Genomic DNA, 807329 nt, shown 5'->3' on the forward strand with positions numbered 1-807329 from the left:
AACGTTTTTTGTGCATTTGCCATTTAATTTAAAACTTTCTATTGACGGACAAGCGAATCCTTTGTATTATAGTTCTTGTGCTTCTTAGCGCATTTTACATTATGGCGGTGTAGCTCAGCTGGCTAGAGCGTACGGTTCATACCCGTGAGGTCGGGGGTTCGATCCCCTCCGCCGCTATCCTTTTAAAAAGAACAATAAGCAAGGCCCGTTGGTCAAGCGGTTAAGACACCGCCCTTTCACGGCGGTAACACGGGTTCGAATCCCGTACGGGTCATCTTCAAAACAGCTTTCTATAAGAAAGCTGTTTTTTTGTGCTTTCGTAAAATTCTGATGAAAGACATCGACTTTCAAGAAAGTATGCCTTTTTGGCAAATAAAGCGTCGAACGTTTTATGGAAACGACAACTTCTTTTGACAAAATTTCTTTTTCACCTTCGCTATAATGACAAGCAACGAATATCAGGTGGGGGATGAAAAGATGGAAAAACTAGAAAGAAGAACTGATTTAACGGGAGCCGGGTTTGAAAGAATCAGTGCAGGGTTAAAAAAGATGAAAAACCTGTTTCTTCATCATACGCATTCTCTTTTTTTCTATAAAGGGTTTATTTATGTTGTTCTGGGCTTTTTATTGGGACGAGCCTTTATCTTATCTGAAATTATGCCGTTTGCATTGCCTTTCTTTGGGTCCATGCTGCTCATTAAAAGGGATAAAGCGATGCTTGCTTGTCTTGCTTTACTCGCTGGAGCGATGACGATATCACCTCAAAATGCATTATTCGTATTTGCGTCATTGATCGTGTTCCTCCTCATGTCAAAGGTCGTTTCATTTATCATCAAAGACCCAGTGAAAACATTACCGGTTGTGATTGTGCTCTCAATGCTGATGACCAGGGGAGCTTTTGTATACCTCGAGCAGGGTGCGGTTCAAAGCTATGACTATGTGATGGCAGGGGTTGAAGCTGGACTTGCCTTCATTTTGACACTGATTTTTCTTCAAAGTTTGCCGATTTTTACAGTCAGGAAAATCAAACACTCCTTAAAGGTTGAAGAAATTATTTGCTTTATGATATTAATCGCTTCAGTTTTAACAGGTCTGGCTGGGATCACATTTCAAGGAATGCAGGCAGAGCATATTTTGTCACGATATGTAGTGCTGAGCTTTGCCTTTATTGGAGGAGCGAGTATTGGTTGTACAGTGGGTGTTGTAACTGGATTAATTCTTGGTCTCGCCAACATCGGCAACCTTTATCAGATGAGTCTGCTTGCCTTTTCGGGCTTATTAGGCGGATTACTAAAAGAGGGGAAAAAAGCAGGAGCCGCCATAGGCTTGATTGTGGGTTCTTTACTAATCTCCCTCTACGGTGAAGGGTCAGCAGGGCTAATGACAACGCTATATGAATCACTCATCGCAGTTGCACTGTTTTTGCTCACGCCACAGTCAGTAACGTCCAAGGTGGCAAAATATATTCCTGGTACGGTAGAGCATGTACAGGAACAGCAGCAATATGCCAGAAAAGTACGAGACGTGACAGCAAAAAAGGTAGATCAATTCTCTAATGTATTTCATGCGCTGTCTGAGAGTTTTGCGACATTTTACGAATCCATTCCTGAGGAGAAGAAGCAGGAAGAGGATGTAGATCTTTTTTTAAGTACGATCACAGAACGTTCCTGTCAAACGTGCTATAAGAAAAATAAATGCTGGGTGCAGAACTTTGATACAACCTATGAACTCATGAAACAAGTTATGCATGAATCTGATGAAAAAACGTACGAGCATAACCGGAAGTTGAAAAAGAAATTCAGTCAGCACTGCTCAAAATCAAAGCATGTAGAAGAATTGATTGAAGAGGAGATAGCTTACTATAAAGCAAATCAGACCTTAAAGAAAAAGGTCCAAGACAGCAGGCGCCTTGTGGCCGAACAACTTATGGGTGTCTCACAAGTCATGGAGGATTTTTCCCGGGAAATAAAACGAGAAAGAGAGCAGCATTTTATTCAGGAAGAGCAGATGATAGAAGCACTTCAGAACTTTGGAATTGAAATTCAGCAAGTTGAAATTTATAGCTTAGAACAGGGAAATGTTGATATAGAGATGAGAATTCCCTATTGCCAAGGTCATGGGGAATGCGAAAAAATCATCGCTCCAATGCTCTCGGATATTTTAGAAGAACAAGTTTTAGTCAAAGCAGAGCAGTGTGCGGAGCATCCAACAGGTTATTGTCATGTTGTATTCGGTTCTGCAAAATCGTATCGAGTGTCTACAGGTGTAGCACATGCAGCGAAAGGTGGAGGATTAGTATCTGGAGACAGCTACAGCATGATGGAGCTGGGTGCAGGTAAATATGCCGCAGCTATTAGTGATGGGATGGGAAATGGAGCAAGAGCCCATTTTGAAAGCAATGAAACGATCAAGCTGTTAGAAAAAATCTTGGCGTCTGGTATTGATGAAAAAGTAGCGATTAAAACGATTAATAGCATTTTATCTCTACGGACAACGGATGAAGTCTACTCTACATTAGACTTATCCATTATTGATTTACAGGATGCGAGCTGTAAATTCCTCAAGATTGGCTCCACCCCAAGTTTTATTAAACGTGGTGATCAAGTGATGAAGGTACAGGCCAGCAACTTGCCTATTGGCATTATTGATGAATTTGAAGTAGAAGTGGTGAGTGAACAGATGAAGGCAGGAGATCTCCTTATCATGATGAGCGACGGGATCTTTGAAGGACCAAAGCATATCGAAAATCATGATTTGTGGGTCAAACGAAAAATGAAGAGCTTTAAAACAGAAGATCCGCAAGAGATTGCTGATTTATTAATGGAGGAGGTCATTCGCACAAGAGCAGGTCAAATCGATGACGATATGACGGTTGTCGTCATTAGGCTCGACCACAATACACCAAAATGGGCATCCATTCCGACAGGTACATTCTATCTTCAGAAACAAGAGATTTCTTGAAATATCGTATAATATGAATTTCTTCTGGCGATGATGGGGATATAAGCATTCAGTTACAATCCCAGGAGGAATGAAGATGCGAAAAGGTCACGTAAACCAAATCTTACTGATTACAGATGGCTGCTCAAATCATGGGGAAGACCCACTTGCGATTGCCGCATTGGCAAAGGAGCAAGGGATCACAGTCAATGTCATTGGCATTATGGAAGAGAACAGACACGATCATGAAGCGATGAAAGAAGTAGAGGGGATTGCTCTAGCAGGCGGAGGCATTCATCAGGTTGTCTACGTTCAGCAATTGTCTCAAACCGTACAAATGGTTACAAAAAAGGCGATGACGCAAACGTTACAAGGTGTTGTGAATAAAGAATTGCAGCAAATTCTTGGCAAAGATACTGAAATTGAAGAACTTCCCCCTGATAAGCGTGGAGAAGTGATGGAGGTTGTGGACGAGCTTGGTGAGACGGTTCATCTTCAAGTGCTTGTGCTTGTGGATACGAGTGCAAGTATGAAACCGAAGCTGCCAACGGTCAAAGAAGCACTCATCGATCTCTCTATTAGTCTAAATTCGAGAATTGGTGAAAATCAGTTTGGGATGTGTGTATTTCCCGGGAAAAACTCAGATGCAGAAATTGTGTTGAACTGGACGCCACGGTTCGATTCGTTATCATCGATTTTCCCGAAGCTGACAACAGGAGGAATTACACCGACAGGACCAGCAATTCGAGAAGCACTCCAGCATTTCAAATCAGTTCGTTCACGAAAAGGGCTGCTTGAAGCGAAGGAAGAACATGATGAATTCGGCTTCTAACATCCCATTAGGTACAATGATAAAAGGAAAATGGCATCACCAACATTACCGCATTGTAAAAGAGCTGGGAAAAGGGGCGAACGGCGTGGTCTATCTGGCCGAATCGCCAAAGGGGCAAGTGGCCCTTAAATTGAGTGATGACAGTATGCTCATTGCATCTGAAGTCAATGTATTAAAATCCTTTTCAAAGGCTCCTGTGAAAACCATGGGGCCTTCTTTTTATGATATGGATGATGCTCTTTATCCTGGTATGTCAGAGAAACGGTCGTTTTATGTCATGGAGTATGTCAGAGGACCATTGCTACTTGAATTTGTCAAACAAAAAGGCGATGAATGGATCGTCGTTCTCATGATTCAACTTTTGTCTAACCTTGCTCACTTACATAAGGAAGGCTGGATCTTCGGGGACTTGAAGCCTGATAATCTCATCGTTTCAGGCCCCCCAGCTACGATTCGATGTATTGATGTTGGAGGAACAACGAAGGCAGGAAGGGCGATTAAGGAATACACCGAGTTTTTTGACCGCGGCTACTGGGGCTTCGGTACAAGAAAAGCAGAACCTTCTTATGATCTATTTGCCTTAAGTATGGTCATGGTGAACTGTGCCTATAAAAAAGAATTTAAAAAAGGGGCAGAACCAGAAAAGCAGCTTTATCGAGCGATTGAAGGACATCCTTTATTAAAGCGATATGAGAGGGTGTTAAAAGCGGCTCTCCAAGGCAAATATCAATCAGCGGCAGACATGAAAAGCGCGATGCTGAAAGAAGGACAATTGCTTGCTTCAAGAAAATCACGACAAAAGAAGCTATCACAGCAAAATAGGCAAAAGCCAGCTGTTCCCCAACATCAACAGGTCGCACCTTCACGATCAAGAGTTGCTGCTGCGAAAAGAACATCAGTACGCAAAAAATCAGGCGGGCTTTTTGAAACCATTCTCATCTTATGCAGTGTGCTCGCTCTTTACTGTGCCTATGTGGTTTTATTCCTATTATAGAGCTGTAAAAAAGCAGGCTTCTTCTTTGCTTGGAGCTAATGAAAGTGATAGGATATGTATATCTTTAAATTACCTGCTCTTTGTGAGGAGGAAGTTGTGAATAGAATTGAATCTTTTTTGAAAAAACATGATGTTTTCCTTGAAAATACGACAGTCATTGTCGGGGTTTCTGGCGGACCAGATTCTATGCTCTTGCTGCATGAACTAAACAAACGTCGAAAAGGTTCCTTTCAGCTGATTGCAGCCCATGTAGATCACATGTTCAGAGGAGAAGAATCCTTTGCTGATTTGGCATTTGTTGAAGCGTACTGTAAAGAGCATGAGATCCTTTTTGAATCGGCTCGTATACAGGTCACCCAATATGCAAAAGAAAACCGCTTAAACAAACAGGCAGCTGCAAGAGAGTGCAGATATGCTTTCTTTCGTCAATTGATGGAACAGTACAACGCTCAATTTATAGCGCTTGCACATCATGGAGACGATCAAGTAGAAACAATGGTGATGAGGCTGACAAGGGGGACTGTTGGAATAGGACTTGCAGGTATGCAAGCAAAGCGCCCTTTTCAAGAAGGGTGGCTGATTCGTCCGCTGATTGGATATTCTAAGGATGATGTACTCACTGCTTGCGAAAAAGAACAAGTTCCTTATGTCATTGATCAAAGCAATCACACCGATGACTACTTGAGAAACCGGATCAGAAGACACGTTCTTCCCGTGTTAAAAGAAGAGGCACCTCATGTGCATGAAAGCTTTCAGTTTGTAAGTGACATGCTGACTGAGGATGAGCAGTACTTGCAGGCATTAACAAAGGATCAAATGCATCAAGTCATTACGAATCAAACGCCTAAGCAAATTGAGATCAAAACGAAGCCTTTGCTTGACCTGCCTTTGCCTTTACAAAGAAGAGGCATTCAACTAATATTAAACTATCTTTATGAAAACACTCAATCAGCGTTTTCAAACCAGCATATTCTAGGGACTTTGGACTGGTTATCTCATACTGATCAACCGTCTGGATCATTAGATTTGCCAAAAGGTTTACAAGCTGTCAAATCTTATGATCACTGTATGTTTACCTTTGAACGATCGCTTGTCATAGATCAGTCATATACTCATCATTTAAAAGGTGAGCTTGGCGAGGAACTTTTTCTCCCGAATGGACAGTCTATCTTGGTATCAAATCATGTTCCGAAGGATGCACGGAACGGAAACCATTTTTTCTTGCTTCAAAAAGATCGTGTTCGTCTTCCTTTGATCATTCGCTCACGAAAAAACGGTGATCGAATCAAACTTAAAGGGATGAATGGATCAAAAAAGGTGAAAGATATATTTATTGATAAAAAAGTGCCTCTTGCAGAAAGAGACAGCTGGCCGATCGTCACTGACTCGGATCATCAAATCATCTGGATCCCAGGTCTGAAAAAATCCGTTTTTGAAGAAATTGATATGACAAACAGCGATCTCATTGTATTACAATATAGACAGCACGAAAATTTGTAGGGGGCAAGCAAAAGCATGAAACAAGATATTGAAAAGATTTTGATCTCAGAAGAAGAGATCCAGCTAAAAGTGAAGGAACTGGGTGCAACATTAACCAGCGATTATGATGGTAAATTTCCCCTGGCTATTGGTGTTTTGAAAGGGGCTCTTCCATTCATGGCAGACCTGATCAAACACATTGATACATATTTAGAGCTTGATTTTATGGATGTATCTAGCTACGGAAAGTCTACCGTATCTTCTGGAGAAGTGAAGATCATCAAAGATCTAGATACTTCTGTTGAAGGAAGAGATATTCTAATTATGGAAGATATCATCGACAGTGGGTTAACTTTGAGTTATCTGGTAGAGCTTTTCCGATACCGTAAAGCAAACTCCATTAAAATTGTGACATTGCTTGATAAACCAAGCGGCCGCAAAGCAGACATCAAAGCAGATTATGTTGGGTTTGAAGTACCAGATGCATTTGTTGTTGGCTATGGATTGGATTTTGCCGAACGTTACCGAAACCTCCCGTATATTGGAGTGTTAAAACCATCTGTTTACGAAGGCTAATGAGCACACGTTTACATGAGGTTATTGGTTGTATTGGAATGATTTTCTATGATACTATTGAACATAGTTGTGCTTACTGTGGGAGGAGGTAAGGAATGAATCGGGTTTTTCGTAATACGATTTTTTATATACTTATTTTATTACTTGTGATAGGGGTTGTCAGTTGGTTAGGATCCCCTAATCAAAAGCCTGAGAACATGTCTTACAGCAAATTTTCGCAAAATCTAAGTGCGGGAAAAGTGGAGAGTATCTCCATCCAGCCTGTAAGAGGGGTTTATGAAATTCGTGGTCAATTAGATGGCGCGAAGAAAGATGAATACTTCATTACCCACGTTCCAGACGGTCAAGGAGTTGACCAAATTTACAGTGCACTGAAGAATACAGATGTAAAAGTAGAACCAGCACCTGAAACAAATGGATGGCTGCAAGTTCTGACAACCATCATTCCATTCATCATCATCTTTATCCTGTTCTTCTTCTTATTGAACCAAGCTCAAGGCGGTGGAAGCCGTGTCATGAACTTTGGTAAGAGTAAGGCGAAGCTTTACACAGAAGAGAAGAAACGTGTGAAATTTAAAGATGTTGCCGGTGCGGATGAAGAAAAACAAGAGCTCGTAGAAGTGGTTGAATTCTTAAAAGATCCACGTAAATTTGCGGAGCTTGGCGCAAGAATCCCTAAAGGGGTTTTACTAGTAGGACCTCCAGGTACAGGTAAAACATTGCTTGCGAGAGCATCTGCAGGAGAAGCAGGCGTTCCTTTCTTCAGCATCAGTGGTTCTGACTTCGTCGAGATGTTCGTCGGTGTCGGTGCATCACGTGTACGTGATTTGTTTGAAAATGCGAAAAAGAATGCACCTTGCTTAATCTTTATTGATGAGATTGATGCAGTGGGTCGTCAGCGTGGAGCAGGTCTTGGCGGTGGTCATGATGAGCGTGAACAAACGCTTAACCAGCTTCTTGTTGAAATGGATGGTTTTAGTGCCAACGAAGGGATTATCATCATTGCTGCAACGAACCGTGCAGATATCCTAGATCCTGCATTGCTGCGTCCGGGACGTTTTGACCGTCAAATTACGGTTGACCGCCCAGATGTCATTGGCCGTGAAGAAGTATTGAAGGTTCATGCGAAAAACAAACCGCTTGATGATACAGTCAACTTGAAAGCCATTGCAAGCAGAACACCAGGTTTCTCTGGGGCAGATCTTGAGAACTTACTAAACGAAGCAGCGCTTGTTGCTGCCCGTCAAAACAAAAAGAAAATTGATATGCGTGATATCGACGAAGCAACTGACCGTGTCATTGCTGGACCGGCTAAGAAAAGCCGTGTCATTTCGAAGAAAGAACGCAATATCGTGGCGTACCATGAAGCAGGTCATACCGTCATTGGGCTTATCCTTGACGAAGCAGACATGGTGCATAAAGTAACGATCGTTCCTCGTGGTCAGGCAGGCGGATATGCGGTCATGCTTCCAAGAGAAGACCGTTATTTCCAAACGAAGCCAGAGCTTCTTGATAAAATCGTCGGCTTGCTTGGCGGTCGTGTTGCAGAGGAAATTACGTTTGGTGAAGTAAGTACAGGCGCTCACAACGACTTCCAGCGTGCAACAGGCATTGCAAGAAGAATGGTCACAGAGTTCGGTATGTCTGATAAACTTGGTCCACTTCAATTCGGTCAATCACAAGGAGGTCAAGTATTCCTTGGCCGTGATTTCAACAATGAGCCGAATTATAGTGAAGCGATCGCTTACGAAATTGACCAAGAAGTTCAGCGCTTCATCAAAGAAAGCTACGAACGTGCGAAACAAATTCTCACTGAGAATAAAGATAAGCTAGAAATCATCGCACAAGCTCTTCTAGAAGTGGAAACATTAGATGCTGAACAAATTAAATCTCTTTACGAAACTGGAAAGCTTCCAGAGCGTGTATACGCAGATGACGAAGAGAAAAACGATGATGTGAAAGTGAACATCAAGAAAAAAGAAGAAGATGAGGAGATCTAATCTCTTTCTATAAAAAGCTGTCGGGCTCACCGGCAGCTTTTTTTATTTCGATTCATGAATGGATCGGTTTCGAATTGTTTACAAATGGAACTCAATTCGTGTATGGTATGATAGAAAGTCGAAAAATGCTCTTTTTGAGACACTATTCAAAGTGGTGATGAAGTTGTTACTCGTGATAGATGTAGGAAACACAAATACCGTTTTAGGTGTTTATCATAATGGCGATTTGAACTACCATTGGCGGATTGAAACAAGCCGTCATAAAACAGAAGATGAATTTGGTATGGCAATCCGATCCTTATTTGACTATGTAGGGCTAATGTTTGACCAGATAGAAGGGATTATCATTTCTTCTGTTGTCCCGCCAATGATGTTTGCTCTGGAAAGAATGTGCGAAAAGTATTTTCACATTACTCCTCAAATCGTTGGGCCTGGCATGAAGACTGGATTAAACATTATGTGTGACAATCCAAAGGAAGTCGGCGCTGATCGAATTGTGAACGCAGTGGCGGCCATTCACCTGTATGGGGCACCTCTCATTGTGGTAGACTTTGGAACAGCCACAACCTACTGCTATATCAATGAACAAAAACAATACATGGGTGGCGCAATTGCACCGGGTATTACCATCTCAACAGAGGCTTTATATACAAGAGCGGCTAAGTTGCCAAGGATTGAAATTGTTCGTCCGGATCATATCGTAGGGAAAAACACGATTAGTGCGATGCAATCAGGTATCCTGTATGGATATGTTGGTCAAGTCGAGGGAATAGTGAAACGGATGAAGCAGCAAGCCAAACAAACACCGAAAGTCATTGCAACAGGCGGTTTGTCTACATTGATTGGAAATGAATCAGACTGTATTGATATTGTCGATCCGTTCCTCACATTAAAAGGACTCCAATTAATTTATGAGCGCAATCGTGTCGGTGTATTATAGGAGGGTTTAATCAAAATGGATTATTTAGTTAAAGCGTTAGCATATGACGGGAAAGTCCGTGCGTATGCTGCGAACACAACAGATACAATCAACGAAGCGCAGAGAAGACACCATACGTGGCCAACTGCTTCAGCTGCAATCGGCAGAACCATGACAGCAACTGTCATGATGGGAGCCATGCTGAAAGGCGAGAATAAATTAACTGTCAAAATTGAAGGCGGTGGGCCGATCGGAGCCATCATTGCGGATGGAAATGCAAAAGGTCAGGTGCGCGGATATGTCTCAAACCCACAAGTTCACTTTGATTTAAATGAACATGGGAAGCTGGACGTTAGACGTGCTGTTGGAACATCTGGAACGTTAAGTGTTGTCAAAGATATCGGACTGAAAGACCACTTTACAGGGCAAACGGAAATTGTCTCAGGTGAAATTGGAGATGACTTTACTTATTACCTCGTCTCTTCTGAACAAGTGCCATCCTCTGTAGGTGTAGGTGTTCTTGTCAATCCAGATAACTCGATCCTTGCAGCAGGCGGTTTCATCATTCAATTGCTGCCTGGAACAGAAGATGCAGTCATCGAAAGACTCGAAAAGAGATTATCAACCATTGAACCGATCTCTAAACTGATTGAAAAAGGGATGACTCCTGAAGAAATTTTAGAAGAAGTGCTCGGTGAAAAACCTCAAATTTTAGAAACTGTACCTGTCGAATTTTCTTGTAACTGCTCAAAAGAACGGTTTGCGAATGGCATCATCAGCCTAGGGAAAGCCGAAATTGAGGATATGATTGAACAAGACGGACAAGCAGAAGCTCAATGCCATTTTTGTAACGAAACGTATGTATTTACAAAAGAAGAGCTAGAAGAGCTATGTGAAGAAATAACCCGCTAAGCTCTAAGCAGCGGGTTTTCTTTTTAGAATGGAAAGGAGACGAAAGATGAGACTGAAAGCAAGAGTAGTATGGACATTTATCCTCGTTTTGCTCATGATTAATGCCGTTGTCATTGCATATGTATTAACAAAGTCACAAATGTCGCAGGCTTCTTCAAATGGGAAGAGCGGTGAAGAAATTGCTTCTATTGGGAAAGAGAAAGTCACACGTCAAGAATGGTTAAAGAAAATGGAAGACCGCTACGGAAAGGCAACACTTGAACAAATGATCAATCAGAAGGTAGTCAATCAGCTTGCGAAAGAAAACAAGCTGGAGGTATCTTCAAAAGAGATCAATCGTGAGCTGCTGATGCTGAAAGCGGTATCTAATAATTTCTACGAAGACGGTCATACAAGTGAAAAGGAATGGAAAGAGCAGATTCGTTATCAAATTTTATTAGAACAGCTTCTAACGAGAGATGCGGTCGTTTCTGAAAAAGAAGCCAAATCCTTTTATGAAAAAAACAAAGACTTGTATCAATATGATGACTCATACCGAATTCGCCACATTGTTGTGAAAACAAAAGACGAGGCACAAAGTGTATTAAAAGATTTAAAGGGCGGATCTAGTTTCGAAGCTGTAGCAGCGGAACGATCCATCGACCGATATACCTCTCCTTACGGCGGAGATCTTGGATTTGTCACAGAAGAACAAGAAAGCATCCCAGCCCTATACATACAAGAAGCCCAAAAGCTTCAGCCAGATGAATGGACGAAAGAGCCGATCGAGATCAAAAACGGTTATGCCATCATACAATTAAAAGAAAAATTAAATGGTCGCTCCTTCTCTTATGAAGAAGTCAAAGATCAGATCAAAAGGCAGATCGCCATGGAAGATCTGGGTGAAAAGGCGAATGTCAAAACCCTGTGGAAAGAAGCAAAAGTCACATGGTTTTACGATGGAGAGCAGGACTAAAAGCATTGACAAAATTTTTCGAAATTGATAATTTAATATTAATACAATAAAATTACTCGGAGATAGAGGTGTTAGTGATGGCTCGTATTGCAAATTCAGTTTTTGAACTAATAGGAAATACACCAGTCGTTAAATTAAACCGTTTAGTAGATGAAGACAGTGCGGATGTCTACTTGAAACTTGAATATATGAACCCAGGCAGCAGTGTAAAAGATCGTATTGCGTTAGCGATGATCGAAGATGCTGAAGCAAAAGGTACATTAAAAGCTGGTGACACACTCATTGAGCCAACAAGCGGAAACACAGGAATCGGTCTTGCGATGGTCGCGGCTGCAAAAGGAATCAATGCGATTTTAGTTATGCCGGATACAATGAGTCAGGAGCGCCGCAACCTTTTACGGGCTTACGGTGCAGAACTTGTATTAACACCGGGTGCAGAAGGAATGAAAGGTGCCATCAAAAAAGCAGAAGAATTAGCAGAAGAGCACGGATACTTCATGCCTCAGCAGTTCAGCAATGAAGCCAATGCTGAGATTCACCGCCGCACAACAGGGAAAGAGATTCTTGAACAATTCGACGGCGACCTTGATGCATTTATTGCAGGAGTTGGTACTGGCGGTACGATTACAGGTGCTGGTGAAGTCCTGAAAGAAGCCATCCCATCTATTCAGCTCTATGCGGTAGAACCAACAGATTCTCCTGTACTATCAGGCGGGAAACCAGGTCCGCATAAAATTCAAGGCATCGGAGCAGGGTTTGTTCCATCTATCTTGAACACAGAAGTATATGACGGCATTATCCAAGTGAAAAACGAAGATGCATTTGAACTTGCAAGAAAGGCAGCGAAAGAAGAAGGAATCCTTGGTGGTATATCTTCAGGAGCAGCCATTTATGCAGCGCTTCAAACAGCGAAGAAGCTTGGTAAAGGGAAAAAGGTTCTAGCGATTATTCCAAGTAACGGTGAACGTTACCTTAGTACGCCGCTTTATCAATTTGATTAAACAATACACCCCAGCATTTGCTGGGGTTTTTTCATGAATTCTGAAGATGGAAAGCAAATACTATTTTCTAATTAAAATGGATTGCATTACAATAAGATTAATGAAAATAAAAAAGGATGATTACATGACACAACGTAGGCCGATGGGCATCAAAATTCCTTTTACGAAAGATGCATTCTTGAAACGCTACGAACAATTAACGGCTCATGAATCACATCACGTCCTTCTTGAAAGTGCACGTGGCGGAGATTACAGTATTGCCGGCATTCATCCGATCGCTAAAGCGAAAGGGAAGGACGGGATGACCACCATCCATTATCAGAATGAGGTGTTGTTCAAAGAGGGAGATCCTTTCAGGGCATTTGCTGATTGGTTTCAAACCCTTCAAACCGAAACGAACGACGAATATCCTGACTTTCAAGGTGGAGCGATTGGATTTTTAAGCTATGATTATGCGAGATATATCGAGCATTTTAAAATGCTGTCCATCGATGATTTGAAGACGCCTGATTTGTATTTCCTCGTATTCAATGATGTCGCTGTCTTTGATCATAAAGAAGACGTCCTCTGGCTGATGACTCATACAGAAGGAGACGAACCTGTCAGTGAAGTTCATCAAAGACTCGAAGAATTAAAGCAAAGCTGGACAAGCACATCAGAAGAATCAGCACATTCACCTGTCAACGTGTCTTCTTCGGAATGTGTACCTGCTGCACCTTTTACTGAAGAAGCTTTCGGGGAAGCTGTAGAAACGATTAAACAATATATCGCGAACGGTGATGTGTTCCAAGTGAACCTATCCATTAGACAAGATGAACAGCTTCATACCCACCCATATCATTTATACAAAACATTACGTCACGTGAATCCATCTCCATATATGTCATATCTGCACACGCCAGATTTCCAAATTGTCTGTGGATCTCCAGAACTGCTTATTAAGAAAAAAGGCATTCAGCTCGAAACAAGACCGATCGCTGGCACAAGATCAAGAGGCAAGGATGATGCGGAAGATCAAGCTCTAGCAAAAGAACTCATTGAAGATGAAAAAGAACGCGCAGAACATGTGATGCTCGTTGATCTTGAGCGGAATGATCTTGGACGAGTGTCTACTTATGGCTCAGTCAAGGTGAACGAATTTATGGCCATTGAGAAATATTCACACGTGATGCACATTGTATCAAATGTCCAAGGGGAGCTGCGTGATGATTGTGATGCAGTAGATGTCATGAGAGCTGTATTCCCAGGCGGAACGATTACAGGTGCGCCAAAAGTGAGAACAATGGAAATCATAGAAGAACTTGAGCCAACAAGACGTGGGCTTTATACTGGATCTATAGGCTGGTTTGGATTCAATCAAGATATGCATTTTAATATCGTCATTCGTACGGCTTATTGTACAGGGGGCAGAGCCTTCATGCAGTCAGGTGCAGGCATTGTCATCGATTCTGTACCAAAGCACGAATACAAAGAATCGATTAAAAAAGCCTATGCAGTGAAAAAAGCATTACAGTTGAGCAAAGAAGAGACTATTTTGAGTTAGAGGTGAGCAGAGTATGATATTAATGATTGATAATTACGATTCATTTACGTACAACCTGGTCCAGTATTTAGGTGAGCTTGGGGAAGAACTGATTGTAAAACGAAACGATCAAGTCACTATTCAAGAAATCGAAGAGCTCAAGCCAGACTTTCTGATGATTTCTCCAGGACCTTGCAGTCCGGATGAAGCAGGAATTAGTATGGAAGCGATCAAACATTTTGCTGGGAAGATTCCGATCTTCGGTGTCTGTTTAGGTCATCAATCCATTGCACAAGTATTTGGTGGAGATGTCATTCGTGCGGAGCGGTTAATGCATGGGAAAACATCAGAGATTGAACATGACGGCAAAGGTGTCTTCACGGGACTACAAAATCCGCTCGTCGCAACGAGATATCATTCATTAATTGTTAAATACGAGACGCTGCCGGAGTGCTTTGTCAGAACAGCGAGCACAAAGGAAGGCGAACTCATGGCCATTCGCCATAAAGAACTTCCGATTGAAAGTGTTCAATTCCATCCAGAATCGATTATGACGTCCTTTGGTAAAGAAATGCTCAGAAATTTCATTGAAACCTATCGTAAAAAGGGGAATGAAGTAAACGCATGATCATTTACCTGAACGGTCAGTATATAGAGGAGAAAGACGCGACTCTTTCTCCTTTTGATCATGGTTTTCTATATGGCATCGGTGTATTCGAAACATTTACCTCTCTAGCAGGACAAGTCTTCTTGTTAGACTGGCATCTTGAAAGGCTCAATCAATCATTGCGTGACCTTTGCATCGAATCCACAATAGAGAAACCATTTGTACTCGACATCATTCATACATTATTCAATCAAAACCAAATAACGGGCGGTCATGCGAGGATCCGCTTCAATGTTTCTGCGGGCAGAGGCAATGGATTTTCTGCAGACCCTTATGAGGAGCCTGTTGTTTTTGTGATGATCTCCCCATTCCGGCCCGAATCAATAGTAGATGAAAAACAGGGAATCATTCTTGATACAAGAAGAAACACACCGGAAGGTCCAAGACGGCTCAAGTCGCATCATTACATGAACAACCTGCTGGCGAAAAGAGAAGTAGGGAACGATCCGTCGATAGAAGGGATCTTTTTAACAAAAGAAGACGATGTGGCAGAAGGAATTACGTCAAATCTATTTTGGCGAAAAAAAGATGTGATCTATACACCTTCACTTGATACCGGCATTTTAAACGGGGTTACCCGTCGATATTGTATCGAAAAGCTGCAAGCTTCGGGGATCTCACTAATAGAAGGAAGATATCCACTCTCACACTTGCTCTCAGCTGATGAGGCGTGGATGACCAATTCGGTTCAGGGAATTGTGCCTTTTAAAAATATCGGAGACACCGTCCTGCAAAACCACAACCGAACGATTTCGACCAAGCTTAGAACAGAATATACAAAAGAACGTCTAGAACATAAAGAGTAGGTGGACACAATGACACAACAATTGATAAAACAGCCTAAAATCATACAAGCCAAGCACCATACCCTTAGTTATGAAGAAAAGACATTGGTCATGGGCATTTTAAATGTCACACCGGACTCTTTTTCAGATGGAGGAAAATTCAATCAAATGGATAAAGCGCTGGCTCATGCAGCGCAGCTCATAGAAGATGGGGCGCATATTATTGATATTGGCGGTGAATCGACTCGGCCGGGGGCGGCACTTGTCTCAGAGCAAGAGGAGCTTTCAAGGGTCATTCCTGTCATTGAGAAGATCACAAAAGAATTGGACATACCTATTTCTATTGATACGTATAAAGCCCCTGTCGCAGATGAGGCAGTGAAAGCAGGAGCCTCAATCATTAATGATGTATGGGGGGCGAAAGCTGATCCTCAAATGGCGCATGTGGCAGCGAAGCACAACGTGCCAATCATCTTAATGCACAATCGACCAGAGCGGAATTACACCCATCTGATTTCAGATATGATTGTAGATCTGAAAGAAAGTGTTCAAATTGTGAAACAAGCGGGTGTCCGTGATGACATGATTATATTAGACCCTGGTGTAGGATTTGCGAAAAATAAAACTGACAACCTCATGGTCATGAATGAACTTGAACATTTTTGCCACCTTGGGTATCCGCTGCTTCTAGCAACATCCCGCAAACGATTCATCGGTGCAGTTTTAGACCTGCCGCCTGAAGAACGTACTGAAGGAACGGGTGCGACGGTCTGTCTTGGGATTCAAAAGGGCAGCGCGATGGTCCGAGTGCATGATGTAAAAGAAATCGCAAGAATGGCAAAAATGATGGATGCCATGCTGAATAAAGGAGGCGCTTATCATCGATAAAGTATATGTAAACGGAATGGAATTTTACGGCTATCACGGTGTATTTGCAGAAGAGAATAAACTAGGCCAGCGCTTTCGTGTGGACCTAACAGCTTCACTTGATTTAAGTAAGGCAGGACAAACGGATGACCTAAATGAGACCATCAACTATGCTGAGCTCTACAACATCTGCAAAAATATTGTAGAAGGGGATCCGGTGAACCTCGTTGAAACGCTGACAGAAAGAATTGCAAACCAAGTGTTAAAGGACTTTCCGACAGTTCAAGAATGTACAGTAAAAGTAATCAAACCAGATCCGCCAATTCCAGGACACTATCAGTCCGTTGCTATTGAAATGACGAGATCACGCACATGAACAATACAGCATATATCGCTTTAGGCTCAAACATAGGAAAAAAGGAAACCTACTTAAAAGAAGCTGTCAAAAAACTTCACGAACACCCAGGTGTTCAAGTTGAATCCATTTCATCTATATATGAGACAACACCTGTAGGCTACGAGAATCAGGATGACTTCTTGAACATGGCTGTGAAGATTTCCACCTCGCTTCGTCCTGAAGAACTTCTATCACTGACTCAGAACATTGAGCAGGAGTTAGGCAGAACAAGAGAAGTGAGGTGGGGTCCGAGGACAGCTGACCTTGACATTTTACTTTATAATCGTGAAAATATTGAAACAGAACAACTTGTAGTGCCGCATCCTAGAATGTACGAACGTTTATTCGTTCTTGTTCCGATGAGTGAGATTTGCCCAGAAATCGGCGAAGCCCAGATAAACGCCGTAACAGACCAAGAAGGTGTAAGCATATGGAAAAAGACATGTGGGGTAGAAGAATTCGTGCATACCGAAAGCTAAAAGGGTATACTCAGGAAGGGTTCGCCAAAAGACTGGGCATCTCTGTCTCTGTCTTAGGGGAAATTGAGCGAGGCAATCGATTACCAACAAACCAAATGGTTGGTCAAATAGCAGATGCTTTAAATATAACGGTGGAAGAACTTTCACCAATACTTGAAGAAGAAAGGAGGGGACATGATGTTTAAAATCGGAGATATCGAAATTAAAAACAAAGTAGTGCTCGCACCAATGGCTGGTGTGTGTAACTCTGCTTTCAGACTCACTGTGAAAGAGTTTGGAGCGGGCTTAGTCTGCGCTGAAATGGTCAGTGACAAAGCGATCTTGATTAATAATGCCAGAACGATGGGCATGCTGTACATTGATGAACGTGAAAAACCGTTGAGCCTTCAGATATTTGGGGGAGAAAAGGACACGCTCGTAGAAGCGGCCAAGTTTGTAGACCAGAATACAACGGCGGACATTATTGATATTAATATGGGATGTCCTGTACCAAAGATCACGAAATGTGACGCAGGAGCGAAATGGCTGCTGGATCCTAATAAGATTTACGAAATGGTATCTGCAGTCGTAGAAGCTGTAGATAAACCTGTTACTGTGAAAATGAGAATGGGCTGGGACGAAGACCATATTTTCGCTATCGAAAATGCCCGTGCTGTTGAAAGGGCAGGCGGACAAGCCGTTGCCCTTCACGGACGGACCCGTGTACAGATGTACGAAGGAACGGCGAATTGGGATATCATGAAAGAAGTGAAACAATCTGTATCAATTCCTGTCATCGGGAATGGAGATGTCAAAACCCCTCAAGATGCAAAACGTATGCTTGATGAAACAGGTGTGGATGCTGTGATGATCGGAAGAGCCGCACTAGGAAACCCGTGGATGATTTACCGGACGGTTCATTATTTAGAAACGGGTGAACTAAAAGAAGAGCCTAATGTGCGTGAGAAAATGTCTGTGTGCAAACTTCACTTAGACAGACTCATAGACCTGAAAGGCGAGCATGTGGCTGTCAGAGAAATGAGAAAACATGCAGCATGGTACTTAAAAGGTGTCCGAGGCAATGCAGATGTAAGAAACCAAATCAATCAAAGTGAAACGAGAGCGGAGCTTGTAAAAGTTCTAGATGACTTTACGATCGAAGCCGAGGCAAAAGAGCTTCAAAGAATAAAAGTAGGATAAGACTATCTTTCTTTTTGTAGCTCACTGCTAGTGCACGTACTGGCAGTTTTTCTGCTTTTCTCTGCAAAATACATTATTGGAGTGATATAAATGAGTAATGAAGGGCTTAATAACGAAGAATTAAATGATCAATTCCAAGTAAGACGTGACAAAATGAATAAAATGAGAGAAGAGGGTATCGATCCATTCGGTGAACGATATGACCGTTCTCATCAATCTGCACAAATTATTGCTGAATATGACGAGTTTTCAAAAGAAGACTTAGAAGAAAAAGCAGCTCAAGTAACAATTGCTGGCCGTATGATGACAAAACGCGGAAAAGGGAAAGCTGGCTTTGCACACATTCAAGACTTAGAAGGACAAATTCAAATCTATGTACGTAAAGATAGTGTAGGAGAAGAAGCTTACGAATTATTCAAAAGCTCAGACCTAGGCGATATTATCGGTGTGACGGGAACCGTATTTAAAACGAATGTAGGAGAACTTTCAATTAAAGCGACTAGCTTTGAGGTTCTTACAAAAGCACTTCGCCCGCTCCCTGATAAATATCACGGACTAAAAGATGTAGAACAACGCTATCGTCAGCGTTACCTTGACTTGATTGTCAATCCAGAAAGTAAGCAGACGTTCATCATGCGAAGCAAAATCATTCAATCAATGAGAAGATACTTAGATTCAAAAGGATACCTAGAAGTTGAAACACCAACAATGCATAGCATCCCTGGTGGTGCATCAGCTCGTCCTTTCATTACTCATCACAATGCACTTGATATGCCGCTTTATATGCGTATTGCGATCGAGCTGCATTTAAAACGTCTAATTGTCGGTGGTCTAGAGAAAGTATACGAGATTGGTCGCGTATTCCGTAATGAAGGAGTCTCAACTCGTCATAACCCGGAATTTACTATGATTGAGCTTTATGAAGCATATGCAGACTATAAAGACATCATGAACCTAACGGAAAACTTGATTGCTCATATTGCCCAAGAGGTGCTGGGAACAACAACAATTCAATATGGAGAAGATCAAATTGATCTAAAACCTGAATGGAAGAGACTCCATATGGTTGAAGCAGTCAAAGAAGCGACAGGTGTAGACTTCTGGCAAGAGATGTCTGTAGAAGAAGCAAAACAGCATGCTGCTGATCACGGTGTTGAAATCACAAAAAACATGACAGTAGGTCATATTATCAATGAGTTCTTCGAGCAAAAAGTAGAAGAAACACTGGTTCAGCCTACTTTTATTTACGGGCACCCAGTCGAGATTTCTCCATTAGCTAAGAAAAATCCTGAAGACCCGCGCTTCACGGACCGCTTTGAGCTATTCATCGTGCGTCGCGAGCATGCAAATGCATTCACCGAGCTGAATGATCCAATCGACCAAAGAGAACGTTTTGAAGCTCAATTAAAAGAACGTGAAGAAGGAAATGACGAAGCGCATCTCATGGATGACGATTTTGTTGAAGCATTAGAATATGGCATGCCGCCAACAGGCGGACTAGGAATCGGTATCGACCGATTAATCATGCTACTAACAAATTCTCCATCAATCAGAGATGTACTGCTTTTCCCGCAAATGAGAAACCGTTAATACATCAACAAAAGCGCCATTTGATCTGTGGCGCTTTTTATTTTTCATAAAATGAAACTTTTTTTAAAAAAACTATTGCAAGAAAAGAATCCAGATGGTATATTATTATTCGTTGCCGCAAAACAGCAACGAGGTTGAAAAAAGAAAATGAAAAAAGTTCTTGACTTCAACCGAAGAAAAATGTTAAGATATTAAAGTCGCTTACGAGCGATAACGAAGATGATCTTTGAAAACTAAACAAGACAAAACGTACCTGTTAATTCGAGTTTTTATAAAAAAATCCTATGATACTTCATAGGTAGTCAGTCAAACTGGCGAAAAACAAAACTTCGGTTTTGTACTTTTTCGGAGAGTTTGATCCTGGCTCAGGACGAACGCTGGCGGCGTGCCTAATACATGCAAGTCGAGCGGACAGAAGGGAGCTTGCTCCCGGATGTTAGCGGCGGACGGGTGAGTAACACGTGGGTAACCTGCCTGTAAGACTGGGATAACTCCGGGAAACCGGAGCTAATACCGGATAGTTCCTTGAACCGCATGGTTCAAGGATGAAAGACGGTTTCGGCTGTCACTTACAGATGGACCCGCGGCGCATTAGCTAGTTGGTGAGGTAACGGCTCACCAAGGCGACGATGCGTAGCCGACCTGAGAGGGTGATCGGCCACACTGGGACTGAGACACGGCCCAGACTCCTACGGGAGGCAGCAGTAGGGAATCTTCCGCAATGGACGAAAGTCTGACGGAGCAACGCCGCGTGAGTGATGAAGGTTTTCGGATCGTAAAGCTCTGTTGTTAGGGAAGAACAAGTGCAAGAGTAACTGCTTGCACCTTGACGGTACCTAACCAGAAAGCCACGGCTAACTACGTGCCAGCAGCCGCGGTAATACGTAGGTGGCAAGCGTTGTCCGGAATTATTGGGCGTAAAGGGCTCGCAGGCGGTTTCTTAAGTCTGATGTGAAAGCCCCCGGCTCAACCGGGGAGGGTCATTGGAAACTGGGAAACTTGAGTGCAGAAGAGGAGAGTGGAATTCCACGTGTAGCGGTGAAATGCGTAGAGATGTGGAGGAACACCAGTGGCGAAGGCGACTCTCTGGTCTGTAACTGACGCTGAGGAGCGAAAGCGTGGGGAGCGAACAGGATTAGATACCCTGGTAGTCCACGCCGTAAACGATGAGTGCTAAGTGTTAGGGGGTTTCCGCCCCTTAGTGCTGCAGCTAACGCATTAAGCACTCCGCCTGGGGAGTACGGTCGCAAGACTGAAACTCAAAGGAATTGACGGGGGCCCGCACAAGCGGTGGAGCATGTGGTTTAATTCGAAGCAACGCGAAGAACCTTACCAGGTCTTGACATCCTCTGACAACCCTAGAGATAGGGCTTTCCCTTCGGGGACAGAGTGACAGGTGGTGCATGGTTGTCGTCAGCTCGTGTCGTGAGATGTTGGGTTAAGTCCCGCAACGAGCGCAACCCTTGATCTTAGTTGCCAGCATTTAGTTGGGCACTCTAAGGTGACTGCCGGTGACAAACCGGAGGAAGGTGGGGATGACGTCAAATCATCATGCCCCTTATGACCTGGGCTACACACGTGCTACAATGGACAGAACAAAGGGCTGCGAGACCGCAAGGTTTAGCCAATCCCACAAATCTGTTCTCAGTTCGGATCGCAGTCTGCAACTCGACTGCGTGAAGCTGGAATCGCTAGTAATCGCGGATCAGCATGCCGCGGTGAATACGTTCCCGGGCCTTGTACACACCGCCCGTCACACCACGAGAGTTTGCAACACCCGAAGTCGGTGAGGTAACCTTTATGGAGCCAGCCGCCGAAGGTGGGGCAGATGATTGGGGTGAAGTCGTAACAAGGTAGCCGTATCGGAAGGTGCGGCTGGATCACCTCCTTTCTAAGGATATATGGAGCAGCGTACGTTTTTCGTCTTGTTTAGTTTTGAAGGATCATTCCTTCAAACATGTCTCTAGCGAGACAGGATTGTTCTTTGAAAACTAGATAACAATAAGTAATACATTCACATTGAATGCAATGCAAAGTTCATCACACATAGTGATTCTTTCTAAAGTAAGAAATGGTTAAGTTAGAAAGGGCGCACGGTGGATGCCTTGGCACTAGGAGCCGATGAAGGACGGGACGAACACCGATATGCTTCGGGGAGCTGTAAGCAAGCTTTGATCCGGAGATTTCCGAATGGGGAAACCCACTGCTCGTAATGGAGTAGTATCCATACTTGAATACATAGAGTATGAGAAGGCATACCCGGGGAACTGAAACATCTAAGTACCCGGAGGAAGAGAAAGCAAATGCGATTCCCTGAGTAGCGGCGAGCGAAACGGGAACAGCCCAAACCAAGAGGCTTGCCTCTTGGGGTTGTAGGACACTCTATACGGAGTTACAAAGGAACGATATAAGCGAAGAGGTCTGGAAAGGCCCGCCAAAGAAGGTAACAGCCCTGTAACTGAAATGTTGTTCTCTCCAGAGTGGATCCTGAGTACGGCGGAACACGTGAAATTCCGTCGGAATCCGGGAGGACCATCTCCCAAGGCTAAATACTCCCTAGTGACCGATAGTGAACCAGTACCGTGAGGGAAAGGTGAAAAGCACCCCGGAAGGGGAGTGAAATAGATCCTGAAACCGTGTGCCTACAAGTAGTCAGAGCCCGTTAACGGGTGATGGCGTGCCTTTTGTAGAATGAACCGGCGAGTTACGATCCCGTGCAAGGTTAAGCAGAAGATGCGGAGCCGCAGCGAAAGCGAGTCTGAATAGGGCGCATGAGTACGTGGTCGTAGACCCGAAACCAGGTGATCTACCCATGTCCAGGGTGAAGTTCAGGTAACACTGAATGGAGGCCCGAACCCACGCACGTTGAAAAGTGCGGGGATGAGGTGTGGGTAGGGGTGAAATGCCAATCGAACCTGGAGATAGCTGGTTCTCTCCGAAATAGCTTTAGGGCTAGCCTCAAGGTAAGAGTCTCGGAGGTAGAGCACTGATTGGACTAGGGGCCCCTACCGGGTTACCGAATTCAGTCAAACTCCGAATGCCGATGACTTATCCTTGGGAGTCAGACTGCGAGTGATAAGATCCGTAGTCGAAAGGGAAACAGCCCAGACCGCCAGCTAAGGTCCCAAAGTATACGTTAAGTGGAAAAGGATGTGGAGTTGCTTAGACAACCAGGATGTTGGCTTAGAAGCAGCCACCATTTAAAGAGTGCGTAATAGCTCACTGGTCGAGTGACTCTGCGCCGAAAATGTACCGGGGCTAAACGTATCACCGAAGCTGCGGACTGTTCTTACGAACAGTGGTAGGAGAGCGTTCTAAGTGCAGTGAAGTCAGACCGGAAGGACTGGTGGAGCGCTTAGAAGTGAGAATGCCGGTATGAGTAGCGAAAGACGGGTGAGAATCCCGTCCACCGAATGCCTAAGGTTTCCTGAGGAAGGCTCGTCCGCTCAGGGTTAGTCGGGACCTAAGCCGAGGCCGAAAGGCGTAGGCGATGGACAACAGGTTGATATTCCTGTACCACCTCCTCACCATTTGAGCAATGGGGGGACGCAGGAGGATAGGGTAAGCGCGGTATTGGATATCCGCGTCCAAGCAGTTAGGCTGGGAAATAGGAAAATCCGTTTCCCGTGAAGGCTGAGCTGTGATGGCGAGCGAAATTTAGTAGCGAAGTTCCTGATTCCACACTGCCAAGAAAAGCCTCTAGCGAGGTGAGAGGTGCCCGTACCGCAAACCGACACAGGTAGGCGAGGAGAGAATCCTAAGGTGATCGAGAGAACTCTCGTTAAGGAACTCGGCAAAATGACCCCGTAACTTCGGGAGAAGGGGTGCTTCTTAGGGTGTTAAAGCCCCGAGAAGCCGCAGTGAATAGGCCCAGGCGACTGTTTAGCAAAAACACAGGTCTCTGCGAAGCCGTAAGGCGAAGTATAGGGGCTGACGCCTGCCCGGTGCTGGAAGGTTAAGAGGAGCGCTTAGCGTAAGCGAAGGTGCGAATTGAAGCCCCAGTAAACGGCGGCCGTAACTATAACGGTCCTAAGGTAGCGAAATTCCTTGTCGGGTAAGTTCCGACCCGCACGAAAGGCGCAACGATCTGGGCACTGTCTCAACGAGAGACTCGGTGAAATTATAGTACCTGTGAAGATGCAGGTTACCCGCGACAGGACGGAAAGACCCCGTGGAGCTTTACTGCAGCCTGATATTGAATGTTGGTACAGCTTGTACAGGATAGGTAGGAGCCTTGGAAACCGGAGCGCTAGCTTCGGTGGAGGCATCGGTGGGATACTACCCTGGCTGTATTGACCTTCTAACCCGCTGCCCTTATCGGGCAGGGAGACAGTGTCAGGTGGGCAGTTTGACTGGGGCGGTCGCCTCCTAAAATGTAACGGAGGCGCCCAAAGGTTCCCTCAGAATGGTTGGAAATCATTCGCAGAGTGTAAAGGCACAAGGGAGCTTGACTGCGAGACCTACAAGTCGAGCAGGGACGAAAGTCGGGCTTAGTGATCCGGTGGTTCCGCATGGAAGGGCCATCGCTCAACGGATAAAAGCTACCCCGGGGATAACAGGCTTATCTCCCCCAAGAGTCCACATCGACGGGGAGGTTTGGCACCTCGATGTCGGCTCATCGCATCCTGGGGCTGTAGTCGGTCCCAAGGGTTGGGCTGTTCGCCCATTAAAGCGGTACGCGAGCTGGGTTCAGAACGTCGTGAGACAGTTCGGTCCCTATCCGTCGCGGGCGCAGGAAATTTGAGAGGAGCTGTCCTTAGTACGAGAGGACCGGGATGGACGCACCGCTGGTGTACCAGTTGTTCTGCCAAGGGCATCGCTGGGTAGCTATGTGCGGACGGGATAAGTGCTGAAAGCATCTAAGCATGAAGCCCCCCTCAAGATGAGATTTCCCATTCCGCAAGGAAGTAAGATCCCTGAAAGATGATCAGGTTGATAGGTCTGAGGTGGAAGCGTGGTGACACGTGGAGCTGACAGATACTAATAGATCGAGGACTTAACCTATATTCTAATGTGAAAAATGAACATTGTTATCTAGTTTTGAGAGAACATTCTCTCCATCAGGTTTGGTGGCGATAGCGAAGAGGTCACACCCGTTCCCATACCGAACACGGAAGTTAAGCTCTTCAGCGCCGATGGTAGTTGGGGGTTTCCCCCTGTGAGAGTAGGACGCCGCCAAGCTTTTCAAAGGATCAGTTCCAGTCGGAACTGGTCTTTTTTGTGTTTCAATAAATGATATATCTATTTATAATGAAAATAGTGGTCTTTCACTACATTCTCAATAACTCATTCATTTCATCCCCTTCACTGGAATTCTAGACATTCTATAATATTCTTATCATCCAATCTCGTCGCTCGCTCATCTTGCTAAGAGTCAACATATCTAAAAAGGATCTTCTCCTCTGGCAACCATATGTAGCGAACTGCGCTTGCTGCTAGATCATTGAAACCTACATAAGAGAGCAAAGGGCATCTTGGATTGCTAATGAGAGAGAAGATGAAGATTTGAGTTAAGCACTACAATGTTTGATGAAGCAAAGGAACATTGAGACGAATTTTTGAAAAATGACCATGATCAATTTAATATAAAGCAATTATACAAAAATGGTTTCTCGGAAAAATAAAATAATAAAAAAATTCGTTTCTAAATGCACGTTATCTGAGGATATAAGGAATAAAACAAACATTTTTCAGCTTTAAAAGAGCTGTTTTTACATTGAAAAAGCGCTATTAATGCCTTTTTTAACAAAAAAACATAAAAAAATGAAAAAAAGACTTTTAAAATGAAGAAACAAGTGGTAAACTTCTTTAGGTGCCTTAACGAAAAGGTTTGAAAAAACAGATTTAAAATAAATTCAAAAATTATTTTAAAAAAGTCTTTACAAACAATATCTTATCGTTATATAATACTATTTGTCAGATCGAGAGACATTCGAAACGACACAATATGGAGGATTAGCTCAGCTGGGAGAGCATCTGCCTTACAAGCAGAGGGTCGGCGGTTCGAGCCCGTCATCCTCCACCATATTTATTCTTACATAATGTTAGGATAGATAAAGCCGGTGTAGCTCAACTGGTAGAGCAACTGACTTGTAATCAGTAGGTTGGGGGTTCAAGTCCTCTTGCCGGCACCACTTTCATATGGTAAGATAGACAAGTCGCTTTAAAAGCGAGCCATTAGCTCAGTTGGTAGAGCATCTGACTTTTAATCAGAGGGTCGAAGGTTCGAGTCCTTCATGGCTCACCATTTTCATGCGGGTGTGGCGGAATTGGCAGACGCGCTAGACTTAGGATCTAGTGTCTTTATGACGTGGGGGTTCAAGTCCCTTCACCCGCATTGCCAAACAACATAAAGAAATCCTGTAATGCGGAAGTAGTTCAGTGGTAGAACACCACCTTGCCAAGGTGGGGGTCGCGGGTTCGAATCCCGTCTTCCGCTTATACCATCCACGCCGGGGTGGTGGAATTGGCAGACACACAGGACTTAAAATCCTGCGGTAGGTGACTACCGTGCCGGTTCAAGTCCGGCCCTCGGCATTATAAAATAAGCGCCCGTAGCTCAATTGGATAGAGCGTTTGACTACGGATCAAAAGGTTAGGGGTTCGACTCCTCTCGGGCGCGCCATTAAGATCGGGAAGTAGCTCAGCTTGGTAGAGCACTTGGTTTGGGACCAAGGGGTCGCAGGTTCGAATCCTGTCTTCCCGACCATCTTTTATGGGGCCTTAGCTCAGCTGGGAGAGCGCCTGCCTTGCACGCAGGAGGTCAGCGGTTCGATCCCGCTAGGCTCCACCAATATGATCTTTGAAAACTAAACAAGACAAAACGTACCTGTTAATTCGAGTTTTTATAAAAAAATCCTATGATACTTCATAGGTAGTCAGTCAAACTGGCGAAAAACAAAACTTCGGTTTTGTACTTTTTCGGAGAGTTTGATCCTGGCTCAGGACGAACGCTGGCGGCGTGCCTAATACATGCAAGTCGAGCGGACAGAAGGGAGCTTGCTCCCGGATGTTAGCGGCGGACGGGTGAGTAACACGTGGGTAACCTGCCTGTAAGACTGGGATAACTCCGGGAAACCGGAGCTAATACCGGATAGTTCCTTGAACCGCATGGTTCAAGGATGAAAGACGGTTTCGGCTGTCACTTACAGATGGACCCGCGGCGCATTAGCTAGTTGGTGAGGTAACGGCTCACCAAGGCGACGATGCGTAGCCGACCTGAGAGGGTGATCGGCCACACTGGGACTGAGACACGGCCCAGACTCCTACGGGAGGCAGCAGTAGGGAATCTTCCGCAATGGACGAAAGTCTGACGGAGCAACGCCGCGTGAGTGATGAAGGTTTTCGGATCGTAAAGCTCTGTTGTTAGGGAAGAACAAGTGCAAGAGTAACTGCTTGCACCTTGACGGTACCTAACCAGAAAGCCACGGCTAACTACGTGCCAGCAGCCGCGGTAATACGTAGGTGGCAAGCGTTGTCCGGAATTATTGGGCGTAAAGGGCTCGCAGGCGGTTTCTTAAGTCTGATGTGAAAGCCCCCGGCTCAACCGGGGAGGGTCATTGGAAACTGGGAAACTTGAGTGCAGAAGAGGAGAGTGGAATTCCACGTGTAGCGGTGAAATGCGTAGAGATGTGGAGGAACACCAGTGGCGAAGGCGACTCTCTGGTCTGTAACTGACGCTGAGGAGCGAAAGCGTGGGGAGCGAACAGGATTAGATACCCTGGTAGTCCACGCCGTAAACGATGAGTGCTAAGTGTTAGGGGGTTTCCGCCCCTTAGTGCTGCAGCTAACGCATTAAGCACTCCGCCTGGGGAGTACGGTCGCAAGACTGAAACTCAAAGGAATTGACGGGGGCCCGCACAAGCGGTGGAGCATGTGGTTTAATTCGAAGCAACGCGAAGAACCTTACCAGGTCTTGACATCCTCTGACAACCCTAGAGATAGGGCTTTCCCTTCGGGGACAGAGTGACAGGTGGTGCATGGTTGTCGTCAGCTCGTGTCGTGAGATGTTGGGTTAAGTCCCGCAACGAGCGCAACCCTTGATCTTAGTTGCCAGCATTTAGTTGGGCACTCTAAGGTGACTGCCGGTGACAAACCGGAGGAAGGTGGGGATGACGTCAAATCATCATGCCCCTTATGACCTGGGCTACACACGTGCTACAATGGACAGAACAAAGGGCTGCGAGACCGCAAGGTTTAGCCAATCCCACAAATCTGTTCTCAGTTCGGATCGCAGTCTGCAACTCGACTGCGTGAAGCTGGAATCGCTAGTAATCGCGGATCAGCATGCCGCGGTGAATACGTTCCCGGGCCTTGTACACACCGCCCGTCACACCACGAGAGTTTGCAACACCCGAAGTCGGTGAGGTAACCTTTATGGAGCCAGCCGCCGAAGGTGGGGCAGATGATTGGGGTGAAGTCGTAACAAGGTAGCCGTATCGGAAGGTGCGGCTGGATCACCTCCTTTCTAAGGATATATGGAGCAGCGTACGTTTTTCGTCTTGTTTAGTTTTGAAGGATCATTCCTTCAAACATGTCTCTAGCGAGACAGGATTGTTCTTTGAAAACTAGATAACAATAAGTAATACATTCACATTGAATGCAATGCAAAGTTCATCACACATAGTGATTCTTTCTAAAGTAAGAAATGGTTAAGTTAGAAAGGGCGCACGGTGGATGCCTTGGCACTAGGAGCCGATGAAGGACGGGACGAACACCGATATGCTTCGGGGAGCTGTAAGCAAGCTTTGATCCGGAGATTTCCGAATGGGGAAACCCACTGCTCGTAATGGAGTAGTATCCATACTTGAATACATAGAGTATGAGAAGGCATACCCGGGGAACTGAAACATCTAAGTACCCGGAGGAAGAGAAAGCAAATGCGATTCCCTGAGTAGCGGCGAGCGAAACGGGAACAGCCCAAACCAAGAGGCTTGCCTCTTGGGGTTGTAGGACACTCTATACGGAGTTACAAAGGAACGATATAAGCGAAGAGGTCTGGAAAGGCCCGCCAAAGAAGGTAACAGCCCTGTAACTGAAATGTTGTTCTCTCCAGAGTGGATCCTGAGTACGGCGGAACACGTGAAATTCCGTCGGAATCCGGGAGGACCATCTCCCAAGGCTAAATACTCCCTAGTGACCGATAGTGAACCAGTACCGTGAGGGAAAGGTGAAAAGCACCCCGGAAGGGGAGTGAAATAGATCCTGAAACCGTGTGCCTACAAGTAGTCAGAGCCCGTTAACGGGTGATGGCGTGCCTTTTGTAGAATGAACCGGCGAGTTACGATCCCGTGCAAGGTTAAGCAGAAGATGCGGAGCCGCAGCGAAAGCGAGTCTGAATAGGGCGCATGAGTACGTGGTCGTAGACCCGAAACCAGGTGATCTACCCATGTCCAGGGTGAAGTTCAGGTAACACTGAATGGAGGCCCGAACCCACGCACGTTGAAAAGTGCGGGGATGAGGTGTGGGTAGGGGTGAAATGCCAATCGAACCTGGAGATAGCTGGTTCTCTCCGAAATAGCTTTAGGGCTAGCCTCAAGGTAAGAGTCTCGGAGGTAGAGCACTGATTGGACTAGGGGCCCCTACCGGGTTACCGAATTCAGTCAAACTCCGAATGCCGATGACTTATCCTTGGGAGTCAGACTGCGAGTGATAAGATCCGTAGTCGAAAGGGAAACAGCCCAGACCGCCAGCTAAGGTCCCAAAGTATACGTTAAGTGGAAAAGGATGTGGAGTTGCTTAGACAACCAGGATGTTGGCTTAGAAGCAGCCACCATTTAAAGAGTGCGTAATAGCTCACTGGTCGAGTGACTCTGCGCCGAAAATGTACCGGGGCTAAACGTATCACCGAAGCTGCGGACTGTTCTTACGAACAGTGGTAGGAGAGCGTTCTAAGTGCAGTGAAGTCAGACCGGAAGGACTGGTGGAGCGCTTAGAAGTGAGAATGCCGGTATGAGTAGCGAAAGACGGGTGAGAATCCCGTCCACCGAATGCCTAAGGTTTCCTGAGGAAGGCTCGTCCGCTCAGGGTTAGTCGGGACCTAAGCCGAGGCCGAAAGGCGTAGGCGATGGACAACAGGTTGATATTCCTGTACCACCTCCTCACCATTTGAGCAATGGGGGGACGCAGGAGGATAGGGTAAGCGCGGTATTGGATATCCGCGTCCAAGCAGTTAGGCTGGGAAATAGGAAAATCCGTTTCCCGTGAAGGCTGAGCTGTGATGGCGAGCGAAATTTAGTAGCGAAGTTCCTGATTCCACACTGCCAAGAAAAGCCTCTAGCGAGGTGAGAGGTGCCCGTACCGCAAACCGACACAGGTAGGCGAGGAGAGAATCCTAAGGTGATCGAGAGAACTCTCGTTAAGGAACTCGGCAAAATGACCCCGTAACTTCGGGAGAAGGGGTGCTTCTTAGGGTGTTAAAGCCCCGAGAAGCCGCAGTGAATAGGCCCAGGCGACTGTTTAGCAAAAACACAGGTCTCTGCGAAGCCGTAAGGCGAAGTATAGGGGCTGACGCCTGCCCGGTGCTGGAAGGTTAAGAGGAGCGCTTAGCGTAAGCGAAGGTGCGAATTGAAGCCCCAGTAAACGGCGGCCGTAACTATAACGGTCCTAAGGTAGCGAAATTCCTTGTCGGGTAAGTTCCGACCCGCACGAAAGGCGCAACGATCTGGGCACTGTCTCAACGAGAGACTCGGTGAAATTATAGTACCTGTGAAGATGCAGGTTACCCGCGACAGGACGGAAAGACCCCGTGGAGCTTTACTGCAGCCTGATATTGAATGTTGGTACAGCTTGTACAGGATAGGTAGGAGCCTTGGAAACCGGAGCGCTAGCTTCGGTGGAGGCATCGGTGGGATACTACCCTGGCTGTATTGACCTTCTAACCCGCTGCCCTTATCGGGCAGGGAGACAGTGTCAGGTGGGCAGTTTGACTGGGGCGGTCGCCTCCTAAAATGTAACGGAGGCGCCCAAAGGTTCCCTCAGAATGGTTGGAAATCATTCGCAGAGTGTAAAGGCACAAGGGAGCTTGACTGCGAGACCTACAAGTCGAGCAGGGACGAAAGTCGGGCTTAGTGATCCGGTGGTTCCGCATGGAAGGGCCATCGCTCAACGGATAAAAGCTACCCCGGGGATAACAGGCTTATCTCCCCCAAGAGTCCACATCGACGGGGAGGTTTGGCACCTCGATGTCGGCTCATCGCATCCTGGGGCTGTAGTCGGTCCCAAGGGTTGGGCTGTTCGCCCATTAAAGCGGTACGCGAGCTGGGTTCAGAACGTCGTGAGACAGTTCGGTCCCTATCCGTCGCGGGCGCAGGAAATTTGAGAGGAGCTGTCCTTAGTACGAGAGGACCGGGATGGACGCACCGCTGGTGTACCAGTTGTTCTGCCAAGGGCATCGCTGGGTAGCTATGTGCGGACGGGATAAGTGCTGAAAGCATCTAAGCATGAAGCCCCCCTCAAGATGAGATTTCCCATTCCGCAAGGAAGTAAGATCCCTGAAAGATGATCAGGTTGATAGGTCTGAGGTGGAAGCGTGGTGACACGTGGAGCTGACAGATACTAATAGATCGAGGACTTAACCTATATTCTAATGTGAAAAATGAACATTGTTATCTAGTTTTGAGAGAACATTCTCTCCATCAGGTTTGGTGGCGATAGCGAAGAGGTCACACCCGTTCCCATACCGAACACGGAAGTTAAGCTCTTCAGCGCCGATGGTAGTTGGGGGTTTCCCCCTGTGAGAGTAGGACGCCGCCAAGCTTTTCAAAGGATCAGTTCCAGTCGGAACTGGTCTTTTTTGTGTTTTTGGGACGTTTGGCACCAGATAAATGTGGAAATAATATTGTTAGTTGAGCGATTATCTTGAAAAATCGATCGAAAAAATTTATAGTAAGATTAAAGTCAAATATAGTCAAAGTCAATGGAGGAGGAGGCGGAGTGGCACAAAATATTTCTGATATCATCGAACAGTATTTGAAGGAAGTCTTGGATCAGAATGGTCGAGAAATATTAGAAATTAAACGCAATGAAATTGCAGATAAGTTTCAATGCGTACCTTCACAAATTAACTATGTTATCAATACACGCTTTACGAGCGAAAGAGGTTATATCGTCGAAAGTAAGCGTGGCGGCGGTGGCTATATCCGTATCATTAAAGTCAAAATGAATGATGAAGTCGATTTATTGAACAACATTATTTCCCAAATATATCATCGTTTATCACAGGCTGCATCTGATCATATCATCATGCGTCTTGTTGAGAACAACATTTTATCTGAAAGAGAAGCAAAGATGATGATTAGTGTCATGGACCGTTCTGTTTTACACATTGATTTACCTGAACGAGATGAACTGCGGGCTCGGATGATGAAAGCGATGTTAAATGCTTTGAAATTAAAGTAAAGCGGGTGAAAAGATTGATTTGTCAAGAATGCAATGAGAGACCAGCCACTTTTCACTTTACGAAAGTAATAAATGGAGAAAAACAAGAAATGCACATATGTGAACAATGTGCAAAAGAAAACAGTGATTCATATGCTATGAGTGGAAACCAAGGTTTCTCGATTCACAACTTATTATCAGGCTTATTGAATATTGATCCTAGCTTTACCACAAGTGCGAATAAAGGATCATCTATTTTTCAAGAGGCAAGAGAAGTGGATCAATGTCCTAAGTGTGGCTTAACTTTTCAGCAATTCAGGAAAACAGGCCGTTTTGGCTGTGCAGAATGTTATCGAACCTTTGATCAGTATTTAAATCCTGTTTTAAGGAAAGTCCATAGTGGAAATACAGTCCATAATGGAAAAGTCCCTAAACGGATTGCCGGCAGTCTGCATGTTCGCCGGAAACTTGAGTTAATGCAGCAAGAACTAAAGCAGCTGATTGAACAGGAAGAGTTTGAAAAAGCAGCGGAAGTTCGAGATCAAATTCGTGCATTAGAGCATGAGCAATCTCAGCAGAGGGAGGGAGATTAACGACATGTCGCTCCAGCATTTTATTCAAGACGCATTAAGTCAATGGATGAAACAGAAAGGACCAGAAAGTGACATTGTTCTAAGCAGTCGTATTCGGCTGGCACGCAACCTAGAGCATGTTCGTTTCCCAACTCAGTTTTCTCAAGAGGAGGCTGAAGCTGTTCTTCAGCAATTCGAGCAAAAGTTTGTGAGCCAGGAAGTGAAGGACATTGGAAACTTTGTTCTGATTCGAATGAATGAAACGCAGCCTTTGGCTAAAAGGGTACTTGTTGAAAAGCATTTGATTAGCCCCAATTTAGCAGAATCAAGATTTGGCGGCTGTTTGCTTTCAGAAAATGAAGAAATCAGTGTCATGCTGAATGAGGAAGACCATATTCGTATTCAATGCTTGTTCCCAGGATTTCAGCTGGCCAATGCACTAAAAGCAGCTAACCAAATAGATGACTGGATTGAAGAGCAAGTGGATTATGCGTTTTCTGAAAAGCGAGGATACTTAACGAGCTGTCCGACCAATGTAGGTACAGGTATTAGGGCTTCAGTCATGATGCACTTACCAGCATTAGCCCTGACAAGACAAATGAATCGCATTATTCCTGCAATTAATCAATTAGGTCTTGTGGTCAGAGGAATTTATGGTGAGGGTAGCGAAGCAATAGGAAACATCTTTCAAATTTCAAATCAAATGACACTGGGTCAATCAGAAGAAGATATTGTAGATGACTTGAATAGTGTGACGGCGCAGCTCATTGAACAAGAGCGATCTGCACGTAAGGCATTATATCAGACGTCTAAAATTGAACTTGAAGACAGAGTGTACCGTTCCTTGGGGATTTTGGCTAATTGCCGCATGATTGAATCTAAGGAAACGGCTAAGTGTTTGTCAGATGTGCGACTTGGAATTGATTTAGGTATCATTAAGGGGCTTTCAAGTAATATACTGAATGAACTCATGATTTTGACACAGCCTGGCTTCCTTCAGCAATATTCAGGAGGAGCCTTGGAACCAAATGAAAGAGATATAAAACGAGCAGCAATTATCAGAGAAAGGCTGCGCTTAGAAATGCATAGGAATGGACAGGAGGATGAAACGATATGATGTTTGGAAGATTCACTGAAAGAGCTCAAAAGGTATTAGCACTTGCACAAGAAGAAGCCATTCGCCTAGGCCATAAGAACATCGGAACAGAGCATATTTTACTTGGTCTTGTACGTGAAGGTGAGGGTATCGCCGCAAAAGCATTAGAAGCACTGGGCCTTGTTTCAGATAAAATCCAAAAAGAAGTCGAGAGCTTGATTGGAAGAGGGCAAGAGGTGTCTCAAGCTATTCCTCATTACACACCTAGAGCGAAGAAGGTTACGGAGCTTTCTATGGATGAAGCGAGAAAGCTGGGTCATTCCTATGTAGGAACAGAACATATTCTTTTAGGTCTTATTCGTGAGGGAGAGGGTGTAGCTGCCCGTGTCTTAAATAACCTCGGAGTAAGCTTAAATAAAGCACGCCAGCAAGTATTGCAGCTTCTAGGCAGCAATGAAACGGGTGCATCTGCGGCAGGATCTAATAGCAATGCCAATACACCAACTTTAGATAGCCTGGCAAGAGACTTAACGGCTATTGCGAAAGAGGACAGCTTGGACCCTGTGATTGGCCGTAGCAAAGAAATCCAGCGTGTCATTGAGGTATTAAGTAGAAGAACAAAGAATAACCCTGTGCTGATTGGAGAGCCTGGTGTTGGTAAAACAGCGATCGCAGAAGGCCTCGCACAGCAAATTATTCACAACGAAGTGCCTGAAATTCTGCGTGATAAACGAGTCATGACACTTGATATGGGAACCGTTGTAGCGGGAACGAAATATCGTGGTGAATTCGAGGATCGTTTGAAAAAAGTCATGGACGAAATCCGTCAGGCTGGAAATATCATTCTCTTCATTGATGAGCTTCATACACTGATTGGTGCAGGAGGAGCAGAGGGTGCGATTGATGCCTCTAATATTCTAAAACCATCTTTAGCACGTGGTGAGCTTCAATGTATCGGGGCAACAACGTTAGATGAATACCGTAAATATATTGAAAAAGATGCTGCGCTTGAACGCCGATTCCAGCCAATTCAAGTGGATCAGCCGTCTGTTGATGAAAGTATTCAAATTTTAAGAGGGCTTAGAGACCGTTATGAAGCACATCACCGTGTATCTATTACAGATGAAGCCATTGAGGCGGCGGTAAAGCTTTCTGATCGTTATATCTCCGATCGTTTCCTTCCAGATAAGGCGATCGACTTAATTGATGAGGCAGGTTCAAAAGTTCGCTTACGTTCATTCACAACACCGCCTAATCTAAAGGAACTTGAGCAAAAGCTGGATGAAGTACGCAAGGAAAAGGATGCAGCTGTTCAAAGTCAAGAATTTGAAAAAGCCGCTTCTCTTCGTGATACGGAGCAACGTTTGCGCGAAAAGGTAGAAGTGACGAAGAAATCTTGGAAAGAAAAGCAGGGACAAGAGAATTCAGAGGTATCTGTTGATGATATCGCAATGGTTGTTTCTAGCTGGACGGGTGTACCTGTTTCGAAAATTGCTCAAACAGAAACAGATAAGCTCCTGAACATGGAACAATTGCTCCACTCTCGCGTCATTGGACAGGATGAAGCAGTTGTTGCTGTTGCAAAAGCTGTAAGACGTGCCCGTGCTGGACTAAAAGATCCGAAACGTCCGATTGGCTCCTTTATTTTCTTAGGGCCAACAGGTGTTGGTAAGACTGAGCTTGCAAGAGCACTCGCTGAGTCTATCTTCGGTGATGAAGAAGCGATGATTCGTATTGATATGTCCGAGTACATGGAAAAACACTCGACTTCAAGACTTGTTGGATCACCTCCAGGCTATGTGGGTTATGATGAGGGCGGTCAGCTGACTGAAAAAGTGAGAAGAAAGCCGTATTCTGTCGTGCTTCTAGATGAGATTGAAAAGGCGCACCCTGATGTGTTTAACATCTTACTTCAAGTGTTAGAAGATGGTCGTCTCACTGATTCTAAAGGTCGTACCGTTGACTTTAGAAATACGATCTTGATTATGACTTCAAACGTTGGAGCTAGTGAGCTGAAGCGCAATAAATATGTTGGCTTTAACGTGCAGGATGAAAGTCAAAATTACAAAGATATGAAAGGCAAAGTAATGGGTGAGTTGAAACGTGCGTTTAGACCGGAGTTCATCAACCGTATTGATGAAATCATTGTCTTCCACTCACTCGAAAAGAAACATCTAAAAGAGATTGTGTCTCTCATGTCTGATCAATTGACAAAACGACTAAAAGAGCAGGACCTTTCAATTGAATTGACGGAAGCAGCAAAAGCCAAGATTGCCGACGAAGGCGTAGATCTTGAGTATGGTGCTCGTCCGCTAAGAAGAGCGATTCAAAAGCACGTCGAGGATCGACTTTCTGAGGAATTGCTGAAAGGCAATATTGAGAAGGGCCAACATATCGTATTAGATGTAGAAGATGGAGAAATTGTCGTAAAAGCAACGGCTGCTACGAACTAATATAGTAAGAAAAAAGTGTGAGGCATACCAGTAAGTTGGATGCCTCCCTTTACTTATTTTCTGACCAGTATAAGGAGTTGTATTCTTCAATCTATGGCTAAGTCAAAATCAAAATTTATATGCCAATCGTGCGGTTATGAGTCAGCCAAATGGATGGGGAAATGTCCCGGCTGCGGCACTTGGAACAGTATGACAGAAGAGGTCGTTCGTAAAGAGCCGGCAAATCGTCGAAGTGCGTTTAATCATTCTGTTCAAACCATTCAAAAACCTTCACCTATATCTGCAATTGAAACATCCGAAGAACCCCGAATTAAAACGAATTTAGAAGAATTTAACCGAGTATTAGGAAGTGGAATTGTCAAAGGTTCACTCGTTCTTATTGGCGGTGATCCTGGGATTGGGAAGTCCACACTATTATTACAAGTTTCAGCACAGCTATCAGATCAAAATCAGAATGTGTTATACATATCTGGTGAGGAATCAATCAAACAAACGAAGCTTAGGGCGGACCGTCTAGGTATTGAAAGTGCCTCTTTACATGTTTTGGCTGAAACCGATATGGAGTATATAACGTCTGCTATACAAGAGATGAAACCCGCTTTTGTGGTGGTGGATTCAATTCAAACTGTTTATCAAAGCGATATCACGTCAGCTCCTGGATCTGTTTCTCAGGTGAGGGAATGCACTGCACAGCTGATGAAAATTGCCAAGACGAATGGTATTCCTATTTTTATTGTTGGTCATGTGACGAAGGAAGGCTCGATTGCTGGGCCGCGCCTTTTAGAGCATATGGTGGATACAGTTCTTTATTTTGAAGGGGAGCGCCATCATACGTTTCGTATTTTACGGGCAGTGAAAAACCGTTTTGGTTCAACGAATGAATTAGGGATTTTTGAAATGAGAGAGGAAGGGCTCACAGAGGTATTAAACCCATCAGAAATCTTCTTAGAAGAGCGGTCAGCAGGTGTATCTGGATCGTGTGTTGTTGCCTCAATGGAAGGAACAAGACCTGTTCTAGTGGAGATACAAGCACTTATTTCACCGACAAGCTTTGGGAATCCACGGAGAATGGCTACTGGCCTTGATCATAACCGAGTGTCATTGCTTATGGCCGTTTTAGAAAAACGGGTAGGGCTGCTGCTGCAAAACCAAGATGCCTATTTAAAGGTCGCAGGTGGTGTGAAACTTGACGAACCAGCGATTGATTTGGCTATTGCCGTCAGTATTGCATCAAGCTTTAAAGATGCAGCGCCGCATCAAGCAGATTGCTTTATAGGAGAAGTGGGTCTGACGGGAGAAGTCAGAAGAGTATCAAGAATTGAACAACGTGTGCAGGAAGCTGCTAAACTAGGATTTAAACGAATGTTTATTCCTCAGGCGAATATAGATGGATGGAAAAAACCGAGAGGGATTGAATTAGTAGGTGTAGAAAATGTAGCAGAGGCACTTCGTATTTCACTAGGGGGATCATAGAAATGGAAAAAGAGAAAAAAGGAGCGAGAGAAGTCGATCTCTTAGATATTGTCCAGTTTGTGGCACCGGGGACACCCCTGCGGGCAGGGATTGAAAACGTCCTAAGAGCCAATACTGGAGGGCTCATTGTTGTTGGTTATAACGATAAAGTGAAAAGTGTGGTAGATGGAGGATTTCATATTAATTCTGCTTTCTCCCCAGCACATTTATATGAATTGGCGAAGATGGATGGAGCGATTATTTTAAGTGACTCTGGTCAAAAAATCTTGTATGCGAATACACAGCTCATGCCAGATGCAACCATTCATTCATCAGAAACAGGCATGAGACACCGAACAGCTGAACGTGTAGCAAAGCAGACAGGCTGCTTAATCATTGCCATTTCTGAGCGTCGGAATGTCATTACCTTATACCAAGGGAATCGACGATATACGCTGAAAGATATTGGTTTTATTTTGACGAAGGCCAACCAAGCGATACAAACACTGGAGAAATATAAAACCATTTTAGATCATGCCATTTCTGCGTTAAGCGCCTTAGAATTTGAAGAACTTGTGACCTTTGGTGATGTATTATCCGTGCTGCATCGTTATGAAATGGTACTTAGAATCAAAAATGAAATCAATATGTATATCAAAGAGCTTGGGACAGAAGGACACTTGATCCGTCTGCAAGTCAATGAGCTGATTACAGATATGGAGCAGGAAGCGGCTTTATTTATTAAAGATTACGTGAAAGAAAAGATCAAAGATCCATATGTGCTGCTGAAACAGCTCCAAGATATGTCGAGCTTTGAACTTTTAGATGACTCAATTTTGTACAAGTTACTCGGCTATCCAGCATCTACAAATATTGACGAATATGTGTACACAAGAGGATACAGATTACTTCATAAAATTCCTAGATTGCCTATGCCGATCGTTGAAAACGTGGTCGAAGCATTTGGTGTGCTAGATCGAATTATGGAAGCAGATGTACAAGATTTGGATGAAGTAGAAGGAATTGGAGAAGTAAGAGCGAAAAAGATAAAAAAAGGATTAAAAAGACTGCAAGAAAAACATTATATCGACCGTCAGCTATAAAAAGAGAAATTTTTCTTAAATACGGTTAAAAATGGATGAATATGGGTATATTAATGATGGTTTTGTTTTCTGTTCATGATGATAGGAAACTTAAGCATATATCAATGTCAGATGAAGGTGGATTGACAGATGAAAAATAAAGGAGGTGAAGGTATGTTAAAAAGAATCGTTCAGGCGTTTTTTATCATTTTCGGTGCAGTTGTAGGGATTTTTATCATTCCAGAGTTATTTCTGCTGTTAAATGTGAAGGACATACCTTTCATAACAAATGCTTACTCTTCAGCACTAATAGGAGCCGCTGTGTTCTTTATCATTGGTAAATGGTGCACAGGCTATGTGGTTAATTGGGTGAAATGGATCGAGGATTCTCTATTGAAGGCGCCTCTTCCTGATCTTATATCTGGAAGTTTCGGTTTAGTATTTGGACTTATTCTAGCATATCTTATTGTAAACGTGATCCCGCTAAACAATATCCCATATCATATTTTTGGTACCATTATTCCGATTTTCCTGGCTTTCTTTTTAGGATACCTTGGATTTCAGGTAGGGTTTAAGAAGAAGGATGAAATGATGGGGCTGTTCTCCCGATCTGCAAAGGTCACAAAGAAAAAAGGAGCAGCTGATGATGAACCTGAAATAGAAGATAAAAAGCTGAAAATTTTAGACACAAGTGTTATCATTGATGGAAGAATCGCAGACATTTGTCAAACTGGATTCCTAGAAGGTGTGATGGTCATTCCTCAATTTGTACTCGAGGAATTACAGCATATTGCAGACTCTTCTGATGTATTAAAGAGAAATAGAGGCCGAAGAGGTCTTGATATTTTAAATCGTATCCAAAAAGAACTGGATATTAAAGTTGAAATTTACGAAGGTGACTTTGAAGATATTCAAGAGGTTGACAGCAAGCTTGTGAAACTCGCTAAGTTAACTTCAGGTGTTGTTGTGACAAATGATTTTAATTTAAATAAAGTATGCGAACTTCAAAAAGTAGCAGTGTTAAACATTAATGATCTAGCCAATGCAGTCAAACCGGTTGTACTGCCTGGGGAAGAAATGAAGGTACAGGTCATCAAAGACGGGAAAGAGCATAACCAAGGTGTTGCTTACTTAGATGACGGTACGATGATTGTGGTCGAAGAAGGACGCAATTATATTGGAAAAGACATTGATGTGCTCGTCACGAGTGTGCTGCAAACTGCTGCTGGAAGAATGATTTTTGCGAAGCCAAAACTTCTGGAGAAGGCGCTCTAAAGGGAGAACGAACATGTATTATGAAGTAGTTATTCCGGCTGCGGGGCAGGGGAAGCGAATGAAGGCCGGCCGCAATAAACTTTTTATTGAATTGAAAAGAATGCCGGTCATCATCCACACACTGAAGGTGTTTGACGCTCATTCACAATGCAGACGCATGATCTTAGCGATCAATGAAGAAGAGCGTCGTGACTTTGAAAGGCTACTGAAGGTACACGCTTTTCAAACGCCTGTTTCACTTGTCACTGGCGGTGAAGAACGGCAGCAAAGTGTATACGAAGGATTGAAGGCTGTGCAAGATGCGGACATCGTGCTTGTTCATGATGGCGCAAGGCCTTTTATTAAGCATACACAGATTGACTTGCTCGTTAAAGCAGCGATTGAAAAAGGCTCCGCAGTCGTAGCGGTACCAGTGAAAGACACAATCAAACGCGTTCAAGAAGGCAAAGTGGAACAAACCATTGAACGTCAGAGCTTGTGGGCAGTCCAGACCCCACAAGCTTTTCGTCATTCTATTTTAAAAGAAGCGCATGAACATGCGGAGCGGACAGGCTTTCTTGGAACAGATGACGCCAGTCTTGTGGAACAATTACACGGTGAGAGTGTGTATATTGTCCAAGGAGACTATACCAATATTAAACTGACAACACCGGATGATTTATTGGTTGCCAAGGCAATTATGGATGCGGAAAGAGGGTACTAGAACATGTTTAGAATAGGACAAGGTTTTGATGTGCATCAATTAACAGAGGGAAGACCTCTTATTATTGGCGGTGTGACGATCCCTTATGAAAAGGGTCTACTTGGGCATTCAGATGCGGATGTACTGCTTCATACTGTGGCGGATGCTTGCCTAGGTGCGATTGCAGAAGGAGATATCGGCAGACATTTCCCAGACACGGATCCGGAGTTTAAAGATGCAGACTCTTTTAAATTACTTCAGCACGTGTGGGCGCTTGTAAAAGAAAAAGGCTATACACTGGTAAATATCGATTGCACCATCATGGCGCAAAAACCAAAGATGGCACCATACATTCAGCCAATGTGTGAGAAAATCGCAGAAGCTCTTGAGGCAGATGTCACACAGGTGAATGTCAAAGCAACAACGACAGAGAAACTTGGATTTACAGGAAGAGGCGAAGGAATTGCCTCTCAGGCGACAGTGCTTCTTCAGAAAAAGTAAAATCCGTTTTGATGAGAATGGGTTTTGATGATAAAATACGTTTATAAAAAATTGGTGTCAGACAACATGATGCAGATGAAAGGAAGTTAAACTCATGGGAAATGAAGTGCGTGTTCGTTATGCACCGAGTCCAACTGGTCATTTACATATTGGGAATGCTAGAACGGCTCTTTTCAACTATTTGTTCGCACGCAGCCAAGGCGGCAAATTTATTATTCGAATCGAGGATACGGATCAAAAGCGTAATGTAGAAGGCGGAGAAGAAAGTCAGCTTCGTCATTTGCAGTGGCTCGGAATTGATTGGGATGAGAGCATTGATAAAGATGGCGGCTACGGTCCTTACAGACAATCAGAGCGTAATGATATTTACAAAAAATATTATGACGAGCTGCTAGAGAAAGACTTGGCGTATAAGTGCTATTGTACGGCTGAAGAACTAGAAGAAGAGCGTGAAGCACAAATTGCCCGCAGTGAAATGCCTCGATACTCTGGTAAATGCAGTCATTTATCAAAAGAAGAAGAGGACAAGCTGATTGCTGAAGGAAGAGAGCCAAGCATCCGCTTCCGAGTGCCTAAAGGAGAAATCATCAAATTTGACGATATGGTCAAAGGCGAGATTTCATTTGAAACAGACGGCATCGGTGACTTTGTTATTGTGAAGAAAGATGGTACGCCAACGTATAACTTCGCTGTAGCGGTGGATGATCATTTGATGAAAATGACTCACATTCTTCGTGGTGAGGATCACATCTCGAATACACCTAAACAAATTATGGTCTTCAATGCATTTGGCTGGGATGTTCCGCTGTTCGGACATATGACGCTGATTGTAAACGAGAACCGCAAGAAATTAAGCAAGCGTGATGAATCAATTATCCAGTTCATCGAACAGTATAAGAACTTGGGCTATTTACCAGAAGCTTTGTTTAACTTCATTGCACTACTTGGATGGTCTCCAGTTGGCGAAGAGGAACTATTTACAAAAGAGCAGTTCATCGATATTTTCGATGTCAATCGACTTTCTAAGTCACCAGCTCTCTTCGATATGCATAAACTAAAATGGGTGAATAACCAATACGTAAAAGCACTTGATCTTGATCAAGTTGTGGCACTTACACTTCCACATCTTCAAAAGGCAGGCAAGGTAAGCGAGCAGCTGACAGAAGAAGAAAACACGTGGGTGCGCAAACTCATTTCTCTATACCACGAGCAATTGAGCTACGGAGCAGAAATTGTTGAGTTAACAGAGTTGTTCTTTAAGGAACAAATTGAGTATAATCAAGAGGCAAAGGAAGTTCTTGCAGAAGAGCAAGTACCAGAAGTGATGGCTTCGTTTGCAGGTCAGCTTGAACGTCTTGAGTCTTTCACACCTGATGAAATCAAAGCTGCCATTAAAGCGGTACAAAAAGAAACAGGGCATAAAGGTAAGAAACTATTCATGCCAATTCGTGTGGCTGTCACTGGACAAACGCATGGCCCAGAGCTTCCGCAAAGTATTGAACTACTAGGTAAAGAGACGGTATTAAACCGCATTAAACAAATATAAGGAAAATCGTTGCGAGGGAGAAGTACAATGTTATCGTCCATCACAGAAAGAGTCTTCACCGGCTGAAAGAGACTTATGGGCAGACGTTGGAAATGCACCCTCAAGACCCTTGAGGAACACGTATGTTAGTATGCAAGGGCGGTACCCTCCGTTATGGGATGAAGTTGAGAAGGCTGCGAAATGAGGGCTTTCTAAACAGAGTGGAACCGCGTTTTCAAAACGTCTCTGTCATATGGCAGAGGCGTTTTTTATTTGTCCAAAAAAGAGAGCAAGTCCTAAGAGAGATTGATGGGGAAGAACGGGGGGAGCATGTGTTTTTCAAAATGCTGAAAGAAGATATTGATACTGTGTTTGATCAAGATCCTGCTGCTAGAAGCTATCTTGAAGTAGTGCTAACCTATTCAGGGCTTCATGCGATTTGGGCTCATCGTGTTGCGCATGCATTTTACAAGCGTAAGCTGTATTTTCTTGCGCGGATCATTTCTCAGGTCAGCCGGTTTTTCACAGGGGTTGAGATTCACCCAGCAGCAACCATCGGCCGGCGGTTCTTTATTGATCACGGCATGGGCGTCGTGATTGGGGAAACATGTGAAATTGGCGATAACGTCACTGTTTTCCAAGGCGTGACATTAGGGGGAACAGGGAAAGAAAAGGGAAAGCGGCATCCAACTATTTTGGACGATGCGCTGATTGCGACTGGTGCTAAGGTGCTCGGTTCTATTACCGTAGGAAAAGGGTCCAAGATTGGTGCGGGGTCTGTTGTGTTAAAAGACGTACCAGACCATTCTACTGTTGTAGGTATACCTGGGCGAGTGGTCGTTCAAAATGGAAAGAAAATCAATCGTGATCTCAATCATCAAGATTTGCCAGATCCAGTTTCTGATCGTTTCAAAGAATTGGAGCGAGAAATGGAAAAGCTAAAACGTGAGCTGGCTTCATTGAGCAGAAAGGAAGAACAATCATGACAATCAATATTTATAATACATTGACACGTAAGAAGGAAGAGTTTGTCCCGCTTGAACCAGGAAAGGTCAAAATGTATGTATGCGGACCAACCGTGTATAACTACATTCACATCGGGAATGCAAGACCGGCCATTGTATATGACACGGTACGTAAGTATTTAGAATATAGCGGCTATGATGTGAATTTCGTATCCAACTTTACTGATGTGGATGATAAACTCATCAAAGCAGCAAATGAATTAGGCGAGGATGTCCCAACGATTGCTGATCGATTTATCCAAGCATACTTTGAGGACGTCAGTGCATTAGGCTGCAAAAAAGCAGACCTTCACCCGCGAGTGACAGAAAATATGGATGATATCATTGCGTTTATCGCCACATTGATTGAAAAAGGCTACGCCTATGAAGCAGATGGTGACGTGTATTACAGCACACGCTCATTTGAAGGCTACGGAAAACTGTCTCACCAATCGATTGATGAATTAAAGACAGGTGCCCGTATTCGTGTAGGTGAAAAGAAAAGGGATGCACTCGACTTTGCATTATGGAAGGCCGCAAAGGATCAGGAGATTTCTTGGGATAGCCCGTGGGGCGAAGGGCGTCCAGGCTGGCACATTGAGTGTTCTGCGATGGTCAAAAAGTATTTAGGCGATACGATTGACATTCATGCTGGCGGACAGGATTTAACGTTCCCTCATCACGAGAATGAGATTGCTCAATCTGAGGCTTTGACAGGAAAACCTTTTGCGAAGTATTGGATGCATAACGGGTATATTAATATTGAGAATGAAAAAATGTCAAAATCACTTGGGAACTTTGTGCTCGTACATGACATTATTAAAGAACAAGATCCAGATGTGCTTCGTTTCTTTATGCTGTCGGTTCACTATCGTCATCCAATCAATTACTCCATTGACTTATTGGAAAGTACAAAGAGTGCATTTAACAGACTCAAAACATCTTATTCAAATCTACATCATCGCCTTGAGAGCAGTACCAATTTAACAGAGGATAACACTGAATGGCTGACAAAGATTGAAGAGCAGCGAGCGACATTTATTTCTGAAATGAATGATGACTTCAATACGGCAAATGCCATCTCTGTTTTATTTGAACTAGCGAAACAAGCGAATTACTATATGGAAAATGATCATACTTCCGAGGAAGTGATCAAGGCATTTATTGGCTTGTTCCAAGAAATCACATCCGTCCTCGGCTTCTCACTAGCAGAAAAGCACACGCTTGACGAAGAGGTAGAAGCATTAATTGAGAAGCGGAATGAAGCTAGAAGGAATCGTGACTTCGCATTGTCTGATCAAATTCGTGATCAGCTAAAGAGCATGAATATTGTATTGGAGGACACTCCTCAAGGTACGCGCTGGAAAAGAGGAGAATAGGTCATGTTGAATTTTGAAAAGCTGAAAGACGGAAAACAGTTGAACGGACTTGCGCTTGCTTATATGGGTGATGCCATTTTTGAAGTATACGTGAGGCATCACCTCCTCCAAACGGGGGCGACCAAACCAAATGAGCTTCATAAACGTGCAAGTAAGATCGTTTCAGCTAAATCTCAGGCCGCTATTTTATTTGAGCTTCAGCAGAAGGGCTTTTTCACAGAAGCGGAAGAAGCGGTGCTGAAAAGAGGAAGAAATGCAAAATCAGGCACAGTGCCTAAAAACACAGACGTTCAAACGTATCGTTATAGTACAGCGTTTGAAGCGCTCATGGGTTATTTATTTATCGAGAAGCAGGACGAACGCTTAGAAGAGTTGATTAGTCAGGCGATTGAAATCGGAACGTCAGGGAGGAAGACAAATGAGTCAGCAACATGATTATGTGATTGGGAAAAATGCAGTGATTGAAACACTGAAGTCAGATCGGGAGTTATACAAGCTCTGGATGGCAGAAAACACTGTAAAAGGACAAGCCCAGCAGGTCATTGAACTCGCGAAAAAGCAAAATATCACCATTCAGTATGTTCCGAGGAAAAAGCTTGATCAGATGGTAACAGGTCAGCACCAGGGAATCGTTGCACAAGTAGCAGCATATGAATATGCAGAATTGGACGATCTGTATCAAATTGCTGAAAAGCGGAATGAACAACCATTTTTCATCATCTTAGATGAAATTGAAGATCCGCACAATTTAGGGTCGATCATGCGTACGGCCGATGCTGTTGGTGCACATGGAATTGTCATTCCAAAACGACGAGCGGTAGGCTTGACGACAACTGTTGCGAAAGCATCTACTGGAGCCATTGAACATATCCCGGTCGCAAAAGTAACCAATCTTTCCAGAGCTCTTGATGAAATGAAAGAAAGAGGAATCTGGGTCGCAGGAACAGATGCATCTGCGAAGCAGGACTACAGACAATTTGACGGCACGATGCCTCTCGCTCTTGTCATCGGCAGTGAAGGAAAAGGAATTGGCCGATTGATTAAGGAAAAATGTGATTTCTTGATTAAATTGCCAATGGCCGGAAAGGTCACTTCATTAAATGCATCAGTTGCCGCTAGTCTATTGATGTATGAAGTGTATCGAAAACGTTATCCGTTAGGAGAATAGAGATGGACATCCTCTTAGTCGATGGATACAACATGATAGGTGCATGGCCTCGTTTGCAGCACTTAAAAGAAAACAGCTTTGAAGAAGCCAGAGACGTGCTGATTCAAAATTTAGCAGAATATCAAGCATATACAGGGTATCGAGTCATTGTCGTATTCGATGCCCATATGGTCAAAGGAATCGAAAAGAAGCGGACAAACCACCGAGTAGAGGTCATCTTTACAAGAGAAAATGAAACGGCTGATGAGCGGATTGAAAAACTGGCACAAGACTTGAATAACATTCGGACGCAAATTCATGTGGCGACCTCTGATTATACAGAACAATGGGCGATTTTTGGACAGGGTGCACTTCGTAAGTCAGCACGAGAGCTCTTAAGAGAGATAGAAGTGATTGAACGAAAGATTGAAACACGTGTCAAAAAGATTACTTCTGATAAACCAGCATCCAAAATTGAATTGTCAGAAGATGTATTGAAAACGTTTGAAAAATGGCGGCGGGGAAACTTGGAATAGCTTGACGATATTTCAACCATTATTGTATAATATTTCTATCTAGGTGCGGTCGGGGGGATCGAAGTGAATCTAAACAACAGCAAGGGTAAGTCCATCAGAGAGCAATTTTGCCAGTTGGAAGATGAACAAGTCATTGAAAGGGTTCATGTCGGAGATAGTGATGCGCTAGATTATTTAATAACGAAATACCGCAATTTTGTACGTGCGAAAGCAAGATCTTATTTCTTGATTGGAGCGGATCGAGAGGACATTGTCCAAGAGGGGATGATCGGACTTTATAAGTCTATCCGCGATTTCAGAGAGGACAAGCTTACTTCATTTAAGGCTTTTGCAGAATTATGTATTACCCGCCAAATTATCACCGCAATTAAAACAGCTACTCGCCAAAAACATATCCCGTTAAATTCCTATGTATCATTAGACAAGCCGATATACGATGAAGAATCGGACAGAACATTATTGGACGTCATTTCCGGTGCTAAAGCGCTTAACCCAGAAGATTTAATCATTAGCAAAGAAGAATTTGATGATATTGAAATGAAAATGGGTGAATTACTAAGCGAGCTGGAAAGAAAGGTACTTGTGCTTTATCTTGATGGCAGGTCCTATCAGGAGATTTCTGAAGATTTAAACCGTCATGTGAAATCAATTGATAACGCACTCCAAAGAGTAAAGAGAAAATTAGAGAAATATTTAGAGCTGCGCGAGATCAGTCTCTAATCAAACCTATATTGACAGCTTTTTCGCCACTGTGATAAGGTACTAAGGAAATGATGTCGAGAAAATAGGTGTAAATATGAGGAAAAAGATTACTCTAGCCTGTAAAGACTGCGGAAGCCGCAATTATACGACAATGAAAAGTGTTGCTTCAGCAGCTGAAAGATTAGAAGTTAAGAAATATTGCAAGACTTGTAATTCACATAAAACACATTTAGAAACGAAGTAGGATTTGCGTTCTTTAATCTGTGGAGGTCTTTTACATGCGTATTATCAGTTTCTTAAAAAGTGTCGGGAAAGAAATGAAAAAGGTCAGCTGGCCAAAGAAAAACGAAATGGTCCGCTACACGATCACTGTTATTTTAACAGTCGTATTTTTTGCCATCTTTTTCTCTTTTCTTGATATAGGAATCTCACAATTAATCGAATTAATTCATTAATACTTGAATAATGGTCTGCTGAACGTGCTATAATAGATCATAATATGACTTGCCAAAAAACCCGTTTTACGGGTTTTTTCAATTGCTTGAAAATATTTACCGGTACTCGAGATTCGTCAAATAGACATTACGAAATGTGGGGAGGGAAGGACTAAATAGTCCTGAACGAAAATGGAAAAGAATTGGTATGTTGTGCATACGTACTCTGGCTATGAGAACAAAGTGAAAGCGAACTTGGAAAAGCGTGTTGAATCAATGGGCATGCAGGATAAAATTTTCCGCGTTGTTGTACCAGAAGAAGAAGAAACGGACATTAAAAACGGTAAGAAAAAAGTAGTGAAAAAGAAAGTATTCCCTGGATATGTGCTAGTAGAAATCGTCATGACTGACGATTCTTGGTATGTCGTTCGTAATACACCAGGTGTGACAGGATTCGTTGGATCAGCTGGATCAGGCTCTAAGCCGACAGCGTTATTACCTGGCGAAGCGGAAACCATTCTGAAGAGAATGGGACTTGAAGAGCGCAAGACAGAAATCGACTTTGAACTAAAAGAAACAGTCAAGGTCATCGATGGACCATTTGCTAACTTCACAGGCTCTATCGAAGAGATTGATTATGATAAAAGCAAAGTCAAAGTATTCGTTAATATGTTTGGTAGAGAAACTCCTGTGGAACTTGAGTTCACACAGATCGATAAATTGTAATTTAAAAGAGCTTGAAATGAGTGTATAGAAGTGGTAATATAGCAAAGGTACGTCTTGAGTTCGCTCAAGATCGCTAGCTAGTTATTTCGTCATTCATATAAAGAATGAAGTTGTTGAGTGGGAGGGGGATTCCCCTATTACCACATCACGGACTTTAAGGAGGTGTGTCTCGTGGCTAAAAAAGTAGTAAAAGTTGTTAAATTGCAAATTCCTGCTGGAAAAGCTAACCCAGCTCCACCAGTTGGACCTGCACTAGGTCAAGCCGGTGTTAATATCATGGGATTCTGTAAGGAGTTTAACGCTCGTACAGCTGACCAAGCTGGTCTTATCATTCCTGTTGAAATTTCGGTTTTTGAAGACCGTTCATTTACATTTATTACTAAAACTCCACCTGCTGCAGTATTACTTAAAAAAGCAGCTGGTATTGAGTCTGGTTCTGGTGAACCTAACCGTAATAAAGTGGCAACTGTTAAGCGTGATAAAGTACGCGAAATCGCGGAAACAAAAATGCCTGACTTAAACGCTGCTAGCGTTGAATCGGCTATGCGCATGGTTGAAGGTACTGCACGCAGTATGGGTATTGTCATCGAAGATTAATTTTTTGTCTTGTTGGGTTGCGAGTTTGGTTTTGACAAGTTCGCAACCCTTATTCGTGGGAGGTTATTCCGCTAAAACCACATAAGGAGGATTTTTATAATGGCTAAAAAAGGTAAAAAGTATGTAGAAGCTGCTAAGCTAATCGAACGTACTAAAGCGTATGATGTAGCTGAAGCTGTTTCTCTTACAAAAAAAGCAAATACAGCGAAATTTGATGCGACTGTAGAAGTTGCTTTTCGTTTGGGCGTAGACCCTCGTAAAAACGATCAACAAATCCGCGGTGCAGTTGTACTTCCTAACGGAACTGGTAAAACTCAACGCGTTCTTGTGTTCGCTAAAGGCGAAAAAGCAAAAGAAGCAGAAGCTGCTGGAGCAGACTACGTTGGAGATTCTGATTACATCACTAAAATCCAACAAGGCTGGTTCGAATTCGATGTAATCGTTGCGACACCTGACATGATGGGTGAAGTTGGTAAGATCGGTCGTGTACTTGGACCAAAAGGTCTTATGCCAAACCCTAAAACAGGAACTGTAACTTTCGAAGTTGAAAAAGCAATCAATGAAATCAAAGCTGGTAAAGTAGAATACCGCGTTGATAAAGCTGGTAACATCCACGCGCCAATCGGAAAGGTTTCTTTCGAGGACGAAAAGCTTGTTGAGAACTTTGCAACAATCTATGACACAATCCTTAAAGCAAAACCTGCAGCGGCTAAAGGTGTATACGTGAAAAACGTTTCTGTTACATCTACTATGGGCCCTGGCGTGAAAGTGGACCCATCTTCTTTCTCTGCAAAATAATTCTTGACTTGTCACAACCGTTTTGATAATATCAAAATGTTGTAAAATAGAATAATCATTTATACCGTAGACAGCAGGGGCCTTATGGCTTAATTAACCCGCCGAGGTGTATATGTCACAGTCTTACGTTAACGTATGCTTGTATATACAGCCTCCATGTCTTAATGGAGGCTTTTTATATGGAGAACCGTTCGTTAGGAACGTGATGACCTGATCGGTATAAGTGTTACACAAAGAATGTACAGGAGGTGTAACCATGAGCAATGCAATCGATACTAAAAAAGTTGTCGTTGATGAAATTACTTCTAAATTTAAAGACAGTATGTCTACTGTAATCGTAGATTACCGCGGTCTTTCAGTTTCTGAAGTGACTGAACTTCGTAAACAGCTTCGTGATGCTGGCGTAGAATTCAAAGTTTACAAAAATACTTTGACTCGCCGTGCAGTTGAACAAGTTGAACTAACGGGTTTAAACGATTTCTTAACAGGTCCAAACGCTATCGCATTCAGTAACGAAGATGTTATCGCACCTGCGAAAATCATCAACGAATTTGCGAAAAGCCACGAAGCTTTAGAAATCAAAGCTGGTGTTATCGAAGGAAACGTAGCGACTGTAGAAGAAGTGAAGGCTCTTGCGGAACTTCCGTCTCGCGAAGGCTTACTTTCTATGTTGCTTAGCGTTCTTCAAGCTCCAGTTCGTAACCTTGCTCTTGCTACTAAAGCAGTTGCAGATCAAAAAGAAGAACAAGGCGCTTAATGCGTACTTGACGTAAAAAAACTTAAAATGGAGGAATTACAAATGGCTTTAAATATCGAAGAAATCATTGCTTCAGTTAAAGAAGCAACTGTACTTGAGTTAAACGACTTAGTAAAAGCAATCGAAGAAGAATTTGGCGTAACTGCTGCTGCTCCTGTAGCTGTAGCTGCTGGTGGCGGTGCTGCTGCTGAAGAAAAAACTGATTTTGATCTAGTACTTGCTGGTGCTGGAGACCAAAAAATCAAAGTTATCAAAGTGGTTCGTGAAATCACTGGTCTTGGCTTGAAAGAAGCTAAAGAACTTGTTGACAACACTCCAAAACCACTTAAAGAAGGTATTGCTAAAGAAGAAGCTGAAGAACTTAAAGCTAAGCTTGAAGAAGTTGGCGCTTCTGTAGAAGTTAAGTAATCTTCGCCTAATCTTTTGGGAAAGCTCGCTTTTACTGGCGGGCTTTTTCTTTTCTTATCTCCTGAAACGATTGAATCCAGAGGAGGTCCATTCACCATGAGTGACCACTATTATACGGAAAAGCCATCAGTGAAAAGCAATAAACAGACATGGGACTTCACCTTGAGAAACCGTAGCTTTACTTTTACAAGTGACAGTGGAGTGTTTTCTAAGAAAGAAGTCGACTATGGTTCGAGGCTTTTAATTGAAGCTTTTGAAGAACCTGACTTGGATGGCGACGTCTTAGATGTCGGTTGCGGTTATGGACCGATCGGCTTATCGTTAGCAAACGAAATGACAGGCCGCACCATTCATATGATTGATGTGAACGAAAGAGCAGTCGAACTTTCAAAGGAAAACGCTAAGCATAATCGCATTGATAATGTCCGCATCTATCAAAGTGATTTGTTCTCGAATGTTCATTCATCAGCTGCTTTTGCCTCTATACTGACCAATCCCCCAATACGGGCAGGGAAGAAAGTAGTACATGCGATCTTTGAAAAAAGTGCTGATCATTTATTGCCGGAAGGTGAGTTGTGGGTGGTTATTCAGAAAAAACAAGGTGGACCATCTGCGATTGAGAAATTAGAGCAGCTTTTTGGAGAAGTGACGGTCGTTATGAAAAAAAAGGGCTACTATATTATCAAAGCTAAAAAAGTTTGACGCAGTTTCCTAGCTGTGTTAACATTATAAAATGCCAATGTGTATATTTTGCTTGATAGGCTTAAAAAACAACTATTTTGTATAAATTATGCATACTTGGGAAAACTAATAAAATCGGTATTTGTTTTTGGATGTGGTTTTCTTATTTTAGAAACCCTTTTTTCTTTTGTCTTGTAAAAGTATTTCTTTACTGACATTTGAAAGACAGAAATACTTTTTACACATATAATACGCATGATTTGAGGGGTGAATCAGTTGACAGGTCAACTAGTTCAGTATGGACGACACCGCCAGCGCAGAAGCTACGCACGCATAAGCGAAGTGTTAGAATTACCAAATCTCATTGAAATTCAAACCTCTTCTTATCAGTGGTTTCTTGATGAGGGTCTTAGAGAGATGTTTCAAGATATATCCCCAATTGAGGATTTTACTGGTAACCTTTCTCTTGAATTCATTGATTACAGCCTAGGGGATCCTAAGTATCCTGTAGCAGAATCAAAAGAACGTGATGTAACTTACTCTGCTCCACTAAGAGTAAAAGTTCGTTTAATTAACAAAGAAACTGGAGAAGTAAAAGACCAAGATGTGTTTATGGGTGATTTCCCAATCATGACAGACACAGGTACTTTTATCATTAATGGTGCGGAACGTGTAATCGTTTCTCAGTTAGTACGTTCTCCAAGTGTATATTTCAGTGGTAAAGTAGACAAAAACGGTAAAAAAGGTTTTACTGCGACTGTCATTCCAAACCGTGGCGCATGGTTAGAATACGAAACTGATGCGAAGGATGTAGTCTATGTACGCATCGATCGCACACGTAAGTTGCCGGTTACGGTTCTTTTGCGTGCTCTCGGCTTCAGCTCTGATCAAGAGATTCTTGACCTCATTGGCGAGAATGAATACTTACGCAACACGTTGGAAAAAGACAATACAGAGAATGCCGATAAAGCACTTCTCGAAATCTACGAGCGTCTTCGTCCCGGAGAGCCGCCAACTGTTGAAAATGCGAAAAGCTTGCTAGACTCTCGCTTCTTTGATCCGAAGAGATATGACTTAGCAAATGTTGGACGCTACAAGATTAATAAGAAGCTTCATATTAAAAATAGACTATTCAATCAAAAATTGGCTGAAACGCTAGTTGATCCTGAAACAGGTGAAATACTAGCAGAAAAAGGTCAAATTTTAGATAGAAGAGTGCTTGATAAAGTTCTTCCATACTTAGAAAACGGCATCGGATTTAGAAAGCTTTATCCAAACGGTGGCGTAGTAGAGGATGAAGTAGAACTTCAATCTATCAAGATTTATGCACCAACTGATCAAGAAGGCGAGCAAGTGATCAACGTGATTGGTAATGCATATGTAGAGGAAGCTGTGAAGAACATCACGCCTTCTGACATCATTGCTTCAATCAGTTACTTCTTTAACCTGCTTCATGGAGTAGGTGACACAGATGATATCGATCACCTTGGTAACCGTCGTCTGCGTTCTGTAGGTGAACTTCTGCAAAACCAATTCCGTATTGGTTTAAGCAGAATGGAGCGTGTTGTTCGTGAAAGAATGTCGATTCAAGACACGAATACGATCACACCTCAGCAGCTGATCAACATCCGTCCTGTGATCGCTTCTATTAAAGAGTTCTTTGGTAGCTCTCAGCTTTCTCAGTTCATGGATCAAACAAACCCTCTTGCTGAATTGACACACAAACGTCGTCTATCAGCGCTTGGACCGGGTGGTTTGACACGTGAGCGTGCAGGAATGGAAGTTCGTGATGTTCACTATTCTCACTATGGTCGTATGTGTCCGATTGAAACACCAGAGGGTCCAAACATTGGTTTGATCAACTCTCTATCTTCATTTGCAAAAGTGAATCGCTTCGGCTTTATTGAAACACCTTACCGCCGGGTTGACCCTGAAACAGGTAAAGTGACGCCGAGAATCGATTACTTAACGGCTGATGAAGAGGATAACTACGTTGTAGCACAAGCGAACGCTATATTAGGTGAAGATGGTTCGTTTATCGATGATAATATCATTGCTCGTTTTAGAGGGGAAAACACAGTTGTTCCTCGAAACCGCGTTGACTACATGGATGTTTCGCCAAAGCAGGTTGTTTCTGCGGCGACAGCATGTATCCCATTCTTAGAAAACGATGACTCTAACCGTGCTCTAATGGGAGCAAACATGCAACGTCAGGCTGTGCCTTTGATGCAGCCGGAATCACCGATTGTTGGTACAGGTATGGAGTATGTATCAGGTAAAGACTCTGGTGCTGCTGTGATCTGCCGTTACCCAGGTGTTGTAGAACGTGTTGAAGCGAAGAATATTTGGGTTCGCCGTTATGAAGACGTTGACGGGCAACAAGTCAAAGGAAACCTAGACAAATACAGCTTGCTGAAATTTGTCCGCTCTAACCAAGGGACTTGCTACAACCAGCGCCCAATTGTAAGTGTTGGAGATGAAGTCGTCAAAGGAGAAATTCTTGCAGACGGTCCTTCTATGGAAAAAGGTGAATTGGCTCTAGGACGTAACGTCATGGTCGGCTTCATGACTTGGGACGGTTACAACTATGAGGATGCGATCATTATGAGTGAGCGCCTTGTAAAAGATGACGTCTACACTTCTATTCATATTGAAGAATATGAATCAGAAGCTCGTGATACAAAGCTTGGACCAGAAGAAATTACGCGTGATATTCCAAACGTTGGGGAGGATGCTTTACGCAACCTTGACGAGCGCGGAATCATCCGTATTGGTGCAGAAGTAAAAGACGGAGACCTTCTTGTCGGGAAAGTAACGCCTAAAGGTGTAACAGAACTAACAGCTGAAGAACGTCTATTACATGCAATTTTCGGTGAAAAGGCTCGTGAAGTACGTGATACGTCTCTACGTGTACCACACGGCGGCGGCGGAATCATCCACGATGTCAAAGTCTTTAACCGTGAAGATGGAGATGAATTACCACCAGGTGTTAACCAGTTAGTCCGCGTATACATCGTTCAGAAGCGTAAAATTTCTGAAGGTGACAAAATGGCCGGACGACATGGTAACAAAGGGGTTATCTCTAAAATCCTTCCAGAAGAAGATATGCCGTATCTTCCAGACGGAACACCGATTGATATCATGTTAAACCCTCTAGGGGTACCATCTCGTATGAATATCGGTCAGGTACTTGAGCTTCATATGGGTATGGCTGCACGTTACCTAGGCATCCACATTGCGTCACCAGTATTTGATGGTGCTCGTGAGGAAGATGTTTGGGAAACGCTTGAAGAAGCAGGTATGTCCCGTGATGCGAAAACAGTCCTTTATGATGGTCGAACTGGTGAACCATTCGACAACCGTGTATCTGTTGGAATCATGTATATGATCAAACTGGCTCACATGGTTGACGATAAACTTCACGCACGTTCAACTGGACCATACTCACTTGTTACGCAGCAGCCACTGGGCGGTAAAGCACAGTTTGGTGGACAGCGTTTCGGAGAGATGGAAGTATGGGCACTTGAAGCTTACGGTGCAGCATATACACTTCAAGAAATCTTAACTGTAAAATCGGATGACGTTGTGGGTCGTGTGAAAACATACGAAGCGATCGTCAAAGGGGATAACGTACCTGAACCAGGTGTCCCTGAATCATTCAAAGTATTAATTAAAGAACTTCAAAGTTTAGGTATGGATGTGAAAATTCTATCTGGCGATGAAGAAGAGATAGAAATGAGAGATTTAGAAGACGATGAGGAAACGAAGAAAGCAGACGGATTAGCGTTATCTAATGACGAAGATGCTGCAGACCTCGCACCTGTCGATCTTGAACGTGACACAGTCACAAAAGAATAGCAGAAACGATTAGAGCAAGTGACTAGGGTATAACCCGAAGATTAAAAGGGAGGTAGGCCCCTTGCTAGATGTGAACAATTTTGAGTATATGAACATCGGTCTCGCATCACCTGATAAAATCCGTTCTTGGTCTTTTGGTGAAGTGAAAAAGCCTGAAACGATTAACTATCGTACACTGAAACCGGAAAAAGATGGTCTCTTTTGTGAACGTATCTTCGGACCGCAAAAAGACTGGGAATGTCATTGTGGAAAGTATAAACGCGTTCGTTATAAGGGTGTTGTATGTGACCGTTGTGGTGTAGAAGTAACACGGGCAAAAGTCCGTCGTGAGAGAATGGGGCATATCGAACTGGCTGCCCCAGTTTCCCACATTTGGTATTTCAAAGGTATCCCAAGCCGTATGGGTCTTGTTCTAGATATGTCACCACGTGCGTTAGAAGAAGTGATTTACTTCGCTTCTTACGTCGTGACTGATCCGGGCAACACACCGCTTGAGAAGAAACAACTTCTTTCTGAGAAAGAATTCCGTGCTTATTTAGATAAATACGGTAACACCTTCCAAGCAGCTATGGGTGCAGAAGCAATTAACAAACTTCTTCAAGATATCGATCTTGTGAAAGAAGTAGATACACTCAAAGAAGAGCTAAAAACAGCTCAAGGACAGCGTCGTACACGTGCGATCAAACGCCTTGAAGTGTTGGAAGCTTTCCGTAACTCAGGAAACAAACCGTCTTGGATGATCCTTGATGTGCTTCCGGTTATTCCACCAGAATTACGTCCAATGGTTCAGCTTGATGGCGGACGTTTTGCTACTTCTGACTTGAACGATCTTTATCGTCGTGTCATCAACCGTAACAATCGTCTGAAACGTTTATTAGATCTTGGCGCGCCAAGCATCATCGTACAGAACGAGAAGCGTATGCTTCAAGAAGCTGTCGATGCCTTGATTGATAATGGACGTAGAGGCCGACCAGTAACAGGACCAGGAAATAGACCATTGAAATCTCTTTCTCACATGCTGAAAGGGAAACAAGGACGTTTCCGTCAAAACTTGCTTGGTAAACGTGTTGACTATTCTGGACGTTCCGTTATCGTCGTTGGACCACATTTGAAAATGTATCAGTGTGGACTTCCGAAAGAAATGGCTCTTGAACTATTCAAACCATTCGTGATGAAGGAGCTTGTTGAAAAAGGATTAGCTCACAACATTAAGAGCGCGAAACGTAAGATTGAGCGTGTGCAGCCGGAAGTTTGGGATGTTTTAGAATCAGTAATTCGTGAGCATCCAGTTTTACTAAACCGTGCACCAACTCTTCACAGACTTGGTATTCAAGCGTTTGAACCTACACTTGTGGAAGGACGCGCAATTCGTCTGCATCCACTTGTATGTACTGCCTACAACGCTGACTTTGATGGTGACCAAATGGCGGTTCACGTACCATTATCTGCTGAAGCTCAAGCTGAAGCTCGTATCTTAATGCTTGCTGCTCAAAACATTTTGAACCCGAAAGATGGAAAACCTGTTGTTACGCCATCTCAGGATATGGTGCTTGGTAACTATTACCTTACACTTGAGCGTAAAGGTGCTATCGGAGAAGGTATGGTCTTCAAAGATACGGATGAAGCCCTTCTTGCTTATCAAAATGGGTATGTACATCTTCATACACGTGTAGCTGTTGCAGCTAGCTCGTTGAAGAACGTTACATTCACTGATGAACAGCGTTCTAAATTGTTGATTACAACAGTTGGAAAATTGATCTTTAACGAAATCTTACCGGAATCATTCCCATACATGAATGAACCGACTAAGAGCAATATTGAAGAAAAAACGCCTGATCGTTTCTTCCTTGAAAAAGGTGAGGATGTCAAAGCTGCGATCGAGAAACAAGAAATCAATGCGCCGTTCAAAAAAGGTATTTTAGGTAAAATCATTGCTGAAATCTTTAAGAGATTCCATATCACTGAAACATCTAAAATGCTTGACCGCATGAAAAATCTTGGTTTCAGATATTCTACTAAAGCCGGTATTACGGTTGGTGTATCTGATATCGTGGTACTAGACGATAAACAAAAAATCCTTGAAGAAGCACAAGCAAAAGTAGATAACGTCATGAAGCAATTCAGACGTGGTTTGATTACAGAAGAAGAGCGTTATGAGAGAGTCATTTCAATCTGGAGTTCTTCTAAAGATGTCATCCAAGGTAAACTGATGAAGTCCCTTGATGAAGTCAACCCAATCTACATGATGAGTGACTCTGGAGCGCGTGGTAACGCATCTAACTTCACTCAGCTGGCTGGTATGCGTGGTCTGATGGCCAACCCGGCTGGACGTATCATTGAACTTCCGATTAAATCTAGTTTCCGTGAAGGTTTAACAGTATTGGAATACTTTATTTCCACTCACGGAGCGCGTAAAGGTCTTGCCGATACAGCTCTTAAAACAGCTGACTCAGGTTACCTCACGCGTCGTCTCGTTGACGTTGCACAGGATGTTATCATCCGTGAAACAGATTGCGGTACAGACCGTGGAATCTTGGCGAAGTCCATTAAAGAAGGAAATGAAATTATTGAGAAACTTGAAGAACGTCTTATCGGACGTTTTGCAAGAAAACCAATTATTCATCCTGAAACGGGCGAAGTCATTGTTGGCGAAAACGAACTAATTGATGAAGATAAAGCACTTGAAGTGGTTGAAGCAGGAATCGAGGAAGTATGGATCCGTTCTGCATTTACATGTAACACGCCTCATGGTGTATGTAAACGATGCTACGGCCGTAACCTTGCAACTGGTACTGACGTTGAAGTCGGTGAAGCAGTTGGAATCATCGCTGCACAATCGATCGGTGAGCCAGGAACACAGCTTACAATGCGTACGTTCCACACCGGTGGGGTAGCAGGAGACGATATCACTCAAGGTTTACCTCGTATCCAAGAGTTATTTGAAGCGCGTAATCCGAAAGGGCAGGCAACCATTTCTGAAATTGATGGTGTCGTTGCTGAAATTAACGATGTTCGTGACAAGCAGCAGGAAATTGTGGTTCAAGGCGAAGTTGAAACTCGCTCTTACACAGCTCCTTACAATGCACGTCTGAAAGTTGTTGAAGGTGACAAAGTCACTCGTGGTCAAGTACTGACAGAAGGTTCAATCGATCCGAAAGAACTTCTTAAAGTGACTGATATGACAGCTGTTCAAGAATATCTGCTTCATGAAGTACAAAAAGTATACCGTATGCAAGGGGTAGAAATCGGAGATAAGCACGTAGAAGTAATGGTTCGCCAAATGCTTCGTAAAGTGCGTGTCGCTGATGCAGGGGATACAGATGTATTACCAGGCACACTTCTTGATGTACACCAATTCACAGAAGCGAACAAAAAAGTACTATTCGAAGGCAAACGTCCTGCAACGGGCCGTCCAGTTCTTCTTGGTATTACAAAAGCATCGCTTGAAACAGACTCGTTCTTGTCTGCAGCATCCTTCCAAGAAACGACTCGTGTCCTAACAGATGCGGCGATCAAAGGAAAACGTGATGAACTGCTTGGCTTGAAAGAGAATGTCATCATCGGTAAACTTGTTCCTGCTGGAACTGGAATGCCAAACTACCGTAAAGTTAAGCCGGTTTCACAAGTGCAGCCGTCTGACGATATGGTTCCTGTAGAGTAATCTTTCTCTTAAGATTTCTATAAAAATCATCAGAAAATGGTGAAGGATGTCAAGATAATCTGTCAAACGATATTGACATCCTTCTGCCATGATGATAATATAACCAAGGTGCTCAAAATAAAACCTGTTACTTTGGAGGATATTCGATGTCTTATGATAAAGTATCACAGGCTCAATCCATTATTATTGGTACGAAGCAAACAGTAAAAGCTCTGAAACGAGATTCAGTGAAGGAAATCGTCGTAGCGAAAGATGCTGATCCTGCTTTAACCGCTAGTGTAATGAAACTAGCGCAAGAGAAGGGTGTAGACATTTTAGTGGTAGATTCCATGAAAAAGCTCGGCAAGGCCTGCGGAATTGAAGTTGGGGCAGCAGCTGTTGCCATTATGTTATAGCGTACTTGTTTTGTTTTTGCATGCTTAAAATGCAAAAGCATTGTTTTTTGCCTTTTGATGAACCACCTGGGTATGTGGGTTATAAAAAAAGTAATGAAGGGAGGAATAACAACATGCCTACAATTAATCAGCTAATACGCAAAGGACGCGTGAGTAAAGTTGAAAACTCAAAGTCTCCTGCACTTAACAAAGGATACAACAGTTTCAAAAAAGAGCACACTAACGTAACATCTCCACAGAAGCGCGGGGTTTGTACTCGTGTCGGTACAATGACACCGAAAAAACCAAACTCAGCACTACGTAAATATGCTCGTGTACGTTTGTCTAACCTGATTGAGGTAACAGCTTACATTCCTGGTATCGGACATAACCTACAAGAGCACAGTGTAGTACTTATCCGTGGCGGACGTGTAAAAGACTTACCGGGTGTACGTTACCACATCGTTCGTGGTGCGCTTGATACTGCCGGAGTTGACGGTCGTATGCAAGGACGTTCTAAATACGGAACAAAACGCCCTAAACAAAGCAAATAATATAAACAAACATAAGGGTTTTTAGAAGTTGAGTTCAGATCAGTGGAGTCAGGCAGCTGACAATGAAATTGAGATGAAAGACAGATAGAAATCCTTTTAAAAGAGAAGGGAGGCTATTCAGATGCCACGTAAAGGTCCTGTAGCAAAAAGAGACGTTTTGCCAGATCCAATTTACAATTCTAAACTTGTATCTCGTTTGATCAACAAAATGATGATCGACGGTAAAAGAGGAAAGTCACAAACTATTCTCTACAAGTCATTTGATATCATCAAAGAACGTACTGGTAATGAAGCGATGGAGGTTTTCGAACAAGCCTTGAAAAACATCATGCCAGTTCTTGAAGTTAAAGCACGTCGTGTAGGTGGAGCTAACTACCAAGTTCCTGTAGAAGTTCGCCCAGACCGTCGTACGACTTTAGGTCTTCGCTGGTTAGTAAACTATGCTCGTCTTCGTGGAGAAAAAACGATGGAAGAGCGTCTTGCTAACGAAATCCTTGACGCAGCTAACAACACTGGTGCTGCTGTTAAGAAACGTGAAGATACACACAAAATGGCAGAAGCGAACAAAGCATTCGCTCACTACCGCTGGTAGGATTTATACCAAACTAAAAAAACTATTCCCTAATAAGGAAGGAGAAATTACCCAATGGCAAGAGAGTTCTCCTTAGACAAAACTCGTAATATTGGTATCATGGCTCACATCGATGCTGGTAAAACGACAACGACTGAGCGTATCTTGTACTACACTGGTCGTATCCATAAAATTGGTGAAACTCACGAAGGAGCTTCACAAATGGACTGGATGGAGCAGGAGCAAGAACGTGGTATTACAATCACTTCTGCTGCTACTACAGCACAATGGAAAGGTTACCGTGTAAACATCATTGATACACCAGGACACGTAGACTTCACTGTTGAAGTTGAACGTTCTTTGCGTGTACTTGATGGTGCGGTTGCTGTTCTTGATGCACAATCAGGTGTAGAGCCTCAAACTGAAACAGTTTGGCGCCAAGCAACAACTTACGGAGTACCTCGTATCGTATTCGTTAACAAAATGGATAAAACCGGTGCGGACTTCCTTTACTCTGTAAGCACATTAAGAGATCGTCTTCAAGCGAACGCTCATGCAATTCAATTGCCGATCGGCGCTGAAGATCAATTCGAAGGAATCATCGACCTTGTAGAAAACGTAGCATACTTCTACGAAGATGACCTTGGAACTCGCTCTGATGCACAAGAAATCCCTGCTGAGTATAAAGACAAAGCTGAAGAGCTTCGCAGCAGCTTAATTGAAGCTGTCGCTGAGCTTGATGAAGAGCTTATGGAAAAATACCTTGAGGGTGAAGAAATCACAATTCCTGAATTGAAAGCTGCAATCCGTAAAGGAACTTTGAATGTTGAATTCTACCCAGTTCTTGTTGGATCTGCTTTCAAAAACAAAGGTGTTCAGCTTGTACTTGACGCTGTGCTTGACTACCTTCCTGCACCAACTGATGTTGCTGCAATCAAAGGTACATTGCCAGATACAAATGAAGAGGTTGTACGTGAGTCTACTGATGACGCACCATTCGCAGCTCTTGCATTTAAAGTTATGACTGACCCTTATGTTGGGAAACTAACTTTCTTCCGCGTATACTCTGGAACACTTGATTCTGGTTCTTACGTGAAGAACTCTTCTAAGAACAAGCGTGAACGTGTTGGACGTATCCTTCAAATGCACGCAAACAGCCGTGAGGAAATCTCTACTGTATATGCAGGGGATATCGCAGCAGCTGTTGGTCTTAAAGATACATCTACTGGTGATACTCTTTGTGACGAGAAAAATCTTGTTATCCTTGAGTCTATGGAATTCCCAGAGCCAGTTATCGATGTAGCAATCGAGCCTAAATCTAAGGCTGACCAAGATAAAATGGGTATCGCTTTAGCTAAACTAGCTGAAGAGGATCCAACATTCCGTACACAAACAAACACTGAAACTGGTCAAACGATCATCTCTGGTATGGGTGAGCTTCACCTTGATATCATTGTTGACCGTATGAAGCGTGAGTTCAAGGTTGAAGCTAACGTAGGAGCTCCTCAAGTTGCGTACCGTGAAACATTCCGTTCTAGTGCAAAAGTTGAAGGTAAATTCGTACGTCAGTCTGGTGGACGCGGTCAGTTCGGACACGTTTGGATCGAATTCGAACCAAACGAAGAAGGCGCAGGCTTCGAATTCACAAATGCAATCGTCGGTGGGGTTGTTCCACGTGAATACATTCCAGCAATTCAAGCAGGTCTTGAAGATTCACTAGAAAATGGTGTATTAGCTGGATTCCCATTAATCGACATCAAAGCAAAATTATTCGATGGATCTTACCACGATGTTGACTCTAACGAAATGGCGTTTAAAATTGCTGCATCTATGGCATTGAAAAATGCTGTCAGCAAATGTAACCCAGTTCTACTTGAGCCAATGATGAAAGTAGAAGTCGTTATCCCAGAAGAATACATGGGAGACATCATGGGTGATATCACATCTCGTCGTGGACGTGTAGAAGGTATGGAAGCTCGCGGTAACGCTCAAGTTGTTCGCGCTATGGTTCCACTTTCTGAAATGTTCGGATATGCAACTGCACTCCGTTCTAACACACAAGGACGCGGTACTTTCACTATGCACATGGATCACTACGAAGAAGTGCCTAAGAGCATCAGTGAAGAAATCATCAAAAAAAATAAAGGTGAATAATTGATTTTGCCTTTAAACTAAAGTATAACTACTATTGAAGATCAGAAAGTGGGAGGTAACTCTTCACTTTCTATCACTCATACCAAATACAATGAACCTTTAAGGAGGATTTTTAGAATGGCTAAAGAAAAATTCGACCGTTCCAAATCGCATGCTAACATTGGTACAATTGGACACGTTGACCATGGTAAAACAACTCTAACTGCTGCTATCTCAACAGTTCTTCATAAGAAATCTGGTAAAGGTACAGCTATGGCTTATGACCAAATCGATGGTGCTCCAGAAGAGCGCGAGCGTGGAATCACAATCTCAACTGCACACGTTGAGTATGAAACTGAAACTCGTCACTATGCACACGTAGACTGCCCAGGACACGCTGACTATGTTAAAAACATGATCACTGGTGCTGCTCAAATGGACGGCGCGATCTTAGTAGTATCTGCTGCTGATGGTCCAATGCCACAAACACGTGAGCACATCCTACTTTCTCGTAACGTAGGTGTTCCTTACATCGTAGTATTCCTTAACAAATGTGACATGGTTGACGATGAAGAGTTACTTGAACTTGTTGAAATGGAAGTTCGTGACCTTCTTTCTGACTATGACTTCCCTGGTGACGATGTACCAGTTATCAAAGGTTCTGCTCTTAAAGCTCTTGAAGGTGATGCTGATTACGAAGCAAAAATCTTCGAACTTATGGATGCGGTTGATGAGTACATCCCAACTCCAGAGCGTGACACTGAGAAGCCATTCATGATGCCAGTTGAGGACGTATTCTCAATCACTGGTCGTGGAACAGTTGCTACTGGTCGTGTTGAGCGTGGACAAGTTAAAGTCGGTGATGAAGTTGAAATCATCGGTCTTCAAGAAGAAAACGGTAAAACAACTGTTACAGGTGTTGAAATGTTCCGTAAACTTCTTGACTATGCTGAAGCTGGTGACAACATCGGTGCACTACTTCGTGGTGTATCTCGTGAAGATATCCAACGTGGTCAAGTACTTGCTAAACCAGGTACAATCACTCCACATAGCCGTTTCAAAGCTGAAGTTTATGTACTTTCTAAAGAAGAGGGTGGACGTCATACTCCATTCTTCACTAACTACCGTCCGCAGTTCTACTTCCGTACAACTGACGTAACTGGTATCGTACATCTTCCAGAAGGTACTGAAATGGTAATGCCTGGCGATAACACTGAGATGGAAGTTGAACTTATCTCTACTATCGCTATCGAAGAAGGAACTCGTTTCTCTATCCGTGAGGGTGGACGTACTGTAGGTTCTGGTGTCGTTTCTACTATCATTAAGTAATAACTGTTAAAAGAGACTCCTTGCAAAAGGGTCTCTTTTTTTGCTTTTCCAGTGCATAACGGCTACTATAAGCTATAGAATCTAAATGGAACCGAGAGGATCACTGGAATGGCGAAGACAATGTTGAAAAAATGGCTGATTGGCGGGCTTGATCAATGGATTATGATAAAAAAAGATCAAGCGGAAAAAACAAAACCTGTTTTATTATTTTTACACGGTGGCCCAGGCTCAGCTCAAATGAGTTATATAGATTCCTTTCATAAGGAACTTGATCAAGACTTCACTGTTGTCCATTGGGACCAGCGCGGTGCAGGACTGTCTTATCAAAAAAACATTCCTGAGTCTTCTATGACCATTGGGCAATTCGTAGAGGATACGATTGAGCTTACAGAAAAACTACTTTCCTATACTGATCAAGCGAAAATATACATTGCAGGTTATTCATGGGGATCATTAATCGCCATACAAGCTGTACATAAACGCCCAGATTTGTATCATGCCTATTATGGAATTAGTCAGGTGGTTGATGTATTAAAAGAGGATATTGTATCGTACGAACTTCTTCTAAAAAAATATCAAGGCAAGCACTTCTTCACTAGATGTCTAAGATTGCTGACACCACCCCCTTGGAAACGCACCTCTGCTCATGCTTTATTCTCACTATATAAAGAGTTCGCAAAAGTAGGGCTCACGCATAGGTGGAAGCCCATTTTTCAAATGCTGTATGCATTTCTCGTTAGTAAGCATTATCAGCTAAAAGATAAGTGGAAATTCCTTATGGGACAGAAGTATAGCCAGGAATTGCTGTGGGACGAGCTGATGAACGAAAGCATTCAATACCGAGTTTCTTCTATATTAATACCCTGCTACTTTATCATCGGGGAACATGACATGATTACACCAGCTGCTGTATCAAAACCATATGTTGATCAACTTACAGCACCAATAAAAGAGTGGTTTACTTTTAAAGAATCTGCGCATTCTCCGCATATTGAAGAGCCAGAAGAATTTATTCGTATCGTCAGGAAGACAGCTACACATCATCTTCAGGGAAAGCTTGATTTATAGGCTGAACCCCTGTATAATATGAAAAGTGTGCAAATCATAAATTTATCCGATTTATTATTGCAACACGCAGGCCAATTTGGTACAATAGTGCATGTTGGTCTTTGACTGCGATGAAGTGAGAGGTTGCTGACACACCCGGCCGCTTTGCCATGGCAAGGTGATCAGGTTTTTCTCACGGAGAACTGTCTAACGTAAGTAGGCGAAAAGGAGGGAAAATAATGGCAAAACAAAAAATTCGTATTCGTTTAAAAGCATATGATCATAGAATTCTTGATCAATCTGCTGAGAAGATTGTTGAAACGGCTAAGCGTTCTGGTGCTAGTGTATCTGGTCCAATTCCGCTTCCAACTGAAAAATCAGTTTACACAATCCTTCGTGCGGTGCATAAGTACAAAGATTCTCGTGAGCAATTCGAGATGCGTACTCACAAACGTCTAATCGACATCGTGAATCCAACTCCGCAAACAGTTGATGCACTTATGCGTTTAGATTTACCATCCGGTGTAGATATCGAAATCAAACTTTAATTCAAATAGAAAACACATATTATAGGAGGTGTGACGAATGACCAAAGGAATCTTAGGTAGAAAAATTGGTATGACGCAAGTATTCGCAGAAAACGGTGATCTTATCCCTGTAACTGTTGTTGAGGCTGCTGCTAACGTTGTTCTTCAGAAGAAGACTACTGACACGGATGGCTATGAAGCAATCCAAATCGGTTTTGACGACAAACGTGAGAAGCTTTCTAACAAACCAGAGAAAGGCCACGTTGCTAAAGCGGAAACTGCTCCTAAGCGCTTCGTAAAAGAATTACGCGGTGTGGAGTTAGATGCGTATGAAGTTGGTCAGGAAGTCAAAGTTGATATTTTCGCAAATGGAGATATCGTAGATGTAACAGGAACATCAAAAGGTAAAGGATTCCAAGGGGCTATCAAACGCCACGGACAATCACGCGGACCAATGACTCACGGTTCACGTTACCACCGTCGTCCTGGTTCAATGGGACCTGTTGATCCAAACCGAGTATTCAAAGGTAAACTTCTTCCAGGACGTATGGGCGGAGAGCAAATCACTGTCCAAAATCTTGAGATCGTTAAAGTTGATGCAGAACGCAATCTTCTTTTGATCAAAGGTAACGTACCAGGAGCTAAAAAATCTCTAGTAACTGTAAAGAGTGCAGTTAAAACTAAATAACTCTCTTAGGAAAGGAGGAAACAAGTCATGCCAAAAGTAGCATTATTTAACCAAAACGGTTCTACTAACGGTGAAATCGAATTAAACGCTTCTGTGTTTGGAATTGAGCCAAACGAAAGCGTAGTATTCGATGCTATTCTTATGCAAAGAGCTTCCTTACGTCAAGGAACTCACAAAGTAAAAACTCGTTCTGAAGTACGTGGCGGAGGTCGTAAACCTTGGAGACAGAAGGGTACAGGTCGTGCTCGTCAAGGTTCTATCCGTTCACCACAATGGCGCGGAGGCGGTATCGTATTCGGTCCAACACCACGCAGCTATTCTTATAAATTACCTAAAAAAGTTCGCCGCTTGGCTATCAAGTCAGTATTGTCTTCTAAAGTAATCGACAACAACATCATCGTTCTTGAAGATCTTACTCTTGATGCAGTGAAAACGAAAGAATTCGCAGGCATCCTTAAAGGGTTATCTGTTGAGAAGAAAGCGTTGATCGTCACTGCGGATGCAAACGAAACAGTTGCTTTATCTGCTCGTAACATCCCTGGAGTAACAGTTGTTGAAGCTAACGGTATCAACGTTCTTGACGTTGTCAACCACGACAAACTTCTGATCACTAAAGCAGCGGTTGAAAAAGTAGAGGAGGGACTTGCATAATGAAAGATCCTCGTGATGTTCTAAAGCGCCCTATCATTACTGAACGTTCTGCTGATCTAATGACAGAGAAGAAGTATACGTTCGAAGTTGATGTCAGAGCTAACAAGACAGAAGTGAAAGACGCTGTTGAAGAAATCTTTGGAGTGAAAGTTGAGAAAGTCAACGTTCAAAACTACAAAGGTAAATCAAAACGCGTTGGACGCTACACTGGTATGACTAGCCGTCGCAGAAAAGCGATCGTGAAATTAACTGCTGACAGCAAAGAAATCGAAATTTTTGAAGCGTAAATCTTAAAAAGAAGGAGGGAAATTCAAAATGGCGATTAAAAAGTATAAACCAACCAGTAATGGTCGTCGTGGCATGACTACTTCAGATTTTGCTGAAATCACGACTGACAAACCAGAAAAATCGTTGCTTGCACCGCTTCACAGAAAAGGCGGACGTAACAACCAAGGTAGATTGACTGTTCGTCATCAAGGTGGCGGTCACAAACGTCAATACCGTATCATCGACTTTAAGCGTGATAAAGACGGTATACCTGGACGCGTTGCTACAATCGAGTATGATCCAAACCGTTCAGCGAACATCGCTCTTGTAAACTATGCAGATGGTGAGAAACGTTACATTCTTGCTCCGAAAGGAATCCAAGTTGGTACTGAAGTTACTTCTGGACCAGAAGCTGACATCAAACCAGGTAATGCTCTTCCACTTATCAACATCCCAGTTGGTACAGTTGTGCATAACATTGAATTAAAACCAGGTAAAGGTGGACAATTAGTTCGTTCTGCTGGTACTTCTGCTCAAGTTCTAGGTAAAGAAGGTAAATACGTTCTTGTACGTTTGAACTCTGGTGAAGTACGCATGATCCTTTCTGCTTGCCGTGCGACTATCGGTCAAGTTGGAAACGAACAACACGAACTAATCAACATCGGTAAAGCTGGACGTTCTCGCTGGAAAGGCGTACGCCCAACAGTTCGTGGTTCTGTAATGAACCCTAACGATCACCCACACGGCGGTGGTGAAGGACGCGCTCCAATCGGACGTAAATCACCAATGTCTCCATGGGGTAAACCGACTCTTGGATTCAAGACTCGTAAGAAAACCAACAAGTCTGATAAATTCATTGTACGTCGTCGTAAAAACAAGTAACGGGGTTGTCTACGGTTCATTTAGGACCGTAGTTCAATCACGAAGGGAGGTTCCACAATGGCTCGCAGCTTAAAAAAAGGACCATTTGTTGATGATCATTTGATGGCTAAAGTCGAGAAATTGAATGAAACTGACAAAAAGCAAGTCGTAAAAACTTGGTCTCGTCGTTCTACAATTTTCCCACAATTCATCGGTCACACAATCGCTGTCTATGACGGACGCAAACATGTACCTGTTTTCATTTCTGAAGATATGGTAGGTCACAAATTGGGCGAATTCGCACCAAGCCGTACTTACAAAGGTCATGCTAGTGACGATAAAAAAACAAGACGCTAATGAGAGGAGGCTTTTAAATGCAAGCTAAAGCTGTCGCAAGAACAGTCCGTATTGCTCCTCGTAAAGCACGTCTAGTAATGGACCTGATCCGAGGTAAGCAAGTAGGAGAAGCAGTTTCTATCTTAAACCTTACACCTAAGGCTGCTTCACCAATTATTGAAAAAGTATTAAAATCTGCTATCGCAAATGCTGAGCACAACTACGAGTTGGACGCTAACAGCCTAGTGATTACTCAAGCATTCGTTGACGAAGGTCCAACACTTAAGAGATTCCGTCCACGTGCTATGGGTCGTGCGAGCGCAATTAACAAACGTACTAGCCACATTACAATCGTTGTATCAGAAAAGAAGGAGGGATAATCCGTGGGTCAAAAGGTAAATCCAGTAGGTCTTCGTATTGGCGTCATTCGTGATTGGGAATCTAAATGGTTCGCAGGAAAAGATTACGCTGACTTCTTACATGAAGACTTGAAAATCCGTGAATTCATCAGCAAGCGTTTGTCTGACGCGTCTGTTTCTAAAGTAGAAATCGAACGTGCTGCAAACCGCGTAAATATCACAATCCACACGGCTAAACCAGGTATGGTAATTGGTAAAGGCGGATCTGAAGTTGAAGCACTTCGTAAAGCTCTTAACAGCCTAACTGGCAAACGTGTACACATCAACATTCTTGAAATCAAGAGAGCAGATCTTGATGCTCAGCTAGTTGCTGAAAACATCGCTCGTCAACTTGAAAATCGTATTTCATTCCGTCGTGCACAAAAACAAACAATCCAACGCACAATGCGTGCTGGAGCACAAGGAATCAAAACAATGGTTTCTGGTCGTCTTGGCGGTGCAGATATTGCTCGTTCTGAATATTACAGTGAAGGTACTGTTCCATTGCACACACTTCGTGCTGACATCGACTATGCTACTGCTGAAGCTGATACTACTTATGGTAAGCTTGGCGTAAAAGTATGGATCTATCGTGGAGAAGTCCTTCCAACTAAGAAGAATACTGCGGAAGGAGGAAAATAATATGTTATTGCCAAAACGCGTGAAGTATCGCAGAGAACATCGTGGAAAAATGCGTGGTCGTGCAAAAGGCGGTACTGAAGTACATTTCGGTGAGTTCGGTATCCAAGCTCTTGAAGCTTCTTGGATCACTAACCGTCAAATCGAAGCTGCTCGTATTGCTATGACTCGTTACATGAAACGTGGCGGTAAAGTTTGGATCAAAATTTTCCCTTCTAAGCCATACACAGCTAAACCTCTAGAGGTCCGCATGGGTTCCGGTAAAGGTGCTCCAGAAGGCTGGGTAGCTGTAGTAAAACCGGGCAAAGTTTTATTTGAAATTTCTGGTGTGTCTGAAGAAGTTGCTCGTGAAGCTCTTCGTCTTGCATCTCACAAATTGCCAATTAAAACGAAGTTCGTAAAACGTGAAGAAATTGGTGGTGAATCAAATGAAAGCTAATGAAATTCGTGACCTTACCACTGCTGAAATTGAACAAAAAGTAAAGTCTCTTAAAGAAGAACTTTTCAATCTTCGTTTCCAATTAGCGACTGGGCAGCTTGAAAACACTGCTCGCATTCGTGAAGTGCGTAAATCAATCGCACGCATGAAAACTGTGATTCGTCAAAGAGAAATCGCTGCTAATAAATAATAATTAGAGGGGAGGCCCCGCAAACATGAGCGAACGTAACCAACGTAAAGTGTATCAAGGTCGTGTTGTTTCTGACAAAATGGATAAAACCATCACTGTTGTAGTTGAAACATACAAAAAGCATTCACTTTATGGCAAACGTGTAAGATACTCTAAAAAGTTCAAAGCACATGATGAAAACAACCAAGCAAAAATCGGAGACATCGTAAAGGTCATGGAAACTCGTCCATTATCTGCGACTAAACGCTTTCGTCTAGTTGAAGTTGTCGAAGAAGCTGTTATTATCTAATAAAGTTCGGATTTCTTTTTCCGAAGGGAGGTAACATTAATGATTCAACAGGAGACTCGTTTAAAAGTAGCTGACAACTCTGGCGCACGCGAAGTACTAACGATTAAAGTTCTTGGTGGCTCTGGACGTAAAACGGCTAACATCGGTGATGTCATTGTTTGTACGGTTAAACAAGCAACACCAGGAGGCGTTGTCAAAAAAGGTGAAGTTGTGAAAGCAGTTATCGTTCGTACTAAGAGCGGAGCTCGCAGAAACGATGGATCTTACATCAGTTTTGATGAAAATGCATGTGTCATCATCCGTGACGACAAGAGCCCACGTGGAACTCGTATCTTCGGACCAGTAGCACGTGAACTTCGTGAAAATAACTATATGAAAATTGTTTCTTTAGCACCAGAAGTACTTTAATGAATACAATCCGCGACTCAAGGAGGTGCGATTAAATGCATGTTAAAAAGGGCGATAAAGTAGTGGTTATCTCTGGTAAAGATAAAGGTAAACAAGGTGTCATCCTTGCTGCTTTCCCTAAAAAGGACCGTGTTTTAGTAGAAGGTATTAACCTTGTGAAAAAACACTCTAAACCAACCCAAGCTAACCCTCAAGGCGGAATTTCTGAACAAGAAGCGCCGATCCACGTATCAAACGTAATGCCGCTTGATCCTAAAACGGGTGAAGTGACACGTATTGGATATAAAGTTGAGGACGGAAAGAAAGTCCGTGTAGCGAAAAAATCTGGGCAAGTTCTAGATAAATAGTAAATAAGGAAGGGAGGTCTTTCTCATGAACCGCCTTAAAGAAAAGTATGTAAAAGAAATTACACCTGCATTAGTTTCTAAGTTTGAATACAAATCAGTAATGCAAGTGCCAAAAATCGAAAAAATCGTGATCAACATGGGTGTTGGTGACGCCGTTCAAAACGCTAAAGCAATCGATACTGCTGTTGAAGAATTAACGTTTATCGCTGGTCAAAAACCTGTCGTTACTCGTGCGAAGAAGTCTATTGCTGGATTCCGTCTACGTGAAGGAATGCCAATCGGTGCGAAAGTAACACTTCGCGGAGAGCGCATGTACGATTTCCTTGATAAACTTATTTCTGTATCTTTACCACGTGTACGTGACTTCCGCGGGATTTCTAAGAAATCTTTCGACGGTCGTGGAAACTACACGCTTGGTATTAAAGAACAGTTAATCTTCCCAGAAATTGATTACGATAAAGTAACAAAAGTCCGCGGTATGGATATCGTTATCGTTACGACTGCCAACACGGACGAAGAAGCACGTGAGTTATTAACTCAAGTAGGTATGCCGTTCCAGAAATAATCAATGAAAGGGAGGCGAAATCGTGGCTAAAAAGTCTATGATTGCGAAACAACAACGCAAACAAAAGTTTAAAGTTCAAGAGTATACGCGCTGCGAACGTTGTGGACGTCCACATTCAGTAATTCGCAAGTTTAAACTTTGCCGTATTTGTTTCCGCGAACTTGCATATAAAGGACAAATTCCTGGCGTTAAAAAAGCCAGCTGGTAATCCCCATAAATGGGAAGGAGGTTATTAAATAATGGTTATGACAGATCCGATTGCAGATTTGCTGACTCGTATTCGCAATGCGAACATGGTACGTCATGAGAAGCTAGAAGTACCGGCTTCAAAAATCAAAAGAGAAATTGCTGAAATCTTAAAGCGTGAAGGTTTTATCCGTGACGTTGAGTACGTCGAAGACAGCAAACAAGGAATTATCCGTTTGTTCCTTAAATACGGCCAAAACAACGAACGTGTTATCACTGGTCTTAAAAGAATCAGTAAACCTGGTTTACGCGTATATGCGAAATCAAATGAAGTACCACGTGTACTTAACGGACTTGGAATCGCAATTATTTCTACATCACAAGGTGTTTTATCGGACAAAGAAGCCCGTGCTAAACAAGCTGGTGGAGAAGTACTTGCTTACGTATGGTAAAAAAAGTTTAAGATGAATGGAGGTGCTTGGTATGTCTCGTATAGGTAAAAAGCTAATCGAGATCCCTTCAGGAGTAACTGTGACAAACAACGATAACACAGTGACAGTAAAGGGACCAAAAGGTGAACTAACTCGTGCATTTCACCCTGATATGGAAATTAAAATTGAGGACAACGTCTTAACTGTAAGCCGTCCGTCTGAAAATAAAGAACACCGTGCATTACATGGTACAACACGTAGCTTAATTGCAAACATGGTTGAAGGTGTATCTAAAGGTTTCGAAAGAGGTTTAGAACTAATCGGTGTCGGTTACCGTGCAGCTAAATCTGGAAACAAACTTGTTCTTAACGTTGGATACTCTCACCCAGTTGAAATCGTTCCTGAGGCTGGAGTTGAAGTAGAAGTTCCATCTCAAACGAAAGTAATCGTTAAAGGTATCGATAAAGAGCGTGTAGGAGCTCTAGCTTCTAACATCCGCGCTGTCCGTGCTCCAGAGCCTTACAAAGGTAAAGGAATTCGTTACGAAGGTGAATTCGTTCGCCGTAAAGAAGGAAAAACTGGTAAGTAAGATCGCTTAATGTGAAGAAAGGAGTGACTCGGATGATTACGAAAACTAGCAAAAACGCTACTCGTCTTAAAAGACACGCTCGTGTTCGTGCGAAACTTTCAGGTACTGCTGAAAGACCTCGCCTTAACGTTTTCCGTTCTAACAAGAACATCTACGCTCAAGTAATTGATGATGTTAACGGTGTAACACTTGTAAGTGCTTCTACTCTTGATAAAGAGTTAAAGATCGAGAATAGTTCTGACGCTGCAGCTGCTACTAAAGTTGGCGAACTTGTTGCAAAACGTGCTGTTGAAAAAGGCATCTCTAACGTGGTATTTGACCGCGGAGGATACTTATATCATGGACGTGTAAAAGCTCTAGCTGAAGCTGCTCGTGAGGCTGGACTTAAATTTTAATAAAAGAAGGAGGGACACATCCGAATGAGTCGTATTGACCCAAGCAAATTAGAGTTAGAAGAACGCTTAGTTACGGTTAACCGGGTAGCGAAAGTTGTTAAAGGTGGACGTCGTTTCCGTTTTGCAGCTTTAGTTGTTGTCGGTGACAAAAACGGTCATGTAGGATTCGGTACTGGTAAAGCACAAGAAGTACCAGAAGCGATCCGCAAAGCTGTTGAAGACGCGAAAAAGAATTTAATTGAAGTACCAATGGTTGGAACTACAATTCCACATGAAATCATCGGTCGATTCGGTGCAGGAAACGTTCTATTGAAGCCTGCTTCAGAAGGTACAGGAGTTATCGCTGGAGGCCCAGTGCGTGCGGTACTTGAGCTTGCTGGTCTAGCTGATATCCTTTCTAAATCTCTAGGTTCTAATACACCGATCAACATGATCCGCGCAACACTTCAAGGTTTAAGTGAACTTAAACGTGCTGAAGATGTAGCGAAGCTTCGTGGAAAATCTGTAGAAGACCTGTTAGGATAAGGAGGGAACAATAATGGCAAATAAATTAGAAATTACCCTCAAACGCAGTGTAATCGGTCGCCCAGAAGATCAGCGTGTCACTGTTCGTACTCTTGGTCTAAAGAAAACAAACCAAACAGTCGTACATGAAGACAATGCAGCGATCCGCGGCATGATTAACAAGGTGTCTCATTTAGTTTCTGTTAAAGAACAATAAAACATTTTTAATCGATAAGGAGGTGCCCAAATGAAACTTCATGAATTGAAGCCTTCAGAAGGTTCACGTAAAGTACGCAACCGTGTTGGTCGTGGTATTGGATCAGGTAACGGTAAAACTTCTGGTAAAGGTCATAAAGGTCAAAACGCTCGTTCTGGCGGCGGTGTACGCCCTGGATTCGAAGGTGGTCAAATGCCTTTATTCCAACGCCTTCCAAAACGTGGTTTTACAAACATCAACCGTAAAGATTACGCGGTAATCAACTTAGACAGATTAAACAGTTTTGACGAAGGAACGGAAGTCACTCCTGAACTTCTTCTAGAGACTGGTGCAATAAGCAAGTTAAAAGCAGGAGTAAAAATTCTTGGCAACGGTAAATTAGAAAAAAAATTAACTGTAAAAGCCAATAAATTCTCTGCTTCTGCTAAAGAAGCGATTGAAGCTGCTGGCGGTACAGCCGAGGTGATCTAACTTGTTTAAGACAATCTCCAATTTTATGCGCGTGAAAGATATACGGAATAAGATTATATTTACACTTTTAATGTTAGTCGTCTTTCGTATAGGTGCTTTCATCCCTGTGCCTAATGTGAACGCCGAAGTTCTCCAGGCACAGGATCAAATGAGTGTTTTCGGAATCCTCAACACGTTTGGGGGCGGGGCACTTTTCCAATTCTCCATTCTTGCAATGGGGATTATGCCGTATATCACTGCTTCGATCATCATCCAGCTCTTGCAGATGGATGTTGTACCGAAGTTTACTGAGTGGTCAAAGCAAGGAGAGGTTGGCCGCCGAAAATTAGCACAATTCACAAGGTATTTTACAATTGTTCTAGGATTTATCCAGGCGTTAGGAATGTCATATGGATTTAACAATATGGCAGGAGGCATGCTGATTGAAAACCCAGGTGTTTCAACGTATCTCTTAATTGCGGTCGTACTCACTGCGGGAACAGCATTTTTAATGTGGCTGGGAGAGCAGATTACTGCTCACGGTGTTGGTAACGGTATTTCGATTATTATCTTTGCCGGTATCATCGCAGGTATCCCTCAAACATTAAAGCAAGTGTACGCTCAGCAATTTGTAGGTGGAGATGGACAGCTGTTCATGCAAATCCTGAAAATTGCCCTTATTGTGATTGCTATTCTTGTCATTGTTATCGGTGTTATTTACATTCAAATGGCAGTGAGAAAGATTGCGATTCAATATTCAAAAGGAACTGGCCGTGCACAAATGTCTGCTAGTCAAGCAACGCACCTTCCATTGAAAGTGAATCCAGCAGGGGTGATTCCAGTCATCTTTGCCGTTTCGTTCATTATTACTCCGCAGACGATCGCATCGTTCTTCGGAACAAATAATGTGACAACCTGGATAACTAACAACTTTGACTATACTAAGCCAATCGGTATGACGATTTATGTAGCACTGATTGTTGCTTTCACATATTTTTATGCCTTTGTCCAAGTAAACCCTGAACAAATGGCTGAAAATCTGCAAAAGCAGGGTGGCTATATCCCGGGAGTTCGTCCAGGGAAAATGACTCAAGATAGAATTACGAGCATTTTGTACCGACTCACGTTTGTGGGCGCCATTTTCTTAGCCGTGATTTCAATACTTCCTATCTTTTTCATTCAATTCGCTGGATTACCTTCCGCTGCACAAATTGGCGGCACAAGTCTTCTCATTGTTGTAGGTGTTGCACTTGAAACAATGAAACAGCTTGAAAGCCAATTAGTGAAACGAAACTACCGTGGATTTATGAAATAAAACAGAGGGCTGGGCTCCTGCCCAACCTCTCTAAGTAAGGAAGGGGAAATCCGAAATGAACTTAGTCTTAATGGGGCTTCCGGGTGCTGGTAAAGGCACTCAGGCAGAACGAATTGTTGATGATTATGGGATCCCTCATATCTCAACAGGAGATATGTTCCGTGCTGCTATGAAAGAGGAGACACAACTTGGACTCGAAGCAAAATCCTTTATCGATAAAGGAGAGCTTGTTCCTGATGAGGTCACAATCGGTATTGTTAGAGAAAGACTTGGCAAGAATGATTGTGAACAAGGTTTTCTTCTGGACGGATTTCCGCGAACTGTCGCTCAGGCTGAAGCTTTAGAAGACATTCTAAAGGACCTTGGCAGAACGATTGATTATGTCATTAATATTAAAGTCGATAAAGATGCTTTGATGGAGCGTCTGACTGGCCGAAGAATTTGCAAAGATTGCGGAGCAACATATCATTTAGTATTCAATCCACCTGCGAAAGAAAATGTTTGTGACAAGTGTGGAGGCGAGCTTTATCAACGTGCAGATGATAATGCAGAAACCGTTTCGACAAGACTTGAAGTGAACTTAAAGCAGACTGAACCTTTACTGAACTTCTATTCAGAAAAAGGATATCTTGCAAACATTGATGGTGCGAAGCACATTAACGATGTTTACGCTGATATCAAGGACCTGCTTGGGGGATTAAATAAATGATTATCTGTAAAACTCCTCGCGAGCTTGAGATTATGAGAGAAGCTGGACGCATTGTCGCACTGACTCATGAAGAGCTAAAGAAACATATAAAACCAGGTATTTCGACAAAAGAATTGGATCAAATTGCCGAACGTTTTATTACAAAGCAGGGTGCAATCCCATCTTTTAAAGGGTATAATGGTTTTCGCGGGAGCATTTGCGTTTCGGTGAATGAAGAACTCGTTCACGGTATTCCTGGTAAACGGGTTTTACGTGATGGAGACATCATTAGTATCGATATCGGCGCAAAGTTAAATGGCTATCATGGTGACTCTGCTTGGACATATCCAGTTGGGGTAATCAGTGATGAGGACCGCAAACTACTGGAAGTCACAGAGGAATCTCTATATAAGGGCTTACAGGAAGCAAAGCCAGGTGAACGTCTGTCAAACATTTCCCATGCCATACAAACGTATGTTGAAGGTGAGAATTTCTCAGTTGTTAGAGAATATGTTGGACATGGGGTCGGACAGGATCTTCATGAGGACCCTCAAATTCCTCATTATGGTCCACCGAACAAAGGCCCACGGCTCAAACCTGGAATGGTGTTGGCCATCGAACCGATGGTGAACGCAGGCAGCCGATATGTGAAAACACTGGCTGATAACTGGACGGTTGTAACGGTTGATGGGAAAAAGTGTGCTCACTTTGAGCATACGATTGCGATTACAGATACAGGTTTTGATATACTGACTAAGATTTAGGTCTTCACTGAAGCCTTTCAGGCCCAAATCGGGCAGGTTGTCTGTATAGTCCAAGGAAAGAACAAGATCAGTATACAGTTGTCATCGGCGTGTTCGATGGCTGCCATGTACTAATCGCAGACGGAGAAAAGCGTAAATTCATTCTCCTAAGAAAAAATATCAATCATTTAACCTTTTATGATTGCGTATCTCCGGAAGTTCAGAACAGTATATTCAAAACAGGTCGGGTGATAGATGGACAATTGAGAACATCTCATTTGGACATTTATCAGAGAGCAAGTTACTGATTTGAAGAAGGGAGAACACTTGAATGGCGAAAGACGATGTAATTGAAGTGGAAGGTACTGTAGCAGAAACTTTGCCAAATGCAATGTTCAAAGTTGAACTAGAGAATGGTCATACAGTTTTGGCTCATGTATCAGGAAAAATCCGTATGCACTTCATTCGCATTTTACCTGGAGACAAAGTTACGGTAGAATTATCTCCATATGACTTAACTCGTGGTAGAATTACGTACCGTTACAAATAAAGCAACTCCGGAAGAAGGAGGTTGGAAACACATGAAAGTGAGACCATCTGTTAAACCTATCTGTGAAAAATGTAAAGTGATTCGCAGAAAAGGAAAAGTAATGGTGATCTGTGAAAACCCAAAACATAAACAAAAACAAGGCTAATAACAAGGAGGTGCCCAAATCATGGCTCGTATTGCTGGTGTAGATATTCCACGTGATAAGCGTGTTGTCATTTCTTTAACATATGTTTTTGGAATTGGTCGTACGACGGCTCAACAAGTCCTTAAAGAAGCAGGTGTTTCTGAAGACACTCGCGTTCGCGATCTAACTGAAGACGAACTAGGTAAAATCCGTGATATCATTGACAAACTTAAAGTAGAAGGTGACCTTCGTCGTGAAGTTTCACTTAACATTAAGCGTCTAATTGAAATCGGAAGCTACCGCGGAATCCGTCATCGTAGAGGACTTCCTGTTCGTGGACAAAACACAAAAAACAACGCGCGCACTCGTAAAGGTCCGCGTCGTACTGTAGCTAACAAGAAAAAATAAGTAAAGGAGGTAGTTAAAGAATGGCTGCTGCTCGTAAACAAAATACGCGTAAACGTCGCGTGAAAAAGAATATTGAAGCTGGAATCGCTCATATCCGTTCCACTTTCAACAACACGATTGTAACGATTACTGATGTTCATGGAAACGCAATTTCTTGGTCAAGTGCTGGTGCATTAGGATTCAGAGGTTCTCGTAAATCTACTCCTTTCGCTGCACAAATGGCTGCTGAAACTGCTGCTAAAGGTTCTATCGAACATGGTCTTAAAACACTTGAAGTAACTGTTAAAGGTCCTGGTTCTGGTCGTGAAGCTGCAATTCGTGCGCTTCAAGCTGCAGGTCTTGAAGTTACTGCAATCAGAGACGTAACTCCAGTTCCTCATAACGGATGCCGTCCACCAAAACGTCGCCGCGTGTAATTTGTTTGTATAGATTTTGTGTCCCTGTCAATAATGGGTTATGATACAGTTATTTATGAGACGAATACACGACTCGTTGCCTGAGCACATACGGGACTAAACAATGAGGAATTTCGGATGGAATCTCATATGATTCTATTCGAGGTTTCGACGTTTTGAAGGAGGGTTTTATTAGATGATCGAAATTGAAAAACCAAAAATCGAAACGGTTGAAATCAGCGACGATGCCAAGTATGGCAAGTTTGTCGTAGAGCCACTTGAGCGTGGATATGGTACCACTTTAGGGAACTCCCTTCGTCGTATCCTTTTATCCTCACTTCCTGGTGCAGCTGTAACATCGATCCAGATAGATGGTGTCTTACACGAATTCTCAACGATCGAAGGCGTGGTTGAAGATGTTACAACGATTATCTTAAACATTAAAAAGCTTGCACTCAAAATCTACTCTGAAGAAGAGAAGACGCTTGAAATTGATGTACAAGATGAAGGAACTGTAACAGCTGCTGATATTACACACGACAGCGATATTGAAATCTTAAATCCAGATCTTCACATCGCAACTCTTGGCAAAAATGCGAGCTTCCGTGTTCGTTTGACTGCACAAAGAGGTCGCGGGTATAATCCTGCTGATGCAAACAAAAGAGACGATCAGCCTATCGGCGTGATTCCGATCGACTCAATCTATACACCTGTATCTCGTGTAACTTATCAAGTGGAGAACACCCGTGTTGGGCAAATCACAAACTATGATAAATTAACACTAGATGTATGGACTGATGGAAGCACAGGACCGAAAGAAGCGATCGCTCTAGGTTCTAAGATTTTAACTGAACACCTAAATATTTTCGTTGGGTTAACTGACGAAGCTCAGCATGCAGAAATCATGGTTGAAAAAGAAGAAGACCAAAAAGAAAAAGTGCTTGAAATGACAATTGAAGAGCTTGATCTTTCTGTTCGTTCTTACAACTGTTTGAAGCGTGCGGGTATTAACACTGTTCAAGAGCTTGCTAACAAGACAGAAGAGGATATGATGAAAGTTCGTAACCTTGGACGTAAATCTCTTGAAGAAGTGAAAGCGAAACTAGAAGAACTTGGACTGGGTCTTCGTAAAGACGATTGACTAGTTTCATTGTGAACTAGGATTTTCGTGTGTTTTTTATTCATACAGCATCTCTAATTAAGGAGGGGACATCACATGGCATACAGAAAGCTAGGACGCACTAGTGCACAACGTAAAGCAATGCTTCGTGACCTAACGACTGATTTGATCATCAACGAACGCATCGAAACAACTGAAACACGTGCGAAAGAACTTCGCTCTGTAGTTGAAAAAATGATCACTCTTGGCAAACGCGGAGATCTTCATGCTCGCCGTCAAGCTGCAGCTTACATTCGTAACGAAGTAGCTAACGCTGAAACAAACCAAGATGCACTTCAAAAATTATTCGCTGACGTTGCAACTCGCTACGAAGATCGCCAAGGTGGATACACTCGTATCATGAAGCTTGGACCTCGTCGCGGCGATGGCGCACCAATGGCTGTCATTGAATTAGTTTAATCACATATCGTGTATCTAAGAAAGGGCGGGACAGTTCATAACTGGATCTATGCCCTTTTTTAGATACTACGGCTTTTTAGCAACAGGCAAAGTAGAGGTTGAGCTGAGAGGAGGTCCGGTAGAGATGGAGAAGACATTAATTGACGTAAAAGACATTGTATTTCGTTATCACAAAGATGCGGACAAGCCCGCTTTAGACCAAGTGTCATTGCATGTGAATCAAAATGAATGGCTTGCCATTGTTGGCCACAACGGTTCAGGTAAATCCACACTTGCCCGTGTACTGAATGGGCTCATTTTACCGGATGCAGGAACGGTCAAGGTTGGTGAGATTGAGCTGAAAGAAGAAAGTGTTTGGGATATTCGCAAAAAGGTCGGCATGGTCTTTCAAAACCCAGACAACCAATTCGTTGGCTCAACGGTTCGTGATGATGTGGCTTTTGGTTTAGAAAATAACGGGGTTGAGCGGGAATTGATGATAGAGCGTGTAGATTGGGCTGTCAAACAGGTCAATATGCAGGAGTTTCTTGATCAAGAGCCGCACCATCTATCAGGCGGGCAAAAGCAGAGAGTAGCAATCGCAGGTGTACTTGCCGCAAGCCCTGACATCATGATCTTGGATGAAGCAACATCAATGCTTGATCCGATTGGCCGTGAAGAAGTGTTAGAAACCGTCAGACTATTGAAGGAACAAGGAACGGTCACGGTCATTTCCATCACACATGATTTAGACGAGGCTGCGAAGGCAGACCGCGTTATTGTGATGAATGGCGGAAAGAAATTTGCCGAGGGAACACCAGAGGAAGTATTTGAACTAGATGAACAGCTGGTTCAGATTGGACTTGATCTGCCATTTTCCTACCGGTTGAGTAAGCAATTGAAGCAGCAAGGTGTGCCGCTTGCAAATGCCCATTTGACACAAGAAGGATTGGTGAAAGAGCTATGGACATTACGATCAAAGAATTAGAGCATCGTTATCAGATGAAAACGCCGTTTGAGCGTCTCGCTTTGTATGATGTCAATGCTTCCATCAAAGAAGGCAGCTATGTTGCTGTCATTGGTCATACGGGTTCTGGCAAGTCGACATTGCTGCAACATTTAAATGGACTGCTCAAACCAACAAAAGGGAGCATTGCGCTTGGAGATACGGTATTACAAGCCAATAAGAAGCAGAAGGAACTGAAATCTCTTCGCAAAAAGGTAGGTATCGTGTTTCAGTTTCCTGAACATCAGCTCTTTGAGGAGACGATTCTGAAGGATATCTGTTTTGGTCCGATGAATTTCGGCGTTCCAAAAGAAAAGGCAGAAGCTAAGGCTAAAGAGATGCTGAAGCTTGTAGGCCTTCCTGAATCTTTGTTATCTCGATCACCCTTTGAATTAAGCGGTGGTCAAATGAGACGTGTGGCGATTGCAGGTGTACTAGCGATGGAGCCAGAAGTGCTTGTGCTTGATGAGCCGACTGCGGGATTAGATCCACGCGGACGTAAAGAAATCATGGACATGTTCTATGAGCTTCATCAAAAAGCCAACCTGACGACGATCCTTGTGACACACAGTATGGAAGATGCCGCTCATTATGCGGATCAAATGATTGTGATGCACAAAGGAACAGTGAAGGCGACAGGTACGCCGAGGGAGCTATTTGCCAATCGTACAGACATGTCTTCTTTCGGACTGGACCTCCCGGAAACGATCAAATTCCAGCAGGCTGTCGAAGAAAAGCTGGGGATGACGTTTCCAAGACCGCTTCTGACCATGGATGAAATGGTAGAAGCCTTAACAGCTTTATATCAGGAGGACACGACATCATGATGGATAGTATGATTATCGGCAAATATGTGCCGGGTACATCTTTTGTCCATCGTCTTGATCCAAGGACAAAGCTGTTATCAATTTTCTTTTTTGTCTTTATTGTCTTTTTTGCGAATAACTACATCACTTACGGGCTTTTAGGTGTCTTCACTATTCTTGTGGTGATGGTGTCTCAGGTGCCGCTGTACTTTATTCTCAAAGGAATGAAACCCATCCTTTGGATTGTTCTGTTTACCTTTATTCTGCATATCTTCATGACAAAGGATGGCGCTTTGCTCTTTCACTTTGGTTTTCTGAATATTTATGAAGAAGGTCTAAAACAGGGGATTTTCATTTCACTCCGTTTTGTCTATCTCATCATGATGACAACACTTCTGACGTTGACCACAACACCTATTGAAGTGACAGACGGTATGGAGAAGCTGCTGCATCCTTTCCGTAAAATCAAGCTGCCTGTTCATGAGCTTGCTCTTATGATGTCTATCTCTCTTCGATTTATTCCGACTTTACTCGAAGAAACAGACAAAATCATGAAAGCACAAATGGCAAGAGGTGTTGATTTTACAAGCGGACCCGTGAAAGATCGTTTAAAAGCGATTGTCCCATTGCTTGTCCCACTTTTCGTCAGTGCGTTTAAGCGTGCGGAGGAATTGGCGACCGCTATGGAAGCGAGAGGCTACCGCGGGGGAGAAGGGCGCACGAAATACCGTCAGCTTGTCTGGGGAATGAAAGACACGTTCACGCTGCTTCTATTCATCCTGTTAACAGCACTCCTTGTGCTGCTTAGAAATTAGGTGATGCCTAGATGAAAGTAAAATGTACCGTATCATACGATGGGACACATTTTAAAGGTTATCAAGTGCAGCCAGGACAGCGTACTGTACAAACGGAGATTGAATCTGTTCTTGCTAGAATGCATAAACAAGATGAACTAATTCCGATTGTGGCTTCCGGCCGGACAGACAGTGGCGTTCACGCAAAGGGGCAGGTCATCCATTTTGACACCCCGCTCGCCATTCCGATGGAGAGATGGCCGTTTGCCCTCAACAGCTTGCTGCCAGATGACATTCGTGTTCTAAAGGCTGAGGAAGTGGATGAGTCATTTCATGCTAGATTTGGTGTCGCTTCAAAGGAGTACCGTTATAGGGTCTCAACGGAAACGCACCAAAATGTGTTTACGAGACAGTATGCCTGTCACTATCCTTATCCGCTGGATGTCGACAAAATGAGAGAAGCCGCTGGGCACCTGATTGGCACACATGATTTCACAAGCTTTTGTGCGGCCAATACAGAGGTTCAGGACAAGGTGAGGGAGATTTACACCCTCGAGTGGAAAAACGTCTCAGACGGGCTTGAAATGCGTGTGAGAGGGAATGGCTTTTTATACAACATGGTACGAATTATAGCCGGCACGTTACTTGAAATTGGTTCTGGTAAATTTCACCCTGAGGAGATAAAAGCCATGCTTGCCGCCCGAAATCGCGAAGCGGCAGGCAAGACTGCGCCCAGTCACGGACTGTATTTATGGGAAGTTTTCTATGACAACTAAACCAGGTGTAACATGTTCTTGACACAGGAAGCAGAAAGTTATAAGATATCATATGGTATGTATTTCAACCCCACAAATAAGCCCCGGAAGACTTATCTGTGTTTTGAAATAGAACGTAGCATTTGATTCAGGAAAATTCATTGATTTATTTAGGAGGGAAACTCATGCGTACAACACCAATGGCGAACGCAAGCACAATTGAGCGCAAATGGCTAGTGGTTGATGCGGCAGGTAAGACTCTAGGTCGTCTTTCTACTGAAGTAGCATCACTTTTGCGCGGTAAGCACAAACCAACTTATACACCACACGTTGATACAGGTGATCACGTGATCATCATCAATGCTGAGAAAATCGAATTAACTGGTAAGAAATTGACGGACAAAATTTACTACCGTCATACGATGCACCCAGGTGGTTTGAAACAAAGAACTGCTCTTGAGATGCGTACAAACTACCCTGAAAAAATGTTGGAGCTTGCTATCAAAGGTATGCTTCCAAAGGGTCCACTAGGTCGTCAAATGTTCAAAAAATTAAATGTGTACCGTGGTTCTGAGCATCCACATCAAGCACAACAACCTGAAGTTTACGAACTTCGCGGTTAATTATAAGGGAGGTTAACAATTTGGCACAGGTTCAATATTACGGTACAGGTCGTCGTAAAAGTTCTGTAGCGCGCGTTCGCTTAGTTCCAGGTGAAGGCCGTATCGTCGTTAATAATCGTGAAATTACTGAATACATTCCATTCGCTGCTTTAATCGAAGACGTGAAACAGCCTTTGAACATCACAGAAACAGCTAACAGCTACGATGTTCTTGTAAATGTTCACGGTGGTGGATTCTCTGGTCAAGCTGGAGCAATTCGTCACGGTATCTCTCGTGCTCTTCTAGAAGTAGATCCTGAGTACCGTACACCACTTAAACGTGCTGGACTTCTTACTCGTGACTCTCGTATGAAAGAGCGTAAGAAATACGGTCTTAAAGGCGCACGTCGCGCACCTCAGTTCTCAAAACGTTAATCAATTTTATATTGTATGGACGTTTTACAAAGGTTTGTACAGACAAACCATATATGAAAAGCATCAGCATCTTGCTGGTGCTTTTTTTATTTGTGTTTTTTTCTGTTTGGAAACATATAAAATAGGATCATAGTCAGGTTTTTGTTTAAAAAACGATGTTAAAGGGGGATGGCATTTATGAATCTAACAACAGAAAGATGTCTCATTCGACCGTTTAATGAGGATGATTGGCAGGATGTCTATGCATATACATCTGATCTAGTGGTGATGAAGTATATGCCAGAAGGTGTTTTTTCTAAAGAAGAGGCGCGGGATTTTGTCAAAAATAATCGTCTTGAGACGGGCAAAAATTTTGCTGTTCTATTAAAAGAAGATCATACATGCATTGGGCATATCGTGTTTCATCCTTACTTTGGTGAGCACACATATGAAATTGGCTGGGTCTTCAATTCTGCATATCAAAACAAAGGCTTTGCTTCTGAAGCGGCGTATGCTGTCCTACATCATGGTTTTCACACAATGAATTTACATCGAATCATTGCCACTTGTCAGCCTGAAAATGTGCCGTCATGGAGAGTGATGGAGAAAATGGGGATGAGGAGAGAGGGCTATTTTAAAAAATGTATACCACAAGGAAATGAGTGGTGGGATGAGTTTTATTATGCCATCTTACGAGAGGAATGGAAAACTTGATAAGTTTTCATGATATGAAGTAATTCATCATTCCGAATATCCCTTGGCTTTCTCTATTGATATAATCAGGTCAAATAAGCAGAAGAGGGGCGCGGGCATGAGGATCTTTGATGCACATTTTCATATCATTGATTTTGATTTTCCTATTCAAGAAAACCAAGGATATACACCGCCGAGTTATGTGGAGAATGATTATAGGAGAGAGACCGCTGATTTGGGGATTGTAGGTGGAGCGATAGTATCAGGGTCATTTCAGGGCTTTGATCAAGGCTATTTGTTGAAAGCACTAGATGAAATGGGACCGGCTTTTTGCGGTGTGACACAATTACCTTTTACAGCAACTGACGATGAGATTGTTCATTTGGATCAACATGGGGTCAAGGCTTTACGTTTTAATGTGAAGCGGGGCGGTTCGGAGGATATTTCAAAGCTCGACTATTTTGCGAGAAGGGTGTATGAGCTGGCTGGGTGGCATAGTGAGATTTACATAGACGCTAAGCATCTCCCTGACATCTCATCAACGCTTGAACAGCTGCCGGCCGTTTCGATTGATCATTTAGGCTTATCGGAAGAAGGTTTGCCGCATTTGCTCAAGCTGGTTGATAAAGGGGTTCGTGTGAAAGCGACTGGCTTTGGGCGTGTTGATTTAAAGGTCGAACATGCATTGACGTCTATTTATCAAACGAATCCTGATGCACTGATGTTTGGTACAGATCTTCCCTCTACAAGGGCGAAACGGCCATTTGAATACGGTGATATTGAATTGATTCAACAGATGTTTGATGAGGAAGCAGCGGATAAAATTTTATATAAGAACGCTATCAATTGGTATTTTGGCAAATGAATAAAGGCTTCCATTCCGTGATAGGAGGTGTGTTCATTGAATCTGAATCAATTGACATTTAGAGAAGCCGTCCAAGGAGACCTCGACAACATCGTTTTGATGCTTTCAGATGACAAATTAGGCCAAAAGAGAGAACGCTACTCTCGTCCATTATTAGAAAGCTACCTCAATGCCTTTCATTCGATCGAAGCGGATCCCAATATTGAATTAATCGTCGCTTGTGATCGGGAAGAGGTAGTCGGTGTTCTCCAATTAACAATGACTCCATTTCTAACGTATCAAGGAGGATGGAGAGCTTCAATAGAAGGAGTTCGTACAGCCTCGACTCATAGAGGAAGAGGAATTGGCACATTGTTGATCAAACGGGCTATTCAACGCGCAAGTGACCGCGGGTGTCATATGATTCAGCTGACAACAGACAAACAGAGGCCAGAAGCACGCCGTTTTTACGAAAAGTTGGGATTTGAAGCTACGCATGATGGGATGAAACTGCATCTTCTTCGTAAATAAACACACCAAGAAGCAAAGGTATTCACAACCCTTTGCTTTTTTGTGCCTTTGTTTCAAATTTTTGTTATATTGGAGACGAGAATCTATAGTGGTTTGGAAAGGAGAAACATTTGAAGAAAACAAAAGAGGATCTTTTGACATTTGTCAGGAAAAACAAAAAGAACGTATCAGTAACAATTATTGAAAATGAAGATGTGGTATTAGAATGGAATGGTAATCAAAAAACACCACTTGCAAGTACGATGAAATTAATGGTTTTGTTTCATTTTGTTAAAGCTGTATCCAGCGGTGACATCAAGCTAAATGAAAAAGTGGCATTGTCTGATATAGAGCGGTTTTATATTGATAGAACCGATGGCGGTGCTCACACATACTGGCTAGAGGTCAACGATTTTTCTGAGCATGCAACTTTATTAGATGTTGCCAAAGGGATGATGCAATTCAGTTCGAATGCTTGTACTGATTATTTGATTGACTTGCTCGACTTAGAAAAGATCAATGATCAGATGAAACAAGCAGGTCTTACAGAACATGATGAACTCATGCCGCTGACACCCAAGGTGTTGTGGCCAGCCTATGTATCTGATCATGAGCAGGATGCATTAAAGCAAATAAGCGATGTAACTGATGAACAATACAAATCTCTGATGATTGAGATTTTTCATATCATGAAAAATGACCCGGAGCATAAAAAGGCGTTAGAAGAAAAATTGATGAAAAAGAACTTGTTAAGCTTGCGTATTCAATCTTTACTGACGCAAAAGATGACAAGGTCTACAACGAATCAATATGCACATTTTATGAAACGTCTACAGGATGAGCTGTTAACAACAGAAGAAAAGCGTCTTTTTAGCCAAATTGTGCTGGGAGAAATATTGAAGACGGAAACAGATCAATATATTTGGTATAAAGGTGGATCGACGTTGTTTGTTGTCACTGCTGCTTTATATCGAAAAACGGATACATCAACTATATCGATTTCTCTATTCATCAATGACCTGAAAGCGGAGAATTCTCACTGGATGGGGGAAGTGTTCGATGAATTTATACTTACCGTAGTAGCAGATCAAAACTTTCGACAACGATTGATTCAAGCTTTTACTACATAATTATCAAAAAACAGAGGGTGACGCCCTCTGTTTTTATTATTTCTTGATGGGAAACGCATTGTATACATCTAGACGTTTATCTTTTGACTTCACAACTCCATCAACCAGTTCCTTTTGCCAAAGCGCTGTATCGTCTTTGTACACTTTAAAAGAGTGAGGCAGCTTTTTTTGTAGCTGTTTTCTTTTAAACGTGACGGATGGCTCGTCTTTAGCGTTCATCTTGAGTGTCACTTGCTCCACGTTATCGATAAGAATAAAAAGTGCCAATGCATTATATAAGTAGTTTTTTTCAATGGTATCCTTCTTATCAAACCAAAATGCATCAAATTGTTCTTCTGTATCATTGGTATTTTCTTTCACGCCGTATGTCACTTTTAGCGCTTTTTCATCTACGATTTCATACTCGCGAATCACGTTACCTGGAAGATCTGATAAAATAGCGCCGACTGCTCCATTGTCTCCAATATAAGAATTTTTGTGTTTGGAAAGCTGTTTTAATGATATGTCTTCTATTTCTTTTATGTCGCTCTTTTGCTCGGTTGCTTGACTGTTGCAACCAGACAAGACGACTGTTAGTAGCAATAGGATATACATCCATTTCTTCATGAATTTTGCCCCTTTTCTATTCTTTCTATATATATGTTCATTTTATCACAATTTTCCAATCCGTTAGCTCATTGATTTCCATTTACTGAACTGCATGTTTTGTTCAAACCAACGAACAATACAAAGAAAAAAAGGAGTTCAGTCCATGGCAGAAGTTCTTTCATTTTATCAATTGAAAACAAAACGAGATGTCACGCTTGAAAAGAAGCTGTTGCGTACATTGTCTCTTCAACAGGTGACGGTCGCTTCCGAGAAATTCACGAAGAAGCTGTTCCCATTTGCAGATGATCCAGCTGGGATTATGAGTGATGGCTGTATTGATTTCGCCATTGAGGCTTTTTTAGCAGGTGGGAGATATGGTGAGTCGAGTAAGTATGGTGAATCATTCGATGATATAAAAAAGCGGTCAGTTCATGAAGAAGATGAACTGGTTGAGGAGCTAGCAGGGTGTTTGCAATCGTGGGGGAATATGTTCCGAATGGAGCGTAAGATGTCGTGTCTGTATCCATTTGCGAAGGAATTTTTAAGTAAGTGGTGGCAGGAAGGCTTTCGGGAATCAGAAAAAAGGCATAAGCTTCGCCTGCACTAAGCATATTTCCAGCCCTTGTCCCATATCTATAAAATAATGGTGTATGGGAGGGACAGGGATGAAAAGAAAGCTGAAATGGACAGGGTTTTTAATCGGGTTTATTGTCCTCTTATTCTTATTCAGATTTCAGTTTCTAAATGATGATTCGTGGAAATCGTGGAACTTGCCTTTGAGCGGCAAGATCATCTATTTAGATCCGGGTCACGGCGGTCCAGATGGCGGTGCTGTTGGCGGCGAGCTGCTCGAAAAAGAGATTGCACTGGATGTGTCCATGAAGATAAGAGACTATTTGCAGGAGCAGGGAGCGCTTGTTCTCATGACCCGGGAGGATGACTCTGATTTATCATCAAAGAATACAAAGGGTTATGCCCGAAAGAAAGCGGAGGATTTGAGAAACCGTGTGAAAGTCATCAATGAGTCTGAAGCGGATCTCTATTTAAGCATACATTTAAATGCGATCCCATCGAACAAATGGAGCGGGGCCCAGACGTTTTTTTACGGAAAGTATGAAGAGAATGAAAAAGCAGCGAAGTTCATTCAAGATGAATTGCGCAACAACCTTGAAAACACAGATCGCAAGGCGAAGCGAATCAATGGGATTTATTTAATGCAAAATGTCACGAAGCCAGGAGCGCTTGTCGAAATAGGATTTTTATCGAATCCAAAAGAGGCTGGTCAGCTGGCGACTCCTAAATATCAGGATCAAATTGCTGCTTCAATTTATAAAGGCATTCTCAGATATTTAACAGAGCAAAAAGAGCCGCCTGAATAAGGGGCTTTTTCCTGTTTATCGCAGGCAAAGAGGACAGACATTGTAAGGATATGTATGATATACTTGGATTGTAAACGAATTCAATAAAGGGTGAGGTTCTGCTATGATCGGACAAGATGATGTGAGAAAACTAGTTGGGAAGATGGACGAACCTTTCCTTCATATACCGCTTGGTGAGCTGGATGCCATCAAGGAAATCAGCCTAAAGCCTGAAAAAGAACATGTGAGCTTAAAAGTGGCGATTGCCAAGACAGGCACTGCTGAGCAGATGAAGCTGCAGCAAGACATCGTACAAGCTTTAAAAGCAGCGGGCGCGAACACTGTAGGACTTCGTTTTGAAGAACTGCCTCAAGAAACGCTTGAAAAGTTTATGCCGTCACAGGATGAGGAAGAAAATTTGCTCAACTCTAAAAATCCGCCTGTGTTCTTAGCGATTGCGAGTGGAAAAGGCGGCGTTGGGAAATCAACTGTTTCCGTTAACCTGGCTGTGGCACTGGCTCGTCTAGGGAAAAAAGTGGGACTGATCGATGCTGATATTTACGGCTTTAGTGTACCGGATATGATGGGAATCACCGTCAGACCGACAGTTAAAGGGGAAAAAATTATTCCTGTGGAACGCTTTGGCGTCAAAGTGATTTCAATGGGCTTTTTTGTTGAAGAAAACGCACCGGTCATTTGGAGAGGACCGATGCTTGGTAAAATGCTAAATAACTTCTTCCACGAAGTAGAGTGGGGAGAATTAGATTACTTACTATTAGACCTTCCGCCTGGAACAGGTGATGTGGCACTTGATATTCATACGATGCTTCCGAGCTGTAAAGAAATCATTGTGACGACACCGCATCCAACAGCGGCTTTCGTTGCTGCTAGAGCAGGCGCAATGGCACTGCAAACAGATCACGAGGTGCTAGGGGTCGTTGAGAATATGAGTTACTATGAAAGCAAAAAAACAGGTGAGAAGGAATATGTCTTTGGAAAGGGCGGCGGGGACAAGCTGGCGGAGGAGCTGCGAGTATCAGTCCTTGGTCAAATCCCTTTAAGACAGCCTGATTGGAATGAGGACGATTTTGCACCTTCCGTCTATGATGAGAGTCATCCGACAGGGGAAGTGTATCAACACATTGCCAATAAAGTCATTGAACAATTAACAGTGAAAGCATAATGAAAGCCCGAGTGGACCTTGTGCCACTCGGGTGATGTTTAACTGCCGCTTCCTTGTGAACCGGAATCATTGCTGCTTTCAGAGACTGCTTTTTTTAGCTCATCTTCGAATTTCTTCTTATAGAGAGGGCTGCTCAATGTTTCTGTGATGACTTTCTCTAAGTGCTTTCTGAACTCTTTGCTTTTGACCAGTTCACCGTATTTCTTTTCCATTTCAGGATCCTTGAGAATATCCATCATCATTTGTTGATAGTCAGGGTCCTTCATCAATTGTTTTAACATCTTTTCATGCTGTTGCTGCATGGATTTTGCGAAAGTCTCGGCAAATTTAGAATCCTCAAAGACCTTCTTCCAGAACTCTTTGCCTTTATCAGAAGTCAGTGTTTTCTCTATTGTTTTTTTCACAGTTTGTTCATCCATTACCAAAGCTTCATTCATTGCCTCGTCATTTAATAACTGTTGAATGGCCTTTTTACCGTCATCTGTTTTCAAAATATCGACGACCATTTTTTTCGTTTCGTCATAGTCCATATTAGATGAGGATTGGGTTTTGGGAGCACAAGCTGTTAGAGATAAAAGAAGAAAACAGCTCATTATACGCAAGATGCCTTTTGACATACTGTGGCTCCTTTCGTTACATGTCTTACTTTTAATATGAATGTTTCACGTGAATTTATACATAACAAAAATAGGGGTTGGGTCAATTCAATGAAAAGTCGGGATTTAGTTCGTTTTTTCTTCTCTGTGCTGGCTGTTGGAGCGGTCATTACAAGCGTGGTAGGTTTTGCGCTGGAGTGGGGGAAATATCAGAAGCTGTTTGTATCGTTTGAGATTTTAGAGATTGCGTCTGTGTTATTTTGGTTTATTGGTGTGGGGATGATCTTTAGTGTAATCAGTCAGATGGGGTTTGTTGTCTTTTTGACAGTGCACCGGTTTGCGCTGGAGATTTTCAGGTCGCATTCTTTATGGAATACCATTCAGTTATTCCTTGTGATTTTCGTGCTGTTTGATTTAGCTTATTTGCGGTTTTTGTTTTTCGGGGAGAATGAATCATTTCTTCCATACTTGTGGCTGCCTGTTTTTATCGGTGTGTTTGCATTGATCGTGTCTTATTTTAAACAGCAGCAGTCCTCTAAGAAAACATTTATTTCTGCAATGTTTCTCATGGTCGTCATTACGTCGTTAGAATGGTTTCCGGCGCTTAGAGTCAATGAAGAGGACTGGCTGTATTTAATGCTATTCCCGCTATTAGGTTGTAATGCGTTTCAGTTATTAGCTATGCCGCGGTTTTCAAAAGCAAAAGCTACTTAACCTCAGTTGACTTTGTTTTTGTATTAGAGATAAGTTCGCCAACCGTGACGTTTCTTAAATTCTTATCTTTTAAGTGTTTTAAAATAGCTGGTAAGGCTTGAGCGGTTTGGGTGGCTGAATCTGAGGCGTGAAGGAGAATGATGTCTCCGCTTTTCATTCGATCATTTACATTGTGAACAATCTGGTCGACGCCCGGGTTCAGCCAATCTTGAGAATTGATGCTGTAATGTACAACGGTATAGCCATACTGTGTTGCAATTTTCAATACCGTTTCATTAAATTGCCCAGTTGGCGGTCTTAATAATTGAATGTCTTCCAGTCCAAGCTTTTGGAATGTATTTTGTGCACGGACAAGATCTCGCTTAATTTCGTTTTCTTCCAGCTGGCTATAATTTTTATATGCATAGCCAAGGCTGCCAATTTGATGGCCATCCTCTTTAATCCTTTTCACAATATCCGGGTGACGCTCAGCCCAAGAAGCAGACAGAAAGAAAGTGGCGTTCTTTATATCGTACTCTCGGAGGACATTTAAAATAGGAACAGCCTTCTCGTCTCCCCAGCCAATATTAAACGTAAGGGATGCATGTTTTGATGAGGTCTCTCCTTTATAAATCGCTCGGGGTCCTTGTTCTGTTTTAAATACCGACAGCGGCGGTGCCTTTTGTACATAAAAAAAGGTTGCAGCTGCAAGGGCTGCTACAAGAATAATGACTACTTGCTTCAGCCGTTTAATAGGCAACACATATAATCGACTCAATTCAAACACTCCTGCCTTGTCCAAGATTGTTACTTGATTGTATGCAGGACAAGGGTTTGACATGCACGATAAAACTATTTTAAAAAAAGTTCTGAAAAGGCGTTGACCAACAGAATGTTTTCGTGATATATTATTAATCGTCGCTGACACACAGTGACAAACACAAACGCTTCGGGAAATAAACTTGAAAAAAGTTGTTGACATAAGATGAAGCGAAATGTTATATTATTAAAGCCGCTAAGAACGGCGAAGATGATCTTTGAAAACTAAACAAGACAAAACGTACCTGTTAATTCGAGTTTTTATAAAAAAATCCTATGATACATCATAGGTAGTCAGTCAAACTGGCGAAAAACAAAACTTCGGTTTTGTACTTTTTCGGAGAGTTTGATCCTGGCTCAGGACGAACGCTGGCGGCGTGCCTAATACATGCAAGTCGAGCGGACAGAAGGGAGCTTGCTCCCGGATGTTAGCGGCGGACGGGTGAGTAACACGTGGGTAACCTGCCTGTAAGACTGGGATAACTCCGGGAAACCGGAGCTAATACCGGATAGTTCCTTGAACCGCATGGTTCAAGGATGAAAGACGGTTTCGGCTGTCACTTACAGATGGACCCGCGGCGCATTAGCTAGTTGGTGAGGTAACGGCTCACCAAGGCGACGATGCGTAGCCGACCTGAGAGGGTGATCGGCCACACTGGGACTGAGACACGGCCCAGACTCCTACGGGAGGCAGCAGTAGGGAATCTTCCGCAATGGACGAAAGTCTGACGGAGCAACGCCGCGTGAGTGATGAAGGTTTTCGGATCGTAAAGCTCTGTTGTTAGGGAAGAACAAGTGCAAGAGTAACTGCTTGCACCTTGACGGTACCTAACCAGAAAGCCACGGCTAACTACGTGCCAGCAGCCGCGGTAATACGTAGGTGGCAAGCGTTGTCCGGAATTATTGGGCGTAAAGGGCTCGCAGGCGGTTTCTTAAGTCTGATGTGAAAGCCCCCGGCTCAACCGGGGAGGGTCATTGGAAACTGGGAAACTTGAGTGCAGAAGAGGAGAGTGGAATTCCACGTGTAGCGGTGAAATGCGTAGAGATGTGGAGGAACACCAGTGGCGAAGGCGACTCTCTGGTCTGTAACTGACGCTGAGGAGCGAAAGCGTGGGGAGCGAACAGGATTAGATACCCTGGTAGTCCACGCCGTAAACGATGAGTGCTAAGTGTTAGGGGGTTTCCGCCCCTTAGTGCTGCAGCTAACGCATTAAGCACTCCGCCTGGGGAGTACGGTCGCAAGACTGAAACTCAAAGGAATTGACGGGGGCCCGCACAAGCGGTGGAGCATGTGGTTTAATTCGAAGCAACGCGAAGAACCTTACCAGGTCTTGACATCCTCTGACAACCCTAGAGATAGGGCTTTCCCTTCGGGGACAGAGTGACAGGTGGTGCATGGTTGTCGTCAGCTCGTGTCGTGAGATGTTGGGTTAAGTCCCGCAACGAGCGCAACCCTTGATCTTAGTTGCCAGCATTTAGTTGGGCACTCTAAGGTGACTGCCGGTGACAAACCGGAGGAAGGTGGGGATGACGTCAAATCATCATGCCCCTTATGACCTGGGCTACACACGTGCTACAATGGACAGAACAAAGGGCTGCGAGACCGCAAGGTTTAGCCAATCCCACAAATCTGTTCTCAGTTCGGATCGCAGTCTGCAACTCGACTGCGTGAAGCTGGAATCGCTAGTAATCGCGGATCAGCATGCCGCGGTGAATACGTTCCCGGGCCTTGTACACACCGCCCGTCACACCACGAGAGTTTGCAACACCCGAAGTCGGTGAGGTAACCTTTATGGAGCCAGCCGCCGAAGGTGGGGCAGATGATTGGGGTGAAGTCGTAACAAGGTAGCCGTATCGGAAGGTGCGGCTGGATCACCTCCTTTCTAAGGATATATGGAGCAGCGTACGTTTTTCGTCTTGTTTAGTTTTGAAGGATCATTCCTTCAAACATGTCTCTAGCGAGACAGGATTGTTCTTTGAAAACTAGATAACAATAAGTAATACATTCACATTGAATGCAATGCAAAGTTCATCACACATAGTGATTCTTTCTAAAGTAAGAAATGGTTAAGTTAGAAAGGGCGCACGGTGGATGCCTTGGCACTAGGAGCCGATGAAGGACGGGACGAACACCGATATGCTTCGGGGAGCTGTAAGCAAGCTTTGATCCGGAGATTTCCGAATGGGGAAACCCACTGCTCGTAATGGAGTAGTATCCATACTTGAATACATAGAGTATGAGAAGGCATACCCGGGGAACTGAAACATCTAAGTACCCGGAGGAAGAGAAAGCAAATGCGATTCCCTGAGTAGCGGCGAGCGAAACGGGAACAGCCCAAACCAAGAGGCTTGCCTCTTGGGGTTGTAGGACACTCTATACGGAGTTACAAAGGAACGATATAAGCGAAGAGGTCTGGAAAGGCCCGCCAAAGAAGGTAACAGCCCTGTAACTGAAATGTTGTTCTCTCCAGAGTGGATCCTGAGTACGGCGGAACACGTGAAATTCCGTCGGAATCCGGGAGGACCATCTCCCAAGGCTAAATACTCCCTAGTGACCGATAGTGAACCAGTACCGTGAGGGAAAGGTGAAAAGCACCCCGGAAGGGGAGTGAAATAGATCCTGAAACCGTGTGCCTACAAGTAGTCAGAGCCCGTTAACGGGTGATGGCGTGCCTTTTGTAGAATGAACCGGCGAGTTACGATCCCGTGCAAGGTTAAGCAGAAGATGCGGAGCCGCAGCGAAAGCGAGTCTGAATAGGGCGCATGAGTACGTGGTCGTAGACCCGAAACCAGGTGATCTACCCATGTCCAGGGTGAAGTTCAGGTAACACTGAATGGAGGCCCGAACCCACGCACGTTGAAAAGTGCGGGGATGAGGTGTGGGTAGGGGTGAAATGCCAATCGAACCTGGAGATAGCTGGTTCTCTCCGAAATAGCTTTAGGGCTAGCCTCAAGGTAAGAGTCTCGGAGGTAGAGCACTGATTGGACTAGGGGCCCCTACCGGGTTACCGAATTCAGTCAAACTCCGAATGCCGATGACTTATCCTTGGGAGTCAGACTGCGAGTGATAAGATCCGTAGTCGAAAGGGAAACAGCCCAGACCGCCAGCTAAGGTCCCAAAGTATACGTTAAGTGGAAAAGGATGTGGAGTTGCTTAGACAACCAGGATGTTGGCTTAGAAGCAGCCACCATTTAAAGAGTGCGTAATAGCTCACTGGTCGAGTGACTCTGCGCCGAAAATGTACCGGGGCTAAACGTATCACCGAAGCTGCGGACTGTTCTTACGAACAGTGGTAGGAGAGCGTTCTAAGTGCAGTGAAGTCAGACCGGAAGGACTGGTGGAGCGCTTAGAAGTGAGAATGCCGGTATGAGTAGCGAAAGACGGGTGAGAATCCCGTCCACCGAATGCCTAAGGTTTCCTGAGGAAGGCTCGTCCGCTCAGGGTTAGTCGGGACCTAAGCCGAGGCCGAAAGGCGTAGGCGATGGACAACAGGTTGATATTCCTGTACCACCTCCTCACCATTTGAGCAATGGGGGGACGCAGGAGGATAGGGTAAGCGCGGTATTGGATATCCGCGTCCAAGCAGTTAGGCTGGGAAATAGGCAAATCCGTTTCCCGTGAAGGCTGAGCTGTGATGGCGAGCGAAATTTAGTAGCGAAGTTCCTGATTCCACACTGCCAAGAAAAGCCTCTAGCGAGGTGAGAGGTGCCCGTACCGCAAACCGACACAGGTAGGCGAGGAGAGAATCCTAAGGTGATCGAGAGAACTCTCGTTAAGGAACTCGGCAAAATGACCCCGTAACTTCGGGAGAAGGGGTGCTTCTTAGGGTGTTAAAGCCCCGAGAAGCCGCAGTGAATAGGCCCAGGCGACTGTTTAGCAAAAACACAGGTCTCTGCGAAGCCGTAAGGCGAAGTATAGGGGCTGACGCCTGCCCGGTGCTGGAAGGTTAAGAGGAGCGCTTAGCGTAAGCGAAGGTGCGAATTGAAGCCCCAGTAAACGGCGGCCGTAACTATAACGGTCCTAAGGTAGCGAAATTCCTTGTCGGGTAAGTTCCGACCCGCACGAAAGGCGCAACGATCTGGGCACTGTCTCAACGAGAGACTCGGTGAAATTATAGTACCTGTGAAGATGCAGGTTACCCGCGACAGGACGGAAAGACCCCGTGGAGCTTTACTGCAGCCTGATATTGAATGTTGGTACAGCTTGTACAGGATAGGTAGGAGCCTTGGAAACCGGAGCGCTAGCTTCGGTGGAGGCATCGGTGGGATACTACCCTGGCTGTATTGACCTTCTAACCCGCTGCCCTTATCGGGCAGGGAGACAGTGTCAGGTGGGCAGTTTGACTGGGGCGGTCGCCTCCTAAAATGTAACGGAGGCGCCCAAAGGTTCCCTCAGAATGGTTGGAAATCATTCGCAGAGTGTAAAGGCACAAGGGAGCTTGACTGCGAGACCTACAAGTCGAGCAGGGACGAAAGTCGGGCTTAGTGATCCGGTGGTTCCGCATGGAAGGGCCATCGCTCAACGGATAAAAGCTACCCCGGGGATAACAGGCTTATCTCCCCCAAGAGTCCACATCGACGGGGAGGTTTGGCACCTCGATGTCGGCTCATCGCATCCTGGGGCTGTAGTCGGTCCCAAGGGTTGGGCTGTTCGCCCATTAAAGCGGTACGCGAGCTGGGTTCAGAACGTCGTGAGACAGTTCGGTCCCTATCCGTCGCGGGCGCAGGAAATTTGAGAGGAGCTGTCCTTAGTACGAGAGGACCGGGATGGACGCACCGCTGGTGTACCAGTTGTTCTGCCAAGGGCATCGCTGGGTAGCTATGTGCGGACGGGATAAGTGCTGAAAGCATCTAAGCATGAAGCCCCCCTCAAGATGAGATTTCCCATTCCGCAAGGAAGTAAGATCCCTGAAAGATGATCAGGTTGATAGGTCTGAGGTGGAAGCGTGGTGACACGTGGAGCTGACAGATACTAATAGATCGAGGACTTAACCTATATTCTAATGTGAAAAATGAACATTGTTATCTAGTTTTGAGAGAACATTCTCTCCATCAGGTTTGGTGGCGATAGCGAAGAGGTCACACCCGTTCCCATACCGAACACGGAAGTTAAGCTCTTCAGCGCCGATGGTAGTTGGGGGTTTCCCCCTGTGAGAGTAGGACGCCGCCAAGCTTTTTGTTTATATCCTTCCAATGGAAGAAGTTACTTTATCCATTCCGCAGTAGCTCAGTGGTAGAGCTATCGGCTGTTAACCGATCGGTCGTAGGTTCGAGTCCTACCTGCGGAGCCATGCTTCCATAGCTCAGTAGGTAGAGCACTTCCATGGTAAGGAAGAGGTCAGCGGTTCGAGCCCGCTTGGAAGCTTTCCTCTATATGATAATGGTAAATGTTAAGGTTTCTCGTTGATGAGAAGGCTTTTTTTGTTTGTTTTAAAATATATATTTAACGTTTATTGATCTTGGTTCGGCTTATTAAACTAGAAAATGAATCGAGCGATTTTGATGGAAGCTTTGCCTTAGCTTTCTACATACTCCTTCTATTTGTTCTTGATTCTTCGGCGTATTTCTTTTATCCTTACTAAAGTGATGACTTCCTCTCTTACAAAAGACTCTGTACGTTCCTCTTTTTCCCCGAAATTGAATGGTTATTGTTTTTTCCTTTCTGTATCTCCGGGTTTTATTCGCCTTCTTTTTCCTTGTACGGTATGTATATAAAAAGGAGTAGATGGTTTGAAAGATTTATTTGTAAAGCAAGAATGGTTTGGATATGTACGTCAGGATGTGCTGGCGGGTATTTTAGTGGCTCTGGCTTTAATTCCTGAAGCGATTGCGTTTTCGATTATTGCGGGCGTTGATCCTAAGGTCGGTTTGTATGCTTCGTTTTGTATTGCGATTGTGATTTCGTTTGTTGGTGGACGGCCAGGTATGATCTCTGCCGCTACTGGTGCTATGGCGCTGGTTATGGTCAATTTGATTGCAGATCATGGATTGCAGTATTTGTTTGCGGCTACGATTTTAACAGGCCTGATTCAAATTGTGTTTGGAATGTGTCGTGTTTCTCGTCTGATGAAATTTATTCCGAGGTCTGTGATGGTTGGTTTTGTCAATGCGTTGGCAATTATGATCTTCATGGCACAGCTGCCGCATTTCGTTGGGGAATCCATGGCTATGTATATCATGACAGGTGGCGCTTTGTTCATCATTTATGTATTACCGATGGTCATCAAAGTTGTTCCCTCTCCACTCATTGCGATTATTGTGATGACGATGATTGCTGTATTTGGGCATATTGATGTCAGAACGGTTGGAGACATGGGAGAGCTGCCTAGCTCTTTGCCAGTTTTTCTTATCCCAAATGTACCGTTTAACTGGGAAACACTTGCTATCATTTTTCCTTATTCCTTAGCACTTGCGATGGTTGGTTTACTTGAATCTTTATTAACAGCACAGATTGTAGATGATATGACGGAAACGTCTAGTCGTAAAAATAAGGAAGCGAGAGGCCAAGGAATTGCCAATGTGGTGGCAGGATTTTTTGGCGGTATGGCTGGCTGTGCGATGATTGGTCAATCTGTGATTAATACAAAGGCAGGGGGACGAGGCAGGCTTTCTACCTTTGTTGCTGGTGCATTTTTAATGGTATTGATTTTTGTTTTGGGTGATGTAGTCGTTCAAATTCCAATGGCTGCTCTTGTGGCTGTCATGATCATGGTTTCTATTGGTACCTTTGATTGGGGTTCATTCCAGCAGCTAAAAAAGAACCCAAAAACAGATTCTATTGTCATGATTGTCACGGTCGTGACGGTGGTGTTCACTCATGATTTATCCAAGGGTGTATTTGCAGGTGTTCTTCTTAGTGCGGTATTCTTTGTAGCAAAAATATCGAAGCTTCATATTACGTCTACAGAAAGCCAAGCAGGGACTTGGATTTATCGAATAAAAGGCCAAATTTTCTTTGCTTCTGTGACTGATTTCATCCAAGCGTTCGATCAGAAAAAAGATCTCCAAGCTGTTGTCATTGATTTGTCTGAAGCGCGTATATGGGACGAATCAGGTGTGGCCGCGATTGAACGTGTGAAGGAAAAATATCGTATAGCTGGTGTAGAGGTGGACGTAGTTGGAATGGATACGTCTAGTCAAAAGCTTATGAAACAAGTGATTGGATCTTAAAAGACTTTTCTTTTTGTTACAATAAAACAAGGAAGAAAGTGAAGGATGGAGGTGGCCGGCATGCTTGTCCGTTTGAATCAGGTGCTCGGCCGGATGATGCCGCTCATTACGCCTGTCAGCGTGCTACTTGGTGTATTATTGGCGGCGTATTTAAAAGATTTGACCTTTTTGGTGCCATGGGTGTTTGCTGTGATGACATTTGCAGGAAGTCTGTCTGCTACCTTTTCAGCTTTAAAGCATACGGTGATGCATCCATTGCCTTTGATTTTAACGTTTTTGATTTTGCATGTGCTGATGCCTCTTTATGCTTGGACATCGGGACATTTGATCTTTGCGGGTGACTCCATGACGATCACCGGTTTGACACTTGCCATGGTGATCCCAACAGGCGTTTCTAGTTTAATATGGGCAGCGATGTATAAAGGGAATGTGGGATTAACGTTATCCATTATTTTAATTGATACACTGCTGTCGCCATTTATTGTACCTGCCAGTCTGTCACTTCTCGTCGGTTCACAGGTCCATATGGACATGGCGGCCATCATGAAGGGGCTGTTTGGTATGGTGGTGCTTCCATCTATATTAGGGATGCTCGTACATCAATATGCAAAGCCAGCGGTAACGAAAAAGATCAGTCAGACCTTGTCTCCTTTTTCAAAAATAGGCTTGTTTGTTGTGGTCTCGATCAATAGTTCTGTTGTTGCTCCCTATTTACGTGAACTGGATGGTGCGTTTTTTAGTAAAGCAGCCATTGTGTTTTTCATTGCAATGAGTGGATATGCTTTTGCGTGGTTCATTGGGAAGGCGATGAAATGTACTCAAGGAGAAATTGTGGCGATTGTGTATACGGGCGGTATGCGGAACATTAGCGCGGGTGCGGTGCTTGCCATTAGCTTTTTCCCGCCTGCTGTTGCTGTCCCTGTCGTGATTGGCATGCTGTTTCAGCAAGTACTTGCAGCCTTGTTTGGCTTTTTACTTAATCGTTTTGAGCTGAAAGAACCTGCTGTGATTAAGTCTTTATCATGAAAAAGCCTCCATCCTTTAAGGTGGAGGCTTTTTTTACGATTAATAGATGAGATATTTTTTCCGTTTCTTTTCGAATGTTTTCAGGTCATGGTGGTATTGTTTCATGATGTGTTTGATGGAAGTGCCTTTATTGATTTCTTCTTTGATCCAGCTATTCCCGATGAGTTTATCAAAGCTGCCTGTTTGTAGGAATTGAAAGTCATTAGGATACAAGTCGTGTATTGCTTTGATAATGGATAGACCTGTTTTGACTGCTTCGAATGATTTTCGGTCTGTGACATAAAGCTGTACCCCGTGAGACAAAGTCCCGGCATGTTTTGAAAAGGTAGGGGTAAATGAGACAGGTCTAAATTGAACGCCTTTTAGTTTTAACCCATTTAAATGATCTGCTAGCTCATTGCTATTGATATATGGAGCGCCAATGAGTTCGAACGGTTTTGTCGTTCCTCTGCCTTCAGAAACGTTTGTGCCTTCGATTAATCCTGTTGCTGGGTAGACAAAGGTACTATCAACGGTCGGCATGTTAGGTGAAGGGAGGACGAACGGCAGCTTCGTGTCATCGAACGTCATGGATCGTTTCCAATGTTTCATTTTGATCACTTTTACATCAGCGTTGATATGAAACTCTTTGTTAAACATGTATGCAAGTTCTCCAGTTGTCATCCCATGTCTTAATGGGATGGGATAGAGACCTACAAATGAGGCGTGTTCTGGTTCTAATACAGGTCCTTCTACTTTTAGCCCGCCTATTGGGTTTGGACGATCTAAGACAACAAATGGAATATTGTTTTCCTTAGCTGCTTCCATTGCATACGCCATCGTGTAAATATAGGTGTAATAACGAGTACCAACGTCTTGAATATCAAATAGCAGGACATCTACATTTTTGAGCATTTCAGGAGTTGGCTTTCTTGTTTTTCCATAAAGAGAGTAAACAGGCAGGCCCGTTTTTTCGTCGGTATACGATTCGACGCCTTCTCCTGCTTGTGCATCACCACGGACGCCATGTTCAGGCCCATACAAGGCAGTCAGTTTGATATCGGGGTGTTCAAATAGCAGATCGACACTGCTTTTCATGTTTGCATCAATGCCTGTAGGATTCGTAATAAGCCCTACTTTTTTCCCTTTAAGCCAAGAGAGGTTACTTGAGAGTAATGTTTCGATACCTGTTTTGACTGTTGCTTTTTTTCCTTTTGTATCTGTTCGTTCTGAATCTGCGGGGGAGGCGGCGGTCAATGTGCTGATCATGAGAATGCTAGCGAGTATCAAGCTTGCTGTCTTTTTCAAGAGAATCCCTCCTATTTGATCTGTTTTCCTTTTAAATTGAGTCCATAGCCAAATGGGTAAAGGGTTTGATTAGGATGAGTGACTGATGGGATAGCGACGGGCAATTTCCCTTTAGGTGAGGCAGCTCCAAAAATCACTTCTAGTCCCGCAGGAATATTTGGTTGATTGAATTGTCCGTTTGAGTACCCTTTAAAACCGTAAACAGCCAGTAAGGCGTCGGCTTCCTCGAAATTTGCAGCATCATATGGGTTTCGGAGACTCATGATGACCAATTTTTTGTTTTGTGCTGCTGCTTCTTTCATGACAGCACGAGGAAAGGCCGTTGCCCATTTTTTCGGATCCTGTACACCGTCATCAATGACGCCATCATTCACAGCTGGGTCATTTTGGACAACGTAAGAGCCGGTAATGACATAGTCAGCATCTTGAATGAGTTTGGCTGTTTCTTTTGAGAAACTCTTATCTGCAAATGCGTACGATTGGACACGCACAGGTTTGATCTTTTTTTGTTTGTTTAGTGATTCAATTGTGACGGACATTGCTTTTGTTTGATCTTCGTACGGTGCCATGAGCAAGATTTTGTCATTCTTTTTAGGCTTAAAAGGCAAGGTTTTGTCGTTGTTTTTAAGTAGAGTGATTCCTTCACGTGCCATTTTTTGTTCTGCTTTTCGGTGCGACTTTTGACCAACGAGCTGAGTGGCTTTTTTGATTTTCTTCTCAAGGCTTACTGATTTGTTGGCGGAAATGATGCCACGTTTAATCTTTAATTGAAGGATTTTTTCGACAGATTGATTGATCTGAGATATCGGAATTTCTTTTGTGAGAACTGCTCTTTTTAAAGCATTGAACACATTCTCTAGGTTTTTTTCTGTCTTTAAGGACGTGACAGGTGCTGGCATGAGGGCAATGTCGACGCCTGCTTTAATAGCCATTACCACAGCTTCTTCCTGTCCAAAGTTATCTGCAATCGCTTTCATATTGAGGGCGTCTGTTACAACCACTCCTTGAAAGCCCATGTCTTCTTTTAATAAGTTTGTGATGACTTTTTTTGATAAGGTTGCTGGAACCATAATGTCCTCGCCATCTTTTTTACTTTTATACGTTGTGTCATCAATGGCTGGGAATTGAACATGAGCGGTCATGACCATATCTGCCCCTGCGTTGATTGCTTGTTGAAATGGATACAGCTCCACCTTTTTAAGACGATCTAGATCATGTTCTACAAGCGGAAGACCGTAGTGACTATCAACAGCTGTATCACCATGTCCCGGGAAATGCTTGAGTGTCGAAATAGTCTTCTCCTTTTGAAGTCCTTTCATGGTTTGAAGACCAAGTCGCGTGACTAGTGCAGGGTCAGAGCTAAAGGAACGGACACCAATGACGGGGTTATTCGGGTTATTATTTACATCAAGAACAGGAGAGAAATTTGTATTGATACCTAGAGCGTTTAATTCTTTGCCGATGATTTTTCCTGTGTCATATGCATTTTTTTTACTTCTAGAGGCACCAATCGACATATTTCCTGGGAAATGTGTTCCCTTTTGTAGTCTTGTGACGATTCCGCCTTCTTGATCAATGGAAATGAGTAAAGGGATGTTGGGTGATGCTTGTTGAAATTCATGTGTGAGTTTGACGGTTTGTTTCGTATCAACGACATTTTCTGCAAATAAGATGACACCGCCTAAATGATATTTCTCTACAAGGTGAGAGACTTCTTTATTCATTTTTGTGAAGCCTGTAGGAGCGGATTCACCTTCTGCTTGCCAATTGCGAAAGTCTGGCATGAGCATTTGGCCAATTTTTTCATCCAAGGACATGTCCTGAACCATTTGTTTGGCAGTTGGGAGAGGGGCGGAGCTCACCTTTTCCGTTGGAATGGAAGAGGTGAGCAGGGCCAAAACGAGTGCAGCGGGGAACAGAGCTTTTAACATCGAATTCCTCCTTTTACTTAAAAGATTCGTAGATTGCGGTCATGATGCTTCCATAAGTACCAGTTGGGAAAAGGTCACCTTCAAATTGATTTGGGTTGACTTCAGGTGAAACGACGGGTGAATGTTTTTTATTTGTTAGCAAGACGACGCCTAGATTGTGTTTTGGATCAATCAGTGTCATCGTTCCGGTCCAGCCTGTGTGTCCATACGCTTCTTTACTTGCGTACTTCCCAAACATCCATTCCATGTCAGTATTGCCGTTTTTCCGCCAGCCTAGCCCGTAAGTTGGGTTCGTGTCTGATGATTCCGTAAAGAGATCGATAGAAGCTTGGTCAAAGATGGTTGTTTTCCCATAGCCTCCTTTATTGAGCATCAGCTGAAGCAGTACGGCCATATCTGATGTATTAGAGAAAAGTCCGGCATGTCCGGAGACACCTGCCATTGAGTAATAGGCTTTCTCATCGTGGACTTCACCTAGCAAGGTATACCTGCGAATGTTTTCAAAATCAATGACACCATCTCTTGTATTGCCTAGACGCTCGGTTGCTGCAAAATGCTTTGGCTTGAATCCCTTTTTCAGCGGATTGAACATGGTATGTTTGAGACCAAGCGGTCGATAAATCGTCGACTCTACATATTGGTCAAGTGGCATACCGGTTTTTTTCTCGATGATCATGCCTAACAGCATGTAATCAATATCACTATAAATATGCTGAGTGCCTGGCTTGTATTGCAGGGGCACCTTTGGCAGCCATTTCATGGTTGTTTGTCTATCTTGGGAGAAAAAAGAGCCCGCTTGCTCTTTGCTATAAAATAAAACACTGGAAGGAAGTCCGGCAGAATGGGTGAGAAGATCCTTGACTCGAAGCTGATCTTTGCCGGTTACCTTTGCATCTGGTTCATCTTGAAAGTCAGGCAGGATGGTTTGTATTTTTTCATTTACATCTAGTTTTTGTTCATATACTAGCTTTTGCAGGGCATAGTTGGTGGCATACATTTTTGTATTGGATGCCAAATCGAACAGTGTGTTCTTTTTCATTTTCTTATAGAATTTGAGTTCGGTTGTCTCTTTATATTTTTGTCTGTAGCCATAGGCTTTTTGATGGACGATCTGACCATCCTTGATAATGATGAGTGCTGCCCCTGGAAATCCTGCTTTGATATCGTTTTGAATCATGTGATCAACCTTCCTAAGCTGCCTAGAAGAAAAACCTACTTGTTCCGGTCGTTTTGCTTTTTTTAAGACGGGATATTCTTCAGGTGCTGTTTTAGACAAAGACGATACAGGATGGGAGCTAGTTGCAAATGTTTGTACTGGTAACCCAAGGAGCATGAACAGACTTGTGATGATGAGAAAATATTTCTTCAAGAGCTAGACCTCCTATTGTTTATTTTCCTCGAATTCAACAGCCATATCATCATGAAATCCAAATAAGTATGTGAAGATAAATCCAGCGACATATGCAATAAAGAGTCCTATTAAGTAAAGTAGCATTTGATGTGTGTGAACGATAAAGGTTAATGGGAGACCTGATACCCCGATTGCTTTAGTGGCGATTTGGAAATAGGCTTGAAATGCTCCGCCGATTCCAGCGCCGAGACAAGCAGTGAGGAAGGGTCTTCCGAGCGGGAGTGTGACACCGAAAATGAGCGGTTCTCCAATTCCAAGCATTCCTGAAGGAAGTCCGCCTGCAATGGCTCTTTTCAGCTTTTTCTTTTTTGTTTTCATATAAATGGCAAAGGCAGCACCGACCTGTCCTGCGCCTCCCATAGCGAGGATTGGCAGAAGCGGGTCATCTCCAATTGAATTAATCAGTTCCATATGAATAGGTGTTAGGCCTTGGTGAAGTCCAGTTACAACAAGAGGAAGGAAGGTCGCACCAAGAACAAATCCGGCAAAAATACCGCCAATGTTTAATAGATAAGTAAGTCCAGAGGTGATGGCATCAGATATAAATCCGCCGACTGGCATGAAGATAACGTACGTGAAAATGCCTGTAATGAGTAGTGTGATGGTTGGTGTGACGATGATATCGAGTGATTGCGGGACGAAGCGTCTGATCCGGGTTTCAACAAGTGCCATAAAAATAGCTGCAAGAAGAACACCGATAAGTCCGCCTCTGCCTGGTAGAATATTAGTGCCAAATAACATAATATCAGCGGCAGCTGGGTTAATGATGAGAATACCTGCTAATGCGCCTAATGCAGGAGAGCCACCAAATTCTTTTGCGGCGTTTGTTCCTACTAATATACCGAGATAAGCAAACAAGCCTGAGCCTATAACGGTTAGGATAATCGCAGCTTGAGATTTTTCATCGAGCCAGCCTGCTTGCACGACCGCTTTTGTAATACCCGTTATAAGACCCGATGCAACGAGTGCTGGAATAATGGGAATGAAAATGCTGGCGATCCGCCGTAAGAACAGCTTGAATGGTGTGCGGTTCTTTTGTGAAATGGCTTGTTTGTTTTTCTGTGCTTCGTTGTTTAAGTCATATGAACCTGAGGCATTGAGCAGCTGTTCAAACGCACTTGATACTTGGTTGACAACACCTGTGCCTAAAATGATTTGCAGTGTTTCCGCTTCGACGACGCCAATGACACCATCGAGTTCTTTGATCGCGGTGGTTTGCACTTTTTCACGATCAATGGGTGTAATTCGGAGACGTGTCATACAATGTGTGTGGGAAGAGATGTTTTCAGAACCACCACAGAGTGAAAGGATTTCTTTCGCCAACTGCTGATATTTTTTTTGATGACTCATGTTGAATCCCCCTTTGTTTTTCGTTTCATGGAGCGGATGGCATGCCTTGTTTTGTCAATATATTGTGCTGTCTGTTCATATTGACGGGAGGCTAAACTGAGGAACAAGACATCGATTAAATAGAGCTGTGCCATTCTAGAGGAAGTGGCAGCACTGCGAAAAGGTGCTTCATTGGAACCGGACGTTGATAGATGGACATCACACAATGCAGAAACGCTTGTATGCCCTGGATGCGTTAAAGCAATGGTTTTTACTTCATTTTCTTTGGCGAGCTGAAGGGCTTGGATGATGTCTAATGTTTCTCCTGAGAAGGATATACCGAACACAATGTCATTCTTTCCAGCATTTGCGATGACCGTAGATGCGATGTGCATGTCAGTGAAGGCAGTGGCTGCATAATTGATTCTGAGAAATTTCTGCTGGGCATCAGCTGCGACGATGCCAGATGCACCCACACCGATAAAATGGATTTGGTTTGCATTCAGCAGCAGTTGCACAGCTTTTTCTAAAGCTTCTACATTTAAAATAGAGGCTGTATCTTTGATCGATTGAATGGTGTTTCCTGCTGTCTTTTGAATAATGGATTGAAGTGGTTCATCTTGTTCGATATCCCGGTAGCCTTGTTTATCAGTGTGCATTAAGTCTCCAGCGATCCGCATTTTCAAATCGTGATAGCCATCCAGCCCGAGAGACTTACAGAGACGGATGACGGCAGAGCTGCTTGCACCGGCAGCCTGACTGATTTCATGCACTGTGCTTTTAATGACTTTGTCAGGATGGGCAAGGATATAGTCTGCAATGATTTTTTCAGATTGGGGAAGCTTTGATTTCATTGTGTGTAGTAGGGTGAGTCCGCCTGCTGACATGAGTTTCCTCCTTTAAGATTGATGACGTAAGATGGCTTTGTCGATGTGACCATCTGCTTTGTTGAGCAGGTCTTTGGCTGTCTTTTTATCTGTTTTGGTTTGGAGCATGACGATGGCTGTTTTAACTTCTAAATCGGCTGCTTCAAGGGCTTTTACGGCTTGTTCGTAGGAAGCATTGGTCACATGCTGAATGATGGTGATGGCGCGTTCTTTCAGTTTATGATTGCTTACTTTTACATCTACCATCAGGTTTTCATATACTTTGCCTTGTCTGATCATGACAGAGGTGGAAAGCATATTTAAAATCATTTTATGAGCGGATGCGGCTTTCATTCGTGTTGACCCAGTGATGGCTTCTGGTCCTACGACGACTTCAATGGCGCAGTCTGCCAGTTCGCTAATCTCTGCTTGTTCATTGCAGCTGAGGGCTACTGTTTTTGCTCCAATGGTTCTAGCATAGTTTAAAGCGCCAATGATATAGGGGGTTCTGCCGCTCGCCGCGATGCCGACAACCGTATCTTTTGATGTCAGGTGGATGTGTTCTAAATCTTTTTGACCAGCTTCTTCACTGTCTTCCACATCTTCTGCTGCATGTGAAAAGGCAGAGTCGCCACCGGCCATGATGCCTACGATGACATCAGGTGAAATGCTATAGGTAGGTGGACATTCGACCGCATCCATTACCCCAATTCTGCCGCTTGTTCCAGCGCCTAGATAAATGAGTCTGCCTCCATTCGAGATGGATTCAAAGGCAAAGTCACTTGCTGTCTTTACGTCTGGAAGGACACGGTTGACGGCTTGAGCGACCTTCATATCTTCCTCATTTATCATTTGGAGCATTTCTAGCGGGCTTGCTTGTGAAATTCCCATGGTGTTAGGGTTTCTTGATTCTGTTGTCAAAGAACGCAGTTGAGATGGCTGCATGTGACATACCTCCTTATTTCTTCATTTTCAGTATATTGAGTATGATATGAAATTTCAATATTATATTTAAATACTGAAATTATATTTCAGTCGAAATGTTGTGCTGATGAGGGTTGAATAGTTAGAAAATAAAAAAAATAAAAATCCCCTTTACAAAAGGGGGACAACCTGTATATAATAACTTTTGTCAGCTTCACGGAAACAGTAAACTTGACAAACTGGCCCGTTGGTCAAGCGGTTAAGACACCGCCCTTTCACGGCGGTAACACGGGTTCGAATCCCGTACGGGTCACCATCATGTGGAGGATTAGCTCAGCTGGGAGAGCATCTGCCTTACAAGCAGAGGGTCGGCGGTTCGAGCCCGTCATCCTCCACCATATGCCGGTGTAGCTCAACTGGTAGAGCAACTGACTTGTAATCAGTAGGTTGGGGGTTCAAGTCCTCTTGCCGGCACTGTTTTTCTTTTATCAATTCCATATGTGGAGGGGTAGCGAAGTGGCTAAACGCGGCGGACTGTAAATCCGCTCCCTCCGGGTTCGGCGGTTCGAATCCGCCCCCCTCCACCATTTTTGGGCTATAGCCAAGCGGTAAGGCAACGGACTTTGACTCCGTCATGCGTTGGTTCGAATCCAGCTAGCCCAGTTAAGACACCTTTTTCAAAAAGGTGTCTTTTTTTATTTTGACGATTGGAATGTATAACTATTCAAAATATTGTTGAGTTGAGTCAAAAGGTACCGAGAAAGTAAAATATAAGCATGAACGGAAAGGGGATGTACATATGGGAGATCAAAAGAAGGTCACGATTGTCGGGGTGCCAATGGATCTCGGTCAAATGAGAAGGGGCGTCGATATGGGGCCGAGTGCCATTCGCTGTGCTGGTGTAAAAGAAAAATTGGAATCGCTTTCATTTGATGTCGAGGATTTAGGGGATATTCCTGTTGAGCAAAGGGATGATGAGAAAGGTCTCTATACAAGTGAAAAACTGAAAAACTTAACGGAGAATGCTGGCGCAAACCAGCTTCTTGCTGAAAAGGTTAGCAGTATTGTGCAGTCCGGTTCGTTTCCGCTGATTTTAGGCGGGGATCATAGCATTGCAATTGGTACACTAGCCGGTGTAGCTAAGCATTATGAAAATTTGGGTGTCATTTGGTATGATGCACACGGTGATTTAAATACAGAGGAAACTTCTCCTTCTGGAAATATTCATGGGATGCCACTTGCTGTCAGTCTCGGCCTTGGGCATGCTGATCTAACGAATATTGGCGGTTATGCGCCTAAAGTAAAGCCGGAGAATGTGATCTTGATTGGTGCTCGTTCTTTAGATGAAGGAGAGCGGGCATTAATTAGAGAAAAAGGCATTAAAGTGTATACGATGCATGAAATAGATCGTTTAGGAATGACGAGAGTAATGGAGGAAGCCATTGCGTATTTAAAAGAAAGAACAGATGGTGTTCATTTGTCGCTTGATTTAGATGGCCTAGATCCAGCGGAGTGCCCTGGCGTGGGAACGCCGGTTGCAGGCGGCATCAGTTATAGGGAGAGTCATCTTGCAATGGAGCTTTTAGAGGAAGCAGGTATTTTGACATCTGCTGAGTTTGTTGAGGTGAATCCGGTATTAGATGAGAAAAATAAAACAGCAGAAGCGGCAGTTGCATTAATTGGTTCTTTAATGGGTGAAAAGCTATTATAGAGCGGGACTTGTTCCCGTTCTTTTTTTAATTTTGGGGAAATTTAAGGATATGTTAAGGTTTTTACCGGCTGATATGCGTAACATGCTGTCAAAAATTTGTTACACTATTTTTTAGAGGAGAATGAAACCTTTTGGAACGAGGTTCGTATACATAAAGACCGGTGAAGGCAGAGGTTGAATATACTATGGAAACAATGATTAAAAAGAGAATTAAGCAAGTGAAAAAAGGCGACCAGAACGCATTTGCAGACATCGTAGACCTGTATAAAGACAAAATTTATCAGCTGTGCTACCGTATGCTTGGGAATGCACATGAAGCAGAAGATATTGCGCAGGAGGCGTTTATTCGTGCCTATGTGAATATTGAGAGCTTTGATGTGAATCGTAAGTTTTCCACGTGGCTGTACCGCATTGCAACCAACCTGACCATCGACCGTATTCGTAAAAAAAAGCCGGATTATTATTTAGATGCAGAGGTGGCAGGGACAGAAGGACTGAATATGTATTCTCAAATTGCGGCTGACGGCATTTTGCCAGAGGACGAGGTGGTGTCGCTTGAATTATCGAGCACCATTCAGCAAAAAATTTTAAGATTACCCGATAAATATCGCTCGGTCATCGTATTAAAGTATATTGATGAACTCTCGTTAAAAGAAATTAGTGAGATTCTGAATATACCAGTTGGTACGGTGAAAACGAGAATACACAGGGGTAGAGAGGCTCTCCGAAAACAGTTGAGAGACCTTTGAGTGAGGTGATTTTGATGAGCTGTCAGGAAAGAATCGTCCTGCTTATGCATCAGTATTTAGACGGGGACATTGAGCCCGAAGATGAAAAAGAATTAAAGAGCCATCTGCAATCGTGTGAGGAATGCCGTACTCATTTTCAACAAATTGAGAAATCCATCGCGCTCGTGCAGAGTACATCTCATATAGAAGCACCATCTGATTTCACTGCAAAGGTGATGGCAGGTCTTCCAAAGGAGAAAAAGCGTGTGTCGATTCAAAGATGGATCAAAGCTCATCCGCTAATGGTCGCCGCTGCCCTCTTTGTCATATTGATGGGAGGCAGTCTGTTTACTAGCTGGAATACGGATCATAATTTCAGTGTGTCAAAGCAGCCGAATCTCGTGGTTGAAAATGATACAGTGACGGTACCTAAAGGGGAAACCGTCAAAGGTGACGTCACTGTGAAAAATGGCAAGCTGATTGTAGAAGGCAAGGTTGATGGAAACGTAACAGTCGTCAATGGAGAACAGCTGACTGCTTCTGCCGGACAAGTCACTGGTCAAATCAATGAAATTAATGAAGTGTTTGATTGGGTTTGGTACAAAATGAAGTCTACAGCACAAGACGTGATGCGGGTCATTGGACCAGAGGAGCAAAAGTAAATCAAACAGCTTGAGAGCAGTCTCTAAGGGACTGCTCTTTTTCTATTGATGGACAGACTTGAATGCCAGCCAGATATGGCAACTATTTTCCTTGCTGAAACAAAATGTGGTATAATAGCCACGCTATGTACTTACACATAGGCTCTTTTTTTATAAAAAATGAATCGAACGAAGAATAACTGAAAATTCTGGAGGACGAGGAAATGGCTTTAGGGGATATTCCTTTTTTGCAGTACCTCGGTAATGCTGTTGATATTCTCGTTGTTTGGTATGTGATATATAAATTAATGATGGTCATCCGCGGAACAAAAGCGGTTCAGCTTTTAAAGGGAATTGTTGTCATTGTTCTCGTCAGGATGGGAAGTGCGTATCTCGGTCTTAACACACTTCAATGGCTGATGGATCAAGCGATTACGTGGGGGTTCCTTGCGATCATTATTATTTTTCAGCCAGAGCTAAGGAGAGCGCTTGAGCAGCTTGGGCGCGGCCGTTTCTTCTCTAGAAGCGGAACACCTGTAGAGGAACAGCAGCAGAAAACGATCGAGGCAATTACAAAAGCAATTAACTATATGGCAAAACGAAGAATAGGCGCGCTGTTAACGATTGAGCGCGATACTGGGATGAATGATTACATAGAGACCGGAATTCCTTTAAATGCAAAGGTCAGTTCTGAGCTGCTGATTAATATCTTCATTCCGAATACACCGCTTCATGACGGCGCTGTGATTATGAAGCGTGATGAGATTGCAGCTGCAGCGTGTTATTTACCGCTGTCTGAAAGTCCTTTTATCTCTAAGGAGCTCGGTACACGTCACCGCGCGGCAGTTGGTATTAGTGAAGTAACGGACAGTTTAACCGTCATCGTCTCCGAGGAGACAGGCGGCATTAGTGTCGCAAGAAATGGTGATCTCCATCGAGAATTGACAGAAGAAGCGCTTGAAGAAATGCTGATTGCTGAGTTTAGTAAGAACAGCAAAGATGCTTCCTCGACCAAATGGTATTGGAGGGGCAAGAAAAATGGATAAGATTTTGAATAATCGCTGGGCCGTTAAGTTTCTTGCATTGGTCTTCGCTTTATTGCTGTATGGTGCAGTCAATTCAGCGCAAGCGCCCACGCCGAAAAAAATCGGTGAATCCTTTTTCCCAACATCGACAACAGACGAAGCAACCTTAACGGACATTCCTGTTAAAGCGTATTATGATGACGAAAAGTATGTAGTCACTGGTGTGCCGCAGACAGTCAATGTCACGATTAAAGGATCAACTAGTGCTGTGAAAACAGCAAGACAAACGAAAAATTTTGAAATTTACGCAGATATGCAAAACCTTTCGACAGGTACACATAAAGTCGAATTGAAGGCAAGAGATGTATCGAAAGGAATCACGTTAACGATTAATCCGTCTGTGACGACTGTGACGATACAAGAAAAAACGACAGCTGAATTCCCTGTTGAAACTGAATTTTATAATCAAAATAAAATCAAAGACGGCTATTCACCAGAGCAGCCTATTGTGAATCCGAAAAAGGTCACGGTCACTGGCTCAAAAGACGTGATCGACAAAATTTCTGTCATTAAAGCATTTGTGAACTTAGAGGATGTCGATCAGCAAATTGAGAAAGAAGCGAAGCTCACTGTGTATGATAGCAGTGGGAATGAGCTGCCAGTCGAAGTGAGTCCGTCTGTAGTAGATATTACGGTCCCGATTACGAGTCCAAGCAAGAAGGTCCCGTTTAAGATTGAGCGGACGGGCAGCTTACCAGATGGAATCAGTATCTCAAGCATCGAGACAAGCCCAAGTGAGGTGACAGTCTACGGTTCTCAAAAGGTGCTGGATGCACTTGATTTTATTGACGGCGTTAAGCTGGACCTAAGCAAGATTAAAGATGATACAGAGATTGATGCCGACATTCCACTGCCAGATGGCGTGAAAAAGGTATCGCCTGAAACTGTTAAAATCAAAGTGAAGGTTGCAACAGCTGAAGAAAAAAAGATCGATAATGTACCAATTTCTGTCGTGGGTCTGAGCAAGGATCTTAGCTCTGCTTTTGTGAGTCCGTCTTCTGGGCGTCTCACACTAACAGCAAAAGGTTCAAAGAGTGCAATTGATAAACTAAAGGCTTCAGATATTGAAGCCTATATCAATGTGGGGGACTTAAACGAAGGAACACATGAAGTCAAAGTACAAGTGAATGGCCCTCAAAATGTGACTTGGACATTATCTAGATCGAAGGTCAAAGTGAAACTGACTTCTACTGATACAGAAGATCAGCCGGCTTCTACGAATGATCGGAAAGATCAATCATCCGATGATGATCAGGAAGAGAAGAGTCAAAAGGAATCTACACAAGATAAAGCAAAAAAAGAATCAAGTCAAAGACAGCGGGTCAAAGAAGATAACAAAGAGGACGCAGCGTCCTCTTGAATGGTAAAAAAGGAGCGATTGAAACATGGGCAAGTACTTTGGAACTGATGGTGTAAGGGGTGTGGCTAATAGCGAATTAACGCCAGAGCTCGCATTTAAAATTGGGAGATTTGGCGGCTATGTGCTCACGAAGGATAAAGAACGTCCAAAGGTACTCGTTGGACGAGACACGCGTGTATCTGGTCATATGTTAGAAGGAGCACTCGTAGCAGGCTTACTTTCAATTGGGGCTGAAGTCATGCGTTTAGGTGTGATCTCAACACCTGGTGTGTCTTATTTAACGAAGGCAATGGATGCAGAAGCAGGTGTCATGATTTCAGCTTCGCATAACCCAGTTCAAGACAACGGAATTAAATTTTTCGGCGGTGATGGTTTTAAACTGTCAGATGAACAGGAAAATGAAATTGAGCAGCTAATGGATCAGCCAGTTGATCAACTGCCACGTCCGGTTGGCGCCGATCTTGGAACCGTGAATGACTACTTTGAAGGCGGTCAGAAATACTTGCAATTCTTGAAACAGACAGCGGACGAGGATTTCACAGGCATTCACGTAGCGCTTGATTGTGCACACGGCGCAACATCTTCTCTTGCGACACATTTATTTGCGGATTTAGATGCAGATGTGTCAACAATGGGAACATCACCAAACGGATTGAATATCAACGATGGCGTAGGTTCTACTCATCCAGAGGCACTTTCTGCTTTTGTGAAAGAAAAAGGAGCGGATATTGGTCTTGCGTTTGATGGCGACGGCGACCGCTTAATTGCAGTCGATGAAAAAGGTGATATTGTAGACGGCGATCAAATTATGTACATATGTGCACGTTATCTAAAGGGTGAAGGCCGATTGAAGGACGACACGGTCGTGTCAACGGTCATGAGTAACCTTGGTTTCTATAAAGCGCTTGAGAAGCAAGGCATTAAGAGCATTCAAACCGCTGTTGGTGACCGCTATGTGGTCGAGGCGATGAAAAAGGATGGCTATAATGTCGGAGGCGAGCAGTCAGGCCACTTGATTTTCCTTGATTACAATACGACAGGTGATGGTATGCTTTCTGCGATCATGCTGGTGAATACACTAAAAGCAACAGGGAAAACATTATCAGAGCTTGCAGCTGAAATGGAGAAATTTCCGCAGCTTCTAGTGAATGTGAAGGTATCTGATAAATATAAAGTGGAAGAAAATGAAAAAGTAAAAGCTGTGATCCAAGAGGTTGAAAAAGAGATGAACGGTGACGGACGCATCCTTGTTCGTCCATCAGGAACAGAACCGCTTGTACGTGTCATGGCAGAGGCGAAAACAAAAGAGCTGTGTGATGAATACGTGGCTCGTATTACGGCTGTTGTCAAAGAAGAAATGGGTATTGAGTAATTGATTAAAGCAAATCGCTAAGCAGCGGTTTGCTTTTTTTTTCGAATAAACGTCATAAGAGGCTGGTCTAGTACGAATGATATAAGCGAGGGCAATTTGCTGCTTGCTTTCATACATAAGAGAGCACATCAAAGGTAGAACGTGACAAGCCTCATCGCATATAGTGTAGGGAGGTCTCACTTTCTCACATGAAAGGGATCACCCGCTAAATTGTGATTGACGGAGGTCAGACCTTATAGTACAATCATCCTTGTGTTACTGGATTTTTATTCTAGCAGGAAAGGCAGGGTAGATGTTCAGCCACTCTTATAATTATAGCGCCCGAACTAAGCGATCGAACGACAGATGCTTAGTTGACGAGGATGGAGGTTATCGAATTTTTCGGCGGATGCCTCCCGGCTGATCAAATATAGAGATCACAGCCGTAAGTGTTTCTTTAAAGCAAAGAGGTGACTCTTTGTACAAAGGGAATACACATGATCTCCCAAATTAAACATGTAGAGAGGGACGAAGAAATGTCCCTTCTATTTTAGTAGGCTTTCTTTGTCCCTTTCACATGATCGGGAGGAAGAATATTTATGTGTGGAATCGTAGGTTATATTGGTCAGAATGATGCGAAGGAAATCTTATTAAAAGGTTTAGAGAAGCTTGAGTACCGTGGGTATGACTCAGCAGGTATCGCTGTGGCAAACGAAGATGGCGTGCATGTGTTCAAAGAAAAAGGACGTATCGCTGAGCTTCGTGAAGTCGTTGATGCAAACGTGGCATCTTCAGCAGGAATTGGACATACACGCTGGGCAACACACGGTGTACCAAGCCATCTAAATGCGCATCCGCATCAAAGTGCTTCTGGCCGTTTTACGCTTGTTCATAACGGTGTCATCGAGAACTATGTACAATTGACACGCGAATATTTACAAGACGTCACACTAAAAAGCGACACAGATACAGAGGTTGTTGTTCAAGTCATCGAACAATTTGTGAACAGAGGTCTTGATACAGAGGAAGCTTTCCGTCAAACGCTTCTTCAACTAAAAGGCTCTTACGCAATTGCCCTTTTCGATAACGAAAACAAAGAAACAATCTATGTGGCGAAAAACAAAAGCCCATTATTGGTTGGTTTCGGCGAAGATTTCAACGTTGTGGCTTCTGACGCAATGGCGATGCTTCAAGTAACAAACGAATATGCGGAATTAATGGATAAAGAAATGGTCATTGTTACTAAAGACGAGGTTATTATTAAAAACCTTGACGGTGATATTATGACACGTCCTTCTTATATCGCTGAGCTGGATGCAAGCGACATTGAGAAAGGCACATATCCTCACTACATGTTAAAAGAAACGGATGAACAGCCGCTTGTTATGCGCAAAATCATCCAAGAATATCAAGACGAAAACGGCAAGTTGTCAGTCGCTGGCGATATCGCAAGCGCAGTAGCAGAAGCAGACCGCATCTATATTGTGGCTTGCGGAACGAGCTACCATGCTGGACTTGTTGGTAAACAATACATTGAAGACTGGGCGAAAGTACCTGTAGAAGTCCATGTAGCAAGTGAATTCTCTTACAACATGCCGCTTCTATCGAAAAAACCGTTGTTCATCTTCCTTTCTCAATCTGGGGAGACTGCGGACAGCCGTGCTGTACTTGTTCAAGTCAAAGAACTTGGTCATAAAGCATTAACGATCACAAACGTACCAGGATCTACGCTTTCTCGTGAAGCAGACTTCACATTGCTTCTTCATGCAGGACCAGAAATCGCAGTGGCTTCAACAAAAGCCTACACAGCACAAATCGCTGTTCTTGCGATCCTTGCATCTGTTGCAGCTGAATTAAATGGTCAATCTCTTGACTTTGATCTTGTGAAAGAGCTTGGGATTGTAGCAAACGCAATGGAAGCCCTTGTCGATCAAAAGGATGAAATGGAACAAATCGCTCGTGATTTCTTCACAGTGACACGTAACGCATTCTTTATCGGAAGAGGACTTGACTACTATGTGTGCCTTGAAGGTTCACTAAAATTAAAAGAGATCTCTTACATCCAAGCAGAAGGATTTGCTGGCGGAGAACTCAAACACGGCACGATTGCTTTAATTGAAGAAGGCACACCGGTCATTGCCCTTGCCACGCAAGAGCATGTGAACCTCAGCATTCGCGGTAACGTCAAAGAAGTCGTTGCACGCGGCGCAAACCCATGTGTCATCTCACTAAAAGGCCTAGAAGACGAAGGCGATCGTTTCGTCCTTCCAGCTGTACACCCAGCACTTGCACCACTTGCATCTGTTGTTCCATTACAGCTAATCGCTTACTATGCAGCCCTTCACCGCGGGTGTGATGTGGATAAACCACGTAACCTTGCGAAGAGTGTGACGGTGGAGTAGGGATTAATTAAATCGGATTTTTGATATGATTTGAAATAGAGTTGTTATGAAACATCCCTTTAGACTATATTTGTCTAAAGGGGTGCTTTTTTATATGTTCAGGAAAATCTAAAATCTAAAATTGAAAATTGGATTAAAGAAGGTCGTGGTTTTGGATTTGGTTCAGAGATAGACGATGGTTAAACATTCAAGATGTTTCCTCATGCGGAAGATTTACTCGTTTAAAAAGGTTTAAAAAGAGAAAGCATGAATTTTATTAGGTTTAGAATCGAAACTACTTTTATTTAAGTGAACATTACGATTTTATTGTTGATATTTGATAGCATTTTCCTTTACGACCTTTGGAAGAAAAGATTAACATTGAAGAAGAGTAAGGTTTTAAACATCCTAAAGATCTAAAAATGTATGAGCCGCTTCACGAGCCAGTTGTGATGACAACGGGTTTTTTATTAATGGAGATAAAGGTGAAGGCTTATTGGAGTTGGCTAGAACGACATAAGGTAATCGGATATGTTAAGAAGATTATCTACAAGAATTAAATTTGTTGGATTTACGAGGGCAATTAAGGCTTAATATCTCATAATACAATAACAAAAAACATAGGTCAGGGTAAAAAGATTTTATTATACCTCATCAAACACCATTTCTAAACTTACATAATGTCAATAATAAGAAAGACTTTGAACTAGTAGAAGGGGGGGATTCTATGATAACAGACGTTGCTGGATCGATAAATGGATACTACAAGCAAATATACCTTGCTGTTAAAGAATTACTCAAGTTGAAAAATGATAATTCAAGTGTAGGCATAGAGTGTGGTGCAGATATTCGAGTCTTTAATACTAATAATAGAAATGAATCAATTGAGGTGAAATTCTATAAAAAAAGTATAGGTTTATATTCACGAGAGATTTCAAAAACAATTTATAATTTCTATATGCAACCAGCTGATGATCATAGGCTGTATTTTAATACAAATACGAAAGTACCTAGCGTACATATTTTTAAAGAATGCGAGAATACGTTTTCTTTAAATCAAGAAGAAGGTATTTCATACATCCTTCATTTATTGATAAAAAATGAGTCTAATAAAAACCGAGAAAATAATATTAGAGAATATTTCACAAGAGTTGGAATTATATGTGATAAATGTGAAAAAGACACTTGTGATATATGTATTTCTAAATTTGTTGAGCGATTTAAAAATACATATCCTGAGCACTTTGTTGAAATAATTGAAATTAATCCAGTAGTACAGCTAAATCAGTTTGTGAATAAATTACGTTTTATATTTGAAGATAAGCCAAAGGATCAATCAATAACTAGATTAAAAAGAGAATTAAAAAGTTTATTAAGAGAAAACTATAAAGCTTTAGTTTCAGGTTTTGATGAACTTATTTTGGAAGCAATAATTCACAAAATAGCAATTAGTTTTTTTGATTCTACCGTAGTTAATTCACTCATTAAAAATCCTAAGATTGATTATAAAACACATAAAAAGGTTGCTAAATCAGATGTTATAGGTTTTATTTCTACTTATCAAACATTTTTAAAGGAATACAAAGAAGACATGCTTGAATTAAAAATATTTGACATAGTAGAAAAATCTAATTTAGATGAACAAAAAATATTAATTAAATTTAATCAAGAGTATCAAGAGTATTTGTTTTCTAAGGAGAAATTAGATGTTTATAATACAGCAACGATTAAACAATATTTCCGAGATATTGAGATGAAGTTTAAAACTGAACATGAAAGAGATGCCTTTGTAAATAGGTTTGAATTCTATAATAGAGGGTTTGGATTATTAGGTTATTTAATGAACTTAAAAATTAAACAAATAGTTGTTAGAGAAGATAGAGTGTTTCTGAAAGGCACAGATGGGGAATTCTTATGTATACAAAATCATGGTTATTATGATTATGAAAAGGTTTCTAAATTTATAGGTGCTAATAAACAATCTGAAAATAAGTTTTATAGATATTTGGAATTAGAAAAATGTTCCTTTTTGGAATCTGTATCTGATTGTTGTACGACTCCGTTTATAAAAATAGATAAACTAGAAATGAAGACTTCTTTAGAAGAATACCAAATTATAAATTCTATACCATTTGAAGTAATGGAGGAAATAAAAAATTTAGTTAATTCCAATAAAAACTTGTTGATTATAAGTCCAGCTAATACGAATAGAAAACCTTTTTTAAATGCAATGATTTCGTCTATACCTAAGAAGTATTCTTTTTTTACAATAGCGGAAGATTTATTGTCATTACCTGCGGTTTGTAAAGATAAGCCTAATGCTATTATAGATAGCTTAAAAGACGACTACACTGATAATATAAGAAAAATGGCGATTGCTGCTAGTGCATATGATAAATGTATTTCTTTGATTGATAATTATGAATTGGATATAAAAAAAGTTTTTAATAACTTTAAGAGTTTATTGAAAGAAAATGAGTGTGTAATTGGAACAATACATCGAAATACTAGTGGATGTAAAAATATGATGGTTTTTGAAGAAGTAGGTAAGAATTTACCTGGATTCAGTCATGTAGATTTTTATATATTTGATAGCTTTATTATACTTGAAAATTATTTTGTGGATGAGCATAAGCGAGATGTATTACATATTGTTACAAAGCATTAATTTAATAAATTTTCCAAAAAATACATATACTCTAAAACAAAACATAAATATATGCATTTTGATCTACTTTATTCAATATATGGGTTTTCCCTATTCAAAAACAACCTTGGTAGACTGGCTTTGATCAAATTTCATTCTAAAGCTATATTTGATACCCCTTTAGATATAATTGTCTATAGGGAGATATTTATGAAAAAATAGAAATTTATAAGTGCGGTTAACTTTGATTAAGGGTACAATACTGAAGCTTGCTTTCTTGAAATAATATACATCTTTATCAAGGGGGAGATGTTATTTTTAATCGATACTTAAAAAAAGAAAAATGGGGAATTGTTTTTTTCTTGATTGGTTATATTGTATTGTTTATTAGCTCTTATTTGTTGATTGGCGGTCCTGCAACGATTGAAGGACCAATTTGTATTTTACTTGGATTTTGTATCGTTCATTTTTTTAGATATAGAGCTTTCAAAAAAGATGAAGAGAATAAAAAGGGAAATAATAAAGGTTTATATCATCGCTTTTAAGTTGTATTAATAGCCTGGTTATCATGTGTAAGTACATTGCAAAACAAACCTTGCGCAAGCAATACAAGCTAATAGCTAATATATAAAAAAGGAAGAGAGAAGAACTCATGACCAAACCTAAAATCTACACAATGAGTTTCGCAAAAGTCTATCCTCTCTACATCGCAAAGGCAGAGAGAAAGGGACGAACGAAGGCTGAGGTTGATACGATTATTTGTTGGTTGACGGGGTACAGTCCAGCAGAGTTACAGCAACAGTTGGACAAGCAGATAGACGTTGAAGCCTTTTTTGCTGAGGCTCCTGAGCTTCATCCTTCCCGCAGTTTAATCAAAGGAGTCATCTGTGGTGTACGGGTAGAGGACATTGAGGAAGAAACCATGAAAATATTCGGTATCTAGATAAGCTGATTGATGAGTTAGCCAAGGGAAAGAAAATGGAAAAGATTTTGCGAGCTTCGTCATGATCATCACAAGCAAGCCCAGTGAATAACCTTCACTGGGCTTTTTTATATTTATAGACCATTCGACCAATAAAAATAAAATCCATTTGAACGAATTCTCTCTTCATGTCGTCAAAAGAAGTGATACCAAAACAAATTGACGTTTGAAAAGGGAGTGGCGTGATGGACATGAAGATGATTTTACCTCTTATTTTGCTACAAGCGATTTTAATGGTGATTGGTTTGTTTGATTTGTTGAAAAGAGATCCGTCGAGAATCAGGGGAGAGGTGAAGTGGGTTTGGGCTTTGGTGATTGTGTTTGTGGCGAGTGCCGGTCCTATTGCGTATTTCATTTTTGGTCGTAAACAATCTTAGTAGGGGGGATTCGCTTGAATATGTTGGAGTGTCAAGGCCTGACGAAATCGTATGGACGGCATGAAGTGTTAAAAGATGTCTCGTTTTCTGTTGGGGAGGTTGGATGTGTTGGCTTTTTAGGAGCCAATGGAGCGGGAAAGACGACGACGATCCGAATTTTGACGGGGCTTGCTCGTCCTACGTCTGGCGTTGTGAAGGTGGCGGGTTTTGATGTTACAAAGGATATGGATCAAATCAGTCAGGTGATTGGGTACTGTCCGCAGCATCCTGCATTTTATCAGGATATGACGGGGCAGGAGTGGATGCATTGGGTTGGCGGGTTATTTTATTTAGAGAAAAACACCATTCGTTCCAAAACAGAGGAGCTGTTGAAGCTTTGCCGTGTGTATGAGGCGAAGGATCGTGCCATTGGCAGCTACAGCGGAGGGATGAAGCAGAGACTTGCCATTGCGCAGGCACTCATCAACAGCCCGAAGGTCCTCATTCTAGATGAACCTGTGTCGGCACTTGATCCCATGGGGAGAAAAGACGTCCTGACTTTGATTGAGCGTCTAAAGCATGAGATGCTGATCTTTATGTCGACGCATATTTTAGATGACATTGAACGTGTGGCCGATCATATTATCATGATCAACAGCGGCAAAATTGAGATGTCCTCTTCGATGAAACAGCTCAAAGAAGACTATATCCAGCCCGTGATTGAATTTCAGTTAGAACAACAGAATACGAAACTAATGGCTTTGTTAAAGGAGCGGGATTGGGTGGAGGAATGCATGGAGACAGGAGGCACTTATCAGGTGCGAGTCAAAGATCAACATACGGCATTGAAGGAGCTGCCGGGTCTCATCACTGAAACTGGCGGTGTTCTTCTCCAATATCGACTATCTAAGCTAACGCTTGAAGATATTTTCATGAAGGTTGTAACGGCATGATGATGTTGAAAAAGGAATTTAGGGAGTTATTCACTAGTTATAAAATCTTATTTGTGCCAATCATTTTCACGATTTTAATGATCACACAGCCTATTACGCTCAAAATGCTGCCAGATCTTTTGTCGAAATCAGCGAATTTACCTGAAGGGTCTACATTTTATATACCAGAGCCTAGTGCTGGAGAGGCTTTAGCCAGTGCATTGAGTAAATTTGATTCACTCGGCGTGTTTATCCTTATTATGATCGTGATGGGGACGATTGCTGGAGAGCGTGCCTCTGGGGTGACGGCGATGATTATGGTGAAACCGATCAGTCGAATGAGTTATTATGCCTCAAAAATATGTGCCTATGCCTGTTTAACTTTGTTTAGTTTGGTAGTGGCGGTTCTAGCTTCCGTTTATTATGTGGACATCCAATTTGGGCATGTGGATTGGGGCGATGTGTTAAAAGGAACGTTTTTGTATTATCCAAACCTACTGCTCATTGTAGTATCGACCATTTGTGCATCGGCATTCTTTAAGCGCTCAGTGACTGCGGGCGGCGTTTCCCTTTTGATCAATCTCATCCTGTTTACCGTTCCTTCGTTTTATGAGAATACATTAGGGAAGTTTGCACCTAAAGGCGTCACAAGTGCGGCTGAGGAGATGATTCATAGAGGGACTTATTCGGATCAGGCACTTACAAGCTTTCTAGGTGTATCGGTATTGATTGGTTTCTTTTTTCTCATCGGATGGTTTCTTTTTAGAAAACAAGAATTATAGCACGGTGTACCCTTTGGATATGAAAATCTAAAGGGTTTTTTATGTATTTAGTAAGTAAAAAATAAGACATAAATACATATTATCATGATTTAAATGTTGAAATAATATATACTTAGTATATAATTACTCCGTAAAGGAATGGGAGGAGTTTGCAGATGATTCAGATCAAGCATGTGAAGAAGGAATTCTTTCAAGGCCAGGAGCGGACTGAGGTGTTGAGGGGCGTTGATTTGACGGTAGAAGAAGGGGAGTTTGTAGCGGTGATGGGACCAAGTGGCTCTGGAAAAAGTACATTACTTCAGCTGTTAGGCGGGCTTGATCTGCCTACTGATGGAGAGATTTTGATAGATGAGCATCAGTTGAGTGAGATGAATGAGAAAGAGAGAACGATTTTTCGCAGAAAACAGATTGGGTTTGTGTTTCAAAATTATCAGCTGCTGCCTACATTAACTGTCGAAGAAAATGTGGCGTTTCCGCTGCATGCAGATGGACGTTTAACAAAGGAGAATCAACAGACGGTTGTAAAGCTGTTAGAGGCTGTTGGCTTGAATGGACTTGGGCGGAAACGGGCTAGTTTGCTGAGCGGCGGGCAGCAGCAGCGTGTAGCGATTGCAAGAGCTCTAGTCAATCAGCCGTCAGTGTTGTTAGCAGATGAGCCGACGGGGAACTTGGACCGGCATAGAGCGGAGGATATTTTGGCGTTAATGTGCAAGTTCAATCGAGAAAGCAAGCAGACGATTATCATGGTGACGCATGATATTTTCGCAGCAGGATTTGCGGATCGAATCATCCTTTTTAAAGACGGTGTTATTGATCAAGTGATCTCTAGAAAGGATGATGATTATGCTCAGTATGTGGCGAATTTCATGGCGTAACATGATTCAGCATAAAAAGCGGTTCGCCATTTCTGTCTTAGGCATCATGGTGGGGATTGCTTTTGTCACGTCGATGCTCATTGCCGATCGAACGACAAATGATGTGTTTCATTATTATGAGCAAATGTATGTCGCTGATGCAGATTATTGGGTGTTGAGTGATGATCATACGTATGATGAGGAACAGATCTCATCCATTTTAAAGCATCCTGATGTGACAGGATCATTATTAGCGCTGGATAAACAGACGTTTTTTGATGTAGAAGGTGATCACTCTCTTAACCAACGGGCGGTGCGCATTACCGGAGTACAAGATCAAACGAGCTCTTTACTGAAGCTGCCTGTGATTGAAGGGCGTTTGGATAATCAGGGGTTGGTCATACCAGATGTTGTGGCGAAGCTGCTGAATAAAAAAGTGGGAGATACCATTCGTTTTTCTGATTTGGGCGAAGCGAAGGTATCTGCCATTGTGGAATATACACAGCTGCTTTCAAGTCCGAGTGACTGGAAGAGTGCAGAATCATCGAGCTTTCGTGTGATGGCGCCGCTTGATATATTGAGAGACTGGACGGGAATGGATGATCAGCTTTCTTATATGAGATTTCAGACAAATGAAGGCGGGGAACAGCTCTTTCAATCTTTACAGAAAGAGTTCAAGGATGCCGATGTTTTTGTCCAGCCTGTGGTGGCGGATGACCGGCAAAGTAATGACATTGGCGGGTTGTACACGTTCTTTTACCTCATCGCAGGGCTGTCGATGTTTATGAGCGGTTTTATCGTGTTTAATATGATTTATACGAGTGTGATGGAACGGAAAAAGGAATTTGCGATTATGAAGAGCTTTGGTTATACGCAGGGCTCTGTTTCTAAGCTGATGTTGATTGAGGTTTTGATCTTGGCATGTATTGGAACAGCCATTGGGGTGCCGATTGGTGTTTGGCTTGGAGATGTGTTCATGCAAACACTGCTTGGTGTGTTCGCTTTTGATATGGTGTATTCGTTAGATTGGCAAGTGCCTGTTGTAATTTCAGTGATCATTGGTATTGTGTTCCCTGTGCTGTTTTCGTTATTTCCGATCTATCATGCAGGGAAAACGTCTGTGCTACTGACTTTAAAATCCACTACCCAAACTTCTACACTGAAAAAACAATCGGTCATTAGAGCGGTGATAGGGATAGGCTTGCTTTCATTTGTATGGGTGGATCATCCGGCTGCTTATCTTGGCATTTTAGCCAGCATGGTTCTGTTATTCCCATTTTTTCTGCTCTTTTTGAACCGGTTGTTGGCGCCTCTTTTGAAGTTTGTCTTTGGTTACCCGGGCCATCTATCCTCGCAGCATGTCACGCAGCAACTGAATCGAAATGCCAATACGGCGGCGATTCTAGCTGTTGGGATTGCTGTGATCTTGCTTTTAAGTGCGGTCATTGAATCGGCTCCAGATGGCTATGAAAAAGAGATCCGTCAAACGTACGGCGGTGATCTCAGGGTTACCTCTGAAGCGCCATGGACGAAAGCGGATCAAGAAAAGCTGTCATCCTATGAGTCTGTTGAGCGGGTGGAACCGATGATGGAAGCGGCTCCTTTGACATGGGAAACGGCCCATGGAGAGAAAAGACAATTTTCTATCATCGGTGTGGATGAGAAAGGACCTTCTTTTATAGAAGGTGACAATAAAGGCGATTTGTATCAACGATTATCAGAAACGCCTTCTATCGTGTTAGGAGAGCGTGCGTTTGATGAATGGGGTGGGCGTATTGGAGAGAGTGTGTATCTCAATGCACCTTCTGGCCGGCAGCAGTTACAAGTCATTGATGTGGTCAAGACTTCTCATCATTCGGGTTATGTGGCATTTGTCGATCAGACATTTTTACAAAAGGATTTAGGGTGGACGCAGCCCCTTGATATCCTGCTTACGTTAAAAGACAAAGGTGCCGGTGAGTCTTTACGAGATCAGCTATGGGAAGACTTTGGGCAGCGGCTTTCAAAGGTGAAAACAGTAGAGGATGAGATTGAATCAACGACATCGGCTTTAACTGGTATGAACGAGTTAATTTCTATGATGCTCATTTTCATTATTGGGCTCGCGAGCATTGGAACAGCCAATACACTGCTGATGAATACGCTTGAACGTACATCTGAGATTGGCACCATACGGGCGCTTGGGCTGACAAAGCAGCAGGTGAGAAAAATGATCGTCGGAGAAGGTGTGCTCATTGGGTTATCAGGTGTGATTGGCGGCATTTTATTTGGTGTGATTCTTCTATATGTCTCAAGCCAATCTGATTGGCTGGGTGGATTTGTTTCATTCCAATTGCCGCCTGTGCATCTACTGCTGGCAGTGATCGCAGGAATTGCACTTAGTTTAGCGGCTTCGTGGATTTCTAGTGCGACAGCGAGTAAAATAGAGATGATATCATCTCTCAAAGAAGGTTAAATCATATGTCAGTGAAATACGGAATTTTAACATCGCTCTGTCAGCAGCAACATCATGGATATGAATTAAAGCTAGAGCTGGAGTCATTGCTCGGAATAAAAGGAAAAATCAACCCGGGTCAAATCTACACGACGCTTGATCGGTTAATTCGTGATCAATTGGTGACAGCAGTGGGAATAGATGACCAAGATCGAAAGTTGTACGACGTGACGGAAGAAGGCAGACAAGAGCTGGAATCATGGCTGTTGGCACCTGTTCCATATCATGCTGCAAAGGATGATTTTCACTTTAAATGGGGCTGTGCACGGAAAATCAGATTTCATCAAGAAAAAGAAATGCTTCAGCAGCAGAAAGCCGTCATCATGAAAGATGTGATGGAACTCACGAAGCTAAAAACGGAATGTCTTGTGCAAGGTGATGAGAGTCGGTACTTATTGATTTCTGGCACGCTGCTTCATTTAGAGGCTGATTTGAATTGGATTCATCAAATTGAGCATCGGAGCGGGTCATCATTTTAGAGAGGTCTTTCTTTTGAAGAAAGGTCTTTTTTTTGGCTTCGTTCGGAGCATATGCAGATAGGATGGGAAGAAAGTTTGGTATGATAGGTGGAAATTGATTGTATTTTCAGAAAAGGGGTTTGATCAATGAAAACATCACGTAATCCTGAGACCATTCATGCGCCAGTTGCACCGTACATCCATCAAATAGAGACAACAGGGCCGCAGCGGTGGTTAACCTTATCAGGGCAAGTGGGGATGGAAGTCGATGGGACCATCCCAGCGAGCCCGATGGAACAGCTCGAGCTAGCGTTAGAGAATGTAAAACGCAATGTAGAAGCGGCAGATATGAAAGTGGAAGATATAACGAAGCTTGTGTTCTATTTAGTAGGGGAGTTTGATGCCGAGAGTAGAAAACGAATCATGGGTCAGTTTTTAGGGGATCACCTGCCTTGTATGACGATGATTTATGTGGTGGCTTTGGCTTCACCTGCTTTAAAGGTCGAGGTGGATGCATGGGCTTGTCGGGATATGGACTTGATTTAATGATTATCTTGATGAGATAGATAATGAAAAATTTTTGCATAAGGGAAGTATGGGCTAAAAGATTGGGTTTTCATATCCAATCTTTTTTATATTTAGTTCTCTCTAATTTATTGATATAAAAACCTTTTAAGTATATTTTTAGAATATTTTACACAATTCCCCTTACTTCGACATTTTTCATATGGTAATATCAGGGTGCATGGAGATTGGGTCTATTGACACTATGCAAATTTTAAGAGGAGGTTTTACTTATGACAAGAAACCAAAAAGAGTGGGAATCTGTGAGTAAAAAAAGCCTTAAGCGTCCAGGTGGTACTTCAATTGTTAAGGCGGCTGGATGTATGGGGTGCTGGGCCTCAAAAAGTATTGCAATGACACGAGTTTGTGCACTGCCACATCCTGCAATGAGAGCTATTTAATGAATAACATAGGGAGTTAAGCATATATTGCTAGCTCCTTATTCTATAAAAGGGGTGTCTATTTATGTCAAGTAATCAACTAGCAGAATATGATTTACCTGAACTAGCGATTCATTTGCAGCCTCATGGCGCAGTCATGATAGATAGAAAATCAATGTATTATTTTAGATTGAGTGGAAGAGGGGCTCAGCTTGCATTTTTATTATCTAAGAATAAAGACGTGAGCAAAACTGCTCGTATCTGGGAAATCGTTAAAAAGGAAGAGCTAACAGCTGATCAGTTGCGTGAAGAATTGAGTGCCCATCCTTTTACAGAAGCTTGGACACAAGGGTTATTGAATCAACCTATTCAATTTACAGGATCTTTACAGTCCTATTTGCCAATTAGCTGTACTCTCCAATTAACAAACGCTTGTAACTTAGGTTGTTCCTTTTGTTATGCTAGTTCCGGTAAGCCCTATCCTGAAGAATTAACATGTTCCCAGTGGATTAATGTGATGCAAAAACTAGCTGCGCAAGGTGTGGCTGATGTCACTTTAACAGGGGGCGAAGCCAAACTCATAAAAGGTTTCAAAGAAATTGTGATGGTTGCGAGTTCATTATTTACGAACGTAAACGTTTTTAGCAATGGCTTAAACTGGAGACAAGAAGAAGTGGAATTACTCAGTCATCTAGGAAATGTATCTGTACAAATTAGTATTGACGGTACGAGCGACACTCACAATTCCTTAAGGGGAAGGAAAGGTGCTTTTCAGGAAAGTATGGAAACCATCCAGCGGTTAACAGAAGTGAATGTTCCTGTAATTGTTGCAATGACCATCAATGAAATGAACGCTGATCAAGTAGCAGAGGTTGTTGATCATTGTGCAAAAGCAAATGCCTCCATTTTCCGTGCTGGTAAGACATTATCCGTAGGACGTGCTACAAAGAATTTTAAAGCGCTAGAAACTTCGTTTGAGCAGCGTGTTCAAAGCCAGTTACAGCAGGCACGTTCTAAGTGGGGACACCATTTGAATATAATTGATTGGGAGCATGAAGAGAGTTCTTTTACAACTGATTTTTGTACACCGGGTTATTTGGCTTGGTATATAAGGGCAGACGGTTATGTGACACCTTGTCAATTAGAGGATATTCCTTTAGGTCACATTCTAACGGATTCTTTTTCTGATATTGGTTCACCAACACGTCTATTGAAATTGAAATGTGAAGCGAAAAACTGTAAATGTATAGGGAAAGTTGAACTATCTGAGCCAGATCTCCCCTTTGAAAATGAAATGAGAGCAGGCATCGCTCATGAATAGTATGACTTTTATTTTGTGGTCAGGTCTTGGAGTGATAGGGCTCTTCCTGTTTGCGAAGTATAGAGTTTCAACAATAGAATCAAACCTTTTAGATAAAATTGAGGCAAGAAAAGTTGGTATCGATTTTATTAGAGAGTTTGTGGGCATAGACGTGGAAGCTTGGGAGGTATATTCAGTCTATTGGTATGATCATGAAACAGTGAATAAGTTACATCATTTAGGTTTACTTAAAAAAAATCGACATATACTTCATGAAATGGGATTGGTTGAGTCTTGGCGTGTTCGTTTTGTTCACCAAAACCAATCATTCGTGATAGGAGTAAACGCTAAACGGGAAGTGACCTTTTTTTATGCAGATGTAAGGCAAACTTCATTATCTAAAAAAGACGGTCAGATTTCACTAGAAGGTTTAAAAGATCAATTGACTTGTTCTTCAAAGGGGTTATGGGCTAAGACAAAACCAACTGGTTCTGGTTCAAAAGAAGAGGATTTTCGTGAAATTAAAACATATTGGTATCTTGCTGAAAAGGAAGATATCCGACTTAAGGTAACAGTTGAAATGCAATCTGGTGTGATCACTTATATAGGCACAGATACAGAGATTTTAACGGATCAGATGAATAAAGTAATAAGAGATGAACAAGTTGAGTCTACTTTTGGTCTCTCAGGTATGTTAGGATCAGCTGCTGCGATGATCATGGCTATATTAGTTTTAGTTTTAATGAATGTTCAAATTCACCTCACATTAAGTCTTATGCTGGGTTTCATGATTGTACTAGTGCAATCTCTGACAATTAAGGAGGATATACAGTTAACGATAGTAAATGCTTACGATGCTAGGATGAGTGTTCAAACTGTTAAATTACTTGGTATACTCTCTACTTTGTTTGCAGGATTATTGACAGGATTTGTAGTATTTATATGTTCATTGGCAGGAGGCGCTCTTGCGAATGAATTAGAAATGAAATTTTTAGATGAAATCGTTGGACAAACTTTTATTGGTCTTAGCGCTGGGTTAATTAGTCTAGGCATCACATCACTGGTCTTTTACCTGTTAGAGAGAATGAATAAATTACGTATTTCTCCGGAACTATCAAATAGAAGTATGTTTTTATCTGGATTTACTTTAAGACAAGGGCTTAATATGAGTCTGCAAAGTTCTATAGGGGAAGAAGTAATATACCGACTCTTAATGATTTCTCTTATATTTTGGTTTAGTGGGAATGCGATATTGTCCATTTTAATATCATCTTTTTTATGGGCAATTATGCATCAGGTCACTGGGTATGATCCAAGATGGATTCGCTGGGCGCATCTTTTTGTTTTTGGATGTTTTCTTGGTTTTCTTTTTATGCATTATGGATTTATTTGTGTACTGGCGGCACATTTTATTCACAATTTTGTGCTCGTTTGTATGCCCTTATGGCAATTTAAACTTCAAAGATATCTACATACCAAAAAGCCTCAGCATACATCACTCTAATAAAAGGGAGAGATTTGATGCCATTCATGGAGGTTCAGAATGTAAGCAAACGATATAGCAATGGTGATGGGATAGAGGATCTTTCATTTTCCGTTGAAGCAGGGGAGGTTGTGGCGCTGCTTGGGCCTAATGGTGCGGGGAAGACGACAACCATTCGATGTTTAACAGGTCTCTATCAACCTGATCAAGGGGAAATACTCATAGAGGGATTTCCTCCTGGTCATTCCCATGTCCAAAAACAAGTAGCTCTTATTCCAGATCAGCCATATTTGTACCCAGATTTAACGGTTGCTGAACATGTTCAATTCCGTGCAAGAGGCTATCATAAAGGTTTAAAACAGATCAAAGAAAAGGTATTTGAGGCGTTGAAAGAAGTACATATCGAAATGAAGATGAACGAATTGTGCGGAAGGCTTTCAAGAGGTCAAAAACAGCGTGTCGTCTTAGCAGGGGCCATTGTGCAAGATGCCTCCCTTTTTATTTTAGATGAGCCGACTGTTGGGTTAGACATTCCTTCAAAACAATGGCTGTCAGATTGGCTGATACAGAAGAGCCTTCAAGGTGGTTCGGTTCTTGTGTCCACTCATAGTCTAGAGTTTGTTCTTGATACGGCTAGTAGGGTGATATTGATTCGAGACGGTGCCATCATGAAAAGTATCGCTGTTCCTAAGCGGCAGGAAGAACAAATGAAGTGGCGGGCAGAAGTCATTCAACTTCTAGGGGAGTGGTCTAGTGAATAACACGCTTTCCCTTTTATGGATGAAATCCCAAAGGCGCTTGATCAGTAAAAATCAAGAAAAGAAAATGCCCTTTTTGATCTTGCTGCTTATGATTGCTGCCATTGGTTTTCAGCTGAGCGCAGTCTCAAGTATGGGCGATTGGAATGCGAGTACAGCTGGATGGTTCATTGTCGTTTTATTTGTTCTTTATACTGGCTTTGGTTTGTTTTCGAATCGATTGCCTAGTCAGATGAACGATATCATGTGGTTGTATGGAAGTGGTGCTTCCTTATGGACGGTTGTGATGAGTGTATGGGTATATCACATTTTTTGGCGATGTGCTCTTCTCATTGTTTCTGCTGTGATGGCTGATATCCTCCTTCTTTGTTTAACGAAGCAGTACTTTTTTCTACTTGGTAAATCACTCCTGTTAACAGCGCTGTTATGTATGATCGAAACATGGATGATTGCGGTATCTTGTGCAAGAACCATTCAAGTATATAAGCGAGTGCTCTTCATTGGTTTTATACTGATGTTTGGTTGTCTTTCATTGCTTATTATGAATCAATTGATATTGAAACAGTCGTCAATGATGGAGATATCTGCTTCTTTTATGTATCAAGTCGGACGCATGATAGTGGAGTTTTCATTCATTTCTGTATTGATATTACTTGGAATGATGATTTTATCTTTCATGATGATGTACAGGTCGAGTCATCGTATAGAGATGATGGAGTCGTTAGTCAAAGAGGCGGCATTTTGGGAGGAATTTGAGGGGAAACAGGTTCATGCAAATCCAATAAGTCCAAAGAAAAGCAAGACGTGGTGGGGGCTTTCAACATTAACGGGCATCTGGGCTTTCCTTTGGCTAGAAATATTGATGATCAAAAAGTATGCTACCTTCCATCTGTTATCTACCATGCTGTTGATCGGTACTTATTATGTCGTCAGTTCTTATTTTTCAGATTGGTTGACTCTATTCTTTCTGGTCATTGGTGCATCTGTCCTGCTCAGTTCATATTACGCGGGGATTGTAAGACACGGGCAAACGGGATTGCTGTATCTTTTTCCGGGTGCTTTATATCAAAAAATTCTTCTATTGGAAGTGTGTCAAACCTTTTGGTTGTATGGTGTCTACTTGATTTCTCTTATCTTGTTAGAGATTCATGATGTATTGTATTGGGCCATTTATGGGGTAGGGGTTTATATTTGGTTTTTGACCATACGGCTCTTTGCCTTTACGCAGCCTTTGAGACGAGAAGCGAGTCTTTCTTTGGGCATCTATTATCGATCATTGCTCATCGGATCTGTCATAAGTGCTGCGGTCATCATTGGGATTCATCTGTTCACTGAGGGCTGGTTTACAACGATGACATGTGTATTTGCTGGATGTGTATGTTATGTGATTTGTTATCGATGCCGTGGGACTCATTAAAAAGAGGAGTTGATTGTCATGAAACCAGAAGATAAGCTATCCCAATCGGTTCAACGTTTAGTCAATACGAATGAAGTAACAATCGTTCAAGCCATGGGGGAATTAAGGAAATCAGGAAAAGAGGCAGTGCCAGTGCTTGTTGAAGCCTTAAAAGAAGAGGGTTCTTTGCGGAATATTGCAGCAGCGGTTCTTGGTGAATTTGGAGCAGATGCAGGGGATGCAGCAGAAGCTCTTGCTAAACTGTTAGAAAGTGAAGAAGAGGAGACAAGAATGGCGGCGGCGATCTCACTCATGAGAATTGGTCAGCCTAGTTTGCCATTTCTTCTGTCTTTGGCAAAGCGTTATGAGGGTCCTACTTGTTTTTGGGCATCGTGGTGCATCTCTTGGATTGACCCATCAAAAATCGAAAAAAATATGTACGAGTGCCTAAAACAGGAACAAGAGAATCCATCAGGAAATGTGGCCCCTTTTGCCGCAGAAGAGGCACTAGGAAAAATCATCGCTTTTCAATTAAAAGAAAAGGGGGATGAGTAGTGGAAACGCAAATACTTAAATGGCCTGAGCACCTTCCTTGGATTCATTCTTCACATCAGCGGTGTTTACCTGAAGAGCATACTCAGCTTCTTTATTTTTGGTCAGTTAACTGTCCGCATTGTGAAGAATTAACCGACCACATTCTACATATTGTGGATCAGTTGAGTATCCATTTAACCTGTGTCCATGTTCCATATACGGAAGAAGAAAAATCGATAGAGGTTGTTTCGAAATATGCGGAGGAAAAGAATCTCATTGCTCCCATTGTGTTGGATCAAGATTATGAGATTGTCACAAAATATAAAATTCAAGGATTGCCAAGTTTTTGCCTCATAGATAAAGAGGGACAATTAATTGATCGGAAAATGGGAGATACCGGCTGGGAAAAGATATTAAAAAAACTAGAAAAACGATCATAATTAGAGTTATGGAGGAGAGCGTTTTGTTTCAATCAAACCAAGAATTAAAAAAAACGGTGGTCTTTTATGCAGGTGTGGGAGCTGTTTTGCTGATTCTCATGATGTTGACATGGCTGCCGGTTTCTGCAGACTGGGAGTTGCCGTTGATTTTGTTTGGATTGGGGATTTTGTTTTATGTGAAGCGTGTGCTTTTTAAAGAAGAAAAAGATCATAAGGCATAAGTTTTCTACCGAGGTGATCTAGAAATGTACAGTTGATGAAAGGTAAGTAATAAAAGGTTGGATGTTGAATCCAACCTTTTATTACTTCCTGTATTGAGTTTAAAAACAAGGGAATGCTTTTATATTCTCAGAGCAGTGTTTGAATCAAATTTTAAAAATCCAATGTCCTCCATGTATTTGAAATAGCGTTTGATTAAATGATCATCCATAGGGGGATAGGTCATTCCATGTGCTTGGAGAACCGTTTGAGTATTTGTTGAGTCAAAGTGCGCCATGTTTTCGTATAGTTCCCAGACTGTTTTGTCTTGTTCTACCTTTTCAGTGAGCATTGGAAGAAATGGCGTAAGGGCGTTGTCTGCGTTTTGATCGCTTGCTTGAATGAGAGCTTCTACCCAAGCGTTATATGCTTTCTTTTCTAATGGATAGCCTATTTCTTCTATTATTTTTTGGAAAAACTCACTTAATTCCATGCTTTCTTCTTGAGGTGGAACGAGGTGATAGGCTTTGCCGAAGTTGGCTGGATCCTTGCATATGGTTGTAATGGCTTTTGAAACAAAGTCGACGGGTACGAATTCTTTTCGTTGATTCGGTAGCTCACCGTAAGCCTTTAATTGGATGCATCCTTTGATTAGTCTCGCCATGTAATCCTCTGTATTATGAACGCCTGTTTGACTGTCGCCCATGATGAAGCCGGGGCGAAGGACTGTGATCGGCACGCCACGTTTTTTTGCTTCCCACATGATTTTTTCTGCCACCCATTTACTTTGAGAGTACCCAATGTCCTTTTCTACAATAGGAAGATAAGCATCGATGGATGTATCTTCAAAAAGAACGGTCGTGCCATCTAGATACCCGGCAGGTCCGAATATGGCAATGGTCGATAAGAAATGAACAGGCTTTACCTGTTCTGTGCAGGCGAGTTTGATGATATTTTCTGTGCCGGTGACATTTGTATCCTTGTGCATGTGATAGGGCTGAACGTAATTGACTTTTGCTCCATTATGATAGATGGCATCAATGGTTTGGGCGAGTTGTTGAAATTCCTCTGTTGAGAGCCCTAGTTGAGGCTTGTCCAAGTAACCTACAATCGGTTTTAATTGTTTCAGATAATGTTCGTCCCATAGGTGATATTTCTCCATATTTACTTGTATTCTCTGTCTTGCGTGCTGTTTGTCTCTTGCTCTGATCACACAATAGATTTGGATGGAGGGATTCATTCGAACAAGCTCTTTAATGAGATAAGCGCCTAGAAAGCCGGTTGCTCCTGTTAATAACACGGCATTCTGCTTAAAGGATTTAGAATCGAATAGGTGCTTTGGCTGAATCTTTTCATCTAAAAATCCCTCTGATGTGAGCTGTTGTTTCGGCTCAGGTGTTTGATTTTGTAGCATACGATGAACTTGTTGAATCGTAGGATGTTCATAAAGGGTGCTGGCAGGTAGTTCAACGTGTAATGTTTCCTGCATACGCATTAAGGTTTTGGCGGCAAGGATGGAGTTTCCTCCTAAGTCGAAGAAGTGATCGTTTGTGCCAATGGGCTCTACCTTTAATAGGTCTGTCCATATTTCACAGAGTGCTTCTTCGGTTTGATTGGTTGGTGCGACATATTCAGTTTGCAGTTTGGGTCTGTCGAAATGATGTCTTGGTAGTGCTTTTCGATCGACTTTTCCATTTGTGGTCGTAGGGAAGTTTGTCAATAGAACATAATGTGCAGGGCGCATGAAATCAGGGAATGTTTTCTTTGCATAAGTTTGAATGGTATATAGATCCCATGTCTTTTTGTTGGACGGAATGATGTATGCAATGATGCGTTTATCCCCAGGTGTAACCTCTGTGGCTGTCACCAAACAAGATTTAACGCTTGGGTGCTGGATCAGCACATGTTCAATCTCGCTAAGCTCAATACGAAAGCCTCTAATTTTGACTTGGTCATCCTTTCTACCAATATATTCAATAAGACCATCAGGTTGTTGTCGAACTAGATCCCCTGTTTTGTAATAGGTTCTTCCATCCCGTTTAATGAAACGTTCCTTTGTCAGGTTTTCCCTTCGCCAGTAGCCTAATGCTAGTCCATCTCCTGAAGTGATGAGTTCCCCTATTTGTCCTTGAGAGACAGATTCACCTTGTTCATTTGTGATGTCAATGACGGTTCCTGCTACAGGTCTGCCAATCGGTATACTGACTAGCTCATCCCATGTGTTTGGCAGTTGAAAAGTTGTTGTGAAAATTGTATTTTCTGTCGGGCCATAGCCATTAATGATGGTCGTATTTGGGAGCTCTTTTAATGCTTGTTGAACGATTTGAGGGAGACATGACATCTCCACCAGATACGATGTATTTAAGCGATTTGACATCGTTTAGGTGTGACTCCATCATCAAGTTGAACAATCCAGTAGTTAAAAAAAGAATGGATACATCATAATTTTTAATGGTTTGACTGACGAGTTCAGGAGTCAGTTTTCCAGAAGGAGGAATAGCGAGTGTCGCTCCATTTAATAATGCGGACCATATTTCAAATGTAGAGGAATCAAAAGAGATAGTAGATAGTAAAGCCAACGTATCAGAAGAATCAATGGACAGAAAGGAAGGGTTATGCGTTAGGTGCATAATACATCTCTGTGTAATGACAACACCTTTTGGTTTTCCTGTTGTGCCAGAGGTATACATGATGTATGCAGCATTAGAAGATTTGACATCAAAGGACGGGTTTGACGTTGATTGTGTAAGGATGAGATGTTTTTCTTTATCTAAGTAGATAGTAGGAATAGGCAAGGGGGTCAGGCTTGGAGTGACATGTGATGTTGTGAGTAAAAAGGATAGTTCGGCATCTTCAATCATAAATTGAATACGTTCACTGGGGTAATTTATATCTATAGGCACATAAACGGCGCCTATTTTGGTGATAGCCAGAATAGAGACAATCAATTGTGGTGATCTTTCTAAGGCTAGACCGATATGAGAAGCTTTCGTTACGCCCATTTTGATAAGATAATTGGCATACTGGTTACTTTGTTTCTCAAGTTCAGCATATGTGATGTTACGATGGTGGCACGCTAAAGCTGTATGATGCGGTGTGCGAGTGGCGTGGTGTCTAACGATATCAGATAAATTTTGATCATTCATGATGATATTCCCCCTCTAGAATTTGATAGATTAGGAATGTTATTCCTAAATCCACCCAAAGTGTATATGAAGAAATATTCAATGTCAATGAAGGGTATATTCACAATAAAATGTAAAATTTATATAATAATTGAAATAATATGAAGATATATTGTGCTATTTAGAGATAAAATGTCAGGGACCCCCGGATTTTTCCTTGAATGAGCGTTTTGTTGATCAAGATGAGGTGAAAATAGGGGGAAATTGAATCATAAGATAGGTTGGATTCACTGATGGGATGACAGATCACTTTTTTAGGGAAATATATATACGTATTTCAAAAGAATTTGGTAAAATATATAGGTATATCTTAAATTTGTTATATGTTTAAGGAGCTGTCGTGTTGAAGGAATCTAGGGTTGAGTTTATTGATAGTTTACGTGGTTTTAGTTTATTAGGTATTTTGATTGTGAATATGCTTAATTTTCAATATGATTATGATTTTGAGAAGATGTTTGATCCGAGCATATGGGGACAGGAGTTTGGGGTATATGTGACGGAGATCTTGTTCCAGGGGTCATTTTATCCGATTTTCTCCTTTTTGTTTGGGTATTCTTTTATCAAACTGATTGAATCTACAAAGGCCAAGGGGCTGAATACGAATGCCATCGTCGTTCGCCGCGGCTTTGGTCTTATTGTGCTTGGGATGTTGCATTACATATTCATTTGGAATGGTGATATTCTCTTATATTATGGAGCATGTACGTTTTTCTTGATGATGTTTTTAAGCAGCCGGATCAAAACAATGCTGATTTGGTCAGGTGTGTTAGGTGCTTTGTCATTAGTGGTTTTACCATATCTGATGACCTTTGTGTATGGAAATGATGATTTATTAACTGATGTGTATGCGAAGGGTGCATACGGTGATATTTTATTGAGCCGGGTGACGATTGAAGACGATATGATGATTGTGACCATTATTATGGCGATCGTGACCATTACGATGATGCCGATCTTGGGTTTTCTATTCGGTACGATCATGGTGGGGCCATTTGCACTGCTTGGCATGGCGATCGGGAAAAAAGGTCATCTGACAGAAGAAGATCGAGGGATGGCGTATCGTAAAGGCTGGGTTTGGATGATTATCATCGGGCTCGCTTTAAAATGTGCAACGTTCAGTGATGCTCCTTGGAGTGAAATGGTGTTGACGTTAGGAGCCTATGTCCTGACGATCGGTTATATTCAAGCTTTTATTGTCTTTTACTATTCAAAGGCTGCACAAGGGTTGAAACGTCTGCTTGCAGGACTGGGCCGATTGTCTTTATCAAACTATTTGGCTCAATCTATTATTTGTACAACGATTTTCTATTCTTACGGACTTGGTTTATTTGGACAAATGGGCTCAATGTTTGGATTGCTGCTTGCTGTCGGACTTTACACAGCACAGCTCTTCATCAGCTATCTCTATTTGAAAAAATGGAGAAGAGGGCCTGTGGAATGGCTTATGGGAAAATGGGTATATTGGAGATAAATTGATTTGTTGAGGAACCGCATGGCTGAAGAGCTGTGCGGTTTTTTAGTTGGATCGCATTCAAAAAAGTTCATAAAAGGAGTTGAATATTTTTTCAGTGTGTATATAATGTATATATAGTGTATATACAATATTTCATTGCGAATACCAGTACAGAAAAAAGAGGTTTTTATATGCAAATTACGATTTCTAACCATTCTAAGGAGCCTATCTATGAGCAGATTACGACGCAAATCAAATCGTTGATCTTAACGGGGGAGCTTGCAGAAGGTGCAGCCCTGCCGTCTATCCGAAAGCTGGCGAAGGATTTACAAATCAGCGTCATCACAACAAAACGTGCATATGAAGAGTTAGAGAAGGCAGGATTTATTTATTCGATTGTCGGTAAGGGGTCATTTGTTGCCGAGCAAAACCTAGAGGTCATGAGAGAGAAAAAATTGAAGGTGATTGAGGAACAGCTTGGAGCGGTTGTTACAAACGGCAAGGAATTAGGCTTATCTTTCGATGAATTGCAGCAGTTATTAAAGTTCTTATATGAGGAGTGAGATAGGTGGAACATGTGATTGAATTCAAAGACGTGTCAAAACGTTTCAAGGACTTTGCCGTTCAGGATCTGAACTTACAAGTGAAGAAAGGCTTTGTCACAGGGTTTATTGGGGAAAATGGTGCCGGTAAGTCAACCACCATCAAAATGATCATGAATCTATTAAGGCCGGATGCGGGTGAGGTCAAGATTTTTGGATTAGATTATCACACGCATGAAAAAGAAATAAAGGAACGAATCGGGTTTGTTTACGATGCCAATGTGTTTTTTCCGGGGCTGAATTTAAAGGACATCAAACGTATTGTCGCACCTGCCTATAAACGCTGGGATGATAGGCTATTTTATCAATATATTGAACAGTTTGGCTTGCCGCTTCATAAAGCGATTAAAACATTTTCAAAAGGGATGCAGATGAAGGCATCGCTTGCGATTGCGCTGTCGCATCATGCCGAGCTGATTATTATGGATGAACCAACTGCTGGGCTAGATCCGGTCTTTAGAAGAGAGCTGCTCGGCACGTTACAAGAATTGATGATTGATGGAAACCGAACGATTTTTTTCTCAACGCATATGACGACTGATTTAGATCGCATCGCGGATTATATTGCGTTTATACAAAATGGAAGATTGGTCTTTCAACAGTCGATTCATGAGGTGGCGGAGAATTATGCGCTGGTGAAGGGGAGCCTGGATTTGCTGGATCGAGACACAGAAAAGGCGTTTATCCATATTCAGCGTACGGCAGCCGGATTTGAAGCATTAACAGATCGGATTGATGAGGTGAAACTTATTTTTGGGGATGCTGTTGTGATTGAACCGGCGTCGCTTGAGGATATCATGTTTTATTTGAAAGGCGGGGTTGCGCATGTTTCATTTAATTAAGCGTGATGTGATTTTGCAAAAGAAGCAGTTACTTATTTTTATTCCGTTTATCTTATTTTTCATTTTCATGGATGTCCATCCAGTATTAACGTTTCTAGTCGCTAGTGTCTTCATTCCATTTAACACATATGCTTATGATGAGAAGGCAGAAACGAATATTCTATTAAATTCCTTGCCCTATACACGTAAAGAAATTATCGCATCACGTTATCTTGGCGCCATTTTCTATATGAGTATTGCGATCGTGCTGACAAGTGCTGCATTATTTGTGTTTGGGAAGCTGTTTTCGCTGTCAGATATTGCGATTGGCAGCGGGTTGTTTTTATTGTTCGCAGCATGTACGTTTCCATTGTTTTATATCTTAAAGCCTGGCTATATCACAACGGCAGTGATCATTGGCTTTATCGTATTATCTGCTATGGGACCGCCTGTTGTTTTCTATTTAGCAGAGCAATTCAGTGGGATCACTGATTTTATCATGAATTTATCGATCCCTATTGTATATACGGGGTCAACTGTACTGATTATGCTCATCTACTTGCTGTCTTGGGGACTTTCTACTGCGATTTACCAGAGGAAAGTGTTTTAAATCAGATGATCACATCATTTATAGAGAATCATTCATTTTGAGGTAGGCCTTTCAAAATGGATGATTCTTTTTTGCATCCGGTGAAATTGACATCCAGCAGAAAACAGGTTATTGTTATTTAACATAATGTTAATTATTTTTAACATTATGTTAAATAAAACATCCTTTAAGAAAGGAATTTGAAATGGAGATTAAAAATAGAATGAAAGTATTACGGGCAGAAAAAGACTGGACACAAAAGAATTTGGCAGAGAAGTTAGGTGTGACTCGTCAAACTGTGGCAGCGATTGAAAATGGTAAATATTCTTTGTCTTTAAAACTAGCATTTCAAATTGCGAGAACATTTGAAGTTGATTTATATGACGTTTTTCAAGAGGTCGACAAGGAGGAACAACAGCGATGATGACAACGATCATACTTTATTCTCTGATTATCCTTTCTATCTTAAGTACGGTCTTTCAATTTAAGAAAAGCCGTGAATATAAACAGGATGAACGGGGCCAATTTATTTTAGCGAAAGCCGGAAGTTTTTCAATTGTAGGTGTGGCATTAGCCTATATATTGGTTGCTGTCATTCAAGCTTTTGTTCATGAATTATCATCTCCAACAGAATGGTTTTATATAGCGATTACGTTTATGTATGTATCAAGTGTTTGCGCAAATACAATTGGCATTATCTATTGTGAAAGAAAATACTAATCTTTCATCTGCGGATGCAAGCTAGGGTACTTCATCATGAAGGGAAGAAAAAATATTGAAAAAATTACTGAAAATAATGCTGATTGCTCTATGTACCATTCTGACTGTCTTGGTTGTATTTGTAGCAAGTGTTTATGTTGTTAATCTAATTAGTAAGGAAAGAGAACAGGGGAAAATAGAAGCTTATGGGCAAAAGGTCTTGGTGGATGGGAAGCAGATGAATGTGCTCATTCAAGGCGATGGGAAAGAAACGATTGTCCTTCTCCCAGGCTATGGAACTGCTTCACCCGTGCTTGATTTTAAACCGTTAGTCAAGGAGTTATCGCCATATTATAGAGTCGTTGTGATTGAACCGTTTGGTTATGGTTTAAGTGACGACACAGATAAAGTAAGGACAAGTCAAAACATTGTGGATGAGATTCATGAATGTTTGCAGAAACTTAACATTAAAAAATATACGCTGATGGGTCATTCGATTTCTGGCATTTATGGATTAGAATATGTGAATCAATACGAAAAAGAAGTCCAAGCCTTTGTCGGCATTGATACGAGTGTTCCTAAACAGGAAACGGATGAATTGCCGGTTTCTAGCTTGCAGCTGCTCAATCAATCTGGCTTTTACAGATTGTTATTGAAAGTGAATCCAGATCAACTGGTGATGCCTAACGTGGATCAACAAACGAAAGATCAAATCAAAATGCTGACCTTCCGAAATTTCTTGAATGAAAGCCAAGCGAGTGAGGCGGAAAATTTCACAAATAACTTTAAAAATGCAGAGCGTTTACATTTTCCTAAGCGTCTCCCTGTTGTTTTCTACCTAGCGGATCAAACGGAGGAAGAAACACCAAGCTGGAAACCAATGCATGAAGAGCTGCTGAAAAATGTAGACCACGGAAAAGTCGTTACTTTCAAAGGCGGCCATTATTTGCATCATACGAAATCAAAAGAAATCGCAGATGATGTGAGGGAGTTTCTATCGAACAACGAGCGCTCACGTTAGCGTTCTTCCCCCTCTGCTTCTGTTTGAGTTGAACAGATGAAACATCGCAATTTTGATCAAAACGAGTGAACTGATTTGTTTTATGATCAAGAAGAGGTGAGGGAGATGATGTATAGTCGGGTGACGCAAGAGGTGATTTCTTATTTGGAGTCGCATTTGATGGATGAGCTGTCGCTGAGACAGGTGCCTGAGAAAGTAGGATATTCACATTTTCATTTGCTGCGTGTGTTTAAACGAGAAACCGGGCTGTCGATGGGGGAATATGTGCGGAAACGAAGATTAGCTACGGCTGCACAGCTTCTTTTGTATACGGATCAGGGGATTTTAGACATCGCTTTTTCGTTACAATTCCAATCGCAGGAAGCCTTTACGCGTGCTTTTAAGCATTTGTATTCCTTACCTCCCGGAATGTACAGGTCCATGATGAGAGACATGCAAATGAAAAAGGAGGAAGATTCGATGACATTACATGAAGCAGTACCTGGCTGGGGTTTGAGTGGTTCACATCCGCATATGTATGAGATGGGTGTTGATACAGCAGAATTTCATACGGGAAAGCAATCAGGTGTTTTATCATCTAAAGAAGGCGTACAAGATGGACAGTTTGCGACGATGATGCAAGGGTTTCAAGCAAAAGAGTATACAGGCAAGCGGTTGAAGCTCTCTGCTTTCTTGAAAACAGAGAATGTATCTTCAGCAGGAATTTGGATGCGGGTAGATGACGGAAAGGGTGATACGGTGCAGTTTGATAATATGCAGAATCGACCTGTGACAGATTCTACGGAATGGAATCAATATGCGATCGTATTAGATGTTCCTACGCGCAGTGAATCCATTCATTTTGGAGTGCTGCTCAGCGGTCATGGAACAGTCTGGGCTGACGGTTTTCGATTTGAGGAAGTGAATGAGAAAACACCTACGACAAATATGGCGGAGTCTTCGGCTCTGCCAGATGTGCCGATGAATTTGCATTTTGAGCTTGAGGAGACCGTGTGAGCGGTCTTTTTTTGTTGTATACAAATCTGCATGAACCGTTTATAATGAAAAATATAAATAAACATACCGACGGTCGGTATGTAAAAGGGGGCGTTTGAACTGGCGCGAAATAAGTATCCAGAAAAGACGATGCAGCAAATTTTGGACGTGTCGACAAAGTTGTTTCAGGAAAAGGGATTTGAAAAGACAAGTTTGCAAGATATTATCCATGAATTGAATATGTCTAAAGGGGCTATTTATCATCATTTTAAATCGAAGGATGAAATATTACGCGGCGTGATGGATCGGCAGTTTCGTTATGCAACCGAGAAGCTTGAGGAGTTAATTGAGCATACGGAGGCAGCTCATGCGAAAGAGAAGCTGCAGCTTATCCTGGAGCAGCTTGTGGCAGACCCTCAGTCTCATTCGATTGATGGGATCTTGGTTGATCAGATGAAAAATCCGCAATTTGTGATTGAAGGCATGAAGACAGGTGTCAATCAGGATGCTTTGAGAATCAAACAGTTAATCATTGAAGGGATTGAGGATGGTTCGATGGAAACTGCGTTTCCTGGTGAAGTGGCAGAAGTATTTTTGCTTCTTGTGAATATATGGTTGAATCCCACATTGTTTGTACGCAATCATGAAGAAACTGTCCAGCGTTTGTGTTTTTTAAAGCAGATGATGAAGGGTCTTGGCGTGGATATTGTGAGTGATCTATTTATTCAAAAGGTGACAGCGCACTATGCTGAAATTAGCGGGTATGATCTGCCCGAAAGATAAAGAATGCCAACTAATAGGAGGATGACGTATGATTCATTTTATGAAGGTTGAGCTAAGAAAAGGCCACATGAAGCAGTATATTCAAGCTAGTTTTATCGCGAGTATTGTGCTGCTAGTATTCATCTATTTTATTGCGTTTGCTGCAAAAATTGAACGCGAACCGGGTTTTCAGCAATATACGAATATTTATTTGTTAACGAGTACAGTATGGATGATCTTTTTTTCTATCATCACAGCTATGCTGTATTGGCGTGTAGGCAAGACTGTTGATCAGGAACGCACATCCAATTCAGTGAGATTCCTTTCTCATATGATATGGATGGTGTGCCTTTCAACGTTTGCGATGATGTGCAGCATCATTCCTTCATTTGTTGTGTTTAGTGTGTCTGAAATGTTCTTCCCTATTGTTCATGATACGCTGACGGCAGGTGCTCTGTTTCAATTGATGAAAACATTCTTTATGTTGATTGTTTGTGTTCAAGCGATTGGTTTGATGGCGATGAGAATCGGGTTGAGGAAGAAATCTGTTTTGATGACCGTCCTGACTGCAATTGTTTTATGTGCTGTTTTAGGAAATATATCGCTGGCTATTTATGGAAATGATCAATTGAACCTCGTCCTGTCAGGAGTGATGATCTCGGCAATTCTCATTGTGATCTTGGAATTATGGAGCCGCATCGGCCGGCTGCAAACGAGGTAATTCATGATGGGAAAAGGTTGGAGGCATGTGAAGCATACGGTTCAAATTGAAGAAGCAATAACGGAACTTTCGTTAAACTGGCTGGTGGGAGATGTTCGCCTTTATCACCATGAACATCCTTATGTATTGATGAAGCAGACCACCAATCACGTTTTTCCCCATCGGTATTTACTGCATCATCAAGTGCAGGAAGGCAGGCTAGTCATTCAAGATAAAAGAAAACGAGCGATCAGCTTAGGGCTTCATCTTCATCAAACGAATTTGGAGATTTATCTCCCTCAGGCACAGTTACAGTCCTTGTCTATTCATTGTAAAGGAGCAAATCTATTCTTGGATGGACTGAAGGTGAAGGAGGCTGAATGCCAATTGATTTCTGGAAAGTCCATGTTTACGGGAGAAATCAAGCATCTGCGCTTGCACACAGTGGGTGGACTTATCTCTAGTCAACAGCTCAACACGCAAACATTGAGGCTGCGTAGCACTTCGTCAAAAGTGGAGATGGTAGGTGCTTTTTCAGATATTGATCTGAATTTAATAGGCAGAAGGGTACAGATACATTCAAAGGCCATGCTACATTCGCTCAAATCGACGTCAACTGGATCATCTGTCAAAGTGGCGATTCCGGAAAATGATGGATTTATTTGTTATGTGAAGAAAAGATCAGGTACTTTTCACATTGACTTTCCATGTATTGATGATCAGGAGAAAATGATTTATAAAAATGGAGGGAAAAGCTTTGAGGTGGATATAAGGGGCGGTTCTTTTCTATTAAGTGATGGTCATTGAAGCGATGTTGATCCTCTAATTCGATATATCAATATAAAATAATTTGAATATCTTCTTATGTCAGAATATTTTGCTAATATTGTTTTCCTCAAAAAAACAATTGTTTTTTAAGGGTAGATTTATTATGATAATATACATCGAAAGATTGAAGATTTTGAATCAGAATGAAAATTCTGATTTTTTATTTTTTATGTTGTTTGTTGATGAGGGGGAATAGAAGTGGCTCAAAAGGAATTAAAGAGAGGGTTAAGTGCTCGTCATATTCAAATGATCGCGCTTGGCGGCACAATTGGTGTTGGCTTATTTATGGGGTCAGCTAAAGCCATTCAATGGACAGGTCCATCGGTTCTTCTAGCGTACGCAGTGTGTGGTATTTTTATCTTTTTTATTATGCGTGCGATGGGAGAAATGTTGTATCTTGAACCGAGTACGGGATCGTTTGCTACATTTGGGCATCAATATATTCATCCGCTTGCGGGGTATATGACAGCTTGGAGTAACTGGTTCCAGTGGGTCATTGTTGGAATGTCTGAGATTATCGCCGTAGGCGCTTATATGAAATATTGGTTCCCGGAGTTACCGGCGTGGATTCCCGGATTAATCGCCATGATCATTTTAGGTGCGGCCAACTTGATTTCGGTTAAGTCATTCGGTGAGTTTGAATTCTGGTTTGCGATGATCAAGATTGTGACGATTATTTTAATGATCATTGCAGGTTTAGGCATTATTTTCTTTGGGTTTGGCAATGGTGGAACAGCGATTGGTTTGTCTAACCTTTGGGCGCATGGCGGATTCTTTACAGGTGGATTTACCGGTTTCTTGTTTGCATTGTCTCTAGTGATTGCTGCCTATCAAGGGGTAGAGCTTATTGGGATTACTGCAGGTGAGGCGCAAAATCCGCAAAAGACGCTGACAAATGCCATCAAAAGCATCATCTGGCGTATTTTGATTTTCTATATCGGTGCGATCTTTGTCATCGTGACGGTGTATCCGTGGGATCAGCTGAATACGCTCGGTAGTCCTTTTGTGGCGACGTTTGCGAAAATTGGAATTACGGCGGCAGCAGGTATTATTAACTTTGTTGTCATTACAGCAGCGATGTCCGGCTGTAATAGTGGAATCTTCAGTGCGGGACGTATGCTTTATACATTAGGTGTGAATGGACAGGCACCTGCTTTCTTCACAAAAATTTCGAAGAATGGTGTACCGTATTTTGGGACATTTGCTGTGCTGATTGGTTTAGCAGTTGGGGTGGTCTTGAATTATGTTTCTCCGCCAAACATTTTCGTTTATGTGTATAGTGCAAGTGTCCTTCCTGGAATGGTGCCTTGGTTTGTCATTTTGATTAGTCATATTGGCTTCAGAAAAGCGAAGGGGGCAGCGCTTGATCAGCATCCGTTTAAGCTGCCGCTTGCGCCATTTTCTAACTATTTGACAATCGGATTCTTGCTGATGGTGCTTGTGTTTATGCTGATTAATCAGGATACACGAATTTCTCTTATTGTAGCAATTGGGTTCTTGATTTTAGTGGCGCTTAGCTTTTTTGTATTTGGAATTGGTAAACGAAAACCGATTGAAACAGCTTCTTCTGATCAAACGGTGAAATAATCAAAAGCCTTGCGGAGTGGACCCGCAAGGCTTTTGTCGTTTACAGAGAAGCTTTGACACGCTGAAAGACATCTGGAAAGTTGGTGAAAAGACCGGTGACGCCGTACTGCAAAAGCCGTGTCATATCTGCCTCGCTATTGACTGTATATGGGTGAAGGAGGAGTCCATGGCTTCTGACCTGCTGTACATTTTCAAGTGTCAATGCTCTAAAATTCGGTCCGATCCCCACTGCATACGTTTTGATGAAGTCGAGCTGATCATCTGTAATAGACGTCATTTGCGCTCTATCTAATAGCTGTACTTTTGGAAGCCGAGGGGCGAGTTTCTGCAATTTTAATAGACTTTCTTGGCTGAAAGATTGGATGATGACCTGCCCTTTTCTCGTATGTTTTCCAAGAAGATGATGTTTCTTTAAGACGGCCAATAGCTTTTCTTCCATTTGTGGATAGATGTCTGGTTTTTTGGTTTCAATATAATAATTTTCTCGTTTACCGAAGTAGCGTAATACCTCATCTAATGTGAGGACTTGCTGTCCAATATAGTGGGTATTTTGTTTGTCGGGGTTGGCTTCGTTAAACCATGCACCGGCATCGAGCTGTTTGATTTCGGCAAGTGTGAGGTCTTTGACCCAGCCTGTTCCGTTTGTCGTCCGGTCAACCGTTTCATCGTGCATGACGATGAGGTGTCCATCCTTTGTCATTTGAAGGTCGAGTTCGAGGTAATCTGCATTCATCTTTGTGGCGAGCTTGTAGGAAGCCAGGGTATGCTCTGGGGCATACCCTGATGCTCCGCGGTGTGCAACGGTTAAAATGCGATCTGGAGATAAAAGATGTTCATGTGCCGATATGGTGGTCGGCACCCAACCAAAAGACAGTAAAGCAAAAGAGAGTAACACGAAAGCAAGTAATCTACTTTTCTTCATATTTTATCCTCCTTTTACGGTAACTGCCTCCATCATAAGAAATAGATGTAAAGGGCATGTTGGGCGGAGATGAATCTTTTATGTGATTTTCATTAAGCTTGCTCTACGCGTTTTCCTGTATTCCATGTCATGGCGAGGAACACAATCGCAAGGATACAAGAACCAACTAGTAAAATGAAACCTCCTGTCCAGTCATAGTGATCGACGACGACGCCCATCATGGCATTAGCAAAAGCAGAGCCACCAATATACCCAAAGAATCCTGTCAGCCCGGCAGCAGTGCCAGCGGCTTTTTTCGGAGCGAGATCAATGGCTTGCAGTCCAATGAGCATGACGGGTCCGTAAATTAAAAACCCGATGCTGATGAGGGCAATGTTATCAACCATTGGATTGCCAGCAGGGTTTAACCAGTACACAAGAACCGCAATTAACACGCCAATCATAAAGAGGACGCCAGCAGGTGCGCGGCGGCTTCTAAAGAAGCGGTCACTAATCCACCCGCACAATAATGTACCAGGGATGCCTGCATATTCATAAAGGAAATAAGACCAGCGTGAATGCTCTGGTGAGAATCCTTTTGCTTCTGTTAAATAGGTAGGTGCCCAGTCTACGACCCCGTAACGGACAAAGTACACAAAGACGTTGGCAATGGCGATATACCAAAGGAATTTATTGTTGAGTACATATTTAAACAAAATCTCTTTTACTGTTAATTCTTTTTCTTGATCTTCATATTGTTGTGCCGGATAGTCATTTCGGTATTCTTCAATTGGCGGAAGACCAGCGGATTGCGGGGTGTCCCGTACGAGAAGAATGATGACGAAGGAGACGATAATGGCAATGATGGCAGGGAAGAAAAAGATACTTTTCCACGTCGCAAACAAAACAATTCCTAATGTAATAAGCGGTGCAAGAATCCCCCCGCCGATATTGTGAGCGACGTTCCAAATGGACATTTTCGTTCCACGTTCACTCACCGAAAACCAATGTGCCATCGTTCGTCCGCATGGCGGCCACCCCATTCCTTGAAACCAGCCGTTTAAGAACATGAATAAAAACATGATCCATACACTGGATGTCACCCATGGAAATGAGACAAATAGAATATTGATAAGAGCTGATAGAAAGAGTCCAGCGGCTAAAAAGTATCTTGGGTTACACCGGTCTGAGATCATTCCCATAATGAATTTACTAAAGCCATAGGCGATTGAAACGGCCGCTAATACAAAGCCTAATTCACTTTTTGTGAACCCCTCTTCCTGTAAATAAGGGATGGCAAATGCGAAATTTTTGCGCAGCAAATAGTAGCCCGCATATCCGATAAAGATTCCCAAAAAGACTTGCAGCCGCAGCCGTTTATAGGTTTCGTCTGTTTTGGCATCATCGAGCCTGTCGATATGCGGAGCGGGTTTAAACCATTTGAACATAAACATCCTCCTCTTGTAGATATGACTGAAACAAAAGTACGAGGTCTGTCTTTGATCTTGTACTTTTTCAGAGACAAAAGAATTGATAACGCTTTCTTTTGTACTCCCATCATATCGGATGGAGAAGATGTTTATGATGAGGCTTTTGTCATTATTTTGGAAAAACAGTTCATGAAGTGATGAAAAAAATCCGCACAATGGCGGATTTTTAATAGTGGTTAAATTGATACATCAATTTTTGCAGATTTCTTTAGTTGATCAATTTCTTTTTGTACTTCTTTTTGCTTTTCTTGAGATTCTAACTGCTTCTTGATTTGTGATTTGACGTCTTTGAAATCAGGTGCTTTTTGTTTTTGTTTTTTCATTTGTTCGGCGTATTGGTCATAGTAAGCTTTGACGTCTTTTTCAGACACAGAGGCTGATTTAATTTCTTTGTCGACATATTGGCTGTATTTGATGCTGTCGGCAATATCACTTTTCAGCTGATCCATTGTCAGTCCGCTCTTTTTGAGTGCTTCTTCAAATTGAGCATTGTCTTTAAATTGTTCCTTTTCTTCTTTTAGCTGTTTATCGACTTGTTTGTCAGAGGCTTTATAGCCCTTCTTCTCAGCATCTTGCAGGATGAGCTCTTGACCTACTAGCGCATCAATGGTTTGCTTCTTGACAGCTTTTGCGCCTTCTTTAGATGTTGGGTCTTGTCCTGACTGCTGAAGTTGACCTTGAATGGTCGATAGGGCGCTATTGTATTCACTGCCTGTGATTTTATCTTTGTTGACGGTCGCAACGACCTTTTGATCATCAATTTTTTGTGCGTCTAATTTCTTTTGCATCTCTTCCATTTGCTTTTGCTGCTCTTTTTGGTCAGCCTGTGTTGTTTCCTTGCTGTTGGCTGAATCGTTTTGCTTATCCTGTTTCGCATCGTTTGATGAGCAGGCTGCAAGCCCCACTGATAACAGACAAGCAATGAGTGTATATGATACTTTTTTCAATTATTTTCTCTCCCTTCGGTATGAGAACATCTAGTGCGCATTCTAACCGTTTTAGAGGAAAAATAAAACCGTACAGACGAATTGTTAGCGGATTGACATTTTTTTTATCTGTTTGTCCTCATTTTGTCTTCTCATAGTCATCATATGACAGCTCAAATTTGAAATAATTGTTCCATCGCTTCGTCGAGATTGGTGATCGGCTGGCGGCAACTGTAGTTCTCACAAATATAGACTGTCGTGCTGTCGTTGATCGTTTTGTAATCTTTTGCAAAAGGTGCGAGCCTTGCTAATTCTTGCCCTGTTTCGGCAGTTAAAATGAGATCAAATGGCATGAATCGTTTTTGCAATGCTTGTAGAAGCTGTTCTTTTTGCGGGTCGCCCTTTTTCCCAAGAATAATGATTTCTCGTTTTGCGGCATATTGGCTCAATAGTCCTTGTAAAAAGGCGGTATGTCCGCTTGGATAGGAAGAGACATCTACGTAAAAGGCGCTGAACATCTTCTCTAGTGTTTCGATCCAGTCTTGACGTCCGATCATTCTGCTTAGTTTCAGAAGCTGTTGGAGTGCAGTGCTGTTACCAGACGGCATGGCCCCGTCGTATACTTCTTTTTCACGAACGATAAGCGCTTCTGCATCTGAGCCTGAGAAGAAAAAGCCCCCGATTTGCTCATCCCAAAACAGTTCAAATATATTTTCAGCAATGGCTCTGGCTTTTGTCAGCCAATCTAGGTCAAAGGTCGCTTCGTATAAAGACATATAAGCTGTTAGCATGTGAGCATAATCCTCGATAAAGCCTAGATGCTTTACGTCCCCTTCCCTATAGCGGACCATGAGCCGTTCCTGCTGGACGAGGTGTGTTTCTAGAAAAGACATTGCCTGTTTTGCTATGCGGATAGCCTCTTCTTCATGAAAGACACTCCCTGCTTTGGCAAGTGCGGAGATCATCAGCGCATTCCACGATGTGAGTACCTTGTCATCGATCAGCGGTGCAGGTCGCTGCTGTCTTACAGTGAGTAAGATGTGTCGAGCGGATTGCAGTTTAGAATAAAGGGTTTGGTCGTCGATTGAATATGCTGCCTTGATGTCATCAAATGAGGTGGAAATGCTATGAGGGATGTTCTGTCCTTCAAAATTTCCTTCCTCTGTGATGTGGTAGACCGCACAAAATAAAGTGCCGAGGTCATCACCTAAATGAGTCATGATCTCCTCTTTTGTCCAAACGTAATATTGCCCTTCCTTTCCTTCCGAATCGGCATCGATTGCTGAATAAAAAGAGCCATCACGATTCATCATGTCTCGTTTGATAAATTGAATGAGGTCTTGAACAAGCTTTTCGTACTCAGAGTGTTGAGTGATTTGATAGGCTTCGGTGTAGGCATCTATCAGCAAGGCGTTATCATACAGCATCTTTTCGAAATGCGGCACAAGCCATTTTTCATCGGTTGAATATCGAGTAAATCCAGAACCAATATGATCATAAATACCACCGTTTGCCATGCCATTTAATGTTTTTGTGACGGCATATAACGCATTTTCTTGCCCTGTCCATTCAAAATAACGCATGAGAAACGTGAGCATATGAGGTGCAGGAAATTTAGGCGCAGAACCGAAGCCGCCATACAGCGTATCAAAGCTGCTCATGAGCTGATAATAGGCTTTGTGAATCGACTCCTGAGTGAGCGTATTTTCTGTCTGCCCTGCTGCCTTGATCCGTAAATTATTTGTTGCCTTTTCTGCCAATGATTCAATATGATCACGATCGTTGTGATACGCATCCAGCAATTGCGTCAGTGCTTCAATGAAGCCGGGACGGCCGTAAGCACTTCTTTTTGGAAAGTATGTCCCCGCATAAAAAGGCTTTTGATCAGGCGTGACAAACACGTTGAGCGGCCAGCCTCCTTGCCCCGACATCATCTGACAAACGGACATATACATCGAGTCAATGTCTGGACGCTCCTCACGATCGACCTTGATTGAAATGAAATGCTCGTTTAGGATGTCAGCGACTTGGTGATCTTCAAAGCTTTCGTGTGCCATGACGTGGCACCAGTGGCAAGTGGCGTAACCGATGCTGACAAGCACCGGTTTATTTTCACGTTTCGCTTTGTCGAATGCTTCTTGCCCCCACGGGTACCAGTGAACTGGGTTGTGGGCGTGTTGAAGGAGGTAGGGTGATTTTTCCGTGATGAGTGGGTTGGGTGTTTGGTTGTTTGGCATGGGTCACCTGCTTTTTTCTTTTTTATAAGATCCCTCATTTGGAAGGAATTTATCATCTTTACTTCTTCACCAACACATATTGTAAGTTTTCTAATTCAAACATATCAATCAGTTCATCGATCCCTTTAAAATCGATATGTTTTCCAAACCGTTTTTTGCTTAGGTCAATTTCTACATCCAATTGATCGTCCTTTTCTTTCATTTCGAGTTCATTTAGACAAGAATAGATTTCGATGGTTTCTCCTTTTGACAGCTCTTTTTCAATGAATTTAAAAAGTGCACGAAGAGAATGAATGATGTCTAATTCATAAACAAAAGGGTGCGTGAATTTGTCTCTTACCTCTTCATAGACGGGATCTAGATAATCAATATGAATGCCTTCGAAATCCTCTTCTGTTTCAAATACTTCTATCAAAAGATCTTCCTTTTGATAGGTTTTGTGCTTTTTTTGTTTTTTATCAAACATGCTGATATTGAGTTCAGAGAATGGTTTATAGGTAGGGTTTTGACCAATGGTACCAAGCGGCAGTTCTTTGTTTGATCCAATATAATGCTGTAAAGTCATGGGTTGCCCTCTTTCCTTGAAATATTCCTTATAGCGTTGATTATTTCCTTTTTACCAATTTAGAGGTGAATATGCAATGGCTTGACATATCGGTATTTCTAGATATACAATGTCTGCCATGGAACCTATTGATGTGTTTAAGGCATTATCGAATGAAACAAGGTTGAATATTTTAAAGTGGCTTAAGGAACCTGAGAAGCATTTTCCTAAGCAAGGCGCTCATTTACCGAAGGAGGTTAGTTATAAGGGGGGCGTTTGTGTTGGGGATATTCAAGAAAAGGCGCAAATTTCTCAATCAACGGTCTCTAGCTACTTACATTTGATGCAAAAGGCTGGTCTGCTCGAATCGGTACGGCATGGGCAATGGACATACTATAGACGAAATGAAGAATTTATCCAACAGATCGGACAATATATGAAAACAGAGATCTAAAGGATGTGTGATTTCTGTTTTTTTCTATTCTATATATCTGTTTATCTAGATATATAAATATATGAATTGAAGGAGATTTGATGATGCGTTTGATTTTTTATGTACTTGCGCTATTAGCGGGTGCGGCACTTAGTTTTGAAGGAGCCATCTATGCGGAACTTGGGAAGTCGATCGGACAGTTAGAAACGAGTTTTTATAACTTTTTTGTCGGTTCAATTATCATGGGGCTATTGTGGCTCTTTTTTGGCAAAGGTGACCTTTCCTATACGTTGAAGGCACCGAAATGGTCGCTACTTGGCGGAGCGATGGGGGTTGTGTATTTAACGTCTATTGTGGTGAGTGTTCCATTTGTTGGTGTGGGGGTAACGATGGTGGCTGTCATTATTGGTCAGCTGCTGATGAGTATGGTGATTGAGCATTTTGGCTGGCTTGGGAGTCAGAGAACGAGAGTAAACAAAGAGAAGGTATTTGCGGTCATTTCGATGATCATTGCCCTTATTCTTATTCATTAGGAGGAAAGTCGATATGACATTATTGTTAATTTTATTTACTTTCATCGGAGGCATTACGTTAAGTGCGCAATCTTCCATAAACGGTACGTTTAGCAGGAGAGCAGGTACGATTGAAACGACCTTTTTGACCTTTTTAACGGGTACGATGTTTTTGACCATTCTGATTTTATTCTTTGGGAGCGGACATCTGTTGAATCTCTTGCATGCACCAAAGTGGCAGTTGAGTGCGGCTTTTCTTGGAACGGCTTATTTAATCCTGACAGTGGTCGCTGTTCCGAAAATCGGTGTCATTGCTGCGAATATTGCGGGGATTGCTGGGCAGCTTGTCATTGGAATGGTCATCGATCATTTTGGCTGGTTCCATAGCCTAATGATTTCACTTGATCTCAAACGCATATTGGCATTGTTCTTTATGCTGATCGCTCTTTATTTTATTTACAAAGGAAATAAGCGCTCTAGAGAGGAAGCGAGTGCTTAAAGAGAACGGGCTGCTGTGACATTTGCTCTCAGCAGCTCTTTTATACTGATTCATCATGTTTGACTAAATACCTATCAGGGTATACTATCTGATCATAGGGAAAAGAGAAAGGAGTGTTAAACGTGGAGTATAATCAGCAGATGAAGAATCGTCTTCGCCGGATTGAAGGGCAGATTAAAGGGGTTCTTGCGATGATGGAGCAGGGAAAGGATTGCCGTGAAGTGGTGACGCAGCTGTCTGCATCACGCAATGCCATTGATCGGGCAATGGGTGTGATTGTGAGTACAAACCTTGAACAGTGTGTCCGTGAAAGTCTTGAGCAGGGCAAGGATACAGAGGGGCTTGTCAAAGAAGCGGTTGAGCTCTTGGTGAAAAGCCGGTAAGAAATTCCTCAGCCTTTGAAGGTTGACGAATTTTTTTACTTGTTATAATATACCCTTACCGGTATGTGTATATATTTTTTTGCTTTTTGTATACCCACACGGGTAATTGAGATAAGGAGGATCATAATGGAGGAACAGAAAAAACGAACAACAATTGTTTTATTTAGTGGAGATTATGATAAAGCGATGGCCGCTTATATTATTGCAAATGGCGCAGCAGCTTATGATCACGAGGTGACTATTTTTCATACTTTTTGGGGGCTGAATGCCTTGCGTAAGGAAGAGATGGTGCCACTGAAGAAGGGATTTTTAGAAAAAATGTTTGGTAAAATGATGCCGCGTGGCGCTGATCGAATGGGGCTGTCAAAGATGAATTTTGCAGGAATGGGACCGAAGATGATTAAGCATGTGATCAACAAACACAATGCCATGACCCTGCCGCAGCTCATTGATATGGCGAAGGAACAAGACATCAACCTCGTGGCATGTACGATGACGATGGATCTTTTAGGGCTACAGGAGAACGAGTTACTAGCAGACATTCAATATGCAGGTGTGGCAGCGTATTTAGCAGAGGCAGAAATCGGGAATGTGAACTTATTTATCTAGGGAGGTGTTCATACATGATTCAAACGCTTTTGCTCATCATTGTGATCGCTTTGCTTGTGAGCCGTTTTCTTCCTGTACGGGGTGTGAAACAAATGGAAGCAGCTCATCTGAAACCTAAATTGCATAGTCGGCATCAACAGCTGATAGACGTGCGATCACCTTTAGAGTTTCAAACAAATCATATAAAAGGATTTCAAAATATCCCCTTACCACAGTTAAGGAATCGAGCGCATGAGCTTGAGAAAGACAAAGAAATTTATGTGATCTGCCAAAGCGGGATGAGAAGTATGCAGGCGGCTAAATTATTAAAAAAACAGGGATTTACCCACATTACGAATATCAAGGGTGGCATGAATGCTTGGCGATTATAGGTATAAATAGGCTTTAAAATATACCCCCACCCCTATAAAAAGGAGGAAAAACAATGCAGCAACCAACAGCAATTCTAGATGCAAAAGGATTGGCATGCCCAATGCCCATTGTCAAAACGAAAAAACAAATGAATGAGCTCTTGCCAGGAGATGTGCTTGAAGTGCAAGCAACCGATAAAGGGTCTACAGCGGATTTAGCAGCTTGGTCAAAAAGCGCCGGTCATGAATTTTTAGGAACGAAAGTAGAAGGACCGGTGCTTCATCATTTGATCCGTAAAGGCGGAGCGAAACAGGAGGAGGAGCAGTCAATGATTTCGGAAATGTCGTTGAACATGTTTCAACAGAAGGTAAAAGAAGATCAGTCATTGTTTATTTTAGATGTACGAGAGCCGGATGAATATGAAGCGGGTCATATTCCAGGAGCTGTTCACATCCCTCTTGGCGAGGTGGAACAACGTGCTGAAGAATTGAACCGAGAGACGCTCATTTACCTCATCTGTCATTCAGGCAGAAGAAGTGAATTAGCCGCACAAAAGTTAAAAGAAAAAGGATTTCATCAATTGATCAATGTAGTGCCAGGCATGAACAGCTGGACAGGAGAGATTGAAAAATAGGAGCTGAATGAAACGATGACTGTAAAAGCAATGACAGCAGAACAGTTAACAAAAAAGATCATCAACAAAGAGCCGATCTTTTTGTTGGATGTACGAAACGAATCAGATATGCAGGACTGGAAAATTGAAGGGAAAGCCGTTGAATATTTAAATGTGCCTTACTTTGAGCTTCTTGATGGCGTAGAGGATATGGTGGAGAACATACCGGATGACCTAGATGTACTGGTCGTTTGTGCGAAAGAAGGCTCCTCTATTATGGTGGCAGAGATGCTGTCAGAGGCAGGCAGAACGGTCCGTTATTTGCAAGGCGGTATGAAGGCATGGAGTGAGCATTTAGAGCCAGTGAAAATCGGTGAATTAACTGGCGGTGGAGAGTTGTACCAATTTGTGCGAATGGGCAAGGGATGCTTGTCGTATATGATCATGTCGAATGGGGAAGCTGCGATTATTGATGCGGCTAGAATGACGGAGGTCTATACGCAATTTGCTAAAAAACATCATGTCACAGTGACGCATGTGTTTGATACGCACCTTCATGCGGACCATATATCTGGCGGGAAAAAGCTGGCTGAACAGACTGGGGCCACCTATTGGCTGCCGCCAAAAGACGCCGAAGAGGTGACATTTGCGTACAATCACCTTGAAGAAGGGCAGCGTGTAACGATTGGAGCGGCGGAGATTGATATTCACGCCCTTTATTCACCAGGCCATACGATTGGTTCAACCTCTTTTATCGTAGACGACCGTTATCTCCTTTCAGGTGATATTTTGTTCATTGATTCGATCGGAAGACCTGATCTAGCCGGTATGGCGGAGGACTGGGTAGGTGATTTGAGGGAAACCCTTTATACACGATATACGGCGCTTTCGGCAGAATTGATTGTGCTGCCTGCACATTTTATGATCGTGGATGAGCTTAATGAAAACGGGAGCGTTTGGAAGGAGCTAGGCGCTTTGTTTGAAGAAAATCACGGGCTGAACATTGAAGATGAAGACGTATTTAGACAAATGGTCACGCAGGATCTCCCTGCACAGCCAAACGCTTATCAAGACATTCGGTCTACCAATATGGGGAAGCTGCATCCAGACGAGGAAGCACAGCGAGACATGGAAATTGGTCCAAACCGTTGTGCGATTCGATAATGTTCAATAAAATAAAGAAGCGAGGGATGATCAGATGACATCAGATCACATTTTAGACGTAACCGGGCTTGCATGCCCAATGCCGATTATTCGGACGAAGAAAAAAATGAATGACTTGGCAGAAGGCCAAGTATTAGAAATACATGCAACAGATAAAGGAGCTAAAGCTGATTTGGCTGCATGGGCTAAGTCAAGCGGACATGAATTGATCACGCAGACAGATGAAGGGCATGTGCTGAAGTTCTGGGTGAGAAAAGGGTCCTAAAGGGGAGAGGGGTATCTATGAGGGAGCCCCTTTTCCTTTTGCAAAGGAGGAGACCAGCGTGGATTTTGCATTTTTCATTACTTTATTTATCATCGGATTTATTGGTTCCTTCTTATCAGGAATGGTTGGAATAGGAGGATCGGTGATCAACTATCCCATGCTGCTTTATATCCCGCCTCTAGTCGGAGTGATGGCATTATCGGCTCACGAGGTTACAGGGATTGGTGCCATTCAAGTACTGTTTTCGACACTCGGCGGTGTGCTGGCGTATCGAAAAAGCGGATTTTTACATCGTCCATTGATTTTATATATGGGGAGCAGTATATTGGCAGGGAGTTTATTAGGCAGCTATTTATCACATTTCCTTCCAGAGAAAGGCATCAATGTAGTCTATGGTCTTCTTGCCATTGTCGCTGTCATTTTAATGCTTGTTCCGAAAAAAGGTCAGCGGGCAGAAGCAGATGGAGAGGTGACCTTTCATAAAGGACTGGCGGCTGGTATTGCCTTTGTGATCGGAAGTGTATCGGGTGTATTAGGTGCAGGCGGTGCCTTTATTTTAGTGCCGGTGATGCTATCGATTCTCAAAATCCCTGTGCGGATGACGATTGCCTCGTCTCTGGCGATTACGTTTCTCTCTGCGATCGGCGCATCGGCTGGGAAAGTGCTGACTGGTCAAGTCATGTTCATGCCTGCGCTTGTCTTAATGGCGGCCAGTTTGATTGCTGCGCCGATTGGGGCGAAGATTGGTCAGAAGATCAATGCCGTTTATTTGCAATGGGCACTTGCCGTGATGATTACAGCTACAGCAATTAAAATCTGGCTGAATTTATTATAAGAAAAAGACCAACAACTAAGAGCAAGGGCTCTTTTCCATGTGTTGGTCTTTTTTATTTCATATCATCGTGCTCGATATACGTTTCAAGTGCAGGGTGGTACTCTTTTTGATAATGAAGATTGGGGCATGTTTTCACGACTTTGCCTTGCAGGGCATTAGATTTCGAGACGTCTAATGCTGTTTTACATTTTGGACAACGTTCGTTAAATATTGAGAGCCAGCGCTTCATAGATCACCACTCCAGTTAAAGTCTTAAAAACCGATTATATTAATATGAATTATAGGGGATTGTGTGAATGAGGTCAATGGATATTTGGATCTTTTTAACAAAAAAAGAAGCATCGTATAAGATGCTTCAGCGAATAGACAAATCCTCGCATTCTTTGTCAACAATTTGAAGTATGATTAGTAGGCTTTTGCCCAGAACACCATATCAGAAGCAGGTTTCCCGCAGCAGACACATGTGTCAGAAACGGATTGTTGTTCAAACGGGATACAGCGTGATGTCGCCCCTGTTCTCTCTTTGATGTCGTTTTCGCAGTCTTCATCACCGCACCACATGGCTTTGATCAACCTGTTTTCTTCGGCAAGAAGCTGCACGATGTCTTCGATTGTGTGGGCGTTTGATGTTTTTTCATGTAATCGTTCTTTTGCTTTTTCGTACATCGTTTGCTGAATGTCTTCAAGCGTGGACGTGATGGTTTGTTCAAGTGCATCTAACGTGACGGCTTGCTTTTCACCTGTGTCTCGTCTTGCAAGCATCACCTGGCCTTTTTCCATATCCTTTGGTCCTACTTCTACGCGTAATGGGATGCCCTGCATTTCGCATTCGTTGAATTTCCAGCCTGGCTGTTTATCACTTGCATCGATGTCAGCGCGTGCGATGCGTGCGAGTCGATCCTTTAATTCATAGGCATGATCGAGGACACCTTCTTTATGGGAAGCAATTGGCACAACACGTACTTGGGTTGGCGCAATGTTTGGCGGCAGGACAAGTCCTCTGTCATCGCCATGCACCATGATCATAGCGCCAATGATTCTTGTGGTGAAGCCCCATGATGTTTGCTGGACATGCTCTAGTTTTCCTTCGCGATTTAAAAATTCAATGCCAAACGCCTTGGCAAATCCGTTGCCGAAGAAGTGAGAAGTGGCGGTTTGCAGGGCTTTTCCGTCATGCATTAGACTTTCGACTGTATAGGTGAAGCGGGCGCCAGCGAATTTTTCTTTCTCTGTTTTCCTGCCTTTAATGACAGGGATCGCTAGAAGCTCTTCACAAATAGACGCATAGATATGGAGCATTCTTTCTGTTTCTTCAATCGCCTCTTGCTCAGTCTCGTGACAAGTGTGCCCTTCCTGCCAGAGGAATTCAAGGGTTCTAAGGAATGGACGTGTTGTCTTTTCCCAGCGGACGACATTGGCCCATTGGTTATATAGCTTAGGTAAATCACGATAGGAGTGAATGATGTTTTTATAATGCTCAGCGAACAGCACCTCAGACGTTGGTCTGACGCAGAGTCTTTCTTGTAATTCCGAATCACCGCCATGTGTCACCCACGCCACTTCAGGAGCAAAGCCTTCGATATGATCCTTTTCTTGCTGGAGCAGACTTTCTGGGATAAAGAGCGGCATATAGACATTCTCATGACCCGTTTCTTTGATTTGACGATCAAGTTCGTCGCGAATATTCTCCCAAATTTTAAAACCGTATGGCTGAATGATCATACTGCCTCTAACGCTTGAATAATCGACGAGACGCGCCTTTGTGACAACATCTGTATACCACTGGGCAAAGTCGTCTTCCATGCTTGTAATTTTCTCAACAAATTGTTTCTTTGACATCGTCTTTTTCCTCCTTTTAAAAAAACAAAAAAGCTGTGCTTTAAGTTAGGGACCATTCCTGGTGGTACCACCCTAATTTAAAGCACAGCTTTACACTCGATCATGATAACGGTATGAACCGCTGTATGAAACAGAACTAAATCGGCAGGTTCACTTGAAGATGTCAGTAGGAACTTCTCAGCACCGTTCCCTCTCTGGTAAAGATCAATTCAAGCTACTATTCCAGATCTACGTTGATCCTTGTTCGTTGATTTTTCATCAGTTTACCTGTAAATGGGGGAGAAAGCAAGTTGGTCCGCAAGTTCATTTCATGCCATTCTGAGGTCGTTTATGTCGCTGAGCCATTGGCAGACATTTTCTGTTTTTACAGCTTGCACGTTATGTAAGGCTATGCTAATATATTTGAAGAAAAAAATAGACTTGTATAACCTCAATAATATGGTTTGAGGGTTTCTACCAGGATCCGATAAATCCTGATTACAAAAGCGCGCTTTCCTTTTTTGTAATCAGGGTTTTTTTGTTTGTCTGCACCCTGTATCAAAAGTGAAAGCCATGATATAGAGAAGGGATGTTAGACATGAACTGGAGAGTTTATTTATTAGCTGTTTCTACTTTTGCGGTTGGATTAGTTGAGCTTGTGGTCGGGGGCATTTTGCCAAGTTTAGCAGAGGATCTCAATGTGTCTCTTGCGACAGCTGGGCAGCTTATTACGGTATTTGCGATTGTGTATGCTATTTCAGCACCGGTGCTGCTGACCGTCACAGCCAAAATCGAACGAAAGCGTCTTTATTTAATCGCATTATTGGTCTTTACATTAGGCAATGTATTCACATATTTTAGTTCCACCTTTGCCCTTGTCATGATCTCTAGGGTCTTGATTGCCATGAGTACGGCGCTTGTTGTGGTGTTATCACTAACGATTACGGCCAAGCTGGTGGAACCGGCGCATCGAGCGAAAGCATTAGGTCTGATTTTTATTGGGATTAGCTCATCACTTGTTCTCGGTGTACCGATCGGTATTTTTATTACAGAGAGCTTTGGCTGGAGAGTGATGTTTTTAGGAATCAGTATTCTGTCAGCCATATCTATGGTACTCATTTATTTTCTATTGGAGAAAATGCCTGTTGAAAAAGTCACACCGCTTAAAGAACAAATTCGTTCTTTAGGGCATCCGAAAATTTTCAGTGCACATTTGATTAGTTTGTTCATGCTTGCTGGTCATTATATGCTGTATTCTTATTTCACGCCATTTCTGATGGAAGTTCTGCATATGACTCCGTTTTGGATTAGTATTTGTTATTTGGTCTTCGGGCTTGCGTCGATTGGCGGGAATGGATTTGGCGGCTGGCTGAGTGACAAATTAGGATCAGGAAAAGCCATTTTGCTTGTGACCATGGCGTTTGCCATTGTGATGTTTATCCTTCCTTATACAGCGGGAGTGTTTATGCTCTTTATGGTGATGGTTGTCTTATGGGGTGCTCTTAGCTGGGCACTGACACCTGCTTTGCAGAGCTATTTGATTCAAACAGACCCTGTGACGTCTGATATTCAGCAAAGTTTAAATACATCCGCTTTGCAAATTGGAATTTCCATTGGATCAGCAGTGGGCGGCGTCATGTTTACAATGACTGGTTCATCTGTTGATTTGGCTAAATTCGGCGCTGTTTTTGTGCTGATTGCCTTTAGCTGTGCAGTGATTTCATTAAAGAGACCGCCGCTTTATATGGATCGTCAGCATCACGCTGAATAGAAGAGAATAAGATCGTTTCCGTGTTAGTTAGCTGCCTCATCATAGGCAGCTTTTTATTTTTTTAAAACCACACCTTCGCTTTTACCAGTAATGACTTCTTCTCCATGCTGATTGATATAACGGGAAAAAAGGTGGACACGATGGTATTTTTCAAGGGGTTCTACTTTGGTGACGGCCATCTGACAGGTAATGGTGTCACCTGTATAAACAGGGCGTATGAAGGTACATGTCATCTCTTGACCGATAAAATGAAACTGACCGCCAAGCTTCGTGGCTAGACTTGCTGTGAGAAAGCCGTGTACCATGAGCCTGCCTTGATCATCTAGCTCGGTATGATGTTTGCCAAGATCACCTGTCATCTCGCCAAATTGGATCACATCTTCATGCGTATAGGTTTTGCTTGTTTGAAATTGATCGCCTGGTCGAACCATCTGTTCTTCAGCTCCTTTTTTTAAATGTACCAAAGGAGTGAATGAATGTACATTCATTTTTGTGATGAGATGTTAGAGGCAAAGAAGAGACAGGATGCCTTTCTTTGCCCTTGATACGTCAGGAAAAATGTCATCTTCTATTCAAAAATAACCATCTCTCCAATTGGATGAAATCCGGCACGCTGATAGATATGTTTGCCGTCATTTGAGGCTTGTAACATTACACACTTTTGTTTGTTATCTGTCTGGGTCAGAAGGTAATGAAACATGTCACTGCCAAGTCCTCTTCCGCGGTGTTCTGCCTTTGTGATGACATCATAAATACCATAGCTGTCTGCTGTTTCAATCAATAAGCCCGTTGTGACCGGTTTGTTGTGTTCATATCCAACGAACATGCGGGTACTCGGGTTTAATCGTTCAATCGAGAAGCGCTGGAAATAGGTGTTTAAAGCGATTGCTTCAGGTGATCCTTCGAAAAGTTCGATAAATAAATGTTGATAATCGAGAAAAGTTTGATCGTCAGTCACTTCCTTGATCGTAAGCGATTGAGAGGTCCTTTGATCGATGTCGTTTGTATGTTCAAGCATCATGATGGTATTGCGTTCCACTTCTTGAAGCCCATGTTTCTGCATGATATTCGACCAATCGGGGTGGAGCAGGCTTTGAGTGATCCATGTGCTGAATGTTAGCTGCTGTTGCTGCATTTGTTCGATGGCAGCTGCCACTTTTTGTTGATCTTGTATGTGCGCTGAAATCGGTAATAATAAATTGAACGTGTCAGTTGATATATGCGTGTTTGATAGAACGAAATCTTCTGTTGATAGGAACGATCCGTTTACAACAGAAGAAAACAAATTTATTTTTTCTTCTAACTGGCGAATGGCCATTTGCTGCTCTGTTTTCATTCTCTCACCTTCTTTTTTTGATTGAGGGTTACCTATCATAAATGATAGCAAAGAAAAGGAAATTGTGCCGTCTCTTGTAATCTAGTAAAAAAGTTCTTTTATTTATCAGGTCTGATGACCCATTCTTTTCCTCATCCCCACATTTCTTTTGACTCCTTTATTGATTATTAGTACCATTTTATTAACCAGTTAAGAGTGGAGGTTCAGATGGAAACAAAAGAGCAGATTGTCTTAAAAGCGATTCAAGATTTGATTATGCATAGGGAAAAGAAACGGAACGATCCAACAGATCCACTGATTACCACGACTGATACACTCAAGCAAGATTGGACACTTACACAGCTTCATATTTTATCTATGATTCAAGCAAACCCTAACGAATCCAATAATACATTTCTTTCACAACAACTAAAACTATCAAAACCCGCCATTACAAAGGCTGTGAAAAAGCTCATCGAAAAAGGCATGGTCGACTATTGCCACCGGCAAGGTGACAAGAAATCCGTCTATTATTCACTGACAGAGGAAGGTACACAGCTGGCGGCACTGCATGATGAGCTTCATGAACAGGCAGTCTCCTCCTATTTAGAATTCCTCCATGAATTTAATGAAGGCGAGCTACAGGTTATCGAGCGCTTCTTAAAGACTTGGAAGGAAAAGATATAAAAAACGGACCGAAAGCTTTCTATAAACTAGATGCTTTCGGTTTTTTTATGGTAAAATTAACATATATTGACGTTGTTCGTGATGATGATTGAGGGAGGGTGCCGTGTTGGTGAAAGAGATGATGGAAAATTTTAAAAAGTATGTTTTTATCATGCCGTTCGTCGGATTGTTTGTCAGCTTGCTATTATTTGTTTATTTTTTTGGGATGACAGGAGTTGAAGGGTCCATGTGGGCGGCTGTTTTGTATTGTGCTCTGCCCTTTCTGATGTACACGATACTCTGTTTGCCTTTATGGATTTATTTTAAAGTCAGCAAAAAACGTTCAATACAAAGAAATGAGGAACATACATGATCGTTGTCAGTGCTTGTCTTGCGGGATTAAAGGTCCGTTATAATGGCAGCCATCGATTAGATCAACGTATCGAGGAGCTTGTGCAGGAAGGAAAGGCGGTAACAGTTTGCCCTGAGCTGCTTGGCGGTTTCTCTACACCAAGGCCACCCGCAGAAATTATTGGTGGAGATGGTCATGATGTCTTACGGGGGCAGGCTTCTGTAGTTGATGTTCATGGAACAGATGTGACAGAGATGTATGTAAAAGGTGCACAAGACACGCTTAAGCAGGTTCAGACTCTTGGCGCAACATCCGTCGTGTTAAAAGAGTACAGTCCTTCTTGCGGAAGCCGGATGATCTATCGGGGAGAGTTTAACGGGAAGACAAAGGCTGGGGACGGTGTGACGTCTGCCTTGCTGAAACAGCATGGGATTCAAGTATTCTCTGAGGAGGATGATTGGACCTCGCTGTTTGTATAGGGATAAGTAGAAATCTATTTAATATAAAAACAAATATATTCACATAAAAATTTTGTATTGTTAGTATGGGACAAAATAAAATTAGATCATAGTAGCCCTTGCATGGTCTATTTTCATGCATGATCTTTCGCACATTCGGGTATAGTGCATGGTAAGCAAAAATGAAGCGGAGGTTTGTTTGATGAGTGGATTAACAGATACAGTCACATTAGCTAACGGAGTGAAAATGCCGAAGCTTGGCTTTGGTGTATGGCAAGTAAAAGATGGGGATGAGGCTGTAAATGCAGTCAAAGACGCACTTGAAGCTGGCTATCGCAGTATAGATACAGCAGCGGCCTATCAAAATGAAGAAGGTGTTGGCAAAGCCATTCAGCAATCAGGCATCTCTCGCGATGATCTGTTCATTACGACAAAAGTCTGGAATAGTGATCAAGGATATGAGTCAACGCTTGAAGCCTTTGAAACGAGTATGAACAAACTAGGTCTGGATGTATTGGATCTTTATTTAATCCATTGGCCGGTTGAAGGCAAATATAAAGAAACGTGGAAGGCGCTAGAAAAGCTTTATAAGGATGGCCGTGTGAAAGCCATTGGCGTGTGTAACTTCCATCAGCACCATTTAGAAGATTTATTAGAAGAGGCAGAAGTGGTGCCAATGGTCAATCAAATTGAACTGCATCCGAAGCTGACGCAAGAGCCTTTACGTGACTACTGCAAGGCAAAAGGCATTCATGTAGAAGCATGGTCGCCATTAGGCAGCGGGAAACTTCTTAACCATCCGGTGCTTCAAGATATTGCGAAAAAGCATGAGAAGTCAGTGGCGCAAGTCATTCTTCGCTGGGACTTGCAGCATGGCATTATCACCATTCCGAAATCTGTGACGAAGAGCCGAATCATCGAAAACACAAACGTATTTGATTTCGAGTTGTCCACCCATGAAATGAGTGTCATTGATCAGCTCAATGAAGATGAGCGCACGGGTCCAGACCCAGATAACTTCGATTTTTAATATAAGAAAAGCACAGGCGGGATGCCTGTGCTTTTTTATTTGCCCCTATGTTCAGACCGTCTTTTGAGGCTGATAGGTCTCAATGATTTGAATGGCGTCGACAATTTGCTCTTTGGTATAGTCTCCAATCAAACAAAAGGTTTCATCTTTACATGCAGCATGGTTTGCCACTGTATGTGCTGCTTCCTCTAGCTGAGCTGTGATGCCAAGATCACGCATCGTTCTAGGTAATCCGAGTGTTTGATAGAGCTCAAGTAATTCTTCTACTTCCGTCATACGGTTTTCTGCGGCAAGCTGGACGAGAATGCCATAGGCCACTTTTTGTCCATGTAACACATGATGTGTTTCATCAATAAATGTTAATCCATTATGAACAGCATGGGCTCCTGCCATTCTTCCATAACGTCCTCCATAGCCGCCGACTGTTCCGGCTAACGTAATGATCGTATCTGTTACATCTGCAAAGGCTTGAGAAAGCTGACCTGTTTTTAAGCTGCTAACGGCTTCTTCACTATGAGTCAGAAGAATGTCACGAACGTACACTGCCTGCTTTAATGCAGCATGTACCATGAGTGGCAAGGTGCCTTTTGTGTTACGAATAATGGCTTCCGCTTCATACCATTTTGCCAGCGTATCCCCAATTCCGCTTTGGAGATAGGAAAGAGGAGATGAAAGCAAAAAAGTATGATCAATTAACGTGAGATAGCTGGACCGCTTATGATAGTCGACCCTCATGAAATTTCCCTTGTCATCATAAATGACACTGAGCGGTGTAGAAGCCGCACATGTCCCAGGAATCGTCGGCACCATGATCACTTCAATTTGGAGAGCGTCGGCAACAGACTTCGCTGTATCTAAAATCGTTCCGCCACCGATCCCGATGATCACGTCTGAACTCTTGAGTTCTTCCGCAATTCGTGTAATCGCATTTGGTGAACTGTAACCTTTATGCTGAACAATAGGCCACTCGGATGGAAGCTTTGTGTACTGTGAAAAGGCTTGATATGAGTCATATCCTGTCACTATAGCAGGTGAATGAAAAGGAGATGCAAGTGACTCGAGTTCGTGATAAATTCCCTTTTGAGAAATAAACTGGTTAGGACCGCTTCTGACGATCTCTTCTGGCTGGATCATTGACTTATGCTCCTTTACGAAATCATATAGTTCTTAAATCATCTCATTTTACAGAAAGTTCTGTCAAATAATCGAACAATATGAGACCATAGACCCTTCCGTTTTATGGAATTGAACTGCTGACATTGCCTTAAGGTATGTATTTCCTGTATGATATAAAATGGTATGTTTTGATTAAATTTAAGAGGTGTTTATATATATGGAAAAACAATATCGTGTATTACTTTACTATCAATATGTCCCCATTGAGGATCCAGAAACGTTTACAGCAGAGCATCTAGCATTCTGTAAGGAACTTGGTTTGTTAGGTCGTATTCTTGTTTCATCTGAAGGCATAAACGGAACCGTTTCTGGTACCATTGAGCAAACGGACAAGTACATGCAAGCATTGAAAGAAGATCCACGCTTTGCGTCCATGCCAATTAAAATTGACGAAGCAGATGGTCATGCGTTTAAGAAAATGCACGTCCGTCATCGAAATGAATTGGTGAATTTAAGTCTTGAAGATGATGTGAATCCGCTAGAATTAACGGGGAAACATCTCAGCCCAGTTGAATTTTACGAGCAAATGCAATCACCTGATACGGTCGTGATTGATGCACGTAATGATTATGAGTTTGATGTCGGTCACTTCAGAGGTGCTGTGCGCCCTGACATTGAGACATTCCGTGAATTGCCTGAGTGGATTCGTGACAATAAAGAGATTCTTGAAGGGAAAAAAATTCTGACGTATTGCACAGGCGGCGTACGCTGTGAGAAATTCTCAGGATGGTTAAAGCGTGAAGGCTTTGAAGATGTATCCCAGCTTGACGGTGGAATTGTCACGTACGGAAAAGACCCAGAAGTTCAAGGAAAGCTATGGGACGGTCAATGTTATGTGTTTGATAACCGCCTAACGGTTCCAGTCAATCAAACAGAGCACGTTGTGGTAGGAAAAGATTTCTTCACTGGCGAACCTTGCGAGCGTTATGTGAACTGTGCGAACCCTGCATGTAACCGCAAAATGATTGCAACAGAAGAAAGCGAGCATAAATATATGCGCAGCTGCAGCCATGAATGCCGCACAAGCGAACGTAACCTTTATGTGAAACAACATAATTTGTCTGAGGAAGAAGTTCAAGAAAGACTAGCTGTCATTGAAAAAGAACAAGCAATCTCACAAGGATAAGAGGGTTTCCCTTTTATCCTTTTTTCTTTGAATGATACGTGTTCAGAGGGAATAGGAAGTCATTTCCTCTTTCTTTTTTGTTTTGTTTTTTTCAAAATAAGGGTAAAGGTAGTTAATCAGTCTAATAGATTGAACAGTTGAAAAAGCGCTTTCTTTTGAAATAAGCATGTTCGACTATTTCAGAAAATGGAGAATTGAGAGATAATATAACAGGCAAAAAAATGAACAAAGATAAAAGTTCAGATCAGAAAGTATTTGCCAATGGAATGAAAGGTGAGCTGCTATAAAAGAAAGGCGCTTGCTCGACACATGCTCTGTATTTTAATCGAAAGGTGTTATGAACATGAATCATTTGCATCGTAGGATGGGAACTTTCGCTTTAATGATGGTAGGTCTTGGCTCAATCATTGGTTCAGGATGGCTCTTTGGTGCGTGGCGGGCTGCTCAAATCGCCGGCCCTGCTGCTATTTTGTCATGGTTGATCGGGATGGTTGTTATTTTATTTATCGCATTGTCTTATAGTGAACTCGGGTCGATGTTTCCAGAGGCAGGCGGAATGGTCAAATATACGCAATATTCACACGGCTCTTTTATTGGATTTATCGCCGCTTGGGCAAACTGGATCGCGATTGTCTCAGTGATTCCTGTTGAGGCAGTTGCCTCCGTTCAATACATGAGCTCATGGCCTTGGGAGTGGGCAAAGTGGACAAGCCATTTGGTCACAAAAGGGGTTTTGACGACTGAGGGGCTCATGGTGGCAAGTGTGCTGCTGGTGATTTATTTTCTGCTCAATTATTGGACAGTTGGGTTGTTTTCAAAGGCGAATACATTCATTACGGTTTTTAAAATCGTCATTCCAGGATTAACAATTGGTGCGCTCTTATTCGTAGGTTTTCATAGTGAGAATTTTACTTCTGGAACAAGTATTGCGCCGAACGGCTGGGCGAGTGTGCTCACAGCTGTGGCAACATCGGGGATTGTGTTTGCTTTTAATGGCTTCCAAAGCCCGATTAATATGGCAGGAGAAGCGAAAAATCCAGGGCGTTCGATTCCAATCGCCATTGTTGGATCGATTTTGATTGCAACGGTCATTTATGTGCTGCTGCAAATCGCTTTTATTGGCGCTGTCGATCCATCAATGATTGTGAATGGCTGGGGGCATTTGAATTTCAACTCGCCATTTGCTGACCTTGCCATTGCGCTAGGGATTAACTGGCTTGTCCTTATTTTATATGCAGATGCGTTCGTTTCTCCTTCTGGCACAGGGATTACGTATACTGCGACGACGTCTCGTATGATTTATGGGATGGAAAAAAACAAGTACATGCCGAGTGTACTTGGCCGTCTGCACCCAATTTACGGTGTGCCTCGTCCAGCGATGTTTTTTAATTTGGGTGTATCGTTTATCTTTCTGTTTTTGTTTAGAGGATGGGGGGTTCTCGCTGAAATTATCTCTGTAGCGACCCTGATTTCCTATTTAACAGGACCTGTGACAGTGATGACGCTGAGAAAGACGGGAACAGATTTATATCGTCCATTGCGGATTAAAGGGCTCAGCATCATTGCCCCGCTTGGTTTTGTCTTTGCATCATTGACACTGTACTGGGCGAGATGGCCGCTGACGGGTCAGGTGCTGTTCATTATTCTCATCGGTCTGCCAATCTATTTTTACTATCAAGCAAAAGCGAAGTGGAAGGGCTTTGGCCGTCACTTTAAAGCAGGTGCTTGGATGGTTGTGTATCTTCTTGTGATGATGACGATTTCCTGTCTCGGCAGTGATAAATTTGGCGGTTATAACGTCATTCATTATGGCTGGGATATGGCGCTCATTGCAGTTGTGGCGTTGTTATTTTATATGTGGGCACTCAAAAGTGGATTTGAAACAGAGTTTTTAGAAGATGCGAAAAAAATCAACGATGAACTGCGTGCTTCTCAGAAAGAAGCCGCCTCATCTAAGGAATAACGGAAGGGCTGCCTGAATACTGAGGGCAGCCTTTTTATTTGGATGGATGATCCATGACATGCTGCTTTAGCCAAGTGGTAACGCCGTGTAGAACGGTGGCTGTCACTAGACAGATAAGCGCATATCTCCATAGCTGATCTAAGCCTTGTCCACTAAGCCAAAAAACAATACCTAGAATAAAGAGAGTCAGAATGAACATGAATAAAAAAGATGCTGACCAGAAAAAAGCCTTCATCGAAGGTCACCTCCTCGGGGTATTGTATGCAGGCCGGGAGAGGATCAGACCAGCAAGAAAGAAGTGAAAATATCGTGAAATCTATTTCAAAAGTCAGATAAAAACGCCAAGTGATTTGACAGTTGTGTTAAGATGAGAGCATATTTTGAGTGTAGATGGCTGGTTATAGACGGAGGTGTTTGGAGATGCAGATTCAAAAGGTTCTAAACAATAATGTCATTAGTGTGATAGATGAACAAGGAAAAGAAATCGTCGTCATGGGCAGAGGCATCGCTTTTCAAAGACGTCCCGGAGACCCGGTGGACGAGGCGTTAATTGATAAAGTGTTCCGCCTAGAGGATCATTCCGTACATGAACGGATGAAAATGCTGCTTCAAGAGGTTCCGTATGATGTCGTCAAGGTGACCGAGGAAATGATCCAATACGCACATACAAAGCTGAACCGAAGATTAAACGAAAGTCTGCATGTATCGCTGGCAGACCATATTCATTACGCCATCGAACGATTAAAGAAAAACCACTTGATTGAGAATTCACTGATTTGGGAGATTAAACGTTTATACAAAGATGAGTTTCTCGTGGCGAAGGAATGCCTTGAGATGATTGAAGATCGTCTTCATATTGAACTGCCTGAAGATGAAGCGGGCTTTATTGCCATGCATATTATTAATGCAGAGCTCAATGAAGACATGAATACAACAGTCAATATCACGAAAGAAGTGAATGCCATACTGACCATTGTGAAATATCATCTGAACATGGAATTTGATGAAGACTCGCTCAACTTTTATCGTTTTCTCACACATTTACGCTTTTTCGTACAGCGTCTCATCAACGAAACGTTACTCGTCAGTGAAGATCAAGATTTATATCAGCTGATTAAAGTAAAATATCCGAAGGCGTACGATTGCGCAAAGAAAATCGCGGAATATGTGTATCAAACGTATCATCGCGACCTGACATCAGAGGAGATGCTCTATCTATCGATTCATTTGAATCGACTCATCAAACGAGAAAAATAAAGATAGAATTTTAAAAGAAAGCGTTGACATCATAAAAAGTGAGTGGTACTATTTGCTCATAAACATAAAAGAATACGGTTTCACAATGATCGTCTTAGAGGATTGTGACTGTTCGGCAGGCAAAACCTAAACGTTCACTGAAAAAGCGCAATAGCAAGTTGCGACTATTTTTGGTGCCCGTTTAGGTTTTTATTTTGCCTAAAAACGTATTTTTTTGAAAAAAAGGGGGTTTTTGTATGAGTCATCGTCAATTAGCAGAAGACATTATCAAACATATCGGTACAGAGAAAAACGTTCATTCATTGGTCCATTGTGCGACAAGACTTCGCTTCACATTAAATGACAGGTCAAAAGCAGATAAAGCAGCCATTGAAAAATTAAATGGTGTGGTGACTGTCATGGAAAGCGGCGGCCAGTTTCAGGTGGTCATTGGCAACACCGTACCAGAGGTATATCGAGAGATTGGGGAGTTTACGAATCTATTAGAGGATTCCACTTCTTCATCTGCTAGATCAAGTGAAGAAAGTACAAGTCTTTTTGGAAAATTCGTCGACATTGTTTCTGGAATTTTCACACCGCTTCTAGGTGTCATGGCGGGTGCCGGTATTTTAAAAGGACTTCTAGGCATCTGTATCAATGCAAAATGGTTATCTCCTGAAGATACGTCGTATCAAATTTTATTTGCCGCATCAGACAGCTTGTTCTACTTCCTGCCGCTGCTGCTCGCATTCACTTCTGCTAGGAAGTTTAAAGCGAATCCATTTGTCGCTGTGACGATTGCAGGTGCACTGATCTACCCGACTATTCAAGAGCTCACAAAAGGCGGCGGAGATGTGTCGTTCTTCGGCATTCCGGTTGTCTTAATGTCTTATACATCAACGGTTATCCCGATTATTTTGGCAGTGTTTGTGATGGGATATATCGAACGTTTCTTTAACAAAGTCATTCATGAAAGTGTGAAAAACTTTATTACACCACTGATTTTACTGGTCACGGTCGTTCCACTGACACTGATCGTATTTGGACCATTTGGTGTGTATGCAGGGAATGGAATTGCAGCCGTCCTGCTGAAAGTATTCTCCTTTAGCCCTACACTTGCCGGTGCTTTAATTGCGATGGCATGGCAGGTTCTTGTCATCTTCGGTATCCATTGGGGGCTTGTGCCAGTCATTTTAAATAATATTGCGGTTCATGGAAAAGATCATATTAAGCCGGCCACTGCGCCAGCTGTATTTTCACAAGCCGGTGCTTCAATCGGTGTTATGCTGAAAACAAAGAACAAAAAACTGAAATCATTAGCTGGATCGACAGCGGTTTCTGCTGTATTTGGAATTACAGAACCTGCTGTATACGGCGTCACACTTCGTTTGAAAAAACCATTTATTGCAGCGGTTATCTCTGCCGGTGTGGGTGGTGCCATTATCGGTTATTCACAAAGTATTGCGATCGCGTCAGGTCTTCCGAGTTTACTGACACTTCCGATCTTCTATGGTCAAGGATTTACAGGGTTCTTAATCGGAATTTCCGTTTCATTTGTCCTTTCAATCGTCTTAACCTATTTGATTGGATTCAAAGATCCTGTGGATGAAGAAGATGCACCTGCAGCTAGTTCTGCACCAGCATCTGAAAATGAACATGGTGTCAAAGCAGCTCATGTGAAAAGTCCTTTATCTGGCGAAGTCATCAAGCTAGAAGAGGTGCAGGATAAGGCCTTCTCATCTGGCGCTTTAGGTAAGGGCGCAGCCATTATTCCATCAGAAGGCAAGCTGTTTGCACCAGTTAGCGGAGTCGTGACAACGGTGTTCCCAACAGGACATGCATACGGTCTCACCTCTGAAAGTGGAGCAGAAGTACTCATTCATATTGGACTGGATACTGTACAACTTGGAGGCCGTCATTTTACGCCGAAGGTTGAGCAAGGCCAAACCATTACAGAAGGTGAACTGCTTGCGGAGTTTGATATTGAGGCCATTCAAGCAGCAGGTCTTTCTGTCACAACACCTGTGATTATTACCAATTCCGGTGAATTTAGCGATATCATTGAGACAGAAGAAAAACAAGTGACACCAGGACAATCATTTTTACACTTAGTTTAAGAAAGGGAGGACATAATCATGAGATATTCAACACTAGCACCATTTCCAAAAGACTTTTTCTGGGGCGGATCGACTTCCGCCTATCAAGTAGAAGGTGCGTGGAACGAGGATGGCAAGGGACCTTCAGTCATTGATATGAGAGAAAGCTATCCTGAAGGAACAACTGATTTTAAGGTAGCCAGCGATCACTATCATCGATATAAAGAGGATGTGAAGATGTTTGCAGAAATGGGCTTGAAGGCTTATCGTTTCTCCATTGCATGGACACGCATCATTCCAGATGGAGATGGGGAGATCAATCAAAAGGGAATTGAATTCTACCATTCTCTCATTGATGAATTGCGCCACTATGACATTGAACCAATTGTGACGATGTATCACTTTGATTTACCTCATGCGCTTCAAGTGAAAGGCGGCTGGTCAAATCGTTCGACAGTCGATGCGTTTGAACGTTATGCGGAGGTTTTGTTCCAGGAGTATGGCGAGAAGGTAAAATATTGGCTGACGATTAATGAACAAAACATGATGATCTTACATGGATCAGCTCTAGGTACACTGGATCCAAATTTAGAAAATCCGAAAAAAGAACTATATCAGCAGAACCACCATATGCTTGTGGCACAGGCGAAAGCCATGACGCTTTGTCATCGTTTGCTGCCTGAGGCGAAAATCGGACCAGCGCCAAACATCGCCCTTATTTACCCGGCATCTCCAAAACCTGAGGATGTCATTGCTGCGGCTAATTACAATGCGATCCGCAACTGGCTGTATCTTGATATGGCGGTATTCGGCCGTTATAACAACCTTGCATGGGCATACATGAAGGAAAAAGACATTCTTCCTGTGATTGAAGAGGGAGATATGGATATTTTGAAAAGTGCAAAACCAGACTTCATTGCCTTTAACTACTACACATCTCAAACGGTTGAAGCGAGTAAAGGAGATGGCAATGATGAATTTGCCCGCGGTGGAGATCAGCATTTAAAATCTGGTGAAGATGGCGTCTACAAAGGCGGGAACAACCCGTTCTTAATTAAAAATGCATTTGGCTGGGAGATTGACCCTACCGGTTTCCGATCAACGATGCGTGAGATTTACGACCGCTATCAGCTACCTCTTATTATTACGGAAAACGGGCTGGGCGCTTTTGACAAGTTAGAAGAGGATGGATCGATTCAGGATGATTACCGAATTGATTATTTAGAAAAACATATTGAACAAATCAAATGGGCGATCACTGACGGTGTTGAGGTATTCGGGTACTGCCCATGGTCAGCCATCGACTTAATCAGTACACACCAAGGTTGCTCAAAACGCTACGGTTTTATCTACGTCAACCGTGATGAATTTGACCTAAAAGACCTCAAAAGAATTCGGAAAAAGAGCTCTTATTGGTATGAAACATTGATCGAGCAAAATGGAGAGAACATCGGGAAGTAACAATATCACACTAAAAAACCCCTAATTTTTAGGGGTTTTTTTCTCTTCATGACTTGTAACTATATCAACTGGATGTATCAAGTTTTCATCATCATTATCCTCATCAGTGTAAGGCATAATAAGTGAATCCAATTCTTCTTTATCATCAACTAAAGCAACGTAAGTTGTATAATCCTCTAAATCTGATGGAAACAATTCAGCTTGACCAACATTACTTTTCAATGCTTGGTCAATAGCACTCTTTAATTCTATTAAACCCTCACGATTACCAATAATATAAGAATCCATATGCCAACTTTTTTGAGCATATATATGACAAATCTTTTCTCTATCTTTCATTATCTCATTACACCCTTCCTGAAGAATTTAATTGATTATGTGCCAACACGCCAACCAGATAAAACATCAAAACGTCTCTTTGGCTACTTTATCCTCATCTTCTTCAATCCTGATCAGATATCCTTCAATACGCTATTTCCAAAACTGCCACCAAAATTTCTTCCTTCCTTTTCCTCTTGCTCCGTTGCCGCAATTAATTTTTTAGTTTCTTTATCTCTTTCAAGAAGACTGCTTTGTATGTATTCTTGCTGTTTTTTTAACTTGCTGGATTTTACAAATCACACCTTACTCTCTACTATCATTATACCCCGAATTTAATCTCATTTATAGACTGTTTTCCGCCCGCATCAGCCCGTATATTGTTATACGCAAGTCAAAAACGATAAGGGATGTGGCTGTATGAATGACAAGAAAGATGTTTTAGATCCTGGGCCGTTTTTTCATGGGACGAAAGCAGAATTGAAGATTGGGGACCTGCTTGAACCGTTGCATTTATCCAATTATCAGGATAAACAATCGAACCACATCTATTTTACTGGAGCATTAAACGCAGCCAAATGGGGAGCTGAATTAGCTCGATCTGATTCCAAAGAGAGAATTTATGTTGTGGAACCGACAGGCGAGTTTGAAGATGATCCGAATTTGACGGATCAAAGGTATCCGGGGAACCCGACCCGTTCTTACCGGTCGACATCTCCCTTGAAAATAGTCGCAGAATTAGGTGCGTGGGAAAGACATTCCGATGAAGAAATCAATCATATGCTGACGTCGTTAAAAAAGTTAAGGGAAGAAGGAAAAAATGTCATATACGATTGATTCGTATGTAAGGAATAGATGAATAAAAGGCCGCCCGATCTCAATTGGGCGGCCTTTAGTGCTATTGAAACAGGACATGCATCAGCTCATCAAATGTCTTTGCATGTGTCAAGGATTGAAGGCGGTCAGGACTGTCTAACAAATCGACAGCTTGTTCAAAAAATTGATTCATGCAGGCAGCGTCATCTTTCTGAATGGCTAATAAGAAAATCAGAGATACTTGATCTCCCTGCCAATCAATCGGCTGTTTCAATCGTGCAATTGCCACGCAGGAGGTGCCTTCATTTGTGATGAGCGGGTGAGGCATTGCAATTCCCTTGCCAAGATAGGTCGATGACATTTGCTCCCGCTCCAGCACGGAGGAACGAAAAGAAGATGAAACAAGCTGATGCGCCTCCAGCCGGCTGCAAAGCGTATCTAATACCTCTTCTTTGCTTGAAAGGTTCACATCCAACAAGGTCAATCGTTCTTGGAAAAAAGCCATCAGCTCCTGCGAAGGGAAACCGTGTCCGTTTAACAGGTGAATGACCTCACTCACACGCTGGACATCATGGTGTTCAAAAAAAGCATTCACTTGAATGATTGGTTTCCCCTTTGGTGCGAGAGGTACGGTTGTAATAATCACATCACATGGCAAAGTCGTGCTAAAAGCGTAATCCTGATAAGAATAAAGCTCAACAATCTCAAGCTCATGCTGAAAGGCCGCCTTCAATTTAATTTCAAGCAGCCGTGCCGTTCCTAGTCCAGACCCGCATACAATAATGGCCCTCTTTTTTTGCGAGGTGTCAAGATGACTTCTTTCAAATGAAGCAGCAATATGTAAGGCAACATATGCCGCCTCATCTTCATTTGGCGTCCGCACCAGCTGTAAGACATTGAGTCCGCTGACAGCCAAATCAAACGGATAAGGATAAGAAGTTTTGATCTCATGCAAAAGCGGATTTTGTAAAGACACGCCGTATTGAATTCGATTTAATAATGGCTTCATATGCAGCATCAAATCTTGACGTAGGATATCGTCATCTACAAAACGATGACCGCTTGTTTTTTCAATGTGCTGGAGAAATTGTGTCACCGCCTGACGCACTTCTTCTGTCGTTTGGTGCTCATCGATTTCTTTCCACGTTTGATTCGCTAAGAGATGCATCACCAAGTAATCTGTTTCATCCTCTGATAAGGTGACGTGAAACGTGTCACTTATTTGATGAGTGATCTTTTGAGCGATTCTTGTTAACACTGGCGGTCTTTGTGTGTGAGTGGTACTGGCGGGTATCCGCTGTTTTTTTTGCGTTTGCTGAATGGCAATCGCTAAGTGAATCACTAAATTCTTTAGGGCAATATCTTTAATGAGCAGTGATTCTTGATATAGATTTGTCAGCACAATGGATCGAATGGTTTCAAGTGAAATGTCAGGAAAATGAAGCTGTTCCCGCTCAGTTATATGAGATAGGGCGGGTTCTTCTTCAAGCAGTAAGTCTGCGTAGCACGTCCTTTTTTGCAATTCGTCTCCCTCTACTTTTAAGCCAAATCCAGGCTTTGAGACAAGGGTCATACCGTAACGGGCTAACAGCTCCCGTCCTTTTTTTAAATCACTGCTGACCGTCATACGGCTGATGAACAATTCTTCTGCTAATTGATCAATTTTTAAGTAGTCTGATTGAAGCAATAGTTTTCTCATCATAAATCGTATGCGCTCTTCTGGCATGACGGGTACGAGAGAGCGGGCAGGAAGCTTTTGCTGATGAAGCCAAAGCAGGAAAGCGTCTTGGTCACTTGTTAAGAGCGTATATCCTTTCCCGCGGATGGTCTTGATCATGGCTCCAGCTTGTGTTAACAGCTCGTTTGCTTCTTTGATTAAATTGCGGATGGAGCGGTCAGATAAGCGAAAAGAGGCAGTGAGCTCCTCCAGCTTCACGAACCCTTTCGTTTCAAATAGCCGCTGAATGAGCTGGTAGGTTCGAGTATCTGCCGTCATCATCATTGCGCCGCTCCTTGTTCCTTTAAGGCATCAGCTCCAAGGGCGAGGGCTCCCATTAAACCAGATAATCCGTCAAAGGAAGGCTTTGTGACGATTTCATTTAATGGCTTTGGTAATTGTAAATAATCATGAAGCCGCTTGTCTGTTTCTTCAAGGATGAGCGGCAGCAAAGCCGGTTGTTTCATGACACCTCCACCCAAAATAATGTGTTCTGGTGAAAGGGTGAGTAATAAATTTGCGGTCATTTGCCCGAGATAATAAGCTTGAAGTGACCAGGCAGGGTGCTCCTCTGGCAGCATTTGTGCCAATGTATGATATCGGCCTTCTATGGCAGGTCCAGATGCTAGTCCCTCTAAACAATCATGGTGGATAGGGCAGCAGCCCCCATAGGTGTCATGAGGGTGGCGCTGAACGGTGATATGTCCCATTTCTGGATGAAGCAGTCCGTGAATGAGGCGGTTTTCAATATAGGCACCGCCGCCGATTCCCGTCCCAACCGTGATGTAGACCAAGGAATTTGGTCTGTCTGTGTCAGTTGAAAAACGAGCTTCACCGAGCGCCGCACAGTTCACATCCGTATCAAGCTTCATAGGGAGACCGAGTGCTTGTTTTAAGGTTGAGAGTAATGGAAATTGGCGCCAAGCTGTTTTAGGTGTTTCGAGAATCGTTCCATAGCTGGGGCTGTGCTCTTTTACATCGACAGGCCCGAATGCGCCTATGCCAATCGCATCGACTGGATGCTCTGTAAAGTATTCGATCACTTGCCGGCATGTTTCTTCTGGATTCCCTGTTGCAAAGGAAGTCATATGTTCAATCGTTCCGTCTGTTGTTCCGTAGCCGCAGACAAATTTTGTACCGCCTGCTTCGATGCCTCCAATTCGCATGATCAATGCCCTCCATTAAAGAGAGGCGGAATCCAAATGGATCCCGCCCCTACATGTTCATTTTTTCTTTACAATGTAGGTTTGTACCTGACAAGGTGTGAGCGGTTCAATGTGTAATGATCCATGTTGTGCTTTCAGTATATGTCCTTCAGGTGTTTCGCCTAAATTCGCTGTTTCTCCATGTTGTAGAGATGAACTATTGATTGAAGCGGCTGTTTGACGTGTTAAATATGGATTGAAGAGACGAATGACAATGCCTGTTCCATGCTCTTCTTTTTTCAAAGCGCTTAGAACGGCCCCGTCTGTTTCAATGTCAAGCAGGCTATAAGTAGATTGTAAGTCTTCTTTTTCATCTCGGAAAGAGAAAATTAAACGACCGTTTAAAAAGTCTGCCCGCTCGTAGCACTGAACCGGGGTGGTGTAACGTTTAGCAAGCTGAGCCAAGTGTCCTTCATTCACCGCTTCTTGGCTATAGTGCATGCCAAAGGAGAATGATAGCGATCCTTGAAGCTGGGCGTCCGGTGTTTCTACGATTTTTTCTCCAGAAGCCCGGCCGGGACGATAAAGAAGGTTTTCTTTCCCCATTTTTCCGAAACAGCGGAAGAGTGTGTAAGCAATGGTTGTGTAGCCCGCGCCTGTGATTTGGTATTCTCTGACGCAGTCCGTCAAAAGAGAGACACCATATGCTTCATCGCGAAGTGCAACAAATGATTGCATGGGTTCAATGGTAATCGGTTTTTCTTCCCAATGTTCATTGTTCCACCATTCTAGCTCTTGTGTCAGCTCCGTTGGACGTTCGATGGTGCCAAACTGTTGATCGCTGAGTGATACGTTTGATGCAATACCTGTATCAAAGAGTACCCGTAGACGGTGGTCTAGCGCATGGTTATCAACATTCACATGAAAACGGATGACCGCTTCATCTTTATTTAAAGCCACCTTCGCTGTGATCGGGAGCGAAGTCGTCACCTTTTGCTCCGAACGTTCCTCTAAATCATATGGGACAGTCAATTGAAGCTTGATGATGAGCTCTTCCTGTAAACTGCTTTTAGATACGGTGATGTCAGCTGATGAGATATCTTTAGATGATACATAAAGATCCTCACGCGGTGGTGAATAGTTATAAGAATCCCCATCATCTCCGTTGTCTTCAAAGATCATTTGCTCAGAGAAAGTTCGTCCGGTCTGTTTATCCGTAATTTCTAATGACCCATTGTCATTTGCTGCAATGCGATAATACGTATTTTCAATGACACGACCTTCTGTTTTTTCCAAAATGGATTCACTAGATTCATCGAAAACCATGCTGACTTGTGTATAACCAACGGATGGCAAGTCGACTGCTTCAATGAGTAAAACAGCTTTCCAGACTTGCTTTGGCATGTACACCTCTTTGCTTGGGTTAAGTGAAATCTGCTGTGCTAAGACATAATCTGTCACATCGGTTTTGCTTTTGACTGTGTAGTGAAGAGTTCGTCCATCAGCGTCTTTTAGCGTAAATGGACGTTCTGTGATAAAGGTTTCGATTTCAATGACTTCAGAGCGCTTTGAAGGCAGTGTATTAAATAAAGTGAACGTGATTTCTTGCTCAGTTTGCAGCCGGATGGCGATGAGACGCATGTGTAAGTCCACCAGGTTCTCGGCAATTTCTTTTGCCTGCTTGTAGCGGAAGAAAACGTCTTGATTTGTCGTGTCACTGTTACAGCCGCCAATGCTGTCATGCGCTGCATTTTCAAACATGAGGTACCAAATGTCACGTACGGTGTCATGCGGATAATCGTGTCCGAGTGAATAGCTGATTGTAAGAATTGGCTCCATCACATTGACGAGATAGTTTTCAATTTGGTTGTTTAAGATTTTCAAATCTGCTCTTGTTGAAAAAATGGACTTATGAATTCGCATATGCTTGGCATGAATGAGTTCTCCTTCTAATGTCTCAAAAGAAGTCCGCTCTTTTTTCACTGCTGCAATGTAATCTTCTAAACTGCTGATTTGATAGTGGTGCTCGTCTATTTCATTGGCTTTTTCTAATAAGTCAGGCAGGTTTTTACGAATAGGCGCCTGGTCAAAGCCATTTGGAAAATAGACATTCTTTGTCGTGGCTTTTGCTTGCAGCGCCCCGATTTTTTCAGAAAGAAAGGCTTGCAGGTCTTCATCCTTCTCAGGAATATTTCCACCATAGTAGTAGCCAAATGGCAGATTCACTGCAAACACTTCACTGCCATCAGCCCCGCGCCAATTAAATTCTGTGTGATTCGTCATATGATCAGAAACGCCGCGCCAAAAGGCTGTGTCGATAATACCAAAGCCTTGATAAATTTGAGGCATTTGTGCAGATTGACCGAAGGAATCAGGGACATAACCGACCTTCATGACATGTCCGAACTGCTGACAGCGCTCAATCCCATATTGCAGGTTCCGTACAATCGATTCCCCAGAAATAACGAGCTGATCCGTTTGTGTATACCACGGACCGATGATGAGACGTTTCGCTGTGACGAGCTGTTTAATTCGATCCTCATCCTCTGGGCGCCATTTCAAGTAATCATCTAGCAAGGATGCTTGTGCATCGAGCATGAAGTAATGGAACCGTTCATCTGTTTCGAGGGTGTCCAATATGTCCATTACGCTTTTCATTAAGTAGATACGGGAGCGGGAGGTGGTAAAATACCATTCCCGGTCCCAGTGAGTATGTGGAATCACATGTACATTGACAGTCATTGTGTAACGACACCTTTCTTTGTTCAAATTATCCTTCTAGCACAAGGTCAAAATCATCTTCTTCTTTCTGCTTCTGATCATGTTCTGGCTTTTGGGGTTCTTTTTTCTCAGAGAAGTTCACAAGTAGGTTGGCACCAATTCCAATAACAAGTGCGCCAGTTAGTGCGCCGATTAAATACGCCCACCAGTTTCCTACTGAGAAGAATCCGTATAGTCCGCCAATTGGCGGCATGATGTCATGGACACCTAATAAGGCAGCGACCCCGCTTCCAGCAGCACAAGCGACGACATTCAGCGGAATCAATTTCAAAGGATTGACGAGTGTAAAGGGAATGGCTCCTTCTGTAATCCCGATAATCCCCATTACAAGACCGCCTCGTCCGGCTTCTCTAAACGTAGGAGAGAAGTTGCGTTTTCGAATCAATGTCGCAAGCCCGTATCCAAGCGGAGGAATGACAATCGCAATATTGACGAGAATGGCAGGAAGATAGACACCTGATAGGAAGAGCGCGTTACCAGCCATCCAAGCTGATTTATTCACTGGGCCGCCAAGATCAAAGCCAATCATTGCACCTAGAATGAGAGCAAGTGCGAGTGTACTTGTTCCATCTGCGACCATGCCTTTGATCCATTCAATTAATGCGGTGTTCAAAGCCCCTAATGGACCGCCTAGCAGAACGGACATGAGAAGTCCGGTTAAGCCAACAGTAATGAGCGGTAAGATGAGCAAAGGGACGAGTCCAGCTGCGGAGCCTTGAATTTGAATTTTTCTTTTCACAAAGAGAGCGACATATCCGGCAAAGAAACCTGCAATGACGGCGCCGATAAAACCAGCATTTGTTGAGCTGGCAAGAGCTCCGCCGATAAAGCCGGCTGCAAGACCAGATTTATCCGCAATCGAATAGGCAATAAAGCCAGCGAGCAGTACGTTCATTAAGCCAATGCCTGTCCAGCCAACCTGTTCCATCAAATAGGCACCATGTAAAATGCCGCCTGCATCTTTATAGGCGTTTAAATCTGATACACCAAAACCTAACCCGACTAGTTTGGCTAAACCAACGATAAGTGAAGCTCCGATGATCACCGGAAGAATATAAGAAATACCGGTCATGAGGTGGCCTTCAATGACTTTTAATTTTGCTTTCATTCTGCTTTGCTCCTTTCTATATGGCATTGCTCCTGTTTATTGGGATTCAGATTTTTTCTTTTCAACCAGCGCAACGGCTTTTGTGATGATTTGCTCGGCATTTTTTAAGGCGCGTCCGATTTCGACACGTACAGTAGGAATACCTGAGAAGCGTTCAGCGTCGTTAATGTGCTGATTGGAGGCGATGATGCAAAGGTCTGCCTGCTTGGCTTCCTCTGCTGTAATGCCATTCACCTGTCCCATAATTCCTTGTTGCTCGATTTTAATTTCGTGTCCAAGCTGTTTACCCGCATTCTCTAATGCCTTTGCTGCCATTGGTGTATGAGCTAACCCTGCTGGGCATGAAGTGACACCGACAATTTTCATTGTGTAATCCCCTCTTTCAATTGTTGTTCAATGACTTCGTAATAATAGTCTGCTGTTTGACCGGGTTGAATCTTTTCGATGAAAGCAGGCTCCATTAAACTTGTGGCAATGCCAGACAGTAATTTGAGGTGTGTGACATTGGCCTCTTCTAGTGGAACGAGCAGTGTAAATAAATAGCTTGTTGGCAAATCGTCGAAGCTTCCCCATTCAATGGGTTGTTCAAGTTCTAAAAAGAGAAGTGAAGCCGTTTGAACAGCAGAGCTTTTTGTATGAGGAATCGCAAAACCTTGCTGAAGTCCTGTTGAGACTTCGTCTTCGCGTTTCAACAAATCTGTTAATAACCCTGTCTGATCGTTTGTAATGTGAAGGTCTTCAGCTTTCTCGGAAATGTATTGTAAAATCTCATTCTTTGATCGACCGTTTACTTGTGTAAAAACATGATCTTTTTGGAACAAGCTGATCCCTTCTCTCTTGTTTGTTAAGCGCTTACAATTTGATTGTAATGTACTTTTCGACATGGTTAAATAGCATCATTTTCCGTTTGAAATGGCAAAAAGTTTATGAAGCGATCAGACTAGCCATCTGAATATCTCAAATCCTAGCTTAAAACGAGTTTAATTATGTCAAAAACAGATTCTACTAAAAGGGATTCTGTGATATTCTTCCAAGGTATTGTAAAAGATAAGGGGGTCTTTTCATGTTTAAAAAGCAGGTCAAATCCTGTGTGGTTGTACTCATGGCCATCATTCTATGTATGGCTGCATTACCTGGGTACGAGGCATCAGCAGTTAGTAAGGGCACAAGTGTCAATGAAGCCATTGGGTTAAAAAATGGTGAAGTCATCTCAGGTACATTACAGAATGAAAAAGAAGAGTCATGGTACCAAATCACGCCATCTGCACAAGATGTGGCAAAACATACACATATGCAAATTGCTGTCAAAAGCAAACAAGTGTTATCTGTATCGGTCTACCCAAGTAAGGATAGAGCGATAAAGGATGACACTTATTCGAGATATCGTGTGGACACAGCAAGTGGAGAGACAGAAATCAACTTCCCGCATGCATGGTCAGGTCCTTACTATGTCAAAGTGCTGTATTTAGGTTCAGAGGAAGACAGCCGTGATGAGGAAGAGGATGCAGCATATACAATCGGGTATAAAGGCGCGAATCTTCCGCCATCTGAACCGATTTTCCCTGAAGAAGAAGAGCCAGGGATCATCATTATTGAGAAAAAGCATGGACGTCAAATTCTTCAATCTATTCGTACGATCGAAGACAAACGATTCAATGAAACAGCCGATGGTCAGAAGCTTACACGTCTGCTACAAAAAACAAAACCGTTTCTCAAATCTAAACTCATCAACAATCAAAAAAAGCAGCAAACGGTGTACAATCATTTGCTTACATTAAAATCATTGCTGAATGACGTAGAGAAAAATGGTGCATTCAGCGGTCATATCGTCACAGAGAAAGAGCAACAGGCGATCCGTTCCCTTTTTGATATGCTCAAAGAGGCAAGTCCAGCCTATCTAAAAAAGGAATTAGAAACAGTGGGACAAAAAGTAGGAATCGATCAGCTTGAAGGAAAATCGATCGGTTATGTATTAGAGAAACAAAAGCTTGTTCCAGAAGAAAAGGTCAACACAAACAAAATCATCTTTAAATTAAAGGATGGACAAACGCTTCAATCCGCAAAAAAGAAGATGAAAGGCTACGGAATTCAAGAAAACCGTGTGACATCTCAGTCAGTAAATCCTTTATTTAAAGGAATGTATGTTTACGATGTACCGGCAGGGAAAGAATCAGCTGGCAAAACGCTTAAAGCAGGCAAAGCTGTGATCAAAAGCACGGCGAGAAAGCTTTCTAGTATGCCGAATGTTGAATTTGCAGAGCCTGTACAAACGTATCGTGCGCTTAGCAATGACGCGCAGTATGGTTACCAGTGGCCGCTGAAAAACAGTGCCCAAAACAGTGGGAAAAAAGGCGCTGATGTGAAGTTTGAACAAATGAATACATTGATTGGCACAAGCAAAATGAAGCAAACGTTAATTGCTGTTGTGGATACAGGTGTCGACAGCCGTTTGTCCGATTTAAGCGGAACGGTTCGCACAGACTTAGGTGCCAATCTGATCGGCCGAAATAAAGATGCAATTGATGACAATGGCCACGGCACCCATGTGGCAGGTATCATTGCAGCAAAAGCCGATAATCATTACTCCATGGCAGGGTTGAATCAACATACAGGAATCATCCCAGTCAAAGTGCTGGATGCGTATGGATATGGAGATACAGAGCATATTGCTCTTGGCATTAAACATGCAGTGGACAAAGGTGCAAAGGTCATCAACATGAGCCTTGGTGGCTACTACAGCAAGGTCATTGAATATGCGATGAACTATGCTGCACAAAAAAATGTATTAGTGGTAGTGGCGAGCGGAAACGATGGCATTCCAGAAATGGGTTATCCTGCGACTTCCAAGTACGCCATGGCAGTTGGTGCAAGCAATCGCATGGATATTGCCGCTGAATTCTCAAGCTATGGGAAAGGATTAAGCATGTCTGCACCAGGGTCTGATATTCCAAGCTTAATGCCTGATGGGAATGTTTCATACCTAAGCGGGACATCAATGGCTACACCGTATGTTGCAGCAGCAGCAGGATTACTGTTTTCTAAAAATCCAACCCTGAAACCAAATCAAGTGAGAAATATTTTACAAAATACAGCGGATGATATTTCATTTAAAGCTGTTGATGGAACAGATGACATTTTCTATGATGAAAATGACGAGCCTGTTGTTGATCCGAAAATTCCGGGTATCGATTGGATGACAGGACATGGCAGACTCAATGCTTTTGCCGCATTAAGTGCTGTTGAATTAAACGCATCAGTTAACAAAGTAGAAGATCAGCATCAAAAGGTGACAGGAAAGGCGAAAGCCGGCGCTGCCATTTCTGTGTATAGAGGCAAAACCCTGCTTGGAAAAGGCACGGCAAGCAAAAAGGGAACCTTTAGTGTGAAGATCAAGCATCAAAACAAAAATAAAGTGCTTCACATCAAGATATCAAAAGGAAAGGCTGCGACTTCGCTCAAAACGGTCGTGAAAAAGGGCAAAGCACCAGCTAAGCCAAAGGTGAATCGAGTAACAGTGAAAAGTAAAACGGTCAAAGGAACTGCGGGTGCAGGCTTGACAATCAAGGTGAAGAACAAATCAAAGAAAGTCATTCAAACGGTCAAAACCAATAGCAAAGGCGCATTTACGGCTAAAATCAAGCCGCAAAAAGCCAAAACCGTCTTGTATGTGACGGCTTCAGATGTGAGAAAAAGAGAAAGTAAAGCAGTGAAAGTTGTTGTGAAAAAATAGTTTTGCAGCTTCCCTTTTGAATAAAAAGGGAAGTTTTTGTTTTTTACTGGAAAAATGACAATAACTGTCGATAGTAATATAGTAGGAAAAAAAAGGAGGATTTATCGATGAAAAAAATCATGTTTGCTTTCTTTCTATCATTGCTTCTCGTTTTCCCAAGCTTTGCACATGCAGAGGAAACAGGAGCAGTACCAGCATCCGTACAAGTAACAGGCGTCACAGCAGCAGACGGTGGTATGGTTAATTACGGTTCTGGCAGTAAATATCGTGTAGGTTCATATTATCCAGCTACTTTTAAAGGAACATTAAAGGACACAAGTGGTCAACTCATGGCGAATCAGCCAATTCAGCTTTATTTTGAAGCAGCAATCAAATCATATGCTCAAACAGCGACAGGTACAACAGACGAGAATGGACAATTTTCACTAACGATTCAAGTTCCTGCAGGTGCAGGCTACCGTACATACAATAATGCAGGCTGGTCTACACATTACTACGATATCGTTCCAGTGACTTTTACTTCAAACGACATCACGCTATCTTCAAATGTGACAAGTGTGTACCATTTGGCATATACATCACGTTACTAATTTGCTAGAAGAGGCGACTTGGCGAAATTCCTGTCGTTTTCATAGAAAAAAAGGATGTCAGCTAGTGACATCCTTTTCTTTTTGTTAGCAAACCTGCTGGGCGGCAACCGAAAGAGTCGATAAACAAACACTCATGAGCCGTTTCTCCCAGATTCGATCGAGCATTGAGCTTTACATCTTGAGCTTTGATGGATAAGAACTTTGAATACTTGAGCTTTCAGCTTTGAACGTTCAGCTTTGAGCTTTTATCATGGATCATCCTAAGATGATCATCAGATGAGGAGGGAATGACCTTTCCCTCGGAGGTGTTTAGTCCTATCGATTTTCGGCTCACTAACAAAATCGACTAGTCGATCTGTATTTTTGTCAAGGTATTGCTTTCTGATAAGGAGAAATCCACTTCCATTTGGAAATCTTCAATCTCTTTCGAAAGCTGTTCAATCTTCACTCGAAGACGAAGAGGGTCAATGATCGCCGCCTCATTTTCAGCTAGGAATGACTTGACGATCTCTTGGTTGGCAGCGGCTTGTGTTTTTCCGTCTTTCCCAAATAGTGTTTCTAAATGTTGATCCAGTCTCTTTTTCACATCTTCATTGATTTGTTCTGACCTGTCAACCAGCTCTGTGTAGACCTTTTTTAATTTTCGTAAAAAACGAATATCGTAATCTATGGATGTCTTGCGTTCAATAGCTTCTGCTACGGTCATGCTAACACCCGCCACCTCAATCGTTGTCGTAGCATTCGACACAACGATGGCTGATTTAATGGCATTTCGGCGTTTGATTAATGCTTGAATCGATTGGTCATCTGCTTTTGCCTTTTTTTCTACTTCTTCTTGATTTTGAAATCCGTTCTGTATATGTTTCCCGATGATCAAACCACCGAGTACGGCTTCATCAATCGTTCGGCTGATTCTTTTATCTAACATTTTCAGTTCACTTAATGCTCTTGTAATGGTCATTTCCATATTAAAAACAGCTCCCTTGATTCGTCCTGAAAATCATAGATTCCTATCATATACCAAAATGTCTTTGTTTTGCTAGTGATATCCTTTTTTGGGGCAAACAAAAAACCCTGGTGCTATACACCAGGGTTTTCTCGTTTTTTCTGAATCCATGTTGTCACGTAATAGGCAGCATAGCAGAGTGCGATAAAAGGGATACCGCAGATAAGAGCAATACGCTGATTTGGATCAAAAGCAATGCCGATCACAGATGCAAGGCATAGGAGGAAGGCAGCAATCGGAACCACCGGATAGAGCGGGGTTCGGAAAGATAAATCATGAAGCTGTCCGCCATCCTGTAAGAATTTTTTGCGAAACATGAACTGTGAAGCTGCAATTCCCATCCATACAACAACAACGGCGAGTCCAGAGATTGAAACAAGAACCAGATACACCGTTTCAGGTGCGATGACACTCGATAGCAAAGAGAGAATGCCTCCAATCATACTCAAAATGAGTGCATTCAAAGGAATTCCCTTTGGCGTCAATTTTGCCAGCTTTTTAGGTAATGTTCGTTCTTCAGAAAGGGACCATAGCATGCGAGATGAGGCGTATAGCCCTGAGTTTGCAGCAGATAAAATCGCTGTCAGAATGACAAAATTCATGAAATCTGCCGCATAAGGAATACCGATGCGGTCAAATACCACAACGAAAGGACTTTTGATCACCCCGGCTTCTTCTACTGGAATTAAGCCGGCTAAGACCACGATCGTTCCGACGAAAAACAGGACAAGGCGCAGCACAGTCGTGCGAATCGCCCGGGGAATGGTCTCATCTGGATTGACACTTTCCCCCGCAGCAATCCCAATCAGCTCAGTACCCGAAAAAGCAAAATTAACAGCCAACATGGTCATTAAAATCGGTAAAAAGCCGTTTGGGAAGAGACCCCCATCTCCAGTGAAGTTAGAGAAGAACGGAGCAGCCTCACCGCCTTTTAGTGGAATCAATCCAAACATTGCGGCTCCGCCAAGGATAATAAAGAGAATAATAGCCATGACTTTAATGCTAGAAAACCAAAATTCCGATTCTGCAAAAAACTTGACTGTAAAAGCATTGAGTAAAAAGATGAGAAGCGCAAAGACACCGCTCCACATCCAAACCGATGTGTCCGGGAACCAGCGCTGCATTAAAAGACCTGCCGCTGTAAATTCTGAACCAAGTGCCACGGTCCATGTCAGCCAATAAAGCCAAGCCACTGTATAGCCTGTGCCGGGCCCAATGTATTTTGTTGCATATGTGTGAAAAGCGCCTGTAACCGGCATTGCGACAGACAGTTCACCTAAACAGAGCATCACGAGGTACACAATTAATGCCCCGACCAGATAAGCCAAAATCGTTCCCGCAGGTCCGGCCTGATTGATCGTATATCCTGAACTTAAAAAGAGTCCTGTGCCAATCACGCCGCCTAAAGAAAGCATGAACAGGTGACGGCTTGTCATTTTTCGTTGATATTGTTGTGACTGATCTTTTGCTTGTTCCATGTCTTCCCGCCCTTTTGCTTAGAAGTATGTGTGTTGAGTCATGATGCTACGATGTTGCCTGTTTTAAGATATCTGTAATATCCTCTGGTGTCGTCCGGCAGCAGCCGCCGATGATTTGTGCGCCGTCTTTATACCATTGCTGCGCACATTCACCAAATGTATGGTGAGACGTATCTCCGCTCCAAACCTTTTCTTCAGGATCATATAATTCCCCTGAGTTCGGATACACGACAATCGGTTTGCTCGTCCCTTTTTTCATCTCCTGAATAAGAGAAGACATATATTGCGGCGGTGTACAGTTTACGCCAACAGCAGCGATCTGCTCATATGGCTCGAGCGCTTGTACACAGTCTCTCAGCAGATCCCCTTCACTAATGTGCTTGCCATCCTTTGCGCTAAACGTGATCCACGCATACACACCGCTGAATTCGTCCTCCAGCAGTTTAGCGATGGCGATTGCTTCAATGAGACAAGGGATGGTTTCACAAGCGAGAATATCTGCACCAGCCTCTACTAAAGCTTGAATTCTTGGTCTGTGAAAATCAATGAGCGCCTGCTCTGTGAGTCCGTAATTTCCCTTATATTCTGAACCGTCAGACAAATAAGCGCCGAAGGGCCCCACAGATCCAGCGACAAATGGTTTTGTCCGTTCTTTACGATGTGTCTCATCCTGCCAAAACTGCTCGCATGCTTCTTTTGCTAAAGTGACAGATCGTTTCATTAATTCGATGGCTTCTTCTTTTGTGTAGCCTTTTTCAGCAAAGCCATCAATCGTCGTTTGGTAGCTGGCTGTTGTTGCACAGTCAGCACCTGCTTGGAAGTAGTCCAAGTGTACTTGCTGAATCAATTCTGGCTGTTCAATGAGGATTTTGGCTGACCATAAACTGTCGTTTAAATCACAGCCCTTTCGTTCAAGCTCCGTTGCAAGTGCACCATCTAAAATCAAAGGTGCGTGAGCCTGTAATCGGCTTTGAATAGGATTCATATAAATCAAACAGCCTCCTTTGTCGATCGGAAATAATGGATATGATATGAGGCAGTAGTTTAAATGACTAAAGTGTTTTTGTCAAGGAGAGGAATAAGCATCATATGACGGAAAAACCCTGAAAACATGCGGGTTTGAGTGCATAAACATACAGTTGAAATAATAGAAAACCAAGTCATTGACAGCCTCTAAAAAGAGATATATATTATGGAAAGGTTCATTTCAGAAAGCTTCATCAAAAGGCGCCGTCTTTTGATTTTTATTTTGTCCAACGACTGTCTTCTTTCGTGCAGAAAGAGGGTTTTTTATATGCTTAAAAAAGGAGGAAAGAAGAAATTGAAAAAATGTGTAAAAGATATTGCAATGATTCTAGTCGGTTCTTTTTTATTTGCTGCAGCTGTGAACATGTTTGTCATTCCACTTGAGTTTGGTGAAGGCGGCGTAACGGGGCTGTCCATCATTTTCTACTATATGTTTGAGATTGCGCCGTGGCTGACAAACCTTGTGTTGAATGCGATTTTATTACTTGTGGGGTATAAATACTTGGACAAGAAGACCACGATCTACACAGTGGTAGCTGTCGCAAGTAACTCTCTATTTTTACATTTGACCACTACATGGGTGGTGAATGTCCATGAATTGATCATTGGTTCTATTTTCGCTGGGATCATCATTGGGATTGGCATTGGTCTTGTTTTAAGAGCGGGCGGTACAACAGCGGGATCTGCTATCCTCGGGCGAATTGCGAATAAGTATCTAGACTGGAACGTGAGCTACGCCATCTTGTTCTTTGATCTGATCGTTGTTTTTGCTTCTTACTTTATTATTGGTGCGGAAAAATTAATGTTTACGATTGTGATGCTGTATGTGGCGACTAAGGTGATGGACTTCGTCATAGAAGGGCTTAACACGAAAAAAGCAGTGACGATCATTTCTTCATGCAAAGATGATATTGCAGAAGAAATCAATCACACCTTGGATCGAGGCGTGACAATATTAAACGGTCGCGGTCATTATTCAAAGGAATCGAAGGAAATTCTCTATGCGGTCATTCAAAAACAGGAGCTGATGCGTTTAAAGAAAATCATTAAGAAAATTGATCGAGACGCATTCGTTGTTGTCCATGACGTGCGTGATGTGTTTGGAGAAGGATTTGTGAATATATAAAAAGTAAAAAAAGACACCTCCACTATAAAGTGGGGGTGTCTTTTCATATGTTGAGTGATCTTATGTTTAAGTGACTATTTTTTTAGGGTATCATCTTTCTTCTCGTTACTTTTCAGAACGAAAAAGCGTATACACTCAGCAATGGCCGCTCCCACCACAAACAGGATGATGGGTGTAATGGTAAAAGGTTGTTTGAAGATGAACAAATACACGATATAACACAAAGTTAGTGTAATGACTAAAGTGAGATAATTACTCCACATTTTTTTCAAGGTCATCAGCTCCTCGTTTTTTAAGTTCTGACATTATTTGGTATTATTGGTTGGGTTGAAAAGAACTAGCCACTTTCAGCCGTTCTCATCACTTTAATTCGAGTTGAGTGTTCGTAAAACTTAGTATGATGATCATAAGGATAAGCCATTGTGAATGAACTTCTTAATTCCATGAAATTCAGCTTATCCCTTTAAAATAAAGAGATTAAATGGGTTGTTTCCTAATTTATTGATATTCGTTCTTGTTTATGTTCGTTGTTTACAATAGACACACGCTAGATTTATCTTGATCAGGTGAAGCCTTGAAGAAAGAGAAACTTCCTGTATGAAAATTTATAGGGACGTTGAGTGTGAAAAGTTGCAAAAGATACCTCTTGTCACATCATACTATGTATTGTATAGTATAAATGGTTAGGAGTTGTAATCATGAATGCACAATTAAAAAAAGGTTTACTTGAATTCTGTGTACTGGCAGTTTTAAAGAAAGGCGATTCCTATGGTTATCAAATGATTAAAGATATGTCCCATTGTATTGAGATTTCAGAATCGACATTATATCCAATATTAAAGCGGTTAGAACAAAACAATTATGTGGAGACCTATTCACAGGAACATAGCAGTCGATTAAGAAAATACTACCGGATGACAAAGAACGGACGGGAGCATATCGCGCAGTTCTTAGCGGAATGGGATCAAGTGATGGCGATTTACGACTTTATTTCTGGAGGACAGAGCAATGAATAAAAAAGAATTTTTAGCCAGCTTGGAGAAGCATCTGCATCGTCTAGGCGAAAAAGAAAGTGATCGGTTCATCGAGTATTACGATGAAATGATCGAGGACTATCAGGAAGATGGCTACAGTGAACAGGAGGCAGTTCATCAAGTCGGTCAGCCTGCCATCATCGCTGAAGGGATTATGAAGGAACAAGGAATCAAAACCGTTCAGGTGCCGACGTTTGGAGAAAAAGCCACAAGGCTCTCCATCCTCATTTTGGGCTTTCCGTTATGGGGCAGTATTCTAGCAACAGTCTTCCTGCTGTTTCTTTCTGTGTATATGGTGATTTGGTGCATTCCACTCGTGACAGGTACAATGACGCTAGTTGGTCTGCTCGGCGGTTTTTGGAGCATCATTGGTTCTCCGTTTATCTTTCAAGACGGTTTGCATGTGGTGGTGACGCAGATCGGAGTTGGTATTCTTCTATTAGGTGTCGGATTATTAAGCGGCATAGCCACGGCGTATTTGACAAAGCTATTTGTGCAAGGGACTGTTCAAACCACTAAGGCATTCATGGGAATGTTTAAAAAGAAGGTCGTGAGAGTATGAACGTGAATGATTTAAAAAAGCAATGCATCAAATGGGGGATCATCTTCACCGTTGTTGGAGGCATGATCATGGCAATTGGTTTTGGACTTTCAGGCTTTGACCTAGATGCATATCAAAACAATGACCAGAACAATGTGTTCCGCACGATCAATTGGAGCAAGCCATAAATGAAAGACCCGCTTATGCGGGTCTCAGCGTGTAGACAAACCCTCGCATTCGGTGTCAGTCCTGCGCTTCGGTGCTCACGAATGTCAAATTCGCTCCGCGCCGGTACTCGTCTTTCCTAGAATTCAAAGGTTTTCTATCACGCTGAAAAGAAGACAAAGGGCTAAAATCAAGTTCATTTTAGCCCTTTGTCAACAATCTGCGACCCGCTTATGCGGGTCTTTTTTTCGCTCTGGCAACAAAGAAAAAATAACAACAGAGTGCGCCAAGGTCACAGAGCATAATAATCAGCCCCATTGGAAAGGCAGTCTGGCTACCAGCTAAGCCGACAAGTGGTGTCATGCAAGCGCCTAGCAGCATTTGCGCCACACCGATGAGGGCAGCGGCACTTCCAGCATGTGCGCCGTGATGCTGCATCGCAAGAGACGGTGCAGAGGTGCCGACAATCCCAACGCTTGAGACCACAAAAAAGAGCGGAATGAGAATGCCATACAATCCTGCATCAATAGAGATCATCACACACAAGGTGACGCCCCCTAAAGCAGCTGTCAGCAGCCCAATGCGAAGAACTTTCTCCTCACCAATTTTCGCAGCAACGCGGGCAAATACTTGTCCGGCTGTGATGATGCCAAGACTATTCACCGCAAAGGCAGCGCTGAAGCCCTGCGGAGAAAGGTTGAAAATCTCCTGCAATACAAACGGTGATCCAGAGATATACGCAAACATGGCGGCGAAGACAAGTCCTTGTGAGAGAGCATATCCGACAAAGAGTCGATCGCTCGCTAGAATTTTCATCGCACCTAGGATCTGTTTGAAGCCTCCAGTCTGTCTGCGTTCCGCAGGTAAGCTTTCTTTCAATGAAAACATCGATCTTAGGAGCATGAGCGCCCCGAGGATTCCTAGCAGAACAAACACACCCTGCCACGTCGTGAACCGTAACATTTGTCCGCCTACGATCGGTGCCGCTGCTGGAGCCACTCCGTTGACTAACATGAGCAAAGCAAAGAATTTCGTCATTTCTGAGCCTTCATAATGATCTCGCACGATGGCTCGTGCGATGACAATGCCTGCTGAACCAGCAAGTCCTTGAATCAGTCTTAAAAGAATGAATGTCCAAATTGATGTGACAACTGTACATAAAAGAGAGGCCGCAATAAAAATGATCAATCCAACCATCAGCGGCTTTCTTCTGCCAACTGTATCACTGATTGGACCTGCAATCAGCTGTCCAAGCGCAAGTCCAATCAAACAAGCCATGAGACTTAACTGAGACAGCGCCGTGCTTGCTTCAAAGTCACGGGCGATATTAGGTAAAGCAGGTAAATACATATCCATTGCCAGCGGTGCAAGGGCTGTTAAAGAGCCAAGAAGCGCGGCAAGGAGGAATCGATTTTTTTTCGATTCTTGGGGATAAGATAAAGAATTCATATGATGCCACTCCTCGTATACGTCCTCAAATCAGCATAATGAATCAAGCTTTCCATTTCAATCAAAATTTTCAAAGAAGTTTTCGTGCAAAATCATTGATCTTTCGAAGGAGACTCTTTACATTGAATGAGTAGAGAAAAGAATCAGATCATCGGCATGCAGTGATTGCATGATACGTATATCCATTCATAGACAAACAGGAGGTGCTGGCATGGAGCAACAAGAGTTGATCATTCGTCAAGCGGTGAGTGAAGATCATGAGGCGATCACACATGTGCTGATCAAATCATACGCACAGTATGAGCCTCAATTTACAGAGGAAGGCTGGCAAAATTATTCTGCAGCGCTGCGAGCGGCTGTAGATAACCCAAACATGGAGTTGATGCTCGTGGCCGAGCTTGAGGGCAAGGTCGTGGGGACCCTTCAAATGTTTCGATCATCAGAACAGGCATATGACAAGCCGGAGATGGGCATTACTTCAGCGATTGTCCGGTTTTTAGGGGTAGATCCTGATGTGAGAGGAAAAGGCATTGCAGAGTCATTGTTGCGTAAAAGTATAGAACTAACGCAATCGTGGGGCGAGAACGTCCTGTACCTTCATACGTCGGATAAAATGCAGGCCGCCATTCGTTTATATGAAAGAATGGGCTTTGAACGGGCACTTGATAAAGAATTTGTGAATCAAAATGGGACGCATGTGAAGAGCTATCAGTATGTGATTAAAAAAGAACAGCCGGCTGGCTCATAACATACATCGAATAAGAAGAGGAAGAGTATGTCCTGCATGGACGGGACTCTTCCTTTTTCTCATGACACCCATACGTTCAGTGCCATATATGAAAAGCACCAAGAGATTAACCCGAACATGACAAAGAATTTCAACACATGTTCATAAGGGGTTAGCTTTCGATCTCTTTTCGTTTTCACAAGCCGCCAGTAAAGGGCATAGCCACAAAAAACCAAGATGATTTGTCCGAGTTCTGCTACGGTTTCGATGATTGTGATTCCGTTCATTTGTTTTCACCTCACCATTTGTCTTCCATAGGCAGCAGCAGTGAACCTTTATTTCTTCAAAAGAAAGCAGTGTATACTAGAATAAGAAGTAGATGCAGAAGGGGTTGTGACCGATTGTTTCCGCTATATGCAAATTCTTGGGATGACGTCATTGAGAGAAAAATCAAATACGATGATCAGGTTGTGGAACATACGTGTCAGCTGTTAGACGCACAGGAGCAGCAAGTCGTGTTGTTTCATAAAATTCAAGAACCATTTACAATGGTTGCTGGTGATGGCACTGTCACGATTCCAAAAGGGAGTTATACGACCGCCTATTATTGGACGGACCGACCTTACAATGTCTATTTTTGGCGGGATGATCAAGGCAATGAACTTGGCTCTTATTTAAATATCGTCAGACATACGCGATTTGAAGAACGGGCGGTTGTTTTTAAAGATTTATTGATTGATCTTCTCGTTCTTCCGAATGGTGATTTCTTTGTTTTGGATGAAGATGAACTGCCGGAGAGTTTAGCTTCCTTTGAACACGGCTCTGTTCAACGAGCACTACATGATGTCATCCATTCGTTAGCGCACATTCTCGATCAAGTGAGGCTGGATGCGAAAGGGAAATATCCTCACACCTTGTTTCAGAAGATGTTGAAATAGAAAAAACGATTCCTTTCAGCAAGGAATCGTTTTTTATCAAACCTTGATCCGGTTTAGTCGTTTTTGTAAATCAGTTTTTGTTTTAGATGCTTTTAGTTGTTTGACCGCACTTTGAGCGGTTGCTTTTGTTTTCTTTGTTCGTTTGGCTTCGGCTTTTTTGACTTTTTGTTTGGCATCCGTCACTTTCTTTTGATAGGCGACTTGTTTTTTGACTTTGTCGAGCCGGTTTTGCAGGCTTGTTTTTTCTTTGCCTTTGGATAGCTTTTTAATGGCCGTTTGAGCACTTTTAATCGAGCCTTGGGTTTTACTTTTTTCAGCTGATTTGACCTTCGCTCGTGCGTCACGAATATCAATGGCTGTTTGGACTTTTTTGACTCGGTCAGTGAGTGCGGTTTTTTGCTTGCTGGCAGTGAGTCTGCCAATTTTCGTTTTGGCTTGATCAACATCTGTCTGTTTTTTAGATGTTTCGGCTGTCTTGACTGCGCTTGTCGCAGCTTTTAAAAAGGTTGACTGCGGCACATATTGCACGCGGCCATAGCCGAATTGTGGATCTTTTCCTTTTGCGCCAAGATCCACTGTATAGCTTCGCAATAAAGTGCGGAGCTGAACATTTGTTTTCTTAGGATGTAGCTGTTTTAACAGCGCCAGCATCCCTGTGACATGCGGTGCCGCTTGTGATGTACCCGTTGCATACCAATATTCATTTTTCAAATAGGTACTGATGACGTTCTCGCCGGGAGCGGAAAATTCAATTCCTTTCCCCGTATTAGAGATGGAGGCGAGTTTGTCTTTGTCAGTCGTTGCGGAAACAGCAATGACGCTATTGTATGCGGCAGGATAACTAATACCATTCTTCTTTCCATCATTTCCACTTGCAGCAACGACCAGCAGTCCTTTTTTGTATGCCTCATCAACTGCTGAACGTAAAATCGGAATGTTATCTTCAAAAGCTAGACTTAGGTTGATGATGTCCATCTTATTGCTAATCGCCCAATCAATGCCTCGGAGCAGACTGTATAAGTCGCCCTCTCCTTTTTTATCTAATACTTTTACAGCATACAGCTTCACACCAGAAGCGACACCGACCGTACCGTAATCATTATTGAGCGCCCCAATTGTACCGGCGACATGTGTTCCATGTCCTTCATCGTCTTTGTAAGAAGACGTGTAATCGACGAATGATTTACCGCCGGCCACCTTTAAATCTTCATGTGGGAAAATGCCAGTATCGAGAACGGCTACTTTCACATTTTTCCCTGTCACACCTTCTTTGATTGCTTGCTTTACATTGAGCTTCTGCAAGTTATAAGATTTTTGTACCAAAGCATCCTGACCAGTAGCAGCAGCCGTTTTTTTCACGGTAGCAGCAGCGAGTTTGACCCTAACGTTTTTTGAAACATAAGCGATGTTCGGGTCTTTTTTAAGTGAGGTGACAGCTTGCTCATCTGCTGTCACTGCTACAGCTGGAAGATGTATGTATTGAGCGTTCACTTTTTCACTTTCTTGAATAGCTGTTTGTTTTCCTTTTTGATTTTTATAGACGATGATGACATCTGTTTCTTTTGGTGGTGCAGCTGCCTGCGAATGGAAGGGCAAAGCAGTTGTCAAAGCAAGAAGAAACGCGATGACCACGACGATTTTCTTTTTCAAGGCAATGGCTCCTTGCATATGAGGTGACCTCCGTCTTTTTTTCTTTATTATATCGGAGAAATAAGATGGATGGTTAGAAGAATCATAGTCTAGAAAGAAAGTTTTTTTTCACATGTATCCCGAAATTGAATTTCATAGAATTCTAGTAGACAATAGAGAGATCATAATATGAGAAAGAAGGACATGCCGATGAATGTAAAAGAGTATATGACGTATGATGCGACGGGACTGGCATCACTTGTGCAGAAAAAGCAGGTCACGCCCGAAGAGCTTGTACAAGCTGCATTTACTAGATTGGAAGAAGTGAATCCAGTACTAAATGCGGTGATTCAGACAAGGCGAGATCAAGTGTTCAAAGACATGAAGTCACTAGATGCGGATCAGCCGTTTGCTGGTGTTCCGTTTGTGTTGAAAAATATATCGCAGGGGCTGGAGCATGAACCTTTGACGGCGGGTGCTTTGCTGTTAAAGGATGTAAAGGCGCAAACAGATTCCCACTTTGTCCGTCGATTGAAGCAGGCTGGGCTCCTCATGATCGGTCATACGAACACACCTGAATTCGGATTGAGAAATGTGACAGAACCCTTTTTATATGGTCCGACGAGAAACCCTTGGAATGCTGACTATTCTCCGGGCGGTTCAAGCGGCGGGACGGCAGCAGCTGTGGCAAGCGGCATCGTACCAGCGGGTGGAGCGAGTGATGGCGGAGGGTCTATTCGGATTCCGGCATCCTTTACTGGTTTATTTGGACTCAAGCCAACAAGGGGGAGAACACCGGTCGGCCCGGGTGCAGGAAGGCAGTGGCAAGGAGCTTCCATTGACTTTACGCTCACAAAAACAGTTCGAGACAGTGCAGCCCTGCTTGATTTGCTTCAAGTCATTCAGCCAGAGGCTGCGTTCCAAACGCCATTATATGACGGCAGCTATCAGGAGGATTTGGTGAAACGAACCTCTTCTATGCGAATTGCTTACAGTGTAGACTCTCCAGTAGGCACGAAGGTCAGTGAGGAAGCAAGGCAGGCAGTCTTGAACACAGTGAAATGGCTGAGTGAACAAGGGCATCAAATAGAGGAAGCGAAGCCGAACATTGATGGTGTCCATCTGATGCAGCAGTATTATGTCATGAACAGCGGTGAAATGTCTGCCTTATTTACCTCTCTGGCTCGTTCATTCGGGCGTCCGGTGAAGCCTGAGGAGACAGATATTGTGGCATGGGTACTGGCGGAAGCAGGAAAAAATGTGACAGCTGCTGCTTATACAGAAAGTCTTGATGCATGGGATATGGCCGCTGCAAAAATGGCCGCATTTCATCAAACCTACGATCTATATGTGACCCCAGCTACTGCCTATTCGGCTCCAAAGGTTGGCGAGCTGATGCATAACGATCAAGAAATCTCTGCATTGTTACGTGTGTCATCCCTTTCAATGCAAGCACAGCAGGATCTGATTTATGAAATGTTCCTCAAGAGTTTGACCTACACACCATTTACACAGCTGGCTAACCTAACCGGCCAGCCATCTATGAGTGTGCCAGTTCATCTCACAGAAGCAGGCATGCCTTTGGGCGTACAGGTGACAGCACCGAAAGGAAAAGAGGACTGGCTGCTCAGACTGGCGTCAGAAATAGAATCATCCTCATTATGGAAAGGAACGCATCCATTACTGAATCAATAATACAATGGCATCGACGTTGGTCTATGGAGGAAAGGAGTGTCACACGTGAGTACAAAGGACAAAATCATTCAAACGGCCGCACTTCTTTTACGTAAACAGGGGTATCATGCGACAGGGTTGAATCAAATCATTAGAGAGAGCGGCACGCCGAAAGGATCTCTTTATTATTACTTTCCAAATGGAAAAGAAGAGCTGGCCATAGCAGCCGTTGAATATATTAGTCAAAGGGTCATCGATCAAATTGAAGCAAGCTTTGCCTATTCTAATGACCCATATGTCGCCGTCGATCATTTTATGACAAATATCATTCGGGGTTTTATGGAGCAAGAAAGTGAAAGAGGGATACCGATTGTCTTACTGGCGGCTGAGTCAAAACCTGAACATACAAAACTTCATGCTGCATGCAAACAAGAAATGATCCGCTGGCAAGAGCTTGTCAAAGAAAAGCTGATGAATAGCGGATATGATGAAACAAAAGCGGATGAGCGGGCATCTCTCCTTCATTCAATGGTCATCGGCGGATTATCAATGACCACTGCATTAAAGCAAACGACTCCTTTAGAGCACGTAAAATGTTACCTTAGACACTTATTTATGCGAGAAGAGTAAAATCTCTCGCATATTGCCTATCTATTATATCAATTGGTCTATATAATAAAGATAGTCAATTAGTCATGAGGAGTGATGGGATGTCGGAGCAACCACAATCGATCAAGCAATCCGAAGGTACCTCTTTTTATACCGTGTCTGGTTCGGGGGAGCTGTATGGCCTGGAGAATCAGCTTGTACATGTGCTGGCAGAAGCAAATCAAACAAATCAACTGTTTGAGCTTGTCTTAATCACAGGTGGGAAAGGTGCTTACTTTCCGCTGCATTGTCATGAGACGCTATTTGAAACCATCTTTGTGCTGGAAGGGAAGCTGGAAGTGATACTGGACGGTAAAAAGTATATGGTGACGGCCTGTGATTATATTCATATTCCGCCCAAAACAATTCATGGCTATAGAATGCATAGTCACAAAACACGGTTTATTTCTTATACACTGGGCGGGCAAATGACAGATGTCTATCAGCAAATCGGAAAGAGGCTGTTGCAGAATGAATGGCCGATGACTGATCACCCATTTGATGCAGACAGCTTTCATCAGGCTGAAAAAGAAAGCGATATCATATTGATGCACGGCATTAGGGAGCTATCCAATACAACCAAGCCAGCTGTTTTGTTTCATAGTCAGCTCCCGCGCGCAGTGCAGCCATATGTGCTGGAGGCTGGTGAAGGAAAGCAATACATGGTCGAAGGTCAGCTTCATGAGCTGATTGCGACAACGGAAACAACAGGAGACGGATTTAGTTATTTTGTGATTGAAGGGACAAAGGGAAAAGGGTTACGTTCGCATTATCATGAAATGCATACAGAAGCACTTTATTGTGTTGAAGGCAGAATAAATCTTCAGTTAAACGGAGAAAATATTTGCTTGATGCCGGGGGATTTTGCCTATATTCCTCCGAATACCGTTCACTCGTATGAATTCGTGTCTCATTCAAATAAAATGTTGGTTTTGCTGCTGCCTGGCTATATTGAGCAAGTGTTTGAACAATTTGAAGAAGCACAAAGTCCAGGAATGTGCCCTTATTTTATACAGGAAGGGAACATGATGGAGGGTGGGGAGACCTCTACTCAGTATGATTTGGTGTTTGTCGAAGATAAATAGCTGTGTAACGCGTTACACAGCTTTGAATAAACAGCCTGTCGAATCAATCGGCGGGTTATTTTATTTCCCTTATGGAACAGCATCCCTATTTACATGCATGAACCCTCGCATTCGGTGTCAGTCCTGCGTGCTGGTGCTCATTAATGTCACATTCACTCCGCGCCAGTACGTGTCCTTCCTAGACTGCAAAGGTTTTCTATCACGCTAAAAGAAAACAAAGGGCTAAAATAAAGTTCATTTTAGCCCTTTGTCAAAAATCTGAGGCTTAGGATAATTCCTAAGCCTTTAATGTGCGCTCGTCCATCATTTTTTCGATTAATTCAAAAAATGTTTTTTTATCTTCTTCTGATAGGTGATTGAACAGTTGATTGACAAGCAGCTGACGATTGTCGATCATTTGTCTGGCGATTTGTTCACCTGATTCAGAGAGTGTAATCCATACCGTACGGCGGTCATTGTTATTTCTAGAGCGGATAATCAGCCCTTCATCTTCTAAGTGATTGAGAGCGGTTGTTGTTGCGGAGGGAGATAATGAAACTTCCTGCAGAATATTTTTCACAGTACATGATTGATGGCGGTAGATGATGCGTAAAATAAACCCTTTTACATTCGTGACGTTTTTGGGGATATTCTCTTCATCTATTCGTTTCGTCGCCTTTAAATACTTTGTCAGTGCATGGTCTAACAAACTTGCCTCTAGCTCGAAATGTTGCATTCTCCATACCTCTTTTCCTATTGCATTCGCATTTTCCGATCAATTACTAGGTCTATCTTATCATAATAAGCATCATCATTTAAACCAAAATGGAAGACGGCTATAAAATTACCTATATTATCAATTAATAAAAGGAACAATTCCAAAATGAAATGATTTTACTTTCACCTTTTTTTATTTTAGAATGTGAATGAGATAAAATCTGCCAATCCAATTCTCTGGAAATTGGCTATTGGACATCAAACGTTTGGAGATGAAGATATTGAATACTTTACAGGCATTACTAAACGACAGAATGGAACGCTCTTCACAAATTGAAGCGGTAACTGGCGGAGGTGTGTCTTATACATTTGAAGAATATGCAAAACGCATTGATCAGCTGGCGCATTACTTACATCGTAAAGGAATTCGAAAAGGTGACCGGGTTTGTTTTATTTGTCAAAACCATCATCACTTTTCTACGATTATGCTGGCAGCCATTAAAGCAGGTGCAGTCGCCGTACCGCTTAGCTGGCAGCTTACCTCTTTTGAGCTAGAAGGTATCTTGAAAAAAGCAGAGCCAAAAGCTTTATTTTTTGACCGTGAATTCCGTGACATCATTGCGGCAGTGAATGTGTCTTTAGAAGATTGTCTCATGGTGGAATCTGGTGTCAATGCGAAAACAACACAGCTGTTTGAAGACATATTGGCGTCTAATGATGGAAGTGATCTTGCTGAAGAGGTATCAGAAGAGGATTTGGCCATGATTTTATTCACTTCAGGTACAACAGGCAATCCAAAAGGTTGTATGGTCGGACATGGGCGAATCTATCAATTTTTAACAAGACAAGGGAACCGAGGATTTGATCTGAAAGGAAAACGATACTTGGCAAGTCATCCGCTGTATCATATGAGTTCAATTAATCACCTGATTGCAGCTGCAATTGAAGGGTATACGTTAGTCTTCTTACATGATGCAACGCCGAAACGCATTTTAGAAACAATTGAGAAAGAAAGAATTACGTTTATGATGGCTTTCCCATCAGCTTACACGTACATGCTAGAAGAAATGAAGCGCGGTTCTTACGATCTCTCATCTTTTGAAATTGCAATTTCTGGCGGTACGAAGGTACCGGTACGCTTAATTAAAGATTACAAAGAAGTAGGCATTCAGATGATGCATGGCTATGGAAGTACAGAAGCGTGGGTTGTGAGTGCGTGGCATCCAGCGATGGGCGAGGATAAAATGGGCTCTGCTGGTAAAGTGGATCCGGATGTAGAAGTCAAAATCGTGCATCCTGAGACAGAGGAGGCGCTGCCAGCTGGAGAAATTGGCGAGGTCGTCATGAGAAGCCCATTTTATTTCTTAGGCTACTATCATCAACCTGAAGCGACAGAGAAAGTGCTCAAAGATGGCTGGTTCCATATGGGGGATGCAGGCTATCTGGATGAAGACGGTTTTCTTTACATCACAGGGAGATACAAAGATGTAATTCTATACGGTGGGGATAATATTTATCCTGACCAAGTGGAAGAGGTCATTGATCAAATTCCAGGTGTAATTGAATCTGCTGTCATTGGGGTACCAGATGACTTATATGGTGAAGTACCAAGTGCGTATATCGTAAAAGACGAATCTGTCGATTTCTGCGAAGAAGATGTGTTGAATTACTGCAAGGAACGTTTAGCAGATTACAAAGTGCCATCCATTCATTTCACGCAGGATCTGCCAAAAAATAAACTTGGTAAAATCATGAAGAAAGATTTACGTGAATTGGTTGTGAATGCGTAGGACCTATTCTGCTATAATGAAATTTGAATGATTTTTTGTTTTTCTAACGTTTTGGAGGGAAAGGGTTTGCGACATATACTTCGTAAGAAACACATTCACGATTTGTTAGAACAGAGCAGACAGCAAAAGGTAAAGAAAACACTGGGCGGGCTCGATCTCACGCTCCTTGGCATAGGGGCTGTGATTGGGACGGGGGTCATGGTGTTAACCGGAATTACAGCAGCTAAGGATGCAGGACCGGCTGTTATTTTCTCCTTTGCGATCGCAGCGATTGTGTGCAGTTTAGCAGCACTCTGTTATGCAGAAATGGCTTCCGCGCTGCCTGTGTTCGGCAGTGCGTACATTTATTCATATACCACAATGGGTGAACTCGTAGGTCATCTCATGGGATGGACGTTATTATCTGTTTATATGCTGACTGCTTCAGCTGTAGCGAGTGGCTGGTCGAGTTATTTTAACAGCCTGCTGGAGGGGTTTGGAATCTCAATTCCACATCAATTTTTAGCTGGTCCAGAACAAGGCGGATATATGAATTTGCCAGCAATTATCATTGCTTTACTCATTGCGTGGATCCTATCTAGAGGAACGAAAGAAAGTAAAAAATTCAATAATATCATGGTGTTTGTGAAACTTGGCATTATTGTTCTTTTCATTGTAGTAGGTGGTTTTTATGTAGAGCCAGCCAATTGGCAGCCGTTCATGCCGTTTGGTACGGAAGGGATTATTGCTGGAGCCGCTGCTGTGTTTTTTGCCTTTTTAGGATTCGATGCCATTTCGGCTTCTGCAGAAGAGGTGAAAAATCCACAGCGGAACCTGCCAATTGGCATTATTGGTTCATTGCTCATTTGTACGATCATTTATATTGTCGTTTGTTTGGTCATGACAGGCATGGTGCACTATACGAAGTTGAATGTGACAGAGGCAATGTCTTATGTACTGCAAAGTGTCCATCAACATAGCGTGGCTGGTATTATTTCTGTCGGTGCTGTCATTGGATTGATGGCTGTGATTTTCGCCAATAATTATGCGGCAACTCGAATTGCTTTTGCGATGGGGCGGGACGGACTCTTGCCTAAAGTGTTTTCTAAAACAAACAAAAGTGATACACCTGTTGCAAGTATATGGGTGATTGGCGGGATGACAGCTGTTATTTCAGGGTTTATTGATTTGAAGGATCTGTCCAACCTAGCCAATATCGGTGCATTATTAACGTTTGCGATGGTGAGCTTATCCGTACTCATTTTGAGAAAGACACATAAACAGCTGGAAAGGGGATTCCGGGTTCCGTTTGTACCGGTTTTGCCAATTATCTCGATGGGGTGTTGTGTGTTTCTGATGCTCAATTTACCAGGCCGGACATGGCTGTACTTCGGGGTTTGGCTGATTATCGGTGTCGTCATGTACGCAGCGTATTCTAACAAACACAGTGAATTAGCGAAATCTGCTTGAGAAAAAGGTGCAAATCCGTTGACGATTTGTGCCTTTTTTCATACGATTTGGGATAAGCTATATAAGAGATAATGAACGGAACAAGAGGAGGATGAGGGAAATGATCAGCGTTAGTCCTTATATTGTCGTAGAAGATGTCAAAGAATCTCTTCAATATTATCAAGGAATTTTTGGCGGAGATATTCGTATCTTAAATGAACATCAAGACCGTGTATTGCATGCTGAGCTGCACCTTGGAGAATCACTGCTCCACTTTTCAGATACATTTGGTCGCACACCAAAACCGGAGAATCTTCGATTGATCATGCAGTTTGACAATGAGGAAGAGTTAAAGGCTGTATACGAGGCGCTTGAAGCTGATGGAGCTGTCCTTGTAGAATTACAGGATACGTTCTTTGGCGCACTTCATGGACAAGTACAAGATCGGAAGAATGGTTTGATATGGGTGCTGAATTATATGAAATAAAGACGTTTTGCGTGAAGACAAACCCTCGCATTCGTTGTCAGTAATCTGAGACCTTCACCCTTGTGAAGGTTTTTTTGTGAGTGTTTTTATTTTCTGAAAAATGGAAAATATGCTATGTTGGAAGAATGATAAGACATGGGGAAAGGGTGGAAAAGGAATGGATCAAGTTGAGTTTCAATATATTCAAACAAACGGCATAAAGCTCCATACAGCAATGGCTGGTCCTGAAGATGGCCCACTGCTGGTCCTGCTGCATGGATTTCCTGAGTTTTGGTATGGTTGGAAAAATCAAATCCTCCCCCTAGCTGAGGCGGGGTATCGTGTCGTTGTTCCTGATCAAAGGGGATACCATCTGAGTGACAAACCAGAAGGAGTCGAATCATACGTCTTAGACAAATTAAGAGATGATATCGTGGGATTAATTAAGGCGCTGAGCCCAAATCAAAAGGCTATTGTCGGCGGACATGATTGGGGTGGAGCTGTTGCTTGGCATCTTGCTTCAACCCGTTCTCAATATGTAGAAAAATTAATCATCGTCAACATGCCGCATCCTCGTGTGATGATGAAGGTCCTTCCGTTTTATCCGCCGCAGTGGAAGAAGAGCTCTTATATCGCGTTCTTTCAGCTTCCAAATGTACCAGAGGCAGCCCTTCAAGAAAATCACTTTCAAAGACTGGATGAAGCCATTGGACTGTCTGCTAGACCTCATCTGTTCACGAAGGAAGATGTCTCAAGCTATAAGCTGGCATGGACGCAGCCGGGAGCCATTACGTCCATGTTGAATTGGTATCGAGGTATTAAAAAAGGCGGCTTTGAAAAACCGATTTCCAAACGAATTCTCGTTCCTGTCCGCATGATCTGGGGAATGGAGGACAAGTTTCTAAGCAGAAAGCTCGCAAAAGAAACGATCAAAATTTGCCCAAATGGACAGCTGATTTTTGTCGATGATGCCACTCATTGGATCAATCATGAAAAACCAGATGTCGTGAATAAGCTCATACTCGAATTTTTAACATAAAGAAATAAGCTCTGATCATATGACCAGAGCTTATTTGTTTTATCCGATTTGATTCTTTTTCAAGGAAACAGGTTCGTCGTCCCAGCATTCAATCTGTTCATTGTTCGGAACGGCGTTTTTATAGAAAACAGGATCTTTGCCTTCTTTTTTCTGTCGCATGTAATCCTTTAGTGCTGCAAAGGCGACTTTAGACAGCATGGTAATGGCAATGAGGTTGACGATGACCATGAGACCCATGAATAAGTCGGCCAGACCCCAAACGAGAGGAACAGTGGCAATGGCTCCGAATAGAACCATGCCAATGACAGCCACACGATAGATGTTGAGCCAAATTTTATTCGCTCCCAAGAATTCAATGTTCGTTTCACCATAGTAATAGTTACCGATTAACGTACTAAAAGCGAATAAGAAAATCATGATGGCTAGGAATCCAGAAGCCCAAGGCCCAATGTGCTGGCTTAATGAAGCCTGAGTTAGCTCAATTCCTTCCAGATTGGTTGTTTTATACGCATCAGAGAACAGAACAAGAAAGGCTGTGCTTGTACAAATAATTAACGTATCTGTTAACACACCAAATGCTTGGATTAACCCTTGTTTGACAGGGTGGCTCGTGACAGCAGTTGCTGCTGCATTAGGCGCACTACCCATACCGGCTTCGTTTGAGAAGAGACCGCGTTTAATCCCTTGTAACAATGCTCCACCTAATGTACCGCCGGCAAACTGTTCAAATCCGAAAGCGTGTTTCACAATCGTACTGATGACGCCTGGTAGTTCAGTGATATTTGTGATAATGACAAAGAAAGCAATCCCGATGTAAGCAACGGCAAGAAAAACGACAATATATTCAGATGCTTTTGCAATCGCTTTGATCCCTTTGAAAATAATGAACGCAAAAATAACAGCCATAACGATTCCGACAGTTAAACGATCTAGGCCAAAAGAGTTTTTAAAAGCGACGGTGATTGTATTTGATTGCACTGCGTTAAAGACAATCCCAAAAGAGATCGTGATCAGGATGGCAAATAAAATCCCCATCCAGCGCTTATTTAACCCTTTTTCCATGTAATAAGCAGGTCCACCGCGGAATCCTGTTTTATCTTTTACTTTATACACCTGAGCTAGTGTACTTTCAACAAAGCTTGAAGCAGAACCGATAATCGCTACGATCCACATCCAGAAGATTGCGCCAGGTCCACCGATCGCAATAGCGATGGCAATCCCTGTGATATTCCCTGTTCCTACACGTGCTGCCATACTGATGGCAAATGCTTGGAACGGTGAGATTCCCTCTTTTTCTTTTCTTCCTTCTTTTAGAACACGCAGCATTTCTTTCAGCATTCTGACTTGCAAGAAGCGTGATCTATATGTGAAGTAGACCCCTACTCCAAGTAACAGAGCAATGATAAGATAAGTCCAAATAAAATCATTTGTAGTTGTTAAATAAGATAGCAAAGCTTTTTCGTTCATAACATCACCTCTTCGATTTCATCACTGTTCTTTTTAAAAAATACTGAGATCCCACTCTTTGGCGAGTTTCTTCAGCATCATGACACCGGTAATACTATTTCCACAATCGTCAATGGCAGGACCATAAATGCCGATACCGCAGCCTGTCTGAAATGGGAATTCTCTTCTTGCGCTTGGCGGAACGCAAGCCATGATTCCTCCAGACACACCACTTTTGGCTGGAACGCCTACGAAAGCAGCAAAATTACCAGACGCATTGTACATGCCGCATGTCAGCATCAATGCCTTTGTTAGTCTTGCGATATCTTTTGGGATGACTTGGACTTGTTTAAAGGGATGGTAGCCATCACTTGAAATAATCAGTCCAATCAAGGCGATGTCCTCTGTTGTGACCTCAATGGAACATTGCTTTAAATACACTTCTAACGTGTCCTCGACATCTGATTCTAAGTAATTGGTTTCTTTTAAATAATAAGCAAGTGCCCGGTTGCGGTGTGCAGTTGCCCATTCTGATTGATAAACCTCTTCATTAACAGAAGGACGCTTACCTATTAAGTTTTCGATTAAATCGAAAATATATGCTAGCTTTTCTGTAGAAGTCTTTCCAGGAAGGATGGAGGATACGGTAATAGCTCCAGCATTAATCATTGGATTAAAGGGCTTCCCTGGTTTATGCATCTCAAGGCGGTAGATGGAATTAAATGCATCACCAGTTGGCTCTACATCTACCCGATCCAAGACGTACGGAACGCCTCTTCCTAAACAGGCAGCTATAAAGCTGATGACTTTTGAGATACTTTGCAGGGTAAAGGGAACGTCCCAATCACCATAACGTACAGATGATCCATCTGGGCCTATCACGCTGATACCAAGTTGAGAGGAATTTACTTTTCCGAGTGCTGGAATGTAGCCAGCGTTCTGCCCGTTTTTGTAATACGGACGTATTTCTTCTGCCCATTGATCAACAGAAGACTGGCATGCGTGTTGTGTATTATTAGAAATTGCTGTTTTCATACGATTCCTCCAATCAAAAATCAAAAAGTACCCTATTGAATTGGCGGATGACAAAAAATGCGATCAAATAGGCACGAAAACATGTTACACATCTTCAAAGAACTTGTCATGCGCTGCTTGTACCACTCCTTTACACCTAAATATATGTTCAAATGAAGGCTTTGGCGGCGAAACAACAAAAAGGGTTTTTAGTGAAAATTCAGAAAACGCTTACATATAGTTTCACTAAAATTGTTCATTCAATTTATCTTGGAAACTACACAATCTGACGAAAATCTACAGAAAAACTTACAAATAAAAATCAGTCTACATGCAATTGTCTAAACAATTCCCATTATTGTAGACAATCTCCAAATCGTAGGATAGCTGAAAGGTCACCATGCCTCCTCGGAGAATAGTCATAAAAAATGATTTTGAAGAGAGAAGAAGCCGTGAAAATAATTTTTTTGCTCATTGTGAAGCAAAGAGTCTCCTTGTATACTGTGGCTATGTAAACAGGGGAAGGGATGTCAGTCATTTGAGTTTAAACCAGCTTGTCAAAAAAGACGCATTTATTTTGATTTTTATGATCGTCATTGTGCCGCTTGCGGGAGAGCTGAAGTTTTATCCTGTGAATGAAACATTTCGTATTAGTTTTGGGGCACCTGCGTTTTTCTTTTGCTTATTACTTTTAAGAAAATCAAGACCATTGCTGCCAGGGTTTTTAACAGGCGCAGCCATTGTCCTATTTCGGGTAGGTTTAGATCTTATTCAGCAAAAAGCTGATCTGGCTCTGTCATTTTATCAGCAGTTTCCAAGCTTCTTTTTTTACTTTACTTATGCTTTTCTTTTCTTTGTTGTCCGTACAGGACGTTTTAAGCAGCGTTCCATTTTTATTGGGCTGATCGGACTGATGATTGAACTGCTTGCTGATTTTGTTGAGCTGTTTGTACAATTTTTAGTGTTTGATACAACCATGACTTTCTCAAAGCTGAGTGATATGATCCTCATTGCATTTGCTCACAGCTTCGTGGTCATCAGCTTTTTTAATATGATGAGGCTGTATGAGGCACAATCAAGAGAGAAACAAATCATGAAGCAAAATGAGCATATGATGATGGTCATTTCAAATTTATATGAGGAAACAGTTCATTTAAAGAAAACGTTAAATCATACAGAGCACATAACGCAAGAATCCTATCGGCTCTATCGTCTGCTGAATGAACATGAGGCGGGAAGGAAAGTGAGTCAGGAGCTGCTCAAGCTTGCAGGGGAAATACATGAAGTCAAAAAGGACAATCAGCGTATTTACGCTGGGCTTTCAAAGCTGATTTCAAAGGAAAATATGCAAGATTATATGAGGGCAGAGGATCTTGTTCAAATCGTGATTCGCATTCAAGAGAAATATGCGCTATCTCTCGGGAAGAACATTTCCTTTACATCTGATATAAAAGGCATTCACTTGCATGAGTATCATGTGTTCATTTTTTTATCGCTGATTAATAATTTAATGGCAAATGCAGTTGAAGCAATCAAGCATGATGGAGCCATCTCACTCGTATTAAAAGGCAGTCATGATAAAATAGAGATTCGAGTTGAGGATGATGGACCGGGTATTCCTGAGAAATTGAGAGAGATTGTATTTGATCCTGGATATACCTCAAAATTTGATGCATATGGAACACCGTCAACTGGGATTGGCTTATCCTATGTGAGAGAGCTGGTTCAAGAGCTGGACGGTCAAATCCAGATTGAGCAAAAAGAAACGAAAGGAACAGCTTTTCAGCTTGTCCTTCCGATAAAAAATTTAATACAGAGAGGGTGAGTGTATGCGATTTTTCATTGCAGATGATGATCGTGCAATACGCTCGATTTTAGGTCAAATCATCGAGGATGAGGATTTGGGAGAGGTCGTGGATGAGGCTGATGACGGCGTTGGGTTAGAGGCGCATTCATTGAACCTGAAAAAAGTAGACATCCTTCTGATTGATCTTTTAATGCCAGCTAGAGACGGCATTCAAACCATACGTCATATTCACCCTGAATTCAAAGGCAAGGTCATCATGATATCTCAAGTAGAAGCAAAAGAGATGATGGCAGAAGCCTATGAACTTGGAATTGAATATTATATTCATAAACCTGTCAATCGAATTGAAATTGTCAGTGTCATTCGAAAGGTCATGGAGCGGATCAAGCTGGAAAAATCAATTTACGATATTCAAGCTTCTCTTCGACATGTGCTGCCATTAGAGCCAGTGATTTCTCATGAGACAGGTACTGGATCAAAGCGAAGAACGATGAAAGAGGCAGGAGAATTCCTCCTATCTGAATTAGGAATTGTCGGAGAGAGTGGCTCTAAGGATTTACTAGAGATCTTGATCTACTTACATGAAACACAGACAGCCAATTCTCATGAGGTGAATTTTCCGCCATTAAAGCAGCTATTTATCAAAACGGCGGAACGAAAGCTTGGTCGTGGTGCGTCGGATGTGGAAGTGATGCGGGAAGTGAAAGCAGCAGAGCAGCGAATTAGACGAGCCATCCATCATTCCTTAAATCATTTCGCATCACTAGGGCTTACAGATTTTTCAAACCCTAAATTTGAGCACTATGCGTCGAAGTTTTTTGATTTCACTGATGTCAGCCAAAGAATGAAAGAAATGCAGAAGACTTCTTCATCCGCAGGGTCAACAGGCAGAGTCAATACGAAAAAGTTCGTGCAAATCTTTTATTTTGAAGCAAAGCAGCTATTCGAAGGGATGAGCTGAGGGAAATCTATTGGAATGATTGGAGAAAATAAACAGAGACAGAGTGCTTTTGACTATGAGCCGCCTTGCTCTTTTAGACGTCTTTGTTATTTATCTGATCATTCTGATTTTTCTTTTTTCTTGAAAATAAAACTCTCCTGTGCAATCGTTTGTTAAAATAGTGAGGTTAGACTAGAATGTCGGAGGTTTTATTTTGGGAAAAATTAAACGAAATGCGCTCTGCCCATGCGGAAGCGGAAAAAAATATAAACATTGCTGTGGTCAAAAGTCAGGCGGAGAACAAACGTCTGAGCTTGTGTTTAAGGAAGCTGTACAAGTTCAAAAGGATTTAATGAATTATGCGTTCTCTAAGCATCAGAGAGCGATCAATCAATTCATTAATGAGTTTTCTTTCCTAGCAGATATGGATAAAGAAACGCAACAAATCTCAGTCTTTCATTTGAGTGTATGGGGCATCTTCTTCCGCCCATTAACAGATAAGAAAGAGACCATCTTCCAAGAATTCCTGACAAAAAAAGCAGAAGATATTACCCGTCCTAAAACAAGACAAGTGGTTGAATCTTGGACAGACATGGAGCCATCTTTGCTTTTATTAAATGAAAAAACGGACGAGTCTCTTTACTTTGAGAATATGGTGACAGCTGAGAAGGTTGAAGTTGATGTGAAGCCGGATCAAACCGTGCTGCCAGAGAAAGGTAGCCTTGTTCTTGGTTTCCCTGTTCAGTTTGAAGAAAAAGCAGAGTTTTTCATTCAATATACGATGTTCGCGAAAGAGTTTACTGATACGCTTCTTCTTCAAGTTCGCCACCTCGTTGAAGCACATGAGGCAAACGGAGGAGCACGTAGTACATTTATGAGAGAAGCCTTCCCTGAAGTGCTGAAGTGTATGTTTGCGAAGCAAGAAGTTGAAGAAACAGAAGCGCCTGCTCAAACAGAAGGAAATACAGTAGGACTATCAGCAGATCGTATGGAATGGGCTAGTGACGTTCAGCTGGAAACAGCCAAGCTAATTGAAGACGGGATGAAAGAGCACGGTGACCAAAGCCTGACAGATGGCGCTTTAACGGTTTGGAAAGCTTACTGTGATCAGAAAGCACCTGTGATCCGTAAAGCGGCGTCATTTGCTGCAGGAATCGAATATTATATTCATTCACTTGCAAGCGATGCCCCGCTTTCTCAAGCACAAGTTGCTAAAAAGTATGGAATTAGTGCGTCCACTGTATCGAGCCGATTTAAAGACATTGAAAAAGCGGTCAAAGAAGAGCAAGAGACGACTGTATCATAGCATGAAAAAAGACGCGGCACCTTTCAAGGAGCCAGCGTCTTTTTTTCATCATCTTGTTTTAATAAAACCACTCATGTATTGCTCTGTATTATAATCATTGAGGTCAATTTTCCACTGACCATCTCCGTTACGTTTCATTTTCACTTCATACTCAGCAGGGCTTGAGACTGGAGGAAGCTTTTCAAACTCAGATGCGTACATATTCAAGCTTTTCTTATACAATTCTTCTTTCGAACGGATTTTGCCGTTGTAAAACTCATCTCTTTGTTTGTCTAGTTTGTCTTTTAAGTTAGAAGCATCAATACCGGTTACTTGAGCGACAACCTTCGCTTCGTCATCTGAGATGGTTTTCACACTTGTTTCCACTTTCGCTTTATCCTTCATTGTATTTTGCATGCGTTTGTACATGGATAAAATATCGCGGTCACTGACTTCGTTTCCGTATATGCCTGCACTTCTCTTGAAGTCTTTCACAAACATTTCGTGATATTTATTAACGACATCTGATTGATTGTCACCTGTTAATTCTGAGAATTGATCATTCTTTTTGTCAAAAACAATGATATCTGTATAAGCAGATAGTGCTTTTGCTGGGTTATCTAGCTTTTTCGCTGTATCCAGTATCTTTTCGCCATCTAGTTCAATTTCGATCGAATCGCTGTTTTTCTTGATGCTATCTTGGTACACGAACTGATATTTTTTGCCTTTATCTACTAGGAAATAAAGAGCTCCTGATAGTGATTTCCCTTTGTTCAATGACCCAAGATCAAGGCGGTCTTTACTGCCGTAGAATTTTAAATCAGAGACTTTGGCATCGTCCTGATAAAGGGTGAAATCAGAGTTATATAATGAAAGGGCTTTGTCACCTTTGTTCGTGATCGTCAGGTTGACTTTTAACACCAATTCATTGTCCCGCAGGGTAGTTGTTGAGTCTTCTGGTAACGTATATTCGTAGCTATTCACTTTTACCTCTGCTGTTTTTGTTGATTTTTGGTCAGCCTTTGTTGATTTTGCTGAGCTCTGGCAGGCTGCAGAGATGATCATCACGAATGAAATCATGAGGAGTGCACTTATTTTTTTAAGATTCACAGTTGATGCTCCTTTGCTTTTCTTTCGTCATTTTCTTCCCGCTATCTGACTAAGAAAAAAGAAACAGATAGAATGGTATATTCGGGTGTTAAAGGGGAAAATCTCCTAATGACGATTTGCACTATTCATTCTATCGAATTTCATTCGTGATGAGGAATAGGTTTTAGTCCCTATCTTTAATAGATTTTTACACAAATACCTATAAAAAACGGAATTTAATAAGTAGATTATACTAGTTAATAAGAATTAATTTATCTATTCATCATGGGTTTTAAATGTTTTTTGTATAAAATTCTTGAAATGGAGGTAGTTTTCATTTCAAAAGATGTGTTAGGATTCACATCGCAAAACTTTTCGTTTAAGTGTATCTTCATCATACGAATCTTTTTCTTTCAAAGCGTCCACCTCCAGATTGATTTTCAGAGAGCAGAATACTTGAATGTTGAAAATGATTCATGGGAAAATAAGGATGATTAAGCAGATAAGGGAGATGAGCTTTTGAAAAAAGTAACGCTTGGACGAACTGATTTACAGGTGAATCCGATAGGGCTTGGAACAAATGCAGTAGGCGGGCATAATTTATTCCCGAATCTGAGTGAAGATGCAGGGCGGGAGCTAGTAGAAACTGCTCTTGATCATGGTGTCAATTTCTTAGATTCTGCTTTTATTTATGGGCTGGGCCGTTCAGAAGAATTGATTGGCGAGATCATTGCCAAAAGAGGCGGCAGAAAAGAACTGGTTCTTGCGACAAAAGGGGCTCATAAAGAAGTAAACGGACAAATCGAACTGGATAATAGCCGTGATTTCTTAAGACAGCAGGTCGAAGACAGCCTGAAGAGGCTGCAAACCGATTATATTGATTTGTACTATATGCATTTCCCAGACGGTCGCACGCCGCTGGATGAAGTAGCCGGTACTTTAAAGGAATTGAAGGATGAGGGGAAAATCCGGGCAATTGGGGCATCAAACCTTGATTTTGAACAGCTTCAAACCTTTAATCGAGATGGATACCTAGACGTGCTTCAATCAGAGTATTCTCTGCTGAAACGTCAGGCCGAGCAAGACCTTCTCCCATACTGCGTGGAGCATGGGATTTCCTTTATCCCTTATTTTCCATTGGCGTCAGGCCTGTTGACCGGGAAGTTTACAAAGGATGCGACATTTGATGATATTCGAGCAAAGGACACGCTTTTCCAAGGCGATGCTTTCCTTCAAAACCTCGAAAAAGTAGACAAACTGAAGGCCATTGCGCAATCAAAACATGCCGAAACAGCACATGTAGCGCTGGCGTGGCTATTGGCGCAAGATGGCATTGATGCCATTATTCCTGGTGCAAAACGAGCCGAGCAAGTCTTACAAAATTTGAAAACAAACGATGTTCAATTAACAAAAGAAGAAATCAACGAAATCGATCAGATCTTTTCTTAATATAAAAAATAAGGTGCCAAGTAGCACCTTATTTTTTATGCCATTGTGAGAGGAATCTTGATCACGAGCCTCAGGTTTGGAGAACGATACGTAAAATCAAGCGTGCCGTCTGCCTTTTCAACAAGCTGATGAATGATATAAGTACCCATACCTTGATGATCACCGCCTTTTGTCGAGCGGCCAAACGTTTTGAACAGATGATCTAATACGTGTTTTTCCATTCCCTTCGTACTGTTTTCACAATGAATCAAAAAGAGCCCGCTCCGTATGGAAGTCATGACCGAGATGCTTCCTTCGTTCCCAGCTTGCTTCGCTTCAATGGCGGCATCTAATGCGTTATCAAGCAGGTTGCCAGTAAAACTCACCTGATCCGCCTTAGAAAAAGGCAGAGAAGAAAAGGGTGCTTGAAGATCTAGTGAAAGGGCGATGTCCTCTTTTTCAGCCCGCTGGAAAAAGGAATGAAGGGTTGAGGCCAAATAAGCATTTTCCCCTTTGATCCAAGGGAAATGTTTCACATATTGCTGAATCAAATCTTTGATCTCATGCTCGTCATTCGATGCGGAAAAGGCATTTAAATGTCTAGCTGTTTCATGGTGTTTACTTCGCAGCTCAAGCAGCAAGTCATTGGTTCTCGACTCAGCATGAATCAGCTCTTGAAGCCGTCCATTTAATCGTTGCTCCGTTTGCATCATCTTGAAGGAAAGGAGATCGGCTGTCAAAATGATGATGACAGTTAAAAGATGGCTTAGTCCATTTCCGTGCGTGAGAAAAAGTGAAATTCCTGAACAGGTGATGAGCACAAAAGCGCCTAATATCACGTAACCACTCATACCTAGCCAAAACCTTTTGTAAATGAAAAAGGTGTAAAGGCACATGATGCAAAAGGTCAGAAGCCACACCATGCTTGATGACAAAGGCAGAAAAACTTTAGCTGTAGCTTGAACTGCAAGACCCAGCCAGATGAGCGTATATATGCGAAATCCAAGATAGAAAGCGTTCACGTTCGTTCTCCTTAAAAGTAGTATTTCTTAAAGTATTCTAATTGCTGCTTCGTCATCATGGCTTTTTTATCAGTCCCTTCAAAAGACACGATAAATGAATTTTTGGCATACGCCGAAAAGTTCTTAATGTAATGAATATTGATGATAAACGACCGGTGGGAGCGGATAAAGTCTTTCTCAGCTAAATCACCTTTTAACTCGTTGAGAGTTTGGTATGTTTGAATATCTCCTGTTGTTGTGACAATGGTCGTCGACCTGCCAGTACGTTCAACAAAGATGACATCCTTTTTTTGCAGTACATGGATATCTGATTGCTGCTTGATGAGAAGCCGTCCGTGAATGCTTTTCTCCTGCTTGGTGGACATGTAGCGCTCTAAAGATTTGGCAATTCGATCAGCTTGATAGGGCTTCATAATATAATCATGGACATTCAAATCAAAGGCATGAACAGCATACCCACTGTTTCCCGTCACAAATACAACATCTACATTCAGTGCATGAGAGTGAATAAGGTCTGCTAATTCATAGCCTGACATGCCAGGCATCTCAATGTCTGCAAACAATAGATCAATGTCGCCCTGTTTGACCTTCTCATATGCATCCTCCGCTGACTGTGTCACAAAAACGATGTCAACGGTATCCATTCTGCCGACAATGGCATGCAGCTTTTCTAAATCCACTCGGTAATCATCGACAAGACCTACTTTTATCATAAAAATCACCTATGACTCTTCTTATTATTTGTCTATTTTACCATTTGTTTTTTAAAATGGATCATTTCAAGACATAAAAAGGACGTTTCACGACATTTTTATGTCAGACAGGCGGTATTTTTTCTATCATAGACGTAGATAGTCGAAAGGGGCGAACCAAATGATTACTCTCAGCGATTGCAGTTGCTGGTTTACAGATAAGAAAAAAGTCGTAAAGGCGATGAAACATATGACGTTCTCCGTGAAGGAAGGAGAAGTTGTCGGCATCTTAGGAGAAAATGGTGCGGGGAAAACCACATTATTACGCGCCGTTGCGACATTATTGGAGCCTACTCATGGAACAGTCAATGTTGCAGGCTTTGATACAGTCAAAGAAGCAACTGAAGTGAAGAAGCGAATTGGGGTCTTATTTGGCGGCGAGACGGGACTTTATGACCGTTTGACGGCTCGTGAAAACCTTGAATACTTTGGGAAATTATATGGCTTAGATCAGCATGAAATCAAAGCAAGAATTGAGGATTTAGCAAAGCGCTTCGGGATGAGGCAGTACATGGATCGCAAGGTAAAAGGATTTTCAAGAGGGATGAAACAAAAGGTGGCGATTGCCAGAACATTGATTCATGACCCTGACATTATTTTGTTTGACGAACCGACAACAGGTTTAGATATCACATCGAGTAATATTTTCAGAGAGTTTATTCATCAGTTGAAACAGCAAAATAAAACGATTCTATTTTCAAGCCACATCATGGAAGAAGTCAGCCTGCTTTGTGACAGTGTCATGATGATTCATCAAGGGGAGCTCGTGTACAAAGGAACGCTTCCAGAATTATATGCACAGGAACAAAGTGAAGACTTGAATTACATCTTTATGTCGAAGCTCGCAAGGGGGAATGCATAATGTGGAAAACCGTCTTTTTAAAAGAAATGACAGATTCGCTCAGAGATAGAAAAACGCTGCTCTTAACAGTGTTGATCCCTCTTTTGACGATGCTCGGACTCGTGTTTTTCTACGAAAGCATGATCGCTGATCCAGGCGATAAAACGTATACAGTCGCAATCAATGAAAAGCTTCCGTCCGATATGAATGACATGATCAAAGAAGTGAAAAACCTGAAACTTGAAACATTTGATGACCCGCAGCAAGCCGTTAAAGACGGTGAGGCAAATGCTTATCTAGAAATGCCGAAAGATGCAGGCGATATGCTTCAGCATCAAACATCGTTTGCCATTAAAGTCCATGGGTATCCAACAGATGATGATTCAGTGATTGCGGTTCAAATGCTGCAATCATTGCTTGAACAATATCAAAATCAAGTCGTAGAAAAGCGTTTAGCACAGGATCAGATCAAATCGTCAGTGATTCATCCGTTTGAGGTGCAATCAGTTGATGTGCAAGAAGGAGAGGACGGGGATGGAGAAAACGGGGTGACCACCATGCTGCTGTCGATTCTCCTTCCAATGATTTTAGTGACGTCCGTGATCTCAGGTGCTTTGCCAGCTGCGCTTGATATCGTAGCAGGTGAAAAGGATAGAAAGTCAATTGAAGCTTTATTCCTGACACCGGCCAGCAGACTTCAGCTTTTAATTGGAAAATGGCTAGCTGTTTCTATGTTTGGTATATTAAGTGGCATTGTGGCGATTGGCATGCTGCTGCTCTCTACATTGCTCTTTACAGAAAAACTGAAACAAGCGCTGAACTTCGGAGATCAAGTGTGGAGCATCATCGGCGTTATGTTAGCGGCATTAATTATTTTCTCATTCATGGTATCAATGATTGAACTGCTGCTCAGTGTCGTTTCAAGCTCAGTGAAAGAAGCACAATCGTACATGTCCATGATCATTACACTAGGTGTGATTCCGATGTTTTTCACCATGAGAGCAGGCGCTACGCAGCTAGATACGTATTACTTTGCGATCCCATTCCTTAATATTCATGCACTATGTAAGCAATTGATGTTTGGCATCGTTGACCCAATGTCAATTGCCCTGACGCTCGGCTCCTCGGCGCTGACAGTGATGATCTTGTTTGTCATCGTGAGAAGTTTGTTTATGAAAGAGAAATGGATGCTGGCGAAATAGAAAGATCATTTCATTGATAAAGATGAAGAACTTGTAGATTTTTTCTACAAGTTTTTTGTTTTGTATGTTTAAATGAGTGATAAAAATTGGGTCACAATGTGAAGGAGGTTATAGAATAAAAATGCTCAGTCGTGTAAAATTTTACTTGATTTTACTTAAAAGGGGTTTTGTATATGAGTTATCAAGTAGAAGACGATGATGTTTTGGGATTATGTAATATATATGCTCAGCAAACACATCATTTTGAAGCTTTCATTTTAGGGAATAAAAAAGGACTGATAGAATTGAGAAATGCAATTGATAGAGCTTTAGAAACAGGTAGTTCTGTTGCACATGTATTCCCATCTGATTATGAAGGCTATGAAACTTATATTGCTTTAGTAAACGATGAGAAAAGGTTCGAGAAATTAATCACTCCTTATGTAGAGGAATACATGCAAGAAGACGATGCCATTGATCCAATTGACATCATAAAAGAATATGATGCTGAAAAAGGGAATTCCTCTTCATAATATGCTTCCTTTTGTCAGTATAAGTCTTCCCGATAAGGAGATGCGAGAATTGCCAACAGTCTTCAGTTATGGAATCGCCTGCTTCATCGCTTTTCTATTAATCACTTTCGTTCTTACCCATAAAAAACTAGAAAAGAAACTTGATCTGACGATTTTGATCATAGTAGCCATCATATTATTGATGGTGAACGTCTTGTGGATATGGGTCACGCTTTTCTTCTTTACTTGTATATATGTTGGAACCAAATATAGACATCAATCGAAAAAAGACTAAAAAAACCCCCGGGAACCGGGGGTTTTCTTTAGTTCTTGATGAACTTTTCAACCAATGAGCTTGTTTTGTAGTCGTTCAAATCAAGTTTCCATTGGTCGATATCGTTTTTCTTCATGTTCACTTCTACTGTTTCTTCAGAAGATGATGGTCCTAATTTTTTAAATTCATCTGGATAGATAGAAAGTAGATATTTCTGTGCATCATCATAAGATGCTGTACGGTTTTTGCTGTAGAATTCAGTTGCTTTTTCTTTTAAACGATCGACAAGCGGGCTTGCATCAATTGGTGTAAGTGTCACAGTCACGACAGCTTTATCACCGCTGATTGATTTTGTTTTCGTTGATACTTTTGATTTTTCAGCTAATGTTTCTTTTACAGCTTTTAGAAGCTTATCAAGGTTTTCGTCTTTTGCTGAGCTAGATGAAATACCAGAAGAAGAAATGTAGCCTTGTTTGAATGATTTATCAAATTCGTTTACGACAGTTGATTTGTTATCACCTGTTAGTTTTTCGAAATCGTCATTTTTCTTACCAAAAATCATGACATCAATATAAGAAGAAAGGGCTTTTGCAGACGCTTGAAGTGTATCTGCCTTTTTCATCAAGTCTTTTCCTTTAATATCGAATTCTAGTGTTTTGTCATCTTTTTTCGATCCAGTACCAGGCTCTGTGTAGACAAGTTGATAGTCTTTTTCTTTATCAACTACATAGAAAAGACCACCTTTTGATACTTTACCTGCATTTAGAGAGCTTGAAGATAATACTTCGTTGTAGTCATCAGGAGAGATGGTAGACACCTGAGCGTCATCTTGGTAAAGCGTAAAGTTGCTTTTATCCACATTCAATGGTTCTTTGCTGATGTTTTTTACAGATACATTCACTTTTAGGACATACTGATCATCCTGAACAGATGTATCGTATTGAGGTGGTAAAGTGTACTCAGCACTTTCTACTTTTACTTCAGCTGCATCAAGAGATTTTTTTGTATCGCTTTCTTTCGCAGCAGTTTTGTCTTTTCCACCACTACAAGCAGCAGCGACAACAGTTACACACAAAATCAGAAGAAACAGGGATAATTTCTTTTTAAACATGAGATGTTTTCCTCCTCGGGTTTTATGGTGAATTTCATTGGAAAGCTTTAGTTCATATCGTTCTTTTTGCACAAAAAGAAAAATACTGTATGTTTTTTACTGTAGAATGAAGCGAAAGTACTGTCAATACCTCAGTGCGTTCGAAAGGTTCATCCACTTCAAGTAGTAAAAATGACACTATGTTGAGAGGAGAAATGTGTATTTTATTGTTTGAAATCTCCTGTAAAAACTCAACATTTTATATTTTAAGGTTTTGAGTCGGATTATTGAATAGGTTCAAATGACTGTTTTTGAAGAAGATGTAGCAAATAGAAGGATTTTTATGACTTGTAAATGAGTCGTTAGTAATGAATATTTTTTCCTGTGATGTGTATGATCACTAGGTTTGTGTGTTGTTGACAGAGAGACACTTGTCCAGCGAAATGTTGAGGTATTTAGACAGGCTCTCGACACGGAATGTGTCTTTTCCCTTCAAAATGGCAGTCATCTACACAGAAACCCTACATAAAATAAAAGAGAAATGAATGGGAGGTGGATGTATGGCAGTGGTAAGAGCGACAAGCTCTGATATTGATTTAATGGCCAGACTGCTGAGAGCCGAAGCGGAAGGTGAAGGGAAACAAGGGATGCTGCTTGTAGGAAATGTAGGCATCAATCGTTTGCGTGCCAACTGTTCTGACTTTAAAGGGCTGCGTACGATTCCACAAATGATTTATCAGGAGCATGCGTTTGAGGCAGTCACACATGGCTATTTTTATCAGCGAGCACGAGAAAGTGAAAAGACACTTGCACGGAGGAACATTAATGGTGAACGATTTTGGCCTGCGAAATTCAGTCTTTGGTATTTCAAACCGCCTGGAAATTGCCCATCCACTTGGTACAATCAGCCGTTTGTGGCAAGGTATAAGTCACATTGCTTTTACCAGCCCACAGCTGAAACTTGCGAGAATGTTTATAACACCTTTTAGCTTGATGAACAGCACAATCCTTTGTATTCAAGAGGATTGTGTTTTTCTTTTTTTCAAAATGGGTAACCATTGTGTATCAACAAGATGAAGCACGTGATTGGAGGAAATGAAGATGTATCAAGACTTAAAAGGGAAAACAGCCATTGTGACAGGTTCTTCTAAAGGCATAGGACAAGCCATCGCCTTGAGATTTGGACAAGAACAAATGAACGTGGTTGTGAATTATAAAGGCGATGAAGAGGGTGCTGAAGAAACAGTACAAGCCATTCAGCAGCATGGAGGTAGGGCGGTGAAAGTACACGCAGATGTCTCCAAAGAGGAAGGAATTCAGGCGTTAATGGATGCCGCGCTGGAGAATTTTAACGCACTAGATGTGTTCGTCAATAATTCGGGATTTAATGGTGAAGAAGCAATGCCGCATGAAATGACGTTGGAACAATGGCAAAAGGTCATTGATGTGAATATCACAGGCTCATTTTTAGGAGCAAAGGCAGCGATTGCCTATATGATGGAACATGATGTGAAAGGATCAATCTTGAATATATCCAGTGTCCATCAAGAGATCCCGCGTCCGTTCAATGTTCATTACTCTACTTCTAAAGGAGGAATGAATATGATGACGAAGACGCTGGCTCTTGATTATGCCGAAGCGGGTATTCGGGTCAATGCGATTGCACCAGGTACAATGGCAACGGAATCAAATGACGATCTTCAAGATGAACAGAAAAAACAAAAGCAGCTTGAGAAAATTCCGATGAGAACGTTTGGCGATCCGAAGGAGATTGGGTCCGCCGCTGCATTTCTCGTATCAAAAGAAGCTGCCTATATTACAGGTACTACATTATTTGTTGATGGAGGAATGACGCTTTATCCTTCTCAATTAAATGATGAATAATAGAAAAACATCCGCCCCATTAGCCGGCGGATGTTTTTTCTTTGTAGCGGTGTGCTGACTTTGCTGGTTTGCCGAGCAGCATAGGATACTTGCTCAAGAAGGAGATACATGGCACCATGAGCAGCAATGTACCGATCGTATAAAAGAGCGTCCAAGAAAGCTGCGCTGTATCAGAGATATTGATGCCTAGCCCATAATAAACAAATGCCTTCATGATATCGATACCGGCAAATTGCAGGACGAGAATCACAATGGAATGACGTCCGAGATACGTCAATATCGTGGACGTTTTCAATTTGAAGCTTAAATAAATGACAGCAGATGAACCGAGCAGTGCACAAGCATAAAAAATGAATAGATCCCCATAGTCATTCACCCGCATATCAATTCGTGAATTAAAGCTTTGCATATATGCAGTCAGTACAAGCAGACCTGTACATAACAGAAGGGTAGGATCTGTTTTTAATTCCACAAACCATTGTTTTGCTAAAAATCCAATTGAATAAAACACAACAGCCGTTAACGCAACGTTGGCGTTCCAAGGGAGACTCTGGTTTAACAATAGCGTGGAAGCATATCCGGCTCCGCCGCAAAGGACGGTCAGTAAAATCAATACAGCTGGTTTTCCTTTTGTCAGACGATGCATCAAGAAAAACAACATTTCCACTAAAAAGAGCGTCGTTAAAAACCAGATGGCTGGGTTATGTGTCAGTCTTGCTTCATCGGCATTTGAAATGAAAATTCCCGTAAATGGAACGAAGGGATCAATATCTGTTTGCCCTTTAAAGGCGAAAAATCGGGTCACCGTGAACCAGAAAACGTACGTAATAATGGAGAAATAGAGATAAGGTAAGAGCAAGCTTTTCGCTTTTTTCTGTATAAATGACATAGCAGGTTGTGAGGATGATCGAAACATCATACCTGATAGTAAAAAGAAGAGTGGCATATGAAAAGAATATATAAATTGCTTGAATGAATCAGGAATGGGTACATGTGCCATAACGACGAGCAGAATGCCGATTCCTTTAGCCGCATCCACCCAGTCGAGTCGCTTATTCATGGCCAGTCATCTCCTTCCTTCTCAGCATTGTAAACCGTTACTTCATATGTACCTCTACTATATAAAAGGTACACCTACAATGCATTTACAGTTCGCTAACGATTAGAAGACACATTTGCGATCAGATGACAGAAGGAAGCTTTTTGACATCTCGATGTTACATTTCCCATTTTTTATGACAATGTAAAAAAGAAGCCAACGAAAGATTGGCTTCAAAATAGTTCTGCGATTCGTTCAAAGGAACGCTGTTTTTCCATTGGATCAAATGAATTGTTTAATATCATCATCTCGTCCGTTTGATAGCGGTCCATTAAGATTTGCAGCTGTTCTTTCACTGTTTGCTTTGAGCCAACAATCATTCGCTGGCGGTTTTGTAACACTTTTTTCTTTTCTTGCTCAGTGTAATGATAGTTCTCTGCTTCTTCTATAGAAGGAACGCGACTGTCCAGCCCTTTTTCAACCCGAAGTAGCCATAAGTCTGTACTGGTGGCAATGCGGCTTGCTTCCTCGTCTGTGTCTGCGCAGATTACAAAGACAGCAAACATAGACTGAGGCTGACGTGAGAAAACGGATGGAGAAAAGTGTGACCGATACGCTTCAAAAGCTTGCCTGCCTCGTGCAGGATGAATAAAATGTCCGAAAATATAGTTGATTCCAAGTGATGCCGCCTGGATGGCACTGTTTTCCCCGAGTCCAAGCAGCCAGACTGGCGGATAAGAATCAACGAGCGGAGCCGCTTTCACTCCTGCATGCCGATGACCAGAAGGCAGGCTGTCAGATAAGTAAAAAAGAAGGTCCTCCAGCTGGCGGTCAAATTGAGACAGTTCTTTCTTCACGCCGTCTGTCAAAGCGAGTCTCGTCCGTTCAATTCCGCCTGGGGATTTACCAACACCGATCTCAATCCGCCCAGGGTAAAGGGCTTCAAGCTGGCGGGTGACTTCTGCTACTTTAAAAGGGCTGTACTGCGGGAGTAAAATACCCCCGGAGCCTGTGCGCAAAGTCGATGTGTGTGAAGCAATATGTGCCATTAATATTTCAGGCGCTGTACTCGCGAGTCCTCTCGTGCTGTGGTGTTCAGCAAACCAATACCGCTCATACCCTAGTGTTTCCGCAAGCTTGGCCAGTTCTGTCGTATGAACCAATGTTTCTTGTGCGGACTGACCTTTAGGGATGGCGACTTGATCTAATATATGAAGTGATGGCATCATCAACACCCTTTCATCAATACGTTGAATTCTATCCATAAGTATAAAGAAAGTCATGAACGGAAGGAAATGAAAGGGTTTATCACAGCTATGTACATGAATTTTCTATATCAACATATGAAGTGGATGCGTGCCCTGTTTTTAAGCGAGAGGCTGTGTAACGGGGATATTCGACAATGTTTCACATGAAACACTTCTTTTACGACATGAATCATTTTTGTCATGGATCTTTCTTTAAAAAAATATCATCATATTGAAACCTCTTTTATACATAGATCGTATATACTAGTAAATAGAAAAAAGAGTAAGAGGCTCCAATGTCATTTCATGAATTTTGTCGAATTTTCATGTATGATGATTTTAATAGGGTCCATCGCTTAATAAATAGATTTTTATTATGCTGGAGGAGTGATTGATTTGGCGATTACATTAGAAAAAGGTCAACGTATTGATTTAACAAAAGGAAAAGCAGGACTAACCAATATTCTAGTTGGACTTGGCTGGGACCCTGTATCACAAGGCGGCGGTTTTTTAGGTAAGCTGTTTGGCGGAGGCGGCGGTGCTGATATTGATTGTGACGCTTCAGTGCTGATGCTGAAAAATGATAAGTTTGTTGAAAATAAAGATTTGATTTACTTTGGCAACTTGAAAAGCAAATGCGGCAGTGTTGAGCATACAGGTGACAACCTGACAGGTGAAGGAGACGGAGATGATGAACAAGTCCTCGTCAACTTAAGCAAGGTGCCAGGCAATGTGAATAAATTGGTGTTCGTTGTGAACATTTATGATGCACTTAGAAGAAACCAACACTTTGGTATGATTCAAAATGCTTACATCCGAATTGTTGACCGTTCAAACAATCAAGAATTAGTGAAATATAATTTAAAAGATGAATATGCAGGTAAAACATCATTAATCGTTGGAGAGCTTTATCGCCACGAGAATGAGTGGAAGTTTGCAGCTGTAGGAAATGGTACAAACGATGCGAAGCTTGCCGATATTACGAGAAACTACATTTAATTAGAAGGGAGAGGTTCCTAGTGGGAATTTCTTTAGCAAAAGGTCAAAAAATTGATTTAACAAAAACGAATCCAGGTTTAACAAAAGTAGTCGTAGGTCTTGGCTGGGATGTAAACAAGTATGATGGCGGACATGACTTTGATCTAGACGCAAGCGTATTCCTTTTAGATGCAGCAGGGAAAGCAAACTCTCCATCTGACTTTGTCTTCTACAATCAAACAACTGGCGGTGGCGGAAGTATCGTACATACAGGCGATAACCGTACAGGTGAAGGAGACGGAGATGACGAGCAGGTCAATGTTGATCTTTCAACTGTACCAGCAAGTATTGAGAAAATCTCCTTCGTCATTACAATCCATGATGCAGAAGCACGCAGCCAAAACTTTGGACAGGTGTCTAACGCTTACGTCCGTATTTTAAATGCGGCATCAAATGAAGAGCTCATTCGCTATGATTTGGCAGAAGACTTTTCAATTGAAACAGCGATTATTGTAGGTGAATTATACCGTCATGGCGGAGAGTGGAAATTCTCAGCTGTTGGATCAGGCTATCAAGGCGGACTTGCCCGCATTGCAACAGACTTCGGCTTAGATATCGGGTAACGCCCGTTTTCATATTTTCAGAAGATAGGAGAGATACGAATATGGCGATTCAGCTTTCAAAAGGACAACGTGTCGATTTAACGAAAACCAATCCAGGGCTGACAAAAGTGATGATCGGACTTGGCTGGGATACGAATAAATATTCAGGCGGAGCCGAATTTGATTTGGACGCTTCGGCTTTCTTAGTAGATGCAAACAATCGTTGTCAACAAGATACAGACTTTGTGTTCTATAATAATCTGCAGCATCCAAGCGGCAGTGTCACTCATACCGGTGATAACCGTACGGGTGAAGGAGATGGAGATGACGAGCAAATTCTCGTTGATTTCTCGAAAATTCCTGCTAACATTGATCGTATCGGAATTACAGTTACGATTCATGATGCAGAGGCACGCAGCCAGAATTTTGGACAAGTCTCTAATGCATTTGTTCGTGTTGTAAATGAAGAGGGCGGGGAAGAATTGATTCGTTTTGATTTAGGGGAGGACTTCTCAATTGAAACAGCTGTCGTCGTATGCGAACTATACAGACACGGCAGCGATTGGAAGTTTAACGCAATCGGAAGCGGATTCTCTGGCGGACTTGCAGCTCTTTGTCAAAATTATGGGTTAGAAGTGTAAAGAGAAGAAACAACTTCATTCAAGAGGCGCTGCCAATGACTCATATGAGGGTATTTTCCAAAGTGAGAAAGAAACAGCGATCAAGAATAACAGCAGGCGAAAGCCTGCTGATGCTTCTACACTTATAGGAGGAAAACCAGTTGGACATTTTGAAACATATGTTGGACACGTATGCCTCGTTTTTTGATTGGCATATGTGGGCAGAGGTATTAACAGACCCTGTCTCTTGGGGGCTTATTGGGACCCTTGTCGTGCTTGAAGGTTTGTTGTCAGCGGATAACGCACTTGTATTAGCTGTTATGGTGAAACATTTACCTGAAAAGCAGCGTAAAAAGGCATTAACCTACGGATTAATTGGCGCTTATTTCTTCCGTTTTCTATTCATTGGCGTAGGGATGCTGCTTATTAAGTTTTGGTGGATTAAGGTTCTAGGCGCTGCATACTTAGCTTGGCTGGTCATTAAGCACTTCTGGTTAGGTGACGGAGATGACGAAGCGAAGGAATTGAAAAAAGAAGGCTGGATGATTCGTGTATTTGGCGTCTTCTGGGCAACTGTTATTTCTGTAGAAATTATGGACCTTGCCTTCTCGGTAGACAGTATTCTTGCTGCATTCGCTGTATCTGAGGAAGTATGGATTCTTCTTTTAGGTGGAATGCTTGGAATTCTCATGATGCGTACAGTGGCACAATTATTCCTTGTGCTCATCGACCGTATACCAGAGCTTGAGAATACGGCATTTATTCTCATTGGAATTATTGCCATCAAAATGGGCTTAAGTGCTGCTCATATTGAAATCCCGCATCTCGCATTCTTTGCGATTATTATCCTAGCGTTTATCGGAACGTTTATTGTTCATAAAATCAATAAGAAGAAGCATCAAGGTGTAACAAACGAAGCTGCGGCTTCAAAAGAAGAATAGGACGATCAAAAAGGAATGGAGTTGACTAGCGGCTCCATCCTTTTTTGAATCATCAAGTCATTACAACAGGAGGTGGCACTGCATGCGATATTTTCGTTTTTTATCAGAGACGAGGCAGCACGATATTTTTTTTAAGCGGCCGGCGGCAGTTCATTCATTGACGCCAAGGCATGTACTTGCGCATGCATTAGGTGCTACTTTGTATATGCCTGCGACAAGACAGGATGTAGCAGACATGCTGCTTTCGCAGAAATATGAAGCGCTTTGCTCTGTTGTGTTTTGCTTGGAGGACGCCATTGGTGATCAGGAAGTGGACATGGCTGAACAGAATATAGTGGCACAATTGACCTGCCTTTCTGAGACAATTCATCAATCTCCAGAAATGGCTGAGCATTTGCCGCTTTTATTTATTCGGGTTCGTTCGCCCAAACAGCTGCTCAAAATGGCAGATTTGCTCGGTTCCTCTCTTCATTTACTGACTGGTTTTGTGTTTCCAAAGTGCTCCGTTCACAATGCAAAGGAATATGTAGACAGTTTGAAACGAGCTTCAGCACAAACTCAGAAAACACTATACGGAATGCCCATTTTAGAAACACCAGATTTATTAGAAAAAGAAACGAGATATCAGGTGTTGTCTGAGTTAAAGCAGATCATGCTGAATGATGAGGAATATATTTTGAATATTCGCATTGGGGCAACGGATCTGTGTGGATTGTACGGCATTCGCCGTGATCGCGAGACCACCATTTATGAGATCAGAGTCATTGCTGAGTTGATCACAGATATCATCAATTATTTTGGTCGTTCATTTGTGATATCAGGAGCTGTATGGGAGCATTTTGGACCGGCACGAAAAGAACAAAATCCATTCATCCGTGCAATTTCTAAGAGTGGTGAGTCTTTATCATCTGAGCTCGATCATATGCAAGGTCTGCTCAAAGAGACAAGGCTGGATGTGGTAAACGGTATTCATGGCAAGACAGTCATCCATCCAACGCATCTCAAGCCAGTTCAAAGCATGTACGTTGTCACAAAGGAAGAGTACATGGATGCATTAAGTATTTTAGAGCATGCAGATGGTACAGTCGGCGTGATGAAGAGTACCTTTTCTAATAAAATGAACGAAACGAAGCCGCACTATCGCTGGGCGGAAAACATTTTAATGAAGTCAGACATTTACGGGGTGTTTCATGAAAATAGAAGCTATATCGACATACTCACAGAAGCAGAAGCCGCATACGCTGAACATCTTGGAACATATGGAGGTGGAGCTTAACCTCAAAGAGGGTACGCTTCAGCTTGAAAAAGAACATCTTTTTGACATGGCGGCACGGGTGAACAAAAAGAGAGCCTTTTTATTTGTTAGTAAGGTGCTCGGGAAACATATGCCTGTTCACCCGTTGAAACCACTCCTCGTCTCAGGTCTTTTGGCAATGGCTTATGCAAAAGAACAAACAGGCAAGACGCCCCCGCACCAAGACAGTGTAGTAGATGCTCTAAAAACGGATGATCATGCTAAGTTAATCGAAGCCTATGCAGCGCTCAAACAAGAGAAGCTGCCGGCAAGTAACGAGCCAATAGTAATCGGCTTTGCTGAAACGGCAACAGCGCTTGGTCATGGTGTGTATGACGTCATAGAAGGAGCATCTTATATCCATACAACACGTGAACAGCTGTTGGATCTTGATCCTTCACTCGTATTTGAAGAAGAACATTCTCATGCCACGGATCAGCTTTGCTATGCAGACGACGCCTTACTTCGTACGGATCGTCCAATTGTGCTAGTAGATGATGAGGTCACGACAGGCCGGACAAATATGAATATTATTCGGGATCTGCACGCAAAGCACCCTAGATCCTCTTATACGATTCTATCCATTTTAGATTGGAGAACAGAGGAGCACGAGGAAGCGATGCTCCAGCTTCAAGAGGAGCTGGGGGTAAATATCACATCATTATCTTTATTAAAAGGGCAGATGATGTTTCGGGGGACAACACTGGATGAGCCTACTTATTCATATGAGATTGCTGCGCAAGAGAAGAGACCTGAACTCTCTTTTCATTCTCTTCAATCCTTCTTTAAGCAAGTGCCATATTCACTTTCCCATGCAGTCAATCCGGCGGGGCATTCGCCGTATATACATGAAACAGGTCGTTTCGGTTTAAGCGCAGTGGATACGGTCGCCATTGATCAAGCAGCTGCTAAGGCTGGGCTGAAGCTCCAGCAAGAGCGAAAAGGGAAACAGACCCTTTGCTTAGGGACAGGAGAATTGATGTATGTGCCGATGAGGCTTGCAGCTCATATGGGCGAAGGTGTCCTTTTTCATTCGACGACAAGAAGTCCGATTCATCCGGTTGAAAAGGAAGGGTACGCTGTTCAAAACGGATTCGCATTTTTGAGTCCAGAGGATGCCCGCATTCAGCACTACGTGTACAATATCCCTAAAAATCAGTACGATGATGTCTTTTTGTTTTTTGAGAAAAAGGTGTCTCAAGAAGCTTTGATGCCGCTGATCCACTTATTTGCTGAGCGGCATGTGAAGCATGTGCATATTGTGACTTTATCAGATGAGGTGAAGGTGAATGGCTAACGTGTATACAAAGATGGGAAGCTATCCAGAGCAGGACGTAACCTTCTTACTCAAGGATTTATCATCGATTGAGATGGAGAAAAGTACAGAAGAGCGGGAGCGCTCTATTCAAAGCGGTGCACATTACTCAGAAATGCTGCCAATTGAATACAAGCCGACGGCATCTTATATGGACTTATTCTATCAATCTCTTGAAGAAAGTAAGCAAAAGGTAGCGGAAGCCGTAGCGGTTGTCGCAGAACAAATTGTGAAAAAGCGAGGCTTTCAAACCGTTCTTTGCAGTTTGGCACGGGCTGGGACACCAATCGGGGTGCTCATTAAACGGTATATCAGAAAGACGTATGGTCTCGATTTGCCGCATTATAGCATCTCTATTATTCGTGACCGCGGAATAGATGAGAATGCGCTGCATTATATACTCAAAGAACATCCAGGTTTTGAGATTGCCTTTATTGACGGTTGGACCGGAAAGGGTGCTATTTCCAAAGAGCTTCAACAAGCGGTGCTTGATTTTGAACAGAAATATGGAATTCGTCTTTCGAGTGAGCTGGCTGTGCTTGCTGATCCTGGTTATTGTACGAGTGTTTACGGAACGAGAGAGGATTTCCTCATTCCAAGTGCCTGCTTGAATTCAACGGTATCTGGCCTAGTTAGTCGAACGGTGCTAAACAACCGCTGGATCCATGCCGATGATTTCCATGGGGCCAAGTATTATGAAGAGCTCATTGATGAGGATGTCTCTAATCTGTACGTTAATACAATTGAAGAAGCATTTTCTGAACTTAATGCAAATGTACAAGAGAAAGCAGAGACCCTGCTCGCACAAGGAACGCCTCCTGACTGGCGGGGGATGACCTCCATTGAAGCAATTGGTCAGGAGTTCCAAATTGACAATACGCATTTGATTAAGCCGGGCGTCGGTGAGACGACCCGTGTGCTGCTCAGAAGAGTTCCTTGGAAAATACTCATTCAGCCAGGATCTCGGGAAAAGCTCAAGCACATTTTACTACTCGCAGAGGACAGAGGCGTGCCCGTGATTGAATATGCCAACATGTCCTACACATGCTGTGGGCTCATCCGCCCGTTGGAGCAATCGTCATGAAGAACATGGCATTTGCCAGTGACTTAGACCGGACACTGATATACTCACATCGAATGCTGGAGCAGTATGCATACAAGGGAGCATACGAATTAATTGAGGTGCTGGACGACCGGCCGCTTTCCTATGTGTCGATTGAAACGAAAGCATCCTTACAGGCAATTCATCAAGCAGGTTGGTTTATCCCAGTGACGACAAGAACGACAGCACAATTTGAACGAATCACTCTCTTTCAGCAAGAGATCAAACCAGAGTATGCCGTCACAACAAACGGCGGCTGTATCCTTCATCACGGCAAGCCGCTTGAGGAGTGGCAGGCGATTGTAGATGAGAGACTGCAAGAGTGTATGCCGGTGAGAGATATGCTGCGGGCGATCTCTGAACTTCCGGTTGCCGCTTGGGTTAAACGTACTCGAACAGCTGAGGGAAGATTTCTTTATTTAATTATGAAAGACGAGTTTCTTTCTCATATTCCGCTTGCTGAATTAAGGCTGTGGGGTGAGGAGAGAGGCTGGCAGGTTTCCCTTCAGGGCCGGAAGCTATATTTTATTCCAAAGCCGCTCAATAAGTGGGCTGCTGTTGCTTTTCTAAAAGAAAGGCTACACCTTGAATATGTATATGGTGCGGGCGACTCCTTGTTAGATGTTGATCTCATACGTCAAGCGGATAAAGGCTTCGCTCCGAGTCATGGGGAAGTCTTAGATTTTGATCTATCGCTTGAACCGACGACAGCCTCTGGCATGGCGGCGGCAGACGAAATCGCCGCTTCTGTCGCAAAGAAGATGAACACAGCAAAAAAGCCTTCGATTCGATAGCAGAAGTAGAAGGCTGAATGATATGATAGTAGTAGCTTTCGAGAAAATATAGGAGAAAGGAAGGAGCGGCGTGAGCTATAAAGAAATCAATGTAACCCAGACACGGGCGAAACAGGAAGCCTGGAAAAACCTGCTGAAAAAGCCGCTCCCTGAACGAGACGGCTACGTCAAGGACGAGCACACCTTATCCTTGCCGCGTCTCGCTGCCCGCGTCCTTGGAACTCCGCATGATGCAACCGATTATTTTATTTATTTACATGAATTATACGAAACTGACGGCATGCATATTTTAAGTGAAACCCTCAACCGGCATATTGAGCCGGAGCACTTTCAAGCGCTCCAGCGGATTCATATGATCAATCAGGAAGAAAAGGGATTGTCCGTGAATCGATTTGTGGCTTTCTTAGATGGTGAACAGCTCATTGTCCGTCATCCAAACCCAGTGATGAACCGGCATATCCGCCTTTCGTTAATCCAGGTGTTTGAGCATTTCAAGCAGCTGCATGAAGGGGGATTCCAGCATCCTGATTTCCGCCGCGTGCTGCTAGATGTAGTGAAGTTTTCAAATAATCATCTAGGACCATGGCTGAAGGAAGGCAATATGGAAGAAAAAATGCCATCTGTCATTTGGTATGGAGAGGCGAATAAAAGTCAGCTTTATTTTCTTTACTATGTCATGCTGATTGGCTGTGATGTGGTGCTGTTTCATCCAGAAGGCAAGGATCAATTTCGTGAATTAGATCCAGAAGAAAAGCTGACTTTTATTGATCAGTATCCAGGGACGTCAAAGCTTGAACCGTTCCCTACTGAAAAGCCTGAGAGGAAATCAACGGTGGCGTACCGTTCGACAAGAGAGCTTGAAGAGGTACTTCACACAGAAGATTCCATGCTGTATAAGCCATGGCAATTCAGAGATCATACCCCTCATTCTATTACGCTAAAGACAACGTATGATGAGCTGTTTTTAATTGCGAAGGAACGGTCGTTTATCCGCCCGAATTTCAAAGCAGACCGTGACACCATACAGATTCCGAATCTTTTTGCGAAGATGATGGGGGTGACGAGAGACAAGCGAGAATATTGGGACCGTATCCATACGCTAATGGAGGGGAAAGAAACGAAAACGATCCGTCATTTCCCTTTCACACAAGAAGTGTCTTCGAATTATCAATTTCATTATCAGCATGCACTTTCTAAAGCAGGAGAGGTTGACCCTGATTTGTTAATGAAAAGCAATGTGTGGCAGTTCTCGCATTTATATGAGGGCACGCAGCGTGCGATCGCAGAGGCCATTTCTCGCATTTGTCAGCATCCGAAGCTGTTAAAAGAAGGCCATGAGACTGAATTAGATGTGCGTATTTATTTATTCAAGCAGCTTCTGCATATGAACCAAGATGTAATTGAACTCATTCAAACCTTTGATTATGCCCAGACTGTACCGAAAGTGATTTTATACCATACGGAATATAATGGTGAGCTGACTCGTTCTGATGCGGCTGCCCTGATTTTCCTAAATGAAATGGGTGTGGATCTCTTCGTGTATCATCCCGCCGGCTATCAGTGTATAGAGCGGTATATAGACGATCAATTATTTGATACACATTGGCTTGATGAAATGGTCATGAACCAAGAGTTTAAAGAGCCGTCTATTGTGAGAAAGTTATTTCAATCCATTAAAAACCGATAAGGAGATCAAAGCTTATGACAAATACAAACGGAAATGACATCATTTCAATTGATAAAGAGGAAATCACGATTGAAAAGGCAGACGATATTCGCGTTCAGCTGCGCAATGAACCAGAAGTCCAAAACATTGCGAGACAGATTGATGCCAAAAATCAGCTTGAACTGCTTGAATACGGGAAACAGCCGGCTGTCGAAATCTCTAAGTTTTCTGACCGTATCCTCTCTATGATGCGTTCAACAAGTGTCACAGACTCAGGAACGATGCTTACACAGCTTGGAAAGATTATGGATCGTTTTGATAAAAATGATTTTGACGAGCCGAAGGGCGGTTTGTTGTCAAAAATCTTTAAACGCGGCGGCAGCATGATCGAAAAGATATTCAGCAAATATCAAACGCTCGGTGCAGAAATTGAAAAAATCAATGTGGAAATCAGTAAATACAAAGATGAAATGACCAAATCGACGGTTACGCTTGAAGAAATGTATGAGCATAACATTCAATACTATATGGAGCTTGAAAAGTATGTCGTCGCAGGGCAAATGAAGATCGAAGAATTAAAACAATTGGTTCCTTCTTATGAAGAAAAAGCGGCGGGGGGAAACCAGCTGGCACAAATGGAGCTGGATACGCTTCGTAATGGGATTCAAGCGCTTGAAGAGCGTGTATATGATCTTGATATGGCACGGATGGTGGCACTTCAAACGGCACCGCAAATCCGTTTGCTGCAGCGTGGTAATACGAAATTAATCGGGAAAATTAACTCTGCCTTCATCATTACGATTCCGATTTTCAAAAATGGAATCATTCAAGCGGTAACAGCGAAGAGACAAAAGCTTGTGGCTGATTCCATGAGTGAACTGGACAGAAGAACGAATGAAATGCTGAAACGAAATGCTGAAAATATCTCAAGTCAAAGTGTTGAGATTGCTAAATTATCAGGTCGTCCAAGCATCGACATTGAAACGATCGAATCATCCTTCAATACGATTGTACAAGGGATGAAAGAGACGAAGCAGATTGAAGAAGAAAACAAACGATTACGTGAGGACGGAACAAAACGTATGCTTGAGCTTCAAGATAATATTAAGAAAGCTGCCCTAGAGTCCTAAAAAAACAGGCTGTCTGTAACTAAAGTTGCAGGCAGTTTTTTCATGAATTTGATTAAAATTTGAGGAAAAAGGTTTTTATGTGACCTTTTTCGGGTAAATCCTGTTCAGGGGCATGGTTCACCCATGAAAGAAAAAGTCCGCTATCACAAGGATTCGACTTATTTTTTAGCACAATAAGGAATTTCCAGTAAAATATTGTCTGGTGAGAGAAAATACCCCGTAAAATATGTAGTTTATGAAGCATTCTATAGGATTTACGAGTAATACGGCGTATAAACTGTAATCACCAGACCTCTATATGGAATTCATACATATTGTACGGAAATAAGCGAATTCTAAAGATTGTTCGCATCATAACGCTTATGTTACGGTTATAAAGATGCTAATTTGGAGGGAAAAAATGAATTCTGAAGAGAGAAAGATCAAAATCAAGATAAATAATGTATCTAAAATTTTCGGTAAAAATGCTAAAAAAGCATCTCAAATGCTTGAAAAAGGGAAGACAAAAAGAGAAATCCTAAAAGAGACCGGCGCAACAGTTGGTGTCAATCGAGCAAATTTTGATGTTTATGACGGCGAGATATTTGTCATCATGGGGCTATCAGGGAGCGGAAAGTCCACACTTGTGCGGCTGCTAAATAGGTTAATCGAACCAACCTCCGGAGAAATTTATATTGATGGGGATATGATAACAAATATGTCAAAGGATCAATTGCGTGAAGTCAGACGGAAAAAGATCAGCATGGTCTTCCAAAACTTCGCATTGTTCCCGCATCGTACCATTCTGGAGAATACAGAATACGGACTTGAATTGCAAGGTGTAGAGAAAGAACAGCGCCGCTCTAAAGCGCTTGAATCTTTAAAGCTTGTTGGACTTGAAGGTTTTGAAGAGCAGTATCCAAATCAATTAAGTGGCGGTATGCAGCAGCGTGTTGGATTGGCACGTGCACTAGCTAATGACCCTGATATTTTGTTAATGGATGAAGCATTCAGCGCACTAGATCCATTAATTCGTAAAGACATGCAGGATGAATTGCTTGAGCTTCATACGTCTGTCGGAAAAACAATTATTTTCATCACGCATGATTTAGATGAAGCGCTTCGTATTGGCGACCGCATTGTCCTCATGAAAGACGGGAATATCGTTCAAATCGGAACACCAGAAGAAATTTTGATGAACCCATCGAACGAGTATGTTGAACGTTTCGTTGAAGATGTAGACCTTTCTAAAGTATTAACCGCTGGTCATATTATGAAACGTGCAGAAACAGTTCAGCTTGATAAAGGGGCACGTGTTGCGCTCACGCTCATGAAGAACCTTGGTATTTCGTCTATCTATGCAGTAGATAAGAAAAAGCATTTATTAGGTGTTATTTCTGCACAAGCAGCGAAAAAAGCGGCAGAAACGGGTGCGTCGCTAGAAACTGTTCTTGATAAAGAATTTACGACAGTATTGGAATCAACGTATTTAACAGAGATCTTTGACGCGGTGTCTGATGCGAACATTCCAATTGCCGTTGTAGATGAGAAAAACAGAATGAAGGGTATTGTGGTCAGAGGTGCATTGATTGGTGCATTATCAGGTAATGATGAATATATCAACATGTCTTCTAACGAGCTAGAGGAAATTAAAGCACAAGAGCCTTCTGCACAGGAGGTAGAATAAGATGTTTAGTATGAGTGATTTACCTAGAATTCCGTTCGCGGATTATATCGATCAATTTGTTGACTGGTTAACATTAACCTTTGGTGGTTTCTTTGATGGCATCACAAATGGATTAGCTGGAACAGTAAATGGTATTGTAGCTGCACTTGGCGTCATTCCATCCATTATTTTAACGCTTATCTTTGCCGGCATTGCTTGGTGGATCAGTACAAGAGGAGTTGCTCTTTTCACACTTATTGGATTCTTACTGATCGACTATTTAGGCTACTGGCAGCCAATGCTGCAAACACTTGCGCTCGTTCTGACAGCTGTGGTCATTTCTATCGTGATCGGGGTTCCGATCGGTATTTGGGCATCACAGAAGGAAACGGTGCGTAAAATTGTCACACCTATTTTAGACTTAATGCAGACAATGCCTGCATTCGTATACCTTTTACCAGCGATCTTCTTCTTTAATATTGGAGTTGTTCCTGGGGTTGTGGCATCGGTTATTTTCTCTATGCCGCCAACGATTCGTATGACCATTCTCGGTATTAAACAAGTACCAGCGGATTTGATTGAAGCAACAGAGGCTTTTGGTTCTACGACATTCCAGCGTTTGTTCAAAGTTCAGCTTCCACTTGCTACAAAAACCATCTTAGCTGGGATTAACCAAAGTATCATGCTTGCTCTATCCATGGTCGTCATTGCGGCAATGGTTGGTGCACCAGGACTTGGTTCGGAAGTATATAGTGCAGTAACGCAGCTGAAAACAGGGATTGGTTTTGAAGCTGGTATTGCCATTGTTATCGTAGCGATCACACTGGATCGTATTACACAAAACATTAAAACGAAAAAAACCAGGGGGAATGCTTAATGTGGAAAAAGTCTCTCTACATTGGGATGACCGCCCTGCTCGTCTTTTTACTAGCCGCTTGTGGTGCACAATCAGATTCAAATGCAAGTGCAGCACAGCAGGTCAATAAAACGATTATCGGGATTGATCCGGGTTCAGGTATTATGGCCTTAACCGATCAAGCGAAAAAGGATTACGGTTTAGAGGATTGGACGGTTGTATCTGCCTCAAGTGCAGCGATGACAGCGACATTGAAGAAATCGTATGACCGTAAAAAACCGATTATCATCACTGGCTGGAATCCTCACTGGATGTTTTCCCGCTACGATTTGAAATATTTAGATGATCCGAAAAAATCATATGGTGACGAAGAAGAAATTCACACCATTTCTCGTAAAGGATTTGCGAAGGATCAGCCGGAAGCAGCCAAAATGCTCAGTCAGTTTAAATGGTCTCAAGATGACATGGGTGAAGTGATGCTTGATATTCAGGATGGCGTCAAACCAAAGGATGCTGCTGTTAAATATGTGAAAAAGCATAAAGATCAAGTAGCGAAATGGACAAAAGGCGTGAAAAAGTCAAACGGTGACAAAATCAATCTTGCCTACGTTGCGTGGGATAGTGAGATTGCAAGTACCAATGTGGCCGCAGAGGTATTGCGTGAACTTGGCTTTAAAGTGACCTTGACTCAGGTTGAAGCGGGCCCAATGTGGACAGCAATTGCAACCGGAAGTGCTGATGCATCATTATCTGCATGGCTTCCAAATACGCATAAAACGTATGCAGCGAAGTTTAAAGGAAAATATGATGATCTCGGTACAAGTATGAAGGGTCTTCGCATGGGTCTCGTTGTTCCGACTTATATGAAAAACGTCAACTCGATCGAAGATTTGAAAAAATAGCCAATTGTATAACAGTTCCCTTATAATAGAAGGGAGCATATGGAAAAAGCAGTCTGCTCAAAAAGCGACTGCTTTTTCTTATATATAAGGATGGTGGATGAGTTGTCGATGGTGGAAAAACCAATGATGATTTTCCTGCACGGTGGAGGCGTAAGCAGCTGGATGTGGCAGGAGCATATGGAAATATTCAAGGAAACGTATGAATGCTATACCCCTGATTTTATTGGTCACGGGACAAGAGCAAATGAAACGTCGTTTTCCATGCGAGAAAGTGCTTTTGAAATCATTTCATGGATAAAGGAGCATGCACATGGCCGTACAGTCATTCTAATTGGCTTCTCTCTAGGTGCACAGGTAGCCGTTGATGTGTTATCGAGAGAGCCAGACATCGCAGACATCGCCATCATCAATAGCGCCCTTGTGTTGCCATTACCATGGCTCTATTTGATGGTAAGGCCCATTTTACCTCTTACATATCCGTTATTAAAGAAAGATTGGTTCATCCAGCTGCAAGCAGAAAAGATGGGACTTCCAAACGATGTACTGGATCATTATGCAGCGGATTCCAAACAATTGCAGAAGAAGACGCTGCTTACGATGTTTCAAGAAAATCTTCATTACAAGCTCCCTGACACGTTTCAACAAGCGAAGGCACGGATTCTTGTGACAGTGGGAGAAAAGGAAAAGGGCATTATGACTAGGTCAGCAGAAAAAATCACGAATGCACACCCGAATGCAGCGGGGGTCATCGTTCCTGACATTGGACATACGTTTACTTTTGAAAAGAAAGAACTTTTTGTCGACATGATCAAAAGCTTTATAGAAGAGCGTGCGTTACCAGCGGAATTAAAGGAAATAAGGAAGCTAGGCCATTTAGAAAGTGAAGATGAGCATAAAAGGGGTAAGCATGTATAAGACATTGTATGATATAGGTATAAAACGCTTACAGATGAGTTGGTGTATGGATGGAAGCTCGTAAGTGAGCCATGAAGGAGGAAGCATGAGTAAAAACTATATCATATTTGGTGCGAGTCAAGGATTAGGGGATGCCTTTGTAAAAGGTCTTCCTTCAAGTGGAGATACAGTATGGATTGTGTCACGAAGTGAACCAAGCAGTTTGAATATAGATGACGGAGTGCGTAGAATCTGGCTGAAGATCGATTTATCAAGCCAAACCCATATCCCTTTTATGCTCGAAGCATTGAAGGATCAGACAATTGATGTACTCATTTATAACGTCGGTTTATGGGAGAAACGCGGCTTTGAAGATGATTATTCTTTCGATCATGATCAACCGGAGGATATCGCTCATTTAATCAATGTGAACGTTACCTCAACGATTACCTACATCCAAGCTCTGCTTCCGCACGTAAGGACATCTGAGAATGGAAAGATCATCGTCATTGGTTCTACTGCGGGACTTGACCATACGAATTTGCCTCAGGTTTCTTTTGTTGCTTCTAAATTTGGGCTTCGTGGTATTGTGAACGCACTAAGAGAGCACGTAAGGAAAGATAAAATATCCGTTACCTGTATCAATCCAGGAGAGTTGGCGGCAGAAGTTCCGTACGAAGATGGCGCTGAAAAAGCCATTGCTCTTTATGATGAAACGAGAATACCTGTACAAGATATTGTCGAGCTGGCAAGATGTGTCATCCATCTATCAAGGGTGTCCTGTGTGAAAGAAATCAATGTACCGGCAATGACAGATGTGAATGCGTAAAATAAAGGAGACCACCCGCTTCAGAAAAGACGGGTGGTTTTTTTATTTTACGATGAATGCTGTTGAAGTGTTTCGTATACAGCTTCCGTCAAAATCTCAATACCGGTAAAAATGGCAGAGCGGTCAAATGTCATATAAGGGTGGTGTAGCCCTGGTTTTAAATCACAGCCTAAACCGAGCATCGTCGATTTAATATGAGGAAGCTTTGCTGCATAAAAATGAAAGTCCTCTCCGCCTGTCGTCACGATCGGTGGATCGAGCTGTTCTTTGCCTAGCACTTGCTCTATGGCATGTGACATGATCTCCACAGCTTCTTCATTTAATGTCGCAGCTGGAAGACGATGATCAGTTGAAAGTGTGATAGAGGCGCCAAAAGCATCCGCTACAGAATGGCATGCTCTTTCAATTTCCTTTTCTAATTCATCCATCACTTCATTTGTCTGTGCCCGAACGTCGAGTGTAAAAGAGGCCTTGCCAGGTATGATGTTGGAGCTGCCGCCGCCTGCATTTAAATTGGTCATTTTCACAGAATGGGCGACTCGTGGATCGACATGGATATGTGCCAGTCTCTGCACAAGCGTAGATGCAACTTCAATGACGTTGACCCCAAGATGCGGGCGTGCACCGTGAGCTTCCTCCCCTAGAATGGTCCCGACGTAATGATTACTTGATCCGTGCAAAATGGCAGGAGCGCAGCGTCCGTTTAAGGTTTCTTGAATTGGGCGCACATGTACCCCGTATAAATAATCGACGCCAGCTAACACACCTTTTTCGATCATCTTTAAAGCGCCGCCGCCTCTTTCTTCGGCAGGCTGAAAAATGAATCGGATCGTGCCACTTGGAAGTTCTTTTTCTTTTAATGCCATGAATGTCCCAAGTGCCATCGTCATATGAGCATCGTGTCCGCATGAATGGTTGGCTTGAAATACGCCATCTACTTCCTGCCACAATGCGTCAATATCGGCTCTCACAGCGACTACTGGTGCGCCTTCCCCAATTTCACCGATCACCCCTGTACAGTCTTCAAATGTTCTCGTTTTACAGCCTGCTTTCTTTAATAGATCTTCAATATAAGCCGTCGTATTTGTCTCTTCCCAGCTGATTTCTGGATGGGCGTGCAGATGTTCAAAGATGTCTGTCACGGTTTGTTTCATCTCGTTTGTCAAAGTTGTCATGAGAAGCCTCCTTGCTGACAGATAATCTGCCAAAACATTCTTTTAGTGAAATAATATTGATCTTAAATATCATCAGTGTTTATAATATAACACATCATTTGATTATTCAGAAAATTAAGTGAAATTCCGATCGGGACAAAGGGGTTTTGACAGATGAAAACAGCGACAGTATCAGCACCTGAGAAACAAAAAAGAAAACTTCAGATGCCGGATGCGTATGTACTCTTATTTATGATTGCTTTAATTTGTACGATCGCAACGTATTTTGTACCAGCCGGTGAATTTGATCGGAAAACGTCAGGAGAGATCACAACAGCTGTTCCTGGCAGTTATCACCGTATTGATCAATCACCAGTTAGTCCGGTTGGTTTTTTTACAGCGATTCAAGAAGGGATGGTGGGTTCATCCTCTATTATTTTTCTGATTCTTTTTACTGGCGGAACCATTGCAATTTTGGAAAAGACAGGTGCCATTAACGGGATGATTCACAATGTCATCAGCCGGTTCCAAACGAAACAGCTATTGTTTATTTGTATTGTTGGCGGATTGTTTTCTGTACTTGGGACGACCGGAATTGTGGTGAACTCGGTCATTGGCTTTATTCCTATTGGAATCATTGTGGCACGTTCTTTAAAGTGGGATGCAGTGGCGGGAGCGGCGGTTATTTACATCGGCTGTTATGCAGGTTTTAACGCAACCATTTTGTCTCCATCTCCATTAGGCTTATCACAAACGATTGCAGAACTGCCGATTTTTTCTGGTATTGGTCTGCGTGTCATCATTTATCTTTGTTTTCTTCTATCTAGTATTGTGTACATCTATTTATATACAAAACGCCTGAAAAATAAAGAAAAGGGGAGCCTGCTTGGTGACGAGTGGTTTCCTGCTAAAGGGCTTGGAGGAGCTGATGCGGAATCTGTGGACAAGCCTGAATTCACCGGCAGACATAAGCTGATTTTAGCGGTGTGTGGTTTGTCGCTTGGGGGTTTTTTGTATGGTGCGCTTCAGCTTGGCTGGACAGATAAGGAAATGGCTGGTGTGTTTATTTTCATGGCCATTGCTGCTGGCCTGCTTGGCGGATTAGCTGCCAATGATATTGCAAAAACGTTTATTGTCGGCTGTCAAAGCCTTGTATACGGCGCACTCATTGTCGGCATGGCACGCTGCATTTCAGTCATTTTGGAAAACGGCAAGCTGCTTGATACTGTGGTGAATGGGCTTGCGAGTATGCTGACAGGGTTTAGTCCAATCGCTGGTGCGATCGGCATGTATATCGCCAGTGCGCTCCTTCACTTTTTGATTTCATCAGGATCAGGGGAAGCGGTTGTCTTTATACCGATTCTTGCGCCGCTTGCTGATTTAATGGGTATCACGAGACAAGTAGCGGTAGAAGCAGTGATGCTCGGTGAAGGGGTGGTCAACTGCGTGAATCCGACTTCAGGTGTGTTGATGGCTGTCTTGGCTGCAAGTGGGATTCCTTACGTGAAATGGCTGCGTTTTATGGTGCCGCTTGCGCTCATTTGGTTCGTCATCGGCCTTGTCTTTATTTGTATCGGTGTCATGATCAATTGGGGACCTTATTAAATAAGAAAGAAGCTGCCAAAGAGTGTTTGGCAGCTTTTTTCTTATGAGAAAATGTATGGGGACAGCGGTTTAAAACCACAATAAGAGTGTTCACAAAATGGCTACATTATTTTTTTGAGCAATCCCCTTGCAAAAGTTTGTGAAGTATTGCACAATAAGAATGTGAAATACTTCACATATGAAAAACAACCTAGTTTTACTCAGGAGGATGAGATAAATGACAAACGAAAAAGTAAACAAAGTAGCACTTATTGGAGCAGGTTTTGTCGGCAGCAGTTATGCCTTTACATTAATAAATCAAGCGATCACAGATGAATTGGTTGTCATCGATTTGAATCAAGACAAAGCAATGGGTGACGTTATGGATTTAAACCACGGGAAAGCATTCGCCCCGCATCCTGTGAATACTTGGTATGGAGATTATGAGGATTGTCAGGATGCTGACATTGTATGTATCTGCGCTGGTGCAAACCAAAAGCCAGGTGAAACGAGACTTGACCTTGTTGAGAAAAATTTAAATATATTTAAAGGCATTGTAGACAATGTGATGAAAAGTGGATTCGATGGTATTTTCTTAGTTGCTACGAACCCAGTTGATATTTTGACATATGCGACTTGGAAATTCAGCGGACTGCCAAAAGAACGAGTGATTGGCAGTGGAACAACGCTTGATACGGCAAGATTCAGATACATGCTTAGTGAGTACTTTGAAGCAGCGGCGCACAATGTGCATGCGTACATCATTGGAGAGCATGGGGATACAGAGCTTGCTGTTTGGAGCCATGCGAATATCGGAAGTGTACCGATCACAGAATTAATGAAGAGAAATGACCAATACAAACAAGAAGATTTAGACGACATCATGGAAAATGTCCGTCATGCCGCTTACCAAATCATTGAGAAAAAAGGCGCGACTTATTACGGCGTAGCGATGAGTTTAGCCCGTATTACTAGAGCCATTTTGCACAATGAAAACAGCATTTTGACTGTCAGCACTTATTTAGATGGAGAATACGGAGCAGAAGATGTCTACATTGGTGTACCTGCCCTCGTGAATCGAAATGGTGCAACTGAAGTGATGGAGCTCGCACTGAATGACACAGAAAAAGAAAAATTCGCGCGCAGTGTAAATGTGTTAAAAGAGATTTTAGCTCCTCATTTTTAATCAATCAAAGGCAATCTATCTGAGCAGAAAAGGATGAATCACTATGTGGCAGCAAATATATGATCCGTTTGGTAATGAGTTCGTTAGTGCATTGGTGGCCATGCTTCCAATCTTGTTTTTCCTACTTGCATTGACTGTATTTAAGTTAAAAGGGGTATTAGCCGCTTGTTTTACCTTGATTGTCAGTTTTGTAACAGCTGTTTTCTTCTTTCATATGCCAATTGAAAAAGCATTATCTGCTGTGGTGCTCGGTGTATCTAATGGGCTGTGGCCAATTGGATATATCGTCATCATGGCCGTATGGCTCTATAAAATTGCTGTGAAGTCTGGAAAGTTCGATGTCATTCGTTCTAGTATTGCAGGAATTTCTCAAGATCAACGGTTACAGCTCTTATTAATTGGTTTTAGTTTTAACGCATTTTTAGAGGGAGCCGCTGGATTCGGTGTACCGATTGCGATTAGTGCCGCTCTTTTAACAGAGCTTGGGTTTAAACCACTAAAAGCCGCAATGCTCTGTTTGATTGCGAATGCTGCGTCTGGCGCTTTTGGTGCAGTAGGTATCCCGGTTATTACAGGGGCGCAAATGGGAAATATGACGCCGCTTGAGCTGTCTCAAACCCTTGTGTACACCATTCCGTTTATTTCTTTCTGTATCCCGTTTCTGCTGATTCTCATTGTAGACGGCTTTAAAGGGATCAAAGAAACGCTTCCAGCCTTGCTTGTTGTGAGTGGAAGCTACGCGATTCTGCAGGCTGTTACAATGGTCACGATGGGTCCTGAGCTTGCCAATATTATTTCAGCTTTAGCGAGTATGGGAATTCTGGCACTATTTCTTCGAAAATGGCAGCCAAAACACATTTACCGTGAAGAAGGCGCGCCGGCCATTGAACAAAAACAAACGTTTAGCGGAGTTGAGGTGCTGAAGGCTTGGTCTCCGTTTTATATCTTAACGGCTGTCATTACAGTATGGAGTCTGCCTGCATTTAAAGCATTGTTTGCTGAGGGAGGCCCGCTTAATTGGACAACCATTTTAGTGAAAATGCCGTTTCTGCATCAGCAAATTGTGAAATTACCGCCAATTGCTCAAACAGAAACACCGATTGATGCGATCTTTAAAATTGATGTTATTAGTGCAACAGGTACCGCCATTCTAATTGCGGTGATGCTGACAGGATTGTTCAGCAGACATATTACATTAAAAGAAGGGTCTGCCTGCTTGAATGCAGCGGTCAAAGAGCTTTGGGTTCCTGTTCTTACGATTTGTTTTGTCATGGGCTTTGCCAATTTGGCGAACTTTGCAGGCCTAAGTTCTGCTATCGGACTAGCGCTTGCTAAAACAGGCGATTTATTCCCGCTTGTCAGCCCAGTGCTTGGCTGGATCGGCGTGTTTATTACGGGATCTGTTGTGAGTAACAATGCCTTATTCGGTAACCTTCAAGCAGTCACCGCTTCTCAAATCGGCTCTCAGGCAGGTTTGTTAATCGGGGCAAATACGACCGGCGGTGTGATGGCGAAATTAATTTCTCCACAATCTATTGCCATTGCAACAGCAGCTGTTGGAGAAACAGGTAAAGAATCTGAGCTCTTCCAAAAAACAGTGAAGTACAGCTTCATTTTGCTCGGCATCGTATGTATATGGACATTCATTCTTGCTCAATTTGTATAGGTTGATCGATTGATTGAAAAAAAACAAAGGGCTACAGCCCCATCCTTTGTCACCTATCTGGAAGACTGAGAGATTTCTCAGTCTTTTTTTATGTGGATTCTCGTGTGACAAGCCGAGTAGGCAGCTGAATATGTTCACGTTGTAATGGTTTTTGATCTTGCAGCAGCTGAATCATTTGTTTGACAGACTGCTGGCCAAGCTCGACGATGGGGATGTCGATGGTCGTGATCGTTGGAGCTGTCACCTCGCAAATGTCTTGGTTGTCATAACCGATCACCGCTAAATCCTTAGGAATGTGATATCCATATGAAATGGCTTGTTTAATGAGGCCTGCTGCCACTTGATCATTGCCGGTGAAAATCGCATCCGGCGCATCCGGCATCCGGTGGATTAAGTCCATCAAACGAAAGCCGTCCTCAATGGTAAAAGCCTCGCCGAACAGCCAATCTTCTTTAAGCGACAAACCGTGATCAGAAAGCGCATCAAGATAGCCTTGCTTTCTTTGTTTTTGCGCTTCACTGCTTTCTGTATCAAAGCAAAATCCAATGGACGTACGCCCTGATTGAATCAAGTAGTCAACCGCTTTATAGGCAGCTTCTCGCTCATCATATCCGATAATCGGAATGTCTGCTGTTTGATGATACTCATTTGCCATGACGATCGGGCCGTTTGCTAAAAATGGCTCGATTGTTTCCCACTTATTTTCTAACGCCCCCAATATGACACCATCTACTTCTTTTCTTTTTAATAATTGAAGCCCTTCAAGTTCTACTGATTCTTGATAAAACGTCTGGAGCACGATGGCTTTATACCCTTGATCCAGTGCTTCCTTTGAAATGCCTTTAATCAATTGTGCAAAAAAAGGATGGTCCACAGCTGGAACAGACACAGCAATGGTTTTTGTCTGATGTGACCGAAGGGTGCGGGCTGCTGAGCTTGGTGTATACTCCATTTCCTTCATCACCTGTAAAATGTGCTGGCGCTTTTCTTCTGATACATATGGATGGTTGTTCAGCACCCGAGAAACAGTGGTCGTTGAAACCCCGCAGCGTTTGGCAATTTCATAAATTGTACACATATTAACAAATCCTTTACACAAAGTTATTGTTCTGAAATCGATAACATCATTTACAATGTGAAACAAGTTAAATATTAACAAATGGAATTGATTAATTGGAGGGAATGGAATGCAAATATTGACGAAGATATCAGGTAAAAGCAAGGATTATCTACCGTTGCTGGATATGATCAATCAAGGTGTTCAAGTAAAGGCTGATTCAGTTGAAAAGAATCTAGCGAATGATAAGCTTGCTGCGTTCCTTGAGCAAGATATTGCGCGTACGGGTTTGGAAAAAATTCTCTTCCATTATAAACAAAATAAGGAAAAAAAGATACCGTTCCTGCCGGTCGATAAACTGATTTCGGAGGATGAGATCGATGATATTATGCAGGTGCTGAAAGAAGTATTAAGTTCAGGCCGTTTTACATCAGGCCCTTATATTCCAAAGTTTGAAAAGACGCTCGCAGCGTACTTAGGGAAAAAATATGTCATTGCCACATCAAGTGGAACAGATGCCTTGATGATCAGTTTAATATCAGCAGGCGTCCATCCTGGAGATGAGGTCATCCTACCTGCCAACAGCTTTGCTGCAACAGAAAATGCAGTGCTTGCGATTGGTGCGGTTCCAGTCTATGCCGATATTGATCCAGACACCTACTGCCTAGCGCCGAATGAAATAGAAAAGCATATCACAGATAAGACAGTATGTATTCTCCCGGTTCATTTGTATGGAAAGCAAGCGGATATGAAGGCCATTTCGACGATTGCGAAACGGCATGGTCTCTCCATCATTGAGGATGGCTGTCAGGCAATTGGCAGCAGCGGGCTTGGTGCATTTGGGGATGGACTTGTTCTCAGCTTTAACCCGTACAAAAACCTTGGAGTTTGCGGGAAGGCTGGAGCCATCGCGACAAATGATGAAGTCTTAGCCGAAAAATGCATGGAAATCAGCTATCACGGTTTTGAAGCAGGGAAGAAAAATGTCAAGCGCAGTGACTATGGCTTTAATTCCAAGATTGATAACTTACAGGCCGCAATTGGACTAGAACGAATGAAATATTTAGGTTTGCAAAACTTTAAACGCTTTTACTTGGCAAAGAGATACATAGATCAGCTGCAAACGCTGGAGGAAGAAGGCTACATAAAGCTTCCGAAGCTGACAGAGGATCACGTATGGCATCTATTCCCGATCAGAGTGGTGAAGGGAAGCCGAGATGAGCTGGCAGAGAAATTACTGGAAATGGGCATAGAAACAGATGTCTATTACCCGATTTTATCGCATCAGCATCAAACGAATCTTGTTTCTCAAAAGTATAGACAAACGGAACTACCACATACGGAAAAAGCCGTACAGCAATTACTCCACTTGCCGCTTTACCCAGGAATGCCGCTACAAGATCAGGAGAAAGTCATCGAGGGGGTCCATCATGTTATCAAATCTTCCATTCAATAAAAAGCTTGTGCATCAACCGCAACATCCGCAGTGGATCGTCTTCTGTGATTTCGATGAGACCTATTATTCTCACGGAATGACCGAGGAGCAGAGAGAGGATGTAAAACGGCTGGAAGCTTTTGTGGCAGAAAAGAGCGAAGCCGGACAGCTCATGCTAGGCTGGGTGACGGGAAGCAGCCTCGATTCTGTTACGAGCAAAATGGAGAAAGGCGGTTTCTATCAATTCCCGCATTTTATTGCGTCGAATTTAGGAACTGAAATTGTGTATACATCAGATGGGAAATTTGGACAGCCGGATGCAGAATGGATGAAACGGCTTGATGCACTGGGCTTTTCAGACGAAAAAATCGAAGATATTCTGCAAAGCGTACGTGAAAAGGGGATCACTCTTAGGCCGCAAACGCAACTGGGCAGCTCTGGGTATAAAAAGAATTTCTATTATCAGGAGGAGGATGAACGGACAGACCTTCATCATCTATCATTCATCCAAACACTTGCGAAGGAGCGGGGAGTGGCGGTGAACATCAACAAATGCAACCCGCTTGCGGGAGACCCTGCGGATTGCTATGACGTTGATTTTTTACCAGTGGGAACAGGGAAGGATGAAATCGTTCGGTTTATGCTGAATCAATATAACCTGTCAAAAGATAAGGGCTTTGCTTTTGGTGATAGTGGGAATGACCTGCGGATGCTTCAATCCGTCACGCACGGCTTTCTTGTCCAAAATGCAACAGCCGAAGCCAAACGGCACCATCATCAAATTTGTCATCATGGGTATGCAAAAGGAATCTATGAAACATTGAAAACAGTGATGTATAAACATGAGGAGGCACATTCATGAAGAAAATTGGAATTGTTGGAGCAGGGAATATTGCAAAAGCACATGCTAGAGCATTATCAACGATCAAAGGTGCAGAATTATCTGGGGTCTATGACTTGCACGAATCCGTTGCACAAGGATTTATTAAACAGTACGGCGGACGGGTGTATTCCAGTATCGAAACACTAGCGGATGCATCAGATGGATTGATCATTGCTTCCCCTAACTTCTGTCACAAGGACCATGCCCTTCAGGCGCTTAGAGCGGGACAGCCGATTTTATGCGAAAAACCGATGGCTGTATCGTTAAAAGAAGCGAAGGAAATGGTGGAGACAGCCAAACAGTTCCAGGTTCAAGCCAGTATGGGCTTTAACTATCGCTATTTATCCTTTGTGAATATTTTGAAGAACTTGATTGCCAATTGTGAATTAGGACGCGTTTTGACAGTACGGACACATTTTAAGAAAAATAGTGCCCTTAGAAGAAAGACATTTTCGTGGAGAGACAGCGGCGAAAGTCTGCGTACAAGTGGTGCATTAGGAGATTTAGGGATTCATTTGATTGATATGCTGTGGTACTTATTTGGCAGTGAAATGAAAAAAGAATCCCTTAATACGAAGATGCTGACACATGTAAAGGAAAAGGAAGAGAAAAAGGTACAGGTCGATGACCATACCGAAATTTTTGGGCAAATGGAGAATCAAGTGTTCTTTCATTTGGTGACGTCCAAAAGTACGCAGCCCGAGGAATGTGGATTTAGTGTAGAAGTGGTGGGGCATGACAAGGTTTTCAAATACCATACAAACATGAAAAACGAATATGAGATCAGTGATGGCTTGTGTGTAGAGCGTCATCAAATGCCGCAAACATTGCTGACAGATCCGCCGAATGAATTTTATGGATGGTCTGATACATTCCGTGATCAGCTGATGCATTGGGTGAATACAGATCCTTATCCATCTCATATGAAGGTGGCCGATTTTGCAGATGGTTATCGCGCGCAGGCTGCGCTGAATACGTGCTTCGAGAGGGAAGAGGCTGCCGTCTCTGCCCGCGCATATTAATGAAGAGGTGGAGCGGAGGATATCATGACTCCGCTCCTTTTTAGAGGAAGTGAAAAGATGAAAAAGGTGTTTTATTTTGGCTGTATCTTTTATTTTTTTATTGGGACCATTCATGTGTTTTTTGGCAGTTTAACGCCTTATTTGCTGTCTAGTTATGATAAGGGTCCTGGGGAATTATCTTCTTTAATCTTCTTTCAGTTTATTGGTTTTTTGACAGGCGTTCTTTTGTCGCCCATTCTTGTGAGGAAAAAAGGCTACGGCGCTGTCCTGACAATGGGGTTGCTGCTGATGATCGGAGCGCTTCTTCTTGGCCTTTTGGTGCCGGGCTGGACGATTCTTGTGGTGGCAGGTTTTTTCCTTGGGAGCGGTGCAGGCAGTCTTGAGACGACGGCCGGGGCGTATGTGATTTCAATGGCAAACAGTGCAAAGCGAATCAGCATCATGGAGGTCTTTTTTGGATTAGGTGCGCTATTATTTCCTCTATTGATTCTGCTGACTGTAACAGAGGAAACGTGGCATTATGTGTTTTTATTTCAAGTCGGTGCACTGACTTTTTTCCTTATGCTGTGGCTTACTTTTATGAATAAACTCCCTCGTGGGCAGATGGCGGCTCCTGTTCAAGACATGAAGAAACCGTCCTTGCTGTTTGATCGAGGGAATCGAATGATTGTGGTGCTGATGATCTGTTTTGCGTTTTTCTACGCAGGAATTGAAACGAACTTTGCGAACTTTTTACCGTCGATCATGCTGGAAAAAGGGGGAGACAACTGGGGTCTTTTTGCGGTCTCTACTTTTTGGACAGCGATCGTCATTGGCAGAACTGTCATTGCGAGAAAAGCCGATCAGCTGCATCCGCTGCGTTTTTTAAAACTAAGTGCAGCACTTATGATTGTGCTGCTCGCCGTATTTGCTCTAGCCACCCACATCGCTGCGCAGCTGATTCTTATCTTTTTCATCGGTCTGTGCGCAGCTGGCATGTTCCCCATTGCCTTGACGGCTTCTGCATTAATGATTGAAAATGCCATCGACGAGGCAACGAGTTATTTTATTGCCGCCGCTAGTTTAGGTGGAGCCTGTTTGTCCTTTTTGATTGGGTTTAGCCTTGAGTGGGCAGGTGCGGCAAGCGCCGTCTTTGTTTTCGCCTTTTTAGCTGTTCTCCTTTTTGCGGCTGCCATTCAAATGAATCGATCTCGGAAAAAAGAAACCATACCCACACAGCCGCCGGCGATGAAAGCCGATCGATAAGCAGCTGATCTGGTGGCTCCTCCTTTTGTATAGCTTATCTTCAGAAAAGGTGACGAAGGACTTGTACTAAAACAACGAAAGCGTGAATAACATGTACAAGTCAGCATCAAAAGGAGGACGTCTATGTGGCGGTGTTTTTTGGTTATATCTTTTTAGGGTTGTCACTTTCAGCGCCTGTTGGGCCAGTCAATGCAGCCCAAATCGACAGAGGGATTAAAAGTGGATTTTGGCACGCTTGGATTTTTGGTGTGGGGGCTATGGCTGCGGATATTGTCTATATGATCCTCATCTATTTTGGTGTCGCCCAGCTTTTGACTGCACCTCTTGTGAAAACCTTTTTGTGGCTGTTCGGCTTTTTCGTTCTGACCTATACCGGTATTGAAAGCCTTCGTAAAATCAATTTGCATGAAAGCCCAAAGAAGGACGGAGGAAACACGTCGATCGGGCATTCGTTCATGACGGGATTTTTCATTTCCCTTTCCAATCCGCTTAGTATATTATTTTGGCTTGGGATCTATGGCAGTATTTTAGCCAATACGATTGAAAAGTACGGGGCATCCCAAATGCTGATGTACAGCATCGCTATTTTCATCGGCATGCTCTTATGGGATTTCTGTATGGCGCTGCTCGCCAGTACGTTTAGACGATATTTAAATGAACGGATTTTGCACGGCTTATCCGTTCTGGCAGGTCTCTCTTTACTCGGCTTCGGTGCTTACTTTGGATATCAAGGGATCATGGCGCTCATTGGATAGAATGGTTGATAAGAAAAAGGGCTAAAATCTAAATCATTTTAGCCCTTTTTCATATTTGACAATAATAGGACACTCTTCAATAATGATGGAAGATACATAAAATTGAAGGAGTTTTTGCCATGCGTATGTTCCTGCCAGCATTCAACTATGTGTGTATGCTGATTTTGTCTGTGATCACAGCGACATTCGTTTATACCATGTTGTTTGCCCCACCTGAATCCAGATTCAGTTATGTGGAGGTCACCAGTCTTTTTATTTTGATCGCTTATGTCCTATTTGCTGCACCTATCCAAATGGTTTTACACCGTCATCCTGAGAAGTTTCGGCGCCGTGATTTATTGGTTTATTTTATCGGGGCGTGGGTGGTTTGTTCGGCGCTTGCTTTATGGATTGATTATGGTGTTGTGGTCTTTATTAGCTACAAAGTTTATCTATTTAGCTTTTGCGCGGCCTTTATTTATTGGCTGCTTGATTCCGTTTTTTAAAAGAAAAATCAATCATAAAGGCTTTTCCCGTTTTTTCTCCTGAAAATGAACGTGTATGACCTTCGAGAATCCGCTTGATACAAAAGCAAGAGCCGTCATCAGAAGGACCCAGTATAGATTGCTAAGGTCAAATCCAGTATAAACGAAGATGAAAATCATCGAGATCACGGACGTTAATATGAGGACAGGCCATATCCGTTTAAATAGCAGATAACCAACAAATCCCCAAAGGAAAGCCATCACTGGTAGTGTAAATAAGATCAGATACATCGGATGGAGAAAAAGAAGACGCATGTCATTCACCCATTTCTTTTATGATGACCGACTCTATTAGATAGAGGCGGCTAAATGATGATATGCAGAAGCATACTCATACATGATTAGATAAATGGAAGTGAATTCCTGCTTCATCCGGCAAATCAACCACCCTGTGAATGTCCAGTGAAAGTCGTTGAAGGACAGTCACCACAGCTTTTTCCTCCTCATAGGCTATGGAGAAGACGCTAAAACGAGGTGGAAAAAAATGGCCCAGCTGTATGCAAAAAGTTGCCTTGATCAAAATCTACGATCACTAGATGAATGGAAGCAGGATGCTTTCACACAGTTTGGAGAAATGGTCGGGGATGAGGCAGATACATTTCCGTGTGTACCAGGCAGACAAGGATTTTTTCTCGATCATTTGCGTTATGGATTTGTCGGTGATCCGCGGGGAGAAGAGGCCGTGAATGAATTAGCAGAGCTTTTAAGGGAATACCAAAGCTGCTCTAGGGAAACCGGTCAATATGCTTCGTTCATTTGCTTTTTTGAAACACCGCAGGATATGAAGGAGTATTCGCTCGAAGAGTATGAGGAGCAGTTTTGGTCGATGGTTCAGCAATTACATCAAAAAGATGAAATGAAATGGCCAGAGGAAATTCCATCAGATCCTGAAAATCATGAATGGGAATTTTGTTTTCATGGGGAGCCTTATTTTATTTTATGCGCGACACCAGCGCATAAGCTAAGAAAAAGCCGTCATTTTCCTTATGTGATGTGGGCCTTTCAACCAAGGTGGGTGTTTGAAAAGATGAACGGTTCCACCACATTTGGTCAAAAAATGAGTAAACTCGTTCGGAAGAGGCTGAAGGCGTATGATCAAGTTGATGTACATCCAGCATTAAAATGGTATGGGGATCAGAAAAATTTAGAATGGAAACAATACTTTCTTTCAGATGATGAGGCGGAGAAACCAGCCTCCGCCAAATGTCCATTTACTGCTTTAAAAAACATGATGAAATTATGATGCGGCCTGATCCTGTTTCCACTTTTTTCTCATAAAGAGTACCATGATGCCAATGACAGCAATGATTCCAAGGCTAATAAAAAAGCCAGGTCGTCCGCTTGCCTCTGTCAGAGTACCTGAAACAGCTGCACCAATTAAGATCAGGGCAAGAACCATTTCGCACGTTTGGCGAGTGGATGGCTTTGACAGCTTTTTGCTCGAAAGCAGAATAAACACCCATGTGTACAAAAGGGTTAAGCCGGCTGCTGTTGTGAGATGCTCGTAAATGTGTTTGGACAAAAAGAGTGCCAGCAAAATGGAGACAATCAACCCTGCAGCAGTTAAAAGAATTGAAGACCATCTGACATGAGATGGTTCTTTTTGTTTAAAACAAGCAGGTGCATCCTGATGCTCCGACATCGTGCCGAGCAGTGTTGTGACCGCATAGAGGGAGGCAACCAATGTGGAAAACCCCGCAATAATGAAAATGCCATTAAAAATATGAAGGAAAATCGATAAATGAAATGGCTCCAGTGATGTAATAAATGGACTGCTATTCTCGTTAAAGGCTGTCACTGGCACAAGCAAAAGCGCAAGTCCGATGGAGACGATATAAATGACAGCAAGAATGATCAGCATCACACGTCCAGATTTTGCGGCGTCCTTCGGGTCTTTTAAATGAACCGCCATCAGCCCCATGACTTCAATCCCCCCGAAAGCATAAAACGCATAAATTAGCCCATTCCATAGACCGAGCGGACCGAGCGGCATCCATTCGTGGTCTTTATTTGGCAGGTGTAGGGTGGGCCTATGCTCTGTGAGAATGCCGCATAAAACAAGAACGGCAAGAATCATAAACAGCAGAATCGCCCCGGTCTTCAGCACGGCAAGGACATTTTCCGTCTTTTGAAAAGAAGAAAGCCCAATGATAATCACAAGCAGGGCAAGAGCGGAATAAATCGCTGAAAACACCCATAGTGGAATGGATGGAAACCAGTGACGAGTAAAAAGAGAAATCGCCGTCAGCTGACTCCCTGTGATGAGCATTTCTGAAAACCAATACACCCAGCCATTACTAAAACCCGCCCAGCGCCCATAGGCTTTTCGGGCATAGGAACAAAATGATCCCTTATCTGGGTTTTCGGCTGTCATCGCAGCCAGGTGTTTAAAGACGAGATATGTGCCGACTGCCGCAAGCAAAAATGAAATGCAGACGGAATAACCGGACTTTGTAATGGCGATGCTGGAACCAAGGAAGAAACCAGTGCCGATTGTACAGCCGACTCCGATAAGAGAAAGCTGCCACCAAGATAAAGATTGTTCTTCTTTCAATGCATGTGCAACACCTTTCTGATTCAATAGCATTAGCTTGTGACCGCCTCTTTTTTTTATACATGATCAAGAGGACGTTTTGGGCATACTGTCAACATGGAAAGGAGTGCATGTGATGAACGGAGAATACGTGATTTTACCAAAGGATGGGCTTGGTTTTCGGTTAGGAAAAGGACAATGTATGCGAGTGGTTGATGTCGAAGGGCAGCAAGTAGCAGATGTGATGGCCTATCATGAAAAGGATTTTTATGAAAAATTTGATCAAGGCGCTACAATGGATAGCCTGTTCTCTTCCAAGGTGAAAAAGGGAGATCAGCTTTATTCTAATTTATATAAACCAATGTTTACGGTCATTGAAGATACAGTTGAATGTCATGATTTATATATGCCTGCGTGCCGGCAAGAAATGTATCAACTCTTATATGGGCGTACGCACCTAGAGGTCATGCATACATGCTACGATAATCTCAGGACGGCCTTTGAGCCATTCGGGATTCCAAAAGAGGATATGTATTATCCTTTTAATGTCTTTATGAATACAGTCATTGATGATAAAGGAAAGTTGTCTGTCGAGCTGCCAAAATCGCTCTCCGGTGATTACATCCGCCTGCGTGCAGAAATGGACCTCATTGTCGCGGTGTCTGCATGTCCCGCCGACATTGGAAAATGCAATGGTTCAAGCTGTACATCCATCCGGGTGGAGATTGATTGAAAAGGAAAGACCAGTCAAAGCGGCTTGGTCTATTTCGTTTGTGAATGTTTGATCATTTATGAAAAAGGGGAACGTCTAAAAAATATCTTTTTTCAAAACATGATATAATAAAGTGGCTAAAATCGTAGGAAAATCAATTGAAATGGAAGTAAAACCTGTTCTCTTCATGTAGAGGATGCTTAGGAGGAAAAGTGTATGAGTTTGCAGAAAAAAATCAGCCAAGAGTTGCATGTGCAGCCCTCAATTGACCCAAAGCAGGAGATCGAAAAACGGGTTGGATTTCTAAAGGCTTACTTGAAAAAGACCGGTGCAAAAGGATTCGTTCTCGGTATTAGCGGCGGACAGGATTCAACGCTTGCCGGCCGTCTCGCTCAGCTCGCTGTAAGTGAGCTTCGTCAAGAAGGAAAAGAGGATGCTGTCTTTATTGCGGTCCGTCTTCCTCATGGCACGCAGCAGGATGAAGATGATGCGCAGCTGGCTCTATCATTTATTCAGCCGGACAAGTCTTGGAAATATGATATCGCGCCTGCCGTGACGGCATTCAGTGAACAATACCAAAAGGAAACAGGCGGTGCGCTGTCTGATTTTAATAAGGGGAACGTCAAAGCACGCATGAGAATGATCGCACAGTATGCCGTCGGTGGACAGGAAGGCTTACTTGTCATTGGAACGGATCATGCAGCCGAAGCTGTGACGGGCTTTTTCACGAAGTATGGGGATGGCGGTGCAGATGTCCTTCCGCTCACAGGTTTAACGAAACGCCAAGGACGGTTGCTGCTTGAGACCCTTCAGGCGCCGGAGCGATTATACTTAAAGAAACCGACAGCCGATCTGCTGGATGACAAGCCTCAACAAACGGATGAAACAGAACTTGGTATTACGTACAATGAAATTGATGATTACTTAGAAGGAAAACCAGTTTCAGATCAAGCAGCAGAAGCGATTGAAAAACGTTATGTTCAATCAGAACATAAACGTCAAGTACCAGCTTCTATGTTTGACGACTGGTGGAAATAAAATAAGTGACCTCTCCAGAAGATGGAGGGGTCTTTTTATGTCAAATTTCAGCTGGATTTGACAGAATGAATCGGAAATGGTTCATTAATTAGTAGAACGATCTACATAAGTCTGTTTGACTAAATAAAGGATATATTGAAGAATAAGTGGTGAAATAATTAGTTCGATTCACTTAATTTCTTATCAAAAGACAGTATTTTCAGAAAAAATGATTGACGATAAAAACGAATGCGCTTACAATGAAAACACATTCCAAAAAGTGAAATTGAATTCCACTAGACGGAATATAAGGAGTCGTTCATCTCCAAATAAGAGGCTAAAGGAATGATTCACACGATGAAAAATCGAAGTGCACTGGAAATATACAAAGAAGGAGGCGCTTGGTGGGAGACTGAGATTAGTCATATTCAAAAAAATTCAATTGAACTTCGGGGCTATCCAATTGAAGAGCTTATTGGTCAATTATCGTATCCACAAATGCTTTATTTACTGCTTGTTGGTGAATTGCTAGATGATTCGAAGGCAGCTCTTTTTGAAAGTGTTCTGGTCGCAGGTGCGGATCATGGGCCAAGGGCACCGTCTATTGCAGCGGCAAGAATGGGGGTTACATGCGGCATTTCGTTTAATTCCTCTGTTGCAACAGGGGTGAATCTATTAGGTGATATTCATGGCGGAGCCGGAGAAAAGGCGATGCGTATGTTATACGAAGCCAAAGCGGTTTATGATGCACAAAAAGATATGAAGTCTGCTGCAAAGCAAGTATGTCAGACGTGGTTAGCTCGCAAGGAAAAAATTCCAGGAATCGGTCATCAGCTGCATGATGATGATCCGAGAGTGAGACGGCTGTATGAGCTGAGTCAAACATATGTGCAGCAAGGTGATATCAGCGGAACGTACTTACGGTTAGCTGAGGCGATTAGACATGAACTAGAACAATTAAAAGGGAAAAAAATCACGATGAACATAGATGGTGTATCTGCTGCGATCCAATGTGAATTAAACATTCCAGCTGAAGCGGCAAAAGGCATCTTTTCCTTATCCAGAGGAATGGGCATCGTGGCGCATGCATATGAAGAGCTGACAAAAGGTGCCCTAGTGAAAGGTCCTTGTCCGAATGAAGAAAGACTGGTTCGTTATGCGGGGGTCGGGACGCGTCACTTGAAGGAGGGTGAGAAAATTTGAGTGAATTGAAAGCGTTATCATATATAAACGGCGAATGGCTGGATGCAAACCATGGCAAAGAAGATATCATCAATCCATACTCTGGGGAAAGCATCGGTACATCCTATCTTGCATCCTCAGAAGATATTGAACAAGCGCTTTCTATTGCGCAACAAGCTAAAAAACAAATAGCGGCAATATCAGCATTAGAACGCTCAACGCTTCTAACAAAGGCAGCCGCCTTATTGGAAGAACAAAAAGAGCATTTTGCAAAACTCATTTCTTTAGAATTAGGCAAACCGCTTAAAAATACAAGAGATGAAGTCTCACGATCAATTGAAACGCTGGCGCAGTCAGCCGAAGAAGCCAATCGACTAATCGGTGAGACCATTCCTGGCAATGTATCTTCCCGTGGACAGAGAGCAATGGCGATGACATTTAAAGTGCCGGTTGGGGTTGTGCTGGCGATTACGCCTTTTAATGCACCTCTCAACTTAATTTGTCACAAAATCGGTCCAGCTTTTGCGGCAGGGAATGCCATTATTTTAAAACCAGCACCGCAAACATCAGCTGTTGCCACAGCGTTTGTTAAGCTCCTGCTTGAAGCAGGGTTTCCTGAAAAGAGCCTGCAGCTTGTGATTGGAGGAGTAGACGCCGGCAGACAGTTAGTCACTGATGAAAGAACCAATCTTGTTTCTTTTACTGGCGGTGCGGTGGGCGGAGAACATATTTCAAACTCTGCTGGATTAAAAAAGGTACTGCTGGAACTCGGAGGAAATGGAGCGACGATTGTTCATCATGATGCAGATATCGAGCAAGCCGCATCTCTTTGCGCCAAAACGGGCTTTAGCAACTCTGGTCAAAGCTGTATTTCTGTTCAAAGAATTTATGTTCACAAGCAAATTTTGTCGACATTTACTGAGACACTTAAACAAAAAGTAGAACAGCTCGTCGTTGGAGATCCGCTGTCTAGTGAAAGTGATATCGGCTGTATGGTTGATGTACAGGCAGCAAAACGTGTGGAGGCATGGATACATGAGGCAGAGAAAATGGGTGCCGAGCTTCTATCTGGAGGACAACGAAATGGCGCAAGCATCACACCGGCTATTTTGCTAAACCCTCCAAAACAAGCCAAGGTTGTCTGTGAAGAAGTGTTCGGTCCAGTTGTCAGCATTCTCCCATACGAGGAGCTGGATGAGGCAATCAAAGAAGCAAACGATAGTCGATACGGTCTGCAGGCAGGCGTCTTTACGAATCAACTGGATATTGCGTTACACGCAGCAAAAGAGCTTGAAACTGGCGGCGTTGTCATCAATGGGACATCGAATTTTAGACTGGATCATTGGCCATATGGCGGAATTAAACGAAGCGGTATTGGAAGGGAAGGCCCGCGTTTCGCCATCGAGGAGATGACCGAAACCAAAATGGTTGTGCTGCCAAATGGGCTATAAAGGGGGGAGATGGATGTGAATATCTTTCAGCAAAAGGTAAAGAGTGCGCAGACAGGCGGTCAGCCGATGATTTGTACGCCGCTCATTGGACAAACAAAGGAAGAATTGTTTCTTGAAGTTGAGGTGTTAGCTGAGAAGAAGCCTGATGTGATAGAGTGGCGAGCGGATTTTTTCAATCACCTCAATGACAAGGAACAAGTCATCGACACCCTGAAAGGGATGATCGAAAAGGCAGGTAGCATCCCCTTTTTATTCACCATTCGTTCTGAAAAAGAGGGCGGCGAACGCATCTCACTCTCAGAGGATGAAAAGGTTTCCCTGCTTGTCGAGCTTTGTGCCACTCAGCTTGTGGCTGCCGTTGATTTTGAATTAATGCATGATGTCTCGCATATCCAGCAAGTCAGTCAGGCGGCTAAGAGAAACGGGGTCATCTTGATTGTGTCGTACCACGATTTCCATCGTACCCCGGAGGCAGATCGGCTTGTGGAGCTATTCACCAATGCAGAATCGGTTGGCGCCGATATCGCAAAGATTGCCGTCATGCCGCATTCCTATGAGGATGCACTGACACTGCTCTCTGCGACAGGCAAGGCGAAAAAGGATCTGTCCATCCCCGTTATTTCGATGGCGATGGGGGAATATGGTGCCTTCACAAGAATGGTAGGTGGACTCTTTGGGTCTGTCATGACCTTTGCTGTAGGGAAAGAAAGCTCGGCACCTGGACAAGTTGCGATACAGGATTTGAATGCCGTTCTATCGATTGTGTTTTCAAAGAATCAGTGAGTAGCAGATTCATAGCTGCACCGTGAGAGGAGAGAAACATGAAGAAGAATATATCTACACAGGTCATTCAGTATTTAGAAAATCGAGGAGTTGAGCATATCTTCGGTCTGTGCGGTCATACGAATATTGCTTTTTTATCAGCCCTAGAAAAAAGCCGTATTCAATTTGTGAATGTTAGACATGAACAGATAGCGGCGCATGCAGCAGACGGTTATGCACGAGCGAAAAAACAGACGGCTGTTGTGCTCAGTCACTTAGGTCCTGGACTCACCAATGCGGCAACAGGCGTAGCGAATGCCGCACTCGATTCCATTCCAATGGTTGTCATTGCAGGAGATGTTCCAAGTCATTACTACGGAAAGCACCCACACCAAGAAATCAATCTTCATTCCGATGCTTCTCAATACGAAATTTATCGCCCATTTGTGAAAAGAGCATGGCGAGTCGACATTCCAGAATTATTTCCAGAAATTTTATCAAAAGCGTTTCAGTTAGCTGAAAGCGGCCGCCCTGGGCCAGTCCTGATTTCAGTTCCGATGGATGTGTTCTCAAAAGACTTAGATGTGTCGTTATTTGAACAAATCGCTCATCATACACACACCGTTGAAAAACCATCTATTGATGATCAAACAGCGAATCGGATATTAGATCGATTGCTGCAGGCAGACAAACCGCTCTTATATGTAGGGGGAGGCATTTTACTAGCCGATGCAGCAGAAGAGTTAAAGGCATTTTCTGACCATTTGAGCATCCCTGTTGCCCATTCTCTGATGGGGAAAGGGGCGATGCCGGATGATCATCCAATGACCCTTGGCATGACAGGATTTTGGGGAACGAAATTTATCAATGATCAGTGTAAAGAAGCGGATTATATATTGGCATTAGGCACCCGTTTTGCTGAAGCAGATGCGAGTTCGTGGGAATCGGAGTATACGTTCAATTTCCAATCAACCAAGCTCATTCATATTGACATTGATCCGAATGAAATTGGCCGGAACTATCCTGTTGAAATTGGAGCGGTAGCAGATCTCAAGCAGGCGTTGACTGTACTCAATCGTGTGGCGAAAGAAAGGCTGCCAGAAGGTCTGGATCGCCCTCAATTGAAAAAAGACATTGCGGCATATCGTGAGGAATTTCAGAAGAGTAATTTGACGAATATTCAAGACGAGTCTTTCCCAATGAAACCACAGCGTATTTTGCAGGAAGTGCGAGAAGTATTGCCGCCGGATGCTTTCATTACAACCGATGTTGGCTGGAATAAAAATGGGGTCGGACAGCAATTTCCTGTATACACGCCAGGCACTATTTTAACCCCAGGTGGTTTTGCGACGATGGGATTTGGCGCTCCCGCTGCACTTGGAGCAAAGATTGCCCAGCCTGACCGTGTCGTTGTATCACTTGTTGGGGACGGCGGATTCGGTCAAAATCCATCTGTTCTCGCAACAGCCATGGAAGAAAACATTCCTGTCGTGTGGATTGTGATGAACAATAGTGCGTTTGGGACGATCGCCGGCTTGCAAATGGCACACTATGAAACGACATACGGCACTGTTTTTAGAAAAGATGGAGAAAGCTATTCGCCTGATTTTGCAGCCATTGCGAGAGGTTATGGGATGAAGGGAATCAAAATTACGGCGGCTTCTGAATTCAAAGAAGCTTTGGCTGAAGCGATCGCCTCTCAGGAACCATGTGTCATTGATGTAGCGATGAAAAATGATCCAGTGCCTACTGATGGACATTGGAACATTAATGATATTTATTCACCAAATACAAAACGCTCACATGTCAGTGTGAACTAAACATTACTAGGGAGGAATAAACAATGAAAATTAAAGTATTAAATCCATTTCAAGACGGTCATCCATTATGGTTAGGTTTAGATCATCCAGAAGAGAAAATGATTCGGAAGGTGTTTCAAACGATAACACCAGATACCGTAGGGTCAGAGCATATGATGGCAGGTCTCACTATTTTTGAGCCGGGCGAAGCAAGCTCGGTACACAATCACCCGGGTTCAGAAGAATTTGATTATGTGATTAAAGGGTCTGGCGAAGTCATTTGCGATGGAGAAAGACAAACATTTAAACAAAATGACTTTATGTTTATTCCAGATGGTGTCTCACATCAGCATGTGAACACAGGGGACGAACCTTTATGGCTGATTTGGCTCTATACACCGCAAGGGCAGCTTCCGAAGGACTAAAAAAACCTTGCACGAGAGAAAGAAGAAAAGGGGCTAAAATAGAAAGCATTTTAGCCCTTTATCAATTGAATGAAAGGGAGTCAAGCAATGAATAAGAATACACCGCTTGAAGGAATCAAAATATTAGATGTTTCTACGATGATTGCTGCACCATACGGCGCGGTGCTTCTAGGGGATTTCGGTGCAGAGGTCATTAAAGTCGAGATTCCTGGAAAAGGGGATACACTGCGGCATGTTGGTCCTTTTGCAGATGGTGAACCTTTGAGATGGTCAGGGCTCTCAAGGAATAAGAAATCTCTTACACTCGATTTGCACAAAGAAGAAGCAAAAGACATTTTTAAAAAGCTTGCAGCGCAGGTTGATGTGATCATTGAAAATTTTCGTCCGGGAACACTTGAAAAATGGGACGTTGGGTACGATGTATTAAAAGAAATCAACCCTCGTTTAATTATGATTCGTGTTTCGGGTTATGGGCAAACCGGTCCGTTTAAGGACAAGGCGGGATTTGGTACACCTGCGACGGCGTTTAGCGGCTTTACATATATTCAAGGGTTTCCAGATCGGCATCCAGTCAGCCCTTCCTTTTCCCTTACGGATTATATCGCAGGAATCTATGTGGCGTTTGCCACTGTGACAGCGATGTATTACCGTGACACACATCCAGAAGGAACTGGGCAAATGGTGGATTTGGCTCTCTATGAATCTGTGTTCCGCATGTTAGAATTTTTGGTTGCTGAATATGACAAGCTAGGGAAGGTGCGTGAGCGTTCACCAGGGTTAAGCGGTCATTCAAGCCCTGCTGGCACCTACGAGACAAAGGATGGGCATTATTTGGTTCTTGTGACGAGTACAGATTCGACCTTTAATCGATTGGCAGAGGCGATGAATCGCTTAGATTTACTTGAGAACGAGAAATTCTCTGTGAATGCAGCCAGGCTGAAGCATAACGATGAAATGGATGCGATCGTCTCGCAGTGGATTGCGTCCAAAACAAGAGATGACGTCCTAGACATTCTAGATACACATGGTGTGCCTGTGAGTCCGATTCTAAGCATTCGGGATATCTTTGAGCATCCGCAATTTAAAGCACGAGAAAATATTGTCGAGGTGCATCATCCGCGTCTTGGAAAAGTGAAGGTGCCTGGGATCATTCCGAAGTTTGAAAAAACCCCCGGCCGTATTCGCCATATTGCGCCTGATTTAGGTGAACATAATTATGAAATTTTAACGAAAATGCTTGGCTTCACAGAAGAAGAGTGTAAACAGTTAGAAGAAAAAGGGGTCATTTAAGACACTCAACCGATCCGCACGCTGCGGAAACAAAGGAGGATGGTTATGAAAGTGCATTCAGAACTGAAGGGGAACGACTTGCGGCCTGCTTATGCGAAACCAACAAAAGCTCGTTTCGGCATCTTGATTCTGTTGTTTTTTATTACCGCTATTAACTATATTGATCGAGCCAGTGTATCCATTGTTGCACCTGCGATTCAGTCTTCATTGCAATTAAACCCTGCCTTATTAGGCCTCATCTTTTCAGCATTTAGCTGGACCTATACAGCCATGCAGATCCCTGGCGGCTTTATTCTTGATAAGTTTGGATCAAAGGTAACGTATGGAATATCACTCATTACTTGGTCTATTTTCACCGGTTTACAGGCGTTTGCGAACAGCTTTGCCTTCTTATTTGGCTGCCGTTTGTTTATCGGAATTACAGAATCTCCCGCATTTCCTGCGAATAATCGCATTGTGACCACATGGTTTCCAAGGCGGGAACGCGCATTTGCAACAGGGGTTTATACCGCTGGAGAGTATGTGGGGCTTGCATTTGCGACACCTCTTCTTTTTTGGATTATGACAACTTTCGATTGGAGAACCGTCTTTATCACTGCAGGTGCGCTCGGTATTATATTTGCTTTCTTTTGGTACAAGTATTATCACGAACCGAAAGAGCATCCAAAGATCAATGAAGATGAGCTAGAATTGATCCGTCAAGGCGAAGGACTGACAGTGGCATCACAGGAGAAACTGAAATGGGCAGACTTTGCCGCACTTTTAAAATATCGTAAATTGATTGGACTCTATATTGGTCAATTTTCTGTTGCGTCTACCCTCTTTTTCTTTTTAACATGGTTTCCGACCTATTTAGCAGAGGCGAAAAATATGGCCTTTCTCAAAGTGGGTTTTGCGGCATCCCTGCCATACATCGCTGCATTCTTTGGGGTGCTGTTTGGAGGATATGTGTCTGACTGGCTGCTTAAAAAGGGTGTATCGGTCAATGTAGCGAGAAAGCTGCCGGTTGTGGTCGGTCTGCTTCTGACAAGTACCATTGTTTTAGCGAATTTTACAACGAATATCCCGCTTGTGCTGACTATTTTATCCATCGCCTCCTTTGCGCAAGGACTGTCTAATATCTCCTGGACCATGCTGTCTGAGGTGGCACCAAGAGAAATGGTCGGTCTGGCTGGCGGCGTATTCAACTTTTTTGCTAACTTATCCGGCATCATCACCCCGCTGATTATCGGATTCATTGTATCGGCGACAGGCTCTTACAACGGCGGTATTTTATTCGTCAGCTTAGTGGCATTAGGCGGAGCGTTGTCGTATATCTTTATTGTAGGTAAGATTGAGCGGATTCAATTAAAATAATAGAGAGCAAGAAAAAGAGAACTCATTGGGTTCTCTTTCAGCGTGTAGACAAACCCTCGCATTCGGTGTCAGTTCTGTGTGCCGGTGCTCACGAATGTCAAATTCGCTCCGCGCCGGTACTCGTCCTTCCTTGACTGCAAAGGTTTTCTATCACACTGAAAAAAGACAAAGGGCTAAAATCAAGTTCATTTTAGCCCTTTGTCAACAATCTTGAAAGAGAACTCATTGGGTTCTCTTTTTCTATGAATAAAAGATGACGGTGATGATCGTTGCACATGCGATACCCATGCTGATATAAAAACCAGCAAACCAGATATTCCATCGAGTGATTCGGTAAGGGTTGACCTTCATCAAATCGGCTAATAGGGAGACAGATACATTATATGGGCTAAACATGACCGTTGAGGTTCCAGCGATAATGAGCATGATTGCGATGGGAAGGGCAGGTAGTTCATGAATGACAGGTGCCATCAAGCTCACTAATAGAGCAAGCGAAACGAGCGGGTGAAAACCGCAAAGAGCGGTGATGAGAAAATACAGCCCGATGACCCCATAAACCCAAATGGCATGATCTGATATACTGACGATAAATGCTTGAATCGGCTGCAGGCTGTTTGTGACAAGCAGCATATCGACAAAGAAGCCCGCGCTTAAAAATAGACACATATAATTGGAGAGCTGACGGGTTCGTTCTTTCCAATGGGGAATAGAGACGGCTACATATTGTTTTCGTTTTTTGATGATAGACGAGAATAATAGAGCGAAAGGAATAATCGTCAGCACAACAGCGAACAGATAACCTTTCCCAACCCAGGCGTCAACAAGCGAAACGACTGTCATAAAACTGAGCAGCATGAAAGCAAGCTGAAGGGTTTTTCTCTTGATGCGATGAGGGTTGGAGTGAGCTTCCGCCGGCTGGATGATATGCGGCAATCGTTTGCTTTGACGAGAAAACAGCAACCAATCCGTCAACAGCACAAGCACCATTAAACAAAACGTAACGGGTGCAATCTGATAATATTTCAATTTGGTTGCATCAATGGTGACACTCACCAGTACTTCGACAGGACTCCAGCTAAGACATAGCGCATATGACCTTAAAAGATTGCGCGTATAAAGGTGCTGTTTGACTTGTTCCTGAAGGGCGTTCAGCGATGGTTTCAAGGATGTATATAATAAGGGAATCGTTGCGATATTTAAAAACATGCCAAGAACATGAGTGACAAATGAACTCTTGCGATAAAGCTGATTTGTGCTCGTTGTATGTAAGGTAAGCAGTTTATTTAATTGAGTATCGAAATGCCCAACGTGTATGAGAGAATGAATAAATGGCAGCATGAAAAATAAAGAAAGCAAGCCTAGCATGGAATGAAAATGAAGAAAAAGCGTATGCAAAGGCTGTTCTGACCAGAAAAATAACACCAATCCAATCAAGAGAAACATAGCACCCGTTTTCAAATAAAGCCCATTGGCCTTCTTAAAGGAAATGGTAAGCGAAGCAGCCGCCAGCAGACCAACCAAATAGGAGAGAATCGGAGCAGGGAATAGTTGATGAACGATGTATAAGCTAATAAGAAGTGTGAAAATGAGCAGGTAGATCATGATATCTCCTCCATCAAAACATCTATCGGTTTTATTCCGTACAATGGAATTTGTTTTCTTTTAATGGAACATTTAAAATGGATTATAGCAAAATTGGTTAATCATGTCGATAAGAAATCAAAGGGGAAAAGGAGAAAGTGAACATGGCTGATAAAAAGTCAAAAGAAGAATCAGGATTGCGTACCGTTCAGCGCGCTTTGGATATTCTTTCTTGCTTTAGCGAAGAACGTCAAGAGTTGACGCTAACGGACATTTCAAAAGAGATGAACTTAGCAATGTCTACCACAACGAGACTGCTCAAGGCACTTGAAATGAATCATTTTGTGGAAAAGAACCAAGAGACAATGAAGTACCGGCTCGGTCAAAGACTTTATCTTCTCGGTTATATTGCTGGGAAGTCCATCAAATTGAGGGAACTGGCAAAACCGCTCATGTACACACTTCGTGATGAAACAAAGGAAACCGTTAACCTGTATGTGCTGGATCACAAAAGCAGGGTATGTATTGAACAAGCCGAAGGGCTGCAATCGATTCGGCATCTTGTGAAAATCGGTGAGAAGCTGCCGTTATACGCTGGTGCTGGTGGAAAGGTGCTGCTTGCTTTCCAAAGCGAAGAGTTTCAACAGCAAGTTTTTGCATCTGAGGCTGATCACATGACGATGGAGGAATGGCGAAAAGAATGTCGTCATATTCTTGAAACGTATACGGCTTGCAGTATTGATGAACGGGAAGTCGGATCGGCGGCAGTGGCGGCACCGATCTTTAACATTCATGGGGAGGTGCAGGCATGTTTATCCATATCTGGACCGACCCAACGATTTACTGAAGATGTCATCCCTCAATTGCAGCAAAAAGTGAAAGAGCATGCCGAGAAGCTCTCCGAACAGCTCGGTTACGTCGTCAAACACAATTTTTAAGAATGCCTATCTTTTCTCAGTCCATTTATCATATAATAGAAACATTATGTAGCATTCCTTGTCGTAAGGAGGACGTGTCACGAACATGAAAAACAATAGAGAGATTCCTGTGAGACAGCGAAATATTGTCCTCATTGGCTTTATGGGCGTTGGGAAAACAACCATTGGGCAGCTGGTTGCCAAAAAGTTATATAGAGATTTTATTGATGTTGATCAGGAGATTGAGAAAAAGTACAACATGACGATTCCAGAAATGTTTCAGCAAAAAGGAGAAGCGTTCTTCAGACAGGCTGAAAAGGACTATATTGTCGATTTATGTGAACATACTCAGCTAAAGATCGTGTCTCTTGGAGGCGGTGCGTTTAAACAGGAAGAAATCAAACGATCTTGCTTAAAGCATTGTACGGTTCTTTTCCTTGACCTATCTTGGGAGAATTGGAAGCAGCGGCTGGATATTTTAATTGAAAACCGTCCTGTTCTTCATAACCGCACGCTTGACGAGATGAAAGAGCTGTTTGAAGAGCGCCGGGAAATTTATTCCCTTCATAACTCAAGAGTGGAAACAGATCATCTAGAAGCTGAAGAAGTCGCCAATTATATTGTCGACACACTCAAGCTCGGCTGGGATTTATATTCGAAATAAAAAAGTCTACCCTAAGGGGGTAGACTTTTTCTATTAGATCTAGAGTAGTCAAAGAAATGACAGTCTAAGTTGGATGATGGATGAAAAAAAGAAGAAAAGATGTTTTTTCCTTCGTCATTATATCAAAATGCATGCATCCTTTATGTGGTGTGTCTAGCCGTTTGAAAAAAGTGGTGATCAGACTACAACTAGGTCAAGATGATGAGGTTTTTTAATTGATGTGGGAAAAGAAATATATCTCTCATTTTCTTTTTTTAAAAAAATTAAATAGTATCTAAATTCTAATAATAGTTTTTTGAATTATTATAATTTTTAAAAATATTGTTGACACCTTCGGTTATACCATTCTATGATTATTAACGTAAACGCTTACCGTAAACGTTTACTATAACGGATGGGGAGGAATTTGTTGATGAAAAATAAAGAAAAATGGAGCGGTGTATTCCCGGCAGTCTTAATTCCTTTTAAAGATGACTATTCAATTGATGAACCTGCTTTTCGTAAGCTTGTTCGCTGGGTGGCGGAGCACGAAGGGATTAATGGGATCGTTGTCAATGGACATACTGGCGAGATTATGACTTTGTTGCCACATGAACGAGCTGAAGCTGTGCGCATTGCAGCCGACGAATTAATGGGAGAAATTCCTGTCATTTCTGGGGTTTCAGCTGAAGGGACAATTGAAGCGATCCAGCATGCAAAAGCAGTGGAGGAAGCTGGAGGAGAAGGTATTCTTCTTATGCCGCCACATTCATGGCTGAGATTCGGTATGCAGCCTGAGTCACCTGTCCAATTCTTTAAAGATGTTGCAGAAGCAATTGACATTTCAATCATCGTTCATCAATATCCAACATGGACAAAAACCTCTTATACAACCAGTCAATTATTAGAAATGTCGGAGATTCCAAACGTTGTCTCATTTAAAATCGGTCAAAGAGACATGGCGCAATATGAAGTCGATGTGCGCGCACTGAAAAAGCATGCACCAGATGTATCGTTGCTCACATGTCACGATGAATATTTATTGCCAACATTAGTTCAAGGGATTGATGGGGCGCTTGTAGGTTTTGGCTGCTTTGTACCAGATTTGATTGCTGAGCTTGTGAAATGTGTGGAAGAACAAGACCTTGTAGCGGCTAATAAAGTTTACGATAGAATCTTTGAATTAAAGCATGCTGTGTATAAAATGGATGAACCTTCCTCTACCTCTCATCTGCGAATGAAGGAAGCGATGTTCCAGCGAGGTTTGATCAGCAGTTCGCTTGCGAGGAAACCAGTATTACCTTTAACTCATAAGGAAAAAGAAGAGATTCGTCAGGGCCTTCAAAGTGTTGGTTTACTTAAGGAAAACGTTAGTAAATAACAGACCATTGATTTCATGATGAAGGTGAGTCAGGTTATAATAGATTATAAAACAACAGACTCCCGGAGGTATGAAATGTGTCAGTAAGTATTAAAGATGTAGCATTGAAAGCTGGAGTGTCTATCGCATCTGTTTCCCGAGTATTAAGTGGTAAACCAGGAGTAGGTGCTCAAACGGCTGAAAGAATCAAACAAGTGATTGATGAATTAGGCTATCGTCCTAATTTAGGAGCTAGAGGGCTCGTTAAAAGAAAGACTGGCAATATTGCTGTCGTGGTTCCTCGTGGTTCGTATATTTTGAATAATCCATTTTTTTCGACGATTTTAGATGGGATAGCGAAGGAATTAGATGAGACTGAATTCAATATGTTGATGTCATTTACATCTGTACAGCAGCAGCGATTACTTGAAACGCAAGCTGTAGATGGTGCTATTTTATTTTCTCCAAGAAATGAAGAATTGAGCATGGATTGGTTAAAAAGTTTGGCTATTCCCATTATCGTTGTCGGAAGTTACTTAGAGGATTCTCCATTTCCATGTGTCAGGCCTGATGATGAAGAAGGTGTGTGCCAATCTGTAACGGCCTTATTTGATAAAGGTCATCGAACCATTGGACTGGTCAATGGTCCAATGAGTTCGATGCATAGTGTGAGGTATTATAAGGGGTATGAGCGTACTCTGAAAAGTTTAGGATTAACAATGAACAAAGAGCTTGTGTTTGAGTTAGATGAATTTGATGGGGGAAAAGTAGTAGAAGTGGTTTCTCAATTTCTCCAAGGAAACCAGCACATGACTGGAGTTGTTTGCTCTTCAGATTTTTTGGCGATAGGGGTCATGAAAGCGGCAGATATCGCAAATGTGTCAATACCTCATGATTTATCTGTCGTTGGTGCTGATGATGTGCCCATTGCAAGTTTTCTAACCCCTTCTTTATCTTCTGTTCATGTTGATTTAGTTGGAATGGGAAGAAAAGCGGTTTCTTTACTAATGCAGTTAGTAGAAGGAGAACAGTTAGAGAAGATGGAACATATCTTTCCGATGTACTATGTAGATCGTGGCACCACGGGAACGCCAAAAAAGAAATGATAGATGCTGAAAACTCGTATGATCGCTTTAGAATGTCTCTTCATTTAAAATGTAAGCGATTTCTTTTGTGCTCATCAGCATGTACTTTTGCATCATTTCCTCTATTAAGGAGGAGATACCATGACGTTAGAACTCAGCGGAAATTCAAATTCTCATGATGAGCAAGTTGTTGATAGAGCTTCACAACTATTGACTAGGATGGAAAGTGTACCTTTTTCGAGATGGCATTTAAAACCTCGTATCATTATGGGATCTGCTACCTTTTTTGATGCTTTTGATGCGCTATCTTTAGCGTTTGTTCTCCCAGTTCTCATCGGCATGTGGAATTTATCACCTGCTCAAATTGGTCTTCTTATTGGGTCTGGTTATATCGGACAAGCGATTGGTGCTATTTTCTTTGGATGGTTAGCAGAAAGACGTGGCCGTGTATTTAGTGCAAAGTGGACTGTATTTCTCATGTCTATTATGAGTATCGCATGTGTATTTTCAGGTAACTTTATGGCCCTTTTTATTTTTCGTTTTATACAGGGGATTGGAGTAGGAGGAGAAGTGCCAGTAGCGGCCTCATATATCAATGAGTTGTCTCGGGCCCAAGGGAGAGGGAGATTTTTTATGCTTTATGAGATGATTTTTCCATTAGGATTAATGATCTCAGCTCAAATTGGTGCATTTGTTGTACCTAGCTTTGGGTGGAAATGGATGTTCTTGATTGGTGGAATTGGCGGTTTGATCGTCTTTGTCTTCTTTTTCATGTTGCGCGAATCTCCAAGATGGCTTATTTCAAAAGGCAGGTTAGATGAAGCCGAAAGAATCATTGAAGAGATTGAAGCTAGTACGGACAAACGAATGCCTGTTGCAAATCAGGTATCCAGCAGCACTGAAAAAGGCGACTGGAAAGAGCTCTTTTCTACTTTTTATCGTAAAAGAACATTGATCGTATGGGGACTATGGTTTTCTGCCTACTTTGTATCGAATGGACTAAATAACTGGTTACCGAGTCTTTATAATACTGTTTACAATTTGCCAGTTGGAGATTCATTAAGGGCAGCCTCTCTCACAAATATTTTACAGACCATAGGGGTATTCGCTTGTGCATTTTTAATCGATAAAGTAGGACGGAAGCGCTGGGCAACCATTGCATTTATCGTAACAGGTGCTTTATTAACGGCTTTATGGATCAGCGGAGCGAATTCTCCAGAAAGCGTTATTTATTTAGGGTCCGCTGCCTACGGAATGATGGGGACAATTACAGTTCTTCTCTATTTATATACACCTGAAATCTATCCAACCCGTATGAGGGTAATTGGTACGGCATTTGCTACAGCGTGGCTTAGGCTGGCCTCAGCGATCGCTCCTATTATGATAGGTTTTATTTTAGAGGTGAGCGGTGTTTCAACTATTTTTATTCTTTTTGCAAGTGTGACTGTAGTGGGAGCAATTCTTGCTTTTAAAATGATCGAAACGCGAGAGAAAGTATTAGAAGATATTGCACCGTAAGTGATGCATGCAGTGAAGAACTTATTCTAAAGAGGGTAGGTTCTTTTTTTATTCAGAGGATCTACGTACACTTTTGAAAAAGCCTAACCTACCTCAATTCAATTATCTTATAATAGAAACATCATGCAGCACTCCTTCTCACGAACATGAAAAGCAATATCTATGAGATATTGGAAATGTATATTCAAAATATAAAAGTCTACCGGCTAGGGTAGACTTTTTCGATCAGTTTAATGTTTGATCCCTTGAAGCAGTGCGGCTTTTAGGTAAAAGGATGTTGGCTGACGATGTTCATCGAATTGCAGTTGAAACAGCTGTTTCGTTTCATCGTCTGCAGCATGAAGGTGGGCAACGATCTCCTTTTGAACATTCTCTGGCGTACGTCCACGTATAATCCAGTCCTGATAATCAATATGCAGATCCCAGTAACGGATATCTTCTTTCGTCAAATGGTTGTCAGCGAAAAGCTCTTTCCATTCTGATAACGAGCTTTCTCGCACATGGGAGGGATCTCTCAGTCTATTTAAATGATTAATAAAGTTATCCTGTGCTTGGTTTTCAGGTGCATAATGATCCACAAGTAGAAATTTGCCGCCTTTCTTTAAGACTCGGCTGATTTCAGACATGGCTGCCGGGAGATGTGGGAAGTGATGAGCAGCAAATCGGCATGTGACGAGATCAAATGATGCATCAGAAAAGGGCAATGCGTCTGCGGATGCCTGCTCAAACGTAATGTGGTTCAGCTGGCGCTCTTTTGCAAGTGCTGTAGCAACCTCGATCATTTTGTGTGTGACATCAATCCCGATTCCTTTAGAGATGACGTCTGAAAAGGAAAAAACGGTATGACCTGCCGCGCAGCCGATATCAAGTAGATGCTCATCGCCCTTTGGCTTCGCCGCCGTTTTCATCCATTCAAGCTCTTTTCCAGCTGCAAAGATGGGTGAATCTCGGTAGTTCTCTGCATTTTGTGAGAATTGTTTCTCGGCTTTCGAATATGGATTCATTTCTTTACCCCCTTTTGTTGTTTCTTTATCGTAGGGTTCTTCCCGTGATTTGTCTAAGACATAAAAGATATGATATGAATAGTTAAAACCTATGAGGTGAGAGAAGTGGATATACGAATGATGGAATATGTCATGGAAGTGTACCGGCAGCAAAGCTTTACAAAAGCAGCGGAAAAACTTCACATTGCACAGCCCTCATTAAGTCAGCAAATTAAAAAACTTGAGGAAGAATTAGATACTCCCCTGTTTATTCGGAAGTATGGACAAGTCACTCCTACACCTCAGGGAAACCGATTGATCAAAAGAGCAGAAACCATTTTGAAGGAACGAGATGATTTATTGCGTGAGATGGGGGAAGCTGCTTATGAGGTAGGGAAAGAACTGATGATCGGTGCGCCAGCTGTTACAGGGGGATATGTCCTGCCGAGTTTATTAAAAACCTATTGTCAAACGTATCCGCATGTTCACGTTCATTTGATAGAAGAATCGCCTCGTGAGCTAGAAAGACGTTTACTCACTGGGAAACTGGATCTGGCGATTCTTTCTTTGCCTGTCGAGCATGAATCATTGAAAACAAAACAAATGCTGACCGAGCCGCTTCTTCTCGCCATTCCGCAAACGGCTCAACCGTGGTTGACAGATGAACTGAATGAAATCATCAATCAAGCGGATCAAGAAGGGTCTGTCCCGTTTCGTCTTCTGGAAGATGCCCCATTTATTATGCTGAAAGAGGGATATGGCTTTCGGCAAGTGGTCACGGAACTGTGCCGTCATCATGGTTTTCGGCCGAGGATTGCATTTGAAACGAGTCATATTCAAACAGCTCAGGCATTGGTTGAAAATGAGCTAGGGGTGACAGTGGTGCCGAAAATGGTGGCACAAGAGGAAAGGAAAGCAGTCACTTATTTACACATTGATTCATGCCCAACCCGCACACTTGTGTTTGCATATGTGGAAGAAAGATATTTAACGAAAGCCGCTCAAGCCTTCATGGACCTTCAACAGAATCAAGGAAAAGCTTAAACAAACGTTTAATCAAACGTAAAAAGCAGGGGAGCCCCCTGCTTTTTAATATAAGTCTAGACGCTGATCTGTCATGACGGGGATTTGTTGTCTCACTTCATCTACGAGCTGAAGATCAATGTCTGCATAATAAATGTCTTCTTCATCATTTGTCTCAAGCAGAATGCGTCCGAGCGGGTCAATTACCATGGAGTGACCAGGGAATTCAGTGTCTCTGCTTGTGCCCGTCCGGTTCACCGCAATCACAAATGACTGATTCTCAATGGCTCTTGCGATGAGCAGACTGCGCCAATGGTCCACTCTTGCTGACGGCCATTGAGCGGTATTGATAAGCACCTTCGCCCCTTTGTTCACGAGCGTCCTAGAAAGCTGAGGGAAGCGGAGGTCATAGCAGATCATGGTGCCAATCTTGACATCTTCATCATAGTTAAATAAACCAAGCTGATGACCGGCGGTTAAATAGTTGTGTTCATCCATTAAGCGGAATAAATGAATTTTATCATAATCTAACAAAAGCTCACCTTGACGGTCAAACACATACATCGTGTTGGTGATATCTTCATTTGTTGTCCGCTTATTCAAGACACTCCCTGCGATGAGATATACTTGGTGTTTACGAGCAAAGGAAGAGAAGAGTTGTTTTGTCCGCTCACCATCTGCATCGGCAAGCTCATCCGCTTGTTCCAGCGCATAGCCGGTATTCCACATTTCAGGTAGAATAATCAAATCAGGCTGTTGACGGATGGCTTCTTCTAAAAATGCTTCTGCTTTCTGAAAGTTTACATCAGGTTCTCCTATTTGTACGTCCATTTGAATCAGGGCGATGTTCATGTCGGTCGTCCTCCTTTATTCGTTTCATGCAATGAATGGTTCGGTGATATTGCCTGAAGCATCTAGTCTTCAAGCCAGTTTCTTTATCATAAAGCTTTCAGTCATCTTTGCCAATAGAAATGTCAGAAGGTTTTGTTAAATGACTTTCTAAGTCGAGAAATCAATGATATGATACATATAACTAACAAAACAAAGGGGAATAGTAGGGTATGCAATTGTTCGATTTACCACTAGAAGATCTAAAAGAATATAAACCCAAAAAAACAGCACGTCCTGATTTTGCTCACTTTTGGAAATCATCTCTGGAAGAACTGAATCAAGTGAAGGCCAAACCAACGTTAGACCCTTTTGATTATCCAGTGAAAGGGGTCAACGTATACCGCCTGACGTATCAGAGCTTTGGGCAATCGCGTATTGAAGGCTGGTATGCCGTACCTGATCAAACAGGTCCGCATCCTGCTCTTGTTCGATTTCATGGCTATAACGGAAGCTATGACGGTGGTATTCATGATATTGTCAATTGGGCGCTGCATGGCTATGCGACGTTTGGAATGCTTGTCCGTGGTCAAGGTGGCAGTGAAGACACATCAGTGACGCCAGGCGGACATGCATTAGGGTGGATGACAAAAGGCATTTTATCGAAGGATACGTACTATTATCGAGGTGTTTATCTAGATGCTGTTCGTGCACTCGAAGTCATTCAGTCTTTCCCCGAAGTAGATGAACACCGTATCGGCGTGATCGGTGGAAGTCAGGGGGGTGCATTAGCGATTGCGGCCGCAGCCCTTTCAGACATTCCAAAAGTCGTTGTGGCAGACTATCCTTACTTATCAAATTTTGAGCGTGCAGTTGATGTTGCCTTGGAGCAGCCTTATTTAGAAATCAATTCATACTTTCGCAGAAACAGTGATCCTGAAGCTGAAGAAAAGGTATTTGAGACATTAAGTTACTTTGATTTAATCAATTTAGCCGGCTGGGTGAAACAGCCAACATTGATGGCGATCGGTCTGATTGATCAAGTGACACCGCCATCCACCGTGTTTGCGGCATACAATCATTTAGAAACAGATAAAGAGCTGAAAGTGTACCGATATTTTGGGCACGAGTTTATTCCTGCTTTTCAAACAGAGAAGCTGTCCTTTTTACAAAAGCATTTGCTTCTATCAACATAAGAGCATGACAAAGAGCTAAAATGACATTCATTTAGCTCTTTGTCTTTTTTCAGCTATTGGAGCGATCAGCTTAATAACTGGTGTTCTGTCTTGTTTTTTCATCAGGCACTAATGCTGTAACGATCAGGGCAAGGGCTGTGATGATGTGAAGGATGAATCCGAGAATCGGAATCCAGGCAAGGCAGGATGTCACAATGCCGATAATACTTCCAATCATTGGTCCTTGGTCTCGCTTCGATAAGACGAGTGTGATAATATGCAGAATAAGCATGACCATGAGCGGTGAATAGCCATTGCTGATAACGAATAGACCTCCGATCACAGGGATAGCAAGGCAAGCTTCAAAAATCCCAGTGATCCATTTCATAATGCGAGATATAGACATCAGATCCAACTCCTTTTTCATATATGTCATATTCGTATTTTCCCAAAAGGTGAAGAAGTCATGCAGAATTCTATAGAAAGAGTTGATGGACACTTGAGAGAAAGAATTAAGGAAGAGCTGAAAATCATCGAAGAAACGTATGACGTCAAGATTTGCCTCGCCGTTGAATCGGGCAGCAGGGCATGGGGATTTCCTTCAACTGACAGTGATTATGATGTTCGCTTTTTATACGTTCCCCGGAAAGAATGGTACTGGGCGATGGAAGAGCATCGTGATGTCATTGAACGGCCAATTGATGACATGCTTGATATCAGCGGCTGGGAGCTGCGAAAGGCGTTGCGTTTATTCAATAAATCGAATCCATCCATTATGGAATGGCTGTCTTCTGACATCATTTATGCTGAATCCTTCTCTCTAGCCAAGCGGCTGAGAGAATTAAAGGATCGAGCGTTTTACCCTGCAGCATTGATGTATCATTACCTCAATATGGCGAAGCGGAATGAGAGCCGGCATTTACGAGGAGAGCAGGTGCGAATCAAGAAGTATTTCTATGTGCTTCGTCCGCTGCTTGCCTGTCAGTGGATTGAACGTTACCGAACAGTTCCACCAATGGACTTTCATGAATTACTCAAGGAGCTAGTGGAGGAAGGCCCGCTGTTAGCAGAAATTCACGAACTGCTCAAACGTAAAATGGACGGAGAAGAAATGGATGTAGAGAACCGTCTCGCTCATGTCCATCCATTTATTGATCAAGAACTGGCGCGTTTTGATGAATTGGTGAAAAGCTACAATCAGCCGAAAGACAATCTGATGCAAGAATTAAATGAGCTTTTGCAGTCTACCCTTGATGAGGTGTGGGCGTAGGAGGGGAGAGTCAGCCGGATAGCGGCAGACTCTTTTTTTATCTCTTATTGTGATAAAACCACAAAAAAAGTCAGAATTTTTGTCATCTTCAAATATTGTAGCGGACAGCTCATGAGCCTTACAATAAAGACATAGCTTACAAAGAGTGGGAGGTGCCCTTTATGGAGTCGGTCACAAGAAATTTCTTCTTGTTTTTGTCAAAGAGCAGTCTCTTGAACCATATTGCTCGTAATTGGGGAAGTGCTGTTGCATCAAAGAAAATCATCGGTGGGAAGGATTTTGAGAGCGCTATCCCTGTCATCAAACGATTAAACGATCAAGGTATGGCCGTAACGGTTGATCACCTTGGTGAGTTTGTCACAAAGGCAGAGATTGCAAATGAGCGGACGAATGAGTGTATTCAAACCATTCAGCGAATTGCAGAGGCGGGACTCAATTCCCACGTGTCACTTAAAATGACATCGCTTGGCTTAGATATTGACGATGACCTTGTGTATCGCAATATGAAAAGTATTTTAGATACGGCAGAGAAACACCGTATTATGGTGACAATTGATATGGAGGATGAACAGCGCTGTCAAAAAACGCTGGACATTTTTAAAGAAATGAAATCTCAATATGAGTATGTCAGTACGGTTTTGCAGGCGTATTTGTACAGAACAGAACAAGATCTTGATGACCTAAATGAGTTGCAGCCATTTTTAAGACTTGTAAAGGGTGCCTATAAGGAATCCGCCGAAGTGGCGTATCCAAACAAAAAAGACGTCGATCAGAATTACAAGAAGCTGATCGAAAAGCAATTACTCTCAGGGAACTATACAGCCATTGCGACACATGACGATCAAATGATCGAATTTACGAAACATATTGTGAAAAAACACAATATACAGACAGATCAGTTCGAATTTCAAATGCTGTATGGCATGAGATCAGAAACGCAGCAAGCACTCGTGAAGGAAGGCTATCAAATGAGGGTCTACACCCCGTATGGACGAGAGTGGTATGGCTACTACATGAGACGTCTTGCAGAACGACCGGCAAACATTGCATTTGCTTTAAAAGGGATGACGAGAAAATAATTTGAAACGGGAGCGTGACAAAGATGACAACACTTTACAAGCATGAACCATTCACGGATTTTAGCCAGGAAGAAAATCGCCAAGCGTTTGAACAAGCATTAGCCAAAGTAACAGAATCGCTTGGGCAAACCTATCCGCTTGTGATTAATGGAGAAAGAATCGAAACAACAGACAAGATTGTCTCGATCAATCCGGCGAAGAAGGAAGAAGTCGTGGGTACCGTATCAAAAGCTGGGAAAGAAGAGGCAGAGCAAGCGATTCAAGCTGCGGCAAAAGCGTTTGAAACATGGCGCTACACGTCTCCAGAAGAAAGAGCCGGCGTCTTATTCCGCGCTGCGGCAAGCATTCGCCGTAAAAAGCATGAGTATTCAGCCCTTCTCGTAAAAGAAGCAGGGAAGCCTTGGAATGAAGCGGATGCAGATACAGCAGAAGCCATTGACTTCCTAGAGTATTATGCCCGTCAAATGCTAGAGCTTGCGAAAGGCAAACCGGTGAACAGCCGCGAAGGGGAACGCAATCAATATGTGTACACACCAACTGGCGTGACGCTTGTCATTCCACCATGGAACTTCTTGTTTGCGATCATGGCAGGAACAACCGTTGCACCAATCGTCACAGGGAATACAGTCGTATTAAAGCCAGCAAGTGCGACGCCTGTCATTGCTGCCCGCTTTGTAGAAGAACTGGAGCAAGCAGGTCTGCCGAAAGGTGTTGTCAACTTTGTGCCAGGTAGCGGAGCAGAAGTAGGAGATTACTTAGTAGATCATCCGAAAACAAGCCTTATTACATTCACTGGATCAAGAGAAGTGGGCACACGTATTTTTGAACGTGCGGCAAAAGTACAGCCAGGACAACAGCATTTAAAGCGTGTCATTGCTGAAATGGGCGGTAAAGATACCGTGGTTGTAGATGAGGATGCAGATGTCGAATTAGCCGCTAACGCCATTTTCACATCAGCCTTCGGATTCTCAGGTCAAAAATGTTCAGCTGGGTCTCGTGCGGTCGTCCACGAGAAGCTGTATGACCAAGTCGTTGAGCGAGTGAAGGAAATCACAGAAACGAAAACAACAGCGAATCCGTTATCAGCTGATGTGTACATGGGACCTGTCATTGATCAAGCTTCCTTTGACAAAATCACGGAATATATCGAAATTGGCAAGCAAGAAGGCCGTCTAGTCACTGGCGGAACAAGTGATGATTCAGAAGGGTACTTCATTCATCCAACCGTGTTTGCAGATCTAGAGCCAACATCTCGTTTAATGCAAGAAGAAATCTTTGGACCTGTCCTAGCTTTCTCAAAAGTCTCAAGCTTTGATGAGGCGCTTGAAGTAGCCAACAACACAGAATACGGGTTAACCGGTGCGGTCATTACAAATAATCGTGATCACATCAACCGTGCGAAGCAGGAGTTCCATGTCGGGAACCTTTACTTTAACCGTAACTGTACGGGAGCAATTGTGGGATACCATCCATTTGGCGGCTTTAAAATGTCAGGAACTGATTCAAAAGCAGGCGGACCAGATTATCTTGCTCTGCACATGCAGGCCAAAACGATCAGCGAAATGTTTTAATATGGAAAAGCATGAACTCGTGAAGGCGAGTTCATGCTTTTTTTACCTGTCTACGACTTGTTTCTATACAAATCTGACTGGAAAGAAGTATGATAAATGTATCACTTATTCAGGGAGCAATCGGGATGGAAGAGATATTAGAAAAGCTTCATACATTTTTTGATGTCGATAAATTAATTGCATTTATTAGTGGTTATTTAAAAAAACCAGTCATTTTAGAAAGTACTGAATGTCAGCTGCTTGCTTATAATTCTTACAGCATCCAGCAGTTCGACCCAGTCAATCAGCAAACCATTTTCTCAAAGGAATGTCCGGGAGCTGTGGTGGATTGGTTAAAAAAAACAGGGGTCATTGAGCAACTATACACAGATTCAAATCCTTTTTATGTGAATGGTCATGAGGAGCTCGGGTTTAATCGCCGGGTGGCTGTGAGCGCCAAGCACAAACAAGAGGTTGTCGGCTTTATTTGGGTGCAGGACATTGAAGATTCTCTCTCTCAAGAGGAGCTGCAATTTTTACACGAGGCATCGTTTCAGGTTGGAAAAGTCATTTATAAAAATAAGAAACAGCTGGAGAAAAAGGAAGGCAAGATTGAAGAGTTCTTCAAAAAGGTCATGGATGATCATTTTTATACAGAAGAAGAGCTGAAATGGGAAGCTGAGAATTTAAGCATTCCACTGCCAGCTGTCTTTACTGTGATGGTTGTTCATGCCGCCGATAATAAAAGTGAGACGGCAGAAGATGTGAAGGATATGATTAGAACCTATTTACAGCTAGAAGACAAGGTCAATCACGTCTACTCTGTGCAAGCAGACATCGTCGTGATATTAGGCAGTTTGTCAGATCGACACTCACCAAAAGCGACCGCTGCGGATGTCGTCGCCCATCTTCAATCGAAAACGCATACACACCCATCTCCTTTATATATTGGGATGGGAAGAGAATATCGAGATGTCATGAAAATGAGCACAAGTCGATTTGAAGCGATAGAAGTCGTGAAAGCAGTGAAGATTGTCGGGGGGCAGGAATTGATTCCATACGATTACGAGCATTTGGGGGTCTTCCGGTTCTTAGACTCGATTTACAGTCACCAAAAAAAGAAAAACGACTTTAATCCAGATCTGTTGCGCCTAAAGGAAAAAGACCGTGACAGCCAAACATCATTTTTAAAAACCTTAGAGGTCTACTTATTGAATAATTGCAAGTTAAAACCAGCTGCAGAGCAGTTGTTTATTCATCAAAATACACTAAACTATCGAATGAAACAAATTTTTGAAATGACGTCTATAGATTTAAGTCATTTTAGCCAGCGATGTGAGTTATTTATTGAATTGATGCTGATGAAAAAAGATCAATAGGCGTGGACTCCGCAGGTGCAAAGGATGACCTGCGGATTTTTATGCGAGATCATAAAATGGCATACAATTGCCTTATTTCGTTGTATGATAGATAAAGATTTTATGAGGAAAGTGAAAGGAGGGCCACCTTTGGGATCAGTCACCTTGGCCATTTTGATTTTCATCATGACCCTCGTCCTTGTCATTTGGCAGCCAGGACGTTTAACCATTGGATGGTCAGCGTGCGGGGGAGCGATTCTTGCTCTTGCTTTTGGGGTCGTTCATTTGGGCGATGTATGGGAAGTTACCCAAATTGTCTGGAACGCCACCTTTGCATTTATTGGAATTATCATCATTTCATTGATTTTAGATGAGATTGGTTTTTTTGAATGGGCGGCACTTCATATGGCAAAAGCCGCAAGAGGGAACGGGGTCCGCATGTTTATTTATTTAACATTGCTCGGCGCTGTGGTAGCAGCTTTTTTTGCCAACGATGGAGCGGCACTTATCTTAACCCCGATCGTTTTATCTGTGGTCAGAGCGTTGAAGCTGGATGAGCGTATGATCCTGCCATTTGTCATGGCAAGCGGCTTTATTGCAGATACGACTTCTTTGCCATTTGTCATTAGCAACTTGGTCAATATCGTATCAGCCGATTATTTTCATATTGGCTTTCTTGAATATACAGCAAACATGTTCGTCCCAAACCTTGTATCGCTTGGCGCTAGTATGCTTGTGTTGTATGTGTTTTACCGGAAACTCATCCCGAAAACGTACGATGTTTCGCAGGCGAAGGAACCAGCTTCGGCCATTCGTGATCTGCGCATGTTCCGGTTATCTTGGTATGTGTTAGGGTGCTTGCTTGTTGGATATTTTGCTGGGGAATTGGCAGGCATTCCGGTGTCAATCATTGTAGGAGGCATTGCCATTGCTTTCTTATGGCTGGCGAAACGGAGTCCACAAGTAGCGACAAAACGAGTCGTCAAAGAAGCACCTTGGTCGATTGTGTTTTTCTCTATCGGCATGTATGTCGTGGTGTATGGGTTGAAAAATGTCGGCCTGACAGAAATTTTAGCGGCGTGGATTGAACAGGGGGCGTCACACGGTTTACTTGCGGGAACGATGTTTATGGGGGTCCTGGCAGCCGTGTTATCCTCTGTCATGAACAACCTCCCAACCGTTTTAATTGATGCGATTGCAATCGGTCACACAGATACAGAAGGTGTGATGAGAGATGCACTGATTTATGCCAACGTCATCGGCTCAAACCTTGGCCCGAAAATGACCCCAATCGGTTCATTGGCGACATTGCTGTGGCTTCATGTCTTGAAGAAAAAAGGTGTGCATATTTCTTGGGGGGCATACATGAAAGCTGGAATCATTCTAACCATACCGACTCTGATCATCACGTTATTGGGGTTGTATGTGTGGTTATGGCTGATACATTAAAAAGCAGATCCCATGGATCTCAGCGCATAGACAAACCCTCGCATTCTTTGTCAGTCCTGCGTGCTGGTGCTCACGAATGTTAAATTCGCTCCGCGCCAGTACTCGTCCTTCCTAGACTGCAAAGGTTTTCTATCACGCTGAAAAGAAAACAAAGGGCTAAAATAAAGTTCATTTTAGCCCTTTGTTAACAATCTGAGCAGATCACATGGATCTGTTTTTTGTTGTTATAGATATTTCGCGTAGCGTTTTTCCAAAAAGTCTTGGAGCAATGAGACCACACTGCATATGCCCCAGTAAATCAAGGCAACCAATATATACATGGTCATATAATCGAATTCTCTTCCGCCCACAATTTTTGCTTGCTGGAAGAGTTCTGGCACAGTAATCATTGCCGCTAGTGAGGAAGCTTTGATTAAATCAAGCATGACGTTGGTCAGGGGCGGCAGTGCAATGCGAACGGATTGAGGCAAAATGACTCCGCGCATCGTTTGCCAATAGCTGAGACCAAGTGATTTGGCGGCTTCCACTTGACCACTTGGAACAGAGGAGAGAGCCGCCCGGTTAATTTCGGCAATGTATGCAGCACTATTGAAGCTGAATCCAATAATAGCAGCAGTGACAGCTGTAAATTCAATGCCGATGTAAGGGAATCCGAAATAAAGGATAAACAAAATGACCAGAATGGGAACCCCTCGCATGAATGAAATATATAGCCGTGCAGGCAGCCGAAGGAACCACGTATTTGCCATTCGAGCAAGGGCAATAAAAAAGCCTAGAATCGTACCAAAAAACATGCTCACAAAAGAAATGAGCAGCGTCAGCCAGATGCCTTTCATCACAAATGGAAATGACGCTTTTGCCAGTGCAGGATTAAAGATATATTCTAAATGAATATCTCCCACGGCTGCGGCTCCTTATTTAGAAATGTCGACATCTTCGACATCAACATCAATTTTCTTTGAGACGTCAGCATGATTAAAGAATTTCTCCGAAATCTTTTTCATGGTTCCGTCTTTTTTCATCTCTTTTAATACACGATTTAATTCTTTTTGAAGCTCTGTATTGTCTTTTTTCATCACAAACCCTTGTTCATTCGGCATGTATTTTAAGTCTGGATGGATCGTAATATTTAGCTTAGGGAATGCAGCAAGCGCCAGTGTTTGCAAGTAGTAGTCATTTAAAATGACATCTGTACGGCCGTTTGCAACATCCTTTAAATATTGCTCGTTTGTGGCATTATCATAGATGACTTCTTTTGCACCATACTTACGGGCAACATCCATATAAATGGTCGTTGCAGCACCTGCTGCTTTCTTTCCTTTTAAATCCTTTAGCGTTTTAATACCTGACAGATCATCTTTTCTGACGATAGCGGTTCCATATGAGTATTTATAAGGTGTTGAAAAGGCGAACTTATCTTTTCTGTCATCTGTGATGTCGATATCGTTTGCAGCGGCATCCACCTGACCTGAATTAATGGCACTGAGCATACCGTCATAACCCATTTCTTTAAATTCTACTTTTACGTCAAGGCGCTTAAATGCTTCTTTGACGACTTCCACTTCATAGCCAGTCAATTGATCCTTGCCGTTAGATGTATCATGGTAAGACGTAGGATACAAGGTGCCTGAAGTAGCGACCACGATTTTCCCTTTCTTTTGAATCTGATCCCACTTTGATTCTCCAGACTGAGATGAGCCTGATTGATTGCAAGCAGACATGACAAGCATGAGAGCAGACACAACAAGCAGCACCCATATAGGTTTTCTATGATAAAAACGACTCATTTAAGAATCCTCCTCTATTTTTTATACAAAACAAAACATAGCACGCTTTTTCAGTTAGGACAACGTTTTCAGATGAAAAGCGAAAAAGTAAGAATATTATGTGCAATTTGATGGTGTGAATAATGTATAAAAAAGGAAAGAGTGCGCAAATTAAAATCGAATAAAGGAGGGAACGACAGAGATGAAAAAAACAAGTGGTTTGATCATACTAACGATGGTGCTATTATTTGGTTTTCAGGTGAATACGGCTCATGGAGAAACACCCCAAATGGAAAAGCGCCCCGTCACGCATCAAGTAAAATTAACGACAGAGCAACAAAAACAAATTGAAGTACTTGAACAGCAAATTTTGTCTAAACGAAAAGAAGTGCTCGAAAAATACGTTCAGTATGGTGTGTTAACGAAGGAACAAGGCACGCACATCACAAAACGAATGGATGAACATTACAATCACTTAAAAAATAACGGGTTTGTTCCATTACTAAAAAAACCACAGCACCATCGACCATAAGTTTAAGAAAACCGGCAGCAAGGTGCCGGTTTTTATTGTTTATGTGTTAAAAGGTCAGCGTCTCACCATCTTGAGGGACAAAAATGGCCTGATCTGCATGATTCTCTTGAATGTAAGATTTTAATGCGGCTCTTGTTAATAAACAATGATTCACGGCTTCAAGGTGACAGGCGATGATTTGAGCTTGTGGTTGAGTATGGTGAATGTCTACAATCTCTTCCTTTGTCATCGTAATGGGATCTCCCTCTAAAAATTGGGCAGCCCCACTATTGACCACAATAATATCTGGCTGGCATGTATTCACAACCTCTTTCGGCTCATCACACCAAATGGTATCTCCTGCAATATAAAGAGTAGGCTCATCAGGATGAGAGAAAACAAAACCGCTCACTTGTCCCATCCGTTTAGCGGTTTCTCCTGTCCCGTGCTGCCCGCCAGTTCGTTTGATATGAACACCGCAAATTTCCATTTCATCTTCAATGCATGTAACATGCTGAAATCCAGCTTCTTTTACTTCCGTGCGATCTTTCTCTGATTGAGTATAGATCGGCAAAGTTTGAGCTAATCTCTTTTTTGCCTCGTCGTCAAAGTGATCTACATGTAAATGAGTGAGCAGGACAGCATCCGGCTGTAATATCTTGTCCAAATCAATGTTTGCAGGCAGCTCAACAATTGGATTGTTTACATGTTGATTGGCAGTATGCGGGAACGGTGGATAGGTTCCTTTTGCTGCTAAAAAGGGATCGATTAAAAATGTTGACGAACCATATTGAAGGTATAAAGTAGCATTACGAATGAGTGTTATTTTCATTAGAAAGGCCTCCTTTTTTTCTCATTAAGTTTACAGTATATTAAAAGAGCCTCATGTGACAGAGGATCATGAAAGTCTTTCAGCGGAACGACTTGATTTTTGAAAGAGGTGAGCCAATGCTAGACAAAACAGATATGGATATATTAAAAGAACTCTCAAAGAATAGTCGATTGACGATGAAAGCACTTGGTGAAAAAGTCCATTTAACCGGTCAAGCTGCTAAAAATAGAGTTTTAAAGCTTGAAGAAGAGGGGATTATTGAAGCCTATACCATTTCAATTAACTGGCGGACACAGCAGAACATCCAAACATTTTTGCAGCTCTTTACCCGAAGTCATGATCATGAACCGCTTTTATCGTTTCTCCATCAAAAGGAAGAAATCAAAAACCTGTTTAAAATTAGTGGAGAGGGCTGTTATATGGCTGAAGGACATTTCTCCAGTCATGATGAGCTTGATCAATTTTTAACGGAGCTAACAAAGCATGCAAATTATAAATTGTCTATCGCTGTGAAACGTCTCACTCATCAAGAATAGATGAGGCGCAGGAGGAAATAAACGATGAAAAAATTAATCGAACATCAGGTTGAGCCGATCACAAAGGAAAGAATCAAAGCGGATTTGGTTCAACTCGGTGTGAGGCAGGGCATGACCTTATGTGTCCACTCATCCTTGTCATCTATTGGCTGGGTGAATGGAGGAGCTATAGCCGTTATACAAGCTATGATGGATATTTTAACAGATGAAGGAACACTGATTATGCCGGCACAAACATTAGAGCTGTCTGATCCTGCTGATTGGATCAATCCGCCTGTTCCTTATTCTTGGTGGAAACCGATCAAAGACACGATGCCTGCATTTGATCCGGCTTACACAGCTCCAACAGCAATGGGAAAGGTAGCGGAGACCTTTTGGAAATACCCAGGCGTAGAAAGAAGCAATCATCCTCATTTCTCATTCACTGCCTGGGGGAAAAGGAAAGATGAAGTGTTGAACCACCATGCGCTTCCTTATGGTTTAGGAGAAAATTCACCTCTTGGACGTATGTACGATCTTGATGCAAAAGTGCTGCTAATTGGCACGTCATTCGAGAGTGTGACAGCTTTTCACTTAGCTGAATATCGAATCTCACAGCAAGACCTCATGACACGAGGGGCCCCCATTTTAGAGAATGGTTGGAGGGTGTGGAAAGAGTATCAAGATATCATCACAAGAGAAGAACTATTTGAACAGATTGGTCGTGACTTTTTACAATCAGGATGTAGTTATAACCACAGTCAAATCGGGCTAGCCAATTCGTATTTATTGCCGATGAGAGAATCAGTCGATTTTGCAGAAAAATGGCTTGAGCAGTACGACCAGGCGTGATCTAAGCAGTCTGAAAATCAAAATAATAGAGATCTTGATCAGGGTGCTCAGATATATAGCAGGTGAGCTGATAGTCTCCTTTTGGAATGGAGAAAGACAGTACCTGTGCCATGACGCTTGTCAGATAAACATGATCTCTTGATTGAGCAAATGGCACTGTGATGACTCTATCAACGGATGATGGAGGCTCATGGCTGTTTAATGTCACGATAATAGAAGCCTTTCCGTTATTGATGCCTTCAAAAGAAATACCTCGATCCCCAGTTGCGAATCCTTGAAGAATATCGTCATCTGTCCAATCAATCACAGGTGGCGTCGTGCTTCCAGTGTATACGGTGATTTGGTGATAGGAGATAGATAGGGGATACGTTTGATTTAAATCATTCATATAGATTAACTCCTTCATTCATAAAATTTGTCCAGCTGGCGATCATGTTGAAAAGTGAATGTTTGAAAGTATGATAATTGAAGAGAATGTTAGGCAGCAAGACGATTGTCGCCGTCTTGCGCTACTGTTTGAGGGATCTAGATGTGAAATTGCGAAACCATTTCTTTTAGGTCTCCTGCTAAATAGGCGAGAGCCTCTGATGAAGCTGTTACTTCTTCCATTGCTGCAAATTGTTCTTCTGTTAAACCTGCTACTTGTTGTGAATGTTCACTCGTCAGTTTAACGCCTTCTGTGATAGAGGCAAAGGTCTGCTTCGCATCATTTGTATAAGCTGCGATTTTTTGGGATGCATCTGATAAATGTTTAATGCCATCTGCCATTTCCTTCATTGACTGCTGAATGTCAATAAATGATTCCTCTGTATGAGATATAAGAACAGCCCCTTGAGCCGCTTCCTCTCGTACTCGTTTAATGGCACTCGTCGAATGATTCATCTCTTTTTGTATTTCGGAAATGAGATGTGAAATCATGTTGGATGATGTTTGCGATTCTTCTGCGAGCTTCCTCACTTCGTCTGCCACAACGGCAAAACCTTTTCCATGTTCACCTGCGCGTGCTGCCTCAATGGCCGCATTAAGAGCAAGTAGATTTGTTTGGTTAGCGATATCTGTAATCACTTTGGAAATTTGATCAATCTCGGCTGAACGTGTTTCTAGCGCTTGAATTGCTGTACCGTTCTCTTCAATAGATTTTGCAATAGATGTCATTTGTGAATTGACTTCACCGATATTTTGTACACCTTTTTGGGCCATTTCTTGTGCGGACTGGCTTCTTGTTGCCATTTGTCCCGCATTTTCAGTGATGTTTACCAGCTCGTTAGATACTTGTCTCATCGTGTGCTCACTAGCTGTCATTTGGGCTGATTGCTGTTCAGACGATTGAGCGACTTCTTGAATGGTATGGGTAATTTTTTCTGATGCTGCACTCGTTTCTTCTGCGCTAGCTGACAGCTCCTCAGAAGAGGTGGCTACTAATTCAGATGTTTTGATTACATTTAAAATGGTGTGATTTAATTTCTCACGCATCTTATTAAAGTGACCTGCCAGCTCAGAAAGTTCATCGCCTGTGTGATCTGTCACGTTGATGGTTAAATTTCCTTCGCCTGCACTCTTAATAGCAGATGCCATATGTTTGAGACGTGTCTGAATCCGCTTTGTGAAAATAGAAATAATGATAACAGAAACAATTAAACTTAACAGTAGAACCGTGACAAATTGAATAAAGAAAGACTGAAGCATTTGTGAAATCATGCTTTGATTTGCACCGGTATAGAAAATACCAATCGTTTCCCCTGTATCATTTTTGATGGGCATATAAGCCGTTTGGTAGTCTTTCCCGGCAACATTGGCTGTTCCGTAATAATTCTCGCCTTTATCCAAAACAGCGGCCTTTACTTCAGGTGAGACTTCGGTTCCTACAGCTCGTTTCCCGTTTAACATGACATTTGTGGCAACACGGGTATTTCCTTGGAAAATCGTGATTGTATCACCAGTATATTCGGCTAATTGATCAACCAATGTGTCATGGTTATTGATTTGAGTATTTCCTTTGTAAAGCTTGCCATCTTTTATCTGCCACGAGCCAGCAACCTTTTCAGTTAGGTAAGCGTATCCTAGCTTTAGATCGCCTTTTGCTTTTTCGGTGGCCATTTGCTTAATGTTCTCTGTCATTTCGCGGTTCACTACATAACCAACAACTGCTGAAAATACGATGAGGACACTTAAAAAGATCAGCATTATTTTGGCGCCAAGCCTCAGTTTTCCTTTTTTCTTCATGCTTTTTACTCCTTTAGGTATAAGGTAGGGGTATCCCTCCTTAAGGATTATCGGCATGAAAAAAATGTTTGATATACGTGAATGCACTTACACAGAAATTTTTGTTGTGAAAAAAGGAAAGATAGTGCTACTCGATAATAAATTGGATTCTTGTGCCATCAGGATCATCTGATAATTGATGACTTACCCAAGAGCCTGCCCCCCTATTATCCGAAGGACGTACATATTTGACAGAAGCCCCTGCTCCACCTTCTTTACACATCGCCATTGGCCATTCATCACGATCATAACCACGCTTTGTTGGAATGCCATGAAGTGATTTGTCTCTTTGCTCATCACTATTTTTTCGATCAATGGTGCAAATGGAAGAATGACCTTCGTCAATAGCTTCTTCTATGTGCTTCGCGGTTTCTGGATATCGATCTGATGGAAAGTGAATGGTTTTGTCATAAGAAGAGTTTGTCGTCTCTTGTTTATGTTGCCCTAGTTGGACATAGCCTGTCGCTATACCAATGACAATCAATAAAAGCAAGAGAATGGTTTTAAGAAGTTTCATAGATGCTAGCTCTCTTTCTCTTTAGCGTATTTTGTAAACAGAAGTATAGCAGAATTACTTACCAATTTCTCCTCGTTTTGAAAAAACGTCTTTTAAAGTTCGAAAAACGGTTTTTACCTGTTTATGCTCTTTTCCTCGTTGTACAAACTCATAAAAATTTAATTTTGCTGCTCAAAAAACATATATGCTGATGCAAAATGGCTTTATGATTGGTTTTTGGGCTAATTTCAAGATTTTAACACACAGAAATTTCAAAAAAATAAAATTGACTAGACCGATATGCTTTAATAATATGGAGTCAAATATCAAAAAATGTCGTAATTTATCAAAATATGATTCTAATTACATTGCAGGAGGGAAGTACAAATGGCGGATGTCTCTTATCGGCTCGGAATAGACATAGGTGGAACATTTACTGATTTATCGCTGATGAATGAAGCGACAGGGGAGCTGACTGAACTCAAGACACCTACAGTGACAAATGACCCAGCTCAAGGAATTATCAATGGGCTGAAACTTCTAAAAGAAAGAGGTGTCGATTTATCCAAAATACAATATCTCGTACACGGGATGACAATCGGTCTTAATACATTATTGCAGAGAAAGGGAGCAGATTTAGCCCTTTTTGTAACAGAAGGTTTTCAAGACATTTTGTCATTACAGCGTTTACGTCTACCCATCCCTTATGACTTCAATTCTCAATTGCCAGAACCATTGATACCACGAAAACATGTATATCCAATCTGTGAAAGGCTCATACATGATGGTTCGATCAAAAAACCTCTCCAACTGCAGCAATTAGATGATGCTGTCCAGCAGGTCATGTCTAAAAAACTAGCAGGCATTGTCATTTCTTTTTTACATAGTTATCAGAATCCAGTTCATGAATTACAAGCTAAAGCCTATATTCATCACCATTACCCACAGTTAGAAGTCCTGACGTCTTCTGAGTTATGGCCCCAAATGAGGGAATATGAGCGGACAGTGATGTCTGTTGTCAATTTGTACATTCAACCAAAGGTGAAACAATATTTACAAACGTTGAAAAGCCGCTTGAAAGAAGAAGGTGTACCAATTTCTCCATACATTACCCAATCAAATGGTGGTTTAATGGATGCAGAAAGTGCAGCCACTTCACCCGTTAAAACACTTTTTTCTGGCCCGGCAGCTGGTGTAATTGGTGCGGCGAGAATTGCAACTTCTGCAAATGAACCCAATTTAATTACGTTTGATGTTGGTGGCACAAGTGCAGATATCTCGATCATTCAAAATGGGCAGCCTACAATGGCTCAATCGAATCAGCTTTCAGGATTTCCGATCATTCTTCCATCTGTTGCAATGTATTCGATAGGGGCTGGCGGAGGTTCTGTCGCATGGCTTGATCAAGGCGGGCTTCTTAAAGCAGGACCGGAATCAGTTGGCTCGCAGCCTGGACCTGCTTCGTATGGAAAGGGAAAAAAGGCTGCTTTAACCGATGCATTTCTCATATGCGGTTACCTCAATCAAGATCGGTTTGCCGGAGGACATTTACAATTGCAGCGGTCTGCAGCGGAAATAGCCTTTCAGCCAATTGCTGATCAGCTTCATAAAACGGTCGAACAGGCGGCTGACCAGTTGATTCAAGTGGCTGTTGCCAATATGTACACAGAACTAAGCAATGTCATGGAGCAGCAAGGGTTTGATCCTAGAGATTTTAGTTTGTTGGCATTTGGCGGGGCAGGGCCTGTTGTTGCGAATTTCCTTGCGAGAGAAATTCATGCAAAAAATGTGGTCGTCCCTCCAAGTCCAGGAACATTATGTGCGCTAGGTGCACTTACAGCCGATTTTATCCATGATGCTGTGTTGTCTAAGAAAATCTGCTTACAAGACTATACGATTGACGAATTAAAACAAGATTATGAAATGCTTTCTCGCAAAGCAACGGATTGGTTCAGCCAGCAAAACATTCAACATATCAAACAAACGTCCATTTTGTTATTAGCAGATGCCCGCTATCAAGGACAGGCATTTGAGATTGAATTGCCATTAACGGTGGATTGGCTAAAGCAGGAACAAGACGTCTATCACCTGATTGAAGCTTTCCACAACCTGCATGAGCGTCAATATGGCCATAGAGATGATCAGGCGAACATTGAATTTACTCATTTGCGAGTTCGGGTTATAGGTGAAACGCCTCCACTGCCTTTCTCTCCTGTTGATGAAAGCAGCGGACAGCCTTTAATACCACAATCATACAGACGAATCTTTATAGAAGAAAAAGAGTACGAAGCATCTGTTTACAATCGGAGTACTTTGTCATTAGGTGCTGTTGTGAAAGGACCTGCCATCATTGAGCAAGATGATACGACAACATTGATTTTGCCAAACTGGGCAGGCAGCATAGACCATTCAGGAAACTTGGTGATTTCAAGGGAGGCGGCTTTACATGGGAACTGATCCAGCAAAGCTTGAGATGATGAGGAGTTATTTTAATGCGATTGCATCAGGCATGGGACATGTCATTGAGCGGACATCCTTTACAACATTCGTAAAAGAATCGGCGGATTTTGCCACAGCATTAGCCACGCCTTCTGGGGATTTCTTTGTTTACCCAAAAACAGTCGGTGTCACGATCTTTTTAGGGCTGAGTCTCAAAAAAGCGATTGAAGAAAGCGGACCGATGCAGCCTGGTGACATTATCATCACAAATGATCCTTATACGACAGACGGTTTAGCGACTCATTTGCCAGATGTCCATATCATCAAACCCATTTTTATAGAAGATGAAATTGTCAGCTATGCCTGGTCTTTTGTTCATGTAAGTGATGTGGGAGGTCTTGTCCCTTCAAGCATTTCTCCAACTGCAACAGATGTTCATCAAGAAGGATTAAGAATTCCACCAGTGAAAATCTATGAAGGTGGAAAAGAGAATCAGGTTGTTCGTACCTTTTTAAGAGCTAATAGCCGGGCGAGTCATTTAAATGATGGCGATATTAATGCGATGATTGCCGCTGTTAATACAGCAGAAATCAGACTAAAAGAAATGATCGAGAAATTTGGAAAAAACGAAGTGAAGCAAGGAATGATTGATCTGCTGAAGCAAGCAGAGGATCGCGCAGGCAAAGTAATTGAAGCCATCCCTGATGGAACGAGTGAATTCGCTGATTACTTGGATGATGATATGATTTCGGACGTGCCGATCCGATTAAAGATCAAGCTGACGGTCAAAGGGAAACAGCTGACACTGGACTTCTCTGAGTGTGACCCGCAAGTTAAGACAGCTTTTAATCTTGTCACCAATGGTCAAAAGCACTCCTTCTTGTATCAAGGGTTGATCAATTACATCATTAGTAAAGATCCTTTTATTCCGATTAATGGTGGGATTACGTATCCGATAGACGTGATTTCACCTAAAGGAACGCTTGTCCATCCAGAATATCCGGCTTCTGTCGGTATTCGGCATTCCATTACAATGAGACTGTATAATGTCGTGCTAGGTGCTATTGGTAAGCTGTTGCCTGAAGCAGTGCCGGCGGCAGGTGCAGGTCAATCTGCTATCGTCGTTCTCTCTGTTCCTGATGATCAAACAGGAGGCAGAAAAATGTCTGTGGTCGAACCGTTAGGCGGAGGCGGCGGTGCTCAAAAAGGGACTGATGGAGTAGATGGAATTGATCATTCGTCAGGATTTTTAAAAAATACACCCATTGAGAGCTTGGAACAGCATATTGATATTCATGTACACCGATATGAACTGCTGCCAAACACAGGTGGAGCAGGGGAACATAGAGGGGGACATGCAATTGGTTTAGAATTTGAAATGATCAAGCCAGAATCGATGGTGACGGCACGAGGAATGGAACGAATGAAGTTTCAACCTTGGGGGTTAATGGGCGGACGTGCAGGAGCAATTGGTGAGGTGAAATTGACCAAACCAAATGGGGAGACACAAAACCAGCCGAAAATTGATGTCATGCGTCTTGAAAAAGGCGATATTGTTCAATTGGTTTCACCAAGTGGAGGAGGATGGGGGAATCCATTTGCTAGAACGAAAGAAAAAGTCCTTCATGAAGTGGAAGCAGGGCTATTAAGTGAAGGAAGAGCACTTCAGCAATATGGCGTCAAAGTCTATCGAGATCATAATGAATGGAAAATTGATGACGAACAGACGAGCAGGCTTCGTGAAAAGGTGAATGATGCTGATGCTGTCGCTTGGGATTTTGGAAAACAAAGAGCAGCTTATGAGAAAGTGTGGACGGACGAAGCCAGCAGTGAGCTTGCTGTGCAGCTTCGTTCATACCCAGCAAATGAGCGTACGCACTATAAACATGCGGTTCATTCTCATTTTAGTCATAGACAAGAACCGTTAACAAAGATGGATATTATTCAAGCACTTCATCAGTTGAATCAACAAAAAGGGGGAAACGAATTATGAAAAGAAGATTAATGACCATATTTGCAGGTGTCCTATCCATCATGTTACTGCTGTCTGCATGCGGTGGAAATGGGCAGGACCAAAGTAAACAGCAGCAGACTGTGATCGTTGGTGTCTACGGAGGGGATTGGGAAAAGAATATTAAGCCAATCCTCGAAAAGTTTGAAAAGGATACAGGCATTAAAGTACAAACGGTCTCTGGGGCAGATTCTGAATGGTTTACAAAATTAAAAGCATCTAATGGTAAAAATCCACCGTATGATTTGCTTATTTTACAGCCTGATACGATTCAAAGAGGTATTGCGGCAAACGTTCTTGCGCCTATTGATGAAGATCAAGCACCGAATGTGAAAAAGCTTTATCGTTCTGTTCAAAAGAAACTCACTGTTGATGGAAAACAATATGCAGCAGGCTTTAGTATGGGACAGCTTGGAATTGCTTATAGAAAAGATCTTGTCAAACAGGAGCCAAACAGCTGGACAGATTTATGGAGCGATCAGCTGAAAGGGAAAGTGGCGATTTCTTCCCCAACTTATTCAGCGGGCTTACAATTTTTCTCTGCACTTGTCCATGCTCAAGGAGGGACAGAATCAAATCCTAAGGATATTGATAAAGCATTTAAAAGCCTAGCACAATTAAAAGGGCGTGTAGCTGCTTTTCCTGATAACCCAGGGTCTATTCAAACGCTGTTAGAACGTGGTGACGTGACGGCAGTTCCATATTGGGATGGCCGAGCATTTGCACTTGAAGAAGAAGGGATGGATATTGGATTCTCATATCCGAAAGAAGGCGCTGTGGCAGCAGTTGCGAGCTGGGCGTTAACAAAGGGAAGTCAGCATGAGGAAGCGGCTTATAAGCTATTAAACTACCTTAGCGGGAAAGAAGCTCAAGAAGCCTTCTCAGAAAAATCTTACTATGGCATGTCGAATTCTGATGTGAAATACGGAGACAAAATTAAGGGGAAAGTGAAGGTTGGCGAAAATTATTATAGCAAGCTGACTTGGGTAGATTACGAAACAGCGACTTCGGAGCTCGGTCAATGGACAAATCGATGGAATGAAGTATTAGGCGGAGGAAAATAGGTGATCGCATGAGTGGAATCAATTTAGAACATATCAGCCAGCATTTTGGCGAGCAGATTGCTCTTGATAATGTCAGTCTTACGGTAAAAGAGGGAGAGTTTTTCTCCCTTCTTGGCCCTAGTGGCTGCGGAAAATCAACTTTACTCAATATCATTGGTGGTTTTTTAGAACCGACAAAAGGAGTCGTCTATATTGGTGATCAGGATGTGACGACTTTACCTCCTTATCAAAGAAAAACGGGGATGGTCTTTCAAAGCTATGCACTTTTCCCACATCTCACCGTATTTGATAATGTTGCATATGGGTTAAAGGTTCAAAAGAAAAAGAAAGCGGAAATCAAGCAAAAGGTGATGGAGAGTTTGTCTCTTGTTCAATTAGAGTCATTTGCCAAACGTATGCCGCACCAATTAAGTGGAGGTCAGCAGCAACGGGTCGCCATTGCACGGGCACTTGCCATCCAGCCTGCTGTTCTTCTTCTGGATGAACCACTCAGTAACTTAGATGCAAAACTAAGAAAAAATATGCAGACGGAGCTGCGAAATATTCAACGGAATGTCGGGATTACGACTATTCTTGTGACGCATGATCAGGAGGAAGCCTTAAGTCTTTCCGACCGAATTGGGATATTAGGTGAGGGGAAAATTCAGCAGATTGGGACACCTTTAGAAGTATATCGTCAGCCAAATAATCGTTTTGTTGCTGAATTTATCGGACAGGTCAATCTATTTGAAGCGGAATATGATGAAGTTACTTCCACATACACTGTTCCACATTTCATTCAATCAAACGGGAAGCAAGTTCAGCTAAAAGTTGCCGCATTTAAAGAGAAGAGCGAGAAGCATTTACTCATGCTGCGTCCTGAGAGAATCAAGTTATCTTCTGTCGGGGAGGAAGTTCAGCCAAATCATGTCACAGGCGTGTTGGCAGATGTCAGTTATATTGGGCACTCTTTACGTTTGGTCGTTGGGCTTAATCAAGGTGAAATCATTGTCCATGCATCAGACGCAGCATTTCCCGAGCTGCCTCAAGTTGGAGAAACTGTGCATATTCATTGGCAGCCTGAAGATATTGTGTTCTTAGATTCGAAGGTGCATGCGTGATGCGAATCAAAAAAAAGAATCAGCGCTTTCATTGGTTTATGCTGCTGCCAGCTTGTTTGTTTCTAGTTGTATTCCTTCTTGCTCCGCTTGTGATGATGTTTGTCCTCAGTTTTCGTGATGTGGATTCGATGATGAATACGTTACAATCCTATAGTTTGTCTCAATATTTACATGTATTTACGACAGATGCATATGTGAAAGCAATTGGAAGTACTGTGTGGGTGGCCTTACAGACAACGGTGATTTGTTTATTGATGGCATATCCAGCAGCTTATGTGCTAGTGAAAGCACCTCACCCAAGATTGCGGGCTTTTTTCTATATCTTACTTGTATCGCCGCTTTTGACGAGTGTCGTCATTCGGACATTTGCATGGATCGTTCTTCTTTCGCAAAATGGCTTGATCAATGGCATGCTGATCGATTTACATCTGATTGAGAAACCGTTATCGATGCTGTGGAATATGAATGCGGTCATTATTGCTTATGTTCAAGTGATGCTGCCTTTTGCAGTGCTGCCTATTGCAACGAGCTTAACTGATATGGACCGTCACTTAAGACCGGCTTCTATGAGTCTTGGTGCTGGTCGTATTCGGACATTTTTTCATGTGACCTTGCCGCTTACGATTCCAGGCATGATCACCGGAGCAATTATTGTCTTCTCACTTGCAGCAGGAAGCTATATTACTCCTCTGCTAGTCGGTGGACGGATGCAACCGCTCTTGCCACTGTCCATTTATCAGCAGGTCATGCAGGTGTATAATTTGCCTCTTGCCGCTGCGATGTCCTTTACTTTATTGATTTGTGTGCTAGCGGTCGTCAGTCTATTAAGCTATCTATTGAAGCGTTGGGAGGCGAGGATGCATGCGTAAAAAATCAATAAGTGACCGTTTGCTTTCGGTTCTGATATGGACCGCAGGCTCACTCGTTTATCTCTTTTTAACCGTACCTGTTCTTGTCATTGTTCTTTCTGCTTTTAGCCCGAATGCCTTTCCTGAATTCCCGCCGACTTCGTTTTCCGTTCGCTGGTTTCATGAGGTCGTGTCGAATCCAGAATGGATGGAATCTTTGCGTATCAGCGTGATTCTGTTATTGATTGTGACGCCGCTTACTGTTCTTTTAGGAACGATGGCTTCTTATGCTTTAGCAAGGCTTTCCTTTAAGGGAAAGGAAGCTGTTCAAGCCTTTATTTTGTCACCTCTTATGATTCCTCAGGTGGTATTAGGGATTGCGATGCTGTATTTGTTTACGGCTATGGGCTTTACAGGGTCTTTGTGGGCATTAGTCATTGGGCATGTCATCATTGGTTTTCCTTATGTGGTACGAACCGTGGGTGTCAGTGTTTCAAATCTTGATCCACGTCTTGAGCTAGCTTCCATGAATCTTGGTGCAGGGCCCATACGTACTTTCTTTCGTGTGACACTGCCCTTGATCAAGCCTGGCATTATCGCAGGTGGAGTGTTTTCTGCTGTGACATCATTTGGTGAAATCTCGATTAGTTTGTTCGTTTCTTCACCTCAAACCATTACGATTCCCGTGAGGACGTTTAATTACATTGAGCAAACTTTTGATCCGAGTGTCAATGCGATATCTGTCATATTTATTATCATTTCTATCATTGCGTTGCTCATTATTGAGAAAACGATTGGTCTGTCTAAGGTGATGTAAATATAATGAAGAAACAAGGAGCTGTCATTTGAAATGACAGCTCTTTTTGTATTGTTTTTTATGGTAAAAATATTCAAAGTTTTAGGGAATATAGTTCTTAAGGTTTAAGAAAATGCGAGGCGTGATAGGAGACCTCTCTCCTACATTTTCGGTCATATTTGAAAAATTTAAGGAAAAACATGAAATTTTTGCGGTAATTGGTCATTTATTTTCGGTGGAACGCAACTATTATTAGTTATTTTCGGTAAATATCGTAAATTATGATGTGATCCCTTCGGCATAACGCATGAATCTTTACACCCATTTTTCGGTGAAAAAAACAATAATTTCATATAAAGTGGACGTAAATAGAAAATATCTAAAAGAAAAGAAGAAAAAGGCAAATCTATGGAAACATAGAGACGCAAAGCCATGTCCTAAGGTAAAAGTTTCCTTTTTTGCTATGGTCGGCAGGTTACCGAATCAAAATGGGAGTCCCTCCGTTTTATTCGGGGTGGGCTCCTTTTCTGTTATTCCGTCTATTTCAATGAAATAGACTTGGTTCTTTTGATATAGAGGGTGCAGGGTATCACAGTTGGTGGAGAAAACATAGAAGAGCGGAGGATGAGAATGAGTACAGTTTATTACCCCTTAACACATGCGCAAAAGCGAGTATTCTACACGGAAAAATTTTATCCAGGCACAAGTATTTCTAATTTGGGTGGGTTTGCCAAGTTAAGATCGGTATCAGGTCTAAATCCTTCTTTGATCGTGGATGTGCTTCAAGCGTACATTCGTGAAACTGATTCTCTTCGTTTAAGGCTAGTGTATCAACATGAGCAGGAGGAGCCCGTTCAATATATCAAGCCATATGAAAAACAGCCGATTCGTTTGGTGAAAGGCTGGAGTGAAAAGGAAGTCAAGGCGTGGGCGAACGAGGAGATTCGTGAGCCGATGGAACTGATTGACCGTTCTTTAATCGAATTTACGGTCTTTCAAATCAGTGATCAAGAGTGCTGGCTGTTCTGTAAAGCGCATCATATTGTGGCTGATGGTATTTCAATTATCTTGATGGGAAACCGAATCATTGATCTATACCATGACATGCTGCAGGGGACAGACATCTCCCCAATTGAAGACATTTCCTTCGTTGATCACATCATGAGTGAGCAAACGTATGAATCTTCTAAACGTTTTCAGAAAGACCAAGCTTTTTGGAACGAGCAATTTGCCAATATTCCAGATTTCGCTTCTTTAACACCGCATAAAGGTTACGAGATGAGCTTACATGCGGAGAGATTTTCAGGGGATATTCCTGATTCTTTAAAGGAGAAGCTTCGAGTCTTTTGTGAAGAAGAGAAAGTCAGTATGCTTTCTATGTTTATGTCCGCTGTCTATATTTACTTGCACCGATTTAGCGGCATGGAGGATGTGGTCCTTGGAACTTTTATGGGCAATCGGACAAATGCAAAGGAAAAAAAGATGATTGGGATGTTTGTGTCGACCATTCCGATGCGCGCATCTGTGCAAGGATCCCTCACGTTTCTGGATTTCGTGAAGCAGGTCATGGCGGATCAGATGAAGATCTTGCGTCATCAAAAATATCCTTACAATGTGCTCATGAATGATTTAAGGGAAAGAGATGGATTTACAGGACGCCTGTTTGATATTTCTTTAGAGTATCAGGTCATGCAGTGGCAGAAAAAAGAGAATCTTTCGTTCATTACGGAGCCGATTTTTAGTGGAAGCGGGATGAATGATATATCGATTCATGTGAAAGACCGCTGGGATACAGATACATTGACCATTGATTTGGATTACCGTACAGACCTATTTAGTGAAGCCGATATGAGTAAGCTGTTTGATCGATTGATTATTTTGCTGGAGGCGGCAGTCTCTCAGCCAGATCAGCTGATTGGGGCTCTCTCTTTACTGCCAGCAGATGAACAAAAGCAGCTGCTTCAATTATCTAAGGGAGAAGCATTTGATTTACCAGGAGCGAAACCAGTTCACCACTTATTTGATGAGGCAGCTAAAACGTATTCAGAACGGGCAGCTGTGGTTGCGGAAAATGGAACGTTCACTTATGGAGAGCTGTATCAAAAAGCGGACAAACTGGCACGATTTTTACAGATGAAAGGTGTCTCGGTTGATGTACCAGTTGCCGTTTTAATGGAACGGACGGCAGATGCGATGGCTGCCATTTTTGGGATATTAAAAGCTGGCGGTGCATATGTACCGATCGATCCGGCATTACCTGAGGAACGCATTCAATTTATTGTAGAAGATTCTGGTGCTTCTATCGTTTTAACAGAAGAATCGTTTGTTCAGCAATATTCATCCATTGCGGAAAAAATGATTGTCCAGCAGCATATGGAATTAGAAGATCGTCCGCTGCCTGAGCTGATCGATCAGACGACATCACAGGATTTGGCTTATCTCATTTATACATCGGGTACGACTGGAAAGCCGAAGGGAGTGATGATCGAGCATCTTCAGCTGCATCATTTGGTTCATGCCCTGCATCACGAAGTGTATGAGGGGGCAAATCAGCTTCAAGTGGCGCTTCTTGCACCGTTCCATTTCGATGCATCTGTTAAACAAATCTTTGCTGCTCTTTTATTTGGACATACGCTTCATATTGTGCCAAGAGAAACGACACGAAACGGTGTACAGCTAGCGGCTTATTACAAAGAACATCAAATTAAGGCAACAGATGGAACGCCAGCACATGTGCAGCTTTTACTTGCAGCTGATTTGGATGGGCTTGCACTGACTCATATGCTGATTGGGGGAGAAGCACTCCCTGCGAAAGCAGCGCAGGCGCTGATTGAAGCTGTGCGTGTCAGCCAGCCGGATTTTACCTTGTGGAATGTGTATGGTCCGACAGAAACGTGTGTGGATGCGGCGGTTCACCGTCTAGATCTCAGTGAGCTGCAGAAGTCACCAGAACAGCGCTTTGTGTCAATTGGAAAGCCACTGGGCCATCACCGGATTTATATTTTAAATGAACATGAACAACTACAGGTGCAGGGAGCTGTGGGAGAACTATGCATTGCGGGAATAGGAGTTGGACGGGGCTATGTGAATCAGCCTGAATTGACGGAGAAGGCATTCAGACCAGATCCATTTTTTCCTGAAGACCGGATGTATCGCACAGGTGATGTAGTGAGATGGCTTCCAGACGGCACAATTGATTACCTTGGAAGAATAGATGACCAAGTAAAAATAAGAGGTTACCGCATCGAAACAGGTGAAATTGAGGCGGTCATGGAGCAGGTAGACGGAGTCGATCAGGCTGTTGTCCTTGTCGTGGATGAACCGGACGGTGGAAAGGCTTTAAGTGCTTACTATCAAGCACGACAAGAATTTCTTTCCGTGGACACCCTGCAAGCCGCTATCAAACATCAGCTGCCAGCTTATATGATGCCGCTTTATTTCAAGCAGCTTGAGGCATTTCCACTGACAGTGAGTGGGAAAGTCGACCGGCGTGCGCTTGCTGCATTAAAGGGAGACAAGGCTGTCAGTGCTGTTTATGTAGCGCCTAGAAACGATGTAGAAACGAAGCTTGTTCGGTTGTGGGAAGACGTTCTTCATCAAGAGAACATAGGTGTGTACGACTCATTCTTTGACATAGGCGGGCATTCACTCAAAGCGATGAAAGTTCTTACACTCGTTCAGCGGGCTTTTCAAGTGGAGGTCCCTTTATCTGTTTTATTTGAACAGCAAACGATTTCAGCACTTGCTGTTTATATTGAACAAGCGGAAAAGTCTTCACAAGTGGTCATACCGAAAGCACCGACTGCCGCCGATTATCCACTGTCACCAGCGCAGCAGCGTGTTTATATGGTGACTCAGCTGGAGCAGAGCATCGCCTATCATATGCCTGCCGTTGTGAAATTAAGAGGAACGCTGCAACGAGAGAAGTTGGAGGGAGCTTTTGAAAAACTGATCGCACGTCATGATATGCTGCGAACTTCTTTTCATACAGTCAAAGGAGTCCCTCGTCAGCGGGTAGCTTCATCCGTCCCATTTCAAATAGAACAGGTGACAGGCAGCACGATGGAAGAGAACATGCGTCAATTTGTCCGACCTTTTCATCTTGAGCAGGCTCCGCTTTTGCGTGTTGGGCTACAGTCTTTACATGATCAGGAGCATCTTCTCTATTTCGATATGCATCATCTGATTTCAGATGGTCTTTCAATTGATTTGATGCTGCGTGAGCTGTCTGACGCATATGAGGGATTAGTGAAAGCGCCATTGAAGCTTCAATATCAAGATTATGCTGTTTGGCAAGAACAACAGGCAGAGCAATTCGGTCAAATAGATGAAGCATTCTGGCTGAAAGAATTTTCAGGAGATATCCCTGCTTTGCAGCTGCTAACTGATTATCAGCGTCCGGCTGTCCAGTCTTTCGCTGGAGACCGCGTTCTCAGAAACATAGATGAGACGTTAACAGGCCGTTTGCAGGAGCTTGCAGCGAATCATCATACGACGCTGTATACCGTGTTGCTTTCTGCTTACTATACATTGCTTGCGAAATACACAGGTCAAAAGGAGTTTGTTGTGGGGACACCGACAGCAGGCCGGGTGCATGCAGATTTGAATGACATGATCGGCATGTTTGTCCAAACACTTGCTTTACGTTCAGAGGTAGATCCGAACGGTTCAATGACGCAGTTGATTGAACAAGTAAAGGAAAAGACGATGAGGGCGTTTGAGCATCAGCAATATCCATTCGAGCGGCTGCTTGAAAAGCTAAATGTGCAAAGAGATTTTAGCCGCCATCCATTATTTGATACGGTCTTTACTCTAACGCCAGATCATTCAACAGCCCAGCATATTGGAGAGATGAAAGTCGAAGTTGAGGAAACCAATTTCCATATTGCAAAGTTTGATCTCACACTTCAAGCGATGGAGTCAAGTCATGGTCTTTCCTTCGTCCTCGATTATAGTACGGCGTTATTTAAACGAAGTACAGCCGAGCAGCTGCTCAAGCATTATGTTTATCTTCTGGAGCAGATGGTCGAAGTGCCGGAGCAAGCGATTCAATCATACCGCTTACTGTCTGAACAAGAGGCAGAGGCTCAATTGAAGATGTGGAACCCGTTACCTACGCCTTATCCTGTGGAAGAAACCATTGTGACGCAATTTGAATCGCAAGTAGAGCAGCACGGTCATCAGCCTGCTTTGCAATATAAAGACGTGGTTCTTTCTTATCAAGAGCTGAATCACAGAGCGAACCAGCTGGCTCATTATTTACGTGAACATGGTTTTGGAAAAGGGATGACAGCGGCTTTATTCTTTGAACGTTCCAATGAGATGGTGTTGTCGGTTTTAGCTGTGCTAAAGGCTGGCGGTGTATATGTGCCAATCGATCCTGACTTCCCTGATGAGCGCATCAAGCACTTTTTGACAGACAGTGGTGCACAGTTTGTCCTGACCCATCAGGTGCTGCGTCATCGTTCTGTGCTTACTGCGTTTGAAGGGAAAATCATAGAAACAGAAGATCAAGCCGTTGATCAGCAGTCAGAGAGCAATCCAGTTGTATGTGTTTCGCCTTTGGACTTGGCGAATTTAACCTATACATCTGGTACGACAGGCAAACCTAAAGGGAACATGGTGACGCATCGGAACATTTTGAGAACAGTGAAGCAGTCGAATTATCTTACCATTCATCATGAAGACACGGTGATGAGCATTTCAAACTATGTATTTGATGCATTTATGTTTGATGTGTTTGGCGCTTTATTGAACGGAGCGAAACTCATTGTTTTGCCAAAGGATAACATCTTAAATATGAATGAGCTTTCTGGCGCGATTGAGAAGGAAAAAGTCAGTATTTTAATGATCACGACCGCTCTATTTCACTTACTGATTGATATGAAAAAAGGCAGCCTGAAAAACGTCAGAAAAGTGCTGTTTGGCGGGGAACGTGCTTCTGTGCCGCATGTTGTGGCAGCCCTTGAAACGGTTGGAGAAGACAAACTTATTCATATGTATGGACCTTCTGAAAGCACGATTTTTACAACGTATTATCCGGTCAATCACATTGAAGAACAAGCACTGTCGATTCCGATCGGAAAGCCGGTGAGTCAAACGGCTGTTTATATTGTCGATGAGTTTGGACATGTGCAGCCGCCGGGAGTAGCTGGAGAGCTTTGTGTCGCAGGTGACGGACTGGTCAAGGGGTATTATCGCCAGCCAGAATTAACGAGCGAAAAGTTTGTTGAAAATCCTTTCCGATCTGGTGAAGTCATGTACAAAACGGGCGATCTCGCACGATGGCTGTCAAATGGAGATATTGAATTTATTGGGCGAATAGATCATCAAGTCAAGATTCGAGGTCAGCGTATAGAGCTTGGCGAAATTGAACACCAGCTATTGCAGCATCCGCAAGTGAAGGAAGCCGTTGTCATTGCGTTATCAAATGAAACATTGTGTGCATATTTCACAGCAGAAGGTGCTGTTCCACTGTCGGATTTACGTGAGCAAGCAGGACGAGAACTCCCTGTTTATATGATGCCAGCTTTCTTCATGCAATTAGACGAGCTGCCACTAACGGGGAATGGCAAGGTAGACAGACGGGCATTACCGGTACCTGATGTAAGTGAGCAGGCGGCAAATGAATACGTCCCTCCTCAATCAGATACAGAGCGTATATTGGCACATATTTGGGAGGAAGTTCTTGAAGTGCCGAAAATCGGCAGACATGATCATTTCTTTGAATGCGGAGGTCATTCACTGCGCGGCATGAAAATGCTGAACAGGCTCTATGAAGAGATGCATGTGGAATGTACGTTGAAAACATTATTTGAATCACCCACTTTAGAGGCGTTTGCCCTTGCGGTGGATCAAACAGATCGAACTGAAATCAGGCGAGTGGAGAAAGCGGAAGAAGCGGCTTTTTATCCAGTGACATCTGCTCAGAAAAGATTGTTTGTTCTGCAAAAAATGACAGATGCCGAGCAGAGCTATCATATGCCAGCTGCTTTAAAGCTTGAAGGTGTATTTGATAAAAAACGATTTAAAAAAGCCATTGACCAGCTTGTTCATCGTCATGAAGCATTCCGTACGAGCTTTGACTTCGTTCAGGGTGAACCTGTTCAGCGAATTGAAACGAATGTTTCTGTGAACATTGAAAACATCGAAGGGGAAGGCCGAGACATTCAGCAATTAATGAATGATTTTATCCGTCCATTTGATGTAGAAAAAGCGCCGCTGCTCAGAGTGGGGCTTGTGTCTGAATCGGAGAGTGTTCATTATCTGTTGATTGATATGCACCACATCATTTCAGATGGTGCGTCTGTCGGTATTTTAATTGATGAGCTATCGACCTTGTATCGAGGAGACGAACTTGATGAATTGCCTATTCAATATAAGGATTATGCGGTCTGGTCAAACAGTGAAGAATCTCTTGTGAAAAAAGAGGCTGAAGCGGCGTTTTGGCTGGAACAATTACAAGGAGAACTGCCTGTTTTGGCGCTGCCTGAGGATCTTCCGAGACCAAAGGTTCAGACGTTTGAAGGGGGCCGCGTCGAATTCTCTATAGACGGTGCGCTTAAAGCGCAATTGGATGAGCTGGTTAGATCACTCAACGGTACAACGTATACAGTGCTACTTGCTTGCTACAGTACGCTTTTAAGCAAGCTTTCGAGACAAGAAGACATCATGATCGGTTCTCCAGTGGTGGGCAGAACCCATCCTGATATTCAATCAGTCATCGGCATGTTTGTGAATACGCTGGCACTCAGAACAAAACCAGAAGGACACCAGACATTTTCTCAATTTGCGTCAACAGTTCATGAGCTTGTGTTAGCGGCAAATGAACATCAACTTTACCCATTTGAAGAACTGGTGGACCAAGTACAAACGGTTCGCGACACAAGCCGTCATCCAATCTTTGATGTGGTGTTCTCGATGGAAAATGCAGATATCCGTGACTTGTCGATGGATGGACTTCACATTGTTCCGCAATCATTCAATGAGAACATAGCCAAATTTGACTTGACCTTAACTGGAAACGAATCTGACGATCAAATCGAGCTTGTGTTTGATTTTAATTCTTCTATCTTTGAGCAGTCGTCGATTGAGAAGTGGAAGGAGTATTTCCTTTACCTGATAGAACAAATGGTGTCAGCACCAGATCAATTATTAGATCAGATGCAATTATTATCACCAGCGCAGCAGGGAAATCTGCTTAATGAATGGTCAGGACCTGTCCTAGATGTTCCGACAGGTCAAACGGTTCATGCATTGATTAAGGCGAAGTCGCAGGAAGTATCTCATCAAAAAGCCGCTGCCTTCTGCGGCACAAGCTGGACGTATGAAGAGCTCAACAACCGGGCGAATACAGTCGCCGCAAGACTCATTTCCAGCGGCACAAAACCGGGAGACCGCATCGGCATTCTCACGCGTCCATCGCTCGAGATGACAGCCGCTGTTCTCGGTGTGCTCAAGGCAGGTGCGGCATTCGTGCCGATTGATGCCGATTATCCAGCGCAGCGCATGGCCTACATGCTGGAAGACTGCGGGGCAGAGGTCCTTCTGATTCAGAAAGGGCTCACTGCACCACCTTCTTTCACAGGTCATACCCTCTCAATAGAAGAGGCAGTAGAAGGAGAAGCGCACGAGATTCAGGTTCCTATCAAGCCAACGGATCTCGCCTATATGATTTACACATCTGGAACGACTGGACAGCCGAAGGGTGTCATGGTCGAGCACCAGTCCCTTGTCAATCTCGCCTACTGGCACAATGATGCCTTCCAGGTGACGAAACAAGACCGAACCGCCAAATATGCCGGCTTTGGCTTTGATGCCTCCATTTGGGAGATGTTCCCGACGTGGATCGCCGGCGCAGAGCTCCATATCATCGACGAAGCGATTCGCCTCGATATGATCAAGCTCAATTCGTATTTTAATCACGAAGGCATCACCATTGCATTCCTGCCAACACAGCTATGTGAGCAGTTTATGTCGATGGACAATCATTCTCTCCGTTACTTACTGACAGGCGGGGACAAGCTGAAACAGGTGAAGCCCGTTCCATACAAACTCGTGAATAACTACGGCCCAACAGAAAATACGGTCGTGGCGACAAGCGGGATCATTGATCCAGATCAAGGCACGCTTCCTATCGGAACAGCGATTGCCAATACTCGTTTTTACATTATGGGTTCGTTATATGACCTCTCGCCGCAAGGCGTACCGGGTGAGCTCGTAATTGCGGGGAAAGGACTGGCAAGAGGCTACTGGAATCTCCCAGAGGAAACGGACAAACGGTTTGTCCCAGATCCGTTTTATCCAGGAGAGCGCATGTACCGTACAGGTGATTTGGTGAAATGGACAGAGGATGGCGAGCTGATCTACCTCGGCAGAAAAGACCATCAAGTGAGCATCCGCGGATTCCGTATTGAGCTGTCAGAAATTGAAGCGCAGCTCCTTGCGCTGGATTCAGTCCAAGAAGCCGTCGTGACAACGGTCAAAGACGCAAGTGATCAAGACGCTCTTGTCGCTTACGTCATCACAGATGAAGAAACGGATACGCTGAAAGAAAGCTTAAAGCGCACCTTGCCAGAATATATGGTGCCATCATGGATCATCGAGCTAGACCAACTGCCGATGACGGCAAATGGAAAAGTGGATCTCAAAGCACTGCCAGCACCTGATATGGAAGCGAATCAAACAGCATACGAAGCGCCAAGAGATGAAGTGGAAGCACTGCTTTGCGGCATTTGGGAAGATGTGCTTGGCGTCAGCCAAGTCGGTATTCACGACCATTTCTTCTTCCTTGGCGGAGATTCGATTAAAGGCATCCAAATGGCAAGCAGACTCACGCAAGAAGGCTGGAAGCTCGATATGAAGCTGCTTTTCCAATACCCAACGATTGCGGAGCTTCGCCCATATATCGAAGAAGCGGACCTTCTCACAGCTGATCAATCACCTGTGGAAGGAGAGGTCATTTTAACACCAATTCAGCGCTGGTTCTTTGAACGGAACTTCAGCAGCCAACATCATTGGAATCAGTCCGTTATGCTCCATGCGGCAAATGGTTTGGATGAAGCGCTTGTCAAACAAGTGCTCGAGCAGTTAATGACCCATCATGATGCTTTGCGATTGGTTTATCCGATAGAAGAAGGACGCATCATTCAGCGTCATCGTGGAGTAGACGAAAACGATGTAGCGGTGGACGTGGTAGAAGTACAAGGAGAACGACCACAGCAAATCCAGCAGGTAGAAAAGCTGGCAAATGAAGTGCAGGCGAGTATTTCTTTAACAGAGGGACCATTAGTCAAACCTGCGATTTTCCGTACGGATCATGGAGATCACTTATTGCTCGTTGTACATCATCTTGTCATTGATGGTGTGTCATGGCGTATTCTCCTTGAAGACTTCATAGCTCTTTATGAGCAGGCGAAGCGTGGGGAGGAGCTGACACTTCCTGAAAAAACACATTCATTCCAAGCATATGCCCAGAAGTTGACGGAATATGCAGTGTCAGATGAGCTGCTGGCAGAAAGAGACTATTGGAAAAAGGTACTTGGGCATTTAACTGCACCTCTGCAAAAGGATCATGTTACAGAGGATCAAAGAATGCTGTATACAAAAACCATTCGCTTTACGCTGTCTGAGGAAGAAACACGCAGCCTACTGACAGAAGTACATGAGGCGTACCACACGGAAATCAATGACATTTTGCTGGCCGCATTGGGATTGACCCTGAAAGAGTGGACAGGAGAAGACAGACACTTTATTCATCTTGAAGGACATGGAAGGGAAGACATCCTTCCGGCGGTCAATGTGTCGCGGACCATCGGCTGGTTTACGAGCATGTATCCTGTGCTGCTTGATTTGTCGCATGCGGAGGATCTTTCCTATCAAATCAAGCTTTTGAAAGAAGAGCTCAGACACATTCCGAACAAGGGAATCGGCTATGGCATTTTAAAATACTTAACGCCTGACAAAATGAAGGACGGTATCGCATTTGATGTCATGCCAGATATCAGCTTTAACTATCTTGGTCAGTTTGATGAACAGATTGGCGGGGGTGAACTAAGTCGATCCACTTGGCAGGCAGGTCAATCATTAAGTCCAGAATCAGAGAAACCTCATGCATTAGATATTGTTGGTTTCGTAGAACAGGGCATGTTCCATATGACGATTTCATATCACCAGCTTGAATTCGAAGAGCAAACGATGGAGCAGTTCAAGGACCTTTTAGAAAAGAACGTGAAGGCACTCATCTCACATTGTGTATCACAAGATGAAGCGCAAATTACGCCTAGTGATGTAGGTGACGATGACCTGACCATGGATGAACTTGAAAAGCTAATGGATATATTTTAAGCAAACGAAGAGGTGGACTATGAGCAAACAGAAGATTCAAAAGGTATATCCTTTAACACCAATGCAAGAAGGCATGTTATATCATGCCATGCTAGACCCTAATTCTTCCTCTTATTTCACACAGCTGGAGCTTGGAATAAGAGGGGAATTTGATCTCGATCTTTTTGAAAAAAGTCTCAATGAGCTCATCGGCACATATGACATTCTCCGTACAGCCTTTGTCTATCAGCAATTACAGAAGCCTCGTCAGGTTGTACTGGCAGAGCGCAATCTAGATGTGTATAGAGAGAATCTATCTCACCTGAATCATCAGGAACAGCAAAAGGTACTAGATCAATATAAAAAGCAAGTGAGAAAGCAAGGCTTCCATTTAACGAATGATGTGTTATTGAAGGTCGCTGTTTTTCAACTGAATGAAACAAACTGGCATCTCATTTGGAGCAACCATCACATCATCATGGATGGTTGGTCCATGGGAGTTTTGATGAAAAAATTGTTTCATTACTACGAATCTTATCGGAACGGCAAAACGCCGGATCGCTCACAAGGAAAACCTTATGCAGATTATATCCAGTGGCTTGGCAAGCAAAATCAACAAGCAGCGGAAGGCTATTGGAAGGATCGCTTAGACGGTGCTGTTCAGCATCAAGGGCTTTTGCAACAGAAAGAAGCGAACGGGCAATATGACCATCAGGAATGGACATTCACATGGGATGCTGAAATGGTCAGCAGCATTCAAGAGATCGCAAGGAATTGCCAAGTGACAGCACCAAATCTATTCCAGGCTGTTTGGTCGGTTCTTTTAGGCACTTACCATGCGGCAAATGATATCACTTTCGGAACAGTCGTATCTGGCAGGCCGCCAAGTGTGGCTGGTATTGAACAGATGGCAGGGCTTTTTATCAATACAATACCGGTCAGGGTAGAAATGAATCAGGAAGACACCTTCAAACAGCTGTTTCAAAAAGTTCAGCAGCATGCGCTGGAAGCGGAAAACTATGATTTTATGCCGCTTTATGACATTCAGCAACAGACAGCTGCAGGAGGACAACTCTTCGATCACTTGGTCGGGTTTGAGAACTATCCTTTAGATCAAGAGCTATCTGGTGACACCATGTCGGAACGTCTAGGGTTTTCCATTGATGTAAAAGACGGATTTGAACAAACCAATTTCGATCTAAATGTCCTCGTATATCCAGGTGAAACATGGACATTGAAAATCAAATACAATGCGGTGGCTTTTGAAGAAGAGGTCATTGGAAAAATATCGAAACACCTCACTAATCTCATGAAGCAGATCATCGAAAATCCGGAAGTTCGCCTTCATGACGTGACGTGTATCACCGAAGAAGAAAAACAGCAGATTGAAGCATGGAACAAGACAGAACGAGATTATCCAAAGCATCTGTCTATTCCTGAGCTTCTTAAAGAACGCATTCAAACGCAACCAGACCATCTGGCGTTAGTCGAAGGAGAGCGGGCATTCACCTATGAAGAGCTCGGCCAAGAAATCCATCGTGTTGCGGGACATTTGATTGATAGCGGAGTGAAACAAGAAGATGCCGTCGCAGTGTATATGAATCGATCTGCTGAAGCAGTGATCGCCATTTTAGCGGTTCTTCAAGCAGGGGCTGCTTATGTACCAATTGATCCAGCCCAGCCAGAGGAGAGAATCCGCTTTATGCTTGAAGACAGCGGTGCATCCGTGTTGCTCTATGCGGACAGCCAGCCGCCAGTTCATGAAAGCATCCAAGCCGTTCATGTGTCAGACATATCGAATCAGTCAATCGTACCATTGGAAGTCGAGACCTCTCCTTCGCAATTGGCATATATCATGTACACGTCGGGGTCAACCGGCCAGCCAAAAGGTGTTCAAATTGAGCATCAGCATATTGTCAGATTGGCATGTTCTCAGGAGACACTGGGCTTGAACAAGTCGGATCGTATGGCACATACAGGAGCAGTCAGCTTTGATGCCATTACCTTTGAAATCTTTACAACACTGCTGAACGGTGCAACGCTTTATCCTGTTGACCGTGACACATTATTAGACATCAACCGGTTTGAACGATTTATCCAAACGAATCAAATCTCGGCGCTCTTTTTAACGACAGGTTTGTTTAATCAACTCGCTCAGCAGCGGCCGCATATGTTTAAAGGATTGTCCAAATTGATCACAGGCGGTGATGTGATCAATGTGAAAAGTGCAGAGCTTGTGAAGAAAAACCATCCATCACTTGTTTTACTGAATGCGTATGGCCCAACAGAAAACACCACCATCTCAACCATTTATGAGGTGAGAGGGGATGAAACGGGCACGATTCCAATTGGTCAGCCGATCAATCATTCGTCCGCTTACATTTTAGATGACAATCAAAGACTTCAGCCAATTGGCGCGCCAGGAGAGCTGTATGTTGGCGGAGACGGTGTCTCAAGAGGATATCTGCATCGTCCAGAATTAACAGAGCAAGTATTTATCGCTGATCCTTTCAAGGCAGAAGGGCGTTTGTATCGAACAGGAGATTTGGCTAGGTACAGTTCAAATGGTCAAATCGAATTTCTCGGACGGACAGATGATCAAGTGAAAATCCGCGGCTTCCGTATTGAGCTCGGTGAAATTGAAACGGTTCTTCAACAAGAGACAGGGATCGATGATGCGGTTGTGCTCATCCATGAGTCTCCTTCAGAAGAAAAAGAAATGACCGCTTACTATACGGGAACGATCACAGAAGAAGAAGAAGTGCGGGCTCTATTTCATCAAGCACTGCCAGCATATATGGTACCTCATCACGTCATGAAGCTAGATGCTTTTCCGCTTACAGCAAACGGAAAGGTCGATCGAAAAGCTTTACCAACGCCTGACGAAGCTGATCGTGAAGAAATCAGGCTCATTCCACCTGAAACCGAGACGGAAAAGGCGCTTGCTCAAATTTGGGAGGAACTGCTTGGGAAAGCGGTGGGAATAGATGAGCATTTCTTCATGACTGGCGGACATTCACTCAAAGCAATGATGATGTCAGCCAAAATTCAAGAAGTGTTCCAAAAGGAAGTTCCGATTCAAGTGATATTCGAAAAGCCAACGGTTCGATCGCTTGCGGCATACATTGACCAGGACGGTCAAGAAGAACAAGGACATCCGATCTTACCCGCAGCGAAGGCGGAGGACTACCCAGTGTCACCAGCTCAGCGGCGCTTATACATTTTACAAACACTTGAACCTAAGAGTACGAACTATCATATTCCGATCGTCTTAACGCTTGAAGGTACGCTTGATCATCAGCGGCTCACCTCAGCATTTGATGAATTGATTCAAACGCATGAAATCTTAAGAACGAGTTTTCATATGAAAGGCGAGAACGTCGTCCAAAGGGTACATGAACGAGCGGCATTTGATCTCCCTGTTCATGATGTAAAGGAAGAAGAGGCCGAGGCATTTCTTGCTGAACGTCAGGCGCCGTTTGATTTGACAGCCGCTCCCCTCCTGCGGGCACAGTTGCTCAAAGTGAGTCATGATCGTCATCTATTAGTCTTGGAAGCACATCACCTGATTACAGATGGCAGTTCCATGAAGACGTTCATTCAGGATTTGGCGAAAGCCTATGATGGAGAGGCACTTGCAGAAAGAGCCATTCATTATAAAGATTACGCTGTCTGGCAGTTAAGTGAAGAAGAAACAGAGAAACAGCGTGCGCATGAAGCGTATTGGCTGAAACAATTCGAAGGAGATGTACCGGTTTTAGATTTGCCGACAGACTACCCGCGTCCAGTGGAACGTGATTTTTCTGGAGAACGGGTGATGTTTGGCTGTGATCAAGCGACGACTCAGCGTATTCATGAGCTGCTCAAGAATACAGATACGACGCTGTACATGTTCTTGTTATCTGCATTTCAAGTGCTGCTCGCTTCCTACAGCGGACAGGAAGATATCATTGTCGGATCTCCTGTTGCGGGGCGAACACATCCAGATATTCAGGACATGCCGGGGATGTTCATCAATACCATTGCGATGCGCGGAAAACCGGAACAAACAAAGTCATTTTTACAGCTGCTTGAAGAAATAAAAGAAACGAGTGTAGATGCTTTTGCACATCAAAGCTATCCGCTCGAAGAGTTAATCGCGCGTCTGCCGCTTGATCGTGATACAACCCGAAGCCCGCTCTTTAGTGTTTCGTTTAATATGCAGAACATGGATGTTCCTGCACTAAAGCTCGGCGATCTGAACATTTCGCCTTATGCGATGCAGCACCGATCCGTCAAATTTGATCTGTCTCTAGAAGCATTTGAACGTGAGGGAGAAATAAAACTAAGCCTAGACTATGCAACGGCATTATTTAAAGAGGAAACCATCCGCCGGTTCGGAACACATCTGCTTGCGATTATTCGTGAGGCGGTCCAGCATCCGAATGAACGAATTGGCTTGTTCAATCTCTTGGATCAGCATGAGCAAATGGAGCGGCTGGAGAAAAGGGATGGAGAACAAACAGGTCAACATGAGCCGTATCATGTGCAATTTTCACGTCAAGCCATGGAAACACCTGATGCCATTGCGGTGATGGATGGTGAAAGGAAGCTCACCTACTGCGAACTGGATCGCATGTCCAATGCTCTTTGCAGTGAGCTGAAGATGCAAGGCGTAGAGAAAGAAAGCACAGTCGCGCTTATTCTTGATCGCTCTGTCTATGTCATTGTCTCGATGCTAGGTGTAATGAAAGCAGGCGGTGCATTTGTACCAATTGATCCAGCTTTTCCTGCGGAACGTATTCGTTACACATTAAAAGATTCAGGGGCAAAAGTCATCGTGGCAAATGAGTCTCTTGGTGATTCCTATCAGCATCTCAAGTCGATTCAGGTCGTACATGTGGAGAAAGCCGTCCAACGAAACGATTCTCTAGACCTGCCGGACGTATCGGTTGATCAACTGGCTTATGTGATTTACACATCTGGAACAACAGGGAAGCCAAAGGGTGTACAGCTCACGCATCGTAATCTATCACACTACGTCAATTGGTTGACACATGAAGTGACTTTACAAGAATGCGATCGAACGGCACTCCTGTCTTCTTATGCATACGACCTTGGTTACACAAGCATTTTCCCGGTTCTAAAAGCAGGCGGGACACTCTATATTCCTCGTGAAGACGTGTATACAGACCCTGTACGTCTCATGCGTTTTATTGATGAACAAGAGCTGACTTATATCAAAATGACACCATCCTTATTTCATATGATGGCAGATTCAAAGGGTTATACATTTGACGCTTTACGGCTTGTGGTATTGGGAGGAGAACCGATTGTCTCTGAAGATGTTGAGACATTTATGAAGCAGCATCCATGCGTCGCAGTGATGAACCATTACGGTCCGACAGAAACAACGATTGGTACAGTGAGCAAGCTAATGACACCGCATGAACTGGACGCTTTAAAGGAGCGTTCTATCATCGGAAAGCCTATTGCTCATACAAGAGCGCTTGTATGCAATCGCGAGCAGCGCCTTGTCCCTTATGGCGCACCGGGTGAGCTCTACATTTCAGGTGATGGTGTTTCAAAAGGTTATTTGAATCAGCCTGAATTAACAGCAGAGCGTTTTCTTGAAAATCCTTATTTCCCTCAAGAGCGGATGTATCGGACTGGAGATTTGGTCAGACAGCATGCAAATGGGGAGATTGAATTCCTTGGAAGAGTAGACGATCAAGTGAAAATTCGCGGTTATCGAATTGAGAAACAAGAAATTGAGCATGCCGCACGTGCCCTTTCAACCATTCAAAAAGTGTATGTCAAAGTGATCAACACATCTCGTTTACCGGAGCTGGCGTTATATTATACAGCACCTGATCACATTGGAACGCTGACATTTAGAGAAAAGCTTTCAGAGACACTGCCGGATTACATGATTCCTACTTATTTTGTCAAAGTGGATCATATTCCGCTGACGCAAAACGGAAAAGTGGATGCGAAATCTCTGCCGCTTCCTCATGAGGCACATATGAACCGCACGGCACACGCAGCACCAGAAACGGCGCTTGAGAAGACGCTTTGTGATATTTGGTCAGATGTTCTTGAGATTGAAAAAGTCGGCATTGATGACCATTTCTTTGAATTAGGCGGGCATTCTCTGAAAGGCATGGTGCTCATTTCGAAAATGCAAGCCAAACTGAATCAGCATGTTCCACTCAAGGTTCTTTTTGAAAAGCCAACGATACGGGCGATAGCTGCCTATTTGGAAGAAGCTGATGCTTCGCTCGTTACATCCATTCAGCCAGCGGAAAAGCAAGATTTCTATCCAGTCTCTTCCGCACAAAAGCGAATGTACGTATTACAGCAGCTGCATCCAGAATCCGTCACCTACCATATGCCAGCCGTTTTCATGATGGAAGGAAACCTTGATCTGAAGCAGCTAGAAGGAGCGATTCACGCTTTAATTGATAGACATGAGTCATTGCGGACAGCCTTTGTTGAAATTGACGGGAGTCCCGTCCAAAAAATTTATCGCCGTGTGCCGTTTACGTTACAGATGGTTGAAGTAGAAAGCGATCAGGTACAATCCGTCGTAGACAACTTCATGACACCATTCTCATTACATCAAGCACCTCTAATGAGGGCGAAAGTGGCAAAGCTGTCTGATGATAAATATGTGTTCATGATGGATATGCACCATATCATCGCAGACGGGGTGACACGCAGTCTGCTCATTCAAGAATTAGCGGAGTTGTATGAGCATAAGACGTTACCGCCAGTTCAGTTGCACTACAAGGATTATGCGGTATGGCAGCAAGAGGAAGAGCAGCAAGTAGCACTTGAAAAACAGCGGCAGTATTGGCTGGAGCAATATGCACAGCCACCAGAAGACTTGGCACTTCCGCTTGATTTCCCGCGGCCTAGCGTGCAGTCATTTGCAGGAGACCGGGTTGATAGATGCCTGTCTGCTGAAAAGGCGCAGCATGTCAAAGCGCTCATGGCTGAAAAAAATGTGAGCTTGAACATGGTGATGCAAACGGCCTTTGCCATTCTCCTTCATAAATTGACTGGGCAGCATGACATCGTCATAGGTGCTGTAACGGCTGGCCGTACACATGCGTCAATCGAACGGATTCCGGGCATGTTTGTGAATACACTGGCCCTTCGACATGACGTTCAGTTAGAAGAAACTGCAGAGCATCTGCTAGAAAAAATAAAAGATCACAATCTATCAGCTTATGAGCATCAAGGATTCCCGTTTGAGGATTTGGTCGCGCAGTTAGACCTTTCGAAAGACACGAGCCGCAACCCGTTGTTTAGTGTCATGATGACAACGGATGACCGTGATCTGACGTTACCGAATTTGAATGGACTTACGCTTTCACACAAACAGCAAGAAGCCGTTCAGGCAAAGTTTGATTTAACGCTCGGCATCTTTGAGGAACAAGATCAAGTGGGCTTGCGCTTTGAATATGCAGCGGCACTATTTAAAAAGAGTACCATTCAGCGATGGAGTCAATATTTTGAGCGAATCATAGACGAAATGATCGCGAAATTGAATCAGCCGATCTCAACCATCTCAATCTTAACAAAAGAAGAAGAGCGAGAACTGCTTAATGAATGGTCAGGACCTATCCTAAATGTCCCGACAGATCAAACGGTTCATGCATTGATTAAGGCGAAGTCGCAGGAAGTATCTCATCAAAAAGCCGCATCCTTCTGCGGCACAAGCTGGACGTATGAAGAGCTGAACAATCGGGCGAATACAGTCGCCGCAAGACTCATTTCCAGCGGCACAAAACCGGGAGACCGCATCGGCATTCTCACGCGTCCATCGCTCGAGATGACAGCCGCTGTTCTCGGTGTGCTCAAGGCAGGTGCGGCATTCGTGCCAATTGATGCCGATTATCCAGCGCAGCGCATTGCCTACATGCTGGAAGACTGCGGGGCAGAGGTCCTTCTGATTCAGAAAGAGCTCACTGCACCACCTTCTTTCACAGGTCATACCCTCTTCATAGAAGAGGCGGTAGAAGGAGAAGCGCACGAGATTCAGGTTCCTATCAAGCCAACGGATCTCGCCTATATGATTTACACATCTGGAACGACTGGACAGCCGAAGGGTGTCATGGTCGAGCACCAGTCCCTTGTCAATCTCGCCTACTGGCACAATGATGCCTTCCAGGTGACGAAACAAGACCGAACCGCCAAATATGCCGGCTTTGGCTTTGATGCCTCCATTTGGGAGATGTTCCCGACGTGGATCGCCGGCGCAGAGCTCCATATCATCGACGAAGCGATTCGCCTCGATATGATCAAGCTCAATTCGTATTTTAATCACGAAGGCATCACCATTGCGTTCCTGCCAACACAGCTATGTGAGCAGTTTATGTCGATGGACAATCATTCTCTCCGTTACTTACTGACAGGCGGGGACAAGCTGAAACAGGTGAAGCCCGTTCCATACAAACTCGTCAATAACTACGGCCCAACAGAAAATACGGTCGTGGCGACAAGTGGGATCATTGATCCAGATCAAGGCACGCTTCCTATCGGAACAGCGATTGCCAATACTCGTTTTTACATTATGGGTTCGTTATATGACCTCTCGCCGCAAGGCGTACCGGGTGAACTTGTGATTGCGGGGAAAGGACTGGCAAGAGGCTACTGGAATCTCCCAGAGGAAACGGACAAACGGTTTGTCCCAGATCCGTTTTATCCAGGAGAGCGCATGTACCGTACAGGTGATTTGGTGAAATGGACAGAGGATGGCGAGCTGATCTACCTCGGTAGAAAAGACCATCAAGTGAACATCCGCGGATTCCGTATTGAGCTATCAGAAATTGAAGCACAGCTCCTTGCGCTAAATGAAGTGAAAGAAGCCGTCGTGACAACGGTCAAAGACGCAAGTGATCAAGACGCTCTTGTGGCTTACGCCATCACAGATGAAGAAACGGGCACTTTGAAAGAAAGCTTAAAGTGCACCTTGCCTGAATATATGGTGCCATCATGGATCATCAAGCTAGACCAACTGCCGATGACGGCAAATGGAAAAGTGGATCTCAAAGCACTGCCAGCACCTGATATGGAAGCGAATCAAACAGCATACGAAGCGCCAAGAGATGAAGTGGAAGCACTGCTTTGCGGCATTTGGGAAGATGTGCTTGGCGTCAGCCAAGTCGGTATTCACGACCATTTCTTCTTCCTTGGCGGAGATTCGATTAAAGGCATCCAAATGGCAAGCAGACTCACGCAAGAAGGCTGGAAGCTCGATATGAAACTGCTTTTCCAATACCCAACGATTGCGGAGCTCCGCCCATATATCGAAGAAGCGGATCTTCTCACAGCTGATCAATCACCTGTCGAAGGAGAGGTCATTTTAACACCAATTCAGCGCTGGTTCTTTGAACGGAACTTTGATCACCAGCACCACTGGAATCTCTCAATGATGCTTCATGCACCAAAAGGGTTTGACTTGGCTGTCACAGAACAAGTTCTGCAAAGGCTGCTCTCACATCATGATGCACTGCGCATGGTGTTCAGACAGGAGCATGATGACATTCTGCAATACAATCAGCGGGAGCTGACAGAACCATTTTCAATTATTTCTTGTGATGTTTCAAAAGCGCAAGATGTGAAACAGGCGATTTCCACATACGCCAATGAGTATCAGCGTCAACTGAATCTTGAAAAAGGTCCGTTGATGAAAGTGATTTGTTTCCATACAGAAAACGGTGATCACTTACTCATGATCACACATCATTTAGTGATTGACGGCGTTTCATGCCGGATTTTACTAGAAGACTTTATGTCTCTTTATCATCAGACAGAAAAAGGAGAAGCGATGGTTCTGCCGCCAAAAACGCACTCTTTCAAAGAATGGGCAGAAGCGGTTGAACGATACGCGCAGTCACAGCTGCTAAAAAACCAAAAGGAGTATTGGGCAGCGATTGAAAATAGACCGTTTACGACTTTACCTGTTGACCATGAAGTAAAAGAAAGAAAAGTCGCGGATACGAAAGCTGTCAAAATGCAGCTGACAGAAGCAGAAACCGAGCATCTGTTAACGAATATCCATCTTCCGTACACAACAGAAATGAATGATATTCTTCTATGTGCGCTCGGACTGGCCGTTCAGGAATGGACAGGTCAATCTCATGTACATGTACAGCTTGAAGGTCATGGAAGAGAGGACATTTTATCAGGATTAGATATATCCCGCACAGTTGGCTGGTTTACGAGCATGTATCCAGTCGTTCTTGAAGCGAAACCGAATCAGACCATTGCAGACGCTATCAAAGGTACGAAAGAGATGCTACGGCGTGTACCGAATAAAGGGATTGGTTACGGTATTTTAAGATACATGACACCATCCGAACCGTCAGTCAAACACGTGCAGCCTGAAATCAGCTTGAACTATCTTGGGCAGATTGATCAGGAAGTGACGACAGAACTCTTTGGGCCCTCAACCTATGATATGGGCCGTCAAGCGAGCCCTGAATCCGAAGCTGTTTATAAGCTGAACCTCAGCGGTCTTGTTCAGCACAATCAATTCATTCTGTCGTGCTCATATTGTGCAAGTGAATATGAAGAACAAACGATACAGCAGTTCATCGCATTGTTGAAGGAGAAAATCAGATCCATCATCACCCATTGCTTAGCGCATCAAGAGCGAGAATTTACGCCAAGTGACTTCTCGGCTGCAGACCTTGAAATGGATGAAATGGACGATATCTTTGACATGCTCGAGGAGAAATTGACCTAACACCACTAGATCAGTCATGAAAAAGGAAAGGAGGAATGAAATAGATGAGTCAATTTAAAAGGGATCAAGTTCAAGATATGTACTATCTGTCACCGATGCAAGAAGGAATGCTGTTTCATACCCTCCATCATCAAGAAAAAGGCTTTTATGTAGAACAAATGGATATGAACGTGAAGGGCACACTTCGGCATGATTTGCTTGAGAAAAGCATGAATATCATCGTGGAACGGTACGATATTTTTCGTACCGTGTTCCTCCACGAAAAAGTGAAGCGTCCTGTCCAAGTTGTATTAAAGAATCGACCTTTCCAGCTTGATGTTGTGGACATACAGGATCTTTCTGAAAGTGAACAGCTTGAACGTATTGATCGTTTTAAACAAAAGGATCAGCTGAGAGGATTTGATCTCTCAAAAGATTTGCTCATGCGGGCCTCCGTTTTTCAAACGGGTCCTTCAAGCTATCGCTGGATATGGAGCTATCACCATATCCTTCTAGATGGCTGGTGTTTTGGTCTAGTTGTGCAGGAATTGTTTGCGATTTATCATGCACTTTTGCATGACATCCCTTACAGGCTGGAGCCAGTCAAGCCATATAAAGAATATATTCATTGGCTGGAAAAACAAGATAAACAAGCCTCACTTGAATATTGGACGCAATCTTTGGCTGGCTTTGAGGGGCAATCGACTTTTAAAGAACAGCGAAAGCAAACAAATGAGCATGAATTAGGCGAAATCGAATGGGCCATGAGTAAAGAAGAAACAGCTGCTTTATCAGAGTTAGCCTTGCAGCAGAATGCCACGTTAAGCAGTGCGCTTCAATCGGCTTGGTCCATTTTACTAAGCAGGTATCAGCGGTCAAATGATGTTTTGTTTGGAACAGTTGTGTCAGGACGTCCGTCGGATTTGGCTGGTGTGGACCGGATGGTGGGGTTGTTCATCAATGTCATTCCAAGACGAATTCAGCTGACAGACCAAATGACGTTCCGTTCTCTATTATCAGAGACGCAGCAGCAGTCTTTAGCTGCTGAACCGCACCAATATATCCCGATTTATGATATTCAGGCTAAGGCAGGTCAGCAGCAGCTCATTGATCATATTGTGGTGTTTGAGAATGTCCCTGCTGCAAAGAAAGACGAGCAGGAGTCACTGCTTGGCTTTACAGTAGAAGACATGAATGTCTATGAAAAATCGAACTATGATCTCAATTTACTGGCGTCGCCCGGGGAACAATTGCAGCTGAAGCTGGCCTTTAATCAGCGTGCATTTGACCCTGCATTTGTCCGTAAATTAAAGGATCAGCTGACCCTTTTGATCAAAGGGGCCATCAAACATCCAGATCAGTCAGTTCATACACTGACACTTGTGACAAAGCAGGAAAAACAGCGAATGTTAGAGGAATGGAATGCACCTGAGCTTGAGCATGATCAGCTATATTTGACAAAGTGGTTTGAGCATAATGTCCGAAAACAGCCGAATGCAGTGGCATTATCAGCAGGTGATCACACGATGACATATGCGGAGCTGAACGAACAAGCCAATCGACTGGCAAGGCATTTGCAAAAAAATGGGGTCAATCATCAAACGGTGACCGCCATTTTAGCAGAGCGGACACCTGAACTCATTGTCAGCTTACTCGCTGTCTTAAAAGCAGGTGCCACCTATGTGCCGATTGATCCAGATTATCCAGAAAGCCGTATCCAATATATGCTGAAAGATAGCGGAGCGACGCATCTTCTGACTCATTCATCCTTTATCAGTCAGACGAGGTCACTCGCATTTGATGGCACGTATCTTTTTGCAGATGATCAAGAAATTTTACTGATGAGCTCAGAGAATCTGCCACTTGAAGCTCGTTTAGATGATACGGCATACATCATGTATACATCTGGAACAACCGGACAGCCAAAAGGCATCATGACGACCCATTCCAATATTGCCCGGGTGGTCAAAAATACGAATTATTTAACCATTTTAGAAACAGATACATTGTTGTCGTTATCAAATAGCGTATTTGATGGCTTTACATTTGATGTATATGGTGCGCTTTTAAACGGAGCAAAGCTTGTCCTGCCGCAAAAAGAAACCATTTTAGATATGGGGAAGCTCACTGAGCTGATAAAAGGAGAGCATATTTCTGTCATGTTTGTTCCAACGGCTTTATTCCATCTTCTCGTTGATGAAGGAACAGACTGGATGCGCGGTGTGCGTAAGGTGCTGTTTGGGGGAGAGAGGGCATCAGTTCAGCATGTGAGAAAAGCCTTTGATGTGATGGGAAAAGGCAGATTGTTGAATGTATACGGACCAACCGAATCAACGGTTTTTGCCACGTATTATCCAATAGATGAAGCAATCCCTTTAGAGGCACATTCTATTCCAATTGGGAAGCCGCTCAACCAGACGGGCGCTTATATATTGAGTGAGCACAGGCAGCTTCAGCCGATTGGAATGGTTGGAGAGCTTTGTCTGAGCGGCAAAGGACTGGCAAAAGGATATTTGAATCGTCCTGATCTGACAAAACAAGTGTTTATTCCTCATCCTTTCGCTTCGGGTGAGCGCCTGTATCGCACGGGGGATTTAGCCTATTTTCGAGAAGACGGTCTGATTGAGTATGCAGGCAGAGTCGATGATCAGGTGAAAATTCGCGGGCACCGAATTGAATTGACAGAAATTGAAGCCAACCTTCTCATGCATCAAGGTGTAAAACAAGCTGTACTCCTAGCGGATCATGATGAAACAAATCATACAAGACTGCTTGCCTACATCACGTGTGATGATGCATGGAAAGGGAAACTCGATGACATCAAATCAGGGCTGAAAGAGCGTCTTCCAGCTTATATGCTGCCTCATGAGCTGATTGAACTGGAGAACCTCCCACTTACGCCAAACGGGAAGGTTGATAAACGCCAGCTACCAAAACCAGAGGCGCCGCAAGGAAACCGCCGTGTGAAACTGCCCGCAAATGAAGTGGAACAAAAGCTGCTTTTGATGTGGCGGGAAGTACTTGAACGAGAGGATATTAGCACAGATGACCATTTCTTTGAGCTTGGCGGACATTCTTTAAAAGCGATGTCTCTATTGTCCAAAGTATCAAAAGAGTTTGAGGTTCAGGTGCCGATCCATTTGTTGTTTGAGACCCCGACGATTGAAGCGCTTAGTCGTTATATTCAGCATCAGGACGGGGAAACCGCTGGCTATCTTGTATTCAATGAATCTCAAACATCAACAGTCTTTGCTCTTCCGCCATTACCAGGCTACGGCTTTATCTATCAGGAAGCAGCAAAAACGCTTGATGATGTTCGGCTAGTCGCCTTTGATTTTATTGAAACGAATAACCGAATGGCGCAGTACGTTCAGCATATTCAGCACCTTCAGCCAAAAGGGCCGCTGACGTTGATGGGGTACTCAGGCGGATGTTACCTCGCCTTTGAGCTTGTTCAAGCGCTTGAACAAGGAGGGCGGACAGTCGAGAAGGTCATCATGATCGATTCCTATAAGAAAATTGGAGAAAGTGATTTAGAAGGACGATCCATTGATGATGATATTGAAGCGATTGTTCATCAAACGAAACAAAGCGAACTTGCTCAAGGGGAGATCGTTCAAGAAGCGCTTGCCCAAAAGACGCGCGCCTACTATGAAACGTTTGTTAAGGGGGTGAATCAAGGCAAAATACAGGCAGATATTACGTTCATCCAATCTGAAGAACAAATAGCGATCCCGGACTGGATGGAAGAGTGGACACAGGCAACGGCCGGATCTTTTACCCAATACCAAGGCTATGGCCGGCATGCTGATATGTTCAAACAGAAAGAATGTGCAGCTCAAAATGCACAGCTGATCAAACATATTGTCAATCAAACAAATAGAGAACGAGTCTTGTAAACTTTAGATTAGGCAGGATGCAGCCTTGCAGTCCTGCCTAACAAAAAAGGAAAGGAACTCATATGAAACCATCAACCATTAACCAAACGAGTATACATGAATCAATGGATGCGATTTTACAAGATGTAAAAACAACCATTTTACAAACCAACGAAATCGAACGCTTCGCTGTTTTTTCACGTGAAAAAACCATTCGACCGCGGCCGTATCACCTCTCTCATTTATTTCTCGACAAGCACATTGAGCATGAGGCCGCAGCGGAAACGATACAGACGAAAACGGCTGTACCTGCTTTGGCCGACATGCCGCCCGCTCTTTCCTATGGAGGGGATCTCGACGTCACACAAGGCGCACAGACCTTACAGGACGTCTTAACAGAGGCTGCAAAAACGACAAATGGGCTTACGTATATCGTGAATAGCAAGAACGAACTCACACAATCTTATGCGCAGTTACAAGGAGACGCCGAGAGGGTTCTGACTGGGTTAAGGGCACTGGGGCTTAAGGCAGGCGATCCTGTTTTCTTTCAATTCTCATCGAATCATGCCATGGTCACTGCCTTTTGGGCATGTGTATTAGGCGGATTTGTTCCAACGCTTGTGTCGGCTGCCCCAACCTATCGGGAGATGAATGCTGCAGTGAAGAAGCTTCATCACGCTTGGAAGCTGCTCGAGCATCCGCTCATCCTAACAGATGACTCACTGATCGAGGAGGTGCAAGGGTTAGCCTTCCTGTGGCATACAGACCAATTACGTGTCGCAGCAGTTGAGCCGATGCTGACATTAGAAAGAGATACAGCCGCTCACCCTGCCGCGCCGGATGATTCCGTCTTCTTTATCTTAACGTCTGGAAGTACAGGGATGCCAAAGTGTGTAGAGCATTCCCATAGAAGTGTGCTGGCGAACGTCAAAGGAACAGTGGCAGCGAATCAATTTACACAAGAGGATGTCTCGTTAGACTGGATGCCTTTAGATCATATTGGCGGCATCGTGATGTTCCACCTTGTCAATGTGTACACAGGCTGCGAGCAGATTCGGGCAAGAACAGATGACTTTATCGCTCAGCCGTTGCGGTGGCTTGACTGGATGGACCGCTACCGTGCAACGAAGACGTGGGCACCTAACTTTGCATTTGCGATGATCAATGATTATGAGAAAGAGATTTCATCAGGGTCTTGGGATCTGTCGGCGGTGACCTGCATGATCAATGGGGCAGAGGCGGTCGTTCCAAAAACCATCCACCGATTTCTACATTTGCTTGCTCCGCACGGCTTAAAGGGAGATGTGATCAGACCGGCTTTCGGCATGTCTGAAATCTCATCAGCGGTTGTGTTTTCCTTTGCGATTGAGCGTGGAGATGAAAACAGCGGGGTTCTGACCTTTGAGGAAACGTCGCTGACAGAGCAGCTAAGACCAGCAGAAGCACGTGAGACAGGAACCGTCAGCTTTACAGAGCTGGGCAAACCGATTCCAGGTATCACGATACGCATCGTCAATCATCAGCATGAGCTTCTTCCAGAAGATCATATTGGCCGTGTGCAAATAAAAGGTCCAACCACCATGAAGGGTTATTACCGGAATGACGAAGCGAATCAAGAAGTATTTCAAGCGGATGGCTGGTTTCACACGGGTGATTTAGGTTTCCTGCACGAAGGAAGGCTGACACTAACCGGTAGAGAAAAAGACATGATTATCATCAACGGGAAAAACTATCACAACTATGAAATTGAAGCCATAGCAGAAGAAGTACCGGGAGTAGAAACGAGCTTTGTGGCTGCTTGTTCTGTCCGAATGGAGGCTTCTGCATCCGATGAACTGATTCTCTTTTTTACACCGAAGCTGTATGAGCCAGCTTATATTATGAGGGCAAGTCAACACATTAAATCCCATATTGCAACAAAAATGGGCTTGTCTGCATCTCGCATCATTCCTGTCCAGAAGCATGCATTTCCCAAAACAAGCTCTGGAAAAATAGAAAGGGCACAGCTCAAGACAAGATGGCAAGAAGGCGAATTTGATGAAATGATCATGGAAATGGACATGAGACTTGAAAATGAACATACCTTGCCTGATTGGAGTTATCAAAAGAAGTGGATACCTGCTCCACTTGATGTAGCTGACAAGCAGATCATAGGGGACGTTGTGATCTTTGCAGATCCATTAGGACTGGCAGATCAATTGAAATCTTTTGCAAACAGTGAACAAACATACATTACGGTTGAACCGGGTCAAGCGTTCAAACAACTCACACACACTCACTTCATCATCCACCCGAATCGGCCGTCTGACTACGAACAACTCTTTGAGACGCTCCGTTCGTATGGCGTTTCGGTGAAACACATCATTCACCTTTGGAACTATACAAACCAAGAAGACAAGCTTTATGTGGACAAGGCAAAACAAGCGCAGAAAACGGGCAGCATGAGTGCATTATTTTTAACAAAAGCCATTTCCGTCTATGAGGAGCAGGTGGCCATCACTTTTGTCTCAGCCCATGCGATGAATGTGCCGGAGGATCAAATCCACGATGTAGAAAAAGCAACGACAGTAGGACTGATGACAGCAATTCAGCATGAATGGCCGTTTATCAAGGTGCAATGTCTTGATTTTTCTCTAGCAGAATCGGTATCTAGTCATTCCCATGCAATGGCGATGATGGCAGAACTCACACATGACCAAGACCGTCATGTTGCTGCTTATCGTCAAGGTGTTCGTTATATTCCCTTTTTAGCACCTCTTCATTTGGAAAAGGAACAGAAAAGGAAAGAGCCACCATTTGAATCATCTGGGCTTTATGTCATAACAGGCGGGCTAGGCGGAATTGGACGTTTAGTCAGTGAACACCTACTGACATCTTATCAAGCACATCTCGTGTTGCTTGGAAGGAAAGAGAGAGAGGCACTTTCTAGTGACCAGCAAGAGACATTGTCTTTGCTAGAAAAGCAGGCAAAATTGCATGGCGGCAAGGTTCTTTATGAGAAAGCAGACATCACGGCTGAAAAAGAGGTGGAAGCGATCATCTCTAGACATGAGGTCGCTGGAAATCGAAGGCTGGATGGGATCATTCATTTCGCAGGTATCATTCAAGAAGAACTGCTTGCTGATATGACTTCTGTGTCTCTGAATGACATGTACGAAGCGAAGGTATATGGAACGATTGCGCTTCATGAAGCTGCCTCCAAACGCAGGAATGTTTTATTTCTTTCCAGCTCGTCAGCCCGAACGCTAAAGGGCGGTATGACTGTCGGCGCCTATTGCGCTGCCAATGAGTTCGTTGAACAATTTGCTCATTATCAGAAGCTGACATCTACAGTGAAGCCATATTGCTTTAGTTTCAGCATGTGGGACGAGATTGGCATGAGTGAAGGCTCCATGATAAAAGGCATTTTAAAAGAAAGAGGTTATCTCCCAATTTCAAAGCAGGCAGGCTTCCAAACGATGCTCGCATGTCTGATGACAGATGCTCCGCTCATTTATACGGGATTGGATCGATCGAAGAAAGAGATTCACGAGATGGTCCATGCGGATGCGGAGATGCAAACAGAGCAGACCTTTTACGTCTTTTTCAAAACTGATCAAACAAAGGCGGTGGAAGAGCGGCTCTATCAATCGATTCATACATGTTTACAGTCCCGTCTATCTGGTGAATATGCCGTGCATTTGTTTCCTGAGGAATATTGGAAAGAAACAGAAGATGGAACGCCAGACGAGGCATATTTTCATGAATTAATAGAGGAAAGCGGAATGGATTCAGACAACAGAGCACCTCACACAGAAACGGAGAAACTGCTCGCACACATTTGGTCAGAGTTGCTCGATGTCTCGGATGTCAGCTGCGGCGATCATTTCTTTCTACTAGGAGGTCATTCGCTGAAGGCGACGCAAATGCTGTCTGCGGTTAGACAAAAAACAGGGTTTGACGTGCCGCTTGCTGTGTTGTTTGAACATACGAGACTCGGAGAATTAGCAGACTGGATCGATTCAAATGCCAAAGCAGATGAAGTGATTCCGATGAGAAAAATGGAGAAGGGTCGGGAAATTCCGATGTCTTATGCCCAGCAAAGACAGTGGTTCCTTTATCAATTAGAGCCGGATCTGCCATTTTACAATAATACGATTTCTTTTAGGATGAACGGGCCTTTAGATATCAAGGTGCTTCAGGAAAGTCTGCATCATATGGTGGAAAGACATGAATCGCTCAGAACGTCCTTTACAATGAGCGGGGATGAACCGGTACAGGTCATTCATGAACAGATGGCCCTTCCAGAGCTTGAGGTGATGGACCTTTCAGGCATAGCGTCACAGGAAGAGAAAGAACAAAAAGCGGCTGAATGGGCGAAAGAAGAGGCATCCACACCTTTTCAATTAGAACACGAAGCGCTCTTTCGAGTGAAGCTGATTCGACTTTCACCCGCAGAGCATATCTTGCTTATGTCCATTCACCACATCGTGTCAGATGGCTGGTCGATCGGCATTGTTGCAAGAGAATTATCCGAGTGGTATACAGCGGCGATCGAAGGGCGGGAGCCTCACTTGCCGGCACTGCCAATTCAATATGCGGATTACGCACTGTGGCAGAAGGAGTATTTGACAGGAGAACCACTAGGTAAGCAGCTTGCCTATTGGAAGGAGCAATTTGCGGCACCTGTTGAAGATTTGGTATTGCCGTATGATCATCCGCGGCCGGCCGTTCAATCCTACAAAGGGAAGACGAAAACATATCAGCTGTCGAAGTCACTGTCTAAAAAGATTGCGGCGCTATCCAAGAAAACAGACAGCACACTGTATATGACCTTGCTGTCGGCTTTCTCTACTCTATTACATCGATTGTCTTCACAGGATGAGTTTGTCATTGGCTCGGTCATTGCTGGGAGAAATCGAACGGAAATGGAGCATTTAATCGGCTTTTTCGTGAATACATTGGCGCTTCGGATCGACCATAGCGGGAATCCAGCCTTTACGGAATTATTAGAGCGAGTGAAGGAGACAACCGTCGGTGCTTATGCACATCAGGATGTGCCGTTTGAGATGGTGGTCGATGAATTGAATATTGTGCGTGATGCCAGTAAGCAGCCGCTGTTTCAGGTCATGTTTGTTCTGCAAAACCTACCGCTTGAAGCTTCTCCAATGGGAGAGGCGACGTCGGTTTTAGCCATTGAAGATAATGATACAGCGAAATTTGATCTCTCTCTGTTTGTGTTTGAAGGAGCTGAAGGTCTTCAGTTAAAACTTGAGTATCATGCGGATTTGTTTTCTGATGACACGATGGAGCGATTCCTCGCATACTACGAGCACCTGCTTGAAGGAATTTGTGAAAATCCAGCGCAGCCGATCAGACAAGTGAATTTCCTGCCAGAGAAAGAAAAGCATCAATTGCTCTATGAATGGAGCGGAAAGACTGATCAACCAAAAGGTCCGCTACTCATGACGGAACGATTTGAAGCGCAAGTGAAAAAGACACCTCATGCAGTGGCGCTTGAGTTTCAAGGAGATGAGTGGACGTACCAGGAGTTACACGAGAAAGTCAATCGTCTAGCAGGCTATTTGCAGCAGCGAGGCGTGACGCCGCATGAACCAGTTGGACTGCTCATCGACAGATCGCCTGAAATGATTCTTGGGGTGCTGGCCATTGTGAAAGCAGGCGGGGCTTATGTGCCAATTGATCCTGAATATCCAGATGCCCGCATTGATTATATGCTGAGAGATACAGGTATTCAGCTTTTACTGACAAAAAATGAATGGCTGAAAAAAGTATCCATCAATCAAACGGAACTCATTTGTCTTGATCAAGGGTATGAAGAATTTTTACCAGAAGCAGAAGTCATGCCCGCTGCACTAAGACCTGATGGACTTGCTTATATCAACTACACATCGGGGTCAACTGGACAGCCAAAAGGAGTACTGATCCCGCATCAAGCGGTCGTCCGGCTTGTGTGTGAAACAGACTATGTCACCCTTAATGAACAAACGCGCATTTTACAAATCGCCAGCTTCTCTTTTGATGCTTTTACGTATGAAATATGGGGTGCCCTTTTAAACGGGGGAAGGCTCATACTGACGGATCGAAATACCATTTTATCAATGGATACATTAGCGGAAGCACTAAAAACTTATCAGATTACAACAGGGTTCCTGACTGTGCCGCTGTTCAACCGTTTAACAGAAGAACATCCAGAAGCTTTATCTGGACTTCATGCATTATTGGTCGGCGGAGATGCCTTATCAGCCGCTCATATCCGAAAAGCACTACCGTATTTGCCTGAAGGGCTTTTAAATGGTTATGGACCAACAGAGAATACAACATTCTCCTGTGTGCATCACATTCGAGCACTGGAAGAAGATCAGGCGACGGTCCCGATTGGACAGCCTATTGCTTATTCACAAGCTTATGTATTAGATGACCAAATGCAGCCAGTTCCGCAAGGCGTCATCGGCGAAATTTACGTTGGCGGCACAGGGCTGGCACTTGGTTACCTTGGAGATGAAGAAAAAACAGCATCATCATTTATCCCGCATCCTTTCCAAGAAGGAGCGCGTTTATATAAAACAGGCGATATGGGCCGCTGGCTGTCAAATGGCATCATTGACTGCCTTGGAAGAATCGATCATCAAGTGAAAATTCGCGGACACCGCGTGGAATGTGGAGAAATTGAAGCCGCTATGCTGACATTTGATGACATCACAGAATTTGCCGTTATCCCGCATCAGCATGAGAGTGGTCATAAGCGATTGATCGGTTATTTTGTCCAAAAAGGCGGCATGACCACGCAAGACATTCGCCATAACTTAAAAGACATCCTGCCAGATTATATGGTGCCAAGCCTATTAATAGAGCTGGATGAATTACCGCTTACGCCAAATGGAAAGGTAGACCAAAAGCGTCTTCCGCCGCCAGAGTGGAGACAAGAAGAAGTAGAAACAGCCATTGATAAAGCAGCTACTGAGGAAGAACGTGTGTTAGAAAAAGTGTGGTCTCAGCTGCTAGGCGCTCCTTCTATTGGCGTCCATGATAACTACTTTGAGCTTGGCGGAGATTCCATTATTGTCATACAAATGGTGGCACGCTTAGCACAGGAAGGCTACGTCATCCAGCCGAGAGATGTATTTGAAAAACAGACCATCTCACAACTCGCACAAGCGATGAGAAAGGCAGAGGTCTCTACGGTCTATGATCAATCACCTGTGACAGGAGAGGTTCGTCTTCTCCCGATTCAATCTTGGTTCTTTGAGCAATCGATGACCAATCAAGATTATTGGAATCTATCGGCGCATATTGAAATGAAGCGATCTGTTCCACATGAACAGTTAACACAGGTTCTTTCAAAACTGGTCGATCATCACGATATGCTGAGAGCTATATATACAAAAGAGGCAGATGGCACATGGATTCAAACCATTCGTGAGCCTGGTGTCACACCTTGTGTCACATTCTTTGATGTGACGGATGTGTCTCAAGAGGAAGCACGGAAACAAATCCGCTTGGAGACAAGTGCCTGTCAAGGAACATTGTCATTAGAGCGAGGAGAAGTGATCAAAGCGATTCTTTTCCATACAGGTGAAGACACGTCTGAGCTCTTTATTGCTGCACACCATCTCGTCATAGATGGCATATCATGGCGCATGATACAAGAAGATGTACTAAATGGATTGAAACAGCTTGCTACGGGGCAGGACATCATATTTGCGAAAAAAACCGCCTCCTATAAGCAGTGGGCAGATGCATTATATGAATATGCACAAACCGATCAATTACAAGCGCAGGCCTCTTTTTGGCAAAAAATCAAGGATCAAGAGGAAGAAGGTTCTCCTTTCCAACTGCCTGCGCTTTCTAATATAGAAGAACATGCAGAGATCCTGTCGGTTCAGCTCACAAAGGAACAAACAGATAGGTTACTTAGACAGGCCTCACAAGCATACCGAACAGAGATTAACGATTTACTGTTATCAGGCCTCACGCAAGCCATTGGAAAGCCAATGCTCATCACGTTAGAAGGGCATGGACGCGAGGATTTATTTGAACAGATGGATTTGTCACGGACAGTCGGCTGGTTTACAAGCTCTTATCCTATTTTTATTCCTTTTATTCAAACCGATGTTGCAAGACAAATCAAAGACGTCAAAGAAACCTTACGAGCTGTGCCGCAAAAGGGAATCGGCTACGGTTTGCTTCAATATATGACAGAATCTCGTTTACTCAAAACGGTAACGCCGCAGATGAGCTTTAATTACCTTGGTCAGTTAGATCAGGCAGATGGCGAAGCCAAGCTTTATATAGCAGACGAACGAAATGGACATGTTCACGATCCGAAAGCAGAAAGACAGCATTTGATCGATGTGTATGGATATGTGACAGATGGTCAGTTGCAGATGAACTTTATGATCAATCGAGAACTGCTGCAAGATCAAGAGGTGCGGTTGTTACCTGAACGTTTTAAAGAAAAAATGGAGATCATCTTGACGCATTGTGTTGAAACGAGCGGCGGCTTTACACCATCTGATTTTCCAATGGTTCAGCTCACGCAAAAGCAAATAGATGAACTTCCAGACAATGTAGTCGATGTGTATCCGCTGTCTCCAATGCAGCAAGGAATGCTGTTTCATGCACTTCTAGATCAAGCCTCACAAGCTTATTTTGGTCAGGTGCATATGACACTCGAAGGCTTAACAAACGGCGATGCCTATGAACAAGCTTGGAATCTTCTTGTAGAACGTCATTCCATTTTGAGAACAAAATTCGCTTGGGAAGGGCTGAAGGAGCCTGTTCAGTTCATTCAATCAGAAGGAAGCATCCACCTCACTCAGCACGATGTGCGCCACCTGAGTGACGAGGAGCAAGAAGAGACAATCGAACACTTTTTAGTATCTGATCGTTCAAAGGATTTCAATTTAGACCATATAGATGAACCGCTTATTCGGATTGCTTTATTCCGTTGTGATGAGGAAAGATGCACGTTTGTCTTTAGTTTTCATCACATTTTAATCGATGGATGGAGTTTGTTCAGCTTTATTCAGGAATCCTTTGCGCTTTATCGCTCTCTTGTGGACGAACGAGAGATCAGTCTTTCTACAGTCCGTCCATATAAAGATTTTATCGAATGGCTGCAAAAGCAGGATCAAGAGAAGGCGCAAGAATTCTGGCAGCGTTATATGTCAGGCGTAGAGGAAGCGACACCGCTTCCAGGAGACGGCGAAGAACATGCTTCAGACCAAGAAGCAAGCATGGCGCAGTCCAGCGTCAAATTGACGCCAGAGATGCAACTGAAGCTGGAGAAGATGACAGGCAAGCAGAAGGTCACGTTGAGCACACTGATTCAATCAGCGTGGGGACTGCTCTTGCACCTTCATTCAGGCGCAGAGGATGTCATATTTGGGGTGACCGTATCTGGCCGGCCAGCCGACTTACCAGAAGTGGAAAGCATGACAGGGCTCTTTATTAACACATTGCCGCTTCGTCTGCCGATCCATTCGGACTGGACGATTGCGCGATTGCTCGCCTATACACAGGAAACCGTTTTTCAGATGAGAGAATACGAGTATACTGTACTGCCAGATATTCAGCAGATGACGGAAATTCCAAATGGAGAGGCATTGTTTCACAGCATTGTCGTGTTTGAAAACTATCCGATTGAATCCATTGAGCCGTATGGCGTACGCATTTTAGACATCGCCAGTCATGAAGAAACAAATTATGACTTAACCCTTGTCGCAGTGCCGGGAGATACGCTGGAGCTTCGGATCACATACAACTTACATCAATATACAGAAAAGCAAATACAAACGCTGATGCAACAGCTGATTCACACACTTGAAGCCATGACAGAACAAGTGGATACGCCGCTATCTTCCTTCACAATTGTGACAAATGAGGAAAAAGAGCGGATGATCAGTGATTGGGCGAAAAACGCACATGTCAGCGTGCTATACCCAGACCAAGAAGAAGTCTATGCAGGCGTACATGATTCTACCTATGAAACGGAAATATATGTCCTGAATGAAGAACATCAGCTCATGCCGGTTGGATTTCCTGGAGATATTTTTATCGGCGCAAAAGAGATCAAAGCACTTTTTGGAGAGCTAGCCGATTGGATGGAGGCGCATAAAATTCCGCATCCATTCAAACATCAAACAGGCGAATACCTTTATCCGACAGGGGATGTCGGCGTTTGGACAGAAGAAAGCAAGATTCAGATTTTGGATTGGATGTAGGAGGAGAAGAAGAATGCTAGTTAGTAGACGAAAAGGAAATGCAGCAAATCATATTGTCAGGATCAATGGAAAACGAATCGATCTCAAAGCATTAGAGAAAGTCTTCATGCTTCACTTTCCACTAAAGGAATGTGCGCTCATCCCGAAGAAAAATCAAGAAGGAGGCCTATCGCTTGTGCTTTTTGCACAAGCGAAGGACCCTTCGCTGACAAGAGAGGATTTGATGAAAGGTCCGCTTCATCCTGATGAAGTGCCAGCCGCACTCGTCCTAGTCCCTTCCTTGCCGCGAAAAGAAAATGGAGCGATCGATACCGAGGCGCTGCTTGTCATTGATGTACTAGATGAAGAGGAACGAAGAAAGATAGAAGATTGCACGAAAGCCATAGATGGAGTAGAGGAAGCAGCCGTTTTGATAGAGAGTCAGACAGAAAAACAAACACCCTATCATTTAGATGACCTCTTCCCAGATAGACAGCGTACAAATGGAAACGAATCGTTTTCAAAAGATGAAGTCAGCCAAACCATACAATCCTCCGCACAAGAAAAACCACCAGCTCTTGTTTATGGAGGTGATGTGATCAGAAAACCTGGTACACCAGTCACATTGACAGAGGTACTGATCCGAGCCGCCTTTATGTCACCAAATCGCGGAGTCACGTATCTCAAAGAAGGCGGTCATGAGGTGATCCAGACTTACCCGGAATTGCTCACAGGAGCGGAACGTGTCCTATCTGGATTAAGGGCAGCCGGACTTTCAAACGGCGATCAAGTGCTGCTTCAATTGAAAGATCATCAAGATTTTATCACAGTATTCTGGGGCTGTATTCTCGGTGGAATCATTCCAACCCCAGTCTCTGTACCGCCTGTGTATGATGAAATGAATCAAGGCGTGAACAAGCTCAAGGGCGTGTTTCAGCTGCAAAATGAGCCATTCATTATTACAAACGAAGCGAGTGCTGAGGACATTGCAGGACTGCGTAAAACATTTGAATCAAAAGCGATTCCGATTTTAACAATCGAAACATTACTTGCCTGTGATCCAGATGAACAGCATTATGAGCCAGAGCCGGATGAGCCTGTGCTTCAGCTGCTGTCCTCAGGAAGTACGGGTGTGCCAAAGTGTATCCGGCACAACCATCAAAGCATTTTATCTAGAATCATTTCCTTTGAGCAGGCAAATGGTTTCACGCATGAGGATGTATCAATGAACTGGATGCCGCTTGATCATGTAGGGGGCATTGTCATGTTTCATGTACATGATGTGTACCTCGGCTGCCAGCAAATTAGTCCATCCATTGATCAATTTATCGAACGGCCGATGGTGTGGCTGGATTGGGTAGAAAGATACGGTGTCACAAGGACGTGGGCGCCAAACTTTGCCTTTGCGATGATGAATGAATATGAAGACGACATTCGCAAAGGGAGCTGGGATCTCTCCACCTTGACCTATATCATGAACGCCGCCGAAGCAGTTGTTCCTAAAGTGACGCAGCGTTTCATGCACATCATGGGTGAGCACGGATTAAGCCGCCATGCGATGGTGCCGGCTTATGGCATGTCAGAAACATCATCAGCCATTGTCCAGTCAAAAGAATTCATGCGTCATGATGATCAGGGTGGACAACTGACCATTGATCAGACCTCATTAACAAGTGAGATTCAATATGTGACGCACGATCATCCGCACAAGATGACCTTTACAGAAGTCGGTGCACCCATCCCTTCTGTATGGATTCGGATTGTAGACGAGCATCACCATGTGCTGCCAGAAGATCAAGTCGGCCGCTTGCAGGTGAAGAGTCCAACGATTATGATGGGCTACTATCAAAATGAGGAAGCCAATGAAGAAGTATTTGCGGAAAACGGCTGGTTTCATACAGGAGATTTAGGATTTATTCATGAAGGGCGCCTAGTCCTCACAGGGCGAGAAAAGGATATCATCGTCATCAACGGAGCGAACTATTTGAATTACGAAATTGAAGCCGTTGTGGAAGAGGTTGAGGGGGTTGAAGTTACCTTTGCCGCTGCGTACGGCATTTACAATCCCGAATCAAGTAATGACACACTCGCCGTCTTTTTTGTTACGCAGAAGGATTCGATAGAGGATCAAATCACAATGATTCAGCAGATTAGAGAGAGCATCATTCGCAAAATGGGAATCGAACCTGATCATATCATTCCGGTGAAAAAAGACCAATTTCCGAAAACAGAAAGCGGAAAAATCCAACGTGCCCAACTAGGTGCGGCACTGAAAGCTGGGGTGTTTCATGACATTGAACGTGCACTTGATCTTGCTTCGGAAAATGAACAAACCCTCCCAGATTGGTTCTTTAAACGTATTTGGGTAAAAGAGAATATCGGTCCATCTCAGCCGGTATCCAATGATCATGTACTCGTATTTGAGGATGAAAAAGGGCTTTATCAATCGCTTTATGCCCAATTTGAACAAATGAACCTGCCTTATGTTTCTGTGAAAAAGGGTCATGAATTTTTACGCCTGTCAAAAGGGATGTATCAGATGAACCCTCGAATCAAGGGGGATTACGTCAGGCTTGTGGCGGCGCTTGAAGCCGATGAATTAAAAATTGACCGTATGCTCCACTTGTGGAATGTGTCAGACAAGGAGATGATTGCGAGCCCTGCGCAGTTCAAAGAACTGAATGCAAGCACTAGCCAATCCATTTTGTATTTGTATCAAGCATTGAGACAAGAAAATAAAGAGCCGATGCGTCTCGTTGTTGTCACAAAAGGTGGTCAATTTGTAAAACCGCAAGATGAGCTTCATGTGGAGAAAACGTCTCTTGCCGGATTATTAAAAACCATCCCGCAAGAATGGGAAGGGGCAGAAGTGTCTCACCTTGATATTGAAGCGGAGAATGTGGAACAGGATGCCAAGCATATTGCGGACGAACTAGGTGCGATTCATTTAAAAGCAGAAGTGTCTTACCGGCATGGCCAGCGCCTCGTACCAAAGCTGGAAAAAGTGAATATGATGATGGCACCTCAGGCAGAAGGGTTTTTAGAATATGAAGGCTTGTACTTGCTGACTGGCGGGCTTGGCGGTATTGGATTTGAACTGTCTAAGCAAATGGTCCAATTTGGCTTGAAGCTCGTGTTAATTGGACGGACATCCCTTGAAGAAGACAGAGAAAAAGAGGCGTCATTCTCACAACTTAAAGATCTGGGAGACGTCCTTTATGTACAAGCCGATGTGACGAATTTATGTGACGTCGAGCAGGCGATTTATGAAGCAGAAAAGCATTTCGGACAGTCGATCCGAGGAGCGCTTCATTTAGCCGGTGCTGGCAATGTATCTGAGCACTTTCAGCATGTGGATACGTACACACTGGCTCATACAACAGAAGAAGATTTCGTCAAAGAACTTTCAGGGAAGGCAGACGGTGCTTGGGTGCTGCAGGAAGCTTTCAAGCATGATCCGTCAGTGCCACTCGTCTTTTTTGGATCAGTGAATGGCTTTTTTGGTGGTACCACATTTGGCGCATATTCTGCGGCGAACAGCTTTTTAGATGGACTCGCACATGCCCTTACCTATCATGAGGGAAGAAGAGCGATTTCGTTGAATTTCAGTATGTGGGATAATCTTGGTTTGTCTAAGGGACATACTGGGGCTGCGCTAACCGTTCGCAAGGGCTTTCAATTGATTGGAAAAAAACAAGGACTCCATTCATTATGTCTAGGTGTTCGGCTGAATGAAGCGCATCTATTTATCGGCCTAGATGGGGCCAATCAAGAAATTGCTGAACATCTTCAACCAGCACCAATACCACATTTTGAAAAGAAACTGTACTATACGGTGCAATCAGGCAAAGAAGTGGATGCTGACAAGATCACAGGCATCATAGAGGGGAAATGGGACATCAGGCAAGTGGAAGATATACCGAAAAAACAAGATGGCTCTATTGATCACGAAGCCCTCAAACAGTTCCATCACAAACACGCACAGCCGTTTGAAAAGCAATTGCCAGAAACGAAGACAGAGCAGGTGCTTGCGGCCATATGGGAGGATATTTTAGAAGTCGATCGTGTGTACAAAGAGGATCAATTCTTTGACCTTGGTGGACATTCATTAAAGGCCACTCAAACGATTTCACGTATTAATCATGAGTTTTCACTAAAGGCGCCGCTAAAAATATTGTTTGAAAGCAAGAATCTGGCACACTTGGCACAAATGGTCGATGACATCAATGGAGCACCAGCCATTCAGGAAGCCAGCATTCCAAAGCTGGAAAAACGAACAAGCTATGAGCTGTCACACGCTCAAAAGCGAATTTGGTTCTTATCTACATTAGAAAAGAGCCATCATTACAATATATTAGGTGCTTGGAAGCTGATGGGCCAATTACACATCCAAACGTTAACAAAGGCGATCGGTCTCTTAACAAAACGTCATGAAGCACTGCGCGCAACATTTCAAACCATTGGCGGCAAGCCGGTTCAAGTCATCCGTGAAGATCTTCCGCCATCAGTAACCGTTGCGAATTTCTCATTATTTAATGAAAAAACAAGAGCGAGAAGATTGGAACAGCTGATTCAGCAAGAGGCGAACCGCATCTATGACTTAGAACGGGGACCGCTTGCACAGTGGACAATTGTTGATATGGGGAAAGAGGAGTATTACTTGCTTTGTGCGCAGCATCATATCATTTCCGATGCATGGTCGCTCAGCCTGCTTATTCAAGAATTAGAAGTCGTGTATGGTGCGCTATTATCAGAGAAAATGCCTGAGCTACCTGCACTTGAGATTGAATGGACCGACTATGTTCATTGGGAGAATGAGCAATTAAAGAACCACCAGAAGGCTCAGAGCTATTGGCTAGAAACGTTACAAGGAGAGTTGCCGGTATTAGAGCTCCCGTTTGACCGTCCTCGTCCGCCGGTTCAAACATTTAATGGGGCTACAGAGCAAATCGTGATAGATGAATCGCTTGTTCGTCGTTTACATGCCTTGTCGAGGCAGCAGGGGACAACACTATTTATGACGATGTTGTCAGCCTATTATGTCCTGCTTCACAAGTTGTCTGGACAAACAGATGTCATTGTTGGATCGCCGATCGCTGGGCGTGATGTCGAACAATCAGAGAAGCTGGTCGGCATGTTTGTCAATACATTGGCGCTGAGACAGGACGTTTCAAAAGCCGATACCTTTGCCGATTTACTGGCAAAGGTGAAAGAAATGACGTTAAAAGCCTTTGAGCATCAGCATTATCCATTCGACAAGCTTGTGGATGACCTTTCAATTGATAGAGACCTAAGTCGTTCACCAATTTTCCAAGTCGCCATGGGGTATGTCACTGATTCGCTGGATATCAACCTAAAAGGACTGACATCGGAACAAGTGATGGTCCATCATACCGTCTCTAAATTTGATCTCACCTTGCATGTATTTGAGCAGGAGGACAAGCTGTCTATCCATGTGGAATATAATACGGATTTATTTGAGCAAGAAACGATCCACCGTATGATGAATTATTATCTCAATCTGTTAGATGGCATGACGGCTCAGCCTGAACGGACATTTGCTGACTTTTGCGTCATGGACAAAACAGAACAGAATGCCATGATCATAGGGAAAAATCAAACTGACACGCCTTATCCAAAGCGTACGCTGCAAGAATTATTTGAAGAACAAGTGCAGCGTGACCCGCACCGGATTGCTGTATCTTATATGGAAGAGCATATGACGTATCAAGATTTAGACGAGAAAGCGACAAAACTGGCTGCCTATTTACAGTCAAAGGGCGTTGGACCAGGTTCACTTGTCCCGATGCTGTTTGATCGTTCGTTTGACATGATGGTCTCAGTTCTAGGGATCGTCAAGTCGGGTGCTGCTTATGTACCGATGTCACCTGAGTATCCAGATGCCCGCATCGGTCTGATCGTTCGCGATACACAAAGCGATATCATCTTAACCCAGTCGCATCTGATCAATCGTTTAGACGATCTGAGCGGCACAAAGATTGAAATGGACAAGCCGTTACCAGAAACAGACGCAGTGTATCAAAGGGAAAAATCGATTGTAGGAGAAGACCAGCTTGCCTATGTTAACTACACTTCAGGCTCAACAGGCACACCAAAAGGCGTGATGCTTCCTCATGCAGGTGTGGTCCGCTTAGTGAAAGAAACAAACTATATTGAGCTTGGTTCAGAAGATAAAATGCTTCAGCTGTCTAACTATGCATTTGATGCCTTTACCTTTGAATTATGGGGAATGCTGCTCAATGGCGGTCAGCTGGTTCTGATCCCGAAATATGCTGCTCTGAATATGGACGAATTAACTCGTTTAATCAAAACGCATCAAGTCACAGCCAACTGTTTGCCAACTGCATTATTCAACCGGCTGATTGAGCATGATCCAAAAAGTGTGGCTGGATACCGTACATTACTCGTTGGCGGAGAAGCCATGTCTAGTGAGCATGCACGAAAGGCATTGCCACATATGAAGGGTGTGCTGATCAATGCTTACGGTCCAACAGAAAACACAACATTAGCGACCACTTATCAAGTCACACATGTACCGGAGGATGCAAGATCAGTACCAATCGGTGTGCCAGTCGCCAACTCAACGGTTGTCATACTTGATGATCATCTCAATCCAGTACCTACAGGTGTCAAAGGAGAAATCTATATCGGCGGAACAGGGCTGGCAAAAGGATATCTGCATGACCCAGAGCGCACGCAGGAGCGGTTTATTGACAATCCATTCCCGGCATTAAAAGGGGACAAACTGTATCGTTCCGGTGACCTAGGGAAATGGCGATCTGATGGCAGTATTGAATACCTTGGCCGAAAAGACAACTTGGTCAAAATTAGAGGCTACCGAATTGAATGTGGAGAAATTGAGACAGCCCTGCTCAAACATCCACAAGTAAAAGAATGTACCGTCATTGCTAAAACGTACGGCAGCTCAAAACGGCTGGCAGCCTACCTTGTCACAGATGGAGGAGAGCCTGTTCCCGGATGGAAAGCATTTTTACAGGAAAGCCTGCCAGGCTATATGATTCCAAGTTACTTTATCGTACTTGACGCAATTCCCGTCACAACGAATGGGAAGGTCGATCAAAAAGCATTGCCGGAGCCGACAGACGCAGTCTCATCCTCACATGAAGACGATCAACCGGTAACAGAAACACAGCAGCTGATTGTGACAGCTTTCAGTGAAGTGCTTGGTGTCAAACGAGTAGGAATTCATGATTCATTCTTTGATTTAGGTGGAGATTCCATTATGAGTATTCAAGCCGTTGCCAAATTAAAAGAAAAAAGTGTCCGTGTTGATCCGAAATGGATTTTCATGCACCCAGCGCCAGCGCAGTTAGCGGCATATTTGGACACAATGCCAGAAACAGGCGAGCCTGTCGAAAGAGCCCCGAAAGACTATGTGATCGAGTTGAAAAAAGGGGATCCGGCTGAACCGAGAATTTTCTTTGCACCGCCTGCTGGTGGAACGGTGATGGGGTATATCGATGTGGCCAAGCTCATGACACATGAAGGAGCTGTTTACGCCTTGCAGTCTCCAGGCTTGTATGAGGATGAAGAACCACAATTCCTTCATTATACAGAGCTTGTCACCATTTTTATTGAAGCCATTGAGACATTCTATCGACCAGGCATTGATTATTTGGCCGGGCATTCCATGGGCGGACATCTTGCTTACGGAATGAATCAGAGACTCTGTCATGCAGGAAAAGCGCCAAAAGGATTGATCATTTTAGATACGGTTCCGGTATTAAGAGATGAGGCAGATCAAGCGCTTCATGCCGATATGAACGAAGAAGAAGTGAAAATGCTGGCCCTCGTTCTGGGTATGGGGAACCTCGTCGGCATCAAACCAGAAGCATTACAAGGGCTCAGCTTCCAAGAAGTGAAGCAGAAAATTCTCAAAGAAGCAGAAAAGGATGAAGTCGTTCATCAATTTATGAATGATCACTATTTAGATAAATACTTGCAAATGCAGACACATAATACCATCATGTCACAAGCCATTGAATTAGAAAAAGACCCATTCTCTGTGCCGTTTTATATTATACAAAGCAGCGATCACGCCACAGATTTCCAGAAGAAATTTGCCGATTGGGAAGCTTACACGAGAGAAACGTGCTCGTATTTTCAGATAAAAGGCGACCATGTGACCATGATGAAAAGACCGCAGGCAGATCAACTTGCGCAGATTCTTGAAACGATCGTAAAGGGGTAAGGACGTATGAACCAATTATTTAAAACCTTTGAAAAAAAATCAGATCTGATTCAGCTTATTTGTTTTCCTTTTGCAGGCGGATATTCCGCCTCTTACCGTCCGCTCTTTGAAAAGCTGAAGGACACGGCCGAAGTGACAGCAGCAGAGCCTCCGGGTCATGGAACGAACCTCATGCCGCTTGAGTCAAGCATTGACCGGTTGGCTGAATTGTATAAAGAAGGACTGACAGGCAAATTAAACCGTCCATTTATTTTGTTCGGACATTCCATGGGCGGACTTGTGGTGTACAGGCTGACTCAGCTGCTAGAAAAGGAAGGCATCGATCCGGCAGCAGTTGTCATTTCTGCCATTCAGCCGCCACAAACAAAAAGACAAATATTGACCCATTTATCGAATGAAGCATTTGTTCAGCATATCGCTGAAATGGGCGGGATTCCAAAAGAATTGTTAGAGAATAAGCCAATGATGGATTACTTTACACCATCCTTACGTGCCGACTATCAAGCATTAGAATCCTTCCAGCATACAGACAAAACAATCATTGAATCACCCGTTTATTTATTGAACGGAAAGCAAGATAAAAAATGTATGGAAGACGCAGTCGGCTGGCTAACATGGGCAAACGCCATCGAACGCACTGATTTCGAAGGAGGCCACATGTATATCAACACACACCTCGAGCAGTTCGCAGAACATATGAGGCATGTCATTGAGCAGACAACAAAAAGGCAATTCATCAGCCAATAAAAGAAAACAACGGCCCCGTCAAACGAGGGCCGTTGTTTTCTATAGCTGAATATCATTTTAAACGCAGAGAAACTGCTATTTAGGATAACGTTTCAAAGAATCTTTTTTCAAGCTGCACTTCATCAAATATTTCTTCGGAAGGTTTTTTTTCTGAATGAACGATTTGTCCTTCATTTATAAAAAGGATCTCGTCACATAAGTTAGCGGCAAATTGCAGGATGTGCGTAGAAAGAATGATCGTTTTATTTTGAGCCTTAAATTCTCTTAGATGTCTTTTCATAAGTGTCATATTTGCTGGGTCTAGACCGGTAAATGGTTCATCTAATAAGATAATAGCTGGATTGTGTAAGGTGGTTAATATAAAAGAAATTCTCTGCCTCATCCCTCGGGATAGAGAAGAAGAGCGAATATGGGCTTGTTTTTCAAGCCCATATTTTTCTAATAAATGTTGAATCTGTTTTTTATTTAACGGTTGTTCAACTAACATGGATTGATATTTAATCAATTCGAAGCATGTTAAGTTTTCAAAAAGTGTTGGATCATCTTCCATGTAACCGACAGTTGAAAAACCATTTGCTATATTTTTTTGTATGATCAATTCACCTTTATCTGGTGTGATCAACCCCGCGATTATTTCAAGAATGGTTGTTTTTCCAGCGCCATTTTTGCCTAATAATCCAACAATTGAGCCTTTATGAAAATGTAATTCATGAATTGATATTTTGAAGTTGGACTCTGTATATTCCTTGATTAGATCATGAATTGAAAGCATACAATCCCTCACTCGAATAATGTTTTAACTGATTGACAGTTTTTGTTAATCGTTTTATCCCAAAATAAAAACATGATGACGATGATGATCACTGTACAAACAATCATGATCGTATTTGCCGCAATAAAAGAGGCTAGGTTATATGAGGACATAACGGATAAGCCTAAAATGAAACTGAAGCAAAGGTTTAATGTTAATTTGCTTAGTGTGCTAGGAACTTGATACACATATTCCCATTTAAAATAAGGAAATAGAACAGTAGAACCAACTGTGCATACGCCTATTAAAACGCTACTAACTAACAAAGTAAATATTACATAAAAGGGGTGATCTACATTTATTGTAAAAGTAGAAAAGATAGTATATACAATACAAAAAAACATATGTAATAAAACGGATAATATCAACTTAGAGTTTATTTTGTTCTTTATAAAGTGAGGTAACCTATGTTTTAAAGGAATAATGGGACCATCAACATCAAAAGAGACATAAGATTGAAGGGCGTTAGAAATAAAAATCATAGGGAATATCACACTAAAGATAAACAAAAAATCATTTTCTATATTCAGTGTTTCGATTTGGTTTGTATGAACACCATACAGAATGAGAGTAAATAGACCACCAGATATTGTTAATATAAATAGTAAAACCGACCATTGTATTGGAGGGTTTCTCAAAAGAAGGGTGATTTCAAAAAATAAAATATGATCGAAAGATCTTGATGTTGTGTTTTGATGATGTCTATCCTTCTCCTCTGAATGGAAGATAGGCGTATATCTAAGGTTCTTTTTCCAATTGATTAACAAAATAAGACTAGTAAGAAAGATCAAAGCAGCAAGCGTAAGCACCAATTGGTTAGAAAAAGGAATAGAAAATAATTCGAATTTAAAAACAAAAAACATCCAAGCAGCAATGACCCCAGTGGTGATGTATTGAATCATGGGTGTGATTGATAAGACTCTAGGTCTAGTAAGAAGTAATAATAAGTTCAATCTAAGTAAATATCCGAATAATAACGAGCTAATGCCTAAGGCTCCAAGAATAAAAGAATGATACAAAACATGTGTGTTTAAAGTCATGCAGAAAGAACCTAAAAAAAAGCATATAAAACCAATCATGACACTGAAAAATTTACTCATATCTTTCCCGAAAATATATTGGTCCATATTCAATTTCAGGATGGCCATCTGTTTTTTATCTGAAGAAAATAAGATTCGCATTAGACTTTTATCAAGGTGAATCGTTGTTAAAAAAATGAAAAATGAGATGTAGATGATTGATACGTTTTTGATAAAAAACGCAAGCAGTCCACCTAGGAAGAGTGGTGCTAGTATGTAGTTCATCGCAAATAACACATATAAATAAGGTCTGTTACGTTGATAGCCTCTTAACTCGTTGAGGATCAATATCTTTGTAAATACTATAAATATATGCACTCATAACACGTCCATTTTAGTTTGTATAATAAGGAAAGGTTCTCTCTCCTTATTATACAAAAAAATACAAGACAATAAATGGTTTTGTTGTTAGTTTTGTCTAGTTCTTCTGTGATGAATTCCCCTTCCTCACCACATTTCCGCCAATCACTCCGCCAATGACGAGCACAGCCCCGATGAGGTGAACTATATCAATCGTTTCATGTAAAATAAGCACGCCAGCGGCAATGGTAATGAAAGCAGAAAGATTGTTAAAGATACTCACCTTTGCTGCTTCAAGGTGGGAAAGAGCATAGTTTGATAAATACGCTGTGAGCAGTGATGAGAGAATGCCTAAAAAGAGCATAGACCATACAAAGGATGGCTGCGTAAACGGACTGAAAAACTGCGGTAGTGTAGCATTTACCGAGTGCCGAATGAGAGCAGCAGCATTAAAGAAGACAAATCCAAAGAATGTCATCACGAAAGTCAGTTCAATGACATGGAATCGCCGTGTCATCACCCTGGCAAATACGCTATAGGCACTGGATGATAAGGCTGAAAGTAAGATTAGCACATAACCAATGAGATGAGAATGTTTCACATCAATTCCCTTCACCACAAAGAGGAGCATCACCCCGGACACAGAAAGAATGGTAAACAGCACTTGGATCGAGGTAGGACGTTCCTTTAAACACCATGCTGCAAGCACCATTGTCAAAATGGGGATGGTCGCCTGAATAATGCCGGCCTCTGATGAAGAGGTAAACATCAGCCCCCACACTTGAAATGCAAAAAACAACACAGGATAAAGCAAGGAAAATGGCACAATGTAAATAAGATCACGCCATTGAATGGAAAAACGGTACTTTTTTCGTAAAAATGGAAATAACAAAAGAGCAGCTGCGAAAGAAACAGTAAATCGGTGTGCCAATACATCAATTGGATTCGCTGATGCTAAGGCTACTTTGACAAACAAGAATGAAAAACCAATAATACAGGCGTATGCGATTGAGGCAGCATACGCTTTTTGTTTTGACATATCCATCAGAATTCTCCTTACACGAGCATGCATGCTTCAGTTGAATTTGACCGGTTCTGTCTTTTTATCGTAAACGGGTCAAGTAAAGTGTACAATAAGAGTTATTGATATCTGTACCGGTACAAGGAGGGTAGTGCTGTGAGGAAATATGATCAGCTTGTGTTGAATATAAAAAACAAAATCGAGAGCGGTGAATACAATGCTGGAATGAAAATTCCATCCATTCGTCACTTAGCGGCTCATTATGCTGTGAGCAAAAGCACTGTCATAAAAGCACTAGACACGTTAGAGCGTGAACACTTGCTGTACTCTGTAGAAAGAAGTGGCTATTTTGTCGTGAAAACCAATCAGTCAGCCGTTAAGAAGGGCAGCACATGGATTGATTTTGCTTCCTCTGCGCCTGATCCCATTGTGTTTCCATATGTCGATTTTCAGCACTGCATCAATCAAGCGATTGATCTGTATCAAAATGATTTATTTATCTATGGCACCACCAATGGATTACCATCTTTACTGCCAATCATTTCAAAGCGTTTAACGGATTATCAAGTGTTTGCCTCTCCAGAACAGATCGTTATGACCTCTGGTATTCAGCTGGCTTTATCGATTTTAAGCACCATCCCGTTTCCGAATGGAAAACAGACCATATTGGTCGAACAGCCAGGCTATCACCTATTCCTCCAATACTTAGAGAAAAACCAGCTGCCTGTCCGGGGGATTCAGCGTACGGAAAAAGGACTCGATCTTCAGGAATTGGAGCGTATCTTCCGAGAGGAGGATATTCGCTTTTTCTATACGATGCCAAGGTTTCAAAACCCGCTTGGAACGAGTCTGTCGAAACAAGAAAAAATAGCGATTGCAGCCCTTGCCGAAGCATATGATGTCTACATCGTTGAAGATGATTATTTGGCTGATTTAGAATTCGATACAAAAAGAGACCCGATCTATTCATATGATCAGGCGGGGAAGGTCATTTATTTAAAAAGCTTCTCAAAAATCATTTTTCCAGGGCTTAGAACAGGTGCTGTCGTCTTACCAAACGAGCTGATTGGCCCCTTCAGTGAACATAAACGGCTGATTGATATCGACAGCTCGATGCTGTCGCAGGCTGCTTTAGAAATATATTTGAAAAGCGGGATGTTTGAGCGTCATAGAGAAAGGATGCAGGCGACCTATAGAGCTCGATCCAAACAACTTGTGGCCTGTTTGAAAAATGATCAAGGCGCTTATGAGCTGGGAGAAGAGGAGCCAGCTACCCATACCCACGTTCGTGTCGACCGGTCCATTCCGATGAATCAGCTTATTCAGCAGCTAAAAAAGGCTTCTGTGATGGTTCAGCCGATTGACCGCCATTTCATTTCTACTTATCAAAAGGAGCCTATACTTCAGCTGAACATTTGGCATGTAAAAGAAGAGGAAATCGCACGAGGCGTCGATTTGCTAAAGTCATCACTTCAACAAATCACACGTTATTAAGGCGAGACAGCATGTTCTCACAAGTGAGTATCTCGACGTGCTCAGCCGCAGCGGGTTTTCTTGTACAAACTGCCATTTGGTAGGCAGGATCAAGTGAATATGTTTGGACAACGCAAGGGGCTTCGTGATCAGGTAATCTCAAAGTAGCCTGTCCATCCTCTGACAAGCGAGCGGTAAAGGATGAAAGACCATAGGATATTCCCTTCCCTGTCAGCTTGATAAAAGCCTCCTTCATGGACCATAAATGAAAGAAATAGGCTTCCTGCCGTTCTGCCGGCTGTGAGAGTAAATCTTGATATTCGTCAGCTGAAAAAAATCGCTCGGCAATGGCTAAATCAATCGGTTTAATCTCTTCAATATCAATACCAACAGGCGCATCATCTACTGCGCCCACGACCCAATCACCAGAGTGAGAAAGATTAAAATGAAAAGAAGGAATTTGCCGGACAACAGGCTTTCCATTCCCTTCTGTTTCAAAAATGATCTGTTCCATAGGCAGTGCGTACATCTCATGAATGATGTGACGAATCAGTACCTCACCTAACAGCGTTCTTCTTGCATCGATCAAAAAACGAAAGCGCTCAGCGGCGGCGCGTTTTTCAAGTGACACAAAAGGCTTCAGCTGTTCTATTTGCTTTCGTGCATTTTTATCATCTAAAGGTTGTAATTGAATAGCGAAAATCTTCATAACGGACCTCAATTTTTTACATTTATTGTACCATTGGATGAACACCTTGCGAAGCATCCTTTTCAATAGAAGGGTAAAGTTGGTCTGCACAAGAAAAGCCATTCTTTTCATAGAATGGCTTGTTCTTATCGGGTAAGGGTTTGAACAGGTTTCTCCGCTGTTTTTGTAATGAGCAGCTGCAGAAGCCGAGTTGATTGCGGCAAGGAAAAGCGAAGGACGAGTCCTGTAAAGATGGCGGTCAGAATCGTTCCAATGCCAATTGGTCCGCCGAGCATCCATGCAAATAGAAGCACGGTTAACTCAATACCATTTCGAACCCACTGTACGTTCAGCCCCGTTTTTGCTGAGATGAGCAGCATTAATGAATCCCTTGGCCCAGCGCCAAGATTAGCTGAGACATAAATGCCAACGCCATACCCAGACACAATCACGCCCGTAATAAACACATATAAAGCAGGTAAATACCCATGTGGTGCAGGTAATACTGCATTAAAGAAATCAATAAACACGCCGATCAGCACCATATTGAGCAGGGCGCCGATCTTTGGAAAAGATTTCGTGAAAACAGATGTCAGTGTCACAATGAGTGCACCAATAATGATGGACCATTGTCCAATAGTTAAACCAAAATGCTGAAACAGTCCATAATGAAAAGCGTCCCAAGGACCAATGCCAAGGATCTTTCCTTTCACTGTCAGCGATAGTCCAAAAGCAAGTACAATCAATCCAACAAAATAAAAAAACCAACGTAAAAGATGTTCCCGCTTCAAAAGCTTTCCCTTCTTTCTTAAACACTCGATTTCAATCGTAACATACTCGCACGCCCCTTTAAATGGCTTTGCTCAATTGTAATCGCTTACTCGATAAAAAGAATTTTTTCCATAAAAAGAGCAGAAAACATCAAATGTTGGAGCAAGACTTTTGAATTGTTTTTTTTAACAAAGCGAACCAATAATTAACAATTTTTATGAAAATAAGAAAAAAATTCAATATAAAATGACAAAAAAACAACCCTTATCCAATTAAAGAATATTCAAGATAAAATAGAATAGATTGTATGTAAATTGCGTCGTTAGGCCTGTTTTTATTGATAGATAAAATATTTGATACACGATAAAAAAACTTGTTTTATTGGAAAAAACATAGATGGATCAGATGTCGAAAGCTGTATATGACCAAAGGGCTATTTTTGTCGAAAATAGTCTTTTGGTCATGTTGAGGGTTCTGAAATGTTACTGATATTCTTTACCAAAGTGTGGGAGGTGAACTGGTACATACCATTATGATTTAGAGCAGGGAAAAGGGGATGTTAAAAAAAATGAACATAATAAAAAGAACGAGTCAATTATTTCTTATATTGGTGCTGATTGCTGGGAATTTATTAACAGTTTCGCCACCTGTTACGAAAGCCGCTGGGACGGTGGTTGTCAATAACACAGATTCCTACATGATTGGAAATGGGAAGTTAGTTCTTTATCAGCTTGATGGGCAAAATCCAACAAACGTAAAGGCTAGTGTACAGGTGAAGGGAATTAATTCGACTGTAGTGAACGGTGTTGCTGTGAATGACCAAGAAAACACTGTGTATGCAACTACGACAGCAAGTGGAGAGCCAGTTCTTTATAAAATAAATGCGACCACTGGACAAGCAGAGCGTGTAGGTGTTTTAGGCGGAAGAGCGCCTAATGCCGTTGTTTATAACGGTAAATATATTCATTCGTATGAGGTTGGTGGAGAACCCTACCTTGCAACGTACGACTTAGCAACTGGTCAAAAAACGGCCAAGAAAATTGTTGGTTATGACGTTGGCCCTGGCATTGGCGGAGACATTGGCGGAGACCTTGTAGTCGATAAGGATGGCTATCTTTGGTTCGCATCTAATACCAGTGGGTCCATTGCGCAAATGAATCCTGAAACAGCTGAAGTCATTCGAGTGATTCCAATCACAAATGCAGATGGTAAACCTATTGAGGGAGGAGTACGAGGAATTAGCTTTTTGCCAAATGGACAAATGCTATTACAATCAGGAAAAGATGACTCTATTGGTCATTCCACTCTTTTTACACTTGATGCGAAAACATTAAGTACAACATATATGGGCACTGCAGGTGATTCATTATCTTACGACTTAGCTTCAAGGGTGAAGCCTGAATTCGATCCATATCCACCTAACCTTGAATCAGAAAAATCGGTTGCTTTACAGAAAAAAGCAGAAGGCAACACAGATGAAAAGAATCCAGAAGTAGGCGACACTTTGCTTTATACAATTAGAGCAAAAAATACGGTGCAATACGGCGTTCTTAAGAATCTGACCATATCAGATAATCTTCCGAGTAGTTTAACCTATGTTTCTGGATCTCTTAAGGTAGACGGTACAAGCGTAACTGATGCCAAAGATCAAGACAAAGGTGATTATACAAACGGCACTGTGACAGGTCAAATAGGTGATGTGAAAGACACTGATTGGCACACCGTGACATTTGAAGCGAAAGTAGCAAAAGGTCAAGCTGGCAAGGATATTCAAAATACAGCGAATGTCGAAGGGGATAATACACCACCAGACAAACCAACAACAAATATAGAAATTTATCCTCGTGATCCAAAGCTTGAATCGGAAAAATCAGCGGTCTTACAGAAAAAAGCAGATGGTAATACAGATGAGAAGCATCCAGAAGTAGGCGACACATTGCTGTATACCATTCAAGCCCGTAACGCTGTTGAAGATAGCGTGATTGAAGATCTTGTGATTTCTGATAAGTTACCTCAAGGGTTATCATATGTACCAAACTCACTTCAGGTAGATGGAAATCCAGTCACAGATACAAAAGATGACGACAACGGTGATATGACAGATGGAACTGTCACTGGAACGTTCGGTGAAGTGAAAGATGTGAAATGGCATACCGTGACGTTTGAAGTCACAGTTGAAAAAGGTCAGGCAGGCAAAGACATTCAAAATACAGCCAATGTCACAACCGGCAATACACCGCCAGACAAGCCGACAACGAATATAGAAATCTATCCTCGTGACCCGAAGCTGACTTCTGAAAAATCAGCCGTCTTGCAGAAAAAAGCAGATGGCAATACAGATGAGAAGCATCCAGAGGTCGGTGATACCCTTCTTTATACGATTAAAACAAAGAATACGATAGAAGACAGTCTCGTTGAAAATTTAGTGATCTCAGACGAACTGCCGGAAGGATTAGCGTATGTGCCGAATTCCCTTGAGGTAGACGGACAAGCGGTCACAGATGAGAAAGATCAAGACAATGGTGATGTCACAAACAGAACCGTCTCAGGACAATTCGGTGACATTAAAGATACAGACTGGCATACAGTGACCTTTGAGGTCACGGTTGAAAAAGGACAATCTGGTAAAGATATTCAAAATACAGCCAGTGTCACAGGTGACAACACACCTCCAGATGATCCGACAACAAAAACAGAAATCTATCCTCGTGACCCGAAGCTGACTTCTGAAAAATCAGCCGTCTTGCAGAAAAAAGCAGAAGGTAACAAAGATGAGAAGCATCCAGAAGTGGGAGATACCCTGCTTTATACAATTAAAACAAAGAACACGATAGAAGACAGCCTTGTGGAAAATCTAGTGATCTCAGATCAATTACCAAAAGGGCTGAAGTATGTCGCTGGGTCTCTTGAAATTGATGGAGAATCCGTTACAGATGTGAAAGACGACGATAGCGGTGACTACACAGATGGAAAGGTCACAGGTTATTTTGGTAATGTGAAGGACACAGACTGGCATACCGTGACGTTTGAAGTGACAGTTGAAAAGGGACAGGCTGGTCAAGACATTCAAAACACTGCCGAAGTAACTGGTGAAAACACGCCGCCAGATGATCCAACAACAAAAACAGAAATTTATCCTCGTGATCCAAAACTAGCATCAGAAAAGACAGCGAGCATTCAGAAAAAAGCAGAAGGGAACACAGATGAAAAAACACCACAGGTAGGCGATACCCTTCTTTATACGATCAAAACAAAGAATCTTGAAGAGGACAGCATCGTCGAAAATCTCGTGATTTCAGATAAACTGCCAGAAGGTCTTGAATACGTCGAAGGGTCATTAAAAGTAGATGACCAAGCCGTCACAGACGCAAAAGATGCCGATAACGGAGATTACACAAAAGGCACAGTCACCGGACAATTTGGTGATATCAAAGACACAGACTGGCATACGGTTACTTTTGAAGCGAAGGTTGCTAAAGGCCAATCAGGTAAAAGCATTCAAAACACAGCGAAAGTAACAGGCGAAAACACGCCACCAGATGAGCCGACAACGGATACAAAAATTGATCCAAGAGATCCAAAGCTTGAATCAGAAAAAACATCTGAGATCTCTCAAAAAGCAGAAGGCAATACAAATGAAAAACAAGTTCAGGTAGGCGACACCCTTCTTTACACCATCAAAACAAAAAATAGTGTAGAAGACAGTATCATCAAAGATTTAGTCATCGCAGATAAACTGCCAGAAGGTCTTGAATACGTCGAAGGGTCACTAAAAGTAGATGACCAAGCCGTCACAGATGCAAAAGATGATGACAACGGAGACTACACAAAAGGCACAGTGACCGGTCAATTTGGTGATATTAAAGACACAGACTGGCATACGGTTACTTTTGAAGCGAAGGTTGCTAAAGGCCAATCAGGTAAAAGCATTCAAAACACAGCGAAAGTAACAGGCGAAAACACGCCACCAGATGAGCCGACAACGGATACAAACATTGATCCAAGAGATCCAAAGCTTGAATCAGAAAAAACATCTGAGATCTCTCAAAAAGCAGAAGGCAATACAAATGAAAAACAAGTTCAGGTAGGCGACACCCTTCTTTACACCATCAAAACAAAAAATAGTGTAGAAGACAGTATCATCAAAGATTTAGTCATCGCAGATAAACTGCCAGAAGGTCTTGAATACGTCGAAGGGTCATTAAAAGTAGATGGACAAGCTGTCACAGACGCAAAAGATGATGACAACGGAGACTACACAAAAGGCACAGTGACCGGTCAATTTGGTGATATTAAAGACACAGACTGGCATACGGTTACTTTTGAAGCGAAGGTCACGAAAGGATCTGAAGGTAAAACCATTCAAAATATCGCAGTTGTGAAGGGTGATAATGTTGACGAACCAGACAAACCTGAAAACTCAACAGCGGTAGTACCGCCGCCGCATGTGCCAGGGGTGCCAACAAATCCAGAGCAGCCTTCTCATTCAGAACCGGATACACCTGGTCATCATCTTCCGAACACTGCAACAGAGATGTACAACTTTTTACTAGCAGGATTTGCACTTGTACTAATAGGTGCATCCCTTATTGTATGGAAAAGAAGAAAAAGAAACGGATAATCGTCCATGTTTCAAAAAATCATCTCAGCTCTATTGATTACAGCAGGTATTTGTCTTGTGATTGTAGGATATATGAAAATCGTTGATGGACAAAGACAAGTAGATCAGTCATTCCAGTCTGCACAAGCGGTCATCCAGCAAAAGGGGAAAGCGGATTCCCCTTTTGTGCCGAAGGCTGGTGAAACCATTGGGCTATTGCACATTCCAAAGTTAAAAGCTGAGTTACCAATTGTAGAAGGAACAGCGGCGGAGGATTTGGCAAAGGGAGTTGGTCATTATCACGAGAGCTATTTTCCTAATGAACAGGGACAAATCGTTTTATCTGGGCATCGTGATACTGTGTTTAGACGAACAGGAGAACTTGTGAAAGGGGATCAACTCGTTATTGAGCTTTCATACGGTCGATTTACCTATGAAATTGAGAAAACAAAGATTGTGAAAAAAGATGATCAAAGTATTATTACACTACAACAGGAAAAGGAAGAACTTATCCTCACCACATGTTATCCTTTTTCTTTCATTGGTCCTGCACCAAACAGATATATCATATATGGGAAGCGTGTTTAGCCATTGGATCAGCCTGCAGCTCCTTCTTTCATTAACCGATTAGAGCGCTTAATCCCTAGATAAACAGGGAATCGTCTATATCATATCTAGAGATGCAGGGGGGGTCACTTTGTTAAGTAAAGACTATGTAAAGTATATAGATAACGTCGGAAGAATTGTCCTGCCAACAGATATAAGAAAAAGGTTGAAAATTCATCCCCGAGATATGGTGGAGATCTATCAAGAAGAAGGTCACATTGTGATGAAGCCGTATTGGCAGGACAAGCCCTGTATCGTCACAGGAGAAGTGACAAACTCCAACAAAGTGCTATCGGGTGGAGTGGTCATCAGTCCAGAGGGAGCGAGACTGCTCCTTCAAGACTTATTGGCGCTTCGCCTGAAAAAAGAGATATAAAAAAAGGCTGTTCTCATCAAGTGAGAACAGCCTTTTTGATCATACTGGATTCAAAATCCGGTTTAAAAATTGCTTTGTTCGTTCTTCCTTTGGTCGTTTGAAGATTTCTTCAGGAGGACCTTGTTCGACGATCACGCCGCCATCAATAAAAATCACTTCGTCCGCCACTTCTTGGGCAAACTTGATTTCATGTGTAACGACTGCCATCGTCCAGCCTTCTTTCGCTAAATCTTTCATGACCTTTAAGACTTCCCCGACAAGCTCAGGATCAAGCGCAGAGGTTGGTTCATCAAAAAGCATAAGCTCTGGCTGAATGGCAAGTGCACGGGCAATGCCGACACGCTGCTTTTGACCGCCTGACAGCTGGAAGGGATACAAATCTTTTTTATCCTCAAGTCCTACCTTTTGCAGGAGCTGAATCGCTTCTTTTCGCACCTCTTCTTTTGGCCGGCGCTGAACTTGGACTGGACCTTCCATCACATTCTCAAGAACAGTACGATGCGGGAACAGATGATAATCTTGAAACACCATGCCTGACTTCCGGCGAAGCTTGAGCAAATCAGCTTGTTTATTTTTTTTAGAAAAATCAATCGAGAAATCATCGAAGGTAAAGGAGCCGGCATTTGGAATTTCAAGTGCATTTAAACAGCGAAGCATCGTTGTTTTCCCTGAACCTGATGGACCAAGAATCGCCACAACCTGCCCTTTGTTGATCGTAAAATCAATCGACTTTAAAATCTCATTTTCACCAAAGGATTTGTTTAAGCCTTTGACTGTTAGCATGTCGTTCCCTCCTTACCTTGCGACATATCGATCAAGTCGTTTTTCAATTTGGTGTTGAACGAGCGATAGAATGAAGCAGAATACCCAATAGATCAGGGCTGCTTCCATATAAATAAATAAAATTTGATCCAAGTTCGCCGCAGCAATTTCCTGTGATTTACGGAACATCTCTGCCACGAGGATTTGGGAGGCAAGCGATGTATCCTTCACCAAACTAATGAAAGAATTAGACAGCGGCGGAATCGATACACGCACTGCCTGCGGTAAAATCACGCGGACGAGCGTTTTGCGATGGGTCATCCCAATTGAATACCCCGCTTCCCATTGTCCTTTTGGAACAGATAGGACGGATGCACGGATAATTTCCGAAGCATACGCACCTACGTTTAAAGAAAAAGCGATGATAGCACTTGGATATGGATCAAGTGTGATATTAAATGTCGGAAAGAAATAGAAAATAATAAACAATTGCACAAAAAGCGGCGTTCCGCGAACGGCCGACACATAGATGGAGAAAATCCATCTGAGGGCTTTGATTTTAGACATTCTAGCAAGAGCTGTCACAAGCGCGATAAAAAGACCAATAATGAAGGCAATGATGGCAAGGGGGATTGTATAATAAATCCCCTGCATCACCATTGGCCAAAAAGATTGCTGAAGAAGATCCCAAGGAATGACGACTCCTAGGGTATTACTTTGTAACATCTTCACCAAACCATTTCTTAGAAATCTTAGCAAGTGTACCGTCTTTTTTCATTTCTTTTAATGCGCCATTCACTTTGTCAACGACTTCGCCGCTGCCTTTTCTGAAGGCAAAATACGTTTCTTGTGGATCTCCTGTTTCAAATGCAACTTTTAGGTTTTTGTTACCGCTTGTTTTCAAGTAATTCAAGACAGCCAATTTATCATTGAACGTCAAATCAGCACGCCCTTGCTGAATCAATTGAATGGATTGTGCAAGACCTTCAACCCCTTCAATCTTAGCGCCAGCATCTGTAGCTAATTTGTTATAGTTACTTGTTAATGATTGTGCTGCTTTTTTGCCTTTCACATCAGAAAGTTTCTTGATGTCATTGTTATCTGATTTTGTCACAACAATGGCTTGAGACGTTGTGTATTTATCAGAGAAATCATATTGATTTTCACGTCCAGTTTTACCAACTTGGTTCGCTACCACATCAAAACGTTTTGAATTCAGACCAGCAAACATGCTGTCCCATTGTGTTTCTTTGAATTCTGGTTTTAAGTCAAGACGTTTTGCAACTTCTGTGATGACCTCGACATCATAGCCAGTTAGTTTATCTGTCTTTTTGTCATGGAAGGTGAAAGGAGCATATGTACCTTCTGTACCGATGGTTAATACGCCTTTATCCTGAATGGATTTCCAAAGGTCACCTGATTCCTTAGACCCAGATTGTTTATTTGCGCTGTCGTTTGCAGCTGATCCGCATGCCGTGATCAATGCAACACAAGCGCCTAAAATAATGGCAAAGAACATTTTTTTCATTTTATTCCCCACTTTTCTTGTTGGTATTTACAACATATGATCTTACAGAGAAGCAACCTAAAAGTAAAGCATTTGAAACTAGCTTGAGCGAATCTCACCAACTTTATGCCTGCTGTTACAGCCTTCTAGTATGAAATAGGCCAACTAATGCCGCTATCCATATACCCGAATTAAAAGTGAGATCAAACTAAAATCGAGCAAATAGCGAAATGATCGTCAAGATATTTGAAAAATGTAATTATTTTTTGAACCAATTCAAAGGCAAATATGCTATGATAAAAATGTAAAAATAAAGTATTATATTGCATTTTTTTACATTCGATTCAAATTTGATGTAGGCAGCAATACTCGTATACCTTCAGAAATATGGTCTGAGAGTCTCTACCTAATTCCCGTAAAGAATTAGACTACGAGAAGATTGCTACTTAATCTTACTTATAGGAAAAATGACAGGAACTATATCATTTTATACTGTTAGATGCCTCTAACTAAAAACCTCTGTGAATCGTTTCAATCATACATTCTTTAAGACCAAGATCAGGTAGAACTTCTCGCGCTATTCAGTGATGGTGCAGGTTCTCTTTATCTTGGTTTTTTATATGCTCCCGCCTGCTGTGAAGAGAAGGTCGTAATATTTCCACTAATCTCAAAAATGAATCGAGAATGTTGTATGTGAAAACAGAAGGGATGATGTTGAAAATGAAAACAGAACAGAGTGTGGAACAGTTGAGTTTGTATAGTAATGAATATTTTGAACGTCGATATGACATTTATCAGCAATTAAGAAATGAAGCTCCTGTGTGTTGGAATGAAGAGATGAAGTCTTGGTTCATTACAAGACATGCTGACATGACCACAAACCTTCCGGGCGATCGGTTTATATCGAGTCAAGTAATTCCTTTAAAGATGAATAATTTAGAAAAAGGTGAAGATCAGCACTTTAAAGATATCATTGACATCATTAAAACATGGATGGTTTATCATGATCGTCCTGACCATACAGAGCTAAGGGGTTATATGAATCGGGCGTTTTTAGTAAATGAAATTGAATTGATCACTCCTGAAATTAAAAAAATAGTTGCGACAATTATTGACCGTGTTCTTGAGGGCCACACAGAATCATTTGATTTCGTAGAAGAAATCGCACATCCTATCCCAGCGATGGTACTGTGTAAAATGCTTGGTATTCCAGGTGCAGAAGTAGATAAATTTATCAAATGGTCCGATGATATTGCTCTTTTTATGCAAAACTTTGTCGTATCTCATGTACCTAGTAAAGAAATAAGCGAACAAGTCAGGGGAAGCGTAAAAGAGATTTATGCATATTTATCAAATGCTATAGCAGAGAGAAGAAAAGAGAAGAAGAATGATTTGTTAAGCCGGCTTATTTCAGAAACACCAGGTGTTAATGGCGAGTTAACAGATGATCAATTAATCGCCCAGACGATGCATCTCATTTTTGGCGGACATAAAATTCCACAGTTTGTGCTCAGTAACTCGCTGCATTTGTTATTTAAAAATCCAGAGATTCTCAATATGTTGAAAAAGGATATGTCATTATTACCTAAAGTCCTAGACGAAACAATGAGGTTAGAAGGACCTATCCAATATATTGTCAGACATGCATCTACAGATATTGAGTTGCATGGAAAGCAAATTAAAAAGAACGATTCTGTTTACTTTTTCTTGGCATCTGCTGGAAGAGATGAGAGAGTTTTCGCACATCCAGACCAAATGGATATCACGAGAAAGGGATTTCGTCATATGGCCTTTGGTGGAGGGTATCACACATGTATCGCAGCAGCATTTGCTCGAGCAGAAATCATGGAGATATTAAAAGAAGTCATTTCACGATGTCCTGATATACAGCCTTTATACGATCTTGAAAATCCAGAATGGACTTCTAATCCTACATTTACAGGTATTTTACACATGGAAGTAAAGGTGAATGGGAATTAAGGGTGGGGAAAGTCTTCTCGTTTTTCACTCTTAAGAAGGGAATGATAGACATTTGCAAACATTACATCATCAACAAAAACCAGTCATTATCTTAATACATGAGATTTATGGCATAAATGATCATATGGAGACGACAATCAAATATTTTGAAAGAGCTGGTTTTGAAGTCTATTGCCCGCAGCTACTAGGTCAAATCAAACCATTTGATCGTGATAGTGAAGACGATGCTTATCGTTATTTTATGAAAGAAGTAGGTTTTGACCGATCAGTCGACACAGTCCTTCAATTAGCAAGAGAATTAAAAGCAAAAGATAAGAGTATCCGTCTTTTTGCATTAGGTTTCAGTGTGGGAGCAACAGTCGCTTGGCTATGTAGTCGATATGACGGTTTATTTACTGGAATCATCGGGTTGTATGGTTCCAGAATAAGAGATTACATGACGATTTCGCCTAAATGTGAAACGTTGTTGTTTTTTCCGACCATTGAAAATGCTTTTAAACCCTTGGAGATTGTCGAGGTTTTGGAGAAAAAGAAAGGGGTTCGTGTGAAGATGGTAGAGGGAAGACATGGATTTGCTAACCCCTATTCAGAGGCTTTTAAAGCGCCCTCTAAAGACCGCTGTTTTCAAGAAATGAGTGAATTTATAAAAGGGCAATTGAATAAAGTCAGATCGGCAGAAAGAATATGAATGCTAACAAATGGATGTCTATGCAGTTTTTTGGCTTCTTTTTCACATTTGGTATATTTGTTCCTTATTGGTCGATATGGCTTGTTGCAGATAAGAACTTCTCACCTGATCAAGCTGGGATCATTATTGCGACTGGGTTACTAACCCGAGCGATGACTACCTTTTTTCTATTTCCTTTGGCAAGTCAGTATATGGGCTTGGCTCGTTTAAATCAATGGGTGGTTTTTTTATCGGTGCTTCTTTTTGTTCTTCTTATACCGGCAAATAGCTTTTCAGCGGTCATTGTGACCACGTTCTTCATTAGTCTTCTCTATCCAATGCCTTTAGCTATGCATGAAGCGATGGCCTCTAGACTGATGAAAAAAGGAGAGATTGCTTATGGACGCAGTAGATCCTTTGGCTCTTTTGGATATATTGTAGCATTGCTGCTTATGGGGATTATGATCTCCTTATTTGGGGAAAAAGTCATTATTTATGTGATGCTTGGGGGACTGCTGCTATTTGCCTTATTGGCTTCTTTACGAGCTCCTAGTACCTTGCGAGAAAAAAATGACCCAGCGGGAATGAGCATAAAAAAACTATTTCAGTCAAAGTCATTTGTGTTTGTTCTGCTTCTTTGTGTCATCTTACAGTCGGCTCATGCTGCATATTACAGTTACGCTGTGCTTTTTTTAGGTAATTTAGGGGTACGGCCAGAATATATAGGGTTTCTTTTGTTAATAGCGGTCATCGCAGAAATTGTCTTCTTTTTCATTTCGGATTCGTTGTTTAAAAAGGGTTCAGTGACGACTTTATTGATGTTTAGTGTAACGGCATCCATTATAAGATGGGTGTCACTCTTCCTTTTTGAAGATGTGTTTATTTTCATCCTGTCCCAACTACTCCATGCCTTTACGTTTGGTCTTACTCAAGTTGCCTTTATGAAATATCTAGATAGACATATAAAAAATCAATTTTTCCCATATGCTCACGGGTTATACGCAGCTTTAGGATTAAGTCTTGGTAACGGTCTGTTAACAATTGTGAGTGGGTACTTATTTTCTATATCTCAATCCTATGCATTCTTAGGAATGGCCATTATTTGTATGCCGTGTTTTCTTTTGATTTATTTGTTGAAAGTGACTTTGAAAAATCACAATGATCATAAAAAAAGTAATGAGGAGCGACAAATGCATGCGAATTAGAAAAGAGAAGGAGTACCAAGAAGTAGATGGCCAATTCGATCAAGTGATGAAAACGGATGTGGTTCATTTTTCAAATGATCAGTCGATACAAGTGAAAATCCATCATACAGCGTCTTCACGTAGACAGGGAGTTGTTCTTTTATCAGAAAATGGTTTTATCGTAGGAGGGGGTGACAAAGTCTCTACTTTAATATTTTGGGAGAATAAGGGAAGTGATGAACATATGGTAACTTGTGTTGGAGGTACTATGAATTTATTCAATATCTGGGAAGAGGAAAGAATGCCTGGTTATCATGATAGAGGTTCGGGGATGAGAGTTGAACAAAATCAATATGGCTTTGTTTATCATTGTTATGACAGGTACACGAAAGAAAAAGATCCTTCCATGATATTCTCTATTTCCTTCTTGTCAGAAAAATAACTGAAAACCAGTGTGAAAGTCTTCAGCTAGACGCACACTGGTTTTTTTGATGGTTCACGAATTTCAAGGTGAGTCTCTTCTTTAAGTTGTGCGAACATTACTAAAATAAAGACTTTGTAACAGTGACGATAGAAGGAAGCATATTTATTATAAAAGATGTATAATTAGTAGGTTGTTTTGAAAATGGAATAATCACATGGAGACATGTTTTGATAACAGAACATCTTAGAAGAAGGAGGGCATCATTGTGGATGTTGGACAAAATCAGCCCGAACAATTGAAAAGGGCGATGACCTCCCGCCATTTATTTATGATTTCTCTTGGCGGTGTCATTGGGACAGGTTTTTTCCTTGGAACAGGCTATACGATTGGACAAGCAGGGCCAGTCGGAGCTGTTCTTTCCTATATTGTGGGCGGATTGATCATGTATTTAACCATGCTGTGTTTGGGAGAGCTGTCAGTCGCGCTTCCTGTGTCGGGGTCTTTTCATACGTATGCGACGAAATTTGTGAGTCCTGCAGCAGGATTTGCTGTTGGCTGGATTTATTGGCTTGGCTGGGCAGCCACCGTGGCGCTGGAATTTTTATCAGCAGGGCAGCTGATGAGACGCTGGCTTCCACAAGTGGATGTGTGGATTTGGTGTCTCATATTTGGGCTGTGTTTGTTCTTATTAAATGCCAGGTCAGCGAAAGCGTTCGGGGAGTCGGAGTTTTTCTTTTCAACCATTAAGATTGTCGCCATCTTACTATTTATTGGCGTAGGCGGAGCGGCGATGTTTGGTTTTATTCAAACGACGAGCGGGGAACCGGCTCCTTACTTTAGTCATTTTGTGAGTGATGGGCTGTTTCCGAATGGCTTGCTCGCAGTAGTCGTCACGATGATCACGGTGAATTTTTCGTTTCAAGGAACGGAGCTGATCGGGATTGCGGCAGGAGAAAGTGAAAATCCAGAGAAAACCGTGCCTCGCTCGATTCATCAGACGGTTTGGCGCACACTTGTCTTTTTCGTTTTATCTATTTTTGTCTTAGCGGGTATGGTGCCTTGGAAAGAAGCGAGTGTGCTGCAAAGCCCATTTGTCACTGTGTTTGAGAGAACGGGCATTCCTTATGCGGCAGATATCATGAACTTTGTCATTATCATTGCTTTATTATCTGTGGCGAACTCTGGCCTATATGCCTCTACGAGAATGCTGTACTCTTTGTCGAAGGAAGGAATGGCAGGCAAGGCGTTTAGACGAGTCAATCAGCGGGGCATCCCGATGAATGCCTTACTGCTCACTTTCCTGTTTACAGGTATTTCATTATTATCAGGCTTCTTTGCAGAGAAAACCGTTTTTGCTTGGATCGTGTCTATTGCAGGCATGAGCGCCCAAACCGGCTGGATTACGATTACATTATCACAACTGCTTTTCCGCAGAAGATATTTGAAAGCAGGCGGGAAGCTGGAAAACCTAAAATTTAAAACCCCTCTTTATCCGGTACTGCCGATCATTGCGATCACGCTGAACTCGATTGTGCTAATCAGTCTTGCCTTTGATGCGGAGCAGCGGATTGGGCTGTATGTCGGCGTACCGCTCATGATCATTGGATATGTTGTCTATCACCGCTATGTGAAAAAACATCAGGTGAAAAGTGAACCGCTCCAGTTGCAAATCCACGGAGATGATGAGATTCGGTTTTAATTCAAAAAAAGAAGCCTTCCCATTTGGGAGGCTTCTTTTTCAATTTAATGCACGCCTTTCATCGCTTTCTTAATCACCGGTGTAAGCAGAAGCATAACGCCACATAAAACGATGGCGAGCATGCCGATGATCCCGAAATAGACGGTTTCTGGCACTTTATCAAACAGCTTGACCACTTGCGCATTAATCGCCTGTGCCATTGCATTGGAAAGGAACCAAAGGCTCATCGTTTGCGCTGAGAAGGCAGCAGGTGCCAGTTTTGTTGTCGCTGACAGCCCAACTGGTGATAAGCAAAGCTCTCCGATGACGACAAGGAAGAAGCTTAAAACGAGCCATAGTGGGCTTACAAGTGTATGTGGTCCAGACATGTAAGCAGGAATGATCATGATGATAAAGGATAATCCTGCGAACAGAAGGCCAAGTGAGAATTTAATCGGGGTAGACGGCTGTTTCTTACCGAGTCTGACCCATAACCAAGCAAATACTGGTGATAGGAGCACAATAAAGATTGGGTTCAATGATTGGAACCAAGAAGAGGCTAATGTCATGCCAAGGAAATTCAAGTTTGTTCGCTGATCTGCATATGTGGCTAAAATATTTGAGCCTTGTTCTTGAATGGCCCAGAACATCACCGCAGCTAGGAACAATGGAATATAAGCGAGGACCCTCGACTGCTCCACTGCACTCGTTTTTTTACTAAAATACATCACAATAAAATAAACAATTGGAATCAGCACACCAAGGACACTGACAAACCAAGTGAATAGATTAATCGTGAGCGCTCCTGTTTGAATGCCGATGACAGCAAAAACAGCAAGTACAATCACGATCAATGTACCGAAAATTTTGAAGTTCTTGCGTTCAGCAGCTGATAGTGGATTTGTGACATAAGTGCCGGCAAGTCCAAGATTCGGCTTTTTCGTGATGACAAACGTAATCAGTCCAACAAGCATACCAACGGCAGCGAGTGAGAAACCAAGGTGGAAATTCACTTTTTGACCGAGTGTTCCGACAATTAATGGGGCGATAAAACCACCCATGTTGATCCCCATATAGAAAATACTGAATCCAGAATCCCTGCGAGGGTCTGTTTTTGTATACAGGTCACCGACTATGTTTGACACGTTCGGCTTTAGGAGACCTGTCCCAATAATAATCAGCCCCATACTAATAAAGAGCGCTGTTGCTCCGCTAGGCAGTGCCAAAATGACATGACCAAGCATAATGAATACCCCGCCATAAAAGACCGTACTGGACGAACCAAATACCCGGTCGGCAAGCCATCCGCCAATAATGCCTGACATATAGACAAGGGCACCGTAGACAGACATGATCGAATTAGCGGTTGTTTGGTCGAAGCCGAGACCGCCTTTTGTCACCTCTGTGTACATATAATAAATAAGCAGTGCACGCATGCCATAATAAGAAAAACGCTCCCAAAATTCAGTGAAAAACAGTGTGTAAAGTCCTTTAGGATGTCCAAAAAACCCTTTTTGAGGAACACTTTTAACAATTTTATCGTGGTCAATTGTAGACATGGCATAGATCCTTTCTTAAAAAAAGAGATATGAGAAAAATGATATTCTTGTATAGTTCTTGTGTCAATATAAAACTATTCTAAAACAGGAAAATGTTAGTTCAATAGGCGTAAAGACTCAAAAAGATGAAAAATTCGCTCAAGTGAAAATCATCGGAAAGTTATTCCAGAAGAATTTATATAAAATTTGAAATATCGTACAAGCAAACCTTTCCCACATGCATAGGATGACAAGAGGACATGTGTAAAAAGGAGGGGTTTTCATTGGGGGATGTAAATGAATCTGATCTGAAGAAACCCGTTGTCAATGTATTAGACTTTGGCGTGATTGCTGACGGGAAAACGGACTGTACCGCCAAACTCAACGAATGCCTAGAATGGACAAAAGCACAGGGCTACTCCCACGTCTGGCTGCCGAGTGGAACGTATGTCATAGATGCGGTGTATAGGGGAGATCGATTTTTCCCTTTTCGTAATGCCGGTATACGAGTGCCAAGTCATATTTGTATTGAGATGGCATCAGATGCCGTCATCAAAGTGAAACCAAATGATTCGTGGGGATATGCAGCCTTTTATATAGGAGAGGTAGAGCATGTGACCATTCGGGGTGGACGGATTGAAGGCGACCGTGATGAGCATGTGTACAAGTCACTCCCGCCAGAAAGAAAAACACATGAATGGGGCTTCGGGGTGTGTATTGAAGGTGCTTCCCATGTGAATATCGATCGTGTTCAAATAATCAATTGTACGGGAGACGGTATCATTGTCAGTCCTCACGGTTTATTGACCCATATCGAATCGTACTCGCCTGCTTCGTCTATTCATATTTCTGGCTGCACCATCACTGACTCAAGGCGAAACAATATGTCTATTACAGGCTGTGATGGTGTCATTGTGGAAGACTGTTTGCTTGAAAGGGCAGGGGTAAACGGGGTCGAGCCAAAAATGGGCATTGATATTGAAGGATACGGGGAGAATACGACCAACCTGGAAGAGCCGCTAAATATTCAGATTCGAAACAACATTGTCAGAGGCGGCGCAGCAAGCTCTATCTATAATTACAACGGCTATGGTGTGATCATTGAAGGCAATCAAACGGACAGCAGTATCTCCTATGGCTTCGCCACTGAAACGATCATTGCGAATAATTTGATTCGTGCAGTGGGAGGGGGCGTGACAAAAGCAGGGATTACGAGTTTAGGAGTGCCGCTTGATCAATCGGAAAACAATGTGATCATTATTGGCAATATGATTGAAGGATTTGAAAAGGGGATTGATGTGAGGGGAGACAGCGTGCACATCACAGGTAATAAAATCAGTCTTTTTGAAGATGCGGCTGTGTCTGTCTATATGGCCAATCGTATTTTAATAGAAGGAAATCATATTGAGTCAGGGACAAACACACGGCTTAGAAGTGCATCGCTGCGTATTTATCAATCAGACAGCATTGTCTTTTCAAACAATACCGTCTACTCTGTCATCGATGCGGCGATGGTCAGAGGAACGAATATTCTCATTCAGCATAATCAATTCAAGGAATTCAGCCGAGGGATATGGGTGCAGGAGGGAGAAGCGGGGATCAACGGCAATCACTTTATTCAAGAAGGACATTCACAGCTCGCATCATCGTATACGATCAGCGTGACAGGAAATGCAAAGGCTTTCATTTGGCAGAATCGTTTTAAGCATTATCAAAACTACGCCGTTTACAGCAATTCGACCGCTCCTTTAGAGATTAAAGACAATTCCTTTGAAGAAACGTCCTTATATGTGGTGATGTATATTAAAAATGGCTCACCCCAAATTGGTGATAACCGCTTTTATTTAAATCGTTCAATCGGACAGCCGACAGCCGTTTTTCTTGATGAGGTTGTCTCAGCACGTGTGCTGCGGAATAACATCATTAATCTCTCTCCTCAAAAAGCGATTGCCGTCCGCACCATATCTTCCACTCATTCGGTGATTGCCCATAACGTACTGGAGCGCAGTCAACTGATGACACACTCTACGGACCGGCTCATCGGAAATATTGAAATTGATCCGTCGTAAACCCCTGTAAAACCCTTTTTTTGGAGGTTCAGAAGGCGGTTGACAATCATGTAAAAAGGGCATATAGTAATAATTATTTTTCATTTTTCACAACATTTGCCCTTTTTTTATGGATAAAACCGATTAATTCAATCAGAAAAATGTATCTTGTAAAAAGAACTGCTTGATACAGGAAGATATAGAAAGGATGAAGAACAAGTGTCACAGCCGAAACGGAAGCTCAAGCTAGGCGTATTCATCGCAGGAACTGGACATCATGTCGCCTCTTGGAGACATCCGAAAGCAGTACCAGACGCAGCCATGAATCTTGATTACTTTAAACAATTAGCGAAAAAGGCAGAGGAAGGGAAGCTGGATTTGCTCTTTTTAGCCGACAGCTTATCAATTAATCATACATCTCATCCAAATGTATTAACGAGATTTGAACCGCTCACCCTGCTTTCTTCGATTGCAGAGTCTACCTCAACAATTGGTTTAGCAGCAACAGCATCAACTACATACAGTGAGCCATTCCATATAGCGAGACAGTTTGCCTCACTCGATCATTTATCAGGCGGACGAGCGGCATGGAATGTGGTCACATCTTCTATTGAAGAAACAGCGAAAAATTTTAGCGGAGAAGAGCATTTAGCGCACCACAAACGATACGAGCGAGCTGAAGAATTCGTCGATGTCGTCAAAGGTCTGTGGGATTCTTGGGAAGAGGACGCACTTGTCAGAAACCAAGAAACAGGAGAATTCTTTGAGTCTAGTAAGCTTCATGAGCTGCAGCACAAAGGTGAATTCTTCTCAGTACGGGGTCCGCTTAACGTATCACGCACCCCTCAAGGACAGCCGGTGATCATTCAAGCAGGGTCTTCTGAAGATGGTCAAAAGCTTGCGGCTAAAACGGCTGAGCTTATTTTTACGGCACAAAACGATCTCGACAAAGCGAAGGAATTTTACCAAAGCTTGAAGGGGAAAGTAGAGGCTGCTGGACGAGCTAGAGAGGATGTCAGCATCATGCCGGGCATCTTCCCAATCATTGCCGATACAGTAGAAGAGGCAAAAGCGAAGTATGAAGAATTACAAGAGCTGATTGTTCCAGAGATCGGCCTTAGCATTTTACAAAACTACTTAGGGGGTATTGATCTTTCGCAGTATCCACTAGACGGACCGCTTCCAGAGATTGATCCAAGCGCATCAAATGCCGTGAAAAGCCGCTTTGACCTTGTGATGAATATGGCGAGAAAGGACAACCTGACCATTCGCCAGCTCTACCAATCTGTTGCAGGTTCCCGTGGGCACCATATCTTCATTGGAACACCAGAGCAGCTAGCAGATGTGATGGAGACATGGCTCGTTGAGGAAGCAGCCGACGGTTTTAACGTGATGCCGCCATTATTGCCAGAAGGACTTGATGCCTTCGTAGATCGCGTCGTTCCGATCCTTCAGGAAAGAGGCCTGTTCAAAACAGAATACACAGGACAAACTTTACGAGAAAATCTCGGATTAAAACAGCCAAAAAATCGCTACACGACATAAAGGTGAGGTGACTAACGTTGGGATATACGTTTCGTCTGGCAACTGAGGAAGATATAGAAGCGCTGCTTGAACTGACAACAAGAGCCTATGAGCCGATTCGTGAGCTCGGCATCCAGTTCCAAGCAGCACATGCAGATGTCGCCCTCGTTCAGAAAAATGTACAAAAGAACCTTTGCTATGTATTGGAAGAAAACGGAGAGCTTCTCTCCACCTTATCACTCCGTATGCCTTGGGGAGAACAGCCAGGACCATTCGGCGTTCCGCATATATGGTGGTTTGCTTCAGAACCAGCGGCAAAAAAAGGCACAGGCTCAGCCTTGCTTGAGTGGGTTGAAACGGAAGTGCTAAGGGACACACTAAAGGTACCGTATGTCTCTCTCGGGACAGCTGATAAGCATCCGTGGCTCATGGACATGTATGAGCGTAAAGGCTATGTCAGAGCAGGTGAAAAGGATTTAGGCAAAGGTCATATCACCATTTACTTTAAAAAACAATTAAGATCAGATATTACACAACCATAAGAGGAAAGAAGGGTGTACGAACATGAAAAACAAAAAGTGGCTAGTTGTTTTATTTGCGGCAATGCTTGCGGTGTTAGCAGCATGCGGCGGGGGCAATCAGAGTGAAGGCAAAGACGAAAAAGTGCTTAAAGTGGGCGCTACAGGCCAAAGCTATCCATTTGCTTATAAAGAAAACGGCAAACTAGTAGGATTTGATGTCGAAGTCACAGAAGCCATTGCGAAAAAACTAGGCTACAAACTAGACTGGCAGCTGAGTGAATTCAGCGGACTGATGGGACAGCTGACATCTGGTAAGCTGGATACCGTATCAAACCAAGTTGCGATTACAGATGAGCGTAAACAAACGTTCAACTTTACAGATACGTATGCATACGCAGGAACACAAATCATTGTCAAGAAGGACAACAAGGACATTAAAGGACTTGACGACTTAAAAGGAAAAACGGTGGCGGCTGTTCTTGGCTCAAACCATGCCAAAAACCTAGAGAGCAAAGACCCAGACAAGAAAATCAACATCAAAACATATGAAACACAAGACGGTGTCTTAAATGAAGTTGCAAATGGCCGTGTAGATGCTTACGTCAACGGACGCAGTGTCTTGTTAGCTCAAATTGAAAAAACAGGACTTCCACTCAAAATCGTCGGCAACCCAATCGTATATGAAGAAGTCGGCTACCCATTTGCCAAAGATGAAAAGCACGACAAGCTAAGAGAAGAATTCAATAAAGCGATCAAAGAATTAAGAGAAGACGGAACACTGAAGAAATTGTCTGAGAAATATTTCAAAGACGATGTCACAGTGCCGATTAAAAAATAACAACAGCGGCGGTGAAAAGCAGACATGAATCACATTGATTGGCAGTATATGGTGACGGTTTTTCCAACCTTGATTCAATACTTGCCGATAACGATCTTCATGGCGATTGTCTCCATGGTATTTGCCATTATCATTGGTGTGGTATTCGCGCTTATAACGAAAAACCGGATACCTGTCTTATACCAATTTGCCAAGCTGTATATTTCTTTTTTCAGAGCGGTTCCAACTTTGGTTCAGCTCTTTCTCATTTATTTTGGTCTTCCGCAGCTATTCCCTGCGATGACCTCAATGGATGCTCTAACAGCGGTCATTATCGGTTTAAGTATTAAAAACTCAGCGTACTTAGCAGAAATTTTTAGAGCGGCTCTTAATTCAGTGGATGAAGGGCAGCTTGAGGCCTGTTTATCTGTCGGCATGACAAGATGGCAGTCTTACGTCAGAATTATTTTCCCGCAGGCCGTCAGAAATGCCATTCCAGCGACGGGGAATACCTTTATTGGTCTTTTAAAAGAAACATCGCTTGCCTTTACCATTGGGGTGGCAGAAATGTTTGCGCAAGGGAAAATGATTGCATCGGCCAACTATAAGTACTTTGAAACGTATTTAGCGGTTGGCATTGTGTATTGGGTGCTCACCATCATTTATAGTTTCCTGCAAGACCTATTTGAACGAAAAATCAGCAAACCTTACCGGAATTAAGGAGGTGTGGACATGATCAAGCTCACCAATTTGAAAAAATCATTCGGCGACCTTGTCGTCTTAGACGGAATCAATCTCGACGTGCAAAAAGGGCAGGTTGTGGCCATTATCGGACCTTCTGGCTCCGGTAAATCAACATTGCTGCGCTGTCTAAATCTATTAGAAATTCCAGACGAAGGCACGATTGAAATTGGCGATGCGAAGCTGAATGCGTCTAAATATACACGTAAAGAAGCCCATCACCTGCGTCAGCAAACGGCCATGGTGTTTCAAAACTATAATTTATTCAAAAACAAAACAGCCTTGCAAAACATTACAGAGTCACTGCTTGTGACGAAAAAAATGACCAAACAGCAGGCAAATGAAATCGGCATGGAGCTATTGAAACAAGTAGGGCTAGAACAAAAAGCGGACAGCTATCCGGTTACACTATCCGGCGGTCAGCAGCAGCGGATCGGCATTGCCCGTGCGTTAGCGGTCGATCCACATGCGATTTTGCTGGATGAACCAACGTCAGCACTAGATCCAGAGCTTGTCTCAGGTGTGCTTCAAGTGATTAAATCCATTGCCATTCAAGAAACAACGATGATCATCGTGACACATGAAATGGCGTTTGCAAGAGAAGTAGCAGATCATGTGATTTTTATGGCAGATGGTCATATCATTGAGCAGGGAACGCCAACCGAACTATTTGACGAAACGAAGAATGAACGAACAAAACGATTTATCCAAAAAGAAGCAGCGGCTGAAGAAGCATAAGCTGCTTTTTACTCTTTAGAGGGGTGAGTATCAGTGAAATCATTAGGAAATGAAGCTTTAAACAAACGTTTAATTAACATACGCCGAGCGCTTCATGAGCATCCAGAGCTGGCATTTGAAGAGTATGAAACGACAAAAAAACTACGAGGCTGGTTACAAGAGGAAGGGATCACAGTGCTCGATTTCCCAGATCTTCAAACAGGAGTCGTTTGTGAAATCAAAGGAGAACAAGAGGGACCAACGATTGCTCTGAGAGCCGATATTGACGCACTTCCAATTGAAGAGGCATCTGGTGAACCATTTTCTTCAAAGATACAAGGGAAAATGCATGCATGCGGCCATGATTTCCATACCGCTTCGATTTTTGGTGCGGCCGTCCTATTAAACGAACGGAAACATGAGCTCAAGGGAACAGTGCGCATTTTGTTCCAGCCGGCTGAGGAAGTGGCGCAAGGAGCGAAACACGTCATAGAGGCGGGCGTCTTAAATGGAGTGGATGCGATATTTGGTATGCACAATAAACCTAACCTGCCAGTTGGCACCATCGGGATAAGAGAAAAAGCATTAATGGCGAGCGTCGATCGGTTTGAAATTGACATTAAAGGAACGGGTGGTCATGCTGGAATTCCAAATCACACAATTGATCCGATTGCCATCAGCGGTCAGATCACAAGCGCCCTACAGCAAATTGTCAGCCGCCGCATCAGTTCTTTGCATCATGCGGTTGTCAGCATCACACGTATTCAAGGTGGCACATCATGGAATGTGATACCTGATCGCGTCGAGATGGAAGGGACCGTTCGGACGTTTGAACCTGAAGTGAGAGCGATGATTCCAGATCTCATGAAACAAATCGTGAGCGGTATCGCAGAAGGGTTTGGCGCAAAGGCAGAAGTGAAATGGCATCCGTATTTGCCTTCTGTGATGAATGACGAGCGTTTGACAAAGGTTGTGGAAGAAACGGCAGGAGCGCTTGATCTCGCAGTAGTAGAGGCAGAGCAGTCACCAGGCGGAGAAGACTTTGCTCTTTACCAAGAGCGCATTCCAGGCTTTTTCGTATGGATGGGGACGAGCGGTACCGAGGAGTGGCATCATCCTGCCTTTACGTTAAATGAAGAGGCAATCCCAGTCGCTGCTGCTTTCTTCTCCGAGCTTGCGGTTCGGGCGTTGGAGTTAAGAACATGGAACTAACGAAACAGCTCGCAGAGGCAGTGCTTTCTGCTGATCCGTTGCAAGATCAACAGGCCGTTCAAATGGCTCGAAACGGTCTGTTAGACGCTGCGGCAGCAGCGCTTGCTGCAAAAGAGGATGAAGGGATTCAGAAGCTCATGGCGCTGGTGGAACAAGAAGGCGGCGCGGCTCAAATTCCCGTCATTGGACAAGGGAAGAAGGTCAGCCGCCAAGCAGCAGCCATGCTAAATGGCTACCTGATTCACGCCCTTGATTATGATGATGTGCATTCTGATGTGAGAGGACACCCAAGTGCGGTGATCATTCCGGCCTTGCTTTCCCAGCTGACCAACGGGGAGGCGTACGGTGATCGATTTCTAGCAGCCTACATTACTGGCGTCGAAGTGATGGCAAGGCTAGGTGAATCCATCGGCAAATCGCATTATGAGCGGGGCTGGCATAATACCGGAACTCTCGGAGCCATTGCAGCGGTCTGTGCGATTGGTTATTTGAAACAAGTTTCACAGAAAGAGCTGGCGAAAGCGATCGGCTTTGCAGGTGCGCAATCAGCTGGAATGCGAAAGCAGTTTGGGGCTGATATGAAACCATTACAAGCTGGCCTCGCCGCTAAAACAGCCGTATGGTCCATGGATTTAGCTTGCTCAGGTTTTGGCGGGAGTGAATCGCTTCTGGATGGAGAGCTGGGCTTCTTTTCTCTCTATGGGGATCAGAAGCTAGCGGAAAGACGTATGCTAGAAGACTACGGCACTGCGTGGCGTATCGTGTCACCAGGTCTATGGTTTAAAGTGTATCCGTTCTGTTCAGCGGCGCATCATGCAGCCGATGCGATCGAGTCATTAGTACAAGAACACTCTTCCTTACAGGGGAAGATCGAACAGGTCGACGTCATGTTTCCGCCTGGCGGAGATGCCGCACTCACGGAGCGGACACCTTTGACGGGAGAAGAGGGACGATTTAGTGTCGAGTATGTCATCGCACTAGCGGTGTTTGGACAACCTTTATCACTGGATGCTTTTACGAAAAAAGCCATTTCACCAGAGCTGCGGACATGGATGAAGCGGGTAAATAGAGTATATGATCAAACGATAAAACCCCATCCAGACGCAGTGCCAAAAGGGCGATTTACGATTGTAAAGCTCAACTTATCTGACGGGTCCACCATCAGCAAACGGGTCGATATCCCTCGGGGAGCACCAGGCTGTGCGTTATCGACAGAAGACATCATACAAAAGTTAAGCAGCGTCACCAGCACATCTCAGGCAAAGCAGCTTTTACAGGCGGTTGAAGAGGGGAATGACGCTGCTTACTTGCAACTGCTGGCATGACAAGGAAAAGGGCTCATCAATAAGATGAGCTTTTTTTCATAACAAAAATCAATGAGGTTCACCTCGACACCCAGCTCCATCAAAAAGTATGAATAAAAGATGACCAAAGCATGATAAGTTCATGAAATCGTATCAATCCAATTGAGATTTGAGAAGGAACATGTAAAATAAAGCTACATAAAGAAAAACAAAGGCAACAGCGGAGGCTGATGATGAAAATATTAATGATTGAAGATAACCAGAGTGTTTGTACAATGACGGATATGTTTTTTCAACGAGAAGGATTTCAAGCGGAATTCGTCCATGATGGATTAGAAGGATTGAATCGATTTAAGCAAGAGGAGGATTGGGATCTGCTCATCTTAGATGTCATGCTTCCTTCAATGGATGGTCTGACCATTTGTCAAAAAGTCCGCCAGATTAGTGATGTTCCGATTATTATGCTGACAGCAAAGGAAACGGAATCTGATCAGGTGCTGGGCTTCGATCTTGGGGCAGATGATTATGTGACAAAACCCTTTAGTCCGCTCACCTTAATGGCAAGAATCAAAGCAGTGAAACGACGTTTTGCTCAAACAACATCTACTCAAGAAGGAGCGAAAGAGGATAAACGGCTGGAGACCGAACATTTTCAGTTAGATAAAAAAACGAGAGAAGTGTTTCTAGAGGGGAAACGGATCGAAAATTTAACGCCAAAGGAATACGATTTGCTGTGCTTTTTTATACAGCATCCTCGGCAAGTATTTTCACGAGAACAATTGCTTGAGCAAATTTGGGGATACCAATTTTATGGTGATGAACGAACGGTTGATGTTCATATTAAGCGGTTGCGCCAAAAAATCGGAGACGGACCTAAGCCCTTTCTGTATACGGTATGGGGCGTAGGGTATAAGTTCGATGAAGATTAAATATTTTTACCAGTTGCTGATTAGTCACCTTGGGTTATTGCTCATTGCCATCATTATTATCAGCACCCTCATGTCTCATTTTGTAAAAGATATTGCCTATCAAAACAGAGTAGATGAAATGAGTTCTTATGGGAATGAAATTTTGCAGAATTTTAAACAGCTGCCAAAAACCGAGATGGTTTTCCGCCTGCGTCCATTTGAAGATATTCTCTCGACAAGACAAATTCGCTTTTTCGTGTTTGATGAGAAAGGGGATGTTTTGTCTCAGCAGCAAGGGATGCCACCGCATGAAGCTTTGTTGACAAAAGATTTATGGGCCAAGCTCTCAAAAGGAGAGCAAATCATTGTCAAGCGGAGTGATTCACGCCGTCTTGATCAAGAAGCATCGCTTGTGGCACTTCCTGTGATGGAGGACGGAGAGCTAAAAGGCGGTGTCGTTCTCATTGCCCCTATCCAAGGAGCGGAAGAGCTGATTGCTCAGATGAATCGTTATCTGTATATCATCGTGTTTGTGGCACTGACAATTACCTTTATTCTCAGTCTGTTTTTGTCTAAATTTCATGTGAACCGAATCAAAAAACTGAGAGAGGCAACAGAGAAGATCGCTCAAGGCGATTACAACATCAATCTTGAAAACAAACACCTTGATGAAATTGGTACACTCAGTGAGGATTTTAATATGATGGCCAAACGCCTCCAACGATCAAGAGAGGAAATTGACCGGCTCGAAAAGCGTAGGCGACAATTCATTGCGGATGTGTCTCACGAATTGAAAACACCGTTGACGACCATTCGAGGATTGGTCGAATGGCTGAATACTGCGGATGTGCCGGCAGAAGAGAAAGAGAAATGCTATGCGCTCATCACTGATGAGACAAAACGAATGCTGCGTCTCGTCAATGAAAATATGGATTATGAGAAAATCAGGTCGAATCAAATCACCCTTCAAAAATTTCACTATCCACTCATTGATACGTTTGAAGTGATTAAGGAGCAGCTGAGCCGAATGGCTGAAGAGAAAAACAATCAGCTCATTGTAGAGGTTCACCCTGAACAAAAGGTGTACGCAGATTATGACCGGCTCATTCAAATCCTCGTCAACATCACAAAGAACGCCATTCAATTTACAGAAGGCGGTCGTATTTCTTTGAGAGGGAAAGAAGAGAATGGGGAAACGATCATTGAAGTAGAAGACACGGGAATCGGCATTGCACCTGAAGAAGTCAAACACATTTGGGAACGTTTTTATAAAGCGGATATTTCGAGAACGAATACACCATATGGAGAATACGGACTTGGCTTGTCTATTGTCAAGCAGCTTGTGGACTTGCATGAAGGACATATCGATTTAAAAAGCGAAAAACATAAGGGAACAACATTTATCATTCGTTTACCGCTACCACAAGAAAAGGGCTAAACTCCGTTTAGCCTCAGCGTGTAGACAAACCCTCGCATTCGGTGTCAGTCCTGCGTGCCGGTGCTCACGAATGCGAAATTCGCTCCGCGCCGGTACTCGTCTTTCCTAAACTGCAAAGGTTTTCTATCACGCTGAAAAGCAGAAAAAGGGCTAAACTCGGTTTAGCCCTTTTTGGTGTATCATCACTTATTCTGTTTTGGAGAACGTTAAGCCAATATGAGCAAGTGCTTGCGGTAAATCCTTACGAATGGTGATGTCTTTAAATGAAATATTCGATTGAATCGCACTCAGCGCAAGGTCTTGCTTAATCCCTGTTAAAACAGCTGAAATGCCTAAAAGTCTTAACGTTTGCGCATAGCTGACCAAGTATTGAATGCTTTGTTCATTGAGTCGTTTTGTCCCTGAAACATCAATGACCAAATGAGAGAGCGACAGCCTGTAGCTTTCCTGTAAAATGGTTTCTAAAATATGCTGCGCACGTGTCTCTTCGATATCACCAAGAAGAGGGAGCACAGCGACACCGTCAACAACAGGTACGATCGGTACAGATAATTGCTGAATCTGCCGATTGGCCTGGTCGAGTTCTAAGACGTAACTCAACAAAGATGCCATCGTTTCAAACATATGAACATGCTCTTCTGTAAATTGCTGCGGCCTTAGATCAAGTCCACAAATGGTTCCATAGTTCGTACCATCAGTAAAATCGATGGGAACCCCAATAAATGATCCGCCTTGCAGCTGTTTCGTGACGTCTAAGTTTTTTGAACGCTCGTCCAAGCGGATATCAGGGATCAACAGCGTATCGCGATGATCGACCGCCAGCTTGCAAAATGTCTTCTCGTAAGGATTTTCTTCCCCTTCTTCAAGAAGCTGCTCGTCGTGATTTAGCACCTTCACAATCTGATTGGTGTTTTGATCATTTTTAGCAATAAACAGTGTATTCACATGAATGAATTGACTCATCATGTTTAAAATACTTGTAGAAGCATCATGAAAATTGCGAAACTGTTTTAATAGTTGTTGACGAGGCATGGATTAGGACTCCTTGTAGCTCCGATCAATGTCCGGAACAATAGTTGATTTGTCTCTATCATACAAAATCAAACGAGAAATAGATATACTTTAATGCGCAAATCAGCTCGAATCATGCGAGATCAAAAAGACTGCCGATCCGGAGATCTGACAGTCTGCTGATTAAATGGAGACGGGCACCGTGGACATAGAGAAAAATTCCTCATATAAGGCTTGAACGGCTTCTTTTTCTTGAGCTGCTTTGACGCCAAACATCATGCTCACCTCTGAAGAGCCTTGATTGATCATTTCAATATTCACTTTGGCTTTTGACAGCGCTTTTGCCGCTCTTGCTGTTGTACCAACATTATGACGCATCGCTTCTCCTACGACCATAATAAGCGAGAGGTTCCGCTCTAAAACCACTTCATCTGCATCAAGTACAAGCTTTAATCGGTCTAAAAGCTCTTGTTCAATCTGCTGCTCCTCCAGCTGATCCTGCCTTAAAATAATGGTCATATCATCAATGCCAGAAGGGACGTGTTCATACGTAAGTCCATATTCCTCTAACGTTTGCAGTACCTTACGTCCAAAGCCCACTTCTCGGTTCATCAAATACTTACTGATATAAATACTGCAAAATCCATTGTCTGATGCGATTCCCACAACAGGGCCATTCGTATGATCCCGTTGATTCACAATTTTCGTGCCTTTGGCCGCTGGATTATTGGTGTTCTTAATCTGAACAGGAATACCTGCCCGAAAGGCTGGAATAAGTGCTTCATCATGAAATACAGAAAAACCCGCATAGGACAATTCACGCATTTCACGATACGTCAGCTCTGTGATTTCCTTTGGCTCATGAACGATTGTTGGATTGACGGCATAGACTGCATCCACATCCGTAAAGTTTTCATACACATCTGCCTTCAGTCCATTTGCCAAAATGGAACCGGTAATGTCTGATCCACTGCGGGAAAAAGTGACGATATCACCCGCTAGACTAAAACCGAAAAACCCAGGGAACACAATGATGCCAGAGCGTTCTCTTAATTTGTATAAATGATCATACGATTCTGGAAGGACTTGCGCTTGACCAGGCTCGTCGCTGACAAATAGACCGGCTTCTTTTGGATTCACATAGTGCGCTTCGACACCTTGATGCTGAAAGTAGGCTGCAATCAGCTTTGCGTTATTATCTTCACCGCTTGCTTTAATCGCATCAAGATAACGCTCAGGATGAGAAGAATCAGCCTGTAATAACGTGTTTACATCTTGCCGGATGATGTCAATAATGTCATCACCTAACCCCAGCTCATCCGCAATCGAGGCATATCGCTCGATGACAGCTTCTTGTAAATCGTGTGCTTCACCTAAACGTAAATATTGTTCACCGCAGCTAATTAATAGATCGGTGACCTTCGTATCCGTTGAATGCCGTTTTCCTGGTGCGGAAACAACGACTGCTTTTCGAGCTGGATCTGCTGTGACAATGTCAAATACCTTTTGCAGCTGCTTGCCAGAAGCAAGAGAACTGCCACCAAATTTAACGACCTTCAATGCATACATCTCCTATAGTAAAAATTTTCTCACAAATTGAATAGTTTCTATTATCAACTCTTTTCTTCAAATTATCAAGGTTTTTCTTCTCTATATGAACAAATGTATTTTTGAGGAGGACGTTATGTGTGAATATATGAAAAAAGAGCCGGCGATATGCCGAGCTCTTTGTCTTTATGAAGAAGAGGACGAAGAAGATAGCTCCTGCTTCATCACTTTGTTTTTACGTTTTTCTTTTAAGAAGAATGAGAGGACAAGTCCAATCACCGCAATAGCACCAGACACGATAAATGACGTATTCATGCCATGAACGGCTGACTTCATTGGATCGGATAATGCTGCATTGGCAGCAGAGCTGCTCATAATGGAGACAAGCACAGCCGTCCCGATAGAGCCGCCCATTTGTCTCATCGTATTATTCATTGCTGTCCCGTGCGGAATCAAATGTGGTGGTAACGAGTTAATACCGGCTGTTGTCAGCGGCATCATGATCATCCCAACCCCGATTAAGCGAAGCGTGTAGGCCACTGTAATGAGGGTAATCGATGAATCAAGACTGAGCATCATAAATGGCAGGGAAGTGACAGCTAATATCGTAAACCCGCCTAGAGCCAGCCCTTTACCGCCTACTTTGTCAAAAATTCGTCCGATAATCGGTGATAGGAATCCCATAAAGAGAGCCCCTGGCAATAAGATCAGCCCTGTATCAAGGGCAGATAACCCTCTGACATTCTGCGTATAGAGCGGCAGAATCGTCTCTGTTCCAATCAGTAAAGCAAAGACGAGCATACCGAGGAAGGTCGTTAAGCTAAAGATCGCAAACTTAAAGACGCCAAACTCAAGCATCGGTCTTTTCAAATTCGACTGACGCAGGATAAAGAAGAACAAGCTCACAGCGCCGACAATGAGTGAAATAAGAACGGTCGCACTCGTCCAGCCATACGTTCCAACACTTGAAAATCCGTACAGCAGTCCGCCAAATCCGAAGGAAGACAGGATAACCGATAAGACATCGATACGAGTGTCTCTTTGCTGTGTGACATTTTTCATTAAGAAGAAAGCAAGAATGAGATCAATGATACCGATTGGTAGAACAATATAGAATAAGAACTTCCAGCTAAAGGAATCGACAATCCAGCCGCCAAGTGTTGGTCCAAGCGCCGGTGCGAATGAAATCACTAGTCCGACCATACCCATGGCTTGCCCGCGTTTTTCTTTTGGGAAAATGGTTAAAAAGATCGTTTGCATGAGCGGCATCAAAATCCCTGCGCCAGCTGCCTGCACGATACGTGCTGCAAGTAGCACCGGGAAATTCGTGGCGAACGAAGCAAGAATGGTACCTGCTGTAAAAATGCTAAGAGCCGTTAAGACTAAGGAACGGCTTGAAAATTTCTCAATTAAAAAGGCCGTAATTGGGATGAGAATCCCGTTTGTCAGCATAAAGGCTGTGGTCAGCCATTGACCTTTACTGACATCAATATTGAACTCTTCCATGATATGTGGGATCGCTGGAATGAGAAGCGTTTGGTTTAAGATTGCAACGAACGCCCCAACGAGGAAAATCCCAACAATCACAGACCGGTTATACGATGTTGTTGATTGGTTCATATTATCCCTTCTTTATCTATAAAATAATGCTTTTCAGCTGTGACACGTTTTGTGATAAAACGCTGTGTTTGCCTAAATAATCAAGCAATGAGCTGATTAAAAAGGTTCTCGGTTGGTCCTTTGACAGTTCTTGACTCAGCAGTTCAAACGCAGAGAGGAGATCGTCCTTTTCTTCTCCATTTGAGAGTGTGTGAAGCTCTTGTTTCATCTTTGTTAAGTACGAGATGACAAGCTTTTCTTCATCATATTCTTCCTGTGTGGAAAGCAAATAAGAGTCCATCAGCTGATCTGTTAGCACAGGCTCAATGGAGCAAGGCTTTATTGATACACGGTCCATCACACCGATGATCATTTCGGCGGCATTTTCTAATTGGATGTTCTTGTGCTCAATCGCCAACATCAAGATGAATTCTCTCATTAATCCGTTGAGGACAATTACAAGATCCCACACATAAGGCGCAACAGATTCACCATATGTGCTTAAAATCATGTCTCTGTGCCGCTGCATGATAATGGAGCGTGTCTCACGTAAATGCTTAATGACGATGGGCGAATGCTGTGAAAAGGCTTCAAAGGACAGCATATTCAAAAATTTATGATTCTCTTTAAACTCTTCAAGCTCAAGCTTAATCTTTTTTGTGAATTTTTCCTTTTTGGACAGCGTCGTTTCGGAATGAATGATCTGAGAAATCTCTCTCATTTTGCGCTGATTGTATTTAATCAGTTCCAATAGAAGAGCTTCCTTTGAGTCAAACAGTTTATAAATAGACGCTTTTGATATTTTACAGGCATCAGCAATTGACTGCATGGAGACACTCATATAGCCTTTTTGAGAAAATAATTTCTTCGACACCCGCAAAATCTCTTCTTGCTTTTCGTTCATCTTCATAAGTCCTTTCCGAATCGGCAAAACCATATGGTCACAATGGAAACCGAGTGGTCACTTTTGCTATGATAACAAAACCAATGGCACATGACAAGAAAATGAACTTAAAAAAATACATGTCTCAATGACATGTATCCGATTGTTGACACAGGGCTAAAATGAACTTGATTTTAGCCCTGTGTCTTTTTTGTCATAGGCGAGTAACGAGATTGTATGTTAGAACAAAATACGATACATTTATCGTATGAATAATCCAAACCATCCAACCCAAGAAAACATGAGACTCATTTCTGTGCTGCAAGCATTGGCTGACCCTGTTCGGCTGGAGATTGTCCGCTGCTTAGCGGAAGCGGGTGAGAGAACATGCGGTACGTATCATATGAACATTGCCAAGTCCACGCTGTCGCATCACTTTAAAGTACTAAGAGAGGCAGGCATCGTGAAAGTGAGAATTGACGGGAAGCACCGTTACTACTCTCTCAGAAAGGATGACATTGATACCGCTTTTCCAGGCCTCTTGTCATCCGTATTAGCTGTAGACAAGGAGCGGTGGTAAGAGAATCTTGCATCAACAAATGACAAATCCCCAAGGCATTGTAACCTTGGGGATTTGTGATGCGTCTCGTGTAAAACGGAATTAGGCCATTGAATGAGCCATAGACAGATGGACAATGTCATAAATGTGAATCTGCTGCTCTATATTCTCTGGTAATGAGTCCAGAAAAGAATATTTGACGCATTTCCATTTATCGGGGTTATATACGATGACTTCACCCTTATTGTCGTTAAAATGGGAAAAGAGATGGGAGATATCTAGGTTTTCCAGGCAATCAGTAGGATGAATCGTCACATACTCTTCAAGAACGAATGTGCTACGATGAAAATCATCTGTTAAATGAACGGAATACGTGATGCCAATATTAATTTGTTTCCAGCCAAAAGAACGTAAAATATGATCAAATGACCCCTTAAACACAAAATCCGTCATCCCCTCAGATTGTTTCCAAATATACAATGGGCAATAGCTGTTGTGTAAACTCCTATGTTTGTCTTTTTCAGTGATCAAATAAGCTTTAAATAATAAATCCTGATATCCATCTGTTTTCCATCCATTGTTTCGTACTCTTTTTCTAATGATATTCATATCATAATCCGCAGGCAGATCCACATGATATTGCATGGCATGCATTGAAACACTCCCTTTCAATAGCCATCATAATGGACTTCAAACCAGTTGAATAATACATATTTGTGTTATTGTTATCACAAAAAGTGATAGGTGATCATGATGAATATAAATGATTTGATTATTTTTATAGAGGTGTATCAAAAAGAATCGATTAATCAAGCGGCTAAAGCTTTAGGGTATGCGCAATCCAATATTTCTCAAAGAATCAAAGCGCTTGAAACTTTATATGATTCAACATTTTTTATCCGGCATCATCATGGAATCAGTTCAACAGGACAGGGAGATTTATTTTATCAATACGCTCAAAAAATCGTAAAAGAAACGAAGTCCATTCAACAAAAATTGACTTCAAAGAAAAAGAACGTTTTATGCTCTGAACTTCTATTTAACGTTTTATACGAGCAACGAGTTTTAGAGGATATTCAAGCCACTGATTTTATCATTGCTTCATCAAGTACGATCAACAAAAAGTTAACAGAGGATGTGTATGATCAAATTATTTCTTTTAATCAAATGGAAAAACCGGAATATCAATTAAAAGAGGTAAAGAGCTTGGCATTGAACGTGTATGGAAAATCTAAAGAAATATACGATGATGATATCTCATTGGTCGTGAATCGTGATCAGCTTTGCCCATTAAGACATGAGGCCACGCGTATGCTGGGTGATCGAACCCTATTTGAGTTAGATTCGTTTGAAGGAATGATCAAAATTGTTGAACAGGGAGATGGTATTGCGTTACTGCCAACAAACTTAAAAAGCCTTCAAACACTCGTGAAATTGCTAGAAAAAAATATTCACATCAACTATTACGTTTATGAAAGAATGTGATCGTAACACTCCTCTATGGGTATAGTTCCGTCAAAGGAGTGCCACGATTCATCTACATGAGCTGTTTCATTTCCCATAAATCGAGTCATACAGGCGTTTCACCGCTGGCTTAATATCCTCTGGTCGCATATGAGAGAAACCGAGGACAAGCGGGACAAAGCCTTCTTTGTGACCAGGCACATGCTCATCAAGGGTAAAACGGTCCATCCCGTACATTTTCAGCTTTCGGTCTTTGGCACGCTGTAAAATCTCATGCTGCGTACGATCTGAGCGGAATTCTGCGATAAAATGTAGCCCTGCATTTTCCCCGATAATCCGTACGTTGTCACAAAAGACAGTGTCGAGCTCTCCAATGAGCTGTTTTCGTTTTTCCTCGTATAGCCCATTCATTCTTTTAATATGCCGCTGATAGGCGCCATCTTTTATAAAATAAAGAAGGGTGTATTGTGTAAAAAGGTTGGCCGTTTGGATGAAAAAGTGCTGTTCTTCCTTATAGCGTCTTAATAAATGCTGCGGTAGCACCATGTAACTGATCCTTAAGCCGGGCAGCAATGATTTCGAAAAGGTCCCCATATAAATGACTTTGTCATAGCGGTCAAGGCTCTGCAGCGCCGGTATGCTGTCTGTGCCGTACTTAAATTCACTGTCATAATCGTCCTCAATGATATAGCGATCTGGCTGATCAGCTGCCCAGTTTAACAGCTGTATCCGCCGGGAAATCGGCATGATCACCCCTGTTGGGAACTGATGAGAAGGCGTAATGATCAACACATTTGGCTCTTTCTTCTGAATATCGCTCATCCGCACCCCTTTTCGATCAATGCCAATCGTTTCAATCCGGTGATGATTGTTTTTCAGCATTTGATACAGTCTGCGGTAGCCGGGGTTTTCTAATCCGTATATTTGATCAGCTGGAAGAATGCTTGATAGCGAATGAATGAGCGACTGTGTACCCGCACTTAAAATGAGCTGCTCAGGGTAGCATTTGACCCCTCGTGCAAGTCCAATTAGCCGGGCAATCGTTTCCCGCAGCTCATAGACGCCTTGTGGGTGCGGCAGCTCACCAAAGGCTTCTTGGTGGAGATGAATCGCTTTTTGTTCACTTTTCAGCCAACTTTTAAAAGGAAAATTGGCTGTATCAACAGAAATATGTGAAAAGGAATACCAGTCATTTCGCTCAATCGAATTCTCTTTTAAATCCGCTGGAAGGGAAGAGGGTTTCAGTTGACCTGATTCATGAAATGTTTCAAGTGATTCCACAAAAAAACCTTTCCGTTCAACTGAATATAAATATCCTTCGGCAAGCAGTTGTTGATAGGCGCCATTCACTGAATTGACGCTGACATTTAAGGTATCGGCTAACTCTCGTTTAGACGGTAATTGATCGTGCGGCTGCAGGTTGCGGTTTAAAATTTCCTCTTTAATTTTTGTATAAATTTGATGATAAATAAATCCGTTTTCCCCTGATTGATCTAGTTGAATTGTCAGCATCTCGCCATGTCATCCTCTCTGGTACCATGAAAAAAATGATATTGGTACTTTCTATCATACCAAAAAATATTCAGAATAATAAAAAAGACATAAAGGGGATGGATGACAATGAGTCAAACGACAACAAACCGTTTTTCAACAGAGGAATGGCAGGGGAAAAGAGATCAATACGTCGCAAGAGGCGTAAGTAATGGCAACCGTCATCTTGCAGCGAAAGGGAAGGGAGCCGAGCTTTTCGATATCGACGGCAATCGTTTTATCGATTTTGCAGGGGCCATCGGTACATTAAATGTAGGACACTCCCATCCAAAGGTTGTGGAAGCAGTCAAAGCGCAGGCAGACAGCCTGATTCACCCAGGATTTAATGTCATGATGTACGAATCCTATATCGAATTAGCAGAAAAGCTATGCCACCTCACACCAGGCGACCACGACAAAAAAGCCATTTTCTTAAATTCAGGTGCAGAAGCAGTTGAAAATGCAGTGAAAATTGCCCGTAAATATACGAAAAGACAAGCGGTTGTCTCATTTACAAGAGGGTTCCACGGAAGAACGAATATGACGATGAGCATGACAAGCAAGGTCAAGCCTTATAAATTTGGATTCGGCCCATTTGCATCAGAGGTCTATCAAGCGCCGTATCCTTATTACTATCAAAAACCTGAAGGATTAAGCGATGCAGCCTACGACGAATACATCATTGATCAGTTCAATCAATTCTTTGTCGCAACCGTTGCACCAGAAACGGTCGCTTGTGTGGTCATGGAGCCAGTCCAAGGGGAGGGCGGATTCATTGTACCATCGAAGCGTTTTGTACAACACGTCGCTTCATTCTGCCAGCAGCATGGGATCGTATTCGTGGCAGATGAGATCCAAACAGGATTCGCAAGAACAGGGAAATACTTTGCGATTGAACACTTCGATGTGGTGCCAGACTTAATCACTGTGTCAAAATCACTTGCAGCTGGCCTGCCGCTGAGCGGTGTCGTTGGCAGAAAAGAATTACTGGATGCAGCGGACCCAGGGGAGCTAGGGGGAACGTATGCTGGCAGTCCATTAGGCTGTGTTGCAGCTTTGGCTGTACTAGATATTATAGAAACAGAACAACTGAATGAACGATCTGAACACATTGGACAAGTCATTGAGGACAAAGCGAATGAGTGGAGAAGTAAGTACTCATTCATCGGGGAAGTCCGGCGATTAGGGGCAATGGCGGCCATTGAAATTGTGGAAGATCAAAAAACGCGTACACCAGATAAGAAGACAGCCGCAGCGATTGCAGCCTATGCAAACAAGCACGGACTACTCTTATTAACGGCAGGGATCAATGGGAATATTATTCGCTTTTTAACACCACTTGTCATCACAGATGAGCTGCTGCAAGAAGGACTAGGGATCATCGAAGACGCCTTCACAGCACGCTAAACAACAAAGGGGGATGGTTGTATGCAAAAACAACAAATGGCTAAAACCATGTCGCAGTCAGACGTACTGTTTTTATCCATTGGTGCAATGCTTGGCTGGGGCTGGGTTGTACTTTCGGGAGATTGGATTTTAACAGCTGGATTTTTAGGAAGTGTGATTGCCTTTGTCATAGGGGGCATTCTCGTCATCTTTATTGGACTAACGTATGCAGAGCTTTCCTCTGCGATTCCAGAAACAGGCGGAGGACTCGTCTTTGTCCAGCGGGCATTTGGGATCAAATCAGCGTTTGTCTCCGCATGGGGCGTATTGTTCGGTTATGTGTCCGTGATTACGTTTGAAGCTGTCGCACTTCCGACAGTCATTGACTATGTCATTCCAACACAGCATGTTGGTTTCCTATGGAATATAGGAGGATGGGATGTTTACTTTACATGGGTATTGATTGGATCTGGCGGTGCGTTGTTTTTAACAGCTCTGAACTACATTGGCGCAAAGCCTGCTGCTATTTTTCAATCGGTGTTCACAGTGGCCATTATCCTGACAGGTTTTCTTCTATTAGGCGGAGCTACATTTAATGGAGATTTTGCAAACCTTGAGCCGATGTTTCAAGGCGGGGTTGGCGGTCTGATGGCTGTGTTAGTGATGATTCCCTTTTTATTCGTTGGGTTTGATGTCATCCCGCAGGTAGCGGCGGAGATTAACGCACCGAAGAAGATCATCGGGAGAATTTTGATTATCTCCATTGTGAGTGCGGTTGTATTTTATCTGCTCATTGTCTTTGGAGTAGCGGCAGGGTTGTCAAAAGGTCAGCTTGAGGCTTCATCACTAGCAACAGCAGATGCCATGGTACAGCTTCTTGGTCATCAGGCGTTTGGAACTGTGCTTGTCATTGGTGGTGTAGCAGGCATTGTGACGAGCTGGAATGCTTTTATCATTGGTGCAAGCCGTATCCTCTATGCAATGGCGGAAAGAGGCATGATTTCCAAATGGTTTGCGTATATTCATCCGAAGTATAAAACACCGACAAATGCCATTTTGTTCTTAGGTGCATTGGCCTTTTTTGCACCATTACTTGGCCGCCCTGCCCTCGTGTGGATTGTCAATGCAGGCGGTGTGGGCATCATCGTTGGGTATTTGATTGTGTCCATTGCCTTTATGAAACTTCGCAAGACAGAACCTGAGCTTGAGCGTCCATACCGCATTAAATATTGGCGGACGACCGGCGTTTTAGCCATTGGCCTTAGTTTCCTTTTTCTTTCATTTTATTTTCCTGGGATGCCGGCTTCCTTATCATGGCCAGCTGAATGGATATTGCTTTTAGGTTGGGCACTCATTGGGTATATACTATATGTAATGAATCCAAGAACGAAGGAGAAGGTAGAGCATGACAAACGAACTCAAAGTGTATAATCCTGCAACCGGAGAAGAAATTGCCTCAGTTGCTCAGCATACAAAAGAACAGATTGAAGATGCGATCACTCGCTCACACAAAGCATTCAAAACATGGGCAAAAACGTCAGCCCATGAACGTGCAAATATCATTCGCAAGTGGTTTGATCTCATGATTGAGCATAAAGAAAGGCTTGCAAAAATCATCACAGAAGAAAACGGGAAGCCGTATCAAGAAGCATTAGGGGAAATCGTCTATGCCGCTGGATATATTGAATGGTACGCGGAGGAAGCAAAGCGGATTTACGGCAGAACGATCCCGTCTCATACGACAAACAAACGCCTATTTGTCACAAAGCAGCCAGTCGGTCCTGTTGCGGCCATTACACCGTGGAATTTCCCTGCGGCGATGATTACAAGGAAGGCGGCACCAGCGCTTGCGGCGGGCTGTACGTTTATCGTGAAACCTGCTGAAGACACGCCGCTTACGGCCATTGAGCTTGTGAAATTAGGCCATGAAGCCGGAATTCCAGAGGATGCCTTGCAATGGGTGATTGGAGATGGAAAAGAAGTGGGGGAAATCTTCACAGATAGTCCATTGATCCGCAAGATCACGTTTACTGGCTCAACACCAGTTGGAAAACATCTCATCAAAAACAGTGCGAGCACAGTGAAACACGTTTCTATGGAACTTGGCGGTCATGCCCCGCTGATCGTAGATAAGGACGCCAACCTTGAATTGGCTGTGAAACAAGCAGTGGCATCTAAATTCCGTAATGCAGGCCAGACCTGTGTTTGTGCCAACCGATTAATCGTCCATGAAGAAATTCATGAAGCATTTGCGCAAAGCTTTAGCAAAGAAGTGGAAAAGCTGAAAGTAGGAAATGGGTTTGAGGAAGGAACGTCCATCGGACCAATTATTAATAAGCGAGGCTTTAATAAAATTGTCGACCAAATTCAAGATGCTGTGGATAAAGGGGCGAAAGTTCTTGTCGGCGGCGATACACATTTTGACGATGAGAAGTCGTATTATTTTGTTCAGCCGACGGTGCTAACTCATGTCGACCCTTCCATGAACATTATGCATGAAGAGACGTTTGGTCCAGTTGCACCAATTACGACATTTAGCACTTTAGATGAAGCCATTGAATTAGCAAATGATACACCTTTTGGACTTGCGGCTTATTTCTTTACAGAGAATTACCGCAATGGTCTCTATATATCTGAGAATCTAGATTACGGGATTATTGGCTGGAATGACGGGGGACCATCCGCCGTGCAGGCACCTTTCGGCGGTATGAAAGAGAGCGGTATTGGCCGTGAAGGCGGCATCGAAGGCATCGAGCCTTATTTAGAAACAAAATATGTGTCAATTGGTTTAGACGAATAACATGTGAAAAAGACTGTCCGAGAAGCCTCGGCAGTCTTTTTTATGTTAAACAGCCGGTGGGAAAAGTTGATCCACCGTTTCTTTTGTTTCTTTGAGAATCTCGTGGATGTCGTCTGCAGATGCTTGTTCCATGCTGCTGAACAAGAGCCGTTCGACTGGCTCAACGCCGATCAGATCGAAGGCGGCTGTATCTGTCGTCATGTGATGGCTGGGGGTGATGATCATATTTGAATCAAGAAAGGTCCTCGGTGCATCATGCGTATTAATAATGACCCCTTTTTTGTCTCGAAGCAGATTTTTCACAACTCCGTTTTCATTGATCTCATACGCAAACCCCTCTGAAAAAACGCGCTCCACATAACCCTTTAGCATCGCCGGCAAGCCTGTCCACCATATTGGAAAGATAAACGTGAGGACATCAGCTTGTTGAATCAGCTTCTGCTCTCTTTGAACCGGTGCCGGCACATGTCCGTTTCTCATGGCAACCTTTTCTGCTGTTGTCAGCTCTGGCGGAAAGCCAATGCTATACACATCACGAACCGTCACATGATGACCATTGTTCAAAAGAGTGCTTACAACAAGATCTAATAGGGTTTGATTTAAGCTTTGCTGGGGATGAGCAAATATGATTAGATGGTTCATCTCATAGCCTCCTAGGTGGTCATGTGTCTCATTATGGCACGCACAAGTATCCTATTCAATCCTATATTGGAAATGATAGGTTGGGAAAATAAAAAGCGACCGCTTGAAAAAACGATCGCTCATGTAAGGTTTATTTCTTTCTAAAAGTAAGTCCAAGTGCAATCAATGCCACAACTAAGCCTGCAATGGACAGACCAAGAACAAGTGGTGAAGAAGAAGCAGAGGCTGTTTCAGATGCCTTTTCTTCTTTTGGTTTTTCTTGACCATGTGAATCCGTTACGGTATTAGACGCAACAATGTTTGTGATCGAATGAGGCTTATCAGCGTCCTTGTCGCCAGTCCATTCAACTACTGTTCCATCCTTGTAATATTGATAGGCATCCCATGCCGCTTCGCTGGCTTTTTCAGGGTTTTTTGCGACAAACACGAATTGCTGGAACTGGCCAGCAAGGACACCATCGCCAGTTGCTTCCCAAGTGACTCTTGTGACTTTTCCGTTTTTCTCTTCAGTTGTTGTTTTCCAGCCAGGCACTGGCTCGTATTGCTGGAATTCTACGCCTTTAGGCATCGTGATGACAACCTTTGTTGTCGGACTGTCGCTTTCAGAAGGTACTTTTAACGTATAGGTTTCCCAAGCATTCGTTGCAGATGTATCAGGTTTGACTGTCACGTGTGCACTCACAGGAATCGCCAGTAAAAATGAAGCGAGAAGCATTGGTAATAAAGCTTTAACGTATTTTTTCATATGATATGAACTCCTTTTAGTTTCTTCTAATGAATGTCGTATCGATGTTGTCAAAAGAACCAGTTAATGCATGAATCTCAATTTTCCAAGTGCCTTTTTCATTTAGTAAGAGGTTTTCAGCCGAGAAGTGTCCATTCTTTAATCGCTGCAGCTGAAATTCGTTTGGCGTTTCATCACCGAACAAGGAGACTTTGTGGATCTTAGCTGTCACAGATTGAATGTCTGTGATCGTTTGTCCATCCTTCTTCGTAAATGCCACCTCGAACGTGTTTTTACCTGGAGCATTCGGGGTAATGCTCAAAGACACAAGGTCACGATGCTCCACCTGATTGGCTCCAAAGAATGGCTCTGGTGCAGGCGGCGGAGGGCTTGGGATATTGGTGAATACGGCTGTTAATAGTAAAATAGCGATCCCAATGATCCACTCTGCTCGTAAAGATACGTTTCGTTTCTGCTTCTTTTCCCATCTCAGCATCAAATAATGGACGAGCCCAAGGAGACCCATGATGATAAATAAACCAAGTTTGATTAAGAAGGTGCGTCCATAAGCTGATTGGAAAAGGGCATCAAATGATTGCAGAATAAAAATCGCATTCACAAACCCAGAAAACACAATCAGTCCAACTGAGAGCAGTGCCCACGGATGAAAAGCTGTCAGGGTGCTGCGTATGAGCGGCTGATCTTCATTCGGCAGTTTCTTCATCAAAAGAAGGACAATGGCTGTTAAGCCGCCGACCCAAATAGATGCAGAAATGAGATGAATGAAATCAAGTGACGTTGTCAGTATTTTATTATCTGTAGCGGCTGGATGACCGATTTGTGCTTTCAGCCAAAGAAGCACGATGAAAATGAGCAGTGGAAACAGCCATACCCGGAAGGAAGTGAAGTTTCCTTTTTTCATCGCCACAATTGTCCAGATCGTCAGTAGAACAAATGACGCCATTAGCATCATCCACAGACTCCCACCCGAAGTCGACGCAATGGTTTCTTGTAAAAGCGATGGTTGAAATGCCCCTAAAAAGGACACGTCTGCCGCTGATTTTGTTTGAATCGGCAGCTGGAACAAGAGTGCTCCGCCCATCATGATCAGTGAAACAGTCAAAAGTCGCTTCATTCGCCGGGCTAAAACGTCGGTTATGGGCGCTTTAAACCATAGAAGCCCAAATAAAATGGTTCCAAGAAATAAGCTAAATGACGTATACAGAAAGGCTTTGTCAATGGTTGAAGCCATATCAATGGATTCACTTGATTGTCCTTGATCTAATTGATCAAATCCTCCATCCGCTTTTCCGATACTAAATGGAATCATGCCAGACACAGAGTGCCCATCGGCTGATACCGCATTCCACTGAATGGTGTAAATGCCTTTTGGTAAATTCTTTTTTAAAGCTGCTTCCATGATCTTTTGCTCTTTGATGACCGTATCTCCTTGATCCACACGATCCCCTTTTGCATTAAACACCTTAATGGCATGAAATCCGCTTTCGATTCCTTCACTAAAGGTGATCGAGACTGCAGAAGGCTGCTGATCCAGCTCTTCATTTGCTACTGGATTTGAGCTCACCACATATGCATGAGCAAATGCTTCTTTTGGCATGAAAAAGGAGAACATGAAGATGAGCAGCAGAAGCCACTTACTATATTTCAACAATGTGAATAACCGCCTTTCTACCTATGAAAATGTCTCATGTATCAGAAAGAAAGCGGCAGTAAACTGTGAGTCACAGAAAAACCGCTCTTTCTATTGTACCGCCCACTCTAAAAGGTAAACGAAACAAATAGCAAGATGGTTCACTTTTTCTGTGTCATGTCTGCGCAGACGTTTCTTGAATGTTTGATCAATATAAGCCTATTCGATTTAAGTAGAGGAAACAAGAAGTGACCATTTAAAAGTTGTGAAATTCCAATGAATTTTGCGCCAAAACAACAGTAGATTCAACTTTTACCCCGCTATCATCTATGGTATGCCGAGAGGTGTCACATTATTTTTCAATTTTGTCACACACTAAGTGACAAAGTGACATTTAGTTTCAATTGAAGGGAAAGTGAAAGCGTTTTACGATAGGTATAAGGGCTTCACTGACTCTTGTTCTTATATCTTTTGACCTATAAAGCCCGAAATAAAGGGAGAGAAGAAAGGGGTTTTCACAGATGCAGGAAAAAAGCGGATTCCGCGTGAAAGTACAGCGCTTTGGAAGCTATTTAAGCGGCATGATTATGCCGAATATTGGTGCATTTATTGCATGGGGACTTATTACAGCTTTGTTCATTCCAAGTGGTTATCTTCCGAATGAGCAATTAGCTACACTCGTTGGACCGATGATTAACTACTTACTGCCGCTCTTAATTGGTTACACAGGCGGTAAACTCGTCTATGACCATCGAGGCGGAGTGCTCGGTGCTACGGCTACGATTGGGGTCATTGTTGGCTCAGACATTCCAATGTTTTTAGGTGCCATGATCATGGGGCCGCTGGGCGGTTATCTTATTAAGAAAATCGACCAGCTGTTCAAAGACCGAATCAAATCTGGCTTTGAAATGCTTGTGAATAACTTTACGGCAGGTATCCTCGGTGCCATTCTTGTTGCCATTGCATTCTATGCTATCGGCCCAGTGGTACTAGGTCTGAATAAAGCCCTTGCGGCAGGTGTAGATATCATTGTCAATGCTCATTTACTACCGCTGGCAAGTATCTTCATTGAACCTGCAAAAGTATTATTCTTAAACAACGCGATTAACCAAGGTATTTTAGGTCCGTTAGGGGTCGAGCAAGCAGCGAAGACAGGGCAATCTGTTCTGTTCTTGCTTGAAACAAACCCAGGGCCAGGCTTAGGTGTTCTTCTTGCGTATATGTTCTTTGGAAGAGGAAATGCGAAACAGTCTGCACCAGGTGCCATTGTCATTCAGTTCTTAGGAGGAATCCATGAAATTTACTTCCCGTACATCTTAATGAAACCAAAACTCATTTTGGCTGTCATTGCAGGGGGAGCAAGTGGTGTCCTGACGTTCACATTATTAAATGCAGGATTAAAAGCTGTGCCGTCACCAGGAAGTATTATTGCGCTTATGCTGATGTCTCCAAAAGGCGGTCACCTTGCCGTTTTAGCAGGGGTTGTCGTAGCAGCTATCGTATCGTTCCTTGTTGCATCTGTCATTTTGAAAGCGTCTAAAGAAGTTGACGAAGATTTAACAGCAGCAACAGAAAAGATGCAGGACATGAAAGGCAAGAAAAGTGCAGCAGCCGCTGCTCTTACGGCACAAAAAGAAGACTCTCAAGCAAACGAGCAAGCAGCATCTCCAAGTGATGTCAATCCAGATGACGTGAACAAAATCATCTTTGCCTGCGATGCAGGGATGGGTTCAAGTGCAATGGGTGCGTCCATTCTGAAAAACAAAGTGAAAAAGGCAGAGCTTGATATCGATGTGACAAACACATCGATCAGCAACATCCCAGACGATGCGGATGTGGTCTTTACTCATAAAGATTTAACAGACAGAGCAAAGGCAAAGCTGCCAGGCGCTGTGCATATCTCAGTGGATAATTTCTTAAACAGCCCGAAATATGATGAGCTGATTGAGAAATTGAAAAAATAACATGACGAAACGGGTTGAGTCCAATTTTTCCTAATTGAACTCCCCGTTTTGGTTGTTTTCCTGATTTTTATTCTAAAAAAGGTGTGTGATCATGTATGAAACAAGTACTTTCTAAAGACAATATTTTTCTAAACGAACAAGCAGGTTCTAAAGAAGAAGCCATCAAAAAAGCAGGCGAAGTCCTCGTAGCAAACGGCTATGTCACAAGTGATTATGTCGACAAAATGTTTGAAAGAGAAAACATCTCTTCTACATTTATGGGGAACGGTATTGCGATCCCTCATGGAACAGAGGATGCGAAAGCGGCTGTCCTTCATTCAGGGATTTCCATTATCCAAATTCCAAATGGTGTGGAATATGGTGAAGGAAATGTGGCGAAAGTCGTCTTTGGGATCGCTGGGAAAAACAACGAGCATCTTGATATTCTTTCTCAAATTGCGATTGTCTGTTCAGAAGAAGAAAATGTAGAACGGATCATTCATGCAAAGGATCAGGATGAACTGATCGCCATCTTTAACGAGGTGAACTAACATGAAGGCACTTCATTTTGGAGCAGGGAATATTGGCAGAGGGTTTATCGGATCTTTGTTAAAGACATCAGGCTTTGAGCTTGTCTTTACCGATGTGAATGAAGAGGTCATCAATGAGCTGAATGAAAGAGGAGAATACACGGTTGAACTCGCAGCACCAGGGCAGAAGCAAGAAGTAGTCGGGCCAGTATCAGCGATCAATTCTTCGCAAAACCCAGCGGCATTAACAGAGGCCGTTGCCACAGCCAATTTGATTACAACAGCTGTTGGACCAGCCGTATTGAAGATCATTGCCTCATCGATTGCTGAAGGATTAAAACAAAAAAAGCCGGACCATATCATCAACATCGTGGCATGTGAAAATATGATTGGGGGAAGTGCTCATTTAAAAGAAGCGGTGTTCTCTCATTTAACAGCAGATGAGCAAGCAGCGATATCACAAACCGTTGGCTTTCCGAACGCTGCGGTTGACCGCATTGTTCCGATTCAGCACCATGAGGACATTCTCAAAGTGTCGGTTGAACCATTTTTCGAGTGGGTCATTGATGAGACGGGCTTTATTGGAGATGTTCCTCAAATTGACGGAGCGAATTTTGTCCAAGATTTGACGCCGTATATTGAACGGAAGCTCTTCACCGTCAATACAGGACATGCACTAGCGGCTTATGTCGGGTATCAGCAAGGCGTAAAAACCATTAAAGAAGCTGTTGATACACCAGACATTCGTCAGGTAGTCGAAGGTGCCCTTCATGAAACGGGCAGTTATTTAATTGACGCATATGGCTTCCGAGAAGAAGAACATGATGCGTATATTCAAAAAATCATCAAGCGATTTGAAAATGCTTTTATTTCCGATGAAGTGACTCGTGTCGCACGCTCTCCGATTAGAAAGCTGGGAGCAGATGACCGTTTAATCGGTCCAGCGAAAAAGATCAAGCAGCCAGTGTACTTAATCAAAGGGATCGCTGCTGCTTTGGCTTACGACTTTGCAGAAGACGAAGAAGCGGTTCGCTTGCAGGCATTAAGGAAAGAAAAAGGCATTGAAGGTGTGCTTCAAGAGGTATGTGGACTCAAACCTGAAGACGATCTCTATCAAGACATCCTCAAAGAAACCGAGCGATAATCAAAAAATCCCTTTCTAACGTGAAAGGGATTTTTCTATGACTTTTTTAATACTTTCCCCTGCATGACGATATATGTAGTAAGGGGGAATTAGAACATGAAAAAGAAAGCGTTTGCTTCGAGAAGTGTCTTTTTTCAATTGATGTCAGCCATTATCGTTATTACAATTTTAACAGGCGGACTTGTAGGAACAACGGGGTATTTTTTAGCGAAAAATGTCTTAATTGATGCAGGGAAAGCAGATTTAAAACACATCGTAAATGGAGCGATGGCCACTCTTGAACAATTGAACGACCGTGTGGAGAACAAAGAACTGACGCTTGAACAGGCGCAGGAACAAGCCCGTATTTACTTGAGCGGGCCTAAAAATGACAACGGCAAAGGGTACCAATTTCAAAAATCAGATTTTATCTATAAAAATAAAGGCTACCTTGTCGCATATGGAGCCGATTATTCATCACAGGTTCATCCGGTTAACGACATTGGCGTCATCCCAGATGATACGACAAACCGTCAAAAAATGGTCGCTGGAGCCACAGCAAAAGGCGAGGATGCACACTATATCACCTATATGGATAAAGACGATGCCACGGGGGAAGAAAAGCAAAAACTCGCTTATATGAACCAGTTTACACCGTGGAATTGGAGTATAGGAATCGCCGTATTTCAGGATGAATTTTATAAAGAACTAGAGCAGATGAAGCTCTATATTATTCTCATTACAGCAGGTGTCGCTCTTTTAAGTATGGGTGTCTTTTATTTGGCAGCCCGAGGTAAAGTGAGACTGCTTAAGCAAGTCACGGCTGCTTCAAAAGAAATTGCGGCGGGCAATCTTGAACGCACCAGCTTAAAAGAAACCTCGGATGAAATTGGGCAGTTGGCAAAAGGCTTTAATCATATGTCAGGAGAGCTTAGAGCACTTGTGAGCGGTTTGCAGGAAACGAGCAGCCAGCTCGTCGAATCTGCGACAGATCTATCCGCCATCTCTGAAGAAACATCCGCCAGCAGTGAAGAAATTGGCCGAGCAATTGGAGATATCTCAACTGGGACCCTTCATCAGGCATCAGACCTTGAGGTAGCCAATCAACAAATGACTCAGTTCAATCAATCCATTGAAAACGTCAAAGAACAAAGCGACCAGATCAAACGAATTTCAGACCAGTCGAACCAATCTTCCCAGCAGGGTCAGCAAATTGTCCAGCAATTAAAACAATCAAATGAGCAATCCATTCAGGCATCTCAAGGCATTCGATCAGGGATTGAGCAATTAAGTACAAAAGTACAAGATATTTCACAAATCACAGATACCATTGAAAGCATTTCAAATGAAACGAACTTACTGGCCCTGAATGCGAGCATTGAAGCAGCTCGTGCAGGAGAGCATGGCAAAGGATTCTCGGTTGTGGCGAGTGAAGTGCGGAATTTAGCTGAACAGACAAAGCAATCAGCTGTTCAAATCCAGCAGATGATTCAAGGCATTAAAGAAGAAACGACGTCTACAGCTGGCATGATGTCCAAAACAATGGATCGTTTTGCCGAGCTTGATGAAGCGGTTCACGCAACAGAACAAGAATTCAATTCCATCTCTACATCGATTTCACAAACCATCGTTGAAACGAATACGATGGCAAAAGAGCTGAACACATTACTGGAACAAAACGACCTCATCACAAAAGCGATGCATGGTGCAGCGCATATTTCTCAAGAAAATGCCGCTGCGATTGAAGAAATCACTGCATCTACTGACGAACAAGTCACCGCCATCTCCAATGTGGCGAAGGCAGCAGAAAGGCTCAATGAGCTAAGCATGCGATTGAATCAAGATATTGCACGTTATCGTTTATAAGGTATGGTCAAACGGACGTCGAAAAGTCGATGTCCGTTTTTTATTTAGACGACTTTCGTCCGTATTGCCCGTCGCTTTTGATTTGTTTGGTACGTTCGATAGGCTTTCCAAGCATTGGCACATAAAAGCCCTGTGAGTAAGTAAGATAAGCTGTTAAATAAATAGAAGTCCACACATGAAACGACAGCACACAGGATACCAAAGATGATTTGATCACGATTCTTTGCGGGTGAAGTAGGTGGATCAGTCAACATAAAGAACGCAAGGAACAAGACGGCATTCAAGTAGGGCGTCATAAAAGCAGATGAAGCATCCGTTAAGCCAATGAACCCCAATATGAGGTGAATAAGGCCGTATGCGGCTAGAAAGGCGAAAACTTGCGGGAACTTTTGTACGCGGCTTGTCACCAAATAACCGCCGACCATCACAAGGATTATGGTCCACCAAGGTAGAAGAGACATACCGCCCCACCAGCTTTGATTGGAAGAAAATAAAATGACTGAGAGCCATAAACCAAATGCGGCTGGATTCAAAATTGGTTTCTTTTGATAAGTGATGACATGCTTAGATAAAATGGCCGCTGTGGCTGTGAAAACAGATACAGCAAAAGAAGTGGCTGGACTTAGAACAATGCCAATAATCAGCCCTGTGAGCAGAGCTCCATCAGGGAATGTGTGTTTATTGTTTTTCAAAATCACTCTTGAAATAAAAACGTCAAGAATCAGTGCTGTCCCAATGCTAGTGGCAACTGTAGTGAGACCACTAAGAAATCCAGTGTGCAGACTCCCGGCGGCTAGAAGAATCAAAAGAATGGCGATGGCATACCGTTTCGGCGTCCGAATGTAAGTTTTTAGTGAAGGCGATGATTTCAACAGTGTTTGGTCTGTGGTTGATGCTGGCTGTAATTCCATGATTGAACCTCCTTCATCTCCGGTGTTAGGGTCATATCAGCATCTTGATCCACCATTACGGCAGGTATTTCATGTTCGGCTAAAAATGAATAACCCTCTTCTCGACCTAATAAAAAAGCAGCTGTCGATAGACTATCGGCGAGCATACCGAGTGGTGCAATGACGGTACAGCTTAACAAACTTTGTTCAGACTGTTTCGTTTGAGGGTGAATCAAATGGTGCGTATGAGGATCATAACGGCTGATCCGTTCATAGCTGCCAGATGTACAAATCGCACAATTAGTCGTTTGAATGACCGAGATGTTGGTCTGTTTGTGAATGGGATGCCGAATCCCAATTGTCCACTCTTCTTGTTGTTCGTTAAATCCAGATACCAACACATCTCCGCCAGCATTCATCATAAAGCCTTCCCATGCTTCAAGTTCTTTTGCTGCAAGATCGCATGCGAATCCCTTTGCAATAGAACCAAAATCCAAAATAAGCGGTTTGTTCAAATAAATCGTCCGATTCATCTCGTTTAACTGGACGTCACGGTAATGAACAGCTGTATGTGGTACGTCATGTGATGAAAAAGTTTTTCCTGTCGTATATAAACGATCGAATCCTTTTTGTTCCATGATTTTTCCGATGGTTGGATCATACTTGCCATTTGTTAACTCGGCTAACTCTAACGCATAGGCTGTTAAATCGAAAAGCATTTCACTGACAACTACCTCTTGCTTTGAACGATTGGCTAACTTCATGACTTCAGAATCAGAGCGGAAACGGCTAAAACGATGCTCGATATCGTAAAAAATGGAAAAGGCACGGTTGATGTCTTCTAAAACAGCCCGTCGATCTTCTTCATAGGCAACCACTTGAATATTGATAACAGTTCCCATAGCCAGCATGGATTTTTGAAAAGTAATGAGTTTTTGTTGTCCTAACCATTTCATCATAGTGTCTCCTCTCTATGCCTTTGCCTGCTCTAAAGCCTGAGCAACGGCTGTTTCAAAATCCTGAGTACTTAATGTTGCGCCGCTCACCGTATCTACATCAGCACTTTGTCTAATGACCACTTCATTGGGTAATGATGAAATGGAGCTTTGTCCGTATCTAGTGTTATCACTCGTAATCTCGACAGAAGTGATATTTCCTTGTTTGATGGTAACAGATACACTGATAGAGCCAATCTCATTTGATCCAGTACCAGAGAAAGTACCATCCTTGAGTTCAGTTTCTGAAGTGGTATCTTCTGTTTGAGTGGCGGTAGTATCTGATGTGAGAGATGTATCGTTTGAAGAAGCGTCTGCTTGTGTATTTGATTGTGCTGTCTGAACGGCTTGCGCGTGATGGGTAGTTGCATAACCAGTGATGTATAAGCTGCTGATGGCTGCGGTGCAAAGACTAATCATTTTCTTATTTATTTTTGCCATGATGTATCCTACCTCCTATTACGATCTACTATATAGAAGAAATTTGAACAAACCATGAACAAGAAAAGAACGATTTTAGATAATAGGCAATAAGAATCAAGATATTACACGTTATCATTTATTTTTGACTGTGGTTCATTTATCAGGTAGGATGAAATAAATCTAAACCTTGCTCACGCAATCAAAAGGAGTGTTTCGGCCATGAAAAAGAAAATATTGATGTTCTTACCTTGTGGCTACGGATACTCCACTGCTGTTTTCTTTTAGAATAGACAAAAATTGGTGAAGTCTGTCTACAGGAGGAAAAACACGCAGAAAAATCATAGTGAGTGAGGGATTTACATGGAAAAAATCACGAGAAAAAACCCGGAAAGTATGCCGAAACCCGTTGGCAACTACAGTCATATCACAAGGGTGCCAAAGGGTGCGGGGTTATTTGTGACATCAGGTCAAGTAGGGACAGGAGCGGATGGACAGATCCCATCAAGCTTAAACGACCAAGTCACCAATACGTTTGAAAATATAAAGAGAATCCTTGCATCAGAAGGATTGAATGAAGAACACGTCATCAAAGTCAATATTTGGGCAACAGAAGAAATTGATTGGGATCATCTATATCCACAGTGGGATGCAATCTTCAAAACGGCATATCCATCAATGACCGTTGCCTATGTGACTGCATTAGGGTGGCCAGAGCTGAAAATCGAAATAGAGCTATGGTGTGCAGATATTTAATCAAAAAAAGAACAGTGCAAACTGTTCTTTTTTTGATGAGTATTTATGAAACAACTTGGAATCGCTTTGTAATGAATGCACCGAGAAATGCACAGGCTGTGTAGATGATGACCCAAATGAGAAAGGTTTTATTTCCACCAATAGAGGTGAACATTAGAATCACACTCGCTACCAGCACAATCAATGTAGGAAACCAAATGTTCTTTAAAAACAATGTGCCGAAAATGCCAATCAGCACAGAGATCATAGGTAAACCAAATATAACGAATAAGACAAAAACAGCCATGTTGATCACTCCTTTGAACCAAATCAACTATTTACATAAAAACATATAATAGTGCAGCACCCATATGCGGAAGGGCAAAGATGATGAAAAGAAACGCCGTATCAAGACGAAACATCCGGTGTTCTTTTGTTTCAGAGTGATAGGCCGCTCGTGCCTCGTCCCCGTTGGTCCATGCACCCATAAGAAATCCAGACACGACGAATGCAATAATAGAGATTCCACCACTGACAAACCCAATCCATTCATGGTGCTGTAATATGAGCGCCGCACTGCAAATCACCAGCATGGAGCAAACACCAACAAAAAAAGCATGTTTCTTTCTCATTACGCTTCACTCCTTCGGACAGCTATTAGGAGACCGCATCACATATTTCAATGAAATGTCCATCAGGATCAGACACATAACTGACCGTTTGTCCCCACGGCTTCTTAGCAGGTTCCTTGATGACAGGTACCCCTTTTTCCTTCAAAGACGCAATGGTTTCATTCACATCATCCACAACAAAGCCAATCTCAAACGTTTGTGATGAGCTGACTGCCTCTGGAACAGGCAGCCCAAGTGCCTCTTTCACATCTTGGCGTGAATTAATCGATAGGGTGACTTCTCCTGTATCAAACTCAACATAGGATTCAACCCTCAATTTAATCGGGAAACCGAGGATATGATGGTAGAACTGAATACTTGCTTCAACATCGTTTACATATAGAATGGTATATTTCATTTTCATGTGGAAAGCTCCTCTCTTCATATACGTGTCAAAACCGGAAAGGTTTCCCACTCATTTTACCACATAGGTCATAAGATTCATTGAATTCCAAAAAAACCAATATTTTCACCTCAATCGTCTTGAAAAACAAAATGTGGTGACATATGATAAAAATGTAAAATGAGAAAAAATAGGGGGAACTTACATGTTAAAAAAAATCATGGTCACTGTCTTGTCTTTCGGTCTTTTACTTAGCTTTACACAAGTTGACACACACACAGCGGATGCAAAGACAGTCAAGTACAAAAACTGCAAAGCACTCAACAAAGTATATAAAGGCGGCGTGGCAAAAAGCAAAAATACGAAAAACAAAGGTGGAAAAACGAAGTACAAGCCTTATGCATCAAAAGCACTTTACTTAAAAAATAAACACCTTGACCGTGATAAAGACGGCATTGCGTGTGAACGTTAAAAAGACCTGTCACAAGGTCTTTTTTCTATGGGATCAAACTCGTCCCTTTGTGCCATCTTCATCTTTATATTAAAATAAAGATAGATTCAAAAAATGATACAAAGTGGGGTACTCAATTTGTCAACACAAGCTGATAAGAAAGACATCCGATTGATTGCCATTGATATGGATGGCACGCTGTTAAACAGTGAGCACGTCATTCCTGAGGAAAATAAACAAGCCATTAAAGAAGCAGAAGCCAAAGGGGTCCATGTGGTGATTAGCACAGGACGTACGCTGATGACATGCCGAGAGCTGGTCGAGCCGCTGAAACTCTCTTCCTATCTTGTCACAGCGAACGGAAGTGAAATTTGGGATTCAAACTTCCAGTTGATCGAACGAGAACTACTGCATCCCGATCACGTTCAGATGATGTGGGATCTAAAAAACAGATACGAAACCGATTACTGGGCATCTACTGTGGATAAAGTGTGGAGAGGAGAATTCCCAGAACGCATTCATGACCACGAATGGCTGAAATTTGGTTTTGATATTCATGACGATGCTGTTCGTGAGGAAGTCCTCCATACATTGAAAACAAATGGACAGCTAGAAATCACGAATTCCAGTCCAACCAATATCGAAGTCAATGCAGCAGGCATTAACAAAGCGGCAGCTCTTGCAAAAGTTGCAGAACGCATTGGCTGTACAATGGACAACGTCATGTCACTTGGCGACAGCCTGAATGATATGGCGATGATTCAAGAAGCCGGATTAGGCATCGCAATGGGCAATGCACAAGAAGTTGTGAAAGAAGCGGCTGATTGGATTACGGCTCCTAATACAGAGCATGGGGTAGCAAAAGCCATCCAGCATTGGGTGCTGTCTAAATAAATGAGTAGAAAAAGTGAGAGGATATGACCTCTCACTTTTTTTGTTTTCTACTAGTTCTATTGTTATATTTTCTGACAATTTCATGTGCAGTCTATCCAAAGTTGGTATAATCAATATAAATTCGAATATTCGGACTTTCTATTCCGCAATTCGGAACGACAAGGAGGGGTTCTATGTATCAAGTGGATATTAACTGTGATTTGGGAGAAAGTTTTGGTCAATACACGATCGGTTCAGATGAACAAATTCTTGAATATGTTACCTCAGCCAATATTGCATGCGGTTTTCATGCGGGAGATCCAACTGTGATGAGAAAGACGGTTAAAATGGCACTGGATAAAGGGGTCCAAATTGGTGCACATCCAGGTCTGCAAGATTTAGTCGGTTTTGGCAGACGTCCAATCGCGATCTCAGCAGAGGAGGCCTATGATCTTGTGATCTATCAAATTGGTGCACTATCAGCCTTTCTGAAAGCAGAAGGCGGTACGATGCAGCACGTCAAACCACACGGCGCCCTTTACAACATGGCGGCTAAAAATACTGAATTATCTGAATCAATTGCGAAGGCTGTGTATGATATTGATCCTAACCTTGTGTTATTTGCGCTGTCAGGCAGTGAACTTGCGTCAGCAGGGGAAAGAATCGGTCTTCAAGTGGCACATGAAGTTTTTTCTGATCGGACGTATCAACCAGACGGGACATTGACATCCCGCCGTGAACCTCATGCACTCATTGAAGAGGATGAAAGGGCAGTTCAGCAGGTCATCCGTATGGTAAGAGAGGGGAAAGTGCGGACAGTGCAAGGGGAAGATGTTCAGCTCAAAGCAGATACGGTGTGCATCCACGGAGATGGCAGTCACGCGCTTCAATTTGCAAAAACCATTACAGCGAAGCTAAAAGAAGCCACTATTCAACTCAAGGCCTTTCGATAAATCGTCATCAAAGGGGGAAACAGCATGAAAAGAGAGAAAGCCAAACAGATGAAAGCTCCAAAAGGGAACCGTTCTATGCTGATGGGCGCAGCCTTTTTAATGGCAACGTCCGCCATTGGACCGGGATTTTTAACACAAACAACGGTGTTCACACAGCAGCTCGCAGCTAGCTTTGGGTTTGTCATCTTGATTTCTATTTTGCTAGACATTTTTGCGCAAACAAATGTATGGCGTATCATTGCCGTCTCGGAAAAAAGAGGACAGGACATTGCCAATATGGTTCTGCCGGGTCTCGGATATGTGTTAGCCTGTTTGATTGTCATTGGGGGTCTTGCCTTTAATATTGGAAATATCGCTGGTGCGGGTCTCGGTTTTCAGGTCATATTCGGCGTCGATCCCCGCATAGGGGCTGGGGTCAGTGCAGTCATTGCCATTCTCATTTTTGTCATCAAAGAGGCAGGAAAAGCGATGGACCGATTCACACAAATCGCTGGTTTTGTCATGATTGGTCTGATGCTGTATGTGGCTATTTCCACAGCACCGCCAGTTGGAGAAGCGGTCATGAGAACTTTCGTGCCAGAGAAAATTGACATGTTATCAATTGTCACACTTGTCGGCGGGACAGTTGGTGGCTATATCGTTTTTGCTGGTGGTCATCGTCTGCTGGATGCTGGCATTAAGGGGAAGGATGCATTGCCGCAAGTGACGAAAAGTTCCATTTTCGGTATTTTGATCACATCCGTGATGCGTGTGGCTTTATTTTTAGCCGTTCTAGGAGTTGTCTCAAAAGGCTTACAGATTGATCCATCGAACCCGCCTGCGTCTGTTTTTCAATTAGCATCTGGAAATGTTGGATATAAAATGTTCGGGATTATTATGTGGGCTGCCGCCATTACCTCAGTCATTGGAGCAGCATACACCTCCGTTTCCTTCTTTAAAACCTTCTCACCAAAAATCGAGAAAAATCAACGAGGCATTATCGTTGGATTCATTGCGCTCTCGACCATTTGTTTTATCACGATTGGAAGACCTGTGAACATATTGATTTTGGTTGGGGCCATCAATGCATTGATCTTGCCGCTTGCACTCGGAACATTGCTGATTGCTGCCTATAAAAAAGAAATTGTCGGTGATTATCGCCATCCATTCTTTTTGACAGCAACAGGTGCGTTTGTTGTTGTCATCATGGCAATCATGGGCGGATATACCATCATGAATGAAATTCCAAAACTATGGAGCTGATCACATGAAAGCATATCAAACCTATAAGCCGTCACAAATAAGGGAATTGATTCGTAAGCAGAAGATCACAGGACCAACGGCTGGCTTTGCTGAGGGATTTGCGCAAGCCAACTTAATGATCGTCAAAAAAGAGCTGGCCTTCGATTTTCTTTTATTTTGTCAGCGGAATCCGGCTTCGTGCCCTTTGCTTGATGTGCTCGACCCAGGTGATCCAGTGCCAAGGCGTTCAGCACCTGATGCGGATATTCGAACGGATTTCCCTAAATATCGTGTTTACAAAAAAGGGGTTCTTCAAGAAGAGGTAACAGATATTTCTTCCTATTGGGAGGATGATATGGTGGGCTTTCTCATCGGATGCAGCTTTACGTTTGAGCATGCACTGATGCTGAATGACATTCCTGTCCGCCATATTGAAGACGGTCATAATGTACCAATGTATCAAACGAACATTCCATGTGAAAGGGCAGGTGTATTCCATGGTCCGATGGTTGTCAGTATGAGGCCGATCCCAGCGCATCAAGTCACAAGAAGTGTTCAGGTGACGTCTAGATTCCCATCGGTACATGGCGGTCCTATCCATATAGGTGATCCAGCTGTGATTGGCATTGAACATGTAGATCAACCAGACTTTGGAGAACCATCTGTGATCAAAGAAGGTGAAGTCCCGGTGTTTTGGGCATGTGGTGTGACGCCGCAAGCCATTGTCATGCACACTAAGCCAGACATTGCGATCACCCATGCACCCGGTCATATGTTTATCACAGATGTAAGAGATCAAAAGCTCGGTGTCCTGTAGAAAGAGAGGTGTCATAAGAGTGGCATTTTCAACGATAAAAGATACGATCACGTTCCACCCGCTAGGAGACGCAGCCATTGTCATCCAAGCCGGGACTGACATAAGTGAAGACATTCATGAGCGTGTGAAGCAGCTGTTTTCATGTATTGAACAGCATCCATTTGACGGATATGTGGAAGCTGTTCAAGCCTTTACAAACGTGACCGTCTTTTATGAGCCCTATAAGGTGTATCAATCTGCTCAGCTTAAGCAACGTGCAATCTCTCCGTATGAATGGGTCAAAGACTATATTGAAAACCTCCTTGAAGACAACTGGCAGGAGGGGAATCAGGCAAAGCGCCGGATCGTCGACATTCCTGTATGTTATGGAGGAGAGCTCGGTCCTGACTTAGAAGAAGTCGCCCGTATCAATGGTTTGACGCCTGAAGAAGTTGTACGTATTCACACATCCGGGACGTATCTTGTCTATATGATTGGGTTTGCTCCTGGGTTCCCGTTTTTAGGCGGACTTTCTGAAAAAATTGCAGCTCCGCGTAGAGAAACACCAAGAATGTCGATTCCGAAAGGGTCTGTGGGTATTGCGGGGAAGCAGACAGGGGTTTATCCGATATCTACACCCGGAGGCTGGCAGCTCATTGGACAAACCCCTTTATCCTTATTTCGGCCGAATGCTGAGAGACCTAGTCTACTAAAGGCAGGGGACGAGGTTCGATTTGTTCAACTGTCTGAAAAGGAATTTTTCAGCATGAAGGAGGAAGATCGTTGAGTATGCATGTCATCAAGCCAGGAATGTTCACCACCATTCAAGATAAAGGGAGAATAGGCTATCAGAAGTACGGTGTTTTAACGAGCGGCGGCATGGACCCGCTCTCGCTCCGAATCGCCAACATCCTCACTGGGAATCAAGAAAACGAAGCGGTGCTGGAAATCACATTAATGGGGCCCGGTCCAGTGTTGACATGTCAGAAGGATCAGCTGATCGCCGTGACCGGTGCTGATGTGGAGGTTGAGATTGACGGGGAACAAGTGCCTCTATGGAAACCGCTCTTCATTCGAGCAGGAAGCACGATCACCTTTGGCCCTTGTAAGAGGGGATGCCGCTCCTACCTCGCTGTAGCCGGTGGATTTGATGTTGAGCCGGTGATGAAAAGTAAAAGTACGTACGTCAGAGCGAAGATAGGCGGGGTAGAAGGGCGTCCGCTAGAAAAAGGAGACGTCCTGCCGATTGGAGAACCGTCACCACTGGCGGTGAGCCTCGTTCACATGTTAAAAAGCAAAGGGGAACGTGCGCCAGACTGGACAGTCAATCATGCTCATTTTTTGCCTCTCGGGAAATCACCAGTCATTCGGGTGCTGGCAGGGAGACATCTGTCTCATTTTCAGGAAGAATCGCAGCAAGCTTTTTTCGAACGGTCTTATCAGGTCACTCCCCAATCTGATCGTATGGGATGCAGATTGAAAGGAGAACCGATACGTTTAAAGCAAAAGCTTGAATTGATTTCAGAAGCGGTTGCTTTTGGCTCTATTCAAATTCCTCCTGACGGCCAGCCGATTATTCTGCTCGCAGATCGCCAGACGACAGGTGGATATCCCCGTATTGGTGAGGTGGCAACAGTCGATTTGCCGCTCATTGCGCAGGCGATGCCTGGAGCGAATCTCACGTTTCAACAAATTGACCGCCAAGAAGCAGAGCAAGCCTTATTCACACAAGAAGCAGAAATGAAGGACCTGACGGCAAGATTAAAACTCGAAGCATTTTCGTTTTAGAAAAGGTGAGAAACATGCAGAACACAAATAAAACCGTTGTGAAATCAATGGAGATATTACGGCTTTTTATCACACACGAACAATTAACGTTAAATGACATGATTGAGCTCTCGAGCATGCCCAAAACATCTGTACACCGAATGGCCAACTCGTTAGCCGATATGGGATTATTAGAAAAGCATCCTTCAGGTGTTTACCGATTAGGATTGATGTTCCTTGAATACGGTCAGCTTGTCGCCGATCGCCTCGATATCCGTAGAATTGCAAGGCCCTTTATGGAAAACTTGCGTGATGAGGTAGGTGAGGCTGTTCAGCTCATTATTCGTGAAGGAGATGAAGCCATTTATGTGGAGAAAATGGAAGGAACGCAGCCTGTCCGGCTCTATACCGCCGTCGGAAGAAGATCCCCATTATATGCGGGAGCTTGTGCGAGAAGTATTCTTTCCTTTTTGCCAGAGGAAGAGAGACTTGCCTATATTGATTCGGTAGAGCTCGGGAAAATTGGGATCGGAACCATTACCGATAAAGATGTCCTGCGAAACATGATCGAAGAATCAAACAGGCGCGGATATACGTTAAGCTATTCAGAGCTTGAAAACTATACTGCCGCTATTGGAGCGCCCATTTTCAATCATCACGGAGAAGTGGCAGCAGGCATTAGTATTGCAGGGTTTGAGGCCGGCTATCAAAAGGAACGGCTTCCTTATTTAATTGAGCAGGTCAAAAAAGCGGCCAGCGGCATTTCAAAAGAATTAGGTTTTGCATCTGAACAAATAAAAAGCCAATGACCGTTAAGATCATTGGCTTTTTGCGTGTTCATGATTAGAAAGTTTTACCTAAAGCTTTTGCACGTTCGATCGCATCTGCTTTAATTTGTTCTGCTTTTGCAGGCTCAGCATTGTGACCTTCAACAATAAGACCTTCGAAAGAAGGAATACCGAAGAAGTTTGCAATTGTTCCAAGGTAACGGTGACCTGCTTCTAGTTCAGCAGCAGGACCTTCAGTGTAATATCCGCCACGTGCTTGGATGTGTAGCGCTTTTTTGTCTGTTAGTAATCCAACAGGACCTTGCTCAGTGTATTTGAATGTTTTACCAGCTACAGCAACAGAGTCGATGTATGCTTTAAGAACTGGTGGGAATGAGAAGTTCCAAAGTGGTGAAACAAATACGTATTTGTCAGCAGAAACGAATTGATCGCTTAATTCGTTTAGGCGAGCAACTTTCGCTTGCTCTTCAGCTGAAAGTGTATCGAAGCCAGCACCAGATTGAAGCTTGCCCCATCCAGCGAATACATCTGCATCAATGTGAGGAATGTTTTCTTTGTACAAATCGATATGTACAACCTCGTCACTTGGATTTGCTTCCTTATAAGATTCGATAAATGCTTTAGCAGTAGCCATACTGTAAGAAACTGTTTCATCATGCGGATGTGCAGTGATGTATAAAACTTTTGCCATGTTCATTCAATCCTTCCTGTTTCAATGATTTTTTTAGCGTATCCCAAAGATACACTGAATATGTGGCATCTTTAATCATATTGGAATGCTATGAAAAAGATGTAACAAGCACAGTTACATAAAAACTGATATTTTCATTGTAATCACTATATAGTTTGAAGTCAAGGTATAAAGTCTTGAAATCAAGATAAAAAGTTTGTAAATTTTTCTGAAACGCTTCAAAGCTGCGATTTAAGCAAAAAAACCCTACTCCCATTGAACAAAAAATGGATCGATATCGCAAGTAAAGTGTTTGTAAATGCGCCCATCCTGCGTTTTTGAAAAAAAGGTGGATGCCTTTAAGCCATCTGCTACAAGCATTTGTTCTTCTTTTTCGTATATATAAGAGAAGGCAGGAGAGAGTGAGGGATAAGAGTGGGACGATCCTATGTTGCGATTGGAGATTCCTTAACGGTTGGGGTGGGGGCACGTTTATTTGGCGGCGGTTTTACGGAGCGATATGCGGCGAAGCTTGAAAAGAAGCTGCATATACCGGTGAAACTGTCCGTATTTGCGAAATCAGGGTTAACAACGGAAGAGATCTTGCAGCTTTTTCAGCGGTCTGATGTAAGACGGGCGATTGCTCATGCTGACATCATCACCATCACAGGCTGCGGGAATGATCTTGTTCAAGCTGTTCTGCAGTATGAAAAAGGGGAAGATGAAAAGACACTGCTGCAAGCGTCTATGCATTGTCAGGCGAATTTTAGCAAAATGGTTCAAGAAATCGCTCTGATAAAAAGAGGGCAGCATCATCCATACTGCGTATATTTATTGAATTTATATAATCCTTTTCCTGAGATTCCGATCGCCGAGAGATGGCTGAAGCAATACAACCATCACCTTCGCCAGCTTGCTGCGAATCCACATGTAGAAGTGGTGGATATTTACGGTGTATTTGAAGGACATCAAAGCGCATACTTATCGATTGATCAATTTCATCCAAACCACAAAGGATATGAAGCAATGGCAGAAGCGCTGTTTCAACAATCCGCTAAGCAACTGTGATCCCTCGGGATTGCAGTTTTTTCATTCTTTTAAATGAAGGGCTGTTTCGATATGATAAAAGAAACAAGACAAAAGAGGTGGATGCATGCAGGAGATGAGTGCGTATTTTCATGAATTGAAAGGAACAGCTTATGAGGTAGGAAAGCAGCAGGCTATTTGGCTGAAGGAGCGCCCTTTGCTTAAGAAACAATACATTCAATCAGAACCGTTATCAAAAGAGGCTGTGAAGGAAACAAAGCAGCTAATTCGACCGTTTCTTCCTCAGTTAGAAGAAGAGCTCTCGGGATTTTGTGATGAAATGCAAATAGATGAAAGCGATTTGACCTTTTTCTATTCTTCACATCTTCAGCCAGGCTGTTCCCATTGTGTGATGCAGGGGAATGAGGCTGCCAATCAACAGACGGTGATGCTGCGCAACTATGATTTTTCTCCGCTGTTTGATGATATGCGTCTTGTATCTACACATGTGAAGGGCACAGCAGTCCATACAGGCTCATCATTAATCTTATTTGGTCGATCGGATGGGATGAATGAACATGGTCTATCGGTGACATTTTCTGCATGCGGTCCGCCTATTGGCAACGAACCAGGCTTAAAGCCGCCGGCTGTTGCTGGCTTGCAAGTATATCATGTTATTCGTGCTGTGCTAGAGTCCTGTAAAACGGTGGAGGATGCCGTCCGTTTGGTACAGGAAATGCCCGTCGCGTCTAATGTTCATCTAATGCTTGCTGACCGGAAGGGAGAGGCGGCTGTGATTGAAATGATTGATGGGCAAAAAAAGGTGAGAAGGCCGGAGCGTGGATTTATTGCGGCTACGAACCATCCGCTTGCTGATCACACGGCAAAAGGGTTGACGAAACATCATTCTGTTGTCAGGTACGACATGTTAATTCAAGCTTTAGAAGAACAGCCGTCAAGCGAGTCTCTTACGGAACTATTTCAGGCAGAATACCCTGCTGGTCTGACTGTGCACAATTATGAAGAGCTGTTTGGGACGATGCGAACCGTCATGTTTCGGCCGGAGGAAAGGACGATGGAGTATTGCTTTGGCTCTCCCGTCTATAATCCTACCTATTCATTAAAGGTCGGGGGCACACTGCCATTTCATGAACAAACGATTCAATTTCATCAAAAGGATTATGGACCTTCCTTTTGGAAAAACGTGTGAGTCTTTCATTTTGTCACAGCCTGTGTGCCAAATTTAGATCAACTTCAGGTTGCATCAATTAGTGAAAGCGTTTTATATTAAAGTGTGACAATAGACCTATTTAAGCAGAAGGAGGCATTTCATGTACATAACGGCACGAGAACAGAAAGTGATCAAATATATGATTCAGCAAAATCGTTATGTCACCATTCGTGAGATCGCCGATTCTGTTCAGGTAAGTACAAGAACCATTCATAGAGAACTTAAATCCATTAAACCTATTTTAAAGAATTACAACCTATCACTTGATAAACAGCCGGGGAAGGGCTTGAAGGCGGTCGGTGAACAGGAAGACAAACAGCGGCTTCTGTCTCATATTTCAAATGAAGATCAAATTGAATATAGTTCTGATGAACGGAAGCTCTTAATCCTGTGTGCCCTGCTCGAAGCAAAGGAACCGGTGAAATTATATACACTTGCAGCCGACTTGCAGGTTACAAATGCGACCATCAGCTACGACTTAGATGAACTGACGGACTGGATCGCTCCTTACGGTTTACTGCTCATCCGCAAGCGCGGGTACGGCATTGAATTAAAAGGGCCGGAGGAAGCCAAACGAAAAATTGTCGGCAACCTGATCGTTGACCGTCTCGACATTCAATTATTTCTCGAAACGATTGAGATGAATATTAAACATCGAACGAAAGCGACTGAAAAGGTGTTTGGGGTAGTCAGTCGAGGACAGCTGCTCAAGGTAGAAAGGCTGCTCTTTCATTTGAAAAACAGACTCTCTCTCTCGTTGTCAGATAGTGCCTATATTGCACTTGTCGTTCACTTAACCTATGCCATTGAACGCATTCAAATTGGTGAAACCATTCGGATGGAAGAGGAAGAATTGCTTGAATTAAAGCGGACGAAGGAATTTGAATCTTCACTCAGAATCGCACGAGCATTAGAACGCATGTTTAATGTAGAGATTCCTGAAGCTGAGGTTGGATACATGACCATCCATTTGCGCAGTGCAAATCGAAGCTTTACGGCAGAATACCGCATTGATGAGATTGAGTTAGATATCGCGCTGAGAACGAAGAAACTCATTGACTTTATTTCTCATAAAACAGGCTATCATTTAAATGAAAACGATTCATTGTATGAGGGACTCGTGTCTCATCTTGAACCAGCTATGAACCGATTAAAAGAAAAGATGCGGATTTACAATCCGCTCACACAACAAATAAAAAAAGACTACTTCTTGCTGTTCATGGCGATTGAAGAAGGTGTGGAGCGCTTCTTTCCTGAGATCGAATTTCCAGAGGATGAAATTGCCTTTATCGTGCTTCATTTTGGTTCGGTGCTTGAAATTAAAAAAGAAGAAACAAAGATTCATGCATTGGTCGTTTGCTCAAGCGGTATCGGGTCGTCAAAAATGCTCGCATCACGATTAAAAAAAGAACTGCCTGAGATCGCCAAATTCGATCTATCTTCCTTAATGGAGTTAAAGGAAATCGACGCGGCGAGCTATGACATGATCGTATCAACCGTTCCGATCCCATATGAGCATATTGATTACATTATGGTCAGCCCGCTCTTAAACGAGGATGACGCAGTGCGGGTCAAGTCTCATATTAAACGAAAAATTCCTTATCTGATTGAGAAAAAAAGAGCGCAGGAATCTGCAAAAGAATCGGTGGAGGAAACGGTTGATATGATAGGAATGGCAGAGCAAATCACGAATTATATGTCAGTGATTCGCAGCATCTTGTCCCATTTTACAATAGAAAAAAAGAAGACAATGGAGCAGCATGAGACAACAATGAGAGAGCTGATGCGTCAGGTTGAAAGTCAAGGCTATTTAGAACGTGCAGACGAAGTGACAGCCGGTTTACTTGAGCGTGAGCAGCAAGGTGGTTTAGGCATTCCGGGAACTGAGTTTGCTCTTTTTCACTTAAAGCATGATCTCATTAAGAAACCGGTCTTTCATATCTATGATCTTGATGAGGCATACGAGATCAAAAGCATGGATGGCGGGCAGCAACTCATGTCCAGAATGCTCCTCATGCTGGCGCCGCTAGAGCTCGGCAAAGAAGGGTCTGAAATGTTTAGCCTGATCAGTTCATCCATCATTGAAAGCGAAGAAAGCATGGCGCTTTATGGACAAGGAACAAAGGAAGAGATTGAACAGAAATTACATCAACTTTTTTATCAATTTGTCAAAGAGGCAAAATGGTAAGAAAAAAGCCGAGAGCTTATTCGCTTCTCGGCTTTTTTGCTGTGACACAGACAGCAAGGGTGGGACGAATCTCTTCATATTCAACAGAAAACTGATCAAAACCAGCAAATTCTAAGTCATTGAGGATGCTTTCGCCCATTTCTTTTGTCCGATTGGCGTCCGCTCCTTTTTCTCTTGGCTGCATCACAATGACGAGTGTTCCGCCAGGTTTCAAGGTGTGATAAAGGTTGAGTGCGCCAGCCTTTGGGTCATCCCAAATCGTATAATTGTTAACAGAAAGTACTTTGTCATACTGATCTGCCGGCAGGCGTGTTTTTTCAATTTTTCCGACATACAGCCGGACCTGCTTCTCTTTGGATCGTTTCTTTATACGCGAATGCGCCTGTTCCTTCATAGTTGAAGAAGCATCTAGTCCATCAATGTGAAGATCGTCATAATGCTTGAGCATATGTTTGATGCTATAGCCGGGGCCATAGCCTATTTCCAATATGTTTTCACCATCTGATAAATCTAAATGCTGGATCGCCCATTGATTCAGTGCCTTATTTTCATTTGCCATAATAAAACCTGCGATGCTTCCGAGCCAGCCTTTTGGTCTGCTAAAGGTTTTAGAAATGGTTGACAGCATGTGAGAACGCTCCTTTTTTATGTTTATGTAACCGATTTTTCCCATCCTGAAACCTGTCAGTTTTCAAAACGCATTGATGAAGCATAGGGATGTTTGAGTGAAAAAATGAAGTGGTAATGAAAGGATACATCAACAAATCAAGGAGGAGCTTACACATGGATTTACGTGAATACTTAACAAATGGCATTCCGCGCCAAACGCAGGATCAGCAGCCAGGCAGTGAAAGAGAAATGAATCCTGCGCCGATCTATGAGGATGAATCGTATAAAGGGTCTGGTAAGCTAAAAGGAAAAGTAGCGCTGATTACAGGGGGAGACAGCGGAATTGGACGTGCCGTTTCTGTCGCGTATGCCAAAGAAGGAGCTCATGTCGCGATCGTATACTTAAATGAACATGAGGATGCAGAGGATACGCAAAAACGTGTAGAACAGGAAGGCGTCAAATGTTTAACGATTGCAGGGGATGTCGGGGACGAAGCCTTTTGTGAGAAAGCGGTAGAAAAGACAGTTGAAGCCTTTGGGAAGCTGGACATCTTAGTCAATAATGCGGCCGAACAGCATCCGAAAGAACGTATTCAAGATATTTCTAGTGAACAGCTTCACCAAACCTTTAGAACCAATTTCTATTCTTATTTTTATTTTACGAAGAAGTCACTCGATTACTTAAAACCGGGAAGTTCCATTATTAATACAACATCTATTAACCCGTATCGAGGCAACAAAGTGCTCATTGATTATACGGCGACAAAAGGGGCCATCAACGGCTTTACTCGTTCTATGGCACAGTCGCTTGTGAAAGATGGTATTCGGGTAAACGGTGTAGCGCCCGGCCCAATTTGGACGCCGCTCATTCCATCTACATTTGATGAAGACAGTGTCGAAAGCTTCGGGGCCGAGACGCCAATGGGAAGACCAGGACAGCCTGTGGAGCATGTAGGCTGCTATGTACTGCTTGCTTCGGACGAATCGTCTTATATGACGGGACAGACACTTCACGTCAACGGCGGTTCCTTTATGAATACATGATCAATAAACACGCCGCCCAGCTTTGATTGGGCGGTGTATTTAGTATTTCTTCCGATTCTTCTGTACAGATGAGACAGACCATATGATAATGCCCACAACAACCGCTGCAATAACAAGTGAACTCAAATGGAACATCGTTTCATGATGCATATTCAATTTCCCCTTTCAATGTATCCGTTTTTTATAGCATCAGCTAGAAGATGTCTTTTTATGAAAAACACATTTCTTTGTTTAATGAATGGGTTGTCGTGGAAACCTAAGAGTACGGATGACATTTTGAAGGAGTGAAGATACATGTCACAAGAAGAGTTAAAACAAAAGGTAATGAATTTATTAGACGAACAAAAAGTCGGAACATTGGCGACTGTTGAACAAGATAAGCCGCATACCCGCTATATGACTTTTTTTCATGAAGGGCTGACATTATATACACCAACAAGCAAAGAAACACATAAAGCTGATGAGATTGAAAAAAATCCGAATGTTCATATTCTCATTGGTTATTCAGGTGAAGGATTTGGGGACACATATGCAGAAATTGCAGGTAAAGCCACATTAACTGATGATCCAGAACTGATCGACCGCCTTTGGTCTGATGAGATGGAGAAATGGTTTAAAGGAAAAGATGATCCAAACCTAGTGATCCTTAAGATTGACCCAACCTCCATTCGTTATATGAACGAAGGAAACCGGACACCAGCAGAATTATCACTTTAACACTTGCGTAAGTTGGGGGAACGTGTTATAGTTTTATATTAAGTGTTGAAATAGCAAATAAATAAAGAAAGTAAACTTTCTTTTTTCTATGACATAATGAGAAGCAATAGAGCTTCTACTTGATAAGAACGAGACGCTGTCAAAGCGAACAAACTTATTCTTTTCCTTCTGCAACCGCCCCCCTATAAAAGCGGAAGAATGGAAAAAAGACGTTTTGATTTACAATTCACACTGGCACGGCTTCGGAGCCGTAAGGACGAATGAGAGGTAGGGCTTTCGTTGTCTTGTTATCCAGAACTTCCATGGCGTTTACTTTCAAACGTAGGTTCACTCGGAACACATATGACACACTGATATGATCGAATCTTAATTCATACACTCCGTGACGGAGATTAAACATTGATTATTTATTTGCATGAAAAGAGTAAGAAACGGGCTGCCATCTATTTGGCAGCCTTTTTACGTTTTAAACAATAAAATAGGAAAAAGGAAGAAAAAAAGCGGACACCGTCCGCATGACATCCCCTTTAACAGGATTCTCCGCTCACAATAGAACTGCTCATCGACAGAAAGAAGAAATGCTTCATCATCACTCACTTCGCCCTTTCTTCTGATACCTCCAAATCCGGCCAATAAAAAAGAACATCACCGTAAACAAAATAGAGAAGATCAACATGTCCAGCAGTGTCACGCCTCTATCTGGATGCACAACCCCAAACCAAACCCATTGAAGAACAAAAGAGATAGCAAAATAAAAGATGGATTCTTTCATGAAATTCTCCTTTTTACTTGTTTTTTTGACTGTTTAGCCACACCATCCAGATGAGAAAGGAACAAATGGCGCATGCGAGCAAAGTGACAGGCGGCAAGGTGTACCAGCCAGTCAGCCCCTTTACAAAGCACATATAAAAAAAGAAAATGGTAATAGATACGAGCACCCCTTGCTTGAACCAACGGGGAACACGCAGCCAAGCCGCTAGAATGATCGATGATAGCTTATCCATTGAGATAACATCCTTTTTTTTGAATCTGATTGGATTTTATCGTAAACAATCAAATATGTAAAATATGGATTTAGAAAGTTGGAATGGTATTCTTCTAGCATGAAACATTCTCGCTGCACTGACGTATAAGAAAAAGGAACTCCATGAAAGGAAGCGATCAAGTGAAAAGAATACCAGTGATTTTCCTCAGGTATATAGTCTTCTTTATTCCAGCGATCATTCTTAGTGTCTTGGTGTGGAACCATTACCAAGATGATTTGTCCGCAGGGAAAGTAACAGAGTATGACATCAAACGAATGTTTACATTCGATGAAGGAAAACGAGTGGTGAGTGCTGTATCAAAAAACCAGCAGCTCCATTTTGCAATGTATGATCCTCAATCAGGAAAAAGAATCAGTGAATGGACCACAGCAAGCGATTCGTTTAATGAAATGCTGCCATCCATTCAAGGGAACCATCTCTTAATTGCTTTAAAAAATAAAGACGAGCAGCTGTTGATCGAGAAACTGTCTCCTAGCGGAGCAAAGAAAGAACTCGTCAAGCAAAACTTACAGATTCCCTCATTTTTAAAAACGAATACATATCAATGGAATGGACGTCTTGTGTTTACAGGAGAAATGGAAGGCGCTGCTGCGGTCCTCGGTGAGCTAAAGAATGGTCAGTTTCATGTCCACAATCTCAACGAGCTGAAGCTGCCAGCAAGACCTGTTTCCATCGATGTCGTCATGAATTCTTTTAGAGGGCAGACCCCATTCCCTATGTTTGAATTGACTTTGAAAAATGACCAAAAGGCGTATGTCAGCGGAATCTCAAATGAGAAACATCAGCTTGGGGTCTATGTCTCCAAAAGTGCAGAACCGTTCAGCCTCATCGAAGATAAAGTCGTGAAGCAGCTGCAAAAAACGATCGGATCATCACAAAACGTGGCTGTCGCTGTCGAATCCAACTATCCAAAAAGACCAAGGAAAGTGAATGCAGAGGGAAGGCTTGGGAAAGTCGTCCCAACACCAAAACCGATGTACCAAACCTTTATCTACCAGCTGAATGAAGAAGAAGTTCTTCTTTTAGGCTCGACAGCAAAGGACGAAGCACAAGGCAAGCTGACTGGTTATATTTATAATCATCGCACGAATAAGGCGACGTCTGCCAGCAAGCTGTCTCAGTCGTTGTCATATGAATCTTTACAAAAAGAAGATCTCTCTTTTCATAAAAATGTGAAGAGCAATTGGCTCTATTATTCACTTGGCAACCAATTAACGGGGACATTTGAGGCGAAAAGCAAACAGCTAAAGGAATTTCCTTTGCAAAAGGTCATCTCAATCGAAAATGCCAGTCCAGCCCACCAAACGTCTGTTGACACCTTTATGCAATATGTCATGAAGGGCGGACCACTCATTCTCAACTGGGCGATATGGCTCTTTATCCCACTGCTGTTATTTGTGCTAGCGATCTTCCTGCCACCGATTTTGAGACTGGTGAGAAAGAACAAGATAAAAGACAGTGTCACATTAGAAGCCAATATTGTATCAGTCAAAGAAACGGGTACCTACATCAACGAACAGCCGCTGGTCAACATGCAGCTTCAATTTCAATATGATGGGAGAAATATCGAGAAGGCGGTTAAAACGGTTGTATCCTATACTCAGATACCGCAGCCGGGTCAGCGTATCGCCATTCTCTACAATCCGAAAAAGAAAAAAGCGATGCTCTTAAAAGAGGGTGACTTCTCGCAGCCAAGCGAGCCAAAGTTCATCAAAGGCGCTATTTTAAGAAACATAGAATCATATGGAACCGTAGGACGAGGCACCGTCTTATCACTTACATTTGAAGCAAATCAGGAAAGGTATACCATTCCGATGGTTCAAGCGGCTGGTTTTGAATTTAAAATAGGAGAAAAAGCCGATCTCGTCGACATCAGTGGTCAGCTGAAAATGGCAGCTTATGGCCATGAAGTGCGGAATCGATCAGGAGAAGATGTGACGTTAACAGGTACCATCCAGCGGGTGAAGCCATACCCAGTTACGATTCATGGACAGAAACCGATCATGCTAGATGTGACGGTTTCAAGCGGAGATCAGTCCATCACAAAAACGGTCAGCCAATTCATCCCTGATCATATGCAGGTTGCGCCAGGGACACAAATCACGATGCAGACAAAAAAAGAAGAGTTGAATAGAGAAATGGGACTCATGCAAGAGAAACAAGGAAGTGCAAAAGTGACCGAAGTGTCGTTTGTCGGGGTCATCGGCAATCTTCCGTTAGCGATCATTCAAGTCGAAAGAAATGGTGTGCAGTATGAGATCAAGCAGCCAATTGATCCAATTACTAGCGTATTGCCTGATGATGAATTATGGATAGCGTTTAACGACATGACACGTCAAGCAGCCATTGTGAAATATGCATCGATATAAAAAAGCGTTCCATTATCAGAACGCTTCAACATAAAGACAAAGGGCTAAAACGACATTCGTTTTAGCCCTTTTGATTAAGCTTTTGTATCATACTGGCGAAGCACCTTGTCATAGGCGAAGTTGCCGAAAGGAATGAATGCCGCAAAGAATCCGGCGATGGACCATTTCAAATGCCAGCGAACTTTAAATGTCACATATGCCAAAATGAGCATATAGATCACAAACAATGCGCCATGAAGAGAGCCCACAATGGTGACCGCCATCGGAATATCCGCAAAATATTTTAGAGGCATGGCAATTAAAAGAAGGGTTAAAAGAGACATACCCTCAATAAAACCCGCCTGTCTCAGACGGCTGATACTTGTATGCATATACAAATCCTCCTGTATAAAAGCTAGTTTCTCATCTTCTAATATAAACGAAAGATCGCCTGAACATGCGATAATCTACGAAAAATTCAAAATATGTTCAACGAATGCTTAAAAAATGGGAAATGACACGCATTACTTTTCGGTTGTTTCAGAGAGTACTTGCTTTAAATGCGCCACATCATGTATGAGGTGGTCTGTCATCGCCTGAACGGCTTCAGCAGCCCGGCGTTCTTTTATTTGAGTGAAAATGGCCGTATGCTCTTTTTGAATCGTCTCGGCCCGAGGCCCGCCGCTAAAATGAAAGATGCGGCAATAATGAATGAGCGCATTCACGTGATTTAATTGTTTAGATAAACGGTGATTGTGACTGGCTTGTATGATTGTTTGATGAAACGCTTCGTGTAACTGAACGATATCCTGAGATGGCAGCTGCTGTTTGATCGCTTCGTCTGCCTTCGTGAGCACCTGTTCAATGTCATCTATTTCTCTATCTGTGGCTTCTTTGCAGGCAAGCTTAACGGCAAGCGTTTCTAAAGCCATTCGGACTTGATAGAGTTCCTCGACATCCCGCTCTGTTAACGTATAGACGGAATAGCCTGATCGATGATCCGCGATTAAAAGCTCGTCTTTTTCTAACAGCCTCATCGCCTCTCTGACCGGTGATCGGCTTACGCCAAATTGTTTGGCAAGCTGTGTTTCATTGATGCGCTCTCCTGGCTGAAACTGGCCATCAAAAATCATTTGCTTCAGCTGTTCATAAAATTGCATGTGATACGGTGCTGGTCTTTCCATCTCGAATGAATTCATCCCATCATTCCCTCTTTTGTACATCATCTTTTGTCTCATGTTATCCAAGTTCTTCCCTCTAGGCAAGCCTGCATCGAAAAGTCAATATCGTACAATCCAAGAGAAAAAGGGTGTGCTACACTAATGATCAGCTCAGTGAAAAGAGGGGATCGACATAAGAATACTAGAGGAACGAACAGTCCATTTTGACCAGGACTTGCAAATAGAGGCGTATCGCTTTCATGCCATCATCAAAAAGTTCCCAAAACATTTTCATCCATACTATGTGATTGGATTTATTGAAGGCGGTCAAAGACGTATGTTCTGCCAAAATCAAGAATACATCATTGAAAAAGGAGATATCCTTCTTTTCAATCCGTACGATAACCACGCATGTGAACAATTTGATCACATGCCGCTAGATTATCGCAGCTTAAATATTGAACCAGAGGTGCTGGAGAAGGTCTTTCAGCACAAGCCGCATTTTAAAGCCCCTGTGGTTTCACAAAGTGAACTAGCAAAGCAATTATATGATCTTCATCAAATGATCACAGAAGAAGCTCCTGCTTTGAATAAACAGGAAGCCTTTTACTTTTTGATGAAGCAGTTGATCGAAACCTATTCTGATACACCAGAGGAAAAAGCATCAGCAGCCAATGCCAATGAACAAAAAGTCCAAGACGTACAGCAATATATTGAAACACATCTCACGGAAAATATATCGTTAGATGACTTAGGTGAGCTTGTGTCCATGAACAAATATTCATTGCTGCGTGCTTTTACAAAGTTCAGAGGAATTACGCCGTATCGTTATTTACAGACAATCAGGGTGAACTATGCGAAGGAACTTCTCGCCCAAGGAATGAAGCCAATAGATGTAGCTGCTGCCGCTGGATTTTCTGATCAAAGTCATTTGACTCATTTCTTTTCGGAATTTATTGGGCTTACGCCAGGGCAGTATCAGCAAATTTTTGCAAAGCAGGTAACAGCAAAATGAAAAATAAACAGCTTCTTGGTCATCTAGCAGCCATGCTCACCATTTTTTTATGGGGATCTACCTTTATATCAACCAAAATATTATTAACGGCTTTTTCTCCAACAGAGATTTTATTTTTTCGTTTTTTCCTTGGGTACCTTGCCCTGATGATCATTTATCCAGTCACCATGAAGGTGCAGCATAGAAAGCATGAAGGGATGTTTGCGCTCGCAGGGTTATGCGGTGTGGTCTTATACTATTTTTTAGAAAATGTTGCACTTACCTATACGTTCGCTTCGAATGCAGGTGTTATCAGCTCCGTTGTCCCATTTTTCTCTTTTCTATTGTCTTATTTTTTATTAAAAGATGAGCCGCTACATAGCCGGTTTTTTATCGGCTTTTTCATTGCGATGACGGGAATTGTGCTGATTAGCTTGAACGGGATGACGACATTCCAATTGAATCCACTCGGCGATGCTTTAGCATTTATGGCTACCATTGTCTGGGCATTTTATTCCATTTTATCGAAAATGATCAATCAATATGGCTACCATATTATTCAGGTGACAAGACGTGTCTTCTTTTACGGGCTGTTATGGATGATTCCACTGATCTGGCATTTTAAGATTCGTTTAGACTGGGAGCGGTTGACGAATCCATCGTTTGCCTTCCACTTGCTGTTTTTAGGCGTCTTTGCATCTGCTATTTGTTTTCTGACATGGAGCTTTTCCGTGAAGACGATCGGTGTGGTGAAATCGAGTATCTACATTTATGGCGTTCCAATCATCACGATGGTCATTTCAATGATCGTTCTCCATGAGAGATTGACCTTCATGTCACTGCTCGGAACAGCTCTGACTTTGGGAGGATTGCTTCTTTCAGATAAAAAAGGAGCAGGTAGAAAAAAACAGTCAGTCCCATTACAGTTGCAGAACAAAAAGGCGCTTTGATCAAAAAGCGTCTTTTTGTTTATTGAAAGAACATGAACTCTTTAGTAAACTCAATTTAATCGGTCGACGGTCGACCATTCATAAGGGGGAGAATACAATGAAACACTTTTCGATTGCGACCATACCTGGTGATGGGGTAGGAAAAGAAGTTGTACCAGAAGCAGTACGTGTTTTGAAAGCGATATCAGAGGTGCATGGCGGTCTGACTTTTTCTTTTCAGGATTTTCCGTGGAGCTGCGAATACTATTTAGAGCATGGCGAGATGATGCCAAAGGATGGATTGGAACAACTGAAAGCCTTTGACAGTATTTTCTTAGGGGCTGTCGGTGATGCCAACTTAGTGCCTGATCATATCTCGCTTTGGGGACTGCTCATAAAAATTAGACGGGAATTTGAACAGGTGATTAACGTAAGACCGGCAAAACAGCTAAAGGGCATCCGTTCTCCGCTTGCTCAGCCAAAAGATTTCGATCTACTAGTTGTAAGAGAAAATGGAGAAGGCGAATATAGTGAAATTGGGGGCCGGATTTATCAAGGGGAGGATCAGCTTGCGATTCAAAATGCCGTCTTCTCTAGAAAAGGGACAGAACGTGCGATGCGTTTTGCTTTTCAATTAGCAGAAAAGAGACGAAAGCATGTAACAAGTGCAACAAAGTCAAACGGCATCGTGCATACCATGCCATTTTGGGATGAAGTGTTTCAAGACGTCAAAAAGGACTACCCTAATGTGGCGGCAGATTCTCAGCACATTGATGCGCTCTCAGCCTTCTTTGTCACAAGACCAGAGAAATTCGATGTCATCGTAGCCAGCAATTTATTTGGTGACATTTTGACGGATCTTGGTGCCGCCATAATGGGTAGTATTGGCGTCGCACCAGCAGCCAATATCAATGTAAATGGCAAATATCCATCCATGTTTGAGCCAGTACATGGATCAGCACCAGATATCGCTGGAAAAGGGATCGCAAACCCTATCGGACAAATCTGGACCGCTAAACTCATGCTTGATCATTTCGGAGAGGAAGAATTAGGCACACACCTTCTCGATACGATTGAATCTGTCACAGCAGACGGCTTTTTAACGGCAGATATCGGCGGAGCTTATCAAACACAAGAGGTCACAAACGAAATCATTAAACGATTGAAGAAATAATCCGTCATTAGAACCGCATCTCCACGTCTGCTATAATAAAAGGATGGATAGAAGAAAGAGATGTGAAATCTAGTGTCAAAAACAGTTGTATTAGCAGAGAAACCTTCGGTAGGACGTGACCTTGCACGTGTGCTGAAGTGTCATAAAAAAGGAAATGGTTTCTTAGAAGGAGATCAATACATTGTCACGTGGGCGCTTGGCCACTTGGTGACACTGGCTGATCCAGAAGGCTACGGGAAAGAATTTCAATCCTGGCGTCTAGAGGATTTACCAATTATTCCAGAACCACTCAAGCTTGTCGTGATGAAAAAGACAGGGAAACAGTTCCAAGCGGTCAAAGCGCAGCTGGCGAGAAAAGATGTAAAAGACATTGTCATCGCAACAGATGCAGGACGCGAAGGGGAGCTTGTGGCAAGGTGGATTCTTGAAAAAGCCCATGTGAAAAAGCCTCTAAAACGTCTATGGATTTCGTCTGTTACAGACAAAGCCATTCAAGAAGGGTTCAAACGATTAAAAGACGGCAGAGAGTATGATAACCTGTATCGCTCGGCGGTTGCGCGTGCAGAGGCCGACTGGATTGTAGGGATCAACGCAACAAGAGCGCTGACAACGAAGTTCAATGCGCAGTTATCCTGTGGACGTGTGCAAACGCCAACGATTGCTATGATCGCCAAGCGAGATGAAGACATTCAGCAATTCCAGCCGAAGCCGTTCTTTGGGCTGACTGCACAAGTAGACGGACTGACGCTGACTTGGCAGGATGCAAAGACAAAACAAAACCGTACATTCCAAGAGGATGTAGTGAAGGAGCGCTTGGCAGCCTGTAAAGGAAAACCTGCAGTGATTGATGCACTGAAAAAAACAGCGAAAAAATCCTTTGCTCCAGGATTGTATGACCTGACAGAATTGCAGCGTGATGCCCATAAACGCTACGGTTTTTCAGCAAAAGAAACACTGTCTACACTTCAGCGTCTGTATGAACAGCATAAGCTTGTGACGTACCCGCGTACAGATTCACGTTTTATTTCGGCAGATATCGTTCCCACATTAAAAGATCGACTCAAAGGAATGAACGTTAGACCTTACGCGCAGCATGTGAATCGCATTCTACAATCAGGCATTAAAGCACATAAAGGCTTCGTCAACGATGCCAAAGTGTCAGATCACCATGCGATCATTCCAACCGAGGAAGAGCTGTATCCGGGTGCATTAAGTGATAAAGAGCGTAAATTATATGACCTCATTGCCAAACGATTCCTCGCTGTACTGATGACCCCTTTTGAATATGAGGAAACAACAGTGATCGCCAAGATCGGCAGTGAGACATTCACAGCGAAAGGAAAAATTGTGCAATCAGCCGGCTGGAAAGCCGTGTACGATGATTCCTATGAAGACGAGGAATCACCTGAAGCAGATCAGCACTTGCCGGCATTAACAGAGGGGCAGTCACTTGACGTACGCCAATTAAAAGAGACAAAAGGCGAAACGAAACCTCCTGCTCGTTTTAACGAAGCGACCCTTTTATCTGCCATGGAGAACCCGTCTGCATTTATGCAGAACAAGGAAAAGGACTTAGTGAAAACCCTTGGCGAAACGGGTGGATTGGGGACAGTGGCAACTCGAGCTGATATCATTGAGAAACTGTTTAACAGCTTCTTAATTGAGAAAAAAGGCAAAGACATCTTCATCACATCGAAAGGGAAGCAGCTGCTTTCTTTAGTACCTGAAGATTTAAAGTCACCTGCGTTAACAGCGGAATGGGAACAAAAGCTTTCTAAAATTGCGAAAGGCCAATTGAAAGCTTCTCAATTCATGAGTGAAATGAAGTCATATGCAAAACAAGCCGTATCTGAAATCAAACAAACGAACCAAACCTTTAAGCATGACAACATGACAGGCACACATTGTCCTGACTGCGGAAAACTCATGTTAAAAGTGAACGGGAAAAACGGCACCATGCTTGTTTGTCAGGATAGAGAATGCGGACATCGAAAAAATGTGGCAAAGAAAACAAATGCACGCTGCCCGAACTGTCATAAAAAGCTTGAGCTGCGCGGGGAAGGCGATGGCAAAATATTTGCCTGTGTTTGTGGTCATAGAGAGAAACTGTCTGTTTTCGAAAAACGCAAATCACAATCCAATCAAAAACGAGCCAGTAAGCACGATGTGTCCAAATATATGAAGAAACAAAAGAAAGTGGAAGAACCAATCAATAACGCACTTGCAGAACAATTGAAGAAACTAAAATTAGATCAATAGTTGTGTAAAAACCCATGTGAATTCGCATGGGTTTTTTGTTTGTTCGAGTATTTTGACATGTTGTTTTTCTGTAAATGGGAATATGTAAGCGAAAAGACTCGTAATTTGGTATAAAATATTTATTTTCATTTAAACAGAAACGCTCTATAATAAATCGTTAGATGCTTAGAGAGAACAAGGATTGAAAGGGGACACGAATGGATACACCCATACATCGTACAGCTATCGCTATACTCATTGTCATTCTACTAGGTGGATGTACCTGGAAACAGCAGCAACATTCAGCTCAACCAGAACCTGCAAAGCCAGTATTGTCAGGAGAGTACTTTATGACTCACCACTTAATGACAGACCAAGGCATGATTCGAACCTCGCTTGCGGAACAGCCTACTTACTTATCAGAATCGCTCGGACTTTGGATGGATTATCTTGTTAGAAAAAAAGATCAAACATCTTTTGATCAACAGGTAGACGTCCTGCGCACTCAATTCTTACTGGAACATGATCTTCTTAGCTGGCAAATCGAATCTCATCAAAAAAGCAAAGTCAATGCTTTAGTCGATGACTTACGTGTAGTAACAGCGCTTCAAAAAGCAGATCAATTGTGGCAGAAGTCAGTGTATCAAACCACAGCCAAAAAAATCGCAAAAGCGTTAAAAGACAAAAACATGTTCAAGGGTATGTTGACCGACTATTATGATGCATCGACAAAGCAAACTTCACACACAATCACACTTTCATATCTTGACCCAAAAGCAATCAAAGAACTAGTATCCCTCCACCTATTCACAGAACAAATGATGAACAACCAATTGGCCATTCTACAAAATGCACCGAGACAAAAAGGATTTTTTCCAAAATCCTATGACATAGTGAAGAAAGTCTACTCATTTGATCAGGAAATCAACTTGATCGACCAGCTTTATACGGCTCTTTATGCTGAACGTGCACAGGTTGATACATCAGTCATCATGAAATGGCTGAAAACCAACTTCCAAAAGGAAGGAAAACTGTACGGACGATATAAGCTGAGCACATTGCAGCCAGCAGTGACGTATGAATCGCCTTCAGTCTATGCACTGGTGATCTTATATGCACTCAAACAAGGAGAAGATGATTTTGCAAAAGACGTCTATCACCGAATGAAAGAGCTGCAAATCCAAGATCCTCTCAAGCCTTATTACGGAGGCTATATGAACGAAAAAGATACACACTCATTTGATAATTTATTGCCTCTAATTGCAGAAAGGGAGCTTCTAAATGAAAAGGTTATTCAGTAACACCTATCGCACGTATTTTACGCTGCTCCTCACGTTTGCGGGACTCATTTTATTTATGGGCTACTTGAATGGACGTGATGCGGAGAGTGTCATGATCATCACACTCACATTTGTCGTGATAGGATGCGGCATTTTATTTGGTATTTTGCCAGCATTGGTTTTTACTTTGTTGATTTTGTTCTTTATAGGAAGCGGGATGTTCTTTACAGAGCTTGGTCACACAAATTCACTCTTTTCTAATCAAACGTTGCAAGATGTCGTGATATGGGGCGTGGCGCTTCTCTTTTTTGCTATTTCTGCTGGAAACGTGCATGAGCGAATAAAAACGATGCGTTACACCATTGAACAACAAAAGAGGGCCATCAAACAATTTGTAGCGATTGACTCAACCACAGGCTTTGACAATGCAGAGCGGATGAGGCTCGAATTGTCTGAGGAAATGAAACGAGCAGAACGATACAAACAGCCATTCGTCTTTATCCTTCTTCATATGCACTACTCATCGGAATTCAAAACATTATATGGAGAAAAAGAAATGCAGCATCTTTTCCAGCAACTCAGTATGAAGATTCGCGAAAGTGTGAGAGAAACCGATAAGAAATTTCGATTATCCGAAGAACGAATCGGGCTGCTGCTCACTCACACACCTGCAGAAAACGTCTCGATCGTTCTTGAAAAGCTAAAGGATAAACTGCAAACGCATGTCCTGCTAAATGGTCGTGAAGTGACCTTAACTTTTCATGTCTGTCATTTAACAAGCAGCTCTGATTATCGGACACCAGAGCAATTTTTAGAAGAACTAGAAAACGAGATGATGATGAATGAACTTTAATGTTTTGACGAAATGTTGTTTGTTATTCGTTCTTTTCTCTATGCTTTCGATCAAAGACAGTACATCAGCCGGTGCACTTGAGAAAGAGTCCAGGACCCTCATCGTCTATTCCACACAATCAGGTGAGGCAACTCCAACTGTTCATATGCTTGATGTACTTGTGGGGCATTTTTCCACACGAACGACCATTTTATCTGATGAACAAATAACTGAAAAGAACCTCAATGACTTTCAGCAAGTTATCTATATAGGTGAAGAAAAGAGAACGTTGAAAGCACAAACCGTACGTCTCATAAACGAATCAAAACGTTTAATCGCAATAGGATACAATGCGGAACAGCTTCGCCCATTCTCCAAGCTTACTTTTCACAAACAAGATCACATCAGTCAAATCAAAGATACTGATGATCAAGAATACCGTCAGCTAGAGAGAGGAATCACAGCTCAGGCGGTTCAAGGGACAGATCTGCAACGTAAATTCTTAATGAAGAAAAATCAAGCTGAGCAGCCATTTGTGATTCAAACAAAAGAAGGTGCGGCATATATCGGAATGCTAAATATGCTTCAGCACGACAAGCTTCTTGCAGAGGTGCTTGAAAGTCTTCTCCTGCCGGCTTCTAGTCAGACGAAGACAAAGTACTTACAGCTTGGGAAGATTAACCCCGTCACGGATGAGAAGAAGTTACTTGAACTTGGGCGATACGTAACAGCTCGCCATATCCCTTTTCTGCTGGCGGTGACCCCTATATGGATTGATCCAGCAACAGGGGATGAAGTGACGCTGAGTGACCGGCCTAAACTTGTCCACGTGTTAAAACAATTGCAAAGCAATGGAGCTAGTGTCGTTCTTCATGGGTTTAGCCGTACGTATCGAACGGAGGAGTCGGGTAAAGGCTTTGAATTTTGGGATGTAAAGTACGATCAGCCCGTTACGTCAAATGAACCAGAGAAAGCTGATCAGCAGCTGAACAAAAGCTTTTTTCCGAATGAAAAAGATTTTAATGCGTATATCAAATCCAATCAACATCAAGAAGCCATCTATACAGAAGAAAAGCTGACAAAAGGCATTGAACTGCTCGCGCAGCAGGGATTATACCCGCTTGCATTTGAAGTACCAAATGACGCCATATCCCTGCAAGGCTATGAAGTGATTTCCCACCATGTGTCCAGTCTATTTGGACAGGTGCAGCTCTCAGACCGTACATGGAAAACAAGAAGTGCATCACCGTTTTTGTCGACACCCGCCATGCTTCATGGCATGACTTTATATCCTGAACAGTCTATAGATACAGCGTCTGACCAAGAAGGTGCAAACATACTGGCTGAGCAGACAATTCAATCCATGCAGCATATCCAATCCGCCGCCATTGGGCTGTCCTATGATGTGGAAGCGGGGATAGATGGGCTGCAAGAGTTAATCACACAAATGGATGCGATCCCTTCTAGTGAATGGCTAGATTTAAAGAAAACAAAACAGACTGTTCAAACTCAGAATGTCCAGATCAAAACAACAGGAAATGGACATATTCAAATAGAGCAATCCAATATAGCTGAACCAAAAACAAACAAACGAAGCGGGATGGAAAATATGCTTCGAATGCTCACAATGGTGGTGCTGCTCTTTATTGTGGCATTTGCTTTTTACACATTGTATTTAAGGCTGACGATGAAAAAACGGATCTTTAAGGAGAGAAAATCAGGTGGCTGATATCTTATTTTACCTATCATTAATACTGATTTGGATCATGCTCCTATATCATATGTTTCTGATGCAGGGAGGCTTTCAGCACTATTTAACTTACGAAAAAGTGCTGCCTAAATGGACGAAACAAGGGAAAGATCTGCCGACCGTCAGCATTCTCATTCCAGCACATAATGAAGAAGTGGTCATTCGGCAGACGCTAAAAGCCATGGTCCAGTTATCCTATCCCAAACACCTTCTTGAAATCATTGTGATTAATGACAATTCCTCTGATTGTACAGGGGAGATTGTGCAATCATTTAGTGAGCAATACGATCATGTTCATATGATTGAAACAAAGCCGCCATTTGCAGGGAAGGGGAAATCTACTGCACTGAATGAAGGCTTAAAGGCTTCGACAGGAGACGTTATTTGTGTATACGATGCAGATAATATGCCTGAAAAGAAAGCCGTCTACCATTTGGTTCTTGGATTATTGAATGATCCTAAAGCAGGTGCTGTTGTCGGGAAATTCAGGGTCATTAATGCAGCCAAAAACCTCCTGACAAAATTCATTAACATAGAAACGATCTGCTTCCAGTGGATGGCGCAAGGCGGGAGATGGAAATGGTTTGGCATTGCGACAATACCAGGCACCAACTTTGCGATCCGCCGGCACATTTTAGAAGAGCTTGGCGGCTGGGATGTCCATGCACTAGCTGAAGACACTGAATTAACGATTCGTGTGTATAACCTTGGCTATGTGATTCGGTTCTTTCCTGCTGCGATTACATGGGAACAAGAGCCTGAAACATGGAAAGTCTGGTGGCGGCAGAGAACACGCTGGGCTAGAGGCAACCAATATGTTGTGCTTAAATTTTTAAGGCAGTTTATGAAATTAAAACGAAAACGAATGATTTTCGATTTATTTTATTTTTTCTTTACGTATTTCTTATTTTTCTTTGGTGTACTGCTCTCCAATGGCATTTTTATCGTAAACTTATTCGTTGATCTTCACTTATCTGTGGGAGCTGTGGCACTCATTCTATGGGGCTTAGCCTTCTTCCTCTTTTTAACAGAAGTGATGATTACGTTAAGCATAGAGAAAACAGAGCTGACCAAACAAAACATTCTCATTGTGATTCTCATGTACTTTACCTATTCCCAAGTATGGATTGCGCTTGTTGTGTACTCCTTATGTGTAGAGGCGAAAAGCCGATTATTGAAACAAGAAGTGAAATGGTACAAAACCGAGCGTTACAATCAACAACAAAAGAAAAGCGGGTGACATATTGAAATCGTTAAAATGGTTGATTTATATATTAGGATTATCCTTAGCGATCCAGCCTTTTTTCATGGCAGGTCAAGCAATGGCGCAATCCAACCGAGTTCAAGTCAAAGATGATTGGGTTCATTCTTCAAAAGAAAGCAAAACAAAAACGCAGCATCTATCAGAAGACGTAGTGACCTTATATGGACAAGAAGACCGCACTGAATTTACCTATCAAGTGGATCAGGAAAAAACAGAGTCAAGCACATTGACGTTAAATATAGAGGCTTCACCATTATTGATTTCACCTTCTTCATTCACTGTTATGATTGATGGAGAGATCGAAAAGACCATCCCTGTATCAGGGAAAAACCAGAAGAAGTCGATTCAAATCAAGTTGAACAAAGCACAATTGAAAAAAGGTACTCATCGCATTCAGGTCACATTTTATGGTGTTTTAAAAGAAGGCGTGTGTATCAACCAAGAGACACCTGCCAATTGGCTAAAAGTGTATCCTGAAAGTGAACTTGTATTCAAAGGAATTCAAAAGAAAGACCTCGCATTAGACAACTTTCCATCACCTTTTATTCAAACGGGTGATCAGAAAGAACAGACAGACATTGTCATTCCTAATTCACCGGATGGAGCTGAATTAGAAGCAGCCATCAAAGTATACCGTACGTTGAAAAACAAAGATCGCCAAAAAGAGATCAAACTTATCCAAGAAAAGGACATCAAGCAAGTGACGCACCCAACGATTGCTGTGGGAGCTAAAGGAAGCTGGGATGGACGATTGAAAACGATTGAACAAGCTGCAGGAATTAAAACAAAAAGCAGTCATCTTACGTTAGCGATGAGAACTTTGACAGCAAAGAAAACAGAACAGCCTATTTTATTTGTGACAGCGGAAAAACCTGTGACAATTGCTGAAAAAATCAATGTTCTGACTCAGTCAGAATTAACGGGTCAACTGACTGGAACGGACTTACTGATTCAAAAGACTGCAGCTCAAACGTCTAAACCATCTCACAAGATTCCTTTGAAAGATTTTGGCGGAGATGATGTCACGGTTGGGACCAACAAGACGGCATCCGACCACTACTATTATCCGAAAGCGCTACTGGCTAACCAAAAATCAGGTGCAAAGCTCAATCTTTCATTCAAAAAATCTGATACAGCAGCAAGCAAAACAGAACGGTTAACTGTTATGATCAATGACGAACCGCACGACGTACCTTTAACAAAACTAGGCAACAAAGATGCGAATGGATTCTATCATGTCTCGATTCCAGTAGATTCAAAGGTACTTCAAAAAAATGAATATATTGATTTGCAATTTGTCACAAGTGGTTTTAAAAACATGGAATCCTGCAGACATACGGATGAAGAAGGCTGGATATTCATTGACAAAAATAGCACTTTACAAATACCAGAAGGAACAACGAGTGAAAAGCCAGATTTAGCCGCATGGCCGCTCCCGTTCACGTCGAAAAATACATTGATCATCATACCAGATCAAATCAAACGTGAAACAATCAATCAAATGGCCATGTTGACGGAATCTTTTAGTCAGCCAGAAGTAGCTCAATATCATTTAATGAAAGCTTCTCAAGTCACAAATGAACAATTGAAAAATCACCCTCTCATTTTCATCGGAGGCATTCAAACATTCTCTCTTCTGAAAGAAAACGCAGCCGATCTCGTTGTTCCGGTGAAAAAGGATCAGTATGATGTATCTTCTTTCGGCATGATCAACGAAACAACGGCTCGAATTGTATGGACACAGCCATCTGTTTGGAATAAAGAACAGACAATGACAGTCTTTTCAGGAATGACTGCAGCTGAAGCTAACGTGTCAAATGAAGTGATGCAATTTCTTCAAACAAATACAGAAAAAGCAACAGTTGCAATAGAGAGTAAAAACAAAGGCGTGTTTTCTAATCATCAATCCGTCAGCAGCACATCGAGCAGTCTGAAAACAAGTGAAAAACAAAGCAGCAGCGAGTCTTGGATTTACTTTGCGTGTATCGCTGCACTCATCCTTTTTGTGCTTGTGATGATTGTCTATTTCGTACGAAAAAACCGTAAAAAGACTGAGTTCTAAACGATCAAAAGACCTTGAAAAAATCTCTTTACTTTGGTGTCAAACGGGAGTATGATCTCTTTTATAAAAGACCAATCGCTGAATCATTTCGATGAGCGGGGGAACCAATTGTGGTGGTATAAAACACCACGTGGGGTGAATCCTTTTAAGGTAGGGCAAAATCTCATGCGCCCGAATCCGTCAGCTAACCTCGTAAGCGTTAAAGAGAGCAAAGACCAACCTGTGATCTAAACAATAGGCACAGGGGCATTCTATTGCCTCTGTGTCTTTTTGGCGATCCAAAATTTTGTAACTCAAATCGTTTGACACTAAAGGAGCGGGCAACACATGTACAGTTTGATGAAGCGTATTTTAATTGGTAAACCATTAAAATCACAGGCAGCAGGAGAACAAAAACTATCAAAAATCAAAGCTTTGGCATTATTGTCATCAGACGCATTGTCGTCAGTCGCATACGGTACAGAACAAATCTTGATTGTTCTATCAGTTGTCAGTGCGGCAGCGTTTTGGTACTCACTCCCGATTGCAGGTTGTGTATTAATTCTTTTAATGGCGTTAATTCTATCTTACCGCCAGATTATTTATGCTTATCCAGAAGGCGGCGGGGCGTATGTCGTCTCCAGCAGAAACTTAGGTGAAAAACCAGGGCTGGTTGCTGGTGGATCATTACTCGTCGATTACATTTTAACCGTAGCAGTGAGCATTTCTGCTGGGACCGATGCGATCACATCGGCTTTTCCAGCTCTATATCCATATCATGTCATGATTTCAATCGTATTAGTTCTAGTGATTATGGTGTTAAACCTTCGTGGACTGACAGAGTCGGCATCTATTTTGGCTTATCCTGTGTACCTATTTGTCTTTTCATTGCTCATTTTAATTGGAGTGGGCGGGTTTAAACTATTAACAGGGCAAGTGCCGCCAGCACCTGAACATACAGCATTTGGCACACATGTATCAGGCATCACGTTATTTCTTTTATTAAAGGCATTTTCGTCTGGCTGTTCTGCTTTAACTGGTGTTGAAGCGATTTCTAATACAATTCCATCCTTTAAAAAACCAGCTGCACAAAATGCAGCGAGAACTTTATTGATGATGGGGGGATTACTGGCCGTTCTATTTGTAGGAGTGACATTGCTTGCGTTTGGTTTTGGCATCTCGCCAAAGCCAGAAGAAACGGTTGTGTCACAAATTGCATCAGACACATTTGGACGGACATTTTTCTACTATGTCATTCAGGCTGTCACAGCTTTAATTTTAATATTAGCGGCAAACACAGGCTTTTCAGCTTTTCCATTATTGGCTGTCAACTTAGCAAAAGATAAATATATGCCGCGCATGTTTACAGTGAGAGGAGATCGGCTTGGTTATTCCAATGGTATTATCTTTTTAGGTGTAGCTTCTATGCTGCTCATTTGGCTATTTGATGGGAAAACGGAACACCTCATTCCACTTTATGCTGTCGGTGTGTTTATTCCATTTACCTTGTCTCAGACAGGTATGTGTGTAAAGTGGATTCGTGAAAAACCACAGGGATGGAAAGTGAAAATGCCTATCAATATCGTGGGAGCACTTATTTCATTTACGGTTTTCATGATTCTCATTTTGACCAAGTTTCACCTTGTATGGCCAGTATTTGTTTTCATGCCAATTGTTCTATTTATTTTTCATTCTATTAAGAAACATTATCTGTCTGTTGGAGAACAATTGCGTTTATTGAATGAAACCGAGCCTGTCGAAATCAAAGGAAATGTGGTCATCGTCCCAATAGCAGGTGTCACACGTGTCGTCGAACAATCTGTGCAATATGCAAAATCCTTATCAGACCAGGTCATAGCGGTTCATGTATCGTTTGATAAAGAGAAAGACAAGAAAATTGAAGCTGATTGGGAAAAGCTGAATAGTGATGTGCGTCTTGTGATTTTACATTCGTCTTATCGAAGTCTCATTCACCCGCTTGATAAATTTCTTGAAACGATTGAAGCGAAAGCAAATGCACATCAATATAGAGTGATGGTGCTCGTCCCTCAATTTATTCCGAAAAAAAGATGGCACACCATTTTGCATAATCAATCTGCTTTCTTATTAAGATTCCGTTTATTATGGAAACGGGATATTGTTGTCGCCACTCTTCCATATCACTTTAAAAAGTAGCAAGAGCAAGTTGAAACGTTTGATCAAAAGGGTGCGGTGGTATGGAGTAAGAAAAAAGGAGTTTTCTCACATGCCGCAAAGAACCGCAGGAAAAGAAGTAACAGCGCTACTGGAAGAGTGGGGCGTGAAACATATTTATGGAATGCCCGGCGACAGTATTAACGAATTAATCGAAGAACTAAGGCATGAATCAAGCAAAATTCAATTTATACAAACAAGACATGAAGAAGTGGCAGCACTTTCAGCAGCAGCTGATGCGAAACTAACAGGCAAACTTGGTGTTTGTTTATCAATTGCTGGGCCAGGTGCTGTCCACTTATTAAATGGACTATACGATGCAAAAGCGGATGGTGCACCTGTATTAGCGATTGCAGGGCAGGTTGCCTCAACTGAAGTAGGCAGAGATGCATTTCAAGAAATCAAATTAGAGCGGATGTTTGACGATGTTGCTGTCTTTAATCAGCAAGTACAAACAGCAGAAGCTCTGCCTGACTTATTGAATCAAGCCATCAAAGCTGCTTATACCCATAAAGGGGTGGCGGTTCTCACTGTCTCAGATGATTTATTTTCTCAGAAAATTAAGCGGAGTCCCGTTTATACATCTCCTCTTTACGTAGAGGGAGACGTGCGGCCCAAGAAAGATCAACTGCTAAAGGCTGCTCAACTCATTAACAATGCGAAGAAGCCAGTCATCTTAGCAGGAAAAGGATTAAGAAATGCAAAAGAAGAGCTTCTTTCGTTTGCAGAAAAGGCAGCTGCACCGATCGTCATTACACTTCCTGCAAAAGGTGTTGTTCCAGACAGGCATCCATACTTTTTAGGGAACCTAGGTCAGATCGGGACGAAGCCTGCATATGAAGCGATGGAAGAGTGCGATTTATTAATCATGCTTGGAACCTCCTTCCCATATAGGGATTACTTACCGGAAGACACACCTGCCATTCAATTGGATATCAAACCGGATCAGATAGGTAAAAGATATCCAGTAGAAGTGGGGATTGTAAGTGACAGTAAAAATGGTCTTCATGAACTAACCTCTTATATTGAATATAAAGAGCAGCGCGGTTTCCTTGAAGCTTGTACAGAGCATATGATGAAGTGGCGAGAAGAAATGGATAAGGAAAAATCTATTGCCACATCACCGCTTAAACCGCAGCAAGTCATCGCTAGATTAGAAGAAGCGGTAGATGATGATGCCATTCTTTCAGTTGATGTCGGTAATGTGACGGTATGGATGGCACGTCATTTCGAAATGAAACAGCAGGATTTCATTATTTCCAGCTGGCTTGCCACAATGGGCTGTGGTTTACCTGGCGCAATATCAGCTAAATTAAACGAACCAAACCGCCAAGCCATTGCTGTCTGTGGTGATGGAGGCTTCACAATGGTGATGCAAGATTTTGTGACGGCGGTAAAATATAAACTGCCAATTGTCGTTGTGATCTTAAACAACAACAACCTTGGTATGATTGAATATGAACAACAGGTAAAAGGCAACATCAACTATGGTATAGAGCTGGAAGATATTGATTTTGCAAAATTTGCAGAGGCATGCGGCGGTAAAGGAATCTCGGTGTCATCACATGAAGAACTAGCACCAGCCTTTGATCAAGCACTTCAAGCTGATAAACCTGTGATCATTGATGTTGCGGTGACCAATGAACCACCGTTACCTGGTAAAATCACATACACACAAGCAGCAGGCTTTAGTAAATATTTATTGAAAAAATTCTTTGAAAAAGGTGAGCTGGATATCCCTCCACTCAAGAAAAGCCTCAAACGCTTTTTCTAAACAGCAGGTAGTCGGTCCTCCAATTAGGGGGACTGACTTTTTTGTTGAACAAGGAAAAACATTTCAATTGTCACTTGTTTTCTTTTGTATAAAAATATACAGACTGGATTTTTGTAACTTAAAGCCTATTTTTCCAATTCGATGAGAAAGGTAAAATAGACTTTATGATCAATAATGGAGGGAGTGGATTTTTCTGGGTAAGATACTTGATGCAAAAGCACTAACCAGTGCCATGGATACAAGGGCGAAACACTATCAGGCACTCCGTGAAGAAATGGTTGATTTAAAAAAAGCGCTACAGGGCGTGGCGAATCTAGGTGATGACTTTACTGGAAAAGGTGCCGATAATATTAAAAGCTTCTACAAAGAACTCGCCGGAAATGTGGACATGTTCATCAGCTTTATTGATAAGCAAAAAGCCTTTCATGAAGGTGTTTCTGGAACGCTTGATGATACAAACTTTGGCGGCGATACCTTTGTAGAAGAACACTTTTTAGACAACGCTGTACATATGGGCATCAAAAACGCCAAAAGCATTGTAAAGGATCAAAAAAAAGCACTCAAAACGATTTTTCAAGATATTGATGACCTCATTTCTCTGGAGGTATTTGATAGTAAAACCTTTGACGAAAAGATTGCAGATGCGGAAGATGAACGCAAGAAAACGGTTAAAGATTTAATAGAACTTGATCAAAATCTAAAAGATGAATATGCTTTGTCAGAGACGGAGCAGCAGGCTACAATGGCATTGTACGCAGAAATGATGAATGCGACAAATGACGGAAAATCCATTTCGCCTATGAATTTTGACAAGAAAGCGTATCAAAATAGCGAAATCTACAAGGCAAAAAGCGATATTGAGAAGCAAACTTCTGAATATTTAAAAATCAAAAAAGATCAAGAAGAAGCCCGCGAGATCGCAAAGGAACAAGAAGCACTAGCCAACCGTCCTTGGTATGAAAAAGCTCTTAATTACGGCGGGAATATCGTTAATGAGCTGACAGGCGTGAACGATGCAAAACGTGCCGCAACAGGTGTCGATCCGATCACAGGAGAAGAACTCACCGCAGGCCAACGAGTCGCCGCAGGCGGCATGGCAGCAGCAGGCTACATCCCGATTGTCGGCTGGGCAGGACGCATTTTCAAAGGCGGTAAAGCCGTTTATAAAACGACTCAAGCCACGTCAGCCGCAGTCAGAGCCGTCGACATTTACAAGACATCACAGAAGTCTTTCGATGCGTTGAAAACATCACAAAAAGGCTTATACGGTCTTACTGCGACCAACGGCTTCAGCGAAGCGATTACGGGTCGAGACATGTTTGGAAATAAAGTCTCGAAAGAACAGCAGGAAGCGAGTATGAATGCGGCTCTGGGGATGCTTTTACCGTTTGGTGCAAAAGGGTTTCATGGTAAGATGGGAATCAAGAAAGGTGAGAAAAATCCTTTATCTCCAGGTAATGGATTAGCTACACATGAATCCAGAGGTGGGCACTTAATAGAGAGGCATGTTGGGAAAACAGATGAAGAACTATTAGAAAGGCTGAAAAGTAATCCTAAAATCACGGGTTCTTCTACTTTTAACGATAGAATGACAGCAGAAAGAGTTGCTGATTCAGTTCTGGGTGATCCTAAGAGTGTTGATAAAATACAAAAGTGGTTATCCGACCCCAACAGTAGACCTACATTACCATTAAAATATAAGGGTGATGGAGAGGTAATTGGAAGAAGTGTTTCGAGAAATTCAGAAGTAGTTGAGAATGTTACAAATGCAAAAATTATACTGAAAAAAGATGAGAATGGTGGTTTTATTTTAACAGGATACCCTGTTAAATAGAAAGAAGGATGATAAAATGAATGAGAGTTACAGTTATTTAGAGGAGTTAGAAGATTTTTTAGGTGGGACATTTCATCAGGATATCGATTCACCAGAAGAAGCGTTAGAGGAGTTTATTCATGAAGCTACTAAAGAATGTCTGCTATCTACTATAAAGGATTGTCAGGATTTTTTGAATGGTACTTTAACAATTGAAGAAAAAGAAAGTTTTATCGAAAATAATGCAGAAATCTATTTTCCGGCGATCTCATTAAACCCTATACAGTGGTTTAATAAAATAATAGAGGAAATGAAAGAAGCAGTGAAAGTGAAGTAACAAAATGATCCTTGATCGGCCAATGCCTTTCAAGGATCATTTTGTGTATATTGGCCTTCATACCGAGAAAAAGCCGACAAAAAGGGGGATAAAATGGGGACCTTTTTTCCTGTGTGAATCATTGTATGATTAAGACAAGCAAAACGAATATTTTGTCCAGAAGGAAGAACCTGCGGACGCTGATCATTGAGCACTCTAAGAGCCTTGGTTGGTGTCCGCTTTTTTTATTGGGAGACGCGCCTTTCCCGTATCAATGGCGTATCTGGATACGGAACAAAGGTGTTGAGGATTGTGGCCATACGAGAGGGACATTCTGAGCCCGGATAGCAGCTATCTGCGGTGGCCATATCGAGGACAGTTTTTCATTATATTTGATGATTGACTGTACTTGGCATCCTCTCGGAGTGTAGTCATCATTGCAAAATCTATTTAAGTGAATAGCGTAAGTTGGTGTTAAATATAAATAAGTGGAAAGGGTTATTCTCAGCATGCTTTGGAAAGAATGGCACCTGATAGTCCTGAAGTAAAAGCTACTTTAACAAGTAGAGCAATTAAAAAAGCTGAAGAATTAGGGTTTAAACCACAAACAAAAGAATTTAGTGATTTTATCAAAAAATATGTTGATTCAAGAAATATTCCACCTTCAGTTATTGAAGACGCTATAATGAATACGAAAAAGATACCCGGTAATAGATGGAACGTTTGTTCATGAAACACTGGATGTTAAAGTTATTATAAATGAAGCAGGCGATGTTATCACAGTTATACCGAAATAATTAATAAAAGGATGAATACGAATGTTTATTAAGTATGATGAATATGATCTATTAGAACTTTTTCAAAGTGAGCCGGTGAGTATAACAGGCAATATAGATGATGGAGAATTAATTTATACTTACAAAGATGACCAAAATTTCAAGGTGATTTTAACTTTAGATGTATATAAGCAAACGAGTAGTCTAAGTATTACATTTAATGATTCTATAGTATTTACAGGTGATTTTAATAATGTAACAAGTATAAAAAAAGATGAAAAAGCTATGGTAATGAACGTGGACGAAGAAGAGAGGTTAAAAGTTAAATTTTATAAACAAGTTGGAGTGGAGTTACTTTAAAATAGCCTTATTGTATTAGAAAGAAATATAAAACAATTATGATATTCTCTCAGATAAATCAGTAGGTGAAGTAGTTGTTACTTCTAAATATAATGTTATTGTTATCATACTTTGACTGGCTATATGCCTTTCAAGGTTTTTGTGTTTATTGGCCTTCATACCGAGAAAAAACCGATAAAATGGGGATTTTTTTTCCTGAGTGGATCATCGTATGATAGAGACAAGCAAAACGAACGCATTGAGCACTATTGAGAAGCAAACGTCTGAATATCTAAAAATCAAAAAAGATCAAGAAGAAGCCCGCAAGATCGCAAAGGAACAAGAAGCACTCGCCAACCGTCCGTGGTATGAAAAAGCTCTTGATTACGGAGGAAATATCGTCAATGAACTGACAGGCGTGAACGATGCAAAACGTGCCGCAACAGGTGTCGATCCGATCACAGGTGAAGAGCTCACCGCAGGCCAGCGAGTCGCCGCAGGTGGCATGGCAGCAGCAGGATATATCCCAATCGTCGGATGGGTGGGCCGGATTTTCAAAGGCGGAAAAGCCGTCTATAAAACGACTCAAGCCACGTCCGCCGCAGTCAGAGCAGTCGACATTTACAAGACATCACAGAAGTCTTTCGATGCGTTGAAAACATCACAAAAAGGCTTATATGGTCTCACCGCCACCAACGGCTTCAGCGAAGCGATTACGGGTCGAGATATGTTTGGAAATAAGGTCTCGAAAGAACAGCAAGAAGCCAGTATGAATGCGGCTCTGGGGATGCTTTTACCGTTTGGTGCAAAAGGGTTTCATGGTAAGATGGGGATTAAAAAAACAAGTGGTTTAAGTAAAATACCTGAAAATAGCATTAAACATTCTAATAAAGGAGATTTCACAACAAACCCTAAAACAGGGGATATTTCAAAAATGAAGGGTGGAGGACACGGACAACACAATATAAAATTCTTACAAGAAAATAATATAGAATATAATATAAATAAAGTATATGAGAACGGTGTTAGGATAGGGAATGTGCCTGGTCATAAGGTGAAAGCAAAACGAACAGGTTCTAACCAATCTTGGTTCCCAGAAAACTGGACAGAATCTGATATTGCGGCAGCGGGTGCCAAAATTGTTGAGTCACCTGATTTTTCTAAAGTGGAAAATGGAGTGGCTATCTTTGGTGAATATAAAGGAGTAAGAGTTGGAGTTATTAAAGCCAATGGAGAAGTAGGAACTATTTTTCCGGATGCTACAAAACAACCTTAATGTGGAGGATCAAGATGGACATTGAAAATACATTAAATAGAGTATTAGATAAAAGAAAAAAATTAGATTTAAATGATGATTACGGTATACAGAAGAGTTGGGATGAAATAATAGAAATTCTCGGAGAAAACGAAGAGAGAACGTTGGAATATTTAGATCGTTGCAGTAAAGAAGATTTATATTGGATAAGTGAAGTGTTTGAAGACATATCAGAAGTTTTACAAAGTAAGGAATTAATTAAATGTTTGCGTAGGTTGGATAAAAAATATCCTGAATTAGAGATGAAACAAGATATTGATCTAGCAGAAAGCTATATTGAAGATTAAATTTTATGATCTATTTAAAATAATATGTTAATCTAATCCAATCACCACAAAAAAGGAGAATCAGCCATGCTATGGATTTTCACACAAAACCAGCAAAGTCTGGTCCACGTCAATGAAGTCACAGTACAGGGTAAAAAAATTGAAGGGATCATGGGAAATGATTCTTGGACAAAAACTCTCGGCAAGTATGACTCAAGCGATCGAGCAGCAGAGATTCTGCAAGACATTGTGAAGACGGTTGAAGAAAATCAAGGTGCATCTATTACATACCGAATGCCTCATCAATAAAAAAGAAACCACCTTTTCCTAATGGAAAGGTGGTTTCTTTTTTATGATGGTGTTTTTGTAAAGGCCAAGAATAAAGGAATGCCTGTGCCGACAAGTGTTGTGGCGAATAGGAACATACCGCAAATGAATAGAAAATGACTGGCTGAAAAGACGAGTGCCAGAATGAGAAATACGATGCTGAGTCCTGCCATGCTATAGGATGGGACAAAGCGGCGTTTGTATGTGGCTTTCTTTGTTAGGAATGAGAAGAAAATGCCAAATAATAAAGGGACAATCCATAAGTAAAATAAAATAATAAGAGACATACATCATACCTCGATTTTTTCCTTCTATTTTATCAGATGCCAATCACAACGGATACTACAAAGCTTCACTTTGTAAAATAGTTCATGCAATCGACACAATTAAGTGGGCTGATTGATCGAATTCGTTTTTTGTTTCACATACTCAGGCTGTAAAAGTGCGTACACACAGTGATCGGCAAAGTGGTCGCCCAGCCATTCACATTGTCTTAAAATGCCTTCAAGTGAAAAAGATAAACGCTCTGCGATGCGTCTACTTTTTTGATTATCGACAGCGGCCCTGATTTCAATGCGGTGTAGACCGCACTCTTCAAATAAATAGTGAATGACTGCTTTGCATGCTTTTGTCATGATGCCTTTTCCTTGATAGCCTTCCCCGAGCCAATAGCCAATGGAAACCGTCCGATTAATCCAATGAATTTGGTGGGTGCCAATGATACCAACGAGTTCTCCATGTGACCAGATTCCAGCCTGAAAACCATTGTTTTGCAAAGCTTGCTGCATGGCACCTTGAATAAACGCCATGCTATCTTCTTCTGTCTGCGTCGAATCGACCCATAGCATCCATTCACGTAAGTGCTCTCTTGAGCGTTGGATGAGCAGGTACAGACTTCTCGCGTCTCTTGGTTCAAGCAGCCGCATGGATAGATCTTGATCCTGATAAAAAAACATGTGATCACATCCTCTCAAGGGAAATTCTACCACAACCCGATGTAAAAGACAGCATGATTACTGTCTTTTACATAAACGTATCCACAATTAAAAACAGATTAAGTGCGACAACAAGAGCTGCTATCACCCAAGATATTCCTGTCACCCAGCGAGCATTCGTCAAATCGCCCATAATTCGTTTTTTACTTGTAAACAAAATGAGCGGAATTAAAGCAAACGCAATGCCAAATGATAAGACCACTTGACTCATCACAAGCGCAGAAGTCGGATTGACCCCAGATGCAATGATCGCAATAGGTGGAATGATGGTAATCAGCCGGCGGACATATAGCGGAATTCGGTACTGAATAAAACCCTGCATAATAATATCGCCTGACAGTGTACCGACAGAAGAGCTGGAAAGTCCGGCTACAAGCAAACCTACACCAAATAAGATGGCTGATACAGGACCTGCGAGAGTTCCAAAATGCTGAAATGCTACATCTAAATCCTCAACAAAAAGACCATTTTTAAAAAATAAAGCAGCTGCTACAATCAACATGCTGGCATTGATGGCGCCAGCAACTACCATCGCAATGAGGATGTCTAAAAACTCAAAACGAAAAATCAGCTTTTTCTCTTTTTCCGTTCTGCCGACGACTCTTCTTTGCGTTAAGGCTGAATGGAGATAGATCGCATGCGGCATCACCGTAGCGCCTAAAATACCAGCGGCAAGCAGTACGCTGTCTGTCCCTTCAAACCTTGGAATGAACAGTCCACCGGCGACACTTGCAAGATCAGGTTTAGCCACAAAGGTTTGTACAGCGAAAGCAATCACGATAACAAACAGCATGCCGGTAATTCCTGCTTCTAACGCTCGATAACCTCGTCTTTGGAGCTCTAAAATGGCAAAAGAACCGATCGCTGCAATAATCGATGCTTCAAGCAGCGGGATACGAAAGAGTAAGTATAAACCAAGGGCAGCCCCGATAAATTCGGCTAAATCTGTGGCGATAATGACGAGTTCGCCCTGAATCCATAAACCAATCGAGACTGGTTTTGGAAACTCTTCTCGTGCAATTTCAGGTAAATTTTTCCCTGTTGCGATTCCAAGCTTTGCAGACAAAGACTGGATGAGTAAGGCCATGAGATTGGATATGAGAATGACCCATAACAGAAGGTAGCCATATTTCGAGCCAGCCGCAATGTTGGTCGCAAAGTTTCCTGGATCAATATAGGCAATGGCTGCGATAAAAGCAGGCCCGAGAAAAGGAAGGAGCCTTCTAAATCCTTTCACCTTTCCTTCAAGTGCACGCTCCGCTGCCACTGACATGTGGGCTTGTGCCTCGATGTATTTGTTTGTCATATGTCATCACCTAGATTCTACAAAGTTTTGCTTTGGCACAAAAAGTTTCCTCGATGCAATTTTTAATCATCATATGCCCATCTACATGAAAAGTCAACTATCTGAACTAATAGGTTTGTTTATCATATGTAAGTGAAAAAAATAGATACCTTGTCAATCAACACATAAAAAACACCGCCTCTGATCTTAGGCGGTGCATCCTCTACTTCCTCTTCTTTTGTATCGTTTTTTAAGAAACCCTTGATCCAACGCTGCGGAAGATCAGGCTTAAAATAATGACAAAAATGGCTGCTCCTAAGATCGCTGGAATGATCGCAAATCCTGCCAGACTAGGACCCCACGTTCCAAGTAATCCATGACCAATCCAAGCTCCTGCAAGCCCGGCAATCATTGAACCGATCCAGCCTCCTGGCACACTGCCTCCAGCGAGTGCACTCCCAATGAGACCAATGACAATCGCCACAACTAATGAAATCAGAAATCCTAACATGTTGATCACTCCTCTTTTGTTTGTTTATTGTTTACTAAGCAATAACCGTTTTAAAAGAGATTAAAACCTTTCGGAACCGCTTCAATGTTCGATACGTATGATGGACAAGGATTGTGTATAATAACAGACATATACTTGAACGGCATCTAAGGAGGCAAATGGCATGGAGGAAAGAGAGTGGCTAAAAGCGCAATTAAAAGAGATTGAAAAATGGGAGAAAGACCAGCAAAAGGTATGGTTTTGGGAGAAACTCAGCCGGCTTCCATTTCAAATGCTGGACAAGCTGACCCCTGCCTTTATTCAAAAGAAAATCGGTGTGTTATTAGATGAGATGGGGCACTACATTCAATCAGGCGGTGTCTATTTGACGTCAGAGAAAGGCATTATTCATCAATTTCAAAAGAAATGTGCCGATGAATCGATTCAGCGTATTGAAGATATTGAGGCGGCTCCGATCGAGGTCATGGATGCCATTAGTGATCAGATGGGGAAAAACCGAACAAACCTCGCCACTGTGCAAGGTGCGACAACAGGTGTCGGAGGTATGTTTACATTAGCGGCAGATATTCCGGCTGTCCTCGGTCTCTCTTTAAAAACATTACAGGATATCGCCGTCACCTATGGCTATGATCCAAAAAATAAAGAAGAACGAGTCTTTATCATTAAATGTTTACAGCTGAATTCTGCTGACGTTGTTGGGAAAAAATCAATATTAAAAGAGCTGAAGAGCTATCATGCATCAGAAGGGAAGCACGAAAACATGATCTCTCAAATTCAAGGATGGCGTGAGGTCGTATATAACTACCGTGATTCGTTTGGCTGGAAGAAGCTGTTTCAACTTGTCCCAATTGCGGGGATTTTGTTTGGTGCAGCGTCCAACCGCTCACAGTTAAAAGGAATTGCCGAAACAGGCATCATGCAATATCGAAAGCGCAGAATATTATCAAGATTAGAGGAGCTCGCTCAGCAAGAACAGCGTGACTCCGGCGCATAAAAAAATCCCTTTCTAAAGGGATTTTTTATTTGGTCTCAGCATCTTCTTCAAACGCTTGAATCGGAGAATATTCATAGCGTGCCCGGAGCTCGCGGATTTGTTTGATCAAGGTGGAACCTATGATCCTTTCTGCTTCATCATATAAAGGATCGAGCGCCTTCATCCATTTTTGCCGCTCTGCTGGTGTTAATTCGTGTATCGCAATTGGAGATTCGCGTTTAATATCCTCCAGCTGATCCTTGTTCATCTGTTCGGCATGTTTTTCGTTCCATGCCGTTGTTTCTTCCATCGCTTCGAGTAAAATTCGTTTCGTCTCAGGTGTCTGACGATCAAAAAAGGATTGATCCGTTAAGACGACATACCCTAAATACCCGTGATTACTGATCGTCATATAGTCTTGTATATGATAGAATTTTTTTGAATAAATATTTGAAATTGTATTTTCTTCACCGTCTACTTTTTTTGTTTCTAGCAGCTGAAACGTTGAATTAAACGATTCCTGATAGGGTTTTGCGCCAAGAAGCTTGAATTGCTTTTCAATCATGTCACTTTGCATAATACGGAGAGATTGGTTTTTTAAATCGCCTGGCTGCTTGATAGGGCCTTTATTCGAAGTGATTTGCTTAAAGCCATTTGTCCAGTAGGCCATTCCCTTTAGTCCGTCTTTTTGCAGTGTGCCGAACAGTCTCTGTCCAATCGCACCATGTAACCCTTCTTGGACAGCATCGTAGTTAGAAAAGGCAAAGGGCAGATCAAGTGCCAGCCATTCAGGGGACAGCATGCCGAGCTTTGACGTAGACGGAGCAATAAATTGAACTTGATTCTCTTTTAGTGCATTAATTTCTTCGATATCAGAATAAAGACTCCCGTTTGAAAAGATTTGAATACTGATCCTGCCGTCGGATTTTTCGTGAACAAGCTCAGCAAATTTCTTTGCAGCCAGCCCTTTTGGGGTATTATCTGCGACAACATGGCTGAATTTGAACACAAGCTGATCCTTCAGCCCTGTCTGTTCATCGTCGAAGGTCGTCGCTGATTTAGGCATCATATGATAAAAACCAAAGTATAAAGCGGTTACAAAACCGATGATGAGCAATAGCGTATAGGCGAGTAAATTCTTCATGCGTCAGATCCCCCTTATGTCAAGGATACTTGACAGAGGAAGAATTCGTAAAGATACAGGTGAAAAAATGATGAGAAATCGACTGAAATTACAACAATTATCTATTAGATGGAAGCTCACCATCCTCACATATTTCGTTGTCATTTTTGCCCTTTTAATCGGAGGAATTGTTCTGGTCGGGGGAATTCAGCAAACAGAGGAACGAGAACTTCGAAAAAGGCTCATGAACACGGCAAGAACAGTGGCTGAGATGAATGAGGTAAAGCAGGCATTGGATGATCAGACAAAGGAGCGTGCGCGGTTGCAGCATGCCATTGAAGAGATTCGGATTATCCAAGATGCTGACTACATTGTTGTCATGGATATGGATCACGTGCGATTGACACATCCAGTAAAAACAAGGATTGGCCAGCGCTCTGAGGGGACAGATGAAGAACCTGCTTTTGCAGAGCATATCTATTTCTCAGAAGCACAGGGAGAGCTGGGCACTGCCATTAGAGCCTTTTATCCAGTAAAGGATGAAAAATTTAACCAAACAGGGGTTGTACTAGTCGGAAGAACATTGCCGAGTATGGCAGATATATTAGGAGAAATGAAGCAGGATATCCTCATGATCCTTCTGCTCACGCTCAGCTTCGGGCTTGTCGGTTCATTTTTGCTCGCCCGTCATATTAAACAGCAAATGTTTAAGCTGGAGCCGCATGAGATTGTCAGAATGCTAGAGGAGCGCACCGCTACTTTTCATTCCATTAATGAAGGGGTCATTGCCATTGATAACCAGCACATGATCACCATTTTTAATGAAAAAGCAAAGCAAATTTTCAACGTGACAGGTGATGTAGTGGGCCGAAATATTTGGGATGTGCTGTCAGATACAAGGCTTCCAGAAATCATTGACCGCGCAGAACCCGTCTACAATGAAGAAATTCATATGAGCGGAAAGCGGATCATGAGCAGCCGAATTCCAATTGTGATGAAAAAGAAAATCATCGGAGCGGTTGCGATTTTTCAGGACCGGACAGAGGCGGCCAAATTGGCGGAGGAATTAACCGGGGTGAAGAACTTCGTTGATGGCCTGCGGGTGCAAAATCATGAACATATGAATAAGCTTCATACAATTGCGGGATTAATTCAGCTGGGGAAAGCCGATCAAGCGCTCGATTTAGCGTTTCAAACGACTGAAGAGCAGGAGCATGTGACGGACTTTCTCCACCGTGTGATACAGCATGATGCAGTTGCAGGTTTATTGATGAGCAAGATAAGAAGGGGCAAGGAGCTAGGCATAAAGGTTGAAGTAGATGAAAATAGCAGTCTGCGCGATTTCCCAGAGCGGCTGGATCAGCATGATATGACGAAGCTGCTTGGCAACCTGATCGAGAACGCCTTTGCTGCGTATGATACTGTAGAAAGAGACACAAAACTCATTTCTATTAGTATTGATCAAACAGAGGATGTCCTCGCGATCTTAATTGAAGATTATGGATCTGGAATAGAAGAGGACATGATTCCTCATATTTTCGACAAAGGCTTTACTCACGGTAAAGAAGGCGGAACAGGCTACGGGCTGTATATTGTAAAAACGATTATCGACAAAGGAATGGGAAATGTAGAAGTCACATCAAGCATCGGCATTGGTACCACCTTCTCAATCGAATTCCCAATGACAATAGAGGAGAGAGACAGATGACTCAGATTAAGGTGCTATTAATTGAAGATGATCCGATGGTGCAAGAAGTCAATAAAGAGTTCATTAAGAGTGTCCCTGGCTTTCAAGTTGCGGCTGTAGCAGGAAATGGCGAGCAGGGCATCCAGCTGATCAAAGACATTCGCCCAGATCTTGTGGTGCTCGATGTGTATATGCCTAAAAAAGATGGCGTCAAAACACTGCAAGACATCAGAAAGCAAAAGATGCAGGTGGATGTGATTGTGATTTCGGCAGCAAAGGATAAAGAGACGATCGGCACCATGCTTCAAAATGGTGCCCGAGATTATATCATTAAGCCATTTAAGTTTGAACGGATGAAAGAATCTCTTGAAAGCTATAAAGCGTTCAAATCAAAAATTCGTACCGCAGCAGAATTTTCTCAAGAGATGCTCGATGATATCATACGAAAGCCTGCTGTTAAACTTGAAGAGACGTGGCTTCCTAAGGGGCTGAATGTGCATACGATGAATGAAATTAAAGCCTATATGCGTCTGCAAGAAGGAGCGCAGTCTGCAGAGGAAGTCGCCAATGCACTTGGGATTGCACGTGTAACGGCACGCCGTTATTTAGACTTCCTCGTGAAAGAAGGCGAGCTGAAATTAGATATGCAATATGGCGGGGTCGGACGCCCTGTGAACAAATATATCGTACATTCTGACTAAGAGACCAAAAAGACCAAAATGTACGATATGTCCATAAGCTTCACAGCCTTTGATGAAATCGCTATCATTTATCTACAGATAACAGTTAAGCGTTTACATCAAAGGGTGAGGGAGTTGATTTTTTATGAAGAGGCTATTGAAGAACCTGACATTTCAGGTCGTTGCAGCTGTCATTATCGGGATCATTGTTGGGATGGTTTGGCCAAACGTCGGGAAAGAAATGAAGCCGCTTGGTGACACATTTATTAATGCAGTGAAAATGGTCATTGCACCCATTATTTTCTTAACCATTGTTCTTGGAATTGCCAAGATGGGGGATATGAAAAAGGTTGGAAAAGTTGGGGGAAAAGCTTTTATCTATTTTGAAGTTGTGACGACGCTTGCGCTTGTCATCGGACTGTTTGTGGTCAATATCATGAAGCCAGGAGCGGGTCTTGACTATAGTAAGCTTGAAAAAGGGGATGTCTCGCAATATACCCAAAATGGGGGACAGGGTATCGACTGGATGGAGTTTGTCACACACATTGTGCCATCTAACATGGTAGATGCCTTTGCAAAGGGAGATATTTTACAGGTCTTATTCTTCTCTATTTTATTCGGTGTTGCGCTCGCTGCACTTGGCGAGAAGGGGAAAGGCATCATCGAATGGCTTGATAAGCTGTCGCTTGTCTTCTTTAAAATCATTGGTTACATCATGCGTGCCGCGCCATTAGGGGCATTTGGAGCAATGGCTTATACAATCGGACACTTCGGTTTAGCTTCAATTAAACCACTGGCTAGTCTGATGCTTTCCGTTTATATGACGATGTTCCTGTTTATTTTCGTCGTGCTGAACATCATTTGTAAAATGTATGGCTTCAGCCTGTTCGGTTACCTCCGTTTTATCAAAGATGAAATTTTAATTGTTCTTGGCACAAGTTCTTCAGAATCTGTCTTGCCAAGAATGATGGATAAAATGGAACGCTACGGGTGCTCTAAGTCGGTTGTTGGACTTGTCATCCCGACAGGCTATTCCTTTAACTTAGATGGAACCTCAATCTACTTGTCCATGGCCGTGGTCTTCTTAGCGCAAGTGTTTGGGGTGGACCTATCCATCGGACAGCAAATCACGATCATCCTTGTTCTGATGCTCACATCAAAGGGAGCAGCTGGAGTCACAGGAAGCGGATTTATCGTGCTGGCTTCTACACTTGCTGCACTTCAGGTTATCCCGCTAGAAGGTCTTGCACTGCTATTAGGGGTCGACCGTTTCATGAGTGAAGGAAGAGCGATTACGAACCTGATTGGAAATGGAATTGCTACAATTGTTGTAGCGAAAAGTGAAGGGGAATTTGACGAAGCGAAGAGTAAAACAGCGCTACAGGAAATGCGAAATATCAAGCAGGCTGTTTAGTATAAAAACATCCAAAAACCGAAACCTTATGTTCTACATGGGGTTCGGTTTTTTCTTGTGTAAAAAAGAAAAAACATAAAAGCTTGATAAATTTAGGACGAATCGTAAGACCTCATTGACCTTTTGTTATATAATTTACAGAAAGATCCGATATAATGAATATGAGATCCAACGAAAAATAGACTTTAGTCCTGGCAGGTGTGTAACGTATGGCGGCATTTTTTAAATTGTTCGAAAAACCTGGTGTCAAGAGGTTTTCAGTATTTGTAGTATTAGCCACAGCATTATATCTATTAAGAGGAATGATGAATTTAATCCTTTTGACCTTCATTTTCACCTTTTTAATGAATCGGTTAGAAGAGGTCATAAGAGGCTTTTTAAATCGCTTCCTGAAAATAGGACAGAAATCAGTCATCACCATTTTGTACATCCTTCTAGCTGGTGGATTGACGTTTGGCGGCTTTGTGTTTGTGCCCATCATCGCGAAACAGGTGGAACAGTTATTTCATTTAGGGAAAAAGATTGCAGATCATCCACAAGATTTACCCTTCTTTGACGTCGTCACCAATGTGTTCGGAGATTTCAAAATATCTTCTTTCTTCGAGAAAGGGTTTAATTTCCTCTATACATACTTAACAGATTTCAGCACGTTCAGTATCCAGGTCATTATGTCCTTAATATTAAGCATGTTCTTCCTGTTCGAAAAGGAACGCCTCATTCAATTCATGAATAAGTTCAAAACGAGTAAAATCTCCGTGTTCTATCATGAAATTGCCTTCTTTGGACGTAAGTTTTCCAGAACATTTGGTAAGGTACTTGAAGCACAGTTCATCATTGCAACAGTTAACTGTGTGTTAACGACAATTGCGCTTGGCATTATGGGCTTCCCGCAATTATTTGGATTAGCGGTCATGGTCTTCTTGTTAGGTTTAATTCCGGTAGCGGGTGTGGTCATCTCCCTCGTTCCACTCAGCATCATTGCGTATACACTTGGAGGCGGAATGTACGTCCTATATATTGTGCTGGTGATCGTGATCATCCATGCCATTGAAGCCTACTTCTTAAATCCGAAGCTCATGTCAGCTAAAACAGAGCTCCCTATTTTCTTCACGTTTATTGTCCTGATCTTCTCTGAACACTATATTGGCATTTGGGGACTGATTATCGGCATCCCAATCTTTGTGTTTATCTTAGATATCTTGGAGGTCACGAATAAGGAAGAAAGTAATTAAAAAGTTCATATGAACCTGTTTACAATTTTCTAAAAATAAGGTATAAATAGTATGAAAATATCATATTACCACACGCTTAATCCTTCTAAAGGAATGGGGGACCCAAGTTTTTGGGGTGAATTTTTCTTATTTTAAGAAAAAAGGACATCTCTTCGTCCTAACCCGTCAGCTAACCTCATCAGCGTGAAGAGAGTAGACAGTGGTACACGTATGGACACGCAGGCCCACGAGAAGACTCTCTCGTGGGCCTTTTTGACGAGGAAGGGGAGATTTTATTGAAGCTTGCGACGAAAATTATTATTGCTTTAATTGTAGGTGCAATCACAGGACTACTACTCAACATTTTTGCTCCAAATGTATTCAAAGTGTTAGACCCTTATCTATTTACACCTCTAGGTCAAATCTTCTTAAACCTGATTAAAATGTTAGTTGTGCCGATTGTCTTCTTTTCGATCACACTTGGTGTAGCAGGCCTTGGCGATCCGAAAAAACTTGGCAGAATCGGCGCAAAAAGCATCTCTTATTTTCTACTGACAACAACATTCGCTATTATCATTGCAATGGCTTTAGCCTTATTGATTAAACCAGGTTCCTTTGGTTCATTCGATACAAAAGGGGCAGAATACAAACCTCAAGAAGCACCATCTACAGCAGAAACATTACTAAACATCATTCCATCAAATCCAGTTCAATCTTTAGTCGAAGGCAATATGCTACAAATCATTGTATTCTGTGTTTTCTTAGGACTAGGAATTGCAGTGCTAGGTAAAAAAACAGAAGGATTACTCAAAATATTAGAACAAGGCAATGAACTCATGATGTACCTTGTGGGCGTGGTCATGAAATTTGCTCCGTATGGAACATTTGGCTTAATTGTAACGGCTATTGGAAGCCAAGGTCTTGCTGCCATTAAAGCCATGGGGCTGTACTTTACAGTCGTTCTAGTAGCGCTGCTGGTTCATTTCTTTCTCACCTATGGTTCCACATTGGCGATATTTGCAAAACGGAATCCTTTTACATTCTTTAAAGACTTTTCACCTGCAATGGTCGTGGCATTTAGTACATCAAGCAGTAATGCTGTTCTTCCCGTATCAATGGAAACCGCTCAAAAGAAATTGAAAGTACCTGAGCCGATCTCTAGTTTCGTGCAGCCGTTAGGCGCGACGATCAATATGGATGGGACAGCGATTATGCAAGGGGTTGCAACTATTTTTATTGCACAAGTGTTTGGTGTGGAGCTAACGCTCATGCAAATGCTCACCGTTGTATTAACCGCTGTATTAGCCAGTATCGGGACTGCTGGCGTACCGGGAGTTGGCTTAATTATGCTGGCCATGGTACTGAATTCTGTCGGTCTTCCTGTTGAAGGCATTGCGCTGATCCTTGGGATAGACCGTTTATTAGACATGGCAAGAACGGTTGTCAATATTACAGGTGACGCAGCGTGTGCAGTGATTGTCGCAGAAACTGAGAAAAAACATGAGAAAGATGCATCATCACCTCATGTATCAATGTAATGTTTAAAAGGGCTGACTGGATCAGCCCTCAGCGTGTAGACAAACCCTCGCATTCTTTGTCAGTCCTGCGCGCTGGTACTCACGAATGTCAAATTCGCTCCGTGCCAGTGCTCGTCCTTCCTAGACTTCAAGGGCTTTCTATCACGCTGAATAGAAGACAAAGGGCTAAAATAAAGTTCATTTTAGCCCTTTGTCAACAATCTGAAAGGGCTGACTGGATCAGCCCTTTTTTTCGTGGAACGGCTTGTCTAGCGTGATATACTTTTTACAGGATGAGCGGCCGTAACTGCCGCCATAGGTTTTACATCAGAAGGAGGAACCACTTTGCAGTCTGCTGTTTTACACATAGAGAACGTCGATAAACAAATTGGTCGGCATCAAATTTTGCAACATATTTCGTTGGACATTAGGCAAGGGGAAATTGTCGGTTTACTTGGACCAAATGGGTCTGGAAAAACGACCTTGATTCGATTGATCGTTGGCTTGATGAAAAAAAACAACGGCCGGATCATCATGAATGGATATTCTCAAGATGATGATCATCAAAAGGCGATGTCATCTGTTGGGGCGATCATAGAAAATCCGGAATTTTATTCATATTTAACAGGTTTTGAAAACCTTGAGCTGTATGCATCTATGCATGATGGAGTTTCAGAAGAACGCATTTTTGAAGTGGTAAAAAGAGTTCGTCTGGAGCACGCCATTCATCAGAAGGTCAAAACGTATTCACTAGGGATGAAACAAAGGCTCGGGATTGCACAAGCCATTTTGCATAAGCCCAATCTGCTCATTTTAGATGAACCAACAAATGGGCTTGATCCCGCAGGAATGAAGGAGTTTCGAGAGCACTTGCAACTGCTTGTACAAGAAGAAGGTGTCTCTGTGTTATTTGCTACACATCTTTTGCATGAAGTAGAAGAGCTTTGTGACCGCATGATCATCATCCAAAAAGGACAGATCAAAGCCAATACAAACCTTCGTGACATGGAAGGAAAAGAGCAGGTGCTGATGAATATTCAGCCAGTAGAAAAGGCAGTTTCATGGCTAGATACGCAAGGATATACATATGAACAAAGGGATCAGCATGTGCTGGTTCAACTGAAAAAAGACCGTGTGCCGGAGCTGAATAAACAGCTTGTCTTAGCAGAATTTGATGTACTTGAAATGACGCCTCAAAAACAATCAATTGAAGAGGCCTTTATGAAATGGACGGAAGGCGGGACGGCAGATGCTTCAACTCATCAAGAATGAACATAAAAAAATCACGAGACAAAAGATCACATTCATTGCACTTGGACTGATTGTTGTCTTTCAATTGACGATGGCTCTAGCATTGAAACGAGTCATTTCTGGGCTTGGCGGGCAAGATACAGTTGCGAACTATTTTGCTTATTCCACGAATGTTGTGTTTATTTTACAAGTGTTCGCTGTCGTGATTGGCGCCACATTGATCTCAACAGAGTTTCAAAAAAGAACCATCAAGTTCTTGTTGATCCGGCCGAAGACAAGGCTTCATATTTTTTTGTCAAAATACATCACTCTTGTGCTGATGGTCCTTTACCTGTTTGTTTTTTATTATGTGTTCGCTTTTCTTTTTGGCCTTATTTTCTTTGGTACTGATTTTGATGAAAGCACTGGGCGGTTATTTCTGCACACATTTGCTGTGATTGGATCACAGTGGGTGGAAGTGGTCATGATGGCAAGCTTTGCTTTTCTGTGCTCAAGTTTGTTTAGAAACAGTCTGATTGCACTTGTGACTTCATTTTTCGTCTTATACGCGGCGAAATCACTAGTGTCGATCATGTCTCTGTTAGAAAATCAGTGGGGGAAGATTCTACTTTTCGCTAATACGGACTTCACACAATACAGTTTTCAAGGTCCGCCGCTCTTTCAGGGCATGAGCCCTCTGTTTTCGCTATTCATTGTAGGGGCGCATTTTGTTTTCTTTGTTGGTGCTGCTTGGCTCCTTTTTTGGAAGCGTGATGTAAATGTGTAAAAATTGTGTCAAATAACGAGAAAAATTCGTGACATCTTTGTGAAAACGAATCTGTATTTCACGATATCCGGCTGATTTTGTCTTATAATAAGACAGAGTCATGGAGGTGGCACTATCGTGAAAAATTTTATTACGGCTTTACCCATTTTGTTGCTGTTGTCGTTTTCGTTTGTGTCTTTTGCCTTCCAGTTTGATCATCTTGTTTATTTCAGACTAGCGCTAGGGATCTTTTCATTAGCGGGTCTTTTCTTTCTGTATACACTTAAAAGAAACATGAAATGGTTCATGGTCTATTTATATGCGAGCTGGATCGTGCTTGCTGCCGTTACGACATTTGAAGAACCCGTGTTTTCACAATTCTTCTTCGGTGGTTTAACGATGACAATGGGTTATCTAACATATATGCTCATCTATTTAGGAATGAAGCAAGACCGTGTAGCGAAATCACATTAAAACAAAAGCCGATAAAATCGAAGAATAGATTTTATCGGCTTTTTCTTTTCTTCGGGCAAATAAAAAAGCAGCCATCTGTTTGACTGCTCTTCTTGTGTTTATGATTCACGTCCAGCAGCGGCAAGCTGCTTCTGGTGCTTTTTGTCGATGGTTTCGTATATACTTTCCATCATTTTAGGGTCTTGCATGATTGCTTCCTTGTTTTCTTCGATCAATTGCTGATACGTTTTGATTTTCTTCTTAGACATGTAACTCAACGCTCCTTTGGTAGAATGGACTCTATAAGATTTCACACAGATGAAATTGATAATCATTTTCAATTAGCAACTCCATTATACAAAGCAGAATGTCATAAGTAAAGATTCAATTCAGAAAATTCACGTAACCGACATATTCCCATCCATATCGACGATGAATTCTTTCCCAGGAAATAATCCGCTGTCAAACCTTGTCATAAAATCAGATCAAACATTCCTGCCTATGTTGAAACGTTTTAGCCGCACATCTCGTCTTATGAAGAGATTTGATTTAAAAGGATATAAAAAAGACACCAGCATGAGTTGGCTGATGTCTCCATTCAAATGAGTTATGAAACGTGTTCTTGAAGAAACTCTGTTACTTCTTCAGGTGATTTAGCGTTGGCGCTGTGTAAATGACCTGTTTTTTCGCCATTTTTGAAAATTAACAGGCTAGGAATTCCCATGACCTGATACGTTTCCGCTAACTCAGGAAAGTCGTCTTTGTTTATTTCAAACCATTCATTCTGAGCATAAGCCTCTAAGATGTCTGGAATGAACATGTCCATTCTAGTGCAATCAGGGCACCATGTCGCAAAGAATTTAACGATGACCTCTTTGTCTGATTGAATGATTTCGTTGAATTGTTCAGTGCTTGTAATTTTTTTCAATTTGTCACAACTCCTTTTCAATGTCATTTTAATATAAAATAAAGGCGAATGACATACAAATGCTCGGGGGGCGCTTACAACCTTTACAAATCATTTCAATTCCGTAACAACAAAAATTAATTAGAGCATTTTTGCTTGAAAGTGATAAGATAGTAAAGATGAATTTTAGTGGGGGGAGTATCCATTGAAAATAAGTTTAGGATTGGTTTACGGCGGAAAGTCAGCCGAACATAATGTATCACTGCAAACAGCCCTTGCAGTTACAAAAGCACTTAACACTGAGAAGTTCGATATACATCCAATTTATATTACAGAAGAGGGCGAATGGCTAAGAGGAGAAAAACTCACTGAACCAGTATCAAACGTCAAAATGCTTCAATTTGAACAAAATGCAAAGACGTTTTTACCAACTTCTTTAAATGAAAGCATGTTTCCACAGCCTGCATCTGCTGATGAAAAGATTGATGTTGTCTTTCCATTGCTACATGGGCCAAATGGTGAAGATGGGACCATGCAAGGGTTACTTGAACTATTGAATATCCCGTATGTCGGTAACGGCGTTCTCGCGTCTGCTGCGGGTATGGATAAAGTCATGATGAAAGATGTGTTTGCTCAAGCTGGGCTTGCGCAGGCAAAGCATCTTTCCTTTAATAAAAAGGATTATGAGAAAGCCATATCAGACAGTCTAGAACAGGTAGAAGCAGTACTCGGGTATCCTTGTTTTGTGAAACCTGCCAACATGGGATCAAGTGTCGGAATTAGTAAATGCCGCAGCAAAGAAGAGCTTCAAACAGCATTTGATTTGGCTTTCCAATATGATCGTCGTGTTGTTGTGGAAGAAGGCGTTGTAGGACGAGAAATTGAAATTGGTGTATTAGGAAATGACGAGCCGAAATGCTCAGTCGTTGGTGAAATTGCACCTAAAACAGATTTTTATGACTACAAAGCAAAATATGAAGATGGCGATACAGATTTGATCATTCCTGCGAGTGTGTCAGAGGAAGAGTACAAGACGATTCACGATATGGCGATTAAGGCATTTAAAGCCATTGATGGATCTGGCCTCGTACGTGCAGATTTCTTCCTAACAGAAGAAGGCGAAGTGCTGATCAATGAAGTGAATACAATGCCAGGGTTCACACCTTTTAGCATGTTCCCGCTGCTTTGGAAACATACTGGTGTAGAGTATCCTGAGCTGATTGAGAAGCTGGTGTCACTTGCAATTGAACGCCATCAAGAAAAACAAACCATTAAAACCACTTTTTAATGTAAGAAGCAAGCAGACACTATCCTACAGGTAGTGTCTCTTTTCCTTCAAACGTGAAATGAGAAAGAGAGGCGAAAAAACATGATCAAACGTACAGTGAAACAAGTCGCCCAAATGGCTGGTGGCACATTATCGAATGAAGCTTTTGGCGAAGAACAGATACACGGAGTGACAACAGATACACGAAAAGTATCAAAAGGCGCACTATTTATCCCACTTATCGGGGAACATTTTAACGGTCACACTTTTGCTTCAAAAGCAGTGGAGCTTGGAGCGGCAGCTGTTCTTTGGAATGAAACAGAAGCGAACCCACCGTTCGGTGTACCTGTCATTCTTGTAGAGGATACTCTGACAGCACTCCAACAGCTTGCAAAATCATACTTAAAAGAGGAAAACCCTCAAGTTGTCGGTATTACTGGAAGTAATGGCAAAACAACGACGAAAGACATGATCCATTCTGTCCTACAAACGACATACAGAGTCCATAAAACAGATGGCAACTTTAATAATCATATTGGACTTCCGCTGACCATCCTTGCAATGCCAGAAGGAACAGAGATTGCTGTATTAGAGATGGGCATGAGTGCAAAAGGAGAAATCGAATTTTTATCTAATCTCGCTGAACCTGATGCAGCTGTCATCACCAATATTGGAGAATCTCATATGCAGGATCTAGGATCAAGAGAAGCCATTGCAGATGCAAAATGTGAGATCACAAAAGGGTTAAAAGAAGATGGGACTTTTTATTATTTAGGAGACGAGCCTTTACTCCGCCAAAGAGCAAATGCCCTGGCACGTAGCGTAAAAACATTTGGGGAATCAGAGGACTGTGATATCAAGGTGATTCACATCCACCAACTCGCTGAAGGCACTGAATTTCAAGTGGAGGGATACGCTCAAGGGTTTCTCATTCCTGTATTAGGGAAACACAATGTAAAGAATGCTCTTGCAGCTATTGCAATCGGCCAGCATTTCAATCTGAATGAAAGACAAATTGCCCAAGGGCTGATGCAAACGAAATTGACAGGCATGCGTTTAGAACTGTTTAAAACAGATAAGGGCATCACGGTTATCAACGATGCGTATAATGCGAGTCCTACGTCGATGAAAGCAGCGATTGATCTTGTAGGAGATATGGATGGCTTTGCTAACCGCATACTCGTTCTCGGAGATATGCTGGAGATGGGCAGTGAAGAAGAGACCTATCATTTTGAAGTAGGGGAATACATTAAGCCTGAGTTTATTGATCATGTTTTAACGTTTGGCCGTCTTGGCGCATTCATTGCTGAAGGAGCGAAGAAAGCATTTGGAGACGACCGCGTGTCTTCTTATATGGACAAAGAAGAACTGAAGAAAAAACTAGCGGATGTGGCAGGACCTGACGATGTCGTTCTTGTCAAAGCTTCCCGTGGCATGAGATTGGAAGACGTGATTACTGCACTATAAATCAGATCGGCAAAGAAGGTGACAGGGTGATTGGCTGTCTATGTATACACGGTTTTACTGGTGCCCCGTATGAAGTAGAGCCACTTGCAGAATATTTAAAGCAGACGACAGATTGGACGGTACAATCTGTCACGCTTCCGGGGCATGGGGAGGAACTTCAGCTCAAAGGCATTCTCTATCAGGAGTGGATTGCCACCGCTGAATTAGAACTCTTATCCCTTTACCGAACATGTGACACCATTTATTTGGTCGGCTTTTCTATGGGCGGGATGATTGCCTCATATTTAGCAGCGAAGTATCCAGTGGCCCGTCTTGTTCTGTTAAGTGCTGCTGCTAAATATGTAAACCCAAAACAAATGATTCAAGACACAAGGCAGATGGTGAAGGAATCCTTGTCTGGTTTGATTGATACAAACCCATTGTATGATCGATATCGTCATAAGCTGACGAGTACACCGCTATCAGCTGCTGTAGAATTTATGAAATTGGTGAAGCAAACGAAAGGCTCTCTTGAAAAGCTGCATTTACCTGTCTTAATCGTTCAAGGTGAAAGTGATGGGATCGTACCCGCTTCTAGTGCGGAATTCATTTATCATAAAATCCCGTCCCGTCAGAAAGAAATGTTCTATTTACCTGATTGTAAACATCACGTTTGTCATGAGCCTTGTGCACAGCAATTGTTTGAGAAAGTCGAACAATTTCTAAAAAAAACAATTTAATCTATAGAAAAGCTAAAATGTGGCTAAACTAATATAAATTGAATCCCACTTGTTAAAAATTGCATCATTTTTGTCGAATGAGTGACAGGCCTATGTTACAATAGGTAAGAAAAGGTGGTCGATTCGGTTGTTTCAATATGACGGAAAAACCTTTGTCCCGCAGTCTAATTCGAGCAATGGGGAAGTATCGGAAGGAACCATTTTTCAATATCGTCAGGACGGGAATATTTTAACGGGCACATATCAAGGCGGCAGTATTCAATCTGGCGTACTTGTAGGAACTGTGTATAAAGACGGAGCGCTTCATTTTAGATATCACCATGTAAGCAAGGATGGCAGCATGAGAAGCGGTTCATGTCATTCCACTCCTAAGCAGCTGGATAACGGGAAAATCCAACTGTTCGAAAAGTGGAAATGGATGGACGGAGATCAAAGTGAAGGTGAATCTGTCATTGTCGAGCAGTAGATATATCCATTTCTGTCTTGTTGAAAAACAAATAGTGTAATGGTAAGATATAAGGTAGGGTAATTCGGGCTTTGTATATAATGGACCTGTCCTTTCATACAAAGGGCAGTTTTTAATGATCATTCACGAGATTACTGAAACAGCAATTAGAAGGAGTTTGAATAATTTGACTATAACGTTTCAAGATTTTCAATTAAGCGAAAGTCTCATGAAAGCTATTAACCGCATGGGATTTGAAGAAGCAACACCGATTCAAGCGGAAACAATTCCTCTCGGTCTTCAGAATAAAGATGTCATTGGACAAGCACAAACAGGAACAGGAAAAACTGCAGCGTTTGGTATTCCTCTTGTAGAAAAAATCGACCCAGCGTCTCCAAATATCCAAGCGATTATCATTGCGCCAACAAGAGAATTAGCGATTCAAGTATCTGAAGAGCTATACAAAATTGGCCAAGACAAGCGTGCGCGTGTACTTCCGATTTACGGTGGACAAGATATCGGTCGCCAAATCCGTTCGCTCAAGAAAAATCCTCATATCATCGTAGGGACTCCAGGACGTTTACTCGATCACATTAACCGTCGTACAATGCGTCTTCAAAATGTTGAAACAGTCGTGCTTGATGAAGCAGACGAAATGCTAAACATGGGTTTCATCGAAGACATTGAATCGATCCTTTCAAATGTACCAAGTGAACACCAAACACTTTTATTCTCTGCGACAATGCCTGCACCAATTAAGCGCATTGCAGAACGTTTCATGACAAACCCAGAACACGTAAAAGTAAAAGCGAAAGAAATGACTGTCTCTAACATCCAACAGTTCTACTTGGATATCCATGAGCGTAAGAAGTTTGATACTTTGACTCGTCTTCTTGACATTCAATCACCTGAGCTTTCAATTGTCTTCGGTCGTACAAAGCGCCGCGTTGACGAATTGACTGAAGCACTTAACCTTAGAGGTTATACAGCTGAAGGAATTCATGGTGACTTGACTCAAGCGAAACGTATGGTTGCGCTTCGTAAATTCAAAGAAGGTTCAATCGATGTGCTTGTAGCAACAGACGTTGCAGCACGTGGACTTGATATCTCAGGTGTTACACACGTGTATAACTTTGACGTACCACAAGATCCAGAAAGCTACGTACACCGTATCGGACGTACTGGACGTGCTGGACGTACAGGTATGGCGATGACATTCATCACACCACGTGAAAAAGATATGCTTCGTGCGATCGAACAAACAACTAAACGTAAAATGGATCGTATGAAAGAACCAACACTAGATGAGGCAATCGAAGGACAACAGCAAGTAACCATTGATCGTCTGCGCACAATCATCAGTGAAAACAACTTGAACTTCTACATGACAGCAGCAGCTGAATTGTTAGAAGATCATGACTCTGTCACAGTGGTTGCGGCTGCTATCAAAATGATGACAAAAGAGCCGGATGCAACGCCTGTTCGTTTGACAGATGAAGCACCAATGATTTCAAAACGCAATCGTAACAACCGCAGCTCTTCTAAACGTAGAGACGGCGGCGGTGGCGGAGGCTACCGTGGAAAAGGCAAGAGCACTCGTTCATCTTATGGTGATAAAAAGCGTTCTTCAAATGACCGCAATCGTTCTTCTAACGATCGTCGTCAAAAGAAATCTTATAACAGCTAACATACAAGAGCGAATCCTTTGCAGGGTTCGCTTTTTTTAACAGGCTTAATGAAACTTTTTAGGCTTTCTTTCGTAATATATTGATAGAAAAGTAAGAGAATGGGGGAAGAATGTGAGAAAACAGCCGCAACGTCAAATTAGCTTAAATGGATTAAAAGTATGGCGTCTTCAAAATGGAATTATCTCATTGATTTTCTTATTCATCATCATTGGGGTATTTGTTGCTAGTTATTATTTTCAATGGCCATATTGGATTGGAGCCATCCTCATCGGTTTGTGGATTTTACAGGTCATCTTCGGAATCTGGCTCATACCGAAAATCCGCCATCACATCTGGCGCTACGAAGTATTTGAGAACGAAATCGAAATACAGCACGGACTGATTCGTGTCACACGTGTCATTGTACCAATGGTACGTGTTCAGCATGTGGATACATCTCAAGGACCGCTTTTAAGGCGCTACCGGTTGGCATCTGTTCAAATTTCTACTGCTGCGACAGTACATGATATTCCGGCACTGGAATTAGAAGAGGCAGATGAGCTTCGTGATTACATATCTCGATTAGCAAGGGTGACGGAAGATGATGTCTGAACCAAAACGTGTACATCCAATCTCGATGTTCATTGATTTTATATCAGATGCCGTATCCATGATCAAAAACTTCATCATCCCTTTTTTCGTGCTTATTTTTGTGAACTCGAATTCAAGTATTCGTTTTTATGCGTTCATCATTCTTGGTGTACTTCTATTATTGAAAGCGATATTAACCGTTTTAGCATGGAGACGATTCACCTACCGAATGGAAGACGATGAATTTCGAGTGGAATCAGGTGTCATCACCAAAAAGAAAAAGTATATCTCGTTAGAACGAATTCAAACGGTGAATACAAGTGAAGGCATCTTCCAGCGGATCTTTGGTTTAGTGCGGGTTCAAATCGAAACAGCTGGCGGAACAGACGGCCCGGAAGTGAGTCTGACGGCCATTACAAAAGCAGAAGCGGAACAATTAAAGCAATCGATTTTCAACCGGAAGAAAAGCTTGCAACAAGAAGAAATGAATGATGAAAATTTAGATCTCCCTGATCCTCTGACAGCGCAACAGCCTGTAGAAAAAGAAATCAGTGTTTCCTACCGAATGGGTATACCAGAGCTGCTTTTGGCTGCGACCACTTCAAGCGGAATCGGAGTCATTATTTCTGGGTGTCTTGCCATCTACACACAAATAGATGAAATTCTGCCTTTGGACGGCTTCGTCAAGCAATTCTCTTTTTTAAGTCATGCGAGTGTTGAGATTTATGCGATTCTCATATTTATTGCCGTATTGCTTGCGTGGATTCTTAGTGTTGGGGTAACAGCCCTTCAATATGCGAATTTTAACGCAAAACGAAAAGGGAAAGACATCATCATCACAAGAGGACTCATCGAAAGGCATCAAATGACCATTCCGCTTGCGAGAATTCAAGCAGTGAAAATCAAAGAAAATATTCTGCGTGAACCATTTGGTTTTGCGACGGTCATGCTTGTCAGCGCAGGAGGTTCAATTACAGAAAAAGAGACCTCTTCTGTCTTATTTCCACTCATACGGAAGAAAAAAATCAATGAATTGTTAACTCAATTTACAGATCAATATCAGCTGGCACCAGAAAGTGAATTGAAAAAAGTGCCGAAGCGTTCACTGAAACGTTATCTGATATCTTACGGATTTGTTCCATTACTTGTAGGTATAATCCTTTCTGTACGTTTTCCACCATGGGGATATTTGGCGCTGATTCCATTACCATTTGCCTTGTTCTTTGGGTATTTAGCCTATAAACAATCAGGATATGTGATCAAAGATCAGCTGATTCAGTTAACGACAAGAGGTATCGGCAAGACCACCGGAATTGTTTTAAGAAAACGAATGCAAAACTATACGATGACCCAATCCTATTTTCAAAAGAAAGGGCGGGTGGCAAGTATTCACACCTTTGTGAAGTCCTCTGCCTTGCTTGATTCTTTTGGTGTGCATCACCTTGAAGAGGAAGATGCTGCACGTGTATGCGATTGGTATTCCTATGAAACGAATCAATCATCTTAAACCAAAAAATGTCGATCAGCTCCCGTTAAACGGAGTGATCGACATTTTTTATGAGCTTAATAGCGTCGTTTTTTTGAATGGAAGAATAGAGTGATCGGTGCTAGGATCATGCCGCCTATCAATCCAAATAAGTGGGCCATGATGTTGATGTTCGAGTTGACGAACGTCATAATAACAGAGACGCCGAGAATCGTTAAGATCACCTGAGAATTACCACGGTCCATCATATGCGGTTTAAATAGGACAAGATAAAGATAGACGCCAAATAAACCAAATATCGCACCAGAAGCCCCGACATGTACGTACTCTAAAGGCTCCACCCAATAGGTTCCGAGATTGCCAATGAATCCTGCACCCAGATAAATCACAAGAAATCGAATCTTCCCAAGCAAATATTCAAGTGCTGGAGCGAATAGGAAGAGCGACATGGAATTGAACAGAATATGTGTCAGACTTCCGTGAAGAAAAATAGGCGTTAAAAGCCGCCACCATTCTCCTGCTGCAACACCATAATTAAAACCAACGAGATGGTCCTGCCCAAGCTGGATCATTGGAATAGGGATCGCAAATAAAAGCCATAGGCCGATTTGCAAAGCAAGGATCGCTGTTACGATTGGATACGATCTAATAAATTGTTGAAAGCTCTCCGTTCGAATAAACATAACAAACCCCTTTTGACTAGATAATGGTAAGTTTATAGTAACACGTTTATGAAGCGAACATCCAAATTAGTACGAGTATTATAGGAGGTACCTCATGATTAAAGGAATCGGTATGGATATTGTAGAGATCGGCCGGCTGTCACGAGTTCTTAGCAGGCAGCCTCGTTTACCAGAACGAATTTTGACTTTACGTGAACAGGAAGTCTTTTACACACTAAGTGAAAAGAGACAGCTGGAGTTTCTGGCAGGGCGTTTTGCGGCGAAGGAAGCATTCGCAAAAGCATACGGTACGGGAATTGGTCAGTATGTAAGCTTTCACGACATCGAGATACAAAAAGATGCAAACGGAAAACCTCTCATCAAAAGTGAGAAAACAAAAGAAGACTACGTTCATGTGTCCATTACCCATACAAAGGAATATGCTGCAGCACAAGTTTTAATTGAAAGGTTGTCAAGCTAGTCTGCATATTGTTTGTCCCCCCTTCATATATTGGGTAGTGCGATAAGGAAGGGCGAGTTGCTAACAGGCTTTGATGGTTCGCGGTACGCAGTTAACTCTTGAGGCGTACTGTTAAAGTCAAACAAGCGGTTTCTTCCTTTTAACACAATTAACGAAGGGGTTGAAAAGGGTGAGAAAAAGCTTTGTTTTGCTTGTAACGGGGATCCTTTTTGTACTGATTCTCTCCGCATGCGGTCAAAAATCTCAACAAGATATCGTTGGAGATTTAAACAAAAAGGCAGAGGAAATGACATCATACAAAGCCAAAGCAAAAATGACCATTGAGACAGGAAATGATCCGCAGGAATACCACGTGGAAATTTGGTACAAGAAGCCGGAGCTTTACCGTGTCTATTTAGAAAATCCGAAGAAGGATCAGAGTCAAGTCATTTTAAGAAATGGCAATGGTGTATTTGTGCTGACACCTTCATTAAACAAAAGCTTCCGCTTCCATAGTGATTGGCCGAACAACAGCAGTCAGGTGTATTTATTTGAATCACTTGTGAAAGACATTAAAAATGACAGTGCAGCTCAGTTCAAAGCAAAAGAGTCGAAGTACGTTTTTGAGACAAAAACCAACTATCAGCACAACCAAATGCTGCCGACCCAAGAGATTACCTTTCATAAAAAAACAATGGCGCCTGCCAGTGTGAAAGTACTGGACAGCGACAAAAAGCCAATGGTGAAAGTAGAATTCTCTCACTTTGAATTCAACAAATCCTTTGACAAAGACGCCTTTGATGAGAAGAAAAATATGACACTTTCTCAAATGGATGTTGCCACAAGTGCAGATCCATCTGACAGCTTTGCTGTGAAAACGCCTGTGGATATGCCAGAGGGCGTGAAGAAAATGGAAGAGAAAGAAATGACAACAGATGCTGGGAAACGGTATGTGATGACGTATGGCGGAAAGAAATCCTTCACGCTCATTCAGGAAAAAGCGCGGGTAGCAGAAGCGTCTACGCCTGTGACGATGAATGGCGAGCCAGTCGATCTTGGCATGACAGTGGGTGTTCTGACAGACAAATCTCTTTCTTGGACATCTGATGGGGTTGACTACTTAATTTCTTCAAGTGATTTATCGAAAGAAGAACTCTTAATGGTCGCCAAAAGTGTAGAAGGACAGTCAGCGAAATAGGCGAAATTCTTAACATAACAACAAATCAGCCCTGTGCAGGGGCTGATTTTCTTTGAGTTGTTTCACATTATTCTGGATTTTTAGTATCATAATGAAGTATTGAATCATTCAATAGGGAAGTGTGATGAATGGACACAAATGCCTTTTATAGAGACACATGGGCAGAAATTGATTTAACAGCAATCAAGCATAATGTTTCACATATGAAAGACCATATTGGTCAAAACGTTCAACTAATGGCTGTTGTGAAAGCCAATGCATATGGACATGGAGATATAGAAGTGGCAAGAGCTGCCCTCGAAGCAGGAGCAGACCTGTTAGCCGTCGCTTTTTTAGATGAAGCCATTTCTTTAAGAAATAAAGGCATCAAAGCCCCGATTCTTGTGCTCGGCGCAGTACCGTCAGAGTATGTCAAAGTCGCCGTTAGATACAACGTCATCATGACTGCTTACTCTATCCAGTGGCTGAGAGAAGTCGTCAAAGTGATGAACGGGCAGATGGGACAACCTATTCGTTTCCACTTGAAAATCGACAGCGGCATGAATCGGTTAGGTGTGAAAACAATCGAGCAGGTGAGCGAAGTAAAAGAGCTTGTCCACGATCATTCTTTTTTACAGCTGGAAGGAGTATTTACTCACTTTGCCACAGCGGATGAAAAAGATGAAAACTACTTCGGTATGCAGGTTGATACGTTTAAAACATTGCTTCAACCGCTTCATACGGACAAACTGCTCATTCATTGCGCCAACAGTGCAGCAGGTCTAAGGTTTAAAGACACTTTATTTAATATGGTTCGTTTTGGCATCAGTATGTACGGGCTGTCGCCGTCGGAAGAAATCAAAGATGAATTGCCGTTTAAACTGGAAGAAGCATTATCTCTTCATACAAAACTTGCACATGTAAAGCCCATTCAAAAGGGTGAGAGCGTGAGCTATGGTGCAACTTATACAGCGAATCAAGATACATGGATTGGTACGATTCCAATCGGGTATGCAGACGGCTGGATTAGGAAGCTTGCCGGAACAGAAGTGCTCGTTGGCGGAAAACGCCGAAAGATTGCTGGAAGGGTGTGTATGGATCAATTCATGGTTGATTTGAAAAAGGACATTCCGGCAGGGGAGCCAGTCGTGCTCATCGGGACACAAGGCGAAGACAAGATATCTGTCGATGAAATAGCCAAGCGGCTTGAAACCATTAACTACGAAGTCACATGTTCTGTTGGCTATCGCGTCCCAAGAGTCTATATAGAGGACGGCGAAAGGGTTCATGTACGAAATCCGCTGCTTCAAGGCGGTCCAAGCTTTTTATAAACAGCATCCACGGGAACGATGTTCAAACTGACATCGTTCTCTTTTATTCTACAAAGGCATCATAAACATTCTCCCTTTTTTAGAGATTTTGGAAATACCGTATGATTTTCGGAAAAAAGCGTATAATGGGAAAGAGGAACTCCATTATCATCTTGATTTACGGGTGGCGAGCCGCTTCATGTTCTAATAAGAAATCATGAAAAAACAGCTTTGCTTGTGCATTGAATAATGGTATGATTAGTCTTGGAATGGATCGAAACGGTATCCGTAAGTTTTGTGGAGGTGTATGTTTTTTGTCTGAATCCAGCGCAACAAACGAAATGAAGATTCGACTGCCGGAGGCTTTGATGTCTGAAATCGAACGAGTAGCAGAGCAGGATAAGGTAACAAGAAATGAATTGATCTACCGAGCGACAAAAACGTATATTCGTGAACGTAATATTCGACAAAATCGTGAATCGATGAGACGCGGCTACATGGAGATGGCGAAAATTAATCTGAATATCTCTTCAGAGGCACAATACGCAGAATTTGAGGCTGAGAATACAGTTGAGCGATTAGTCAGCGGGGGTTAAACATTTGATTGTTAAACGCGGTGATGTTTACTTTGCTGATTTATCTCCTGTTGTTGGCTCCGAGCAGGGCGGGGTTCGCCCGGTATTGGTGATTCAAAATGACATTGGAAATCGCTTCAGCCCGACTGCTATCGTTGCAGCCATAACAGCCCAAATACAAAAAGCGAAATTACCGACTCACGTCGAAATTAATGCAAAGCGATACGGCTTTGAACGAGATTCTGTCATTCTTTTGGAACAGATTCGTACGATCGATAAACAAAGATTGACAGATAAAATCACACATCTTGATGATGAGATGATGGAGAAGGTTGATGAAGCCTTACAAGTTAGTTTGGCTCTTATTGATTTTTAATATGGTGAGATTTGGTTGCTCTCTTGTGAGCAACTTTTTTTTGTGTTCAATTTTTATTAACGTTATAATGAAGAAAGACTAAAAGAAGTGCTTTTTATGTACGCAGGGGGTAAAACATGTCGAATCATATCGTGTTAGCATTCGCAAGAGAGCATCAAAAGGAATTAGAAAAAGAGTGGACGGACATTTTTAAACGACTCGGTGAAGAAGAAACGGACATGATGCTGAACGACAAAATGTATGAAACCATCTGTTCGGAATATGTTCAGCTCATTATTGCCTCTCTTTCTGAGGGATATGCCGAAGATTTTGAAGAAAAAATGCAAACTTTTGCTTTAAAAATTGTTCAAATGGGTATATCACTTAAGTTACTGGCAAATGGTCTAACAGAAATCCGTACTCATTTATATCAAAAAATGAACAACGACAAAGATACAGCAGAAGAGAGCAATGACCTCATCTGGCAAATTGATCGATTCATCACACCGATTCATAATGAAATTTTGAATCAATATTCCATCTCATGGGAAAAAACCGTGAACCTTCAAAAAATCGCGCTGCAGGAACTGTCTGCCCCGCTGATCCCAGTATTTGAGCATATCACCGTCATGCCGCTTGTTGGAACAATTGATACAGAACGTGCGAAAAAAATTATGGAGAATTTACTGAATGGTGTCGTAAAGCATCGTTCACAGGTTGTCTTGATCGATATCACGGGTGTTCCTGTTGTTGATACGATGGTTGCGCACCACATCATTCAAGCGTCCGAGGCTGTGAGATTAGTAGGTGCGAAATGTTTGCTGGTCGGTATTCGCCCCGAAATTGCTCAAACGATCGTTAACCTCGGAATTGATTTATCTCAGGTTACAACAAAGAATACCCTTCAAAAAGGAATTCAAACTGCTTTGGAAATGACAAATCGAAAAATTGTTTCATTGGAGGGATAACCTAGTGAGAAATCACCCGAAGATTCCAATCTTAAAACTATATAACTGTCTTCTGATTTCGATTCAGTGGGAGCTTGATGATCAAACAGCTCTTCACTTTCAAGAAGACTTGCTGAATAAAATTCATGAAACAGGAGCAAACGGTGTTGTCATCGATCTAACGTCCGTCGATATGATTGATTCATTTATCGCCAAGGTATTAGGTGATGTCATTACCATGTCTAAGCTCATGGGGGCAAAAGTTGTATTAACAGGAATACAGCCGGCAGTTGCTGTGACGCTCATTGAACTTGGCATTTCGCTGGAAGAAATTCAGACAGCACTAGATCTTGAACAAGGGCTTGAGACACTGAAGCGGGAATTGGGGGAATAGATATGAAAGACCAATCCTGTGTAAAAATATTGACGGAATGGGACATAGTCGCAGCAAGACAATTGGGGCGCAATGTTGCAAAAGAACTTGGTTTTGGAACAGTTGACCAAGCAAGAATTACGACGGCCATTTCAGAATTAGCTCGTAACATCTATTTATACGCTGGTAAAGGTCAGATTTGTATAGAAGAAGTAATGGAGCGCGGAAAGCGTGGACTTAAAGTCATCGCAGCCGATGAGGGGCCTGGTATTACGGATATACGCAAAGTGATGGAAGATGGATTCTCAACATCAGGCGGACTCGGAGCAGGTCTTCCGGGAGTCAGAAGGCTGATGGATGATTTCACATTAGATTCTGCACCAGAACAAGGAACTGAGATACAAGCTGTCAAGTGGCTTCGCTAGGAGGGAAACCATGGATTTTAAGGAGGTAATGGAGCAGCGGTATCATCAGCTGCTCAGTCGTTATATCAGTGATTTAACTGAAACATCGCTTTATCAAGCTCAAAAATTTAGCCGAAAAACCATTGAGCATCAAATACCTCCTGAAGAAATAGTGAGTGTTCACCGAAAAGTGATTCAGGAGCTTTACCCTGATTTGCCGGAAGATGTCTTTCATTCACTAGACTTCTTAATTGAAGTGATGATTGGATATGGCCTTGCCTACCAGGAGCATTTAACACTAAGAGGCATCCAGCAAGAAATTAAGTCGGAAATTGAAATTGCTGCAAATGTTCAGCAAACCCTTCTGGAAACGAAAATTCCAGAAGGAGACACATTTGATATCGGAGCCATCAGTGTGCCGGCAAAACAGATGAGTGGGGATTATTACCATTTCGTAACAGATCACGATACAATCAATATCGCGATTGCAGACGTCATTGGGAAAGGAATTCCAGCTGCGCTCTGTATGTCGATGATTAAGTATGCGATGGATTCCTTGCCAGAGTCAGGCAGCGGCCCAACAAAAGTGCTCAAAACCCTTAATCGTGTGGTCGAGCAAAACGTAGACCCAAGCATGTTTATCACCATGTTTTATGGCAGCTATAATAAAGAAACACATGAATTTAAGTACGCATCGGCTGGACATGAGCCGGGCTTTTTCTATTGCAAAAAAGAGAATCAATTTTACGATTTAGATGCAAAGGGTCTTGTCCTTGGAATCGCACCAGACTTTGATTACAGGGAATATGAGCAGCATTTGGACGTAGGAGATATGGTGATCTTATTTTCAGATGGGGTCACCGAATCCAAGTCAGAGGACGGCTTCTTAGAGCGCGAAGATATCAAAGCGCTCATAGCAGAGCATCTTTCCTATTCAGCGCAGGAAATGGTCGACGCTATCTATGCAAGCTTACTCAAATTACAAGATTTTCAGCTTCACGATGACTTTACTTTACTTGTCCTTAAAAGAAAGGTTTAGAAAGTGAATATGCGGGTATATAAAACTTTAGGAAACAAGAATTTCGAGGTGAATGCATAATGAATATGTCTGTAAAAGAGCATCAAATAGATCATAAGACGAAAATTAGTGTCAGCGGAGAAATCGATGTGTACTCTGCTCCTGAGCTGAGAGAAACCCTTATGCCCAAAGCAGAGCAAGGAGAGCATCTTGACATTTGTCTGAAGGATGTTACTTACATGGATAGTACAGGTTTAGGTGTGTTTGTTGGGCTGTTCAAAGCGGCTCAAAAAGCAGGAGGATCATTAAAGCTTGAGAACTTGTCGGATCGGCTTGTCAGATTGTTTGAAATCACTGGACTAAAGGACATCATTGACATTTCTGCAAAGTCAGAGGGTGGGGTACAATGAACGAATCAGTAGATCTAATCGAGATGAAAATACCGGCGAAACCAGAATACGTAGGCATCATTCGTCTGACTCTTTCAGGCGTTGCAAGCCGGATGGGCTATGCCTACGAAGAGATTGAGGACTTGAAAATTGCCGTCAGTGAGGCGTGTACCAATGCAGTTCAGCATGCCTATAAAGGTGCAGATGGCGAAGATGGAGAGGTAGCGGTTCGCTTTCTTGTCTATGAAGATCGTCTAGAAATTATTGTCGCTGATAAAGGCGGTAGCTTTGACTTTAAGCAAAAGCAGGAAGACCTAGGGCCGTACACATCTGCTCATACGGTGGATCAATTGGCAGAAGGAGGTCTTGGTTTATACTTAATGCAAACATTGATGGATGAAGTCGAGGTGCAAGCAAACTCCGGAGTTACCGTGGCAATGACAAAGTTTTTAAACAGGGAGCGAGTTGACCATGACACAACCATCCAAAACTATGAAACTAACTAAAGATGAAGTGGATCGCCTCATTCAAAGCTATCAATCCAACCAAGACGAGCAGGCGCAGCTGACACTAGTTGAGTGTTATACAAACCTTGTGGATATGCTCGCGAAGAAATACTCCAAAGGAAAAAGCTTTCATGAGGATTTAAGACAAGTTGGAATGATTGGTCTACTCGGCGCAATTAAGCGTTATGATCCACTTGTCGGTAAATCATTTGAGGCATTTGCCATTCCAACCATTATCGGGGAAATCAAACGCTTTTTACGTGATAAAACATGGAGTGTCCATGTACCAAGACGAATTAAAGAGCTTGGACCAAGAATCAAGATGGCAGTTGATCACCTGACAACGGAAACACAAAAGTCACCTAAAGTACAAGAAATTGCAGAATATCTAGATGTAACAGAAGAAGAAGTTCTTGAAACAATGGAGATGGGCAAAAGCTATCAAGCGCTGTCTGTTGACCAAGGCGTAGAGGCTGATTCTGAAGGAAGCACTGTGACGATTTTAGACGTTGTCGGCTCACAAGAAGAAGGGTACGAACGTGTAAACCAAAAAATGATGCTTGAAAGTGTGCTTCACGTTCTGACAGATAGAGAAAAAGAAATTATCAATCTCACGTATTTGCAAAATAAAAGCCAGAAAGAAACAGGCGATTTACTCGGCATATCTCAAATGCATGTATCAAGGCTGCAGCGGAAGGCAGTTAAAAAGCTACGAGATGCATTGTCAGAAGATGCGTCTATGGAGCTAGGGTAATGAAGCAGATCGAACAGCATGAGCATGTAAACGCCATTATCTATCAATCGAACAAAGAAGGAAAATCATGCTGCGGGGACAGTTTTTTTATTAAAGCAGATGATGAAGAACTAATTTGTGCTGTAGCAGACGGATTAGGCAGCGGCCAGTTCGCCAATGAATCATCTTCTTTAGTCAGCGAAATTGTCGAAGAATATGGACATGAGGATGTAACAACCCTCATCGATAGATGCAATCAGGCCATGAAAAATAAACGCGGGGCCACTGTAGCCATATTAAAGGTGAATTTTTCCCAGCAGCAGTTTACCTATTGTTCGGTTGGCAATATCCGATTTATCTTGAATGCACCTTCTGGCGACTATATTTATCCACTTCCGACATCAGGATATCTATCAGGTAAACCTAGAAAATATAAAACATACACCTATTCCTACGAAAAAGGATCGACATTCATTATGTATTCCGACGGACTGAATGTGCCAAACATGCGAATGTGTTTAAAGCATAGCCATTCAGTTGCAGACATCGACAAACAACTTGAAACATACACACAAGACAAGAAGGACGATCTCACCTATGTACTTGGTCAGCTTACATGAAATAGCTGACCTTTTTTCTGTTTTGCCGGTTTTTTTGATACACTAAAAGAGAAGACACAGTGAGAGGATGCAAAGTATGAAGACATCTGACTTTTTATTGAAACAAATTGCGACAGAATTAAAGCTTTCAACAAAACAAATTGGAAGTGTGATCCAGCTATTAGAGGATGGCAACACCGTCCCGTTTATTGCACGATACCGGAAAGAGCAGACAGGCTCACTAGACGAGGTGCAAATCCAAACCATTTCTGAACGCTATACATATATCCAAAATGTGATGAATCGAAAAGAAGAAGTGATTCGCTTAATCGCTGAACAAGACAAATTAACTGATGAATTAAAACAGAAGATCGAGCAGGCGCATAAGTTGCAAGAGGTCGAAGATTTATACCGTCCATTTAAACAAAAGCGTAAAACAAAGGCAAATGTAGCCAAAGCAAAAGGACTTGAGCCGCTGGCAGAGTATTTACTGAAGCTGCCAAACGATGAGATCGAAAAGAAAGCATCGGCTTTTATCAATGAAGAAAAAGAAGTCACAACAGCAGAAGAAGCACTGGAGGGCGCCCAGCACATCATTGCTGAACAGCTTGCGGATGATCCTGATATGAGGAAATGGATTCGCAGTGAGACGTACCAAAAGGGAAGTCTTGTCACATCAGGAAAAGACGTTGAAAACGATGAGAAAAACGTCTATGAAATGTATTACGACTATCAAGAGCCGATTAAAAAAATTGTGCCTCATCGTGTACTCGCGGTCAACCGAGGCGAGAAAGAAGGGATTTTGAAAGCAGCCATCGAACCACCTGCTGAAAATATTCGTTTCTACCTCGATAAACAAGTCTTAAAAGGCAAGCAAACGACGGCGAGACCTTACATTGAAGCGGCCATTGATGATGCATATAAACGCCTGATTCAGCCATCAATTGAACGAGAAATACGAAAAGAGCTGACAGAAAAAGCAGAGGAACAAGCCATTCATATTTTCGCTGAAAACTTAAGAAAGCTCCTGCTTCAACCGCCGATGAAAGGGAAACGTGTACTTGGGGTGGACCCTGCGTTTCGTACAGGCTGTAAATTAGCCGTCGTGGATGATACAGGAAAAGTCCATCATATTGGCGTCATTTATCCGCATCCGCCTGTACAGAAAAAAGCGGAAGCCAAACAAAAAGTGAAAGAAATCATTCAATCATCGAACATTGAAGTCATTGCGATCGGAAACGGAACAGCCTCAAGAGAGACCGAACAATTTATCGCAGACTTGATCCAAGAGCTGGACCAGCCAGTTTCATATTTGATCGTGAATGAAGCAGGGGCAAGTGTATACTCTGCATCTGCGCTGGCAAGAGAAGAGTTTCCAGACTTGCAAGTGGAAGAAAGAAGTGCCATTTCCATCGCCAGAAGGTTGCAGGACCCATTAGCAGAGCTTGTCAAAATAGATCCAAAATCTGTCGGTGTGGGACAATACCAGCACGATGTGAGTCAAAAGCAATTAAACAGCTCGTTAACCTTTGTGGTAGAGACGGTTGTTAACCAAGTCGGTGTGAACGTTAATACAGCTTCACAGGCACTGCTGCAATATGTGTCAGGTCTTTCAAAAGCCGTCGCAGGGAACATCGTCAAGCGCCGCGAAGAGATTGGGAGATTCACAAGCAGAAAAGAGCTGAAGGATATCCCAAGGCTTGGTGCAAAGACCTATGAGCAGTGTATCGGCTTCCTGCGCATCACAGATGGACAAGATCCACTTGACCGCACGGGTATTCACCCTGAAAGCTATAAAGAAACAAAACAGTTCTTACGCATGATCAACATGACGCCAGACGATCTTGGAACAGAACAGTTAAAAGAGAAAATGGCTGAGGTGAAGCTGGACGAAGCCGCACAGCAGCTTGACATTGGTCCAATTACACTCCAGGATATCATCGATCAGCTGACAAGACCTGAGCGTGATCCGCGCGATGAAGTACCGAAACCTCTTTTGAAAACGGATGTGTTGAAATTAGAGGATTTAAAGCAAGGAATGGAGCTGCAAGGAACGGTAAGAAACGTCGTAGACTTCGGCGCATTCGTTGATATTGGTGTCAAGCAGGACGGGCTTGTCCATATTTCAAAGCTAAGCAACCGCTTTGTGAAACATCCGCTTGACGTGGTATCAGTTGGTGACATTGTGACCGTATGGGTAGACTCCGTTGACCAGGCAAAGGGCCGGGTAGCTCTATCGATGCTAAAACCAGAGTAAACAAAAAACGAGGCGCACCTTAGGATGGGGTGTGCCTTGATGTGACTGAATGCTTTTTTCTATAGAAGTACCAGCATTGATTGAGCAATTTGATTTGATAATGATTTTTCTCATAAAATGCTTTCTGCATCTGATTTTTCAGCCAGTTGGGCATCGCCCATTCCTCCTTTGATCAAAACAGTGGGTGTACCTTCAATGTATGCAGAGGGGAAATTGTCCCGTTCGAGGTTTTTATAGAAAGGAACGATCTTGATTGAACGAAAGAGAGTTACAGCAGTTAACAGAAGACATTTCAGAGCAGTTCTTTGGTAAGGCATTTCGCCATCAGGCAGTTTTTAATGACCGTCTTAAAACGACAGGCGGGCGATATTTACTTGGAACACACAATATTGAGCTAAATCGCCGATATCTTGAGGAGCATGGCAGAGACGAATTGATTGGTATCATTAAGCATGAACTATGTCATTATCACTTGCACCTTGAAGGAAAGGGCTATCAGCATCGGGACAGGGATTTTCGTGAACTCTTGCAACAAGTAGGAGCCCCGCGCTTTTGTACCCCGCTGAAGACCGTTCAAAAGAAAAAAAGAGCGGTGACGCTTCATTATTATGTGTGCACAGGATGCGGAAGACATTATACGAGGAAGCGCCGATTTGACACCACGCGATATGTCTGCGGGATTTGTCATGGGAAGTTAAAAAAGGAAGGGGAAAAGGCTTGACTGTTATATTAGTATATGTTAAATTATAAAAGCCGTCGCAAATGGAGCAGGAATGAAACGTTTAAAAATTCTTGACACATTTTTCTGGCATAGATATAATGAAACATGTCTTATTATTCCGCAGTAGCTCAGTGGTAGAGCTATCGGCTGTTAACCGATCGGTCGTAGGTTCGAGTCCTACCTGCGGAGCCATAATGGAGAAGTACTCAAGTGGCTGAAGAGGCGCCCCTGCTAAGGGTGTAGGTCGCGCGAGCGGCGCGAGGGTTCAAATCCCTCCTTCTCCGCCATTATGATATGGCCCGTTGGTCAAGCGGTTAAGACACCGCCCTTTCACGGCGGTAACACGGGTTCGAATCCCGTACGGGTCATGTTTTATTTTTTATGTTGATTCGTTGGGCTATAGCCAAGCGGTAAGGCAACGGACTTTGACTCCGTCATGCGTTGGTTCGAATCCAGCTAGCCCAGCCATTTTTTTATATATGTTTTTCTGCATAGCAGATGAGCCATTAGCTCAGTTGGTAGAGCATCTGACTTTTAATCAGAGGGTCGAAGGTTCGAGTCCTTCATGGCTCACCATTGTCACGCGGGTGTGGCGGAATTGGCAGACGCGCTAGACTTAGGATCTAGTGTCTTTATGACGTGGGGGTTCAAGTCCCTTCACCCGCATTGTTTTTTAAACAGTGCACTTATGAATATATGAGCACATCATACACGCGGTCGTGGCGGAATGGCAGACGCGCTAGGTTGAGGGCCTAGTGGGTGAATAACCCGTGGAGGTTCAAGTCCTCTCGGCCGCATCTAAGAAACCAAAGGTTGTAGACCTTTGGTTTTTTGTATTATCTAAATGTAGCTGGCAGGATAGTTCAAGCTTCACCAAAAGCAAAAAATAGAGTATCAAATGAATGAGGGCGTATTAGGTGCGTTTTTACATTAATGCTAAGTTCTCCATCTCACAATCAATAATGGATGCTTTACATGATGATGAGAAAGGAAACTTTGGTGTCGTTTTTACATTTGACGAACCGGGTGAAAGGGAAGATGCTTGAAATAGATGAATCTTGAACCAAGTGAAGAAGATCAAAAGATGCTTGGATCAATGTTTCAAAGCCAATGCCTGATTAAAGATATTTACGGGCGTACCTCTAAAATCTTAATTGAATGCCTGTTTGAAGAGTGGATGGGGACTTTCGAGACCAATAAAAGTGAAGTGGCCTATGTTGAAGAGATGTATTTTTAAAATTTCGTTCATAATTGAGCGGCTTTTTTATTTGTATAAAATCAACTTTTGGGAGGATTGGTACAATACATAATTTCTAGGTTGAAGGTCTAGTGAGTGGATGAATAACCTAGAGATGTTAAATTCTTCTCAACCGTATTTAAAGAAACCAAAGGTTTATGAACCCTTGGTTTCTTCTTATCGATGGCTTCTTTGCATTTTTGTATCAGAAGCTTAATATAAAGAGCATTGTTTAATTTTACTTTTCATAATATGTGTCATACAATCCTTGATAGTGGTTTCTTAAATTTTGTATTAGATTTTGGTCATAAGAGATAAAGTCGATCACATCTTCGCTAATATAGACAAGATAGTTCTCATTATAAATAACAATATAAGATGAACGCATTCCTTTCACAACACTTTTAATATATTGATACACTTCCTCAAAACGAATGTTTTTAATAGTTGTAAATATGACATTAGCATCTATTTCATCGTGATAAGTAATGGTTTCAGACCAATTTTTGATCTTTATATACTTGCCTATATTTGTTTTTTCTCGATACCTGCGATCATTTTTAATATAACCCGAAATAAAGGTAACATTAATTTCTTGTGGATGATCCAGTGTCTCGGATAATATATCTTTTAGTAAACTAAGTTTCCCATTGTCAAAAAGTTCAACTCCAAATCGAACTCTTAATTGGGGTGAAACTTGAAAAAAAGGAATTTCCATATTTTTTGTAAAATTTATGTGGAATTTTTTGATTTTATCCATGATATTTAATCTCCTATTCTTCTTAATTCAGCATCATAAGTCCCTGATCTAGTCTTTTTACTTGCTAAATTCTTTACTGTTGAAGCGCCTTAAATGTGCTTTTTCAATAGCAGCTTTTAAACGCGAATCATCTTTAGCAAAACCAAAGCTTAAATTAATTATATCTACACCCTGTTTAATACTCCATTCTATGCCTTCTATAGTATCAGAAGGCTCGCCTTTTCCGTGTTCATCCAAAACTTGAATATCATATAAATTGGTATTCTCGGTAATTCCTATTTTTGTATTTTTAATTTGAGTATTAGTAAGTATGCTTGCAATCATTGTTCCATGTGGAAAAAATGGCTTAGTTTCTGAAGTGCGATCAATTGCATTGTATGTATTTTTAATATGTTTTTTTATTTGGGGTATGTTTTGTTCAATTCCACTATCCAGTACTGTAATTTTTACTGGTTGGGTTTTTGTTATTTCTATTTTCTTATTAGGTAAAGTCATACAAATTGCCCAATTATTATCACGATGTTCTTTTGATAATTTAAATTTCGTGGTCTCATGTTTTTCACAACCTACAATGTATAAAAGACATAAACAGATCAATATATATTTTTTTATCACCAACTATCACTCCAAATTAAAAATACATGATTTTCTATTGTATATATAAATAATGTGATTTTTAATAAAATATGGGTAAAAAAACATTATATAACAAATAATATAATGTTTAAATTCAACTTTGTTAAATATTTATTATTGATATTTATGTTATCGTTCTTTAATATACTTAAATATTTTTAAAACTAATAGGAAGTCTGATTTTTATATAATTGAAATAAACGTTTTGTGTAATGAATTTCGAGTTAACATATTAAAAAATTGCAATAATTTCCGATTCATGTTACAATAAGAATAATTATTTTTGTTCGGCGTAAAGGATAGCATGAAGAAAGACTTTTCGTCTTGAGGATACTTTGGGCAAGGATAGTATAATACATTGTGTGGTAACGCACTAGGAGGCAACAAACATGGAACAAGGTACAGTAAAATGGTTTAACGCAGAAAAAGGTTTTGGATTTATCGAACGTGAAGAAGGCGACGATGTATTCGTACATTTCTCAGCTATCCAAGGTGACGGATTTAAATCTTTAGACGAAGGTCAAAAAGTAACTTTTGACGTAGAGCAAGGTTCTCGTGGAGCTCAAGCTGCTAACGTTCAAAAAACTGCTTAATCTTCATTTTTAAAACAGGTTCTCTGTAGAGAGCCTGTTTTTTTGTGTTTTCATTTATTTCTGCAATAAAAAACCCTACTCAACGTACAAGTAGGGAGATGTTACAAGGTAATCGTAAAAAAATTCATGCTTCAAAGGTTTATCAACAGTATAGCATATTGGATTTACAATATGCGGAATTTGCCTAAATAAATTCTTTTTTCTTTACTGGTCGAAGATAGAGGGATTTGTTCGTAGAGAAAATGTATTCAAAAAATGGGGAAGCAGGTAGACAATATTAGCAGAAACTCTTGATTTGTTTTTCAGTGATTCCTTTGATGACTTCTAGCTCACTAAGCAAATAACCATGAGCATCGTCAAGCATTTTCTTTTCGCTGGCATTCAGTTTTTTTTCTTTCTTCATCCGCATGAGATCACGTACCACTTCAGCGCCTTCTAGTATGTGGCCCGTTTTTATTTTGTCTGTGTTGATTTTATATCTCTCTTTCCATGGCAATAACTTATCTGATGTTCCATTTTGGAAAGTGTGTATGATGTTCTTTAAGGCAAGTATATCTGTAACAGGTCTTATCTTTGACCTTGACATCTTCCTTGTAGGAATCATCACTTTCATATGGCTAACGGCCATCTTAATGACATAATACGATTGTTTTTCATCAGAGAATTCTTTTTCTTCTATGGCTTCAATTATACCTGCTCCGTGCATTGGATAAACAATATTATCACCAATTTGAAACATATCATCCGCCTCCATATCATGTATCTACTTTAAGGGTACCACATTTAGAGGTAAAATAATCAAATTTTTAATAATAACATGTTTATTTATTTTCTGTCAATAAATTTGGTTCTAAAAAAGTGAGATTTTTTCATGAAAATTTCGGGTGGTTTTTGATCATATCCTCAAGAATCCTTGCTACAAGAAAAACAGAATATCCATCATTAAAAAAAGACCAGACATTGAGCTGGTCTTTCCAAATAGAATCCGATCATAATGTTGAAATATCAATCACAAATCGATAACGCACTTCACTATTTAGCACACGTTCATATGCTTCATCGACTTGGTTTGCGTTGATCACTTCAATTTGTGGTGCGATATTGTGAGCAGCTGCGAAATCGAGCATTTCTTGTGTTTCTTGGATGCCACCAACGAGTGAGCCGGCGATGCTGCGACGCCCCGTAATTAATGAAAACACATGGAAGTTGTCTGGCTTTGGTGGTGCACCGACGTTCACTAATGTTCCGTCAACACGAAGTAAGGACAAATAGGCATCCACGTTGATATTGGCAGAGACGGTATTGAGAATGAGATCATATTGACCGGCTAGTGTCTTAAACGTATCAGGGTCACTTGTAGCAAAATAGTCTTTTGCACCAAATGACAGGGCCTCTTCTTTTTTATTCAAAGAGCGGCTTAATACAGTCACTTCAGCGCCAAGTGCGCGTGCAAATTGAATGGCGACATGACCTAGACCGCCCATTCCGACAATCGCCACTTTTTTGCCAGGCCCAGCCTTCCAGTGTTTTAACGGAGAATACGTTGTGATGCCGGCACAGAGAAGAGGGCTGGCGACATCGAGGGAGAGCTGGTCAGGAATATTGACAACAAATCGTTCTGTCACAACAATTTTCTGACTGTAGCCGCCGTAAGTTGGTTCTCCATCATAATCGAGGTTATTATAAGTTTGAACGACTCCTTTCTTGCAATATTGCTCATCTCCATTTTGGCAATATTCACATGTACCGCAAGAATCGACAAAACAACCGACGCCTACACGATCACCAATGTTGAATTTCGTGACAGCATCCCCTACAGCTGAAACAACTCCAGTAATCTCATGACCCGGAACCATTGGGAAAATACCGCCGCCCCATTCATCAAAGGCACTGTGGATATCTGAATGACAGATCCCGCTAAACTGAATATCAATTAAAATATCATGTGGACGAAGTGCTCTTCGTTCAATGGTTGTCCGTTCAAAGTTTGCTTTTGCATGGGAAACACTTAAAACGTTTGACTGGTGCGTCTGACACATTCTTGATCATCCTTTCAAAAGTAAGATTCGGTCCTTCCTCTATACTGTACGTCTTAAAGTGAACTTTAAGTCAACATAGAACCTTCAGATCGCTTGAATTCAGGCTTTAGTATCAGCCTTGAATCAAGATTTGAGCCAAAAGTATCTTGTCTTCTCGATTAAAATGGAGATGATGGGAAAAGGGAGATCGTCAAGTAAGAGAAAGAAGAGAAGGGTGAAAACAATGAAAATAGCACAAGCCGCCAAGCAGCTCGATTTATCTACTGCTACGCTCAGGTATTATGAGAATATAGGTTTAATTAGACCGATCAGGCGTGATGAAAATGGTGTTCGTGATTATACAGAAGAAGATATTCAGTGGATAGAATTTATTAAATGTATGAGAAATGCGGGTCTGTCAATTGATGCTCTTAGAGAATATACGGCTTTATTTATCGAGGGAGAGGATCGTACATTGTCCTCAAGGAAGCGTATTTTGGTCAATGAGAGAGAAAGACTCGTAGACAAACAAAAGGAAATCGAAGAAACGATTAAACGGTTAGATTACAAGATTGAAAGTTATGAAGATATTATCCACAGTTATGAACAAAAACTAGTTCATCAATTAAAAACGAGCTCTATTTAAATGAAGAAAAACCTGTGACTTGTCACAGGTTTTGTGATGTGGTTATCTTTTTGTGTAACGTACCCAATTGTAATGAGCGTAAAGTGGAGTAACACCGTTGTAGGAGCCGAGCCATTCATCGACACCTGCACCATTCCATAAGTTCATCATAATCTTTCCTGGTGTTTGAGGGATTTGAGTAGTAGCCGTATGTTTTAATTGACCGTCCACATACCATTTAATCGAGTTAGGCTGCCAGTCGAACGCATATGTGTGATAAGAGTTTGCTGCATCAAAACCAAGGTTGACGATTTTTTCATGATTTCCGACACCATTGGTATAATAGTTGAATTGTACCTTCGTGGTATCTTTTCCGAGAAACTCAATGTCAATCTCATCCCAAGGTGTACCATCCGTCGGTCCAGTATAAGTAAAGAACGAAGATACGATCCCAACATTTTTGGCTGGTTTCATGCTGACTTCATAAAGTCCATAGCCATATGTTTGAACGGAGCGGTTTTCCCCACAGTCAAACTTATTATACGAAGGACTAGTGAGCGATAATCGCATTTCCCCTAACGACGTCATGGAGACATTGTTTGCGCGCCACGTACAGTTAAACATATTTCCATTCGAGTACCCATCAGCTTTTTGCCATAACCCGGTATTGTAATTGTTAAAGGGTTCATAGAATGATCCACCCGTTTGTGCCGAGGCACCAGCTGTAAATGTGGACAAGCTCAAGCATAACCCAGCGACAAGCAGCATCAGCATCCGTTTTACACGATAAGACATATAAGCATTCTCCTCTCCTTTTTGAAAGCGCTTTCTTTATTGATCATACATGATTCTTGTAAAATGGAAAATCGGTCTAATTTCTGATATTAAGCAGTTGAGTTTGATAGAATCTTCTCTTATTTCATGGGAATTGAGGTATCAATAGAAAAGGATCAAAAACGCCAGTAGTAATGATCGGGTTTTTCATCCTTTACATATGTTTTCACTTTTTCATCCCAAAATATTGATCTCATGCTGTTTGCTATCTTTCTGTAACTGCGATATCTAATAAACAGTCCACAAGCTCTTTTTTTCTAGAATAGAAAGGGAAATGATCGGCATCAAGGGTATAGATGCGCTCAAAAGGTTTAGTGGCATACATTTGTCTTTGCAAGTCAATCGGAATGGAGCGATCATTTGTTGTTTCAATATAGACACTGGGCACTCTTCCAAATCTTTCATTGGTTAATGAAACTTGATCTTCAAAAGGCTGAACAGGCTGTGGACGTATCTTCTTTTTAAACAATTGCAGATCTTCCTCCGAACTTTCGTTGAGCATATCCTCCGCAATGAATTCTTCCATTAATGTGATGGTCTGATTCTTTTCGTCAAACGTTGCTTTAGGACCGCCTGATGCGATATCACTAATAGCTTGTCCGTTTTCAGGAACAAATGCACAGACATATACTAGTTTTTTGATCTTGTCTGGAATGTTCTCAGCTACTTGTGAGATCACCATCCCGCTCATACTGTGTCCAACTAAAATGACGGGTTCGTCTATTTTTTCAATCGTTGTGACGACTTTGTTTACATAGCTCTCTAATGATACGTCCTGTGGAGGCGTGGCGTCTTCGCCACTGCCAGGTAAATCAATTGCTATCACTGTATGACCTTTCTGTTGAAGAGAAGGTTTTATTTGGTCCCAGCACCAGCTTCCTTGGAATGCACCATGAACGAATAGGAATGTATTCAATCCAATCACCTCTATCACTTTTTGTAACCATTATAGTTACAACAGGTGGATCAGTCAAATGATAGTAAAAATCGCCAGAAAAGAATGATTGACAAAGCGGACAGTTGTCCGTAAGATAATACCGGGACAATTGTCCTAAATGAAACCTAAAGAGCCTTGAATCAAAACATACAAATAGATGTGATGTGGATGAAGCTAGAGAAGGTGAGGTAGCATGGAAAAGGATATTGGAAAGGAAATTGAAGAGGTCGCTTTCTCTTTATTTCAAGAGTTTGGTGTAGAGAATGTCAGCATGCATAAAATCGCAAAAACAGCTGGTGTTGGTCAAGGGACCCTTTACCGCCGCTATGCAAATAAAAGTGATTTGTGTCTCTCTATTCTTGGTGAGAGATTTGAACAGCTGATCCCTGCTTTGCATCTTTACTTAAAAAAAATAAGTGATCAGCCGGTTCAAGATCGTTTGCAATATGTTCTCGAGGAGATCCATCTCATCGTTGGTCATCACTTAGACTGGATTCGGATGCTGACGATCTCTGGAAATTTAGAGCAGACAAGTAAGGTGTATGATTCTCATTACAGTCAATCACTCAAACAAATCATTCGTGATTTGCTCGAGGAAGCGAAAGAAAAAGGGGAAGCGAACATACAAGACATTGAGTTGACGACATTATGTATGTCCTCTCCAATGACGCCTGAACTCATGTTTTATATTCATGAATCCGGCTACTCAATCGAAAAAATTGCACAATTCGCTGCAGAAAGACAGGTTTTGTCTGTCTTTTCCTAGACATTGAAGTGGCTCATTTCTGTCCAGCCTAACTACTTATGGTTCATCAAAATTGAAAAAGAAAAGGAGCCAACTTAATATGAACAAACAGCAAACAGCAGCTTCCGACATTCGAACGCTGCCCATTATTATTTCATTTATCACAGCTGGATTTATTGGACTGTTCAGTGAAACGGCACTCAACATGGCGCTGAGAAGTTTAACATTAGACTTTGGTATTGAAGCAACGACTGCTCAGTGGCTGACCACCGGCTATTTATTAACACTAGGTATTCTCGTTCCAATTTCTGGCCTCATTCTTCAATGGTTTACAACAAGACAGCTTTTCATAACCTCACTGGTCTTTTCGATCATCGGTACATTTATTGCCGCAGTTGCACCAGTCTTCAGTATTTTAATGGTGGCACGTGTGGTGCAGGCAGTAGGAACAGCCTTGCTCCTTCCATTGATGTTTAATACGATTTTGGTCATCATTCCGCCTCATAAAAGAGGTAGATCAATGGGGATTATTGGTCTTGTCATTATGTTTGCCCCAGCAGTTGGTCCAACGGTCTCTGGTCTCATTCTTAAATCGTTAACATGGCATTGGATTTTTTGGATTTCGCTTCCGTTATTAGTTGCTGCACTCGTATTTGGGTATATTTTTATGCAAAATATTACGGAACCCACAAGACCGAAAATCGACATTTTATCGATTGTGCTATCAACCATCGGTTTCGGTGGAATTGTGTATGGCTTTAGCAGTGCCGGTGAAGGCGGCGGCTGGAGCAGTATGCATGTGATTGTGGCGATTGTTGTAGGTGTCATTGGCATTCTTGTGTTCTCCCTAAGACAGTTAAATATGAAAGAACCGATGTTGAATTTAAGCCCATTTAAATATCCAATGTTTGTGATCGGGTTACTTCTGATCTTAGTGTGTATGATGGTGATGCTGTCTGCTATGATGATTCTGCCATTATATCTGCAAACGTCCTTGGCACTGTCTACATTTACAGCTGGTTTAATGCTATTACCAGGTGGAATTATCAATGGACTGCTATCGCCAATCATGGGTGGGCTTTTTGATAAATTTGGGCCGAAATGGCTTGTCATCCCAGGTCTTGTCATCGTTGCAGCGACCATGTTTGGCTTCACGAACTTAAGTATGAATACGTCAATCGGTTATATCGTGACGCTTCATATTACGTTAATGGTTGGGATTGCGATGATCATGATGCCTGCCCAAACAAACGGTTTGAATCAGCTGCCGCCAGAGCTATATCCGCACGGTACAGCGATTATGAATACATTGCAGCAAGTGTCAGGAGCGATTGGGACTGCGGTTGGTATCTCGATCCTTTCATCAGGAGCTCGCAGTTTTATGCAAAATGTGGCTGATCCCGCAAATCCAGTCAATCAGCTGCTCGCCTTTACAAATGGCGTCCAGCATGCCTTTATCTTTGCTGTCATTATGACAGTGATTGGCTTGGTGATTGCTTTCTTTATTAAACGAGTGAAAGTAGAACAACAAGTATCATAATATATGAAAAGCACTGAGGACTTAGCGCCGCAGTGCTTTTTTTATTCATAGGGGTGAATGCTTGTTTCAAATGCGATGAAAATGGGGAGATAGATAAAAAGCAACGACTCTCTGACGACATTGAAGGAAAAGGCGAAATTCGTAACGAATGGATAGAGATAAAAGAATAAGATAGGAGCTGAGATTATGAACTTAGACGAACAAATCAAAATGGCTGAGTCATTACGCCAACCACCTGAAGATTCATTAGCTAGTCAATCGGAATTAAAGCCAGTCCACCCTCCTGAAGTGAACAAAATGGAATATGATATCCCGACAGGTGCTGGTGAAACAAAGGTGTGGGTATTTAAACCTGTGAAAACATTGAAACAACCCCTACCTGTTTTCGTGAATTTGCATGGGGGCGGTTTTATCCTTGGAAGTGCTGAAATGGATAATCATTGGTGTCCGGTCATAGCAGATCGTGCGGAGTGTATCGTCGTCAATGTGGAGTATCAGCTGGCACCGGAACACCCTTTCCCAGCCGCTCTTCATGAATGCTACGATGTGATGAAATGGTTATATGAACATCCTGATGAACTACAAATAGACCCAAATCGATTAGCCATTGGCGGACATAGTGCAGGTGGGAATTTGGCAACAGCGGTTTGTCTGCTTGATATCCAAAAAGGGAACAAACTTCCGATTGTCTATCAAGTGCTTGATTATCCGCCGCTTGATTTAGCTACTGATCCAGCACAAAAGCCAGCGTTTGAAGAAGCAATTCCAGTTGAAATGGCGAGACGGTTTAATGCCTTCTACCTGCAAGGTCAAGATCCGCACAATCCGCTCGTTTCTCCAGTCTTTGCAGAGAGAGAAGTGTTAGCACAAATGCCCCCAGCTCTTGTTATCACAGCTGAGAAGGATTCACTAGCTGAAGAAGCTGAGCATTATGCGGACAGGTTAAAAGAAGCAGGGGTAGATGTCACATACAAACAATTTAAAGGAGTTCCTCATGCGTTCACTCATGCCGGAGATTTAAAGATAGCTGAAGAGGCTTGGCATCTGATGAGCGATCAGCTTAAGAAGGCGTTTGAATAAGAAATATTCGGATATCAGTAAAAAGCACAGACCTTTATTTCTGTGCTTTTTTTGTGTTCTTGCTGACGTCTTGAAAAGAAGTATAGATACAACAATCGCAGCTGTCGATATAATAGAAAGATAGAAGACATCTAAAAAGGAGCTAATAGAATGAAAAAAGAGACACTACAGGCATTTTGTCTTTCTTTACAAGGAGCAACCCACGACTATCAACCTGAGTGGCAGGCAGATCGTTATCATATAGGTGGAAAGATGTTCGCCATGATGGGGGGAGATGTCGATCGTAAGCCAGTCATCACTTTAAAATGTGATCCGCAACGTGCTGAAGAATTAAGAGAAATGCATGAAGGAATTATTCCCGGCTATTACATGAATAAGACGCATTGGAATTCTATTTATCTTGATGCAGATATTCCATCTTCATTTGTCGAAGAGCTAATTGAACATTCCTATCAACTGGTTTTTCACAAATTAACAAAAAAAGCTCAGCAGGCTATCCTCCAACATGATTCAAAAGAAACCGATTAAAAGCTGAACGTTTAGTTGTTCATGACTCTTTGAATCTCTTCAAAATTGACTAAGGTCACATGCTCTCGCTATACTTTAAACAGCTGGAAGATACGAATAGGGGGATATACAATGGGCTATACAGTCATTACAGGAGCAAGTTCAGGCATTGGATATGAAACGGCTTTGGCCTTTGCAGCAAGAGGAAAAAATCTGATCTTAGCTGCACGCCGGCTTGATAAACTCCAAGAACTGAAAGAAAAGATTCTAGAAAAATATCCCGATATTCAAGTGAAAGTCCAGTCTGTTGATTTAACAGACAGAGAGCAAGTGTATTCTTTCTATGAGTCATTAGCTGGTGATGAGCTGGATACGTTCATTAATAATGCCGGGTTTGGCCATTTTGGTTCAATAGGAGAGCAGGATGTGAAAAAAATTGGGGACATGCTTCATCTCAATATTGAAGCGTTAACAATTTTATCCACTCTATTTGTCCGTGATTATGAGCAAAAAGAGGGGACGCAGCTAATCAATATCTCTTCAAGAGCGGGTTATACCGTCGTCGGAAATGCTGTCACTTATTCAGCCACGAAATTTTATGTGAGCGCCTTTACTGAAGGGCTGGCCCTAGAATTGAAAGAAAAAGGAGCCAAATTACAGGCAAAAGTATTAGCGCCTGCTGCGACAGAATCGGAATTTGCAAAGCGTTCATTAGATGTCGATCAATTCGAATATGAAGGCACTATCAAGAAATATCACACATCAAAAGAAATGGCAGCGTGCTTGCTTGAGCTTTACGCCAGTTCAAAAACAGTTGGTATCGTTGATGGGAAGACATTTGATTTTGAATTGAAGGACCCCATTTTTTCACACGCTGGCACAAGCATGAAATAAAAAGTTCCAATCACTGAGGATAGATTCTCTTAGCGACTCTTATTCATCATTCAAAACCCATGATCACATCAGTAGGTCACCGCGCCGAAAAATGTCTTGGATAATGTGGGTCACTGTCAACACATACTAGAATCGATAAAAACACCTACACATTAGGTGTTTTTTTATGCATTCTTTGAGTAATCAAAGAATCGCAGGTCCAGTAGATGAAACTGCTGACAATCATGATCGGAAGGGATGTTGAGCTCTCAATTCCATCCATAACAAAAAGCATGACAATCATTGCTATCAGTAAGTAAGCCGCTAAATAAAGAGGATGAAAAGCCTTGGGCTGTAAAGAAAACAACAACTGTAAAGGTACCGCAAAGATGAAATAATAAACAAAAAAGATGGGAGTGTAAAGCATCATAAACGCAGGCTCGCCCTGAATCGGTGGATATAAACATACGAACAAGCTGAGTAAAATGGAACTGAAGAATAGTGTGAGTAGGATTTTGTAAAATGGTTGAACGGAACGCACTGTATGTACTCCTTTTTTGTAAGATTTCCTATATTTTATCATAAATGGGTCGAGAACAATTTCTGAAGTCAATTTAGGTATTAAGATATAAATAAATTTTGATAATAGTGTCCTTTTTCCTTTATTTGGTTCTGTGACTTTCACCTCATGCTGATGAATGAAGGAATGGTATAAAGTAAACCCTATAGACAGATAATTATTCATCACATTTAAGAAAAGAGATGATCTTATGAACGTAACAAAATGGTTTGGTGTTGTCCTTCTAACTGTTTCACTATTGGTGACCGCAGCTTGTGCGAACGATAGCACTCAAGAGAATAATCAAAGTAATCAAGAAAGCACTACAAGTGAAACAAAAGAAAAAAACACGGCTGTTGAGACAGGGAACAAGTCTTTATCCAATATTAAGGTGCTGGCAACAGGCGGAACGATTGCCGGTAGTTCAGACAGTAATACGGATACGACTGGATATAAATCTGGTGCACTTGGAATCGATAAAGTCATTGCTTCCGTACCACAGCTGAAGGATATTGCAAATGTCACGGGTGAGCAAGTAGCGAACGTCGGCAGTGAAAATGTGGATAACGCTCTTCTTTTAAAATTAGCGAAACGAGTCAATCAGCTTTTAAATGATGATCAAGTGGATGGCATTGTGGTGACACATGGTACAGATACATTAGAAGAAACGGCCTATTTTTTACATTTGGTTGTAAAAAGTGATAAGCCTGTGGTGGTCGTGGGTTCCATGAGGCCGGCATCTGCCATTAGTGCGGATGGCCCGCTTAACTTGTATCATGCAGTGAAAATTGCTTCGACAAAAGAAGCCAAAGGCAAAGGTGTAATGGTGACATTAAATGACCGAATTGCCTCTGCTCGTTTTATTACGAAGACAAATACCACCACAACCGATTCGTTCAAGTCTCTTGAGCAAGGGTACATTGGAGAAGTGGCGGGTGAAGTTGTCTCTTTTTATAACGAACCGACAAGAAAACATACAGCTGACAGTGAATTCGATATTTCAAAGCTAAAAGAACTGCCGCAAGTGGATATCTTATACGGCTATCAAAATGATCAAAAGTATGTGTATGATGCTGCCGTTAAAGCAGGAGCGAAGGGCATTGTCGTTGCCGCCGCAGGAAATGGAACGATGTCAACAGAAGCGATCAATGGGGCAACAGATGCAGTGAAGAAAGACGTGGTGATCGTGAGGTCAAGCCGTGCAGGAAATGGCATTGTCACACATGAAAAAATGGATGATGAACATCATTTTGTCTCATCGGATTCATTAAATCCACAAAAAGCACGCATTCTACTCATGCTGGCTCTGACGAAAACAAAAGATCCAGATAAAATTCAATCCTATTACGAGCAGTACTAAAAAGAAAAAGACCCGACGTATCATTGGGTCTTTTTTATATGTGTACCTGATGTTCAGCCCGTTTTTTTAAAGAGAGTAAAATGTCTCTCCAAACATCATCTATATCAGTCAGAAAATGTCCTGCTTGCTCGATATAATTCGTTTTTGCGTTTGGAATGTTGGGAGCCATTCTTTCTATCTCTGCAAAAGGGGCCATCTGATCCTCTTTTCCATGCCAGACATCCACAGGGATTTGTATATCTTTCATATCGAATGCCCATGACCGTGAGAGTAAATCTGGTTCATGAATACATTCATCAACCGATTGACGAGTGGCTTCGTATAAATGCCGCATCATCAGCTCCAGTTGCTCATCGGTTTGAAGAAATTGCCGATCCGATGGATGTAAATGTTTGTTCCCTTTTTTCGTTAGTTTCTTGAATTTCTCTGGTTTCTTTTCAATTAGTTTTTTCTGAGCGCGATAACTTGCCTTTAAGAGCCAAGGCATTCTTTTACTGAGGAAAAAGGCAATCTTGTTCTCTTTTAGCATACTTTTAGGCGGTTTACCATCCTGAAATGGGGTGGTACTTGAGACGAGAGCAGCTGAAAGAATGCGATCTGGCAATTGATAGGCACAACCAGCAGCGAATGCCCCGCCTCCAGAGACACCAATCACTGAAAAATGGGAGATGTCAAGATGATCGGCCACTTCCTGTACGTCTTTTGCCCAGTCTAAAATGGTACGGTCAGGTTGCGGATCAGATAAACCAAAACCAGGTCTGTCTAAAGAAATGAGACGAATGCCAAGCTCTTTTGAGATTGGATCATCATCTAAAAACATCACTCTCGATCCAGGTGTCCCATGAAAAAAGAATACTGGGAATCCTTCAAGATCACCGTATTGAGACAAACCAATATGACGTCCATCTTGCAAATGAATCCTGTCCATATGATCATCCCTTTCATCGTTTATCTAGCTTACATATTCATGCATGAAACGCCGGGTTAAGGCGTTTCTTTCGCAATTTGATAGATCTTTTCGTAAAGCGATAATAATGTTTTTAGATCTTCTTTTGAAAGCTTGGCATAGTATTTTTGAATAAGATGCAGCTGAATTTTTTCAATATCTTTATGATAGTCATGGCCCTTTTGAGCAAAATCAACAATGATTTCTCTACGGTTATGTGGATTAATCTCTCTTTTCACATATCCAAGTTGTTCAAGCTTTGATATGAGCTGGCTAGCGGCACTAGATGAAATGGAGAAATAATCAGCTAGTTCATTGATTGTTCTCGTCTTCGACCGTAGCAATTCAAGTGTCAGTTCTTGTTTGCTAGTTAAATCTGCATACTCATTTTTTAAGAATCGTTGATACTCTTCTACATAGATAGAACCTAGTGCATTTGAGTACTCAATGATTTTTTTGCTGTAATGAATGATATCCTCATCCAATGACATCACCTCTTTTCTCCTATATTATATGATCTTAATATTTAAGTGAAGTTAAATGTTAAGGAAAATTAAATAAAAGAGAGATAGACTTGAGGAGAAAATGACTTCTACCTCCACTTTCTCATCAACAATGGACAAAGAATACTTCCTGTCATCCCTAAGCATTCATAAAACATAGTTGGTTTGATTTTAAACAGGTAATAGACCAAGGTGGCAATGAACAGGTCATAAAAGAAAAACAAGTATACGTCCTTTTTGGTGATGGCAAAAATGATCGTTTTGTTTGTTTTCACTTAGATTCACTCCTTTGGAAGTCGAGGACTTTTTCATTGTATTATGGGCGATCTCCATTTATAATAAAAAAATAAACCAACTGGTCGGTTTTATTTGTCCGTGTGAAGAAAAGCAAGGTAGAAGGGATTGTTCATAGATGACAAGTACACAAAGCGGGGCTGGAAAAAGTGAAAAGACGAAGCAGAAAATTGTCACCGCTTCACGTGATTTATTTGCGAAAAAAGGATATTCCGAAACATCCGTGCGAGATATTTTAGAGGCGGCTGAGATTAGTAAAGGCAACCTTTATCATCATTTTAAAGGAAAAGAGTTTTTGTTCCTTCATATTATGGAAGAGGATCATCGATTCATGATGGAGACGTGGCATGAACAGAAACAAATGCTGCGCCGGGCCATTGATAAGCTCGCAGGATTTGCAGAGCTGCTTAGTCAAATGGGGATTAACTATCCTCTAATGAGAGCGAGTGAAGAATTTTGCGCCAGTGCATTTACATCAGATGAAGTCATGGAGCGGCTGAACAAGATTGATGTAGACTTTGATGATGTGATGAGAGACATCCTGCTTGAAGGAAACGAAGATGGTAGCTGGTCGATTCAGCATGTTGAATCAAAAGTGAAAATATTACTTTCCGTATTCTATGGATTAGACGTGTTATATAAAAATGACACGATGCAGCAGAAAAAGGAATTACAAAAAGAGGCGATCTCATTGTTTATTCACGGAATCAACCATCATGAGTAACAAGTGAGTCAGTAAAGGGGAAACAAACATCATGCAAAAACCGATTCGTGAGCAAAAAGCCGTACTTGTTATTTTATTAAGTAATATATTTATTGCGTTTTTAGGCATCGGTCTGATCATACCTGTCATGCCGCTCTTTATGAATGTCATGCATTTAACGGGCAGTACGATGGGATATCTTGTGGCGGCGTTTGCCGTTGCACAGCTCATCGCATCACCTGTTGCAGGGAGATGGGTAGACCGCTATGGAAGAAAGATTATGATCGTGTCAGGCCTTTTTCTATTTGCGTTATCAGAACTCGTTTTTGGCTTAGGAACACACGTATATGTTCTGTACTTTGCAAGGGTTCTTGGCGGTATTAGTGCAGCATTTATCATGCCGGCTGTCACCGCTTATGTCGCCGATATCACGACTGTTCAAGAAAGATCAAAGGCAATGGGGTATGTATCCGCTGCTATTAGTACCGGATTTATTATCGGCCCGGGAATTGGCGGATTTATTGCAGAATATGGCGTTCGCCTGCCGTTTTTCTTTGCAGCAGGGATTGCATTTATTGCTGTGATTTCGTCTATGTTTATGCTGAAGGAACCATTAACAAAAGAAGAGCGAGAGAAACAAATGGATCAAGTGAAAGAATCGACCTTCTTTAAAGACTTGAAAAAATCGATTCATCCAAGCTATCTCATCGCCTTCATCATTGTCTTTGTGCTGGCGTTTGGACTATCTGCATATGAAACGGTCTTTAGCTTGTTTACAAATCACAAGTTTGGATTTGGTCCGAAGGATATTGCGATTATCATTACCGTCAGTTCAATTGTAGCCGTCATCATCCAAGTACTCGTGTTTGGTAAAATGGTGAATGCGCTTGGGGAGAAACGAGTTATTCAACTATGCTTGATTGTTGGAGCAGTTCTCGCTTTTGTTTCCACGGTCGTGTCAGGCTTTATGGTTGTGCTGATCGTGACGTGTGTGATTTTCCTTGCGTTCGATTTATTGCGCCCTGCACTCACGACCTTCTTATCAAAAATCGCTGGCAATCAGCAAGGATTTGTCGCAGGGATGAACTCTACCTACACAAGCCTTGGTACGATTTTTGGCCCGGCACTTGGCGGCATATTATTCGATCAAAATATTCATTTCCCATTCCTGTTTGCAGGTGTTGTCTTATTTCTTGGGTTAGGCTTAACCCTTATTTGGAAGGGGAAGGCGAGAGAAGAGGCATCAGCAGAATAATAGACAAGAGACCTTTCAAATAAGGTCTCTTTTTTTAAGGCTGCGGCTTCAGGTGATTCAGTGCCTGCGCCAGTTTTTGATTTTGTTGCTTTTTGTAAAATAGAAAGGCGATGATATGGCCTACTAATGTGAGAAAGGCTATACCGATAAAATAAGGCATGATCCATTCGAGCAGTGTAGTCGAATATAAAGCGACGGCTCCTATTTGAAACCCTAAATTGACGACAGTGGAGATCAGAATGTTGATGGGTGCTGGGAAGGTAAAGTAGTTCCATAGTAAAGGATACATGACCCCAAAGACGATGCCTGCCAAAGTCCCGATGGCAATGATGTGCCACACGTAATGAAAAGAGATAGAGGATGACCATTGAGTGATGGACAGGATGAGTGTCAGCCATACAATAGAGACAAAAGCTGTTTGCATAAATTGATGTTTTAGTTCCTTGATCATTTGAATCGCTCCTTTATATATTTGGCGTAATGACGACTGACGGTGTAACTGTTTTTCGAGATGGTTTCGACCTCTAAGCGAGCGTACGTACCAGCGACAAAGCTGTCGACTTGCGCTAAATTGAGAATGACTGCATTGTTGATACGATAGAAATGTTCACGCTCTAACGACTTCAGATCCTTCAGCCGTTTACCGAGAAAATACGTCTTACCTTGAGTCGTGATCACCTTTGACAGATGTCCAAGCGCAGAGATCGCTTCAATTTGTTCTAATGGTAAAAGAGACTGCCGATCATTTTTTGGATCTTTGACCGTTAGAGATGTACTAGTCTCCAGCATTGATGCCATCTTTTGTAAACGTTCTTGATTATGTGGATGGCTGATGACGTCTACTTCCGTCACATCCTTTTCTTGATTCCAGAAAAAACGAAATTTCATTCATAAACCTCCTCTCACAATGAGCATAGCAATAGATGAAAGCGAATGCGATTGAATGTTGCTTTGATGCAGAAGAATTCTTTTTGTTGCAAAGATTCACCGCGTGTCTGCGGCTTTCCTTTATAATGAAAAGATACTCGTTCGTGAATGGAGGAATGATGTTGTATCTTGTAGATCAACAAAGGACAGGAGCGGTAAAAGAGGAAATTCGGCGGATTGATCCTGCCTATCCAGTGTTCGTAGATGCGATACTCGATGGGGTGATAAAAGGAGATTTATATGTGGATCACCGAGATCACCCGTGTGTCTATTTTGCAGGGACAACAACCGGCATTTATTATGTCGCAGGCAAGACAGAAGCAGCACTCTCATTATGTTCAACGTTCATTGTGGATGTTTATAAAAAGCAGAAAAGAGAGAACGGACGTTTCACTTTGTTTTCAGCAAATCCAGCATCAGATGAGATGATGAAAAAATGCTTCGGTTCTCAACTGAATGAAATGCAAAGACATGCGTATTCTTATGACTTGACCTCTCCTGATCTGATTGTGCCTGATCAAGATGAAATGATCAAACGCACGAATGAACAAGTCATTGCCGCTAGCAAAGTATTCCCATCCAGCTATTATGAAGCATATTGGGGAGGAGTAGATCACTTTTTATCTAATGGCGTCGGAGTTGCCATCTTAAACGGTGAAGACGTGGTCAGTGAATGTATCTCTATTTTTTCAAGTGAAAAACGTGTGGAAATCGATATTTGGACAGATGAAGTCTGCCGTGGAAAAGGGTTGGCTTTGTTAGCAGCTCAGCAAATGATCAGCATCTGTGTTGAAAAAGGGAAGACACCGCATTGGGATTGCGATGTCCATCATGCAGCCTCGGCCAAATTGGCAGAGAAGCTAGGTTTTCAGTGGACAAAGACGTATCGCTTATTTTATGCCTCACGCTGAAAAGGTTTTGAGATACCAAGCATCCATGGCAGAATGCTCTGAGCCTTCAATCGGTGCAGGAAGAAGAGAAAAGTCATACCGTTGATAAAGGCCAGTAGCAGCTGTTAATTCACTGCGGGTTTCTAAATAACAAGCATCGTAGTATGTAGCAGCATATTGCAGGGCCGTATCCATCAGTTTCTTGCCCGCACCTTTGCCTTGTGCTTTTGGGCTTAAATAAAGCTTTTGCAGCTCACAAATGCCATCTGTGAAAGGGGCAATGCCAACGCCACCAACAATTTCACCATGTTCTTCGGCAATCCAATAGGCTGCATGAGTCAATGATTGATAGTATTCGAAAAGCTGATCAAGGTGTGGGTCTGTGTAGGCTGTACCTTCAATCGCAAGATTCGCTGATTCTAATGACTGGCGGATAATGGCCGCGATAAAAGGATTGTCCTGCTTTTGAATCGGTCTAATATTCATTGTAAAAACCTCCGTTGTCATAGGATAAAAAAGAAAAGGAGTGGATGCGATATGTTCTGGCTGCAAACCGCTATTTTTACTGTCATTGTACTCTGTCTCTCGTGGTGGGCAGGAAAAAGACGCAGGCATCGCCATGCTGGGCTGATTGTTCCGATATGTATCACTTTGTTTGGATTGCTCTTATTGATCGGCAGTTTCTTCATTGGCAGATGGGAAGGGATGGCGCTCAGCATATCAAGCGTCTCTATCGTTCTCTCTTCTATCATTTGTTTGATCATCGTTACAGGGCTTCATTTGTTAAAAAAAGATGACCCTTCGTAGGCTGGGACATCTTTATGATTTGATTCTATCGTATTCCTCACGAAGGATGCCCATCATGATGACATCCGAATAAGCACCGTTGAAATAGAGCGCTTGACGTCTTTTTCCTTCATATTGAAATCCGGCTTTCTCATAGCTTCGAAAGGCTCGTGGGTTATGGGAAAAAACTTCAAGCTCAAGCCGATTAAGTTCTAACGTCTCAAAGGCAAATGTTTGAACCATCCGAACAGCCTCAGTGCCATACCCTTTGTGAAAATGCTCTGGACCATGCAGCGCAATGCGGAAACTTGCCGTATGGTTCATCGGATCAATATCCACAATCGCCGCATCCCCGATCATTTCTTTCGTGTCTAGCAGACAAATAGCAAAGTCTCGTCTACTGTCATCCTGCAGAAAACGGGTATAGGCTGAACGAATTTCTTCTAGTGTGAACGTTTTTCGTGTGCCAGTCATATAAAGTGTTTCTGCATGCTGGCATCCTCTATGAATACCAGGATAATCTTGCTCTTCAATCGGTCTCAAAAATAATCGAGTCATGATGGATCAGCCTCCTCTATATATCGGGAGATTTCAATTAAGTTCATATCAGGATCACGGATATAAATGGATTCAATCGGACCTAATGCACCAGACCGTCTGACCGGACCTTCTTCAATTGGAACAACCTGCTTTCGAAGATGAAGCAATAAACTGTCTATATCTAAATCGGTGATAAAACATAAGTCAGCAGATCCAGGCTGGGGATGAGCAGCTTTTGGTTCAAATTCATGACCCGCTTCATGAAGGTTGATCTTTTGTAAGCCAAAACGAAGGGCTTTACGGCCTTCTCCAAAAGTTTCTTCCTTCATTCCTAATACGTTTGTATAAAAGCGAATGGTTTCCTCCATATGTTGAACAGTCAACACGATATGATCAAGTCGTCGTATCATCAGTCTCTCCTCCAAGTATGATCATTGTTTGAACTGCTTCTATTATATCATCCCTTGAAGAAGATACCTTATTTGATCACGGTTTTATAACTCCAGCTTGCTAGGGACATGTCTTCTCCGTGCAGTACTCTCTCATCAAACTCCGTCCACCCATTTTTTCGATAGAAATGACGATTGGCCTCGTTGTGTGTAATCAGTGTGAACAGTCCACCGCCTTGCCGGGCGATAAAAGGGAAAAGACATTGCTTTAACATACGGCTTCCAAGTTTTTTTCCTTGTTGGTCTTTTGCAACGACAAGAGCTTCTAAATACCAGTAAGGTTTCTTTAAGGAAGAACACGCTTTTTTTGCCTCCTTTAACATACGGAACACATGCTGAATCGCCGATAAGCCACCAGTAAAGAGCAGCTTTAACCCACCTGACAACACATAATCCATGAGTCCTGGTTCAGGAAGGCGTGGATGTTTTAACAGGGCGGCAGACACAATTTTCTCATTCTCAACCCCGACCAAACAGATTTGATGCTGAAAATATACCTTTGTGTTGACCAAATGCAGCTGACGGGCGAAAGCAGAACGCTTGGTCACCTTTTCGCATAATAAATCAAAAAATGAATAGTTCTGAAACGAATCATCTAACAACGCTGCCACTTGAGGCAGTTCATCCTCTCTGGCAAGTCTGAAATGAAGCATATGATGGTCCTCCTTTTTTGAACAGATATAGATTATTGGACATGTGTCTATTATAATAAGAGGAAAACAAACCGAACATCGGCAATGAATGATCTCGTGTTCATAAATAGACAGGTAAAGCCATATTGTTCAAAAACGGAGGGTGTTTCATGAAGGACAGACGAACAATCAAAACCAAAAAGGCGATACGAGAAAGCTTTCTTGAGCTTTTAATGGAAAAAGATGTTCAACAAATTACAGTATCAGAGCTATCTAGAAGAGCGGATTTAGGAAGAGGGACCTTTTATTTGCACTATCAAGATGTGTTTGATTTGCATGAACAGCTTGAGAAGGAACTATTCGATCAGCTTGGCGGACTATACGATGAATCGTTTCCTAGTCAGGACCCGCTTGATATGCTGTCCTTTTTAAACAAAACAACTGAGTATTTAAAAGAAAAACAATTCATGATGACGTTATTTGTCAAACCGAATAGCCCAACGACGAATCAATTTAAAGCGTTTTTTAAAGAAAAAATCATGAAAGAGTGGCAGCTTGATCAGCGTCAGATTACGGAGCGTGAACAGATTGAGGCCTCTTTTGTCGTATCTGGTGCTGTTGGTGTACTGGAAGAATGGATTCATGAAGGCATGACAATCGAAGCGGCAAAGCTTGCGCACATATTGTACGAGCTTCTCATGAAGGTAGAACAAGAATCGCAAGAAACGAATTGATCATATATCCTTTTTCTATTCTTTCTGTTAAAATGGGAATATATGTTCTTATTCAAGGTGGGGAGTGGTGAGATTGAAAAGGAAATTACTATTTTATGGGGCAATGAGCATTGATGGATATTTAGCAAGGGATGATCACCGTCTAGATTGGCTCATAGGAACAGAGGGCGAAGAGGATACGAGATATGAGGAATTTTATGCATCAGTCGATACGCTGATCATGGGACGGAACACATATGAGCAGGTTCTCAAACTTTCACCTGATGAGTTTCCTTATGAAGACAAGACATGTTATATCGTTTCTCGCACTTTACAAGACAGTCATACAGGGACCCATATCATTCGTGAAGATGTTCTCTCGTTTATCCACAACTTAAAAAATGAAAAGGGGCAGCATATCTGGATAGTAGGAGGCGGGGAACTGCTTCAAGCATTATTAAAAGAAAGATTAGTCGATGAGCTGTATCTCCAAATCGCACCTGTCATGATTGGAAAAGGAATCCCTCTTTTCCCTCCAACTGAACAGGAATCTAGATTTTCATTACAACAAGTGCATCAATACAAGCAAATTGCTGAAATGCATTTTGTGTTAAAAGAAGACCACTGAATCACAGGGGTCTTTTTTTGATCAAACAAACACATTGACAAGAAAATATCCTAGTGTTAGGATAAATTTATCCTAGTTTTAGGATTTATTGAAAAAGGAGTAGTTGCCATGGTGCAGCAAGAACAGGAATTAGACTTAAGGCTTTTCCGAGTATGGATGAAAGCCTACCATGCCCTTTTTGCAAATATCCAAAAAGACATTGAACGTTATGATATCGGATTTGAAAACTTTCAAATTCTTGAATTACTGTATAGTAAGGGACCACATCCCGTTCAAAAAATTAGTGAGATTTTATCCATTCCAAGTGGGAGCATCACCTATGTGGTCAACAAATTAGAAAAACAAGAATTAGTCAAAAGACAATGTGCACCTTCTGATAAACGTGTATTCCATGTATTACTGACAGATAAAGGGAAGCAGCTATTTGACGATATTTTTCCAAAACATACAGATGTCATTTCACAAAATCTGTCCTTTATCGAAACAGAGGAAAAAGAGCAGCTCATTGAATGGTTGAAAAAAATCGGTTTAGGTGCAAAACAACTTCACGAAAAGGGGAAACAAGATGACACACAGCTTTGATACATTGGTACGTGAAAGACGATCAGCATCAAATTTTTTGCCAAATATCTCGATTTCGAGAGAAGAGCTTAATAGTATCTTTGAAGAAGTGAAGTTGGCACCTTCAGCCTTTAATTTACAGCATACGCAATATGTCGTCGTTCAATCAGAAGCGCTTAAAGAGCAAGTAAGAGATGCTGCATTTGGACAATATAAGGTGCATTCCGCTTCAGCAGCGATCATTGTGCTCGGCGATCCGAAAGCTTATGAGCAAGCAGGAAACATTTATGAAGGCCTAAAAATGCTCGGCATCTTAAATGCGCAACAATATGAGGAAATGGTCAGAGAGACGATGAGTTTTTATGAGCAGAGAGGATCAGACTTTCAGAAAGAAGAGGCGATTCGCAATGCTTCATTATCTGCCATGCTATTGATGCTTGCCGCCAAAAACAAGGGATGGGATACTTGCCCGATGATTGGCTTTGACCCCGAAGCAATGAAAAAGGTGTTAAACATCGAATCAGATTTGGTTCCTGTATTAATGATTACACTCGGAAAAGAAAAAGTAGAGAGCAGACAAGCGAGAGGCTATCGCAAGCCGGTCTCTGAATTTGTGACATATTTATAAGATAGGGGGTTCCATTCATGGAACTAGGAATTAGTACATTTGTAGAAACAACACCTGATTTTCAAACAGGAAAAACAGTCAGCCACGCACAGCGTATTCGTGAAGTAGTAGAAGAAATTATATTAGCAGATCAAGTGGGTCTCGACGTTTTTGGTGTAGGGGAGCATCATCGTGAAGATTTCGCCGCATCAAATCCAGCAGTCGTATTAGCAGCTGCGGCAACGCAAACAAAGAATATTCGTCTGACAAGTGCCGTAACTGTTCTTTCATCGGCAGATCCTGTTCGTGTGTTTCAAGATTTTGCGACATTAGATGGCCTTTCTAATGGGCGTGCAGAGATCATGGCTGGCCGCGGATCATTTATTGAATCGTTCCCGCTTTTTGGCTATGACTTAGATGATTATGAAGAATTATTTGAAGAAAAACTAGATTTACTGTTGAAATTACAGCAGTCAGAGCGTGTGACGTGGAGCGGTAAGCACCGTCCAGCCATTCAGGATGTCGGCGTATACCCAAGACCTGTTCAAGATCCGCTTCCCATCTGGATTGGCAGTGGAGGAAACAGAGAATCTGTCGTACGTGCTGGATTATTAGGATTACCACTTGTCCTTGCCATTATTGGCGGCAGCCCTAGACAGTTCGCACCGCTAGTGCAGCTCTACAAGCAAGCTGCGATTCACGCTGGACATGACCCTGAGAAATTAACGGTGGCATCCCACTCACATGGATTTGTTGCGGAGGAAACAGAATTGGCAGCAGATCAATTCTTCCCTTCTACACAGCATGTCATGAATACATTAGCAAGAGAACGAGGCTGGGGACCTTATACCCGTTCTACATTCGATGCAGCAAGAACATTAGAAGGTGCATTGTATGTAGGAGATCCAGATGCCGTGGCAGAGAAAGTGATTCATCTGCGAAAAAATGTAGGCATTACGCGCTTCATGCTGCACGTACCGGTCGGTTCGATGCCGCATGATCAAGTGCTGAAAGCTATTGAGTTATTTGGAAAAGAAGTGGCTCCTAAAGTAAGAGAAGAGGTTGCCCGCTGGGAAGCCGAACAAGCATAACAAAAAAGTCGATCAAGGGAATAGGCTTGATCGACTTTTTCTTATGCTTAAGGATCAATAACACATGGTTTCACTGTAGGGCATGAAGCAGCAGAAGCAAATGGTGTGGCCGTCAAGGTGAAGAGGAAAACAAGTTGAAAACAGATAAGCCATTTTTTCATGAAATCACCTCCGTTATCAATTGTTTCACTAGAAACGAGATGAGGATAAAAGCATAGAAGTATGTAACACCCTCTATCCAGCATAAGACAATCATATCATAATTTTCAAAAAAATGAAAAAATAACTTACGAAAGTTCTAAATTATGGTATGGTTAATATGTTCAACAAAAAAAGGGAGGGATTTTTGTATGAAAAAGGTCATAACTTCTGTTTTGGTTGGAGCAATTGTTTTAACGGGTGCGGGTGTCACCGCTGTCCCGGTAGAAGCGAAGGGGAAAGTAAACAGTGAAGTTACGGTACAAGCAAGTCGAACCGTCTCGGAAACGAGAACATATACGACGTCAAACATCCCATCAAGTATTACATATGCAAAGGATGGATGGGTCGGTATTCTCTATCAATCGTCAATTGAAGAGTTAGGTTTAGGAAAATATAGAGTTACCTTTACTGGAACGGTTGTACGCGATCCAGGATTTAATTAAATAAAATGTAAAGCTGACAGGTGGACAAGCCTGTCAGCTTTTTTTAATGGGGATAATAAAGAATCATTTGCAGCCGGACCATCTGTTCTCCTGATTGTTTATACTCATGGGCACGGTCAGCTTTAAACCGAATCGAGTCGCCAGCTTGTAATGTGTATTGCTCATCACCGATCGATAAATCAAGTGCTCCCTCAAACACGGTAATCAATTCCTCTGTACCGCCGATATGTTCTTCCGCACTTAACGACCCATGAGGATCAATTTCTACCTGATAGACTTCAAATTTTCTCAGGTCATCAAATGGGAACGTCGTATATACCCGATACCTTCCCTCGTCCTCTGTTAAAACTTGTCCTTCTTCTTTTCGCACAAACTTAATCTCAGGCTGCGGTGCGTAAATAAGTTCACTAAAAGACACCTTCAACCCATTGGCGATTTTCCACAGAGTGGTGATGGTCGGTGTGGATTCTCCTCTTTCGATTTGTCCGATCATCGTTTTACTCACATTTGTTACCTCAGCCATCTTTTCTAGGCTTAATTTCTTTTGCTCTCTTAGCAGTTTTACATTTCTAGCAATAATCGATTGTACATCCTCCATCAAAAAAACTCCTTTCTGCATTTACTTTATAACGACTGAATAGTACAATAAAACGTAATATATACGCAATAAAGACTTTTAAGTCTAAATAACGTATGAAAAAGGAGGTAACAGTTTGATTGTTTCCATGTTGATTTATGCTTTTGTTACCAGCTTTACCCCTGGACCGAATAATATCATGGCGATGGTCTTTACGAATAAATATGGGGTCAAGCAAACATTTCGATTTTGTTTAGGGGTTGGGATCGGATTTTTGGTCATTTTATGTTTGAGCGGTTTCTTCAATATGATTCTTTATCAAGTCATGCCGAAAATAGGCTGGGTCATGGCTTTCATTGGAGCCAGTTACATGATCTATTTGGCTGTTAAAATCATGAAAAGTAAAGGCGGAGATGACGAAACCCTAGACCGATATAATCATTTTATCCCAGGTATGCTACTGCAATTTATTAATCCGAAAGCCATCTTGTATGGATTAACCGTCATTTCCACTTTTGTTCTGCCGTATGGACAGTCCAATATGCAATACATGTTATTGACACTGATTCTTGCCATCATCGGTTTTTTAGGCACATTTAGCTGGAGTCTATTTGGCTCGTTATTCAAGCGTTTTTTGACTCTTTATCAGCGGCCGTTCCAGTTCGTCATGGGACTTCTACTTATCTATAGTGCGATTTCGATGATCTGGGGTTATGTCATGTAAGCGGTCAGGAGACTGGTCGCTGCCTGCCCATCACAACCGTATCATAATACATGCCGTCCGCCAGTCGTTTATCTTTTTTTAACAAGCCTTCAATCTCAAAGCCATAGTGTTTATATAAACGAATGGCTTTTTGATTGGTTTCCATTACTTGAAGTGACATCTTTTGAATGCCTTGCTGATCTGCCCAGTCAATCGATGTAGCTAAAAGTTCTTTCCCGATGTGATAGCCCCAAGCGGCCTTCTGTACGGCGACGCCAAACGTTACTTTGTGAGCAGAGCGCTTAAGAGAATGCCCTTCGCATCTTGAAAAACCGACAATGTCTCCTTCACTATCTGCAACTAAAAAGAGATGACGGCATTCCTTGGAATCCTCTTGAATCAACGCCTCGAACCCTTTCTCATCAATAAAAGCTTCACCCGGTTCACGATCTAAATATTCGGTTTCACCATCGATTTTCAGTCTGAGAGCTGATAACTGTTTGGCATCTGCTAATGCAGCAGAGCGAATACGATAAGTCACACCACGTACAGTGAACGTACTTTCAGAAATGATCATTGAACAGACCACCAACCTTTCATTCGACTATGTCTATCATACCTGAAACGCACACACAGCACACTCAGATGTTTTGTCATGTGCAAAAAGGCTAAATAAACAGTATGAAACGTGGAGGTGGAACAAATGAGTGAACAAAATGGACATATGGATAAAGCGAAAGGAAAAACAAATCAAGTCAAAGGTCAAGTGAAAGAAAAACTTGGCGAAGCGACAGATCATGAAAACCTGAAAGCAGAAGGAAAGAAAGATCAAGTAAAAGGAAAGCTTCAAGATAAAAAAGGTGACGTGAAAAATAAGCTGAATCAGTAGTTTGCACATACTTACAGGTACTTGCCCCATGTATCCATCATCCCATTCCTTTCATCAATAAAATGAATAGGTGTGTGAAAAGAATTGATTATAAATTCTCGCTTCCGTCATGTAGACTTTAAATAGAAGACATGAACAAGGGAGATGGATGACTTGGAGCAAGTATGGGGGAAAGTTGACGAGTATATCAAAGACAAATTGATGGCTAAAGATGACGTATTGGAGCAAACTCTTATCAAGAATAAGCAAGCCGGATTACCAGAAATAGATGTGTCGCCGGCCCAAGGAAAACTGCTTTATTTGTTAGCAAAAACCAAGGGTGCAAAGCGCATTTTAGAAATCGGTACACTTGGCGGTTATAGTACCATTTGGCTTGCCCGTGCACTTGAAGCGGATGGAGAACTCATGACATTAGAGGCTGTCAGTCATCATGCAGAAACAGCACAGCAAAACATAGACAGAGCAGGCCTAGCAGAACGTGTCACCATTTTACAAGGAAAAGCGTTAGATACTTTATCTCAGTTAAAAGAGCAGGATACGCTCCCGTTCGATTTGATTTTCATTGATGCAGACAAACCAAACAACCCGCAATATCTGAAGTGGGCGTTACACTTCTCAAAAAAGGGAACAGTCATTATTGCAGACAATGTGGTCAGAAATGGAGCAGTTCTTCATGCCTCTGATCAAGATGAGCGAGTGAAGGGAACTCGTGAATTCTTCGATTTACTCAAACAAGAGTCGAGAATTGAGGCAACCGCTATTCAAACTGTTGGCGAAAAAGGCTATGACGGCTTTGTATACGGTATCGTAAAATGAAAAAAGCTTAACCGCATCCGGTTAAGCTTTTTCTATTAGAAAAACCATCTAGCTGTGCCCATCAGCATGACGCCTACTAGAACGGTGAGGGACAAGCTTTTTGTCCAAACAGCGATTAACACAGTTGGAACCAAGACAGCAAGGTACATCCAGTGAATGGTGACGCCTGCTGTAGTATGTATGAATAGATGCTCTGCAATCAAAGCGGTAAATATACAAATGGGGATAAATGATAACCATTTGAGCACCACTTCTGGCATCTGTATACTCCTTACAAATAAAAATGGAACGACTCTTGGGATGATGGTCACAATCATACAGCCAAGAATGAGCCATAACATAAAACTGCTAATCATTTATCTGTCACCACCCCAATAGTGGCAACAAGCACAGTTGCCAACAAAACAGCCACGTGTGAAGGAACAAAATGAAGCAGCACAAACATCGCAACAAACATATATAAAACAAGTGATAAGCGATGGGTGAGCTTATTTTTTGGCACCGTCTGTAAAGAAAGAATGAGCAGCGCAGCAAACATCGCGGATAGGGCAAAATCAAGACCAAGCGCCTCTGGATTTGAAATCCAGTGTCCGAATATTCCGCCAAGTGTACACGCAGCAATCCAGCATAAATAAGCTGTAATGTTCAGTCCATGCATCCATCTGTTATTCAATTTTCCTTGCTGTGCTAATTTATTCATCGCTACGCCAAAGGATTCATCAGTAAGCAGAAGACCAAATCCGATGTTCTGCTTTACAGAGTAGCGTGTAAAATGGGGGGCAAGCGTAAGGCTGAGTAACAAATGCCGTAAATTGACAATGAACGTGGTGAAAATAATAGCGGAAAGAGGGCTTCCTGTCACAAGTAATGCACAGATGATAAACTGTGAAGCGCCAGCATAAATAAAGATAGATAACAGCGCGATTTCCCATATACTTAACTGCGAACTAATGCCAACAATTCCAAAGGCAAACCCAATGCTCATATAACCAAGCAAGGTTGGCACACAATCTTTTATTCCCTCAAGAAACGGTTCGTTTCCGGCAGTGGGAATGTGTTTCCTAGCTTCAACATCCAAATACCTCTACTCCTTTTCTATGTAAACATCAATTGTTTTACTTACTATAAGAAAACGAATTCATCATGTCAATCCTATTGAACTTCTATTATATGAAGAAACATGGCGATAAAAAGGATTGAAGTGAACCAGATTTTGTTATAAAGTAATCAGAAAATAAACACAATTGGGGTGACTGATATGCAATGGAAGCCTTTATTTGAACATGATGTACCAAATCACCTCCGTCCATAACGGAGAGTGATCTCCGTTTGTGGATATCGCAGTGAATATATCCAGTAACGGAGGGGAAAAAATGAATGGAAAATATATAGGAGCCCTCTACTTAGCGTTAGCTGCTAGTATTTGGGGCGGTATGTATGTAGTGGTCAAAGTAACAGTTGCGGTTGTCCCGCCACTTGAGCTCGTCTGGATGAGATATGCAGTAGCTGGAGTCGTTCTTGTGTTCACGATTTGGCGTTTGGGCTACTCTTTTCGGTTAGACAAAAAGGATATCCCGCTGATTGTGTCGATTGGATTGATTGGCAACTTTCTTTCGATCGTGACCCAAGAAATTGGCACAATGTATACGTCTGCACAAATGGGTGCCGTCATCACATCGGCCACACCTGCTTTTATGGTGCTTTTCGCTTTCTTTCTATTAAAAGAATCTTTCACAATGAGAAAGTGTGTCTCCATTCTGCTTGCTACAGTAGGTGTGCTGACGATGATTGGGCCTGTCGCTGTTCAAACGGATGAGTTTGTTGGTGGTCTTTCACTGGTTATTGCTGCATTAACATGGGCACTCATGTCTGTTCTTTTGAAACGAGTTCCAGGAAAGTATCCTCAAGTAGTGACGACAACATATGCGATCATTGTGGCCTTTATCGTATTAACACCACCTGTCTTGTTTCGTTTGCCTCATCTGGATGTGCATCAAATGGCAAGACCGGAAATATGGGGCGGCATTCTGTATCTAGGTATCATCTCAACGGCCCTTGCTTTCTTTTTGTGGAATAGAGGGCTTCAACTGATGGACGCTTCAAGCGGTGGTCTGTTTTTCTTCTTTCAACCAATCGTTGGTACGGTCCTTGGATGGCTGCTTCTAGGTGAAGAGATGGGCTTACGTTCGTTTGTTGGAATTTTGTGTATTTTCGCAGGTGTATATACTGTCCTGCGTCAGAGAGAGTAAGACGAGATTCCCCTTGAAGAAGGGGAATTTTCTTTACAATGAATAGATGAGAGATTCATAGAAGGTGGAGGTGAGCAGGATGATCCAGTATCCATTTTTGCAAAAAGGACAAACGATTGGGGTGACAGCACCGTCCTCAGGTGTACAACCCTCTTTGCATGAGATGTTTCAACTGTCTTGCGATCGGATGAAAAAAAGAGGCTATGAAGTCATATGTGGAGAGACAGTATGGCAGCAGGAAAAAGCGAAATCAGCCCCTGCAATCAAGCGAGCAAATGAGTTACAGTGGATGATGACTTGTCATGAGATTGACCACATCATCCCGCCATGGGGCGGACAGCTGCTTATTGAAGTGTTAGAGCATCTTGATTTCTCAGTGATGCAAAAAAAGTGGATTCTTGGTTACTCAGATACAAGTCTCCTTCTATTAGCTTTGACATTAAACACAGGCATTGCGACAGCGCATGGACCGAACCTTGTGGATCTTCAGGGGGAAGAGCTTGATCAGGTGACGGCTATGTGGGAACAAATACTTTCCACTCCAGAGAAAAAGGACGTTACTCAATTTTCTTCTGATATGTATCAAAAGGAATGGCAGTATGACCATCCAAGTATACATGTCTTTCATTTAACCGAACCAACCGCATGGCGTACTGTTGATCACTTAGAGACGACGATGAAGGGAAGACTGATGGGTGGCTGTATTGATGTGATCCGGCACTTAGCTGGCACGCCTTTTGGAGATGTCAAAGCTTTTCAAGAAACATACCTGAAAGGTGAACCCATTCTATGGTATTTTGAAAACTGTGAATTAAATGCTGCGAGCATGAAGAGGTCTCTTGTTCAATTAAAACTAGCAGGCTGGTTTGATCATTGCTCTGGCATCATGTTTGGCAGGAGTGCAGTGGACACTCCTGTGGAAGGATATGAATATACGGATCTATATGAAGAATTGCATAAGGAATTACAAATACCGATTGTTTACGATATTGATTGTGGACACGTACCGCCTCAAATGACCCTCATTAACGGAGCATATGCGGAGGTGCAGTTGCAACAAGAAGGTAAAGCCGTGCTGAAGCAGACATTTTTGCCATGAAAAAAGGAAAGGGCGACCCCTTTCCTTCATAAATAACATTACATTCCTTTTGTTTCTTCACCTGCTTTTGGAACTTCCCATGCAGACTCTCGGAATACTTTTTCCCATTTAGAGACGACAATACAGGCAACCGCATGTCCAGGAACATTCACGCCTGTTCGAGCCATATCCATAATCCGGTCGACTCCGGCGATAATAGCGACACCTTCTGCTGGCAGACCTACTGCATGAGCTGTTGCCAAAAGAACGACAAGTGATCCAGACGGGACAGCTGCAATGCCTTTACTTGTTAAAACAAGGACAAGCATCATGAGGAGCTGCTGTGATAAACTCATATCGACACCAAACGCTTGTGCAAGAAACACACAGGAAACCGATAAATATAAACTTGAACCATCGCAATTAAGAGAAAGACCTGACGGGATGACGAAGGAAACGATTCTTTTTGGACAGCCGTATTTCTCCATCCGTGACATGAGCTGTGGAAGAACAGTTTCTGTACTTGTAGTAGAAAAGGCAACCAAAAACAAATCCCAAATCATTTTCAACACTTCGAAGTAGTTAAAACGGAAGATCAGTGCGACAAGAGGGAACAAAACAAATAGAATAATAAACAATCCTAAGAAGACAGTGCCAACAAGTTTCATCATAGGGATTAGTAAAACAATGCCGTATTGTCCGACAGAAGCTGCCATTAATGCTAAAACTCCAATAGGAGCTGTCACCATGACCATTTGTGTGAGCTTAAACATAATTTGTGCTACTGATTCAAAGAAGGTAAGGACAGGAGCGGAAGCCTTCCCAATGCCGCTTGCGGCTACACCGAATAAAATAGCGAAGAAAATCACTGCTAGTAAATCATTCTGAGCCATGACATCGATGATATTGGTTGGAATGATGTCTAAAACCATCTGTTTAAAATCGACGACCTTTTGAGTATAACCATCGAGTTCCCCAATATCTTTCTTAGCTAATTGAGAGAAATCGAGTCCGACGCCTGGCTTTAACACGTTGGCCAATAAAAGCCCGATTCCAAGAACGATGGTCGTAATGACCTCAAACCAAATGATTGTCTTTAATCCGAGACTGCCCATTTTCTTCATTCCACCGCTGCCAGCTGCGCCGATGACAATCGTAGAGAAAACAATAGGGACTACAATCATTTTAATCAATCGGATAAAGCCATCCCCAATGGGCCGCAGTGCCATTCCGAAATCAGGGAAGAAGTGGCCGATAAGAGCTCCTATCACCAAAGCGATCATGATTTGAAAAGCGACAAACTTTTTCATCATCTCCTACCTCCTTTAAATGCATGGAAAATATTAAGAATTTTCCAATAAATAAAAATTCTAGGTGACCATGTTTTGTCCTCCTTTGGATTTAGAAAGATTTTATTTAAGAATCATTAGAATTATGAAGAAAGAAATGAAAATAGGGCGATTGAAACTCTATTTATCTAACAAAAGAGCACTTCTTAAAAAACATTAAACTTTTTTAGAAAAATGTATTGACCCTTTTGTATGATCCATGGTATATTTTTATTCGTCGCTGATGACGCATCTGAAACACTGATGCTCAGACAGATACGACAAACTAACTTCAAAAAGATGTTGACTTAATAAAAACGATATGTTAAGATAATTAAGTCGCCTGATTAAGCGCCCGTAGCTCAATTGGATAGAGCGTTTGACTACGGATCAAAAGGTTAGGGGTTCGACTCCTCTCGGGCGCGCCAATAACATTTAACCACGCGGGTGTAGTTTAGTGGTAAAACCTCAGCCTTCCAAGCTGATGTCGTGAGTTCGATTCTCATCACCCGCTCCATTTAAAAAAATGATCTTTGAAAACTAAACAAGACAAAACGTACCTGTTAATTCGAGTTTTTATAAAAAAATCCTATGATACTTCATAGGTAGTCAGTCAAACGCTGACGAAAAACAAAACTTCGGTTTTGTACTTTTTCGGAGAGTTTGATCCTGGCTCAGGACGAACGCTGGCGGCGTGCCTAATACATGCAAGTCGAGCGGACAGAAGGGAGCTTGCTCCCGGATGTTAGCGGCGGACGGGTGAGTAACACGTGGGTAACCTGCCTGTAAGACTGGGATAACTCCGGGAAACCGGAGCTAATACCGGATAGTTCCTTGAACCGCATGGTTCAAGGATGAAAGACGGTTTCGGCTGTCACTTACAGATGGACCCGCGGCGCATTAGCTAGTTGGTGAGGTAACGGCTCACCAAGGCGACGATGCGTAGCCGACCTGAGAGGGTGATCGGCCACACTGGGACTGAGACACGGCCCAGACTCCTACGGGAGGCAGCAGTAGGGAATCTTCCGCAATGGACGAAAGTCTGACGGAGCAACGCCGCGTGAGTGATGAAGGTTTTCGGATCGTAAAGCTCTGTTGTTAGGGAAGAACAAGTGCAAGAGTAACTGCTTGCACCTTGACGGTACCTAACCAGAAAGCCACGGCTAACTACGTGCCAGCAGCCGCGGTAATACGTAGGTGGCAAGCGTTGTCCGGAATTATTGGGCGTAAAGGGCTCGCAGGCGGTTTCTTAAGTCTGATGTGAAAGCCCCCGGCTCAACCGGGGAGGGTCATTGGAAACTGGGAAACTTGAGTGCAGAAGAGGAGAGTGGAATTCCACGTGTAGCGGTGAAATGCGTAGAGATGTGGAGGAACACCAGTGGCGAAGGCGACTCTCTGGTCTGTAACTGACGCTGAGGAGCGAAAGCGTGGGGAGCGAACAGGATTAGATACCCTGGTAGTCCACGCCGTAAACGATGAGTGCTAAGTGTTAGGGGGTTTCCGCCCCTTAGTGCTGCAGCTAACGCATTAAGCACTCCGCCTGGGGAGTACGGTCGCAAGACTGAAACTCAAAGGAATTGACGGGGGCCCGCACAAGCGGTGGAGCATGTGGTTTAATTCGAAGCAACGCGAAGAACCTTACCAGGTCTTGACATCCTCTGACAACCCTAGAGATAGGGCTTTCCCTTCGGGGACAGAGTGACAGGTGGTGCATGGTTGTCGTCAGCTCGTGTCGTGAGATGTTGGGTTAAGTCCCGCAACGAGCGCAACCCTTGATCTTAGTTGCCAGCATTTAGTTGGGCACTCTAAGGTGACTGCCGGTGACAAACCGGAGGAAGGTGGGGATGACGTCAAATCATCATGCCCCTTATGACCTGGGCTACACACGTGCTACAATGGACAGAACAAAGGGCTGCGAGACCGCAAGGTTTAGCCAATCCCACAAATCTGTTCTCAGTTCGGATCGCAGTCTGCAACTCGACTGCGTGAAGCTGGAATCGCTAGTAATCGCGGATCAGCATGCCGCGGTGAATACGTTCCCGGGCCTTGTACACACCGCCCGTCACACCACGAGAGTTTGCAACACCCGAAGTCGGTGAGGTAACCTTTATGGAGCCAGCCGCCGAAGGTGGGGCAGATGATTGGGGTGAAGTCGTAACAAGGTAGCCGTATCGGAAGGTGCGGCTGGATCACCTCCTTTCTAAGGATATATGGAGCAGCGTACGTTTTTCGTCTTGTTTAGTTTTGAAGGATCATTCCTTCAAACATGTCTCTAGCGAGACAGGATTGTTCTTTGAAAACTAGATAACAATAAGTAATACATTCACATTGAATGCAATGCAAAGTTCATCACACATAGTGATTCTTTCTAAAGTAAGAAATGGTTAAGTTAGAAAGGGCGCACGGTGGATGCCTTGGCACTAGGAGCCGATGAAGGACGGGACGAACACCGATATGCTTCGGGGAGCTGTAAGCAAGCTTTGATCCGGAGATTTCCGAATGGGGAAACCCACTGCTCGTAATGGAGTAGTATCCATACTTGAATACATAGAGTATGAGAAGGCATACCCGGGGAACTGAAACATCTAAGTACCCGGAGGAAGAGAAAGCAAATGCGATTCCCTGAGTAGCGGCGAGCGAAACGGGAACAGCCCAAACCAAGAGGCTTGCCTCTTGGGGTTGTAGGACACTCTATACGGAGTTACAAAGGAACGATATAAGCGAAGAGGTCTGGAAAGGCCCGCCAAAGAAGGTAACAGCCCTGTAACTGAAATGTTGTTCTCTCCAGAGTGGATCCTGAGTACGGCGGAACACGTGAAATTCCGTCGGAATCCGGGAGGACCATCTCCCAAGGCTAAATACTCCCTAGTGACCGATAGTGAACCAGTACCGTGAGGGAAAGGTGAAAAGCACCCCGGAAGGGGAGTGAAATAGATCCTGAAACCGTGTGCCTACAAGTAGTCAGAGCCCGTTAACGGGTGATGGCGTGCCTTTTGTAGAATGAACCGGCGAGTTACGATCCCGTGCAAGGTTAAGCAGAAGATGCGGAGCCGCAGCGAAAGCGAGTCTGAATAGGGCGCATGAGTACGTGGTCGTAGACCCGAAACCAGGTGATCTACCCATGTCCAGGGTGAAGTTCAGGTAACACTGAATGGAGGCCCGAACCCACGCACGTTGAAAAGTGCGGGGATGAGGTGTGGGTAGGGGTGAAATGCCAATCGAACCTGGAGATAGCTGGTTCTCTCCGAAATAGCTTTAGGGCTAGCCTCAAGGTAAGAGTCTCGGAGGTAGAGCACTGATTGGACTAGGGGCCCCTACCGGGTTACCGAATTCAGTCAAACTCCGAATGCCGATGACTTATCCTTGGGAGTCAGACTGCGAGTGATAAGATCCGTAGTCGAAAGGGAAACAGCCCAGACCGCCAGCTAAGGTCCCAAAGTATACGTTAAGTGGAAAAGGATGTGGAGTTGCTTAGACAACCAGGATGTTGGCTTAGAAGCAGCCACCATTTAAAGAGTGCGTAATAGCTCACTGGTCGAGTGACTCTGCGCCGAAAATGTACCGGGGCTAAACGTATCACCGAAGCTGCGGACTGTTCTTACGAACAGTGGTAGGAGAGCGTTCTAAGTGCAGTGAAGTCAGACCGGAAGGACTGGTGGAGCGCTTAGAAGTGAGAATGCCGGTATGAGTAGCGAAAGACGGGTGAGAATCCCGTCCACCGAATGCCTAAGGTTTCCTGAGGAAGGCTCGTCCGCTCAGGGTTAGTCGGGACCTAAGCCGAGGCCGAAAGGCGTAGGCGATGGACAACAGGTTGATATTCCTGTACCACCTCCTCACCATTTGAGCAATGGGGGGACGCAGGAGGATAGGGTAAGCGCGGTATTGGATATCCGCGTCCAAGCAGTTAGGCTGGGAAATAGGAAAATCCGTTTCCCGTGAAGGCTGAGCTGTGATGGCGAGCGAAATTTAGTAGCGAAGTTCCTGATTCCACACTGCCAAGAAAAGCCTCTAGCGAGGTGAGAGGTGCCCGTACCGCAAACCGACACAGGTAGGCGAGGAGAGAATCCTAAGGTGATCGAGAGAACTCTCGTTAAGGAACTCGGCAAAATGACCCCGTAACTTCGGGAGAAGGGGTGCTTCTTAGGGTGTTAAAGCCCCGAGAAGCCGCAGTGAATAGGCCCAGGCGACTGTTTAGCAAAAACACAGGTCTCTGCGAAGCCGTAAGGCGAAGTATAGGGGCTGACGCCTGCCCGGTGCTGGAAGGTTAAGAGGAGCGCTTAGCGTAAGCGAAGGTGCGAATTGAAGCCCCAGTAAACGGCGGCCGTAACTATAACGGTCCTAAGGTAGCGAAATTCCTTGTCGGGTAAGTTCCGACCCGCACGAAAGGCGCAACGATCTGGGCACTGTCTCAACGAGAGACTCGGTGAAATTATAGTACCTGTGAAGATGCAGGTTACCCGCGACAGGACGGAAAGACCCCGTGGAGCTTTACTGCAGCCTGATATTGAATGTTGGTACAGCTTGTACAGGATAGGTAGGAGCCTTGGAAACCGGAGCGCTAGCTTCGGTGGAGGCATCGGTGGGATACTACCCTGGCTGTATTGACCTTCTAACCCGCTGCCCTTATCGGGCAGGGAGACAGTGTCAGGTGGGCAGTTTGACTGGGGCGGTCGCCTCCTAAAATGTAACGGAGGCGCCCAAAGGTTCCCTCAGAATGGTTGGAAATCATTCGCAGAGTGTAAAGGCACAAGGGAGCTTGACTGCGAGACCTACAAGTCGAGCAGGGACGAAAGTCGGGCTTAGTGATCCGGTGGTTCCGCATGGAAGGGCCATCGCTCAACGGATAAAAGCTACCCCGGGGATAACAGGCTTATCTCCCCCAAGAGTCCACATCGACGGGGAGGTTTGGCACCTCGATGTCGGCTCATCGCATCCTGGGGCTGTAGTCGGTCCCAAGGGTTGGGCTGTTCGCCCATTAAAGCGGTACGCGAGCTGGGTTCAGAACGTCGTGAGACAGTTCGGTCCCTATCCGTCGCGGGCGCAGGAAATTTGAGAGGAGCTGTCCTTAGTACGAGAGGACCGGGATGGACGCACCGCTGGTGTACCAGTTGTTCTGCCAAGGGCATCGCTGGGTAGCTATGTGCGGACGGGATAAGTGCTGAAAGCATCTAAGCATGAAGCCCCCCTCAAGATGAGATTTCCCATTCCGCAAGGAAGTAAGATCCCTGAAAGATGATCAGGTTGATAGGTCTGAGGTGGAAGCGTGGTGACACGTGGAGCTGACAGATACTAATAGATCGAGGACTTAACCTATATTCTAATGTGAAAAATGAACATTGTTATCTAGTTTTGAGAGAACATTCTCTCCATCAGGTTTGGTGGCGATAGCGAAGAGGTCACACCCGTTCCCATACCGAACACGGAAGTTAAGCTCTTCAGCGCCGATGGTAGTTGGGGGTTTCCCCCTGTGAGAGTAGGACGCCGCCAAGCTTGTTATTTTATATCGTCGCGGGGTGGAGCAGTTCGGTAGCTCGTCGGGCTCATAACCCGAAGGTCGCAGGTTCAAATCCTGCCCCCGCAACCAAATTATTTTACCTATTAAATAGGGAGTACTCATTGAGTACAGCCAAAATGGTCCGGTAGTTCAGTTGGTTAGAATGCCTGCCTGTCACGCAGGAGGTCGCGGGTTCGAGTCCCGTCCGGACCGCCATTTTTATAACTTGTAAACGAAAACGTATAGTTTCGTTTTTTTTTATGTCTTTTTCTTTCAATAAGTATCCTAGATGCAATGAAACTCCTTGTGTTTGGCTACACTAAATGTGATAAGAAAAGATCATGACTTCAACAAACAACGCCTGGTTTTTTTATACCAGGCTTTCTTTATATCATTTTTAGTTGGAACCGAGGCTCATATTCGCTACACTAATACTAACTGTGTCTGACATCATGTTTGCTCAATCAGTTGATTGTATGAAGGGGCTGTCTTTTATGGATGAATTTGATCTTATTCGCCGAATTACACCAAAAGAAACGCATCAGCGTTCTTTGGTCATGGGCATCGGTGATGATGCTAGTGTTTATCAACCTCATTCACATTGTGAAGAGGTCGTTTGTGTTGATACAATGGTAGAGCATGTCCATTTTCGATTTGATTTTTCCACACCCTTTGAGGTTGGATTTAAAGCGCTGGCAGTGAATATCAGTGATATCGCAGCCATGGGAGGAATCCCTAAGTATTATCTTGTATCAATCGCGATCCCGCCTCATGGGGATGAAGCAATTGTCGCATCATTTTACGAGGGAATGAAAGCATTGGCTGACACATATCATATGGATTTAATCGGTGGAGATACAGTAGCCACCCGCAGTGACTTTGTCATCACAGTAACGGTCATTGGTGAGATTCCAAAGGGAACAGCCTGTTACCGTCATAGTGCTCAGACAGGAGACGTTGTCTTTGTCACAGGTGAACTAGGTTCATCAGCTGCTGGGCTATCCCTTTTAATGAATGAAGTAAATGCTGCACATTCGATTGACACTGCTTTTTTTCTAGAGCGACACAAAATGCCGCAGCCGCATATTGCTGCTGGCCTTATTTGTTCAAGCTTCCCCCGGGTGACCTTGAATGATGTGAGTGACGGATTAGCGAGTGAGTTAAACGAAATAGCGGAAGCCAGTCGTGTGACGATTGAAATTGAAGCTGCTCAGCTTCCAAAACATCCACATCTACCGTTGTTACATAAAGAGTGGCTTGAATGGGTCTTGTTCGGTGGAGAGGATTTTGTCTTAACTGGTACGATCCCTGAAACGGATTGGAAGCGATTTGAGACGCAATGTAAAAAAGAACACATTCAGGTCACGCGTATTGGACAAGTCAAAGATGACCGAGCGTCCAGCGTTATTTTAAAAGACCATGATCAACAAACAATTTTAATGAAAAAAGGATATAATCATTTTAAGAAATGAGGTGACTCCACCATGAAGTTAACGTGGACAACAAAAGGTGCGGATGAGACGAAACGAATTGCTGCTGCCTTGGCTACACTTGTGATGCCTGGCGATGTCTTAACATTAGAAGGAGACTTAGGCGCAGGTAAAACGACTTTTTCAAAAGGTTTTGCAGAAGGCTTAGGTATTACCCGTATCGTCAACAGCCCTACTTTTACAATTATTAAAGAATATACGGATGGCAGACTGCCACTTTATCATATGGATGTGTATCGTATGGAAGATGCGGAAGAAGATATTGGACTGGGCGAATATTTTGAGGGGGAAGGTGTGTGTTTGGTTGAATGGGCACATCTCATTGAACCTCAATTGCCTTCATCGTATTTAAAAATTGAAATGCTGAGAACAGAACGTGAAGAAGAACGTCATCTCACGTTTTATGCAAAAGGGGAGCGTTATGAGGCCCTTTGTAAGGAGATGAAAGACATTGACCATACTGGCAATTGATACGTCAAACCATACACTCGGAATAGCTCTTGTCCGTGATGACACTGTGGTTGGGGAAAGTATTACGTACTTAAAGAAGAATCATTCAGTACGTGCAATGCCGACAGTTGAAGCACTGATGAAAGAATGCGGCGTAGCACCGAGCGAATTAAGCAAAATTGTTGTAGCCAAAGGACCCGGTTCTTACACTGGCGTTAGAATCGGTGTGACCATTGCAAAAACACTTGCTTGGACGCTGTCTATCCCGATAGCTGCTGTTTCAAGTTTAGAAACGCTGGCGGCAAATGCTCGATATTTTGATGGAATGATTTCTCCTATATTTGATGCAAGAAGAGGACAAGTTTATACAGGGTTATATACATTTGAAGGTGGAAAGATAAAAGAAGTGAAACCTGATCAAAATATCCTGCTCACTGATTGGCTTCAAGAGCTGAAAAAGGAAGGGAACCCTGTTTTATTTCTTGGACATGATGTGCATCTTCATCAAGAGAATATACTCTCCACACTTGGAGAAACCGCCGTTTTAGCAGACGAGGCATTTCACAACCCAAGACCTTCAGTGCTCGCATTTTTGGGGGCAGACCGCCCTGCTGAAGATGTCCATCAGCTTGTTCCTAATTATATTCGTTTGGCAGAAGCGGAAGTGAAATGGCTTGAAGGACAAAAATAATCTCAACACAGTAGAGATGCGAAGAATGACAGTAGAGGACATCCCAGAGGTATATACGATTGAAGTGCATTCGTTTACAGCGCCTTGGAAGAAAGAGTCGTTTGTCTATGAAATTCTCCATAACCAATACAGCCATTATTTCCTCATTGAAGAAGATGGTCAGCCTGTTGGATATTGCGGCGTTTGGATTGTCATGGATGATGCACAAATTACGAATATTGCGATTCTCCCTGAGCACCGGGGAAAAGGATACGGGGAAGCGCTGCTTCGATATGTCATGGAATTTTGCAAAGAAAAAAAGACAGATCATCTTTCACTAGAAGTGCGGGTATCAAATACGCCAGCACAATCCCTTTATGAAAAGCTAGGTTTTAAACCAGCTTCTATTCGAAAGAATTATTATACGGATAACGGGGAAGATGCATTAGTCATGTGGGTGAAGATAAATGAGTGAAAAAAAAGATCGATTCATATTAGGTATAGAAACAAGCTGTGACGAAACAGCTGCGTCCATTGTGAAAAATGGGAAAGAGATCGTAGCGAATGTTGTCGCCTCACAAATAGAAAGCCATAAACGATTTGGCGGCGTGGTACCAGAAATCGCTTCAAGGCATCATGTGGAACAAATGACGATCGTATTAGAAGAAGTCATGACGCAGGCCAATATGACCTTTCAGGATTTAGACGCCATTGCTGTGACAGAAGGACCGGGCTTAGTTGGTGCACTTTTGATAGGTGTTAATGCAGCCAAAGCACTGAGTTTCGCACATCAAATTCCGCTTGTAGGTGTTCATCATATTGCTGGACACATTTATGCGAACCAGCTCGTTGGTGAACTGGTGTTTCCTTGTTTAGCTCTAGTCGTCTCTGGTGGGCATACTGAGCTTGTTTTGATGAAAGAGCATGGGTCTTTTGAGGTTATTGGTGAAACGTTGGATGATGCGGCTGGAGAAGCGTATGACAAAGTAGCTCGGACAATGGGTCTGCCATATCCAGGGGGACCTCACATTGATCGATTGGCACATGAAGGGGAGCCAACGATTAGGCTTCCTCGAGCATGGCTTGAAGAAGGATCCTATCATTTTAGCTTTAGCGGTTTAAAATCAGCGGTCATCAACACATTACACAATGCGTCTCAAAAGGGTGAAACCATTGCGCCAGAGGATTTGGCTGCAAGTTTCCAAGAAAGCGTGATTGAGGTGCTGGTTGGAAAGACATTAAAAGCGGCTGAATCGTATGGTGTGAAACAAGTCGTTCTAGCTGGCGGGGTTGCTGCCAATAAAGGTCTTAGAGAAGCCCTTACTTCAGCATTTGCGAAGCTACCTGAAGTGAATGTCATGATTCCGCCATTGTCTCTTTGTACAGACAATGCAGCCATGATTGCTGCTGCGGGAACCATTGCATTTGAAAAGGGAATAAGAGGCGACATGGCAATGAACGGTCAACCTGGACTGCCGCTTGTCTCCTATAAATAAGAACTCCTGTGGATATACAGGAGTTTCAGCGTGTAGACAAACCCTCGCATTCGGTGTCAGTCCTGCGTGCTGGTGCTCACGACTATCAAATTCGCTCCGCGCCAGTACTCGTCCTTCCTAGACTGCAAAGGTTTTCTATCACGCTGAAAAGAAGACAAAGGACTAAAATAAAGTTCATTTTATCCCTTTGTCAACAATTTGGAACTCCTGTGGATATACAGGAGTTTTTTCTCTTGAAATGAAAGCGATTTATTCACATGTAAACGTTATATATCCACAATTGTTAGAAAATTCGTTTTAAAATGAAGAGAATGTGTATAAATGTGATCTTTTATGTGGATATGTGATTAAAATACTGTGGATAAAGTGGATAACTTTAAAATATTTAAGAATAATCAAGATGTTATTGTGGGTATCATTGTGGATAAAGATTCTCACCTTAAAAAAAAGAGCACCCGTTAGGGCACTCTTTATGCATCTGATAGATCTTCCCATTCCGCAAAAAGTGATTCCATCTCTTGATTGAGCGCATCATTTTCTGTTTGAATGGCTTGTACTTTCTCGTGATCTTGGAAAATAGCAGGATCACATAGAAGCTCTTCGTTTTCACCGAGCTTGTCTTCGATGACAGCGATACGCTCTTCAATTTCTTCAATTCGGCGCTGCTTTTGTCTTTCTTTCTTTTTTAGTTCTTTTTCTTCTGCATAGGAAAGTTTTGCTGTTTCGACTGGTTTTTCTGCTTGTTTTTTATGCGACTCCTGAGTTTGGAGTGCTTCAAGCTCTAATTGTTCGTTTTTCTTTTCAAGATAGTAGTCGTAGTCACCGAGGTATTCTTTTGTTTCATTTGGTGACAACTCGAGAACTTTTGTTGCCAGGCGATTGATAAAGTAACGGTCATGTGAAACAAACAAGATGGTGCCTGGATAATCAATCAGTGCATTCTCTAAAATTTCCTTACTGTCTAAATCAAGATGGTTCGTCGGCTCATCAAGAATCAGGAAATTGGCTTTTTGGAGCATCAGCTTTGCCAGCGCAAGTCGTGCTTTTTCTCCACCGCTTAATGCATGTACAGGCTTTAAGACGTCATCACCTGAAAAAAGGAAGTTTCCTAAACAAGTCCGAATGTCTTTTTCAGTCATATGGGGATAATCATCCCAAAGTTCATTTAACACTTTCTTGGAGGATGTCAGCTTGGCTTGTTCCTGATCATAGTAGCCAATCGTCACATGAGAACCAAAGCTGATATCGCCTTTTACTGGTTTTAACGTATCCGTTAAGGTTTTTAAAAGAGTTGATTTCCCGATACCGTTAGGACCGATGAGTGCCACGCTATCCTCCCGTTTAATATGAAAAGAGAGGGAGGAGAGGAGCGGCGTTTTTTCATCGTAACTAATATCGAGATCATGCACCTTCAGCACGTCATTTCCGCTTTGTCTCATAATATCGAAATGGAAGTTTGCGGATTTTTCATCTCCTAACGGCTTATCTAAACGATCCATCCGTTCCAGCTGTTTCCGCCTGCTTTGAGCACGCTTTGTGGTGGAGGCTCTTGCTAAGTTCCGATCCACGAAATCTTGAAGCTTCGAAATTTCTTCTTGCTGTTTTTCATACAGCTTCATATCACGCTCTAGCTGCTCAGCTTTTTGATCAAGATACTTACTATAGTTCCCTGCGAACTTTTTCATCGCTGTTCTTGACACTTCATATACATGGTTCACGACTTTGTCTAAGAAGTATCGATCATGGGAAACGATGAGGATGGCTCCTGTATAATTTTGCAAATACTGCTCAAGCCATGATAAGGTATCAATATCTAGATGGTTGGTTGGCTCATCCAAAATCAAGAGTTCTGGTTTCATCAATAATAGCTTTCCAAGCGCTAGACGGGTTTTCTGACCGCCGCTTAAGGATTGGACGGTTGTATGATCTTCAAAATGACTAAAGCCGAGTCCGTGTAAAATGGAGCGGACATCCGCTTCATATTGGTAGCCGCCTTGATCTTTAAATGCTTGCTGCAGCCTGTCATAGGTTTTCATTAGAGAATCTAATTCTGTTCCTGTGGAAGAAGCCATTTTCTCTTCTATGGTTCTCATCTCTTGTTCCATTTCTTTTAAATGATCGAAAACGGATAGGAGTTCGTCTTTTAGCGTACGTGTAGACGTCACATCTGTATGCTGTGCGAGATATCCAATGGATAGGTCTTTCGGTTTGATGATCTCACCTTGTTCGTAAGACATTTGACCGGCAATGATTTTTAAAAGCGTGGATTTTCCTGCACCGTTACGACCGACAATGGCAATACGATCCCTCGCTTTGACTTCCAATTTTATATTCGTTAAAACGGTATCAGCGCCAAACGATTTGGACAGCTGATTCACTTGTAGAATCATCATGTAACTTCACCTCTGCTATAATATGTTAAGTGTAGCTTATCAGCAGTAAACCGGCAAATCTTACATACGGCTGCGATGGTCAAATGAAAGACAGATAGGAAAAAATAGTGTATGATTTGAGTGAGGGAGCGTTGAAAGATGAGTCAATTTAGCCACTTTAACGAACAAGGAAGAGCAAAGATGGTCGACATTAGTGACAAATCGTCTACAGTGAGAACTGCCGTTGCTGTTTCAAGCGTTCGTATGATAAAAGAAGTATTTCATCAAATACAAAAGCATGACATTGGAAAAGGGGATGTACTATCTGTCGCACAGGTAGCTGGCATCATGGCAGCAAAGCAAACATCTACTATCATTCCAATGTGCCATCCGCTTGCATTAAAAGGTGTCGATATCTCCTTTGATTGGGAGGAAGACGGAAATGCGTACATTCTGAACATACAAGTACAGGTGAAAACAAAAGGAAGTACGGGTGTGGAGATGGAAGCGCTCACTTCTGCCTCAGTATGTGCACTGACCGTTTATGACATGTGCAAAGCAATAGACAAAGGGATGATCATCGGCCCGACCTATCTAGTAGAAAAAACAGGCGGGAAAAACGGTGATTTTCACAGAGCATCTGATATTTAAGTTGGAGGATCTTATATGAATATAGACCAGTCAAAAATTCCACAAGCGACAGCCAAACGTTTGCCGCTTTACTACCGTTTTTTAAAAAATCTGCATGCATCAGGAAAACAAAGGGTGTCATCGGCAGAGCTTAGTGATGCAGTCAAAGTGGATTCTGCCACCATTCGCCGAGATTTTTCTTACTTTGGTGCACTTGGGAAGAAAGGGTATGGCTATAACGTCGATTACCTCTTGACCTTCTTTAGAAAGACCCTTGACCAAGATGAAATGACGAATGTCATGCTCATCGGTGTCGGGAATTTAGGGACTGCTTTTTTACACTATAATTTCATTAAAAATAATAATACAAAAATTTCAATGGCTTTTGACGTCAATGAGAGTAAAATAGGAAGTGAGATAGGCGGCGTGCCTGTCTATGATTTGGATAAGCTTGAAGAGCATGTGCAAGAGGTAGGAGATATTCCTGTTGCGATTTTGACAGTGCCTGCCGTAGCAGCTCAATCCATTACAGATCGTTTGATTGCCCTTGGCATCAAAGGAATCCTTAACTTTACGCCGGCTCGATTGAATGTGCCGGAACACATTCGAATTCATCATATAGATTTGGCGGTTGAACTTCAGTCTCTTGTGTATTTCTTAAAGCATTACTCTGTTACACAGGAGGACTGACGAAAAGGGGTAAAGGGGGTGGAGCAAATGGGTCCGATCGGTCCTGGAAGTTTGGTTCTGATTGCGGTTGTTGCGCTCATTATTTTTGGGCCGAAAAAGCTTCCTGAATTAGGAAGAGCAGCAGGAGATACATTACGTGAATTCAAAAATGCCACAAAAGGTTTAGCTGATGATCAGGAAGAAAAAAAGAAAAAAGAAGATCAGTAGAATAGGATGAGCTTCATGAATGTCAAAGATATGCCGCTTATGGAGCATATTGTGGAACTGCGAAAACGTTTAGTGATCATTGCGATGTTTTTTGTCACTTTTATGGTGGCAGGTTTTTTTCTCGCTAAGCCGGTCATTGTGTATTTACAAAATACCGATGAAGCGGCCACACTGACATTGAACGCATTTAAGCTCACAGATCCACTGTACGTGTTTATGCAGTTCGCTTTTGTCATTGCTCTTGTTTTGACGTGTCCCGTGATCTTATATCAGCTTTGGGCGTTTGTGAGTCCTGGCTTATATGAAAAAGAAAGAAAGGTGACACTTGCTTATATTCCGATTGCACTGCTTTTATTTCTGAGCGGTGTGGCTTTCTCTTATTTTATTTTGTTTCCATTTGTCGTCGATTTTATGATACGGATGTCAAATGATTTACATGTGGAGCAAGTGATTGGGATTCATGAGTATTTTACATTTCTGATGCAGTTAACACTTCCATTTGGCTTTTTGTTTCAGATGCCTGTCGTGTTGATGTTTCTCACTAGACTGGGTATCATTACACCGATGTTTTTATCAAAAATACGGAAGTATGCCTATTTTGTCCTCCTTGTCATTGCCGCACTGATTACACCGCCAGAGCTCGTTTCTCACCTCATGGTTACCTTGCCAATGCTCGTTTTGTATGAAGTGAGTATTGTCATTTCAAGAGTGACCTATCGCAAAATGCAGCAAACAGAGACAGAGGAGAAAGAAAATGATGTTGTCTCATAAAAAAGCATCGTGATCCAAATAGGGGTCACGATGCTTTTTCTATTGTGAAAGAAATTGATTGATTGCTTGAAAGAGATGCTCATAATAGGCAGATTCATGCGGGACAAAATCATGTACATGGACCTCTCTCTTTTCCTCACGTCGCTTGCCGTCTGCATCCACTTCAAAGCCCTCGATGTTCATTTTTTCGCATTCTCTATTTAAAAGCTGCTGTGCATCCATCAGCCTTGCTCTATAAAGTCCAGCAACTTCTTCTTTCTGTAGATGGACATCCATGTGCTCTTTTTGATCCATATAAAGATACACATGGCAAAACTCACGATCGGTAAACGATGGCATATGGATTTCATCTTTAATGACACCAGCAAAGGTAAGGTTCTCAAACGAGATGGAGAGACCAAGCTCTTCTTCGACTTCTCTGATGCCATCAGAAGGCTGTTCATCTGCGAGAAGGTGGCCTGCTGCTGTGATATCAAATAGAGAAGGGAAATCCTTTTTGGAGGGACTCCTCAGCTGAAAATAGAGAAACACTGTGTCATCTTCCTTTTTTAAAAGCCAGAAATGAAAGGTCTCATGCCAAAGGCCCTCAGCATGGATATCAGATCGAGCGGCTGTACCAATCGTTTCATGCTGATTGTTCATGATGTTCAGTTTTTCGTGTTCCATGAAAACATGACCTCCATAAAAAAACCATTTTCCAAACGACGGAAAATGGTTTCTGCTTTATTTTTGCTGTTGTTTTTTCATTTTGACAGAAAAAGCAAACATTTTTAACGCGATATTAATATTATAGGCCGCAAACACCATCAGCAAAATGCTGTAAAATGACCACATGTCACCTGGATTTTGAATGGCCATATAGGTGAACGCCACACCTACGGCAAAATAAATAATGCCCCATACGACAGGGTTTCTCATGAGAAAAAGCCTCCAATAATCATTTGCATTGTTTGAGATTGTTCTTCAATTATTTTTCTTACTGGCTCAATCTGCACAAGAATGACGAGCGAGTTCATCAGCATGTGTGCGCCGATTGGCACAATGATTCGTTTTGTTTTCGCATATAAAAAGGCAAAGGTAAAGCCCATTGCGGTATAGAGCAAGATATGTGGGAAATCATTGTGTACAGCAGCAAAAACCACTGAACTGACAAGTGCGCCAATGAAAAAATTCGTTTTTTCATAAACGACACCAAAAATGATTTTTCGAAAAATGATTTCTTCTAATATCGGTCCAATCAGAGCGATGACGATGACAAGCCATGGAACTGCATCCATAATGGCTAAAATGTTTTGAGTATTTTCGGATTCTCTGCTAATGCCAAATGCATATTGTTCAATCGCCCCCGCAATGGATTGTGCAAAGAGGGAAAGAAAGAAACCGCCAATGATCCAAGCGATTGCCGCGCCGACTGATGCCGGTGCTTCATTTCGGAGTGAAGCTTTTGGTACAGTCCGAAGGATGAGCAGAATAATGATTAGTCCAATACAGAAGCTGATGATTGTCCATGTTCCTGACAATTCAGAGAGCTCTGCTTGTGTCATCGGTGTCTGAATGTAACCTAACCACTTCATGATGAACACATACGGAAACGCAGAAAATTGCACCAATATATACGTTAAGATGATGTACCAATATTGTTTTTTCAAGTAACGAAAACCCCTTTACTAAAAGAACTAGATTTATTGTAACACAAGTCTTCTTTTTCGTTGAAAAGGAAAGAATCGGTGATAAAAAAAGATCATGAAAGCGTAAAAATTTTTAAAGGTTTTTACTTGAAATTACAGAAGACATTCTTTATTATAATAAATGTGTTAGCACTCGCTAGTGATGAGTGCTAAAAAAGACTACATATAAAAATTGAGGAGGTTGTTTCTTATGTTAAAGCCATTAGGCGATCGCGTAATCATTGAACTCGTTGAATCTGAGGAAAAAACCGCTAGCGGTATTGTCTTACCGGATTCTGCAAAAGAAAAACCGCAAGAAGGTAAAATTGTTGCAGCAGGTTCAGGTCGTGTACTTGAAAGTGGTGAGCGCGTTGCGTTAGAAGTAAACACAGGCGACCGCATTATCTTCTCAAAATATGCAGGCACTGAAGTGAAATATGAAGGAAAAGAATATTTAATCCTTCGTGAAAGCGACATTTTAGCTGTTATTGGTTAATCACATAAACAAAGATTGAGATATATTTCTAAAAAGACTGAGGAGGTTTCGTTATTATGGCAAAAGATATTAAGTTCAGTGAAGAAGCACGTCGTGCGATGTTACGTGGTGTAGATGCACTTGCAGATGCTGTAAAAGTAACTTTAGGACCTAAAGGACGTAACGTGGTTCTTGAGAAAAAATTCGGTTCTCCACTTATCACAAATGATGGTGTAACGATTGCAAAAGAAATCGAATTAGAAGATGCATTTGAAAACATGGGTGCAAAACTTGTGGCTGAAGTTGCAAGCAAAACAAACGATGTAGCTGGTGACGGTACTACGACTGCAACGGTTCTAGCTCAAGCGATGATCCGTGAAGGTCTTAAAAACGTAACAGCTGGTGCAAACCCTGTTGGCGTTCGTAAAGGAATCGAAGAAGCAGTGAAAGTAGCACTTGAAGGCTTACACGAGATTTCTAAACCAATCGAAGGTAAAGAATCAATTGCTCAAGTTGCGTCTATTTCTGCAGCAGATGAAGAAGTCGGCAGCCTAATTGCTGAAGCGATGGAGCGTGTAGGAAACGACGGCGTCATCACAATTGAAGAATCTAAAGGTTTCACAACTGAGCTTGAAGTGGTTGAAGGAATGCAGTTTGACCGTGGATATGCTTCACCATACATGGTCACTGATTCTGATAAGATGGAAGCGGTTCTTGAAAATCCTTACATCTTAATCACTGATAAAAAGATCACAAACATTCAAGAAATCCTTCCTGTACTTGAGCAAGTCGTACAACAAGGAAAACCATTATTGATCATTGCTGAAGATGTAGAAGGCGAAGCACTTGCAACACTTGTTGTGAACAAACTTCGTGGAACATTCAACGCAGTGGCAGTAAAAGCACCTGGATTCGGTGACCGTCGTAAAGCAATGCTTGAAGACATCTCTGTTCTAACTGGCGGAGAATTAATCACAGAAGACCTAGGACTTGACCTGAAATCAACTGAAATTGGTCAGCTTGGCCGTGCGTCTAAAGTGGTTGTCACAAAAGAGAACACAACGATCGTAGAAGGCTCAGGAGATTCTGCTCAAATCGCAGCACGTGTGAACCAAATCCGTGCGCAAGTAGAAGAAACCACTTCTGAATTCGATAAAGAAAAATTACAAGAACGTCTTGCAAAACTAGCTGGCGGCGTTGCTGTCATCAAAGTTGGTGCTGCAACTGAAACAGAACTAAAAGAACGCAAACTACGCATCGAGGATGCACTGAACTCAACTCGTGCAGCAGTTGAAGAAGGTATCGTATCCGGTGGTGGTACAGCACTTGTGAATGTATACAACAAAGTCGCTTCCATCGAAGCTGATGGTGACGTTCAAACAGGTGTCAACATCGTTCTACGTTCTCTTGAAGAGCCAATTCGTCAAATCGCTCACAACGCAGGTCTTGAAGGATCAGTCATCGTTGAGCGCTTGAAAAACGAAGAAATTGGCGTAGGCTTCAACGCAGCAACAAACGAATGGGTAAACATGATCGAAAAAGGAATCGTTGACCCAACAAAAGTCACTCGCTCTGCACTTCAAAACGCAGCTTCTGTAGCAGCTATGCTTCTTACAACTGAAGCAGTCGTAGCTGACAAACCAGAAGAAGGCGGCTCAGGCGGCGGAATGCCGGATATGGGCGGTATGGGCGGAATGGGTGGAATGATGTAACACCCCTCGAAAACCCCTTGAAATATAGGGGTTTTTGTTTTGTCTATTTTATTGGTTACGAGCGTTAAATGAATTGAAACTTTCACCGCTTTACATCCGTTAACTAAAGAGACAGTGATTTTTTTGGTTTTATCTAACATAAAGAGATGAGATGATTTTAAAAAGAAAAGCGGTGATCATATGGGCTTTACGACTTGGGTGGCGATTATTGTTGCACTGGCTGTCGTGTTTGGATTATTTGGATCGAAGAGGCGTGATAAATAAGAGGTTGAACCCACTTCCAGAGAGGAAGTGGGCTTTTTATTGCATATACAATATTCATGAGCTATACTAATTTTTAAAATTTATGTAAATACAATAAAAAAGAGGCGTGATAAATGAGAGAAATTTTGCGGGAGATTGGTGTGATTGCTCGTGCGCTTGATTCAATTAGTAATATTGAATTTAAAGAGTATGATTTAACGAAGGGGCAGTATTTGTATCTTGTGCGTATTTGTGAGGAGCCTGGCATCATTCAGGAAAAACTAGCGGAGATGATCAAGGTAGATCGAACAACGGCGGCCCGGGCTATTCAAAAATTAGAGCTGCATGGTTTTATTGAGAAAAAAGATGACACAGTGAATAGGAAAATCAAGAAGCTGTTTCCAACTGAGAAAGGAAAAGCCGTCTATCCAATGATCAAACGAGAACATGATCATTCAAATCGGGTAGCGCTGGATGGATTTTCTGAAGAGGAAGCGGAACAGATTTATGAGTATCTTCTAAGGGTGCGAAAGAATATCGAAAAAGATTGGGAAGATGTGAAAAAAGGCAAAAAGAGAAGCTACTAATTAAATAAGGGGGGAAGGGAACATGCATGTACCATCATTTTTTCAAGTGAAAGATATGGAGAAAATCAAATCATTTATTCAATCACATTCATTTGCTACAGTTGTGACGACAACGAATGAAAAGCCCATTGCGACACATATTCCAGTGAGTTTTCATCAAATTGGCGATTCGTATGTGATCTCAGGGCATATGGCGATTGGAAATCCTCAGTGGAAAACGTTTGAAGAGAACGAGAAGGTGCTCGTCATTTTTCAAGGGCCGCATGCCTACATATCCTCTTCATGGTATGAGAAAGAAGCCGTACCGACGTGGAATTATCAAGCTGTACATGTATATGGAAAGGCTGCACTGCTCGAAAAATCAGAACTGGTCAAGGAATTAACAGCGATGCTGGAGACATATGAAAGTCATAGAGATCAGCCAGTGTTATGGGATACGTTGTCTGAGGAACTGTTAGAGAAACAAATGAAAGGGATTGTGGGCTTCAAAATCATCATTGATGAAGTTCAAGCTGCTTTTAAGTTAAGCCAAAATCGCCATGAAAGAGATTATGCTCGCATTATTGAACAGTTGGAAGCAGAGGGTGAAGTGGAAATGGCGGCTGCGATGAAAGATTTGAGACAGAATTAAAAAGCGTTCTTACGGTGTTTTGACTCCCGTTTTTGAGACAGGGGTCAAAACATCTTTATGAAACAGCCAGTTGCCGAAACTCTGTTGGTGACTGGTTGTTTAATTTTAATTGAATTTGAATATTGTTATAATAATCCATATACTCCCTGACTGTTTTTTCTACAATGTCTGTTGTAGTGTTTGTCAGGTGTTGGAGATAAAATCCTTCTGATTTTAAACTGGTGTGGAAGGATTCGATGGAGGCATTCCCTCACGGGACATGCTCATTGTAATGCCTTTTTCTTTTATCACCTTTTGATAAGCATATGACGTGTAGACTGAACCTTGAACACTATGAAGTACGCAGCCTTTAGGCAGTGTCTGTAACTGCTTTAATGTTTCTAGAACAAGAGAAACATCTTGTTTATCACCAATCGTATAAGCCACAATCTCACTAGTATATAAATCTTTTATGCTGGATAGATAAAGTGTTTTTTGCCCAAATGGTAGATACGTTATATCTGTCACCAGTTTTTCAAATGGCTTTGTGGCAGAAACATCTTGTTTTAGGTAATTTTCTGCAGTTGACCGGCCTGTTTACGCTTTTTCACTTTCACACGACACTGTAAACCGTAGGTTTGCATAATACGTTGTACCGTCTTATGATTCATTTTTATTTCTTTCTGCAAGAGAGCTGTGTTTTTACGATAACCGTACGTATATTGATATGATTCACAAAGTGATGAAATCAACTCGATTAGTTTCTGCTGTTTTGGCTGATGGCTTTGTTTTTTCCATCGGTAAAATGAGGGTCTTGCAAACTCAAACATCTGACAAAATGCGCTGACTCATTTGATTTTTTACGGCCTTATAAATCGAAACTAACGCTTCTTTTTTCACTTCCTTTCCCATTCTATATACTTTTTTAATATGTCAATTTGTTGTTTTAGAAAACGATTTTCTGTTTTTAACTTCTCGTTCTCATCTTGATATTCAGGTCATTTCCCGTATGAATACTGCTTCCCAACTGGTTGATGAAACCGTTGGTTGTGTCCCATTCTTAATTCCTAGCCTGTCCATGATTTCTTTTGTCGGGATCCCCGCTAATCTCATTTGAACGGCCTCTTCTTTTATGCTAATCGGATAACTAACTCTTTTTCCCATACAAAAACACCTCCAAATTGTTTTCAGGTATGCTATACCCAATTTTCAACTTAAAGGTGTTTTTATTTGTCTCACTTTATGGGGTCAGTCCCCTGATGTGGTGTCTTTTTTCCAAAATCTATAAACTAACATTTTAATAATTTATCAAACATTATGCGCCTTTCTTGGTTTGATTTGTTGCCGAAATCAGCATTATTATACCAATTAATAACATTTTGTTTGTTTTGTTCTTCGTATAAATTCATGCCGTTTTTATAAGTGAAATATCCAGTTAGATAGGTGATATAATCAATCCTTGTGGGTTCTGTTAAGTCGTTATCGTTAATGAAATCTAAAGCCTTATCTAAACCTTTTAATGTCATTTCAAAACAAGCTCTTAACTGACTTGGTTCCATGTCACTTATAAATGACTCCTTTTTATCAGATGCCATAGGACTGTAATTTAAAGAGTGTCCGTCCTTACCGCTAACTATTTCAAAAGCTGAATTTAATGTAGCTAAAGGAATAGATACTTCTGTATTTTTTTGTACAAATAAATGGTCAAGTCCTACTAGCTCCAGTTTATCTCGAAAAATATTTGAGTATTCTTTATAGAAATCCAATCCTTTTATTTGTAATCGAGTAAGTTTCATTTGAATTTCAGGTACTCTACTTCCTGCCAAGTTTAGTACATCGAACCATTCAATTTGTTCTACGCCGGACAAATCTTGTGCATAATTAATGGTGTAAAAATAATTGAGAAATTTAGTTCGTATTTGGCCTAGTAAAGAAGATACATCAAATTCTGATAACAGTGGATTAGCTCTAATATATTCTGTATAGGTTCCTGGCACCTTATTGTATAAAACACCAACTGGAATTTGATTCTTCTTGATATCATTTCCTTTTAAATCGAGAAATTTTCCTCTAGTTACATCTAATACAATTTCTCTAATAGATTCATGGTTTGTATAAGCTTGGTAGTTAGTTGAAATTCTTTGCTGACCATCTATTACACTAAGCTTACCTTCCTGTAGTTCTTCTACTTCATTCCTATCTAACAATGTTACATGTGGCATATCTAAACTTTTTGATCCAGTTCTATTCATAGAAATAGGCGACACTGGCGCAAATCCATTTAATTGGAAATTATATAAATCCACCTTTTTCTTAGTAGTCCAAGCCAAATCACGCTGGAAAATTGGCATTATAATTTGCTCTGATTCAACTTCTTGGCATAATTGACTGATTGATTTCTGAATGGTTTCCTTGGTTGGGTCGTTAAATGCATTTCTTTGTAGTGCTTTATTGATTTTAATAGCCATAATTAAAAAACCTCCATCTAATAATTTAAAAGCTGCTAATTAAATAAAGTATAAAATAATATTATAATAAAGTCTATTATTTAATGCAGCTTTTAAAAAAATGTTGTTTTATAGTCTTTTTTATCAAATAATTAATCGCTGCTAAAAAAAGCAGCGATTAATTATTTCATTTGATTAAAGGAGATTCACTCTTATTCTTATAAAGCTCATAATCGTATATAAAGAAATGTGCAGTAATGCCGTACCTTGTACTAATTTAGATAATGCTATGATCACTTTTTCTACTTAAATTAACAAAGTCAAGTCATCAGGTTTCCCGTAGTAAATTTAGGGTTTAGATAATATCGAAGATATAGAGTTTCATTTGTGAGATGTTAATGATTTGGAAAAGTTAATCACATAAAACTAAATAAGGATACAACTCTTCAAGCTATTAAATAGGGCGCGATTGTTGATGTATGATTAGTGACCTGTTAATTTGGAGAGTGGAATATATAAATTGTGTGCGGATTTCTGTTCACAAGCTTTCAAAAATTTAATTTCATCATAGAATACCATGTACTTGCTTTTCTAGGACCGTGGTTTTGCTTTCTATTTTCTATTTTGAATTGCTGTTTAAACTAACTTAAAACACCGTCTGCATAGATCAAGTGTTTGGCGTAGTTCGTCATTTCTTTTTTCGAAGAGTTCATAAACTTGCTTGATCTCATGTTCGATTCGATAGGCTGCTACATAACCATCTGCAAATAATTCGAGAGCTTTGTCTCTATCATGGTTCACCATGCTTTTAATTTGGTCTACGATAAACATATCAAATTTTTTGTACTTGTAATTAATTTTGCTTTCGAATCATTCCGTTGTTTCATTTTAGTTATTCTGCTACGGACAACTTCTTCGGTACGGGTTAGAAACTCAGTCTTATAATATAGGCTGTTGTTATGTGCCGTATATTTTTGAGTTGCATCTAGCCCTGTAATAATTCAATTAATATTTGTGTGTTCCTGTCCGTGTTGTGTGTGTCTAATCGCATCCTATTTATTTAATGTGAATTCGTTCATTTGCGATTTCCGCGACTGTATGGGAGATACATTGCAGATTTCGTATAATGCTTCGCCAATGTTTCTATAATCACTGGTGATCTGGTAGTCTTCTAGATACTCATAGTTGACGTTTCTCACTCCGCATATTTGGAAGAAACGTTAGACATCTTCCTCTATCTCATTGTGTTAATCGCCTTTCGTTAGCAGTCATTGATGGACCAAATATTGTTGAGAGATTATTCGGCATTGATGCTGAATTGAAAAATGGATGTGGTATACTCACAGTACTCATTTTTAATGCCATTTAGAAATATTAGAAGCTTTTCATTAGTTCATAGAACTTTTGAGAAGCTTTTTTGTCTTTTGTGGTAATGAATATATATTTTATGGAATCTAAAATGGGAAGTAAGAATGCTAACTGTTTGAGAAATGTGCAATTTGATCAAGTAATTTAGATAATATAAAATATGAATAATGATATAATATTTCGTTCGACAAATTTTGCATTTGCCTCAACATTATGCTTTATCTCCGATAATAATAGTGAGTATTCAAAAACACTAGAACATAGATTTACATATCGCCAAAAAAATAGAGAACGTAGTTAATTATCTAGTGTTTAATAGTAAGAAACATCCCGCCAAAGGAGATGAGAAATTGATCTTAGAATTATGCCGTTCAAAATACTATGGTCATAGACATAGTGAAATATTAGCTATTGTTCGAAAACAAATCATTGGAAGTATTGAACATATAGAAAGTGAAATGTTGAGTCTTTTTTACGATTTCTTGAATAAAGAACCTTATTACTATTGGAATAGAGACGTATTTAATAAAACGGTAGAAGGTCTAGAAACTCTCTATGATGAGCATTATAGTGAGTTACAGATAACAGAAAATATACTTGAGCATTTTTTGTTTGGTCTTAATGCTTATAGACAAACAGCAGAAGTGATAAGTGATTTGAGAAATGTAAACGATAATCCAGAAATAAAAACTAGGCTTTACCGAATCCCTACTTATATTTCAATAGTTGAAGGGTGTCTTTCTAATTTATATAAGGTATTAACATTGCTGTTAGATCAAACGACCGATAAAGACTATAAATCACAAAGTAAGCTTAATCCATTATGTACAATACTTAAAAACAACGATTTTGAATTATTGGTTGTTGATGTTAATATAGATATCCGAAATGCGATCAATCATGGAGGAGTAATTTATAAAATTGTTGATGGAAGTCCTACATTAGAATTTCAATATTCTAAAAACCGAGAACAACAAATATTACATATGAAGCTATATGAGTTTGATGAGTTGATAGATCAGGTTTTTGATGTTGCAAGTGCTATAATCTTAGGATTGGTAACATACTTAAATAATCATAAAAATTTATTTCAGGTTAACTTAAAGGAAAAATTATTTATTCCGTTCTCCCTTTTAGCACTTGAACTAAGTATCCCTGAAGCTAGATGTCGTAGTATTAGTGGCTTACCAAATGACAAACAGCTTAACATTGATATGTATATTAAGAATACTGATGCCGCAAGTATAAATGAGATGTCCATCATACTTTCGTTGTTGGCTTACGAAAGATACAATGATTATGAGCAATTCATGATTTCTTTTAGCAACGAAAGGTTGCCATCAAGTTGGATAAGGTTTACTAATAATGAAGTAGAACGAATCTTATTCGACGTTAATAATATTGAAAGAGTTTTTGAGGAAGTTATTGATAGAGGGGATTACGTTGTATGGCCTCCATCGACTGAAAAAATAGACCTAAATGAAATAAAATATTTTCGCTTTCCAAATTATAAAGATGCAAGATATTCAATTAATCAAATAGAAGATGCTAGTATAACGGATAGGAAAAGACTTAAAGGGCATTTATATTTAGGAGATATAGACACTAGGGAAGAAATTATTGAAATTATCAAAAATAGTATAAATTGGGTTAAAAATTTAAAAAACGTACCATCACCAACTTTCCATGTGAAAAATGGGGAAATGGAAGCTGATTCAGTCTATTTAAATGTCTATAGAAAAGATACAAGGAAGAATAAAGCCACAGTATTAAGTAATGATAACTTTGTATGTAAAGTTGATTACAATATTGACGGGAAAACTACTTTGAAAAATGGAGGTATTGGATCTGCAATTTGGAATCAGCTTAGCAAGGAGCAACTAGATAATATATTAATTGCTTGGAATGGATCTCAATATAGGGAAAGAATGAAAGTTAAAATTAGAAGAAATGATCTTTGTCCTTGTGGTAGCAAAAGAAAGTATAAGAATTGTTGTATAAAATAACTTTATTGTCTTAATTACACATATGGTAAATCTATAGTTAGGGAAATTAAAGATAAATAATATTTTCCGTTTAAATGTATCCAAGTCTGTATTATGAATTAAACACTATCGTTTGAAAGAGTTCAAATGGCAAAGGAATACACCATCCTTTGGATAAATGTTTAACTAAATATATTAACATAATTCTTTATGTGTGTTAGTTTGTTATATTTATAATACATTAATTGAATTTATTATTCTGCAAGTCTATTTGTTCAAAAAAAGCGGTGATCATATGGGCTTTACTACTTGGGTGGCAATTATTGTTGCACTAGTCGTCGTGTTTGGATTGTTTGTATCGAAGAAGATTGATAAATAATGAAAGAATTAATCCCCACTTTCAAATAGGAGTGGGATTTTTTTGCTCATTTGAGAGTGTTTGTAGAGAATATAAATTAAGCCAAAATCGTCACAAAAAGAATGATGCTCAAATCTTTAACAGCTGGAAGCATATTAATAATTTCTTTCTTTAAAATTACATAAAAAAATCCACTATTTCCATAAAAAATCAGGTGAATTCCTTATAATAAAAGTATCTGAGAACGGGGAGTGAGTCGAGATGGACCAAAACGTGCTGCAAATGGATCAAGACAGATCAGAGAATGAATTCGCGGTTCTTAACATATCTTCTAAAGAGATTGGTGCTCTATCAAAGGGAGCAGCGGAGCAGATTTTACAAACGGGAGATACGGACCGTATTCATCAGCTGATGTACGTTCCGATTGAAAAGAAAGAAGATTTGAATTGGCTGATCCAATGTGTTGGGGAGGCCCTAAAGAATGAAGTTGGTGATGACGTTGCACTAGAAGTAGCTGATTTGCTCTATTTCTTTGTCATTCCGTATTATGGGAAGTATATGTTGAAAGATCGTCATTTGTATGAGTATATCGATCATTTGCTGGTACGATTAGCATCTAGAACTCACTCGGATATTGACACACTGATTGATATCATAAGAGAAGATTTAAATGAAAATATACAATGAAAAAAGCTTGTAGAGCGACCCTCTACAAGCTTTTTTATATCAACTTTATTCAGCTGGAACTGTTTTGACAGGCTCTTTTCTAAACACACCCATGCATCCTGCGATGAGGATTAATACAGCTGGAAGGATAAAGAACATAGAAATAGAAATAATACCACCAACAGCAGATACTAATAATAAAATCCCGCCAAGCTTTGCTTTTTTCTTCACGATAACAGATGCCACAATCGCAAGAATAGAGAAAAGCATTGCTGCCCAGCCTAATCCTGTGATTTGACTCGTACCTGATTCACTAAATGCGGCATCGAGTCCTCCAAAGGCAATGGCAAACATTGCACCAAAAAACCCAAAAATACCTCCAATTAAGCCTAAAACAAATTCCGTTGTTCTTTTCATAATACTTTCCTCCGATATGTAAATAAGAATTATTGGTACTTAAGAACCAACACAATCTTACTCATCGGCATTCTTTTCACAATGTTAATAGTTTTGTTAAAAAAAACAAGAAAATCCATAAAGGATTTTCTTGTCCAATTACTGGGCTCTCTCCCAGGTAATCTTTGTTTCGTTTGTTGTTTTCTTTCCTTTTGCCAGTACTTTTCCGTTTTCCTGTTTCACGGTAATGTTTAGGTCATAAAAGGAGTAGAGGGAGCCGAGGCTGTCATTTTCCGGTTTATGCAGGTTGTTTTCCTTTTCAGTGGATGCACCAATAGCTAGTGTTTTGGCAAAGTTCAAACCAATGACTTCAGCGTAATCACTATTGGTCTCAGATGAAGCCGTCACGTTTAAGGAAATGACTTTTTTCTTTTGATCAACGGTGATCGCTGTGTCTTTTACGAGCTTAGACTGCTCCATGACCTCTTTCGTTTCATTTTGAATGCGTTCATTAATCGTTGGAAGTGCCGTAGATTCTGTTTTTTCTTCTTTTGCCGTATTTGAGCAAGCTGCTAGGATAGAGAAGATTGCAACAAGACTCATGAAAACAAGTAGACTTTTTCTCACGTTCTTTCTCCTTTGTTCTTCAAAGTATGTATGCTTATGTTACCACGAATTGATGTTTTGATTAAAAGAGAAGTGTTGATAAGCTGTGAACAATCAAAAGCACCCAAAGTTGGGTGCTCCAGCGTGTAGACAAACCCTCGCATTCGGTGTCAGGCCTGCGCGCCGGTGCTCGCCCTTCCTAGACTGCAAAGGTTTTCTTGCACGCTGAAAAGAAGACAAAGAGCTAAAATAAAATCATTTTAGCTCTTTGTCAGCAATTTTGAAGCACCCAAAGTTGGGTGCTCGTGTTTTATTGTGCTGAAAGGGTTGTACTAAGTGGGATAGACGAAATGACCGTGAATTTTGGAGCCGGAGCACCAGATTCTAGATTTTTGCGTAAAAGAGATGATTTGACGGTGCCGTCCCATTTTTTATAGATACTTCCAGATGTATTTGCACGAAGCTGTACATTAGAGAAACTTGCTTGCGAGTAGCTGTTTGTTCCATTATCTTGTACGCCGTGTACCATTTTGACGACATCGAGGTCTTTCAGACGACTAGGGTTGAAAACAGGCTGTTTATAACGCAGTTTCCCGTTGACGTATAGTGACACTGTGCCATCACCATTGTTGATGAGCTTTAAGTTGACACGTGCACCATCTTTAATACTTGAATCGTATTCGCTGTTCCAATATTGACTGCCGCCTTGGGAGCCGGTGCCCAGAAAGACCTTATAGCCAGAAGATGTTTTTGAAATTCCGCTTTCAACAACGGCAGAGCCCAGTCCGAGATACCAGTCGGCATAGCCATTTTTAATGGTGGCTGTTTTTGGCAGCACAATATCAGCCGAGATACCTGACCATTTGGCTTCATCCGTTTGTGTCACGATGGCGCCGTGACGAGGACCAGCCGCAGAGGCGGGAATACTTGAAAGCATCAAAACGAAGGTCAAACTTACACTCAAAACGATGAACCACTTTTTCATGAAAATTCCTCCTTATCTTTGATTCATTTCTATTATATAAAACGAAAGGGGACGTCTACTTACGATGTTCTGGCTGTTTTTGGTGAAATTTATGAACAAAATCGGTCATTAAGTGGTCAACTTGTATTCGAATTGTAATGTGACTGTAAAATAACTGGGTGCATCTTCATGTATAATAGGGTCAGAAACCAAATACGGAGGATTTTTTAATGAATAAAAAGCTTATCGCGACAATCGTAACAGTAGCTAGTTTATTTTTAGCGTTTAGTTTCTCACATGGAGCAAGTGCAAAAAAAGTAAGCGGCAATATTACTTGGTATAATGGTGTCGGTAAAAAAGGCGCAGATGGAAAAAAACTCGGTCATTGGGATGCAGCAACAAAAATGGGATTTGACGTACCGAAAAAAGGTACAAAACTAAGAGTGACAACAAAAGCGAAACCACATAAAGTGATTACAGTATATAAATATGATGTAGGTAGAATGCCAAACGCAGTATTAGACGTAAGTCCGAAAGCATTCAAAGCACTTGGGTATAAAACAAGTAAAGGTGTCGTCAAAGGGCATTACACTTATTAATACATAGGCATGCAAAGAAGCGGGAAAAGTTCATTTTCTGGCTTCTTTTCTTGTGGAGAGGGTCTGAAAGTCAATGAAAAAATCAACATGGTGGATCATCACAGTGATTGGAGTCGCAGTGATTGCGGCTGTCATCTTCTTCATGATGAAGCCTGGGCAAGAGGCAAAACATGCAGGAAATGTGAAAACAAATCAAGATGCAAAAGACGAATTGCTTGTTTCTTTTACGGATCAAAAGTTAAACAATACTTATTACTTGCATGACAAGGCGCTTCATACAGAAAAACTGACAGCATATCCTTCAATTGCTTATGATCAGGCGAAACAGCTTTTATACTACACGTATACAGATGAAGACACACAAAAAGTAAGTATACGGGAATTGAATGTGAAAACGGATAAAGAAAAAACGCTCTTTACGAGTGACAATTCAATCGACAGTATGAGACTTTCTGGTGACGGAAAACAGTTATATCTAAGGTATAACAAGGATTCAGGTGAGCAATTTTATGTAGCGTCTTTTGATTTGAAAACACAGAAAGTGAAAGTGTTATATCCAGAAAAAAGTGATGATGATACGGTGAGTTCTTTTGCTTATGATCCAGCATCAAATCTGTTGGCCATTCAGCATTATTCGTTAAAAGAGGATTATAAAAAGACGGATGAGGCAAATGAAAAAGGAATGGATCCTGAACCAACGACCATGAAGATTACCCTTCAAACAGGTGAGAAGGGTAAGCGAATTGCACGTATTTCTCAAACCATCAATGATATTTCTTTTTCACCAGATCATAAAAAACTCATTTATACAGAAGTGAAGGTTCGAAATGAAAAAGAAGTATCATCTATTAAGGTGATGGATGTAGATACAGGAAAAACGAAGACACTCGTTAAAAACAGCCAAGATGTGCGTATTTTAAGTGCTGCCCAGCCGCAATTTTCTGCGGATGGTACATCTGTTTATTTCTTAGGTGTTGCAAAGAACGCAAAGGAATTAAAGGATGACACAGGACGAAAGGCGAAGGTCAGAACCATTTTTGAATATGATATTAAGAAGAAAACAGTAGAAACCGCTTGGGAGAAAGAAGGCGGGATTGTTAACAATTTCACTGTCAATCGGTAAAAGATGCGCGTTCAGTTATTTTATATCACTGGACGTTTTTTTATTTTGTCATGGGATGTGTCGGTGAAAAATGCGGATTTGTGAAATGAACATCACTTTTTAAGCAAGGAAATGAGTGGTATTTTGATATTTTGCTACTGTGACAGAATCAGCGTAAGAGAGTAAAGTAAGTGGAAATAAAAAAACGAGAGGACAGAAGACTTCTCGTTTTCTCTTATTTATTTATTGTTTTCATCTAGTAAGTTTTGAAAAATAAACAAGGCATTAATGGAATGAGGGAATCCTGCAACCTTTGTACAGTGCTTAATGATCTCCATAATCTCTATAACAGAGAGCCCGATATGTAATGCTTGTACAAAATGAGCTTTTAACTCTTCATCACAATCACCTTTTGCAATGAGAGCCGATAATGTGCTGATGGCCTTCTGTTTTTCATCTAATATGAAGTGATTGAATTCTTTTTGTTCACCGAGTTCAATTGTTAGTTGTTCAATGTTTGATCGAATGCTCTCGTTTTCATGAATTGAAAGCTTCTCCCTGTTACCTGCCACTGTTTCTTGCTTGACCTGGCAAGTCTCTTTTTCTTCATTCAAATTGAACTCCTCCGTTTTTTATGACGATTTTCTATTTGTTCGTGCATGGTTTCTTAAGTGCCTTTTGATAGAGGTAATGGGTATATAGTAGTATTATCGGTTTACTTCGTCAACTTTTTAAGTGTGGAATGTTCAAATAAATGCCATTCATGCGATACATTGTTCGTTTTTTCTCATGGAGATTGAAAAGAAAATAGAGGGCTAATAAATAGAAGCTGTTAGCCCTTTTTCACATTACGCAATTAACAGAGAGGAGGTTTCATGTTTACTAAATGATATCCATCGGCCGCATCATGTCATAATCCTCGTGTTCTAAAATGTGACAATGCCACACATATCGTCCGCTATATGGGACAAACCGAGCGATGATGCGAATGACTTCACCGGCATGCGCCTGAATCGTATCCTTGTAACCTTGTTCATGCAAAGGAGGCGCTTCATTTGGTCCCGTGTACACGATTTCACCTGTCGATTGATAGATGTCTGTATCGAATGGTCTTCTATCAATCACTCGAAATTGAACAAGATGTAAATGAATAGGGTGTGTACCTCTTGTTGGATTAACGATGTTCCATACCTCTACACTGCCAAGTCGAGGATTTTCCGTGACAGGATCATTCCAAAACTGGTTATCTAGTAATAAAATCGGGCGCCCATATTTATCTTGTGTGCCAGTAAGGGTTAGCGTCCGCTCGTTATCAGCTCGGCTCGGCCGGAGCGGTGGCAGTGGTTTGAATATCGGACGTAACGTTTTAGCTGCTCTTCCTTTGAGCGGACGAGTGACTTTAAATTGCATAATGTTTGCATCTGTTTCTGGATTGACTTCTTGACCGCAGCCTGCCGTATTTTTTAAAACAATCGTTTTGTTTTTGTAAGCTGAGAAGTCGATGATGACATCAAAACGTTCAGCAGGTGCAATGCTAAAAGATTGGTGATGAACAGGTCTTGGCAAAAAGCCGCCATCAGATCCAATTTGTAAGATTGTGGCGTCGTTATCTAGATGAAGCTCGTAAGTTCTTGTATTGGACGCGTTTAAGATACGAAAACGATATTTTCGCGGCTCTACTTCTAAATATGGCCATACTTTTCCATTGACTAAAATCGTTTCCCCGCAAAAAAATGGCACGATGGAGGGATCTGGAAGGTCACTATCTTCTGGTGTGTTATTTGGTCTACTTGGGTAAAACAGTGCGCCATCCTCCTGAAACGTCCGGTCCATGATCATTAAAGGGATATCATATTCATCTTTCGGTAATTCGAGCGATTTTTCAAACGCATCTGAGATCAAATAAAAGCCAGCTAATCCGGCGTATACATTTAATCGTGTCAATGCCATGGCATGATCGTGATACCACAATGTGCATGCTTGCTGGTGATTAGGGTATTCGTAAACCTCTCGTTCAAAGAAGGGACCGGTTGCTTCAAAGTCTCGCGAAAACCAAGCCTCTGGATAACCGTCACTGCTTGCAGGTGTCACGCCCCCATGCAGGTGAACGACTGTTTTGACTTCGGGTTCATCATGATGTCCAGCGTGAATGGTATGATCGACAGGCAGGAAGTGTTTCAGCGGCAATTTGTTCATCCATTTCACTTTGACCTTTTCATTTCGATTCGCTTTAATGGTTGGACCAGGTAAACTGCCATTATAGGTCCATAGCTTGGTTGGGGGCAGATCTCTATGAACTTTTAGGAACACCTCCTCCATAGCGATTTCATAATACGTTTGTCTTGGGTTTTTTTTGACGGGCTCTGCGACTTCTGGAATTGGCAGCTCGTCAACAAACTTTTCTAGGTTCATGTTGACTAATCCTCACTTAAAATCAATTTGATACATTATAAGTGCGGACATCCAAATAGGTGAATAAAATAAAAAAAACCGCTTTTCAGCGGGAAAAATTAAGGGTGTTTATTTTCAAGCGCTGCACTTGCAGGCACTTTTTTGTTTGGTTTAAAGATGAAGTAGGCGGCTAGTACACTGATGGTAATGATGCTTGTCAGTATGAGCTGAGGTCTCATTGATTCGATAAACAGCATAGAGGTCAAGATGGCGCAGATGACCAAAATGGTAAAGTACGTAAGGTATGGGAACAGCCACATTTTGATTTTAAGTTGTTCTGGATTTTCTTTTTCAATTTTACGACGCATTCTTAATTGTGAAACGGCAATGACCAAGTAGACAAGAAGTGCAATGGCACCAGAGGCATTGACTAGAAATAGAAAGATGGTTTCAGGGTAAAAGTAGTTCATCATGACGGCAATATAGGAAAAGAAGGTACCAGCGACTGTAGCTGCTACAGGGACACCGCGTTTGCTGATTTTCATAAAACGTTTTGGTGCTTCGCCTCTTTCTGCTAATGAATAAAGCATTCTGGACGTTGTGTATAGGCCGGAGTTTAAACAAGAAAGAACGGCTGTTAAAACAATGACGTTCATGACTTGAGCGGCTGATGGGACACCGATGTATTCTAATACTGCAACGAACGGGCTTGTTAAAATATTCGCTGAATTCCATGGGAGTAACGTGACAACGACAGCGATCGACCCGACGTAGAAAACAATAATACGCCATACAACTGAACGAGTAGCTGTTGTCACAGATTTGACAGGGTCTGCTGATTCACCTGCGGCAATTGCCACAATCTCGGTTCCCATGAATGAAAAGATGACAACGACAATCCCGAGGAGCACAGAGCCGAACCCGTTTGGAAGGAAACCGCCATTCCCCGTTAAATTGGCAAGACCTGCAGTATGATGACCGCCAAAACCAAAAATAAATGCAAAACCAATGAGTAGGAATAGAATAATGCTGACGACTTTAATCAATGAAAACCAATATTCAAATTCGCCGAAAGATTTAACAGAAAAGATATTTGTCAAAGTTAAGAGGATTGTGAGGATAAGACTTGTGAGCCAAACAGGTGCATCTCCATACCAATATTGAATAATGGCAGCACCGGCAATGGCTTCAATGGCGATGACGATGACCCAGAAGAACCAGTAAAGCCAGCCGATTGTAAACCCAGCCCACGGGCCGATGGCGTCGCTCGCATATTGTGAGAAAGAGCCGCTTGTCGGATAGGCACATGCCATTTCTCCAAGCATTCTCATAATAAAGATGACCAGAAGTCCGGCAAATGAATAGGAAAGAATCGATCCAGGCCCTGCAGAATGAATGACAGCACCACTACCAACAAATAGCCCTGCCCCAATGACCCCGGCAATGGAGATCATTGAAATATGTCTTGTCTTAAGGTTTTTTTGAAGACCGTTTGTCATGTTGGACATTTCTTTACCTCCAAACATTTCTCTTTTATTCGAGAGTTTGTTTTTAGAATATTTTAAATTTTATCATACTGAATTGTCATTCAGCATTGGACAGGTTATCAAACTGACATTTCAAACCTCTTAACATGATGTTAAAAAGTATAAAGGATTTGAGAGATTATGTTCCCTCATTTTCCTCTGCCCATTCTTAAAAATAGCATAAGAAGGAAGAAAGAAAAGTTGTGTTTTAAAATAAAACTATTCTGACAATTGTATGGTAGAGTGATTTTGTTCTTTTTCATTTTTCGGGGTGGTTTTGAAAAACGTTGATGGGAGTAGGTCTTGAGGTCAATTGACCTTATAAAAATAAGTTTGCTTAGGTCAACACATTTCCATGTATCCTATTTTGCTGATTCAAGCGAATCATGTTGCTGTAGACCCACACGGGCTTGGCTTTGTAAGATAAATATAGAAAAGTAATGTGTGAGGAGGCGCTGTTCGGTATGGAGCGCTACAACGAATTAAGACAAGGTGAAACAGGTGCTTGGGTCAGCATTATAGCCTATGTGATTTTATCTGCTGTCAAACTGATCATTGGGTATGTGTTTCATTCAGAAGCCCTTTCCGCAGATGGCTTGAATAATACGACAGATATCATTGCTTCGCTTGCCGTATTAATTGGGCTGCGTATTTCTCAGAAGCCACCTGATGAGGATCATCCATACGGTCATTTTAGAGCTGAAAATATTGCCTCACTTGTAGCTTCCTTTATTATGATGCTTGTCGGGCTTCAGGTTTTGCTGAGTGCAGGCCAATCGCTTTTCTCATCAGAGCATCAAACGCCTGATATGATTGCAGCTTGGACGGCAGCAGGAAGTGCTGTTGTGATGTATGGCGTGTATATGTATAACCGTAAACTGTCTAAACGAATTAATAGCCAGGCGCTATATGCGGCAGCGGCTGATAATAAATCAGATGCTTATGTGAGTATCGGGACGTTTGTCGGAATTATCGCCTCTCAATTTCAGCTGGCGTGGGTTGATACGCTTGCTGCGTTTGTGATTGGCTTAATTATCTGTAAAACGGCGTGGGAGATTTTCAGAGATGCGTCTCATTCGTTAACGGACGGTTTTCATATAAAAGATATGTCTAAATATAAAGAGACGATTGAAGCGACACCAGGAGTGGGCGATTTGAAAGACATTAAAGCTCGTTATCTTGGAAGCACCGTCCATGTGGATGTGGTCGTTGAAGTAGAACCGCATTTAAACATCGCAGAAAGCCATGATATTGCAGATGAAATTGAACGCAGAATGAAGCAGGAACATGATATTCTACACTCTCATGTTCATATGGAACCAGCAAGTGAACCTAAAGAGGAGCAGAAGTCTTTTCCGTCGTGAGAAGGCTTCTTTTTTCTACGTGTTGATGTTTCATGCAAATGCGTGTTGTATGGTAAAGTTAGACTATATGAAAATTGACGGAAACGTGATAGGAGGATCAGGATGGCATTTGATGAACCAATGCATTCAGATTTACAAAAAATCGTAGATAACATCAATAAAGTGATGGTGGGGAAAAAAGATATTGCGATATTAAGCCTTGTTGCGATTTTGGCGAAGGGGCATGTGCTATTAGAGGATGTGCCTGGCGTTGGGAAGACCATGATGGTTCGTGCTCTGGCAAAATCCATTGGGTGTGAGTTTAAGCGAATTCAATTTACGCCTGACCTTTTGCCTTCAGATGTAACAGGTGTGTCGATTTATAATAAAAAGACAAACGAGTTTGAATTTAGACAAGGACCGATTATGGGGCAGATTATTTTGGCTGATGAAATCAACCGAACCTCTCCTAAAACACAATCAGCCCTTCTTGAAGCGATGGAAGAAGGCAGTGTCACAGTAGACGGAGAAACGATGCCGCTGGCAGATCCTTTCTTTGTGATGGCTACGCAAAATCCAGTGGAGTATGAGGGAACCTATCCACTTCCAGAAGCGCAAATGGACCGCTTCTTATTTAAGCTACAGATGGGGTATCCAACCATGCTGGAGGAGCTTGAGGTGCTGAATTTGCAGGAGAAGCAATCGCCAATTGACACGCTTCAGGCAGTCATGACAAAAGATCATATCCATGCTTTGCAGCAAGCGGTTCAGACCGTACATGTGGATGCGTCGATTAAAGAATATATTGTCGAAATCGCCCAAGCGACGAGAAATCATCCGTCTGTCTATTTAGGCGTGAGCCCAAGGGGTTCAATTGCATTGATGAAAGCGGCTCAGGCGTATGCGCTGTTGAACAGGCGGGATTATGTGATTCCTGATGATGTACAGTATTTGGCGCCTTACACATTGCCGCATCGCATGATTTTGACATCAGAAGCAACGTATGAAGGGAAGAAGGCGGAGACACTGCTACGACAGATGATTGAGCATATTGGCGTACCAGTTCAAAAGTCGATGACTCAATGAAGTCACGTGACCGTTTCGCTTTTTCACTATGGTTACGGGTGTTTATGCTCTTTCTCCTCACGGCAGCAGCCTTTTGCTATGCCATGTTTCAGGGCGGCTTTGTGAGCTGGTTCCTTTTTTATGCATTTTCACCATATGCTTTGTATGCTTTGCTGTTTGCCCTTGTTCCACTTCGTGCAACAGCCAAAAGGACATTACAGCATACCCGGTTAAAGGCAGGGGAAGTGCTGTCTGTTGACCTTGAAATCAAGCGGACGAATTTATTTCCGTACGTGTACGCCATACTTGAGGATGAACCGCCGGATACCTTCCATTTACAGGAACAGATTGAAATGAAGCGAATGATCTTTCCATGGTTTCGGAAAACGTGGCGATTTTCGTATCAATTCAATGACATTGTGCGGGGAGAGCATCAGTTGACGGCGATTAGAATCAAAACGGGTGATATGTTTGGGTTTGTTGAAAAAGAAGTGATTCTTCCACTAGAGAAAAAATTGCTTGTGTATCCGAAAATGTTGGATATTCCGGTTGAATCTGCTGCATCGGTGAATGAAAATGGAGGCAAAGCGGTGCACTCTTGGTTAAATGAACCGACAAATGTGACGACAGGTGTGCGTGAATACCAGCAAGGAGACCGTTTCGCTTGGGTGGACTGGAAGACAACAGCTAGAAGAGGTCAGCTTATGACGAAGGAGTTTGAACAGAATCAGACAAAGGATTTGGTGGTGTTTGCTGATTTTACAGATGAAGCCGCTTTTGAAACGATTGTGTCTATGACCGCATCGGTTCTGCAAACGGCTGTGAAAAAAGGGGTGCCGGTAGGCCTTGTCCCGCTTGGGGATCAGCACTTATTTCGAGTGGATCAAGGAGAGTGGCATTTACAGGACATGCTCTACTATTTAACAAAGGTGCAGTATCTGCCTTCTCGTTTACCTGATTATCAATCATTAACAGCGAGTGAGCACCAGCAGACAGGAAAGTATGTGATGACAGGTCATCTGCAAGAAGAGCTTGCTGCCATTTTACTTGGGAATCGAAACAGAAAGAACATCACCGTTCTTTTAGTGAAGAGAGCCGTTGATCGATTGACGGCAAAAGAAAAACAGCTTGTGGACCGGCTTAAAGCTTCTGGGATACACACGACCCTTTTATTTGAGGACCGGCTGCATGAAAGAACTGTGAGGTGACAAACATTTATGCTGCATATGCATCAGCGGCAAAGCCGTTTTGAGTTGTTCATCTATTATGCTGTCGCATTTCTGCTACTTTGGGAGTGGCTTCGTCCGCTTCAAGATTTTACAGAGACGAGTCATACGTCTTATTTCATCATTTTTATAGGGCTTACGTGTTTGTTTACGTTCTTTCGATTGAAGTGGTATGTGACGTTTCCTATTTGTGCTGGATTGATCTTGCTCGCATTATATTTGATTTTTTATCAATCAGAGCCAAGTTATCTGCCTGCGCTGTTTGCTGATATTAAAGATAATATTTCTTTGATGAGCATGGGCATGTGGAGTGACATGTATCCGTCTTTCCGCACATTGTTGTTTTATATTTTGCTTTGGCTACTTGTTTATTTACTTCATTATTGGGTTGTGTATCAGCAGCGTATCTTCTTCTTTTTACTGATGACGATTGTATATGTCACGATTCTTGATACGTTTACGCCTTATGATGCGACTTTTGCGATCGTTCGAATTATGGTATTTGGCTTTTGTTTACTTGGTCTGCTCTATTTCGACCGGCTTCGTTCGGCTGAAGGTGTGCGGGTGTCACAGAAAGCGCGTCTCAATTGGTTCTTACCCATGCTGGCGCTTGTTCTTGTATCAGCATCACTCGGTGCGTCTTTGCCAAAATCTGATCCGAAATGGCCTGACCCAGTCCCGTTTTTTAAAGCGGTCACGAATCAAGATGGTTCCGCTGGACAGAATAAGGTGGGATATAGTGCGGATGATTCGTCGCTTGGGGGACCGTTTAGTGAGGACCGTACACCGGTATTTAAATGGAGCGGAAAAGAGCCGTCTTATTTTCGTGTAGAAACAAAAAGTATTTACACGGGGAAAGGCTGGGAGGATGCTTCAAATGATACGAAACCTACTCGGTTAAAAGGGAGTGATGTGCCGAACCGGTGGTTTACCAATCGCGTGAAAACAGAGGAGCATGAAATGAGAGTCGATATGGAATCAGATTATCGATTTAATCATGCTGTTTATCCGATTGGTACGGTTATGCTGACGCCAATGGAAAACATTCCACTGCAAATGATGGGCAAAACGGAGAAAATTGTACCGTCTACTCAAAACCCGCCTAAAAATTTAGGGAACTATCGAGTCAGCTTCTTATCACCTACATTTATCCTAGAGGATTTACAGCGGATCAAAGTACCGACCAAGCAGCAAGTGAACCAGCAGGTCGGACGTGAATACTTGCAGCTCCCATCCTCGCTGCCAGAGCGTGTGAAAACATTGGCGAACAGCTTAACGGAAACGAAGGATAATATGTATGATAAAGCAAAAGCGATTGAGGATTATTTAGGATCTGCGAAGTTTTCATATGAAACCCAAAATGTCGCTGTACCTGGGCGTAACGAAGACTATGTGGATCAGTTCTTATTTGATACGATGATTGGCTATTGTGATAACTTTTCAACCTCGATGATTGTCATGCTTCGCTCGATTGGAATTCCGGCGAGATGGGTGAAAGGATATACGTCTGGTCAGTTATATGAAACACAGATGGATGGAAGCAATGTGTATGAAGTGACCAATAACAATGCCCATTCATGGGTAGAGGTGTATTTTCCAAACCGTGGTTGGGTGACTTTTGAACCGACAAAAGGGTTCACGAACCCAGAGACATTTACGAATGAAACCACGGCTAACAACGACCAAACAGATGATCAAGAGGATGAAAAAGATCAGCCCGCATCTGATCAACAAGAAAACGAGCAGACACAGCAGCCGCAGCAACAAGAACCAGAACAGGCGGCAAAACAAGAGGAACAAGCAGCTAAAGCAAAGCCAAGTATGGTTCATGTTGGTTCAATCTTGGGCTACGCAGCAGGTGTAATTGTCTTTCTTGGTTTCATAGGCTGGATGCTTTACCGGTTCAGAGCAAGATGGCTGCCAATCTTTATTGTGAGAAAGGTAAAACGTTTGCCAGATGAGGAAGCTTTTTTTTACGCATATGCTGCTCTATTAAAACAGCTAAGGCGCAGAGGGATCGAGAAAAAGCCAGGCATGACGCTAAGAGAATTCGCTTCTTTGATCGATGACAAGGAAGGAGATCATCACATGTCTGAGCTAACGCAGTTCTATGAGCGGGCGCTCTACAGGCGAGAAGATGCGTCGGCGCTTTGGCAGCAGTCGGCGAAGTTATGGGAAAATTTAATAAACAGGAGATAGTCTTGACCCCGTACCTTCCTGTTGTTAGAATAGGTGAATATTAAAACCTTCTAAAATACATGAAATTGAAGCGTTCGGATGTGAGTCTGGGCGCTTCAAAAGCGTGATTTACACTGAGAGCAGGTTTTCTCCTCTCATTTTTTCTGTGCGTTTATAAAAACTATATTGGACATAGAGGTGACACCATGACAAATTTAGTAAATGAAATGATTTTGGTTCTCGATTTCGGTAGTCAGTACAATCAGCTGATCACTCGCCGTATTCGTGAATTTGGTGTGTACAGTGAGCTTCATCCGCACACTTTAACTGCTGAAGAAATTAAAGAAATGGCGCCGAAAGGAATCATCCTTTCTGGTGGACCGAACAGTGTATATGATGAAGGATCTTTCCGCTGTGACGAAAAGATTTTTGATCTAGGCATTCCAGTTCTAGGCATTTGCTACGGCATGCAGCTGATGACTCACTATTTAGGCGGGAAAGTAGAAGCGGCTAGCCAGCGTGAATATGGGAAAGCAGACATCCATATTAACGGAACACCTGCTTTATTCAAAGACCTTCCAACGGATCAAGTCGTTTGGATGAGCCATGGTGACCTTGTCGTTGAAGTACCAGAAGGCTTTACAGTTGATGCAACAAGTGCACATTGTCCAAACTCAGCGATGAGCTTAGCTGAGAAGAATTTCTATGGCGTTCAGTTCCACCCAGAGGTACGTCACTCTGAGTACGGAAATGATCTATTGAAGAACTTTGTCTTCGGCGTATGTGACTGCGATGGCAAATGGTCAATGGAGAACTTCATTGAAATCGAAATGCAGAAAATCCGTCAAACAGTAGGCGACAAACAAGTATTGTGCGCACTAAGCGGCGGTGTAGATTCATCTGTTGTGGCGGTATTGATCCACAAAGCCATCGGCGATCAGCTGACATGTATTTTCGTTGACCACGGTCTTCTTCGCAAAGGCGAAGCAGAAGGGGTAATGAAAACATTTAGCGAAGGTTTCAACATGAACGTGATTAAAGTAGATGCGAAAGATCGCTTCTTAAACAAGCTAAAAGGTGTGTCTGATCCTGAGCAAAAACGTAAAATCATCGGTAACGAATTCATCTATGTATTCGATGACGAGGCGGACAAGCTAAAAGGAATCGACTACTTAGCACAAGGAACTCTTTACACTGACATCATTGAGAGTGGAACAGCAACGGCACAAACAATCAAATCTCACCACAACGTAGGCGGTCTTCCAGAAGACATGCAGTTTGAATTGATTGAGCCACTTAATACGCTATTCAAGGATGAAGTCCGTGCTCTAGGGTCAGAGCTAGGTATTCCAGACGACATCGTATGGAGACAGCCATTCCCAGGCCCAGGACTAGGAATCCGTGTACTAGGTGAAATTTCTGAAGAAAAACTAGAAATCGTCCGTGAATCGGATGCGATTCTACGAGAAGAAATTGCCAACTTCGGCCTTGAGCGCGACATCTGGCAATACTTCACTGTCCTCCCAGACATCCGCAGCGTAGGTGTCATGGGTGACGCAAGAACATACGATTACACAATCGGTATCCGTGCTGTTACGTCTATTGACGGTATGACGAGTGACTGGGCAAGAATCCCTTGGGATGTACTTGAGAAGATCTCGACTCGTATCGTGAATGAAGTGAAGCATATTAACCGCGTGGTGTATGATATTACGAGTAAGCCGCCTGCTACGATTGAGTGGGAATAGCTATAATAGAGCTAGAAACCTTTGTGTATCAAGGGTTTCTAGCTCTTTTTTATGTTGCACTTTTTCCTTCCGTCTTCATGTGTTCATTCATCATTCCATCCTTTACACACATCAATCCATTGTGAATAACCGGAGTGTTTTTCTAATTGTTTGATTGTTAGTTCAATAGCACTGTTACTGCTCCCGCAGGCTGGATAGACTGTCTCAAAACGTTTGAGTGACCTATCTAAATAAACAGTAACGCCATTCTTTATAGCAAAAGGACATACTCCGCCAATTTCATGACCGACCAAGTCAACGACCTCATGAGGAGGCAGCATTTTCGCTTTTGTTTTAAAATATTCCTTGAATTTTTTGTTATCAACCTTTGCATCGCCAGAGGTCACAACTAAAATAGCTTGTCCATTTACTAGAAAGGAGAGTGTTTTTGCGATTCTTTCAGGTTCGCAGCCCAATGCAGAAGCAGCCAAGTCTACGGTTGCGCTAGATACTGAAAATTCCTGAATTCGAGTATCCATCTCATATTGTTTAAAATAATCTTTTACTTTCTTGATTGACATGATGATTTCTCCTTTTTATTCGTATTGATTTGAAGTTTGCTCGACTTTATTTTTTAAACGATATTGATGTGGTGTTAGGTGATACTTTTTCTTAAATAAACGAATGAAATGCTCTATATTTTGATAACCAACGGCTCCCGAAATATGATCCACTTGTAAATTACTACCGGTTAGCATTTCGCAGGCTTTTTCCAATCTTATTTCTTGTCGAATCTCACGAAATGATTTGCCGAGTTTACGAGCTATATATTTTGACAGATAAGATTGTGAAAGGTTAAATTTCTCTGCCATCTTCTGGAGTGTTATATGCTCACAACATTGCTGAATATATTGAAGCATTTGAATCATACGTATATCACTATATGGTTTGACCTGAATGACGTTCATATGACTTGGTTTGAATCTTAATAAGAGACATAATAATATCTCAAACAAATTATTCATAATCAACTGGTAACTAGGAAATCGATTGTGATTTTCTATAAATAGTTGAAGAGAGCAGTCTAGCAAATTTTTATCCAAGTGACTATGGAAAATAAGAATATGTTTATTTTCTTTTATATACAATGCATTCAAAAAGAACTCTGAAATGACATGATTGCCTTTTAACATTTTAAAAAACACTTTTTGAAAAGTACTTTTACGGATCATGATTTGGATTGCGATTGTATTCTCCATTACAATTGGCTTGTGTATTGTGTCAGGTGGAATAAAGGCAATATCTCCTGATTTTAAAACGATTTTTTTATCTTCCACTTCTACATACATCTCATTTTCCAGAACATAGATCATCTCAAAGAAATCATGGATAGCCGACAATTGAGGCATAAAACGGCTATACTTTCTCACTTCGATATCTTTCTCCTGACCTAACCACATGGTATCCTCTTTTTCAAATTCGTTCTGCCCTCTTAGCAAAAATTCTTCTATATATATTTGCTTTTGCATGAAATTGTTTTGATCATAATCCTTCAAAAATAATTGCAATGATTCATTGTCATGCTTTTTCTGCTGGTATTGTTGATAAAAGATTTCTTGCTCGTTATATTCTCTTAAATATTGCATCGCTTCATGTTTTTCAAGTTTATCTGTTTCCATTACATCCAAACCTCTAGTCTATTTACTGCAACCACCAGGGCCTTTACTGTTGCTTCTATAATATCTTTATCGATTCCAGCACCCCAATGCATTTTTCCTTGATATGAAATACCAATCTGTGCACAGGCTTTTGCTTGAGAATCCTTGCCCAAAGAATTCTGTTCATAGACTTCCAAATCATACTCGAGATGAAAATGTGCTTTTAACGCATTACTGATTGCATCTAAACTTCCAGTGCCAGTTCCTTGTATGTCTATTTGTTGATGATCTCTCAGCAAAGTTAAGGTGACTTCTTGCTTCTCTCCTTTATGAAATTGATAATCAAGCAGCTGGAAATGAGGGTGAAAATCAACATACTGCTTTTCAAAAACATGATATATTTCTTCGACAGACAATTCTCTATTTGTCTGATCAGATACTTTCTTCGCTGCATATCCCATGGCTTCATTCATTTGATAAGGAAGTTGAATGCCATAATTTGTTTCTAATATATAGCCTATGCCGCCTTTTCCAGACTGGCTATTGATTCGAATCACATCCGTTTGATAATTTCTTCCCAAGTCAACTGGATCTACTGGGATATACGGAACGTCCCATTTATCAACATGATGTTCCTTTCTATATTTCATCCCTTTAGATATCGCATCTTGATGTGAACCAGAGAATGCGGTGAAAACCATCTCCCCAGAATAGGGCTGCCGCTCATGAACAGTGATTTTTGTTAGTTTTTCATATTTTTTACGAATCGCTTCTAGGTTATTGAAATTCAATTTTGGATCATAGCCTTGTGAATACATATTCATCGCCAAGGTAATCAAGTCTACGTTCCCTGTACGTTCACCGATACCAAATAATGTCCCTTCGACTCTTTCGGCACCAGCTAGCACACCAAATTCTGCATCACTCACCCCAGACCCGCGGTCATTATGAGGGTGAACAGACAATGTCACACTGTCTCGGTAAGACAGATTTTTGTGTATATACTCAATCTGACTTGCAAAGATATGAGGCATTGAATATTCAACTGTTGTCGGAATATTTATGATCGCTTTGTGATGTGGTGCCGGTTTCCAAATATCTAAAACACTATTACAAATATCTAACGCGTAATCCACTTCTGTTCCTGGAAAGCTTTCAGGACTATATTGAAAATAAATATCACTTTCTGTTTTTTCGGCAAGTTCTTTTACTAAAATAGCGCCATCAATGGCAATTTGTTTAATTTCATCTTTTGTTTTCTTAAATACTTGTCTGCGCTGCGCTTCTGACGTCGAATTATATAAATGAACAATCGCTTTCGGTACCCCCTTAATGGCTTCGAAGGTTCGGCGGATAATATGCTCTCTCGCTTGCGTGATCACCATAATCGTGACATCGTCAGGAATCATATGACGATCAATCAGTGTCCGTAATAGCTTAAACTCCGTATCATTAGCAGCTGGAAATGCGATTTCAATTTCTTTAAAACCGATCTCTACTAGTAACTGAAACATATCCAATTTTTCTTCTAAGTTCATAGGAATAGGTAATGCTTGATTTCCATCCCGTAAGTCCACACTGCACCATATCGGAGCACGTTCTAATGTTTCTTTCTTCACCCAATCATAAGTAAGGTTCGGTGGCAGAAAGTATTTCTTTTCGTATTTTTTGTGGTTAAACATCATCGATTCCTCCTGTAAATGGAAATAAAAAAAGCCTATCATCTCCAAGATTGAACTTGGAGACGAAAGACTTCTTCTTACGCGGTACCACCCCTGTTTCATGATAACTTTACATTATCATGCCCTTATTCGGATACAGATTGTTTGATCTGATATCCTTCCCGTATAACGGCGGGGTGCCGACCTTAACTACATCAATCTTTTTCATTTCACTAAGGCTACTCTAAGGTGAGTTCCCTACCTTTTTGTTATTGCTTCTCATCAACCAGCAACTTTCTGAAAACGTTTCGGCAAGTACTATTCCTTATCATCGCATTCTAATTTTTCTGATTTTTTCTATTATACCAAGATTACAAAAAAGAGATAGTGGTAGGGATATCTTTTTTAATTGATTTTTTTTGTCCTATGGGTGTCTTGTCTTCATTTTTAATTTTATTTTACTTCTGTTTTAATGGTAGAATAACTAGCGTTTTTTGCTAGAGTTTGAAGCGGTAATTTATCTTTCAGATGTTAATGGTCCTTGAATCGTTTTCTCATGTTCTTGATAGGACAACCGAGCACATCTTTACCTTACGAGTTTAGTATAACGGAAATCATTTTTAAGAAACTTGACTTTTTGTGCTATGGAAATTGAATGAATATTTTGTGGAAGGTTATTTAAAAATAGCACAAATGATCAAAAAATAAGAGGAGGGAAGTAATAAAATAAAAGGTAGAGGAGGGAGAAACAATGGATTACTATAAGAGAATACAGCTTTCGATTGAATTTATTGAGGAGAATCTTCAAAACAATATAAGTATAAAAGATATTTCCTCGAAATCCTGCTTTTCAGCGTTTCATTTTCAACGACTGTTTCAAGCCATTACAGGTTTTTCTGTGCAAGAGTATATCAGAAATAGAAGGCTCTCTGAAGCTGCTAGGTTACTGAAAGAAACAAATCAAAATATTTTACACATAGCGATTGCTTTCCAGTATGGTTCTCAAGAAGCGTTTACTCGTGCTTTTTTACAATTCTTTGGGGTGACACCAGCTAGGTTTAGAAAAGAGGAAATGGTGTTAAAGCAACAAAACAAAATGGATTTTTTAGCATACCAATCTATGTTAGACAGTGAATTCAATATGAATAAACCTGTCATGACTCAATTAAGCAATTTTTATATCATTGGTTACGAGTATCAAACGAACCTTCAAAGTGAGGAATATTTCACGGACATTCCTTTGTTTTATATGGATTTTGGAAAAAAGGAGTATTATCAACAGATTCCAAAGAAAAAAGCACCTCATATGGCTTATGGTGTATCTACTTCTTTTCATGATGATGGCCGTTTTTCGTTTGTGGTAGGGGAGGAAGTGGAGGAATCCGATATAGATTTAAATGAAGGGTTTGTAAAAATAGTGATTCCTGAGGGGAGATATGCAGAATTTAAAGTGAGTGGCTCTCATGAAATGGTGCAAAACACTAGAAGATATATCTATGGTAGCTGGCTCCCAAATTCTAATTATGAAAGAACGAGTGGACCAGATTTTGAAATAACAGATGTCTTACATTCGAATGGCCCGAACGATATCAAAATGAAAATCTATATTCCTATCGAGGAATAAGGGGGATTAAGAGATGAAAATAGAAAGTCTTTTTGGTACTTTTCCTGTAGTTGCGTCAAAGAATCTATTGTTAAAAAGGGTGGAAGAGCGTCATTTGCCAGAGTTATTTTCAATTTACGACAATGACACAGTCTTTCAGTATTGTGGGATCATTCCCAAACATAATCTCCAAACGGTAAAAAAAATGATTGGACATTTTGAACGAGATTATACGAAGAAAAGCAGAGTGAAATGGGGAATCTTTCAAAAGGATAATCCTCATACGCTAGTTGGTATCATCGAAACAATGGACATCAATCAAAAAGTGAATGCGGTGACGATTGGTTATTTCTTTGCAGAGGAACATTGGGGAAAAGGCATTGCAACAGAAGCTGTCTCTACACTAGTGAAATTTCTGTTTGAAGAGATTGATATCAATAGAATTCAAGCGGAAGTCATGCCAGCAAATGAGGTATCAAAAAAAGTCCTATTGAAAAATGGTTTTATCAAAGAAGGACTGCTTAGACAAGCTGTTTTATGGTCTGGCAAAGGAGTTGTTGATGTAGAAATATACAGCATGCTGAAAGAGGATTACATGAGTGAATAAGCTTGATAACATGATGCTGATATAGCGTTTAAGATATCAGCTTTTTATGATCTCATTTTTCTTTTATCGGAACCCTTTTAGAAAATAATAAAGCGAACACTGAGCTCGCTCATTATGGTTAATTCAATTCGTTGGAAAATCGAATTTGTCTATCTTTTAGTTCATCATAGAATGTGAAGTGTTGCAACTTCAATTCTTCACAGACTTTTTTGATCATCCATTTGCCCCGTTCTTCAATCCTAATATTGACTTTATGTAGGTACTCACTTAATTCTTGTTCATTTTGAGGTTTTAATTGATTGTAATTTCCGATCCCTGCAAAATGACCTTCCCAAAATTCACTCACTGTCCATTCCTCATCATCGTTCACATAAGGTTGAAGGAAATATCGTTCGACGAACTGTTTCCAACAGCCTAATGGTTGAAAGAATTCAAATAGTGAATACATCGTAACATCCCAATAATCTTGAGAAAATAAATAGCGGCCTGAATTCATCCAATGTGGTAATACAGTGAAATTCCCAATGCTGTGAGTGGAAGTAGCGAATTTTTTGAACTCCTCCATTCTGTCAGCAATCCAATCGATTTTATTGAAATCATTAGAAGTTAATTTTGCATATTGCTTTGTAAGGGATTTATCTATTAATATTCCGACTTTTCAAATTCCTCAACGGAATACGATGATTTCAAAATACTATGGTTAAAAGTTGTGATAAATGAATTCATTGTTTCTCCACGGATCACTTTACCTGTACCCCATAGAGCATTATAAATGCGAAAAGGTTCTTATCGCAATCAGCTTTACTACCGGTTTTCCCTGTATTGTTAGAGATTCCAACTTCTTTTAGTTTGCCAATCTTATACTCTAACATAAGTCTGATAGGGGACGTGTTTTCTGATATCGGCTCTTTGATATAACTTTGTTTAAAATCCCATTCCCAAGGCTTGATTTCAAGTTCTTCACACTTTTCAAATCAGCCTTCTATCCATGTGTTCCCCTTCAATTCTTTCCTCCTCTTTTCATTATCTATTGAACACTTTTTTCATTCTTAATCTTCTCCACAACACCACCGCAATAACAAGCAAAATGACACATTGAATCGAAAGCAAAAGCATTTGCATTCCCACAGACGTTTGCCCATTTGTGGTTTGATCCACAATATTATGAACGGCATGCCATAAGATCACCCATTGCAGGCTGTTCGTGAGTGCGACGATTTCGGCTGCGACGAATCCAAATAAGAAGGCGAATAGGATTTGTGCGACGGTTAAGGTGAGGCTTTTTCCGCTTAGTAGATTCGCAGCATGACCAAGGCCGAATAGTACGGCGGAGCCCCATATGGCAGTGCTCAAGTTGATTTGTTTTAAATATTGGAACAGAATGCCGCGAAAAATTCCTTCTTCAAAAAGACCGACACACACCATGAAGAAACAAAGTGCTAGAAAGGAAGAAACAGTTAAATCCTTGTTGAATCCAGCAATAAACGGAATGGCCTCGATGATAAGGATCGGAAATATCCACATACCGAGAGAGCTTTTTCGAAAACCTATTTCTTTCAAGTGAAAACGACTTTTTTGAATAATGAATAGAAGTAAAAGACACCCAGCTAGCATGGCACAGCCATTGGTGAGATAGATGGTCATCGGGTCGGTTACTTCTTTGATGGATAAATAGACACCTGCACTTGTTGGGATGATTAAAGAAAAGAGCAGTAGAAGTACTGATTTTCGAATGATTGTGATTGGTTTCATGTGTTGATTCCTCCTCTAACGTCAGAGTAGTGGAATCATGCAGAAGTCACAATGAAATCTTCCTAACATGTCAATTTTTAGCCCTAAGATGCACATTAAGATGTTGTTCGTTTCTTTCGCTGCTGTAAAAGATCGTTGATTTCCTCAGCGGTTGCTTGATCTTTTTTATACAATAGGTACTTGATCACAAAGAATAAAGCCATGACCACAAGGAAATTCACGATAAACGAAAGGGGGCTGATTTCACCGCTGACGATGATGATGGTGGTCATAATCATACACATCACAAGGACGATATATAGAATTTGTTGAAAAAGAATCCGTTTATGGCTGTACGTTTGTTTTGGATATAGCAAGAAGGTCAGGGCGCTTGAAAAAAAGGAACTGAACATGATGGCTTGTAAAATATAGATAGGCATTGTTCCAAACGTGAAACAGTAAATCAATACGAGTGCAGTAAAGATCATACAAAATGTGATCAAAAGATTTGTGATATAACGTTTCATCCTGTTCACTTCCTTCGTAACCCAAGTTTCTCTTTTAATGCTTGGATATAAAAACGTGAAATCATTACTTTTTCTTTATTTGTAAGGCTTGCTTCAAAACGGCCACTCGTTTTAGGAGAAATAGCGGCAATAGAATCTATATTCAGAATCATCGATTTTGAAATCCTGACATAATCATGCGCTTCAAGCCGTTCTTCAAGTTCAAATAACTTTTCCTTTAAGAGAAACACTCCATCTGACGTATACAAGAACGATCTTTTATCAACGCTTTCTATATATAAAATGTCGTGATAATAGACCTTTTTCACTCTTTCTTTCGTGGGTTCTTGTGCTAAGAAATAGGGGGCTGACTGCTCCACTTGCTGGACAAGTTTTTCAATCGCCGGATTCAGCTCATAAATGTGAAAAGAAACATACTCTGATTGCGGCTTTTGGATGAAATGAATATCCGTTTTCATTTGTTTCTCCTCTGTTTAATAGGATTTTTCGTAATCTCTCTTCAAAATTGAATACATATACACATCATCGAATCCCTTCTGACCCAATTCATACTCTCTTAATAAACCCTCTTGTACAAAATCTATCTTCTCCAATAATTGAACAGAAGACGTATTTGCTGGATCAATGATCGCTTCAATCCGATTCAAGTTCATCTCCTGAAATCCATACCGCAACACCGCAGTAATCGCTTCATTCATGATGCCTTTTCTCCAATGATCATGGTGTAATTCATAGCCAATTTCCGTACGGCGGTGCTGTTTTTCTAGATTGAGAAATCCGCAGCTGCCGATGATGGTGGGGTTGTTTTTTAAAGAAATGCCCCAGCGGATGCCTGTTTGTTCTTTGAAGATATTGTCATACCACTTGATTTCTCCTTTTGTGTCTTCGATGGTTTCATGTGCATCAATGCCCATATAGCGGCACACGGTTTCATTGGATAAATAGATGTGCATATCCTCAGCATCTGTGATCGTTGCTTGTTTTAAGATCAGTCTTTCGGTATGTATCGTTGGAAATGATTGTGGAAAAGTAATTTTGTTCATGCATTTATCCCCCTTATGATGTCTTTTGTTCTGTACATGCCTTACAATAAAAAACCCCTTCATTCCTCAGCCAAGCCTTCACCTCTGTCATTCCTTTTCTCTTTGGATAGACCAGCTTAACGTACACTTCTTCGTTACCTTCTATCTTCTTTTGGCAGCTAGCACAAGCAGGTTCTTCAAATAGAAACAATCAATATCCTCCTTTTTGTAGATATTTCTTCCATTATATCAAAAGTTCAATACGATCTTTGCGGCCTATTCTTCACTTTCTCTATTTTTGTCCGACATATGCTAAGTAAAAGAAATTTCCGTTTGTTGAAACCGTTTGTGAGAAAGTGTGCTCTAACAGGTGTAGGAGGTGTGAATGAGATGAAGCAAGTGCGTCTAATTAAAAAAGCACAAAAAGGGAATGTCCCGGCATTTGAGACATTAATGCTGATGTATCAAGAGCGTTTATATAAAACGGCTTTTCTCTACACAAGAAATAAGGAGGATTCGTTAGATGCTGTTCAGGAGACGGTCATTAAAGCATTTAAACATTTATCTGGATTAAAAGAACCGGCTTATTTTTCTACATGGCTGACTAGGATCTTGATTCATACGATTTTTGCGATGAAGAAGAAGCAGCAAGATGTTGTTCCGTTTGAACAGCATCATGAAAGCGTTGAGCAACATGATTTTTTGGAAGACAAGCTCGATTTAAAAAATGCACTAGATGTGTTAGATGAGCAATATCAGCTCGTGATTCAGCTATTTTATTTTCAAGATTATTCGATTTCAATGATTTCTGAACAGATGGGTGTGCCTGAAGGAACGGTTAAAACTCATTTGTATCGAGCAAGAAAGTTATTAAAGCAAACATTGGAGAAGGAGGAGAGTGTCGATGGAACAAAAAGAAATGAAAAAGCTTTATGAAGAGATTGAAGTACCAAAAGTTGAATTGACCTCTGCAATTCGTCAAGCAATGGGAGATGTGAAAACGGAAAAGAAAAGACGTTGGTTCACATGGAATTGGAGAACGCCAATATATTCAGTTATCGCCCTTGTTGTCCTTTACTTTTCATCAGGCTTCATTTTTCCTTCTCTTAATACAGCGATGGCTCGAGTGCCGTTTGTTGGACAGTTATATATGATGTTTCACGATAAAGTAGGAATGTCTCTTTTTCAGAGTGAGTTGGTGAAGCATGTCAATGAGGGAGCTGAATCAAGAGGGGTTACTGTGAAAGTGAACAGTGTGTATTATGATGCCGGGCGGCTTGTTTATACGTTTACTGTGGAGAATTTGAATACAAAGGAAGATTCTGTACCATTCATAGTCAACAACTTCGATCATATAAATGACACTTTCCAACCGAGTTACGACAATCAGGGATTGAAAAAAATGAAAGATGGCCGCTATGTTGGGCAGACGGAAGTCTATACAAATGGACAAACGATCAAACAAGGTCAGCAAGTACCGCTTGTTATTTCGAAGATTGGGGATATTGTAGGGAATTGGCGCTTCAAGTTACCTGTGGTCAAGCAAAAAACCACTTTATTAGCGGGACAAAAAGACGTGTCTATTTTAAATGGACGTTATCAAATAAGAAATGTAAAGGTAGAAAATGGAGTGAATGGCTCTGCAATTCAATATGCCATTGATTACAATGGTTTTGCCAAAGATGATAAAGTCAGTATAGATGGAATGAAGGATAATTTAGGGAATGAGTATGAGCTTGAGATTGGAACCGTTTTAAGAAAAAAACAAATGTCTTCTGACAAAACTAGAAAAGATCATTTAACGATTTTGAATCAGCCGATCAATCCAAAGGCGACTGAATTGACATTTGACACATATGTGAATATCGAACGGGAAGAAAGCAAAATCATTCCTCTTCAGACAAAGCTGCCTGTTCAGTTCAAAACAAAACACCATGGCATCGGAATCAAAATCAATAAGATAGAGCAAAAAGACCGTTCTGTGATTGTTGATTATCAATTTACTGGAATAGATCAAAAAGAATTAGATCAGGATGTGATGGAGAATATAGGTGAATTCATTGGATTAGGCGATGTTGAAAAGATGAAATCATGGCCCGATCCACAAGCAGACTATGAAAGCGGGTATTACTTGAAAGGGAACCATGCGAAGATAACGAATTTAAAGACAGCTTCCATGCAATCCACCTTTGAATTTAATGATAAGGAGTTAGATGCTTTATCATTAAACCATTTTTCATTTAAAGAATATGGGCTTTATCTTGATTTATCAGAACTGAATATGTTGGCACCACAAAAAGAAATAACGGTAACCATTCCAGTCAAAAAAGAAACATCAAAAGCTAATCGATAAATAAATGAGCGAACATGATTACACATGTTCGCTTTTTATCTGTTGATGTGCCAGTCGATTGCGATTGAACGAGTACCGAATCAACATCAACGCAACAAAACTGGCTAGCCCGCCGATCCAACTTAAATTCGTTACATTTGTATATTGAATAATCAGACCACCCATTGATGATCCGAGCATCATGCCGATATTCATAATCGCTGTATTAAAGCTCAGCACGGTTTCAGATGTTTCGGGTTTTAGGGAGATGAGATAAAATTGCTTCGCTGGTGTTGTTGTCCATGTGGCGGTGCCCCAAATGGCGAGCGTGATGAAGACGCCAACTATCGAAAATTGTGTAAAGGATAATGCAAAGAGCATGAGCATCTGAACCGTGATGCTGATTGAAATGGTTCGGTTTGGTCCCCATTGATCGACAGCGTATCCACCAAAGCGCGAGCCAATAAAAGCGGAGATGCCTAAGACAAGCAAGGCAATGCTTGTCAGTTCAAGCGTAAATCCGGATGTTTGCCGCAATAATGGCGAAATGTAAGCAAATACCATCGTGTAACCTAAAATCCAAAAGGCTGTCGTGGCTAAGCCGCTTAACACCCTACGGTCTTGAAGAATTTGCATTTGCTGTTTGAATGGCACATGGGAATGGCCCTCCATAGGCGGTAATAATCGATACAGAAGAAACAAGAGACAAGCGGTCCCTATTGCAATGATGAGAAAAATGGCATGCCAATCTACATATCCTGCTAAAAATGTTCCAATCGGTACACCGAGTACTAGTGAAACTGTAAATCCAGTGATCACCGTTGCCATTGCACTCCCCTTTTTTTCTGGCGGGGCGAGCTGCGCTGCATAATTTGTTGCGAGCACAATATATAAGCCGCCACTCATGGCCATGATGACCCGTGAGAGCATGAGCAGCATAAAGTGATGGCTAAAAAAGGCGAGCACATTCCCCGCTATAAACATGGAAATCGCCGATAAAAGAACCTTTTTTCGATTCAATTTCGATGTGGCCATGACTAAAAAAAGGGCACCCACGGCATAAAAAAGAGAATAGATGGTGATGAGCTGTCCCGCAACCGGGATGGAGATGCGCAGATCGTCAGAAATGATGTCCAGTATGCCTGATACGACGAATTCTGAAGTGCCTGTGACGAAAGAACCGACGGCTAAAAGAAATATGAGCAATGGATAAGATGTACTTTTCATTTTGAACCCTTCCTTTATGTTGAAACGTTGTATTCATTTTAAATTCCGTGCTAACATAAGTAAAATTGATGTTTTTCATGAAAGGGATGAGTGAATACTCATGAGCTTTGTTCGATTCGAGACGATGGCTAAGGTGGTCGAGCTAGGCAGTTTTACTGCTGCAGCTGAAGCGTTAAATATGACACAGTCTGCCGTGAGTCATGCGGTGGCAAGTTTAGAGACGGAGTGGGGCGTGTCTTTATTCGTGCGTGACCGAAAAAAGGGCATTACGCTGACAGATACCGGTGAAACCCTTCTTCCGCATATAAGAGAAGTGCTAAATCGAGTAGAGAAAATTCAACAGGAGATTGCGCTCACCAAAAATATTGAGTCTGGCTTGATTCGAATTGGAACTTTTGCCAGTGCATCCGCTTGTTTATTGCCAAAGCTACTTGTGAGCTATCAGAAAAAGCACCCAAAGATTGAATTTAAATTCTATGAGGGGACATATGAAGAAATATTGGAGTGGCTCGATTCTGGCATTATTGATGTTGGGTTTGTTGTAAAAGGTAAAGCGGATAAAGCGTTTGATCTATTGCCACTTATGAAAGATAAAATGGTGGTTGCCTATCACGAAAATCATCGTTTTGAGCAGCAGCCAATTGTAGATATGGAAGAATTAGCGGACGAACCGTTTATTATGCCAACTGGCATGTATCAGTCCCATGTAGAGGATATTTTTTCAGAGGCGCAAATCAAGCCGTCTATTTTATTTGAAGTGCATGATTGTACGACCATTGCCCGCATGGTTGGGGAAGGACTTGGTGTGACGATAGGTCCTGAGTTATTCCTAAAAACGCAGCAACTTGTACAGATCAGTCATTTGAATGTATCGCATCATCGTGAGGTGGCGCTTGCCTGTCCATCGCTCACGCAAGCTTCTCCTGCTGTGAAGGCATTTTTCGATGTAGCAGGAACGGTTTTTGCCAGAATTCAGTGATGGGTGTATAAAGAACTAGATGTGATTTTCCAAATTCGTGTAATAAGACGAATGAAGCGGACATTTCTTTGAAAAATGTTCGCTTTTTGTATTGTGTTTTAAAAATGAAGTTGGTACAATAGACACAGAAATCAAATAGATAGAAGTCGTATAATGGCGGGGATATGGCCCGCAAGTTTCTACCAAGCTACCGTAAATGGCTTGACTACGTCAATTCACACTCGTTTGATATAAATCATGCATTGTTCTTGTTTGATGTCACGGTCTGAATTCACATTGTAGTCAAGCGTCCCAAAAACTGTTGGGGCGTTTTTTATTTGACTTGTGAATGGGACAGACTAAAGCAAAAGGACATGAAGGGAGTCAGTTGGCTTTGAAACAGTTTTTTCAGTTTGATGAGTTAGGTACGAATTATCGCAGAGAAATCATCGGCGGTTTAACGACATTTTTGTCGATGGCTTACATCTTGTTTGTCAATCCGATCACACTTGCTTTAGTAGCAGTACCGGATTTTCCAGATAAATTACGAATTGATCAGGGGGCTGTCTTTACAGCTACAGCGTTAGCTTCTGCGGCAGGTTGTTTCCTGATGGGATTGATCGCCAGGTACCCGATTGCAATTGCACCAGGTATGGGACTGAATGCGTTCTTCGCTTTCTCAGTTGTTCTTGGTATGGGAATCTCCTGGCAGGCAGCACTTTCCGGTGTGTTTGTTTCAGGATTGATTTTCGTTGCTCTTTCTTTAACAGGTTTTCGTGAAAAAATCATTAATGCCATTCCGTCTGAGCTGAAGCTGGCGGTTGGTGCAGGGATTGGTTTGTTCATTACATTTGTGGGTCTTCAAGGCTCCGGTATTATTGCAAATAACGATAATACGCTCGTTTCGATTGGAAATATTCATAGTGGTCCTGTTCTGTTAACGGTATTTGGGATCATTGTGACTGTCATTTTAATGGTTCTTCGTGTGAATGCAGGTGTCTTCATTGGGATGCTTGTGACAGCTATTGCTGGAATGATCCTTGGTCTTGTGCCAGTTCCATCTCAAATTGTAGATAGCATTCCAAGCTTGTCTCCAACTTTTGGTCAAGCCTTGATTCACTTGCCAGACATCTTCTCCATTCAAATGCTTGTGGTCATTTTAACGTTCCTATTCGTTGGATTCTTTGATACAGCTGGTACACTCGTGGCTGTGGCAACGCAGGCTGGTTTAATGAAAAATAATGAGCTGCCGCGTGCAGGAAAAGCGCTTTTGGCGGATTCTTCTTCTATCGTCGTCGGTTCTGTTCTTGGAACATCAACGACGACGTCTTATGTTGAATCTAGTTCAGGTGTTGCTGCGGGTGCCCGTTCTGGTTTTGCAGCTGTCGTGACAGGTATTTTCTTCTTACTTGCGATGTTCTTCTCGCCGCTTTTATCTGTCGTGACACCGAATGTAACAGCACCTGCTTTAATCATTGTCGGTGCACTGATGGTAGCACCTCTTGCAAAGATCGCATGGGATCGTTTTGAAATTGCGGTACCGGCTTTCTTAACCATGATTATGATGCCACTGACATATAGTATTGCGACAGGGATTGCAATTGGTTTCATTTTCTATCCGATCACCATGATCTTTAAAGGAAAAGCAAAAGAAGTGCATCCAATTATGTACGGACTGTTTGTCATCTTTATTCTATATTTTGCTTTCTTAAATCATTAATGGTTTATCTGAAACAGCAGCTCATGGAGGCTGCTGTTTTTTGTAGGGAAATTTTAAAACCATAGTTGACTTATAGGAATTATGTGTTTATGATAAAAAGACATAATTCGCTGATTGGATCACCAAAGGCGCTTTGATTTCCTTTTTTCTATAGAAGGGTTCAGAGTGCCTTTTTTCTTGCATTCATCATAACGGGAGGGGATGACTTGTCACGCTGGCTTAGGCAGGTGATTGAGCGGAAAAAGCAGGTATTGATTGAGCAGCTCCTTTTATGGGGGCATGAAGAAAAACATGAAGCGCTCATGCACTATACGATTCATGAGCTGGAAAATGAGGTTCTCTATTTAAAAGAGCGCAAGCAAAATTAGTGGGATGGGGGATGAGCGATGGATGAACAAAAGCTGAATTTTATTTTATCTGCCTTAAAAGGGATTGAATACGGGTCGGTGGTGATCACCATTCATAATGGACAAATTACACAAGTCGATACGACAGAAAAGACTCGTTTCGCGGCACACCAGGAGAATCTTCGGATTCAGAAAGCAAAGCAGGGGCGCTATCGTTCATGAAAAGTTATGAAAGATGATGAAAAGCTGATCCAGTCATCAGCTTTTTTGTTTTGTCTTATTTTCTCTCCATTTAAAACCTCTTCATTCTTTTATCCGTCTATTCGTATGAACGTCAAGGAATCTTGACTGAATAGAGAGACTCCGCTACTTTAATAGGAGTCATTCGGACAGGTCACTTGAGCCTGTGCGGATTGTCTGAGATAGGAGTTGATATGGGATGTTAGAGAAAGATCAAGAGCAGGTCACATCTGAAACGAAAAACGAAGAGCCATCAATAGATCAAGAAACAAGGCAGTCCCGCCTCAGCCGCAGTGCTGCAAAACGAGGAAGAACGGCTAAGCCAGCTGATGAAGAGGGTTCAGCCATTCAGCGCATCGCAAGAGGTGTTGGAGGTGCGTTTAAGCGCTACGGCTCATATGGGTTTGCGATGTTAAAATCACCGAGTCGTGCGATCCATCAAGCGGACACTTTACGCATGAAGTACGCCTGGATTTCAATTGTGTTATTCAGTGTGTTTTTTGCTTTAGGCAACTACGTTCAATTAAAGGCGTCAAAGACCCGTTTATTAGGTTTTGGTATTCATTATTCTTTTGGTGACGCCTTTTTGAAGGTAGCGGTCTTTACACTCATTTTGTTGACACTGATGATGCTGACGGTTTGGGTGCTCGGTAAGTACATGCTGAAAGGAAACATATCGCTGAAAGAAGTGATCATGAAGTTCGGTGCCGTGCTTGTGCCGGTTTTGGTTTTATCTATCCTTTGGCTTGTATTTGCCATGCTGAATATTCCATATGTAACGGTGATTTTATCCGTCATGATGTTTTTCGGTCTTCAGCTGATTGCCATTGTGCTCTTCCGCTCCATTCAATCAGAGCAAGAAGCTGTGCGGGGAGACTTGATGTATGCCGGCTGGGTCTTTTTGTTGATTGAGCTCGTCATCATTGCCCTTTTATGGGGCATTGTCGGAGAGTATTTGATCCCATCACTTGTTCCAGTTCGGTTTGGATAAAACACGTTTCAGCGTGTACTCGGTCTTTTTAAAATTCAAAGGCCTTCTATCACGCTGAAAAAAGACAAAGGGTTAAAATAAAGTATATTTTAGCCCTTTATCAACCATCTAAAGCCTCCTTTTGAAAAAGGAGGTTTTTCATGTTGAGAAGAGGAAAAAACGGGTAAACTCTTGGTAACAAAGACCACCCCTTGTTGTCGAAAGATATATGTGTTTTTCTCGCGCAAATTTGATTGTATCAAGGTTTGTTCTCTAGTAGAATATGGGGTGCTTTATTTGATTTTTAGTGCAGGGGGTTCGAATCGTGCTTCAACAACTTTTATCCAATGCGTTCACCATGGTTTTGATTATTTTAGTGATTAACATTGTTTATGTCTCTTTTTCCACTATGCGTTTAATTTTAACAATGAAAGGCAGAAGGTATGCAGCCGCTTTTGCTGGTACTGTCGAGATGCTGATTTATGTCATTGGTTTGAGTATCGTGTTAGATAACTTAGATCAAGTACAAAATGTCATTGCGTATGCGCTAGGTTATGGAATTGGAATCATTGTCGGGATGAAAATTGAAGAGAAGCTGGCACTTGGCTACATTACTGTGAACGTGATTACAAAAGAAATCGATCTAGATCTCCCAAAACAATTGAGAGAAAAAGGATATGGCGTCACCAACTGGGTAGTAGGAGGTCTTGAAGGAGACCGGTCAGCGATGCAAATTTTAACACCGAGAAAATATGAACTGCAATTATATGAAACGATTAAAACGCTTGATTCAAAGGCGTTTATCATTTCGTATGAGCCCAAAACGATTCATGGCGGCTTCTGGGTGAAGGCTGTGAAGAAAAGGAGAATTAAAGAATGACCGCAAAACCAAAGAAAAAGAAATTCTACGTGGAAGACAACATGACGATTGATCAAGTGTTGTCCCAGATGGCGGAGGAAGGCTACTCACCTGTCCGACGAATGGAGGAGCCCATCTTTCAGGAAAAGAAGGAAAATGGGTCGATTCAGATCATTCCGATTGGGAAAAAAATCGTATTTGAGGGAAAAATACTCTAAATCCGAACATTAAAACGACGACTTCATAGATTGTTCGATAAATCCGTTGACATCATGAACATCCGTTGTTAAGATAAACATGAAATCAAAACACGAGCCTCATATAATCTTGGGAATATGGCCCATAAGTTTCTACCCAGTTACCGTAAATGACTGGACTATGCAGGATAGTGAACAAAACTGACATGGCTTTTTAAAAGCGAACAGCGCTTACCATGGCCCGGTTTGTGTTGCTTCCTAACAATGCAATACAAACCGGGCCTTTTTGTTCGGCGTTTGACAAGCTACTTAGGTTTGGGAAGCGTGTCAAACGATACAAAATCGAATAATAGCTTAAAGGTGGGGACAAAATGAAGCCGCTTGTAGGTGTCATCATGGGAAGTACATCTGATTGGGAAACAATGAAACATGCGTGCGATATCTTAGAGGAATTAAACATTCCGTATGAAAAACAGGTTGTATCCGCACATCGGACACCTGATTTGATGTTTGAATATGCGACTGAAGCAAGAGGTAAAGGACTCAAGGTCATTATTGCCGGTGCTGGAGGCGCAGCACATTTACCGGGGATGGTCGCAGCAAAAACGACACTGCCGGTCATTGGTGTGCCCGTACAATCAAAAGCATTAAACGGGCTGGATTCCTTATTATCCATTGTTCAAATGCCAGGCGGTGTACCTGTTGCCACAGTGGCAATCGGCAAAGCCGGTGCAACAAATGCAGGCCTTTTAGCTGCACAAATGATTTCAGCATTCGATGAAGCCGTTGCAGCACGCCTTGAAGAAAGAAGAGAGCAAACAAAACAAACTGTATTAGAAAGCAGTGATCAGCTTGGCTAAGCAGACCATTTTTCCAAACGCAACCATTGGTATCATCGGCGGCGGACAGCTTGGCAGATACATGGCCGTCAGTGCAAAGCAAATGGGTTACCGTGCAGCAGTTCTTGACCCCGTCACACATTCACCTTGTGGACAGGTTGCTGATACAGAAATCACAGCCGCATACAGTGACCTTAAAGCGATCAGGCAGCTGGCGGACATCAGTGATGTGGTCACATATGAATTTGAAAACATTGATTATGATGCACTCAATCATCTGAAGGAAGAGGCGTATTTACCGCAAGGAAGCGAACTCCTTCTTTTAACCCAAAACCGTGAAACGGAGAAAAAAGGGATTGTAGATGCAGGCTGTGAAGTCGCCCCTTATCGCATCGTTCATGATGAGAAGGAGCTGGAAGACGCAGTAAATGCGCTTGGTTTGCCAGCTGTGCTGAAAACATGCAGAGGTGGTTACGACGGTAAAGGACAGTACGTCATTAAAGAGAAGGATCAGCTTCATGAAGCTGTTGCACTTCTCACTCATGGGACATGTATTTTAGAAAGCTGGGTTCCTTTCCAAATGGAACTGTCCGTGATTGTGACGCGGTCTGTTCATGGAGAAATTGCGACATTCCCAGTCGCTGAGAACATTCATAAGCACAATATTTTATTCCAAAGCATCGTGCCTGCACGGGTAGATGGCAGCATTCAGGAGAAAGCAAAAGAGCTGGCAACAACGCTTGCTGAAAAGCTAGGGCTGGTCGGTACGCTTGCTGTTGAACTGTTCCTGACAAATGAAGGGAAGCTGCTCGTCAATGAACTGGCACCGCGTCCGCATAACTCTGGACATTACACATTGGATTTATGTGAGACGAGTCAGTTTGAACAGCACATTCGCGCCATATGCGGTTTGCCGCTTGGCGGAACAGCTCTTTTATCAGAGGGTATGATGGTGAATTTGCTGGGCGATGAAGTGGACATCCCAAAAGAACATCCTGAGCTTTTAAAGGAAGCGAAGCTTTATCTATATGGCAAACATGAAGTAAAAGCCGGCCGCAAAATGGGTCATATGACATTTATGAAACAGCTTGATGATGAATGGATGGCAAACATCACAAAGATATGGACTGAAAGAGATGGAGGAAACGGGAAATGATCGAACGTTACGCACGACCAGAAATGTCAGCAATCTGGACAGAGGAAAACAAATTTAATGCATGGCTTGAAGTAGAAATTCTCGCTTGTGAAGCTTGGGCAGAACTTGGCATCATTCCGAAAGAAGACGTTGTGACTATGCGTAAGAATGCAAGCTTTGATATTGATCGTATTCTAGAGATTGAACAAGACACGCGCCACGACGTGGTTGCCTTTACGCGTGCTGTATCTGAATCTCTAGGAGAAGAAAGAAAGTGGGTTCATTACGGGTTAACATCTACAGACGTAGTGGATACGGCGCTTTCATATCTATTAAAACAGGCGAACGATATTTTGCTCAAGGACATTGAGAGATTTGTTGACATACTAAAAGAAAAAGCAAAAGAGCACAAATATACAGTCATGATGGGTCGTACGCACGGTGTACACGCTGAACCGACAACATTTGGCCTAAAGCTTGGTCTTTGGTACGAGGAAATGAAGCGTAACTTAGAACGTTTTAAACAAGCAAAAGCCGGCATCGAATACGGCAAAATCTCTGGTGCTGTTGGCACATATGCGAACATTGACCCGTTTGTTGAGCAATATGTATGTGAGAAACTTGGCATCAAAGCTGCACCAATTTCAACCCAAACCTTGCAGCGTGACCGTCATGCAGATTACATGGCAACCCTTGCTTTAGTTGCAACAAGCATTGAGAAATTTGCTGTTGAAATTCGTGGTCTTCAAAAGAGTGAAACGCGTGAAGTAGAAGAGTTCTTTGCAAAAGGACAAAAGGGATCATCAGCGATGCCGCATAAACGAAACCCGATCGGTTCTGAAAATATGACGGGGATTGCCCGCGTCATCCGTGGTTATATGCTGACTGCTTATGAAAATGTACCACTTTGGCATGAGCGTGATATTTCTCATTCATCTGCTGAACGCATCATTTTACCAGATGCAACGATTGCACTGAACTATATGTTGAACCGTTTCTCTAACATTGTGAAGAACTTGACGGTGTTCCCTGAGAATATGAAACGCAACATGGACCGCACACTTGGCTTGATCTACTCTCAGCGTGTTCTTCTTGCACTTATTGATACAGGTATGGCACGTGAAGAAGCATATGACACGGTTCAGCCAAAAGCGATGGAAGCTTGGGAAAAACAAGTACCATTCCGTTCATTAGTAGAAGCAGAAGAGAAAATCACTTCACGCTTAACACCTGAACAAATCGCTGACTGCTTCGATTACAACTATCACTTGAAAAATGTCGATATGATTTTCGAACGTCTAGGTCTTGCGTAAGAAATGGGCCGCCTGCTAGTCAGGCGCCTAATCCTGAAAATTGCCAACATTCAAATTAGGAGGCCAATCTGAATGACTGTGAAACAAGAACTTCTCTACGAAGGCAAAGCGAAAAGAATCTATCAGACCGATGACGAGCATATTTTATATGTTGAATATAAAGACTCAGCTACAGCATTTAACGGTGAAAAGAAAGCGGAAATTGAAGGCAAAGGCAGACTGAATAACGAAATTTCTAGCTTGATTTTTCAAATGCTACATGAGAAAGGGATCAACAATCACTTTGTGAAACGCCTATCTGAAACAGAACAGCTCATTCAAAAGGTAGACATCGTACCGCTTGAAGTCGTTGTGCGAAACGTGGTGGCAGGCAGTATGTCAAAACGTCTTGGGATTCCAGAGGGAACGAAGCTGGACACACCTTTGATCGAGTTTTACTACAAAGATGATGCACTCGGCGATCCGCTCATTACAGAAGATCATATTCGCATTTTACATGCAGCGACACCTGAACAGGTCGAGGAAATGAAACAAATCACAAGACAAGTGAATGAAGAATTGAAGCAAATCTTCTCAGATTGCCATGTGAATTTAATTGATTTCAAGCTTGAATTCGGAATAGATCACGAGAATCGTATTTTGCTAGCTGATGAGATTTCACCTGATACGTGCAGGCTTTGGGATAAAGACACAAACGAAAAGCTTGATAAAGACGTGTTCAGACGAAACCTGGGCGGCTTAACAAATGCATACGAAGAAATTTTCAAAAGACTTGGAGGCCATAAACATGTATAAAGTGAAAATTTTTGTCAGCTTAAAAGAGAGCGTTCTTGATCCACAAGGAAGTGCCGTGCAGCACGCTTTGCACAGTATGTCTTATCAGGAAGTAAAGGATGTCCGTATCGGGAAATATATGGAGCTAGTCATTGAGAAATCAGATCGTGACTTAGATACAGTGGTCAAAGAAATGTGTGAAAAATTGCTTGCCAACACGGTGATTGAAGATTACCGCTATGAGGTGGAGGAGGTTGTCGCACAGTGAAGTTTGCAGTGATCGTCTTGCCTGGCTCTAACTGTGATATCGATATGTACCATGCGATTCAAGATGAGTTAGGTGAACAAGTTGAATATGTATGGCACGACGAAACGAGTCTTGATGGTTTTGACGGTGTACTCGTACCAGGCGGTTTTTCTTATGGGGATTACTTAAGATGCGGTGCGATTGCTCGTTTTTCTAACATCATGCCGGCTGTGAAAAAAGCAGCTGCGGAAGGAAAACCTGTTCTTGGTGTTTGTAACGGGTTCCAAATTCTTCAGGAGCTTGGCATTTTGCCAGGTGCAATGAGACGGAATAAAGATCTAAAATTTATCTGTCGTCCAGTTGAACTCATTGTAGAGAACAACGAAACGCAATTTACAAGCGGTTATCAAAAAGGTGAATCGATTACGATTCCTGTAGCACACGGTGAAGGCAACTTCTACTGTGACGAAGACACGTTAGCGAAGCTGATTGAACGAGGCCAAATCGCTTTCACTTACGGTGACGATATTAACGGCAGTGTCAATCGAATTGCAGGTGTAACGAATGAACAGGGCAATGTACTCGGCATGATGCCGCACCCTGAGCGCGCGGTTGACTCATTACTAGGCAGCGCAGACGGACTTAAATTGTTTCAATCTATCGTGAAAAATTGGAGGGACACTCATGTCACTACTGCTTGAACCAAGTCACAAGCAAATTAAAGAAGAGAAATTGTATCAGCAAATGGGATTGAGTGATGAAGAATTCGCTTTAATCGAATCCATTATTGGCAGGCTGCCAAACTACACAGAAACGGGTATCTTTTCTGTCATGTGGTCAGAGCATTGTAGTTATAAAAACTCAAAGCCTGTTTTAAGCAAATTTCCGACAAAAGGAGAGCATGTTCTGCAAGGTCCTGGGGAAGGCGCTGGAATCGTTGATATTGGAGACAACCAAGCGGTTGTATTTAAAATCGAATCACATAACCATCCATCTGCAATTGAACCGTATCAAGGAGCGGCAACAGGTGTCGGCGGAATCATCCGTGATGTATTCTCCATGGGTGCTCGTCCAATTGCGGTATTAAACTCTCTTCGTTTTGGTGAACTGACTTCACCGCGCGTGAAGTACTTGTTTGAAGAAGTAGTGGCAGGGATTGCAGGCTATGGAAACTGTATCGGTATTCCAACAGTCGGCGGAGAAGTTCATTTTGATCAAAGTTATGAAGGCAATCCGCTCGTTAACGCGATGTGTGTAGGGTTAATCAACCATGAAGACATCAAGAAAGGGCAGGCAAAAGGTGTTGGCAATACGGTCATGTACGTTGGTGCTAAAACGGGACGTGACGGGATTCACGGTGCAACATTTGCGTCTGAAGAATTTTCTGATGAATCAGAAGAAAAACGTTCAGCGGTTCAAGTCGGCGATCCGTTCATGGAAAAGCTTTTGCTTGAAGCATGTCTTGAAGTCATCAAAAATGATGCGCTTGTGGGCATTCAAGATATGGGAGCGGCTGGCTTAACTAGCTCAAGTGCAGAGATGGCAAGTAAAGCCGGTTCAGGTATCGAAATGAACCTAGACCTGATCCCTCAGCGTGAAACAGGCATGTCAGCGTATGAAATGATGCTGTCTGAATCCCAAGAGAGAATGCTGTTGGTCATTGAAAAAGGCCGTGAGCAAGAAATCATTGATATTTTTGAAAAATACGATCTTGAAGCAGTCTCAGTCGGTCATGTGACAGATGATAAAATGCTTCGTTTACTCCATCAAGGAGAAGTAGTGTGTGAGCTTCCAGTTGATGCACTTGCAGAAGAAGCACCGGTTTATCACAAGCCGTCAAGTGAGCCTGCATACTATCGCGAGTTTTTAGAAACAAAAGTGGAAGCTCCAGCGATCACAGATGCAGCAGATACATTGAAACAGCTGTTAAAGCAGCCAACGATTGCGAGTAAAGAATGGGTTTACGATCAATACGACTATATGGTTCGTACAAACACAGTCGTTGCACCTGGCTCTGATGCGGGTGTGCTCAGAATCCGTGGGACGAAAAAAGCTCTTGCGATGACAACAGATTGTAACGCACGTTATCTCTACCTTGATCCAGAGGTTGGCGGTAAGATTGCCGTTGCAGAAGCCGCACGTAACATTGTCTGCTCAGGCGCTCGTCCGCTTGCAGTAACAGATAACTTGAACTTCGGTAACCCGGAGAAACCAGAAATCTTCTGGCAGATTGAAAAGTCTGCTGACGGCATTAGCGAAGCTTGCCGTACATTAAGTACACCGGTCATCGGCGGTAACGTCTCTTTATATAACGAGTCAAATGGAACAGCCATTTACCCAACGCCAGTTATTGGCATGGTTGGTTTGATTGAAGATACAGCTCATATTACGACTCAATCGTTCCAGCAGGCAGGCGATGTGATTTTCGTCATTGGTGAAACGAAGGAAGAATTTGCAGGCAGTGAGCTTCAAAAAATGACTGAAGGCCGTATCTACGGAAAAGCACCAGAAATTGATTTGGATGTAGAACTGGCGCGTCAAGATGCCCTTTTAGCAGCGATTCAAAACGGACTTGTTCAGTCAGCACATGATGTGTCTGAAGGCGGTCTTGGTGTAGCACTAGCTGAAAGTACATTTGGAACAGATGGTCTTGGCGCTGATATCCAGATCGATCTAAACAGCGCAGCATCACTATTCAGTGAATCACAGTCACGTTTTGTCGTCACAGTGAAACCAGAAAATCGCGAAGCGTTTGCTGCGGCTGTGCAAGATGCAAAAGAAGTTGGAACGGTCACAAATGATGGTGTATTCACTGTCAAAAATCAAGAAGGACAACAATGGATTCATGCGGCAGTCAACGAGCTTGAACGCGCATGGAAAGGAGCGATCCCATGCTTGCTGAAATCAGAGGCTTAAACGAAGAATGTGGCGTCTTTGGGGTTTGGGGACACGAAGAAGCCCCGCAAATCACATATTACGGATTGCATAGCCTTCAGCACCGAGGACAAGAAGGTGCGGGAATTATTGCAACAGACGGTGAAAACCTGACGTCACACAAAGGCCTTGGACTGATTACGGAAGTGTTCCAAAACGGTGAGCTTAAGGATTTAAAGGGAAAAGGTGCGATCGGACACGTTCGGTATGCGACAGCAGGCGGAGGCGGCTTTGAGAATGTGCAGCCCCTCTTCTTCCGCTCGCAAAACAATGGCAGTCTTGCCCTTGCTCATAATGGAAACTTGGTCAATGCAACGCAATTAAAACAGCAGTTAGAGAACCAAGGAAGTATTTTTCAAACGTCTTCTGATACCGAAGTGCTCGCTCACTTAATTAAGCGCAGCGGATATATGGATTTGAAGGATCAAATCAAAAATGCTCTGTCTATGCTAAAAGGAGCTTATGCTTTCTTAATCATGACGGAAACAGAAATGATCGTAGCGCTTGATCCGAACGGATTACGCCCACTTTCACTTGGTATGCTTGGGGATGCTTATGTTGTCGCTTCTGAAACATGTGCTTTTGATGTCGTCGGTGCTACCTATTTACGAGATGTAGAGCCTGGCGAAATGCTGATCATTAATGATGAAGGCTTAAAATCTGAGCGCTTTTCGATGAACATTAACCGCAGCATGTGCAGCATGGAATACATTTATTTCTCAAGACCTGACAGCAATATCAATGGCATCAACGTGCATAGTGCGAGAAAGAATCTTGGCAAGAAGCTTGCAGAAGAAGCACATGTCGAAGCAGATGTCGTGACAGGTGTGCCAGACTCCAGTATTTCTGCAGCGATTGGTTATGCCGAAGCAACAGGTATTCCATATGAACTAGGTTTAATTAAAAACCGTTATGTCGGCCGGACATTTATTCAGCCGTCTCAAGCATTGCGTGAGCAGGGCGTGCGCATGAAGCTGTCTGCTGTGCGCGGGGTGGTCGAAGGCAAACGTGTCGTCATGGTGGATGATTCCATCGTACGAGGAACAACAAGCCGCCGAATAGTAACGATGCTAAGAGAAGCGGGTGCGACGGAAGTGCATGTGCGCATTAGTTCACCGCCAATCGCTCATCCATGTTTTTATGGAATTGATACGTCTACACACGAAGAGCTGATTGCGTCATCTCATTCAGTGGAAGAAATTAGACAGGAAATCGGTGCAGACTCCATTGCATTTTTATCTGTAGACGGTTTAATGGACGGGATTGGCAGAAAGTATGATGATCCGCAGCGCGGTCAGTGTTTAGCATGCTTTACTGGAAAATACCCGACCGAAATTTATGAAGATACTGTCCTTCCTCATGTGAAGGAAACAGTCCTGACGAAATAATCGAATAATGGAGCAGCAGTCAACGTGATTTGATATGCTGCTCTTTCATTCTGCCGAAAATACATGAAAGACAAGCAGATAAAAGGAGTGAATGGGATGTCAGAAGCATATAAAAACGCCGGTGTCGACATCGAAGCAGGATACGAAGCCGTTAAACGAATGAAAACACACGTAGAACGTACAAAAAGAGCAGGTGTCATGGGGGCTCTAGGCGGATTTGGCGGTATGTTTGATTTATCTGAACTGCCATACAAAAAGCCCGTTCTTGTCTCAGGAACAGATGGTGTTGGTACGAAATTAAAACTCGCTTTTTTAATGGATCAACACGATACGATCGGTGTAGATGCTGTTGCTATGTGTGTGAACGATGTACTTGCACAAGGGGCAGAGCCGCTCTTTTTCTTAGATTACTTAGCAGTTGGAAAAGCAGATCCTTTGAAAATTGAATCCATCGTCAAAGGTGTAGCTGACGGATGCGAGCAGTCTGGTTCAGCGCTTGTCGGCGGAGAGACAGCAGAAATGCCGGGTCTTTACACAGAAGAAGAATATGATATTGCTGGATTTTCTGTAGGTGTCGTTGAAAAGGATGAAATCGTCACAGGAGAGAACATCAAGGAAGGGCATTTGCTGATTGGACTCAGCTCTAGCGGCATTCATAGCAATGGCTATTCTCTTGTACGAAAAGTATTGCTTGAAGATGCGGGTCTAGATCTTCACCAAACGTATGAACCTTTTACAAGACCGCTTGGAGAAGAGCTGCTTGAACCGACGAAGATTTATGTCAAACCTGTTCTTAAACAAGTGAAAGCTGGCAAAGTTGACGGTATGGCACATGTGACAGGCGGTGGCTTTATTGAGAATTTACCACGTATGCTGCCTGAAGGACTTGGTGTGGAGATTGATAACGGCTCATGGCCAGTTCCGCCTATTTTCTCCTTTATTCAAGAAAAAGGGCAATTGAAAGCAGAAGAGATGTTCAATGTATTTAATATGGGTATCGGCTTTGTCCTAGCCGTCAAAGAGGATGATCTCGTCGATGTGATTAGCGGACTTGAACAAGACGGAGAGAAAGCCTTCCTTATCGGACGAGTTCAAAAAGGAGAAGGCGTCACTTTCGGTGGTGGAAGCCTCTCATGAAAAAGTTTGCGATCTTCGCCTCTGGAAGCGGGACAAATTTTCAAGCCATTATTGATACGTTAAAAGAAGAACAGTGGCCGGCAAAAGCAGCCATTGTGATCTGTGATAAACCGGGTGCGAAGGTGCTGGAGCGGGCAGAGAAAGAGGGCATTCCGTCCTTTTCTTTTACGCCGAAGGCTTTCCCGAGTAAAGCCGCTTTTGAGCAAACCATCATTGAACAGCTGAAGCTGCATGAAGTGGAATGGATTTTCCTCGCTGGGTATATGCGACTGATCGGTCCGACATTGCTTGATGCATTTAGAGGGAAAATCGTGAATATCCACCCTTCTTTACTGCCAGCATTTCCTGGACTCGATGCGATTGGACAAGCCTATCAAGCAGGAGTCAAAGTGGCTGGTATCACGGTTCATTATGTCGACGAAGGCATGGATACCGGCCCGATTATTGACCAAGCAGCCATTCATATTGAACAAGGGGAAGACCTTGAATCCATTGAAAAAAGAATGCATGAATTAGAACACACACTATATCCAAAAGTGATCAAATCACTTTTAGAATTATCTTAATGAGGTGACAAAGGCATGACGATCAAACGCGCATTAATCAGTGTTTCCGATAAAACAAATCTTGTACCTTTTGTGAAAGAACTAACAGAACTTGGCGTTGAAGTGATTTCAACTGGTGGTACACACAAACTTCTTCAAGAGAACGGCATTGATGTCATTGGTATTTCTGAAGTGACTGGCTTCCCAGAAATCATGGACGGACGACTCAAAACGCTTCATCCGAACATTCACGGTGGACTGTTAGCAGTGAGAGAAAACGATGAGCATATGGCACAGATCGAAAAGCACGGCATTCAGCCGATTGATCTTGTCGTTGTGAATCTATATCCATTCAAAGAGACCATTTCCAAAGACGATGTCACGTATGAAGAAGCGATTGAAAACATTGATATTGGCGGACCGGGTATGCTTCGTGCTGCTTCTAAAAACCATCAGGACGTCACGGTGATTGTAGACCCGCGTGATTATGATTCTGTCGTTCAACAAATCAAAGAAGGCGGCGTCTCACTAGAGAAAAAACGTGAGCTTGCAGCAAAAGTATTCCGTCATACAGCTGCTTACGATGCCCTGATTGCGGATTATTTAACGAACTTTGTTGGCGAAACAGAGCCAGAACAGTTCACAGTCACATTTGAGAAAAAACAATCTCTTCGTTATGGAGAAAACCCGCACCAAGCGGCGACGTTCTATGAAAATGCACTTCCAAGCAAAGGCTCTTTAGCTACTGCAACGCAATTACATGGAAAAGAACTTTCCTACAACAATATCAAAGATGCAGATGCAGCTCTTCAAATTGTACGTGAATTTACGGAGCCAACGGCTGTGGCTGTAAAGCATATGAACCCATGTGGTGTTGGGACAGGTGAAACGATTGCAGAAGCATTTGACCGTGCATTTAAAGCAGATGAAACATCTATTTTCGGCGGCATTGTGGCGCTTAATCGTGAAGTAGACAAGCAAACGGCTGAGGTGCTCCATACGATTTTCTTAGAAATCGTCATCGCACCATCGTTCAGCCAAGAAGCACTTGATGTGCTAACAGCGAAAAAGAACCTTCGTCTACTAACATTAGATGTAGAAGCAGATCTTGGGAAAAAAGAAAAGCAGCTCACAGGTGTTCATGGTGGATTGCTCGTTCAGGATATCGACACATACGGCTTAGAGGAAGCAACGATCTCTATCCCAACGAAGAGAGAGCCAACTGAAGACGAATGGAAAGACTTAAAGCTCGCTTGGAAAGTCGTCAAACATGTGAAATCAAATGCCATCGTTCTAGCGAAGGATCAAATGACAGCAGGTATTGGTGCTGGTCAAATGAACCGTGTTGGCTCGGCTAACATTGCGATTGAGCAAGCAGGTGAAAAGGCAAAAGGCAGTGCACTAGGTTCTGATGCATTTTTCCCAATGGGCGATACAGTGGAAGCTGCTGCAAAGGCAGGCGTTACAGCGATCATCCAGCCAGGTGGTTCCATTCGTGATGAAGAATCAATCCAAAAAGCAGATGAATACGGCATCGCCATGGTCTTCACTGGCGTTAGACATTTCAAACATTAAGGGGATGACAGTGTGAACGTATTAATTATCGGCAGAGGCGGAAGAGAGCATACCATCGCATGGAAAGTGAATCAAAGCGAACTTGTCAGCCAAGTATTTGTCGCACCCGGCAATGATGGAATGACAGACGCAGCAAAACTTGTACCGATTGACGAGGGCGATCATGAGGCGTTAATTCGTTTTGCAAAAGACAATAACATCGGTTTAACAATTGTCGGTCCAGAGGTTCCTTTAATTGCAGGTGTCGTCGATGCATTTGAAGAAGCAGGTCTAAAGGTATTTGGACCGAATGCAAAAGCCGCAGTCATTGAAGGCTCAAAAGAATTTGCAAAAGACTTAATGAAAAATTATGATATCCCGACAGCCGCTTATGCCACTTTTACATCATTTGAAGAAGCGAAGGCATATGTGGAAGAAAAGGGTGCCCCAATTGTCATTAAAGCAGATGGGCTTGCCGCAGGAAAAGGCGTGACAGTGGCAATGGCGCTTGAAGAGGCAATCAACTGCCTCCATGACTTTTTAGAGGATGAAAAGTTTGGCGATGCGAGTGCATCGGTTGTCATTGAAGAATTTTTAACGGGTGAAGAGTTTTCTCTGATGGCCTTTGTCAATGGAGAAAAGGTGTATCCGATGGTGATCGCACAGGATCATAAACGGGCATTTGAAGATGACAAAGGACCAAACACCGGCGGGATGGGCGCTTATTCACCGGTTCCACAAATTTCTGATGAAGTGGTACAAAAAGCGGTGGAAGACGTCGTCAAACCAGCAGCTCGCGCGATGGTGCAGGAAGAGCGTTCGTTTACAGGCATTTTATATGCAGGCTTAATGCTGACACCAGAAGGCTCTAAGGTCATTGAGTTCAATGCACGCTTTGGCGATCCTGAAACGCAAGTAGTGCTTCCTCGTCTTGAATCAGATCTAGTTCAAGTCTTCCTAGACATTCTAGATGGAAAAGATGTGGACTTGCAGTGGAAAGACACAGCCGCTGTCAGTGTCGTTCTTGCATCAGAAGGATACCCGGAAGACTACGCAAAAGGCACACCAATCGGTGCTTTGCAAACAACGGTTTCTGATGTCGTGACCTTCCACGCAGGAACAAAAAAAGAAAACAATCAATTCGTCACAAATGGCGGCCGTGTAGCAAATGTGACCGCATTTGACGACACATTTGAAGCAGCAAGATCAAGAGTATATGAAGCGGTTGAAGAAATCATTCAGCCAGGTTTATTTTATCGCCGTGACATTGGCGCCCGTGCGCTGAAGGCAGCGGGGAAAACTAAGCACTGAATTTCAGCTAGTATAAATGATAGGTATTTAGTGAATCTATTGATTTATAGAATGAAATGATAATGGTGTAAAAATGTTGAAATATGTATATAATGTGTTAATATGGTTTTAAGTCCAATAAATGGGGAGGTGAATACTATGAAATTATTAATTATGCTAACTGGAACTTTCGGTATTTCATCAGCTACCGCGGGTGCCATTTTTGTAGCTTTAAATACAGCTTTTAATAGCGGATCGCTAACAATTGGAAGAGTTGCACTTTTAGCAGCTGGAACAGGAGTTGGTGCACTCTTAATTGCCAGTATCTTTGCTGTTGGTGGTACTTTTATTATGAAAAAATTAAAGGCTGGCAAAGCAGCAACTGTAGCTTGGTAAGAGTGATAAATCCGATATTACGATATCGGATTTATTTTAATAGGAGGTAAAATGTTTAAAATTATCATATTAGAAATTAAAGCGATTACAAGACAATATAAAGATATATATAAGATCAGTTCTAAAGAGGCCTTTATGTATCTTCTTTTTTTTATGTTAACTATACTTTTATTCTACATACTCAGTTTATTTGAAATTAAGTTATTAAATGTACAAAAAATTATTTGTGTTTTTTCTATTTTTTTATCAATAAGTATTCACAAAAATTCCCTTTATGAATATGTAAAAAATAAAAGAATTGAATATCCTGAGGTTTTCCCATTAAACAGAGAAAAGTTCTTTTATATCAAAGCAATAAAGTATGATTATATTGTACTGATGGAAAGTTTAATTATATTCATACCAATAGGAATAGCTTTTTGGTTAGCTGGTTACTCATCATTATATAACGCTATATTTTTCATCATTACAGCACTTCTTATTTATTTGATAACAAATAATATAGTTTCAGTAGTGAAATTTTTAAAAATGAAGTTAGCAAAACCAGTGGTTACAATCTTTTTGAAATCATTGATGTTAGTCTTATTCTTTTATATTGTTTCAATAGCTATAAGTGAATTAGAAAAAATAATAGGGTTTTTGTATAATGATAAGAAAATAGATCTAGTTACCTATTTTGATAGTCTTAGTTATTTTTTCTCGTTAGATATATTTAATTCTATTTTTATAATGCTCAGCTTTATGATATTGTTGATGGTTGTTTTATTAAAAGTGTTACTATATTCTAGATTGAATTTAGTGAATAATATAGAAAATAAAAGAGGGGTTTTATTTAATAGAAGATTTTTCAAGTCGCCGATTTTAAATAAAGAAATTAAATATCTTGCATCTCAAGGAATATTAGAAAAGGTTCTAACTAACTCTTTTGTTTATTTCTTTGCAAGTATACTGTTATTAATACTTAATTTTATAATGAAAGTTGAAATAATAATCCCTAATAATTTAGTATTGTTGCTATTGATTGGTGAGTGTTTGAGAGCAGTTGAGGAGTTATCAAAAAATTATTTAGGAAATGAAAAAAGATACGTAGAAAATTATATTCTTTCCGGGTTTGATTTAACTAATTTGTTAATAAATAAAATCATTTTGAACAACATTATTATTTTGGTTAGTATGCTTCCAATTTTAATTTTATTTAGTATTGTATTTAAATTCACACTAGCGATTTTTCTTTTAGCCCTAGTATGTCTAATACTAAATACAATTAGTTTTTCAATAATAAGTGTTTATTTTAATAGTGCTAAAACTTCATTTGTGAATAAACTGGCAATCCCGCACAGATATGCTCCATATAAAAAAATGGCATTCAATACTATGATTTTATACTCAAATTTAATCATTATTATTTTTTTCGAACTGCTGTTTAGTGGATGGTTTAGAATTTTGCTTAGTACGGTTATTTTAATTGTACAAACATTAATAGTCATAGTCAGTTTTTCTTTAATCTTAAGAAAGAAACGTGAGGTTTTGTATGGGGAATATTCTTATTCAGTATATAAAGAAAATAGATAGAGTAATGCTATTTAGCATCATGCTCTCTATTATTACACTAGGGATTTCTTTTTTTACAGGAATTAATATGAAAGATAGTTTTGTTGAGAATCATTTAGAACTAAGTTTTTGGGATATTTTTATAAATAACTCTGTAGTGTCCGTTCTATTTTTTTTAGGAGCTATAACGTTTGGTTTGTTAAGTTTTATATATCTTTTTATAAATGGTTACTATATTGGGACAACATTTTCATATAAAATTTCTAGTGAAGGCCTTCAACAAACAATGGAACTTGTTTTCTGGCATGGATTATTAGAAGTACCTTCATTAATTTTGAGTTCTTCACTAGGTTTTGTACCTTTAATATTGGTGATATTTAGTGCGCATTCAAGAAAAAAAATAAGAATAAGAAAATATCTGAAGTATTCAGTAGTAGTTATGATATTGGTGTTTATTTTAAATGCATTGGCAGCCCTAATAGAGAGTAAGACATTTTAAAGGGAGGATTATATGTACTCATCAAATGTACTTAATCAAAAAAAATATATACTTTTGTTTCTATTTAGTAGTATTTTGACGTATTCTCTAATTTATCAACATGTTGATACGGGTATAAATTCCATAGTTGATGATATTCTCAAAGCTTCAGGGGCGGATATGAATTCATTAGAATCTGAAGGGTTAAGAAAAATTGAGTTAATACTCACTAGTGTTTATTTTCAACTACCTATGCAACTTATTACAAGCTTAATAAACTTATATGCGATTGGTATTTTATATTATATTTTCAATAAGATTGTAAATGTTTTTAAGGTTAAAAAGGTTGAACTTACTTATTCAGGAATTGTCGATATACTTTATTTTGGTCTGTATATTCAAGTAGTTGATCTCTTAGTACAATCTATCATTATGATAAGTTCTAATACTTCTTTAGATTTCTATCAAAATTCATGGTCCTCATTATATTGGCTATACTTTATTTTAATCCAAACTTCATTGATTCTAACACTTTTCAAAAAGAAATATAATATTCTATATTCTCCTGCTATTTTCTTTATCGTTCTAATTTCAATTCAATGCATAATAAGGTTTGGTGGTTTATTTTGAGTTTATTAAGTGTTAGAAATCTAACTAAGATATTTGATGGAAATAAAGTTGTTTTAGATCATATATCTATGGAGTTAAAAGAGAATGACATCACATTTATATTGGGTTCAAATGGAGCGGGTAAGACCACATTATTACAGATCCTTTTAGGGTTAATTCAAAAGCAGGAAGGTGATATTTTATATCAAGGTAACAACCTAAGCTATCCTTTAACTAATGAATTCAAAAAGAAAATTGGTTATATTTCAGATCAACCTTTGTTAATTGAGTATTTAACAGCCTTGGAAAATTTGGAATATATTAGTTGTGTATATAATATTAAATTTTCTCGAAATGATTTCAATGGAATTTTACAAAAATATGGATTAACTGAGATAGATGATAAATTAGTAAAGAATTTTTCTCGAGGAATGCGTACAAAATTAAATCTATGTTTCTTAGATATTATTAACCCAGAGATTATCTATATGGATGAACCTACAATTGGACTAGATGTCATGAGCATTCAATATTTAACATCTAAAATTTTAGAATTCAAAAAAGAGGGTAAAACGCTCCTTATCACATCTCATGATATGGCATTTGTTATGCAACTTGCGGAACATATTTATATAATCCACGGTGGGAAAATCAAAAAAATGGACGATTTTAAAAATCATCCATCGTATTCTTTAAAAACATTTAATGAACATATCGAATCAAACATAAATTCAATGAAAGGTGGTTAAAACATGGTTATTAAAACATATATCATTGGTGTATTAGTCATACTTATGTTATTTCTCATAGCCATAAATAACATCATGTTGACTGCCATTAAGCAGAATAAATTGAAAAAAGGCGTAGCCATTAGTTATATGATCCTATCCATTTTTTCTGGCATTGCTATTTCTTCATTTTTAATTTGGAAGTTTTTTATTAGCTAAGAGGGGAATGAGTGTATGGTGCAATTGAAGAAACTTGCAAACGAGCGTTTTTCTGCTTTGATCTGTATGGATCCATTTAACGAGAGAATTCGTTTGGATGATTATAGCGGCAGGGTGCGTGATGTGATTCAGTCCGTGCTTCAGGAAGCGGCGGACTGCAAGGCGTCTAAGGTCATTGTAAAAGTAAGGCGTGAGCATATGCCGCTTTTTTTAGAAAAAGGCTTTCGGCTTGAAGGCGTGTTTTCTCATTATTTTCTCGGAAGTGATGCATGGGGCATGTCGCTCTTTCTGACCGAAGATCGAATGAACAGCCCATTTTGGTTGAAGGAAGATGAAATCGTTGCGTCTATTCAAGAAAAGCCGATTAAAAAAGACCAAGGCGTGTGGCAGGATGAGTATGTGATGAGGAAAGCCGGTCCAGAGGATGTGCACAAGCTGGCAGCGCTCTATGATACGGTCTTTGAAACGTATCCCACGCCAATGAATGAGCCAGATTACATCCGAAAGGTAATGGAGGAAGGGACGGTTTTTTATGCCGTTGAACATGACGGTCAACTTGTAAGTGCCGCTTCTGCTGAAATCAATGTACCGTATGGTCATGCAGAACTAACAGATTGTGCAACCCTTCCCACATACAGAAAACTAGGATTCATGCATCATTTGATTCTAGCCCTCGAACAAGAGCTTCAATCCATGCACATTTATGTCTTTTATTCTCTTGCCCGTGCACTGTCCTATGGAATGAATCAAGTGTTTTATCAGCTCGGGTATACATACACTGGGCGCTTTCAAAACAACTGCTATATTTTTGACAAAATTGAAGATATGAATCTATGGGTCAAAACGCCAAATGAATCATGAAATGGTTCTCATCTGATCAAGCAGACCAGATAGGCGGTACGCCATGATACTCAGCTGCAGCTTCATCCGATCATCAGTGGATTTGAGGCTGCAGCCTGTTCTCGTTTCAATTTGTTTCAACCGGTAGCTTAACGTATGCCGGTGAATAAACAATTCCCCCGCTGACTTTTGAATATTTTCATTGTGTGCCAAATACACTTCGAGTGTATGAATGAGGTCAGCTCCTTGTTTTTTTGTATAAAGCAGCGGGCTTAACAGCTCTACGTAAAAGTCATGCAAATTCATTCCGGCTTCGTTCATTTCAAGCAGCATACCATATAGACCGAGCTTCTGATAATGAATGATGCTGTCATCTGTTTTCAAAAGAGGAAGAAGCCTTGCTGCATACTGGGCTTCTTTTGCACTTTTGGCAAAGAGACTGATCTGGTCGTAGGCTCTTCCAATGCCAATCACAATGGGATGGACGGGGAAAAAATAAGACCAAGTACTGCGGCATTCTTCTGATGCGCGATACCAATTTGTTTCTTGGAAAGTGCTTTTCCCCGCTGGTGTCAGGACGAAAATGGAATCAAGCCTTGCCTTTAATAAAAAAGGAATTTGTCTGCGTTCAAAAATGGATGTGAGTAATTGGGATAGGCGCTGCACCATTTGATGATCGAGCTGTGTGTGCTGATGCTGAAATTGAAAGTAGATGACGACTTGTTCTTCGCTCATATCATATTGCAGCTTTCTTGCTTGTTCGATGACATAGCTTTCTTCTGTGTATTGCTGCTGCAACATATCATCCAATAAATGCCCCTGCATTTGGTTTTCTGTATCTTGAATGGCTTTTTGTTTCAACCATTCAATCGCATACACCGCACCAGCATGCTCAATGGCGATGGCATCGAGATGGTGCCACGTCTCTTTTTTCTTTAACGCCACAATGAACCCGAAAATATCCCCCATTGCAATCACAGGGCATGCGGCTAGAACAAACGCACCATATGTGTCATAGACGAGCCGGCCTTTTTCCTCTGCCTGCTTGAGCAGAGAAGAGGTTTCAATCGGTTCGTCATCTGTTAGAAAGCCAAAAGCATGAGAATAGGTCACTTCGTCTGTTTCGAGATGAGCTGCTGTTTGGTGCAAAAACACATCCAGTACGACGATATTTGCCGCTGTGAGATGTGCCAGTTCATCTGTAATTTGCGTGACATTTTTATTGCTCACATTTAAATGGGTCAGTCTTTGATGAATCGCGGAAGAATATTTGAGCTGATGGAGCTGACTGCTGACGATTTGTTCTAGAACGGCTTTTGTGATGTCTGAAAAATTGACATGGGGCGGAATCTCGATGAGCGGAATACCGCTATTTTCGGCGGCTTCAATGAGTGATGCGGGAATTTCCGTTAAGTACACGCCTTTATAAATGGCAATGGCTGAAAGACGATGAGATTGAATCAATTTTTCAAGCCGGATGCGTCTTTCTTTATTTTCTGTCAGCCCAAATCCAGTTGTAACAAGTAATTCTCCTTCGGAAAGTCTAGACGTGTCCTCAATAATTTCCACAATGGTCACCCACTGGATAAGACGATCCAGTCCATTTTCTCCAGCAAGCAGTTTGGTTTCTTTCATCATATCGAGCGAGAGTGCATCTTTGACGAGAATCGCCATAGACTCATGACCTCCTTTTGAACACTCTTATACACCATGTATAAAAAACACGTGTGAAATTCGGGCATATGGCGAATGGAGGATGACTGCCCTCTTGATTAAGCTAATCTTATACCAAGTATACAAAATTTTCTTGCGATTCATGTAAAAAGAAAAGTGCAGCTGCTGACAAGAGAGGGAGGAATGACAAAGTGGAGACCCGGGATTACTTAATCAAACCGATGTTAAATCAGCAATATCCTGTGGCTGTGAGAGGAGAGGGGATTTACTTATATGATCGGGACGGAAAAAAATATATAGATGGCTCATCAGGGGCAGTCACGGCAAGTATTGGACATGGCATACAAGACATTATTGATGCGATGACGGAGCAAGCGAACAAGGTGAGCTTTACGTACAGGTCACAATTTACGAATGAACCAGCGGAAGAACTAGCGTATGAATTGAGTACACTTTGCCCAGGTGATCTGAACTGGTCTTTTTTTGTAGGGAGTGGTTCAGAAGCAACGGAGACTGCTATGAAAATGGCGATACAGCATTGGCAGGAGCAGGGGAAGACGGAAAAAAATCATATCATCTCAAGATGGATGAGTTACCACGGCATTACATTAGGGGCGCTGTCGATGTCAGGTCATATTGCAAGGAGAGAGCGTTTTGAACCACTGCTTGAAAAGCACCCAGTGCTGTCTCCGCCCTATAGCTACAGGTCATGGCTGCCAAAGGAAGACAGCAAGCAGGTCGAGTGGTATGTCCAGGAATTTAAAACCGTCATCCAGCGTATAGGAAAAGAGAGGATTGCCGCATTGATCGCCGAACCGATTGTTGGCGCAGCGGGAGCGGCGCTCCTGCCGCCAGACGGTTATTTCGAAGCGATGAAGCGTGTCTGTGAAGAAAACGACATTTTAATGATCGCAGATGAAGTCATGACGGGCTTTGGACGAACTGGAAAAATGTTTGCGATGGAACATTGGGGCACGGTACCAGATATCATGGTTCTCGGAAAGGGCATGAGCGCAGGTTATTCTCCAATCGCAGCAGTTGTCTCAACGGATCGTGTGATGGCACCGATTATCAGCGGCTCCGGCTCTGTCATGGCAGGGCACACATATAGTGCCAATCCGCTTTCAGCAGCCGTTTCATTAGCGGTCATTCGATATATGAAAAAGCATCAGCTTCCCGACCGGGCTGATCTTTCTGGGCGATATCTGATGAATGCTTTAAAAGATTTGCAAGTAAATCATTCCATCATAGGAGATGTGAGAGGGAAGGGATTGCTGATTGGCATTGAGTTTGTCGCAGATCGTTTATCCAAAACGCCATTTCCTGCACATGCTCAGATAACCAATCTTGTCGTTGAAACGGCAAAACAAAATGGACTGCTGGTGTATCCAGCAAGCGCTGGAGAGGATGGAGTCGGAGGCGCAGCGGTTATGATCGCACCGCCGCTTTCCATCACACAGCAGGAAATGGATGAACTCATTGATTTATTCGGGCAGACCATCACACAAGTCGAACAAGAAGTGATCAATCGAGGATTTTTCCCATCTGCTATGTAAGGAGGAACGAACATGAACAAAACTGTGGGTTTGGATGAAGTGATGACGCGATTAAAAGATGGCATGACCATCATGTTTGGCGGATTTGGCGGCGTGGGTTCACCACCATCGTTGATTGATGCCATTTTGGAAGCAAATATTCAAGATCTGACATTGATCGGAAATGATGCAGGTTTCCCGCAAATTGGTGTGGGCCGGCTCATCACAGAAGGAAGAGTGAAAAAAATCATCGCCTCTCATATCGGCTCAAATCCCATTGCCGGACAGAAAATGCAGGCTGGTACATTAGACGTTCATTTTTATCCGCAGGGCATTCTTGCAGAAAAAATCAGAGCAGGCGGAATGGGGCTGGCGGGCATTGTGACAGATGTTGGGATGGATAGCCTGAATCTCGATGAGAAACAATTGGTTGAGCTGAATGGGAAGAATTATATGTTGGAGCCTGCGCTCACAGCGGATATTGCCATCGTCAATGCCTACAAAGCAGATGAAGTGGGAAACCTCATTTTTGATAAAAGCGCACGGAATACAAACCCGATTGTGGCGATGGCAGGAGACTGGACCATTGCGGAGGCAGAAGAAATTGTGGCAGCGGGGCAGCTCGATCCAGAAGAAATCGTGACGCCAGGCGTATTTGTGAATCAAATCGTGCAATCAAAAGGAGTGAACTGGACATGGGCATGGGAGACATCGATTTAAGACACCGTATTGCTAAAAGAGCAGCACAAGAAATTGAAGATGGCATGATTGTGAATCTTGGGATCGGCATTCCGACCCTAGCAGCAGATTACATTCCATCACATTACGAGGTGTGGCTGCATGCAGAAAACGGCATTATGGGTGCAGGAGCCTCGCCTTTGCAAGGGGAAGAAGATCCGAATTTATGCAATGCGGGCGGTTTTCCCATTACGTTAACAAAGGGCGGCTCGTACATGGACAGTACGACTGCTTTTGGCATCATCCGAAAAGGAATGCTGGATATGACGATTTTGGGTGCACTTGAAGTAAGCAGCCAAGGGGATCTTGCCAATTGGATTGTACCGGGGAAAAGAGTACCGGGTATGGGCGGAGCGATTGAGCTGGCGCAAAAAGCGAAAAAAGTGGTAGTGGTGATGAGCCATCTGGATAAACACGGTCGATCTAAAGTGAAATCGGCTTGTACATTGCCCTTAACCGCTAAAGCGTGTGTCGATTTGATTATTACGGATATGGCGGTCATTGAGGTCAAGTCTCAGCTGCTCATTTTACGTGAAGTCATGCCGCCATTTCAGCCGGAAGATGTCATAAGGGCGACTGAAGCGCCATTAATTTTAGCGCCTGATGTCAAATCTGTTGTGTAGAAAGGATGAACGACTTGCAGCCAATGACACGTATCAGAAACTGGATGAAAGAGCATCAGGATGAAGCCATTACGCTTCTTCAACAAATGGTGCAATGTGACAGCACCCAAGGGAATGAAGAAGAGGTTCAGCAGATCGTGGCCAATAAACTGTCCGCCATTGGCTTTGATGTAGACGTTTGGGAAATTGGCGGCGATGAATTACTAGAGCATCCTTATTTTTATTCCCCGCGCCGATCTTTTCAAGGGAGTCCAAACGTTGCTGGGCGATTGAAAGGAAAAGGTGGCGGCAAATCGATTTTATTAAACGGGCACGTAGATGTGGTTCCGGCAGGAGATAAGAATCAATGGACATATCCGCCTTACAGCGGGCATATCATAAACGGGAGACTTTATGGACGCGGGGCAACAGATATGAAAGGTGGAAACGTTTCTTTACTCTTTGCGCTTGAGGCACTGCATGCGCTTCAGATTCCCCTGAAAGGAGATGTGGTGTTTCATAGTGTCGTCGAAGAGGAAAGCGGTGGAGCAGGCACACTTGCAGCGATATTGAAAGGGTACACAGCGGATGCTGCCATCATTCCAGAGCCAAGTCATATGAACATTTTTCCGATTCAGCAAGGATCAAAGTGGTTCAGGCTGCATATTAAAGGAAGGGCAGCTCATGGCGGAACAAGGTATCACGGTGTTTCTGCTATTGAAAAGAGCACGGTGGTCCTTTCTCATATAGCGGCACTAGAAAAAGAAAGAAATCAGCGAGTGACGGAGCCTCTGTTTCAGCATATCCCGATTCCAATTCCTATCAACATTGGGAAAATTCAAGGCGGTGATTGGCCGTCCTCTGTCGCAGATCTTGTCACAATGGAAGGCAGGCTTGGTGTGATGCCAGGTGAGACAGTTGAGCAGGCAGAGAAGGAATTAGAAAATTGGATGACTGGACTCGCTGAAAATGATGATTGGTTTCAAGAACATCCTGTTGAGGTGGAGTGGTTTGGTGCTAGATGGCTTCCTGGGTCAATCGACTCTGATCACCCGCTTTTAGGTCTATTGAAGGAACAATATGAAGAGGTCATGCAGCACCCGCCAAAGGTGGAAGCCGCCCCTTGGGGGACAGACGGCGGATTACTGTCACAAGCAGCGGATATCCCAATCATTGTGTTTGGACCTGGAACGACAGAGCTTGCCCATTTCCCGAATGAATCCATTGAGATCAAACATGTGATTGAAGCAGCAGAAATCATTGCTGGTACGTTGGTCAAATGGTGCGAAGCAGCGGAGTGATTCACACACAAAAAAAGAAGGCTGTCTACTCAGCCTTCTCCAGCGTGCAGATAAACCCTCGCATTCGCCCGCTGGTCTGTGCGCCGGTGCTCGCCCTTCCTAGACTTCAAAGGTTTTCATGTCACGCTGAAAGGAAGACAAAGAGTTAAAATAAAATTCATTTAAGCCCTTTGTCAACAATCTGAAGAAGGCTGTCTACTCAGCCTTCTCTTTATGTGTATTCTGCTGTTCACACATATAGGTCACTGGACAAAAACGAAGAATACCAGAACCCAATTTTAATCCGCCGAGCATGATGCCAAAAAGCAGCATTTTACTCCATGGTTTTCGAGCATATAAGGATCCAGCTACAGTACATATCGTCATTCCGCAGGCAATTCTCATGAGCGCTTCCATTAAGCCAAGATTAGGTTTCATTGCAAGTGATTCTCCTTTTTTAAATTATTTTAAGTGTGATTTCAAGAAATTGTAACGTTTCATTAATGCGTAACGTGGTTCGTTATGTTACGATAGGGCTAATACAAATGAAGGAGAGTATGTGAATGTCCGAACGTACTTTTAATTGGAGAAACAATGACATCCGCACACAAATCGATGTAGTCGACTCAAAAATAGTTCCAACACTCCTTTTAACGAATGGACTCGTGCTAAACCCGTTTTTGAAGCAATGGGTGAAGGCAAATATTTGGATACATGATGATCGAATTGTTTATGTCGGAGCAGAGCTTCCTCAAAATAAATCAGCTAAACGTGTGATTGATTGTGAAGGTAAATACATTGTGCCGGGGTATATTGAACCTCACGCGCATCCGTTCCATATTTATAATCCCCAATCACTTGCAGAATATGTGTCTCAATTTGGCACAACAACAATGGTCAGCGATAACTTATTTCTTCTTTTGCAAAGCAACGAAAAGAAAGCGCTTTCCACTCTATGCGAATTAAAAAAGCAGCCATTTCAGTACTTCTGGTGGTCTAGATACGATCTTCAAACAGAGGTCAGGTATGAAGATGAGATGCTTCCTATTAACTATCGGAAAGAATGGATTGATCATCCTGACGTCCTTCAAGGCGGCGAATTAACGAGCTGGCCAAGATTAATGGACGGTGATGATCTCATTTTATATTGCATGCAAGAAACGAAGAAGCAGAGAAAACGAATTGAAGGACATTTCCCTGGGGCTTCTGAGAAAACGCTAACAAAAATGAAGCTGTTTGGAGCGGACAGTGATCATGAAGCAATGAATGCAGACGATGTGCTCAAACGCTTGTCTCTTGGCTATCATGTGTCCTTGCGTCATTCTTCCATCCGCCCAGATTTAGTGAACATTTTAAGAGAGTTGCATGAGCGTGACTTTAGGCACTACGATCACTTTTTCTATACAACAGATGGATCAGCACCTCATTTTTATGAAGAAGGCATGATCAATCGTCTCATTTCCATTGCCCTTGAAGAAGGCGTGCCTACTATTGATGCGTACAATATGGCGACCTTTAACATTGCGAAATACTATCAAATTGATGACTTATTAGGCGTGGTCGGTCCTGGCCGATTGGCTTCTTTGAATATTTTAGATGATCCGATGAATCCAAATCCAGAAACGGTGATTTCTAAAGGGGTGATCCTTAAATTAGAGGGGGAGAACCAGCATCAATTCCAAGAGACAAAATGGGAAAATGGCGGGCTTGAACCATTAGATTTAAGCTATGACCTGACGATGAGTGACTTGCAATTCTCAATGCCGCTCGGTGTCAAAATGCGAAATGCTGTCATTATGGAGCCTTATACAGTGGAGATTGATAACTCTGTCAATCAGCTGTCCTGTGACCATGATCAAAGCTTCTTCAGTCTGATTGATCGAAAAGGCGAGTGGCGCGTGAACACAATGTTAAAAGGATTTGCAAACAAGGTGCAAGGGTTCGTCAGCTCATTTTCAACCACTGGTGACATTTTAGTGATTGGGAAAAATAAAGATGATATGATGCTTGCTCATAAGCGAATGAAGGAAATTGGCGGGGGAATTGTGCTCACAGAAAACGGAAAGATTTTGCATGAAATCCCGCTGCAATTATCAGGCTGTGCATCAGCTGAACCGTTTGAAACGGTTCTTCAGCAGGAGCAAACGTTACGCGAGCTACTCATTGAGCGAGGGTATCCATTTGACTGCCCAATTGATACACTTGTCTTTTTCCAAAGCACACACTTGCCGTATATTCGAGTGACACCAAGAGGAATATTTGATGTCATGAAAAAAACTGTACTCTTTCCGTCTATAATGCGTTAAAATATAACAGAGTGGAGCTGTATCATATTTGCTAGGTTTCTGACCGCTGTTATAGGGCAGGAGTGAGCAAGAGATCTCTTCGCTGCTAGATATGGTGACAAAGCATAGGGCTTTGACATGACGAATGAAGTGCCCAATTGTAAAATGAATCTGTCGGTTACGCTGGCCGACCAACATATTTTGAATAATCAAGCAAGGCGGGGCGCAGGTTTGTCGTCTCGCCAAGCTTTCTACACATACTGTTTTTTTTAGGGAAAGACCTAACAGAGCAGAAGTGTTCTAGATATCGGAGGCAAACAAGTTTGTCAGATTGTCGCACAAGGAATATGACAAAACTTGTCGAATTTGTTTACGATAAAGAAGCTTCGGCTTACGAAAGAACCTGATGGCATTTTCAGCGTAGAACCAAACCTGTCATGATTCGTTCAAAGCTCATTGCTGAGGTTGAAAAAAATGAGTCAGGAAAGATACCGCTTTCTCGGAAAAGTCAGTGCGGAGCGGTGTGCCAATAGTAAAGGAGAAGATGTATAAAGATGCAAATTGATAAATTAAGGGGAAAAAGCTTAGATCAGCTATTCAACTCCATCTTGTCCCTTAAAGACCTGGAAGAATGTTATCGATTTTTTGATGATTTGTGCACCATCAATGAAATCCAATCTTTATCACAGCGTCTTGAAGTAGCGCGTATGCTTCGCGAGGGAAATACGTATCACAAAATTGAAACGGAAACTGGTGCAAGTACAGCCACTATCTCACGTGTCAAACGCTGCTTGAACTACGGAAATGATGCCTATACGATGGCACTTGACCGCGTAGCAGAGCAACAAGCAACGGACGAAACAAAATAAAGCAGCTTTCACTGCAAATATTCTTTATGATTTGTCGTTTTGAAGTTGAACAAAAAGAGCCGTTTCATTTGAAATGGCTCTTTTTGATATCATTAAGTTCTCCCATAAACCATCGTTCACCTTCATAGGACACTTCATCGTCATCAGTGATCACTACCTTAAAACCGATGGTTCGCATATTTTGCGGAACAGATAAATCCCATTCTTTTTGAATATTTCTCTGATCGGAAAGGGGAAGCCATGTCTGATACTCATCTTGTCTGTTGAAGAAATTTTTCACATAAGAATTCCCTTTAAACACAATGATTTGTGAATGCCATAATTCAGGTAGATCGACTGCGACCACGACACGATATATTTCCCTGTCGTTTTGTTTCAAATCAATGAGATGCTCAGCTCTATTCAATAGAGTTTGAATGCATAGACGTTTGATCTTTTTCGGTGTTCTGTTGGACGTCATAAAATCATCAGCCGCTGGTAGAGGCAGATGCCAGTAGTCAGAAACATTCGCCGGAAACGACTGCGTATTTGCGTTCATTTCTTTTATGATCTGTTGAGTCTTTCGTTTCATACCGCGGACCTTTTTTCACGCATACTCTTTCTCCTTATCATAGATCTATTAAGTTCTTTATACGTGATTGAGCAAAAATGTCAACAAAAAAAGGTGCGGAAACGCACCTTTTTAAGCTAGACAGACTGCTCTGTGCCTGAGAACATAGGGACTTCACTTGTCTGGCCGTTTTCTTGTCTAAAAATAATATGTTTTTCGTTAAAATGAATAGGTGATTCAATTCCAGCTGCTGCGCATAAATTAAACAAACCTTCTCTAAGGGACAGGATATAATTGCAGACTCGGTATTTCTTTTCTTCAATGGATAAACCTTTTTGCAGCTTTGGATCTGTGGTGGCAACCCCAACAGGGCATTTATTCGTGTGGCATACTTGCGCCCGAATACAGCCAACCGAGAACATCAATCCTCGTGCGATATTCACAAAATCTGCTCCCATGGAAAGGGCAATTGCGATTTTATCAGGGGAGAGAAGTTTACCAGACGCAAACAGCTTGACCTGATCTCGAACCCCATATTTCTTCAAAATTTGATGGACCATCGGCAGTGCGGTGAAAATGGGCAGGCCTGCGGAATCAGCCAGTTCATGAAAGGAAGCACCTGTGCCACCTTCTCCGCCATCCACTGTAATGAAATCAGGATGTTTTCCGCTTTTTTTCATATAGAGAGCAAGCTCCTCGATATCTTCTTTATGCCCAACAACTAGCTTGATTCCAACTGGTTTTCCGCCGATGTTTCGCAGTTGTTCAATAAAATCAAACATGTCAGGAATGGAGTGAAACATCTCGAATCGGTTCGGACTGTCAATGGATTGGTGCGGCGGCAGTTTACGGATTTGGGCAATTTCTTCTGTGACTTTTTCACCGTCAATGTGTCCCCCGCGTGTTTTCGCTCCTTGTGCTAGCTTGAGTTCAAAGGCTTTTACTTCATCATGTTCACTTTTTTTCTTAAACTCTTCAAACGAAAATGCGCCATCCTCCGTACGAACCCCAAATAAACCAGGTCCAATCTGACAAATGATATCGGCGCCCCCTTTGAGATGGTAAGGCGAAAGCCCGCCTTCACCTGTGTTCATCCATGTGCCGCCCGCCATTTTTAAGCCGGAGGATAGAGCAGTAATCGCCCGGTCGCCTAAGGAGCCGTAGCTCATGGCTGATTGACCAATCAATCCCTTGACGCGGAAGGGTTTTTGGCACGTATGTTCACCAATGATTTGTACATCTTCTTCATGGAGATAATAAGGTTTTGCTTCGACTTCTTTCGTATGTTCACTTCTTCTAAGTAAATTATCTTGATCAATTTGATACACTTTTGTTTGAATGTTTTCTGATTGGTCGATGCGCAATTCCTCTCGCTGCTTTGGAAAGAGGACGTTTCGAATGTAATAACCTGGCTTGTCAAAATCACGTTTTGAACCAAATCCCATTGTCCGGCTGTTGTATTTTCCAGACATGACGGCCTGCTCGTATTCTCTTCTTGAAAAAGGAAGTTCCTCTCGATCATTGAGAAAGAGATATTGGCGAAGCTCAGGTCCTATTTTTTCAAAAATGAACCGCAATTTTCCAATGACCGGATAATTCCGCAGGACAGAGTGTTCTTCTTGTTTTTCATCTCTCATCCAAATCCATAGTAATAGCACGACAGGTACGATCAAACAAATCACAATAAGTGCGCCTATGACAATGAAAGTCGTTGTCATCCATATCCCCTCTTTTCTCTTTAATTGTTGTTGTTATTCCACTTTTCGGTCAAAGAGAAACCACATGGCAAGAACAACATACTGTGACGTTTAGAAATGAAAAGGCAGGGTAACTTAAAAATAAGATCAAAAGGGGAGGGAACAAACATGAATAAGCGTCCAAATACGTATGTACTTGCTGGATTAGGAGTTGGAGGTGCTGTGTTATTAGCGGTTAAAAATAAACAGCATCTGAAGAAATGGATCAGCATGTTCCGATCAGATGAAAAGGTTCCTGAAAAAGCTGGTCACCCTGATCCGTTAGATATTCAAGACAACAAGATGGTCGATGAAGGGGCCATGACATCTGTTCATTATTTTAATGAAGTGAGACAATAGCTTTAAAAAACCGTTTTGAATCAATCAAAACGGTTTTTTCTTGTCTTTCTTTTGACATGATATTTAAGAGGATCGACAATGGTAAAACCAATCAGTCCATTGTGATCAGGCGTTGAGAATTGAAATTCAATGCCCGATAAATGATAGGTTGAGAGAACTTCCTGATCCGTAAAACGTAACGAAAGCTCGTCCTCATAAACGGGTGTGTGCTTCAACACCTTGGCTTCTTCTGCAAATAACTCCAGCCCAGCCACTCGGTCCTCTTTGTCGATGTCTACGTTCACACATTCATTCACGTCTAATTCAATGGTTTCTTTAATTGTCCCGATTCGAGGCGGGATGAGATAGATGTATCCGATGTCGATCGTTTGATCATATGTGATGGTTCTTTTCAAATCATTCACCTGCTTGGTCGATAGTAAAATGTTCCTTTCATGTATAATATCATGTGATGAGATGAAGTAGCTCTCATTTCAGTTCAGTATCCATCTATTGATCTCCCTCAGCTCCTATTGAAGTGGAGCTTTTCATATAGTCTCCATTCACCTCGCCTAAAGTGAAAATCGACTATTTTCAAAAGAATGAAACTTTTAGCTGAAGGAGGTTACCCATTTTTTGCGGTGTCTGATTTTGTTATAATATTTAAATGGAATGAAACGAATGGAGGAACGTTTTTCATGTATGATGTTACCGAGTGGAAGCATGTCTTTAAACTCGATCCAAATAAAGAGATTTCCGATGAACAACTTGAAGCGATTTGTGAATCCGGTACGGATGCCATTTTAATTGGCGGCAGTGACAACGTGACAGAAGACAACGTGCTGCAACTGATGTCAAAGGTGCGCCGCTTTCTTGTGCCATGTGTCCTTGAAATCTCGACACATGAGATGATTGTGCCTGGCTTTGACCTGTATTTTATCCCCACTGTGTTAAACAGCGCTCATCCTGATTGGATTGTTGGTCTGCATAAGGATGCGATGAAGGAATACGGTGATTTGATGTCAATGGAAGAGATTGTGCCGGAAGGATATGTCATCTTAAACGAAGAGTGTAAAGCGGCTAAGCTGACAGAGGCAAATACGGCACTGGATATAGATGACGTAAGGGCTTATGCGAGAGTGGCAGAGCACTTGATGAAACTGCCCATCTTTTACTTAGAATACAGCGGAACGCTTGGAGACATAGAGCTTGTGAAAGAAACCAAAGCAGTGCTACATGAAACGGTTCTATTTTATGGCGGCGGTATTGAAAGCGAAGAGCAGGCGAAAGACTTTGCACAGCATGCAGACGTTGTCGTCGTGGGAAACGTCATTTATGACAATTTTAAGGAAGCGTTAAAGACAGTCGACGCAGTGAAAAAGTCATCATAGTCAAACAAGACGAAACGGGTTAAAATAGAACATAAGTTCGAATTGGCGGTGAATGAAATGAATGAAATATCGAATCATCTATTAGAAGGGCTGAATGACGCGCAGAAAGAAGCGGTCAAAGCAACAGACGGGCCGCTGCTACTGATGGCAGGAGCAGGTAGTGGAAAAACACGAGTGCTCACGCATCGAATTGCGTATTTAATGGCAGAAAAACATGTGGCGCCGTGGAACATTTTAGCGATTACTTTTACAAATAAAGCAGCAAGAGAAATGCGTGAGCGTGTACAAGCCATTTTAGGGCCTGGTGCGGATGACATTTGGATTTCTACGTTCCACAGCATGTGTGTACGCATTTTACGACGCGATATTGACCGTATTGGTGTGAATCGCAACTTTTCTATATTAGACACATCTGACCAGCTTTCAGTCATTAAAAACATTTTAAAAGAACGAAATATCGATCCTAAAAAGTTTGATCCACGTAGCATTTTAGGTTCAATCAGTAGTGCAAAAAACGAACTCATTGACGCAGAGGAATACGCTAAAACTGCTGGTGATTTCTATGATCAAGTGGTCAGCGACGTCTACACAGATTATCAAAAACGATTACTCAAAAACCAATCACTCGATTTTGATGATCTTATTATGATGACGATTCGTCTGTTTGAGCGGATTCCTGAAGTATTAGAGCATTACCAGCGGAAATTCCAATACATTCATGTGGATGAGTATCAGGATACAAACAGAGCGCAGTACATGCTTGTGAAACTGCTCGCGCAGCGTTTTCAAAATATATGTGTGGTCGGTGACTCGGATCAGTCTATCTATCGCTGGCGTGGAGCGGATATTACAAACATTCTTTCCTTTGAAAAAGATTATCCGTCCAGTGTAGTGATTTTGCTTGAGCAAAATTACAGATCGACCAAACGTATTCTGAATGCCGCAAACACGGTCATTCAAAACAATTCAAACCGTAAGCCAAAAAACCTTTGGACAGAAAATGACGAAGGAGCGAAGATTGCCTATTACCGTGCGGATAATGAATTCGGTGAAGGTCAATTTGTCGCTGGAAAGATTCGTCAGCTTCATCAGAGCGGCAAGCGTAAATTATCTGATTTTGCGATCCTCTATCGAACGAACGCTCAGTCACGTGTCATAGAGGAAACGTTAATGAAGGCGAACATTCAATACAATATCGTCGGCGGCACGAAGTTCTATGACAGAAAAGAGATCAAGGACATTTTGGCATACTTACGCCTTGTGGCAAATCCAGATGACGATATTAGTTTTGCGCGCATTGTCAACGTACCAAAGCGTGGAATTGGGGCGACTTCTGTTGATAAAATTGCTGCATATGCAGAAATGAATGATCTTTCTATGTTTGAAGCACTTGGTCAGGTGGATTTCATTGGACTCAGTGCAAGAGCTGCCAATGCACTTGATGAGTTCAAACAGCTCATTGATCAAATGACAAATATGCAGGATTATTTATCTGTCACAGAATTAACGGAAGAGATCCTAGAGAAAACAGGCTATCGTGAAGCACTAAAGATCGAAAAAACGATTGAAGCACAAAGCCGTTTAGAAAATATTGACGAGTTTCTATCGGTCACTAAAAACTTTGAAGAACAAAATGAAGATAAATCACTTGTCACCTTCCTGACAGACCTCGCCCTCGTCGCAGACATTGATAAGCTGGATGAGGCTGAGGAAGAAGATCAGGATGCGGTCATTTTAATGACGCTTCACGCAGCAAAAGGGCTTGAATTCCCCGTTGTGTTCTTAATGGGAATGGAGGAAGGTGTCTTCCCGCACAGTCGTTCATTAATGGAAGATGCCGAGATGGAAGAAGAGCGCCGTCTCGCTTATGTAGGGATCACACGGGCCGAAGAAGAGCTTTATTTATCAAGTGCGAAGATGAGAACGTTATTCGGCCGGACGAATATGAATCTGGAATCAAGATTTATCAGAGAAATACCAGCTGATTTATTGGACAACCTAAATGAGAAAAAAGAAACGAAAACACCATTTGGCCAAACGAAAGAAAGACCGCAAAGACGAGGGCCTGTCTCACGTCCACAAACGCAAACCATTCAAAACACAGGCGGCGGCAGCATTGGCTGGGCTGTCGGTGATAAAGCCGCTCATAAAAAATGGGGCGTTGGCACGGTTGTGAGTGTAAAAGGTAGTGGAGATAGTACAGAGCTTGATATTGCCTTCCCAAGCCCTACAGGCATTAAGCGTCTCCTTGCCGCCTTTGCGCCAATCGAAAAGCAATAAACTGATAGGACTGACAAAACGGATGAAGTGAAAGGAAGAAGCAGATGGATAAAGAAGCAGCGAAACGCCGGATCGAGGAACTACACCAGATTTTGAATCAATACAACTACGAATATCACACACTGGATCGTCCAAGTGTTCCTGACGCTGAATATGATGCGCGGATGCGTGAGCTGATCTCTCTGGAGGAAGAACACCCTGATTTAAAAGCAGCGGATTCACCCTCGCAAAGAGTAGGAGGTGCTGTTTTAGACGCCTTCCAAAAAGTTCGTCATGGTACACCGATGCTCAGTCTCGGCAATGCGTTTCATGAACAGGACCTTCTTGATTTTGACCGCCGGGTTCGTCAAGCAGTCGGTGACGACGTCGCTTACAATGTCGAGCTGAAAATTGACGGACTCGCTGTTTCTCTCCGTTATGAAAATGGCGTGTTTGTCCGGGGTGCCACGCGGGGTGATGGGACAACAGGTGAGGATATTACCGAGAACCTCAAAACCATTCGTTCCATCCCGCTCAAAATCAATCGGCCTCTGTCGATTGAAGTGAGAGGCGAGGCATTTATGCCAAAACCTTCTTTTGAAGCCCTTAACGAAAAAAGATTACAAAACGAAGAAGAGCCGTTTGCGAACCCGCGTAATGCGGCTGCTGGCTCACTTCGTCAGCTCGATACGAAAATTGCAGCGAAACGAAACCTTGATATCTTCGTCTACAGTATAGCGGAGCTTGATGAAATTGGTGTTGAAACGCAAAGCGCAGGACTTGATCTTCTCGATGAGCTTGGCTTTAAAACGAACAAAGAAAGACGGATGTGCCAAACCATTGAAGAGGTGATCGACCTCATTGAAACACTGAAAACAAAGCGTGCTGATTTCTCATACGAAATTGATGGCATTGTCATTAAAGTCAATTCATTGGCACAGCAAGAAGAACTAGGCTTCACAGCAAAAAGTCCACGCTGGGCTGTTGCGTACAAATTTCCGGCCGAAGAAGTCGTGACGAAGCTGATTGATATTGAACTAAGTGTTGGACGTACTGGCGTCATCACACCAACAGCGATTCTTGAGCCTGTAAAAGTGGCAGGAACGACAGTGCAGCGTGCTTCTCTTCATAATGAAGATTTGATCAAAGAGAAGGATATCCGCCTTTTTGATCAAGTGATTGTCAAAAAAGCGGGCGATATTATCCCAGAGGTTGCAGGGGTCCTTGTTGATCAGCGAACAGGAGAAGAAAAGCCGTTTCACATGCCGACTGAATGTCCAGAGTGTCAAAGTGAGCTGGTCAGAATTGAAGGAGAAGTTGCGCTTCGGTGCATCAATCCACAATGCCCCGCTCAAATACGTGAAGGACTCATTCACTTTGTGTCTCGTAATGCGATGAATATTGATGGGCTAGGCGAGCGAGTCATTACACAACTTTTCAAAGAACAGCTTGTCTCTCGTGTATCAGACCTGTACCGTTTAACAAAAGAAGAGTTGATTCAGCTAGAACGAATGGGCGAGAAATCAGTTGATAATTTACTGCGTTCGATCGAGCAATCGAAAGAAAACTCTCTTGAACGGTTATTATTTGGACTCGGTATTCGATTTATTGGTTCTAAAGCAGCGAAGACGTTGGCCATGCACTTTGAGGATATCGATCAGTTAAAACAAGCAACGAAAGAACAATTACTTGAAGTAGATGAAATTGGTGAAAAAATGGCCGATGCAGTCGTCACGTACTTTGAGAAAGAAGAAATACTAGATCTGCTAAATGAACTAAAAGAACTTGGTGTCAATATGACCTACACAGGGCCAAAACCGGTGAAAGTAGAAGAAAGTGATTCCTACTTTGCAGGAAAAACCATTGTGCTGACAGGGAAATTAGAAGAAATGTCTCGTAATGATGCAAAGGCAGCGATCGAAGCATTAGGCGGCAAGTTAGCAGGTAGCGTAAGTAAAAAAACAGACTTAGTCATTGCCGGCGAAGCAGCTGGAAGTAAGCTGACAAAGGCAGAAGAACTCAATATTGAAATTTGGGACGAAGCCAAAATGCTCGAGGAGCTAAAGAAATAAGAGGAGTGTTTTCTATTGAAAAAGTTGCTATTGCTGCTGACAATGCTCACACTGGTATTGTCAGCGTGTGCACCTTTTGGGGGAAAGGATGAGGAAGAGGTCACACAAAAAACGGATGAAACGAAAGAAACAGCGATCATCCCAATGTACAACATCTCTGATTCCTATTACAAAATGGTGCTGCCGTTTAAACAAGGAGCGGCAAGAGGACTAACAGCAGAGCGTCTCAATACACGCTTAGACATTGATGAATTTGAAACAGGACTCATGCGCCTGGCAACAGAATCATTTAATACAAACGACTATCTGTTCCAAGAAGGCCAGCATTTAGATGAAGATACTGTTCTCAGCTGGCTTGCCCGCAAAAAAACAGGCAGTGATCTGAAAAAAGCTGAAAAAGAAGACAAAGACTTTAAGAACTTAGGTTTAAACCCTGCTCTTCCAAACTCAGGTTCAACAAAGTCAAAAAATGAAAATAGTCCAATCTACTTAGCTTCCATGCTAGAGCATAATTACTTAATTAGAAAAGATAAAAATAGCTTACAGCTTGGCGGGGTTGTCATTGGTCTTGCGCTTAACTCTGTCTATTATTATCGCGAAAATATCGGGGATCCTCAGCAAGAGGTGACCATCGATTCATCGAAAAATTCAAAGAAACTTTTAGCAGAGGGCGAAAAAATTGCGGAACAAGTCATTAAACGACTTCGTCAAATGGACGGACTGCAAAAAGTCCCAGTCATGATTGCCCTTTATAAACAAGCGCCAAAATCATCTATTGTTCCAGGAAACTTCATCGCTAAAACCGATGTAAAAGCAGGATCAGCTGATATTGGCAGTTGGGATACGATTAAAGAAGAGAATGTCTTCTTCCCTTCAGATAATGCCAAGAGCAGCTATAAAGATGATTCAGAGCGATTTGACCGCTTCAAGACAAAGGTAGAAGACTACTTCCCGAATTACACAGGTGTGGTAGGCAAAGGTTTCTATAAAAACGGGAACTTGCAAAAAATGAAAGTAGAAATTCCAATGCAATTCTACGGAAAAACAGAAGTCGTGGCATTCACGCAATACTTAACAGGTGAAGTCATGGATTACTATAAGAGCACCAATATAGAAATCAACATCACCTCTTCTGATCAGCAAGAAGCCCTCATCACAAAAAATGCTGAAGACAAAGAACCAACTGTCCATATATATGACTAAATAAAAACCGCCTTTTGGCGGTTTTTTATTTCTAATTAGAGGAATCTTTCAACTTTTGTCAAAGTATGTGAAGAAACCAAAAGGAAAGGCAGGTATGTTGATGCTCGTATAAATGCTGATTACCGTCATATATAAGTAAAAAGACGATAAAAGGAGAATCAGCATGCATAAAGAAGTAAAAGCACGATACGATGAACAAATGGTCTTAAAGAAAGCGGCTCTACTCTATCATTTTCAGCCAGAACAGGTCACATTTCTAGCCGATGCAGAAAATTATGTGTATGAATATACGGATGAAAAAGGGTCGAGTTATATATTGAAAATCACCCATACCATTCGCCGCTCCCGCACATATATTTTGGGAGAAATGGACTGGATTCGGTATTTATCTCAACATGGAATCTCAGTAGCTAAACCGGTTTTATCCACAAGAGGAAAAGATGTTGAAGCGATTCCCGATCAAGCAGGAGGCGCTTTTTTGCTGAGAGTGTACGAAAAGGCGCCCGGCAGAAAAGTGACCGAAGCAGATTGGAATGGACAGTTGTTTCAAGCGTTAGGAGCCTATACAGGGCGTATGCATCAAACGACTAAACAATATCAAGTGAAAGATCCTCGCTATAAGCGTCAAGAGTGGTATGAGGAGGAGCAATTAAAGCTTGAAACGTATATTCCTTCTGATCAAACGGTTGTGTTGCAGCGAAAAGATGAACTGATGCAAAAGCTTCACCAGCTCCGAATATCCAAGGATGTCTATGGACTGGTGCATGCGGATTTACATCACGGGAACTTCCACTATCATCAGGGAGAAATCATTGCATTTGATTTTGATGATTGTGGGTATCACTGGTTTATCAACGATATGAGCATTTTGCTATACAACGTTCTTTGGTATCCGGTGATTCCGTATGAGGATAAAGCTGAATTTACGGGTGAATTTATGAGCCATTTTCTCAAAGGCTATCGACAGGAGAATGAGCTTGATGACGCATGGCTGGCGACAATACCAGATTTCCTTATGCTGCGTCATATGCTTATTTATGGGCTTTTACATCAAGCATTTGATCTCCGAACACTAAGCGCTGACGAAAGTGCCATGCTGGCGCGTTTTCGAAAGGAGATTGAGGACAAAACCCCAATTACGCCTTTTGACTTTCATCAGCTAACAACATAAATCGAAAGCCCCTTGCTGTTTCACATAGCAAGGGGCTTTTTATCCTACACCGTATCACACTTCACACCAACAACGCCTTCTAAATCTTTAATATCAAAGTACACATCGGTTGTATAGCGGTCTTTATGTACGCGAACACGTACTTCCATGATCGGATAGTCTTTTTCCTTTAAATCATCAATACGTACAGAATGAATCCGAATATTGAGTGCTTTCATTTCTTTTAAAATCTCTGTCATGCGGTTTCGATCAGAAAGTGACATTCTAATGCGGATTTCTTTTTCTTGTAAGCGAATGGGTCCAATCCGCTGGAAGAGCCAAGGTAAAAATTCCACACTGACAAGAATAAAGAAAAGACTGAGGAAGGCTTCTTTATAAAAACCTGCACCTGTTGCAACCCCAAGTCCTGCTGCTCCCCAAATCATCGCAGATGTCGTAAGACCTGAGATGACGTCATTGCTTTTGCGAAGAATCACACCTGCTCCAATAAAACCAACACCAGATATAATTTGCGCCGGTAACCTGAGTGGGTCCATTTGAAGCTTAGAGACTCGAGGGAAATTGTAGGCTGCATCAATGCTGATGATGGTTAATACGCAGGAGCTGACAGCAATGACAATACACGTTTTCAGCCCAAGCGGCTTTTTCTTAAGTTCGCGTTCAAGACCGATGATCAAACCGATTAAGGTGGCAACGGCTAATTTTAAGACCGTATCCCATTCAATTGTCCAAAACATGCGTATCGCTCCTTTCACTTCATGTACGTTTCACATCATGTATATGATCTTCTCACAGCCCATATGGCTGCACAACTTCTATTTTATTCAGAAACGGGAGAAAGAAAAGCATTTTATTTAAAAATAAAGAGAGTCATCCGCATAATGCAGATGACTCCTCATGTCTGGTTATTTTGTTTCTTCTTCGAGATGGTCTTCCATTTTGCTAAACAGCTTTTTAGAAGCTTTAGACGGTTTATTTGTTAAGAGGCTGACAATAATAGCAGTCAAACCACTTAAAATAAATCCAGGAACCATTTCGTACAATCCAGTCGTGTTGTTTAAGCCTGTTGAAATCCAAACGAGAACGACAACAGCCCCAACAATCATTCCGGCTAAAGCGCCATGATGATTCATTCGTTTCCAGTATAGACATAACAAGATGACTGGACCGAATGAAGATCCAAATCCAGCCCAAGCATAACCGACAAGGTCAAGAATGGTATCACTTGGGTTTAGAGAGAGACCAATGGCAACAATCGCTACGACTAGTACAGAGATACGTCCAATCATCACAAGTTCTTTGTCAGAGGCTTTTCTTCTAAAGAATGTACGGTATAAATCCTCTGTCATCGCACTTGCAGTGACAAGCAGCTGAGAAGAAATTGAACTCATAATTGCAGCTAAAATGGCAGAAAGTAAAAATCCAGTAATATATGGATGGAATAACACTTTAGAAAACACAATAAAGATGGTTTCTGGGTCTGCCAAAGTGGTGCTTGTTTCATGAACATACGCCACGCCGACTAAACCGACAGATAGTGAACCAATGACAGACACAATCATCCAGCTCATACCGATACGACGTGCTGGCTTTAAATCTTTTACAGTCGTAATCGCCATAAAGCGAACAATAATGTGCGGCTGTCCAAAGTAACCGAGTCCCCAAGCGAGGAAGGAAATAATGCCAATGACGCTCGTTCCTCTAAAAATATCAAGCAATTTAGGGTCAATCTGTTGAATATCATTGAATGTGGCAACAGGTCCACCTAATTGAGTAAAGGCAACGATCGGCACGAGCACTAATGCTAAAAACATAATAGCTCCTTGAACAAAATCAGTTAAACTAACTGCCAAAAAGCCGCCGAATAGTGTGTACAAAATCACGATACTAGAAGTTAAGATTAAACCAAACATATAATCAGCACCAAACGCTGATTCAAATAAGCGTCCGCCTGATACCATACCTGATGAGGTGTAAAGCGTAAAGAAAATCATAATGATGACAGCTGAGACAGCTTTCAATAAAGTAGATGAGTCTTTAAACCGTTTGTCAAAAAAGTCTGGAATGGTAATCGCATCATCAGCAACTTCTGTATACGATCTCAATCGTGGCGCTAGGAATAGATAGTTTAAGTAAGCCCCACTAATTAAACCAACAGCAAGCCATCCAGATGAAAGACCAGTTGTATACATAGCGCCTGGAAGCCCCATCAGCATCCACCCACTCATATCAGCTGCACCAGCAGATAGAGCCGTTACATAAGGACCTAACCCGCGTCCGCCTAACATATAGTCATTCAAGTCATTTGTTTTTCTGAATGCATACCAGCCAATAGCAAGCATTCCAATAAAATAAATAGATAGAGAAATTACAATCTCAATACTCATGTTTCCATATCACCTTTTTCGTATTAATTTGACATCACCTCAATCAAAATATACACAAAGCAGCCTATTGAACTGTCTGCTCACTGCTATGGTTACTTAACCTATCAGAGTATTCCCAAGTGATCAACCTTCTTAAACATCCTCATCATACAAAAAAAATACGTGTATGCGTGATGAGCGTCTATATGTAAGCGTTTACTAAATTAAATCAAAGTAAAAATTTTCTGAAAAATAAAAAGTCAGCTTGATGAATATTTTAGACACTGGCTACACCACAATGACATATTAGTGGACAAAGCCTTTCTAGGCGTCCTCGTAAAGTTGCTTTAGAACAGTAAAATTTGATATGATAAAGTGTATATGACTTATGATCATGACCACGAACACGTATCATTTTTGGAGGTGAACCTGCATGTCAAGAATTTCAATAGAAGAAGTAAAGCATGTTGCGCATTTGGCACGGCTTGCGATTACAGAAGAAGAAGCTGAGATGTTTACAGAACAGCTTGATAGCATCATTTCATTTGCAGAGCAGTTAAACGAGGTAGATACGGAAAACGTTGAACCAACAACACACGTATTAAAAATGAAAAACGTCATGAGAGAAGATGTTCCGAATAAAGGTCTTTCCATTGAGGCAGTCATCAAAAACGCGCCTGATCATAAAGACGGCTATATTCGTGTGCCATCAATTTTGGACTAAAGGAGGCCTGAGGCATGTCACTGTTTGACCACAAAATTTCTGAATTAAAAGAGCTTTTACATAAAAAGGAACTGTCTGTTTCTGATTTAGTGGACGAGTCTTATAAACGAATCCATGAAGTAGACGGGAAAGTACAAGCATTCCTAGCGCTGGACGAAGAGAAAGCACGTGCGTATGCAAAGGAATTGGACGAGGCAGTTGGTGAAAAGGACGAGCTTGGTCTATTGTTCGGTATGCCGATCGGTGTCAAAGATAACATCGTGACGAAAGATTTACGTACAACGGCATCAAGTAAAATCTTGCAAAACTTTGATCCTATTTACGATGCAACCGTTGTGAACCGCTTAAGAGAAGCGGAAGCTGTCACAATCGGTAAATTAAACATGGACGAATTTGCGATGGGATCTTCTACGGAGAACTCTGGCTTCAAAGCAACGAAAAACCCGTGGAATTTAAACACAGTTCCAGGTGGGTCAAGTGGTGGCTCAGCAGCATCTGTTGCAGCTGGAGAAGTACCATTCTCTCTAGGATCAGATACAGGCGGTTCCATTCGCCAGCCGGCATCATTCTGTGGTGTTGTTGGTCTTAAACCAACGTATGGCCGTGTATCTAGATACGGTTTAATCGCATTTGCTTCATCATTAGATCAAATTGGGCCGATTACGCGTAATGTTGAGGACAATGCATATGTTCTTCAAGCGATTTCTGGTGTTGATCAAATGGACGCAACGAGTGCAAATGTCGATGTACCAGATTTTCTTTCTTCATTAACTGGCGACATCAAAGGCTTGAAAATCGCTGTGCCAAAAGAATATCTTGGCGAAGGTGTTGGCGAAGAAGCAAAAGAGTCTGTTCTTAAAGCGTTGAAAGTATTAGAAGGACTTGGTGCCACATGGGAAGAAGTGTCTCTTCCGCATTCTAAATATGCGCTTGCGACTTACTACTTGCTTTCATCTTCAGAAGCATCTGCAAACCTTGCTCGTTTTGACGGTATTCGCTATGGCTACCGTACAGACAATGCAGACAACCTGATTGATTTATATAAAAATACCCGTTCTGAAGGCTTTGGAGACGAAGTGAAACGCCGCATCATGCTTGGCACATTCGCTCTAAGCTCAGGATATTACGATGCATACTATAAAAAGGCGCAAAAAGTCCGTACGCTGATCAAAAAAGACTTTGAAGATGTTTTCGAAAAGTATGATGTCATTGTAGGACCAACAACACCAACTCCGGCATTTAACATTGGTGAAAAGACAAGCGATCCACTCACGATGTATGCAAACGACATTTTAACGATCCCTGTTAACCTTGCAGGCGTTCCAGGAATCAGTGTGCCTTGTGGATTTGCAAATGGTCTTCCGTTAGGACTGCAAATCATCGGTAAACACTTTGATGAAGGAACCGTTTACCGCGTGGCTCACGCTTTCGAGCAAGCAACAGATCATCATAAAGCAAAACCTGAACTGTAAGGGGTGAATCAGAATGAACTTTGAAACGGTAATTGGACTTGAAGTCCACGTAGAGCTCAAAACACAATCAAAAATTTTCTCAAGCTCACCGACGCCTTTTGGTGCGGCTGCCAATACGCAAACAAGTGTCATCGATCTTGGTTATCCTGGCGTACTGCCTGTGCTGAACAAAGAAGCGGTGAACTTTGCGATGAAAGCAGCAATGGCACTGAACTGTGAGATTGCAACTGATACAAAATTTGACCGTAAAAACTATTTCTATCCTGATAACCCAAAGGCGTATCAAATTTCTCAATTTGATAAACCGATCGGTGAAAACGGCTGGATTGAAATTGAAGTAGACGGCAAAACAAAACGAATTGGTATTACACGTCTTCATTTGGAAGAGGATGCAGGAAAACTGACGCACACAGGCGACGGTTATTCACTCGTCGATTTCAACCGTCAAGGTACACCACTTGTTGAAATCGTATCTGAGCCTGACATTCGTACGCCAGAAGAAGCGTATGCTTACTTAGAAAAATTAAAATCTATTATTCAATATACAGGCGTCTCTGACTGTAAGATGGAAGAAGGCTCACTGCGCTGTGATGCCAACATTTCTCTTCGTCCGATCGGCCGTGAAGAGTTTGGAACGAAAACAGAGCTCAAGAACTTGAACTCATTTGCATTCGTCCAAAAAGGTCTTGAATTCGAAGAAAAACGTCAAGAGCAAGTATTGCTTTCTGGCGGTCTCATCGAGCAGGAAACACGCCGCTATGACGAAGCGTCTAAAAAGACGATCCTCATGCGTGTCAAAGAAGGCTCTGATGATTATCGCTACTTCCCAGAACCAGATTTGGTGGAGCTTTACATTGATGACGAGTGGAAAGAACGTGTAAGAGCATCGATTCCAGAGCTTCCAGACGAGCGCCGCAAACGCTACATTGATGAACTTGGACTTCCTGCATATGACGCAATGGTACTGACGCTGACAAAAGAAATGTCTGATTTCTTTGAAGCGACTATTTCAGAAGGTGCTGAAGCGAAACAAGCATCAAACTGGCTCATGGGTGAAGTATCTGCCTACTTGAACTCGGCTCAAAAAGAGCTGGAAGATACGAAGCTAACGCCGCAAGGACTGGCTGGCATGATCAAGCTCATCGAAAAAGGAACGATTTCTTCTAAGATTGCCAAAAAGGTATTCAAAGAGCTCATTGAAAATGGGGGAGATGCAGAAACAATCGTCAAAGAAAAAGGACTTGTCCAAATTTCTGACGAAGGTGCACTGCTCAAACTTGTCACAGAAGCACTTGATAACAACCCGCAATCCATTGAAGACTTCAAAAATGGAAAAGACCGTGCGATTGGTTTCTTAGTCGGACAAATCATGAAAGCATCGAAGGGACAAGCAAACCCACCGATGGTCAACAAGATTCTTCTCGAAGAAATCAAAAAACGATAAATCGCAAAAACCGCCTCATGGAAGAGGCGGTTTTTTTGTTGATTGACATGACAGGGTCTTATCACAGATTCAGACCACCGCCGTATATCAATTCATTGGTTCTTTTTTTATAATGAAGCATAAGCTTTAGCACATATTCGAAGGGGATAAAGGTGAACTAAAGTGAACATCGCCACGTATTGTCATTGGAGGAATAGCTTCAATTGTTCCACAGCTCTTTGGACAGCGGAGTCCTCACACGTTTCTAAATTTGTCAGCATCCCTTGAATGACCGGCTTGCGAGGCTCATCTTTGGCCAATTCTTCTTCAATGACTTCAATGGATACAAGGGTATCATCCGAAAGCAGATGCTCAGATTTTAACAATCGAAGCTCTTCTTGAAGAGTAGCGGCATTTGGCGCTTCATCATCCCAAATGTTTTGCTTCAGAATCGGCTTCGCATGAGAACGGAGAAGCCCATGCACCAAATCATCAAATCGGTCGAGAATAAAGGATGAGAGCTCATCACATGATAATTGCATCTGATCTTGCAAAAGCAGTACCTGCACATAAGATTGGATGATTCCTTGAATCATGACTGACAGGTCAGTTATATATGGTTCGATCTCCTGTCCATACGTGGTCAAAATAGAAATTTGAATTTCATCATTCATCTGCTTTTTAACCGTTTTGGAATACTTTTTAATTTGCTGGTTTTCGGGAATAATGTTCTCGCTGAGGATCAAAATGATAAAATCCTTGTTCTCAGCAAAGTGCTGGAACTGTTGAGCGATTTGTTTCTGAAAGATATCTCTAGGCGCAAGATGTTGATTTTCTTTTCGAATCTTTTCAATACTTTGCATAGATGTGTCGATATAATATTCAAACGCTCTGTTGAAAAGCTGTTCTTTTGATTTGAAATGCAAATAAAATGCACCTTTAGATATTCCGCATTCATCTGCAATTTCCTGAATGGTCGTAGAAGAAAAACCTTTTTTCGCAAACAACTGAATGCTTGCTTTAATGATCTTTTCTTTTTTTTCGTTCATGAAATAAGGCCCCTTCAGCTTTAGAATGTTACGTCAAACGCAAGTGAAATGGTTGACGGCATTGTATATCACCGTTTATTATGATATAGAATGACCAGTCAGTCAATACATAAAGGAAAATGGAGGACATAATGAATTCGATCATCAATTTTGTATTAAAGAACAAGTTCGCTGTATGGCTCATGACGATTATCGTAACAGTTGCTGGTCTATATGCCGGATTGAATATGAAACAAGAATCAATCCCGAATATCAACACTCCAGTCATTACGGTTTCTACAACGTATCCTGGCGCAACGCCGGACGAAGTATCAGATAAGGTGACAGACCCAATTGAGAAGTCGATACAAAATCTCAATGGGGTGAATGTGGTCACTTCTAATTCTTTTGAAAATGCCTCATCGATTCAAATCGAGTACGATTACAATAAAGACATGGATGAAGCAAAGAAGGAAATTGAAGATGCCATTAGCAATATCAATTTTCCAGAAAATGCAGAAAAACCAAAAATCGCACGTTTTAGCATCAATGCGATTCCAATTTTAGCTCTTAGTGTCTCCGGTGATAAAGAATCATTACAAGACCTGACACAAAAAGTGGAAAATGACCTTATTCCTTCTCTTCAAGGTTTAGATGGTGTCTCTTCTGTCGAAGCTTCTGGACAACAAATCAAAGAAGTAGAATTTTCTTTTAAACAAAAGAAATTGAAGGAATATGGTTTAGATGAAGAAACTGTCCAAAACATGATCAAAGGCTCTGATGTCAATGTACCTTTAGGGTTATACACATTTGGCAACAAGCAAAAATCAGTCGTAGTGGATGGCAATATTTTAAGTGTTAAAGATTTGAAAAACATGCGAATTCCTGTCACACCAAGTGCAAGCGCAGGAGCTGGGGCGTCTTCTAGCGACTCAGGAAATGCAGGAGCTCAAGGTGCTGATGATCAACAGGCTGGAAGTGCAAGTCAGCAGCAAGCAGCAGCAGCTCAGCAACAAACTGGTGCAGCAAGCGGTCAATCTGTAGAGCTGCCGACGATCAAACTTTCTGAGATTGCAGATATTAAAGTCGTAAAAGATGCAGAATCGATTTCTAGAACGAACGGAAAAGACAGTATCGGTTTGCAAATTGTTAAAGGCTCTGATGCCAACACAGTGAGTGTAGCAGAAGCAGTCACAAAAGAACTTGATACATTCAAAAAAGACAATAAAGGAATCAAAGTCAGCACGACATATGATCAAGCAGAGCCGATTAAAGAATCTGTCAGCACAATGCTGAACAAGGCGATCATCGGAGCAATCTTTGCGATCATTATCATCATGTTGTTCCTTCGAGATATCAAATCAACATTAATTTCGGTCATCTCCATTCCGTTATCCCTGTTGATTGCTGTTTTATTATTAAATCAGCTAGATATCACATTAAATATCATGACACTTGGTGCCATGACAGTCGCCATTGGGCGTGTTGTCGATGACTCGATTGTTGTCATAGAAAACATCTATCGACGAATGGCGTTAAAAGATGAACCGTTAAAAGGCAAAGCACTCGTTAGAGAAGCCACAAAAGAAATGTTTATTCCGATTATGTCTTCGACGATTGTCACAATTGCGGTATTCTTGCCATTAGCTCTAGTGGGTGGAATGATTGGTGAACTATTCATCCCATTTGCATTAACCATTGTGTTTGCTCTAATGGCTTCACTACTTGTCGCCATTACAATCGTTCCAATGATGGCTCACAGCCTATTTAAAAAGAACCTGTACGGCAAAGCGAAAAAGGTAAAAGAACACAAACCAAGCAAACTTGCTGGTGGTTATAGACGTGTACTTAATTGGACATTGAACCATAAATGGATCACGTCAGGAATTGCGATTTTGATGCTGATCGGCAGCTTATTCCTCGCACCACTTGTTGGTGTCAGCTTCTTACCACAGGAAGCAGAAAAAACGGCAATGGTGACATACACGCCAGAGCCTGGACAAACGAGAGAACAAGCCATTGCTGAAACGAAAAAGGCAGAAGAATACTTAATGAAACGTGATCATGTCAATACGGTTCAATATTCATTAGGCTCTTCAAATGCGCTGACAGCAAGTGTTGGTGGAAACTCTAACGGTGCATTATTCTTCGTACAATACGACGAGGATACACCGAACTTTGATAAAGAAAAAGATCGTGTGGTTAAAGCCCTTCAAGACAAAACGTCTAAAGGGGAATGGAAATCACAAGACTTCTCATCTGCTGGCGCAAGCAATACAGTGACGTACTATGTGTACGGTGACAAAGCAAGTGATATTGAAGGCACAGTCAAAGATGTCGAGAACATTTTAAAAGATGAGAAGAACTTGAAAAACGTCAGCACAAGCTTATCTGAGAAGTATGACGAATATACGTTTAATGCAGATCAAGAAAAGCTGGCGAAACTAGGCTTGACCGCTTCACAAATCGCACAGGCGATCGCTCCTCAAAGTAATGAAACAACGTTGACGAAAGTAACAGAGGACGGCAAAGAACTAGATGTGAAGCTTCAAACGGAAAAAGATGAATACAAGAGTAAAAAAGATCTAGAGAATAAAAAGATCACAACACCAACAGGACAACAAGTCCGAATTGGCGATGTGGTGAAAGTGAAAGATGGCACAACAGCAAACACTGTAACAAAGCGTGATGGGAAGATTTACGCTGAAGTATCTGGTGACATGACAACAGACGACGTATCAAGTGTGACACAAGATGTCCAGAAGAAAGTTGACAAGCTTGATTTGAAATCTGGCGTTACGATTGATACAGGCGGTGTAAGTGCGGATATTGAGGAATCCTTTACACAGCTAGGACTAGCAATGCTTGCAGCGATTGCTATTGTATACCTCGTTCTCGTCATTACATTTGGCGGAGGTCTTGCACCATTTGCGATTCTGTTCTCACTTCCATTTACGATTATTGGGGCACTCGTTGGATTGTTTGTAGCGAAAGAAACCATCAGCTTAAATGCCATGATTGGATTGCTGATGCTGATCGGAATCGTTGTAACAAATGCCATTGTCTTAATTGACCGAGTGATTCATAAAGAGAAAGAAGGACTTTCAACAAGAGAAGCCTTACTTGAAGCAGGTACAACAAGATTACGCCCAATCTTAATGACGGCACTTGCGACAATTGGTGCATTGCTGCCACTCGCATTAGGTTTTGAAGGCGGAAGTCAGATCGTATCAAAAGGACTTGGCGTCACCGTTATTGGCGGTTTAACAAGTTCTACACTTCTCACATTGGTCATCGTGCCAATCGTGTATGAAATCTTAAGCAAGTTTAGACGTAAGAAAAAGTACGCTGAAGAAGAGTAAGAGGAAGCCCCGCTAATGAGCGGGGCTTCAGCGTGTAGACAAACCCTCGCATTCTTTGTCAGTCCTGCGTGCCGGTGCTCACGAATGTCAAATTCGCTCCGCGCCGGTACTCGTAATTCCTAGACTGCAAAGGTTTTCTATCACGCTGAAAAGAAGACACAGGGCTAAAATCAAGTTCATTTTAGCCCTGTGTCAACAATTGGAGCCCCGCTAATAAGCGGGGCTTTTTTATGATGAAATCTGACAAACCGCTTTTCTCATAAGCTCTTCAAAGGCCTCGAAAAAGGCATCCCGATCAACGTGGTCAATGACTTGAATCGATTTTCCATCTGGATGCTCTTCGGTACGTCCTTGTCTTGGTGTTTCGGTATAAACAATTGCATTCATTTCCTTTGAACGAGTAAATGAAGTGGAAGCAAGAGTGATCGTTGTCAGCACATCCCATAAGTAGTAAGTCGAGTTCGTTTCGTGATGAATGAGAGGCGGACAAAAGGCATAACATTGTCCGATAAAGTCAATCCCGATGTGAGAGCGAAGGGAAGCCCATCGTTGACGGACATCGAGTGTGAGCGGAACCTGATTTGTACTTTCAAGTGCGACCATTTCAATTGGAAAACGCTCTTGAAATACGGTGCTTACAGCATAAGGGTCCCAAAAGGCATTCCATTCTGCTGTTCCATCATGCTCGGGTTCTTCGACATTGCCTTTTTCAAGGAATGTGCCGCCCATCCACACCAGTTTCTCAATTTTATTTGAGATGGAAGGATCTTCTTCTAAGGCGCGTGCAAGGTCTGTGAGCGGTCCTGTAAAGAGCAGCGTAACAGGTTCGGTTGACTTTTTCACCGTTTCAATCAGGTGAAGATGTGCAGGAAGCTTAGATACTTTTGTATCAATAGCGCCTTTTTCATTTAAAATCGGCAGGGCATCTACATAAAAAGCATGCATGCGCCATTCCTTTGGAAATGGATTCACACCTCTAGAATTGGAAGCGGCTACTTCAATCTCATATGGGCTAAATCGATCAATAATTTTCTGAGAGGCGCTCAGCGCAGGCTCTAAATAACAATCAGCAGGAATCACAGACATCCCGATCACTTTCAGGTGTTCCATTTGAAGAAGTAGAAATAAGGACACGAGATCATCAACACCGCCGTCATGGTTGAAATAGACAGGCTTTTTCATGGCATACCATCCTTTTCATCGTTTTCTTTTATCTTATCAGAATGCTGATCTGCTCAGGGAAACGTACCGTGAGATTTCAAATATTAGGGGGTTGTTCTGTTGCCATTTTCAAATCTCATAGTATAATTAAAGGTTGTTAGTGGTGAAAATAGATTGCATAATGATAATAGGATGATGATGAATGAAACGTGCTCGAATTATATATAATCCGACATCTGGACGTGAACTCTTTAAGAAGAATTTACCGCAGGTTTTGCAAAAATTTGAACAGGCTGGCTATGAAACATCTTGTCATGCGACGACATGTGCAGGAGATGCAACACAAGCAGCCGAAAAAGCCGCACAGAGAGATTTTGATTTAATTGTAGCAGCTGGTGGAGACGGCACGATTAATGAAGTCGTCAACGGATTAGCGCCGCTTGAAAAAAGACCAAAATTAGGAATCATTCCAGTTGGAACGACCAATGACTTCGCAAGAGCACTTGGCATTCCAAGAGAAGATATTTTAAAAGCGACAGATGCCATCATTGATGGTGTAGCAAAGCCGCTTGATATTGGTAAAGTGAATGGACAGTATTTCATTAATATTGCGGGAGGCGGCCGATTAACAGAGCTGACCTATGAAGTGCCTAGTAAGCTGAAAACCATGCTAGGACAACTTGCGTATTATTTGAAAGGTATGGAGATGCTTCCTTCCATTCGCCCGACAGAAGTCGAAATTGAATATGACGGCAAATTGTTTCATGGAGAAATCATGCTGTTTCTTGTTTCACTAACAAACTCAGTAGGCGGCTTTGAAAAGCTCGCACCAGATTCCATTCTAGATGACGGTATGTTTGACCTGATTATTTTAAAGAAGGTCAACCTAGCAGAAGCCATTCGAGTGGTCAGCCTTGCACTTCGAGGCGAGCATATTCATGATAACAATGTCATCTACGCAAAAGCGAATCGCGTAAAGGTAGATGTAAAAGATAAAATGCAATTAAATTTAGATGGTGAATACGGCGGCATGCTGCCAGGTGAATTTGAAAACCTGTATCGCCATATTGAATTTATTGTGCCAAAAGCAACAGCTGAAAAAATAGGGTGAAGATTGAACTTGGTTCCTTATGGCGACCAAGTTTTTCTTTGCAAATGAGGTGATAAAATTGGTGAAAATGAAACCGCCTGTTCAAAAAAATGAATATTACAATGTAACCTTCGAAGATTTAACGCACGAAGGTGCAGGAGTAGCGAAAATTGAGGGTTTCCCTGTGTTTGTACCGAATGCCCTTCCTGACGAGCAAGGGAAAATCAAAGTCACACGTGTCAAAAAAGGATTTGCTTTTGGACGACTCATGGAGCTGACAAAGGAAAGTCAGCACAGGCAAGATGCGCCATGTCCTATCTATAAGCAGTGCGGAGGCTGTCAAATTCAGCACATGAGCTATGAAGGCCAGCTGCTTTTTAAACAGAAACAAGTAAAGGACGTATTGGAGCGGATCGGCAAGCTTGATATGAGCCGTGTAAAAGTTCATCCTGTACTCGGCATGGAAGACCCTTGGAATTACCGAAACAAAGCACAAGTACCAGTTGGCGAACGGGAAGGCGGACTTGTTGCAGGATTTTATCAGCAGCGTACCCATGAAATCATTGATATGGAAAAATGCTTGATCCAGCAATCAGAAAATGACGAAGTGGTACAGGCAGTAAAAGACATCTGCAATGCGTTTGGCATAAAAGCATATAACGAAGAGCGGCACAAAGGCTGGCTGCGTCATGTCATGGTTCGCTATGGCATTGCAACAGGTGAAATGATGGTTGTGTTTGTCACAAGAACGGCTGATTTTCCGCAAAAGCAACAGGTGATTGAGCAGATTATAGCACGCTTCCCGCATGTTCGGTCAATTGTGCAAAACGTGAATTCTAAGAAGACAAATGTCATTTTCGGAGACGAAACAACCGTTTTATGGGGAGAAGAATACATTTATGACACGATTGGCGACATCAAATTTGCTATTTCAGCCCGCTCGTTTTATCAAGTAAATCCAGCTCAAACAAAGGTGCTTTACGACAAAGCGCTTGAATATGCCGAGCTGCAAGGAAAAGAAACCGTGATTGATGCATACTGCGGAATTGGTACGATTTCCTTATTTCTCGCACAAAAAGCGGGCAGAGTATATGGCGTAGAAATTGTGCCAGAAGCGATTGAAGATGCAAAACGCAATGCTGCATTGAACGGGATTAAAAACGTCGAATTTGCAGTTGGTGAAGCAGAAACTGTTATCCCAAACTGGTATAAAGAAGGCATCAAAGCAGATACGCTAGTGGTTGATCCGCCAAGAAAAGGCTGTGATGAAGCACTGCTTGATACGATTTTAAAGATGAAACCGAACCGTGTTGTGTATGTGTCCTGTAATCCAGGGACGCTTGCTCGTGATTTGCGTATTCTTGAAGATGGTGGGTATGTGACGGAGGAAGTGCAGCCTGTGGATATGTTTCCGCATACGAGTCACGTTGAGTGCGTTGCTAGTCTTGTGATTCAACAGTCATAATGTATTGAAGCATCCCGATTTCGTGATATAACACCGATATCGGGATATTTTTATTTTGGCTTCCCTTCACTTGAATATAAAACGGTAATTATAGGTCGAAAATTAATATTTACTCCGTATTTGGTTTTGAAATGTCCTTTTTTGCAATTTTGCCTAGTTCATATTAAAGTATATAATGATAAAAATTGCTGAAAGAATTTACAGAAGGATATGCCCTATAAGGCGCTATGTCATGAGAGGAATTGGATGAAAGATGAGTGAAAATTTTTGGCGTGATTTACCACGACCATTTTTTATATTAGCACCAATGGAAGAAGTGACAGATGTTGTGTTTCGTCATGTTGTGAGTGAGGCGGCGAGACCGGATGTGTTTTTTACAGAGTTTACAAACAGTGAGAGCTACTGCCACCCTGATGGCATTCAAAGTGTGAAAGGCCGTTTAACGTTTACAGAGGATGAGCAGCCGATTGTTGCTCATATTTGGGGAGATAAGCCTGAGAACTTCAGACAAATGAGTATTGGAATGGCGGAGTTAGGATTTCAGGGGCTTGATATTAATATGGGTTGTCCTGTCCCAAATGTCACGCAAAACGGGAAGGGGAGTGGATTGATTCTTCGCCCAGACGTTGCGGCAGAGCTGATTCAAGCGGCAAAAGCAGGGGGATTACCTGTTAGTGTGAAAACAAGACTAGGGTTTACAGAGGTCGATGAATGGCGTGGTTGGCTCAGACACATTTTGGAGCAAGACATTGTGAATTTATCGATTCATCTTCGTACTAGAAAGGAAATGAGCCAGGTAGATGCGCATTGGGAGCTCATTCCTGAGATTAAGAAATTGCGTGATGAAGTAGCCCCTGATACGCTTTTGACAATCAATGGTGATATTCCTGATCGTCAAACAGGCTTAAAGCTCGCTGAGAAGTATGGAGTGGACGGAGTGATGATTGGACGTGGGATTTTTCATAACCCATTTGCCTTTGAAAAAGAGCCGAAAGAGCATACGAGTGACGAACTGTTAGGTCTTTTAAGATTACATCTTGATCTTCATGATCAATATTCCTCATTAGGCTTGCGTCCATTCAAGGCACTGCATCGTTTCTTTAAGATTTATGTAAAAGGATTCAGAGGAGCGAGCTTCCTAAGAAACCAATTAATGAACACATCATCAACAGATGAAGTGCGAGCAATGCTAGATGAATTTGAAGCGAGAAATCAAGAACAATCATAATCAACAAGAGGAGGGGTAACCCTTCTCTTTTTTTATGAACAGGACTATTAAACTAGTTTTCTCAAATGGTAAAATAAGATAGAAATAACAATTGGAGGTATTTTATTTGAAACCATTTTGGGATACAGACAGAGAAAGTGAAGAGACATTTAAGAAAATCAATGAAAAAGGCATTGCAAAAGCGGAAAAGAAACTAGGCGTCATCTTGCCTGATACATATAAGAAACTTATTCTTGAACAAAATGGCGGTTATACCTTGCATAATGCTTTTCCAACAGACCAGCCGAATGGATGGGCAGAGGATCATGTGTCATTTGATCATTTAAGAGGAATTGCCAAAGGCGAAGGTATCATGGACAGTGATTATTTAATAGAAGAATGGGAATTGCCTGAGGGACTTGTGCTCATTTGTGGGGATGGTCATACATGGATTGCATTGGATTATAGAGAAACAAAGGAGCATCCGCCGATTCACTACTTTGATCTAGAATATGAGACGGATTTCAAATTAGCGGATTCGTTTGATGAACTGATTGCGGGGCATTATACCACGGAAGATAGCGAAGAAGTTGGGATGTCAGATGAAGAGTGGCAGGCTGAATATGAAAAGCAAAACCCACCACTATCACAAGAAGAAGTGAAAGAAATATTGAAGACCAGAGATCCTGAGGCACTTCAGAATATTGTATTTTTTCATGTAGAACAAATTGATGATATCAAGTGGTTTTTTTCAGAAGTAGAAACTTTTATGGACGCCATTCAAGACGAAAATTTGTTAGTAACTGCTGGCTGGGCGCTCAGTACAATCCTTACACTGAATGCTGTGGTGATTAAGCAGAATGACGATATTTTTCAAAGGGCACGTCGTTTTGCGGAGCAATTGAATCAATCAAAAATAGAAGAAATGCATGAAATCGCTTTTAATATATCATTATGGTTGGAATTTGATTTAGAAGAGCAATAAGAATATCTATTTCATGTGAAAAATATCAGAAATAGAAATCTTTTAAATTATTAAAAAGACCCCCTCACCAAAAGGGGGTCACCAATTCCTTTACTCCGCACTCTCCTCAACATCACGGCTATCTTCTGTTTCACCAATATAAATAGGACCGTTTGCATGGTCGATTCGGATTGGCCATTCGTATGGGACTTGCAGGCGTCGTGCGATGGCTCTCCAAAACTTTGCAGAATCAAATTCTAGTTCTTGAAAGTCTTTAAGCAATTCTTTATAAGAAGATCCATCAAATTGAATGTACGAGTCTTGCAGACGCATAAAGGCGTAATGTCTCACTTCTAATGCTGCCGCAGCTTCCATTTCTTCTTCTGTTGCTTCGCCAATGATTGTTCCTGCGGGTGGAAGCATGTCGTATACGTTAAATTCCTCTTCTTCTTCGTGTGCTGCATTGTGCTGTTGATCTGACATTTTTTTCACTCCTTCTAGTCTTCATCAAGCTTTTTTTCGTGCTTACTTCTATTATCGGAAGGAAATGTGAAATGTGGAATGAAAAAAGAAGCAGATCCACAATACTTGCTTTTTCTTCTTGAATCTTTTATGATCAATTACAGATATAAAAGGTCTACAATAGATAGAAAGGAATGTTTCTATGAAATATTCTAAAGCGACCAACTATGCGCTGCATACGATGGTATTTTTAACCCTTGCACCAAAGAGGAAAGCAATAGGCGTTGAGCCTCTCGCCAAGATGCAAGATCTTTCACCTACCTACTTATCCAAAATTTTAACAAAGCTTGTAAAGGCGGGATTGATTGAATCAACACCTGGCGCAAAAGGTGGTTACACCATTCTGAAAAAGAAGGAGGACATTTCGTTTTTAGACGTCATTCAGGCGGTAGAAGGACAAACCCATTTATTTCGTTGTTCTTTAGAACATGATTCTTTCATGCCTCATGATGACTGTTTGATTGAACAAGTCATGCAGGATGTTGAAATGAAAATGCAGGAGACGTTAAGTCAAAAGCGGTTAGTTGATATTGCAAGCCAAATAGAGCAGACAGAAAAAAATCCATTTTTCAAGATGTGATTTTTTTGAATAAATTATAGATATTAAGAGTCCTTAAAGTCTTGGATAAAAAGGAGAGATTTATATGTTATTAGATTGTGCCATTATTGGAGGCGGGCCAGCCGGATTAAATGCAGCTCTTGTTGTGGGGCGGGGTAGAAAACAGGTCATGGTATTCGATGATGAGATGCCAAGAAATCGAGTGACTCAGGAATCACATGGATTTATTACAAACGATGGAATGACACCGTTTGAGATCAGACAAGCAGGAGAAGCGGATCTTCAAAACTACCCCAATATCCAAATCAAACGAAGCAGAATTGTGGAGATACAAAATCATGAGGACAACTTCGCGTTACTGACACAAGAAGGAGAAAGATTCGAAGCGAAAAAAATCATATTGGCTACAGGACTTCAGGATATTTTGCCAAAGATCAAGGGGATTCATGAAGTGTACGGAAAGACCTTGTTTAGCTGTCCTTTCTGTGATGGTTGGGAGCTGAAGGACAAGCCACTTGCCCTGATTGCAGAAAACCAGCGTGCTTTGCATATGGCGAAACTTCTTTCCAATTGGACAAAGGATTTGATTGTGTTTACAAATGGACAACAAGTGTTAGCTGAAGAGGAGAAAGCACTGCTATCAGCGCATTCTATTCAAGTCATTGATGTACCAATTGTAGCGATCAATCATGACAATGGGCAGCTGCGCTCTCTTCAGCTTGCAAATGGAGAGATAGTGATAAGAGAAGGCGGATTTGTCGCAAGTGATTTCAAGCAGTCAACCCCTTTTGCTGAAAAGCTAGGCTGTCAAATGACGAAAAATGGGGGCATTGAAACAGATATTCTTGGGCGTACAACCGTCAGCGGTATTTTTGCATGTGGTGATAATTTAGGCGGACCTGCTCAGCTTGTTCTTGCAGCAGCAGCTGGAAGTCAGGCAGGAATGGGCGTCATTCATGAACTTGTGCAGGAAGAGTTTCAACAAAAAACATCTCTGTAAAAAGAGATGTTCAGCGATGAGCGATTTTCCGTTTTGCTAAGACGTGAGCAGCCCATTCAAAAAGTGCGTAGATGACAAAGAAGATTAGGATCCAGCTACTGACATCGACCCATACATTGTTGATATGAATGATGTTCGCCTGATCAAGTCCAGTCTGTATCCACATCGTGATCAATGCGGTGAGGAACACCTGTAAAAACCATTTTTTCAATTGGTCACACCTCCATCTCTTTCTATCATATAAGAAATGACAGTTTATTTCCAATTGGATTTCCATCAGTTTCAACGGTAAAATAAGAAATAAAACCAATGGAAGGACATGAGATGAGCGATCAAACCAATCGTTTTTTTAAAAGTCATTTTCCTGAACTTGTCCTCGCGCCGCCTCTTTTTTATAAGTGGCCTTTTGCTCTTCGCTTTGAAGTGGCAGATTGGTCATTAGGAGAAGAATCGGTTGTATTAGAAAAAGCAGGCGATCGGGCTTTAAAAATTGTCAGATATGCTTTTGATCCAGAAGACGATATTCTACTTGTCACGGATGTCTATACGCAGCATGAACATGAATTAACGAAGCAAAAGCTCCTAGTTTATCAAAAATATGCCGACCGGCAAGTGCGTCACCGATTGCGTCACGAGCGTTTGACCTATGTACAATCAAAACAAGAAGAAACAATGAAAATAGAGAGATTTACACTCAAGTGTCAGCTGCAAGATATTCGATTGCGCACGCTATTACAAGCTATATGCCAAGAGGATTTCTGCAAACCGAATCAAATCTTGAAAGGAAAGCTAGGTTATGACATTTATCTCATCAATCTTTCAAAACAGATGATTTTCCACTTATATGATGATCGAGGCTGTGATCTTATTGCGGCAGATCCAGAACATCTGCGTCCAGTTTATGAAGGTTTACAGCACTGGCTCTTAGACTATGACCGTGCTCAGATGGATCAGTTGTTTGCCGGGAAATAAGAAAAACCGCACTTTTGACAAGTGCGGCTTCTTTTTATGCTTCTACTTTATTGAAAAACTGTGGTAAGTAGTCTTTGTGTGCTTCTAGCATTTCATCTAGGATGCTTTTTGCAATGGCATCTGATGGGACGAGCGGGTTGATGGTCATGGCAACAAGAGCTGTGTTGTAGTCGCCTGTCACGGCTGCTTCAGCGGCTACACGTTCAAAGGATTTAATTTGAGAAATAAGTCCTTTGACAGCAACCGGCATTTCACCAACAGCGATTGGTTTTGGGCCGTCTTTTGTGATGACACAGTTCAGTTCAACGGCAGAATCATTTGGAATGTCACTGATGGCGCCATTGTTGATTGTGTTTACAGGCTGAATGTCATGCTTGTCGTTATAAATGGATGCGATCAAGTTACATGCTGCATCACTGTAGTAAGCACCGCCTCGTTTTTCAAGCTGTGGCGGCTTAATATCAAGATCAGGATCTTTGTAAAGCTCGAACAGGTCATTTTCTAGTGCACGGACGACTTCTGCACGAGTTCCCTCATTCGCTGCTGCTTTTTTCTCTTCAGCCAGCATATCACTTGTTTTGTAATAGTAGCGGTGGTACGGACAAGGAATCACACCAAGCCCTTTTAAGAAATCTGCATCCCACGGAATCGCTTGAATGTTGTTCATGGACATGGTGGAGTTTGGATCTGCCATGTCTTCGATCACTTGATCCATGATGCTTTTGCCATCTAAGAACACGTTCAGTCCAAATACCATATGGTTTAATCCAGCAAAGCTGACTTCGACTCTGCTTGCGTCGACATCAAGTCCTTTGGCGATGCCCATGCGAATACCGATTGGTACGTTACATAAGCCAACGACTTTGCGATGGTTTGAATAGCGAAGTACGGCTTCTGTGACCATACCAGCAGGGTTGGTGAAATTCACAAGCCAAGCATTCGGGCATAATTCTTCAATATCTTTCACAATCTCAAGAATGACAGGGATGGTACGCAGGCCTTTGAATAGACCGCCTGGACCGTTTGTTTCTTGACCAATGACATCATATTTTAAAGGAATACGTTCATCCTTCATACGTGCTTCCAGTAATCCGACGCGGAATTGTGTTGTGACGAAATCAGCGTCTACCAGTGCTTTCCGGCGATCTAAAGTTAAATGAACCTCGATTGGAAGCCTTGCTTTTTTCACCATGCGTTTTGCAAGATTTCCGACGATCTCAAGCTTTTCTTTACCTGCTTCGATATCGACGAGCCAAAGTTCGCTTATTGGAAATTCATCGTACCTTTTAATGAATCCTTCGACAAGTTCTGGTGTATAGCTCGATCCTCCGCCGATTGTGACAACCTTTAATCCTTTTGCCATGTTCTGCACCTCCGAATAATGTAACGCACAATGTTATAATAGAGTGAATCAATCTTTTATCATTTGTTTGTACATTTATAGCTTATCGTGAGAGTACCTTGTGCGTAAACGGTTTCAGCGTCTTTAGGCAAGGGTGCCCTATTTAGAGATTTGTTACATAAAAGAAACGTGTTGTGTCATGTTATTGGAGAAAGGGGAAGTCAGATGTTTTCAAGTGAGGTCATTTCCAGCTTTAATGAACTAGAAAGCGCTTTATACCGATACATTATGGAAAATAGTGAAAAAGTCGTCTATATGAGAATTCGTGATTTGGCAGATGCCGCACATATATCGACCTCATCTGTCCTTCGCTTTTGTCGAAAAGTGAATTGTGAAGGCTTTTCAGAATTTAAGGTGAAGCTCAAAATGTATTTAGAAGCAGAACAAACACCTTCTTTGAAAAGCACGCAGCATTTCCTGTATGAATTTATCGAACGGACACTTAAAGGAGATTTTGAGGAAAAGATTAAAGAGGCAGCGAAGCTCATTGCGGATGCAAAGAATGTGCTGTTTATTGGGACAGGCAGTTCTGGTATTTTGGCGCAGTATGGGGCAAGGTACTTTTCAAGTCTTGAGAAATTTTCATTCTACATCAACGATCCGTTTTTCCCGATGAATATGCAGTATTTAGACAATAGTGTCACCATTGTGCTGTCGGTATCAGGAGAGAACAGTATTACGATTGATCATATTTCGAAACTAAAAAGAGAAGGCAGCACGATCATTAGTATTACAAACAATCAGCACTGTACAATTTCTCGTATTTCTGACTTGAATATTGCTTATTACGTCACAGACGAACGAGTCCATAGAGCCAACATCACCACACAGACACCCGTTGTGTATATCCTAGAAGCAATGGCGCGTGACATGTTTGCGATGTTAAAAGAAAAGTAAAAGAGCCGCTGCCTTAAACAGTGGCTCTTTTTTTCTGCATCATGAAAGCGGTGATGGCAATCCCGGAACAGATGAGTACAAACAGTCCGCCTAACAAATACACAAATCTCGCTCCGAATGTATCCGCAATTAATCCAACAAAGAAAATAGATAAACTGACAGACATAGAAGAGAGAACGTATTGAGCCGAATACACCTTTGATAACTCATGGACTGGCGTTTCCGTTTGGAGAATGGTTTGCTGAGAGACATCTCGAATTTGATAGGCAGGCCCCATTAAAATACAGAGCAGCAATGCAAGCCATGGCAGGCTGTTTAGTGAAAATAGGATCGTCAGCACTGCATAAATAAAAGAGCCCGCTGCCATAAAGAGGAGAAGTTGTTTTTGAATAAACTGACTTAGCCATGCAGCCATGAGTCCGCCTATAATGGCACCTATATAATATGCGGCATTGATATATCCCCACCATTCCGCACCTTCATTTAAAACAAGTGTGACAAAGGCAAGCGTAACTGGTCCGACCCACAAAGCACCTGCAATATTTTCACTAACATCCATGAAAGTCAGGATGCGAACCGTTTTGTTTGTCCAAATGATCTTCCAGCCATCTTTGAACCCGTTCATCTTATTTTCTTTTTGAACCGTGTCTTCTTGCTTGAGTAGAGAAAAAACAGGGATGATCAATAGATAGGACAACACAATCATGAAACAAGAGGCCCACATTAAATAAGATGGACCAATCAACAGGACGAGCATTCCAGTAAACGAATAGCCGGCGATTTGAACAGATTGATAAAAAACGGAGGCTGTACTGTTCGCTTTCACAAGCTGATTTTCTGGCACAATCATCGGCATGATGGCTTGCAATAAAGGACTAATGAACCCGCCTGTGATGGAAATCAAAACGAACGCACTAAACAGCCAGATCAGGTGCTGCTGAAAGAAATCAAATTGGGTCGTGAATACGACGAGCATCCCAATACGTAAAAGAGGGACCCATTTCAATAGACGCTTGGCTTGAAAGAGTTCTGTCAAAACAGGAGAGAGGAGCCCAGCCAATAGCTGACATAGTGTTCTTATGAGCGGAAATACAGCCGCATAGGCGACAGATTGTGTATCTTGATAAATAACCAATGTGACTGTCATCAAAAATAGAATATCACTTAGCATGAGAAGGCTTTTACTGCCTGTATAACACCAAAACTTATTTCCCATATCCAACCGACTCCTTTTCAAAAACAAGTTCAGTATAGCATGTTGGCGAAGTGTGCAGAGGTTTTCCATTGAAAAATACATCTTAAGGATGAGAGGATTGTGATAAGCTAAATGAAAGAACATCGTAAGGAAAGGGGTTCAATCCATTGAAAAAATTACCAGCACATGACTTTTTGGACAAGCATGGCATCCCGTATGACATCAAAACATTTTCTGCCGACACAGAGAAGGGCGCAGCGAATGTAGCTGCAGCACTTGGTTTTAGAGAAAGACAAATGATCAAAACATTGATCTTTGAAACAGGGGAAGGCGAGCAGCTGCTTGTAATGGTGGGTGCTGACCAGCACATCAAATCAGGGAAACTAAAGAAAGCCGCAGGCTCTCGTAATATCAAAATGGCTTCACCAGACACGGTGCTTGAAGTGACAGGCTATCGCATTGGCTCGATTCCGCCATTTTGCTGGCAACCTGAAGGGTTCCGCACGATTATCGAAGCATCGCTATTAGAAGAAGAGATATTAGGCGTTGGAGCGGGAGAATGGGGAAATGAAATCCTCATCACACCAGAACAATTAGTGATAGCCTCAAAGGCGGTCCCATTTGATCTTGTTCAGCCATCCGAATAGAAAAAGTGCCTGTTGCTGAAGCAGGCACTTTTTTAATTGGAAGCAGGTGGTGTAAAGGGACCAATGTCTTTCATTTGCAAAAAAGCATGTACCGTCCTATTTTCCTCAAGGTCATTCGCCCGTTTGCAGACCACAACAGGTCTGATAATGTCAATTCCTTCGATATACACGCGCCCAATCTCTCCACGTTCTAAGCTTCGCTGAACAGCGTCACGAGGAACAAGGGTAATGCCATAGCCAGCTTTGATCATTTGAATGGCTTCGTGGACACCACTGAATTGTAAATCAACGGTCGGTTTTTTAATTCCTTTAGCGGTAAAAAGGGAAAAAAGCTTGTCTCTCGTCGAACTGCCTTCTTCTCGCATTAAAAAGGGTTCATGGCTTAGGCGTTCTAGGGGGACGGTTTGTCCATTTAACGGGTGATCCACAGGCACGATAAAGTCATAACTTAAATCAGTTAAGTGAGAGGTGTGAAGATCTTCGTGGTGCAGATCTTCAATTACAGCAATCGCCACATCTGATTGATATTGAAGCAGGCTTTCGATCACTTGAGCGGAGTTTCCGCTTTTTAATTCAATGTCTGTCTGTGGCGATGATGTTTTAAAAGAGGCAAGCCAATCAGGCAGCAAAAAGTTAAGTGGTACGTAGGTAGAAGCAATTCTGAGTCTTCCTTTTTTTCCGTTTTTCAGAAGGGTGATCTGATATTCCACTTCTTTTTCCGCCTCGAATACTTGCCGGGCATATGGATACAGAATTTTCCCCATCTCCGTCAGTGTAATCCCCCGGCCGTTTCGTTTGAAAAGACGAAAGCCGATCTCTCGTTCAATGCTTCGTAATTGTGCCGTCACAGCTGGCTGCGTCAAAGACAGAACGTCTGCCGTTTGAGTGACACTTTTTGTTTCGGCTACCTTTGCAAAAATACGGAGGGCATGTAAATTCATCTTTGCACCACCTATCAATTATTTTGATGATTCAATCAAAAACATTCATTAGATTTATTATAAGGTATCCCTTATCGTAAAGATAGCGAAGGGGGAAAAGAAAAATGGAGCATCGTCAAAAGCAGGTCGTGTTTATATCACTCATCACTGCGTTTGCACTCATTGGGGATTCCATGCTGTATATTGTTCTTCCAATCTACTGGCGAGAGATTGGTTTATCGTCCATTTGGGAGGTAGGTTTACTGCTCTCGATCAACCGATTCATTCGCATCCCTTTAGCACCAGTTGTTTGGTGGCTATACCGGTATGTGCCGATGAAGACAGGTGTATTGATTGCTATTTTGCTAGCGTCAGTGACCACGATGCTCTATGGTGTCAGTGGCTTTTGGCTGCTGCTCATATGCCGATGTGCTTGGGGATTGGCGTGGACTTTACTTCGGATGAGTGGAATGAGACTGATTGCTGAAATGGATGAAGGCGCACAAGGTCATTTGACTGGTCTTTATAATGGACTTTACCGCCTAGGCAGTTTATTCGGAATGTTATTTGGCGGGATATTTGCCAGCTTGATCGGTTTCCAGTCCATGACGCTTGTCTTTGGGTTGCTCACATTGTTGGGCTGTATTTTTTATGTGTCTTTAGATGAGATTGAAAAGGGCAAAAAGACGCAAGTGTATCAAGGCATGAAAGAGAAGTGGTTTTCACGAGGTGTTGTGAAAGTTCTTCTGACAGGAATGATGGTTGCACTGATCATACAAGGTTTATTTGCTTCAACACTGAGTCACGTGATTGAAGCAAAAACGGGGCAGCATGGCTTTGTTCTATTCGGTTATGTCATAGGCGCAGCTGCTTTAAGTGGTGGGCTTCAAGCAATCAGATGGGGATGGGAACCGTTTGTTGCTCCAAGAACAGGCCGGTGGTTTGATGGAATTGTGTTGAAGGAACGAATGTTATGCTGGATGTTTCTTTCTTTTGGAGGGCTCAGTTTTCTTGGGATCATGCTGAAGGTAAGCGGCTGGTTCCTATTGATGCTGCTTTTGATGCAGCTGATGGCAACAATTGTCACAACATTCACCGATACACTTGCCTTTCAAAAAGCTTCTGCTCAAACAGATAAGAACCGCTTTCTCGCCAGCTATTCTTTTGTTCAAGATATGGGGGCTGCTTTAGGACCTTTGTGTGGGTATACGTTGATCCAGTTTTTCGGAACAAACAGCGTCTTTTGGCTGATGCTTATCATAAGCTTAATGCTCGTCAGCATGTGGATAAGAAGCGGGCAGCATGTTTCTTCTAGTGCAGTGTAAAAAATAAAGCGTTATATAAAAAACTGCCTCATGCAGCTGATCGCAGGAGGCAGTCATATTCTCTTATTCTAAGTCTGAATCATAGGCTTTTTGCGTCAGCTGGCTGACGACCTCTTTCAAGCCATTGGGTTTATGGAATTCGACAGGTGTGCTTCCTTTTTCAAATACAATTTGATCTGCTTCAACGAGCACGACATATCGATTGTTGACCTTTGCAATATGAATCGAGTGGCCGAAGTCGGCTAAAAGCCCTTTGATTTCTGTTTCGCCTAGACGCATCTTCATCGTGATATCAGGGGTTTGTTCCACAATATGTGAAGCCGCTAGTGTGACCTGTTCTGTATTGAGTGTTTCCCGAATCTCCCGTTTTTCACTTGCTTCCCATATTTCAAGGTCCTCTTCAAATTGTTTTAATTCTTCACTTTCATCCTGAAATGTTTCAAATACATGTTCCTGCACCATATTCATGACCTGTGATTTCATGATTTCAGGCATCGATTCCCCGTATTCGACGAATTTTAGAAAGTCCTCAAAATAACGAGCGTGTGAGGATTGATGAATTTTCACTTCGGCTTCCTCTGTCATACCTTCTTCTGGCATAAACGGGTATTGAATCGATTTCATGTTTTTTGTTGTAATCGCCATTTCTACTTTTTTGATCAAGGTAGATGTATCAGCAATAGAAGCGACTTTCTGTTCAAAATCGCATTTCATGATAAAGACAAAAGAGTCATCGAAATATTTTTTAGGAACCGCAGATGCAACCAAAAACACGCCGCCTCTGACAGCACTTGTATCTAAATAGGTGCGAACAAATTGTTCACTGCATTCGTTAAATACTTCTTTTGTATCTGCAAATCTCGTCTGATGAAATAAATTGTAGTTTGGATTTGAATCGAGTTCATGGCCGGGTTCGACAATGAAACGTCCGATTTTAGTCGGTACTTGCTCAGACTTAGGATGTCTGTCCACTTTTCGTTTGACGATTTTTTTAAGCTCACCGTCTAGAAAGTCTCTCAGCTCACTTTGTTCAAATTCCTCTTGGTCTAATGTTTGGTAATGTTTAAACCGTTTATTTGCTTGTTCCTCTTTGCCTTCTACTTCAACCACATAGAATGATAGGAAACGTATCGTAAAATCCACTGATTGGTCACCACTTTTTCTTCTTCGGATATGTTGAGTATAGAAAAAGGAGTGAAAATCGTCAACGAATGGAGAAATTTCGTGTCATTATTTCCCGAGAAATGTTTAGTGAAAAACGCTTGATAATAATTATCATTCTTGATAGAATGATAAAAGAAAAGAAGGAACCTGCCAGTTCCTTCATCTCAGAAAATCATGTATTATTTTGTTTCAAATGTTTCGCAATCCGTTTCAGCATTGCGAGTCACGTCAGTCATTGTGCTTTTACCAATTTTAATGGTAGAAGCTGTACAGCTGTTGTCAGCCCAAAAACGGCAAGAGTTCACTTCACAAAGTACATTTTGTGCCATGGGAATTCACCTCCGTGATTCATATTAAGAATGAAGCAAGCTGCCACTTGAGTTCATTCAATCTAGTAGTCTCTTTATTGAAAGAGGCTGTTTGTGCTGTATATGCACATGTTTATCATACCATCTACCCTGAAAATATACAATTTAAACTTTGAAAGAGCGAGAATGCAAATCTCGCTCTTTTTTGTTTGTAAAAATAGTTAAATGCTAGGTGGCACCCTCTCTTATTCCGACATATGAATAGAGTAGATTCAAAACCTGATGTCGGACAAAGTATAAGGGTACATGTACTGATTTTCCGCATGAAGATAGGGTTTTCAATCAAAAATTTTCATAGAGAGATGAGGGGAGAAGATGAAAGCAGTCATTCTCTGCGGAGGAAAGGGAACGAGAATGAGTGAGGTCACACAAGCGCTTCCTAAACCACTTGCTATGATCGGAGACCGGCCTATTCTATGGCATATTATGAAAATCTATCAGTATTACGGTGTAGACGAGTTTATCTTATTACTTGGATATAAAGGAGAGAAAATCAAAGAGTATTTTCTCAACTACGACTGGCGGCATCACAGCATGCAGCTGGATATGTCGACAGGGGAAATGAAGCTTTTAGGGAAGTCGGAGAATTGGAAAATCACCTTTTTAGATACGGGTGAGGATACGATGACAGGCGGGCGGTTAAAGCAGGTACAGGATTATATTGGTGATGAGACATTTATGATGACGTACGGTGACGGACTTGCCAATATCAATATGTTTCATTTGCTCAAGCGCCATCAAGAGCTTGGAGCAGCTGCCACTGTCACAGGAATTGAAAAGAAATCACAGTACGGCACGCTGAAGGTGTATAACGGGATGGCACAATCCTTCTCTGAGAAGACAGACAGTATCGGGATGATCAATGGAGGATTTTTTGTGTTGTCTCCAAAGGTTTTTGATTATTTAACAGATGATGATCAATGTGTGTTCGAAGCAGAGCCTCTTCAGAACTTGGCGAATGATGGAGAGTTAGCAGTTTATGAGCACCACGGATTTTGGACAGCAATTGATACGTATAAAAACTTGAAAGAAATCAACGGCATGTGGACTGAAGGAAAACAACCATGGAAGGTTTGGTGACAGCATGAGCGGGTTTTGGAAGGGAAAAAACGTATTTGTGACTGGGTGTACGGGATTGTTAGGGAGTTACCTCGTTAAGGAATTGATAGATCAAGGAGCAAACGTAACAGGGCTTGTACGTGATCAAGTGCCAAGATCGAACTTATATCAAGGCAGTCAATTTGAAAAGATGAATGTCGTCCAAGGCGCACTGGAGGACATGCAGACGATAGAACGTGCGTTAGGAGAATATGAGATTGATACGGTCTTTCATTTGGCTGCCCAAGCGATTGTTGGGGTCGCAAATCGGCACCCGGTCTCTACATTTGAAGCCAATATTTTAGGGACATGGAATGTGCTGGAGGCGTGCAGAAGGCAGCCGCTCATCAAACGAGTGATCGTGGCATCAAGTGATAAAGCATACGGAGATCAAGAACAGCTTCCTTATGATGAAGACATGCCGCTTAACGGCAAGCACCCCTATGATGTGTCAAAAAGCTGTGCAGATTTAATTTCTCACACGTACTACAACACATATGGTCTTCCGGTTTGTATTACGCGCTGCGGTAATTTATACGGAGGCGGAGATTTGAATTTTAACCGAATCATTCCGCAAACCATCCAGCTGGTATTAGAGGGAAAGGCGCCAGAAATTAGAAGTGACGGTACCTTTATCCGTGATTATTTCTATATTGAAGATGCGGTCAAGGCTTATTTACTGCTAGCTGAAAAAATGGAGGAAAAAGGGCTTGCAGGAGAAGCATTTAACTTTAGTAATGAAATTCAGCTGACCGTGCTTGATCTCGTTGATAAAATCTTAAAGGCGATGGGCAGTGAACTGAAGCCGCGTATTTTAAATCAAGGAACGCATGAGATTAAGCATCAATATTTATCAGCAGAAAAGGCGAGAAAGCTGCTTGATTGGAAGCCTGATTACTCCATTGATGAAGGGTTAGAAAAGACAATTGAATGGTACCGCGAATTCTTTCAAAAATAGAGGTGTAAACAGATGAACAGCATATATTGTACGGTTCTATCAAGTGGAAGACTTTATCAAGCCATTGCGTTTTTCTTATCGTTGAAGCAAGTAGAAGATGATGCTGTCATCAAGACGTTATGTATGGATGATGCTGCATTTGATTTGCTTCATCAAATGAATTTCCCGCATGTCGAATTTGTTCATGTACGTGATCTTGAAACGCCAGAGCTGTTAGAGATCAAAAAGGAACGAAATGATTCGGAATATTGCTGGACATTAAAACCGATTTGGATTGAGTGGCTATTTAAGCAGGACCAGGCGGAGGAAGTGACGTATCTTGATGCGGATTTGTTCTTTTATGAGAGTCCGCAAGTGATTTTTGAAAACCAGCCTGATGTCTCTGTGCTTCTTTCAAGAGGGGATATTGTCATTCCAAGCTTTGATCAAGAGGAAGTGAAGATGCTTCAGAAACTTTTAGGGCGCTATAATTCAGGATTCCTCCATTTTAAAGGAGATGAAGCCGGCCGGAAGTGCCTGAGCTGGTGGAAAGAAGAATGTCTAAAGGAATGCAAAAATGCGCCTGGAGAAGGAAAATTTGGCGATCAAGGGTATTTGGATCATATGCCGATGCTGTTTGAAAAAGTAGAAGATATTCAAACAAAGGGTGTGAATATTGGTCACTGGAATTATGGCCAGCATTCTTATCAGGAAGAGAATGGACGTATTTTGCTTGAGGATGGGAGCCCGCTCATTTGTTATCATTTCAGCGGATTTCGGATCTTAAGCAAAGATGATATGCAGCAAATCCATGAAAAAGGAAGAGATGACTTGCCATTTTTCCAAGAAGCCTATCGGGAAGTGCTGCGTCATGTGATTGAATCGGTAGAACAAGTCAATCCGATGTTTAACGGCTATGCCAAACTGGAGGAGGATGGCGCATGAATGAAAAGCCGAAGGTCAGCGTCATTATTCCGAGTTATAATGCGAAAGAGCGTTTAGAAGGGAGCCTCTTTTCCTTAACGCTTCAGGAAACCGATATTCCATTTGAGGTCATTGTTGCTGATAATGGGTCAACGGACGGCACGATGGAAATGCTCGAAAACATTGAGGTGAACTTTCCATTCAAAAAGGTGCGTATTCCTGTCAATCAAGGAATTGCCAAGGGGCGCAATCATGCCATTCGTGAGGCAGAGGGAGACCTCTTAATATTTCATGACAGCGATATGTTGGCAGAGCCCCAATTTATTCAAAAGCATGCGGAGGCACATGCTGATCATGAGGACCGTGTGATTTGCGGTGTTTGCTGGAAGCGAATCTATCGTTATTTTTACACCGGTTTTGATAAAGATCATGTGAATCGATTAAAAAAACAAGGGCTGTATCAGCGGAAAATGAAAGACAAAACGCCTCTTGTGTCGATGGAGGAAATAAAAAACGGCGCATTTCTAGAGAGAAGCTTCGACTTGCAGTCCGAATTTATTGATATCCTGAAAGACATTTTAAACACGTACGACTATGATCTAAGTTCTTATCAATTGCCGTGGCGATTTTTTATCACAAATAACTCTTCCGTCAAGCGAAAGCATGTCATGGAACTAGGGATGTTTGATGAAAACATCGTTCGATACGGGTTTGAGGATTATGATTTAGGCATTCGTCTGCATCAGCTTGGTCTCTCGTTTGAGCTGCGTGAAGATATTTTGAGTGTGCATCAGGAACATCCAAGTAATTTAACGTCATTCGATGACATCAAATATAACATTTTGTATATGTGCGAGAAGTACAACAATATTGATTCGATTGATGTTCATTTGGCTTTCTCTGGACCATTTTCTCATACCGTGACAAACGATATCGTGAAAGACATTCGCCAGCTGCGTAAGAATGCAGCATATGATGATCTGCTCGCTTATTTTTTGGAGCTGCTTCATATGATCACAGAGCGGAATGTGGGCATTAAACGTGATCAAAAGAACGTGCTGACCGCAAAGGATTTCCCTTTGAAAAAGTTGTCAGAGACGGCCCAGCTTGCCAAGCAGGAACATGGATGCACGGTGCTGACAGAAGCCATCCAAGGGCTCACAAAAGAGCTGCTGCATGTTGACTTGTTTCAAGTGGATGTGTTGTAGATGGCATCCTATCATTTCACAACCATTGTGTCGAATACCCATGTATTTAAGCTGCTGGCGCTGATTCATTCACTTGAGCAAACGGCTCAATCATACAAACTTTCTGTCTTATGTGCTGATCCTTTGGCTTACAAGGTGTTAAGTCAGTTTCCTCATCCACATGTCCAATATGAACAGCTTGAAGATGTGGAAGATGATTCGCTGCGAAAAGCAAAGGCGGATCGTACGTTCCACGAGTATTGCTGGACGCTTAAGCCTGCGTTTCTACTCAAAATTCTTGAGTCCTCTGATGCAGATTATCTCGCTCATTTGGATACGGATTTGTATTTTTATCATGATCCAGAGGCGATATTTGCAGAAAATCCACTCGCTCATGTATTTTTGACAGATCATATGAATTCCAAGCGATTCTATCACTTTTATGAATTATCCGGACGTTTTAATACTGGCTTTGTAGGCTGTCGAAACACAGATGTGGCCAAACGGGCTGTGACGCAGTGGAAAGAGAACTGCATTGCGCACTGTACAGTAGAAATGGATACGGAAAAAAAGACATATGGTGATCAGCGGTATGTTGAAAGATGGGTCGATGATTTTGAGGGTGTCCATGTGGTGGCATCTAAAGGTGCCAATGCAGCGATTTGGAATATTGAAAACTATAAGCTCTCCGTTGTGAAAGGAGATATGTATCTCGACGAATGTCCACTGCTGTTCTATCATTTTTCTGCCTTTACGATCATTGATGAAAAGAACTTTAATCTGAATTGGTATTACTATATGACAGAACAAAAGCTGGTGAATCAGTTGTATATTCCGTATGCGGATTTGGTTCACAAAAAAATCAAACAGGTGCAGGAAATCTTTCCTGATTTTCAGCAAGGATTTATTGCGAAGAAACATGTTCCCGACACACATTTTTATGAGATATGAAAAAAACCGCTCAGTAAATGAGCGGTTCTTCATTTTACGATTCATTCCATTTCGCTATGGTCTGATCGCTTGGCAGTAAAAAGGCTAGGATGCCTAATATCGGTAAAAAGGCGACACCGATCATGGTAGGCGTTAAACCGACTGCATCAATTAATGAGCCGAGGGCAACGGATCCAATCGCTCCCATACCAAACGCAAGTCCAACAGTTAAACCAGACATTGTGCCAATTTTCCCGGGAAATAGTTCTTGGGCATAGACCACGGTGACAGAGAAGCTTGAGGTCAGAATGATCCCAATGAGTCCAAGTAAAACATAAGCAAAAACTGGTCCGGCAAATGGGAGAAGCAGGGCAAGTGGAAAGGATGCCAATAAGGAAATTAAAATCACGGTTTTCTTGCCAAAGCGGTCTGCAAGCGGTCCGCCTAAAAATGTCCCAATCGCACCCAATATAAGAAATAGGAAAATATAAGTTTGTGATTCTTTAATCGTCAGACCATATTGTTCAATCGCATAAAACGCATAGAAATTCGAGATCGCATTTCCATACCAAGAACGCGCGAAAATAAGAAAGACGATAATGCCAAGTGCTGTGAGCGCTGACTTGCGGTGAAGTTCAGATCTTGCCGCTTTTGCAGGCGCTTTTTTCGCTTGTGCTCGAATGGTTTGAAGCTTTCTTGCGTACCATCTCGAAATATAGAGAAGGAAACCGACAGCAATCATTCCAACAATCGTAAACCAAGCCACACCTGGCTGACCGAGAGGGACGAGCATGAATGCAGCGATTAGCGGAGCAAAGGCTTGACCTGTATTTCCGCCGACTTGATAGATGGATTGAGCGAGACCGCGTCTAGGACCGGCTGCCATGTTGGCAACCCGTGAGCCCTCTGGATGGAAAATCGCAGAGCCGAGTCCAATAAAGACGACGCACAGCAGGATGGTCGCAAATGATGGCGCAAACGCAAGGCCGAAAATGCCGACAGCACTTGAAAATAATGCGATAGGCAGAGCATAGGGCATCGGCCGTTTATCTGTGTACCACCCGATCGCAGGCTGCATGACGGAGGAGACCATATTTAATGTAAAGGCGATCAGCCCTAATTGAGTAAAGGTCAGCCCCATTGAGCGTTCTAAAATAGGGAACATGGCAGGAATCACGGCTTGCAATGTGTCGTTGAGCATATGGCAAATACCAATAATCAATAAAATAGGATAAACCGTTGAACCGGTGACCGCTTTTTGAGGTTTATCCTTTGTTTGAGCAGCAAGAGCCAATGAGACTTCCTCCTTTCATTCAACTTGTTTCTTTTTTCATTCTCCTCATTTTATTCATAAGGTGAACTATAAAACAATAGCAAATTGTCATGATTTAGAAAAAAAGAGACACATGCGCTTGATGGAGCTTGTGTCTCTAAAGGGTTATTTATAGAAAGAAGCGATGACAGGCTTCATTTTTTGAATGACAAGTCCACTGCCTCCACGGTTTTTCACACCTTCAATCATGCCGACGAGGACGTAATCTTCTTTTTTAGGATTAAACGCAAGTAAAAATCCATTTTCAGTACCATCTGTCGCACCTTGTTTGCTCTTTAGTTCCGCTGTTCCCGTTTTAGCGGCTATATCAGCCCCTTTTATTTGCAACGAGTGAGCAGTTCCGTTTGAATTGGTGACGACTTGAGTCAGTGCGTCCTTTACCGTATTTGCTGTATCCTCTTTGATGATCTGTTTTGGTGATGCTGTTTTTTCATCCTGAATGACTCGAGGGTACACAAGCTTTCCTCCTGTTGCAAATGGAGAATAGGCATGAACTTGCTCGATCGGGGACATGAGTAATTCTCCTTGGCCATATGCTGAGTCGGAAAGTAAGATGTCTGATTTGATTCCGTCGTTAGACACTTGTGCAGGTTTCATTGTGAACGGCATGTTTAAATCATCACCAAACCCAAATGTTTTCACTTTTTTCTCGTAAGTATCTTTGCCGATTTCAAGGGCTTCCTGTCCAAAATAAATATTATCTGAGTACACGAGGGCATCGACCATATTAACTTGTTCTTTGTCATGAACCCGTGTAATGCGATAATTTCCCCATGATTGATCCTTTTGCCATTTCAGTCCATGAATGGTGCGTACTTTATTAGGCTTTGTGACACCTGTTTCCAGTCCAATGGCTGCTGTAATGGTTTTGAAAGTAGATCCTGGTGCATATCTGCTCGCATATCGAGCTTGGAATGGAAGATCGGGATTTTCACTGTATGCTTGATATTGTTTAGGTGTGATCCCGTTGGTCATTAAATTGACATCGTAAGAAGGGGTGCTGACAAGCGCTAATAGATCACCTGATGATGGGTTCATAATGGTGACAGCCCCTTTTTCACCTTTCAGCTGTTGATAGGCTTTTTTCTGTAAAGATGCATCAATGGTCAGCTTGACTGTTTTTCCGTCTTTTCGGTCAGTTTTTTGCAATGTTTCTTCAATACCTGTTTCATCATGGATAATGAGGATGCTTCCGCCATCTTGTCCTCTTAAGTTCTTGTCAAATGTGAATTCAAGGCCGGTTTTGCCGATGATTTGATCCGCCTTTAAAGCTGGATTTCTTTTGATATCATCCGCATTTGCTTTTCCCACATAGCCTGTCAGATGAGCAGCGGCTTCGTTATATGGATAGTAGCGCATTTCCTTCGTTTGATAGGTGACGCCATTTATGTCCTTTGGAATCGGTGTTTGCTCTAACATAGACTTTAGCGGAACAAATGTGTCGTCTGTGACCCATGCTTGTTTCAGCTGATTTTGAATCAGCTCTTCATCTATATCAAAAGCGCTACTGATTTTTTTGATGTTGCTTTCTTTTTCCTTGCCTGTCCCGAGCTTTCCAGGGATGATGCCAAGTGCGTGTCCACCAGTTGTTTCGGCTAATGTGCGCCCTTTTCGATCTACAATATTTCCACGTACCGCAGGATCAGTTGTCACTTTGATGGTGTCACCCTTTTCCATTTGCGGGAAGATGAGATTTGGTTTCCAGTCTACTTTCCACTTGTTATCCTCTTCGGAGAGAACGCCCTTGTAAGAGAGTTTGTTCAGTTTTCCAAGTGACGTTTTCATCGTGACTTCATAGGTGAATTGATACCCATTTCCTTTATCCTGTTTTTCTACGTTGACGTTTGAGACGTTTAGATCATTCGCACCGATGCCGCTAAAGATATGATCGTATTTTTCGGCAAGTTGTTTTTTAGAAAAGTCATTGGCCTTCAGAGAGCCGCTTGTGACCTCATCTGCCAGTTTCGTGAATTCTTTTTTCTCCAGATGTTTCGTAAAGGATTCAGCGGCTTGCAACGCCTCTTTTTCTTTTGAGAAAAGCGTATCTTTTAAGAAAAAGAGAGCAGCAGCAATCGCGATGATGCTAAGAAGGGGAATGATGACTTTTTTCTGTTTCCAAAATGATTTTCGTTGATCTGTATACAATGAAAACACCTCAATTTTTGATTAGATCCTCTATAGTTTACAGTTACTGTGTAGGATTTGTATAGTTTCTCCTATGAAAATAGACCAAGACATGAAGTGGAAATATGAATCAAGACACAGCTGCTGCTTAAGGATCTCTTCATTTTTTCTTATGATTTAAAGGATTTTTTATGTGATCATCGAATGTGAAAAATTAGAAAAAATTAAAAGCGTTTTCATGAAGGAGGAATTGTGATCGTTTATAAAAAAGTGAATCTGACTGGACTTGTTCTTGGACCGATCTTCTTTTTGCTTATTTTTTTGCTCATTCCAGAAAGTGAATTGACCTATGCAACAAGAGTGGTACTGGGCGTTACGGCTTGGACTGCGACATGGTGGGTCACAGAAGCTTTGCCTATACCGGCTACCTCTTTATTGCCCATCATCCTTTTGCCAACACTTGGCGGGCTATCGATGGAGCAAACATCAAGAGCTTATGGAGACCCGATTGTTTTTATGTACATGGGCGGATTTATGATTGCCATTGCTATTGAAAAATGGAATTTACATAGAAGAATGGCCTTACATATTTTAAACATCATTGGCACAAGAAGTGACCGCATTGTATTAGGGGTTATGATGGCAACGGCCTTTTTATCTATGTGGATTTCAAATGCAGCCACAGCACTGATGATGCTGCCTGTGGCACTGGCTGTGATTAAAGAGGTGAAGGCGAACGATATTTTGTCTGGTGCATCTCTTGACCGATTCAGTAAAAGCATCCTATTATCAGTCGCTTATTCAGCCTCTATTGGCGGGCTTGCGACACTCGTTGGGTCTGTGCCAAATGCTGTTTTTGCGGCGATGTCAAAAAAGCTGTTAGATCGGGAAATTATGTTTTTTGAATGGTTTTTGTTTGGTTTTCCGGTGGCGGCTGTTTTGCTCATTCTCTTATTTCTGTATTTGACCAAGATACAGTTCAAGGTAGAGCACACAGGGGAAATGGGAGCAGCGTTTATACGGAAGGGTTTAGAGGATTTAGGCAAAATGAAACAAGAAGAAAAATGGGTTTTTGCTATTTTTCTTATGACGGCTTTTTTATGGATCTTTAAAATCTTTTTGTTTGGCGGGCTTCCTGTCTCGGATACGTCGATCGCAATCTTTGGGGCGATGCTGTTATTTCTCATTCCAGCGACAAATGGAGAGAGAATACTAGAATGGCAGGATATGAAGCAGTTGCCATGGGGGCTATTGCTTTTATTTGGAGGCGGGCTTTCGCTTGCTACAGGATTTGCGGAAACGAATCTAACAGGATGGATCGGGGAAAATTTACAGCATTTAAATGGGCTGTCGTACCTCATGCTGCTAATTATTTTAACGGCTTCTATTTTATTTATGACCGAAATTATGTCTAATACAGCAGTTGCGAACATGATCATTCCGATTACAGTAGGGCTTGGACTTGCAATTGGCATGGAGCCGTACGGCTTAATGGCTGCGGCTGCGTTAGCATCTTCATGTGCGTTTATGTTGCCAATCTCCACACCACCAAATGCGGCTGTCTTTAGTGCGGACGTGCTGAAAATATCTGATATGGTCAAGGCTGGCTTTTGGCTAAATGTGATCAGTATTGTAGCGATTGTGCTTGCGGTTTATTTCTGGCTTCCGGTCGTGCTGAGATGAAGACTTTGATCGAATGGAGACTTTTGGTGTTTTTGTTTCTTTTGGCTTCGGTACTGAAGCTGCCTTTTTGAGGTGCGGGTCCTTTGGCGTGTAATAGGTAGCTCCAATGTTGAGTCTGCCTTTAAGCTGATCAATGGAAAGCTCACCAAACTCTAAATGGTAGTCAATTTTGTCCACATGCAGTGATTCAATGTGAATGTGCGTATCCTCCGAGACAGGCGGAGCAGGTGCAGACATTTTCTGCTCAAGAGCGGTGAGTCTTTTTTCCAGCTCGACGACAGATGGGGATGGACTGGCTTCGGTTTTTTTAAAGAGTGATTGAATGAAATGTTTCAAGTGGACCACAACCTTTTCTTTCGCCTTGCTCTAGTCTATGGAAAAGCTGCCCGGTATATACTTATAGAGATACATGAAAGGGGAGAAGTGCATGCTGCCTACACGCATTCAGATTACCCATATGAAAACGAATACGATTGGTACAGGGTCCTCGATGACATTCGGTTCAACGATCGTACGAAATCACTGCTCGACGATCAAAAGAAACAATGGTTTTGGTGAACAAAATGCCGATAGCGTGATCACGATCTTGCCGATTGAAACGATTGATGATCGTGATCTAATAGACGCAGTCAGTATCAATATTCGTCATCTATGATAATCGCAGTTGCTTTTCCTTCATCTTTTTGCAGGCGAATGTATAGCACGCCGTCTTTAAAGGCCGCATTCATTTGACCAAGAATCATATCTGGGAGCCGAATTTTTCTTTCAAACGGACCATACTTTCCTTGTTTTTGGCGAAAATCCTGTTCGTTAAAAAAGGAAAAACGCTGTCCTTTTACAACCAAATATTCACCATATGACAGCACCTGAACATCTTCCTTCCGGTAGCCAGGCAGATAAATTAAGTACTGAAATTCAGTAGGGGTTTCCACAATGTCGACTGGTGGAAACGATGCATCTGTTCCTCGCTGATCTTGCTGCGAGAATGTAAATGGAGACGGACCATTTGCCATAAAGGGAGATCTTTGCTCATCATCGAATATCATTTTCCAAAAATCATCTCCATGCATTTGCTGGGCAATGTCCATCCACTGCTTCATTTTTTCGAAGTCCATGTGAAGACCTCCTGTTAACATACTTGATGGGTGCTCGCATATACCTATAAAAAGGAGGTTTATCTGTGGTTCAACCAACTCCGTATATCAATATTAATATTTTCATGTTAAAAATTAATTCCTTTGAAAATGCGTCGGCGGTGAATGTCGGACAAAATTTGTTAGCAGAGTGGCAAAACTCAGATAAAAAAAATCAGGGGTACGGACAGAATTTTGGAGATGCTAGCGGTTTTGTCGGAACAAAGAGCCATGTAGATGATCGAGATCAAGTGGACTCACCTGCCTCTTTTTCGCCAGCAGCTAAACCTATTCCAAGGAAGTGATGTGTGATGTTATTCTCACCCTCAGTCGTCAATGTCGGTGCTTTTAAAATCAATGCAATGGATCGGGGGGCATCACTGACGCTAGGACCTTATCAGCAGATCGATTATTTTCTCTCGATGAAATTGAACCAAGGTTTTGGTGAGGACAATGGAGATTGTTCACCGCTTGTCATTCCGATTTCAAGCGTACTCGATCCAGATATGGTGGACTCGAATTCAGTGAAAAACAGTGTGATTTAAACAAAAAAGAGACCGGGATTCCCCGTGTCTCTTTTCTATTGTGTTTGATTCAGATGGCTTTTTCGTCTTGCATAGGTAAAATACACAACGACACCAATGGCTACCCAGATGAGGAAGGCTCGCCATGTCTCCCATTTCAGTGTGGCAGCCAATATCATACAAATGACCGCACTAATGATGGGAAGGACAGGGACAAAGGGTACTTTAAACGCTGTCTTCATATTCGGATGTTTTTTCCGGAGTATGATTACAGCGATCGAGATCACCGTAAAGGCCGCAAGTGTACCGATGCTGACTAAATTAGCAAGTGTTGATAAGTTGACGAAACCAACGATACATGCCGCAACAGCGCCTGTCAGCCAAGTGTTGGCAACCGGTGTCTTCGATTTTGGATGAACGTTTGAAAAGATTTTTGGCATGAGTCCATCTCGGCTCATAGCAAAGGTTAAACGCACCTGAGCGTAGACAAGTGCAATTAACACGGTCGTAATCCCGATAATAGCGCCTGCCGATATAATACCAGCGACACTATTCAAGCCAACCACTTGAAGCGCAAAAGCGACAGGGTCACTGACATTCAGCTTCGTGTAGTGAACCATGCCTGTTAAGACAAATGAAACCCCGATGTATAAAATCGTACAAACGCCGAGCGCACCGATGATTCCAATTGGCATCGCTTTTTGCGGATTTTTGACTTCTTCTGATGCATTAGCGATTGCATCAAATCCAAGGTAAGCAAAAAAGACAGTTGCCGCTCCAGCAATCACGCCATGGAAGCCCATTGGCATAAAAGGTGTCCAATTTTCAGGTTTAACGTAAGCAAAGCCTGAAATGATAAAGAGGAGGACAATGGCAATTTTGATGAGCACAATGATGTTATTCAGCTTTGTGCTCTCTTTTACGCCTCTTGAGACAATAAAGGTAATGAGTAAAATAATGAGTGCGCCTGGCAGGTTAAAGATGGCCCCATCAGCGGCTCCGGGTGCAGCCGATAAAGCCTTCGGTATGTGCAGACCAAATCCACTGAGCAGTGATTGAAAATAGGATGACCATCCGCTTGCCACAGCAGAGAGCGCAACAACATATTCAAGCATTAAATCCCAGCCCATTAAAAAGGCGAGGAATTCTCCAAGTGTTGCGTAAGAATACGTATAGACACTTCCTGACACTGGAATGGACGAGGAAAATTCAGCGTAGCAAAAAGCAGCAAGGGCGCATGCGATCGCAGCCAAAATAAAAGATATAATAATCGCAGGTCCCGCATCTTTCGCAGCCGCAACCCCCGTTATCACAAAAATTCCAGTCCCGACCACACAGCCAATGCCAAGCAAGATTAAATCAAATGTATTCAAAGAACGGCTCAGCCGCTTCGTTTGACTTTCAAGCATGAGCTGATCGAGAGACTTTTTTCTAAATAAAGAACTCATGTTGACCTCCTAATGGATAAATCTTTTCGTAAGACGAATGTTAGTATATGCGTAAATGACAATTTAGTCAATTGGTTGAAAAACGCTTTAAATCACTAAAGTGTTAAATGTCACATTAGTCTAATGTGTATCAAAAGACATCCGCCGTCATTGACAGGCGGATGTGATAACAGGAGATTTACGTTTCTTCAGCAAATATTTTTTCATTGTACAGCACACTAGGATGGGTTGGGTAATGGGCTGAGGATGCAAGATGATGGGTTTTGGCTTGAGCCAAATCACCGAGCTGATAATAACAATAGCAAAGCTGAAGGTGAGGATACCATGTTTTATATTGTGTCAGTGTAAAGGCTGTTTCGATTTCAGGTGCCTTCAGTGCCTGCTCATACCAATAGATGGCCGCTTTGTATTTATTTTGTGCTTTGAAATGATCCCCAATCCGGCAGCAAAATTCTGGACGGGGCTGATCATATAAGAAGGATCGCAATAAGGAGGATAGGGCGGCTTCCTCAAAACCGACTGCATAATAGCAGTCAGCTAAATTTTGGCATGTGCGAATTTCATCCTCAATCCAGCATTGTTTTGTGGCTAAAAATTTGTGATAAAAGCGAATCGCCTTCACATGCTGCTTGTTATCTCGTAATTCATTGGCGAAGTAAAAGAGGTCACGAGGTGTCATCTCTTCGCCTTTTGCAAGCATGTTTTCATAAATGCGCAGATTGCGTCCAGGCTCTCCAGCGGTTGTTTTCTTACGCTTTTGATGGGTGACGGCGATATCAGCGGGAAAAATGTTGCCATACACTTGAAGGAATTCATGAACGGCACCATACCACTGAAAGTTCAAGGCACGCTTGACGAGCCGATTTCTTCTATATTTAAAATTCACCTGACCGTCTTCACTAAATCCAACGTGGTAAAACATCGAGACAGCATCTACTGCGGGATCAAGCGTCTGTTTGAGCTGAAGCAGTTTTTGCTGATCCTCTTCAAGCAGGACATCGTCGGCATCCAGCCATAAGATATACTCTTTTGTTGCATGGGAAAAAGCGAAATTGCGTGCTTTTGCAAAATGCTGGACCCATTCAAAGTCGAGTACCTTTGCTGAAAAGGAGTGAGCAATGTCCTTTGTTTGATCCGTTGATCCTGTATCAACAATGATCATCTCATCTACAATGTCTTGAACAGAAGACAGGCAGTCAGCCAAAACCTCCTCTTCATTTTTCACAATCATACATAAACTAATGGTTATCATCTTTAGATCACCTCTTCATAGTGTATCGAGCATCAAAAGGAAACATTCTTTTCAGCAGCGGGTTTTTTTAAAACTAGTTTTCTGCTACTGGCTGATTTAAAATAAAGGAAGAATCTATGTAAGGGCTGATAAAATGAGTTTATTGAATGTAGAAGGATTATATAAAACCTATGGCGAAAAAACGCTGTTTGATCATATCTCTTTTCATATAGAACCAAAGGAACGCATCGGGTTAATTGGACCTAATGGAACAGGGAAGTCAACGCTTTTAAAAGTCATTGCAGGACTTGAATCATTTGAGGAAGGCGACATTACAAAGGCAGGGACACTTGATATCGAATTTCTTGAGCAAGATCCTGAAATGAGCGGAGATGAAACGATTCTCGACTATATTTTTTCAGGAACAGCACCAATGATTCAAACGATGAAAGCCTATGAACAGGCGCTGGCTGATTTAGAGCATGATCCACAAAACGAGGCAAAACAAGAAGCGCTTATGCGTATGCAAAATAAAATGGATCAGGACGACGCATGGGATGCGAACCTTTCGGCGAAAACGATTTTGACAAAGCTTGGTGTCAAAGATGTGAGCCGTTCTGTTCATGCGTTATCAGGCGGACAGAAAAAGCGTGTGGCGATCGCCAAAAACTTAATCCAGCCTGCGGGTTTGCTGATTTTAGATGAGCCGACAAACCATCTAGACAACGCAACCATTGAATGGCTTGAAGGATATTTGAGTCAATACAGCGGGGCTGTCATTCTTGTAACCCATGATCGTTATTTCTTAAACCGCGTCGCTAATCGGATTTATGAATTAAATCAGGGGCAGCTTTACACATATAAAGGAAATTATGAAGTCTTTTTAGAAAAAAGAGCGGAACGAGAAGCAGAAGCTCAAGTAAAAGAAACGAAACGTCAAAACCTGCTTAGACGTGAGCTTGCATGGCTGAGAAGAGGGGCAAAGGCTAGAACGACAAAGCAAAAAGCACGTATCGGCAGAGTGGAAGAGCTGAAGGATCAAAAGGGACCTGATGCAAAAGGAGAGCTTGATTTTGCGATCGGTTCTCACCGGCTTGGAAAACAAGTGATTGAGGCAGAAGAGATCAGCATCACATTTGCTGGTCAAACCCTTGTGGATCAGTTCAGCGATTTAGTCGTGCCAGGTGATCGCATCGGATTTATCGGACCGAATGGAGTGGGCAAAACGACTTTACTCAATTGCCTGGCGGGTAAAATAGAACCGACGAACGGACAATTGACCATTGGACAAACAGTCCGCATTGGCTATTACACGCAGGACCATAATGAAATGAATGAAGAGCTGAATATCATTGATTACATCAAAGAAACAGCTGAAATTGTCAAAACGGCAGATGGCGTCATTGTGACAGCAGAGCAGATGTTGGAGAGATTTTTATTCCCTAGATCCATGCAGCGCACGTTTATCCGCAAGCTGTCAGGGGGAGAGCGCCGCAGATTGTATTTATTGAAGGTATTGATGGAAGAGCCGAATGTTCTCTTTTTAGATGAGCCGACGAATGATCTTGATACAGAGACGCTCAGCATTTTAGAGGATTATTTGGAGCAGTTCCCAGGCGTAGTCATCACCGTGTCACATGATCGTTATTTCTTAGACCGAGTCGTCCATCGTCTGCTTGTGTTTGAAGGAAATGGACGCATTTCACACTTCCAGGGTGCTTACAGCGATTACATGGAGCAAGAAAAAGAACAGAAGCGGACAGAGACAAAACCAGCTGAAAAACAAGTAGAAGCTGCACCGAAAAAGAGGAAAAAACTATCCTATAAGGACCAGCTTGAATGGGATGGGATTGAAGATCGGATACAAGCACTAGAGGACAAACACCAGCAGCTCGAAGCCAGCATTGCTGAGGCTGGCAGTGATTTTGGGAAAATTCAAGAGCTGATGGACAAGCAAAAAGCCGTCGCTGAAGAATTAGAACAAGCGATGGATCGCTGGACAGAACTGTCGCTGATGATTGAGGAATTAGAAAGTAATGAAAAATAAAGGTTGGCAAAAAAACTGTAGAGACAATCTACAGTTTTTTTTGATAAGAACATTTGGCATAAGCATCGTGCTGATGAATGGATTCTTCATTTCGACACTCAATTTGAAAGCCTTTAATCCAGTTTTGTTCATATAGCTCTGCTGCAATTAACCTCGCAACATCCTCTACAAAACGTGGATTTTCATAGGCCTCTTCTGTCACTTGTTTTTCATCTGGTCTTTTGAGTACAGGGTAAAGGGGCGCACTCGCATTAGACTCGATGATCTGCAGTAGATCTGCTTTCATGTCGTCAGGGAGTTGACCTTGTTCAAACAGCTCTACCTGAATAGATACAGTGCCACGCTGATTATGTGCGCCGTATTCACTGATTTCTTTTGAACAAGGACATAACGTTGTCACTTGAGCAGTGCAGCCAATATGACAAATCCATCCGTTTTCTTCATGAAAGTGGATGACATATTGCACGTCTGCATGCATCAAACCGGACTTTCCGCTGATGGGACTCTTTTTTTCCATGTACCACGGAAAGGAAACTTGAATCGAGGCGGATGGCTGATTCATTTGCTTGGCAAGCTGTTCCGTCAATTCTTTTAAGGAATCCACATCAACCGGCTTTCCGCTCTCATAAAAGGAGTGAAGCTGCTCGGTGAGACGGCTCATATGAATGCCTTTTTGATGAGCTGGCAAATATGTACTCAACGTAAAATCAGCGGAAGAGGTTTGCTGCTGTGGAGCCGTTTTAGACAAAATATGTACAGGGTACGACACACGGCAAAGTCCGACCTGTTCCAGATCAAAATAAAAGTCCTGTTCGGTTTGTTGGATGTCTATCATGTCCTCTTTTTGACAAGGTTTTGTTCTAGCGCTTGGCGGGACAGAACCGAATTGGGCGTGTCGTTCTTTTTTGGATGGAAATGAACGCATATGGTACCTCCTTTAAAACGTAATGATTCCTATTTATTTTGCATCAAACCACAATAGAAATCAAGTGATTAAACATTAACGTTTACGTTAAGGTTATAAAAGTGTATAATAAAACATGAATTGATGAGCAGGAGGCACTGGCGATGGAATGGATGAAAATTGATCAAGTGGCGAAAAGAAGCGGTCTGACGAAACGAACCATTCGTTTCTATGAAGAGATTGGTTTATTACCAGCACCAAAGCGGACAGAGGGCGGTGTCAGACTTTACTCAGAGGACGACATGGAAGAACTGGAGAAAGTGATGCAGGCCAAAGAAGTACTTGGCTTTTCTTTACAAGAGCTTCAGTCGTTTATGGAAATAGGAAAACAGCTTGAGCTGAATAAAGAAGGCTACCTGTTATCTCTTGACCCGAAGGAACGATTAGAGAAGCTGTTAGATATTGATGCGCAGCTGACTGTGCAGCATCAATTGATTACAAAAAAGCTAGAAACGATTCAATCCTTTAAAAAGGATCTTGAAACGATGAAAGAAAGAGCGGCTCATGCCATTGAGCAATTACAAAAATAAACACCTCAGCGTGTTTATTTCAGCGTGTAGACAAACCCTCGCATTCTTTGTCAGTCCTGCGTGCCGGTGCTCACGAATGACAAATTCGCTCCGCGCCAGTACTCGTCCTTCCTAGACTGCAAAGGTTTTCTATCACGCTGAAAAAGAAGACAAAGGGCTAAAATAAAGTTCATTTTAGCCCTTTGTCAACAAAATAAAATAAACACCTCAGCGTGTTTATTTTATTTTGTTAAACAACTGTAGGAAAGGTTCTGATGGAATGAAGGAAGAAGAAGTATTAAAACAGCGTACGAGTCTGCTTAGACAGCCGAAGGCCGTCTGGGCGGTGGCCTTTGCATGTGTGATTTCATTTATGGGGATAGGACTTGTGGACCCGATTTTGCCAGCCATTGCATCACAATTACAAGCATCTCCAAGTCAGGTGTCTCTTTTATTTACGAGCTATTTGCTTGTCACCGGCTTTGTGATGTTTTTTACCGGTTTTATTTCTAGTCGTATTGGTGCCAAATGGACGTTATTATTAGGACTCATCTTTATTATTGTCTTTTCTGCTTTAGGCGGTACTTCTTCAACCATTAATGAATTAATTGGTTTTAGAGGCGGATGGGGCATTGGGAATGCCTTATTTATTTCAACGGCATTATCAGTAATTGTCGGTGTGTCTGTTGGAGGAAGTGCGAAAGCCATCATCTTATATGAGGCGGCACTAGGTCTTGGGATTTCTGTTGGGCCGCTCCTTGGCGGTGAGCTTGGAACGATCTCTTGGCGCGGGCCATTCTTTGGTGTGGCAGTGTTAATGCTCGTTGCTCTTTTAGCCATTACCTTTATGCTTCCACCTATGCAAAAGCCGCAGAAAAAGGTGAAATTATTTGAAGCTGTTGGAGCCTTGAAATATAAGGGGCTTTTAACGATGGCATCTGCTGCTTTCTTATATAACTTTGGATTCTTTGTTCTTCTAGCTTATTCGCCATTTGTGCTTCATCTTGATGAGCATGGTCTTGGTTATGTCTTTTTTGGATGGGGATTATTTTTGGCTGTGACATCTGTCTTCTCAGCGCCGGTCATTCATCGCAAATTGGGTACATTAACAGCTCTTGTTGTTCTCTTTGCTTCGTTTGCTGTGATTTTATTCGGCATTGGAATATGGACATCACATGTGGTCGTGGTCATTTGCGGTATTGTGATTGCTGGGGGAATTCTAGGCATGATCAATACGGTGCTTACGACGGCTGTGATGGGATCAGCTCCTGTTGAGCGTTCAATTGCATCATCCTCATACAGTGCTGTACGATTTATTGGTGGTGCGATTGCGCCTTGGATTGCGGGAGTTCTCGCTGAAACTTACACAGCAAGCACCCCTTATTATGTAGGGGCGGCAGTTGTTCTCTTAGGCATGGTCATCCTGCTAATTGGCCGGAAACATCTCATCAATATTCAAGCAGGTCATTAAATAGAAAAAGCCTTATATCTGCATGAGATATAAGGCTTTTTTGTGATTATAATACTTTGGTCGTCCAAGATTCGCAATTCCAAGTTTCAGTGGCCACATCTTGATAAAATTCAGGTTCGTGGGAAATCAATAGGACGCTGCCTTTATATTCTTTTAACGCGCGCTTTAATTCTTCTTTTGCATCGACATCCAAGTGGTTTGTCGGCTCATCGAGAACAAGCAAATTGGTTTCTTCGTTAATGAGCTTGCAAAGGCGGACCTTCGCTTTTTCACCACCACTTAAAACAGACACACGGCTTTCAATATGTTTTGTCGTTAAACCGCATTTGGCAAGGGCAGCTCTGACTTCATATTGTGTGTACGATGGGAAGGTGCTCCACACCTCTTCGATACAAGTGTTGCTGTTTTGCTCTTTTACTTCTTGTTCAAAGTAGCCAATATGCAGGAATTCTCCGCGTTCCACCTCACCAGAAATGGGGGAGATTTCTCCAAGCAGGCTTCGGAGCAGTGTCGTTTTTCCGATACCGTTGGCACCGTATAACGCAATTTTCTGCCCGCGTTCCATTTTTAAATTCAATGGACGAGAGAGCGGTTCGTCATACCCAATGACTAAATCCTTCGTTTCAAAAATTAATTTCCCTGATGTACGTGCAGGTTTAAAGTGGAATTCTGGTTTTGGTTTTTCTGCCGCTAATTCAATCATGTCCATCTTATCGAGTTTCTTTTGACGAGACATCGCCATATTTCGAGTGCTGACACGTGCTTTGTTTCTCGCGACAAAATCCTTTAATTCAGCCACTTCTTGCTGCTGCCTTTTATACGCTGCCTCTAGTTGCTGCTTTTTCACTTCGTACACTTGTTTAAATTGATCATAATCACCAACGTATCGCGTGAGTTCTTGATTTTCGACATGATAAATCAAGTTAATGACACTGTTTAGGAACGGAATATCATGTGAAATGAGGATAAACGCATTTTCATATTCCTGCAAATAGCGCTTCAGCCACTCAATATGCTGTTCATCTAAATAGTTGGTCGGCTCGTCAAGAAGAAGAATTTCAGGCTTCTCTAACAGCAATTTCGCAAGCAGTACTTTTGTACGCTGTCCGCCGCTCAGCTCTGTCACATCACGATCCAGCCCGAGATCTGTTAACCCAAGACCTCTTGCAATTTCCTCTACCTTGGAATCAATAATATAAAAATCATTGTTCGTCAGGGCATCCTGAATGACGCCTACTTCTTCTAAAAGCTTTTCTAGCTCATCAGGATCTGCTTCACCCATTTTTTCGTAAATGTCATTCATTGCGGCTTCCATTGAGAATAAATAATGGAATGCATCTTGAAGGGCTTCACGAATGGTTCTTCCTTTTTCAAGCACGGTATGCTGATCGAGGTAGCCGACACGGACATTTTTTGCCCATTCGACTTTTCCTGCATCTGGCTCAAGCTTGCCAGTAATAATATTCATAAACGTTGACTTTCCTTCACCGTTGGCGCCGATCAAGCCGACATGCTCGCCTTTTAATAACCGGAAGGAGACTTCGTGGAAAATGGCTCTGTCGCCAAAGCCATGACTTAAATCTTTAACAGATAATATCATTTTTTACACCTCAAATAGATTCAAAACGGCTAGTGCCTCTCATGATTATATCGAACTGTCCGGCTCGATAAAAGCATCAAAAGAAAAATTGCGTTTCAAAGCTGATTTTGAGATACTTAAGGATAGATTGAATGAGGATAAAGGAGATCAACATGACGGAAAATTGGGCATTTTTTAAAGAAGCAAAGCCATTTATTCAAAAGAACTTTGAAGCGGCTGGCTTTGAGAAACCAACAGCGATACAAGAACAAACAGCAGAGTGGATTACGGAAAAACGCGATGTGATCGCAGAATCACCGACTGGAACAGGGAAGACCCTTGCGTATGTTCTGCCGCTTTTAAATAAAATTGATGTGACTATCAAACACCCGCAAGTCTTAATCTTGGCACCTTCAAGAGAGCTTGTGATGCAAATTTTTGATGTCGTGCAAGAATTCAAACAAGGTTCAGACATCAAAGCTATTTCCTTAATAGGCGGGGCAAACATCAAGAAGCAGCAGGAAAAGCTAAAAAAACACCCGAATATCGTGGTGGCGACACCGGGTCGCGTACAAGAGTTAATCAAAATCAAGAAACTGAAAATGCATGAAGTGAAAACGATCGTGTTAGATGAGGCAGACCAGCTTCTTGTCCCAGAGCATATGAAAACGATCCAAGCGATCATTAAATCCACATTAAAAGAAAGACAAATCCTTTGTTTTTCTGCGACGTTGAAAGAGGAAACCGTTCAACTGATCAAAGACATCGCATCTGAGCCAAAAGTATTGAAAATTAGCAGAAGCCAAGAAGAAGCGCAGAAGGTAGGGCATTATTACCTGTTATGTGATCAGCGCGACAAGGTGAAATTACTGCAAAAGCTATCACGGCTTGAGGACATGCAGGCACTTGTCTTTGTGCGAGATATTACGAATTTGAGCATTTATGCAGAAAAATTAGCGTATCACCATGTCGACCTTGGTGTGCTTCACAGTGAAGCGAAAAAAGCAGAGCGTGCTGTCATCTTAAAGGCATTTGAACAGCGTGAATTCCCGCTCCTCCTTGCAACAGATATTGCAGCAAGAGGAATCGATATTGATGATCTGCCATATGTGATTCATGCAGATATGCCAAATGAAGAGGGCTACATCCACCGTTCAGGTAGAACCGGACGCGCAGGAAAAGAAGGCGCAGTCATCAGTCTTGTCACACCTCAAGAGCAATCAATGCTGAAAAAAATGGCGAAAAAGCTGAATCTTTCGCTTGAAGAAATTGTGTATAAGCAAGGCCAGCTGCACCTTGCGCCCAAGCAGGCATAAGAAAAGGACCCTCCATAATTGGCAGGGTCCTTTTTGTGTTATGAAATTTTGACAAGTTGTTTTCCGACATTTTCCCCTTTGAATAGTCCAAGGAATGCATCAGGAATGTTGTCAAAGCCTTCAATGATTGTTTCTTTATATGTGAGTTTGTCTTCTTTTACCCATTGTGCGAGATCTTTTGCTGCCTCTTCAAAACGATCAGAGTAGTTGGCAACAATGAAGCCCTGCATCAATGCACTTGTTTTAATGAGTTTTGTTTGCACACGAGGGCCAATGTCTTCGTTTGCACTAATGTTATAAGAAGAAATGGCACCGCAGACTGGAATACGTGCAAAACGGTTCAAATGATTCATTACAGCATCAGAGATGTCGCCGCCCACATTGTCAAAATACACATCGACACCGTTTGGACAGGCTTTTGCAATGGCATCATCTAAATCATTTGTTGTTTTATAATTAATGGTTTCATCAAAGCCGAGTTCTTTTAAATAAGCCAGTTTATCATCAGATCCGGCAATTCCAACGACGTGGGCACCTTTGATTTTAGCGATCTGTCCGACAACAGAACCAACGGCACCTGCGGCTCCAGAAATGACAACCGTTTCGCCTTCTTTTGGCTGACCAATCGCAAGAAGTCCAAAATAGGCGGTTTGTCCTGGCATGCCCAAAATCCCTAAGTAATAAGATAACGGCGCAATGGATGGATCAATTTTTGTCAGAGACTCTGCTTTGGCAGTAGAATATTCCTGCCAGCCAAGGAATCCAAGTACAAAATCACCTTTCTCAAATTGAGGAGATTTGGACTCGACGACTTCTCCGACCACACCACCCTGGATCACTTCATTGAGTTTAAACGGAGGTGTATAGGATTTTGTATCTTGCATTCTTCCTCTCATGTAAGGATCTACAGACACATATTTCGTTTGAATCAAGACTTCGCCATCTTGCGGCGTTGGTATATCAACTGTTTCAAAATGAAAAACATCTTTAGTAGGTAACCCTTTTGGACGTTTTGCTAATTGAATTTGTTTTTGTTGACTCATGTCAAATCCTCCCTTTCACTTGCAACCTAGATTTACATTAACATGATGCTTCTTTTCGTTCAAAACATACGGTCTTTTCCAAGCACATACAAAAAAGCAGCCACCATCTAAAAGAAGGGGACTACTTTTTTTGAAGAGAGACAGAAAGGAGCGGCGGGAGACAACCAAACAGTTGATACTCATCCGCATCACGTTCTTTTAACAAATATTCATTTGCATTTTGCATGGAGGCTTTCATCATATCGTGCGTCACAAAAGGAAAAAGGATATTTAAATATGAGGACAACAGGTCTTGTGGATCTTGTTCGATTGACTCGATATCTCCAATGTTAATAATAATAGAAAAGAGATAATCGATGCAGATGTGAAAGTGCTGTTCAGCAAACAAAGTAAGCGGCTTTGCTTTTGATTCTTCAGGATTCCATTTTTGAAAAAGCTGTTTCACCAAATCACTGACAACCCATGCATTAAACTGCTGCTCAGCTGAAAAATAATACATCAGCTCCACCCCATTTCTAGCCTCCAGTATAAGAATTGTACAACAAATGACAAGGAATGAATACGATTTTTCAGAAAATTTAGTCATTTTTACAGTCTTTTTGTCAAAAATAAGTCCATAGACGCATGAAGTTCACAGAGTAAAAATGGATGTGCTGGAGGAAGGTTTAATGACAAAAGTGACGGGTAAAAGATTCGTAAGACGTTAAAGGAGGAATAATAAATGAAACCTGTTGTAAGAGAGTATTCAAATGATGAAACACTTCAAAGAGATGTGGAGCAATTAAAACAACTCGGTGTTGCAAGAGAGGACATTTATGTTCTGTCCCATGACGATGATCGAACTGAGCGTATTGCAAGCAACGCAGATGCCAATACGATAGGTCCAAAAGAAGTTGGACTCAAGCATGCGGTTGGAAACATCTTTAGCAAAAAGGGAGATGAACTCCGCAATAAGATTCACGAAATTGGTTTCTCAAAAGAAGAAGCTGAGACATTTGAAGAACATTTAGACGAAGGGAAAGTTCTTCTCTTTGTGACTGACCATGAAAAAGTGAAAAATTGGGCATAAACGCCATCGTAAAAAAGCCTCTTACTTTTGTAAGGGGCTTTTTTTCATGCTGCGATAATTAAAAACTACCATCTGTCTTTTTCACTATAATAAGGAAGGTTAAAAAATTGGGATAAACAGTAAAATGTCTAATTGAAAATATAGAAATATCAAAGGATACCATCAAAAAAATGAAAAAAGTAGTGAAAATATCACAAAAAACCATTCGGGAAATAATTATGATATCTTTATTTTTATCTCAAAATGAAATAAAAATCTTGTGTAATTTAGTAGATAAATTTCTTAGTTCTATTGGTTTAAGTTATATTTTTGTGTAGAAATAAGTGTTTTAAGGTCAAAAAACCACGAAATATACCTGTATTTTCAATTAGAAAATCATTCTAATGTTTAGGAAATAATTTGTTGACAAAATAATCTAAAAACAATATATTTGGCTTAATCAAGTCATTATGGAAGTAGTTGTTAAATTTTTGATAGGTGGATTTCAGGATCTATTCTGTAAATGATGATGCATTAAGACCTAAGGGAGAGCGCTTCTGAGGCAGAGCGATACTGAAGAAATATCTATTAGACAAAAAGAAATGAATGATAGATAGCTTAGAATGGTAGATTCGTTTTTCTACTATGCCTATTTCTCAATGATATGATTCAGGGTATTCAGAGGATCATCATAAAGAAAACGCTTTCTAAACGCTGTTAAGGAGGTGAACCCATATGAAGAAAATGTATAACAAACTAAGGCGCTGTAACAGTTGAATGGCTGGGGTTGTATGTGAAGATGAGTGCTGAAAAAGAAGAGTGACATGTGGGATGCTTCTCTCCTTTTTCAGAAAACAGATTTCCTAAAAAATCCATCTTTCATTTTATCATAAGGCTTTTTGCTTGAAAACCACCTTTGTTAGGAAAGGTGATTGTGAATTGAAGGAGGTCACGTGATGAAAAAGGCTTTGTATCATGAAGACAGCGGGTTGTATTTAGAGAAAATGCGCATGGCTTTTCAAGAACACTATGAGCAAAGAACAGATATGTGGTCCACTGATCCATCATTAACAGACGCTGCTGTGATGTCTCTCAAGGCATGGCGTTCCAGGGAAAAGGATGCACTTGCTTCTGTGCTGGATATCGGATGCGGGAATGGACGGGCTCTTGAACATTTACAAGGACTGTCGGCATATACCGGCATTGACCTTTATGAGCATGAGGAATGGCAAGGATTGAAGAAGAGAAAAGAGGTTCCTGTCCATTTTTATCATCAAGATTTTATGTCCTGGTCAATTGATCAAGGGCGCGAGCTGACGTTTGATTTGATTTTAGATCATGGCTGCTTTCACCATCAGCACCCTGATGACCATGAACGATACTTAAAGCAGATTTCCTCGCTGCTTCATGAAGGTGGTGTCTTTTCCCTTGTTGTATGGGGAGAAGAGTGGAAAACAGGCTTAATCGGAGAAGATGGACGCTTCCATTTTTCATTCTCAGATACTCAGCTTGGAGAAAAGATTTGTACGTCAGGACTTGAGCTCGTTTCGATTACACCATTACAAGCGAAGGCTGGGATCAGCCAGCATCATGTCATTGCTGTCAAAATCTAGTGCAAAGGAGGATAAACGCGATGTTTGATGTGATGGTTCTTGGTGCATACCTAGGTGGGTGTCATGCTTCAATCAATGTAGCTGAATTGAAGTACGGACTATTCATCCAATCAAAGGGCACTACCGGATGACGTGCATTTGAAGGACCAGAGCTTCTAGTAAAGGAGAAAGCAGCTCGAAGCTAGCAGAGATATTCTCTTAGAGAAAGAGCATGTCAGTTTCCATTCAAGAATCATCAAATGGTGTTGCTCTCTTACAGAGAATACAGCGTATGAAGCTCGATTTCTGCTCCTTTGTACTGGACAAGTGACAGTCTAAAAAGTGACCAGCTCTGCTGAAGAGTCTTTTATGAAAGGTACTGATGGATGATTGGCATCGCACATCTATTCAGCCAGTATGACAGGAAATTTCTCCTGAGCCATGATTCTAGCTGGAACCGGTGCTCAGGATGCAAAGGGAGTGCATACACATATTCATCACGCCATCACTGCGCTGAGAGAGTTCAATGGGGTGCAGTGATGAATAGGGGGAGACAAATGAACAAGTTTGTAGCTGAACTACAATCAATGATTCATCATTTTACATTTCAAGAAAAACACTATTTGCTCGTGGGGCCAGTGAACCTGCCGATCTCTATTGAACATGAAGAAGTGCAGTTTACATGGTATGCCTTTGCGTCTGTAGAAGCTGATACAACGCCAACGGTTGAGTCTATTGTACAAATGAGTACCGAGCAGCAAACATTTTCCTCTTGTCTCCTTTTTGGCGACTTTGAAAATGAAGTGCCGCCGCTTGTGCGAATTCATAGTGTCTGCCAAACAGGGGATGTGTTTGGGTCACTGAAATGTGATTGCGGTCCACAGCTTGCATCATCGTTAAAAAAAATCACCGATTATGGAAAAGGCATGCTTGTGTATATGGCCAATCAAGAAGGGCGCTCTATTGGGCTGATGGCCAAAGCCTTCACGTATAAATTACAGGAAATGAAACTGGATACATTTGAGGCGAACAGGTTGATCGGCTGCGGAGATGATGATCGGCATTACGAGGAAGCAGCGGCTGTTTTGCACTATTTAAACAAAGGGAAACCATTGCATCTCTTAACCAATAATCCAGATAAAGTTGATTCCATTGCTGCTTACGGTCTTCCGGTTTTACGGTTTGATCATACGGTAGAAGCCTCTCTCTATAATGAAGCATATTTAAAGGCAAAAGCAGCATCAGGGCATATGGTCGATGAGAAGAAATTAATTAATCAGTAGATGAGTTTATTTAAAGAAGGCGGGAGAAAAGCGTGAAACCTGATATCAATTGGATTCAAATCCCAAGCGGCTATGCGACGATTGGAAGTAATGAAGAAGATATGAAAAAGGCATCAGAATTTTGGAAGGACAAACTTCTCAATCCAGCCTATGGCCGTGAGAAAAAATTTCAAAAATGGCTGTACAAAGAATTTCCATCTTATCAGCCGTATATGAGCGAATTTTTCATCTCAGATACGGTCGTCACCAATGAATGGTATCAAAGCTATTGCGACGAGACAGGAAAGCCTTATCCAGAGAGCTTGACGAACCTAGAACTTGGCGGGGGAAAAGACCATCCAGCTTGGGGCATGGACATCGAGGAAGCTTTCTCATTTTGTCAGTGGCTGAGCAGGAAGCTTGGATATGAGGTATCGATCCCTACTGAGGAAGAATGGGAATATGCTGCCAGGGGCAATACGAGACATCAATATCCTTGGGGAGATGAGTTTGATCCCTCTTACTGTAATACGCACGAATCAAATATTGAAAAAACGACACCTGTCCGTCATTACGAAAAAGGAAGATCTCTATTTGGACTATATGATATGGGTGGCAATGTCGAAGAATGGGTCAACACCAAGTATCACATATATGAAGGCGGGATTGAGGTTGTAGATGATTTAACCGAGACACTCGGCAGTGATTACTACATTTTAAAAGGTGGCTCCTTCGCAAGAGGCGGAGATTTATGCAGAGTCGCAAGAAGACACGGGAAACACCCAGACCCTGTTTTTCGATTTACTGGTTTTCGTGTAGTTACTCGTCAAAAACAACATATAAAGGTGGGAGTGTAAAACCATGCATAGAGGACCGATTACATCCGTTTTATCAACTCAGCATGACCAAATTGTCTACACAGGTGGCTATGACCGCTGTATTTATAAATGGGACCGTGCCACGGGAGAAGGAACATTCATTGGCAGTCACGAGCATATCATCAACTCTTTATCCCTTTCGGAAAATGGAACGTATTTAGCGAGTGCATCGTCAGACTATACCATTCAATTATATGATACTGGCACACATACAAGAATTCGTACGCTATATGGTCATGCGGATGATGTGGAAGCTGTCGCATTTGCAAAGCAGGATACGCTTCTTGTATCGGTGTCCAGAGACAGAAGATGCTTAGTTTGGGATATTGAAACGGGAGCCATTTTAAGAGAATTTCATGGACATAGCAAGGATGTATTAGCTGTATGGATTCATGAGGATAAAGCTTATACAACTGGTGACGATGGCTATGTCCTTGTATGGCTCTATGAAACAGGAGAAATTGTAGGTGAAATTGGCCCGTTTGATTATGAGCTGGATACCATCAGCGGCAGCAATCAAAAAGAAGTATTCGCCCTTGGTAGAGACGATGGCACGGTCATCATTTATGATGCCGCTACATTACAGGAGAAAAAAATCATTAAAGCTCATTTACAAGGTGTGAAACGTGTAAACTTTTCGCCGAGCGGTAACTACTTGCTCACAGCGGGATATGACCATTTAATTAAGCTCTGGAATTATGAAACAGGTGATTTAATTGATACGCTGCTGCCTCATAAATATCAATGGGAGCGCTCGCTTGTTTGGACAGAAGATGAGCAGGCTATTTTAGGAGCCAGCTTTGGGAAAACGTATTGTGAATGGTCCATTCAAGAAGGAAAAGTGATCTCTGATGAGCAGGAATTGGCGACACCTTCTATTAATGATATTGCGTTGACTGAAGCGGGTGATATTATCACTGCATCAGATGACGGAAAATTCAGAAAAAATGGAATCGAAATAGCAAAATCAACAGGTGTTCTCACAAATGGAGTGGCTGTTGCACGGGATGGAAGCTATTATGCATGGGGCGATCATGCGAGTCAGGTGCATATTGTACACGAGTCATTGCAGCAAATGGTTTCTTTTGATCTCAACACAGGTCCTGTCAATAGTGTGTATTTCCATGAGGAGGATCGTCAATTTTATATCGGCACTTATGGCGGTTATGTGCATGTCATTTCGACTGAACACTTAAAGGAAATCGGCCGTTCTAAAGCACATGATTGCGCGGTCAAAGCATTAAAGGTAGAAGGAGATCATATCATCACAGCGGCAGTTGAAGGAACCATCTGTCTTCTCGATAAAAAGAGTTTGTCCTTAACAGCAGAATATATCGGGGCGACAGAGCTGTTAAATGACGTATTTATTGATAGCAAAAGAGATCGTATTGCCATTGTCAGCCGTGATAAAAACGTCCGATTGTTTGATTTGCATACAGGCAGAATTTTAAATCAGCACAACGAGCATCAATATTCCATTAAATCCATCACTGTGACAGACTCTGGCTATATTGTGAGCGGAGACTATTGGGGATATATTGTGGTCTGGAATCCAGAGCTAGATGTCAATACAGGTCCGATTCGAATTGCTAAGAATGGTATTAGTGCCATTAGGCAACTAGGAAATGATGTGTATGCAAGTTCATATGACGGTGGTATTTATCATATTCGAGAAGATGGCACACATACGGAAGTACTGCGCTTATTTGAACAATTTCCGAAAGAAGTAATCTCTCATTAAGAAAAAGAATGTAAGCGGGGGATTCTCATGATAAGTGTTTGCAAGGAACATATGAAAAAAGGTCTGACTGTACTCAATTGTCCGCATGTGCTCCTCATTAATAAATATGAATGTCGCAAATGCTGTTTTTGTAAACAACGAGCATCATATAAACTGTTTTATTCCTTGCCTTACTATGATCGATCTGAAAAGAAACGGCTTGAGAAAGTATAGCACATGAGAATAGAACTCCTTCATTTTCTGAAGGAGTTCTTTCCCTTGAGAGAAGAAAGGAGTCCGAGATGAAAGACGATGTTTTTTATATGAAACTAGCGATTGCCAACGCGAAGGCGATGAAAGGACAAACCTCACCCAATCCGCTTGTTGGTGCAGTAATTGTTCAGAGCGGTGAGATCGTTGGGATTGGTGCGCACATGAAGGCTGGCGAACCGCATGCTGAAATTCATGCACTGCGAATGGCAGGAGAAAAGGCGAAGGGAGCTGATATGTATGTGACACTCGAACCTTGTACACATCACGGAAAAACAGGCCCTTGCACCGAAGCGATCATTAGCAGTGGTGTGAAGAAAGTGTTGATTGCCACCCAAGATCCAAATCCGGTTGTTGCAGGTAAAGGAATTGCCTTTTTGAAAAAGGCTGGAATTGAAGTGGAGCAAGGTATATGTAAACAGGAAGCAGATCGTTTAAATGCTCCTTTTTTTCATTTGATGCAAACGAACCTTCCTTATGTCATCTTAAAATCAGCTATTTCGATAGATGGGAAAATTGCCACGGCTGATCAAGAAAGCAAATGGATCACTGGAATAGAAGCGAGAACAGAAGTGCAGCGCTTACGTCAAGAAGCAGATGCGGTGCTGACAGGAGTGGAAACGATTATTCAAGATGATGCCGGCTTAATTGTAAAGGATTCATTCAACCATCAGCCCATTCGTGTTATTTTAGATTCAACATTAAGGATACCGCTTCATGCCAAATGCTTAACAGATCATAGGGCAGAAACCATGATTTGTACATCACAAAATTATGATCATCAAAAGTATCAACAGTTGATACAAAAAGGTCATCAAGTATTTGTCACGAGCGGAGAACACCGGACAGATCTTCAGGATGTGTTACACATGTTGAAGAAGCGTTCTGTGATGTCAGTGCTTGTAGAGGCAGGGGGCAGTGTGAGTGCATCATTTTTAGAAGCATCCCTTGTGAACGAAGCTGTTATCTATATGGCACCTTTGTTGATTGGAGGGAAAGATGCACCTACTTTTTTTGAAGGAGAAGGTGTGAAAAAACTAAAAAAGGCGATCCGTCCAGCGGATATTGAATATAGTATGGTAGGAAAAGATTTAAAAATGACGATGACATTTTAACGATGGAGAGAGGTCCTTGCACGTAGAGTGCAAGGCCTTTCAAATTTTTTAATAAAAATAAAATTGTACATACACCTTTATCGATCATGATGAATACGATGGATTGGGGTGATTCTATGAGAAAATGTAGACAATGCGGAAAGATATACCCAACTCATTCGACAGACCACTACCAAAAAGGAAGCTGGTATGATGCGTATAAGGATGATGGCTGGGAATGTGATAGTTGTAAGAAAGGTAAATCAGACAAACCAAGGAAACCAGTAAAAAATCCATGCTGCGGAAAAGATCCTTGTGTGTGTGTCATTCAAGGACCGCCAGGGGGAAGAGGAAGGAGAGGCCCAGCAGGTCCAGTGGGTCCAGTAGGCCCAGCGGGCCCAGCGGGTCCAGCAGGAGCAACGGGCGCAACAGGCGCCACCGGTGTAGGCTTAACCGGTATCGTGGCATTTGATCCAGCGGATGCCCCAACCTATCCAGAAGGTCAAGTGGTGACATTTGATGGAAGTACGTATGTGGCGAATACAGCTTCACCAACAGGTACGCCAGGTACGTCTCCAGATTATACATTGTTAGCAGCTGCGGGAGATACGGGTGCCACAGGAGCAACAGGAACCGGAGCCACCGGTGCTACTGGAGATACAGGTGCTACCGGAGCGACAGGAGCCACCGGAGATACGGGTGCCACAGGAGCAACAGGAACCGGAGCGACCGGCGCTACTGGAGATACAGGCGCCACCGGAGCGACAGGAGATACGGGTGCCACGGGAGCAACAGGAACCGGAGCGACAGGAGCCACCGGAGATACAGGCGCCACCGGAGCGACAGGAGCCACCGGAGATACGGGTGCCACGGGAGCAACAGGAACCGGAGCGACCGGCGCTACTGGAGATACAGGTGCTACCGGAGCGACAGGAGCCACCGGAGATACGGGTGCCACAGGAGCAACAGGAACCGGAGCGACAGGAGCCACCGGAGATACCGGCGCAACTGGAGCGACAGGAGCCACCGGAGATACGGGTGCCACGGGAGCAACAGGAACCGGAGCGACCGGCGCTACTGGAGATACAGGTGCTACCGGAGCGACAGGAGCCACCGGAGATACGGGTGCCACAGGAGCAACAGGAACCGGAGCGACAGGAGCCACAGGAGATACCGGCGCAACTGGAGCGACAGGAGCCACCGGAGATACGGGTGCCACGGGAGCAACAGGAACCGGAGCCACAGGAGCGACAGGAGATACAGGTGCTACCGGAGCGACAGGAGCCACCGGAGATACGGGTGCCACGGGAGCAACAGGAACCGGAGCGACCGGCGCTACTGGAGATACAGGCGCCACCGGAGCGACAGGAGCCACCGGAGATACAGGCGCCACCGGAGCGACAGGTGCAACGGGAGATACGGGAGCGACCGGAGTAACAGGAGCAACAGGAGATACAGGAGCGACCGGAGTAACCGGAGCCACGGGTGCAACAGGAGATACGGGAGCGACCGGAGTAACAGGAGCCACGGGTGCAACAGGAGATACAGGAGCGACCGGAGCCACGGGTGCAACAGGAGATACGGGAGCGACCGGAGTAACAGGAGCCACGGGTGCAACAGGAGATACAGGAGCGACAGGAGCAATCGGAGCGACAGGTGCAACAGGAGATACGGGAGCGACTGGAGTAACAGGAGCCACGGGTGCAACGGGAGATACAGGAGCGACAGGAGCAATCGGAGTGACAGGAGATACGGGAGCGACCGGAGTAACCGGAGCCACAGGTGTAACCGGAGCGACAGGTGCAACAGGAGATACGGGAGCGACTGGAGTAACCGGAGCCACAGGTGTAACGGGAGATACGGGAGCGACTGGAGTAACCGGAGCCACGGGTGCAACGGGAGATACGGGAGCGACTGGAGTAACCGGAGCTACAGGTGCAACAGGAGATACGGGAGCGACTGGAGTAACCGGAGCCACTGGCGCTACTGGAGATACGGGAGCGACCGGAGTAACCGGAGCCACTGGCGCTACTGGAGATACGGGAGCGACTGGAGTAACTGGAGTAACCGGAGCCACTGGCGCTACCGGAGACACGGGAGCGACCGGAGTAACCGGAGCCACAGGTGTAACGGGAGATACAGGAGCGACCGGAGTAACCGGAGCCACAGGTGTAACGGGAGACACGGGAGCGACCGGAGTAACCGGAGCTACAGGTGCAACAGGAGATACGGGAGCGACTGGAGTAACCGGAGCCACAGGTGCAACGGGAGATACCGGAGCAACCGGAGTAGGGTTAGCTGGTATTTTGGCATTTGACCCAGCAACAGCTCCAACCTATCCAGTAGGTCAAGTGGTGACATATGAAGGTGGAACTTATGTCGTAAATACAGCACCACCAACCGGCACACCAGATACGTCGCCAGATTATACGTTATTGGCAGCCGCAGGTGTGACAGGCGCCACGGGAGCAACCGGTGCCACCGGAGATACAGGTCCAACAGGAGCAACCGGAGTCACAGGCGCCACAGGAGTCACAGGAGATACGGGTGCAACAGGGGCTACAGGAACAGGAGCCACGGGCGCAACCGGTGCAACGGGAGCCACAGGAGCAACAGGATCGAGTGCGATTATCCCATTTGCATCAGGTTTACCTGTCGCTTTAACAACCATCGCTGGCGGTTTGGTCGGGACATCTAGCTTGGTAGGATTCGGTAACTCAGCCACTGGTGTCAGTATCGTAGGTGGAATCATTGATTTAACCGGAGCCGCAGGAACATTGTTAAACATGGCGTTCTCAGTTCCGAGAGCAGGAACCATTACGTCATTTGCGGGCTATTTTAGTACGACAGCAGCCCTTTCTCTAGTTGGCACAAATATTACTGTGACGGCTAGTCTGTTTGCTTCACCAACACCAGATAACAGCTTCACTCAAGTAGCGAGCGTTACATTGGCACCGGCATTAACCGGTATTTTAACGATAGGTGCTATTTCAAACGGTATCGCTACTGGTTTAAGTGTACCAGTTACACCAGAAACAAGATTGCTTGTCGTATTCTCGGCAACAGCTACTGGTCTTTCCTTAGTGAATACCGTAGCAGGCTATGCGAGTGCTGGTTTATCCATCACGTAATAGGCACACAGGGATGACTCAATACTGAGTCATCCTTTTTTTATCTGTGTGAATTTTCTCTTAACTTCGTGAGAAAAAATGATATGATTTTCTTAGAGTCTATTCGGGTGAATCTACTGAATTAGGGGTTGTGGCGGTGAGGATGGGCAAAAGGAAAGTCACTTTACAAACAAAAATTTTGGGGTTAATTATTGGTCTTTTGCTTGTTGTTATTGCCTTATTGACCATTTGTTTTGGTTTTTTGCAGACATCAGATAGGCAGAGCCAAGCTGAACAGCTGGCGGTGCAAACTGCTAGAACGATATCTTATATGCCGCCCATTAAAACATCGGTGGCCACGGGAGATTCGCAAAATGAAGAACAGGCTGTGCTTGAGCAAATGAAGGAGCAAGTAAGAGCGCATGCCATTTTTATCACCAATCAAAAAGGGAAGGTTCTTTTTCATACGAACCATGAGGATGTAGGGAAAACCATCAGTGTGTCGGAAGGAAGGAGTACCTTGCTTTTTGGAGGTACCTCCATATCGACGGGTGATTCTGATGGTGAAACCGTTGTCAGAGGCAGTGCCCCGATTATGAAAGAAACAGGCAGTCATGAAGAAATTATTGGGACCGTCAGCGTCGAATTTTTAAAAAGAGATATCGACCAAGCGACAGCCCATCAACTCTTCAAATTAAGTTATATTGCCCTTCTTGTGCTCTTGCCTGGGGTATTTGGAGCCATTTTTTTAACAAGGAGTATTCGAAAAGATATATTAGGGCTTGAACCGCATGAAATTGCTTCATTATATCGAGAAAGAGAAGCGATGCTGCATGCGATTAAAGAGGGAATCATTGCATTTGACCGTAAAGGTGCCATTACGATGATGAATACGTCAGCTGAACAGATGCTACGCGTCTCTTCAACGCTGCCTCTTCATATTGATCAAGTGTTGCCAAATGCCAATCTTCTATCCTATCTAAAAGAAGAGATGATAGAACCTAACATAGAATCAGTCGTCAATGATAAAACCTTCGTGTTAAATGTCAAAAAAGTGGTGCAGGACAATCGAGTATTTGGAGGAATTGTGAGCTTTAGGGAGAAAACCGAGCTGACAAAGCTGCTGGATACATTGACAGAGGTCAGTCAATATTCAGAAGACTTGAGAGCACAAACACACGAATTTTCGAATAAGCTGTACGCTATTTTAGGCTTGCTTGAGTTGAAACAAGTGGATGAAGCCATTGAGTTAATTAAAGAAGAGTATACACTTCAAAATCGCCAGCATGATTTACTCATGAAGCAAATTCGCTCTCCGAAGATACAAGCCATTTTACTTGGGAAGTTAGGAAAGGCATCTGAGAAAAAGGTTCATTTTCACATTGATGAAAATAGTTCATTGGAGCCTCTCCCAGCCCATTTGAGTTTATCTCACTTTATCACCATCATTGGCAATCTCGTAGACAATGCGTTTGAGGCTGTATTGAATAAGGAGAAAAGAGAAGTCAGCTTGTTCATCACAGATATTGGATTTGATATTATCATAGAGGTATCTGATTCAGGGGACGGTGTAGATGAAGGAGCCATTTCACAACTTTTCACAAGAGGACATTCATCAAAGGGAGAAGGGCGAGGTTATGGACTTGCCAATGTCAAAGAAGTGCTAGATGAACTTGGGGGCTGGATTGAAGTTGCGAACCAAAAAGAAGGCGGTGCCATCTTCACTGTTTACATACCGAAAGGCACAAAGGGGGAATAGGTTGTGATCAAGGTACTCATTGCGGAGGACGATTTTCGAATCGCTGCGATTCATGAATCTTATATACAAAAGGTACAAGGCTTTCAAGTTGCCGGCAAGGCAAAGAGTGCAAAGGATCTGTGGGGGGCACTTCAAAAAGAACAAGTGGATCTCATTTTACTTGATGTCTACATGCCTGATGAGCTCGGCACGAACCTTTTGCCGCTGTTAAGAGAGCGCCATCCTGAAGTGGATGTGATCATTATCACGGCTGCAACGGAAACGATGCTGTTAAGAGACGCACTGCATTATGGAGTGGTTCATTATTTAATCAAACCAGTGACCGCCCAAAAATTCACGCAGGTTTTAACCGAATATAAAGAGAAGAGAGAGTTAATCAATTCAAAAGATGAAGTCAATCAAACGATGATTGATCTGTTTTTTGGTCAAATACAGGAAGAATCGCAGCAAAAGGATGAGCGAGACTTGCCAACAGGCATTAATTCACTGACTTTGGACAAAGTGAAAACATTCATGACAGCAGAGATGAACGGAATTACAGCGGAAGAACTCGGAGAAAAAATGGGCGCATCCCGTACAACAGCAAGACGATATGTAGAGTATCTTGTGACAACGGGAGAATGCCGGGCAGAGCTGGCGTATGGAATCATTGGTAGACCAGAACGAAAATATTATCCCGCCAAAAAACAAACGGAGTCATAAAAAAATGAAAAAAGGAATACTCCTACTCATTTTGGTCTGCCTTTGTACAACGCTCACCTTTAATGAAAAAACAGCAAAAGATTCTTTCCTGGAGCACAGCCCATTATACATTGTGGTATCAGGTGTACCTGACGGCGGGTTTGACCAAACGGCTCAAGTGATGAAAACCGTACTAGAACAAGAAAAACTAGTGGAAGAGCCTGTGCATATTCTTTATCAAAGAGGCGGAACGGTTGATAAAGGCTGGACCTATATGATGGAGCGAGATGCCAATTATATCAGTTTAAATTCAAGCTTATTATTAAGCCGTAATTTGCTGGGCAGCAGTAACGTGACCATGAATGATGTCACCCCGCTTGCTATTCTTGCGGAAGAGTGGCAGGTAGTCGCAGTGCCAGTTGATTCTCCTTTCTCAAATGGAAAGGAGCTATTACACGCACTAAAAAAGAAACCGGATTCCTTAAAAATTGGGTTTGCCCCGGACTTTGGAAATGATGATCAAATCTCATTCGCACGGGCTGCCGAAATGGCAGGGATAGATCCGTACCGCATTCAGTTTTTAAAATTTGACAGTGCAGATGATTTATTTCAAGCACTCATTGACCATGAGGTAGATGCGGCGACTACGACCATTACAGAGGTTCGCCATGATTATGAAAAGAAAAGGTTGAAGCTCGTCGCAACCACAACGAATCAGCGCTTAGAAGGATTCAAAGACGTGCCCACTTGGAAAGAACAAGGGATTCCGCTTATCTTCTCTCATTGGCGTGGTGTGATGGGACCAAAGCAAATGAATCAGCACGACATTCGAGCATGGGATCAGCTTCTTCAAAAAATGACGCAAACGAAGTCATGGAAAAAGCAGTTAAAACAAAAAGGCTGGACAGGCCGTTATATGAATAGTAAAGAAGCAAAGGTCTTTATGGAAGATCAATTAAGGCGATATGAGCAATTTATACAAGGAGAACAAGCGGTCAAATGAGACCGCTTTTTTTCATGCAATTAAGGAACATCAGCGAATGCACAAAATGAACAAAAAGCATTTATCGACCAAAAAAGAATTAAAATTCATAATATTTACTTCAATTCAGGCGTCAGATATCATGACAGAAAGGGTTGGAAATGGGATACCAACATTTAATGAAAGCGTATACAACATAAGGGGTGAACGAAATGTTAGCGATCTTAGGATTTCTTATGATGATTGTATTTATGGTTTTAATTATGACGAAACGTATGTCTGTTCTAACGGCATTGGTATTAACACCGATTGCATTTGCTCTTATTGCAGGTTTTCATTTTACAGAAATTTCAGACATGATTGTCAAAGGTGTACAGCAAGTTGCACCAACGGCGGTCATGATCATGTTTGCCATTTTGTACTTCGGGATTATGATTGATGCAGGTTTATTCGATCCAATGGTGGCGAAAATTTTAAAGATCGTCAAAGGCGATCCATTAAAAATTGTTGTCGGAACAGCCGTCCTGACGATGCTTGTCGCACTTGACGGTGATGGAACCACAACGTACATGATTACAACAACAGCCATGCTTCCACTATTTACACTGCTTGGCATTCGTCCGATTATTTTAGCGGGTATTGCCGGAGTCGGCATGGGGATTATGAATACGATACCATGGGGAGGGGCAACACCTAGAGCGGCAAGTGCACTTGGCGTTGATCCATCACTTTTATTTGGCCCGATGATTCCAGTCATTGGCGCAGGGGTTCTCAGTATGATTGTAGTCTCCTATTTTCTTGGAAAATCCGAAAGAAAACGTCTTGGTGTCATTGAGCTAGAACAGCCGATTCATGCAAATGAAATGGCAGCAGCGCTGCAAGATGATATTAAGCGACCGAAACTTTGGTGGTTTAACCTGACACTGACTTTGCTATTGGTTCTCTTGCTTGTGTCTGGAAAAGTAAGCTTAACGGTACTGTTTGTTCTTGCCTTCTGTGTCGCCATTATCGTGAACTATCCGAATTTAGAACAGCAGCGTGAGCGGATTGCGGCTCATTCCACAAATGTTTTGGCGATTGCTTCGATGATTTTTGCGGCAGGTGTTTTTACAGGCATCTTAACTGGGACGAAAATGGTTGATGAAATGGCGATTTCAATTGTTTCGGCTATTCCAGAGCAGCTTGGCGGGTTTATTCCAGTCATTGTTGCGCTAACAAGCGGGATCTTCACATTCTTTATGCCGAATGATGCATACTTTTATGGGGTACTGCCGATCCTATCAGAAACAGCGGCAGCATACGGTGTCGATAAAATTGAGATTGCGAGAGCATCTATCATTGGTCAGCCGATTCATATGTTAAGCCCACTTGTTCCATCGACTCATTTACTTGTTGGACTCGTTGGGGTATCACTAGATCAGCATCAGAAATTTGGCATGAAATGGGCGGTTCTTGCAGTCGTCGCCATGACAGTGATGGCGGTTCTCATTGGGGCCATTTCGATCTGGTAATGAGAAGAGTGTCTGCTGCTCATGCAGGCGCTCTTTTTTAGGTCCTATTGCAGGGCAACATCCATTCATTTGCCCTATATAAAGACATGCATGATTCCTCCAAAAGATATATTTTTGAAAAATGCTGACACTTTTGCTGTTTTTTTCTTTATAATGCAAATCAACGAAGGGAGAGGATAGCATGTCCAAACAGAAAAGTACCATTCTTTTTGCTGCTGTATGCCTCATGGCAGGAAGTTTGTCGATGGTGACACCAGCTTCAGCGAATGCAGAGACCCCTTATTATGGAAAAAGCTATGAGCAGCCAGCCTCGGTTCAAAAACTGTATCCTGAGCCTGACGAAACGTTTGATACCCCTGCCTTTCAGAAAAAAGGAGAAGCATTTACCACACAAGAAGAGCTTCAAGATTTTTTACGTGACATTGTCAGTAAAAGTCCTTACGCCACGCAGAAACAGATTGGAACATCCATTGAAGGAAGGTCCATTCCAGCCCTCTATTTTACAAAGGATCGTCACATCTCTCCACTGTCAAAAAAGCCAACGATCTGGCTTCAAGCACAAATACACGGAAATGAACCAGCCTCCGGTGAATCTGCCCTTGTCATCGCCAAACGACTAGCAGGTGATGAAGGAGAGCGTATACTGAGCCATGTCAACGTCATCATTGTTCCAAGAATCAATCCAGATGGTTCTTATGCATTTGACCGCAGGCTTGCAAACGGAATGGATGGCAACCGTGACCACATGACACTAGAATCTCCAGAGCTGACAGCCCTTCATCAAGAATTTAATCGCTTTGCGCCCGAGGTCGTCATCGATGCCCATGAATATGATGTTGGTCAAAAGCAGTTTGAAGACATCGGTGCATCAGGTGCACTCAAGTATCACGATTTGCTGATATTATCCGGTAAGAATTTGAACATTCCTGAAAGTATTCGTTTCACGTCAAATGAATTGTACGTCAACGGAGTGCGTGAAACATTGACGAATAAGGGATTTTCCAACGATTTATATTATACAAACACAAGAGGGAAGGACGGAAAAATCGATCTTTATGAAGGCGGAACCGATGCACGAATTGGCCGAAATGCCCTAGCGCTTTCACCAGCTTTATCCTTTCTTGTAGAAAGTAGGGGGATTGGAATTGGCAGAGAGGACTTTACCCGGCGTGTGGCAGCACAAGTCACCACTCATGAAAAAATCATTGAGACAACAGTGAAGCATGCTAAGCAGGTGAAGCAGCAAATGGTGACGGAGCGGCTGAAACTTGTGAAAAAAGGTCTTCAACCAAATGATGATGATCAAGTAGTCATTCAAGATGCTTTCAAGGCGCCTGTGAACGATTCACTTGAAATGGTGGATATTGAGAAAGGACAAACCACTAATGTCCCGGTACGTTTTCATAGTGCAAGTGATGCGGTTCCTGTCTTAACAAGAGAACGGCCGACAGCTTATCTCATTCTCCCAGGGCATGAAGGGGTAGATAGAAAGCTCAGAACTTTAGGATTAAAAAGTGTGACACTGCCTGTTGGCATGAAAGTGCCAGTTCAAGCCTATGAGGTGACAAAACGAGTGGAAACAAGCAAAACAGATATTCAGCTTGAAACGAGACTGGTTGAAAAGAAACGTCAGCTGCCAAAAGGAACAAAGGTATATGTGACGGCACAGCCGCAAACCAATTTGCTATCGCTTGCCCTTGAACCAGAATCAAAAGACAGCTATATGTCGTCAGGTTTTATTGCATCGAAAGTAGGCGATGAACTACCAGTTTACCGATTCTTGTTATCTCAAAAGACGTTAGGTATGAAATAAAAAGGGCTAAAATGAAGTAACTTTTTAGCCCTTTGTCAACCATCTAGAAGCGGCACAGTGCGTGCCGCTTTTTCTATTTTCGTCCAGCTCTGATCTCATCGGTCATGCCTTCATACGGTGCTTCTGCGATAATCGTTTCATCGTTTACCCCAGCATGGTGGATGTACGTAATGTCTGCGAATTCTGGTACGACATACTTCGGATAGGTTTCATATTTTTCACGGGATTCTTTCATGAGGTCGATATAGTCATTTTGATAGCAAACGGTGATATCTGGACGTTCATGCACCCATTTTGGGAAGAAAATGACGCCATGCATGCGTTTCTCCTCAGGCATAAAGTTCAAAGACACGTCTGTCCCAGTCGGTTCCGTCCAGGAAACTTTGTATACCCCTTTTGTCAGTTTCACAATATTCACTTCTTGATCACGAACCCAGCGGCCTCCAACCATTCCGCTATGAATGCGGTAATCAATGGTGTGATCATTTTTAATGTAAATCTCATATTCCCAGCCATTTTCATACGTATAAATCATATGAAGTCCAACGAATTGATCCATGTTTATTCCTTCTTTCAATTAAAATGATGTTGTTTCAAACATGTCATGATTTACATGCTTATTTTAGGGTGTATGGTATACTATTGTCAAAGAATATGCGTTGGAGGCATGTCATGAGAGTACTGAAATATGCCATTCTTGGCTTACTAGATCAGCGTGAGCTGACGGGATACGATATGAAGAAACACTTTGAAGATTCCCTTGGACAGTTTTGGAGTGCGAAGCATAGTCAAATATACCCTGAATTAAAGCGGCTAACAGAAGAGGGTTTTATTGAATTTGATATTCACATACAAGGAAAGAAGCTAGAGAAGAAGGTTTATCAAATCACTGATGCAGGAAAAAGAGAACTGCATCAGTGGTTAAGGAAAAAAGGCCCGATTCCAGACACAACAAAAGATGAATTTATGTTAAAAACGTTCTTTATCTCATCTATGGATCAAAAAGAAGCGGCCGGTCTCTTCTCACATCAGCTGCAGGAGCGAACAAAGAAAGTAGAGATGCTTGAACAGAAACTGAACATTTTAACAGAAGAAGATCCATCTGCCCAATCACTGCATTCAACACAATTCGGACATTATTTAGTACTGACAAGAGCAATTGAAAGGGAAAAAGGGTATGTTCGCTGGCTCCAAAAGACCCTTGAAGTCATTGATTCATCCATTGTCTAAGGACAATCGTCGCACGATATGATAAAAAATGGTTTGAAACAAGTGAATTTATCAATAGAAACCGCTACAATGGATATATTCGTATTAAAGTGAGGCGAGTATGTTTGAGTAACCAAGAAGCGTTGTGGAATGAAGCAGAAGCTTTTATTTCTGTATGCTATGAAGAATTAGGCAAGTCAAATGAAGAAAAAGCAGCACGTCTGCATGAAATAAAACAAGAAATTGAGTCTGACGGTATGTATACTCATACGCAGGAAGAATTAGCTCACGGGGCAAAAATGGCATGGCGCAACAGCAACCGGTGCATTGGGCGCTTGTTTTGGTCAACACTGCATGTGCATGACTGCCGGCACGTGACAACAGAAGATGAGGTGAAAGAGGCACTCTTTCATCATATTGAGTATGCGACAAATGGCGGTAAAATCAAACCGTCCATTACCATCTTCCCACCAGAGAATAAGGGACGGAAGGAAGTCGTTATTTATAATCATCAGCTCGTTCGTTATGCGGGATATGAGTCGGAATATGGCATCATTGGGGACGAGGCATCACTTGAATTAACCAAGTTGTGTGAAGCGCATGGCTGGAAAGGCGAAGGCACGCATTTTGACCTTCTGCCACTGATGTTTCAGCTAAAAGATCAGCCGCCGGTTCTGTATGATCTTCCGAAAGAGATTGTTCAAGAGGTAGAGATCACTCATCCTGAATATGATGGATTCGGTGATTTAGGACTGAAATGGTATGCTGTTCCGATTATTGCTGATATGAAATTAGAAATTGGTGGCATTCATTACAATGCGGCACCCTTTAATGGATGGTATATGGGAACAGAAATTGGCGCACGAAATCTAGCTGACGAAAACCGCTACAATATGTTGAAAAAAGTCGCATCTATTTTAGGGCTCGATACAACAAAAAATTCGTCACTTTGGAAAGACAAAGCCATTGTCGAATTGAATGTCGCGGTTCTGCACTCTTATCGCGAGGCAGGGGTGACCATTGTGGATCATCATACAGCTGCCCATCAGTTCAAACAATTTGAAAAACAGGAAGAAAAGGCTGACCGTAAGCTGACTGGTGATTGGACATGGCTGATTCCGCCAGTATCACCAGCTGCTACGCATATCTTCCATCGTCACTATGACAATACGATCGTGAAACCGAATTATTTTTATCAGGAAAAACCCTACCACGGGACGGAAAGAGCCTAGCGAAAAGCTAGGTTTTTTTGTATGAAATGAGTCTTTTGAATGTTGTTTGATTTGGAAAATGATGGTTTAATGGCGGTGAAATCAAAAAGGGGGAATATAGATGAAAAAAATGACGTTGCTCATATTTTTGGCTGTATTCAGTTTCAACGGATTTCTACCACTAGGTGATGAAAGAGCTAAAGCAACGACTGGAGCAATGGTTCAGAATGACATCGATTTAAAGGTGACAACCGATCGTTCAACTTATACTTCGCTTCATCCTCAGGTCAACGTCAACATGACAGCAACAACAAATGAAACACTTTATTATACAGCTGCTGTTCGAAAACTTACTTTCCCAGTGACACCAGTCTTTACACACGAAGGGTCTATCTCTGGACAAAACGCTTTCGCAGCACCTACTCGTTTATTACTTCCTAACAGTGGATCAGCCAACTATGATGTTCATGTGAGTCTCTACAAAGATGCTTCACGTACAACCTTGATTGGTTATTATGTTGCAAACCCATTTACTGTTGTGAAATAAAGGACACACATCAACTATCCTCTAATCCGAAAGTCTTGATAATGGGCGAACGTGGTGAGCGGCTCCATGTCCAAATGTGTGACTTTTGAAAAAGGACTGCCTTTACGGACGGTCTCTAAAAAGTCAAAAACCTCCTGCTGCTCTCCTTCTACTTTTAATTCCACGTGACCCTCATCTGTGTTGCGTACCCAGCCTTTTATCCCTCGATTGATGGCTTCTCCTTGAACAAAATAACGAAAGCCGACTCCTTGCACTCGCCCTTTTACAATAGCGTGATAATGAACCAATGTCATCTCTCCTTTTTTCTCATCGTACCATAACCTGTCTCGTTCCTTCACGTACCGACTATGATTTGACTGTCAAACCATGTAAAATAGAAGCGATCAGACAATCAAAGGAGATGGTGAGAGTGGGGCAGACAAGGTACGACATCGAAGGAATTCAAGTAGGGCAACCTATCACCACCTATGTGAATGGTAAAGAAATCAAAACAGCCATCAACAAAAAGCGTATTCACAAGCCTGTTTATTTGAGTAAGCTCAATTTTGATGGAGATGGCCAGGGGGATTTGGTCCATCACGGAGGTGATGATAAAGCCATTTGCGTCTTTCCATATGATCACTATACTTATTTTGAGCAATTTTTAGGAGTGTCGTTACAGGAGGCAGCTTTCGGTGAGAACGTGACCGTGCATCAGCTTGTAGAGACAGAAGTCCGTATTGGAGATGTATTTCAGTTTGGGGAAGCGATTGTTGAGGTCAGCCAGCCAAGACAGCCGTGTGTGAAGCTCTCTCTTAAGCATGGAAACATGAAGCTTGTGAAGGAAGTGCAGCAAACGGGATATACCGGTTTTTATTTGCGTGTACTGAAAGAAGGAATGGTCTCTCCTGATGAAGCTCTTGTGTTAGTCGAAAAAGCGCCCCATTCCATCACAGTCCACGAAGTCAATGAAGTCAAATACCGTCAAGTAGATCAAAACAGGCTGAAAGCAGTTCTTGAAGTAGATGCCTTAGCAGATGTGGTCAGGAAGTCTTTAGAAAAACGTGTTCAGCCCATATAAAAAAGCCGTACATCTGATATGGATGTACGGCTTTTCAACATTTAAGAGCTCGTTTTCTTTTGCTCAAGAAGATTTGCAAGGAAATAGGTTTTAAAGCTTTGAAGCTTTCTTCCTTCATGCTTGGTCACACCAAGCTTCTTTAATTCTTCGACATACCAGCCTTTGCTACCATAATGCATGATAGAAAACTCCTTTCAATGGAAACTGCCTGCATTGTAACATCTCAAAAAAGGACGTGAAAAGTGTGCAGGTGTTTAGAAATGAAAACTGATTCTATCTGCCTATGATCCATGTATATGCTGGAAATAATCATTTATGAATTTGGCGGGTTGAGGGTAACGATGATCATGCCGACTGTCATAATCATGATGACAATACCGAGGTAGGTCATCATGGATTGTTTTTTCTTAATACCTACAACCGTTAAAATAATACTTTCAATAAAGAAGATAACACCGATGATGATGAACCACATAACAAATAAGACCCCTTTCGCATATCTTTGCCTATTTTACCACAGGCATTTTTGTTTAGTCGTGACAGATTCGTGAAAGGGTTTGTCTACACGCTGAAATCCCCTCCAGTGAAGGAGGGGACCCGCTTACTTACAGCTTTGTTAAAATAATCGGTTCGTCTTTTGTGATCACAATCGTATGTTCAATCTGTGCGACCAGGCTCTTATCAGGTGTTTTAAATGTCCAGCCGTCATCTGCTTGATAAATCGATTCAGCATTTGTTGAAATGAAAGGTTCAAAGGCGATCACTGTCCCATTCTTAAACAAAGCATTATCGAATGGATCATAATAGTTCAAAATATGGTTAGGTGCTTCATGCAGGCTTTTCCCAATGCCGTGTCCTGTCAGGTTTTTAATGACGGTAAATCCTTGTTCTTTGGCTGTATTGTAGACTGCACGGCCAATTTGATTTTGTCTTTTTCCGGCTTTCGCGTGCTTTAATCCTTCAAGGAATGCATCCTCTGCACACTGGCATAATGCTTCAAGACGAGCATCTCCTGTACCTAAAACGAATGAAATCCCAGTATCGGAATAATATCCATCAAGCTCTGCTGAGATATCAATATTAATGAGGTCGCCCTCTTGTAAAATGGTTTTTTCACTTGGAATGCCATGTGCGACTTCATCATTGACACTGATGCAAGTCGTACCGGGGAAATCATATTCTTTTTCAGGAGCTGAATTGGCTCCATGCTCTTCTAATATTTTTTTCCCAATCAAATCTAATTCTTTTGTAGACATGCCTGGTTTCGCTTGGCTTTTCATTTCTTCTCTTGCCAAAGCGACAATTCGGCCGACTTTTTTTAAGGCTTCTAACTCATGATCATGTTTGACAATCACTGTTCATTCCCGCTTTCTATAACTTCATTCTATTCAATAGCTTACCACATTTTACGCCAAAAGAGTAAAGGCTGAGATTTGGGTGAGATGTGGACAAATTGGTATAGATAACTAGATGTGCATATGATATATTTTTTATGAACATCATGAGAGATTTGTTCATGATGATGACGAAGGGGGGAGAAATAAGATGGTGTTTCAGTTTTTTCAAAAGTTAGGAAAATCATTTATGCTTCCAATCGCTGTGCTTCCTGCAGCGGGTATCATTTTGGCTATTGGGCGGGAAGATGTATTCAACATCCCGTTTATTCATGCGGCAGGAAATGCAATTTTTGCGAATTTGGCTTTAATTTTTGCTATGGGTGTAGCGATTGGTATTTCAAAGGATGGTAACGGAGCAGCGGCGTTATCTGGAGCGATCTCTTATTTTATTTTGTCAGCTGGTACCACATCGATCAATTCGACCAACAATATGGGGGTATTGGGTGGTATTTTGTGCGGACTTTTGGCAGGTTACGTTTACAATAAATTTAAGGACACGAAACTGCCTGAATACTTAGGTTTCTTTAGTGGAAGACGGCTTGTGCCTATTATGACAGCACTTTTTACCATTCTATTAGCAGCCGTTTTTGGATATGTATGGCCTCCAATTCAAAGTGTGATCAATGATTTAGGGGAGTGGATTTTAAGTCTTGGAGCAACGGGTGCCGGGCTGTTTGGCTTCTTTAACCGCTTGCTCATTCCATTAGGACTTCACCATGTGCTGAATAATTTATTTTGGTTTCAATTTGGTGAATTCAGCGGAGCGACAGGTGATTTAGCGCGGTTCTTCAAAGGCGATCCAAGTGCAGGTGTCTTTATGACTGGTTTCTTCCCAGTGATGATGTTCGGGCTGCCGGCGGCATGTCTCGCGATGATTGTGACAGCAAAGCCTGAAAAACGAAAAGCAACAGCCGGTCTTATGATTGGAATGGCACTGACGTCATTTATTACAGGGATCACAGAACCAATTGAATTCTCATTTATGTTTTTATCTCCACTTTTATATGGTGTTCATGCGATATTAACTGGTCTTTCGCTCTTTATTGTCAACACCTTAGGCATTCATAGCGGTTTCGCTTTTTCAGCCGGTGCGATTGATTACGTTTTAAGTTTTGGAATTGCGCAAAAACCAATTCTGTTACTTGTGGTTGGGGTCATCTATGGCGTGATTTACTTTGTTGTTTTCTATTTCCTGATTAAATTGTTAAAGCTAAAAACACCGGGCAGGGAAGATGATGACATCGAAGATATCCCAGGGGATGATACACATACTGCCGGAGCAAGTATGCTCGTAGAGGGACTAGGCGGCAAAGACAATATCACCACAATTGACCATTGTGCGACCCGTCTTCGTTTAACAGTAGAAGATACAGATTTATTAAATGAAGGTACATTGAAAAAAGCAGGTGCCAAAGGGGTACTGACGTCAGGAAAAACTTCCGTACAAATCATCATTGGAACAAATGTCGAATTTGTAGCCGATGATCTTCGCAAGGAAGTCGCTCGGGACTAAAAAAAGCGTTCAGCCAGATCAAATGGGCTGAACGTTTTTTTGTTTTCGCTGTTCGATCACCAGTACAATGCTGATGACAACAAGTAAAAACCATGAACTGATTTTACCAAGGTGGACGAGAGACCAAGCATGCTGCTGATTTGGATATTGCCATGCTCCTAAAAAGGTCGTGACATTTTCTGCCACCCAAATAAAAAAGCCAATCAGCAGAAACGAGATGACAAGCGGCATGCGAAAGGTCGATGAACCGACCTGAAAGGAAACGGCTGTTTTTGGAGACTCAACAATTAGGAGCAAAAAAATCACATTCACCCTTATATTTTAAATATAATTTTGGTATATTTGTATTTATTTTGATTAAATTTAAGGAGAAAAATATGAAAATTAAAAAAGTCATTCTTCTATCAACCATATTCATTCTATTTATTACCGCAACATGCGTAATAATTTATGCGAAAAACAATTACCCAAAATTCATGGGTGAAAGTAAAGATCAGTATTGGAAAGCAGAACTAACGAGAAGTGACAAGACAAGTATAGGCCCAAACTATTATTTGGAACTTTATTGGAAAGGGAACGAAAATATAGAAAAAGAAATAAAAATTAAAACATTAAAACTAAAAATAGATGGAAAAGTATATGAAGAAAATGAGAACTATGATTTGGCGGAATATGCCACAGATAAATCTGAAAATGCTCCAGATCATATAACAACATTTGATTTCATACCAGAAGAAAAAATAAAAGGACACAAATTAGAAATAGAGATAGAGTGGAAAAATCAAGATTCTGAAAAGTCATCTAATATAAAAATAAAAGAAAAAAACATAGTAAATCTTAATTAATAAGATCTTTGTTAACAAAGACAAAAAAGCAGGCTCCAGTCAGCCTGCTTTTCCTTAGCAACTATGTAATTATTGATACCAACAGCCAATGCGCAATGACTTCAAAAGTCTCATTAGTTACCTCATCATCTTCAATCCAGATCAGATCCCAGCCTCTGCAATAATGTTTTCATACAAAATGTAACCCCTTTTCACTGTCTGAAATAACTTAGACGGTGATAACAAGGGAAAAGTTTACCTCAACTAGATATTCATGAACAATTTGTGAATATATATGTGAAAAGGATCACAAATGATATTTTACATAGTATAATAAGATCATAAAGATAATGTGAAATATTTCACATAATTTAAAAGGAGGCATCATCATGTTTACAAAATTCTTACAAACGAATGTATGGGCAGCCGTTATTCTCTTGGCAGCAAGACTTTATATCGGATGGACTTGGCTGACATCTGGTATTGGAAAACTAACAGGCGGATTCGATGCATCAGGATATTTGCAATTTGCCATAGCTGAACCTGTTGTGAAAGATGGGCATCTTGTTTATCCGTTCTATGTCTGGTTTTTAGAAAATGTCGCGTTGCCAAATGCCGGACTCTTCAGTGCCATGGTCATGTGGGGAGAAATCTTAGTTGGTCTAGGACTAATTGTTGGATTGTTTACAACAACGGCAGCCTTTTTTGGAAGCGTGATGAATGTCTCTTTCTTACTAGCTGGAACCGTCTCTGTTAACCCGCTTCTTCTTCTGATCGCCGTCTTCATTATGGCAGCGAAAGGAAATGCCGGAAAACTTGGCCTTGATTATGTAGCAGGTCCAGTCCTTAAGAGAAAACTGAAAAGAAAGCCGCATTTAGAAGTGGCATCTTAATAAAAGAAAGCATCCTGAGTGAAAACTCAGGATGCTTTTTATTTAGGAACCCGCTTTGATGAGGTTAATATGCACCACAGTCAGCTCGTGCTGACTGATATCTGGATCATGTCCGACGACAAATTCGAGCTCATAATCACCGGTCTGATAAACGTATTTCTTCTCTTTTGTTTGCGGGATGGTGCTGACTGAATCTGCAGGTCCAATCTGTTTCTTTAATAGGGAAGGAGTCATTCCTCCAATATTCGTTTCTTTTTCTACATTTGTTCCAAAATAACGGATTTCGTTTATTTTGCCTTTTTTGTCATAGTGAAAAGCGAATCCAGGGTTGCCCATTTCAGCATGATACAAATCAAAGCCGTTTTGCCCGGTTGCTGGATAAGGCTGTCCTAATTTATGCCGTACGTCTTTTTTTGTTTGAACCCCTATTTTGAGTCCTTCTGCATAGTATGGCATTTGTCCTTTATGTGCCAGCTGATAAATGCTGTTTAGTGCTGCTTTCGGACCTTGAGGAATGGATTGTTCTGCCTGCGTTTGGGTCAGGGCGTGCGCTGAAATCGCCGGGCTGAAAGCAAATAAGGTGGAAGAAGCGAGTGAAGCGGTCACGAGAAATGCTGCTGTTTTTTTCATGATCAATAATCCCTCCTTCTTCACCTATACCCGGTGTCATACGGATCAAACGTAAAAAGCCCCAGCTGATCTTGGATCGGCTGGGGCTTTAAATGAGAAAGTTATTTGGAAGACGAGCTGGATTCATCTTTGGCGGAAGAAGAATCTTTTTCATCCTGTACTTTCTTTGTGTAGTCATAATCATTTCGCTCAATTGGTGTAAAGCCTTTAGGTTTGTAGAAACGGAGTAAATCTTCCGTGACAATCTTATCAGATGTCTCCAGCATCTTTTTCACCGTTTCGTTTTCTTGTGATGCCTTTTCAGTCGGCTCGATTTTTTCACCTGTTTTGTTGCTGTAATAGTTGTTGCCTACTTTCGTGTAGTCCTTAGACACGAAGTCTCCATTTCTAAATGGCACAAGCTCTTTAAAGTTCTTCGATAAGATATCAGAACCAGACATTAAATAGTTCTTTGTATCATCTCCGAGCAGGTGGAGAAGGGTAGGCGCAACATCCACTTCACCAGAGTATTTATGAATCTGTCCGCCTTTTACGCCTGGCACATGGATAAAGAGCGGCACACGCATAAGCTGGGCATTTTCATAGTCTCCAATTTTTTCGCCAGTCACTTTTTCCATCGCTTCATTATGGTTTTCTGAAATGCCGTAGTGGTCACCGTACATAATGACGACGGTATTGTCATAGAGACCGGATTTCTTCAAGTCATTAAAGAACTGTTCAATGGCTTCATCTAAATAATGAGCAGATTGGAAGTAGTTATCAACGACAGAGTCTCCGAAGTCGCCAGGTTCAAAATCGGTATCACCTTCATCCATACCAAATGGGAAGTGGTTTGACAGCGTAATGAATTTCGAATAAAACGGCTGTTTTAGATTTTCAAGCATTGGCATGGATTCTTTGAAGAACGGTTTGTCTTTCAATCCATAGTTCTTCGTATCTTGTTCATTCATATCGTAGTACTCAGAATCGTAAAATCTGTCATATCCAAAGGACTTAAACATTTCATTTCGGTTCCAGAACGTTTTCGTATTCCCGTGGAATTCAGCGGACGTGTATTGGTCCTTTTTCAAAATGCCAGGAAGCGCCTGATATGTGTTTTGAGCTTTATTAATAAACACAGAGCCTTGTGATAATGGGAAAAGCCCCGTATCCATCATAAATTCCGCATCAGATGTCTTTCCTTGTCCTGTTTGATGGAAGAAGTTATCAAAATAAAACGTTTTGTTGTCATGGGCTAATGAATTTAGGAAAGGAGTGACCTCTTTTCCATTCACCTTGTAATCAATGACAAAGTTTTGCAGTGATTCAAGAGAAATCGTAATGACGTTCATGCCTTTCGCTTTCCCGTAATAAGCCGGGTTTGGATCAGCGCTGTTCGCCTTTAGATAATTCTCTACATCTGTTACGTCACTTGAATTTGCCAGGGCACGCTGGCTGTTTGATTTCACATTTTGAATGGCATCAAACACCGTAAAATTATAAGCACCCAAGTATTTGACTAAATAATTGCGGTCGAACGATCTTGATAAAAGCTCTGGGCGATCAATTTCTGCTGCGATTAAGTTGACAACAAAGATCAGAACAGAGGACACAAGAACGAGTCTAAACGATTTTGTTTTTTGAACAGGTACAGTCGCTGTACTTGTTTGCTGCTGTCTTTTCATGCGGACTGCGAGTACGATCAAGATGATGGTATCGAGAAAGTAAAACATATCAGTCCAACGCATGAGTGAAAATGCACTATCACCTAATTGTCCGCCATTCGTTCCTGCCTGCATCACTGTAGGCAGCGTGATAAAGTCATTGAAGAATCGATAGTACACAATGTTTGCGTAAAGTAAAAAAGACATGAAAAAGTGAATCACAATGATAGCGGCAGGCTGCCATTTTTTCTTGAACAATAAAGCAAAGCCAAGAAAGAACAAGCTGGAGCTAATAGGATTCACAAAAAGCAAAATATGCTGAAGCACATTTGATATACCAAGTTTAAATTCGATTAAATAAGCTGTATACGTCTTGAGCCATAACAAGATGGCTGCAATCACAAAGAAGCCGAGGCCCCTTTTTTGAATAAATGTTTTCATTTAAACACTCCTTTTCTCCGATAAACGGAAGAGGCGGAACGAAAGAAAACGAACCATTAGAATATACCATGAAATGCACAAATAGAAAAGTCATAACTGGTGAGCACCTAAGGCAGCCTGTCCGAGCTAGAAATGGGAAGACATCGAAAATACTCGATCTCCGAAAAACTTTTTGTGAAATTCATCCTAATAATTACAGAAAATTCTGTATTTTTCCTGTTGCTATATCAATAAAACAGGTAAAAAGACACAAGTCTAAAGAATTAATTTGATTTCTACAATGGTGCATTTAGGCGGATTTCCAGTGTTTATTAATGTTTATGCAGGTTAAGTAAAAAAAATGAATGAATAAACCGCTGATTTGTCTGGATAATAATTCCTTCAAGAAAGTATATTGATATATATTGTTGTTTCACAAACATAATGGTTTTGATGTGTATTGTAAGGGTTTTATTCTTTTTGACGTGTGAACAAATTATCTAAATATACTTAAGTGAACAGTTCGACACTATAAACTTTTGAAACGGGGTCGATATAGACAGTGACAGGAAATCTTCCATTGAAAGGATTGATAGTATATGACTGTACGAGCACAGAACCTCGTTCAGAACTGGTTTCCGAGTGAGGACGGAAATGCAGAAGAGCGGAAAGAACTCGTTAAATTAATGGAACAGATCATTTCAGGGGTCGATGACCTGAAGGATCCGAACCGTGCTCACCTAAAAGGTGAAAAGAATCGCGAGGAGGACTTTTACAAAAAGCTCACTGAAACAAGTCAAATTCCGATGAACGGACAACAAGCGGAACTTGTGAATGAAGAATTACTGAAGCTTTTACATAATCATCCATACCACACGAAGTATTTCTTCACGAACATTTTGCCAATGGCAAGTACACCAGGAATTCTAGGCATGCTGACGGCTATGCTGGTTAACGGAAACAACCTTTGGGATGTGTATGGACCAGCAGGCGCGGAAGCTGAGGTCAGAGTGGTCTCAATGATGTCTAAGCTCATCGGATATGATCCAAATGTGAGCGGGGGTTACACAACATGGGGAGGTCAAGGGGCTATTTTCTCGGGACTTCGTTTAGCGATTGCGAAAGTTGCACCGGAGTCATTACGAAAAGGTGTCCCGCAAAATCTTTATGCGTTTTGTTCTGATGCAGCACATTACAGCTTATTTAAGTCGATGGAAGCAACAGGGATTGGCACAGACAACTTAATCAGAATTAAGACGAATAAAGATCATTCGATGGATATGGAAGATTTGCGTTGTCAAATGGAACGTGTTGCCCAAAATGGCGGAATTCCCGTTTATATTGTGGCAACAACCGGAACAACAGATGCCATTGCAATTGATGATGTAAAAGGGGTGCGTGAAACGGCAGAAGCCATTGCTGAGAAGTATGGTCTCAAGGTGCCGCATATTCATGCAGATTCGGCGCTTGGTGGATTCTTTGCTTTCTTTAATGAGTATGATGTATCTGAAAACCCGCTGCAATTCTCAGACGGAGTTCTTCGTATGTTAAAAGAAATCAAAGCAAAGTTTCAGCATCTTTCTCTTGCTGACACGATGTGTTTTGATTTTCAAAAGCTCGGACAAACACCGTACACATCTAGTTTATTCTTAGTGAAAAACGCTGCTGACTTAAAGCGCTTGGACCTAGAAGAACAAGAAACACCATACGTTGGACATAGAGGATACGGGGAATACCATACGGGTTATACGCTTGAATGCTCAAGAATGGGAAGCTCCATCAGCATGCTAAGTGTGCTGCTAACGTTTGGAATTGAAGGATACCAGCGCTTGCTCGGTCAATTTTTAGAGGTGAACCTTGCATTTAGAGAAGCGCTCCGTCAGGAAATTCCACAAGCAGAAGTCGTCAATGATGACAATGTCGGAATGGCTACATTGTTTAGAATTTACCTAGACGGTTCTCCTCGTTTTAAGGAAGAAATATCTGGAGAAGCAACTGCTATGGAAATTGAGCGCAACAATGATTTGAACAAAATCCTCTTTGAAAAGCTTGGAGAGAAAAGAGACGAAATGTTCTTTGGCGATACAACGAAGTTTTTACAAGTCAATGCCAAAGAAGGTCAAGAATTCTATCTAAGTGTGAGTAAATTTTTTGTGATTTCACCTTATACGTTACCGGAGCATATCCCTCATATCGTATCTTATTTAAAAGATGTCATTGCATCTGTTTGTGGACAATTTGAAAGTGTAGAGGCTTAAATTAAAATTGAGAGTGGAGATGTAGAAAAAAATGGCGAAACAAAGGAAGTTTGGAGGACTTACGATATCCTCCAAAATCATGTCAGTCGTTGTCGTAACATTACTCGCAACCGTTGCATTATTCGTTCTAACATTTTATTTAGTTAGCCAGGATTTATCATCCCAATTGTTAAAACAGTTTGATTATCGATTAACAACAGATATTGATACGGCTAAAAAAGAAATCGATCAAATTGATGGAAATGTCCTTAACATAAGCGGGAAGGATGATCCCGTTTATGTGGAGATCAAAAAGAAATTCACAGAGCTACAAAAAGATCATACGCTTGAGAACTTATACGTGTTATCAAATAAGGGCGGTAAAGAAAGAATCATCGTACTAACAGGGGAAGACAATGATTTTGATCAAGATTATGTCTTTTCAGATGAAATGAAACAAGCTCTTTCTGAAGATAAAATGGTCAAAAGTGACATTTATGTTGATTCGTATGGGACTCATAAATCCGTCTTTTTACCAATTAAAGATTCAGGCGGTGAACTCACGGGGATTTTAGGAATTGACTTAGATGCGTCTGTTGTTCCAGCAACAACGAAAAAGCTGACAATTTATATTACAGTAGCATCTGCGATTGTGCTCATCGGCGGATTACTCTTCTCATTCTTCATGGGAAGAAGAATTGCAAAACCAGCACGTTCATTAATGGAATCAGCGGATCGAATTGCAGATGGTGATTTAACTGGCATGGTAGAAGTTCAAAGTAAAGATGAGATCGGTCAATTAGCGGCTTCCTTCCAGAAAATGCAGGGACGGATCAAAGAGCTTATTGGAAAGATCTCAAACTCATCAAGTGAAGTGTCGAAAATGTCTTCACAGCTTCGCACAGTGACAACGGAATCTAGTCAAAGTGCACAACAAGTGTCAGAAGCGATGACGAATATGAGTGAAGGAATCAATGATTCAGTCGCAAACATTACAGACTGCACAACATCTGTTGCGGAAATCGATACTCAAATCGAAGGCGTGACAAAAGAAGTGGATGAAATGAAATCTGTTTCATCAGAAGTACAAGAGCAGTCAGAATCTGGTCAAAAATTGGTGCAGCATGTGCTTGAACATCTCAACATGTTACACGACATGATGACAAGCTCCAAGCAAGCGGCAGAAGAATTGCAATCACATTCAACAGAAATTGAAAGTGTCATCTCCATTATTACGGACATTTCAGCGCAAACGAATCTGCTTGCACTGAATGCTTCTATTGAAGCAGCACGTGTAGGAGAAGAAGGAAAAGGATTTGCTGTTGTGGCTGATGAAGTCCGTAAGTTAGCTGAACAGTCAGCTGATGCAGCTAAAACGGTCTCAGACTTAGTCATTGGCACACAGGAAAATAGTCAGCGTGTCCTTGAAAGCGTGGAGGAAAGCAGTAAAGCAGTGGAAGAAGGCCGGGAGCAAATGAAAGGCACCTCGCAGAACTTCGCTGGTATTTATGATGGAGTGTCTCAATTTGCAAGCAGAACGAACAATTTGCTTCAATCTATTCAGCAGGTAGAACGAGCATATCAAACAATTTCTACATCGATTGAACAAATTTCGGTCGTGTCAGAAGAACATGCGGCAAGCTCTCAAGAAGTAGCGGCAGCAACAGAACAACAAAGTGCTGGCATGCAGCAAATTTCAAGTGCGATTGAACAGCTCTCTGACATGTCAGAGGACTTGGCACAAATGGTATCTACTTTTAAAATCGACAAAAAATAACGAGAAAGCTGGCTCTTGTGAGAGAGTCAGCTTTTTTGCTATGCTTAACCAAAATATCAGACGATCTGAAAGGAGACGTGTCATGGATTTTGCGCAGAGATTGTCAGAAGAACGGATCAAAAAGGCGATGGACAATGGAGCTTTTGAAGGACTATCAGGCTTTGGGAAACCTCTGCCAAAGGATGATGCTGCTCATGTACCAGAAGAGCTGAGGATGGGCTATCGAATCATGAAAAATGCTGGCTTTGCCGGGGAAGAAACCGCTTTGAAAAAAGAACTAATGACGGTCAAAGAGTTACTGAAAACGAGTATAGATGGAGAAGAAAGAAAAAAACTCTCTCTCGTATGTGAGGAAAAACAAAAACGCCTCGATGAACTCACATCCAAGCGCCAAACGTTTGCTCGACCAGCCTCCTCCTTTTATAAGAATAGGGTCTACGAAAAACTAACGGAGCATAAAAAAAGATGATGACACGCTGCCTCTCTGAGCACATTGAGGGAGCTTTTTTTATGAAAGCGCTACAATTTATTGTTGACTACATGTATATACAAATATAAAATATGAGGTGAACATGTATATACAAGTTTTGATTCTTTTTTCTTATAAAAAAACGGTCTCGGAGGGGATAGCATGGCTGATTATCAGACAGCGGCAGATCAGATTGTAAAAGCCATTGGCGGCAAAGAAAACATTGATCAAGCCACACATTGTGTGACAAGACTTCGTTTTGTGCTAAAAGATGAAGGTAAGGTGGATGAGAAAGCACTAGAACAAATTGATGAAGTGAAAGGATCTTTCTCAGCGAATGGCCAATATCAAGTGGTCATTGGTCAAGGAGTGGTTAATCGGGTTTATGCTGAAATGGTCAAACAGACGGGAATCGGCGAAGCGACAAAAGAGGACGTCAAGCGTGCCTCTGATCAGAAATTAAATCCACTGCAGCGTGCAGTGAAAACGCTTGCAGATATCTTCATTCCAATCCTTCCAGCTATCGTGACAGCCGGTTTATTAATGGGGATTAATAATATTTTAACAGCTCCTGATATTTTCTTTGATCAAAAATCCATTGTGGATGTGTATCCGGCATGGGCGGATTTAGCGAATATGATCAACTTGATTGCAGGTACTGCCTTTACCTTCTTGCCAGCATTAATCGGCTGGTCGGCTGTCAAGCGGTTTGGAGGTAATCCGCTTTTAGGGATGGTCCTTGGACTGATGCTTGTACATCCAGATCTGTTGAATGCGTGGGGGTATGGAGCGGCAGAAAAGACAGGTGACATTCCTGTTTGGAATTTGTTTGGACTTGAAGTACAAAAGGTAGGTTACCAAGGGCAAGTTCTGCCGATACTCGTTGCCTCCTATTTACTCGCAAAGCTCGAATTATTTATAACAAAAAGGACACCTGAAAGTATTCAGCTGTTAGTTGTTGCACCAATTACATTACTGCTCATTGGATTTTTATCATTTATCGTCATTGGTCCCGTTACATTTGCGATCGGAAACGTTTTAACATCTGGACTCGTCACCGTATTTCAGCAATTCGCAGCACTTGGCGGTCTTTTATATGGCGGATTGTATGCAGCGTTAGTCATTACAGGCATGCATCATACATTCCTAGCGGTCGATATTCAGCTGATTAACTCAAAACTGCACGGCACGTTCCTATGGCCAATGCTCGCACTGTCTAATATTGCTCAAGGATCAGCGGCACTTGCGATGATGTTTGTCTTAAAAGATGAAAAGCAAAAAGGGCTCTCGCTGACATCAAGTATTTCTGCTTACTTGGGCATTACTGAACCGGCGATGTTTGGGGTGAACTTGCGCTATAGATTCCCGTTTATTTTTGCCCTGATCAGTTCAGGGATAGCTGGTATGTTTATTGCCTCACAAGGGGTACTGGCAAGTTCAGTCGGCGTTGGAGGCATTCCAGGAATCTTCTCGATCATTCCGAAATATTGGGGGGCATTTGCCATCGGAATGGTGATTGTGCTGATCGTCCCATTCATTGGTACCCTTTTATATGCAAAACTTAAGAAGAAGGATGTATCACAAGAACTTAACTAGTGGTGGTGAAGGAAATTGAATCAACAAACAAAAGAACCATGGTGGAAAAAAGCCGTGGTCTATCAAATCTATCCGAAGAGCTTTTTAGACACAACAGGCTCTGGTACAGGTGATATCAATGGCGTGACGAAAAAGCTCGACTATATCAAAGAGCTAGGGGCGGATTGTATTTGGCTGACCCCTATGTATGAGTCACCACAGTATGACAATGGCTATGATATTAGTGATTATCAAAAAATACATGACATGTACGGCACAATGGCTGATTTTGAACACATGCTGAAAGAAGCACATGAACGAGGAATTCGTGTCATCATGGATCTCGCTGTGAACCATACGTCGATTTTCCATGAGTGGTTTCAAGCCTCCCGAGAGTCGAAGAAAAACCCGTATCGAGACTATTATATTTGGAAGGAGCCGAAAGCGGACGGCTCTCCTCCGAATGATTGGCAGTCAAAGTTTGGCGGGCCAGCGTGGGAATTAGATGAAGCGACAGGTGACTATTATCTTCATTTATATGATGTTACCCAGGCAGACCTCAATTGGGAACATGATGAAGTGCGCAGGAAAGTATATGACATCATGCACTTTTGGTTTGAAAAAGGGATCGATGGATTCAGACTGGATGTCATCAATAACATTTCAAAGGATCAACGCTTTTTAGATGATGCCGGGCAATCAGTGCAAGGTGATGGACGTATGTACTATACAGATGGGCCGAGAATTCATGAATTCTTGCATGAAATGAACAAGGAAGTGTTTTCGAAATACGATAGCATGACCGTGGGGGAAATGTCTTCAACGAATATTGCAGACTGCATTCGGTATACAAGACCTGATCGGCAGGAGCTGGATATGACGTTTAATTTTCATCATTTAAAAGTTGACTATCCTAACGGTGAAAAGTGGGCCATTGCGCCATTTGATTTTCTAGAGTTGAAATCAATTCTGTCAGAATGGCAGACGAAAATGCATGAGGGCGGCGGCTGGAACGCACTCTTTTGGTGTAACCATGACCAGCCGCGCATCGTGTCAAGGTACGGTGATGATGGCACGTACCATCAGCAATCAGCGAAGATGCTGGCGACCACCATTCATTTGATGCAAGGCACTCCTTATATTTATCAAGGTGAAGAAATTGGGATGAAGAATCCTCGCTTTGAGGACATTTCGTCATACCGCGATATCGAATCACTGAATATGTATGAAGTGATGCTTGAAAAAGGGAAAACAAAGGAAGAAGCTTTGGCAATTTTACAGGTCAAATCAAGAGATAACGCAAGGACACCTATGCAATGGACTTCGGAAAAAAATGTGGGGTTCTCAAAAGGTACACCTTGGATTGAACCAGCTCAAAACGATATTTCAGTAGAAGCTGCATTAAAAGACGAGACGTCGGTTTTTTATCATTATCAAGCCCTTTGCAGACTTCGCAAAGAACTTGATGTGATCACCTATGGCAGCTTTACTTTACTGCTTTCAGATGATCCAAAGGTGTTTGCGTATGTGCGAGAAGGCAAAGATGAGAAGATTCTCGTGATCAACCATTTTTATGCAGGCGAGACGGACTTTACACTTCCAGATGAGCTTGCAAAGGATGTCAATGAAATGGAAGGGCAAGTCCTGCTGTCCAATTATGAGGATGTGCCGGCAGATATCAAGGGATTTACGTTGCGCCCATATGAGTCAATCGTTTATCATTTAACCAAACGCTAGTAAATGGGGCGGAAGGAAAATGAAAGAGAATAAGTTTCGAGTGATTTATGATCAGCTCGCAAGACGAATTGAACAAGGTGAATGGCAGGATAAAGGCATCCTCCCATCAGAACATGAGCTGTCTGTCATGTATGACACATCCCGTGAGACGGTGAGAAAGGCATTAAACATCCTTGTGCAAAATGGCTATATCCAAAAAATTCGTGGGAAAGGCTCAGTATTGCTGAATCGAGAGAAAATGCAGTTCCCAGTTTCGGGTCTTGTCAGCTTTAAAGAGCTTTCCCAAACGCTTGGGCGAAAGACGGTAACAACGGTTCATGAGTTCGGTTTAATCAAGCCAGATCAGTATATTCAGTCTCAGCTGAAAATCAGTGGGCAGGAGGACGTTTGGGAAGTCATTCGCTCTCGCAATATTAGCGGAGAAGAAGTCATTTTAGACAAAGATTACTTTTTGCAAAAACATGTGCAGGTCTTATCTAAGGACATTTGTGAAGGATCGATCTACGAGTATATTGAAGGAGAACTTGGGGTCTCGATTAGTTATGCTCAAAAGGAATTTGTGGTCGAGCCATGTACAGAAGAGGATGAAAGGTATCTCGATTTGAACGGGTTTGATCATGTGGTGGTGGTGAAGAATTATGTGTTCTTGGAGGATACGAGTCTATTCCAATACACAGAAAGCCGCCACCGCCTAGATCGTTTCAGGTTCGTGGATTTTGCTAGAAGAGAGAAGTAGACAGGGCCGAGGCTCTGTCTATTTCAGGTTGTAGAGAAACAAGGGATTAAACAATAGCGAGAGCAACATCTCAGGAGGAAAAATGATCAGACTGAATAGACCACTCAAATTACGAGATTTAGAAATTTTTAGCGTAATGAAAGATCACAGGATTTTATGTTATGTCATCATTGAAGACACACGAAAACCGTTTACAGAAGAAGATAGAAAATTAGAGCCTTTATGTTATATGGATAAAGAGGATATTCAAGCGATTTTGAATGTGTTTCATATTTCAATTATCAGTGATGAAACATTAAATGAAGAAGATTTAACCCTTGTGAAATCGTACTTTGCTGAATTTGTGAATAACACGAACTTAACGAATTTCATTACGAGAGAATATGTTCAAGAGGATTTATATGCCGTGGATGATGAAGATGATATCACGTTCTTTAATAGAATGCTGCGTCATATAGGGTCAGATGATGTGAAAGAATTTGATGACCGTCATTGGATTTATTTATCCCAAGATTGATAGTGAGATGGAAAAAGGACAGAGCCAATGCTCTGTCCTTTTCTATTAAGATGATACTTTGTTTCGTGTGCGCTTGCGCTGATAGTAATAAAGGATACCGCCTGAGGCGAGCATGAGTAAGCCAATCAATACCGCTGTATACATCATCGTTGCCGTATTCGGCAGTGTGCCGCCTGGTAAGCTGCTTCCATCCTGACTTGGATCCGAACCGCCTGGAGCAGAAGTTCCACCGTCTCCGCCAGTTTGGTCTGGAGCTGTTCCAGCAGCTTCACTTTGATTGAGTACGGTGTATTCACTAAAGTGCTCCGTTTTACCTGAGACAATCCCGTTTTCGAATGAACCGTTACTTGTTTTGGCATAGCGGTTTTTCTCACGATCGACATAATAGACACCTGGTTTCTTCGCTTTTTCAGGCGCGTCTAATGTAAAGAACAGTGTGACGGGATCTTTAAAGGTAGACACATTTTTCTGATCTTGTTTGATTTGGAAATCGTATGTGTCGGTTAATGCGTTTTTCACCTTATTTGTTTTTGCCATCGATATATCTGCATGTTGCTCTGACAAATTGGAGAGCGGTAATGCTAGACCGACTTTGTCATGATAGATGGTGACGTTTGGATCTTGCTCTCGTTTCTTCAGTTCAGCTACTTGCCCTTTTGATAGAGACAATTGAACCTTTTTCGCTTCGGTTGCTTTGTCTAAATAGAGCAATGCTTTGTTCGTATGCTGCACATACGTTTGGAATTTCTCATCATCTTGAATGTCATAGGCGCCTTTTCCTTTCAAGCGAGGAAGGAATACTTCTTTCACTCGATGGTCGATGACTGGAGAAATATGACCGTCTGCCTGTTCAATTTGCTCTTTGAAAATTTCATAGTCAACATAGCCTAAGTCTTCACCATGAGACGCTTCTGTAAAGACGCTGTAGCCATCACCGCCTGTGCCGACAAATGCGTTAGTCGCCACGCGGTATGTTTTCTGATCATCAATGTCAGTCAGGTTGCCATTTTGATCTTTCAATTTGACATCAATCAGTCTACTGCCAGCCGGTTTACTCAGTGTAAACGTATATTCAATACCGGCTACATGAGGGAATGCGCCTCCGCCTTCTTCAATACCTGAAAGACCTTGTTCAAGCGCTTTTTTAATTTGACTGCCTTTTAAATCTGCGACATATAGTGTGTTTCCAAAAGGCATCACCGTTAAAATATCCCCTAATGTGATATCTCCTTTTTCAATGCTGCCTCGAATACCACCGCCGTTTGTAATGGCAAGGTCAGCCCCAGCAGATTCTTGTGCTTTCTTTAACATGCCATCTGCAATAAAGTTTCCAAGGTTCGTTTCCTTTGCACGGACGTGTTCACGCTGTCCATCTAAGAAGACATCTGACGTCCCGACTTTTTCGGTTTTTAAATCTTGGATATCTGCCTTGTACTGATCAAGAATCGCTTTTGCGTCCGCATCTTCTTTCACAGAGTCGTCGATCGTGATGAGGTCAAAAGAAGATTCTTTTGGCTGTACGACGCCTTTTTTGTCAAAGGCCACGTCTACTTTTCCTAAAAATTGTCCGTAGTCTTTTACTTGCGCAACAATCGTTGGTTCTTTTTTATTGACGACCTTTAATTTTTCAACAAGGGTGTGGGTGTGACCGCCAACGATGAGATCAATGCCATCTACTTTTTGAGCCAGTTCTAGATCACGGTTATAGCCAATATGTGTGAGCGCAATAATTTTATTGATTTTTTCTTCAGTTTGAATGGTATTGACTGTTTCTTTTGCTTTTTTGTATGCATCTTGAAATTGAATGTTTGGACCACTGCTGGATGTAATGGCTGTGTCTTCAGTGGTTAGACCGAATACAGCGACCTTTTCACCATTTACATCAAGCAGGATGTAAGGATAAATGCCAGCTTCTTTTTTCTCACCAGCTTTAAATGTTACTGGCTTTTTCACTAAGTCGCTTAACTGTTTTTCCTTAGAGACATTCACGTTTGATGACACGATCGGGAAGTTCGGTTTTTCAAACTGGTGACGGTTTTTAGCATCTACACTGGATGCATCACCTGTCAGGAATTGACGAAGGACAGATGGACCTTTGTCAAATTCATGATTTCCAAACGTCATGGCATCGTATTTCATTAAGTTCATCAGTTTCAGATCGGCAAGTCCTTGCCATTTTGTGAAATAGAGATCACCAGAGAAGACATCTCCAGCGTCTAATAAAATATTGTTTTCGCTTTGGGCGCGAACTTCTTTGATCTTAGTTGCGCGTCTTGCTGCATCATCCAGATGGGCATGTGTATCGTTTGTATGCATCACCGTTAAATGCCAATTGTCTGTTGCAGGTGGTTCTGTTGTACCATCATCTTTAAACGCTAGCTTGTACACGCCAAGTCCGTCTGTGCTGGCATTCCGAATAAAGTCGACGCTGCTTGATTTCTCTGCGAACGGTTTTGCAAGTAGAGAAGATTCAAAGGTGACTGTTGCGCCTTTTACTGGTGCAATGGACCAGTTTTGATCTGCGCTTGGGTTAATGGTTTTTTGTTCAATAATATAATCCATCAGCACTTGGCGGTTCTCATCTGCTGAGGCGAGCACGACTTTATCTTGTGTGAGGTGCGGGAAGCCTCCGCCGCCAGATGCACGGTAATTGTTTGTCACGACTAAAAATTCTTGATTGTCAGAAACGGGTTTTCCGTTGTAAGACAAGTTTTTGATGCGGTTCGCACTAGCGTTAACAAGTGTGCCTGTTGTGCTGTATTTAGCAGGCTGTGTGACATCTACTTGGTACGTCACACCATCGATCACATCAAAATTATATGAGCGGTATTCTTCGTTTAAAATAGGCTGTTCATTTGAAGTATTTGGTTTGATTTGGTTAAACTGACCAGCAGACATTTCAAGCCAGTCTTTTACTTCACTGCCTTTTAGTTTTACAATCTGTACGGTGTTATCGTAAAGATAGAGATCGCCGATGTTTTTAATCGCTAAATCACCTTTTGCGATATTTGTATAATAGTTCACACCGTTGCGTCCACCGGCTTTAAATGGCGCACCCGCAGAGAGAATCGGCAAGTTTTTGTACGAAGTATCTTTCATTTTTTCTTGTGCATACCATTTCTGGGCATCTGTCACGATTTGAATAGAAGGGTCATCCATCACTTGAGCGAAAAAGCTGTTAATGTCTGCTTCTGTTTTTCCAACTGGCTTTCTGACGTAATCTAGGGTGTTTTGGTGAGTTGTTTGAATGGCATTTTTCACTGTGCTGTTTTGAGATGTCACCCCGGCAACGGATTCAATTTTGCCTGTTCCGTCTGTGACTTTCCAGTTGCTGCCGTCTGGCTCTAGTGTTAAATCAATGACTCCGAGGTAGCTTCCCCAGTTTTTTGACATGACGACAGGAATGCCATTAATGGTTCCCTTCGCGACATCAAATTTGTCTACGCCGCTATATTCAGCGCTAGGGAATGTGCCATGCTGGTGGCCAGACACAATCGCATCAATGCCTTTTGTTTTCGTGGCAAGGTCAAAGATCATATTTTCTGATCCTTTAGGTGAAGCTGTTTTTTCAATTCCTGTATGAGCAAGAGCGACGATGACATCTGCGCCTTTTGCTTTCATTTCTGGAATGGTTTCATTGGCAGACTCCACAATATCCTGCACTTGAACTTGTCCATCTAAATGCTTCTTATCCCACGTCATAATTTGTGGTGGTACGAATCCTATGTAACCGACTTTCACAGTTTGGGAGGCTCCGTTTGCATCTTTAAAGGTTTTATCCTGAATGACATAAGGAGTAAATCGGTGTTCTCCGTTTAACTTTTTGACGTTTGCATTGACAATCGGGAAGTTGGCGCCCGCAATGGTACCATCAAGAAAAGATAAACCGTAGTTAAATTCATGATTGCCGAGTGTACCTGCATCATATTTTAATTTGTTGAGTGTATGAATAATGGGGTGAACCTTTGTTTGATTGATGATGCTGTCTTTTTCATTTTTATAAACGTATTCTCCAAGAGGGGTTCCTTGAATCAGGTCTCCGTTATCAACAAGGAGTGTATTGGGATTTTGTGAACGGTGCTTGTCAATCAGCTCGGCTGTTTTTGCCAAACCGAATTCATTTGTTTCTTTGTCACTGTAGTAATCATAATTCATCATGTTCGCATGAACATCCGTTGTGGCTAAGATACTGACCTTTACGGCACTGCCGCTTTCTGTTTCTGCATGAGTAGGTACTGCTGGGAGAATGAGACTAATCAACATCATGGAAGTGAGCAGAATAGACAGGTTTTTCCTTCGTTTAGACCTATGTGCTTGCTTCTTCACCTGATCTCCGCCTTTCTAATTTTTTTGACCACAATACCTATTGTAGAAATGTTTCGTTAACTTTTGTAGTTATTTTTTGCAGATTATTGTAAAGATAACATAAATCATACGAATTACCTTGTTAAGGGAATGTGAATGAGTCTAAATGCTTATTTTTTCTGAAAGGGGGTTTTCTCATAGGGATAGGATGTTTGATTTCAATTGGCGGGGGTATAGTGTGTAGTGTAAACGATAATCAAGCAGGAGGGTTTCTACATGGGTAAGAAAATTGCAGTTGTCTTAACAGATTACTTTGAGGATGTTGAATTCACCGAGCCTGCAAAAGCCTTTAAAGACGCAGGCCATGAGATCACAGTCATTGAAAACGAAAAAGGAAAAACAGTGAAAGGAAAGCAAGGAGAGGCAGAAGTAAGAGTCGATGCGTCTATCGATAACGTGAAACCAGAAGACTTCGATGCACTTCTGATTCCTGGCGGCTTCTCACCAGACATTCTGCGTGCGGATGATCGCTACGTGCAATTCACAAAAGCCTTTATGGACGAGAAAAAACCAGTATTTGCGATCTGTCATGGACCGCAATTGCTTATTACAGCGAAGACGCTGGAAGGAAGAGGCGCGACCGGCTATACATCCATTCAAGTAGATATGGAAAACGCAGGCGCCAAATTCAAAGATGAAGAAGTCGTCGTTTGTCAGGATCAGCTTGTCACAAGCCGTACACCTGATGACATTCCAGCATTTAACCGTGAATCATTAAAACTGCTCGCCAAATAAGTAGTTTTGACAGGATAAACAAAGCCAGCACCTTGCGAGGTGCTGGCTTTTTCTGTGCATGGATATAAGAAAGCGGCGTCAACCGCAATTCAGTATCAGGTGCACGATTATTTTCTTAAGCTTTTCAGCTCGCTTGCAATGGCTTGCATTTCACTTGGGCTGAATGAAGATTTTTTCATCACCATTTGGTGAAGAAATTCAATATCTTCATACTTATCTGGACTGAAGTCTTCTGCTTTGATGACTCCAATATTCAGCATATTGAGCTTTTGCGAAATGTCTTCAATCAGCTGATTGACTTCAGCCGCTTTTTGCTGTGACAAGGGCGGCACGTCCTTTCCTGCATGTGTCGAATAATATGTCTATTTTAACAGAAAAGCAAAAGAATAAAAGGGCTATTATGACGACACTGAAATGTTTTTTTCCTTTTTCTCCTCTTTGATCTTATCAATGATTCGTTTGGATTCAAACACCACAACACCTGATAAACCGATGAGTCCAATTAAGTTTGGAATGGCCATCAGTCCATTGAGCATATCTGCTACGCCCCAGACGAAGTCATTCTTAAACACGGCACCGAAAAAGACAGCTATCACAAACACTATGCGGTAATACATGACGTACGAATCCTTCGCCAAATATGTAAAGCATTTTTCCCCGTAATAGGACCACCCAATGATGGTGGAATAAGCAAACAAAAGCAGCCCGATGGCGACAATGGTTGAGCCGATTGGTCCAAGGAAATACGCAAAAGATAAAGAGGTGAGCGCATCACTTTTTTCTGTTAAATACATATCTGCCATGACAATCGTAATGCCAGTGATAGAACAAACAATGATGGTGTCAATAAACACTTGCGTCATAGAGACGAGCGCTTGACGGGCAGGCATATCCGTTTTCGCAGCTGCAGCAGCAATTGGTGCTGATCCAAGACCAGCTTCATTGGAAAAGACGCCTCGCGCGACACCCCAACGAATAACGGTTCCAATCGCACCACCTGCCACGGCTTGACCTGTAAAGGCATCTGAGAAAATAAGACTGACTGCGCCAGGAACAAGATCAGCATTCATGACAAGAATGATGAGCCCACAAATGACGTAAAATAAAGCCATGACTGGTACAAAAATAGATGTCACTCGGCCGATACTTTTAATTCCGCCTAAAATCACGAGTGCCGTAAAGGCGGTAATGATGATACCTGTTACCCATGTTGGAATTTGAAAAGTAGAATTCATGACGCCTGAAATGGAATTAGACTGTACCAGGTTGCCGATCCCAAAGGCAGCACTGGCACCGAAAACAGCAAATAGCACCCCTAGCCATTTCTGCTTTAAGCCATGCTCTAAATAATACATAGGTCCGCCAGACATTTCGCCTTTTTCGTTTTTGACCCTGTATTTCACAGCAAGAACAGCTTCTGCAAACTTGGTGGCCATCCCGAAGAATGCAGCAAACCACATCCAAAATACTGCACCAGGACCACCTGCAATGACAGCTGAGGCAACACCGACGATATTCCCTGTACCGACAGTTGCAGCAAGAGCCGTCATTAATGCTTGGAAATGGGAGATATCTCCCTCTGATGTTTTGTCTTGTTTTGAAAAAGCGAGCTTTAAAGAATAAGGAAGTAATCTAATTTGAATGAAGAGAATGCGAAAGGTGAGGTAGATTCCAGTACCAACAATTAAAATCAACAGGGGAGGCCCCCACAAAAAATTGTTCATCGTCGTGACAAACTGCTCAATGATTCCCATCTAATGTCCCCCTTTGTTTGTGTAATTCTCCTAAAGTTTCTCCTGTTTTTGTGTAATTTGTCAATGCCGATGGAAGTTTTTCTTGCAAAGTTTCCAAAAGAAAAAGGGCTTGATATGATAGAGAAAAGGTTTTCCAAAGGGATTCTTAGGGAAAAGATAGGAGGAGAATGAAGGATGATTCATGTATTATTTGTATGCCTCGGCAATATTTGCAGGTCACCGATGGCAGAGGCGATGTTTAGAAAACGAGTCGAAGACGAAGGGCTGAGTGAACACTTTGTGATTGATTCAGCAGGCATTGGCGGCTGGCATCAAGGCAGTCCACCGCATGAAGGAACACGAAAGCTGCTTGATGAAAAGGGTATCAGCTATGAAGGAATGACTGCAAGACAAATCATGGATAAGGATATCACCACATACGACTATATCATTGCGATGGATGCTGAAAATGTTGGCGCCCTCCGCAGTTTAGCCGGCTATGGAAAACATCACTTTATTGGCCGTCTTCTTGACTTTGTAGAAGACGACGATCGAGACGATGTGCCAGATCCTTATTACACTGGGAATTTTGAGGAAGTACATGATTTAATCGAAACAGGAATTGATCGTTTTTTGACGTATGTAAAAAAAGAGAAACACCTTTAACGGAAAGGAGATCAGATGAGATGGAAGAGAACAATCAAATCGTGCTTCGGGGAGCTGTTATAGGTGCAGCCTGCGGCATATTGCTGACATTATTTCATCGTCCAACAAGAATTGCACTGAAAGAAAAATGGAATCACTGCCAGCAAAAGCTGGATGAATACCGCCTGGAGCCTGGCAGGATGTCTGCTTGCGTGAAGGAAAAAATGGAAGAAACGAAGCAATTGATGAGAACGGTCTCAGATGATTTGTCTTTTCTGAATGAACAGGTGAATCAGTTAAAGGAAACAACACCAAAGGTATTAGAGATTATTGAAGAAACAAAGGATCACTTTCAAAAGAAACAGAAAGATTGATCATTGGAGATGAGGCGTATGGGTTTTGTTAAAGCGTTAATTGGACGCTTTTTGCTGCATGAAGGACCGGCAAAATCAGCTGAACTTGCGTATTTCTTTTTGCTTTCATTATTTCCGTTTCTCATCTTCGTGCTGACACTTGTTGGTTATTTGCCGCTGACATCAAAGGATGTTCTAAGCGTCATTTCTGGTTATGCGCCAGAGGGAGCGCTTTCGATGATTGAATCCATTGCCGAAGAGACGCTGAATAACCGTAACGGCGGATTGTTGTCATTCGGGATTATTGCGGCCCTCTGGTCTGCATCCAACGGCATTAATGCGGTTGTCAGAGCATTTAACCACGCTTACGAAGTTGAGGAAAATCGTTCCTTCATTCTCGTACGTTTAACATCGATCATCTTAACCATTGCGATGGTGCTTACGATTATTTTTGCCTTAATGCTACCTGTCTTTGGAAAAGAGCTTGGCTTATTCGTTGCCAAATTAGTAGGGCAGTCAGATGCGTTTCTCACCATCTGGACAGCCATGAGATGGATTATTAGTCCACTGATTTTACTGATTGTTTTTACATCCCTATATTATTTTGCCCCTAATATCAGGCTGAAATTGAAATTTGTGCTGCCTGGCGCCATATTTGCCTCTGTTGGCTGGATTCTCGTTAGCATGCTGTTCTCATTTTATGTAGGCGAATTTGCCAACTATAGTGCGATGTACGGAAGCATTGGGGGAATCATTATATTAATGATCTGGTTTTATTTAACCGGCATTATGATCATCCTCGGCGGCGAACTCAATGCGCTTTTACATAAGCGTAAAATCGTACCAGGCAAGGTGTGAAGAAATACGGGCATCCTAAAGGAGAACGAACATGTTCAATCTTGACGGATGGGGGAATAACGAATGTCTAAACAATCGAAAAAAGGCGGAAGCAACACAAAACAAAACAAAGGCCATCAGCCAAAGCACAAAACAAGTGGAAGTGCGAATGGGCAAAATGGGTATCACTAGATGAAAAAACTCCTCTGCATAGGTGCAGGGGAGTTTTTAATGATTCAATATCCGTATATAACGCTTCAGGAGAAAAGTTGCATCAGGCTTTGGCTGATAGTGAGGATCGAGCTGAAACCCTGCTTTCATCGCAACACGTTCACTTCTGACATGACCAACAGGACAAAAGATTTCAAATCCATCGACTTCAGGAGCAAAAGTATCTGTCATCCATTTCACTGTTTTGGTCACAATACCTTGCCCTTGTGCATCTTGACCAATCCAATACCCAATATTGCCTATCCGATGCTGAAACGTCATGCGGAACACCCCAATTAATTGATCGTTTAATACGATACCCGCTTCTATGTCTTTTCGTTCAGCATAGGCAGTGTGGGCAGATTGAATAAAAGATTGAACATCTTCTATGCGATAACAGTGATTCACCCATGGTAGCCACTCTCCCAAGTGAGTTTTATTCTGCTGGATAAGTGCAAATAATGTCTCTGCATCGGCTACTTGTAAACACGCCAATTTTAAGTCATTTGAAATGTTAAATGTAAACAAAATAGATCCTCCATTTAGTTACTTTCAACCACTGCCAGCGTCCTCCCAAATCGAACACAGCAAAACACAAATAAAATCACGATACTGACAAGATAGAGTAAATTCATACCCTCGAACGTCTGCACAAAGAATCCGCCAAGAACCGGACCGAGAATACTTCCTGCACTAAACGCCATCCCGCACATTAAGTTCCCAGCAGGCAGCAGATGCTTTGGCAATAAGTCCGTCATATAACTGATGCCAAGTGAGAAGGTGGAACCTACAGCCATACCTGCGATAAAGAAACAGATCGCAACAGCCAAAACGGACTGAATGAAAATCCCTGCTAAAAGGAAAAAGAATGAACCGACGAGTGTCACGACTAAAATCATGCGGCGTCTGCCGAAACGGTCACTCAGCATCCCGAGAGGAAGCTGAAAAACAATACTCCCAATCGCAAACGCAGGTAAAATAAACGCAACAGCATCTATCGTCACCCCGCTTCTCAGCGCATACACAGGGAAGTTACTATTGAGTGTCGTTTCTAAAAAGCCGTAGCAAAACGGCATCATAAACGCTACCCAGCCAAATTGGAACGCCTTCTTGAAGCGCTTCAAACTATTTGTCTGCTCTGACGTCTGCATTTCACCTGTATCAGGATATGTATTTTTTAAAACAAACACAAGCAGCCAAATACACAAACTAACTGCACCAGACACAATAAACGGCAAAGATGGATTGATTTCAATGAGTGGTGTTAAAAAAGGGCCAGCGGCAAAACCGAGTCCAAAGGATAACCCATACAATGAAATATTTCGCCCGCGATTTCTAGATGATGAGGCATAGGTTACCCACGTCTGTGTGGAGAAATGAAGCATATGATCACCGATGCCAATCATCAGCCGCAAGAAGAACCAGACGACATAAGATTCAATAAAGACAAAGCTAAACAAACTTAAAAAGACAGCAGCGCCCCCAATGACGATCAATGGTTTAAATCCGAAGCGACGCAGCGGCGCTTCCATAAAAGGAGACGCAAGCAGCACGCCGAGATATAAGCCGGTGGCATGCAGTCCGTTTAACGTCGGGGAAGTGCCGGCATGTTCGAAAATAATCGAAATAACTGGCAGTAACGCTCCCTGTGAAAAACCAGATACGGATACAAGTAAAATTAAAATCATAAAATGAATTCTCGACATAAGAAGCTCCTTACAAGTTCATGCTTTCATCGTACAATGGAACCATAGGGGTTTCAATAGAAAGGTGGAAAAGGAATGAAGCTGATATACGAAAATGATCGGTGGGTCGCAAATGCTGATCAAAGGCAGCTACATATTTCAGGAAATGAAGAAACGGGATACAAACCATCTCAATTGTTCACCTCAGCCATTGCGGGCTGTTTTGGAGAAATGGTCATTCATGTATGCCGGAAAAAACGAATATCCTATCAAGGGCTGACCATTACGCCTGAAACGACAAGAGAAGGAACTGTAAACAAAATCACTCATATTCATTTACATATGATCTTTGAAAGCATCAGCACCTCTGATGAACAGCTGGAAAAAGTAATGAAACTTGCGTTGAAGCATTGCTCCATGGTGCAATCCGTGAAAGGAACGATCGATATCACCCTTTCACACGAACGAATCTAAATGTATATGATGCCGGCACTCACGAAAGAATAACAGTCAGATATGATGTAAAGGAGATTGGCTGTATGAATCGTTTGTTTCTAGTGATTGTCGCAATCGGTGTTCCATTATCTGTAATTGGCAGTTTTCTTCATTTTCCGCAGGCTGTCATGTTCGCCGTCTATTGTATCGCCATCATCGGTCTTGCAAGTTATATGGGAAGAGCGACAGAGAGTCTTGCCATTATAGCGGGACCAAGAATTGGTGGGTTATTAAACGCTACTTTTGGAAATGCAGTAGAATTAATCATTTCATTTTTTGCATTAAAACAAGGACTCACCGCGATTGTCCTTGCTTCACTCACTGGCTCAGTGATCGGCAATTTACTGCTCGTGGCTGGACTGTCTTTTTTCGTTGGCGGATTGAAATTTAAACGACAAGAGTTCAATGTACACGATGCAAGGCATAACTCTGGGCTGCTTATGTTTGCGATTATTGTGGCATTTGTCATTCCAGAAGTCTTTTCCATGGGGATGGCAGAAGATCGTCAATTTGTTTTAAGTATCGGCATTAGCATCGTGATGATTTTGCTTTATGTCGCAGCGCTCTATTTCAAACTGGTCAGCCACAGAGGTGTTTATGTTGCCAAGCAGGAAATTGCGAAAGGGGGAGCCGCGACGGAAGAAGAGACACCAGAATGGTCTGGGAAGTTTGCCACGGCGATTTTACTCCTTGCGACAATTGCTGTGGCGTATATTTCAGAGCGGCTCGTCCATACATTTGACACGGTCGGAGAACAGTTTGGCTGGAGCGAACTGTTTATCGGGGTCATCATTGTTGCGATTGTCGGTAATGCAGCAGAACACGCCTCTGCTGTGATTATGGCGTATAAAAACAAAATGGATGTCGCAGTGGAAATTGCTTTCGGTTCCACACTTCAAGTCGCCATGATGGTCGCACCGATCCTTGTGATCAGCTCTCTGTTTTTTGAAAAGCAAATGCCACTGATCTTCTCATTACCAGAGCTCATTGCCATGGCATCCTCTGTTTTACTGACGGTCATCCTTTCAAATGATGGGGATACGAACTGGTTTGAAGGTGCTACATTGCTCGCTGCCTATTTCATTATGGCGATTGGATTTTTCCTTTTATAATCTTTTGTGGATAAGGGACGTCTTTCGGGAAAATACTATGGAAAAATGAATGAGAAAGAGTGATGATATGAAAAAGATGCCCCGCATCATGTTTGTTGTTCTCTTATCCTTAAGTTTTCTATACAGCTTTCCAGCCGAGGCAGCAAAGCCGTTTAAGGTGCCATCGTCTGTCGCCAGTATCTCAAAGGAAAATACGTATCCAAATGCGTCACAGGATCAACCGCTGCTCCAGCCGAGCGAGCTGACGGCCGAATTATTTAAAACAACAAGTGTACCAATTGAAAATACACATTTGATTAAAATGCTGAATGAATCCAGCATCTCAGGTACACCGCTAGCAGTTGGCTACAGGGCAACGATTTTTCTTGGAAGATGGGCACTCAGCTATGATTCAAACGAAACCGTCGCCAATTGGGAATACAAAAAAGTGAACACGAATCACATTGATAATAGAGGCGGAAACAAAACAGCCATCGGCAAATATGTGCAAAAGCAACAAGTAAAAGTAAGTGGAGGGCTCACAGCAAAAGTACCAAACCCAGAAGATGTGAAAACATTGATGATGCAAAAAGCCATCCAAAAAACAAAACTTCCGCTCGCCTTCGACACAGTGATTGGTGCAGGAACAAAACGAGATCAGTCCTACCACGTATCTCCGAAAAAAGCAGCAACCCTGCATGCATACGCTCCAGCCATTAACGAAAAAGGAAAGGTTACTTACGGAGAAGTGTACCTTGTGCTCAAGGGAAATAAACGCAAACTTGTCGTAAAAAATGTGACCTCACAAGGAATCGGCGCTTGGATTCCTGTTCAGGATCACCTGACGTTTGGGTTTCAAGGGATGAATTAAAAACAGTCATCTCCTCTTACCAAGGGGAGATGACTGTTTTTTGATTAAGATGTCCTATCTTTTTTCTTTTTCATTTCATGAATGTAAAAATCAAAGGAGTTATATAAATACCATATAATGAAAAAAAAGAAAATGATTTTAGTGAATATCGTCAAATTGTTGAAAATAAAGCATAGGCCAATATAAGGGAGGATCATAAAGCCAGAATACGAAAACCACCATGTTTTAAAAATGAAACTCAACCCCTTGGTTATTTGTGGGAATGACTCTATCTTCATATTACATGGTCTTGAGTAGAACGTAAACCTTACCTAGACAATAAAAAAGCCAACGCAGAAGTTGAATGAATCCAACAACTACGATGGCTTAGCTGATTATTCCCCTAAATCCACATTATGATAAACCTGCTGCACGTCTTCAAGCTCTTCTAATACATCGATGAGTTTTTCAAATTGTGCTTTCGATTCATCATCTAATGTCACTTCGTTCTGAGGCAGCATTGTGATTTCAGCGACAGTAAATTCTTCTACGCCTGCCTGTTTGAACGCTTCTTGAACTTGATGGAATTGATCTGGTTCAGCGTAGACGATCACCGTATCATCTTCTTCCATAATGTCACGTACATCAATGTCTGCTTCCATTAAAAGTTCAAGCGTTTCTTCTTCACTTTTCCCCTCGACACCGATCACCGCTGTTTGGTCAAACATGTAAGCAACAGATCCACTGACACCCATATTTCCGCCGTTTTTCCCAAATGCTGCACGAACATCAGACGCTGTGCGGTTGACGTTATTGGTCAGGGCATCAACAATCACCATAGATCCGTTTGGACCAAATCCTTCGTAACGCAGCTCATCGAAGTTCTCTTCTGCGCCGCCTTTGGCTTTTTCAATCGCACGGTCCACAATGTGTTTTGGGACACTATATGTTTTTGCACGTTCTAGGACAAAACGAAGTGCTTGGTTTGATTCTGGATTTGGCTCACCTTGCTTGGCAGCCACATAGATTTCACGCCCGAATTTTGCGTAAATACGACTTGTATTGGCATCCTTTGATGCTTTCTTTTCTTTAATGTTGTTCCATTTACGACCCATCTTATTCACTCTCTTTCAATTAGTAAATACACAGTATGAGGGTCCCCATGCTGCATGAAATCAATCTGCTTTCTATTATACATGAATCAGTCAAGAGGATAGAAGTAAGAGGGCTGAAAAGAAAAGAATTCCTTAGCTGATATGTCCAAGTTGTTCAAGCGTCTTATTTTTCTCATGCGGTCTAGTCAGCTCATCACACCGAATGATTCTACCATCTAATAAAGTAAATAACGCCATCACATCTATTAGACCGTGGTCTCCTGTGGACAGCTCAACATGTACAGTGTAACGAAAACACCCTTGCTGAGTCTCTTCATCAAACAACATATCATGAAAGGCGGGGATGTCGAGCTGTTTGGTCATGACTTTTAATGTGGAGAGATGCTTTTTAAATTCTTCAAGGGAAGAGACCTTTCCATCAGTGACTTGCTGATAATCTGAAGAAAAATAAGTCTCCACCTTTTCTATATCTAATTGGATTAACACCTCTTGATACATTTGCTTAATAAAAAAAATCGCTTCAGTTTTTTTCAATGTAAACATCCTTTCTTTTAGTTAACCGGTGAACTATATAACATTATAATTAACTGGTTAACTAAAAACAATTAAAAAAAAATAACCCCATCACAAATGAGGTTATTTTGCAGGCTGTGGATAGACGAGATCCTCAAGCAATTTCACATCATGCTGATGAAGTTGTGTGATCATTTCTTTTCGCACAGCGAGGGCGGCTTCAAAGTATTTTTCATCCTCGACCATTCCTTTTACGGTGATCTCAATCCCGCGATTCAATTTATTGAGCCCCATAATGCCATGAACCTGAAAAGGTTCAATGGCGTTTTGGAATTCATCTTTTTTCAGTAAATCATGATGCATTTGATTTAACTGATCACATGCTGTTTCTAGCGCCTTGAAAGCAATGTCAGGATTTTGGTTTGCGCTGATCAAGACTGACTCTGTGATTCGCATGTAGTGCATATTGTAGTTTTGGATTTGACGAATGTCTCCGTTTGAAATGGTTAACAGCTTGCCGCTCCATTCTCTAATTTGCAAAGACCGGAGACCAATTTCTTCAATGGTTCCGTTAAAAAGATTATTGACCGTCACATAGTCACCTTTATGAATTTGCCGTTCATAAATGAGGAAGATGCCAGCTAAAATGTCACGAATTAAGGTCTGAGCACCAAAACCAATGACAATTCCAGCGACACCAGCCCCCGCAAGGATTTTCCCAAAGTCATGAAAAAATAGAGAAATCACATATAAGACAAAACATATGGAAGCTGTATACTTTGAAACCGATTTGACCAAGCTCTCAATCGTTTTTTTCTTCTTGTCTTCAATGAATTCAGTGCGTTTAAAGAAAATCTGAAGCGCTTTGTTGATCATAAAGACGGCAAGCCAAAGAATGAGTCCAACAAGGAGAATTTCAATGTATTTGTTCTTGACCACTGTCAGAAATGTTTCGTCCATCTATCGGTTACCCCCTGGCTGTACGAGAAGTAAAATCAACATCTTGATAATAACTGTTTTTCACAAGAACATTCGGACCAAGGCATTGCACACTTGGGCAATGACAATTCAGTTCTTTTGCCAATTTTGTGTTCATCCAGCGTGTATAAGCTGATTGCAACGTATCGGTTTCAATATTTCCTAATGGCGGTGTATCGCCAAAGTCTGTCACAATAATATTCCCATCAAAAATATTCACATTCAACCGTGAACGGCCATCAGGGTCATTTCGTACTGTCACATTTTTCGCTTGACGCAATCGAGACAAGAGGCGCTGGTCTTCTTCATCTGTGCTGCATGAATAAAATGGCAATGTGCCAAACAGCATCCATGTGTTCTCATCACGAACATCGAGCAGCTGATGAATCGCATCCCGCATTTGTGGAAGCGATAATGATTCAAGGGCGCTGGCAAAATCACTTGGATACATCGGGTGAACTTCGTGGCGTTGGCATTTCATCTCGTCCACGATTTGACGATGGATGTGTTCAATATAAGGAAGCGTACGCTTATTCAGCATCGTTTCAGCAGATACTGTTACACCCGCTTTCACAAGTGCCTGACTATTCTCGATCATGCGGTTAAACAATTTTTCGCGCTGCTCAAAGGTTGGCTTTCGGTCCATCATTGCAAAACCAACCGTAGCAAACTCTTCGACTGTTCCCCAGTTATGTGAAATGTGTAGGACATCCAAGTATGGAATAATTTCTTCATATCGAGCCAAATCAAGTGTTAAATTCGAATTAATTTGGGTACGGACGCCGCGTTCATGGGCATACTTTAATAAAGGAACGACATATTCCCGTACAGATTTCAGAGACAGCATCGGTTCTCCGCCTGTGATGCTAAGGGAACGCAAGAGCGGTACTTCATCTAAACGGCGAAGCAGTAAATCGAGTGGCAGTGCATTCGGATCTTTAGGTTGAAGCGTATAGCCAACCGCACAGTGCTCACATCTCATGTTACACAACGTCGTTGTCGTCAATTCAATATTTGTCAGCTTCATTTCTCCGTAATCCTGCACATCGAGATAGGCTTCCCAAGGGTCGAATGCAGGTGTAATCGGACGAAGTGCTGTTTTTTGGTTCATGGTATCTATCTCCTTTTCATTCGGGCAAACATAGACCCGCCAACAGTTAATTTTAAGCCCCATCACCGTTATACGCAAGAGGGGACACAATTGATTTACAAAGGAAAAAAAGATAAGCTATAAACAAATGCTAAAGGGAGTGTATCTATGGGCAAGGCAGCAGACAGCAAAGAGCAGCAGGTTGATTATTTAAAGAACCGATTAGATATGTTTATGAATGTGATTGATTCATTAGATCCTGAATCCACAGACGTTGAGGATATAGACAGACTCATCCAGATGATTGACGACCTAGAAGCGAAATATGAACGGTTTAAAACCGATTGGAAGGAAGAATAGCTCGCGCTGATGCGGGCTTTTTTCTTTAAATTGGCAGGTCAAAAAGTGTATGAGTACCCGGTATATTCTGCACAATAGAAGAAAAACCGGGAAGTGACGTAAATGAAAAAATGCATACTGATCTGTCTATGTGCGCTTTTTGTATCGATGCCTTTTTCAAACTTAGAAGCCGTGTCTAATCAGCCTATTCATTGGGGATTTGCTAAAAGCAAAGGGCACAAGCCAGCAGATGCCGGCAAGGAACTGACGACACTCTTAAAGAAATATGATGCTTTCTATTTAGGAAATACGAAAAAGAAAGAGATTTATTTTACTTTCGATAATGGCTATGAAAATGGGTACACACCCAAAATCTTGGACGTGCTGAAAAAGCATCAAGTACCAGGCACCTTTTTTGTGACTGGGCACTTCGTAAAGGACCAGCCCAAGCTCGTCAAACGTATGGCAGAGGAAGGTCATATTATTGGCAACCATTCCTATCACCATCCAGATTTAACAACAAAGAGCACGAAAGAAATCAAAGAAGAACTGGATCGTGTCAATGAAGCGGTATACAAAATCACAGGAAAACAAGATAACCTCTACCTTCGTCCACCGCGCGGGGTGTTCAGTGAAAGGGTACTAAAGGAAACGAAACAGCTTGGCTACCAAAGCGTTTTCTGGTCAGTAGCTTTTGTAGATTGGCATATCCACCATCAAAAAGGAAAACAGTATGCGTACAATCAAATGATGAAACAGGCGCATCCGGGTGCCATTTACTTACTTCATACCGTCTCAAGGGACAATGCTGAGGCACTTGATGATGCCATCACTGCTTTAAAAAAACAAGGATATACCTTTAAAAGCTTAGACGATCTCATGCTTGAAAAAGTATGGCATCTCCCTCAGCTATAGAAAAAAGCTTGCAGACATCTGCAAGCTTTTTGAATTATCCTTCTCTTATTATACGCTGGAACAAAAGGGGACGATGACGAGTAAAGGAGTCAATCAAGCCCTCACCGAAAATCGTGATGCTTTGCTCCCAAGGATGTCCTAGTAAACCCCAGGTCATCTCTTTTGATAAAAAGAAATAGTCATCTCCATTTGGGAGCACAGGAACTCTCCATTCTCCAAATTCATCTTTTTCAAATGAGCCGTATGGTGTGATCCAATAGCATTCGTGCTGCCAATCAAGTACCTGCATATATTCGCCGGTTCCGGTGATATTCTCCTGAAAAGACAGCAGTGCCTTCTTTTCAAGGTCTTCATCCGCACTTAGGAGAGAAGGGTCCTCGAAATAAGCAGAGATATCATATGTGATGTAAGGAGATGGTGCTTGAAAAACAGGAAAGCGAGAGATGCTTGGTTTAAATTTAAACTTTTGATCAAATGTTTTCCATGCGTGCTTTAGTTCTTTGTCTGTCAGTGGAATCCAGTTTTCCATAGTATATCTCCCTTTCAAGCACTTCTCTCAAAAAACTATTTGAAAATCCTAAACCATCCTTTATGTTTAAACCACAAAAGCATCCCTGAGACAAGCAAACCCATGAAAATCAGTACGCCAAAATAGCCATATTTCCAGTGTAATTCAGGCATGTTATCAAAGTTCATCCCATATACCCCAACAATAAAGGTTAGTGGAATAAAAATCGTCGAGACAATGGTCAGTGTCATCATGATGGCATTCATTCGATTGGAATTTAGTGTTTGATAGCTGTCTCGTAAATCGGCTGTCATATCACGGTTTGACTCAACGATCTCTGTTAGTTTCAATAGATGATCATAAATATCATTAAAATATGCTTGCCGGTTTGCATCGCTTTTCATCATATTCGTGTTCACAATTCGATATAAGAGGTCCCTCATCGGGATAATGGTTCTGCGCAGTTTGAGCAAATCGGATCTAATCCCGAATACTTCGTTCATTAATGTACCATACGTTTTATGCCCTTCTTCATCCTCGATTTCATTGAGCCTGTCCTCAATTTGATAAATAATAGGAAAATAATCATCGACGAGCTGGTCAATCAGCATATAAGCCATATGCTCTGGACCGCTCTCTCGTGCTTTATCAGACCCTTTGAGCTTTCGAATGACTCGATCAATGTAGGGTGCTTCCTTCAAATGAAAAGTAACGATATAGTTTTCTCCAACAAACAGGTCGACTTCCTCAGATCGAAGTGTTTTTTGATTGAGGGCATGAAGAACGAAAAATAAATACCCTTCATAAAAATCAAGCTTCGGCCGCTGTAAATAATGGAAGCAATCTTCAATCGCAAGCGGATGGAACTGAAAAAATTCCTTTAACAGTGCTGCTTCCTTTTCCGTTGGCGCATAAAAATCAATCCAATACCAGGCAATATCGGGGCTTGAAAGCTGCTGCAATGTTGCATGTTCAATCAAGTCGCCGTTTTTTGTCACTGCAAGTTTTTTCAGCATGTGCACCCCTCCAGACTTGCATTATATCATGAAGCAGCAGCGGTGAACTTATACGTTTTCACCATAAAAAAGCCGATCTCATCGCTGAGATCGGTCCAATGTGCGTGTATGATTGATGGATAAAGCGAGAATTAAGGACGACGGAAGTTGACGAAACCACCGTTACGGTCGAACCAACCTCTAAATGCCCAGTTGATGTAACCGCCATCACCTTTGTTTGTGAAAGATCCATTTTCAAATACCCAAACTCCGTACGTAATGCTTCCGTATTTAACAGTAGCAAACGTTTTAACACCGTTGAAACGAGTCTCATAGCCTTGGCTTAAGTTAAATACCATAACATTGTATTTTGCGCCAGCAGCATAGAAAGCAGACTCCATTAATCCTTTGACAAAGCCTTCACGGTTTGTGTTAGCATTTGCAGCATTAATTAATGCATTGGCAATTCCAAGTACGTCAAAGTTAATGTTAACATTTGTCGCATTTGTCGTTGCTTTACCTTCAGCAGCTTTGTTTAACACAGTTTGCTGAATAGTTGTTGAAACTGGAGCAGTTTTTTGCTCAGCAGCGTCAGCGAATACTGGTAGTGTCGAAGAAACAGCAGTGGCAAGGGCAACAGAAAGAATTGTTTTTTTCATTGGTCGGATCTCCTTTGTTTTTAAATTTTGGGTCTTCTTTTAGTAAAACGTGAAACTAGGTGAAGCCGGTTATCAATGAGGTAAATATGTTCCTGCAAGATGAAACAAATGATTGCCTAATCCGCTAATTCCTTTGTTCACCTCCTTGATATGTCATAATTATACAAATATTTTTGAAACAGAAGATATCACCCATAGGTTCTATTTCTAATTTAAGGAAAATGATCCTAAAATGTTGAAGATTGCTGTCGAATTTTAGCTAAATTCGACTAAAAATTTTCATCTATCCAAAAGGAGAATGACCATAAATAAGGAAGATATAACTGATAAATTCTTGTACTCTTTATATTTAAAAGTATTCAATATAGAGAATCATTCATGCAAAGTGAAACAATCACATCTGCGTGTTGGCAGAAAGGAAGAGGAAAAACATGTGGGAAAAACACCTATTGGTTGAACCGCCCTATCACTTCGATCAAGTGCTGAGACGTTTGTCGAGCGATCCATTAAAGGCGGTCGATCTGGATAAAAGAGAAATCAAAGTACCGATGAGGCTGAATCATAAACCGTACGTTGCAGTCGTTCAAGCGACAGGAACAAAAGAAGCGCCTTCGTTCCGGGTACAGGCTAACGGACCGGAGGAAGCCATCCTTTCTGAGGTGAAGCGGATATTTGGCATGGAGCATCAATTACATGCCGTGCATGACCATTTTGCTCAAACAAATCTTGCGCCCATTTTTGAACGTCATATCGGAACGCCGCTTATGCTGGATTTCCATCTATATCATTGCTTGATGAAATGCATCATTCATCAACAGCTCAATCTTGCATTTGCTTATGAGCTGACAAAACGGTTTGTTCAAACGTATGGTGAGCAAATCGACGGCGTCTGGTTTGACCCTTTACCGGAAACCATTGCATCACTTGAAACCGATGATTTGAGAAAACTGCAATTCAGTCAGCGAAAAGCGGAATATGTGATTGATGTCTCAAAGCGAATAGTGAGCGGCTCTCTGGATTTAGAAGAATTACACGACTTAACGGATATTGAAATTGAAGAACGTCTGCTTCCGATTAGAGGGATTGGACCTTGGACGGTTCAAAATGTCCTCATGAATGGACTTGGAAGACCAAATCTCTTTCCAATGGCAGATATCGGGATTCAAAATGCGATCAAACGTCACTTTGACCTGCCAGAAAAGCCAACAAAAGAAGAGATGGCAGTTTTAAGCAAGGAGTGGGCACCGTATTTAAGCTACGCCTCCCTTTATTTATGGAGAAGTATAGAGACAGATAAATAATTGAAAGGCATTTTCGCTCTTCGTCCAAGTCGTGATATACTATTCAGATGGAATAAAATGAGGACAACCGATAAAGGTTTAAATAGAACGGAGAGAATAAACGTGAAAGAAAAACAGCAAGGAGCCCTTCTGCAAAAGGGACAGCAGTTCCCGCTTACCATTAAACGCCTTGGCATTAATGGGGAAGGGGTCGGTTATTTTAAAAAGCAAGTGGTCTTTGTCCCAGGTGCACTTCCAGGTGAGGAAGTAGTAGTTGAAGCAACGAATGTACAAGCAAAATATGCAGAAGGTACGGTGAGGAAAGTCCGCAAGCGCTCAGAACATCGAGTGAAACCGCCGTGCCCAGTATACGAAGAGTGCGGGGGCTGTCAGCTTCAGCATTTGGCATACGAGCAGCAGTTAAAGGAAAAACGCGATATTGTCATTCAATCAATGGAGCGTCATACAAAGCTGTCGGTTGAAAAGATCGACATTAGACCAACAATCGGTATGGAAGATCCATGGCACTACCGGAATAAAAGTCAGTTCCAAGTCGGAAGATCACATAGCGGCGACATCATCGCAGGGCTTTATGGGCTGAATTCCCATAAACTTGTTCCGATCAAGGAATGTATCGTCCAGCATCCGAAAACGAATAAAACAACAGGCGTCGTCCGCAAAATTTTAGAGAAATTCGGCGTATCTGTCTACAACGAGCGGACAAGAAAAGGCGACGTGCGCTCGATTGTTGTGCGTGTCGGCTTTGAAACAGGTGAAGTCCAAGTCGTCCTTGTCACATCAAAGCCTGAGTTTCCAAAGAAAAAAGAAATCGCCGAAGCCATTCAAAAACGTCTGCCAGAAGTGACGTCTATTATGCACAATATCAATGGCGAAAAAACGTCAGTCATCTTTGGGCATAAAACATCGCACCTAGCTGGCAACATGGTCATCCAAGAATTTTTAGGAGACATCTCCTTTGAATTGAGTGCACGGGCTTTCTTCCAATTGAATCCGAAGCAAACATTAAAGCTTTACGACGAAGCGAAAAAAGCGGCCAAACTGACAGGAAAAGAAAAGCTCGTCGATGCGTATTGCGGCGTTGGAACCATTGGAATGTGGCTCTCAGATGGAGCAAAAGAAGTAAGAGGTATGGATGTCATCAAAGAATCAATTGATGACGCGAAGAAAAATGCCAAAAAACACGGCATGAAAAACGCGACTTATGTGACAGGCACAGCCGAACACTGGCTGCCAAAATGGGTTAAAGAAGGCTTCCGTCCCGATGTTATCGTCGTCGACCCGCCAAGAACAGGCTGCGAGCGCACTTTCCTAGACACTGTCAAACAAGTCAAACCAAAACGCTTTGTCTACGTCTCTTGCAACCCATCTACACTAGCAAAAGACCTCGAATACATGTCAAAAGACTACAAAATCGAATACATGCAGCCAGTTGATATGTTCCCGCATACGGCGCATGTGGAGTGTGTAGTGTCTTTATCTCTTAAATAAAAAGGGAATGACAGCTATGATAGACCAAAATGCATTCAAACGATTCCAACTATATATGGACCCACAGCAGACGAAATTGGTGGACCGAAAACAGCAATAGAAAAGGCAGTAACTAAATGAAAAAACCCTTCCAACAGGAGGGGTTTTACTTTAACTAACAATCTATTTTTTCCTAAGCTCTTTTTTCGTATTCTCTTCTATCATTGTACTTAGACCTCTATAATGAGACATCCATCATGAACTCTCGATTCTCAAACAAAATCATGTCTTACTCAAATATCAGTTGAATGAATTTTGGAATGAATGTCAAAAATCAAGATTCTTACAGGGAGTTATTGAATATGAGACTAAAAGAACATGAAATATAACAACTTTATATATTCGTAAGAGGCCCACCTATTATTTAAACATTAAAACTGCAAAATGATAATTGGAGGGATTATGATGAATGACAAACAGTTTTCTTCATTTATAAAACAAGCAGATGAACCTTTTGTTGGGTGGGATTTCTCATTCATATCTGAAACTGGAAGAATGAAAAGTGAGTTGCTTTCATGGTCATATGGTAGTATAGCTACTTCTCTTGTTCAAAGTGCAAAATCAATGCTGGACATGGGAACAGGTGGTGGAGAGTTTTTATCAAAATTAAGACCTTTTCCAACATCAGTTTATGCTACAGAAGGTTACTTACCTAATGTACCTGTCGCAAAAGAACGATTAACCCCTTTAGGAGTTAAGGTAGTTCAAATTTCTAATGATGAAAATTTGCCGTTTGAGACTGGAAAATTTAATCTTATCATCAATCAACATGAGTCATTTTCATCTCAAGAGGTGAGAAGAATTATCTCGAAAGAAGGTATTTTTCTAACTCAACAAGTCGGTGGACTCGATTGCATAGAGATTAATGAGAATCTAAGGGTACCAATAAATGAAGAATTTATTGATTGGAACTTACAGCTAGCTTTAAAAGAGATACAGGAGAATCATTTTGAGGTGTTGAAAAGTGCTGAAGAGTTCCCCATTCTAAGATTTTATGATATCGGAGCATTGGTGTATTATCTAAAAGCAATTCCTTGGCAAGTGCCAGGTTTTGAAATAAGTAATTTCAAGGATGAATTATACACCATTCATAAAACCATTGAACAAAAGGGTTATTTTGACGCAAAACAACACCGATTTATGATTTTAGCTAAAGCAATTTAGTTGGAAATGGAGCCTTCGATCTATTTGAAGGCTCCAGCTTAATTCTGAACTAATGTCACTCCTGAATGCACGATACATGGCCTGAAAATGTTTCCTTTTATTATTGTCGGGCTTGAAAGCATTCTAAAAAATAGAGGAGGATAACGATGAGTCAATTTGAGATTTTGACAAAATACATACCGATGCTTCAGGAGGATCATATCGGAGAATGGGTGATCGATCAGGAAAATGATGGAACAGCTGAACGCCCAATCCAGATGCCCTTTGTGAATTATTCCGAAACGGTCCAACGCTTTATTGAAGATGTCTATACCTTTGCAGAACAGCATCAAGAAATGGAACTTACCCACTATAGAGAAATCCTCAAAGAAAATGGCATTGAATGGGGAACGAACGATATGGAGCATGTGGACATTTCAAATTTAAATGCGCAGTGTGTACTTGCTCTCATCATGGGGGTTTTGAGAGCTGAGCGATTTAGTGAGGGAGCCATATTCAATTTCTTTAAAAGTGGAAACATGTTGAAGTGTCTCGAAAGATTGGATTGTTTGGAGTAAGAGCGGTTTATTTCAATTATTGGAGTGATCATATGAAAAATAAAACAGGTGCAGTAGATACTTTTCCTCCTATGAAAATAGAAGAAATTGATCAAATTTTATTATATGATCTTGATGCAATAAAAATTGAAAAAGAAGATGAACGTATAAAATTCATTTTACAAGATCCCTATTGTCCTGATAAAAGTCATATTCACAGTGTGTATGTCATTTATAAGAAATCTATACTCAATTTACTTGAAGGTAGGATTCGTTCTATTCATAGTCATGAATTCAAGAATGCTAATAAAAAGGATCGAACGATTTCTAAAGAAGACATTGAGTATGTATTAGAGATGGCTACAGTTGTGGTTCTTGCAAGTGAAAATAATGGAGTAGTGACGAATTATTTTTATAGTGGAGACGGAGAAAGGTTAGATCGTATTTTTAATATATGCTTAGGTTATTCAACAGATTTACAAAAGAAAGAGCATAAAGTAAGTTTGCAACGATTTATGGGTGATATAAAGATTGTTGAAGCGATGGGATTGTTAGAAAAAATAGTAGGATAATGAGCAAAACCTAGATTTTAGAGAAATCTAGGTTTTTTCGTGCTTTTGAAAAATTTAATCAACTTCATGTTGACCTTCCCCTTAACTGAAAGGTTTATACTGTGATCAGATCAACAAATCGGAGGAGATGCAGGATGTTCAAGATCGGTGATTTTTCTATGTTAAGTAAAGTGCCTGTTAAAACCTTAAGATATTATGACCAAATTGATTTATTAAAGCCACAGCAGATCGATCAAGATTCGGGATACCGTTATTACTCAGCTGAGCAGCTACTTGAGGTCAATCGAATTTTTCTCTATAAGGAATTAGGCTTTACGTTAAAGCAAATGGGGCAGCTTCTTCGTGAAGATATTTCTGTCGAGCAGATTCAGGGCATGTTTCTCTTGAAAGAGAGTGAGATTCAGCAATTGATCGAGAGAGAACAACAGAAATTAGCGCGTATTAAGGAGCGGATGCATCTCATCAAACGAGAGGGCTGTGTTGAAAAAGAACAGGAGGTCATCATCAAATCGGTTGAAAGCAAACGTATCATGTCTTTTCAATCCAACGGAACTGTTGACGAAATCCCTTCATTCTTTCAAATGTTTCATCATTTATTACATAAACATCAACAAGAATCGATCTCGGGACCACAAGTGGTGCTATGGAGAGAATCATTGAATAAAGAAAGTGAGTTCGAATTTGAGGTGGGGTATTCCGTCAAATCGTTCAGGTGCTCTCTTCCTCAGGGAATGACAATTCGCACGTTACCTGCAGAAGACACCATGGCGACACTCTTATCTCATTCACATTCTCCATCCGCACAAACTGCTTGTGTTGACTTGGCGACATGGATCGAACATAACGGATACCGCGTGAAAGATGATCAGCCGGGCCGAGAAATCTATTACCCATTGTCAGAAAATGAAGAAGGCAGACTCATTGAAATTCAAATTCCTATTAAAAATGAAATCAAATCGTAAACATGGCCCAAAGGAGAAACGTCACGATGCAAAATAAAACCGTTGTCTATTTACTTGCTTTAGCAGCTTTTTTAATCGGAACAATCGAATATATCATTACAGGGATTATTCAAATGGTCGCAGATGATTTACAGGTCACGACATCAGCTGCTGGTTTATTGGTCACATCCTTAGCGCTCTCAGCAGCAATCGGCGCACCGATTGTCATTGCACTAACCATCAATATCGACCGCAGAAAAATATTATCATGGATGCTGATCATTTTTACTTTAAGTAATATCATCACAAGTGTCAGCCATTCGTTTGAAATGGTGCTGATGACAAGGGTTTTACAAGGAATTAGTGGAGGGACGGCCATTGTGGTGGCAATGGCTGTGGCCACTCGTCTTGTGGAACGAGAAAAAAGAGGAACAGCGATTGGCATCATTTTAATGGGATTAAGCAGCTCCTTGGTTTTAGGCGTTCCAATCGGGACATTTCTAAGCAGTATGATCGGATGGAAAGCATTATTCGCAGCCATTGGAGTGATCACGCTTATTCCGCTGATTGTGGTGTATAGGCGGATCCCTTCTATGAAAGAACAAGAACCGGTGACACTTCGTATGCAATTATCGATTTTAAAAGACAAGCGTATATTACTTGCGGTGGCAGTGACGCTATTTTATGTAGGTGGATATTCCACGTTATTTACCTATTTAACGCCCTTCCTGCAAGCATCAGCCAACCTTAGCATCACAGAAATCAGTGGCATTTTGTTACTAGCGGGAATATGCAGCTTTTTAGGATCAAGTCTTGGAGGGATGGCAGCAGATAAAAAAGGACCCATCTTCACGATTTTTTCTGGCATCATCTTGCAAATCTTGATGCTCATGCTACTAGCATTTGTCACAGGGAATCTCGTGGTCATGGTGGCTGTTATCATGATATGGATGATCGCTACATGGAGTACATCACCAGCTCAGCAGCTATATCTTGTAACCCTTGTACCGAAATCTCCTGATATCGCATTAAGTGTTAATACATCATTTATTCAATTTGGATTTGCTTTAGGCTCGGGGTTAGGGGGGATTGTATTGAGCAGGACATCTATATTGCACCTGAGCTGGATCAGTGCTGGAACGGTTCTTCTCGCTTTACTCATGACCGTCTTGATGGTGGCGTTTGACAGAATCTCTCAGCAGAAGAGTTTGAAGGTGATCGAGCAAGGAAGGTAACATAGATTTACTAGTATTGAGGGAACTACTTATTTCGGTAGTTCCTTTTTTGATTTGAAGAATGCACCAGTTGAGAAGTTTATTTGCTACAATAGGAGTAAATATCCAAAGAATGAAGGGATCAATTTCACACTAGCTTTTTAAGGGTGAATAATAAATTATTTTAAAAATGTATGTCAAACAAAAGTACTACTAGACAGGAGAGAATACATAATGCCAATAAGTGAGAAGATCATCAATCGTAAAGGCGCTCGAAAGGGGAGTGACATTCCTCATGACGTCTTGATTCTTTTGAATCAGGGAGAGTTAGAGAGTGTCAATTTAACTGAATGGCTGGCTGTCAATCATGTGACTCTATTACAGCATGTTTTGCCGTCCATTGGTTTAGACAAACATTTAATCGATCTTTCAGCAGAAATCGCCAAACAAAAAGCGGAGTCAGGCATGAAAGCGATTCGTCTTATCGGTCATTTGTTAGATGAAATGCTGCAGGAAGAAAATGAGGAAAAAAGAGTGGAAGTCATACAGGCATGCAGTTGTCACATATCTGATAGCGTCCGCTGCTGGGCTGCTTATATGAACAAACAGCATTCATCCTCTTTAGAAGAGAAACTAGCGTACATTCAGCCATTTGCAGCTGATCATCATTTTGGTGTACGCGAAATTGCTTGGATGTCAGTGAGAGAAAGTCTAAGTCAGCAGCTCGATCAAAGTATAGAATATTTAACAGAATGGGCAAAAAGTGAGGATGAAAATATTCGTCGATTCTCTGTAGAGGCAATCCGTCCAAGAGGTGTATGGACAAAGCATATTGAGTTATTAAAACAGGAGCCAGAAAGAGCACTGCCAATTCTAAATCACCTCAAATCTGATCCATCAACATATGTTCAAGATTCTGTAGGAAACTGGCTGAATGACGCTAGTAAAACACAGCCTGATTGGGTACGAAACCTGTGCGAACAGTGGTCAATGGATTCTGATACAAAAGCGACTAGCAGAATTGTTAAGAAAGCCAAAAGAACGATTGTGAAGGGGAATTTGTGAATTAGAGCATGATCTACATTCCTTTTATGAGGAGATTTCTATCGATAAATCAATCGGAAAGAAAGTCTCAGAGAGTTGTACGCAAATGGCCCCATTTCGTGGGGCTTTTTGTTTTTCGTAAAAGTCTAGCTTCCACTGTTCTGCCATGATTACTTCTGTAAAGATCTAATCATCTCCTTGTCATACTTTTGAATGAAATTGACTCAATAGAATTGACGAAAGAACCATGAATAGGTGAAGATGAAATAAAATGTAAGATAAAGGGAGACGAATGATGATACATATCATATTTGGGGCGGCAGCTGCCGGTAGTTTAAAACAAGCAATACGTGAAATGAAGCAAAAACAAATAGATGATGTCATCGCTTTTGATGATATCTATTCAATTGGACCACTTCTACATTTACACGAACATGAAGGACAAGCGAACCGTATAGAATGGCTGCGTAACGTGATGTCAAATGAATTTGGCTATTTTGACGACATGGTCAACGATCAGCATAGAATGCTTCAGCAAATAAAAGAAATAAAAGCTGGCAGTCGTATACTCATCTGGACAGGCAGTAATGCACATGAGCAAATTGCCTTGCGATATGCCATCTATTTATTAAAAGAGAAAAGCATTGAATTGTCTGTAATCAATATAACGACAGCATTTGATCAGCTGTTCAATACGAATACAAGAAGAATGATCCTTCGACATTCCGGAGAAATCGCATCTGAAAAATTTAAAATTTTGTATGAGAGTAAAGAGCATATTCACCCAGTGACAAAAGAAGAAAGAGAAAGATTACAAAACGAATGGCTTTCACTTGCTAAAGAAAATCATATGCTGCGGATATGGCAAAAAGGACAAGTGATCAGCGTACCAGAAGATGAATTTGATGCTTATTTAGTGAAAATGGCTAAGCGGCTTCATCAGTCCGCGCCAGAAGAGGAGTATATCGTCACTCCACGCTTAATAGGAGAAGTCATTGGTCATTTAGATCAGTATATCGGCGATGATTTTATTGAATATCGATTGAAGACATTAATTGATCAAGGGATGTTTGACATGAAAGGAAAAAGAACTTCCATGCGTTATTACTCGATTAAACTGACAGAGTTCGGTCAGAACTTCAAAAAATGGGTGTGCTGTCGAGAGTTTGAGGATCATCCTTTTGTGAAAATTGAAGGAGATTACGGTGGTGAACCTTTTCATTGCGGGCATTGTCAATGTCATTTAGAAAGAGATGATGTACCAATGAGTGATACCCTTTTCTCAAAGTTATGGAATTGGAATATACAGTATGGCCGCTGGTTTGACGAAGAAACCGATGATTTGCTGCCAAATGGTGTAGACATGGAAAGAAAGTTCAATCAAGAAGGAGAGCGAATCACTGAAGAAGTGAAACGAGCCTTATCTCCTGCGTTTCAAATTGAATACAGCCCAAGTGAATACACACAATATTACATTTAAAGAATGAATTTCGTTATCACTGCACAAAATAATCCTTTACATGATCCATCATCATCATGTAAGATATGGAGAAATTAAAAGCGAAGAAAAGGACATGAGCCATTTTTACTGGTTACCAGAGAGGGAAGTGACGCTGAAATCTTCCTAACACAGAAAAATGGTCTTACCACCTTTGAGCTGTATTGGGGAAATTACAGTATCCAATACCGTTTACGCCACGTTACGGCACCAGAGCCATAAAGCGAATACGCATTATGGGAATTTGGGTGGAACCACGGATCACACATTCGTCCCTTTACGAGGGATGGGTGTGTTTTTTTTGTTTACTTTTATAGCATGATTGCTTTGAAAAGGACATGAGCAGCTTTTATCGGTTACCAGAGAGGGAAGTCACGGTGAAATCTTCCTAACGCAGAAAAGCTATCTTACCACCTTTGAGCTGTATTGGGGAACATTACAGTATCCAATACCGTCTACGCCACGTTACGGCACCAGAGCCATAAAGCGAATACGCGTTATGGGAATTTGGGTGGAACCACGGATTACACATTCGTCCCTCTATGAGGGATGGGTGTGTTTTTTTATTTCAAAAAAGAGAAAGGTGTGTCAGTGATGAGAGAAAAAATGGTGAAAATTCAATTTCCAGATGGAAAGATCAAGGAGTTCTCCGCAGGTACGACTGTCGCAGAGGTTGCCTCCCATATTAGCCCAAGTTTAAGAAAAAAAGCAGTAGCGGGAAAGATCAATGATCAGACAGTGGACTTAAGTTATCCGTTAAACAACGATGCGGGGCTCTCGATTCTAACACTTGATTCAAAAGAAGGGCTGGAAGTATTACGTCATACAGCTGCACATGTATTAGCCCAAGCTGTGAAAAGGTTATATGACAATGTGACACTGGGGATCGGACCTGTCATTGAGAATGGATTTTACTACGATATGAAGCTGAATCAAACGTTAAGCGTAGAGGATTTGGCAATGATTGAAAAAGAGATGAAAAACATCATAAACGAGAATCACCTAATTCAAAGAATGGAGGTCTCTTACAAAGAAGCTGAAGTGATGTTTGCACATGATCCATATAAACTGGATATTTTAAAAAGTCTTCCTCGACAAGAAGCCATCACGATTTATCAGCAAGGAGAATTTATAGATTTGTGCCGTGGACCTCATTTACCTTCTACAGGGTATTTAAAGGCATTTAAATTAACACGTGTGGCAGGGGCTTATTGGCGGGGAGATAGCAATCAGGATGTCTTGCAGCGAGTGTATGGTGTAGCGTTTCAGCATCCAAATCATCTAGCTGATTATCTTCATTTCATGGAAGAAGCAAATAAACGTGATCACCGGAAATTAGGGAAACAGTTATCCCTCTTTATGTTTTCAGAAGAAGCGCCAGGCATGCCGTTTTATTTACCAAAAGGTCAGATTGTCAGAAATGAATTAATGACCTTTTCTAGAGAAGTGAGAGGTCAAGCGCAATATGAAGAAGTAAGTACGCCATTTATGATGAACCAAGAACTTTGGGAAAAGTCAGGCCATTGGGATCATTATCATGAGAATATGTATTTCTCAGAAGTAGACGATACAAGTTTTGCTTTAAAGCCGATGAACTGTCCAGGGCATATGCTCATGTTCAAAAATAACTTATATTCCTATAGAGACCTTCCGATTAGAATGTCTGAATTTGGTCAGGTGCATCGTCATGAATTCAGCGGAGCATTAAATGGATTGTTCAGGGTCAGAACATTTTGCCAAGATGATGCCCATATTTTTTTAAGAGAAGATCAAATCGAAGCTGAAATCAAACGGATTTTTCAATTAGTTGATTATGTGTATCGGACATTTGGTTTTGAGTATACAGTCGAACTATCCACTCGTCCAGAAAAAGCATTAGGGGATGACGCTATTTGGGATATATCCGAAAAAGCGCTAAAAAATGTGCTTGATCAGTTAAAGATTGACTACCATTTAAATGAAGGAGATGGGGCATTTTATGGTCCGAAGATCGACTTTCATATTCAAGATGCACTAAAGCGGAGCCACCAGTGCGCCACAATTCAGCTGGATTTTCAAATGCCAGAGAAATTTGATTTAACATATATCAACGAGAAAAATGAAAAGGTGCGGCCAGTTGTCATTCATAGTGCCATTTTTGGTTCACTTGACCGGTTCCTTGGTATTCTCATTGAACATTTTGCCGGCGTCTTCCCATTATGGCTCTCACCAATCCAAGTACAAATCATACCTGTCTCAAGCGTTCACCTTGATTACTGCATAGAGGTGCAGCAGCAATTAAGAAATATCGGAATTAGAGTCACAATCGATGAACGGGATGAAAAACTCGGCTATAAAATGAGAGAAGCGCAAATGCAAAAAATTCCTTATATCGCTGTCATTGGAGATACAGAAATGCAAGAAAAAACACTGAACATCAGACAACATGGAGAAAAAATGTCAAAGCTGCTGTCTATTGATGACTTTAAACACTTGGCAGCCCAGCAAATAAAAGACAGAACAGCTCAAATATGATGTGCTGATTTCATGAAGAAGGATAAGACGTTCATTGAATGGTGGGCGTCTTTTCATTTGTGAAAAAGCCGAATTGACAATTGAAAGGGAAAATATTGAAACATTTTTTCGTTAAAATCGTAATAAGGATAGAGCGTTTATCAGAAAAATTTGAAACGAGGAGGAGTTTATCACATGGAACAAGCTGCACTAAAAAAGATGAGGACAAAACAAATCGCTATCTCTAATTTATTTGTCGGACTTATGATCATCATTTTTTTAATGTTGATTCAAATTGTTAAAATCCAACTGACACATTTCCTTTTTTGTTTAGGAATTTTAATCCTTATCCAAGGCATTTTAGGCTTTATCAGAAAAGGAACAACAAAGTCTTTCATCCCTATTTTAGAGCAGGTAGCTATTTATGAAAAAGAGAAATTAGGGAAAGAGTGGGAAAAAGAAAAACGATTAGATCATGTGTGGAAAATCATATTGAGTGTCATTATGTTTATTCAATCATTCACTTTACAAAATGTGGATAATGCATTCAGTGACGTCGATCCTGCATTGATCATTTTCTTGTTTTTGATGGTTCTAGCCATTTTAAATATAAGCATGCTTTTTCGTTTTAGAAAAATTGACCGATCGACTGTAGGTGAATTAACAGGCTACACAAAAGAGTCAAATATAATGGCAATCGCTTTAGGATTTTTTATGGCAATCGTCATTTTCATCTTTATCGTTATTTTTATTCTTCCATAAAACATCATCATTTTGAGGTGAATTTATTGAAAGCAAACATTCAACAACTGATCGATCAGACAAAGGTGACATTTGGCTTAGATCTTTACTATCTAAAAAGACACAGTTTTCATCGCTACGTCAATATGTTCAATGAAACGGTGTATACATTGAATATGGAATGGTTTCCCTCTCATGAAACGGAACCCGAGGACGATGATCTAAACCCAGACGGCACAGCTGTCATTGAAGTGAACTTGAATACAGGACAGACCGAATCAGTTATTTTTGTTATGGACAAAACCTATGCGCAGCATGGTGTCACGTTTAAGAGACCTTATCCAGTTCATGTCATTCAATGGATCGAACAAGAAACAGGGTTGATCTATGGAGAGCATTTTCATATGCATCAGAAGGAGAAAGGGGAACTTTCTTTCGAAGAAGCAATAGATGGTGTGAAAGTAGCACCTTCAGGCAGAATCGAAGTGAAATGGAATGAACATGGACAGCTCATGTACTTTACACACCACGGTCCATTTTTAGCCAAAACATTACTGAAAGATGAGGAGTATGTGCTTTCCCTTGATCAGGTGGAGAACTTAGCTGAGCAGCAAGTGCAGCTGTTTCAATGGCCTTCCTTCGAGCACAATCAAATCCGGTCTATTTATGCGTTAGAAGAAATCTATGTGAAGAACGATGGAACAGGAACTCTTCCGTTTGAGCTTGGGCGTGAAGAAACGCATTGTATACACATGAATGAAGTCATTGAGTGGATTGAACCGATAAACAATGCCTTTGAAAAAAAGGAAATGGACATTCATGAGAACATTTCAGCTGAACAAGCTTTCTCATTGGAACCGTCACCAGATTCCTTCCCGATATCAAAAGAAGACCAGGATGAGTGTATCAAAGCGGTTCGAACCTTTTTGGCGCAAAAATATTCAAAGGATACAGGGAAGTGGGTTCTAAAAACACTCCAACGTGATCATGGATACATCCATGCGATATTAAAAACGAATGAGCAAGAAGACTGTGGATTTATGGATAAAATCAAGGTCTTCATTGATGCCAGCACTTTTGAAGCCATTAATTACATAGATAAAAAAGAGATGTTTCAAGTATGTGGGATACTCAATCCATCTCAAGCAGCTAGTGAAATCACCATAACTCAGAAAGAAGCCTTTGAAACATTGAGAGAACGCCTCGAACTTACACCCATCTATGTCTATGACGATGTGCAAAAACAATATGTTTTATGCGGCAAGCTCGATTGTCATGATGGCGTTGATGCAGTGAGCGGCGAAGTGTTCTCTTTGACAGACCTTTCATAACTTCCAAAAGAACAGTGAGGTGCTGTTCTTTTTTTGTCCCATCTCCCTCTTTTTTGCAGAAAAATGGAATATTGTAGCAGGAAGTTGTCGTTTCATCACGAAAGAAAACAGGTAAGAATATGATCATAGGTCCATTGTTTGGATTCGTGGTGGAGTCAATGAGATGACATAGGAAACGTTATACATATTAAACATTCGTGACAGTACAGTTGATCTACAGTATCAAGTCTAAAAAGTGAGTGATCATGTCTCAAGCCGTATGCGAAAATACGTGTACCGAGATCATATGATGAGTTGGTTCCGTTTGTTTTTAGGTGAGTTTGAAGCCAAGTTAGAAGAAAGTGAGGATATCTACCTTGAGTACATTGGAAGTGTTTCGTCAGTTTTTGGTTGACCATTATCCTGCGTTACAAGATGAGCTTTGGCTGAAAGATGTTGATACCCTTCGAATCTCTCCTATTCTTCATCCTTTTCTGAAAAGCAAGCTGCCAGATGGGATTGAAAAATTCACTTGTGTCCTATTCACGCAGCAAACAGATCAAACCACTGCCCCGCTCAAAGTATACCTTCTATTAGATGAATATGGGCAATCGCTTTACGCCATTGATTTGATGAATGAACAAATCGTGCTTCATTAATACAGAACCAAAAAGCTGCTTGAGCATGTCTCAGCAGCTTTTTTTTATGATGAACATTAGTTTGTCATATCAACCAATCTGCGGTGCAAGTTGTCCAATTCTTTTTTTGTTGGAAAAGAGCTGATCAGCAGCGTGGATCGCCCGAACTGAAGAGGAAGCTCAGTATCGGTCACAATCATATCAATCCCAAGTTGATCCATCGTGACATCATTTAACGTATTTTCTGGACTTGTGAAAATGTGAATGAGAGGAGGCACACTTAATTTAATTAAATCAGCAATAAACAAACTATGATAATAGCCTAATGTTGAAGTAACAAAAATGTTTAGCGCGTTTCTCCGTTCCATCTCCAAATGAACAAGTCCTCTCCATGAAGATGTAATCATACGAATCAATTCCCGTTCATTTTTCACAAAAGAAGCGAGGATATCGTCTGTTTTTAACTCTTGGATGATATGACTAATCCTCGAATAGAAGTAAGGAAACTGTTTTTTCACCTCTGATAAATAGCTCGATTTCTTTTTGAAAAGGAATCCATCTCTCACGGTAATTTCATTGGAATACACATAATATTGGAGAAGAACGAGTGTCATCACCTTACGATTCGCTATTTCTTGATGAAAAATCGACTCCAACTGGGTGATAAATGAATGAATGGCATCATAGAGGCGTGGTGTATGTGACTGAAAGAACGTCAATTTTTCTTCGACAGTTTCAATTGATTTAAAGTGCCCAATAGCTGGTTCGATCAATAGCAAAAAGACAAATTCATGGTGATCCAGCGTCACATCAAATACGTCTTTGGTCATTCGACAGATGTGCTCTTCCCATCTTTTGATTTGATCATAGATCCCTTTAGCTGTAGAGGTTTGTTTTTCTTCATTCATTGAGTACGTATATTTACGGCTGATTGTAAAACCTTTTCGCATTCGGTGAATGGAAACGCCGAACCACAGGCAGTATTTATCTATCGCGACATCTGGTACATTGACTTCGAGCACCTGAAATAGTTCTTGTAATAAATGAACTGCGTCTTGTTTTTGAATATCATCAAATGGCCAAAGGCGGCTTCCATACACTTCAAATAAAAATTCAACAAAGAATTGACGAATCTCCTTCTCATTCCCATGGAACTGCATACTATCTGGGCGTAACTCGATGTCATAGGATGTAAGGATCGAGTTGATTTTATGAATCGTGTTATACAATGTGGATCTACTGATATTAAGCGTTTCCATCCATTCATAGAAAGATCTGTTTTCTTCAAAAAAAATGCCGTCAATCAATCGAATTTCAATCGTATCCTTTAGAATTTCTTTGATATAGTAATCCACTCGTATCGTCTGCGTATTACAAATGGATATACCTTGTCTTGGCTTTATGTGGATTAACGGTTCTCCGTTCTCGGTTTGGAACGATTTCATTTGTTCTAAATCGCTTTGAATGGCACGAACCGAACCGATATGTTCATTCGATATCTCTTGAAGGCTCCACCACTTATTTTTGGATACAAGCAATTTTAAAATGTTTATCCATCTCTTTGATTTATTATCAATGAGCTCCATCAAACAACTAACTCCTTCCTTTGGCTTGCCTCTATATATTATGAAGTTCAGATGAAGAACATTTGAGCTCAAAATAGGCATGAAATGATTGTAATGTTTTGCCTAAATCGTTTTGTCTTCACTTTTGATGATATAAGAGAAAAAAATTAGACGAAAACAAATGTTATTCACTGATTCTCCATATATTTCTTTTAAAAGGTGATAAGTATGCCATGAATCCTATAAAAATGGATCATTTTGTTTATTTTTTTGCTGCTCAAACGGTAAATGTAAGAATAAAAAGCATCGGCTTTTTGATTACCATATGGAAGGGAGTAGAAGGAATGCGATCTATATGATGCTGAACTATCTCACCATACATACCATATGAGTCATGCTTTTTTTATATGAACGTTCTATATGTGAATACATGCTTATATATGCATGTACTAATCATTTGTTGTTCATTCCAGTATAAATAGAAAAATTCACATTTATTCTTTTCATGTTCCCTCTCACTATTCCCCATTGCTATAGACCCCTATCCAGCTACTATATCTACTACTCATGATGACCTTTCAAACTCATGATTGATCAACTCATTTTATACATAGGGTCTTAAGGTGCAATTTTTAGAAAAAATTTAATCAGAAGCGGAGTGATTGATCAGACAGTACACAAATGATTTTTTAATCGTTGTTGAAAATTAATTGTAGAAAAGGGTGGATGTATTGAAAAGAATATTGTCGCTGGTACTGATGACCGTGTTAGTCATACAGTCTAGTATATTAGGAGTCTTGCCTTTATCAGGGGCACAAGCTAAAGACATTCAAGAGAATATTTATGGAAATATTGAGTTTGCTGATAGCGAAGGCAACAAGTTACCAAGCATAGAAGATCAGCAAGTAAGAAAGGCCATTGTGCATTGGTCTATCAAAGGAATTGATCTCAAAAAGCAATATCCGTATGTTCTCTCTCTTCCTTCAGCCGTTCAGGTAGAGAAGGAGCAGAAAGAACGATTGACTGTCGATGATATACCTATTGGTGAGTATACCGTTTCTAAACAAAACGAAGTGACAGTTACATTTTATGAAGATATTGAGCTTGATCCGAATTTAGAAGGATCTATAGATATTGACGTCACCAGTATAGCTGAGAAAAAAGAGAAAACAAAGCAAAACGAGCGTGAAGAAAATCTTTCAAAAGACGATTCAACCTCATCGCAGAAAGACAATGCTGCTAACAATCAAGAAGCAGCGCAAACGACACAAAACGATGAAGATGAGTTACTAAAAAACAAAGTGAACGTGTCTAAGCGTGTAGGGCTGCAAAGTGTTTCCAAACAAATGCAGATACAAGAAAATCTCCTTACTGATGCCAAATTAATTTTTGAAGATCAGGAAGGTAATTCAGTTGATAAGCCTGACGTCAACTCATTGATTTCCATTAACTATAAGTGGGCCATCCCGAATGGTCATAACTATAATGGCGGGGATGAATTCCATTTCAAGGTTCCAGAGGAATTAGTGATTTACGAAAAAATCGATCGTCTCGAGATGAAATTTAATCAATCGACCATCGGTTATTTTTCTGTAGATGAAAGCGGAAATGCCTCCATCGAGTTCACAGATTTTATTAAACAATATTCAAATATCCAAGGAACACTTCAAGTATGGACACAATTAGATAAAAAAACAGTGATCACTGAAGAAAAAGAAGTGGTGATTACCCCGATTGAAGGCAAAGATACGATATCGATCCCGATTCAATACATTCCAAATGGTCCAAATGTCTCTAAAAAGGGAGAACCCAATCGATCTTACAATGCTGAAACCATTCAATGGACAGTCGATTTTAATATGGACTTAGATGATGTCAAACAAGCGAAACTGTTAGATCCGATTCAAGAAGGTCAAGCGTTAAAAAAAGATTCAATCAAGCTTTATCGTGTAGATACAAAGCTAAATGGTGAAACATCGCTTGGACAGCTGCTTGACGAAAATCACTACACCATCGGCCAAACAGCAGATGGTCAAGATTTCACGATCGAATTTAAAGATGACGTGCATCTCGCTTACCGTTTAATGTATGAAACGGACATTACGAATCAAGATCAGTCTGCATTTCGTAATAAAGCCTCCCTTGTCTCTGCTGATAAAGTGATTAGTTCAGCAGAAGGAACCGTGAATGTGACAAGAGGCAGCCCTTTAAATAAAAAAGCCTCCCACTACGATCCAGTCACACAAACGATAACTTGGGAAATTCGGTATAACTATAATGAAAAAAAGCTGGCTCAAAAGGACGCTTTAATAGAAGACTTCTTTAATGGCACACAGGCGCTAATATCTGACTCAATTCAAGTCAAAGAAGTCACAATTGACCAAAATGGTAACGAAGCAGGAACAAAAGCATTTGAAAATTACGTGGTTCAACCTCAAACAAAGGATGAACAAAACGGGTTTACCTTGCAATTCAATCAAGAAATTCAATCGGCTTACCTGATCACATATCAAACAAAAGCAACCGAGCGAATTTTCGAAGCTGAAGACATTATCAATACTGTAACAGCTGGCAAAGAGAGCGAACAAGGGAAGCAAAGAATTGATCAGCAAATCCTAACGAAAAATCAAGGAACACCGAATTACAAGAACAAGACCATTCCATGGCATATCACCTTCAACAAAGATCAACAAACCATGAACAACGTAATATTAAAAGATACGTTCACAAACGAAGGATTGACGCTGCAAAAAGATAGTTTAAAAGTGACGACAGGTAATACAGTGCTTGAAGAAGGCACAGATTATCAAATCGTTGAACATGCAAATGGATTTGATATTCAATTTACGAAAGAAATCAAGACCGAACATACCGTCACATATACAACGTCTTTTGATTATGAAAAAAGAGCAGATAAAGATCAAAAGAACCTGCGTAACCATGTAAAACTTGAATGGGTAAATGAAGATGGCGAGGATTTGACGAAGGAAAACCAATCTGTCTTTACGCCTGACACATACACGCAGTCAAATGGGTTCAAGAACGGAACATATGATGCAAAGAAAAAAGAGATCACATGGAATATCGGTGTGAACTATAATTTGAAACATCTAGAAGAGGCGAAAATCGAGGATTTCATTCAAGGAAATCAGCGTTTGCTTAAAGATTCAATTATCGTCTACTCGCTTGATTTACAAGGCGGAGAAAATGGAGCAGAAGAAAAAGAGGTATTAGCAAAAGAACATTATGACATCAAATTCCTTGAAAATGAAAAGGGAGAATCAGGCTTCGAAGTCATTTTCAAACATGCCATTGATTCCCCATACAAAATCACGTATCAAACAAGTGTTGAAGGAATGGATTTAGTACAGAAAACATACGAAAATAAAGCGACCCTTTATGATGGAAAGACGAAAGAATCAGACGTGAATGCTGTGGTGTCCATTCCAAATGGAGGAAAATACACGAGCAAATCAGGAAATCAACAAGGGAAAGTCATTGATTGGAAACTGAATATCAACTTTGGTCAATCAACAGTCCAAGATGCGACGATTATAGACCATCCGAGCAGTAACCAAGCCATAATAGAAAACTCATTTCATCTCTATTCGACAACAATAGATGAAAAGGGGCAAGTGACCAAAAAGGATGAGCTGGAAAAAGGGAAGGATTATGAACTAGACCTTGAATTCGATCCAGATTCTTTTCAAATCAAATTTAAAGAAGAAATCACGAGACCCTATATTTTAGAATACCAATCTCTCATTTTAGATAAGGTGGGAAGTACACTTCAAAACGAAGTAACGTTTAGAGGTGAAAATGTAAAAGAAATCAAAAAGGAATCCGAAGCCTCAATTGTGGTCAAACGTACCGCTGGCATGGGAGATGGCACAGGAGCGATTGGCGCTTTAACCATTCATAAGGTAGATGCGAGTAGTGGAAAAGCGCTAAAAGGAGCAAGCTTTTCTCTGACAGATGCTGCGAGCGGTATCGTCATTGGAACAAAGACAACAGATGAAGAAGGAGCTCTTCGATTTGATCGTCTTCTGTATGGTGACTATATCGTGACAGAAGAGAAAGCACCTGATGGTTATTTGAAAACGAAGGAACCGATCAATGTCACGATTGATCAGCCTTACGAATCAGGAGATCAAGCAAAAACAGGAAATAGCATGACGGTGCAAAACCAAGAAATCCGCCAGCATGTGAAACTTACGAAAAAAGATAAAGAAACGGGTACGGCATTAGAAAATGCAGAATTTGAACTGAGAAATGAATCTGGAGATACCGTCCAAACCCATTTGAAAACGGATGAAAAAGGAGAAATCCTTTTCAAACATCTTGAGCCAGGTTCTTATTACTTTGTTGAGACAAACGCACCGAAAGGCTATCAATTAAATCAGCAAAAATGGCCGTTCACCATTAAAGAAAATCAAACAGAAACAACGGTTGTCACCGCAGTAAATGACATCATCAAAGGCTCCGCTGAATTGAACAAAATAGGTGAAGGTGGAGAGAGACTAGAAGGTGCACAATTCAAGCTCTTAGATCAAGATGGGCATGAGCTAAATGGTGCGCTTGTCACAGGAGAAAATGGCAAGATCACGATAAACGAACTAAGACCGGGTACGTATCAGCTCATTGAAACAAACGCACCAGACGGTTATGTATTAGATGAAACACCCATCACATTTGAAGTACCACTCGATCCAAAAGAACCAGTCATCATTTCACAAAAGAACCTCTATGAAACAAGTGGATTAGAAGTGATGAAAGAAGGGGAAGATGGCAAGAAGCTTCAAGGTGTTCGATTTGAAGTCTTGAATCAAAATGACAAAGTCGTGCGTAAAGATTTGACAACAGATGAAGATGGAAAGCTGTTGGTCGATCACCTCAAACCGGGCAAATATCAGCTTGTAGAGACAGAGAGTATTGATGGTTATCAAAAGAAAAATAAACCTGTTCCTTTTACCATCGAAGTAGCACAAAAAACACCGACAGAGATCAAAGTGATCAATGATCTCAAAACTGGAGCTGTCCAGCTCACGAAGCTCGGTGAAAAGAATGATGTGCTTGAAGGAGCAGAATTCAAGCTAGTAGATGCAAATGGAAAAGAGATAAAAACAGGTCTTGTCACAGATGAGAACGGGAAGATCATCGTCAACGATCTGAAACCTGGAACCTATCAGTTTGTTGAAACGAAGGCGCCATTCGGTCATGAGCTTGACGAAACACCTGTCACTTTTGCTATGCCATTTAACCCTGAGAAGCTGGTCAGTGTGACAAAAGAAAATAGCCGCACAACTGGCGGAGTGCTGTTACACAAAAAAGGTGAAGATGGGAAATCATTAGAAGGGGTTGTCTTTGATCTATCTGATGCCAAAGGAAAGATAGTGGCAGGAGGAGAAGGGATTACAACCAATCAGGATGGAAAGATTACCTTCACAGGTTTAAAACCTGGAACCTATCAATTTGTTGAAAGAAAGAGTCTTGAAGGCTATGAATTGAGTGCGAAACCACTTGTCTTTGAAGTTGAATTAGGTCAAAAAGAATTGATTCAAGTGGAGGCGATCAATCAGCTCAAGAAAGGTTCTGTAGAACTCACAAAAATAGGGGAAGAAAAAGAAAGATTGAAAGGCGCAGAATTTACACTTTTCAATGACAATGGTAAAGAATTGCTGTCAGGTTTGACAACCAACGAAAAAGGCATCATCACTGTCAACGATTTGAAACCAGGTGCTTACCAATTGGTTGAAACGAAGGCTCCTTTTGGACATCAACTTGATGCAGAACCAGTAGACTTTCAGATTGATTTCAACCCAAATCAACTGGTGAAAGTGACAAAAGAAAATATTCGCACGACAAGTGCTGTGAAGCTTCAGAAAAAAGGGGAGGATGGTCAGTTGCTCGCTGGGGTGACCTTCGATCTGATGGATGAGCATGATCAGCGTATTCAGAAAGACTTAAAGACAGACAAAAACGGTCAACTGACAGTCGATCAACTGAAGCCAGGAACCTATCGATTTGTCGAAACAGCAAGCATTGCCGGCTATGAATTGGATCAGACACCTGTCTCATTTACGATTCGTTTAGGTCAAGACAAACCAGCAAAAGTAGAAATGATCAACAAACTGACGCCGGGAGCAGTGGAACTGACCAAAGTGGATGCTGAAGGACACACGCTGGAAAACGCAGAGTTTGCTCTTCAGAGTAAAGACGGGAAAACGTTGAAGAAATCACTTGTAACGGATCAAAAAGGAAAGCTTCACATCAACGAACTAAAACCGGGAGAATATCAATTCGTTGAAACGAAAGCGCCTCACGGCTATGAATTAGATGATCAGCCGATCCGGTTTACGATTGAGAAAAATCAGCAGAAGCCTCTTCAAGTAACAGCGAAGAATCACTTGATTTTAGGAAGTCTGCGTATCATAAAGGTAGACCAGCAGACTGATAGAACCTTAAAAGGTGCAGCCTTCGACATTCGTACAAAAGCCGGGAAAATCATCAAATCTGTGACAACAGGAAAAGACGGAGAAGCCATTGTCAAAGGGCTTAAACCTGGTGAATATACACTCACAGAGACGAAAGCTCCAAATGGTTATGTAGCGTTAAAGAAACCACTCGCTTTTACAATTCAAATGGGCGAAGTGGAGATCAAGACATTGATTGTAAAAAATGCTCCAATGAAGAATGAAGAGGACCACACGAATCCTCCAGCCTCAGATCAAGGGGATCAACATCCACCTCATGGCTCAAACTCAAACGGGGAGCTGCCAAAGACTGGGGAAGAATGGCTTCGTTATTTGATGTATGCAGGGATTTTACTAGTAGTGTCTGGAACTGTTCTTCTTGTTGTCAGAAGAAGAACCATTCAGTAAAAGGAAGGAACGAGTGTATTGATGAAAAAAAGAACCTTATTAGGCAGCTTTTTGGTGGTCGCGGGACTAATGCTAATCTCCGTTCCTTTTCTATATGAGTGGCGAACTTCTCAGGAGACAGCAGCCATGGAACAGGCATTGAAAATGATTGAAGAAAATGACAGTGATGCCCTTTCTTCTATTCCACATTTAACTGTGTCAGAAGAAGACCTGCGAGATACGATGGAGCTTGAGATCCCGTCAATTGATTTAAACGAAAAAGTGCTTCCTGTTACATCAAAAGAAAATTTAGGTATTGCACTGACTCAAATTAAATCTCATCAAATGCCAGGTGAAGGAAATTTCACGATTGCAGGCCATAGAGGGTATAGAGGCGATCGGCTTTTCCGGCAGCTTCCAGAGGTACCTAAAGGAGCAAAAGCCGTCTTACGTCATCAAGCTGAAACATACGAATATAAAATTGTCAGCTCTGCTACGATAGAACCGACGGATGTAGATGTATTAAAGGATCGCGGGATAAAAGAACTGACATTGATCACTTGTACACTTGATGGCCAGAAACGCTTTGTCTTAAAAGGAATACGAATCAATGCTTCAAAGGATAAGCAACCGTCGGATGTATAACACCAACATAATAGATGATGGGTTCGATGGAAAAGCAGCGTTCACGACCGACATGTTACACCAAGTGTTATCAGAGCATTATCCCACTTTAAAAAACGAATGTTGGGATGTGGATATAGATACAATTCGGACTTCGCCTATTCTTCATCCTTTATTAAGAAGAAAGCTTCCGATAGGTATTGAAAAATTCACATGTGTTTTGTTCACGCAGCAGACAGGGTCCTTTGGAGAGCCTTTGATTGTGTACTTTTTATTGGATGAAAAAGGCGAATCGATTTACGCAATGGATCTCTTGCTTGAGCAGCATGATCCGCATTAAACGAGAAATAAAAAAGGAAGGGCTTTGATTAACGGGTTCGGTTTTAAGGTGGGAAAATTGTATTAGTCATATAATGAGGACTCTAATTCGTATATGAATTGGAGTTCTTTTATTTGTTTATATGAAAGAGTACGAGCTATCGTCAAGACCTGTGCAGAATATATGGAGTATAGTGAAAGCGAAGTCGTTGATATGTTGTTGCTCCATATTTTAGATGAAAAAGATTTTATAAAATGGATTGAAAACAGACGTAATCATCGGCGGATTGTGGTTAAACGGACCAAAGAAGACCATCTCGATTTTATCCCTTTCCCTGTTTCTTCGGAAAAACTCTGATAAAATTCATTTAGATATCCATCATTAGTAGGTGTGGAGGTAAAAGAATGTTAAAAGAAGACCCTGAATATATTTTTCGTCATGATGCACGACCAGAAGCTGTTCATGATTTAGCCGACGTAGATGAAAATTCCACAGAGTTGTTAATCACAGGAAAAACAAAAAATATTGAAAGGTTGAACTCTTTTTCTAACCTGACGAAATTGTGGATTTACAAAGTGGGCCAAAAGGAATTCAATACGATCTTGAGCTTAGTTAACCCTAAAATGCTCTATATGCGTGAACTGAGAGTAGAAGATTTATCAATCATCAGTTCTCTTCAAGATGTTGAGGTATTGGCAGTTGAATGGAATACAAAGGCACAAAGTTTATGGGATTTATCAAAAAATACTTTTTTGAAATCTTTATCCATAACAGATTTTTCAAAGTTGAATGACATAGCTCCTTTGCAAAAAAACACTGGTTTAGAATGGTTGCAATTGTCAGGTGGGATTTGGAATTCATTAAACTTAAATACTCTACAACCTTTAAGATACCTCAAGAATTTAAAATATCTGTGCTTATCAAATATAAAAGTGAAGGACGAGTCTTTAGAGCCAATATCGGCATTAGAGGGACTCAAGGAACTTGACATTTCAAACCAATTCCCGACAGAAGAATATGCTAGATTATCCGTCACCCTTCCAAATACGAAGTGTGATCGTTTTGCACCATACATCTTTTTATCAAGTCCTATTGTAGATAAAGATGTAATGGTAATTGGAAAGCGGAAACCGAAATTAAATTCAAAAGTCGATGTGAAAAAGTTACAAAAATACGAAGAACAATTTAAAGCGTACCAAGAAAAGTATATAAATTAACTTAAAAAGCAATGGAATAGATTTTCCATTGCTTTTTCTATTACGCAAACAACTTCAGCCCAACGACGCCAATCACAATCAGCAGCAAGCTGAGGATACGAATCATGTTTTTCGGTTCTTTAAATAGAATCATATTAAACAAGACAGAGCCCGCTGTTCCAAGTCCAATCCAGACCGTATAGGCAACGGAGACTTGAACGGAAGAGAACGAGGCGTACAAAAACAAAAAGGATAAGGCAAATCCGCCGACAAATAACATGCCTGTCGTGATTTGCTTTTTCTTACTGAACATATTGAGGCCAATGGTTCCGCCAATTTCGCAGGCAGAGGCCAACAGTACAAAAAACCAGCCCATTTATACCGCTTCTCCTTTCTGCTCATGTGCATCTCCATCAGACACCTTCAGTCCAATAATTCCGAGAATTAAAATGCCCATAAATAAGAGCTTTTCTAATGAAAACGAACCGCCGAACAGCGCATAATCCATCAAAGACGTACCAATCGTTCCAACTCCGGCAAACACGGCGTACACGGTCCCTGTCGGCAGCTTCTCGCAGGCTTTCATTAGAAAATAAAAATCAACCGGGATCAGGCAGATAATGATCGCCCACTCCCACACAGCATCTGCTTTATTTAAACCAAACACCCAAAGTAATTCAAATAAACATGTGAGTGCGACATACATCCAGCTTTTTTTCATCGTATTTCCTCCTAAAACTTAAAACTGACGATTCGTCATTTTGAAGCCAAAAAAGAGCGTACAGCAAGTGCTGTACTAAGTTAAGGTGTTTCTATGCCGAGTGCGTAAAGAAGGAATTGCTTGACCTCTCGCTTTTGAATTAGAACCTCTTCTGTATCTGTTTCTGTAAATAAGTACATTTGCTCAGCTGATGATTCAAGTAAACCGATAATGAATTTCGCAGCATATTGACAGTTCAAGTTCGCACGTACTCTTTTGTCCTGCTTTGCCTTTTCTAAAAAAGAAGCGACCCATTTGTAAATCGGTTCATAAATATCTTCCCATTCCTTTAAATGCTCGGTGGCAGCTAAACCTGAATACGTCAGGGCAAGGACATCACGGTATTGCCTTGTGAAAGAGAAAATAAATTCAACTAGCGCATCTGCTTGATCAAGTACATCCGCATGCTGTGTGAGTTCCTTTTCAATGGCAGGTACCATCTGTGCGATCAGATGTTCAGCGATGGCAGGCATGACAGACAGCTTTGAAGGAAAATATAAATAAAAAGTCCCTTGCGCAACACCTGCTGTTTTCACAATATCCGATATGGTCGTCTTTTCAATTCCCTTTTCTTTAAAGGCATCAATCGCAGCAAGCATAATTTTTTCTCGTTTTGACACAGGATCACCGACCTTAAAATGACTGAATGTCAGTCAGTATACCGAGAAAATGACGATTTGTCAATATCGCATGGATTGTGAGAATAAGTGATGAATAGATACAGAAAAGCTTGAATAACCTGTAATATGGTCAAGCATGACGTGAGAAAGGGGCAGCTATTTGTATGACATCCAGTGCTATGTTTTCAATGGCTTATTTTCTTCTGCTCGTCCCGTTCTATCTAAATATGAGATATAGACTGGCAAAAAAACAGCAACGTTTTATCTATTTACGAACAGAAATGGTCCTTGCTTTTCTATTTGTATATACGAATGTTCTCTTTTATTTAACGGTCTTTCCGAATCGCTTTTCGGCACCAAAAGATCAAGTGAGCGTCAATCTGATTCCCTTCCACTCCATTCAACAAAACCTACACGCCTTTCAGCATGGCTATCCAAACCTTGTCTTTTTAAATTTGGCAGGGAACATTCTCTTATTTGTGCCGCTTGGTTTTTTTCTATATCAAGCCTTTCGGACATGTCGCTTTCAAAAGGCGGTGCTGGCTGGGTTGATCTTGTCAGCGATCATCGAAATCCTTCAATGGATATTCTCACAATCTGGTATGATTACAAGAAGCAGTGATATAGATGATATGATCTTAAATACACTTGGAACGGCACTAGGCTGTATCGTCTATGTAACGTACCGGCGAAGAAAGGAGAATAAGAGATGAAGCGAATATGTATCATCCCGTGCGGCGCCAAGAAAATATGGGACGTGAATCCAGAGGCAGGAAGCCAGCCAGCGGGTCTCGTCTACTTGAGTCCGCTGCATCAGCGAACAAAAATCTATGCTCAAACATTCTTTTCAGACTGGATGATCTTATCCGCAAAGCACGGATTCCTAAAGGCGGGGGACATGATTCATGAAAATTATGATGTGGCATTTGGCAAACCGCACAAGGAACAGGTGACACGAGAAGAACTGAGTCATCAATTTGATGAAAAAAATCTCGCCGCATATGATGAGTTAGTCATACTAGGCGGAAAGAAATATCGGAAAGTGATCGATCCTTTATTACAGCCTCACCAAAAGGCGAATTATCCGCTCGCTCCCTATCAAGGCATTGGCTATATGCTTCAGGCATTAAAGAGAGCGACTGAGACAAAAATAGAACTTCCGCCGCATATTTCATACACTCATATCTCCTCGTAAGCAGGGTTTTTAGCACAAAAAAGAGAATCATTGAATAAGCGATGTGAATGGTTTCATATCTTTTCAGTAGCCACTAGCGTCTGCATCGCTCTTGACGAGGTGGCTCAATGAAAAAGGAGGCGTATGAACATGACAACCATCTATTTAGCTGGTGATTCAACCGTTTCATCTTACCCGGATCGTCCTGTTCAAGGAGGATGGGGAGAGTTTTTACACCGTTATACAGCGCATGATGTCAAAGTCGAGAATCGGGCGATCGGTGGAAGAAGTTCAAAGACATTCATTGAAGAAGGACGCCTTGATCAGATATTGTCCGTCATTCAGCCGGGAGACTGGCTTTTCACACAAATGGGACACAATGATGCTTCTAAGGAGAAGCCAGAGCGTCATACAGAGCCTTTTACAACGTATAAAAGTTACTTGTCACAATATATTCATGGAGCAAGGGCAAAAGGGGCAACACCGCTTTTGTTAACCCCTGTCGGACGTTTTCATGAGAAAGACGGAGAATATATCAACGATTTTCCTGATTACTGTGCCGCGATGAAAGAACTAGCCGATGAAGAAGAAGTTCTTCTCGTTGATTTAAATACAGTTAGTCTCCAGTTTTATCAAATTTCCGGCATAGAGAAAACGACGTCTTTCTTCATGTTGTCGACAGGCATTGAGGATCGCACACATTTTACGAAAGAAGGGGCAGATGCGATTGCAAGGCTTGTCTCTCTTGAATTAAAGGACCTCGGTTTAACGATTGTGTAACGAAGACAAAGGGCTAAAATGAACTTTATTTTAGCCCTTTGTCTTCGTTTCAGCGTGATAGAAAACCTTTGCAATCTAGGAAGGACGAGTACTGGAGCGGAGCGAATTTGACATTCGTGAGCACCGGAACGCAGGACTGACAAAGAATGCGAGGGTTTGTCTACACGCTGACAGGACGAGTAAATGCTCGTCCTGTTCTTTTTTTATAGAAAGCTATTGATTCCCTTTGCTACAGTAGACTACAATAGATACATATGATAATGAGAATCAATATCAATGATAAATAGATCATTCAATGAAAAACGGAGGGACTCAAATGACAGATCAGCTTGAATTGTTTGACGTCACCATTATTGGTGGCGGTCCAGCAGGAATGTACACCGCCTTTTATAGTGGGATGCGGGATTTAAAGACGAAGGTACTGGAGTATAACGAAAGTCTTGGCGGAAAAATCCTTCTATATCCTGAAAAAGTCATTTGGGATGTGGGCGGTTTGCCGCCAACAAGAGGTGAACAGCTGATTCAGCAGCTAGAAACACAGGCGAAAACATTTGAACCAGAGATTGCGTTGAATCAAAAAATCACGCAATTCGAGCGGGATGAGAATGGTCATATCCTGCTGACGGCTGAAAATGGGGATCGTCATTTGACAAAGACCCTCATCTTAGCCATGGGTCACGGAATTCCAGTTCAGCGAAAACTTGAAATCGAGCATGCAGACCGTTATGAGGTAACAAACCTTTATTACACCGTGCAGGAGCTAAAGACGTTTGCAGGAAAGCGGGTAGTCATCTCTGGAGGCGGAGATTCAGCTGTTGATTGGGCAAATGCCCTCGTTCCAATTGCTGAAAGTGTGACCGTTGTGCATCGTCGTGATATGTTTGGCGGACATGAAAAAAACGTCGCCAACATGAAAGCATCTAGTGCTCGCATTCTCACACCGCATGAACTCACAGAGCTTCATGGTCAAGGTGACAAAATTGAAGCCGTCACCATTCAGCACTTAGAAACAGGCGACATCGAACGAATCGAAACCGATGCTGTCATCGTCAACCATGGCATGAAAGGTGATTTAAGTGTTCTATCAGAATGGGGACTCAAGCAAGGTGAGTGGGGACTCATCGAGGTCAATGAAAAGATGGAAACCAATTTACCTGGTGTCTATGCAGTTGGCGACTTATGCACACATAAAAGTAAAGTGCGTTTAATTGCCGGTACGTTTGTTGATGGAGTTAATGCACTCAATAGCGCAAAGCTATACATCGAACCAGAAGCAGAAAAAGTAGCGTACGTGTCTTCACATAATGAACGCTTTAAAGAGAAAAACAAAGAATTACAAACGGCTGGAGCGCGATAATCACCATTCAGTCAGACATTGAAGTGCTAAAATGGTTTATTTTAGCACTTTTTTATATGGAAGGAGAAAGAGAAAATGACCGCCTATACTCATACAATTCTTCGCATGAAAGAAAGCAGTAAACGATCTCTTTCTGTGAAACAAACGGACTCATGGCAAACATCTTCACTTATGTTCTTGACAACGGACGGTGCGGTGAGCCTTGACATGGAAGGAATTCGATATGAGCTAAACGCCAAAGACAGTGTATTGATCCGCTCAGGTATAGATGTCATGATTCAATCTTTGTCCAGCGAGCAAGTGGTGATCTATACTGTCACATTTGACCAATTCACTCTGGCACATGATGCACAAAATGAATTGGTCTATAAGGTGAATCACGATGACCTCCCTGATAACGGTGAAGTGGTGAAAGGCTCTGCCGTCCTTTTTTCTTACATCAAACAAATACAGACGAGCCAAATCGTACAAGAACAGGCGAAATGGCTGGAAGAAATCATGTTCATTTTCCGCAAACAATCCAAGCCATACAACGAAAAAGTGCATTATTCGATTAACATGATCTTGCAGTATATGACTGCACATTATAATCAAAAACTAACAAGAAAAGACTTAGCTCATAAGATGGGGTTTCATGAAAGTTACTTTTCTACCTTTTTCAAACAAAGTATGGGGATGAGTGTGACAGAATACATTGCACAAATTCGAATAGACGAAGCCAAAAAACGTCTTTTACAAACAGACGATCAAATTCAAATCATAGCACGGCAAGTCGGGTATGCAGACAGTTTATATTTCAGCAGGAAGTTCCGTCAAAAAACAGGAAGAACGCCCAGTCAGTTTCGAATGAACCGAAGACCAGAGCGGATTGCTGCTTTTCAATTTGTCGGGTCATTGGTCGCAATAGGCATTGAGCCTGTTTGTATTGACGAAGAAACCTATCTCCATTCAGATATACTCAAAGAACATCTGGCCAGTTCGCTCGTCATAAATGAACACACGCCTGATGACGTCTTCAAATCACTTCAATTAGATGTCATCATCGTCCCTAACTATTACTATTCAAAACCTGCATTGATCAAGCGGTTGGAGCAAATCGCACCAGTTCTTGTTCTGCCATACGTCGGTCATCATGCTGTACAAGAGGTACTGTCTATAGGACGCCTTTTAGGAAGAGAACACGAGGCAAACGATTGGGTGAAACGATTTGAACAGCTTAGTCAACAGGCAAGAAACAACCTGTCTTCCTTTAGAGAAAAAGGCGAGACCGTTGCGATCTATGAAATGAGAGGACATGACAAAGTGTATATGTGGTCCTATGAGGCAAGAGGGGCCTTCTATCTTTACGAAACGCTTGGCTTAAAACCTCCAAAAGCCATTTTAGAAGAAGTTCTTCTTCCTAATCAACATACAGTCATTCCTTTAGAGAGACTTGGAGAATACGAGGCGGATCATATGTTTTTTATTGTCTCTGACCAATATGGGTGGTATAAGCAAATGGACAAGCGAATGGAAGAAAGTGATGTTCTTCGTCAATTATCGGCTGTGAAAAATGGTACCTTTTATCCAGTAAAACTGGAGGAGTTTCGATTTGATGAAGGAGAGCGTGCACTTCTTTTGATGGACCGGTTTGTCTCTCAATTGACACAGCCAGCCTATCCAACAATTGTCCATATGTAAGTTGCGAGAATCCTCCATAGACCACTACGGGTGAGGTTGATAGAATACATGAGACTAGTAATTGATAACTATTCTCATTTGTAGTGGCGAAAATGAAGGAGGAATATGGAGATGAAAAAGACGTATTGGATATGTGCTGTCATTCTTCTAATGATATTGACGGCCTGTGGCAATAAAGAACAAGCCAAAACAGCAGAATCAAAGCAAGAAACGAAAACGGTTGAAACAGTGAAAGGAAAGATAGAGATTCCAGCTGAACCTAAACGAATTCTCGTAGATGGATATTTAGGGAGTGTGATTGCACTTGACGTTCAGCCTGTTGGATCGACCACGCAGGATTTAAAGAACGTACACTTGAAAGACAAGATAAAAGGAATAGAGGACATCAGTGACGAGCGTTCAGCTGAAAAAGCACTTAGCTTAAAGCCTGATCTGATTATCACAGCAGTACAGGATGAAAAAGTCTATGATGTGTACAAAAAAATAGCCCCTACCATCGTGTATCCTTACGGCTCTTTCAAAGATGCGCATGAAGAATTGACGACACTGGCAAAAGTTTTAAATAAAGAAGAGGAAGGAAAAGCATTCCTTACCGCCTTCGATCAACGAATCGAGGCTGCTAGAAAAAAAGTGAAGTCTGCTTTAAAAGAGAATGAAACGGTCTCGATCATGGGCGCTTTTAAAAATGATGTCTATGTATATGGTAACGGAATTTACCGAGGCGGGCAGGCATTATATCAGCAATTACAGGTAAACCCGCCAAAACAGGTCAGAGATACGATTTTAAAAAGTAAGACAGGGTATGAAGTCATTTCTTATGAAACCCTTCCTGAATATGCAGGAGATTACATTTTCATTGATGAAAGCAACGGCGGAACATTTGATAAAAACAACTCTATTTGGAAGAGTCTAGAATCTGTCAAAAAAGAGCAGACCTATCAAATGGATACAGAGTTCTTCTGGCCTTACGATCCGATTGCAGTAGCAAATCAGGCGGAAGAGTTTGCTGACATATTGACAGAAATGTCTGATCGGTAGGAGGTCTGTCAATTGTTAAAGCGTTTCTTCTCATACTACAAACCATATATGGGGCTGTTTATATTAGATTTTTCCTGTGCAGTACTGGCAGCCTTACTCGAATTATCCTTTCCCCTTGCCATCAGTAAAGTGATGGACGATTTGCTGCCAAATGGTGATTGGGATGCCATTTGGTTTTGGGGCATTCTGCTCCTCAGTTTATACGTGATCAGCTCTACGATGCATTATGTCGTGACCTATTTTGGGCACAAATTAGGCATTAATATAGAAACGGATATGAGGAATCAGCTATTTTCTCATGTGCAAAGAATGTCCTTTCGCTTCTTTGACAAAAAGAAAACGGGAAAACTCGTGTCCCGTATGACAAATGATTTAATGGATATTGGTGAAATTGCGCATCATGGCCCGGAGGATTTATTTATCGCGATCATGACACTCACGGGTGCCTTTGGCTTGATGCTGTCGATTAATTGGCAGCTGGCAGTTCTCACATTTATTGTCGTTCCATTCTTGATCGGATTATCCGTCTACTTTACGAAAAAAATGTCTGCTGCTTTTGATAAAATGTTCTCGAGTATTGGTCAATTCCATTCACGTGTGGAAAACAATATTAGTGGCATACGGGTTGTGAAAGCATTCGGAAATGAATCACATGAAATGGACCGATTTATTGAACATAACGAGCAATTTAGAAAGACAAAGCTAACCACATATCAAATGATGGCTGTGCATACCGCTGTCAGTCATTTTCTTATTAAGAGTGTGACAGTGTTTGGCCTTGTATGCGGCGCATGGTTTGTGCTGCAAAAAAATATGACGTATGGGGAATTTGTATCATTTGTGCTATTAACAGGCATCTTCTTAGGACCCATTCAACAAATCAATGCAGTCATTGAAATGTATCCAAAAGGTGCAGCGGGCTTTAAACGATTTGCATCACTCATCGATCAATCACCTGATGAAAAGGATGCGGATGATGCCATTGAAGTTGATCAGTTGAAAGGGGATATCGTTTTTGAGCACGTGTCTTTTCAATATGAATCAGACAAACCGGTTCTTCATGACATCAATCTTGAGGTGAAACAAGGAGAGACCATTGCGGTCGTAGGTCCCTCTGGTGCTGGAAAATCGACGCTTTGCAGTTTACTGCCACGCTTTTACGAATGGCAGGAGGGAATCATTACAATTGATGGCATAGAGACAAGAAAGATGACACTGCCTTCGCTGCGTAGACAAATTGGTGTCGTCCAGCAAGATATTTATTTATTCCATGGGACCATCCGAGAAAACATTTTATACGGAAAACTCGATGCATCTGATGAAGAAGTGTGGCAGGCAGTGGAGAAAGCCCAACTGAAGGATCTTGTAAATAGCTTGCCAAATGGGCTTGATACGATCATCGGTGAACGCGGAATGATGTTATCTGGCGGACAAAAACAGCGTATCTCCATTGCACGTATCTTTCTTAAAAATCCGCCAATTTTTATTTTAGATGAAGCCACATCTTCTCTGGATACGGAGACAGAATCCTTTATTCAGGGCTCACTTGAAGAACTATCTGAAGGACGAACCACGTTTATTATTGCGCATCGCCTAGCGACCATCCAGCATGCTGACCGGATTGTAGTTTTAACAAAAGAGGGCATCAAGGAGCAAGGCAGGCATGAAGACCTGCTGGAAATGGACGGGATGTACCGGCGTTTGTATGAAACACAGTTTAGAATGTAAAAGAGGAAAAGCCGGCATATTGCCGGCTTTTTAGCGTGTGATCATCATCCGACCATTAACTGCGGGGGGCAAATAACATCACACTGACACCAGCTAAACAGATCAAAGCACCCACCCAGTCGTACAGATCAGGGGTTTTGCGATCGACCCACCAGCCCCAAAACACAGCGAGAACGACAAAAACACCGCCATAGGCCGCATAAACCCGCCCAAAGGTCGGGAACTGCTGGAATGTAGGAATGACGCCGTAAGCGACCAAGATGAGGCTACCTGCGATTCCGTAGCTGACGGGTTTTGCTTCACGCAGCCACAGCCAGACAAGATAACCGCCGCCTATTTCAGCCAGACCAGCTAATAAAAAAAGAACAATCGTTACAATCATTTTCGGACACTCCAGTTCTCCTGTTTCGTTCTATTATGACATGATGAAAGGATGCGTTCTACCTGATGTAAATTGAGAGCCTGACGAGAGTTTGCTAAAATCAACTGAACAGTGAATGAAACACATGCATTCTTGACTTTCCTTGAGGTGGGTGATCCAAATGGTCAATCCATCCGTTTAGTAAGTACATTCTCATGAGGAACACATTTCCTTTTTCAGCGCTCTTTTTTTCTCCTTGAAAAAAGAGTAAAGTACAAAGGAGGCTTATCTCAGCAATTTGAGTGATGAGCCATACGTGAAGATTTCATGATGAATGCATAATGCTCTTTCTCATGAAAAAGGAAGGAGATGACCATGGACACACTGAAGGATTTTGAGCTGTATCACAAGATCAAACATGATCGACACAAGCCCTCGCTTGAAATATTGTATGATCGCTATGAACGTGTGTTATATTCGTTTATTTATAAAATGACTGGAAACCGTGAGCTAGCGGAGGAAGTGCTTCAAGAAGTCTTTATCAAGCTCTGGCGCGGCATAGGAGAATACAATACAGATAAAGGGAAATTTTCCTCATGGTTATTTATGATGTCACGAAACACGGCAATTGATCTATTAAGGAAACACCGAAATGAAACAGCTCTTGAAGATGAGCATATTGAATACTTGGCAGATCATCAAGAAGATGTGTCAAAAGAAGTAGAATGGAACGAAGAAAAACAAATCATACGTGAAGCAGTATCAACATTGTCGAAAGAACAGCAAACCATCATCGAAGATGTCTATTTTAAAGGAATGACACAAAAGAGCATTGCGGAAAAACTTGGCATTCCTATTGGAACGGTGAAGGGAAGAGTTCGATTGTCATTGAAGCATTTACGAACGAAACTGTCTCGCGGAGGAAAGGAGGAAGAGGCATGACTCAGTGTAAACATCAAGTCATTGATTACTTTAACGGGCATTTACAAGGAGAAGAAAAGGCGCAGTTTGAAGAGCACATCAAACATTGCTCGGATTGCAAAGAAGAGCTTGAAGAACTGACATCGCTCATGTCTGATATTCCGTTTCTAGCAGAGGACGAAACGCCTCCCGCAGGGATGAAAGACCGCATTTTATCCAGGGTATTTGAAGAAGAGATACGAGAGACAACAATCGCTGCAACATCGAACCCGCCTCAAGATCTCAAAATAGTTCGTGATGCAAATGAGATGAAACCGCCAATGAAGAAAAAAAATCAATGGCTTTTGCCTCTCGTTGCCGCACTGCTTCTCATTTCTGCAGCTGGGAACGTGTATTTCTTAACAAATGGAACAGATCAAGCAGAAGAATCTATCAAAGTTGTTGCGACAAAATCACTGGCATCTGCCGAATCAGCAAAAACAACGGGTGCTTTTTCAGTGATTGAGCATCACGGCAAAAAAGAGCTTGTCGTGAGTGCCGACGGATTAAAAGATCAGCTTGATTCATCAGCTGTTTATCAAGTATGGCTCATTAAAGGAGATCAGCCTGTTCCGGCCGGTGCCTTTAAAACAGATAGCAAAGGGGAGGGCACCGTCACCTATGCGTTATCTGAAAAAGAAGCAAACGAATCATGGGATACTGTGGCTGTCACCCTTGAACCAAAAAAGGATAACAAGCTTCCGCAAGGTCCTGTCGTACTGAGTGCTGCATTTTAAGCTTGATTCATGAAGGATGCCTTTTTCAGGGCATCCTTTTTTGATAGGCAGAAGGAACCTTATGACAAATGAGACGTACTACATATAGAGGTGAGACACATGCAGCGATACATAGAAAAACAACTATTTCTCTTATCAGCTAGACACGTATTTACCGCATTTTATTTTTTGGTGATCCCATTCATTATAAAAGACCTTTTTGAATCAACTCCTTTATTTATGGTCATGATCGCTCTTTTTATCATTCATCATCTAGTGACAAGTATCGTATGGTTTTATAAATCGAGAAACATTCGAAAGCGCCAATCAGGTGACCTAACCAAACGGGGACATCTCGTTGTCCAGATCGTGCAGAGGCTCGAACAGCTCATGATGCTCGGTTTTGTGATGTTATTGATCAGTGGATGGATGCAGGGAGACATTGTAACGCTATCATTCACAATTTTTCTGTTCATCGTCGTTTTCTTGCAGCACATTCAGTTTTATTATGTTCAGTACTTTTTTAAATCGAGCGGCTGGTTCACCTATGTCCTCTCTTTACAAAAGGCTCGTCCTTCTTACATAGTGAGGGAACGAAAGGCTTTGAAGAAATCCTAAATGTGCAATCGCTTGCTGACTGATCCATCAGCATCAGAAATGTATGATAAAATGTGGAAAAGAAGCATGGAGAAAGGGAGTGCGAGCGAGTGAAAGCAGTTGGATTATTTGAGTATTTGCCAATTGAGCATAAACAAAGCCTGATCGATCAGGAGGTGGCAAAGCCCAAAGCAGCTGGCAGGGATATTTTGGTGAAAGTAGAGGCTGTGTCGGTGAATCCAGTGGATACAAAGGTGAGGTCACCGAAGAATCAGAAGGAAGAAGAACTGAAAATTCTTGGCTACGATGCAAGCGGTACGGTGGTGGAAGTAGGTGAAGCGTGTACGTTGTTTCAGCCGGGTGACCACGTCTATTACGCAGGAGATATCACGCGACAAGGCTCAAATAGTGAATACCAGCTTGTGGATGAGAGAATTGTGGCGAAAAAGCCTGCAAATCTCTCTTTTGCCGAAGCAGCTGCCATGCCTCTTACAACAATTACGGCATATGAAGCGCTATTCGACCGAATGCATATGAAGCGGAATGCAGAAGGCTCGACCCTGCTGATCATCGGTGGTGCAGGCGGAGTGGGCTCCATTGCCATTCAACTCGCCAAATTAGCGAAAGCAACTGTGATCGCCACTGCTTCAAGACCTGAAACAAATGAATGGTGTCTCTCATTAGGGGCTGATCATATCATTGACCATCACGAGCCGCTCTTAGCGCAGCTTCAGGAAAAAGGGATTGGCGAAGTGGATTACATTTTATGCTTAAATGATACAGATGGCCATTTCAAAGGTATGGCAGAAGCGATTAAACCTCAAGGTACGATCTGTACCATTGTTGAAAATCAGCACCATTTAGACATTCAATTACTCAAAAATAAAAGTGCTGCATTTGTATGGGAATTCATGTTCACACGGCCGATGTACAAAACCTCGGATATGATGAAGCAGCACGAGCTTTTAAAAGAAGCGAGTACATTATTTGAAGAGAAGAAGTTAAAACATACATTAACAAAGGTGCTCAGCCCCATCAATGCAGTTAATTTGAAGCAGGCACATCAAACACTTGAGCAAGGGAAGATGATAGGTAAATTTGTTCTAGAAGGATTTTAAGGAGGGGCAGCAAATGACGACGTCATTACAATATCCGATTGGCTTATATGAACGGGTGGACCAACAAACGAAAAAGCAGCTGGAGGCATGGATTGATGAGCTGGCACTCATTCCTCAAAAGTATGAAGAGGCAGTTGTTCCATTGACAGATGATCAGCTGGATACCCCATACCGGCCAGGTGGATGGACCGTTCGTCAGCTCATTCACCACGTAGCCGACAGCCATCTGAACGCCTACTTGCGATTTAAACTTGCGCTGACAGAAGAAACACCGCACATACGTCCATATGATCAGGAAGCATTTGCTTCACTTCCTGACAGTAAGGCGTCTATCAGTCTATCGCTGCCGTTAATCAGCAGTCTGCATCGCCGATGGGTCACATTACTTCGCGAGATGACAGAGGAAGATTTCAACGCTGCATATTACCATCCAGCCGATCAACAAACGGTGTCCTTATATGATGCAACAGGAATGTACGTCTGGCATTCACAGCATCATCTTGCCCATATCACGGAATTAATCAAAAGAAATCAGTGGAAGTAAAGGAGTTAACACATGTCTAGTAGAAGAATTGTCGGCGCTATGTTTATCTGCACGGCGGCATTGTTTTATATAGCAAAATTCGTTTTGTTTGAGATTCGTTATGGTGGAAATGTAGGCGGAGAAAGAACGATCGAGGAACTGAAAGATATACTCCCAGGCGGTACGTGGATCAGCATCATTTTTCTCATTATCGGTTTAGGTTATCTCCTGTGGGATGACCGGGAAGTCATTCGTCAATATCTTTTCACCCCAGATAAACAAGAAAAAGAAGAAATAAAAAAGACGGACCTCAAGTGACCGTCTTTTTTCCTTTTTTAGCCACGTTCGGGACGAAGTGCTTTTTCTAAAATCGCTAGACCTTCATTGACTTTTTCTTTTTCCTCGTCATTGAGCCGTTGCAGGGAATTTTTAATTTTTTCATGCCCTTTTTGATAAATACTTCTGAAAATATTTTTCGCTTCCTCTGTCAATTCTACGACAATTATTCGACGGTCACGCTCAGAATGCTTTCGTTCCACAAAGTTCGATTGTTCTAACCGATCAAGCAGCCCTGTCATATTGGACAAAGAAGCCCCCATTTTTTCAGCAATTTCGGACACCTTAAGAGAGCCATGGTTATTGAGCAGCATGAGCACCTTCATTTGAGGCATACTCATATCAAGCTTCATCCATTCAGAAACATCTCCAAGTCCTGCAGCAGTGAGCACTTTCATATACAGCACCCATGTCTTTTTTTCCTCAGGAGATAGGATTTCCTCTTTTAGTACGGTGGTGTCATGAATATTATATTCCACGCTTGTTCACTTCCTTTAAGCGGCTCTTTTCTTTATATTACTGATTTTTACTTCTAATTGAAAGTATCATGAAGCTTTTGAATGTTAAACTGCATGAATTAAGTGGTATTTGTTGTATAATAATGGTCAGTTGAAATTAATGAAGCAACTTAGAAAGTTGGGAAAAACATGTGGAACAAAAAAACGGGTATGACGATCTTAAAAATGCTCTTTCCGATCGTGATCATCCTTGTCTTAATTTTTGTCGCCAAGCAGGAGCTGAGCGGCCTTTCCATTAAAAAGACGTTTTATATTATTGACAGCTTGAATCGAATGGACTTGTTTATTCTTGTCTTTCTTGGACTTGTCGCTGTTTTATCCATGTCCTTATATGATTTTATTTTAAGAAAAAGCCTAGATATGCCCATCAGCGGCTGGAAAACGATCCGTATTTCTTGGATCGCCAACTCCTTTAACAGTGTACTTGGATTCGGTGGTTTATCAGGAGCAGGGCTTAGAACGCTTCTATACAAGGAATACATAACAGATACGAAAAAACTGCTGAAAGGTATAGCCCTTTTAACATCCTCTGTTCTGCTGGGCTTATCTATTTTCAGTGATTTGATTTTAGTTAGGGTCCTGCCAGTTGAAAGTATTATTAGTCAGGAGCCGTGGTTATGGGCATTTGTCATTATTTTTGCTTGTATTGTGCCCATTTACATCATCATGGCGTCCATTCGAAAAAGCTCGATTGAGAGCGGTGAAAACGGACTGAAGCACCCGATCTATGCTTATATTGGTGCATCGTTTTTAGAGTGGCTGGCAGCTGGTCTTGTCATGTACATGGCTGTTGTCTCTATGGGGATGAACGTTGATGTCCGTATTGTATTAGGCGTCTTTGCGATTGCGTCAATCGGCGGTTTAATCAGTATGGTTCCGGGCGGGTTTGGTTCGTTTGATCTGATCTTTTTACTCAGTATGCAATACATTGGGTTTGATAAAGAGATGGTGCTGACAGCGCTTGTATTGTACCGCTTCGTTTACTCCATTTTCCCGTTTATTCTTGGACTTTGTCTAGCGGCATACGATTTAACTGGAACAACACTCAGGCGTCTTGAAGGCAATCCGAGAATGGCGCCTGCTATTGAAACAACGAACGTCTTAATTGTTTTGCACCGAGCTCTGCTCATCCGTCTATTGTACGGATCTTTGTCCATTTTAACGTTTGGAAGCGGTTTGCTCATTATGGCTTCCGTTGTGCTTCCTGTTGATCGTTTAGGTGTGATTACAACCATTCCACGCTTTTTGTTATCAGGATTTAATGGTCTTTCTTTAATGTTCGGGATCATTTTAATGATTTTGTCCATTGAAGTGTATAAAAGAACGAAACGGTCTTATCTATTGACAATGATTGCCCTAGCAGGCGGCTTTGTGTTTACTTTACTAAAAGGGTTTAACCTGAGTTTGATCTTTATATTGCCGGTCATCATGGTGGTATTTTTCTCGCTTCGAAATCAATTTGTGAAGCAGCAGGCGCCTTATTCTTTGAATCAGTTTGTGGCCGCCGCCGCCGGATATTTACTCGTGTTGTTTAACTATAATGTCATTGGGAACTTCATTTGGATGAAAATTGGTCATTTCCTAAGCAAGGACTATTTGGTTCATAATGAACGGCATATCACGATGACCAGTATGATTGCTTTAATTGGCGTACCTCTTTTCTTTTTCATTAGTAAATTGATTTTTAATAAAAAAGCAGTTCCAATCGGTGAAGAAGCCGATGAAGAAAAGTTAAAAACATTTCTCGAAGAAAAGGGAGGAAATGCTCTGAGTCATCTAGGTTTTTTGGGAGACAAAAAGCTGTTTTTCTCAAGTGATGGAGAGGCGATGCTTCAGTTTGGCCGGATTGGCCGTTGCGTTATTGTGCTTGGAGATCCTTCTGGGCGTAGAGCCTCTTATCCGCTTGTACTGGAAGAATTTTTGGAACAGACAGAAAAAGCAGGCTATCGTGTCGCTTTTTACCAAGTAGAACGTGAAGGAATGGCGCTTTATCATGACCTAGGTTTTCACTTCTTTAAGCTTGGGGAAGAAGCCATGGTCGATTTAGAAACGTTCTCTTTGTCAGGAAAGAAAAAATCAAACTTACGGGCTGTCGCAAATAAATTTGAACGAGAAGGCTATACGTTTGAAATGCTGGAGCCGCCCTTTTCAGAGGAATTGATCTCAACCTTAAAACAAATCTCTGACAGCTGGCTGGGCAAGAAAAAAGAAAAAGGATTTTCATTAGGCTATTTCAATGAAGACTATATTCAAAAAGCACCGATTGCGATTTTAAAGGATGAACAAGGACAGATCATATCTTTTGTGTCCTTAATGCCGATGTACCAAAAAGGAGAGATATCCATCGACCTCATGCGTCATATGCATGATGCACCGAACGGGATGATGGATGCACTCTTTATCCACCTTTTTCAATGGGCGAAAGAAAAAGGCTACACATCCTTTAACATGGGAATGGCGCCATTATCGAATGTAGGCACGTTCCACCAGTCCTTTCTGACAGAACGTTTGGCGAGTGTCATCTTCAATAACGTCAGATATATGTATAGTTTCAGCGGCTTACGGTCGTTTAAACAGAAATATAAACCAGAATGGCGCGGAAAATATTTAGCGTATAAAAAGAATACATCACTGCCTGTCACAATGGTGCTCGTCACTAAGCTGATAGGAATGGACCCAAATCGAAAACGGCGTCCATAAGTCCAAAGAACCTTTACCTTTCACTAGGTGAAGGTTTTTTTAGACAAAAGAATAGCAAAAGTGGTAAAGTTGAAGGGTAAGGGGGATGTTCACATGACACTAAATGAATGGTTTACAAAGGGATTAGCTGAACGTACATATGTACACAACATGGAGAAAAATCGTGAAAACTTACTCACGGTGTACAACCAGTACGCAATTCATCAAAAGGAAAAAGAGCTGCTTCAAAAACTTCAAAAGAAAAAACTGAGAGCGCTTGTGATCACGGCAGATTGGTGCGGCGATGCGATGGTCAATGTACCTATTTTCATGCGTATTGCAAATGAAGCACTGATTGATGCGCGCTATTTCATTCGGGACGAGCACCTAGACCTGATGGATCAGTATTTAACGAACGGGACCGCAAGATCGATTCCGATTATCGTCATCATTGATCAGGACGGGAAAGAAGTGGGGAAATGGGGACCTCGCTCAGCAGAAGCTCAGCGCTTTGTCGACGAGAAAAAGCCGGATAAAGATGCACCCGATTTTGAGGAAGCATTTAAAGTGTTTGCGAAAGAAGCCGCACATCACTATACGACAGATCGTTACTTATGGAAAGATATTGAGAAAGAAATAGTAGAAGTTTTGGCAAAAATATAAACCAAAAGACTACTTCGCCGCAATGGGAAGTAGTCTTTTTTTATCTTGTTTTTGCGTTTTACCTACAAAACACCGCATAAAGATGTAGAAAAACCGCAGAATTCTATCAAATACCGCAGAAAACCGCAAAGCATCACGATTTTCCCAACCACTTTTAGTTGAAAAACCTCATATATGCCATGAAAACAGCTATTTTGCCCTTATCTAAAGGCTCATATAACGCACGTCGGATGGCTTTTTCCCAATACAAGAGGCCCAGCAACTATAGTAATCTAGTTGTAATCTCCTTTGAACGAACTAAAAAAAATAAATGAAGGAAAAGGGCTGGCGATCAATTTATGAAAAAAATCATCTATCTCGATCAAGAAAAAAAGAAGCTCGCTGAATCAAAGAAAAGAGAACAGCGTTCCATCAAATCACTCAGACTGCTTGTGTTTTATGACGGACAAAGTCCTTCATGTGCAAAAGCGATTGACCTGTTGAAATCACTCGATTGGAAAAACCGAATTCACTTTGAATCATTTAGACACTCACAGCTGCTGAGACTGAATAAAATTAGTGAAGAGAAGGCAGAGAAACGAATCGTGTCTATTTCCTTAGCGAAAAATCAAAAAAACTCAGGGATTTATACGTGGCTGAGAATGGCTTGTCACATCCCTGCATTATGGGGAACGGTCCCATTCATTGTACTCAGCATTTGGCTTGGCTTTGGGCAGCATGCTTACGATTATTTTGCGAGAAAACGGTACATTCATTCTGTCGAACAAGTCACCCGTCCCGATACAGATCAACAAAAAACCATCTAATCATAGAAAAAGCATGACCTTCGATCGGCAGAAGGTCATGCTTTTTTGTAATATGGGATATATGATGCTAAGTGATCAAGTAGCTTCGTTGTGTAAGACATATACGCACGCTTATCAAGCTCAGAAGCCGCATAGGAAAGTAAGGTTCTAAGAGCAAACAAGTACTCATTGTGGAGCTGATTGTGTTCAAAGTAAGGAATCGCTGCTTCTACTAAATAAGTTTTCAAATCATGAGGATTCTCTTCAATCATCAATTTATAGATTTTAATCATATATAAACAGTTTGGTTGAATACGAGGCTGTTTGAGCAGCTCGTGTATGTATGGAAGCGCCTTTTTGCGATCATATTCCGCATACAATGTCGCGATTTCATAGAGCGTTTCACAGTAACGATCTTCTATCTGTTCTTGATTAAAATAATTGAGTGAATCTAGTAAATAAGGCACAGCGGATGAGAAATCGCCTTGGCGTTTTAAGAGAACCCCGTAATAAAAATAAGCTGTCATCTTAATATAAGCATCAGGGTGAAGCGACGTGTGTAAAATCACTTCTTTTAAATATCTTTTAGCTGTTTGAAAGGCCTTTAATTCCAGTGAGATGACCCCATGAATGAGTGTACAATGAATGACCCGCTTGAAATTATTTTTTTGTCTATACAAATCCATTGCTTGATGTGTGGCCTCAAGCGCATCACCGAGATGCCCCATGGCTCCAAGTGCTTTTGCATAGTGATAATACAGGTCGCTCTGTTCAACAGAAGCGTAAGAAAAGCAGCTTTCAAGTCTTTTCAATCCTTCTTCGAGCTGACCGATTTTAATAAGATGGATGCCATCTAGATATTCAAACGTTTCTTTTTCTGTGTCAATAAAGGTTTTTTCAAACTTCTTAAGCACGCGGTGCGTTTTTAAGGCAAGCTGCTGTTTTTCTGTTAATAAATAAAATTGAAATAAGGACAAATGATACTGAATCCCTAAATCTAGCGAAAAGAACTGTTCCTCGTGATGAATGATCATTTCTGCATTTTGCTCTGCTTGATCGAGCGCATAGAAATACATGTTCATTTGAAACTCATCGAGCAATGACAGCAGGTGACGCGCCTTTTGCGACAGCGTTTCTTGACTAATTCCAAGCCGTTCAAGCAAAAGATTGATCGTATCTTGATTGGCCTCTTTTGAGCCATTTTCAATTTTACTTAAATGAGAGACAGAACAAATTCCTTCTGCCAACTCCGATTGGGTCATATTTTGTTTATAACGATAGAGTTTGATGATTTGCCCAATATTGATTTTCATTCCATCCAGAAGCCTCCCTTCCAATCATGGGTTGAAAGCTTTTTGAAAAAATAGCCGCATGAGACAAAGTGGAAATACCTGATATCATTTCATCATCTTGGCTTTTTTCTCAAAATTTGTTTAAAACGTAATATGATTGTAACATTACTTGAAAAAGTCAAACAACTTTTTAGCAGAGAGGCGAGGTCCTATTTGCAAACAACACATGATCATGTTTATAATGTGAATGAGAATCAATTTCAATTAAGGTTGATTGAAAGGATGACATATATGCCAGAAACAAAACAACAAACAGAAGCGTTAACGGTTCGAGACGCTGTCAGATATAGACGATCGATTCGAAAATTCAAAGAAACACCGGTGAGCATTGAGCAGCTTCAGCCATTATTAGAGGATGCAGTCTATGCACCTAATCATAAAATCACGGAACCGTGGCGTTTTTTATATGCAGTGACGGATGAAGCAAAAGAGGTATTTGTTGAGCGGTTCATTGCTTTCTTTAAACGCAACAACCCAGACGCAAAAGAAGAAAAGATCAATCAGTACAGAGATTATTTTTCTAAAGTACCAGCACTTTTACTTGTTGTTCTAAAAGAAGACGAAAACCCAGTTGTGAGAAACGATGATTTTGCCGCTGTGAGTGCGCTCATTCAAAACTTCCAGTTGTTGGCTTGGGATCAAGGAATCGGTATGGTATGGAAGAGCGGCCGTATTTTATACGACAAAGGGTTTCAACAGGATGTGGGATTAAAGGAAAACGAGCGCTTTGCCGCAATTCTTCACATTGGTTATCCAGAAGAGGTGCCTGAGGAAAAGTCACGTCAGAAGGCATCAAGCCTGCTAACTGAAATCAAATAAAAACAGACCTTTTGATAAGGTCTGTTTCTTTACTTATTGTTTTTTGGCACGCTGATCGGCTGCTTTCATACGTGCCATCGCTTTTACGTCATTCGGATCTGCAAGTTCTTTGGAAAATTCAACATATTCGCCATCCGTCTCTTGTGCCGCAAGCTGTTGGTTGGATTTTTTGTGTTGGTCTTTTTTCAAAGCTTTTCCCTCCTTTACAAGATCATCTTAGTTATGTGCTTGTAAAAGAGGAATATCCGTTTTATTTGTTTCTTTTTTCTGCTGCTCTTTCCGCTTTTTTGAATTCCTGCTGATACAGAACTTCCTGGGTTTTCTTCAGTTTTGAAGTCGGCTGGTGTTCTTTTTTCTTCATCAAAATCGCCCCCTCATCTCATTTTTAATAGGATGGGTGTTTTTGACAAAATTTATTCCTCTGAATGCAAAATCGCTTCTTTTAGCTCAGGGTGTAAAAATTCATAAGAAGACAGCAGTGCCTTTTTCGGCAGGGCGCGCTGGCCTTCTAGAACAAGCAATGACATGTCGCCAAGTGCGGTTTTGATGACAAAGGACGGCACCTTCAGCCAGTGAGGGCGATGAAGGACAGATGCAATGGTTTGCCCCAGCTGCTTCATTTGAACAGGATTTGGAGACGTGACATTGAGTGGACCTGATATGTGTTCATGGTGAATGGCATACGCAATGAGATGTGCTACATCATCCACGTGAACCCATGATACCCATTGCGAGCCAGAGCCAATCGTTCCACCGGCAAACAGCTTGTATGGCAAGGTCATAAGAGGAAGTGTGCCTTTTTCTCCTAGTACTACCCCAAAGCGTGTATAAACCGTGCGAATACCGAGCGCCTCAATTTTTTGACCTTCAGCTTCCCAAAGTTTTGACGTATAACTTAAGAAATCTGTATCGGCTGGAGGGGCCTCCTCCGTAAAATCCTCTGTCTTGGAAGTGCCATAGATACCGACAGCACTTGCTTGAATGAGCACAGATGGTTTCGATTCCTGCGCTTCTATAATGCGTCTTACTTCTTGCGTTGATTGAAGACGACTGGAAAGAATGCCTTTTTTTGCTTTGTCCGTCCAGCGTGTGAAAATGGATTTTCCAGCAAGGTTAATCCATACATCAATCGCAGGCAATTCATGTTCAGGCTTAGCACCTTCTGTCAGCCACTGCACATAGTGTAAATGATTTTGTTCGGATTCCTTTGGATTTCTTGTTAAAATATATAGATGATGTCCTTCAGCTGCGAGCACCTTTGTGACATGCTGGCCGATAAACCCGGTTCCTCCGGTAATGGCGATATTCAATTGACATCTTCTCCTCTCATATACATACCTATATCTTTCACGATTTTGAATCAGAAGAAACATCCTGACTGTTTGAAAAAAGGAGTGATCACAGGATGCCCTATATTACGAAAATCTCTGCTCAGAAAAACAATACAGAACGCGTGAACATCTTTCTTGATGAAAAGTACGCTTTTAGCGTTGATCTAGATGTGCTCGTCCAGCATGATTTGAAAAAGGGAAAAGAGCTGGACGAAGCCGATATCATAGAGATTCAATTCGGTGATGCAGTAAAAAAAGGATTTCAGCAGGCCGTCGATTATTTATCGTATCGGATGAGATCAGTGAAAGAAGTCACCGATTATTTGACGAAAAAAGACATACCAGCACCTGCTATTAGTGAAATTATACACAAATTAAAGCATTATAAGTATGTAAATGATCTTGAATTTGCAGAAGCGTATGTAAGCACCCACCGAAAAACGAATAGCAAAGGCCCGTCAGTGCTAAAAAAAGAATTAAAGCTGAAAGGCATAGACGATGACACCATCGAACAAGCACTATCGCAATATCCGAATGATTTGCAGCTAGAGGAAGCAGTGAAACAAGTGCTGAAGATGGTTAAGAAAGAGAAAAACCGGTCCGCAAAAGAAATTGAACAGCGTATCAAATTGCAGCTTCAGCGAAAAGGATTTTCATTTGATATCATTGATAAAGCCCTTCAAGAAGCCTATGATGGACAAGAAGAGGAAAAGGAAGAAGAAGCCCTTCACTATATGCTTGAGAAGGCAAAACGCAAGGTAGGATATGACGGATCATTTGAGAAAAAAATGAAAGTGAAGCAATTCCTTTACCGAAAAGGATTTGATCTTGATACAATTGATCACGTTTTAGACAAAGGGGAATGACAGATGGAAAAACGCTATAGTGAAATGACAGAATACGAATTAAAGCAGGAGATTGCCGCTCTTTCTGAAAAAGCAAGAAAGGCTGAGCAGCTAGGCATTGTGAATGAATATGCCGTGTTGGAGCGGAAAATTGACATGGCGAAAGCCTATTTATTAGATCCAGCTGCTATTCAGACCAAAACGACCTATCACATCAAAGATACAGACGAGCAGTTTTATGTGGAGTATTTAAATGGTGTTTTTGCTTGGGGCTACAGAGTATCAGCGCCAAATAAAGAAGATGCCCTGCCGATTTCAATGCTTACGAAAAAGGACTGATCCCTAGAGATCAGTCCTTCAGCGTGTAGACAAACCCTCGCATTCTTTGTCAGTCCTGCGCTCTGGTACTCACGAATGACAAATTCGCTCCGCTCCAGTGCTCGTCCTTCCTAGACTGCAAAGGTTTTCTATCACGCTGAAAAGAAGACAAAGGGCTAAAATCAAGTTCATTTTAGCCCTTTGTCAACAATCTGAAGGACTGATCGTTAGAGATCAGTCCTTTTTTTTACTTCGAACGTTGTTTACGGACGTTGTTCTGAAGTACGATGTCGTGCTGCGTTTGCTGCGTTTCTCCGTTGACCTGAGAGGCAGAATGTTTAGCATTCGCCCATGGTTGAGGGTAAGCGGTTGTTCTTAATTGAACAAAGTCTTCCATATACGATTTCCCATTTGAACTCATATCTCAAGCACTCCCTTTGGAAAAATTAGCGTTTCCCTGATGCCCTCATACGTTCCTGTGGACGTGTATTCGTCTCACCGTTCGGCCTTTTAGATGCATAAGCATCTGTGGCCCCTGGTTCGCCTTCAAACTTGTGATTCACTTGATTTGGAAAGCCCTTTGCTTTATTACGCATACTGATTCCCTCCAAACAATACAAATCATTTGCGTCTTTTGAAGACGTAAGGGTAGTATATGAAAAAAGAGATTTTTTTAAAAAGGCACTTTCTGCTAGATGAAGGAGGAACCAGTATGGAACAATATTTTGAGCGCTTAACCGAACAACTAATGGAAAAAAACAATATGCTCACATATGAAGAAGCACGTACATGGGTAGAGCTCCTTTGGAGTGATTTTGAAACAACCTATGCAAAGGCTGGCCGCAAATATAAAGGACAGGAAACGACTGAACGGATTGTCCAAGAATGGATCGAAAGCTATGGTGCTCAGCTGCATTTATTTCAAAATAAACAATCGAAGGCAAATGAGCATTTGCAACAAAACAACAAAGGGCTACTGCATTAAAAGGGTTGCCCTTTTCACTTCTACTCATCTTTTTCAATAAACAGGAAAATATATAAATAACTAAACAATTTTATGAAACAATACCCAGTCTGTGATCAAAATTACAGGCTTTTTACAATGGATAAACTTAAAATTACATTAAATTCATGTTGGTGAAAATCACTGGAAATAAAACTCTGATATAATGTAACGATTAAGGATACATGAAATTTATGGATAATAAAAAAGGGTTTCGTTTTCTGATAAAAAAGGAATAATGAACATAACAGACTATGTGAAAAAAGTGAAGAGAAGGTGCGATATGGAACGGGAACTGCTCTCTGTTATAATTCCTTCTTACAATGAAGGTGAAAACATCAGACGAATCTTTGAGGCACTCGAGGAAGAGTTTCGCGATTTTCATTATGACTTTGAAATCATCTTTGTGAATGATGGAAGCAAAGATAATACGCTTCAATACATGAGAGAGCTCTCTCACAAAAGTGCAAAAGTCAAATACATTTCCTTTTCTCGTAACTTTGGGAAAGAAGCTGCAATTTTAGCAGGTCTTGAGCATGCAAAAGGGGAAGCTGCGATCATTATGGACGCCGACTTACAGCACCCAACGTATTTGATTCAGGATTTTGTTAGAGGCTACGAAGAAGGTTATCATCAAGTCATTGCCAAACGAAATCGTAAAGGGGACAGCAAGCTTCGTTCTTACCTATCATCGATGTATTATAAAGTGATGAACAAGGTGGTCGAAGTGGACTTGCGTGATGGTGTAGGAGATTTCCGCTTAATTTCCCGTCAAGCGATCGACGCATTGCTTCAGCTGAAAGAGGGAAATCGTTTTTCAAAAGGGCTTTTTTGCTGGATTGGCTTTGAAGAAAAGGTCATCTATTATGAAAATGTGGAAAGACAGCACGGTGATACAAAATGGTCACTGAAGAAATTATTTAACTATGGCATAGATGGCGTTATTTCTTTTAACAACCGCCCGCTGCGTATTTGTTTTTATACGGGTATTTTGATCTTATTTCTCTCTTTGATTTACATCGTGGCGACCTTTATTCAAATCGTCAGAACGGGCATCATGGTACCGGGTTATTTCACTTTAATCTCAGCTGTGCTTTTCCTCGGTGGTGTCCAGCTCTTGAGTCTAGGCGTGATCGGAGAATACATTGGCCGGATCTACTATGAAACGAAAAAGAGGCCGCATTACTTAATTCAAGAATCAAATGTCATGGAACAAGAGACAAGCTCAAAAGAACAAGACCGAGTGTTAACGCAGTTATTTAAATAACGTGGAGTCAAATAACCGGCAAGCACGAATCGCTTGCTGGGTTGTTTTGTTTCAATGAACAGTGGATCTTTTGGAGAAAGGATTTAGATGATGAAACGTAGATGGATACTCATTGGAATGTGCCTCATTCTTGCTTTATTAGGACACTCCTTTTTCTTATATGAATATACGCAAGGCCTATATATGACGGGAGATGGGGATGGCATTTCGCAAATGCTCCCGTTTAAAAAGCTGCTGTATGATGAATACGTCAAAGGAAACTTCTTTTATTCCTATCAATTTGGTCTAGGCGGTGGTACATATACGCAATTAGGTTATTATTTTACAACGTCGATGGTCTTTATGGTCACAGTCGCTGTCGTCTGGCTGTTGAATGCGCTTCACCTTGTACAGTCAACAGACATTCACTTTTGGGCAAATGCTGTTATTTGGCTGAGTGTGATCAAGCTGACAGTCATTCTGTTCATCGCATATCGTGTGCTCCTTTCGATTGTGCAGCATAGGCTGGGGGCGCTGACAGGTGCCGGTATTTACGGACTGTCTATTGTGTACTTTCGACATCAAACGTTTTGGGAGTTTTTCACCGACAGCATGATGTGGCTTCCGCTGCTTGTGCTCGGGGTTGAACGGATTTTTAAAACAGGCAAGCCGGCTTGGTTTATTGCGGCTTGCAGTCTCATGCTGATCAATAATTTTTACTTTGCTTACATTCACTTTATCTTTTTAGCCATTTATCTTGTCTTCAGATATATGATTAAGCTTCAAAGCGAGGAGCGAGGCTGGAAGGTGTTCTGGACCCTTGCGATCTCTACGCTGTTATCGTTTGGGATCAGTGCTGCCTTTTTTATCCCGTCTGTTTACGGCTTTCTCAATAATGTAAGACCGCCGTATGAACAGGCGATTCCTTGGTTCGATCTGCATGATCATCTGCTGTTTACAAGCAGGGTGTACTTATTGCCTGTTATCTTTTTGATTTGTCTGTTCCTCGTTCCGCTATACCGGAACAGATGGTTTTTCATGTTCACATCGATCAGTGTTCTGCTGATCATTTTTCACTACAGTCCAAAGATGGCGAGCGTGTTTAATGGTTTTTCTGCACCGCAGTACAGATTCGAATATATTCTTGCTTTTACAGTTGGAGCGGTCGTAGCCATCACCATCAAGCATTTCTCGCAAATCGAGTGGAAGTGGAAAAAACGTGCGGTTTTAGGCGCTTGGATTGTATTCCTTCTCGCAGTCGCCCTTTCAGAACGAGCAAAGGGAAATATGGATGTTGTTGTATTTACCGGAATAGGACTGCTTGTGATCAGTTTGTTCTTCCTCTCGATACATGCGGGGAAACGTCTGCACCTTCGTCTCTTTTCAGCTGCGCTCATCGTTGTGAGCTTACTGACAGCAGGCGTGTATCAGCAGGGCTACTTATTTGAAAGAAGCAATATTAAGAGCGTATCAGATACGTATCTGAATAGTGAGGCGTATGCTGGACATGAGCAAATGAAGCTCATTCAGCAGATTCAAAACCGCTCAAAAGAAGATCCGCTTGCCCGGATTGATTGGATGAACGGCGTGCGCAACAACACCCCGTTATTTGAAGGCTTTCAAGGCATGAGTGCGTATTCAAGTATATTGAATCAGCATCTGCTCCATTTCTACTGGAATGACCTGCAAATTGATATGGGACGGGAAAGTGTCAGCCGGTATGCAACAATGGGGGACAGGGCGAATTTATACAGCCTGACCTACGGGAAGTATTATATGAGAGACAAATCGATGTCTTTCTCACCGCCGGTTTATTTTAAGCCAATATTGGAAAGCGAACATTATGAAGTGTATGAAAATACACGTCCGCTCCCATTTGCAAGAACAACGAGTACCGTCTATTCAGAAAAGTCACTAGAGCATGCGTCAGCACTTGATAAAGAACATGCGATGTTGCAAGGTGTGATCTTAAACAAAAAAGGAAATGCTGAAATCGACCAATCGCCTGATCGAATAAAGGATACAAACATTCATACTGAACAAGCGGTATACGAAAATGGCGTGCTTGATGTATACGGGGAAACGGGCGGGCTGAATATCACCCTTCCAGATGATATCGCTCGCGTGGGGGATGTGTATGTGAGCTTTTATGTGAAGCGGACCGACCGTAACGAAGGGTTTCAGTTATCTGTGGATGACTACGTCACATCACGGAAAAGCAATACGTCTATCTACAAAACAGGCGTTAATGACGTGACGATTCGAGTCCCAGCTGAAAAAATCCTTTCCATTCGAGTGCCAAAAGGGACGTATGAGCTGAGTCAATTAAAGCTGTATCATGAGCCATACCGCATCCTTGAGCGAGCATATGAAAAAGAAAAACAGGATGACGGTAGCCAGCAAGTAAAGCTTAAAAATAACCGCTTTACGATTTCATATAATAACAAGCGCAGCGATAATTACATGGTTCTACCTGTTCCATATGAAAAAGGCTGGGAGCTCACGGTGAACGGACAGCAAACCGATATTGAACAAGCCAATTACGCCTTTATCGGTTTTCCAATAGAAAAAGGCAAAAACGAGATTGTGCTAACCTACTATCCGCCTTATATCAGAATTCTCGCATTGATTTCACTCGTCAGTTTGATCGGTGCGATCCTCTATGCACGGAGACAACACAAGAAACACCACTTTTTAGCATAAGTGGTGTTTTTTTATCTTTCATCTCATACGTAAGTTTCTTCATCCCATTCAATCGTGTATTCGTTCATTTTTTTATCAATATCGTTTTGAATACTCATGTGCTGAAATAGCGCATTCAATTCTTCTGTCCTCTTTCTTCGATCCTTTTCATAATAATAGAACGCATCTCGATAATCATGATCCCTTAGCATCTTTGCTATGATCATGGCATCTTCTAGACTATACGATGCCCCTTGACCAACAAAAGGATTTGCTGTGTGAACAGCATCACCTATAAGAGCAATTCGTCCTTTTGACCACACAGGAAGATCCTTTATTTCATAGATACTTCTTGGAAAGAACATGTTTGTATGATCGATGATGTCAGAAAGGTGTTTAGGAATGTTCCATTTGTTTATATAATAACTGTCGGATGGTTTCTTTATTGGCTTTCTCAAAATGTTTTGTAGGTAACTTCTCAGGACACTGAGAGAAAGCTTGCCATAAAATATTCATTTTATTTGTTGGATGCGCTTTCCCAAAAATGAATTGAAAGTTTCCGTCATTGTAAAAATAACTTGTTGCCTCATCCAATACAAAATCCTTCACAAACGATACTCCTTGTAGTCCCCAAAAACCGCTATAGTCTAATTTAGCATTAAACGCAATAGCCTCTCTTGTTTTAGAAAAAGTTCCATCTGCTCCTATTACAATATCACCTGTTATCTCAGTTTCATCTTCAAAAAGAACCTGAACGGTATGAGGCTGCTGTTTGATTGAGATTAACTTTTTGTTGTATTTCACTTCTATTCCTTGACGGTGAACTTCTTTTAAAAGTGATTTGATGATTTGGTCTCTCATGACGTTCAGTAAAGGAGCATCATAATATTTTTCACTATAATTGTGAAAGATCGCTTCTACTTCATTTTCACTGTTTATTTGCTGGATATTCTTTATCACTGTTGCATTTGCTATCACTTCATTTTTACACCCGATTTCATCCAAAATCTTTACCCCATTCGGAGACAGTAAAAAACCTGCTCCTGTTTCTAATTCTTCATCTGACCTGCTTTCATAAATCGTACTTTCCATTCCAGCCTTTTTTAAGAATAAAGAAGTAGCCAATCCTGCTACACCACTGCCGATAATGATCACATTTTGAGATTTCATTATTTCCCCTCCTATTTTATAAACAGACCGGTCGGTTTATTTTAGTGCAAAAAAATAAGCTTTTTCATATAGGACAGCGTATCACAATTCCCCCTCTTCATTTGGTAATTAAAGTATATGATAATATGTTATAAATGATTTCGCAAGAATGAAACTAACCAATTTCTGATCAACTTCTTTTAAAAACATGAAGGGGATAACAAAACATGAACAAAGACACCGTGATAAAACACTATGAACACACCCTTGAATGGGTACAGTCACTAACGAAAGTAACAGAAGAAGAATGGCGTAGCGCCATCGCTGAGGGAAAATGGAGTATTGCTGAGATCATCGCTCATTTCGTTCCGTTGGATGAATTTATTTTACACGACCGTCTAAAGGAATTTTGGAACGAGCAAGCGTTACCGCAGGCACCTGATGCGCATGAAATGAATCAGCAGTCAGCCGAAAGAGCAAGAAAGGAAGAAAGAAGCGAGACGATTGGGCGATTTATTGCTGTCAGAACAGAATTACTTCAAGAAATGAAGAAAATCGAACCATCTCGCTGGAATGCATCCTTTTTGATCGGTCAAACAGAGCTGACGTTATCAAGTTATTTTGAAGGCTTGATTAAGCATGATCTCCATCATATGGAGCAGATTAAAAAAGTACTCTCTACAGAAAGACGATAAAGCGTCACGAAGCTTCTTTCTCAAATGGAAACGTCGCATAATCAAACAAAAAATGAAATAGCCAAAGACTAAGCGCAAAGAGAATTTCTTCAGAAGTAGTCAGCAAAATGCCGTCAACTAATTCATCTGATAAGTAGACAGCACCCCAAATAAACAAAAGGTGAAATAAAACGGTATAGAAAACAATGGATCGTTTTTTGGACCGACACTTACGAACAAAACACATGAGCACGTGTTCCAGATGTTCAAAAGAGATCCCGAGTACAACGTAGATGCCCATAAACAGAAGCAACGATAAAACCGATTGATAAAAAGCACCCGTCAAATGAAAGAACAGCACACAAAACAACAAAAATATGTAACAGACAGCTGATAGCGCTATCAGGCATTTCACCCCTTGCCATAAAGCGTGAATAGATTGCTGCATGGATAAACAACACTCCCTTACATGAAGATACCTGCAAAAAGGACAGCCTTTTTGCAGGAAGGTGGAATTAATCCTCTTTTTTAGGTGCAGCGATGACAGGGTGTTTTTCTGTATCAAGCAATTTCAAGAATTCTTCGCCTTGATCTAAATGATCCAAAACAAGCTGTTTCGGTGTGACCGCAAGCCACTGATTGAGCGAGATATCTGCATAATGGTCGCTCTTGAAGATTTCTAAGAAATAAAGCGGTTCGTCACCTGTATTTTCTACATAATGCCCCATCGCAAATGGCACATAGCCAACATCTCCCGCCTGATAGTTAAAGGTTCTTGCATGTCCATCAGAAGCAAATACCGTCATTCGAGCTTTTCCAGAAATGAAATATTGCCATTCATCCGTATTTGGATGCCAGTGCAGCTCACGGATGGCACCTGGATCAACTTTCACAAGAGCGGATGCAATCGTTTTAGACGCTTTAAAATTGGTAGAGTCCGCAATCCACACTTGTCCGCCGCTTGACGTAATTGGCTCCTGTTTTAACAGCTCATATTTAAAGGAATTCGGGACCTCTCCTTGCTCTGTTTGCACCTTGTCACACTCAAGGGAACCAGGAATTCCTTTTTGGAAAATATACTTTTCTTTCTCTGGCAGCTTGTTAAATTGTTCTTTTGTCATTCCAAAGTTTTGGAGAACGATTTCCTCTGGCGTATGGGCAAGCCAATCAGTCACTTGGAACGTACTATTTTCAGAGAAAGACCCATCATCAAACACAAGCAAGAATTCCGCTCCCGGTTCAAGTGCTTGGATAGAGTGCGGCAAGCCAGAAGGGAAGTACCATAAATCTCCCTCAGTCACATCCTCTGTAAAATTCCGCCCCTCTGCATCAACCGATGTAATTCGGGCTTCCCCATAAATCATGTACGCCCACTCCGCTTCCTTATGCCAGTGCAGCTCGCGAATCGCACCAGGCTTTAGCCGCATGTTCACAGAGGCAAGACTTTTAGAAATTGGCAGTTCACGTACCGTTACCTCGCGGGCATAGCCGCCTTTTTCTAAACGGTTGTGCGTATCAGAAAAAGAATATTTCATGTTGGGAACCGTTCCATGATCGGTTTCTGGTGGCGTGAGCATATCTGGGTTTTGTCTGTCTCGCTCGAGATTACGTGGAATTTTGACCGTTGCTCCTTTTTCTCCTCGAATCGGCTGCGGTACCCCATTTTGCTTTTCACTCATGATAAAATCCCCTTTCAACATCGTATTGTGTGAGGTGACAAAAGGCCTTTCATTTCGCCCTCGTTTTCATAAGGTGAAACGAATCAAGAAGATGTCAATCTGATTCATCATTTTTTTGAACAGCGACCAATCGTTGGATGAGCTTGCTTAATTCATCAAACTTTCGTTCAAAACGTGTCAGCAAATAAACCGTTAAAATGGCAGGGAAACCAGCCTGACCAAGCTGCTTCAGCCATTCCTCCGAAAAAAAGGTCTCCATTTGTCTCACCTCCCAGCGGATGCTCGTCTTCTCTATAAGTGGTATGAAAGAAGAAATAGGAAATCAAAAGGGGAGAAAATGAACCATTAGACCCGTTTCACAAAGTTTACTTTTTTTAACTTTTGTCCACTTAATGCAAGTAGAGAGAACAAAGGGGAGGATGCACATGGATTATCGGCTGTTATTGAAAGCAAAATGGAAGGAAATCGTTGATCACCCGCTCATTCATCAATTTTTAAGCAACCCTAAAAACCAGCAGCTGCTTAGGCAAGTCATGGAAGAGCCAAACGAGGAAAATGCGAAAAAACTAGATTCCGAGTTCAAGCAGTTTTATCAAAAAATCCGCATCATCAAGTATATTTCCACAATGATCCGCATTTTTTCAGTCGACTTTGACAAACGAGTGAAAAAAAAGCAGCAGCGTTTTCCGCTCATACTTGATCATCCTGATACGCAAGAAGTGAAAGACCCTGTTCAAACAGATACGTATGAAGCGGTGCTCTTCAACCAGCAAGACTTAGGGGAGCACCTGCAAGACCCAAGATTGTACAAGGCCTATCAGCAGCTCACAGACAAACAAAAAATGGTCCTCACCCAAATTTATGTCGAAGGCCAAACAATGAAAGAAATAGCCGATCAGCTAGGTGAAACAAGACAAAACATCTCAAACATTCACAAAAAAGCGCTCAACAAACTAAAAGAAAAAACAGGGGGAGATGTCCGTGCACGAAGACAAAATCACCAATGGAGAAATGGAAGAACTCATTGAAACCTTCACACCCATGATCAAAAAGAAACTACAAAACACGGCATATCAAGAAAGAGAAGACCTCGAACAAGAACTCTACATCAAACTCATCGAAAAAGTAGACTGGCTGATTTACCAAGAGGGACCTGGCTTTTGGGAGTTTATTGTGGAATATATGACGAAGATGTAAGAGGAACTGATGGTGCGAATGTGAGGTGAACATAAAATCCCCGGGACATTCGCACCTTTTTATTCGACAAAATTGAGAAAAAATGTATATTTTATAAAGGGCAAAACAAAATTCTTTATTGAAAGTTGTGGATTTTGCCTATCATTTCCTAAAAAATGTTACAATTAGGGCAGAAATCGCAGTCGCACTCTATGTGAGTGCGTGGATTGAAATAAGATCCCGCCGTACCCGATCAACCGCCTGGCAGTCGCACTCTACATGAGTGCGTGGATTGAAATCGAATAGCTCCGCAAATTCATCTGAAGTGAATAGGTCGCACTCTACATGAGTGCGTGGATTGAAATAATGTGTAGATAGTTGGGTATGTGCAAAGTGTGTTGTCGCACTCTACATGAATGCGTGGATTGAAATATTGACGCTTTACTTTCATATAGGCTGTCATAGTCGTCGAACTCTACAAGAGTGGATGGATTGAAAATTTGAATTGGCAGCATCATAAACCAAGCACCCCCGGACTGGCCCAGTAGTCCATGTTTTAAATGAATTCAAAGCTGTTGATGAAACAGCGAAATAAGTATGATTATCATCAATAATAGTTTTTAATTAAATAGGATTAAGAGAGATTCGGTGCGAATGTCAGGTGAACATAAAATCCCTGGAACATTCGCACCTTTTTATTCGACAAAAATGGGTAAAAATGTATATTTCATGAAGGAGAAAACAAAATTCTTTATTGAAAGTTGAGGATTTTACCTATCATTTCCTAAAAAATGTTACAATTAGGGCAGAAATCGCAGTCGCACTCTATATGGGTGCGTGGATTGAAATGGTTATTTGTAACTATGGAAATTACTGTATATTGTCGCACTCTATATGGGTGCGTGGATTGAAATACCCATGCAAAGCTTTTAATCAATCCCAGGGAAGTCGCACTCTACAAGAGTGCGCGATTTTAAATGATTGTCTCTTAAACGGGTATGGCCACCTCAAATCCATCTTCTTACAATCTCCTCTTTCAAATAGCCATCAAATATACTGTTCATTTGTACAGTGAAAACATGACTCCTTGCAGTCATGTTTTTTTCTTCTTCTTTTTCCTAAATAAACCTTAAAAAATCTCAAAATAAGTCGAAATGAAAAGTAGTCATTTAGATTCAAATTTTATCCATTCGTAGTGAATGATGAAGGAGGAATTGGTTTGGGTGAAACGGAGCGAACCGGTAAAGTTGAGCAGCTGATCTTAGAGAATTATCAAAGATTAAACAGCATGATATCAGAAGAAGTCGACTTTGCTTCTAATCATGGCGGGCTGACAGGAGATTCTAGAGAAGTGATGTGGTTGGAGTTTTTTCGGAAAATCATTCCTAAAAAATATTCATTAGCACAAGGTGTCATCATTATTGACTCAGAAGGAAATCATTCTAACGAAGTCGATATTGCCGTTTTTGATGAGCAGTATACGCCGTATGTGTTCCAACACAATTCGTTGAAGTTTATACCGATTGAGGCGGTTGCGATTGCTATTGAATGTAAAAGTTCAAATTTCGATGTTGATAAATTAGAAGTTTGGTCTGACAATATAAAAAAATTAGTACCGAAAACAAAAGGAATAGCTAGGATGGCCGCCCAAGGGGTTGTCATGGTTGAAAATGATACACAGAAACGAACACGTCCTATTTTAATTTTAGCAAGTAATTTAAAAAGGCAAACAGCAAACTCATCTTCAGGGATGTTTGAAAAATTAGACAAAGCATTTGACTTTATACTTATGAAACAAAAGAGTGTATTTCATTTAAGAGCTCCTAATGAAGGTGAACGCCTAGTATGGTGGGCTAATGAATTAAATTGTTATGATCCAGAAAGATCTAAGGAACAAGAGGATGAAGAAAAGAAAGAAAATATTGAAAATAATGAAGATGATAGTAAAGACAAAGTGATTTCGAACAAACTCAGTGAATTACGTATTGATCACAATGAGCTGTTAACGCTAAACTTCCAATTAAATCAATTGCTGATGCTCATCAATAATCCCATGTTTTTCCCTCACTATGCATATGCCAAGCTGTTTCAGAAACAGATAACAAAGTGAAGAAAGGAGAGCGACATGACAAGGGAATCTAGTAAACCCAAAACGAATTGGCATGATGTGAAACATGCGATTGACACGAAAATTCATGAAGACCAAAGACTTTTTAAAGAGCCGCTTACTATTCATTTGGTTACGCCAATGTTTGGCGGAGGGCCCCAATCAAACTCAATTGATCAAGACAGACCGATTCGAGAAAGTGCGATTCGTGGCCATCTTCGTTTCTGGTGGCGTGCAACTCGAGGAGCTGTTTGCAAAAATGCGAATGAATTATCTAAACGAGAAGCAGAGATATTTGGTCATACAGAACAAGCGAGCCAGATTCAAGTGGTAACCCATTATGAAAAAGACGAAGTGAAAAGAAATTCAAAAGTATTTTTTAAAAAGAAAAATCATCCTTTTCCACGGTATGTTCTTTCAAATATGAAAGATGAAACACCATACCTCATGAAGGCGCAATTTTCTTTAAATATCCGGTTATCTAAAAAAACAACTGATTTTGAATTAATCAAAAAAGAAGTTGAAGCAGCATTATGGGCTTGGATCAACTTCGGTGGACTTGGGTCAAGAACGAGACGTGGGTGTGGCAGTTTATATTGCAAGCAATTTTCACCATACAACAAGAGGACAAAAAGCCAATTGGAAAAATGGTTTGAGCAAAAGCTTTTAGAATATGACATTCAATTGCCAGTATCAAGTCGAGAATGGCCGACGCTTAGTCGTGAATTCAAAGTACAGGCATTTCCATCATCTATGATCTCAAGCTGGCAATCCGTCATTCAGACATATGAAACATTTCGAAGAAGATCAAACCCGAACAAAAAAAGGGGAAGAAGTTGTTGGCCGGAAGCAGATACTATTCGTCTGTTAACAGGTAAGGCTAAATCAGGTCATCACATCCCTTATCCAAAAGAGAAACCATTTAAATATCAAGCATTTCCTAGAGCTCAATTTGGTTTGCCTATTCAGTTCCGATTTGCTCCTAAAGATAGTGGGAAAGATCCAGATCCTGTAACGCTCCTACCTAAAGGAAAGGATCGTTTGGCTTCACCACTCATCCTAAAACCGTTAGCTATTAATCAAAAGGAATCGGTAGGCATGGTGATGGTGCTGCAGCAACCAAAGATCGAAGCTTTATCGCTTTTAGGGGACAGAAAGCCTTTGCCCGATGTGACAGATGAACAAAGTATCTACCCAACAGCCACCTACTCAAACAACCCATTACAAGACGAGAGTGGCCGTACGCACTCATCGGCGATTCAAGCCTTTTTACATAGCAAGGAGGTGCAAACATTTTGTCAGAAGAATCACAAAAACAAACATTAATGCTATTTTCGATAGGGCCTGTTCAAGAATTTATTGCGCAAGCAAGGCGGACGCGTGATTTATGGTTTGGCTCTTTTCTTCTATCTGAATTAAGTAAAGCAGGTGCGAAGAAATTTCAAGAACTGGGTGGAACGCTTATTTTCCCTGTGTTCAACGAATCATCTGCAGAACCAAACAACGCACCAAATAAAATACTGGGGGAAATCTCATACGAACAGCCTTCATCCGTTGCAAGACAAGTGAAAAAAGCAATATATGACAAATGGAAGGAATACGCAGACTTTGTTAGAGAAATAGTTGATCCTTATATTCAAATAGGCACATGGAATCGACAAGTAGATGATTTATTGGAATTTTATGCTGTGTGGACTGAGGTGCAAAATCAAGACAGAGCGGCAAATGCGTCCGCAAGTCCATATCATTTGGCTCTTCAAGAAGTCGAAGGTTTAATGGCGGCACGGAAGACTTTAAGAGATTTTAAACAAAATGAGCCAGGGGCGTTATTCGGTGAACCAAAATCATCACTTGACGGTGGACGAGAGTCTGTTTTCCAAAAGCAAAAAACACCTCAGCAAGTGGCGCAACTAGCGAAATGGGGAATTGGTGAACATGAATTATTAGATGCGATTTCAGTGATCAAACGATTGTCCTTACATAAGCATCCGAGTATGACATTTCCATCTGTATGTGATAAAGCGTTTGCTCCCTATCAAAATATGTTGGACCAAAATGAACAGATGAAGAAAGCAGCCACACATTATGTGAAAGATGTAGAAACATATCTTAAGAATATGAATCTGACAGTAGCCCCTATTGATTTGAGTGAGGCATCGCTTTTTTATGAAAGAAGAATAGAAGATTATCTTGAACAACGTGGACTTGTCGGGACCACACGAACAGAAGCGAAAAATGACATCACACAGCTGCTCGAAAAATATTTCAAAGGCGAATACAGCAAGCATCACGGCCAGCCGGTTAAACCATCAGCACCTTCACCTTACTATGCCTTTCTCATGGCCGATGGAGATAAGATGGGCAGCCAACTGCGAAATATACAGCATGTAGAAAGTCATATTGCATTTTCTAAAACACTCTCAACTTTTGCTTCAAAGGCTCGTGGGATTATTTCCGAATGTGAAGGTACATTGATCTATGGCGGTGGAGATGATGTCATGGCTTATGTACCGGTGCATCAATGCTTAGAAGCAGCTGGGAAATTACAAAGAGAATTTGTTTCAACGATGAAGGCTCATCAACATAGTGAGGCACCTCCTTCGATTTCAATTGGAATCGCCATCGTCCATATGCTTGAGCCTCTTGAAGAAGTAAGAAGTATGGCACGTCAGGCTGAACAATATGCAAAACAAGAGCGAAATTCATTAGCGATTCATTTCCAAAAGCGAGGCGGAGGAGACACAATGAATATCTCAGTCTCATTTCAAATAGATCCAGTTGCCTCTATCCAAGAGATGACGACGTGGTTAAAACAGTCTTATTTCACATCTGGCTTTGCATATGGCTTACGAGAGTTGTATCAAACATACGAACAGTCTTCTTTTAGAAAACAGCCGGAAATTTTAGATGAACTCATTCCACTAGAGATAAGACGTCTTGCAATCAAAAAGAAAACGGAAGCAAAAACAGAGCAAGAAACGAAAGAGTGGATCGATCAATTGATTGCGAAGTATATACCGAAGAAGAATACATTAGAAGAATTACATACAATCGCTGAATGTATGATCATTACTCTTCAACTGGAGGAGGTAAGTGGACATGCCTGAAAGATGGTTTCACATTCAACCGCTTGATCCGCTGCTTATTCGTGATGCACGCCCATTTCAAAGTGTACCAGGTATACGGGCGCGTTCACTAAACGATGTTCCGCCAAGTGTGGTCGCAGGAACACTTCGTACAGCTTTAGCAAAGAAACGACAATCAATCAAACACACCACGCCACTTTCTTATTATGCAAAATCTCTTGTGCGAGGTCCTTTATATCGTTGGCATGATCATTTATATGTGCCAATGCCTCATGACCTTGAGTTATTTGATGATGAGTATGGCATGTATCAAGTGAGACCAAAGCCAATGATGTCGGAAGGACAGGGCTTTTTTGGTACAGGAAAAACAGGCCGTTTTAGTGAGGCATTATGGCCACCAATTGGAGCTGGTGCTCGTAAAAAAATGAAATCGTCGCCTGCTTTTGTATCACTAAAGTGGATGGTGAACTGGCTGACAGACGCAGTGGATGAGAGTCAGGTAAAGGAAGCCTTGACTGAATACCAACATATGCAGAAAGAAAATCATTCTTTCAAAAAGGAATCACCACCGGCATTTATTCCAGCATTACAGCGTCAGGAACGAACACAAATTGAGGTGGAAACTGGCAGTAAAAAGGCAAAAGATCAGCATCTATTTTCAACAGAATCGCTCTTATTCCCAGATGACTTTAAACTGGAGGCAGGAATAGAGTTATCTACTGAAGAGTCAGAAGAATTAAAGCCTTTCTCAAGTCTTCACACAATCGGTGGTGAACGGCGGCTGGCTCATATAGAAGACCGGCCACATGTATACCAACAAGATTGGACATGTCCGGTTGCTATTAAAGAATCGCTAAAAAACAAGCCGTATGTTCGCATGATATTGGCGACACCTGCTTATTTCAGTAAAGGATGGCAGCCCGGATGGCTGGATGAACAGCTCATGTCAAAACCACTATTTGATACAAATGTACGACTGAAATTGGTTTGGGCCTCTGTTCCACATTGGCAGCCAATCTCTGGATGGAGCTTAACAAATAAAGACAAAGGGCGTGAAAAAGCAATACGCCGCTTAGTCCCCGCAGGTAGCGTTTACTTCTTTACAGTAGAAGAAGGAGATCCAGCAGAACTGGCCGAAAAAATGTGGCTTCAATCAGTATCTGATCGTAACCGGCGCAAAGAAGCGTTTGATCGTGAAGATGGCTGCGGGTTAGCACTTTGGGGAACATGGAAACCGAATGAATAAGAGGAGTGAGACGATGGAAGCAAGCCGTTGGTTTTGGATACATTGTTTATCCCCCCTCCATATTGGAGCGGGTGAAGGAGTTGGCGTGATTGATATGCCCATTCAACGAGAAAAAGTCACAGAATGGCCAATTATACCTGGAAGCAGTATCAAAGGCGTGCAGCGTGAACATTATCGCGCGAAAGGACAAGACACATTCGTACAAAAAGTATTTGGTACACAAGGAGATCAAGATGGAAGCGCAGGAGCAGTCGTCATGACAGATGGCCGGTTATTTTCATTCCCGGTGGCGAGTAGATACGGTACATTTGGATATGTGGCAAGTCCACTCATATTGAAAAGATTAGCCCGCGATGCAAAAGCGTTAGGCGTATCACTGGATATCCCTGATCTCATAGAAGAATCAAGCACACTAGTCACAATGAATTCTACATTAGTAGAGAATGACGAATTATACCTAGGTGAATTCCAAGGGGCTGCGAAAAAATCTCAACAACTAACCGATTTTGCTGAACAGATGGCCAAACTCTTATTCGACGATAAACAATCACAAACTCTTTGGATAGAACGATTTGTAATTGTAAGTGATGACGTTTTTCAATACATTGTCACCATGAATTCTGAAGTGACACCTCGTATTAGAATTGATCATGAAACCCAAACAGTTAGTAAAGGTGCTCTCTGGTATGAAGAGTATGTACCAGCAGAAGCCATATTTTATGGGCTCATATGGTGTGATCGTGTCGATGGAAGCAATGATTTATCTGTTAGACACCAACTTTTAAATCAACTAGAAAAACAGATGTATCTTCAATTAGGTGGAAACACAAACGTAGGTAAAGGAAGAGTATCCTGGCGCATGACAGGAGGGGAGGGATCATGAAACTCATTCAACATCATTATGCTGAGAAAGCGTATCAACATGTGATGAATGCCAAAACGAATGAGGAGAATTTCTCAAATCAATATGGACAACTCTGTCACAGATTCGCCTCAATGATCTTAACAAATGGATTAAGGCTCACCATTACATTTTTTGAAGCAAAATCAAAAAAAGGAAATGCTTATCAACAATTCGTTCAAGATATAAAAGAAACACTAGATTTACAAGAAAGTTGGTCAGCTTCCAATCGAGATTACTTAATCAAATCAAGACAAGCTTTAAGTGCATCTGTTTGGTTAAAAAGATATGCGGAATCTATTTTAAAGGTGGAACAAGGGGCGGAAAATGTGGAGGACATCCAATGAATCTGTCATTAACCTTAAACAAAAGCAAATGGGAGATTGGTGGTTCTACATTGTCGGACATCATAAAGGACAGTGCGAAGAAGCAGTCATTTTATGAAAATGTGATTAGTCTCCATCGAAAACAGTGGGGGGAAAATCGCTTATTGTATGAAAGATTTGTGGAGCAATATTATGCCGATACGAACCCCACATGCCTAGTCAAGTCCATATCGCCGTTAGTCATTGGACATGGGGGAGAGGGTGTACTGGAAACGGGATTATTATTACACCCGATATACGGCGTTCCTTATTTACCAGGAACAGCATTAAAAGGCGTAGCCTCTCATTATGCCCACTCTGTATTAGGTGAAAACTTTCCAGAACTAAAACAAGGTGGTAGTGATTACATCACATTGTTTGGAACAAACGAACGTGCTGGCATCATCGAATTTCATGATGCGCTCATGATGCCTGAGACGGTAGGAGAAGCATTTAAAGTGGATGTGATGACACCACATCATTCAGACTACAACAGCGTCAAGCTAGATAAGATGAACAAAGGGGAAAGTGTTCCAGCCCCTCGAGACGATGACTCACCAACACCGATTCATTTCTTAACGGTGGTCAACGGCCGCTTTCAACTTCTATTGAGAACAAAAAAGAATCTACCAGAAGAAGTGGAATGGCTCGAACTCGCCAAAACCATCTTACTAGGCGCTTTAGAACACGAAGGAATCGGTGCTAAAACAAATGCAGGTTATGGAAGACTTAAAATGGACGACGTCATTTCATAAGACTAAGTGCGAATGTGAGGTGAACATAAAATCCCTGGAACATTCGCACCGTTTTATTCGACAAAAATGAGAAAAAATGTATATTTTTCAGGGGTGAAAACTTAATTCCTATATAGAAACTTAAGGGTTTTGACGAGCATTTCCTAAAAAATGTTATAATTAGGGCGAAAATCGCAGTCGCACTCTACAAGAGTGCGTGGATTGAAATAATTCCCTCCATCCATGACAATTTTTTGGCTTAGTCGCACTCTACATGAATTAACATAACTCTGCCTCCTGCCTCAGTAGTCATGAATCTACTTGAATTCAATTGTTGCTGAAATATAAATAAGTATGATTAACAAGTTTCAATAGATTTCATACTAAGAAAAAGTCGGTGCGAATGTGAGGTGAACATAAAATCCCTGGAACATTCGCACCTATTCATTCGACAAAAATGAGAAAAAATGTATATTTTTTAAGGATGAAAACAAAATTCTATATAGAAACTTGTGGGTTTTGACGATCATTTCCTGAAAAATGTTATAATTAGGGCGAAAATCGCAGTCGCACTCTATATGAGTGCGTGGATTGAAATAAAAGATTGATCGTTTCAATCGCTTTAGAAGGCGTCGCACTCTATATGAGTGCGTGGATTGAAATGCCACTTTCTAGAAGCAATAGGTTAATTCCTCTATGTCGCACTCTATATGAGTGCGTGGATTGAAATTTAGCTGTGAACTTGGCTGTCATAGCGGTAAGCCGTCGCACTCTATACGAGTGCGTGGATTGAAATATAGTTGAAATAAAACTCAATATGAAAGCTTGTGTCGCACTCTATATGAGTGCGTGGATTGAAATAATTCTGTTTGAATAATCAATTCTTGTTTAGTTGTCGCACTCTACAAGAGTGCGTGGATTGAAATAGCGATGACAAGGCTCGCAAACACATTGTATTTTGTCGCACTCTCCATGAGTGCATAGATCACAGTTTCTGCGTTTTATACAAATTCAAGTACTATCCAGTTCAAAATCTACACATATGAATAATTCAAGCCCTACACAACAAAAAAAGACTCGCTCACACAGAGCCGAGTCTTAATTTTTTTTGCAGTTTTTCTTCACTGAAAATCCAGCCGGTATAGGAATTTTTGATTTGGTGGTCCATGTCGATATGGCAGATCGCGACAAAAGGATAATGACCTTTGCTGCGGTAGCGCAAATCAATGAACCGTACCTCATAATGATCCTTGTATTTATCCACTTCCCACCGGTAGACAGGGGAGAAGGAGAGAAAGGCTGAAATGTTTTCATCTTGTTTGGCAATTTTCATAATCTCAGTATCAGGGACCGGCACACGGTTAAAGGTGTCTAAAATGATGATCTCACCATTCATACTGCGTCCAACATGGAAAGAGGATTTACATTTCACGGCAATGCGCCATTGTCTGAACTTCATCGTAGGCGAAATAATAATGTCCTCAATTTCATTGAATCGTGCACGCAGCTGGCGTTTAATCTGAAGCTGCATGATGACCCTGACGATATAATAACAGAAAATCACGGCATACAGCGTAATAAACGTATAGCCGGGATGCCCGCCAATCGCCCAAACGACAATGGCGACAAGATGTGTAAAAAAGATAAACGGATCAAACGTATTAATGATCCCTAGCGCTACCCACTTCTTTGAAAATGGCCGAATGGCCTGTGTGCCGTATGCATTGAAAATATCGACAAACACATGAAGCACGACGGCTAATAGTGTCCATAACCAAAGGTGAAGTAAATTTGCCCCCGGCACAAATGGGAAAATCACAGCCGGAATCAGCAATGACCAGAACATTACAGCCGGAATGGAATGAGTAAATCCTCGGTGATTTCTTATATAAACTGCATTATTTTTTAGTTTTAGCACAGTATCAATGTCTGGTGCTTGGGAGCCGGCAATAGTCGCGATCATCACGGCATGAGCCATGTGTGGATCTGCGCTGACGGCTGGATCTAAAAGCGCAAGTCCCCCAAGAGAAATGCCCATTACTACATGAGTACCAGTGTCCAATTGATTACCTCCTAGTTGTCATGCTTAGGAACAATCATACAAAGTATACGTTTCTCAACAAGACTATGTGCAAAATCACTTTTGCTTTATCCCGATTTAATGTAACATGTTAACGTATCTACAAACAGTATACAACAAATAAGGTTCTTTTCAGAACGTTAGCTCTCGGTTCGATAAGAAGGAGTATAGAGATGAAAGACATTCAAGAAAAGCTGGACCGCAAAGATATTGCGGGTTTTCAGCATGATTTAATTGATTGGTATGAAAAAGAACAACGTACCCTTCCATGGCGTGAAAATCAAGATCCATACCGCGTCTGGGTATCAGAAGTAATGCTCCAGCAAACGAGAGTCGATACGGTCATTCCGTACTTCAACCGGTTTATGGAGCAATTCCCGACGGTGAAAGATCTCGCACTAGCTGATGAAGAAAAAGTCATGAAAGCATGGGAAGGTCTTGGCTACTACTCACGAGTGCGTAATTTACAGGCTGCTGTGAAAGAAGTATATGAATCCTACGAGGGCGTTGTCCCTGATACGAAAGAACAATTTTCAAAGCTGAAAGGTGTAGGTCCGTATACGAGCGGCGCAGTGCTGAGTATCGCCTATAACAAGCCATACCCTGCGGTAGACGGCAACGTGATGAGGGTCATTTCCCGTAGCTTGTCCATATGGGATGATATTGCAAAACCAAAAACGAGAAATATTTTCGAATTTGCGGTTGATCAGCTCATTTCCCGGGAAAAGCCGTCAGAATTCAATCAAGGGCTAATGGAGCTAGGTGCACTTATTTGCACCCCAACCTCTCCTGCATGCCTCATTTGTCCTGTAAACATGCATTGCTCAGCACTTGAGGAAGGCGTTCAGCATGAGCTGCCGGTGAAAAGTAAAAAGAAAAAGCCGACTGCGAAATCAATGGCAGCGGTGGTGTTATTTGATGATGCAGGCCACCTCTATATTCATAAGCGTCCAAGTACAGGTCTGCTTGCGAATTTATGGGAGTTCCCAAACATGGAAACAATGAAGGGAAGAAAAACGGAAAAAGAGCAGCTGATTGATTTCTTAAAAGAGGAAGCGGGTGTACAAGCAGAACTTGGTGATTTAGAAGGCACCATTCAACATGTATTTACCCACCTCATCTGGAATATTTCTGTTTTCTTTGGACGTGTGACCTCTGTATCTGATGACACGATGCTGAAAAAAGTCACAACAGAAGAATTTGAGGCATATGCTTTGCCAGTCTCACATCAAAAAATATGGAAGATGGCACTTGAACAGCCTAGTCATATTTAACCGTTGTACCATGGGTATAATCGGCTTCATTTCGGTGCAGACCCCCGCGGTTTTCAATTTCAGAAATGATTTCTCGATACTTAGATTGCCCTTCTTCGTTTAAATAAGGTAAAATTTGTTGGAAAGCATGATGAAAAAAAGCAAGCTCAGTATCTTTCCATTGATCCTTTGACATCATGCCAAGCTGGCTTAAATCGCGTCCGACATACATGAATGTAACCTCCTAATAGGAACTTTCCTATTAGTGTGAAGCGAATGGACGAAAACTATTCAAATCAGGAGATGAACCATAATGAACAAGCGTAAATGTGCACTAATTACAGGCAGCAGTAGAGGTGTCGGGAAAGAAGTAGCCCTTCGCCTGGCTGAAAAAGGATATGACATTGTCATTAACTATGCAAGAAGCAAAAAAGCAGCACTTGAAACAGCTGAAGAAATTGAAGCGATGGGTGTTAAAACATTAGTTGTCAAAGCCAACGTTGGTCAGCCAGAGAAAATCAAAGACATGTTCCAGCAAATTGACGAAACGTTTGGCCGTTTAGACGTATTTGTGAACAATGCGGCATCTGGCGTTCAGCGCCCAATCATGGATCTTGAAGAAAATCATTGGGACTGGACTATGAATATCAATGCGAAGGCCTTGTTATTCTGCGGACAAGAAGCAGCCAAATTAATGGAGAAAAACGGCGGCGGACATATCGTCAGCATTAGCTCACTAGGCTCTATCCGCTACCTTGAAAACTACACGGTGGTCGGTGTATCTAAAGCAGCACTAGAAGCTTTGACACGCTACTTATCCGTTGAGCTGTCACAAAAAAATATCGTCGTAAATGCCGTATCAGGCGGCGCCATCGATACAGATGCACTCAAGCACTTCCCGAATCGTGAAGAGCTATTAGAAGACGCTAAGAAAAATACACCAGCAGGCCGCATGGTGGAAATTAAAGACATGGTCGACAGTGTAGAATTCCTTGTATCAGGCAAAGCAGATATGATTAGAGGACAGACGATTATCGTCGATGGCGGACGTTCTTTGCTTGTTTAAAAAAATGATGAATAAGATGTACACCTTCTGCACAAATTAATGTGCGTGGAGGTGATAATGATGGATAAACAACAAAACAAAACAAACGCACAACAAGTGAAAAAACAAAACCAAGCTGCTGCACAAGGCGGTCAATATGGCACTGAATTTGCTAGCGAGACTGACGCACAGCACGTAAAAAAATACAACCAAAAAGCTGAGCAAAACAAACAACAAAACAGCTAATCACTGAAACAAAGGGAAGCACTTCATCTACGAATGAAGTGCTTTTCTTTTTGCCTGTCACCACTATCCGACAAAACCTATAAAACCTCTACATAAACAGTCAAAGGACTTCTTCCTTCTTTCAAGAAATGGTATAGATACAAAAAGTCGATACGAATGAAAGGGAGGAGTTAGATGTCTGATTTCGATCAGCTTGTCAGAGAACAAATGCAGCTTATGGATCAGCTGCTCGATGTACAAGGAGAACTCGATCTGTACTTAGAGACAGAAAAACGATTGCTGCAAGGTGAAAAAAAGGAAGAGCGGCATAAGCTTCGTGATCAAATCAAACAGAAACGAGAGGAACTGCAAAAAGTCCAAACACTATTTACAAAACAGACTGAACAAGTCATCAATTCGTATAAACAAATGGAGAAGAGCTCAACCGTGATGTAAAAGAGTGTGCCGTTCAATTGGGTTGAATGGCTTTTTCATTTCATTTTTTAATGATGTAACGGTATAATATAATAGAGACATGTTTAGTTGGGAAATTAGGTCTTTGGACTGTTAGGTTTGTTTGTTATAGAAAGTAGGGGAGAAAATATGGGCTATCCCAAGGAAGGAGAAACCATCCAAATTCAAAGCTATAAACATAATGGCTTGATCCACAGGATTTGGAATGAAACCACCATTCTGAAAGCAACGGAATTGTGTATCATTGGTGCAAACGATCGAACAATGGTGACTGAATCCGATGGCCGAACATGGATGACAAGAGAACCGGCTATTTGCTATTTTCATGCAAAACAATGGTTTAATGTCATTGGGATGCTTCGAGATGATGGGGTGTATTATTACTGCAACATCAGCTCTCCTTTTGCGACAGATGAAGAGGCGATTAAGTATATTGATTACGACTTAGATGTCAAAGTCTTTCCGGACATGACGTATAATATTTTGGATGAGGATGAATATGCAGATCATAAGAGGCAGATGAATTATCCAAAAGAAATCGATAGTATCTTACGAGAGCATCTAAATACATTACTGCATTGGATTCACCAGCGGAAGGGACCGTTTGCTCCAGAATTTGTGGATATGTGGTATGAACGTTTTTTGCGTTATACAAAATAAGTAACAGCAGCTAAAACCTGTTTGGCTTTTCAAAGCCAACAGGTTTTTGACTGCGTACGGATAAGAGGCACTGATAGATTGGGAAGGAGATTTACATGGGGGTCATAAAACGTTACATGGCTTTTGTAACACCGTATAAAAAACAGATTGCATTGACAATGGTGATCGGAATGATTAAGTTCTCGATCCCCTTAACATTGCCTCTGCTTTTAAAGTATGTCATTGATGATGTCATTCAAGGCTCTGGATCGGCTGAAGAAAAAACATCCACTCTCTTTATTATTATGGGAATCATGCTTGTATTATTTTTAGTGATGAGACCGCCTGTTGAGTATTACAGACAATATTATGCGCAGTGGACAGGCAGTAAAGTATTATTTGATATTCGAGAAAAGCTTTTCTCGCACATTCAAAAGCTAAGCCTTCGTTATTACGCCAACACGAGAACAGGGGAAATTATTTCAAGGGTCATCAACGATGTGGAGCAAACAAAGGAATTTGTCATCACAGGGCTTATGAACATTTGGCTTGATTTGATGACCGTCCTGATTGTGATAGCCATTATGTGTACACTGGATCTTAAACTCACCATTGTGTCTGTCATTATTTTTCCGCTGTATGCGTTAGCAGTGAAGTATTTTTACGGACGGCTACGCAAGCTGACAAAAGAGCGGTCGCAGGCACTCGCTGAGGTGCAAGGGCACCTGCATGAGCGAGTACAAGGAATGCCTGTCATTCGCAGCTTTGCGATTGAAGAATACGAACAAGAGAATTTTCACGATGAAAATAAAAATTTCTTAAACAAAGCGATCAATCATACGAATTGGAATGCCAAAACATTCGCCGTCGTCAATACGATCACAGACATTGCGCCGCTGCTCATTATTGCTTTTGCTGGCTATACCGTCATTAACGGGTCGCTTTCAATTGGGACAATGATTGCCTTTGTCGGCTACATTGACCGGATGTACAACCCGATTCGTCGTCTCATTAACTCATCGACGACTTTAACTCAGTCAGTAGCCTCAATGGATCGTATTTTTGAGTTTATTGATGAACCGTATGAAGTAACAGACAAGCCGAATGCAAAAGAAGCCAATCACTTAAAAGGAGAGGTAGAATTTAAAGATGTGTCGTTCCGTTACGAACATACACAGGAAGAGATTCTACACAATATCTCCTTGAAAGTAGAAAAAGGTCAAACTGTTGCGCTTGTAGGAATGAGCGGCGGAGGGAAGTCGACACTCGTCAGCCTAATTCCAAGATTTTATGATGTCACAAGCGGATCACTCGAAATTGACGGCATTGATATTAAAGAGTTCAAGGCAAGAAGCCTGCGTAATCAAGTCGGGATGGTCCTCCAAGATACATTCTTATTCAGTGACACCATTAAAGAAAATATCGCTGTGGGAGACCCGGAAGCATCCTTTGAGAAAATTGTGTCGGCTGCCAAAGCGGCTAATGCCCATGAGTTCATCATGTCTCTTCCTGAAGGATATGACACGAAAGTAGGAGAACGTGGCGTAAAGCTATCAGGCGGTCAAAAACAACGAATTTCAATTGCGAGGGTATTTCTTAAAAATCCACCGCTGCTTATTTTAGACGAAGCGACGTCTGCACTTGATTTAGAAAGTGAACATTACATTCAAGAAGCGATGCAGAAGCTGGCAAAAGATCGCACAACTTTTATTGTTGCGCACCGTTTATCAACGATTACACATGCGGACCTCATTGTGGTCATGGAACAAGGTGAGATTGTGGAAAAAGGAACACATGAGGAATTAATGAACCGAGACAGCCACTATCGCCATCTATTTACCATTCAAACATTAAATTAGTAGAAGCCTATCCGATTCTAGCGGATAGGCTTTTTTATGCTTGTCAAAAACATGACATATTTCCCAGCTTGTCTCAATACAATTTTAAAAAGTATGACGGGGTGGTGAAGATGTGAAAGAACAAGAAGTATTGCTAGATGTCAAACAGCTGTCCATTGCTTTTCAGCAAAAAAAGCAGAGAGTCCCGATCGTCCATGACATCTCATTCTCTATTCAAAAAGGAGAAACCTTAGGTATTGTGGGCGAATCTGGCTGCGGGAAAAGCATCACATCGATGTCTTTAATGGGGCTGAATCACCAAACAGAAACAACAGGTCACATACAATTTGAAGGTCAAAACCTTCTGTCACTTTCGGAGAAACAATGGCGAGAGGTCAGAGGGAATGACATCTCAATGATTTTCCAGGAACCCATGACTTCTCTCAATCCACTCATGACCATCGGCAAGCAAATGACAGAAGCCCTTTTCACACATCAGACTATCAGCCAAAAAGAAGCAAAAGTGAAGGCTGTAGATTTGCTTCAAACGGTAGGCCTGAAACAAGCAGCGTCATTACTCAAAAAATATCCACATGAACTATCGGGTGGCATGCGTCAGCGTGTGATGATTGCGATGGCGATGCTGTGTCACCCAAAGCTCATGATTGCAGATGAACCAACGACTGCACTTGATGTCACCATCCAAGCACAAATTCTTCGTTTGCTCAAAAAGTTAAATGAAGAGATGGACACCGCTATTTTATTTATTACTCATGATTTAGGCGTCGTGCGGCAAATATGCCAGCGTGTCATGATTATGTATGCTGGTCGAATCGTAGAAGAAGGAACCGTTGACCGTATTTTCCAAAAACCTCTCCATCCCTACACGAAAGGTCTTTTCGCCTCTGTTCCATCATTTAAAGAGAAAAAAGAAAAACTCATGTCTATTGCGGGTCATGTACCTAAGCCAGGAGCTATTCGGTCCGGCTGTCAATTTGCACCACGCTGTCCATATCAAATGACGCAATGTCTTGAAAAAGACCCATCTTTACAATCCATTTCACACAATCACCGCGTCGCATGTTTTCTAATGGAAGGAGGAGAAGACACTGAATCACCCACTATTGCAAGTGAATCAACTGACGAAGCGTTATGACACATCGGCATTTTTTTCTAAACACAAACAGACGACTTTGGCTTTAAATCAAGTGTCCTTTCACGTGAAAGAAGGAGAGACGCTCGGCATTGTGGGCGAATCTGGCTGCGGGAAATCAACCCTTGGCAAAAGCTTAATGAGATTAATCGAACCGACTTCTGGCTCAATCCAAATGAAAGGAAAAGAAGTGACGCTTCTGAAAGAACGAGACATGCGTTCCTTCAGAAAAGACATTCAAATGATTTTCCAAGATCCATACGCTTCCTTAAATCCACGAATGAAAATCAAAGACATTTTAGAAGAACCGCTCATTGTTCATAAACATGGAACTAAAGCAGAAAGACAAAAGCGGGTAAAAGAGATGCTGCACATTGTTGGGTTTGACCCATCCTATGGAGATCGTTATGCGCACCAATTCAGCGGCGGCCAGAGGCAGCGTATTGGAATTGCTAGGGCACTGATTACTCATCCAAGTCTTGTGATTGCCGATGAGCCAGTTTCCGCTTTAGATGTATCGGTTCAAGCGCAAATATTGAATTTAATGCTCGAATTGCAAAAGACGCTTTCTCTGACGTATCTGTTTATTTCTCACGATCTAGGCGTTGTCAAGTATATGAGCGACCGAATTGCAGTGATGTACGCTGGCCGTATTGTAGAAATGGGTCCTGCGGAGGACGTATTTCACAAGCCCCTTCATCCTTATACATCGCTTCTTCTGACATCCATTCCACATATGGATCACGTGCTGGAAACGCAGGATGTGTCAGCGGAAGAATCCACCCTGGTGTCAGAAGATGGCTGTCCTTTCTATAAAAGATGTCCAAAAAGGTGGGCGCAATGCTTGCAAGCTGTTCCGCCTTTGTATGAGGAGGAAACAGGCCATGCAGCTGCGTGCTATTTATATCAAAAGGAGGAACACAATGAAGAAGACATGGTTATTCAGTAGTTTCATTTTTGTGCTGGCACTTGCGTTATTTTTAGGGGGCTGTTCATCTTCATCAACATCAGAAGAAAAAGCCACAAAAGACACTCTCGTATTCGGCAGAGGAGGGGACTCTACGTCACTTGATCCGATTACAACAACAGAAGGCGAAACCTTTAAGGTCACAGAGAATATGTTTGAAAAACTTTTGAATTACGGTGAAAAAGACACGACCATCCATCCGGGCCTCGCAACAGAATGGGATGTTGCGAAGGACGGAAAAGCATACACATTCTACTTAAGAGAAGGTGTGAAATTTCACGATGGCACAGACTTTAATGCAGAAGCAGTAAAATTCAACTTTGACCGCTGGATGAATGGAGATGCCGAAAAATTTCCTTACTACGGCATGTTTGGCGGCTATAAAAAAGATAAAGGGCATGTCATTAAAGACATCATCGTCAAAGGAGAGCATGAAATTGAATTTCAACTCAAACGCCCGCAAGCAACATTTCTGAAAAACATCGCCATGTCACCATTTGGTATCGCTAGTCCTGCAGCAGTTGAAAAAAGCGGTGATTCATTTAGAGAAAACCCAGTGGGCACAGGACCATTTAAGTTTAAAGAATGGAAGCAGAACGACCGTATTGTCTTAGAAAAGAACGAAGATTACTGGCAAAAAGATAAACCAAAACTGAAACAAATCATCTTCCGCTCTATTCCTGAAAACTCTGCTCGTTTAAATGCGCTTAAAACAGGCGAAATCGACTTAATGGATGGCGTCAATCCGTCCGATTTAGATGGCATTAAAACAGACAAAGCGCTCCAGTTGATTGAAAGACCATCCATGAACGTAGGTTATATCGGGCTGACAGTGACTAGAAAGCCGCTTGATAACAAGTTGGTTCGTCAGGCACTCAATTATGCAGTTGATAAAGAATCAATCATCGAGTCGTTTTATGGAGGGCTTGCTGAACCAGCAAAAAATCCACTTCCTCCGTCATTAGAAGGCTACAATGACGAGATTGAGCCATATCCATATGATCCGGAAAAAGCAAAAGAACTATTGAAAGAGGCAGGCTTCCCTGACGGTTTTCGCATCAAGCTTTGGGCAATGCCTGTGCCGCGTCCATATATGCCAGACGGGATGAAGGTAGCTGAAGTCATTCAGTCAAACTTTGAAAAAGTTGGTGTCAAAGCCGAAATCGTCACATATGATTGGGCGACTTATTTAGATAAAGCAAGTAAAGGCGAAGCAGATGTGTTCTTATTAGGATGGACAGGGGACAATGGCGATCCTGATAATTTCATCTATACATTATTAGATAAAGACAGTATTGGCGGTAACAACTATACATTCTTCCAAAACGATAAAATGCATGACATCCTCATTGAAGCGCAGACCGATACGGATCAAAAGAAGCGAAATGAATTATATCAAGAAGCTCAAGAAATCATTCATGATGAAGCGCCTTGGATTCCATTAGTCCATTCAATTCCAATGCTCGCCGCATCTAAAGATTTAAAAGGCTACCAGCCGCATCCGACTGGTTCCGAAGCATTGACTGACGTATATTTCGAATAAGCAAATAAGGGAGATCATTCGATCTCCCTTATCCAAACAATGAAAAGGCGGTGAAAGCTGTTTGTTTGCTTATTGTATGAAGCGAGCAGGAATGCTCATTCCAGTACTGATCGGAATGACCTTAGTTGTATTTTCTATTATTCGGTTTATCCCTGGAAATCCGGCGCAGGTCATCTTAGGACAGCGGGCAACGAAAGAAGCAGTAAAGCAATTGACGATTCAGCTTGGTTTAGACCAGCCGTGGTACGTACAATATGGTCACTACATGCTGGGGCTTTTAAAAGGTGATCTAGGGACTTCCATACGAACAGGAGCGGCTATTGCCCAGGAAATGAAGCCTTACTTATTCGCTACATTAGAATTGACTTTCTTCGCTATGTTGCTGGCGATTATTGTCGGTGTGAATGCCGGAATCATTAGTGCGTGGTTTAAACATTCTTTCTTTGATTATGTGGCCATGTTTATTGCTCTCATTGGGGTGTCCATGCCGATTTTCTGGTTAGGCTTAATGGGACAGTGGCTATTCTCGATTGAATTAGGTATTTTGCCGACTACAGGACGAGAAAACGTAAGAAATCCGGTAGAGTCGATCACCTATATTCATACGCTGGACACGCTTTTGCAAGGACGATTTGATCAATTCTTTGACAGCATCAAGCATTTAATTTTACCAAGTACCGCTCTCGCAACGATTCCTGCTGCGATTATTGCAAGGATTACGAGGGCAAGTATGCTGGAAGTTCTTCATTCAGATTTTATTCGAACAGCAAAAGCAAAAGGGGTACGTTCATTTTTCATCATTTATCAGCATGGGCTGAAAAATGCGCTCATTCCGATTTTAACGATTATTGGTCTTCAAACAGGTCTCTTGCTAGGCGGAGCCATTTTAACAGAAACGATCTTTGCTTGGCCGGGAATTGGGCGGTATATTTACGATGCAATTAGCTATCGTGATTATCCTGTCATTCAAACTGGCATTCTTGTTGTTGCGCTCATATTTGTGCTGATCAATTTCATTGTGGATATCTTGTATGCAGTCATTGATCCGAGGATTAAATACTAGAGAAGGGAGAGTGACGACATGGAAGCGCAAAAAGAGCTTCAAGCACCTAAACAAAAGGAAGAACGCTCTCAATCACTGATTCTTGAATCGATGAAACTGTTCTTTCAGCACAAGCTGGCGGTCATTGGCACTGTGATTGTCTTTTTATTTCTTATCCTAGCGATCTTTGCACCGCTCATTGCTCCTTATGGAATCAACGAGCAGTCACTAGGCGAACGATTTAGTGCCCCTTCGGCTGCACATTGGTTTGGTACGGATGATTTTGGGAGAGACATATTTTCTAGAGTCGTGCATGGAGCTCGGATTTCATTATGGGTGGGTTTCTTCTCCGTTCTCGGGTCGGTTATTTTAGGGACATTGCTTGGATTGATGGCAGGTTACGGCGGTAGATTACTGGATGCTGTCATCTCAAGACTATTTGACATTTTACTCGCTTTTCCTAGCATTCTATTAGCGATTGCGATCGTTTCCATCTTAGGACCTTCCTTACAAAATGCACTTATTGCCATAGCAATTATTAATGTCCCGACATTTGGCCGGCTGGTTCGTTCAAAGGTGCTGAGCATTAAGCAAGAAGAATATGTTTTAGCAGCAAAGGCAGTTGGGATGTCACACCGCCGCATCGTTCTTCGTCACATTCTACCAAATAGTATGGTGCCGGTGATCGTTCAAGCGACGCTTGCGATTGGTACAGCCATTATCGAAGCGGCGGCTTTAGGATTTTTAGGATTAGGTGCACAAGCGCCAAGTCCAGAGTGGGGGAAAATGCTTGCAGATGCGAGACCTTATCTCGTACAAGCGCCATGGACTTTATTTTTCCCGGGGATTGCGATCATGCTGACGGTTCTTGGTTTTAACTTGATGGGAGATGGATTAAGGGACACCCTTGATCCTAAAATGAAGAAAATAAAATAAGACCGATTCTAAGAATCGGTCTCAGCGTGTAGGCAAACCCTCGCATTCGTTGTTAGTCCTGCGTGCCGGTGCTCACGAATGTCAGATTCGCTCCGCTCCGGTACTCGTCCTTCCTAGACTGCAAGAGTTTTCAACTACGCTGAAATGAAGACAAATGTCTAAAATAAAGATCATTTTAGACATTTGTTAAATCGAAAAGCCCGATTCTAAGAATCGGGCTTTTGTATTTAAGCTTCTTTTTCTTCTGTCTCAATCTCACTATCTTTTGGGTGATACGTTTGGAAGCTTGTAATCAAAGTATCTAGATGCTCCAATTCATCACGGTATTCAATAATACTCGACATCACATTCAGCATATTGTAATCCAGCAAGTCGTTTTCTTGATTTTGCTGGTGCTGAATAAATGATTTCGTTAATGCTTCAAGACGAAGAGAGCATTCATTCTGAAAATCATCGTCCTGCGGTTTCATTTTTCCAACAAACTTCATCAAGGTACGTTCATGCCAATAAAGCAAATAATCAATCTCATCTGTTAAGCTCTCTCTGAAATGCTCTGGCATCAAATGAATTTCATTTTCTAACTTATGAAGCTTTTTCAGCAAGTACAGCGCTCGATTAGACGTCATGATTGCCTGTCTGAATAAAACAAGCTTTCTAGATTTGACATAAGTTGTTTTCTTTAAATAGCTTCGTTCTTCTTTGTATAGCAAGTAAATGTGATCTAATTTGATCATGCGTTCTTTTATTTGATCGATGTCATCCTTTAAAGTGGAATGATCAGTAGACTGTCTGGAGCTCAGACGGATCCATTTTAAAATCTCCTCCGTATTTTCCATAATGTGATGAACAAGCTTTGTTTCATACTTTGGCGGCAGGAAAATCAAATTCACTAAAAATGAAGAAAGTACGCCTAACACCACAGTTGCTGTTCGAATTAAGGCAAAGGAAAGGAAATGATCCCCTGCACTTTCTAAAATCGCGATGACGGTTACGAGTGCAATCGGAATCGTGTGTTCAATCTTCAGCTTTAAATTAATCGCAATGACCATGACGGCAGTTAAGCCGATGATGACTGGTCCTGTGCCAAAAAGCAGACCGAACGTAATGGCAAGTGCTGCTCCAATAATATTGGCTTGCACTTGATCAACAATCGTTAAAAATGATCGATAAATAGATGGCTGGATAGCAAATACAGCTGCAATTCCCGCGAAGACGGGTGTCGGCAACCCAAGCCATGTTGCCAGGTAAAGCGCGAGTACAATGGCAATACCAGTTTTTAAAATACGGGCTCCAAGTTTCATTGGTTTTGTCCCTGCATTCCTTTCTTTTCGATAATAGATGACCATTTGTCATATATCATAAATATTTTGATGAAACAACTAAGTAATATACAGCGGTCTTCCGAAATATTCAAGTGATTTTTGAAAGTTCATGAAAACATCAAAAGAAGGTATTGAGAAAAAATGTAACAGATTCACTCGCTTTTGACAATCAAGAGCTGGTAAATAAAAAAACAGACGCATGAATTCACGTCTGTTTTTCTCTTCATTATGATTGTTTCAGTTGTTCAAACGCATGATCTACTGCTTTTAGCGTTTCAGAAATATCATTTTCAGTATGTGCAATGGTTAAGAACCACGCTTCATATTTAGAAGGAGCGAGGTTAATACCTTGTGCGAGCATGAATTTAAAGAAACGGGCGAACATTTCGCCATCCGTATTTTCAGCCTGCTCGTAGTTCACAATCGTTTCCTTTGTAAAATAAATGGTGAGAGCACCTTTTAAGCGATTCACTGTAATATCTACTTGATGTTTTTTTGCGTGGGCTAAAATTCCCTCTTCTAACATTGCCCCGAGCTGATCCAGACGTTCGTAGACTCCGTCTTCTTTTAACACTTCCAAGCATGCAATACCAGAAAGGATGGAGGCGGGATTACCTGCCATCGTACCAGCTTGGTAGGCTGGTCCAAGCGGGGCGACTTGCTCCATAATTTCTTTTTTGCCGCCGTAAGCGCCAATTGGAAGACCGCCGCCGATAATTTTACCTAATGCAGTGAGGTCAGGTTTTACTTGAAGCAAGTCCTGTGCACCACCATACATAAAGCGGAAAGCTGTAATGACTTCATCATAGATGACTAGAGCCCCTTTTTCATGAGTCAGGTCATTAACCTGCTGCAGGAAACCGTCTTTAGGCTCTACGATGCCAAAGTTCCCGACAATTGGCTCAACAAGAACAGCTGCTACTTCATCACCCCAGCGGTCTAATGCTTCTTTGTAGCTGTCTATATCGTTGAATGGAACGGTAATGACTTCATTGGCAATACTTTTAGGCACGCCCGCTGAATCTGGTGTTCCTAAAGTGGAAGGTCCAGAGCCGGCCGCAACTAGCACAAGATCAGAATGACCGTGGTAACATCCGGCAAACTTAATGATCTTTGTTCTGCCTGTATAAGCGCGAGCGACACGAATTGTCGTCATCACAGCTTCTGTACCTGAATTGACAAAACGAACTTTATCCAAAGCAGGCATCGCTTCCTTCAGCATCTTAGCAAAAGTGACTTCATGCTTCGTTGGTGTTCCGTAAAGGACACCTGTCTCTGCTGCTTTCGTGATGGCTTTTGTAATATGAGGATGAGCATGTCCCGTAATAATTGGACCGTATGCTGCCAAATAGTCGATATAACGGTTTCCGTCAACATCCCAAAAATAAGCGCCTTCGCCTTTTTCCATTGCAACAGGTGACCCGCCGCCTACTGCTTTATATGAACGAGATGGGCTGTTAACCCCTCCAACAATATGCTCCAGCGCCTCTTGATGTAATTTTTCTGATTCGGTGAATTTCATAAATAGCCTCCTATCTCAACGTATCACGTCGTCTATCATTATTTTAACATGCCGATGCAAGCGTCCTTAGTTGAATATCTTCTCGAAATTGGATAGGCTAATGAAAAAATAGGTTGGAGGGATTGTATCATGACAATCGAAGTGGGGCAGCAAGTACCTGATATTGAATTACTTGGTGATAATGGAGAGAAAGTAAAGCTCTCTGATTTTAAAGGGAAACACATTGTCCTTTATTTTTATCCAAAAGATATGACGCCGGGGTGCACAACGGAAGCCTGTGATTTCCGTGACCGCCATCAAAGCTTTGCCGAATTAGATGCTGTCATCATCGGCGTAAGCCCAGACGGTCAAGACAAGCACCAAAAGTTTAAAGAAAAACATGACTTACCTTTCCTGCTTCTTGTAGATGACGAACAAAAATTGTCTGAAGCTTTCGGTGTATGGAAGCTGAAAAAGAACTTTGGTAAGGAATACATGGGGATTGAACGCTCAACGTTTCTTATTAATAAAGAAGGAAAGCTTGTGAAAGAGTGGCGTAAAGTAAAGGTGAAAGATCATGTGGAAGAAGCGCTTGAGGAACTGAAAGCTCACGCTTAATATGTTGACGAGATGAGATCGGCAGTCGTGCCGGTCTTTTTTGTATAGAAGAATAGGTAAAAAAGAGGATTGTAATTGACAAAGTTTCGGCTCTGGGGGTACACTATTTATAAAGATTATAATATAAGAATATTTTTGAAAAGAGAGGTGCATGATGAAATGGCTGCTCACGAACTAAAAGATGCTTTAGACGCTCTAAAAGAAACCGGTGTTCGAATTACTCCGCAGCGCCATGCCATCTTGGAGTTTCTCGTAAATTCTATGACACACCCAACCGCGGACGATATATATAAGGCACTTGAAGGAAAATTTCCTAATATGAGTGTAGCAACGGTTTACAACAATTTACGAGTCTTCCGGGAATCTGGATTAGTAAAAGAATTAACGTATGGGGATTCCTCAAGCCGATTTGATTTTGCGACATCTGACCATTACCATGCGATTTGTGAAAATTGCGGAAAGATCGTTGACTTTCACTATCCTGGCCTTGATGAAGTAGAACAGCTTGCATCCCATGTGACAGGTTTTACAGTAAGTCATCATCGCTTGGAGATCTATGGCACTTGTCAAGAATGTGCAAAAAAAGAAAATCATTAATGAAAAAGCTGACCAGTTGAATGGTCAGCTTATTTTTATGACTTTTTTCGATTGTAGGATTCATCAAACTCTTTACCCTCTAATGCTGGATCAAGTGTAAGCGGTTCTCGGCAATGCATGCACATATCCACTCGTCCGAGCACCTTTGTTTCCTTCTCACAGCCTGGACAAATTACTCGTACAGCCTTTGTAGAAAGCATACCGATCCAAAAGTAAACGGCTGTACTCAATCCAATCGATAACACGCCGAGTAGCATAAAGAAGGTCGACAGCCAGACCGATTCCTTGAAGAACACACCGATATACATGATCAAAAAACCAACAAAAACCAAACTAAGTGCAAATGTTCTGATTTTATTAATCTTACTGGAGTATTTCGCCATCCCTAGTCCCCCTTATCTCCAATATAGCACATTTTACCTTTCTGTTTGAATTAGTTATAGAGTTTTGTGAATAAATTGCTTATAATGATTCAATGATCTTTTTTCATGTATTGAAGGAATTTTGATTCTATGAGGAGAAATACATAGCATTAGAGAAGAACCTTACACCCGAGTATTGGAGGAATCACTATGGAAAATCTTCTCCGTCCTATTTATCAAGAGAGAGCAAGTCATCCAGATACATTAGCTGTGATTATAGTAGAAAGAAGACATAAAGTATCTTCTGAGACGGATAACTTTGATGCAGCGCTTCTAGTCATCGTAAAGGATGCGGAAGAACCGTTATTTATTAAGCACTATGAATCCGGTCACCAAACAGCTTCTTTAAATGTTGTCACAGATGATCAGTTGAAGGAATGGATTACCTTAGGTACCAACAGACGGATTATTGATTGGATTTTAAACGGAAAAGTCCTGTTTGATCGAAATGAATATATTTTCAACTTGATTGATGAACTGAGTACGTTCCCGTTTTCTAACCGCAAGCTCAAAATTGGTTTAGAATATGGCAAGCTCATTCGCAGATATATAGAAGGAAAAGCATTTTTTGAATCAAATCAATTCCTCGATGCATATAATTCCATTGTGCATGCCCTGCATCATCTGGCGCGTATTGAAGTGATTGATAAAGGCTTCCACCCAGAAGTGACCGTTTGGAACCAAGTACGTCATATGGAGCCGGAAGTATATAAACTTTATTCAGAGCTGATTGAAAGCCACGAAAGTCTTCATAAGCGGTTAGAACTTTTATTCCTAGCGAATGATTTCTTGATCCATTCAAAAGCAGAAATTGGTGCGGCTCATTTGCGTCAAGTCATGGAACAGCAGGAAATTTGGCTGTTTGGCGAGCTTCTTGCACATCCTGATCTCAAGCATTTCACACCTGATCTTAGTGTGATGATTGATTTCTTTGTGGAAAAAGGAATTGTGCTAGTAGAGCCAATTGAGACGAAGGGGCAAAAAATCTATCACCGAGGATATTTTGTTAAAAAAGATATTGACGCATGAATATTATGATGGTATATTATTAAACGTCGCTAATGAGCAACCGAGTTGCTTTGAAAGAAAAGCGGACAAAAAGAAATTCAAAAAAACACTTGACGCACACGGTGCTCAAATGTTATATTAAGAAAGTCGCCTCTGAGCGACAATGAAGATGATCTTTGAAAACTAAACAAGACAAAACGTACCTGTTAATTCGAGTTTTTATAAAAAAATCCTATGATACATCATAGGTAGTCAGTCAGACTGACGAGGCAGGAAATGATCACATGCTAAGTTCGCTACATCGTGTAGCAACGCATGTGTGATATGCATCCTGCATACCTCGGAGAGTTTGATCCTGGCTCAGGACGAACGCTGGCGGCGTGCCTAATACATGCAAGTCGAGCGGACAGAAGGGAGCTTGCTCCCGGATGTTAGCGGCGGACGGGTGAGTAACACGTGGGTAACCTGCCTGTAAGACTGGGATAACTCCGGGAAACCGGAGCTAATACCGGATAGTTCCTTGAACCGCATGGTTCAAGGATGAAAGACGGTTTCGGCTGTCACTTACAGATGGACCCGCGGCGCATTAGCTAGTTGGTGAGGTAACGGCTCACCAAGGCGACGATGCGTAGCCGACCTGAGAGGGTGATCGGCCACACTGGGACTGAGACACGGCCCAGACTCCTACGGGAGGCAGCAGTAGGGAATCTTCCGCAATGGACGAAAGTCTGACGGAGCAACGCCGCGTGAGTGATGAAGGTTTTCGGATCGTAAAGCTCTGTTGTTAGGGAAGAACAAGTGCAAGAGTAACTGCTTGCACCTTGACGGTACCTAACCAGAAAGCCACGGCTAACTACGTGCCAGCAGCCGCGGTAATACGTAGGTGGCAAGCGTTGTCCGGAATTATTGGGCGTAAAGGGCTCGCAGGCGGTTTCTTAAGTCTGATGTGAAAGCCCCCGGCTCAACCGGGGAGGGTCATTGGAAACTGGGAAACTTGAGTGCAGAAGAGGAGAGTGGAATTCCACGTGTAGCGGTGAAATGCGTAGAGATGTGGAGGAACACCAGTGGCGAAGGCGACTCTCTGGTCTGTAACTGACGCTGAGGAGCGAAAGCGTGGGGAGCGAACAGGATTAGATACCCTGGTAGTCCACGCCGTAAACGATGAGTGCTAAGTGTTAGGGGGTTTCCGCCCCTTAGTGCTGCAGCTAACGCATTAAGCACTCCGCCTGGGGAGTACGGTCGCAAGACTGAAACTCAAAGGAATTGACGGGGGCCCGCACAAGCGGTGGAGCATGTGGTTTAATTCGAAGCAACGCGAAGAACCTTACCAGGTCTTGACATCCTCTGACAACCCTAGAGATAGGGCTTTCCCTTCGGGGACAGAGTGACAGGTGGTGCATGGTTGTCGTCAGCTCGTGTCGTGAGATGTTGGGTTAAGTCCCGCAACGAGCGCAACCCTTGATCTTAGTTGCCAGCATTTAGTTGGGCACTCTAAGGTGACTGCCGGTGACAAACCGGAGGAAGGTGGGGATGACGTCAAATCATCATGCCCCTTATGACCTGGGCTACACACGTGCTACAATGGACAGAACAAAGGGCTGCGAGACCGCAAGGTTTAGCCAATCCCACAAATCTGTTCTCAGTTCGGATCGCAGTCTGCAACTCGACTGCGTGAAGCTGGAATCGCTAGTAATCGCGGATCAGCATGCCGCGGTGAATACGTTCCCG

747 protein-coding genes, 29 tRNA genes, 13 rRNA genes, 7 pseudogenes, 1 CRISPR repeat array, 7 riboswitches and 5 other annotated features (1 of these 809 only partly in view) are annotated in these 807329 nt (G+C 42.1%); of the genes and pseudogenes, 586 read left to right on the forward strand and 210 right to left on the reverse strand.

Annotated features, from left to right (window positions below; genetic code table 11):
* Nucleotides 1–103: 103 nt before the first annotated feature.
* The 108 genes from MHI41_RS00390 (at nucleotide 104) to MHI41_RS00925 (ending at nucleotide 88517) form a co-directional block, all read left to right on the forward strand.
* Nucleotides 104–177, forward strand: a tRNA-Met gene (locus tag MHI41_RS00390).
* Between the two features lie 25 nt (nucleotides 178–202).
* Nucleotides 203–274 (forward strand) — tRNA-Glu (locus tag MHI41_RS00395).
* A 203-nt stretch (nucleotides 275–477) separates the two neighbouring features.
* Nucleotides 478–2961 carry a stage II sporulation protein E gene (gene spoIIE / locus MHI41_RS00400; protein WP_024719363.1) on the forward strand — a complete coding sequence of 828 codons (2484 nt, stop codon included), beginning with the start codon at nucleotides 478–480 and terminating at the stop codon, nucleotides 2959–2961.
* A gap of 76 nt (nucleotides 2962–3037) precedes the next feature.
* A complete protein-coding gene (locus MHI41_RS00405; protein ID WP_008341829.1) occupies nucleotides 3038–3772 on the forward strand; it encodes a VWA domain-containing protein in 735 nt (244 codons plus the stop codon).
* Nucleotides 3756–4766 (forward strand): protein kinase family protein, encoded by a 1011-nt coding sequence (locus MHI41_RS00410; RefSeq protein ID WP_342494439.1) that lies wholly within the window; start codon nucleotides 3756–3758, stop codon nucleotides 4764–4766. Before MHI41_RS00405 ends, MHI41_RS00410 begins: the two co-directional genes overlap by 17 nt.
* Nucleotides 4767–4862: 96 nt before the next feature.
* Nucleotides 4863–6266 (forward strand): tRNA lysidine(34) synthetase TilS, encoded by a 1404-nt coding sequence (tilS, locus tag MHI41_RS00415; RefSeq protein ID WP_342494440.1) that lies wholly within the window; start codon nucleotides 4863–4865, stop codon nucleotides 6264–6266.
* 15 nt (nucleotides 6267–6281) lie between these two features.
* The gene (gene hpt, locus MHI41_RS00420) at nucleotides 6282–6821 is read left to right on the forward strand and encodes a hypoxanthine phosphoribosyltransferase (RefSeq protein ID WP_007496175.1); all 540 of its coding nucleotides are present in this window, start codon (nucleotides 6282–6284) and stop codon (nucleotides 6819–6821) included.
* Between the two features lie 95 nt (nucleotides 6822–6916).
* The gene (gene ftsH, locus MHI41_RS00425; RefSeq protein WP_008341822.1) at nucleotides 6917–8821 is read left to right on the forward strand and encodes an ATP-dependent zinc metalloprotease FtsH; all 1905 of its coding nucleotides are present in this window, start codon (nucleotides 6917–6919) and stop codon (nucleotides 8819–8821) included.
* A gap of 163 nt (nucleotides 8822–8984) precedes the next feature.
* Complete coding sequence (locus MHI41_RS00430) at nucleotides 8985–9761, forward strand: type III pantothenate kinase (protein WP_008341820.1); 777 nt, start codon at nucleotides 8985–8987, stop codon at nucleotides 9759–9761.
* 15 nt (nucleotides 9762–9776) lie between these two features.
* Nucleotides 9777–10652, forward strand: a complete 876-nt coding sequence (gene hslO / locus MHI41_RS00435) for an Hsp33 family molecular chaperone HslO (RefSeq protein ID WP_281201659.1) — start codon at nucleotides 9777–9779, stop codon at nucleotides 10650–10652.
* Between the two features lie 52 nt (nucleotides 10653–10704).
* Nucleotides 10705–11607 carry a peptidyl-prolyl cis-trans isomerase gene (locus MHI41_RS00440; protein WP_234799405.1) on the forward strand — a complete coding sequence of 301 codons (903 nt, stop codon included), beginning with the start codon at nucleotides 10705–10707 and terminating at the stop codon, nucleotides 11605–11607.
* A gap of 77 nt (nucleotides 11608–11684) precedes the next feature.
* On the forward strand, nucleotides 11685–12608 hold the full coding sequence (gene cysK, locus MHI41_RS00445) for a cysteine synthase A (RefSeq protein ID WP_008341814.1): 924 nt from the start codon (nucleotides 11685–11687) through the stop codon (nucleotides 12606–12608).
* A 124-nt stretch (nucleotides 12609–12732) separates the two neighbouring features.
* Nucleotides 12733–14151, forward strand: a complete 1419-nt coding sequence (locus MHI41_RS00450; protein ID WP_272512058.1) for an anthranilate synthase component I family protein — start codon at nucleotides 12733–12735, stop codon at nucleotides 14149–14151.
* Nucleotides 14152–14164: 13 nt separating this feature from the next.
* Nucleotides 14165–14758, forward strand: coding sequence for an aminodeoxychorismate/anthranilate synthase component II (gene pabA, locus MHI41_RS00455; RefSeq protein WP_342494441.1), 594 nt, complete (start codon nucleotides 14165–14167; stop codon nucleotides 14756–14758).
* Nucleotides 14755–15603 (forward strand): aminodeoxychorismate lyase, encoded by an 849-nt coding sequence (pabC, locus tag MHI41_RS00460; RefSeq protein ID WP_216099582.1) that lies wholly within the window; start codon nucleotides 14755–14757, stop codon nucleotides 15601–15603. Before pabA ends, pabC begins: the two co-directional genes overlap by 4 nt.
* A 9-nt stretch (nucleotides 15604–15612) precedes the next feature.
* Complete coding sequence (gene folP / locus MHI41_RS00465; RefSeq protein WP_270110019.1) at nucleotides 15613–16470, forward strand: dihydropteroate synthase; 858 nt, start codon at nucleotides 15613–15615, stop codon at nucleotides 16468–16470.
* The gene (gene folB / locus MHI41_RS00470) at nucleotides 16463–16825 is read left to right on the forward strand and encodes a dihydroneopterin aldolase (RefSeq protein ID WP_081298188.1); all 363 of its coding nucleotides are present in this window, start codon (nucleotides 16463–16465) and stop codon (nucleotides 16823–16825) included. The genes folP and folB overlap by 8 nt, the downstream gene beginning before the upstream one ends.
* Nucleotides 16822–17325 carry a 2-amino-4-hydroxy-6-hydroxymethyldihydropteridine diphosphokinase gene (gene folK / locus MHI41_RS00475; RefSeq protein WP_007496156.1) on the forward strand — a complete coding sequence of 168 codons (504 nt, stop codon included), beginning with the start codon at nucleotides 16822–16824 and terminating at the stop codon, nucleotides 17323–17325. The genes folB and folK overlap by 4 nt, the downstream gene beginning before the upstream one ends.
* Nucleotides 17277–17510 carry a helix-turn-helix transcriptional regulator gene (locus MHI41_RS00480; RefSeq protein WP_008341798.1) on the forward strand — a complete coding sequence of 78 codons (234 nt, stop codon included), beginning with the start codon at nucleotides 17277–17279 and terminating at the stop codon, nucleotides 17508–17510. Before folK ends, MHI41_RS00480 begins: the two co-directional genes overlap by 49 nt.
* A complete protein-coding gene (gene dusB, locus MHI41_RS00485) occupies nucleotides 17503–18504 on the forward strand; it encodes a tRNA dihydrouridine synthase DusB (RefSeq protein WP_017366449.1) in 1002 nt (333 codons plus the stop codon). Before MHI41_RS00480 ends, dusB begins: the two co-directional genes overlap by 8 nt.
* 90 nt (nucleotides 18505–18594) lie before the next feature.
* On the forward strand, nucleotides 18595–20094 hold the full coding sequence (lysS, locus tag MHI41_RS00490) for a lysine--tRNA ligase (RefSeq protein ID WP_281215973.1): 1500 nt from the start codon (nucleotides 18595–18597) through the stop codon (nucleotides 20092–20094).
* A 342-nt stretch (nucleotides 20095–20436) separates the two neighbouring features.
* A 16S ribosomal RNA gene (locus tag MHI41_RS00495) occupies nucleotides 20437–21985 on the forward strand.
* A 182-nt stretch (nucleotides 21986–22167) separates the two neighbouring features.
* Nucleotides 22168–25098: ribosomal RNA gene (locus tag MHI41_RS00500) — 23S ribosomal RNA — on the forward strand.
* A 61-nt stretch (nucleotides 25099–25159) separates the two neighbouring features.
* Nucleotides 25160–25275 (forward strand): 5S ribosomal RNA (rrf, locus tag MHI41_RS00505).
* 768 nt (nucleotides 25276–26043) lie between these two features.
* Nucleotides 26044–26119 (forward strand) — tRNA-Val (locus MHI41_RS00510).
* A 33-nt stretch (nucleotides 26120–26152) separates the two neighbouring features.
* A tRNA-Thr gene (locus MHI41_RS00515) sits at nucleotides 26153–26228 on the forward strand.
* Between the two features lie 37 nt (nucleotides 26229–26265).
* Nucleotides 26266–26341, forward strand: a tRNA-Lys gene (locus MHI41_RS00520).
* Nucleotides 26342–26348: 7 nt separating this feature from the next.
* A tRNA-Leu gene (locus tag MHI41_RS00525) sits at nucleotides 26349–26431 on the forward strand.
* Nucleotides 26432–26461: 30 nt separating this feature from the next.
* Nucleotides 26462–26533, forward strand: a tRNA-Gly gene (locus MHI41_RS00530).
* A gap of 12 nt (nucleotides 26534–26545) precedes the next feature.
* A tRNA-Leu gene (locus MHI41_RS00535) sits at nucleotides 26546–26631 on the forward strand.
* Nucleotides 26632–26642: 11 nt separating this feature from the next.
* A tRNA-Arg gene (locus MHI41_RS00540) sits at nucleotides 26643–26719 on the forward strand.
* A gap of 7 nt (nucleotides 26720–26726) precedes the next feature.
* Nucleotides 26727–26803 (forward strand) — tRNA-Pro (locus MHI41_RS00545).
* Nucleotides 26804–26811: 8 nt separating this feature from the next.
* Nucleotides 26812–26887 (forward strand) — tRNA-Ala (locus MHI41_RS00550).
* A gap of 125 nt (nucleotides 26888–27012) precedes the next feature.
* Nucleotides 27013–28561: ribosomal RNA gene (locus tag MHI41_RS00555) — 16S ribosomal RNA — on the forward strand.
* A 182-nt stretch (nucleotides 28562–28743) separates the two neighbouring features.
* Nucleotides 28744–31674, forward strand: a 23S ribosomal RNA gene (locus MHI41_RS00560).
* 61 nt (nucleotides 31675–31735) lie between these two features.
* Nucleotides 31736–31851, forward strand: a 5S ribosomal RNA gene (gene rrf / locus MHI41_RS00565).
* The 16S, 23S and 5S rRNA genes sit together here with 9 tRNA genes alongside, the layout of an rRNA operon.
* Nucleotides 31852–32028: 177 nt before the next feature.
* Nucleotides 32029–32493, forward strand: a complete 465-nt coding sequence (locus tag MHI41_RS00570) for a CtsR family transcriptional regulator (protein WP_003217184.1) — start codon at nucleotides 32029–32031, stop codon at nucleotides 32491–32493.
* A gap of 14 nt (nucleotides 32494–32507) precedes the next feature.
* Complete coding sequence (locus MHI41_RS00575; RefSeq protein ID WP_007496258.1) at nucleotides 32508–33065, forward strand: UvrB/UvrC motif-containing protein; 558 nt, start codon at nucleotides 32508–32510, stop codon at nucleotides 33063–33065.
* A 4-nt stretch (nucleotides 33066–33069) separates the two neighbouring features.
* Nucleotides 33070–34161 carry a protein arginine kinase gene (locus tag MHI41_RS00580; protein WP_017366451.1) on the forward strand — a complete coding sequence of 364 codons (1092 nt, stop codon included), beginning with the start codon at nucleotides 33070–33072 and terminating at the stop codon, nucleotides 34159–34161.
* Complete coding sequence (gene clpC / locus MHI41_RS00585; protein WP_007496263.1) at nucleotides 34158–36593, forward strand: ATP-dependent protease ATP-binding subunit ClpC; 2436 nt, start codon at nucleotides 34158–34160, stop codon at nucleotides 36591–36593. The genes MHI41_RS00580 and clpC overlap by 4 nt, the downstream gene beginning before the upstream one ends.
* A 93-nt stretch (nucleotides 36594–36686) precedes the next feature.
* Nucleotides 36687–38066 (forward strand): DNA repair protein RadA, encoded by a 1380-nt coding sequence (radA, locus tag MHI41_RS00590; RefSeq protein ID WP_017359160.1) that lies wholly within the window; start codon nucleotides 36687–36689, stop codon nucleotides 38064–38066.
* A 2-nt stretch (nucleotides 38067–38068) separates the two neighbouring features.
* Entirely contained in the window at nucleotides 38069–39148 is a 1080-nt protein-coding gene (gene disA, locus MHI41_RS00595) for a DNA integrity scanning diadenylate cyclase DisA (protein ID WP_007496267.1), read from the forward strand.
* Between the two features lie 153 nt (nucleotides 39149–39301).
* On the forward strand, nucleotides 39302–40402 hold the full coding sequence (locus tag MHI41_RS00600) for a PIN/TRAM domain-containing protein (protein WP_003217214.1): 1101 nt from the start codon (nucleotides 39302–39304) through the stop codon (nucleotides 40400–40402).
* Between the two features lie 13 nt (nucleotides 40403–40415).
* On the forward strand, nucleotides 40416–41105 hold the full coding sequence (gene ispD, locus MHI41_RS00605) for a 2-C-methyl-D-erythritol 4-phosphate cytidylyltransferase (RefSeq protein WP_008345432.1): 690 nt from the start codon (nucleotides 40416–40418) through the stop codon (nucleotides 41103–41105).
* 3 nt (nucleotides 41106–41108) lie between these two features.
* Nucleotides 41109–41585 carry a 2-C-methyl-D-erythritol 2,4-cyclodiphosphate synthase gene (ispF, locus tag MHI41_RS00610; protein ID WP_007496273.1) on the forward strand — a complete coding sequence of 159 codons (477 nt, stop codon included), beginning with the start codon at nucleotides 41109–41111 and terminating at the stop codon, nucleotides 41583–41585.
* Nucleotides 41586–41679: 94 nt separating this feature from the next.
* Nucleotides 41680–43131: a glutamate--tRNA ligase gene (gene gltX / locus MHI41_RS00615; protein WP_007496275.1), complete on the forward strand. Its 1452-nt coding sequence runs from the start codon at nucleotides 41680–41682 to the stop codon at nucleotides 43129–43131.
* Nucleotides 43132–43361: a binding site (T-box leader), on the forward strand.
* 81 nt (nucleotides 43362–43442) lie between these two features.
* The gene (cysE, locus tag MHI41_RS00620; RefSeq protein WP_017366453.1) at nucleotides 43443–44096 is read left to right on the forward strand and encodes a serine O-acetyltransferase; all 654 of its coding nucleotides are present in this window, start codon (nucleotides 43443–43445) and stop codon (nucleotides 44094–44096) included.
* Nucleotides 44093–45493, forward strand: coding sequence for a cysteine--tRNA ligase (cysS, locus tag MHI41_RS00625; RefSeq protein ID WP_007496278.1), 1401 nt, complete (start codon nucleotides 44093–44095; stop codon nucleotides 45491–45493). Before cysE ends, cysS begins: the two co-directional genes overlap by 4 nt.
* Before the next feature lie 3 nt (nucleotides 45494–45496).
* The gene (locus MHI41_RS00630) at nucleotides 45497–45928 is read left to right on the forward strand and encodes a Mini-ribonuclease 3 (RefSeq protein WP_008345428.1); all 432 of its coding nucleotides are present in this window, start codon (nucleotides 45497–45499) and stop codon (nucleotides 45926–45928) included.
* Nucleotides 45912–46661, forward strand: coding sequence for a 23S rRNA (guanosine(2251)-2'-O)-methyltransferase RlmB (gene rlmB / locus MHI41_RS00635; protein ID WP_017359163.1), 750 nt, complete (start codon nucleotides 45912–45914; stop codon nucleotides 46659–46661). The genes MHI41_RS00630 and rlmB overlap by 17 nt, the downstream gene beginning before the upstream one ends.
* Before the next feature lie 2 nt (nucleotides 46662–46663).
* Nucleotides 46664–47176, forward strand: coding sequence for a ribosome-dependent mRNA decay endonuclease Rae1/YacP (rae1, locus tag MHI41_RS00640; protein ID WP_017366454.1), 513 nt, complete (start codon nucleotides 46664–46666; stop codon nucleotides 47174–47176).
* Between the two features lie 63 nt (nucleotides 47177–47239).
* Nucleotides 47240–47896, forward strand: coding sequence for an RNA polymerase sporulation sigma factor SigH (gene sigH / locus MHI41_RS00645; protein WP_008345424.1), 657 nt, complete (start codon nucleotides 47240–47242; stop codon nucleotides 47894–47896).
* Nucleotides 47897–47972: 76 nt separating this feature from the next.
* Nucleotides 47973–48122 carry a 50S ribosomal protein L33 gene (gene rpmG, locus MHI41_RS00650; protein WP_008356502.1) on the forward strand — a complete coding sequence of 50 codons (150 nt, stop codon included), beginning with the start codon at nucleotides 47973–47975 and terminating at the stop codon, nucleotides 48120–48122.
* Nucleotides 48123–48156: 34 nt separating this feature from the next.
* Nucleotides 48157–48333, forward strand: a complete 177-nt coding sequence (gene secE / locus MHI41_RS00655; protein WP_008345422.1) for a preprotein translocase subunit SecE — start codon at nucleotides 48157–48159, stop codon at nucleotides 48331–48333.
* A 171-nt stretch (nucleotides 48334–48504) separates the two neighbouring features.
* Nucleotides 48505–49038, forward strand: a complete 534-nt coding sequence (gene nusG / locus MHI41_RS00660; RefSeq protein ID WP_003217197.1) for a transcription termination/antitermination protein NusG — start codon at nucleotides 48505–48507, stop codon at nucleotides 49036–49038.
* Between the two features lie 171 nt (nucleotides 49039–49209).
* The gene (rplK, locus tag MHI41_RS00665; RefSeq protein WP_003216956.1) at nucleotides 49210–49635 is read left to right on the forward strand and encodes a 50S ribosomal protein L11; all 426 of its coding nucleotides are present in this window, start codon (nucleotides 49210–49212) and stop codon (nucleotides 49633–49635) included.
* Nucleotides 49636–49734: 99 nt separating this feature from the next.
* Nucleotides 49735–50433 carry a 50S ribosomal protein L1 gene (gene rplA / locus MHI41_RS00670; RefSeq protein ID WP_007496292.1) on the forward strand — a complete coding sequence of 233 codons (699 nt, stop codon included), beginning with the start codon at nucleotides 49735–49737 and terminating at the stop codon, nucleotides 50431–50433.
* A 46-nt stretch (nucleotides 50434–50479) separates the two neighbouring features.
* Nucleotides 50480–50620: a sequence feature (ribosomal protein L10 leader region), on the forward strand.
* Between the two features lie 69 nt (nucleotides 50621–50689).
* Nucleotides 50690–51190, forward strand: a complete 501-nt coding sequence (gene rplJ / locus MHI41_RS00675; protein ID WP_003217048.1) for a 50S ribosomal protein L10 — start codon at nucleotides 50690–50692, stop codon at nucleotides 51188–51190.
* Nucleotides 51191–51232: 42 nt separating this feature from the next.
* Nucleotides 51233–51598 carry a 50S ribosomal protein L7/L12 gene (gene rplL, locus MHI41_RS00680; protein ID WP_008345418.1) on the forward strand — a complete coding sequence of 122 codons (366 nt, stop codon included), beginning with the start codon at nucleotides 51233–51235 and terminating at the stop codon, nucleotides 51596–51598.
* 96 nt (nucleotides 51599–51694) lie between these two features.
* Entirely contained in the window at nucleotides 51695–52300 is a 606-nt protein-coding gene (locus MHI41_RS00685; RefSeq protein ID WP_007496296.1) for a class I SAM-dependent methyltransferase, read from the forward strand.
* A 255-nt stretch (nucleotides 52301–52555) separates the two neighbouring features.
* Complete coding sequence (rpoB, locus tag MHI41_RS00690; protein WP_039956246.1) at nucleotides 52556–56137, forward strand: DNA-directed RNA polymerase subunit beta; 3582 nt, start codon at nucleotides 52556–52558, stop codon at nucleotides 56135–56137.
* A gap of 61 nt (nucleotides 56138–56198) precedes the next feature.
* A complete protein-coding gene (rpoC, locus tag MHI41_RS00695) occupies nucleotides 56199–59798 on the forward strand; it encodes a DNA-directed RNA polymerase subunit beta' (RefSeq protein ID WP_017366455.1) in 3600 nt (1199 codons plus the stop codon).
* 146 nt (nucleotides 59799–59944) lie between these two features.
* Nucleotides 59945–60193 carry a 50S ribosomal protein L7ae-like protein gene (locus tag MHI41_RS00700; protein ID WP_008345416.1) on the forward strand — a complete coding sequence of 83 codons (249 nt, stop codon included), beginning with the start codon at nucleotides 59945–59947 and terminating at the stop codon, nucleotides 60191–60193.
* A 113-nt stretch (nucleotides 60194–60306) separates the two neighbouring features.
* A complete protein-coding gene (rpsL, locus tag MHI41_RS00705; protein WP_003216962.1) occupies nucleotides 60307–60726 on the forward strand; it encodes a 30S ribosomal protein S12 in 420 nt (139 codons plus the stop codon).
* Nucleotides 60727–60847: 121 nt separating this feature from the next.
* Nucleotides 60848–61318: a 30S ribosomal protein S7 gene (gene rpsG / locus MHI41_RS00710; RefSeq protein WP_003216884.1), complete on the forward strand. Its 471-nt coding sequence runs from the start codon at nucleotides 60848–60850 to the stop codon at nucleotides 61316–61318.
* 54 nt (nucleotides 61319–61372) lie between these two features.
* Nucleotides 61373–63451: an elongation factor G gene (fusA, locus tag MHI41_RS00715; protein ID WP_007496301.1), complete on the forward strand. Its 2079-nt coding sequence runs from the start codon at nucleotides 61373–61375 to the stop codon at nucleotides 63449–63451.
* A 117-nt stretch (nucleotides 63452–63568) separates the two neighbouring features.
* A complete protein-coding gene (gene tuf / locus MHI41_RS00720; RefSeq protein ID WP_007496302.1) occupies nucleotides 63569–64759 on the forward strand; it encodes an elongation factor Tu in 1191 nt (396 codons plus the stop codon).
* Nucleotides 64760–64867: 108 nt separating this feature from the next.
* Nucleotides 64868–65827, forward strand: coding sequence for an alpha/beta hydrolase (locus tag MHI41_RS00725; protein ID WP_250027105.1), 960 nt, complete (start codon nucleotides 64868–64870; stop codon nucleotides 65825–65827).
* Between the two features lie 218 nt (nucleotides 65828–66045).
* Nucleotides 66046–66354, forward strand: a complete 309-nt coding sequence (rpsJ, locus tag MHI41_RS00730; RefSeq protein WP_003156464.1) for a 30S ribosomal protein S10 — start codon at nucleotides 66046–66048, stop codon at nucleotides 66352–66354.
* Nucleotides 66355–66391: 37 nt separating this feature from the next.
* The gene (gene rplC / locus MHI41_RS00735; protein ID WP_007496311.1) at nucleotides 66392–67021 is read left to right on the forward strand and encodes a 50S ribosomal protein L3; all 630 of its coding nucleotides are present in this window, start codon (nucleotides 66392–66394) and stop codon (nucleotides 67019–67021) included.
* Between the two features lie 27 nt (nucleotides 67022–67048).
* Nucleotides 67049–67672, forward strand: coding sequence for a 50S ribosomal protein L4 (rplD, locus tag MHI41_RS00740; protein ID WP_007496312.1), 624 nt, complete (start codon nucleotides 67049–67051; stop codon nucleotides 67670–67672).
* Nucleotides 67672–67959: a 50S ribosomal protein L23 gene (gene rplW / locus MHI41_RS00745; protein ID WP_003217016.1), complete on the forward strand. Its 288-nt coding sequence runs from the start codon at nucleotides 67672–67674 to the stop codon at nucleotides 67957–67959. The genes rplD and rplW overlap by 1 nt, the downstream gene beginning before the upstream one ends.
* A gap of 28 nt (nucleotides 67960–67987) precedes the next feature.
* On the forward strand, nucleotides 67988–68821 hold the full coding sequence (gene rplB, locus MHI41_RS00750) for a 50S ribosomal protein L2 (RefSeq protein ID WP_007496314.1): 834 nt from the start codon (nucleotides 67988–67990) through the stop codon (nucleotides 68819–68821).
* A 57-nt stretch (nucleotides 68822–68878) separates the two neighbouring features.
* Nucleotides 68879–69157: a 30S ribosomal protein S19 gene (gene rpsS, locus MHI41_RS00755; RefSeq protein WP_003216920.1), complete on the forward strand. Its 279-nt coding sequence runs from the start codon at nucleotides 68879–68881 to the stop codon at nucleotides 69155–69157.
* 17 nt (nucleotides 69158–69174) lie between these two features.
* Complete coding sequence (gene rplV / locus MHI41_RS00760; protein WP_007496316.1) at nucleotides 69175–69516, forward strand: 50S ribosomal protein L22; 342 nt, start codon at nucleotides 69175–69177, stop codon at nucleotides 69514–69516.
* Nucleotides 69517–69519: 3 nt separating this feature from the next.
* Nucleotides 69520–70176: a 30S ribosomal protein S3 gene (rpsC, locus tag MHI41_RS00765; RefSeq protein ID WP_003217241.1), complete on the forward strand. Its 657-nt coding sequence runs from the start codon at nucleotides 69520–69522 to the stop codon at nucleotides 70174–70176.
* Between the two features lies 1 nt (nucleotide 70177).
* Nucleotides 70178–70612: a 50S ribosomal protein L16 gene (gene rplP, locus MHI41_RS00770; RefSeq protein WP_003225801.1), complete on the forward strand. Its 435-nt coding sequence runs from the start codon at nucleotides 70178–70180 to the stop codon at nucleotides 70610–70612.
* On the forward strand, nucleotides 70602–70802 hold the full coding sequence (gene rpmC, locus MHI41_RS00775; RefSeq protein ID WP_003217155.1) for a 50S ribosomal protein L29: 201 nt from the start codon (nucleotides 70602–70604) through the stop codon (nucleotides 70800–70802). The genes rplP and rpmC overlap by 11 nt, the downstream gene beginning before the upstream one ends.
* A 25-nt stretch (nucleotides 70803–70827) precedes the next feature.
* Nucleotides 70828–71091 carry a 30S ribosomal protein S17 gene (gene rpsQ / locus MHI41_RS00780; protein ID WP_003216906.1) on the forward strand — a complete coding sequence of 88 codons (264 nt, stop codon included), beginning with the start codon at nucleotides 70828–70830 and terminating at the stop codon, nucleotides 71089–71091.
* Between the two features lie 39 nt (nucleotides 71092–71130).
* A complete protein-coding gene (gene rplN, locus MHI41_RS00785; RefSeq protein WP_003216882.1) occupies nucleotides 71131–71499 on the forward strand; it encodes a 50S ribosomal protein L14 in 369 nt (122 codons plus the stop codon).
* A 35-nt stretch (nucleotides 71500–71534) separates the two neighbouring features.
* A complete protein-coding gene (gene rplX / locus MHI41_RS00790) occupies nucleotides 71535–71846 on the forward strand; it encodes a 50S ribosomal protein L24 (protein ID WP_007496325.1) in 312 nt (103 codons plus the stop codon).
* Between the two features lie 25 nt (nucleotides 71847–71871).
* Nucleotides 71872–72411: a 50S ribosomal protein L5 gene (gene rplE, locus MHI41_RS00795; protein WP_003217159.1), complete on the forward strand. Its 540-nt coding sequence runs from the start codon at nucleotides 71872–71874 to the stop codon at nucleotides 72409–72411.
* 22 nt (nucleotides 72412–72433) lie between these two features.
* Nucleotides 72434–72619: a 30S ribosomal protein S14 gene (rpsN, locus tag MHI41_RS00800; RefSeq protein ID WP_008356542.1), complete on the forward strand. Its 186-nt coding sequence runs from the start codon at nucleotides 72434–72436 to the stop codon at nucleotides 72617–72619.
* Between the two features lie 31 nt (nucleotides 72620–72650).
* A complete protein-coding gene (gene rpsH, locus MHI41_RS00805; RefSeq protein WP_007496327.1) occupies nucleotides 72651–73049 on the forward strand; it encodes a 30S ribosomal protein S8 in 399 nt (132 codons plus the stop codon).
* A 31-nt stretch (nucleotides 73050–73080) separates the two neighbouring features.
* Entirely contained in the window at nucleotides 73081–73617 is a 537-nt protein-coding gene (gene rplF / locus MHI41_RS00810) for a 50S ribosomal protein L6 (protein ID WP_008345395.1), read from the forward strand.
* 32 nt (nucleotides 73618–73649) lie between these two features.
* A complete protein-coding gene (gene rplR / locus MHI41_RS00815; RefSeq protein WP_003216951.1) occupies nucleotides 73650–74012 on the forward strand; it encodes a 50S ribosomal protein L18 in 363 nt (120 codons plus the stop codon).
* A gap of 24 nt (nucleotides 74013–74036) precedes the next feature.
* Complete coding sequence (gene rpsE / locus MHI41_RS00820) at nucleotides 74037–74537, forward strand: 30S ribosomal protein S5 (protein WP_007496332.1); 501 nt, start codon at nucleotides 74037–74039, stop codon at nucleotides 74535–74537.
* A 13-nt stretch (nucleotides 74538–74550) separates the two neighbouring features.
* Nucleotides 74551–74733 carry a 50S ribosomal protein L30 gene (rpmD, locus tag MHI41_RS00825; protein WP_003217067.1) on the forward strand — a complete coding sequence of 61 codons (183 nt, stop codon included), beginning with the start codon at nucleotides 74551–74553 and terminating at the stop codon, nucleotides 74731–74733.
* A gap of 30 nt (nucleotides 74734–74763) precedes the next feature.
* The gene (rplO, locus tag MHI41_RS00830) at nucleotides 74764–75204 is read left to right on the forward strand and encodes a 50S ribosomal protein L15 (RefSeq protein ID WP_003216888.1); all 441 of its coding nucleotides are present in this window, start codon (nucleotides 74764–74766) and stop codon (nucleotides 75202–75204) included.
* Between the two features lies 1 nt (nucleotide 75205).
* Nucleotides 75206–76498 carry a preprotein translocase subunit SecY gene (secY, locus tag MHI41_RS00835; RefSeq protein WP_007496334.1) on the forward strand — a complete coding sequence of 431 codons (1293 nt, stop codon included), beginning with the start codon at nucleotides 75206–75208 and terminating at the stop codon, nucleotides 76496–76498.
* Between the two features lie 55 nt (nucleotides 76499–76553).
* Nucleotides 76554–77207: an adenylate kinase gene (locus MHI41_RS00840; protein WP_007496336.1), complete on the forward strand. Its 654-nt coding sequence runs from the start codon at nucleotides 76554–76556 to the stop codon at nucleotides 77205–77207.
* Nucleotides 77204–77950 (forward strand): type I methionyl aminopeptidase, encoded by a 747-nt coding sequence (map, locus tag MHI41_RS00845; RefSeq protein WP_007496338.1) that lies wholly within the window; start codon nucleotides 77204–77206, stop codon nucleotides 77948–77950. The genes MHI41_RS00840 and map (MHI41_RS00845) overlap by 4 nt, the downstream gene beginning before the upstream one ends.
* A 310-nt stretch (nucleotides 77951–78260) precedes the next feature.
* Nucleotides 78261–78479 (forward strand): translation initiation factor IF-1, encoded by a 219-nt coding sequence (gene infA, locus MHI41_RS00850; protein ID WP_003217190.1) that lies wholly within the window; start codon nucleotides 78261–78263, stop codon nucleotides 78477–78479.
* Nucleotides 78480–78510: 31 nt separating this feature from the next.
* A complete protein-coding gene (rpmJ, locus tag MHI41_RS00855) occupies nucleotides 78511–78624 on the forward strand; it encodes a 50S ribosomal protein L36 (protein ID WP_003156543.1) in 114 nt (37 codons plus the stop codon).
* Nucleotides 78625–78645: 21 nt separating this feature from the next.
* Complete coding sequence (gene rpsM, locus MHI41_RS00860) at nucleotides 78646–79011, forward strand: 30S ribosomal protein S13 (RefSeq protein ID WP_003217023.1); 366 nt, start codon at nucleotides 78646–78648, stop codon at nucleotides 79009–79011.
* A gap of 20 nt (nucleotides 79012–79031) precedes the next feature.
* The gene (gene rpsK, locus MHI41_RS00865) at nucleotides 79032–79427 is read left to right on the forward strand and encodes a 30S ribosomal protein S11 (protein WP_003217231.1); all 396 of its coding nucleotides are present in this window, start codon (nucleotides 79032–79034) and stop codon (nucleotides 79425–79427) included.
* Between the two features lie 175 nt (nucleotides 79428–79602).
* Entirely contained in the window at nucleotides 79603–80547 is a 945-nt protein-coding gene (locus tag MHI41_RS00870; protein ID WP_003217009.1) for a DNA-directed RNA polymerase subunit alpha, read from the forward strand.
* 75 nt (nucleotides 80548–80622) lie between these two features.
* Nucleotides 80623–80985 carry a 50S ribosomal protein L17 gene (gene rplQ, locus MHI41_RS00875; protein WP_003216944.1) on the forward strand — a complete coding sequence of 121 codons (363 nt, stop codon included), beginning with the start codon at nucleotides 80623–80625 and terminating at the stop codon, nucleotides 80983–80985.
* Between the two features lie 124 nt (nucleotides 80986–81109).
* Nucleotides 81110–81952, forward strand: a complete 843-nt coding sequence (locus tag MHI41_RS00880) for an energy-coupling factor ABC transporter ATP-binding protein (RefSeq protein WP_008345218.1) — start codon at nucleotides 81110–81112, stop codon at nucleotides 81950–81952.
* Complete coding sequence (locus MHI41_RS00885) at nucleotides 81928–82797, forward strand: energy-coupling factor ABC transporter ATP-binding protein (RefSeq protein ID WP_342494442.1); 870 nt, start codon at nucleotides 81928–81930, stop codon at nucleotides 82795–82797. Before MHI41_RS00880 ends, MHI41_RS00885 begins: the two co-directional genes overlap by 25 nt.
* Entirely contained in the window at nucleotides 82794–83591 is a 798-nt protein-coding gene (locus tag MHI41_RS00890) for an energy-coupling factor transporter transmembrane protein EcfT (protein ID WP_008345215.1), read from the forward strand. Before MHI41_RS00885 ends, MHI41_RS00890 begins: the two co-directional genes overlap by 4 nt.
* 11 nt (nucleotides 83592–83602) lie before the next feature.
* Complete coding sequence (truA, locus tag MHI41_RS00895; RefSeq protein ID WP_216896185.1) at nucleotides 83603–84346, forward strand: tRNA pseudouridine(38-40) synthase TruA; 744 nt, start codon at nucleotides 83603–83605, stop codon at nucleotides 84344–84346.
* A gap of 164 nt (nucleotides 84347–84510) precedes the next feature.
* Entirely contained in the window at nucleotides 84511–84948 is a 438-nt protein-coding gene (gene rplM / locus MHI41_RS00900) for a 50S ribosomal protein L13 (RefSeq protein ID WP_003217042.1), read from the forward strand.
* A 20-nt stretch (nucleotides 84949–84968) separates the two neighbouring features.
* A complete protein-coding gene (gene rpsI / locus MHI41_RS00905) occupies nucleotides 84969–85361 on the forward strand; it encodes a 30S ribosomal protein S9 (protein ID WP_007496354.1) in 393 nt (130 codons plus the stop codon).
* Between the two features lie 177 nt (nucleotides 85362–85538).
* Nucleotides 85539–86054, forward strand: a complete 516-nt coding sequence (locus MHI41_RS00910) for a GNAT family protein (RefSeq protein ID WP_342494443.1) — start codon at nucleotides 85539–85541, stop codon at nucleotides 86052–86054.
* A gap of 97 nt (nucleotides 86055–86151) precedes the next feature.
* Nucleotides 86152–86898, forward strand: coding sequence for an amidohydrolase family protein (locus MHI41_RS00915; protein ID WP_342494444.1), 747 nt, complete (start codon nucleotides 86152–86154; stop codon nucleotides 86896–86898).
* Nucleotides 86899–86934: 36 nt separating this feature from the next.
* Nucleotides 86935–87408: a GNAT family N-acetyltransferase gene (locus tag MHI41_RS00920; protein ID WP_342494445.1), complete on the forward strand. Its 474-nt coding sequence runs from the start codon at nucleotides 86935–86937 to the stop codon at nucleotides 87406–87408.
* A 110-nt stretch (nucleotides 87409–87518) separates the two neighbouring features.
* A complete protein-coding gene (locus MHI41_RS00925) occupies nucleotides 87519–88517 on the forward strand; it encodes a serine hydrolase (protein ID WP_272512049.1) in 999 nt (332 codons plus the stop codon).
* Between the two features lie 36 nt (nucleotides 88518–88553).
* On the opposite strand, the gene MHI41_RS00930 is transcribed toward MHI41_RS00925, so the two are convergent.
* On the reverse strand, nucleotides 88554–89123 hold the full coding sequence (locus MHI41_RS00930) for a DUF4825 domain-containing protein (RefSeq protein WP_224559007.1): 570 nt from the start codon (nucleotides 89121–89123) through the stop codon (nucleotides 88554–88556).
* Nucleotides 89124–89268: 145 nt separating this feature from the next.
* On the opposite strand from MHI41_RS00930, the gene MHI41_RS00935 reads away from it, so the two are divergent.
* The 3 genes from MHI41_RS00935 (at nucleotide 89269) to MHI41_RS00945 (ending at nucleotide 91646) form a co-directional block, all read left to right on the forward strand.
* On the forward strand, nucleotides 89269–89712 hold the full coding sequence (locus tag MHI41_RS00935) for a YbaK family protein (RefSeq protein ID WP_035703915.1): 444 nt from the start codon (nucleotides 89269–89271) through the stop codon (nucleotides 89710–89712).
* Nucleotides 89713–89770: 58 nt separating this feature from the next.
* A complete protein-coding gene (cwlD, locus tag MHI41_RS00940) occupies nucleotides 89771–90484 on the forward strand; it encodes an N-acetylmuramoyl-L-alanine amidase CwlD (RefSeq protein ID WP_017359175.1) in 714 nt (237 codons plus the stop codon).
* Between the two features lie 103 nt (nucleotides 90485–90587).
* A complete protein-coding gene (locus tag MHI41_RS00945; RefSeq protein ID WP_282834150.1) occupies nucleotides 90588–91646 on the forward strand; it encodes an Mrp/NBP35 family ATP-binding protein in 1059 nt (352 codons plus the stop codon).
* A gap of 38 nt (nucleotides 91647–91684) precedes the next feature.
* On the opposite strand, the gene gerD is transcribed toward MHI41_RS00945, so the two are convergent.
* Complete coding sequence (gene gerD / locus MHI41_RS00950) at nucleotides 91685–92263, reverse strand: spore germination lipoprotein GerD (RefSeq protein ID WP_007496366.1); 579 nt, start codon at nucleotides 92261–92263, stop codon at nucleotides 91685–91687.
* Nucleotides 92264–92353: 90 nt separating this feature from the next.
* Here gerD and MHI41_RS00955 point away from each other — a divergent pair, with 90 nt between their 5' ends.
* Nucleotides 92354–92956 (forward strand): KinB-signaling pathway activation protein, encoded by a 603-nt coding sequence (locus tag MHI41_RS00955; RefSeq protein ID WP_008345196.1) that lies wholly within the window; start codon nucleotides 92354–92356, stop codon nucleotides 92954–92956.
* On the opposite strand, the gene pdaB is transcribed toward MHI41_RS00955, so the two are convergent.
* Nucleotides 92949–93713, reverse strand: coding sequence for a polysaccharide deacetylase family sporulation protein PdaB (gene pdaB / locus MHI41_RS00960; RefSeq protein ID WP_017366469.1), 765 nt, complete (start codon nucleotides 93711–93713; stop codon nucleotides 92949–92951). The genes MHI41_RS00955 and pdaB overlap by 8 nt on opposite strands.
* Before the next feature lie 375 nt (nucleotides 93714–94088).
* Here pdaB and MHI41_RS00965 point away from each other — a divergent pair.
* The 7 genes from MHI41_RS00965 to MHI41_RS00995 all read left to right on the forward strand — a co-directional run bounded on the left by MHI41_RS00965 (nucleotide 94089) and on the right by MHI41_RS00995 (nucleotide 101950).
* Nucleotides 94089–95637 (forward strand): 16S ribosomal RNA (locus MHI41_RS00965).
* A gap of 182 nt (nucleotides 95638–95819) precedes the next feature.
* Nucleotides 95820–98750 (forward strand): 23S ribosomal RNA (locus tag MHI41_RS00970).
* Nucleotides 98751–98811: 61 nt separating this feature from the next.
* Nucleotides 98812–98927 (forward strand): 5S ribosomal RNA (rrf, locus tag MHI41_RS00975).
* 43 nt (nucleotides 98928–98970) lie between these two features.
* Nucleotides 98971–99045, forward strand: a tRNA-Asn gene (locus tag MHI41_RS00980).
* Nucleotide 99046: 1 nt separating this feature from the next.
* Nucleotides 99047–99119, forward strand: a tRNA-Thr gene (locus tag MHI41_RS00985).
* A 365-nt stretch (nucleotides 99120–99484) separates the two neighbouring features.
* Nucleotides 99485–100924, forward strand: a complete 1440-nt coding sequence (locus MHI41_RS00990) for a SulP family inorganic anion transporter (RefSeq protein WP_165378686.1) — start codon at nucleotides 99485–99487, stop codon at nucleotides 100922–100924.
* Between the two features lie 60 nt (nucleotides 100925–100984).
* The gene (locus MHI41_RS00995) at nucleotides 100985–101950 is read left to right on the forward strand and encodes a bile acid:sodium symporter family protein (protein ID WP_265582773.1); all 966 of its coding nucleotides are present in this window, start codon (nucleotides 100985–100987) and stop codon (nucleotides 101948–101950) included.
* Nucleotides 101951–101989: 39 nt separating this feature from the next.
* Here MHI41_RS00995 and MHI41_RS01000 read toward each other — a convergent pair whose 3' ends face one another.
* From MHI41_RS01000 to murQ, 6 genes are read right to left on the reverse strand one after another with little or no spacing between them, the layout of a single operon-like run.
* Nucleotides 101990–103237 carry a DUF1343 domain-containing protein gene (locus MHI41_RS01000; protein WP_007498566.1) on the reverse strand — a complete coding sequence of 416 codons (1248 nt, stop codon included), beginning with the start codon at nucleotides 103235–103237 and terminating at the stop codon, nucleotides 101990–101992.
* An 11-nt stretch (nucleotides 103238–103248) separates the two neighbouring features.
* Nucleotides 103249–105168 (reverse strand): glycoside hydrolase family 3 protein, encoded by a 1920-nt coding sequence (locus MHI41_RS01005; protein ID WP_206114152.1) that lies wholly within the window; start codon nucleotides 105166–105168, stop codon nucleotides 103249–103251.
* Between the two features lie 13 nt (nucleotides 105169–105181).
* Entirely contained in the window at nucleotides 105182–106537 is a 1356-nt protein-coding gene (gene pbp4b, locus MHI41_RS01010) for a penicillin binding protein PBP4B (protein WP_282834029.1), read from the reverse strand.
* Between the two features lie 12 nt (nucleotides 106538–106549).
* Nucleotides 106550–107929 (reverse strand): PTS transporter subunit EIIC, encoded by a 1380-nt coding sequence (locus tag MHI41_RS01015; protein WP_008344031.1) that lies wholly within the window; start codon nucleotides 107927–107929, stop codon nucleotides 106550–106552.
* Nucleotides 107926–108795 (reverse strand): MurR/RpiR family transcriptional regulator, encoded by an 870-nt coding sequence (locus tag MHI41_RS01020; RefSeq protein ID WP_007498558.1) that lies wholly within the window; start codon nucleotides 108793–108795, stop codon nucleotides 107926–107928. Before MHI41_RS01020 ends, MHI41_RS01015 begins: the two co-directional genes overlap by 4 nt.
* 12 nt (nucleotides 108796–108807) lie before the next feature.
* On the reverse strand, nucleotides 108808–109719 hold the full coding sequence (gene murQ, locus MHI41_RS01025; protein WP_007498556.1) for an N-acetylmuramic acid 6-phosphate etherase: 912 nt from the start codon (nucleotides 109717–109719) through the stop codon (nucleotides 108808–108810).
* Between the two features lie 220 nt (nucleotides 109720–109939).
* On the opposite strand from murQ, the gene MHI41_RS01030 reads away from it, so the two are divergent.
* The 29 genes and pseudogenes from MHI41_RS01030 to MHI41_RS01170 all read left to right on the forward strand — a co-directional run bounded on the left by MHI41_RS01030 (nucleotide 109940) and on the right by MHI41_RS01170 (nucleotide 135536).
* Nucleotides 109940–110014: transfer RNA gene (locus MHI41_RS01030), tRNA-Glu, on the forward strand.
* A gap of 6 nt (nucleotides 110015–110020) precedes the next feature.
* Nucleotides 110021–110096 (forward strand) — tRNA-Val (locus MHI41_RS01035).
* A gap of 3 nt (nucleotides 110097–110099) precedes the next feature.
* Nucleotides 110100–110172: transfer RNA gene (locus MHI41_RS01040), tRNA-Thr, on the forward strand.
* Between the two features lie 28 nt (nucleotides 110173–110200).
* Nucleotides 110201–110285, forward strand: a tRNA-Tyr gene (locus MHI41_RS01045).
* 4 nt (nucleotides 110286–110289) lie between these two features.
* A tRNA-Gln gene (locus MHI41_RS01050) sits at nucleotides 110290–110361 on the forward strand.
* 136 nt (nucleotides 110362–110497) lie between these two features.
* Nucleotides 110498–111409, forward strand: coding sequence for an arginase (gene rocF / locus MHI41_RS01055; protein WP_048001374.1), 912 nt, complete (start codon nucleotides 110498–110500; stop codon nucleotides 111407–111409).
* A gap of 185 nt (nucleotides 111410–111594) precedes the next feature.
* A complete protein-coding gene (gene sigW, locus MHI41_RS01060) occupies nucleotides 111595–112158 on the forward strand; it encodes an RNA polymerase sigma factor SigW (RefSeq protein WP_007498553.1) in 564 nt (187 codons plus the stop codon).
* Between the two features lie 14 nt (nucleotides 112159–112172).
* Complete coding sequence (gene rsiW, locus MHI41_RS01065) at nucleotides 112173–112799, forward strand: anti-sigma-W factor RsiW (protein ID WP_047946092.1); 627 nt, start codon at nucleotides 112173–112175, stop codon at nucleotides 112797–112799.
* Between the two features lie 203 nt (nucleotides 112800–113002).
* Nucleotides 113003–113824, forward strand: a complete 822-nt coding sequence (gene cdaA, locus MHI41_RS01070) for a diadenylate cyclase CdaA (protein WP_008344027.1) — start codon at nucleotides 113003–113005, stop codon at nucleotides 113822–113824.
* On the forward strand, nucleotides 113817–115223 hold the full coding sequence (locus tag MHI41_RS01075; protein WP_282834030.1) for a YbbR-like domain-containing protein: 1407 nt from the start codon (nucleotides 113817–113819) through the stop codon (nucleotides 115221–115223). The genes cdaA and MHI41_RS01075 overlap by 8 nt, the downstream gene beginning before the upstream one ends.
* A gap of 25 nt (nucleotides 115224–115248) precedes the next feature.
* Nucleotides 115249–116595, forward strand: coding sequence for a phosphoglucosamine mutase (gene glmM, locus MHI41_RS01080; RefSeq protein WP_008360584.1), 1347 nt, complete (start codon nucleotides 115249–115251; stop codon nucleotides 116593–116595).
* Between the two features lie 578 nt (nucleotides 116596–117173).
* A complete protein-coding gene (gene glmS / locus MHI41_RS01085; protein WP_007498541.1) occupies nucleotides 117174–118976 on the forward strand; it encodes a glutamine--fructose-6-phosphate transaminase (isomerizing) in 1803 nt (600 codons plus the stop codon).
* 706 nt (nucleotides 118977–119682) lie between these two features.
* Nucleotides 119683–121623, forward strand: a complete 1941-nt coding sequence (locus MHI41_RS01090; protein WP_342494446.1) for a hypothetical protein — start codon at nucleotides 119683–119685, stop codon at nucleotides 121621–121623.
* A 631-nt stretch (nucleotides 121624–122254) separates the two neighbouring features.
* A pseudogene (locus MHI41_RS01095) lies at nucleotides 122255–122610 on the forward strand (DUF2200 domain-containing protein).
* Nucleotides 122611–122769: 159 nt separating this feature from the next.
* Complete coding sequence (locus tag MHI41_RS01100; RefSeq protein ID WP_003217265.1) at nucleotides 122770–122961, forward strand: PLD nuclease N-terminal domain-containing protein; 192 nt, start codon at nucleotides 122770–122772, stop codon at nucleotides 122959–122961.
* A gap of 14 nt (nucleotides 122962–122975) precedes the next feature.
* Nucleotides 122976–123893 carry an ABC transporter ATP-binding protein gene (locus MHI41_RS01105; protein ID WP_342494447.1) on the forward strand — a complete coding sequence of 306 codons (918 nt, stop codon included), beginning with the start codon at nucleotides 122976–122978 and terminating at the stop codon, nucleotides 123891–123893.
* Nucleotides 123890–124654 carry an ABC transporter permease subunit gene (locus MHI41_RS01110; protein WP_342494448.1) on the forward strand — a complete coding sequence of 255 codons (765 nt, stop codon included), beginning with the start codon at nucleotides 123890–123892 and terminating at the stop codon, nucleotides 124652–124654. The genes MHI41_RS01105 and MHI41_RS01110 overlap by 4 nt, the downstream gene beginning before the upstream one ends.
* A 155-nt stretch (nucleotides 124655–124809) precedes the next feature.
* The gene (locus tag MHI41_RS01115) at nucleotides 124810–125529 is read left to right on the forward strand and encodes an ABC transporter ATP-binding protein (protein ID WP_342494449.1); all 720 of its coding nucleotides are present in this window, start codon (nucleotides 124810–124812) and stop codon (nucleotides 125527–125529) included.
* Nucleotides 125498–127963, forward strand: a complete 2466-nt coding sequence (locus tag MHI41_RS01120; protein WP_342494450.1) for an FtsX-like permease family protein — start codon at nucleotides 125498–125500, stop codon at nucleotides 127961–127963. Before MHI41_RS01115 ends, MHI41_RS01120 begins: the two co-directional genes overlap by 32 nt.
* 5 nt (nucleotides 127964–127968) lie before the next feature.
* Nucleotides 127969–128481, forward strand: a complete 513-nt coding sequence (locus MHI41_RS01125) for a PadR family transcriptional regulator (protein ID WP_007498534.1) — start codon at nucleotides 127969–127971, stop codon at nucleotides 128479–128481.
* Between the two features lie 126 nt (nucleotides 128482–128607).
* Nucleotides 128608–129006, forward strand: coding sequence for a RidA family protein (locus MHI41_RS01130; RefSeq protein ID WP_138824920.1), 399 nt, complete (start codon nucleotides 128608–128610; stop codon nucleotides 129004–129006).
* A gap of 251 nt (nucleotides 129007–129257) precedes the next feature.
* Nucleotides 129258–129425, forward strand: a complete 168-nt coding sequence (gene skfA / locus MHI41_RS01135; RefSeq protein WP_017366484.1) for a sporulation killing factor — start codon at nucleotides 129258–129260, stop codon at nucleotides 129423–129425.
* Between the two features lie 64 nt (nucleotides 129426–129489).
* On the forward strand, nucleotides 129490–130725 hold the full coding sequence (gene skfB / locus MHI41_RS01140; RefSeq protein ID WP_008343919.1) for a sporulation killing factor system radical SAM maturase: 1236 nt from the start codon (nucleotides 129490–129492) through the stop codon (nucleotides 130723–130725).
* Nucleotides 130718–132208 (forward strand): type II CAAX endopeptidase family protein, encoded by a 1491-nt coding sequence (locus MHI41_RS01145; protein ID WP_057078687.1) that lies wholly within the window; start codon nucleotides 130718–130720, stop codon nucleotides 132206–132208. Before skfB ends, MHI41_RS01145 begins: the two co-directional genes overlap by 8 nt.
* A 17-nt stretch (nucleotides 132209–132225) precedes the next feature.
* Nucleotides 132226–132948 (forward strand): ABC transporter ATP-binding protein, encoded by a 723-nt coding sequence (locus MHI41_RS01150; RefSeq protein ID WP_282834035.1) that lies wholly within the window; start codon nucleotides 132226–132228, stop codon nucleotides 132946–132948.
* Nucleotides 132941–134362, forward strand: a complete 1422-nt coding sequence (gene skfF / locus MHI41_RS01155; RefSeq protein WP_282834036.1) for a sporulation killing factor system integral membrane protein — start codon at nucleotides 132941–132943, stop codon at nucleotides 134360–134362. Before MHI41_RS01150 ends, skfF begins: the two co-directional genes overlap by 8 nt.
* Nucleotides 134363–134380: 18 nt before the next feature.
* Nucleotides 134381–134896, forward strand: a complete 516-nt coding sequence (locus MHI41_RS01160; RefSeq protein ID WP_008343915.1) for a HEAT repeat domain-containing protein — start codon at nucleotides 134381–134383, stop codon at nucleotides 134894–134896.
* Nucleotides 134896–135315, forward strand: coding sequence for a TlpA disulfide reductase family protein (locus tag MHI41_RS01165; protein ID WP_024719128.1), 420 nt, complete (start codon nucleotides 134896–134898; stop codon nucleotides 135313–135315). Before MHI41_RS01160 ends, MHI41_RS01165 begins: the two co-directional genes overlap by 1 nt.
* A 23-nt stretch (nucleotides 135316–135338) precedes the next feature.
* The gene (locus MHI41_RS01170) at nucleotides 135339–135536 is read left to right on the forward strand and encodes a hypothetical protein (protein WP_019744074.1); all 198 of its coding nucleotides are present in this window, start codon (nucleotides 135339–135341) and stop codon (nucleotides 135534–135536) included.
* 119 nt (nucleotides 135537–135655) lie between these two features.
* Here the strand turns inward: MHI41_RS01170 and MHI41_RS01175 are convergent, their stop codons facing one another.
* Together MHI41_RS01175 and MHI41_RS01180 are read right to left on the reverse strand one after the other, a co-directional pair.
* Nucleotides 135656–137890, reverse strand: a complete 2235-nt coding sequence (locus tag MHI41_RS01175; RefSeq protein ID WP_342494451.1) for a thioester reductase domain-containing protein — start codon at nucleotides 137888–137890, stop codon at nucleotides 135656–135658.
* Nucleotides 137790–138659 carry an AMP-binding protein gene (locus MHI41_RS01180; protein ID WP_342494452.1) on the reverse strand — a complete coding sequence of 290 codons (870 nt, stop codon included), beginning with the start codon at nucleotides 138657–138659 and terminating at the stop codon, nucleotides 137790–137792. The genes MHI41_RS01175 and MHI41_RS01180 overlap by 101 nt, the downstream gene beginning before the upstream one ends.
* 382 nt (nucleotides 138660–139041) lie before the next feature.
* Between MHI41_RS01180 and MHI41_RS01185 the strand changes: the two genes are divergently transcribed.
* The 12 genes from MHI41_RS01185 to MHI41_RS01240 all read left to right on the forward strand — a co-directional run bounded on the left by MHI41_RS01185 (nucleotide 139042) and on the right by MHI41_RS01240 (nucleotide 148735).
* Nucleotides 139042–140169 (forward strand): DUF418 domain-containing protein, encoded by a 1128-nt coding sequence (locus MHI41_RS01185; protein WP_336619537.1) that lies wholly within the window; start codon nucleotides 139042–139044, stop codon nucleotides 140167–140169.
* A 173-nt stretch (nucleotides 140170–140342) separates the two neighbouring features.
* Complete coding sequence (locus MHI41_RS01190; RefSeq protein WP_017366490.1) at nucleotides 140343–140714, forward strand: GntR family transcriptional regulator; 372 nt, start codon at nucleotides 140343–140345, stop codon at nucleotides 140712–140714.
* Between the two features lie 5 nt (nucleotides 140715–140719).
* Nucleotides 140720–141595 (forward strand): ABC transporter ATP-binding protein, encoded by an 876-nt coding sequence (locus tag MHI41_RS01195; RefSeq protein ID WP_282834037.1) that lies wholly within the window; start codon nucleotides 140720–140722, stop codon nucleotides 141593–141595.
* Nucleotides 141579–142184 carry an ABC-2 transporter permease gene (locus MHI41_RS01200; RefSeq protein WP_035390634.1) on the forward strand — a complete coding sequence of 202 codons (606 nt, stop codon included), beginning with the start codon at nucleotides 141579–141581 and terminating at the stop codon, nucleotides 142182–142184. The genes MHI41_RS01195 and MHI41_RS01200 overlap by 17 nt, the downstream gene beginning before the upstream one ends.
* 184 nt (nucleotides 142185–142368) lie before the next feature.
* A complete protein-coding gene (locus MHI41_RS01205) occupies nucleotides 142369–142587 on the forward strand; it encodes a helix-turn-helix transcriptional regulator (RefSeq protein ID WP_029575486.1) in 219 nt (72 codons plus the stop codon).
* Nucleotides 142584–142883: a hypothetical protein gene (locus MHI41_RS01210; RefSeq protein ID WP_017366494.1), complete on the forward strand. Its 300-nt coding sequence runs from the start codon at nucleotides 142584–142586 to the stop codon at nucleotides 142881–142883. Before MHI41_RS01205 ends, MHI41_RS01210 begins: the two co-directional genes overlap by 4 nt.
* Nucleotides 142884–142938: 55 nt before the next feature.
* Complete coding sequence (locus tag MHI41_RS01215) at nucleotides 142939–143883, forward strand: alpha/beta hydrolase (protein WP_019744068.1); 945 nt, start codon at nucleotides 142939–142941, stop codon at nucleotides 143881–143883.
* A gap of 105 nt (nucleotides 143884–143988) precedes the next feature.
* Complete coding sequence (locus MHI41_RS01220) at nucleotides 143989–144879, forward strand: AraC family transcriptional regulator (protein WP_282834038.1); 891 nt, start codon at nucleotides 143989–143991, stop codon at nucleotides 144877–144879.
* Between the two features lie 129 nt (nucleotides 144880–145008).
* Entirely contained in the window at nucleotides 145009–145641 is a 633-nt protein-coding gene (locus MHI41_RS01225) for a TetR/AcrR family transcriptional regulator (RefSeq protein WP_342494453.1), read from the forward strand.
* A gap of 28 nt (nucleotides 145642–145669) precedes the next feature.
* Nucleotides 145670–146341 (forward strand): bacitracin ABC transporter permease, encoded by a 672-nt coding sequence (locus MHI41_RS01230; RefSeq protein WP_281215605.1) that lies wholly within the window; start codon nucleotides 145670–145672, stop codon nucleotides 146339–146341.
* A 6-nt stretch (nucleotides 146342–146347) separates the two neighbouring features.
* Entirely contained in the window at nucleotides 146348–147127 is a 780-nt protein-coding gene (locus MHI41_RS01235; RefSeq protein ID WP_282834039.1) for a DUF4097 family beta strand repeat-containing protein, read from the forward strand.
* 219 nt (nucleotides 147128–147346) lie between these two features.
* Nucleotides 147347–148735: an amino acid permease gene (locus tag MHI41_RS01240; protein ID WP_057078671.1), complete on the forward strand. Its 1389-nt coding sequence runs from the start codon at nucleotides 147347–147349 to the stop codon at nucleotides 148733–148735.
* A 40-nt stretch (nucleotides 148736–148775) separates the two neighbouring features.
* Here MHI41_RS01240 and MHI41_RS01245 read toward each other — a convergent pair whose 3' ends face one another.
* The 6 genes and pseudogenes from MHI41_RS01245 to MHI41_RS01270 form a co-directional block, all read right to left on the reverse strand.
* Entirely contained in the window at nucleotides 148776–149657 is an 882-nt protein-coding gene (locus tag MHI41_RS01245; protein ID WP_057078670.1) for a glycerophosphodiester phosphodiesterase, read from the reverse strand.
* Nucleotides 149658–149749: 92 nt separating this feature from the next.
* Nucleotides 149750–151084 carry a glycerol-3-phosphate transporter gene (gene glpT, locus MHI41_RS01250; RefSeq protein ID WP_008343899.1) on the reverse strand — a complete coding sequence of 445 codons (1335 nt, stop codon included), beginning with the start codon at nucleotides 151082–151084 and terminating at the stop codon, nucleotides 149750–149752.
* Nucleotides 151085–151302: 218 nt separating this feature from the next.
* Nucleotides 151303–152073, reverse strand: a complete 771-nt coding sequence (locus tag MHI41_RS01255) for a SurA N-terminal domain-containing protein (protein WP_281215607.1) — start codon at nucleotides 152071–152073, stop codon at nucleotides 151303–151305.
* A 152-nt stretch (nucleotides 152074–152225) separates the two neighbouring features.
* Nucleotides 152226–153713, reverse strand: a complete 1488-nt coding sequence (locus tag MHI41_RS01260; protein WP_336619539.1) for a thioredoxin domain-containing protein — start codon at nucleotides 153711–153713, stop codon at nucleotides 152226–152228.
* Nucleotides 153714–153797: 84 nt separating this feature from the next.
* Nucleotides 153798–154289 (reverse strand): annotated as a pseudogene (locus MHI41_RS01265) (thioredoxin domain-containing protein); the annotation flags it as partial.
* Nucleotides 154290–154347: 58 nt separating this feature from the next.
* A complete protein-coding gene (locus MHI41_RS01270; protein ID WP_282834040.1) occupies nucleotides 154348–154854 on the reverse strand; it encodes a hypothetical protein in 507 nt (168 codons plus the stop codon).
* Between the two features lie 118 nt (nucleotides 154855–154972).
* On the opposite strand from MHI41_RS01270, the gene MHI41_RS01275 reads away from it, so the two are divergent.
* From MHI41_RS01275 to MHI41_RS01320, 10 genes are all read left to right on the forward strand, one after another.
* Nucleotides 154973–155287: a metalloregulator ArsR/SmtB family transcription factor gene (locus MHI41_RS01275; protein ID WP_008343888.1), complete on the forward strand. Its 315-nt coding sequence runs from the start codon at nucleotides 154973–154975 to the stop codon at nucleotides 155285–155287.
* An 83-nt stretch (nucleotides 155288–155370) separates the two neighbouring features.
* Nucleotides 155371–155799, forward strand: coding sequence for a DMT family transporter (locus tag MHI41_RS01280; protein ID WP_008343887.1), 429 nt, complete (start codon nucleotides 155371–155373; stop codon nucleotides 155797–155799).
* Between the two features lie 13 nt (nucleotides 155800–155812).
* Entirely contained in the window at nucleotides 155813–156277 is a 465-nt protein-coding gene (locus tag MHI41_RS01285; protein WP_272511944.1) for a DMT family transporter, read from the forward strand.
* A gap of 122 nt (nucleotides 156278–156399) precedes the next feature.
* Nucleotides 156400–156660 carry a metal-sensitive transcriptional regulator gene (locus MHI41_RS01290; RefSeq protein WP_003217059.1) on the forward strand — a complete coding sequence of 87 codons (261 nt, stop codon included), beginning with the start codon at nucleotides 156400–156402 and terminating at the stop codon, nucleotides 156658–156660.
* A 126-nt stretch (nucleotides 156661–156786) separates the two neighbouring features.
* Nucleotides 156787–157269, forward strand: a complete 483-nt coding sequence (locus MHI41_RS01295; protein WP_148780777.1) for a DsrE/DsrF/DrsH-like family protein — start codon at nucleotides 156787–156789, stop codon at nucleotides 157267–157269.
* 14 nt (nucleotides 157270–157283) lie between these two features.
* The gene (locus tag MHI41_RS01300) at nucleotides 157284–157640 is read left to right on the forward strand and encodes a rhodanese-like domain-containing protein (RefSeq protein WP_272511946.1); all 357 of its coding nucleotides are present in this window, start codon (nucleotides 157284–157286) and stop codon (nucleotides 157638–157640) included.
* A 53-nt stretch (nucleotides 157641–157693) separates the two neighbouring features.
* Nucleotides 157694–158254 (forward strand): sulfurtransferase TusA family protein, encoded by a 561-nt coding sequence (locus tag MHI41_RS01305; RefSeq protein WP_272511947.1) that lies wholly within the window; start codon nucleotides 157694–157696, stop codon nucleotides 158252–158254.
* A 15-nt stretch (nucleotides 158255–158269) separates the two neighbouring features.
* A complete protein-coding gene (locus MHI41_RS01310) occupies nucleotides 158270–159397 on the forward strand; it encodes an MBL fold metallo-hydrolase (protein WP_272511948.1) in 1128 nt (375 codons plus the stop codon).
* A 34-nt stretch (nucleotides 159398–159431) separates the two neighbouring features.
* Entirely contained in the window at nucleotides 159432–159662 is a 231-nt protein-coding gene (locus MHI41_RS01315; RefSeq protein ID WP_008343881.1) for a sulfurtransferase TusA family protein, read from the forward strand.
* Nucleotides 159663–159720: 58 nt separating this feature from the next.
* Nucleotides 159721–160497, forward strand: coding sequence for a sulfite exporter TauE/SafE family protein (locus tag MHI41_RS01320; RefSeq protein WP_342494454.1), 777 nt, complete (start codon nucleotides 159721–159723; stop codon nucleotides 160495–160497).
* Between the two features lie 52 nt (nucleotides 160498–160549).
* On the opposite strand, the gene MHI41_RS01325 is transcribed toward MHI41_RS01320, so the two are convergent.
* Nucleotides 160550–160726 (reverse strand): hypothetical protein, encoded by a 177-nt coding sequence (locus tag MHI41_RS01325; RefSeq protein WP_017358723.1) that lies wholly within the window; start codon nucleotides 160724–160726, stop codon nucleotides 160550–160552.
* Nucleotides 160727–160902: 176 nt separating this feature from the next.
* A complete protein-coding gene (proS, locus tag MHI41_RS01330) occupies nucleotides 160903–162336 on the reverse strand; it encodes a proline--tRNA ligase (protein ID WP_342494455.1) in 1434 nt (477 codons plus the stop codon).
* Between the two features lie 400 nt (nucleotides 162337–162736).
* Nucleotides 162737–162836: riboswitch (purine riboswitch) on the forward strand.
* A gap of 77 nt (nucleotides 162837–162913) precedes the next feature.
* Between proS and MHI41_RS01335 the strand changes: the two genes are divergently transcribed.
* A complete protein-coding gene (locus MHI41_RS01335; protein WP_017358727.1) occupies nucleotides 162914–164086 on the forward strand; it encodes an MFS transporter in 1173 nt (390 codons plus the stop codon).
* A gap of 53 nt (nucleotides 164087–164139) precedes the next feature.
* Here MHI41_RS01335 and MHI41_RS01340 read toward each other — a convergent pair whose 3' ends face one another.
* Both MHI41_RS01340 and MHI41_RS01345 read right to left on the reverse strand, forming a co-directional pair.
* Nucleotides 164140–164517 carry a hotdog domain-containing protein gene (locus tag MHI41_RS01340; RefSeq protein WP_073415831.1) on the reverse strand — a complete coding sequence of 126 codons (378 nt, stop codon included), beginning with the start codon at nucleotides 164515–164517 and terminating at the stop codon, nucleotides 164140–164142.
* A gap of 137 nt (nucleotides 164518–164654) precedes the next feature.
* A complete protein-coding gene (locus MHI41_RS01345) occupies nucleotides 164655–165422 on the reverse strand; it encodes a GNAT family N-acetyltransferase (protein ID WP_342494456.1) in 768 nt (255 codons plus the stop codon).
* 207 nt (nucleotides 165423–165629) lie between these two features.
* On the opposite strand from MHI41_RS01345, the gene MHI41_RS01350 reads away from it, so the two are divergent.
* The 3 genes from MHI41_RS01350 (at nucleotide 165630) to MHI41_RS01360 (ending at nucleotide 167907) form a co-directional block, all read left to right on the forward strand.
* Nucleotides 165630–166088 (forward strand): MarR family transcriptional regulator, encoded by a 459-nt coding sequence (locus tag MHI41_RS01350; RefSeq protein WP_125590869.1) that lies wholly within the window; start codon nucleotides 165630–165632, stop codon nucleotides 166086–166088.
* A gap of 348 nt (nucleotides 166089–166436) precedes the next feature.
* Nucleotides 166437–166898 carry a DUF523 domain-containing protein gene (locus tag MHI41_RS01355; protein ID WP_045034650.1) on the forward strand — a complete coding sequence of 154 codons (462 nt, stop codon included), beginning with the start codon at nucleotides 166437–166439 and terminating at the stop codon, nucleotides 166896–166898.
* 181 nt (nucleotides 166899–167079) lie between these two features.
* On the forward strand, nucleotides 167080–167907 hold the full coding sequence (locus MHI41_RS01360) for an aldo/keto reductase (protein WP_342494457.1): 828 nt from the start codon (nucleotides 167080–167082) through the stop codon (nucleotides 167905–167907).
* Between the two features lie 51 nt (nucleotides 167908–167958).
* Here the strand turns inward: MHI41_RS01360 and MHI41_RS01365 are convergent, their stop codons facing one another.
* Entirely contained in the window at nucleotides 167959–169041 is a 1083-nt protein-coding gene (locus tag MHI41_RS01365) for an iron-containing alcohol dehydrogenase family protein (protein WP_342494458.1), read from the reverse strand.
* A gap of 199 nt (nucleotides 169042–169240) precedes the next feature.
* Here MHI41_RS01365 and MHI41_RS01370 point away from each other — a divergent pair, with 199 nt between their 5' ends.
* A complete protein-coding gene (locus tag MHI41_RS01370) occupies nucleotides 169241–170209 on the forward strand; it encodes a rhodanese-related sulfurtransferase (protein ID WP_007498459.1) in 969 nt (322 codons plus the stop codon).
* A gap of 343 nt (nucleotides 170210–170552) precedes the next feature.
* Complete coding sequence (locus MHI41_RS01375; RefSeq protein ID WP_024719047.1) at nucleotides 170553–172172, forward strand: APC family permease; 1620 nt, start codon at nucleotides 170553–170555, stop codon at nucleotides 172170–172172.
* Between the two features lie 34 nt (nucleotides 172173–172206).
* Here the strand turns inward: MHI41_RS01375 and MHI41_RS01380 are convergent, their stop codons facing one another.
* Nucleotides 172207–172407, reverse strand: a complete 201-nt coding sequence (locus MHI41_RS01380; protein ID WP_008343859.1) for a hypothetical protein — start codon at nucleotides 172405–172407, stop codon at nucleotides 172207–172209.
* A 185-nt stretch (nucleotides 172408–172592) separates the two neighbouring features.
* Here MHI41_RS01380 and MHI41_RS01385 point away from each other — a divergent pair, with 185 nt between their 5' ends.
* From MHI41_RS01385 to MHI41_RS01395, 3 genes are all read left to right on the forward strand, one after another.
* Nucleotides 172593–173429: a PRD domain-containing protein gene (locus MHI41_RS01385; protein ID WP_017358738.1), complete on the forward strand. Its 837-nt coding sequence runs from the start codon at nucleotides 172593–172595 to the stop codon at nucleotides 173427–173429.
* Nucleotides 173430–173665: 236 nt separating this feature from the next.
* Nucleotides 173666–175525 (forward strand): beta-glucoside-specific PTS transporter subunit IIABC, encoded by a 1860-nt coding sequence (locus tag MHI41_RS01390; protein WP_135010254.1) that lies wholly within the window; start codon nucleotides 173666–173668, stop codon nucleotides 175523–175525.
* Nucleotides 175526–175543: 18 nt separating this feature from the next.
* Nucleotides 175544–176965: a glycoside hydrolase family 1 protein gene (locus MHI41_RS01395; protein WP_342494459.1), complete on the forward strand. Its 1422-nt coding sequence runs from the start codon at nucleotides 175544–175546 to the stop codon at nucleotides 176963–176965.
* Between the two features lie 21 nt (nucleotides 176966–176986).
* Here MHI41_RS01395 and MHI41_RS01400 read toward each other — a convergent pair whose 3' ends face one another.
* Nucleotides 176987–177304 carry a hypothetical protein gene (locus MHI41_RS01400; RefSeq protein WP_272511955.1) on the reverse strand — a complete coding sequence of 106 codons (318 nt, stop codon included), beginning with the start codon at nucleotides 177302–177304 and terminating at the stop codon, nucleotides 176987–176989.
* 399 nt (nucleotides 177305–177703) lie between these two features.
* On the opposite strand from MHI41_RS01400, the gene arr reads away from it, so the two are divergent.
* Complete coding sequence (arr, locus tag MHI41_RS01405) at nucleotides 177704–178120, forward strand: NAD(+)--rifampin ADP-ribosyltransferase (protein ID WP_272511956.1); 417 nt, start codon at nucleotides 177704–177706, stop codon at nucleotides 178118–178120.
* A gap of 61 nt (nucleotides 178121–178181) precedes the next feature.
* Here the strand turns inward: arr and MHI41_RS01410 are convergent, their stop codons facing one another.
* From MHI41_RS01410 to MHI41_RS01435, 6 genes are read right to left on the reverse strand one after another with little or no spacing between them, the layout of a single operon-like run.
* On the reverse strand, nucleotides 178182–180101 hold the full coding sequence (locus tag MHI41_RS01410) for a BglG family transcription antiterminator (protein ID WP_342494460.1): 1920 nt from the start codon (nucleotides 180099–180101) through the stop codon (nucleotides 178182–178184).
* Nucleotides 180098–180982 (reverse strand): ROK family protein, encoded by an 885-nt coding sequence (locus MHI41_RS01415; RefSeq protein ID WP_057078640.1) that lies wholly within the window; start codon nucleotides 180980–180982, stop codon nucleotides 180098–180100. Before MHI41_RS01415 ends, MHI41_RS01410 begins: the two co-directional genes overlap by 4 nt.
* 57 nt (nucleotides 180983–181039) lie before the next feature.
* Nucleotides 181040–183703 carry a mannosylglycerate hydrolase gene (mngB, locus tag MHI41_RS01420; protein ID WP_057078639.1) on the reverse strand — a complete coding sequence of 888 codons (2664 nt, stop codon included), beginning with the start codon at nucleotides 183701–183703 and terminating at the stop codon, nucleotides 181040–181042.
* A gap of 28 nt (nucleotides 183704–183731) precedes the next feature.
* Entirely contained in the window at nucleotides 183732–184850 is a 1119-nt protein-coding gene (locus tag MHI41_RS01425) for a PTS fructose transporter subunit IIC (protein ID WP_017358746.1), read from the reverse strand.
* A gap of 36 nt (nucleotides 184851–184886) precedes the next feature.
* Complete coding sequence (locus MHI41_RS01430; protein WP_007498438.1) at nucleotides 184887–185216, reverse strand: fructose PTS transporter subunit IIB; 330 nt, start codon at nucleotides 185214–185216, stop codon at nucleotides 184887–184889.
* Nucleotides 185213–185671 carry a PTS sugar transporter subunit IIA gene (locus tag MHI41_RS01435; RefSeq protein WP_057078637.1) on the reverse strand — a complete coding sequence of 153 codons (459 nt, stop codon included), beginning with the start codon at nucleotides 185669–185671 and terminating at the stop codon, nucleotides 185213–185215. Before MHI41_RS01435 ends, MHI41_RS01430 begins: the two co-directional genes overlap by 4 nt.
* A 242-nt stretch (nucleotides 185672–185913) precedes the next feature.
* Here MHI41_RS01435 and MHI41_RS01440 point away from each other — a divergent pair, with 242 nt between their 5' ends.
* Nucleotides 185914–188580: a S8 family serine peptidase gene (locus MHI41_RS01440; RefSeq protein WP_342494461.1), complete on the forward strand. Its 2667-nt coding sequence runs from the start codon at nucleotides 185914–185916 to the stop codon at nucleotides 188578–188580.
* A 107-nt stretch (nucleotides 188581–188687) separates the two neighbouring features.
* On the forward strand, nucleotides 188688–189170 hold the full coding sequence (locus MHI41_RS01445; RefSeq protein WP_007498435.1) for a hypothetical protein: 483 nt from the start codon (nucleotides 188688–188690) through the stop codon (nucleotides 189168–189170).
* A 346-nt stretch (nucleotides 189171–189516) separates the two neighbouring features.
* On the opposite strand, the gene MHI41_RS01450 is transcribed toward MHI41_RS01445, so the two are convergent.
* The 3 genes from MHI41_RS01450 to mmuM form a co-directional block, all read right to left on the reverse strand.
* On the reverse strand, nucleotides 189517–190137 hold the full coding sequence (locus MHI41_RS01450; protein ID WP_148780766.1) for a hypothetical protein: 621 nt from the start codon (nucleotides 190135–190137) through the stop codon (nucleotides 189517–189519).
* Nucleotides 190138–190250: 113 nt separating this feature from the next.
* Entirely contained in the window at nucleotides 190251–191654 is a 1404-nt protein-coding gene (mmuP, locus tag MHI41_RS01455) for an S-methylmethionine permease (RefSeq protein WP_249856037.1), read from the reverse strand.
* A 46-nt stretch (nucleotides 191655–191700) separates the two neighbouring features.
* Nucleotides 191701–192639 (reverse strand): homocysteine S-methyltransferase, encoded by a 939-nt coding sequence (gene mmuM / locus MHI41_RS01460; protein ID WP_212357369.1) that lies wholly within the window; start codon nucleotides 192637–192639, stop codon nucleotides 191701–191703.
* Nucleotides 192640–192975: 336 nt separating this feature from the next.
* On the opposite strand from mmuM, the gene MHI41_RS01465 reads away from it, so the two are divergent.
* The 4 genes from MHI41_RS01465 to MHI41_RS01480 all read left to right on the forward strand — a co-directional run bounded on the left by MHI41_RS01465 (nucleotide 192976) and on the right by MHI41_RS01480 (nucleotide 195569).
* Nucleotides 192976–193806 carry a YitT family protein gene (locus MHI41_RS01465; protein ID WP_025206673.1) on the forward strand — a complete coding sequence of 277 codons (831 nt, stop codon included), beginning with the start codon at nucleotides 192976–192978 and terminating at the stop codon, nucleotides 193804–193806.
* Nucleotides 193807–194504: 698 nt separating this feature from the next.
* The gene (locus MHI41_RS01470) at nucleotides 194505–194822 is read left to right on the forward strand and encodes a PadR family transcriptional regulator (protein WP_342494462.1); all 318 of its coding nucleotides are present in this window, start codon (nucleotides 194505–194507) and stop codon (nucleotides 194820–194822) included.
* Nucleotides 194815–195402: a DUF1700 domain-containing protein gene (locus MHI41_RS01475; protein WP_017366536.1), complete on the forward strand. Its 588-nt coding sequence runs from the start codon at nucleotides 194815–194817 to the stop codon at nucleotides 195400–195402. Before MHI41_RS01470 ends, MHI41_RS01475 begins: the two co-directional genes overlap by 8 nt.
* Nucleotides 195399–195569, forward strand: coding sequence for a hypothetical protein (locus tag MHI41_RS01480; RefSeq protein ID WP_170861584.1), 171 nt, complete (start codon nucleotides 195399–195401; stop codon nucleotides 195567–195569). Before MHI41_RS01475 ends, MHI41_RS01480 begins: the two co-directional genes overlap by 4 nt.
* A gap of 208 nt (nucleotides 195570–195777) precedes the next feature.
* Here MHI41_RS01480 and MHI41_RS01485 read toward each other — a convergent pair whose 3' ends face one another.
* Nucleotides 195778–196995 (reverse strand): multidrug effflux MFS transporter, encoded by a 1218-nt coding sequence (locus MHI41_RS01485; RefSeq protein WP_060832035.1) that lies wholly within the window; start codon nucleotides 196993–196995, stop codon nucleotides 195778–195780.
* Nucleotides 196996–197206: 211 nt separating this feature from the next.
* On the opposite strand from MHI41_RS01485, the gene MHI41_RS01490 reads away from it, so the two are divergent.
* Nucleotides 197207–197743, forward strand: a complete 537-nt coding sequence (locus MHI41_RS01490) for a GNAT family N-acetyltransferase (protein WP_008342165.1) — start codon at nucleotides 197207–197209, stop codon at nucleotides 197741–197743.
* A gap of 59 nt (nucleotides 197744–197802) precedes the next feature.
* Here the strand turns inward: MHI41_RS01490 and MHI41_RS01495 are convergent, their stop codons facing one another.
* Nucleotides 197803–198009 carry a hypothetical protein gene (locus tag MHI41_RS01495; RefSeq protein WP_008342164.1) on the reverse strand — a complete coding sequence of 69 codons (207 nt, stop codon included), beginning with the start codon at nucleotides 198007–198009 and terminating at the stop codon, nucleotides 197803–197805.
* Between the two features lie 114 nt (nucleotides 198010–198123).
* Between MHI41_RS01495 and MHI41_RS01500 the strand changes: the two genes are divergently transcribed.
* Nucleotides 198124–198660 carry a DUF402 domain-containing protein gene (locus MHI41_RS01500; RefSeq protein ID WP_017366538.1) on the forward strand — a complete coding sequence of 179 codons (537 nt, stop codon included), beginning with the start codon at nucleotides 198124–198126 and terminating at the stop codon, nucleotides 198658–198660.
* Nucleotides 198661–198696: 36 nt separating this feature from the next.
* On the opposite strand, the gene MHI41_RS01505 is transcribed toward MHI41_RS01500, so the two are convergent.
* Nucleotides 198697–200310 carry a S8 family serine peptidase gene (locus tag MHI41_RS01505; protein ID WP_342494463.1) on the reverse strand — a complete coding sequence of 538 codons (1614 nt, stop codon included), beginning with the start codon at nucleotides 200308–200310 and terminating at the stop codon, nucleotides 198697–198699.
* Nucleotides 200311–200499: 189 nt separating this feature from the next.
* On the opposite strand from MHI41_RS01505, the gene MHI41_RS01510 reads away from it, so the two are divergent.
* From MHI41_RS01510 to MHI41_RS01520, 3 genes are all read left to right on the forward strand, one after another.
* Entirely contained in the window at nucleotides 200500–201984 is a 1485-nt protein-coding gene (locus MHI41_RS01510) for an amidase (protein WP_282834056.1), read from the forward strand.
* Nucleotides 201985–202029: 45 nt separating this feature from the next.
* Nucleotides 202030–202593: a TetR/AcrR family transcriptional regulator gene (locus MHI41_RS01515; RefSeq protein WP_272511962.1), complete on the forward strand. Its 564-nt coding sequence runs from the start codon at nucleotides 202030–202032 to the stop codon at nucleotides 202591–202593.
* Nucleotides 202594–202673: 80 nt separating this feature from the next.
* Nucleotides 202674–203696: a quercetin 2,3-dioxygenase gene (locus tag MHI41_RS01520; RefSeq protein WP_019743567.1), complete on the forward strand. Its 1023-nt coding sequence runs from the start codon at nucleotides 202674–202676 to the stop codon at nucleotides 203694–203696.
* Between the two features lie 277 nt (nucleotides 203697–203973).
* Here MHI41_RS01520 and MHI41_RS01525 read toward each other — a convergent pair whose 3' ends face one another.
* Nucleotides 203974–204411, reverse strand: coding sequence for a MarR family transcriptional regulator (locus MHI41_RS01525; protein WP_007498406.1), 438 nt, complete (start codon nucleotides 204409–204411; stop codon nucleotides 203974–203976).
* Between the two features lie 262 nt (nucleotides 204412–204673).
* Here MHI41_RS01525 and MHI41_RS01530 point away from each other — a divergent pair, with 262 nt between their 5' ends.
* The 4 genes from MHI41_RS01530 (at nucleotide 204674) to MHI41_RS01545 (ending at nucleotide 209115) form a co-directional block, all read left to right on the forward strand.
* Nucleotides 204674–206182: an AMP-binding protein gene (locus MHI41_RS01530; RefSeq protein ID WP_251185525.1), complete on the forward strand. Its 1509-nt coding sequence runs from the start codon at nucleotides 204674–204676 to the stop codon at nucleotides 206180–206182.
* Nucleotides 206183–206248: 66 nt separating this feature from the next.
* Complete coding sequence (locus MHI41_RS01535; RefSeq protein WP_019743569.1) at nucleotides 206249–207631, forward strand: amino acid permease; 1383 nt, start codon at nucleotides 206249–206251, stop codon at nucleotides 207629–207631.
* A gap of 100 nt (nucleotides 207632–207731) precedes the next feature.
* Nucleotides 207732–208097, forward strand: a complete 366-nt coding sequence (locus tag MHI41_RS01540) for a VOC family protein (RefSeq protein WP_251185524.1) — start codon at nucleotides 207732–207734, stop codon at nucleotides 208095–208097.
* A 157-nt stretch (nucleotides 208098–208254) separates the two neighbouring features.
* Entirely contained in the window at nucleotides 208255–209115 is an 861-nt protein-coding gene (locus MHI41_RS01545) for an alpha/beta hydrolase (RefSeq protein ID WP_065459765.1), read from the forward strand.
* A gap of 39 nt (nucleotides 209116–209154) precedes the next feature.
* On the opposite strand, the gene MHI41_RS01550 is transcribed toward MHI41_RS01545, so the two are convergent.
* Together MHI41_RS01550 and MHI41_RS01555 are read right to left on the reverse strand one after the other, a co-directional pair.
* Nucleotides 209155–210582 (reverse strand): alanine/glycine:cation symporter family protein, encoded by a 1428-nt coding sequence (locus tag MHI41_RS01550; protein ID WP_251185523.1) that lies wholly within the window; start codon nucleotides 210580–210582, stop codon nucleotides 209155–209157.
* A gap of 33 nt (nucleotides 210583–210615) precedes the next feature.
* Nucleotides 210616–211596, reverse strand: a complete 981-nt coding sequence (locus MHI41_RS01555; protein ID WP_008342152.1) for a glutaminase — start codon at nucleotides 211594–211596, stop codon at nucleotides 210616–210618.
* Between the two features lie 517 nt (nucleotides 211597–212113).
* On the opposite strand from MHI41_RS01555, the gene MHI41_RS01560 reads away from it, so the two are divergent.
* The 3 genes from MHI41_RS01560 to MHI41_RS01570 all read left to right on the forward strand — a co-directional run bounded on the left by MHI41_RS01560 (nucleotide 212114) and on the right by MHI41_RS01570 (nucleotide 215628).
* A complete protein-coding gene (locus MHI41_RS01560) occupies nucleotides 212114–213400 on the forward strand; it encodes a sensor histidine kinase (RefSeq protein ID WP_035703066.1) in 1287 nt (428 codons plus the stop codon).
* 4 nt (nucleotides 213401–213404) lie between these two features.
* Nucleotides 213405–214343 (forward strand): response regulator, encoded by a 939-nt coding sequence (locus MHI41_RS01565; protein WP_008342149.1) that lies wholly within the window; start codon nucleotides 213405–213407, stop codon nucleotides 214341–214343.
* Between the two features lie 193 nt (nucleotides 214344–214536).
* On the forward strand, nucleotides 214537–215628 hold the full coding sequence (locus MHI41_RS01570; protein WP_342494464.1) for an SEC-C metal-binding domain-containing protein: 1092 nt from the start codon (nucleotides 214537–214539) through the stop codon (nucleotides 215626–215628).
* 48 nt (nucleotides 215629–215676) lie between these two features.
* Here the strand turns inward: MHI41_RS01570 and MHI41_RS01575 are convergent, their stop codons facing one another.
* On the reverse strand, nucleotides 215677–216717 hold the full coding sequence (locus MHI41_RS01575) for a DUF4352 domain-containing protein (RefSeq protein WP_017366547.1): 1041 nt from the start codon (nucleotides 216715–216717) through the stop codon (nucleotides 215677–215679).
* Nucleotides 216718–217215: 498 nt separating this feature from the next.
* On the opposite strand from MHI41_RS01575, the gene MHI41_RS01580 reads away from it, so the two are divergent.
* The gene (locus MHI41_RS01580) at nucleotides 217216–218145 is read left to right on the forward strand and encodes an aldo/keto reductase (RefSeq protein WP_251185522.1); all 930 of its coding nucleotides are present in this window, start codon (nucleotides 217216–217218) and stop codon (nucleotides 218143–218145) included.
* A gap of 35 nt (nucleotides 218146–218180) precedes the next feature.
* Here the strand turns inward: MHI41_RS01580 and MHI41_RS01585 are convergent, their stop codons facing one another.
* Both MHI41_RS01585 and MHI41_RS01590 read right to left on the reverse strand, forming a co-directional pair.
* Nucleotides 218181–218975 (reverse strand): GHKL domain-containing protein, encoded by a 795-nt coding sequence (locus tag MHI41_RS01585; RefSeq protein WP_231583253.1) that lies wholly within the window; start codon nucleotides 218973–218975, stop codon nucleotides 218181–218183.
* Between the two features lie 182 nt (nucleotides 218976–219157).
* Entirely contained in the window at nucleotides 219158–219859 is a 702-nt protein-coding gene (locus MHI41_RS01590) for a LytTR family DNA-binding domain-containing protein (RefSeq protein WP_017366549.1), read from the reverse strand.
* 160 nt (nucleotides 219860–220019) lie between these two features.
* Here MHI41_RS01590 and MHI41_RS01595 point away from each other — a divergent pair, with 160 nt between their 5' ends.
* From MHI41_RS01595 to MHI41_RS01610, 4 genes are all read left to right on the forward strand, one after another.
* Nucleotides 220020–220760, forward strand: coding sequence for an ATP-binding cassette domain-containing protein (locus tag MHI41_RS01595; RefSeq protein WP_007498365.1), 741 nt, complete (start codon nucleotides 220020–220022; stop codon nucleotides 220758–220760).
* Nucleotides 220760–221941 (forward strand): ABC transporter permease, encoded by a 1182-nt coding sequence (locus MHI41_RS01600; RefSeq protein ID WP_046526598.1) that lies wholly within the window; start codon nucleotides 220760–220762, stop codon nucleotides 221939–221941. Before MHI41_RS01595 ends, MHI41_RS01600 begins: the two co-directional genes overlap by 1 nt.
* Nucleotides 221942–222114: 173 nt before the next feature.
* Nucleotides 222115–222453, forward strand: coding sequence for a hypothetical protein (locus MHI41_RS01605; RefSeq protein WP_342494465.1), 339 nt, complete (start codon nucleotides 222115–222117; stop codon nucleotides 222451–222453).
* 40 nt (nucleotides 222454–222493) lie between these two features.
* Nucleotides 222494–222727, forward strand: a complete 234-nt coding sequence (locus tag MHI41_RS01610) for a hypothetical protein (RefSeq protein WP_249670463.1) — start codon at nucleotides 222494–222496, stop codon at nucleotides 222725–222727.
* A 28-nt stretch (nucleotides 222728–222755) separates the two neighbouring features.
* Here the strand turns inward: MHI41_RS01610 and MHI41_RS01615 are convergent, their stop codons facing one another.
* Nucleotides 222756–223817, reverse strand: coding sequence for a DUF4352 domain-containing protein (locus MHI41_RS01615; RefSeq protein WP_039166404.1), 1062 nt, complete (start codon nucleotides 223815–223817; stop codon nucleotides 222756–222758).
* Nucleotides 223818–224356: 539 nt separating this feature from the next.
* Here MHI41_RS01615 and MHI41_RS01620 point away from each other — a divergent pair.
* Both MHI41_RS01620 and MHI41_RS01625 read left to right on the forward strand, forming a co-directional pair.
* Complete coding sequence (locus tag MHI41_RS01620; protein WP_008342138.1) at nucleotides 224357–224785, forward strand: cell wall hydrolase; 429 nt, start codon at nucleotides 224357–224359, stop codon at nucleotides 224783–224785.
* A gap of 112 nt (nucleotides 224786–224897) precedes the next feature.
* Nucleotides 224898–225680, forward strand: coding sequence for a glucose 1-dehydrogenase (locus MHI41_RS01625; protein ID WP_017366553.1), 783 nt, complete (start codon nucleotides 224898–224900; stop codon nucleotides 225678–225680).
* 19 nt (nucleotides 225681–225699) lie between these two features.
* Here MHI41_RS01625 and MHI41_RS01630 read toward each other — a convergent pair whose 3' ends face one another.
* Nucleotides 225700–226740 (reverse strand): acyltransferase family protein, encoded by a 1041-nt coding sequence (locus MHI41_RS01630; protein ID WP_268450197.1) that lies wholly within the window; start codon nucleotides 226738–226740, stop codon nucleotides 225700–225702.
* 212 nt (nucleotides 226741–226952) lie between these two features.
* Nucleotides 226953–227945 (reverse strand): LLM class flavin-dependent oxidoreductase, encoded by a 993-nt coding sequence (locus tag MHI41_RS01635; RefSeq protein ID WP_045034624.1) that lies wholly within the window; start codon nucleotides 227943–227945, stop codon nucleotides 226953–226955.
* Between the two features lie 417 nt (nucleotides 227946–228362).
* On the opposite strand from MHI41_RS01635, the gene MHI41_RS01640 reads away from it, so the two are divergent.
* The 15 genes from MHI41_RS01640 (at nucleotide 228363) to MHI41_RS01710 (ending at nucleotide 243534) form a co-directional block, all read left to right on the forward strand.
* Nucleotides 228363–228965: a TerD family protein gene (locus tag MHI41_RS01640; protein WP_017358594.1), complete on the forward strand. Its 603-nt coding sequence runs from the start codon at nucleotides 228363–228365 to the stop codon at nucleotides 228963–228965.
* Between the two features lie 20 nt (nucleotides 228966–228985).
* Nucleotides 228986–229567: a TerD family protein gene (locus MHI41_RS01645; protein ID WP_008342133.1), complete on the forward strand. Its 582-nt coding sequence runs from the start codon at nucleotides 228986–228988 to the stop codon at nucleotides 229565–229567.
* Nucleotides 229568–229608: 41 nt separating this feature from the next.
* Nucleotides 229609–230187 carry a TerD family protein gene (locus MHI41_RS01650; RefSeq protein WP_007498343.1) on the forward strand — a complete coding sequence of 193 codons (579 nt, stop codon included), beginning with the start codon at nucleotides 229609–229611 and terminating at the stop codon, nucleotides 230185–230187.
* A gap of 140 nt (nucleotides 230188–230327) precedes the next feature.
* Nucleotides 230328–231107 carry a TerC family protein gene (locus MHI41_RS01655; protein WP_008342130.1) on the forward strand — a complete coding sequence of 260 codons (780 nt, stop codon included), beginning with the start codon at nucleotides 230328–230330 and terminating at the stop codon, nucleotides 231105–231107.
* 82 nt (nucleotides 231108–231189) lie between these two features.
* Nucleotides 231190–232383 (forward strand): HpcH/HpaI aldolase/citrate lyase family protein, encoded by a 1194-nt coding sequence (locus tag MHI41_RS01660; protein ID WP_008342129.1) that lies wholly within the window; start codon nucleotides 231190–231192, stop codon nucleotides 232381–232383.
* On the forward strand, nucleotides 232367–233698 hold the full coding sequence (locus MHI41_RS01665) for a phosphoribosyltransferase family protein (RefSeq protein WP_342494759.1): 1332 nt from the start codon (nucleotides 232367–232369) through the stop codon (nucleotides 233696–233698). Before MHI41_RS01660 ends, MHI41_RS01665 begins: the two co-directional genes overlap by 17 nt.
* Nucleotides 233691–234800 (forward strand): cysteine protease StiP family protein, encoded by a 1110-nt coding sequence (locus tag MHI41_RS01670; protein WP_007498339.1) that lies wholly within the window; start codon nucleotides 233691–233693, stop codon nucleotides 234798–234800. The genes MHI41_RS01665 and MHI41_RS01670 overlap by 8 nt, the downstream gene beginning before the upstream one ends.
* On the forward strand, nucleotides 234797–235612 hold the full coding sequence (locus MHI41_RS01675; protein ID WP_019743831.1) for an HAD family hydrolase: 816 nt from the start codon (nucleotides 234797–234799) through the stop codon (nucleotides 235610–235612). Before MHI41_RS01670 ends, MHI41_RS01675 begins: the two co-directional genes overlap by 4 nt.
* Before the next feature lie 70 nt (nucleotides 235613–235682).
* Nucleotides 235683–237299: a YceG family protein gene (locus MHI41_RS01680; RefSeq protein WP_017358587.1), complete on the forward strand. Its 1617-nt coding sequence runs from the start codon at nucleotides 235683–235685 to the stop codon at nucleotides 237297–237299.
* A gap of 14 nt (nucleotides 237300–237313) precedes the next feature.
* Nucleotides 237314–238408, forward strand: a complete 1095-nt coding sequence (locus tag MHI41_RS01685; protein WP_007498324.1) for a toxic anion resistance protein — start codon at nucleotides 237314–237316, stop codon at nucleotides 238406–238408.
* A 400-nt stretch (nucleotides 238409–238808) separates the two neighbouring features.
* Entirely contained in the window at nucleotides 238809–240074 is a 1266-nt protein-coding gene (gene opuAA, locus MHI41_RS01690) for a glycine/proline betaine ABC transporter ATP-binding protein OpuAA (RefSeq protein ID WP_008342124.1), read from the forward strand.
* A gap of 10 nt (nucleotides 240075–240084) precedes the next feature.
* Nucleotides 240085–240930, forward strand: coding sequence for a glycine/proline betaine ABC transporter permease subunit OpuAB (gene opuAB / locus MHI41_RS01695; protein ID WP_029575460.1), 846 nt, complete (start codon nucleotides 240085–240087; stop codon nucleotides 240928–240930).
* The gene (locus tag MHI41_RS01700; protein WP_008342122.1) at nucleotides 240930–241811 is read left to right on the forward strand and encodes a glycine betaine ABC transporter substrate-binding protein; all 882 of its coding nucleotides are present in this window, start codon (nucleotides 240930–240932) and stop codon (nucleotides 241809–241811) included. Before opuAB ends, MHI41_RS01700 begins: the two co-directional genes overlap by 1 nt.
* A gap of 39 nt (nucleotides 241812–241850) precedes the next feature.
* A complete protein-coding gene (locus tag MHI41_RS01705) occupies nucleotides 241851–242726 on the forward strand; it encodes an alpha/beta hydrolase (protein WP_336297185.1) in 876 nt (291 codons plus the stop codon).
* Nucleotides 242727–242811: 85 nt separating this feature from the next.
* The gene (locus MHI41_RS01710; RefSeq protein WP_007498314.1) at nucleotides 242812–243534 is read left to right on the forward strand and encodes an SDR family oxidoreductase; all 723 of its coding nucleotides are present in this window, start codon (nucleotides 242812–242814) and stop codon (nucleotides 243532–243534) included.
* Between the two features lie 47 nt (nucleotides 243535–243581).
* Here the strand turns inward: MHI41_RS01710 and MHI41_RS01715 are convergent, their stop codons facing one another.
* Nucleotides 243582–244709 carry a M20 peptidase aminoacylase family protein gene (locus tag MHI41_RS01715; protein ID WP_272511968.1) on the reverse strand — a complete coding sequence of 376 codons (1128 nt, stop codon included), beginning with the start codon at nucleotides 244707–244709 and terminating at the stop codon, nucleotides 243582–243584.
* Between the two features lie 153 nt (nucleotides 244710–244862).
* Between MHI41_RS01715 and MHI41_RS01720 the strand changes: the two genes are divergently transcribed.
* From MHI41_RS01720 to MHI41_RS01730, 3 genes are all read left to right on the forward strand, one after another.
* Nucleotides 244863–246293, forward strand: coding sequence for a YfcC family protein (locus MHI41_RS01720; protein WP_007498311.1), 1431 nt, complete (start codon nucleotides 244863–244865; stop codon nucleotides 246291–246293).
* A gap of 217 nt (nucleotides 246294–246510) precedes the next feature.
* Nucleotides 246511–247458 carry an L-lactate dehydrogenase gene (locus tag MHI41_RS01725; RefSeq protein WP_008342118.1) on the forward strand — a complete coding sequence of 316 codons (948 nt, stop codon included), beginning with the start codon at nucleotides 246511–246513 and terminating at the stop codon, nucleotides 247456–247458.
* A gap of 43 nt (nucleotides 247459–247501) precedes the next feature.
* On the forward strand, nucleotides 247502–249124 hold the full coding sequence (locus MHI41_RS01730; RefSeq protein ID WP_035390535.1) for an L-lactate permease: 1623 nt from the start codon (nucleotides 247502–247504) through the stop codon (nucleotides 249122–249124).
* Between the two features lie 88 nt (nucleotides 249125–249212).
* Here MHI41_RS01730 and MHI41_RS01735 read toward each other — a convergent pair whose 3' ends face one another.
* Nucleotides 249213–250202 (reverse strand): LacI family DNA-binding transcriptional regulator, encoded by a 990-nt coding sequence (locus MHI41_RS01735; protein ID WP_073414713.1) that lies wholly within the window; start codon nucleotides 250200–250202, stop codon nucleotides 249213–249215.
* Between the two features lie 109 nt (nucleotides 250203–250311).
* Here MHI41_RS01735 and MHI41_RS01740 point away from each other — a divergent pair, with 109 nt between their 5' ends.
* The 6 genes from MHI41_RS01740 (at nucleotide 250312) to MHI41_RS01765 (ending at nucleotide 256006) form a co-directional block, all read left to right on the forward strand.
* Entirely contained in the window at nucleotides 250312–251637 is a 1326-nt protein-coding gene (locus MHI41_RS01740) for a DegT/DnrJ/EryC1/StrS family aminotransferase (RefSeq protein ID WP_342494466.1), read from the forward strand.
* Complete coding sequence (locus tag MHI41_RS01745) at nucleotides 251612–252478, forward strand: HAD-IIB family hydrolase (protein WP_342494467.1); 867 nt, start codon at nucleotides 251612–251614, stop codon at nucleotides 252476–252478. Before MHI41_RS01740 ends, MHI41_RS01745 begins: the two co-directional genes overlap by 26 nt.
* Nucleotides 252475–253521: a Gfo/Idh/MocA family oxidoreductase gene (locus tag MHI41_RS01750; RefSeq protein WP_342494468.1), complete on the forward strand. Its 1047-nt coding sequence runs from the start codon at nucleotides 252475–252477 to the stop codon at nucleotides 253519–253521. The genes MHI41_RS01745 and MHI41_RS01750 overlap by 4 nt, the downstream gene beginning before the upstream one ends.
* A 57-nt stretch (nucleotides 253522–253578) precedes the next feature.
* Nucleotides 253579–254766, forward strand: a complete 1188-nt coding sequence (locus MHI41_RS01755) for an MFS transporter (RefSeq protein ID WP_019743826.1) — start codon at nucleotides 253579–253581, stop codon at nucleotides 254764–254766.
* A 125-nt stretch (nucleotides 254767–254891) separates the two neighbouring features.
* The gene (locus MHI41_RS01760) at nucleotides 254892–255521 is read left to right on the forward strand and encodes a LysE family translocator (protein ID WP_008342111.1); all 630 of its coding nucleotides are present in this window, start codon (nucleotides 254892–254894) and stop codon (nucleotides 255519–255521) included.
* A 119-nt stretch (nucleotides 255522–255640) separates the two neighbouring features.
* Nucleotides 255641–256006, forward strand: a complete 366-nt coding sequence (locus MHI41_RS01765; RefSeq protein ID WP_342494469.1) for a UPF0715 family protein — start codon at nucleotides 255641–255643, stop codon at nucleotides 256004–256006.
* Between the two features lie 12 nt (nucleotides 256007–256018).
* Here the strand turns inward: MHI41_RS01765 and MHI41_RS01770 are convergent, their stop codons facing one another.
* Nucleotides 256019–256300 (reverse strand): DUF2651 family protein, encoded by a 282-nt coding sequence (locus MHI41_RS01770; protein ID WP_008342109.1) that lies wholly within the window; start codon nucleotides 256298–256300, stop codon nucleotides 256019–256021.
* A gap of 229 nt (nucleotides 256301–256529) precedes the next feature.
* On the opposite strand from MHI41_RS01770, the gene MHI41_RS01775 reads away from it, so the two are divergent.
* The gene (locus MHI41_RS01775; RefSeq protein WP_017366569.1) at nucleotides 256530–257288 is read left to right on the forward strand and encodes a YqcI/YcgG family protein; all 759 of its coding nucleotides are present in this window, start codon (nucleotides 256530–256532) and stop codon (nucleotides 257286–257288) included.
* On the opposite strand, the gene MHI41_RS01780 is transcribed toward MHI41_RS01775, so the two are convergent.
* On the reverse strand, nucleotides 257283–258632 hold the full coding sequence (locus MHI41_RS01780) for an amino acid permease (protein WP_008342107.1): 1350 nt from the start codon (nucleotides 258630–258632) through the stop codon (nucleotides 257283–257285). The two genes, MHI41_RS01775 and MHI41_RS01780, sit on opposite strands and share 6 nt — an antisense overlap.
* Nucleotides 258633–258714: 82 nt before the next feature.
* On the opposite strand from MHI41_RS01780, the gene MHI41_RS01785 reads away from it, so the two are divergent.
* From MHI41_RS01785 to MHI41_RS01825, 9 genes are all read left to right on the forward strand, one after another.
* Complete coding sequence (locus MHI41_RS01785; protein WP_008342104.1) at nucleotides 258715–259311, forward strand: urea carboxylase-associated family protein; 597 nt, start codon at nucleotides 258715–258717, stop codon at nucleotides 259309–259311.
* Nucleotides 259312–259506: 195 nt separating this feature from the next.
* The gene (gene nadE, locus MHI41_RS01790; RefSeq protein ID WP_007498287.1) at nucleotides 259507–260328 is read left to right on the forward strand and encodes an ammonia-dependent NAD(+) synthetase; all 822 of its coding nucleotides are present in this window, start codon (nucleotides 259507–259509) and stop codon (nucleotides 260326–260328) included.
* A gap of 324 nt (nucleotides 260329–260652) precedes the next feature.
* Nucleotides 260653–261510 (forward strand): citryl-CoA lyase, encoded by an 858-nt coding sequence (locus MHI41_RS01795; protein WP_342494470.1) that lies wholly within the window; start codon nucleotides 260653–260655, stop codon nucleotides 261508–261510.
* The gene (locus tag MHI41_RS01800; protein ID WP_342494471.1) at nucleotides 261507–262940 is read left to right on the forward strand and encodes an aldehyde dehydrogenase family protein; all 1434 of its coding nucleotides are present in this window, start codon (nucleotides 261507–261509) and stop codon (nucleotides 262938–262940) included. The genes MHI41_RS01795 and MHI41_RS01800 overlap by 4 nt, the downstream gene beginning before the upstream one ends.
* 9 nt (nucleotides 262941–262949) lie before the next feature.
* Nucleotides 262950–263723 carry a type I 3-dehydroquinate dehydratase gene (gene aroD / locus MHI41_RS01805; RefSeq protein WP_342494472.1) on the forward strand — a complete coding sequence of 258 codons (774 nt, stop codon included), beginning with the start codon at nucleotides 262950–262952 and terminating at the stop codon, nucleotides 263721–263723.
* 38 nt (nucleotides 263724–263761) lie between these two features.
* Nucleotides 263762–265522, forward strand: coding sequence for a thiamine pyrophosphate-binding protein (locus tag MHI41_RS01810; protein ID WP_056703027.1), 1761 nt, complete (start codon nucleotides 263762–263764; stop codon nucleotides 265520–265522).
* A 23-nt stretch (nucleotides 265523–265545) separates the two neighbouring features.
* Nucleotides 265546–265926: a cupin domain-containing protein gene (locus MHI41_RS01815; protein WP_272511975.1), complete on the forward strand. Its 381-nt coding sequence runs from the start codon at nucleotides 265546–265548 to the stop codon at nucleotides 265924–265926.
* 87 nt (nucleotides 265927–266013) lie between these two features.
* Nucleotides 266014–267216 carry a CoA transferase gene (locus tag MHI41_RS01820; protein WP_008342089.1) on the forward strand — a complete coding sequence of 401 codons (1203 nt, stop codon included), beginning with the start codon at nucleotides 266014–266016 and terminating at the stop codon, nucleotides 267214–267216.
* A 45-nt stretch (nucleotides 267217–267261) separates the two neighbouring features.
* Nucleotides 267262–268572, forward strand: a complete 1311-nt coding sequence (locus MHI41_RS01825; RefSeq protein WP_008342087.1) for an MFS transporter — start codon at nucleotides 267262–267264, stop codon at nucleotides 268570–268572.
* A gap of 240 nt (nucleotides 268573–268812) precedes the next feature.
* Here MHI41_RS01825 and MHI41_RS01830 read toward each other — a convergent pair whose 3' ends face one another.
* A complete protein-coding gene (locus MHI41_RS01830) occupies nucleotides 268813–270174 on the reverse strand; it encodes a hypothetical protein (RefSeq protein ID WP_342494473.1) in 1362 nt (453 codons plus the stop codon).
* A 143-nt stretch (nucleotides 270175–270317) separates the two neighbouring features.
* On the opposite strand from MHI41_RS01830, the gene MHI41_RS01835 reads away from it, so the two are divergent.
* The 5 genes from MHI41_RS01835 (at nucleotide 270318) to MHI41_RS01855 (ending at nucleotide 275676) form a co-directional block, all read left to right on the forward strand.
* The gene (locus tag MHI41_RS01835) at nucleotides 270318–271091 is read left to right on the forward strand and encodes an IclR family transcriptional regulator (protein WP_342494474.1); all 774 of its coding nucleotides are present in this window, start codon (nucleotides 270318–270320) and stop codon (nucleotides 271089–271091) included.
* Between the two features lie 85 nt (nucleotides 271092–271176).
* The gene (locus MHI41_RS01840) at nucleotides 271177–271734 is read left to right on the forward strand and encodes a shikimate kinase (protein WP_007498270.1); all 558 of its coding nucleotides are present in this window, start codon (nucleotides 271177–271179) and stop codon (nucleotides 271732–271734) included.
* Nucleotides 271735–272146: 412 nt separating this feature from the next.
* Entirely contained in the window at nucleotides 272147–273094 is a 948-nt protein-coding gene (locus tag MHI41_RS01845) for a dihydrodipicolinate synthase family protein (RefSeq protein WP_342494476.1), read from the forward strand.
* 77 nt (nucleotides 273095–273171) lie between these two features.
* A complete protein-coding gene (locus tag MHI41_RS01850) occupies nucleotides 273172–274179 on the forward strand; it encodes a LacI family DNA-binding transcriptional regulator (RefSeq protein ID WP_065459800.1) in 1008 nt (335 codons plus the stop codon).
* 120 nt (nucleotides 274180–274299) lie between these two features.
* Complete coding sequence (locus tag MHI41_RS01855; protein ID WP_065459802.1) at nucleotides 274300–275676, forward strand: MFS transporter; 1377 nt, start codon at nucleotides 274300–274302, stop codon at nucleotides 275674–275676.
* 230 nt (nucleotides 275677–275906) lie between these two features.
* On the opposite strand, the gene MHI41_RS01860 is transcribed toward MHI41_RS01855, so the two are convergent.
* The gene (locus MHI41_RS01860) at nucleotides 275907–276680 is read right to left on the reverse strand and encodes a class I SAM-dependent methyltransferase (protein ID WP_342494477.1); all 774 of its coding nucleotides are present in this window, start codon (nucleotides 276678–276680) and stop codon (nucleotides 275907–275909) included.
* A gap of 117 nt (nucleotides 276681–276797) precedes the next feature.
* On the opposite strand from MHI41_RS01860, the gene MHI41_RS01865 reads away from it, so the two are divergent.
* The gene (locus MHI41_RS01865) at nucleotides 276798–277703 is read left to right on the forward strand and encodes a LysR substrate-binding domain-containing protein (RefSeq protein ID WP_249670464.1); all 906 of its coding nucleotides are present in this window, start codon (nucleotides 276798–276800) and stop codon (nucleotides 277701–277703) included.
* A gap of 45 nt (nucleotides 277704–277748) precedes the next feature.
* On the opposite strand, the gene MHI41_RS01870 is transcribed toward MHI41_RS01865, so the two are convergent.
* Entirely contained in the window at nucleotides 277749–278534 is a 786-nt protein-coding gene (locus tag MHI41_RS01870) for a carbon-nitrogen family hydrolase (protein ID WP_129548074.1), read from the reverse strand.
* Nucleotides 278535–278743: 209 nt separating this feature from the next.
* On the opposite strand from MHI41_RS01870, the gene MHI41_RS01875 reads away from it, so the two are divergent.
* Nucleotides 278744–279706 carry an acetylxylan esterase gene (locus MHI41_RS01875; RefSeq protein ID WP_342494478.1) on the forward strand — a complete coding sequence of 321 codons (963 nt, stop codon included), beginning with the start codon at nucleotides 278744–278746 and terminating at the stop codon, nucleotides 279704–279706.
* Nucleotides 279707–279776: 70 nt separating this feature from the next.
* Here MHI41_RS01875 and MHI41_RS01880 read toward each other — a convergent pair whose 3' ends face one another.
* Entirely contained in the window at nucleotides 279777–280091 is a 315-nt protein-coding gene (locus MHI41_RS01880; RefSeq protein ID WP_008342068.1) for a hypothetical protein, read from the reverse strand.
* A gap of 60 nt (nucleotides 280092–280151) precedes the next feature.
* On the opposite strand from MHI41_RS01880, the gene MHI41_RS01885 reads away from it, so the two are divergent.
* From MHI41_RS01885 to MHI41_RS01905, 5 genes are all read left to right on the forward strand, one after another.
* A complete protein-coding gene (locus tag MHI41_RS01885) occupies nucleotides 280152–280955 on the forward strand; it encodes a nucleotidyltransferase domain-containing protein (RefSeq protein WP_268357663.1) in 804 nt (267 codons plus the stop codon).
* A gap of 161 nt (nucleotides 280956–281116) precedes the next feature.
* On the forward strand, nucleotides 281117–282034 hold the full coding sequence (locus MHI41_RS01890; RefSeq protein ID WP_007498256.1) for a proline dehydrogenase: 918 nt from the start codon (nucleotides 281117–281119) through the stop codon (nucleotides 282032–282034).
* A 23-nt stretch (nucleotides 282035–282057) separates the two neighbouring features.
* Nucleotides 282058–283605 carry an L-glutamate gamma-semialdehyde dehydrogenase gene (pruA, locus tag MHI41_RS01895; RefSeq protein WP_060832065.1) on the forward strand — a complete coding sequence of 516 codons (1548 nt, stop codon included), beginning with the start codon at nucleotides 282058–282060 and terminating at the stop codon, nucleotides 283603–283605.
* A 125-nt stretch (nucleotides 283606–283730) separates the two neighbouring features.
* Nucleotides 283731–284963, forward strand: coding sequence for a helix-turn-helix domain-containing protein (locus MHI41_RS01900; protein WP_008342058.1), 1233 nt, complete (start codon nucleotides 283731–283733; stop codon nucleotides 284961–284963).
* Between the two features lie 129 nt (nucleotides 284964–285092).
* Entirely contained in the window at nucleotides 285093–286391 is a 1299-nt protein-coding gene (locus tag MHI41_RS01905) for an arsenic transporter (protein WP_282834071.1), read from the forward strand.
* A gap of 224 nt (nucleotides 286392–286615) precedes the next feature.
* Here MHI41_RS01905 and MHI41_RS01910 read toward each other — a convergent pair whose 3' ends face one another.
* Entirely contained in the window at nucleotides 286616–287293 is a 678-nt protein-coding gene (locus tag MHI41_RS01910; protein WP_008347854.1) for an amino acid ABC transporter permease, read from the reverse strand.
* A 12-nt stretch (nucleotides 287294–287305) separates the two neighbouring features.
* A complete protein-coding gene (locus tag MHI41_RS01915) occupies nucleotides 287306–288178 on the reverse strand; it encodes a transporter substrate-binding domain-containing protein (protein WP_008347852.1) in 873 nt (290 codons plus the stop codon).
* Nucleotides 288179–288359: 181 nt separating this feature from the next.
* Here MHI41_RS01915 and MHI41_RS01920 point away from each other — a divergent pair, with 181 nt between their 5' ends.
* On the forward strand, nucleotides 288360–288689 hold the full coding sequence (locus MHI41_RS01920) for a YckD family protein (protein WP_342494479.1): 330 nt from the start codon (nucleotides 288360–288362) through the stop codon (nucleotides 288687–288689).
* A 46-nt stretch (nucleotides 288690–288735) separates the two neighbouring features.
* Here the strand turns inward: MHI41_RS01920 and MHI41_RS01925 are convergent, their stop codons facing one another.
* Complete coding sequence (locus MHI41_RS01925; protein WP_342494480.1) at nucleotides 288736–289500, reverse strand: MBL fold metallo-hydrolase; 765 nt, start codon at nucleotides 289498–289500, stop codon at nucleotides 288736–288738.
* Between the two features lie 116 nt (nucleotides 289501–289616).
* Between MHI41_RS01925 and MHI41_RS01930 the strand changes: the two genes are divergently transcribed.
* Together MHI41_RS01930 and MHI41_RS01935 are read left to right on the forward strand one after the other, a co-directional pair.
* Nucleotides 289617–290036 carry an Lrp/AsnC family transcriptional regulator gene (locus MHI41_RS01930; protein WP_026050043.1) on the forward strand — a complete coding sequence of 140 codons (420 nt, stop codon included), beginning with the start codon at nucleotides 289617–289619 and terminating at the stop codon, nucleotides 290034–290036.
* Nucleotides 290037–290060: 24 nt separating this feature from the next.
* Nucleotides 290061–290867: an AAC(3) family N-acetyltransferase gene (locus MHI41_RS01935; RefSeq protein WP_342494481.1), complete on the forward strand. Its 807-nt coding sequence runs from the start codon at nucleotides 290061–290063 to the stop codon at nucleotides 290865–290867.
* Between the two features lies 1 nt (nucleotide 290868).
* On the opposite strand, the gene comJ is transcribed toward MHI41_RS01935, so the two are convergent.
* From comJ to MHI41_RS01950, 3 genes are all read right to left on the reverse strand, one after another.
* Nucleotides 290869–291255: a competence protein ComJ gene (comJ, locus tag MHI41_RS01940; RefSeq protein ID WP_342494482.1), complete on the reverse strand. Its 387-nt coding sequence runs from the start codon at nucleotides 291253–291255 to the stop codon at nucleotides 290869–290871.
* A gap of 137 nt (nucleotides 291256–291392) precedes the next feature.
* Nucleotides 291393–293090: a methyl-accepting chemotaxis protein gene (locus MHI41_RS01945; protein ID WP_342494483.1), complete on the reverse strand. Its 1698-nt coding sequence runs from the start codon at nucleotides 293088–293090 to the stop codon at nucleotides 291393–291395.
* Nucleotides 293091–293217: 127 nt separating this feature from the next.
* Nucleotides 293218–293646 carry a NucA/NucB deoxyribonuclease domain-containing protein gene (locus MHI41_RS01950; protein ID WP_007498233.1) on the reverse strand — a complete coding sequence of 143 codons (429 nt, stop codon included), beginning with the start codon at nucleotides 293644–293646 and terminating at the stop codon, nucleotides 293218–293220.
* Nucleotides 293647–294012: 366 nt separating this feature from the next.
* Between MHI41_RS01950 and MHI41_RS01955 the strand changes: the two genes are divergently transcribed.
* The 12 genes from MHI41_RS01955 to MHI41_RS02010 all read left to right on the forward strand — a co-directional run bounded on the left by MHI41_RS01955 (nucleotide 294013) and on the right by MHI41_RS02010 (nucleotide 346988).
* Nucleotides 294013–296082, forward strand: a complete 2070-nt coding sequence (locus MHI41_RS01955) for a hydantoinase/oxoprolinase family protein (protein ID WP_342494484.1) — start codon at nucleotides 294013–294015, stop codon at nucleotides 296080–296082.
* Nucleotides 296072–298057: a hydantoinase B/oxoprolinase family protein gene (locus MHI41_RS01960; protein WP_342494485.1), complete on the forward strand. Its 1986-nt coding sequence runs from the start codon at nucleotides 296072–296074 to the stop codon at nucleotides 298055–298057. The genes MHI41_RS01955 and MHI41_RS01960 overlap by 11 nt, the downstream gene beginning before the upstream one ends.
* Nucleotides 298054–299139, forward strand: coding sequence for an ABC transporter substrate-binding protein (locus tag MHI41_RS01965; RefSeq protein ID WP_224559191.1), 1086 nt, complete (start codon nucleotides 298054–298056; stop codon nucleotides 299137–299139). Before MHI41_RS01960 ends, MHI41_RS01965 begins: the two co-directional genes overlap by 4 nt.
* 8 nt (nucleotides 299140–299147) lie before the next feature.
* Nucleotides 299148–300239, forward strand: a complete 1092-nt coding sequence (locus MHI41_RS01970; protein WP_342494486.1) for an ABC transporter ATP-binding protein — start codon at nucleotides 299148–299150, stop codon at nucleotides 300237–300239.
* Nucleotides 300239–301108, forward strand: coding sequence for an ABC transporter permease (locus MHI41_RS01975; RefSeq protein ID WP_008347830.1), 870 nt, complete (start codon nucleotides 300239–300241; stop codon nucleotides 301106–301108). The genes MHI41_RS01970 and MHI41_RS01975 overlap by 1 nt, the downstream gene beginning before the upstream one ends.
* Nucleotides 301101–301904: an ABC transporter permease gene (locus MHI41_RS01980; RefSeq protein WP_008347828.1), complete on the forward strand. Its 804-nt coding sequence runs from the start codon at nucleotides 301101–301103 to the stop codon at nucleotides 301902–301904. Before MHI41_RS01975 ends, MHI41_RS01980 begins: the two co-directional genes overlap by 8 nt.
* A gap of 368 nt (nucleotides 301905–302272) precedes the next feature.
* Nucleotides 302273–302366: riboswitch (cyclic di-GMP riboswitch) on the forward strand.
* A 147-nt stretch (nucleotides 302367–302513) separates the two neighbouring features.
* The gene (locus tag MHI41_RS01985; protein WP_342494487.1) at nucleotides 302514–313229 is read left to right on the forward strand and encodes an amino acid adenylation domain-containing protein; all 10716 of its coding nucleotides are present in this window, start codon (nucleotides 302514–302516) and stop codon (nucleotides 313227–313229) included.
* Nucleotides 313230–313248: 19 nt separating this feature from the next.
* Nucleotides 313249–323946 (forward strand): amino acid adenylation domain-containing protein, encoded by a 10698-nt coding sequence (locus tag MHI41_RS01990; RefSeq protein ID WP_342494488.1) that lies wholly within the window; start codon nucleotides 313249–313251, stop codon nucleotides 323944–323946.
* A gap of 44 nt (nucleotides 323947–323990) precedes the next feature.
* Entirely contained in the window at nucleotides 323991–327824 is a 3834-nt protein-coding gene (locus MHI41_RS01995; protein WP_342494489.1) for an amino acid adenylation domain-containing protein, read from the forward strand.
* 62 nt (nucleotides 327825–327886) lie between these two features.
* Complete coding sequence (locus MHI41_RS02000; RefSeq protein WP_342494490.1) at nucleotides 327887–338029, forward strand: amino acid adenylation domain-containing protein; 10143 nt, start codon at nucleotides 327887–327889, stop codon at nucleotides 338027–338029.
* Nucleotides 338030–338042: 13 nt separating this feature from the next.
* A complete protein-coding gene (locus MHI41_RS02005; RefSeq protein ID WP_342494491.1) occupies nucleotides 338043–346241 on the forward strand; it encodes an amino acid adenylation domain-containing protein in 8199 nt (2732 codons plus the stop codon).
* A gap of 6 nt (nucleotides 346242–346247) precedes the next feature.
* Nucleotides 346248–346988: an alpha/beta fold hydrolase gene (locus tag MHI41_RS02010; protein WP_317328597.1), complete on the forward strand. Its 741-nt coding sequence runs from the start codon at nucleotides 346248–346250 to the stop codon at nucleotides 346986–346988.
* Between the two features lie 79 nt (nucleotides 346989–347067).
* Here the strand turns inward: MHI41_RS02010 and MHI41_RS02015 are convergent, their stop codons facing one another.
* The 3 genes from MHI41_RS02015 to MHI41_RS02025 all read right to left on the reverse strand — a co-directional run bounded on the left by MHI41_RS02015 (nucleotide 347068) and on the right by MHI41_RS02025 (nucleotide 350223).
* A complete protein-coding gene (locus MHI41_RS02015) occupies nucleotides 347068–347760 on the reverse strand; it encodes an ABC transporter ATP-binding protein (RefSeq protein WP_173407746.1) in 693 nt (230 codons plus the stop codon).
* An 8-nt stretch (nucleotides 347761–347768) separates the two neighbouring features.
* The gene (locus tag MHI41_RS02020) at nucleotides 347769–349103 is read right to left on the reverse strand and encodes a hypothetical protein (protein ID WP_268357060.1); all 1335 of its coding nucleotides are present in this window, start codon (nucleotides 349101–349103) and stop codon (nucleotides 347769–347771) included.
* A gap of 193 nt (nucleotides 349104–349296) precedes the next feature.
* On the reverse strand, nucleotides 349297–350223 hold the full coding sequence (locus tag MHI41_RS02025; RefSeq protein ID WP_342494492.1) for a DMT family transporter: 927 nt from the start codon (nucleotides 350221–350223) through the stop codon (nucleotides 349297–349299).
* Nucleotides 350224–350355: 132 nt separating this feature from the next.
* Here MHI41_RS02025 and MHI41_RS02030 point away from each other — a divergent pair, with 132 nt between their 5' ends.
* The gene (locus MHI41_RS02030; RefSeq protein ID WP_282834092.1) at nucleotides 350356–351693 is read left to right on the forward strand and encodes a PLP-dependent aminotransferase family protein; all 1338 of its coding nucleotides are present in this window, start codon (nucleotides 350356–350358) and stop codon (nucleotides 351691–351693) included.
* On the opposite strand, the gene MHI41_RS02035 is transcribed toward MHI41_RS02030, so the two are convergent.
* Nucleotides 351680–352381, reverse strand: a complete 702-nt coding sequence (locus MHI41_RS02035; RefSeq protein ID WP_282834093.1) for a 4'-phosphopantetheinyl transferase superfamily protein — start codon at nucleotides 352379–352381, stop codon at nucleotides 351680–351682. The two genes, MHI41_RS02030 and MHI41_RS02035, sit on opposite strands and share 14 nt — an antisense overlap.
* A 125-nt stretch (nucleotides 352382–352506) precedes the next feature.
* Nucleotides 352507–353151, reverse strand: a complete 645-nt coding sequence (locus MHI41_RS02040) for a YitT family protein (RefSeq protein WP_007498187.1) — start codon at nucleotides 353149–353151, stop codon at nucleotides 352507–352509.
* Between the two features lie 548 nt (nucleotides 353152–353699).
* Here MHI41_RS02040 and MHI41_RS02045 point away from each other — a divergent pair.
* From MHI41_RS02045 to MHI41_RS02055, 3 genes are all read left to right on the forward strand, one after another.
* Nucleotides 353700–357752 (forward strand): isopeptide-forming domain-containing fimbrial protein, encoded by a 4053-nt coding sequence (locus MHI41_RS02045; protein ID WP_342494493.1) that lies wholly within the window; start codon nucleotides 353700–353702, stop codon nucleotides 357750–357752.
* Nucleotides 357753–357758: 6 nt separating this feature from the next.
* Complete coding sequence (locus MHI41_RS02050; RefSeq protein ID WP_272512040.1) at nucleotides 357759–358319, forward strand: class D sortase; 561 nt, start codon at nucleotides 357759–357761, stop codon at nucleotides 358317–358319.
* A 109-nt stretch (nucleotides 358320–358428) separates the two neighbouring features.
* Nucleotides 358429–358713 (forward strand): AbrB/MazE/SpoVT family DNA-binding domain-containing protein, encoded by a 285-nt coding sequence (locus tag MHI41_RS02055; protein WP_008347289.1) that lies wholly within the window; start codon nucleotides 358429–358431, stop codon nucleotides 358711–358713.
* 39 nt (nucleotides 358714–358752) lie between these two features.
* Here the strand turns inward: MHI41_RS02055 and MHI41_RS02060 are convergent, their stop codons facing one another.
* The 3 genes from MHI41_RS02060 to tcyA are packed head-to-tail and all read right to left on the reverse strand — an operon-like array spanning nucleotide 358753 to nucleotide 361003.
* Nucleotides 358753–359496 (reverse strand): amino acid ABC transporter ATP-binding protein, encoded by a 744-nt coding sequence (locus tag MHI41_RS02060; RefSeq protein WP_012008904.1) that lies wholly within the window; start codon nucleotides 359494–359496, stop codon nucleotides 358753–358755.
* Between the two features lie 12 nt (nucleotides 359497–359508).
* Entirely contained in the window at nucleotides 359509–360201 is a 693-nt protein-coding gene (locus MHI41_RS02065) for an amino acid ABC transporter permease (protein WP_017366604.1), read from the reverse strand.
* Nucleotides 360188–361003: a cystine ABC transporter substrate-binding lipoprotein TcyA gene (gene tcyA / locus MHI41_RS02070; protein ID WP_007498178.1), complete on the reverse strand. Its 816-nt coding sequence runs from the start codon at nucleotides 361001–361003 to the stop codon at nucleotides 360188–360190. The genes MHI41_RS02065 and tcyA overlap by 14 nt, the downstream gene beginning before the upstream one ends.
* A gap of 328 nt (nucleotides 361004–361331) precedes the next feature.
* Nucleotides 361332–361433: riboswitch (purine riboswitch) on the forward strand.
* 269 nt (nucleotides 361434–361702) lie between these two features.
* Between tcyA and MHI41_RS02075 the strand changes: the two genes are divergently transcribed.
* The 5 genes from MHI41_RS02075 (at nucleotide 361703) to MHI41_RS02095 (ending at nucleotide 366936) form a co-directional block, all read left to right on the forward strand.
* Entirely contained in the window at nucleotides 361703–362962 is a 1260-nt protein-coding gene (locus MHI41_RS02075; RefSeq protein WP_272512038.1) for a cytochrome P450, read from the forward strand.
* Nucleotides 362963–363014: 52 nt separating this feature from the next.
* Nucleotides 363015–363650: a dienelactone hydrolase family protein gene (locus MHI41_RS02080; RefSeq protein WP_142153943.1), complete on the forward strand. Its 636-nt coding sequence runs from the start codon at nucleotides 363015–363017 to the stop codon at nucleotides 363648–363650.
* The gene (locus tag MHI41_RS02085) at nucleotides 363647–364834 is read left to right on the forward strand and encodes an MFS transporter (protein WP_272512036.1); all 1188 of its coding nucleotides are present in this window, start codon (nucleotides 363647–363649) and stop codon (nucleotides 364832–364834) included. The genes MHI41_RS02080 and MHI41_RS02085 overlap by 4 nt, the downstream gene beginning before the upstream one ends.
* Nucleotides 364824–365255: a hypothetical protein gene (locus MHI41_RS02090; RefSeq protein WP_272512035.1), complete on the forward strand. Its 432-nt coding sequence runs from the start codon at nucleotides 364824–364826 to the stop codon at nucleotides 365253–365255. The genes MHI41_RS02085 and MHI41_RS02090 overlap by 11 nt, the downstream gene beginning before the upstream one ends.
* Nucleotides 365256–365544: 289 nt before the next feature.
* Nucleotides 365545–366936, forward strand: coding sequence for an amino acid permease (locus MHI41_RS02095; RefSeq protein WP_046527513.1), 1392 nt, complete (start codon nucleotides 365545–365547; stop codon nucleotides 366934–366936).
* A gap of 44 nt (nucleotides 366937–366980) precedes the next feature.
* Here MHI41_RS02095 and MHI41_RS02100 read toward each other — a convergent pair whose 3' ends face one another.
* Complete coding sequence (locus MHI41_RS02100) at nucleotides 366981–368474, reverse strand: peptide MFS transporter (RefSeq protein ID WP_008347279.1); 1494 nt, start codon at nucleotides 368472–368474, stop codon at nucleotides 366981–366983.
* Between the two features lie 263 nt (nucleotides 368475–368737).
* Here MHI41_RS02100 and MHI41_RS02105 point away from each other — a divergent pair, with 263 nt between their 5' ends.
* The 10 genes from MHI41_RS02105 to MHI41_RS02150 all read left to right on the forward strand — a co-directional run bounded on the left by MHI41_RS02105 (nucleotide 368738) and on the right by MHI41_RS02150 (nucleotide 379683).
* The gene (locus MHI41_RS02105) at nucleotides 368738–370522 is read left to right on the forward strand and encodes a right-handed parallel beta-helix repeat-containing protein (protein ID WP_342494494.1); all 1785 of its coding nucleotides are present in this window, start codon (nucleotides 368738–368740) and stop codon (nucleotides 370520–370522) included.
* A gap of 198 nt (nucleotides 370523–370720) precedes the next feature.
* A complete protein-coding gene (locus tag MHI41_RS02110) occupies nucleotides 370721–372046 on the forward strand; it encodes an LLM class flavin-dependent oxidoreductase (RefSeq protein WP_060832081.1) in 1326 nt (441 codons plus the stop codon).
* 17 nt (nucleotides 372047–372063) lie between these two features.
* Nucleotides 372064–372567, forward strand: a complete 504-nt coding sequence (locus MHI41_RS02115) for a GNAT family N-acetyltransferase (protein ID WP_057078517.1) — start codon at nucleotides 372064–372066, stop codon at nucleotides 372565–372567.
* Nucleotides 372568–372589: 22 nt separating this feature from the next.
* A complete protein-coding gene (locus MHI41_RS02120; RefSeq protein ID WP_008347268.1) occupies nucleotides 372590–373384 on the forward strand; it encodes an amino acid ABC transporter substrate-binding protein in 795 nt (264 codons plus the stop codon).
* Between the two features lie 24 nt (nucleotides 373385–373408).
* Nucleotides 373409–374083, forward strand: a complete 675-nt coding sequence (locus MHI41_RS02125; protein ID WP_007498163.1) for an amino acid ABC transporter permease — start codon at nucleotides 373409–373411, stop codon at nucleotides 374081–374083.
* Between the two features lie 12 nt (nucleotides 374084–374095).
* A complete protein-coding gene (locus MHI41_RS02130; protein ID WP_342494495.1) occupies nucleotides 374096–374842 on the forward strand; it encodes an amino acid ABC transporter ATP-binding protein in 747 nt (248 codons plus the stop codon).
* A gap of 33 nt (nucleotides 374843–374875) precedes the next feature.
* Nucleotides 374876–376033: an amidohydrolase gene (locus tag MHI41_RS02135; protein WP_113747489.1), complete on the forward strand. Its 1158-nt coding sequence runs from the start codon at nucleotides 374876–374878 to the stop codon at nucleotides 376031–376033.
* The gene (locus MHI41_RS02140) at nucleotides 376024–377358 is read left to right on the forward strand and encodes an MmgE/PrpD family protein (protein ID WP_342494496.1); all 1335 of its coding nucleotides are present in this window, start codon (nucleotides 376024–376026) and stop codon (nucleotides 377356–377358) included. The genes MHI41_RS02135 and MHI41_RS02140 overlap by 10 nt, the downstream gene beginning before the upstream one ends.
* A 212-nt stretch (nucleotides 377359–377570) precedes the next feature.
* The gene (locus tag MHI41_RS02145; RefSeq protein WP_144740451.1) at nucleotides 377571–378266 is read left to right on the forward strand and encodes a response regulator transcription factor; all 696 of its coding nucleotides are present in this window, start codon (nucleotides 377571–377573) and stop codon (nucleotides 378264–378266) included.
* Nucleotides 378256–379683 carry a HAMP domain-containing sensor histidine kinase gene (locus MHI41_RS02150; protein WP_073414892.1) on the forward strand — a complete coding sequence of 476 codons (1428 nt, stop codon included), beginning with the start codon at nucleotides 378256–378258 and terminating at the stop codon, nucleotides 379681–379683. The genes MHI41_RS02145 and MHI41_RS02150 overlap by 11 nt, the downstream gene beginning before the upstream one ends.
* 186 nt (nucleotides 379684–379869) lie before the next feature.
* On the opposite strand, the gene MHI41_RS02155 is transcribed toward MHI41_RS02150, so the two are convergent.
* The 4 genes from MHI41_RS02155 to MHI41_RS02170 all read right to left on the reverse strand — a co-directional run bounded on the left by MHI41_RS02155 (nucleotide 379870) and on the right by MHI41_RS02170 (nucleotide 384745).
* Nucleotides 379870–380715 carry a GAF domain-containing protein gene (locus MHI41_RS02155; RefSeq protein WP_008347249.1) on the reverse strand — a complete coding sequence of 282 codons (846 nt, stop codon included), beginning with the start codon at nucleotides 380713–380715 and terminating at the stop codon, nucleotides 379870–379872.
* Nucleotides 380716–380877: 162 nt separating this feature from the next.
* Nucleotides 380878–382254, reverse strand: coding sequence for an aspartate kinase (locus MHI41_RS02160; protein WP_050826948.1), 1377 nt, complete (start codon nucleotides 382252–382254; stop codon nucleotides 380878–380880).
* A gap of 174 nt (nucleotides 382255–382428) precedes the next feature.
* Nucleotides 382429–383862, reverse strand: coding sequence for an MDR family MFS transporter (locus MHI41_RS02165; protein WP_007498149.1), 1434 nt, complete (start codon nucleotides 383860–383862; stop codon nucleotides 382429–382431).
* A 16-nt stretch (nucleotides 383863–383878) separates the two neighbouring features.
* Nucleotides 383879–384745: a TetR family transcriptional regulator gene (locus tag MHI41_RS02170; protein ID WP_255836170.1), complete on the reverse strand. Its 867-nt coding sequence runs from the start codon at nucleotides 384743–384745 to the stop codon at nucleotides 383879–383881.
* A 247-nt stretch (nucleotides 384746–384992) separates the two neighbouring features.
* On the opposite strand from MHI41_RS02170, the gene MHI41_RS02175 reads away from it, so the two are divergent.
* Nucleotides 384993–385304, forward strand: coding sequence for a metalloregulator ArsR/SmtB family transcription factor (locus MHI41_RS02175; RefSeq protein ID WP_007498144.1), 312 nt, complete (start codon nucleotides 384993–384995; stop codon nucleotides 385302–385304).
* Between the two features lie 81 nt (nucleotides 385305–385385).
* Here MHI41_RS02175 and MHI41_RS02180 read toward each other — a convergent pair whose 3' ends face one another.
* Nucleotides 385386–385937: a DUF4865 family protein gene (locus MHI41_RS02180; RefSeq protein ID WP_342494497.1), complete on the reverse strand. Its 552-nt coding sequence runs from the start codon at nucleotides 385935–385937 to the stop codon at nucleotides 385386–385388.
* Nucleotides 385938–386036: 99 nt separating this feature from the next.
* Here MHI41_RS02180 and MHI41_RS02185 point away from each other — a divergent pair, with 99 nt between their 5' ends.
* Entirely contained in the window at nucleotides 386037–386768 is a 732-nt protein-coding gene (locus MHI41_RS02185; RefSeq protein WP_342494498.1) for a LysR family transcriptional regulator, read from the forward strand.
* Between the two features lie 66 nt (nucleotides 386769–386834).
* On the opposite strand, the gene MHI41_RS02190 is transcribed toward MHI41_RS02185, so the two are convergent.
* Nucleotides 386835–388259 carry a PLP-dependent aminotransferase family protein gene (locus MHI41_RS02190; protein ID WP_017358514.1) on the reverse strand — a complete coding sequence of 475 codons (1425 nt, stop codon included), beginning with the start codon at nucleotides 388257–388259 and terminating at the stop codon, nucleotides 386835–386837.
* A gap of 108 nt (nucleotides 388260–388367) precedes the next feature.
* Here MHI41_RS02190 and gabT point away from each other — a divergent pair, with 108 nt between their 5' ends.
* Genes gabT through MHI41_RS02205 form a run of 3 tightly spaced genes read left to right on the forward strand, consistent with a single transcriptional unit; the run spans nucleotide 388368 to nucleotide 392463 of the window.
* The gene (gene gabT, locus MHI41_RS02195; protein ID WP_008347230.1) at nucleotides 388368–389684 is read left to right on the forward strand and encodes a 4-aminobutyrate--2-oxoglutarate transaminase; all 1317 of its coding nucleotides are present in this window, start codon (nucleotides 388368–388370) and stop codon (nucleotides 389682–389684) included.
* Nucleotides 389685–389705: 21 nt separating this feature from the next.
* A complete protein-coding gene (locus MHI41_RS02200; protein ID WP_008347228.1) occupies nucleotides 389706–391094 on the forward strand; it encodes an APC family permease in 1389 nt (462 codons plus the stop codon).
* A complete protein-coding gene (locus MHI41_RS02205; RefSeq protein ID WP_017358511.1) occupies nucleotides 391069–392463 on the forward strand; it encodes an NAD-dependent succinate-semialdehyde dehydrogenase in 1395 nt (464 codons plus the stop codon). Before MHI41_RS02200 ends, MHI41_RS02205 begins: the two co-directional genes overlap by 26 nt.
* A 45-nt stretch (nucleotides 392464–392508) precedes the next feature.
* On the opposite strand, the gene MHI41_RS02210 is transcribed toward MHI41_RS02205, so the two are convergent.
* The 3 genes from MHI41_RS02210 to MHI41_RS02220 all read right to left on the reverse strand — a co-directional run bounded on the left by MHI41_RS02210 (nucleotide 392509) and on the right by MHI41_RS02220 (nucleotide 395501).
* A complete protein-coding gene (locus tag MHI41_RS02210; protein ID WP_008347224.1) occupies nucleotides 392509–393105 on the reverse strand; it encodes an NAD(P)H-dependent oxidoreductase in 597 nt (198 codons plus the stop codon).
* A 130-nt stretch (nucleotides 393106–393235) separates the two neighbouring features.
* Nucleotides 393236–393850 carry a DUF1775 domain-containing protein gene (locus MHI41_RS02215; RefSeq protein WP_008347220.1) on the reverse strand — a complete coding sequence of 205 codons (615 nt, stop codon included), beginning with the start codon at nucleotides 393848–393850 and terminating at the stop codon, nucleotides 393236–393238.
* 16 nt (nucleotides 393851–393866) lie between these two features.
* Complete coding sequence (locus MHI41_RS02220; protein WP_342494499.1) at nucleotides 393867–395501, reverse strand: copper resistance protein CopC; 1635 nt, start codon at nucleotides 395499–395501, stop codon at nucleotides 393867–393869.
* A gap of 500 nt (nucleotides 395502–396001) precedes the next feature.
* Between MHI41_RS02220 and MHI41_RS02225 the strand changes: the two genes are divergently transcribed.
* The 4 genes from MHI41_RS02225 to MHI41_RS02240 all read left to right on the forward strand — a co-directional run bounded on the left by MHI41_RS02225 (nucleotide 396002) and on the right by MHI41_RS02240 (nucleotide 400942).
* Entirely contained in the window at nucleotides 396002–397444 is a 1443-nt protein-coding gene (locus tag MHI41_RS02225) for a PTS mannitol transporter subunit IICB (protein WP_342494500.1), read from the forward strand.
* A 95-nt stretch (nucleotides 397445–397539) separates the two neighbouring features.
* The gene (locus MHI41_RS02230; RefSeq protein WP_173407761.1) at nucleotides 397540–397974 is read left to right on the forward strand and encodes a PTS sugar transporter subunit IIA; all 435 of its coding nucleotides are present in this window, start codon (nucleotides 397540–397542) and stop codon (nucleotides 397972–397974) included.
* Nucleotide 397975: 1 nt separating this feature from the next.
* Nucleotides 397976–399097, forward strand: a complete 1122-nt coding sequence (locus MHI41_RS02235; RefSeq protein WP_342494501.1) for a mannitol-1-phosphate 5-dehydrogenase — start codon at nucleotides 397976–397978, stop codon at nucleotides 399095–399097.
* Nucleotides 399098–399193: 96 nt separating this feature from the next.
* Entirely contained in the window at nucleotides 399194–400942 is a 1749-nt protein-coding gene (locus MHI41_RS02240; RefSeq protein ID WP_342494502.1) for a methyl-accepting chemotaxis protein, read from the forward strand.
* A gap of 44 nt (nucleotides 400943–400986) precedes the next feature.
* Here MHI41_RS02240 and MHI41_RS02245 read toward each other — a convergent pair whose 3' ends face one another.
* From MHI41_RS02245 to MHI41_RS02255, 3 genes are read right to left on the reverse strand one after another with little or no spacing between them, the layout of a single operon-like run.
* Nucleotides 400987–401853 (reverse strand): RnfABCDGE type electron transport complex subunit D, encoded by an 867-nt coding sequence (locus MHI41_RS02245; protein WP_342494503.1) that lies wholly within the window; start codon nucleotides 401851–401853, stop codon nucleotides 400987–400989.
* Nucleotides 401811–402788, reverse strand: a complete 978-nt coding sequence (locus MHI41_RS02250) for an FAD:protein FMN transferase (RefSeq protein ID WP_342494504.1) — start codon at nucleotides 402786–402788, stop codon at nucleotides 401811–401813. The genes MHI41_RS02245 and MHI41_RS02250 overlap by 43 nt, the downstream gene beginning before the upstream one ends.
* Before the next feature lie 15 nt (nucleotides 402789–402803).
* A complete protein-coding gene (locus MHI41_RS02255) occupies nucleotides 402804–403268 on the reverse strand; it encodes an FMN-binding protein (RefSeq protein WP_007498114.1) in 465 nt (154 codons plus the stop codon).
* Nucleotides 403269–403610: 342 nt separating this feature from the next.
* On the opposite strand from MHI41_RS02255, the gene MHI41_RS02260 reads away from it, so the two are divergent.
* Nucleotides 403611–404003, forward strand: coding sequence for a RidA family protein (locus tag MHI41_RS02260; protein ID WP_007498112.1), 393 nt, complete (start codon nucleotides 403611–403613; stop codon nucleotides 404001–404003).
* A gap of 43 nt (nucleotides 404004–404046) precedes the next feature.
* On the opposite strand, the gene MHI41_RS02265 is transcribed toward MHI41_RS02260, so the two are convergent.
* Genes MHI41_RS02265 through MHI41_RS02275 form a run of 3 tightly spaced genes read right to left on the reverse strand, consistent with a single transcriptional unit; the run spans nucleotide 404047 to nucleotide 405017 of the window.
* On the reverse strand, nucleotides 404047–404289 hold the full coding sequence (locus MHI41_RS02265) for a DUF2651 family protein (RefSeq protein ID WP_019743142.1): 243 nt from the start codon (nucleotides 404287–404289) through the stop codon (nucleotides 404047–404049).
* A gap of 31 nt (nucleotides 404290–404320) precedes the next feature.
* The gene (locus MHI41_RS02270) at nucleotides 404321–404614 is read right to left on the reverse strand and encodes a DUF5316 family protein (RefSeq protein ID WP_019743141.1); all 294 of its coding nucleotides are present in this window, start codon (nucleotides 404612–404614) and stop codon (nucleotides 404321–404323) included.
* Nucleotides 404615–404639: 25 nt separating this feature from the next.
* Nucleotides 404640–405017, reverse strand: a complete 378-nt coding sequence (locus MHI41_RS02275; protein WP_008347199.1) for a VOC family protein — start codon at nucleotides 405015–405017, stop codon at nucleotides 404640–404642.
* A gap of 184 nt (nucleotides 405018–405201) precedes the next feature.
* Between MHI41_RS02275 and MHI41_RS02280 the strand changes: the two genes are divergently transcribed.
* The 8 genes from MHI41_RS02280 to MHI41_RS02315 all read left to right on the forward strand — a co-directional run bounded on the left by MHI41_RS02280 (nucleotide 405202) and on the right by MHI41_RS02315 (nucleotide 411866).
* Nucleotides 405202–405468, forward strand: a complete 267-nt coding sequence (locus tag MHI41_RS02280) for an excalibur calcium-binding domain-containing protein (protein ID WP_019743140.1) — start codon at nucleotides 405202–405204, stop codon at nucleotides 405466–405468.
* Nucleotides 405469–405585: 117 nt separating this feature from the next.
* A complete protein-coding gene (locus tag MHI41_RS02285) occupies nucleotides 405586–406341 on the forward strand; it encodes a Cof-type HAD-IIB family hydrolase (protein WP_008347194.1) in 756 nt (251 codons plus the stop codon).
* Between the two features lie 173 nt (nucleotides 406342–406514).
* Nucleotides 406515–407273, forward strand: a complete 759-nt coding sequence (locus MHI41_RS02290; protein ID WP_008347192.1) for a 5-oxoprolinase subunit PxpA — start codon at nucleotides 406515–406517, stop codon at nucleotides 407271–407273.
* Nucleotides 407274–407297: 24 nt separating this feature from the next.
* Nucleotides 407298–408515 (forward strand): NRAMP family divalent metal transporter, encoded by a 1218-nt coding sequence (locus MHI41_RS02295; RefSeq protein WP_008347191.1) that lies wholly within the window; start codon nucleotides 407298–407300, stop codon nucleotides 408513–408515.
* A gap of 4 nt (nucleotides 408516–408519) precedes the next feature.
* Nucleotides 408520–409311: a putative hydro-lyase gene (locus tag MHI41_RS02300; protein WP_136944935.1), complete on the forward strand. Its 792-nt coding sequence runs from the start codon at nucleotides 408520–408522 to the stop codon at nucleotides 409309–409311.
* A gap of 19 nt (nucleotides 409312–409330) precedes the next feature.
* Nucleotides 409331–410077 carry a 5-oxoprolinase subunit PxpB gene (pxpB, locus tag MHI41_RS02305; protein ID WP_050826965.1) on the forward strand — a complete coding sequence of 249 codons (747 nt, stop codon included), beginning with the start codon at nucleotides 409331–409333 and terminating at the stop codon, nucleotides 410075–410077.
* On the forward strand, nucleotides 410074–411078 hold the full coding sequence (locus tag MHI41_RS02310) for a biotin-dependent carboxyltransferase family protein (protein WP_144740434.1): 1005 nt from the start codon (nucleotides 410074–410076) through the stop codon (nucleotides 411076–411078). Before pxpB ends, MHI41_RS02310 begins: the two co-directional genes overlap by 4 nt.
* 14 nt (nucleotides 411079–411092) lie before the next feature.
* Complete coding sequence (locus tag MHI41_RS02315) at nucleotides 411093–411866, forward strand: IclR family transcriptional regulator (RefSeq protein WP_007498093.1); 774 nt, start codon at nucleotides 411093–411095, stop codon at nucleotides 411864–411866.
* 34 nt (nucleotides 411867–411900) lie between these two features.
* Here MHI41_RS02315 and MHI41_RS02320 read toward each other — a convergent pair whose 3' ends face one another.
* On the reverse strand, nucleotides 411901–412536 hold the full coding sequence (locus MHI41_RS02320; protein WP_024720223.1) for an FMN-dependent NADH-azoreductase: 636 nt from the start codon (nucleotides 412534–412536) through the stop codon (nucleotides 411901–411903).
* Nucleotides 412537–412950: 414 nt separating this feature from the next.
* On the opposite strand from MHI41_RS02320, the gene MHI41_RS02325 reads away from it, so the two are divergent.
* From MHI41_RS02325 to MHI41_RS02335, 3 genes are all read left to right on the forward strand, one after another.
* The gene (locus MHI41_RS02325; RefSeq protein ID WP_017358492.1) at nucleotides 412951–413583 is read left to right on the forward strand and encodes a GDSL-type esterase/lipase family protein; all 633 of its coding nucleotides are present in this window, start codon (nucleotides 412951–412953) and stop codon (nucleotides 413581–413583) included.
* An 85-nt stretch (nucleotides 413584–413668) separates the two neighbouring features.
* A complete protein-coding gene (locus tag MHI41_RS02330) occupies nucleotides 413669–414751 on the forward strand; it encodes a C45 family peptidase (RefSeq protein WP_342494505.1) in 1083 nt (360 codons plus the stop codon).
* Nucleotides 414752–414872: 121 nt separating this feature from the next.
* Complete coding sequence (locus MHI41_RS02335) at nucleotides 414873–416960, forward strand: BglG family transcription antiterminator (protein WP_035390426.1); 2088 nt, start codon at nucleotides 414873–414875, stop codon at nucleotides 416958–416960.
* Between the two features lie 16 nt (nucleotides 416961–416976).
* Here the strand turns inward: MHI41_RS02335 and MHI41_RS02340 are convergent, their stop codons facing one another.
* Entirely contained in the window at nucleotides 416977–417588 is a 612-nt protein-coding gene (locus MHI41_RS02340; RefSeq protein ID WP_041091156.1) for a class I SAM-dependent methyltransferase, read from the reverse strand.
* Between the two features lie 155 nt (nucleotides 417589–417743).
* Here MHI41_RS02340 and MHI41_RS02345 point away from each other — a divergent pair, with 155 nt between their 5' ends.
* Complete coding sequence (locus MHI41_RS02345) at nucleotides 417744–418613, forward strand: SDR family oxidoreductase (RefSeq protein ID WP_281215845.1); 870 nt, start codon at nucleotides 417744–417746, stop codon at nucleotides 418611–418613.
* Between the two features lie 294 nt (nucleotides 418614–418907).
* Nucleotides 418908–419330, forward strand: a complete 423-nt coding sequence (locus tag MHI41_RS02350; RefSeq protein WP_008347166.1) for a pyridoxamine 5'-phosphate oxidase family protein — start codon at nucleotides 418908–418910, stop codon at nucleotides 419328–419330.
* 589 nt (nucleotides 419331–419919) lie between these two features.
* Here MHI41_RS02350 and MHI41_RS02355 read toward each other — a convergent pair.
* Complete coding sequence (locus MHI41_RS02355; protein ID WP_008347162.1) at nucleotides 419920–420102, reverse strand: hypothetical protein; 183 nt, start codon at nucleotides 420100–420102, stop codon at nucleotides 419920–419922.
* A 13-nt stretch (nucleotides 420103–420115) separates the two neighbouring features.
* A complete protein-coding gene (locus MHI41_RS02360) occupies nucleotides 420116–420334 on the reverse strand; it encodes a hypothetical protein (RefSeq protein ID WP_144610469.1) in 219 nt (72 codons plus the stop codon).
* A gap of 161 nt (nucleotides 420335–420495) precedes the next feature.
* On the opposite strand from MHI41_RS02360, the gene MHI41_RS02365 reads away from it, so the two are divergent.
* Nucleotides 420496–422745 (forward strand): hypothetical protein, encoded by a 2250-nt coding sequence (locus tag MHI41_RS02365; RefSeq protein ID WP_342494507.1) that lies wholly within the window; start codon nucleotides 420496–420498, stop codon nucleotides 422743–422745.
* Between the two features lie 74 nt (nucleotides 422746–422819).
* On the opposite strand, the gene MHI41_RS02370 is transcribed toward MHI41_RS02365, so the two are convergent.
* Nucleotides 422820–423116, reverse strand: coding sequence for a DUF3817 domain-containing protein (locus tag MHI41_RS02370; protein ID WP_008347156.1), 297 nt, complete (start codon nucleotides 423114–423116; stop codon nucleotides 422820–422822).
* A 132-nt stretch (nucleotides 423117–423248) separates the two neighbouring features.
* Entirely contained in the window at nucleotides 423249–423923 is a 675-nt protein-coding gene (locus tag MHI41_RS02375; protein ID WP_035390688.1) for a GntR family transcriptional regulator, read from the reverse strand.
* Nucleotides 423924–424077: 154 nt separating this feature from the next.
* Here MHI41_RS02375 and MHI41_RS02380 point away from each other — a divergent pair, with 154 nt between their 5' ends.
* The 18 genes and pseudogenes from MHI41_RS02380 (at nucleotide 424078) to MHI41_RS02465 (ending at nucleotide 445487) form a co-directional block, all read left to right on the forward strand.
* On the forward strand, nucleotides 424078–424899 hold the full coding sequence (locus MHI41_RS02380; RefSeq protein WP_046342692.1) for an AraC family transcriptional regulator: 822 nt from the start codon (nucleotides 424078–424080) through the stop codon (nucleotides 424897–424899).
* A complete protein-coding gene (locus MHI41_RS02385; RefSeq protein ID WP_008347149.1) occupies nucleotides 424896–425828 on the forward strand; it encodes a DMT family transporter in 933 nt (310 codons plus the stop codon). Before MHI41_RS02380 ends, MHI41_RS02385 begins: the two co-directional genes overlap by 4 nt.
* A 97-nt stretch (nucleotides 425829–425925) precedes the next feature.
* Complete coding sequence (locus MHI41_RS02390; RefSeq protein WP_065459876.1) at nucleotides 425926–426981, forward strand: tartrate dehydrogenase; 1056 nt, start codon at nucleotides 425926–425928, stop codon at nucleotides 426979–426981.
* Nucleotides 426982–427053: 72 nt separating this feature from the next.
* Nucleotides 427054–429240, forward strand: coding sequence for a DNA topoisomerase III (locus MHI41_RS02395; RefSeq protein WP_342494508.1), 2187 nt, complete (start codon nucleotides 427054–427056; stop codon nucleotides 429238–429240).
* Nucleotides 429241–429437: 197 nt separating this feature from the next.
* Nucleotides 429438–430520: a glycosyl hydrolase family 8 gene (locus MHI41_RS02400; RefSeq protein ID WP_342494509.1), complete on the forward strand. Its 1083-nt coding sequence runs from the start codon at nucleotides 429438–429440 to the stop codon at nucleotides 430518–430520.
* Nucleotides 430501–431352, forward strand: a complete 852-nt coding sequence (locus tag MHI41_RS02405) for a GGDEF domain-containing protein (RefSeq protein WP_342494510.1) — start codon at nucleotides 430501–430503, stop codon at nucleotides 431350–431352. Before MHI41_RS02400 ends, MHI41_RS02405 begins: the two co-directional genes overlap by 20 nt.
* Nucleotides 431342–433060 carry a DUF2334 domain-containing protein gene (locus MHI41_RS02410; RefSeq protein ID WP_342494511.1) on the forward strand — a complete coding sequence of 573 codons (1719 nt, stop codon included), beginning with the start codon at nucleotides 431342–431344 and terminating at the stop codon, nucleotides 433058–433060. Before MHI41_RS02405 ends, MHI41_RS02410 begins: the two co-directional genes overlap by 11 nt.
* Nucleotides 433053–434321 (forward strand): glycosyltransferase family 2 protein, encoded by a 1269-nt coding sequence (locus MHI41_RS02415; protein WP_019743136.1) that lies wholly within the window; start codon nucleotides 433053–433055, stop codon nucleotides 434319–434321. Before MHI41_RS02410 ends, MHI41_RS02415 begins: the two co-directional genes overlap by 8 nt.
* Nucleotides 434322–434325: 4 nt before the next feature.
* Nucleotides 434326–436407, forward strand: a complete 2082-nt coding sequence (locus tag MHI41_RS02420) for a cellulose biosynthesis cyclic di-GMP-binding regulatory protein BcsB (protein ID WP_342494512.1) — start codon at nucleotides 434326–434328, stop codon at nucleotides 436405–436407.
* Nucleotides 436408–436473: 66 nt separating this feature from the next.
* A riboswitch (cyclic di-AMP (ydaO/yuaA leader) is annotated at nucleotides 436474–436621 on the forward strand.
* A gap of 113 nt (nucleotides 436622–436734) precedes the next feature.
* Nucleotides 436735–438561: an APC family permease gene (locus MHI41_RS02425; protein ID WP_007498061.1), complete on the forward strand. Its 1827-nt coding sequence runs from the start codon at nucleotides 436735–436737 to the stop codon at nucleotides 438559–438561.
* A gap of 70 nt (nucleotides 438562–438631) precedes the next feature.
* On the forward strand, nucleotides 438632–440353 hold the full coding sequence (locus MHI41_RS02430) for a pyruvate oxidase (protein ID WP_224559245.1): 1722 nt from the start codon (nucleotides 438632–438634) through the stop codon (nucleotides 440351–440353).
* A 193-nt stretch (nucleotides 440354–440546) separates the two neighbouring features.
* On the forward strand, nucleotides 440547–442187 hold the full coding sequence (locus tag MHI41_RS02435) for a T7SS effector LXG polymorphic toxin (RefSeq protein ID WP_282834142.1): 1641 nt from the start codon (nucleotides 440547–440549) through the stop codon (nucleotides 442185–442187).
* A 16-nt stretch (nucleotides 442188–442203) separates the two neighbouring features.
* The gene (locus MHI41_RS02440; RefSeq protein ID WP_048002367.1) at nucleotides 442204–442503 is read left to right on the forward strand and encodes a contact-dependent growth inhibition system immunity protein; all 300 of its coding nucleotides are present in this window, start codon (nucleotides 442204–442206) and stop codon (nucleotides 442501–442503) included.
* Nucleotides 442504–443005: 502 nt separating this feature from the next.
* Entirely contained in the window at nucleotides 443006–443215 is a 210-nt protein-coding gene (locus MHI41_RS02445; protein WP_282834119.1) for a hypothetical protein, read from the forward strand.
* Nucleotides 443216–443300: 85 nt separating this feature from the next.
* Entirely contained in the window at nucleotides 443301–443618 is a 318-nt protein-coding gene (locus tag MHI41_RS02450) for a hypothetical protein (RefSeq protein ID WP_017359949.1), read from the forward strand.
* Between the two features lie 247 nt (nucleotides 443619–443865).
* A pseudogene (locus MHI41_RS02455) lies at nucleotides 443866–444873 on the forward strand (pre-toxin TG domain-containing protein); the annotation flags it as partial.
* Nucleotides 444874–444887: 14 nt separating this feature from the next.
* A complete protein-coding gene (locus MHI41_RS02460; protein ID WP_017358411.1) occupies nucleotides 444888–445199 on the forward strand; it encodes a hypothetical protein in 312 nt (103 codons plus the stop codon).
* Nucleotides 445200–445265: 66 nt separating this feature from the next.
* Nucleotides 445266–445487, forward strand: coding sequence for a hypothetical protein (locus MHI41_RS02465; RefSeq protein ID WP_017358410.1), 222 nt, complete (start codon nucleotides 445266–445268; stop codon nucleotides 445485–445487).
* Nucleotides 445488–445528: 41 nt separating this feature from the next.
* Here the strand turns inward: MHI41_RS02465 and MHI41_RS02470 are convergent, their stop codons facing one another.
* The 4 genes from MHI41_RS02470 to MHI41_RS02485 form a co-directional block, all read right to left on the reverse strand.
* Complete coding sequence (locus MHI41_RS02470; protein WP_008346966.1) at nucleotides 445529–445792, reverse strand: hypothetical protein; 264 nt, start codon at nucleotides 445790–445792, stop codon at nucleotides 445529–445531.
* Nucleotides 445793–445891: 99 nt separating this feature from the next.
* Nucleotides 445892–446461 carry a GNAT family protein gene (locus MHI41_RS02475; protein ID WP_017358408.1) on the reverse strand — a complete coding sequence of 190 codons (570 nt, stop codon included), beginning with the start codon at nucleotides 446459–446461 and terminating at the stop codon, nucleotides 445892–445894.
* A 67-nt stretch (nucleotides 446462–446528) separates the two neighbouring features.
* Complete coding sequence (locus MHI41_RS02480; protein ID WP_283933322.1) at nucleotides 446529–447806, reverse strand: Nramp family divalent metal transporter; 1278 nt, start codon at nucleotides 447804–447806, stop codon at nucleotides 446529–446531.
* 229 nt (nucleotides 447807–448035) lie between these two features.
* Nucleotides 448036–448296: a GlsB/YeaQ/YmgE family stress response membrane protein gene (locus MHI41_RS02485; protein ID WP_003214275.1), complete on the reverse strand. Its 261-nt coding sequence runs from the start codon at nucleotides 448294–448296 to the stop codon at nucleotides 448036–448038.
* A gap of 163 nt (nucleotides 448297–448459) precedes the next feature.
* Here MHI41_RS02485 and MHI41_RS02490 point away from each other — a divergent pair, with 163 nt between their 5' ends.
* Nucleotides 448460–449290 carry an EcsC family protein gene (locus tag MHI41_RS02490; protein ID WP_007496524.1) on the forward strand — a complete coding sequence of 277 codons (831 nt, stop codon included), beginning with the start codon at nucleotides 448460–448462 and terminating at the stop codon, nucleotides 449288–449290.
* A 25-nt stretch (nucleotides 449291–449315) separates the two neighbouring features.
* On the opposite strand, the gene MHI41_RS02495 is transcribed toward MHI41_RS02490, so the two are convergent.
* The gene (locus tag MHI41_RS02495) at nucleotides 449316–450413 is read right to left on the reverse strand and encodes a TRAP transporter substrate-binding protein (RefSeq protein ID WP_007496523.1); all 1098 of its coding nucleotides are present in this window, start codon (nucleotides 450411–450413) and stop codon (nucleotides 449316–449318) included.
* Between the two features lie 82 nt (nucleotides 450414–450495).
* On the opposite strand from MHI41_RS02495, the gene MHI41_RS02500 reads away from it, so the two are divergent.
* From MHI41_RS02500 to MHI41_RS02535, 8 genes are all read left to right on the forward strand, one after another.
* A complete protein-coding gene (locus MHI41_RS02500) occupies nucleotides 450496–452100 on the forward strand; it encodes a sensor histidine kinase (RefSeq protein WP_181566831.1) in 1605 nt (534 codons plus the stop codon).
* The gene (locus MHI41_RS02505) at nucleotides 452097–452780 is read left to right on the forward strand and encodes a response regulator (RefSeq protein ID WP_008346951.1); all 684 of its coding nucleotides are present in this window, start codon (nucleotides 452097–452099) and stop codon (nucleotides 452778–452780) included. Before MHI41_RS02500 ends, MHI41_RS02505 begins: the two co-directional genes overlap by 4 nt.
* A gap of 124 nt (nucleotides 452781–452904) precedes the next feature.
* Complete coding sequence (dctP, locus tag MHI41_RS02510) at nucleotides 452905–454173, forward strand: C4-dicarboxylate transporter DctP (RefSeq protein ID WP_008346948.1); 1269 nt, start codon at nucleotides 452905–452907, stop codon at nucleotides 454171–454173.
* A 209-nt stretch (nucleotides 454174–454382) separates the two neighbouring features.
* Nucleotides 454383–455405 carry an AI-2E family transporter gene (locus MHI41_RS02515; RefSeq protein WP_007496515.1) on the forward strand — a complete coding sequence of 341 codons (1023 nt, stop codon included), beginning with the start codon at nucleotides 454383–454385 and terminating at the stop codon, nucleotides 455403–455405.
* Between the two features lie 63 nt (nucleotides 455406–455468).
* A riboswitch (cyclic di-AMP (ydaO/yuaA leader) is annotated at nucleotides 455469–455603 on the forward strand.
* A gap of 77 nt (nucleotides 455604–455680) precedes the next feature.
* Complete coding sequence (locus MHI41_RS02520; RefSeq protein ID WP_058214413.1) at nucleotides 455681–456922, forward strand: dicarboxylate/amino acid:cation symporter; 1242 nt, start codon at nucleotides 455681–455683, stop codon at nucleotides 456920–456922.
* Nucleotides 456923–457246: 324 nt separating this feature from the next.
* The gene (locus MHI41_RS02525; protein WP_282834121.1) at nucleotides 457247–458173 is read left to right on the forward strand and encodes an ABC transporter ATP-binding protein; all 927 of its coding nucleotides are present in this window, start codon (nucleotides 457247–457249) and stop codon (nucleotides 458171–458173) included.
* The gene (locus tag MHI41_RS02530) at nucleotides 458151–458918 is read left to right on the forward strand and encodes an ABC transporter permease (protein WP_024720482.1); all 768 of its coding nucleotides are present in this window, start codon (nucleotides 458151–458153) and stop codon (nucleotides 458916–458918) included. The genes MHI41_RS02525 and MHI41_RS02530 overlap by 23 nt, the downstream gene beginning before the upstream one ends.
* 117 nt (nucleotides 458919–459035) lie before the next feature.
* Entirely contained in the window at nucleotides 459036–459371 is a 336-nt protein-coding gene (locus MHI41_RS02535; protein ID WP_017366657.1) for a hypothetical protein, read from the forward strand.
* A 98-nt stretch (nucleotides 459372–459469) separates the two neighbouring features.
* On the opposite strand, the gene fbpB is transcribed toward MHI41_RS02535, so the two are convergent.
* Complete coding sequence (gene fbpB / locus MHI41_RS02540) at nucleotides 459470–459619, reverse strand: Fur-regulated basic protein FbpB (RefSeq protein ID WP_065461547.1); 150 nt, start codon at nucleotides 459617–459619, stop codon at nucleotides 459470–459472.
* 338 nt (nucleotides 459620–459957) lie between these two features.
* Nucleotides 459958–460278 carry a thioredoxin family protein gene (locus MHI41_RS02545; RefSeq protein ID WP_008346934.1) on the reverse strand — a complete coding sequence of 107 codons (321 nt, stop codon included), beginning with the start codon at nucleotides 460276–460278 and terminating at the stop codon, nucleotides 459958–459960.
* 184 nt (nucleotides 460279–460462) lie between these two features.
* On the opposite strand from MHI41_RS02545, the gene MHI41_RS02550 reads away from it, so the two are divergent.
* The 7 genes from MHI41_RS02550 to MHI41_RS02580 all read left to right on the forward strand — a co-directional run bounded on the left by MHI41_RS02550 (nucleotide 460463) and on the right by MHI41_RS02580 (nucleotide 467920).
* Nucleotides 460463–461545 carry a D-alanine--D-alanine ligase gene (locus MHI41_RS02550; RefSeq protein ID WP_019744208.1) on the forward strand — a complete coding sequence of 361 codons (1083 nt, stop codon included), beginning with the start codon at nucleotides 460463–460465 and terminating at the stop codon, nucleotides 461543–461545.
* A gap of 81 nt (nucleotides 461546–461626) precedes the next feature.
* Nucleotides 461627–462991, forward strand: a complete 1365-nt coding sequence (murF, locus tag MHI41_RS02555; protein WP_282834122.1) for a UDP-N-acetylmuramoyl-tripeptide--D-alanyl-D-alanine ligase — start codon at nucleotides 461627–461629, stop codon at nucleotides 462989–462991.
* A 26-nt stretch (nucleotides 462992–463017) separates the two neighbouring features.
* Nucleotides 463018–463710, forward strand: a complete 693-nt coding sequence (locus MHI41_RS02560) for an alpha/beta fold hydrolase (protein ID WP_008346929.1) — start codon at nucleotides 463018–463020, stop codon at nucleotides 463708–463710.
* 127 nt (nucleotides 463711–463837) lie between these two features.
* Nucleotides 463838–464176: a hypothetical protein gene (locus tag MHI41_RS02565; RefSeq protein WP_008346926.1), complete on the forward strand. Its 339-nt coding sequence runs from the start codon at nucleotides 463838–463840 to the stop codon at nucleotides 464174–464176.
* A gap of 166 nt (nucleotides 464177–464342) precedes the next feature.
* A complete protein-coding gene (locus MHI41_RS02570) occupies nucleotides 464343–465842 on the forward strand; it encodes a DEAD/DEAH box helicase (protein WP_019744210.1) in 1500 nt (499 codons plus the stop codon).
* A 112-nt stretch (nucleotides 465843–465954) separates the two neighbouring features.
* A complete protein-coding gene (locus MHI41_RS02575) occupies nucleotides 465955–466434 on the forward strand; it encodes a PH domain-containing protein (RefSeq protein WP_008346922.1) in 480 nt (159 codons plus the stop codon).
* Nucleotides 466424–467920 (forward strand): PH domain-containing protein, encoded by a 1497-nt coding sequence (locus MHI41_RS02580; RefSeq protein WP_282834124.1) that lies wholly within the window; start codon nucleotides 466424–466426, stop codon nucleotides 467918–467920. Before MHI41_RS02575 ends, MHI41_RS02580 begins: the two co-directional genes overlap by 11 nt.
* 56 nt (nucleotides 467921–467976) lie before the next feature.
* Here the strand turns inward: MHI41_RS02580 and MHI41_RS02585 are convergent, their stop codons facing one another.
* Nucleotides 467977–468582 (reverse strand): rhomboid family intramembrane serine protease, encoded by a 606-nt coding sequence (locus MHI41_RS02585; RefSeq protein WP_060832102.1) that lies wholly within the window; start codon nucleotides 468580–468582, stop codon nucleotides 467977–467979.
* A 94-nt stretch (nucleotides 468583–468676) separates the two neighbouring features.
* Here MHI41_RS02585 and acpS point away from each other — a divergent pair, with 94 nt between their 5' ends.
* The 14 genes from acpS (at nucleotide 468677) to MHI41_RS02655 (ending at nucleotide 479664) form a co-directional block, all read left to right on the forward strand.
* Nucleotides 468677–469042 carry a holo-ACP synthase gene (gene acpS, locus MHI41_RS02590; RefSeq protein ID WP_019744212.1) on the forward strand — a complete coding sequence of 122 codons (366 nt, stop codon included), beginning with the start codon at nucleotides 468677–468679 and terminating at the stop codon, nucleotides 469040–469042.
* A gap of 160 nt (nucleotides 469043–469202) precedes the next feature.
* Nucleotides 469203–470219: an outer membrane lipoprotein-sorting protein gene (locus MHI41_RS02595; RefSeq protein WP_007496489.1), complete on the forward strand. Its 1017-nt coding sequence runs from the start codon at nucleotides 469203–469205 to the stop codon at nucleotides 470217–470219.
* Nucleotides 470220–470347: 128 nt separating this feature from the next.
* A complete protein-coding gene (gene alr / locus MHI41_RS02600) occupies nucleotides 470348–471529 on the forward strand; it encodes an alanine racemase (protein WP_249670509.1) in 1182 nt (393 codons plus the stop codon).
* 293 nt (nucleotides 471530–471822) lie between these two features.
* Nucleotides 471823–472104, forward strand: a complete 282-nt coding sequence (locus MHI41_RS02605) for a hypothetical protein (RefSeq protein ID WP_003214273.1) — start codon at nucleotides 471823–471825, stop codon at nucleotides 472102–472104.
* Nucleotides 472105–472108: 4 nt separating this feature from the next.
* A complete protein-coding gene (ndoA, locus tag MHI41_RS02610; RefSeq protein WP_003214169.1) occupies nucleotides 472109–472459 on the forward strand; it encodes a type II toxin-antitoxin system endoribonuclease NdoA in 351 nt (116 codons plus the stop codon).
* Nucleotides 472460–472575: 116 nt separating this feature from the next.
* On the forward strand, nucleotides 472576–473406 hold the full coding sequence (locus MHI41_RS02615; protein ID WP_008346908.1) for an RsbT co-antagonist protein RsbRA: 831 nt from the start codon (nucleotides 472576–472578) through the stop codon (nucleotides 473404–473406).
* Between the two features lie 4 nt (nucleotides 473407–473410).
* Nucleotides 473411–473779 (forward strand): RsbT antagonist protein RsbS, encoded by a 369-nt coding sequence (rsbS, locus tag MHI41_RS02620; protein ID WP_003214235.1) that lies wholly within the window; start codon nucleotides 473411–473413, stop codon nucleotides 473777–473779.
* Nucleotides 473780–473781: 2 nt separating this feature from the next.
* On the forward strand, nucleotides 473782–474183 hold the full coding sequence (locus tag MHI41_RS02625) for an anti-sigma regulatory factor (protein ID WP_019744214.1): 402 nt from the start codon (nucleotides 473782–473784) through the stop codon (nucleotides 474181–474183).
* 10 nt (nucleotides 474184–474193) lie between these two features.
* A complete protein-coding gene (locus MHI41_RS02630) occupies nucleotides 474194–475201 on the forward strand; it encodes a PP2C family protein-serine/threonine phosphatase (RefSeq protein ID WP_008346904.1) in 1008 nt (335 codons plus the stop codon).
* A 59-nt stretch (nucleotides 475202–475260) separates the two neighbouring features.
* The gene (locus MHI41_RS02635) at nucleotides 475261–475590 is read left to right on the forward strand and encodes an anti-sigma factor antagonist (protein ID WP_019744215.1); all 330 of its coding nucleotides are present in this window, start codon (nucleotides 475261–475263) and stop codon (nucleotides 475588–475590) included.
* Entirely contained in the window at nucleotides 475587–476075 is a 489-nt protein-coding gene (gene rsbW, locus MHI41_RS02640) for an anti-sigma B factor RsbW (RefSeq protein ID WP_007496471.1), read from the forward strand. The genes MHI41_RS02635 and rsbW overlap by 4 nt, the downstream gene beginning before the upstream one ends.
* Nucleotides 476041–476829, forward strand: a complete 789-nt coding sequence (gene sigB / locus MHI41_RS02645) for an RNA polymerase sigma factor SigB (RefSeq protein WP_012009000.1) — start codon at nucleotides 476041–476043, stop codon at nucleotides 476827–476829. The genes rsbW and sigB overlap by 35 nt, the downstream gene beginning before the upstream one ends.
* Entirely contained in the window at nucleotides 476829–477428 is a 600-nt protein-coding gene (locus tag MHI41_RS02650; RefSeq protein WP_342494513.1) for a PP2C family serine/threonine-protein phosphatase, read from the forward strand. Before sigB ends, MHI41_RS02650 begins: the two co-directional genes overlap by 1 nt.
* A 76-nt stretch (nucleotides 477429–477504) precedes the next feature.
* A complete protein-coding gene (locus MHI41_RS02655) occupies nucleotides 477505–479664 on the forward strand; it encodes a Tex family protein (protein ID WP_272512004.1) in 2160 nt (719 codons plus the stop codon).
* 19 nt (nucleotides 479665–479683) lie between these two features.
* Here the strand turns inward: MHI41_RS02655 and cmpA are convergent, their stop codons facing one another.
* A complete protein-coding gene (gene cmpA, locus MHI41_RS02660) occupies nucleotides 479684–479818 on the reverse strand; it encodes a cortex morphogenetic protein CmpA (protein ID WP_008346893.1) in 135 nt (44 codons plus the stop codon).
* 99 nt (nucleotides 479819–479917) lie between these two features.
* Between cmpA and MHI41_RS02665 the strand changes: the two genes are divergently transcribed.
* From MHI41_RS02665 to MHI41_RS02705, 9 genes are all read left to right on the forward strand, one after another.
* Nucleotides 479918–480385: a SprT family protein gene (locus MHI41_RS02665; protein WP_046527094.1), complete on the forward strand. Its 468-nt coding sequence runs from the start codon at nucleotides 479918–479920 to the stop codon at nucleotides 480383–480385.
* Nucleotides 480386–480502: 117 nt separating this feature from the next.
* Nucleotides 480503–480577, forward strand: a tRNA-Asn gene (locus MHI41_RS02670).
* A 4-nt stretch (nucleotides 480578–480581) separates the two neighbouring features.
* Nucleotides 480582–480672, forward strand: a tRNA-Ser gene (locus MHI41_RS02675).
* A 9-nt stretch (nucleotides 480673–480681) separates the two neighbouring features.
* Nucleotides 480682–480753, forward strand: a tRNA-Glu gene (locus MHI41_RS02680).
* Between the two features lie 25 nt (nucleotides 480754–480778).
* Nucleotides 480779–480853 (forward strand) — tRNA-Gln (locus tag MHI41_RS02685).
* Between the two features lie 32 nt (nucleotides 480854–480885).
* Nucleotides 480886–480961: transfer RNA gene (locus MHI41_RS02690), tRNA-Lys, on the forward strand.
* Between the two features lie 7 nt (nucleotides 480962–480968).
* A tRNA-Leu gene (locus MHI41_RS02695) sits at nucleotides 480969–481051 on the forward strand.
* A 47-nt stretch (nucleotides 481052–481098) separates the two neighbouring features.
* A tRNA-Leu gene (locus MHI41_RS02700) sits at nucleotides 481099–481182 on the forward strand.
* A 254-nt stretch (nucleotides 481183–481436) separates the two neighbouring features.
* Entirely contained in the window at nucleotides 481437–481622 is a 186-nt protein-coding gene (locus MHI41_RS02705) for an ATP-binding protein (RefSeq protein WP_057078423.1), read from the forward strand.
* 238 nt (nucleotides 481623–481860) lie between these two features.
* On the opposite strand, the gene MHI41_RS02710 is transcribed toward MHI41_RS02705, so the two are convergent.
* From MHI41_RS02710 to MHI41_RS02720, 3 genes and pseudogenes are all read right to left on the reverse strand, one after another.
* Nucleotides 481861–482382 (reverse strand): hypothetical protein, encoded by a 522-nt coding sequence (locus MHI41_RS02710; protein WP_342494514.1) that lies wholly within the window; start codon nucleotides 482380–482382, stop codon nucleotides 481861–481863.
* A 5-nt stretch (nucleotides 482383–482387) separates the two neighbouring features.
* A pseudogene (locus MHI41_RS02715) lies at nucleotides 482388–482471 on the reverse strand (toxin C-terminal domain-containing protein); the annotation flags it as partial.
* Nucleotides 482440–482877: a S8 family serine peptidase gene (locus MHI41_RS02720; protein WP_342494760.1), complete on the reverse strand. Its 438-nt coding sequence runs from the start codon at nucleotides 482875–482877 to the stop codon at nucleotides 482440–482442. The gene MHI41_RS02720 and the pseudogene MHI41_RS02715, both read right to left, overlap by 32 nt.
* Nucleotides 482878–483407: 530 nt before the next feature.
* Here MHI41_RS02720 and MHI41_RS02725 point away from each other — a divergent pair.
* Complete coding sequence (locus MHI41_RS02725) at nucleotides 483408–483611, forward strand: cold-shock protein (protein WP_003214229.1); 204 nt, start codon at nucleotides 483408–483410, stop codon at nucleotides 483609–483611.
* A gap of 277 nt (nucleotides 483612–483888) precedes the next feature.
* Here the strand turns inward: MHI41_RS02725 and MHI41_RS02730 are convergent, their stop codons facing one another.
* Both MHI41_RS02730 and MHI41_RS02735 read right to left on the reverse strand, forming a co-directional pair.
* Nucleotides 483889–484350, reverse strand: coding sequence for a CarD family transcriptional regulator (locus MHI41_RS02730; protein ID WP_050826994.1), 462 nt, complete (start codon nucleotides 484348–484350; stop codon nucleotides 483889–483891).
* Nucleotides 484351–484600: 250 nt separating this feature from the next.
* Nucleotides 484601–485650 carry an NAD(P)-dependent alcohol dehydrogenase gene (locus MHI41_RS02735; RefSeq protein ID WP_342494515.1) on the reverse strand — a complete coding sequence of 350 codons (1050 nt, stop codon included), beginning with the start codon at nucleotides 485648–485650 and terminating at the stop codon, nucleotides 484601–484603.
* 223 nt (nucleotides 485651–485873) lie between these two features.
* Here MHI41_RS02735 and MHI41_RS02740 point away from each other — a divergent pair, with 223 nt between their 5' ends.
* Complete coding sequence (locus MHI41_RS02740; protein ID WP_017366673.1) at nucleotides 485874–486275, forward strand: MerR family transcriptional regulator; 402 nt, start codon at nucleotides 485874–485876, stop codon at nucleotides 486273–486275.
* A gap of 42 nt (nucleotides 486276–486317) precedes the next feature.
* Here MHI41_RS02740 and MHI41_RS02745 read toward each other — a convergent pair whose 3' ends face one another.
* Together MHI41_RS02745 and MHI41_RS02750 are read right to left on the reverse strand one after the other, a co-directional pair.
* Nucleotides 486318–487049, reverse strand: a complete 732-nt coding sequence (locus MHI41_RS02745; RefSeq protein WP_007496444.1) for a glycoside hydrolase family 16 protein — start codon at nucleotides 487047–487049, stop codon at nucleotides 486318–486320.
* 244 nt (nucleotides 487050–487293) lie between these two features.
* Entirely contained in the window at nucleotides 487294–488004 is a 711-nt protein-coding gene (locus MHI41_RS02750; RefSeq protein WP_108611733.1) for an alpha/beta fold hydrolase, read from the reverse strand.
* Between the two features lie 214 nt (nucleotides 488005–488218).
* On the opposite strand from MHI41_RS02750, the gene MHI41_RS02755 reads away from it, so the two are divergent.
* The 5 genes from MHI41_RS02755 (at nucleotide 488219) to MHI41_RS02775 (ending at nucleotide 492791) form a co-directional block, all read left to right on the forward strand.
* The gene (locus MHI41_RS02755; RefSeq protein ID WP_249670514.1) at nucleotides 488219–488791 is read left to right on the forward strand and encodes a TetR/AcrR family transcriptional regulator; all 573 of its coding nucleotides are present in this window, start codon (nucleotides 488219–488221) and stop codon (nucleotides 488789–488791) included.
* A gap of 79 nt (nucleotides 488792–488870) precedes the next feature.
* The gene (locus tag MHI41_RS02760) at nucleotides 488871–490310 is read left to right on the forward strand and encodes a DHA2 family efflux MFS transporter permease subunit (protein WP_019743363.1); all 1440 of its coding nucleotides are present in this window, start codon (nucleotides 488871–488873) and stop codon (nucleotides 490308–490310) included.
* A gap of 186 nt (nucleotides 490311–490496) precedes the next feature.
* Entirely contained in the window at nucleotides 490497–491390 is an 894-nt protein-coding gene (locus MHI41_RS02765; RefSeq protein ID WP_342494517.1) for an alpha/beta hydrolase, read from the forward strand.
* Nucleotides 491391–491540: 150 nt separating this feature from the next.
* Nucleotides 491541–491918, forward strand: a complete 378-nt coding sequence (locus tag MHI41_RS02770) for an MmcQ/YjbR family DNA-binding protein (protein WP_019743360.1) — start codon at nucleotides 491541–491543, stop codon at nucleotides 491916–491918.
* A gap of 111 nt (nucleotides 491919–492029) precedes the next feature.
* Nucleotides 492030–492791 (forward strand): SDR family NAD(P)-dependent oxidoreductase, encoded by a 762-nt coding sequence (locus MHI41_RS02775; RefSeq protein ID WP_342494518.1) that lies wholly within the window; start codon nucleotides 492030–492032, stop codon nucleotides 492789–492791.
* A 145-nt stretch (nucleotides 492792–492936) separates the two neighbouring features.
* Here the strand turns inward: MHI41_RS02775 and MHI41_RS02780 are convergent, their stop codons facing one another.
* The gene (locus MHI41_RS02780) at nucleotides 492937–493515 is read right to left on the reverse strand and encodes a UPF0715 family protein (protein WP_342494519.1); all 579 of its coding nucleotides are present in this window, start codon (nucleotides 493513–493515) and stop codon (nucleotides 492937–492939) included.
* A 25-nt stretch (nucleotides 493516–493540) separates the two neighbouring features.
* Between MHI41_RS02780 and MHI41_RS02785 the strand changes: the two genes are divergently transcribed.
* On the forward strand, nucleotides 493541–494689 hold the full coding sequence (locus tag MHI41_RS02785; RefSeq protein ID WP_342494520.1) for a type II asparaginase: 1149 nt from the start codon (nucleotides 493541–493543) through the stop codon (nucleotides 494687–494689).
* Nucleotides 494690–494723: 34 nt separating this feature from the next.
* On the opposite strand, the gene MHI41_RS02790 is transcribed toward MHI41_RS02785, so the two are convergent.
* The 3 genes from MHI41_RS02790 to MHI41_RS02800 form a co-directional block, all read right to left on the reverse strand.
* Entirely contained in the window at nucleotides 494724–495617 is an 894-nt protein-coding gene (locus MHI41_RS02790; RefSeq protein WP_342494521.1) for an alpha/beta hydrolase, read from the reverse strand.
* Nucleotides 495618–495673: 56 nt separating this feature from the next.
* On the reverse strand, nucleotides 495674–496126 hold the full coding sequence (locus MHI41_RS02795; protein ID WP_019743356.1) for a MarR family transcriptional regulator: 453 nt from the start codon (nucleotides 496124–496126) through the stop codon (nucleotides 495674–495676).
* A 101-nt stretch (nucleotides 496127–496227) separates the two neighbouring features.
* Nucleotides 496228–496413, reverse strand: a complete 186-nt coding sequence (locus MHI41_RS02800; RefSeq protein ID WP_057078399.1) for a hypothetical protein — start codon at nucleotides 496411–496413, stop codon at nucleotides 496228–496230.
* A 137-nt stretch (nucleotides 496414–496550) separates the two neighbouring features.
* On the opposite strand from MHI41_RS02800, the gene MHI41_RS02805 reads away from it, so the two are divergent.
* Nucleotides 496551–497156, forward strand: coding sequence for a TetR/AcrR family transcriptional regulator (locus MHI41_RS02805; RefSeq protein ID WP_008346724.1), 606 nt, complete (start codon nucleotides 496551–496553; stop codon nucleotides 497154–497156).
* Between the two features lie 31 nt (nucleotides 497157–497187).
* On the forward strand, nucleotides 497188–498390 hold the full coding sequence (locus MHI41_RS02810; RefSeq protein WP_342494522.1) for an MFS transporter: 1203 nt from the start codon (nucleotides 497188–497190) through the stop codon (nucleotides 498388–498390).
* 34 nt (nucleotides 498391–498424) lie between these two features.
* On the opposite strand, the gene MHI41_RS02815 is transcribed toward MHI41_RS02810, so the two are convergent.
* Both MHI41_RS02815 and MHI41_RS02820 read right to left on the reverse strand, forming a co-directional pair.
* Nucleotides 498425–498841, reverse strand: a complete 417-nt coding sequence (locus MHI41_RS02815) for a hypothetical protein (protein WP_342494523.1) — start codon at nucleotides 498839–498841, stop codon at nucleotides 498425–498427.
* Nucleotides 498838–499278 (reverse strand): LytTR family DNA-binding domain-containing protein, encoded by a 441-nt coding sequence (locus MHI41_RS02820; protein ID WP_342494524.1) that lies wholly within the window; start codon nucleotides 499276–499278, stop codon nucleotides 498838–498840. The genes MHI41_RS02815 and MHI41_RS02820 overlap by 4 nt, the downstream gene beginning before the upstream one ends.
* Nucleotides 499279–499439: 161 nt before the next feature.
* Here MHI41_RS02820 and MHI41_RS02825 point away from each other — a divergent pair, with 161 nt between their 5' ends.
* Nucleotides 499440–500228: a GNAT family N-acetyltransferase gene (locus MHI41_RS02825; RefSeq protein ID WP_035704276.1), complete on the forward strand. Its 789-nt coding sequence runs from the start codon at nucleotides 499440–499442 to the stop codon at nucleotides 500226–500228.
* Here the strand turns inward: MHI41_RS02825 and MHI41_RS02830 are convergent.
* Nucleotides 500220–500693, reverse strand: coding sequence for a GNAT family N-acetyltransferase (locus MHI41_RS02830; RefSeq protein WP_008346715.1), 474 nt, complete (start codon nucleotides 500691–500693; stop codon nucleotides 500220–500222). The genes MHI41_RS02825 and MHI41_RS02830 overlap by 9 nt on opposite strands.
* A 51-nt stretch (nucleotides 500694–500744) precedes the next feature.
* On the opposite strand from MHI41_RS02830, the gene MHI41_RS02835 reads away from it, so the two are divergent.
* A complete protein-coding gene (locus tag MHI41_RS02835; RefSeq protein ID WP_342494525.1) occupies nucleotides 500745–501014 on the forward strand; it encodes a YesK-like family protein in 270 nt (89 codons plus the stop codon).
* A 12-nt stretch (nucleotides 501015–501026) separates the two neighbouring features.
* Here MHI41_RS02835 and MHI41_RS02840 read toward each other — a convergent pair whose 3' ends face one another.
* From MHI41_RS02840 to MHI41_RS02850, 3 genes are all read right to left on the reverse strand, one after another.
* Nucleotides 501027–501551 carry a GNAT family protein gene (locus tag MHI41_RS02840; RefSeq protein WP_017366689.1) on the reverse strand — a complete coding sequence of 175 codons (525 nt, stop codon included), beginning with the start codon at nucleotides 501549–501551 and terminating at the stop codon, nucleotides 501027–501029.
* Complete coding sequence (locus MHI41_RS02845; protein ID WP_008346708.1) at nucleotides 501548–501943, reverse strand: VOC family protein; 396 nt, start codon at nucleotides 501941–501943, stop codon at nucleotides 501548–501550. Before MHI41_RS02845 ends, MHI41_RS02840 begins: the two co-directional genes overlap by 4 nt.
* A gap of 68 nt (nucleotides 501944–502011) precedes the next feature.
* Nucleotides 502012–502635 carry a GNAT family N-acetyltransferase gene (locus MHI41_RS02850; protein WP_017366690.1) on the reverse strand — a complete coding sequence of 208 codons (624 nt, stop codon included), beginning with the start codon at nucleotides 502633–502635 and terminating at the stop codon, nucleotides 502012–502014.
* Between the two features lie 149 nt (nucleotides 502636–502784).
* Here MHI41_RS02850 and MHI41_RS02855 point away from each other — a divergent pair, with 149 nt between their 5' ends.
* The 6 genes from MHI41_RS02855 to MHI41_RS02880 all read left to right on the forward strand — a co-directional run bounded on the left by MHI41_RS02855 (nucleotide 502785) and on the right by MHI41_RS02880 (nucleotide 506858).
* Nucleotides 502785–503348: a TetR/AcrR family transcriptional regulator gene (locus tag MHI41_RS02855; RefSeq protein ID WP_017366691.1), complete on the forward strand. Its 564-nt coding sequence runs from the start codon at nucleotides 502785–502787 to the stop codon at nucleotides 503346–503348.
* A gap of 67 nt (nucleotides 503349–503415) precedes the next feature.
* The gene (locus MHI41_RS02860) at nucleotides 503416–503955 is read left to right on the forward strand and encodes a dihydrofolate reductase family protein (protein ID WP_282834137.1); all 540 of its coding nucleotides are present in this window, start codon (nucleotides 503416–503418) and stop codon (nucleotides 503953–503955) included.
* 108 nt (nucleotides 503956–504063) lie between these two features.
* Nucleotides 504064–504537, forward strand: a complete 474-nt coding sequence (locus tag MHI41_RS02865; RefSeq protein ID WP_017358433.1) for a MarR family transcriptional regulator — start codon at nucleotides 504064–504066, stop codon at nucleotides 504535–504537.
* Complete coding sequence (locus MHI41_RS02870) at nucleotides 504521–505144, forward strand: nitroreductase family protein (protein WP_282834138.1); 624 nt, start codon at nucleotides 504521–504523, stop codon at nucleotides 505142–505144. The genes MHI41_RS02865 and MHI41_RS02870 overlap by 17 nt, the downstream gene beginning before the upstream one ends.
* Before the next feature lie 17 nt (nucleotides 505145–505161).
* Complete coding sequence (locus MHI41_RS02875) at nucleotides 505162–506214, forward strand: LLM class flavin-dependent oxidoreductase (RefSeq protein ID WP_017358431.1); 1053 nt, start codon at nucleotides 505162–505164, stop codon at nucleotides 506212–506214.
* Nucleotides 506215–506564: 350 nt separating this feature from the next.
* Entirely contained in the window at nucleotides 506565–506858 is a 294-nt protein-coding gene (locus MHI41_RS02880; RefSeq protein ID WP_008346693.1) for a hypothetical protein, read from the forward strand.
* 43 nt (nucleotides 506859–506901) lie between these two features.
* On the opposite strand, the gene MHI41_RS02885 is transcribed toward MHI41_RS02880, so the two are convergent.
* Nucleotides 506902–507456, reverse strand: a complete 555-nt coding sequence (locus MHI41_RS02885) for an XRE family transcriptional regulator (protein WP_017358429.1) — start codon at nucleotides 507454–507456, stop codon at nucleotides 506902–506904.
* Between the two features lie 115 nt (nucleotides 507457–507571).
* Between MHI41_RS02885 and MHI41_RS02890 the strand changes: the two genes are divergently transcribed.
* A complete protein-coding gene (locus MHI41_RS02890; protein WP_272511991.1) occupies nucleotides 507572–508159 on the forward strand; it encodes a LysE family transporter in 588 nt (195 codons plus the stop codon).
* Nucleotides 508160–508163: 4 nt separating this feature from the next.
* Here MHI41_RS02890 and MHI41_RS02895 read toward each other — a convergent pair whose 3' ends face one another.
* On the reverse strand, nucleotides 508164–508715 hold the full coding sequence (locus tag MHI41_RS02895) for a GNAT family N-acetyltransferase (RefSeq protein ID WP_282834140.1): 552 nt from the start codon (nucleotides 508713–508715) through the stop codon (nucleotides 508164–508166).
* Between the two features lie 126 nt (nucleotides 508716–508841).
* Here MHI41_RS02895 and MHI41_RS02900 point away from each other — a divergent pair, with 126 nt between their 5' ends.
* Entirely contained in the window at nucleotides 508842–509027 is a 186-nt protein-coding gene (locus MHI41_RS02900) for a CsbD family protein (protein WP_008346686.1), read from the forward strand.
* A 153-nt stretch (nucleotides 509028–509180) separates the two neighbouring features.
* Nucleotides 509181–509843 carry an O-methyltransferase gene (locus MHI41_RS02905; RefSeq protein WP_008346684.1) on the forward strand — a complete coding sequence of 221 codons (663 nt, stop codon included), beginning with the start codon at nucleotides 509181–509183 and terminating at the stop codon, nucleotides 509841–509843.
* 35 nt (nucleotides 509844–509878) lie between these two features.
* Here the strand turns inward: MHI41_RS02905 and MHI41_RS02910 are convergent, their stop codons facing one another.
* Nucleotides 509879–510199 (reverse strand): AzlD domain-containing protein, encoded by a 321-nt coding sequence (locus tag MHI41_RS02910; protein WP_008346681.1) that lies wholly within the window; start codon nucleotides 510197–510199, stop codon nucleotides 509879–509881.
* Nucleotides 510196–510921: an AzlC family ABC transporter permease gene (locus MHI41_RS02915; protein ID WP_007496390.1), complete on the reverse strand. Its 726-nt coding sequence runs from the start codon at nucleotides 510919–510921 to the stop codon at nucleotides 510196–510198. The genes MHI41_RS02910 and MHI41_RS02915 overlap by 4 nt, the downstream gene beginning before the upstream one ends.
* Before the next feature lie 295 nt (nucleotides 510922–511216).
* Here MHI41_RS02915 and MHI41_RS02920 point away from each other — a divergent pair, with 295 nt between their 5' ends.
* Together MHI41_RS02920 and MHI41_RS02925 are read left to right on the forward strand one after the other, a co-directional pair.
* Nucleotides 511217–512092, forward strand: coding sequence for a DMT family transporter (locus MHI41_RS02920; protein WP_017358425.1), 876 nt, complete (start codon nucleotides 511217–511219; stop codon nucleotides 512090–512092).
* A gap of 79 nt (nucleotides 512093–512171) precedes the next feature.
* The gene (locus MHI41_RS02925) at nucleotides 512172–513191 is read left to right on the forward strand and encodes a S66 peptidase family protein (protein WP_057078391.1); all 1020 of its coding nucleotides are present in this window, start codon (nucleotides 512172–512174) and stop codon (nucleotides 513189–513191) included.
* Between the two features lie 38 nt (nucleotides 513192–513229).
* Here MHI41_RS02925 and gltP read toward each other — a convergent pair whose 3' ends face one another.
* Nucleotides 513230–514480 carry a glutamate-aspartate/proton symporter GltP gene (gltP, locus tag MHI41_RS02930; RefSeq protein WP_024719154.1) on the reverse strand — a complete coding sequence of 417 codons (1251 nt, stop codon included), beginning with the start codon at nucleotides 514478–514480 and terminating at the stop codon, nucleotides 513230–513232.
* A 369-nt stretch (nucleotides 514481–514849) separates the two neighbouring features.
* On the opposite strand from gltP, the gene MHI41_RS02935 reads away from it, so the two are divergent.
* From MHI41_RS02935 to tsaD, 12 genes are all read left to right on the forward strand, one after another.
* A tRNA-Arg gene (locus MHI41_RS02935) sits at nucleotides 514850–514926 on the forward strand.
* A 15-nt stretch (nucleotides 514927–514941) separates the two neighbouring features.
* Nucleotides 514942–515015: transfer RNA gene (locus MHI41_RS02940), tRNA-Gly, on the forward strand.
* Between the two features lie 134 nt (nucleotides 515016–515149).
* Nucleotides 515150–516698, forward strand: a 16S ribosomal RNA gene (locus MHI41_RS02945).
* Between the two features lie 182 nt (nucleotides 516699–516880).
* Nucleotides 516881–519811, forward strand: a 23S ribosomal RNA gene (locus MHI41_RS02950).
* Between the two features lie 61 nt (nucleotides 519812–519872).
* A 5S ribosomal RNA gene (gene rrf, locus MHI41_RS02955) occupies nucleotides 519873–519988 on the forward strand.
* A gap of 17 nt (nucleotides 519989–520005) precedes the next feature.
* Nucleotides 520006–520082: transfer RNA gene (locus MHI41_RS02960), tRNA-Met, on the forward strand.
* A 49-nt stretch (nucleotides 520083–520131) separates the two neighbouring features.
* Nucleotides 520132–520208 (forward strand) — tRNA-Asp (locus MHI41_RS02965).
* Between the two features lie 278 nt (nucleotides 520209–520486).
* On the forward strand, nucleotides 520487–521464 hold the full coding sequence (thiL, locus tag MHI41_RS02970) for a thiamine-phosphate kinase (RefSeq protein ID WP_057078390.1): 978 nt from the start codon (nucleotides 520487–520489) through the stop codon (nucleotides 521462–521464).
* A 12-nt stretch (nucleotides 521465–521476) separates the two neighbouring features.
* Nucleotides 521477–521953 carry a tRNA (adenosine(37)-N6)-threonylcarbamoyltransferase complex ATPase subunit type 1 TsaE gene (gene tsaE / locus MHI41_RS02975; RefSeq protein ID WP_007496038.1) on the forward strand — a complete coding sequence of 159 codons (477 nt, stop codon included), beginning with the start codon at nucleotides 521477–521479 and terminating at the stop codon, nucleotides 521951–521953.
* Complete coding sequence (tsaB, locus tag MHI41_RS02980; RefSeq protein WP_057078389.1) at nucleotides 521934–522623, forward strand: tRNA (adenosine(37)-N6)-threonylcarbamoyltransferase complex dimerization subunit type 1 TsaB; 690 nt, start codon at nucleotides 521934–521936, stop codon at nucleotides 522621–522623. The genes tsaE and tsaB overlap by 20 nt, the downstream gene beginning before the upstream one ends.
* 25 nt (nucleotides 522624–522648) lie before the next feature.
* Nucleotides 522649–523077, forward strand: a complete 429-nt coding sequence (rimI, locus tag MHI41_RS02985; protein WP_008344382.1) for a ribosomal protein S18-alanine N-acetyltransferase — start codon at nucleotides 522649–522651, stop codon at nucleotides 523075–523077.
* Nucleotides 523070–524098 (forward strand): tRNA (adenosine(37)-N6)-threonylcarbamoyltransferase complex transferase subunit TsaD, encoded by a 1029-nt coding sequence (gene tsaD, locus MHI41_RS02990; RefSeq protein WP_224559280.1) that lies wholly within the window; start codon nucleotides 523070–523072, stop codon nucleotides 524096–524098. The genes rimI and tsaD overlap by 8 nt, the downstream gene beginning before the upstream one ends.
* A gap of 470 nt (nucleotides 524099–524568) precedes the next feature.
* Here the strand turns inward: tsaD and MHI41_RS02995 are convergent, their stop codons facing one another.
* Nucleotides 524569–526491: an ABC-F family ATP-binding cassette domain-containing protein gene (locus MHI41_RS02995; protein WP_108611739.1), complete on the reverse strand. Its 1923-nt coding sequence runs from the start codon at nucleotides 526489–526491 to the stop codon at nucleotides 524569–524571.
* A gap of 138 nt (nucleotides 526492–526629) precedes the next feature.
* Here MHI41_RS02995 and moaC point away from each other — a divergent pair, with 138 nt between their 5' ends.
* From moaC to tatC, 4 genes are read left to right on the forward strand one after another with little or no spacing between them, the layout of a single operon-like run.
* Nucleotides 526630–527121: a cyclic pyranopterin monophosphate synthase MoaC gene (gene moaC, locus MHI41_RS03000; protein WP_029575453.1), complete on the forward strand. Its 492-nt coding sequence runs from the start codon at nucleotides 526630–526632 to the stop codon at nucleotides 527119–527121.
* Nucleotides 527122–527136: 15 nt separating this feature from the next.
* The gene (locus tag MHI41_RS03005) at nucleotides 527137–527790 is read left to right on the forward strand and encodes a redox-sensing transcriptional repressor Rex (protein ID WP_008355687.1); all 654 of its coding nucleotides are present in this window, start codon (nucleotides 527137–527139) and stop codon (nucleotides 527788–527790) included.
* A gap of 27 nt (nucleotides 527791–527817) precedes the next feature.
* On the forward strand, nucleotides 527818–527997 hold the full coding sequence (locus tag MHI41_RS03010; RefSeq protein ID WP_008344374.1) for a twin-arginine translocase TatA/TatE family subunit: 180 nt from the start codon (nucleotides 527818–527820) through the stop codon (nucleotides 527995–527997).
* Nucleotides 527998–528003: 6 nt separating this feature from the next.
* The gene (gene tatC, locus MHI41_RS03015) at nucleotides 528004–528768 is read left to right on the forward strand and encodes a twin-arginine translocase subunit TatC (protein ID WP_096881072.1); all 765 of its coding nucleotides are present in this window, start codon (nucleotides 528004–528006) and stop codon (nucleotides 528766–528768) included.
* Nucleotides 528769–528807: 39 nt separating this feature from the next.
* Here the strand turns inward: tatC and MHI41_RS03020 are convergent, their stop codons facing one another.
* Genes MHI41_RS03020 through MHI41_RS03030 form a run of 3 tightly spaced genes read right to left on the reverse strand, consistent with a single transcriptional unit; the run spans nucleotide 528808 to nucleotide 530417 of the window.
* Nucleotides 528808–529434, reverse strand: coding sequence for an NUDIX domain-containing protein (locus MHI41_RS03020; protein ID WP_035391502.1), 627 nt, complete (start codon nucleotides 529432–529434; stop codon nucleotides 528808–528810).
* Nucleotides 529435–529491: 57 nt separating this feature from the next.
* Complete coding sequence (locus MHI41_RS03025; protein WP_017366710.1) at nucleotides 529492–529686, reverse strand: YdiK family protein; 195 nt, start codon at nucleotides 529684–529686, stop codon at nucleotides 529492–529494.
* Nucleotides 529683–530417 carry a CPBP family intramembrane glutamic endopeptidase gene (locus MHI41_RS03030; protein WP_342494528.1) on the reverse strand — a complete coding sequence of 245 codons (735 nt, stop codon included), beginning with the start codon at nucleotides 530415–530417 and terminating at the stop codon, nucleotides 529683–529685. The genes MHI41_RS03025 and MHI41_RS03030 overlap by 4 nt, the downstream gene beginning before the upstream one ends.
* Nucleotides 530418–530646: 229 nt before the next feature.
* Between MHI41_RS03030 and groES the strand changes: the two genes are divergently transcribed.
* The 4 genes from groES (at nucleotide 530647) to MHI41_RS03050 (ending at nucleotide 534083) form a co-directional block, all read left to right on the forward strand.
* Nucleotides 530647–530931, forward strand: coding sequence for a co-chaperone GroES (groES, locus tag MHI41_RS03035; protein ID WP_003214120.1), 285 nt, complete (start codon nucleotides 530647–530649; stop codon nucleotides 530929–530931).
* Between the two features lie 56 nt (nucleotides 530932–530987).
* Nucleotides 530988–532622: a chaperonin GroEL gene (gene groL / locus MHI41_RS03040; protein WP_007496015.1), complete on the forward strand. Its 1635-nt coding sequence runs from the start codon at nucleotides 530988–530990 to the stop codon at nucleotides 532620–532622.
* 377 nt (nucleotides 532623–532999) lie between these two features.
* A complete protein-coding gene (locus MHI41_RS03045) occupies nucleotides 533000–533452 on the forward strand; it encodes a MarR family transcriptional regulator (RefSeq protein ID WP_008344363.1) in 453 nt (150 codons plus the stop codon).
* Between the two features lie 22 nt (nucleotides 533453–533474).
* Nucleotides 533475–534083 (forward strand): FMN-binding negative transcriptional regulator, encoded by a 609-nt coding sequence (locus MHI41_RS03050; RefSeq protein ID WP_342494529.1) that lies wholly within the window; start codon nucleotides 533475–533477, stop codon nucleotides 534081–534083.
* A gap of 55 nt (nucleotides 534084–534138) precedes the next feature.
* On the opposite strand, the pseudogene MHI41_RS03055 reads toward MHI41_RS03050, so the two are convergent.
* Both MHI41_RS03055 and MHI41_RS03060 read right to left on the reverse strand, forming a co-directional pair.
* Nucleotides 534139–535226 (reverse strand): annotated as a pseudogene (locus tag MHI41_RS03055) (IS3 family transposase).
* A 125-nt stretch (nucleotides 535227–535351) separates the two neighbouring features.
* On the reverse strand, nucleotides 535352–536530 hold the full coding sequence (locus tag MHI41_RS03060; RefSeq protein ID WP_342494530.1) for a DUF262 domain-containing protein: 1179 nt from the start codon (nucleotides 536528–536530) through the stop codon (nucleotides 535352–535354).
* A 1697-nt stretch (nucleotides 536531–538227) separates the two neighbouring features.
* On the opposite strand from MHI41_RS03060, the gene MHI41_RS03065 reads away from it, so the two are divergent.
* Nucleotides 538228–539883, forward strand: a complete 1656-nt coding sequence (locus tag MHI41_RS03065; RefSeq protein ID WP_342494531.1) for an SEC-C domain-containing protein — start codon at nucleotides 538228–538230, stop codon at nucleotides 539881–539883.
* Between the two features lie 598 nt (nucleotides 539884–540481).
* Nucleotides 540482–540907, forward strand: a complete 426-nt coding sequence (locus MHI41_RS03070; protein WP_249855795.1) for a hypothetical protein — start codon at nucleotides 540482–540484, stop codon at nucleotides 540905–540907.
* A 45-nt stretch (nucleotides 540908–540952) separates the two neighbouring features.
* Here MHI41_RS03070 and MHI41_RS03075 read toward each other — a convergent pair whose 3' ends face one another.
* From MHI41_RS03075 to MHI41_RS03085, 3 genes are all read right to left on the reverse strand, one after another.
* Nucleotides 540953–541303: a DUF4064 domain-containing protein gene (locus tag MHI41_RS03075; protein ID WP_008344359.1), complete on the reverse strand. Its 351-nt coding sequence runs from the start codon at nucleotides 541301–541303 to the stop codon at nucleotides 540953–540955.
* Nucleotides 541304–541441: 138 nt separating this feature from the next.
* A complete protein-coding gene (locus tag MHI41_RS03080) occupies nucleotides 541442–541909 on the reverse strand; it encodes a hypothetical protein (protein ID WP_241511776.1) in 468 nt (155 codons plus the stop codon).
* A gap of 289 nt (nucleotides 541910–542198) precedes the next feature.
* Nucleotides 542199–542873, reverse strand: a complete 675-nt coding sequence (locus MHI41_RS03085; protein ID WP_342494532.1) for a hypothetical protein — start codon at nucleotides 542871–542873, stop codon at nucleotides 542199–542201.
* Nucleotides 542874–543082: 209 nt separating this feature from the next.
* Here MHI41_RS03085 and MHI41_RS03090 point away from each other — a divergent pair, with 209 nt between their 5' ends.
* Both MHI41_RS03090 and MHI41_RS03095 read left to right on the forward strand, forming a co-directional pair.
* Nucleotides 543083–543451 carry an RlpA-like double-psi beta-barrel domain-containing protein gene (locus MHI41_RS03090; RefSeq protein WP_003213878.1) on the forward strand — a complete coding sequence of 123 codons (369 nt, stop codon included), beginning with the start codon at nucleotides 543083–543085 and terminating at the stop codon, nucleotides 543449–543451.
* A gap of 73 nt (nucleotides 543452–543524) precedes the next feature.
* Nucleotides 543525–544574, forward strand: a complete 1050-nt coding sequence (locus MHI41_RS03095; RefSeq protein WP_342494533.1) for a hypothetical protein — start codon at nucleotides 543525–543527, stop codon at nucleotides 544572–544574.
* A gap of 218 nt (nucleotides 544575–544792) precedes the next feature.
* On the opposite strand, the gene MHI41_RS03100 is transcribed toward MHI41_RS03095, so the two are convergent.
* The 3 genes from MHI41_RS03100 to gabP form a co-directional block, all read right to left on the reverse strand.
* On the reverse strand, nucleotides 544793–545167 hold the full coding sequence (locus tag MHI41_RS03100) for a carboxymuconolactone decarboxylase family protein (protein WP_007496965.1): 375 nt from the start codon (nucleotides 545165–545167) through the stop codon (nucleotides 544793–544795).
* Between the two features lie 268 nt (nucleotides 545168–545435).
* On the reverse strand, nucleotides 545436–546965 hold the full coding sequence (locus MHI41_RS03105) for a multicopper oxidase domain-containing protein (RefSeq protein WP_342494534.1): 1530 nt from the start codon (nucleotides 546963–546965) through the stop codon (nucleotides 545436–545438).
* 98 nt (nucleotides 546966–547063) lie between these two features.
* Nucleotides 547064–548452, reverse strand: a complete 1389-nt coding sequence (gene gabP, locus MHI41_RS03110; protein ID WP_342494535.1) for a GABA permease — start codon at nucleotides 548450–548452, stop codon at nucleotides 547064–547066.
* A gap of 482 nt (nucleotides 548453–548934) precedes the next feature.
* Between gabP and MHI41_RS03115 the strand changes: the two genes are divergently transcribed.
* From MHI41_RS03115 to guaA, 5 genes are all read left to right on the forward strand, one after another.
* On the forward strand, nucleotides 548935–549834 hold the full coding sequence (locus tag MHI41_RS03115; protein ID WP_008344349.1) for a cation diffusion facilitator family transporter: 900 nt from the start codon (nucleotides 548935–548937) through the stop codon (nucleotides 549832–549834).
* A 102-nt stretch (nucleotides 549835–549936) separates the two neighbouring features.
* On the forward strand, nucleotides 549937–550899 hold the full coding sequence (locus MHI41_RS03120) for a MoxR family ATPase (protein ID WP_017366721.1): 963 nt from the start codon (nucleotides 549937–549939) through the stop codon (nucleotides 550897–550899).
* Nucleotides 550896–552086 carry a DUF58 domain-containing protein gene (locus MHI41_RS03125; RefSeq protein ID WP_342494536.1) on the forward strand — a complete coding sequence of 397 codons (1191 nt, stop codon included), beginning with the start codon at nucleotides 550896–550898 and terminating at the stop codon, nucleotides 552084–552086. The genes MHI41_RS03120 and MHI41_RS03125 overlap by 4 nt, the downstream gene beginning before the upstream one ends.
* A 9-nt stretch (nucleotides 552087–552095) precedes the next feature.
* Nucleotides 552096–554303 carry a transglutaminaseTgpA domain-containing protein gene (locus tag MHI41_RS03130; protein ID WP_342494537.1) on the forward strand — a complete coding sequence of 736 codons (2208 nt, stop codon included), beginning with the start codon at nucleotides 552096–552098 and terminating at the stop codon, nucleotides 554301–554303.
* A 185-nt stretch (nucleotides 554304–554488) separates the two neighbouring features.
* Nucleotides 554489–556030: a glutamine-hydrolyzing GMP synthase gene (gene guaA, locus MHI41_RS03135; RefSeq protein WP_008344342.1), complete on the forward strand. Its 1542-nt coding sequence runs from the start codon at nucleotides 554489–554491 to the stop codon at nucleotides 556028–556030.
* A gap of 83 nt (nucleotides 556031–556113) precedes the next feature.
* On the opposite strand, the gene MHI41_RS03140 is transcribed toward guaA, so the two are convergent.
* The 3 genes from MHI41_RS03140 to MHI41_RS03150 are packed head-to-tail and all read right to left on the reverse strand — an operon-like array spanning nucleotide 556114 to nucleotide 559349.
* A complete protein-coding gene (locus MHI41_RS03140; protein ID WP_272511925.1) occupies nucleotides 556114–556590 on the reverse strand; it encodes a YbaK/EbsC family protein in 477 nt (158 codons plus the stop codon).
* Between the two features lie 15 nt (nucleotides 556591–556605).
* Complete coding sequence (locus MHI41_RS03145; RefSeq protein WP_342494538.1) at nucleotides 556606–557688, reverse strand: AraC family transcriptional regulator; 1083 nt, start codon at nucleotides 557686–557688, stop codon at nucleotides 556606–556608.
* Nucleotides 557688–559349 carry a 2-isopropylmalate synthase gene (locus MHI41_RS03150; protein ID WP_255234216.1) on the reverse strand — a complete coding sequence of 554 codons (1662 nt, stop codon included), beginning with the start codon at nucleotides 559347–559349 and terminating at the stop codon, nucleotides 557688–557690. The genes MHI41_RS03145 and MHI41_RS03150 overlap by 1 nt, the downstream gene beginning before the upstream one ends.
* A gap of 55 nt (nucleotides 559350–559404) precedes the next feature.
* Nucleotides 559405–559669 (reverse strand) — a binding site (T-box leader).
* A gap of 410 nt (nucleotides 559670–560079) precedes the next feature.
* Here MHI41_RS03150 and MHI41_RS03155 point away from each other — a divergent pair.
* On the forward strand, nucleotides 560080–560952 hold the full coding sequence (locus MHI41_RS03155) for an AraC family transcriptional regulator (RefSeq protein ID WP_019743771.1): 873 nt from the start codon (nucleotides 560080–560082) through the stop codon (nucleotides 560950–560952).
* 13 nt (nucleotides 560953–560965) lie between these two features.
* Nucleotides 560966–561538, forward strand: a complete 573-nt coding sequence (locus tag MHI41_RS03160) for a GNAT family protein (RefSeq protein ID WP_008344332.1) — start codon at nucleotides 560966–560968, stop codon at nucleotides 561536–561538.
* Between the two features lie 118 nt (nucleotides 561539–561656).
* On the opposite strand, the gene MHI41_RS03165 is transcribed toward MHI41_RS03160, so the two are convergent.
* From MHI41_RS03165 to MHI41_RS03190, 6 genes are all read right to left on the reverse strand, one after another.
* Nucleotides 561657–562103, reverse strand: coding sequence for a hypothetical protein (locus tag MHI41_RS03165; protein ID WP_342494539.1), 447 nt, complete (start codon nucleotides 562101–562103; stop codon nucleotides 561657–561659).
* A 458-nt stretch (nucleotides 562104–562561) separates the two neighbouring features.
* Entirely contained in the window at nucleotides 562562–563290 is a 729-nt protein-coding gene (locus tag MHI41_RS03170) for a CPBP family intramembrane glutamic endopeptidase (protein WP_342494540.1), read from the reverse strand.
* A 95-nt stretch (nucleotides 563291–563385) separates the two neighbouring features.
* A complete protein-coding gene (locus tag MHI41_RS03175) occupies nucleotides 563386–563796 on the reverse strand; it encodes a hypothetical protein (protein ID WP_046526935.1) in 411 nt (136 codons plus the stop codon).
* A gap of 5 nt (nucleotides 563797–563801) precedes the next feature.
* Nucleotides 563802–564254, reverse strand: a complete 453-nt coding sequence (locus tag MHI41_RS03180) for a LytTR family DNA-binding domain-containing protein (protein WP_047946426.1) — start codon at nucleotides 564252–564254, stop codon at nucleotides 563802–563804.
* Between the two features lie 15 nt (nucleotides 564255–564269).
* Nucleotides 564270–564839: a GNAT family protein gene (locus tag MHI41_RS03185; protein WP_342494541.1), complete on the reverse strand. Its 570-nt coding sequence runs from the start codon at nucleotides 564837–564839 to the stop codon at nucleotides 564270–564272.
* Nucleotides 564840–564852: 13 nt separating this feature from the next.
* Entirely contained in the window at nucleotides 564853–565029 is a 177-nt protein-coding gene (locus tag MHI41_RS03190; RefSeq protein ID WP_019743763.1) for a hypothetical protein, read from the reverse strand.
* A 179-nt stretch (nucleotides 565030–565208) separates the two neighbouring features.
* On the opposite strand from MHI41_RS03190, the gene MHI41_RS03195 reads away from it, so the two are divergent.
* Together MHI41_RS03195 and MHI41_RS03200 are read left to right on the forward strand one after the other, a co-directional pair.
* A complete protein-coding gene (locus MHI41_RS03195; protein ID WP_342494542.1) occupies nucleotides 565209–565754 on the forward strand; it encodes a sigma-70 family RNA polymerase sigma factor in 546 nt (181 codons plus the stop codon).
* On the forward strand, nucleotides 565723–567171 hold the full coding sequence (locus MHI41_RS03200; RefSeq protein ID WP_342494543.1) for a DUF4179 domain-containing protein: 1449 nt from the start codon (nucleotides 565723–565725) through the stop codon (nucleotides 567169–567171). Before MHI41_RS03195 ends, MHI41_RS03200 begins: the two co-directional genes overlap by 32 nt.
* 18 nt (nucleotides 567172–567189) lie before the next feature.
* Here the strand turns inward: MHI41_RS03200 and MHI41_RS03205 are convergent, their stop codons facing one another.
* Nucleotides 567190–568377 carry an MFS transporter gene (locus MHI41_RS03205; protein WP_342494544.1) on the reverse strand — a complete coding sequence of 396 codons (1188 nt, stop codon included), beginning with the start codon at nucleotides 568375–568377 and terminating at the stop codon, nucleotides 567190–567192.
* Nucleotides 568378–568477: 100 nt separating this feature from the next.
* Here MHI41_RS03205 and MHI41_RS03210 point away from each other — a divergent pair, with 100 nt between their 5' ends.
* The 25 genes from MHI41_RS03210 to ablB all read left to right on the forward strand — a co-directional run bounded on the left by MHI41_RS03210 (nucleotide 568478) and on the right by ablB (nucleotide 591666).
* Nucleotides 568478–569356 (forward strand): LysR family transcriptional regulator, encoded by an 879-nt coding sequence (locus tag MHI41_RS03210; RefSeq protein WP_243824951.1) that lies wholly within the window; start codon nucleotides 568478–568480, stop codon nucleotides 569354–569356.
* A 126-nt stretch (nucleotides 569357–569482) separates the two neighbouring features.
* Nucleotides 569483–569584: riboswitch (purine riboswitch) on the forward strand.
* A gap of 145 nt (nucleotides 569585–569729) precedes the next feature.
* Nucleotides 569730–571055, forward strand: coding sequence for an NCS2 family permease (locus MHI41_RS03215; RefSeq protein ID WP_046527002.1), 1326 nt, complete (start codon nucleotides 569730–569732; stop codon nucleotides 571053–571055).
* A 206-nt stretch (nucleotides 571056–571261) separates the two neighbouring features.
* A complete protein-coding gene (locus MHI41_RS03220; protein WP_008344307.1) occupies nucleotides 571262–571423 on the forward strand; it encodes a hypothetical protein in 162 nt (53 codons plus the stop codon).
* 18 nt (nucleotides 571424–571441) lie between these two features.
* Nucleotides 571442–571624 (forward strand): YezD family protein, encoded by a 183-nt coding sequence (locus MHI41_RS03225; protein ID WP_057078372.1) that lies wholly within the window; start codon nucleotides 571442–571444, stop codon nucleotides 571622–571624.
* Nucleotides 571625–571841: 217 nt separating this feature from the next.
* Nucleotides 571842–572633 (forward strand): hypothetical protein, encoded by a 792-nt coding sequence (locus MHI41_RS03230; protein ID WP_057078371.1) that lies wholly within the window; start codon nucleotides 571842–571844, stop codon nucleotides 572631–572633.
* A 304-nt stretch (nucleotides 572634–572937) separates the two neighbouring features.
* Nucleotides 572938–573492: a DUF5698 domain-containing protein gene (locus MHI41_RS03235; RefSeq protein WP_008344300.1), complete on the forward strand. Its 555-nt coding sequence runs from the start codon at nucleotides 572938–572940 to the stop codon at nucleotides 573490–573492.
* Nucleotides 573489–573689 carry an NETI motif-containing protein gene (locus MHI41_RS03240; RefSeq protein ID WP_008344299.1) on the forward strand — a complete coding sequence of 67 codons (201 nt, stop codon included), beginning with the start codon at nucleotides 573489–573491 and terminating at the stop codon, nucleotides 573687–573689. The genes MHI41_RS03235 and MHI41_RS03240 overlap by 4 nt, the downstream gene beginning before the upstream one ends.
* A gap of 79 nt (nucleotides 573690–573768) precedes the next feature.
* A riboswitch (purine riboswitch) is annotated at nucleotides 573769–573870 on the forward strand.
* Between the two features lie 169 nt (nucleotides 573871–574039).
* Nucleotides 574040–574528, forward strand: coding sequence for a 5-(carboxyamino)imidazole ribonucleotide mutase (gene purE / locus MHI41_RS03245; protein ID WP_017359824.1), 489 nt, complete (start codon nucleotides 574040–574042; stop codon nucleotides 574526–574528).
* The gene (purK, locus tag MHI41_RS03250; RefSeq protein ID WP_057078370.1) at nucleotides 574521–575663 is read left to right on the forward strand and encodes a 5-(carboxyamino)imidazole ribonucleotide synthase; all 1143 of its coding nucleotides are present in this window, start codon (nucleotides 574521–574523) and stop codon (nucleotides 575661–575663) included. Before purE ends, purK begins: the two co-directional genes overlap by 8 nt.
* Complete coding sequence (gene purB, locus MHI41_RS03255; protein WP_138825287.1) at nucleotides 575660–576955, forward strand: adenylosuccinate lyase; 1296 nt, start codon at nucleotides 575660–575662, stop codon at nucleotides 576953–576955. Before purK ends, purB begins: the two co-directional genes overlap by 4 nt.
* A gap of 72 nt (nucleotides 576956–577027) precedes the next feature.
* A complete protein-coding gene (gene purC, locus MHI41_RS03260; protein ID WP_007496901.1) occupies nucleotides 577028–577750 on the forward strand; it encodes a phosphoribosylaminoimidazolesuccinocarboxamide synthase in 723 nt (240 codons plus the stop codon).
* Nucleotides 577743–577997 carry a phosphoribosylformylglycinamidine synthase subunit PurS gene (gene purS / locus MHI41_RS03265; protein WP_003214349.1) on the forward strand — a complete coding sequence of 85 codons (255 nt, stop codon included), beginning with the start codon at nucleotides 577743–577745 and terminating at the stop codon, nucleotides 577995–577997. The genes purC and purS overlap by 8 nt, the downstream gene beginning before the upstream one ends.
* On the forward strand, nucleotides 577994–578677 hold the full coding sequence (purQ, locus tag MHI41_RS03270) for a phosphoribosylformylglycinamidine synthase subunit PurQ (protein WP_008344292.1): 684 nt from the start codon (nucleotides 577994–577996) through the stop codon (nucleotides 578675–578677). The genes purS and purQ overlap by 4 nt, the downstream gene beginning before the upstream one ends.
* Nucleotides 578661–580892: a phosphoribosylformylglycinamidine synthase subunit PurL gene (gene purL / locus MHI41_RS03275; protein ID WP_272511914.1), complete on the forward strand. Its 2232-nt coding sequence runs from the start codon at nucleotides 578661–578663 to the stop codon at nucleotides 580890–580892. The genes purQ and purL overlap by 17 nt, the downstream gene beginning before the upstream one ends.
* Nucleotides 580868–582298 (forward strand): amidophosphoribosyltransferase, encoded by a 1431-nt coding sequence (gene purF / locus MHI41_RS03280; protein WP_008344290.1) that lies wholly within the window; start codon nucleotides 580868–580870, stop codon nucleotides 582296–582298. Before purL ends, purF begins: the two co-directional genes overlap by 25 nt.
* A 96-nt stretch (nucleotides 582299–582394) precedes the next feature.
* Nucleotides 582395–583435, forward strand: a complete 1041-nt coding sequence (gene purM, locus MHI41_RS03285; RefSeq protein ID WP_017366751.1) for a phosphoribosylformylglycinamidine cyclo-ligase — start codon at nucleotides 582395–582397, stop codon at nucleotides 583433–583435.
* Nucleotides 583432–584001, forward strand: a complete 570-nt coding sequence (gene purN / locus MHI41_RS03290; RefSeq protein ID WP_008344288.1) for a phosphoribosylglycinamide formyltransferase — start codon at nucleotides 583432–583434, stop codon at nucleotides 583999–584001. The genes purM and purN overlap by 4 nt, the downstream gene beginning before the upstream one ends.
* A 15-nt stretch (nucleotides 584002–584016) precedes the next feature.
* Nucleotides 584017–585555, forward strand: a complete 1539-nt coding sequence (gene purH, locus MHI41_RS03295) for a bifunctional phosphoribosylaminoimidazolecarboxamide formyltransferase/IMP cyclohydrolase (protein WP_057078367.1) — start codon at nucleotides 584017–584019, stop codon at nucleotides 585553–585555.
* Nucleotides 585556–585567: 12 nt separating this feature from the next.
* The gene (gene purD, locus MHI41_RS03300) at nucleotides 585568–586845 is read left to right on the forward strand and encodes a phosphoribosylamine--glycine ligase (RefSeq protein ID WP_282833958.1); all 1278 of its coding nucleotides are present in this window, start codon (nucleotides 585568–585570) and stop codon (nucleotides 586843–586845) included.
* A 138-nt stretch (nucleotides 586846–586983) separates the two neighbouring features.
* Nucleotides 586984–587220 carry a hypothetical protein gene (locus MHI41_RS03305; protein ID WP_272511911.1) on the forward strand — a complete coding sequence of 79 codons (237 nt, stop codon included), beginning with the start codon at nucleotides 586984–586986 and terminating at the stop codon, nucleotides 587218–587220.
* A 51-nt stretch (nucleotides 587221–587271) separates the two neighbouring features.
* A complete protein-coding gene (locus MHI41_RS03310; RefSeq protein ID WP_342494545.1) occupies nucleotides 587272–588792 on the forward strand; it encodes a hypothetical protein in 1521 nt (506 codons plus the stop codon).
* Nucleotides 588752–589270 (forward strand): stage II sporulation protein M, encoded by a 519-nt coding sequence (locus MHI41_RS03315; protein ID WP_282833960.1) that lies wholly within the window; start codon nucleotides 588752–588754, stop codon nucleotides 589268–589270. Before MHI41_RS03310 ends, MHI41_RS03315 begins: the two co-directional genes overlap by 41 nt.
* Nucleotides 589271–589282: 12 nt before the next feature.
* Nucleotides 589283–589879, forward strand: a complete 597-nt coding sequence (locus tag MHI41_RS03320; RefSeq protein ID WP_282833961.1) for a hypothetical protein — start codon at nucleotides 589283–589285, stop codon at nucleotides 589877–589879.
* Nucleotides 589876–590607: an ABC transporter ATP-binding protein gene (locus MHI41_RS03325; RefSeq protein ID WP_282833962.1), complete on the forward strand. Its 732-nt coding sequence runs from the start codon at nucleotides 589876–589878 to the stop codon at nucleotides 590605–590607. Before MHI41_RS03320 ends, MHI41_RS03325 begins: the two co-directional genes overlap by 4 nt.
* Before the next feature lie 213 nt (nucleotides 590608–590820).
* Nucleotides 590821–591666, forward strand: coding sequence for a putative beta-lysine N-acetyltransferase (gene ablB, locus MHI41_RS03330; protein ID WP_251185434.1), 846 nt, complete (start codon nucleotides 590821–590823; stop codon nucleotides 591664–591666).
* On the opposite strand, the gene MHI41_RS03335 is transcribed toward ablB, so the two are convergent.
* A complete protein-coding gene (locus MHI41_RS03335; RefSeq protein ID WP_046342866.1) occupies nucleotides 591661–593319 on the reverse strand; it encodes a PucR family transcriptional regulator in 1659 nt (552 codons plus the stop codon). The genes ablB and MHI41_RS03335 overlap by 6 nt on opposite strands.
* 191 nt (nucleotides 593320–593510) lie before the next feature.
* Between MHI41_RS03335 and MHI41_RS03340 the strand changes: the two genes are divergently transcribed.
* Genes MHI41_RS03340 through MHI41_RS03355 form a run of 4 tightly spaced genes read left to right on the forward strand, consistent with a single transcriptional unit; the run spans nucleotide 593511 to nucleotide 597495 of the window.
* The gene (locus MHI41_RS03340; RefSeq protein WP_019743752.1) at nucleotides 593511–594875 is read left to right on the forward strand and encodes an aspartate aminotransferase family protein; all 1365 of its coding nucleotides are present in this window, start codon (nucleotides 593511–593513) and stop codon (nucleotides 594873–594875) included.
* Nucleotides 594876–594887: 12 nt separating this feature from the next.
* The gene (locus MHI41_RS03345) at nucleotides 594888–595574 is read left to right on the forward strand and encodes a CoA transferase subunit A (protein WP_008344277.1); all 687 of its coding nucleotides are present in this window, start codon (nucleotides 594888–594890) and stop codon (nucleotides 595572–595574) included.
* Complete coding sequence (locus MHI41_RS03350) at nucleotides 595550–596215, forward strand: 3-oxoacid CoA-transferase subunit B (protein ID WP_008344276.1); 666 nt, start codon at nucleotides 595550–595552, stop codon at nucleotides 596213–596215. Before MHI41_RS03345 ends, MHI41_RS03350 begins: the two co-directional genes overlap by 25 nt.
* 14 nt (nucleotides 596216–596229) lie before the next feature.
* The gene (locus tag MHI41_RS03355; RefSeq protein ID WP_251185435.1) at nucleotides 596230–597495 is read left to right on the forward strand and encodes a peptidase; all 1266 of its coding nucleotides are present in this window, start codon (nucleotides 596230–596232) and stop codon (nucleotides 597493–597495) included.
* A 195-nt stretch (nucleotides 597496–597690) separates the two neighbouring features.
* Here MHI41_RS03355 and MHI41_RS03360 read toward each other — a convergent pair whose 3' ends face one another.
* Nucleotides 597691–597912 (reverse strand): DUF2892 domain-containing protein, encoded by a 222-nt coding sequence (locus tag MHI41_RS03360; RefSeq protein WP_008344274.1) that lies wholly within the window; start codon nucleotides 597910–597912, stop codon nucleotides 597691–597693.
* Nucleotides 597913–598037: 125 nt separating this feature from the next.
* Between MHI41_RS03360 and MHI41_RS03365 the strand changes: the two genes are divergently transcribed.
* Entirely contained in the window at nucleotides 598038–599780 is a 1743-nt protein-coding gene (locus tag MHI41_RS03365) for an adenine deaminase C-terminal domain-containing protein (RefSeq protein WP_041093185.1), read from the forward strand.
* Nucleotides 599781–600313: 533 nt separating this feature from the next.
* Nucleotides 600314–600628, forward strand: a complete 315-nt coding sequence (locus MHI41_RS03370; protein ID WP_007496879.1) for a YerC/YecD family TrpR-related protein — start codon at nucleotides 600314–600316, stop codon at nucleotides 600626–600628.
* Nucleotides 600629–600692: 64 nt separating this feature from the next.
* Here MHI41_RS03370 and MHI41_RS03375 read toward each other — a convergent pair whose 3' ends face one another.
* Together MHI41_RS03375 and MHI41_RS03380 are read right to left on the reverse strand one after the other, a co-directional pair.
* Entirely contained in the window at nucleotides 600693–601199 is a 507-nt protein-coding gene (locus MHI41_RS03375) for a DUF3916 domain-containing protein (protein WP_342494546.1), read from the reverse strand.
* A gap of 116 nt (nucleotides 601200–601315) precedes the next feature.
* Complete coding sequence (locus MHI41_RS03380) at nucleotides 601316–602896, reverse strand: FMN-binding glutamate synthase family protein (RefSeq protein WP_144684816.1); 1581 nt, start codon at nucleotides 602894–602896, stop codon at nucleotides 601316–601318.
* Nucleotides 602897–603043: 147 nt separating this feature from the next.
* Between MHI41_RS03380 and MHI41_RS03385 the strand changes: the two genes are divergently transcribed.
* Nucleotides 603044–603274 carry a hypothetical protein gene (locus MHI41_RS03385; protein WP_019743748.1) on the forward strand — a complete coding sequence of 77 codons (231 nt, stop codon included), beginning with the start codon at nucleotides 603044–603046 and terminating at the stop codon, nucleotides 603272–603274.
* A 20-nt stretch (nucleotides 603275–603294) separates the two neighbouring features.
* Here the strand turns inward: MHI41_RS03385 and MHI41_RS03390 are convergent, their stop codons facing one another.
* Nucleotides 603295–603669, reverse strand: coding sequence for a DUF2283 domain-containing protein (locus MHI41_RS03390; RefSeq protein WP_019743747.1), 375 nt, complete (start codon nucleotides 603667–603669; stop codon nucleotides 603295–603297).
* Nucleotides 603670–603951: 282 nt separating this feature from the next.
* Here MHI41_RS03390 and MHI41_RS03395 point away from each other — a divergent pair, with 282 nt between their 5' ends.
* The 5 genes from MHI41_RS03395 to MHI41_RS03415 all read left to right on the forward strand — a co-directional run bounded on the left by MHI41_RS03395 (nucleotide 603952) and on the right by MHI41_RS03415 (nucleotide 611349).
* Complete coding sequence (locus MHI41_RS03395) at nucleotides 603952–604644, forward strand: heptaprenylglyceryl phosphate synthase (protein ID WP_008344257.1); 693 nt, start codon at nucleotides 603952–603954, stop codon at nucleotides 604642–604644.
* Nucleotides 604645–604701: 57 nt separating this feature from the next.
* Nucleotides 604702–606924 (forward strand): DNA helicase PcrA, encoded by a 2223-nt coding sequence (gene pcrA, locus MHI41_RS03400; protein ID WP_342494547.1) that lies wholly within the window; start codon nucleotides 604702–604704, stop codon nucleotides 606922–606924.
* Nucleotides 606925–606968: 44 nt separating this feature from the next.
* Nucleotides 606969–608975 (forward strand): NAD-dependent DNA ligase LigA, encoded by a 2007-nt coding sequence (gene ligA / locus MHI41_RS03405; RefSeq protein WP_019743745.1) that lies wholly within the window; start codon nucleotides 606969–606971, stop codon nucleotides 608973–608975.
* 42 nt (nucleotides 608976–609017) lie between these two features.
* A complete protein-coding gene (locus tag MHI41_RS03410; protein ID WP_223255677.1) occupies nucleotides 609018–610178 on the forward strand; it encodes a CamS family sex pheromone protein in 1161 nt (386 codons plus the stop codon).
* A gap of 163 nt (nucleotides 610179–610341) precedes the next feature.
* Nucleotides 610342–611349 carry a phosphotransferase gene (locus MHI41_RS03415; protein ID WP_019743298.1) on the forward strand — a complete coding sequence of 336 codons (1008 nt, stop codon included), beginning with the start codon at nucleotides 610342–610344 and terminating at the stop codon, nucleotides 611347–611349.
* 44 nt (nucleotides 611350–611393) lie between these two features.
* On the opposite strand, the gene MHI41_RS03420 is transcribed toward MHI41_RS03415, so the two are convergent.
* Together MHI41_RS03420 and putP are read right to left on the reverse strand one after the other, a co-directional pair.
* Nucleotides 611394–612092 (reverse strand): MgtC/SapB family protein, encoded by a 699-nt coding sequence (locus tag MHI41_RS03420; RefSeq protein ID WP_169476135.1) that lies wholly within the window; start codon nucleotides 612090–612092, stop codon nucleotides 611394–611396.
* Nucleotides 612093–612254: 162 nt separating this feature from the next.
* Nucleotides 612255–613736, reverse strand: coding sequence for a sodium/proline symporter PutP (gene putP, locus MHI41_RS03425; protein WP_019743299.1), 1482 nt, complete (start codon nucleotides 613734–613736; stop codon nucleotides 612255–612257).
* A 412-nt stretch (nucleotides 613737–614148) separates the two neighbouring features.
* On the opposite strand from putP, the gene gatC reads away from it, so the two are divergent.
* The 3 genes from gatC to gatB are packed head-to-tail and all read left to right on the forward strand — an operon-like array spanning nucleotide 614149 to nucleotide 617355.
* Nucleotides 614149–614439, forward strand: coding sequence for an Asp-tRNA(Asn)/Glu-tRNA(Gln) amidotransferase subunit GatC (gene gatC, locus MHI41_RS03430; RefSeq protein ID WP_003213898.1), 291 nt, complete (start codon nucleotides 614149–614151; stop codon nucleotides 614437–614439).
* A gap of 14 nt (nucleotides 614440–614453) precedes the next feature.
* Entirely contained in the window at nucleotides 614454–615911 is a 1458-nt protein-coding gene (gatA, locus tag MHI41_RS03435; RefSeq protein WP_017359799.1) for an Asp-tRNA(Asn)/Glu-tRNA(Gln) amidotransferase subunit GatA, read from the forward strand.
* A 13-nt stretch (nucleotides 615912–615924) separates the two neighbouring features.
* The gene (gene gatB / locus MHI41_RS03440) at nucleotides 615925–617355 is read left to right on the forward strand and encodes an Asp-tRNA(Asn)/Glu-tRNA(Gln) amidotransferase subunit GatB (RefSeq protein ID WP_007496855.1); all 1431 of its coding nucleotides are present in this window, start codon (nucleotides 615925–615927) and stop codon (nucleotides 617353–617355) included.
* 182 nt (nucleotides 617356–617537) lie between these two features.
* On the opposite strand, the gene MHI41_RS03445 is transcribed toward gatB, so the two are convergent.
* Nucleotides 617538–618383 (reverse strand): TetR/AcrR family transcriptional regulator, encoded by an 846-nt coding sequence (locus MHI41_RS03445; protein WP_008344236.1) that lies wholly within the window; start codon nucleotides 618381–618383, stop codon nucleotides 617538–617540.
* A 131-nt stretch (nucleotides 618384–618514) separates the two neighbouring features.
* Between MHI41_RS03445 and MHI41_RS03450 the strand changes: the two genes are divergently transcribed.
* Complete coding sequence (locus MHI41_RS03450; protein WP_342494548.1) at nucleotides 618515–621724, forward strand: efflux RND transporter permease subunit; 3210 nt, start codon at nucleotides 618515–618517, stop codon at nucleotides 621722–621724.
* A gap of 228 nt (nucleotides 621725–621952) precedes the next feature.
* Here the strand turns inward: MHI41_RS03450 and MHI41_RS03455 are convergent, their stop codons facing one another.
* Nucleotides 621953–622906: a nucleoside hydrolase gene (locus MHI41_RS03455; protein ID WP_251185440.1), complete on the reverse strand. Its 954-nt coding sequence runs from the start codon at nucleotides 622904–622906 to the stop codon at nucleotides 621953–621955.
* Nucleotides 622907–623087: 181 nt separating this feature from the next.
* Between MHI41_RS03455 and MHI41_RS03460 the strand changes: the two genes are divergently transcribed.
* The 4 genes from MHI41_RS03460 to MHI41_RS03475 all read left to right on the forward strand — a co-directional run bounded on the left by MHI41_RS03460 (nucleotide 623088) and on the right by MHI41_RS03475 (nucleotide 627632).
* On the forward strand, nucleotides 623088–623996 hold the full coding sequence (locus MHI41_RS03460; RefSeq protein WP_007496845.1) for a diacylglycerol kinase: 909 nt from the start codon (nucleotides 623088–623090) through the stop codon (nucleotides 623994–623996).
* A gap of 61 nt (nucleotides 623997–624057) precedes the next feature.
* Complete coding sequence (rlmD, locus tag MHI41_RS03465) at nucleotides 624058–625440, forward strand: 23S rRNA (uracil(1939)-C(5))-methyltransferase RlmD (RefSeq protein ID WP_342494549.1); 1383 nt, start codon at nucleotides 624058–624060, stop codon at nucleotides 625438–625440.
* Nucleotides 625441–625693: 253 nt separating this feature from the next.
* Nucleotides 625694–626668, forward strand: a complete 975-nt coding sequence (locus MHI41_RS03470) for a tRNA-dihydrouridine synthase (RefSeq protein ID WP_272511896.1) — start codon at nucleotides 625694–625696, stop codon at nucleotides 626666–626668.
* A gap of 106 nt (nucleotides 626669–626774) precedes the next feature.
* On the forward strand, nucleotides 626775–627632 hold the full coding sequence (locus tag MHI41_RS03475; protein WP_342494550.1) for an SMI1/KNR4 family protein: 858 nt from the start codon (nucleotides 626775–626777) through the stop codon (nucleotides 627630–627632).
* Nucleotides 627633–627722: 90 nt separating this feature from the next.
* Here the strand turns inward: MHI41_RS03475 and MHI41_RS03480 are convergent, their stop codons facing one another.
* A complete protein-coding gene (locus MHI41_RS03480; RefSeq protein WP_007496834.1) occupies nucleotides 627723–628094 on the reverse strand; it encodes a hypothetical protein in 372 nt (123 codons plus the stop codon).
* 181 nt (nucleotides 628095–628275) lie between these two features.
* On the opposite strand from MHI41_RS03480, the gene MHI41_RS03485 reads away from it, so the two are divergent.
* On the forward strand, nucleotides 628276–628713 hold the full coding sequence (locus MHI41_RS03485; RefSeq protein WP_342494551.1) for an Rrf2 family transcriptional regulator: 438 nt from the start codon (nucleotides 628276–628278) through the stop codon (nucleotides 628711–628713).
* A gap of 64 nt (nucleotides 628714–628777) precedes the next feature.
* Nucleotides 628778–629692, forward strand: coding sequence for an NAD(P)/FAD-dependent oxidoreductase (locus tag MHI41_RS03490; RefSeq protein WP_342494552.1), 915 nt, complete (start codon nucleotides 628778–628780; stop codon nucleotides 629690–629692).
* Between the two features lie 10 nt (nucleotides 629693–629702).
* Here MHI41_RS03490 and MHI41_RS03495 read toward each other — a convergent pair whose 3' ends face one another.
* A complete protein-coding gene (locus tag MHI41_RS03495) occupies nucleotides 629703–629903 on the reverse strand; it encodes a hypothetical protein (protein ID WP_342494553.1) in 201 nt (66 codons plus the stop codon).
* A 113-nt stretch (nucleotides 629904–630016) separates the two neighbouring features.
* On the opposite strand from MHI41_RS03495, the gene MHI41_RS03500 reads away from it, so the two are divergent.
* On the forward strand, nucleotides 630017–630664 hold the full coding sequence (locus MHI41_RS03500; RefSeq protein ID WP_342494554.1) for a DUF3885 domain-containing protein: 648 nt from the start codon (nucleotides 630017–630019) through the stop codon (nucleotides 630662–630664).
* A 34-nt stretch (nucleotides 630665–630698) separates the two neighbouring features.
* Here MHI41_RS03500 and MHI41_RS03505 read toward each other — a convergent pair whose 3' ends face one another.
* Nucleotides 630699–632027, reverse strand: coding sequence for a 6-phospho-beta-glucosidase (locus tag MHI41_RS03505; protein ID WP_342494555.1), 1329 nt, complete (start codon nucleotides 632025–632027; stop codon nucleotides 630699–630701).
* A 204-nt stretch (nucleotides 632028–632231) separates the two neighbouring features.
* On the opposite strand from MHI41_RS03505, the gene MHI41_RS03510 reads away from it, so the two are divergent.
* On the forward strand, nucleotides 632232–632963 hold the full coding sequence (locus MHI41_RS03510) for a MurR/RpiR family transcriptional regulator (protein ID WP_017366780.1): 732 nt from the start codon (nucleotides 632232–632234) through the stop codon (nucleotides 632961–632963).
* 13 nt (nucleotides 632964–632976) lie between these two features.
* Here the strand turns inward: MHI41_RS03510 and MHI41_RS03515 are convergent, their stop codons facing one another.
* Entirely contained in the window at nucleotides 632977–634179 is a 1203-nt protein-coding gene (locus tag MHI41_RS03515; RefSeq protein WP_342494556.1) for an MFS transporter, read from the reverse strand.
* A 146-nt stretch (nucleotides 634180–634325) separates the two neighbouring features.
* On the opposite strand from MHI41_RS03515, the gene MHI41_RS03520 reads away from it, so the two are divergent.
* The gene (locus MHI41_RS03520; protein ID WP_017360428.1) at nucleotides 634326–634805 is read left to right on the forward strand and encodes a YbaK/EbsC family protein; all 480 of its coding nucleotides are present in this window, start codon (nucleotides 634326–634328) and stop codon (nucleotides 634803–634805) included.
* Between the two features lie 32 nt (nucleotides 634806–634837).
* Here MHI41_RS03520 and MHI41_RS03525 read toward each other — a convergent pair whose 3' ends face one another.
* Nucleotides 634838–635746: a LysR family transcriptional regulator gene (locus MHI41_RS03525; protein WP_342494557.1), complete on the reverse strand. Its 909-nt coding sequence runs from the start codon at nucleotides 635744–635746 to the stop codon at nucleotides 634838–634840.
* Between the two features lie 104 nt (nucleotides 635747–635850).
* Between MHI41_RS03525 and MHI41_RS03530 the strand changes: the two genes are divergently transcribed.
* A complete protein-coding gene (locus MHI41_RS03530) occupies nucleotides 635851–637050 on the forward strand; it encodes an MFS transporter (RefSeq protein ID WP_342494558.1) in 1200 nt (399 codons plus the stop codon).
* A gap of 63 nt (nucleotides 637051–637113) precedes the next feature.
* Here the strand turns inward: MHI41_RS03530 and MHI41_RS03535 are convergent, their stop codons facing one another.
* Nucleotides 637114–638193: a DUF3900 domain-containing protein gene (locus MHI41_RS03535; RefSeq protein WP_342494559.1), complete on the reverse strand. Its 1080-nt coding sequence runs from the start codon at nucleotides 638191–638193 to the stop codon at nucleotides 637114–637116.
* A gap of 200 nt (nucleotides 638194–638393) precedes the next feature.
* On the reverse strand, nucleotides 638394–638543 hold the full coding sequence (locus MHI41_RS03540; protein WP_008344201.1) for a DUF1540 domain-containing protein: 150 nt from the start codon (nucleotides 638541–638543) through the stop codon (nucleotides 638394–638396).
* A gap of 354 nt (nucleotides 638544–638897) precedes the next feature.
* Between MHI41_RS03540 and rfbF the strand changes: the two genes are divergently transcribed.
* The 5 genes from rfbF to MHI41_RS03565 are packed head-to-tail and all read left to right on the forward strand — an operon-like array spanning nucleotide 638898 to nucleotide 643679.
* Nucleotides 638898–639662, forward strand: coding sequence for a glucose-1-phosphate cytidylyltransferase (gene rfbF, locus MHI41_RS03545; protein WP_058336480.1), 765 nt, complete (start codon nucleotides 638898–638900; stop codon nucleotides 639660–639662).
* Nucleotides 639663–639666: 4 nt separating this feature from the next.
* A complete protein-coding gene (locus MHI41_RS03550; protein ID WP_342494560.1) occupies nucleotides 639667–640638 on the forward strand; it encodes a GDP-mannose 4,6-dehydratase in 972 nt (323 codons plus the stop codon).
* Between the two features lie 12 nt (nucleotides 640639–640650).
* Nucleotides 640651–641562: a putative nucleotide-diphospho-sugar transferase gene (locus MHI41_RS03555; protein ID WP_282833977.1), complete on the forward strand. Its 912-nt coding sequence runs from the start codon at nucleotides 640651–640653 to the stop codon at nucleotides 641560–641562.
* Nucleotides 641559–642749 carry a glycosyltransferase family 2 protein gene (locus MHI41_RS03560; protein ID WP_342494561.1) on the forward strand — a complete coding sequence of 397 codons (1191 nt, stop codon included), beginning with the start codon at nucleotides 641559–641561 and terminating at the stop codon, nucleotides 642747–642749. The genes MHI41_RS03555 and MHI41_RS03560 overlap by 4 nt, the downstream gene beginning before the upstream one ends.
* Nucleotides 642750–643679 carry a putative nucleotide-diphospho-sugar transferase gene (locus tag MHI41_RS03565; RefSeq protein WP_342494562.1) on the forward strand — a complete coding sequence of 310 codons (930 nt, stop codon included), beginning with the start codon at nucleotides 642750–642752 and terminating at the stop codon, nucleotides 643677–643679.
* 34 nt (nucleotides 643680–643713) lie between these two features.
* Here the strand turns inward: MHI41_RS03565 and MHI41_RS03570 are convergent, their stop codons facing one another.
* Nucleotides 643714–644952, reverse strand: a complete 1239-nt coding sequence (locus tag MHI41_RS03570; RefSeq protein ID WP_342494563.1) for an MFS transporter — start codon at nucleotides 644950–644952, stop codon at nucleotides 643714–643716.
* A 144-nt stretch (nucleotides 644953–645096) separates the two neighbouring features.
* Complete coding sequence (locus MHI41_RS03575; RefSeq protein ID WP_342494564.1) at nucleotides 645097–647136, reverse strand: penicillin-binding transpeptidase domain-containing protein; 2040 nt, start codon at nucleotides 647134–647136, stop codon at nucleotides 645097–645099.
* A 231-nt stretch (nucleotides 647137–647367) separates the two neighbouring features.
* On the opposite strand from MHI41_RS03575, the gene MHI41_RS03580 reads away from it, so the two are divergent.
* Nucleotides 647368–648798 carry a DASS family sodium-coupled anion symporter gene (locus MHI41_RS03580; protein WP_342494565.1) on the forward strand — a complete coding sequence of 477 codons (1431 nt, stop codon included), beginning with the start codon at nucleotides 647368–647370 and terminating at the stop codon, nucleotides 648796–648798.
* On the opposite strand, the gene MHI41_RS03585 is transcribed toward MHI41_RS03580, so the two are convergent.
* Entirely contained in the window at nucleotides 648730–649134 is a 405-nt protein-coding gene (locus tag MHI41_RS03585; protein WP_056705609.1) for a hypothetical protein, read from the reverse strand. The two genes, MHI41_RS03580 and MHI41_RS03585, sit on opposite strands and share 69 nt — an antisense overlap.
* A gap of 91 nt (nucleotides 649135–649225) precedes the next feature.
* Here MHI41_RS03585 and MHI41_RS03590 point away from each other — a divergent pair, with 91 nt between their 5' ends.
* Nucleotides 649226–649453 carry a hypothetical protein gene (locus MHI41_RS03590; RefSeq protein ID WP_142154338.1) on the forward strand — a complete coding sequence of 76 codons (228 nt, stop codon included), beginning with the start codon at nucleotides 649226–649228 and terminating at the stop codon, nucleotides 649451–649453.
* Here the strand turns inward: MHI41_RS03590 and MHI41_RS03595 are convergent.
* Complete coding sequence (locus MHI41_RS03595) at nucleotides 649434–649913, reverse strand: Hsp20/alpha crystallin family protein (RefSeq protein ID WP_008344182.1); 480 nt, start codon at nucleotides 649911–649913, stop codon at nucleotides 649434–649436. The genes MHI41_RS03590 and MHI41_RS03595 overlap by 20 nt on opposite strands.
* A 65-nt stretch (nucleotides 649914–649978) precedes the next feature.
* Between MHI41_RS03595 and MHI41_RS03600 the strand changes: the two genes are divergently transcribed.
* Both MHI41_RS03600 and MHI41_RS03605 read left to right on the forward strand, forming a co-directional pair.
* Nucleotides 649979–650236: a hypothetical protein gene (locus MHI41_RS03600; protein WP_008344180.1), complete on the forward strand. Its 258-nt coding sequence runs from the start codon at nucleotides 649979–649981 to the stop codon at nucleotides 650234–650236.
* Nucleotides 650237–650242: 6 nt separating this feature from the next.
* Complete coding sequence (locus tag MHI41_RS03605; RefSeq protein ID WP_008344178.1) at nucleotides 650243–650476, forward strand: hypothetical protein; 234 nt, start codon at nucleotides 650243–650245, stop codon at nucleotides 650474–650476.
* A 35-nt stretch (nucleotides 650477–650511) separates the two neighbouring features.
* On the opposite strand, the gene MHI41_RS03610 is transcribed toward MHI41_RS03605, so the two are convergent.
* Both MHI41_RS03610 and MHI41_RS03615 read right to left on the reverse strand, forming a co-directional pair.
* Nucleotides 650512–651903, reverse strand: a complete 1392-nt coding sequence (locus MHI41_RS03610) for an amino acid permease (protein ID WP_008344176.1) — start codon at nucleotides 651901–651903, stop codon at nucleotides 650512–650514.
* Nucleotides 651904–652081: 178 nt separating this feature from the next.
* Nucleotides 652082–653155: a glycosyltransferase family 2 protein gene (locus tag MHI41_RS03615; protein ID WP_113747753.1), complete on the reverse strand. Its 1074-nt coding sequence runs from the start codon at nucleotides 653153–653155 to the stop codon at nucleotides 652082–652084.
* A 133-nt stretch (nucleotides 653156–653288) separates the two neighbouring features.
* Between MHI41_RS03615 and MHI41_RS03620 the strand changes: the two genes are divergently transcribed.
* Nucleotides 653289–655181, forward strand: a complete 1893-nt coding sequence (locus MHI41_RS03620; protein WP_008344172.1) for an ABC-F family ATP-binding cassette domain-containing protein — start codon at nucleotides 653289–653291, stop codon at nucleotides 655179–655181.
* A 28-nt stretch (nucleotides 655182–655209) separates the two neighbouring features.
* On the opposite strand, the gene folE2 is transcribed toward MHI41_RS03620, so the two are convergent.
* On the reverse strand, nucleotides 655210–656106 hold the full coding sequence (gene folE2 / locus MHI41_RS03625; RefSeq protein WP_008344170.1) for a GTP cyclohydrolase FolE2: 897 nt from the start codon (nucleotides 656104–656106) through the stop codon (nucleotides 655210–655212).
* 143 nt (nucleotides 656107–656249) lie between these two features.
* On the opposite strand from folE2, the gene MHI41_RS03630 reads away from it, so the two are divergent.
* Both MHI41_RS03630 and MHI41_RS03635 read left to right on the forward strand, forming a co-directional pair.
* Entirely contained in the window at nucleotides 656250–656675 is a 426-nt protein-coding gene (locus MHI41_RS03630) for a MerR family transcriptional regulator (protein ID WP_236810283.1), read from the forward strand.
* 259 nt (nucleotides 656676–656934) lie between these two features.
* Nucleotides 656935–658125, forward strand: coding sequence for an MFS transporter (locus MHI41_RS03635; protein ID WP_342494566.1), 1191 nt, complete (start codon nucleotides 656935–656937; stop codon nucleotides 658123–658125).
* Nucleotides 658126–658171: 46 nt separating this feature from the next.
* Here MHI41_RS03635 and MHI41_RS03640 read toward each other — a convergent pair whose 3' ends face one another.
* Nucleotides 658172–659725: an ABC-F family ATP-binding cassette domain-containing protein gene (locus tag MHI41_RS03640; RefSeq protein ID WP_282833984.1), complete on the reverse strand. Its 1554-nt coding sequence runs from the start codon at nucleotides 659723–659725 to the stop codon at nucleotides 658172–658174.
* 152 nt (nucleotides 659726–659877) lie between these two features.
* Between MHI41_RS03640 and MHI41_RS03645 the strand changes: the two genes are divergently transcribed.
* Entirely contained in the window at nucleotides 659878–661020 is a 1143-nt protein-coding gene (locus MHI41_RS03645) for a DEAD/DEAH box helicase (protein WP_342494567.1), read from the forward strand.
* Nucleotides 661021–661058: 38 nt separating this feature from the next.
* Here the strand turns inward: MHI41_RS03645 and MHI41_RS03650 are convergent, their stop codons facing one another.
* Nucleotides 661059–662063, reverse strand: a complete 1005-nt coding sequence (locus MHI41_RS03650; RefSeq protein WP_282833986.1) for an NADP-dependent oxidoreductase — start codon at nucleotides 662061–662063, stop codon at nucleotides 661059–661061.
* A 121-nt stretch (nucleotides 662064–662184) separates the two neighbouring features.
* Nucleotides 662185–662562, reverse strand: a complete 378-nt coding sequence (locus MHI41_RS03655) for a YfmB family protein (protein WP_017366799.1) — start codon at nucleotides 662560–662562, stop codon at nucleotides 662185–662187.
* 222 nt (nucleotides 662563–662784) lie between these two features.
* On the opposite strand from MHI41_RS03655, the gene MHI41_RS03660 reads away from it, so the two are divergent.
* The 12 genes from MHI41_RS03660 to MHI41_RS03715 all read left to right on the forward strand — a co-directional run bounded on the left by MHI41_RS03660 (nucleotide 662785) and on the right by MHI41_RS03715 (nucleotide 679783).
* A complete protein-coding gene (locus MHI41_RS03660; RefSeq protein ID WP_007496775.1) occupies nucleotides 662785–663132 on the forward strand; it encodes a general stress protein in 348 nt (115 codons plus the stop codon).
* A 935-nt stretch (nucleotides 663133–664067) separates the two neighbouring features.
* The gene (locus MHI41_RS03665) at nucleotides 664068–664724 is read left to right on the forward strand and encodes a methyltransferase domain-containing protein (protein WP_019743853.1); all 657 of its coding nucleotides are present in this window, start codon (nucleotides 664068–664070) and stop codon (nucleotides 664722–664724) included.
* Nucleotides 664725–665260: 536 nt separating this feature from the next.
* Nucleotides 665261–665986 carry a GTP cyclohydrolase II gene (locus MHI41_RS03670; RefSeq protein WP_017360404.1) on the forward strand — a complete coding sequence of 242 codons (726 nt, stop codon included), beginning with the start codon at nucleotides 665261–665263 and terminating at the stop codon, nucleotides 665984–665986.
* 32 nt (nucleotides 665987–666018) lie between these two features.
* Entirely contained in the window at nucleotides 666019–666822 is an 804-nt protein-coding gene (locus MHI41_RS03675) for an SUMF1/EgtB/PvdO family nonheme iron enzyme (protein ID WP_342494568.1), read from the forward strand.
* 4 nt (nucleotides 666823–666826) lie between these two features.
* Nucleotides 666827–668584: a WD40 repeat domain-containing protein gene (locus MHI41_RS03680; RefSeq protein WP_008343181.1), complete on the forward strand. Its 1758-nt coding sequence runs from the start codon at nucleotides 666827–666829 to the stop codon at nucleotides 668582–668584.
* A gap of 281 nt (nucleotides 668585–668865) precedes the next feature.
* Entirely contained in the window at nucleotides 668866–669948 is a 1083-nt protein-coding gene (gene ribD, locus MHI41_RS03685; protein ID WP_216895724.1) for a bifunctional diaminohydroxyphosphoribosylaminopyrimidine deaminase/5-amino-6-(5-phosphoribosylamino)uracil reductase RibD, read from the forward strand.
* A 116-nt stretch (nucleotides 669949–670064) separates the two neighbouring features.
* Complete coding sequence (locus MHI41_RS03690) at nucleotides 670065–673058, forward strand: exosporium glycoprotein BclB-related protein (RefSeq protein WP_342494569.1); 2994 nt, start codon at nucleotides 670065–670067, stop codon at nucleotides 673056–673058.
* Between the two features lie 142 nt (nucleotides 673059–673200).
* Nucleotides 673201–674796: a sensor histidine kinase gene (locus tag MHI41_RS03695; RefSeq protein ID WP_017366802.1), complete on the forward strand. Its 1596-nt coding sequence runs from the start codon at nucleotides 673201–673203 to the stop codon at nucleotides 674794–674796.
* A 3-nt stretch (nucleotides 674797–674799) separates the two neighbouring features.
* Nucleotides 674800–675498 (forward strand): response regulator, encoded by a 699-nt coding sequence (locus tag MHI41_RS03700; RefSeq protein ID WP_045034459.1) that lies wholly within the window; start codon nucleotides 674800–674802, stop codon nucleotides 675496–675498.
* 4 nt (nucleotides 675499–675502) lie between these two features.
* Nucleotides 675503–676480, forward strand: a complete 978-nt coding sequence (locus tag MHI41_RS03705) for a tripartite tricarboxylate transporter substrate-binding protein (RefSeq protein ID WP_017358771.1) — start codon at nucleotides 675503–675505, stop codon at nucleotides 676478–676480.
* Between the two features lie 191 nt (nucleotides 676481–676671).
* Nucleotides 676672–677970 (forward strand): citrate:proton symporter, encoded by a 1299-nt coding sequence (locus tag MHI41_RS03710; RefSeq protein WP_017366804.1) that lies wholly within the window; start codon nucleotides 676672–676674, stop codon nucleotides 677968–677970.
* 181 nt (nucleotides 677971–678151) lie between these two features.
* Nucleotides 678152–679783 carry a M14 family metallocarboxypeptidase gene (locus MHI41_RS03715; RefSeq protein WP_272511875.1) on the forward strand — a complete coding sequence of 544 codons (1632 nt, stop codon included), beginning with the start codon at nucleotides 678152–678154 and terminating at the stop codon, nucleotides 679781–679783.
* A 73-nt stretch (nucleotides 679784–679856) separates the two neighbouring features.
* Here MHI41_RS03715 and MHI41_RS03720 read toward each other — a convergent pair whose 3' ends face one another.
* Complete coding sequence (locus MHI41_RS03720) at nucleotides 679857–680342, reverse strand: phenolic acid decarboxylase (RefSeq protein ID WP_008341777.1); 486 nt, start codon at nucleotides 680340–680342, stop codon at nucleotides 679857–679859.
* A gap of 113 nt (nucleotides 680343–680455) precedes the next feature.
* Here MHI41_RS03720 and MHI41_RS03725 point away from each other — a divergent pair, with 113 nt between their 5' ends.
* The 3 genes from MHI41_RS03725 (at nucleotide 680456) to MHI41_RS03735 (ending at nucleotide 682750) form a co-directional block, all read left to right on the forward strand.
* Nucleotides 680456–681013: a PadR family transcriptional regulator gene (locus MHI41_RS03725; protein WP_017366806.1), complete on the forward strand. Its 558-nt coding sequence runs from the start codon at nucleotides 680456–680458 to the stop codon at nucleotides 681011–681013.
* A 104-nt stretch (nucleotides 681014–681117) separates the two neighbouring features.
* Complete coding sequence (locus tag MHI41_RS03730) at nucleotides 681118–682224, forward strand: nitric oxide synthase oxygenase (protein ID WP_007496564.1); 1107 nt, start codon at nucleotides 681118–681120, stop codon at nucleotides 682222–682224.
* A 100-nt stretch (nucleotides 682225–682324) separates the two neighbouring features.
* The gene (locus MHI41_RS03735; RefSeq protein WP_017366807.1) at nucleotides 682325–682750 is read left to right on the forward strand and encodes a hypothetical protein; all 426 of its coding nucleotides are present in this window, start codon (nucleotides 682325–682327) and stop codon (nucleotides 682748–682750) included.
* A gap of 14 nt (nucleotides 682751–682764) precedes the next feature.
* Here the strand turns inward: MHI41_RS03735 and MHI41_RS03740 are convergent, their stop codons facing one another.
* Nucleotides 682765–683037 carry an acylphosphatase gene (locus MHI41_RS03740; RefSeq protein ID WP_017366808.1) on the reverse strand — a complete coding sequence of 91 codons (273 nt, stop codon included), beginning with the start codon at nucleotides 683035–683037 and terminating at the stop codon, nucleotides 682765–682767.
* Between the two features lie 122 nt (nucleotides 683038–683159).
* Between MHI41_RS03740 and MHI41_RS03745 the strand changes: the two genes are divergently transcribed.
* The gene (locus tag MHI41_RS03745; RefSeq protein WP_019743520.1) at nucleotides 683160–683810 is read left to right on the forward strand and encodes an MOSC domain-containing protein; all 651 of its coding nucleotides are present in this window, start codon (nucleotides 683160–683162) and stop codon (nucleotides 683808–683810) included.
* 41 nt (nucleotides 683811–683851) lie between these two features.
* On the opposite strand, the gene MHI41_RS03750 is transcribed toward MHI41_RS03745, so the two are convergent.
* From MHI41_RS03750 to map (MHI41_RS03760), 3 genes are all read right to left on the reverse strand, one after another.
* On the reverse strand, nucleotides 683852–683989 hold the full coding sequence (locus MHI41_RS03750) for a YflJ family protein (RefSeq protein WP_008341771.1): 138 nt from the start codon (nucleotides 683987–683989) through the stop codon (nucleotides 683852–683854).
* Nucleotides 683990–684123: 134 nt separating this feature from the next.
* Nucleotides 684124–684285 carry a hypothetical protein gene (locus tag MHI41_RS03755; RefSeq protein WP_008341770.1) on the reverse strand — a complete coding sequence of 54 codons (162 nt, stop codon included), beginning with the start codon at nucleotides 684283–684285 and terminating at the stop codon, nucleotides 684124–684126.
* A 130-nt stretch (nucleotides 684286–684415) separates the two neighbouring features.
* Nucleotides 684416–685165, reverse strand: coding sequence for a type I methionyl aminopeptidase (gene map, locus MHI41_RS03760; protein WP_008341769.1), 750 nt, complete (start codon nucleotides 685163–685165; stop codon nucleotides 684416–684418).
* Nucleotides 685166–685355: 190 nt separating this feature from the next.
* On the opposite strand from map (MHI41_RS03760), the gene nagE reads away from it, so the two are divergent.
* Complete coding sequence (gene nagE / locus MHI41_RS03765) at nucleotides 685356–686720, forward strand: N-acetylglucosamine-specific PTS transporter subunit IIBC (RefSeq protein ID WP_282833990.1); 1365 nt, start codon at nucleotides 685356–685358, stop codon at nucleotides 686718–686720.
* Between the two features lie 18 nt (nucleotides 686721–686738).
* On the opposite strand, the pseudogene MHI41_RS03770 reads toward nagE, so the two are convergent.
* Nucleotides 686739–687053, reverse strand: a pseudogene (locus tag MHI41_RS03770) (DUF817 family protein); the annotation flags it as partial.
* Between the two features lie 44 nt (nucleotides 687054–687097).
* Here MHI41_RS03770 and MHI41_RS03775 point away from each other — a divergent pair.
* Together MHI41_RS03775 and MHI41_RS03780 are read left to right on the forward strand one after the other, a co-directional pair.
* On the forward strand, nucleotides 687098–687565 hold the full coding sequence (locus tag MHI41_RS03775; protein ID WP_052320811.1) for a DUF4944 domain-containing protein: 468 nt from the start codon (nucleotides 687098–687100) through the stop codon (nucleotides 687563–687565).
* 368 nt (nucleotides 687566–687933) lie between these two features.
* On the forward strand, nucleotides 687934–688437 hold the full coding sequence (locus MHI41_RS03780) for a DoxX family protein (protein ID WP_007496570.1): 504 nt from the start codon (nucleotides 687934–687936) through the stop codon (nucleotides 688435–688437).
* Between the two features lie 42 nt (nucleotides 688438–688479).
* Here MHI41_RS03780 and MHI41_RS03785 read toward each other — a convergent pair whose 3' ends face one another.
* Both MHI41_RS03785 and MHI41_RS03790 read right to left on the reverse strand, forming a co-directional pair.
* Entirely contained in the window at nucleotides 688480–689067 is a 588-nt protein-coding gene (locus MHI41_RS03785) for a YjgB family protein (RefSeq protein ID WP_342494570.1), read from the reverse strand.
* A gap of 101 nt (nucleotides 689068–689168) precedes the next feature.
* A complete protein-coding gene (locus MHI41_RS03790; RefSeq protein WP_017358781.1) occupies nucleotides 689169–691151 on the reverse strand; it encodes an LTA synthase family protein in 1983 nt (660 codons plus the stop codon).
* A gap of 578 nt (nucleotides 691152–691729) precedes the next feature.
* Here MHI41_RS03790 and MHI41_RS03795 point away from each other — a divergent pair.
* The 7 genes from MHI41_RS03795 to MHI41_RS03825 all read left to right on the forward strand — a co-directional run bounded on the left by MHI41_RS03795 (nucleotide 691730) and on the right by MHI41_RS03825 (nucleotide 700178).
* Nucleotides 691730–693388, forward strand: coding sequence for a pyridoxal-dependent decarboxylase (locus MHI41_RS03795; protein WP_019743527.1), 1659 nt, complete (start codon nucleotides 691730–691732; stop codon nucleotides 693386–693388).
* 31 nt (nucleotides 693389–693419) lie between these two features.
* Nucleotides 693420–695144: a methyl-accepting chemotaxis protein gene (locus MHI41_RS03800; protein ID WP_019743528.1), complete on the forward strand. Its 1725-nt coding sequence runs from the start codon at nucleotides 693420–693422 to the stop codon at nucleotides 695142–695144.
* A gap of 82 nt (nucleotides 695145–695226) precedes the next feature.
* Nucleotides 695227–695613 (forward strand): DUF1992 domain-containing protein, encoded by a 387-nt coding sequence (locus tag MHI41_RS03805; RefSeq protein WP_019743529.1) that lies wholly within the window; start codon nucleotides 695227–695229, stop codon nucleotides 695611–695613.
* Nucleotides 695614–695775: 162 nt separating this feature from the next.
* Complete coding sequence (gene treP, locus MHI41_RS03810; protein WP_008341760.1) at nucleotides 695776–697209, forward strand: PTS system trehalose-specific EIIBC component; 1434 nt, start codon at nucleotides 695776–695778, stop codon at nucleotides 697207–697209.
* A gap of 15 nt (nucleotides 697210–697224) precedes the next feature.
* Nucleotides 697225–698925, forward strand: a complete 1701-nt coding sequence (treC, locus tag MHI41_RS03815) for an alpha,alpha-phosphotrehalase (RefSeq protein WP_342494571.1) — start codon at nucleotides 697225–697227, stop codon at nucleotides 698923–698925.
* Nucleotides 698926–698944: 19 nt separating this feature from the next.
* Complete coding sequence (gene treR, locus MHI41_RS03820) at nucleotides 698945–699661, forward strand: trehalose operon repressor (protein WP_007496585.1); 717 nt, start codon at nucleotides 698945–698947, stop codon at nucleotides 699659–699661.
* Nucleotides 699662–699743: 82 nt separating this feature from the next.
* Nucleotides 699744–700178 carry a terpene synthase gene (locus tag MHI41_RS03825; RefSeq protein ID WP_065460003.1) on the forward strand — a complete coding sequence of 145 codons (435 nt, stop codon included), beginning with the start codon at nucleotides 699744–699746 and terminating at the stop codon, nucleotides 700176–700178.
* 45 nt (nucleotides 700179–700223) lie between these two features.
* On the opposite strand, the gene MHI41_RS03830 is transcribed toward MHI41_RS03825, so the two are convergent.
* Nucleotides 700224–704504 (reverse strand): multifunctional 2',3'-cyclic-nucleotide 2'-phosphodiesterase/3'-nucleotidase/5'-nucleotidase, encoded by a 4281-nt coding sequence (locus MHI41_RS03830; protein ID WP_282833996.1) that lies wholly within the window; start codon nucleotides 704502–704504, stop codon nucleotides 700224–700226.
* Between the two features lie 255 nt (nucleotides 704505–704759).
* On the opposite strand from MHI41_RS03830, the gene MHI41_RS03835 reads away from it, so the two are divergent.
* Nucleotides 704760–705278, forward strand: coding sequence for a type 1 glutamine amidotransferase domain-containing protein (locus MHI41_RS03835; protein ID WP_007496591.1), 519 nt, complete (start codon nucleotides 704760–704762; stop codon nucleotides 705276–705278).
* Nucleotides 705279–705385: 107 nt separating this feature from the next.
* Here MHI41_RS03835 and MHI41_RS03840 read toward each other — a convergent pair whose 3' ends face one another.
* On the reverse strand, nucleotides 705386–705601 hold the full coding sequence (locus MHI41_RS03840; protein ID WP_008341757.1) for a DUF1128 domain-containing protein: 216 nt from the start codon (nucleotides 705599–705601) through the stop codon (nucleotides 705386–705388).
* Between the two features lie 75 nt (nucleotides 705602–705676).
* Entirely contained in the window at nucleotides 705677–707032 is a 1356-nt protein-coding gene (locus tag MHI41_RS03845) for a sodium:alanine symporter family protein (RefSeq protein ID WP_282833997.1), read from the reverse strand.
* A gap of 174 nt (nucleotides 707033–707206) precedes the next feature.
* On the opposite strand from MHI41_RS03845, the gene MHI41_RS03850 reads away from it, so the two are divergent.
* The 4 genes from MHI41_RS03850 to MHI41_RS03865 are packed head-to-tail and all read left to right on the forward strand — an operon-like array spanning nucleotide 707207 to nucleotide 709042.
* On the forward strand, nucleotides 707207–707677 hold the full coding sequence (locus MHI41_RS03850; protein ID WP_008341755.1) for a low molecular weight protein-tyrosine-phosphatase: 471 nt from the start codon (nucleotides 707207–707209) through the stop codon (nucleotides 707675–707677).
* A gap of 20 nt (nucleotides 707678–707697) precedes the next feature.
* On the forward strand, nucleotides 707698–708030 hold the full coding sequence (locus tag MHI41_RS03855) for a hypothetical protein (protein ID WP_144626182.1): 333 nt from the start codon (nucleotides 707698–707700) through the stop codon (nucleotides 708028–708030).
* 18 nt (nucleotides 708031–708048) lie between these two features.
* On the forward strand, nucleotides 708049–708867 hold the full coding sequence (locus MHI41_RS03860) for a YhjD/YihY/BrkB family envelope integrity protein (protein WP_008341753.1): 819 nt from the start codon (nucleotides 708049–708051) through the stop codon (nucleotides 708865–708867).
* 31 nt (nucleotides 708868–708898) lie between these two features.
* On the forward strand, nucleotides 708899–709042 hold the full coding sequence (locus tag MHI41_RS03865; protein ID WP_162484020.1) for a hypothetical protein: 144 nt from the start codon (nucleotides 708899–708901) through the stop codon (nucleotides 709040–709042).
* A gap of 32 nt (nucleotides 709043–709074) precedes the next feature.
* Here MHI41_RS03865 and MHI41_RS03870 read toward each other — a convergent pair whose 3' ends face one another.
* Together MHI41_RS03870 and MHI41_RS03875 are read right to left on the reverse strand one after the other, a co-directional pair.
* Complete coding sequence (locus tag MHI41_RS03870) at nucleotides 709075–709584, reverse strand: GNAT family N-acetyltransferase (protein ID WP_017366826.1); 510 nt, start codon at nucleotides 709582–709584, stop codon at nucleotides 709075–709077.
* Between the two features lie 14 nt (nucleotides 709585–709598).
* Nucleotides 709599–710762, reverse strand: coding sequence for an MFS transporter (locus MHI41_RS03875; RefSeq protein ID WP_099496391.1), 1164 nt, complete (start codon nucleotides 710760–710762; stop codon nucleotides 709599–709601).
* A 75-nt stretch (nucleotides 710763–710837) separates the two neighbouring features.
* On the opposite strand from MHI41_RS03875, the gene MHI41_RS03880 reads away from it, so the two are divergent.
* From MHI41_RS03880 to MHI41_RS03890, 3 genes are all read left to right on the forward strand, one after another.
* Nucleotides 710838–711215, forward strand: a complete 378-nt coding sequence (locus tag MHI41_RS03880; protein WP_025206931.1) for an OsmC family protein — start codon at nucleotides 710838–710840, stop codon at nucleotides 711213–711215.
* Between the two features lie 65 nt (nucleotides 711216–711280).
* Nucleotides 711281–712348 carry a calcium/proton exchanger gene (gene cax / locus MHI41_RS03885; RefSeq protein WP_142154424.1) on the forward strand — a complete coding sequence of 356 codons (1068 nt, stop codon included), beginning with the start codon at nucleotides 711281–711283 and terminating at the stop codon, nucleotides 712346–712348.
* Between the two features lie 88 nt (nucleotides 712349–712436).
* Nucleotides 712437–713198, forward strand: a complete 762-nt coding sequence (locus tag MHI41_RS03890; RefSeq protein WP_224559743.1) for a YfkD famly protein — start codon at nucleotides 712437–712439, stop codon at nucleotides 713196–713198.
* A gap of 374 nt (nucleotides 713199–713572) precedes the next feature.
* Here MHI41_RS03890 and MHI41_RS03895 read toward each other — a convergent pair whose 3' ends face one another.
* The 4 genes from MHI41_RS03895 to yfkAB form a co-directional block, all read right to left on the reverse strand.
* The gene (locus MHI41_RS03895; RefSeq protein WP_007496614.1) at nucleotides 713573–714292 is read right to left on the reverse strand and encodes a YebC/PmpR family DNA-binding transcriptional regulator; all 720 of its coding nucleotides are present in this window, start codon (nucleotides 714290–714292) and stop codon (nucleotides 713573–713575) included.
* A gap of 132 nt (nucleotides 714293–714424) precedes the next feature.
* On the reverse strand, nucleotides 714425–714826 hold the full coding sequence (locus tag MHI41_RS03900; RefSeq protein ID WP_045034480.1) for a nuclear transport factor 2 family protein: 402 nt from the start codon (nucleotides 714824–714826) through the stop codon (nucleotides 714425–714427).
* A gap of 102 nt (nucleotides 714827–714928) precedes the next feature.
* Nucleotides 714929–715765 (reverse strand): mechanosensitive ion channel domain-containing protein, encoded by an 837-nt coding sequence (locus tag MHI41_RS03905; protein ID WP_025206933.1) that lies wholly within the window; start codon nucleotides 715763–715765, stop codon nucleotides 714929–714931.
* A gap of 7 nt (nucleotides 715766–715772) precedes the next feature.
* On the reverse strand, nucleotides 715773–716894 hold the full coding sequence (gene yfkAB / locus MHI41_RS03910; RefSeq protein WP_017366833.1) for a radical SAM/CxCxxxxC motif protein YfkAB: 1122 nt from the start codon (nucleotides 716892–716894) through the stop codon (nucleotides 715773–715775).
* A 147-nt stretch (nucleotides 716895–717041) separates the two neighbouring features.
* Between yfkAB and MHI41_RS03915 the strand changes: the two genes are divergently transcribed.
* Nucleotides 717042–717233: an SE1561 family protein gene (locus MHI41_RS03915; protein WP_003218031.1), complete on the forward strand. Its 192-nt coding sequence runs from the start codon at nucleotides 717042–717044 to the stop codon at nucleotides 717231–717233.
* A gap of 102 nt (nucleotides 717234–717335) precedes the next feature.
* Nucleotides 717336–718127: a delta-lactam-biosynthetic de-N-acetylase gene (pdaA, locus tag MHI41_RS03920; RefSeq protein WP_019743543.1), complete on the forward strand. Its 792-nt coding sequence runs from the start codon at nucleotides 717336–717338 to the stop codon at nucleotides 718125–718127.
* A gap of 34 nt (nucleotides 718128–718161) precedes the next feature.
* Here the strand turns inward: pdaA and MHI41_RS03925 are convergent, their stop codons facing one another.
* The 3 genes from MHI41_RS03925 to MHI41_RS03935 form a co-directional block, all read right to left on the reverse strand.
* Nucleotides 718162–718656, reverse strand: a complete 495-nt coding sequence (locus MHI41_RS03925; RefSeq protein WP_282833998.1) for a DUF2716 domain-containing protein — start codon at nucleotides 718654–718656, stop codon at nucleotides 718162–718164.
* 35 nt (nucleotides 718657–718691) lie between these two features.
* Nucleotides 718692–719651: a magnesium/cobalt transporter CorA gene (corA, locus tag MHI41_RS03930; RefSeq protein ID WP_007496624.1), complete on the reverse strand. Its 960-nt coding sequence runs from the start codon at nucleotides 719649–719651 to the stop codon at nucleotides 718692–718694.
* Nucleotides 719652–719782: 131 nt separating this feature from the next.
* Entirely contained in the window at nucleotides 719783–720289 is a 507-nt protein-coding gene (locus MHI41_RS03935; RefSeq protein ID WP_007496625.1) for a hypothetical protein, read from the reverse strand.
* 431 nt (nucleotides 720290–720720) lie between these two features.
* Here MHI41_RS03935 and MHI41_RS03940 point away from each other — a divergent pair, with 431 nt between their 5' ends.
* The 13 genes from MHI41_RS03940 to MHI41_RS04000 all read left to right on the forward strand — a co-directional run bounded on the left by MHI41_RS03940 (nucleotide 720721) and on the right by MHI41_RS04000 (nucleotide 735289).
* Entirely contained in the window at nucleotides 720721–721590 is an 870-nt protein-coding gene (locus tag MHI41_RS03940; RefSeq protein ID WP_019743545.1) for a DNA-3-methyladenine glycosylase, read from the forward strand.
* 96 nt (nucleotides 721591–721686) lie between these two features.
* On the forward strand, nucleotides 721687–723078 hold the full coding sequence (gene rlmD / locus MHI41_RS03945; RefSeq protein WP_282834026.1) for a 23S rRNA (uracil(1939)-C(5))-methyltransferase RlmD: 1392 nt from the start codon (nucleotides 721687–721689) through the stop codon (nucleotides 723076–723078).
* Nucleotides 723079–723522: 444 nt separating this feature from the next.
* Nucleotides 723523–724281: a methyltransferase domain-containing protein gene (locus tag MHI41_RS03950; protein WP_282833999.1), complete on the forward strand. Its 759-nt coding sequence runs from the start codon at nucleotides 723523–723525 to the stop codon at nucleotides 724279–724281.
* A 146-nt stretch (nucleotides 724282–724427) separates the two neighbouring features.
* Nucleotides 724428–724838, forward strand: coding sequence for a DUF6508 domain-containing protein (locus MHI41_RS03955; RefSeq protein WP_017366840.1), 411 nt, complete (start codon nucleotides 724428–724430; stop codon nucleotides 724836–724838).
* Between the two features lie 32 nt (nucleotides 724839–724870).
* Nucleotides 724871–725389, forward strand: a complete 519-nt coding sequence (locus MHI41_RS03960) for a hypothetical protein (RefSeq protein WP_282834000.1) — start codon at nucleotides 724871–724873, stop codon at nucleotides 725387–725389.
* Nucleotides 725390–725523: 134 nt separating this feature from the next.
* Nucleotides 725524–726351 carry a MerR family transcriptional regulator gene (locus MHI41_RS03965; RefSeq protein WP_282834001.1) on the forward strand — a complete coding sequence of 276 codons (828 nt, stop codon included), beginning with the start codon at nucleotides 725524–725526 and terminating at the stop codon, nucleotides 726349–726351.
* A gap of 26 nt (nucleotides 726352–726377) precedes the next feature.
* Nucleotides 726378–727565, forward strand: a complete 1188-nt coding sequence (locus tag MHI41_RS03970; protein WP_282834002.1) for an MFS transporter — start codon at nucleotides 726378–726380, stop codon at nucleotides 727563–727565.
* Between the two features lie 213 nt (nucleotides 727566–727778).
* Nucleotides 727779–728609 (forward strand): DNA alkylation repair protein, encoded by an 831-nt coding sequence (locus MHI41_RS03975; RefSeq protein ID WP_056703342.1) that lies wholly within the window; start codon nucleotides 727779–727781, stop codon nucleotides 728607–728609.
* 274 nt (nucleotides 728610–728883) lie between these two features.
* Nucleotides 728884–730068 carry a DUF1835 domain-containing protein gene (locus tag MHI41_RS03980; protein WP_056703346.1) on the forward strand — a complete coding sequence of 395 codons (1185 nt, stop codon included), beginning with the start codon at nucleotides 728884–728886 and terminating at the stop codon, nucleotides 730066–730068.
* A 74-nt stretch (nucleotides 730069–730142) separates the two neighbouring features.
* Nucleotides 730143–730366: a binding site (T-box leader), on the forward strand.
* Nucleotides 730367–730404: 38 nt separating this feature from the next.
* Nucleotides 730405–730629 (forward strand) — a binding site (T-box leader).
* A 51-nt stretch (nucleotides 730630–730680) separates the two neighbouring features.
* Nucleotides 730681–732600 (forward strand): threonine--tRNA ligase, encoded by a 1920-nt coding sequence (thrS, locus tag MHI41_RS03985; RefSeq protein ID WP_272511855.1) that lies wholly within the window; start codon nucleotides 730681–730683, stop codon nucleotides 732598–732600.
* Nucleotides 732601–732774: 174 nt separating this feature from the next.
* Nucleotides 732775–733341 carry a hypothetical protein gene (locus MHI41_RS03990; protein WP_282834003.1) on the forward strand — a complete coding sequence of 189 codons (567 nt, stop codon included), beginning with the start codon at nucleotides 732775–732777 and terminating at the stop codon, nucleotides 733339–733341.
* Between the two features lie 17 nt (nucleotides 733342–733358).
* Nucleotides 733359–734651, forward strand: coding sequence for a hypothetical protein (locus MHI41_RS03995; RefSeq protein ID WP_281215897.1), 1293 nt, complete (start codon nucleotides 733359–733361; stop codon nucleotides 734649–734651).
* 356 nt (nucleotides 734652–735007) lie between these two features.
* Nucleotides 735008–735289 (forward strand): hypothetical protein, encoded by a 282-nt coding sequence (locus tag MHI41_RS04000; RefSeq protein WP_017366847.1) that lies wholly within the window; start codon nucleotides 735008–735010, stop codon nucleotides 735287–735289.
* A gap of 56 nt (nucleotides 735290–735345) precedes the next feature.
* On the opposite strand, the gene MHI41_RS04005 is transcribed toward MHI41_RS04000, so the two are convergent.
* Entirely contained in the window at nucleotides 735346–736854 is a 1509-nt protein-coding gene (locus tag MHI41_RS04005) for a helix-turn-helix domain-containing protein (RefSeq protein WP_146271633.1), read from the reverse strand.
* A 701-nt stretch (nucleotides 736855–737555) separates the two neighbouring features.
* Here MHI41_RS04005 and MHI41_RS04010 point away from each other — a divergent pair.
* The 4 genes from MHI41_RS04010 to MHI41_RS04025 all read left to right on the forward strand — a co-directional run bounded on the left by MHI41_RS04010 (nucleotide 737556) and on the right by MHI41_RS04025 (nucleotide 745853).
* Nucleotides 737556–743714 carry a SpaA isopeptide-forming pilin-related protein gene (locus MHI41_RS04010; RefSeq protein WP_282834004.1) on the forward strand — a complete coding sequence of 2053 codons (6159 nt, stop codon included), beginning with the start codon at nucleotides 737556–737558 and terminating at the stop codon, nucleotides 743712–743714.
* A gap of 126 nt (nucleotides 743715–743840) precedes the next feature.
* A complete protein-coding gene (locus MHI41_RS04015) occupies nucleotides 743841–744338 on the forward strand; it encodes a class D sortase (RefSeq protein ID WP_234717174.1) in 498 nt (165 codons plus the stop codon).
* On the forward strand, nucleotides 744331–744657 hold the full coding sequence (locus tag MHI41_RS04020) for a hypothetical protein (RefSeq protein WP_282834005.1): 327 nt from the start codon (nucleotides 744331–744333) through the stop codon (nucleotides 744655–744657). Before MHI41_RS04015 ends, MHI41_RS04020 begins: the two co-directional genes overlap by 8 nt.
* Before the next feature lie 383 nt (nucleotides 744658–745040).
* Nucleotides 745041–745853, forward strand: coding sequence for a hypothetical protein (locus tag MHI41_RS04025; protein ID WP_050827064.1), 813 nt, complete (start codon nucleotides 745041–745043; stop codon nucleotides 745851–745853).
* Nucleotides 745854–745893: 40 nt separating this feature from the next.
* On the opposite strand, the gene MHI41_RS04030 is transcribed toward MHI41_RS04025, so the two are convergent.
* The 3 genes from MHI41_RS04030 to MHI41_RS04040 all read right to left on the reverse strand — a co-directional run bounded on the left by MHI41_RS04030 (nucleotide 745894) and on the right by MHI41_RS04040 (nucleotide 747212).
* On the reverse strand, nucleotides 745894–746208 hold the full coding sequence (locus MHI41_RS04030) for a multidrug efflux SMR transporter (RefSeq protein ID WP_050827065.1): 315 nt from the start codon (nucleotides 746206–746208) through the stop codon (nucleotides 745894–745896).
* Nucleotides 746209–746553 (reverse strand): SMR family transporter, encoded by a 345-nt coding sequence (locus tag MHI41_RS04035; protein WP_017358819.1) that lies wholly within the window; start codon nucleotides 746551–746553, stop codon nucleotides 746209–746211.
* An 80-nt stretch (nucleotides 746554–746633) separates the two neighbouring features.
* Entirely contained in the window at nucleotides 746634–747212 is a 579-nt protein-coding gene (locus MHI41_RS04040) for a TetR family transcriptional regulator (protein ID WP_008341700.1), read from the reverse strand.
* 164 nt (nucleotides 747213–747376) lie between these two features.
* On the opposite strand from MHI41_RS04040, the gene MHI41_RS04045 reads away from it, so the two are divergent.
* The 7 genes from MHI41_RS04045 to MHI41_RS04075 all read left to right on the forward strand — a co-directional run bounded on the left by MHI41_RS04045 (nucleotide 747377) and on the right by MHI41_RS04075 (nucleotide 754969).
* The gene (locus tag MHI41_RS04045; protein ID WP_008341698.1) at nucleotides 747377–747925 is read left to right on the forward strand and encodes a VanZ family protein; all 549 of its coding nucleotides are present in this window, start codon (nucleotides 747377–747379) and stop codon (nucleotides 747923–747925) included.
* Nucleotides 747922–748407 carry a DUF6884 domain-containing protein gene (locus MHI41_RS04050; RefSeq protein ID WP_116307647.1) on the forward strand — a complete coding sequence of 162 codons (486 nt, stop codon included), beginning with the start codon at nucleotides 747922–747924 and terminating at the stop codon, nucleotides 748405–748407. Before MHI41_RS04045 ends, MHI41_RS04050 begins: the two co-directional genes overlap by 4 nt.
* Before the next feature lie 129 nt (nucleotides 748408–748536).
* Entirely contained in the window at nucleotides 748537–749166 is a 630-nt protein-coding gene (locus MHI41_RS04055) for a rhamnogalacturonan acetylesterase (RefSeq protein WP_008341695.1), read from the forward strand.
* Between the two features lie 316 nt (nucleotides 749167–749482).
* Nucleotides 749483–750523, forward strand: a complete 1041-nt coding sequence (locus tag MHI41_RS04060) for an NAD(P)/FAD-dependent oxidoreductase (protein ID WP_024720272.1) — start codon at nucleotides 749483–749485, stop codon at nucleotides 750521–750523.
* A 75-nt stretch (nucleotides 750524–750598) separates the two neighbouring features.
* On the forward strand, nucleotides 750599–752203 hold the full coding sequence (locus tag MHI41_RS04065) for a helix-turn-helix domain-containing protein (protein ID WP_046527474.1): 1605 nt from the start codon (nucleotides 750599–750601) through the stop codon (nucleotides 752201–752203).
* A 111-nt stretch (nucleotides 752204–752314) separates the two neighbouring features.
* Nucleotides 752315–753241 carry an ABC transporter substrate-binding protein gene (locus MHI41_RS04070; RefSeq protein WP_017366861.1) on the forward strand — a complete coding sequence of 309 codons (927 nt, stop codon included), beginning with the start codon at nucleotides 752315–752317 and terminating at the stop codon, nucleotides 753239–753241.
* Nucleotides 753242–753253: 12 nt separating this feature from the next.
* On the forward strand, nucleotides 753254–754969 hold the full coding sequence (locus tag MHI41_RS04075; RefSeq protein WP_269379346.1) for an ABC transporter ATP-binding protein: 1716 nt from the start codon (nucleotides 753254–753256) through the stop codon (nucleotides 754967–754969).
* Between the two features lie 55 nt (nucleotides 754970–755024).
* Here the strand turns inward: MHI41_RS04075 and MHI41_RS04080 are convergent, their stop codons facing one another.
* The gene (locus MHI41_RS04080) at nucleotides 755025–755351 is read right to left on the reverse strand and encodes a YnfA family protein (protein WP_008341684.1); all 327 of its coding nucleotides are present in this window, start codon (nucleotides 755349–755351) and stop codon (nucleotides 755025–755027) included.
* Nucleotides 755352–755705: 354 nt separating this feature from the next.
* On the opposite strand from MHI41_RS04080, the gene MHI41_RS04085 reads away from it, so the two are divergent.
* From MHI41_RS04085 to MHI41_RS04110, 6 genes are all read left to right on the forward strand, one after another.
* Nucleotides 755706–756272 carry a sigma-70 family RNA polymerase sigma factor gene (locus MHI41_RS04085; RefSeq protein ID WP_008341682.1) on the forward strand — a complete coding sequence of 189 codons (567 nt, stop codon included), beginning with the start codon at nucleotides 755706–755708 and terminating at the stop codon, nucleotides 756270–756272.
* Nucleotides 756269–757027, forward strand: coding sequence for an anti-sigma factor (locus MHI41_RS04090; protein ID WP_008341680.1), 759 nt, complete (start codon nucleotides 756269–756271; stop codon nucleotides 757025–757027). The genes MHI41_RS04085 and MHI41_RS04090 overlap by 4 nt, the downstream gene beginning before the upstream one ends.
* A 99-nt stretch (nucleotides 757028–757126) precedes the next feature.
* The gene (locus MHI41_RS04095; RefSeq protein ID WP_138825397.1) at nucleotides 757127–757624 is read left to right on the forward strand and encodes a hypothetical protein; all 498 of its coding nucleotides are present in this window, start codon (nucleotides 757127–757129) and stop codon (nucleotides 757622–757624) included.
* Between the two features lie 89 nt (nucleotides 757625–757713).
* Nucleotides 757714–758721, forward strand: a complete 1008-nt coding sequence (locus tag MHI41_RS04100; RefSeq protein WP_268356824.1) for a zinc-binding alcohol dehydrogenase family protein — start codon at nucleotides 757714–757716, stop codon at nucleotides 758719–758721.
* A 13-nt stretch (nucleotides 758722–758734) separates the two neighbouring features.
* Nucleotides 758735–759265: a YfiT family bacillithiol transferase gene (locus MHI41_RS04105; RefSeq protein ID WP_017366866.1), complete on the forward strand. Its 531-nt coding sequence runs from the start codon at nucleotides 758735–758737 to the stop codon at nucleotides 759263–759265.
* 12 nt (nucleotides 759266–759277) lie between these two features.
* Nucleotides 759278–759562, forward strand: coding sequence for a hypothetical protein (locus tag MHI41_RS04110; protein ID WP_046342989.1), 285 nt, complete (start codon nucleotides 759278–759280; stop codon nucleotides 759560–759562).
* Nucleotides 759563–759579: 17 nt separating this feature from the next.
* Here the strand turns inward: MHI41_RS04110 and MHI41_RS04115 are convergent, their stop codons facing one another.
* Nucleotides 759580–760059, reverse strand: coding sequence for a MarR family transcriptional regulator (locus tag MHI41_RS04115; RefSeq protein WP_008341672.1), 480 nt, complete (start codon nucleotides 760057–760059; stop codon nucleotides 759580–759582).
* Between the two features lie 168 nt (nucleotides 760060–760227).
* Here MHI41_RS04115 and mprF point away from each other — a divergent pair, with 168 nt between their 5' ends.
* From mprF to MHI41_RS04130, 3 genes are all read left to right on the forward strand, one after another.
* Nucleotides 760228–762798, forward strand: a complete 2571-nt coding sequence (gene mprF / locus MHI41_RS04120) for a bifunctional lysylphosphatidylglycerol flippase/synthetase MprF (protein WP_281215907.1) — start codon at nucleotides 760228–760230, stop codon at nucleotides 762796–762798.
* A gap of 93 nt (nucleotides 762799–762891) precedes the next feature.
* Nucleotides 762892–763440, forward strand: coding sequence for a thioredoxin family protein (locus MHI41_RS04125; RefSeq protein WP_008341670.1), 549 nt, complete (start codon nucleotides 762892–762894; stop codon nucleotides 763438–763440).
* A gap of 338 nt (nucleotides 763441–763778) precedes the next feature.
* Nucleotides 763779–764246 carry a DUF393 domain-containing protein gene (locus MHI41_RS04130; protein ID WP_007496690.1) on the forward strand — a complete coding sequence of 156 codons (468 nt, stop codon included), beginning with the start codon at nucleotides 763779–763781 and terminating at the stop codon, nucleotides 764244–764246.
* A 35-nt stretch (nucleotides 764247–764281) separates the two neighbouring features.
* Here the strand turns inward: MHI41_RS04130 and MHI41_RS04135 are convergent, their stop codons facing one another.
* Nucleotides 764282–765538, reverse strand: coding sequence for a transcriptional regulator (locus MHI41_RS04135; protein ID WP_052320913.1), 1257 nt, complete (start codon nucleotides 765536–765538; stop codon nucleotides 764282–764284).
* A gap of 270 nt (nucleotides 765539–765808) precedes the next feature.
* Between MHI41_RS04135 and MHI41_RS04140 the strand changes: the two genes are divergently transcribed.
* Nucleotides 765809–766396 carry a nitroreductase gene (locus MHI41_RS04140; protein WP_342494572.1) on the forward strand — a complete coding sequence of 196 codons (588 nt, stop codon included), beginning with the start codon at nucleotides 765809–765811 and terminating at the stop codon, nucleotides 766394–766396.
* A 33-nt stretch (nucleotides 766397–766429) separates the two neighbouring features.
* On the opposite strand, the gene MHI41_RS04145 is transcribed toward MHI41_RS04140, so the two are convergent.
* The 3 genes from MHI41_RS04145 to MHI41_RS04155 all read right to left on the reverse strand — a co-directional run bounded on the left by MHI41_RS04145 (nucleotide 766430) and on the right by MHI41_RS04155 (nucleotide 767706).
* Nucleotides 766430–766585 (reverse strand): YfhD family protein, encoded by a 156-nt coding sequence (locus MHI41_RS04145; protein ID WP_342494573.1) that lies wholly within the window; start codon nucleotides 766583–766585, stop codon nucleotides 766430–766432.
* A gap of 61 nt (nucleotides 766586–766646) precedes the next feature.
* A complete protein-coding gene (locus MHI41_RS04150; RefSeq protein WP_017358836.1) occupies nucleotides 766647–766757 on the reverse strand; it encodes a YfhE family protein in 111 nt (36 codons plus the stop codon).
* Between the two features lie 52 nt (nucleotides 766758–766809).
* Nucleotides 766810–767706 (reverse strand): TIGR01777 family oxidoreductase, encoded by an 897-nt coding sequence (locus MHI41_RS04155; RefSeq protein WP_342494574.1) that lies wholly within the window; start codon nucleotides 767704–767706, stop codon nucleotides 766810–766812.
* A 95-nt stretch (nucleotides 767707–767801) separates the two neighbouring features.
* Between MHI41_RS04155 and recX the strand changes: the two genes are divergently transcribed.
* Entirely contained in the window at nucleotides 767802–768593 is a 792-nt protein-coding gene (recX, locus tag MHI41_RS04160) for a recombination regulator RecX (protein WP_282834011.1), read from the forward strand.
* A gap of 3 nt (nucleotides 768594–768596) precedes the next feature.
* Complete coding sequence (locus MHI41_RS04165) at nucleotides 768597–768911, forward strand: YfhH family protein (protein ID WP_249670407.1); 315 nt, start codon at nucleotides 768597–768599, stop codon at nucleotides 768909–768911.
* Nucleotides 768912–769137: 226 nt separating this feature from the next.
* Here the strand turns inward: MHI41_RS04165 and MHI41_RS04170 are convergent, their stop codons facing one another.
* Both MHI41_RS04170 and MHI41_RS04175 read right to left on the reverse strand, forming a co-directional pair.
* On the reverse strand, nucleotides 769138–769311 hold the full coding sequence (locus MHI41_RS04170) for a YpzG family protein (RefSeq protein WP_003217811.1): 174 nt from the start codon (nucleotides 769309–769311) through the stop codon (nucleotides 769138–769140).
* Between the two features lie 25 nt (nucleotides 769312–769336).
* A complete protein-coding gene (locus MHI41_RS04175; protein WP_003217849.1) occupies nucleotides 769337–769486 on the reverse strand; it encodes a small, acid-soluble spore protein K in 150 nt (49 codons plus the stop codon).
* 116 nt (nucleotides 769487–769602) lie between these two features.
* Between MHI41_RS04175 and MHI41_RS04180 the strand changes: the two genes are divergently transcribed.
* From MHI41_RS04180 to MHI41_RS04190, 3 genes are all read left to right on the forward strand, one after another.
* Nucleotides 769603–769875, forward strand: coding sequence for a YfhJ family protein (locus tag MHI41_RS04180; protein ID WP_017358840.1), 273 nt, complete (start codon nucleotides 769603–769605; stop codon nucleotides 769873–769875).
* A gap of 301 nt (nucleotides 769876–770176) precedes the next feature.
* Complete coding sequence (locus tag MHI41_RS04185) at nucleotides 770177–771160, forward strand: glycosyltransferase family 2 protein (protein WP_008341983.1); 984 nt, start codon at nucleotides 770177–770179, stop codon at nucleotides 771158–771160.
* Nucleotides 771161–771247: 87 nt separating this feature from the next.
* Nucleotides 771248–773842, forward strand: coding sequence for a YfhO family protein (locus tag MHI41_RS04190; RefSeq protein WP_342494575.1), 2595 nt, complete (start codon nucleotides 771248–771250; stop codon nucleotides 773840–773842).
* 23 nt (nucleotides 773843–773865) lie between these two features.
* On the opposite strand, the gene MHI41_RS04195 is transcribed toward MHI41_RS04190, so the two are convergent.
* Together MHI41_RS04195 and MHI41_RS04200 are read right to left on the reverse strand one after the other, a co-directional pair.
* Entirely contained in the window at nucleotides 773866–774144 is a 279-nt protein-coding gene (locus MHI41_RS04195) for an FAD-dependent monooxygenase (protein WP_342494576.1), read from the reverse strand.
* A 73-nt stretch (nucleotides 774145–774217) separates the two neighbouring features.
* The gene (locus tag MHI41_RS04200) at nucleotides 774218–774991 is read right to left on the reverse strand and encodes an NAD(P)/FAD-dependent oxidoreductase (protein WP_342494577.1); all 774 of its coding nucleotides are present in this window, start codon (nucleotides 774989–774991) and stop codon (nucleotides 774218–774220) included.
* A gap of 206 nt (nucleotides 774992–775197) precedes the next feature.
* On the opposite strand from MHI41_RS04200, the gene MHI41_RS04205 reads away from it, so the two are divergent.
* Nucleotides 775198–775665: a DinB family protein gene (locus MHI41_RS04205; protein ID WP_249670410.1), complete on the forward strand. Its 468-nt coding sequence runs from the start codon at nucleotides 775198–775200 to the stop codon at nucleotides 775663–775665.
* A 4-nt stretch (nucleotides 775666–775669) separates the two neighbouring features.
* Here MHI41_RS04205 and MHI41_RS04210 read toward each other — a convergent pair whose 3' ends face one another.
* The 3 genes from MHI41_RS04210 to MHI41_RS04220 form a co-directional block, all read right to left on the reverse strand.
* Nucleotides 775670–776092 carry a regulatory YrvL family protein gene (locus MHI41_RS04210; protein WP_035703758.1) on the reverse strand — a complete coding sequence of 141 codons (423 nt, stop codon included), beginning with the start codon at nucleotides 776090–776092 and terminating at the stop codon, nucleotides 775670–775672.
* A gap of 67 nt (nucleotides 776093–776159) precedes the next feature.
* The gene (locus MHI41_RS04215; protein ID WP_035391265.1) at nucleotides 776160–777323 is read right to left on the reverse strand and encodes an oxalate decarboxylase family bicupin; all 1164 of its coding nucleotides are present in this window, start codon (nucleotides 777321–777323) and stop codon (nucleotides 776160–776162) included.
* A gap of 94 nt (nucleotides 777324–777417) precedes the next feature.
* Nucleotides 777418–777582, reverse strand: coding sequence for a YvrJ family protein (locus tag MHI41_RS04220; protein WP_003217819.1), 165 nt, complete (start codon nucleotides 777580–777582; stop codon nucleotides 777418–777420).
* A gap of 166 nt (nucleotides 777583–777748) precedes the next feature.
* Here MHI41_RS04220 and MHI41_RS04225 point away from each other — a divergent pair, with 166 nt between their 5' ends.
* The 9 genes from MHI41_RS04225 (at nucleotide 777749) to cmr6 (ending at nucleotide 786959) form a co-directional block, all read left to right on the forward strand.
* Complete coding sequence (locus MHI41_RS04225; RefSeq protein ID WP_342494578.1) at nucleotides 777749–778351, forward strand: sigma-70 family RNA polymerase sigma factor; 603 nt, start codon at nucleotides 777749–777751, stop codon at nucleotides 778349–778351.
* Entirely contained in the window at nucleotides 778299–778520 is a 222-nt protein-coding gene (rsoA, locus tag MHI41_RS04230; protein ID WP_212047369.1) for a sigma-O factor regulator RsoA, read from the forward strand. The genes MHI41_RS04225 and rsoA overlap by 53 nt, the downstream gene beginning before the upstream one ends.
* A gap of 1198 nt (nucleotides 778521–779718) precedes the next feature.
* Nucleotides 779719–780609 carry a DUF6602 domain-containing protein gene (locus MHI41_RS04235; protein ID WP_342494579.1) on the forward strand — a complete coding sequence of 297 codons (891 nt, stop codon included), beginning with the start codon at nucleotides 779719–779721 and terminating at the stop codon, nucleotides 780607–780609.
* Nucleotides 780610–780624: 15 nt separating this feature from the next.
* Complete coding sequence (cmr1, locus tag MHI41_RS04240) at nucleotides 780625–781932, forward strand: type III-B CRISPR module RAMP protein Cmr1 (RefSeq protein WP_342494580.1); 1308 nt, start codon at nucleotides 780625–780627, stop codon at nucleotides 781930–781932.
* Entirely contained in the window at nucleotides 781902–783713 is a 1812-nt protein-coding gene (gene cas10 / locus MHI41_RS04245) for a type III-B CRISPR-associated protein Cas10/Cmr2 (protein WP_342494581.1), read from the forward strand. The genes cmr1 and cas10 overlap by 31 nt, the downstream gene beginning before the upstream one ends.
* A complete protein-coding gene (gene cmr3 / locus MHI41_RS04250; protein ID WP_342494582.1) occupies nucleotides 783706–784938 on the forward strand; it encodes a type III-B CRISPR module-associated protein Cmr3 in 1233 nt (410 codons plus the stop codon). The genes cas10 and cmr3 overlap by 8 nt, the downstream gene beginning before the upstream one ends.
* A gap of 13 nt (nucleotides 784939–784951) precedes the next feature.
* A complete protein-coding gene (gene cmr4 / locus MHI41_RS04255) occupies nucleotides 784952–785821 on the forward strand; it encodes a type III-B CRISPR module RAMP protein Cmr4 (RefSeq protein ID WP_342494583.1) in 870 nt (289 codons plus the stop codon).
* A complete protein-coding gene (cmr5, locus tag MHI41_RS04260) occupies nucleotides 785818–786186 on the forward strand; it encodes a type III-B CRISPR module-associated protein Cmr5 (RefSeq protein WP_066031134.1) in 369 nt (122 codons plus the stop codon). The genes cmr4 and cmr5 overlap by 4 nt, the downstream gene beginning before the upstream one ends.
* Nucleotides 786183–786959 (forward strand): type III-B CRISPR module RAMP protein Cmr6, encoded by a 777-nt coding sequence (gene cmr6 / locus MHI41_RS04265; RefSeq protein WP_342494584.1) that lies wholly within the window; start codon nucleotides 786183–786185, stop codon nucleotides 786957–786959. The genes cmr5 and cmr6 overlap by 4 nt, the downstream gene beginning before the upstream one ends.
* Nucleotides 786960–787504: 545 nt before the next feature.
* Nucleotides 787505–787930: a CRISPR direct-repeat array (repeat unit 32 nt; unit sequence GTCGCACTCTATATGAGTGCGTGGATTGAAAT).
* 89 nt (nucleotides 787931–788019) lie between these two features.
* Here cmr6 and MHI41_RS04270 read toward each other — a convergent pair.
* Nucleotides 788020–789000, reverse strand: a complete 981-nt coding sequence (locus tag MHI41_RS04270) for a metal-dependent hydrolase (protein ID WP_282834019.1) — start codon at nucleotides 788998–789000, stop codon at nucleotides 788020–788022.
* A 191-nt stretch (nucleotides 789001–789191) separates the two neighbouring features.
* Here MHI41_RS04270 and mutY point away from each other — a divergent pair, with 191 nt between their 5' ends.
* Nucleotides 789192–790292, forward strand: coding sequence for an A/G-specific adenine glycosylase (mutY, locus tag MHI41_RS04275; protein WP_282834020.1), 1101 nt, complete (start codon nucleotides 789192–789194; stop codon nucleotides 790290–790292).
* Here mutY and MHI41_RS04280 read toward each other — a convergent pair.
* A complete protein-coding gene (locus tag MHI41_RS04280) occupies nucleotides 790279–790503 on the reverse strand; it encodes a hypothetical protein (protein ID WP_008341962.1) in 225 nt (74 codons plus the stop codon). The genes mutY and MHI41_RS04280 overlap by 14 nt on opposite strands.
* Before the next feature lie 81 nt (nucleotides 790504–790584).
* Here MHI41_RS04280 and fabL point away from each other — a divergent pair, with 81 nt between their 5' ends.
* The 10 genes and pseudogenes from fabL to MHI41_RS04330 all read left to right on the forward strand — a co-directional run bounded on the left by fabL (nucleotide 790585) and on the right by MHI41_RS04330 (nucleotide 800133).
* Nucleotides 790585–791337 (forward strand): enoyl-[acyl-carrier-protein] reductase FabL, encoded by a 753-nt coding sequence (gene fabL / locus MHI41_RS04285; protein ID WP_007496726.1) that lies wholly within the window; start codon nucleotides 790585–790587, stop codon nucleotides 791335–791337.
* A gap of 75 nt (nucleotides 791338–791412) precedes the next feature.
* Nucleotides 791413–791562 (forward strand): annotated as a pseudogene (locus tag MHI41_RS04290) (gamma-type small acid-soluble spore protein); the annotation flags it as partial.
* Between the two features lie 174 nt (nucleotides 791563–791736).
* The gene (locus MHI41_RS04295) at nucleotides 791737–791997 is read left to right on the forward strand and encodes a YgaB family protein (protein WP_073415697.1); all 261 of its coding nucleotides are present in this window, start codon (nucleotides 791737–791739) and stop codon (nucleotides 791995–791997) included.
* 147 nt (nucleotides 791998–792144) lie between these two features.
* Entirely contained in the window at nucleotides 792145–792675 is a 531-nt protein-coding gene (locus MHI41_RS04300) for a DUF402 domain-containing protein (protein WP_008341956.1), read from the forward strand.
* Between the two features lie 95 nt (nucleotides 792676–792770).
* On the forward strand, nucleotides 792771–794513 hold the full coding sequence (locus MHI41_RS04305) for an ABC transporter ATP-binding protein (RefSeq protein ID WP_342494585.1): 1743 nt from the start codon (nucleotides 792771–792773) through the stop codon (nucleotides 794511–794513).
* A 112-nt stretch (nucleotides 794514–794625) separates the two neighbouring features.
* Nucleotides 794626–795648: an ABC transporter ATP-binding protein gene (locus MHI41_RS04310; protein WP_060832194.1), complete on the forward strand. Its 1023-nt coding sequence runs from the start codon at nucleotides 794626–794628 to the stop codon at nucleotides 795646–795648.
* On the forward strand, nucleotides 795617–796594 hold the full coding sequence (locus MHI41_RS04315; protein ID WP_202734623.1) for an ABC transporter ATP-binding protein: 978 nt from the start codon (nucleotides 795617–795619) through the stop codon (nucleotides 796592–796594). Before MHI41_RS04310 ends, MHI41_RS04315 begins: the two co-directional genes overlap by 32 nt.
* Nucleotides 796569–798155, forward strand: a complete 1587-nt coding sequence (locus tag MHI41_RS04320) for an ABC transporter substrate-binding protein (protein WP_202734622.1) — start codon at nucleotides 796569–796571, stop codon at nucleotides 798153–798155. The genes MHI41_RS04315 and MHI41_RS04320 overlap by 26 nt, the downstream gene beginning before the upstream one ends.
* A gap of 61 nt (nucleotides 798156–798216) precedes the next feature.
* A complete protein-coding gene (locus tag MHI41_RS04325; protein ID WP_146271680.1) occupies nucleotides 798217–799218 on the forward strand; it encodes an ABC transporter permease in 1002 nt (333 codons plus the stop codon).
* An 18-nt stretch (nucleotides 799219–799236) separates the two neighbouring features.
* Entirely contained in the window at nucleotides 799237–800133 is an 897-nt protein-coding gene (locus tag MHI41_RS04330) for an ABC transporter permease (protein ID WP_007496739.1), read from the forward strand.
* A gap of 227 nt (nucleotides 800134–800360) precedes the next feature.
* Here the strand turns inward: MHI41_RS04330 and MHI41_RS04335 are convergent, their stop codons facing one another.
* Together MHI41_RS04335 and MHI41_RS04340 are read right to left on the reverse strand one after the other, a co-directional pair.
* A complete protein-coding gene (locus tag MHI41_RS04335) occupies nucleotides 800361–801434 on the reverse strand; it encodes an aromatic acid exporter family protein (protein ID WP_025206980.1) in 1074 nt (357 codons plus the stop codon).
* Between the two features lie 247 nt (nucleotides 801435–801681).
* On the reverse strand, nucleotides 801682–802977 hold the full coding sequence (locus MHI41_RS04340) for a glutamate-1-semialdehyde 2,1-aminomutase (protein WP_008341922.1): 1296 nt from the start codon (nucleotides 802975–802977) through the stop codon (nucleotides 801682–801684).
* 129 nt (nucleotides 802978–803106) lie between these two features.
* On the opposite strand from MHI41_RS04340, the gene bcp reads away from it, so the two are divergent.
* On the forward strand, nucleotides 803107–803574 hold the full coding sequence (gene bcp, locus MHI41_RS04345) for a thioredoxin-dependent thiol peroxidase (protein WP_007496746.1): 468 nt from the start codon (nucleotides 803107–803109) through the stop codon (nucleotides 803572–803574).
* A 159-nt stretch (nucleotides 803575–803733) separates the two neighbouring features.
* Entirely contained in the window at nucleotides 803734–804171 is a 438-nt protein-coding gene (perR, locus tag MHI41_RS04350) for a peroxide-responsive transcriptional repressor PerR (protein ID WP_003217782.1), read from the forward strand.
* Between the two features lie 35 nt (nucleotides 804172–804206).
* Here perR and MHI41_RS04355 read toward each other — a convergent pair whose 3' ends face one another.
* Entirely contained in the window at nucleotides 804207–804554 is a 348-nt protein-coding gene (locus MHI41_RS04355) for a YgzB family protein (protein WP_017366887.1), read from the reverse strand.
* A gap of 189 nt (nucleotides 804555–804743) precedes the next feature.
* Between MHI41_RS04355 and MHI41_RS04360 the strand changes: the two genes are divergently transcribed.
* Together MHI41_RS04360 and MHI41_RS04365 are read left to right on the forward strand one after the other, a co-directional pair.
* Nucleotides 804744–805622: a nucleotidyltransferase-like protein gene (locus tag MHI41_RS04360; protein ID WP_073416003.1), complete on the forward strand. Its 879-nt coding sequence runs from the start codon at nucleotides 804744–804746 to the stop codon at nucleotides 805620–805622.
* Nucleotides 805623–805938: 316 nt separating this feature from the next.
* Nucleotides 805939–807329: ribosomal RNA gene (locus tag MHI41_RS04365) — 16S ribosomal RNA — on the forward strand; it runs 158 nt beyond the window's last position.

It is taken from the genome of Bacillus sp. FSL M7-0307 (assembly GCF_038627835.1).
GTDB classification, from domain to species: domain Bacteria; phylum Bacillota; class Bacilli; order Bacillales; family Bacillaceae; genus Bacillus; species Bacillus altitudinis.

What these genes read in the sequence shown, in the direction of transcription:
- MHI41_RS03635 (WP_342494566.1), top strand. Translation starts at nt 656,935, where the DNA reads ATGAAGGAAGAAGAAGTATTAAAACAGCGTACGAGTCTGCTTAGACAG.
- MHI41_RS04035 (WP_017358819.1), bottom strand. Translation starts at nt 746,553, where the DNA reads ATGAAAAAAAGCTGGATGTATGTCGCACTCACATGTTTATTTGAATTA.
- MHI41_RS03120 (WP_017366721.1), top strand. Translation starts at nt 549,937, where the DNA reads ATGGCATTTGATGAACCAATGCATTCAGATTTACAAAAAATCGTAGAT.
- MHI41_RS01715 (WP_272511968.1), bottom strand. Translation starts at nt 244,709, where the DNA reads ATGACAACTTTGACAAACGAGATGAAACAAACCGTGACAGACATCTTT.
- MHI41_RS01520 (WP_019743567.1), top strand. Translation starts at nt 202,674, where the DNA reads ATGTCGGAGCAACCACAATCGATCAAGCAATCCGAAGGTACCTCTTTT.
- MHI41_RS02360 (WP_144610469.1), bottom strand. Translation starts at nt 420,334, where the DNA reads ATGGATAAGCTATCATCGATCATTCTAGCGGCTTGGCTGCGTGTTCCC.
- groL (WP_007496015.1), top strand. Translation starts at nt 530,988, where the DNA reads ATGGCAAAAGATATTAAGTTCAGTGAAGAAGCACGTCGTGCGATGTTA.
- MHI41_RS01925 (WP_342494480.1), bottom strand. Translation starts at nt 289,500, where the DNA reads ATGAAAATAACACTCATTCGTAATGCTACTTTATACCTTCAATATGGT.
- MHI41_RS02885 (WP_017358429.1), bottom strand. Translation starts at nt 507,456, where the DNA reads ATGGAGGATGTACAATCGATTATTGCTAGAAATGTAAAACTGCTAAGA.
- MHI41_RS01810 (WP_056703027.1), top strand. Translation starts at nt 263,762, where the DNA reads ATGAAGAAGAATATATCTACACAGGTCATTCAGTATTTAGAAAATCGA.
- MHI41_RS03715 (WP_272511875.1), top strand. Translation starts at nt 678,152, where the DNA reads ATGTCCAAACAGAAAAGTACCATTCTTTTTGCTGCTGTATGCCTCATG.
- MHI41_RS02460 (WP_017358411.1), top strand. Translation starts at nt 444,888, where the DNA reads ATGGACATTGAAAATACATTAAATAGAGTATTAGATAAAAGAAAAAAA.
- MHI41_RS03060 (WP_342494530.1), bottom strand. Translation starts at nt 536,530, where the DNA reads ATGGCTATTAAAATCAATAAAGCACTACAAAGAAATGCATTTAACGAC.
- MHI41_RS03450 (WP_342494548.1), top strand. Translation starts at nt 618,515, where the DNA reads ATGAATTCGATCATCAATTTTGTATTAAAGAACAAGTTCGCTGTATGG.
- MHI41_RS03350 (WP_008344276.1), top strand. Translation starts at nt 595,550, where the DNA reads ATGGGCATGGGAGACATCGATTTAAGACACCGTATTGCTAAAAGAGCA.
- perR (WP_003217782.1), top strand. Translation starts at nt 803,734, where the DNA reads ATGGCTGCTCACGAACTAAAAGATGCTTTAGACGCTCTAAAAGAAACC.
- rpmG (WP_008356502.1), top strand. Translation starts at nt 47,973, where the DNA reads ATGAGGAAAAAGATTACTCTAGCCTGTAAAGACTGCGGAAGCCGCAAT.
- MHI41_RS01365 (WP_342494458.1), bottom strand. Translation starts at nt 169,041, where the DNA reads ATGATCCAGCCAGAAGAGATCGTCAGAAGCGGTCCTAACCAGTTTATT.
- MHI41_RS04335 (WP_025206980.1), bottom strand. Translation starts at nt 801,434, where the DNA reads ATGAAACTTGGAGCCCGTATTTTAAAAACTGGTATTGCCATTGTACTC.
- MHI41_RS02725 (WP_003214229.1), top strand. Translation starts at nt 483,408, where the DNA reads ATGGAACAAGGTACAGTAAAATGGTTTAACGCAGAAAAAGGTTTTGGA.
- MHI41_RS01935 (WP_342494481.1), top strand. Translation starts at nt 290,061, where the DNA reads ATGAAAAAATTAATCGAACATCAGGTTGAGCCGATCACAAAGGAAAGA.
- MHI41_RS01740 (WP_342494466.1), top strand. Translation starts at nt 250,312, where the DNA reads ATGCAAATATTGACGAAGATATCAGGTAAAAGCAAGGATTATCTACCG.
- MHI41_RS04320 (WP_202734622.1), top strand. Translation starts at nt 796,569, where the DNA reads ATGAAGAAGACATGGTTATTCAGTAGTTTCATTTTTGTGCTGGCACTT.
- MHI41_RS01955 (WP_342494484.1), top strand. Translation starts at nt 294,013, where the DNA reads ATGGCGGATGTCTCTTATCGGCTCGGAATAGACATAGGTGGAACATTT.
- rplV (WP_007496316.1), top strand. Translation starts at nt 69,175, where the DNA reads ATGCAAGCTAAAGCTGTCGCAAGAACAGTCCGTATTGCTCCTCGTAAA.
- rplE (WP_003217159.1), top strand. Translation starts at nt 71,872, where the DNA reads ATGAACCGCCTTAAAGAAAAGTATGTAAAAGAAATTACACCTGCATTA.
- MHI41_RS03230 (WP_057078371.1), top strand. Translation starts at nt 571,842, where the DNA reads ATGTTAGAGAAAGATCAAGAGCAGGTCACATCTGAAACGAAAAACGAA.
- MHI41_RS01470 (WP_342494462.1), top strand. Translation starts at nt 194,505, where the DNA reads ATGAATGCACAATTAAAAAAAGGTTTACTTGAATTCTGTGTACTGGCA.
- MHI41_RS02790 (WP_342494521.1), bottom strand. Translation starts at nt 495,617, where the DNA reads ATGGACAGGATTCATTTGCAAGATGGACGTCATATTGGTTTGTCTCAA.
- MHI41_RS02745 (WP_007496444.1), bottom strand. Translation starts at nt 487,049, where the DNA reads ATGTCTTATCGTGTAAAACGGATGCTGATGCTGCTTGTCGCTGGGTTA.
- MHI41_RS02090 (WP_272512035.1), top strand. Translation starts at nt 364,824, where the DNA reads ATGCGAATTAGAAAAGAGAAGGAGTACCAAGAAGTAGATGGCCAATTC.
- MHI41_RS04045 (WP_008341698.1), top strand. Translation starts at nt 747,377, where the DNA reads ATGACATCCAGTGCTATGTTTTCAATGGCTTATTTTCTTCTGCTCGTC.
- MHI41_RS02275 (WP_008347199.1), bottom strand. Translation starts at nt 405,017, where the DNA reads ATGAAAATGAAATATACCATTCTATATGTAAACGATGTTGAAGCAAGT.
- MHI41_RS03540 (WP_008344201.1), bottom strand. Translation starts at nt 638,543, where the DNA reads ATGGCACAAAATGTACTTTGTGAAGTGAACTCTTGCCGTTTTTGGGCT.
- MHI41_RS04005 (WP_146271633.1), bottom strand. Translation starts at nt 736,854, where the DNA reads ATGGAGCTCATTGATAATAAATCAAAGAGATGGATAAACATTTTAAAA.
- MHI41_RS03775 (WP_052320811.1), top strand. Translation starts at nt 687,098, where the DNA reads ATGAAAATTAAAAAAGTCATTCTTCTATCAACCATATTCATTCTATTT.
- MHI41_RS01685 (WP_007498324.1), top strand. Translation starts at nt 237,314, where the DNA reads ATGACAAATACAAACGGAAATGACATCATTTCAATTGATAAAGAGGAA.
- MHI41_RS03170 (WP_342494540.1), bottom strand. Translation starts at nt 563,290, where the DNA reads ATGAAACCAATCACAATCATTCGAAAATCAGTACTTCTACTGCTCTTT.
- MHI41_RS02005 (WP_342494491.1), top strand. Translation starts at nt 338,043, where the DNA reads ATGCTAGTTAGTAGACGAAAAGGAAATGCAGCAAATCATATTGTCAGG.
- MHI41_RS01235 (WP_282834039.1), top strand. Translation starts at nt 146,348, where the DNA reads ATGGGAAAAGGTTGGAGGCATGTGAAGCATACGGTTCAAATTGAAGAA.
- purH (WP_057078367.1), top strand. Translation starts at nt 584,017, where the DNA reads ATGACGATCAAACGCGCATTAATCAGTGTTTCCGATAAAACAAATCTT.
- pruA (WP_060832065.1), top strand. Translation starts at nt 282,058, where the DNA reads ATGACAACACTTTACAAGCATGAACCATTCACGGATTTTAGCCAGGAA.
- dctP (WP_008346948.1), top strand. Translation starts at nt 452,905, where the DNA reads ATGAAGAGGCTATTGAAGAACCTGACATTTCAGGTCGTTGCAGCTGTC.
- MHI41_RS02810 (WP_342494522.1), top strand. Translation starts at nt 497,188, where the DNA reads ATGCAAAAACCGATTCGTGAGCAAAAAGCCGTACTTGTTATTTTATTA.
- MHI41_RS01705 (WP_336297185.1), top strand. Translation starts at nt 241,851, where the DNA reads ATGGAAAAAGCAGTCTGCTCAAAAAGCGACTGCTTTTTCTTATATATA.
- MHI41_RS02505 (WP_008346951.1), top strand. Translation starts at nt 452,097, where the DNA reads ATGACTCAGATTAAGGTGCTATTAATTGAAGATGATCCGATGGTGCAA.
- MHI41_RS01015 (WP_008344031.1), bottom strand. Translation starts at nt 107,929, where the DNA reads ATGAGTCATCAAAAAAAATATCAGCAGTTGGCGAAAGAAATCCTTTCA.
- MHI41_RS04205 (WP_249670410.1), top strand. Translation starts at nt 775,198, where the DNA reads ATGAACAAAGACACCGTGATAAAACACTATGAACACACCCTTGAATGG.
- MHI41_RS03045 (WP_008344363.1), top strand. Translation starts at nt 533,000, where the DNA reads ATGAGAGAAATTTTGCGGGAGATTGGTGTGATTGCTCGTGCGCTTGAT.
- MHI41_RS03130 (WP_342494537.1), top strand. Translation starts at nt 552,096, where the DNA reads ATGCTGCATATGCATCAGCGGCAAAGCCGTTTTGAGTTGTTCATCTAT.
- rplF (WP_008345395.1), top strand. Translation starts at nt 73,081, where the DNA reads ATGTCTCGTATAGGTAAAAAGCTAATCGAGATCCCTTCAGGAGTAACT.
- MHI41_RS04095 (WP_138825397.1), top strand. Translation starts at nt 757,127, where the DNA reads ATGCAGCGATACATAGAAAAACAACTATTTCTCTTATCAGCTAGACAC.
- MHI41_RS02215 (WP_008347220.1), bottom strand. Translation starts at nt 393,850, where the DNA reads ATGAAAAAATACGTTAAAGCTTTATTACCAATGCTTCTCGCTTCATTT.
- MHI41_RS02875 (WP_017358431.1), top strand. Translation starts at nt 505,162, where the DNA reads ATGGAACTAGGAATTAGTACATTTGTAGAAACAACACCTGATTTTCAA.
- MHI41_RS02485 (WP_003214275.1), bottom strand. Translation starts at nt 448,296, where the DNA reads ATGTTAGGATTTCTGATTTCATTAGTTGTGGCGATTGTCATTGGTCTC.
- MHI41_RS02230 (WP_173407761.1), top strand. Translation starts at nt 397,540, where the DNA reads ATGAAACAAGTACTTTCTAAAGACAATATTTTTCTAAACGAACAAGCA.
- MHI41_RS02205 (WP_017358511.1), top strand. Translation starts at nt 391,069, where the DNA reads ATGACAAACGAACTCAAAGTGTATAATCCTGCAACCGGAGAAGAAATT.
- MHI41_RS01900 (WP_008342058.1), top strand. Translation starts at nt 283,731, where the DNA reads ATGGAAGAGATATTAGAAAAGCTTCATACATTTTTTGATGTCGATAAA.
- MHI41_RS03990 (WP_282834003.1), top strand. Translation starts at nt 732,775, where the DNA reads ATGGAACAAGCTGCACTAAAAAAGATGAGGACAAAACAAATCGCTATC.
- MHI41_RS00870 (WP_003217009.1), top strand. Translation starts at nt 79,603, where the DNA reads ATGATCGAAATTGAAAAACCAAAAATCGAAACGGTTGAAATCAGCGAC.
- MHI41_RS03915 (WP_003218031.1), top strand. Translation starts at nt 717,042, where the DNA reads ATGGGCAAGGCAGCAGACAGCAAAGAGCAGCAGGTTGATTATTTAAAG.
- MHI41_RS01375 (WP_024719047.1), top strand. Translation starts at nt 170,553, where the DNA reads ATGAATCATTTGCATCGTAGGATGGGAACTTTCGCTTTAATGATGGTA.
- MHI41_RS02775 (WP_342494518.1), top strand. Translation starts at nt 492,030, where the DNA reads ATGGGCTATACAGTCATTACAGGAGCAAGTTCAGGCATTGGATATGAA.
- MHI41_RS01385 (WP_017358738.1), top strand. Translation starts at nt 172,593, where the DNA reads ATGCAGATTCAAAAGGTTCTAAACAATAATGTCATTAGTGTGATAGAT.
- MHI41_RS03175 (WP_046526935.1), bottom strand. Translation starts at nt 563,796, where the DNA reads ATGAAACGTTATATCACAAATCTTTTGATCACATTTTGTATGATCTTT.
- MHI41_RS00840 (WP_007496336.1), top strand. Translation starts at nt 76,554, where the DNA reads ATGAACTTAGTCTTAATGGGGCTTCCGGGTGCTGGTAAAGGCACTCAG.
- MHI41_RS01565 (WP_008342149.1), top strand. Translation starts at nt 213,405, where the DNA reads ATGCGATTTTTCATTGCAGATGATGATCGTGCAATACGCTCGATTTTA.
- MHI41_RS03895 (WP_007496614.1), bottom strand. Translation starts at nt 714,292, where the DNA reads ATGGGTCGTAAATGGAACAACATTAAAGAAAAGAAAGCATCAAAGGAT.
- MHI41_RS01770 (WP_008342109.1), bottom strand. Translation starts at nt 256,300, where the DNA reads ATGCGTCTTCTTTTTCTCCATCCGATGTATCTGATCTTATTTACACTA.
- MHI41_RS02255 (WP_007498114.1), bottom strand. Translation starts at nt 403,268, where the DNA reads ATGGCAAAAATAAATAAGAAAATGATTAGTCTTTGCACCGCAGCCATC.
- gltP (WP_024719154.1), bottom strand. Translation starts at nt 514,480, where the DNA reads ATGAAAAAGTTTGTCGCTTTTCAAATCATGATCGCTTTGGTGATAGGA.
- MHI41_RS01825 (WP_008342087.1), top strand. Translation starts at nt 267,262, where the DNA reads ATGAAAGTGCATTCAGAACTGAAGGGGAACGACTTGCGGCCTGCTTAT.
- MHI41_RS01675 (WP_019743831.1), top strand. Translation starts at nt 234,797, where the DNA reads ATGAAGAACATGGCATTTGCCAGTGACTTAGACCGGACACTGATATAC.
- MHI41_RS02470 (WP_008346966.1), bottom strand. Translation starts at nt 445,792, where the DNA reads ATGTCTCTTATTATTTTATTTTACTTATGGATTGTCCCTTTATTATTT.
- MHI41_RS01845 (WP_342494476.1), top strand. Translation starts at nt 272,147, where the DNA reads ATGAAAAATAAAGAAAAATGGAGCGGTGTATTCCCGGCAGTCTTAATT.
- MHI41_RS01380 (WP_008343859.1), bottom strand. Translation starts at nt 172,407, where the DNA reads ATGAAGGCTTTTTTCTGGTCAGCATCTTTTTTATTCATGTTCATTCTG.
- recX (WP_282834011.1), top strand. Translation starts at nt 767,802, where the DNA reads ATGCCCTATATTACGAAAATCTCTGCTCAGAAAAACAATACAGAACGC.
- MHI41_RS02260 (WP_007498112.1), top strand. Translation starts at nt 403,611, where the DNA reads ATGGAAAAAATCACGAGAAAAAACCCGGAAAGTATGCCGAAACCCGTT.
- treP (WP_008341760.1), top strand. Translation starts at nt 695,776, where the DNA reads ATGGCTGATTATCAGACAGCGGCAGATCAGATTGTAAAAGCCATTGGC.
- rpsH (WP_007496327.1), top strand. Translation starts at nt 72,651, where the DNA reads ATGGTTATGACAGATCCGATTGCAGATTTGCTGACTCGTATTCGCAAT.
- MHI41_RS00915 (WP_342494444.1), top strand. Translation starts at nt 86,152, where the DNA reads ATGAGGATCTTTGATGCACATTTTCATATCATTGATTTTGATTTTCCT.
- mprF (WP_281215907.1), top strand. Translation starts at nt 760,228, where the DNA reads ATGTGGAACAAAAAAACGGGTATGACGATCTTAAAAATGCTCTTTCCG.
- MHI41_RS03555 (WP_282833977.1), top strand. Translation starts at nt 640,651, where the DNA reads ATGAACAGCATATATTGTACGGTTCTATCAAGTGGAAGACTTTATCAA.
- MHI41_RS04225 (WP_342494578.1), top strand. Translation starts at nt 777,749, where the DNA reads ATGGATTATCGGCTGTTATTGAAAGCAAAATGGAAGGAAATCGTTGAT.
- corA (WP_007496624.1), bottom strand. Translation starts at nt 719,651, where the DNA reads ATGCTGAAAAAACTTGCAGTGACAAAAAACGGCGACTTGATTGAACAT.
- MHI41_RS04140 (WP_342494572.1), top strand. Translation starts at nt 765,809, where the DNA reads ATGCCAGAAACAAAACAACAAACAGAAGCGTTAACGGTTCGAGACGCT.
- MHI41_RS03455 (WP_251185440.1), bottom strand. Translation starts at nt 622,906, where the DNA reads ATGAAAAAGCCTGTCTATTTCAACCATGACGGCGGTGTTGATGATCTC.
- MHI41_RS00880 (WP_008345218.1), top strand. Translation starts at nt 81,110, where the DNA reads ATGGAGAAGACATTAATTGACGTAAAAGACATTGTATTTCGTTATCAC.
- MHI41_RS01410 (WP_342494460.1), bottom strand. Translation starts at nt 180,101, where the DNA reads ATGATGATGACGGCAGATACTCGAACCTACCAGCTCATTCAGCGGCTA.
- MHI41_RS01340 (WP_073415831.1), bottom strand. Translation starts at nt 164,517, where the DNA reads ATGGTTCGACCAGGCGATCAATTTCAAACAAGCAAAACCTATACGCAT.
- MHI41_RS04090 (WP_008341680.1), top strand. Translation starts at nt 756,269, where the DNA reads ATGACTCAGTGTAAACATCAAGTCATTGATTACTTTAACGGGCATTTA.
- MHI41_RS02445 (WP_282834119.1), top strand. Translation starts at nt 443,006, where the DNA reads ATGGCACCTGATAGTCCTGAAGTAAAAGCTACTTTAACAAGTAGAGCA.
- MHI41_RS01345 (WP_342494456.1), bottom strand. Translation starts at nt 165,422, where the DNA reads ATGAAAACAGAGCAGCAAATGGCCATTCGCCAGTTAGAAGAAAAAATA.
- MHI41_RS01260 (WP_336619539.1), bottom strand. Translation starts at nt 153,713, where the DNA reads ATGAGCAGCTTTGATACGCTGTATGGCGGCTTCGGTTCTGCGCCTAAA.
- MHI41_RS02085 (WP_272512036.1), top strand. Translation starts at nt 363,647, where the DNA reads ATGAATGCTAACAAATGGATGTCTATGCAGTTTTTTGGCTTCTTTTTC.
- MHI41_RS03595 (WP_008344182.1), bottom strand. Translation starts at nt 649,913, where the DNA reads ATGGACTTCGAAAAAATGAAGCAGTGGATGGACATTGCCCAGCAAATG.
- MHI41_RS00450 (WP_272512058.1), top strand. Translation starts at nt 12,733, where the DNA reads ATGACACAACGTAGGCCGATGGGCATCAAAATTCCTTTTACGAAAGAT.
- MHI41_RS02530 (WP_024720482.1), top strand. Translation starts at nt 458,151, where the DNA reads ATGCTTCAACTCATCAAGAATGAACATAAAAAAATCACGAGACAAAAG.
- MHI41_RS03345 (WP_008344277.1), top strand. Translation starts at nt 594,888, where the DNA reads ATGAACAAAACTGTGGGTTTGGATGAAGTGATGACGCGATTAAAAGAT.
- MHI41_RS02440 (WP_048002367.1), top strand. Translation starts at nt 442,204, where the DNA reads ATGAATGAGAGTTACAGTTATTTAGAGGAGTTAGAAGATTTTTTAGGT.
- MHI41_RS01230 (WP_281215605.1), top strand. Translation starts at nt 145,670, where the DNA reads ATGATTCATTTTATGAAGGTTGAGCTAAGAAAAGGCCACATGAAGCAG.
- MHI41_RS02880 (WP_008346693.1), top strand. Translation starts at nt 506,565, where the DNA reads ATGAAAAAGGTCATAACTTCTGTTTTGGTTGGAGCAATTGTTTTAACG.
- rplA (WP_007496292.1), top strand. Translation starts at nt 49,735, where the DNA reads ATGGCTAAAAAAGGTAAAAAGTATGTAGAAGCTGCTAAGCTAATCGAA.
- MHI41_RS01735 (WP_073414713.1), bottom strand. Translation starts at nt 250,202, where the DNA reads ATGTGTACAATTTATGAAATTGCCAAACGCTGCGGGGTTTCAACGACC.
- MHI41_RS02170 (WP_255836170.1), bottom strand. Translation starts at nt 384,745, where the DNA reads ATGAACGAAAAGCAAGAAGAGATTTTGCGGGTGTCGAAGAAATTATTT.
- MHI41_RS03785 (WP_342494570.1), bottom strand. Translation starts at nt 689,067, where the DNA reads ATGAAAAAAACAGCAGCATTTCTCGTGACCGCTTCACTCGCTTCTTCC.
- MHI41_RS04060 (WP_024720272.1), top strand. Translation starts at nt 749,483, where the DNA reads ATGACAGATCAGCTTGAATTGTTTGACGTCACCATTATTGGTGGCGGT.
- MHI41_RS02370 (WP_008347156.1), bottom strand. Translation starts at nt 423,116, where the DNA reads ATGCATACAAGTATCAGCCGTCTGAGACAGGCGGGTTTTATTGAGGGT.
- MHI41_RS03835 (WP_007496591.1), top strand. Translation starts at nt 704,760, where the DNA reads ATGGGTAAGAAAATTGCAGTTGTCTTAACAGATTACTTTGAGGATGTT.
- rplC (WP_007496311.1), top strand. Translation starts at nt 66,392, where the DNA reads ATGACCAAAGGAATCTTAGGTAGAAAAATTGGTATGACGCAAGTATTC.
- MHI41_RS03590 (WP_142154338.1), top strand. Translation starts at nt 649,226, where the DNA reads ATGCTGCCTACACGCATTCAGATTACCCATATGAAAACGAATACGATT.
- MHI41_RS03205 (WP_342494544.1), bottom strand. Translation starts at nt 568,377, where the DNA reads ATGAAAAGTACATCTTATCCATTGCTCATATTTCTTTTAGCCGTCGGT.
- MHI41_RS02140 (WP_342494496.1), top strand. Translation starts at nt 376,024, where the DNA reads ATGGAACTAACGAAACAGCTCGCAGAGGCAGTGCTTTCTGCTGATCCG.
- MHI41_RS04355 (WP_017366887.1), bottom strand. Translation starts at nt 804,554, where the DNA reads ATGGCGAAATACTCCAGTAAGATTAATAAAATCAGAACATTTGCACTT.
- skfB (WP_008343919.1), top strand. Translation starts at nt 129,490, where the DNA reads ATGTCAAGTAATCAACTAGCAGAATATGATTTACCTGAACTAGCGATT.
- MHI41_RS01885 (WP_268357663.1), top strand. Translation starts at nt 280,152, where the DNA reads ATGCAGAATTCTATAGAAAGAGTTGATGGACACTTGAGAGAAAGAATT.
- secE (WP_008345422.1), top strand. Translation starts at nt 48,157, where the DNA reads ATGCGTATTATCAGTTTCTTAAAAAGTGTCGGGAAAGAAATGAAAAAG.
- MHI41_RS01650 (WP_007498343.1), top strand. Translation starts at nt 229,609, where the DNA reads ATGGCGATTCAGCTTTCAAAAGGACAACGTGTCGATTTAACGAAAACC.
- MHI41_RS03365 (WP_041093185.1), top strand. Translation starts at nt 598,038, where the DNA reads ATGTCCGAACGTACTTTTAATTGGAGAAACAATGACATCCGCACACAA.
- MHI41_RS02240 (WP_342494502.1), top strand. Translation starts at nt 399,194, where the DNA reads ATGAAAAAGAAAGCGTTTGCTTCGAGAAGTGTCTTTTTTCAATTGATG.
- MHI41_RS01430 (WP_007498438.1), bottom strand. Translation starts at nt 185,216, where the DNA reads ATGAAAATTGTCGGTGTCACTTCATGCCCAGCAGGGTTAGCTCATACA.
- MHI41_RS04190 (WP_342494575.1), top strand. Translation starts at nt 771,248, where the DNA reads ATGATGAAACGTAGATGGATACTCATTGGAATGTGCCTCATTCTTGCT.
- MHI41_RS03050 (WP_342494529.1), top strand. Translation starts at nt 533,475, where the DNA reads ATGCATGTACCATCATTTTTTCAAGTGAAAGATATGGAGAAAATCAAA.
- MHI41_RS02210 (WP_008347224.1), bottom strand. Translation starts at nt 393,105, where the DNA reads ATGAACCATCTAATCATATTTGCTCATCCCCAGCAAAGCTTAAATCAA.
- MHI41_RS01820 (WP_008342089.1), top strand. Translation starts at nt 266,014, where the DNA reads ATGAATAAGAATACACCGCTTGAAGGAATCAAAATATTAGATGTTTCT.
- folE2 (WP_008344170.1), bottom strand. Translation starts at nt 656,106, where the DNA reads ATGCGTTCATTTCCATCCAAAAAAGAACGACACGCCCAATTCGGTTCT.
- MHI41_RS01855 (WP_065459802.1), top strand. Translation starts at nt 274,300, where the DNA reads ATGACGTTAGAACTCAGCGGAAATTCAAATTCTCATGATGAGCAAGTT.
- MHI41_RS03565 (WP_342494562.1), top strand. Translation starts at nt 642,750, where the DNA reads ATGGCATCCTATCATTTCACAACCATTGTGTCGAATACCCATGTATTT.
- mmuM (WP_212357369.1), bottom strand. Translation starts at nt 192,639, where the DNA reads ATGAATCCTATTCAAAGCCGATTACAGGCTCACGCACCTTTGATTTTA.
- sigB (WP_012009000.1), top strand. Translation starts at nt 476,041, where the DNA reads ATGACACAACCATCCAAAACTATGAAACTAACTAAAGATGAAGTGGAT.
- MHI41_RS02280 (WP_019743140.1), top strand. Translation starts at nt 405,202, where the DNA reads ATGTTAAAAAAAATCATGGTCACTGTCTTGTCTTTCGGTCTTTTACTT.
- MHI41_RS03805 (WP_019743529.1), top strand. Translation starts at nt 695,227, where the DNA reads ATGGATTTTGCGCAGAGATTGTCAGAAGAACGGATCAAAAAGGCGATG.
- guaA (WP_008344342.1), top strand. Translation starts at nt 554,489, where the DNA reads ATGACAAATTTAGTAAATGAAATGATTTTGGTTCTCGATTTCGGTAGT.
- MHI41_RS03750 (WP_008341771.1), bottom strand. Translation starts at nt 683,989, where the DNA reads ATGCATTATGGTAGCAAAGGCTGGTATGTCGAAGAATTAAAGAAGCTT.
- MHI41_RS03680 (WP_008343181.1), top strand. Translation starts at nt 666,827, where the DNA reads ATGCATAGAGGACCGATTACATCCGTTTTATCAACTCAGCATGACCAA.
- MHI41_RS02430 (WP_224559245.1), top strand. Translation starts at nt 438,632, where the DNA reads ATGCCGCAAAGAACCGCAGGAAAAGAAGTAACAGCGCTACTGGAAGAG.
- MHI41_RS02805 (WP_008346724.1), top strand. Translation starts at nt 496,551, where the DNA reads ATGACAAGTACACAAAGCGGGGCTGGAAAAAGTGAAAAGACGAAGCAG.
- MHI41_RS01990 (WP_342494488.1), top strand. Translation starts at nt 313,249, where the DNA reads ATGAGCAAACAGAAGATTCAAAAGGTATATCCTTTAACACCAATGCAA.
- MHI41_RS02330 (WP_342494505.1), top strand. Translation starts at nt 413,669, where the DNA reads ATGCAGGAGATGAGTGCGTATTTTCATGAATTGAAAGGAACAGCTTAT.
- MHI41_RS02580 (WP_282834124.1), top strand. Translation starts at nt 466,424, where the DNA reads ATGATGTCTGAACCAAAACGTGTACATCCAATCTCGATGTTCATTGAT.
- MHI41_RS03530 (WP_342494558.1), top strand. Translation starts at nt 635,851, where the DNA reads ATGGAGCATCGTCAAAAGCAGGTCGTGTTTATATCACTCATCACTGCG.
- MHI41_RS01615 (WP_039166404.1), bottom strand. Translation starts at nt 223,817, where the DNA reads ATGTTTAAAAAGAAATTATCCCTGTTTCTTCTGATTTTGTGTGTAACT.
- MHI41_RS03210 (WP_243824951.1), top strand. Translation starts at nt 568,478, where the DNA reads ATGAGCTTTGTTCGATTCGAGACGATGGCTAAGGTGGTCGAGCTAGGC.
- MHI41_RS01960 (WP_342494485.1), top strand. Translation starts at nt 296,072, where the DNA reads ATGGGAACTGATCCAGCAAAGCTTGAGATGATGAGGAGTTATTTTAAT.
- cmpA (WP_008346893.1), bottom strand. Translation starts at nt 479,818, where the DNA reads ATGCCCAACTGGCTGAAAAATCAGATGCAGAAAGCATTTTATGAGAAA.
- MHI41_RS01730 (WP_035390535.1), top strand. Translation starts at nt 247,502, where the DNA reads ATGTGGCAGCAAATATATGATCCGTTTGGTAATGAGTTCGTTAGTGCA.
- MHI41_RS02865 (WP_017358433.1), top strand. Translation starts at nt 504,064, where the DNA reads ATGGTGCAGCAAGAACAGGAATTAGACTTAAGGCTTTTCCGAGTATGG.
- MHI41_RS03090 (WP_003213878.1), top strand. Translation starts at nt 543,083, where the DNA reads ATGAATAAAAAGCTTATCGCGACAATCGTAACAGTAGCTAGTTTATTT.
- MHI41_RS03470 (WP_272511896.1), top strand. Translation starts at nt 625,694, where the DNA reads ATGAGTGAAAATTTTTGGCGTGATTTACCACGACCATTTTTTATATTA.
- MHI41_RS01545 (WP_065459765.1), top strand. Translation starts at nt 208,255, where the DNA reads ATGGATCAAGTTGAGTTTCAATATATTCAAACAAACGGCATAAAGCTC.
- purN (WP_008344288.1), top strand. Translation starts at nt 583,432, where the DNA reads ATGAAAAAGTTTGCGATCTTCGCCTCTGGAAGCGGGACAAATTTTCAA.
- MHI41_RS03695 (WP_017366802.1), top strand. Translation starts at nt 673,201, where the DNA reads ATGGGCAAAAGGAAAGTCACTTTACAAACAAAAATTTTGGGGTTAATT.
- MHI41_RS01625 (WP_017366553.1), top strand. Translation starts at nt 224,898, where the DNA reads ATGTATCAAGACTTAAAAGGGAAAACAGCCATTGTGACAGGTTCTTCT.
- MHI41_RS02130 (WP_342494495.1), top strand. Translation starts at nt 374,096, where the DNA reads ATGATCAAGCTCACCAATTTGAAAAAATCATTCGGCGACCTTGTCGTC.
- MHI41_RS02095 (WP_046527513.1), top strand. Translation starts at nt 365,545, where the DNA reads ATGACCTCCCGCCATTTATTTATGATTTCTCTTGGCGGTGTCATTGGG.
- tcyA (WP_007498178.1), bottom strand. Translation starts at nt 361,003, where the DNA reads ATGAAAAAAATGTTCTTTGCCATTATTTTAGGCGCTTGTGTTGCATTG.
- purC (WP_007496901.1), top strand. Translation starts at nt 577,028, where the DNA reads ATGACTGTGAAACAAGAACTTCTCTACGAAGGCAAAGCGAAAAGAATC.
- MHI41_RS01100 (WP_003217265.1), top strand. Translation starts at nt 122,770, where the DNA reads ATGGACATGAAGATGATTTTACCTCTTATTTTGCTACAAGCGATTTTA.
- rplX (WP_007496325.1), top strand. Translation starts at nt 71,535, where the DNA reads ATGCATGTTAAAAAGGGCGATAAAGTAGTGGTTATCTCTGGTAAAGAT.
- MHI41_RS01930 (WP_026050043.1), top strand. Translation starts at nt 289,617, where the DNA reads ATGCTAGACAAAACAGATATGGATATATTAAAAGAACTCTCAAAGAAT.
- glpT (WP_008343899.1), bottom strand. Translation starts at nt 151,084, where the DNA reads ATGTTCAAATGGTTTAAACCCGCTCCGCATATCGACAGGCTCGATGAT.
- MHI41_RS01360 (WP_342494457.1), top strand. Translation starts at nt 167,080, where the DNA reads ATGAGTGGATTAACAGATACAGTCACATTAGCTAACGGAGTGAAAATG.
- MHI41_RS03905 (WP_025206933.1), bottom strand. Translation starts at nt 715,765, where the DNA reads ATGGACGAAACATTTCTGACAGTGGTCAAGAACAAATACATTGAAATT.
- MHI41_RS04130 (WP_007496690.1), top strand. Translation starts at nt 763,779, where the DNA reads ATGAAAAAAATCATCTATCTCGATCAAGAAAAAAAGAAGCTCGCTGAA.
- MHI41_RS01305 (WP_272511947.1), top strand. Translation starts at nt 157,694, where the DNA reads ATGCAGCAACCAACAGCAATTCTAGATGCAAAAGGATTGGCATGCCCA.
- nagE (WP_282833990.1), top strand. Translation starts at nt 685,356, where the DNA reads ATGGTGTTTCAGTTTTTTCAAAAGTTAGGAAAATCATTTATGCTTCCA.
- rplB (WP_007496314.1), top strand. Translation starts at nt 67,988, where the DNA reads ATGGCGATTAAAAAGTATAAACCAACCAGTAATGGTCGTCGTGGCATG.
- MHI41_RS04295 (WP_073415697.1), top strand. Translation starts at nt 791,737, where the DNA reads ATGTCTGATTTCGATCAGCTTGTCAGAGAACAAATGCAGCTTATGGAT.
- MHI41_RS03335 (WP_046342866.1), bottom strand. Translation starts at nt 593,319, where the DNA reads ATGGCGATTCTCGTCAAAGATGCACTCTCGCTCGATATGATGAAAGAA.
- MHI41_RS02920 (WP_017358425.1), top strand. Translation starts at nt 511,217, where the DNA reads ATGAATGGAAAATATATAGGAGCCCTCTACTTAGCGTTAGCTGCTAGT.
- MHI41_RS01110 (WP_342494448.1), top strand. Translation starts at nt 123,890, where the DNA reads ATGATGATGTTGAAAAAGGAATTTAGGGAGTTATTCACTAGTTATAAA.
- comJ (WP_342494482.1), bottom strand. Translation starts at nt 291,255, where the DNA reads ATGAATGATTTAAATCAAACGTATCCCCTATCTATCTCCTATCACCAA.
- hpt (WP_007496175.1), top strand. Translation starts at nt 6,282, where the DNA reads ATGAAACAAGATATTGAAAAGATTTTGATCTCAGAAGAAGAGATCCAG.
- MHI41_RS02100 (WP_008347279.1), bottom strand. Translation starts at nt 368,474, where the DNA reads ATGTCTACAATTGACCACGATAAAATTGTTAAAAGTGTTCCTCAAAAA.
- MHI41_RS02735 (WP_342494515.1), bottom strand. Translation starts at nt 485,650, where the DNA reads ATGTGTCAGACGCACCAGTCAAACGTTTTAAGTGTTTCCCATGCAAAA.
- MHI41_RS03180 (WP_047946426.1), bottom strand. Translation starts at nt 564,254, where the DNA reads ATGAAAACGGATATTCATTTCATCCAAAAGCCGCAATCAGAGTATGTT.
- clpC (WP_007496263.1), top strand. Translation starts at nt 34,158, where the DNA reads ATGATGTTTGGAAGATTCACTGAAAGAGCTCAAAAGGTATTAGCACTT.
- MHI41_RS01295 (WP_148780777.1), top strand. Translation starts at nt 156,787, where the DNA reads ATGGAGGAACAGAAAAAACGAACAACAATTGTTTTATTTAGTGGAGAT.
- gatC (WP_003213898.1), top strand. Translation starts at nt 614,149, where the DNA reads ATGTCAAGAATTTCAATAGAAGAAGTAAAGCATGTTGCGCATTTGGCA.
- MHI41_RS02185 (WP_342494498.1), top strand. Translation starts at nt 386,037, where the DNA reads ATGAATATAAATGATTTGATTATTTTTATAGAGGTGTATCAAAAAGAA.
- MHI41_RS01210 (WP_017366494.1), top strand. Translation starts at nt 142,584, where the DNA reads ATGATGACAACGATCATACTTTATTCTCTGATTATCCTTTCTATCTTA.
- MHI41_RS03185 (WP_342494541.1), bottom strand. Translation starts at nt 564,839, where the DNA reads ATGAACAAAATTACTTTTCCACAATCATTTCCAACGATACATACCGAA.
- MHI41_RS01005 (WP_206114152.1), bottom strand. Translation starts at nt 105,168, where the DNA reads ATGTTAAAAGCTCTGTTCCCCGCTGCACTCGTTTTGGCCCTGCTCACC.
- MHI41_RS01300 (WP_272511946.1), top strand. Translation starts at nt 157,284, where the DNA reads ATGATTCAAACGCTTTTGCTCATCATTGTGATCGCTTTGCTTGTGAGC.
- MHI41_RS01835 (WP_342494474.1), top strand. Translation starts at nt 270,318, where the DNA reads ATGGCTGATAAAAAGTCAAAAGAAGAATCAGGATTGCGTACCGTTCAG.
- rpsQ (WP_003216906.1), top strand. Translation starts at nt 70,828, where the DNA reads ATGAGCGAACGTAACCAACGTAAAGTGTATCAAGGTCGTGTTGTTTCT.
- MHI41_RS01875 (WP_342494478.1), top strand. Translation starts at nt 278,744, where the DNA reads ATGCAATTGTTCGATTTACCACTAGAAGATCTAAAAGAATATAAACCC.
- MHI41_RS03310 (WP_342494545.1), top strand. Translation starts at nt 587,272, where the DNA reads ATGTTTAAAATTATCATATTAGAAATTAAAGCGATTACAAGACAATAT.
- MHI41_RS01970 (WP_342494486.1), top strand. Translation starts at nt 299,148, where the DNA reads ATGAGTGGAATCAATTTAGAACATATCAGCCAGCATTTTGGCGAGCAG.
- MHI41_RS04300 (WP_008341956.1), top strand. Translation starts at nt 792,145, where the DNA reads ATGGGCTATCCCAAGGAAGGAGAAACCATCCAAATTCAAAGCTATAAA.
- MHI41_RS02385 (WP_008347149.1), top strand. Translation starts at nt 424,896, where the DNA reads ATGAAAAATAAACAGCTTCTTGGTCATCTAGCAGCCATGCTCACCATT.
- MHI41_RS01090 (WP_342494446.1), top strand. Translation starts at nt 119,683, where the DNA reads ATGATAACAGACGTTGCTGGATCGATAAATGGATACTACAAGCAAATA.
- MHI41_RS03505 (WP_342494555.1), bottom strand. Translation starts at nt 632,027, where the DNA reads ATGGCAAAAGGATTAAAGGTTGTCACAATCGGCGGAGGATCGAGCTAT.
- MHI41_RS01485 (WP_060832035.1), bottom strand. Translation starts at nt 196,995, where the DNA reads ATGAATTCTTTATCTTATCCCCAAGAATCGAAAAAAAATCGATTCCTC.
- MHI41_RS04110 (WP_046342989.1), top strand. Translation starts at nt 759,278, where the DNA reads ATGTCTAGTAGAAGAATTGTCGGCGCTATGTTTATCTGCACGGCGGCA.
- MHI41_RS01775 (WP_017366569.1), top strand. Translation starts at nt 256,530, where the DNA reads ATGGCCCAGCTGTATGCAAAAAGTTGCCTTGATCAAAATCTACGATCA.
- MHI41_RS01285 (WP_272511944.1), top strand. Translation starts at nt 155,813, where the DNA reads ATGACATTATTGTTAATTTTATTTACTTTCATCGGAGGCATTACGTTA.
- MHI41_RS04165 (WP_249670407.1), top strand. Translation starts at nt 768,597, where the DNA reads ATGGAAAAACGCTATAGTGAAATGACAGAATACGAATTAAAGCAGGAG.
- MHI41_RS03655 (WP_017366799.1), bottom strand. Translation starts at nt 662,562, where the DNA reads ATGTATTATTTTTCAGCTGAGCAGCAGTTTAATGCATGGGTTGTCAGT.
- MHI41_RS03410 (WP_223255677.1), top strand. Translation starts at nt 609,018, where the DNA reads ATGCTCACACTGGTATTGTCAGCGTGTGCACCTTTTGGGGGAAAGGAT.
- MHI41_RS01555 (WP_008342152.1), bottom strand. Translation starts at nt 211,596, where the DNA reads ATGAAAACAGCAATTTCTAATAATACACAACACGCATGCCAGTCTTCT.
- MHI41_RS03925 (WP_282833998.1), bottom strand. Translation starts at nt 718,656, where the DNA reads ATGGAAAACTGGATTCCACTGACAGACAAAGAACTAAAGCACGCATGG.
- MHI41_RS03320 (WP_282833961.1), top strand. Translation starts at nt 589,283, where the DNA reads ATGTACTCATCAAATGTACTTAATCAAAAAAAATATATACTTTTGTTT.
- MHI41_RS01590 (WP_017366549.1), bottom strand. Translation starts at nt 219,859, where the DNA reads ATGATAAAAGTAGGTCTTGTCGATGATTACCGAGTGGATTTAGAAAAG.
- MHI41_RS02635 (WP_019744215.1), top strand. Translation starts at nt 475,261, where the DNA reads ATGAATATGTCTGTAAAAGAGCATCAAATAGATCATAAGACGAAAATT.
- MHI41_RS02650 (WP_342494513.1), top strand. Translation starts at nt 476,829, where the DNA reads ATGAAGCAGATCGAACAGCATGAGCATGTAAACGCCATTATCTATCAA.
- MHI41_RS01710 (WP_007498314.1), top strand. Translation starts at nt 242,812, where the DNA reads ATGAGTAAAAACTATATCATATTTGGTGCGAGTCAAGGATTAGGGGAT.
- MHI41_RS00405 (WP_008341829.1), top strand. Translation starts at nt 3,038, where the DNA reads ATGCGAAAAGGTCACGTAAACCAAATCTTACTGATTACAGATGGCTGC.
- MHI41_RS04340 (WP_008341922.1), bottom strand. Translation starts at nt 802,977, where the DNA reads ATGAAATTCACCGAATCAGAAAAATTACATCAAGAGGCGCTGGAGCAT.
- MHI41_RS02200 (WP_008347228.1), top strand. Translation starts at nt 389,706, where the DNA reads ATGCAAAAACAACAAATGGCTAAAACCATGTCGCAGTCAGACGTACTG.
- MHI41_RS04280 (WP_008341962.1), bottom strand. Translation starts at nt 790,503, where the DNA reads ATGTATGTCGGACGCGATTTAAGCCAGCTTGGCATGATGTCAAAGGAT.
- cmr5 (WP_066031134.1), top strand. Translation starts at nt 785,818, where the DNA reads ATGAAACTCATTCAACATCATTATGCTGAGAAAGCGTATCAACATGTG.
- opuAA (WP_008342124.1), top strand. Translation starts at nt 238,809, where the DNA reads ATGAATTCTGAAGAGAGAAAGATCAAAATCAAGATAAATAATGTATCT.
- sigW (WP_007498553.1), top strand. Translation starts at nt 111,595, where the DNA reads ATGGAAACAATGATTAAAAAGAGAATTAAGCAAGTGAAAAAAGGCGAC.
- purE (WP_017359824.1), top strand. Translation starts at nt 574,040, where the DNA reads ATGAAGCCGCTTGTAGGTGTCATCATGGGAAGTACATCTGATTGGGAA.
- MHI41_RS02710 (WP_342494514.1), bottom strand. Translation starts at nt 482,382, where the DNA reads ATGGATAAAATCAAAAAATTCCACATAAATTTTACAAAAAATATGGAA.
- MHI41_RS03780 (WP_007496570.1), top strand. Translation starts at nt 687,934, where the DNA reads ATGTTTACAAAATTCTTACAAACGAATGTATGGGCAGCCGTTATTCTC.
- MHI41_RS01665 (WP_342494759.1), top strand. Translation starts at nt 232,367, where the DNA reads ATGGAGGTGGAGCTTAACCTCAAAGAGGGTACGCTTCAGCTTGAAAAA.
- MHI41_RS04085 (WP_008341682.1), top strand. Translation starts at nt 755,706, where the DNA reads ATGGACACACTGAAGGATTTTGAGCTGTATCACAAGATCAAACATGAT.
- MHI41_RS02720 (WP_342494760.1), bottom strand. Translation starts at nt 482,877, where the DNA reads ATGACTTTACCTAATAAGAAAATAGAAATAACAAAAACCCAACCAGTA.
- MHI41_RS03225 (WP_057078372.1), top strand. Translation starts at nt 571,442, where the DNA reads ATGGATGAACAAAAGCTGAATTTTATTTTATCTGCCTTAAAAGGGATT.
- MHI41_RS03020 (WP_035391502.1), bottom strand. Translation starts at nt 529,434, where the DNA reads ATGGAACACGAAAAACTGAACATCATGAACAATCAGCATGAAACGATT.
- MHI41_RS01610 (WP_249670463.1), top strand. Translation starts at nt 222,494, where the DNA reads ATGCGAGAATTGCCAACAGTCTTCAGTTATGGAATCGCCTGCTTCATC.
- rsbW (WP_007496471.1), top strand. Translation starts at nt 475,587, where the DNA reads ATGAACGAATCAGTAGATCTAATCGAGATGAAAATACCGGCGAAACCA.
- MHI41_RS03380 (WP_144684816.1), bottom strand. Translation starts at nt 602,896, where the DNA reads ATGACAACGACTTTCATTGTCATAGGCGCACTTATTGTGATTTGTTTG.
- MHI41_RS01765 (WP_342494469.1), top strand. Translation starts at nt 255,641, where the DNA reads ATGCGTATGTTCCTGCCAGCATTCAACTATGTGTGTATGCTGATTTTG.
- MHI41_RS02045 (WP_342494493.1), top strand. Translation starts at nt 353,700, where the DNA reads ATGAACATAATAAAAAGAACGAGTCAATTATTTCTTATATTGGTGCTG.
- MHI41_RS02290 (WP_008347192.1), top strand. Translation starts at nt 406,515, where the DNA reads ATGTATCAAGTGGATATTAACTGTGATTTGGGAGAAAGTTTTGGTCAA.
- MHI41_RS03075 (WP_008344359.1), bottom strand. Translation starts at nt 541,303, where the DNA reads ATGAAAAGAACAACGGAATTTGTTTTAGGCTTAATTGGAGGTATTTTT.
- opuAB (WP_029575460.1), top strand. Translation starts at nt 240,085, where the DNA reads ATGAGTGATTTACCTAGAATTCCGTTCGCGGATTATATCGATCAATTT.
- MHI41_RS03950 (WP_282833999.1), top strand. Translation starts at nt 723,523, where the DNA reads ATGAATGACAAACAGTTTTCTTCATTTATAAAACAAGCAGATGAACCT.
- MHI41_RS02480 (WP_283933322.1), bottom strand. Translation starts at nt 447,806, where the DNA reads ATGACAAACAAATACATCGAGGCACAAGCCCACATGTCAGTGGCAGCG.
- MHI41_RS01965 (WP_224559191.1), top strand. Translation starts at nt 298,054, where the DNA reads ATGAAAAGAAGATTAATGACCATATTTGCAGGTGTCCTATCCATCATG.
- aroD (WP_342494472.1), top strand. Translation starts at nt 262,950, where the DNA reads ATGGATGTGAATATCTTTCAGCAAAAGGTAAAGAGTGCGCAGACAGGC.
- MHI41_RS02495 (WP_007496523.1), bottom strand. Translation starts at nt 450,413, where the DNA reads ATGAAGAATTTACTCGCCTATACGCTATTGCTCATCATCGGTTTTGTA.
- MHI41_RS04215 (WP_035391265.1), bottom strand. Translation starts at nt 777,323, where the DNA reads ATGAGTGAAAAGCAAAATGGGGTACCGCAGCCGATTCGAGGAGAAAAA.
- MHI41_RS02390 (WP_065459876.1), top strand. Translation starts at nt 425,926, where the DNA reads ATGAAACACTTTTCGATTGCGACCATACCTGGTGATGGGGTAGGAAAA.
- MHI41_RS00945 (WP_282834150.1), top strand. Translation starts at nt 90,588, where the DNA reads ATGATCGGACAAGATGATGTGAGAAAACTAGTTGGGAAGATGGACGAA.
- MHI41_RS01585 (WP_231583253.1), bottom strand. Translation starts at nt 218,975, where the DNA reads ATGAGTGGTTACGTGATATTAGGCGCTTTTGTGCTCATCACCTGTTCA.
- MHI41_RS01660 (WP_008342129.1), top strand. Translation starts at nt 231,190, where the DNA reads ATGCGATATTTTCGTTTTTTATCAGAGACGAGGCAGCACGATATTTTT.
- MHI41_RS01440 (WP_342494461.1), top strand. Translation starts at nt 185,914, where the DNA reads ATGTTTAAAAAGCAGGTCAAATCCTGTGTGGTTGTACTCATGGCCATC.
- MHI41_RS02425 (WP_007498061.1), top strand. Translation starts at nt 436,735, where the DNA reads ATGTACAGTTTGATGAAGCGTATTTTAATTGGTAAACCATTAAAATCA.
- cwlD (WP_017359175.1), top strand. Translation starts at nt 89,771, where the DNA reads ATGAAAAGAAAGCTGAAATGGACAGGGTTTTTAATCGGGTTTATTGTC.
- MHI41_RS03525 (WP_342494557.1), bottom strand. Translation starts at nt 635,746, where the DNA reads ATGAATTTACATGCCCTCCGTATTTTTGCAAAGGTAGCCGAAACAAAA.
- MHI41_RS03125 (WP_342494536.1), top strand. Translation starts at nt 550,896, where the DNA reads ATGAAGTCACGTGACCGTTTCGCTTTTTCACTATGGTTACGGGTGTTT.
- yfkAB (WP_017366833.1), bottom strand. Translation starts at nt 716,894, where the DNA reads ATGAACCAAAAAACAGCACTTCGTCCGATTACACCTGCATTCGACCCT.
- MHI41_RS03140 (WP_272511925.1), bottom strand. Translation starts at nt 556,590, where the DNA reads ATGTCAATCAAGAAAGTAAAAGATTATTTTAAACAATATGAGATGGAT.
- MHI41_RS03160 (WP_008344332.1), top strand. Translation starts at nt 560,966, where the DNA reads ATGAAAATAGAAAGTCTTTTTGGTACTTTTCCTGTAGTTGCGTCAAAG.
- MHI41_RS03890 (WP_224559743.1), top strand. Translation starts at nt 712,437, where the DNA reads ATGTTTGTTGTTCTCTTATCCTTAAGTTTTCTATACAGCTTTCCAGCC.
- cax (WP_142154424.1), top strand. Translation starts at nt 711,281, where the DNA reads ATGAATCGTTTGTTTCTAGTGATTGTCGCAATCGGTGTTCCATTATCT.
- MHI41_RS02060 (WP_012008904.1), bottom strand. Translation starts at nt 359,496, where the DNA reads ATGCTAACAGTCAAAGGCTTAAACAAATCCTTTGGTGAAAATGAGATT.
- rimI (WP_008344382.1), top strand. Translation starts at nt 522,649, where the DNA reads ATGACAGTAGAGGACATCCCAGAGGTATATACGATTGAAGTGCATTCG.
- MHI41_RS03115 (WP_008344349.1), top strand. Translation starts at nt 548,935, where the DNA reads ATGGAGCGCTACAACGAATTAAGACAAGGTGAAACAGGTGCTTGGGTC.
- MHI41_RS00685 (WP_007496296.1), top strand. Translation starts at nt 51,695, where the DNA reads ATGAGTGACCACTATTATACGGAAAAGCCATCAGTGAAAAGCAATAAA.
- fusA (WP_007496301.1), top strand. Translation starts at nt 61,373, where the DNA reads ATGGCAAGAGAGTTCTCCTTAGACAAAACTCGTAATATTGGTATCATG.
- MHI41_RS01190 (WP_017366490.1), top strand. Translation starts at nt 140,343, where the DNA reads ATGCAAATTACGATTTCTAACCATTCTAAGGAGCCTATCTATGAGCAG.
- MHI41_RS00885 (WP_342494442.1), top strand. Translation starts at nt 81,928, where the DNA reads ATGGACATTACGATCAAAGAATTAGAGCATCGTTATCAGATGAAAACG.
- MHI41_RS02315 (WP_007498093.1), top strand. Translation starts at nt 411,093, where the DNA reads ATGCAGAACACAAATAAAACCGTTGTGAAATCAATGGAGATATTACGG.
- MHI41_RS01870 (WP_129548074.1), bottom strand. Translation starts at nt 278,534, where the DNA reads ATGAACATCGCCCTGATTCAAATGGACGTACAAATAGGAGAACCTGAT.
- MHI41_RS01780 (WP_008342107.1), bottom strand. Translation starts at nt 258,632, where the DNA reads ATGCTATTGAATCAGAAAGGTGTTGCACATGCATTGAAAGAAGAACAA.
- MHI41_RS02830 (WP_008346715.1), bottom strand. Translation starts at nt 500,693, where the DNA reads ATGAATATTAGACCGATTCAAAAGCAGGACAATCCTTTTATCGCGGCC.
- MHI41_RS01445 (WP_007498435.1), top strand. Translation starts at nt 188,688, where the DNA reads ATGAAAAAAATCATGTTTGCTTTCTTTCTATCATTGCTTCTCGTTTTC.
- MHI41_RS03610 (WP_008344176.1), bottom strand. Translation starts at nt 651,903, where the DNA reads ATGAGTTCTTTATTTAGAAAAAAGTCTCTCGATCAGCTCATGCTTGAA.
- MHI41_RS01720 (WP_007498311.1), top strand. Translation starts at nt 244,863, where the DNA reads ATGAAAACAGCGACAGTATCAGCACCTGAGAAACAAAAAAGAAAACTT.
- MHI41_RS03385 (WP_019743748.1), top strand. Translation starts at nt 603,044, where the DNA reads ATGAATAAGCGTCCAAATACGTATGTACTTGCTGGATTAGGAGTTGGA.
- MHI41_RS02795 (WP_019743356.1), bottom strand. Translation starts at nt 496,126, where the DNA reads ATGTCATTGGATGAGGATATCATTCATTACAGCAAAAAAATCATTGAG.
- rplQ (WP_003216944.1), top strand. Translation starts at nt 80,623, where the DNA reads ATGGCATACAGAAAGCTAGGACGCACTAGTGCACAACGTAAAGCAATG.
- MHI41_RS02740 (WP_017366673.1), top strand. Translation starts at nt 485,874, where the DNA reads ATGAAAATAGCACAAGCCGCCAAGCAGCTCGATTTATCTACTGCTACG.
- MHI41_RS02245 (WP_342494503.1), bottom strand. Translation starts at nt 401,853, where the DNA reads ATGGAATTACAGCCAGCATCAACCACAGACCAAACACTGTTGAAATCA.
- MHI41_RS02340 (WP_041091156.1), bottom strand. Translation starts at nt 417,588, where the DNA reads ATGCTGTCAACCATTTCTAAAACCTTTAGCAGACCAAAAGGCTGGCTC.
- disA (WP_007496267.1), top strand. Translation starts at nt 38,069, where the DNA reads ATGGAAAAAGAGAAAAAAGGAGCGAGAGAAGTCGATCTCTTAGATATT.
- rpsL (WP_003216962.1), top strand. Translation starts at nt 60,307, where the DNA reads ATGCCTACAATTAATCAGCTAATACGCAAAGGACGCGTGAGTAAAGTT.
- MHI41_RS01725 (WP_008342118.1), top strand. Translation starts at nt 246,511, where the DNA reads ATGACAAACGAAAAAGTAAACAAAGTAGCACTTATTGGAGCAGGTTTT.
- MHI41_RS03755 (WP_008341770.1), bottom strand. Translation starts at nt 684,285, where the DNA reads ATGTGGTTCATCATCATCGGTGTTATCTTCTTTATTGAAAGTATTATT.
- gerD (WP_007496366.1), bottom strand. Translation starts at nt 92,263, where the DNA reads ATGTCAAAAGGCATCTTGCGTATAATGAGCTGTTTTCTTCTTTTATCT.
- MHI41_RS03855 (WP_144626182.1), top strand. Translation starts at nt 707,698, where the DNA reads ATGGAAGAGAACAATCAAATCGTGCTTCGGGGAGCTGTTATAGGTGCA.
- MHI41_RS04080 (WP_008341684.1), bottom strand. Translation starts at nt 755,351, where the DNA reads ATGATTGTAACGATTGTTCTTTTTTTATTAGCTGGTCTGGCTGAAATA.
- MHI41_RS03165 (WP_342494539.1), bottom strand. Translation starts at nt 562,103, where the DNA reads ATGGAGGAGTTCAAAAAATTCGCTACTTCCACTCACAGCATTGGGAAT.
- MHI41_RS04065 (WP_046527474.1), top strand. Translation starts at nt 750,599, where the DNA reads ATGACCGCCTATACTCATACAATTCTTCGCATGAAAGAAAGCAGTAAA.
- MHI41_RS04020 (WP_282834005.1), top strand. Translation starts at nt 744,331, where the DNA reads ATGTATAACACCAACATAATAGATGATGGGTTCGATGGAAAAGCAGCG.
- MHI41_RS02900 (WP_008346686.1), top strand. Translation starts at nt 508,842, where the DNA reads ATGAGTGAACAAAATGGACATATGGATAAAGCGAAAGGAAAAACAAAT.
- glmM (WP_008360584.1), top strand. Translation starts at nt 115,249, where the DNA reads ATGGGCAAGTACTTTGGAACTGATGGTGTAAGGGGTGTGGCTAATAGC.
- MHI41_RS01220 (WP_282834038.1), top strand. Translation starts at nt 143,989, where the DNA reads ATGATGTATAGTCGGGTGACGCAAGAGGTGATTTCTTATTTGGAGTCG.
- MHI41_RS02625 (WP_019744214.1), top strand. Translation starts at nt 473,782, where the DNA reads ATGAAAGACCAATCCTGTGTAAAAATATTGACGGAATGGGACATAGTC.
- MHI41_RS02010 (WP_317328597.1), top strand. Translation starts at nt 346,248, where the DNA reads ATGAACCAATTATTTAAAACCTTTGAAAAAAAATCAGATCTGATTCAG.
- MHI41_RS01495 (WP_008342164.1), bottom strand. Translation starts at nt 198,009, where the DNA reads ATGAACGGAATCACAATCATCGAAACCGTAGCAGAACTCGGACAAATC.
- MHI41_RS01270 (WP_282834040.1), bottom strand. Translation starts at nt 154,854, where the DNA reads ATGACTTTACAGCATTATATTGGATCAAACAAAGAACTGCCGCTTGGT.
- rplR (WP_003216951.1), top strand. Translation starts at nt 73,650, where the DNA reads ATGATTACGAAAACTAGCAAAAACGCTACTCGTCTTAAAAGACACGCT.
- MHI41_RS04050 (WP_116307647.1), top strand. Translation starts at nt 747,922, where the DNA reads ATGAAGCGAATATGTATCATCCCGTGCGGCGCCAAGAAAATATGGGAC.
- MHI41_RS01315 (WP_008343881.1), top strand. Translation starts at nt 159,432, where the DNA reads ATGACATCAGATCACATTTTAGACGTAACCGGGCTTGCATGCCCAATG.
- MHI41_RS03085 (WP_342494532.1), bottom strand. Translation starts at nt 542,873, where the DNA reads ATGAAAAAGTGGTTCATCGTTTTGAGTGTAAGTTTGACCTTCGTTTTG.
- MHI41_RS01395 (WP_342494459.1), top strand. Translation starts at nt 175,544, where the DNA reads ATGAGATATTCAACACTAGCACCATTTCCAAAAGACTTTTTCTGGGGC.
- infA (WP_003217190.1), top strand. Translation starts at nt 78,261, where the DNA reads ATGGCGAAAGACGATGTAATTGAAGTGGAAGGTACTGTAGCAGAAACT.
- MHI41_RS03240 (WP_008344299.1), top strand. Translation starts at nt 573,489, where the DNA reads ATGACCGCAAAACCAAAGAAAAAGAAATTCTACGTGGAAGACAACATG.
- MHI41_RS03145 (WP_342494538.1), bottom strand. Translation starts at nt 557,688, where the DNA reads ATGGAAACAGATAAACTTGAAAAACATGAAGCGATGCAATATTTAAGA.
- MHI41_RS01785 (WP_008342104.1), top strand. Translation starts at nt 258,715, where the DNA reads ATGAACGGAGAATACGTGATTTTACCAAAGGATGGGCTTGGTTTTCGG.
- folK (WP_007496156.1), top strand. Translation starts at nt 16,822, where the DNA reads ATGAACAATACAGCATATATCGCTTTAGGCTCAAACATAGGAAAAAAG.
- MHI41_RS01180 (WP_342494452.1), bottom strand. Translation starts at nt 138,659, where the DNA reads ATGAATGATCAAAATTTATCTGATATCGTTAGACACCACGCCACTCGC.
- MHI41_RS02515 (WP_007496515.1), top strand. Translation starts at nt 454,383, where the DNA reads ATGGCGGCATTTTTTAAATTGTTCGAAAAACCTGGTGTCAAGAGGTTT.
- MHI41_RS01310 (WP_272511948.1), top strand. Translation starts at nt 158,270, where the DNA reads ATGACTGTAAAAGCAATGACAGCAGAACAGTTAACAAAAAAGATCATC.
- MHI41_RS03605 (WP_008344178.1), top strand. Translation starts at nt 650,243, where the DNA reads ATGTTATTCTCACCCTCAGTCGTCAATGTCGGTGCTTTTAAAATCAAT.
- cysS (WP_007496278.1), top strand. Translation starts at nt 44,093, where the DNA reads ATGACAATCAATATTTATAATACATTGACACGTAAGAAGGAAGAGTTT.
- bcp (WP_007496746.1), top strand. Translation starts at nt 803,107, where the DNA reads ATGACAATCGAAGTGGGGCAGCAAGTACCTGATATTGAATTACTTGGT.
- MHI41_RS03660 (WP_007496775.1), top strand. Translation starts at nt 662,785, where the DNA reads ATGAAACCTGTTGTAAGAGAGTATTCAAATGATGAAACACTTCAAAGA.
- MHI41_RS03800 (WP_019743528.1), top strand. Translation starts at nt 693,420, where the DNA reads ATGGCGAAACAAAGGAAGTTTGGAGGACTTACGATATCCTCCAAAATC.
- MHI41_RS01635 (WP_045034624.1), bottom strand. Translation starts at nt 227,945, where the DNA reads ATGCCATCACTTCATATATTAGATCAAGTCGCCATCCCTAAAGGTCAG.
- MHI41_RS02075 (WP_272512038.1), top strand. Translation starts at nt 361,703, where the DNA reads ATGAAAACAGAACAGAGTGTGGAACAGTTGAGTTTGTATAGTAATGAA.
- treR (WP_007496585.1), top strand. Translation starts at nt 698,945, where the DNA reads ATGAAAGAGAATAAGTTTCGAGTGATTTATGATCAGCTCGCAAGACGA.
- MHI41_RS04135 (WP_052320913.1), bottom strand. Translation starts at nt 765,538, where the DNA reads ATGAAAATCAATATTGGGCAAATCATCAAACTCTATCGTTATAAACAA.
- MHI41_RS03860 (WP_008341753.1), top strand. Translation starts at nt 708,049, where the DNA reads ATGGGTTTTGTTAAAGCGTTAATTGGACGCTTTTTGCTGCATGAAGGA.
- rpsE (WP_007496332.1), top strand. Translation starts at nt 74,037, where the DNA reads ATGAGTCGTATTGACCCAAGCAAATTAGAGTTAGAAGAACGCTTAGTT.
- rae1 (WP_017366454.1), top strand. Translation starts at nt 46,664, where the DNA reads ATGGACATCCTCTTAGTCGATGGATACAACATGATAGGTGCATGGCCT.
- MHI41_RS01150 (WP_282834035.1), top strand. Translation starts at nt 132,226, where the DNA reads ATGCCATTCATGGAGGTTCAGAATGTAAGCAAACGATATAGCAATGGT.
- MHI41_RS00725 (WP_250027105.1), top strand. Translation starts at nt 64,868, where the DNA reads ATGGCGAAGACAATGTTGAAAAAATGGCTGATTGGCGGGCTTGATCAA.
- MHI41_RS01245 (WP_057078670.1), bottom strand. Translation starts at nt 149,657, where the DNA reads ATGAAGAAAAGTAGATTACTTGCTTTCGTGTTACTCTCTTTTGCTTTA.
- MHI41_RS03315 (WP_282833960.1), top strand. Translation starts at nt 588,752, where the DNA reads ATGGGGAATATTCTTATTCAGTATATAAAGAAAATAGATAGAGTAATG.
- MHI41_RS02755 (WP_249670514.1), top strand. Translation starts at nt 488,219, where the DNA reads ATGGAAAAGGATATTGGAAAGGAAATTGAAGAGGTCGCTTTCTCTTTA.
- MHI41_RS01945 (WP_342494483.1), bottom strand. Translation starts at nt 293,090, where the DNA reads ATGAAGAAAAAAGGAAAACTGAGGCTTGGCGCCAAAATAATGCTGATC.
- MHI41_RS00630 (WP_008345428.1), top strand. Translation starts at nt 45,497, where the DNA reads ATGTTGAATTTTGAAAAGCTGAAAGACGGAAAACAGTTGAACGGACTT.
- MHI41_RS04220 (WP_003217819.1), bottom strand. Translation starts at nt 777,582, where the DNA reads ATGGAGACCTTTTTTTCGGAGGAATGGCTGAAGCAGCTTGGTCAGGCT.
- rpmD (WP_003217067.1), top strand. Translation starts at nt 74,551, where the DNA reads ATGGCAAATAAATTAGAAATTACCCTCAAACGCAGTGTAATCGGTCGC.
- MHI41_RS02655 (WP_272512004.1), top strand. Translation starts at nt 477,505, where the DNA reads ATGAAGACATCTGACTTTTTATTGAAACAAATTGCGACAGAATTAAAG.
- MHI41_RS02410 (WP_342494511.1), top strand. Translation starts at nt 431,342, where the DNA reads ATGAACTTTAATGTTTTGACGAAATGTTGTTTGTTATTCGTTCTTTTC.
- MHI41_RS03965 (WP_282834001.1), top strand. Translation starts at nt 725,524, where the DNA reads ATGTTCAAGATCGGTGATTTTTCTATGTTAAGTAAAGTGCCTGTTAAA.
- rsoA (WP_212047369.1), top strand. Translation starts at nt 778,299, where the DNA reads ATGTCCGTGCACGAAGACAAAATCACCAATGGAGAAATGGAAGAACTC.
- rplD (WP_007496312.1), top strand. Translation starts at nt 67,049, where the DNA reads ATGCCAAAAGTAGCATTATTTAACCAAAACGGTTCTACTAACGGTGAA.
- MHI41_RS01490 (WP_008342165.1), top strand. Translation starts at nt 197,207, where the DNA reads ATGGAGCAACAAGAGTTGATCATTCGTCAAGCGGTGAGTGAAGATCAT.
- gabP (WP_342494535.1), bottom strand. Translation starts at nt 548,452, where the DNA reads ATGTCCAACATGACAAACGGTCTTCAAAAAAACCTTAAGACAAGACAT.
- MHI41_RS03845 (WP_282833997.1), bottom strand. Translation starts at nt 707,032, where the DNA reads ATGGGAATCATTGAGCAGTTTGTCACGACGATGAACAATTTTTTGTGG.
- gatB (WP_007496855.1), top strand. Translation starts at nt 615,925, where the DNA reads ATGAACTTTGAAACGGTAATTGGACTTGAAGTCCACGTAGAGCTCAAA.
- MHI41_RS01700 (WP_008342122.1), top strand. Translation starts at nt 240,930, where the DNA reads ATGTGGAAAAAGTCTCTCTACATTGGGATGACCGCCCTGCTCGTCTTT.
- rplJ (WP_003217048.1), top strand. Translation starts at nt 50,690, where the DNA reads ATGAGCAATGCAATCGATACTAAAAAAGTTGTCGTTGATGAAATTACT.
- MHI41_RS03650 (WP_282833986.1), bottom strand. Translation starts at nt 662,063, where the DNA reads ATGAGTCAACAAAAACAAATTCAATTAGCAAAACGTCCAAAAGGGTTA.
- proS (WP_342494455.1), bottom strand. Translation starts at nt 162,336, where the DNA reads ATGTCAAAGAAACAATTTGTTGAGAAAATTACAAGCATGGAAGACGAC.
- MHI41_RS02585 (WP_060832102.1), bottom strand. Translation starts at nt 468,582, where the DNA reads ATGTTTATTCGAACGGAGAGCTTTCAACAATTTATTAGATCGTATCCA.
- thrS (WP_272511855.1), top strand. Translation starts at nt 730,681, where the DNA reads ATGAGAGAAAAAATGGTGAAAATTCAATTTCCAGATGGAAAGATCAAG.
- MHI41_RS00930 (WP_224559007.1), bottom strand. Translation starts at nt 89,123, where the DNA reads ATGAAGAAATGGATGTATATCCTATTGCTACTAACAGTCGTCTTGTCT.
- mutY (WP_282834020.1), top strand. Translation starts at nt 789,192, where the DNA reads ATGAAAGACATTCAAGAAAAGCTGGACCGCAAAGATATTGCGGGTTTT.
- MHI41_RS01860 (WP_342494477.1), bottom strand. Translation starts at nt 276,680, where the DNA reads ATGAATCCATATTCGAAAGCCGAGAAACAATTCTCACAAAATGCAGAG.
- fabL (WP_007496726.1), top strand. Translation starts at nt 790,585, where the DNA reads ATGAACAAGCGTAAATGTGCACTAATTACAGGCAGCAGTAGAGGTGTC.
- MHI41_RS01755 (WP_019743826.1), top strand. Translation starts at nt 253,579, where the DNA reads ATGAAAAAGGTGTTTTATTTTGGCTGTATCTTTTATTTTTTTATTGGG.
- MHI41_RS03095 (WP_342494533.1), top strand. Translation starts at nt 543,525, where the DNA reads ATGAAAAAATCAACATGGTGGATCATCACAGTGATTGGAGTCGCAGTG.
- MHI41_RS03005 (WP_008355687.1), top strand. Translation starts at nt 527,137, where the DNA reads ATGAATATAGACCAGTCAAAAATTCCACAAGCGACAGCCAAACGTTTG.
- MHI41_RS03975 (WP_056703342.1), top strand. Translation starts at nt 727,779, where the DNA reads ATGCCAATAAGTGAGAAGATCATCAATCGTAAAGGCGCTCGAAAGGGG.
- MHI41_RS02895 (WP_282834140.1), bottom strand. Translation starts at nt 508,715, where the DNA reads ATGATCATTTCTGAAAGTACGTTCACTGTACGTGGTGTGACTTATCGT.
- MHI41_RS03880 (WP_025206931.1), top strand. Translation starts at nt 710,838, where the DNA reads ATGAAGCTGATATACGAAAATGATCGGTGGGTCGCAAATGCTGATCAA.
- purL (WP_272511914.1), top strand. Translation starts at nt 578,661, where the DNA reads ATGTCACTACTGCTTGAACCAAGTCACAAGCAAATTAAAGAAGAGAAA.
- dusB (WP_017366449.1), top strand. Translation starts at nt 17,503, where the DNA reads ATGTTTAAAATCGGAGATATCGAAATTAAAAACAAAGTAGTGCTCGCA.
- MHI41_RS01980 (WP_008347828.1), top strand. Translation starts at nt 301,101, where the DNA reads ATGCGTAAAAAATCAATAAGTGACCGTTTGCTTTCGGTTCTGATATGG.
- MHI41_RS03670 (WP_017360404.1), top strand. Translation starts at nt 665,261, where the DNA reads ATGAACAAGTTTGTAGCTGAACTACAATCAATGATTCATCATTTTACA.
- MHI41_RS03025 (WP_017366710.1), bottom strand. Translation starts at nt 529,686, where the DNA reads ATGAGAAACCCTGTCGTATGGGGCATTATTTATTTTGCCGTAGGTGTG.
- MHI41_RS04330 (WP_007496739.1), top strand. Translation starts at nt 799,237, where the DNA reads ATGGAAGCGCAAAAAGAGCTTCAAGCACCTAAACAAAAGGAAGAACGC.
- MHI41_RS01815 (WP_272511975.1), top strand. Translation starts at nt 265,546, where the DNA reads ATGAAAATTAAAGTATTAAATCCATTTCAAGACGGTCATCCATTATGG.
- MHI41_RS02295 (WP_008347191.1), top strand. Translation starts at nt 407,298, where the DNA reads ATGAAAAGAGAGAAAGCCAAACAGATGAAAGCTCCAAAAGGGAACCGT.
- cysK (WP_008341814.1), top strand. Translation starts at nt 11,685, where the DNA reads ATGGCTCGTATTGCAAATTCAGTTTTTGAACTAATAGGAAATACACCA.
- MHI41_RS00480 (WP_008341798.1), top strand. Translation starts at nt 17,277, where the DNA reads ATGGAAAAAGACATGTGGGGTAGAAGAATTCGTGCATACCGAAAGCTA.
- thiL (WP_057078390.1), top strand. Translation starts at nt 520,487, where the DNA reads ATGGATGAATTTGATCTTATTCGCCGAATTACACCAAAAGAAACGCAT.
- MHI41_RS04105 (WP_017366866.1), top strand. Translation starts at nt 758,735, where the DNA reads ATGACGACGTCATTACAATATCCGATTGGCTTATATGAACGGGTGGAC.
- MHI41_RS01795 (WP_342494470.1), top strand. Translation starts at nt 260,653, where the DNA reads ATGATTCACACGATGAAAAATCGAAGTGCACTGGAAATATACAAAGAA.
- rplP (WP_003225801.1), top strand. Translation starts at nt 70,178, where the DNA reads ATGTTATTGCCAAAACGCGTGAAGTATCGCAGAGAACATCGTGGAAAA.
- MHI41_RS01995 (WP_342494489.1), top strand. Translation starts at nt 323,991, where the DNA reads ATGAGTCAATTTAAAAGGGATCAAGTTCAAGATATGTACTATCTGTCA.
- MHI41_RS01605 (WP_342494465.1), top strand. Translation starts at nt 222,115, where the DNA reads ATGAGTTATCAAGTAGAAGACGATGATGTTTTGGGATTATGTAATATA.
- ribD (WP_216895724.1), top strand. Translation starts at nt 668,866, where the DNA reads ATGAAAGACGATGTTTTTTATATGAAACTAGCGATTGCCAACGCGAAG.
- MHI41_RS03665 (WP_019743853.1), top strand. Translation starts at nt 664,068, where the DNA reads ATGAAAAAGGCTTTGTATCATGAAGACAGCGGGTTGTATTTAGAGAAA.
- MHI41_RS03010 (WP_008344374.1), top strand. Translation starts at nt 527,818, where the DNA reads ATGGGTCCGATCGGTCCTGGAAGTTTGGTTCTGATTGCGGTTGTTGCG.
- MHI41_RS01425 (WP_017358746.1), bottom strand. Translation starts at nt 184,850, where the DNA reads ATGAAAGCAAAATTAAAAGTCATTGAAGGCCACCTCATGACCGGTATT.
- MHI41_RS01750 (WP_342494468.1), top strand. Translation starts at nt 252,475, where the DNA reads ATGAAGAAAATTGGAATTGTTGGAGCAGGGAATATTGCAAAAGCACAT.
- pabC (WP_216099582.1), top strand. Translation starts at nt 14,755, where the DNA reads ATGATCATTTACCTGAACGGTCAGTATATAGAGGAGAAAGACGCGACT.
- MHI41_RS01630 (WP_268450197.1), bottom strand. Translation starts at nt 226,740, where the DNA reads ATGAATAAGCGACTCGACTGGGTGGATGCGGCTAAAGGAATCGGCATT.
- arr (WP_272511956.1), top strand. Translation starts at nt 177,704, where the DNA reads ATGAATGACAAGAAAGATGTTTTAGATCCTGGGCCGTTTTTTCATGGG.
- MHI41_RS01355 (WP_045034650.1), top strand. Translation starts at nt 166,437, where the DNA reads ATGATCGTTGTCAGTGCTTGTCTTGCGGGATTAAAGGTCCGTTATAAT.
- MHI41_RS01145 (WP_057078687.1), top strand. Translation starts at nt 130,718, where the DNA reads ATGAATAGTATGACTTTTATTTTGTGGTCAGGTCTTGGAGTGATAGGG.
- MHI41_RS01475 (WP_017366536.1), top strand. Translation starts at nt 194,815, where the DNA reads ATGAATAAAAAAGAATTTTTAGCCAGCTTGGAGAAGCATCTGCATCGT.
- rplW (WP_003217016.1), top strand. Translation starts at nt 67,672, where the DNA reads ATGAAAGATCCTCGTGATGTTCTAAAGCGCCCTATCATTACTGAACGT.
- MHI41_RS01985 (WP_342494487.1), top strand. Translation starts at nt 302,514, where the DNA reads ATGAGTACAGTTTATTACCCCTTAACACATGCGCAAAAGCGAGTATTC.
- pdaA (WP_019743543.1), top strand. Translation starts at nt 717,336, where the DNA reads ATGAAAAAATGCATACTGATCTGTCTATGTGCGCTTTTTGTATCGATG.
- MHI41_RS03875 (WP_099496391.1), bottom strand. Translation starts at nt 710,762, where the DNA reads ATGTCGAGAATTCATTTTATGATTTTAATTTTACTTGTATCCGTATCT.
- MHI41_RS03195 (WP_342494542.1), top strand. Translation starts at nt 565,209, where the DNA reads ATGAAGCAAGTGCGTCTAATTAAAAAAGCACAAAAAGGGAATGTCCCG.
- purS (WP_003214349.1), top strand. Translation starts at nt 577,743, where the DNA reads ATGTATAAAGTGAAAATTTTTGTCAGCTTAAAAGAGAGCGTTCTTGAT.
- MHI41_RS02025 (WP_342494492.1), bottom strand. Translation starts at nt 350,223, where the DNA reads ATGGATATGTCAAAACAAAAAGCGTATGCTGCCTCAATCGCATACGCC.
- gatA (WP_017359799.1), top strand. Translation starts at nt 614,454, where the DNA reads ATGTCACTGTTTGACCACAAAATTTCTGAATTAAAAGAGCTTTTACAT.
- nadE (WP_007498287.1), top strand. Translation starts at nt 259,507, where the DNA reads ATGAGTTTGCAGAAAAAAATCAGCCAAGAGTTGCATGTGCAGCCCTCA.
- MHI41_RS01125 (WP_007498534.1), top strand. Translation starts at nt 127,969, where the DNA reads ATGTCAGTGAAATACGGAATTTTAACATCGCTCTGTCAGCAGCAACAT.
- groES (WP_003214120.1), top strand. Translation starts at nt 530,647, where the DNA reads ATGTTAAAGCCATTAGGCGATCGCGTAATCATTGAACTCGTTGAATCT.
- MHI41_RS03980 (WP_056703346.1), top strand. Translation starts at nt 728,884, where the DNA reads ATGATACATATCATATTTGGGGCGGCAGCTGCCGGTAGTTTAAAACAA.
- MHI41_RS03790 (WP_017358781.1), bottom strand. Translation starts at nt 691,151, where the DNA reads ATGAAAACATTTATTCAAAAAAGGGGCCTCGGCTTCTTTGTGATTGCA.
- MHI41_RS02850 (WP_017366690.1), bottom strand. Translation starts at nt 502,635, where the DNA reads ATGCTTCATTTCAGACTTGCCAGAGAGGATGAACTGCCTCAAGTGGCA.
- MHI41_RS03370 (WP_007496879.1), top strand. Translation starts at nt 600,314, where the DNA reads ATGCAAATTGATAAATTAAGGGGAAAAAGCTTAGATCAGCTATTCAAC.
- MHI41_RS04015 (WP_234717174.1), top strand. Translation starts at nt 743,841, where the DNA reads ATGGAACAGGCATTGAAAATGATTGAAGAAAATGACAGTGATGCCCTT.
- MHI41_RS01540 (WP_251185524.1), top strand. Translation starts at nt 207,732, where the DNA reads ATGATCAGCGTTAGTCCTTATATTGTCGTAGAAGATGTCAAAGAATCT.
- MHI41_RS01335 (WP_017358727.1), top strand. Translation starts at nt 162,914, where the DNA reads ATGAACTGGAGAGTTTATTTATTAGCTGTTTCTACTTTTGCGGTTGGA.
- rfbF (WP_058336480.1), top strand. Translation starts at nt 638,898, where the DNA reads ATGAAAGCAGTCATTCTCTGCGGAGGAAAGGGAACGAGAATGAGTGAG.
- MHI41_RS02020 (WP_268357060.1), bottom strand. Translation starts at nt 349,103, where the DNA reads ATGAACTACATACTAGCACCACTCTTCCTAGGTGGACTGCTTGCGTTT.
- MHI41_RS02770 (WP_019743360.1), top strand. Translation starts at nt 491,541, where the DNA reads ATGAAAAAAGAGACACTACAGGCATTTTGTCTTTCTTTACAAGGAGCA.
- MHI41_RS03645 (WP_342494567.1), top strand. Translation starts at nt 659,878, where the DNA reads ATGACGGAAAATTGGGCATTTTTTAAAGAAGCAAAGCCATTTATTCAA.
- MHI41_RS03710 (WP_017366804.1), top strand. Translation starts at nt 676,672, where the DNA reads ATGTTAGCGATCTTAGGATTTCTTATGATGATTGTATTTATGGTTTTA.
- rlmB (WP_017359163.1), top strand. Translation starts at nt 45,912, where the DNA reads ATGAGTCAGCAACATGATTATGTGATTGGGAAAAATGCAGTGATTGAA.
- tsaE (WP_007496038.1), top strand. Translation starts at nt 521,477, where the DNA reads ATGAAGTTAACGTGGACAACAAAAGGTGCGGATGAGACGAAACGAATT.
- MHI41_RS03960 (WP_282834000.1), top strand. Translation starts at nt 724,871, where the DNA reads ATGAAAAATAAAACAGGTGCAGTAGATACTTTTCCTCCTATGAAAATA.
- MHI41_RS02765 (WP_342494517.1), top strand. Translation starts at nt 490,497, where the DNA reads ATGAACTTAGACGAACAAATCAAAATGGCTGAGTCATTACGCCAACCA.
- map (WP_007496338.1), top strand. Translation starts at nt 77,204, where the DNA reads ATGATTATCTGTAAAACTCCTCGCGAGCTTGAGATTATGAGAGAAGCT.
- MHI41_RS04125 (WP_008341670.1), top strand. Translation starts at nt 762,892, where the DNA reads ATGACACTAAATGAATGGTTTACAAAGGGATTAGCTGAACGTACATAT.
- MHI41_RS01510 (WP_282834056.1), top strand. Translation starts at nt 200,500, where the DNA reads ATGAATGTAAAAGAGTATATGACGTATGATGCGACGGGACTGGCATCA.
- MHI41_RS01865 (WP_249670464.1), top strand. Translation starts at nt 276,798, where the DNA reads ATGATGGAATATGTCATGGAAGTGTACCGGCAGCAAAGCTTTACAAAA.
- MHI41_RS01525 (WP_007498406.1), bottom strand. Translation starts at nt 204,411, where the DNA reads ATGCAACATTTCGAGCTAGAGGCAAGTTTGTTAGACCATGCACTGACA.
- MHI41_RS02065 (WP_017366604.1), bottom strand. Translation starts at nt 360,201, where the DNA reads ATGTTACAAAGTAATACCCTAGGAGTCGTCATTCCTTGGGATCTTCTT.
- acpS (WP_019744212.1), top strand. Translation starts at nt 468,677, where the DNA reads ATGATTAAAGGAATCGGTATGGATATTGTAGAGATCGGCCGGCTGTCA.
- MHI41_RS00410 (WP_342494439.1), top strand. Translation starts at nt 3,756, where the DNA reads ATGAATTCGGCTTCTAACATCCCATTAGGTACAATGATAAAAGGAAAA.
- MHI41_RS02785 (WP_342494520.1), top strand. Translation starts at nt 493,541, where the DNA reads ATGAACGTAACAAAATGGTTTGGTGTTGTCCTTCTAACTGTTTCACTA.
- gltX (WP_007496275.1), top strand. Translation starts at nt 41,680, where the DNA reads ATGGGAAATGAAGTGCGTGTTCGTTATGCACCGAGTCCAACTGGTCAT.
- MHI41_RS02475 (WP_017358408.1), bottom strand. Translation starts at nt 446,461, where the DNA reads ATGTTTTTTTATCAGGATCAAGATCTATCCATGCGGCTGCTTGAACCA.
- cmr3 (WP_342494582.1), top strand. Translation starts at nt 783,706, where the DNA reads ATGCCTGAAAGATGGTTTCACATTCAACCGCTTGATCCGCTGCTTATT.
- MHI41_RS03825 (WP_065460003.1), top strand. Translation starts at nt 699,744, where the DNA reads ATGATCAGACTGAATAGACCACTCAAATTACGAGATTTAGAAATTTTT.
- pabA (WP_342494441.1), top strand. Translation starts at nt 14,165, where the DNA reads ATGATATTAATGATTGATAATTACGATTCATTTACGTACAACCTGGTC.
- MHI41_RS03935 (WP_007496625.1), bottom strand. Translation starts at nt 720,289, where the DNA reads ATGAAAAAAACAATTCTTTCTGTTGCCCTTGCCACTGCTGTTTCTTCG.
- MHI41_RS02225 (WP_342494500.1), top strand. Translation starts at nt 396,002, where the DNA reads ATGCAGGAAAAAAGCGGATTCCGCGTGAAAGTACAGCGCTTTGGAAGC.
- MHI41_RS03795 (WP_019743527.1), top strand. Translation starts at nt 691,730, where the DNA reads ATGACTGTACGAGCACAGAACCTCGTTCAGAACTGGTTTCCGAGTGAG.
- MHI41_RS03155 (WP_019743771.1), top strand. Translation starts at nt 560,080, where the DNA reads ATGGATTACTATAAGAGAATACAGCTTTCGATTGAATTTATTGAGGAG.
- ispF (WP_007496273.1), top strand. Translation starts at nt 41,109, where the DNA reads ATGTTTAGAATAGGACAAGGTTTTGATGTGCATCAATTAACAGAGGGA.
- MHI41_RS03150 (WP_255234216.1), bottom strand. Translation starts at nt 559,349, where the DNA reads ATGTTTAACCACAAAAAATACGAAAAGAAATACTTTCTGCCACCGAAC.
- MHI41_RS03510 (WP_017366780.1), top strand. Translation starts at nt 632,232, where the DNA reads ATGTTTTCAAGTGAGGTCATTTCCAGCTTTAATGAACTAGAAAGCGCT.
- MHI41_RS01350 (WP_125590869.1), top strand. Translation starts at nt 165,630, where the DNA reads ATGGAAACAAAAGAGCAGATTGTCTTAAAAGCGATTCAAGATTTGATT.
- MHI41_RS04025 (WP_050827064.1), top strand. Translation starts at nt 745,041, where the DNA reads ATGTTAAAAGAAGACCCTGAATATATTTTTCGTCATGATGCACGACCA.
- MHI41_RS01275 (WP_008343888.1), top strand. Translation starts at nt 154,973, where the DNA reads ATGGAACCTATTGATGTGTTTAAGGCATTATCGAATGAAACAAGGTTG.
- MHI41_RS02840 (WP_017366689.1), bottom strand. Translation starts at nt 501,551, where the DNA reads ATGACTCGATTATTTTTGAGACCGATTGAAGAGCAAGATTATCCTGGT.
- MHI41_RS02050 (WP_272512040.1), top strand. Translation starts at nt 357,759, where the DNA reads ATGTTTCAAAAAATCATCTCAGCTCTATTGATTACAGCAGGTATTTGT.
- MHI41_RS01175 (WP_342494451.1), bottom strand. Translation starts at nt 137,890, where the DNA reads ATGTCAAATCGCTTAAATACATCGTATCTGGTGGAGATGTCATGTCTC.
- MHI41_RS01595 (WP_007498365.1), top strand. Translation starts at nt 220,020, where the DNA reads ATGATTACTCTCAGCGATTGCAGTTGCTGGTTTACAGATAAGAAAAAA.
- MHI41_RS02165 (WP_007498149.1), bottom strand. Translation starts at nt 383,862, where the DNA reads ATGAACCAATCAACAACATCGTATAACCGGTCTGTGATTGTTGGGATT.
- MHI41_RS00700 (WP_008345416.1), top strand. Translation starts at nt 59,945, where the DNA reads ATGTCTTATGATAAAGTATCACAGGCTCAATCCATTATTATTGGTACG.
- cmr1 (WP_342494580.1), top strand. Translation starts at nt 780,625, where the DNA reads ATGACAAGGGAATCTAGTAAACCCAAAACGAATTGGCATGATGTGAAA.
- MHI41_RS02405 (WP_342494510.1), top strand. Translation starts at nt 430,501, where the DNA reads ATGAAAAGGTTATTCAGTAACACCTATCGCACGTATTTTACGCTGCTC.
- rpmC (WP_003217155.1), top strand. Translation starts at nt 70,602, where the DNA reads ATGAAAGCTAATGAAATTCGTGACCTTACCACTGCTGAAATTGAACAA.
- MHI41_RS03850 (WP_008341755.1), top strand. Translation starts at nt 707,207, where the DNA reads ATGATTCATGTATTATTTGTATGCCTCGGCAATATTTGCAGGTCACCG.
- MHI41_RS02400 (WP_342494509.1), top strand. Translation starts at nt 429,438, where the DNA reads ATGGATACACCCATACATCGTACAGCTATCGCTATACTCATTGTCATT.
- MHI41_RS02845 (WP_008346708.1), bottom strand. Translation starts at nt 501,943, where the DNA reads ATGATACGACGACTTGATCATATCGTGTTGACTGTTCAACATATGGAG.
- MHI41_RS01950 (WP_007498233.1), bottom strand. Translation starts at nt 293,646, where the DNA reads ATGAAACTTCTTAAAACCATTCTCTTGCTTTTATTGATTGTCATTGGT.
- MHI41_RS03970 (WP_282834002.1), top strand. Translation starts at nt 726,378, where the DNA reads ATGCAAAATAAAACCGTTGTCTATTTACTTGCTTTAGCAGCTTTTTTA.
- glmS (WP_007498541.1), top strand. Translation starts at nt 117,174, where the DNA reads ATGTGTGGAATCGTAGGTTATATTGGTCAGAATGATGCGAAGGAAATC.
- MHI41_RS03305 (WP_272511911.1), top strand. Translation starts at nt 586,984, where the DNA reads ATGAAATTATTAATTATGCTAACTGGAACTTTCGGTATTTCATCAGCT.
- tsaD (WP_224559280.1), top strand. Translation starts at nt 523,070, where the DNA reads ATGAGTGAAAAAAAAGATCGATTCATATTAGGTATAGAAACAAGCTGT.
- skfA (WP_017366484.1), top strand. Translation starts at nt 129,258, where the DNA reads ATGACAAGAAACCAAAAAGAGTGGGAATCTGTGAGTAAAAAAAGCCTT.
- purB (WP_138825287.1), top strand. Translation starts at nt 575,660, where the DNA reads ATGATCGAACGTTACGCACGACCAGAAATGTCAGCAATCTGGACAGAG.
- MHI41_RS02270 (WP_019743141.1), bottom strand. Translation starts at nt 404,614, where the DNA reads ATGAGAAAGAAACATGCTTTTTTTGTTGGTGTTTGCTCCATGCTGGTG.
- MHI41_RS01830 (WP_342494473.1), bottom strand. Translation starts at nt 270,174, where the DNA reads ATGATCTACCTGCTCATTTTCACACTTCTTATTAGCTTATACATCGTT.
- rpsJ (WP_003156464.1), top strand. Translation starts at nt 66,046, where the DNA reads ATGGCAAAACAAAAAATTCGTATTCGTTTAAAAGCATATGATCATAGA.
- MHI41_RS01225 (WP_342494453.1), top strand. Translation starts at nt 145,009, where the DNA reads ATGCAGCAAATTTTGGACGTGTCGACAAAGTTGTTTCAGGAAAAGGGA.
- rpsG (WP_003216884.1), top strand. Translation starts at nt 60,848, where the DNA reads ATGCCACGTAAAGGTCCTGTAGCAAAAAGAGACGTTTTGCCAGATCCA.
- MHI41_RS03200 (WP_342494543.1), top strand. Translation starts at nt 565,723, where the DNA reads ATGGAACAAAAAGAAATGAAAAAGCTTTATGAAGAGATTGAAGTACCA.
- murQ (WP_007498556.1), bottom strand. Translation starts at nt 109,719, where the DNA reads ATGCAGCCATCTCAACTGCGTTCTTTGACAACAGAATCAAGAAACCCT.
- MHI41_RS03070 (WP_249855795.1), top strand. Translation starts at nt 540,482, where the DNA reads ATGGACCAAAACGTGCTGCAAATGGATCAAGACAGATCAGAGAATGAA.
- MHI41_RS02175 (WP_007498144.1), top strand. Translation starts at nt 384,993, where the DNA reads ATGAATAATCCAAACCATCCAACCCAAGAAAACATGAGACTCATTTCT.
- cmr6 (WP_342494584.1), top strand. Translation starts at nt 786,183, where the DNA reads ATGAATCTGTCATTAACCTTAAACAAAAGCAAATGGGAGATTGGTGGT.
- MHI41_RS02375 (WP_035390688.1), bottom strand. Translation starts at nt 423,923, where the DNA reads ATGAATTCATTCGAGATGGAAAGACCAGCACCGTATCACATGCAATTT.
- MHI41_RS03105 (WP_342494534.1), bottom strand. Translation starts at nt 546,965, where the DNA reads ATGAACCTAGAAAAGTTTGTTGACGAGCTGCCAATTCCAGAAGTCGCA.
- mmuP (WP_249856037.1), bottom strand. Translation starts at nt 191,654, where the DNA reads ATGGAACAAGCAAAAGATCAGTCACAACAATATCAACGAAAAATGACA.
- MHI41_RS02150 (WP_073414892.1), top strand. Translation starts at nt 378,256, where the DNA reads ATGAAGATTAAATATTTTTACCAGTTGCTGATTAGTCACCTTGGGTTA.
- gabT (WP_008347230.1), top strand. Translation starts at nt 388,368, where the DNA reads ATGAGTCAAACGACAACAAACCGTTTTTCAACAGAGGAATGGCAGGGG.
- MHI41_RS02350 (WP_008347166.1), top strand. Translation starts at nt 418,908, where the DNA reads ATGTCACAAGAAGAGTTAAAACAAAAGGTAATGAATTTATTAGACGAA.
- MHI41_RS01205 (WP_029575486.1), top strand. Translation starts at nt 142,369, where the DNA reads ATGGAGATTAAAAATAGAATGAAAGTATTACGGGCAGAAAAAGACTGG.
- MHI41_RS02450 (WP_017359949.1), top strand. Translation starts at nt 443,301, where the DNA reads ATGTTTATTAAGTATGATGAATATGATCTATTAGAACTTTTTCAAAGT.
- rpsM (WP_003217023.1), top strand. Translation starts at nt 78,646, where the DNA reads ATGGCTCGTATTGCTGGTGTAGATATTCCACGTGATAAGCGTGTTGTC.
- MHI41_RS04200 (WP_342494577.1), bottom strand. Translation starts at nt 774,991, where the DNA reads ATGAAATCTCAAAATGTGATCATTATCGGCAGTGGTGTAGCAGGATTG.
- MHI41_RS02730 (WP_050826994.1), bottom strand. Translation starts at nt 484,350, where the DNA reads ATGTTTCAAATTGGTGATAATATTGTTTATCCAATGCACGGAGCAGGT.
- MHI41_RS02870 (WP_282834138.1), top strand. Translation starts at nt 504,521, where the DNA reads ATGACACACAGCTTTGATACATTGGTACGTGAAAGACGATCAGCATCA.
- MHI41_RS03485 (WP_342494551.1), top strand. Translation starts at nt 628,276, where the DNA reads ATGAAATATTCTAAAGCGACCAACTATGCGCTGCATACGATGGTATTT.
- mngB (WP_057078639.1), bottom strand. Translation starts at nt 183,703, where the DNA reads ATGACTGTCAATGTACATGTGATTCCACATACTCACTGGGACCGGGAA.
- MHI41_RS01390 (WP_135010254.1), top strand. Translation starts at nt 173,666, where the DNA reads ATGAGTCATCGTCAATTAGCAGAAGACATTATCAAACATATCGGTACA.
- MHI41_RS03360 (WP_008344274.1), bottom strand. Translation starts at nt 597,912, where the DNA reads ATGAAACCTAATCTTGGCTTAATGGAAGCGCTCATGAGAATTGCCTGC.
- MHI41_RS03445 (WP_008344236.1), bottom strand. Translation starts at nt 618,383, where the DNA reads ATGAACGAAAAAAAAGAAAAGATCATTAAAGCAAGCATTCAGTTGTTT.
- MHI41_RS02235 (WP_342494501.1), top strand. Translation starts at nt 397,976, where the DNA reads ATGAAGGCACTTCATTTTGGAGCAGGGAATATTGGCAGAGGGTTTATC.
- MHI41_RS02035 (WP_282834093.1), bottom strand. Translation starts at nt 352,381, where the DNA reads ATGAAGATTTTCGCTATTCAATTACAACCTTTAGATGATAAAAATGCA.
- MHI41_RS04210 (WP_035703758.1), bottom strand. Translation starts at nt 776,092, where the DNA reads ATGCAGCAATCTATTCACGCTTTATGGCAAGGGGTGAAATGCCTGATA.
- MHI41_RS00580 (WP_017366451.1), top strand. Translation starts at nt 33,070, where the DNA reads ATGTCGCTCCAGCATTTTATTCAAGACGCATTAAGTCAATGGATGAAA.
- MHI41_RS01600 (WP_046526598.1), top strand. Translation starts at nt 220,760, where the DNA reads ATGTGGAAAACCGTCTTTTTAAAAGAAATGACAGATTCGCTCAGAGAT.
- MHI41_RS04055 (WP_008341695.1), top strand. Translation starts at nt 748,537, where the DNA reads ATGACAACCATCTATTTAGCTGGTGATTCAACCGTTTCATCTTACCCG.
- MHI41_RS01745 (WP_342494467.1), top strand. Translation starts at nt 251,612, where the DNA reads ATGTTATCAAATCTTCCATTCAATAAAAAGCTTGTGCATCAACCGCAA.
- MHI41_RS03375 (WP_342494546.1), bottom strand. Translation starts at nt 601,199, where the DNA reads ATGAAACGAAAGACTCAACAGATCATAAAAGAAATGAACGCAAATACG.
- MHI41_RS03615 (WP_113747753.1), bottom strand. Translation starts at nt 653,155, where the DNA reads ATGATAACCATTAGTTTATGTATGATTGTGAAAAATGAAGAGGAGGTT.
- cmr4 (WP_342494583.1), top strand. Translation starts at nt 784,952, where the DNA reads ATGGAAGCAAGCCGTTGGTTTTGGATACATTGTTTATCCCCCCTCCAT.
- MHI41_RS04180 (WP_017358840.1), top strand. Translation starts at nt 769,603, where the DNA reads ATGGAACAATATTTTGAGCGCTTAACCGAACAACTAATGGAAAAAAAC.
- MHI41_RS03720 (WP_008341777.1), bottom strand. Translation starts at nt 680,342, where the DNA reads ATGGATCAATTCGTTGGACTTCATATGATTTATACGTATGAAAATGGC.
- MHI41_RS01620 (WP_008342138.1), top strand. Translation starts at nt 224,357, where the DNA reads ATGGCAGTGGTAAGAGCGACAAGCTCTGATATTGATTTAATGGCCAGA.
- MHI41_RS03480 (WP_007496834.1), bottom strand. Translation starts at nt 628,094, where the DNA reads ATGTCAGATCAACAGCACAATGCAGCACACGAAGAAGAAGAGGAATTT.
- MHI41_RS01400 (WP_272511955.1), bottom strand. Translation starts at nt 177,304, where the DNA reads ATGAAAGATAGAGAAAAGATTTGTCATATATATGCTCAAAAAAGTTGG.
- MHI41_RS01480 (WP_170861584.1), top strand. Translation starts at nt 195,399, where the DNA reads ATGAACGTGAATGATTTAAAAAAGCAATGCATCAAATGGGGGATCATC.
- putP (WP_019743299.1), bottom strand. Translation starts at nt 613,736, where the DNA reads ATGAGTATTGAGATTGTAATTTCTCTATCTATTTATTTTATTGGAATG.
- MHI41_RS03395 (WP_008344257.1), top strand. Translation starts at nt 603,952, where the DNA reads ATGTATGATGTTACCGAGTGGAAGCATGTCTTTAAACTCGATCCAAAT.
- spoIIE (WP_024719363.1), top strand. Translation starts at nt 478, where the DNA reads ATGGAAAAACTAGAAAGAAGAACTGATTTAACGGGAGCCGGGTTTGAA.
- MHI41_RS01670 (WP_007498339.1), top strand. Translation starts at nt 233,691, where the DNA reads ATGGCTAACGTGTATACAAAGATGGGAAGCTATCCAGAGCAGGACGTA.
- MHI41_RS02925 (WP_057078391.1), top strand. Translation starts at nt 512,172, where the DNA reads ATGATCCAGTATCCATTTTTGCAAAAAGGACAAACGATTGGGGTGACA.
- rocF (WP_048001374.1), top strand. Translation starts at nt 110,498, where the DNA reads ATGGGAGATCAAAAGAAGGTCACGATTGTCGGGGTGCCAATGGATCTC.
- nusG (WP_003217197.1), top strand. Translation starts at nt 48,505, where the DNA reads ATGGAAAAGAATTGGTATGTTGTGCATACGTACTCTGGCTATGAGAAC.
- MHI41_RS02155 (WP_008347249.1), bottom strand. Translation starts at nt 380,715, where the DNA reads ATGCCTCGTCAACAACTATTAAAACAGTTTCGCAATTTTCATGATGCT.
- MHI41_RS03550 (WP_342494560.1), top strand. Translation starts at nt 639,667, where the DNA reads ATGAGCGGGTTTTGGAAGGGAAAAAACGTATTTGTGACTGGGTGTACG.
- MHI41_RS04030 (WP_050827065.1), bottom strand. Translation starts at nt 746,208, where the DNA reads ATGGGCTGGTTTTTTGTACTGTTGGCCTCTGCCTGCGAAATTGGCGGA.
- MHI41_RS02995 (WP_108611739.1), bottom strand. Translation starts at nt 526,491, where the DNA reads ATGATGATTCTACAAGTGAATCAGCTGTCCAAATCGTTTGGCGCTGAT.
- rpmJ (WP_003156543.1), top strand. Translation starts at nt 78,511, where the DNA reads ATGAAAGTGAGACCATCTGTTAAACCTATCTGTGAAAAATGTAAAGTG.
- purF (WP_008344290.1), top strand. Translation starts at nt 580,868, where the DNA reads ATGCTTGCTGAAATCAGAGGCTTAAACGAAGAATGTGGCGTCTTTGGG.
- murF (WP_282834122.1), top strand. Translation starts at nt 461,627, where the DNA reads ATGATCAAACGTACAGTGAAACAAGTCGCCCAAATGGCTGGTGGCACA.
- MHI41_RS02465 (WP_017358410.1), top strand. Translation starts at nt 445,266, where the DNA reads ATGCTATGGATTTTCACACAAAACCAGCAAAGTCTGGTCCACGTCAAT.
- MHI41_RS02705 (WP_057078423.1), top strand. Translation starts at nt 481,437, where the DNA reads ATGAATCTTGAACCAAGTGAAGAAGATCAAAAGATGCTTGGATCAATG.
- MHI41_RS03955 (WP_017366840.1), top strand. Translation starts at nt 724,428, where the DNA reads ATGAGTCAATTTGAGATTTTGACAAAATACATACCGATGCTTCAGGAG.
- MHI41_RS02145 (WP_144740451.1), top strand. Translation starts at nt 377,571, where the DNA reads ATGAAAATATTAATGATTGAAGATAACCAGAGTGTTTGTACAATGACG.
- MHI41_RS01915 (WP_008347852.1), bottom strand. Translation starts at nt 288,178, where the DNA reads ATGAGTCGTTTTTATCATAGAAAACCTATATGGGTGCTGCTTGTTGTG.
- MHI41_RS00995 (WP_265582773.1), top strand. Translation starts at nt 100,985, where the DNA reads ATGCTTGTCCGTTTGAATCAGGTGCTCGGCCGGATGATGCCGCTCATT.
- MHI41_RS03620 (WP_008344172.1), top strand. Translation starts at nt 653,289, where the DNA reads ATGAGTTTATTGAATGTAGAAGGATTATATAAAACCTATGGCGAAAAA.
- MHI41_RS02835 (WP_342494525.1), top strand. Translation starts at nt 500,745, where the DNA reads ATGTTCTGGCTGCAAACCGCTATTTTTACTGTCATTGTACTCTGTCTC.
- tatC (WP_096881072.1), top strand. Translation starts at nt 528,004, where the DNA reads ATGAGCTTCATGAATGTCAAAGATATGCCGCTTATGGAGCATATTGTG.
- MHI41_RS02320 (WP_024720223.1), bottom strand. Translation starts at nt 412,536, where the DNA reads ATGGCAAAAGTTTTATACATCACTGCACATCCGCATGATGAAACAGTT.
- lysS (WP_281215973.1), top strand. Translation starts at nt 18,595, where the DNA reads ATGAGTAATGAAGGGCTTAATAACGAAGAATTAAATGATCAATTCCAA.
- MHI41_RS01880 (WP_008342068.1), bottom strand. Translation starts at nt 280,091, where the DNA reads ATGTCTATATCTCGCATTATGAAATGGATCACTGGGATTTTTGAAGCT.
- MHI41_RS02615 (WP_008346908.1), top strand. Translation starts at nt 472,576, where the DNA reads ATGTCGAATCATATCGTGTTAGCATTCGCAAGAGAGCATCAAAAGGAA.
- MHI41_RS02125 (WP_007498163.1), top strand. Translation starts at nt 373,409, where the DNA reads ATGAATCACATTGATTGGCAGTATATGGTGACGGTTTTTCCAACCTTG.
- MHI41_RS01120 (WP_342494450.1), top strand. Translation starts at nt 125,498, where the DNA reads ATGCTCAGTATGTGGCGAATTTCATGGCGTAACATGATTCAGCATAAA.
- MHI41_RS02265 (WP_019743142.1), bottom strand. Translation starts at nt 404,289, where the DNA reads ATGGCTGTTTTTGTCTTATTCGTTATATTTGGTTTACCTATGATCTCT.
- rplL (WP_008345418.1), top strand. Translation starts at nt 51,233, where the DNA reads ATGGCTTTAAATATCGAAGAAATCATTGCTTCAGTTAAAGAAGCAACT.
- rpsK (WP_003217231.1), top strand. Translation starts at nt 79,032, where the DNA reads ATGGCTGCTGCTCGTAAACAAAATACGCGTAAACGTCGCGTGAAAAAG.
- MHI41_RS03515 (WP_342494556.1), bottom strand. Translation starts at nt 634,179, where the DNA reads ATGGGAAATAAGTTTTGGTGTTATACAGGCAGTAAAAGCCTTCTCATG.
- MHI41_RS01130 (WP_138824920.1), top strand. Translation starts at nt 128,608, where the DNA reads ATGAAAACATCACGTAATCCTGAGACCATTCATGCGCCAGTTGCACCG.
- MHI41_RS03630 (WP_236810283.1), top strand. Translation starts at nt 656,250, where the DNA reads ATGGAATGGATGAAAATTGATCAAGTGGCGAAAAGAAGCGGTCTGACG.
- MHI41_RS03490 (WP_342494552.1), top strand. Translation starts at nt 628,778, where the DNA reads ATGTTATTAGATTGTGCCATTATTGGAGGCGGGCCAGCCGGATTAAAT.
- MHI41_RS02190 (WP_017358514.1), bottom strand. Translation starts at nt 388,259, where the DNA reads ATGCTGACAATTCAACTAGATCAATCAGGGGAAAACGGATTTATTTAT.
- MHI41_RS02760 (WP_019743363.1), top strand. Translation starts at nt 488,871, where the DNA reads ATGAACAAACAGCAAACAGCAGCTTCCGACATTCGAACGCTGCCCATT.
- ispD (WP_008345432.1), top strand. Translation starts at nt 40,416, where the DNA reads ATGTATTATGAAGTAGTTATTCCGGCTGCGGGGCAGGGGAAGCGAATG.
- MHI41_RS03735 (WP_017366807.1), top strand. Translation starts at nt 682,325, where the DNA reads ATGAAAAAAATGACGTTGCTCATATTTTTGGCTGTATTCAGTTTCAAC.
- MHI41_RS02345 (WP_281215845.1), top strand. Translation starts at nt 417,744, where the DNA reads ATGGATTTACGTGAATACTTAACAAATGGCATTCCGCGCCAAACGCAG.
- MHI41_RS02180 (WP_342494497.1), bottom strand. Translation starts at nt 385,937, where the DNA reads ATGCATGCCATGCAATATCATGTGGATCTGCCTGCGGATTATGATATG.
- fbpB (WP_065461547.1), bottom strand. Translation starts at nt 459,619, where the DNA reads ATGTCTAAGAAGAAAATCAAAACGTATCAGCAATTGATCGAAGAAAAC.
- MHI41_RS02300 (WP_136944935.1), top strand. Translation starts at nt 408,520, where the DNA reads ATGAAAGCATATCAAACCTATAAGCCGTCACAAATAAGGGAATTGATT.
- MHI41_RS02015 (WP_173407746.1), bottom strand. Translation starts at nt 347,760, where the DNA reads ATGCTTTCAATTCATGATCTAATCAAGGAATATACAGAGTCCAACTTC.
- MHI41_RS03725 (WP_017366806.1), top strand. Translation starts at nt 680,456, where the DNA reads ATGAGAGTACTGAAATATGCCATTCTTGGCTTACTAGATCAGCGTGAG.
- MHI41_RS02490 (WP_007496524.1), top strand. Translation starts at nt 448,460, where the DNA reads ATGGAGGAAAGAGAGTGGCTAAAAGCGCAATTAAAAGAGATTGAAAAA.
- MHI41_RS01450 (WP_148780766.1), bottom strand. Translation starts at nt 190,137, where the DNA reads ATGGAAATGACCATTACAAGAGCATTAAGTGAACTGAAAATGTTAGAT.
- MHI41_RS01020 (WP_007498558.1), bottom strand. Translation starts at nt 108,795, where the DNA reads ATGTCAGCAGGCGGACTCACCCTACTACACACAATGAAATCAAAGCTT.
- MHI41_RS03865 (WP_162484020.1), top strand. Translation starts at nt 708,899, where the DNA reads ATGTTCAATCTTGACGGATGGGGGAATAACGAATGTCTAAACAATCGA.
- rplM (WP_003217042.1), top strand. Translation starts at nt 84,511, where the DNA reads ATGCGTACAACACCAATGGCGAACGCAAGCACAATTGAGCGCAAATGG.
- moaC (WP_029575453.1), top strand. Translation starts at nt 526,630, where the DNA reads ATGAGTCAATTTAGCCACTTTAACGAACAAGGAAGAGCAAAGATGGTC.
- MHI41_RS02780 (WP_342494519.1), bottom strand. Translation starts at nt 493,515, where the DNA reads ATGAATAATTATCTGTCTATAGGGTTTACTTTATACCATTCCTTCATT.
- truA (WP_216896185.1), top strand. Translation starts at nt 83,603, where the DNA reads ATGAAAGTAAAATGTACCGTATCATACGATGGGACACATTTTAAAGGT.
- MHI41_RS04150 (WP_017358836.1), bottom strand. Translation starts at nt 766,757, where the DNA reads ATGAAGAAAAAAGAACACCAGCCGACTTCAAAACTGAAGAAAACCCAG.
- MHI41_RS03560 (WP_342494561.1), top strand. Translation starts at nt 641,559, where the DNA reads ATGAATGAAAAGCCGAAGGTCAGCGTCATTATTCCGAGTTATAATGCG.
- MHI41_RS00955 (WP_008345196.1), top strand. Translation starts at nt 92,354, where the DNA reads ATGAAAAGTCGGGATTTAGTTCGTTTTTTCTTCTCTGTGCTGGCTGTT.
- MHI41_RS03705 (WP_017358771.1), top strand. Translation starts at nt 675,503, where the DNA reads ATGAAAAAAGGAATACTCCTACTCATTTTGGTCTGCCTTTGTACAACG.
- tuf (WP_007496302.1), top strand. Translation starts at nt 63,569, where the DNA reads ATGGCTAAAGAAAAATTCGACCGTTCCAAATCGCATGCTAACATTGGT.
- alr (WP_249670509.1), top strand. Translation starts at nt 470,348, where the DNA reads ATGGACACAAATGCCTTTTATAGAGACACATGGGCAGAAATTGATTTA.
- MHI41_RS04360 (WP_073416003.1), top strand. Translation starts at nt 804,744, where the DNA reads ATGGAAAATCTTCTCCGTCCTATTTATCAAGAGAGAGCAAGTCATCCA.
- MHI41_RS02120 (WP_008347268.1), top strand. Translation starts at nt 372,590, where the DNA reads ATGAAAAACAAAAAGTGGCTAGTTGTTTTATTTGCGGCAATGCTTGCG.
- pcrA (WP_342494547.1), top strand. Translation starts at nt 604,702, where the DNA reads ATGAATGAAATATCGAATCATCTATTAGAAGGGCTGAATGACGCGCAG.
- MHI41_RS01280 (WP_008343887.1), top strand. Translation starts at nt 155,371, where the DNA reads ATGCGTTTGATTTTTTATGTACTTGCGCTATTAGCGGGTGCGGCACTT.
- MHI41_RS03690 (WP_342494569.1), top strand. Translation starts at nt 670,065, where the DNA reads ATGAGAAAATGTAGACAATGCGGAAAGATATACCCAACTCATTCGACA.
- MHI41_RS01890 (WP_007498256.1), top strand. Translation starts at nt 281,117, where the DNA reads ATGGAGTCGGTCACAAGAAATTTCTTCTTGTTTTTGTCAAAGAGCAGT.
- ligA (WP_019743745.1), top strand. Translation starts at nt 606,969, where the DNA reads ATGGATAAAGAAGCAGCGAAACGCCGGATCGAGGAACTACACCAGATT.
- MHI41_RS03640 (WP_282833984.1), bottom strand. Translation starts at nt 659,725, where the DNA reads ATGATATTATCTGTTAAAGATTTAAGTCATGGCTTTGGCGACAGAGCC.
- MHI41_RS01200 (WP_035390634.1), top strand. Translation starts at nt 141,579, where the DNA reads ATGTTTCATTTAATTAAGCGTGATGTGATTTTGCAAAAGAAGCAGTTA.
- MHI41_RS02335 (WP_035390426.1), top strand. Translation starts at nt 414,873, where the DNA reads ATGTACATAACGGCACGAGAACAGAAAGTGATCAAATATATGATTCAG.
- folP (WP_270110019.1), top strand. Translation starts at nt 15,613, where the DNA reads ATGACACAACAATTGATAAAACAGCCTAAAATCATACAAGCCAAGCAC.
- hslO (WP_281201659.1), top strand. Translation starts at nt 9,777, where the DNA reads ATGGATTATTTAGTTAAAGCGTTAGCATATGACGGGAAAGTCCGTGCG.
- MHI41_RS02000 (WP_342494490.1), top strand. Translation starts at nt 327,887, where the DNA reads ATGAAACCATCAACCATTAACCAAACGAGTATACATGAATCAATGGAT.
- MHI41_RS01075 (WP_282834030.1), top strand. Translation starts at nt 113,817, where the DNA reads ATGGATAAGATTTTGAATAATCGCTGGGCCGTTAAGTTTCTTGCATTG.
- radA (WP_017359160.1), top strand. Translation starts at nt 36,687, where the DNA reads ATGGCTAAGTCAAAATCAAAATTTATATGCCAATCGTGCGGTTATGAG.
- ablB (WP_251185434.1), top strand. Translation starts at nt 590,821, where the DNA reads ATGGTGCAATTGAAGAAACTTGCAAACGAGCGTTTTTCTGCTTTGATC.
- MHI41_RS01550 (WP_251185523.1), bottom strand. Translation starts at nt 210,582, where the DNA reads ATGAACGAAAAAGCTTTGCTATCTTATTTAACAACTACAAATGATTTT.
- MHI41_RS00910 (WP_342494443.1), top strand. Translation starts at nt 85,539, where the DNA reads ATGAATCTAACAACAGAAAGATGTCTCATTCGACCGTTTAATGAGGAT.
- cdaA (WP_008344027.1), top strand. Translation starts at nt 113,003, where the DNA reads ATGGCTTTAGGGGATATTCCTTTTTTGCAGTACCTCGGTAATGCTGTT.
- MHI41_RS00600 (WP_003217214.1), top strand. Translation starts at nt 39,302, where the DNA reads ATGTTAAAAAGAATCGTTCAGGCGTTTTTTATCATTTTCGGTGCAGTT.
- ftsH (WP_008341822.1), top strand. Translation starts at nt 6,917, where the DNA reads ATGAATCGGGTTTTTCGTAATACGATTTTTTATATACTTATTTTATTA.
- MHI41_RS01115 (WP_342494449.1), top strand. Translation starts at nt 124,810, where the DNA reads ATGATTCAGATCAAGCATGTGAAGAAGGAATTCTTTCAAGGCCAGGAG.
- MHI41_RS03460 (WP_007496845.1), top strand. Translation starts at nt 623,088, where the DNA reads ATGAAACGTGCTCGAATTATATATAATCCGACATCTGGACGTGAACTC.
- MHI41_RS02910 (WP_008346681.1), bottom strand. Translation starts at nt 510,199, where the DNA reads ATGATTAGCAGTTTTATGTTATGGCTCATTCTTGGCTGTATGATTGTG.
- MHI41_RS02820 (WP_342494524.1), bottom strand. Translation starts at nt 499,278, where the DNA reads ATGAAATTTCGTTTTTTCTGGAATCAAGAAAAGGATGTGACGGAAGTA.
- MHI41_RS01920 (WP_342494479.1), top strand. Translation starts at nt 288,360, where the DNA reads ATGAAAAAAACAAGTGGTTTGATCATACTAACGATGGTGCTATTATTT.
- MHI41_RS00935 (WP_035703915.1), top strand. Translation starts at nt 89,269, where the DNA reads ATGGCAGAAGTTCTTTCATTTTATCAATTGAAAACAAAACGAGATGTC.
- rpsS (WP_003216920.1), top strand. Translation starts at nt 68,879, where the DNA reads ATGGCTCGCAGCTTAAAAAAAGGACCATTTGTTGATGATCATTTGATG.
- MHI41_RS01415 (WP_057078640.1), bottom strand. Translation starts at nt 180,982, where the DNA reads ATGCGAATTGGAGGCATCGAAGCAGGCGGTACAAAATTTGTCTGCGGC.
- MHI41_RS01160 (WP_008343915.1), top strand. Translation starts at nt 134,381, where the DNA reads ATGAAACCAGAAGATAAGCTATCCCAATCGGTTCAACGTTTAGTCAAT.
- MHI41_RS01325 (WP_017358723.1), bottom strand. Translation starts at nt 160,726, where the DNA reads ATGAAGCGCTGGCTCTCAATATTTAACGAACGTTGTCCAAAATGTAAA.
- purM (WP_017366751.1), top strand. Translation starts at nt 582,395, where the DNA reads ATGTCAGAAGCATATAAAAACGCCGGTGTCGACATCGAAGCAGGATAC.
- MHI41_RS01975 (WP_008347830.1), top strand. Translation starts at nt 300,239, where the DNA reads ATGCGAATCAAAAAAAAGAATCAGCGCTTTCATTGGTTTATGCTGCTG.
- rsiW (WP_047946092.1), top strand. Translation starts at nt 112,173, where the DNA reads ATGAGCTGTCAGGAAAGAATCGTCCTGCTTATGCATCAGTATTTAGAC.
- MHI41_RS01840 (WP_007498270.1), top strand. Translation starts at nt 271,177, where the DNA reads ATGAAAAACAATAGAGAGATTCCTGTGAGACAGCGAAATATTGTCCTC.
- MHI41_RS04185 (WP_008341983.1), top strand. Translation starts at nt 770,177, where the DNA reads ATGGAACGGGAACTGCTCTCTGTTATAATTCCTTCTTACAATGAAGGT.
- MHI41_RS03500 (WP_342494554.1), top strand. Translation starts at nt 630,017, where the DNA reads ATGAGCGATCAAACCAATCGTTTTTTTAAAAGTCATTTTCCTGAACTT.
- MHI41_RS01370 (WP_007498459.1), top strand. Translation starts at nt 169,241, where the DNA reads ATGGAAAAACAATATCGTGTATTACTTTACTATCAATATGTCCCCATT.
- MHI41_RS04070 (WP_017366861.1), top strand. Translation starts at nt 752,315, where the DNA reads ATGAAAAAGACGTATTGGATATGTGCTGTCATTCTTCTAATGATATTG.
- MHI41_RS02630 (WP_008346904.1), top strand. Translation starts at nt 474,194, where the DNA reads ATGGATTTTAAGGAGGTAATGGAGCAGCGGTATCATCAGCTGCTCAGT.
- rplN (WP_003216882.1), top strand. Translation starts at nt 71,131, where the DNA reads ATGATTCAACAGGAGACTCGTTTAAAAGTAGCTGACAACTCTGGCGCA.
- MHI41_RS04305 (WP_342494585.1), top strand. Translation starts at nt 792,771, where the DNA reads ATGGGGGTCATAAAACGTTACATGGCTTTTGTAACACCGTATAAAAAA.
- MHI41_RS02855 (WP_017366691.1), top strand. Translation starts at nt 502,785, where the DNA reads ATGAAGGACAGACGAACAATCAAAACCAAAAAGGCGATACGAGAAAGC.
- MHI41_RS00890 (WP_008345215.1), top strand. Translation starts at nt 82,794, where the DNA reads ATGATGGATAGTATGATTATCGGCAAATATGTGCCGGGTACATCTTTT.
- MHI41_RS04175 (WP_003217849.1), bottom strand. Translation starts at nt 769,486, where the DNA reads ATGCGTAATAAAGCAAAGGGCTTTCCAAATCAAGTGAATCACAAGTTT.
- MHI41_RS04170 (WP_003217811.1), bottom strand. Translation starts at nt 769,311, where the DNA reads ATGAGTTCAAATGGGAAATCGTATATGGAAGACTTTGTTCAATTAAGA.
- rplO (WP_003216888.1), top strand. Translation starts at nt 74,764, where the DNA reads ATGAAACTTCATGAATTGAAGCCTTCAGAAGGTTCACGTAAAGTACGC.
- MHI41_RS02355 (WP_008347162.1), bottom strand. Translation starts at nt 420,102, where the DNA reads ATGAAAGAATCCATCTTTTATTTTGCTATCTCTTTTGTTCTTCAATGG.
- MHI41_RS03940 (WP_019743545.1), top strand. Translation starts at nt 720,721, where the DNA reads ATGTGGGAAAAACACCTATTGGTTGAACCGCCCTATCACTTCGATCAA.
- MHI41_RS03415 (WP_019743298.1), top strand. Translation starts at nt 610,342, where the DNA reads ATGCATAAAGAAGTAAAAGCACGATACGATGAACAAATGGTCTTAAAG.
- MHI41_RS02815 (WP_342494523.1), bottom strand. Translation starts at nt 498,841, where the DNA reads ATGATCAAGGAACTAAAACATCAATTTATGCAAACAGCTTTTGTCTCT.
- MHI41_RS02250 (WP_342494504.1), bottom strand. Translation starts at nt 402,788, where the DNA reads ATGAAATGGTTAGGACAACAAAAACTCATTACTTTTCAAAAATCCATG.